Source organism: Massilia sp. BGA-UO-ETr-WB1, assembly GCF_059567845.1.
This window is the reverse complement of record NZ_JCAQOT010000021.1, coordinates 1-811768: the sequence shown is the minus strand read 5'-3', so window position 1 is coordinate 811768 and position 811768 is coordinate 1. Positions and strand designations below refer to the sequence as shown.

General features: G+C 66.1%; 735 protein-coding genes, 6 tRNA genes, 2 rRNA genes and 2 pseudogenes. 419 read left to right on the top strand and 326 right to left on the bottom strand.

Annotated features, from left to right (window positions below):
- The 3 genes from AC56DV_RS08360 to AC56DV_RS08350 all read left to right on the top strand — a co-directional run.
- A 23S ribosomal RNA gene (locus tag AC56DV_RS08360) occupies positions 1 to 116 on the top strand; the annotation flags it as partial.
- Between the two features lie 106 nt (positions 117 to 222).
- A 5S ribosomal RNA gene (gene rrf / locus AC56DV_RS08355) occupies positions 223 to 335 on the top strand.
- 161 nt (positions 336 to 496) lie between these two features.
- A complete protein-coding gene (locus AC56DV_RS08350) occupies positions 497 to 2224 on the top strand; it encodes a M4 family metallopeptidase (RefSeq protein WP_496313819.1) in 1728 nt (575 codons plus the stop codon).
- 66 nt (positions 2225 to 2290) lie between these two features.
- Here the strand turns inward: AC56DV_RS08350 and AC56DV_RS08345 are convergent, their stop codons facing one another.
- Positions 2291 to 2830 (bottom strand): acyloxyacyl hydrolase, encoded by a 540-nt coding sequence (locus AC56DV_RS08345; protein WP_496313818.1) that lies wholly within the window; start codon positions 2828 to 2830, stop codon positions 2291 to 2293.
- 145 nt (positions 2831 to 2975) lie between these two features.
- Here AC56DV_RS08345 and AC56DV_RS08340 point away from each other — a divergent pair, with 145 nt between their 5' ends.
- On the top strand, positions 2976 to 3866 hold the full coding sequence (locus AC56DV_RS08340) for an NAD(P)-dependent oxidoreductase (protein ID WP_496313817.1): 891 nt from the start codon (positions 2976 to 2978) through the stop codon (positions 3864 to 3866).
- 11 nt (positions 3867 to 3877) lie between these two features.
- Here the strand turns inward: AC56DV_RS08340 and AC56DV_RS08335 are convergent, their stop codons facing one another.
- Complete coding sequence (locus AC56DV_RS08335) at positions 3878 to 5074, bottom strand: M20 aminoacylase family protein (protein ID WP_496313816.1); 1197 nt, start codon at positions 5072 to 5074, stop codon at positions 3878 to 3880.
- A 158-nt stretch (positions 5075 to 5232) separates the two neighbouring features.
- Between AC56DV_RS08335 and AC56DV_RS08330 the strand changes: the two genes are divergently transcribed.
- From AC56DV_RS08330 to AC56DV_RS08315, 4 genes are all read left to right on the top strand, one after another.
- Positions 5233 to 7320: a molybdopterin-containing oxidoreductase family protein gene (locus AC56DV_RS08330; RefSeq protein ID WP_496313815.1), complete on the top strand. Its 2088-nt coding sequence runs from the start codon at positions 5233 to 5235 to the stop codon at positions 7318 to 7320.
- A gap of 33 nt (positions 7321 to 7353) precedes the next feature.
- Positions 7354 to 8457, top strand: a complete 1104-nt coding sequence (locus AC56DV_RS08325; protein ID WP_496313814.1) for an aminopeptidase — start codon at positions 7354 to 7356, stop codon at positions 8455 to 8457.
- Between the two features lie 177 nt (positions 8458 to 8634).
- The gene (locus AC56DV_RS08320; RefSeq protein WP_496313813.1) at positions 8635 to 10332 is read left to right on the top strand and encodes a long-chain fatty acid--CoA ligase; all 1698 of its coding nucleotides are present in this window, start codon (positions 8635 to 8637) and stop codon (positions 10330 to 10332) included.
- A gap of 77 nt (positions 10333 to 10409) precedes the next feature.
- Positions 10410 to 12080 carry a long-chain fatty acid--CoA ligase gene (locus tag AC56DV_RS08315; protein WP_496313812.1) on the top strand — a complete coding sequence of 557 codons (1671 nt, stop codon included), beginning with the start codon at positions 10410 to 10412 and terminating at the stop codon, positions 12078 to 12080.
- A gap of 39 nt (positions 12081 to 12119) precedes the next feature.
- Here AC56DV_RS08315 and AC56DV_RS08310 read toward each other — a convergent pair whose 3' ends face one another.
- Entirely contained in the window at positions 12120 to 13784 is a 1665-nt protein-coding gene (locus AC56DV_RS08310) for an alkaline phosphatase D family protein (protein WP_496313811.1), read from the bottom strand.
- Between the two features lie 18 nt (positions 13785 to 13802).
- Positions 13803 to 14264: an acyl-CoA thioesterase gene (locus AC56DV_RS08305; RefSeq protein ID WP_496313810.1), complete on the bottom strand. Its 462-nt coding sequence runs from the start codon at positions 14262 to 14264 to the stop codon at positions 13803 to 13805.
- Between the two features lie 63 nt (positions 14265 to 14327).
- Here AC56DV_RS08305 and AC56DV_RS08300 point away from each other — a divergent pair, with 63 nt between their 5' ends.
- Positions 14328 to 16184 (top strand): ABCB family ABC transporter ATP-binding protein/permease, encoded by a 1857-nt coding sequence (locus tag AC56DV_RS08300; RefSeq protein ID WP_496313809.1) that lies wholly within the window; start codon positions 14328 to 14330, stop codon positions 16182 to 16184.
- A 20-nt stretch (positions 16185 to 16204) separates the two neighbouring features.
- On the opposite strand, the gene AC56DV_RS08295 is transcribed toward AC56DV_RS08300, so the two are convergent.
- The 3 genes from AC56DV_RS08295 to AC56DV_RS08285 all read right to left on the bottom strand — a co-directional run bounded on the left by AC56DV_RS08295 (position 16205) and on the right by AC56DV_RS08285 (position 19939).
- Positions 16205 to 17347, bottom strand: a complete 1143-nt coding sequence (locus tag AC56DV_RS08295; RefSeq protein WP_496313808.1) for an OmpA family protein — start codon at positions 17345 to 17347, stop codon at positions 16205 to 16207.
- Positions 17348 to 17379: 32 nt separating this feature from the next.
- Entirely contained in the window at positions 17380 to 18501 is a 1122-nt protein-coding gene (locus tag AC56DV_RS08290; protein WP_496313807.1) for an ice-binding family protein, read from the bottom strand.
- Positions 18502 to 18679: 178 nt separating this feature from the next.
- A complete protein-coding gene (locus tag AC56DV_RS08285; RefSeq protein ID WP_496313806.1) occupies positions 18680 to 19939 on the bottom strand; it encodes a dicarboxylate/amino acid:cation symporter in 1260 nt (419 codons plus the stop codon).
- Between the two features lie 186 nt (positions 19940 to 20125).
- Here AC56DV_RS08285 and AC56DV_RS08280 point away from each other — a divergent pair, with 186 nt between their 5' ends.
- Genes AC56DV_RS08280 through AC56DV_RS08260 form a run of 5 tightly spaced genes read left to right on the top strand, consistent with a single transcriptional unit; the run spans position 20126 to position 24784 of the window.
- On the top strand, positions 20126 to 20851 hold the full coding sequence (locus AC56DV_RS08280; protein WP_496313805.1) for an amino acid ABC transporter ATP-binding protein: 726 nt from the start codon (positions 20126 to 20128) through the stop codon (positions 20849 to 20851).
- A gap of 45 nt (positions 20852 to 20896) precedes the next feature.
- Positions 20897 to 21844, top strand: coding sequence for an amino acid ABC transporter substrate-binding protein (locus AC56DV_RS08275; RefSeq protein ID WP_496313804.1), 948 nt, complete (start codon positions 20897 to 20899; stop codon positions 21842 to 21844).
- A 15-nt stretch (positions 21845 to 21859) separates the two neighbouring features.
- Positions 21860 to 22612: an amino acid ABC transporter permease gene (locus AC56DV_RS08270; RefSeq protein ID WP_496313803.1), complete on the top strand. Its 753-nt coding sequence runs from the start codon at positions 21860 to 21862 to the stop codon at positions 22610 to 22612.
- A gap of 1 nt (position 22613) precedes the next feature.
- Positions 22614 to 23306 (top strand): amino acid ABC transporter permease, encoded by a 693-nt coding sequence (locus AC56DV_RS08265; RefSeq protein ID WP_496313802.1) that lies wholly within the window; start codon positions 22614 to 22616, stop codon positions 23304 to 23306.
- Between the two features lie 32 nt (positions 23307 to 23338).
- A complete protein-coding gene (locus tag AC56DV_RS08260; RefSeq protein WP_496313801.1) occupies positions 23339 to 24784 on the top strand; it encodes an amidohydrolase family protein in 1446 nt (481 codons plus the stop codon).
- Here AC56DV_RS08260 and AC56DV_RS08255 read toward each other — a convergent pair whose 3' ends face one another.
- Positions 24785 to 25048 (bottom strand): Txe/YoeB family addiction module toxin, encoded by a 264-nt coding sequence (locus tag AC56DV_RS08255; RefSeq protein WP_496313800.1) that lies wholly within the window; start codon positions 25046 to 25048, stop codon positions 24785 to 24787.
- On the bottom strand, positions 25045 to 25287 hold the full coding sequence (locus AC56DV_RS08250; RefSeq protein ID WP_496313799.1) for a type II toxin-antitoxin system Phd/YefM family antitoxin: 243 nt from the start codon (positions 25285 to 25287) through the stop codon (positions 25045 to 25047). Before AC56DV_RS08250 ends, AC56DV_RS08255 begins: the two co-directional genes overlap by 4 nt.
- Before the next feature lie 127 nt (positions 25288 to 25414).
- Here AC56DV_RS08250 and pyrC point away from each other — a divergent pair, with 127 nt between their 5' ends.
- Genes pyrC through AC56DV_RS08230 form a run of 4 tightly spaced genes read left to right on the top strand, consistent with a single transcriptional unit; the run spans position 25415 to position 29547 of the window.
- On the top strand, positions 25415 to 26464 hold the full coding sequence (gene pyrC / locus AC56DV_RS08245; RefSeq protein ID WP_496313798.1) for a dihydroorotase: 1050 nt from the start codon (positions 25415 to 25417) through the stop codon (positions 26462 to 26464).
- A 14-nt stretch (positions 26465 to 26478) separates the two neighbouring features.
- On the top strand, positions 26479 to 27282 hold the full coding sequence (locus AC56DV_RS08240; protein ID WP_496313797.1) for a DUF3025 domain-containing protein: 804 nt from the start codon (positions 26479 to 26481) through the stop codon (positions 27280 to 27282).
- Between the two features lie 32 nt (positions 27283 to 27314).
- On the top strand, positions 27315 to 28304 hold the full coding sequence (locus tag AC56DV_RS08235) for a Gfo/Idh/MocA family protein (protein ID WP_496313796.1): 990 nt from the start codon (positions 27315 to 27317) through the stop codon (positions 28302 to 28304).
- A 25-nt stretch (positions 28305 to 28329) separates the two neighbouring features.
- Positions 28330 to 29547: an MFS transporter gene (locus AC56DV_RS08230; protein ID WP_496313795.1), complete on the top strand. Its 1218-nt coding sequence runs from the start codon at positions 28330 to 28332 to the stop codon at positions 29545 to 29547.
- 74 nt (positions 29548 to 29621) lie between these two features.
- Here AC56DV_RS08230 and AC56DV_RS08225 read toward each other — a convergent pair whose 3' ends face one another.
- Entirely contained in the window at positions 29622 to 30626 is a 1005-nt protein-coding gene (locus tag AC56DV_RS08225) for a M23 family metallopeptidase (RefSeq protein WP_496313794.1), read from the bottom strand.
- A gap of 70 nt (positions 30627 to 30696) precedes the next feature.
- Complete coding sequence (recG, locus tag AC56DV_RS08220; protein WP_496313793.1) at positions 30697 to 32796, bottom strand: ATP-dependent DNA helicase RecG; 2100 nt, start codon at positions 32794 to 32796, stop codon at positions 30697 to 30699.
- Between the two features lie 66 nt (positions 32797 to 32862).
- On the opposite strand from recG, the gene queA reads away from it, so the two are divergent.
- The 13 genes from queA to AC56DV_RS08155 all read left to right on the top strand — a co-directional run bounded on the left by queA (position 32863) and on the right by AC56DV_RS08155 (position 48320).
- Entirely contained in the window at positions 32863 to 33903 is a 1041-nt protein-coding gene (queA, locus tag AC56DV_RS08215) for a tRNA preQ1(34) S-adenosylmethionine ribosyltransferase-isomerase QueA (protein WP_496313792.1), read from the top strand.
- A gap of 8 nt (positions 33904 to 33911) precedes the next feature.
- The gene (tgt, locus tag AC56DV_RS08210) at positions 33912 to 35051 is read left to right on the top strand and encodes a tRNA guanosine(34) transglycosylase Tgt (protein WP_496313791.1); all 1140 of its coding nucleotides are present in this window, start codon (positions 33912 to 33914) and stop codon (positions 35049 to 35051) included.
- Positions 35052 to 35180: 129 nt separating this feature from the next.
- A complete protein-coding gene (yajC, locus tag AC56DV_RS08205) occupies positions 35181 to 35510 on the top strand; it encodes a preprotein translocase subunit YajC (protein ID WP_025595760.1) in 330 nt (109 codons plus the stop codon).
- Between the two features lie 63 nt (positions 35511 to 35573).
- Positions 35574 to 37442, top strand: a complete 1869-nt coding sequence (gene secD / locus AC56DV_RS08200) for a protein translocase subunit SecD (protein WP_496313790.1) — start codon at positions 35574 to 35576, stop codon at positions 37440 to 37442.
- Between the two features lie 21 nt (positions 37443 to 37463).
- On the top strand, positions 37464 to 38495 hold the full coding sequence (secF, locus tag AC56DV_RS08195; RefSeq protein ID WP_496313789.1) for a protein translocase subunit SecF: 1032 nt from the start codon (positions 37464 to 37466) through the stop codon (positions 38493 to 38495).
- Between the two features lie 66 nt (positions 38496 to 38561).
- Positions 38562 to 39254, top strand: a complete 693-nt coding sequence (locus tag AC56DV_RS08190) for a helix-turn-helix transcriptional regulator (protein WP_496313788.1) — start codon at positions 38562 to 38564, stop codon at positions 39252 to 39254.
- A gap of 211 nt (positions 39255 to 39465) precedes the next feature.
- Positions 39466 to 41547 (top strand): TonB-dependent siderophore receptor, encoded by a 2082-nt coding sequence (locus tag AC56DV_RS08185; protein ID WP_496313787.1) that lies wholly within the window; start codon positions 39466 to 39468, stop codon positions 41545 to 41547.
- A gap of 101 nt (positions 41548 to 41648) precedes the next feature.
- The gene (locus AC56DV_RS08180) at positions 41649 to 42281 is read left to right on the top strand and encodes a glutathione S-transferase family protein (protein ID WP_496313786.1); all 633 of its coding nucleotides are present in this window, start codon (positions 41649 to 41651) and stop codon (positions 42279 to 42281) included.
- Positions 42282 to 42518: 237 nt separating this feature from the next.
- Entirely contained in the window at positions 42519 to 43658 is a 1140-nt protein-coding gene (locus tag AC56DV_RS08175; protein ID WP_496313785.1) for a merozoite surface protein 3b, read from the top strand.
- A gap of 12 nt (positions 43659 to 43670) precedes the next feature.
- Complete coding sequence (locus AC56DV_RS08170; protein WP_496313784.1) at positions 43671 to 45137, top strand: DUF6384 family protein; 1467 nt, start codon at positions 43671 to 43673, stop codon at positions 45135 to 45137.
- Positions 45137 to 46681, top strand: a complete 1545-nt coding sequence (locus tag AC56DV_RS08165; RefSeq protein WP_496313783.1) for a coiled-coil domain-containing protein — start codon at positions 45137 to 45139, stop codon at positions 46679 to 46681. Before AC56DV_RS08170 ends, AC56DV_RS08165 begins: the two co-directional genes overlap by 1 nt.
- A gap of 21 nt (positions 46682 to 46702) precedes the next feature.
- On the top strand, positions 46703 to 47050 hold the full coding sequence (locus tag AC56DV_RS08160; RefSeq protein WP_496313782.1) for a DUF6384 family protein: 348 nt from the start codon (positions 46703 to 46705) through the stop codon (positions 47048 to 47050).
- 4 nt (positions 47051 to 47054) lie between these two features.
- Positions 47055 to 48320, top strand: a complete 1266-nt coding sequence (locus AC56DV_RS08155) for a hypothetical protein (RefSeq protein WP_496313781.1) — start codon at positions 47055 to 47057, stop codon at positions 48318 to 48320.
- Positions 48321 to 48350: 30 nt separating this feature from the next.
- Here the strand turns inward: AC56DV_RS08155 and AC56DV_RS08150 are convergent, their stop codons facing one another.
- Positions 48351 to 49541: a pyridoxal-phosphate-dependent aminotransferase family protein gene (locus tag AC56DV_RS08150; RefSeq protein WP_496313780.1), complete on the bottom strand. Its 1191-nt coding sequence runs from the start codon at positions 49539 to 49541 to the stop codon at positions 48351 to 48353.
- A gap of 162 nt (positions 49542 to 49703) precedes the next feature.
- On the opposite strand from AC56DV_RS08150, the gene AC56DV_RS08145 reads away from it, so the two are divergent.
- Positions 49704 to 51335, top strand: a complete 1632-nt coding sequence (locus AC56DV_RS08145; protein ID WP_496313779.1) for a hypothetical protein — start codon at positions 49704 to 49706, stop codon at positions 51333 to 51335.
- Positions 51336 to 51337: 2 nt separating this feature from the next.
- Here AC56DV_RS08145 and AC56DV_RS08140 read toward each other — a convergent pair whose 3' ends face one another.
- From AC56DV_RS08140 to AC56DV_RS08130, 3 genes are all read right to left on the bottom strand, one after another.
- Positions 51338 to 52174 (bottom strand): HDOD domain-containing protein, encoded by an 837-nt coding sequence (locus AC56DV_RS08140; protein ID WP_496313778.1) that lies wholly within the window; start codon positions 52172 to 52174, stop codon positions 51338 to 51340.
- 128 nt (positions 52175 to 52302) lie between these two features.
- Positions 52303 to 52587, bottom strand: a complete 285-nt coding sequence (locus tag AC56DV_RS08135; RefSeq protein WP_496313777.1) for a hypothetical protein — start codon at positions 52585 to 52587, stop codon at positions 52303 to 52305.
- 66 nt (positions 52588 to 52653) lie between these two features.
- Positions 52654 to 53043, bottom strand: a complete 390-nt coding sequence (locus AC56DV_RS08130) for a MarR family winged helix-turn-helix transcriptional regulator (RefSeq protein ID WP_229417997.1) — start codon at positions 53041 to 53043, stop codon at positions 52654 to 52656.
- A gap of 135 nt (positions 53044 to 53178) precedes the next feature.
- On the opposite strand from AC56DV_RS08130, the gene AC56DV_RS08125 reads away from it, so the two are divergent.
- Together AC56DV_RS08125 and AC56DV_RS08120 are read left to right on the top strand one after the other, a co-directional pair.
- Positions 53179 to 54102 (top strand): DMT family transporter, encoded by a 924-nt coding sequence (locus AC56DV_RS08125; RefSeq protein WP_496313776.1) that lies wholly within the window; start codon positions 53179 to 53181, stop codon positions 54100 to 54102.
- Between the two features lie 33 nt (positions 54103 to 54135).
- Positions 54136 to 55074 carry a GlxA family transcriptional regulator gene (locus tag AC56DV_RS08120; RefSeq protein ID WP_496313775.1) on the top strand — a complete coding sequence of 313 codons (939 nt, stop codon included), beginning with the start codon at positions 54136 to 54138 and terminating at the stop codon, positions 55072 to 55074.
- Here the strand turns inward: AC56DV_RS08120 and AC56DV_RS08115 are convergent, their stop codons facing one another.
- Both AC56DV_RS08115 and AC56DV_RS08110 read right to left on the bottom strand, forming a co-directional pair.
- Entirely contained in the window at positions 55075 to 55578 is a 504-nt protein-coding gene (locus AC56DV_RS08115; protein WP_496313774.1) for a sensor histidine kinase, read from the bottom strand. It abuts the gene before it with no gap.
- Positions 55579 to 55795: 217 nt separating this feature from the next.
- Positions 55796 to 56374 (bottom strand): annotated as a pseudogene (locus AC56DV_RS08110) (transporter substrate-binding domain-containing protein); the annotation flags it as partial.
- A 474-nt stretch (positions 56375 to 56848) separates the two neighbouring features.
- Between AC56DV_RS08110 and AC56DV_RS08105 the strand changes: the two are divergent.
- The 7 genes from AC56DV_RS08105 (at position 56849) to AC56DV_RS08075 (ending at position 68990) form a co-directional block, all read left to right on the top strand.
- Positions 56849 to 58087 (top strand): acetylornithine/succinyldiaminopimelate transaminase, encoded by a 1239-nt coding sequence (locus AC56DV_RS08105; protein ID WP_496313773.1) that lies wholly within the window; start codon positions 56849 to 56851, stop codon positions 58085 to 58087.
- 68 nt (positions 58088 to 58155) lie between these two features.
- Positions 58156 to 59187, top strand: a complete 1032-nt coding sequence (locus AC56DV_RS08100; protein WP_496313772.1) for an arginine N-succinyltransferase — start codon at positions 58156 to 58158, stop codon at positions 59185 to 59187.
- A 12-nt stretch (positions 59188 to 59199) separates the two neighbouring features.
- Positions 59200 to 60249: an arginine N-succinyltransferase gene (astA, locus tag AC56DV_RS08095; protein WP_496313771.1), complete on the top strand. Its 1050-nt coding sequence runs from the start codon at positions 59200 to 59202 to the stop codon at positions 60247 to 60249.
- Positions 60242 to 61726 (top strand): succinylglutamate-semialdehyde dehydrogenase, encoded by a 1485-nt coding sequence (astD, locus tag AC56DV_RS08090; protein ID WP_496313770.1) that lies wholly within the window; start codon positions 60242 to 60244, stop codon positions 61724 to 61726. The genes astA and astD overlap by 8 nt, the downstream gene beginning before the upstream one ends.
- Positions 61727 to 61738: 12 nt before the next feature.
- On the top strand, positions 61739 to 63079 hold the full coding sequence (astB, locus tag AC56DV_RS08085; protein ID WP_496313769.1) for an N-succinylarginine dihydrolase: 1341 nt from the start codon (positions 61739 to 61741) through the stop codon (positions 63077 to 63079).
- A gap of 141 nt (positions 63080 to 63220) precedes the next feature.
- Entirely contained in the window at positions 63221 to 67957 is a 4737-nt protein-coding gene (locus AC56DV_RS08080; protein ID WP_496313768.1) for an NAD-glutamate dehydrogenase domain-containing protein, read from the top strand.
- Between the two features lie 4 nt (positions 67958 to 67961).
- The gene (locus AC56DV_RS08075; RefSeq protein ID WP_496313767.1) at positions 67962 to 68990 is read left to right on the top strand and encodes a succinylglutamate desuccinylase; all 1029 of its coding nucleotides are present in this window, start codon (positions 67962 to 67964) and stop codon (positions 68988 to 68990) included.
- Between the two features lie 6 nt (positions 68991 to 68996).
- On the opposite strand, the gene AC56DV_RS08070 is transcribed toward AC56DV_RS08075, so the two are convergent.
- The gene (locus tag AC56DV_RS08070) at positions 68997 to 69863 is read right to left on the bottom strand and encodes a DUF2145 domain-containing protein (protein WP_496313766.1); all 867 of its coding nucleotides are present in this window, start codon (positions 69861 to 69863) and stop codon (positions 68997 to 68999) included.
- 38 nt (positions 69864 to 69901) lie between these two features.
- Positions 69902 to 70357 carry a hypothetical protein gene (locus tag AC56DV_RS08065; RefSeq protein WP_496313765.1) on the bottom strand — a complete coding sequence of 152 codons (456 nt, stop codon included), beginning with the start codon at positions 70355 to 70357 and terminating at the stop codon, positions 69902 to 69904.
- An 86-nt stretch (positions 70358 to 70443) separates the two neighbouring features.
- On the opposite strand from AC56DV_RS08065, the gene AC56DV_RS08060 reads away from it, so the two are divergent.
- Positions 70444 to 70950, top strand: a complete 507-nt coding sequence (locus AC56DV_RS08060) for a DUF1993 domain-containing protein (RefSeq protein ID WP_496313764.1) — start codon at positions 70444 to 70446, stop codon at positions 70948 to 70950.
- 16 nt (positions 70951 to 70966) lie between these two features.
- On the opposite strand, the gene AC56DV_RS08055 is transcribed toward AC56DV_RS08060, so the two are convergent.
- From AC56DV_RS08055 to AC56DV_RS07965, 19 genes are all read right to left on the bottom strand, one after another.
- Positions 70967 to 71746: an FRG domain-containing protein gene (locus tag AC56DV_RS08055; RefSeq protein WP_496313763.1), complete on the bottom strand. Its 780-nt coding sequence runs from the start codon at positions 71744 to 71746 to the stop codon at positions 70967 to 70969.
- A 21-nt stretch (positions 71747 to 71767) separates the two neighbouring features.
- Positions 71768 to 73375, bottom strand: a complete 1608-nt coding sequence (locus tag AC56DV_RS08050; protein ID WP_496313762.1) for a methyl-accepting chemotaxis protein — start codon at positions 73373 to 73375, stop codon at positions 71768 to 71770.
- A 67-nt stretch (positions 73376 to 73442) separates the two neighbouring features.
- Positions 73443 to 74522, bottom strand: a complete 1080-nt coding sequence (locus tag AC56DV_RS08045) for a porin (RefSeq protein WP_496313761.1) — start codon at positions 74520 to 74522, stop codon at positions 73443 to 73445.
- A 131-nt stretch (positions 74523 to 74653) separates the two neighbouring features.
- Positions 74654 to 75625, bottom strand: a complete 972-nt coding sequence (locus AC56DV_RS08040; protein WP_496313760.1) for a PDR/VanB family oxidoreductase — start codon at positions 75623 to 75625, stop codon at positions 74654 to 74656.
- Between the two features lie 28 nt (positions 75626 to 75653).
- A complete protein-coding gene (locus AC56DV_RS08035) occupies positions 75654 to 76679 on the bottom strand; it encodes a Rieske 2Fe-2S domain-containing protein (RefSeq protein WP_496313759.1) in 1026 nt (341 codons plus the stop codon).
- Between the two features lie 16 nt (positions 76680 to 76695).
- Complete coding sequence (locus AC56DV_RS08030; protein ID WP_496313758.1) at positions 76696 to 76920, bottom strand: recombinase-like helix-turn-helix domain-containing protein; 225 nt, start codon at positions 76918 to 76920, stop codon at positions 76696 to 76698.
- A 13-nt stretch (positions 76921 to 76933) separates the two neighbouring features.
- On the bottom strand, positions 76934 to 77905 hold the full coding sequence (locus tag AC56DV_RS08025) for a VOC family protein (RefSeq protein ID WP_496313757.1): 972 nt from the start codon (positions 77903 to 77905) through the stop codon (positions 76934 to 76936).
- 1 nt (position 77906) lies between these two features.
- Entirely contained in the window at positions 77907 to 79388 is a 1482-nt protein-coding gene (locus tag AC56DV_RS08020) for an aldehyde dehydrogenase (protein WP_496313845.1), read from the bottom strand.
- A gap of 19 nt (positions 79389 to 79407) precedes the next feature.
- Positions 79408 to 80160 carry an aspartate dehydrogenase gene (locus tag AC56DV_RS08015; RefSeq protein WP_496313844.1) on the bottom strand — a complete coding sequence of 251 codons (753 nt, stop codon included), beginning with the start codon at positions 80158 to 80160 and terminating at the stop codon, positions 79408 to 79410.
- A gap of 60 nt (positions 80161 to 80220) precedes the next feature.
- Positions 80221 to 81912, bottom strand: a complete 1692-nt coding sequence (locus AC56DV_RS08010) for a thiamine pyrophosphate-binding protein (protein WP_496313756.1) — start codon at positions 81910 to 81912, stop codon at positions 80221 to 80223.
- Positions 81905 to 82708, bottom strand: coding sequence for an SDR family oxidoreductase (locus tag AC56DV_RS08005; RefSeq protein WP_496313755.1), 804 nt, complete (start codon positions 82706 to 82708; stop codon positions 81905 to 81907). The genes AC56DV_RS08010 and AC56DV_RS08005 overlap by 8 nt, the downstream gene beginning before the upstream one ends.
- A gap of 25 nt (positions 82709 to 82733) precedes the next feature.
- Entirely contained in the window at positions 82734 to 83570 is an 837-nt protein-coding gene (locus AC56DV_RS08000; RefSeq protein ID WP_496313754.1) for an IclR family transcriptional regulator, read from the bottom strand.
- 25 nt (positions 83571 to 83595) lie between these two features.
- Positions 83596 to 84510 carry an alpha/beta fold hydrolase gene (locus tag AC56DV_RS07995; RefSeq protein ID WP_496313753.1) on the bottom strand — a complete coding sequence of 305 codons (915 nt, stop codon included), beginning with the start codon at positions 84508 to 84510 and terminating at the stop codon, positions 83596 to 83598.
- A gap of 1 nt (position 84511) precedes the next feature.
- Complete coding sequence (locus AC56DV_RS07990) at positions 84512 to 85051, bottom strand: cupin domain-containing protein (RefSeq protein ID WP_496313752.1); 540 nt, start codon at positions 85049 to 85051, stop codon at positions 84512 to 84514.
- Between the two features lie 15 nt (positions 85052 to 85066).
- On the bottom strand, positions 85067 to 85828 hold the full coding sequence (locus AC56DV_RS07985) for an SDR family oxidoreductase (RefSeq protein WP_496313751.1): 762 nt from the start codon (positions 85826 to 85828) through the stop codon (positions 85067 to 85069).
- Between the two features lie 12 nt (positions 85829 to 85840).
- Positions 85841 to 86647, bottom strand: coding sequence for an ABC transporter permease (locus AC56DV_RS07980; protein ID WP_496313843.1), 807 nt, complete (start codon positions 86645 to 86647; stop codon positions 85841 to 85843).
- Positions 86648 to 86689: 42 nt separating this feature from the next.
- Positions 86690 to 87667 carry an ABC transporter substrate-binding protein gene (locus tag AC56DV_RS07975; RefSeq protein WP_496313842.1) on the bottom strand — a complete coding sequence of 326 codons (978 nt, stop codon included), beginning with the start codon at positions 87665 to 87667 and terminating at the stop codon, positions 86690 to 86692.
- A gap of 46 nt (positions 87668 to 87713) precedes the next feature.
- The gene (locus tag AC56DV_RS07970; protein ID WP_496313750.1) at positions 87714 to 88505 is read right to left on the bottom strand and encodes an ABC transporter ATP-binding protein; all 792 of its coding nucleotides are present in this window, start codon (positions 88503 to 88505) and stop codon (positions 87714 to 87716) included.
- 243 nt (positions 88506 to 88748) lie between these two features.
- Positions 88749 to 89048: a hypothetical protein gene (locus AC56DV_RS07965; RefSeq protein ID WP_496313749.1), complete on the bottom strand. Its 300-nt coding sequence runs from the start codon at positions 89046 to 89048 to the stop codon at positions 88749 to 88751.
- A gap of 145 nt (positions 89049 to 89193) precedes the next feature.
- Here AC56DV_RS07965 and AC56DV_RS07960 point away from each other — a divergent pair, with 145 nt between their 5' ends.
- A complete protein-coding gene (locus tag AC56DV_RS07960; protein ID WP_496313748.1) occupies positions 89194 to 90306 on the top strand; it encodes an NADH:flavin oxidoreductase/NADH oxidase in 1113 nt (370 codons plus the stop codon).
- Between the two features lie 170 nt (positions 90307 to 90476).
- On the top strand, positions 90477 to 91949 hold the full coding sequence (locus AC56DV_RS07955) for an APC family permease (RefSeq protein ID WP_496313747.1): 1473 nt from the start codon (positions 90477 to 90479) through the stop codon (positions 91947 to 91949).
- 76 nt (positions 91950 to 92025) lie between these two features.
- Here AC56DV_RS07955 and AC56DV_RS07950 read toward each other — a convergent pair whose 3' ends face one another.
- Positions 92026 to 92148 (bottom strand): hypothetical protein, encoded by a 123-nt coding sequence (locus AC56DV_RS07950; protein WP_496313746.1) that lies wholly within the window; start codon positions 92146 to 92148, stop codon positions 92026 to 92028.
- Between the two features lie 2 nt (positions 92149 to 92150).
- Positions 92151 to 92381, bottom strand: coding sequence for a hypothetical protein (locus AC56DV_RS07945; protein WP_157200779.1), 231 nt, complete (start codon positions 92379 to 92381; stop codon positions 92151 to 92153).
- Between the two features lie 182 nt (positions 92382 to 92563).
- Between AC56DV_RS07945 and AC56DV_RS07940 the strand changes: the two genes are divergently transcribed.
- Positions 92564 to 94444, top strand: a complete 1881-nt coding sequence (locus AC56DV_RS07940; protein WP_496313745.1) for a sensor domain-containing diguanylate cyclase — start codon at positions 92564 to 92566, stop codon at positions 94442 to 94444.
- A gap of 13 nt (positions 94445 to 94457) precedes the next feature.
- On the opposite strand, the gene AC56DV_RS07935 is transcribed toward AC56DV_RS07940, so the two are convergent.
- The gene (locus AC56DV_RS07935) at positions 94458 to 94781 is read right to left on the bottom strand and encodes a YkgJ family cysteine cluster protein (RefSeq protein ID WP_496313744.1); all 324 of its coding nucleotides are present in this window, start codon (positions 94779 to 94781) and stop codon (positions 94458 to 94460) included.
- An 89-nt stretch (positions 94782 to 94870) separates the two neighbouring features.
- Between AC56DV_RS07935 and lhpI the strand changes: the two genes are divergently transcribed.
- Positions 94871 to 95782: a bifunctional Delta(1)-pyrroline-2-carboxylate/Delta(1)-piperideine-2-carboxylate reductase gene (lhpI, locus tag AC56DV_RS07930; RefSeq protein WP_496313743.1), complete on the top strand. Its 912-nt coding sequence runs from the start codon at positions 94871 to 94873 to the stop codon at positions 95780 to 95782.
- Here the strand turns inward: lhpI and AC56DV_RS07925 are convergent.
- From AC56DV_RS07925 to AC56DV_RS07905, 5 genes are all read right to left on the bottom strand, one after another.
- Complete coding sequence (locus AC56DV_RS07925; RefSeq protein ID WP_496313742.1) at positions 95779 to 96285, bottom strand: hypothetical protein; 507 nt, start codon at positions 96283 to 96285, stop codon at positions 95779 to 95781. The two genes, lhpI and AC56DV_RS07925, sit on opposite strands and share 4 nt — an antisense overlap.
- Before the next feature lie 83 nt (positions 96286 to 96368).
- Positions 96369 to 97313 carry an EamA family transporter gene (locus AC56DV_RS07920; protein WP_496313741.1) on the bottom strand — a complete coding sequence of 315 codons (945 nt, stop codon included), beginning with the start codon at positions 97311 to 97313 and terminating at the stop codon, positions 96369 to 96371.
- A gap of 12 nt (positions 97314 to 97325) precedes the next feature.
- Entirely contained in the window at positions 97326 to 99503 is a 2178-nt protein-coding gene (locus AC56DV_RS07915; RefSeq protein WP_496313740.1) for an FUSC family protein, read from the bottom strand.
- A 7-nt stretch (positions 99504 to 99510) separates the two neighbouring features.
- A complete protein-coding gene (locus AC56DV_RS07910) occupies positions 99511 to 101199 on the bottom strand; it encodes a M14 family zinc carboxypeptidase (protein ID WP_496313739.1) in 1689 nt (562 codons plus the stop codon).
- 104 nt (positions 101200 to 101303) lie between these two features.
- Complete coding sequence (locus AC56DV_RS07905) at positions 101304 to 101867, bottom strand: NADPH-dependent FMN reductase (RefSeq protein ID WP_496313738.1); 564 nt, start codon at positions 101865 to 101867, stop codon at positions 101304 to 101306.
- 199 nt (positions 101868 to 102066) lie between these two features.
- Here AC56DV_RS07905 and AC56DV_RS07900 point away from each other — a divergent pair, with 199 nt between their 5' ends.
- The gene (locus AC56DV_RS07900; protein ID WP_496313737.1) at positions 102067 to 103074 is read left to right on the top strand and encodes an alpha/beta hydrolase; all 1008 of its coding nucleotides are present in this window, start codon (positions 102067 to 102069) and stop codon (positions 103072 to 103074) included.
- A 12-nt stretch (positions 103075 to 103086) separates the two neighbouring features.
- Here AC56DV_RS07900 and AC56DV_RS07895 read toward each other — a convergent pair whose 3' ends face one another.
- Entirely contained in the window at positions 103087 to 103995 is a 909-nt protein-coding gene (locus AC56DV_RS07895) for a LysR family transcriptional regulator (protein ID WP_496313736.1), read from the bottom strand.
- Between the two features lie 90 nt (positions 103996 to 104085).
- Here AC56DV_RS07895 and AC56DV_RS07890 point away from each other — a divergent pair, with 90 nt between their 5' ends.
- Together AC56DV_RS07890 and AC56DV_RS07885 are read left to right on the top strand one after the other, a co-directional pair.
- Positions 104086 to 104700, top strand: coding sequence for a glutathione S-transferase family protein (locus tag AC56DV_RS07890; protein WP_496313735.1), 615 nt, complete (start codon positions 104086 to 104088; stop codon positions 104698 to 104700).
- Between the two features lies 1 nt (position 104701).
- Positions 104702 to 105019, top strand: coding sequence for a DMT family transporter (locus AC56DV_RS07885; RefSeq protein ID WP_496313734.1), 318 nt, complete (start codon positions 104702 to 104704; stop codon positions 105017 to 105019).
- Positions 105020 to 105110: 91 nt separating this feature from the next.
- Here the strand turns inward: AC56DV_RS07885 and AC56DV_RS07880 are convergent, their stop codons facing one another.
- Both AC56DV_RS07880 and AC56DV_RS07875 read right to left on the bottom strand, forming a co-directional pair.
- Positions 105111 to 107267, bottom strand: a complete 2157-nt coding sequence (locus AC56DV_RS07880; RefSeq protein WP_496313733.1) for a S46 family peptidase — start codon at positions 107265 to 107267, stop codon at positions 105111 to 105113.
- A gap of 142 nt (positions 107268 to 107409) precedes the next feature.
- Positions 107410 to 107679, bottom strand: coding sequence for a GlsB/YeaQ/YmgE family stress response membrane protein (locus AC56DV_RS07875; RefSeq protein WP_496313732.1), 270 nt, complete (start codon positions 107677 to 107679; stop codon positions 107410 to 107412).
- A gap of 213 nt (positions 107680 to 107892) precedes the next feature.
- Here AC56DV_RS07875 and AC56DV_RS07870 point away from each other — a divergent pair, with 213 nt between their 5' ends.
- Both AC56DV_RS07870 and AC56DV_RS07865 read left to right on the top strand, forming a co-directional pair.
- Positions 107893 to 108477, top strand: coding sequence for a glycine zipper 2TM domain-containing protein (locus tag AC56DV_RS07870; RefSeq protein ID WP_496313731.1), 585 nt, complete (start codon positions 107893 to 107895; stop codon positions 108475 to 108477).
- Between the two features lie 38 nt (positions 108478 to 108515).
- On the top strand, positions 108516 to 109682 hold the full coding sequence (locus AC56DV_RS07865) for an acyl-CoA dehydrogenase family protein (protein WP_496313730.1): 1167 nt from the start codon (positions 108516 to 108518) through the stop codon (positions 109680 to 109682).
- 4 nt (positions 109683 to 109686) lie between these two features.
- Here AC56DV_RS07865 and AC56DV_RS07860 read toward each other — a convergent pair whose 3' ends face one another.
- Genes AC56DV_RS07860 through AC56DV_RS07850 form a run of 3 tightly spaced genes read right to left on the bottom strand, consistent with a single transcriptional unit; the run spans position 109687 to position 112856 of the window.
- On the bottom strand, positions 109687 to 111384 hold the full coding sequence (locus AC56DV_RS07860) for a long-chain-fatty-acid--CoA ligase (RefSeq protein ID WP_496313729.1): 1698 nt from the start codon (positions 111382 to 111384) through the stop codon (positions 109687 to 109689).
- On the bottom strand, positions 111374 to 111880 hold the full coding sequence (locus AC56DV_RS07855) for a winged helix-turn-helix transcriptional regulator (RefSeq protein WP_496313728.1): 507 nt from the start codon (positions 111878 to 111880) through the stop codon (positions 111374 to 111376). Before AC56DV_RS07855 ends, AC56DV_RS07860 begins: the two co-directional genes overlap by 11 nt.
- A 31-nt stretch (positions 111881 to 111911) precedes the next feature.
- The gene (locus AC56DV_RS07850) at positions 111912 to 112856 is read right to left on the bottom strand and encodes an HD-GYP domain-containing protein (RefSeq protein WP_496313727.1); all 945 of its coding nucleotides are present in this window, start codon (positions 112854 to 112856) and stop codon (positions 111912 to 111914) included.
- Positions 112857 to 113098: 242 nt separating this feature from the next.
- Between AC56DV_RS07850 and AC56DV_RS07845 the strand changes: the two genes are divergently transcribed.
- Positions 113099 to 114247, top strand: a complete 1149-nt coding sequence (locus AC56DV_RS07845) for an AraC family transcriptional regulator (RefSeq protein ID WP_496313726.1) — start codon at positions 113099 to 113101, stop codon at positions 114245 to 114247.
- Between the two features lie 63 nt (positions 114248 to 114310).
- On the opposite strand, the gene AC56DV_RS07840 is transcribed toward AC56DV_RS07845, so the two are convergent.
- Both AC56DV_RS07840 and AC56DV_RS07835 read right to left on the bottom strand, forming a co-directional pair.
- Entirely contained in the window at positions 114311 to 114940 is a 630-nt protein-coding gene (locus tag AC56DV_RS07840) for a response regulator (protein WP_496313725.1), read from the bottom strand.
- Positions 114940 to 118053, bottom strand: coding sequence for a sensor histidine kinase (locus AC56DV_RS07835; protein WP_496313724.1), 3114 nt, complete (start codon positions 118051 to 118053; stop codon positions 114940 to 114942). The genes AC56DV_RS07840 and AC56DV_RS07835 overlap by 1 nt, the downstream gene beginning before the upstream one ends.
- Before the next feature lie 235 nt (positions 118054 to 118288).
- Between AC56DV_RS07835 and AC56DV_RS07830 the strand changes: the two genes are divergently transcribed.
- On the top strand, positions 118289 to 119179 hold the full coding sequence (locus AC56DV_RS07830; protein ID WP_496313841.1) for an alpha/beta fold hydrolase: 891 nt from the start codon (positions 118289 to 118291) through the stop codon (positions 119177 to 119179).
- 113 nt (positions 119180 to 119292) lie between these two features.
- A complete protein-coding gene (locus tag AC56DV_RS07825; RefSeq protein ID WP_496313723.1) occupies positions 119293 to 120258 on the top strand; it encodes an MBL fold metallo-hydrolase in 966 nt (321 codons plus the stop codon).
- Between the two features lie 14 nt (positions 120259 to 120272).
- Here the strand turns inward: AC56DV_RS07825 and AC56DV_RS07820 are convergent, their stop codons facing one another.
- Together AC56DV_RS07820 and AC56DV_RS07815 are read right to left on the bottom strand one after the other, a co-directional pair.
- The gene (locus AC56DV_RS07820) at positions 120273 to 121580 is read right to left on the bottom strand and encodes an ATP-binding protein (protein WP_496313840.1); all 1308 of its coding nucleotides are present in this window, start codon (positions 121578 to 121580) and stop codon (positions 120273 to 120275) included.
- A complete protein-coding gene (locus AC56DV_RS07815) occupies positions 121580 to 122320 on the bottom strand; it encodes a response regulator (protein ID WP_496313722.1) in 741 nt (246 codons plus the stop codon). Before AC56DV_RS07815 ends, AC56DV_RS07820 begins: the two co-directional genes overlap by 1 nt.
- 164 nt (positions 122321 to 122484) lie before the next feature.
- On the opposite strand from AC56DV_RS07815, the gene AC56DV_RS07810 reads away from it, so the two are divergent.
- Positions 122485 to 123240: a cytochrome c biogenesis CcdA family protein gene (locus AC56DV_RS07810; protein ID WP_496313721.1), complete on the top strand. Its 756-nt coding sequence runs from the start codon at positions 122485 to 122487 to the stop codon at positions 123238 to 123240.
- Position 123241: 1 nt separating this feature from the next.
- Positions 123242 to 123769 (top strand): thioredoxin family protein, encoded by a 528-nt coding sequence (locus AC56DV_RS07805; RefSeq protein WP_496313720.1) that lies wholly within the window; start codon positions 123242 to 123244, stop codon positions 123767 to 123769.
- Between the two features lie 291 nt (positions 123770 to 124060).
- On the opposite strand, the gene AC56DV_RS07800 is transcribed toward AC56DV_RS07805, so the two are convergent.
- The 4 genes from AC56DV_RS07800 to purB all read right to left on the bottom strand — a co-directional run bounded on the left by AC56DV_RS07800 (position 124061) and on the right by purB (position 127311).
- On the bottom strand, positions 124061 to 124630 hold the full coding sequence (locus tag AC56DV_RS07800; RefSeq protein WP_496313719.1) for a YceI family protein: 570 nt from the start codon (positions 124628 to 124630) through the stop codon (positions 124061 to 124063).
- 30 nt (positions 124631 to 124660) lie between these two features.
- Entirely contained in the window at positions 124661 to 125215 is a 555-nt protein-coding gene (locus AC56DV_RS07795; RefSeq protein ID WP_496313718.1) for a YceI family protein, read from the bottom strand.
- Positions 125216 to 125257: 42 nt separating this feature from the next.
- Complete coding sequence (locus tag AC56DV_RS07790) at positions 125258 to 125812, bottom strand: cytochrome b (RefSeq protein WP_496313717.1); 555 nt, start codon at positions 125810 to 125812, stop codon at positions 125258 to 125260.
- A 122-nt stretch (positions 125813 to 125934) separates the two neighbouring features.
- A complete protein-coding gene (purB, locus tag AC56DV_RS07785; protein WP_496313716.1) occupies positions 125935 to 127311 on the bottom strand; it encodes an adenylosuccinate lyase in 1377 nt (458 codons plus the stop codon).
- A gap of 128 nt (positions 127312 to 127439) precedes the next feature.
- Between purB and AC56DV_RS07780 the strand changes: the two genes are divergently transcribed.
- The 6 genes from AC56DV_RS07780 (at position 127440) to AC56DV_RS07755 (ending at position 135962) form a co-directional block, all read left to right on the top strand.
- Positions 127440 to 128048 (top strand): glutathione S-transferase family protein, encoded by a 609-nt coding sequence (locus AC56DV_RS07780; RefSeq protein WP_496313715.1) that lies wholly within the window; start codon positions 127440 to 127442, stop codon positions 128046 to 128048.
- 15 nt (positions 128049 to 128063) lie between these two features.
- Positions 128064 to 129101, top strand: a complete 1038-nt coding sequence (locus tag AC56DV_RS07775) for a LacI family DNA-binding transcriptional regulator (protein ID WP_496313714.1) — start codon at positions 128064 to 128066, stop codon at positions 129099 to 129101.
- Positions 129102 to 129287: 186 nt separating this feature from the next.
- Positions 129288 to 131648: a TonB-dependent receptor domain-containing protein gene (locus AC56DV_RS07770; protein WP_496313713.1), complete on the top strand. Its 2361-nt coding sequence runs from the start codon at positions 129288 to 129290 to the stop codon at positions 131646 to 131648.
- Between the two features lie 35 nt (positions 131649 to 131683).
- Entirely contained in the window at positions 131684 to 133591 is a 1908-nt protein-coding gene (locus tag AC56DV_RS07765) for an alpha-amylase family glycosyl hydrolase (RefSeq protein ID WP_496313712.1), read from the top strand.
- A 20-nt stretch (positions 133592 to 133611) separates the two neighbouring features.
- Positions 133612 to 134577 (top strand): PfkB family carbohydrate kinase, encoded by a 966-nt coding sequence (locus AC56DV_RS07760; protein WP_496313711.1) that lies wholly within the window; start codon positions 133612 to 133614, stop codon positions 134575 to 134577.
- Positions 134578 to 134597: 20 nt separating this feature from the next.
- Positions 134598 to 135962 (top strand): MFS transporter, encoded by a 1365-nt coding sequence (locus tag AC56DV_RS07755; RefSeq protein WP_496313710.1) that lies wholly within the window; start codon positions 134598 to 134600, stop codon positions 135960 to 135962.
- 7 nt (positions 135963 to 135969) lie between these two features.
- Here the strand turns inward: AC56DV_RS07755 and bfr are convergent, their stop codons facing one another.
- Positions 135970 to 136440 carry a bacterioferritin gene (gene bfr / locus AC56DV_RS07750; RefSeq protein ID WP_496313709.1) on the bottom strand — a complete coding sequence of 157 codons (471 nt, stop codon included), beginning with the start codon at positions 136438 to 136440 and terminating at the stop codon, positions 135970 to 135972.
- Between the two features lie 203 nt (positions 136441 to 136643).
- Here bfr and AC56DV_RS07745 point away from each other — a divergent pair, with 203 nt between their 5' ends.
- Positions 136644 to 137324, top strand: coding sequence for a Fe2+-dependent dioxygenase (locus AC56DV_RS07745; RefSeq protein ID WP_496313708.1), 681 nt, complete (start codon positions 136644 to 136646; stop codon positions 137322 to 137324).
- Between the two features lie 99 nt (positions 137325 to 137423).
- On the opposite strand, the gene AC56DV_RS07740 is transcribed toward AC56DV_RS07745, so the two are convergent.
- Positions 137424 to 138095 (bottom strand): energy transducer TonB, encoded by a 672-nt coding sequence (locus tag AC56DV_RS07740; protein WP_496313707.1) that lies wholly within the window; start codon positions 138093 to 138095, stop codon positions 137424 to 137426.
- Positions 138096 to 138103: 8 nt separating this feature from the next.
- Positions 138104 to 138310 (bottom strand): (2Fe-2S)-binding protein, encoded by a 207-nt coding sequence (locus AC56DV_RS07735; protein WP_496313706.1) that lies wholly within the window; start codon positions 138308 to 138310, stop codon positions 138104 to 138106.
- 208 nt (positions 138311 to 138518) lie between these two features.
- On the opposite strand from AC56DV_RS07735, the gene AC56DV_RS07730 reads away from it, so the two are divergent.
- The 3 genes from AC56DV_RS07730 to AC56DV_RS07720 are packed head-to-tail and all read left to right on the top strand — an operon-like array spanning position 138519 to position 140973.
- The gene (locus tag AC56DV_RS07730; protein WP_496313705.1) at positions 138519 to 138791 is read left to right on the top strand and encodes a FeoA family protein; all 273 of its coding nucleotides are present in this window, start codon (positions 138519 to 138521) and stop codon (positions 138789 to 138791) included.
- 3 nt (positions 138792 to 138794) lie between these two features.
- Positions 138795 to 140684 carry a ferrous iron transporter B gene (feoB, locus tag AC56DV_RS07725; protein WP_496313704.1) on the top strand — a complete coding sequence of 630 codons (1890 nt, stop codon included), beginning with the start codon at positions 138795 to 138797 and terminating at the stop codon, positions 140682 to 140684.
- Position 140685: 1 nt separating this feature from the next.
- Positions 140686 to 140973, top strand: a complete 288-nt coding sequence (locus AC56DV_RS07720; RefSeq protein ID WP_496313703.1) for a DUF6587 family protein — start codon at positions 140686 to 140688, stop codon at positions 140971 to 140973.
- An 82-nt stretch (positions 140974 to 141055) separates the two neighbouring features.
- Here AC56DV_RS07720 and AC56DV_RS07715 read toward each other — a convergent pair whose 3' ends face one another.
- Both AC56DV_RS07715 and AC56DV_RS07710 read right to left on the bottom strand, forming a co-directional pair.
- On the bottom strand, positions 141056 to 142660 hold the full coding sequence (locus AC56DV_RS07715) for an FMN-binding glutamate synthase family protein (RefSeq protein ID WP_496313702.1): 1605 nt from the start codon (positions 142658 to 142660) through the stop codon (positions 141056 to 141058).
- Positions 142661 to 142806: 146 nt separating this feature from the next.
- Positions 142807 to 145137, bottom strand: a complete 2331-nt coding sequence (locus AC56DV_RS07710; protein ID WP_496313701.1) for a catecholate siderophore receptor Fiu — start codon at positions 145135 to 145137, stop codon at positions 142807 to 142809.
- A gap of 228 nt (positions 145138 to 145365) precedes the next feature.
- Between AC56DV_RS07710 and AC56DV_RS07705 the strand changes: the two genes are divergently transcribed.
- The 3 genes from AC56DV_RS07705 (at position 145366) to AC56DV_RS07695 (ending at position 147338) form a co-directional block, all read left to right on the top strand.
- A complete protein-coding gene (locus tag AC56DV_RS07705) occupies positions 145366 to 146037 on the top strand; it encodes a glutathione S-transferase (protein ID WP_496313700.1) in 672 nt (223 codons plus the stop codon).
- Between the two features lie 69 nt (positions 146038 to 146106).
- Complete coding sequence (locus AC56DV_RS07700) at positions 146107 to 146883, top strand: 5'-3' exonuclease (RefSeq protein WP_496313699.1); 777 nt, start codon at positions 146107 to 146109, stop codon at positions 146881 to 146883.
- 35 nt (positions 146884 to 146918) lie between these two features.
- On the top strand, positions 146919 to 147338 hold the full coding sequence (locus AC56DV_RS07695; RefSeq protein ID WP_496313698.1) for a response regulator: 420 nt from the start codon (positions 146919 to 146921) through the stop codon (positions 147336 to 147338).
- Here AC56DV_RS07695 and mnmA read toward each other — a convergent pair whose 3' ends face one another.
- Both mnmA and AC56DV_RS07685 read right to left on the bottom strand, forming a co-directional pair.
- Positions 147339 to 148448, bottom strand: coding sequence for a tRNA 2-thiouridine(34) synthase MnmA (gene mnmA / locus AC56DV_RS07690; protein ID WP_496313697.1), 1110 nt, complete (start codon positions 148446 to 148448; stop codon positions 147339 to 147341).
- 33 nt (positions 148449 to 148481) lie between these two features.
- Entirely contained in the window at positions 148482 to 148964 is a 483-nt protein-coding gene (locus AC56DV_RS07685) for an NUDIX hydrolase (protein ID WP_496313696.1), read from the bottom strand.
- A 275-nt stretch (positions 148965 to 149239) separates the two neighbouring features.
- Between AC56DV_RS07685 and AC56DV_RS07680 the strand changes: the two genes are divergently transcribed.
- The 3 genes from AC56DV_RS07680 to AC56DV_RS07670 are packed head-to-tail and all read left to right on the top strand — an operon-like array spanning position 149240 to position 152182.
- The gene (locus tag AC56DV_RS07680) at positions 149240 to 150352 is read left to right on the top strand and encodes a Re/Si-specific NAD(P)(+) transhydrogenase subunit alpha (RefSeq protein ID WP_496313695.1); all 1113 of its coding nucleotides are present in this window, start codon (positions 149240 to 149242) and stop codon (positions 150350 to 150352) included.
- Between the two features lie 22 nt (positions 150353 to 150374).
- Positions 150375 to 150707 (top strand): proton-translocating transhydrogenase family protein, encoded by a 333-nt coding sequence (locus AC56DV_RS07675; RefSeq protein WP_496313694.1) that lies wholly within the window; start codon positions 150375 to 150377, stop codon positions 150705 to 150707.
- Positions 150704 to 152182 (top strand): NAD(P)(+) transhydrogenase (Re/Si-specific) subunit beta, encoded by a 1479-nt coding sequence (locus AC56DV_RS07670; protein ID WP_496313693.1) that lies wholly within the window; start codon positions 150704 to 150706, stop codon positions 152180 to 152182. The genes AC56DV_RS07675 and AC56DV_RS07670 overlap by 4 nt, the downstream gene beginning before the upstream one ends.
- 54 nt (positions 152183 to 152236) lie before the next feature.
- On the opposite strand, the gene AC56DV_RS07665 is transcribed toward AC56DV_RS07670, so the two are convergent.
- The 6 genes from AC56DV_RS07665 to AC56DV_RS07640 all read right to left on the bottom strand — a co-directional run bounded on the left by AC56DV_RS07665 (position 152237) and on the right by AC56DV_RS07640 (position 158535).
- A complete protein-coding gene (locus AC56DV_RS07665; RefSeq protein ID WP_496313692.1) occupies positions 152237 to 152932 on the bottom strand; it encodes a hypothetical protein in 696 nt (231 codons plus the stop codon).
- 354 nt (positions 152933 to 153286) lie between these two features.
- A complete protein-coding gene (locus AC56DV_RS07660; RefSeq protein ID WP_496313691.1) occupies positions 153287 to 154138 on the bottom strand; it encodes a TIGR02285 family protein in 852 nt (283 codons plus the stop codon).
- A 48-nt stretch (positions 154139 to 154186) separates the two neighbouring features.
- The gene (locus AC56DV_RS07655) at positions 154187 to 155341 is read right to left on the bottom strand and encodes a UbiH/UbiF/VisC/COQ6 family ubiquinone biosynthesis hydroxylase (protein ID WP_496313839.1); all 1155 of its coding nucleotides are present in this window, start codon (positions 155339 to 155341) and stop codon (positions 154187 to 154189) included.
- A gap of 41 nt (positions 155342 to 155382) precedes the next feature.
- Complete coding sequence (gene pepP, locus AC56DV_RS07650) at positions 155383 to 156738, bottom strand: Xaa-Pro aminopeptidase (protein WP_496313690.1); 1356 nt, start codon at positions 156736 to 156738, stop codon at positions 155383 to 155385.
- Positions 156735 to 157460 (bottom strand): N-acetylmuramate alpha-1-phosphate uridylyltransferase MurU, encoded by a 726-nt coding sequence (gene murU / locus AC56DV_RS07645; RefSeq protein ID WP_496313689.1) that lies wholly within the window; start codon positions 157458 to 157460, stop codon positions 156735 to 156737. The genes pepP and murU overlap by 4 nt, the downstream gene beginning before the upstream one ends.
- Positions 157461 to 157470: 10 nt before the next feature.
- Positions 157471 to 158535 carry an aminoglycoside phosphotransferase family protein gene (locus tag AC56DV_RS07640; RefSeq protein ID WP_496313688.1) on the bottom strand — a complete coding sequence of 355 codons (1065 nt, stop codon included), beginning with the start codon at positions 158533 to 158535 and terminating at the stop codon, positions 157471 to 157473.
- Between the two features lie 99 nt (positions 158536 to 158634).
- On the opposite strand from AC56DV_RS07640, the gene AC56DV_RS07635 reads away from it, so the two are divergent.
- The 4 genes from AC56DV_RS07635 to rsmA are packed head-to-tail and all read left to right on the top strand — an operon-like array spanning position 158635 to position 164219.
- Positions 158635 to 160878, top strand: a complete 2244-nt coding sequence (locus AC56DV_RS07635) for an LPS-assembly protein LptD (protein WP_496313687.1) — start codon at positions 158635 to 158637, stop codon at positions 160876 to 160878.
- A 57-nt stretch (positions 160879 to 160935) separates the two neighbouring features.
- Positions 160936 to 162321: a peptidylprolyl isomerase gene (locus AC56DV_RS07630; RefSeq protein WP_496313686.1), complete on the top strand. Its 1386-nt coding sequence runs from the start codon at positions 160936 to 160938 to the stop codon at positions 162319 to 162321.
- A 19-nt stretch (positions 162322 to 162340) separates the two neighbouring features.
- A complete protein-coding gene (gene pdxA, locus AC56DV_RS07625) occupies positions 162341 to 163432 on the top strand; it encodes a 4-hydroxythreonine-4-phosphate dehydrogenase PdxA (protein ID WP_496313685.1) in 1092 nt (363 codons plus the stop codon).
- Between the two features lie 10 nt (positions 163433 to 163442).
- Positions 163443 to 164219, top strand: a complete 777-nt coding sequence (gene rsmA / locus AC56DV_RS07620; protein WP_496313684.1) for a 16S rRNA (adenine(1518)-N(6)/adenine(1519)-N(6))-dimethyltransferase RsmA — start codon at positions 163443 to 163445, stop codon at positions 164217 to 164219.
- A 250-nt stretch (positions 164220 to 164469) separates the two neighbouring features.
- Here the strand turns inward: rsmA and AC56DV_RS07615 are convergent, their stop codons facing one another.
- From AC56DV_RS07615 to AC56DV_RS07605, 3 genes are all read right to left on the bottom strand, one after another.
- Positions 164470 to 165096, bottom strand: coding sequence for a hypothetical protein (locus AC56DV_RS07615; RefSeq protein WP_496313683.1), 627 nt, complete (start codon positions 165094 to 165096; stop codon positions 164470 to 164472).
- Between the two features lie 18 nt (positions 165097 to 165114).
- On the bottom strand, positions 165115 to 165693 hold the full coding sequence (locus tag AC56DV_RS07610; RefSeq protein ID WP_496313682.1) for a hypothetical protein: 579 nt from the start codon (positions 165691 to 165693) through the stop codon (positions 165115 to 165117).
- Between the two features lie 148 nt (positions 165694 to 165841).
- Positions 165842 to 167329: a metallophosphoesterase family protein gene (locus AC56DV_RS07605; RefSeq protein WP_496313681.1), complete on the bottom strand. Its 1488-nt coding sequence runs from the start codon at positions 167327 to 167329 to the stop codon at positions 165842 to 165844.
- Between the two features lie 117 nt (positions 167330 to 167446).
- Here AC56DV_RS07605 and AC56DV_RS07600 point away from each other — a divergent pair, with 117 nt between their 5' ends.
- Together AC56DV_RS07600 and hrcA are read left to right on the top strand one after the other, a co-directional pair.
- Positions 167447 to 168166 carry an HAD family hydrolase gene (locus tag AC56DV_RS07600; protein WP_496313680.1) on the top strand — a complete coding sequence of 240 codons (720 nt, stop codon included), beginning with the start codon at positions 167447 to 167449 and terminating at the stop codon, positions 168164 to 168166.
- 37 nt (positions 168167 to 168203) lie between these two features.
- Positions 168204 to 169220 carry a heat-inducible transcriptional repressor HrcA gene (gene hrcA / locus AC56DV_RS07595; RefSeq protein WP_496313679.1) on the top strand — a complete coding sequence of 339 codons (1017 nt, stop codon included), beginning with the start codon at positions 168204 to 168206 and terminating at the stop codon, positions 169218 to 169220.
- Positions 169221 to 169230: 10 nt separating this feature from the next.
- Here the strand turns inward: hrcA and fur are convergent, their stop codons facing one another.
- Positions 169231 to 169659 carry a ferric iron uptake transcriptional regulator gene (gene fur / locus AC56DV_RS07590; protein ID WP_496313678.1) on the bottom strand — a complete coding sequence of 143 codons (429 nt, stop codon included), beginning with the start codon at positions 169657 to 169659 and terminating at the stop codon, positions 169231 to 169233.
- 121 nt (positions 169660 to 169780) lie between these two features.
- Here fur and AC56DV_RS07585 point away from each other — a divergent pair, with 121 nt between their 5' ends.
- Genes AC56DV_RS07585 through AC56DV_RS07565 form a run of 5 tightly spaced genes read left to right on the top strand, consistent with a single transcriptional unit; the run spans position 169781 to position 172637 of the window.
- The gene (locus AC56DV_RS07585) at positions 169781 to 170386 is read left to right on the top strand and encodes an outer membrane protein assembly factor BamE (protein ID WP_496313677.1); all 606 of its coding nucleotides are present in this window, start codon (positions 169781 to 169783) and stop codon (positions 170384 to 170386) included.
- A 12-nt stretch (positions 170387 to 170398) separates the two neighbouring features.
- Positions 170399 to 171205, top strand: coding sequence for a 4-hydroxy-tetrahydrodipicolinate reductase (gene dapB, locus AC56DV_RS07580; protein WP_496313676.1), 807 nt, complete (start codon positions 170399 to 170401; stop codon positions 171203 to 171205).
- Positions 171206 to 171207: 2 nt separating this feature from the next.
- Positions 171208 to 171879, top strand: a complete 672-nt coding sequence (locus tag AC56DV_RS07575; protein ID WP_496313675.1) for a MotA/TolQ/ExbB proton channel family protein — start codon at positions 171208 to 171210, stop codon at positions 171877 to 171879.
- Between the two features lie 9 nt (positions 171880 to 171888).
- Positions 171889 to 172311, top strand: a complete 423-nt coding sequence (locus AC56DV_RS07570; RefSeq protein ID WP_496313674.1) for an ExbD/TolR family protein — start codon at positions 171889 to 171891, stop codon at positions 172309 to 172311.
- A complete protein-coding gene (locus AC56DV_RS07565) occupies positions 172311 to 172637 on the top strand; it encodes a barstar family protein (protein WP_496313673.1) in 327 nt (108 codons plus the stop codon). The genes AC56DV_RS07570 and AC56DV_RS07565 overlap by 1 nt, the downstream gene beginning before the upstream one ends.
- Before the next feature lie 104 nt (positions 172638 to 172741).
- Here AC56DV_RS07565 and map read toward each other — a convergent pair whose 3' ends face one another.
- The 5 genes from map to AC56DV_RS07540 form a co-directional block, all read right to left on the bottom strand.
- Complete coding sequence (gene map, locus AC56DV_RS07560; RefSeq protein WP_496313672.1) at positions 172742 to 173533, bottom strand: type I methionyl aminopeptidase; 792 nt, start codon at positions 173531 to 173533, stop codon at positions 172742 to 172744.
- Entirely contained in the window at positions 173526 to 173768 is a 243-nt protein-coding gene (locus tag AC56DV_RS07555) for a ParD-like family protein (protein WP_107873581.1), read from the bottom strand. The genes map and AC56DV_RS07555 overlap by 8 nt, the downstream gene beginning before the upstream one ends.
- 58 nt (positions 173769 to 173826) lie before the next feature.
- Positions 173827 to 174600, bottom strand: coding sequence for a class I SAM-dependent methyltransferase (locus tag AC56DV_RS07550; RefSeq protein ID WP_496313671.1), 774 nt, complete (start codon positions 174598 to 174600; stop codon positions 173827 to 173829).
- Positions 174601 to 174639: 39 nt separating this feature from the next.
- On the bottom strand, positions 174640 to 175005 hold the full coding sequence (locus AC56DV_RS07545) for a VOC family protein (protein WP_496313670.1): 366 nt from the start codon (positions 175003 to 175005) through the stop codon (positions 174640 to 174642).
- A 70-nt stretch (positions 175006 to 175075) separates the two neighbouring features.
- Positions 175076 to 175846, bottom strand: a complete 771-nt coding sequence (locus AC56DV_RS07540) for a DUF6597 domain-containing transcriptional factor (protein ID WP_496313669.1) — start codon at positions 175844 to 175846, stop codon at positions 175076 to 175078.
- Between the two features lie 55 nt (positions 175847 to 175901).
- Between AC56DV_RS07540 and leuS the strand changes: the two genes are divergently transcribed.
- From leuS to AC56DV_RS07485, 11 genes are all read left to right on the top strand, one after another.
- Positions 175902 to 178553: a leucine--tRNA ligase gene (gene leuS, locus AC56DV_RS07535; protein ID WP_496313668.1), complete on the top strand. Its 2652-nt coding sequence runs from the start codon at positions 175902 to 175904 to the stop codon at positions 178551 to 178553.
- A gap of 2 nt (positions 178554 to 178555) precedes the next feature.
- The gene (locus AC56DV_RS07530) at positions 178556 to 179140 is read left to right on the top strand and encodes an LPS-assembly lipoprotein LptE (RefSeq protein WP_496313667.1); all 585 of its coding nucleotides are present in this window, start codon (positions 178556 to 178558) and stop codon (positions 179138 to 179140) included.
- A gap of 5 nt (positions 179141 to 179145) precedes the next feature.
- Entirely contained in the window at positions 179146 to 180162 is a 1017-nt protein-coding gene (gene holA, locus AC56DV_RS07525) for a DNA polymerase III subunit delta (RefSeq protein ID WP_496313666.1), read from the top strand.
- 33 nt (positions 180163 to 180195) lie between these two features.
- Complete coding sequence (locus AC56DV_RS07520; RefSeq protein WP_496313665.1) at positions 180196 to 181461, top strand: glutamate-5-semialdehyde dehydrogenase; 1266 nt, start codon at positions 180196 to 180198, stop codon at positions 181459 to 181461.
- A gap of 12 nt (positions 181462 to 181473) precedes the next feature.
- Entirely contained in the window at positions 181474 to 181902 is a 429-nt protein-coding gene (locus AC56DV_RS07515; RefSeq protein WP_496313664.1) for a CopD family protein, read from the top strand.
- 12 nt (positions 181903 to 181914) lie between these two features.
- Positions 181915 to 182517, top strand: a complete 603-nt coding sequence (locus tag AC56DV_RS07510) for a 2-hydroxychromene-2-carboxylate isomerase (RefSeq protein WP_496313663.1) — start codon at positions 181915 to 181917, stop codon at positions 182515 to 182517.
- A gap of 56 nt (positions 182518 to 182573) precedes the next feature.
- On the top strand, positions 182574 to 183779 hold the full coding sequence (locus tag AC56DV_RS07505) for a THUMP domain-containing class I SAM-dependent RNA methyltransferase (RefSeq protein ID WP_496313662.1): 1206 nt from the start codon (positions 182574 to 182576) through the stop codon (positions 183777 to 183779).
- A gap of 57 nt (positions 183780 to 183836) precedes the next feature.
- Positions 183837 to 185120 (top strand): multidrug effflux MFS transporter, encoded by a 1284-nt coding sequence (locus AC56DV_RS07500; protein ID WP_496313661.1) that lies wholly within the window; start codon positions 183837 to 183839, stop codon positions 185118 to 185120.
- A 249-nt stretch (positions 185121 to 185369) separates the two neighbouring features.
- Entirely contained in the window at positions 185370 to 187472 is a 2103-nt protein-coding gene (locus AC56DV_RS07495; RefSeq protein WP_496313660.1) for an HDOD domain-containing protein, read from the top strand.
- On the top strand, positions 187472 to 189736 hold the full coding sequence (locus tag AC56DV_RS07490) for a putative bifunctional diguanylate cyclase/phosphodiesterase (protein ID WP_496313659.1): 2265 nt from the start codon (positions 187472 to 187474) through the stop codon (positions 189734 to 189736). The genes AC56DV_RS07495 and AC56DV_RS07490 overlap by 1 nt, the downstream gene beginning before the upstream one ends.
- 16 nt (positions 189737 to 189752) lie before the next feature.
- The gene (locus AC56DV_RS07485) at positions 189753 to 191378 is read left to right on the top strand and encodes an SEL1-like repeat protein (RefSeq protein WP_496313658.1); all 1626 of its coding nucleotides are present in this window, start codon (positions 189753 to 189755) and stop codon (positions 191376 to 191378) included.
- Here the strand turns inward: AC56DV_RS07485 and AC56DV_RS07480 are convergent.
- Positions 191375 to 192601: a dienelactone hydrolase family protein gene (locus tag AC56DV_RS07480; RefSeq protein WP_496313657.1), complete on the bottom strand. Its 1227-nt coding sequence runs from the start codon at positions 192599 to 192601 to the stop codon at positions 191375 to 191377. The genes AC56DV_RS07485 and AC56DV_RS07480 overlap by 4 nt on opposite strands.
- An 80-nt stretch (positions 192602 to 192681) precedes the next feature.
- Between AC56DV_RS07480 and AC56DV_RS07475 the strand changes: the two genes are divergently transcribed.
- Both AC56DV_RS07475 and AC56DV_RS07470 read left to right on the top strand, forming a co-directional pair.
- Positions 192682 to 193695, top strand: a complete 1014-nt coding sequence (locus AC56DV_RS07475; protein WP_496313656.1) for a TraB/GumN family protein — start codon at positions 192682 to 192684, stop codon at positions 193693 to 193695.
- A gap of 98 nt (positions 193696 to 193793) precedes the next feature.
- Positions 193794 to 195254 carry a zinc-binding metallopeptidase family protein gene (locus AC56DV_RS07470; RefSeq protein WP_496313655.1) on the top strand — a complete coding sequence of 487 codons (1461 nt, stop codon included), beginning with the start codon at positions 193794 to 193796 and terminating at the stop codon, positions 195252 to 195254.
- Positions 195255 to 195283: 29 nt separating this feature from the next.
- On the opposite strand, the gene AC56DV_RS07465 is transcribed toward AC56DV_RS07470, so the two are convergent.
- Positions 195284 to 196945, bottom strand: coding sequence for a methyl-accepting chemotaxis protein (locus tag AC56DV_RS07465; protein ID WP_496313654.1), 1662 nt, complete (start codon positions 196943 to 196945; stop codon positions 195284 to 195286).
- A 103-nt stretch (positions 196946 to 197048) separates the two neighbouring features.
- Entirely contained in the window at positions 197049 to 198356 is a 1308-nt protein-coding gene (locus tag AC56DV_RS07460) for a M28 family peptidase (protein WP_496313653.1), read from the bottom strand.
- Between the two features lie 142 nt (positions 198357 to 198498).
- Here AC56DV_RS07460 and AC56DV_RS07455 point away from each other — a divergent pair, with 142 nt between their 5' ends.
- Both AC56DV_RS07455 and AC56DV_RS07450 read left to right on the top strand, forming a co-directional pair.
- Positions 198499 to 199656 carry a sugar-transfer associated ATP-grasp domain-containing protein gene (locus AC56DV_RS07455; RefSeq protein ID WP_496313652.1) on the top strand — a complete coding sequence of 386 codons (1158 nt, stop codon included), beginning with the start codon at positions 198499 to 198501 and terminating at the stop codon, positions 199654 to 199656.
- Positions 199657 to 199723: 67 nt separating this feature from the next.
- A tRNA-Gly gene (locus tag AC56DV_RS07450) sits at positions 199724 to 199797 on the top strand.
- 15 nt (positions 199798 to 199812) lie between these two features.
- Here AC56DV_RS07450 and AC56DV_RS07445 read toward each other — a convergent pair.
- On the bottom strand, positions 199813 to 201294 hold the full coding sequence (locus AC56DV_RS07445) for a DUF4214 domain-containing protein (protein ID WP_496313651.1): 1482 nt from the start codon (positions 201292 to 201294) through the stop codon (positions 199813 to 199815).
- Between the two features lie 27 nt (positions 201295 to 201321).
- Positions 201322 to 201825 carry a hypothetical protein gene (locus tag AC56DV_RS07440; protein ID WP_496313650.1) on the bottom strand — a complete coding sequence of 168 codons (504 nt, stop codon included), beginning with the start codon at positions 201823 to 201825 and terminating at the stop codon, positions 201322 to 201324.
- 165 nt (positions 201826 to 201990) lie between these two features.
- Between AC56DV_RS07440 and trmB the strand changes: the two genes are divergently transcribed.
- Positions 201991 to 202671, top strand: coding sequence for a tRNA (guanosine(46)-N7)-methyltransferase TrmB (gene trmB, locus AC56DV_RS07435; RefSeq protein ID WP_496313649.1), 681 nt, complete (start codon positions 201991 to 201993; stop codon positions 202669 to 202671).
- Here the strand turns inward: trmB and AC56DV_RS07430 are convergent.
- On the bottom strand, positions 202658 to 204439 hold the full coding sequence (locus AC56DV_RS07430; RefSeq protein WP_496313648.1) for an amidohydrolase: 1782 nt from the start codon (positions 204437 to 204439) through the stop codon (positions 202658 to 202660). The genes trmB and AC56DV_RS07430 overlap by 14 nt on opposite strands.
- A gap of 19 nt (positions 204440 to 204458) precedes the next feature.
- Positions 204459 to 205361 carry a DMT family transporter gene (locus AC56DV_RS07425; RefSeq protein WP_496313647.1) on the bottom strand — a complete coding sequence of 301 codons (903 nt, stop codon included), beginning with the start codon at positions 205359 to 205361 and terminating at the stop codon, positions 204459 to 204461.
- 245 nt (positions 205362 to 205606) lie between these two features.
- Between AC56DV_RS07425 and AC56DV_RS07420 the strand changes: the two genes are divergently transcribed.
- Positions 205607 to 206539 (top strand): helix-turn-helix domain-containing protein, encoded by a 933-nt coding sequence (locus AC56DV_RS07420; protein ID WP_496313646.1) that lies wholly within the window; start codon positions 205607 to 205609, stop codon positions 206537 to 206539.
- 3 nt (positions 206540 to 206542) lie between these two features.
- Here the strand turns inward: AC56DV_RS07420 and recQ are convergent, their stop codons facing one another.
- Positions 206543 to 208369, bottom strand: a complete 1827-nt coding sequence (gene recQ / locus AC56DV_RS07415; protein ID WP_496313645.1) for a DNA helicase RecQ — start codon at positions 208367 to 208369, stop codon at positions 206543 to 206545.
- 9 nt (positions 208370 to 208378) lie between these two features.
- Positions 208379 to 209212, bottom strand: coding sequence for an undecaprenyl-diphosphate phosphatase (locus tag AC56DV_RS07410; RefSeq protein ID WP_496313644.1), 834 nt, complete (start codon positions 209210 to 209212; stop codon positions 208379 to 208381).
- 201 nt (positions 209213 to 209413) lie between these two features.
- Between AC56DV_RS07410 and AC56DV_RS07405 the strand changes: the two genes are divergently transcribed.
- Complete coding sequence (locus tag AC56DV_RS07405; RefSeq protein WP_496313643.1) at positions 209414 to 210631, top strand: MFS transporter; 1218 nt, start codon at positions 209414 to 209416, stop codon at positions 210629 to 210631.
- Here the strand turns inward: AC56DV_RS07405 and AC56DV_RS07400 are convergent.
- Positions 210561 to 211496: a LysR substrate-binding domain-containing protein gene (locus AC56DV_RS07400; RefSeq protein WP_496313642.1), complete on the bottom strand. Its 936-nt coding sequence runs from the start codon at positions 211494 to 211496 to the stop codon at positions 210561 to 210563. The genes AC56DV_RS07405 and AC56DV_RS07400 overlap by 71 nt on opposite strands.
- A 104-nt stretch (positions 211497 to 211600) precedes the next feature.
- Here AC56DV_RS07400 and AC56DV_RS07395 point away from each other — a divergent pair, with 104 nt between their 5' ends.
- Genes AC56DV_RS07395 through AC56DV_RS07385 form a run of 3 tightly spaced genes read left to right on the top strand, consistent with a single transcriptional unit; the run spans position 211601 to position 213427 of the window.
- Positions 211601 to 212581 (top strand): aldo/keto reductase, encoded by a 981-nt coding sequence (locus AC56DV_RS07395; RefSeq protein ID WP_496313641.1) that lies wholly within the window; start codon positions 211601 to 211603, stop codon positions 212579 to 212581.
- 37 nt (positions 212582 to 212618) lie between these two features.
- The gene (locus AC56DV_RS07390; RefSeq protein ID WP_496313640.1) at positions 212619 to 213203 is read left to right on the top strand and encodes a hypothetical protein; all 585 of its coding nucleotides are present in this window, start codon (positions 212619 to 212621) and stop codon (positions 213201 to 213203) included.
- A 50-nt stretch (positions 213204 to 213253) separates the two neighbouring features.
- Positions 213254 to 213427, top strand: a complete 174-nt coding sequence (locus AC56DV_RS07385; protein WP_161070942.1) for a hypothetical protein — start codon at positions 213254 to 213256, stop codon at positions 213425 to 213427.
- A gap of 3 nt (positions 213428 to 213430) precedes the next feature.
- Here AC56DV_RS07385 and AC56DV_RS07380 read toward each other — a convergent pair whose 3' ends face one another.
- Positions 213431 to 213706 carry a YkgJ family cysteine cluster protein gene (locus AC56DV_RS07380; protein WP_496313639.1) on the bottom strand — a complete coding sequence of 92 codons (276 nt, stop codon included), beginning with the start codon at positions 213704 to 213706 and terminating at the stop codon, positions 213431 to 213433.
- Between the two features lie 84 nt (positions 213707 to 213790).
- A complete protein-coding gene (locus AC56DV_RS07375) occupies positions 213791 to 214642 on the bottom strand; it encodes an NmrA family NAD(P)-binding protein (RefSeq protein WP_496313638.1) in 852 nt (283 codons plus the stop codon).
- 110 nt (positions 214643 to 214752) lie between these two features.
- Between AC56DV_RS07375 and AC56DV_RS07370 the strand changes: the two genes are divergently transcribed.
- On the top strand, positions 214753 to 215661 hold the full coding sequence (locus AC56DV_RS07370; RefSeq protein WP_496313637.1) for a LysR family transcriptional regulator: 909 nt from the start codon (positions 214753 to 214755) through the stop codon (positions 215659 to 215661).
- Positions 215662 to 215664: 3 nt separating this feature from the next.
- Here the strand turns inward: AC56DV_RS07370 and AC56DV_RS07365 are convergent, their stop codons facing one another.
- Positions 215665 to 216633: a CHAD domain-containing protein gene (locus AC56DV_RS07365; protein ID WP_496313636.1), complete on the bottom strand. Its 969-nt coding sequence runs from the start codon at positions 216631 to 216633 to the stop codon at positions 215665 to 215667.
- Positions 216634 to 216834: 201 nt separating this feature from the next.
- On the opposite strand from AC56DV_RS07365, the gene AC56DV_RS07360 reads away from it, so the two are divergent.
- The 11 genes from AC56DV_RS07360 to AC56DV_RS07310 all read left to right on the top strand — a co-directional run bounded on the left by AC56DV_RS07360 (position 216835) and on the right by AC56DV_RS07310 (position 230132).
- Positions 216835 to 218073, top strand: a complete 1239-nt coding sequence (locus AC56DV_RS07360; RefSeq protein ID WP_496313635.1) for a SpoIIE family protein phosphatase — start codon at positions 216835 to 216837, stop codon at positions 218071 to 218073.
- 14 nt (positions 218074 to 218087) lie between these two features.
- Positions 218088 to 218645, top strand: a complete 558-nt coding sequence (locus tag AC56DV_RS07355) for a SiaB family protein kinase (RefSeq protein WP_496313634.1) — start codon at positions 218088 to 218090, stop codon at positions 218643 to 218645.
- Positions 218646 to 218662: 17 nt separating this feature from the next.
- Complete coding sequence (locus AC56DV_RS07350) at positions 218663 to 219052, top strand: DUF1987 domain-containing protein (RefSeq protein WP_496313633.1); 390 nt, start codon at positions 218663 to 218665, stop codon at positions 219050 to 219052.
- A gap of 4 nt (positions 219053 to 219056) precedes the next feature.
- Complete coding sequence (locus tag AC56DV_RS07345) at positions 219057 to 219779, top strand: GGDEF domain-containing protein (RefSeq protein WP_496313632.1); 723 nt, start codon at positions 219057 to 219059, stop codon at positions 219777 to 219779.
- A gap of 123 nt (positions 219780 to 219902) precedes the next feature.
- Positions 219903 to 221756 carry a DAHL domain-containing sensor histidine kinase gene (locus AC56DV_RS07340; RefSeq protein WP_496313631.1) on the top strand — a complete coding sequence of 618 codons (1854 nt, stop codon included), beginning with the start codon at positions 219903 to 219905 and terminating at the stop codon, positions 221754 to 221756.
- A gap of 65 nt (positions 221757 to 221821) precedes the next feature.
- On the top strand, positions 221822 to 224032 hold the full coding sequence (locus AC56DV_RS07335; RefSeq protein ID WP_496313630.1) for a sensor histidine kinase: 2211 nt from the start codon (positions 221822 to 221824) through the stop codon (positions 224030 to 224032).
- Positions 224029 to 224667, top strand: coding sequence for a response regulator transcription factor (locus AC56DV_RS07330; RefSeq protein ID WP_496313629.1), 639 nt, complete (start codon positions 224029 to 224031; stop codon positions 224665 to 224667). The genes AC56DV_RS07335 and AC56DV_RS07330 overlap by 4 nt, the downstream gene beginning before the upstream one ends.
- A gap of 54 nt (positions 224668 to 224721) precedes the next feature.
- Positions 224722 to 225108: a response regulator gene (locus AC56DV_RS07325; RefSeq protein WP_496313628.1), complete on the top strand. Its 387-nt coding sequence runs from the start codon at positions 224722 to 224724 to the stop codon at positions 225106 to 225108.
- Between the two features lie 20 nt (positions 225109 to 225128).
- Entirely contained in the window at positions 225129 to 227273 is a 2145-nt protein-coding gene (locus tag AC56DV_RS07320; RefSeq protein WP_496313627.1) for an EAL domain-containing protein, read from the top strand.
- Between the two features lie 22 nt (positions 227274 to 227295).
- Positions 227296 to 228273, top strand: a complete 978-nt coding sequence (locus AC56DV_RS07315; protein ID WP_496313626.1) for a cytochrome-c peroxidase — start codon at positions 227296 to 227298, stop codon at positions 228271 to 228273.
- The gene (locus tag AC56DV_RS07310) at positions 228270 to 230132 is read left to right on the top strand and encodes a DAHL domain-containing sensor histidine kinase (RefSeq protein ID WP_496313625.1); all 1863 of its coding nucleotides are present in this window, start codon (positions 228270 to 228272) and stop codon (positions 230130 to 230132) included. Before AC56DV_RS07315 ends, AC56DV_RS07310 begins: the two co-directional genes overlap by 4 nt.
- On the opposite strand, the gene chrA is transcribed toward AC56DV_RS07310, so the two are convergent.
- Positions 230054 to 231391, bottom strand: coding sequence for a chromate efflux transporter (gene chrA, locus AC56DV_RS07305; RefSeq protein ID WP_496313624.1), 1338 nt, complete (start codon positions 231389 to 231391; stop codon positions 230054 to 230056). The two genes, AC56DV_RS07310 and chrA, sit on opposite strands and share 79 nt — an antisense overlap.
- 1 nt (position 231392) lies before the next feature.
- On the bottom strand, positions 231393 to 232694 hold the full coding sequence (locus tag AC56DV_RS07300; protein WP_496313623.1) for a hemolysin family protein: 1302 nt from the start codon (positions 232692 to 232694) through the stop codon (positions 231393 to 231395).
- 346 nt (positions 232695 to 233040) lie between these two features.
- Between AC56DV_RS07300 and AC56DV_RS07295 the strand changes: the two genes are divergently transcribed.
- Positions 233041 to 233631: a hypothetical protein gene (locus tag AC56DV_RS07295; protein WP_496313622.1), complete on the top strand. Its 591-nt coding sequence runs from the start codon at positions 233041 to 233043 to the stop codon at positions 233629 to 233631.
- Between the two features lie 29 nt (positions 233632 to 233660).
- Here the strand turns inward: AC56DV_RS07295 and AC56DV_RS07290 are convergent, their stop codons facing one another.
- Together AC56DV_RS07290 and AC56DV_RS07285 are read right to left on the bottom strand one after the other, a co-directional pair.
- On the bottom strand, positions 233661 to 236354 hold the full coding sequence (locus AC56DV_RS07290; RefSeq protein WP_496313621.1) for a cation-translocating P-type ATPase: 2694 nt from the start codon (positions 236352 to 236354) through the stop codon (positions 233661 to 233663).
- Positions 236351 to 237334 carry a sodium:calcium antiporter gene (locus tag AC56DV_RS07285; protein ID WP_496313620.1) on the bottom strand — a complete coding sequence of 328 codons (984 nt, stop codon included), beginning with the start codon at positions 237332 to 237334 and terminating at the stop codon, positions 236351 to 236353. Before AC56DV_RS07285 ends, AC56DV_RS07290 begins: the two co-directional genes overlap by 4 nt.
- 516 nt (positions 237335 to 237850) lie before the next feature.
- Between AC56DV_RS07285 and AC56DV_RS07280 the strand changes: the two genes are divergently transcribed.
- Complete coding sequence (locus AC56DV_RS07280; RefSeq protein ID WP_496313619.1) at positions 237851 to 240553, top strand: bifunctional acetate--CoA ligase family protein/GNAT family N-acetyltransferase; 2703 nt, start codon at positions 237851 to 237853, stop codon at positions 240551 to 240553.
- 241 nt (positions 240554 to 240794) lie between these two features.
- Here the strand turns inward: AC56DV_RS07280 and AC56DV_RS07275 are convergent, their stop codons facing one another.
- The 7 genes from AC56DV_RS07275 to AC56DV_RS07245 all read right to left on the bottom strand — a co-directional run bounded on the left by AC56DV_RS07275 (position 240795) and on the right by AC56DV_RS07245 (position 247577).
- Positions 240795 to 241388, bottom strand: a complete 594-nt coding sequence (locus tag AC56DV_RS07275; RefSeq protein ID WP_496313618.1) for a plasmid fertility inhibition factor family protein — start codon at positions 241386 to 241388, stop codon at positions 240795 to 240797.
- 65 nt (positions 241389 to 241453) lie between these two features.
- The gene (locus tag AC56DV_RS07270) at positions 241454 to 242215 is read right to left on the bottom strand and encodes a serine hydrolase (protein WP_496313617.1); all 762 of its coding nucleotides are present in this window, start codon (positions 242213 to 242215) and stop codon (positions 241454 to 241456) included.
- A 209-nt stretch (positions 242216 to 242424) separates the two neighbouring features.
- Complete coding sequence (locus tag AC56DV_RS07265; protein WP_496313616.1) at positions 242425 to 243843, bottom strand: ATP-binding protein; 1419 nt, start codon at positions 243841 to 243843, stop codon at positions 242425 to 242427.
- The gene (locus AC56DV_RS07260) at positions 243819 to 244481 is read right to left on the bottom strand and encodes a response regulator transcription factor (protein WP_496313615.1); all 663 of its coding nucleotides are present in this window, start codon (positions 244479 to 244481) and stop codon (positions 243819 to 243821) included. The genes AC56DV_RS07265 and AC56DV_RS07260 overlap by 25 nt, the downstream gene beginning before the upstream one ends.
- 10 nt (positions 244482 to 244491) lie before the next feature.
- The gene (locus AC56DV_RS07255) at positions 244492 to 245700 is read right to left on the bottom strand and encodes a YbdK family carboxylate-amine ligase (RefSeq protein WP_496313614.1); all 1209 of its coding nucleotides are present in this window, start codon (positions 245698 to 245700) and stop codon (positions 244492 to 244494) included.
- The gene (locus AC56DV_RS07250; RefSeq protein WP_496313613.1) at positions 245693 to 246910 is read right to left on the bottom strand and encodes a cation:proton antiporter domain-containing protein; all 1218 of its coding nucleotides are present in this window, start codon (positions 246908 to 246910) and stop codon (positions 245693 to 245695) included. Before AC56DV_RS07250 ends, AC56DV_RS07255 begins: the two co-directional genes overlap by 8 nt.
- On the bottom strand, positions 246903 to 247577 hold the full coding sequence (locus AC56DV_RS07245) for a hypothetical protein (RefSeq protein WP_496313612.1): 675 nt from the start codon (positions 247575 to 247577) through the stop codon (positions 246903 to 246905). The genes AC56DV_RS07250 and AC56DV_RS07245 overlap by 8 nt, the downstream gene beginning before the upstream one ends.
- A 924-nt stretch (positions 247578 to 248501) precedes the next feature.
- On the opposite strand from AC56DV_RS07245, the gene AC56DV_RS07240 reads away from it, so the two are divergent.
- The 7 genes and pseudogenes from AC56DV_RS07240 to AC56DV_RS07210 all read left to right on the top strand — a co-directional run bounded on the left by AC56DV_RS07240 (position 248502) and on the right by AC56DV_RS07210 (position 254797).
- Complete coding sequence (locus AC56DV_RS07240) at positions 248502 to 249164, top strand: TetR/AcrR family transcriptional regulator (protein ID WP_496313611.1); 663 nt, start codon at positions 248502 to 248504, stop codon at positions 249162 to 249164.
- Between the two features lie 149 nt (positions 249165 to 249313).
- Positions 249314 to 249964, top strand: a complete 651-nt coding sequence (locus AC56DV_RS07235) for a protein-L-isoaspartate O-methyltransferase family protein (RefSeq protein ID WP_496313610.1) — start codon at positions 249314 to 249316, stop codon at positions 249962 to 249964.
- Between the two features lie 17 nt (positions 249965 to 249981).
- Positions 249982 to 250305, top strand: coding sequence for a rhodanese-like domain-containing protein (locus AC56DV_RS07230; protein ID WP_161070910.1), 324 nt, complete (start codon positions 249982 to 249984; stop codon positions 250303 to 250305).
- Between the two features lie 26 nt (positions 250306 to 250331).
- Positions 250332 to 251648 (top strand): TolC family outer membrane protein, encoded by a 1317-nt coding sequence (locus tag AC56DV_RS07225; RefSeq protein ID WP_496313609.1) that lies wholly within the window; start codon positions 250332 to 250334, stop codon positions 251646 to 251648.
- 235 nt (positions 251649 to 251883) lie between these two features.
- Positions 251884 to 251976 (top strand): annotated as a pseudogene (locus tag AC56DV_RS07220) (sigma-70 family RNA polymerase sigma factor); the annotation flags it as partial.
- A 154-nt stretch (positions 251977 to 252130) separates the two neighbouring features.
- Complete coding sequence (locus AC56DV_RS07215) at positions 252131 to 252649, top strand: TonB-dependent receptor domain-containing protein (RefSeq protein WP_496313608.1); 519 nt, start codon at positions 252131 to 252133, stop codon at positions 252647 to 252649.
- A gap of 24 nt (positions 252650 to 252673) precedes the next feature.
- Positions 252674 to 254797: a TonB-dependent receptor gene (locus tag AC56DV_RS07210; RefSeq protein WP_496313607.1), complete on the top strand. Its 2124-nt coding sequence runs from the start codon at positions 252674 to 252676 to the stop codon at positions 254795 to 254797.
- Positions 254798 to 254825: 28 nt separating this feature from the next.
- Here the strand turns inward: AC56DV_RS07210 and gloA are convergent, their stop codons facing one another.
- From gloA to AC56DV_RS07190, 4 genes are all read right to left on the bottom strand, one after another.
- A complete protein-coding gene (gene gloA, locus AC56DV_RS07205; protein ID WP_496313606.1) occupies positions 254826 to 255239 on the bottom strand; it encodes a lactoylglutathione lyase in 414 nt (137 codons plus the stop codon).
- A 107-nt stretch (positions 255240 to 255346) separates the two neighbouring features.
- A complete protein-coding gene (locus tag AC56DV_RS07200; RefSeq protein ID WP_496313605.1) occupies positions 255347 to 255850 on the bottom strand; it encodes a PRC-barrel domain-containing protein in 504 nt (167 codons plus the stop codon).
- 70 nt (positions 255851 to 255920) lie between these two features.
- Complete coding sequence (locus tag AC56DV_RS07195) at positions 255921 to 257258, bottom strand: PQQ-dependent sugar dehydrogenase (RefSeq protein ID WP_496313604.1); 1338 nt, start codon at positions 257256 to 257258, stop codon at positions 255921 to 255923.
- Positions 257259 to 257271: 13 nt separating this feature from the next.
- Positions 257272 to 257529: a hypothetical protein gene (locus tag AC56DV_RS07190; RefSeq protein ID WP_496313603.1), complete on the bottom strand. Its 258-nt coding sequence runs from the start codon at positions 257527 to 257529 to the stop codon at positions 257272 to 257274.
- A 149-nt stretch (positions 257530 to 257678) separates the two neighbouring features.
- On the opposite strand from AC56DV_RS07190, the gene AC56DV_RS07185 reads away from it, so the two are divergent.
- Entirely contained in the window at positions 257679 to 258611 is a 933-nt protein-coding gene (locus AC56DV_RS07185) for a DUF3667 domain-containing protein (RefSeq protein ID WP_496313602.1), read from the top strand.
- A 10-nt stretch (positions 258612 to 258621) separates the two neighbouring features.
- Here AC56DV_RS07185 and AC56DV_RS07180 read toward each other — a convergent pair whose 3' ends face one another.
- Positions 258622 to 259002 (bottom strand): VOC family protein, encoded by a 381-nt coding sequence (locus AC56DV_RS07180; RefSeq protein WP_496313601.1) that lies wholly within the window; start codon positions 259000 to 259002, stop codon positions 258622 to 258624.
- 205 nt (positions 259003 to 259207) lie between these two features.
- On the opposite strand from AC56DV_RS07180, the gene AC56DV_RS07175 reads away from it, so the two are divergent.
- The 7 genes from AC56DV_RS07175 (at position 259208) to can (ending at position 268061) form a co-directional block, all read left to right on the top strand.
- Positions 259208 to 260110, top strand: coding sequence for an NAD kinase (locus AC56DV_RS07175; protein WP_496313600.1), 903 nt, complete (start codon positions 259208 to 259210; stop codon positions 260108 to 260110).
- Between the two features lie 32 nt (positions 260111 to 260142).
- Positions 260143 to 261810 carry a DNA repair protein RecN gene (recN, locus tag AC56DV_RS07170; protein WP_496313599.1) on the top strand — a complete coding sequence of 556 codons (1668 nt, stop codon included), beginning with the start codon at positions 260143 to 260145 and terminating at the stop codon, positions 261808 to 261810.
- A gap of 56 nt (positions 261811 to 261866) precedes the next feature.
- Entirely contained in the window at positions 261867 to 262976 is a 1110-nt protein-coding gene (gene hemH, locus AC56DV_RS07165) for a ferrochelatase (protein ID WP_496313598.1), read from the top strand.
- Between the two features lie 416 nt (positions 262977 to 263392).
- Positions 263393 to 263938 (top strand): nucleotide exchange factor GrpE, encoded by a 546-nt coding sequence (gene grpE / locus AC56DV_RS07160; protein ID WP_496313597.1) that lies wholly within the window; start codon positions 263393 to 263395, stop codon positions 263936 to 263938.
- Between the two features lie 94 nt (positions 263939 to 264032).
- Positions 264033 to 265982: a molecular chaperone DnaK gene (gene dnaK / locus AC56DV_RS07155; protein WP_496313596.1), complete on the top strand. Its 1950-nt coding sequence runs from the start codon at positions 264033 to 264035 to the stop codon at positions 265980 to 265982.
- Positions 265983 to 266107: 125 nt separating this feature from the next.
- On the top strand, positions 266108 to 267238 hold the full coding sequence (gene dnaJ / locus AC56DV_RS07150) for a molecular chaperone DnaJ (RefSeq protein WP_057152868.1): 1131 nt from the start codon (positions 266108 to 266110) through the stop codon (positions 267236 to 267238).
- 148 nt (positions 267239 to 267386) lie between these two features.
- Positions 267387 to 268061, top strand: coding sequence for a carbonate dehydratase (gene can / locus AC56DV_RS07145; RefSeq protein ID WP_496313595.1), 675 nt, complete (start codon positions 267387 to 267389; stop codon positions 268059 to 268061).
- A gap of 15 nt (positions 268062 to 268076) precedes the next feature.
- Here can and AC56DV_RS07140 read toward each other — a convergent pair whose 3' ends face one another.
- Positions 268077 to 268778 (bottom strand): potassium channel family protein, encoded by a 702-nt coding sequence (locus tag AC56DV_RS07140; protein ID WP_496313594.1) that lies wholly within the window; start codon positions 268776 to 268778, stop codon positions 268077 to 268079.
- Positions 268768 to 270066 carry a TrkH family potassium uptake protein gene (locus AC56DV_RS07135; protein ID WP_496313593.1) on the bottom strand — a complete coding sequence of 433 codons (1299 nt, stop codon included), beginning with the start codon at positions 270064 to 270066 and terminating at the stop codon, positions 268768 to 268770. Before AC56DV_RS07135 ends, AC56DV_RS07140 begins: the two co-directional genes overlap by 11 nt.
- Before the next feature lie 271 nt (positions 270067 to 270337).
- Here AC56DV_RS07135 and AC56DV_RS07130 point away from each other — a divergent pair, with 271 nt between their 5' ends.
- The 23 genes from AC56DV_RS07130 (at position 270338) to AC56DV_RS07020 (ending at position 298527) form a co-directional block, all read left to right on the top strand.
- The gene (locus AC56DV_RS07130) at positions 270338 to 271579 is read left to right on the top strand and encodes a putative DNA modification/repair radical SAM protein (protein WP_496313592.1); all 1242 of its coding nucleotides are present in this window, start codon (positions 270338 to 270340) and stop codon (positions 271577 to 271579) included.
- A complete protein-coding gene (locus AC56DV_RS07125) occupies positions 271579 to 273114 on the top strand; it encodes a UdgX family uracil-DNA binding protein (protein WP_496313591.1) in 1536 nt (511 codons plus the stop codon). Before AC56DV_RS07130 ends, AC56DV_RS07125 begins: the two co-directional genes overlap by 1 nt.
- A gap of 72 nt (positions 273115 to 273186) precedes the next feature.
- Positions 273187 to 274062, top strand: a complete 876-nt coding sequence (locus AC56DV_RS07120; RefSeq protein ID WP_496313590.1) for a TauD/TfdA dioxygenase family protein — start codon at positions 273187 to 273189, stop codon at positions 274060 to 274062.
- Between the two features lie 17 nt (positions 274063 to 274079).
- Positions 274080 to 275081: an ABC transporter substrate-binding protein gene (locus AC56DV_RS07115; protein WP_496313589.1), complete on the top strand. Its 1002-nt coding sequence runs from the start codon at positions 274080 to 274082 to the stop codon at positions 275079 to 275081.
- Positions 275082 to 275088: 7 nt separating this feature from the next.
- Complete coding sequence (locus tag AC56DV_RS07110) at positions 275089 to 276156, top strand: ABC transporter ATP-binding protein (RefSeq protein WP_496313588.1); 1068 nt, start codon at positions 275089 to 275091, stop codon at positions 276154 to 276156.
- The gene (locus AC56DV_RS07105) at positions 276153 to 277025 is read left to right on the top strand and encodes an ABC transporter permease (RefSeq protein WP_496313587.1); all 873 of its coding nucleotides are present in this window, start codon (positions 276153 to 276155) and stop codon (positions 277023 to 277025) included. Before AC56DV_RS07110 ends, AC56DV_RS07105 begins: the two co-directional genes overlap by 4 nt.
- A gap of 59 nt (positions 277026 to 277084) precedes the next feature.
- Entirely contained in the window at positions 277085 to 278335 is a 1251-nt protein-coding gene (locus AC56DV_RS07100) for a dipeptidase (protein ID WP_496313586.1), read from the top strand.
- Between the two features lie 61 nt (positions 278336 to 278396).
- A complete protein-coding gene (locus tag AC56DV_RS07095) occupies positions 278397 to 279014 on the top strand; it encodes an ANTAR domain-containing response regulator (protein WP_496313585.1) in 618 nt (205 codons plus the stop codon).
- Positions 279015 to 279062: 48 nt separating this feature from the next.
- Positions 279063 to 280205 (top strand): CmpA/NrtA family ABC transporter substrate-binding protein, encoded by a 1143-nt coding sequence (locus AC56DV_RS07090; RefSeq protein WP_496313584.1) that lies wholly within the window; start codon positions 279063 to 279065, stop codon positions 280203 to 280205.
- Positions 280206 to 280229: 24 nt separating this feature from the next.
- Entirely contained in the window at positions 280230 to 280904 is a 675-nt protein-coding gene (locus tag AC56DV_RS07085) for a methyl-accepting chemotaxis protein (RefSeq protein ID WP_496313583.1), read from the top strand.
- 31 nt (positions 280905 to 280935) lie between these two features.
- On the top strand, positions 280936 to 281757 hold the full coding sequence (gene cobA, locus AC56DV_RS07080) for a uroporphyrinogen-III C-methyltransferase (RefSeq protein ID WP_496313582.1): 822 nt from the start codon (positions 280936 to 280938) through the stop codon (positions 281755 to 281757).
- Positions 281758 to 281970: 213 nt separating this feature from the next.
- Entirely contained in the window at positions 281971 to 283269 is a 1299-nt protein-coding gene (locus AC56DV_RS07075; RefSeq protein ID WP_496313581.1) for an MFS transporter, read from the top strand.
- Positions 283270 to 283287: 18 nt separating this feature from the next.
- Positions 283288 to 285819, top strand: a complete 2532-nt coding sequence (gene nirB / locus AC56DV_RS07070; protein WP_496313580.1) for a nitrite reductase large subunit NirB — start codon at positions 283288 to 283290, stop codon at positions 285817 to 285819.
- Positions 285820 to 285830: 11 nt separating this feature from the next.
- Positions 285831 to 286178 carry a nitrite reductase small subunit NirD gene (gene nirD, locus AC56DV_RS07065; protein ID WP_496313579.1) on the top strand — a complete coding sequence of 116 codons (348 nt, stop codon included), beginning with the start codon at positions 285831 to 285833 and terminating at the stop codon, positions 286176 to 286178.
- Positions 286178 to 287386 (top strand): NAD(P)/FAD-dependent oxidoreductase, encoded by a 1209-nt coding sequence (locus AC56DV_RS07060; RefSeq protein ID WP_496313578.1) that lies wholly within the window; start codon positions 286178 to 286180, stop codon positions 287384 to 287386. Before nirD ends, AC56DV_RS07060 begins: the two co-directional genes overlap by 1 nt.
- Before the next feature lie 112 nt (positions 287387 to 287498).
- Positions 287499 to 290231, top strand: a complete 2733-nt coding sequence (locus AC56DV_RS07055) for a molybdopterin-dependent oxidoreductase (protein ID WP_496313577.1) — start codon at positions 287499 to 287501, stop codon at positions 290229 to 290231.
- Positions 290232 to 290361: 130 nt separating this feature from the next.
- Positions 290362 to 291117 (top strand): gamma-glutamyl-gamma-aminobutyrate hydrolase family protein, encoded by a 756-nt coding sequence (locus AC56DV_RS07050; protein WP_496313576.1) that lies wholly within the window; start codon positions 290362 to 290364, stop codon positions 291115 to 291117.
- A 92-nt stretch (positions 291118 to 291209) separates the two neighbouring features.
- Positions 291210 to 292580: a glutamine synthetase family protein gene (locus AC56DV_RS07045; RefSeq protein ID WP_496313575.1), complete on the top strand. Its 1371-nt coding sequence runs from the start codon at positions 291210 to 291212 to the stop codon at positions 292578 to 292580.
- Positions 292581 to 292593: 13 nt separating this feature from the next.
- Entirely contained in the window at positions 292594 to 293970 is a 1377-nt protein-coding gene (locus tag AC56DV_RS07040) for an aspartate aminotransferase family protein (protein ID WP_496313574.1), read from the top strand.
- 106 nt (positions 293971 to 294076) lie between these two features.
- Positions 294077 to 295213: an ABC transporter ATP-binding protein gene (locus AC56DV_RS07035; RefSeq protein WP_496313573.1), complete on the top strand. Its 1137-nt coding sequence runs from the start codon at positions 294077 to 294079 to the stop codon at positions 295211 to 295213.
- A gap of 15 nt (positions 295214 to 295228) precedes the next feature.
- Entirely contained in the window at positions 295229 to 296146 is a 918-nt protein-coding gene (locus AC56DV_RS07030; RefSeq protein WP_496313572.1) for an ABC transporter permease subunit, read from the top strand.
- Entirely contained in the window at positions 296143 to 296994 is an 852-nt protein-coding gene (locus AC56DV_RS07025; RefSeq protein WP_496313571.1) for an ABC transporter permease, read from the top strand. Before AC56DV_RS07030 ends, AC56DV_RS07025 begins: the two co-directional genes overlap by 4 nt.
- A 45-nt stretch (positions 296995 to 297039) precedes the next feature.
- Entirely contained in the window at positions 297040 to 298527 is a 1488-nt protein-coding gene (locus AC56DV_RS07020) for an aldehyde dehydrogenase (protein ID WP_496313570.1), read from the top strand.
- A 30-nt stretch (positions 298528 to 298557) separates the two neighbouring features.
- Here AC56DV_RS07020 and panB read toward each other — a convergent pair whose 3' ends face one another.
- The 7 genes from panB to AC56DV_RS06985 form a co-directional block, all read right to left on the bottom strand.
- Entirely contained in the window at positions 298558 to 299430 is an 873-nt protein-coding gene (panB, locus tag AC56DV_RS07015; protein WP_496313838.1) for a 3-methyl-2-oxobutanoate hydroxymethyltransferase, read from the bottom strand.
- A 170-nt stretch (positions 299431 to 299600) separates the two neighbouring features.
- Complete coding sequence (locus tag AC56DV_RS07010; RefSeq protein ID WP_496313569.1) at positions 299601 to 299936, bottom strand: DMT family protein; 336 nt, start codon at positions 299934 to 299936, stop codon at positions 299601 to 299603.
- A gap of 5 nt (positions 299937 to 299941) precedes the next feature.
- Entirely contained in the window at positions 299942 to 300457 is a 516-nt protein-coding gene (folK, locus tag AC56DV_RS07005; RefSeq protein WP_496313568.1) for a 2-amino-4-hydroxy-6-hydroxymethyldihydropteridine diphosphokinase, read from the bottom strand.
- Positions 300454 to 302019, bottom strand: a complete 1566-nt coding sequence (pcnB, locus tag AC56DV_RS07000; protein WP_496313567.1) for a polynucleotide adenylyltransferase PcnB — start codon at positions 302017 to 302019, stop codon at positions 300454 to 300456. The genes folK and pcnB overlap by 4 nt, the downstream gene beginning before the upstream one ends.
- Positions 302012 to 302683, bottom strand: coding sequence for a histidinol-phosphatase (locus AC56DV_RS06995; RefSeq protein ID WP_496313837.1), 672 nt, complete (start codon positions 302681 to 302683; stop codon positions 302012 to 302014). The genes pcnB and AC56DV_RS06995 overlap by 8 nt, the downstream gene beginning before the upstream one ends.
- Positions 302683 to 303351 (bottom strand): DnaA regulatory inactivator Hda, encoded by a 669-nt coding sequence (gene hda, locus AC56DV_RS06990; protein ID WP_496313566.1) that lies wholly within the window; start codon positions 303349 to 303351, stop codon positions 302683 to 302685. The genes AC56DV_RS06995 and hda overlap by 1 nt, the downstream gene beginning before the upstream one ends.
- 36 nt (positions 303352 to 303387) lie before the next feature.
- Positions 303388 to 304470 carry an AI-2E family transporter gene (locus tag AC56DV_RS06985; protein WP_496313565.1) on the bottom strand — a complete coding sequence of 361 codons (1083 nt, stop codon included), beginning with the start codon at positions 304468 to 304470 and terminating at the stop codon, positions 303388 to 303390.
- 139 nt (positions 304471 to 304609) lie between these two features.
- Here AC56DV_RS06985 and purM point away from each other — a divergent pair, with 139 nt between their 5' ends.
- The 3 genes from purM (at position 304610) to AC56DV_RS06970 (ending at position 307418) form a co-directional block, all read left to right on the top strand.
- Positions 304610 to 305653, top strand: coding sequence for a phosphoribosylformylglycinamidine cyclo-ligase (gene purM / locus AC56DV_RS06980; RefSeq protein WP_496313564.1), 1044 nt, complete (start codon positions 304610 to 304612; stop codon positions 305651 to 305653).
- A 215-nt stretch (positions 305654 to 305868) separates the two neighbouring features.
- Positions 305869 to 306423 carry a flavodoxin family protein gene (locus AC56DV_RS06975; protein ID WP_496313563.1) on the top strand — a complete coding sequence of 185 codons (555 nt, stop codon included), beginning with the start codon at positions 305869 to 305871 and terminating at the stop codon, positions 306421 to 306423.
- A gap of 11 nt (positions 306424 to 306434) precedes the next feature.
- The gene (locus tag AC56DV_RS06970) at positions 306435 to 307418 is read left to right on the top strand and encodes an enoyl-CoA hydratase/isomerase family protein (RefSeq protein WP_496313562.1); all 984 of its coding nucleotides are present in this window, start codon (positions 306435 to 306437) and stop codon (positions 307416 to 307418) included.
- A 48-nt stretch (positions 307419 to 307466) separates the two neighbouring features.
- Here the strand turns inward: AC56DV_RS06970 and AC56DV_RS06965 are convergent, their stop codons facing one another.
- Positions 307467 to 308399: a LysR family transcriptional regulator gene (locus AC56DV_RS06965; protein WP_496313561.1), complete on the bottom strand. Its 933-nt coding sequence runs from the start codon at positions 308397 to 308399 to the stop codon at positions 307467 to 307469.
- Between the two features lie 126 nt (positions 308400 to 308525).
- On the opposite strand from AC56DV_RS06965, the gene AC56DV_RS06960 reads away from it, so the two are divergent.
- From AC56DV_RS06960 to AC56DV_RS06945, 4 genes are read left to right on the top strand one after another with little or no spacing between them, the layout of a single operon-like run.
- On the top strand, positions 308526 to 309278 hold the full coding sequence (locus tag AC56DV_RS06960; protein WP_496313560.1) for an SDR family NAD(P)-dependent oxidoreductase: 753 nt from the start codon (positions 308526 to 308528) through the stop codon (positions 309276 to 309278).
- Positions 309279 to 309325: 47 nt separating this feature from the next.
- A complete protein-coding gene (locus AC56DV_RS06955) occupies positions 309326 to 309565 on the top strand; it encodes a tautomerase family protein (RefSeq protein ID WP_161070855.1) in 240 nt (79 codons plus the stop codon).
- Positions 309562 to 310221, top strand: coding sequence for a DsbA family protein (locus AC56DV_RS06950; protein WP_496313559.1), 660 nt, complete (start codon positions 309562 to 309564; stop codon positions 310219 to 310221). The genes AC56DV_RS06955 and AC56DV_RS06950 overlap by 4 nt, the downstream gene beginning before the upstream one ends.
- 52 nt (positions 310222 to 310273) lie before the next feature.
- Complete coding sequence (locus AC56DV_RS06945) at positions 310274 to 310654, top strand: nuclear transport factor 2 family protein (RefSeq protein ID WP_496313558.1); 381 nt, start codon at positions 310274 to 310276, stop codon at positions 310652 to 310654.
- On the opposite strand, the gene AC56DV_RS06940 is transcribed toward AC56DV_RS06945, so the two are convergent.
- From AC56DV_RS06940 to AC56DV_RS06895, 10 genes are all read right to left on the bottom strand, one after another.
- Positions 310644 to 311858 (bottom strand): 6-phosphofructokinase, encoded by a 1215-nt coding sequence (locus AC56DV_RS06940; protein ID WP_496313557.1) that lies wholly within the window; start codon positions 311856 to 311858, stop codon positions 310644 to 310646. The two genes, AC56DV_RS06945 and AC56DV_RS06940, sit on opposite strands and share 11 nt — an antisense overlap.
- 52 nt (positions 311859 to 311910) lie before the next feature.
- Positions 311911 to 313920, bottom strand: a complete 2010-nt coding sequence (locus tag AC56DV_RS06935; protein ID WP_496313556.1) for a S9 family peptidase — start codon at positions 313918 to 313920, stop codon at positions 311911 to 311913.
- Between the two features lie 83 nt (positions 313921 to 314003).
- Positions 314004 to 316067 carry a S9 family peptidase gene (locus tag AC56DV_RS06930; protein WP_496313555.1) on the bottom strand — a complete coding sequence of 688 codons (2064 nt, stop codon included), beginning with the start codon at positions 316065 to 316067 and terminating at the stop codon, positions 314004 to 314006.
- Positions 316057 to 318081, bottom strand: coding sequence for an alpha/beta hydrolase family protein (locus tag AC56DV_RS06925; RefSeq protein ID WP_496313554.1), 2025 nt, complete (start codon positions 318079 to 318081; stop codon positions 316057 to 316059). The genes AC56DV_RS06930 and AC56DV_RS06925 overlap by 11 nt, the downstream gene beginning before the upstream one ends.
- A gap of 45 nt (positions 318082 to 318126) precedes the next feature.
- Complete coding sequence (locus AC56DV_RS06920; RefSeq protein ID WP_496313553.1) at positions 318127 to 320124, bottom strand: S9 family peptidase; 1998 nt, start codon at positions 320122 to 320124, stop codon at positions 318127 to 318129.
- Between the two features lie 11 nt (positions 320125 to 320135).
- A complete protein-coding gene (locus AC56DV_RS06915; protein ID WP_496313552.1) occupies positions 320136 to 322139 on the bottom strand; it encodes an alpha/beta hydrolase family protein in 2004 nt (667 codons plus the stop codon).
- Positions 322140 to 322205: 66 nt separating this feature from the next.
- Entirely contained in the window at positions 322206 to 324254 is a 2049-nt protein-coding gene (locus tag AC56DV_RS06910) for a sodium:solute symporter family protein (protein WP_496313551.1), read from the bottom strand.
- Positions 324251 to 324577 carry a DUF4212 domain-containing protein gene (locus AC56DV_RS06905; protein ID WP_496313550.1) on the bottom strand — a complete coding sequence of 109 codons (327 nt, stop codon included), beginning with the start codon at positions 324575 to 324577 and terminating at the stop codon, positions 324251 to 324253. The genes AC56DV_RS06910 and AC56DV_RS06905 overlap by 4 nt, the downstream gene beginning before the upstream one ends.
- The gene (locus AC56DV_RS06900) at positions 324570 to 326060 is read right to left on the bottom strand and encodes a sensor histidine kinase (RefSeq protein WP_496313836.1); all 1491 of its coding nucleotides are present in this window, start codon (positions 326058 to 326060) and stop codon (positions 324570 to 324572) included. The genes AC56DV_RS06905 and AC56DV_RS06900 overlap by 8 nt, the downstream gene beginning before the upstream one ends.
- A 75-nt stretch (positions 326061 to 326135) precedes the next feature.
- A complete protein-coding gene (locus AC56DV_RS06895; protein ID WP_496313549.1) occupies positions 326136 to 326828 on the bottom strand; it encodes a response regulator in 693 nt (230 codons plus the stop codon).
- 169 nt (positions 326829 to 326997) lie between these two features.
- On the opposite strand from AC56DV_RS06895, the gene recA reads away from it, so the two are divergent.
- The 7 genes from recA (at position 326998) to AC56DV_RS06860 (ending at position 332946) form a co-directional block, all read left to right on the top strand.
- Positions 326998 to 328065, top strand: a complete 1068-nt coding sequence (gene recA, locus AC56DV_RS06890; protein ID WP_496313548.1) for a recombinase RecA — start codon at positions 326998 to 327000, stop codon at positions 328063 to 328065.
- Between the two features lie 37 nt (positions 328066 to 328102).
- Positions 328103 to 328558, top strand: a complete 456-nt coding sequence (gene recX / locus AC56DV_RS06885; RefSeq protein ID WP_496313547.1) for a recombination regulator RecX — start codon at positions 328103 to 328105, stop codon at positions 328556 to 328558.
- Between the two features lie 233 nt (positions 328559 to 328791).
- Positions 328792 to 329361, top strand: coding sequence for a DUF2889 domain-containing protein (locus tag AC56DV_RS06880; protein ID WP_496313546.1), 570 nt, complete (start codon positions 328792 to 328794; stop codon positions 329359 to 329361).
- 68 nt (positions 329362 to 329429) lie between these two features.
- Positions 329430 to 330599, top strand: coding sequence for an ADP-forming succinate--CoA ligase subunit beta (sucC, locus tag AC56DV_RS06875; protein WP_056401945.1), 1170 nt, complete (start codon positions 329430 to 329432; stop codon positions 330597 to 330599).
- Between the two features lie 13 nt (positions 330600 to 330612).
- The gene (gene sucD, locus AC56DV_RS06870) at positions 330613 to 331494 is read left to right on the top strand and encodes a succinate--CoA ligase subunit alpha (protein ID WP_056401948.1); all 882 of its coding nucleotides are present in this window, start codon (positions 330613 to 330615) and stop codon (positions 331492 to 331494) included.
- A 68-nt stretch (positions 331495 to 331562) separates the two neighbouring features.
- Positions 331563 to 332237, top strand: coding sequence for an FHA domain-containing protein (locus AC56DV_RS06865; RefSeq protein WP_496313545.1), 675 nt, complete (start codon positions 331563 to 331565; stop codon positions 332235 to 332237).
- A gap of 187 nt (positions 332238 to 332424) precedes the next feature.
- Positions 332425 to 332946 carry a pilin gene (locus AC56DV_RS06860; RefSeq protein WP_496313544.1) on the top strand — a complete coding sequence of 174 codons (522 nt, stop codon included), beginning with the start codon at positions 332425 to 332427 and terminating at the stop codon, positions 332944 to 332946.
- A gap of 81 nt (positions 332947 to 333027) precedes the next feature.
- Here AC56DV_RS06860 and AC56DV_RS06855 read toward each other — a convergent pair whose 3' ends face one another.
- The gene (locus tag AC56DV_RS06855; RefSeq protein WP_496313543.1) at positions 333028 to 333741 is read right to left on the bottom strand and encodes a flagellar brake protein; all 714 of its coding nucleotides are present in this window, start codon (positions 333739 to 333741) and stop codon (positions 333028 to 333030) included.
- A gap of 102 nt (positions 333742 to 333843) precedes the next feature.
- Here AC56DV_RS06855 and AC56DV_RS06850 point away from each other — a divergent pair, with 102 nt between their 5' ends.
- On the top strand, positions 333844 to 336804 hold the full coding sequence (locus AC56DV_RS06850) for a sensor histidine kinase (protein WP_496313542.1): 2961 nt from the start codon (positions 333844 to 333846) through the stop codon (positions 336802 to 336804).
- Positions 336805 to 336808: 4 nt separating this feature from the next.
- Here the strand turns inward: AC56DV_RS06850 and moaC are convergent, their stop codons facing one another.
- On the bottom strand, positions 336809 to 337306 hold the full coding sequence (gene moaC / locus AC56DV_RS06845; RefSeq protein WP_496313541.1) for a cyclic pyranopterin monophosphate synthase MoaC: 498 nt from the start codon (positions 337304 to 337306) through the stop codon (positions 336809 to 336811).
- A 123-nt stretch (positions 337307 to 337429) separates the two neighbouring features.
- Between moaC and AC56DV_RS06840 the strand changes: the two genes are divergently transcribed.
- Positions 337430 to 338926 (top strand): beta-barrel assembly-enhancing protease, encoded by a 1497-nt coding sequence (locus AC56DV_RS06840; RefSeq protein WP_496313835.1) that lies wholly within the window; start codon positions 337430 to 337432, stop codon positions 338924 to 338926.
- On the opposite strand, the gene AC56DV_RS06835 is transcribed toward AC56DV_RS06840, so the two are convergent.
- Genes AC56DV_RS06835 through AC56DV_RS06820 form a run of 4 tightly spaced genes read right to left on the bottom strand, consistent with a single transcriptional unit; the run spans position 338923 to position 341179 of the window.
- Positions 338923 to 339516, bottom strand: a complete 594-nt coding sequence (locus AC56DV_RS06835; RefSeq protein WP_496313540.1) for a DUF2946 family protein — start codon at positions 339514 to 339516, stop codon at positions 338923 to 338925. The two genes, AC56DV_RS06840 and AC56DV_RS06835, sit on opposite strands and share 4 nt — an antisense overlap.
- Before the next feature lie 3 nt (positions 339517 to 339519).
- Positions 339520 to 340512 carry a YheT family hydrolase gene (locus AC56DV_RS06830; protein ID WP_496313539.1) on the bottom strand — a complete coding sequence of 331 codons (993 nt, stop codon included), beginning with the start codon at positions 340510 to 340512 and terminating at the stop codon, positions 339520 to 339522.
- A gap of 24 nt (positions 340513 to 340536) precedes the next feature.
- Positions 340537 to 340956: a YybH family protein gene (locus AC56DV_RS06825; protein WP_496313538.1), complete on the bottom strand. Its 420-nt coding sequence runs from the start codon at positions 340954 to 340956 to the stop codon at positions 340537 to 340539.
- A gap of 25 nt (positions 340957 to 340981) precedes the next feature.
- Entirely contained in the window at positions 340982 to 341179 is a 198-nt protein-coding gene (locus AC56DV_RS06820; protein WP_496313537.1) for a zinc-finger domain-containing protein, read from the bottom strand.
- A 152-nt stretch (positions 341180 to 341331) separates the two neighbouring features.
- Here AC56DV_RS06820 and AC56DV_RS06815 point away from each other — a divergent pair, with 152 nt between their 5' ends.
- From AC56DV_RS06815 to AC56DV_RS06755, 13 genes are all read left to right on the top strand, one after another.
- Complete coding sequence (locus AC56DV_RS06815) at positions 341332 to 342111, top strand: AzlC family ABC transporter permease (RefSeq protein ID WP_496313536.1); 780 nt, start codon at positions 341332 to 341334, stop codon at positions 342109 to 342111.
- Positions 342104 to 342436, top strand: coding sequence for an AzlD domain-containing protein (locus AC56DV_RS06810; protein ID WP_496313535.1), 333 nt, complete (start codon positions 342104 to 342106; stop codon positions 342434 to 342436). Before AC56DV_RS06815 ends, AC56DV_RS06810 begins: the two co-directional genes overlap by 8 nt.
- A gap of 63 nt (positions 342437 to 342499) precedes the next feature.
- Positions 342500 to 343714, top strand: coding sequence for a phosphoglycerate kinase (locus tag AC56DV_RS06805; protein ID WP_496313534.1), 1215 nt, complete (start codon positions 342500 to 342502; stop codon positions 343712 to 343714).
- A gap of 62 nt (positions 343715 to 343776) precedes the next feature.
- On the top strand, positions 343777 to 345225 hold the full coding sequence (pyk, locus tag AC56DV_RS06800) for a pyruvate kinase (RefSeq protein ID WP_496313533.1): 1449 nt from the start codon (positions 343777 to 343779) through the stop codon (positions 345223 to 345225).
- Positions 345226 to 345275: 50 nt separating this feature from the next.
- Complete coding sequence (fba, locus tag AC56DV_RS06795) at positions 345276 to 346340, top strand: class II fructose-bisphosphate aldolase (protein ID WP_496313532.1); 1065 nt, start codon at positions 345276 to 345278, stop codon at positions 346338 to 346340.
- A gap of 105 nt (positions 346341 to 346445) precedes the next feature.
- Positions 346446 to 347339: a phosphoribosylaminoimidazolesuccinocarboxamide synthase gene (locus AC56DV_RS06790; RefSeq protein WP_496313531.1), complete on the top strand. Its 894-nt coding sequence runs from the start codon at positions 346446 to 346448 to the stop codon at positions 347337 to 347339.
- A 2-nt stretch (positions 347340 to 347341) separates the two neighbouring features.
- Positions 347342 to 347860: a 5-(carboxyamino)imidazole ribonucleotide mutase gene (purE, locus tag AC56DV_RS06785; protein ID WP_496313530.1), complete on the top strand. Its 519-nt coding sequence runs from the start codon at positions 347342 to 347344 to the stop codon at positions 347858 to 347860.
- 16 nt (positions 347861 to 347876) lie between these two features.
- The gene (locus tag AC56DV_RS06780) at positions 347877 to 349109 is read left to right on the top strand and encodes a 5-(carboxyamino)imidazole ribonucleotide synthase (RefSeq protein WP_496313529.1); all 1233 of its coding nucleotides are present in this window, start codon (positions 347877 to 347879) and stop codon (positions 349107 to 349109) included.
- Positions 349103 to 350257: an L-threonylcarbamoyladenylate synthase gene (locus tag AC56DV_RS06775; RefSeq protein ID WP_496313834.1), complete on the top strand. Its 1155-nt coding sequence runs from the start codon at positions 349103 to 349105 to the stop codon at positions 350255 to 350257. The genes AC56DV_RS06780 and AC56DV_RS06775 overlap by 7 nt, the downstream gene beginning before the upstream one ends.
- A gap of 56 nt (positions 350258 to 350313) precedes the next feature.
- The gene (locus AC56DV_RS06770) at positions 350314 to 351894 is read left to right on the top strand and encodes an alpha/beta hydrolase family protein (RefSeq protein ID WP_496313528.1); all 1581 of its coding nucleotides are present in this window, start codon (positions 350314 to 350316) and stop codon (positions 351892 to 351894) included.
- 42 nt (positions 351895 to 351936) lie between these two features.
- Positions 351937 to 353457: an alpha/beta hydrolase family protein gene (locus AC56DV_RS06765; RefSeq protein WP_496313527.1), complete on the top strand. Its 1521-nt coding sequence runs from the start codon at positions 351937 to 351939 to the stop codon at positions 353455 to 353457.
- A 182-nt stretch (positions 353458 to 353639) separates the two neighbouring features.
- Entirely contained in the window at positions 353640 to 355013 is a 1374-nt protein-coding gene (locus tag AC56DV_RS06760; protein WP_496313526.1) for an SGNH/GDSL hydrolase family protein, read from the top strand.
- A gap of 27 nt (positions 355014 to 355040) precedes the next feature.
- A complete protein-coding gene (locus tag AC56DV_RS06755; RefSeq protein ID WP_496313525.1) occupies positions 355041 to 355721 on the top strand; it encodes an OmpW/AlkL family protein in 681 nt (226 codons plus the stop codon).
- A gap of 57 nt (positions 355722 to 355778) precedes the next feature.
- Here AC56DV_RS06755 and AC56DV_RS06750 read toward each other — a convergent pair whose 3' ends face one another.
- On the bottom strand, positions 355779 to 356963 hold the full coding sequence (locus AC56DV_RS06750; protein ID WP_496313524.1) for an acyl-CoA dehydrogenase: 1185 nt from the start codon (positions 356961 to 356963) through the stop codon (positions 355779 to 355781).
- Positions 356964 to 357055: 92 nt separating this feature from the next.
- Positions 357056 to 357559: a flavin reductase family protein gene (locus AC56DV_RS06745; protein ID WP_496313523.1), complete on the bottom strand. Its 504-nt coding sequence runs from the start codon at positions 357557 to 357559 to the stop codon at positions 357056 to 357058.
- A gap of 123 nt (positions 357560 to 357682) precedes the next feature.
- Between AC56DV_RS06745 and msrA the strand changes: the two genes are divergently transcribed.
- Genes msrA through AC56DV_RS06730 form a run of 3 tightly spaced genes read left to right on the top strand, consistent with a single transcriptional unit; the run spans position 357683 to position 361542 of the window.
- The gene (gene msrA / locus AC56DV_RS06740) at positions 357683 to 358225 is read left to right on the top strand and encodes a peptide-methionine (S)-S-oxide reductase MsrA (RefSeq protein ID WP_496313522.1); all 543 of its coding nucleotides are present in this window, start codon (positions 357683 to 357685) and stop codon (positions 358223 to 358225) included.
- A 34-nt stretch (positions 358226 to 358259) separates the two neighbouring features.
- Positions 358260 to 359294 (top strand): HD domain-containing phosphohydrolase, encoded by a 1035-nt coding sequence (locus AC56DV_RS06735; RefSeq protein WP_496313521.1) that lies wholly within the window; start codon positions 358260 to 358262, stop codon positions 359292 to 359294.
- Positions 359295 to 359316: 22 nt separating this feature from the next.
- Positions 359317 to 361542, top strand: coding sequence for a PAS domain-containing hybrid sensor histidine kinase/response regulator (locus AC56DV_RS06730; RefSeq protein ID WP_496313520.1), 2226 nt, complete (start codon positions 359317 to 359319; stop codon positions 361540 to 361542).
- Here AC56DV_RS06730 and AC56DV_RS06725 read toward each other — a convergent pair.
- Together AC56DV_RS06725 and pdxH are read right to left on the bottom strand one after the other, a co-directional pair.
- Positions 361515 to 362729, bottom strand: a complete 1215-nt coding sequence (locus AC56DV_RS06725; protein ID WP_496313519.1) for a class I SAM-dependent methyltransferase — start codon at positions 362727 to 362729, stop codon at positions 361515 to 361517. The genes AC56DV_RS06730 and AC56DV_RS06725 overlap by 28 nt on opposite strands.
- A 17-nt stretch (positions 362730 to 362746) precedes the next feature.
- Positions 362747 to 363961 carry a pyridoxamine 5'-phosphate oxidase gene (gene pdxH / locus AC56DV_RS06720; protein ID WP_496313518.1) on the bottom strand — a complete coding sequence of 405 codons (1215 nt, stop codon included), beginning with the start codon at positions 363959 to 363961 and terminating at the stop codon, positions 362747 to 362749.
- A gap of 79 nt (positions 363962 to 364040) precedes the next feature.
- Between pdxH and tcdA the strand changes: the two genes are divergently transcribed.
- Entirely contained in the window at positions 364041 to 364898 is an 858-nt protein-coding gene (gene tcdA / locus AC56DV_RS06715) for a tRNA cyclic N6-threonylcarbamoyladenosine(37) synthase TcdA (RefSeq protein ID WP_496313517.1), read from the top strand.
- Positions 364899 to 364950: 52 nt separating this feature from the next.
- On the opposite strand, the gene thpR is transcribed toward tcdA, so the two are convergent.
- Positions 364951 to 365517 (bottom strand): RNA 2',3'-cyclic phosphodiesterase, encoded by a 567-nt coding sequence (thpR, locus tag AC56DV_RS06710; RefSeq protein ID WP_496313516.1) that lies wholly within the window; start codon positions 365515 to 365517, stop codon positions 364951 to 364953.
- Positions 365518 to 365552: 35 nt separating this feature from the next.
- Between thpR and AC56DV_RS06705 the strand changes: the two genes are divergently transcribed.
- Both AC56DV_RS06705 and cysK read left to right on the top strand, forming a co-directional pair.
- Positions 365553 to 366041, top strand: a complete 489-nt coding sequence (locus AC56DV_RS06705) for an FKBP-type peptidyl-prolyl cis-trans isomerase (protein WP_496313515.1) — start codon at positions 365553 to 365555, stop codon at positions 366039 to 366041.
- Between the two features lie 84 nt (positions 366042 to 366125).
- A complete protein-coding gene (gene cysK / locus AC56DV_RS06700; RefSeq protein WP_496313514.1) occupies positions 366126 to 367061 on the top strand; it encodes a cysteine synthase A in 936 nt (311 codons plus the stop codon).
- A 39-nt stretch (positions 367062 to 367100) separates the two neighbouring features.
- On the opposite strand, the gene AC56DV_RS06695 is transcribed toward cysK, so the two are convergent.
- From AC56DV_RS06695 to AC56DV_RS06675, 5 genes are read right to left on the bottom strand one after another with little or no spacing between them, the layout of a single operon-like run.
- Complete coding sequence (locus AC56DV_RS06695) at positions 367101 to 368174, bottom strand: cation diffusion facilitator family transporter (protein WP_496313513.1); 1074 nt, start codon at positions 368172 to 368174, stop codon at positions 367101 to 367103.
- Positions 368175 to 368177: 3 nt separating this feature from the next.
- Positions 368178 to 368480, bottom strand: a complete 303-nt coding sequence (locus tag AC56DV_RS06690) for an ArsR/SmtB family transcription factor (protein WP_496313512.1) — start codon at positions 368478 to 368480, stop codon at positions 368178 to 368180.
- Between the two features lie 50 nt (positions 368481 to 368530).
- Positions 368531 to 369034, bottom strand: coding sequence for a hypothetical protein (locus AC56DV_RS06685; protein WP_496313511.1), 504 nt, complete (start codon positions 369032 to 369034; stop codon positions 368531 to 368533).
- A gap of 12 nt (positions 369035 to 369046) precedes the next feature.
- The gene (locus AC56DV_RS06680) at positions 369047 to 369775 is read right to left on the bottom strand and encodes a P-loop NTPase family protein (RefSeq protein WP_496313510.1); all 729 of its coding nucleotides are present in this window, start codon (positions 369773 to 369775) and stop codon (positions 369047 to 369049) included.
- 49 nt (positions 369776 to 369824) lie between these two features.
- Positions 369825 to 370358 carry a CinA family protein gene (locus tag AC56DV_RS06675; protein WP_496313509.1) on the bottom strand — a complete coding sequence of 178 codons (534 nt, stop codon included), beginning with the start codon at positions 370356 to 370358 and terminating at the stop codon, positions 369825 to 369827.
- A gap of 158 nt (positions 370359 to 370516) precedes the next feature.
- Between AC56DV_RS06675 and AC56DV_RS06670 the strand changes: the two genes are divergently transcribed.
- The 3 genes from AC56DV_RS06670 to AC56DV_RS06660 are packed head-to-tail and all read left to right on the top strand — an operon-like array spanning position 370517 to position 375866.
- Positions 370517 to 371119, top strand: a complete 603-nt coding sequence (locus tag AC56DV_RS06670; RefSeq protein WP_496313508.1) for a TOL_0243 family YfiR-like periplasmic protein — start codon at positions 370517 to 370519, stop codon at positions 371117 to 371119.
- The gene (locus AC56DV_RS06665; protein WP_496313507.1) at positions 371116 to 373248 is read left to right on the top strand and encodes a sensor histidine kinase, YfiR-like protein-associated; all 2133 of its coding nucleotides are present in this window, start codon (positions 371116 to 371118) and stop codon (positions 373246 to 373248) included. The genes AC56DV_RS06670 and AC56DV_RS06665 overlap by 4 nt, the downstream gene beginning before the upstream one ends.
- Entirely contained in the window at positions 373245 to 375866 is a 2622-nt protein-coding gene (locus AC56DV_RS06660; RefSeq protein WP_496313506.1) for an EAL domain-containing protein, read from the top strand. Before AC56DV_RS06665 ends, AC56DV_RS06660 begins: the two co-directional genes overlap by 4 nt.
- 5 nt (positions 375867 to 375871) lie before the next feature.
- Here the strand turns inward: AC56DV_RS06660 and thiL are convergent, their stop codons facing one another.
- The gene (thiL, locus tag AC56DV_RS06655; RefSeq protein WP_496313505.1) at positions 375872 to 376855 is read right to left on the bottom strand and encodes a thiamine-phosphate kinase; all 984 of its coding nucleotides are present in this window, start codon (positions 376853 to 376855) and stop codon (positions 375872 to 375874) included.
- A gap of 20 nt (positions 376856 to 376875) precedes the next feature.
- Positions 376876 to 377091: a hypothetical protein gene (locus AC56DV_RS06650; protein WP_496313504.1), complete on the bottom strand. Its 216-nt coding sequence runs from the start codon at positions 377089 to 377091 to the stop codon at positions 376876 to 376878.
- Positions 377092 to 377350: 259 nt separating this feature from the next.
- On the opposite strand from AC56DV_RS06650, the gene AC56DV_RS06645 reads away from it, so the two are divergent.
- The 5 genes from AC56DV_RS06645 (at position 377351) to AC56DV_RS06625 (ending at position 384029) form a co-directional block, all read left to right on the top strand.
- On the top strand, positions 377351 to 379669 hold the full coding sequence (locus tag AC56DV_RS06645) for an NADP-dependent malic enzyme (RefSeq protein WP_496313503.1): 2319 nt from the start codon (positions 377351 to 377353) through the stop codon (positions 379667 to 379669).
- Positions 379670 to 379797: 128 nt separating this feature from the next.
- A complete protein-coding gene (gene gmd, locus AC56DV_RS06640) occupies positions 379798 to 380841 on the top strand; it encodes a GDP-mannose 4,6-dehydratase (RefSeq protein ID WP_496313502.1) in 1044 nt (347 codons plus the stop codon).
- Between the two features lie 29 nt (positions 380842 to 380870).
- Positions 380871 to 381782: an NAD-dependent epimerase/dehydratase family protein gene (locus AC56DV_RS06635; protein ID WP_496313833.1), complete on the top strand. Its 912-nt coding sequence runs from the start codon at positions 380871 to 380873 to the stop codon at positions 381780 to 381782.
- A 5-nt stretch (positions 381783 to 381787) separates the two neighbouring features.
- On the top strand, positions 381788 to 382912 hold the full coding sequence (locus AC56DV_RS06630) for a glycosyltransferase family 4 protein (protein WP_496313501.1): 1125 nt from the start codon (positions 381788 to 381790) through the stop codon (positions 382910 to 382912).
- 4 nt (positions 382913 to 382916) lie between these two features.
- Positions 382917 to 384029, top strand: coding sequence for a glycosyltransferase family 4 protein (locus AC56DV_RS06625; RefSeq protein ID WP_496313500.1), 1113 nt, complete (start codon positions 382917 to 382919; stop codon positions 384027 to 384029).
- A gap of 16 nt (positions 384030 to 384045) precedes the next feature.
- Here the strand turns inward: AC56DV_RS06625 and AC56DV_RS06620 are convergent, their stop codons facing one another.
- Entirely contained in the window at positions 384046 to 385038 is a 993-nt protein-coding gene (locus AC56DV_RS06620; RefSeq protein ID WP_496313499.1) for an HD domain-containing phosphohydrolase, read from the bottom strand.
- Positions 385035 to 388508 (bottom strand): MHYT domain-containing protein, encoded by a 3474-nt coding sequence (locus tag AC56DV_RS06615; RefSeq protein WP_496313498.1) that lies wholly within the window; start codon positions 388506 to 388508, stop codon positions 385035 to 385037. The genes AC56DV_RS06620 and AC56DV_RS06615 overlap by 4 nt, the downstream gene beginning before the upstream one ends.
- Before the next feature lie 202 nt (positions 388509 to 388710).
- Here AC56DV_RS06615 and AC56DV_RS06610 point away from each other — a divergent pair, with 202 nt between their 5' ends.
- The 3 genes from AC56DV_RS06610 (at position 388711) to AC56DV_RS06600 (ending at position 390423) form a co-directional block, all read left to right on the top strand.
- Complete coding sequence (locus AC56DV_RS06610; protein WP_496313497.1) at positions 388711 to 389079, top strand: hypothetical protein; 369 nt, start codon at positions 388711 to 388713, stop codon at positions 389077 to 389079.
- A gap of 95 nt (positions 389080 to 389174) precedes the next feature.
- A complete protein-coding gene (locus tag AC56DV_RS06605) occupies positions 389175 to 389966 on the top strand; it encodes a leucine-rich repeat domain-containing protein (protein WP_496313496.1) in 792 nt (263 codons plus the stop codon).
- Positions 389950 to 390423 (top strand): hypothetical protein, encoded by a 474-nt coding sequence (locus AC56DV_RS06600; RefSeq protein ID WP_496313495.1) that lies wholly within the window; start codon positions 389950 to 389952, stop codon positions 390421 to 390423. The genes AC56DV_RS06605 and AC56DV_RS06600 overlap by 17 nt, the downstream gene beginning before the upstream one ends.
- 108 nt (positions 390424 to 390531) lie before the next feature.
- Here the strand turns inward: AC56DV_RS06600 and AC56DV_RS06595 are convergent.
- Positions 390532 to 390616: transfer RNA gene (locus AC56DV_RS06595), tRNA-Leu, on the bottom strand.
- Positions 390617 to 390739: 123 nt separating this feature from the next.
- Here AC56DV_RS06595 and AC56DV_RS06590 point away from each other — a divergent pair.
- The gene (locus AC56DV_RS06590) at positions 390740 to 392701 is read left to right on the top strand and encodes an APC family permease (RefSeq protein WP_496313494.1); all 1962 of its coding nucleotides are present in this window, start codon (positions 390740 to 390742) and stop codon (positions 392699 to 392701) included.
- Here AC56DV_RS06590 and AC56DV_RS06585 read toward each other — a convergent pair whose 3' ends face one another.
- Positions 392702 to 393166 (bottom strand): GNAT family N-acetyltransferase, encoded by a 465-nt coding sequence (locus AC56DV_RS06585; protein WP_496313493.1) that lies wholly within the window; start codon positions 393164 to 393166, stop codon positions 392702 to 392704.
- A 179-nt stretch (positions 393167 to 393345) separates the two neighbouring features.
- On the opposite strand from AC56DV_RS06585, the gene AC56DV_RS06580 reads away from it, so the two are divergent.
- Positions 393346 to 393753: a gel scht gene (locus AC56DV_RS06580; protein WP_496313492.1), complete on the top strand. Its 408-nt coding sequence runs from the start codon at positions 393346 to 393348 to the stop codon at positions 393751 to 393753.
- 143 nt (positions 393754 to 393896) lie between these two features.
- Complete coding sequence (locus tag AC56DV_RS06575) at positions 393897 to 394298, top strand: hypothetical protein (RefSeq protein WP_496313491.1); 402 nt, start codon at positions 393897 to 393899, stop codon at positions 394296 to 394298.
- Position 394299: 1 nt separating this feature from the next.
- Here AC56DV_RS06575 and AC56DV_RS06570 read toward each other — a convergent pair whose 3' ends face one another.
- The 9 genes from AC56DV_RS06570 to hutC form a co-directional block, all read right to left on the bottom strand.
- On the bottom strand, positions 394300 to 396246 hold the full coding sequence (locus AC56DV_RS06570; RefSeq protein WP_496313490.1) for an AAA family ATPase: 1947 nt from the start codon (positions 396244 to 396246) through the stop codon (positions 394300 to 394302).
- Between the two features lie 223 nt (positions 396247 to 396469).
- Complete coding sequence (locus AC56DV_RS06565; RefSeq protein ID WP_496313489.1) at positions 396470 to 397267, bottom strand: substrate-binding periplasmic protein; 798 nt, start codon at positions 397265 to 397267, stop codon at positions 396470 to 396472.
- Positions 397268 to 397308: 41 nt separating this feature from the next.
- On the bottom strand, positions 397309 to 399024 hold the full coding sequence (locus AC56DV_RS06560; RefSeq protein WP_496313488.1) for an ArnT family glycosyltransferase: 1716 nt from the start codon (positions 399022 to 399024) through the stop codon (positions 397309 to 397311).
- A 78-nt stretch (positions 399025 to 399102) separates the two neighbouring features.
- Complete coding sequence (locus tag AC56DV_RS06555; RefSeq protein WP_057153037.1) at positions 399103 to 399372, bottom strand: type B 50S ribosomal protein L31; 270 nt, start codon at positions 399370 to 399372, stop codon at positions 399103 to 399105.
- 164 nt (positions 399373 to 399536) lie between these two features.
- On the bottom strand, positions 399537 to 400799 hold the full coding sequence (gene rho / locus AC56DV_RS06550; RefSeq protein WP_057153038.1) for a transcription termination factor Rho: 1263 nt from the start codon (positions 400797 to 400799) through the stop codon (positions 399537 to 399539).
- 136 nt (positions 400800 to 400935) lie between these two features.
- Positions 400936 to 401262 (bottom strand): thioredoxin TrxA, encoded by a 327-nt coding sequence (trxA, locus tag AC56DV_RS06545; protein WP_057153039.1) that lies wholly within the window; start codon positions 401260 to 401262, stop codon positions 400936 to 400938.
- Between the two features lie 257 nt (positions 401263 to 401519).
- A complete protein-coding gene (locus AC56DV_RS06540) occupies positions 401520 to 401948 on the bottom strand; it encodes a response regulator (protein WP_496313487.1) in 429 nt (142 codons plus the stop codon).
- A 3-nt stretch (positions 401949 to 401951) separates the two neighbouring features.
- Positions 401952 to 406721, bottom strand: a complete 4770-nt coding sequence (locus AC56DV_RS06535) for a PAS domain S-box protein (protein ID WP_496313486.1) — start codon at positions 406719 to 406721, stop codon at positions 401952 to 401954.
- 169 nt (positions 406722 to 406890) lie between these two features.
- Complete coding sequence (hutC, locus tag AC56DV_RS06530) at positions 406891 to 407610, bottom strand: histidine utilization transcriptional repressor HutC (RefSeq protein ID WP_496313485.1); 720 nt, start codon at positions 407608 to 407610, stop codon at positions 406891 to 406893.
- A gap of 92 nt (positions 407611 to 407702) precedes the next feature.
- Between hutC and ada the strand changes: the two genes are divergently transcribed.
- Together ada and AC56DV_RS06520 are read left to right on the top strand one after the other, a co-directional pair.
- The gene (gene ada / locus AC56DV_RS06525; protein WP_496313484.1) at positions 407703 to 408767 is read left to right on the top strand and encodes a bifunctional DNA-binding transcriptional regulator/O6-methylguanine-DNA methyltransferase Ada; all 1065 of its coding nucleotides are present in this window, start codon (positions 407703 to 407705) and stop codon (positions 408765 to 408767) included.
- Between the two features lie 59 nt (positions 408768 to 408826).
- On the top strand, positions 408827 to 409573 hold the full coding sequence (locus AC56DV_RS06520) for a 2OG-Fe(II) oxygenase (RefSeq protein ID WP_496313832.1): 747 nt from the start codon (positions 408827 to 408829) through the stop codon (positions 409571 to 409573).
- Here the strand turns inward: AC56DV_RS06520 and AC56DV_RS06515 are convergent.
- Positions 409570 to 410208, bottom strand: coding sequence for a glutathione S-transferase family protein (locus tag AC56DV_RS06515; RefSeq protein WP_496313483.1), 639 nt, complete (start codon positions 410206 to 410208; stop codon positions 409570 to 409572). The two genes, AC56DV_RS06520 and AC56DV_RS06515, sit on opposite strands and share 4 nt — an antisense overlap.
- Before the next feature lie 93 nt (positions 410209 to 410301).
- Between AC56DV_RS06515 and AC56DV_RS06510 the strand changes: the two genes are divergently transcribed.
- The 9 genes from AC56DV_RS06510 (at position 410302) to AC56DV_RS06470 (ending at position 423690) form a co-directional block, all read left to right on the top strand.
- The gene (locus AC56DV_RS06510; RefSeq protein WP_496313482.1) at positions 410302 to 411969 is read left to right on the top strand and encodes an amidohydrolase; all 1668 of its coding nucleotides are present in this window, start codon (positions 410302 to 410304) and stop codon (positions 411967 to 411969) included.
- Between the two features lie 149 nt (positions 411970 to 412118).
- On the top strand, positions 412119 to 413822 hold the full coding sequence (gene hutU, locus AC56DV_RS06505) for a urocanate hydratase (protein WP_496313481.1): 1704 nt from the start codon (positions 412119 to 412121) through the stop codon (positions 413820 to 413822).
- Between the two features lie 10 nt (positions 413823 to 413832).
- Positions 413833 to 415395 (top strand): histidine ammonia-lyase, encoded by a 1563-nt coding sequence (gene hutH / locus AC56DV_RS06500; protein WP_496313480.1) that lies wholly within the window; start codon positions 413833 to 413835, stop codon positions 415393 to 415395.
- A 22-nt stretch (positions 415396 to 415417) separates the two neighbouring features.
- Positions 415418 to 416218 (top strand): N-formylglutamate deformylase, encoded by an 801-nt coding sequence (hutG, locus tag AC56DV_RS06495; protein WP_496313479.1) that lies wholly within the window; start codon positions 415418 to 415420, stop codon positions 416216 to 416218.
- Entirely contained in the window at positions 416215 to 417579 is a 1365-nt protein-coding gene (locus tag AC56DV_RS06490) for a formimidoylglutamate deiminase (RefSeq protein ID WP_496313478.1), read from the top strand. Before hutG ends, AC56DV_RS06490 begins: the two co-directional genes overlap by 4 nt.
- Entirely contained in the window at positions 417579 to 418172 is a 594-nt protein-coding gene (locus AC56DV_RS06485) for a HutD/Ves family protein (RefSeq protein WP_496313477.1), read from the top strand. Before AC56DV_RS06490 ends, AC56DV_RS06485 begins: the two co-directional genes overlap by 1 nt.
- A 2-nt stretch (positions 418173 to 418174) precedes the next feature.
- Complete coding sequence (hutI, locus tag AC56DV_RS06480; RefSeq protein ID WP_496313831.1) at positions 418175 to 419386, top strand: imidazolonepropionase; 1212 nt, start codon at positions 418175 to 418177, stop codon at positions 419384 to 419386.
- 25 nt (positions 419387 to 419411) lie between these two features.
- Positions 419412 to 422102 (top strand): zinc-dependent metalloprotease, encoded by a 2691-nt coding sequence (locus AC56DV_RS06475; protein WP_496313476.1) that lies wholly within the window; start codon positions 419412 to 419414, stop codon positions 422100 to 422102.
- A 76-nt stretch (positions 422103 to 422178) separates the two neighbouring features.
- Positions 422179 to 423690: a glycine betaine ABC transporter substrate-binding protein gene (locus AC56DV_RS06470; protein WP_496313830.1), complete on the top strand. Its 1512-nt coding sequence runs from the start codon at positions 422179 to 422181 to the stop codon at positions 423688 to 423690.
- Positions 423691 to 423711: 21 nt separating this feature from the next.
- Here the strand turns inward: AC56DV_RS06470 and AC56DV_RS06465 are convergent, their stop codons facing one another.
- From AC56DV_RS06465 to AC56DV_RS06455, 3 genes are read right to left on the bottom strand one after another with little or no spacing between them, the layout of a single operon-like run.
- Complete coding sequence (locus tag AC56DV_RS06465; RefSeq protein ID WP_496313475.1) at positions 423712 to 424200, bottom strand: GNAT family N-acetyltransferase; 489 nt, start codon at positions 424198 to 424200, stop codon at positions 423712 to 423714.
- Complete coding sequence (locus tag AC56DV_RS06460) at positions 424197 to 425129, bottom strand: DMT family transporter (RefSeq protein ID WP_496313474.1); 933 nt, start codon at positions 425127 to 425129, stop codon at positions 424197 to 424199. Before AC56DV_RS06460 ends, AC56DV_RS06465 begins: the two co-directional genes overlap by 4 nt.
- Before the next feature lie 59 nt (positions 425130 to 425188).
- Complete coding sequence (locus AC56DV_RS06455) at positions 425189 to 425626, bottom strand: Mpo1 family 2-hydroxy fatty acid dioxygenase (RefSeq protein WP_496313473.1); 438 nt, start codon at positions 425624 to 425626, stop codon at positions 425189 to 425191.
- A 77-nt stretch (positions 425627 to 425703) separates the two neighbouring features.
- Between AC56DV_RS06455 and AC56DV_RS06450 the strand changes: the two genes are divergently transcribed.
- The 3 genes from AC56DV_RS06450 to AC56DV_RS06440 all read left to right on the top strand — a co-directional run bounded on the left by AC56DV_RS06450 (position 425704) and on the right by AC56DV_RS06440 (position 428038).
- Positions 425704 to 426198 carry a DNA-deoxyinosine glycosylase gene (locus AC56DV_RS06450; protein ID WP_496313472.1) on the top strand — a complete coding sequence of 165 codons (495 nt, stop codon included), beginning with the start codon at positions 425704 to 425706 and terminating at the stop codon, positions 426196 to 426198.
- Between the two features lie 94 nt (positions 426199 to 426292).
- Positions 426293 to 426664, top strand: a complete 372-nt coding sequence (locus AC56DV_RS06445) for a carboxymuconolactone decarboxylase family protein (RefSeq protein WP_496313471.1) — start codon at positions 426293 to 426295, stop codon at positions 426662 to 426664.
- Positions 426665 to 426694: 30 nt separating this feature from the next.
- Positions 426695 to 428038, top strand: a complete 1344-nt coding sequence (locus AC56DV_RS06440; RefSeq protein ID WP_496313470.1) for an MBL fold metallo-hydrolase — start codon at positions 426695 to 426697, stop codon at positions 428036 to 428038.
- On the opposite strand, the gene AC56DV_RS06435 is transcribed toward AC56DV_RS06440, so the two are convergent.
- From AC56DV_RS06435 to AC56DV_RS06425, 3 genes are all read right to left on the bottom strand, one after another.
- Entirely contained in the window at positions 428035 to 428337 is a 303-nt protein-coding gene (locus tag AC56DV_RS06435; RefSeq protein WP_496313469.1) for a type II toxin-antitoxin system RelE/ParE family toxin, read from the bottom strand. The genes AC56DV_RS06440 and AC56DV_RS06435 overlap by 4 nt on opposite strands.
- Positions 428325 to 428609 (bottom strand): CopG family ribbon-helix-helix protein, encoded by a 285-nt coding sequence (locus tag AC56DV_RS06430; RefSeq protein ID WP_496313468.1) that lies wholly within the window; start codon positions 428607 to 428609, stop codon positions 428325 to 428327. Before AC56DV_RS06430 ends, AC56DV_RS06435 begins: the two co-directional genes overlap by 13 nt.
- A gap of 63 nt (positions 428610 to 428672) precedes the next feature.
- Complete coding sequence (locus tag AC56DV_RS06425; RefSeq protein WP_496313467.1) at positions 428673 to 429389, bottom strand: hypothetical protein; 717 nt, start codon at positions 429387 to 429389, stop codon at positions 428673 to 428675.
- A gap of 375 nt (positions 429390 to 429764) precedes the next feature.
- Here AC56DV_RS06425 and infA point away from each other — a divergent pair, with 375 nt between their 5' ends.
- Positions 429765 to 430028, top strand: a complete 264-nt coding sequence (infA, locus tag AC56DV_RS06420) for a translation initiation factor IF-1 (protein WP_161072831.1) — start codon at positions 429765 to 429767, stop codon at positions 430026 to 430028.
- A gap of 28 nt (positions 430029 to 430056) precedes the next feature.
- On the opposite strand, the gene AC56DV_RS06415 is transcribed toward infA, so the two are convergent.
- The 5 genes from AC56DV_RS06415 to AC56DV_RS06395 form a co-directional block, all read right to left on the bottom strand.
- A complete protein-coding gene (locus AC56DV_RS06415) occupies positions 430057 to 431937 on the bottom strand; it encodes a methyl-accepting chemotaxis protein (RefSeq protein ID WP_496313466.1) in 1881 nt (626 codons plus the stop codon).
- A gap of 29 nt (positions 431938 to 431966) precedes the next feature.
- A complete protein-coding gene (locus AC56DV_RS06410) occupies positions 431967 to 433934 on the bottom strand; it encodes a CocE/NonD family hydrolase (protein WP_496313465.1) in 1968 nt (655 codons plus the stop codon).
- A 58-nt stretch (positions 433935 to 433992) separates the two neighbouring features.
- Entirely contained in the window at positions 433993 to 435171 is a 1179-nt protein-coding gene (locus AC56DV_RS06405; RefSeq protein WP_496313464.1) for a tetratricopeptide repeat protein, read from the bottom strand.
- A gap of 91 nt (positions 435172 to 435262) precedes the next feature.
- Positions 435263 to 436447, bottom strand: a complete 1185-nt coding sequence (locus tag AC56DV_RS06400) for a DUF2863 family protein (protein WP_496313463.1) — start codon at positions 436445 to 436447, stop codon at positions 435263 to 435265.
- A 19-nt stretch (positions 436448 to 436466) separates the two neighbouring features.
- Positions 436467 to 437333, bottom strand: a complete 867-nt coding sequence (locus AC56DV_RS06395; protein WP_496313462.1) for an HDOD domain-containing protein — start codon at positions 437331 to 437333, stop codon at positions 436467 to 436469.
- A 163-nt stretch (positions 437334 to 437496) separates the two neighbouring features.
- Here AC56DV_RS06395 and AC56DV_RS06390 point away from each other — a divergent pair, with 163 nt between their 5' ends.
- A complete protein-coding gene (locus tag AC56DV_RS06390) occupies positions 437497 to 438063 on the top strand; it encodes a DNA-3-methyladenine glycosylase (protein WP_496313461.1) in 567 nt (188 codons plus the stop codon).
- Here AC56DV_RS06390 and AC56DV_RS06385 read toward each other — a convergent pair.
- Together AC56DV_RS06385 and AC56DV_RS06380 are read right to left on the bottom strand one after the other, a co-directional pair.
- Positions 438044 to 439723, bottom strand: a complete 1680-nt coding sequence (locus AC56DV_RS06385; protein ID WP_496313460.1) for a methyl-accepting chemotaxis protein — start codon at positions 439721 to 439723, stop codon at positions 438044 to 438046. The genes AC56DV_RS06390 and AC56DV_RS06385 overlap by 20 nt on opposite strands.
- Positions 439724 to 439765: 42 nt before the next feature.
- Positions 439766 to 440230, bottom strand: a complete 465-nt coding sequence (locus AC56DV_RS06380; RefSeq protein WP_496313459.1) for a cache domain-containing protein — start codon at positions 440228 to 440230, stop codon at positions 439766 to 439768.
- Between the two features lie 238 nt (positions 440231 to 440468).
- On the opposite strand from AC56DV_RS06380, the gene AC56DV_RS06375 reads away from it, so the two are divergent.
- The 3 genes from AC56DV_RS06375 to AC56DV_RS06365 are packed head-to-tail and all read left to right on the top strand — an operon-like array spanning position 440469 to position 444089.
- Complete coding sequence (locus AC56DV_RS06375; protein ID WP_496313458.1) at positions 440469 to 441866, top strand: KamA family radical SAM protein; 1398 nt, start codon at positions 440469 to 440471, stop codon at positions 441864 to 441866.
- A gap of 20 nt (positions 441867 to 441886) precedes the next feature.
- Positions 441887 to 443290 carry an MFS transporter gene (locus tag AC56DV_RS06370; protein WP_496313457.1) on the top strand — a complete coding sequence of 468 codons (1404 nt, stop codon included), beginning with the start codon at positions 441887 to 441889 and terminating at the stop codon, positions 443288 to 443290.
- Complete coding sequence (locus AC56DV_RS06365; RefSeq protein ID WP_496313456.1) at positions 443238 to 444089, top strand: fumarylacetoacetate hydrolase family protein; 852 nt, start codon at positions 443238 to 443240, stop codon at positions 444087 to 444089. The genes AC56DV_RS06370 and AC56DV_RS06365 overlap by 53 nt, the downstream gene beginning before the upstream one ends.
- A 14-nt stretch (positions 444090 to 444103) precedes the next feature.
- Here the strand turns inward: AC56DV_RS06365 and AC56DV_RS06360 are convergent, their stop codons facing one another.
- Both AC56DV_RS06360 and AC56DV_RS06355 read right to left on the bottom strand, forming a co-directional pair.
- On the bottom strand, positions 444104 to 445441 hold the full coding sequence (locus AC56DV_RS06360) for an aspartate aminotransferase family protein (protein ID WP_496313455.1): 1338 nt from the start codon (positions 445439 to 445441) through the stop codon (positions 444104 to 444106).
- Between the two features lie 92 nt (positions 445442 to 445533).
- Positions 445534 to 446109: a PEP-CTERM sorting domain-containing protein gene (locus AC56DV_RS06355; RefSeq protein ID WP_496313454.1), complete on the bottom strand. Its 576-nt coding sequence runs from the start codon at positions 446107 to 446109 to the stop codon at positions 445534 to 445536.
- Between the two features lie 127 nt (positions 446110 to 446236).
- On the opposite strand from AC56DV_RS06355, the gene AC56DV_RS06350 reads away from it, so the two are divergent.
- Positions 446237 to 446788 (top strand): carboxymuconolactone decarboxylase family protein, encoded by a 552-nt coding sequence (locus AC56DV_RS06350; protein WP_496313453.1) that lies wholly within the window; start codon positions 446237 to 446239, stop codon positions 446786 to 446788.
- A 9-nt stretch (positions 446789 to 446797) separates the two neighbouring features.
- Here AC56DV_RS06350 and AC56DV_RS06345 read toward each other — a convergent pair whose 3' ends face one another.
- From AC56DV_RS06345 to yjgA, 4 genes are read right to left on the bottom strand one after another with little or no spacing between them, the layout of a single operon-like run.
- Positions 446798 to 447070, bottom strand: a complete 273-nt coding sequence (locus AC56DV_RS06345; protein ID WP_496313452.1) for a hypothetical protein — start codon at positions 447068 to 447070, stop codon at positions 446798 to 446800.
- Positions 447071 to 447096: 26 nt separating this feature from the next.
- Positions 447097 to 447765, bottom strand: coding sequence for an alpha/beta hydrolase (locus AC56DV_RS06340; protein ID WP_496313451.1), 669 nt, complete (start codon positions 447763 to 447765; stop codon positions 447097 to 447099).
- A 10-nt stretch (positions 447766 to 447775) separates the two neighbouring features.
- A complete protein-coding gene (gene mog, locus AC56DV_RS06335; RefSeq protein ID WP_496313450.1) occupies positions 447776 to 448399 on the bottom strand; it encodes a molybdopterin adenylyltransferase in 624 nt (207 codons plus the stop codon).
- On the bottom strand, positions 448389 to 448994 hold the full coding sequence (gene yjgA, locus AC56DV_RS06330) for a ribosome biogenesis factor YjgA (RefSeq protein WP_496313449.1): 606 nt from the start codon (positions 448992 to 448994) through the stop codon (positions 448389 to 448391). Before yjgA ends, mog begins: the two co-directional genes overlap by 11 nt.
- Positions 448995 to 449087: 93 nt before the next feature.
- Between yjgA and pmbA the strand changes: the two genes are divergently transcribed.
- Together pmbA and AC56DV_RS06320 are read left to right on the top strand one after the other, a co-directional pair.
- Positions 449088 to 450440, top strand: coding sequence for a metalloprotease PmbA (gene pmbA, locus AC56DV_RS06325; RefSeq protein ID WP_496313448.1), 1353 nt, complete (start codon positions 449088 to 449090; stop codon positions 450438 to 450440).
- Between the two features lie 72 nt (positions 450441 to 450512).
- Positions 450513 to 451601, top strand: coding sequence for a TRAP transporter substrate-binding protein (locus tag AC56DV_RS06320; protein ID WP_496313447.1), 1089 nt, complete (start codon positions 450513 to 450515; stop codon positions 451599 to 451601).
- A gap of 84 nt (positions 451602 to 451685) precedes the next feature.
- Here AC56DV_RS06320 and AC56DV_RS06315 read toward each other — a convergent pair whose 3' ends face one another.
- The 3 genes from AC56DV_RS06315 to AC56DV_RS06305 form a co-directional block, all read right to left on the bottom strand.
- Positions 451686 to 452819 carry a hypothetical protein gene (locus AC56DV_RS06315; RefSeq protein ID WP_496313446.1) on the bottom strand — a complete coding sequence of 378 codons (1134 nt, stop codon included), beginning with the start codon at positions 452817 to 452819 and terminating at the stop codon, positions 451686 to 451688.
- 87 nt (positions 452820 to 452906) lie between these two features.
- Positions 452907 to 455099: a TonB-dependent receptor plug domain-containing protein gene (locus tag AC56DV_RS06310; protein WP_496313445.1), complete on the bottom strand. Its 2193-nt coding sequence runs from the start codon at positions 455097 to 455099 to the stop codon at positions 452907 to 452909.
- A 142-nt stretch (positions 455100 to 455241) separates the two neighbouring features.
- On the bottom strand, positions 455242 to 456375 hold the full coding sequence (locus AC56DV_RS06305; protein WP_496313444.1) for a M14 family metallopeptidase: 1134 nt from the start codon (positions 456373 to 456375) through the stop codon (positions 455242 to 455244).
- A 139-nt stretch (positions 456376 to 456514) separates the two neighbouring features.
- On the opposite strand from AC56DV_RS06305, the gene AC56DV_RS06300 reads away from it, so the two are divergent.
- Positions 456515 to 457603 carry a TRAP transporter substrate-binding protein gene (locus AC56DV_RS06300; RefSeq protein WP_496313443.1) on the top strand — a complete coding sequence of 363 codons (1089 nt, stop codon included), beginning with the start codon at positions 456515 to 456517 and terminating at the stop codon, positions 457601 to 457603.
- A 22-nt stretch (positions 457604 to 457625) separates the two neighbouring features.
- Complete coding sequence (locus AC56DV_RS06295) at positions 457626 to 458543, top strand: hypothetical protein (RefSeq protein WP_496313442.1); 918 nt, start codon at positions 457626 to 457628, stop codon at positions 458541 to 458543.
- Between the two features lie 25 nt (positions 458544 to 458568).
- Here AC56DV_RS06295 and AC56DV_RS06290 read toward each other — a convergent pair whose 3' ends face one another.
- The gene (locus tag AC56DV_RS06290; RefSeq protein WP_496313441.1) at positions 458569 to 459213 is read right to left on the bottom strand and encodes an FMN-binding negative transcriptional regulator; all 645 of its coding nucleotides are present in this window, start codon (positions 459211 to 459213) and stop codon (positions 458569 to 458571) included.
- A gap of 108 nt (positions 459214 to 459321) precedes the next feature.
- Between AC56DV_RS06290 and AC56DV_RS06285 the strand changes: the two genes are divergently transcribed.
- Both AC56DV_RS06285 and AC56DV_RS06280 read left to right on the top strand, forming a co-directional pair.
- The gene (locus tag AC56DV_RS06285; protein ID WP_496313440.1) at positions 459322 to 460230 is read left to right on the top strand and encodes a LysR family transcriptional regulator; all 909 of its coding nucleotides are present in this window, start codon (positions 459322 to 459324) and stop codon (positions 460228 to 460230) included.
- Positions 460231 to 460516: 286 nt separating this feature from the next.
- Positions 460517 to 460978 carry a cache domain-containing protein gene (locus tag AC56DV_RS06280; protein WP_496313439.1) on the top strand — a complete coding sequence of 154 codons (462 nt, stop codon included), beginning with the start codon at positions 460517 to 460519 and terminating at the stop codon, positions 460976 to 460978.
- Here the strand turns inward: AC56DV_RS06280 and paaX are convergent.
- Positions 460975 to 461901, bottom strand: a complete 927-nt coding sequence (gene paaX / locus AC56DV_RS06275) for a phenylacetic acid degradation operon negative regulatory protein PaaX (RefSeq protein WP_496313829.1) — start codon at positions 461899 to 461901, stop codon at positions 460975 to 460977. The two genes, AC56DV_RS06280 and paaX, sit on opposite strands and share 4 nt — an antisense overlap.
- Before the next feature lie 201 nt (positions 461902 to 462102).
- On the opposite strand from paaX, the gene paaA reads away from it, so the two are divergent.
- The 19 genes from paaA (at position 462103) to AC56DV_RS06180 (ending at position 479416) form a co-directional block, all read left to right on the top strand.
- Positions 462103 to 463092: a 1,2-phenylacetyl-CoA epoxidase subunit PaaA gene (gene paaA / locus AC56DV_RS06270; RefSeq protein ID WP_496313438.1), complete on the top strand. Its 990-nt coding sequence runs from the start codon at positions 462103 to 462105 to the stop codon at positions 463090 to 463092.
- 11 nt (positions 463093 to 463103) lie between these two features.
- Positions 463104 to 463388, top strand: coding sequence for a 1,2-phenylacetyl-CoA epoxidase subunit PaaB (gene paaB, locus AC56DV_RS06265; RefSeq protein ID WP_496313437.1), 285 nt, complete (start codon positions 463104 to 463106; stop codon positions 463386 to 463388).
- A gap of 13 nt (positions 463389 to 463401) precedes the next feature.
- Positions 463402 to 464166 (top strand): 1,2-phenylacetyl-CoA epoxidase subunit PaaC, encoded by a 765-nt coding sequence (paaC, locus tag AC56DV_RS06260; RefSeq protein WP_496313436.1) that lies wholly within the window; start codon positions 463402 to 463404, stop codon positions 464164 to 464166.
- Positions 464167 to 464739, top strand: a complete 573-nt coding sequence (paaD, locus tag AC56DV_RS06255) for a 1,2-phenylacetyl-CoA epoxidase subunit PaaD (RefSeq protein WP_496313435.1) — start codon at positions 464167 to 464169, stop codon at positions 464737 to 464739. It abuts the gene before it with no gap.
- A gap of 13 nt (positions 464740 to 464752) precedes the next feature.
- Positions 464753 to 465829, top strand: coding sequence for a 1,2-phenylacetyl-CoA epoxidase subunit PaaE (paaE, locus tag AC56DV_RS06250; RefSeq protein WP_496313434.1), 1077 nt, complete (start codon positions 464753 to 464755; stop codon positions 465827 to 465829).
- Between the two features lie 23 nt (positions 465830 to 465852).
- On the top strand, positions 465853 to 466644 hold the full coding sequence (paaG, locus tag AC56DV_RS06245) for a 2-(1,2-epoxy-1,2-dihydrophenyl)acetyl-CoA isomerase PaaG (RefSeq protein ID WP_496313433.1): 792 nt from the start codon (positions 465853 to 465855) through the stop codon (positions 466642 to 466644).
- 3 nt (positions 466645 to 466647) lie between these two features.
- The gene (gene paaH, locus AC56DV_RS06240; protein WP_496313432.1) at positions 466648 to 468225 is read left to right on the top strand and encodes a 3-hydroxyacyl-CoA dehydrogenase PaaH; all 1578 of its coding nucleotides are present in this window, start codon (positions 466648 to 466650) and stop codon (positions 468223 to 468225) included.
- On the top strand, positions 468218 to 468679 hold the full coding sequence (gene paaI / locus AC56DV_RS06235; RefSeq protein ID WP_496313431.1) for a hydroxyphenylacetyl-CoA thioesterase PaaI: 462 nt from the start codon (positions 468218 to 468220) through the stop codon (positions 468677 to 468679). Before paaH ends, paaI begins: the two co-directional genes overlap by 8 nt.
- A gap of 39 nt (positions 468680 to 468718) precedes the next feature.
- Positions 468719 to 470044, top strand: a complete 1326-nt coding sequence (paaK, locus tag AC56DV_RS06230; RefSeq protein ID WP_496313430.1) for a phenylacetate--CoA ligase PaaK — start codon at positions 468719 to 468721, stop codon at positions 470042 to 470044.
- 9 nt (positions 470045 to 470053) lie between these two features.
- Positions 470054 to 471259, top strand: a complete 1206-nt coding sequence (gene pcaF, locus AC56DV_RS06225; RefSeq protein ID WP_496313429.1) for a 3-oxoadipyl-CoA thiolase — start codon at positions 470054 to 470056, stop codon at positions 471257 to 471259.
- Positions 471260 to 471291: 32 nt separating this feature from the next.
- The gene (locus AC56DV_RS06220) at positions 471292 to 472440 is read left to right on the top strand and encodes an ABC transporter substrate-binding protein (RefSeq protein WP_496313428.1); all 1149 of its coding nucleotides are present in this window, start codon (positions 471292 to 471294) and stop codon (positions 472438 to 472440) included.
- 13 nt (positions 472441 to 472453) lie between these two features.
- Positions 472454 to 473329: a branched-chain amino acid ABC transporter permease gene (locus AC56DV_RS06215; protein WP_057153097.1), complete on the top strand. Its 876-nt coding sequence runs from the start codon at positions 472454 to 472456 to the stop codon at positions 473327 to 473329.
- Entirely contained in the window at positions 473326 to 474321 is a 996-nt protein-coding gene (locus AC56DV_RS06210) for a branched-chain amino acid ABC transporter permease (RefSeq protein ID WP_496313427.1), read from the top strand. The genes AC56DV_RS06215 and AC56DV_RS06210 overlap by 4 nt, the downstream gene beginning before the upstream one ends.
- Entirely contained in the window at positions 474314 to 475069 is a 756-nt protein-coding gene (locus AC56DV_RS06205; RefSeq protein ID WP_496313426.1) for an ABC transporter ATP-binding protein, read from the top strand. Before AC56DV_RS06210 ends, AC56DV_RS06205 begins: the two co-directional genes overlap by 8 nt.
- Positions 475070 to 475077: 8 nt before the next feature.
- A complete protein-coding gene (locus tag AC56DV_RS06200; protein ID WP_496313425.1) occupies positions 475078 to 475815 on the top strand; it encodes an ABC transporter ATP-binding protein in 738 nt (245 codons plus the stop codon).
- Positions 475816 to 475824: 9 nt separating this feature from the next.
- Entirely contained in the window at positions 475825 to 476436 is a 612-nt protein-coding gene (locus tag AC56DV_RS06195) for a phenylacetic acid degradation protein PaaY (protein WP_496313424.1), read from the top strand.
- 20 nt (positions 476437 to 476456) lie between these two features.
- Positions 476457 to 478502 carry a phenylacetic acid degradation bifunctional protein PaaZ gene (gene paaZ / locus AC56DV_RS06190; protein ID WP_496313423.1) on the top strand — a complete coding sequence of 682 codons (2046 nt, stop codon included), beginning with the start codon at positions 476457 to 476459 and terminating at the stop codon, positions 478500 to 478502.
- An 85-nt stretch (positions 478503 to 478587) separates the two neighbouring features.
- Positions 478588 to 478968 (top strand): hypothetical protein, encoded by a 381-nt coding sequence (locus tag AC56DV_RS06185; protein WP_496313422.1) that lies wholly within the window; start codon positions 478588 to 478590, stop codon positions 478966 to 478968.
- A gap of 10 nt (positions 478969 to 478978) precedes the next feature.
- Positions 478979 to 479416, top strand: coding sequence for a DUF2846 domain-containing protein (locus AC56DV_RS06180; protein ID WP_496313421.1), 438 nt, complete (start codon positions 478979 to 478981; stop codon positions 479414 to 479416).
- A gap of 23 nt (positions 479417 to 479439) precedes the next feature.
- Here the strand turns inward: AC56DV_RS06180 and AC56DV_RS06175 are convergent, their stop codons facing one another.
- The 12 genes from AC56DV_RS06175 to AC56DV_RS06120 all read right to left on the bottom strand — a co-directional run bounded on the left by AC56DV_RS06175 (position 479440) and on the right by AC56DV_RS06120 (position 492273).
- The gene (locus AC56DV_RS06175) at positions 479440 to 480678 is read right to left on the bottom strand and encodes a M24 family metallopeptidase (RefSeq protein WP_496313420.1); all 1239 of its coding nucleotides are present in this window, start codon (positions 480676 to 480678) and stop codon (positions 479440 to 479442) included.
- A gap of 19 nt (positions 480679 to 480697) precedes the next feature.
- A complete protein-coding gene (locus tag AC56DV_RS06170) occupies positions 480698 to 481222 on the bottom strand; it encodes a type II secretion system protein (protein WP_496313419.1) in 525 nt (174 codons plus the stop codon).
- Positions 481219 to 481590: a type II secretion system protein gene (locus tag AC56DV_RS06165; protein WP_496313418.1), complete on the bottom strand. Its 372-nt coding sequence runs from the start codon at positions 481588 to 481590 to the stop codon at positions 481219 to 481221. The genes AC56DV_RS06170 and AC56DV_RS06165 overlap by 4 nt, the downstream gene beginning before the upstream one ends.
- A 5-nt stretch (positions 481591 to 481595) precedes the next feature.
- Positions 481596 to 482087 (bottom strand): type II secretion system protein, encoded by a 492-nt coding sequence (locus AC56DV_RS06160; RefSeq protein ID WP_496313417.1) that lies wholly within the window; start codon positions 482085 to 482087, stop codon positions 481596 to 481598.
- Complete coding sequence (locus AC56DV_RS06155) at positions 482088 to 484076, bottom strand: secretin GspD/PilQ domain-containing protein (RefSeq protein ID WP_496313416.1); 1989 nt, start codon at positions 484074 to 484076, stop codon at positions 482088 to 482090.
- Complete coding sequence (locus AC56DV_RS06150; protein WP_496313415.1) at positions 484073 to 484594, bottom strand: hypothetical protein; 522 nt, start codon at positions 484592 to 484594, stop codon at positions 484073 to 484075. The genes AC56DV_RS06155 and AC56DV_RS06150 overlap by 4 nt, the downstream gene beginning before the upstream one ends.
- Positions 484591 to 485187 carry a hypothetical protein gene (locus AC56DV_RS06145; protein WP_496313414.1) on the bottom strand — a complete coding sequence of 199 codons (597 nt, stop codon included), beginning with the start codon at positions 485185 to 485187 and terminating at the stop codon, positions 484591 to 484593. Before AC56DV_RS06145 ends, AC56DV_RS06150 begins: the two co-directional genes overlap by 4 nt.
- On the bottom strand, positions 485175 to 485759 hold the full coding sequence (locus AC56DV_RS06140; protein WP_496313413.1) for a hypothetical protein: 585 nt from the start codon (positions 485757 to 485759) through the stop codon (positions 485175 to 485177). Before AC56DV_RS06140 ends, AC56DV_RS06145 begins: the two co-directional genes overlap by 13 nt.
- Positions 485756 to 486739 carry a hypothetical protein gene (locus tag AC56DV_RS06135; RefSeq protein ID WP_496313412.1) on the bottom strand — a complete coding sequence of 328 codons (984 nt, stop codon included), beginning with the start codon at positions 486737 to 486739 and terminating at the stop codon, positions 485756 to 485758. The genes AC56DV_RS06140 and AC56DV_RS06135 overlap by 4 nt, the downstream gene beginning before the upstream one ends.
- A complete protein-coding gene (locus AC56DV_RS06130; protein ID WP_496313411.1) occupies positions 486726 to 488405 on the bottom strand; it encodes a GspE/PulE family protein in 1680 nt (559 codons plus the stop codon). Before AC56DV_RS06130 ends, AC56DV_RS06135 begins: the two co-directional genes overlap by 14 nt.
- Positions 488402 to 489619: a type II secretion system F family protein gene (locus AC56DV_RS06125; RefSeq protein WP_496313410.1), complete on the bottom strand. Its 1218-nt coding sequence runs from the start codon at positions 489617 to 489619 to the stop codon at positions 488402 to 488404. The genes AC56DV_RS06130 and AC56DV_RS06125 overlap by 4 nt, the downstream gene beginning before the upstream one ends.
- A 113-nt stretch (positions 489620 to 489732) precedes the next feature.
- The gene (locus tag AC56DV_RS06120; protein ID WP_496313409.1) at positions 489733 to 492273 is read right to left on the bottom strand and encodes a M4 family metallopeptidase; all 2541 of its coding nucleotides are present in this window, start codon (positions 492271 to 492273) and stop codon (positions 489733 to 489735) included.
- 605 nt (positions 492274 to 492878) lie between these two features.
- On the opposite strand from AC56DV_RS06120, the gene AC56DV_RS06115 reads away from it, so the two are divergent.
- Positions 492879 to 493508 carry a hypothetical protein gene (locus tag AC56DV_RS06115; protein WP_496313408.1) on the top strand — a complete coding sequence of 210 codons (630 nt, stop codon included), beginning with the start codon at positions 492879 to 492881 and terminating at the stop codon, positions 493506 to 493508.
- A 26-nt stretch (positions 493509 to 493534) separates the two neighbouring features.
- On the opposite strand, the gene argH is transcribed toward AC56DV_RS06115, so the two are convergent.
- The gene (argH, locus tag AC56DV_RS06110) at positions 493535 to 494932 is read right to left on the bottom strand and encodes an argininosuccinate lyase (RefSeq protein ID WP_496313407.1); all 1398 of its coding nucleotides are present in this window, start codon (positions 494930 to 494932) and stop codon (positions 493535 to 493537) included.
- Positions 494933 to 495075: 143 nt separating this feature from the next.
- Between argH and AC56DV_RS06105 the strand changes: the two genes are divergently transcribed.
- Together AC56DV_RS06105 and AC56DV_RS06100 are read left to right on the top strand one after the other, a co-directional pair.
- Complete coding sequence (locus AC56DV_RS06105) at positions 495076 to 495720, top strand: hypothetical protein (RefSeq protein ID WP_496313406.1); 645 nt, start codon at positions 495076 to 495078, stop codon at positions 495718 to 495720.
- A complete protein-coding gene (locus tag AC56DV_RS06100; protein WP_496313405.1) occupies positions 495717 to 496133 on the top strand; it encodes a GNAT family N-acetyltransferase in 417 nt (138 codons plus the stop codon). Before AC56DV_RS06105 ends, AC56DV_RS06100 begins: the two co-directional genes overlap by 4 nt.
- A 15-nt stretch (positions 496134 to 496148) precedes the next feature.
- Here AC56DV_RS06100 and AC56DV_RS06095 read toward each other — a convergent pair whose 3' ends face one another.
- Complete coding sequence (locus AC56DV_RS06095) at positions 496149 to 497534, bottom strand: YfcC family protein (protein ID WP_496313404.1); 1386 nt, start codon at positions 497532 to 497534, stop codon at positions 496149 to 496151.
- Positions 497535 to 497549: 15 nt separating this feature from the next.
- Entirely contained in the window at positions 497550 to 498704 is a 1155-nt protein-coding gene (locus AC56DV_RS06090; RefSeq protein WP_496313403.1) for a succinylglutamate desuccinylase/aspartoacylase family protein, read from the bottom strand.
- Positions 498705 to 498820: 116 nt separating this feature from the next.
- On the opposite strand from AC56DV_RS06090, the gene AC56DV_RS06085 reads away from it, so the two are divergent.
- The 3 genes from AC56DV_RS06085 (at position 498821) to AC56DV_RS06075 (ending at position 502197) form a co-directional block, all read left to right on the top strand.
- Entirely contained in the window at positions 498821 to 500068 is a 1248-nt protein-coding gene (locus AC56DV_RS06085; RefSeq protein ID WP_082551492.1) for a cyanophycinase, read from the top strand.
- Positions 500069 to 500126: 58 nt separating this feature from the next.
- Positions 500127 to 501575 (top strand): IgA Peptidase M64, encoded by a 1449-nt coding sequence (locus AC56DV_RS06080; protein ID WP_496313402.1) that lies wholly within the window; start codon positions 500127 to 500129, stop codon positions 501573 to 501575.
- A gap of 145 nt (positions 501576 to 501720) precedes the next feature.
- Positions 501721 to 502197 (top strand): hypothetical protein, encoded by a 477-nt coding sequence (locus AC56DV_RS06075; RefSeq protein WP_496313401.1) that lies wholly within the window; start codon positions 501721 to 501723, stop codon positions 502195 to 502197.
- Between the two features lie 57 nt (positions 502198 to 502254).
- Here AC56DV_RS06075 and AC56DV_RS06070 read toward each other — a convergent pair whose 3' ends face one another.
- The 3 genes from AC56DV_RS06070 to AC56DV_RS06060 all read right to left on the bottom strand — a co-directional run bounded on the left by AC56DV_RS06070 (position 502255) and on the right by AC56DV_RS06060 (position 508224).
- Positions 502255 to 503655 carry a GGDEF domain-containing protein gene (locus tag AC56DV_RS06070; RefSeq protein WP_496313400.1) on the bottom strand — a complete coding sequence of 467 codons (1401 nt, stop codon included), beginning with the start codon at positions 503653 to 503655 and terminating at the stop codon, positions 502255 to 502257.
- Positions 503656 to 503731: 76 nt separating this feature from the next.
- Positions 503732 to 506206 carry a DNA topoisomerase IV subunit A gene (gene parC / locus AC56DV_RS06065; protein WP_496313399.1) on the bottom strand — a complete coding sequence of 825 codons (2475 nt, stop codon included), beginning with the start codon at positions 506204 to 506206 and terminating at the stop codon, positions 503732 to 503734.
- A 20-nt stretch (positions 506207 to 506226) separates the two neighbouring features.
- Positions 506227 to 508224 carry a DNA topoisomerase IV subunit B gene (locus tag AC56DV_RS06060; protein WP_496313398.1) on the bottom strand — a complete coding sequence of 666 codons (1998 nt, stop codon included), beginning with the start codon at positions 508222 to 508224 and terminating at the stop codon, positions 506227 to 506229.
- 268 nt (positions 508225 to 508492) lie between these two features.
- On the opposite strand from AC56DV_RS06060, the gene AC56DV_RS06055 reads away from it, so the two are divergent.
- The gene (locus AC56DV_RS06055) at positions 508493 to 509359 is read left to right on the top strand and encodes a response regulator (RefSeq protein ID WP_496313397.1); all 867 of its coding nucleotides are present in this window, start codon (positions 508493 to 508495) and stop codon (positions 509357 to 509359) included.
- Positions 509360 to 509389: 30 nt separating this feature from the next.
- Here the strand turns inward: AC56DV_RS06055 and AC56DV_RS06050 are convergent, their stop codons facing one another.
- The 3 genes from AC56DV_RS06050 to AC56DV_RS06040 are packed head-to-tail and all read right to left on the bottom strand — an operon-like array spanning position 509390 to position 512944.
- The gene (locus AC56DV_RS06050; RefSeq protein ID WP_496313396.1) at positions 509390 to 510817 is read right to left on the bottom strand and encodes an SCO family protein; all 1428 of its coding nucleotides are present in this window, start codon (positions 510815 to 510817) and stop codon (positions 509390 to 509392) included.
- Positions 510818 to 510826: 9 nt separating this feature from the next.
- Complete coding sequence (locus AC56DV_RS06045; protein WP_496313395.1) at positions 510827 to 511684, bottom strand: HEAT repeat domain-containing protein; 858 nt, start codon at positions 511682 to 511684, stop codon at positions 510827 to 510829.
- Positions 511685 to 511705: 21 nt separating this feature from the next.
- Complete coding sequence (locus AC56DV_RS06040) at positions 511706 to 512944, bottom strand: tyrosinase family protein (protein WP_496313394.1); 1239 nt, start codon at positions 512942 to 512944, stop codon at positions 511706 to 511708.
- 219 nt (positions 512945 to 513163) lie between these two features.
- On the opposite strand from AC56DV_RS06040, the gene AC56DV_RS06035 reads away from it, so the two are divergent.
- From AC56DV_RS06035 to AC56DV_RS05995, 9 genes are all read left to right on the top strand, one after another.
- The gene (locus AC56DV_RS06035; protein ID WP_496313393.1) at positions 513164 to 513745 is read left to right on the top strand and encodes an AAA family ATPase; all 582 of its coding nucleotides are present in this window, start codon (positions 513164 to 513166) and stop codon (positions 513743 to 513745) included.
- A gap of 30 nt (positions 513746 to 513775) precedes the next feature.
- Positions 513776 to 514531 (top strand): TorF family putative porin, encoded by a 756-nt coding sequence (locus AC56DV_RS06030; protein WP_496313392.1) that lies wholly within the window; start codon positions 513776 to 513778, stop codon positions 514529 to 514531.
- Positions 514532 to 514721: 190 nt separating this feature from the next.
- Positions 514722 to 514808, top strand: a complete 87-nt coding sequence (locus AC56DV_RS06025; RefSeq protein WP_496313828.1) for a potassium-transporting ATPase subunit F — start codon at positions 514722 to 514724, stop codon at positions 514806 to 514808.
- Positions 514808 to 516583 (top strand): potassium-transporting ATPase subunit KdpA, encoded by a 1776-nt coding sequence (gene kdpA, locus AC56DV_RS06020; RefSeq protein ID WP_496313391.1) that lies wholly within the window; start codon positions 514808 to 514810, stop codon positions 516581 to 516583. Before AC56DV_RS06025 ends, kdpA begins: the two co-directional genes overlap by 1 nt.
- A 12-nt stretch (positions 516584 to 516595) precedes the next feature.
- Positions 516596 to 518698: a potassium-transporting ATPase subunit KdpB gene (gene kdpB, locus AC56DV_RS06015; RefSeq protein WP_496313390.1), complete on the top strand. Its 2103-nt coding sequence runs from the start codon at positions 516596 to 516598 to the stop codon at positions 518696 to 518698.
- Positions 518699 to 518710: 12 nt separating this feature from the next.
- Complete coding sequence (gene kdpC, locus AC56DV_RS06010) at positions 518711 to 519295, top strand: potassium-transporting ATPase subunit KdpC (protein WP_496313389.1); 585 nt, start codon at positions 518711 to 518713, stop codon at positions 519293 to 519295.
- A gap of 34 nt (positions 519296 to 519329) precedes the next feature.
- Entirely contained in the window at positions 519330 to 522131 is a 2802-nt protein-coding gene (locus tag AC56DV_RS06005) for a DUF4118 domain-containing protein (protein WP_496313388.1), read from the top strand.
- Positions 522128 to 522853, top strand: coding sequence for a two-component system response regulator KdpE (gene kdpE, locus AC56DV_RS06000; RefSeq protein ID WP_496313387.1), 726 nt, complete (start codon positions 522128 to 522130; stop codon positions 522851 to 522853). Before AC56DV_RS06005 ends, kdpE begins: the two co-directional genes overlap by 4 nt.
- A gap of 73 nt (positions 522854 to 522926) precedes the next feature.
- Positions 522927 to 523607 (top strand): DUF4214 domain-containing protein, encoded by a 681-nt coding sequence (locus AC56DV_RS05995; RefSeq protein ID WP_496313386.1) that lies wholly within the window; start codon positions 522927 to 522929, stop codon positions 523605 to 523607.
- Between the two features lie 13 nt (positions 523608 to 523620).
- Here the strand turns inward: AC56DV_RS05995 and AC56DV_RS05990 are convergent, their stop codons facing one another.
- The 3 genes from AC56DV_RS05990 to AC56DV_RS05980 are packed head-to-tail and all read right to left on the bottom strand — an operon-like array spanning position 523621 to position 526255.
- Positions 523621 to 524790: a vWA domain-containing protein gene (locus AC56DV_RS05990; protein ID WP_496313385.1), complete on the bottom strand. Its 1170-nt coding sequence runs from the start codon at positions 524788 to 524790 to the stop codon at positions 523621 to 523623.
- Positions 524791 to 524792: 2 nt separating this feature from the next.
- Complete coding sequence (locus AC56DV_RS05985) at positions 524793 to 525389, bottom strand: GNAT family N-acetyltransferase (RefSeq protein ID WP_496313384.1); 597 nt, start codon at positions 525387 to 525389, stop codon at positions 524793 to 524795.
- Positions 525389 to 526255, bottom strand: coding sequence for an AAA family ATPase (locus AC56DV_RS05980; protein ID WP_496313383.1), 867 nt, complete (start codon positions 526253 to 526255; stop codon positions 525389 to 525391). The genes AC56DV_RS05985 and AC56DV_RS05980 overlap by 1 nt, the downstream gene beginning before the upstream one ends.
- 195 nt (positions 526256 to 526450) lie before the next feature.
- Between AC56DV_RS05980 and AC56DV_RS05975 the strand changes: the two genes are divergently transcribed.
- Together AC56DV_RS05975 and AC56DV_RS05970 are read left to right on the top strand one after the other, a co-directional pair.
- Positions 526451 to 526789, top strand: a complete 339-nt coding sequence (locus tag AC56DV_RS05975) for a c-type cytochrome (RefSeq protein ID WP_496313382.1) — start codon at positions 526451 to 526453, stop codon at positions 526787 to 526789.
- A gap of 11 nt (positions 526790 to 526800) precedes the next feature.
- Positions 526801 to 527142, top strand: a complete 342-nt coding sequence (locus tag AC56DV_RS05970; protein WP_496313381.1) for a c-type cytochrome — start codon at positions 526801 to 526803, stop codon at positions 527140 to 527142.
- A 52-nt stretch (positions 527143 to 527194) separates the two neighbouring features.
- On the opposite strand, the gene AC56DV_RS05965 is transcribed toward AC56DV_RS05970, so the two are convergent.
- The gene (locus tag AC56DV_RS05965; RefSeq protein ID WP_496313380.1) at positions 527195 to 527530 is read right to left on the bottom strand and encodes a hypothetical protein; all 336 of its coding nucleotides are present in this window, start codon (positions 527528 to 527530) and stop codon (positions 527195 to 527197) included.
- 209 nt (positions 527531 to 527739) lie between these two features.
- Here AC56DV_RS05965 and AC56DV_RS05960 point away from each other — a divergent pair, with 209 nt between their 5' ends.
- Positions 527740 to 529860, top strand: coding sequence for a pre-peptidase C-terminal domain-containing protein (locus AC56DV_RS05960; protein ID WP_496313379.1), 2121 nt, complete (start codon positions 527740 to 527742; stop codon positions 529858 to 529860).
- Between the two features lie 46 nt (positions 529861 to 529906).
- On the opposite strand, the gene AC56DV_RS05955 is transcribed toward AC56DV_RS05960, so the two are convergent.
- Both AC56DV_RS05955 and AC56DV_RS05950 read right to left on the bottom strand, forming a co-directional pair.
- Positions 529907 to 530338 (bottom strand): DUF1841 family protein, encoded by a 432-nt coding sequence (locus tag AC56DV_RS05955; RefSeq protein ID WP_496313378.1) that lies wholly within the window; start codon positions 530336 to 530338, stop codon positions 529907 to 529909.
- A gap of 52 nt (positions 530339 to 530390) precedes the next feature.
- A complete protein-coding gene (locus AC56DV_RS05950) occupies positions 530391 to 531131 on the bottom strand; it encodes an RNA pyrophosphohydrolase (RefSeq protein ID WP_496313377.1) in 741 nt (246 codons plus the stop codon).
- A 203-nt stretch (positions 531132 to 531334) separates the two neighbouring features.
- Between AC56DV_RS05950 and AC56DV_RS05945 the strand changes: the two genes are divergently transcribed.
- The 4 genes from AC56DV_RS05945 to AC56DV_RS05930 are packed head-to-tail and all read left to right on the top strand — an operon-like array spanning position 531335 to position 536663.
- Complete coding sequence (locus tag AC56DV_RS05945) at positions 531335 to 533074, top strand: proline--tRNA ligase (RefSeq protein WP_496313376.1); 1740 nt, start codon at positions 531335 to 531337, stop codon at positions 533072 to 533074.
- Between the two features lie 56 nt (positions 533075 to 533130).
- The gene (locus tag AC56DV_RS05940) at positions 533131 to 533739 is read left to right on the top strand and encodes a lytic transglycosylase domain-containing protein (protein WP_496313827.1); all 609 of its coding nucleotides are present in this window, start codon (positions 533131 to 533133) and stop codon (positions 533737 to 533739) included.
- A 57-nt stretch (positions 533740 to 533796) separates the two neighbouring features.
- On the top strand, positions 533797 to 535254 hold the full coding sequence (locus AC56DV_RS05935) for an alkaline phosphatase (protein WP_496313375.1): 1458 nt from the start codon (positions 533797 to 533799) through the stop codon (positions 535252 to 535254).
- A 14-nt stretch (positions 535255 to 535268) separates the two neighbouring features.
- Positions 535269 to 536663, top strand: a complete 1395-nt coding sequence (locus AC56DV_RS05930; RefSeq protein WP_496313374.1) for an alkaline phosphatase — start codon at positions 535269 to 535271, stop codon at positions 536661 to 536663.
- A gap of 99 nt (positions 536664 to 536762) precedes the next feature.
- Here the strand turns inward: AC56DV_RS05930 and AC56DV_RS05925 are convergent, their stop codons facing one another.
- The 4 genes from AC56DV_RS05925 to AC56DV_RS05910 form a co-directional block, all read right to left on the bottom strand.
- The gene (locus AC56DV_RS05925; protein ID WP_056392937.1) at positions 536763 to 537143 is read right to left on the bottom strand and encodes an SWIB/MDM2 domain-containing protein; all 381 of its coding nucleotides are present in this window, start codon (positions 537141 to 537143) and stop codon (positions 536763 to 536765) included.
- Positions 537144 to 537335: 192 nt separating this feature from the next.
- Positions 537336 to 538703 (bottom strand): signal recognition particle protein, encoded by a 1368-nt coding sequence (gene ffh / locus AC56DV_RS05920; RefSeq protein WP_496313373.1) that lies wholly within the window; start codon positions 538701 to 538703, stop codon positions 537336 to 537338.
- Positions 538704 to 538798: 95 nt separating this feature from the next.
- Positions 538799 to 540133 (bottom strand): NHL repeat-containing protein, encoded by a 1335-nt coding sequence (locus AC56DV_RS05915; RefSeq protein ID WP_496313372.1) that lies wholly within the window; start codon positions 540131 to 540133, stop codon positions 538799 to 538801.
- 57 nt (positions 540134 to 540190) lie between these two features.
- The gene (locus tag AC56DV_RS05910) at positions 540191 to 542509 is read right to left on the bottom strand and encodes an NHL repeat-containing protein (protein WP_496313371.1); all 2319 of its coding nucleotides are present in this window, start codon (positions 542507 to 542509) and stop codon (positions 540191 to 540193) included.
- A gap of 241 nt (positions 542510 to 542750) precedes the next feature.
- Here AC56DV_RS05910 and AC56DV_RS05905 point away from each other — a divergent pair, with 241 nt between their 5' ends.
- The 11 genes from AC56DV_RS05905 to AC56DV_RS05855 all read left to right on the top strand — a co-directional run bounded on the left by AC56DV_RS05905 (position 542751) and on the right by AC56DV_RS05855 (position 555330).
- Complete coding sequence (locus AC56DV_RS05905; protein WP_496313370.1) at positions 542751 to 543728, top strand: ABC transporter substrate-binding protein; 978 nt, start codon at positions 542751 to 542753, stop codon at positions 543726 to 543728.
- A 9-nt stretch (positions 543729 to 543737) separates the two neighbouring features.
- Positions 543738 to 544571: an ABC transporter permease gene (locus AC56DV_RS05900; protein WP_496313369.1), complete on the top strand. Its 834-nt coding sequence runs from the start codon at positions 543738 to 543740 to the stop codon at positions 544569 to 544571.
- Entirely contained in the window at positions 544571 to 545362 is a 792-nt protein-coding gene (locus AC56DV_RS05895) for an ABC transporter ATP-binding protein (RefSeq protein WP_496313368.1), read from the top strand. Before AC56DV_RS05900 ends, AC56DV_RS05895 begins: the two co-directional genes overlap by 1 nt.
- A 58-nt stretch (positions 545363 to 545420) precedes the next feature.
- Positions 545421 to 546224, top strand: a complete 804-nt coding sequence (locus AC56DV_RS05890; protein WP_496313367.1) for a cytochrome C assembly family protein — start codon at positions 545421 to 545423, stop codon at positions 546222 to 546224.
- Positions 546221 to 546550, top strand: coding sequence for a PP0621 family protein (locus AC56DV_RS05885; protein WP_496313366.1), 330 nt, complete (start codon positions 546221 to 546223; stop codon positions 546548 to 546550). Before AC56DV_RS05890 ends, AC56DV_RS05885 begins: the two co-directional genes overlap by 4 nt.
- Before the next feature lies 1 nt (position 546551).
- Complete coding sequence (locus AC56DV_RS05880) at positions 546552 to 548243, top strand: sensor histidine kinase (RefSeq protein ID WP_496313365.1); 1692 nt, start codon at positions 546552 to 546554, stop codon at positions 548241 to 548243.
- 26 nt (positions 548244 to 548269) lie between these two features.
- On the top strand, positions 548270 to 549853 hold the full coding sequence (locus tag AC56DV_RS05875; protein ID WP_496313364.1) for a sigma-54-dependent transcriptional regulator: 1584 nt from the start codon (positions 548270 to 548272) through the stop codon (positions 549851 to 549853).
- Positions 549854 to 550253: 400 nt separating this feature from the next.
- A complete protein-coding gene (locus AC56DV_RS05870) occupies positions 550254 to 553193 on the top strand; it encodes a ribonucleoside-diphosphate reductase subunit alpha (RefSeq protein ID WP_496313363.1) in 2940 nt (979 codons plus the stop codon).
- 60 nt (positions 553194 to 553253) lie between these two features.
- A complete protein-coding gene (locus AC56DV_RS05865) occupies positions 553254 to 554354 on the top strand; it encodes a ribonucleotide-diphosphate reductase subunit beta (RefSeq protein ID WP_200953902.1) in 1101 nt (366 codons plus the stop codon).
- Between the two features lie 205 nt (positions 554355 to 554559).
- A complete protein-coding gene (locus tag AC56DV_RS05860) occupies positions 554560 to 555141 on the top strand; it encodes a hypothetical protein (protein ID WP_496313362.1) in 582 nt (193 codons plus the stop codon).
- A gap of 6 nt (positions 555142 to 555147) precedes the next feature.
- Positions 555148 to 555330, top strand: a complete 183-nt coding sequence (locus tag AC56DV_RS05855; protein ID WP_496313361.1) for a hypothetical protein — start codon at positions 555148 to 555150, stop codon at positions 555328 to 555330.
- Here the strand turns inward: AC56DV_RS05855 and AC56DV_RS05850 are convergent.
- Positions 555327 to 555713 carry a RidA family protein gene (locus AC56DV_RS05850; protein WP_496313360.1) on the bottom strand — a complete coding sequence of 129 codons (387 nt, stop codon included), beginning with the start codon at positions 555711 to 555713 and terminating at the stop codon, positions 555327 to 555329. The two genes, AC56DV_RS05855 and AC56DV_RS05850, sit on opposite strands and share 4 nt — an antisense overlap.
- Positions 555714 to 555832: 119 nt before the next feature.
- Here AC56DV_RS05850 and AC56DV_RS05845 point away from each other — a divergent pair, with 119 nt between their 5' ends.
- Positions 555833 to 556723 carry a LysR substrate-binding domain-containing protein gene (locus AC56DV_RS05845; protein WP_496313359.1) on the top strand — a complete coding sequence of 297 codons (891 nt, stop codon included), beginning with the start codon at positions 555833 to 555835 and terminating at the stop codon, positions 556721 to 556723.
- 538 nt (positions 556724 to 557261) lie between these two features.
- Here the strand turns inward: AC56DV_RS05845 and AC56DV_RS05840 are convergent.
- Positions 557262 to 558287, bottom strand: coding sequence for a hypothetical protein (locus AC56DV_RS05840; RefSeq protein ID WP_496313358.1), 1026 nt, complete (start codon positions 558285 to 558287; stop codon positions 557262 to 557264).
- 340 nt (positions 558288 to 558627) lie between these two features.
- Here AC56DV_RS05840 and AC56DV_RS05835 point away from each other — a divergent pair, with 340 nt between their 5' ends.
- A complete protein-coding gene (locus AC56DV_RS05835; protein ID WP_057153149.1) occupies positions 558628 to 559140 on the top strand; it encodes a YggT family protein in 513 nt (170 codons plus the stop codon).
- A gap of 58 nt (positions 559141 to 559198) precedes the next feature.
- Here the strand turns inward: AC56DV_RS05835 and AC56DV_RS05830 are convergent, their stop codons facing one another.
- From AC56DV_RS05830 to AC56DV_RS05795, 8 genes are all read right to left on the bottom strand, one after another.
- Positions 559199 to 560140, bottom strand: coding sequence for a carbohydrate kinase family protein (locus tag AC56DV_RS05830; RefSeq protein ID WP_496313357.1), 942 nt, complete (start codon positions 560138 to 560140; stop codon positions 559199 to 559201).
- Between the two features lie 9 nt (positions 560141 to 560149).
- Positions 560150 to 561475 (bottom strand): DUF3426 domain-containing protein, encoded by a 1326-nt coding sequence (locus AC56DV_RS05825; RefSeq protein ID WP_496313356.1) that lies wholly within the window; start codon positions 561473 to 561475, stop codon positions 560150 to 560152.
- A 15-nt stretch (positions 561476 to 561490) separates the two neighbouring features.
- Positions 561491 to 562426: a 50S ribosomal protein L11 methyltransferase gene (prmA, locus tag AC56DV_RS05820; RefSeq protein ID WP_496313355.1), complete on the bottom strand. Its 936-nt coding sequence runs from the start codon at positions 562424 to 562426 to the stop codon at positions 561491 to 561493.
- Positions 562423 to 563781, bottom strand: a complete 1359-nt coding sequence (gene accC / locus AC56DV_RS05815; RefSeq protein ID WP_496313354.1) for an acetyl-CoA carboxylase biotin carboxylase subunit — start codon at positions 563779 to 563781, stop codon at positions 562423 to 562425. The genes prmA and accC overlap by 4 nt, the downstream gene beginning before the upstream one ends.
- A gap of 106 nt (positions 563782 to 563887) precedes the next feature.
- Entirely contained in the window at positions 563888 to 564355 is a 468-nt protein-coding gene (gene accB / locus AC56DV_RS05810; RefSeq protein WP_057153155.1) for an acetyl-CoA carboxylase biotin carboxyl carrier protein, read from the bottom strand.
- A 90-nt stretch (positions 564356 to 564445) separates the two neighbouring features.
- Positions 564446 to 564883 (bottom strand): type II 3-dehydroquinate dehydratase, encoded by a 438-nt coding sequence (gene aroQ / locus AC56DV_RS05805; RefSeq protein ID WP_496313353.1) that lies wholly within the window; start codon positions 564881 to 564883, stop codon positions 564446 to 564448.
- A gap of 83 nt (positions 564884 to 564966) precedes the next feature.
- The gene (locus tag AC56DV_RS05800) at positions 564967 to 565536 is read right to left on the bottom strand and encodes a TlpA family protein disulfide reductase (RefSeq protein ID WP_496313352.1); all 570 of its coding nucleotides are present in this window, start codon (positions 565534 to 565536) and stop codon (positions 564967 to 564969) included.
- Between the two features lie 17 nt (positions 565537 to 565553).
- The gene (locus tag AC56DV_RS05795) at positions 565554 to 566180 is read right to left on the bottom strand and encodes a hypothetical protein (protein ID WP_496313351.1); all 627 of its coding nucleotides are present in this window, start codon (positions 566178 to 566180) and stop codon (positions 565554 to 565556) included.
- Between the two features lie 96 nt (positions 566181 to 566276).
- On the opposite strand from AC56DV_RS05795, the gene mpl reads away from it, so the two are divergent.
- The 9 genes from mpl (at position 566277) to corA (ending at position 574987) form a co-directional block, all read left to right on the top strand.
- A complete protein-coding gene (gene mpl / locus AC56DV_RS05790) occupies positions 566277 to 567668 on the top strand; it encodes a UDP-N-acetylmuramate:L-alanyl-gamma-D-glutamyl-meso-diaminopimelate ligase (RefSeq protein WP_496313350.1) in 1392 nt (463 codons plus the stop codon).
- Positions 567665 to 568249 carry a YqiA/YcfP family alpha/beta fold hydrolase gene (locus AC56DV_RS05785; RefSeq protein WP_496313349.1) on the top strand — a complete coding sequence of 195 codons (585 nt, stop codon included), beginning with the start codon at positions 567665 to 567667 and terminating at the stop codon, positions 568247 to 568249. Before mpl ends, AC56DV_RS05785 begins: the two co-directional genes overlap by 4 nt.
- Entirely contained in the window at positions 568246 to 568851 is a 606-nt protein-coding gene (locus tag AC56DV_RS05780) for a chorismate--pyruvate lyase family protein (protein WP_496313348.1), read from the top strand. Before AC56DV_RS05785 ends, AC56DV_RS05780 begins: the two co-directional genes overlap by 4 nt.
- Positions 568852 to 568853: 2 nt before the next feature.
- Positions 568854 to 570923, top strand: a complete 2070-nt coding sequence (locus tag AC56DV_RS05775; RefSeq protein WP_496313347.1) for a ribonuclease catalytic domain-containing protein — start codon at positions 568854 to 568856, stop codon at positions 570921 to 570923.
- A gap of 138 nt (positions 570924 to 571061) precedes the next feature.
- Entirely contained in the window at positions 571062 to 571946 is an 885-nt protein-coding gene (locus AC56DV_RS05770) for a TonB family protein (RefSeq protein ID WP_496313346.1), read from the top strand.
- A 19-nt stretch (positions 571947 to 571965) separates the two neighbouring features.
- Positions 571966 to 572784, top strand: coding sequence for a shikimate dehydrogenase (gene aroE / locus AC56DV_RS05765; protein ID WP_496313345.1), 819 nt, complete (start codon positions 571966 to 571968; stop codon positions 572782 to 572784).
- Entirely contained in the window at positions 572781 to 573503 is a 723-nt protein-coding gene (mtgA, locus tag AC56DV_RS05760; protein WP_496313344.1) for a monofunctional biosynthetic peptidoglycan transglycosylase, read from the top strand. Before aroE ends, mtgA begins: the two co-directional genes overlap by 4 nt.
- A 25-nt stretch (positions 573504 to 573528) precedes the next feature.
- Complete coding sequence (locus AC56DV_RS05755) at positions 573529 to 573933, top strand: DUF4124 domain-containing protein (protein WP_496313343.1); 405 nt, start codon at positions 573529 to 573531, stop codon at positions 573931 to 573933.
- Positions 573934 to 574021: 88 nt separating this feature from the next.
- Positions 574022 to 574987, top strand: a complete 966-nt coding sequence (corA, locus tag AC56DV_RS05750) for a magnesium/cobalt transporter CorA (protein WP_056393003.1) — start codon at positions 574022 to 574024, stop codon at positions 574985 to 574987.
- A gap of 18 nt (positions 574988 to 575005) precedes the next feature.
- Here corA and AC56DV_RS05745 read toward each other — a convergent pair whose 3' ends face one another.
- The 4 genes from AC56DV_RS05745 to thiD form a co-directional block, all read right to left on the bottom strand.
- Positions 575006 to 575503 carry a hypothetical protein gene (locus tag AC56DV_RS05745; RefSeq protein ID WP_496313342.1) on the bottom strand — a complete coding sequence of 166 codons (498 nt, stop codon included), beginning with the start codon at positions 575501 to 575503 and terminating at the stop codon, positions 575006 to 575008.
- A 34-nt stretch (positions 575504 to 575537) separates the two neighbouring features.
- Complete coding sequence (locus tag AC56DV_RS05740) at positions 575538 to 576548, bottom strand: hypothetical protein (protein WP_496313341.1); 1011 nt, start codon at positions 576546 to 576548, stop codon at positions 575538 to 575540.
- A gap of 181 nt (positions 576549 to 576729) precedes the next feature.
- Positions 576730 to 578019: a glutamate-1-semialdehyde 2,1-aminomutase gene (hemL, locus tag AC56DV_RS05735; RefSeq protein WP_496313340.1), complete on the bottom strand. Its 1290-nt coding sequence runs from the start codon at positions 578017 to 578019 to the stop codon at positions 576730 to 576732.
- A 25-nt stretch (positions 578020 to 578044) separates the two neighbouring features.
- Positions 578045 to 578875: a bifunctional hydroxymethylpyrimidine kinase/phosphomethylpyrimidine kinase gene (gene thiD, locus AC56DV_RS05730; protein ID WP_496313339.1), complete on the bottom strand. Its 831-nt coding sequence runs from the start codon at positions 578873 to 578875 to the stop codon at positions 578045 to 578047.
- A 95-nt stretch (positions 578876 to 578970) separates the two neighbouring features.
- On the opposite strand from thiD, the gene AC56DV_RS05725 reads away from it, so the two are divergent.
- Genes AC56DV_RS05725 through AC56DV_RS05700 form a run of 6 tightly spaced genes read left to right on the top strand, consistent with a single transcriptional unit; the run spans position 578971 to position 588666 of the window.
- Positions 578971 to 579123 (top strand): rubredoxin, encoded by a 153-nt coding sequence (locus AC56DV_RS05725; RefSeq protein WP_496313826.1) that lies wholly within the window; start codon positions 578971 to 578973, stop codon positions 579121 to 579123.
- A gap of 32 nt (positions 579124 to 579155) precedes the next feature.
- Complete coding sequence (locus AC56DV_RS05720; protein ID WP_056394921.1) at positions 579156 to 579557, top strand: response regulator; 402 nt, start codon at positions 579156 to 579158, stop codon at positions 579555 to 579557.
- A 25-nt stretch (positions 579558 to 579582) separates the two neighbouring features.
- Entirely contained in the window at positions 579583 to 579951 is a 369-nt protein-coding gene (locus AC56DV_RS05715) for a response regulator transcription factor (RefSeq protein ID WP_496313338.1), read from the top strand.
- 3 nt (positions 579952 to 579954) lie between these two features.
- Positions 579955 to 580509, top strand: a complete 555-nt coding sequence (locus tag AC56DV_RS05710; protein WP_496313337.1) for a chemotaxis protein CheW — start codon at positions 579955 to 579957, stop codon at positions 580507 to 580509.
- 26 nt (positions 580510 to 580535) lie between these two features.
- Complete coding sequence (locus tag AC56DV_RS05705; protein WP_496313336.1) at positions 580536 to 582896, top strand: methyl-accepting chemotaxis protein; 2361 nt, start codon at positions 580536 to 580538, stop codon at positions 582894 to 582896.
- Between the two features lie 19 nt (positions 582897 to 582915).
- Positions 582916 to 588666, top strand: coding sequence for a hybrid sensor histidine kinase/response regulator (locus tag AC56DV_RS05700; protein ID WP_496313335.1), 5751 nt, complete (start codon positions 582916 to 582918; stop codon positions 588664 to 588666).
- Here AC56DV_RS05700 and AC56DV_RS05695 read toward each other — a convergent pair.
- Positions 588663 to 590132 (bottom strand): cryptochrome/photolyase family protein, encoded by a 1470-nt coding sequence (locus AC56DV_RS05695; RefSeq protein ID WP_496313334.1) that lies wholly within the window; start codon positions 590130 to 590132, stop codon positions 588663 to 588665. The two genes, AC56DV_RS05700 and AC56DV_RS05695, sit on opposite strands and share 4 nt — an antisense overlap.
- Before the next feature lie 161 nt (positions 590133 to 590293).
- Here AC56DV_RS05695 and AC56DV_RS05690 point away from each other — a divergent pair, with 161 nt between their 5' ends.
- The 6 genes from AC56DV_RS05690 (at position 590294) to AC56DV_RS05665 (ending at position 595008) form a co-directional block, all read left to right on the top strand.
- Complete coding sequence (locus tag AC56DV_RS05690; protein ID WP_496313333.1) at positions 590294 to 590953, top strand: YqgE/AlgH family protein; 660 nt, start codon at positions 590294 to 590296, stop codon at positions 590951 to 590953.
- 7 nt (positions 590954 to 590960) lie between these two features.
- Positions 590961 to 591368 (top strand): Holliday junction resolvase RuvX, encoded by a 408-nt coding sequence (gene ruvX / locus AC56DV_RS05685; protein WP_496313825.1) that lies wholly within the window; start codon positions 590961 to 590963, stop codon positions 591366 to 591368.
- A complete protein-coding gene (pyrR, locus tag AC56DV_RS05680; protein ID WP_496313332.1) occupies positions 591352 to 591885 on the top strand; it encodes a bifunctional pyr operon transcriptional regulator/uracil phosphoribosyltransferase PyrR in 534 nt (177 codons plus the stop codon). The genes ruvX and pyrR overlap by 17 nt, the downstream gene beginning before the upstream one ends.
- Positions 591878 to 592843 carry an aspartate carbamoyltransferase catalytic subunit gene (locus tag AC56DV_RS05675; protein WP_496313331.1) on the top strand — a complete coding sequence of 322 codons (966 nt, stop codon included), beginning with the start codon at positions 591878 to 591880 and terminating at the stop codon, positions 592841 to 592843. The genes pyrR and AC56DV_RS05675 overlap by 8 nt, the downstream gene beginning before the upstream one ends.
- Positions 592840 to 594162 (top strand): dihydroorotase, encoded by a 1323-nt coding sequence (locus tag AC56DV_RS05670; RefSeq protein ID WP_496313330.1) that lies wholly within the window; start codon positions 592840 to 592842, stop codon positions 594160 to 594162. The genes AC56DV_RS05675 and AC56DV_RS05670 overlap by 4 nt, the downstream gene beginning before the upstream one ends.
- 75 nt (positions 594163 to 594237) lie before the next feature.
- Positions 594238 to 595008 carry a lysophospholipid acyltransferase family protein gene (locus AC56DV_RS05665; RefSeq protein WP_496313329.1) on the top strand — a complete coding sequence of 257 codons (771 nt, stop codon included), beginning with the start codon at positions 594238 to 594240 and terminating at the stop codon, positions 595006 to 595008.
- A gap of 6 nt (positions 595009 to 595014) precedes the next feature.
- Here the strand turns inward: AC56DV_RS05665 and AC56DV_RS05660 are convergent, their stop codons facing one another.
- Positions 595015 to 595860 (bottom strand): symmetrical bis(5'-nucleosyl)-tetraphosphatase, encoded by an 846-nt coding sequence (locus AC56DV_RS05660; RefSeq protein WP_496313328.1) that lies wholly within the window; start codon positions 595858 to 595860, stop codon positions 595015 to 595017.
- 114 nt (positions 595861 to 595974) lie between these two features.
- On the opposite strand from AC56DV_RS05660, the gene rfbB reads away from it, so the two are divergent.
- The 9 genes from rfbB to waaA all read left to right on the top strand — a co-directional run bounded on the left by rfbB (position 595975) and on the right by waaA (position 604851).
- Complete coding sequence (gene rfbB / locus AC56DV_RS05655; protein ID WP_496313327.1) at positions 595975 to 597045, top strand: dTDP-glucose 4,6-dehydratase; 1071 nt, start codon at positions 595975 to 595977, stop codon at positions 597043 to 597045.
- The gene (gene rfbA, locus AC56DV_RS05650) at positions 597042 to 597956 is read left to right on the top strand and encodes a glucose-1-phosphate thymidylyltransferase RfbA (RefSeq protein WP_496313326.1); all 915 of its coding nucleotides are present in this window, start codon (positions 597042 to 597044) and stop codon (positions 597954 to 597956) included. The genes rfbB and rfbA overlap by 4 nt, the downstream gene beginning before the upstream one ends.
- Positions 597953 to 598498 (top strand): dTDP-4-dehydrorhamnose 3,5-epimerase, encoded by a 546-nt coding sequence (rfbC, locus tag AC56DV_RS05645; protein WP_496313325.1) that lies wholly within the window; start codon positions 597953 to 597955, stop codon positions 598496 to 598498. Before rfbA ends, rfbC begins: the two co-directional genes overlap by 4 nt.
- Complete coding sequence (rfbD, locus tag AC56DV_RS05640) at positions 598495 to 599370, top strand: dTDP-4-dehydrorhamnose reductase (protein WP_496313324.1); 876 nt, start codon at positions 598495 to 598497, stop codon at positions 599368 to 599370. The genes rfbC and rfbD overlap by 4 nt, the downstream gene beginning before the upstream one ends.
- A gap of 144 nt (positions 599371 to 599514) precedes the next feature.
- Positions 599515 to 600606 carry a glycosyltransferase family 4 protein gene (locus AC56DV_RS05635; protein WP_496313323.1) on the top strand — a complete coding sequence of 364 codons (1092 nt, stop codon included), beginning with the start codon at positions 599515 to 599517 and terminating at the stop codon, positions 600604 to 600606.
- Positions 600607 to 600672: 66 nt separating this feature from the next.
- On the top strand, positions 600673 to 600984 hold the full coding sequence (locus tag AC56DV_RS05630) for an H-NS histone family protein (protein ID WP_496313322.1): 312 nt from the start codon (positions 600673 to 600675) through the stop codon (positions 600982 to 600984).
- Between the two features lie 151 nt (positions 600985 to 601135).
- Entirely contained in the window at positions 601136 to 602518 is a 1383-nt protein-coding gene (locus tag AC56DV_RS05625; protein WP_496313321.1) for a phosphomannomutase/phosphoglucomutase, read from the top strand.
- 19 nt (positions 602519 to 602537) lie between these two features.
- Positions 602538 to 603533, top strand: a complete 996-nt coding sequence (gene waaC, locus AC56DV_RS05620; protein ID WP_496313320.1) for a lipopolysaccharide heptosyltransferase I — start codon at positions 602538 to 602540, stop codon at positions 603531 to 603533.
- A 1-nt stretch (position 603534) separates the two neighbouring features.
- Positions 603535 to 604851 carry a lipid IV(A) 3-deoxy-D-manno-octulosonic acid transferase gene (gene waaA / locus AC56DV_RS05615; protein ID WP_496313319.1) on the top strand — a complete coding sequence of 439 codons (1317 nt, stop codon included), beginning with the start codon at positions 603535 to 603537 and terminating at the stop codon, positions 604849 to 604851.
- Positions 604852 to 604877: 26 nt separating this feature from the next.
- Here the strand turns inward: waaA and AC56DV_RS05610 are convergent, their stop codons facing one another.
- The 7 genes from AC56DV_RS05610 to AC56DV_RS05580 form a co-directional block, all read right to left on the bottom strand.
- Entirely contained in the window at positions 604878 to 606047 is a 1170-nt protein-coding gene (locus tag AC56DV_RS05610; RefSeq protein ID WP_496313318.1) for a M48 family metallopeptidase, read from the bottom strand.
- Positions 605993 to 606685: a lysophospholipid acyltransferase family protein gene (locus AC56DV_RS05605; protein ID WP_496313317.1), complete on the bottom strand. Its 693-nt coding sequence runs from the start codon at positions 606683 to 606685 to the stop codon at positions 605993 to 605995. The genes AC56DV_RS05610 and AC56DV_RS05605 overlap by 55 nt, the downstream gene beginning before the upstream one ends.
- 69 nt (positions 606686 to 606754) lie before the next feature.
- Complete coding sequence (gmhB, locus tag AC56DV_RS05600; protein WP_496313824.1) at positions 606755 to 607336, bottom strand: D-glycero-beta-D-manno-heptose 1,7-bisphosphate 7-phosphatase; 582 nt, start codon at positions 607334 to 607336, stop codon at positions 606755 to 606757.
- 13 nt (positions 607337 to 607349) lie between these two features.
- Positions 607350 to 609458: a glycine--tRNA ligase subunit beta gene (glyS, locus tag AC56DV_RS05595; RefSeq protein ID WP_496313316.1), complete on the bottom strand. Its 2109-nt coding sequence runs from the start codon at positions 609456 to 609458 to the stop codon at positions 607350 to 607352.
- Positions 609459 to 609472: 14 nt separating this feature from the next.
- On the bottom strand, positions 609473 to 610396 hold the full coding sequence (glyQ, locus tag AC56DV_RS05590; RefSeq protein ID WP_496313315.1) for a glycine--tRNA ligase subunit alpha: 924 nt from the start codon (positions 610394 to 610396) through the stop codon (positions 609473 to 609475).
- A 55-nt stretch (positions 610397 to 610451) separates the two neighbouring features.
- On the bottom strand, positions 610452 to 612020 hold the full coding sequence (gene lnt / locus AC56DV_RS05585) for an apolipoprotein N-acyltransferase (RefSeq protein ID WP_496313314.1): 1569 nt from the start codon (positions 612018 to 612020) through the stop codon (positions 610452 to 610454).
- Positions 612020 to 612898, bottom strand: a complete 879-nt coding sequence (locus tag AC56DV_RS05580; RefSeq protein ID WP_496313313.1) for a CorC family transporter — start codon at positions 612896 to 612898, stop codon at positions 612020 to 612022. Before AC56DV_RS05580 ends, lnt begins: the two co-directional genes overlap by 1 nt.
- A 118-nt stretch (positions 612899 to 613016) precedes the next feature.
- On the opposite strand from AC56DV_RS05580, the gene AC56DV_RS05575 reads away from it, so the two are divergent.
- Complete coding sequence (locus AC56DV_RS05575) at positions 613017 to 613304, top strand: hypothetical protein (RefSeq protein ID WP_496313312.1); 288 nt, start codon at positions 613017 to 613019, stop codon at positions 613302 to 613304.
- A 6-nt stretch (positions 613305 to 613310) separates the two neighbouring features.
- Here the strand turns inward: AC56DV_RS05575 and ybeY are convergent, their stop codons facing one another.
- Both ybeY and AC56DV_RS05565 read right to left on the bottom strand, forming a co-directional pair.
- On the bottom strand, positions 613311 to 613772 hold the full coding sequence (gene ybeY / locus AC56DV_RS05570; RefSeq protein ID WP_496313311.1) for an rRNA maturation RNase YbeY: 462 nt from the start codon (positions 613770 to 613772) through the stop codon (positions 613311 to 613313).
- Positions 613756 to 614814 carry a PhoH family protein gene (locus AC56DV_RS05565; protein ID WP_496313310.1) on the bottom strand — a complete coding sequence of 353 codons (1059 nt, stop codon included), beginning with the start codon at positions 614812 to 614814 and terminating at the stop codon, positions 613756 to 613758. Before AC56DV_RS05565 ends, ybeY begins: the two co-directional genes overlap by 17 nt.
- Before the next feature lie 153 nt (positions 614815 to 614967).
- Here AC56DV_RS05565 and AC56DV_RS05560 point away from each other — a divergent pair, with 153 nt between their 5' ends.
- Complete coding sequence (locus AC56DV_RS05560) at positions 614968 to 615273, top strand: hypothetical protein (RefSeq protein ID WP_496313309.1); 306 nt, start codon at positions 614968 to 614970, stop codon at positions 615271 to 615273.
- 280 nt (positions 615274 to 615553) lie between these two features.
- A complete protein-coding gene (locus AC56DV_RS05555; protein WP_056393077.1) occupies positions 615554 to 615886 on the top strand; it encodes a hypothetical protein in 333 nt (110 codons plus the stop codon).
- A gap of 75 nt (positions 615887 to 615961) precedes the next feature.
- On the opposite strand, the gene AC56DV_RS05550 is transcribed toward AC56DV_RS05555, so the two are convergent.
- The gene (locus tag AC56DV_RS05550) at positions 615962 to 616807 is read right to left on the bottom strand and encodes an HDOD domain-containing protein (RefSeq protein WP_496313308.1); all 846 of its coding nucleotides are present in this window, start codon (positions 616805 to 616807) and stop codon (positions 615962 to 615964) included.
- Positions 616804 to 617148: a hypothetical protein gene (locus AC56DV_RS05545; RefSeq protein WP_496313307.1), complete on the bottom strand. Its 345-nt coding sequence runs from the start codon at positions 617146 to 617148 to the stop codon at positions 616804 to 616806. The genes AC56DV_RS05550 and AC56DV_RS05545 overlap by 4 nt, the downstream gene beginning before the upstream one ends.
- A gap of 140 nt (positions 617149 to 617288) precedes the next feature.
- Here AC56DV_RS05545 and AC56DV_RS05540 point away from each other — a divergent pair, with 140 nt between their 5' ends.
- From AC56DV_RS05540 to AC56DV_RS05525, 4 genes are all read left to right on the top strand, one after another.
- Positions 617289 to 618878: a sensor histidine kinase gene (locus tag AC56DV_RS05540; RefSeq protein WP_496313306.1), complete on the top strand. Its 1590-nt coding sequence runs from the start codon at positions 617289 to 617291 to the stop codon at positions 618876 to 618878.
- A gap of 71 nt (positions 618879 to 618949) precedes the next feature.
- Entirely contained in the window at positions 618950 to 619513 is a 564-nt protein-coding gene (locus AC56DV_RS05535) for a DUF1697 domain-containing protein (RefSeq protein WP_496313305.1), read from the top strand.
- A gap of 13 nt (positions 619514 to 619526) precedes the next feature.
- Positions 619527 to 619931 (top strand): DUF3224 domain-containing protein, encoded by a 405-nt coding sequence (locus AC56DV_RS05530; RefSeq protein WP_496313304.1) that lies wholly within the window; start codon positions 619527 to 619529, stop codon positions 619929 to 619931.
- 44 nt (positions 619932 to 619975) lie between these two features.
- Positions 619976 to 620152, top strand: a complete 177-nt coding sequence (locus AC56DV_RS05525; protein WP_496313303.1) for a hypothetical protein — start codon at positions 619976 to 619978, stop codon at positions 620150 to 620152.
- 4 nt (positions 620153 to 620156) lie between these two features.
- On the opposite strand, the gene AC56DV_RS05520 is transcribed toward AC56DV_RS05525, so the two are convergent.
- Positions 620157 to 621020 (bottom strand): LysR family transcriptional regulator, encoded by an 864-nt coding sequence (locus AC56DV_RS05520; RefSeq protein WP_496313302.1) that lies wholly within the window; start codon positions 621018 to 621020, stop codon positions 620157 to 620159.
- 76 nt (positions 621021 to 621096) lie between these two features.
- On the opposite strand from AC56DV_RS05520, the gene AC56DV_RS05515 reads away from it, so the two are divergent.
- Positions 621097 to 622494: an MFS transporter gene (locus AC56DV_RS05515; protein ID WP_496313301.1), complete on the top strand. Its 1398-nt coding sequence runs from the start codon at positions 621097 to 621099 to the stop codon at positions 622492 to 622494.
- 24 nt (positions 622495 to 622518) lie between these two features.
- Here the strand turns inward: AC56DV_RS05515 and AC56DV_RS05510 are convergent, their stop codons facing one another.
- On the bottom strand, positions 622519 to 623115 hold the full coding sequence (locus tag AC56DV_RS05510; protein ID WP_496313300.1) for a CGNR zinc finger domain-containing protein: 597 nt from the start codon (positions 623113 to 623115) through the stop codon (positions 622519 to 622521).
- A gap of 127 nt (positions 623116 to 623242) precedes the next feature.
- On the opposite strand from AC56DV_RS05510, the gene AC56DV_RS05505 reads away from it, so the two are divergent.
- The 10 genes from AC56DV_RS05505 (at position 623243) to urtE (ending at position 633665) form a co-directional block, all read left to right on the top strand.
- Complete coding sequence (locus AC56DV_RS05505; protein ID WP_496313299.1) at positions 623243 to 624106, top strand: alpha/beta fold hydrolase; 864 nt, start codon at positions 623243 to 623245, stop codon at positions 624104 to 624106.
- 89 nt (positions 624107 to 624195) lie between these two features.
- Entirely contained in the window at positions 624196 to 625029 is an 834-nt protein-coding gene (locus AC56DV_RS05500) for a ChaN family lipoprotein (RefSeq protein ID WP_496313298.1), read from the top strand.
- Positions 625030 to 625058: 29 nt separating this feature from the next.
- Positions 625059 to 625400, top strand: coding sequence for a thioredoxin family protein (locus tag AC56DV_RS05495; protein ID WP_496313297.1), 342 nt, complete (start codon positions 625059 to 625061; stop codon positions 625398 to 625400).
- Between the two features lie 226 nt (positions 625401 to 625626).
- Positions 625627 to 626904, top strand: a complete 1278-nt coding sequence (locus AC56DV_RS05490; RefSeq protein ID WP_496313296.1) for an MFS transporter — start codon at positions 625627 to 625629, stop codon at positions 626902 to 626904.
- Positions 626905 to 627039: 135 nt separating this feature from the next.
- Positions 627040 to 628134 (top strand): porin, encoded by a 1095-nt coding sequence (locus tag AC56DV_RS05485; RefSeq protein ID WP_496313295.1) that lies wholly within the window; start codon positions 627040 to 627042, stop codon positions 628132 to 628134.
- 81 nt (positions 628135 to 628215) lie between these two features.
- Positions 628216 to 629415 (top strand): urea ABC transporter substrate-binding protein, encoded by a 1200-nt coding sequence (gene urtA, locus AC56DV_RS05480; RefSeq protein ID WP_496313823.1) that lies wholly within the window; start codon positions 628216 to 628218, stop codon positions 629413 to 629415.
- A 5-nt stretch (positions 629416 to 629420) separates the two neighbouring features.
- Positions 629421 to 631040, top strand: a complete 1620-nt coding sequence (gene urtB / locus AC56DV_RS05475; RefSeq protein ID WP_496313822.1) for an urea ABC transporter permease subunit UrtB — start codon at positions 629421 to 629423, stop codon at positions 631038 to 631040.
- Positions 631037 to 632185, top strand: coding sequence for an urea ABC transporter permease subunit UrtC (gene urtC, locus AC56DV_RS05470; protein WP_496313294.1), 1149 nt, complete (start codon positions 631037 to 631039; stop codon positions 632183 to 632185). The genes urtB and urtC overlap by 4 nt, the downstream gene beginning before the upstream one ends.
- Positions 632182 to 632958 carry an urea ABC transporter ATP-binding protein UrtD gene (urtD, locus tag AC56DV_RS05465; protein ID WP_496313293.1) on the top strand — a complete coding sequence of 259 codons (777 nt, stop codon included), beginning with the start codon at positions 632182 to 632184 and terminating at the stop codon, positions 632956 to 632958. The genes urtC and urtD overlap by 4 nt, the downstream gene beginning before the upstream one ends.
- 8 nt (positions 632959 to 632966) lie before the next feature.
- Positions 632967 to 633665: an urea ABC transporter ATP-binding subunit UrtE gene (gene urtE, locus AC56DV_RS05460; RefSeq protein ID WP_496313292.1), complete on the top strand. Its 699-nt coding sequence runs from the start codon at positions 632967 to 632969 to the stop codon at positions 633663 to 633665.
- Positions 633666 to 633687: 22 nt separating this feature from the next.
- Here the strand turns inward: urtE and AC56DV_RS05455 are convergent, their stop codons facing one another.
- Genes AC56DV_RS05455 through AC56DV_RS05445 form a run of 3 tightly spaced genes read right to left on the bottom strand, consistent with a single transcriptional unit; the run spans position 633688 to position 638732 of the window.
- Positions 633688 to 634662: a response regulator gene (locus AC56DV_RS05455; protein WP_496313291.1), complete on the bottom strand. Its 975-nt coding sequence runs from the start codon at positions 634660 to 634662 to the stop codon at positions 633688 to 633690.
- Positions 634643 to 638110 (bottom strand): hybrid sensor histidine kinase/response regulator, encoded by a 3468-nt coding sequence (locus AC56DV_RS05450; protein ID WP_496313290.1) that lies wholly within the window; start codon positions 638108 to 638110, stop codon positions 634643 to 634645. Before AC56DV_RS05450 ends, AC56DV_RS05455 begins: the two co-directional genes overlap by 20 nt.
- 43 nt (positions 638111 to 638153) lie before the next feature.
- Entirely contained in the window at positions 638154 to 638732 is a 579-nt protein-coding gene (locus AC56DV_RS05445) for an HD domain-containing protein (protein ID WP_496313289.1), read from the bottom strand.
- Between the two features lie 128 nt (positions 638733 to 638860).
- On the opposite strand from AC56DV_RS05445, the gene cynS reads away from it, so the two are divergent.
- Positions 638861 to 639331 carry a cyanase gene (cynS, locus tag AC56DV_RS05440; RefSeq protein WP_496313288.1) on the top strand — a complete coding sequence of 157 codons (471 nt, stop codon included), beginning with the start codon at positions 638861 to 638863 and terminating at the stop codon, positions 639329 to 639331.
- Here cynS and AC56DV_RS05435 read toward each other — a convergent pair.
- The 10 genes from AC56DV_RS05435 to AC56DV_RS05390 all read right to left on the bottom strand — a co-directional run bounded on the left by AC56DV_RS05435 (position 639316) and on the right by AC56DV_RS05390 (position 650486).
- Positions 639316 to 639756 carry a MarR family winged helix-turn-helix transcriptional regulator gene (locus AC56DV_RS05435; RefSeq protein WP_496313287.1) on the bottom strand — a complete coding sequence of 147 codons (441 nt, stop codon included), beginning with the start codon at positions 639754 to 639756 and terminating at the stop codon, positions 639316 to 639318. The genes cynS and AC56DV_RS05435 overlap by 16 nt on opposite strands.
- A complete protein-coding gene (locus AC56DV_RS05430; protein WP_496313286.1) occupies positions 639753 to 640184 on the bottom strand; it encodes an Rrf2 family transcriptional regulator in 432 nt (143 codons plus the stop codon). The genes AC56DV_RS05435 and AC56DV_RS05430 overlap by 4 nt, the downstream gene beginning before the upstream one ends.
- Positions 640185 to 640287: 103 nt before the next feature.
- Positions 640288 to 641733, bottom strand: a complete 1446-nt coding sequence (locus AC56DV_RS05425; RefSeq protein WP_496313285.1) for an efflux transporter outer membrane subunit — start codon at positions 641731 to 641733, stop codon at positions 640288 to 640290.
- Between the two features lies 1 nt (position 641734).
- Positions 641735 to 644911 (bottom strand): efflux RND transporter permease subunit, encoded by a 3177-nt coding sequence (locus tag AC56DV_RS05420; RefSeq protein WP_496313284.1) that lies wholly within the window; start codon positions 644909 to 644911, stop codon positions 641735 to 641737.
- A 2-nt stretch (positions 644912 to 644913) separates the two neighbouring features.
- Positions 644914 to 646122 (bottom strand): efflux RND transporter periplasmic adaptor subunit, encoded by a 1209-nt coding sequence (locus AC56DV_RS05415; protein ID WP_496313283.1) that lies wholly within the window; start codon positions 646120 to 646122, stop codon positions 644914 to 644916.
- Positions 646123 to 646266: 144 nt separating this feature from the next.
- A tRNA-Met gene (locus AC56DV_RS05410) sits at positions 646267 to 646343 on the bottom strand.
- Positions 646344 to 646350: 7 nt separating this feature from the next.
- A tRNA-Met gene (locus AC56DV_RS05405) sits at positions 646351 to 646427 on the bottom strand.
- Positions 646428 to 646478: 51 nt separating this feature from the next.
- Positions 646479 to 647468 (bottom strand): tRNA (adenosine(37)-N6)-dimethylallyltransferase MiaA, encoded by a 990-nt coding sequence (gene miaA, locus AC56DV_RS05400; RefSeq protein WP_496313282.1) that lies wholly within the window; start codon positions 647466 to 647468, stop codon positions 646479 to 646481.
- Positions 647469 to 647482: 14 nt separating this feature from the next.
- Positions 647483 to 649477 carry a DNA mismatch repair endonuclease MutL gene (mutL, locus tag AC56DV_RS05395; RefSeq protein ID WP_496313281.1) on the bottom strand — a complete coding sequence of 665 codons (1995 nt, stop codon included), beginning with the start codon at positions 649475 to 649477 and terminating at the stop codon, positions 647483 to 647485.
- Between the two features lie 82 nt (positions 649478 to 649559).
- Positions 649560 to 650486 carry a peptidylprolyl isomerase gene (locus AC56DV_RS05390; RefSeq protein ID WP_496313280.1) on the bottom strand — a complete coding sequence of 309 codons (927 nt, stop codon included), beginning with the start codon at positions 650484 to 650486 and terminating at the stop codon, positions 649560 to 649562.
- A 162-nt stretch (positions 650487 to 650648) separates the two neighbouring features.
- Here AC56DV_RS05390 and AC56DV_RS05385 point away from each other — a divergent pair, with 162 nt between their 5' ends.
- Together AC56DV_RS05385 and AC56DV_RS05380 are read left to right on the top strand one after the other, a co-directional pair.
- The gene (locus AC56DV_RS05385; protein WP_496313279.1) at positions 650649 to 651293 is read left to right on the top strand and encodes a VTT domain-containing protein; all 645 of its coding nucleotides are present in this window, start codon (positions 650649 to 650651) and stop codon (positions 651291 to 651293) included.
- 120 nt (positions 651294 to 651413) lie between these two features.
- Entirely contained in the window at positions 651414 to 652508 is a 1095-nt protein-coding gene (locus AC56DV_RS05380; RefSeq protein ID WP_496313278.1) for a carbonic anhydrase, read from the top strand.
- On the opposite strand, the gene AC56DV_RS05375 is transcribed toward AC56DV_RS05380, so the two are convergent.
- The 3 genes from AC56DV_RS05375 to tsaE are packed head-to-tail and all read right to left on the bottom strand — an operon-like array spanning position 652492 to position 655283.
- The gene (locus tag AC56DV_RS05375) at positions 652492 to 653307 is read right to left on the bottom strand and encodes a D-hexose-6-phosphate mutarotase (protein WP_496313277.1); all 816 of its coding nucleotides are present in this window, start codon (positions 653305 to 653307) and stop codon (positions 652492 to 652494) included. The two genes, AC56DV_RS05380 and AC56DV_RS05375, sit on opposite strands and share 17 nt — an antisense overlap.
- A gap of 12 nt (positions 653308 to 653319) precedes the next feature.
- Entirely contained in the window at positions 653320 to 654834 is a 1515-nt protein-coding gene (locus AC56DV_RS05370) for an N-acetylmuramoyl-L-alanine amidase (RefSeq protein ID WP_496313276.1), read from the bottom strand.
- Complete coding sequence (gene tsaE / locus AC56DV_RS05365) at positions 654798 to 655283, bottom strand: tRNA (adenosine(37)-N6)-threonylcarbamoyltransferase complex ATPase subunit type 1 TsaE (RefSeq protein WP_496313275.1); 486 nt, start codon at positions 655281 to 655283, stop codon at positions 654798 to 654800. The genes AC56DV_RS05370 and tsaE overlap by 37 nt, the downstream gene beginning before the upstream one ends.
- Positions 655284 to 655333: 50 nt before the next feature.
- Here tsaE and queG point away from each other — a divergent pair, with 50 nt between their 5' ends.
- Positions 655334 to 656425, top strand: coding sequence for a tRNA epoxyqueuosine(34) reductase QueG (gene queG, locus AC56DV_RS05360; protein WP_496313274.1), 1092 nt, complete (start codon positions 655334 to 655336; stop codon positions 656423 to 656425).
- Here queG and AC56DV_RS05355 read toward each other — a convergent pair.
- The 4 genes from AC56DV_RS05355 to AC56DV_RS05340 form a co-directional block, all read right to left on the bottom strand.
- Positions 656416 to 656952, bottom strand: coding sequence for a hypothetical protein (locus tag AC56DV_RS05355; RefSeq protein WP_496313273.1), 537 nt, complete (start codon positions 656950 to 656952; stop codon positions 656416 to 656418). The two genes, queG and AC56DV_RS05355, sit on opposite strands and share 10 nt — an antisense overlap.
- Complete coding sequence (locus tag AC56DV_RS05350) at positions 656903 to 657187, bottom strand: BrnT family toxin (protein ID WP_496313272.1); 285 nt, start codon at positions 657185 to 657187, stop codon at positions 656903 to 656905. Before AC56DV_RS05350 ends, AC56DV_RS05355 begins: the two co-directional genes overlap by 50 nt.
- A 61-nt stretch (positions 657188 to 657248) precedes the next feature.
- Positions 657249 to 658103 (bottom strand): CPBP family intramembrane glutamic endopeptidase, encoded by an 855-nt coding sequence (locus AC56DV_RS05345; RefSeq protein ID WP_496313271.1) that lies wholly within the window; start codon positions 658101 to 658103, stop codon positions 657249 to 657251.
- Positions 658104 to 658136: 33 nt separating this feature from the next.
- Positions 658137 to 658574 (bottom strand): MarR family winged helix-turn-helix transcriptional regulator, encoded by a 438-nt coding sequence (locus AC56DV_RS05340; protein WP_496313270.1) that lies wholly within the window; start codon positions 658572 to 658574, stop codon positions 658137 to 658139.
- 146 nt (positions 658575 to 658720) lie between these two features.
- Between AC56DV_RS05340 and AC56DV_RS05335 the strand changes: the two genes are divergently transcribed.
- Positions 658721 to 660688, top strand: a complete 1968-nt coding sequence (locus AC56DV_RS05335; RefSeq protein ID WP_496313269.1) for a DUF262 domain-containing protein — start codon at positions 658721 to 658723, stop codon at positions 660686 to 660688.
- A gap of 18 nt (positions 660689 to 660706) precedes the next feature.
- On the opposite strand, the gene AC56DV_RS05330 is transcribed toward AC56DV_RS05335, so the two are convergent.
- Positions 660707 to 661294, bottom strand: a complete 588-nt coding sequence (locus AC56DV_RS05330; protein ID WP_496313268.1) for a response regulator transcription factor — start codon at positions 661292 to 661294, stop codon at positions 660707 to 660709.
- A 20-nt stretch (positions 661295 to 661314) separates the two neighbouring features.
- Complete coding sequence (locus tag AC56DV_RS05325) at positions 661315 to 663324, bottom strand: sensor histidine kinase (protein ID WP_496313267.1); 2010 nt, start codon at positions 663322 to 663324, stop codon at positions 661315 to 661317.
- Positions 663325 to 663441: 117 nt separating this feature from the next.
- Between AC56DV_RS05325 and AC56DV_RS05320 the strand changes: the two genes are divergently transcribed.
- The 7 genes from AC56DV_RS05320 (at position 663442) to AC56DV_RS05290 (ending at position 669105) form a co-directional block, all read left to right on the top strand.
- Entirely contained in the window at positions 663442 to 664428 is a 987-nt protein-coding gene (locus AC56DV_RS05320) for a TRAP transporter substrate-binding protein (protein ID WP_496313266.1), read from the top strand.
- A gap of 69 nt (positions 664429 to 664497) precedes the next feature.
- On the top strand, positions 664498 to 665070 hold the full coding sequence (locus AC56DV_RS05315; protein ID WP_496313265.1) for a TRAP transporter small permease: 573 nt from the start codon (positions 664498 to 664500) through the stop codon (positions 665068 to 665070).
- Positions 665067 to 666347, top strand: a complete 1281-nt coding sequence (locus tag AC56DV_RS05310) for a TRAP transporter large permease (protein ID WP_496313264.1) — start codon at positions 665067 to 665069, stop codon at positions 666345 to 666347. The genes AC56DV_RS05315 and AC56DV_RS05310 overlap by 4 nt, the downstream gene beginning before the upstream one ends.
- Positions 666348 to 666707: 360 nt before the next feature.
- Complete coding sequence (locus AC56DV_RS05305) at positions 666708 to 667229, top strand: methylated-DNA--[protein]-cysteine S-methyltransferase (protein WP_496313263.1); 522 nt, start codon at positions 666708 to 666710, stop codon at positions 667227 to 667229.
- Entirely contained in the window at positions 667205 to 668107 is a 903-nt protein-coding gene (gene xerD / locus AC56DV_RS05300) for a site-specific tyrosine recombinase XerD (protein WP_496313262.1), read from the top strand. The genes AC56DV_RS05305 and xerD overlap by 25 nt, the downstream gene beginning before the upstream one ends.
- Positions 668108 to 668180: 73 nt before the next feature.
- The gene (locus AC56DV_RS05295) at positions 668181 to 668363 is read left to right on the top strand and encodes a hypothetical protein (RefSeq protein ID WP_496313261.1); all 183 of its coding nucleotides are present in this window, start codon (positions 668181 to 668183) and stop codon (positions 668361 to 668363) included.
- 121 nt (positions 668364 to 668484) lie between these two features.
- Positions 668485 to 669105 carry an immunoglobulin domain-containing protein gene (locus AC56DV_RS05290; protein ID WP_496313260.1) on the top strand — a complete coding sequence of 207 codons (621 nt, stop codon included), beginning with the start codon at positions 668485 to 668487 and terminating at the stop codon, positions 669103 to 669105.
- A 15-nt stretch (positions 669106 to 669120) separates the two neighbouring features.
- On the opposite strand, the gene AC56DV_RS05285 is transcribed toward AC56DV_RS05290, so the two are convergent.
- Genes AC56DV_RS05285 through AC56DV_RS05275 form a run of 3 tightly spaced genes read right to left on the bottom strand, consistent with a single transcriptional unit; the run spans position 669121 to position 674296 of the window.
- Entirely contained in the window at positions 669121 to 669882 is a 762-nt protein-coding gene (locus AC56DV_RS05285) for a hypothetical protein (protein ID WP_496313259.1), read from the bottom strand.
- A gap of 13 nt (positions 669883 to 669895) precedes the next feature.
- Positions 669896 to 673024, bottom strand: coding sequence for an efflux RND transporter permease subunit (locus AC56DV_RS05280; protein WP_496313258.1), 3129 nt, complete (start codon positions 673022 to 673024; stop codon positions 669896 to 669898).
- A 3-nt stretch (positions 673025 to 673027) separates the two neighbouring features.
- Positions 673028 to 674296, bottom strand: a complete 1269-nt coding sequence (locus tag AC56DV_RS05275; protein ID WP_496313257.1) for an efflux RND transporter periplasmic adaptor subunit — start codon at positions 674294 to 674296, stop codon at positions 673028 to 673030.
- Between the two features lie 192 nt (positions 674297 to 674488).
- On the opposite strand from AC56DV_RS05275, the gene AC56DV_RS05270 reads away from it, so the two are divergent.
- Positions 674489 to 677029, top strand: a complete 2541-nt coding sequence (locus AC56DV_RS05270; RefSeq protein ID WP_496313256.1) for a sensor domain-containing protein — start codon at positions 674489 to 674491, stop codon at positions 677027 to 677029.
- Position 677030: 1 nt separating this feature from the next.
- Here the strand turns inward: AC56DV_RS05270 and AC56DV_RS05265 are convergent, their stop codons facing one another.
- Positions 677031 to 677990: an endonuclease/exonuclease/phosphatase family protein gene (locus AC56DV_RS05265; protein WP_496313255.1), complete on the bottom strand. Its 960-nt coding sequence runs from the start codon at positions 677988 to 677990 to the stop codon at positions 677031 to 677033.
- 36 nt (positions 677991 to 678026) lie between these two features.
- Here AC56DV_RS05265 and ybaK point away from each other — a divergent pair, with 36 nt between their 5' ends.
- The 6 genes from ybaK (at position 678027) to AC56DV_RS05235 (ending at position 682770) form a co-directional block, all read left to right on the top strand.
- Positions 678027 to 678518, top strand: a complete 492-nt coding sequence (ybaK, locus tag AC56DV_RS05260) for a Cys-tRNA(Pro) deacylase (protein WP_496313254.1) — start codon at positions 678027 to 678029, stop codon at positions 678516 to 678518.
- Positions 678519 to 678587: 69 nt separating this feature from the next.
- Positions 678588 to 679232, top strand: a complete 645-nt coding sequence (plsY, locus tag AC56DV_RS05255) for a glycerol-3-phosphate 1-O-acyltransferase PlsY (RefSeq protein WP_496313253.1) — start codon at positions 678588 to 678590, stop codon at positions 679230 to 679232.
- A gap of 57 nt (positions 679233 to 679289) precedes the next feature.
- On the top strand, positions 679290 to 679943 hold the full coding sequence (locus AC56DV_RS05250; RefSeq protein ID WP_496313252.1) for a DsbA family oxidoreductase: 654 nt from the start codon (positions 679290 to 679292) through the stop codon (positions 679941 to 679943).
- Positions 679944 to 680135: 192 nt separating this feature from the next.
- A complete protein-coding gene (locus tag AC56DV_RS05245; protein WP_496313251.1) occupies positions 680136 to 681116 on the top strand; it encodes a sensor domain-containing diguanylate cyclase in 981 nt (326 codons plus the stop codon).
- Between the two features lie 21 nt (positions 681117 to 681137).
- The gene (locus AC56DV_RS05240; RefSeq protein ID WP_496313250.1) at positions 681138 to 681428 is read left to right on the top strand and encodes a DUF427 domain-containing protein; all 291 of its coding nucleotides are present in this window, start codon (positions 681138 to 681140) and stop codon (positions 681426 to 681428) included.
- 115 nt (positions 681429 to 681543) lie between these two features.
- Positions 681544 to 682770, top strand: a complete 1227-nt coding sequence (locus AC56DV_RS05235) for a metal-dependent hydrolase (RefSeq protein WP_496313249.1) — start codon at positions 681544 to 681546, stop codon at positions 682768 to 682770.
- A 29-nt stretch (positions 682771 to 682799) separates the two neighbouring features.
- Here AC56DV_RS05235 and AC56DV_RS05230 read toward each other — a convergent pair whose 3' ends face one another.
- Entirely contained in the window at positions 682800 to 683651 is an 852-nt protein-coding gene (locus AC56DV_RS05230; RefSeq protein ID WP_496313248.1) for an oxidoreductase, read from the bottom strand.
- A 110-nt stretch (positions 683652 to 683761) separates the two neighbouring features.
- On the opposite strand from AC56DV_RS05230, the gene AC56DV_RS05225 reads away from it, so the two are divergent.
- The 5 genes from AC56DV_RS05225 to AC56DV_RS05205 all read left to right on the top strand — a co-directional run bounded on the left by AC56DV_RS05225 (position 683762) and on the right by AC56DV_RS05205 (position 688868).
- The gene (locus AC56DV_RS05225; RefSeq protein WP_496313247.1) at positions 683762 to 684718 is read left to right on the top strand and encodes a LysR family transcriptional regulator; all 957 of its coding nucleotides are present in this window, start codon (positions 683762 to 683764) and stop codon (positions 684716 to 684718) included.
- A gap of 76 nt (positions 684719 to 684794) precedes the next feature.
- Positions 684795 to 685703, top strand: coding sequence for a LysR family transcriptional regulator (locus tag AC56DV_RS05220; protein WP_496313246.1), 909 nt, complete (start codon positions 684795 to 684797; stop codon positions 685701 to 685703).
- Positions 685704 to 685900: 197 nt separating this feature from the next.
- Entirely contained in the window at positions 685901 to 687136 is a 1236-nt protein-coding gene (locus AC56DV_RS05215; RefSeq protein WP_496313245.1) for a CmpA/NrtA family ABC transporter substrate-binding protein, read from the top strand.
- A 162-nt stretch (positions 687137 to 687298) separates the two neighbouring features.
- Positions 687299 to 688060, top strand: coding sequence for a nitrate ABC transporter permease (ntrB, locus tag AC56DV_RS05210; protein ID WP_496313821.1), 762 nt, complete (start codon positions 687299 to 687301; stop codon positions 688058 to 688060).
- Between the two features lies 1 nt (position 688061).
- A complete protein-coding gene (locus tag AC56DV_RS05205) occupies positions 688062 to 688868 on the top strand; it encodes an ABC transporter ATP-binding protein (protein WP_496313244.1) in 807 nt (268 codons plus the stop codon).
- Here AC56DV_RS05205 and tsaD read toward each other — a convergent pair.
- Positions 688865 to 689905 (bottom strand): tRNA (adenosine(37)-N6)-threonylcarbamoyltransferase complex transferase subunit TsaD, encoded by a 1041-nt coding sequence (gene tsaD / locus AC56DV_RS05200; RefSeq protein WP_496313243.1) that lies wholly within the window; start codon positions 689903 to 689905, stop codon positions 688865 to 688867. The two genes, AC56DV_RS05205 and tsaD, sit on opposite strands and share 4 nt — an antisense overlap.
- A gap of 221 nt (positions 689906 to 690126) precedes the next feature.
- On the opposite strand from tsaD, the gene AC56DV_RS05195 reads away from it, so the two are divergent.
- On the top strand, positions 690127 to 690423 hold the full coding sequence (locus tag AC56DV_RS05195) for a Rieske (2Fe-2S) protein (protein WP_496313242.1): 297 nt from the start codon (positions 690127 to 690129) through the stop codon (positions 690421 to 690423).
- A gap of 4 nt (positions 690424 to 690427) precedes the next feature.
- Here the strand turns inward: AC56DV_RS05195 and AC56DV_RS05190 are convergent, their stop codons facing one another.
- A complete protein-coding gene (locus AC56DV_RS05190; RefSeq protein ID WP_496313241.1) occupies positions 690428 to 691486 on the bottom strand; it encodes a 3-deoxy-7-phosphoheptulonate synthase in 1059 nt (352 codons plus the stop codon).
- 100 nt (positions 691487 to 691586) lie between these two features.
- Between AC56DV_RS05190 and ybiB the strand changes: the two genes are divergently transcribed.
- The 8 genes from ybiB to AC56DV_RS05150 all read left to right on the top strand — a co-directional run bounded on the left by ybiB (position 691587) and on the right by AC56DV_RS05150 (position 699944).
- Positions 691587 to 692540 (top strand): DNA-binding protein YbiB, encoded by a 954-nt coding sequence (ybiB, locus tag AC56DV_RS05185; protein WP_496313240.1) that lies wholly within the window; start codon positions 691587 to 691589, stop codon positions 692538 to 692540.
- Positions 692541 to 692601: 61 nt separating this feature from the next.
- Entirely contained in the window at positions 692602 to 693810 is a 1209-nt protein-coding gene (locus AC56DV_RS05180; protein ID WP_496313239.1) for a BaiN/RdsA family NAD(P)/FAD-dependent oxidoreductase, read from the top strand.
- Positions 693811 to 694002: 192 nt separating this feature from the next.
- Positions 694003 to 694215, top strand: a complete 213-nt coding sequence (gene rpsU, locus AC56DV_RS05175; protein ID WP_008451879.1) for a 30S ribosomal protein S21 — start codon at positions 694003 to 694005, stop codon at positions 694213 to 694215.
- Positions 694216 to 694348: 133 nt separating this feature from the next.
- Entirely contained in the window at positions 694349 to 694798 is a 450-nt protein-coding gene (locus tag AC56DV_RS05170; RefSeq protein ID WP_496313238.1) for a GatB/YqeY domain-containing protein, read from the top strand.
- 86 nt (positions 694799 to 694884) lie between these two features.
- On the top strand, positions 694885 to 696681 hold the full coding sequence (gene dnaG / locus AC56DV_RS05165) for a DNA primase (protein WP_496313237.1): 1797 nt from the start codon (positions 694885 to 694887) through the stop codon (positions 696679 to 696681).
- Positions 696682 to 697165: 484 nt separating this feature from the next.
- Positions 697166 to 699355, top strand: a complete 2190-nt coding sequence (gene rpoD / locus AC56DV_RS05160) for an RNA polymerase sigma factor RpoD (RefSeq protein ID WP_496313236.1) — start codon at positions 697166 to 697168, stop codon at positions 699353 to 699355.
- A 56-nt stretch (positions 699356 to 699411) separates the two neighbouring features.
- Positions 699412 to 699490, top strand: a tRNA-Ile gene (locus AC56DV_RS05155).
- A 181-nt stretch (positions 699491 to 699671) separates the two neighbouring features.
- Entirely contained in the window at positions 699672 to 699944 is a 273-nt protein-coding gene (locus AC56DV_RS05150; protein WP_496313235.1) for a DUF4242 domain-containing protein, read from the top strand.
- Between the two features lie 15 nt (positions 699945 to 699959).
- Here AC56DV_RS05150 and AC56DV_RS05145 read toward each other — a convergent pair whose 3' ends face one another.
- The gene (locus AC56DV_RS05145; protein ID WP_496313234.1) at positions 699960 to 700439 is read right to left on the bottom strand and encodes a MarR family winged helix-turn-helix transcriptional regulator; all 480 of its coding nucleotides are present in this window, start codon (positions 700437 to 700439) and stop codon (positions 699960 to 699962) included.
- A gap of 26 nt (positions 700440 to 700465) precedes the next feature.
- On the opposite strand from AC56DV_RS05145, the gene AC56DV_RS05140 reads away from it, so the two are divergent.
- Entirely contained in the window at positions 700466 to 701200 is a 735-nt protein-coding gene (locus AC56DV_RS05140) for a siderophore-interacting protein (RefSeq protein WP_496313233.1), read from the top strand.
- Here AC56DV_RS05140 and AC56DV_RS05135 read toward each other — a convergent pair.
- Complete coding sequence (locus tag AC56DV_RS05135) at positions 701182 to 702417, bottom strand: MFS transporter (protein ID WP_496313232.1); 1236 nt, start codon at positions 702415 to 702417, stop codon at positions 701182 to 701184. The genes AC56DV_RS05140 and AC56DV_RS05135 overlap by 19 nt on opposite strands.
- Positions 702418 to 702501: 84 nt before the next feature.
- Here AC56DV_RS05135 and AC56DV_RS05130 point away from each other — a divergent pair, with 84 nt between their 5' ends.
- The 3 genes from AC56DV_RS05130 (at position 702502) to AC56DV_RS05120 (ending at position 704726) form a co-directional block, all read left to right on the top strand.
- Positions 702502 to 702963 (top strand): winged helix-turn-helix transcriptional regulator, encoded by a 462-nt coding sequence (locus AC56DV_RS05130; RefSeq protein WP_496313231.1) that lies wholly within the window; start codon positions 702502 to 702504, stop codon positions 702961 to 702963.
- A complete protein-coding gene (locus AC56DV_RS05125) occupies positions 702960 to 703883 on the top strand; it encodes a hypothetical protein (protein WP_496313230.1) in 924 nt (307 codons plus the stop codon). The genes AC56DV_RS05130 and AC56DV_RS05125 overlap by 4 nt, the downstream gene beginning before the upstream one ends.
- Before the next feature lie 63 nt (positions 703884 to 703946).
- A complete protein-coding gene (locus tag AC56DV_RS05120) occupies positions 703947 to 704726 on the top strand; it encodes a hypothetical protein (protein WP_496313229.1) in 780 nt (259 codons plus the stop codon).
- Between the two features lie 32 nt (positions 704727 to 704758).
- Here the strand turns inward: AC56DV_RS05120 and AC56DV_RS05115 are convergent, their stop codons facing one another.
- Positions 704759 to 705388: a hypothetical protein gene (locus AC56DV_RS05115; RefSeq protein ID WP_496313228.1), complete on the bottom strand. Its 630-nt coding sequence runs from the start codon at positions 705386 to 705388 to the stop codon at positions 704759 to 704761.
- Between the two features lie 106 nt (positions 705389 to 705494).
- On the opposite strand from AC56DV_RS05115, the gene AC56DV_RS05110 reads away from it, so the two are divergent.
- A complete protein-coding gene (locus AC56DV_RS05110) occupies positions 705495 to 706403 on the top strand; it encodes a hypothetical protein (protein ID WP_496313227.1) in 909 nt (302 codons plus the stop codon).
- 4 nt (positions 706404 to 706407) lie between these two features.
- Here AC56DV_RS05110 and AC56DV_RS05105 read toward each other — a convergent pair whose 3' ends face one another.
- On the bottom strand, positions 706408 to 706722 hold the full coding sequence (locus tag AC56DV_RS05105; protein ID WP_496313226.1) for a hypothetical protein: 315 nt from the start codon (positions 706720 to 706722) through the stop codon (positions 706408 to 706410).
- A gap of 94 nt (positions 706723 to 706816) precedes the next feature.
- Here AC56DV_RS05105 and lpxO point away from each other — a divergent pair, with 94 nt between their 5' ends.
- Positions 706817 to 707716: a lipid A hydroxylase LpxO gene (gene lpxO / locus AC56DV_RS05100; protein ID WP_496313225.1), complete on the top strand. Its 900-nt coding sequence runs from the start codon at positions 706817 to 706819 to the stop codon at positions 707714 to 707716.
- 19 nt (positions 707717 to 707735) lie between these two features.
- Here lpxO and AC56DV_RS05095 read toward each other — a convergent pair whose 3' ends face one another.
- The gene (locus tag AC56DV_RS05095) at positions 707736 to 708077 is read right to left on the bottom strand and encodes a hypothetical protein (protein ID WP_496313224.1); all 342 of its coding nucleotides are present in this window, start codon (positions 708075 to 708077) and stop codon (positions 707736 to 707738) included.
- 137 nt (positions 708078 to 708214) lie between these two features.
- Here AC56DV_RS05095 and AC56DV_RS05090 point away from each other — a divergent pair, with 137 nt between their 5' ends.
- Entirely contained in the window at positions 708215 to 709969 is a 1755-nt protein-coding gene (locus AC56DV_RS05090) for a methyl-accepting chemotaxis protein (protein ID WP_496313223.1), read from the top strand.
- 4 nt (positions 709970 to 709973) lie between these two features.
- Here AC56DV_RS05090 and AC56DV_RS05085 read toward each other — a convergent pair whose 3' ends face one another.
- Both AC56DV_RS05085 and AC56DV_RS05080 read right to left on the bottom strand, forming a co-directional pair.
- The gene (locus tag AC56DV_RS05085) at positions 709974 to 710186 is read right to left on the bottom strand and encodes an oxidoreductase-like domain-containing protein (RefSeq protein WP_496313222.1); all 213 of its coding nucleotides are present in this window, start codon (positions 710184 to 710186) and stop codon (positions 709974 to 709976) included.
- 33 nt (positions 710187 to 710219) lie between these two features.
- Positions 710220 to 713372, bottom strand: a complete 3153-nt coding sequence (locus AC56DV_RS05080; protein WP_496313221.1) for a ligand-binding sensor domain-containing diguanylate cyclase — start codon at positions 713370 to 713372, stop codon at positions 710220 to 710222.
- A 197-nt stretch (positions 713373 to 713569) separates the two neighbouring features.
- Between AC56DV_RS05080 and AC56DV_RS05075 the strand changes: the two genes are divergently transcribed.
- Together AC56DV_RS05075 and AC56DV_RS05070 are read left to right on the top strand one after the other, a co-directional pair.
- A complete protein-coding gene (locus AC56DV_RS05075; protein ID WP_496313220.1) occupies positions 713570 to 715135 on the top strand; it encodes a DEAD/DEAH box helicase in 1566 nt (521 codons plus the stop codon).
- The gene (locus AC56DV_RS05070) at positions 715132 to 716079 is read left to right on the top strand and encodes a glycosyltransferase family 2 protein (RefSeq protein WP_496313219.1); all 948 of its coding nucleotides are present in this window, start codon (positions 715132 to 715134) and stop codon (positions 716077 to 716079) included. The genes AC56DV_RS05075 and AC56DV_RS05070 overlap by 4 nt, the downstream gene beginning before the upstream one ends.
- Positions 716080 to 716125: 46 nt before the next feature.
- Here the strand turns inward: AC56DV_RS05070 and rffA are convergent, their stop codons facing one another.
- From rffA to AC56DV_RS05000, 14 genes are all read right to left on the bottom strand, one after another.
- Positions 716126 to 717253 (bottom strand): dTDP-4-amino-4,6-dideoxygalactose transaminase, encoded by a 1128-nt coding sequence (rffA, locus tag AC56DV_RS05065; RefSeq protein WP_496313218.1) that lies wholly within the window; start codon positions 717251 to 717253, stop codon positions 716126 to 716128.
- Between the two features lie 25 nt (positions 717254 to 717278).
- The gene (locus AC56DV_RS05060; RefSeq protein WP_496313217.1) at positions 717279 to 717662 is read right to left on the bottom strand and encodes a DMT family transporter; all 384 of its coding nucleotides are present in this window, start codon (positions 717660 to 717662) and stop codon (positions 717279 to 717281) included.
- Entirely contained in the window at positions 717659 to 718417 is a 759-nt protein-coding gene (locus AC56DV_RS05055; RefSeq protein ID WP_496313216.1) for a GNAT family N-acetyltransferase, read from the bottom strand. Before AC56DV_RS05055 ends, AC56DV_RS05060 begins: the two co-directional genes overlap by 4 nt.
- 13 nt (positions 718418 to 718430) lie before the next feature.
- Entirely contained in the window at positions 718431 to 719399 is a 969-nt protein-coding gene (locus tag AC56DV_RS05050; RefSeq protein WP_496313215.1) for a glycosyltransferase family 2 protein, read from the bottom strand.
- A gap of 96 nt (positions 719400 to 719495) precedes the next feature.
- Complete coding sequence (locus AC56DV_RS05045) at positions 719496 to 721601, bottom strand: hypothetical protein (protein WP_496313214.1); 2106 nt, start codon at positions 721599 to 721601, stop codon at positions 719496 to 719498.
- 60 nt (positions 721602 to 721661) lie between these two features.
- Complete coding sequence (locus AC56DV_RS05040; protein ID WP_496313213.1) at positions 721662 to 722882, bottom strand: glycosyltransferase family 4 protein; 1221 nt, start codon at positions 722880 to 722882, stop codon at positions 721662 to 721664.
- Entirely contained in the window at positions 722872 to 725994 is a 3123-nt protein-coding gene (locus tag AC56DV_RS05035) for a glycosyltransferase (protein WP_496313212.1), read from the bottom strand. Before AC56DV_RS05035 ends, AC56DV_RS05040 begins: the two co-directional genes overlap by 11 nt.
- 13 nt (positions 725995 to 726007) lie before the next feature.
- Positions 726008 to 727498 (bottom strand): FkbM family methyltransferase, encoded by a 1491-nt coding sequence (locus tag AC56DV_RS05030; RefSeq protein WP_496313211.1) that lies wholly within the window; start codon positions 727496 to 727498, stop codon positions 726008 to 726010.
- Positions 727495 to 728733, bottom strand: a complete 1239-nt coding sequence (locus AC56DV_RS05025) for an ABC transporter ATP-binding protein (protein WP_496313210.1) — start codon at positions 728731 to 728733, stop codon at positions 727495 to 727497. The genes AC56DV_RS05030 and AC56DV_RS05025 overlap by 4 nt, the downstream gene beginning before the upstream one ends.
- Positions 728730 to 729530, bottom strand: coding sequence for an ABC transporter permease (locus tag AC56DV_RS05020; protein WP_496313209.1), 801 nt, complete (start codon positions 729528 to 729530; stop codon positions 728730 to 728732). The genes AC56DV_RS05025 and AC56DV_RS05020 overlap by 4 nt, the downstream gene beginning before the upstream one ends.
- A gap of 124 nt (positions 729531 to 729654) precedes the next feature.
- On the bottom strand, positions 729655 to 730419 hold the full coding sequence (locus AC56DV_RS05015; protein ID WP_496313208.1) for a Crp/Fnr family transcriptional regulator: 765 nt from the start codon (positions 730417 to 730419) through the stop codon (positions 729655 to 729657).
- A 9-nt stretch (positions 730420 to 730428) separates the two neighbouring features.
- The gene (locus AC56DV_RS05010) at positions 730429 to 730764 is read right to left on the bottom strand and encodes a VanZ family protein (protein WP_496313207.1); all 336 of its coding nucleotides are present in this window, start codon (positions 730762 to 730764) and stop codon (positions 730429 to 730431) included.
- A 206-nt stretch (positions 730765 to 730970) separates the two neighbouring features.
- Positions 730971 to 732173 carry a tetratricopeptide repeat protein gene (locus tag AC56DV_RS05005; RefSeq protein WP_496313206.1) on the bottom strand — a complete coding sequence of 401 codons (1203 nt, stop codon included), beginning with the start codon at positions 732171 to 732173 and terminating at the stop codon, positions 730971 to 730973.
- Positions 732170 to 734056, bottom strand: a complete 1887-nt coding sequence (locus AC56DV_RS05000; RefSeq protein ID WP_496313205.1) for a CHASE2 domain-containing protein — start codon at positions 734054 to 734056, stop codon at positions 732170 to 732172. The genes AC56DV_RS05005 and AC56DV_RS05000 overlap by 4 nt, the downstream gene beginning before the upstream one ends.
- A gap of 297 nt (positions 734057 to 734353) precedes the next feature.
- Between AC56DV_RS05000 and AC56DV_RS04995 the strand changes: the two genes are divergently transcribed.
- Together AC56DV_RS04995 and AC56DV_RS04990 are read left to right on the top strand one after the other, a co-directional pair.
- Entirely contained in the window at positions 734354 to 735787 is a 1434-nt protein-coding gene (locus tag AC56DV_RS04995) for a FecR family protein (RefSeq protein ID WP_496313204.1), read from the top strand.
- A 410-nt stretch (positions 735788 to 736197) separates the two neighbouring features.
- Entirely contained in the window at positions 736198 to 739377 is a 3180-nt protein-coding gene (locus AC56DV_RS04990) for a DUF4214 domain-containing protein (RefSeq protein WP_496313203.1), read from the top strand.
- Here the strand turns inward: AC56DV_RS04990 and AC56DV_RS04985 are convergent, their stop codons facing one another.
- Complete coding sequence (locus AC56DV_RS04985) at positions 739378 to 739587, bottom strand: hypothetical protein (RefSeq protein ID WP_496313202.1); 210 nt, start codon at positions 739585 to 739587, stop codon at positions 739378 to 739380. It abuts the gene before it with no gap.
- A gap of 27 nt (positions 739588 to 739614) precedes the next feature.
- On the opposite strand from AC56DV_RS04985, the gene AC56DV_RS04980 reads away from it, so the two are divergent.
- Genes AC56DV_RS04980 through AC56DV_RS04970 form a run of 3 tightly spaced genes read left to right on the top strand, consistent with a single transcriptional unit; the run spans position 739615 to position 744156 of the window.
- On the top strand, positions 739615 to 741447 hold the full coding sequence (locus AC56DV_RS04980) for a type I secretion system permease/ATPase (RefSeq protein WP_496313201.1): 1833 nt from the start codon (positions 739615 to 739617) through the stop codon (positions 741445 to 741447).
- A gap of 2 nt (positions 741448 to 741449) precedes the next feature.
- Positions 741450 to 742811 carry an HlyD family type I secretion periplasmic adaptor subunit gene (locus AC56DV_RS04975; protein ID WP_496313200.1) on the top strand — a complete coding sequence of 454 codons (1362 nt, stop codon included), beginning with the start codon at positions 741450 to 741452 and terminating at the stop codon, positions 742809 to 742811.
- A gap of 1 nt (position 742812) precedes the next feature.
- A complete protein-coding gene (locus AC56DV_RS04970; RefSeq protein ID WP_496313199.1) occupies positions 742813 to 744156 on the top strand; it encodes a TolC family outer membrane protein in 1344 nt (447 codons plus the stop codon).
- Positions 744157 to 744199: 43 nt separating this feature from the next.
- On the opposite strand, the gene AC56DV_RS04965 is transcribed toward AC56DV_RS04970, so the two are convergent.
- A complete protein-coding gene (locus AC56DV_RS04965) occupies positions 744200 to 745300 on the bottom strand; it encodes an acyltransferase family protein (protein ID WP_496313198.1) in 1101 nt (366 codons plus the stop codon).
- A gap of 108 nt (positions 745301 to 745408) precedes the next feature.
- Here AC56DV_RS04965 and AC56DV_RS04960 point away from each other — a divergent pair, with 108 nt between their 5' ends.
- Complete coding sequence (locus AC56DV_RS04960; RefSeq protein ID WP_496313197.1) at positions 745409 to 746500, top strand: acyltransferase family protein; 1092 nt, start codon at positions 745409 to 745411, stop codon at positions 746498 to 746500.
- 6 nt (positions 746501 to 746506) lie between these two features.
- Here the strand turns inward: AC56DV_RS04960 and AC56DV_RS04955 are convergent, their stop codons facing one another.
- Positions 746507 to 747397, bottom strand: coding sequence for a sulfurtransferase (locus AC56DV_RS04955; RefSeq protein ID WP_496313196.1), 891 nt, complete (start codon positions 747395 to 747397; stop codon positions 746507 to 746509).
- A 397-nt stretch (positions 747398 to 747794) separates the two neighbouring features.
- On the opposite strand from AC56DV_RS04955, the gene AC56DV_RS04950 reads away from it, so the two are divergent.
- The 5 genes from AC56DV_RS04950 (at position 747795) to AC56DV_RS04930 (ending at position 755170) form a co-directional block, all read left to right on the top strand.
- The gene (locus AC56DV_RS04950) at positions 747795 to 748796 is read left to right on the top strand and encodes a DNRLRE domain-containing protein (protein WP_496313195.1); all 1002 of its coding nucleotides are present in this window, start codon (positions 747795 to 747797) and stop codon (positions 748794 to 748796) included.
- A gap of 237 nt (positions 748797 to 749033) precedes the next feature.
- Entirely contained in the window at positions 749034 to 749315 is a 282-nt protein-coding gene (locus AC56DV_RS04945) for a colicin immunity domain-containing protein (protein WP_496313194.1), read from the top strand.
- Positions 749315 to 749587 carry a TA system antitoxin ParD family protein gene (locus AC56DV_RS04940; protein WP_496313193.1) on the top strand — a complete coding sequence of 91 codons (273 nt, stop codon included), beginning with the start codon at positions 749315 to 749317 and terminating at the stop codon, positions 749585 to 749587. The genes AC56DV_RS04945 and AC56DV_RS04940 overlap by 1 nt, the downstream gene beginning before the upstream one ends.
- A 69-nt stretch (positions 749588 to 749656) precedes the next feature.
- Entirely contained in the window at positions 749657 to 753202 is a 3546-nt protein-coding gene (dnaE, locus tag AC56DV_RS04935; protein ID WP_496313820.1) for a DNA polymerase III subunit alpha, read from the top strand.
- Positions 753203 to 753304: 102 nt separating this feature from the next.
- On the top strand, positions 753305 to 755170 hold the full coding sequence (locus tag AC56DV_RS04930; protein ID WP_496313192.1) for a DUF4214 domain-containing protein: 1866 nt from the start codon (positions 753305 to 753307) through the stop codon (positions 755168 to 755170).
- Positions 755171 to 755181: 11 nt separating this feature from the next.
- Here AC56DV_RS04930 and AC56DV_RS04925 read toward each other — a convergent pair whose 3' ends face one another.
- A complete protein-coding gene (locus AC56DV_RS04925; protein WP_496313191.1) occupies positions 755182 to 755412 on the bottom strand; it encodes a DUF6139 family protein in 231 nt (76 codons plus the stop codon).
- A gap of 171 nt (positions 755413 to 755583) precedes the next feature.
- Here AC56DV_RS04925 and AC56DV_RS04920 point away from each other — a divergent pair, with 171 nt between their 5' ends.
- Together AC56DV_RS04920 and AC56DV_RS04915 are read left to right on the top strand one after the other, a co-directional pair.
- Positions 755584 to 757164 carry a sensor histidine kinase gene (locus AC56DV_RS04920; protein WP_496313190.1) on the top strand — a complete coding sequence of 527 codons (1581 nt, stop codon included), beginning with the start codon at positions 755584 to 755586 and terminating at the stop codon, positions 757162 to 757164.
- A gap of 3 nt (positions 757165 to 757167) precedes the next feature.
- Entirely contained in the window at positions 757168 to 757770 is a 603-nt protein-coding gene (locus AC56DV_RS04915; RefSeq protein WP_496313189.1) for a response regulator transcription factor, read from the top strand.
- Positions 757771 to 757779: 9 nt separating this feature from the next.
- Here the strand turns inward: AC56DV_RS04915 and AC56DV_RS04910 are convergent, their stop codons facing one another.
- On the bottom strand, positions 757780 to 758718 hold the full coding sequence (locus AC56DV_RS04910) for a glycosyltransferase family 2 protein (protein WP_496313188.1): 939 nt from the start codon (positions 758716 to 758718) through the stop codon (positions 757780 to 757782).
- Positions 758719 to 759046: 328 nt separating this feature from the next.
- Between AC56DV_RS04910 and AC56DV_RS04905 the strand changes: the two genes are divergently transcribed.
- The 4 genes from AC56DV_RS04905 to AC56DV_RS04890 all read left to right on the top strand — a co-directional run bounded on the left by AC56DV_RS04905 (position 759047) and on the right by AC56DV_RS04890 (position 763722).
- On the top strand, positions 759047 to 760033 hold the full coding sequence (locus AC56DV_RS04905; protein ID WP_496313187.1) for an O-antigen ligase family protein: 987 nt from the start codon (positions 759047 to 759049) through the stop codon (positions 760031 to 760033).
- Complete coding sequence (gene waaF / locus AC56DV_RS04900) at positions 760030 to 761094, top strand: lipopolysaccharide heptosyltransferase II (protein ID WP_496313186.1); 1065 nt, start codon at positions 760030 to 760032, stop codon at positions 761092 to 761094. Before AC56DV_RS04905 ends, waaF begins: the two co-directional genes overlap by 4 nt.
- Before the next feature lie 62 nt (positions 761095 to 761156).
- Positions 761157 to 762689 (top strand): GGDEF domain-containing protein, encoded by a 1533-nt coding sequence (locus AC56DV_RS04895; RefSeq protein ID WP_496313185.1) that lies wholly within the window; start codon positions 761157 to 761159, stop codon positions 762687 to 762689.
- 136 nt (positions 762690 to 762825) lie between these two features.
- A complete protein-coding gene (locus AC56DV_RS04890; RefSeq protein ID WP_496313184.1) occupies positions 762826 to 763722 on the top strand; it encodes a PEP-CTERM sorting domain-containing protein in 897 nt (298 codons plus the stop codon).
- Positions 763723 to 764077: 355 nt separating this feature from the next.
- On the opposite strand, the gene AC56DV_RS04885 is transcribed toward AC56DV_RS04890, so the two are convergent.
- Positions 764078 to 764968, bottom strand: a complete 891-nt coding sequence (locus tag AC56DV_RS04885) for a helix-turn-helix domain-containing protein (RefSeq protein WP_496313183.1) — start codon at positions 764966 to 764968, stop codon at positions 764078 to 764080.
- A 172-nt stretch (positions 764969 to 765140) separates the two neighbouring features.
- Here AC56DV_RS04885 and AC56DV_RS04880 point away from each other — a divergent pair, with 172 nt between their 5' ends.
- The 5 genes from AC56DV_RS04880 to AC56DV_RS04860 all read left to right on the top strand — a co-directional run bounded on the left by AC56DV_RS04880 (position 765141) and on the right by AC56DV_RS04860 (position 768308).
- Complete coding sequence (locus AC56DV_RS04880; protein ID WP_496313182.1) at positions 765141 to 765512, top strand: nuclear transport factor 2 family protein; 372 nt, start codon at positions 765141 to 765143, stop codon at positions 765510 to 765512.
- Between the two features lie 59 nt (positions 765513 to 765571).
- The gene (locus AC56DV_RS04875; protein ID WP_496313181.1) at positions 765572 to 766306 is read left to right on the top strand and encodes a nuclear transport factor 2 family protein; all 735 of its coding nucleotides are present in this window, start codon (positions 765572 to 765574) and stop codon (positions 766304 to 766306) included.
- Positions 766307 to 766319: 13 nt separating this feature from the next.
- Positions 766320 to 766568 carry a response regulator transcription factor gene (locus AC56DV_RS04870; protein WP_496313180.1) on the top strand — a complete coding sequence of 83 codons (249 nt, stop codon included), beginning with the start codon at positions 766320 to 766322 and terminating at the stop codon, positions 766566 to 766568.
- A 19-nt stretch (positions 766569 to 766587) separates the two neighbouring features.
- Positions 766588 to 767490 carry a LysR family transcriptional regulator gene (locus AC56DV_RS04865; protein WP_496313179.1) on the top strand — a complete coding sequence of 301 codons (903 nt, stop codon included), beginning with the start codon at positions 766588 to 766590 and terminating at the stop codon, positions 767488 to 767490.
- 167 nt (positions 767491 to 767657) lie between these two features.
- Entirely contained in the window at positions 767658 to 768308 is a 651-nt protein-coding gene (locus AC56DV_RS04860) for a hydrolase (RefSeq protein ID WP_496313178.1), read from the top strand.
- 54 nt (positions 768309 to 768362) lie between these two features.
- Here AC56DV_RS04860 and AC56DV_RS04855 read toward each other — a convergent pair whose 3' ends face one another.
- Entirely contained in the window at positions 768363 to 769103 is a 741-nt protein-coding gene (locus tag AC56DV_RS04855; protein ID WP_496313177.1) for an SDR family NAD(P)-dependent oxidoreductase, read from the bottom strand.
- Between the two features lie 227 nt (positions 769104 to 769330).
- Here AC56DV_RS04855 and AC56DV_RS04850 point away from each other — a divergent pair, with 227 nt between their 5' ends.
- The gene (locus AC56DV_RS04850) at positions 769331 to 770200 is read left to right on the top strand and encodes a LysR family transcriptional regulator (RefSeq protein WP_496313176.1); all 870 of its coding nucleotides are present in this window, start codon (positions 769331 to 769333) and stop codon (positions 770198 to 770200) included.
- On the opposite strand, the gene rng is transcribed toward AC56DV_RS04850, so the two are convergent.
- From rng to AC56DV_RS04810, 8 genes are all read right to left on the bottom strand, one after another.
- Positions 770187 to 771650, bottom strand: a complete 1464-nt coding sequence (gene rng / locus AC56DV_RS04845) for a ribonuclease G (RefSeq protein WP_496313175.1) — start codon at positions 771648 to 771650, stop codon at positions 770187 to 770189. The genes AC56DV_RS04850 and rng overlap by 14 nt on opposite strands.
- A gap of 43 nt (positions 771651 to 771693) precedes the next feature.
- Positions 771694 to 772314, bottom strand: a complete 621-nt coding sequence (locus tag AC56DV_RS04840; RefSeq protein ID WP_496313174.1) for a Maf family protein — start codon at positions 772312 to 772314, stop codon at positions 771694 to 771696.
- A gap of 18 nt (positions 772315 to 772332) precedes the next feature.
- Positions 772333 to 772803: a 23S rRNA (pseudouridine(1915)-N(3))-methyltransferase RlmH gene (rlmH, locus tag AC56DV_RS04835; protein ID WP_057154544.1), complete on the bottom strand. Its 471-nt coding sequence runs from the start codon at positions 772801 to 772803 to the stop codon at positions 772333 to 772335.
- Positions 772804 to 772813: 10 nt separating this feature from the next.
- Positions 772814 to 773548: a ribosome silencing factor gene (rsfS, locus tag AC56DV_RS04830; RefSeq protein WP_496313173.1), complete on the bottom strand. Its 735-nt coding sequence runs from the start codon at positions 773546 to 773548 to the stop codon at positions 772814 to 772816.
- A complete protein-coding gene (locus AC56DV_RS04825) occupies positions 773548 to 774210 on the bottom strand; it encodes a nicotinate-nucleotide adenylyltransferase (protein WP_496313172.1) in 663 nt (220 codons plus the stop codon). The genes rsfS and AC56DV_RS04825 overlap by 1 nt, the downstream gene beginning before the upstream one ends.
- A 23-nt stretch (positions 774211 to 774233) precedes the next feature.
- A complete protein-coding gene (hemF, locus tag AC56DV_RS04820; RefSeq protein WP_496313171.1) occupies positions 774234 to 775145 on the bottom strand; it encodes an oxygen-dependent coproporphyrinogen oxidase in 912 nt (303 codons plus the stop codon).
- Between the two features lie 80 nt (positions 775146 to 775225).
- Positions 775226 to 776494, bottom strand: coding sequence for a phosphoribosylamine--glycine ligase (gene purD / locus AC56DV_RS04815; protein ID WP_496313170.1), 1269 nt, complete (start codon positions 776492 to 776494; stop codon positions 775226 to 775228).
- 67 nt (positions 776495 to 776561) lie between these two features.
- The gene (locus tag AC56DV_RS04810) at positions 776562 to 777287 is read right to left on the bottom strand and encodes a YebC/PmpR family DNA-binding transcriptional regulator (protein WP_496313169.1); all 726 of its coding nucleotides are present in this window, start codon (positions 777285 to 777287) and stop codon (positions 776562 to 776564) included.
- 185 nt (positions 777288 to 777472) lie between these two features.
- On the opposite strand from AC56DV_RS04810, the gene AC56DV_RS04805 reads away from it, so the two are divergent.
- From AC56DV_RS04805 to AC56DV_RS04785, 5 genes are all read left to right on the top strand, one after another.
- Positions 777473 to 779977: an alkaline phosphatase D family protein gene (locus AC56DV_RS04805; RefSeq protein WP_496313168.1), complete on the top strand. Its 2505-nt coding sequence runs from the start codon at positions 777473 to 777475 to the stop codon at positions 779975 to 779977.
- 136 nt (positions 779978 to 780113) lie between these two features.
- Positions 780114 to 781031 carry a DMT family transporter gene (locus AC56DV_RS04800; RefSeq protein WP_496313167.1) on the top strand — a complete coding sequence of 306 codons (918 nt, stop codon included), beginning with the start codon at positions 780114 to 780116 and terminating at the stop codon, positions 781029 to 781031.
- A 40-nt stretch (positions 781032 to 781071) separates the two neighbouring features.
- A complete protein-coding gene (locus AC56DV_RS04795) occupies positions 781072 to 781461 on the top strand; it encodes a methylglyoxal synthase (RefSeq protein WP_496313166.1) in 390 nt (129 codons plus the stop codon).
- Entirely contained in the window at positions 781458 to 782432 is a 975-nt protein-coding gene (locus tag AC56DV_RS04790; RefSeq protein WP_496313165.1) for a quinone oxidoreductase family protein, read from the top strand. Before AC56DV_RS04795 ends, AC56DV_RS04790 begins: the two co-directional genes overlap by 4 nt.
- On the top strand, positions 782429 to 782566 hold the full coding sequence (locus AC56DV_RS04785; protein WP_496313164.1) for a hypothetical protein: 138 nt from the start codon (positions 782429 to 782431) through the stop codon (positions 782564 to 782566). The genes AC56DV_RS04790 and AC56DV_RS04785 overlap by 4 nt, the downstream gene beginning before the upstream one ends.
- On the opposite strand, the gene AC56DV_RS04780 is transcribed toward AC56DV_RS04785, so the two are convergent.
- Both AC56DV_RS04780 and AC56DV_RS04775 read right to left on the bottom strand, forming a co-directional pair.
- Positions 782559 to 785330 carry a M16 family metallopeptidase gene (locus tag AC56DV_RS04780; RefSeq protein WP_496313163.1) on the bottom strand — a complete coding sequence of 924 codons (2772 nt, stop codon included), beginning with the start codon at positions 785328 to 785330 and terminating at the stop codon, positions 782559 to 782561. The two genes, AC56DV_RS04785 and AC56DV_RS04780, sit on opposite strands and share 8 nt — an antisense overlap.
- Positions 785331 to 785457: 127 nt before the next feature.
- Positions 785458 to 786102 (bottom strand): DUF4136 domain-containing protein, encoded by a 645-nt coding sequence (locus tag AC56DV_RS04775; protein WP_496313162.1) that lies wholly within the window; start codon positions 786100 to 786102, stop codon positions 785458 to 785460.
- 192 nt (positions 786103 to 786294) lie between these two features.
- On the opposite strand from AC56DV_RS04775, the gene pepN reads away from it, so the two are divergent.
- From pepN to AC56DV_RS04755, 4 genes are all read left to right on the top strand, one after another.
- The gene (gene pepN / locus AC56DV_RS04770; RefSeq protein ID WP_496313161.1) at positions 786295 to 788940 is read left to right on the top strand and encodes an aminopeptidase N; all 2646 of its coding nucleotides are present in this window, start codon (positions 786295 to 786297) and stop codon (positions 788938 to 788940) included.
- 27 nt (positions 788941 to 788967) lie between these two features.
- Positions 788968 to 789969, top strand: coding sequence for a class 1 fructose-bisphosphatase (locus AC56DV_RS04765; protein WP_496313160.1), 1002 nt, complete (start codon positions 788968 to 788970; stop codon positions 789967 to 789969).
- A gap of 113 nt (positions 789970 to 790082) precedes the next feature.
- A tRNA-Thr gene (locus AC56DV_RS04760) sits at positions 790083 to 790158 on the top strand.
- 178 nt (positions 790159 to 790336) lie between these two features.
- Positions 790337 to 791554: a tyrosine-type recombinase/integrase gene (locus AC56DV_RS04755; RefSeq protein WP_496313159.1), complete on the top strand. Its 1218-nt coding sequence runs from the start codon at positions 790337 to 790339 to the stop codon at positions 791552 to 791554.
- 124 nt (positions 791555 to 791678) lie between these two features.
- Here the strand turns inward: AC56DV_RS04755 and AC56DV_RS04750 are convergent, their stop codons facing one another.
- From AC56DV_RS04750 to AC56DV_RS04740, 3 genes are all read right to left on the bottom strand, one after another.
- On the bottom strand, positions 791679 to 791882 hold the full coding sequence (locus tag AC56DV_RS04750; protein WP_496313158.1) for a helix-turn-helix transcriptional regulator: 204 nt from the start codon (positions 791880 to 791882) through the stop codon (positions 791679 to 791681).
- A 362-nt stretch (positions 791883 to 792244) separates the two neighbouring features.
- The gene (locus tag AC56DV_RS04745; protein ID WP_496313157.1) at positions 792245 to 792949 is read right to left on the bottom strand and encodes a hypothetical protein; all 705 of its coding nucleotides are present in this window, start codon (positions 792947 to 792949) and stop codon (positions 792245 to 792247) included.
- Positions 792950 to 793406: 457 nt separating this feature from the next.
- Positions 793407 to 793973, bottom strand: a complete 567-nt coding sequence (locus tag AC56DV_RS04740; protein WP_496313156.1) for a ParM/StbA family protein — start codon at positions 793971 to 793973, stop codon at positions 793407 to 793409.
- A 1184-nt stretch (positions 793974 to 795157) separates the two neighbouring features.
- Here AC56DV_RS04740 and AC56DV_RS04735 point away from each other — a divergent pair.
- Both AC56DV_RS04735 and AC56DV_RS04730 read left to right on the top strand, forming a co-directional pair.
- Positions 795158 to 796210: an integrase domain-containing protein gene (locus AC56DV_RS04735; RefSeq protein ID WP_496313155.1), complete on the top strand. Its 1053-nt coding sequence runs from the start codon at positions 795158 to 795160 to the stop codon at positions 796208 to 796210.
- 73 nt (positions 796211 to 796283) lie between these two features.
- A complete protein-coding gene (locus AC56DV_RS04730) occupies positions 796284 to 796886 on the top strand; it encodes a restriction endonuclease (protein ID WP_496313154.1) in 603 nt (200 codons plus the stop codon).
- A gap of 67 nt (positions 796887 to 796953) precedes the next feature.
- Here the strand turns inward: AC56DV_RS04730 and AC56DV_RS04725 are convergent, their stop codons facing one another.
- Positions 796954 to 797268: a hypothetical protein gene (locus tag AC56DV_RS04725; protein WP_496313153.1), complete on the bottom strand. Its 315-nt coding sequence runs from the start codon at positions 797266 to 797268 to the stop codon at positions 796954 to 796956.
- Positions 797269 to 797842: 574 nt separating this feature from the next.
- On the opposite strand from AC56DV_RS04725, the gene AC56DV_RS04720 reads away from it, so the two are divergent.
- A complete protein-coding gene (locus AC56DV_RS04720) occupies positions 797843 to 798247 on the top strand; it encodes a hypothetical protein (protein WP_496313152.1) in 405 nt (134 codons plus the stop codon).
- Positions 798248 to 798356: 109 nt separating this feature from the next.
- Positions 798357 to 798812 carry a hypothetical protein gene (locus AC56DV_RS04715; RefSeq protein WP_496313151.1) on the top strand — a complete coding sequence of 152 codons (456 nt, stop codon included), beginning with the start codon at positions 798357 to 798359 and terminating at the stop codon, positions 798810 to 798812.
- Here AC56DV_RS04715 and AC56DV_RS04710 read toward each other — a convergent pair.
- The gene (locus AC56DV_RS04710) at positions 798798 to 799133 is read right to left on the bottom strand and encodes a hypothetical protein (protein WP_496313150.1); all 336 of its coding nucleotides are present in this window, start codon (positions 799131 to 799133) and stop codon (positions 798798 to 798800) included. The two genes, AC56DV_RS04715 and AC56DV_RS04710, sit on opposite strands and share 15 nt — an antisense overlap.
- 64 nt (positions 799134 to 799197) lie before the next feature.
- Between AC56DV_RS04710 and AC56DV_RS04705 the strand changes: the two genes are divergently transcribed.
- From AC56DV_RS04705 to AC56DV_RS04690, 4 genes are all read left to right on the top strand, one after another.
- On the top strand, positions 799198 to 799470 hold the full coding sequence (locus AC56DV_RS04705) for a hypothetical protein (RefSeq protein ID WP_496313149.1): 273 nt from the start codon (positions 799198 to 799200) through the stop codon (positions 799468 to 799470).
- Complete coding sequence (locus AC56DV_RS04700) at positions 799458 to 799808, top strand: hypothetical protein (RefSeq protein WP_496313148.1); 351 nt, start codon at positions 799458 to 799460, stop codon at positions 799806 to 799808. Before AC56DV_RS04705 ends, AC56DV_RS04700 begins: the two co-directional genes overlap by 13 nt.
- A gap of 561 nt (positions 799809 to 800369) precedes the next feature.
- On the top strand, positions 800370 to 800564 hold the full coding sequence (locus AC56DV_RS04695) for a hypothetical protein (RefSeq protein ID WP_496313147.1): 195 nt from the start codon (positions 800370 to 800372) through the stop codon (positions 800562 to 800564).
- Positions 800565 to 800755: 191 nt separating this feature from the next.
- Positions 800756 to 802435 carry a P-loop ATPase, Sll1717 family gene (locus AC56DV_RS04690; RefSeq protein ID WP_496313146.1) on the top strand — a complete coding sequence of 560 codons (1680 nt, stop codon included), beginning with the start codon at positions 800756 to 800758 and terminating at the stop codon, positions 802433 to 802435.
- A gap of 94 nt (positions 802436 to 802529) precedes the next feature.
- Here the strand turns inward: AC56DV_RS04690 and AC56DV_RS04685 are convergent, their stop codons facing one another.
- The 7 genes from AC56DV_RS04685 to AC56DV_RS04655 form a co-directional block, all read right to left on the bottom strand.
- Entirely contained in the window at positions 802530 to 803300 is a 771-nt protein-coding gene (locus AC56DV_RS04685) for a PRTRC system ThiF family protein (protein WP_496313145.1), read from the bottom strand.
- On the bottom strand, positions 803297 to 803935 hold the full coding sequence (locus AC56DV_RS04680) for a PRTRC system protein A (RefSeq protein WP_496313144.1): 639 nt from the start codon (positions 803933 to 803935) through the stop codon (positions 803297 to 803299). The genes AC56DV_RS04685 and AC56DV_RS04680 overlap by 4 nt, the downstream gene beginning before the upstream one ends.
- Positions 803928 to 804494 carry a PRTRC system protein B gene (locus AC56DV_RS04675; protein WP_496313143.1) on the bottom strand — a complete coding sequence of 189 codons (567 nt, stop codon included), beginning with the start codon at positions 804492 to 804494 and terminating at the stop codon, positions 803928 to 803930. Before AC56DV_RS04675 ends, AC56DV_RS04680 begins: the two co-directional genes overlap by 8 nt.
- A 192-nt stretch (positions 804495 to 804686) precedes the next feature.
- On the bottom strand, positions 804687 to 805715 hold the full coding sequence (locus tag AC56DV_RS04670) for a PRTRC system protein F (protein ID WP_496313142.1): 1029 nt from the start codon (positions 805713 to 805715) through the stop codon (positions 804687 to 804689).
- Entirely contained in the window at positions 805694 to 805912 is a 219-nt protein-coding gene (locus AC56DV_RS04665; protein WP_496313141.1) for a hypothetical protein, read from the bottom strand. Before AC56DV_RS04665 ends, AC56DV_RS04670 begins: the two co-directional genes overlap by 22 nt.
- Positions 805909 to 806124 (bottom strand): PRTRC system protein C, encoded by a 216-nt coding sequence (locus AC56DV_RS04660; protein ID WP_496313140.1) that lies wholly within the window; start codon positions 806122 to 806124, stop codon positions 805909 to 805911. Before AC56DV_RS04660 ends, AC56DV_RS04665 begins: the two co-directional genes overlap by 4 nt.
- Before the next feature lie 12 nt (positions 806125 to 806136).
- On the bottom strand, positions 806137 to 806583 hold the full coding sequence (locus tag AC56DV_RS04655) for a PRTRC system protein E (protein ID WP_496313139.1): 447 nt from the start codon (positions 806581 to 806583) through the stop codon (positions 806137 to 806139).
- A gap of 262 nt (positions 806584 to 806845) precedes the next feature.
- On the opposite strand from AC56DV_RS04655, the gene AC56DV_RS04650 reads away from it, so the two are divergent.
- The 3 genes from AC56DV_RS04650 to AC56DV_RS04640 all read left to right on the top strand — a co-directional run bounded on the left by AC56DV_RS04650 (position 806846) and on the right by AC56DV_RS04640 (position 811658).
- Entirely contained in the window at positions 806846 to 807547 is a 702-nt protein-coding gene (locus tag AC56DV_RS04650) for a tyrosine-type recombinase/integrase (RefSeq protein ID WP_496313138.1), read from the top strand.
- Positions 807548 to 807633: 86 nt separating this feature from the next.
- Entirely contained in the window at positions 807634 to 810579 is a 2946-nt protein-coding gene (locus AC56DV_RS04645) for a hypothetical protein (RefSeq protein ID WP_496313137.1), read from the top strand.
- 245 nt (positions 810580 to 810824) lie between these two features.
- Entirely contained in the window at positions 810825 to 811658 is an 834-nt protein-coding gene (locus AC56DV_RS04640; RefSeq protein WP_496313136.1) for a hypothetical protein, read from the top strand.
- Positions 811659 to 811768: the final 110 nt, after the last annotated feature.

Sequence of the window (811768 nt, the reverse complement as noted above, 5' to 3'; positions counted from 1 at the left end):
CCGGAGCTTTAAGCTCCTTGAAGGGTCGTTCGAGACCAGGACGTTGATAGGCTGGGTGTGGAAGTGCAGTAATGCATTAAGCTAACCAGTACTAATTGCCCGTAAGGCTTGTCCCTATAACCTTGACGGTTATATCGCATTTGCCTGTGTTTGAATTACTACCCGAATTTACTTCTTCCAGATTGCAGCTGTCCACCACAGTGGGCAGCGTACAAGTCAAAGCCTGATGACCATAGCAAATCGGTCCCACCCCTTCCCATCCCGAACAGGACCGTGAAACGATTTTGCGCCGATGATAGTGCTGCAACCAGTGTGAAAGTAGGTTATCGTCAGGCTAGTTATATGCAAAACCCCGCCGGGTGATCCTGGCGGGGTTTTTTGCTTTTGAGTGTCCCATTTTTAACAACTCGCCCGGAAAAGTCTCATTTCCCATCTTTTTTGACGGGCGATGAACCGATGAGCTAACTTTCCACTCCTACCAACCTGGGAGATAGAAATGGCACTTCGTACGACCATGCTAGCCGCCGCCGTTGCAGCGTCGCTACTTTCCACCGCCCACGCAGCCCCCACCATGGGCGAGCCGGCAGCGTTTTCCCCGCAAGAGAAAGCCCGGCTGATCAGCACGCTGAACGGCGAGCGCGGCAAGCACGGCCTGGACACCGACCATGGCTTCGCCATCGGCAGCCAGCATCCGGGCGCGCGCGGCCACGCCATCAGCCGCTTGAACCATACCTACAAGGGCGTGCGCATCTTCGAATCCGAATCGGTGGTGGTCTCCGACGCCGGCGGCAATATCCTCAGCGAATCGATCGCCGACCGCCGCGGCGCGCTGTCGGCCAAGCGCATGGACGTCAAGCCCAAGCTGCGCGCGCAGCAGGCCGTGGACGCCGCGCTGAGCCGCATCGGCCCTTATGGCGTGGCGATCGACCCGCCAAGCGCCGAGCTGATCATCTATCCCGTCATGAAAACCGTGCGCGTGGCCGGCGCCGAGAACAAGGCCGAAGCCGAGCTGAACGCCACCGACGTGACCGACGTGCTGGAAGGCTACAAGCTGGCCTACCTGGTGCAGACCCGCATGGCCAACGGCAACAAGCCGGTGTTCCACAACACCATCGTCAACGCCCAGGACGGCAGCGTGATCGAGCAGTGGAACATGCTGCAGACCGTGATCGGCACCGGCAACAGCCAGTACAACGGCGCCGTGCCCATCAACACCACCCTGAGCGGCACCACCTACAAGATGGTGGACGGCTCGCGCGGCACCGGCGGCACCTTCGGCGCCATGGCCATCACCAACGCCAACCACACCACCAGCGCCGGCAGCGTGTACACCAACACCAGCAACACCTGGGGCGACGGCCAGCAGTACATCGCCGGCGGCAGCACCACCAACGCCAACGGCCAGACCGCCGCCGTCAACGCGCTGTGGGGCTTGATGAACACCTACGACATGCTGAAGAACGTGCTGGGCTGGCAGTCGCTGGACGGCAACAACACGTCCACCTACATCGCGGCCCACGTCAACACCGCGTACGACAACGCCTACTACTCCGACAGCTGCAAGTGCATGTACATCGGCGACGGCGGCACCTACTTCAACAACCTCGGCTCGATCGACGTGATCGGCCACGAGATGGGCCACGGCGTCACCGCCGCCACCTCCAACCTGGTTTACCGCGGCGAGTCCGGCGGCCTGAACGAGTCCAGCTCGGACATCACCGGCGAAGCGGTGGAGGCTTATGCGCGCGCCGGTGGCACCGGCGCCACGCTGCCATCGCCCAGCGCCAACGACTGGATGATGGGCCAGGAAATCGCCAAGAACGGCCAGCCGCTGCGCTGGATGTACAAGCCCAGCAAGGACGGCAGCAGCCCGGACGCATGGAGCACCTCGCTCAAGCGCCTGGACGTGCACTACAGCAGCGGCCCGAACAACCGCATGTTCTACTTCCTGGCCAAGGGTTCGAACTCGAGCGCCAGCAGCGAGTACTACAGCAAGTACCTGACCCAGGCGCCGCTGGCGATGACAGGCATCGGCCTGGACAAGGCTTACCGCATCTGGTTCAAGGCGCTGAGCACCAAGTTCACGTCCTCGACCAACTACGCGGACGCGCGCCTGAAAGTGCTGGCTTCCGCGCAGGAGCTGTATGGCGTGAACAGTGCCGAGGCCAAGGCGGTGCAGCGCGCTTACGCGGCCATCAACGTAGGGACGGACGTCGCCGAGTAAGCCATCCGCAGGACGAAAAAAAACCTCCGCAGTGCGAACTGCGGAGGTTTTTTTTATGAGGGCCGCTTAGTAACGATAGGCCAGTTTCACCACGGCGTAATCGACGCCGCTGTTCGGCTTCTTGATGCCGCCGTTCGAGAAGTGCTGGATCTTGGCGGCCACTTCCCAGTTGTTGTTGAACACATAGCCTACGCCGATGTGGTCGCCGAACTGGAAGGCGGTGGACAGCTTGTCGTCGTTGTTGTTGTACAGTTTGGACAGCAGGTGCACGCCGATGCCGCCTTCAACGTAGAAACCCTTCTTGTTGTCGGCGCCGTAGCGGAACACGGGGGTGAAGCCGATGTCCACCAGGTCCTGGTGCGCGCCCGGCACGTTGTTGGCCATCTTGCCGCGCCAGGCGCCGAAGCTGGCGTCCCAGTAGCCGCTCAGGCTGGTGCCGTTGGACTGGAACCACTGCTTGTTCCAGTCCGAGGTGGCGCCGATGCGGGCCATCTGGATCTTGGAGGCGCTGGCGTATTCACCGTAGGCGGTGTCGATCAGCTTGTCGTCGGCAACAGCTGCTTGCATTGCCAGGATTGCGGCAGCCGCCGCGAAAATTTTTTTCATTTGCATGGCTTCTTTCAGAGTCGGCGCTATATGTCGAGTTATATAGCAGTACTTCATTCTACCGAGATTCACAAAATCGTTCAGGAGGCGCTACTATTCTTAAGACATCCTCAACATTGTTCACTCAGGAGTAGTCCCATTGTCAATGCAAATTTCATTCCTTGGTATCGGCTTGATGGGAGAGCCGATGGTGCGGCGCCTGCTGCACGCCGGTTACGCCGTCACCGTCTGGAACCGCACGGCCAGCAAGGCCGAACCGCTGGCTGAATTCGGCGCCATGCCGGTGGCCGAGCTGGGGGACGCGGTCAGCTCGGCGGACGTGGTCATCTCGATGCTGGAGGCGGGGCCGGTGGTGGGCCTGGTGATCGATGCGGCGCTGCCTTCGCTGCGGCCGGGCGCGCTGTGGATAGACATGAGTTCCACGCGCCAGTCCGAGGCGCAGGAATTCCACACGCGGCTCACCGCGGGGGGCTGCCGCTTTGTCGATGCGCCGGTGTCGGGCGGCGTGGGCGGCGCGCAGGCGGGCACGCTGGCCATCATGGCGGGCGGCAGCGCGGAGGATTACGCTCGCGCCGAGCCGGTGTTCGCGGCCATGGGACGTTCCACCCTGGTGGGGCCGGCGGGCAGCGGGCAGGTGTCCAAGCTGTGCAACCAGCTGATCGTGGGCGGCACGATCAACATCGTGGCGGAAGCGCTGTTGCTGGCGCAGGCGGCCGGCGCCGACCCGGCTGCGGTGCGGGCGGCGATACGGGGCGGTTTTGCGGAAAGCAAGATTTTGGAGGTGCACGGCCAGCGCATGCTGGAGCGCAATTTCATGCCGGGCGGGCAGGTGCGCACGCAGTTGAAGGACCAGCACAATATTTTGGCGGCCGCGGCGGCGGCGGGCGTGCAGCTGCCTGTGACGGACCTGGTGACGCAGCGCTATGAAGCGATTGTGGACATGTTCCCGCAGGCGGACCATTCGGCGGCGCTGCTGGGGCTGGAGCAGCTGAATACCGGCCACCGCGTGGGAAGCGGGGCGGATCAGCTGCCGTAACCCGGCAAAGGTCAGCGCGCCAGCGGCAGCGCCGTCTCCGCCAGCCGCACCCAGAAGCTGGCGCCGATGGGCAGCAGGTTGTCGTTGAAGTCGTAGCTGCCGTTGTGCAGCACACAGGGACCGAGGCCGTGGCCGCCGTCGCGGTGGTCGCCGTCGCCGTTGCCGAGGAAGATGTAGCAGCCCGGCTTCTCCTGCAGGAAGAACGCGAAGTCTTCCGCGCCCATGGTCGGCTCGACCTGGTCGTCCACCTGGTCGGCGCCGGCCACCGCCTTCATCACCTCCACCGCGAACCGGGTTTCCTTGGCATGGTTCACCAGCGGCGGATAATTGCGCCGGAACGCGAAGTCCACTTCCGCGTCGAAGCCCGCCGCGATGTTCTCGGCCAGCAGCCGCATGCGGTGCTCGATCAGGTCCAGCACTTCGGTGGTGAAGGTGCGCACCGTGCCCACCATCTTGGCCTCGTCCGGGATCACGTTGGTGGCGCTGCCGGCGTGGATCTGCGTGATCGACAGCACCGCCGTATCGAGCGGGCTCTTGTTGCGGGTGACGATGGTCTGCCACGCCTGCGCGATCTGCACCGCCACCATGATGGGGTCGATGCCCTTGTGCGGCTGCGCCGCGTGCGCGCCCTTGCCGCGTATGGTGACGTGGAACTCATTGCTGGAGGCCATCATCGGCCCTTCGCACACGCCGAAGCTGCCGGCCGGCATGCCCGGCCAGTTGTGCATGCCGTACACCGCTTCCATCGGGAAACGCTCGAACAGGCCGTCCTGGATCATGCGGCGCGCACCGGCCCCGCCTTCCTCGGCCGGCTGGAAAATCAGGTACACGGTGCCGTCGAAATCGCGGTGCTGCGCCAGGTGGTGGGCCGCGCCCAGCAGCATCGAGGTGTGGCCGTCGTGGCCGCAGGCGTGCATCTTGCCTTCGTGCTTGGATGCATGGGCGAAGGTGTTGATTTCCTGCATGGGCAGCGCGTCCATGTCGGCGCGCAGGCCGATGGCCCGCTCCGACGTGCCGTTCTTGATGATGCCGACCACGCCGGTCAGGCCCAGGCCGCGCACCACGGGGATGCCCCATTCGGTCAGCTTGGCGGCCACCACCTCGGAGGTGCGTACTTCCTCGTAGCAAAGTTCCGGGTGCGCATGCAGATCGCGCCGGATCTGCTGCAGTTCGGATTGAAACGCAATAATCGGTTCTACAAGTTTCATTCTGGGCTCTCCAGTATTCTGTTCTTGCTTGCGTCTTGGTAAGACGCGTTGCGTCATAGCGCCATGGCGGTATAGCCATTGTAGCCTTTGCCGCCGCCGGATGGGGTCGCGCGGAATCGTTTACGATAGCGGTTTCGATGTTTGTCCCTGGACCCGCCATGACCTCCACCAGCCACGTCCGTGCCGCCTGCCCGCACGATTGCCCCGACACCTGCGCCATCATCGTCACCGTCGAAGACGGCGTCGCCACCGAAGTGAAGGGCGATCCGGACCACCCGACCACCGCCGGCGTGCTCTGTACCAAGGTGGCGCGCTACACCGAGCGCACCTACCACCCGGACCGCCTGCTGCATCCGCTGCGCCGGGTGGGCAAAAAGGGCGAAGGCAAGTTCGAACGCATCAGCTGGGACGAGGCGCTGGACACCATCGCCGCCAAGCTGAAGCCCATCGTGGCGCGCGCACCGGAAGCGCTGCTGCCCTACAGCTACGCCGGCACCATGGGCCTGCTGCAGGGCGAGTCCATGGCCGGCCGCTTCTTCCATACGCTGGGCGCCTCGCAGCTGGACCGCACCATCTGCGCCACGGCCGGCGCCACCGGCTACAAGTACACGGTGGGCGGCTCCGTGGGCACCGACATGGAACACTTCCAGGACGCCAAGCTGATCATCATCTGGGGCGGCAATCCCATCGCGTCCAACTTGCATTTCTGGACCCGCGCGCAGGCCGCCAAGCGCAACGGCGCCAAGCTGATCGCCATCGACCCCTACCGCTCGCTGACGGCCGAGAAATGCCACCAGCACATCGCCCTGCTGCCCGGCACCGACGCCGCGCTGGCGCTGGGCCTGATGCATGTGCTGATCGCCGAAGACCTGCTGGACCACGATTACATCGCCGGGTACACGCTCGGCTTCGAGCAACTCAAGGAACGCGCGGCCGAATGGACGCCGGAGCGGACCGCTGAAACCTGCGGCGTCACGGTGCAGGAAGTGGTGGAGCTGGCGCGCCTGTACGGCGGCATGGCGAAGAACGGCGAGCCGGTGGCCATCCGCACCAACTACGGCGTGCAGCGGGTGCGCGGCGGCGGCATGGCGGTGCGCAATATCGCCTGCCTGCCGGCGCTGGTGGGCGCCTGGCGCCACGCGGCCGGCGGCATGCAGCTCTCCTCCAGCGGCTCGTTCCCGGCCAACAAGGCGCTGCTGCAGCGCACCGACCTGCTGCAGCGGCACGCCAGGCTGCCGCGCACCATCAACATGAGCACCATCGGCGACGACCTGCTGCGCCCGGCGTCGCCCGAATTCGGCCCGCAGGTGGAAGCGGTGATCGTCTACAACTCGAACCCGGTGGCGGTGGCGCCCGATTCGGCCAAGGTGGCGGCCGGCTTCGCGCGCGAAGACCTGTTCACCGTGGTGCTGGAACACTTCCAGAGCGACACCGTGGACTACGCCGACATCGTGCTGCCCGCCACCACGCAACTGGAACACGTGGACGTGCACACCTCCTACGGCCACCTGTACATGATGGCCAACAACGCCGCCATCGCGCCCATGGGCGAGGCCAAGCCGAACACGGAAATCTTCCGCCTGCTGGCCGCGCGCATGGGCCTGGACGATCCCATCTTCCACGAGAGCGACGACCAGCTGGCGGCACAGGCTTTCAACACGAAAGACGCGCGCGCCGTGCACTTCGACTGGGACTCGCTCAAGCAGAAAGGCTGGCAGCGCCTGAACATGCCGGCCGCGCCGTTCGCGCAGGGCGGCTTCCCCACGCCGTCCGGCAAGTGCGAGTTCTACTCGGCGCAGATGCTGGCCGACGGCCTCGATCCGCTGCCCACCTATATCGCGCCGTACGAATCGCGCGCCAGCAACCCGGAGCTGGCCGCCAGGTACCCGCTGGCCATGATTTCTCCGCCGCAGCGCAACTTCCTGAACTCCACCTTTGTCAATGTGACCAGCTTGCGCGCCACCGAGGGCGAGCCGCAGCTCGACATGCACCCGGACGATGCCGCGCAGCGCGGCGTGGCGCACGGCGATATGGTGCGCATATACAACGATCGTGGCTCATTCGAATGTAAATTGCGGGTCACCGACAAGGCCCGCGCGGGCCTCGTGGTGGGCCTCTCCATATGGTGGAAAAAGCTCGCGGGGGACGGCAAAAACGCCAACGAAGTGACCAGCCAGCGCCTCACCGATATGGGCCGCGCGCCGACTTTTTACGATACACTGGTCCAAGTGGAGAAAGCGGCGTGAGAGTGAAAAATGCGCAAATTTGCCCGACAGTTAATGCGTGCCAGGTTCTGGCTGGCGGCGGGCGCTTGCGCATTGATGCTGGCCGGCTGCGCCCAGTTTAAATACTACTTCCAGGCCGCCCAGGGCCAGTACGCGCTGTGGTCCGAGGCGCGCCCCATCGAAGACTGGCTGGGCGATCCCGCCACCGACGCCAAACTCAAGGCGCGCCTGGAAAAGGCGCTGCTGATACGCCGTTTCGCCGTCAAGGAACTCGGCCTGCCCGACAACGCCAGCTACCGCAACTACGCCGCCCTGAACCGCCCCTACGTGCTGTGGAACGTGGTGGCCACGCCGTCGCTGTCGCTGCGGCCGATCCAGTGGTGCTTCCCCATCGCCGGCTGCGTCAGCTACCGCGGCTACTACAGCAAGGAAGACGCCGAAGCCTACGCCGACGAGCTGCGCAAGGAAGGCAACGACGTGCAGCTGGGCGGCGTGCCCGCCTATTCCACGCTGGGCTGGTTCAGCGATCCGCTGCTGTCCTCCTTCATCAACTATTCCGACGCCGAGCTGGCGCGCATGGTGTTCCACGAGCTGGCGCACCAGGTGGCCTATGTGCAGGGCGATTCGCGCTTCAACGAAGCCTTCGCCACGGCGGTGGAGGAAGCCGGCGTGCAGCGCTGGCTGGACATCTACGGCAACCCGGCCATGCGCGAAGCCTACGAGCGCTACAGCGTGCGGCGGCGCGACTTCCTCGACCTGCTGGTGCGGCACCGCGCGCTGCTGGCCGCCAACTACGCGCGCAAGGTCAGCGACAAGAAGAAGCGCGAAGAGAAGCTGCGCATTTTCGCCGCGCTGAAAGAGGAATACCAGTTGATGAAAGTCAACAGTTGGGGCGGCTATGCGGGCTATGATCGCTTCTTCGCCGAACCGCTGAACAATGCCCACCTTGCATCTGTTGCAACCTACAATGATTTTTTACCGGGCTTCCGCGCCTTGCTGGCGCAAGAAAAAACCTTCCCGCGCTTTTATGCTGCGGTGCAAGGCATGTCCACCTTGAGCCTGCAGGAGCGCCAGGCCCGGTTGCTGCATCTGGGGCAGCCGCCACCACCCCAGCCCGATACGGTCGCTACGCAATCGCTAGCTTCGCCGGCGCACTGAATTCTGCTGCATTGCAGCAGATTGCATCTGTGCATTTGTTGGTAGAGCAGGGGTTCAAAATCTGCAAAAGCGCTTGCATACTAGCGTGGCGCCCGATAGCATCTTACTCAGTTTGTGTACGAGCGTACTATTTTTTGTTTGCCCCCCAAAAAAACATATTAAGAGACGAGGCACAGGATGGAAAAAATTTGGCTGCAGTCGTACCCCCCCGGCGTTCCAGCGGAGATCGATCCGAACCAATATCGCTCGCTGGTGCATTTGCTGGAAGAGTCCTTCCAGAAGTATGCGGACCGCAATGCCTACGTCTGCATGGACAAATTCCTTACCTACGCCGAACTCGATAGCTACTCCAAGCGCCTGGGCGCGTGGCTGCAAAGCCGCAGCCTGAAAAAGGGGGCGCGCGTGGCGGTGATGATGCCCAACGTGCTGCAATACCCGATCGCCATCGCGGCCATCCTGCGCGCCGGCTACACCGTGGTCAACGTCAATCCGCTGTATACGCCCCGCGAGCTGGAGCACCAGCTGAACGACTCCGGCGCCGAAGCCATCCTGATACTGGAAAACTTCGCCACCACGCTTGAGCAGGTGCTGCCGCGCACCAAGATCAAGCACATCGTGGTCGCCAGCATGGGCGAGATGCTGGGCGGGCTGAAAGGCGTGATCGTCAACTTCGTGGTGCGCAACGTGAAGAAGATGGTGCCGGCTTTCTCGCTGCCGAACGCGGTGCGCTTCAAGGACGCGCTGTCGCAGGGCGCGGGCATGAAGCTCACGCCGGTGGAGCTGAACGCGTCCGACGTGGCCTTCCTGCAGTACACGGGCGGCACCACCGGTGTCTCCAAGGGCGCCACGCTCACCCACCGCAACATCGTCGCCAACCTGCTGCAGAACGAAGCCTGGGCCCAGCCGCGCCTGAAGACCCTGCCGGCCAACGAGCCGCTGACCATCGTCTGCGCGCTGCCGCTGTACCACATCTTTGCGCTGACGGCCTGCGCCATGTGGGGCATGCGCATGGGCGCGATGAACATCCTGATCCCCAACCCGCGCGACATCGGCGGCTTCATCAAGGAACTGTCCAAGTACAAGTTCAACATGCTGCCGGCCGTGAACACGCTGTACAACGCGCTGGTGAACCACCCCGAGTTCAGCAAGCTGGACTTCTCCGGCGTGGTGATCTGCAACGGCGGCGGCATGGCGGTGCAGCAGGCCGTCAACGACAAGTGGCTGAAAGTGACGGGCGTGCCCATCATCGAAGGCTACGGCCTGTCCGAAACCTCGCCGACCGCCACCTGCAACCGCGCCGACGGCACCGCCTTCACCGCCACCATCGGCCTGCCGGTGCCGTCCACCGACATCGCCATCCTGGACGACGACGGCAAGGAAGTGCCGCTGGGCCAGCCGGGCGAGATCGCCATCCGCGGCCCGCAAGTGATGGTGGGCTATTGGAACCGTCCGGAGGAAACCGCCAAGGTAATGACGCCGGAGGGCTTCTTCAAATCCGGCGACGTCGGCGTGATGGACGCCAGCGGCTACGTCAAGATCGTCGACCGCAAGAAGGACATGGTGCTGGTGTCCGGCTTCAACGTCTACCCGAACGAAGTGGAAGGCGTGATCGCCGCCCACCCGGGCGTGCTGGAATGCGCCTGCATCGGCGTGCCGGACGAGCATTCGGGCGAAGCGGTGAAAGTGTTCGTGGTGCGCAAGGACCCGAACCTGAACGTGGACACCCTGATGGCCTACTGCAAAGAAAACCTGACCGGCTACAAGAAGCCGAAATACATCGAGTTCCGCGACGAGCTGCCGAAGACCAACGTCGGCAAGATCCTGCGCCGCGTGCTGCGCGACGAAGTGGTGGGCGAGAAGAAGAAGGCGGCATAGTTCCGCGCTCCCACCGGGCACAACCGCCTGCAGGCCAGGCGGTTTTTTTATCGAATAATGATTGAACGAGGCTACTGATGGACAAGATTTGGTTGAATTCCTACCCCCAAGGCGTACCTGCGGAAATCGACAACACGCAATACAGCTCGGTAACGCATTTGCTGGAGGAGTCTTTCCGTCAGTTTGCCGACCGCAACGCCTACGTGTGCATGGACAAGTTCCTGACCTACCGCGAAGTGGACCAGATGTCCAAGCAGATGGGCGCATGGCTGCAAAGCAAGGGCCTGGAAAAGGGCGCGCGCGTGGCCATCATGCTGCCCAACGTGCTGCAATATCCGGTCGCCATGGCCGGCATCCTGCGCGCCGGCTACACCGTGGTCAACGTCAACCCGCTGTACACGCCGCGCGAACTGCAGCACCAGTTGAACGACTCCGGCGCCGAAGCCATCATCGTGCTGGAAAACTTCGCCACCACGGTGCAGCAGGTGATCGGGAACACCAAGGTCAAGCACGTGATCGTCGGCACCATGGGCGACCTGCTGGGCGGCCTGAAGGGCGCCATCGTCAACTTCGTGGTGCGCAACGTGAAGAAAATGGTGCCGGCCTGGTCGCTGCCCGGTTCCATCAGCTTCAAGAAAATGCTGGCCGAGGGCTCGCGCCTCACGCTCAAGCCGGTGCAGCAGGGCCACGAAGACATCGCCTTCCTGCAGTACACCGGCGGCACCACCGGCGTCTCCAAGGGCGCCGTGCTGCTCAACCGCAACATCATCTCCAATGTGCTGCAGAACGAAGCCTGGCTGGGCCTGGACACCAGCGGCAAGCAGGTGGTGTTCGTGTGCGCGCTGCCGCTGTACCACATCTACTCGCTCACCATCAGCGCCTTCATGGGCATGCGCTTCGGTGGCCTGAACATCCTGGTGCCGAACCCGCGCGACATCCCCGGCTTCGTCAAGGAGCTGGCGAAATATCCGGTGGTGGTGTTCCCGGCCGTGAACACGCTGTACAACGCGCTGCTCAACAATCCCGACTTCGCCAAGCTGGACTTCTCCAGCTACAAGGTGTGCAACGGCGGCGGCATGGCGGTGCAGCAGGCGGTGGCGGACCGCTGGCTGAAGCTGACCGGCACGCCCATCATCGAAGGCTACGGCCTGTCCGAAACGTCGCCGGTGGCCACCGCCAACCGGGTCGACATCAAGGAATTCACCGGCACCATCGGCCTGCCGATCCCGTCCACCGAGATCAAGATCCTGGACGACGACGGCGTCGAAGTGCCGCTGGGCCAGCCGGGCGAAATCGCCATCCGCGGCCCGCAGGTGATGGCCGGCTACTGGCAGCGTCCGGAAGAAACCGCCAAGAGCATGACGGCCGACGGCTTCTTCAAGACCGGCGACGTGGGCATCATGGACGAGCGCGGCTACACTCGCATTGTCGACCGCAAGAAAGACATGATCCTGGTATCCGGCTTCAACGTCTACCCGAACGAAATCGAAGGCGTGGTCGCCGCGCATCCGGGCGTGCTGGAAGTGGCCTGCATCGGCGTGCCGGACAAAAACTCCGGCGAAGCGGTCAAGCTGTTCGTGGTGCGCAAGGACCCCAACCTGACCGCCGAAGACATCCAGGAATTCTGCAAGGCCGAACTGACGGCCTACAAGAAGCCGAAATACATCGAGTTCCGCGACGAGCTGCCGAAGACCAACGTCGGCAAAATCCTCCGCCGCCAGCTGCGCGACGAAAAGCAAGCCGCCTGAAGAACTGAATAGTTTCACCCCCGCAAAATGGGGTCAGGGTTAATTAAAAGTTGCACTTTTAATTAACCCTGACCCCATTTTGCCGTTCGGAACGGTGAAGGAGGCGAGGGTGGCGATGGGGCTGGCGGGGTTGTGGACGTCGTCCAGGCCCTGGAACAGCACGCTGCTGCGCTCGGGGCCGATGTCGAACAGCATGTAGCCGCGCTTGTCGCTGCGGCCGTATTTGAGCTGCGGGTTCATGTCGACGTACTGCAGCGTGCGCGCCTGCGCGCGCGAGCCGGAGGTGATGGAGGTGCCGCAGAACTCGGTCGCAATGACGGGATTGCCGGCCCCGGCCGGCCGGCGGCCGTCGCGCGTGAGCTCGGCGGCGTAGAAGGTGTGCACGTCGCCGGACAGCACCAGCGGGTTGGCCGCGCCGCTCGCTTGCAGCGCGTCGTACAGGCGCTGGCGCGCCGCCGGGTAGCCGTCCCAGCCGTCGGTCCAGTAGCGGCCGTCGTCGCCATTCACCAGCGGCACCTGGCTGCCGCCCGCCATCAGCGTTTGCTGCGCCAGGATGTTCCAGCGCGCCTTCGATTCCTTCAGCCCCAGTTCCAGCCAGCGCTGCTGCTCGCCGCCCAGCATCTCGCGCGCCGGGTCGCGCAGCTCGGCGCACGCGCGCCAGTAGACCGAGCTGGAGCCGCCGCGTCCCACGCTGCAGGCTTGCGGCGCGCGGTACTGCCGGTTGTCGAGCACGTGGAAGCGCGCCAGCCGGCCCCAGTCGTAGCGCTGGTGCATGCGCAGCGTGCCGTAGCGGCCGCCCTGCAGATTGAGGCGGATCGGCTGGTGCTCGTAGTAGGCCTGGTAGGCGGCGGCGCGGCGCGCGGCGAAGACGGCGGACAGACGCTCGTCGCGGTCGCCGGCGTAGTCGTTGGCCACTTCGTGGTCGTCCCAGGTGAGTATCCAGGGCGCGGCGCGGTGCGCGGCCTGCAGGTCGGGGTCGCTTTTGTACTGCGCGTAGCGGGCGCGGTACTGGTCCAGCGTGTAGCTTTCGTCGGTGCGCACGGCGCGGCCGGGATGCTGGCGCTGGTAGGGCCCCCATTCGTAGATGTAGTCGCCGAGGAAGGCTACCAGGTCGGGCGCGTCGGCGGCGATGTGGCGGTGCGCGGCGTAGCTGCCGAACTCCCAGTGCTGGCAGGAGGCCACGGCCAGCTTGAGCGCGGCCGGCATGCTGTCCGGCGCGGGCGCGGTGCGGGTGCGGCCCACCGGGCTGACGGCGTCGCCCAGCATGAAGCGGTACCAGTACCAGCGGCCGGGCTCCAGGCCGTCCACGTCCACGTGCACGCTGTGCGCCAGCTCGGGCGCGGCCGGCGCGCTGCCCTTGGCGGCGATGCTGCGGAAGGCTTCGTCGTGCGCCACTTCCCAGCGCACGGTCATGGCCAGCGCCGGCATGGCGGCGGCGTTGAACGGGTCGTACAGGATGCGGGTCCACAGCACCACGGCGGTGGGCAGCGGCGAGCCGGAGGCCACGCCGAGCGAGAAGGGGTAGCCGGCGCCGTTCAGGGCGCCGGGGCCGGACTGCCCGGCGCCGCCGCGGGCGCGCGGTTGCCCGCCTTGTTGGCCGCGTGCCGGTTCGCTGCCTGCGATGGTGGCGCCGGCGGCGGCCATCGCGGCCAGCGCCGACAGCCGGGCCCCGCCCAGCAGGAGGATGCGGCGCCCCGGCTCCATGCGCGGCCTACGGCACGCTTACAGCAGCGTTTCCAGCGGCGGCACCTGGCGCGGCTTGCGGTCCGGGCCTGTGGCGACGTAGGTCAGCGTGGCTTCGGTCACCTTGACGGTGCACGCCTGCAGGCGGTTGCGCTCCGCGTACACTTCCACGTTCACGGTGATGGAGGTGTTGCCGACCTTGATGATGTCGGCGTAGAAGGACAGCAGATCGCCGACGAAGACGGGATTTTTGAACACGAAGGAGTTCACCGCCACGGTAGCCACGCGGCCGTTGGCGCGCCGGGTGGCGGGCAGCGAGCCGGCGATGTCCACCTGCGCCATGATCCAGCCGCCGAACACGTCGCCGTAGACGTTGGCGTCGGACGGGGCGGGCATCACGCGCAGTTCGGGCATTTTCCCCGGCGGCAGGCCTTGCCGCTCCGGCGCCTGGGGCGCGCCAGCGGCAACGGCCGGGGTGGTGGTGTTTTCGGGCGTGGTCATCGTGAAGTCTCGCTAAGGGCTACAATTGGGACTGATTGTAAACCACGGAAGCCCCGTTTCGCCATGCGCCGCTCAGCCACCTCGCCCCCACCGCCACCCGCTCCAGACGCCGCCGGCAAGCCGCCACGCAGCGATATGGCCACCCTGAAGACCCTGATTCCCTACCTGTGGGTCTATAAATGGCGCGTGCTGGCCGCGCTGCTTTGCCTGATCGGCGCCAAGATGGCCAACGTGGGCGTGCCGGTGGTGCTGAAAAAGCTGGTGGACGAGATGACCATTTCGCCGTCGCACCCGCACGCGCTGCTGGTGCTGCCGCTCGGCGCGCTGGTGGCGTACGGCCTGCTGCGCCTGTCCACCACCGTGTTCACCGAGCTGCGCGAGTTCCTGTTCGCGCGCGTGACGCAGCGCGCCGTGCGCACCATCGCGCTCAAGGTGTTCCGCCATCTGCATTCGCTGTCGCTGCGTTTCCACCTGAACCGCCAGACCGGCGGCATGACGCGCGACATCGAGCGCGGCACGCGCGGCGTCGGTTCGCTGATCTCGTACACGCTGTTCAACATCCTGCCCACGCTGGTGGAGATTTCGCTGGTGCTGGCCTACCTCGTCACGCAGTACGACATCTGGTTCAGCGCCATCACCTTCGTGGCGCTGGTGTCCTACATCGTGTTCACCATCACGGTCACCGACTGGCGCACGCACTTCCGCCGCACCATGAACGACCTCGATTCGAAGGCCAACACCAAGGCCATCGACTCGCTGATCAACTACGAAACCGTGAAGTACTTCGGCAACGAGGACTACGAGGCCAAGCGCTACGACGAGGGCCTGCAGCGCTTCGAGTCGGCGGCGGTGAAGTCGCAGACCTCGCTGTCCTTCCTCAACACCGGCCAGTCGCTGATCATCGCCACCGCCGTCACGCTGATCCTGTGGCGCGCCACGCAGGGCGTCATCGACGGCAAGATGACCCTGGGCGACCTGGTGCTGGTGAACGCTTTCATGATCCAGCTCTACATCCCGCTCAACTTCCTGGGCGTGATCTACCGCGAGATCAAGCAAAGCCTGGCGGACATGGAGCGCCTGTTCTCGCTGCTGGACCAGAACCGCGAAGTGGCGGACGCGCCGGACGCCAAGCCGCTGCACACGCAGGGCGCGCAGGTGCGCTTCGCGCACGTGGACTTCAGCTACGAGTCCAAGCGCCAGATCCTGTTCGACGTCGACTTCACCATCGCGGCCGGCACCACCACGGCGGTGGTGGGCCACAGCGGCTCGGGCAAGTCGACCCTGTCGCGTTTGCTGTACCGCTTCTATGAAGTGAACCAGGGCGCCATCACCATCGACGGCCAGGACCTGCGCGCGGTGACCCAGGATTCGCTGCGCCACGCGATCGGCATCGTGCCGCAGGATACGGTGCTGTTCAACGACACCATCGAGTACAACATCGCCTACGGCAAGCCCGGCTCCAGCAAGGAGGACATCGTGGCGGCGGCCAAGGCGGCGTCGATCCACGACTTCATCGCCAGCCTGCCGGACGGCTACGCCACCATGGTGGGCGAGCGCGGGCTGAAACTGTCGGGCGGCGAAAAGCAGCGCGTGGCCATCGCGCGCACCTTGCTGAAGAACCCGGCCATCCTGATCTTCGACGAGGCCACCTCCGCGCTGGATTCGAAGGCCGAGCAGGCCATCCAGGCGCAGCTCAAGGAAATCGCCCGGCACCGCACCACCATGGTGATTGCGCACCGCCTGTCCACGGTGGTGGACGCGGAGCAGATCATCGTGCTCGATCACGGCCGCATCGTGGAGCGCGGCACGCACCAGTCGCTGCTGGATGCCGGCGGGCTGTACGCCCAGATGTGGCAGCGGCAGCAGGCGCGCGTGGAAGAGGAACTGGCTTCGCCGACCGGCGCGCAGCTGGTCGGCTAAAGCCGTTTGATACCTGGTGCTTAGCGGGTGGTGGTGCGGCTGCCCACCACTTCCACCGTCACGCGGCGGTTCATGCTGCGGCCTTGCGCCGTCTTGTTGTCCGCCACAGGCTGGGCTTCGCCCTTGCCCTCGGTGTAGATGCGCGCGGCGTCCACGCCCTTGCCCATGATGTAAGCCTTCACCGCGTCGGCGCGGCGCAGCGACAGCTTCTGGTTGTATCCGTCCGTGCCGATCGCATCGGCGTGGCCCACCGTGATCATCACTTCCGTGTTCATCCCCTGCAGCTTGGCCAGCAAGGCGTCCAGCGCCGCCATGCCTTCCGGTTTCACGCGCGCGCTGTCGAAGTCGAACAGCGTTTCGGCGGCGAACGTCACCTTCTCGGAAACCGGAACTGGAGCAGGCGGCGGCGGTGCGGGCGGTGGTTGCGCGGCGGTCACCTCAGGCGCCGGGGCGGGAGCCGGCGCATAGACGACAGGCCTGGCCGCCGGACGCCCCAGTTTGTAGACCAGGCCCAGCGAATACAGGTCCACGTCGCCGCGGTTGCCCACCGCGTCGTTGACGCGGTAGCGTTCCACTTCGCCGCGCAGGGCCAGCGCTTCGCTGAATTTGTACTCCAGGCCCAGGCCGGCCTTGGCATTGAGCTTGCTTTGGCTCGGGTTCGGATTGCTCACCGCGAACAGGCGGTTGCCGTCGAAGCGGGTGCTGGCCTTGGCGTAGTTCATGCCGGCGCGGCCGAGCAGCGAGAAGCGCTCGGACAGCGGCAGTTGGCCGACCAGGTCCAGGCTGCCGCCCCGGAAGCCGGCTTCGCCATTGAGCACGCCGTTCGGCGTGGTGGTGGCGTGGAAGCCGAACTTGCCGAGCTCGAAGTAGGCGGCCTCGATGGCGAAGTAGCGGTTCAACTGCTTGCCCAGCGTGAGCTTGTAGCCCAGGTCGCGCTGGTCGGTGGTGAAGGCGGTCACTTGCGCGCCGTTGGCCGTCAGGCTGTTCACCAGCCGGTTCTTGTCTATGGTGGCGCGCGACTGGCCGACGCCGGCGCCGATGTACCAGGCCTGGTTGGCCCAGTCCGGATTGACGAAAGGCTCTTCGGCCGCCAGGGCGCTCTGGCCGATCAACAGCGCGCCGCCGACGGCGCCCAGGGCTGCAAGGTATTTTGCTATGTTCATGTCATGCTCTCGAGGTGTGTGGACGCGGGCCATTACTTGCTGATCTGGTTGTTGCTCAGCGTGACGGCGGCGGCGGTGAGGACGCGGCCGTTCAGCAGCGTGGCGTTGTCGCCCAGCGTGATGGCGGCGGCCTGGCCCAGGATCGAACCCTTGAAGACGCTGTTCGCGCCCAGCGTGGTCGGGCCCACCGGCACCCAGTTCACGTTGGCCGCCGTTGCGCCGCCAGTCAGCGCCACGATGGAATTGGCAGTGCTGTTCAGCGTGGACGCGGTGCGGAAGATGTACAGGCCGGGGCCGTTCATCGTGAAGGTGCCGGTGATGCTGATGGCGCCTGCGTAGCAGTACACGCCGGGCGTCAATACCAGGCCGCCGAGATCGACGCCGGCGGCGGAATTCACGGTGCAGCTGCGGCTGTTTGCATCAACGATCGCAACTTGCAGGTCGGCCAGGGCGCCGGCCAGGATGGCGCCGGACTTATAGTTGGTGAAGCCGGCCGCCTGCACTGGATCGGTGGTCTGCGACGGCGAACCGACATCGCCCGTGACGAGGGTGGTGCCGCCGGAATTGTTGGTGATCGAGGTGCCGGCCAGTACGCCGAAGTTGGCGGCTGTGCCCAGGTTAACGCCGATCCCGGGCGGAACCACCACGGGCGGCGTCACGACCGGCGGGACCACGACCGGCGGAACCACGACCGGCGGGACCACGACCGGCGGAACCTCGACCGGCAGGACCACGACCGGCGGGACGACTACTGGAGGCACGACAGGCTGCGCCATCACGGTCAGCACGGCGTTGCCGGCCTTGGCGCCGAAGGTGGCGGTAATATTGGCGCTGCCTGCCGCCACGGCGGTGGCGAGGCCGCCAGTGGACCCGACGGTGGCCACCGCTGGCGCCGCCGAAGTCCAGGCGGCGGCCGTCGTCACGTCCTGCGAGGAACCGTCGGCGTAGGTGGCGGTCGCGGTCAGCTGCTGTCTGGCGCCGACCAGCAGCGCTGCGGTGGCCGGCGTCACGGAGACGTTGGCCAATGCGGCGGCGGGCAGGCCGAGGATGGCGTCGCGGCCCTGGCTGCCACCGCCGCAGGCGGCGAGGAGGGCGGTGGCGATGAGGCCTGCGGTGCAAAGCAGGCGGCTGGTGGCGCGGTGTAAGGTGGTCATGGGGGCCTTGGGTGATGCAGCCGAATTCGGCCGAGTGCCCCACTATCCAGCCTGGCCGCCTTATTGTTGTGTTCGTTACCGCACGCAGGAGGGATGAAACCGAGAATAGACTGTTCGGTAACAACACTAAATAAGAAAGGCTTCCCGAGGGAAGCCTTTCTTACGTCCGCGCCGGCTGTTACGGCAGCGGCGAGTCCGACAGTTCCTTGTCCAGCGGGGCGACCAGCTCGCCCTCCCACTTGGCCACCACGGCGGCGGCCACGCTGTTGCCGATCACGTTGGTGGCGGAGCGCGCCATGTCCAGGAAGTGGTCGATACCGAGCAGCAGCAGCAGGCCGGCTTCCGGGATGTTGAACTGGCCCAGGGTGGCGGCGATCACCACCAGCGAGGCGCGCGGCACGCCGGCGATACCCTTGGAGGTCAGCATCAGCACGGCCATCATGGTCAGCTGCGTGGCCATCGACAGTTCAATGCCGTAGGCCTGTGCGATGAACACGGTGGCGAAGGTGCAGTACATCATCGAGCCATCCAGGTTGAAGGAATAGCCGATCGGCAGCACGAAGGAGGCGATGCGGTTGCGCACGCCGAAACGCTCCAGGCCTTCCAGCGTTTTCGGGTAGGCCGCTTCGCTCGAGGCGCAGGAGAAGGCCAGCAGGGCCGGGCCCTTCATCTCGCTCATCAGGGCGAAGATGCGGCGGCCCAGGAACACGAAGCCGGCGAAGATCAGCAGGCCCCACAGGATGGCGATACTCAGGTAGAACTCGGCCATGAACACGCCGTAGGTGCCCAGCACGCCCACGCCGCTCTTGGCGATGGTGCCTGCCACGGCCGCGAACACGGCTACCGGCGCGAAATTCATCACGTAGCCGGTTACCTTCAGCATGATGTGGGCGATGCCGTCCACCGCGTCCACCAGCGGTTCCGCTTTCACGCCCACGGCAGCGGCGGCGGTGCCGAAGAACAGCGAGAAGATCACGATCTGCAGGATTTCATTTTTGGCCATGCCGTCGATGATGGAGGCCGGCACCAGGTGGGTGATGAACTCTTTGAGCGACAGGCCGGAAGCGGCGATGCCGGACGGCGTGGCCACCGCAGGCAGATGGCCGACCAGGGCGTCGCCCGGACGGAAGATGTTGACCATGATGAGGCCCAGCAGCAGCGACATGACGGAGGCGATGAAGAACCAGCCCAGCGTCTTCAGGCCGATGCGGCCCACTTCCTTGGCGTCGCCCATGCGCGCGATGCCGACCACCAGGGTGGCAAAGACCAGCGGAGCGATGATCATCTTGATCAAACGCAGGAAGATCGTGGTCAGATAGGACATATACTCGGCAAAGGTGCCAGGATTGGCCAGGCCGACGTTGGCGAAGTACCCGACGATGATGCCTAGCACCAGGCTAACCATGATGTAGGTTGTCAAATTGTTGCGTGTTTTCATAGGCGGGGTTTCCTGTGGTAGTGTGTCTCTAAACTGCGCGCCATTGGGTAAATGGCCGGTAGAATGTTGTTGTAAGTGATGAATAACTAAGCAAGTGTCGCAGTATCCTTGCGGTCCAGATGCCTGTCAAGCAACTGTGTGTCGCGCTAAATAAACAATTTGCGGGCCGAATTTTAAACGCAAAAAATGATAGCCATAAAAAAACTCAATAAATGGTACGGCCAGTTCCAGGTGCTCACCGACTGCAGCACCGAGGTGGCCAAGGGCGACGTCATGGTGATTTGCGGCCCGTCCGGCTCGGGAAAATCCACCCTGATCAAGACCGTCAACGGCCTGGAGCCGTTCCAGGAGGGCGAGATCATCGTCGACGGCACCTCGGTCGGCGCCAAGGGCACCAACCTGCCGGCGCTGCGCGCGCGCATCGGCATGGTGTTCCAGAATTTCGAGCTGTTCCCGCACCTGTCGGTGCGCGAGAACCTCACGCTGGGGCAGATCAAGGTGCTGGGCCGCAGCAAGGACGAGGCCAATGAGCGCGGCCTGAAGTACCTGGACCGCGTGGGCCTGCTGGCGCAGCAGGACAAATTCCCCAACCAGCTGTCCGGCGGTCAGCAGCAGCGCGTGGCCATCGCGCGCGCGCTGTCGATGGACCCGATCGCCATGCTGTTCGACGAGCCGACGTCGGCGCTGGACCCGGAAATGATCAATGAAGTGCTGGACGTGATGGTGGGCCTGGCGCAGGAAGGCATGACCATGATGGTGGTGACCCACGAAATGGGCTTTGCCAAGAAAGTGGCCAACCGCGTCGTATTCATGGACAAGGGCCGCATCCTGGAAGACTGCACGAAGGACGAATTCTTTGGCGCCCCGCGTTCCGAGCGGGCGAAGGACTTTTTGGCGCGCATTATTCATTAGCCTGTAACCGCGCCGCACGTTGTTGAACTTCTTACCGGAGGAATCATGACGTTGAACAAGCTGCTTGTCATCACCCTGATGTGCACCGCCACCGCCACAACCGTGGCGCAGGAACTCACCGGCACCCTGGCCAAGATCAAGCGCACCGGCACCATCACGCTGGGCGTGCGCGACGGCTCGGTGCCCTTTTCCTACCTGGACGACAAGCAGCAGTACATCGGCTATTCGGTCGACCTGTGCATGAAGATCGTCACCGCCGCGCAGAAGCAGCTGGGCCTGACGTCGGTGAAGGTGATGATGAACCCGGTCACGCCGGCCAACCGCATCCCGCTCATGGCCAACGGCACCATCGACCTCGAATGCGGCTCCGCCACCAACAACGCCGAGCGCCAAAAGCAGGTGGCCTTCGCGCCCACCATGTTCGTGGTGGCCAACAAGCTGCTGGTGAAGAAGTCCTCCGGCATCAAGAGCCTGGCCGACATGAAGGGCAAGCCGCTGGTGGTCACCGCCGGCACCACCACGCAGAAGCAGCTCACCATCCTGAACAACGAAATGGGCCTCGGCATGACCATCCTGGTAGGCAAGGACCATCCGGAATCGTTCCTGATGCTGGAAACCGGCCGCGCGGTGGCGCAGGCCAACGACGACATCCTGCTGGCCGCGCAGGTGGCTGCCGCCAAGAATCCGGGCGACTATGAGATCACCAAGGAGGCGCTGTCGGTCGAACCCTACGGCATCATGCTGCGCCGGGAAGATCCCGCCTTCAAGCAGCTGGTGGACGCCACGCTGACGCGCTTCTACCAGAGCGATGACTTCAAGAAGGTGTACGACAAGTGGTTCATGTCGCCCATCCCGCCCAAGGGCATCAACCTCAATTTCCCCATGCCGCCGCAGCTGCAGGCGGTGCTGGCCAAGCCGACGGATTCGCCGGACCCGGCCGCCTATGCCGCCGTGCCGGCCGCGCAGCAGGCCGCCGCCAAGAAGAAGAAATAAGCCGGCGGCCGCGGCATGAACTACAACTGGAATTGGCGCATCTTCTGGGAGGAATCGCCGGACGGCGTCCACACCTACTGGGAAACGCTGGTCGACGGCCTGCAATGGACGCTGGCCGCCTCGCTGTGCGGCTGGATCATGGCACTGGTGCTGGGTGTGCTGATCGGCACCGCGCGCACCCTGCCCGATACCCGCACCGGCGCCGTGCTGCGCCGCCTCGGCACCGCCTACATTGAACTGTTCCGCAACGTGCCGCTGCTGGTGCAGATGTTCCTGTGGTACTTCGTCATGCCCGAGCTGGTGCCGGCCGAGACGGGCGCCTGGCTCAAGGCGCTGCCGAACGCGCCCTTCGTCACGGCCGTCATCTCGCTCGGCTTCTACACCTCGGCGCGGGTGGCGGTGCAGGTCACGGCGGGTATCGAGTCGCTCTCGGGCGGGCAGGGCACGGCGGCCCTGGCGCTCGGCCTGTCGCGCTGGCAGGCCTACCGCCACGTGCTGCTGCCGCTGGCCTTCCGCGTCATCCTGCCGCCGCTCACCAGCGAGTTCCTCAACATCATCAAGAACAGCTCCATCGCGCTGACCATCGGCCTGACCGAGCTGACCGCCAGCGCGCGCGCCATCCAGGAGTTCTCCTTCCAGGTGTTCGAAGCGTTTTCCGCCGCCACGCTGATCTACGTCACCGTCAACATCATCGTGGTGGGGCTGATGCACCTGGTCGAACGCAAGCTGGCGCTGCCAGGCAGCTTCCAGTCCGGCGGGGTGCGCTGACATGTTCGCCGGATTCGATTTCGACGTCATCGCCCGCTCCTGGGTCTACCTGTTCCAGGTCGGCATGCTGTTCACGCTGGAACTCACCGTGTTCGCCATGCTGGGCGGCGTGGTGCTGGGCACCCTGCTGGCGCTGGGGCGCCTGTCGTCCAATCCGGTCCTGTCGCTGCTCGCCTCCGGCTATGTGAACCTGATGCGCGCGGTGCCGCTGGTGCTGGTGATCTTCTGGTTCTATTTCCTGGTGCCCTACATCGGCGCCTGGATCATCGGCTCGCCCGAGCCGGTCAAGGTGGGCGCGTTCTGGTCCGCGCTGATCACCTTCATCCTGTTCCAGGCGGCTTATTACTGCGAGATCATGCGCGGCGGCATACAGTCTGTGGCGCGCGGGCAGATGTTGGCGGCGCAGGCGCTGGGCATGGGCTACTGGCAGGTGATGGGCCACGTGATCCTGCCGCAAGCGTTCCGCAACATGCTGCCGGTGCTGCTCACGCAGACCATCGTGCTGTTCCAGGACGTGTCGCTGGTGTACGTGCTGTCGGTGGCGGACTTCGTCGGCGCGGCCAGCAAGGTGGCGCAGCGCGACGGGCGGCTGGTGGAAATGTACCTGTTCGTGGCGGTGGTGTATTTCGTGCTGTGCAGCCTGCTGTCCTGGATGGTGCGCAAGCTGCAGCGCAAAGTGGCGATCATCCGGTAACATGCGCGCACTTGAATTTTTAGGGAGCCGCCATGCCGTCGATGAAAACCCTCTCCGCCGCGCTGCTTGCGCTTGGCCTGCTCAATAGCGCGCACGCCGCCGGCAAGATCGCGGCCGACCTGGTATTGACCCAGGCCACGCTGATCGACGTCGCCGCCGGCAAGGCCGTCAAGGGCAAGTCCGTGGTGCTCAAGGGCGACACCATCCTGGCCGTGGTGGACGACAAGGCGCTGAAGAACTACGCGCCGAAGAAGACCGTCCGCCTGCCCGGCAAATACCTGATGCCCGGCCTGTGGGATACGCATATGCACTTCGGCGGTGGCCCGGAGCTGATCGAAGAGAACAAGCAGCTGATGCCGCTGTACCTGGCGCACGGCATCACCGCCGTGCGCGACTGCGCCGGCGACCTGGCGGACACGGTGCTGGACTGGCGCGCGCAGGTTGCGTCGGGCAGGATGAGCGGCCCCACCATCTTCACCTCCGGCCAGAAGCTGGAAGGCGTCAAGCCGCTGTGGAAGGGCACCATCGAAGTCGGCAGCCCCGCCGAGGTCAGCGCCGCGCTGGACAAGCTGCAGGGCCAGAAAGTGGATTTCGTGAAGATCACCGAAAACACGCTCACGCCGGCGATGTACCTGGAAGCGCTGAAGCAGGCCAAGGAGCGCGGCATGCGCACCTCCGGCCACGTGCCGGTGCAGCTCACGCTGGACACCATGTTCAACGCCGGTCTGGGCACGGTGGAGCACCAGTCCTACCTGCTGCGCGCCGCCACGCCGCGCGAAGCCGAGCTGACGGCGCAAGTGGCCGAAGGCAAGCTGGCCGGCCGCGAAGCCATGAAACTGAGCCTGGAAAGCTACGACGAAGCCATCGCGCGCGCCGCCTTCAAGCGCATGGCGGCCGCCGGCACCGCCATCGTGCCCACGCTGTACGGTTCCTACGTCACCGCCTACCTCGACAAGAACGACCACAGCAAGGACGCCTACCTGCAGTACATCGGCAAAGGCCTGCGCGCCACCTACGACTGGCGCGTGCAGCGCGCCGCCAAGGACGGCCCGGAAGCGGTCGCCCTGCGCCACGCCCTGTTCGAGAAATCCGCCTCGCTGCTGCCGATCCTGGCGCAGGAAGGCGTCAGCATCGTGGCCGGCACGGACGCCGGCTTCCTGAACTCCTTCGACTACCCCGGCCAGGCGCTGCACGACGAAATCGGCCTGTACGTGAAATACGGCCTCACCCCGGCGCAGGCACTGCAAAGCGCCGTCATCGCCGGCCCGCGCTTCCTGGGCAAGCTGGACCGCTACGGCAGCCTGGCCGAAGGCAAAGCGGCCGACCTGCTGGTGCTGGACGCGGACCCGCTGCAGGACATCGCCGCCACCCGCAAGATCCGCATGGTGGTCAGCCGCGGCACCGCATACGACCGCGCCGCGCTCGACAAGATGTTGGCAGAAGTGAAAGCCTGGGTGGCCGCGCAGGACGCGAAGTAGCTATTCGTAATGTGACCACATGCGTAGGACACGGACCGTCTTTTGGTCCGCGATGATTTCGTAGACCAGCCGGTGATGAATATTGATGCGCCGGGAGTAAGCGCCCGCCAGATCGCCGACAAGTTTTTCGTAGCGCGGCGGTGTGGCAAGGGGATCTGAGGCCAGGATGTCGAGCAGGACCTGCGCCTTGTCTTTTAAGCCCGCAGCGGCGAGTTTTTGCGCATCTTTCTGCGCCTGCTTGGTAAAGACCAGGCGCCAGCTCACCAGCTCAGTTCCTCGCTACTGTTTTCCAGCGGCTCAGCCATTCCGGCGCGTATGGACTCGCGCATGCCGGGCACGGACAGCAGGAAAAGCGTTTCCTGTACTGCGGCCCAGTCTTCGGCCGAAACGAGCACAGCGTTGCCGTTTGGCCCGGTAATGGTGACCGGCCGGTGATTGCTTGCCGTTTCATCAATCAAGCTATGAAGGCGGGCGCTGGCGTCGGTGGCGGAAATCGTATCCATGAGTAGTCTCCACGTAGGATTTTCACGGTACGCCACTGGCGATGCCTTGTCAAACGGCCTGCGCAACTCTGCGCCATGCCGGGCGCAGAGGGTAAAATGGCGGCATTCCTCACTGAGAGCAGCCGCCATGTCCAACATTGCTACCCCTGACAGCATCACCATCACCCGCCCAGACGACTGGCATTTGCACCTGCGCGACGGCGCCACCATGGCCAGCGTGCTGCCGCACAGCGCGCGCCAGTTCGGCCGCGCCATCGTCATGCCCAACCTGAAGCCGCCGGTCACCACCGTGGCCGCCGCCGAAGCCTACCGCAGCCGCATCCTGGCAGCGCTGCCGGCCGGGATGAGCTTTGAGCCGCTGATGACGCTGTACCTGACCAACAATACCGACCCGGACGAGATCCGCCGCGCCGTCGACAGCGGTTTCGTGCACGCCGTGAAGCTGTACCCGGCCGGCGCCACCACCAATTCCGACGCGGGCGTGACCGACCTGAAAAACTGCTACAAGACGCTGGAAGTGATGCAGGAACTGGATCTGCCTTTCCTGGTGCACGGCGAAGTGACCGACCCGGAAGTGGACGTGTTCGACCGCGAAGCGGTCTTCATCGAACGCGTGATGCGCCCGCTGCGCAAGGACTTTCCCGAGCTGAAGGTGGTGTTCGAACATATCACCACGCGCCAGGCGGCTGAATACGTGGCCGAAGCGGAAGGCCCGATCGCCGCGACCATCACCGCGCACCACCTGCTGTACAACCGCAACGAGATCTTCAAGGGCGGCATCCGCCCGCACTACTACTGCCTGCCTATCCTGAAGCGCGAAGAGCACCGGCTGGCGCTGATGACGGCCGCCACCAGCGGCGATGAGCGCTTCTTCCTCGGCACCGACTCCGCGCCGCACGCGCAGGGCGCCAAGGAGCACGCCTGCGGGTGCGCCGGCTGCTACACCGCGCTGCATGCGATGGAGATGTACGCCGAAGCCTTCGAACGCGCCGGCGCGCTGGACAAGCTGGAAGCCTTCGCCAGCCTGAACGGCCCGGCCTTCTACAACCTGGAGCCGAACGCCGGCACCATCACCCTGCGCCGCGAACAGTGGACGCTGCCGGCCACGCTGCCGCTAGGCGAGCTGGAAGTGGTGCCGCTGAATGCAGGCGAAACCATCAACTGGAAAATGGCTTAAGGCTGGCAGCTAGCGTGTTTGCAGCAATCGACTGGGCGCAGCCCTGGTACCACTCGGTGCGCGCCGCCGCTGCGGCGGCGGGCGTCGACGTGGACTTCGGCGCGGCCAGCATCATCCCTTTCTTCAACGCGCAAGCAGGCGCGCGCGAATTGTGCAATCATCAAGGGCTGCCGCTGGCATTCGTGCCGCAAAGCGCGCTGCCGGAAGGCGTGGCCTACGAGGAGTTCATCGACGCCACGGGCGGCGTGCCCACGCGCGAAAACCTGCACGACTTCTTCAACGCCCTGGTGTGGCTCAGCTTCCCGCGCATCAAGCAGCAGCTGAATGCCTTGCAGGCCGCGCAGATCGCGCAGGACGGCGTCGGCAAGTCGCGCGGGCCCGCGCGCGACGCCGCCACGCTGTTCGACGAGAACGCCGCGCTGCTGGTGGTGCGCGAGTCGGAGCAGGGCACGGCGCTGGTGCAGGCGTTGCGCGGCCATGAATGGCGCAAAGCGTTCATCGACCTGCGCGCCTTGTTCGACAAGGATGCGCAGGTCTGGCTGTTCGGCCACGCGCTGATGGAAAAGCTGGTGGCGCCGTACAAGGCCATCACCGCCCACACGCGCGTGGTGATGGCGGACGACGCCTACTTCGCACTGGAGCGCGGTGCGCAGCAGGCCTGGCTGGACCGGCAGCTTGCGCGCGAGCTGGCGCAAGAAGGGCTGAGCAAGGCGTCCTTCACTCCGCTGCCGGTGCTTGGCGTGCCGGGCTGGTGGCCGCAGCAGGACGACGAATTTTATAGCGATGCGGCGGTCTTCCGCCCAAAACGAAAACCGTAGCGCCGCCCGTGCGGCAGAAAGCGAAACAAACGATGGAAAAGGTAATCCGCTGGGGCATTCTGGGCACGGGAAAAATCGCCAAGGCAATGGCGGAAGGCCTGCGCGACACGCCCGGCGCCGAACTGGTAGCGGTAGCATCGCGCACACGGGAAAGTGCCGACGCTTTCGGCGCCGAATTCGGCGTGGCCCGCTGCCACCCCACCTACCAGGCGCTGGCCGACGACCCTGAAGTGGACGTCGTCTACATCGCCACCCCGCACCCCATGCACCACGCAAACGCCATCATGTGCCTGAACGGCGGCAAGGCGCTGCTGGTGGAAAAATCGTTCACCGTGAACCGCCGCGAAGCGGAAGAAATAGTGGCCCTGGCGCGCGCCAAGAAACTGTTCATGATGGAAGCGATGTGGAGCCGCTTCATGCCGGCCATCGTGGAAGCCAAGCGCATTGTCGACAGCGGCGAAATCGGCAAGCCCGCCAGCGTGGCGGCGGACTTCGGCTTCGCTTCGGACGCCGGCCCCGAGCACCGCCTGTTCAACCCCGAACTGGGCGGCGGCTCGCTGCTCGACCTGGGCATCTATCCGCTGTCGCTGTCGGCCTTCTTCCTCGGCCCGGTCGCATCGGTGCAGGCGCAGGGCGAACTGGGCGCCACCGGCGTCGACGTGCAGGCATCGTTCACGCTCAAGCATGAAAGCGGCGCGGTGTCCTCCTGCCTCTCCAGCCTGCGCGCCCGCACGCCGTGCGAACTGACCATCTCCGGCGACAAGGGCTATGTGCGCCTGAATCCGCGCTTCCACTACACCAATTCGCTGACGGTGGAACTGGCCGACGGCAGCAAGACCGAGCTGCACATCCCGCGCAGTGGCAACGGCTACCCGCATGAAGCGGCCGAGGTGGTGCGCTGCCTGCGCGAGGGCCTGCTGGAAAGCCCGGTCATGCCGCTGGATGAAAGCATCGCCCTGATGGGCATACTCGACACCATGCGCGCCCAGATCGGCGTGCGTTACAGCGCCGACGCGCGGTAACCATACAATAACCAAGGGACACGCCATGTTCACATCAGACCGCGTACCGACGCTCAAATCCGTGCTGCTGGCCAGCGGCGTGGTGCTGACGTTGGCCATGGGCGTACGCCACGGCTTCGGCTTCTGGATGCAGCCCATCTCGGAAGCCAACGGCTGGACCCGCGAAACCTATTCGCTGGCGCTGGCTTTGCAGAATCTGCTGTGGGGCGCGTTCGGTCCCTTCGCCGGCATGGCCGCAGACCGTTACGGCACCATGCGCGTGGTGCTGGTCGGGGCGCTCAGCTACATGGCGGGCCTGGTGTGGATGGCGGTGGTGACGCAGCCGACGCTGTTCATCATCGGTTCCGGCGTCTTCATCGGCCTCGGGCTGTCCTGCACTGCGTTCGGCGCGGTCAGCGGCATCATCGGCCGCGTGGCGCCGGTGGAGCGGCGCTCGTGGGCCTTCGGCGTGTCCGGCGCGGCCAGCTCATTCGGCCAGTTCCTCATGATGCCGCTGGAGCAGTACCTGATTTCGTCGGTGGGCTGGCAGGGCGCCTTTTACATGCTGGCGGCGGCGGTCATCATCGCCATGGTGCCGATGGCCTTCTTCCTGCGCGAGCCGCCGGTGGCGCCGGCCGGCGCCGCACACCAGAGCATCGGCGACGCCTTCGGCGAAGCGATGCGCAACCGTTCCTTCCTGTTCCTGGTGGCGGGCTATTTCGTGTGCGGCTTCCAGGTGGTGTTCATCGCGGTGCACCTGCCGGCCTACCTGAAGGACAAGGGTATGGCGGACCCCAAGCTGGCCGTGATGGCGCTGGCGCTGATCGGCCTGTTCAACATCTTCGGCTCCTATTACGCGGGCAAGTGGGGCGGCATGGTGCCCAAGCGCTACCTGCTGTCGGGGATTTACTTTATCCGCTCCGTCGTGATCGGGCTGTTCCTGCTGGCGCCCCTGTCGGCCATGTCGGTGTACCTGTTCGCAGCGGCGATGGGCTTCATCTGGCTGTCCACGGTGCCGCTCACCAATGGCGTCATCGCGGGCATTTTCGGCGTCAAGCATATGTCCATGCTGGCCGGCGTGGTGTTCTTCTCGCACCAGATCGGCAGCTTCCTCGGCGTGTGGCTGGGCGGCTACCTGTTTGCCTTGCAGGGTAATTACGACGTGGTGTGGGGCATTGCGATCGCGCTGGGCGTGATGGCGGGGCTGGCCAATCTGCCGGTGGACGAGCGTCCGCTGGCGCGCGGCGCGCTCAAGCCCGCGTAGGCGAGGGAGGGTGGCGTGAAAACCTGGCTGATACGGGCGGGAATGGCGGCCGTGCTGGCGCTGGTCTTCCTGGCTTATTTGCGGCCGGACTTCTTGCTGGACTTGGGCGCGCGCTTCTTGATGTGTTTCTGAGGCGCCGCTTTGCCGGTTTTGCCTGCCTTGGTCTTGCCGGCTCTGGAGGATGTCCTGCCTGCCTTGGCGCGCGCCACGTAGGGGGCCTTGGTGACGAAGCTGCCGTCGGTCGAGGTGTATTGCTTGGCATTCAGCGCGGAGGGCAGTGCGATGTCTTCCAGGCCTGCCAGCAGGTGCCCCGGGTCGGTGCGGGCGCCGTTGTAGAACGCTTCCAGGTGCAGGTGCGGACCGGTTGAGTGGCCAGTCTGGCCGGACTGCCCGATGGACTGGCCGGCCTTGACTTCGTCGCCCACTTTCACGTCGCGCGTGTTCAGGTGCGCGTACAGCGATTTGAAGCCGTTCAGGTGCTCGATCACCACTACTTCGCCGTATTTCTTGTCGCCCAGGTAACGGTTGGTGGAGGCCACCACGATGCCGCTGTCGGTCGCCTTGACGGGCGTGCCGACCGGGGTGGAGATGTCCACGCCGCCATGGGCGCGCCGGCCGCGCAGCGCGCCGAAGAAGCTGCTGACGCGGGCTTTGGCGCTTTCCAGCGGCCAGAGCCACTTGGATTTTGGTTTCTCCGCTGCGGCGGTTCCGGTTTCAGGCGTCGCCGCCACCGGCGCCGGTCCTGGTTTTGGTCCCAGCATCGCGCCCACCATGGCGCCTGCGGTTGTTCCTACCGCTGCCACCACGGTCGCGCCCAGCGCTGAGCCGCCGGACGGCGCCGCCGTGGCTCCCACCGCCGCCGTGCCCGATGCCGCCGGAGCTGCCGCTGCCGGAGCGGGCGTGGCTTGCACCGCCGGCACATGCGCGGGCTGCGCTGCGCCGGCCACCGGTGCCGCCGATGCCGCCGGTACTGCCGCTGCCGCTGCCGCGTGCTGCGGCTCGGCATGCGCAGGCTGCGCCAGTTGAAAACAGGCTGCGGCGACGGCCAGGGACAGGATGGAGGTGGAGAATGTGCGCATAAGGTGGGCGAGTTTCGCACAGCCCGTTCCATCGTGCAACGTGGTGCAATTATTGCAACTTAACCGGCCATCAAACTTTCAGGAACTCTTCGCGGCCGCCCAGCCAGCGCTCCAGGTGGGTTTCCACCGTTTCCGCGCTGGCCGGGTCGTGCAGCAGGGCGTGGGCGGCGTCGCGCGCCTGGTCCACCAGCCAGCCGTCGGTCTCCAGGTCGGCAAAGCGCAGCATGGCCTGGCCGCTCTGGCGCGAGCCGAGGAATTCGCCGGGCCCGCGTATCTCCAGGTCGCGCCGCGCGATCTCGAAGCCGTCCGTGGTCTCGCGCATCGTCATCAGGCGCTGCTTGGCGATCTGGCCCAGCGGGCTTTGATACAGCAGCAGGCATACGCTGGCCGCCGAGCCCCGGCCCACGCGCCCGCGCAGCTGGTGCAGCTGCGACAGGCCGAAGCGCTCGGCGTGCTCGATCACCATCAGCGAGGCGTTCGGCACGTCCACGCCCACCTCGATCACCGTGGTGGCCACCAGCACCTGCATCTCGTTGGCGCTGAAGGCGTCCATGATGGCCTGCTTCTCGGCGGGCTTGAGACGGCCGTGCACCAGGCCCACGTTCAGGTCCGGCAGCGCCTCGGCCAGCAGCTGGTGCGTTTCGGTGGCGGTCTGCAGCTGCAGCGCTTCCGATTCCTCGATCAGCGGGCAGACCCAGTACACCTGCCGCCCTTCCAGCGCCGCCGCGTGCACGCGGGCCACCACTTCGTCGCGCCGGTTCTGGTCGATGGCGCGCGTGACGATGGGCGTGCGGCCCGGCGGCAGCTCGTCGATCACCGACACTTCCAGGTCGGCGTAGTAAGTCATGGCCAGGGTGCGCGGAATCGGCGTGGCGGACATCATCAGCTGGTGCGGAATGGCGCCCTCGCTGCCCTTGTTGCGCAAGGTGAGGCGCTGGCCCACGCCGAAGCGGTGCTGCTCGTCCACGATCACCAGGCCCAGGTTTTCGAACTGCACCGTGTCCTGGATCAGCGCGTGGGTGCCGATCACCAGCCGCGCCTCGCCGGATTCCACCAGCTCGGTGGCCAGCGTCTTTTCCTTTTTCTTCAGGCTGCCCGTCAGCCACACCACCTTCACGCCCAGCGGTTCCATCCACGCGGCGATCTTGCGGAAGTGCTGGTCGGCCAGGATCTCGGTGGGCGCCATCAGCGCGGCCTGGTAGCCGCTGTCGATGGCTTGCGCCGCCGCCAGCGCGGCCACCACCGTCTTGCCGGCGCCCACGTCGCCCTGCAGCAGGCGCTGCATCGGGTACTGCTGGCGCAGGTCGGCGCGGATCTCGTCCAGCACGCGCTGCTGCGCCTTGGTCAGCTTGAACGGCAGCGCGGCCTGGAAGGCCTTCGACAGCTGGCCCACTTTCTTCAGCGCGGCCGCGCCCTTGGAGCGGCGCGCCTGCTGCGCGCGTTTCAGCGACAGCTGCTGCGCCAGCAGTTCGTCGAACTTCACCCGGGTCCAGGCCGGGTGCGAGCGGTCCATCAGCGCGTGCTCGTCCACCTCCGGCGTGGGGTAGTGCAGCAGGCGCACGGCCGGTTCGAAGTCGCTCAGGTGCATGCGCCGCACCAGTTCCGCCGGCAGGGTGTCGGTCCAGTCCACGCGCTTCATGGCGTCGGTGATGGCGCGCCGCAGGATGTATTGCGGCAGGCCTTCGCCGGACGGGTACACCGGCGTGAGCGCGGTCGGCAGCGGCGCGCCTTCGTTGATGACTTTGTATACCGGATGCACCATCTCCGCGCCGAAGAAGCCGTGCTTCACTTCGCCGCGCGCACGCACCCGCGTGCCTTCGGCCAGCTGTTTGACCTGGCTGCCGTAGAAGTTCATGAAGCGCAGCTGGATGTCGCCGGTTTCGTCGGCGATGTGCACCAGCAGCTGGCGCCGGGGCTTGAAGGTGATTTCGTTCTTGGTCACCACGCCCTCCACCTGCCAGGTCTGCCCGCCGCGCAGGCAGGCATCCGCTATTGTGAACACCTGCGTTTCGTCCTCGTAGCGCATGGGCAGGTGCAGCACCAGGTCCATATCGGTGCGCAGGCCCAGTTTGGCGAGCTTGGCTTCGGCGTTGGCGGCGGTGAGCTTGCCGCCGCTTTTGCGTACGTTAGCTGCGGGTTTCTTGACAGGTTTTTGCGTCGGTACGGGCATATTTCAGGTGCTTTGCGGGCTACTAGCGTAAAATAGAGGGTTGCCCAACAGTTTCAGAAGTGCGTCATGTATTCTCTATCAGATTTCGATTTTAACTTGCCACAGGAGCGCATAGCGCAATTTCCTCTGCCGGACCGCAGCGCATCGCGCCTGCTGCACGTGGATGGACAAGGCGCGGCCCTCGCGCTGCACGACCGCCAGTTCACCGATATCCTGGACCAGCTCCAGGCCGGCGACCTGCTGGTGATGAACGACACCCGCGTGCTGAAGGCCCGTTTCTTCGGCGTCAAGGACAGCGGCGGCAAGGTCGAGGCGCTGGTGGAGCGCGTGCTGGACACCCGCACCGTGCTGGCGCAGGTGCGCGCCTCCAAGTCGCCCGGCCCCGGCGTGAAGATCCGCCTGGCGGACGCCTTCGACGTCACCGTCGGCGAGCGCGCCGGCGAGTTCTACACGCTGCACTTCGATGCCGACGTGTTCGAACTGATCGAAGCGCATGGCCGCCTGCCGCTGCCGCCCTACATCGAGCACGCCGCCGACGAATTCGACGAAACCCGCTACCAGACCGTGTTCAACAAGGTGCCCGGCGCCGTGGCCGCGCCCACCGCCGGCCTGCACTTCGACGAAGCGCTGCTGCAGAAACTGAAGGACAAGGGCGTCAACTTCGCCTACGTCACGCTGCACGTGGGCGCCGGCACCTTCCAGCCGGTGCGCACCGAGAACCTGGCCGAGCACAAGATGCACACCGAGTGGTACACCATGCCGCAAGCGACGGTGGACGCGGTGCGCGCCACCCGCGCCGCCGGCCGCGACGTGATCGCCGTGGGCACCACCAGCCTGCGCGCGCTGGAATCGGCCTCGCAGAGCGGATCGCTGGAAGCCGGCAGCGCCGACACGGCCCTGTTCATCACGCCGGGCTACCAATTCAAGACGGTCACCCGCCTGATCACCAATTTCCACCTGCCGAAGTCGACCCTGCTGATGCTGGTGTCGGCCTTCGCGGGCTATGACGAGATCCGCCAGGCCTACGCCCACGCGATCGCCAACGAATACCGCTTCTTCAGCTACGGCGATGCGATGCTGCTGACGACGCAGTCCCGAGCACAATAAGGAAAACCATGCTGGAATTTAAACTCATCAAGACCGACACCACCGGCTTGACCAAGGCCCGCCGCGGCACCGTGAAACTGAACCATGGCGAAGTGCAGACGCCGATCTTCATGCCGGTCGGCACCTACGGCTCGGTCAAGGCCATGTCGCCGCTGGAGCTGAAGGAAATCGGCGCCCAGATCATCCTGGGCAACACCTTCCACCTGTGGCTGCGCCCCGGCAACGACGTGATGTCCAAGTTCGGCGGCCTGCACGGCTTCATGGGCTGGGACAAGCCCATCCTGACCGACTCGGGCGGCTTCCAGGTGTTTTCGCTGGGCGACATGCGCAAGATCACGGAAGAGGGCGTGCACTTCAATTCGCCCATCAACGGCGACAAGCTGTTCCTGTCGCCGGAAATCTCGATGCAGATCCAGCGCGTGCTGAACTCGGACATCGTGATGCAGTTCGACGAATGCACCCCGTACGAAATCCAGGGCCGTCCGGCCACCGTGGACGAAGCGGCCAAGTCGATGCGCATGTCGCTGCGCTGGGCGCAGCGCTCCATGGACGAGTTCAACCGCGGCGAGAACCCGAACGCGCTGTTCGGCATCGTCCAGGGCGGCATGTTCGAGAACCTGCGCGACGAATCGCTGGCCAAACTGGAAGAGATCGACTTCCCCGGCCTGGCCATCGGCGGCCTGTCGGTGGGCGAGCCGAAGGAAGACATGATGCGCGTGCTAGCCCACGTCGGCCCGCGCCTGCCGCCCAACAAGCCGCACTACCTGATGGGCGTGGGCACGCCCGAAGACCTGGTGGCCGGTGTGTCGAACGGGGTGGACATGTTCGACTGCGTGATGCCGACCCGCAACGCGCGCAACGGCTGGATCTTCACCCGCTTCGGCGACATCAAGATCAAGAACGCGCGCTACAAGGAAGACACGCAGCCGCTGGACGAAACCTGCTCCTGCTACGCCTGCCGCAACTTCTCGCGCGCCTACCTGCACCACCTGCACCGCTCGCAGGAGATCCTGGGCGCGCGCCTGAACACCATCCACAACCTGCATTATTACCTCGACATCATGCGCCAGATGCGCGAGGCGCTGGACGAGGACCGTTTCCCGTCGTGGGTGGCGCAATTCCACGCCGACCGCAGCCGCGGCGTGTGACGTGGCGTATAAGCAGCAAGCTTGCAAAAACATTTACTGGCCCCACATGGTGGAAACGTCTAGCCCGGACCGGCCAATGCTAGAATACAGCGCTATTTTTTCAAACTAATATAACTACTGGAGTTCCCTGTGTTCATTTCCAATGCCTACGCTCAAGCCCCTACAGACGCACTCGGCCTGGGCGGCAACCTCACCAGCTTCCTGCCGCTGGTCCTGATGTTCGTGGTCATGTATTTCCTGATGATCCGTCCTCAGCAAAAGCGCGCCAAGGAACAGAAAGCGATGATGGACGCGCTGGCCAAGGGCGACGAAGTCGTCACCGCCGGCGGCATCCTGGGCAAGGTCTCGAAAGTGACCGACGTCTACGTGACCCTGGAAGTGGCCGCCGGCACCGAGATCGTGGTGCAGAAGCCATCGATCACCACGCTGCTGCCTAAGGGCACGCTGAAAGCGCTGTAATCACCACGGGCCGCCTATCCAGCATACGCGGCCCGTTTGAGTCTCTCCTGGAACGCAGAATATATGAATCGCTATCCTGTCTGGAAGTACATCATCATCGCCATTACCGTGCTGCTGGGCGCACTGTATACGGCGCCGAACTATTTCGGCGAATCGCCCGCGCTGCAGGTCACCAGCGGCAAGTCCACCGTCAAGGTCACCAGTGAGCTGAGCGCCCGCGTGGATAGCCTGCTCAAGCAGGAGAAACTGGCGCACGAGGCCGTGACCCTGGACGGCACCGGCACCCGCGTTTCCGTGCGCGTGCGCTTCTCCGACACCGATACCCAGTTCAAGGCCAAGCTGGCGCTGGAACGCGCGCTCAACCCGGACGCCAACGATCCGACCTATATCGTCACCAACAACCTGACCGCCAACACCCCGGCCTGGATGCAGAAGATCGGCGCGCTGCCGATGTACCTGGGCCTGGACTTGCGCGGCGGCGTGCACTTCCTGATGCAGGTGGACGTCCAGGCCGCGCTGGACAAGCGCGTGCAGGGCATCCAGACCGCCGTGCGCACCCAGCTGCGCGACAAGAACGTGCGCCACGCCGGCATCGAGCGCAAGGGCAACACCGTCGAGGTGAAGTTCCGCGACGCCGAAACCCGCGCCGCCGCCAAGGCCGTCATCCTCGAGCAGCAGGCCGACCTGACCGCCGCCGAAGGCAGCGACGGCAGCGACCTGACCCTGACGCTGAACCTGAAGCCGGCCGCGCTGAAGGAAGCCATGGACAACGGCGTGCGCCAGAACATCGCCACGCTGTCCAAGCGCGTCAATGAACTGGGCGTGACCGAGCCGGTGATCCAGCAGCAGGGCCCGGACCGCATCGTGGTCCAGCTGCCGGGCGTGCAGGACGTGGCGCGCGCCAAGGCCATCATCGGCCGCACCGCCACCCTGGAAGTGCGCATGGTGGACGAAACCATCACCCCCGGCACCGAACTGCAGGCGGCCGTGCCGTTCAACTCCGAGCTGTTTACCGTCGGCAAGAACGTGCCCGTGATCCTGACCAAGGACATCACGCTGACCGGCGACTACATCTCGCGCGCCACCGCCAGCTTCGACCAGAACCAGCAGCCCGCCGTGTCGATCGACTTGAACGGCGACGGCGGCCGCAAGATGCGCGAAGCCACCCGCGAACGCGTGGGCAAGAAGATGGCCATCGTGCTGTACGAACAGAAGGGCAAGCCGGAAGTGCTGTCGGTTGCCACCATCCAGAGTGAACTGGGCAGCAGTTTCCAGATCACCGGCATGGGCAACGCCGAGAACTCGGCCGAGCTGGCGCTGCTGCTGCGCTCGGGCGCGCTGTACGCGCCGATGACCGTCATCGAAGAACGCACCGTCGGCCCTGCGCTGGGCGCGGAAAACATCAAGAAGGGCCAGCTGTCCATGGTGTACGGCTTTGCCGCCATCGCCGTGTTCATGATCATCTACTACATGATGTTCGGCTTCTTCAGCGTGCTGGCGCTGGGCGTCAACCTGCTGCTGCTGATCGCGCTGCTGTCGATGATGCAGGCCACGCTGACCCTGCCGGGCATCGCCGCTATCGCGCTGGCGCTGGGTATGGCGATCGACGCCAACGTGCTGATCAACGAGCGGATCCGGGAAGAGCTGCGCTCCGGCGCCTCGCCGCAGGCGGCCATCGCGGCCGGCTTCGACCGCGCCTTCGCCACCATCCTGGACTCCAACGTCACCACGCTGATCGTCGGCCTGGCGCTGCTGGTGTTCGGTTCGGGCGCCGTGCGCGGCTTCGCCGTGGTGCACTGCCTGGGCATTCTGACTTCGATGTTCTCCGCCGTCGTCGTATCGCGCGGCGTGGTCAACCTGTGGTACGGCCGCAAGAAGAAGCTGCAGTCCATCGCCATCGGCACGGTCTGGGTTCCAGACCAGTCGAAATAACCGTACAGAAGGTAGATATTCATGGAATTTTTCCGCATTAGAAAAGACATCCCCTTCATGCGCCACGCGTTGGTCTTCAACGTGGTGTCGGCGCTGACGTTCGTGGCGGCGGTGTTCTTCCTGTGGCAGAACGGCCTGCACCTGTCGATCGAATTCAAGGGCGGCACCGTGATGGAGGTGAAGTATCCGCACGCTGCCAACCTGGAATCGATCCGCAGCACCGTGCAGGGCCTGGGCTACGACCATCCGGAAGTGACCAGCTTCGGCACCGCGCGCGACGTCATGCTGCGCCTGCCCATCGTGCAGGGCGCGAAGGGCACGGACGCGGCCAACGCCTCGCAAAAAGTGTTCGAGGCGCTGTGCAAGGCCGACAACGGCAGTGTCAAGCGCTTGGAGTCCGTGTCCGCCAAGGGCGAGCAGATCGCCAAGAACGCCTGCGTGGACGCGGCCGGCGCCGAGACCGTGCAACTGAACAAGGTGGAATTCGTCGGCCCGCAGGTGGGCGACGAGCTGGCCCAGAACGGCCTGAACGCGCTGGTGATGGTGATTATCGGCGTGATGATCTACCTGGCCGTGCGCTTCGAGTGGAAGTACGCGGTGGCGGCGATTATCGCGAACTTGCACGACGTGGTCATCATCCTGGGCTTCTTCGCCTTCTTCCAGTGGGAATTCTCGCTGACGGTGCTGGCGGCGGTGCTGGCGGTGCTGGGCTACTCGGTCAACGAGTCGGTGGTGATTTTCGACCGTATCCGCGAGAACTTCCGCAAGCAGCGCAAGGCTTCGGTGCATGAAGTGATCGACAACGCGATCACCTCCACCATCTCGCGTACCATCATCACCCACGGCTGCACCCAGATGATGGTGCTGTCGATGCTGCTGTTCGGCGGCCCGACCCTGCACTACTTCGCCGTGGCGCTGACCATCGGTATCTGCTTCGGCATTTACTCGTCCGTGTTCGTGGCTGCCGCAGTGGCCATGTGGCTGGGCGTGAAGCGCGAAGACCTGATCAAGCCGGTCAAAGAGAAAGACGAAACCGACGGCGCAGTGGTTTAATTCCGCTGCCCCGGACAATGCCGCCACGCGCAAGCCTGGCGGCATTTTTTATACTCGAGGATCACCATGAGCCGTACCGGAAGACTATTCCAGCTGATGGACGCCATGCGCGGCAACCGGCGCCCGGTGACGGCGGCCGTGCTGGCCGGGCAGCTGGGCGTGTCCGAGCGCACCATCTACCGCGACATGCAAACCCTGGCGGAGCTGGGCGCGCCGCTGGAGGGCGAGGCCGGCGTCGGCTACCTGCTGAGGGCCGGCTTCTTCCTGCCGCCGCTGATGTTCGGCGCGGACGAGCTGGAGGCGCTGGTGCTGGGCGCGCGCTGGGTCAAGCGCCAGGGCGACCCGGACCTGGCACGGGCCGCCGCCAGCGCGCTGGCCAAGATCGCCACCGCCACCCCGAAGGACCTGCGCGACGACATGGCCGAAACCAGCTTGTGGGTGCCCATCGGCGGCAGCGAGCAGCGGGAAGACCCGCACATCCTGCCGGCGCGGCTGGCGATACGGCGCCAGCACAAGCTGCGCATCTGCTACAGCGACGAGCAGGGGCGCGCCTCCGAGCGCGTGGTGTGGCCGTTTGCGCTGGCCTATTTTGAAGGCCGGCGCCTGCTGGCCGCGTTCTGCGAAATGCGCGGCGCGTTGCGCCATTTCCGCATGGACCGCATCCAGTCCGCCGACACCATTGCAGAGCGCTATCCCACTCCGCGCCACGCGCTGCTCAAGACATGGCGCGAGGAAAACTGCATCACCGAGGAGAGCTAGAGCGCGGCTGCCGGCACAGTTGCCGATTGCGTTAATCAGCGCACAGAGTGCGCGGCCCCCCGGGCTTATAGTGGAACCGTCTCTTTCAGGACATCCCTAGTTTTGGACTTCACCCGCCGCTCCCCGGCGGGTTTTTTTTGCCTAAATTTGAGAATGATTCTCATTTGCGATATGATGTCGGGTCAGTCACTGCAAATTTGAAAGCCACTTCATGCCCCGCTATTTCTTCCTCACTTTCGTGCTGTCTGCGTCGTCCCTGGCCTGGGCCCAGGACGATACTGTGCTCGGCACGGTGCGCATCACCGCCGCGCGCGCCCAGGGCTTCGTGCCGAACACGGTGGAAGCGGGCAGCTTCCGCGGCAGCAGCATCATGGACGTGCCGTCCACCGTCAACGTGGTCACGCGCGAAGTGCTGGAGCTCCAGGCGGCGGGCGGGCTGTACGACGCGCTGCGCAACACCGCCGGCGTCACGCGCCAGCAGAACGCCGGCGAAACCTGGGACCAGCTGGTAATACGCGGCATCCCGGTCGAGAACCGCACCAACTACCGCCTGAACGGCTCGCTGCCCATCATGAACTTCTCGCAGGTGGCGATGGAGAACAAGGAACGGGTGGAAGTGCTGAAAGGCGCCTCCGCGCTGTACTACGGCTTCACCACGCCGGCCGGGGTGGTGAACTTCGTCACCAGGCGCGCCGGCACGGCGCCCGTCACCAGCGTCGGCCTGCAGATCGACGACAACGGCAGCGCCGTCGCCAGCGCCGACGTGGCGCGCCGCTTCGGCGAAGCCAGCCAGTTCGGCCTGCGCGTGAACGCCGCCGGCGGCGTGCTGGGCTCGCACCTGGACGGCGTGGACGACGGCAAGCGCCGCTTCGCCTCGGCCGCCTTCGACTGGCGCGTGTCGCCGCGCCTGCTGCTCAAGGCGGACCTGGAATACGACCGCCGCAAGATGACCGAGCAGGCCGGCATCGCGCTGCCCGCCGTGGGCAACGGCGCCATCCCGCTGCCGCGCGCGGTGGACCCGCGCCGCCTGGTCGGCCCCGAAGAGGCCATCTTCGAAGCGCGCGTGGCCAACGCCCAGCTGCGCGCCGACTACGCGCTGAGCGGCAACTGGGCGCTGACGGTGGAAGCGGGCCGCTCCGAGACGGAACGCGACCGCCGCCTGGCCATTTTCCGCTTCAACAACAACGCCGCCGTGGCCACCGGCGCCGGACGCATCAACGGCAATATCCAGACCTCGGTGACCGCCTCCGAACTGCTGCGCGCCGAACTGGCCGGCAGCTTCAGCACCGGCGCCGTGCGCCACGAGCTGACCCTGGGCGCCACCCGCACCGTCAAGACCCAGGATCCGATCTACCAGGCCAACTACACCATCGCCGCGCAGAACCTGTATAACCCGCTGCCGATCACCAGCATCGTCTACGGCGCCGTGCCCACCGCGCCCACCACGACGGCGCTGGCCTCGCGCGACGCCGGCCTGTACGCGCTGGACCGCATGGAGCTGGGAGCGCAGTGGCAGCTGATCGCCGGCCTGCGCCGCGCCGACTACCGCAGCGAGCAGGGCGCCGCGCGCTACGACGCCGCCAAGACCGCGCCGATGGCCGCCGTGGTCTACAAGGCCGCGCCGGACCTGAGCTTCTACGCCTCCGCCGCGCAGGGGCTGGAGGAGGGCGAGACCGGCCCTACCGGCACCGTCAACCAGGGCGAGCGCCTGGCGCCCGGCGTGAGCAAGCAGCGCGAGCTGGGCACGCGCTGGCGCACAGGTGGCGGCACCCTGCTGTCGGCGGCGCTGTTCGAGATCGAGCGTCCCGGCTACTACACCAACAGCGCCAACCGCTACGTGGCCGACGGTCTGCAGCGCTACCGTGGACTGGAGCTGTCCACCCAGGGCCAGCTCACGCGCCGGCTGGCGTGGCAGACTTCGGCGCAGTGGCTGGACCCGCGCTTCCGCGACATCAACGCCGCCTACAACGGCAAGCTGCCCGAGAACGCGGCGCGCCAGACCGCCAGCGCCTTCCTGTCCTACGCGCTGGACGCGGTGCCGGGCTTGTCCTTCAATGGCGGCGCCTACTACACCGGCAAGCGCCCGGTGAACGATCTGAACCAGGCATGGCTGGGTGGCGTCACGCTGTTCAGCGCCGGCACGCGCTATGTGACGCAGGCGTTCGGCAAGCGCACCGCCTGGCAGGCCAACGTGGAAAACGCGGGCGGCAAACAGTACTGGGCGGCCGGCGGCACGCGCTTGTCGGCCGGCTTGCCGCGCGCCGTCAAGCTCAGCATGAAAGTGGATTTGTAGCGTGGATCTGTAGCGCGGATTTATAGCCAAACGCTACTGACAGAAACTGTCATGGCTGTCTCTTAATATAGCTTTATCGCTAATCACAAACGGAGCCAGCCATGCGCATCTACCACCACCCGATTTCGTCCAACGCCCGCCGCGTGGCCATGCTGGTTGCCCACTTGCAGTCGGAGGTGGAATTCGTCGAAGTGGACCTGATGCGCGCCGAAGACCGGCGCCGCCTGGGCGAGCTCAATCCCAACAGCAAGATCCCAGTGCTGGAGGACGATGGCTTCGTGCTGTGGGAATCCTGCGCCATCATGCAATACCTGGCCGACAAGACGCCCGGCCAGACCGTCTACCCGCAGGACCTGCGCGTGCGCGCCGACATCAACCGCTGGATGTTCTGGGCCTGCCAGCACTTCTCGCCGGCGATCGGCGTGCTGACCTGGGAGCGCATCTGGAAGGGCTACGTGACCGGCCAGGGACCGGACGCGCGCGAGGAAGAGCGCGGCGAGAGCGACCTGGCCGACTACGCCACCGTGCTGGACAAGCACCTGGCCGGCCGCCAGTGGGTGGTGGGCGACAGCCTGACCCTGGCCGACCTCGCGCTGGCCGCGCCGATCATGTACATCGACCAGGCCGCGCTGCCGCTGGAAGGCTATGCCAACCTGATGGCCTGGCACGGCCGCATGCGGCAGCTGCCGGCCTGGCGGCAGACTGAGCTTGCGCAGCAAGCCGAGGAGGCCTGAGCCATGTGCCTGTTATGCGACACGGCGCGCAAGTCGCGCCAGCGCCTGGCGGGCGCCGTTCGGCCGGCGCCCGGGCCGGCCCGGCCGGTTCCGCTGCTGGTCCCTGCCCTGGTCCCCGCTGCGGCCACCCCCCTGCAGCCAATAAAAGCCGGGTGAGATTTTCGCAAGGATGTTTTTGTTATAAGATGCGTTGCAGGCTACTTTCTTTATAGCAAACCCATCACTTGCGAGTCTCGAATGAACCAAATCAGCTATCTCGACCGCGCAGTCAATGCGCTGCGCACCATCGGCGTCAACCTGGGCAACCGTGAGGCCGCTCCCGTGGTGCCGCTGCTGGAAAAAGTCTCCAAATACGATGCCGTGAAAATCACGGCCATCGCCACCACGCTGCAGTACTCGTCCACCTTCAATGCCGCCGTGCGCGACCAGATCCAGGGCATGGACATCTCCACCCGTTACGCCGAGATCACCACCGGCTTCAACTCCATCCGCGAGGATGCCGAGAAGATGAGCGGCTGGATGGCCGACGGCAAGATCGACTTCCAGGAACGTATCCAGATGAGCTGGATGAAGATGCGGCGCGGCTCGATTCCCGACCGCTTCAACGACATCCGCGCCACCTACCTGGAGGTGGCCAAGTCGGCCAATGAACAGATCCAGCGCGAGAACGCCATCCTGGAAGCCTACCGCGACTTCCGCATGGCGCTGAAAACGGCCGAGGTGGACGCGCAGCAGGTGCTGGAAACGGCCACCGCCGAACTGGAGCGCCGCAAGACCGAACTGGACGTGGCCAACAAGGCCACCGAGAACGTGGCCGACGCCGTCGAGCGCGCGCGCCTGGAACTGGCGCGCGACGAAGCGCTGCGCGCCGTGCAGGACGAGGACAAGTCCTACCAGATCGTCAAGGACATCGCCGACGACCTGAAGACCTCCTACAACACGGCCGAACTGGTGTTCGCCCGCCTGCAGCAGACCCACACCGTCAAGGAGCGCATCTACCAGCGCGCCGTGACCTTCTTCGCCACCAACGAAGTGGTGTTCACCGGCCTGGCCGCGTCGTTCACGTCGATGGCCGGCCTGGCGGAAACCACCAGCACCATGGACGCCATGACCGACGGCATCAACCAGGGCCTGGAATCGCTGGCCAAGGCCGGCGGCCAGCAGCTCGAAGCGGGCCTGCGCGCCGGCTACGGCTCCACGCTGAAAGCCAGCTCGGTGAGCGCGCTGGCCAACGCCATCGTCGAATTCCAGGGTAGCAGCCTGAAGCTGATCGAAGAGCTGCGCGAAGAATCGACCCGCACCTCGAAAGAGATCGAAGCGGCCACCGAGGACAGCAAGCAGCGCTTCATCGCCCTGCTGAACAAGGGCGCCGCCTAAGTGACGGCAGTAGTGGCAGCAGGAGCAGCGGCAGCAGCAAGCGCGCCGGCGGGGCCGGGCGCGCTGTCCGAACAACTGGGCGCGATGTCCATCATCGACGATCTGCGCCACCAGCAAATGGTGGTGGCGGAGCATCTCGACCTGCCGCGCCGCCGCGCCGACGTGGAACAGCGCACCCGCGCCTACTACGCGGCGCAGAACATCCCCGTGGACGACGCGCTGATCGCGCAAGGCGTGCGCGCCTATTTCGACGGGCGCCTGCAATTCCGGCCTGCCGCGCCGGGCAAGCTGGCCGGCCTGCTGTCGCGCCTTTACGTGCAGCGCAGCCAGCATGCGCATGTGTACCGGCTGTGGCTGGGCTGCGCCGTGGCCTGCCTGGCCATGTGGGGCGGCATGGAGTATCTCGACCACTGGCGTTTGCACCGCGACAGCCGCGAGCATGTGGCGCAGCTGGCCGAGGTGCTGGAGAAGGCGCGCGCCAGCCAGAAGGAAACCATCGAGCAGGCCGTGCGCCTGGCCGGCCGTTCCGGCGCGGCGCAGGCGCAATTGCCGCCCGCCGCCGCCATGCTGGCCGGGGTGCAGGCTGGGCTGAAACAAAGCGAGCCGGCGCTGAAGGAGGACGCGCCCGATGCCGGCGCCATCACGGAAGAGAGCCGTAGCGCCTTCCTGGCGGCGGTGGACCGGCGCAAGGCCGAAGCGCAGTCCGCGCAAGCCGTACTGACGCAGGCGCAGGACACGCTGCACCGCCTGGAGCTGTTGCTGGGGGCGCAGTCGTCCCTGCTGGCGCTGCAGCGCCAGTACAGCGAAGCGGTGCTGTGGGGCGCGCCGGCCATCCGCCAGCAGGTGCGCGCGGTGCAGGCAGCGATGGAGCAGCCCGACGGCGCCGGCGCCGCCGGCGCCCAGCTGGCGGTGAAGGAACTCGGCGTCCAGCTGGCCGGCGCCGGCAAGGCCGAAGGCCACCTGCAGGACGTGCGCGCCGCCGCCGCCCAACTGGGCAGGATGGGCTTGTCCGGCGAAGATAGGAAGCGCGTGGACGCGCTGGTGCAGGCGGCGGCCGCCGCCGCTGCCAAGCTGGACGCCGGGCGCGTCAAGGAACTGGCCGCGCAGGCCGAGGCCTTGCTGGACTTCGCCCGGCTGCCGCTGACCATCATGGTGGCGGACCGCGAGGGCGTGCGCTCGGGCGTGGAACGCAACTACAACGCGTCGGGCGGCAAGTCCTGGTATCTGATCGTCGAAGCGGTGGACGCGGACGGCAACAACGTGCAGGTGCCGGTGCGCAGCGTGGAAAGCGGCGAGAGCACCTGGACCGAGTTTTACGGCGTGCGCGTGAGCCGCGAGCAGTATCAGGCGGTGAAGGCGGAAAAGCAGTCCACCGGCCACGTTGAAAGCCGCGACATGGGCAGCAAGCCGGCCAACTCGCTCACGGTGCGCTACGCGCGCACGCTGAAGCCGCAGCCCGACATGATTACGGAGTGGTGATGGAGCAGGAACACTACATTGCGGAACTCGAAGCGTTTTGCCGCGAGCGCGAGCAGGCCCTGGCCGACGCCGAGCTGCACAGCGCCGCCGCCGCCGCGCGCCAGGCCGAGTGCGACGCCGAAAGCGCCGAGCTGCTGGGGCAGGTGGCTGAACTGCAGCTGGACCAGCAGGTCGATTTCGGCAACAAGGTCAAAAACGAGCTGGCCGACCGCGCGCGCGACGAACAGCGTGAGCGCGCCAAGCTGGAGCAGGCCGAGATAAAAGAGGCGCCGGCGCTGGCCGCGCGCGACCACGCGCGCCGCGCGTGCGAGGCGTTGCGCGAGCAGCTGCACGCGGATCTGGCGGCGGACCCGGTGTTCGTCGTCGCCGCGCAGACGCACGTGCTGGCCCGCGAGGCGCAAGCCGCGTTCCAGCCGGACTACCAGGAGCTGAGCGCCGAATGCAACGCCAAGCTGGCTGCCTACCAGGCCGAGGGCAGCCTGTATGCCTACCTGCGGCAGCGCCGCTACGGCGACCGGGGCTACGGCGCATTTGCGCCCGCGCGCATGCTGGACGGCTGGATTGCGCGGCTGTGCCACTTCAAGGAAAACCGCGCGGCGGAGCAAACCTTGCTGGAGATGCAGGAAGAACTGGCGCGCCGCTCCTTCACTCTCGACACGGACCTGGCCCAGGCGGAAAAAGCCGAGCAGAAGATGCTGAACGCCGCCGCCGCCGCGCTGGATCTGCCGGCCGCCGAGGCGCGCCTGGCCGAGCGCAGCCGCGAGCTGGACTTGCTGCAGAGTGCCTCCGCCGGCGTACGCGCGGCGCTGGCCGCGTATGCGGACAAGACCGATGCCCGCTACGTCGAGGTGCAGCAGCTGGTGCGGAAGTTCCTGCAGGCGCGCTCCATCGACGAACTGGTGGCCCAGGCAGCCGCAACGCCGGCGCCGGAAGACGATGCGCTGGTGCAGCGCCTGGCCGGCCTGCGCCAGCAGCGTGTTACGCTGCAACAGGAATACGACGCCCTGGCCGCGCGCCTGCGCACCGCCCGCGGGGAAAGGCTGCTCGCCCGCGAAATCCGGGACAGCCTGCTTGCAGCGCTGCCGCCGGCGGGCGGCGTCACGCGCCACTTTTTCGAGGACGAACTGGATCTGCGCGAAGTCCTGAACGGCTACGTGAGCGGCAAGTACACCGAACCGCAAGTGCACGCGGAAATCGGGCGCCACACCCGCGAGCTGGGGCCTTACCATGACGATGATGGTACGATCTCGTGGATCGAAGTCGGCAAGACCGGCGCCAAGGTGACCGGCACCGTGCTGCTGACGGTGGGCGCCGTGGTGGTGGCGGTGGTGGGCGCGGTCGCCAGCAGCGGCGGCTCGTCGTCATCGTCGTCTTCATCCGGCTCGCGCCGGCGCTCCAGCGGCAGCAGCTGGAGCAGCTCATCCAGCAGCAGCAGTAGTAGCGGTAGTAGCAGTAGCAGCTCGGACAGCAGCAGTTCCGATAGCAGGTACTCCTCCTCCGATAGCAGCGGCGGCGGCGGCTACAGCACCAGCGACAGTTTTTAGCAGCATGAAAGGACAGGCGGCATGGCAGGGAGTCTGAGTGAGCAGCTGGGGGCGATGGCCATCATCGACGAGCTGCGCCACCGGCAGATGGTGGTGGACGAGCATCTCGACCTGCCGCGGCGGCGCGAGGAAGTGGCGGCGCGCATCCGCGAATACTACGCGGCCAACCGGCTCGCGGTGGACGACGAGCTGATCGCCGAAGGCGTGCGCGCCTATTTCGCCCAGCGCCTGGAATTCGAACCCGGCCCCGGCGACCCCGCCGAACGCGAAAAAGCGCTGCAGTATGTCGCTGCCCAGCGCGCCGCCCGGCACGCCGGCCAGGGCCGTCCGTCCGGCTGGAAGAGCTGGCTGTCCCGTCTTGTCAAATAACGCCATGCTTGCCAGCGAATTCACCGCCTTCATCGCCGAGAACACCCGCATCTACCAGGGCAAGCTGGAAAGCTGCGACCAGCGCGCGGCCGACGCCAGCCGGGACCAGTTGGCCTTGGAACAGAAGATCGCCGGCCTGCTGCGGCAGGTGGCGTCGCTGCACCTGGAAGGCGGCGAGAACGTGGCGGCCGAGGTGGAGCGCGAGCTGGCCTTCCGCGCCGACGAGCGGCAAGCCCTGCGCGCCGAACTGCAAACCGTCAACAGCGATATCGCCAACCACGTGGCGGCCATCCGCCAGCGCGGCGCCGAGATCCGCGAAGCGGCGCTGCGGCCCGGCGCGCACCTGGACGCGGCCCAGATCCTGCAGGCCGCGCGCGAACGCTACCAGCGCGCCGAGGATGCGCACCAGGCGCTACTGGCCATGAACGCCGAGCTGGAAGCGGAGATCGGCGCCAAGCTGGCCGGCTACCGCGGCGACCCGCTGTACGCCTTCCTGCGCGAAGTGGGCTATGGCACGCCGGACTACCGCCGCGACGGCGCCGAAGCGGCCAAGGATGAATGGCTGGCGGGCCTGTGCAATTTCAATGCCAACCGCCGCAACGAGCATATCCTGCTGGCCATGCAGGAAGCCTTGCCGGTGCGCGCCGAACGCAGCGCGCAGGCGCTGGCCGAGGCGCGCGCGGAGCTCGACGCGCTGTCCTTCGCGCCGCCGCCGCCCACCATCGCCGAGCGCATCGCGCAGGCCGTGGCGCCGCTGGAAGCGGCCCTGGCGCAGGCCGACGAACGGGTGCGCCGCGTGCGCGCCAGCCTGGCCGAGTATGCAGCCTGCACCGACCCGCGCTACCGCCGCGCGCAGGAGCTGCAGGCGGCCAGCCTGAATTCGCTGCCGATCGCGGAACTGATCGCGCAGGCGCGCGCCACGCCCAGCCCGGAGGACGACCGGCTGGTGCTGGAGATCGTCAACCTGCAGGACAAGCTGGCCGGCAGCCGGCGCGACTATGAACGGGCGCTGGCCGCGCGCCAGCATGCCGAAGAGGATGCGCAGCGCGCCGAGGCGCTGGAGGCGGACTTGCGGCGCGGCGGCTTTATCGACACCAAGGAGATCGACTTCCGCGACGGACTGGATCTGCCGTCGCTGATCGGACGCTATATGAACAGCGAGCTGTCGCTGGGCGGCTTCACGCTGGAACTGCAGCAGTTCGCCCGCGAGCTGCGGCCGAAATTCCGCTACGGCGAAACCGCCTGGGGCAGCAGCGGCAGCCGCAGCTAGGCTGCAGCTAGCCGCAGCCGCCCGCGCGCCTTACAGCGCGCCCTGCAGCTGCCGCTCCAGCGCCGCCACGCCGGCCGCCACGTCCACGTCCGCGCCCAGGTCCTTCATGGTCGAACCCAGCGCGTGCAGGGTGCGGAACAGGTGGTGGGCGCGGCACTGCTCGCCCATCTGCCCGATGCGCACGATGTTCAGGCCGAAGGAGCCGGAAATCTCCACCCTGTACTTGAGGGAAATCTGCTCGCAGATCTCGGCGCGGTTGATCCCGTCCGGCACCACGATGCCGACCACCGAGTTGAGGCGCGACTCCGGCGCGCCGTACAGTTGCAGGCCCATCGCCTCCACGCCGCGCTGCAGGCCCAGCGAGCAGCGCAGGTGGCGCGCGAAGCGTTCCTCCAGCGTCTCCTGGCAGATCAGGTGCAGCGCCTCGTGCAGCGCCAGGATGCCGGATACCGGCGCCGTGTAATGGTAGGACGCGTTGTGCCAGAACTGCTCCGCCAGCTTGGCGTCCAGGCACCAGTGCGGCGGCGGCACCGGGCGCGCATTGATGCGTTCCCAGGCGCGCTCCGAAAACGCGATCAGCGACACGCCGGGGATCGACGACAGGCCTTTCTGGCCGCCGGTCACCACCGCGTCGATCTTCCAGTTATCCATCTCGCACGGCATGGTGCTCAGGGTGCACACCGCGTCCACGATCACATAGCAGCCGTACTCGCGCGCCAGTTGGGTGATCTGCGGCAGGTGGATGTTGAACACGGTGGACGAGGTTTCGCCCTGGGCGATGGTCAGCACCTCCGGCCGGAAGCGCTCCAGGTGCTCGCGCACGGCGGCCACCTGGGCCGCCTCGCCGTCCGCCACGTTCAGGCACTCCACCTGGCCGCCGACGCGGGTCGCCATCTCGGCGAAACGGCGCCCGAAGTAGCCGTTGCACACGCTCAGCACGCGCGTGCCGGGAAACACCAGGTTGCAGACGCTCATCTCCATCGCCGCCGAACCGGGGCCGGCCACGCCCAGTATCCAGCGCGACTCGGTCTGGAACACATAGCGCGCCATGTCCTTCATCTGGTGGATGATCTTCGCCATCGTGCCGCCGAGGTGGTTGATGACGATGGAATTGGCCTGCGCCACGCTGTGCGGAATCGGCACCGGACCGGCGCCCATCATCAGCAGCGGCTCGGAAGGAAGCAGGGAATTGATACTGTCTACGGTAGGCGGCGGGAACATGGATGCATGAGTTGTAGTTAATGTTGCTGCAACTATAGCATCGCCGGATTATCGCCGCTGAAGGGCTGGACATATCGCATAACATCATGAAAAATGCCTGTGAGTATTATTTCAATATGGCATGCAATGGGACTGTTTGATAAGAAGTTGTCGATCTCCGCATTGAAGAGCGCAGTAACCGACGCGGCAGCGAAAGTCGGCGAAACCGTGCAAAAAATCGATGTCGCCGATTCCGTCAGCAGCATGAAGGGCGCCCTCATCGCGGCGGGCGAGAAAACCGCCGCCGCCACCCAGGTCGCCTACGACGCCACCAAGGAGCGGGCCGTGCTTGGCTACGCCACCGCGGCGGAGGAGTTGCGCAGCTTCGATTACAAGCAGCTGCGCGACGCCGAGTTTTACCAGCAGCGCTACGCCCACTATTCCGAGTTGAGCGCGAGCAAGATCTCAGAATACGTGCGCAGCACTTTCGAAGTCGAGAAATCGACCATGCAAATGGTGGACGATGTGCGCAGCAGGCTGCCGGTGCCGGCCACCGTTGTCGACGACATTTTCGAGCAGTGCCGGCGCGAAGCGATCCGGCGCGCCGTTGCCTCGTTCGGACTGGGCGGGGTGGTACAGGACATCGATAACCGCAGCGCGGAGAAGTACAACAATCTTACGGAGAGCTACCAGGACTACAAGGCGCGTGAAGCGTACGGCATCAAGTCGGATGCGAATTTTTCCGCCATGGACAAGCAGCGCGCGGATGCGATCAAGGGCAACACCCTGGCGACACTGGAGAATGGCTACAACAAGGATGCCGTGCTGATGGCGGTGGACGCGGACATCGAGCATGTCATCGCCAAGAAGGAATACTACGACGACAAGCTGATACAGATCGCCAACACCGATAGCGAGTTCAATGCGCTCATCAATTCGCCGGAAAACCTGGTGTTTGCGGACGGCTCCTTGAACCGCTCCATCAAGGACCGGAATGTGCTGGACTATCTGCAGGAGCGCGGCGTGCCGGACAGCGCCAACCCGGACATCGTCAACGTCACGATCACCAGCGGCGGCGTAGAACGCACTGTCGCCGTCAACAAGAAGGATATGGAAGAAGCGTACCGGCGGGCGGACGAGAAGCGCAATGAACTGCGCCTGGCCGCAGCCATGGAGGTGGGCGCCACCGTGGTCAAGTCCGGCGCCGCCATGGCGGCGCAGCAGGTGGTGGGCCTGATCGTGCTCGAGACGATCGATATCTTTATCGATGAAATGCGCAGCTTCACGCTGTCCGGCAATGTCTTCAATGCCGACGGCTGGCTGCAGAACGCCGCCGATACCACCGCCAGGATACGCCAGCGGCTGGATGCGCGCTTCGAGGAGCGCCAGATCTGGGCGCGCGCCAGGGAGCTGGGCATCGAAGCCGGCGTGGCCGGCGCCCTCAGCGTGGTGCCGCAGATCCTGATCGCCTTCGTGGTGAAAATGCCGGCCTTCGTGCTGGCGCTCATCCGCGAGTCCACGCTGAGCGTGGTACGTTGCGTGCGCGTGCTGGCGAGCGATGACGACAACAAGCTCGACAGCATATCCGTGATCGCGGCGGGTACCGCTTCGGCCATTGTCGGCGTCTATGCCGGCCACGTCATCGGGAAAGCGATTGCGGGGGTGCCGCTGCTGAACCGATTCAACAACCAGGTGAGTGCGGTGCTGACGGGGCTGTTTGTTACCGCCGTGCCGCTGACGGCGATCTATGCCTTCGACCAGAACAAGCAGAAGCTGCAGATTGTCGCCGCCAAGTTCGCCAGGTCCGGTGCCTGAAGCTACAGCATCAGCACGGAAAACAGGGATTTCACGTCGTTGGCCGACTCGCGCAGGATGTCGTCCAGCGTGCCTTCGCCGATGGCGAAGTCGATGGTGCGGGCGCCGGCCACGGTGGTGGCGCCGGGGCGCTGGTGCATGGGCGAGCGCACCGGGGCCAGGTCGTTGGCCAGCAGCAGGGTGTCGCCCAGGTTTTCCGGCGGCAGCGCGCGCAGGCCTTCCCACATCGCCTCCACGGAGGCCATCACGGCCTCGGGCACCACCAGCTTGCGCAGCACGCCGCGCCCGATTTGCATCTCGCCGTGCTCCACCCATTCCTCCGGCTCGCCCTGCATGACGCCCGGGTAGGCGTCGGCCTGCGCCAGCATGTAGAAGGCGCCGACCTCGTGGATGATGCCGGCGAACAGCGCGGTATCGGGATCGACGTGGGTCACGCGGCGCGCGATCACCTGGGCCAGCGCGGCCACGTGGGCGGTATGCTCCCACAGCTGGGCGGACATGGCTTGCAGGGTGGGATCGGTGATCTTGCTGCCGAGCTGGCGCACGATGAGCGCGGCCACCAGCGACTGCAGGGTGCGCACGCCGAGCCGCTGGACGGCCGAGCGCACGCTGGAGATTTCAGTACCGGAACGGTTGTAGGCCACCGAGTTGGCGATGGCCACGGTGCGGGCCGCCAGCAGCGGGTCGGCCTGGATCAGTTTGGCGGCCGCCTCGACGTGGCAGTCGGGATCGCTGAGCGCCTCCTGCAGGCGGATCGACGCATTCACATTGGTCGGGAACGCGAGATCCCCCCGGCTCGCTTGAGCAGCGATATGCTTGAAGGCGTCCAGTCTGTCCATCAGGAAATTATACGCAAATTATTGCCGTGTGGAATTTATTTGCGACACAATTGTGCCAACCTCGTGCCGAACTGCAAAATGGGGTCAGGGTTAATTATTTTTGCAATATTAACCCCGCCACTTTCATTTTAGTCGGCTTCGCTGAAGATGGCGTCGCAACCTTCGCTGGTGCCTTCGGTGTCCTGCAGCTCGTCCACCAGGCCGAGGTCGAACAGCTCCTCGATGGCGTTCATGAAGCTGTTGTGCTTGGTGGCGCCGATCAGGCGGTAGATTTCGCCGTCTTCATTGCGCACGCCGATAATCAGCTTTTCCTTGCGCACTTCGTCCGGGGTGTCGACGTTGAGCAGCAGGTTGCCGATGATGTGCTTGTCGAATTTCGCAGGCTTTTTGCCTTCGAGCAGGGAGGTTTTCAATGTCGTTCCTTGGTTGTTTGGGGGGATGGGGGCGCGCCGGGCGTTGCGCAAGTCTGCTGGCCGCCCTCAGGCGCCGCCTGCCGATATCACTTGTTTGAGGCCGGACAGGGTTTTTTCAAGGGCGGCAAAGTCGTCGTCGCTGTAGCCGGCGAACACTTCGCCGCCGCGCGAGATCACCTTGGGAAACACTTCGCGGAACACTTGCTCGCCTTGCGGGCTGAGACGGATGAACCACGAGCGCTTGTCGTCCAGGCTGCGCACCCGTTCGACCAGGCCCTTCTGTTCCAGGCGCTCGATCACGCCCGTCATGGTGCCCTTGGTGATCAGGGTCTTGTCGCCGAGTTCCTTGTAGGACATGCCTTCGGTGTTGCCCAGCGTGGCGATGATGTCGAACTGCGCATGGGTCAGCCCGCACTCGCGCACATGCTCGCCCGACAGGCGTTCAAAGCCCTGCATGCATTCGGCCAGCAGCCGGATACTTTTTAAATATCGTTCACCCATAGACCATGATTATAGCTCCCTGCTGCGAGGCGGCAATCGCGGTACACTACGCGGCCAACGAATATTGATAGATAAACATTAAGCCGACCCATGCCGTCCCTGCCCAACCATGCCCGCGGCATTGCCGCCCTGCTGCTCGTCACCCTGGTGTGGGGCACCACCTTCCCCGCCATGAAGGACATGACCGACTACCTGTCCACCAACTGGATCGTGGTGTCGCGCTTTGCCATGGCCAGCCTGATCCTGTCGCCCTTCCTGCTGCGCGCCAAATGGGCCGATTCGCGCTACGGCTTGCTGAGCGGCGTCCTGCTGTTCTTCTGCTACCTGTTCCAGGTGGAGGGCCTGGCGCTCACCAGTTCCAACCGCAACGCCTTCGTGTGCGGCCTGAACGTGCTGGTGCCGCCGCTGCTGGGCGTGTTCCTGGGCAAGCTGCCTGAGCGCCGCATCGTCGCCGCCCTGGCGCTGGCGCTGGTGGGCCTGTTTGCGCTGTGCTGGGACGGCGCCTTCGTCTGGGGCAGGGGCGACACGCTGGCGCTGCTGGCCGCGCTGTGCTTCGGCTGCTACATCAAGATGATGGAAGTGTTCACCCGCAAGGCCGAGCGCCTGATGACCTTGACGGCGGCGCAAATCCTCACCGTGGCCGTGTGCGCCGCGCTGTGGATCGCCATCCGCGAAGTGCCGCGCGGCCCGGTGGCCGGCCCGCAGGACATGGGCGACTACTGGGAGTACATCTGGCAGGGCTTGAAGCTGTACCGCTGGAACCTGATTTACCTGGGCGTGGTGGCCACCGCCCTCATCATTTCGCTGCAAACCTGGGGCCAGAGCCACAGCACCGCCAACGAGGCGGCCGTCATCTATGCCTTCGAGCCGGGCTGCGCGGCCATTTTCGGCTATTTCTGGCTGGGCGAGACGCTCGCCTGGACGGGGCTGCTCGGCGCGGTATTGTTGATCTCCGGTATGATAGTAAGCCAATGGAGCGTAGCGCGGCCGCCGACCGCGCTGGCGCCCGAGTAATCAGAGTCATCATCCACTAGCTTAGATCCGCCGATGCCGTTTTCCCCTTTGTCCCGCCTGTCCCAGGAGCAGCCGCTGCGCGTGCTGCTGGTCAATGCGGGCGAGGCGGACACGCTCACCTGGGCCGGCCTGGTCCAGCCGCTGCGCCTGGCCGCGCGCAGCGTGGGTCCGCAATTCCAGCTCGACATCCGCAGCCCGCGGCAACTGGCCGACGCGCCCGCCGAAGGCTGGCACCTGGCGCTGCTGGTGGCCGACGAGCAACAGGAAGCGCCGCCGCCCGCGCAACTGCGCGCCGTGGTGGAGCGGCTGCGCGCCGCGCCCTACTGGGGCGGGGTGGGCGCCGGCGTGCTGTGGCTGGCCGAAGCGGGGCTGATGGGCGGCGTGCGCATTGCGCTGCCGTGGGCGCTGTATGCCGACACCGAAAGCATTTCCGAGCGCGCCATCCTCACGCCGCACCTGTTCGAGATCGACGGCCCGCACCTGAGCTGCTGCGGCGGCGCCGCCAGCGCCGACTTCGCGCTGACGCTGGTGGACGCGCTGTACGGCGCCAACGTGCAGGCCGAGGTCAAGGAGGCGCTGTGCATAGACCGCGTGCGCAGCCACGAGGAGCGCCAGCGCGTGGCCTTGCAGGCGCGCTTCGGCGCCCTGCAGCCCAAGCTGTCGGAGGCGGTGACCTTGATGGAGGCCAACATCGAGGAGCCGCTGTCGACCGACGACATCGCCAACCTGGTGGGCCTGTCGCGCCGCCAGCTGGAGCGGCTGTTCAAGCAGTACCTGGGCAGCCTGCCGTCGCGCTACTACCTGGAGCTGCGCCTGCAGCGCGCCCGGCAACTGTTGCTGGAGACTAATTCGTCCATCGTGCAGGTGGGGCTGATGTGCGGCTTCTCGTCCGGCTCGCACTTCTCCACCGCCTTCGGCACCCTGTTCGGCAACACCCCGCGCGAGGAACGCCAGCGCAAGCTCAATGGCTGATCATCGGCTGAGTGCGTCCTGCGGCAGCGGCACGATGCCATGCGCGCCGCTGGCCGTGCTGTCGGTCGGCTCCGGCGCCACCAGCGGCAGGCTCATTTCGAAGCGCGTGCCCTTGCCGTCCTCGCTGTCGAGCACGATGGCGCCGCCCAGCACGCCCGACACCAGCGTCTGCACGATGTACAGCCCCAGCCCGGAACCGCCCTGGCCCAGGCGCGTGGTGAAAAACGGGTCGTACACCTTGTTGCGGTGCAGCACAGGGATGCCGGCGCCGTCGTCGGCGTAGCTGAGCCGCACGCGGTCCCCCGCCACGACGGCGGCGATGCGCACCGTGCCGCCCGGATGGCCGGCAAACGCGTGCACCAGGGAATTTTCCAGCAGGTTGGACAGCACTTGCGCCAGCGGGCCGGGGAAGCTGTCCAGCTCGATGTCCCCGGGGATCTCCACCTGTATCCGATGCGGCGTGTTTTTCCAGGCGTTGTGGTGCGCGGCCACCAGCTCGTCCACCAGGTGCGCCAGGCCGCATCGACACCTCCTGCTGCAGCTCGGCGGTGCGGCGCTTGACCATCACGCGCAGCTGCAGGATGAAGGCCACCGCCACCACCACCGCCAGCAGCAGCGCGATCAGCGGCCGGTAGTCCATCTGGTGGGTGTACTGCACCGTGGCCCATTTCTGCCGGATGGCGTCGCGCTCGGTGCGCGGGATGGCGGCCAGCGCCGCCTCGATGATGGGCAGCAGTTCCGGCCAGTCGGAGCGCACGCCGTAGCCGATGTGGTACTGGTAGTCCGTCTCGCCGGCCACCCGGATGTCGCTGGCGCCTTGCTCCACCAGCTGGTGGGTGCCGGTGAGCAGCGGACCGACGAAGGCGTCGATGCGGCCGCTGCGCAGCAGTTCGGCGGCCTGCTTGAAGTTGTCGGTCGGTACCATGGTCAGGCCGGGCCAGTCCTTGCGCAGCAGGCCCTCGACATTGGTGCGCTCCGACACGCCCACCTGCTTGCCCGCCAGCCCGCCCAGCCCGCCCGGCGGCGGCGCGCCGACGCGGTTGAAAATGACGATGGGCGTGGTGAGGAAGGGCTGCGTCACGTTCAGGTAGGCGCGCCGCTCAGGCGCCTGGGTGATGGCGGACACCAGGTCCACTTCCCGCCGCTGCATCTTGGCGAGCTGATCGGCCACGCTCTTGCTGGGCACCAGCTCGAAGCGCACGCCCAGCATTTCCTCCATGCGGCGCAGGAAGTCGAGCGAGATGCCGTGCTGTTGGCCGTCCTCGCCGCGCCATTCGATGGGCGCGCGGCCGCCGTCCATGGCCACCCGCAGCACCGGGTGCGCGGCCAGCCACTCGCGCTGGGCCGGCGTGAGCGCCACCGTTTGCGCCTGCGCTTGTGACGTGACGGCAACCGCCAGCAGCCACAGGCTGCATAGCCAGCCAGCAAACGATGTTCGGGCTTTTCGCATTGGATAATCTTGGGCAACGCCGTCTGGACAGGATAGCCGAGTATTCATGGCGGTAACAAGGCTTGCCGCAGATTCGTGTCCGGGAGGGCACAATGCTTTACGGAAATTCATGCCCCGCGTCACACGGCGCCCGGCTGCCCAGGTGCGTTCCGCGCTGCCGGGTGGGGACATCCGCGGGGCGCAAGCGGGCATCCTGCATACCTCTGAATTATGAAAATCCTTGTCGCATCCGCAAAAGAGTTTTAGCATCCCGCTTTTTATAATGTCGTACCACCCGTGGCCGCCTGGTTGCGGCCGTACCTCTATACATTGATAGGGAATGCCATGAACGCAAAGCTTGATTCGACTGTAACCACCCGCCCTGTCACCCGGCAGACTTTTGACGAAGTACTGGTTCCAACCTACGCGCCAGCCGCGATGGTGCCGGTGCGCGCATCGGGCCTGGACCTGTGGGACCAGAACGGCAAGCATTACCTGGACTTCACCTCCGGCATCGCCGTGACGGCGCTGGGCCATTGCAATCCTGTCATCGTCGAGGCGCTGACCAAGCAGGCCAACACCCTGTGGCACCTGGGTAACGGCTACACCAACGAGCCGGTGCTGCGCCTGGGCCTGGCCCTGACCGAAGCCACCTTCGCCGACCGCGCCTTCTTCTGCAACTCCGGCGCCGAAGCCAACGAGGCGGCCCTGAAGCTGGCCCGCAAGCACGCCCACGCCAAGTTCGGCGAGCACAAGTCGCGCATCGTGTCCTGCTTCAGCTCCTTCCACGGCCGCACGCTGTTTACCGTGTCGGTCGGCGGCCAGTCGAAATACACCGAAGGCTTCGAGCCGCTGCCGCCGGCGATCGACCATATCGAATACAACAACATTGAAGCCGCGCGCGCCGCCATCGGCGACGACGTGTGCGCCGTGATCGTGGAGCCGATCCAGGGCGAAGGCGGCGTGCTGCCGGGCGACAAGGCCTTCCTGCAAGAGCTGCGCGACCTGTGCGACAAGACCGGCGCCGTGCTGATCTTTGACGAAGTGCAGTCCGGCATGGGCCGCACCGGCCACCTGTTCGCCTACCAGGGCTACGGCATCACCCCGGACGTGCTGACCTCGGCCAAGGCGCTGGGCAACGGCTACCCTGTGGCCGCCATGCTGACCACCAACGAACTGGCCGCTTCGCTGGGCGTCGGTTCGCACGGCACCACCTACGGCGGCAACCCGCTGGCCGCCACCGTGGCGCTGACCGTGCTGAACACCATCAACCAGCCGGCCTTCCTGGCGCGCGTGAATGAAGCGTCGGGCAAGCTGGTGGCGCTGCTGCAGGACCTGACCAAGGAATACCCGACCATCCTGTCGACCGTGCGCGGCAGCGGCCTGCTGCTGGGCGTGGTGGTGGCCGACGCGTGGAAGGGCAAGTCGAAAGACATCCAGAAGGCAGCCGAAGCGCAAGGCCTGATGGTGCTGATCGCCGGTACCGACGTGGTGCGTTTCGCGCCCGCGCTGGTGGTGACTGACGAGCAGATCGCCGAAGCCGGCCGCCTGCTGCGCGCCGCGCTGGACAGCCTGGCCGCGTAATGCCCCGGGGACGGGCCTTCCGGTCCGTCCCCTGCAGCGCCCGTAAGTATAAAAACAAAGGAGTTCACATGTATGTTGTCCGTCCGGTAGAACTTGCGGATATCGCAGCGCTGGAAAAGCTGGCTGCGGTAAGCATGCCGGGTGTCCATACCTTGCCCAAGACGCGCGACAAGATCGCGCAGGCGGTCGAGGCTTCGATCGCATCCTTCAGCGCCCACGTCGATATCCCCAGCGAGGAATCGTACCTGTTCGTGCTGGAATCCCTGGCGGACCACGGCATCGTGGGCACCGCCGCCATCTTCGCCTCGGCCGGCTCCAACGGCACCTATTTCTCGTTCCGCAACGACGTGATCCAGCAGGTGTCGCGCGACCTGAACATCAGCCATAGCGTGCACGCCTTAACGCTGTGCTCCGAGCTGACCGCCTATTCGCAGCTGTCCAGTTTCTACGTCGACGAAGCGGTGCAGAGCCGCCCCGAGGCGGCGCTGCTGTCGCGCGCGCGCCTGCTGTTCGCCGCCATGGCGCCGCAGCGCTTCGCCGACCGTTTCTTCGTACCCTTGGCCGGCGCCACCGGCCCGAACGGCGAATCGCCGTTCTGGGACGCCGTCGGCCGCAAATTCTTCCAGATGGACTTCCTCGACGCCGAGCGCACCATCGGCGGCGCGCGCAACCGCACGCTGATCGTCGAACTGATGCCGCACTATCCGGTCTACGTGCCGCTGCTGCCGGGCGACGCGCAAGCCGTGATGGGCCAGATCCATCCGTCCGGCGAACTGGCCTTCAGCCTGCTGACGGCCGAAGGCTTCGAGGCCGACGACTACATCGACATTTTCGACGGCGGCCCTATCCTGCAGGCGCACAAGCACGCGCTGCGCACCTGCACCTCGTCGCTGCAGCGCACCGTGGCCACGCCGCGCCCGTCGCGCGCGGGCGAACCGGTGGTGCCCTACGCGGTGGCCGCCAACGCCGGCCAGGAGTTCCGCGCCGTGGTGGTGGCCGTGCCGGCCATCGAAGGCAGCGCCACCATCGCCTTGCCGGTGGAAGTGCAGGAAACGCTGCAGGTTGCCGAAGGCGGCAACGTGATTTGTGTACGCATCTAAAAAGAGACTCCTATGCTAGTAGTACGCGCCATACAAGCCACCGACCTGGACGCCCTGTTCGACATGGCCAGCCAGGTCGGCTCCGGCATGACCACGCTCAAGCCGGACATGAAGATGCTGGGCGACCGCCTGGAAATCGCCGTGGCCTCCTTCGCCGAAACCATCCCTCCCGAAAAGCGAGACTACATGTTCGTGATGGAGGACACCGACAGCGGCCGCCTGGCCGGCGTGTGCGCCATCAAGGGCTCGGTGGGCCTGGACGAGCCGTTCTACAACTACCGCATCGGCACCCTGGTGCACTCCAGCCGCGAACTGAAGGTGTTTACGCGCATGGAAACGCTGTACCTGTCCAACGACCTGACCGGCAGCACCGAACTGTGCTCGCTGTTCCTGAACCCGGACTACCGCCATGGCAACAACGGCAAATTCCTGTCCAAGTGCCGCTTCCTGTTCATCGCCCAGTTCCCGCACTTGTTCACGGAAAAGCTGATCGCCGAAATGCGCGGCTACCAGGAGTCGGACGGCCGCTCGCCGTTCTACGAAGGCCTGGGCCGCCACTTCTTCAAGATGGAGTTCGACCATGTCGATGCGCTCACCGCGCAGGGCAAGAAGTCCTTCATCGCCGAACTGATGCCGCGCCAGCCGCTGTACGTGGCCTACCTGCCGCAGGACGCGCAGGACGTGGTGGGCAAGGTGCACACGTCCACCGTGCCGGCGCGCCGCCTGCTGGAGCAGGAGGGCATGCACTTCGAGGGCTACGTCGACATCTTCGACGCCGGCCCGGTGCTGCAGGGCCGCGTGTCCGAGCTGCGCGCGGTGCGCGACAGCGCCCTGGCCGTGGTCGACGTCGACACCGACATGACGCACGCCTGCGCGCCGCAGCAGGAGCCGGTGCTGGTGTCGAACACCAACCTGAAGGATTTCCGCATGATCCTGTCCGACGCCGCCTCGGTGAACGGCAAGATCGACCTGTCCGCCGACGACCAGAAACTGCTGCGCGTGCACGCCGGCGACGTCGTGCGCACCCTGACTCTCAACGTGAGGAAGAACACCAATGTCTGACGCATCCAGCAACGCTCTCAGTAACTTCATCAACGGCCAGTGGTCCGCCGGCCACGGCGCCGAACTGGTGACCATCGACCCATCGAACGGCAAGCAAACCTGGGCCAGCCGCGAAGCCACCGCCGAAGACGTGGCCGCAGCGGCCGGTGCCGCGCGCGCCGCGTTCGAAGGCTGGGCCCTCACGCCGCTGGAGCAGCGCGTGGCCATCGTCACCCGCTTCCGCGACCTGCTGAAGGAAAACGCCGAAGCGCTGGCGCTGCTGATCGCCGAGGAGGTGGGCAAGCCGCTGTGGGAAGCCCGCACCGAAGTGACCACCATGGCCAACAAGGTGGACATCTCGATCCAGTCCTACGGCGCGCGCACCGGCGAAACCCGCAGCAAGGTGGCGGACGGCGAAGCCGTGCTGCGCCACCGCCCGCACGGCGTGTTCGGCGTGTTCGGCCCGTACAACTTCCCCGGCCACCTGCCCAACGGCCATATCGTGCCGGCCCTCATCGCCGGCAACACCGTGGTGTTCAAGCCGAGCGAGTACGCGCCGCGCACCGCCGTGAAAACCGTACAGCTGTGGGAAAAAGCAGGCCTGCCGGCCGGCGTCATCAACCTGGTGAACGGCGGCCGCGACACCGGCATCGCGCTGGGCCAGAACCAGGACATCGACGGCGTGCTGTTCACCGGCAGCAGCCAGACCGGCGCCGCGCTGCACCGCCAGTTCGCGGGCCAGACCGGCAAGCTGCTGGCGCTGGAAATGGGCGGCAACAACCCGCTGGTGGTGTGGGACATCAAGGACGTGGACGCCGCCGTCTTCATGGCCGTGTCGTCCGCCTTCATCTCGGCCGGCCAGCGCTGCACCTGCGCGCGCCGCCTGGTGGTGCAGACCGGTCCGGCCGGCGACGCTTTCGTGGCGCGCCTGGTGGACGTGGCCTCCAAGCTGGTGGTGGGCGCGTCGAACGCCGAGCCGCAGCCCTTCATGGGCCCCGTGGTGTCGGCGCCGATCGCCGCGCGCCTGGTGCAGGCGCAGCACGACATGGTGGCCAAGGGCGGCAAGCTGCTGCTGGAAATGAAGCAGCTGCAGGAAGGCACCGGCTTCGTCTCGGCCGGCATCGTGGACACCACCAACGCCAAGGGCATCCCGGACGAGGAATGGTTCGGCCCGCTGCTGCAGATCATCCGCGTGGACGATTTCGACAGCGCCATCAAGGTGGCCAACGCCACCGAATACGGGCTGGCCGCCGCGCTGGTATCGAACGACGAAGCGCTGTGGAACAAGTTCCAGGTGCTGGCGCGCGCCGGCATCGTCAACTGGAACCGCCCCACCACGGGCGCCGCCAGCAGCGCGCCGTTCGGCGGCGTGGGCAAGTCCGGCAACCACCGTCCGAGCGCCTACTACGCGGCGGACTACTGCGCCTACCCGGTCGCATCGATCGAGAACAGCGTGCTGGAAATGCCGGCCAAGCTCTCTCCAGGCATGAACTTCTAAGGAACCGACACCATGCGGCAAGCACGCGAATTCAACTTCGACGGCCTGGTAGGCCCGTCCCACAACTACGCCGGCCTCTCGTTCGGCAACGTGGCTTCGTTCAACAACGTCAAGAGCGCGTCGAACCCGAAGCAGGCCGCCTTGCAGGGGCTGGCGAAGATGCGCGCGCTGGCGCAGCGCGGTTTCGCGCAGGCGCTGCTGCCGCCGCAGGACCGTCCCAATTTCCGCCTGCTGCGCAGCCTGGGCTTCACCGGCAGCGACGCCGAGGTGCTGGCCAGGGCCTACAAGGAGTCGCCGGTGATCCTGGCCTGCGCGTATTCCGCGTCGCCGATGTGGACCGCCAACGCCGCCACCGTCAGCCCTTCGGCGGACACCGGCGACGGCCGCGTGCACTTCACGCCCGCCAACCTGAACAACAAGCTGCACCGCGCCTTCGAGCACGCGCAGTCGGCGCGCAGCCTGCGCGCCATCTTCCACGATGCGCGCCACTTCGCCGTGCACGACGCGTTGCCCGGCACGCCGGCCTTCGGCGATGAAGGCGCGGCCAACCACACCCGCCTGTGCTCGGCGCACGGCGCGCAAGCAGTCGAGATGTTCGTCTACGGCCGCGTGGAGTTCGACGCCGCCGCGCCCGCGCCCAAGCGCTTCCCGGCGCGCCAGACGCTGGAAGCATCGCAAGCCGTGGCCCGCCTGCACGGCCTGGCCGCAGAACGCACCGTGTACGTGCAGCAGAACCCGGACGTGATCGACCAGGGCGTGTTCCATAACGACGTGATCGCGGTCGGCAACGGCAACGTGCTGTTCTACCACGAGCAGGCCTTCGCCGACGAAGCGGCCACCCTGGAGCGCGTGCGCGCGGCCATGGCCGGCGTCGGCGCGGACCTGCAGGCGGTGCGCGTGGACACCGGCGCCGTGGCCGTGGCCGACGCGGTGCACAGCTATCTGTTCAACTCCCAGCTGCTGTCCAAGGCGGACGGCAAGATGGCGCTGGTGATCCCGCAGGAATGCCAGGAAAACGCCGCCGTGGCGCGCTACCTGGAAGGCCTGGTTGCCAGCGGCGGCCCAGTCGATGAACTGATCCACTTCGACCTGCGCCAGTCTATGCGCAACGGCGGCGGCCCCGCGTGCCTGCGCCTGCGCGTGGCGCTGACGGACGAGGAAGCGTCGGCCATGCACCAGGGCGTGGTGATGACCGAAGCGCTGTACCATACGCTGGCCGCCTGGGTGGAAAAGCACTACCGCGACCACCTGGAGCCGAAGGACCTGGCCGACCCCGCGCTGGCGCTGGAAGTGCACGCCGCACTGGAGGAACTGACCCGCATCCTCGGCTTGCCGGGACTGTATGATTTGTAGTTTGAAAACTTATTTGTAATACCCTGAGTTATCCCCACATGGTTGCGGGGCCAACCCCCGCCACCGAACAAGCGTCGCCGCCGTCCAGCCAAAAGCCTCACGGTGTGGACGGAATACACACAACGTATTGGAGAAGCAACGATGACACAAATGCCACAAGACCTGCGCAAACAGACGCTGGACCTGATCAACGCGAACAAATCGGCCGACAGCGGCCAAGTCTCCGCCCTGATCGGCGCCTGGCTCGCGGCCATAGACGAGGAAGACCTGGCCGGCGTTGCGCCGGACAGCCTGGTCCCGGTGCTGTGGGAAGGTTTTGCGCAAGCGGCCAAGCGTGGCGGCGCAGGTGTGCAGATCGCCAAATTGCGCTACGCCGACGGCCGTGGCGGCAAGGCGACCGCGTTGCTGATCCTGAACGACGACATGCCGTACCTGGTGGACTCCATCGTCATGGCCCTGCGCAAGCAGCGCCTGATCGCCAACGGCGTGCTGAACGCCGTGCTGCCGGTGGCGCGTTCCGCCGATGGCGTGGCCACGGCCGTGGGCGCAGGTGCCGAGACTGCGGGCGGCAAACTTGAATCCTACGTGCTGGTGCTGCTGGCCGACGACCTGGCCGAAGGCGACCTGGCGGCCCTGGTGGCGCGCCTGGAAATGGTGGCGCGCGACGCCGCCGTGGTGCGCCGCGACCTGGACGCGATGAAGGAACGCTTCAGCAGCGTGGGCGCGGCAGCCGCCGCCAACGGCGGTGAAGAAGGCAAGGAAGTCGCCGCCTTCCTGGACTGGGCCCGCACCGAAGGCTTCGAGCCGTTCGGCTACGCCTACTACCAGGTGAAACCCGGCGTGCGCGAACTGGAACGCGACATCCCGAGCCGCATCGGCGTGCTGCAGGATACCTCGCACCCGATCTACGGCACCTGCCTGGCCAACATCCCGGGCGACTTCGACACCCTGTCCAAGCGTGCGCACACGCTGTCCATCGTCAAGGCCGACGTGGAGGGCACGCTGCACCGCGACCAGCACCTGGACTTCATCGGCGTGCGCAACACCGACGCCAACGGCGCCATCCTGGGCGAGCACTGCTTCGTGGGCCTGTTCACCCGCGCCGCCACCATCACCCCGCTGACCCGCATGCCGTTCGCGCGCGGCCGCATCGCGCAAGTGCTGCAGATTGCAGGCGTGCGCAAGGAAGGTTTCCGCGCCGAGAAATTCGTCGAAATCCTGGAATCGCTGCCGCGCACCGAAGCGATGGAAGCCGAACCGCAATGGCTGGCCGACGTGTGCGGCGCGGTCGTGTCGCTGTACAAGCAGCCGCGCACCAAGGTGTTCGCCCGCCGCGACGTGTACGCCCGCCACCTGAACGTGCTGGTCTACCTGCCGCGCGAACGCTACAGCGCCTCCGTGGCGCACGCGCTGGCCAAGGCCCTGCAGCAAAGCTCGGGCGCCTCCCACGTCAGCTCGCAAACCCTGGTGGCCGACGGCCCGCTGGCGCGCGTCTACCTGATCGCGCACGCCGCCCGATACCCACTGGACCTGGAGTCCGACATCCAGCGTCCGCTGCTGTCCATCCTGGACGGCTGGCACAACAGCTTCTCCGCCCTGGCCGACGCCGTGTTCGAGGAAGCCACCCGCACCAGCCTGCGAAAACTGTGCGCCACGCTGCCGGTGGACTACGTGAACGCCACCGCGCCCGCCGTGGCCTTCCATGACCTGGGCGCCATGCTGCGCCAGGGCGACGGCGGCCGCGTGGCCGCGCGCGTGGAACTGGCTTCGGCCGACAGCAAGGCCACCACCATCCGCCTGTACTCGGTGGAACGCGTGCCATCGCTGTCCAACATCCTGCCCGCGCTGCACAATGCCGGCGTGGCGATCGACCGCGAACAGACCTACACCATCCACACCGGCGACGGCAAACGCCACTTCGTCACCAGCCTGCTGGTGGACGAGGTCAGCGCCGCCAAGCTGGCGCAGCCGGGCGTGGCCGAAGTGGTGCAGGACCTGGTCACCTCGCTGTTCAACAATGAAGCCGAAGACGGCCGCCTGAACGGCCTGGTCATCGAAGGCGGCTTGAGCACCCGCCAGGTGCAGCTGGTGCGCGCCTATGCGAGCTACTGGCGCCAGGCGGGCAGCCGCTTCTCGGTGCGCTACGTGGCCGAAACGCTGCGCAAGCAGCCGGCCCTGGTGAAGGAACTGGTGGACGCGTTCGAGCAGCGCTTCAACCCTGCGCTGCCGGAATCCGGCCGCGCCGCCGCGCTGGAGAAACTGGCCGGCGTCAAGTCGCGCCTGGCGTCCGTAAACCACGCGGACACCGAGGAAATCCTGGCCGCCATCGTCGATCTGATGGCCGCCACGCTGCGCACCAACTACTACCAGAACAACCAGCAGGGCGACAAGATCATCTTCAAGTTCGACACCAGCAACCTGGCGCTGGTGCCGGAACCGCGTCCGTTCCGCGAGATCTTCGTGTTCTCGCGCCGCTTCGAAGGCGTGCACCTGCGCGGCGGCCCGGTGGCGCGCGGCGGCCTGCGCTGGTCGGACCGCATGGAAGACTACCGCACCGAGGTGCTGGGCCTGGTGAAAGCGCAGATGGTGAAGAACGCCGTCATCGTTCCGGCCGGCGCCAAGGGCGGCTTCGTGTGCAAGATGATGCCGAAGGACGCCGTGCGCGAGACCATCGCAGCCGAAGGCGAAGCAGTCTACCGCCTGTTCATCGCCAGCCTGCTGGAAGTGACCGACAACCGCGTGCTGGGCAACATCGTTTCGCCTGCGGACACGGTCTGCTATGACGGGGCCGACCCTTACCTGGTGGTGGCGGCCGACAAGGGCACCGCAACCTTCTCCGACATCGCCAACGGCATCGCCGTGCAGCGCGGCTTCTGGCTGGGCGACGCCTTCGCCTCCGGCGGGTCGAACGGCTACGACCACAAGAAGATGGGCATCACCGCCAAGGGCGCGTTCGAAGCGGTCAAGCGCCACTTCTACGAGATGGACCACAACATGGAAACCACGCCGTTCACCGTGGTGGGCGTGGGCGACATGTCGGGCGACGTGTTCGGCAACGGCGTGCTGCTGTCGAACCAGATCAAGCTGCTGGCCGCGTTCGACCACCGCCACATCTTCCTGGACCCGAATCCGGACACCGCCGTCTCCTTCGCCGAACGCCAGCGCATGTTCGCGCTGCCGCGCTCCTCGTGGGAAGACTACAACAAGGACCTGATCTCGCAGGGCGGCGGCGTATTCCCGCGCAACGCCCGCTCGATCGAACTGTCGCCGCAGATCCGCGCCGCGCTGGACATCGCGGAAACCGCGCTGCCGCCGGAAGAGCTGATGCATCGCATCCTGCTGGCGCCGGTGGACCTGTTCTACAACGGCGGCATCGGCACCTACATCAAGTCGTCGGCCGAAACGCATGCGCAAGTGAAGGACCGCGCCAACGATAACATCCGCGTCAACGGCAATGAGCTGCGCTGCAAGATCGTGGCCGAAGGCGGCAACCTGGGCGCCACCCAGGCCGGCCGCATCGAGTTCGCGCTGGGCGGCGGCCGCATCTTCACCGATGCGATCGACAACTCGGCCGGCGTGGATTGCTCGGACCATGAAGTGAACGCGAAGATGTGGCTGGACGTGGAAATGAACGCCGGCCAGCTGTCCGAAGCGGACCGCAACCGCATCCTGAACGAAATGACGGACGACATCGAGCGCCTGGTCCTGCGCGACAACACGCTGCAGACCCACCTGCTGGTGCGCGAGCAGCAAGCCCAGTCCGAAGCCGCGGTGCAGGACGGCTACGCCGCGCTGATCGCCAGCCTGGAAGAAGAGGGCGCGCTGTCGCGCGAACTGGAGCAGCTGCCTACCGTGGCTGAACTGGCGCGCCGCAAGCTCGACGGCCGCGGCCTGACCACGCCGGAACTGGCGGTGGTGATCGCCAACGTGAAGAACCGCTACAAGCGCCTGCTGTCGGCGCTGCCGCTGACGGAAGAGAGCTGGGCCGAGGCGGTGCTGAAGCCGTACTTCCCGGACCTGCTGGTGGCCACCCGCCCGGCGCTGGCGCACCCGCTGGCCAACGCCATCCTGGCCACTGTGCTGGCCAACGAATCGGTGAACCGCTGCGGTCCGCTGATGCTGCGCGAGCTGGCGGCCGAGCACAGTGTGGACGAAGCCGACGTGATCCTGGCGTGGGGCCAGGCATGGTCGGCGCTGAACCTGGCGCCGGTGTTCGAAGCGCTGGACGCGGACGCGCTGAAGGTGCCGCGCGCGGTGTCGATCAAGGTGGACGGCCGCACCCGCAGCCTGCAGCGCGCCGTGATCCAGGGCGTGCTGGCCGTGCCAGCCGACCAGCTGCGCGCAGCCGGCGGCGTGGACGAGCTGACCCGCCTGTTCGCACAGCCGGACATGCTCAAGAAACTGGTGCCGGCCGATGGCCAGTCCGAAGCCGACACCACGCCGGGCCTGCGTCCTGAATTCGTGCATGCCTGGAAAGCGGTGGACGCGGTGGAAGCCGTGGCGGCCTTCGTGTTCGCGGCGCTGTCGGTCAAGCGCCCGGGCGGCATGGACCTGCCGGCTTTCCTGCAAGTGGGCATGGCCCTGCGCAGCCAGGCCGGCATCGACACGCTGGAACGCGGCCTGAAGCTGCCGGCGCAAACCCGCTCGCAAGAGCAGCTGCGCAGCTACGCCCAGCATGCGCTGCGCCGCACCCAGCAGCGCCTGCTGACGCAAGTGCTGGCCCGCGCCACCAACGGCCACGACGCGGCGGAAGCCGTGGAAGTGGTGACCAACACGCTGGGCCTGTCCGGCTACGCCACCTCGGCGGACCTGGAGCAGGCGATGCTGGACGTGTGGGCGTTGTCCGAAGCGGCCAACGCCGTTCCACTGGCGGCTTAAGCGCATGGCGATGTTGCCTGAAGCTGTGCGCGCGCTGGCCGAGGCGGACTTCAGCGCCGTCGCGGCCCGCTTCACGGCGGCCGGTTTTGCGGTGACGCAGCCGGCCGACGGCATCCTGACCGTGAAGCGGCCGGCAATTGGTCGCAGCGCCGGCGGCGCGGCCGGCGCTGGGAGCGCGCGCCCTGCGGTCCTGATCTCGGTCGGCGTGCATGGCGACGAGACCGGCCCGATCGAAGTGGTGGCCTACCTGCTGGACGCGCTTTCGCGCGACGTGGCGGCCAACGCGTCCGCGCTGGCGGTGGACCTGATGCTCTGCGTCGGCAACATCGGCGCCATCCGCGCCGGCAAGCGCTTCATCGACGCGGACCTGAACCGCATGTTCCGCGCCGAGCGCGGCACGCTTGCCGGCACCGCCGAAGCCGCGCGCGCCGACGTGATGGTGGCCGCCACCAGCGCCTTCTTCAAGGACGCCGCTCCCGAGCGCTGGCACCTGGACCTGCACACCGCCATCCGCCCGTCGGTCTACCCCACTTTCGCCATCGTCCCTGAGATCATCGAGGACGGCGCGCGCAAGAAGCTGATCGACTGGCTGGGGCAGGCGGCGATAGGCGCCGTTATCATGAATCCTGCATCGGTGGGAACCTACAGCTACTACTCGGCCGAGCACCATGCTGCGGCCGGGACGACCATAGAACTGGGCCGCATCGGCACGCTGGGCGAAAACAACCTGGAGCAGTTCACGGAAGCGTCGCAAGCGCTGGACGACCTGCTGCGCGGCGCCGAGCCGAAGCAGGCGAAAGGTGCGCCGCACGTGTACGCCACCGCGCGCCAGATCATCAAGCTGAGCGACCAGTTCCAGATGGCCTTCGGCAAGGACACCTGGAACTTCACGCCGCTCAAACAGGGCGAGGAAATCGCGCGCGACGGCGACACCGTCTACACCGTGCAGCACCCGGAAGAGATGGTGGTGTTCCCGAACCCCGACGTCCGCGTCGGCCTGCGCGCAGGCCTGATGGTGGTGCGGCTCAGTTAGCCTAGGCTAGTCCAGCGCGATCACGCGGTCGCCCGGTCCGGCCTCGCATCCTGCGGCGGCCGGCGTCCATCCCTTGTGCACCACGATCTGCCGCGCGTTGTGGCAGATCTCGGTGCGTTCGCTGGCCGGATAGCGCTGCTGCACGAAGGCTTCCAGCGTGGACGGCAGGCTGACCTTCAGCTTCATCTCGTAGCGGTCCTGCGCGGGATGGTCGTCCAGGTGCACGTGCGGCACGAAATACGAAGCCAGCATCAGCAAAGGCGAATCCACGTCCACGCCTTGCGGCGCATAGCCCGCTTCGCGCAGCCAGGCCTGCGCCCGTTCGCGCACGTCGCCGCCATTGGCCAGGCTGCCCCACGCGGCGGCCAGCAGTTCCGCCACCCACTGATTGCAGTTCTGGTATTGCAGGCCGAAGGCGTAGGCGTTCGCGCTGTAAGTGCCGGCCAGCAGGCCAAGCGCGATCTGGCCGTCCAGCGACGCCAGGCGCACCACATTGGCGGCTTCCGCAGGCAGCCGCACAACCGAGATATAGCCCAGCTTCGGATCGTCCGTGCCCATGACGAAGCCGGCCACGCCCTGGTCGAAGATGCGCGGGCGGTCTTCATCGCAGGAATAGTAAAGCTGGCGCGTGGTCCATGCACCGCTATCGCCGCGCCAGCCGAGGGCGGCGTGCGAATAGCGGATGTTGAAGCGGGACAGGTCGAGGCCGGAGCGGCTCACCAGCGCGGCGCTGCCGCCGGGCTGGCCCAGTTCCTCGCGCACCACGGCGGCGAAGCGCAGCAGGCGGTCCTGCTCACCGGCGGTGAGGCTGTTGGCGCGGTCGCAAAAGGTGGCAGCCTGCCCGGCCAGCGGCAGCGCGGCCAAGCTGAGCATGCATGCGCTCAGCGCGCATGCCGCCAGGTGGCGCAATCTCACAGATTGACGGGACGCGCGGCCAGTTCGCTGTGCCAGTCGTCTTCCAGCACCAGGAAGAAGGCCTTTTGCGTGTCCGCGTGCGCGAACTCGAAACCGTAGGAACGCGGCTGCGTCAGCACCACGCCGCCCAGTTTCAGGCCTTCCTTGGCGGCGATGGCCGCCGGCAGGTCCAGCACCAGCAGCTGCCCGCTGGCGTCGTGCTGCATGGTCAGGCGGGTGGTGTTGGCCTTGCCCGGAGCCGCCGCCATCTGGATGATGTGGTACGGGCCGCCGGCGGTCTTGTTGTCGCCGCTGGAGCTGTTGCTCGAGCCGTTCAGCGACGTGGACACGCTGCCGCTGGAAGCCGAGCCCGCGCTGGAAGCGGAGGAGGTGAAGCTGTCGGCCTGCGCGTTCAGGGCCAGGGTGGCTGCTGCGGCAACGCCGGCAGCCTTGAAAATCGAAGGGAACTTCATTGTTATTCCTATAATTGCGCTTCTGCGAGCGAAAACCAGATAATACACGTATGATTTCCACCTTCCTATCATCGAAAGAAGCCGCCATGTCCCTATCCATGTATCAGGTCTCGGTGCCGGTGTTTGTGCGCGCTCTCAATGTGCTGTCCGCGCTGCTGAAGAAAGGCGAGGAGCACGCCGCCGCCACCGGCGCCGTGCCGGACGTGCTGCTGGGCGCGCGCCTGGCGGACGATATGCTGCCGCTGTCGGCGCAAGTGCAGCGCGCCAGCGATGCGTCCAAGCTGTGCGTGGCGCGGCTGTGCGGGGTGGACGCGCCGAAGTTTGAAGACAACGAGGCCAGCTTCCAGCAGCTGCAGGAGCGCATCGAGAAAACCATCGCCTTCCTGGAGAGCGTGCCGCAGGCGCAGTTCGATGGCGCGGGCGAGCGCGACGTGACGCTGACCTTCGGCGCCTTCAGCCAGTCCTTCACCGGCCAAAGCTATCTGCTCACCTTCGCGCTGCCGAACTTCTACTTCCACGTCACCACCGCCTATGGCATCCTGCGCGCGCAGGGCGTCAAGCTGGGCAAGCTGGACTTCCTCGGTCCATTCTGAGGATCAGGAGCCGCCCTCAGGCTCCGGTGGCCACCGGCCACACCATCTCCAGCTCCATGCCGATCGAGCGCGCCAGGCCGTCCAGGTCCGGGAACAGCGTGGCGTTGGTGATGTTCATGCGGTACAGGGCTTTCATGGCCTCGTCGCGCATGGACTGCGGCAGCACGATCTGCTTGAGCAGGGCGCCGCTGTCGCCGTAGGCGGGCAGGATCTCGTCCAGCGGCTTGTCCAGCATGCCCGGCACCACCAGCGTGCCCGATTGCGCCACCAGGCGCCGGTCCATCTCGGTCGGCTCGCCGATCCAGATGATGGCGTGGCTGTTGGGCAGGTAGAAGCGCGTGAAGTTGCCGCCCTCGCGCGGGTCGATGTGGTCGCGGTCCATGCCGGGATCGGTGTGCGGCGCGGCGGTCCACAGGCGCGGCGTGTTCAGCGCGTAGACGGCGGCGTCGCCGGTGGCGCGCTCCAGCGCGAAGAACGCCGCCACGAAGGGCGACTTGGTGAAGTCCAGCAGGCGGGTCGGCGCGCCGTGGTGCTGCATCAGCGCCAGGCAGCGCAGCGCGTTGTCCAGCACCGACGGGTCGGTGAGGTAGTTGTGCGCCTTGCGGCGGAAGATGCGGATGGCGCGTTCCTCGCGCGCGCGCCAGCTGGCGCGGTCGGGAATGTAGGCGCTCAGGTAGCGCGACAGGGACGTCATCAGCGGCCAGCGCACATCCTGCTGGCCACGGAACGCCCAGCCGTCCAGCTCCGCGCTGAGGGCGGTGAATTCGTTCCAGTTGCTTACGCTGATCTGCTCCATCCGCATTCCTCTCAAAGTCCGTCAGGCCGCCAGCAGGGCAGGGCGCGGGGCTGTGACGCGCTGCGCCAGTCCATGCACGCCATCTGCCGCGTTCAGGCGGAACACGCTCACCAGCCGCGCCAGCTCCGCCGCGCGGTCCTGCAGCGCCTGCGCTGCGGCGGCGGCCTGCTCCACCAGCGCCGCGTTCTGCTGCGTGGTTTCATCCATCTGCACCACCGCCTGGTTCACCTGCGCCAGCCCGCTGCTCTGTTCGGCGCTGGCGGAAGCGATCTCGCTGATCGACACCGCCACCTGTGCCACGCTGCTGACTACATTATGCATCGTTGCGCCGGCCTGCTGCGCAAGCTTGCCGCCGCTCGCCACGCTGGCGGTGGACGCATCGATCAGGTGCTTGATGTCCTTGGCCGCCGCCGCCGAGCGCTGCGCCAGCGTGCGCACTTCGGACGCCACCACCGCGAAGCCGCGCCCCTGTTCTCCCGCGCGCGCCGCCTCCACCGCCGCGTTCAGCGCCAGGATATTGGTCTGGAAGGCGATGCCGTCGATCACGCCTATGATATCGCCGATCTGGCGCGAAGACGCGCTGATCGCATCCATGGTCGCCACCACCTGCTCCACCACCAGGCTGCTGCCGGTGGCCACGCCGGATGCGTCCTGCGCCCGCTCGCGCGCCTGCCGCGCGTGCTCCGCGTTCTGGCTCACGGTGGCCGACAGTTCCTCCATGGCGGACGCGGTTTCCTCCAGCGCACTGGCCTGCTGCTCGGTGCGTCCCGACAGGTCCAGGTTGCCCTGCGCGATCTCGCTGGCGGCGCCTGCAATCGCGTCGGTGCCGCTGCGCACCTCGCTGACGATGTTGCGCAAGCTGCGGTTCATCTCCTTCAGCGCCTGCAGCAGCTGGCCCACTTCGTCCTGCGAGCGCACTTCGATCTCGCTGCTCAAGTCCCCTGCGGCCACGGTGCGCGCCACCCGCACCGCCTCGCCCAGCGGGCCGGTAATGGTGCGCGTGATCCATAGCCCGAAGCCGACCGCCAGCACGCAGGCTGCAGCGGCCAGCAGCAGGATATGCAAGCGCTTGGCGGCATACAGTTCGGCCGCCTCGCGCCCGCTCTTTTCCATCAGCTTGCCGCCGCCCGCCAGGAAGCCCTTCATGCGCGCGGTGTAGGCCAGCTGGTCGTCGCGCAAGGTGGTCATGAGCAGTGCGGAGGCGTCGATGGTTCCGCCGCTGCCCGCCAGCTTCATGAACTCCGCCTGGCCGGCCTGGTACTTCGCGCGCAGCACCTGCATGTCGGCGTAGGCCTTGCGGCCCGCCTCGCTGGACAGCATGCCCCGCAGCTTGTCCAGCCCTTCCGCGATGGCCTTCTCGCCGGCGGCGATGGATGCGGTTTCCGTCTTCAGCATGTCCGGGTTATCGGCCAGCAGCATGTTGCGCATGGAGATGGCGTTTTCATTCACCTGCATCAGCAGGCTGGTGGTCAGCACCACCTGCGGATAGCGGTCGTCGACGATCTGGCTGGTGGCCTGATTCAGGCTGGCCAGGCTTTGTACCGCCACCAGCACAATGCCGCCCAGTAGCGCGATGATGATGCCGAAGCCTGCCGCCAGCCGGGTGCCGATTTTGAGATTTGCAAACATGTGGAACTCCATGAAGAACGCCGCGCGGCCCGAAATAAGGCGGCGCGGCGTGGCATTGCGATCAGGTTTAGAACGAGTGGTGTACGCCCATGGTGGTCACCAGCTGGTTGCGGCCGTCGGCCGCGCCGGTGTTGTTCTGCAGCGCGAAGCGCGCCGAACCGCCGGCCTTCTGGTAGGCCGCCTGCACGTAGAACTCGGTGCGCTTGGAGAACGCGTAGGCGTTGCCGATGCTGAACTGGTTGTACTTGGCGCCGCCCAGCTTGGAGTTGGTGAAGCCGATGTTCAGGGTGTTCAGCGGGTTGTAGTTCCAGGCCGCGCCCAGGTCCACGTTCTTCTGCTTGAAGCTGGAGGCCGGCAGGTCCACCGTGCTTTGCGTGTACAGCGCGTTCAGGCGCCAGTCGCCGGCCTTGTAGCCGCCGCCGGCCGCCCAGGTGGTCAGGCTGTCGAACACGGTGCCGGCATTGCCCAGGTTGAGCGTGGAGAGGAAGGCGCCCGCGTAGCCGGCGGCGCGGTCATTCTGCTTGCTGTACGCCAGGGCCAGGCGCAGCGGGCCATTGACATAGTTGGCGCCGGCGCTGGCGTTGCGCCCCTTGCTGCTGTCGCCGGCCTGTTCGCCCATGCCCACCATGGCGCTGACGGTCAGGCCGTTCATGATGGGCGAGGTGTAGCGCACCACGTTGTTGTACTGGTAGGTGTTGGCCAGCGTGTCCAGGTTACCGGGGTGGAAAAGGTAGAAGTTCGTCAGCTGGAAGCCGTTGCTCAATTTGCCCGCGTAGTCGAACACGATGTCCGGCATATTGCCGAGCGTGACGCTGCCGAAATTGCCGGACAGGCCGACCATGGTGGTGCGGTTGAACAGCTTGGTGGCGTTGACGCTGGCGCCGGTGTCGGTGGCGAAGCCGCCCTCCAGCTGGAACACGGCCTTCAGGCCGCCGCCCAGGTCTTCCACGCCGCGGAAGCCGAAGCGGTCCGGCTGCATGGTGCCCTGGTCGACGCGCGTGACCGATTTGCCATTCAAGTTGCTCACGTAAGCCACGCCCGCATCCAGGCTGCCGTAGATGGTGACGTTGCTTTGCGCCTGGGCTGCGCCGCCGGTGACTGCGGTGGTGGCGATTGCGGCTGCTGCGGCGTAGATGTGCTTCTTCATCGGAACTCCCCTTTGTTATAGGCGGCAAGAGCCGCGTTTCATGGATAAAACGTCGTTTCAAACTTGAATTGGGCGCAAAAAAAACCGGACGAGTGCCGGTGGAGCGCAGGCAGCGCCGGCTGCCGGGCCGGCTACAGGTCGAGCACCAGGCGGTTCCCCTTGCAGCCGGATACGCAGACCATCATGGTCTTGCCCGACTCGCGTTCGGCCTTGGTCAGCACGCCGTCGCGGTGCTCGGGCACGCCGTCGATCACCGCCGTTTCGCACGAGCCGCACACGCCTTCGCGGCAGCTGTGGTCCACGTCGATGCCCGCTTCCAGCAGCGCGTCCAGCAGCGACTTCCCGGCCGGGACCATCACCATCTTCTGCGACCTGGCCAGCTGGCATTCGTACTCGCTGCCCTGCATCGCCACCACCGGCTCGGCAGGGGCAAAGCGCTCGATGTGCACATTCGGCAGCTTCAGCTCCGCGCAGATGCTTTCAAACGCGTTCAGCATCGGCGTGGGTCCGCAGCAGTAGAAGTGCGCGGCGGCGGACTTGCCGGCCAGGTAGCTGCGCAGGTCCGGCGGGCCGCCCGCTTCGTCGTTGAAGTGGGTTTGCGCGCGGCCCTCGGCCACCAGCTGGTCGACGAAGGCCGCTTCGCTGCGGCTGCGCGCGCAGTACAGCAGCTCCACCGATTTGCCCATGCGGCGCAGCTCGTTGAGCATGCTGTAGATCGGCGTGATGCCGATGCCGCCGGCGATCAGCACCGTGTGCGCGGCCGTTTCGTCGAGCGGGAAGTTGTTGCGCGGCGCGCCGATCTTGATCGTGGAGCCCACCCGCAGCTGCTCGTGCACATAGCGCGAGCCGCCACGGCTGTTACGGTCGTGCAGCACGCCGATCACGTAGCGGCGCCGTTCCAGCGGGGAGTTCGACAGCGAGTAGCTGCGCACCACGCCGTTGGGCAGGTGCAGGTCGATGTGCGCGCCGGCTGCGAAGGCCGGCAGTTCGGCGCCTTCCGGCGACACCAGCTCCACGCTGACGATGCCCTGCGCTTCGAAGCGCATGGCTTGCACGCGCACGGTGATCTGTTGGCTGGTTGGGCTGGTTTGGCTGGTACTCATGGCGATAGCTCCCGATACTCTTTGATGATTAGGCAGTCTTCTCTTCGGCGGCGGCGATCTGCGCCTTGGCCAGGCCGCGCAGGTGGCGGCGCAGGCGCACGATGCCCATGTCGTGCTGGTACAGCATCTCGCGCTGGTTGGCGTCCGGCTCCATCGCTTCCAGGATTTCGCGGTCCTGCTCCAGCACGTGCCAGTGGCGCGCTTCCAGGCGGTTCTTGTACAGGAAGCGCCAGGTGTCGCGCTGCCAGCCTTCCACCTTGCGCACGCGCCAGAAGAACACGGCGGTGGCGCCTTCCTCCATCGGCGCATAGCCGCCGATGATGATGAAGTTGCCGCCCGGGCCGCCGGTCTTCGGATACGGGATCTCCAGGCGCATCCACTGGATGCCGGTTTCGGCGTACTCGGTCCAGTCGAAGTTCACGCCGCGCTGGCCTTCCTTCTCGAACACGAAGCCGGTGTCGGTGTCGCGCACGCGGAAGGCGGCGGTCGATTCGCCCTCGGCCATCGAGTGCGACTGCTTGTGCAGGAAGGTGCCGTGCATCGGGTCGAGCACGTTGTCCAGCACGTAGCGGTAGTCGCCGTTCCATTCGGCATAGCACAGGAAGTTGGAATACTCGGGCGCAGTCAGTTCCGGCGGCAGTTCGAGCGGCGGAGGCTGGTCCACGTCCTTGCTGGCGTTGTAGAGGAAGATGGCGCCTGCCGCTTCCTGTACGTGGAAAGAGCGCGTGGCTTTTGCGCCTTCGAGCTTGCAGCCCGGGCTGCCCGGCACGCTGGTCACCACGCCGTCGAAGCGCACCTGCACGCCGTGGTAGCCGCAGGCGATGCGGTCGCCCAGCACGATGCCTTTCGACAGCGGCGCGCCACGGTGCGGGCAATGGTCTTCCAGCGCGTGCAGGGTGCCGTTCGCTTCGCGCCACAGCACGAACTTGCGGCCCAGGCGGCGCAGCGAGACGGGGCGCTCGGCGATAAAGCTCGACGGGCAGATCGGATACCACAGGTCTTTCAGGCCGGCTGCGAGGACGGCGTCTACTGGGTCGTTGGCTACGGTTCTCATGGCTTGTCCTTCCTTATCAGCATTCAGCGGCCAGGCGCGCAACTTCGGCCTGGTAGCCTTCTTCGGTCCATGCGCCGCCGCCGGGGAAGCCGGGGCCGGTGCGGTTCAGGTGCGCCACCAGCGCGGTGAGGTCGGCGATGCCGGACGCGAAAGCGCGTTCGATGGAATCGCCCAGCAGGTCTTCGTAGCCGGTGGGTTCGCGGCGGCGGGTCTGGTGTACGGTCAAATAGCGGTCTTGCATGATGTGTCTCCGTTCAGGACTTTGGTTTGTCGGTCAGGAATTTGCCTTCCGGCGCCTTCGCGTTGCGCTGCCTGCGCGTGTTGCCATCCAGGCCGCCTTCGATGGCCCACTCCGCGAACACCGTGGGGCCGGGTTCGAATTCGCGCGGCTCCCAGTGCTCGTCCAGCTGGTCCTCGTCGGCGTAGTATTCGATCAGGCCGCCGGCCGGATTCTTGAAGTACCAGAAGTAGGCCGACGAAATCGGATGGCGGCCCGGTCCCAGTTGCGTGTCCCAGCCCTGGCGCGACATGTGCATGCCGCCGCCGAACACTTCGTGGATGTCGCGCACCGTGAACGCCACGTGGTTCAGGCCAGCCTTCGGGTCCGGCGTTTGCAGCAGGAAGATGTCGTGGTGGCCACCCACGTCGGCGCAGCGCAGGAAGGCGCCGCGGCCGGGGTAGCTGTCCGACTGCACGAAGCCGAAGTGCTTGCGGTAGAAGGCTTCGCAGGCCGCCACGTCCTTCACGAAGAACACCACGTGGCCCACTTCGATCGGCGTGGCGCGCTCGTAGGCCGGGCTGCGCTGGTTCACGCGCGGGCGGTGCGACCAGGTGTTCATCTCGGCGCATTCCACGTCCACGTCGCGCTTGCGGGTCACCTGGAAGCGCACCGCCAGGCCGTTCGGGTCGGTGCAGCCGATGCGGCCGGCGGCGGCATCTTCGCAGGCGCCGGGGAGGGGGCGCACGATGGCGCCGAAGCGGTCCATCACTTCGGCCGACGACACGCCCCACACCACTTCGCGCAGCGTCGGGCCGGCTTCGATGGCCGGCGGCAGCGCCGGGTCGTCCGAGCGGCGCACCAGCACGCGGCAGCCGTTCAGCGTTTCGAATGCCAGCAGGCCTTCGTTTTCCTCCACCAGCTTCAGGCCCCAATCGGAGAAGAAGGTTTTGCAGGCGGGCAGGTCGTCCGCGCCGTAGGTGATTTCGTCGATTCCCAGTACGTCCATATTATTTCCCCTGCGCCCACGGCAGCGGCATGTCGTTCATGCCCCAGTAGACGCTTTTCTGTTCCATGTATTGCAGAATGCCGAGACGGCCCTTTTCGCGTCCCAGGCCGCTGTCGCGCCAGCCGCCGAACGGGGTCGAAATCGAAAACTGCTTATAGGTGTTGATCCACACGTTCCCGGCCTGCACCGCGCGCGCGTAGCGCCAGGCCTTCTTGTAGTCCTGGGTCCAGATGCCGGCGGCCAGCGCGTACACGCTGTCGTTGGCCTGCGCGATCAGGTCCGCCTCGTCGGTGAAGGGCATGGCCACCAGCACCGGCCCGAAGATCTCTTCCTGGCAGATGCGCCAGTCGTTCTTCACGCCTTCGATGATGGTCGGCAGGAAGTAATTGCCCTTGTCGTAAGCGGCGCCCTGCGGACGCATGCCGCCGACGCGGATGCGGCCGCCTTCGGCCACGCCCAGCGCCACATAGGACTCGATGCTGTCGCGGTGGCGCGCCGTGATCAGCGGGCCGAGCTGGGTCTTCTCGTCGGCCGGATCGCCCACGCGCAACGCGGCGGCGCCGGCGGCCAGGCGTTCCATGAAGCTGTCGTAAATGCCGTGCGCCACGAACAGGCGCGAGCCGGCGATGCACGATTCGCCCGAGCTGCTGAAGATCCCGTACAGCACGCCGGCCACGGCGTGGTCCAGGTCCGCGTCTTCGAACACGATGGTGGGCGACTTGCCGCCCAGTTCCAGCGACACCGGCATCATCTTGTCGGCCGCGATGTGGGCGATGTGCTTGCCGGTGCTGGTGCCGCCGGTGAAGGACACGCGCTTGACCAGCGGGTGCAGCGTGATGGCGTCGCCGATCACCGAGCCTTTGCCCGGCAATACGCTGATCAAGCCGGCCGGCACGCCGGCTTCGATGCAGATGCGGGCCAGCTCCAGCGCCGCCAGCGGCGTCACTTCGGCGGGCTTCACCACCACCGCGTTGCCGGCCGCCAGTGCCGGCGCCATCTTCTGCGCCTCGCTGGCGATGGGCGAGTTCCACGGCGTGATGGCGGCCACCACGCCCATCGGTTCGTACACGCTCATGGTGAGGTTGTCGCCGCGTGCCGGGGTGATGGTTTCCTCCAGCGTTTCGCAGGCGGCTGCGAAGAACTGGAAGGTGGCGGCGGCGCTGGCCACCAGGTTGCGCGTTTCGGTGATCGGCTTGCCGTTGTCCATGCGCTGCAGCTGCGCCAGTTCCTCGCCGCGTTCGCGGATCAGCTGCGCCACCTTGTTCAGCACCGCAGCGCGCTCGTGCGGCTTGCGCTGCGCCCAGCCGCTGGTGCGGAAGGCCAGGTCGGCGCGCTCGATGGCTTCGTTCACATCGGCCACGCTGGCGGCGTGCAGGTAAGCCACCGGTTCGCCGGTGGCCGGGTACAGCGTGGCGTACTTGTCGCCGCCGCCGAGGCGCCATTCGCCTGCGACGCAGATCTGCTGCGTGATGTTGGGGTTCATGAGGTTCATCGCCTTGCCCTTAAATCGAAAGTGCGTGCGCGCGGTTGTTCAGTGCGCGCACCACGCTGAACACGGTCAGCGCGGAAGTCTTGGGATTGGCCGCCAGCGGCTTGCCGCGCATGGTCAGCTCGAAGCCGCCGAAGGCGCCGCTGGCTTCCACGTGGTGCACGTTCTCCGTCACGGCGGGGTCGGCCAGCAGGCGCACCTGCGTGTGGTCCAGGCCCAGGCCGGCCAGCGACAGCGTGGCCGCCACGTTGGCGTTCTTCGGATACAGGCGCGCCGCTTCGCGCGCCGTGCCTTCGAAGATCACCGTGGCCTGCGTCAGCGCGTCCAGGTCCACCAATTTCTCGGCGGGCGTGTCCTTCCACGCGCCGGGCGGCTTGCGGCCGGTGTAGACCACCGAGTCCAGGCCACCGATGCGGGCCGCAGCCAGCGCGTCGATCGCTCCGATGGCGCCTGACAGCAGCTGCACCTGGGTCTTGCCGCGCTGCGCCGCCTGCTCCAGCTTTTCAGCCAGGCCTTCCTCGGACAGGGCGCCCACCGACACCACCATGCACGGAATGCCGCTTTCCAGCGCCGGGATGATGTGCTCCTCGATGGCGCGGTGGCCGGCGCATTCGATCAGCAGGTCGGGACGGCTGCCGTTCAGGCCCACGCCCACCTTGGTGTGCGGGCACAGTTCGCGCACGGTGGCGCCGGCGTGCTCCAGGCCGGACTCCGGCACGATCACCAGGTCGAACACCACCTCGGGATCGCTTTTCAGCAGCTCCATCACGCCGACGCCGATGGCGCCGCAACCTATCATCGATACATGCAGCATGGCGGGCTCCCCTTACGCGATGGCGGTGGCTGCTTCGGCCGGTGCGGCCACCTTCACCGGAGGACCGGCGAAGGCGGTCTTGAAGCTGCCGATCGACAGCATGTCGATCTCCAGCAGGAACGGGCCCGGCTCGGACAGGGCGGTGCGCAGGGCAGCACCGGCATCTGCCAGATTGCTCACGCGGGCGTGGCGCAGCTGCAGCGAGTGCGACAGCTCGGCGTAGTCCGGCGTGTGCAGGTCCACGTAGTGGCGGCGGCCGCCGTACTGCACGTCCTGGATGTTCTTGATCACGCCGTAGCCCTTGTCGTTCATCAGCACGATGACCATGTCGGCCTTTTCCTGCACCGCAGTGGCCAGCTCGCCCAGGTTCAGGATGAAGCCGCCGTCGCCGGCCAGCGTGAAGGTCTTTTTGCCCGAGTTGGTCACCGCCGCGCCGATGGCCGCGCCGATGCCCATGGCCAGGCCCTGGCCGATGCCGCCGCCCAGCGCATGCACGCCCGCCAGCGGATCGAAGATGCGCAGGTAGCGGTTGCCCCAGGTGGAGTTCGATACCGTCACGTCGCGCACCCAGTTGAAGCGGCGGCCGGCCGCTTCCTGCAGCTGGTCCACCAGCGCGCTGTAGGGGCCGAGGCCGTCGACCAGGCCGGCCACCGCCACCGCGCGGGCAGCCTGCAGGTCGGCGATGAAGGCCGGGTCGATGCTCATCTTGCCTTCCAGGCGGTCGGCCAGCGCCTCCAGCGCCAGTTCCGCGTCGCCGCAGACGAAGTAGTCGCTCTTGTAGCAGCGGCCTTCGGCGGCCGGGTCGGCGTCGATGCGGTACAGCGCGCGTGGCAGCTTCAGCTCGTACTTCAGCGTTTCATTGCCGCGCAGGCGGGAACCCACCACCAGCATGGCGTCGCAGGTCTGGTAGAAGTTCTCCACCGGCTTGTGCAGGTTGAAGGCGCCCAGCGAGCGCGGGTCGTCTTCCGGCACCACGCCGCGGCCCTGGGTGGTGGTGACCACGCCGAAGCCCATGTCCAGCAGGCGCTGCACCTGCTTCGAGGCGCCACGGCTGCCGCCGCCCAGCCACAGCATCGGGCGCCTGGCCTTTTTCAGCTGCGCGGCCAGTTCGTCCAGCGCGTGCACCGACGGTTCGTTGCGCTGGATAGGCAGCGGCTTGAAGTCGGACGGCATGTCGATCAGCGCGGCCTGGATGTCGATCGGGATCTCCACGCTGACGGGGCCCATGGGCGGCGTCAGCGCGATCTGGACCGCCTGCTTGACGGTGCTCAGCGCGGTGTCCGTGCTGCGGATGCGGAAGGCGGCTTTCGACACGGCCTTGAGCATGGTCAGCTGGTCCGGCGCCTCGTGGATATAGGACAGGCTCTGGTCCAGGTAAGGTGTTTCAATCTGGCCGGTCAGGTGCAGCAGCGGCGTGCCGGCGGTGAGCGCTTCCACCATGGCGCCGGCGGCGTTGCCCGCCGCCGTGCCGGTGGAGGTCAGGCACACGCCCAGGCCGCCGGTGCTGCGGGCATAGGAGTCGGCCATGTTGGCGCCGCCAGCTTCGCCGCGCGCCGGCACGAAGCGGATCTGGCCGCGTTCGCCGAACGCGTCCAGGATGGGCATGTTGTGGATGGAGATCACGCCGAAGGCAGCTTTCACGCCGCACTGTTCGAGGAAAGCGGCGATGGCGCCGCCGACGGTGATTTGTTGGGTATTAGACATGGCGTGAAAGTCCTCCAGAGACGTCGATGTGGCTGCCGGTAGTGTAGGAAGAGAGCGGAGAGGCCAGGAACACGATGGCGCGCGCTGCTTCTTCGGGGAGGCCGAGACGGCCGATTTGAATCTGTTTTTTCTGCGCCAGGCGGCGCGTCCACTGGACCCAGTCCAGGTCCTGTTCCTCGGCGGGACGGGCGTCGAAGCGGCGCTTCCACTGGCCCGATTCCACCAGGCCGATCAGGATGCCGTTCACGCGCACGCCGTGCGGCGCGAATTCGGTGGCCAGCGAGCGCACCAGGTTGTGCACGCCGGCCCGCGCGGCGGAAGTGGCCACCATGTGCGGTTCCGGCTGCACCGCTAGCAGCGAGTTGACGCAGACGATGGCTGCATCGGGCTCGCTCTGCAACTGCGGCAGGAAGGCGCGGGTGGGGTGGATGATGGAGAAGAACTTCAAACGCAGTTCCTCCATCCACGCTTCGTCGGCGGTGTCGGCGAAAGTCGACACGCGGCCCTGGCCGGCGTTGTTGACCAGGATGGACGCGGCGCCCAGTTCCTGCTGCACGCGGGCGGCGAAAGCGGCCACCTGCTCCGGCGCCAGCACGTCGCAGGTTTGCGCCAGCAGGCGCGCGGCGGGGAACTGCCCGCGCAGTGTGGCGGTGGCCGTTTCGAGGCGGGCGGCGTCGCGGCCGCACAGGGCCACGGCGGCGCCGGCTTCCAGCAGCAGCTGCACGGTGGCGTAGCCGATGCCGGACGAACCGCCCGTCACCACCGCCACCCGGCCTGCAAGATTAGTCATGCTCATCATGTGCTCCGTAGCTCGGCGCCGCTTAGCGCTGCCATAAATTGACGATTTGCGCGGTTTCCGTCGGCGCATGGTCCAGCAGGCGGGAAAGCTCGTCCGCGCTGCCGCGCACCTGGGCCACGATGCGCTCCAGGTGGTCGGTGCCGATCTGCTGGTCGGGGATGGTGGCGCCCAGCGCGGCGACCACTTTGCCGCTGTGGTCGCGCACCGGCGCGGCCATGGTGGAAATGCCGCGCTCGAAGAAGCCCTGCTCCCACACGTAGCCGCGTTCGCGGTCCTGCTGCAGCATGTTGAACAGGTCCAGCACCGTGTGCGGCGTGCTGTCTGAATACACCTTCAGGTGCTCTTCCGGATACAGCTCGCGCAGCTGCGGCAGCGTCAGGTCCTGCAGCAGCACGCGGCCCAGCACGGTGGCGTGCGCCGGCAGGCGGGTGCCGACGTTGACGGTGCTGACGAACGGCGCGGGCGTGCTGGACTTGGCCACGTAGACGATGTTGCGCGCGTCGCGCACCACCAGCGTGGTGGAATAGCCGATTTCGTCGCGCAGGCGTTCCAGCAGCGGGCGGCCGATCTCGGTCAGCTCCAGCGAGGCCAGGTATTCGAAGCCCATGCGCAGCACGGCCATGCCCAGGCGGTAATCGCGGCCGCCCTCGGCGCGCTCGACGAAGCCCATGCGCTCCAGGGTGGTCAGCAGGCGGAATACGGTGGAACGCGGCACGTCCAGGCGCTTGGCCAGTTCCGGCGCGGACAGGGTCTTTTCGTGGCGGCTGAATTCGCACAGCAGGCGCAGGCCGCGCTCCAGGCCGGGCACCGTGTATTTGTCGGCGCCGTCGTCTTCCGCTTGTTCAGGCTTGTTGTTCATGGTTGGTCCCGTAAGTTGTAGTGGTTTAGTTCAGGATGGCCGCCGCGGCAGCCGGCGGCTGCTCCACGTAGCAGGCATGGCCGGCCTGGTCGATCAGGGCGAACGGCAATCCGTGGTGTTCGGCCACCAGGCGGCAGTCGGCCGGCGTGGTGACGCTGTCGGCGCTGCCGCAGTGGACCGAAGCCACCGCGCACACCGCGCCGGATAATGCGTAATTCTCGATGGCGTCGCCGCACAGCAGGTGCACGGCCTGCGTGTAGCCGGGCAGGTTCAGCTGCGCCATGTTCCAGCGCACCCAGTCGCGCTCGGCGGTGCCGGCGTTGCCCGACAACAGGCGGCTGGAGCGCTGCGTGGCCATGCCGTGCACGCCCAGTTCGCCCACCGTGGACAGGCGCTCGCGCGCCACTTGCGCCCCTTGCTCCAGCCGCGCCGCCTGGCCGTAGCCGCGTGCAGGGCTGAGCAGCACCAGCTTGTCCAGCGTGGCGGGGTTGGCGGCGGCGTAGGCGCAGGCCATCATCGCGCCCAGCGAATGGCCCACCAGCACAAAGCGGCCGTTGTCCAGTACGCCCAGCGCCTGCAGCATCTGGCGCAGGCGGGCGGCGTAGGCCTCCGCGCCTGGGCGCGCTGCGGCCAGCACGGTGGAACCGCCGTAGCCGGGCGCGTTCCAGGCGATCACGCGGCGCCCCGGTGCGGCGGCGGCCAGCTCCAGCGCGCAAGGCAGCCAGGAGGCGGCGCCCGAGCCTATGCCGTGCAGCAGCACGATGGCAGGCTGTGTGGCCGGCGCGGACGGCGCGCCGGGGGCTGCGGCGATCTCGCGGTAGCTCACCGCGCCGCCTTCCACGGCCACGCTGCGTTCCGCGAAATGGCGCTCCAGCAGGGACAGTGCGTGCTGCAGCCCGTCCGCTTCCGGTGCCATGGCGCTGATGCCGGCAAAGTTCATCTCAGCCCCGCTTGATGCTGGCCAGCGGGTGCTCTGGCGGATAGGTCGGCGTGATGGGCTTTTGCGCACCCAGCATCACGCACATCAGCGCGTCTTCCTCGCCGATGTTGATCTCTTCGCGGTACACACCGGGAGGGATCGACACCACGTCGCGGTCGGTCAGGATGGTCTCGAAACGCTCGCCGTCCTTTTCCAGCACCAGCTTCAGCTTGCCGCGCAGGACGAAGAACACTTCCTCCACGTCCACGTGCACGTGCGGCGGGCCTTCGTGGCCGGCCGGGATGATCATGGTGGAGAAGGTGAAGTGCTCGGACGGGATCACGCTGCTGTCGTTGGCCACGCCGGTGCCGCCGGTGCCGATGTAGCGCATCTGCGCGCGGCGGTACTTCGGATCGTAGTCGGCCTGGAACTTCAGCGCGTTCCAGTCGTACTTGCGGGTGGAGAAGCGCGCCACGCGGCTGTTCATCCATTCCTCGAAGGAGGCGCCTTGCGGCTGGTCCCAGCTGCGCTGGATCTGCTTGTGTTCGGATACGTCGCTCATTGATATGCTCCTGGTTTAGTTCATTACGAAGCCGCCGTTGACGGCAAGGACTTGGCCGGTGACGAAGCGGGACAGGCCGGACAGCGCGAACAGCACCGCGCCGGTCACGTCTTCCGGCAACTGCAGGCGCTGCAGGGCGCGGCCGTCCTGGTAGGTCTGGTAGCGCTGGGCCGGCACGTATTCGGTGGCTTCCACTTTGGTCAGCCCCGGCGCCACCGCGTTGACGGTGATGTTGTGGGCGCCTTCCTCGCGCGCCAGCGAGCGGGTCATGCCGATGATGGCGCCCTTGCTGGCCACGTAGGCCATCAGGTTGGGCGCGCCCCACAGCGGCGTGTCCGAGGCCAGGTTGACGATGGCGCCGCTGCCGGAAGCGCGCAGCGCGGGCAGGCAGGCGTTGGTCATCAGCCAGGTGCCGCGCACGTTCACTTCCATCACCTTGTCCCACATGGCGATGTCGATCTGTTCGGACGACTTGCCGCCGGAGTTGGTGATGGCCGCGTTGTTGACCAGGCCGTCGAGGCCGCCCAGCCGGGCCGCCGCCGCTGCGGCGCAGGCCTCGATCGAGGCCGGGTCAGCCATGTCGAGCGGGAAGCCGTGCACCTGCAGGCCGCGTTCGCGCAGCGCCGCCACCGAAGCGGCCAGCGTGTCGTGCAGGATGTCGGCCAGCGCCACGCTGGCGCCGGCTTCGGCGATGGCGGTGGCGAAGGCCAGGCCCAGGCCGCGCGCCGCGCCGGTAACCAGCACCTTGCGGCCGGCCAGGAGTTGTGTCGTAGTCATGCCGGGTCTCTCTTATTTAGTGCTGGTGGCAGCTTTGGGCAGGTAGTGCAGCACGCGCCGTTCGGCCCATACCACCGCGCCGTAGGTGACGATGCCGGTCAGGGTCAGCGCGCAGATGGCCACGAACACGGCGGCCGTGTTGCCCTGGCCTTCGCCGTCCACCAGCAGGAAGCCCAGGCCCTGGTTGCCGCCCACCAGTTCGCCCACCGTCACGCCGATCACGGCCAGGGTGGAGGCGATGCGCAGGCCGGAGAACAGGGCCGGCATGGCCGAGCGGAACTCCACCAGGCAGAAGATCTGCCAGCGCGAGGCGTTCAGCGTGCGCACCAGGTTCACCATGTCCGGATCCACCGTGCGGATCGCCGACAGCACGTTGATCATCACCGGGAAGAACACGATCAGCACCGCGACGATGATCTTGGGGTAGATGGTGTAGCCCAGCCACATCACGAACAGCGGCGCGAAGGCCACTTTCGGCGCGATCTGCAGCGCCAGGATGTAGGGCGACAGCATGGCTTCGGCGCGCGGCGACAGGCCGAGCGCCACGCCGACCGCCAGGCCGAGCAGGGAGCCGAGCGCGAAGCCGATCACCACTTCCATGGCGGTGATGGTGAAGTGGCCCAGCAGGTCGCTGTTGTTCCACATGAAGACCGATTCCTGCAGCACGCGCGAGAAGCGCGGCAGGATGAACTCGGGCATGCCCAGCGCGCCCGGACCCCATTCCCAGGCGGCCAGGAAGACCGCCAGCACCAGCAGGCTGCCCAGCACGGTGCGGGTTTTTTCGCTCAGCAGCGGGGCGCTCTTGGCGGGCGTGGTCATGGTGGTTGGCGAGACGGAGTTGACGGAGGTTGCGGTATCCATTTAGCGCGCCGTCCCGATGAACTGGTTGGTGAACAGGTCGTTGACGGCGGCCGCCTTGGAGACGATGCCTTCGCTGACGTAGAACTTCTGCACGCTGTCCATGCGCGCGCCGTCGATCTGGCCCAGCGGCTTCTGGTTGGCATACACGTATTTGCGGTACATATTGAAGATCTGTTCGATGCTCGCTTCCTTGCCCTTGTAGGAAGGGATGGCTTCCACATAGACGGCGGTGGCGGCCTTCGGATCTTTCATGATGTCTTCCATGCCGCGCAGGGTGGCGCGCACCAGGCGCTTGAGCAGCTCCGGCTTGTTCTTGATGGTGTCGTCCGAGGCCAGGATGGCCTGCGCCATGGACTTGAAGCCGCTGGTTTCGATGATGTCCACCTTGGCGCCGGCGTCGGTGGCGCTGACGATCCAGTCCGGCACGCCGGCCAGCGCCTGCGCTTTGCCGGCCGCGAACACCTGCCAGACGCCGGACGGGCCGGCGGCCTGGATCGCGGCGTCGCTCTTGCCCAGGTCCACGTGCTTCATATTGCCGAGCAGCGCGTAGTACGTGGTGTCGGTGTAGGACATGACGGTGATGGTCTTGCCCTTCAGGTCCGCCAGCGACTTGATGCCGCCGCCCTGGTGCACGCCCACCATGGTCAGCGAGCCGGCGCCCAGCACCGCGATGGCTTTCACCGGCACGCCGTTGGCGCGTACGATGATGGGGGTGTCGCCGATGGCGCCGCCGATCACCGCGTTGCCCGCGCCGATCTGCTTGGCCACGTCGACGCCGCCCTTGGCCGCCACGAAATTCACTTTCAGGTTCTCTTCCGCGTAGTAGCCCTTCTGCTGCGCGATCATCCACGGCGCGAAGGCCGGGGTGTTCGGCGGCGCCGGCAGCAGGTAGGTGACTTCTTCAGGCGCTGCCAGCGCGGGTGCGGCGGCGAAGGCCATGGCAACGGCGCAGGCGGCCGAGGCGAGGATTTTATGCATGCTCATATACACTCCTGATTAGTATCGAAACGGCGTTCGGTATGGATTAATGCAGTTCGGCTTCCTGGTCCTTGCCCACTTTCAGCAGCTCCATCAGGCGTCCCGCCAGGGGGCCGATTTCGGGCAGCTTGCGGCGCGCCAGCGGGTCGTTGCGGTGCGGCAGATCGACGATGATTTCCTCGATCACGGTGCCGGGGCGTTCGCTCATCACCAGCAGGCGGTCGGACAGGGCGATGGCTTCAATCAGGTCGTGGGTGATGAACAGCGCGGTGCGCTGCTTCTCGTACAGCATCTGCGCCAGGTCCTGCTGCAGGATCATCTTGGTCTGCGCGTCCAGCGCGGAGAACGGCTCGTCCAGCAGCAGCACGTGCGGGTCCACCGCCAGGGTGCGGGCCAGCGCCGCGCGCTGGCGCATGCCGCCGGACAGCTGGTAGGGGTAGTGGCCTTCAAAGCCCTTCAGGTGGCACTTGGCCAGCAGCGCGTTGGCCGCCTGGTCGCGCTCCCTGGCGGAGACGCCGTCGATCTCCAGCCCCAGGCCCACGTTGGCGCGGATGGTGCGCCATGGCATCAGCAAATCCTTCTGCAGCATGAAGGCCACCTTCTTCACCGGCCTGGTCACCAGTTCGCCGCTCACGTACACCTCGCCCACGGTCGGCAGGTACAAGCCGGCGCCCATGTTCAGCAGCGTGCTTTTGCCGCAGCCGGACGGGCCGATGATGGAGACCACTTCGCCGCTGCGGATGGCAATGTTGACGTTGGTAACCGCAGAACGCGGCTGTGAGGTTTGCCGGTCGATGAAACTCTTGCCGACGTTGCGGAATTCGATTTCGATCATCATTTCTCTCACAATCATGTGTTCCACATATAAAACGGTGCTTCGTATGTGGGTTGTAATGTGATTGAAATATAGCAGACATTTTTCGAGAATCCAGCTTTTTGTCTCAAATAAAAATCAGCGTTTCATAGGTAAAACAAAGATCAAAAAATAGGCGCAGTCAAACAGGCGAAAAAAAGGGGCGCTGCCCTATGGCAGTGCCCCTTTTCGGATGAAAGTTGCTCTGGAGTGCTGTTGTATTTGTGCTCAGGTCGTGGACGTCACATGCGCGGCGCGGCGCACGCGCTGCTGCATGGAACGGTCGGGCGCAGGGGCAGCAACGGGTGCTGCAACCGGAGCCGCAATCGGCGACGCCTGGGGAGCGGAGGAAACCGGCGGCAAGTCATTGTCCTGCGCGTCCTGCCCCGCCGCGCGCGGGTGCGCGGGCAGCCAGCCGGCGATGGCGGCGGTGCCGGCCATGCACAGGATAATGACGGAGATCGCGGCAACTGCGCTCAGCGCTGAGAAGCGGTTGCTGACAGTGGGGATTTTTTTGATGATCGCCATGATGATCTCCTGTTGTTTTTTGCCGAGCCTCAAGATTAACGATCCGGCACGCCGCAAGCTATACATGGCGCTGTATCAAAAGTAAGCAACTGTAACCAGGTTCTTGAAGTGGCGTTACACTGGCTTTTTTTGCCCGGAGAGGCCAATGAGCCAGCTGTTCACACCCTATGCACTCGGCCCGCTGAAGCTGGCCAACCGCATTGCCGTCGCGCCCATGTGCCAGTACTCCGCCGAGGACGGCCTGGCCACCGACTGGCACATGATTCACCTCGGCCAGCTGGCCCTGTCCGGCGCCGGCCTGCTGATGACGGAGGCCACCGCCGTCTCGCCCGAGGGCCGCATCTCGGCCTGGGACCTGGGCCTGTGGACGGACGCGCACCAGGCCGCGCTGGCGCCGGTGGTGCAAGCCATCCGCAGGCATTCGGCCATGCCGCTGGCGGTGCAGCTGGGGCACGCGGGCCGCAAGGCTTCCAGCCAGCGGCCGTGGGAAGGCGGCGCCAGCGTGCCGCCTGCGCAGGGCGGCTGGCAGACCGTGGCGCCGTCCGCCGTGCCGCATGCGGCCGGCGAGCATGCGCCGCTGGCGCTGGACGAGGCGGGCCTGCGCAAAGTGAAGGACGACTTCGTGGCAGCCGCGCGCCGCGTGCACGCGCTGGGCATCGAAGGCATCGAGCTGCACGGCGCGCACGGCTACCTGCTGCACCAGTTCCTGTCGCCGCTGTCCAACCAGCGTACGGACCAATACGGCGGCTCGCTGGAGAACCGCATGCGCTTCCCGCTGGAGGTGCTGCGCGCGGTGCGGGCGGCGGTGCCGCAGTCCGTGTGCGTGGGCATGCGCATCTCGGCCTCGGACTGGGTGCAGGGCGGCTGGGACATCGAGCAGAGCGTGGCCTTCGCGCGTGAACTGCAGCAGGCCGGCGCGCACTTCATCCACGTGTCCAGCGGCGGCATCTCGCCGCTGCAGCAGATTCCGCTGGGACCGGGCTACCAGATCCATTTCGCGCGCCGCATCAAGCACGCCACCGGCCTGCCGACGATAGGCGTGGGCCTGGTGACGGAACCGGAGCACGCCGAATCCATCGTCGCGCAGGAGGAGGCTGACGTGGTGGCGCTGGCGCGCGCCATGCTGTACGACCCGCGCTGGCCGTGGCACGCGGCGGCCAAACTGGGCGCGCAGGTGCAGGCGCCGCCGCAGTACTGGCGCTCGCAGCCGCGCGAACTGAAGGATTTGTTCGGCAGCACGCGGCTGGGCCAGCGCTGACAGCGGCCCGGCCGGCGTCTTAACGCAACAACATAGTTGCCATTCTTGTACAAAAATCCTCGTGGCGGGCGGGGCGTAAAGCCCTATAATCGCTTGTTTTTGACCGTACCCATCAGCAGAACGCGGCGGCACAACCGGCGCGGCGGCTACATACCATACAAGGAATGCCTGTGACTCAAACGCTGGCCCAGAAATTGACCCGTACCAAGCCGGTCGGTTTGCACGCCGAACAGGGCGACACCCATACCGGAGGCCTGACCCGTTCCATGGGCCTGTTCTCGCTGACCATGATAGGCGTCGGCGCCACCATCGGTACCGGCATTTTCTTCACCATGGTGGAAGCGGTGCCCAAGGCCGGCCCCTCGGTGGTGCTGTCCTTCCTGCTGGCGGCCATCACCGCCGGCCTGACCGCGCTGTGCTACGCCGAGCTGTCGTTCCGCATTCCCGCTTCCGGTTCCGCCTATTCCTTCGCCTACAGCACCGTGGGCGAGTTCCTGGCCTTCATCGTGGCCTTCTGCCTGCTGCTGGAGTACGGCCTCGCGGCCAGCGCCACGGCGATAGGCTGGTCCGACTACCTGAACAACTTCCTCGTCAACGCCATCGGCTGGCAGATCCCGGAGACGCTGCGCACGCCGCTGATCCTGGCCACTCCCACCGGCTGGGCATGGAACGTCGGCCACTTCAATTTGCCGCCGATGATACTGGTGGCCATGTGCTGCGTGCTGCTGGTGCGCGGCACCAAGGAATCGGCCACCACCAACGCCATCATGGTGCTGGTCAAGCTGGCCATCCTGATCTTCTTCGCCGCGATCGCGCTGAGCGGCTTCGATTCCAACAACTTCACGCCCTTCCTGAAGCCGATGAGCGGCGAATGGCTGCCGGGCGCCACCGGCATCGCGGCGGCGGCGGGCACGGTGTTCTTCTCCTTTATCGGCCTGGACACCATCGCCACCGCCGGCGAGGAAGTGCGCAACCCCAAGCGCAACGTCCCCATCGGCATCCTGAGCGCGCTGGTCATCGTCACGGTGTTCTACCTGCTGGTGGCCGTGGCGGCCATGGGCGCCCAGCCCGCGCACAAGTTCGAAGGCCAGGCCGCCGGCCTGGCGGTGATCCTGCAGAACGTCACCGGCAAGGCCTGGCCCGCGCTGGTGCTGTCGGCCGGCGCCGTGATCTCGGTGTTCTCGGTGACGCTGGTAACCATCTACGGCCAGACCCGCATCCTGTACGCCATCTCGAAGGACGGCCTGATGCCGAAGACCTTCCAGAAGGTGAACGCGAAAACGCATTCGCCGGTCAGCAATACCCTGATCGTGTGCCTGGTGGTGGGCGCGGTTGCCGGCCTGGTCGACTCGACCTTCCTGTGGGACATGGTTTCGATGGGGACGCTGACCGCCTTCATCATCGTGTCGGTGGCGGTGCCGGTACTGCGCCGCAAGGACCGCGCGGCGGGCATCCCCACCAAGGGCGGCTTCCGCGTGCCGTTCGGCCCTTACTTCGTGCCGGCCCTTAGCATCGGCGCCTGCGCCTACCTGATGGTCAACCTGTCGCACGCCACCAAGGTGATCTTCGGCATCTGGATGCTGTTGGCGGTGGTGACCTACTTCGGCTACGGCATGCACAACTCGCGGCTGAAGAAGGTCTGAGCGCTTGCGAGGGCGTGTCCCGAATGACAAAACCCGGCCGAGGCCGGGTTTTTCTTTGGGCACTGCCTGCTGCGCTTTAGTGTGCCTTGGCCAGGGTTTCCAGCTCTTCCAGCGAGCGGTCCAGCATGGGTTGCAGGCAGATGCGGGCGGCGACGGCAGCGGCGGCGATGACGGTGGTGAACAGGGCGATCAGTTCCATAATTAACCCCGCGATGCCATGAAGTGCAGTTCGGTCATCAGGTTGGGCATGTTCGCGTCCGGGCGGCTGGCCAGTTCGAACAGCGTTGCCTGTGGTTTGCTGCGCTGCACCGGTGCGGCCGCAGGCTTGTGCGCCAGCAGGGCTGCCATCAGACCGCGTGCTGCGCGGCCAACGTTGGCGAAATAGCTGGTTTCGTTGTAGCTGTTGAACGTCAGATTGCTAGCGGTGGTCATGATGTGCTCCAATGCGTGTGATGTTGCAGTGCAGTATATGTGCCTTGCGTCCATAAATAAACTTTTCATTTGTGATGTGGCCTATAAAGAATCTGAATATCTATCCCGAAGGGATGGGCGCACAGGGGTAGCTCTGCTGTATCATTGGTGGCCTAAAAGCAAGTAAAAACAGGGGATTTGGGATGTCTTTGCGTATCAAACTGATGCTTGCACTGCTGCTGACCGGACTGGCGTCGGTGGCGGTGGTGGGTGGGCTGACTTATGCCAGTGTCAACACCAAGTTCGACACCATACGGAGCAAGCAGGCCGCCGAGCACTTCCACACGTTCATGACGGCGTATCTGACCGAGTACGGCGACTGGAAGACGGCGATTGCCACTGAATCCTTTGACCGCTTCGTGCAGCGCACCGAGCGCGGCCAGGTGACGCCGGACAGCGAGCGCCCGAGCGACCTGCTGGAGCGCATGCCGCCCAATATCGACCGCCAGTCGCGCCGGGACGAGGCGCGGCCGCCACGCCCCGAAGGCGCCCCCCATCCCGGCGCCGCCCGCCGCCCCGAGTTCGACCAGCGCCGTGGCCCGCCCGACGGCCGCCGCCCGGAATTTGACGACCGCCGTGGCCCCCCCGATGGCCACCGTCCCGAGTTTGATGAGCGCCGTGGCCCGCCTGATGGCCGCCGCCCCGAGTTCGACGACCGTCGTGGCCCTCCCGATGGCCGCCGCCCGGAGTTCGACGACCGCCGTGGTCCGCCCGATGGCCGCCGCCCCGAGTTCGACGATCGCCGTGGCCCTCCCGAAGGCCGCCGCCCGGAATTTGACGAGCGCCGCGGTCCGCCCGACGGCCGCCGTCCCGGGTACGACGACCGCCGCGCTCCCCCAGCCGCCGCCCCGGCGCAGGAGGACCGTAGCGTGCAGTCGGACGAAGGCAGTGCGCCGCACGCCGCGCCCCGCATCTGGCGCGCCGCTTATCCGCAGCAGCCGCAGGGCGGCGCCGCAGCCGAGCCGCCCGCCGGCCAGCGCCAGAGCCAGCCCGACCACCAGCCGGATGACCAGCCCGGCGACCGGCCGGAGCGCGGCCGCCAGCGCCAGGCGCCGCCATACCGCTTCATCCTCACCGACCCGGACTACAAAGTCCTGCTGGGCGCCGGCCAGTACGGCCGCGACACCGTCCTGCCCGAAGACGCCCGCGCCAAGGCCCGCCCGATCGAAGTGAATGGCAAGGTCGCCGCCTACGTCTCCGCCGAAGGCGTGGTCACGCCCAGCCGCCAGGAACTCGAATTCCTCGGCGCCATGCGTTCCTCGCTGGCCGCCGGCGCGGCCGGTGCGGCGCTGCTGGCGCTGGGCCTCGGCCTGGCGCTCAGCCGGGGCCTGAGCAGCCGCCTGAGCCGCCTCACCGGCGCCGTGCGCGCCATGCACGGCGGCTCGCTGCGCCAGCAGGTGCCGGTGCAAGGCAAGGACGAAGTGGCCACCCTGGCCAGCGCCTTCAACGAAATGAGCGAACAGCTGGCGCGCAGCCATGAAGAACTGCAGGCGTCGCACCAGACCATCCTGCAGCAGGCCGACCAGCTGCGTGAGCTCAGCATCCGCGACGCGCTCACCAACCTGTACAACCGCCGCCACTTCGACGAGCAGGCCAGCACCCTGTACAACCAGGCGGTGCGCCACAAGCGCCCACTCAGCCTGGTCATCGGCGACATCGACTTCTTCAAGAAGATCAACGACAACTACTCGCACGCCACCGGCGACGCGGTGCTGCGCCGGGTGGGCGCCATCCTGCGCCAGCACGTGCGGCTGAGCGACCTGGTGGCGCGCTACGGCGGCGAGGAATTCGTGCTGGCGCTACCGGAAACCGACCTGCCGCAAGCGGCCGCCCTGTGCGACAAGCTGCGCCAGATCATCGAGCAGCACCCGTGGCACGAAGTGGAGCCCGGCCTGAAGGTCACCATGAGCATGGGCGTGTTTGCCGACTACGCGGTGGGCACCGCCGAAGCCATGCTGCAAAAGGCCGACGCGCTGCTCTACCAGGCCAAGGAAACGGGGCGCAACCGCGTCTGCCACGCGTGACGGCTGAGACAGCTTAGACAGCTTCGATTTCGATCTCGGGCAAGCCGTAATGGGCGCGCGCCACGTTGCAGGCCGGCGTGCCCGCCTCGAACTCGCGGCAAGTGCTGGAGCGCTGCGGATAGATGGAACAGCCGACCTGCTTGCCGACTTCGCCTTCCAGCGCCGAACAGCGCGACGGCCGGTGCTCGGTGCCGCGCATCGCCACCAGGTGCGGCGAGATGGGGACCACCATGCGCTCGGGCACGGTGCCGCCCGGGTGCGCATCGGTTTCGCCCCAATAGAATGACACGCGGAATTTGGCGCAGCATGCGCCACAGCTCTGGCAGTGTGCGGACATCTTCCATAACAATGAAACAATGTTGACTGCTATGATAGTCAGGACGCCGCGCGCAATCAAGCGCGCGGCTGCCGGAAACGGAGACATCCATGCCCTCAGCAGCATTGAACGCGGCCGACACCGCCGCCCTGATTCCTTTTCCCGCGCTGGTGGACGCGCTGCGCCTGGCCGTGGCGCAGGCCGCGCAAGGCGTGATCGCCTGCCCGGCGCGGCAAGTGGTGCCGCTGGCCGGCGGCGGCGTGATCCTGTCCATGGTGGCCGCCGCGCCCGACATCGCCGTCCACAAGCTGATCACCGTGGTGCCGGACAACGGCGCGCGCGGCCTGCCCACCATTGCGGGCCAGGTCAGCGTGCTGGACGCCGCCACCGGCGCCGTCGTCCTCACGCTGGACGGCGCCACCGTCACCGGCCGCCGCACCGCCGCGCTGTCCATGCTCGGCATCGCTACGCTGCTGGGCCGCGCGCCGCGCCACGTGCTGCTGGTGGGCACCGGCACGCAGACGCTGAACCATGCGAAGGCGCTGGCCGTCATCTACCCGCACGCCGCCATCAGCATCGGCGGGCGCACCGGCGCCTCCGCCGAGCGCTTCATCTCTGAGCACCTGCAGGCCGCGCATCCCGGCGTGGCTGCCGCCGACGTAGCCGCGATGGCCGACGACATCGACGTCGTCATCACCGGCACCACCAGCAAGCAGCCGGTCTACCTGCACCCTGCGCGCGCCGGGCGGCTCATCATCGCCGTCGGCGCCTTCAAGCCCGACGCCGCCGAAATCGCCCCCGCCACGGTGCTTGGCAGCCGCATCTACGTCGACGACCCCGAAGGCGCCCGCCACGAAGCCGGCGACCTGCTGCAAGCCGGCGCCGACTGGTCGCAAGTGCAAGGCATCGCCCAGGCCCTGGGCGCCGCCCCGATGGCCGACACCGAGCCCGTGCTCTTCAAAACCGTCGGCTGCGCCGCCTGGGACCTCGCCGCCGCCCGCGTGGCGCTGGCGGCCGTTTAAGGCTGCACCTTGTGGTCTTCGGCCTGGGCCTGTTCCATGGCGGCGGGTTCGAGTTCTTCCGCTGAGCGGTTGAGGTGGACGAAGATGCCCCAGGAGGCCAGCAGCACGCCGACGCTGGCGACCAGCGCGGCGACGTAGAGCAGGTCTTCGGCGTCCTCGTGGACGGCGCGGAAGGTGGCCACCAGGCCTTCGATGGCCAGCGCCACCACCACCACCACGAAGAAGCGCGACAGGAAGCGGCGCACCCGCGTCGGGGCGCTGATGTCGGCGTCGCGCACCACTTCTTCTTCGATGATGGTTTCGGCGATTTGCAGCGCCACCACGGCGGCGGCCAGGATGCCGATCGCTTCGATCACTTCCTGCGCCGCAGCCAGGCCGAGCTCACCGCCGGCCGCATGCCAGCCCATGCGCGCGGCGATGGCGACCAGCAGCAGCGCGCCGCCGCCGAACAACAGCGCTATCAGGGCATGCAGGCCGCTGCAAACAAGCATCAGCTGTTTCATGTCGGTGATTCCGGTTGGTTGGGCATGCTTGTATTGTAGAGCCGACTTGCCGCGCCTTATGTGCGCTACACATCATATGCCGCTTATGGCCGAGGACGCGCGCGGTCCAGGAAACGGCCGCCCCACAGCACGCAGGCCAGCGCGGCGACGATCAGCGCGATGCCGGTCCACTGCAGCGTGTTGATGGTGTCGCCCAGCACCAGCATGCCGGCGGCGATGCCGACCACCGGAACGCCCAGGCTGAACGGGGCCACGCGGTTGACGGGATGGCGCTTGAGCAGGCCGGTCCACATGGCGTAACCGAGGATGGTGGCCATCCAGCCCAGGTAGGCCAGCGAGGCCCAGGTGCTGAGTGGCGCGCCGGTCCAGCGCCAGCGCGTGGCCGGGTCGTCGAACAGCAGCGACAGGCCGATGAAGGGCAGGATGGGCGCCAGGCTGCTCCACACCATGAAGGCCAGCACGTCGAACTGCGGCGTGCTGCGTTGCGCGCGCCGCACCACGATATTGGACACGGCCCACATGGCCGCCGCGCACAGGCACAGCAGGAAACCGGCCAGCGTGGTGCCGCCGGCCGTGGTGGCTGCACCGGCGGCGCCCGCGCCGCCCACGTAATTCAGGCCGAAGCACCCCAGCCCGCACGCTGCCAGCGCCAGGCCGGCCAGCAGCGCGCGGCTGGGCCGTTCGCTCAGCACGGCGTAGCTGAAGATGGCGGTGAAGAAGACTTGCGTCTGCAGGATGACAGAGGCCAGCGCGGCGCTCATGCCGGCCCGCAGCGACAGGAACAGCAATCCGAACTGCCCCACGCCCTGGCACAGCCCGTACAGCAGCACGATGCGCCAGGACAGCTTGGGCGGGCGGATGAAGAAGATCAGCGGCAGGATGGCGAACATGAAGCGCCCGGCGCCCAGCTGGAAGGGCGTGAAGTCGCGCAGGCCGAACTTCATGGCGACGAAGTTGGTGCCCCAGATGAGGACCACGCACAGCGCCGCTATCAGATCGCGTCCACTCAAGGGTGCGTGGTCATTCATGCTGCCTCCTGGCTAGGTGGGGGAGACGTTGTGGACGATCGCCTCGCTGTGGATAATGATTTTATCCGCATCCGCCTGCAGCAGCCGGATACGCCGCTGCACCACCGGCCAGCCGGCCCAGGCCACCGCCGCTTGCGCCCCCGCCGGCGGCTGCGGCGCCGCCGTGGGCACAGGCTGCGCCGGCAGCGGCGAAATCGGCTGCCCGTGCTGCGCCAGCGCGCGCGACAGGGTCTGGAACACCTGCGCGTGGCTGTGCGCGAGCATGGCGTTCACCGCGTCCACCGGGATGTCCTTCACGTGCCGCCGCAGGATGGCGCGCAGCGCCGCCACGTGCGCCACCAGCAGGTAGTTCTGCACGATGAACAGGTTGATGTCCTCGGCCGCGCGCTGCTTGCTGGCCGGCTCGTCGAGCATGCGCACCAGCGCCGCGCTCAGGCCCGCCAGGCTGTCCATCAGCCGCTTGCGCTCGATGCGGTAGGGGAAGTCGTTGCGGCTTTTCCCCTGCAGCAGTTCGAACGAGGCCTGCATGTAGCGCAGGTTCACGTCCAGCACCTGCCGTATCAGGCGCGGCAAGGTCTGGTACTCCCAGTTGGCCAGCACGAAGCTGAACACCGTGGCCACCGCCGCGCCGATGAAGGTGTCCACCAGGCGCTCGGTGATCAGGCTGGTGTTGCCCGGCGCGATCAGGTGCATCTGCAGCAGGATCATGACGGACACCGCGATCGCCGCGTAGCGGTAGCGCAGGTAGATGAAGGTGGGTGTGGCCACCGTCGCCAGGATCAGGATGCCGACGATGGCCGGCGTGTAGTTCACGAACTTCAGTATCAGCGCCGTGATCACGCAGCCGATGATGGTGCCGACGATGCGGTCGCTGCGGCGCTGCTTGGTCATGCTGAAGCTGGGCTTCAGGATAATCACGATGGTGAGCACGATCCAGTAGCTGTGCGCCGCGTACGGCAGCACGTGGCCCACCGCCAGCCCGGCCGCAATCGCCATCGCCACCCGCAGCGAAAAGCGGAAGATCGGCGAGTCCATGCGGAAGTGCGACAGCATCAGCTGCAGCTCGTACTTTTGCTGCGACAGGAAGGGCTGCATGTCGGCGTCCACCCAGAACGGCGTGCCTTCGTACTCCTTCTGGCTGGCCACGTGCAGCTCGCCTATCATGCGGATGATGGCGCGGATCTTGTTGCGCTGCGCGCGCAGCACGGCCAGCGCCTCGCCTGCGGGCTTGCCCGCGTCGGCGTCCGCCTGCAGCTGCGCGATGGCCGCTTCCAGCGCCTCCATCTCGGGCGCGTAGCTGATGGCCGCGTGCGACGGCCGCTTGCGCGTCACCGCGTAGCCGACCGACTCGATGTCGCGCGCGGCCTTGTAGGCCAGGTCGTGCAGCGTTTTGAGCACCGGCGAATCGGCCAGGTGCGCGCGCAGCAGCGCGTAGTCGGTGTGGGTCGACAGGATCTGCTCGTACAGGTCCAGCATGCAGACGTGGATCTGCACCACGATGGCGTCCTTGCGGTTCTGGTGGCTGCGCAGTATCAGGTCGCGCGAGGCCTGCTGGCGGTCCGCCAGCAGCGCCTGGTGCCGCACCAGCTTGTTGAACTGCTCGGCGAGGTTGTAGCGCGTGTCGTAGAAGTCGGCCTTGATGTCGATGTAGGCGGCCAGCTCGAACAGCGCCTCGGCCAGCACCTGCTGCTTGATGCGGTGGCGCAGCAGCCAGGCCAGCGCCATGGCGTAGGCCAGATAGGCCACGCTGCCCAGCAGGAACACGCCGGCGTGGATGAAAGACTCGCGCACCGTCATCACATGTTCCATCGACATGGTCATGATGAACAGCGTGGCGAGCTGCAGGGGCATGGACTTCTTCCCGTACACCACCATCATGCTGGCGAAGAAGCTCACCAGCACCAGCATGGTCATCAGCAGCCATGGCACCGGGCCGCACAGGCTGATGAGCAGCGTGACGGCGGTGCACAGCAGCACCGACGCCAGCATCTCGTTGAGCTTGTGCTTCAGGGGGCTGGGCATGTCCATCAGCGCGGTGCACAGCGCGCCGATGCAGACCGTCATGGCGACGGCCATGCCGGCGAACTGCAGCGCGATGAGGGTGACGCCGACCAGGCCTGCCGCGAAGCGCAGGCCCAGGTGGAAGTAGTGGCTGTAGAAGAAGGTCCGCAGGTTGAGTGCGTAGTGCATCGATCTCTTACAGGATCGACAGCACTGGGTAGCGGCGCCACTCCGGCTCGGCGTGCCGTTTACCGTTGTGGAAGATGAAGTGCAGCACCTCGTCCTGGTTGCTCAGCAGGGCAGGGTTGGCCAGCTTCCACGCTTCAAATTTGGCCTTCAGTTCAGGCTCGGTTTCCAGCATGTCCAGCGCCAGGTCTTCGAACACGTAGTCGGAGAAGGCTTCCTTCTTTTCCAGCACGCTGTTGAAGAAGCCCCAGCGGAAGAAGCTGTCGTGGCCCTGCGGCTCCAGCGTCTCCACCGCGTAGCGGGCGTTGTCCTGGTCCAGGGAGACGATGTAGTCGCCCACGTTGAGCTGGAAGCTGCCGGTGCGCGCTTCCACTTCCACGCCGTCGTGGAACATGTGGCCCTCGTAGGCGGTGGGGCGCGAGGCGACGGAAGCGATGTGGTAGTACTGCGCCTGCACCGTTTCAGCTTTCTCCACGCGCGTCATCTGCACGCCGTTCCATTGCAGGCGCTCGATGGCCTCGCGCCACTGCTGCGGCACCACGTAGGCTTTCGGCGCGCGCACGGTGACGCTGGCGGGGAAGCTGTTGTAGTAGGCGATGTCCTTTTCCCACGGCTGGCTGCGGTCGTAGGACAAACGGGTGTAGTTGCCGATCACGCTGGGGTGGCGTTTGGCGGCGTAGCCCTTGAAGCGGAAGGTGGCCGGCTTGTTCTCGTCCATCTGCCACATCACCGGCCAGGCGGCCTGCTTGCGGCCTTCGGCCTTGGCCTCGGCGCGCAGGCGCTTGATCTCGGCGCCGTGCCGCACGGTGAAGGCCAGCGTGGTTTCCACCAGCGCGCGCATGGATTCGTAGCGGTCCGCGAAGGGCTTCAGCATATGCGTTTCGGGCATGAAGCCGATCACGTGGTGCAGCGCCGCGAAGCCGGTGGAGAAGCGCGGCACTTCCAGGAATTCGGCGATGCCGTCGTCCGGCGTGTCCTGCACCGGATTCACGTAGGGGCAGGTCGGCCAGCCGCGCTGCTCCATCTCGGCGTAGATCGCGGGCAGCATGGTGTTGCGCAGGAAGGGGCCCAGGCCATAACCCAGCTTGTCGGCCTGGGTGTGGATCAGGGTCATGGTGTACGGATAGTCGGCGCCGTTGGAGGTGTGGGTGTCCACCATCACGTCCGGCTGCCACGAGGCGATCAGCTGGTTGAACAGCTTCGCGTTCAGGGTGTCGCACTTGACGAAGTCGCGGTTCAAATCCAGGTGGCGGCTGTTGCCGCGGAAGCCGAACTGCTCCGGGCCGTCCTGGTTCACGCGCGAGGTGTTGGCGCGGTTCAGGCAGCCGTCCACGTTGTACACGGGGATGAACACGAACACGGTTTCGCCCAGCGCGGCCAGCCTGGCCGGCTCGTAGCAGAAGTCGCGCACCAGGGCCATGCAGCTGTCCACGCCCTCCGGTTCGCCGGGGTGGATGCCGTTGTTGTTGAAGAAGACGGTGCGGCCGGCGGCCTTGATCTCGTCGCGGCCGAACACGCCGTCCGCGCTCACCACGCCGCGATGCACGGGAATGCCGCCGTCCGATACGCCGATCTGCTCGAAGCGCAGCACCTGCGGGAAGCGGCGCGCCAGCTCCTCGTAGAAGGCGATGCATTCGGTCCAAAGGGTGGTCTGGTTACGGTTGCCCTTTTCGTAGGGCGTGAGCATTTCTGGGTGCATGGCGTCTGGATCTCAGAGGTATGGTGGTGAAGGCGCGCCGGGTAGGCGCTGAATCAGAGCCGAATTGTAGCACCGGGGCGGTTTGCCCCGCCCCGGCCGCGCGCTTACACGGGTGCGTTTTTGTCCACCCAGGCCGCGTAGGCGGTGATGAACTTGCGCAGCACTTCGCGGGTCTGGTCGTTGTTGACCTTGCCGTCCTCGCCCAGCATCTTGGTGGCGCCGCCGATGTAGGCTTCCGGCGCCGGCATGGTGGCCACGTTGACCGCCACCAGCGACTGTCGGATGGCATGGTTGGCGCCGAAGCCGCCCACGCCGCCCGGCGACACCGTCACCACGCCGCCGGCCTTGCCGCTCCAGATGCTCTTGCCGGCCGGGCGCGAACCGACGTCGATGGCGTTCTTGACGGCGGCCGGCATGGAGCGGTTGTATTCGGGCGAGACGATCAGCACGCCGTCCACCTTGGCCAGGCTGTCGCGGAAGGCGGTCCAGGCGGCGGGCGTCTGGCCTTCGTCGTCCAGGTCCTGGTTGTACAGGGCCAGGCCGCCGATGTCGACGAACTCGAATGCCAGCGAGGCGGGCGCCAGGGCGATCAGCTCGTGGGCGAACTTGCGGTTGATGGAATCCTTGCGCAGGCTGCCGATCAGGACGGCGATTTTCTTGGTGGTCATAGGGCTCTCCGGGTTGATGAATGGGTAACGCTGACTTTAACGCAACTGCCTGTTTTCAGGCGAGCACTAAAATAATCCTAAAAATAGCTTGCTATCAAATAGCGCGCTATGTATTATTCATCCCATGCAGCGACAACAACGTCGCCGGTCTCCCCGAAACAAGTAGTGCACTATTAAATAACTAACGATAGGATATATCATGCGCACCATCAAAACCCTGATCGCAGCATCCCTGGCCACCCTGATCGCTTCCAGCGCTTTCGCCGGCGGCCTGCCGGGCGTTGAAGCCAAGACCGCCAAGTTCCTGACCGCGCTGGAGGGCGGCCAGCCGCTGGAGACCATGACCCCGGCCGCCGCCCGCGCCGTGCTGGAAGGCGCGCAGAAGGGCGCCAAGCTGCCCGCCGCCGACGTGTCGCGCAAGACCATCACGGTGGACGGCGAGGAAATCAAGCTGGTGATCGTGCGCCCGGCCGGCAGCAAGGGCACGCTGCCCGCCTTCATGTTCTTCCACGGCGGCGGCTGGGTGCTGGGCGACTTCCCCACCCATGAACGCCTGATCCGCGACCTGGTGTCCGGCTCCGGCGCGGTGGCGGTCTACGTGGACTACACCCGTTCGCCGGAAGCCGGCTACGGCGTGGCCATCAAGCAGGCTTACGCCGCCACCAAGTGGGTGGCCGCGCACGGCAAGGAAATCCAGGTGGACGGCAGCCGCCTGGCGGTGGCGGGCAACAGCGTGGGCGGCAATATGGCGGCGGTGGTAGCCTTGATGTCCAAGGACAAGGGCGAACCGAAGCTGCGCTCGCAGGTGCTGCTGTGGCCCGTGACGGACGCCAATTTCGACACGCCGTCCTACCAGCAGTTCGCCGACAACCACTTCCTCACCAAAAACATGATGGTGTGGTTCTGGGACAGCTACACCAAGGACGCCGCCAAGCGCAAAGAGATCTACGCGTCGCCGCTGCAAGCCACGCTGCCGCAGCTGCAAGGCCTGCCGCCGACGCTGATCCAGACCGCCGAATTCGACGTGCTGCGCGACGAAGGCGAAGCCTACGGCCGCAAGCTGGACGCCGCCGGCGTGGCCGTGACCACGGTGCGCTACAACGGCATGATCCACGACTTCGGCCTGCTCAATCCGCTGACCGGCGTGGATGGCGTGCGCGCGGCGATGAACCAGGCTTCGCAGGAACTCAAGGCCCGCCTGAAATAAGGCTGGTCCGGCTCAGGCCAGCGCTGCACCCAGGTCTTCGTAGAGGAACCGGGTCAGCGCTTTGATGCGCGCGGTGTCCTTCAGGTCGCGGTGGGTCAGCAGCCACAGGCCGGTGTCGAAGCGCGGGTCCGGTTCGGCCACGCGCTGCAGGCGGCGCTCCGGGTCCGCCAGGTGGCACAGCAGCGGCGCCATACCGATGCCGTCGCGCGCCGCGTCCACCATGGCCAGCAGGCTGTCCACGCGCATGCGGATGCGTTCCGGCGGCACATGCTGCGCCAGCCAGCGGGCCTGCTCCAGGTGGGCCAGCGTGTCGTCCAGGCCGATCCAGTCGTGCCCGGCCCAGTCGTCCGGGCCGGTGCCGCCAAGCCCCCGTTTGGCCGCCGCCTTCAGATAGCTGTGCGAGGCGTAAATGGCGCTGGACAGCGCGCCGAGGCGGCGGCCGACCAGGGTGTCCGGCGGCGTGTTGGAGGGGCGCAGCGCCACGTCGGCCTCGCGCCGGTTCAGGTTCAGGAAGGCGTTGTTCAGCACCAGCTGCAAGCGCACGCCGGGATGGCGCTGCTGGAAGCGCGCCAGGCTGGGCATGAGCAGGCTGCGCGCCAGCGTGTCGGTGGTGGTGATGCGGATGTCGCCTTCCAGCTGCTGGTCATGGCCGGCGACGGCGCTGCGGGCCGCGGCGATCTGCTCCTCCACGCCGGCCAGGCGCGCCTGCAGCGTCTCGCCGGCCTGCGTCATCGTGTAGCCGGACTGGAAGCGCTCGAACAGGCGCACGCCGAGCGCGCGTTCCAGGCTGTCCAGGCGGCGCAGCACGGTGGAGTGGTTCACGCCCAGTTCGCGCGCGGCGGAGGACACGCCGCCGCCCCGGCCCATGGCGCCGCTCAGGGCGATGAAGCAGCGCAGGTCTTCCCAATCCATGTTGTGCATTTTTGCATAACCATTTGGCAGTTTTTGCCAATTTTAATGCGTTTTTGCAGAACCTATACTGGCTCCATCACTTCACCCAGGAGCCGCACCATGATGACGCTGTACACCGCCAACACCCCCAACGGCCAGAAGATCACCATTGCTTTGCAGGAGCTGGAACTGCAGCATGAAGTCCGCCTGCTGGACCTGAACGCCGGCCAGCAGCACCAGCCGGACTTCGCGGCCATGAGCCCCAACCACAAGATCCCGCTGCTGGTGGACGACGGCCGGGCCATCTTCGAATCCGGCGCCATCCTGATCCACCTGGCCGACAAGGCGGGGCGCCTGCTGCCGAAGGACGGCGCGGCGCGCAGCACGGTGCTGCAATGGCTGTTCCTGCAGGTGGCCAGCGTGGGGCCGATGCTGGGGCAGCTGTGGTGGTTCCGCCATGGCGCCAGCAGCGAGCCGCGCAACGAGCAGGCGCTGGAGCGCTACGGCCGCGAGGTGCGCCGCCTGTACGGCGTGGTCGAGCAGCGGCTGGCGTCCAGCGCCTGGCTGGCGGGCGACGACTACAGCATCGCCGACATCGCCACCTGGCCATGGCTTGCCTCGCACCACGAGCTGGGGCTGGACATGGCGGCGTATGCTGCTGTGTCCGCGTGGCTGGAGCGCATTGCGCGGCGCCCCGCCACGGCGCGCGGCATGGCGCAGGCGAAAGGGGAATGACATGGCCTGGACGATACTGCTGGCCGCCGCGCTGGTGGACATCGCGATGGCGGTGGCCCTGAAATACGCCGAAGGCTGGACCCGTTTCTGGCCCAGCGTGGCGGGCCTGGTATTCGCCAACGGCGCCATAGCGCTGCTGACGATATCGCTCAAGCAGCTGCCGGTGGGCACCGCCTTCGCCGTGTTCACCGGCCTGGGCGCGGCCGGCGCCGCGCTGATCGGCATCGCCGCCTTCGGCGAGAGCGCCAGCCCGCTGCGCCTGCTGCTGATCGCCGCCATCATCGCCTGCATCGCCGGCCTGAAACTCGCGCCGGCCTGACTGCAGGGGCGAAAAAAAGCCACGCGGGCAGTCGGGCGCGCGTGGCTTTCAAAAGGGCGGGGAGTGGCCGCCCGGAGTTAGACGCCGATGCTTACTCGGCGCCCATTTCTTTCAACAGGTTGTCGGCCTTGTCCACGTGCTTCATGTTCCACAGCATGTAGCGCAGGTCGACCTGGATATCGCGCGTGTTGGCGTTGTTGAAGTCCCAATCGGAGATGATGGAGTCCAGCGTGCCGTCGAAGGCCAGGCCGATGAACTCGCCCTTGGCGTTCAGCGCGGCCGAACCGGAGTTGCCGCCGGTGATGTCCAGCGTGGCCAGGTAGTTCACCGGAACCGATTTCAGCACGGGGTCAACGTACTTGCCGAAGTCCTTGTTCTTGATCGCGTCCAGCTGCGCTTTCGGCGCGTTGAACTCGCCCGTGCCGGTGGCTTTGGCGGCCACGCCCTTGACGGTGGTGAACGCGGTCCAGGCGGTGCCGTCGGCGGTGCCCCATGGGCGGCCGGCGATCTTGCCGAAGGTGACGCGCAGGGTGCTGTTGGCGTCCGGGTAGACGGCCTGGCCCTTGGTCTTCATGTAGGCGATCTTGGCCTTCATGTAGCTCGAGTAGGCTTGCTGCAGGCTGCCCGCCAGCTCTTCCTCTTCCGCTTCTTCCTTCATGGCCACGTCGTACATGGCGACGGCGGCTTTGATGAAGCTGTCGTTGGCGGCCTGGAAGTCGGCCGGCTTCTTGCCCAGCCATGCCTTGCGCTCGGCGGCGTCGCCCAGCTTGCTGCCGGCGTACAGCTTGTCGATCGCACCTTTCAGCGCGGCAGCGTCCATGCCGTCCACGATGCCGATGGCGGCGTCCCAGTTGGCGTTGCGCTCGGCCTTCGGCATGGCGGCGTACTTGGCCAGGTGATGCAGCACCAGCGCCTTGTCCACCTTCTCGTCGTAGTTGCGCACCAGCGCGGCCACCGAAGCTTCAATGCGCTTCAGGTCGCGTTCCTGGTAGCCGGCCTTGCGCTCCACGTCCGGCTTCTGCGATTCATTGGCCAGGCGGTACAGGGTGCGGGCCGTGTTCAGCAGACGCGGCTGCGAGTAGCTCAGTTCGAACTCGCGCTTGACGTTGGCGTCGCGCTTGGCGATCAGCTCTTCGACCTGCGCGATGCCGGCCGCGTATTCGGCCTTGCGCTTGGCGTCGCTGTTGACCCAGGCTTTCAGTTCTTCATGCTCGCGGGTCTTGCGGGCCAGGAAATCGCTGCCGGCGTAGGAGTCCAGCATGCCCTGGCGGTTCTTGTAGTAGTTGTTCACGTTGGCAACCTGGCCGGCGTATTTCAGCGCGCTGTCCTTGTTGTCCTTGGTCTCGGCGGCGATGATGGCCAGGTTGTCGGCCGACGCTTTCACGAACTGCGGATAGTTCCAGCCGAAGGTGAAGTCCACTTCCGACGGCAGGCGGTGGCGGTTGGTGCGGCCAGGGTAGCCGGCCACCATGATGAAGTCGCCTTCCTTCACGCCTTCCTTGGCCAGCTTCAGCACGTGCTTCGGCACGTAAGGCACGTTGTCCTTGCTGAAGTCGGCGGCCTTGCCGTCCTTGCTCACGTAGGCGCGGTAGAAGCCGTAGTCGCCGGTGTGGCGCGGCCACATCCAGTTGTCGGTGTCGCCGCCGAACTTGCCCACGCCTTCAGGCGGCGCGTGCACCAGGCGCACGTCGCGGATTTCCAGTTGCTTGATCTTGTAGTATTCCAGGCTGCCGTAGTAAGCCGACACGGTGCAGCGGTGGCCCTCGTCTTTTTCGCACTCGGCCACCATGGCCTTCTGGTTCTTCTCGATCGCGTCGCTGCGCTTCTTGCCGTTCAGCTTGGCCACTTCCGGCGTGATGATCCTGGACGTCACGTCCACCACTTCCTTGGTCACGAAGATGCGCGTGCCCGGGGTGGCCGGCACTTCGTCGGCGAAGGTCTTGGCCAGGAAACCGTTGGCCAGCAGGTCGTTCTGCGGCGTGGAGTTGTGCGCCACGCTGTTGTACACGCAGTGGTGGTTGGTGGCGACCAGGCCTTGCGGCGACACGAAGGAAGCCGAGCAGCCGCCCAGGCTGACGATGGCGCCCATCGGGAACTCGGTCAGCTGGGTCAGTTTGGACGGGTCCAGCTTCAGGCCGGCGGCTTTCAGTTGCTTAGCTACTTGTGGCAGCTGTTGCGGCATCCACATGCCTTCATCGGCGTGGGCTGCGGTGCTCAGGATGGCGAGCGCGATCAGGGATTTGTTCATTGAATAGGACACTCAAGGGCGGAAAAATGCCGAGTATCCTTTTGGCGTTCAATTACGTCAACGATATTCTTGGTTGCTGTGCACAAAAAGCCAACGCAAAGCGTTGGCTTTTTGATAATGACACTTACCCACTGACGGGGAACTAGCGCAAGCGGCCCCTGAAGATCAGATTGACGATGCCCAGGAGGATGACGGCGCCCAGGAAGGAAACGAGCAGCGACAGGGCACTGAAATCGTCCGCATTGATGGTGGAAACGCCGAACAGCGGCGAGAGGAACCAGCCGCCCAGCAGGGCGCCCACAATACCGACCACCATGTTCAGCAAGATGCCTTGCTGCGCGTCGGTTTTCATGACCATGCTGGCAAGCCAGCCGATGATGCCGCCAATGACGATCCAGATAATAAAGTTCATATTGATCCCCTTCATAGTTGACTGACAGGCCAACCCGGCCGGGTGGCCCTTGGGGCTATTCTCGGTGGGAAGATGGGTCCAGTCCGTGCGCCAGCGTACGCAAGGCGCTTACATTTGATTACTCTGGAAACACTTTTCCAACAGCCCGATCCGTTTTTGGCGCGTTATCACCAGTACCGGCGCCACTGAGCGTCTATCTTACGGAGAACAAAAATGGAAAACACCTCGACCAGCAACCGCATCCACCCGCTGATGGCTGTCGCCGCGGCGTCCGTCACCATCGCCAGCCTGGTTGGCGCGGCCGCCTTTGCCGGCTTGCTGCCGGGCTCGAAAAGCACGGTGGAGACTGCGCCCGCCACGGCGGCAGTGCAGGGCAGTGCGCCGGCCGAGCTGAGCGCCACCGCCCCCGGCGCCCTCCCGGCCGCACCTGCCGCCAATGCGCTGGCCGCGCAGCCTGCCGCCGTCCAGCCTGCGGCTGCGGCCGCCGCGCCGGCGCCGAAACAGGTCGTGCATCATAAAACCGTGGTGCACCATGAGTATGCGAAGCCGCAGGTGGCCCAGCAGCCCGCGGCGCAGCCGGCTCAGCAGCCAGCCGCCGCTCCGGCGCCGGCAGCGGCGCCGCAGAACAGCGCGCTGGGCATCGGCATCGGCGCGGTAGTGGGCGGCCTGGTGGGCAACCAGGTGGGCGACGGCAAAGGCCGCACGCTGGCCACGGTGGCGGGCGCCATCGGCGGCGGCTACCTCGGCAACGAGATCGCCAAGCGCAACCAGGCCAGCTCGGCGCCTGAGCAGAAATAATGCGAGAATGCTGGGCTTAGCTACTGAGCAAGCCCAGCATGACCGACTCCGCCGCCGCATCCTTTACCCCGCCTCCTTCCGCCGCATCCGCCGCCCTGCCGGCAGCCGCGCTGGACCGCTGCGCGGTGCCGCTGGCCGCGCGTGATGCGCGCCGCATTGCGCGCTACGCCGCTGCGGCGGACGCGGCGCGTTTCCTGCATCCCGTTCAGCAAGCCTTGCTGCACCGGCGCGGCTGGCTGAAGATGCTGGCGCCGCGCGCTTGCGGCGGCGCCGAGCTGGCCTTGCCGGACGCGGTGCGCCTCGAGGAAGCGGTGGCCACCATCGACGGCAGCATGGGCTGGGTGCTGACCCTGTGCGCCGGCGCCGGCTGGTTCGCCGGCTTCCTGCCGCCCGCAACGGCGCGCGCCATCGTCGGCACGCGGCGCGTGTGCGTGGGCGGCAGCGGCGCGCCCACCGGGCATGCCGACCTGGAAGGCGGCGGCTACCGCATCACCGGCCGCTGGGACTATGCCAGCGGCGCGCCCATGGCCACCCATTTCACCTTGAACGCGGTGCTGCGCGAACACGGCCAGCCGCTGCTCGACGAGCACGGCGCGCCGCGCATCCGCGCCTTCATCGTGCCGGCCGCGCAGGTGCGTATCGTGCCGTCGTGGGGCAGCATCGGCATGCGCGCCAGCGCCTCGCACAGCTACCGCATCGACAGCCAGTGGCTGCACCGCGACCACGGCTTCGCCATCAGCGCGGCAGGCGCCACGGCGGACGGGCCGCTGTACCGCTTCCCCTTCTATTCGCTGGCCTTCGTCACCCTGGCCGCCAACGTGGCGGGCATGGCCGCGCACTTCATGCAGCTGGCGCGGCCCGCGATGAGCCGCCGCAAGCATTCCATGTCCGGCCTGCCGCTGCTGCAGGCGCCCGGCGTGGCGGCATTGCTGGAAGCCAAAGAGCATTCCTTCGCCGCAGCGCGCAAGCACTTCTATTGGATGCTGGAGCGTGCCTGGGCGCTGGTCGCGGCGGGCGCCCAGCTGGGTGCCGCCGACATGGCGGGACTGCAAGCCGCTTCGCTGGCGCTGGTGGCCGTGTCGCGCCAGGCGGTGGACGAACTCTATCCATACTGCGGCCTGTATGCGGCCCATGAAGAGAGCGAAATCAACCGCGTCTGGCGCGACTTCCACACCGCCAGCCAGCATTCGCTGCTGCTGCCCTGAAGCGCTATGCCGCCTCGCGCAGTTCCCTGCGCAGTATCTTGCCGACGTTGGATTTCGGCAGCGCTTCGCGGAACTCGATGTATTTCGGCTTTTTGTAGCCGGTCAGCTGCGCCTTGCAGTAGTCCATGAGCTGGGCCTGCGTGAGTGCGGCGTTCCTGCGCACCACGAACAGCTTCACCGCTTCGCCAGAGGCGGCGTCGGGCACGCCGATGCAGGCGCATTCCAGCACATCCGGATGCGCCGCCACCACGCCTTCCACCTCGTTCGGGTAGACGTTGAAGCCGGACACCAGGATCATGTCCTTCTTGCGGTCGACGATTTTCACGTAGCCGCCCTGGTCCATGATGCCGACGTCGCCCGACTTGAAGAAGCCGCTGGCGGTCATCGCTTGCGCGGTCTCGCCGGGCCGGTTCCAGTAGCCCGCCATCACCTGCGGGCCGCGTATCGCGATTTCGCCCGGCTGGCCGGGCGGCACCGGTTCACCGTTGTCGTCCAGGATAGCCACCTCGGTGGACGGCACCGGCAGGCCGATGGTGCCCGAAAATTCGCTCTGCCCGGGCGGGCACAGGGTGGCGGTGGGGGAGGTTTCGGACAGGCCGTAGCCTTCCAGGATAGGCACGCCCGTCACGCCGCGCCAGCGGTCGCTGACCGCCTTTTGCACCGCCATGCCGCCGCCCAGCGTGATGCGCAGGCCCGAGAAATCCAGCGCCGCAAAGCCGGGCTGGTTCAGCAGGCCGTTGAACAGCGTGTTTACGCCCGGGAAGAAGTTCACGCGCACCTTGGCCAGTTCCTTGACGAAGCGGCCCATGTCGCGCGGGTTGGGGATCAGCAGATTGGTCGCGCCCCAGCGCGCGCCCATCAGCATGCAGGCGTTCAGGGCCAGGATGTGGTACAGCGGCAGCGCGCACACGGTCACCAGTTCGCCGTCCGCCTGCGCCTGGCGCAGCGCCGGTCCGGCCCAGGCGTCGTTCTGCAGCATGTTGGCGATGACGTTGCGGTGCGTGAGCGTGGCGCCCTTGGACAGGCCGGTGGTGCCGCCGGTGTACTGCAGGAAGGCGATGTCGTCATGCCCGAGCGGCGCCGGGCGCAGCGCCAGCGCCGCACCCTGCTTCAGCGCCTGGAGGAAGGGCACGGCGCCGGGCAGGCGGTAGGCCGGCACCAGCTTTTTCACCCTGCGCAGCACCAGGTTCACCAGCGCCCCCTTGAGCGTGCCGAGCATGTCGCCCATGGCGGCGACCACGATGTGCCGGATCCCCGGCGCGCCGCCGGCCAGCACCTGTTCCAGCGTCACCGCGAAGTTCTCCAGGATGATGATGGCTTCGGCGCCGGAGTCCTGCAGCTGGTGCGCCAGTTCGCGCGGCGTGTACAGCGGATTGACGTTGACCACGATACAGCCGGCGCGCAGGATGGCTGCCACCGCCACCGGATACTGCAGCACGTTCGGCATCATCACCGCCACCCGCGCGCCCTTGCCCAGGCCGCGCTGCTGCAGCCACGCGGCCAGGCTGCGCGAGTGGCCGTCCAGTTCCGCGTAGGTCATGGCGCGGTCCATGCAAACGTAAGCTTTGCGCTCGGCGAAGCGGGTGAACGATTCGTCGAACAACTGCACCAGCGAGCCGTATTGCGCCGGGTCGATGGTGGCTGGGACGCCTTCGGGATAGGACTTGAGCCAGCGCATGTCATGGTGGTCTTCAGCGTGCATTTTTCATCGTCTCCTCTCGTATCCGCATCAATGCGTGCGTGCTGTCGTCGGCGCCGGGACCGGCCACCGTGTCGATCTGGTCCGGCATCAGCTGGCGCCCGCCGGCCGACAGGATGCCCACGCCGGCCACCGGCAGACCGGTGGCGCGTTCCACCATGGTCAGGCGCGCGCCCTTGGGGTTGGGCGCCCATTGCTCGCCCCACAGCGTCATCGCGGCGAGGATGGGGTAGAGCGAGCGGCCCTTGTCGGTCAGCAGGTAGTGGAGTACGCGGCCGTCGTCCGGCGCCGGCTGGCGCAGCAGGATGCCGCTGTCGACCAGGCGGTTCAGGCGCTGGGTCAGGATGCTGGTGCTGATGCCCAGGTGCTGCTGGAACTCCTGGAAGCGGCGCATGCCGCAGAACGCGTTGCGCAGGATGACGAAGGTCCACCATTCGCCCACCTGCTCCAGCGTCTGGGCGATGGGACAGTTCTTGTCGGCGAAGGAGGTTTTGCTCATCGGTGCGGCCCGCTTGGTGAATTTACAACGACTATAGTAAATTCACTTCGGTTACGCAAGTGAAATTCGCGGCCGGGGCGATGCCGAGGCAGCGCACGAAGGCGGCGAACACGGCGGGATCGAAATGGCCTTCGCGGGTCCAGGCCGCCATGCGGCGCAGCGCGTCCGGGGGATCCCAGGGCGCCTTGTAGGGCCGCTGCGAAGTGACGGCGTCGTACACGTCGCACACCGCTCCCATGCGCGCCTGCAGGCTGATGGCCTCGCCGGCCAGGCGCGACGGGTAACCCTTGCCGTCGTAGCGCTCGTGGTGGTGCAGGCAGACGTCGGCCACCACCGGCGACAGGCCGCCGGCCGCCTTCAGCAGCGCGTGTCCGGTCACCGGGTGCAGCTTGACGGCTTCGAACTCGGCCGGGCTGAGCCGGTCAGGCTTGTTCAGGATCTCGGGCGGCACCGTGGCCTTGCCGATGTCGTGCAGCAGGCCCGCCAGGCCGCACTCGCGCACCGCGCCGGGCGCCATGCCCATGTGTTGCGCTAGCGCTATCATCAGCGCGCAGACGGCCACCGAATGGGCGTAGGTGTAGTCGTCGCTGGTGCGCAGGCGTACCAGGCTCAGCATGGCGCCGGCATTGTGCGAGATGGAGCCGATGATGTCGTCCACCAGCGGCAGGGTGGACGACAGCGCGGCGGGCAGCGCGGCCGCATCGCCGGCGCGCACCTGGCTGAACAGCGCACAGACGGCCGCGCGCGAGCGGTCCACCAGCTCGGCCGCGCGCGCCAGGTCGTCCCCGCCCCCGGCTATGCCTTTGGCGGGGTCGATCCACAGTTCCTCCACCGCGCTGGCATGCAGCCTGGCCAGCATGGCGCTGTCGCGGATCAGGAAGGAACGCTGCCAGAACGGATGGTGATACCAGCTGCCGCACAGTTCCTGGACATACATGCCGACGCGGGCTTGCTCGCGCGTGATTTTCTTGAACATATCTGGAGTCTTCCAATTGCATCAGATCAGTATCAAGGCGATCACAAGCAAACCCCAAAGACAGGCTCTGATAAAAATCATCGAATTGATCTATTGCTGAAGAGCTGAATGGATTGCAGCGTGCTTATTGCATGATATTTGTAAAATATGAGTGCAATCTGTAAACTATTTAATCCCGGATGCTATAATTTTTTCTCTGAATCAGTTGGCGCTGAATTGCAAAATGACCAATATACTTCCTTTTGGGAAATATTCATAGGTCATTACCGGACATTCTTCAGGTCAGTTCAGGACAGGTCAATAGAGAGATGAATCAGTCAGTCAAGGTTAGCCAATTGCTTCAGGATTCCAGCCCGTCCGCCGCCGCGCCCGCCCCCTACAGCCACGGGGTGCGCTTTTATCCCGCCCACCTGGTGGTGTTCCTGCTGAACCAGCTCGCGCTGCGCGGCGTGCCGGCGCAGCTGGCGCTGGCCGGCAGCGGCATCGGCGAGGAGGAGATGCGCATCGCTTCCACGCGCTTTTCGGTGCTGCAGATCCTGGCCGTTATCCGCAACGCCATCCGCTACGCGCCAAGTGTTGCGCTGAAAGTGGGCACTTGCTTCAATGCGTCGGCCTGCGGCATTTTCGGCTTCGCCCTGCTGAGCAGCCCCAGCCGCAAAGCGCTGCTGCACGCCGTACTCAAATACAACCGCCTGATCGACCCGCTGACCAATTTGCGCTATGCCGGCAAGGATGGCTGGGCGGTATGGGAAATCGAACCCAGCCTGGCCTGCGCGCCCACCGATCCTTTATACCGCTTCGCCGTCGAATTGAAAATGTCGTGTTTTAAAACGATGGCGCGGGATTTATATGGCGAATTTTTTGATTTTAAAAGAATCAGCCTGCGTTTTTCCGCCCCGCCGCATGCGGCTGAATATATGGAGTTATTCAACTGCGAAGTATTATTTGAGCAGGAGAAAAATGAAATCGTTTTCAGGGAAATGTTAACCGGAAAGGAAAGGCCGGAAGCGGACGCGATTACGCACGCGATGATGCTGGAATTGTGCGAGCAATCCTTGCAGAAGATGACGCGCAACGCCACGGCGGCCGGCGCGGTGCTGATGATATTGCTGGGCTGTTCGGGAGTGTTTCCCAATATAGAGGAGATAGCGCGGGAATTGGCGGTGAACGCCCGCACCTTGCGCCGCCGGCTGGAGGCGGAAGGCACGAGTTACAGTGAAATCCTGTCGCGCCACCGCATGCAGCTGGCGCTCAGTTATTTAAGAACCAGCGATTTGAATAATAATGAAATCGCGGCGCGCCTGGGTTATAGCGACGCCACCAACTTCCGGCGCGCCTTTGTGTCGTGGGCGGGTGCGCCGCCCAGCAGCTTCCGCCCGGCCGGACCGTAAGCGTCAGCCGTGCCGCAGCGTCAGGCGCCGCTTTAAGCCGCGCGTGGGCCGGCCACGGAATGATCAGAGCTGCATGATGCCGCGACGTACCGCGATCGCCACGGCTTCCGAGCGGCCGCTGGCGCCCAGCTTTTCCAGAATGTGTTTCATATGCGCCTTCACCGTCTCTTCTGAAATGAACAGCTGGCCGGCGATGTCCTTGTTGCGGTGGCCGCGCGCGACTTTGCACAGGACCTCGATTTCACGCGCCGTCAGGCCAGACTCGCCGGTGTAGTGGGCAAGCTGCGCTGCCACGTCCGCCGGTATGCATCGCCTGCCTTGATGGGCCTCACGGATGATCGCCGTCAGCTCTTGTGGCAGCGTACTTTTAAGGACGTAGCCTCGCGCTCCGCCGCGCAGGCAGCGCTGAATGTCCACGTCCCCTTCGGCGGTGGTGAAGATGATGACGTTCGCTTTCGGATCCTCCGCGCGGATTGCCAGCAGGACTTCGATACCGCTGATATCAGGCAGGCGGAGATCGAGCAGCGTAATGGCCGGCCTGTGCTGGCGGTATAGGTCCAACGCTTCCCTGCCTTCGGCCGCTTGCGCCACAACATGCATGTCGGGCTGATCGTTGATCACCTTCGACACGCCTTCCCGCATCAGCGGATGATCATCGACGACAAGCAAGGTGATTTTGGCTGGTTCGTTCATCACATTGGCCCTTTTGCATCATCGGTGGCAAGCCGGCTTCGCGGGAAGCACCGCGCGAGCTTCGCTGAAACGCTTTTCAGCATGCCGTAGTGTTGTTCTGCATACACCATTTTTCCTGGAACGACCAGTTCCACCACCGTTCCTCCATTGGGCCCGCTCGCAATGTTCAACTTGGCATGGATGCGGCAAGCCCGCTCCTGCATGCCCAGCAGGCCGAAGTGCCCGGGTTTGCCCCTGCTGGCGATATCAGGTGCGATCCCTGTTCCATTGTCGGTGATACGCACGATCAGCTTATGCGAGTAGATCAGCATGACTTTCAGCGTATCTCCGCCTGAATGTCTGAGGCCATTGAGGATGGCTTCGTTGCCGATGCGATAAACCTCTTCGCGCACGATGGGATGCAGGTCGCGCGTCTTTCCTTCAACAGATACCGTAAATCGCATTGCAGCCGGGACGCCGAGCGATTCGGCGGTGCATTGGAATGCCTGGGCGAGGTCGTTCTTTTCCACCGTGGACAAACGCAGGTCGTTCAGTGCCGCGCGCGCCTCCATGGTCGCCTTCGCGAGATAGTTGGAGATGCTGACGATAGCCTCGTTGAGCTCCCCGGGTTTGTGGGATGCCGCGCCGTGGCGCGCGTGATCGGCAATCAGCTTGGTGGCCTGTATCGATTGCAAAATGGTGTCATGCAGCTCTGCTGCAAGCCGGGTGCGCTCGGCGGTCCGTTCATCAAACCGCGCGGTGAGGGCAGCAGCAATTTGCCGCACCCGGAAACGGTATGCCAGACAGAAAAACATGACGGTCAAGGCCGCGGCCAAGGCGCGAAACCACGTGGTCTGATAATACGCCGGGGTAATGCTGAAATTAATCGCTGCGCCAGTTTCGTTCCAGACGCCGTCATTGTTGCAAGCCATTACGTTGAACCGGTAGCTGCCCGGCCGAAGATCGTTGTAAAACGCCTGGCGCCGGTTGCCCGCTTCTTGCCAGGTGGTGTCATGCCCATCAAGCTTGTAACGGAACTTGACCTTCTGGGGCAGCGCATAGCTCAGCGCCACGTAGTCGATCTGAATGTCTTTCGTCAGGGCGGGCAAGCTCAAGCCGTTCGTGGGCCCATAGCGCTTGCGGTCTGCGATGATTGCTTCGATAAGCACCGGCGGCGGGACGCGGTTATCCGGCAAGCGGCGCGGATCGATGACTTGCAAGGTCCGGTCATTTGCAAACCACAGCCGGCCATCAGCCGATTTCGCGACCTCGGGAGAGAAGGGCGACGAACCAGCGACGTACCCGTCCAGCAAGCCGAAAAGCCGGAACTTTACCGAGGCATTCGGGCTGCTCCACCATGCGGTCAATTCCGAGGCGGAAATGGAGATCACACCGCAACTTGCATAGACCCACAGGGTGCCGGCATCGTCTTTAATCAAGGAATCGGTACGGTTGCAGGGCAGTCCGTTACGGCTGTCCATGATCCGGAAACCGTTGTCCTTCCAGCGTGCAATGCCTTGCGAGGTTGCCGCCCATAATGAGCCGTCCCGCTCCGCCCACATCCCGCCAATGCCATTATCAGCTCCCGCGCTGGCCACGAGCGTCATTTTCCCGCGCGTATAGTGCTGAAGGTTCCCGCGCGCTCCCCCGATCCATACGCCCTCACCGACGTCAGCCTCGATCGCCCGGCCCTTCGCGGACTGCGGGACTGGAATGGATTCGAGCACTTGCGCACCCCGGATTTTATGGAGTGTTTGCGGACTGCCGGTCGTCACCGCCCAAATATTCTGCTCTCCGTCCTGCACAATACTGATGACGACGCCGAGCGCGCTACCGTCGGGCTTGGTGACTATCCGTGAGCGGCCTTCCTCTCTCACGACGAGATTCACATCGACGCCATACCATAGCCTGTCCCGGTGGTCGATCAACAAGGCCGTGACCTGCTTGCCCAGCAGCTCCCGCTCAGTGAGTGAATAAAGGCGTTTGTCGTGCTTCAGAAAATCCAGCGCGTTGCCATTGCCGACCCAAACCCCACCGTCGCGCGTGGCGGCCACGCTGACCACATGGTCGCCGCTTAGTCCCTGCCGGGCGGTCAACGAGATGACCGGCAAATCGCGGAAGCGGTCGATGCCTTGCGATGACGCGACCCAGATATTGCCTTCGCGGTCTTCAAACAAGGCATCCGGGGACTCGCTGGCCAGTCCTTCGCGCTGGCTGAAATGATCGACCGCGTTGTTTTGCACGTGATAGATGCCGTCGCGGACAGTCGCAACCCACAGGCCGCCCGAGCGGTCGGCATGCAGCGCGCTGACGGCCCAGGCTGTCCCATCGGCATCGTGGGCCCGGAAGCCGCGCCATTCGCCGCCCTGCAATCGTTGCAGCCCGAGCCCTGGGCCGCTTTGTCCCACACCGACCAGAACATTGCCGCCGGGTTGGCGCATCAGTGCCAGTACACCGGTCGCGCCCGATGCGGTGGCGAGCGGCGGCGGCAAATGCGGGGAGGTCTGTCCGGGCGTCCAGTGGTAAACCCCATGAACCGTACCCAGCCACATTCCTCCCGAGCCGTCTTCGGCGAGCGCCGCCAGACCGTTCTTTTTGAAAGGGAGACCTTCTTTTGCGCCGAAACAGGTCGTGGCGGACCCGGTGATGCGGCAGAGCGGCGTATCGTCCGGGTCGGCCAGCCTGGACTTGGCGATCCATATGCTCCCGGCGCTGTCTTCCACGATCTGATTGATTTGCGCACGGAAGGGATGCTTCTTCGAGATGCCATCCTTGACGTGATATAGCCAGCGGGGCGTGCCGATCCATAAGCTGCCGTCCCGTGCTCCCAGCAGACTCAGAATGGCGCATTCGCAGAGGGCGTCTCCCGCCGGCGCCACCCAAGGCACAAAGCGCGCGCCATCGAAGCGGACCAGGCCTGCCTCGGTTCCTATCCAAAGGTAGCCATCGGCCGTTTGTGCGATTGCATGGGGAATGCCTGGCAGCTCGCCATCGGCCATGCGCCACGTGGTATGGGCATATTGCGAGACTGAGCGGTTTGGATCGAGGGCGCGGGCGGGGCGGGCAGGCAGCAAGGACAACAGCAGCATCCCGAGCAGCGCGAAGCATCCGCCCCAGCGCGAAGTTAGCACCATGTTCCCATCTTCTTTTGAGAGGCCGTCCACTGAATTGTTTCAGTCTAACATTGAAATTGTGACATGGGGGTGGCGAAAAAATTACCCTTTCACGGGATAGCCGCCAATCAACGGCAGTGACATGATCGGTTCAGGTTTTCGTGTTTTGCAAACAAAGGAGCTGATGATGAAAAGGTGTTTGAGAGCGGTGTTCCTGCTGCTGACCCTGAGCGGTCCGTATTTCTTCAACGTCGCCATGGCGGCCGGGCAGAAAATCCCTTCACTGCCGTCGAGCTTTAAAGCCCGGACAGTCAAGGCACCCGATGGCACCTCGATTTTTGTTCGATCGGGCGGCGCCGGTCCTGCCGTGGTGCTGATCCACGGCTATGCCGAGAACAGCGACTCCTGGGGGCCGCTGGCGGCCGACCTGATGAAGGACCATACCGTGATCGTCCCCGATTTGCGCGGCATTGGACGTTCTTCCATTCCGGCAAGCGGCTATGACAAGAAAACGCAGGCTGGCGACATCCGCGCTGTGGTCGAGGCCCTGGGCCATGACAAGACAGCGGTGGTCGCACACGATATCGGCAACATGGTGGCCTATGCGTATACGGCGACGTATCCCGACAAGGTTGAACGCCTGGCCGTCATGGATGCGCCGATTCCCGGCATCGGCCCCTGGAACCAGATCCTGCAGAACCCTGGAGTCTGGCATTTCAACTTCAACGGACCTGATGCGGAGCGCCTCGTGGCAGGCCGCGAACGGATCTATCTGAACCGCATCTGGAGCGCCTTCTCCGCCAGCCCGGATCAACCCAATCCGGCCACCAAGGATTTCTTCGCCCAGACCTACTCGCGTCCGGGCGGCATGCGGGCTGGCTTCGCCCAGTTCGCCGCATTTAGCCAGGACGCCCAGGACAACCTGGCCTTTGCCAAGACCAAGCTGACCATGCCGGTGCTGGCCATGGGCGGGGAAAAGTCCTTCGGCGCCATGCAGGCGCAGATCATGCGGGAAGTGGCGGCTAATGTGCAAGAGTCCGTGATCCAGGGATCGGGCCACTGGCTGATGGAAGAGAAGCCGGCCGAGGCCGTGGCGGTGATCCGCAAATTCCTTGACGCCCCGTCCATGAAAGGCGGACAGCCATGAATCTCGACCTGGCGGAAAAACTGCGCTGGTCACCGGCTGAAAGCATTCTTCCGGAACGTGCGGCCCGCATCGATACTGCAGCGCTTTATCACGCCGGATGAAATCATCCCAACATGAAAATTCTTCACATTATCGCGATCGCCGGTGCGTTGCTTGCCACGCATGCGCGCGCCGCCGAGCCTATCTGGGACGGCAACAAGGTCGACATGGTGGGCGAAAAGCTGGCCGACGGCGTGTATGCGTACTACGCCAGCAATGCGAAGGAGCTCAACGCCAAAGGCGGCGCTGCGGCCACCACTGGCGGTCTCATCGTCGGCGCCAAGGGGGCGCTGCTGGTCGACACCATGCTGAACAAGCGCTTGAACGGCCAAGTGCAAGCCTTGAGTCAGCAGCTTGGGCGCAAGCCCATCCTCTACGCCGTCAACACCAGCTCGCACGGCGACCATACGTACGGCAACATGTATTTGCCGGAGAAGACCATCATCATCCAGCATGAGCGGACGCGCAGCTATATAGCCGGGCACCTGGACGACGACAAAGCGTTCATGATCAAGCATTTCGGAACCGGGCGCGGCATTGAGCAAATCCAGACGCGCGCGGCCGATCTGCTGGTTGCGCCCGGAGGCAGATTAACGCTGGACCTGGGTGGCAAAACAGTCGACATCATCGACTTCGGCTTTGCGCAGACCGGTGGCGATTTGTGGGTGTGGGAGCCGCAAGCAAAAGTCCTATGGACGGGCAACCCGGTGATCGCCAAAAAGCCAGCGCTTCCCTGGTTGCTCGATGGCCATCTGGTCGCCACGCTGGACACGCTGCGCCGGGTGTATGCCTTCCTGCCTGCCGACGCCCGCGTTGTTCCGGGGCACGGTGTGCCGATGGGCAAAGAAGACATCAGGTGGCATATAGACTACCTCGATAGCGTCCGCAGCCAAGTGCAAGCTGCGGTGGATAAAGGGCTGGGCCTGGATGAAACGGTAAAGCAGGCCGCCATGCCGGAGTTTTCCGGTTACGTGCTCTTCGACTGGGTCCATTCCGCCTTGAACGTCCCTGCTGCCTATAAGGATTTAAGCGGGAAATAAGCGAGGCCCGCCGCTCAGGCGTGCCGCAGTGCCAGGCGCGCTTCCAGGCCGCCGCCGGGGCGCTGGTGCAGCGTCAGCGAGGCGTCCATCGCCTGCGCCAGCTGGCGCGCGATCGCCAGGCCGAGGCCGGTGCCGCCGGTGCCCCGGTTGCGCGATGTTTCCAGCCGCACGAAAGGCTCGAACACCGCCTCCAGCGACTCGGCCGGGATGCCGGGGCCGCGGTCCAGCACGGATATCGTCAGCAGGCCCGCTTGCGGTTCCACCGCGATTTCCGCCGCGCCGCCGAACTTGAGCGCGTTGTCCACCAGGTTGCCCAGCACGCGGCGCAGCGCCTGCGGCCGCGCCACCAGCGCGCCACCGGCCTTGCCGTGCAGGCTGACGTCGTGGCCGGCGTCGCGGTAGTCGGCCAGCATGCTGTCGAGCAGGGCGTCGGGATCGATGCGGCGCGGTTCCTCGCCGGTGCCGTGCAGCGTGCGCGCATAGGCCACGCCTTCCTTGACCAGGGTTTCCATCTCCTGCAAGTCCTGCTGCAGCTTGGCGTGCTGCGGCGCGTCGTCCATCATATCGACCCGCAGCCGCATGCGCGTGATCGGCGTTTGCAGGTCGTGCGAGATGGCGGCCAGGATCTGCAGGCGCTCGGTCATGTAGCCGGCGATGCGGTCCTGCATGGCGTTGAAGGCGCGCGCCGCGCGCGCCACTTCGGACGGGCCGTCCTCGGGCAGGCGCTCGGCCTTCAGGTCCGGGCCCAGCGTGTCGGCGGCCTGCGCCAGCTGGTGCAGCGGGCGGGTGGCCAGGCGCACCGCGAACCAGCAGCAGGCGGCCAGCACGGCCAGTTGCAGCGCCAGCAGCAGCGGCAGCCAGCGCGACAGCGGAATGCCGGGCATGGGCGTGATGTCGATGGTCAGCGGCGAGCCGTCGCTCAGGCGCAGGTGCACCTGCAGGCGCTCGCGGTCGCCGGGCACGGCGTTGGCCGTCAGCTCGTAGGTGGTGCCGATGCCGTCCGCGATCGAGGCCGCCACGCGGGCCGACAGGGTGGCGTCGGGCGCCACGCCGGAGACGCCCGGTTCCAGCATGAAGTGGTAGCTGCGGCGCGCCAGGCGCGGCAGCCAGGCCGGGCGTTCGGCGGCGGGCAGGCGGTCGAGCAGGGCGACCGAGCTGGCCACCTCGCGCTCGATGTAGCCGACCATGACGTTCATGGTGGCCTGGTTGCGCTCGGTCATGGTGAGCCAGAACGAGGCGGCGTTGCCGGCCGCCAGGCCCACGCACAGGATCAGCGCCAGGCGCGCGAACAGGGAGCGCGGCCAGCGCAGCACGGAGACCATCACTCGCGCCCTTCCAGCACCGTCACGGCCGACGAGAACACATAGCCTTCGCTGCGCAGCGTCTTGATGTAGCGCGGCTCGCGCGGCTCGTCCTTCAGGGTCTGGCGCAAGCGGCTCACCAGCAGGTCGATGGAGCGGTCGAAGGCGTCGGCCTGACGGCCCTGGGTCAGGTTCAGCAGCTGGTCGCGCGTCAGCACCCGCTGCGGATGGTCGAGGAACACGCGCAGCAGCCGGTATTCGGCGCCGCTCAGCGCCACCATGGTGCCGTCGGCGTCGAGCAGGTGGCGCGCCACGGTGTCCAGCTTCCAGTCGCCGAAGCCCAGCACGTGGGCCGCCTCGGTCACCTGCATGTTCTTGGGCAGCATGCGCGCGCGGCGCAGCACGGCGCGGATGCGCGCCAGCAGTTCGCGCGAGGCGAAGGGCTTGGACAGGTAATCGTCGGCGCCCATTTCCAGGCCGACGATGCGGTCGGCTTCTTCGCTGAGCGCGGTCAGCATCAGCACCGGCACGGTGCGGTGCTTGCCGGCCCGCAGTTCGCGGCACAGCAGCAGGCCGTCCTCGCCGGGCAGCATCAGGTCCAGCACGATCAGGTCCGGCTCGCCCTGTTCCAGCACGGCGCGCATCTGGCGCCCGTTGGCTGCCAGCGACACGCGCATGCCGTTCTTTTCAAGGTAGGCAGCCAGCAGTTCGCGGATGCCGCGGTCGTCGTCGACGATGAGGATGTGGTCGGTATTTTCCATGCAGCCATGATACCCCAGCCGAAATCGGTCTTTGTATCCCTGTGTATCCGCTGGCGCGCCGTACACACTACATTGCAGCGGCGCCGCGCGGCGGACACAAGCGAGATACCTGCGGGCGGTCCAATGGAGCCTGTCGAAACCAATCAACAAGAAGGAGCGGCGCCATGTACAACCTGCTCGAAACGCCGCTGGCCCTGCTGGCGGGCGTGTCCACCATCGCCTCGCCCTGCGTGCTGCCGGTGATGCCCATCCTGCTGGGCAGCGCGGCGGTCCGGCCCGGCGCCGGCGGGGGCGCCGCAGCCGGTGACGGCGCCAAGGCGGCCAGGAACATGCGGCCGCTGTACATCGTGGCCGGCTTCATCCTCACCTTCGCCTCCTTCGCCATGCTGCTGGGCGCGGTGTCCTCGGTGGTGCACCAGGCGCAGGAAGCGCTGCGCAACACCGCCATCGCCATGCTGGCCATTTCCGGCCTGCTGCGCCTGTGGCCGCGTCCCTACGACTGGCTGGTGGCGCGCTTGCCAACGCTGCCCGGCATGGGGCCGGGCGGGGCAGGCGGCGGCCCGCGCGACGGCAACTTCGGCGGCTTCGTGCTGGGCATGTCGCTGGGCGCGGTGTGGACGCCGTGCGCCGGCCCGGTGCTCGCGTCCATCCTGGCGCTGGTGGTGCGCTCGCAGGACCTGGGCTGGTCCGCGCTGCTGATCACGCTGTACGCCATCGGCGCCGCCATCCCCATGCTCGGCATCATTTACAGCGGCCAGTACGCCACCGCCAGGGTGCGCGTCGTGGCGCGCCACGCCGCCCGCCTGCAGCAGGTGTTCGGCGTGCTGGTGATCGCCACCGCCGCTGCCATTTATCTGCAGTACGACATCCTGATTTACGCCCAACTGGCTTCCGTCTTCCCCACCCTGAAAGGACTCTGACATGAACATCCCGCGCACCCTGGCCATTGCCGCCGCCTGCACCGCTTTCGCCATCGCCAGCGGCGCCGCCGTGGCCGGCCCGCTGAAGAACCCCACCCCGGCCGCCGAATTCACCGGCATCGAAAAATGGCTCAACAGCGAGCCGCTGACGATGCAGCAGCTGCGCGGCAAGGTGGTGCTGGTCGACTTCTGGACCTACACCTGCATCAACTGCATCAATGTGCTGCCGCACGTGAAGTCCTGGCACGAGAAGTACAAGGACCAGGGCCTGGTGGTGGTCGGCGTGCACACGCCCGAATTCCCCTTCGAGCGCAGCACCAGCAACGTGCAGACCGCCATCAAGCGCTTCGACATCCGCTACCCGGTGGCGCAGGACAACCGCTACGCCACATGGACCGCGTACCACAACCAGTACTGGCCGGCGCTGTACCTGGTCGACCGCAGCGGCAAGGTGGTCTACACCCACTTCGGCGAAGGCCAGTACGGCCAGACCGAAGCGGCCATCAAGGCCCTGCTGGCGCAAAAATAAGGTCTTCACGGCGTTCCGGGATGGTGTTTCGCTTTACGGTGTTTCCTGCCCATGTTGGATAGATGCGTCTAGTGATGTTTAGTTCCGGCTTCGCGAAGAATCGTGCGGAATATCGCGGTATATAGCGATGTAGTAAGGGGTAGCATATTTTAGTAAAAAGCCGAAAACACGAGACACGGGCCAGCGTCGCCGGGCCGTCGAGCGATGCGGGCACGCGCAGGGCAGGCCGCAAATTGAAAAGCCCCCGTGGCGCGCGGCGACGGGGGCTGGCGGGAAGGGCAGCGGGCAGGCTTAGTCGGCCTTGATCGCTTCCACCTGGATCGCCAGTTTCACTTCCGGCGAGAAGTTCGGCAGGCCGTAGTTCAAGCCGAAGTCGCTGCGCTTGAATTCGGCGGTGGCGTCGGCGCCGCACACTTCACGCTTGTAGCGCGGGTGCATGATGCACTTGAATTTGCTCACGTTCAGCGCCACCGGCTTGGTCACGCCCAGCAGGGTCAGGTTGCCTTCCACGCCCACCAGCTTGTCGCCGTCGAACTTCAGCGCGGTGCTCTTGTAGGTCACTTCCGGGAATTTCTCGACGTTGAACATGTCCGCCTTGCGCGCGTGCACGTTCATCGCTTCCAGGCCGAAGTCGATGGTCTTGGCGTCGATCACGATGTCCAGGCTGCCCTTCTTGGCGGCGCGGTCCAGCTGCACGGTGCCGGTGGTCTTGCCGAACTTGCCGCGCCACACGGACAGGCCCATGTGGTCAGCCTCGAAGCTCGGGAAGGTGTGGTTCGGGTCGATGTTGAAGGTTTCGGCGGCCATGGACGAACCGGCGGTGGCGGCAATCAGGGCGGCGATCAAAAACTTGAGTTTCATTGCGTCTCCGGGCAAAGGGGGATGGGTTTCTTACTGCGCTGCTACTACGTGGAACTTGATCGTAACATCATCGGCAACCATGCCGGTGTCCTTCCACTCGCCTTCACCGATATTGAAAGCCAGGCGTTTGATCGGCAGTGCGCCGTCGAACACCTGGTTCTTGCCGTCGGCCTTGACGGCCAGCGGGAAGCTCACGTCGGCGGCCTTGCCCTTGATGGTCAGCTTGCCGGTGACGGTCAGCTTGCCGGGCCCGGCGCTCTTGATGGCGGTGGAGGTGAAGGTGGCTTTCGGGAACTGGGCCGAGTTGAACCATTCTTTCTTCGCCACTTCCTTGTTCATGTCGGCGTCGCCCAGGTCCATGCTGGCGGTCTCGATTTCCACCGTGGCCTTGGACGTTTCCGGCGCGGCCGCGTTGTAGTCGATGACGATGTTGTGCTTCTTGAACTTGGATTCGATCGGCACGTTCATCTGCTTGAAGGTGGCCGACACGGAGGACTTGGCGACGTCCGTTTTCAGGACGGCGGCGCTGGCGGCCAGCGACAGGCCAAGCAGGGAAACGAGTACGGCGCGGTGCGTGGTGTTCATGAAAACTCCGGGGTAGGTGGAAGTTGGGTATCAGTGTGGGAATCAGTTTCGCAGCCTGGACAGGTCCGGCAGCTTGGGCAGCATGCGCTTGAGCACGTCGTCGCGGTCGAAGAAGTGGTGCTTCAGCGCGGCGCCGGCATGGGCCAGCACGGCGGCGGCCATGGCCATGTTCAGCCAGTAATGGATGGGCTTGAAGAATTCCTTCAGCTCGGGCGTGCCTTCGAACAGGGCCGGAATCTGCCACAGGCCGAGGTAGACCACCGGCACGTTGGCGGCGGTGGTGTACAGGTAGCCGGACAGCGGCACGGCGAACATGAAGAAGTACAGCGCGTAGTGCATGGCTTCGGCGGCCTGGTGCTGCCATTGCGGTATGCTGGCCAGCGGCGGCGGCGGCACATTGGCCTTGCGCCACAGGATGCGCACGGCGGCCAGCAGCAGCACCGTCACGCCCAGCCATTTGTGCCAGGAATAGTATTTGAGCTTGGTGGGCGAGAAGCCCTTGATGTCGACCATCGTCAGCCCCAGGAAGAAGGCGGCGACGATCAGGATGGCGACCAGCCAGTGCAGCAGCATGGCAGTTTTGGAATAGCGTTGCATCGGCGCCTTTCGGAAATTAGTACGTGTTAGGACTAATATACCAAAGAAAATCAAACCGTGCTTAAGACTGACTTAGATTGCCGCGGGCGGCGGGGCGTCCAGCCCCGCGCCCGCGCGTGTCCTTAGATGGCCTTGGCCAGCTTGTCGGCGATGCCGATGTAGTTGGACGGGGTCATGGCCAGCAGCAGGTCCTTGGCTTCCTGCGGGATCGCCAGGCCGGTGATGAAGTCGCGCAGCGCTTCTTTCGAGATGCCCTTGCCGCGGGTCAGCTCTTTCAGCTGCTCGTACGGGTTCTCGATGCCGTAGCGGCGCATCACGGTCTGCACCGGCTCGGCCAGCACTTCCCAGCTGGCGTCCAGGTCGGCCGCCAGGCGCGCCGGGTTCACTTCCAGCTTGTTCAGGCCGCGCAGGCAGCTGTCGTAGGCCAGCAGCGTGTAGCCGAAGCCCACGCCGATGTTGCGCAGCACGGTCGAATCGGTCAGGTCGCGCTGCATGCGCGACACCGGCAGCTTCTCGGACAGGTGCTTGAGCACGGCGTTGGCCAGGCCCAGGTTGCCTTCCGAGTTCTCGAAGTCGATCGGGTTGACCTTGTGCGGCATGGTGGAGGAACCGATTTCGCCGGCCTTCAGCTTCTGCTTGAAGTAGCCCAGCGAGACGTAGGTCCAGATGTCGCGGTTCAGGTCCAGCAGGATGGTGTTGGCGCGCGCGAAGGCGTCGAACAGCTCGGCCATGTAGTCGTGCGGTTCGATCTGGATGGTGTACGGGTTGAACACCAGGCCCAGGCGCTGCTCGATCACGGCTTGCGAGAACGCGGCCCAGTCGAACGACGGGTAGGCCGACAGGTGGGCGTTGTAGTTGCCCACGGCGCCGTTCATCTTGCCCAGGATTTCAACCTGCTCGATGCGCTTGACGGCGCGCTGCAGGCGGGCCACCACGTTGGCGAATTCCTTGCCCAGCGTGGTCGGCGACGCGGTCTGGCCGTGGGTGCGCGACAGCATCGGCAGCTCGGCGTTCACGTGGGCGATTTCGGTCAGCTTGGCGACCAGGCCTTTCAGGGCCGGCACCATCACGCCGTCGCGCGCCGCTTTCAGCATCATACCGTGCGAGGTGTTGTTGATGTCTTCCGAGGTGCAGGCGAAGTGGATGAACTCGGAGGCGGCCACCAGTTCCGGCACGTCCTTGACTTGTTCTTTGAGCCAGTATTCCACGGCTTTCACGTCGTGGTTGGTGACCGCTTCGATTTCCTTGATGCGGGCCGCGTCGGCTTCCGTGAAGTCCGACACCAGCTTGTCCAGCAGCGCGGTGGCTGCGGCCGAGAACGGCTTGATCTCGGCGAAACCGGCTTGCGACAGCGCTTGCAGCCAGTTGATTTCAACCTTCACGCGGTTGTGCATGAAGCCGGACTCGGACAGGATGGGGCGCAGCTTGTCGGTCTTGGAAGCGTAGCGGCCGTCGAGCGGAGACAGGGCCGACAGAGTGGAGTATGGCGTAGTAGTCATGGAGGCGGGAAGCAAGTTAATGAAGACGGAGCAATAGAAGACGCAGCAGGCCGTCATTCTACCACCGCAGCGCCATGGCCCGGATTGTCGATGTTATACTGCCACCTACTTCTACCCTGTTGGCCCCTATGAAACTAATCGGTTCCCTCGCCAGTCCTTATGTACGCAAAGTCCGCGTTGTGCTGGCAGAAAAGAAGCTCGATTACCAGTTCGAGCTGGAAAACGTGTGGGTGTCCGACACCCGCATCAATGAAGTCAATCCGCTCGGCAAGGTGCCTTGCCTGGTCATGGAAGATGGCCAGGCGATGATCGATTCGCGCGTCATGGTCGAGTACCTCGACACGCTGACCCCGGTCTGCAAGCTGCTGCCGCCCAATGGCCGCGACCGTGCCGACATCAAGTGCTGGGAAGCCCTGGCGGACGGCGTCACCGACGCCGGCGTGCTGGTGCGCCTGGAGCGCACCCAGCGTCCGCCCGGGCAGCAGAGCGCGGACTGGATCGCGCGCCAGCTGAAGAAGGTGGAGCTGGGCCTGGCCGAACTGTCGCGCAAGCTGGACGAGTCGCCTTACTGCGCCGGCATCCACTATTCGCTGGCCGACGTGGCCGTGGGCTGCACGCTGGGCTGGCTGTCCTTCCGTTTCCCGGAAATCGACTGGCGTGGCGCCCACCCCAACCTGGCGCGCCTGTACGACAAGCTGTCCGAGCGGCCGTCGTTCCGCGACACCGCGCCGCAATAAGCCACCGCCGCCCCCATGCCGCCCACCAAGCCGGACGCGCCCAGCGCCCAGCAGCGCCGCCTGCAGATGGCCGACATCGCGCGCCTGGCCGGCGTGTCCACGTCCACCGTGTCGCGCGCGCTGGCGGGCAGCAAGCTGGTCAACGACGAAACCCGGCAGCGCGTCATGGAACTGGCGCGCTCGCTCAACTATTCCATCAATATCGGCGCGCAGAACCTGCGCCTGAAGCAGAACCGCACCGTGGGCGTGGTGGTGCCGTACGACCCCGACACCCGCCAACAGCTCACCGATCCCTTCTTCCTGGCCATGCTGGGCAGCCTGGCCGACGCGCTCACCGAGCAGGGCCTAGACATGCTGCTGACGCGGGTCGACGCCGGCACGCTGGACGCCGCCGCGCAGCCCTTCGACAGCGGCCGCGTGATCGGCGTGATCCTGATCGGCCAGTGGCGCCACCATGACCAGCTGAACCAGCTGGCCGCGCGCCGCGTGCCCATCGTGGTGTGGGGCGCGCAGCTGCCGCAGCAGCTGTACTGCACCGTCGGCGGCGACAACGTGGCCGGCGGCGCGCTGGCCACCGGGCATTTGCTGGCGCAGGGCCGCAAGCGCATCGCCTTCCTGGGCGACACCAACCTGCCCGAAGTGGCGCAGCGCTACCAGGGCTATTGCAACGCGCTGGCCGCGCAGGGGCTGCAGGCCGATCCGCAGCTGATGGTGCCGGTGTCCTTCCTGCCGGGCGGCGGCGAGGAGGGCGTGCGCGAACTGCAGCGCCGGGGCGCGCAGTTCGACGGCCTGTTCGCCTGCAGCGACCTGCTGGCCATGGCGGCCATCAATACCCTGCGCGCGCAGGGGCGCGGCGTGCCGGACGACGTGGCCGTGGTCGGCTACGACGATATCGAGCTGGCGTCCTATTTCCATCCTCCCTTGAGCACGGTGCGCCAGCCCATCGCCGCCGCCGGGCGCGCGCTGGTCGGCGCGCTGCTGGCCCTGGCCGACGGCCACGACGCCGCCTCGCAGCAACTGCCTACCGAACTGGTGCGGCGCGCCAGCGCCTGACCTGTCTCTGCGCCGCCACGGCGGAAGTGCAACCGTTTGCAATTGGATACAAGCTCATGTTTGCATGCCTTTCAAATATTTATTGCAATCGATTGCAATAAATTTGGAACTGGTGAATAATGAGGCAACTGCACACCGCAGACCTGCCGCCAACGAATGCGGCGCCACCGAGAAAAACCAGGAGACATGATGCAAAACCATCCAGCAAAACTGGGTTGCATGGCCGCGGCCGTCGCAGCCGCCCTGATGCACCTGAGCGCCGCCGCGCAGTCCGCCGGCACCGCCGCCGTTCCCGAAACCCCCGCCGCCCCCGCCCCTGCCGCCGCCCCTGCCGCACCGGCAGCCGACGGCCTGAACATGGAACGCGTGGTCGTCACCGGCACCGCGCGCGGCAGCTCCAAGATGAAGTCCAGCGTGTCCGTCAGCACCATGGACCCCGACACCATCGCCCTGGCCGCGCCCACCAGCGCCGCCGAGGTGCTGCGCTCGGTGCCGGGCCTGCGCTCGGAGTCCTCCGGCGGCGAAGGCAACGCCAACATCACCGTGCGCGGCGTGCCGATTTCGGCCGGCGGCTCGCGCTACGTGCAGATGCAGGAAGACGGCCTGCCGGTGCTGCAGTCGGGCGATTTCAACTTCATCACGCCGGACAGCTACGTGAAGATCGACGGCACGCTGGACCACCTGGAAGTGGTGCGCGGCGGTTCGGCCTCCACGCTGGCCAGCAACTCGCCGGGCGGCATCATCAACTTCATCAGCAAGACCGGCGAAAGCAAGGGCGGCAGCATCGGCATCTCGCGCGGCCTGGGCTACGACCAGACCCGCTACGACTTCAGCTACGGCGCCCCGCTGACCGACAAGACCCGCTTCTTCATCGGCGGCCACTACCGCACCGGCGAAGGCATCCGCCGCACCGGCATGAGCACGGAGGAGGGCGGCCAGATCCGCGGCAACCTGACCCACGAATTCGAACGCGGCACCATCCGCCTGTCCTTCAAGCACCTGGACGACAAGTCGCCCACCGCGCTGCCGGTGCCGGTGCAGGTCGCCAACGGCCGCATCTCGGAGATTCCGGGCATCGACCCGCGCAGCGTCAGCTTCTACTCGCCGTACTGGGTGCGCGACGTGTCGCTGGACAAGGGCAACGGCCATGTTTCCAGCAACGTCAACGACGGCCTGGCCGTGAAGAGCGACAGCTTCGGCGTGGCCCTGTCGCTGGACCTGGGCAACGGCGTGACCCTGAGCGAGAACTTCCGCAAGAGCGACAACAGCGGCCGCTTCATCGGTGTGTTCCCCGCCAATAACGGCGTGATGGGCGACTACACCATCGCCACCGGTCCGCAGAAGGGCCAGGCCTACAACGGCCGCGCCTTCAACGCGGTGGTGTTCAACACTTCCATCGACGACGCGGGCAATACGCTGAACGACGTCAAGCTGTCGAAATCGCTGTCCGTCGGCGGCGGCAAGCTGACCGGCACGGCGGGCCTGTACAACTCCCTGCAGAAGCTGGGCCTGACCTGGAACTTCAACGAGTACCTGATACAGGCCAAGGGGGACAGCCCGGCGCTGCTGCAGACGGCCAGTACCGGTACCAACGCGACGCCCGGCCTGATCGGCCCCGCCTTCGGCGGCTGCTGCTCGCGCGCCGTGGACATGGAATACAAGCTCACCTCGCCCTACGTGAACCTGGGCTGGGAAAACGGCCCGCTGAACATCGACGCCAGCCTGCGCAAGGACAACCAGCGCGCCACCGGCAGCGGCAACATTGCCAGCAGCGTCGCCACCGGCGGCCTGCGCTACGAGGCGGCCACGCAGCAACTGGTGAACTACAAGGTGAACCACACTTCGTACTCGGTGGGCGGCAACTACCAGCTGCAGCGCAACCTGGCGCTGTTCGCCCGCGTCAGCGACGGCGTGTCCTTCAACGCGGACCGCATCTTGTTCGGCAGCCCGCTGGACGGCAGCGCGCCGATCAGCCTGAACACCGTCAAGCAGGTCGAAGGCGGCGTGAAATGGCGCCAGGGCGGCGCCAGCGCCTTCCTCACGCTGTTCCAGGCCAAGACCAATGAAAGCAACTTCGAGGCGACCACGCAGCTCAGCACCGCCAACCGCTACGACGCCAAGGGCGCCGAGCTGGAAGCGGCGTGGAGCATGGGCGGCTTCCGCGTCAGCGGCGGCCTGACCTACACGGACGCCGAGATCGTCGGCACCGCACCCGGCCAGGAATCGGTGATCGGCCACACCCCGCGCCGCCAGGCCAAGGTGGTGTACCAGCTGGCACCGAGCTATGAAATCGGTGACGTCACCGTCGGCGCCAGCATCATCGGCACCGGCCGCTCCTGGGCGGACGACGCCAACACCATCGACATGCCGGCCTACCGCGTGGTGCACGCGTTCGTGAAGTACCAGCTCACTCCGCAGACCGTGCTGTCGCTCACCGCCAACAACCTGTTCAACAAGCTGGGCTACACCGAGGTGGAAGGCGACGGCCACGCGGCGCGCGCCATCACCGGCCGCGCGGTCAAGGCCAGCCTGAGCTACAGCTTCTGATCCACCCGCACACCCACTACAAGAAGATGATCAAGATGTCCCAGCCTTTGCCGCCTTTGCACGCCCTGCTGGCCGCCATGCCGGCGCTGCCCGAAGCGCGGCGCGCCGAATTCGCGCGCCGCTACAGCGAACAGGAGGCCGTGCTGCACCAGCGCCTGTCCGGCCTGTACGGGCAGCAGCCCGGCTTTGCGCGGTGGTACGCCGATCTGGTGGCGCAGGTGGGGCGTCTTGCTGCGGCACGCCCGGCGGCGCTGCAGGCGCAGGACGGCGAGCGGCTGGCGAATCCGGACTGGTTCCAGGACCAGTCCATGCTGGGCTACTGCGCCTACGCCGACCGCTTCGGCGGCAGCCTGGCCGGCGTGGCGCAGCGCATTCCGCACTTGCAGGAGCTGGGCGTGCGCTACCTGCACCTGCTGCCTTTCCTGCGGCCGCGCGCCGGCGAAAACGACGGCGGCTTCGCCGTCGCCAGCTTCGACGACGTCGACCCCAGGCTGGGCGGCAATGCCGACCTGGATGCGCTGACGGCGCAGCTGCGCGAGGCCGGCATCAGCCTGTGCTCGGACTTCATCTTGAACCACGTGGCGGACGACCATCCGTGGGCACGCGGCGCGCGTCACGGCGACAGCGCGCTGCGCGAATACTTCCACGTCTTCCCCGACCGCAGCATGCCGGACCGCTACGAGCGCACGCTGGGCCAGGTGTTCCCGCAGGTGGCGCCGGGCAATTTCAGCTACGTCGAGGAAATGGGCGGCTGGGTCTGGACCACGTTCTATCCCTACCAGTGGGACCTGAACTACGCCAACCCGGCGGTGTTCGCGGAAATGGCGGCGGCCCTGCTGCGCCTGGCCAACCGCGGCATTGAAGTGTTCCGGCTCGACTCCACGGCCTTCCTGTGGAAGCGCGAAGGCAGCAACTGCATGAACCAGCCGGAAGCGCACGCGCTGTTGCAGGCCTTGCGCGCGATTGTCGCCATCGCCGCGCCGGGCGTGCTGCTCAAAGCCGAGGCCATCGTGCCGACCCGCGAGCTGCCCGCCTATTTCGGCGACGCGCAAGCGCCCGAATGCCATATCGCCTACCACAGCAGCCTGATGGCGGCAGGGTGGGGCGCGCTGGCCGAGCAGGACGCCGCGCTGCTGCGCGCGGTGCTGGCGCGCACGCCGGCGCTGCCGCCGCACACATCGTGGTTGAGCTACGTGCGCTGCCACGACGACATCGGCTGGAACGTGCTGCGCGCCGAAGCGGGCGAGGAGGACGGGGAGGACGGCGCGGAGCGTGCCCGCGCGCGCCTGGCCGCCATCGCCAACTTCTACGGCGGTTCGGCAGGCGCCTATGCGGACGGCGCGCGGCCAAGCGGCGCCGCCTTCCAGAGCAGCGACCCGCACGCGGCGCACGGCAGCAACGGCATGGCCGCGTCGCTGGCCGGCCTGGCCGGAGTGCCTGCGCAGGACGCGGCGCAGCAGCAATCCGCCCTGCGCCGCGCGCTGCTGCTGCACGGCCTGGCCCTGAGCGCCGGCGCGCTGCCCGTGCTCTACATGGGCGACGAACTGGCCCAGTGCAACGACGACAGCTACCGCGCGCGCCCCGAGCACGCGATGGACAGCCGCTGGCTGCAGCGCCCCGTGTTTGACGAACACGCCTTCCTGCAGCGCCATGACGCGGCCACTGCTGCCGGCCGGATGTACGGCGGCTTGCGCGCGCTGCTGGCTGCGCGCCGCCGGCTGGACGCGCTGGCGGCGGGCGCGCCGCGCACCGTGCTGGCGTCGGCCCCGGCCGTGCTGGCGCTGGCGCGCGGCCCGCGCTTCCTGGCGCTGTTCAACTTCTCCGGCGCCGTGCAGCAGCACATCCTGGACGCCGCCTGGCGCGACAGCTTGACAGGCCAGTCACGCTCGGGTGTAGTGGAGCTCGCGCCCTGGGCCATGCTGTGGCTGGAGGCGGCGCCGTGAACAAGCACAAAGGAGCAGCAATGGAACAAGCAAGCGGAGCGGCTGCGGCCGTGGTATTTGGCGAGGCGCTGGTGGACGATTTCGGCGACTTGCAGGTGGTCGGCGGCGCGCCGTTCAACGTGGCGCGCAACCTGGCCGGCTTCCGCATGCCGCCCCTGATGGTCGCCCGCATCGGCGACGACGCCAACGGCGCCCGGATGCGCAGCGAATTCCAGCGCTTCGGCATGAGCGAGGCCGGCCTGCAAGTGGGCGCCGGCGAACCGACCGGCCGCGTGCAGGTCGAGCGCACCGGCGACGGCAGCCACCGTTTCCACATCCTGCCGGACCAGGCCTACGACCGCGTGCAACCCGCGCCCATGCTGGCCGCGCTGGCTGGCCTGGCCGACGCAGGCGCCGGCGCACCTTCCGCGGTCTACTTCGGCACCCTGGCCCAGCGCACCCCCGAAGGCCGCGCCGCCCTGCAAGCGCTGCTGCAAGCCTGCAAAGCGCCGCGCTACCTCGACCTGAACCTGCGCGACGGCCAGGCCACCGAAGCCACCGTGTTCGACTCGCTGTGCCACGCCGACACGCTCAAGGTCAACGAAGAGGAACTGGTGCAGCTGTTCGACTGGTACGCCCACATCAGCCCCGGCACCGCCGACATGGACAGCCTGGACGTGCGGCTGGCCTGCGCCGAACTGATCACCAAGTTCTCGCTGGCCTGCATCATCGTCACGCTGGGACCGCGCGGCGCGGTGCACTACGGCGCCGATGGCGAAGTCACCGCCAGCGGCCCGGCCGAGGTGCCGCGCATGGCGGACACCGTGGGCGCCGGCGACGCCTTCTCCGCCGTCTACCTGTACGGCAGCGCCCAAGGCTGGCCGCTCGCGCTCACCATGGCGCGCGCCAACGCCTTTGCCGGCGCCATTTGCGGCATCGCGGGCGCCGTCCCGCAGGACACCGCCTTCTACCAACCCTGGCTCGCGCGCTGGCACAGCGCCGCCTGACACCCCTACCGGAGCACGCCATGGCGCTGCACAAGCCCCGCCTTTCGTTCTGGCAGATCGTCAACATGAACGTTGGATTCTTCGGCATCCAGTTCAGTTTCGGCCTGCAGCAAAGCAGCATGAGCCCCATCTACAGCTACCTCGGCGCCGACGAAGCCAGCCTGCCCTACCTGTGGCTGGCCGGTCCCGTCACCGGCCTGCTGGTGCAGCCGCTGGTGGGCGCGCTGAGCGACCGCACCCTGAGCCGCTGGGGACGGCGCCGCCCGTACTTCCTGATCGGCGCCATCCTGTGCAGCCTGGGCCTGCTGGCCATGCCCTTCAGCTCCGCGCTGTGGATGGCGGCCAGCCTGCTGTGGATACTGGACGCCGCCAACAACGTCACCATGGAGCCATACCGCGCCTTCGTCAGTGACCGCCTGGCGCCGCCCCAGCACTCGCTGGGCTTCCTGACCCAGAGCGCGTTCACCGGCCTGGGGCAGACGCTGGCCTATCTGACGCCGTCGCTGCTGGTGTTCCTCGGCATGAGCCGGGACGCCGTTAGCGGCAGCCATATCCCGCACGTGGTGATCGCCGCCTTCCTGATCGGCTCCGTGTTCTCGCTGGCCAGCGTGCTGTGGACGCTGAAGACCACGCCCGAACTGCCGCTGGAAGAAGAGGAAATCCGCCGCATCCGCGCCGCGCCGGTGGGCTGGCGCAGCACGCTGATTGAAATCGGCGCGGCCGTGCGCGACATGCCGTCCACCATGCGCCAGCTGGCGCTGGTGCAGCTGTTCCAGTGGTACGCCATGTTCTGCTACTGGCAATACATCGTGCTGTCGCTGGCGGCCACCATGTTCCACAGCACCGACCCGGCCTCGCCCGGCTTCCGCGAGGCGGGCCTGCTGAACGGCCAGATCGGCGCCTTCTACAACTTCATCGCCTTCCTGGCCGCCTTCGCGCTGGTGCCGTTCACGCGCCGCTACGGCCCGAAACGCATGCACAGCGTGTGCCTGGCGCTGGCCGGCGCGGGCATGCTGTGCATCCCGCTGATCCAGAGCCCGGCCTTGCTGCTGCTGCCCATGCTGGGCATCGGCGTGGCCTGGGCCAGCATGATGGGCAATCCCTACGTGATCCTGGCGGGCAGCATTCCGCCCGAACGCACCGGCGTCTACATGGGCATCTTCAATATGTTCATCGTGATCCCGATGATCATCCAGATCCTCACGCTGCCGCTGTACTACCGCGCCTGGCTGGGCGGACATCCGGAGAACGTGATACGGCTGGCGGGGGCGCTGCTGCTGTGCGCTGCGGTGGCGATGCTGCTGGTGAAGGTGAAGGCGGCGCGCGGCCGGGATGCGGAAGAAGGGAACCAGGCCGCCGCAGCGGGGGCGGCGGCCAAGGGGTGAAGCCGGCTTATTCGGACATCTGGCTCTGCAGGTAGTTCTGGATGCCGACTTTGCCGATCAGGTCGGTCTGGGTTTCCAGCCACTCGATGTGCTCTTCGGTGTCGTCCAGGATCATCAGCAGCAGGTCGCGCGAAACGTAGTCGCCCACCTTCTCGCACTGGGCGATGCCTTCCTTGACGGTCTTGTGCGCGGCGTGTTCCAGCTTCAGGTCCAGCGACAACATCTCTTCGGTGTTCTCGCCGACCATCACCTTGTGCATGGCTTGCAGGTTAGGCAGGCCTTCCAGCATCAGGATGCGGTCGATCAGTTTGTCGGCGTGCTTCATTTCGCCGATCGATTCTTCGTACTCTTTCTTCGCAATCTTCTCGAAGCCCCAGTGGCGGTACATGCGCGCGTGCAGGAAGTACTGGTTGATGGCGGTCAGCTCATTGGTCAGCTGCGCGTTCAGCAGGCGGATTACGTCGTTATCACCCTTCATGGGATACCTCTTTTTATCTGGTTGTTGAAGCAGGAAATGCCGCCATTCTGCCACGAGCATCCACATATCTGTAAGTAAAACATGAAAAAACGGCCAGATAATAGTGGTGGTGAAAACGCTGTTCGAAGTGCGAACAATTCTCGTTTTCGTTATATGCCACTTGGCGGATAATATCGGCTGATCTTCAAGCAAGGACACCGAACATGATGCTGCACATTCCCGGCGTGCTGACGCCGGAGCAAGTACTGACCTTCCGCCAGCGCCTGGCGCAGAGCGACTGGGTGGACGGCCGCGAAAGCGTTGGCGCGCAAGGCGCGCAGGTCAAGCGCAACCGCCAGCTGGCCGAAGGCTCGCCGCTGGCCAAGGAACTGGGCGACATCGTCGCGCGCGCGCTCACCGCCAACCCGCTGTTCTTCGCTGCCGCGCTGCCGCTGCGCATCCTGCCGCCGTACTTCAACAGCTACGCCGGCGGCGAGCAATACGGCCTGCACATCGACGGCGCCGTGCGCACCGACGGCCGCACCCTGCAGACCCTGCGCGCCGACGTCTCCACCACGGTCTTCCTCAGCGACCCCGAGGCGTACGAAGGCGGCGAACTGGTGGTGATGGACTCGTATGGCGCGCACGAAGTGAAGCTGCCGGCCGGCGACGCCATCGTCTACCCGTCCAGCAGCGTGCACCGCGTCATGCCGGTCACCAGCGGCGAGCGCGTGGCTTCTTTCCTGTGGAGCCAGAGCATGGTGCGCGACGACGCCAAACGCGCCATGCTGTTTGAACTGGACCAGAACATCCAGCGCCTGCGCGCCCAGCTTGGCGACAACGACGCCACGGTCGGCCTCACCGGCCACTATCACAACCTGCTGCGCATGTGGGCCGAGCTGTAGCTGGAAAAAGAAGGACGAAAAAAATCCCCGCCGGCGCGCCAGGGCGCCAGTGGGGACGGAAGGGGTGGTGCTCGTAGTCGGTGAAAAGAACGGCGGGGCTCAGACCTGCTGGAAGTTGATCGGCACCAGCACGTACACGGCGACCGGCTTGCCGTCTTCCATATAGGGCTTGAACAGCGCGCGCATGGCGGCCATGCGGCCCGCTTCATCCAGGTTGCCGGAGCCGGACGACTTGGCGATGATGGCCTGCTCCGGCAGGCCCTTCTCGCTGATCAGCACGCGCAGCATGACCACGCCGGTTTCGCCCAGGCGGCGCGAAATGGTGGGATAGACCGGGGCCGGCGGGCGCACGTATTCCACGCCCTGCACCAGCCGTGGCGCGGACGGCGGCGCCGGCGGGGCGGGGGCGGCTGCGGCCGGCTGCGGCGGCGCGGCGGACGGCGCGCTTGGCGTATCGCTGCGCGGCTGGGCCGGCGGCGGCGTGATGGTGTTCTCGACGGTGATGTTCAGCAGCGGCAGGGGCGGCGGCGCGATGGCCGGGGCCTGCCGCATGACGGGGACGGTCTTGGGCGCCGGCGGTTCCGGCTGCGGCGCGGGCGGCGCCACGAAGGAGACGTTCACCACCTGCGGCAGCACGGCATGCACGGCGTCGCGCAGCATGCCGGTTTGCAGCAGATAGAACAATCCTGCATGAATGGCGACGATCACCGAGAATTTGCCCAGCTTGGCCAGCCCTTCCGGTGAGGGGCCGTCTATCGTCATCGCATTCATTGCGCTCCTTAAGTGGTCATGGTGGGGCGCTTCAAGACGGTTTCGTTGATGCGGCCCAGGTGTGCGGTCAGGATCTCTTCCGCAGTCGAAGCGCACTGGCCGCAGCAAGTGGCCAGGCCGAGATCGGCGCGCAATTCGTCCATGGAGGTGATGCCCAGTTCGATGGCTTGACGGATTTCGCGGTCTGAGATGTTGTTGCAGATACAAACAATCATTGCGTTACCTTCTGGCTAGATGGTGCTGACTAATTTTGATGCCGATTCGTCATTCTTAAGTCATTCTTAATGAGAATCATTATCATTACGTTTCCTATTCTGCCGCAACCCGGCGTACAATGCAAGCAGTTCCTGCAAATCCAACTCATTCTCATTTAGCTCTATAATGGCCGCACAGAAATTCATCACCGATCCGACAGGAAGCCCCATGACGCAAGCGCCCCCCTTGACCCAACTCGATACGCTGGAGACCGGCAAAAGCGCCGTGGTCGTGCACGTGGCGCCGGGCAACCCGCAGGAAGTGGAAGACGGCGCCGACCTGGCGCGGCGCCTGATGGAGCTCGGTTTCGTGCCCGGCGAGCGCATCCGCATGCTGAAGCGCGGCATGCCCGGCGGCGAGCCGCTGGCCATCAAGGTCGGCAACTCCACTTTCGCATTGCGCCGCTTCGAGGCCGCGCTGATCTCCATCCAACCGGAATAAACCATGGGCGCAGTAGAAAAACCGGCGCAGGCCGTAGCGCAGGCGCCGATGGTGGCCCTGCTGGGTAATCCGAATTGCGGCAAGACCGCGCTGTTCAACCGCATCACGGGCGCGCGCCAGAAAGTGGCCAACTACGCCGGCGTCACCATCGAACGCAAGGAGGGCCAGTTCACCTCGCCGGACGGCCACGGCTTCCGCCTGCTGGACCTGCCGGGCGCCTATTCGCTCAAGGCCCACACGCCGGACGAAGCCATCACGCGCGACGTGGTGGCCGGCCTGCGCGCCGGCGAAGCGGCGCCGGACGTGGTGGTGTGCGTGGTGGACGCCACCAACCTGCGCCTGAATTTGCGCCTGGTGCTGGAGATCCAGCGCCTCGGCCTGCCGATGGTGCTGGCGCTGAACATGGTGGACGTGGCCAAGAAACGCGGCATCGACATCGACGCCGACAAGCTGGCCCGGGAACTGGGCATGACCGTGGTGGAAACCGTGGCGGTGGCGGCCGGCGGCGAGAAGTCGCTGCTGCGCGCGCTGGACCAGATGTGGCCGCTGGCCGCCGTCAAGGCCAAGCCGCTGGACGCCATCGACGCCGTGACGGTGGAAGAGACGCAGCGCGAAGTGCGCCGCATCCTGTCCGTGGTCAGCAACGACAGCCGCGACAAGGGCAACCTGAGCGAGAAGATCGACGACGTGGTGCTGCACCCGGTGCTCGGCCCCATCATCCTGGCGGTGCTGATGTTCCTGGTGTTCCAGGCGGTGTTCGCCTGGGCCGCGCCCATCATGGAGTGGATCAAGGACACCGTGGACGGCGGCGGCGGCCTGCTGAAGGAGCACATGGCCGACGGCGTGCTGCGCAGCCTGCTGGTGGACGGCGTGATCAGCGGCGTCGGCAGCGTGCTGGTGTTCCTGCCGCAGATCCTGATCCTGTTCTTCTTCATACTGGTGCTGGAAGACTGCGGCTACCTGCCGCGCGCGGCCTTCCTGCTGGACCGCATGATGGGCGGCGTGGGCCTGTCCGGGCGTGCCTTCATCCCGCTGCTGTCCAGCTTTGCCTGCGCCATCCCGGGCGTGATGGCGGCGCGCACCATCCAGAATCCGCGCGACCGGCTGGTCACCATCATGATCGCCCCGCTGATGACGTGCTCGGCGCGCCTGCCGGTGTACGCGCTGGTGATCGCCGCCTTCATCCCCGAGCGCGAAGTGTGGGGCGTGCTCAGCCTGCAAGGCCTGGTGCTGTTCGCGCTGTACGTAGCCGGCATCGTCTCGGCCATGGCGGTGGCCTGGTTCTTCAAGCGCGCCATGGGCGCCAAGAGCAAGCAGCCGCTGATGCTGGAACTGCCCAGCTACCACTGGCCGCACCTGCGCAACCTGGCCATCGGCCTGTGGGAGCGCGCCAAGATCTTCCTGACCCGCGTCGGCACCGTGATCCTGACCCTGATGGTGCTGCTGTGGGCGCTGAGCAGCTTCCCCGGCGCCCCGGAAGGCGCCACCCACCCGCCGATCTACTACAGCCTGGCGGGCCTGCTGGGGCGCGGCCTGGAATTCATCTTCGCGCCGATCGGCTTCAACTGGCAGATCTGCATCGCGCTGGTGCCGGGCATGGCCGCGCGCGAAGTGGCGGTGGGCGCGCTGGGCACCGTGTACGCGCTGTCCCAGACCGGCGACGAGCTGGCCTCGCAGCTGCAGCCGATCCTGTCGCAGACCTGGTCGATGGCCACCGCGCTGTCGCTGCTGGCCTGGTACGTGTTTGCGCCGCAGTGCCTGTCCACCCTGTCGGTGGTGCGCCGCGAGACCGGCAGCGTGCGCTACGCCTTCATCATGGCCGGCTACATGTTCGCGCTGGCCTACACCGCCTCCTTCATCACCTACCGCGTCGCGGTCATGCTGGGAGCCTGAGATGTGGCAGCAGATCATAGTCGGCCTGATCGTCGCAGCGGCGCTGCTGCACGCCAGCACCAAGTATCTGCCGGCCGCCTGGCGCCGCCGCATCGTCTACAGCCTGGCGCGGCGCGGCCTGAACGAAGACAAGCTGGCCAGATTCTTCAAGGTGCAGGACAGCTGCGGCTCCGGCTGCGGCGCGTGCGGCAGCTGCGGCAGCGGTAGCAGCAGCGGCAAGGACGCCTCCGCGCCGCCGCCATCCCCGCCAGCCTCCCGCCGCGTCATCCAGCTCCACGTCCAGCGCTAATCTTTCCGGCCAGACAAATGGGGTCAGGGTTGATTATCTATGCATCAAACGCATAGATAATTAACCCTGACCCCATTTTGCTTTACGGCAGTGGGTGGAAGGACTCGGCTTGCGCCATCGGCCAGTAGAGGCCGAACACCGGCGGCAGCTTGGAGAGCAGGGTGGGGTCGAGCAGCTGGCCGGGTTCCAGGTAGGGCAGCAGCGCCGACGCCAGCTTGACCTGGTTGGGCGAGATGCGCCGCACAATGTGGTGCGGCTTCAGTTGCGACGGGTGCGTCAGCCCGGCGGCGGCGATCAGCTCGGCCAGCGCTTTCATGGTGTTCTGGTGGAAGTGGGCCACGCGCTGGGTCTTGTCCGGCACCGCCAGCGCGCGCTGGCGCAGCTTGTCCTGCGTGGCCACGCCGGTCGGGCAGTGGTCGGTGTGGCAGCTCTGGCTCTGGATGCAGCCCAGCGCGAACATGAAGCCGCGCGCCGAGTTGCACCAGTCCGCCCCCAGCGCCAGCGTGCGCGCGATGTCGAAGGCGGTGATGATCTTGCCGGAGGCGCCGATCTTGATGCGCTCGCGCAGCCCGGCCCCCACCAGCGTGTTGTGCACCAGCAGCAGCGCTTCCTGCAGCGGCGTGCCGACGTGGTCGGTGAATTCCAGCGGCGCGGCGCCGGTGCCGCCTTCGCTGCCGTCGACCACGATGAAGTCGGGCGTGATGCCGGAGGCCAGCATCGCTTTGACGATGCCGAAAAATTCCCACGGGTGGCCGATGGCCAGCTTGAAGCCGGTCGGCTTGCCGCCGGACAGCTTGCGCAGCCGCTCGATGAAGGCCAGCATTTCCAGCGGCGTGGAAAAGGCCGAGTGGTTGGCCGGCGAGATGCAGTCCACCCCCGCCATCACGCCGCGCGTGGCGGCGATCTCCAGGCTCACCTTGGGCCCGGGCAGCACGCCGCCGTGGCCCGGCTTGGCCCCTTGCGACAGTTTCAGTTCGATCATCTTCACCTGCGGCGTGCAGGCGTTGGCCACGAATTTCTGCTCCGAGAAGCTGCCGTCTTCGTTGCGGCAGCCAAAGTAGCCGGAGCCGATTTCCCATACCAGGTCGCCGCCGTTTTCGCGGTGGTAGGGGCTGATGCTGCCTTCGCCGGTGTCGTGCATGAAGCCGCCGATACGGGCGCCGCCGTTGAGCGCCAGGATGGCGTTGGCCGACAGCGAACCGAAGCTCATGGCCGACACGTTGAACACGCTGGCCTTGTAGGGCTGGGCGCGCGGGCAGTCCGGGTGGTTGCCGATCTCGATGCGGAAGTCGTGGCCGTTCACCGGCACCGGCTGGATCGAGTGGTTGATCCATTCGTAGCCGGGCTGGTAGACGTCGAGCTGGGTGCCGAAGGGGCGCTTGTCGGTGTCGAGCTTGGCGCGCTGGTAGACGATGCTGCGCTGGTTGCGCGAGAACGGCGCGGCCGACTGGTCGTCCTCCAGCAGGTATTGGCGGATCTCGGGCCGGATGGCCTCGAACATGAAGCGGAAGTGCGCCAGGATGGGGTAGTTGCGCCGCAGCGCGCGCTTGGTTTGCAGCACGTCGGCGACGCCGATGGCGGTCAATGCAGCTGCGGTGGCCGGGACCCACAGTGGCGCCCCCATGGCCAGCGACAGCGGCAGGGCGGCGGCGGCGCCGGCGAATGCGGAGTAACGCAGCATGGTCATGGACGATCCTGTCTCGGTACGGTGGGCCGATTGTAGGACGGAAGCAAAAAAAACGCCACCTGGGTTCGGTGAACCCGGTGGCGCTGCACACATGGCCTCCCCGCGAAGGGAGGGAGGCCGTAGGGCGGTGCGGTAAGCTGAACGGCTTAGAAGCGGAAGTTGGCGGTCAGGCTGGCCGAGCGCGGGGTGCTCGGGGTGTAGCGGTAGCCGGACTTGTTGATCGCCGCGACATAGGTTTCGTCGGTGATGTTGTTGATGTTCAGCTGCAGGTCCACGTTCTTGTTGATGGCGTAGGCAGCCATGGCGTTGGCGACCCAGTAGCCTTCCACGAAGGCCGGCGTGCCGACGGCGCCGTCGGTGCCGCGCAGCATCTCGCCGGAGTAGCGCAGGCCGCCGCCGATCTTCAGGCCCATCGGCAGGGTGTACGAGGTCCACGCGGTGAACGAATCCTTCGGCGTGTAGGTCAGCTGGTTCTCGCCATTGGCGGTCACGGCGCGGCCCGACAGCACTTCGGTTTTCATGTGGGCGTAGCCTGCGCTGACCAGCCAGCCGCGGGCGATCTCGCCGGTGACGCCGATTTCAATGCCTTCCACGCGCTTCTTGCCGGTCTGGTAGTACTTGGTCGTATCGGTGGCGTCCTGCTCCACTTCGTTCTTCACGGTGGTGCGGTAGATGGCGCCGGTCAGGGCCAGTTTCTGCTTCAGCAGGTCCCACTTGCCGCCGATTTCCTGGGTGGTGGTTTCCTGTGGATCGAACTTCGGATTGGCCGCGCTGCTGGCGCTGGCGGACAGGGCGAAGTTGTTGCCGCCAGGCGGCTGCTTGGAGGTGGCCACGGTGGCGTACACGCTGCTGTCGGCGGTCGGCTTGTACAGCGCCGACAGTTTGCCGTTGAGCAGCGTGTCCGACACGCTCAGGTTGGTCGGCACCAGGGTGCCGACCGACAGGGTCGGGTTCGACGTCGCGGTCGACACGGCCACGGCGTTGTAGGTGGTGCGGTAGTGGTCGGCACGCACGCCGCCGCTGAACATCCACTTTTCGCCCAGCTTGGCGGTGTCGAACAGGTACAGGCTCTGGGTGTTGGTGCTGCCGTCGGCGAAGGCGCCGCTGCGGGTCGGGTTCAGGCCGGTGAGCGCGGCCGACGGGTCCGGCGCGTACAGCGGGGTGTCGGCCAGCGTGCCCAGGCTGGCGGCCACGTAGCTGTAGCTGATCTGCTTCTCGTTGGTGAACTCCAGTCCGGCCACGGCGGTGTGCTTCATGCCGGCGGCGTCGAATTCAGCGGTCAGGTTGGTCTGGTTGGTCAGGATTTCGTTGCGCTGGTCCTTGATGGTGCGGGTGTTGCGCTTGAGCATCCATTGCGAGGCGGGCAGCACCACGCCGGCCGGGGTTTCGGTGATCAGGTTGCCGAGGGCGCCGGTGGTCGCGTTCAGGCCGGTAACCATGAAGGCGGTCAGCAGGTAGTCCTGCTTGGTCTTGCCGAAGCGCGCGGTGTTCTGCAGCTTCAGGGACGGCGAGAAGTCGTGGTCCACGCGCACGGTGGCCATGTCGGCTTTCACCTTGTCGTAGTCGCTGGTCGAGCCGTAGAAGCCTTCCGGATCCACCATGGCGGCGGTGTTCAGGTAGGTGCGGCGCTTGGCCGGGTCTTTTTGGTTCGAGTCCGGGCTGGTGTAGCCGGGCAGGCCGATGGTCGGCACGCCGCCGTCGGGAATGTTGTCCTGGTCCACGTGCAGGTAGCTCAGGGTCAAACGGGTCGGGCTGCCGAGACCGAAGGAGATGGTCGGCGCGATGGCCCAGCGCTTGTTCTCGATGACGTCCCGGCCCGGCTTGCCGCTGTCCTGCACCAGCGCGTTGAAGCGCAAGGCCACGCCTTTTTCGGCGCTCAGCACCTGGTTCACGTCGGCGGTGGCGCGCTTCTGCTTGGCGCTGCCCACCGTCACGCGGCCGGAGTAGGCGTCCTGCATCTGCGCCTGCTTGGAGGTCAGGTTGACCGAGCCGGTCGGCGAGCCGCGGCCGCTGTCGGTGCCGGCCGGGCCTTTCAGGATGTCGATCTGTTCCACGTTGAAGGTGTCGCGCGAGATCGAGCCCATGTCGCGCACGCCGTCCACGTAGATGCTGCTGGAGGCGTCGAAGCCGCGCATGAAGATCGCGTCGCCGGTGTTGGTGTTGCCGTTTTCGCCCAGGAAGAAGGCGCCCACGCCAGGGGTGTTGGCCAGCGCTTCGGTCAGCGTGACGGCGCCTTGCTGTTCGATCAGCTCGCGCTTGATGACGGTAATGGTCTGCGGCGTGTTAACCAGCAGTTCCGTGTACTTGCCGGACGCGGCGCGGTCGGCTTTGAATTCGTTCTCTTTGGCGCCCTCGACGCGCACTTCCTGCACGGCGCCCAAGGGAGCAGCGGCGCTGGAGCCGGCGGCGGCCGCTTCGGCCGCGTGTGCGCCGGTGGCCACCATCGGCAGCAGCATGGCGGCCAGGAGCGAGTTCATTGGAGTGAAGGCTGGGTGTGCGTGCTTGCGGCTTTTGATTGCCATGTTGTGTGTTCTCAGTAAAAGTTTGTAAAGATCAACGAGATGATAGCAATTGCAAGCAACTATGTAAACGAGAATTGTTATCATTCCCATTCAGCTAGAATGATAGTTCCAGCGAAAATATGGCCGGAATGCTAAGCTGGCGGATTGCGGGGCGGGGCCCTGCGCACTATGAGGAAAGCCGTCATGATCGTGGTCCACCACCTGAACAATTCGCGCTCGCAGCGCGTGCTGTGGCTGCTCGAGGAACTGGGGCTGGAATACGACATCGTGCGCTACCAGCGCGACCCCAAGACCATGCTGGCGCCGCCGTCGCTGCGCGCCATCCACCCGCTGGGCAAGTCGCCCGTCATCACCGACGGCGACGCCACGGTGGCCGAGTCGGGCGCCATCATCGAGTACCTGGTGGAGAAGTACGGCAACGGCAGGCTGGTGCCGGCCGCCGGCACGGCCGACAAGCGGCGCTGGACCTATTTCCTGCATTACGCCGAAGGCTCGGCCATGGCGCCGCTGCTGATGAAGCTGGTGTTCGACCGGGTCGAGAGCAGCCCGGCGCCGTTCTTCGTCAAGCCCATCGCCAAGGCCATCGCGGCCAAGGTCAAGGGCAGCTACATCCTGCCGCAGATCGAGCAGCACCTGGATTACCTGGAGGGCGAGCTGGGCAAGACCGAATGGTTCGCCGGCGCCGAGTTCAGCGCGGCCGACGTGCAGATGAGCTTCCCGCTCGAGGCCGCGGCCGCGCGCGGCGGCCTGGCGCGCAGCCGGCCGAAGCTGATGGCCTTCCTGGCGCGCATCCACGCCCGCCCCGCCTACCAGCGCGCGCTGGAAAAAGGCGGCCCCTACGAGCTGCTGCGCTGAGCCGGGGGCGCTGGGTGGTGGCCGGCGCCAATGCTAGAATGGCGCCACTGAACCAGAAGCAGATTTTCCATGGGTAGACTCCTCGCCATCGACGGCTTGAACATCGTGCGCCGCGTGTATGAAGCCAGCCCCGAACCCGATTCGGACCTGAAGGCCGACATCGCGCTGCGCCATGCGCTGTCCTCGTTCCGCAACCTGATCACCGACCACCAGCCCACCCACGTGCTGCCGGCCTTCGACTTCGGCGGCCCCACCTGGCGCCACCAGCTCTACGCCGGCTACCGCGAGGGCCGCGCGCCCATGCCCGGCGTGCTGCGCGAGGCGCTGCCGGAGTTCTACCAGAGCCTGGGCCGCTTCGGCCTGCGCGTGGTCAGCCTGCCGGACGTGGAGGCGGACGACGTGATCGGCACCGTGGTGCTGCGCTGGCTGGCCGAGGACCGCGGCGCGGCCGTCGTCGCGACCACCGACAAGGACCTGCATTGCCTGGTTGCCCAGGGCGCGCTGGTGTGGGACCATTTCAAGAGCGAATGGCACGACCACGCCTGGTGCGAGAAGAAATGGGGCGTGCCGCCCGAGCAGCTGCCGGACCTGCTGGCGCTGATGGGCGACGCCACCGACAGCATTCCGGGCGTGTCCAAGGTGGGCCTGAAGACGGCGGCCAGACTGTTGCGCACCTACGGCACGCTGGACGCCATCATGGCCGGCGCCGGCATCCTCAAGGACACGCTGGGCGAAACGTTACGAAAAGAGCGCGAGATGCTGTATCTTTCTCGTCAGCTGGTGCAGTTAAAGACGGATGTGCGGGTCGGCGTGAGCTGGAACATGCTGGCCTGGGAATCCGCGTGAGATCAAAGAATAAGCAAGAATAAGTGGGGTGAGAGATGTTAAAAGCGGTGATAGTCGACACCAGCGCGGTGGCGCGCGGCTTGCTGAATACGGTGCTGCTGGACGGCGGCTACGACGTGGTGGGCCAGGGCCACACCGGCGCCAGCGCCATCGCGCTGATGGTCAAGTACCAGCCGCAGATCGTCTGCATCGCGCGCGACGTGTTCGACGCCGACGAGGCCTCCATCGCGCAGCTGCGCAAGGACTGGCCGAAGTCGCTGATCTTCATGGTGTCGAGCGAGTTCGACGCGGCCACCGTGCAGAAGGCCCACGCCATGGGCGTGAACGGCTTCATCGTCAAGCCCTTCAACGGCGGCACGGTGCTCAAGACCATCCGCAATACCGTGATCGCCATGGTAAAACGCCAGCAGAAGGCGCTGGCGGATCAGAACGGCGAAGGCGCGGCCGAAGGTTGATTATTTGAAGGTGGAGGCGGCGATGATGCCGCCGCCCAGGCACACGTCGCCGTCGTACAGCACGGCCGACTGGCCGGGCGTCACCGCCCACTGCGCGTCCGGGAAGCCGAGCGTGAAGTTGAGCGCGCCGTCGGCCGCCACGTCGCACGGCACGTCGGCCTGGCGGTAGCGGGTCTTGGCCGAGATGCGGCCGGCCTCGGGCGCCGTGCCGGCGATCCAGCTGGCCTGGTCCGCCGTCAGCGCGGACGACAGCAGCCACGGATGGTCGTGTCCCTGCACCACCCACAGCGTGTTGTTCTCGATGTCCTTGCGCGCCACGTACCAGGCGTCGCTGGAGCCGTCGGCGTTCTGGTAGGTCTTCACGCCGCCGATGCCGATGCCCTTGCGCTGGCCCAGCGTGTAGAAAGACAGGCCCACGTGCTCGCCCACCACCTTGCCGTCCGGCGTCTTCATCGGCCCCGGCTTGTGCTGCAGGTAGCGGCCCAGGAACTCGCGGAACGGGCGCTCGCCGATGAAGCAGATGCCGGTCGAATCCTTCTTGGCGGCGTTCGGCAGCTGCAGCTGCCCGGCGATCTTGCGCACTTCGGTCTTCGGGATTTCACCCAGCGGGAACAGGGTCTTGGACAACTGCGCCTGGTTCAGGCGGTGCAGGAAATAGCTCTGGTCCTTGGTGTGGTCGAAGGCCTTCAGCAGCTCGAAGCGGCCGTGGTCCATGTTCTGGCGCACGCGCGCGTAGTGGCCGGTGGCGATCAGGTCCGCGCCCAGGTGCATGGCGTGGTCGAGGAAGGCCTTGAACTTGATTTCGGCGTTGCACAGCACGTCCGGGTTCGGCGTGCGGCCGGCCTGGTATTCGCGCAGGAACTCGGCGAACACGCGGTCCTTGTATTCGGCGGCGAAGTTCACCGCCTCGATGTCCACGCCCACCACGTCGGCCACGCTGGCCGCGTCGATCCAGTCCTGGCGGGTGGAGCAGTATTCGGAGTCGTCGTCATCTTCCCAGTTCTTCATGAACAGGCCGATCACCTCGTAACCCTGTTCCTTCAGCATCCACGCCGCGACCGAGGAGTCCACCCCGCCCGACATGCCGATAACGACTTTTTTCTTGCTCATTCTTGATTTCCGTCAAACTTCTTTTAACTTCACTCAAACATCATCGAACACCGATACATGTGTGTGCAACAGCTCCAAAGGCGCGCGTTTGCCCGCCAGGTACTCGTCCACGCAGGTCAGCAGCAAAGGGCTGCGGTGGCGTTCGGCGCAGGCGGCGATTTCGTCGCGCGTGAGCCACATGGTGCGCAGGATGCCCTCGTCCAGCGGGCGGCCTTCGTGCAGGTCGCCGGCCACGCCGCAGAAGGCGAAGCGCAGGTACTGCACCGCCTCGCCGGTGCGCGCCGAACGGTAGCGCGACATATACATGCCCACCAGGCCGGTCGGCGTGAAATCGTAGGCGGTTTCCTCCAGCACTTCGCGCACCACCGCCTGCTCCAGCGACTCGAACGGATCCAGGTGGCCGGCCGGCTGGTTCAGGCGTATGCCGTCGCTGGTTTCTTCCTCGATCAATAGGAATTTGCCATCGCGTTCGATGACAGCGGCAACGGTTACAGAGGGTCTCCAGGTACGCGGCATGTGTCTCTTCCTTGAAAGAGCCGCCATTTTAGCTTGTTCCGGGGTGTTGCGTTCCGATGTCGTCTAAATAGAGGGAAACTTCGATTAAAACCGGTGTTTTTGCCGGTTTTGGGGCTTGCTTTGCACCACGTGGAATATGGTTCTCACGGTATGAAACAGGGGGTGTCATATGTGCCACAGGGTATGGTTGTCGTTCGGCCAAAAAGGTTATCTTTCTTGAAAACCGTGCTATGTTCTAAGAAGAGCAACATTATTTTGCAACTTCTGGAGGCTACATGAGGATAGGCATACCGGCTGAAACGCGGCCCGGGGAAACCCGGGTCGCGGCCACGCCCGAAACAGTAAAAAAACTCGCCGCCAAGCATCAGATCATCGTCCAGGCGGGGGCCGGCATCACGGCCTCGGTGACGGACGAGGCGTATGCGGCGGCCGGCGCCACCATCGGCACCGCGGCCGACGCCTACGGCGCCGAGGTGGTGCTGAAAGTGCGCGCCCCGAGCGCCGAGGAGCGCGTGCTGATGAAGCCGGGCACGGTGTTGATCGGCATGCTCAACCCCTTCGACGCGGAGAACATCACCGCCATGGCGGCGGCCGGGCTGCAAGCCTTCGCGCTGGAAGCGGTGCCGCGCATCACGCGCGCGCAGTCGATGGACGTGCTGTCCTCGCAGGCCAACATCGCCGGCTACAAGGCGGTGCTGGTGGGCGCCAACACCTACCAGCGCTTCATGCCCATGCTGATGACCGCCGCCGGCACCGTGAAAGCGGCGCGCGTGCTGATCATGGGCGTGGGCGTGGCCGGCCTGCAGGCGATCGCCACGGCCAAGCGCCTGGGCGCGGTGATCGAAGCGTCCGACGTGCGTCCGCCCGTGAAGGAGCAGGTGGAATCGCTGGGCGCCAAGTTCATCGACGTGCCCTTCCTCACCGATGAGGAAAAAGAGATCGCGCAAGGCGTGGGCGGCTATGCCCGTTCCATGCCGGCCGACTGGATGAAGCGCCAGGCGGCGCTGGTGCACGAGCGCGCCAAGCTGGCCGACATCGTCATCACCACCGCGCTGATCCCGGGCCGCGCCGCGCCGGTGCTGATCTCCGAGGAAACCGTGAAGGCCATGAAGCCGGGCTCCGTGATCGTCGACCTGGCCGTGAGCCAGGGCGGCAACTGCCCGCTGTCCGAACTGAACAAGACCGTTATCAAGCACGGCGTGCACATCGTCGGCGAGCCGGACCTGGCCTGCCACGTGGCGGCCGACGCGTCCGCCCTGTATGCGCGCAACGTGCTGGACTTCCTCAAACTGATCATCGACAAGGAAGACAAGCTGGTGATCGACCGCGAAGACGAGATCCTGAAGGCCACCCTGGTGTGCGCCGACAATCTGGTGTTGCGTAAATGACTGCGCAAATAAGGAGAACAACATGGAAGTGAGCCATACCATCATCAACCTCATTATCTTCGTGCTGGCGATCTACGTCGGCTACCACGTGGTCTGGGGCGTCACGCCCGCGCTGCATACGCCGCTGATGGCGGTGACCAATGCGGTATCGGCCATCATCATCGTCGGCGCCATGCTGGCGGCCGGCCTGACCGAAGGCCTGACCGGCCAGGTTGCCGGCACCGTGGCGGTGGCGCTGGCCGCCGTCAACGTGTTCGGCGGCTTCCTGGTCACCCAGCGCATGCTGGAGATGTTCAAGAAGAAGGAACCGAAGGCCAAGCCTGCGGCCGCCGCGATCGAGGGGGGCAAAGCATGAGCTTCATCAGCATGAACCTCGTCACGATGATGTACCTGATCGCCTCGGTGTGCTTCATCCAGGCGCTCAAGGGCTTGTCGTCGCCGGCCAACGCGCGCCGCGGCAATGCCTTCGGCATGACCGGCATGGCCATCGCGGCCGTCACCACCTTGGCGCTGATCCTCAAACTGCGCGCCGACGCGGCCAGCGCCGGCCTGGGCGCCGGCAATGGCCTGGGCCTGGGCCTGGTGGCGCTGGGCGTGGTGGTGGGCGGCAGCATCGGCGCCTATCTCGCCAAGACCGTCGAGATGACCAAGATGCCGGAACTGGTGGCCGCCATGCACTCGCTGATCGGCCTGGCCGCAGTGTGCATCGCGGTGGCCGCCGTGTCCGAGCCGCACGCCTTCAACATCGCCAAGGTGGGCGAGGCGCTGCCGCTGGGTAACCGGCTGGAGCTGTTCATCGGTACCTTCGTCGGCGCCATCACCTTCTCCGGTTCGGTGATCGCCTTCGGCAAGCTGGCGGGCAAGTACAAGTTCCGCCTGTTCCAGGGCGCGCCGGTGGTGTTCGCCGGGCAGCACATGCTGAACCTGGCGCTGGCGGTGGTGATGGTCGGCCTCGGCCTGGCCTTCGTGTTCGCGGGCGGCGTGGAGCCGGCGTGGACCCCGTTCATCGTCATGACCGCCATCGCCTTCGTGCTGGGCGTGCTGATCATCATCCCGATCGGCGGCGCCGACATGCCGGTGGTGGTGTCGATGCTGAACAGCTACTCCGGCTGGGCGGCGGCGGGCATCGGCTTCTCGCTGAACAACTCCATGCTGATCATCGCCGGTTCGCTGGTGGGTTCCTCGGGCGCGATCCTGTCCTACATCATGTGCAAGGCCATGAACCGCTCCTTCTTCAACGTGATCCTGGGCGGCTTCGGCGGCGACGCGGCAGCCGCCGCGTCGGGCGGCGGCGCGCAGCCTGCGCGTCCGGTGAAATCCGGTTCGGCCGATGACGCATCGTTCATCATGGCCAACGCGGAAACCGTGATCATCGTCCCAGGCTACGGCCTGGCGGTGGCGCGCGCGCAGCACTCGCTGAAAGAGCTGGTGGAGAAGCTGACGCACAAGGGCGTGACCGTGAAGTACGCGATCCACCCGGTGGCGGGCCGCATGCCCGGCCACATGAACGTGCTGCTGGCGGAAGCCGAAGTGCCGTACGACCAGGTGTTCGAGATGGAAGACATCAACGGCGAATTCGGCCAGACCGACGTGGTGCTGGTGCTGGGCGCGAACGACGTGGTGAACCCGGCCGCGAAAGATCCGAAATCGCCGATCGCCGGCATGCCGATCCTGGAAGCCTACAAGGCCAAGAGCATCATCGTCAACAAGCGCTCCATGGCCTCCGGCTACGCGGGCCTGGACAATGACCTGTTCTACCAGGCCAACACCATGATGGTGTTCGGCGATGCGAAGAAGGTGATTGAAGACATGGTGAAAGCGGTCGAGTAAGACCGCTGTCCCGCAACCAAGCCCGCCTTCCGGCGGGCTTTTTTTTGGGGTTCTTCACGGATTTCCGGGAAGGTGTTTCGCTGCACGGCGCTTACGGCGGCTGCGTCGTCCTGGGCGGCGTTGGGCATTACCGCTCGCCGGTGCCGGAGTGTCGAACACAGGGCGAGCCGGTGGACTGTTGGCCTGCACGGTAGCGGGTCGTGGGCTTTCAACACGCACGTCGTCAACCGAACGGCCACCTGTTGGGCGTGTGTGTGGCTGCCGCTCGTTCTCTTGCTGCGGGTGGCCGGCCTGAACCGCGCTGCCAAGCAAGCGTGCTATTGCCGCTTTGCGCGCGGACCGGCAGACATCGGCGAGCAGCCATTCATCACTGCCTGGCAGGCGTAACCAGATGGCCTTCCAGGCGTTTCGGTTGCCGCTGCCTTGCAGATTCGCAAAGCACGACGGCGACACTGCGCGCTCGCCATACTTGATTTCCGTCCCTTCCACCGTGGCGTAGTAGGGCTGCTTGCCAAAACTGGCGCGCAGCCTGGTGCCCTCCGGAAGAAATACCTGCTTCCATTGGTATCCAGCCTCGGATGGCGCCTGCGGCGCCTGTTCGGCTGCCGGCGCCTGCTTCACGAAGTTGTCGATGGCCTGGCAAATGAACGGTTCCAGGTTATAGGTATCCGACCACCATTTTCCGGTGAATTCGCCCAGCGCTTGCAGTGTCTCGAAAGGGAGATGGACCGGGAGTGTATGGATGGACATGGTGTGCCTCTCGAAAAGTGGTTTTTACTATGCGCTGCTAACCAGCGCTAAGCAGTGCTACAACCCGCTACCCGTTACTAAAGTTGCGATGCCGAACGATAGGCAATGCCAGATTGTCTTGCCCATGCTGGTTAGATGCGTCTAGTGACGTTTAGTTCCGGCTTGGCGAAGAATCGTGCGGAATATCGCGGTATATAGCGATGTAGTAAGGGGTAGCATGTTTTAGTAAAAAGCCGAAAACACGAGACACGGCCCAGCGTCGCCGGGCCATCGAGCGGTGCGGCCACAGCGGGGGAGGCCGGCAAGTTGACGTTTCGCAGTTCGATTCCCGGAAATCCGTGAAGAACCTTTTTTTTATTCGAAGTCGGAAGCGGGGCTGGGCTTGGCGCGCTGGCGGGCGAATTCGGCGGTGTCGGCGGCGTAGCGCTGGCGCGAGGCTTCGGTCTGCCAGCTGGACTGCGCGCGTACCAGCGCCGCCGCGCCTTCGCGCGTGCCGAGCAGGCGGTCGATGCGGATGATGGCGGTGCGGCCCCAGGCCGTGCGCGGGCAGGCGAAACCGGCGGTGACGGGGGCGCCGCTGCCCGCTATCGGCACCGTGGTCAGCGCGGCCAGTTCGGGCGTGCGCGCCCGCTCGTAGGCAAAGGCGAAGTCATAGTCCAGCGTGTAGTCGGTGCGGCCGGCGGCGATCATCCTGAAGATGTTCTTGCCGTAGTTGCCGGCCGCCGTGGTGTGCAGCGCCGAGTTCGCGGGCCGCTGCGCGATCGCCTGGTCGGCCAGCGCGCCATAGCTGCGCTTTTCGACCACCAGGCCGCGCAGCGCGCGCCGCGCCAGCAGGGCGGGGAGGTCGGCTTCGCCGGCGCCGTTCAGCGGCACGGATGGCAGCACGTCGCTGCGCAGCACGAGGCTGGGCGGCGGCAGCCGGTTGGCGTTGCTGAAGTAGGCGATGCGTTCGCGGTCCGGCGTGCGCAGCGCGGCCGCAAAGCACACTTGTTCGCCGCGCGACAGCATCTCCCAGGTGCGGCGCGCATTGGCGTAGATGAAGCGGTGCTCGGTATGCGGCCATTTGCCGGTGATGAAATTGACCGCCTGGTCGGCCACGCCCTGGCCCGGCTTGCCGTCCACCGGGATGGAGGCGGGGGCGAAGTCGGGCATCACCCAGGTCATTACCTCCCTGGCCTGCGCAGCGCCCGGCAAGGCCGTGCTCATTGCCGTTGCCACGGCCATGGCGCGGGAGGCGAAGGCGCGCATAAGGGCCTAGCGGCGGCCGTACATCATCAGCTCGGCCAGCATGCTGCGCGCGGGGCGGAACAGGTCGATGGCGGCCAGCGAGGCGCCCAGCAGGGCTTGCGCGGGCGACTCGTTGGCGAACACGCGCGCCATGGTGTCGGTCAGGTGCACGGTCAGGCTGCGGTCGTGGCGCCGCAGGGTTTCGTATTGCGCCAGCATGGCCGGCGTGGCGCCTTGCGCCAGCAGGCGCGCCAGCACGGCGGCGTCGCGCAGGCCCAGGTTCAGGCCCTGGCCCGCCACCGGGTGCAGGGTCTGCGCAGCGTTGCCGATGGCGGCCATGCGCGCGCTGCCTTGCGTACCGGCGTTCAGCCCGAGCGGGAACGCCAGGCGGCGCGATACGCTGGTGAAGCTGCCCAGCCGCGTGCCGAAGGCCTCGCCCAGCTGCTGCAGGAAGGCCGCGTCGTCCAGACCGAGCAGGGCTTGCGCCGTGCCGGGCCGCACGCACCACACCAGGGAGTATTCATCGTCCTGCGGCAGTAGCGCCAGCGGGCCTTGTGCGGTGAAGCGCTCGTAGGCGCGGTGCGGCACCGGCGCGCTGCTGCGCACCTGCGCGATGATGGCGGTCTGGCCGTAGTCGCGCTGCATGGACTTGGCTTGCTGCTCGCCGAACAGGCCGCCCTCGGCCTGCACCACGATGGCGGCCGTCAGCGTGCGCGGCTTGCCGTCTTCCTCGATGGCGATGGCGACGTGGCCGGGCTGCTCGTCCAGGCCGGTCACCAGGGCGGGCCGCAGCGCGGCGATGCCGGCGCGCTCGCAGGCGGCGCCCAGTTCGGTCACCAGCGCGCCGTAGCGGCTCACGTAGCCGAGCGCGTCGAGCTTGTGTTCCTCGCGGTCTATCATGCTGCGGCCGAACTGGCCGCGGCGCGACACGTGGATCTGGTGGATGGCGGTGGCGGGCACCGGCCAGCTGCCGATGCCTTCCAGGATCTGGCGGCTGCCGTAGGACAGCGCCAGCGAGCGCGGGTCGTTGCTGGCCTGCTGCAGGGTGCGCGCGTCGATCAGCGCAATGCGCTGCGGCGCCACGCCGCGCCTGGCCAGCAGCGCCGCCAGCGCCATGCCGGCCGGGCCGGCGCCGCAGATGGCGATGTCATAGTCCGGCAATGCCGGCTGCGGCGGCTGCATCTGCTGCACCGACGCCGCGCCGGTATAGGTGCGCGTGCCGCTCATGGCTGCGAGGCCCGGGCGGCTTGCATCGTTTGTTCGATCTCGTCCACCGTCTTTGGCGCTGCGGCGCTCAGGATGGTGTAGCCGTCGTTCGTCACCAGCACGTCGTCCTCGATGCGGATGCCGATGTTCCAGTACTGCTGCGGCACGTCCTCGCCGGGGCGCACGTAGATGCCCGGCTCCACCGTCAGCACCATGCCCGCGTGCAGCAGGCGCGATGGCGTGCCGGTGGTGTGCACGTCGCGGTACAGGCCCACGTCGTGCACGTCCATGCCCAGCCAGTGGCCGGTGCCGTGCATGTAGAAACGGGTGTAGGCCTTGGCGGCAATGGCTTCGTCCACGCTGGCGTACTTGCGCTGGTCCAGCAGGCCCAGGTCCAGCATGCCCTGCGCCAGCACGCGCACGGCGGCGTCGTGCACCGCCTGGTAGGGCTGGCCGGGACGGATCGCCTGCAGCGCGGCGGCCTGCGCCGCCAGCACCAGTTCGTACAGCGCGCGCTGCGGCGCGCTGAAGCGGCCGTTCACCGGGTAGGTGCGCGTGATGTCGGAAGCGTAGCCATCGAGCTCGCAGCCGGCGTCGATCAGCACCAGGTCGCCGTCCTGCGTTTGCGCGTTGTTGGCGCTGTAGTGCAGCACGCAGGCATTGGCGCCGCTGGCGACGATGGTGTTGTAGGCCGGCGCCTGCGCGCCGTTGCGGCGGAACTCGTACAGCAGCTCCGCTTCGATCTCGTATTCATGCATGCCGGGCCGCGAGGCGCGCATGGCGCGCGCGTGGGCCTGGCCGGAAATGGTGGCGGCGCGCAGCATGATGGCCTGCTCGTCCTCGTCCTTGATCAGGCGCATCTCGTCGACCAGCGGCAGCAGGTTGTGCTGCGTTTCCGGCGCCGTCACGCCGCTGCGGGCCTGGCCGCGCACCGCGTCGATCCAGCGCTTGATCTGCGGTTCCAGCAGCGCGTGCTGCGCGGCGCGGCCTTGCGGCGCGTACAGCGTGGGCACGTTGGCCAGCAGGCGCGGCATTTCGGTATCGAGCGCGGCGACCGGAAAGGCGGCGTCGAAGCCGAAGGCCTCGCGCGCCGCTTCCGGGCCGTGCCGGTAGCCTTCCCAGATTTCGCGCTCGGCGTTCTTCTCGCGGCAGAACAGCACCGCTTGCGCCGGCGTGTCGTGATGCGGCGCCGCCAGCACCAGTACCGCCTCCGGCTCGGTGAAGCCGGTCAGGTAGTAGAAGTGGCTGTCGTGGCGGTAGGGATAGTCGCTGTCGCTGTTGCGCGGCATTTCGGGCGCGGTGGCCAGCACGGCCACGCTGCCCGGCTCCATCAGCGCCAGCAGGCGCTTGCGGCGCAGGGCGTAGGCGTTCATGGCGCGGAGCTTCCGGTTGCTGCCTTCACGCCGTTCAGCTCATTGAGCTGGTCCACGGTACCGACGTTGACCCAGTCGCCTTCATACAGCTCGCCGCCCACCCGGCCCAGGTCCGCGTACTTGCGGATCAGGGTGCCCATGCGGGCGTGCTGGCCCGGCACGATCTCGTCGAACATCTCGGCGCGGTACACGCCGATGTTGGCGAAGTTCCACAGCGCGTCGCCTTCATTGGCGACGGTGTACATGTTCAGCGCGAAGTCGCCCTTGGGGTTGTGCCACGGGTTCTTGGTCAGCCAGATCCAGGCCGCGTCGCGCTTGTCCTTGGGATAGGGGTTGCCCCACATGTCCTTATCGTGCAGCACGTCCTTGACCTGCTCGAAGTCGAAGTAGGGGCAGTAAATGTCGGCCGACAGGCACAGGAAGGGCTCTTCGCCCAGCAGGTGGCGCGCCTGCGCGATGCCGCCCGCCGTTTCCAGCGGCACCGGCTCCGGCGAGTAGCGGATCTGCGCGCCGAACTGGCTGCCGTCGCCCAGCGCGTCCTCGATCATGTGGCCCAGGTAGGAATGGTTGATGACGATTTCCGTGATCCCGGCGCGCACCAGGTTCAGGATGTGCCAGACGATCAGCGGCCGGCCGCGCACTTTCAGCAGCGGCTTGGGGCAGTCGTCGGTCAGCGGACGCATGCGCTCGCCGCGTCCGGCGGCCAGTATCATGGCTTTCATGGCGCCGTCCTCAGAAGGTATAGCCGACTTGGGGCTGTTTGTTTTCCAGCGCGTCCAGCAGGCGCACCAGCGGCTTCAAGTCCTTGTAGCGGCCGGCCGTCTTGCGCACGTATTCCAGCACCGTCGGCAGGTCGCCCAGGTACAGCGGCTTGCCGTCGCGGTAGTTCAGGCGGCAGAAGATGCCGAGGATTTTCAGGTGGCGCTGCAGCGCCATGTATTCGAAGTCCTTGTAGAAGGAGTCGATGTCCTTGTTCACCGGCAGGCCTTCGGCCTTGGCGTGCTGCCAGTAGCGGATGGCCCAGTCCAGCACCAGCTCCTCGTCCCACGAAATGTAGGCGTCGCGCAGCAGCGAGGCCACGTCGTAGGTGATGGGACCGTACACGGCGTCCTGGAAATCGAGGATGCCGGGGTTCTTCTCGTCCATCCACATCAGGTTGCGCGAGTGGAAATCGCGGTGCATGAAGACCTGCTGCTGCGCCAGGCAGTTGGCGATGATGGCGTCGAACACCTTTTGCAGCTCGGCCGCCTGGGCTTCGGTCAGCACCGCGCCCAGGTGCTTGCCGATGTACCATTCCGGGAACAGGTTCAGCTCGCGCAGCATGAAGGCGCGGTCGAATTCGGGCAGCACACCGGGCTGGCTGGCCTTCTGGATTTTCACCAGCGCTTCCAGCGCCTCGGCGTACATGGTGGAGGCGTTGTCGTGGTCCAGCACCTGCAGATAGGTGCTCACGCCCAGGTCCTGCAGCAGCAGCAAGCCGCGCTCGACGTCCTGCGCCACGATGGCGGGCACCGACACGCCGGCGGCGGCGAACAGCGCGTCAACCTTGACGAAGGCCGGCACGTTCTCGCGTTCGGGCGGCGCGTCCATCACGATCAGGGTGGCGCCGTGGGCCTGCCGGTGCGTGGGCAGCACGTCGACCCGGAAATAGCGCCGGAAGCTGGCGTCGGCCGAGGCCGGACGGGCCGAGGCCGGATCGACCAGGTTGAGGGAAGTCAGCCAATCTTTCAACAGGATCAGGCGGGCGTCGGCGCCGTCGTGGGCGCCGTTTGGTGGTGAATTAGACAATAAAGACATGAAACAGCCTGTGGAATCCGGTTGGTGTGAACAATTCCCATATAATAAGGGATTCAACTTAAAAAATCGCCTGTCAATGGTGTTTCGTCCCTTCATTTCATGAGCCGGTTCTCAGTCCCTCCTAGCCCCCACAGCTGGGCGTTCGCGCTCACGGCCCTCGTCACCGCCACGGCGGTGCCCGGCTACGCCCAGACCGCCCCCAAACGCAGCCACGTGGCGGACCCGGAAGCGCCCACCATCATCCGCGCCGAAGAATTCGACGGACGGCCCGACCGCGAGCTGAACCTGACGCGCGACGTGGAGATCGTGCGCGACAAGACCCGCGTCACCGCCGACGTGGCCTGCTTCCGCCAGGTCGAAGACGAGGTGGAGGCGCGCGGCGGCGTGAAGATCTGGCGCTACGGCGACTACTACACCGGCGACGAGGTCAAGCTGAACATGGAGTCGGGCAAGGGCTATATGCTCAACCCGACCTACAAGCTGGAACTGAACGCGGCGCAGGGCAAGGCGCAGCGCATCAACTTCCTCAACGAGGACGAGGCGCTGGTCATCGACGGCACCTACAGCACCTGCCAGGGCCCGAACCCGGACTGGTACCTGAAATCGAGCACGCTGAACCTGGACTCCGGGCGCGACGTGGGCGTGGCCGGCAAGACCATCGTCTACTTCAAGGACGTGCCCATCATCGGCACGCCGGCCATGTCGTTCTCGCTGTCGGGCGCGCGCCGCTCCGGCTGGCTGCCGCCGATCCCGGGCTTCGGCTCCAAGGGCCGCGCCGAACTGACGGTGCCGTACTACTTCAACATCGCGCCCAACCGCGACCTGACGCTGTTCCCGCGCCTGATCGCGCAGCGCGGCATCCAGCTCGGGGCGCACGCGCGCTACATCGGCGAGACCGACGCCGGCAGCTACGCCGGCGACACCTTCATCGAGTATCTGCCGAACGACAAGCTGGCCGACGCCGACCGCTGGATGATCACGTCCAACCACACGCAGGCCATCGCCAAGGGCTGGTCCTACGGCTGGAACCTGCGCGCCGCGTCGGACGAGAACTACCCGAGCGACTTCTCCAAGACCGTGGCCGGCTCGGCCGAACGCCAGCTGCTGCGCGAACTGCGCACCGACTACCGCGGCGAATACTGGAGCCTGTCGGCCCGGGTGCAGAAATACCAGGTGCTGCAGGACCCGGCCGCCGTCACCGACCCGTCGCTGTTCGTGTCGCGCCCCTACGACCGCCTGCCGGCCATCAATTTCCAGGCCGCCCGCTACGACGTGGCCGGCTTCGACTGGCAGGTCAGCAGCGAACTGACCAGCTTCTGGCACCCGACCCTGACGCGCGGCAACCGCCTGGTGGCGGTGCCGCAGGTGAGCTACCCCATCATCGGCCCGAGCTACTTCATCACGCCCAAGCTGATGCTCAACGCGGCGGCCTACCAGCTCGACCCGCACGACGGCGCCGACGGCAAATCGCTCACGCGCGCCGTGCCCACCATCTCGCTCGATTCGGGCCTGGTGTTCGAGCGCGACGCCAAGCTGTTCGGCCGCGACGCCACGCAGACGCTGGAGCCGCGCCTGTTCTACGTGAAGACCCCGTACCGCGACCAGAAGGAGTTCCCGAACTTCGACACGGCGGCGGCCACCTTCAACTTCTCGCAGATCTTCAACGAGAACCGCTTCGTCGGCTCGGACCGGGTGGGCGACGCCAACCAGATCACGGCGGCCGTGGTGTCGCGCTTCCTCGAGGCGAGCGGCGCCGAGCGCCTGCGCCTGGCCTTCGGCCAGCGCTTCTACTTCAGCGACCAGCGCGTGCAGCTCGACGCCAGCACCCCCACGCGCGACGCCAAATCGGACATCCTGCTGGCGGCCACCGGCGTCATCTCCGAGAGCTGGGCCATCGACAGCGCGCTGCAGTACAATCCGTCGGACAGCCGCGTGGTCAGCTCCAACCACGCCGTGCGCTGGAGCCCCGGCCCGAAAAAAGTGCTGAACCTGGGCTACCGCTACCTGCGCGACTCGGTCAGCAACAAGGACATTTTCAAGAACGTGGACCTGTCCAGCCAATGGCCGCTGACGGCGCGCTGGTACGGCGTGGGCCGCATCAGCTATTCTTTGCAGGACAGGAAAATCCTGGAAGGCTTGCTGGGCCTGGAATACGCGCACGACTGCTGGGTGTTCCGCATGGGCGCGCAGCGCTTCGTGACCACCGCCAAGGAGGCGTCCACGCCGATCTTCTTCCAGCTGGAGCTGAACGGCTTGTCCAAGTTCGGCGTCGGCAATCCGCTGGAGGTGCTGCGCAACAGCATTCCCGGCTACCAGCGCCTGAACGAGAGCACCCGCCGCTAACCCGGCTTTATCCTTCACCACTGACTCATGAGCGTCACATCTATGCGTAATGCCCGTATGCACCAACTCAAGATCGCAGCCCTGCTGCTGTGCGCCATCACCGCCGGCGGCAACGCTCTGGCGCAGGACGCCAAGCCGGCTGCGGCTACTCCTGCCGCCCCGGTCAAAGGCTTCACGCCGCCGGTCCCGGTCGGCCAGACCAGCAACACGCCGATCGACTCGATCGCCGTGGTTGTCAACGAAGACGTCATCACGCGCCGCGAGCTGTCCGAGCGTGTCAAGACCGTGGTGCAGCGCATGAAGGCGCAGAACGTGCAACTGCCCGGCGACGCCGATCTGCAGCGCCAGATCCTGGAGCGCATGATCGTCGAACGCGCCCAGCTGCAGCTGGCCAAGGAAATGGGCGTGCGGGTGGACGACAACCAGCTCGACCGCGCCATCGCCCGCATCGCCGAGCAGCAGAAGCTCACCGTGCAGGACATGCGCAACCAGATGGAGAAGGAAGGCATCACCTTCGCCGCCTTCCGCGAAGAGATCCGCGAAGAGATCATCATGCAGCGCCTGCGCGAGCACGAAGTGGACTCCAAGGTGCAGATCTCGGACGCCGAAGTGGACGCCCACCTGGCCGCCGAAGCCGCCATGGCCGCCGAGCAGTTCGAAATGAACATCTCGCAGATCATGATCCGCATCCCGGAAAACGCCTCGCCGGAAGTGATCGCGCAGCGCAAGGCGCGCGCCGACGAAGTGATGCGCCAGCTGCGCACCGGCGCCGACTTCGCCAAGATGGCCGCCACCTATTCCGACGCCGCCGACGCGCTCAAGGGCGGCGAAGTGGGCTGGCGCAGCGCCGACCGCCTGCCGCCGCTGTTCGCCGAAGCGCTGGAAAAGCTGAAGCCGGGCCAGGTCACGCCGGTGATGAAAAGCGTGGGCGCCTTCCACATCCTGAAGCTGAGCGACAAGCGCAGCATGGCCGAAGCCCAGGCGGCAGCGGCGGTGACGCAGACCCGCGCGCGCCACATCCTGATCAAGGTCACCCCGAGCACCAGCGCGGCCGACGCCAAGCGCAAGCTGCTGGAGCTCAAGGAGCGCCTGGACAACAAGGCCGCCAAGTTCGAAGACCTGGCGCGCCTGCAGTCGAACGACACCTCGGCCAGCAAGGGCGGCGACCTGGGCTGGCTGATGCCGGGCGACACGCTGCCCGAATTCGAAGCGGCCATGAACGGCCTGAAGATCGGCGAAGTGAGCGCGCCGGTGGAAACCAGTTTCGGCTACCACCTGATCGAAGTCCTCGAGCGCAAGACCGACGACCTGTCGAAAGAGAAGCAGCGCACCGCCGCCCGCAACGCCATCCGCGAACGCAAGACCGAGGAAGCGGCGGAAGACTGGCAGCGCCAGGTGCGCGACCGCGCCTACGTCGAGTACCGCGGCGACGACCTGAAATAACCGGAAAAGGGGAGCCTCGATGAGCGCCACTCTGCAATCCGGGCGCCCCAGAGTGCGCCCCCCCGGCACCCGCCCGGCCATCGCCGTCACGGTCGGCGAACCGGCCGGCATCGGCCCGGAAATCGCCATCCGCGCCGCCTGGGCCATGCGCAAGGAAGTCAATTGCGTGCTGCTGGGCGACGCCGCCTTCCTGGCCATGACGGCCAGCTACATCGACCCCGGGATCCGGCTGTCCGCGCTGTCGCTGCAAGCGGTGCGCAACGGCGGCCTGCCGCACTTCGGCCCCGGCACCATCAGCGTGATCGACGTGCCGCTGGCGGCCCACGTGGTGCCCGGCACGCTGGACAAGGACAACGGCCGCGCCGTGCTGGCCACGCTGGACGCCGCCATCGAAGGCATAGGCGCCGGCTGGTTCGAAGCGGTGGCCACCGCGCCGCTGCAAAAGAGCACCATCAACGACGCCGGCGTGGCCTTCTCCGGCCACACCGAATACTTCGCCGAGAAGACCGGCACCGCGCAGGTGGTGATGATGCTGGCCGGCCAGCCGCTGTCGCCGCAAGGCGAGCCGCCGCAGCCGCCGCTGCGGGTGGCCCTGGCCACCACCCACCTGCCGCTGAAGGACGTGGCCGCCGCGCTCAGCGTGGCAGGCCTGGGCGTTACGCTGGACATCATCGCGCACGACCTGAAGACCAGGTTCGGCATCGCCGCGCCGCGCATCCTGGTGGCCGGCCTGAACCCGCACGCCGGCGAGAACGGCTACCTGGGCCGCGAAGACATCGACGTGGTGGCGCCGGCCATCGCGGCGGCGCAGGCGCGCGGCATCGACGCCACCGGCCCGTATCCGGCCGACACCCTGTTCCAGCCCAAATACCTGCAGCACGCCGACTGCGTGCTGGCCATGTACCACGACCAGGGCCTGCCGGTGCTCAAGTACGCCACCTTCGGGCGCGGCATCAACATCACGCTCGGCCTGCCGCTGATCCGCACCTCGGTCGACCACGGCACCGCGCTCGACCTGGCCGCGCAAGGGCTGGGCCGCGCCGACTGCGGCAGCATGGAAGCGGCGATCGCCGCCGCCGCCGCCATGGCCAACGCCGCCAACAACATTTAAAAGAACAACCATGAAACACATCGCACGCAAACGCTTCGGCCAGAACTTCCTGCACGACGACAACGTCCTGTCCAGCATCACCGAATCCATCAACCCGCGCGCCGGCGACGCCATGGTGGAAATCGGCCCCGGCCTGGCGGCGATGACCGACCAGCTGCTGCGTTCGCTGCCCCACATGCACGTGGTCGAGCTGGACCGCGACCTGGTGGCGCGGCTGGAAAAGAAATACCCGCGCGAGAAGCTGACCATCCACTCCGGCGACGCGCTCAAGTTCGACTTCGGCAGCATCCCGGTGCCGGAAGGGCAGAAGCTGCGGGTGGTCGGCAACCTGCCGTACAACATCTCCAGCCCGCTGCTGTTCCACCTGGCGGACTTCGCGCCGCAGGTGCAGGACCAGCACTTCATGCTGCAAAAAGAGGTGGTCGAGCGCATGGTGGCCGAGCCGGGCAGCAAAGTGTACGGCCGGCTGTCGGTGATGCTGCAATGGCGCTACCACATGGACCTGCTGTTCGTGGTGCCGCCGGAAGCGTTCGACCCGCCGCCGAAGGTGGACTCGGCCATCGTGCGCATGATCCCGGTGGCCAATCCGCTGCCGTGCGACCGCGAGACGCTCGAAGCGGTGGTGCAGAAAGCGTTCTCGCAGCGGCGCAAAGTGATCCGCAACTGCCTGTCGGGCATGTTCACCGAAGAGCAGATCCGCGCCGCCGGCATCGACCCCACCGCCCGTCCCGAAACGGTGGCGCTGGAAGGCTACGTCGCCCTCGCCAACCTCCTCAAGCCCGTATAAATTTCCCCACCCCAAAATGGGGTCAGGGTTAATTATCTATGCATCGAACGCATAGATAATTAACCCTGACCCCATTTTGCATTGGAGCAAGCAAAAAAAAAGCCCGCTCAGGGAGCGGGCTAAATCCAATTCTTTGGAAAGAAATGGAGGAGACAGGTGCATTATGCTGCGCCGCAGAATATATCGCCAATTTATTTTGGCGATACCAGTTATTCTTCTGCTTTATATCTCCTTCCCTCTTCCGTGCGCCTTACGGCGTCGGCGCGCAAGTCACCACGATGTTGGCGCGCGGCGCGTTGCCCATCACGTCGGTGCCGTTGGCCACGCTGCAAGCGAGCCTGACCGGGGTGACCGTGGCCGAGGTGATTTCCAGCACCGATACGCCGTAGGCCTGGCCGTCCGCTACCGGCGTGCCGAACGTGAAGTTAGGCGTGTCCTTGGTCAGGACTACCTGGCCGCCGGTGCTGCCGTTGGTCAGCTTGACGTTGTAGTCGCCGGTGATGCCGGTGACCGTGCCGCCGATGCTGTAGGTGTTCTGGTTGCAGATCACGCTGGCCGAGATCGTGGCCGTGTGGCCGGCCGAGCCGCTGCCGTTGACCACGCTGCAAGTCATGTGGTCGGGCTGCTTCAGCACCTTGATGTCGTAGGCGGTGCCGTAGGAAATGCTGTTGCCGAACTTGAAGGTGGTGGCGCCCACCGCCACGCTCAGGTTGTCGCTGCCGTTTTGCAGCACCAGGCCGCTATTGGCCACCGGCTGCGTCACGCCTTGGCTGGTGACGAACACGCCGGTCACGTCGAACGACGCTTTGCCGCCGCAGGCGCTCAGCGCCACCAGCAGGGCCGCCGCAGCGGTAGTGCGTACAGGGAATGCTTTCATTGATATGCTCCAGGCTTCTTAGATGCAGGTGACGGCGACGGTGTTGACGGCGGCCGTCGGCATCTTCGCCGCGGTGCCGTTGGCGACGGTGCAAGTCTGGCCGGTTGGCTGCTTGAGCACGGTCACGCCGTAGGGCGCGCCATTCGGCACCAGGCCCGGGAAGGTGAACGTGGCGGCGCCGGCCAGCGGGGCCACCGTGTTGTCGCCGTTGGCCAGGACCAGGCCGGCGCCGGTCAGGCCGGTGATCGTGCCGCCCAGCGGGTACGGGTCGGTGGTGCAGGTGATCACCGTGGTGCTGTAGGTGTAGTAGTTGATCTTGTTCTTGTTGTTGCTCGGGGTGCACTTCTGGCCGTCCGGGCTCTTGTCGACCAGCACTTCGAACGCGGTGTCCGGCGCCAGCAGGTCGGGGAAGGAGAAGCTCGACGGCGCGCCGTCGATCACCAGCTGCTTGCCGCCGTTGCTGAGGATCAGGCCGGCACGGTTCAGGCCGATAATGCTGCCGCTCACCGGCAGGCTGCCGCCGTCGCTGCCGCCGCAAGCGGCCAGCGCGCTGGCCAACAGCAGGGCGGCGCCGCAACGCGAGGTCAAACTTTTCATAAAACTCTCCAGATACTGATGTAACTACAAAGATAGGGAAGGCCGGGCCTTGCGGCTGCGGATGCGGTAGGCGCAATTGGCGCTTATTTTAGTGCATCCCGAACCGGCAACTTGTAACAGCTTGTGACTTTTGGCATGGCGAAACCGGCTATTGTACTTGTGTCACGCTGCATACGGAGCGTCTGCCGCTGATACGGCAGCGGTTTTTTACGGCGCCATGGCGGTCGTGCACCGTCACCGCCCACTCGCCGGGCACGCCGCGCTCCATGGCCATGAAGCCGAAACCGCCGATCCAGGTGCTGAACTGGTCGGCCACGGCGCCCGGCGCCGGGCTGATCCCGGCCGGCAGCCGGGCCGGCAGCGGGGCCATGTCCTCGGCGGTGCCGGAGAAGCCGGCCACGAACTGGGTCGGGTGCGGGCTGGAAAAGCTCAGCTGCTGCCACAGGTGCACATGGCCGGACAGCAGCGCCTGCACGCGCGCCGGCAGCAGCTGCGGATTGAGCGAGCCGAAGCTTTGCTGCAGGCCGAGGTCGCCCAGGTGCCAGTCGAGCTGGCCGTTTTCCTTGACCTCGGCGCCCACGCCCAGGATGGGGTGGTGCATCACGCCGATGTTCCACTCGGCCCGCTGCGCCAGCGCGTCCAGCCGGCGGTAGGTGGCGCGGTACTGCTCGTAGCCGGTGTCGCCCGGCTGCAGGCCTTTCCAGGTGGTGGAGGCGGTGTCGGCCACCAGCAGCTGGGCGCCGCCGCCCAGCGGCACGGCGTAGGGGGCGCTATAGTTGCCGCCGGCATCCTGTGCGGGATCGATGCAGTCGCGCCCGCTTTGCAGGGGGCGCGGGTCGAGCAGGCGCCACCAGCCCTGGCCGGCGCGCTCGCAGTTTTCGTGGTTGCCGCGCGCCACCACCCACGGCGCGGCCGACAGCAGGGCGGCGCCGGGGCGGAAGAAGTCCTCGCGCCAGGCGTCCCAGCCGTAGCCGTAGGGGCTGCCTGCGCAGCCCGCGTTGCCGGGCGGGCAGGGGTTTTCGCGGTAGTGGTAGTCGCCCACGTGCACCACCAGGTCCGGCCGCCACGCGGCCGCCGCTGCGGCCACGGTGGCGAAGGGATAGGCTTGCGGGTCGTTGCAGTCCTGGAATTCGTTGCCGCTCTTTTTCATGCGGCAGCCGGTATCGCCGATGACGACGATGCGCTGTGGCTCGGCGCGCGGCACGGGCAGGGGGATGGCCAAGCCCGGGCCCAGCACGCTGACGCTGGCGGCGGCCGGCGGCAGGTCCGCCTCGCACACGCGCAGCGGGAACGCGGAGGGCTTGGCGTCGGCCTTGGTGGCGTTGGGGCGCAGCGGCAGGGTGGCGGGCGCGGCGCGCAGCGCCATCGGGCGGCTGGCGCCGTCCACCACGATGGCGGGGCAGGACGGCGCGTCCAGCACCACGCGCGCCACGGCGCCGGACTCTCCCATCAGCACGTAGGCGGCGTAGCCGTCCGGCGCGGCCAGCACGCTGGCCGGGGACGGCCGTGCCGGGCTGGCCGCCGGGGGCCGGGTGGCGCAGGCCGCCAGCAGGACCAGGGGGGCCAACGAGGCCAGCGAGGCCAGTGGGACCCGAATGGCCGGGGGCAGGGCGCGCAAGGCGGGCAGTTTGGACAAAGCGGACTCCATGTGGACAATTCGCCAATTTTACATGCGCTGCGCATGCCCTGCGCGCCCCCCGGTACGCGCCCGCCGAAGCTCCCCGTGCCGGCGCAGCCGTGCGACAATACCGGCATGACTGCCCGCACGCCCCTGAAAGCCATCCTGTTCGACCTGGACGACACGCTGTGGCCGATCGCCCCCGTGATCGCCCAGGCCGAAGTGACCCTGCACGCCTGGCTGGCCGAGCACGCGCCGCGGGTGGCGCAGCAATTTTCCATCGACGAGCTGCGCGCGCGCCGCATGGCGCTGCTGGCCGAGCGCCCCGAGTTGCACGTGGACCTGGCCAGCCTGCGCCGCGCCGGCCTGCAAGCCGCGTTCGCCGAGCTGGGCGAGGACGAGCGCCACCTGGACGGCGCCATGCGCCACTTCTCGGCCGCGCGCAACGCCGTCCAGCTGTACGACGACGTGCTGCCCGGCCTGCTCAAGCTGAAGGAGCGCCTGGTGCTGGGCACCATCACCAACGGCAACGCGGATCTTGAAGTTGTCGGCATGGCCCACCATTTCAAGGTGTCGCTGGCGGCCGCCCACTTCGGCAGCGCCAAGCCGGACCCGGCCATTTTCCTGGAGGCGTGCCGGGCGCTGAACGTGCCGCCGTCGGCGGCGGTGTATGTCGGCGACGATTTGAAACTGGACGTGGAGGGCGCCCAGCGCGCCGGCCTGCGCGCGGTGTGGATGAACCGGCGCGGCAGCGCGGCGCTGCTGGAGGCCGAGGCGCACGGCATCGCGCCGGACGCGGTCTGCGCCACATTCGACGAACTTCTGGACTGGCTGGAGAACCAGCTGGCAGATTGATATACTGCCGGCGTGCGTCTGCGTGCATAATAAGCCCATGCAACTCGATATTCGTGCCCAAACCCTGCTCAAGGCGCTCGTGGAGCGCTACATTGCCGACGGCCAGCCGGTAGGCTCGCGCGCGCTGTCGAAAATTTCGGGACTGGAGCTGTCCCCGGCCACCATCCGCAACATCATGGCGGACCTGGAGGAGCTGGGCTACGTGGCCAGCCCGCACACCTCGGCCGGCCGCATCCCCACGCCGCGCGGCTACCGCATCTTCGTCGACACCCTGCTGACCGTGCAGCACATCGACGAGAGCTCGGTGGAAGCGCGCATGCGCCTGCCCAGCCAGCAGCCGCAAAAGCTGATCGCCAACGCGGCGCAGATGCTGTCCTCGCTGTCCCAGTTCGCCGGGGTGGTGATGGCGCCGCGCCACGAGTCGGTGTTCCAGCAGATTGAATTCCTGCGCCTGTCGGAAAAACGCATCCTGCTGGTGATCGTCAGCCCGGCCGGCGACGTGCAGAACCGCATGCTGCTGACCGACGTCGACTACACGCCGGCCCAGCTGGTGCAGTCGGCCAACTACATCAACCAGCATTACAGCGGCCTGGCGCTGGAGGAAGTGCGCGGGCGCATGCAGGGCGAGCTGCGCCAGCTGCAGACCGACATGGGGCGATTGATGCAGCAGGCGGTGGAGGCCGGCAGCGAAGCCATGGCCGACAGCGCGGACGACATGGTGATCGCCGGCGAGCGCAACCTGCTGTCGGTGAGCGACCTGTCGTCCAACATGACGTCGCTGCGCCAGATGTTCGACATGTTCGAGCAGAAGACCGGGCTGATGCAGCTGCTCGACGTGTCGAGCAAGGCTTCCGGCGTGCAGATTTATATCGGCGGCGAATCGCACCTGGTGCCGATGGACGAGATGAGCGTGGTGACGGCGCCGTATGAAGCGAACGGCAAGATCGTCGGCACGCTGGGTGTGATCGGGCCGACGCGCATGGCTTACGAGCGGGTCATCCCTATCGTGGACATCACCGCCAAGCTCCTGTCAAACGCCTTGAGCAACCACTAGGCCGCCAACATCACGGCTTGTGCGGGCAGGCCGTCTTGACGCAGTTGCCGTAGATGGCCAGCGCGTGCTCGGCGATCTTGAAGCCGCGCGCTTCGGCGATGTTTTGCTGGCGGTGCTCGATTTCCTCGTCGAAGAATTCTTCCACCCGGCCACAGTCCAGGCACACCAGGTGGTCGTGGTGCGAACCGGCGTTCAGCTCGAAAATGGCTTTGCCGGTTTCGAAGTGGTTGCGGTTCAGCAGGCCGGCCTGCTCGAACTGGGTCAGCACACGGTATACCGTTGCCAGGCCAACATCCATATTGTCCGCCAGCAGGATCTTGTAAACATCCTCCGCAGTCAGGTGGCGCACCGGGCTATTCTGGAAGATGTCGAGGATCTTCAGGCGCGGCAGAGTCGCTTTCAGGCCGCTTGCCTTCAGGTCGGTTGGGTTGTTGCTCATGTTTCTTACTCGTGTGTGGGACAATGTGCTTTATCATATAGTGTTTTGGCACTTCCGCTCAATCGATTTGAGGTCATTTATGCGCATCACCCAGGCTATACCGCAGTCCATGTTGCACACTATGAAACGCCGCACGCCCCTCGCGGCGGGCGCGATTTGCCTTGCGCTGGCCGTTTCCGGCTGCGCCTCGCTCAGCACGCTGGGCGAAAAGAAGGCTGACCTGAAAGTCGAAGACAACGCGGTGGTGGCCGGCAAAGGCGCCCAGGTCCGCAGCATTTCGCAACTGCAGAAGTTCATGTGGTTCTTCTCGCCCTACCGTCCGGACATCCAGCAGGGCAACTTCATTTCCCAGGAAATGCTGCAGCAACTGAAACCGGGCATGACGCGCGACCAGGTCCGCTTCATCCTCGGCACGCCGCTCTTGCAGGACATCTTCCACGCCGAGCGCTGGGACTACCCGTTCCGCCTGGCCCGTGGCAATGGCGAAACCATCGACAGCACCGTGGTGGTCTACTTCAAGGAAGGCAAGGTCGACCGCTTCGAAGGCGGCAACCTGCCTACCGAGCAGGAGTACATCGCGCTGATCGCCGGCCCGCCCAAGACCGCCAAGCAGGCGCTGAAGGAGCAGAACAAGGGCGTCTCGCCCGGCACCGCGCCGCTGCCGGCCGGCACCGACTCGGGCGCCGCCGCACCCGTGCCCGTGACGCCGAAAATCGAATCGAAGTAAGAAGGACCGAGCATGACTGAACTGAACATTGCAATCGCGGGCGCGAGCGGCCGCATGGGCCGCATGCTGATCGAAGCCGTGCAGGGCACGCCGGAAGTGCGCCTGTCCGGCGCGCTGGACCGGGCCGGTTCGCCCAGCCTGGGCCAGGACGCGGCCGCCTTCTCCGGCAAGCCGGCCGGGGTGGCCATCGAAGCGGACCTGGCCAAGGGCCTGGCCGGCGCGCAGGTGCTGATCGACTTCACCCGCCCGGAAGGCACGCTGGAACACCTGGCGTACTGCGCCGAGCACGGCATCAAGATGGTGATCGGCACCACCGGCTTCGACGAGGCCGGCAAGGCCGCCATCGCCGAGGCGGCCAAGAAAACCGCCATCGTGTTCGCGCCCAACATGAGCGTGGGCGTCAACGTCACCCTGAAGCTGCTGCAACTGGCCGCCAAGAACCTGAACACCGGCTACGACATCGAAATCATCGAAGCGCACCACCGCCACAAGGTGGACGCGCCGTCCGGCACCGCGCTGAAGATGGGCGAAGTGGTGGCCGAGGCGCTGGGCCGCGACCTGAAGGATTGCGCGGTCTACGCGCGCGAAGGCGTGACCGGTCCGCGCGACCCGTCTTCCATCGGCTTTGCCACCATCCGCGGCGGCGACATCATCGGCGACCACACCGTGCTGTTCGCGGCGGACGGCGAGCGCATCGAGATCAGCCACAAATCCAGCAGCCGCGTGTCCTACGCCAACGGTTCGGTGCGCGCCGCGCGCTTCCTGGCCGACAAGTCCGTGGGCTTGTTCGACATGAATGACGTGCTGTCGCTGAACTGACGATGGGCGACCTGGAGAACCACTTCAGCCTGGCCCGCTACTGGGAACAGGGCGATGCGCTGAGCCACGCGGTGGCTTACGTGCTGCTGGCGATGTCGCTGGTGAGCTGGTACTTCATCCTGTCCAAGGCGTTTGCCTCGTGGCGGGTGCGGCGCAGCGCAGGCGCGGTGGAAACCTTCTGGAACGCGCCCACCATGGGCGACGGCGTGGCCGCGCTGGAAGCGGCCGACCCGGAACGCATCTACCTGCCGCTGGCGCAGCAAGGCGCGGCGCAGGTGGACGTGGTCAACCAGCGCACCCTGGCGGGCGAGATGGACCACGCCGAGCAGGTCACGCGCGTGCTGCGCGGCGCCATCCACCGTTCCACCATCAAGCTGGAAAGCGGGCTGACGCTGCTGGCCTCGATCGGCTCCACCGCGCCCTTCGTCGGCCTGCTGGGCACGGTGTGGGGCATTTACCATGCGCTGTCGGCCGTCTCCAGCCATGGCACGGTGCAGATCGACAAGATCGCCGGCCCGGTCGGCGAGGCGCTGATCATGACCGGCATCGGCCTCATGGTGGCGATCCCCGCGGTGCTGGCCTACAATGGATTCAACCGCGTCAACCGCCTCACCCTGTCCGAACTGGACGCGTTCGCGCACGACCTGCACGCCTACCTGACCAAAGCCCGCTAAGGAACCGCCATGGCCTTCGGCGCGTTCAACCACCACCGGCAGAAGGAAGCGATGTCCGACATCAACGTCACGCCCATGGTGGACGTGATGCTGGTGTTGCTGGTGATCTTCATCCTGGGCGCGCCCGCCTTCACCAGCGCGGTCAAGCTGGACCTGCCCAAGGCGCAGGCGCAGCAGTCGCAGCAGCAGCCGGCCACGGTGACGGTGGCCATCGACGGCGCCGGCAAGATTTACTGGAACAATGAAGCGGTCGCCCAGGCCGTGCTCGAGCAGCGCCTGGACGAAGCGGCCAGGCTGGAAGTACAGCCCGAGCTGCAGCTGCGGGCCGACAAGGACACCCGCTACGAAGTGGTGGCGCAAGTGATGGCGGCCGCGCAAACGCGCGGCCTGAGCAAGATGGGTTTCGTTACCGACCCGAAGGAAAAAAAATAATGGCTACCGCAGAACTGAACGGCGCAGCGATCAAGGATTTCGACAGCTTCCACGCCGAATGCAAGGCCGCCTTCGGCTTCCCTGACAGCTACGGCAACACCATGGACGCGTGGATCGACTGCCTGAGCTATGTGCGCGACGAAGACGGCATGACCAAATTCCACCTGAAGCCGAACGAGGTGCTGGAGGTCGTCATCAAGGACGCCGCCGCCATGCAAGCGGCAGTGCCGGACATCCTCGAAGAAGTCACTTTCTGCATCGGCGGCATCAACGAGCGCTATGAAGACTACGGCGAAAAGCCCGCCCTCAAGCTGACCCTGAAGTAGTGTTGAGGTTGCTGCGCGGCAATTGAATCGTTCTTGCGAAGACCTGGTCGACTATGCCCGCAAATCGCGCCCGCCGCCGCAAAAGTGGCAGGGGGGCGCTTAGCTTATTGCGGTTGCTCGCCCGGCGCCAAGGTCAGCACCTCGAACCCGGTCTCGGTCACCGTCACCATATGCTCCCACTGCGCGGACAGCGAGCGGTCGGCGGTGACGACGGTCCAGCCGTCCGGCAGTTCGCGCGTTTGCGGCTTGCCGGCGTTGATCATCGGTTCGATGGTGAACAGCATGCCCGGCTGCAGCACCACGCCGGTGCCCGGCTTGCCGTAGTGGCGCACTTCCAGGTCCTCGTGGTACACCAGCCCGATGCCGTGGCCGCAGTAGTCGCGTACCACGCTGTAGCCCGCCGCTTCGGCCACGGTCTGGATCGCGTGGCCGACGTCGCCCAGCGTGGCGCCCGGCTTCACCGCGCGGATGCCGGCCCACATCGATTTGTACGTCACGTCCACCAGCCGCTCGGCCTGCTTGCTGGGCTGGCCCACGTAGTACATGCGGCTGGTGTCGCCGTGCCAGCCGTCCTTGATGACGGCCACGTCGATGTTGATGATGTCGCCGTCGCGCAGCACGCGCTTGGGCGAGGGGATGCCGTGGCAGATCACTTCGTTCACCGAGGTGCACACGGTGGCCGGGAAGCCGCCGTAGCCCACGTTGGCCGGGATCACCTGCTGCTCCTTGACGATGTAGTCGTTGCAGATCTTGTCCAGCTCTTCCGTGGTGACGCCGGCCTTGATGTGCGGGCCGATCATGGTCAGCACGTCGGCCGCCAGCTGCGCCGCCACGCGCGCCTGGGCGATCTGATCGGGGCTCTTGATGAGGATGTCGTTAGGCTTTTTCTTACGCATGGTGCCGGCGCTCCTCGATGGGGGCGCCGATGGCGTCGGCCAGCGTGGGGCCGTCCTGCGCGGCGGCGCGCAGCAGCATCTGGCAGATGTCGCTGTAGCGCAGCTCGGGATTGGTTTCGGCCAGCATGCCGATGCGCAGCCAGTGTTCGGCCTGCGCGTTGATGGAGCGGCTCAGCGCGCCGCTTGCCACCCGCAGGTTCTCGTGCATCTGGTCGGAGATTTTTACTATGCCCATGGTGTTCCGTTTAATATATGGTTTGTATATGAAACGTATATTACCATGAACTTTTGCTTTAGCGCCGGACAGCAGTGATTTCCATGACGCCGGCGATGCGGTTCAGCAGCGGAATGTGGCAGGCGTAGTGGTCCAGCCGCATCAGCGGCAGGCTGAAGATGCTGTAGATGCGGCGCACCGCAGCGGGCATGCCGGTCAGGTTTTTCGGCACCAGGTTGGCGCGCCGCAGGCGCTGCACGTCGAAGCCGGCCTCGCCGAGCAGGGCGGTGATTTCTTCGCCGGTATAGCGGCGCGGGTGCGAATAGCCCAGCTTGAGCCGCCGCACGATGGCTTCCTGCCATGCGGCCCGCTGCGGCAGCTGGTAAATCAGCAGCTTGCCGCCGGGGCGCAGGATGCGGGCGATTTCGCGCAGCGACTTCTTCTCGTTGCCCGCCTCGCTGTATTCGTCCACGTGCTCCAGCACGCCGCAGCTCAGCACCGCGTCCAGTTGCTGGTCCGGGAAGGGCAGCAGGGTGGGGTGCTGGGTGCGCACCACGTGCAGGCCTTCGCACAGCGGAATGTCCGGCAGCTTCATGTCGTCCGGACCCAGCTCGAAGGAGGTGACCTGCAGCGCGCGCCGGCGCAGCAGCCAGCTCATCTGGCCCCAGCCGCAGCCCCAGTCGAGAATGTGGGCGCGGTCGGGGAGCTGGGCTGCGACTTCGTTGGCAATGCGCACGTAGTTGTGCAGATTGATGGTCTGATCGAGGTGCCAGAAATCCAGACCGGCGGCGCGTATCGCCCGGGCATTGGTTTGCAGGAAGGCGATGTCGCTTTGGTCTTGCGCAGAGGTCATGGCGGGGGCGTGTATTGCGAAAGACGCAATTATAGCCGCTTAGCGCACGTCCTCGGCCTTGAACAGCGGGTTGTAGATCAGGCCCAGCACGTTGCCGTATGGGTCGCTCAGCTCGGCCACCTTGATGCCTTCGCCCACGTCCTGGATGGCCGAAAACACCGTGGCGCCCAGCGCGGTGATGCGCTCGACTTCTGCCTCGATATCGTCCACGCCCCAGTAGACGCGGCTGCCGGACGGGCCGGGCGTGCCGTCCGGGAACAGGCCCAGCTCGAAGCCGCCGATGGCGAAGCCGATGTAGAACGGCTGGTCGAAATAGGGGCCCACGCCGAACACGCTGGTGTACCAGGCCTTGCCTTGTTCCATGTCCGGCACCGGGTACATGGCGGTGCGTAATCCTTTGATCATCTTGCTCTCCTGGTTGAAATAATGGCCATCTTGCCACGCCGGGAGCGGCCGCGATTGGAAAAATGGAAAGTCAGCGCAGGAAGCTTTCCGGGGTGCTGCCGGAGAATTCCTGGAAGTCGCGGATCAAATGGGACTGGTCGAAATAGCCGCAGTCCTGGGCCAGCCGGGCCCAGTCCGGGGCCTTGGCTTCGGCCAGGGCGCCGGTGGCGCGGCGGAAGCGGGAGATGCGGGCGTACATCTTGGGCGTCAGGCCCACTTTGGCGCGGAACTGGGCCGCCAGGTGCTGGCGCGACACGCCCAGTCCGTCCGCCAGGGTTTCAATGCGCAGGACGCCGCCGCTGCAATCGATGGCGTCCAGCGCGGCGCCGACCAGCGGGCTGGCGGGTATCGCCGCTTCCCGCAGCCGGGCCAGCAGGGTGCGCTCGATCAGCGCCAGGCGCTGGACGTCGCTCAACTCGCGGCTCCACAGGCTGTCGGCCAGCCGGTCGGCCCCGCTGCGGCCCCATAGCTGGTCCAGGTCGTTGCGCCGGTCGGCCAGGTGGTGCAGCGGCAGGGCCGGGCCATGCGGCTGCGACAGGAAAATGCCCGCCGCGCCCGGCTTGAAGCGCACCGCCACGGTCCGCACCACCCGCTCGGAGGCCACATGGATGGCGCACGTCATCATGCCGACGGCGAACGCCGGCTCGCCCGTATCCTGCCACAGGATGTCGATGCAGTTGTCCGGCAGCACCCGGTGCGAGGCGGCGCGGCCGTCCCTGGCCGGGCCGCCGGACGCGCTCGCCCACAGGCACGCGACATACGCGCGCAAGGCGGGGTGAGGCGGAAATTCCTTATAGTGCATGCTGTTATAATGACCGGTTCATATCCACCAATATTTCATACTGGCCGCACACATCATGCAAGATAAATATAGTCCCGCCGACGTTGAAAAAGCCGCCCAATCGCACTGGAAGGCGATCGATGCCTACAAAGCGGTAGAAAACGACCCACGTTTCCCAAAAGGCAAGTACTACGCTTGCTCGATGCTGCCTTACCCTTCGGGCAAGCTGCACATGGGCCACGTGCGCAACTATACGATCAATGACGTGATGTACCGCTACCTGCGCATGAACGGCTACAACGTGCTGATGCCGATGGGCTGGGATGCGTTCGGCATGCCGGCGGAAAACGCGGCCATGGCCAACAACGTGCCGCCAGCGCAATGGACCTACTCCAACATCGCCCACATGCGCGAGCAGATGGAATCCATGGGCCTGGCCATCGACTGGTCGCGCGAAATGACGGCCTGCAAGCCGGAATACTACAAGTGGAACCAGTGGATGTTCCTGAAGATGCTGGAAAAAGGCATCATCTACAAAAAGACCGGCACCGTGAACTGGGACCCGATCGACCAGACCGTGCTGGCCAACGAGCAGGTGGTGGACGGCCGCGGTTGGCGTTCCGGCGCGCTGATTGAAAAGCGCGAAATCCCGATGTACTACGCCCGCATCACCGACTACGCCGACGAGCTGCTGGAATACGTGGACACCAAGCTGCCGGGCTGGCCCGAGCGCGTGCGCACCATGCAGACCAACTGGATCGGCAAGTCGACCGGCGTGCGCTTCGCCTTCCCGCACGAGATCAAGGACGCCGACGGCAAGCTGATCCAGGACGGCAAGATGTTCGTCTTCACCACCCGTCCGGACACCGTGATGGGCGTGACCTTCTGCGCCGTGGCGGCCGAGCACCCGCTGGCCACGCACGCCGCGCAGAACAACCCGGAACTGCAGGCCTTCATCGCCGAGTGCAAGATGGGCTCCGTGATCGAGGCCGACATGGCCACGATGGAGAAGAAGGGCATGCCGACCGGCCTGTTCGTCACCCATCCGCTGACCGGCGACCAGGTTGAAGTCTGGGTCGGCAACTACGTGCTGATCACCTACGGCGACGGCGCCGTGATGGGCGTGCCTGCGCACGACGAGCGCGATTTCGCCTTCGCCAACAAATACAATCTGCCGATCAAGCAGGTCATCACCACCGCCGCCAACCCCGAGTTCTCCAGCACCGAGTGGCAGGAATGGTATGGCGACAAGGAAGTAGCCATCGTCACCAACTCCGGCAAGTACGACGGCCTGAATTACGCCGCCGCCGTGGACGCCGTGGCGGCCGACATGGAAGCGAAGGGCCTGGGCGAGAAGAAGATCACCTTCCGCCTGCGCGACTGGGGCATTTCGCGCCAGCGCTACTGGGGCACGCCGATCCCGATGATCCACTGCGCCGATTGCGGTTCGGTGCCGGTGCCTGAGAAGGACTTGCCGGTGGTGCTGCCGGAAGACTGCGTGCCGGACGGCACCGGCAACCCGCTGAACAAGTACGAAGCCTTCCTGAAGTGCGACTGCCCGCAGTGCGGCAAGCCCGCGCGCCGCGAAACCGACACCATGGACACCTTCGTCGATTCGTCGTGGTACTACATGCGCTATACCTCGCCGGGTTCGAACAACGCCATGGTGGACGAGCGCAACGACTACTGGATGCCGATGGACCAGTACATCGGCGGCATCGAGCACGCCGTGATGCACTTGCTGTACGCGCGCTTCTGGACCAAGATCATGCGCGACTTCGGCCTGGTGAAGTTCGACGAGCCGTTCGTCAACCTGCTCACGCAGGGCATGGTGCTGAACGAGACCTATTACCGCGAAGACGCGGCGGGCAAGAAGACCTGGTACAACCCGGCCGACATCAACCTGACCACCGACGACAAGGGCCGCCCGCAAAGCGCGCTGCTGAAGGAAGACGGCCAGCCGGTGAACATCGGCGGCACCGAGAAGATGTCCAAGTCGAAGAATAACGGCATCGACCCGGCCGCGCAAATCGAGCAGTACGGCGCCGACACGGCCCGCCTGTTCACCATGTTCGCCTCGCCGCCCGAGCAGACGCTGGAATGGTCGGGCTCCGGCGTGGAAGGCGCGAACCGCTTCCTGCGCCGCGTGTGGGCCTTCGGCTACACGCAGAAAGCGCGCATCGAAGCGGTGGGCGGCAGCGCCACCGTGTCGGCGGCCGTGGCCGGCGACGCGCAGAAAACCCTGCGCCGCGAACTGCACAAGATCCTGCAGCAGGCCGACTATGACCTGAAGCGCATCCAGTACAACACCGTGGTGTCGGCCTGCATGAAGATGCTGAACACGATGGAGTCGGCCAAGCTGGACGACAGCGCCGAATCCAATGCGGTGATCTCCGAAGGCTTCGCCATCTTCCTGCGCCTGCTGAATCCGGTGGCGCCGCACATCACCCACGTGCTGTGGGAAGAGCTGGGCTACGGCAAGGCGCTGGGCGACCTGCTGAACGCGCCGTGGCCGCAGGTGGACGCCGCCGCGCTGGAGCAGTCCGAGATCGAGATGATGATCCAGGTGAACGGCAAGCTGCGCGGTTCCGTGAAGGTGGCCAAGGGCGCCGACAAGGCCGCCATCGAAGCCGCCGCGCTGGCCGAGGAAAGCGTGCAGAAGTTCATCGAAGGCACGCCGAAAAAGGTCATCGTGGTGCCGGGCAAACTCGTCAACATCGTGGTGTAAGCATGAAGACCACCATCCATACCCTGAAACGCGGCGCCGGGGCGCTGCTGGCGGCGGCGGCGCTGGCCGGTTCGCTGTCGGCCTGCGGCTTCCACCTGCGCGGTTCGGGCGGCCATTACACGCTGCCGTTCCCGGCCATGTACATCGGCCTGCCCGAGTCCTCGCCGCTGGCGATCGACTTGAAGCGCAACATCCGCGTCAACGGCAACACGGTGGTGGTCTCCGATCCGGCCAAGGCCGACGGCGTGGTCGAGGTGTTGTCCGATCCCGAGAAGACGCGCACCAAGAGCATCCTGTCGCTGAACAGCAATGGCCGCGTGCGCGAGTATCTGCTGGCGTACAACATCGTGTTCCGCGTGCGCGACAAGCTGGGCAACGAGCTGCTGGGACCCACCACCATCAGCTTGAGCCGTCCGATCACCTTCGACGAAACCCAGCTGCTGGCCAAGGAGCAGGAAGAGGCGCTGCTGTACAAGGACATGCAGACCGACCTGGTGCAGCAGATGATGCGCCGCATGGCCGCCATCAAGCCGGTGTCGCAGATGTCGCTGGCGCCGGCCACGCCGGTCGCCGCGCCGAAGGAATAAAGCGTATGCAATTGAGGCTGGACGCGCTGGACGGGCATTTGAGCAAGCAGCTGGCGCAGCTGTACGTCATCACCAGCGACGAGCATTTGCTGGCGCTGGAAGCGGCGGACAAGATCCGCCGCAGCGCGCGCGCGCAAGGCTATTCCGAGCGCGACGTGCTGACCGTGGAGCGCAGCTTCAAGTGGGGCGAGCTGCTGGCGGCGAACCAGGCGCTGTCCCTGTTCGGCGACAAGAAGCTGATCGAGCTGCGCATCCCAACCGGCAAGCCGGGCAAGGACGGCGGCGCGGCGCTGCAGAATTACGTGAAGGACCTGAGTCCGGACAACCTGACGCTGATCACGCTGCCCAAGCTGGACTGGCAGACGCAGAAGGCGGCCTGGGTGGCCAGCCTGCAGCAGGCGGCGGTGTACATCGACATTCCGAATGTCGAGCGCGCGCAGCTGCCGGGCTGGATCGGCAACCGCCTGGCCGCGCAAGGCCAGAGCGCGGACCGCCAGAGCATCGACTTCATCGCCGACCGGGTTGAAGGCAATCTGCTGGCGGCGCATCAGGAAATACAGAAACTGGGCCTGCTGCACGAAGCGGGCAAACTGACATATGAACAAGTGCATGACGCGGTGCTGAACGTGGCGCGCTATGACGTGTTCAAACTGAGTGAAGCGATGCTGTCCGGCGATCCCGCGCGGCTGGTGCGGATGCTCGAAGGCTTGAAAGGCGAAGGCGAAGCGCTGCCGCTGGTGCTGTGGGCGGTGTCGGAAGAAATCCGCACGCTGCTCAAGCTGAAAGCCGGGACTGCGCAGGGACGGCCGCTGGGCGCGCTGCTCAAGGAGTACCGCATCTGGGGGCCGAAGGAGCGCATGATGGAGCCGGCGCTGCGGCGCGTGTCGCTGCCGCTGCTGGAGGCTGCGCTGCAGGAAGCGGCGCAAATCGATAAGATGATCAAGGGCCTGCGCGCCAAAGCCTACGCGGGCGACGCATGGGACGCGATGCTGCAGCTGGCGCTGAAGGTGGCGCGCGGCTGAACGCCGGCATCGGATTGACTACACGGGACTGAAATGGACATCACGCAGTATATGGAACAAGTGGGCCGCCAGGCGCGCGTTGCATCGCGCGCCATGGCCCGCGCCGACAGCGCGCAGCGCAACCGCGCGCTGCTGCTGATCGCCGACGCGATCGAACGCGACGCGGCCGCCCTGCGCGCCGCCAACCAGCTGGACCTGGACGCGGCGGCCGCCGCCGGCATGGCGCCGGCATTGCTGGACCGCCTGGCGCTGTCCGACAAGGCCATCGCCACCATGGTCGAAGGCCTGCGCCAGATCGTGGCGCTGCCGGACCCGATCGGCGAAATCAGCGGCCTCAAATTCCGCCCGAGCGGCATCCAGGTGGGCCAGATGCGGGTGCCGCTGGGCGTCATCGGCATCATCTACGAAGCCCGGCCGAACGTGACGGTGGACGCGGCCGGCCTGTGCATCAAGAGCGGCAACGCCACCATCCTGCGCGGCGGTTCGGAAGCCATCCATTGCAACCGCGCGCTGGCCAGGCTGGTGATGGAAGGCCTGCAGGGCGCCGGCCTGCCGGCGGACGGCGTGCAGGTGGTGGACACCACCGACCGCGCCGCCGTCGGCGCGCTGATCACCATGCCGCAGTACGTGGACGTGATCGTGCCGCGCGGCGGCAAGGGCCTGATCGCGCGCCTGATGAAGGAGTCCACCGTGCCGATGATCAAGCACCTGGACGGCATCTGCCATGTCTACATCGACGCCAAGGCCGACATGAAGAAGGCGCTGGACGTGGCCTTCAACGCCAAGTGCCAGCGCTACAGCCCATGCAACACCATGGAAACGCTGCTGGTGGCGCGCGCCATTGCGCCGCAGGTGCTGCCCGAGCTGGCCAAGCTGTACGCGGCCGAGAAGGTGGAACTGCGCTGCGACCCGGAATCGTACAAAATCCTGGAAGGCTATCCGCACCTGGCGCACGCCACCGAGGAAGACTGGGCCACCGAATACCTGGCGCCGATCCTGGCAGTGCGGGTGGTGGACGGCATCGACCAGGCCATGGACCACATCAGCACCTGGTCGTCCAAGCACACCGAGTCCATCATCACCGAAGACTACAGCGACGCCATGCGCTTCCTGCGCGAAGTCGATTCGGCCTCGGTGATGGTGAACGCCTCCACCCGTTTCGCGGACGGCTTCGAGTACGGCCTGGGCGCCGAAATCGGCATCTCGAACGACAAGCTGCACGCGCGCGGCCCGGTCGGCCTGGAAGGCCTGACCTCGCTCAAGTACGTGGTGTTCGGCCACGGCGAAGTACGCAAGTAAATAAGGAAGCCTATGCTCTGGGTAAAAGCGTTCCACATCCTGTTCGTCGTGTCCTGGTTCTCCGGGCTGTTCTACCTGCCGCGCATTTTCGTCAACCTGGCGCTGGAAAAGGAGAGCGTGAGCAAGGAACGCCTGCTGCTGATGGCGCGCAAGCTGTACCGCTTCATGATGCTGCTGTCGGTGCCGGCGGTGCTGCTGGGCGCGTGGCTGCTGTGGCTGCAGTACGGCGGCGGGGACAGCTTCAAGATGCCGGCCTGGATGCACGCCAAGCTCACGCTGGTGATCCTGGCCATCGGCTACTCGCACGCCTGCGGCGCCATCCTGAAGAAATTCGAGCGGGGCGTGAATACCCGCAGCCACACGTGGTACCGCTGGTTCAATGAAGTGCCGGTGCTGCTGCTGCTGGCGATTGTTATTCTCGTTGTGGTCAAACCTTTTTAAAAGAGAGCACGCATGAGCAAAACCTGCCACTACTACTTTGCCCCGCATTCGCCGTGGAGCTACCTGGGCCACGAGCGCTTCGTGGCGCTGGCCAAGGCGCACGGCGCGCAGATCGATATCCGTCCCTTCGATCTGGGCAAGGTGTTTGGCGTGTCCGGCGGCTTGCCGCTGGCCAAACGCGCCCCGCAGCGCCAGGCTTACCGCCTGGTGGAGCTGGCGCGCTGGTCGACATTCCTCGGCGTGCCGATGAATCTGCAGCCCAAGTTCTTCCCGGTGTCGCCGGATGCGGCGGCCAAACTGATCATCGCCGCGCGCCTGACGCACGGCGTGGACACGGCGCTGCAGCTGTCCGGCGCCATCATGCGCGGCCTGTGGGCCGAGGAGCGCAACATCGGCGACGAGGAGACGCTGGTGCAGATCGCGAACAGCTGCGGCCTGGATGGCCGCGCGCTGGTCAAATCGTCGGAGACGGCCAGCGTGCAGGCCGAGTACGACAAGAACACCGAGGAAGCCACCGCCGCCAATATATTCGGCTCGCCGTGGTACATCCTCGATGGCGAAAGTTTCTGGGGTCAGGACAGGCTCGATTTCCTCGAGCGCGCACTGGCCCCCTGAAGTACACCGTTCCGCGCAGGCGGAACGTTTTTTTTAAACGGATAAAAGGTACCCCTATGGCTTCCTATTTTTGCCCATGCCCGCGCGGCATGGAAGCGGCGCTGGCCGAAGAACTGACTGAAATCACGCAGCTGCCCGGCAGCACCCTGAAGGTGCACAACCAGGTGCCCGGCGGCGTGCACTGCTCCGGCGCCCTGGAAGACGCCTACCGCGTCAACCTGCATTCGCGCATCGCCTCGCGCGTGCTGATGCGCATGGCCGCCGGCGGCTACAAGAACGAGAACGACATCTACGACCTGACCCTGGCGCAGCCGTGGGAAGAATGGTTCGGCGTCGACCACACCATCCGCGTCGACGTGACGGCCGTGAAGTCGCCACTGAAAAGCCTGGAATTCACCACGCTGAAAATCAAGGACGCGATCTGCGACCGCTTCCGCGACATGTACGGTTCGCGCCCGTCCGTGAACACGCGCGAGCCGGACATGCGCATCGTCGGCTTCCTGGACGCGCACCAGTACATCGTCTACCTGGACACCTCGGGCGAGGCGCTGTTCAAGCGCGGCTGGCGCGACGAGACGGGCGACGCGCCGCTGCGCGAAAACCTGGCCGCCGGCCTGCTGCGCGTCTCCGGCTGGAAGCCGGGCACGCCGCTGTTCGATCCGATGTGCGGCTCCGGCACCATCCTGTGCGAAGCGGCGCAGATGGTGCAGGGCATCCCGCCCGGCGCGCGCCGCCGTTTCGCCTTCGAGAAGTTCCACGACTTCCAGCCTGCCGCCTGGGCCGGCATGAAGAACGCCATCAAGCCTAACCCGCTGCCGACCGAACCGACCATCTTCGGCTCCGACATCTCGGGCGACATGGTGGCCATGACGCGCCACAACCTGAAGTGCGCCGGCATCATGTTCGACATTCCGCTCAAGCAGATCGAAGCGCAGGAAGTGAAGGCCCCCACCGAGCAGCCGGGCATCCTGCTGACCAATCCGCCGTACGGCGAGCGCATCGGCGTGCGCGGCGACAGCACCCTGCCGGAAGACGAACTGGCGACCTCGTTCTACTCCGCCTTCGGCACCACGCTCAAGCAGCGCTTCGCCGGCTGGACCGCCTTCCTGTTCACGGCGGACCTGGGCCTGCCCAAGCTGCTGCGTTTGAAGGAAGCGCGCAAGACGCCGTTCTTCAACGGCGCGCTGGAATGCCGTTTGTTCCGCTTCGACATGGTGGCCGGCTACAACCGCCGCGAAGAAGCCAAGCCGAAAGCACAATAAGCATCACCCGCCGCGCAGGTCCGGCGATGCCGGACCCGCGGCAGAACCGGACCTCACATGTTTCCTGCGCCTCCCGCGAACCTCCCGCCCGATCCCGTCGCCGAGATCCCCCCGCCCGAACCGAGCCACACCAAGCCGCTGAGCGCCTTCGCGCTGGCCATCGTGCTGGCGTCGCTGTCCATGCTGGGGCCGTTCTCGATCGACGCCTACCTGCCGGCCTTCCCCAACATCCAGGCTTCGCTGCACGCCACGCCGCTGGAAGTGCAGCAAACCCTCACCGCCTACATGCTGGCCTTCGCCGCCATGGTGCTGTGGCACGGCGCGCTGGCCGACGCTTTCGGGCGCCGCAACGTGGTGCTGGTGTCGCTGGTGCTGTTCGCCATCGGCACCATGGGCTGCGCCGCTTCGCACTCGGTGCACTACCTGTGGTTCTTCCGCGTGCTGCAGGGCGTGTCGGCCGGCGCCGGCGTGGTGGTGGGGCGCGCCATCATCCGCGACCTGTACGCGGACGCGCCGGCCGCGCGCCTGCTGTCCATGGTCACCATGATCTTCTCGATCGCGCCCGCCATCGCGCCGGTGCTGGGCGGCGTCATCGTCAAATACCTGGACTGGCGCGCCATCTTCCTGTTCCTGTTCATCTACACGGTGGGCCTGTTCCTGGTGTGCTACCGCCGCCTGCCGGAAACGCTGCCGCCGGGCCGGCGCCAGCCCTTCAACCCGCGCTACCTGGCGCGCAACTACCGCACCATCCTGGCCTCGCCGCTGTTCCACCTGAAGTCCGGCGTGGTGGCCTTCAACTTCGCCGGCCTGTTCGTCTACATCACGGCGGCGCCGGTGATGCTGCCGCGCCACCTCGGCCTCGGGCCGCACCAGTTCGGCTGGCTGTTCATCCCCGCCGTGAGCGGCATTTTCCTCGGCGCGCTGGCGGCCAACCGCATCGCCGGCAAGATGACGTTCGCGCGCCAGATCGGCATCGGCTTCTGCTTCCTGATCACGGCCGCCACCGTCAACGTCATCTACCATTGGTTCCAGCCGCCGTCGCTGCCGTGGAGCGTGGCGCCGCTGTTCTTCTATACCTTCGGCATGTCGGTGGTGGCGCCGGCCGCCACCTTGCTGGGGCTGGACCTGTTTCCGCATATCCGCGGCACGGTGGCGTCCTGCCAGTCGTTCGCCACCACGCTGCTGGGCGCGGTGGTGGCCGGCGCCATCGCGCCGGTGCTGTCGGACTCGGTGTTGTGGCTGGCCTACGGCCAATTGGCGTTTACTGTGACGGCGCTTGCATTGTGGTTGACGGCGCGCTATTACCGGAGCATGCTATCAGCCCAACAGGCGGGCGGATAGTTATCGGCAAGGAAGTGTGATAAGTTTAGGAAGAAATTTTTCTTGCCGATAAGTTATCTAAGTTGTTTATGCTACTATCGCCTTTTGAGTGCCTGATTTTTCTACAGTTGGTTAAATATTAATGCAGTGGCGCCTTGCCGTTGAGCGCCTCTCACTCCTCGATGAAGTTCCTTGGCGGCAATGCGTGATACGATGCATCAATCAGACCATGATATTCGCAATCGCTTGTTGATTGCCCGTCTGCCGGCCATGCCGCAGATACTCATCAAGTTGATAGAGCACTTGCAGGCCGACGACGCCGGCATGCCGGAGCTGGCCGCGCTGATCGCCAAGGACGCCGGCATGACCAGCAAGATCCTGTCGGTCGCCAACAGTTCCGCCTACCACCGCAACAACCGCGCCGTGGGCCTGGAACAGTCGCTGGTGTCGCTCGGCACGGACATGATCAAGACGCTGGTCATCAGCGAGTCGGTGTTCCAGACATTTAACAGTTTCCCCCATTCCGGCAGCACCGATCTGCGCAGCTTCTGGAAAAGCTCGCTGACCACCGCCGTCATCGCGCGCGACATCGCCAAGCAGCTCGAGTACCCGCACGCCGAGGAAGCCTACCTGGCCGGCCTGCTGCACAACGTCGGCCGCCTGGCGTTGCTGGCCACCGCACCGAAAGAATACGCCTTCAACTTCACCGCGCGCGACGACGAGGACCTGTGCGCGGTGGAGCAGCGCACCTTGCAGATCACGCACTCCGAAGCGGGCGCCTGGCTGATCGAGCGCTGGAACCTGGACTCCTTCCTGGCCGACAGCGTGCTGTACCACCACGAGCCGGTGGCGCGCCTGGAAGCGGCCCATCCCTTGATCCGCATCGTGCGCCTGGCGCACCTGCTGTGCAGCCACGAGGACGAGGACGAGGCCATCGAAGCGGCCGCCGGCCTGTGCGCCGTCGGCAGCGACGCGCTGCACGTGATCTGCCACGCCGCCGCGCGCCAGGTGGAAAAGTCGGCCGCCTACCTCGGCATCGAACTGGCCGGCGCGGACGACATCGTGGCCCCGGCCGCCTACGCGCCGCCGCCGCCGGTGGACCCGGTGCAGCAGCGCCTGTCCGAGGAAGTGCGCAACATGGTGCTGGTGTCCGAAATGGGCCAGACCTTCGCGCGCCAGACCGGCGAGACCGGCATGCTGGAAGCGATGACGCGCTCGGCGCGCATCCTGTTCGACTTCGACAACACCGTGATCCTGCTGGAAAACCCCACCGGCCACGCCCTGGTGGGCATGGCGGCGGGCGAACAGCAGCAGCGCCTGGCCGAATTCTCCATCCCGCTGGCCAAGGGCGGCACGGTGGCGGACGCCGCGCGCGAACGCCGCGTGGCCTACCTGAGCAAAGCCGGGCAGGGCGCGGCGCCGGTCGGCATCTCGGAAGAGCAGCTGTTCCGCATCCTCGGCACCGAGAGCTTCGTGTGCGTGCCGCTGGTGGCCGGGCAGCGCTGCCTGGGCATGCTGGTGGGCGGCGCGGCCGCCTGGCAGCTGCCTTCGTACCACAAGCGCGAGCGCTTCCTGCAGGCCTTCGGCAACCAGGCCGCCGCCGCGCTGGAAACCCAGCTCTCCGAACGCGGCCACGCGCGCCGCCAGATCGCCCATGTGGCCGAGGAATACCGCGAGGCCTCGCGCCGCGTGGTGCACGAGGTGAACAACCCGCTGTCCATCATCAAGAACTACCTGTCTGTGCTGGACAGCAAGCTGGCGCGGCGCGAGCCGGTGGTGGGCGAGATGTCGATCCTGAACGAGGAGATCGACCGGGTCGGCGCGCTGATCAACGGCCTGGCCGACCTGCAGCCGTCGGACGGCAACCGCGTGACCGACGTGGCGCGCGTGGTGGACGACGTGCTGCGCCTGTTCCGCGCCACCGACTTCGTGCCGGCCTCGGTGCAGATCCTGGTGCGCATGCAGGACGAGCCGGCCGAGATCGACGGCGACGCCGACATCCTGAAACAGATCCTGGTGAACCTGGTCAAGAACGCGGTCGAGGCGCTGCCGGACGGCGGCAAGATCGAGATCGCCAACCGCGGCCACGTGAACCGCGAGCGCAGGCTGTACCTGGAGCTGGTGATCGGCGACAATGGCCCCGGCCTGTCGACCGAGGTGCTGGCCAACCTGTTTACGCCGGTGCGCAGCAGCAAGGAAGGCAAGCACCACGGCCTGGGCTTGTCGATCGTCCACAGCCTGGTCAAGAAGCTGGACGGCATGATCACCTGCCGCAGCGGCAAGGCCGGCACCACATTTGAAATCCTGCTGCCCGTACGGGGCGGCGCTACCCTCACCGCCGGCGTGCAAACGCGGGCGATGGACTCCGTATAATGAACGCGCCCAACGCTGCCAACGCCCAAACCCCGCATCTGGCAACCGACGCTACGAGTGCAACCGCCGCCGTACCCCTGGCGAGCGATTTCTGTCCCCGCCTGCTCCTGGTGGACGACGAGCCGCGCCTGCTGTCATCCCTCTACGAACTGCTGCGCGACCGCGACTACCAGCTGGTGACGGCCACCTGCGGCAGCGAAGCGCTGGCCCAGCTGACCCGGGTGAAATTCGACCTGGTGCTGCTGGACCTGCGCCTGCCGGACATGAGCGGCCACGAGATCATGGACTTCATGAACGGCAAGGGCATCGACAGCGACGTGATCGTGATGAGCGGCGACGTCGGCATCGAGGCGGCGATCGGCGCGCTCAAGCGCGGCGCCTACGACTACCTGCGCAAGCCCTACAGCCGCGAAGAGCTGCTCAAGACGGTGGAGAACGCGCTGGCGCAGCGCCGCCTGGCGGTGGACAACGAGCGCATCGCCGAGCGCCTGGAAACCTCCGAGCGCATGTACCGCAACCTGGTGGACAGCTCGCCGGACATCATCTACACCCTGAACCAGGAAGGCCAGTTCACCTTCGTGAACGACCGCGCCTACCAGCTGCTGGGCTTCACGCGCGAAGAGCTGCTGGGCCGGCACTACTCGGTGCTGATCCACGACGAGGACCTGGAGCGCGCGCGCTACGTGTTCAACGAACGCCGGGTGGATGAACGCACCACGCGCAACGTGGAGCTGCGCCTGAAGTGCAAGGGCAACGGCATCGAACGCACCTTCAGCAACACCCTGATGACGATGCCGATGAACGCCATCGGCGTGCACGTGCCGGACCAGTCCCGGCAGGAGCACTACGGCATCTACGGCGTGGCGCGCGACATCACGGACCGCAAGCGCGCCGAGGAAGTGATTTCCTACCAGGCCTACCACGACATCCTGACCGACCTGCCCAACCGCATGCTGTTCAAGGACCGCCTCGGCCTGGCCGTGATCCAGGCCAAGCGCAAGCTCACCGAGCTGGCCGTGATGTTCGTCGACCTGGACCGCTTCAAGCTGGTCAACGACACGCTGGGCCACGTGAAGGGCGACGAGCTGCTGCAGCAGGCCGCGCTGCGCCTGAAGGAATGCCTGCGCAAGGGCGACACGCTGGCGCGCCAGGGCGGCGACGAGTTCACCATCGTGCTGCCGGAGCTGCGCGACCGCACCGACGCCAAGGTGATCGCCGAGAAGTTCCTGGAAAGCCTGCAGAAGCCGTTCGACCTGGACGGCCACCAGGTGCACATCTCGGCCTCGATCGGCATCGCCGTGTATCCAAGCGACGGCGAGAGCATCGACGAGCTGCTGCGCCACGCGGACATCGCCATGTACCAAGTGAAGGCGCTGGGCAAGAACGGCCACAGCTTCTATCACAACTCCATGCTGGACATGTCGCACCAGAAGATCGCGCTGGAGCAGGCGCTGCGCCGCGCGCTGGAGCAGAACGAGCTGGAAATGTACTACCAGCCGCAGATCGACGTGGCCACCGGCCGCATCATCGGCGCCGAGGGGCTGATGCGCTGGAACCATCCGCAGCGCGGCCTGCTGTCGGCCGGCGAGTTCCTGCCCTTCGCCGAAGAGAACGGCCTGATGCTGCCGATTTCGGACTGGATGCTGGGCGCGCTGTGCCGCGACCTGCTGCAGTGGAACGCGGCCGGCGGCGAGGCGATCCGCCTGTCGCTGAACCTGTCGCCGCAATACCTGGACCGGGGCGACTTTTTCGAGAAGATGCGCGGCGCGCTCACGCGCTACGGCATTTCGCCGGCCCAGATCGAGGTCGAGATCACCGAGAACATCTGCATCCGCAATCCGCTGTACGCCATCGAGCAGCTCAACAAGCTGTGCCAGCTGGGCGTGTCGGTGGCGATCGACGATTTCGGCACCGGCTATTCGTCGCTGTCGTATCTGCACCGCTTCCCCATCCACACCATCAAGATCGACCAGAGCTTCGTCAAGGAGATCCACGACGAGCAGGGCCACTATCCGGTGATCCTGGCCATCATCTCGATCGCGCGCGGCCTCGGCCTGCACCTGGTGGCCGAAGGCGTGGAGACCGAGATCCAGGCGCGCTACCTGCAGGCCAACGGCTGCAGCACCATGCAGGGCTACCTCTACCACCGGCCGATTTCGCTGACCAGCTTTATCGGCGTGCTGCAGCAGCAGGCGCCGGAGCACGCGCGCGCAGAGGCCCCGTCCCAGCACGCGGCGCCGGCCATCGCGGCCTTCCAGGCCTGACGCGGCGGAGCCGGCCATGCAGAAATTTTCGGCTTCGGAAGCGCACGCCCCGGGCGCCGGCACCGGGCCGGAAAACTACACCGCCGAATTCCTGCGCGTGAAAGACCTGGCCGAGCGCGGCGTGGCCAACGCCCAGCACAGCCTGGGCTTCATGTACTTCAACGGCCAGGGCGTGGCGCAGAGCTACGAGCTGGCCGTGGCATGGTACCGCCAGGCCGCCAACGCCGGCCTGGAACACGCGCAGTACAACCTGGGCGTGATGTGCCAGAAAGGCCAGGGCGTGAAGCAGGACCTGGCCGAAGCGGCGCGCTGGTACCAGCTGTCGGCCGAGCAGGGCTACGCGGCGGCGCAGTACAACCTGGGCTGGATGTACGCCAAGGGCCAGGGCCTGCAGCAGGATACGCAGCAGGCCATGCACTGGTTCAGCAAGGCCGCCGAGCAGGGCGACGCCGGCGCGCAGAACAACCTGGGCATGATGTACGACACCGGCAAGGGCGTGCCGCAGGACTTCAGGCAGGCCATCGCCTGGTACCGCAAGGCGGCCGAGCAGGGCTATGCGCGCGCCCAGTTCAACCTCGGCCTGCGCTACGACAACGGGCAGGGCGTGGCCAAGGACGCGCACCAGGCCATGTCCTGGTACCGCAAGGCCGCCAAGCAGGGCTACGCGCCGGCGCAGTTCAACCTGGCGCTGCGCTACGACAAGGGCGACGGCGTGCCGCAGGACACCCAGCAGGCCATCCAGTGGTACCGCTGCGCGGCCGAGCAGGATCACGCCAGCTCGCAGTTCAACCTGGGCCTGATCTACGACAATGGCAGCGGCGACGGCGAGCATGTCCCGCGCGACGAGCAGAAGGCGCTGCACTGGTACCGCAAGGCCGCCGCGCTGGGCCATGCGGCCGCGCAGAACAACCTCGGCCTGCGCTACGACCACGGCCAGGGCGTGCCGCAGGATTACGAACAGGCGCAGCACTGGTACCGCATGGCCGCCGAGCAGGGCTACGCGGCGGCGCAGTACCATCTGGGCCTGCTGTACGACAATGGCCACGGCGTGGCGCAGGACGCGCAGGAAGCGGTGTTCTGGTACCGCAAGGCGGCCGACCAGGGCCACCTGCGCGCGCAGTTCGACCTGGGCCTGCGCTACGAGACGGGGCGCGGCGTGCCGCAGGACGGCCGCAAGGCCATCGCCTGGTACCGCAAGGCGGCCGAGCAGGATTACGCGGCCGCGCAGTACAGCCTGGGCCAGCTGCTCGACAGCGACGACAGCCCGGCGCCGGACAGCGTGCAGGCCGGCGCGTGGTACCGCAAGGCGGCCGAGCAGGGGCATGCGCTGGCCCAGTTCGCGCTGGCGCTGCGCTACGACACGGGGCACGGGCTGCTGCGCGACTATGCCGAGGCGCTGGCCTGGTATCAGAAGGCGGCGGCGCAGGGGCATGCGCGCGCGCAGTTCAACGTGGGATTGATGTATTACAGCGGGCAGGGCACGGCGCCGGACATGGCGCAGGCGTGGCTATGGCTGTCGATGGCGGAGCGCGGCGGCATCAGCGCCGCGGCGCGCTACCTGCAAAACGCCGCCGGCCGCATGGACCCGCCCCAGCTGGCGCTGCTGCGCGAACGCGTGGAGCTGCTGCCCGCGCCGGCCTAACGCTGCGCGCGGCCGAACTGCCGCTCCAGCCAATCAAACGCCGCGTCCTGCTCCTGCTGCGGAAACACATGCCCGCCCGGCAGCATGCGCGCCTCGAACCTGTCCTGCGCGCCCCAGGCGCGCCACACCTTCTCCATCTTGCCGAACGCCGTCCGCACCGACGCCGCCGGGAACAGCCGGTCCTCCGCGCCCGCGAAGAACATGGCCGGCTTGGGCGCGGCCAGGCTGGCCACGTCCGGAAAATCCATCTGCCGCAGCAGCCCGGGATGCAGCATATTCCACGCCGAGCTGCCGCGCAGCTGGTTATTCCCCGGCACCATCAGGCCCTCGGTGGTGGCCATCCAGTTGGCCGCCACCACCGCCGTCACCGCGTCCGACAGCGCCGCCACCTGCCAGGCCCGGAACGCGCCCATGGAAAAACCGATTGCCGCCACCTTGCGCGCATCCACCTCCGGGCGCGAGGCCAGGAAGGCTGCCGCGCGCGCGTCCTCGGCCGCCATGATGCCGGCCAGCGAGCTGCCCAGGTTGAAGGCGTTGGCGGCCAGCGCCTGCTGCGTGTCGCCCGTCAGCGGACCTCGGTCGCCCCAGCCCAGCGCGTCCACCGCCAGCACCACGTAGCCGCGCCTGGCCAGCGCGTCGCCCGGATAGCGGCCGGAGAAATGCTTGTCGGCCCAGGCCTGCGAGGAAGCCAGGCGCGCCGCGTCCAGCGGCGAATTTTGCGCCGAACCCTGCACCCAGGGCTGGATAGCCTTCTCCTTGCCGATGTCGAACTTGCCGCCGTGGTCGTGCAGCATCAGCGCGGCGGGGAAGGGGCCCGCGCCCTTGGGCACCAGCAGCAGCGCGCGCACGCGGCTGTCGGCGCTCAGGTTGAACACCACCTGGCGCGCCACGTAGCTGCCCCGGTCGGTCTCGGCGATCACCTGCGGCTGGAAGGGCGTGCTGTCGGGCGCCTGCAAGGTGAGCTCCCACAGCTTGGCGCGGCCCGCGCTGCGCCAGGCCGGCAAGTCCTTCACCTGCGGCGACCAGGCCATGGGGAAGGTCAGCCTGGCCTTCAGCGCCTGCTGGAACACCGGCATGTTGTCGGCCACGCCGGCGCGCTGGTAATCGTACTGATGACCGTGCTGATGATCGTGCAGGGACGCCTGCTGGTCCTGCGCCGCGGCGGGCAGCGCAAAAGCGGCCGCCAGCAGCGCCGCGCTCAGCTTGGGGAACGGTATGGGCATATTTGTAACATCCTGAAAAATTGCCACGCAACAAATGCAAGAATAGTAACCTTGGACATCTTTTATTGAAAGGACGTGCCATGCTGAAACAAGTTCTGCCCGCGCTGTGCCTTATTTTGCCGGTAGCTTCCGCCTGCGCGCAAGCCGAGGCGCCCCCGCCCACGCCAACTGAAATCGAGGCCGAGGCCGTGCCGGAAAAAATCCTGGTGGTGGGCCAGAAACCGGGGCCGGGCTTGTGGAAGGTGAGCAAGGACGGGCACGTGCTGTGGGTGTTCGGCACCTACTCGCCGCTGCCGCAGAAAATGGAATGGCGCTCGCAGCAGGTGGAATCCATCCTGGCCCAGTCGCAGGAATACCTGACGCCGCCCGGCGCGCACGCCAGCGTGGGCTTTTTCCGCGGCCTGACGCTGCTGCCTAACCTGATCGGCCTGAAGAAGATTCCCGACGGCGCCACCCTGAAGGATGTGCTGCCGGCCGACGTCTACGCGCGCTGGCTGCCGCTGAAAGCCAAATACCTGGGCGATAACGACAGCATCGAGCGCGAGCGCCCCATCTTCGTCGCCGAGACCCTGTTCCGCGCCGGCATGCAGCAGGCTGGCCTGTCCAAGGGCTATGAAGTGAACCGCAAGATCGACGACATCGTCAAGCAGCACAAGATCAAGGTCATCAAGACCGGCATTCAGCTGCCGACGGACGACGCCTCCGGCATCATGAAGGACTTCAAGAAGTCGCAGCTGGCCGACACCGCCTGCTTCTCGAAAACGCTGGAGCGCCTGGAAAGCGACATCGACGCCATGCGCGTGCGCGCCAACGCCTGGGCCAAGGGCGACCTGGAAGCGATCCAGAAACTGAGCTACCCGGACCAGGAAACCGAATGCGGCGACGCCATGCAGAATGCCGAATTCACCAGGAGCCGGCCCGGATTCCAGAACGTGAAGGAGCGCATGCAGGCGGCCTGGCTGGCCGCCGCCGAGAAAGCGCTGGCAACCAACACCAGCACCTTCGCCACCCTGCGCCTGGCCGACGTGCTCAAGCCGGACGGCTACCTGGCGGCGCTGAAGGCCAAGGGCTACACGGTGGAAAGCCCGGACTGAGCGGGGCGGCGCCAGGCATTGCCAACGCCGCTGCATGCCCTTAGCATAGCGCCTTCGGCGGCAACGGCGCCGCTTGAAAACAAGACAAGGGGACGTGAATGAAACGATACGGCAAGCTGGCCATCATGGTGATGGCGGCATGGACATGCGCGGGTGTGCCAATGCAGGCGCAGGGGCAGGACAGTGCGGGCGGCGCCAGCGTCTGGGCCGGCAAGAAGTCGTCCTGGCTGGCGCTGCAGGGCGGCCAGCGCGACGAGGTGTTCCGCTTCGCCGAACAGTACAAGCAGTACCTGGCCGTGGCGCGCAGCCCCTACAGCGCCACGTCCGAAGCGATCCGCCTGGCCAAGGCGGCCGGCTTTGCCGAACTGACCCGCCCCGAACAGGTCAAGCCCGGCGCGCGCCTGATCCTGCCCGCGCGCGACCGCGCCGTGGTGTTGGCCGTGATCGGCCAGCAGCCGCTGGTGGCCGGTTCGCACGTGGTGGGCACCCACCACGACAGCCCGCACATCGCGCTCAAGGCGCGCCCGGTGAACGGCGCCGCGCGCGACGGCCTGGCCGTGTTCAACACCGTGTATTACGGCGGCATCAAGAAGTACCAGTGGGCCAACGTGCCGCTGGCGCTGACCGGCCGCATCGACACCACCGACGGCCGCACCATCGCCGTCTCTATCGGCTTCGACGCGGCCGATCCGGTGTTCGCCATCGGCGACGCGGCGCCGCACGCGGACCGGGAGCTGCGCAACCGCAGTTACACCGAGGTGTTCAAGGGCGAGGAACTCGACCCGGTGGCGGGCAGCATCCCCGCCGAGAAGGCCTCCGTGGTGGCCGAAGTGCTGCGCGCGCTGAAGGACAAGTACCGCATCCAGGAAGAGGACTTCGTCAGCGCCGACCTGCACCTGGTGCCGGCCACGCAGCCGCGCGACGTGGGCATAGACCGCGGCCTGGTGGGCTCGCATGGCCAGGACGACCGCCTTAGCACCTACTGCGCGCTGCGCGCCCTGCTGGACCTGGAAGGCGCACCGGCGCAGACCGCCATTGCCTACCTGTCCAACTTCGAGGAAGTCGGCTCGGTCAACAACACCGGCGCCTCGTCGCAGCTGCTCAACACCGCCTACGCGCGCCTGGTCAGCGGCCAGAAGGGCGCGCAGTACAGCGAGCTGGATCTGCGCACCGCGCTGCGCCACGCGCAGGTGGTAAGCGCCGACACCAACGACGGCCTGTCGCCGCTGTTCCCGGAAGCCTCCGAGGCAAGCAACGCCGCCAAGGTCGGTTTCGGCGTCACCATCAAGCGCTACGGCGGCGGCTTCGACGCCAACTCGGAATACACTGCCAAGATACGCGGCATCCTCGACCAGGCCTCCATCCCGTGGCAGACCCACACGCCCAAGGTGGACGTGGGCACCGGCGGCACCATCGGCCGCTTCATGTCGCAGCAGGAGATGGAAGTGATCGACATGGGCGTGCCGCTGATTAGCATGCACTCCACCTTCGAGATGGCCAGCAAGGTGGATGTGTGGAACTTCTACCGCTTCATGAAGGCGTTCTACGCGGCGAAGTAAGCCGCAGCATCAAGCGGCAATAAGCGGCATCAAGCGCGGCGCGCCAGCGGCAGCGCCGCGTGCCCGGCCCGCACCCGCGAAGCCGTTGCCGGACGGGGCGCGGCACCGGGCTGCGCTTTTTGCGCGCCGGCCTGCGGCGGCAGCTTGAACACTTCCAGCGCCTTGGCCACCGCCTGCGCCTGCGTGTCCAGCACGGCGGTGGCGGCCGAGGCTTCCTCCACCATCTGCGCGTTCTGGTGCGTCACCTCGTCCAGCTGCATGATGGCGTCCTTCACTTGGCCGATGCCGGTGCTCTGTTCGCGCGTGGAATGGCTGATGTCGCCCATGATGCCGGCCACGCGGCCGATGGCGGCGATCACCGCCTCCATGTCCTTGCCTGCCGTGCCGGCAACGTCGGCGCCGGCCGCTATCTTGCCGGCCGACGCGTCGATCAGCGCCTTGATGTCCTTGGCCGCCGCCGCGCTGCGCTGGGCCAGGCTGCGCACCTCGCCGGCCACCACCGCGAACCCGCGCCCGCTCTCGCCGGCGCGCGCCGCCTCCACCGCCGCATTGAGCGCCAGGATATTGGTCTGGAAGGCGATGCCGTCGATCAGGCTGACGATGTCCACGATTTGGCGCGAAGAGCTGCTGATGTCGTTCATCGCCACCACCACCTGCGCCACCGCCACGCCGGTGCGCTCGGCCAGCGCGGTCGCCTCGCTCGCCACGCCGCTGGCGGCGTTCACGTTATCCGCCGTCTGGCTCACGGTGCCGGTGATATGGCCCATGTTGGCCGAGGTCTGCTCCAGGTTGGAGGCCTGCGCCTCGGTGCGCGCCGACAGGTCGGCATTGGCGCTGCGCACCTGGGTGGTGGTGCTGCGCGTGAGCGCGAAATTGCCCCGGATGTCGACCAGGATGGACGCCAGGTTCAGGTTCAGCTGGCGGATAAAGGCTTGCAGCTGGCCCAACTCGTCGTGCCGGTCCACCGCCATGCGGGTGGTCAGGTCGCCGCCGGCCAGGATGCGGGTGGCGTTGATGCTGGCCTGCACCGGCGCCACGATGGCCTGATGCAGATTGCGCCAGCCGTACAGCGCCAGCACCGCCATTAGCAGCGCCTGCAGGTGCAAGGCTCGCTCGCCATAAGGCAGCACGGCATGCGCCGCCATCGCCAGCGCCAGCACCGTCATGCTGCCGAAGCACAGCGCCAGCCGCTGCGCCAGCGTGATGTCGCGCAGGGCGTCGGCCAGCTTGCGCCAGCCGCGCGCCGCCGCCGCGCCGCGCACGATGCGGATGCCGTCCGGGTTGCCGCCCTTGACGGCGCTGTACAGCTGCTCCGCCGCCTGGATCTGCTCGCGTTTGGGCTTGGTGCATACCGACATGAAGCCGGTGATGGCGCCTTTTTCCATCACCGGCGTGACGTTCGCAATGCACCAGAAAAAGCCGCCGTCCCGGCAGGCGTATTTGACCAGGCCGCGCCACGGTTCTCCCGACAGCACGGTGCGCCACATGTCGGCGTCCACTTCCGGCGGCATGTCGGCATGGTAGAGCGAATTCTGCACGCGCCCGGCCAGCTCCTCGTCCGCGTAACCGCTGGCGTCGATGAACGTGGAGTTGGCGTAGGTCAGGCGGCCCTTCAGATCCGTGGTGGTGACGATGGGCTTGCCGTCTTCAAGGACGGTCTCGTGGCCGGCCGCTTGCGGTGTGCTGCGCATGTGCAATCCTGTGCATGGGGTTGACGAAAGATGGCCTGCATACTAACAGATTCAAGTGTCAACTATTTCCCAGTGGCATGGTTGCAACAGTGCGGTTTTCAGCTCATTTCTTCGGCTCTTTTCTCAACTCCGTCTGGACGCGCACCCCCGCCAGTTGCGCCACCCCGGCCAGCGTGGTTTGCGCCGCGTTCAGGCCAAGCAGGAAGTCCTTGTCCGAGAAGTTCGCATACAAGTCGGTGGGCTGATGCCAGTGCGGATTCCAGCCCGCGCCAATCTGCTGTCCGCGCTCGTTCTCGCGCAGCGAAATCGACGGCACCAGGTCCATGAACGGCGTGGAGTCGGTGTTCGTCATGTGGAAGCCGACGGCTGCCGGGTAGTGGGTCGCGTACTTGTCGTTGGCGGCGCGGAAGGCCCAGGCCAGCTTGGCCGAACCGTCCGCCTGTTTCGACTGCGACTGGTATTCGATGTTCACGTCCGCCTCGGCGCGCTGCTCTTTCGGCGCGGTGTAGACCGGCTGGCCCTTGGCGTCCAGCACCGGCTTGCCCGCCGCATCGAGCTTGGGCACCGGCATGCCGTGATCGAACAGCATCATGTCGTGCTGGATCATGCCCAGCCACTTCGGCTCGGGATACTTGCCGGAACCCGGCGGCGACTCCACGCCCTGCAGGTGCTGGCGCTGCGCCACGTAAGCGGCAGCACCGTTCAAGCCGGTCTCCTCGTTGTTCCACAGGATGAAGCGGATCGAGCGGTCGGTCTCCACGCCGGGCGCGCTGAAGATGCGCGCCAGCTCCATCACCAGCGCGGTGCCGGAGCCATCGTCGTTGGCCGCTTCGCCGAAGCCGATGCCGTCCATGTGCGCGCTGACGATATACATCTCACCCGGATGCGTGCGGCCCACCTTGGTGCAATAGACGTTCTCGCGCAGCGAAGTGCCCAGCGGCGTCGGTTCCGCGTTGAGCGCGCGCAGGCGCTCGTCGGGCTGCAGCATGGGATCGGTGTTCACGCCGATGGGCGCGCGCTTGCCGAACAGCGTGCTGCCGCCCTGGCCCGGCGGCCCGCCCGCGCCGCCGCCGGCCTGCACCGCAGGCTTGCCGCGCACCGCAGGTTCGGTGAATTGGTACTGCACGCGTTCGGTGTTGGCGCAGCCGTAGGATTTCAGCTGCGCCTCGATCCAGTCCAGCGCCTGGCGATTGCGCTCCGTACCCTGGCGCCGGTCGCCGAAGCGGGTCAGGCTCTTGATGGTGGCCTTGTACTTTTCCAGATCCAGCTGGTTCACCAGCGCCGCGACCGGATCGGCCGCCGCTGCTGTTCCCGCCGCTGCGGGCTGCTGTGCGGCAGCGTACGGCGCGGCGAAAGCGAACGACATGGCCAGCGCGATAGTGCCGGCGCTACGAATTGAAATCGGCGTCATACAGAGTCCTCGGCTCAATGCAATGCCGGCCATCATGGCAGATCTGTCCATGGAGAGCAAACCTCCAATTCAGGTTGAATTAGCGTTTGTTGTCACCTACTCTGGAAATTCGCGTCCGGCCACCAGAAAGGTGAGTGAGGCCATGCTGACAAAATACACCGACAGTTTGAAAGAGTGGCGAGGCTGGAGCTCGCTGGCCAAGCAACAGACCGGCAAGAGCATTCTGACGCAGTTGCGTGAAATCCGCGCGCTGCGCAGCATGGGCGGCCAGTGCGGCATGTCGGACTACTACTGCTACAAACTCTACGACGACAGCTACCAGCTGGGGCGCGGCGCGCGTGACTTCCTGGGCTGGCGCCTGGAATCCAGCCTGGGGATGGCGCTCAATCCGCGCCACGCCGTACTGCCGGCGTGGGACAAGCTCGCGTTCACGGCGCTGGCCGGCGCCGCCGGCCTGCCCATCGTGCCGCTGCGCGCTTACTACCATCGCGCCGAGGTGGTTCCGGCGGCCCATGGCGAACATCTCAAGACGCCGAAGGAAGTCGGCGCCTTCCTGCGCGATCCCGCCAATTTCCCCCTGTTCGCCAAGCCGGCGTTCTCGCAGCAGGGCAAGGGCGCGGAATACCTGTCCGGCTATGACCGCGCCAGCGACGCGCTGCTCATCCTCGGCGGCGCCACCATCGCAGTCGATGAATTCCTGCGACGCCTGACGGTCAGCATCGACCCGCGCTACCACCGTCCGGAATGCGGCTTCGTTTTCCAGTCGCCGCTGGCGCCGGCTCCGGAAATCCGCGCCCTGACCAACTGGGCCGCCATCTGCGGTGTGCGCGTCATCTGCCTGAATGGACCGGAAGGCGCCAAGCCGGTCGCCGCGCTGTGGAAGATCGCCGTGCCGCCCAACCATGTGGACAATTTCAGCAAGGGCAAGTACGGCAACCTGCTGGCCAGCGTCAACCTGCACGACGGCAGCGTTACCCGCACGCTGACGGCCTTCTGGCCCAATACCGCCGTCCACCAGGCGCACCCGCTGACGGGCGCGCAGCTGGAGGGATTCAAGGTGCCGGGCTGGGACCAGGTGCTGGAAGCCTGCCGCCAGGGCGGCGCCACCTTCCCGCTGATGCGCATCCATCACTGGGATTTCGCCCTGACCGACAAGGGACCGGTGATACTGGAGCTGAACGACCTGGGGATGACCATCGGCCCGCAGATCCATGGGCGAGGTTTGCTGACCGAAGAAATGCGCGCCTTCCTGCGGCGCCACGCCAACCCTGCGGCGCACCCGTGGATCAAGGCGCTATGAGCCGCTTTTCACCTGTCAGCTTGCGGAATTGCCAACTGCGCCCAAAGCCGCGTAAAATGCGCCTAACGCGGGTGTAGCTCAATGGTAGAGCAGAAGCTTCCCAAGCTTACGACGAGGGTTCGATCCCCTTCACCCGCTCCAGTTACTCTCTAGGCCTCAAACGAACGGCGTGTACTCGTAGCCGTTTGCGATCAGACCCGCATTCAGGCCCTGGCTCTCGGGGCTTTCCGAAAATCCCAGCATCACTTGCGGCACCGTCACGCCGCGATTCAGCACGCTTAGCCAGAAGTCCACCGCGCCGGGTTCGGGTTCGCGCTCCAGCGTGTTCTGATACAGTTTGGTGATCAGCGTTACCCGGTCGGTGCTGGTGGTGGGGCCGTACAGGGCCACGAATTCCGGCGCCTGGGTGAAGCCGGTGGCGATCTGTTCCAGCGTGGCGCCGTTGTCCATGGCTTTCAGCCAGAAGCCTGCGCCCAGCTTGTCCGGCGCGCGATTGAAGGCGCTTTGGTACAGACGGAACAGCTGGCCCGCGCTGCCGGTAACGTCCAGCGCCAGGCCGGTATCGGAAAACTGGATGCGCTCCATGTTCGACAGCGTGTTGGCGTCGCCGCCGGCCGCCGCGCGCACCGTAAAGGCGCCGGCGGCACCGGTCACCGCGTAGGCGGCGCGGCTGCCGGCGAAGACCGCCGTGTCCACGCCCTCGCCGCCGTTGACGGCGTGGCCGTAGTCGTTCAGCACCACCGTGTCCCGGCCGCTGCCGGCGTTCACCGCCAGGTGCGCGCCGCCGCCGGTGATGCTGATGCGGTCATCGCCGCTGCCGGAGGCGATCAGCCAGTCGTTGCCGACGTTGGCGGGCAGGGTGACGCCGATCACGTCGTCGCCGGCGAAGTTGGCGGCATTGGCCAGCAGCTGCTGTTCGTTGGCGACGGTACTGCCGCTGACGGCCATCGACGCGCCGCTGATCAGGGCCGAGCTGCCATCGGTGTAGTACTGGGCGTAGGAGGTGAGCGTGCCGCTGACGGTGGCGCTGGCCGCGTTCTGGCTGATGGCGGTGGCGTCGCCGGCGAGGTTGAAGGCGCCGGTGATGCGGCCGCCCTGCTCGAACAGCTCCGTGGTGCGGCTCAGCGTGTCGATCACGCCGGAGAAATTATTGCCGTCGCTGACGATGGCGCCGTGCGCCTTGAGCACCGTGTTGCCGATGGTGCTGTCGTAACCGGCGGTGCCGCTGGTGATCAACTGCTGCAGCGTGAGCGTGCTGAAGGTGCCGCCCTTGGCGGTGATCAGATATTTGTCGGCGGCGGCCATGTAGCCGAAGTTCAGCTGGCCGTCGTAGACCAGGCGGTAGCTGCCCGATACGTGTTCTTCCAGCGAGCCGGCCGAGAAGCTGCCGTTGGCGGCGCCGGGCGCGGTGTTGACCAGGCCCGCGAAGGTCTGGAAGGTGCCGTCCGGGTAGTCCAGGTAGCCTTCCGGTCCCGCCAGCGATCCGCTGGCGTAGATGCTGTGCGTGGCGGTGAAGTTGTAGCCCGCCTTGATGAACTTCTCGACCTCGCCGGCCAGCGTGGCGGTGGGGTGCGCGGCGCGGTGGGCCTCCAGAGTGGTCAGTGCGGCCTGGCTGAAGTTAATGGTAACGGTAGTCATTGCGTATCTCTTTGATAAGGACAGCGATCATCGGGACAATTCCACGTCCAGCCATACAGCATACGCCAACTGCTTGCCTTGCCATAGTGCGCCGCCGCGCACCGCCGCGTCGCAGGATACGGACTGGCCTTCGATCTCCTCGCGCCGCTGGCGGTCGCGGAAGGCTTGCGCGTCTTTCTGCGACAGGTAGCCCGTCATGCGGCCCGCCACGAACACCGCCACCGGCTTGTCGTCGTAGGGATTGAGCGGGTCCACTGCCAGCACCGCCTGCAGGCGCGTGTCGGCGCCCTGGTCCCCATGCCGGCCCGCCAGTTCCCGCACCGTGGCGTGGTAGCGCGATTCGGCCACCACTTCGGTCAGCATGCGGCCGCCGTCGGACCAGTGCTTCACCGGCGCGGCAGGCTGCGCGGGCTCGTAGGCGCCGGCCTGTTTGGCGGCGGGCGCCGGCGGGGCGCGAAAGCCCTTTTTCAGCAGCAGATACATGGCAGCCAGGGACAGTGCCATGATGGCAAGAAGGAGTGCGTCGGTCATCGTCGGAGAGGCTAGTCGGTCAAAGCCGTATTATCGCAGGCCGGGCGCCGCCGGTGGTTGCCGCGGACCGGCTCACGTATAATGGCGGATCGTCCTTAGAATTCGTCCCTTACTCACATGTCTTCCGATACTCCAAACGATAACCCGGCCAACCCAGCACGCGCCATGCTTTACGACCCGACCGAACACCGCATCCGCAGCTTCGTCACGCGCGCCGGCCGCCTGTCCACTGCGCAGGCACGCGCGCTGGAGGAACTGGGTCCGAAATTCATGCTGCCTTACGTGAAGGCGCCGCTCGATTTCGAGCAGGCCTTCGGCCGCAAGGCGCCGGTGGTGCTGGAGATCGGCTTCGGCATGGGCGACACCACGTCGCACATCGCGCGCGGCATGCCGGAGAAGGATTTCATCGGCGTGGAAGTGCACACGCCCGGCGTGGGCAGCCTGCTCAAGCAGATCGGCGAGCAGGAGCTGACCAATCTGCGCCTGATCCAGCACGACGCGGTGGAAGTGTTGAACAACATGATCCCGGACGGCTCGCTGCACGGCGTGCACGTGTTCTTCCCGGACCCGTGGCACAAGGCGCGCCACAACAAGCGGCGCCTGATCCAGGGCCCGTTCGTCAAGCTGCTGACCGAGAAGCTGGCGCCGGGCGGCTACCTGCACTGCGCCACGGACTGGCAGGAATACGCCGAGCAGATGCTGGAAGTGCTGGGCGCCGAGCCCGGCCTGCAGAACACCGCCGAAGGCTACGCGCCGCAGCCGGCCTACCGCCCGCTCACCAAGTTCGAAAACCGCGGCCTGAAGCTGGGCCACGGCGTGTGGGATCTGGTGTTCACCAAGAAGTAAGCGCGCCAGGCGCCTCATAGACAACCTTCCCGCCCACCACGGTCTGCAGCACCCTGGTGTTGGCGATGTCCTCGGCCGGAACTTGCATGACGTTCCGGTCCAGGACGATCAGGTCGGCCAGCTTGCCGGCTTCCAGCGATCCCGTCTCCTTCTCCTGCCTCAAGGTGTACGCCGCGTTCATCGTGACGGCGCGCAGCACGGCCGCGCGCGGCATGCCGGGCGTGTCGCCCAGGCGTCCCGCGTATTCGGGGCCGGAGCCCGGCGCGGCGGTGCGCGTCACGCCCACCTTCAGGGCGAACCACATGTCCAGCGGATCCACCGGCCAGTCGCTGCCGTAGGCGATGCGCGCGCCCGCGTCCAGCAGCAGCGATTGCGGCTGCACGATGGCGTAGCGCTCCTTGCCCATGTATTCCTTCAGCGCCCCCACCGTGTCGGGCGCCGGCTTGGCCCACTGGAACGACAGCACCGCCGTGGCGTCCAGCTGTTTGAAGCGCGGGAAATCGGCCGGGTCCACGATCTCGTCGTGCGCCAGGGCGGGGCGCACGTCCTTGCCTTCCGGCGTGGCGCGCAGCGCCTGCAGCGCGTTCAGGGTGTCGCGCACGGCGCCGTCGCCGTCGGCGTGGATGTGCGGATCGATGCGGTCCCTGGCCAGCTTCGACAGCGTCGAATTCAGCAGCGCCGGCGCGAAGTAGCTGTCCGGCCCCTTGCTGGCGCCGGGCGCCCAATGCGGCTGCTGCGGCGTGCCCTGGTTCGTATAGTAAGGCGCGAGCATGGTGCCGGTGAGGGCGGGCGCGGCGATCACGCCGTCCATGAACAGCTTGGCGTGCCGCACCTGCATGGAGGGGGCGGTGCGCGTGGCGCCCTGGTCGAATTGTTTGGCGAGCCGGTGGATTTCCTTGAAAGCCTTGCCGGATATGGCGTCCTGCGGATCGACCAGCACCGCGAAGTGGGCGCGCGCGGTGAGCTTGCCCTGCTTTTGCAGCTGCGAGAAAGCGGTCAGCGTTTCGGGGTCGGTGTAGGCGTCGAGGAAGGTGGTGATGCCCTGCTTGCGCATGGCGTCCAGCGCGGCGGCGGAGGCGGCCAGGTTTTCCTTCGGCGTGAGCACGGGCATGAACTTGCTGACCATGTCCTGCGCCGCGTCCTCAAGGATGCCGGTGGCGTTGCCGGCGGCGTCGCGCGCGATCTTGCCGCCCTCGGGATCGGGCGTGCGGGCGGTGACGCCGGCCAGCTTCATGGCCTGCGAGTTGAGCAGCGCCGAGTGGCCGAAGGAAGAGCGCACCACCACCGGGCGGCTGGTCTTCAGGCTGTCCAGCGTGGCGCTGCTGACTTCCACGCCGTCCGGCAGCATGCCCTGCTGGAACCAGTTCACCACCTTCAGCCAGCGATGCGGGCTGGCGCTTTTCTCCTTGTCCAGGCAGGCCTGGATGCGCGCCTGGAACTGCGGCACCGTCAGCGGCTGGTAATCGAGGCTGCAGTTGAGCAGGCGCGAGCCGCCCGATTGCGGGTGCATATGGCCGTCCACCAGGCCGGGCATCAGCATGCGGCCTTGCAGGTCGATCACGCGGGTCCGGCCGCCGGTGTGGGCTTGCGCGCCGGCGTCGTCGCCCACATAGACGATGCGGCCGCCGCGCACGGCCAGCGCCTGCTGAACGCTGTCCTGCGCGTCCACCGTGTAGACGTAGCCGTTGCGGTAGACGGTATCGGCAGGGGAAGCATGGGCCGCCGCGCAGAGCAGTGACAGTGTAAAGGCCAATCCGGTACGGCGCATGCAGCTCTCCTTGGTTCAGTTATCTGGCGCGGGCCTCCGTGCGGCCCAGCGCCGGCCAGGATGGCATGAAGGCCAGCAGGTTGCCCGCCAGGACCAGCGCCAGGCCGCAGAAAGCCAGCGCGGTCCAGTGGTAGTCCTCGAATATGGTGGACGCGGTCAGCGCCACGATGGGGAATAATACTGTGGAATAGGCCGCGCGGTCAGGGCCGATGCGTCCCACCAGCATCAGGTAGGCGGTGAAGGCGATCACCGAGCCGGGGATGGCGAGGTACAGCAGCGAACCGGCGTAGCGCAGGCCCGGCTCCCATGTGAAGGGCTTGCCCAGCGCCAGTGCCCCCACGGTCAGGATGGAAGCGCCTATGGTCATGGCCCAGACGTTGGTCAGCCACGGCGCCATGCCGAGCGCCTGCATGCGGCTTGACAGCAGGTTGCCGGTCGAGAAGCACAAGGTGCCCAGCAGTGCCAAGCCCAGGCCGGCCAGCATGCCGCCGTCGCCCCAGTGGCCCTGCATCTGCGGCAGGAACAGCAGGGCGATGCCGCACAGGCCGAGCAGCGCGCCGCCCACCACTTGCGGGCGCAGCGCGCGGCCCAGGAACAGGCGGCCGTTCAGCGCGTTCCAGACCGGCGCGGTGGAAAACACCACCGCCACCAGGCCGCTCGGCACCCACTGGCTGGCATAGTAAAAGCACAGGAAATTACAGCAAAACAGCGCCACGCCCTGCGCCGCCAGGTAGGGCCAGGCCGCGCGCGGCGGCCACACCTTCTTGCGCATGGCGAACAGGATGAGCAGCAGCACCGCCGCCGCGATCCAGAAGCGGTAAGCGATGGACACGGGCGCGGGCACCACGCCGAGCTGGAATTTGATGGCGATCCAGGTGGTGCCCCAGATCAGGACGGTAAGCAGGTAGAGAAAAGCGTTCATGGCGCGGTCCGGTGAAGTACGAGCTTGCATCATGCTGCCCGCGCGCCGCCGCCGCTTGTCCCGGCTTGCGCAATTGTCTGCTTCCCAGAGCACAGCTCAGCCAAGCTGAGCCGCATTCGGGGTCAGACCCCGAATGCGGCTCAGGCTGCTTGTTGGAGTCGTCTGAGTGATGAGGGATTGTCTGATCTTGCGCAAATGCGGGCGGGGGCGGGGCGGACGTTGCTGGGGCGTGTTAGACTTTTTGCATGGCTACCTTCCCCCGTCCCGTGTTCGATACCGCCGCGCCGCCCGGCGCGGAGGCGATTTCGCATGCGGTGTTCAAGACTATGTCGAACACCGACGCCACGCTGGAGCGCTTCGCCTGGCTGGGCGACGGCCTGGCTGCCGCCATCTGGCAGCGCGAGACGGATGAGGAAGTGACCACTTACTCTCAGCCGGGGCACCATACTTTCTCGTGCTACCTGGGCGGCGGCTACCGCACCGAGCGCGGCGGCGCGGGCGTGGCGCCGGGGCAGTACGGGGCGCCGCGGCGCCTGTGCACCTTGCCGGACTGGCACGAGTCGCACTGGCTGGTGCGCGACAAGCTGCGCCTGCTGCACGTGTATTTCATGCCGCAGCATTTCACGCAGCGCGCCGTGGTGGAGCTGGACCGCGAGCCGCGCGAACTGACCCTGGCCGACCGCACCTATTTCGAGGACCCGCGCCTGGTGCAGCTGTGCGAGGCGCTGGTGGCTTCGCCCTGGCACGGCGCCGACGCGCTGCTGCGCGTGAACGAGATCACCCACGCCACCTTGAGCGAGCTGCTGAAGTCGCAGTCGATGATAGACCCGGGCGCGCGGCTGCGCGGCGGGCTGGCGCCGGTGGTGCGGCGCAGGCTGGCCGACTATATCGATGCGCACCTGGCCGAGGCCATCACGCTGGGCATGCTGGCGCAGGTGGCTTGCCTGTCCGAGTTCCACCTGGCGCGCATGTTCAAGGTGTCGTTCGGGATGCCGCCGTCGGCCTGGGTTGCTCAGCGCCGCCTGGACCGCGCGCGCAGCATGCTCAAGTCGAGTGATCTGCCCTTGCAGCAGGTGGCCGACGCCTGCGGCTACGCGGACCTGAGCCACTTCAGCCACCGCTTCCGCGCCGCCGTCGGCGCGCCGCCGGGACGCTACCGGCAGATCGTCGCCGCGTAGCGGCTACAGCATCTCGGCGATCAGCGCGACGATCTCGTCGCCGTAGGAGGCCAGCTTTTTCTCGCCCACGCCGCTGATGCCGCGCATGTCGTCCAGCGAGGTGGGCTGCGCCTTGGCGATCTCGCGCAAGGTGGCGTCGACGAAGATCACGTAGGCCGGCACGCTGTGCGCGCGCGCCGTCTCCACCCGCCACCAGCGCAGCTTGTCGAAGATGGCCTGCTCTTTGCCCGACAGCTCCGTCTCGGCGTAGCCCTTGGCCGCCGCCGCCGTCGAGCGTTTCTGCTTGACCGGCTTCTGGTACTGCCGCAGCTGCACCTTCTGCCCGCCCTTGAGCACCGGCCGCGCCGCGTCGGTCAGCTTGAGCGAGCTGTATTGTTCATGGTCCACCGTCACCAGCCCCAGCGCGATCAGCTGGCGCAGGATGGCGCGCCATTCCTGCTCGCTGCGGTCGGCGCCGATGCCGAACACCGACAGGGAGTCGTGGTGCCAGGTCTTGATGCGCTCCGTCTCCACGCCGCGCAGCACTTCGATCACGTGCCCGGCCGCGAAGCGCTGGTCGACCCGGTAGATGGCCGACAGCAGTTTTTGCGCCGGCACCGTGCCGTCGAAGCTGATCGGCGGGATCAAACAGGTGTCGCAGTTCCCGCACGGGATGGCCTGCTCGCCGAAATACTCCAGCAGCCGCACGCGCCGGCAGCTCAGCGTTTCGCACAGGCCCAGCATGGCGTCCAGCTTGGTGCCCAGCACGCGCTTGAAGGTTTCGTCGGCTTCGGATTCGTCGATCATGCGCCGCTGCAGCACCACGTCCTGCAGGCCGTAGGCCATCCAGGCGCTGGCGGGCATGCCGTCGCGGCCGGCGCGCCCGGTCTCCTGGTAGTAGCCCTCGATCGACTTGGGCAGGTCCAGGTGGCACACGAAGCGCACGTCCGGCTTGTCGATGCCCATGCCGAAGGCGATGGTGGCGCACATGACGATGTTGTCTTCGCGCAGGAAGCGGGCCTGGTTGGCGGCGCGCTTGGCGTGCTCCATGCCGGCGTGGTAGGCCATGGCGCGCACGCCGTTCTCGTTCAGGAACTCGGCCGTTTCCTCCACCTTCTTGCGCGACAGGCAGTAGACGATGCCGGAGTCGCCGCCGTGTTCGGCGGTGATGAAGTCCAGCAGCTGCTTGCGGCCGTTGGCCTTTTCGACGATCTGGTAGCGGATGTTGGGCCGGTCGAAGGAGGACACGAACTGCATCGCGTCTTCCAGCTGCAGGCGCTGCACGATCTCGGCGCGGGTCTGCTGGTCGGCCGTGGCCGTGAGGGCGATGCGCGGCACGTTGGGGAACTGCTCGTGCAGGATCGACAGCTTGATGTACTCGGGCCGGAAGTCGTGGCCCCATTGCGATACGCAGTGCGCCTCGTCGATGGCGAACAGCGCGATGTTCGAGGCCTGGAACAGGTCGAAGCAGCGCTGCGTCATCAGCCGTTCGGGCGCCACGTACACCAGGTCGATCTGGCCGGTGCGCACCAGGCGCTCGATGCGGCTGGCTTCCTCGTAGGTCTGGGTGGAGTTGAGGAAGGCGGCGCGCACGCCCACTTCGGCCAGCGCGTCGACCTGGTCCTGCATCAGGGCGATCAGCGGCGAGATCACCACGCCCACGCCGTCGCGCACCAGCGCCGGAATCTGGTAGCACAGCGACTTGCCGCCGCCGGTGGGCATCAGGACCAGCGCGTCGCCGCCGTTGCTGACATGGTCGACGATTTCTGCCTGCTGGCCGCGGAAGGCTGGATAGCCGAAAACGGTCTGGAGCAGATTGAGGGCGCGTTCGCTGGTGTCCTGATTGGTCATTTCTCTACTTTAATCGGCCCACACTACCAGGCCGGAATAATCGGTGGCGATTACCACCAGTCCGAATATGATGCGATACCACGCAAAAATTGTGAAGTCGTGCGAGCTGATATAGCGCAACAACCAGCGCACGCAGAGGAAGGCCGACACGAAGGCGGCCACCATGCCGACGCCGAACATCGGCAAGTCGGCCGCCGACAGCAGCGCGCGTTCCTTGTACAGCGAGTATACCGTGGCCGACAGCAGCAGGGGAATGGCGAGGAAGAAGGAAAATTCCGTGGCCGCCTTGCGCGACAGGCCGAACATCATGCCGCCGATGATGGTGGCGCCGGAACGGCTGGTGCCGGGGATCAGCGCGAACGCCTGGGCGCAGCCGACCTTGAGCGCGTCCAGCGCCGTCATGTCGTCCACCGACTGCACGCGCACCGTGGCCGGGTTGACCTTGGCGCGCTTTTCCACCCACAGGATGACGAAGCCGCCCACGATGAAGGCGGCCGCCACCGGCAGCGGCGAGAACAAGTGCGCCTTGATGGCCTTGTTGAACAGGAAGCCCAGGATGGCCGCCGGCAGGAAACCGATCACCAGGTTGGCGATGAAGCGCTGCGCCTTGGGCTCGCTGAACATGCCGCTCAGCACCGAGGCCAGGCGCACGCGGTATTCCCACATGACGGCGATGATGGCGCCGGTCTGGATCACGATCTCGAACACTTTCACTTTCTCGCCGACGAAATTGAGCAGGCTGCCGGCCAGGATCAGGTGGCCGGTGGAGGAGATCGGCAGGAATTCGGTGAAGCCTTCTACCAGGCCCATGATCAAGGCCTGCAACGCGAGTGTGATGTCCATATTTGTCGTAATAGCAAGTGATTGGGAAAAGGGCGTCGAAGCTTACCATGACCTGCCGCGTTCGCCCGCCCCCAATCGGGCGCGGCCCGCATTGTACCTTGCCGGTGATAAGCGGGGCTTATCACAGCCCGGGCAAAGTCGAATTGGATGTAAACGGGCGGCAATTCCATACTCCTGCCATCGATCAAGCAGGAGGACATCATGAAGACCATCAAGGAAACGGCGGCGCCGAAGGGGCTCATTGCGCTGCTGGCGCTGGTGTGCGGCGTCTCCATCGCCAGCGGCTACTACGCGCAGCCGCTGCTGGGCGATATCGGCCGCGCGCTGGGCGTGTCCGAAGCCTACGCGGGCGCGCTGCCCATGTTCACCCAGATCGGCATCGCCGTCGGCGCGCTGCTGTTTCTGCCCCTGGGCGACATTGTCAATGACCGCAAGCTGATACTCGCTATGGCCGCCGCGCACGTCGCCGCGCTGGCGCTGGTGGCGCTGGCGCCGTCCGCGCCGGCGCTCACCTGGGCCAGCGCACTGATGGGCGTCACCACCATCACGCCCTATCTGCTGCCGGCCTACGCCGCCAAGATCGTGCCGCCGGCGCAGCGCGGCCACGTCACCGGCCTGCTGGCGCGCGGCATTTTCGCCGGCATCCTGCTGGCGCGCACCGCCAGCGGCTATATCGGCCACTACACGGACTGGCGCACGGTGTACTGGATCGCCGCCGCGCTGATGCTGGCCATGACGGCGCTGCTGGCCTGGCGCCTGCCGCCCACCGTGCCGCGCAGCGATTTGAGCTACCCGCGCCTGCTGGCTTCCATCTGGACCGTGTTCCGCCGGCAGCCGGTGGTGCGCTACGCCGCCGCGCGCCAGGGCTTGATGTTCGGCGCCTTCAACGCGTTCTGGATCAGCCTGGTGTTCTACCTGGAGACGCCGCGCTTCCACATGGGCAGCGAGGTGGCCGGCCTGTTCGGCGCGATCGGCGCGGCCGGCGCCTTCGCCGCGCCGCTGTTCGGCAAGGTGGCGGACCGGCGCGGCCCGGTGGTCGCGGTGCGCCTGGGCACCGGCGCGGCGCTGCTGTCGTGGGTGGTGATGGGGCTGTTCGGCCAGCACCTGGCCGGGCTGGTGGTGGGCGTGCTGCTGCTGGACCTGGGCGTGACGGCCTCGCACGTGTCCAACCAGACCATGATCTACCACCTGGGGCAGGACATACGCGGCCGCGTCAGCACCATCTACATCCTCGGCATCTTCATCGGCGCGGCGCTGATGTCTGGGCTCACGGCCTGGGTGTGGAGCGCGTGGGCCTGGCACGGCGTGTGCGCGCTGGGCCTGGCCGCGACCGGGCTGGCGGTGGCGGTCAGCTTCGCCCAGAAGGATCAGCCAGATCAAACTGGGCCCGGCGCGCTTCAGCCGCAACCAGTTCCATGAATTCCAGGATCAGCGGGTTGTCCTCGCCGCTGCGCGAGAACAGCTGCACCTGCAGCGGCCCCATGCCCGCCACCGGGCGCACCACCAGGCCGGCCGGCGGCGCCGAGAACACATAGGTGGCGCCCACCATGGCGCCCATGCCCTGGCTCACCAGCGACATGCCCATCTGCGGCTGCGAGGTTTCGTAGACGAAGTTGGGCGTGAAGCCGCGCGCGCGGCAGCTGTCCACCATGCGGTCGTACAGGTCCGCGTTCACGCGGCGCTCGAACATGATCAGGCGCTGGTTGCGCAGCTCGTCCACGGTGATGGCGGCGCGCGCGGCCAGCGGGTCGTCGCCGCGCAGCAGCAGGGCCCAGCCGGCATCGAAGATGGGCCGGGCGCGCAGGCTGCCGTCGGCCGGCAGCGGCCCCACCGGCACGCCGAAGCCCACGTCGATGGTGCGCTTGTGCAACGCGTCCATCTGCAGCGCCGAGTGCATTTCGTGGCGCAGGATGCGCACGTTGGGGTACAGCGCCTGCAGCCGTATCAGCGCGGGCGGGATGAAGGCCAGGTTGGTGTATTCCACCAGGCCTATGGACACGGCGCAGCTGCGGTACTGGCCCGCCTCGCGCGTGAGGCGCAGCGCGCGCTCCATCTGGCCGAACATGGCGTCGAGTTCATCGCGCAGCACCGCGCCGGCCGGCGTCAGCTCCACGCCGCGCCGGTCGCGCCGCAGCAGTTCCACGCCCACGGTTTGCTCCAGCTTGGCGATCTGCTGGCTCAGCGCGGGTTGCGTCACGAAAGCCAGTTCCGCCGCGCGCCGGAAATGCAGTTCCTTTGCCACGATGGAAAAATAGCGCAGCTGCCGAAGTTCGATTCCTCTCATACGTCCTCACTTACAACCTTTAGTGGTTTCTGTTTTACCATGCATGATATAGATACGATGAATCGGCCGCGCTATAGTGGCCCGGACTGTCAAGGAGGAGTTGCATGGAATACGTGAATCTCGGCCGCACCGGCCTCAAAGTATCGCGCCTGGCGCTCGGCTGCATGACCTACGGCGTGCCGGACCGCGGCGGCCATGAATGGACGCTGGACGAAGAGCAGAGCCGCCCCGTGATCCGCCACGCACTGGAAGCCGGCATCAACTTCTTCGACACCGCCAACTCCTATTCGGACGGCACCAGCGAGGAAATCGTCGGCCGCGCGCTGCGCGACTTCGCCCGCCGCGACGAGGTGGTGATCGCCACCAAGGCCTACTTCCCGCAGGGGAAGGGGCCGAACCAGCGCGGCCTGTCGCGCAAGGCCCTGATGGCTGAAATCGACAACAGCCTGCGCCGCCTCGGCACCGACTACGTGGACCTGTACCAGATCCACCGCTGGGACTACAGCACGCCGATCGAGGAAACGCTGGAAGCGCTGCACGACATCGTCAAGGCCGGCAAGGCGCGCTACATCGGCGCCTCGTCGATGTACGCCTGGCAGTTCGCCAAGGCGCTGTACACCGCCGACCGCCACGGCTGGACGCGCTTCGTCTCCATGCAGAACCAGCTCAACCTGATCAACCGCGAGGAAGAGCGCGAAATGCTGCCGCTGTGCGCGGCCGAAGGCATCGGCGTGATCCCGTGGAGCCCGATGGCGCGCGGCCGTCTCACGCGCGACTGGGCCGAAGCCAGCAAGCGCTCCGACACCGACCTGATCGCCAAGGAAATGTACACCGCCACCGAAGCGTCGGACCGGCTGGTGGCCGAGCGCGTCAAGCAGGTGGCCGAGGCGCGCGGCATCCCGCGCGCGCAGGTGGCGCTGGCGTGGGTGCTGCAGAAGTCCGTGGTCACCGCGCCCATCATCGGCGCCGCCAAGTTCGCGCACGTGGACGAAGCGGTGCAGGCGCTGTCGGTGCGGCTGACCCGGGAAGAGCTGGCGCTGCTCGAATCGGCCTACGTGCCGCACCCGGTGGCCGGCTTCAGCTGACGCACCACGCCTTGAACCGGCGCGCAAGGAGGAAGCAATGCGTAAAGTTTCATCCAAGGCAATCGTCCGTCGGCCGCTGGGCGTAGGGCATGCTGTATTTTTCTGGAGAGTTTCGTTAGTGCCGATACTGGCCGGCATGGCATTTCTTGTATGGGCTTATCCGGTGGCGACGGTATCGGTACTGGCAGCGCTCGCGCTGGCAACGAAGTATGAACTGGTGCAGAGAGAGCGGAAGGCAAAAAGCGGCCTGGCAATGCTGGCCGGCCGGCGGCCAGGGGGCTCGATTTGCCATTTCGCGCGCGAATTCGATTGCCGTGCAGTCGATACCTGGATTGTTCGCGCTGTCTATGAAACGCTGCAGGATGAGCTCGAGCCGTACCATGCGGCCTTCCCGCTGTGTGCCGGCGACCGGCTCGTCGAAGATCTCGGCATTGATCCTGAAGACCTGGATCTTGGCGTGGTGCCCAGCATTGCGGAGCGCTCGGTGCGGACACTGGACAATTTAGACCGGAACCCGCTGTATGGCCACGTTGTCACGGTCGGGGACCTGGTGCGCTTCTTCCAGGCGCAGCCCCGGGCCGAGGTGCCCAATGCACCCCTGTGTACGCCAGCGAACGGATAGCGGCGCGGCAGGCGCGTAAGGTGGTAGCTCCAGCCATCAAGGAGATTGCCATGAGTAAGCACAGCAACGATCCACGCGAACAGCAGCAGCGCGAGGCGCAGCAAGCGCAGCAGGAAGCGGCGAAAAACCAGCAGCGCGCCGAGGAAGCCGAAGTGGCGGGCCGCCACAAGAACGACGGCCAGAAGGACCACAAAGGCGCCGACAAGGGGCCACGCGGCCAGTAGTCCTCAGGGCGCAGTAGCGCGCTCCAGGTCCGCCAGCCACACCATGGCGTGCTCGCGGCTGCCGCCGCACATATCGGCGGCAGGCTGCAGGCCGGCGCAGAAGGCGGGGCGCCCCGGATGGCCGAAGATCATGCAACGCATGTCGTCGGCCAGCTGGATGCAGCGCACGCCGGCCGGCTTACCGTCGGGCATGCCGGGGATGGGCGACGTGATGGAGGGGGCGGTGCAGCAGGCACCGCATCCGGGGCGGCACTGCACTGCGGTTTCTACTGTTGTCATGAGTACATTGTTGCGTTGCTGATGCGTTGCTGTTGCGCCGCCTGTGCGCATGCAAGGCCGACAGTATACTCCTGTCGCGCCGTGTCAGAGCAACGAAGCCAGCGCCGTGTCCAGCCCCACCTTGCCGGTGCGTGCTTCGGCCGCGCCGCCTTCGAACGCGATCCAGCCTTCATTGAAGCCGTCCAGCATCCGCATGCGCGGCTCGGGATGAAGCATGCCCTGCGCGGCGAACAGGCCGGGCCACTCGGCGCGCGGTACGATGTCCGCGCGCACCGGCCGGCCAAGCAAGCGCGCAAATCCGGCCGCCACGTCGTCGGGCGAGTAGCGCTGCGCCGCCTCCAGCTCCACCACGCGGCGGCCCTGCCAGTCCTGCTGCATCAGCTCCGCCGCCGCCCGGCCGACGTCGGCGCAGGCGATCATCGGCACCTTGCGCTCCGCCGGCTGCAGATAGCTGGCGATGGCGCCGCCGCGCGCCGCCTCCACGTCCCACGCGTAATTCTCGATGAACCAGGCGGCGCGCAGGAACGCCACCGGCATCGGCAATTGGCTGAACTGCTGCTCCATCAAGCCCAGTTGGTTGAGCAGGTTGGGCTGCTGCGCCTGCGCGCCGATGGTGGACAGCGCCACGACCTTGCGCGGCCGGGCCACTTCCAGCGCGCCGCGCAGCGCCGCGATCTGCGCGCGCGCTTCGCTGAACCCCGGCGAGGGATCGAAGGTGGGCGGCAGCAGCACAAACACGCATTCGGCGCCCATGAAGGCGTCGCGCAGGGCATGGGCGTCGTCCATGCCTGCCAGCGCCACTTCGCAGCCTTGTTCGCGCCAGGCGGCGCCCCTGGCCGCGTCGCGCACCACGCCGCGCACTTCCTGGCCTGCCGCCAGCAGCGTCCGCGCCACCACGCCGCCCACTTTTCCTGTCATTCCCGTCACTACATGCATGCTGTTCTCCCGAAGTTGGCGGCGCTACGCCGCATGGGATGAATTTTCCGCCGGCGAGGCCGGCAATGCGATAGCATGGATGGCACTTCATTCATGACGGAGAATCACGAATGTCCCTGGACGAGAAAGTAGTGAACGGATTGCGCGTGCTGGCGGCGATCGTCAACGGCGGCAGTTTCGCGCGCGCGGCGGAAGCACTGGACATGTCGCCGTCGGGCGTCAGCAGGTCGGTGGCACGGCTGGAGCAACGGCTGGGCATCAGGCTGTTCGAACGCACCACGCGCAAGGTGGCGCTGAGCGAAGAGGGGCGCAGCTTCTACCAGCGCGTGGCCCCGCTGATGGATGGGCTGGAGGAAGCCACCGCCAGTGCAGCCGAGGGCACGGTGGCGGTGCGCGGCCGCCTGCGCGTCAACGTCGATCCGTACTTTTCGCGCCTGGTGCTGGGGCCGCAGCTGGGCGTGTTCCTCAACGCCCACCCTGAGCTGGCGCTGGAACTGGTGAACCGCGACCAGCTGGGCGACCTGGTGGCGGACGGCTTCGACCTGGCGGTGCGTTTCGGCTTCCCGCGCTCATCGAGCCTGGTGGCGCGCAAGCTGCTGGAGTCGCGCATCATCACGGTGGCCGCGCCGTCCTACCTGAAGAAGCACGGCCGGCCGTTGTCGCCGCGCGAGCTGGGACAGGGCGGGCATGTCTGTATCCTGTTCCGCGACGCGCAAAGCGGCCGGCCCTTTTCATGGGAGTTCCACAAGGGCCGCAAGAAGCTGGAGCTGCATCCGCCCGGCCAGCTCACCGTGAACGACGCGGGCAGCCTGCACAGCGTGTGCCTGGCCGGCTATGGCATCGCGCAGATGATGGCGCTGGGCGCGGAGCAGATGCTGGCCGACGGCCGCCTGGTGGACCTGTTCCCGGATTGGCCGGACGAGCGCTTTCCACTGTACGCCCTGTCTCCGTCGCGCCAGCATGTGCCTGCTAAAACGACGGCCTTCCTGGCCTTCGTCGCTTCGCTCAGCAAAGGCTGAGCCTCAGCCCGGCGCGCGTGCCTGCTCGACGCGGCGCCACAGTTTGCGCAGTTTGCCGCCGCCCTGCGTGGCGGAGGCCAGGTAGCCGCGTGTGAAGGCGGCGCTGCCGTCCAGCCGCGCTTCGCCGTGCTGCAGTTTTTTCAGCAGGCCGTCCGCCACGGCGGTGTCGTTCAGCCAGCCCAGTTCATCCTGCAGCCTGGACAAGTTCTCGATATAAGGCCGCAGCTGCCGTTTCGGGTACAGCGACTGGAAAAAACCGGCCGTGTAGCGCGCGCGCTTGGCGGCAATGCGCACCCGGTGGCGCGCCTTGCTCCCGGCGCCCTTCAGCTTGCGGCCGCGCCGGAGCAGGCGCTGGTGGTGCTGTTCCAGCGCCGCGCCGGCAAAATCGAGCGCGGACTGGGCCAGCGCCTTGCGCTGGCGCGCGGTGCAGTGGCCGCGCCAGCCCGCGTCGTGCAGCCAGCTGCCCAGGTTGCGCATCAGCTCCGCGTAGCGCTCCGTGCTGACTGCGTCCGCCGCCGCCGCGCGCAGGTCGTTGGCGCGGGTTTCGGCCGCCAGCCGCACCAGCACCAGTTCCATGTCGTCCGGCAGGTCCTCGGCCACGCGCGGCAGCGTGGACGAGGCCAGCACGTCCCAGTCGCGCGCCGCGCCCAGCTGTTCGCCCAGCCAGCGCAGGTCGGCGCGCAGCGTTGCGGGCAGTTCCAGCAGCGGCGCATACAGATCCAGCGCCGAGCGCAGGCGGCGCAAGCCCACGCGCATCTGGTGCAGCGCTTCGGGCGCGTTGCCGCGCGCGACGGCGGCTTGGTTGGCGGCGATCTGCTCGCGGCAATTGGCGGCGATGCGGCGGAAGGCCTGCTCCGCGCTGAGCCGCCTGCCGAGCGTGAGCGGGGCGGCGCGGACGGCGGCGGTGTCGGGCTCCGCGCGGTGCACTTCGGCGGTGGTGGGCTTTTCCGCCAGTTCGAGATGGGCATTCATGGCGTTCCTCCTGGTGCAGAGCCCCCACCTTAGCATTTCAAGCCTGCCGGCCGCGCTAGCTTGCCGACAACCAAGGTTGCCGCAGCGTCATACTGATGTAACAAAGACATGGCAAGATGCCGCCTGTTCATCTCTCTCCCAATGGATGTTTTGGCCCGCACACTCCCCGGTGCGGGCCGTTTTTTTCTAAAGGAACCGGCTGTGGAGTTCAACGCATCGCGCCTGGATCTGCCCCGCTTCCGTCTGTCGACGGCGGCCGATTTGTGCATTGAAACCGTGTCCGTGCAGTCGGACATGAGCAACTTCGGCGTACTGGAACTGTTTACCGAACGGCGCGACCTGATGAGCCTTCCCGTCATCGAGAACGAACGCCCGATCGGCCTGATCAGCCGCAACATCTTCATGTCGCAGATGTCCAAGCCCTTCTACCACGAGGTGTACGGCAAGAAGAGCTGCATCGCCTTCATGGACAAGGAGCCGCTGATCGTGGACGCGGCCATGAGCATCGAGGCGCTCACCTTCCGCGCCGTGGAGTCGGGCGAGAAGGCGCTGGCGGACGGCTTCATCATCACGCGCGGCGGCGCCCTGGGCGGCGTGGGCTTCGGCCTGCAGCTGATGAACGTGGTGGCCAATATGCAGGCCGAGAAAAACCGCCAGATCATGCACAGCATCGATTACGCCAGCGTGATCCAGCGCGCCATGCTGCGCACCTCGCGCGCGGCGCTGGCCGACACGCTGCCGGACGCGCACCTGGTATGGCAGCCGCGCGACGTGGTGGGCGGCGACTTCTACTACTTCGCCAAATACGAGGACGGCTGGTTCGCCGCCATCGCCGACTGCACCGGCCACGGCGTGCCGGGCGCCTTCATGACCCTGATTTCCTCGTCCATCCTGACGCAGGCCTTGCAGACGCTTGGCCCGCGCGATCCGGCCGCGCTCATCGCGGAAGTGAGCCGGGGCGTGAAATCCATGCTGGGCCAGATGGAAGGGCAGGGCGGCGCCACTGAATCGGACGACGGCATGGACGCCGCCTTCCTGTGGTTCGAGCAGTCCAGCCGCAAGCTCAGTTTCGCCGGCGCCCGCCTGGCGCTGCAGATCGTGCCGCCGGCCTTGGACGACTCGGACACGCCGCTGCAAACCCTCGACAGCGACCGCATGGGCGTGGGCTATGTGGACACGCCGTTCGGCTTCAGCTGGAACGCGCGCACGGTGGAAGTGGCGCCGGGCAGCCTGCTGTTCGTCACCACCGACGGCCTGGTCGACCAGATCGGCGGGCCGCGCGAGATCGCCTACGGCAAGCGCCGCATCCGCGACGTGCTGCTGGCGCAGCGCGCCGCGCCGTCCGCGCAGCTCAGCCAGGCCTTGCTGGACGACTTCCAGGCCTGGCAAGGCGCGCAGCCGCGCCGCGACGACCTCACCTTTTTCTGCTGCCGCCCCTAAGGAAGGAAACGATTTTGCTTTACGAAGAATTCAACGAGTTTTGGGACGTGGCGCGCAAGCGCAACATCATCTTTTTCTACGCCGGCTACTTCTCGCAGCACGTGGTGGCCGCGATTGCCGAAACCATCAAGGCGCGGCTGGACACGGCCGGCGCGGCGGGGCCGACGCGGCGCCGCATCTTCTCGTCCTTCGTCGAAATGTCGCAGAACATCATGCACTATTCGTCGGACACGCTGACCCCGGACGACGCGCTGACCAGCCAGATGCGGCGCGGCTCGTTCTGCATCGGCATGCGCGATGACAGCTTCTTCCTGCTGTGCGCCAATCCGGTGTCGACCGAGAGCGTGGAGAACATCCGCGCGCGCCTGGAGCCGCTGCACAGCATGACGATGGAAGAAATCAAATCCGCCTACAAGAAGGCGCTGCGCGACGAAACCCCTGCCGACAGCAAGGGGGCAGGCCTCGGCTTCCTGACCATGGCGCGCGACGCCAGCGCGCCGCTGGAGTTCGAGTTCGTAAAGGAGACGCACGACCCGGATACCACGGTGTTCTGCATCAAGGCCATTATCTGAAAAAGAAAACCTACGACATGGAACCCTACTACATCTCAGCTTCCCCCACCTCGCCGGAGATCGACTTCCGCTTCGACCGCCACACGCTGTCGATCAAGGGCGAGTCCTATCCGGAAAACGCCGCGCTGTTCTACGGCCCGGTGATCGAACAGGTGCGCGCCTACCTGGCCGCGTGCGGCCAGGCCGACATCACGGTCAACGTGTCGCTGGCCTATTTCAACAGCTCCAGCACCAAGATGCTGTTCACGCTGTTCGAGGCGCTGAACCAGGCCGCCGTGGACGGCAGCGCGGTGCGCCTGAACTGGTATTACGACGAGGACGACGACACCATCCTCGAATTCGGCCAGGAGCTGCAGGACGACTTCGGCGCGCTGGAGTTCGTCAACCATCCCGTGGCGCACAACTGAGGCCATGATGGAGCCGGACCTGTTCGCCGCCGAGAGCGCGGTGCTGGCCGCCGCGCGCGCGGCGCACGAGGACGACAGCGCCGGCGCTGCCGACTACCGCCGCGTGCTGGGCGAGATGATGGTGCACTACGAGCGCCTGATGCGCGAGACGCGCCGCCTGATCCGCCGCAGCGACCGCGCCGAGCGCGACATGAACCAGCTGAACCGCCAGCTGCACGAGCTGGCCGGCCAGCTGGAGTACCGCGCCACGCACGACCCGCTGACCGGGGCGCTGAACCGCGCCGCGCTGATCGAACGCGCCAGCCGCCTGCTGGAGCAGGACGACGTGGCGCTGATCGTGCTCGATATCGACCATTTCAAGCAGGTCAACGACGATTTCGGCCACCCGGCCGGCGACGCGGTGATCCAGGCCGTGGTGCGTTGCCTGAGTGCCTTGCTGGGCGAGCAGGTGGCGGTGGGGCGCGTGGGCGGCGAAGAATTCTCCGTGGTGTTGCCGACGCGCCACCTGGCCGAGGCGGCCGTGCTCGGCGAGCGCATTTGCCACGCCATCGCGCGCGAAGTGTTCGCCGCGCCGATCGACCGGCCGGTGACGGCCAGCGTGGGCATCAGCTGGAACCCGTGCGGCACGCCGTTCGACACGGCCTACCTGCGCGCCGACGAGGCGCTGTACGACGCCAAGCGCGCCGGCCGCAACTGCGTGCGCCTGGCGCCATCGGCCAGCTGCTGACCCGGGGCCGGGGCGAACCGGTTGGCGCCGCCGCGGGCGTCCGGCAAATTTAGCTGCGACACCGGGGCAATAGTTCACTACAATCGAGCTCGACCTGATCAGCAGCGAGGAGGCGTTACGCCCATGCGCGCACTACAGCAGCTTTTCACCCGCAAGCCGGCCGGGGAACCGGGCGCCGGCCTTGCCCCGCGCGCGCGGGGCTGGTGGCCATTGGGCCTGCTGGCGGCGCTGCTGGCCGGCGCCCTGCTGTACCTGTCCCTGCAAGACCGCCGCAGCGCGGCGTCGGACTATTACGAGAACGTGGCGCTGCTGCGCCAGATCAAGGAGCTGGACGCCACCTGGGAGTCGGACGTGCTCAAGGCCCGGCTCGGCCTGAAACAGGACGGCGACGCCCTGGCCGCCACGCTGCGCGAGCTGGACCGCCTGCCCAAGCTGCTGCGCATCGCCCCGGCCGGCCAGGCCGACCCCGGGGCGCTGGACGCCAGCGTGGCTGCGCTGCGGGTCGCGCTGGCGCACAAGGCGGGGCTGATCGCGCAGTTCCAGGTCCATAACGATGCGCTGCGCAATTCGCTGGCCTTCCTGCCGGTGGCTATCGACGAGCTGGTGGAAATGGGCGCCGACGGCGGCAGCGCCGCGGTGCGGCATGCCGGCGCGGCCGCCAACAAGGTGCTGCTGGCCACGCTGGTCTACAACGGCAAGCCCAGCGACGAGGCCTTCTTCGACATCGAACTGGCGCTGGCGGTGCTGTCGGCCGCTGCGCGCCCCTTGCCGCCGGCGCTGGCGCAGCGGCTCGAGCAGATCGGCGTGCACGCGCGCACCGTGGTGCGCGAACGGCTCGCCGTGCGGGACCTGCTGCTGCGCATCACGGCGGCGCCGGCGGCCGCGCATGCGGACCGCATCAGCGCCATCCTCACCGCCGAGCAGCAGCACAGCATCGCCCGGGTCCAGCAGCAGCGCCTGTATTTGCTGCTGCTGTCGGTGGCGCTGGCGGCGCTGCTGCTGTACGCGGCGCTGCGCCTGATCCGCAGCCACGCTATCATCAGGCGCGTCAACGGCCAGCTGCTGCAGGCCAACGAAGGACTGGAGGCGGCGGTGCGCGAGCGCACCGGCGAGCTGCTGCGCGCCAACGGCCAGCTGCAGACCGAAATCGCCGAGCGCAAGCAGCTGGAGGGACGCCTGGTGCAGTCCGAGAAGCTCGCTTCCGTCGGCCAGCTGGCGGCCGGCGTGGCGCACGAAATCAACAACCCGCTGGCCTTCCTGGGCGCCAACGCGGCCATGCTGGAAGAGTACCTGGAACGCCTGTTCGAGATGCTGGCCATTTACCAGGAGGCCGAGCAGGCCATGTCCGGCCCGCCCGCGCTGGCCGAGCGCCTGCAGCGCGAGCGCCAGCGGCTGGAGCTGGACTATCTGCGCGACGACATCCCGGACATCCTGCGCGAATCGCGCCAGGGCATGGCCCGCGTCAGCAAGATCGTGCAGGCGCTCAAGGAGTTCGCCCGCAGCGACGCCCAGCAGCAGTGGGAGCTGGCCGACCTGCACGGCTGCATCGACGCCACGCTGGAACTGATCGCCAGCGAATTGCAGCGGAAGGCCGACGTGGTCAAGCAGTACGGCGCGCTGCCGGACATCGAATGCATGCCCTCGCAGCTGAGCCAGGTGGTGATGAACCTGCTGCAGAACGCCTGCCAGGCCGTGGGCCCGCAGCGCGGCCGCATCGTCATCCGCACCGGCATGGAAGACGGGCAGGCCTGGTTCGAAGTGGCCGACGACGGCTGCGGCATGGCGGCCGACGTGCTGCCGCGCATATTCGATCCCTTCTTCACCACGCGCGACATCGGCCAGGGCACGGGCCTGGGCCTGGCGCTCTCCTATGGCATCGTGCAGCAGCACCGGGGCCGCATCGACGTGCGGTCCGCGCCGGGCGCGGGCAGCACCTTCCGTGTCACTTTGCCGCTACGGCGGAGCGGCGAAAATTAGCGACATGATGCCGGTTCTGCAATAGAATCGAAGCGTCGTTCCCGCCCGCAGGAGGTGTACCGCCCATGCGCTCGTCCGAGCCGCAGCCCCCACGCAGGCAAGCCATCGGCGTGCGCGCCAGCCTCGCCCTGCTTGCCGTGGGCTGCATCTTGCCCATGGCCGCAGTGGCTGGCTTTTTGATAGTCGATTTCTACACCCGCGAAGGCGCGCAGCTGCTGGCCAGCACCGTCGGCCAGGCGCGCTCCATCATGGCCGCCGTGGATGGCGGCTTTGGCCGCACCGAGGCGGCGCTGCAGGCGCTGGGCACTTCGCACCAGCTGCAGCGCGGCGACCTGGCCGGTTTCCACGCGCGCGCCGTCGAGGCGCTGCGCAATATCGAGGGCGACGGCATCGTGCTGATCGACGCCGGCGGCAGCCTGCTGCTATCGACCCGGCGCGCCTACGGCGAGCCGCTGCCCAAGCTGGCAGGCACGCCGCTGCTCGAGCGCATCTTGGCCACCGGCCGTCCCGGCGTGTCCAACTTGTTCCCGTCCCCCGTGGGCGGACAGCTGATCTACACCATCGGCGTGCCGATCCGGCGCGACGGCGCCATCGCCATGTCGCTCAACGCCACCGCTTCGCCGGACCGGCTGGCCGGTCTGCTGGCGGAACGCAAGCTGCCCGACAGCTGGCGCGCCGCCATCATCGACGGCGCCGGCAAGATCGCCGCGCGCAGCCACGACATCGCGCGCTTTGCCGGCCGTTCCACCACGCCGGCCCTGCAGCGCCAGCTGGACCTGTCGGACGAGGGCGGATTCGAGACCACTACCCTGGACGGCATCCCGGTGTACACCGTGTACAGCCGCTCGCCCCACAGCCGCTGGAGCGTGGCGCTGGGCATCCCGCTGGACGAGCTGACGGCCGGCTTGCGCCGTTCGCTGGCCTGGCTGATTGTCGCCACGCTGGCCGCGCTGGCGCTCGGCCTGGGGCTGGCCTGGCGCATCGGCGGCGGCATTGCGCGCTCGGTGCGCGCGCTGGCCGGCCCGGCGGCGGCGGTGGCCTCCGGCGAGGTGCCGGTGATCCCGCCGCTGGCGCTGCGCGAGGCCAATGAGCTGGGCCTGGCCCTGCAGCAGGCGGCGGCCACGGTGCGCACCGCGCACGCCGAACGGCGCGAGAGCGAACAGCAGCTGGCGCTGGCGGCCGAGGCGGCGCGCATGGGTATCTGGGTGCGCGACCTGGCGCGCCAGCGGATATGGGTGTCGGCTTCCTGGCGCGAGCTGTTCGGCTTTGGCCCGGACGAGCCGGTGTCGGTGGAGGCGCTGCTGCAGCGCGTGCACGCGGACGACAGCGCCGCCGTGCGGCGCGTGCTGGAGCAGGCCAGCCGGGGCGTGCGCTACGAGATCGAATACCGGGTCGAATTGCCGCAGGGCGGCTTGCGCTGGGTGGCTTCGCGCGGCAGCAGCGAGGCCGGCAGCGACGGCGCGCCGCAGCTGGTGCGCGGCGTGGCGCTCGACATCACGCAGCGCAAACTGGCCGAGCTGGAAATGCAGCAGAAGCAGCGCGAGGTGACGCACCTGGCGCGGGTGGCCACGCTGGGCGAGCTGTCCGGCGCGCTGGCCCATGAGCTGAACCAGCCGCTGACGGCCATCCTGAGCAACGCCCAGGCGGCGCAGCGCTTCCTGCGCCAGGCCAGCCCGGACCTGGCGGAGGTGGACGCCATCCTGGCCGACATCGTGGCCGAGGACCAGCGCGCGGGCGAAATCATCCGCCGCCTGCGGCGCCTGTTCGACAAGCGCGAGGCGCCGCTGCAGCCGGTGGACGTGAACCAGCTGGTGATCGGCGTGCTGCGCCTGCTGCGCAACGACCTGCTCAGCCATGGCGTGGCGCTGTCGTCGGTGCTGGGCGCGGGCGGCGCGCAGGTGATGGCCGACAGCGTGCAGCTGCAGCAGGTGTTGATCAACCTGCTGATGAACGCCTGCGACGCCATGGCCATGACGGAGGCGGGCGGCAAGGCCATCGGCGTGCGCACCGCGCTGGACGGCGAGGGCTGGGTGCGCATCTGCATCGCCGACCGCGGCAGCGGCATTCCCGGCGCCGCGCTGGAGCAGGTGTTCGCGCCCTTCTACACCACCAAGGACAGCGGCATGGGGCTGGGCCTGTCGATCTGCCGCAGCATCGTGACGGCGCACGGCGGCCAGCTGTGGGCCGAGAACAATCCGGACGGCGGCGCCAGCTTCCACGTCCGGCTGCCGCTGGCCGGCGCCCAGGCGGCAGAGGAAACGGGAGCGCCAGCATGAACGGCGCCATGCTGCCGTCGCCGGTCCGGCCGCCGCCGCAGGTGTTCGTGGTGGACGACCAGCCGGCCATCCAGAAGGCGCTGACGCGGCTGCTGGCCTCGGCCGGCTTCGCCGTGGCGCCCTACGAGTCGGCGCAGGCCTTCCTGGCCAGCGGCAACGCGGCCGCGCCGGGCTGCCTGGTGCTGGACCTGTCCATGCCTGACATGGACGGCATGGCCTTGCAGCAGGCGCTGGCGGCGCAGGGCAGCGTGCTGCCGCTGATCTTCCTGACCGGCCATGGCGACATCGCCAGCGGCGTGCGGGCCATGAAACAGGGCGCCTTCGACTTTCTCACCAAGCCGGTGGACGCCGACCAGCTGATGGCGGCGGTGCAGGCCGCGCTGGAGCTCAACGTGCTGCTGCGCACGGCCGACGCCGAACGCGACGCGCTGCGCCGGCGCTACGACAGCCTGACCCCGCGCGAGCGCGAGGTGATGGCGCTGCTGGTCGAGGGCCTGCTCAACAAGCAGGTGGCGGCCGAACTGGGCACGGTGGAAAAAACCGTCAAGGTGCACCGCGCGCGCGTGATGCAGAAAATGCAAGTGCGCTCGCTGACCGCGCTGGTGCGCCTGGCCGACAGGCTGCGCACGCCGTAGCGTTGGGCCAAGGTCCAATATCGCGCCTTGGCCGGGCGCGCTATCTTGCCAGTCATGGACACCACCACACTTCCCTGGGTTGCCATCGTTGACGACGAAGCAGCCATCCGGCGCGCCCTGCTGCGGCTGTTGCGCGCGGCAGGCATCCCGGCCCGCGACTATGACGGCGGCGCCGCGCTGCTGGCGGCGCTGCAGGACGGCAGCGGCGCGCCGTTCTGCGTGGTGCTGGACCTGCACATGCCGGGCATGTCCGGCTTCGAGGTGCAGCAGCGCCTGACCGAACTGGCGCCGCGCACCGGCGTGATCGCCGTCACCGGCCAGCACTCGGCGGAAGGCCAGGCGCGCGTGCTGCGCGGCTGCGCGCTGGCCTATATGCTCAAGCCGATGAACGACCAGGCCTTGCTGGAGGCGATCGCCGCCGCCCGCACGGGCTGGGTCTAAAAACAGCACTGGAGAACATCATGGCAAGCTTGTCCGAATTGCAGCAGGCCGGCATCCTGATCGTCGACGACCGCCCCACCAACGTGCTGTTGCTGAAAACCCTGCTGGAGCACGCCGGCTACCGGCGCGTCGACTCCACCAGCAACCCGCGCGACGTGGTGGCGCGGCACCGCGCGCAGCGCTACGACCTGATCCTGCTGGATTTGAACATGCCGTTCATGAACGGCTTCGAAGTGCTGGAGGGGCTGAAGGAGGTGGAGGCGGGCGAGTACCTGCCGGTGCTGGCGATAACGGCGGCCCCCGAGCACAAGCAGCGCGCGCTGGACGCCGGCGTGATGGACTTCATCTGCAAACCGTTCGACCACGGCGAGGTGCTGGCGCGCATCCGCAACCTGCTGGAGGTGCGCCTGCTGTACACCGGCACGCGCGACCAGGGCGCGCGCCTGGCCTGCTACGACGCGCTGACCGGCCTGCCCAACCGCACCCTGTTCCAGCGCTCGCTGGAACAGATGCTGGCGGCCGGCGGCGGCCGCTCCAGCGCGGTGCTGATGCTGGACCTGGACGGCTTCGCGCGCTTCAACGACACCCTGGGCCACGCCGCCGGCGACGCGCTGCTGCGCCAGTTCGCCCAGCGCCTGCAGCAGGGGGCGCCGCAAGGCAGCGTGGTCAGCCGCTTCGGCAACGACGAATTCGCCATCGCGCTGAGCGGCCTGGCCACGCAGCACGACGCGCTGCAGGCCGCCGAGCAGGCGCGCCACTGCTGCGCCCAGCCGTTCCAGCTGGAGCAAGGCGAAACGCTGCTGACGGCCAGCATCGGCATCGCGCTGCACCCGGCCGACGCGGCCGACGCGGCCACGCTGATGAAGTACGCCAGCACCGCGCTGCACCAGGCCAAGCAGGGCGGCGGCGGCAGTTGCCGCTTCTTCACCGACGCCATGGACGTGCAGGCGCAGCGCCGCTTCGAGTTCGAGCGCGCGCTGCGGCTGGCGGTGGCCAACGGCGAATTCGAGCTGTATTACCAGCCCAAGGTGGAAGTGAGCAGCGGCCGCATGGTCGGCGCGGAGGCGCTGCTGCGCTGGAACCGCCCCGGCTACGGCCCGGTGTCGCCGTCGGCCTTCATCCCGCTGCTCGAGGAGACCGGCCTGATCGTGGAGGTCGGCGCCTGGGTCATCGACGCGGCCTGCCGCCAGATCGCGCTGTGGGCGCTCTGCCCGGGCGGCCCGGTGCCGGTGGCGGTCAACGTGGCCAGCCGGCAGTTTTCCGACAGCGGCCTGCAGCACACGGTGGCGAGCGCCATCGCGGCGCACGGCATCGCGCCCGAGCTGCTGGCGCTGGAAGTGACCGAGAGCGCGCTGATGGACGACACCGAGCGCACCGCCAGCGCCCTGGCCGCGTTGCGCGCCATGGGCGTCAAGGTGGCCATCGACGATTTCGGCACCGGCTACTCCAGCCTGGCCTACCTGAAGCGCTTCCCGGTGGATGCGCTGAAGATCGACATCGCCTTCATCCGCGACGTCACGGTGGACCCGGGCGACGCCGCGCTGGTGGACGCCATCATCGCCATGGCGCACAGCCTGGGCCTGGAAGTGGTGGCCGAAGGCGTGGAGACCGAGGCCCAGCTGGCCCACCTGGCGCGCCACCGCTGCGACCAGATACAGGGCTACTACTTCAGCCGGCCGGTGCCGGCCATGCAGTTCCAGCACCTGCTGCTGAACGGCGCCAGCCTGGCGCTGCCGGAGAGCGCCGCGCCGCCGGTGCGCACGCTGCTGCTGATCGACGACGAGCCGAACGTGCTGTCGGCGCTGCAGCGCCTGCTGCGCCAGGACGGCTACCGCGTGCTCACGGCCAGCGGCGCGGCCCAGGCATTCGAGATGCTGGCGCGCCACCAGGTGCAGCTGGTGCTGTGCGACCAGCGCATGGAGGAGATGAGCGGCACCGAGCTGCTCGACAAGGTGAAGGACATGTACCCGGACACCTTCCGCATCATCCTGTCCGGCTACACCGACCTGGCCACCATCATGGAATCGATCAACCGCGGCTCGCTGTACCGCTTCTACACCAAGCCCTGGGACAACCGCATGCTGCGCGAGAATATCCGCGCCGCGTTCCGCCACTACTGGCAGCTGCACGGCCTGTCCAGCGCCGACCAGGCGCAGTGCGCCTGACGCCGCCGCCGCAGGAGATCCTGTGCCCATCCGCCTTTCCCGATTCATGCTGGCCGCGCTGCTGCCGGCGTGCGCGCCGGCGCTGGCCGCGCCCGTACACGAACCGATCCAGCCGGTGCCGCAATCGCTGCGCCAGGATCCGGCCAAGGCCGCGCTGGGGCGCCGCCTGTTCAACGACACGCGCCTGTCGGCCAACAACCGCGTGTCCTGCGCCAGCTGCCACGACGTGGCGCGCGGCGGCGCCGACAGCCGCGGCGTGTCGCTCGGGCTGGACGGCAAGCCGGCCGCGCTGAACGCGCCCACCGTGCTGAACGCGGCGCTCAATTTCAAGCAGTTCTGGAACGGCCGCGCCGACACGCTGGAGGCGCAGATCGGCCTGGTGGTGGAAAACCCCGCCGAAATGGGCTCGCGCTGGCCGGACGTGGTGCGCAAGGTGCAGCAGGATCCGCAATACCGCAGCGGCTTCGCGGCCGCCTACAAGGACGGCGTGACGCGCGCCAATATCGAGCACGCGCTGGCCTCGTTCGAACGCACCCTGATCACGCCCAACTCGCGCTTCGACCGTTACCTGCGCGGCGAGCATGGCGCCCTCAGCGCCGCCGAGCGGGCTGGCTATGCGCGCTTCAAGCAGTACGGCTGCATCGCCTGCCACCAGGGCGTGAACGTGGGCGGCAACATGTTCCAGAAATTTGGCGTGATGGCAGACTACGCGGCGCGCGGCGGGACGGGCAAGCCGGCCGCGCGGCCGGACCCAGGGCGCTACGCGGTCACCGGCAGCGAGGAAGACAAATACGTCTTCAAAGTCCCCAGCCTGCGCAACGTGACGCGCACCGCACCCTATTTCCACGACGGCTCGGCCGCCACGCTGGAGCAGGCCATCGACGTCATGTTCAAGTACCAGCTCGGGCGTCCCGGCAGCGCGGAGGACAAGGCGCTGATTGCCCAGTTCCTTGCCACGCTGGATGCGCAGCCGGCAGTGCTGCCGGGAGCGCGGCCATGAAGCCCAGGCTGCCGCTGCCCCTGCTGGGCGCCATTCTCGGCGTGGCGCTGGCGGGCGCGCTGCTGTTCCTGTACCGGCAGTCCCCCGGTTACGGCGCCTCCGTCTATTTCGAGAACGTGGCGCGGCTGCGCCAGATCAAGCAACTCGACGCGCAATGGGAACTGGACGCGATGAAGTCCAAGCTGGGCATCAACCAGAGCTACGACGAACTGGTCAACCCCCTGCCGATGCTGGAGGCGCTGCCGCAGCAGCTCAACACGGGCGCCGACGCGGCCGACAGCGTGGCGGCGCTGGCGCGCGAACTGTCGCGCAAGGCGGCGCTGATCGAATCGTTCAAGTCGCACAACGCGGTGCTGCGCAACTCGCTGGCCTTCCTGCCGGTCGCCACCGGGGAGCTGGCGGAACTGGCGCGCGGCCAGGCGCCGGACAGCGCCCCCGGGCATGCCGCAGCGGCCGCCAGCAAGGTGCTGCTGGCCACGCTGGTGCACAACCAGACCGGCGCCGACGAGCACATGGCTGAAATTGAAGTGGAACTGGCCGGGCTGGCGGCGGTGCGGCGCGCGCTGGCGCCGGAGCTGGCGCAGCGGCTGGACCTGTTCACCCTGCACGTGCGCACCGTGCTGCGCGAGCACCGCGCCGTGCACGGCCTGCTGGCGCGCATCGCCGCCGCGCCCACAGGCACGCACATGGACCAGATCAGCGCCCTACTCAACCGCGAGCAGGAGCGCAATGCGCAGCAGATGCAGCAGCACCGCGCCGGCCTGCTGCTGCTGTCGGCGGCGCTGGCCGCGCTGCTGCTGTACGCGGGCTGGCGCCTGGTGCGCAGCCACGCCATCATCAACAGCGTCAACAATCAGCTGCTGCAGGCCAACGAGGGGCTGGAGACGGCGGTGCGCGAGCGCACCGGCGAACTGCTGCGCGCCAACGGCCAGCTGCAGGCCGAGATGGCCGAGCGCAAGCAGCTGGAGGGGCGCCTGGTGCAGTCCGAGAAGATGGCCTCGATCGGCCAGCTGGCGGCCGGCGTGGCGCACGAAATCAACAATCCGCTCGGCTTCCTGGCCTCCAATGCCGACATGCTGGAGCAGTACCTGGGGCGCCTGTTCGACATGCTGGCCATCTACCAGGATGCCGAACCGGCCATGGCCGCCGTTCCCGGCCTGGCGCCGCGGCTGCAGGCGCAGCGCGCACGGCTGGAGCTGGACTATCTGCGCGAGGATATTCCCGTGCTGCTGGCGGAATCGCGCGACGGCATGGGCCGCGTCAGCAAGATCGTGCAGTCGCTGAAGGACTTTTCGCGCACCGACGCGCTGCAGCAGTGGGAATGGGCCGACCTGCACCGCTGCATCGACTCCACCCTCAACATCATCGCCGGCGAAGTGCGCAAGGTGGCCGACGTGCGCAAGGAATACGGCCCGCTGCCGGAGGTGGAATGCATGCCGTCGCAGCTGAACCAGGTGTTCATGAACCTGCTGGTCAACGCCAGCCATGCGGTGGGGCCGGAGCGCGGCCTGATCACGATCCGCACCGGCGTGGCCGACGGCCAGGGCTGGATCGAAGTGGCCGACAACGGCTGCGGCATCGCCGGCGACGTGCTGCCGCGCATCTTCGATCCCTTCTTCACCACCAAGGCCATCGGCAAGGGCACGGGGCTGGGCTTGTCGCTATCGTACGGCATCGTGCAGAACCACCGCGGCCGCATCGACGTCGAAAGCGCGCCAGGCGCGGGCAGCCGCTTCCGCATCACGCTGCCGCTGCAGCAGCAGCCGGCCCAGATGCCGCCCTATGCGGCGCCGGCCAGCCGCAGCGCCAGCCCGCTGGCCGCGCAGGCCGCGATGACGTGCACCACGTTGACCTTGTAGCGCAGCAGCGCCACGGCGGCGCCCAGCGCGATCAGCGCGGACAGCCAGTCGAAGCGGCCGGCAAAGCCTTGCGGCCACAGCACGTGGTAGCCGAAGAACAACGCCAGGTTCACGATCACGCCCACCACGGCGGCCGTGATGGCCGTCAGCGGCGCGGTGAATTTCAGGTCGCCGTGGGTCGACTCGACCAGCGGGCCGCCGGCCAGGATGAACAGGAAGGACGGCAGGAAGGTGAACCAGGTCACCAGCGCGGCCGCCGCGGCGCCGGCCAGGAACAGCAGGTCCGGCCCCAGCGCGGCCTTGGCGTAGCCGCCCACGAAGGCAACGAAGGCCACCACCATGATCAGCGGGCCGGGCGTGGTTTCACCCAGCGCCAGGCCGTCCATCATCTGCGCGGCGGTGAGCCAGCCGTAATGGTCCACCGCGCCCTGGTAGACATAGGGCAGCACCGCGTAGGCGCCGCCGAAGGTGAGCAGCGCGGCCTTGGTGAAGAACCAGCTCATTTGCGTCAGCGTGTGCTGCCAGCCGAAGATGGCCGTCAGCGCGGCTATCGGCACCGCCCACAGCGCGGCGCCGGCGGCGGCGATGAACGCCAGCTTGCGCCAGCTGAAGCGCGCGTGCGCGGGCGCGGGCGTGTGGTCGTCGATCAGCGCCGCGCCGAAGGACTGCAGCGCGGCGCCGTGGCCGCCGCCGGTCTGGAACTTGTCCGGCATGAAGCGTCCGCCCGCATAGCCGGCCAGCGCGGCGGCCAGCACGATGGCGGGGAAGGGCACGCCGCCGGCGAAGATGGCGGCAAAGGATGCGGCCGCGATGCCCCACAGCCAGCCGTTCTTCAGCGTCCGGCCGCCGATGCGGTGCGCCGCCTGCAGCACGATGGCCGTCACCGCCGGTTTGATGCCGTAGAACAGGCCGGCCACCAGCGGCATGTCGCCGTAGGCGATATACACCCACGACAGCCCGGTGAGCAGCAGCAGCGAAGGCAGCACGAACAGCGCGCCGGCCACCACGCCGCCCCAGGTGCGGTGCATCAGCCAGCCGATATAGGTGGCCAGCTGCTGCGCTTCGGGGCCGGGCAGCAGCATGCAGTAATTGAGCGCGTGCAGGAAGCGCCGCTCCGATATCCAGCGGCGGCGCTCCACCAGTTCCTGGTGCATGATGGCGATCTGCCCGGCCGGGCCGCCGAAACTGATGAAGCCCAGCTTGAGCCAGAAGCGGAAGGCCTCGCCGAAGCCGACCGGGGCGGGGGGGCGGTGGTCCATGTCAGCCTGCCGCGGCGGATGGCTGGACCACGCGGCTGGCCAGCACCTTGTCGATGCGCAGGCCGTCCAGGTCCACGATCTCGAAGCACCAGCCGCTCCACGTGCAGCGTTCGCCGGTGGCGGGGATGCTGCCCAGCAGGAGCATCAGCATGCCGCTCAGGGTGTGGTAGCGGCCGCGCTCCTCTTCCGGCACGGCGCCGATTTCCAGCCTGTCCTTCAGTTCGGGGATGGGGATCAGGCCGTCCAGCAGCCAGGAACCGTCGTCGCGCTGCACCGCCCAGGCGTCTTCCACGCTGTGGGTCTTGAACTCGCCGGCGATCGCTTCCATCACGTCCTGCAGAGTGACGATGCCCTGGATCTCGCCGTACTCGTCGACGATGAAGGCCATGTGCACGCCGGAGTGCTTGAAGTTCTTCAGCAGTTCCATGCCGGTGATCGAGGCCGGCACGAACACCGGATCCTGCAGGTTTTCCAGCAGGTTGGGCGACTGGCCGCGCAGGGTCTGGGACAGCATCTGCCGCGCGTTGGCCACGCCCAGGATTTTGCCCCAGCCGTCCTGCAGCACCGGGTAGCGCGTGTAGTGGCTGGACTCGAAGCGCTGCAGGTTGGTTTCCAGGTCGTCGCCGGTATCGAAGTAAATGACGTCGCCGCGCGGCACCATGAAGGAGGCGATCTGCCTGTCGTCCAGGCGGAACACGTTGCGCACCATCTGGTGCTCCTGCTGCTCGATGATGCCGGCGTCCGAGCCCTCCTCCAGCATCAGGTGCAGCTCTTCCTCGGTCATGGCGGCGGGACCGGCATGCTTCACGCCCAGGGCGCGCAGCACCAGCTGGGTGGAGCCGGACAGCAGGATCACGAACGGTTTGGCCAGGGCCGCGAGCAGCAGCATCGGCCGCGCGACCAGGCGCGCCAGGGACTCGGGGTTGATCTGGCCCAGCCGCTTGGGAACCAGCTCGCCCACCACGATGGTGAAATACGTGATCACCACCACCACCAGGCCGGTGGCGGCGTATTCGGATACTTGCTGCGCCATGCCCAGCGATTGCAGCCACAGGCCGAAGGGCTTGGCGAGCGTGGCTTCGCCGACGATGCCGTTGAGCACGCCGATCGATGTGATGCCGATCTGTATGGTGGACAGGAATTTGTTCGGGTCCTCGCCCAGTTCGAGGGCCGCCCTGGCGGCGTTGTCGCCGGCGTCGGCGAGCTTGGACAGGCGTATCTTGCGCGCCGTGACCAGCGCGATTTCGGACATCGCAAACAGGCCGTTGAGCACGATCAGACCGAACAGTATGGCTATTTCCATATGCAAAGGTGCGGCGTTCACACCTCGTTGTTGAGAAGCGGACCATTATAGACCAGCGGGACGGGATGCTTGCGGCGGCAGGCGCCGGGCAGCGCCCGGTGTGAAATCCCGCCGCCCCCATCGGCATACCCGTGCGCCTGGCGTGCGGGCACGCTCGCCGATGATCCCGGCCTCGTACTGGAGCTCGGTGCCGGACGGGCCCGTCGATGGTATGCTGACAGGCGGGGTCTGGGTTCCCGCGTAGTCGATTTGAATTCTTGGGCAAAGGCGGCGTTGGCACAAGCGCGGGACGCGCACGGCCAGTGGCCAGCCTTTGGTGCGTCATTCGGACGGAGTCGCGTCAGCCATGGAACATCTGCCAATGCACCGCCTTCAGTTAAAGGTCAATGTACTTGACGAACTATTCAATTCGCTCGATCCCGCGCCTTTTTTCACCCAGGAGCTCGACCCGTCCGCCGAGCAGTACATCGAGAAGTGGGCGAGCAAATTTCCCGCACACAGCCAGCTGCAGCTCTCGATCCATTCAAAGGCCGCGCCCTCGAGCGGCCAGCACGGCAGCAGGATCGCCCGCGCTGTGTGCCATCATTTTGCTTTTCGCGCGCAAGCGACGAAAAGCGACCTGAGGGATCTGTTATGGCAGGGGCGGCTCAGCATGTTGATCGGATGCGGCTTCGTCGTCCTGTGCATGCTGCTGGCTGACCTGTTGCGCACGCAAGGCTCGTCGCCGTTGCATTCGGTGCTGCGCGAGGGCCTGACCATTGTCGGGTGGGTCGCGCTCTGGCGTCCGATACAGATCTTCCTGTATGACTGGTGGCCGATATGGCGCCGCATGCAGGTGTTGACTAACCTGGCGCGCATGCGCGTCGAACTGCTTGTCAACGGCGTCTCGATATCACACGATATGACCAATGACGGCGGGCCCCAGGTCAACGCTTGACACCGGCGTTGGGCGGACGGCATGGAGCATCAGACAGCGCGGCGAACCCGCACCACCCATTTGCGTAGTTCCTCGGCCCATAACACGCAACTGGCCAGCGCCACCAGCGGCAGCAGATCAGCGGGCGGAATAGGTACCGTATGGAACAATGCCGCTAGCGGCGCCCAGTACAGCACGGCTCCCTGCAGTGCGACGCTCAGCGCCAGGCCGCCGATCAGCCAGCGATTGCGCAGGATGCCGAACTTCAAGGCCGAACGCGAGGCCGACTGGCAGTTCAAGACGTTGAACCACTGGCAGAGGGCCAGCACGGTGAAGGTCTCGGTCCGCACCAAGTCATAAGGCAGTCCTTCCGACTGCCGCCAGACGAACCAGCCGAATGTGGCGGCAACCGCCATCGGCGTCAGCGTCGCGATGCGCCAAAGCATGGCATTGTCCAGCAGGCGGTCGTTGCGCGGCACCGGCGGGTTCCTCATCTCGTCGCCGTCCGGCGGGTCCATCACCAGATTGACGGTCAGTGTGCTTTCGGTGACGATGTTGATCCACAGTATCTGCACCGCCGCCAGCGGCAGCGGATAGCCGGCGAGCAGCGCCAGCAACAGCAGCAGCACTTCGTCGACCGACGTGACGAACAGGAACAGAATCACCTTCTTGAGGTTGCGGTACACCACGCGTCCCTGTTCGACCGCCCCCACGATGGTGGCGAAGTTGTCGTCGCTGATGACGATCTTCGCGGCGCTCTTGGCCACCTCGGTGCCGGTGATGCCCATCGCGACGCCAACGTCGGCGGTGGCCAGGGCAGGGGCGTCGTTGACCCCGTCTCCGGTCATGGCGACAACGTCGCCGCGCGACTGCAACGCCGCCACGATGCGCAGTTTCTGCGCCGGATGGACGCGCGCGAACGCCGCAATGTTCTCGAGCCCTTCCAGTAGCTCGGCGTCGTTCATGCGCTCCAGTTCGGCGCCATCGACGCCTCTGTCGCCGTCCAGCGCGATCCCCAATTCACGCGCAATGGCCAGTCCAGTGAGCTTGTGATCGCCGGTGACCATGATGGGACGGATTCCTGCCGCACGGCACGCCGCCACCGCCAGCTTGACCTCTTCGCGAGGCGGATCGATCTGGCCAACCAGGCCAAGCAGCGTGGCGCGTCCGGCCAGTTCGTCAAAGTTGGCGATGGCGTCGAGCGGGCAGTCATCGATGCGCGCGACAGCCAGCACACGCAGGGCACGGCCGGCCATCTGCTCGACCGTGTCGCGCGCCGCGCGCAGGGCGTCTTGCCCATCCCGGCTGCATAGCCGCAGTACCGCCTCTGGCGCTCCCTTGAGGTATATCGTTGCGGTTCCCGGAGTGCCGCCATGCCGGGTCGCCATCATCTTCGCGTCGGAATCAAATGGGATCTCGGCGATGCGAGGGCGCTCGCGGCGCAAGGCGCCGGCCTCGACGCCGCCCTTGGCGGCCACGACAAGCAACGCAGCTTCGGTCGGGTCGCCGAGCACCGTCCACTGCGCCGATTCGCCTTCAGGTGGGACGAGCTCTGCGTCGTTGCAAAGCACGATCGCTTCCAGCAACTGGGTCAGCTCGACATCCGCGGCGGAGTGCGCGGGTCCCGTGCCGTTCAATTCCCCTTCCGGCGCATAGCCGACGCCCGTGATGTCTATGGTGCGTCCACCAGGGAACCAGAGTGCATTGACGGTCATTTCGTTGCGCGTCAACGTGCCCGTCTTGTCGCTGCAGATCACCGTGATTGAACCCAGCGTCTCGACTGCCGACAGGCGCCGGATGATGGCGCCGCGGCCGGCCATGCGCTGCATGCCGACGGCGAGCGCGATCGTCATCGCCACCGGCAAGCCTTCCGGGATCACCGACACCATCTGGCTGATCGCGACCATCAGCACTTCGGAAAACGGCAAGCCGCGCGCCAGGCCCAGCGCCATCACGAAGCCGAAAAGCGCCAGGGCCGCGAACACAAGGTAGCGGCCGAATTGGGCGATGCGCATTTCCAGCGGCGTTTTTGACTCTTCGGCACCTTCGGTCAGCCGGGCGATCCCTCCCACCTCGGTGTGGACGCCGGTGGCCGTCACCAGTGCACGGGCCCGTCCGGCAGTGATATAGGTTCCGGAAAACACCATGTTGCGCCGATCCGCGAAGCCAGTCGCTTCCGGCAGAGACGCGATGTCCTTGGACACCGGGACGGATTCACCGGTCAGTGTGGCCTCGGCCACGGCCAATGCCGATTCCTCTATCAGACGGGCATCCGCCCCGACCGCGTCGCCGGCGGCGACCAACAATATGTCTCCGGGCACCAGATCGCATGCCGCCACAGCCAATTCGCGGCCATCGCGCATCACGCGCGCCTGCAACGTCGAGAGCTTGCGCAGCGCGGCCATCGAGCGTTCGGCGCGGCCCTCCTGGTACGTGCCAATCAAGGCATTCGCCAGCACCACGCCGAGGATCACGAGCGCATCGCCCCAATGGCCCATGCCGGCCGCCAGCGCAGCGGCGACGAACAAGATGTAGATCAACGGGCTTAGAAACTGGCGCAGCAACAGCAGAAGAACCGGGCGCGTGGCCGCCTCCGGCAACGCGTTTGGCCCGTACTCGATGGCGCGCTGGGCCGCAGTGTGAGACGACAGTCCGGTTTCGCTGTTGCTGCCCAGCCGTTCCACCGCGGCGTCCGCATCGATCGCGTGCCACGGATGCGGCTGCGGCCTGTTTTGCTGACTCATGGATTTGCCCGCCGTACCGCCGAGGCGTCCACCGGCGCCGGCGAAGATGCTTCGCTTGCCGTCATAACAACAAAAGCACTATAGGCGGCAAGCAAGGCGAGGCCGCGCCGCCGACGTAGCATGCCGCCGCGCGGCACCACCAGCAACACCGTTATCGTGCCGAACGCGAGCGCGATGCCTACCTCGGCACGCGGTGCCGATATGGGGTGTATCGTGGCCGCCACACCGACGACCGCAAGCCCATTGAACAGGCTGCTGCCCAACAGCGTGCCAAGCCCGACATCGTCGTGGCCGCGCAAGCGGGACAGCAAGACGGTCACCAATTCCGGCAAAGAGGTGCCAATCGCCACCAGCGTCGCGCCGATGACATAGGGATGCAAGCCCATTGCCAGGGCGATGCCGGAGGCGCCTGAGACGAACAGCCGGCCGGCCAAAATCAACGCCGCCAGGCCAACACACAAGAGCAGCCACGCGCGGGCGGCGCTGATGGTGTGCTCGCCACTGCCCGGAGCATCTCGGCGATGGGCAATGGCTTGCCGTACCGCCAGCATCATCCACAGCGCGAACAGTGCCAGGAGCAGCAGGCCTTCGGCGCGAGAAAGCAAATCATCACGCATGAGCATCAATGTGAGCAATGGCACGGCCACGGCCAGCAGAATGTCGCGCCGGCACTCCACGAAACACGCCGCCAGCGGCCCGCAGAGCAGCGCGCACCCCAGAATAAGACCTAGATTCACTACGTTGCTGCCAAGTGCGTCGCCCAGCCCGATCCCGGGTTTTCCGGACAGGGCCGCTAAACTTGACACTGCCATTTCCGGACTGGAAGTTGCAAAGGCGGCCAGGGTAGTCGCGACCAACATATTGGGCAGACGTGACCACGCGGCAATGGCCAACATGCCTTTAAGAAAGCTAGCTCCGCCCAGCGCTGCCAAAGGAATCGCCGCCAGCAGGGTAAGGATGTCGGTGGGAATGACAGGCACTCGGACTCCTCGCTAGGCACAACCGAAAAAATGCGTCTCGCCGCTGGGACGCGGCCAAATCCGGACGACTTGCAGTCAGAACAGGTTTGTGAACCCATGCGCGAGGGGGCCAAGACACTGCTAATGGTGGTCTGATCTTACGGCAGTCCTATCGTCAATTTCTTTGATCTGAATCAAATATCCCGGATTGTGCGAAATTAGCCGCGTCCGCACGACACATCAGGCGAAACACAGGACATTTGCGGCGTACCATGGTGTTTGTCCACCAGCAGGCCGCCCATGCGTAAAATGAAGGCGGCGGTGTATGGTCGACGGGCCGTGATTTCGCTTGTCAACAAGCCGGCGCCGCGTCACCACGCTTTGCCCCGGCGGCAAGGAAGGCATGCGCCGCCCGATGGGAGTGGTCGCGTCCGGTCGCGTCGGTGGCCGTCACACCCTGGCCTCCCGGGCGCTTCGGCCGCGTAGCGAATTCTGGCCAGGCCCCTTGCCGGTACCACCTTTCAAGCCAAGGCATGTATGAGCGTCCGCAACCTGAAATACCTGTTCGCACCACGTTCCGTCGCGGTGATCGGTGCGTCGCAGCGGCCGGGCAGCGTGGGGGCCACCGTGTACCGGAACATCATGGCCGGCGGCTTTAAGGGAGCGATTTATCCTGTCAATCCCAAATACAGCAGCTTCGGCGAGCAGCGGGTATACCACTCCATTGGCCAAGTGCCGGGCAGCCCGGATCTGGCCGTGATCTGCACGCCGGCCGTCACCGTGCCCAGCCTGATCGCCGCGCTGGGCGCGCGCGGCTGCCGCGCCGCCGTCGTGCTGAGCGCAGGGCTGGACGGGACCGCGCCCGCCGGCGGTAGCCTGCGTCAGGCCATGCTCGACGCGGCGCGGCCGAACCTGCTACGCATCCTTGGCCCTAACTGCGTCGGCCTGCTGGTGCCCGGCATCGGCTTGAACGCCAGTTTCGCGCCGGCCTCCGCCCTGCCGGGACGGCTGGCCTTCGTTTCCCAGTCGGGTGCGCTGGTAACGGCCTTGCTGGACTGGGCGCGGGCGCGCGGCATCGGCTTTTCCAATTTCGTTTCGCTGGGCGACGGCAGCGATGTCGACTTCGGCGACCTGCTGGACTACCTGGCAGGCGATCCCGGCACCGACGCCATCCTGCTGTACGCGGAAAGCGTGCGCGAGGCGCGCAAATTCATGTCCGCCGCGCGCAGCGCGGCAAGGGGCAAGCCGACGCTGATCGTCAAGGCGGGCCGCGCGGCGGAAGCGGCGCACGCGGCCTTCAGCCATACCGGCGCGCTGGCCGGCGCCGACCTGGTGTATGACGCGGCGTTGCGCCGGGCAGGCATGCTGCGCGTATATAGCACCGGCGACCTGTTCGATGCTGCGGTGATGCTGGCGCGGCGCCGTCCGCTGCGTGGCGAACGCCTGGCGATACTGACCAACGGCGGTGGCCCCGGCGTACTGGCGGTGGACGCGTTGATCGCGGGGGGCGGAGAACTCGCGCGGTTACAACCGGCCACGCTCGCCGCTCTGGACGCCGTGCTGCCGGCCACTTGGTCGCGGGGCAACCCGGTCGACATCATCGGCGACGCGCCAGCCGCGCGCTATGCCGATACGCTCAAAATACTGCTGGAAGGCGACGCGTCAGATGCAGTGCTGCTGATACATGCCCCCACCGCCATCGTCGGCAGTGCGGAGATCGCCGAAGCGCTGATGCCGTTGATGTGCGCGGCTGCGCGCCCGGTGCTGACATGCTGGGTGGGCGGCGACAGCGTGGCGCAAGCGCGCAAGCTGTGTCTGGATGCAGGTCTTCCGGTGTTCGACACGCCCGAGGCGGCGGTGCAAGCGTTTATGCACCTGGTGCAGTACCAGCACAACCAGCGCTTGCTGATGCAGGTGCCTGCGGCAGCTGCCGGCGCGGTGGACCGTTCTGCGGCGGAGGCGGTCGTGCGGTCCTTGCTGGCGCGCGGCACGACGCATGTGGCGGCGCAGGAGGCGTTTGCCATCCTGGCCGCGTACGGCATACCGGTGGTGCGGTCCGTGCGGGCAGCCACCGAGGCCGAGGCGATAGCCGCAGCCGCGAGCATAGGCTACCCCGTCGCGCTCAAGCTGCATGCGCCGGCGATCAGCCACAAGTCCGACGTTGGCGGCGTGGTGCTCGACATAGCCAATCCGGCCATGCTGGAAGCGGCCATGGCCGGCATCCGCCAGCGGCTGGAACTTCATCAGCCTGGCGCGCAGCTGGCTGGCTACACGGTGCAGGCCATGGCTCGGCGTCCGCAGGCGTGCGAGCTGATCGCCGGCATCTCCGCCGATCCCGTGTTCGGCCCCGTAGTGCTGTTCGGCCAAGGCGGCGTTGCGGTGGAGGCAACCGCCGACCAGGCGATCGCGCTGCCGCCGCTGAACCGCGTGCTGGCGGGCGATCTGGTCGGGCGCACCCGCGTGGCGCGGCTTCTGGCGGGCTACCGCGACCGCCCGCCCGCCGACCTGGCGGCGCTATATGACGTGCTGATCCGGCTGGGCCAGCTGGCGGCGGACATTCCCGAGTTGGCCGAGCTTGACATCAACCCGCTGCTGGCCGACAGCTCCGGCGTTCTGGCGCTCGATGCGCGCATCCGCCTGGCGCCGGTCGCGGCTGGCGTTTCAGGGTATGCCAGGCTGGCGATCCTGCCGTACCCGGACCAGCTGGCGCGCAGCGTCGCATGGCGGGGCGAGGAGCTGTGCATACGGCCCATCCGCCCCGAGGACGGCCCCGCCCATCAAGCCTTCTTCGCCGCGCTTAGCGCCGAGGACGTACATTTCCGCATGTTCGGGGCCTTGCGCGAACTATCACCCGCGCAGCTGGCTCGCTTCACGCAGATCGACTATGCGCGCGAGATGGCCTTCGTGGCCGTCCGCACCGGCGCCGGCGGCCAGTCGGAAACGTTGGGCGTGGCGCGGGTGGCGATAGACCCGGACAATATCTGCGGTGAATTTGCCGTAACCGTGCGCACCGACCTGAAAGGTAGCGGGCTGGGACGGCTGCTGATGGAGTGCCTGCTGGACTACTGTAAGGCGCGGGGCCTCGTCGAGATGCGGGGCAGCGTATTGCACGACAATGAACGCATGCTGTCCCTGGCCCGTGCGCTGGGCTTTTCGGTGGAGTTCGACGCCGGGGACGGCCCCGCGCTGCGGATGTTAATGCGGGACTGGCGCGGGGATGACGCCAACGGTCTCGCCTAGCCCGTTTTTTCGGACCCGGGCGCAGCTTTTCAAGTCGATATTCCGAGGTGCCTCCGGCTCGGCCGCTAAAAATCAACAAGTTAGAGTGGATGCACCGTTTGGCGACGTCGGGCAAATTCTTGAACACGGGCCATTAATGCAGAGGAAGCCACCCGCCGGTGCAATATATTCTTGAATGGCAGCCTACGCTGGATATGCTATCGAGATCCATCCTTTTACTTGCTCCGGCGCCACCGTCGATTCAGGGACGCCGCATCAACGATGGGTCCGACACCAGGGGTGCCGGTACGAGCTGGTCTATGGTGAGGAACTGGCTCCCCGCGCTCCCCATCCACTGCAACAGCAGTTGCGCGTTGCCGGTCGTGCACTCCACCGGGAACTGCCTTGCCCCTGCGGCAAGCAGCCAGGTGGTGCGGACGATGCCGTCGACTATCGACAGGGCTTGTCGATATTGTGATTGGGTGCCTACGCGCCTCCTCACCAGGCCGAGCCAGCGTCTGTAGGTGGCACGCTCTTCCTGGACTACCCAGCCATTGATATTCGGGAGCGGGACAGGTTGCCCCTCGCCTTGGCCGAAGGCAGATTCGACGGCGGCGTAGTTCTTGCGTTTCTGCCAAGCGCCTGGATCGAGATTTGCCACCTCGTGGTCGCCGCTCCAGGGCTGCTGCCAAATGTTCAGAAGCCGTTGCGCGTCCACGACCAGTACCGCGCGGTGCTCGTTCCTTGTGGCGCTGCGCGTGACGCACAGATGGACGTCGCCCCGGTGTGCCGTTGGCACCCTGAACACGGCGCCAGGGACGCCATCGATGTCTTGCAGCCCCGCGAGAAATTTCATGTTCATTCCTTATTTTGTCGTCTGCAGTAGTGCAGTGGATTTTACCGGCCCGATTTTCCTGACGCTTAATTCCAGGTGCGGTGCGCCACTTTGCGTTCCAGCCAGGCACGCAAGCGGTTGGCATCGGTGGCGCGTGCATACTTGCCCTGGCCGCCCAGCAGGACCATCACGACCGGACGGCCCGCCACGACCGTCTGCATGACCATGCAGCGTCCCGCTTCGTTAATGTAGCCGGTCTTTTGCAGCGCGATTTTCCAGCGCCGGCTGGCGATGAGACGGTTCGAATTGTGGTAGCTGGTGGCATGCGTTCCCTGCATCACGGCGTGGGCGCGCGTGGTGGTATAACTGCGGATCAGGGGCAAATCCGAAGCGGCGACCACCAGTTTGGCCAGTTCGGAAGGTGTCGATACATTGGCGCTGGACAGGCCGGTGGCATCCACGTAGCGCGTCCGTTTCATGCCCAGCGACCTGGCTTTGGTGTTCATGGCCGCGACCAGGGCCACGCGCCCACCGGGATAGTGCCGGCCCAATGCTGAGGCGGCACGGTTCTCCGAACTCATCAGGGCAATGTGGAGCATGTCGGCACGGGTAAGACGGCTGCCGACGCGCAAACGGGAGGACGAGAACTTGACCCGGTCGATGTCCTCCGGTGTGACTGTCAGCAGTTCAGACAAGTCCTGCCTCGATTCCAGCACCACGGCGGCCGTCATCAGTTTGGTGATCGAGGCAATCGGCATGAGTTGACCGGCATTTTTTTCAAACAGTACCTGGCCGGTGCCAGGATCGAGCATCAGCGCTGCACTGGAACGCAGCTTGAGGAGACCCATGATAGGCCGCGTAGAACGGGTCCGGTAGCGTGGCCGCTTTTCGGCAGGTGCGCGAAGGCGCGGCTTGATGAGACGAATGCCGTGCGAAGGCGCCTGGAAGCGCTTGCTGTGCGGCTGCGCGACATGTCGTGGCGTTGCGTCGCCGGGTGTCGGCCATAGCAGAGCGCAAAACAGGGATAGCAGCACAGGAACTGGCCAAGCGTACCGCTTCATGCGCGAGCCTCCCCCGCAGTATCTGTGCCGGCATCGACAACGCCGCCTTCCCGGCCGGCGGCCTCAGCTCTTCCACCCGCCCGATGAAACGCCACGATGACGCGCAGTCCGCCATGCGGCGGGGGGGCAGTTGACAGTGCCACACTGGCCCCCATGCTGGCCGCGACGGTGCTGACGATCGACAGGCCCAAGCCGGAGCCCATCTGGCCGTTGCCCAAGACGCGGTAGAAAGCGTCGAAAACCCGTTCGCGCTCGCCCTCAGGAATGCCGGGCCCACTGTCGTCGATGCATAATGCGGCCTGGCCTGGCCCGTTGTGGACGGCGATGTCGACACTGCCGCCATCAGGTGTGTAGCGGATCGCGTTGTCGATCAGGTTTTTGACCAGGACCGTCAAATCCAGATGGTGCGCGCGCACGCGCACGTCATCGCTTCCGACCACGCCGACGTCGATGTTTTTCTCCGCCGCCAACGCAATCAGATCCTCCAGCGCCTCGCGGATCACCGATTGCAGAGAGATTGTTTGCTTCGTTTCCACGCTTAACTCCTGGGTTCTGGCCAACGCCAACATTTGATCGAGCAAGACGCGCGTGCGCGTCAGGCCGTCGCGCAGCGCGGCCAACCGGGCGGCCGCGTCCGGCTGCAGGGCTGCCCCCGCAAGCCATTCGGCCTGTAGCGACATGGCGGTCAAGGGCGAACGCAACTCGTGCGCCGCGTCGGCCACGAAGCGCCGCTGCAGCGCCATCGAACGCCCCACTCGCGACAGCAAGCGGTTGATCGCCAACACGAAGGGCTTCACTTCGGACGGCAGGTCGACCACGTCCAATTGACCGAGGTCGTGTTCGGATCGGCGGCCCAGGCCGTCCGCGAGGGTGGTCAGCGGTCTGAACATCTTTCGCACCAGTACTGCCACCAGTAGCGGCAGGACCACCACCAGTATCAGGTAAGGAAGCAGTGTGCGGGTGGCGCGCGCGCGCGCCAAAGCATCGCGCACCGAGGTTTGCTGGGCCAGCGCGAGCCGCGCGCCATTGGCCGTGGTGGTGACAAATACGCGCCAGCGCTCAGAACCCACCGAGACGGTCTGCAGGCCGTCCACCAGCGCGTTGGAAAAGACTGGGGCGCGTGAGTGTCGATTGAGGCCGGCCGGCCCATTCAGGAAGCGCATCACGACGCGCTGCTCGAACCTGATCTCGCTCATCTGGGTATTGACGGCGGCGCTGGACGACACCGCGTTCAGACGGCCGATCAGCAAGGCGGTCTGCCGCAGCTGTGTGTCCTGGAACTGATGCGCCTCATCCACCGCCGTTAAGAACGACAGCAGCGCGGCGGCTGCGGCGATGCTGATAATGGCCATCGCCAGCCAGATTGACAGCTTGGTCTGCAGCGAGGGCGCTACACCTGTTTCGATACCATCCATCCCACCCCCCTGACGTTCTTGATGCTCTCAGCGCCGAGTTTCTTGCGCAGCGCGTGAATGAGGAATTCGACTGCGTTGCTCTCGACTTCCTCATTCCATCCGTAAATCTTGGCCTCCAATTCGGCGCGCGACAGGATCGCGCCGGGCCGCGCCAGCAGTGCCTGCAGCAGTGAAAATTCGCGCGCCGTCAAGCGCACGGACACCTCTGCGGCGGTCGCAATGCGCGTGGCTGGATCGAGCGCCAAGCGCCCATTGGTCAGTAGCGGACTGCCGACGTTGCCCTGTCGCCGCGCGACCGCACGCATGCGCGCCAGCAATTCGCTGATCTCGAAAGGCTTGACCAGATAATCGTCGGCGCCGGTGTCCAGGCCGGCGATCCGGTCCCCGGTCGCGTCGCGCGCGCTCAGCACCAGAACCGGCACGGGATTGCCGCGCGCGCGCAACTGCTGCAGCACGTCCATGCCGTCGAGCGCAGGCAGGCCCAGGTCTAGCAGCAGCATGTCGTAGGGCTGCGCGCCCAGCGCAGCGAGGGCACTCTGGCCGTCGCGTACCCAGTCGATCGCGTAGGCGGCCTCGCGCAGGGCCTGCTGCACCGCATGGCCTATCATGCGGTCGTCCTCGGCGAGCAGCACACGCATGCTTTTTCCTTTACTCGCTGTCGTGCGGCGCCACGGTGTGCGGCATCGCAAACATTTCGCTGGCGATGCGGGCGATGTCGTTGACGCCGGCGCCCGCCCCCATATGGGAGGTCAACCACCGGGCCTGGCCGCCATCGTCCATTAATTGCACAATCATACGGCAGGCTGCCGCGAAGCCAGGGTCCCGCGTGCGCGCACTAAGGCGTACCAGATCGGATTCGATCACTTCACGGATCGGTCTCGCTTTCCCGGATTCGGGATCGATCCAGCGCCCGTCCACCCCGTCGCGCGCTGCATTGAAGCGGTTCCAGACATACAGCTCCTCGGCCCCCTCGGCCGGCCAGCGGCCGGGAAGCGCGTGCACCTCGATGCATAGTTCCCGCACATAGCTTGCCAGCGCGGCGGCATAGGCTGGTCGCAGCGGCGTATCGAGCACACGCAGTTCGACCGTGCCGTACTCCGGTTTGGGACGCACATCCCAATAGAAATCCTTGATGCTGTTGACGATGCCGTGGCCTGCCAGATAGTCGAAATGGGCGGTGAACGCGTCCCAGCTGCGTATGTGCGGCGGCATCACACCGCTCATCGGAAAAGCGCCGACCACATTGCTGCGGGCGCTGCAGAAGCCGGAATCTTCGCCTTGCCAGTATGGCGAGTTGGCGGACAGGGCAATGAACAAGGGCGCACGCTGGGTGAGCCAGGCACAGGTGCGGATCGCCTCGTCGGCGCTCGACACACCGATGTGCACATGCATGCCAAACACCGTGAACATCTTGGCCAGATAACCGAACTTTCTGGCTGACTCCCGATAGCGCGCCTTTGGATAAATGCGCTGCTCATTCCAGCGCTGGAAGGGATGGGCACCGCCGCCGGAAATAGCGGCCCCGACCTGGAAAGCGGCATGCTGGACGCTGCTACGGATTTCCTCCAGCTGCACTGCGGCCTCGTCGTAGCCGTGCAGCACGGAGGTCGCCACCTCCAGCATCGACGTGGTGATTTCCGGTGTCGCCACCCAAGTTTTTTGCTGCATATCGAGCAGGCGCAAAATCTCCGGGGCCGCCGGCAGCAAATCGTAGCTCAGGCGGTCAAGCACCATCAGCTCGAGTTCGATACCCATCGAGCCCAGGGCCGAGGCGGCGAAAGGTGGTAAGAAGGCGGGACCGGCGCCTGCTATGGCCATGTCCAGCGGCGTGGCCGTTGCGCCGGTATCGCTAATCATAGCTTTCTCCCTCATGGGTTTCCCCAGCCATACGCAGGCCGAGCCAGGTCAGACCCGGCGCCAGCAGAACGTTCAGTGCCAACAGCGCGGCCATGATTGCCGCGCCTTGCTCGCTCATGCCAGACGGGCCCGCCAGGGAAGTATCGACCACCAACGAGCCGAAACCAACGAGCGAGCACAGCGACACCGCCAGCGCGTTCTTCTTCCGTGCGCTCCAGGCGCGCGCGGGTACCAGCGCCGCCCGTGTCAGCACAATGCCGAACAGGAACACCGCCAGCGCGGCGAATAAGGTGGGCAACTGCATCAGCTGCCTGAGTTCGACAAGTGAAGCCGACATCATGAACAGCAGCGCATAGCCGATTTCCTGGCCGGTCTTGATCTGGGCCTGAAACACGTTGTCGCGGCTTTCGGCATTGCGAAGCAGCAGGCCCATCAATAACAGCGACAGCAGGGCACTGGCCGAACTGACCGAGCACAGGCCGAGATCCATCAACAGCGCTGCCAGCAGCATGGGTGGGCGCGTGGCGGCCCTGGCCTTGCACAAGCGGGCGGTGGCGGTATACAAGCCATAGCATAGCAGCGCAATGCCGGCGCCCGCCGCCAGTTTCACCCCCTGCCGGGACAATTCGCTGGCAAATCCCGGCAGCATGGCGCCGTCGATGCCGTTGTTGTTCCAGGCGAGCGCCAGTGACAACGCCAGCAGCGCAACAAGGTTGCTCAGGCCGACCATGTTGCCGCCGGCGAAAGTGGCGACGCCGCTGGCATTCGCATCGGCCACCATGGAGGCGAAGACCACGGGATTCACCGCGATCAGGATGGCGGCGACGAGGAAAGCCTCGTTCCACTCCAGCCCCACTAACGCAAGGCAAGCGGCGGCGCCTGCGCCGCGCAAGACACAGGCAGCTGCCAAGCTCGCACCCTGGCGGCCACAACGCCAGAGCCAGACCAGATCCATTTTCCGGCCCACCTCAAACAGAACCAAGGCAGACGCGGCGTTGAACAACTCCTGGAACTGTGCCAGCAAGGGCTGGTCAACCAACCCTGCTCCACTGACGCCGAGCAGCAAGCCGGCGATGACCGCGCCATATAGCTTGGGCAAGCCGCGCGCTTGCAGGGCCAATCCCAGCACCTGAGACAGCAACAGGCCGGCACCGATGATGGCGAGCGGGGAAAGCAGCAGCAGTTGCAGCGCGTTCAAATCGTCATTCATTGCTGACCTTCCAGGTCGCGGCGATGCCACTAAGTTCGCGGCTGATCGCGCCGGCCAGTCGCTCGATGTCGGCATCCCGCGCACGCTTGCTGTCGCTCGACGGCAAGGGCGCCGAGATGCGCAAGCGAGCGACGGCCCCATCCGCTTTTCGAGGCAGCCACAACTGTCCCCGCAACTGCCGGCCGTCGAGCCAGACTGCCTCGTAGACAGCCCCGCCGTCATCCGGCGCGAGCGGGCGTGGCAGGAGTCTGAATGGCGTGATCCACTGCGCCCCCGGATAGCGCCGCGCGAGGCGTAACTGCATCGCGGCACGCTGCTCAAGGCGCCCTTCGTTGGCGGCGTGCGGGAGATGGGGTTGTGCTGCGCTCATGCCGACGAGATCGACCGTCATGCAGACGGTGCCGCTCTCCCAGCGCCAGGCGCCAGGGGCGACCTCACCGGCGCGGCCGTTCAGATTGCGTTCCCATGCAGCCATCAGCTGATCGATCTCCTGGCTGGCGTTGGGGCGCGCCTGGGCAGGCTGCAGCGCACGGGCAGCATCAAGGAGAATTTGCCAGCGTTGCGTCTGCCAGGCCCGGGTGGCCGCCCGCTCCGATGGGGTCCAGCGCCATTCGGTGGCGCGCCAGCCGCCGCCTGCCACACGCTGAAGCACGACGACCCGCAGCACTTGCGTCGCGGGCGGTATCACACTTTGGGCCTGCCATGCCGCCTGCCATGCTTGGTGATTGGATGAACGCGGAGTGTTAGCGTGCTCGGCTGCCTGGCTCCAAGCCCACCATCGTGCCTGCGGGCTGACGCAGCCGGAACCGTCGTCGGCATCGCTGTTCCATCGGCGCACCTGCAAAAGGTTGCGCCAAGCGCAAACGGCCTCCGACTGCCGCCAGCCAAGCGGGGCGGCGCTAGCGACCGCTGTCGAATGCGGACAAGCGCGTAGGCGGTCCTCGGCCCAATAGCGAATGTCCGTGACCACCTGCGCTGACGTGTCGATCCCTGACGGTGCTGACCAAGCTGTGCTGGCCATGCATGCGAAGCATGCCGTAAGCATTCGGGCAACAACGTCCCAGTGAGGGTGCCTCCGTTGCCGCCATGCGCTCATTTTCGATTGAGTCGACAAATCAGTACCTTGATCCACAGAGTCCAGCGCCCGAGCCGATCGTCGGCGGCACTTGGAGGCAATGATACTGGTCGACAATTAGCAGTCACTTAGTGTCTGCGCTGCCGCCCAGCGCGTCGATCACGAGGCGCGCAGATTCGCCTGGGATGACAGCAACTCCGCTTCATAGTCCATGGTGTCGGGATCGGTGTCGAGGGGTTCACTCCAGAGATGGGTCATTTTTCGGCGCAAATCAACATCTCCTGCGTCTGCGGAAGAGATGGGGCGCTCACTTTACTACTGGTAGTGACGCAGAAGCCAAAAGCTAAGGCTTGTGTATTCCTAGTACAGCGGTAAATATCTGTCGTCGAGTGCAAGCTCATGTGTCGTTAATGCAAGCTCATATGTCGTCCGACGTCCGGCGCTTGACGGTCGCATGTCTGACGACTAATATAAATGACTCAAAAGTAAGTAAGATGGCAACACATCACTATCCCCATGCAAGCTTCGACTGACACCAAACCGCGCTGGGAACGGCGCAAGGACGCCCGCCCGCAGGAATTGCTGGAGGCGGCGCTGGAGTTGTTCGTCGAGCGCGGCTTCGCCGCCACCCGGCTGGAGGACGTGGCGCGCCGCGCCGGCGTGTCCAAGGGCACGCTCTACCTGTATTTCGAAAACAAGGAAGAACTGTTCAAGGCCGTGGTGCGCGCCACCATCGGCCAGGCGATCGGCCAGGCCGAGCTGGACCTGGCCGCCTCCGACGCGCCCAGCAACGCGCTGCTGCGCGAAATGCTGATGCGCTGGTGGGACCACGTTGGCGCCACCAAGCTGGCCGGCATCACCAAGCTGATGATGGCCGAGTCCGGAAATTTCCCGGAACTGGTGCGCTTCTATGAAGACGAGGTGGTGGCGCGCGGCAACGCGCTGCTGGTGCGCGTGCTGGAACGCGGCCTGGCGCGCGGCGAATTCCGTCCGCACGACCCGCAGGTGATGATGCCGGTGCTGAGCGCCCCGGTGCTGATGCTGATGATGTGGAATAACGCCTTCCTGCCCTGCGGCGGCGGCGGCAGCATCGACCCGGACCGGTACATGGCCGCCTTCCTCGACCTGGCCCTGCGCGGCTTGGCCCCGGACGCTGCGCCCGGCGTGCCGCAAAAATGAGCAGGCCGGGGCGGTTTTTGCGCGTTCAGCCCCCCGAATCTGCAGACTGTCGCAATTTCCCTCAGTCCGTCGCCGATATCGTTAATATGCCGTCCTGACCAGTTCAACGATAAAATGACGGATTATTTAATCCTTCACCGAGTTTAAAGATGAATATCGAACAAGCCCGCTTCAACATGATCGAACAGCAAATCCGTCCATGGGACGTCCTGGATGTGGACGTGCTGGAGGTGCTGAACGTGGTCAAGCGCGAGAACTTCGTCCCTGCCAGCCACAAGAACCTGGCTTTCGTCGACACGGAAATCCCGCTGGGCCACGGCGAAGCCATGCTGACCCCCAAGCTGGAAGCGCGCATCCTGCAGGACGTGCAGCTGAAAAAACATGAAAACGTGCTGGAAATCGGCACCGGCAGCGGCTACATGGCCGCCCTGCTGGCGCACAAGGGCCGCCACGTCACCACCGTCGAGATCGTGCCGGAACTGAAAGCGCAGGCCGAGCAGAACCTGGCCGCCGCCGGCGTCACCAATGTCACCGTGGAACTGGGCAACGGCGCGCAGGGCTGGGCCAACGGCGCCCCGTTCGACGTCATCGTGTTGTCCGGTTCGGTGCCCAAGCTGCCGGAGGCTTTCCTGTCCCAGGTGAAGGTGGGCGGCCGCATCTTCGCCATAGTGGGCGAGGCGCCGGTCATGTCGGGCGTGCTGGTGACCCGCACCTCGGACGGCTACGAGCAGAAGAAACTGTTTGAAACCGACGTCAAGCCGCTGCAATCGGCCGCTAAGCCGTCGCAGTTCACGTTCTGACCGGACGGGAGCGCCGCATGCAACACATTACTGCGCTGGAACTGGCCGACTGGCTGGCCGACGAAGCGCGCCCCAGCCCGTTTCTGCTGGACGTGCGCGAGAACTGGGAATACGAAACCTGCCATATCGCCGGCTCCACGCTGATGCCGATGAACTCCATCCCGGCCCGCATCGACGACCTCGATGAGGACGCGGCCATCGTCTGCATCTGCCACCACGGCGCGCGCAGCATGCAGGTGGCGGCTTTCCTGGAGCGCAACGGTTTCGGCAAGATCACGAATTTGACGGGCGGCATACATGCGTGGGCTGTTCAGGTCGACAGTGCCATGCCAAAATACTAATTGTTATTGATTCCACGGAGAACGCAATGCAGAAACCCTTAATCGCCTTGCTGATCAGCAGCGCACTGTTGACCATAAACGCACAGGCGGCCGACCTCATCCAAGTGTACCAGCAGGCGCTCGCCAACGACGCCACGTATGCCAGCGCGCGCGCTGCACTTGCTGCGGGTCAGGAAAGGACGACGCAAGGGCGCTCCGGTTTGCTGCCGGTGATCGGCCTGGGTGGCTCCAGCACCAAGGTCACCGGCGACTTCGAGGACAAGTCCGACAGTATTTTCTCCGGCAGCGGCCCGCGCGACAATTCGCGCAACCAGTGGTCGCTGAGCCTGTCGCAGCCGCTGTTCCGCTGGGACCGCTGGGAAAGCTACCAGCAGAGCAAGCTGAGCCAGGCCGCCACGGAAGCCGTGTTCGCGCAGGCCCAGCAGGACCTGATCACCCGCGTGGCGCAAGCCTATTTCGACGTGCTGACCGCGCAGGACAACCTGTCGTCGATCCAGGCGCAGAAATCGGCCACCACCGAGCAGCTGGCCTCGGCCAAGCGCAACTTCGAGGTCGGCACCCAGACCATCACCGACACGCACGAAGCGCAAGCGGCGTACGACCTGGTGGTGGCGCAGGAGTTCGCCGCCATCAACGACCTGGAAGTGAAGCGCAACGCGCTGCAGCAGATCATCGGCACCGCGCCGGCCTCGCTGTCGACGCTGCGCACCGGCGTCACCATGGCGGCGCCGCAGCCGGCCGCCATCGAGCCGTGGATTTCCTCGGCCGAGCAGCAGAACTATGCCGTGGTGGGCGCGCAGCTGAACCTGGAAATCGCCAAGCGCGACATTTCGCGCAACCGCGCCGGCCACCTGCCGACGCTGGACCTGGTGGCCAGCAAGGGCCGCGACAGCGTGACCGCGTCCGGCATCACCAAGACCAACGCGGTGGGCGTGCAGTGGAACGTGCCGCTGTTTAACGGCTTTGCCGTGACCAGCAAGGTGCGCGAATCGATCGCGCTGGAAGACAAGGCGCGCAACGACCTGGAAGCCACGCGCCGCGCCGCCGCGCAGAACGCGCGCACCGCCTTCCTGGGCATGAACAGCGGCCTGGCGCAGGTGCGCGCGCTGGAAGCGGCCGAAGTGTCGAGCAAGTCGGCGCTCGATTCGAACAAGCTGGGCTACCAGGTGGGCGTGCGCATCAACATCGACGTGCTGAACGCGCAGCGCCAGCTGTACTCCACCCAGCGCGACCTGTCGCGCGCCCGCTACGACACCATCATGAACGGCCTGCGCCTGAAGTCGGCCGCCGGCACGCTGAAGGAAGCGGACCTGGTGCCGATCAACGAACTGCTGGTGAGGTAAGCTGCGGCTTGCCTCCTCCGACGAAAACCCCGCATCTGCGGGGTTTTTTGTTTTATTGACAGACAGTTTGATTAAGATGATAATGAGAATCATTCCTATGTAGCCAGCCGGCCTTGGCAAGCCAACATTCCCCTCTGTCCCGGAGTCTGGCTTGGGCCTTGCCGCCGCACACGATCCTGTTGCCGATTTATATGCCCGCCACCACGGCTGGCTGAGCGGCTGGCTGCGCAAAAAGATGGGTTGCGCCGACAACGCCGCCGACGTGGCGCAGGACACCTTCGTCCGCATCCTCGGCCGTCCGCTCGACTGGAGCGAAGTGCGCGAGCCGCGCGCCTTCCTGAGCACGGTGGCGCACGGCCTGATGGTCAACCAGCTGCAGCGCCAAGCCATGGAACGCGCCTATCTCGACGCGCTGGCCGCCCAGCCCGGCCAGGCCAGCCCTTGCCCCGAGAGCCGGGCGCTGGCAGCTGTCGCCGGACGGCGTGCTGCTGTCGGCCAGCGCCTACCAGCTGACCCAGCGGAACGTGCTGACGCGCGACCCGGCGCAGCCGCAGCTGCGGCGCCAGCTGGGCGAAGTGCGCGCGCGCGGCGTGGAACTGGAAGCCAAGGGCCGCATCGGCCGTTACCTGAACCTGATCGCGTCCTACGCCTACACCGATGCGCGCACCACCAGGAGCTTGAACCCGGCCGAGGTCGGCAAACGCACCGAGTACGTGCCCTACCACCAGGCGTCGGTGTGGGCGGACGGCGAGCTGGGCGGCGGCTTGCAGGCCGGCCTGGGCGCGCGCCACGTGGGCAGCTATGCGGACGTGAACGGCACCGGCGCGGGCGTGCCGGCGGTGAACGTGGTCGACGCCATGCTGGGCTACCGGACCGGCCCCTGGCTGCTGGCGCTGAACTTCTCCAACCTCGGCAACAAGCAGGCGCTGGCCTGCGGTTCCGGCAGCTGCAACTACGGCGAAGGCCGCCGTGCCAGCGCCAGCCTGGCTTATCGCTGGTAACCCATCTTCTTCTTGGAGTTTGATTTGCGCATCAATCTACTGTGCGGCCTGGCCGCCGCGATGGGCCCCGCAACGGCGGCAATGGCCGCCGGCCCTGCACCGGACAACCACGTCCTGCCCCAGGTAACCGTCACGGCCGAGGCCGAAGGCCTGCTGCCGCAGGCGTACGCGGGCGGCCAGCTGGCGCGCGGCGGCCGCCTCGGCCTGCTCGGCAACGTCGACACCATGGACACGCCGTTCCAGCTCAGCAGTTTCACCGCCCAGGCCATCGCCGACCAGCAGGCCGCCACCGTGGCCGATATGGTGCGGCTGGACCCGTCGGTGCGCAGCACGGCGCCGGGCGGCGACGTGGCGGACGCGTTCTTCGTGCGCGGCTTTGCGCTGGGTGACAACAACATCGGCGAAATCGCCTTCGACGGCCTGTACGGCGTGGCGCCCAACTACCGGCTCATGGCCGACTACGCCGAGCGCATCGAGGTGCTGAAAGGCCCGGCGGCCATGCTGTACGGCATGTCGCCGAACAGCGGGGTGGGCGGCAGCATCAACCTGGTGCCCAAGCGCGCCAGCGCCGACCTGACCCGCGTGCGGGCCGACCTGTCGTCGCGTTCGCAGCTGGGCGGGCACGTCGACCTGAGCCGCCGTTTCGGCGCGCAGCGCCAGTTCGGCGCGCGCTTCAACGGCACGCTGCAGGACGGCGACACCGCGCTCGACCACCAGTCGCGCCGCGCGCGCATGGGCGCGCTGGCGCTGGACTACGAGGACGAGCGCCTGCGCGTCACGCTGGACGCCATCGACCAGCGCGAGCAGGTCGACGCGCCGACGCGGCGGCCGTTCCTGGGCGCCGGCCTGGCCGTGCCGCAGGCGCCCGGCGGGCGGCGCAACCTGACCCAGCGCTGGGAATGGTACGACAGCACCGAACGCTCGGCGCTGCTGCGCGCCGAGTACCAGGCGGCGCGCGCGCTGACCCTGTTCGCCAGCCACGGCGCGGCCAGCTCGGACGTGCAGCGCCTGTTCAACACGCCGTCCATCGTCAACGCCGCCGGCGACACCAGCGTGGCGCCGGCCCGGGCCGGCTTCGACATCGAGCGCGACGCCAGCGAAGCGGGGCTGCGCGCCGCTTTCGCCACCGGCGCCGTGCGACACCGGCTCGCGCTGCAATGGAGCCGCTACGACGACCGCTACGGCACCGGCTCGGTGGCCGGGCAGGCTTACGCGTCGAATATCTACCGGCCGGCCGAACGGCCGGCGCAGGCCGTGGCCGCGCCTGCCGCGCTGCCGCTGCGTTCCACCAACCGGCTGAACGGCGCCGCCGTGTCCGACACCATGTCCTGGTTCGGCGAGCGCCTGCAGCTGATGCTGGGCTTGCGCAAACAGGAAGTGCGCTCCGACAATTACTCGCTTGCCGGCGCCGTGACGGCGCGCTACGGCGAAAGCGCCGTCACGCCGATGGTGGCCGTGGTGGTCCAGCCTGCGCACGGGGTAGCGGTGTACGGAAATTACGTTGAAGGCTTGAGCAAGGGCGACATCGCGCCCGGCACGGCAAGCAACGCGGGCGAGGTGTTCGCGCCCTACAAGGCCAGGCAGCGCGAGGTGGGCGTCAAGGTCGACCATGGCCGGCTGATGACCAGCCTGAGCGCGTTCCAGATCACGCGCCCGGGCGGCTTCATGAGCGGCACCGTGTTCGGCGTGGACGGCGAGCAGCGCAACCGCGGCGTGGAATTGAACGCCTACGGCGCGGTTGCCGGCGGCCTGCGCCTGCACGGCGGGCTGGCCTGGATAGACGCCAAGCTCAGCAAGACCGGCAATCCCGCCACGGCGGGGAAGACCGCCGTCGGCGTGCCGGATCTCCAGCTCAGCGCGCAAGCCGAGTGGGATGTGCCGCAGCTGGCGGGCCTGACCCTGACCGGCGGCATGCTGCACAACAGCGCACAGTACGCCAACCCGGCCAACAGCCAGCGCTTGCCGGCCTGGACAACTTTCGATGCCGGAGCCCGCTACCGCACGGTGGTGGGCGGCAACAAGGTGGTGCTGCGCGCCACGCTACGCAATGCCGGCGGCAAAACCTACTGGTCCGGCGCGTCCACCTGGGGCACGCTCACGGCGGGGGCGCCGCGCAGCCTGCTGCTCTCGGCCACCACGGACTTCTGAGCGGGCCGCGCCGGGGCCGGCTGTGCGCTTAGGCGTGCAGCCCGGCGCCGGCGGCGTCGAACTTGCGCTCGATCAGTTCGATCTTGTAGCCGTCCGGGTCGGTGACGAAGGCGATCACGGTGCTGCCGCCCTTGACCGGGCCGGGTTCGCGCGTGACGTTGCCGCCGTTGGCCTTGACGGCCGCGCAGGCGCTGACGATGTCGTCGGCCGAGATGGCCAGGTGGCCGTAGGCCGTGCCTTGCTCGTATTCGGTGACGCCGTAGTTATAGGTCAGTTCCAGCTCCGCGTGGTCGGGATTGGAACCGTAGCCGACGAAGGCCAGCGTGTACTTGTATTCGGGATTGTCGCTGGTGCGCAGCAAGGTCATGCCCAGCACCTTGGTGTAGAAATCGATGGAGCGTTGCAGGTCGCCGACCCGCAGCATGGTGTGCAGTATGCGCATAGAAATCCTCGTTAAAAGCAGGATTCTATGCGCTTTGCCGCGATCGTGCTGGCGCTGCTCAGCGTTGTGCTCAGCGTTGTGCTCAGCGTTGTGCCCAGCGCCGTCGCTTAGCGGTTGCCGGGGTTGCTCGGGTTGTAGCCGGTGCCGCCCAGGTCGCTCTGCAGGGTGCTGCTGCCCGAGCCCATCACGCTGCCGCTGGCGGTGCGGTAGCCGGCGCCGGGCGTGGTGCCGTAGTAGCTGTGGATCTGGTTGCTGAACTCGGCGCTGGCCATGTCCGGCCAGTTGTCCTTGTCGAAGCCGGGGGCGTTTTCCAGGCGCTCCTTGCTCACGTCCAGGATGAAGCGCTTGTTCACGGTGTCCAGCTCCAGCGCCTGGAAGGGCACGGCGAACAGCTTGTTGCCCATGCCCAGGATGCCGCCGAAGGATAGCACCGCATACGCCACTTGCCCCGTCTGCATGTCGAGCATGATCTCCTTGATGTCGCCCAGGTCCTCGTCCATGCGGTTGTACACGTCTTCACCCATCAGCGTGTCGGCCCCCATCAGGCGCGGGCCGGGGCCGTTGTCGGTGTCGCGGTAAATGCCAAAAGTGTCTCGGTCCAGATAGCTCATTGTCGTCTCCAATTAGAGTAAGGCCGGCCGGGCAAAAACCGGCAAAAGGTTGCCCGTCATGCGTGCTCTTTCAGTTGCCCTTCGGCGTTACGCGCCAGATGATGTTGCCGACGTCGTCGGCCACCAGCAGCGCGCCGCTCTTGTCCACTGCCACCCCCACCGGGCGGCCTTGCGCCTTGCCTTCCCGGTTCAGGAAACCGGCCAGGAAATCCTGCGGCGGACCGGAGGGCTGGCCGTTGGCAAACGGCACAAACACTACCTTGTAGCCGCTGTGCGGTTTGCGGTTCCACGAGCCGTGCTGGCCGATGAAGGCGCCGTTCCGGTAGCGCTCGGGAAACAGCTGGCCTTCATAGAACGCCAGGCCCAGCGAGGCGGTGTGGCCGCCCAGCGCGTAGTCCGGCGCGATCGCCTTGGCCACCAGTTCCGGCTTGGGCGGCTTGACGCGCGCGTCCACGTGCTGGCCGAAGTAGCTGTAGGGCCAGCCGTAGAAGCCGCCTTCCTTCACCGAGGTCAGGTAGTCCGGCACCAGGTCGTTGCCCAGCTCGTCGCGTTCGTTGACCACGGTCCACAGCGCCTTGCTTTGCGGCTGCCAGGCCATGCCGTTCGGATTGCGCAGGCCGGTGGCGAACAGCTTGGCCTTGCTGGTGGCCAGGTCCAGCTGCCAGATGGCGGCGCGGCCTTCCTCCTTGTCCATGCCGTTCTCGCCCACGTTGCTGTTCGAGCCGACGGTGGCGTACAGGTATTTTCCGTCCGGGCTGGCGATGATGTTCTTGGTCCAGTGGTGGTTCAGCGGGCCGCCCGGCAAGTCCATCACCTTCACCGGCGCGGCCGTGATCTCGGTCTGGCCTTCCTGGTAGGGGAATTTCACCACCGCGTCCGTGTTGGCCACGTACAGCTCCTTGCCCACCAGCGCCACGCCGAACGGCGAGTGCAGGTTCTTCAGGAACACGGTGCGGGTTTTCGCCACGCCGTTGGCGTCGATGTCGCGCAGCAGCGTGATGCGGTTGGCCGACGGCGTGACCGCGCCCGCCTTCTTCATCTGCGACTTCATGATCTTGCCCTTGATGCCCTTGTCGTCCTCCGGCTTGGGCGGGGCGTTGCTTTCCACCACCAGCACGTCGCCGTTGGGCAGCGTGTAGACCCAGCGCGGATGGTCCAGGTCCCGGGCGTAGGCGCGCACCGTGAAGCCGGCCGCCGGCACCGGCGCCCCGCTGGCGGTCCAGCGCGCCACCGGCGCCACGTTCACGGTGGGAATCAGCGAGCGTTCGGGCGCGGGCAGCGCGGGCTGCGGACCGAAGCCGGGCGGATATTGCTGCGCCTCGGCTGCGCTGGCCATGACGAGCAGCGCGGCAATCGAAAAGGCGGTGACGGCAAGCGCCGGGCGGATCGGTTGGACGTTCGAACTCATGGGCGGCTTTCCCTTAATCCTGTTTCACGTCGGCTTGCGGCTGGGCTTTGCCGGGCGCGCGCGGCTGCACTTTTTCCACGCCGCGCGTGCCGTGCAGGTCGGTGTCCACCAGGCCTTGTTCCAGGTCGCTGGCAGCTTGCCGGATGATGCTGCGCGCTTTGGGCGGATGGCCTTCGGGCGACTCGTCGCGCTCGTGCGGCAGGCGCTTGCCGCCGTCGCTGCGCGCCGGCGCAGCGGTGTTGACCTGGCGGTCTTTGGCTTCGGTAACCATGATCGGCCTCCCTTGTCGGCATTGAGGAACCATCTTAGCGCCGCGAACGGTGCGCAGTCGCGCAATTGAACTTTATTGAAATAATGCATCTTTGGCATGAACTCAGGTAACATTCCTGCTGTTCCGTTTGCCCATAAGAGAACTCAGCCGTGAAGCCCGAACTCGCCGACAGCCAGTACCATCACGCCGTGCCCGCCAACTGCCTGAACTGCAATGCCGACATCAGCGGCAACTACTGTCACAACTGCGGCCAGGAAACGCGCACCCATGCGCCCAGCTTCATGGAGTTTGCGCACGAGTTCGTCGGCCACTACGTGGCGCTGGAAGGGCGGCTGTGGGGCACTTTCACGCGCCTGCTGTTCCGCCCGGGCGCGCTCACCAATGAATACCTGGCCGGGCGCCGCAAGCGCTACGTCGAACCGCTGCGCCTGTACCTGACGCTGAGCATCCTGTTTTTCGCGCTGCTCAAATTCACCAATACCGAAGTGATCAACCTGGACGCCAAGGCGCCGCGGCCGGCCGCCGAGGTGGCGGAGTCGGTCAGGCAGGAGGCGTCGGGCATACGCCGGGAAATCGTTGTCAACGGCACGGTCAAGGACCAGGAGGGCCGCGACGTGATGCTGCAGGACACCGTGCGCTCCAAGTCGCCGCGCCTGGCCGACGCCATCGAGAACTTCGACAAGCTGCCCGCCGAGCGCAAAGGCGAGGCGCTGTCGGACGGCTTCTTCCGCTATGGGCCGTACGCCATGTTCGCGCTGATGCCGCTGTTCGCGCTGTACCTGAAGATGCTGTACCTGGGGTCGGGAAGGCGCTACGGCGAGCACCTGCTGTTTGCGCTGCACACCAGTTCGTTTGCCTTCGTCATGTTCGCGGCGATCAAGCTGATCCCGGAAGATAATTTCTTCACCTTCGTGCTGCTGTGCTGGCTGGTCGGCTATCTGCCGTGGGCCATGCGCCGCGTGTATGGCGGCAGCAGGACCGTCACGGCGCTGCGCTGGATGGCGCTGATGACGGCGCACTGCATTTCGCTGGCCATCGCCATTACCCTGGCCATGGGCGCCGGCGTGGCCACGGCGCACTAGGCAAGGCTGCCTACTCCGGCATCACGGCCGGCTGCCACAGCTCGACCTTGTTTCCGTCCGGGTCCATGAACCAGCCGAAGCGGCCGTAGTCGAAGCTCTGCGGGTCGCCCACCAGTTCGGCGCCGCCGGCCACCACCTGGGCCAGGGCCTCGTCCAGGTTGTCCACCACCAGGTTGAACATGAATTCGCGCTTGGACGGCGCGAAGTAGCCGGTGGTGTCCTTGAAGGGGCTGAACACGGTGCAGCCGCCGGCCGGCATGGCGCCGGGGAAGAAGGAGGCGTAGTCGGTGGACTCGCCGGGGAAGCCCAGGTGGGCCTGGTACCACGTCATCAGCGCCTGCGGGTTGCGCGATTTGAAAAAGACGCCGCCCACGCCCAATGCTTTTGCCATGCCGTTCTCCCTGTTCAAAATGGTTGTTGTTATTCTTGGTGCAATCTTGCTTGCGCTCCGCCGCCCGCCGTTTTATACTGTTTGCATATACAGTACTTGTGTGCGTATTTGTATGCATCGGATGCATGGCAGAAGGCTGCATTATCGGTTACTCTGACTGGTGTTGCCACCCCAAGTTGCTACCCTAATCAAGACCGAGAGATCTATGCCCGCCACGCACGCCTTATTCAACACCATCGCCCTGGTCGTCCGGCAGAACACGGCCGGCATCGAAGCCCCGGTCCGCAGCCTGCTGGCGTTCCTGACAGAGGGCGGCCACAACGTTGTGCTGGAGGCGGAAACGGCGGCCCACCTGGGCATGCGGGGCTACCCGGCCATGACGCCGGACGAGATCGGCCGGCACGCCAGCGCGGCCATCGTCATGGGCGGCGACGGCACCATGCTGGGCCTGGCGCGCCAGCTGGCGCCGTACGACGTGCCGCTGATCGGCATCAACCAGGGCCGGCTCGGCTTCATGACCGACATTCCGCTGGAAGGCATGCTGCCCATCCTGTCGCAGATGCTGGCCGGCAGCTATCAGGCCGAGCGGCGCACCTTGCTGGAAGGCAGCGTGCGGCGCGACGGCAAGGAAATCCATGTCGGCCTGGCGGTCAACGACGTGGTGGTGTCGCGCGGCGCCGGCGCCGGCATGGCCGAGCTGCGGGTGGATGTGGACACCCACTTCATGTACAACCAGCGCTCGGACGGCCTGATCATCTCCACCCCCACCGGCTCCACCGCCTACGCGCTGTCGGCCGGCGGCCCGCTGCTGCATCCGACGCTGGGCGGCATCGTGCTGGTGCCGATCGCGCCGCACGCGCTGTCGAACCGGCCCATCGTGCTGCCGGACTCGAGCGAGATCCAGATCGAGATCGTGCGCGGGCGCGACATCACCGTCAATTTCGACATGCAAACCTTTGCCAGCCTGCAGGCGCAGGACCGCATCATCATCAAGCGCTCGCCGCACGCCATCACCTTCCTGCACCCGGAAGGCTGGAGCTACTACAACACGCTGCGCGAAAAGCTGCACTGGAACGAATACCCGTCCACCGACGGCAAGCTGGTCTAACTCACTGGTCTAACTTCACTCTGCTATTGCCCATGCTTCGTACACTGTCCATCCGCGACTTCGTCATCGTCGACACCATCGAACTGGAATTTTCCGCCGGCTTCACAGTCTTCACCGGCGAAACCGGCGCCGGAAAATCCATCCTGATCGACGCGCTGACCCTGGCGCTGGGCGGCCGCGGCGACGCCAGCGTGGTGCGCGAAGGCGCGCCCAAGGCCGACATCACGGCCGACTTCGCGGTGACGCAACAGGCCGCCGCCTGGCTGGCCGCCAACGAATTCGCCAGCGACGAGGGCGGCGCGCTGCTGCGCCGCGTGATCGACAACGCGGGCCGCTCCAAGGCCTACATCAACGGCGTGGCCGCCACCGCCGCCCAGCTGCGCGAACTGGGCGACATGCTGGTCGACATCCACGGCCAGCACGCCCACCAGTCGCTGCTGAAGACCGACGCGCAGCGCGAGCTGCTGGACAACCAGGCCGGCATCAAGGAGGCCAGCGCCGCCGACGATCTGAAGGCGGTGGCCGCCGCCCACAAGGCCTGGCGCGCGCTGGCGCGGCAACTGGAGGAATACGAAACCAATGCCGCCAACCTGGCCTACGAGCGCGAGCGCCTGGAGTGGCAGGTGGGCGAACTGGACAAGCTGGCCGCCAAGCCCGGCGAGTGGCAGGACATCTCCAACGAGCACAGCCGCCTGTCGCACGCCGCCAGCCTGCTGGAAGGCGCGCAGGAAGCGCTGGCCGCCATGTCCGAATCGGAAGACCATCCCATCGTCTCGCAACTCGGTTCGCTGAGCCAGAAGCTGGGCAAGCTGGCCGCCATCGACACCGAGCTGCAGCCCGCGGTGGACCTGATCGAATCGGCCCGCATCCAGCTGCAGGAATCCGTGTACGCGCTGAACACCTACCTGGACCGGGTGGAGCTGGACCCGGACCGCCTGCGCCAGGTGGACGCGCGCATGGAGGCGCTGCATTCTGCCGCGCGCAAATTCCGCGTGGCGCCGGACGATCTGCCGGACGAGCACGCGCAGTTGTCGGCCAAGCTGCGCCAGCTGGCCGACGTCAGCGACCTGGACGGCCTGCGCCGGCAGGAGGAAAAGCTGAAGGCCGCCTATATGGACGTGGCGCGCAAGCTGTCGGCCACGCGCGCCGCCGCCGCCAAGGGGCTGGCCGCCGCCGTCACGCAGGCTATGCAGGAACTGAACATGACGGGCGGCGCCTTCGACATCGCGCTCAACCCGTGCGAGCCGGGCGCGCGCGGCCTGGAGCAGGTGGAATTCCTGGTGGCCGGCCACGCCGGCGTGGCGCCGCGTCCGCTGGCCAAGGTGGCCTCGGGCGGCGAGCTGGCGCGCATCGCGCTGGCCATTTCCGTCATCACCTCCAACGCCACCACCACCCCGACCCTGATCTTCGACGAAGTCGACAGCGGCATCGGCGGCGGCGTGGCCGAGGTGGTGGGGCGGCTGCTCAAGCGCCTGGGCCAGGCGCGCCAGGTGCTGTGCGTGACGCACTTGCCGCAGGTGGCCAGCCAGGCCGGCCAGCACTTCCAGGTGGCCAAGGGCACGCTGGACAACGGCAAGACCGCTTCCCGCATCGACGTGCTCGACAGCAAAGCCCGCGTGGAAGAAGTGGCGCGCATGCTGGGCGGCCTGGAAATCACCGCCACCACCCGCAAGCACGCCCGGGAGTTGCTGGCGTCGTAGCCCGCCGCCACGCGGCCCCCGTATAATGGCAGGTCCGTTTCCCGTCATCGCGACCTATGGCCTTCCAAAAAGAACCACCCCACACCCACGGCAGCGTCGGCTCGAGCGCCGTGGTGCTGGTCAACCTCGGCACGCCGGACGCGCCCACGCGCCCGGCGGTGCGGCGCTATCTGAAGCAGTTCCTGTCCGATCCGCGCGTGGTGGAAATCCCGCGCGCCGTCTGGTGGTTCATCCTCAACCTGGTCATCCTGCCGTTCCGCTCCGGCCAGTCGGCCAAAAAATACGCGTCGATCTGGACCCGCGAGGGCTCGCCGCTCAAGGTCAACACCCAGGAGCAGGCGCTGCTGCTGCGCGCCGCGCTGGGCGAGCGCGGCCACGACAACGTCACCGTCGCCATGGCCATGCGCTACGGCTCGCCGTCGCTGCCGGACGTGCTGGCCCGCCTGAAGGCCGACGGCTGCGAGCGCGTGGCCATCCTGCCGGCCTATCCGCAGTACTCCGGCACCACCACCGGCTCCATCTACGACGCCGTGTTCGCCCACTACCGGCAGATCCGCAACCTGCCGGAACTGCGTTTTGTGCGCAACTATCACGACCACGACGGCTATATCCAGGCGCTGCAGGAATCCATCCTGGCGCACTGGGATATGCACGGCCGGCCGGAAAAACTGGTGCTGAGCTTCCACGGCGTGCCCAAGCGCACCCTGCTGCTGGGCGACCCCTACCACTGCGAATGCCTGAAAACGGCGCGCCTGCTGGCGGCCAAGCTGAAACTCGCGCCGGACCAGTACCTGGTCACGTTCCAGTCCCGCTTCGGCAAGGCCGAGTGGCTGCAGCCCTACACCGCGCCCACCGTGCAGCAGCTGGCGCGCGACGGCGTGCGCCGGGTGGACGTGATCTGCCCCGGCTTCACCAGCGACTGCCTGGAAACCCTGGAGGAAATCGCGATGGAGGTGCGGCACGACTTCATGGCCGCCGGCGGCAAGGAATTCCACTACATCCCCTGCCTGAACGCCACGCCCGGCTGGATCGCCGCCCTGGCCGAGATCGCCGAACAGCACATGATAGGCTGGCCGACCATGATGGCCCAGCCGCAGCGTGATGCCCTCAAGAAAGAAGGCGAAGCCGCGCGCGCGGCCGCCCTCAAGCTTGGTGCGGAAAACTGACAGTCGCCCGGCCGGTGCTGTTCAAGTGATAATCAGCACTTGCCGGCGGTGAGTGCCAGCCTGTTACAATACCCGGTCTTCGGGCGGCAACTACTGTAGTAATTCGGAGTAGCAGATCCAGGCGACGGCCAGAACGATGTAGGCCACGATGGACGCTGCGATGAGTGGCAACTTCATGATGCGCTCCCCACGCTGTACGGTTGGATGGACGGCGGCGCCGTCCACGTCCTCCATTAATTACATAGTAGCTGCTGCGGTGCGGAAAAATATCTCTCTTGTGAGTCAGTTTGTAACGGCGCTGCGGCTACTGCACGCAACGCCGCGCGAATAACCCTTGAAAAGGTAGGTTATAGCCCCACTTGCTGCCCGTGCCGTATCAAGTAATGTCTAACACACGATTTGTAGGAGTCTTTCAGATGCAAGATCAGGAAAATCAAGCAGTCCCTAATCCCGAGGCGGAAGCAGCGCCGGCGCAGCCATCGACTCCCGCCGACGGCGCCGCTCCTTCGCTGGAAGAGCAGCTGGCCGCCACCGAGGCGCGCCTGGCTGAAATGCACGACGCCTTCATGCGCGCCAAGGCCGACGGTGAAAACATCCGCCGCCGCGCCCAGGAAGATGTCGCCAAGGCGCACAAGTTCGCCGTCGAGAGCTTCGCCGAGGCCATGGTGCCGGTGAAGGACAGCCTGGAAATGGCGCTGAAAGTGGAAGCGCCGACCCTGGAATCGCTGAAGGAAGGCGTGGAAATGACGCTGAAACAGCTCAATTCGGCCTTCGAAAAGAATCGCCTGCTGGAAATCATGCCGCTGCAGGGCGACAAGCTGGACCCGAACAAGCACCAGGCCGTGGCAGTCGTGCCGGCCGAGCAGGAAGCCAACACCGTGGTGTCGGTGCTGCAAAAGGGTTATATGATCGCCGACCGCCTGCTGCGTCCGGCCATCGTGACCGCTGCGCAGGCGAAGTAAATAGTAAGAGTTGCTCAGCGCAAGCACTTGAAATCACACAGCATTTCCCACATATAAGAAGCATCTGAAACTTAGCAAACAAGGAAAATAAATCATGGGCAAAATTATCGGTATTGACCTGGGAACCACCAACTCCTGCGTTTCCATCATGGAAAACGGTCAGCCTAAGGTAATCGAGAACGCGGAAGGCGCGCGTACCACGCCATCGATCATTGCTTACCAAGATGACGGCGAAATCCTGGTCGGCGCGCCGGCCAAGCGCCAGGCGGTCACCAACCCGAAGAACACCCTGTTCGCGGTGAAGCGCCTGATCGGCCGCAAATTCGAAGAAAAAGAAGTGCAGAAGGACATCGCGCTGATGCCTTACCAGATCACCAAAGCCGACAACGGCGATGCGTGGATCGGCGTGCGCGACAAGAAACTGGCGCCGCCGCAGATCTCGGCCGAAGTGCTGCGCAAGATGAAGAAAACGGCGGAAGACTACCTCGGTGAAGAAGTCACCGAAGCCGTGATCACCGTGCCTGCCTACTTCAACGACTCGCAGCGCCAGGCCACCAAGGACGCCGGCCGCATCGCCGGCCTGGACGTCAAGCGCATCATCAACGAACCGACCGCGGCCGCACTGGCCTTCGGCCTGGACAAGACCGACAAGGGCGACCGCAAGATCGCCGTGTACGACCTGGGCGGCGGCACCTTCGACGTGTCCATCATTGAAATCGCGGACGTGGACGGCGAGAAGCAGTTCGAAGTGCTGTCGACCAACGGCGACACCTTCCTGGGCGGCGAAGACTTCGACCAGCGCGTGATCGACTACATCATCGACGAATTCAAGAAGATCAACGGCCTGGACCTGAAAAAGGATCCGATCGCCCTGCAGCGCATCAAGGCTTCGGCCGAGCGCGCCAAGATCGAACTGTCGTCGTCGCAGCAGACCGAAATCAACGAGCCGTACATCGCCATGGCGAACGGCGCGCCGGTCCACCTGAACCTGAAGATGACCCGCGCCAAGCTGGAATCGCTGGTGGAAGAGCTGATCAACGCCACCATCGAGCCATGCCGCACCGCCATCAAGGATGCCGGTGTGAAAGTATCGGACATCGACGACATCATCCTGGTCGGCGGCATGACCCGTATGCCCAAGGTGCAGGAAAAGGTCAAAGAGTTCTTCGGCAAGGATCCGCGCAAGGACGTCAACCCGGACGAAGCCGTGGCCGTGGGCGCCGCGATCCAGGGCTCGGTGCTGTCGGGCGACCGCAAGGACTTGCTGCTGCTGGACGTGACCCCGCTGTCGCTGGGCATCGAAACCCTGGGCGGCGTGATGACCAAGATGATCCACAAGAACACCACGATTCCGACCAAGTTCTCGCAAGTGTTCTCCACCGCCGACGACAACCAGCCTGCGGTGACCATCAAGGTCTACCAGGGCGAGCGCGAAATCGCGGCCGGCAACAAGGGCCTGGGCGAATTCAACCTGGAAGGCATCCCGCCGGCATCGCGCGGCACGCCGCAGATTGAAGTGACCTTCGACATCGACGCCAACGGCATTCTGCACGTGGGCGCCAAGGACAAGGCCACCGGCAAGGAAAACAAGATCACCATCAAGGCGAACTCGGGTCTGACCGAGGACGAGATCCAGAAGATGGTGAAGGACGCCGAGCTGAACGCGGAAGAAGACAAGAAGGTCAAGGAACTGGCCGAGTCGCGCAACCAGGCCGACGCGCTGGTGCACTCGACCCGCAAGTCGCTGACCGAATACGGCGACAAGCTGGAAGCGGGCGAGAAAGAGAAGATCGAAGCGGCCATCACCGAGCTGGAAGGCTCGATCAAGGCCGGCGACAAGGCCGACATCGACGCCAAAGTGGCAGCGCTGTCGACCGCGTCGCAGAAACTGGGCGAGAAGATGTACGCCGACATGCAGGCGCAGCAAGCCGGCGCCGCGGGCGCCGAGGGCGGCCAGCAGCAGGCCGGCGGCCAGCAAGAGTCCAAAGCGCAGCAGGACGACGTGGTGGACGCCGACTTCAAAGAAGTCAAAGACAGCAAGTAATTAGCGTCCCTCAGAGTCCCCGGCTGCGGCCGCAAGACTGACGCCGAGCCGTGCATCCCTGCAAAGGGGCCGGCTCGGCTTTTTCGCATAATCAGTACCAGTAAATACAGCAAGGTGCCTACAACATGGCAAAGCGTGATTTTTACGAGATCCTCGGGGTCGCAAAGAATGCGTCCGAAGACGAGATCAAGAAGTCCTATCGCAAACTGGCGATGAAATACCATCCGGACCGCAATCCGGACAGCAAGGAATCGGAAGAGAAGTTCAAGGAGGTCAAAGAGGCCTACGAGATGCTGACCAACCCCGAAAAGCGCGAAGCGTACGACCGCTACGGTCACGCCGGCGTGGACCCGAACATGGGCGGCGGCGGCGGCGGCGGTTTCGGCGCGGGCGGCTTCGGCGATGCCTTCGGCGACATTTTCGGCGACATCTTCGGCGGCGGCGGCCGCGGCCGCAGTTCCGGCCCGCAGGTCTACCGCGGCGCGGACTTGCGCTACAACCTGGAAATCACGCTGGAGCAGGCCGCGCACGGCTTCGACACCACCATCCGCGTGCCGTCCTGGGACAAGTGCGACACCTGCCACGGTTCCGGCGCCAAGCCGGGCACCGCGCCGGTGACGTGCTCGACCTGCGGCGGCCACGGCCAGGTGCGCATGCAGCAGGGCTTCTTCAGCATCCAGCAGACCTGCCCGAAATGCCACGGCACCGGCAAGATCATCACCGACCCTTGCTCGCCTTGCGGCGGCGCCGGCCGCATCAAGCGCAACAAGACGCTGGAAGTGAAGATCCCGGTCGGCATCGACAACGGCATGCGCATCCGCTCGTCCGGCAACGGCGAGCCGGGCACCAACGGCGGGCCGCCGGGCGACCTGTACGTGGAAATCCACATCAAGCAGCACGCGGTGTTCCAGCGCGAGGGCGACGACCTGCATTGCGAAATGCCGATCTCGTTCGCGCGCGCGGCGCTGGGCGGTGAAATCGAAGTGCCTACGCTGTCGGGCAAGGTGTCGTTCACCATTCCCGAGGGCACCCAGTCGGGCAAGACCTTCCGCCTGAAGGGCAAGGGCATCAAGGGCGTGCGTTCCGGCTATCCGGGCGACCTGTTCTGCCACGTGGCCGTGGAAACGCCGGTCAAGCTGACCGACAAGCAGAAGGAACTGCTGCGCGAGTTCGACCGCGCCACGGTGGAGGGCGGCTCCAAGCACAGCCCGCAAAGCAAGACCTGGCGCGACAAGGTGAAGGACTTCTTCGAGTAAGTCGGCAAGAAGTTGGCAATAAGGCTGCAATAAGCGTCATTGCCTGGCGCAGATGATGCGCCGCACCAAATCAGGTAACATAGCACTATCCCGGACCGCCCCTTGCCACCCCGGCAAACGGGCGGTCTTCGCACGTATGAGAGGACATATGAGTGAACAAAACGTAAGCGGCTCCCCGTTGGCGGACCTGCTGGTCAACAACCGCGCCTGGGCCGATTCCATGGTCCAGCGCGATCCTGAATTCTTCAAGCGCCTGGAGCAGCAAGCCTCGCCGGAATACCTGTGGATCGGCTGTTCGGACAGCCGCGTGCCCGCCAACGAGCTGCTGGGCCTGGCTCCCGGCGACGTGTTCGTCCACCGCAACATCGCCAACGTGGTGGTGCACTCCGACCTGAACTGCCTGTCGGTGCTGCAGTTCGCCATCGAAGTGCTGAAAGTGAAGCACGTCATTGTCGTCGGCCACTACGGCTGCAAGGGCGTGCACGCCGCCATGACCGGCACCCGCGTCGGCCTGGTCGACAACTGGCTGCGCCATGTGAACGACGTGGCCCAGAAGCACGAGCGCTACCTGGGCGACGTGCTGCCCTCGCGCGAACGTGCCGAGCGCATGTGCGAGCTGAACGTGGTGGAGCAAGTGGTCAACGTGTGCCAGACCACCATCGTGCAGGACGCGTGGGACCGCGGCCAGCCGCTGACCGTGCACGGCTGGGTGTACGGCCTGAAGGATGGCCATCTGCACGACCTGGAAATGACCGTCAGCGCCGGCCACGAACTGGCCGGCCGCCTGGCCAGCCGCCTCGGCAAATACGCTGCCATCTCGTAAGGTCCCGCAGGGCGGCTACTTGCGTTTCGTGGAGCCGCTCGCGAACAGTTCGATCTTCCGGGTCGGCCCCGAGACGATCAGCAGATCGGCGGCTTGCACGTCGGTCTCGGGGGTGGCATGCTGAAAATCCGTGTGGGCGCGCTTCACGCCCACCACGGTTACGCCGTACTGTTCCCGCACCGCCGACTCCCGCAGCGTCTTGTTGAACGTTTGGGGTGGCGCGTGAATCTTGGCAATGGCGAAGCCGTCGTCAAATTCGATGAAGTCGATCAGTCGCCCGGTGATCAGGTGGGCCACCCGTTCGCCCATGTCGGCCTCGGGTGTAATCACGTGGTGGGCGCCCATGCGCTTGGCCAGCTGGCCGTGGTCCTGGTCGAGCGCCTTGACCCAGATGTCCTTGATGCCCAGTTCGGTGAGCACCATCAGGGTCAGCAGGCTGGCCGCGATGTCCCCGCCTATCGCCACGATGGCGTGCGCGAAGTCGGCGGCGCCCAGCTGCAGCATGACGCTTTCCTTGGTCGAATCGGCCTGGACCGCGTGCGTGAGCTTGTCCGCCCATAGCTGGACCCGCTCGCTGTCCTTGTCGATGCCCATGACATCGTGGCCCAGCCTGATCAGGGACTGGGCCACGGAACTGCCGAACCGGCCCAGGCCGATCACCAGTACGCTGTCGCCGGAAGAAAACGCGAACTGCTCTGTGAAAATTCTACCCAACAATTGGATGCTCCTCAGGATAGCGGTATGGCATGCGCCGTTCGCCCAATACCAGCGACGTTGCCAAGGTTATGGTGCCTATTCGTCCCAGGTACATCAGGATGATCAGCATGATCTGCCCCGCTGCCGGCAGCTCGGCGGTGATGCCGGTGGACAGTCCCACCGTGCCGAAAGCGGAGATGACTTCGAAAATGATGCGGTCGGTCGATGCCTGGCTCACCTGCAGCAGTACCATGGTGCCGATGACAACCATGATACTGCCAAGCACCAGGACCGTGATGGCCTGGCGCTGCGCGGAGGCGCCCACGCGCCTGCCGAAGGCTTCGCTGTCCGGATTGCCGCGGATTTCGGCCAGTACCAGCAGGAACAGGATCGCCACGGTGCCCACTTTGACGCCGCCGGCCGTGCCGGCGCTGCCGGCGCCGACGAACATGAGCAGATAGTGCAGCGCCCACGTCTCCCGGCTCGCCAGGGCCAGGTCGATCGAGTTGAACCCGGCGGTGCGCGCTGACACCGACGTGAACGCGGCAGACAGGATCTTGTCGGGAGGCGCCATGGCGCCCAGCGTGCCGGCATTGCTCCACTCGAAGTACAGCACGCCGCAGAACCCCAGCAACAGCAGGATGAGGCTGCCAAGCAGGGTCAGCTTGGTGTGCAGCGACCAGCTGCGCGGCGAGCGTATCTTGTCGCGCAAGTCGAACAGGACGGGAAAACCTATGCCCCCGAGAAAGATGGCAAGCATCAACGGCAGCAGTATCAGGGCGTCCGGGGCATACCGCATCACGCTGTCCGGGTGGATCGAAAAGCCGGCATTGTTGAAGGCGGAGACCGAGTGGAACAGCCCGCTCCATGCCGCTTCGCCCCAGCCCAAGCCATAGCGGAAGTGGAAGCGCAGGGCCAGCACCAGCGCCAGGATCAACTCCGAGGCGACGGTCACGGCCAGCACCAGCTTGGCCACGCCGGCGACGTCGCCCAGACCCAGCGAATGGGTTTCCGTTTGCGTAATGAGCTTTAGCCGCAGCCGCGGCGAGCGGTTGACCATCAGGCCCATCAGGGTCGCTGCCGTCATCATCCCGAAGCCGCCAACCTGGAACAGCAGCATGACTACGCCTTGCCCGAACGGCGACCAGTAGCTGCCTGTGTCGACCACCGCCAGTCCTGTCACGCACACAGCGGAGACCGAGGTGAACAGCGCGACAAGCAATGGTGCCGCTTCCGCCCCGGCGCGGCAGACCGGCATCATCAGCAGTAGCGTGCCGACAACAATCGCCAGCAGAAATGCGAATGCCACTGCTCTTGCAGGGTGTAACAGACGTTGTCTTATCATTGTTGTTGGTTTGCCTAGCAGTGGGGCCAGCAGCGGCGCGGCCAGCGAGCGCCGGTGTCGCCCGGGATTGTACTATGGCGCTTTGGCGCAGGCTTGCGCTGTCTGTCCAGTGCCCGCCGCGCCGATGCGCCACCGTCGCCAAGCCCGCCGCTGACCCGCGCTTGACCCGCCGATATTCGGCGCTCCGTGCCTGCCTGCGCTATACTGTGTTTATATACAGTATCGAGGGCAGCAAATGGAGCTCACCGACAAGCTTGAAATCCTGGCCGACGCCGCGAAGTACGACGCCTCCTGCGCCAGCAGCGGGGCGCCCAGGCGCAACTCCGTCGGCAAGGACGGCCTGGGCGCCAGCACCGGCATGGGCATCTGCCACAGCTACACGCCGGACGGCCGTTGCGTCTCGCTGCTGAAAATCCTGCTCACCAATTTCTGCATCTACGACTGCCAGTACTGCGTCAACCGCCGCACCTCCAACGTGCCGCGCGCCCGCTTCACGGTGCAGGAAGTGGTCAAGCTCACGGTCGATTTTTACCTGCGCAACTACATCGACGGCCTGTTCCTCAGCAGCGGCATCATCCAGTCGGCCGACTACACCATGGAGCAGCTGGTGGCCATCGCCCGCGAGCTGCGCGAAACGCACCAGTTCCGCGGCTACATCCACCTGAAAACCATCCCCGACGCCGATCCCGCCCTGATCGCCGCCGCCGGCCGCCACGCCGACCGGCTCAGCGTGAACATCGAGCTGCCGTCGCAGGACAGCATCGCGCGCCTGGCGCCGGAGAAAAACGTGCAAACCATCAAGCTGGCCATGGGCGCCATCCGCCTGCGGCTGGACGAAAAGGCCGAAGAGCCGAAAGCGCCCGCCTTCGCCCCGGCTGGGCAGAGCACGCAGATGATCGTCGGCGCCGACGCCAGCGACGACAAGCACATCCTGGGCACGGCCGAAACGCTGTACAGCAGCTACAAGCTCAAGCGCGTGTACTACTCGGCCTTCAGCCCGATCCCGGACAGCCCGAAAAGCGTGCCGCTGGCGCCGCCCCCCATGCAGCGCGAGCACCGCCTGTACCAGGCCGACTTCCTGCTGCGCAGCTACGGCTTCCAGGTCAGCGAACTGCTGCCCGGAGACGGCATGCAGCCCAGCAACCTGGCGCTGGACATCGACCCCAAGCTGGCCTGGGCGCTGGCCAACCGCGAGCATTTTCCGATGGACCTGAACCGCGCCGACCTGGCCATGATCGCGCGCGTGCCCGGCATCGGCCTGCGCAACGCGCAGCGCATCGTCGAGCTGCGGCGCCTGCGGCGGGTGCGCTACGCCGACCTGTCGCGGCTGCGGTGCAGCATGAAAAAGATCGCCCCCTTCATCATCGTGGCCGACTACGCGCCGGCGCGCGACAGCACCCCGTCTGAGACGTTGCGCCGCGCCATGGCCGAGGCGCCGCAGCAAATGAATCTGTGGCCGGAGCTGCAGGCGGCGTAATGGCCGGTTTCGCTCAACCCATTGTTGTGGCCGGCTTCGACGAGTGGCGCGCGGCGGCGCGCCGGCTGATCGTGCGCCGCGTGCCGCCCGAATCCGTACAATGGAGCTCACCTGGAGGCGGCGGCGACTTATTCGGCGCCGTGGCCGGCCCGGCTCCCGTGCCCGGTACTGCCGATCAGCCCGTTGCGCCCGCGATAACGCGCGCAGCTGTTGGCGTTGCCGCCGCCTCGGTTACCGCGGCGCCCGCTGCGTGCGCATCGTCCGCATCGCCTGCCGACTCCGCCTTGCCCGCCATGCGCATTCCGCGCGAGCTGATGGAGCTGCTGCAAAGGGCCGCCTGCTATCGCGCGGAAGACCGCTGGGCCTTCCTGTACAAGATCCTGTGGCGCTGGCAGCAAGGCCAGCGGGAGGTGATGTCGATGGCAGACGAAGACGGCAACCGCTTGCACGGCATGGCGCGCGCCGTGCGCCGCGAAGAACACGACATGCACGCCTATTTGCGCTTCCGCGAACGGCCGGCGGGCGAGGGCGCGCCGCGCTTCGTTGCCTGGTTCGAGCCCGCGCACGACGTGCTGCCGCAGGTGGCGCAGCATTTCGCCGCCCGCATGGGCCGCGCCACCTGGCTCATCGCCACGCCGGAGGCCACCGTGCTGTGGGACGGCGCCGCGCTGCACGCCACCGGCCCGCTCGCGCGCGGCCCCGCCGACATCGAGGACGCCGGCGAAGCGCTGTGGCTCACCTACTACCGCAGCATCTTCAACCCCGCGCGCCTGAACCCGGACGTGATGCATGGCCATGTGCGTTCGCGCTTCTGGAAGAACATGCCGGAAGCGGCGCTGGTGCCAGAGATGGTGTCGCAAGCCGCCGCCGGCGCGCGCCGCGTGGGGCAGGCCAGCGCCGTGGGCCGCCGCAGCGGCGCCACCATCCCCATCGCGCCCGAGAAAGCGCAGCCCGGGCGCCAGCAGCCGCACACGCTGGACGAATGCCGCCGCTGCGAGCTGTGGGAGCACGCCACGCAAGCCGTGCCGGGGGAGGGCGCGCGGAAGGCGCGCATCATGCTGGTGGGCGAGCAGCCCGGCGACCAGGAGGATCTACAGGGCCACCCCTTCGTCGGCCCGGCCGGCGCGCTGCTCGACCGCGCGCTGGCGCAGGCCGGCGTGGAGCGCGGCAAGGTCTACGTCACCAACGCCGTCAAGCACTTCAAATGGGAACCGCGCGGCAAGCGCCGCCTGCACAAGACCCCGGCGCAGAAGGAGATCCTGGCCTGCCATTACTGGCTGGAGGGCGAGCTGGAGCAGGTCGCCCCGCAAGTGGTGGTCGCGCTGGGCAGCACCGCGCTGAAAGCCGTGCTCGAAGACAGCCACGCCGCGCTGAAAGACTACATGGATCAGCCGGTGCAGCATGCAGGCCGCTGGGTGGTGGCCACCTACCACCCCGCCTTCGTGCTGCGCGTCCCCGGCGCCGACGAAAAAGACCGCGCCCTCGCCGCCATGGTCGCCGCGCTGCGCGCCGCTGCGAAAATCGCATATGAATAGCCGATAAGCTTCGTTTTCTTCATGAAGGGAGCGGCATAGACTGGGGGCATATTCAACGCAAGGACCAGTGCCATGTCTGCCGTTCTCAGTCCCCTTCAAACTTTCGACATCAAGGTTTTCGACGCGCCGCTCGGGGCGGAAGTGACGCAGCTGGATCTGTCGCAACCGCTCGGCAACCGCGACTTCCAGCGCCTGCACCGCGCGCACCTGGACCACCACGTGCTGGTGTTCCGCGACCAGCGCATCACGCCGCAACAGCAGGTGGCGTTCAGCCGCCGCTTCGGCCCGCTGCAGATCCACGTGCTGCGCAATTTCCAGCTGGCCGAGGCGCCCGAGGTGCTGGTCATTTCCAATATCATCGAGAACGGCCAGCCCACAGGGCTGGGCGACGCGGGCCACTTCTGGCATTCGGACCTGTCGTACAAGGACAAGCCTAGCCTGGGCTCCATGCTGCACGCGCAGGAGCTGCCGGAGGAGGGCGGCGACACGCTGTTCGCCAATATGCACCTGGCCTACGAAACGCTGCCGGTGGCCTTGCGCCGCGCCGTCCAGGGCCTGCGCGCGGAGCACAGCTATCTGGCGCAGTACGAGGAGCTGCGGCGCCGCAATCCCTTCCGCCCGCAGCTGACGCAGGAACAGATCGATGAAGTCAAACCGGTGCTGCAGCCGGTGGTGCGCGTGCACCCGGAGACGGGCCGCCGCGCGCTGTTCGTCAGCGAGCACTTCACGACGCGCATCGTGGGTTTGCCGGAGGACGAGAGCAGGGCCCTGCTGGCGGAGCTGTTCGCGCACAGCGTCAAGCCGGAACACATCTACCGCCACCAGTGGCGCCCGCACGACATGGTGTTCTGGGACAACCGCTCGCTGATGCACCTGGCGGCCGGCTGTCCGGCGCACATGCGCCGCAAACTGTACCGCACCACCATCGAGGGCGACGTCCCGTTCTGACCATACCTGGAGCAAGCATGAGTAAATTGAAGTTCATCGCCGCCGCCGCCGCCGCCGCGCTGGGCCTGAGCGCGCAGGCGCAGGCCGAAGGCCGCATCCGCATCGCCGAGCAGTACGGCGTCACCTATCTGCTGCTGAACATTGCGCAGGACCAGAAGCTGATTGAAAAGCACGGCAAGCAGCTGGGCGTGGATATCGCCGTGGAGCGCACGCTGCTCTCCGGCGGCGCCGCCATCAACGACGCACTGCTGTCCGGCAGCATCGATATCGCCAGCGCGGGAGTGGGCCCGCTGCTGACGATTTGGGACCGCACCAACGGCAAGCAGAACGTGCGCGGCGTGGCGTCGCTGGGGAACTTCCCCTACTACCTGGTCAGCAACAACCCCAAGGTGAAGACCATCGCCGACTTCACCGAGAAGGACCGCATCGGCCTGCCGGCGGTGGGCGTGTCGGTGCAGTCGCGCATCCTGCAGATGGCGGTGGCCAAGCAGTGGGGCGACAAGGAGTTCAACCGCCTGGACAAGCTCACGCAAACGCTGCCGCATCCGGACGCGGCGGCGGCGGTGATCGCGGGCGGCACGGAGATCAACGCGCACTTCGGCAATTCGCCTTACCAGGAGCAGGAGCTGGCGCAGAATCCGAACGCGCGCATCGTGCTCAATTCCTATGATGTGCTGGGCGGCCCGAGTTCGTCGACGGTGCTGTACGCCACCGAGAAGTACCGCAACGAGAATCCCAAGACCTACCGCGCTTTCACGGCCGCGCTGGCGGAGGCGGCGCAGTTCGCGACCGCCAATCCGGAGGGCGCGGCGGATGCGTATCTGCGCGTGAGCAAGAGCAAGGTGGACCGCGCGCTGCTGCTGAAGATTATCAAGAACCCGCAGGTGCAGTTCAAGGTGGCGCCGCAGAACACCTACGGGCTGGCGCAGTTCCTGCACCGCGTGGGCGTGCTGAAGAACCAGCCTGCCAGCTGGCGCGACTACTTCTTTGAAGACCCGGCCATCGGCCAGGGCGGATAGGACGACCATGAGCCAGCAGCCGCAATTGCACGCCGTGCCGAAATGGCACACGCTGCCATCCGCCGGGCATCAGTCCACTGCGCAGTCCACCGCGCACTCCAGCGTGCAGCCCGCCGCGCAGCCCGCAGTGCAGCCGCTGCTGCGCGCCGAGGGCGTCAGCCTCGAGTACCGCAGCCGGGCGCACACGGTGCGCGCCACGCACGACGTCAGCTTCGACGTGTATCGCGGCGACCGCTTTGTGCTGCTTGGGCCATCGGGCTGCGGCAAGTCGTCGCTGCTGAAGGCGGCCGGCGGCTTCCTCGCGCCGAGCGCGGGCAGCATCAGCCTTAACGGGCAGGCGGTGCAGGGACCGGGGCCGGACCGCGTGGCCGTGTTCCAGGAGTTCGACCAGCTGCCGCCGTGGAAGACCGTGAAGCAGAACGTCATGTTCCCGCTGCTGGCTTCCCGCAAGCTGAAGCGCAACGAGGCCGAGGAACGCGCCATGCACTGGATCGCCAAGGTGGGCCTGGCCGGTTTTGCGGACGCGTATCCGCACACGCTGTCCGGCGGCATGAAGCAGCGCGTGGCGATTGCGCGCGCGCTGGCCATGCAGCCGGAGGTGCTGCTGATGGACGAGCCCTTCGCCGCGCTGGATGCGCTCACGCGCCGCAAGATGCAGGAAGAGCTGGGCCGCCTGTGGGAAGAGGCGCGCTTCACGCTGCTGTTCGTCACACACTCGATAGAAGAGGCGCTGGTGGTGGGCAACCGCATCCTGCTGCTGTCGCCGCACCCGGGGCGCGTGCGGGCGGAGCTGAACAGCCACCAGTTCGGCCTGCACAGCACCGGCAGCCCCGAGTTCCAGGCCGCCGCCAACCGCATCCACCGTTTGCTGTTCGACGAGGACGCATCCGCCGCGTCCGACAGCGCCGCCTCGGCCACCGTTGCCGCAGCGCCGGCCGAAACCTCCATCTCCGCCGCCGCGATTGCGATCGCCAGCGCGGCGGGCCTGCCGGCGCCGGTCACGGCTGCAGCGCCTGCTTTGCCGCTGGACGTCTATGACGCCGTGGACGCCATCGGCCGGAGGCTCGCGCTATGAGCCTGCTGCTGGAACCGCCGATCCGCCAGGAATTCGAATACGCCGCCGCGCCGCCGGCGCCGGCCAGCGTCACGCGTCCGCTGCCGCTCGCGCAGCGCGTGTGGCAGCAGGACTGGCTGCGCAAGGCGCTGATCCTGCTGGCGCTGGCCGCCGGATGGGAAGCCATCGCGCGCTGGCAGAACAACGACCTGCTGCTGCCCACCTTCCTGCAAACCGCCCAAGCCTTCATCGGCGGCATCGCCAGCGGCGAACTGCTGGAGCGCGTGCGCGTATCGCTCAGCATCCTGCTGCAAGGCTATGTGCTGGGCGTGATCGCCGCCTTCGCGCTGACCGCGCTGGCCGTCACCACCCGCCTCGGGCGCGACCTGCTGGAAACGCTGGTCGCCATGTTCAACCCCTTGCCCGCCATCGCGCTGCTGCCGCTCGCGCTGCTGTGGTTCGGCCTGGGCAATGGCAGCCTGCTGTTCGTGATCGTGCACGCGGTGCTATGGCCGCTGGCGCTGGGCGCCTACGCCGGCTTCCAGGGCGTGCCCGAAACGCTGCGCATGGCCGGCCGCAACTACGGCCTGCGCGGCCTGCCGCTGGTGGTGCAGATCCTGGTCCCGGCCGCGCTGCCTGCGATAGTGTCCGGCCTGAAGATCGGCTGGGCCTTCGCCTGGCGCACGCTGATTGCCGCCGAGCTGGTGTTCGGCGTCTCGTCCGGCAAAGGCGGGCTGGGCTGGTACATCTTCCAGAACCGCAATGAGCTCTACACGGACAAAGTCTTCGCCGGCCTGGCCGCCGTGATCCTGATCGGCCTGCTGGTCGACAGCCTGGTCTTCCGCACCCTCGAACGCGCCACCATCCGCCGCTGGGGCATGCAACGCTGAGTACACGCTGGCGAAAAATTGTTTACTATGCCTGTTCCCTCATTCAGGAGAAGGCTCCCATGCGTCATGCTTCCTATGCTTTGTTGCTCGCCCTCGGACTCACCGCCACCGCCCATGGAGCCGCGTACGCGGCCGACGCCCCGGCCGAGGAGGCGCTCAAGCATGCCAAGGCGCTGCTGGACAAGGTGCCGCTGGTGGATGGCCATAACGATCTGCCGTGGACCATACGCGAGGACAAAGCCCATCCGATGGACGTGGATGCCTATGACCTGCGCAAGCTGAACGGCCAGCAGACCGACTTGCCGCGCCTGAAGGAAGGCCGCGTGGCGGTGCAGTTCTGGAGCGTGTTCGTGCCCGGCGAATTGAAGCAGGGCTGGGCGCGCACCCAGCTGGAGCAGATCGACCTGGCCAAGCGCATGATCGCGCGCTACCCCGAGCGCCTGGTGCTGGCCACCCGCAGCACCGACATCGCCAAGGCCCGCAAGGCAGGCAAGTTGGCCAGCTTCCTCGGCATGGAGGGCGGCCACGTCATCGAGAACAGCCTGGGCGCGCTGCGCGCCTATTACGACCTGGGCGCCCGCTACATGACCTTGACCCACAACGTGACCCTGGACTGGGCCGACGCCGCCCTCGACCAGCCGCGCAACAAGGGCCTGAGCCCCTTCGGCAAGGAAGTGGTGCGCGAGATGAACCGCCTCGGCATGCTGGTGGACCTGAGCCACACCAGCCCGGACGTGATGCGCCAGGCGCTCGACATCAGCGAGGCGCCGGTGATCTTTTCCCATTCCAGCGCCCGCGCGCTGGTGGACCATCCGCGCAACGTGCCGGACGACGTGCTGGCCCGCATGGCGGCCAACGGCGGCGTGGTGATGGTGACCTTCGTGCCGGCCTTCGTCTCCACCGACTACATGCGCTGGAAGGACGGCCTGATCGCGCGCACCCGCACCATGGAGCGCGACAGCCCGGCCTACAAGGTGGTGGAGGCGGCCTACATCAGGCAGGCCGGCCCGGCGCCGAAAACCACGCTGCAGCAGGTGGCCGACCATATCGACCACGTGGCCAAGGTGGCCGGCGTGGACCACGTCGGCATCGCGGCCGATTTCGACGGCGGCGCCACCACCGAGGGCTTGCATGACGTGTCCACCTACCCGGTGCTGTTCGCCGAACTGATACAGCGCGGCTGGAAAGACGCCGACCTGGCCAAGTTGGCCGGGGGCAATATCATCCGCGCCCTGGCCAAGGCCGAACAGGTCGCCGCCCGCCTGCAGAAAGAGCGCGCCCCCTCCATCGCCGGCCTGCCGGCAAAATAGTGATCGTTCGGGGTGGTTTGATTCTTGCTTGTAACCTGGTATTGAATCAGAGCACCCCAAGATGGCACCCAAGCGACAATCAGCGCCCCCGGCGCGCAATCTACGTATCGTGGTGGTTCAGGCTGCCGACGCGGCAACGCGCGCGCACGCCCTGAACGCCGGCCTGCAGGAGGCGGGCTACGAGATCGTCGCCTCCCTTCCCGCCGACATGCATCTGCCCGAGCAGATCGCCCTGCTGCAGCCCGACATGATCATCATCGACGCCGAATCGGACGCGCGCGACGTGCTCGAGCACATCGTCATCGCCACCCGCGACGAGCGCCGCCCCATCGTCATGTTTACCGAGGACGACGCCCCTTCCAGCATGGAAGCCGCGATGGCGGCCGGCGTGTCGGCCTATATCGTGGCCGGCCTGCAGGCCGAGCGCATCAAGCCGGTGCTGAACGTGGCGCTGGCGCGCTTCAAGCAGGAGCAGAAGCTGCTCGCGGAACTGGACGACACCCGCCACAAGCTGGCCGAGCGCAAGGTGATCGACCGCGCCAAGGGGCTGCTGATGACGCGCCACGGCATGACCGAGGACGCGGCTTACCAGAAGCTGCGCAGCATGGCCATGAACAAGAATTTGAAGCTTGCCGAGATCGCCCAGCGCATCCTCGATGTCGAGGATTTGCTGGGGTAATTTTGGTGCATGCACCAGCGTGGTGCATTTTTGTAGAGGAAAAGAGCGATGACGAAGCATGCGGCACCGGAAAAGCAAGTGGTCAGGATCGGGTTCAACCCGCTGACCGACTGCGCCTCCGTGATCATGGCTGCGGTGCTGGGCTTTGATGAAAAATACGGCATCAAGATCGTGCCGAGCAAGGAATCGTCGTGGGCCGGCGTGCGCGACAAGCTGCTTACCGGGGAACTGGACGCGGCGCACTCGCTGTACGGCATGGTGTACGGCACCCAGCTGGGCATCGGCTGGCAAAAGCGCGACATGGCCATCCTGATGAATCTGAACCGCAACGGCCAGGCCATCACCTTGTCGCGCCGGCTGGCCGAGCAGGGCGCGGTGGACGGCGCCTCGCTGGCCGCGCTGATGCAAAGCGCGCCGCGCACCTACACCTTCGCCCAGACCTTCCCCACCGGCACCCACGCCATGTGGCTGTATTACTGGATGGCGGCGCACGGCATCGACCCGATGCGCCACGCGCGCGTGATCACGGTGCCGCCGGCGCAGATGGTGTCCAACCTGGGCGCCGGCCACATGGACGGCTTTTGCGCCGGCGAGCCCTGGGGGCACCGCGCCGTGATGGACGGCATCGGCATCACCGCCGCCACCAGCCAGCAGATCTGGCCCGAGCACCCGGAAAAGGTGCTGGCCACTTCGGCCGAATTCGCGCGCACGCATCCCAACACCTGCCGCGCGGTGATCGCCGCCGTGCTGGAGGCCAGCCGCTGGATAGACGCCAGCGCCGCCAACCGCATGGCCATGGCCGAGATCATCTCGGCCGTGCCCTACGTGAACACCAGCAAGGACGTGATCTGCCAGCGCATCCTGGGCCACTACCAGGACGGCCTGGGCAAGAGCTGGGAGGACGCCCACCCGCTGCGCTTCCACCACGAGGGCGCGGTGAATTTCCCTTACCTGTCGGACGGCATGTGGTTCATGACCCAGCAACGGCGCTGGGGCCTGCTCAAGGCCGATCCCGACTACCTGGCCGTGGCCAGCGCAGTACACCAGATAAACCTATACCGCGAAGCAGCGGAAATGACGGAGACACCCGTGCCGCAAGGCGTCCTGCGCAGCTCCACACTGATGGATGGCAAACAGTGGAATGGCAGCGACCCGGAACGCTATGCGGCGTCCTTCAGCATCAGGCAGTAGTAGAAACCGACCAAGAGGGTGCAGATGGCAAATTACGGAGCGGCCGCCCTGGCCACCAAGAACGAAGCGCCCGCGCTGTCGGGCGAAGTATTCGGCGCTTTGATCAATCTTTCCGGCTGGCGGCGCTTCACGTCGCAGCGCCTGGTGTTATACGCGGTGCTGGCCGGGCAGGGCCAGGAAAACGCCGCCGCCACCGCGCGCGAGGCGCTGGCGCTGTTCCGCGGCGCGCACCAGGCGCTGGTGGAAGGCAGCGACACCGTGCCGGGCATCTTCTGTCCCGAGCTGGAGGAAGTCTATTTCGGCCGCGCCGGCGGCGACCGCCAGATCCGCGAATTCATGGACCTGGCAGAGCGCACCCTGCGGGCCTGCGAGGACGAATCGCGCGGCGCCCCGGCGCTGCTGGCGCAGCTGGTCGAAATGACAACCCCGGTGCTGGCGCTGCTGAACCAGATCACCGCCATCTATGAAGAGCAGTCCAAAAAGCACGCGCTGCAGATGAAAAAGCAGCTGCGCGGCGTGATCACGGAAATTGAAACCATCGCCAAGCAGGCCAAGATGGTGGCCTTCAACGCGCGCATCGTGGCGGCGCGGGCCGGTTTCGCCGGGCGCGAGTTCGCCGTGGTGGCGGGCGTACTGTCCAACATCACCGGCGAAATCGACGACATGGTGAAAACGGCGCTGGACACGGCCAGCGCATAAAGCGCAAGCGTACGCAACACGAGGAGCTGTCATGAGCAAGCAAGGCAAAGTCACCCTGGTGGGCGCCGGTCCCGGTGACCCGGAACTGCTCACCGTCAAGGCCGCCAAGGCCATCGCCGCGGCCGACGTGCTGCTGGTGGACGACCTGGTGAACCCGGACATCCTGGCCGGCGCCGCGCCGCACGCGCGCGTGGTCCAGGTGGGCAAGCGCGGCGGCTGCCAGTCCACGCCGCAGGAATTCATCGAGCGCCTGATGATCGCCGAAGCGCGCGCCGGCCACAGCGTGGTGCGCCTGAAGGGCGGCGACCCCTACCTGTTCGGGCGCGGCGGCGAGGAGCGCGCGCAGCTGCTGGCGCACGGCATACAAGTGGAGGTGGTGCCCGGCATCAGCAGCGGCCTGGCCGCGCCGTCCAGCATCGGCATTCCGCTCACGCACCGCAGCTGGAGCCAGGGCGCGGTGTTCGTCACTGGCCACGGCAAGGACGCCGGGTCGGAGCCGAACTGGCCGGCGCTGGCGCAGAGCGGCCTGACCCTGGTGATTTATATGGGCGTGGCGCGCTGCGCCGCAATACAGGCCGGCCTGATGGCGGGCGGCGCCCGCGCGGACACGCCGGTGGCGGTGGTGCAGTCGGCCACCCGCGACGCGCAGCGCCAGCTGATCACCACCCTGGGCGAACTGCCGCAGGCGCTGGCCGCCAGCGGCCTGGGCAGCCCCAGCATCATCGTGGTGGGCGACGTGGTGCGCTGCGCCGACGCCTGGGGCGCACAGGATGGTGCACAGGGTGGTGCACGTTCGCGCGCACCATCGGAGTGCGCTGTTGCACCGCAATATGCCACCGGCACCCTGAATTAATTCGATACAGAACTAAAACCGGGCCTGCTGCCCCGGTAAACGCCCTGGCCTGTCTGGCACGCCTCTTGCAAAGGATAAGGACAGGATCAATGGCGATCCCCCAAACAAATGCGCTGGTCTAACGATGGACTGGCAGGACAACGGCGTCCGCCCAGCTTGATGTTAGATCAAGGCTGCGCGGACGCTTTTTTGTTTTCTAGACGGGATAAAAAAATGGCCAGCAAAGCTACCAGCATCAAGCTCTTCACGATCTCCACGCCGCCGATGCGCGCCTTCCACCTGACCTGGATGGCGTTCTTCATCTGCTTCTTCGCCTGGTTCGCCTGCGCGCCGCTGATGCCGGTTATTAAAGGAGAGTTTGGCCTGACGATGGCGCAGATCGCCAACATCAACATCGCCGCAGTGGCCATCACCATCGTCGTGCGCCTGATCATCGGCCCGCTGTGCGACCATTTCGGCCCGCGCAAAGCCTATACCGGCCTGCTGCTGCTGGGCGCGATCCCGGTGCTGGGCGTGGCCGCGGCGCAGAGCTACGAAAGCTTTTTATTTTTCCGTTTGCTGATCGGCGCGGTGGGCGCCAGCTTCGTCATCACCCAGTACCACACCTCGGTGATGTTCGGGCCGAACGTGGTGGGCACCGCCAACGCGGCAGCCGCAGGCTGGGGCAATGCCGGCGGCGGCGCGGCGCAAGCGCTGATGCCGCTGCTGATGGCCGCCATGATCATGCTGGGCGTGGGCGAGAAGTTCGGCTGGCGCGCCGCCCTGGTGGTGCCGGGCGTGCTGATGCTCATCATGGCCGTGGTCTACTACAAATTCACGCAGGACTGCCCGCAAGGTAACTACAGCGAGCTGCGCGCCGCCGGCATCGCCATCGAAGGCGGAAAAAAAGGCGGCTGGGACAGCTTCAAGCTGGCCGCCACCAACTACCGCGTGTGGCTGCTGTTCGTCACCTACGGCGCCTGCTTCGGCGTGGAGATCTTCATCCACAACATCGCCGCCGTCTACTACGTGGACCACTTCAAACTGTCGCTGGGCCAGGCCGGCATGGCCGCCGGCAGCTTCGGCCTGCTGGCGCTGTTCGCCCGCGCCCTGGGCGGCTGGGTATCCGACAAGGCCGCCATGCGCGGCACCCTGAACAGCCGCGTCACGCTGCTGTTCATCATGATGATCGGCGAAGGCGTGGGCCTGCTGTGGTTCGCCAACGCCGACAGCGTCGCCTTCGCGGTGATCGCCATGCTGGTGTTCGGCCTGTTCACCCACATGGCCTGCGGCGCCACCTACGCGCTGGTGCCGTTCGTCGACAAGCGCGCCCTGGGCGGCGTGGCCGGCATCATCGGCGCGGGCGGCAACGTCGGCGCGGTGGCGGCGGGCTTCCTGATGAAGGGCATGGGCGGCGACGTGCAGCAAACCCTGAGCGTCCTCGGCGTGCTGGTCGCGGCATCGGCGGTGTGTGCCATCGCTGCGCGCTTCGGCACCGAGGCGGTTGAAGAGTCGGCCCTGGCCGCAGCTTAAGAATCTAGGAGCAAAGCAATGAACATCATCGTCATCGGCCACGGCATGGTAGGCCACAAGTTCCTCGAAAGCCTGGCCACCCATGGCGGCAACGCCAAGTTGAACGTGACCATCCTGTGCGAAGAGCCGCGTCCCGCCTACGACCGCGTGCACCTGTCCGAATTCTTCGCCGGGAAAAGCGCCGAAGACCTGTCGCTGGTCAAGCCCGGCTTCTTCGACCGCGACGACATGGTGCTGCGCCTGAATGCGCGCGCCACGCAGATCGATGCGGCCGCCAAGACCGTCACCACCAGCGATGGCGAAGTGCTCAGCTACGACAAGCTGGTGATCGCCACCGGCTCCTTCCCCTTCGTGCCGCCGCTGCCGGGCAAGGAGCGCAAGGACTGCTTCGTCTACCGCACCATCGAAGACCTGGAAGCCATGCTCGAATGCGGCAAGCGCTCCAGGACCGGCGTGGTGATCGGCGGCGGCCTGCTGGGCCTGGAATGCGCCAAGGCGCTGCGCGACATGAACCTGGACACCCACGTGGTCGAATTCTCGCCGCGCCTGATGGCGGTGCAGGTCGACGACGGAGGCGCGCGCGTGCTGCGCTCCAAGATCGAAGCGCTGGGCGTGACCGTGCACACGGCCAAGAACACCACCGCCATCGTCGACGGCGTGGACGGCACCCACCGCATGCAGTTCGCCGACGGCAGCCACCTGGACGCCGACATGATCGTGTTCTCGGCCGGTATCCGCCCGCGCGACATGCTGGCCAAGGAAAGCGGCCTGGAAGTGGGCCCGCGCGGCGGCATCGTCATCGACAACAACTGCATGACATCGGACCGCGACATCTACGCCATCGGCGAATGCGCGCTGTGGGGCGGCATGATCTACGGCCTGGTGGCCCCGGGCTACGAAATGGCGCGCGTGGCGGCCAAGCACCTGCTGGGCGAAGCGGCCGAGTTCACCGGCGCCGACATGAGCACCAAGCTGAAACTGATGGGCGTGGACGTGGCCTCCATCGGCGACCCGCACGGCAAGGAAGAAGGCAGCCGCGTGTACCAGTTCATGGACGAGCGCAAGCAGATCTACAAGAAGATCGTGGTGTCGAGCTGCGGCCGCTACCTGCTGGGCGGCGTGATGGTGGGCGACGCCAGCGAATACGGCACCCTGCTGCAGATGATGCTCAACAAGATCGAACTGCCGGAATCGCCGGAGTTCCTGATCCTGCCGCAGTCGGACGGCAAGGCCAAGCCCGGCCTGGGCGTGGACGCGCTGCCGGACGGCGCCCAGATCTGCTCCTGCAACGACGTCTCGAAAGGCGCAATCTGCGCCGCCGTCGGCGACGGCGCCACCAGCATCGGCGCGCTGAAGTCGTGCACCAAGGCCGGCACCGCCTGCGGCGGCTGCGTGCCGCTGGTGACGCAGGTGATGAAGGCCGAAATGAAGAAGCTGGGCATGGACGTCAACAACCACGTCTGCGAACACTTCGCCTACTCGCGCCAGGAGCTGTACCACCTGATCCGCGTCGGCCAGATCCGCACCTTCGACGCGCTGCTGGCGCAGCACGGCAAGGGCCTCGGCTGCGACGTGTGCAAACCGCTGGCCGCCAGCATCCTGGCCTCCTGCTGGAACGACTTCGTGCTGAAGAAGGAACACGCCAGCCTGCAGGACACCAACGACTACTTCCTGGGCAACATCCAGAAGGACGGCACCTACTCGGTGGTGCCGCGCATGCCGGGCGGCGAAGTCACGGCGGACGGCCTGATCGCGGTCGGCACCGTGGCCAAGAAATACGGCCTGTACACCAAGATCACCGGCGGCCAGCGGGTCGACCTGTTCGGCGCGCGCGTCGAGCAGTTGCCGCTGATCTGGGAAGAGCTGATCGCGGCCGGCTTCGAAACCGGCCACGCCTACGGCAAATCGCTGCGCACCGTGAAATCCTGCGTCGGCTCCACCTGGTGCCGCTACGGCGTGGACGACAGCGTGGGCCTGGCCATCGAGCTGGAAAACCGCTACAAGGGCCTGCGCACGCCGCACAAGATCAAGTTCGGCGTGTCCGGCTGCACCCGCGAGTGCGCCGAAGCGCAGGGCAAGGACGTCGGCATCATCGCCACCGAAAAGGGCTGGAACCTGTACGTGTGCGGCAACGGCGGCATGAAGCCGCGCCACGCCGAGCTGATCGCGTCCGACCTGGACAAGGCCACGCTGGTGCGGTACATCGACCGCTTCCTGATGTTCTACACCCGCACCGCCGACCGCCTGCAGCGCACCAGCACCTGGCGCGACAACCTGGAAGGCGGCCTGGATTACCTGAAGGACGTGGTCATCAAGGACAAGCTGAACATCGCCGCCGAGCTGGAAGCCGAAATGCAGAACGTGGTCGACACCTACGAGTGCGAGTGGAAAGTGGCCGTCTCCGACCCGGAAACGCGCAAGCGCTTCCGCCACTTCGTCAACAGCGAGCAGGCCGACCCGAACGTCATCTTCATGGAAGAACGCGGCCAGATCCGCCCTGCCACGCTGGAAGAGCGCAAGGCCGTCGTCATCCCGATCAAAGTAGCTTGAGGAGAACCACCATGCACCGCGATATCCAAAACGACCGCTGGACCGCCGTCTGCGCGCTGGACGACATCGTACCGAACACCGGCGTGTGCGCGCTGCTGCAGGGCGAGGCCGTGGCCGTGTTCCACGTGAACGACGGCGAGCAGCGCGTGTTCGCGATCCAGAACTACGACCCGAACTCGCAGGCTTCCGTGCTGTCGCGCGGCCTGGTCGGCAACCTGGGCGAACGCATCGTGGTCGCCTCGCCGATCTACAAGCACCATTTCGACCTGCAGACCGGCGAATGCCTGGAAGCGCCGGAACACTCGGTGTCGACCTATCCGGCCCGCATCGACGGCGGCAAAGTCTGGGTGGGTGCGTAATGAAACCCGCACTGGTCGTCATCGGCAACGGCATGGCGGGCATGCGCACCGTCGAAGAGCTGCACAAGCTGGCGCCGGAGCTGTACGACATCACCGTGTTCGGCGCCGAGCCATACGGTAACTACAACCGCATCCTGCTGTCGCCGGTGCTGGCGGGCGAGAAGACGGTGGACGACATCATGCTGCACACCCGCGAGTGGTACGAGACGCACAACATCACGCTGCACGCCGGCGACCCGGTGGTGCACATCGACCGCCGCAAACGCATCGTGCGCGCGCAGTCCGGCAAGGAAGTGCATTACGACCGCCTGCTGCTGGCCACCGGCTCCAAGCCCTTCATCATCCCGGTGCCGGGCCACCAGCTGCCCGGCGTGATCGCCTTCCGCGACATCCAGGACGTGGAAACCATGCTGGAAGCCTCGCGCAACCACAAGCACGCCGTCGTCATCGGCGGCGGCCTGCTTGGGCTGGAAGCGGCCAACGGCCTGCTGCGCCAGGGCATGCAGGTGACCGTGGTGCACGTCACCGACGCGCTGATGAACCAGCAGCTCGACAAGCCCGCCGCCCAGCTGCTGCAGAAGGCGCTGGAAAACAAGGGCCTGCGCTTCATGCTCAACGCGCAGACCGCCGAGATCGTGGGCCCGGACCGCGTAACGGCGGTGCGCTTCAAGGACGGCAGCGAAATCCCGGCCGACCTGGTGGTGATGACCGCCGGCGTGCGCCCCAACATCGCGCTGGCCAAGGAAGCCGGCCTGCACTGCGACCGCGCCATCGTGGTCGACGACACGCTGCAGACCTACGATCCGCGCGTCTACGCCGTGGGCGAATGCGTGCAGCACCGCAGCGCCACCTTCGGCCTGGTGGCCCCAATCTGGGAACAGGCGCGCGTATGCGGCGCCCACCTGGCCGGCGCAGGCCACCGCCGCTACGTGCAGCAAACCTCCCCCACGCGGCTGAAAGTGACGGGCGTGGACCTGTACTCGGTGGGCGACTTCATCGGCGGCGAAGGCAGCGAAGACCTGGTGCTGCGCGACGCCAAGCGCGGCGTCTACAAGCGCCTGGTGCTGAAGGGCGGCTGCGTCACCGGCGCGGTGCTGTACGGCGACGTGCAGGACGGCCCCTGGTACTACGACCTGATCCAGAACCGCACCGACATCACCCCGATACGCCAGCACCTGCTGTTCGGCCAGGCCCTGTGCGCCGCGTAAATTATTTGGGGTCAGTTCCGGCATCGCGACACGAACTCAGCTTTAGCGTCAGACTACGGTCGAGCCCGTGTCGCAATGCCGGAACTGACCCCGACTAGGAATGGAAATTATCGTGAACCTGTCCCAAGAAAATCTGTCGGTACAAACCACTTGCGCGTACTGCGGCGTCGGCTGCGGCGTGAAGGCCACGCCGCAGGGCGACGGCACGGTTGCCGTGGCCGGCGACCAGGACCATCCGGCCAACCTGGGCAAGCTGTGCGTCAAGGGTTCCGCGCTGGGCGAGACGGTGGGCCTGGACGGGCGCCTGCTGTATCCGCAGGTGCGCGATACACGTGGCTCCGATGCACTGCGCCGCGTGTCCTGGGACGAGGCGCTGGACAAAGTGGCCGACAAATGGCGGTCCGTCATCGCCGAGCACGGCCCGGACGCGGTGGCGCTGTACGTCTCCGGCCAGCTGCTGACGGAAGACTACTACGTTGCCAACAAGCTGATGAAGGGCTACGTCGGCAGCGCCAACATCGACACCAACTCGCGCCTGTGCATGTCGTCCGCCGTGGCCGGCCACAAGCGCGCCTTCGGCGAAGACCTGGTGCCGGTCTGCTACGAGGACCTGGAACTGGCCGACATGATCGTGCTGGTGGGATCCAACATGGCCTGGTGCCATCCCATCCTGTTCCAGCGCATCGCCCGCGAGCGCGAGAAGCGCCCCAATCTGAAACTGGTGGTGGTCGATCCGCGCCGCACCGCCACCTGCGAGCTGGCCGACCTGCACCTGCCCGTCAAGCCGGGCACCGACGTGTGGCTGTTCAACGGCCTGCTCAGCTATCTGTCGCGCATCGGCGCGGTCGATCCCGAATACGTGGCGGCGCACACCAACGGCTTCGAGGCCGCGCTGGCCGCCGCCGAAGTCGATTGCGCCGATCCGGCCGCCGTCGCCAGGGCCTGCAAGATCAGCCTGGGCGCGCTGATGGAGTTCTACGAATCGTTCGCCGGCACCGCCAAGGTCATCACCGCCTTCTCGATGGGCGTGAACCAGTCCTCGGCCGGCACCGACAAGGCCAACAGCATCATCAACTGCCACCTGGTCGGCGGCCGGATCGGCAAGCCGGGCATGGGCCCGTTTTCGATCACCGGCCAGCCCAACGCCATGGGCGGGCGCGAAGTGGGCGGCTTGGCCAATATGCTGGCCGCGCACATGGACCTGGACAATTCCGCGCACCGCGACGCGGTGCAGACCTTCTGGGACTCGCCGCGCATGGCGGACAAGCCGGGCTTGAAGGCGGTGGACCTGTTCGAGGCCATCGAAGCGGGCCGCGTGAAGGCGGTGTGGATCATGGCCACCAATCCGGTGGTCAGCCTGCCGAACGCGGACCAGGTCAAGCGCGCGTTGGCCAAGTGCGAGCTGGTGGTGGCCTCCGACATCATCCTGGGCACCGACACCAATGCTTACGCGGACGTGCTGCTGCCCGCGCTGGGCTGGGGCGAAAAGGACGGCACGGTGACCAATTCCGAGCGCTGCATCTCGCGCCAGCGCGCCTTCCTGCCGGCGCCCGGCGAGGCGCGCGGCGACTGGTGGATCATCTCCCAATTCGCGCAGCGCATGGGCTACGGCGGCTTCGATTTCGGCGCCGTGCACGAAGTGTTCGACGAGCACGCGCGCCTGAGCGCATGGCGCAACAGCGCCGACGACCTGCCGCGCGTGTTCAACATCGGCGGCTTGGCGCACATGAACCACAGCGCTTTCGACACCCTGTCGCCGATCCAGTGGCCGGTGCGCGAGCACGTCGGCGTGGACGGCGGCACGGCGCGCCTGTTCGAGGACGGCCGCTACTCGCACCCGGACGGCAAGGCGCGCTTCATCGCCACCGTGCCGCGCCTGCCGGTGCACCAGGTCGACGAGGACTTCCCGCTGTCGCTGAACACCGGCCGCGTGCGCGACCAGTGGCACACCATGACGCGCACCGGCCGCTCGGCCAAGCTGGCCGACCACGTGCCGGAATCGTTCATCGACATGCACCCGCAGGACGCGCTGATCCACGGCGTGCGCGAAGGCGAACTGGCGCGCGTGACCAGCCAGTGGGGTTCGATGGTGGCGCGCGTGCAGCACGGCGGCGGCATCGCGCGCGGCGGCGTGTTCATTCCCATCCACTGGAGCGGACAGACCTCGTCGGACGCGCGCGTGGGCGGCGTGGTCAACCCGGTGGTCGACCCGGTGTCGGGCGAGCCGGAATTCAAGCACACGCCGGTGCGCATCGAGCAGTTCCGCGTGAGCTGGCATGCCTTCATCCTGAGCCGCACCGAGCTCGATCTGGACAGCGTGGCGCACTGGACCCGCATCCAGGGCAAGGAATTCGCGCGCTACGAACTGGCCGGCCGCAATACCATCGCCGATTTCAGCGACTGGGCGCGCGAGCTGCTGGGCGTGCAGGACCCGGACGCGGACTGGCTGGAGTACGCCGACCGCACCGAGGGCATGTACCGCGCGGTGCACGTGGTGGACGACCGCATCGAGCAGTGCATCTTCCTGTCGCCGCGCCTGGACCTGCCGGCGCGCAGCTGGCTGGCCGGCCTGTTCGCCGAGGGGGAACTGGCGGACGCGGACCGCGCCAGCCTGCTGATCGGCAGCCCGCTGAAGAAGGGCGTGGACGTTGGGCCCACCGTGTGCTCCTGCTTCGGCGTGGGCCGCAACACGATCTGCTCGGCCATCCGCGAGCAGGACCTGAAGTCGCTGCCGGAGGTGACTGCCTGCGTGAAAGCCGGCGGCAACTGCGGCTCCTGCGTGCCGGAGCTGAAAAAACTGCTGGCCGAAACCCGGCTGGAGATGGTCGCCGACGCGCCGGCCTGAGTATGAGCTTGATCTTCGGCGGCAATGTGTAGCTTCGCAGCAAATGTGTTGTGCATCATGATAGGAAATCTGGAAATGTGATAAATTGGCTTATCGCTTAAACGGAGGCCTCTGCAAAGAGACTGAAGCCATGCGCCGGCCAATTGTCATCCTCCCCGCCTGCACGCGGCACATCGGAACCCATCCCGACCACGCCGTGCATTCCAAGTACATCGACGCCGTTGTACAGGGGGCCGACTGCATGCCGCTGATCCTGCCCGCGCTGGGCGCGCACACCGACTTCGACGCCGTTCTCTCGGCCGCCGAGGGCATCATGCTCACCGGCTCGGCCTCCAATCTGCACGCCATCCTGTACGGCCAGGAAGTACTCAACCTCGAACTGCCGCAGGACCGCGCGCGCGACGCCACCACGCTGCCGCTGATACGCGCCGCCATCCAGCGCGGCATCCCGCTGATGGCGATCTGCCGCGGCTTCCAGGAACTGAACGTGGCGCTGGGCGGCACCCTGCACCAGGCGGTGCAGGAAGTGCCGGGCATGCTGGACCACCGCGACAGTCCGCAAGATCCGCTTGAAAAACAGTATGGCCCGGCGCACCGCGTCCTGATCGCGCCGGGCGGCAAACTCGCGCACATCCTCGATGGCGCGCGCGAGATCATGGTCAATTCCCTGCACGGGCAGGGCGTGGACCGTCTCGCTCCAGGGCTGGTGGCGGAAGCCACGGCCGACGACGGGCTGGTGGAAGCCTGCACCGTCGCCACCGCGCCCGGCTTCACGCTGGCGGTGCAGTGGCACCCTGAGTGGCAGGCCACCGCCAACCAGGATTCAATGAAAATGTTCAAAGCCTTCGGGCAGGCATGCCGTACCTACCAGGAACGCATTCCTTAGCTGCGCTCTCATTGCAGTCACGCTGCAGTCCCACGTGCACGGCCCGCGAGCAGCATCCGGCCGTGTCAGATCAAGACTTTAGAGAGCTCATCATGGCAATTCGCGAAAACTTCACCTACACCGATATGGATTTGTGGCTCAATGAAAAACGGGTCACCGAAATTGAATGCCTGGTTCCCGACCTGACCGGGGTCGCCCGTGGAAAAATCCTGCCGCGCGTGAAATTCACGCAGGAGCGCGGCATGCGCATCCCGGAAGCGGTGCTGGGCATGACCGTCACCGGCAACTACCCGACCGACGACGCGGCCTACGACCGCGCCATCTCGGCCACCGACCGCGACATGATCCTGAAGGCCGACCCCACCACCATCACCATGGTGCCGTGGGCCACCGACCCCACCGCGCAGGTGATCCACGACTGCTACTTCGCCGACGGCGCGCTGGTGGATTTCGCCCCGCGCACCGTGCTGCGGCGCGTGCTCAAGCTGTACGCGGAGCGCGGCTGGAAGCCGGTGGTGGCGCCCGAGCTGGAGTTCTACCTGACCGCCAAGAACATCGACCCCGACCTGCCGCTGAAGGCGCCGATAGGCCGCAGCGGCCGCGCCGAAACCAGCCGCCAGATCTACAGCATCGACGCCGTCAACGAGTTCGACCCCCTGTTCGAGGACATCTACGACTACTGCGATCTGATGGGCCTGGACGTGGACACGCTGATCCATGAAATCGGCGCCGGCCAGATGGAGATCAACTTCCTGCACGGCGACCCGCTCGGCCTGGCCGACAAGGTGTTCTTCTTCAAGCGCACCCTGCGCGAGGCCGCGCTCAAGCACGACATGTACGCCACCTTCATGGCCAAGCCCATGGCCGGCGAACCCGGGTCGGCCATGCACGTGCACCAGAGCGTGGTGGACGTGAAGAGCGGCCGCAACATCTTCAGCAACGACGACGGCTCGCCGGCCACGGTCTTCAAGCACTACATCGGCGGCCTGCAGCGCTACATGCCGTCGGCCATGGCCATCGTGGCGCCGTACGTGAACTCCTACCGCCGCCTGGTGCGCCACACCGCCGCGCCGATCAACATCCAGTGGGGCGTGGACAACCGCACGGTGGGCTTCCGCGTACCCGAATCCGGCGTGCAGGACCGCCGCGTGGAAAACCGCATCATCGGCGCGGACGCCAATCCCTACCTGGCGCTGGCCGTCACGCTGGCCTGCGGCTACCTCGGCATGACCGAGCAGCTCGAACCCACGCCCGCCACCACCGGCAGCGCCTACGACATGAAGTACGAGCTGCCGCAGGGCCTGCCGGAAGCGCTGGCCGCGCTGCGCAAGGAGGACAAGCTGCGCGCCGTGCTGGGCGACCGCTTCATCGACGTCTACGCCGCCATCAAGGACGTGGAGCACCAGGAGTTCATGAAGGTCATCAGCCCCTGGGAACGCGAACACCTGCTGCTGCACGTTTGAGAGGGGCGCCATCATGACGGACACGAAAACCATCCAGCAGCAGGACCACGCCCATTACCTGCACCCCTTCACCGACCACAAGGCGCTGGGCGAGAAGGGCGTGCGCGTGATGGTGCGCGGCGAAGGCATCTACCTGTGGGACTCGGAAGGCAACAAGATCCTGGACGGCATGTCCGGGCTGTGGTGCGTGGCGGTGGGCTATGGCCGCACCAGCATCTCCAAGGCAGTGTATGAGCAGATGGAGACGCTGCCGTTCTATAACAGCTTCTTCAACACCACCAACGTGCCGGCGGTGCAGCTGGCGGCGCGCCTGTCGCAGCTGGCGCCGGCAGGCTTCAACCGCGTGTTCTTCACCGGTTCCGGCTCGGAGGCCAACGACACCAATGTGCGCATGGTGCGGCGCTACTGGGACCTGCTGGGCTTCAAGGAGCGCCACGTCATCATCAGCCGCCACAACTCCTACCACGGCAGCACCATGGCGGGCGCCTCGCTGGGCGGCATGAGCGGCATGCACGAGCAGGGCGGCCTGCCGATTCCCGGCATCGTCCATATCGGCCAGCCCAACTACTACGACGACGGCGTCGGGCTCACGCCGGACGAATTCGGCCTGCGCGCGGCCTCCTGGCTGGAAGCGAAAATACTGGAGGTGGGACCGGACAAGGTGGCCGCCTTCATCGGCGAGCCGGTGCAGGGCGCCGGCGGCGTCATCATCCCGCCGGACAGCTACTGGCCCGAAATCCGCCGCATCTGCGACAAATACGGCATCCTGCTGATCGCCGACGAGGTCATCACCGGCTTCGGGCGGCTGGGGCGCTGGTTCGCCTCCGAGCCGTTCAAGCCGGACCTGATCACCTTCGCCAAGGGCGTCACCTCGGGCTACGTGCCGCTGGGCGGGGTGCTGGTGAGCGACCGCGTGGCCGACGTGCTGATAGCGCAGGGCGGCGACTTCAATCACGGCTTCACCTATTCCGGCCACCCGGTGGCCTGCGCGGCGGCGCTGGAGAACCTGCGCATCCTCGAGGAGGAGGGGCTGGTCGGGCGCGTGGCCAACGACACCGGGCCGTACCTGAAGCAGGCCTTCGGCGCGCTGGCCGGTCATCCGCTGGTCGGCTCGGCCGAGTCCTGCGGCTTCGTGGCGGGGCTCAACCTGGTCAAGCGCAAGGCGGAAAACGTGCACTACCAGGTGCGCTTCGACCCGGCGCTGGGCGTGGGCATGCTGTGCCGGGCGCACATGTTCAACACCGGCATCATCATGCGCGCCGTGGGCGACCGCATGATCATCGCCCCGCCGCTGGTGATGACGCGCGCGCAAATCGACGAGATGGTGTCGCTGATCCGCCGCGCACTGGACCTGACCCTGGAAGAAGTGCAGGCAAAGGGTTACTTGTAACCGCATTTTGGTAGTCTTCCTCGATATGCTGCATTTATAATCACGTCTCTTGCCGTGCGGCTTGGCCGCGCGCGCGCATCCCGATTAAGATTATCAATTCGCCAATATGACGACAGTCCAACCCGCCGATGCTGGCCAGCCTTTCCTGTTAATCCGCAACCTGGTCAAGGATTTTGACGGCATGCGCGCCGTAAACGATGTGTCGGTGACGATCAACAAGGGCGAAATCTTCGCCCTGCTGGGCAGTTCGGGCTGCGGCAAATCGACCCTGCTGCGCATGCTGGCCGGCTTCGAAACGCCAACCTCGGGCGCCATCACGCTGGGCGGCAAGGACATCGTCAGCACCCCGCCGTACGAGCGCCCCATCAACATGATGTTCCAGTCCTATGCGCTGTTCCCGCACCTCTCGGTGTGGGACAACATCGCCTTCGGCCTGCGCCGCGACGGCCTGCCCGCGCAGGAAGTGGCCGCGCGCGTGGACCACATGCTGTCGCTGGTGCAGCTGACCTCCTACGGCAAGCGCAAGCCGCACCAGCTGTCCGGCGGCCAGCAGCAGCGCGTGGCGCTGGCGCGCAGCCTGGCCAAGCGCCCGCAGCTGCTGCTGCTGGACGAGCCGCTCGGCGCGCTGGACAAGAAGCTGCGCGAGCAGACCCAGGTCGAGCTGGTGAACATCATCGAGCAGGTCGGCGTGACCTGCGTGATGGTCACGCACGACCAGGACGAAGCCATGAGCATGGCCACCCGCATCGCCATCATGAGCGAAGGCCGCATCCTGCAGGTGGGCGCGCCGGGCGAAATCTACGAAACCCCGAACTGCCGCTTCGTGGCCGACTTCATCGGCTCGGTCAACCTGTTCGAAGGCCGCGTCACCGAAGACCAGCCCGGCTACGTGGTCATCGAATCGGAGGAGACCAGCCACTACGTCAGCCACGGCATCACCGGCACCGACGACATGGAAGTGAGCGTGGCGGTGCGGCCCGAGAAGATCGTGCTGCAGCCGGGCGCGCCCACCATGTCGCAGCGCGCCAAGGTGGAAGAGCACGGCCACAACTGCGTGCAGGGCGTGATCGCGGCGGTGTCCTACTTCGGCAACGAAACCCACTACCAGGTGAAGCTGGACAGCGGCATGCAGCTCAAGGTGGCGCGCACCAACTCGGCCCGCCACGCCGAAGCCCGCCTGCAGCGCGAGCAGCGCGTGCACGCGTGGTGGGACGGCAGCGACGTCGTCGTGCTGACCCGCTGACCGCAGGGACGAGTTATGTTCAAGTTCCTCAAAGACCTGCTGACGCTGCGCTGGCTGAGCGGCCGCAGCGCCGTGATCGCCGTGCCCTACCTGTGGCTTATCTGCGCCTTCCTGATCCCCTTCCTGATCGTGGCGCGCATCAGCTTCACCGAAGTGGACGCCGGCAATCCCTTCGGCACCCTGGCCACCTATGCCGACGGCGTCGTCGACATCAAGATCAAGGTGTCGAACTACCTGTTCATCGCGGCCGACGAGCTGTATGTGCTGACCTATCTCAGCTCGCTCAAGTACGCCGCCATCACCACCGCCTGCTGCCTGCTGATCGGCTATCCGTTCGCCTACTTCATGGCGCGCGCGCGGCCTTCGCTGCGCCCGGTGCTGCTGATGATGGTGATGCTGCCGTTCTGGACCTCCTTCCTGCTGCGCATCTACGCGTGGAAGGGCATCCTGGCCAACCAGGGCATCCTGAACAACTTCCTGATGTCCATCGGCGCCATCCAGGAGCCGCTGCACATGATGAACACCTCGTTCTCGCTGGTGGTCGGCATGGTGTACGCCTACCTGCCGTTCATGATACTGCCGCTGTACACCAACCTGGCCAAGATGGACCTGCGCTTCCTGGAGGCGGCGGCCGACCTGGGCGCCACGCCGTGGCAGGCGTTCTGGCGCATCACCGTGCCGCTGTCGAAGTCCGGTATCATCGCCGGCGCCATGCTGGTGTTCATTCCCGCCGTGGGCGAGTACGTCATCCCCGAGCTGCTGGGCGGCCCGGAAACGCTGATGATAGGCCGCGTGCTGTGGGACGAATTCTTTACCAATAACGACTGGCCGATGGCGTCCTCCGTCACCGTGGTGGTCATTCTGCTGATCCTGGTGCCGATGGCTATCCTCAACAAACACCAGGCCGAGCAGCGCGAAGGAGACCGCAAATGACGCAACAGCAGAAGGGCTCCCTGATTCCGCGCTGGTTCGGCCGCGGCTGGCTTTCGCTCGGCTACCTGTTCCTCTACCTGCCGATTATCGTGCTGGTGGTGTTCTCGTTTAACAGCTCGCGCCAGGACATGGTGTGGAGCGGCTTCTCCACCCAGTGGTACGGCGAGTTGCTGAACGACGCCGAGATCATCGCCGGCTTCGGCCTGTCGCTGCGCATCGCCTTCCTGACGGCCTGCTCCTCGGTGGTGCTGGGCACGTTCGCCGCGTTCGTGCTGAACCGCTACAGCCGCTTCGCCGGCCGCACCCTGTTCTCGGCCATGACCAGCGCGCCGCTGGTGATGCCGGAGGTGATCATCGGCCTGTCGCTGCTGCTGATGCTGGTGTCGGTGCAGAAGATGTTCGGCTTCCCCGAGCGCGGCCTGGCCACCATCTGGATCGGCCATACCCTGCTCGGCATGGCCTACGCCACCGTGGTGGTGCAATCGCGCCTGCAGGAGATGAGCAAGTCGCTGGAAGAGGCCGCCATGGACCTGGGCTGCCGTCCATACCAGGTGTTCTTCCTGGTGACCCTGCCCAACATCAAGCAGGCGCTGGCCTCGGCCTGGCTGCTGACGTTCACCCTGTCGCTGGACGATGTGGTGCTGTCGGCCTTCCTGTCCGGTCCCGGCTCGACCACCATGCCGCTGGTGATCTTCTCGCGCGCCCGCCTCGGCCTGGACCCGCGCGTGAACGCCGTGGCCGCGCTGACCATCCTGGTGGTGACGGTGGCGGTGATCGCCTCCAGCGTCTACATGGCGCGCGCCCAGCGCGCACGAATGAAACAAGTCTCCGCCGCCGGCAAGGCGTAAAATCATGGGGCGCCCCGATCGGCGCCCCACGACAAGGAGCACAGCATGGCAGACGCACTTTGGCACGAGCGCGCACTTGCGCTGAACATCGACGGCCGCGCCTTCATCAACGGTGAGCGCGCCTGGTCCCGCACCGGGCAGCAGTTCGACAAACATTCCCCCATCGATGGCCGCAAGCTGGCCGCCGTGGCCCGCTGCGGCGCGCCCGACGTGGACGCGGCCGTGCAGGCCGCCCGCGCCGCCTTCGAGGACGGCCGCTGGGCCGGCATGCCGCCCGCCAGACGCAAGCGCGTGCTGATCCGCTTTGCGGACCTGGTCCAGCAGAACGCCGCCGAACTGGCGCTGCTGGAAACGCTGGACATGGGCAAGCCGATCAAATACAGCCAGAGCGTGGACGTGGGCTCGGCCGCCAACTGCATCCGCTGGTACGGCGAGGCGGTGGACAAGGTGTACGACGAAATCGCCCCCACCGCCAGCAGCAGCCTGGCGCTGATCACGCGCGAACCGGTCGGGGTGGTGGGCGCCATCATCCCGTGGAACTACCCGATGATCATGGCCGCGTGGAAGATCGCCCCGGCGCTCGCGGCGGGCAACAGCGTGGTGCTGAAACCGTCCGAGAAGGCGCCGCTGACCTCATTGCGGCTGGCCGAACTGGCGCTGCAGGCGGGCATTCCGGCCGGCGTGTTCAGCGTGCTGCCCGGCTACGGCAACGAGGCCGGCAGCGCGCTGGCGCTGCACATGGACGTCGATTGCATCGCCTTCACCGGCTCCACCCGGGTGGGCAAGCAGATCATGCAGATGGCGGGGCAGTCGAACCTGAAGCGGGCCTGGACCGAGCTCGGCGGCAAGTCCGCCAACATCGTCTGCGCCGACTGCCCGGACCTGGACGCGGCGGTGGCTGCGGCGGTCGGCTCCATCTATTTCAACCAGGGCGAGAGCTGCAACGCGCCGTCGCGGCTGTTCGTGGAAGAGTCGATCAAGGACGCGTTCATCGAGAAGGCGCTGGCCATGGTGCCGCGCTACCAGCCGGGCGACCCGCTGGACGAAGCCACCGTGATGGGCGCCATCGTGGACGAAGTGCAGATGAAAACGGTGCTGGGCTATATCGAGGCCGGCAAGGCCGGCGGCGCGCGGCTGCTGGCGGGGGGCATGCGGGAGCGCGCGCAAAGCGGCGGCTACTACGTGGCGCCCACGCTGTTCGACCAGGTCGACAGTGGCATGAAGATCGCGCAGGAAGAGATATTCGGACCGGTGCTGTCGGTGCTCAGCTTCACGGACGTGCAGGACGCCGTGAAGCAGGCCAACGCCACGCCCTACGGGCTGCAGGCGGCGGTGTGGAGCGCCAACATGAGCAAGGCGATCCAGGTGGCGCGGGCCTTAAGGGCCGGCACCGTGCACGTGAACCAGTACGACGGCGACGACATCACCGTGCCCTTCGGCGGCTACAAACAGTCCGGCAACGGCCGCGACAAATCGCTGCACGCGTTCGACAAGTACACCGAGTTGAAGACCACCTGGATACAGATCGGTTGAAGACAAAGGGGCCTGGCGGCCCCTTTGTCGTTAGAAGCAGTGCTCCAGCGCCGGGAAGGAGCCATCCTTGACGGCAGTCACATAGGCGCTGACCGCCGCATCGATGCTGGTCTGGCCTTCCATGAAATTCTTCACGAAGCGCGCTTTGCGGCCCGGGAACACGCCCAGCAGGTCGTGCATCACCAGCACCTGGCCCGAGCAGTCCGGACCCGCGCCGATGCCGATGGTCGGCATCGTCAGCAGCTCGGTCACTTCCTTGCCCAGCTGGGTAGGAATCGCCTCCAGCACCACCATGGCCGCGCCGGCGGCCTGCAGCTTCAGCGCGTCGGCCTTCAGCATCTCGGCGCTCTCGATGGTCTTGCCCTGCACCTTGTAGCCGCCCAACTGGTGCACCGACTGCGGCGTCAGGCCCAGGTGCGCGCACACCGGCACCGAGCGCTCGGTGAGGAACTTCACGGTCTCGGCCAGCCAGGCGCCGCCCTCGATCTTCACCATGTGCGCGCCGGCCTGCATCAGCTTGACCGCGTTGTCGAACGCCTGCTGCGGATTGGCGTAGGTACCGAACGGCATGTCGGCCAGCACCAGCGCCGACTTGTTGCCGCGCGCGACAGCCCTGGTGTGGTAAGCCACTTCGTCCAGCGTCACCGGCAGCGTCGAGTCCAGCCCGTTGCAGACCATGCCCAGCGAATCGCCGATCAGCAGCACTTCCACGCCGCAGCGGTCCATCAGCGAAGCGAAGCTCGCGTCATAGCAGGTCAGCATGGTGATCTTGTCGCCGGCGGCTTTGCGCGCGTTCAGCGCGGGGATGGTGACCGCCTTTTGCGCCACGGGTTTTGCCGGCGCTGCCGCCGGAGCCGCTGCAGTGTTTGCACCAGCGGCCGGCACAGGAGCGCTGCCCGCCATTTCGTTTCCTTGCAAATAACCAGACATGGGTGTTCCTCAAGTAGTGTGACCGGAGATGGCGCCAGTGTAATCCCTGCCGCCAAACCGCGTATTCTACCCGCGAACGAACTTTCTTTTCAGCGTGGGATTCCGAAATAGACGGCGGCCACTATTTGCCCGCGATTTGCCCACTACTTGCCGACGAAGAGGAAGGCCACGGCCGCCATGATGCAGCCGAACGCCGCCAGGTGCCGCCAGCTCACCGGCTCGCCCAGCACGGTCACCATGAAAACGCCGAACACGATCAGCGCAATGGCCTCCTGCGTCACCTTCAGTTGCCCCGCGCTCCAGCCGCTGGCAAAGCCGATCCGGTTGGCCGGCACCGCCAGGCAGTACTCCACGAACGCGATGGCCCAGCTGATCATGATGACCGTGAACAGCGGCTTGTTCATCCCGCCCTTCAAATGCCAGTACCACGCGACGGTCATGAAAATGTTGGAAGCGGCGAGCAGCAGGAGTGTTTGCATGGAATTTACAGCCGGGTGATGGCCTGGTCGGCGACGGCCGATTCGAAGCAGCGGGCCGGGACGCGGCCGGGGATGGCGATGTTGCCGGCGATTTCCAGCAGCGGCACGATGACGAAGGCGCGTTCGCACATGCGCGGGTGCGGCACGGTCAGCTCCGGGCTGTTGATCTGCTGCCGGCCGTAGAGCAGCAGGTCCAGGTCCAGCGTGCGCGGGGCGTTATGGTAGGGGCGCTCGCGGCCGTGGGCCTGCTCGATGCCTTGCAGCGCCTGCAGCAGCGCTTGCGCGCCCAGTTCCGTTTCCAGGCAGGCGACGGCGTTGATGTAGTCGTCGCCGCTGGAGTCGACCGGGGCGGTGCGGTACAGCGAGGAGACGGCGCTCACGGTGCAGCCGGGCAGGGCGCGCAGGCGCGCGATGGCGTCCTGCACGTTGGCCTGCGCGTCGCCCAGGTTGGCGCCGATGCCGATGTAGGCGGTGGTGCTCATGGTGCTCATGGTGCCCATGGCGCTCAGGACTGCGCTCATTCGCCGTCGCTGCCGCCGCCGTTGCCGGTGTCCGCGCCGGCTGGGGCGCGGCTGCGCGGCGCGCGCGGGGCGCGTGCGCGTGGCGGACGGGGCTCGCGCGGTTCACGCGGCGCGGCCACGCCTTCGGCCTCGCCGCCTGCGCCGCCGGCGCTGGCGCCGTGGCCAGCGCCGGCCGTGCTGCTGTCGGCGTAGCTGTCGCTGCCGCCGGCGTCGGCGCCTTCGCCCTTGCTACGGCCGCCGCGGCGCGGCGGACGCTTGCGTTTCGCGCCGGCGGCAGCGCCGCCGGTGTGGCTCAAACCGGCCACCAGCTGTTCGCGCTCGGTTTCGTCGCCGTCGTAGAAGGCGGTCCACCATTCGCCCAGCTCGGCGTCGATCTCGCCCGAGGCGCAGCGCAGCAGCAGGAAGTCGTAGCCGGCGCGGAAGCGCAGGTGCTCCAGCAGCTTGTACGGGTTCTTGCCGGTGCGGCGCTCGAAGCGCGGCTGCATCGACCAGATGTCGCGCATGTCCGAGCCGATCTTGCGCTGCAGCGCCAGTTTTTCGGTCTGCGAGTCCAGCACGTCGTCCGCCGCCAGGTGCAGCGCGGGGATGGGGAATTCACCGGCGGCCTTGTAGGCGTTCCACTTCTCCAGCACCTGGTGCCACAGCAGCGACGCGAACAGGAAGCCCGGCGACACGGTCTTGCCGGCGTGGATGCGCTTGTCGGTCGAGTCCAGCGCCAGGGTCACGAACTTCACGCCCAGCGGCTGCTCCAGCACCACGTCCAGCAGCGGCAGCAGGCCGTGGTGCAGGCCTTCCTTGCGCAACTGCAGCAGGCAGGCCAGCGCCTGGCCGGACATCAAGAGCTTGAGCATCTCGTCGAACACGCGCGCCGGCGGCACGTTGTTGATCAGCGGCGCCATGATGGTGATCGGCTCGCGCGTGCCGGGCTCGATCTGGAAGCCCAGCTTGGCCGCGAAACGCGTCACGCGCAGCATGCGCACCGGGTCTTCGCGGTAGCGCGCCTCCGGCACGCCGATGATGCGCAGCGTCCTGGCGCGGATGTCCTCGATGCCGCCGTGGTAGTCCCACACTTCCTCGTTGGCCGGGTTGTAGTACATGGCGTTGATGGTGAAGTCGCGCCGCTCGGCGTCCTCCGCCATGCTGCCGAAGGTGTTGTCGCGCAGGACGCGGCCATGTTCATCCTTGGGCGCGTTCTCGATCGACGGGCCGCGGAAGGTGGTCACCTCCAGCAGGTCCTGGCCGAACATCACGTGCACGATCTGGAAGCGCTTGCCGATGATGAAGGCGCGCCGGAACAGGCGTTTCACCTGCTCGGGCGTGGCGTCGGTGGCGATGTCGAAGTCTTTCGGCTTCACGCCCAGCAGCAGGTCGCGCACCGCGCCGCCCACCACGAAGGCCTGGTAGCCGGCTTCCTGCAGGGTGCTGGTCACGCGCACGGCGTTGGAGGACAGCAGGCGCGGGTCGATGCCGTGCTGGTTGGCGCCAAGGACCACCGGGACACTGGTGTCTCGTGCGGGGGCTTCTTTGACGCCGAGGATTTTGCGGATCAATTTCTTAATCATTGAATATATTTATCGTTGGCCAGCCTTTTTCGGCGGCGTGGCTGGTCAGTGCGGCGTTTGGATTGGTGGCCACCGGGTGGGTGACGACCGACATCAGCGGGATGTCGTTGTGCGAGTCGCTGTAGAAGTGCACGGTGTCGAAGTCTTCCAGGCGCTTGCCCAGTTTTTCGAGCCAGGCCTTGGTGTGCACCACTTTGCCGTGGCCCTGGGTTGGCGTGCCCACCAGTTTGCCGGTGATGCTGCCGTCGGCCGCCACTTCCGGCATGGCCGCGATCAGGTGCTCGATGCCCAGCGCCTGGGCGATGGGCGCGGTGACGAAGTGGTTGGTGGCGGTGACGATGGCCACCAGGTCGCCGGCGTCCAGGTGCTTTTGCAGCAGCGCGCGGGCCGACGGGCGGATCGCCGGGGCGATCACTTCGCGCATGAACTGCGCGTGCATTTCGTCCAGTTTGGCGCGCGGGAAGCCGGCCAGGGTGCCGAGCGAGAATTCCAGGTACTCCACCGGGTCCAGCGTGCCGGCCTGGTACTGCTCGAAGAAGGCCTGGTTGCGGGCCGCGAAGGCCTCGGCGTCGACGGCGCCGATGCGGCACAGGAATTGGCCCCATTCGTAGTCCGAATCGATGGGCAACAGGGTGTGGTCGAGGTCAAACAGGGCCAGATTCATCATTCTTTCGCTTCCGCCTGCAGCCACTCGCGCAACAGCGGCAGGGTAATGGGACGTTGGGTTTCAAGGGAATATTGGTCTAGCGCGTCCAGCATTTCCGACAGCGAGCGCATGTCGCGCCGGTAATGCGAAAGCAAATAGGGTAACACGCCGGGCGACAGCGTCAACCCGCGGGCCGCCGCCGCCGTGGTCAATGCGGCAACCTTTTCATCGTCGGTCAGGCCGTGCAGGCGGTAGATCAGGCCCCAGCCCATGCGCGTGCGCAGGTCCTCGCGCACCGGCAGCACGGCCGGCGCCACCGCGCCGCTGCACACCATGAAGGCGTTGTTGGCGCGGATCTCGTTGAACAGGGCGAAGGCGTCGATCTGCGCCAGCGGCGACAGCTTTTCGCAGTCGTCCAGCAGGTACAGGTCCACCTCCGGCGAATAGACGAATTCGGACTCGATCGAGAACGGCGAGATGTAGCGCGCCCCTTCCAGGGCGCCGAGCGCCTTCAGGATGTGGCTTTTGCCCGCGCCCATGTCGCCCCACAGGTAGGCGAAATGTTCGCGCGAAGTGCGGCCGGCGAACTCGCGCATCAGCGCGGCCACCTCGGCGTTTTGGCCCACTTCGAAGGAGTCGAGGGTGAGCACAGGCTCGGCGCCCAGGTCCAGCACCAGTTGCTTCATGGCTCGCGCCCCGCAGTTTGCATATTCGTCTTCACACTACGCATTATAAAAGCTGCTGCGCAAGTAGTGGCTGCGAAGATGTTTGAAGGCCACCATCAGGATGGCCGAGGCGGGTAGCGCCAGCAGCACGCCGACAAAGCCGAACAGCTGGCCGAAGGCCAGCAGGGCGAAAATGACGGCCAGCGGATTGAGGCCGATGCGCTCGCCCACCAGGCGCGGCGTGAGGAAAAAGCCCTCGATCACCTGGCCGGCGCCGTAGATGATGGCCACCGCGATCACGCCGCTCCAGTCGGAAAACTGCAGCACGGCGGCGATCAGCGCCAGCACCAGGCCCAGGCCGAAGCCGAGGTAGGGGATGAACACCAGCAGGCCGGTCAGGATGCCCACCGGCAGCGCCACGTCGAAGCCGGCGATGGCCAGGCAGGTCGAGTAGTACACCGCCAGCACCACCATCACCGACAGCTGGCCGCGCAGGTACTGCGCCAGCAGGGTGTCGACTTCCTCGGCCATGGCCACGGTGGCGCCGATGTAGCGGCGCGGCACGGCGCCGGCGATGCGCGCCATCATCTGGTGCCAGTCCAGCAGCAGGTAGAACAGCAGCACCGGCACCAGCACCACGGTGGCGATCCAGCCCAGCACGGCGGTGCCGCCCACGCGCGCCGAGGCCAGCACGGCGGTCCAGATTTCGTCGCCGCTGGCCACCATCTGCTGCGAGACGAGTTTTTTGATGCCGGCCGAATCGAGCTGCACCTTGATGCCCATCTCGCGCAGGCGCGGGCTCAGCACGTCGTTGGCCTTGGCCAGGAAGGCCGGGATCTGCGCCTGCAGCAGCGGGATCTCGGTCTGTAGCACCGGCACCACGATCAGCACCAGCGACAGCACGGCGCACAGGAACAGCAGCACCACCGCCACCACCGCCAGCGGGCGCGGCACGTCGAAGCGGCCCACGCGCAGGCGGTCGATGCGGTCGACGCCGGGATTGAGGGCGTAGGCGATGATGGCCGCCGCCAGGAAAGGTGTCAGGACGGGGCCCAGCGCCACCAGCAGCACGCCGAATGCCAGCCACAATGCTACCCAGAATGCCGTTTGTTTTTGTTCGACCGAGAGGGGGAATGGCATGTGGGGAAGATGTTTTTCGTAAAAACGGCAGGTTGACGGGGCATTTTGATAAAATAGCGGACTTGCCGGGTTTTGCGTCGCAAATGCATGAATTCCGGCCACCGCCTTCTATTTTACCGCCTCCGCTGCGAAATACACCATGAGCCAACCTTCTAATGTTTCCCTGTCCTACCGTGACGCCGGCGTCGATATCGACGCGGGCGATGCTTTAGTCGAAGCGATCAAGCCGTTTGCCAAGCGCACCATGCGCGAAGGCGTGATGGCCGGCATCGGCGGCTTCGGCGCGCTGTTCGAGATCAGCAAGAAGTACCAGGAGCCGGTGCTGGTGTCCGGCACGGACGGCGTGGGCACCAAGCTGAAGCTGGCCTTCGAGCTGAACCGCCACGACACGGTGGGCATCGACCTGGTGGCCATGAGCGTGAACGACATCCTGGTGCAGGGCGCCGAGCCGCTGTTTTTCCTGGACTACTTCGCGTGCGGCAAGCTGGATGTGCCGCAAGCGACCGACGTCATCAAGGGCATCGCCCAGGGCTGCGAGCAGTCCGGCGCGGCGCTGATCGGCGGCGAAACAGCCGAGATGCCGAGCATGTACCCGGCCGGCGAGTACGACCTGGCCGGTTTCGCGGTGGGCGTGGTGGAAAAATCGAAAATTATCGACGGCAAGAAGATCGCCCCGGGCGACGTGGTGCTGGGCCTGGCCTCGTCGGGCGCGCACTCGAATGGCTATTCGCTGGTGCGCAAGATCATCGAAGTGGCCAAGCCGGACCTGGAAGGCGACTTCCACGGCCGCAAGCTGGCCGACGTGCTGATGGAGCCAACCCGCATCTACGTCAAGCCGCTGCTGGCGCTGATGGCGGCGATGGAAGTCAAGGGCCTGGTGCACATCACCGGCGGCGGCCTGGTGGAAAACATCCCGCGCGTGCTGCAGCCCGGCCTGACCTGCGAGCTGGACGGCAAATCGTGGACCCTGCCGCCGTTGTTCCAGTGGCTGCAGCAGCACGGCGGCGTGGCCGACGCTGAAATGCACCGCGTGTTCAACTGCGGCATCGGCATGACGGTCATCGTTTCCGCCGCCGACGCGGACGCCGCCATGGCCCAGCTGCAAGCGGCCGGCGAAACCGTCTACCGCATCGGCGCCATCCGCGCCTCGGCGGAAGGCGAACACCAGTGCGTGGTGGTGTAATGCCCAAGGCGCGGACCTGATCCGCGCCGCGCTGGAACATCAAAGGCATGCTGCGGCATGCCTTTTTTGCATCCCAATTGATTACATTATGTATCAAATGAATTGCTTATTTTGGGATTTATGTTCTCTTCAGGAATAACTATAGTGGTTCCATGCCGAACGGAAACGACGGCAGCAGCTAAGCAAACCCAACCATCACATTCTGGAGAACCATCATGAACTCGAACATCGTCATCGTGTACCACAGCGGCTACGGCCACACCGCCAAGATCGCCGAGGCAGTTGCCGAAGGCAGCGGCGCCGCCTTGCTGGCCATCGACGCCGAAGGCCAGTTGCCTGAAGCGGGCTGGGACTTACTGGCCAAGGCGCAAACCATCATCTTCGGCTCGCCCACCTACATGGGCAACGTGAGCTGGCAGTTCAAGCGCTTTGCCGACACCGCCTCGTCGGTGTGGTTCAAGCAGGGCTGGAAGGACAAGCTGGCGGCCGGCTTCACCAACTCGGCCTCGGTGGCCGGCGACAAGCAGACCACGCTGTACACCCTGTTCACCCTGGCGCAGCAGCACGGCATGCTGTGGGCCGGCACCGGCATGATGCCGAGCAACGCCAAGAACGCCCACCGCGACGATGTGAACTACCTGTCCTCCTTCGCCGGCCTGGCCACCGCCACGCCGTCGGACGCGTCGGTGGATGAGATCCCCGCCGGCGACCTGAAGACCGCGCGCCTGTTCGGTGAACGCATCCGCCAAGTCACCGCGCGTCTTGCCTGAGGAGAGCCATCATGAACTTCACTATGAAACGCGCCGCCGCCGCGCTGACCGGCGCCTTTGCCGCCGCCGCCCTTGCCGCCAGCTTCGCCGGCGCCGCCCAGGCAGCTGCACCCAAAGCCGCAGCGCCCAAGGCAGCTGCCGCCAGCGCCGCTCCCATCGGCGCCGAAGCGCCGGACGCCAAGATCCGCCTGACCCGGGTCAGCCCGGCCTACTGGAAAGTCACCTTCGCCAACGCGCCGCTGAACATCGTCGGCCCCAAGGAAGTGCGCGAGCTGGTCAGGATCGTGGAAGCGATCGAAGCCGACCAGCAGGTGCAGGTGGTGGTGTTCGACAGCGCCATCCCGGGCAGCTTCATCGCCCACTATGACCTGCTCACGCCGCTGGAAGAATCGACCGGCATGGCGCCCGGCCCCACCGGCATGCACCCGGTGCCGGATTTGATGGTGCGCATCGCCCGCCTGCCCATCGTCACCATCTCGTCGATCCGGGGCCGCGCCACCGGCATCGGCAGCGAGCTGATACTGGCCACCGACATGCGCTTCGCCAGCCGCGAAAAAGCCGTGCTGTCGCAGTGGGAAGTGGGCGCCGGCCTGGTGGCGGGCGGCGGCCCGATGGCGCGCCTGCCGCGCCTGGTGGGACGCGGCCGCGCGCTGGAAATCCTGGTGGCCTCGGACGACGTCAACGGCGACGTTGCCGAGCGCTACGGCTACGTGAACCGTTCGCTGCCGGACGCCGAGCTGGACGGCTTTGTCGACACCATGGCGCGCCGCATCGCCTCCTTCGAGCGGGCCGCTATCGTCGACACCAAGGCGCTGGTCAACCTGGCCAGCCTGCCGCCGGACGCTGAAATGCAGCCCGGCTGGGACGCCTTCATCGCCTCGGTCAAGCGGCCGGCCACCCAGCAGCGCCTGAAAGCGCTGGTGGAGCAGGGCTTGCAACAGCCCGGCGGCATCGAGGACAACCTGGGCCGCGCCACGGCCGCCTACCGCAAATAAGCCGCCAAGGGCCGCCGGCGCCGCCCGGCAGGCCTTGCCTGGCGCCTGTTATACCCGCTCCCGGGGCGAGGCTTGCCCCAGCCGCCCCGTCATGAAATCGACAAAGGCGCGCACCCGCAGCGACAGGTGGCGCGCGTGCGGGTATAGCAGGATGAAGGGGCGCGAGGTGCCGCCGAACTGCGGCAGCAGCTCCACCAGCGAGCCGTCCGCCAGGTCGCGGTCCACGATGTAGCGGTAGGTCTGCACCAGCCCGGCGCCCGCGCGCGCCAGCGTGACGATGCCCAGCACGTCCTCGGCGCAGGTGTAGCCGCCGCTGGTCATCAGGTCGATCTGCTTGCCATCCACCTTGAACTGCCACGGGATCTTGCGCCCGCTGCTGGGCAGGTCGAACTGGATGCACTCGTGCTGCTGCAGCTCTTCCAGCGACTTCGGCGTGCCGGCCCGCTTCAGGTAGGCCGGCGCCGCCACCAGCACCAGTTCCGCATCCTCCAGCTTGCGCGCGATCAGCGATGAATCGGCCGGGTCGCGCCCGCGCACCACCATGTCATAGCTTTCCTCGGCGAAGTCGATATTGCGGTTGCTGATGTGCACCTGCACCGTCACGTCCGGATACAACGCGCGGAACTCCGGCAGCAGCGGCAGCAGCCGGTAGTGGCCGTAGGGCGTGGGCACGCTGATGCGCAGCGGCCCGGCCGGCGCCTTTTGCGCGCCGGTCACTTCGCGTTCCGCCTCCAGCAGCCGGTCCAGCGCCTCGCGGCATTGCTCGTAGTAGCGCTGGCCGCCGTCCGTGAGCCGGATCTGGCGCGTGGTGCGCACGAACAGCCGCACCCCCAGCCGCTCCTCCAGCCGCGCGATCGAGCGGCTCACCGCCGCCGGCGTCACGCCGCTCTGGTTGGCCGCCGCCGTGAAGCTGCCCAGTTCCGCCGCCTGGCAGAACAGCTCGATGGTGCCGAGCTGGATCTCGTCGAAATTACGCTGCATACATTACACCGTGTATTAAGTCATGTTCCATATTAGCCATTTATCGTCACCAATGGAATAAGTAAAGTGTGTCCATGCCGCACACAAACCCGGCGGTAACCACGCAAACCTGAACTGGAGCACACCATGAACACCACCAACAACGGCAACAAAACCGTCATCGTCACCGGCGCCTCGAGCGGCATCGGCTTCGCCATCGCCAAGGCTTACCTGGAGCGCGGCTACAACGTGGTCGGCAACGCCCGCAGCGCCGACGGCCTGCAGACCGCCGCCGCCCAGCTGGGCCATCCCGCCAACTTCCTTCCGGTGGCCGGCGACATCGCGCTGGCCTCCACCGCCGCCGCGCTGTTCGAGAAAGCCATCGCCGCGTTCGGCAAGGTGGACATCCTGATCAACAACGCCGGCATTTTCCTGCCGAAGGCCGTGGGCGACTACACCGAGGAAGAAGTCAACACCATCGTCGGCACCAACCTGATGGGCTTCTTCTACCCGTCGCAGCAAGCGGCGCGCCACATGAGCGCCAACAAGGCCGGCCACATCGTCACCATCACCGCTTCCATCGCCGAGCAGCCCAACGCCAAGGTCAACGCGCTGCTGCCCATCCTGATCAAGGGCGGCCTGAACCACGCCACGCGCGGCCTGGCGATTGAACTGGCCGGCTCCAACGTGCAGGTCAACGCGGTGGCGCCCGGCATCATCCGCACCCCGATGCACGGCACCGACGAAGGCACGCAGAACTTCCTGAAAGGCCTGTCGCCCGCCAACCGCGTTGGCGAGACCGACGACATCGTCAACGCCGTGCTGTACCTGACCGACTCCTCCTTCGTCAGCGGCACCGTGGCCGTGGTCGACGGCGGCGCAGCGGCCGGCACCTGGTAAGCGAGCTTCCCCCCACCGCAACTCACTTCACCCCAAGGAGAATCACCATGCCCTACGTAAATATCCGCATCACCAAAGAAGGCGCCACCCCTGCCCAGAAGCTGGAACTGATCGAAGGCGCGACCGACCTGCTGCAGCGCGTGCTGAACAAGAACCCGGCCACCACCTTCGTCATCATCGACGAAGTGGAGATGGACAGCTGGGGCGTGAACCGCGAGAACGTGGTGACCATGCGCGCGCGCGAAGCGGCAGCCCGCGCGGCGGCCAAGCTGGGAGACAAGTCATGAAACTGGTCTTCGCCGGCGACCCGATGTGCTCGTGGTGCTACGGCTTCGGCAAGGAGCTGACCGCGCTGACGCAGCGCCATCCGGAACTGGAACTGCAGATCCTGGTGGGCGGCGTGCGGGCCGGCGCCACCGACCTGCTGGACGATGCCGGGAAGCAGTTCCGCCTGGGCCACTGGGCCCGGGTGGAGGAGGCCAGCGGCCTGCCGTTCAACCGCGCCGGTTTCGTGGCGCGCCAGAACTTCGTCTACGACACCGAGCCGATCTGCCGCGCCGTGGTGGCGGCGCGCCGGGTGGCGCCGCAGGCCGACCAGCTGGCCGTGTTCCGCGCCCTGCAGCATGCCTTCTACGTCGATGCGCTGGACACCACCGACGGCAAGGTGCTGGCCGGGGTGGCGTCGGCGGCGCTGGCGAAGGATGGCCACGCGGTTCCGGCCGCCGTGCTGCACGCGGAATGGAACAGCGCGTCGGCCATCGCCGTCACGGCGGCCGAGTTTGCGCACGTGCGCTCGCTGGGCATCCGCAGCTTCCCGGCGCTGCTGCTGGAAACGGAAGAAGGCTTGTACGAGATCAGCCCTGGCTACGCCCATGCGGACAAGCTGGAGCAGCAGCTGCAAGCGACCTTGCAGCACGTGGCCACGGCCGAGCAGCAAGGCTGAAGCCGCAGGAGGGCGCCGGACGGCGCCTTCCTTTTTCAGACAGGAGCATGACATGCAAGACATCGACGCCAGCCCCAACGCCGCCATTACCGCCGTCGCGCAAGCCTACCTGCGCGGCGTCCATGAGGGCGACACCGTTGCCCTGGCCGCCTTGTTCGAGCCCGAGGCCCAAGTCTACGGCGACATCAACGGCCAGCCCTACTTCAAGACCATCGCCGCCTACCTCGACGGCGTGGCCGGCCGCGCCAGCCCGCAGTCGCTGGGCGAGCCGTACCGCATGCGGGTGCTGTCGGTGGACAGCATGGGCAGCATCGCCAGTGCGCGGCTGCATTCACCCATGCTGGGTTTTAACTACCACCTGTACCTCACCTTGCGCCTGACGGATGGCGCGTGGCGCATCGTCAACAAGACCTTCGCCCACATCACTTCTTGAGGATCTTGGCCACCGGCGCCGGGCGCAGGCGGAACGCGTCCGGCATGCCGGAGCCGAGCAGGGGACGCAGATACATGCGGAAGGCGTCCGTCACGCCGGTGCCGCTGGCGCTGATGAACTCGTCCTCCATGGTGCGCGTCTTGCCCGCCACTTCCGCCAGCGGCAGCAGCACGTAGTCGGCCGAATAGTAGCCGGTGCGCTTGATGGCCACCGAGCCGCAGCGGTCGCCCCACATGGCGAACTGCACCGCCTTCTCGCCCACTTCGCGCGCCTCGCGCTGGTCCACGTCCGACACGCAGCCGATGAAGGAGCGCTGCAGGTAGCCGAAGGTGTCGCCGCGCACGCGCTTGATGCCCAGCTTGGCCTTGATCTCGTCGCACAGCAGGTCGGCCAGCGCGCCGGTGCCCGACAACTGCACATTGCCGTGCGCGTCGCGCTCCACTTCCTTGGCCAGCAGGGTGGCGATGGCCTCGCCGGACGCGTCGTGGATGCCTTCGGACACGGCGATCACGCAGCGGCCGTACTGCTCGTAGGTGGCTTTCACATCCGCCAGGAACTGCTCCAGCGAGAACACGCGTTCGGGCAGGTAGATCAGGTGCGGGCCGTCGTCGGGGAACTTCTTGCCCAGCGCCGAGGCGGCCGTCAGGAAGCCGGCGTGCCGTCCCATCACCACGCCCACGTAGACCCCGGGCAGCGAGGCGTTGTCCAGGTTGGCGCCGGCGAAGGCTTGCGCCACGAAGCGCGCGGCGGACGGGAAGCCGGGCGTGTGGTCGCTGCCCACCAGGTCGTTGTCGATGGTCTTGGGAATGTGGATGCAGCGCAGCGGATAGCCGGCCGCGCTGGCGCGCTCGCTGACGATGCGCACCGTGTCGGACGAGTCGTTGCCGCCGATGTAGAAGAAGTGCTCGATCTCGTGCGCGCGCAGCACCTCGAAGATCTGCTCGCAGTAGGCGGCGTCCGGCTTGTCGCGCGTGGAACCCAACGCGGAGGAGGGCGTGGCGGCCACCATTTCCAGGTTGTGGCTGGTTTCCTGGGTCAGGTCGACGAAGTCCTCGTTGATGATGCCGCGCACGCCGTGCAGCGCGCCGTACACCCGCGTCACATGCTGGAAGCGGCGCGCCTCCAGCACCACCCCCACCAGCGACTGGTTGATCACGGCGGTGGGCCCGCCTCCCTGTGCGACCAGAATTTTTCCCGACGGCATGCGCATCTCCTTGTGAGTGGACTGCCGCCAGCTTACTCCGTTTACGCTGTTCTTACTCGGCTTTGGCGGCCGGACCGATGTGCCGGGCGAGGAATTTCTCCACCCGTATCCAGAAGTCGATCTTGGTCTGGGGAATATCCCAGCCGTGCTCCTTGTTCTCGTACTCCATCAGCTCGACTTGCGGATTGTGGGCCCTGACCGCTTTGTAGAGGCTGCGGCCGTGGCTAAGCGGAACGTATCTGTCGGTGCTGCCGTAAGCCATCAGCAGGGGCTGGCGGATGCGCGATGCTTGTTGCAGCGGCGAGGTGGCTGCCAGCTGCGCTGCATCTTGCTTCAAGTCGCCCACCAGCGCCGGAATGCCGGGACCGCGCCAGTCGACAGGCAGGTAGTACGGGTCAAACAGATCTTCCTGTTGCATCAGCGCGATGTCGGTCACGCCGGCCCAGTTGACGCCGCATTTGAACAACTGTGGATCTTTCAACAGGCCCATCAAGGCGGAGTAGCCGCCATAGCCGGCACCGGCGATACAGACCCGCTTCGGGTCGGCGATGCCCTGCTCAATGGCCCAGCGCGCAGCGTCCGCCACGTCGTCCTGCATCGACAGGCCCCACTGCTTGAGGCCGGCGCGGAAGTGCTTGTTGCCATAGCCCGCGCTGCCCCTGAATTCGGGCTGCAGCACGGCATAGCCACGCGAGGCGAGGAATTGCACTTGCTCGTCCCATTCCAGCTTGCCGCCCCGTTGCCAGGGGCCGCCATGTACGAGCACCACCATCGGCAGGTTCTTTTTCCTGTCCGTGGGCAGCGTCAGCCAGGCCGGCAGCGGCAAACCGTCGCGCGCCTTGAGCCATTTCAAGTCCATCTGAGCCATGTCGTCGGGCCGGATGGCCGGCCGGGTGGCGGCAATGGTGGTCAGCTTCCCGGTGTCGCGGCGATACACCATGTAGACCATCGGTTGCTGGTCCGAGTAGCTGCGCACCAGCAGCCACGGCGATTGTGGGCGCAGCGGCGGCGTCACCAGGTTGATCAGGCCTGGCGCCAGCGTATCGATGTGCTTTTGCACCGCCTTCATGTCCTCGTCCAGCCAGGCCATGGTGTGCCCGTCGGCCAGGACTTCGTAGCCGAGCAGTTTTCCGTTGCTGAGCACGGGTACGCCGCTGAAATCGAAGGCCGGCAGTGCGACCAGCGCTTCACGTTCCAATTCACCAGTGGCCGGGTCCATGCGGCGCAAGGCCAGCTTGTCGCCGCCGGCACGCGTGCTGACCAGCAGTTTGCCATCGGGGCTGAATGCGACCGGGTCGAAACTGCTGGCTGATTCCCCAGCGGCGTCGAAGCTGGCCAGCACGCGCCAGCTGTCGCTGTCGGGCTGCAGGTAGTAGTAGGTGCTCTTGCCGTTCATCACCGATAGCGTCAGACGCGGCCGGCCTTGCGCATCGAGCATCAATCCATGCATCGGTGCAGGCACGGACACAATGCTGGTGTTTCTGCTCAAGGTGTCGATCTTGAGCAGCTCAAAACTGACTGAGGTGCCCTTTTCGTCCCATTGTGCCCGTGCGGCATGGACCGTGTTGTTGTCCCGCCCAGGCGGTTGATCCAGAAAATAGGTGTTGTAGGGCAGTATCTCGCCCGGGGCGCTGCCATGGACTTCGCTGGATCGGCCGTCGCGGGAAACCAGCTGCCGCCCGTTGCTGCCGTCCCGGTTGACGGCGAACAGGCCCGGCGCGTAGTACCGGTTGCCAATGGCGGTCGACTTGTCGCCCAGGTTGTAGACCAGGCGCTCGTCGCTGATCCACATGAACTGGTTCACGTCGGCTTCGTCATACTGTGCCAGCACTCGCAGTTTTCCAGTGTCCAGTTCCATGACCGACAGGCCGTCGCGCGTGCGGTAGCCGCCGGTGCGCAGTGCCAGATAGCGTCCGGAAGGGGAGAGCTTGGCGCCGCTGACCGGGGCCTTTTCGAAGAAGCTGCGGACAGGCACCTGAGCGCTCGCCGGCGCCGTCAACATCAGTGCAAGCAGCAGTGCGGAGGCACCTTGCAGACAGCCTTGCAGCACTTTCAATCCCATAGCCACTCTCCCCTTTAATGATGAGAGAGCGTAGCTTGCCGCTGCCGTGCGCGGCGCGCGATACCACGCGCTGTCCGCACGCTTTACGGCGCTGCGTTCGGGCCGATGTGCCGGGCCAGGAACTTCTCCACCCGGCCCCAGAAGTCGTAGCGGTTCTTCGGCAGCACCCAGCCGTGGCCTTCCTCGTCGTACTGCACCCATTCGACCTGCTTGTTGGTTTCCTGCACCGCGTCGCGGAACTTCTTGCCATGGTAGATCGGCACGCGGCGGTCCGAGCCGCCGTAGGCCAGCAGCAGCGGCTGCGTGATGCGGGCCGCCTGCGCCAGCGGCGAGGTGGCCTTGAGCTGTTCGGCATCCTGCTCCAGGTCGCCCACCAGGTGCGGCATGCCGTACTGCTTCCACGAATCGGGCAGGTCGGACTGGAAGCTCCAGTGGCCGGTGTACATCAGCTTGATGTCGGTGACGCCGGCCCAGTCGATGCCGCAGCGGTACAGGTCCGGGTCCTTGATCAGCCCCATCAGCGTGGCATAGCCGCCGTAGCTGGCGCCGGCGATGCAGATCCGCTTGCCGTCCGCGATGCCCTGGGCGATCGCCCAGCGCGTGCCGTCGGCGATGTCGTCCTGCATCTTCAAGCCCCATTGCTTCCAGCCGGCGCGGAAGTGCGCCTGGCCGAAGCCGGTGCTGCCGCGGAACTCCGGCTCCAGCACCGCGTAGCCGCGCGAGGCGAGGAATTGCGCGTCCGCGTGCCAGCCCCACTGGTTGCCGCGCACATAGGGGCCGCCGTGCACCAGCACCACCATGGGCAGGTTCTTGTCCTGGTCCTTCGGCAGCGTCAGCCAGGCGGGGATTTTCAGGCCGTCGCGCGCGGTGTAGCTCATCAGCTCCTGCTTGCCCATCTGGCCGGGCTTGATCTGCGGCCGCGCTTCGCCCACCTTGCTGAGCTTTTTGGTGGCGCTGTTGTACAGCAGGTAGACGCGCGGCTGCCGGTCGGAATACGCTTCCACCAGCAGGTTAGGGGTTTCCGGGTGCGACGGCGGCGACACCAGGTTGATGGTGCCGGGCAGCAGCGCGTCCACTTCCGCCTGCACCGCCTGCATGGCCGGGTCGAGCCAGCGCGTGCCTTGCGCATCGGCCAGGAAGCGCACGCCCAGCAGCTTGTCCTGGCTCATGATGAGGCGGCCGCTGAAGTCGTAGTGCTCCAGCTCCACCAGCGCCTTCTCGTTGATCTTGCCGGTGGCCAGCTCGTAGCTGTGCACGGCCGACTTGTCCTTGTAGGCGTGGGTGACCACGTACAGCGTGCCGTCCGGCGCGAACGCCAGCGGCCGGAACGAGCCTGTGCCGCCGGTGAACTGGCCGAACGACGCCAGCTCACGCCAGGCCTTGGTGGCCGGGTCCAGATAGTGCACCGAGCTGCGGCCTTTTTCCGCCACGGTCACCAGGCGCGGCTCGCCCTTGCTGTCGAGCAGCCAGCTTTGCGCGTCGCCCGGGCGGTTCAGGGTGGTGGTGTAGCCGTTGCGGGTGTTCAGGCGCAGCAGGTCCACGTATTCCACCTGGCCGGGACCGGTGATCTTCTTGCTGGTGACGTAGACGTATTCGCTGTCCTGCGCGCCGCGCTGGCCCAGCATATAGGTGTGCCAGGGCAGCATGCGCGGCGCCGCCAGTCCGCTGGGCGTGTCGCCGCTGCGGCTGGCCAGCTGGCGGAATTCTTTGCCGTCGCGGTTCACCGCGTACAGGCCCGGCGCGTAGCGCCGGTCGCCCACCCCGGACTGGTTGTCGGCGGTATCGAACAGCAGGCGCTCGTCGTTGACCCAAGCGAACTGGCCCACGTCGGCGTCCTGGAAGGTGGCCACGCCCAGCGCGCTGCCGGCCGTCAGGTCGACCACCGCCAGGCGCTCGCGGCCGTTGGCGTTGACCAGCTTGGCCGCCAGGTAGCGCCCGCTGGGCGAGAGCTGGGCCGCGCTGAATTGCGGGTTGCTGAAGAAGTCCTGCAGCGGCGGCGGGGCGGCCGGCATTTGCGCCGGTATCTGCTCCGCTGCCTGCGCAGCGGCCGGCAAGGGCAGCCCCAGGCCCAGCTTCAGCGCCAGCGCGGCGCAGGCGGCCAGCGCGGTGCGCCGGGCCGGCTGTTTGCGCGTGACCTTATTTAGCATGGGCTTGCGCTCCGATATTGCGGTTCAGGAATTGCTCGACGCGGGTCCAGAAATCGACCTGGGTCTTGGTCAGTTTCCAGCCGTGGCCCTCGTCCGGGTACAGCACCCACTCCGGCGCTTGGCCGGCGGCCTGCAGCGCGTCGCGCATCTGCGTGCCGTGCTCCTGGGTCACGCGGCGGTCGGCGCCGCCGTACGCCATCAGCAGCGGACGCTTGATGCGCGCGGCCTGCTGCAGCGGCGAGGTGTCCTTCAGCTGGGCGGCGTCCTTGTCCGGATCGCCCACCAGCAGCGGCATGGCGTATTGCTTCCAGTCGTCGCTCAGGTCGGGGCGGATCTGCCACTTGCCCTTGGCGCTGTACATCAGCGCGATGTCGGTCACGCCCACCCAGTTGATGCCGCACTGGTACAGATCGCTGTCGTTGACCAGGCCCATCAGCGCAGCGTAGCCGCCGTAACTGGCGCCGGCAATGCAGATGCGCTTGCTGTCGGCGATGCCTTGCGCGGCCGCCCATTTGGCCGCGTCGGCCACGTCGTCCTGCATCTTCAGGCCCCATTGCTTCCAGCCGGCGCGGAAGTGTGCCTCGCCCAGGCCGGTGGTGCCGCGGAAGTCGGGTTCCAGCACGGCGTAGCCGCGCGTGGCCAGGAACTGGGTGTGCGGATTCCAGCCCCAGCTGCTGCCGCGCGCATACGGGCCGCCATGCACCAGCACCACCATCGGCAGGTTCTTGCCGCGGCCGGGCGGCAGGGTCAGCAGGGCGGGGATCTGCAAGCCATCGCGCGCGGCGTAGCGCACCACGGCCTGCTTGCCCATGGCGCCGGCGTCGATCTTGGGATAGCTGCTGCCCACGCGGTCCAGCTTGTTCTTTTCGCGGTCGTACAGATAGTAGCTGGACGGCTGGCTGTCCGAGTAGGCCGTCACCAGCACCATCGGGGTTTCCGGGCGGCGCGGCAAGGTCACCAGGTTGGTGGTGTGCGGCATCAGGGCGTCGATCTGCGCCTGCATCGCCTTCATGGCCGGGTCGAGCCACACCGTGTCGACGGCGTCGGCCGAGTAGCGCACGCCGAGCAGCTTGTCCTTGTCCATGATCAGGCTGCCTGCGAAGTCATAGTCGGCCACCGTCACCAGCGGTTTGGCGGCCAGCTTGCCGCTGGCGATGTCGTAGCTGTACAGCGAAGTCTTGTCCTGCCCGGCGCGCGCACTGACATACAGCGTGCCGTCCGGACCCAGCCCCACCGGCGTGAAGCTGTTCAGCCCGGAGTAGGCGGGGAACTCGGTCAGCTGGCGCCATTTGTCGGTGGCCGGATCCAGGTAGTGGATGGCGGCCTGATCGCGGTCGAGCGTCATGGCCACCCGCGCATTGCCCTTGAAATCGAGCAGCCAGGCGCGCGTCAGGCCGGGACGGCTGACCTGGCTGGCTTTGCCGGTGAGCGTGCTCAGGCGCAGCAGGTCGACATAATCGATGCCGCCGGCGCTGTATTGCGGGCTGAGGACGTAGACGAACTCGCTGTCCTGCGGCCCCCGCTGTTGCAGCAGGACGACGTTGGACGGCACCAGCTTGGCGGCAGCGGACGGGTAGTCGTAGGCGATGTTGCGGTTGGCCAGCTGCTTGTAGCCGCTGCCGTCGCGGTTGACGGCATACAGGCCGGGGCCGGACTTCATGTCGCCCGGCGCCAGCGTGCGGTCGGTCGAGTCGAAGGCGATGCGCTCGTCGTTGACCCAGGTGATGTTGCTGATGTCGGCATTGCCGAACTGCGCCACCACCTTGGCGCTGTTGTCCTTCAGGTCCAGCACGGCCAGGCGGTCGCGCTGGCCTTTCCCGCCCAGGCGCGCGGCCAGGTAGCGGCCGCTGGGCGACAGGGCGGGGCTGCTGAATTCGGGCGTGCTGAAGAAGTCCTCGGCCGGCGGCAAGGCTTCTGCCACGGCGGCCGGCGCGGCGGCGCAGGCGAACGGTGCGCCCAGCGCGGTCAGCGACAGCGCGGCGGCCAGGATGGTGCATTGAAACAGACGCTGCATGGCTATCCTTGGAATTGCAAAATAACTAATATAGCAAACTTTGGTTCACGGCCGGGGGCCGATGTGCTGGCCGAGGAATTTTTCCACCCGGGTCCAGAAGTCGATGCGGGTCTGGGGCAGCGACCAGCCGTGCTCCTCGCCTGTGTATTCAACCAGTTTCGCGTCCGGGTTGCCCTGCTTGACGGCGGCGTGGAACAGGCGGCTGTGCTGGATCGGCACGCGGCGGTCGTCGGTGCCGTGCGCCAGCAACAGGGGCTGTTTGATGCGGGCCACCTGCTCCAGCGGCGAAGTCGCCTTCAGCTGAGCCGCGTCCTGCACCAGGTCGCCCACCAGCTGCGGCATGCCGTACTGCTTCCATGCCTGCGGCAAGTCCGACATGAAGGCCCGGCTATCGGTGTACAGCAGGCCGATGTCGCTCACGCCGGCCCAGCTCACGCCGCATTTGAACAGCTGCGGTTCCCTGAGCAGGCCCATCAGGGTGGCATAGCCGCCGTAGCTGGCGCCGGCGATGCAGATGCGCTTGGGATCGGCGATGCCCTGGGCGATGGCCCAGCGCGCCGCGTCGGTGATGTCGTCCTGCATCGCCAGGCCCCATTGCTTCCAGCCGGCGCGGAAGTGCTGCGCGCCGTAGCCGGTGCTGCCCCGGAATTCCGGTTGCAGCACCGCGTAGCCGCGCGAGGCCAGGAACTGCACTTCGGCGTCCCAGTTCAGTTCATTGCCGCGCACATAGGGGCCGCCGTGCGCCAGCACCACCAGCGGCAGGTTCTTCTTCTGTCCCTTGGGCAGCGTCAGCCAGGCCGGCACGGTCATGCCGTCGCGCGCCTGGTAGTGTTTCAGGTCCATCTGCGCCATGTCCGCCGGGTTGATTTGCGGATGGGTGGCGCCCACCGGGCGCAGCTTGCCGGTGGCGGTGTTGTACAGCAGGAAGATGGACGGTTGCTGGTCCGAATAGCTGCGCACCAGTACCCACGGCGCCTGCGGCCGGGCGGCCGGCGTCACCAGGTTGATGGTGCCGGGCAGTAGCGCGTCGACCGCCTTTTGCACCGTCTGCATCTGCGCGTCCAGCCACACCATGGTGCGGCCGTCGGCCAGCACTTCGTAGCCGGCCAGCTTGCCTTGGCTGTACACCGGGCTGCCGCTGAAGTCGAAATCCTTCAGCGTCACCAGCGCCTCCTTGCCCAGTTCGCCGGTCGCCAGGTCCAGCAGGCGCAGGCTTTCCTTGTCCTGCCCGTTGTGCGCGCTGACCAGCAGCTTGCCGCCCGGACCGAAGCCCAGCGGCTCGTAGCTGCCGGCGGTGTTGCCGTAGGCGTCGAAGGTGCTCACGGTGCGCCAGGCGCCGCCGGCCGGGTCCAGGTAGTGCACGCTGCGCTTGCCGTCCTGCAGCGACGTGGCCAGGCGCGGCACGCCCTGCGGATCCAGCAACCAGTCCTGCATCGGTACCGGGCGCTTGACGTCCTCGGCCAGGCCGGTCAGCGTGTTGATGCGCACCAGGTTGAGATGCTCGAGCAGCCAGGTGTCCTCGTCCCACACCGGCCGCACCGCGTACACCCACTCCGAATCCTGCGCACCTGGCTGGCCCAGCAGCTGGGTGCTCGACGGCAGCGCCCGCTGCGACAAGCGGGTCGACATGGTGCGCTCGGTTTCGGTGCGCAGGGCCAGCTGGCGCTGGCCGCTGCCGTCGTGGTTGACGGCGTAGATGCCCGGGTACGCGCGGCGGTCGCCGGGTGCGCGCTGCTTGTCGCCCATGTCGTACACCAGGCGCGTATCGTTGATCCAGTAGAACTGGCGCACGTCGGCGTCGCCGTACTGCGCCACGACCTCGATCTTGCCGCTTTCCAGGTCGATCACGGCCAAGCCCAGGCGGCGGCCTTCGGCGCCGGTGCGCACCGCCAGGTAGCGCGCGGTCGGGGACAGGGCCGCCGCGCTGAACTGCGGGTTCTGGAAGAAATGGCTGGCGGGGATGTCGGCCGGCGTCGCCGCCAGTGCCGGGGCGGGGGCGCCGGCGGCCAGTGCGGCCGCGAGCAGGAGGGGCGCGATGCGCATGAATGGCTTTCTCAAGGTTGTGCTTTCTGGCCCGGGCCGATCTGGCGGCCCAGGAATTTTTCGACGCGGGTCCAGAAGTCGATCTGGGTGGCCGGCTTGCTCCAGCCGTGCTCCTCGTCTTCGTATTCGATCCATTCCACCTGCTGGTTGCCGGCGGCGCGCAGCGCCTTGCGCAGCCGCGCACCGTGCACCGGCAGCACGCGCCGGTCGTCGTCGCCGTAGGCCAGCAGCAGCGGCTGGGTGATGCGCGCCGCCTGCTGCAGCGGCGACGTGGCCTTGAACTGCTCGGCGTGCGTGGCCGGATCGCCGATCAGCGCCGGCATGCCGTATTTCTGGAAGTCCTTGGACAAGTCGGCATCGAAGCGCCAGTGGCCGTCGTACAGCAGCTGGATGTCGGTCACGGCGGCCCAGGCCACGCCGCACTTGAAGAGCTGCGGATCGTTCACCAGGCCCATCAGCGCGGCGTAGCCGCCATAGCTGCCGCCGGCGATGCAGATGCGCCCGCCGTCCGCGATGCCCTGCTCGACCGCCCAGTTGGCGCCATCGGCGATGTCGTCCTGCATTTTCTTGCCCCACTGCTGCCAGCCGGCGCGGAAGTGCCGCTCGCCGTAGCCGGTGCTGCCGCGAAACTCCGGCTCCAGCACCGCGTAGCCGCGCGACGCCAGGAACTGGCTGTTGGCGTTCCATTCCCAGCGCGTGCCGCGCGCGTGCGGACCGCCGTGCACCAGCACCACCAGCGGCAGCTTGCCGTGCTGGCCGGCGGGCAAAGTGAGCAGGGCCGGGATCTGCAAGCCGTCGCGCGCGGCGTAGCGCAGCACGCGCTGCCGGCCCATGCGCGCGGGATCGATCGCGGGCCGGCTGGCGCCGGCGCGCAGCAGCGCCTGGCTGGCGGTGTTGTAGGCCGAATAGAACGGCGGCTGGCGGTCGGAATAGGATTCGACCAGCACCCAGTCGGTGGCGCGGCGCAGCGGCAGCGTCACCAGGTTCGTGGTATCGGGCAGCCTGGCGTCGATGGCTGCCTGCATCGCCTGCAGCCCCGGATCGAACCAGCGCATCTGTACCTTGTCGGCCAGGAAGCGCAGGCCGAGCAAACCGTCCTTGCCCTTGATCAGGCTGGCGTCCAGGTCGTAGCCGGGAACCGTGAAGACCGGCTCGGCGGCGGCGCCACTGGCGAGGTCGAGCAGATGCAGGCCGGTGGTGTCGCCGCCCGCGTGGGCGGCGGCGGCGTACAGCCGGCCGTCCGGGGCAAAATCCAGCGCCTCGAAGCCGCCGGATGAGCTGACGAATTCCGGGAAGCTGGCGGCCACGTTCCAGGTGTTGCTGCCAGGGTCGAGGTAGTGGATGGCGATGTTGCCGTTGGCCCCGGCGATGCCCAGCCGCGGGATGCCCTGGTGGTCCGGCAGATAGCGGCGCGCGCCGGGCGGCGAGCTGACAGGCTGGCGGTCGCCGGTGACCGTGTTGAGCCTTAACAGCCGCTCGGTGTAGCCGTAGCCCGCGCCCACATAATCCACGTCGGCCACGTACACCCAGTCCGAGTCTTGCGCCCCGACGCCGTCGAGCATGAAGGTGTGCCACGGCAGCATGCGGCTGGCGGTGTCGGACCAGAGCGCGCTGTTGGTGCGCACCGCCAGTTGCCGGTAGCCGCTGCCGTCGCGGTTCACGGCATACAGGCCGGGCGCGTAGCGCTCCGAAAAGCGCTCGGCGTAGCGGTTGCCCGCCGTATATAGCAGGCGCTCGTCGTTCACCCAGCGGAAGTAGCCCACGTCGGCGTCGCCGAAGCGCGCCGCCACCTTGCGGCTATGGTCGCGCAAGTCGATCACGCTGACCTGCTGGTGTTTCGGGCCGGCTTCCTGGATCGCCAGGAAGTGGCCGGAGGGCGACAGGGCGGCCGAGCTGACGGCCGGCGGCTGGAAGAAGCTGGCGGCGGGAATCGGGCTGTCCGGCGGGCCGGCTGCCAGGGCGGGCGCGGCGATGATGCAGGCCACGGCGGCGCGCAGCGGCAGGAAAGTTGGCATACGGTCGGGCAGGTGTGCTTGCAAATTAGATAATTGCCACACAATAACATTTACCGGCGGGCTTGCCTAGTTCTGCTCCGGCGAACGGATGTGGGCCAGCAGCGCCTGCGTGTCGCGCCCGGGCGGGGGCGTCAGCAGGCTGACCACAACCATCGCCAGCAAGCCGGCGGGCACGCCGAAGATGCCGGCCGACACCGGCGCGATCTGGAGCCACTGCCCGGCCGGGCTGCCGCCCAGGATGGGATTGGTGTGCAGCATGTAGTACAGGCACACGCCGAAGCCCGCCATCATGCCGGCCACGGCGCCCTGGCGGTTGGCGCGCGGCCAGAACACGCCCAGCACCAGCGCCGGGAACATGGTCGAGCCGGCCAGCGAGAACGCCGCGCTCACCAGCGACAGGATGTCGGCCGGTTTGGTGGAGGCGGCGTAGGCGGCGATGAAGGCCACCGCCAGCAGCAGCAGCTTGGAAATGGTGACCCGCTTTTGCGTCGAGGCGCTGGGGTCGACGATGCGGTAGTAGATGTCGTGCGACAGCGCGTTGGAAATGGCCAGCAGCAGGCCGTCCGCCGTGGACAGCGCGGCGGCCAGGCCGCCGGCCGCCACCAGGCCGGAAATCACGTAGGGCAGGCCCGCGATCTCGGGCGTGGCCAGCACCAGCACGTCGCCGTCGATGGCGATCTCGGCCAGCTGCACGATGCCGTCGCGGTTCACGTCGGCGATGCTGATCAGGGGATTGAGCTTGTCCACGTTGGCCCAATAGGAGACCCAGGTGGGCAGCTTGGCAAAGTCGCTGCCCACCATGGCGGTGTAGACGTCGAACTTGACCAGCACCGCCAGCGCCGGGATGGTCAGGTAGATCAGCAGGATGAAGAACAGGGTCCAGAACACCGACACCCGGGTCTCGTGCACCGAGGGCGTGGTGTAGGAGCGCATCAGGATGTGCGGCAGGGCGGCGGTGCCCACCATCATGCAGAACACCAGCGCCAGGAAGTTGTTGCGCTTGGCGTCCGACTGGGCCCGGTCCGGCGCCGGGAAGGGCTCGGCGTGCGGCGTGGGCGGCGCCGCGCGGCGCAGGTTGTAGGCGCGCGCGGCGTTCCAGGCGGCGGCCGCTTCCTCCACGGTTTTGGGATAGTTGATCAGCGCCTTTTCCGCCGCGCGGATTTCCAGCAGGGTGGCGTTGCGCTGCTTGACCGCGTCCAGCCGGCGCTGCGCGTCGGCGCGCCCGGCGTCCCAGCTGGCCGGCAGGCCGTCGAGCTTCTGGCCGTAGTCGTTGGCGCGCTGCAGGAAGATGGCGCGCACTTCCTGTTCCTTGGGATCGCGCGCCAGGCTGGCCTCGCGCGCGCCCAGGGTGGGCAGCAGCTTGCCGTAGGCCACCTGCGGGATGGGATTGCCGCTGTGCTTGGCCGACAGCCACATGGCCGGGATCAGGAAGGCCACCAGGATGATGATGTACTGCGCCACCTGGGTCCAGGTGATGGCGCGCATGCCGCCCAGGAAGGAGCACACCAGGATCGAGGCCAGGCCGAGGAAGATGCCGACCGAGAAGTCCACCCCGGTGAAGCGCGAGGCGATCAGGCCCACCGCGTAAATCTGCGCCACCACGTAGATGAAGGAGACCATGATGGTGGCGGCCACCGCCATGATGCGCACGTAGCGCCCGTGGTGCGGGCCGCCGTAGCGCGCGGCCAGGAAGTCGGGAATGGTGTACTGGCTGAACTTGCGCAGATAGGGCGCGATCAGGAGCGCCACCAGGCAGTAGCCGCCGGTCCAGCCCATGATGTAGGCCAGGCCGTCGAAGCCGTGCAGGTACAAGGTGCCGGCCAGGCTGATGAAGCTGGCCGCCGAGATCCAGTCGGCGGCGGTGGCCATGCCGTTGAACATGGCCGGCACGCGCCGCCCGGCCACGTAGTACTCGGCCACGTTGGAGGTGCGGCTGACCAGGCCGATGGCGGCGTACAGCGTGATGGTGGCCAGCATGAACAGGTAGCCTATCCACACGCGCGGCATGCCTTCGTTTTCCAGCACCGCCAGCGCCACCAGGAAGCAGGCGAAACCGGCCGAGAACGTCAGGTAGTAGCGCGACAGGCGCTTGAAGTAGCCGGGCTTGACGCTCATGCTGGACCTTGATGGAACTGCCGGTCCAGCCGGCGCATGCGCCAGGCGTAGGCGCCGATGATGGCCAGGTAGACCAGCGAGGCGCCCTGCGCGGCCAGGTAGAACGACAGCGGCCAGCCGAACAGCATCAGCCCGGTCAGCTCGCGGGCGAAGAACACGGCGCAGAAGCTGGTGGCCAGCCACAGCAGCAGCAGGGCGGCGGTGACGCGGCGCGTCTGGCGCCAGTGCAGGGCGCGGCGCGCGCGCAGCGAGCCGGCGGCGCCGTCGGAAGGGGGCTGCCCGGGAGGCTGGGAACCGGGTGCGCCGGGGGTATGGTCATCCATAGTAGGACTCGTCTGGCTCGGGTTCGTCGTCGGGGGCGCGCAGCGGGAAGGTCAGGCGGAACAGGCTGCCGGGCAGCTTGGCGTTGTTGCTGCGCGGGTTGCTGAAGATGTCGATGTCGGCGCCGTGCTGCTGCGCGATCTCGCGCACGATGGCCAGCCCCAGGCCGCTGCCCTCGGCGCTGCTGCCCAGGATGCGGTAGAAGCGCTCGAACACGTGGCTGCGCTCGGCCGGCGGAATGCCGGGGCCGGTATCCTCCACCTCCACCACGCCCTCGTACCCGGAACGCCGCACCCGCACCGTGACGGCGCCGCCGGCCGGCGTGTAGCGCAGCGCGTTGTCGATCAGGTTGGACAGCGCCTCGCGCAGCATGGTGGGGTTGCCTTCGATCGGCACCTCGCCGTCCTGCGGCGCTTCGAAGCCGAGGTCGATGCGGTAATTGAAGGAGGCCGGCACCCAGTCGCGCACGGCGCTGCGCGCCAGCTCGGCCAGGTCCACCGGCAGCAGCGCGGCGCCGGCCTGCGGCTGGTTTTCCGCGCGCGCCAGGGCCAGCAGCTGGTTCACCAGCCGCGTGGCCGATTCCGAGCTTTTCGCCAGCTGCTCCAGCGAGCGGTGGATCTCGTCCTGGTCGGTCTGGCGCAGCGCCAGCTCGGACTGCATGCGCATGCCCGCCAGCGGCGTCTTCATCTGGTGCGCGGCGTCGGCGATGAAGCGCTTCTGCATCTCGATCGACAGCGACAGCCGGCTCAGCATCTCGTTCAGCGAACGCACCAGCGGCGTGATCTCTTCCGGCACCTGGCGCGAATCGATGGGGCTGAGGTCGTCCGAGCTGCGCGCGCGGATGCGCTCCTGCAGCTGGGCCAGCGGCGACAGTCCCCGCGCCAGCGCGAACCACACCAGGGCCAGCACGATGGGCAGCACGATGAACTGCGGCAGGATCACGCCCTTGATGATTTCGTTGGCCAGCTTGGCGCGCTTTTCCAGCGTCTCGGCCACCTGCACCAGCGCCAGCCGCGCGTCCTCCGCGCCCCGGTCCTCCAGCGCCACCCAGGAATAGGCGATGCGGATCGGCGTGCCGTGCATGCTGCCGTTGCGGAACTGCACCATGCCGGGCTTGACCTTGTCCTCCTCCGGCGGCGGCGCCAGCTCGCGGTCGCCGTCCACGTAGGCGCCGCCGGGGCCGACGATCTGGAAGTACACGCTGTCCACGTCGTCGGCGCGCAGGATGTCGCGCGCCGAGCCGGGCAGGCGCGGCGCCAGCTTGCCGTTCACTTCATGGATCTGCTGCGCCAGCACGGTCACGCTGTCTTCCAGCGCGTGGTCGAACGGCTGGTTGGCGATGGACTTGGCCACCAGGTAGGTGATCGCGATGCTCATCGGCCACAGCAGCAGCAGCGGGGCCAGCATCCAGTCCAGGATCTCGCCGAACAGCGAGTGCTGGATATCGTCTTCCTTGCCGGCGCCGGCGGGCTCCTGCCAGGACAGGTCTTCCTGGTCCTGGTCCTTGTCCTGGTCCTTGCTCTGGTCCCTGGCGGCCCCGGCCTCGCGCTCGTTCACGGCTTACTTGGCCTCGCCGCGCGGCGTTTCGCTGAATTTCTCCAGGCAATAGCCCAGGCCGCGCACGGTGGCGATGCGCACACCGCCCACCTCGATCTTCTTGCGCAGCCGGTGCACATACACCTCGATGGCGTTGTTGCTCACTTCCTCGCCCCATTCGCACAAGTGGTCCACCAGCTGCTCCTTGGACACTAGCCGCCCGGTGCGCGCCAGCAGGATTTCCAGCAGCCCCAGTTCGCGCGCCGACAGGTCCAGCATCTGGTCGTTGATATAGGCGCTGCGGCCCACCTGGTCGTAGCTCAGCGGGCCGTGCTTGATGATGGTGGAGCCGCCGCCCTGGCCGCGCCGGGTCAGCGCCCGCACCCGCGCCTCCAGTTCGGACAGCGCGAACGGCTTGGCCATGTAGTCGTCCGCGCCCAGGTCCAGGCCGTTCACGCGCTGCTCGATGGAGTCGGCGGCGGTCAGGATCAGCACCGGCAGCAGCGAGGAACGGGCGCGCAGGCGGCGCAGCACCTCCAGCCCGGACAGCTTGGGCAGGCCCAGGTCCAGGATCAGCAGGTCGAATTCCTGGGTGGACAGGGCGGTGTCCGCTTCCTGGCCATTCTTCACGCAGTCGATCGCATAGCCGGACTGGCGCAGCGAGCGGGTCAGCCCGTCGGCCAGTACGCTGTCGTCCTCGGCAAGTAAAATACGCATAATGTCACCCGGCTTCAGAAGATGCCATTGTGTTTCATTTCCCCTAACATGGCTAGTTTTTGAGCGGCTTTGAGTATTCTCAACACTTCTGAAAACAATGCTTGCAAAAAGCACTGGTTTTTTATACAGTACCACCTGTACAGACAAACCACTTGCCGAAAGATCAATCATGGACGATAAAAAAGGCGCAGTACCCGCAGCGGAAAAAGCCAAGGCCCTGGCCGCCGCGCTGGCTCAAATCGAAAAGCAGTTCGGCAAGGGCTCCGTCATGCGCATGGACGCCAGCGCGCCGATCGAAGAAGTGCAGGTAGTCTCCACCGGCTCGCTGGGCCTGGACATCGCGCTGGGCGTGGGCGGCTTGCCGCGCGGCCGCGTGGTCGAGATCTACGGCCCGGAATCGTCGGGCAAAACCACGCTGACGCTGCAAACCATCGCCGAAATGCAGAAACTGGGCGGCACCTGCGCCTTTATCGACGCCGAGCACGCGCTGGACGTGGGCTACGCGCAAAAGCTGGGCGTGAACCTGCACGAGCTGCTCATTTCGCAGCCGGACACGGGCGAACAGGCGCTGGAAATCTGCGACGCGCTGGTGCGCTCCGGTTCCGTGGACATGGTGGTGGTCGACTCGGTCGCCGCGCTGACGCCGCGCGCCGAGATCGAAGGCGACATGGGCGACTCGCTGCCGGGCCTGCAAGCCCGCCTGATGTCCCAGGCGCTGCGCAAGCTGACCGGCTCCATCAACCGCACCAACACCCTGGTCATCTTCATCAACCAGATCCGCATGAAGATCGGCGTGATGTTCGGTTCGCCTGAAACCACCACCGGCGGCAACGCGCTGAAGTTCTACGCCTCCGTGCGCCTGGACATCCGCCGCACCGGCTCCATCAAGTCCGGCGACGAGGTGATCGGCAACGAAACCAAGGTCAAGGTCGTCAAGAACAAGATCGCGCCGCCGTTCAAGGAAGCGCACTTCGACATCCTGTACGGCGCCGGCACCTCGCGCGAAGGCGAGATCATCGACCTGGGCGTGGAAGCGAAGATCGTCGAGAAATCCGGTTCCTGGTACAGCTACAACGGCGAACGCATCGGCCAGGGCAAGGACAACGCCCGCACCTTCCTGGTGGAGCGCCCCGAGCTGGCCCACGAGATCGAAAACAAGGTGCGCGCGTCGCTGGGCGTGCGCGCGCTGCCGGCGATGGGCAATGACCCGGCGCCCAAGCTCAAAGCCGTAGAATAACCCCCTGGGCGGACCACACGGTCCGCCCTTGTCACTGATGCCCATGCCACCCCTCAGCCTGAAAGCCCGCGCGCTGCGCCTGCTGTCCGCGCGCGAGCACAGCCGCATGGAACTGGCGCGCAAGCTGGCGCGCCATGCGGAGGAGGGCGACGACATTGAAGCCCTGCTCGACTTCCTCGAAAAAAACAACTGGCTGTCCGAAGAGCGCTACGCCGAATCCCTGATCCACCGCCGCGCGGCGCGCTACGGCAATGCCCGCATCGTGGCCGAGCTGCAGCAGAACGGCATCAAGGGCGAAGCGCTGAGCGAACTGAAAGCCGGCCTGGCCGAAGACGAAACCGCGCGCTGCTGCGAAGTGTGGCGCCGCAAGTTCGGCGAGCTGCCGCAGGACGCCCAGGAACGCAGCAAGCAAATGCGCTTCCTGCTGCAGCGCGGCTTCTCCCAGAAGGCCATCCAGGCCGCTATGAAAGGCGTCGACCTCGACGAGTTCTGACCCCTGCGCTGAGCCCGGCGCGCAAGCGCAAAAGTCCCTGCGGCGGCTAAGGATTTGCAACTAGTTGTTATATGCCACGTCGCAAGTCGCGCCGGGGTGTGCTACACTTTTGGGGTTTTTGCAGCACCGCGGGTGCGGTGGTTGTCCGTAGAAGCTGCGGCAACGTGCATTCTTGTTAAGAGAATAGTGCAAGGCTGCTTACTAAATTTGGCCGCGCGAGCGGCATCGGTCTTATGTCCCTGTCAACTCCAGTCTCCCGACGTGCGCTGCGGCACACGCGCGCAATAGACATCCAGGCGTTCGCGCGCGAGGATGGCCTATGGGATTTGGACGCCCATATCACCGACATCAAAGTTAACGCCACCAAGCTCGCCTCCGGCGTGCGCGAAGGCGGCACGCCCCTGCACGACCTCTCCTTACGCATTACGGTAGACCGCCAACTGAACATCGTTGCAGCCGAAGCCGTCTCTGACGCGGTTCCCTATCCCGGTTTTTGCAACACCATCGGCCCTGCCTACGCGGCCCTGGTGGGACTGAACCTGATGAAGGGATTCCGGCATGAACTCAAGCAGCGCCTGCATGGCATCGCCGGCTGCACCCATCTGACGGAACTGGCCCAGATACTGCCAACGGCGGCAGTCCAGGCCTTCGCCAATGATGTCTGGCCGACGCACGATGCGGCTAGCGACAACGTTCCGCATGAAAAGCCTTTCCAGCTCGACAAATGCCACGCCCTCCGCACCGACGGCGGGGCAGTTGCCCAGTTTTACCCGCGCTGGGTAGCCAAACCCGAGTTGGCCTAGCGCACGCACTATCCTAGTTTTTTAAACATAAACTTTAAACATCAGTTTCAATCAGAAGGGAAGCCAGCATGAAAATCCATGAGTATCAGGGCAAAGAAATCCTCCGAAAATTCGGAGTGACGGTTCCGCGCGGTATCCCGTGCCTGTCCGTAGACGAAGCAGTCAAAGCTGCTGAGACGCTGGGCGGTTCGGTCTGGGTAGTCAAAGCGCAGATCCATGCTGGCGGCCGCGGCAAAGGCGGCGGCGTGAAAGTTGCCAAATCCCTGGAACAAGTCAAAGAATACGCTGACCAGATCATGGGCATGCAGCTGGTCACCCACCAGACCAGCGCTGAAGGCCAGAAAGTACGCCGCCTGCTGATCGAAGAAGGCGCGGACATCAAGAAAGAACTGTACGTTTCCCTGGTAACCGACCGTGTTACCCAGCGCGTGGTCCTGATGGCTTCCTCCGAAGGCGGCATGGACATCGAAGAAGTGGCCGAGTCCCACCCGGAACTGATCCACACCATCGCCATCGATCCAGCAGTCGGCCTGACCGACGCTGAAGCGGCCGGTATCGCCGCCAAGATCGGCGTGCCGGAAGGTTCGATCGCCGACGCCGTCACCAACCTGCAAGGCCTGTACAAAGCCTACTGGGAAACCGACGCATCGCTGGCCGAAATCAACCCGCTGATCCTGACCGGTTCGGGCAAAGTGATCGCCCTGGACGCCAAGTTCAACTTCGACGCCAACGCACTGTTCCGTCAACCAGAGATCGTCGCCTACCGCGACCTGGACGAAGAAGATCCAGCTGAAGTCGAAGCATCGAAATTCGACCTGGCCTACATCTCCCTGGACGGCAACATCGGCTGCCTGGTAAACGGCGCCGGCCTGGCCATGGCCACCATGGACACCATCAAGCTGTTCGGCGGCGAGCCAGCCAACTTCCTGGACGTAGGCGGCGGCGCCACTGCAGAGAAAGTAACCGAAGCGTTCAAGATCATGCTGAAGAACCCGGAGCTGAAAGCGATCCTGGTAAACATCTTCGGCGGCATCATGCGCTGCGACGTGATCGCCGAAGGCGTGATCACCGCATCGAAAGCCGTTTCGCTGAAAGTGCCTCTGGTGGTGCGCATGAAGGGCACCAACGAAGACCTGGGCAAGAAGATGCTGGCCGAATCCGGTCTGCCTATCATCGCAGCCGACACCATGGAAGATGCAGCCAAGAGCGTTGTCGCCGCTGCAGCCGGTCAAGCTTAATTAAGGAATCAACATGTCCATTCTGATCAATAAAGACACCAAAGTCGTCACCCAAGGCATCACCGGCAAGACCGGCCAGTTCCACACCCGTATGTGCCGCGAATACGCGAACGGCAAAAATGCCTTCGTCGCAGGCGTGAACCCGAAGAAAGCCGGCGAAGACTTCGAAGGCATTCCAATTTTCGCTAACGTAACCGAAGCGAAAAAAGAAACCGGCGCCAACGTTTCCGTCATCTACGTACCACCAGCAGGCGCAGCTGCCGCCATCTGGGAAGCCGTGGAAGCCGAAATGGACCTGGCCATTTGCATCACCGAAGGCATTCCTGTCCGCGACATGATGGCCCTGAAGGACCGCATGGCTAAAGCCGGCTCGAAAACCCTGCTGCTGGGCCCTAACTGCCCAGGCCTGATCACCCCTGACGAAATCAAGATCGGCATCATGCCAGGCCACATCCACCGCAAGGGCCGCATCGGCGTGGTTTCCCGTTCGGGCACCCTGACCTATGAAGCAGTTGCACAGCTGACCGCTCTGGGCCTGGGCCAATCGTCGGCAGTTGGTATCGGCGGCGACCCGATCAACGGTCTGAAGCACATCGACATCATGAAGGCCTTCAACGACGATCCAGATACCGACGCGGTCATCATGATCGGCGAAATCGGCGGTCCGGACGAAGCCAATGCTGCATATTGGATCAAGGACAACATGAAGAAGCCAGTGGTTGGCTTCATCGCCGGTGTCACCGCTCCTCCGGGCAAGCGCATGGGCCACGCCGGCGCGCTGATCTCCGGCGGCGCAGACACCGCGCAAGCCAAGCTGGAAATCATGGAAGCCTGCGGCATCACCGTCACCAAGAACCCGTCCGAAATGGCGCGTCTGCTGAAGGCAATGCTGTAATTCACTTTTTTAGTGAATAATGACGGGGAGCTTAGGCTCCCCGTTTTTTTATTGCCTGGAGATTCTGCTTGGGGAAGATCATCATTTCGCGCGATGGCGTGGTGGAACAGGAAGTCCCGCTGAGCCGGGAACGGATGAGCATCGGCCGCCGCAGCCGCAACGACATCGTGCTGAGCCACCCGGCCGTCAGCGGCGAGCACGCCGTCATCACCACCATCCTCGACGAATCCTTCCTGGAAGACCTGCGCAGCACCAATGGCACCTTCGTCAACGGCCAGCGCGTGGGCAAGCATTTCCTGCAGCACCAGGACACCATCAAGATCGCCAAGTACAAGATTGAATACCTGGCCGACGGCGTGCGCCCGGTTCCGGCGCCGATGGGGGAGAGCACCACCCTCCCGGTCGCTCCGCCGCACCGTCCCGCGCCGGTTTCGGCTTCGGCTTCGGACCGCCCCCCGGCGCCCGCCGCATCGCCGGCCGCAGTGCTCGGCCGCATCGAAGTGCTGAACGGCGCCAACGCGGGCAAGCAACTCGCGCTGACCAAGCCGCTGACCACGCTGGGCCGGCCCGGCGTGCAGGTGATCGTCATTTCGCGCGCGGCGGACGGCTACTCCGTGGTCCAAGCCGACGGCGACGCCATCGCCACCCTGAACGGCGCCCTCCTCGGCAAGCAGCCCCAGCGCCTGAAAGACGGCGACGTGCTCGACCTGAGCGGCACGCGGATGGCATTCAAACAAGATTAGCCTGACAAAAATCGTCAACTGCCAAACTTCGGCAGCCCGACTGACAAAAATCGTCAGCCAGTCGGACTCGAAGTGACGAAAATTGGCGCAAATTTCATGGAAAAGGCCGGTTTTGGACCTGGCACACCAATTGCTCTAACTCAAGTGTGGCACCAAACAACCAGTTCACCTCTTGAGGAGCAGCAAAATGAAATCCATGAAAATGATGAAGAAACAAGCACAAGCCGGTTTCACCCTGATCGAACTGATGATCGTGGTCGCCATTATCGGTATCCTGGCAGCAGTGGCCATCCCTGCTTACAGCGATTACACCATCAAGGCAAAAATCGCTAACGCGCTGAGCTCCGTGGGTTCGACCAAGACCGCAGTTGCGCTGTGCATCCAGGAAGCTGGAAACAGCCCTGCTGGCTGCGCGCCAGGTTCGGGCGGTGTTCCTGCGTTCACTCCGACCAAAGAAGTTGCTAGTGTCGCTTACACCGCTACCAGTGGCGCAATCGCAGCAACTTTGGCTGGCGACATTGGTTCCGGCGTGAATAATGGTGTGATCACCTTTACCCCGGTGCTGGGTACTGCTACCGCCCCTGTATCCTCGATCGTCTGGAACGTGACGCACAGCGGCATCACCAACGCTGCTGCCGTGGCTGCGATCGAGAAAAACAACATTGCTGCTACTACTACCCCAACTCCGACCCCAACCCCGGCTCCTTAAGCTGACACCGCATCACCCGCCCCCGGCGCTACGGCGCCGGCGAAAAAAACCTGGCCTCGGCCAGGTTTTTTGCTTTCCCGCTCACACAATCTTCTGCCGGTCCGCGATCAGCGCTTCGTAGGTGAGGTTCTGCAGCAGGGTGTAGTGCGTCGGGTCGAGGTTGACGAACTGTACGCCGTAGGTGAACGCCTCCGGCTTATCGGCAGTCGCCGGCTTGATCACGTTGATATTGCGGATGCTCGCCTGCGTGTTGACCAGCACCTGCCGGTTCCCCGGCTGCGCGATCAGCGTAAACGACAGCGCCACAATCGCATCATCCGACTCTAGCGGCCTCTTCGACTCGATCAGCGCGCCCGACACGCTCAAGTTCACCAGAAACACCGACACGCCGCCAGCCGACTCGCAGCTCAGCTGCGCCGGAATATCCACCTTCACCCGCATCGCCGTGCGCAAGCTGGTGCCCTGGATTTTCGCCGGGAAGGACAGATGCGCATAAAATAGCGGCCGCCCGAACACGCGCTGCACGATGGCCGAGAACGAACACACGTTCACGCCCGAAAACACCCGTATCGTCAGCTTGTCCCCTTCGTTCACGGCGATCGGCGCGCCGTTCTCGAACGGCACCTTGACGATCATGTACTCGTCCTTCACCCAGCCGATCAGCGTGGAAAAATGCTGGATTGGCTTCATGGTCCGGTGCGTGATGAACTGTATCCTGCCGCCCACCTGCAGGTTCATCTGTTCGAATTCGTATTCCTGAGGCTTGATCTCGGCTGGCGTGGTACCACTACTCATTCGGGCGCCCTTTTTGTTGTGCCTATGTCTATAAAATTGATTATATACCGGCGTAAAAAGTTTTACACTATTGCAATAAATCGGCATTTGTCCATTACAACAATGACCTTGCGCGCATTCACCTCCTGGCTTGTTCTCCTGTTGCTCGTCGGGCAGCAAGCCGCTTGCGCCTCCGCGCTACGGCCATTGCTCAGCGACTACACGCACACGGCCTGGACCGAGCAGGATGGCGCGCCGGCCGGCGTGACCAAGTTTGCGCAAGGCCCCGACGGCTGGCTCTGGATCGCCACGCCAACCGGCCTGTTCCGGTTTGATGGCGTGCACTTCGAGCGTACCGACAAGATCTATGGCCACCCGCTGCACTCCAGCAATATCATGGGCCTGAACACCACGCCGGACGGCGCGGTCTGGGTCGGCTACCGCGTCGGCGGCGTGTCCGTGTTCAGGAAGGACGGGGCGCACACCTATATGGAAAGCGGCGGCCTGCAGCCGGTCGGCGTCGTGCATATCGAACCTGCGCCGGACGGCTCGGTCTGGCTGGCCATGCGCGACGGCGTGGCGGTGCTGGCGCCCGGCGGCAAGCGTTTCCGCTACCTGGGCGCCGAGGCCGGGCTGCCGTCGCTGGGCGTATTCCAGATCCTGTTCGCCCGCGACGGCACCACGTGGATCGGCACCACCTCGGGCGCTTACTTCCGCAAGCCGGGCGAAACCCGTTTCAGCCACGCCTGGCCGCGCACCACGCTGGTCTGGCTGGAGGAGGCGCCCGACGGCACGCTATGGGGCAACGACTTTCAACGCGGCTACTACCGGGTCCGCACCGCGCCGCCTCCCGCCGGCCAGCCGGACGGCCCCGAACTCGAGGCCGTCGGCATGCGCTTCGACCGGCAGGGAACCATGTGGCTGATCCACACCGACAGCTTTGAACGCAAAGCGGCGCCGGCCGGCCCCAGCCTGCCGGACCAGCGCTTGTCCAGCCTGAACGGCATCAGCGGCCCGTTGATAGGCGCAACTTTCCAGGACCGGGAAGGCAACCTCTGGATCGGCACCTCGCGCGGCATAGACCGGCTTCGCCCGAGCCGCTTGCGCACCTTGCCGGTCGCCAGGCAACTGGAGTATCCGGCGCTGGTGGCAGGGCCAGCCGGCGATGTCTGGGTGGGCGACTATGCCGGCGACCTGTGGAGCTACGGCCCCGCCGGCCGCATCCGCCGCGAGGTTCCCGGGCAATTGACGGCCAGCTACACGGCGCCGGACGGTGTGCTGTGGCTGGGCGGGATGGAAGGCGTGCAGCGGCGCGGCAGCGACGGCGCCCTGAGCTTGATACCCTATCCGGACGGACTGAAAAGCCTGCGTGTCCATGCCCTGCAGCAGGACGGCGACGGCGCCCTGTGGGCCTCGTTTTCCTCCGGAAAAGGCGTGTACAAGCTGGCCGATGGGCGCTGGACCAAGTCGGGCGGCCTGCAGGGCATCTCCGATCTGCTGACCACCTCCATGGCCCGCGACAGCGGCGGCAATCTGTGGATGGCGCATCTGCGCAACCTGATCACAGTCGTCGGCGGCGGCACGGTACGCAGGCTGGGACCGGACCAGGGACTGCAAGCGGGCACCATCCTGGACCTGCATCCCGACGGTAAAACCATGTGGGTGGGAGCTGAGGGCGGCGTGGCACTGTACCGCGATGGCCGCTTCGTTGCCTTGCACGGCGAGCGCAACGAACGCTTTCTCGGCGTGTCGGGCATCGTGCGCCTGCCCGGCGGCGACTTGTGGCTGCACGGCGCGGACGGCTTGTACCGCATCGCCGCCGCCGAGCTGGAAGGATGGCTGAAAAACAGCGAAACCGCAGTGGCGTTCGAGCGCTTCAATGCGCAGGACGGCATGCAGGGCCGCGCGCCGCAACTGCGGCCCGTGCCCTCGCTGAGGCGTTCGCGCGACGGCCTGCTGTGGTACGCGACCACCGGCTCGGTCGGCACCATCGACCCGGCCAACATTGCGCGCAATCCGCTGGCGCCGGCGGTGGAAGTCGTCGGCGTGGTGGCCGACGGCGTGCGCCACGCCGTCCCGCATACCGGCGTGCTGGGCCTGCCGCAGGGCACGCGCAATGTGCAGGTCGACTTCACTGCGCTGAGCCTGTCGATTCCCGAGCGCGTGCGCCTGCGCTACCGGCTGGTCGGCCTGGACCACGGCTGGCAGGAACCGGTGGGGCGCCGGCAAGCGTTCTACACCAATCTGGCGCCGGGCACATACCGCTTCGAAGTCATTGCCTCCAACGAGGACAATGTCTGGAACACCAGGGCCTCGGTGCTGGAACTGGATATACCGCCCACTTTCGTGCAAAGCGGCTGGTTCACGCTGTTGCTGGCGGCGCTGGGGCTGTTGCTGCTGTATTCCGCGTACGCATTGCGGATACGCTACCTCACGCGGCTGATGCACGACCGCTTGCTTGAGCGCCTGGCCGAGCGCACGCGCATCGCGCGCACCCTGCACGACACCTTGCTGCAAAGTATGCATTCGCTGCTGATATCGTTCGACGCGCACAGCCGGCATGTGAAGGAGGGCACGCAGGAGCGCACCCGCCTCGACCGGACGCTCAATCTTGCGGAGCAATTGCTGGTGGAGGGACGGGACCAGATCATGGATCTGCGCGCATCAGCCGTGCCGGACGTGCTGGAACGGACCCTGGAACAGGTGGGCAAGGCCTTGGCCGCGCAGCGCCCGCACGCGTTCGACATGAAGGTCGACGGCACGCCGAAACCCTTGCGGCAGGACGTGCAGGAAGAGGTGTACGCCATCGCCCGCGAAGCGCTGTTCAATGCGTCGCGCTATGCGGACGCCACGCGGATCGAACTCGAGCTGGAGTACGGCGCCGGCGCCTTCGTCATGCGCATCCGGGACAATGGCCGGGGACTGGACGAATCCGTCGCCGCTGCGGGCCACCGGCCCGGGCACTGGGGCCTGGTGGGCATGCGCGAGCGCGCCGACGGCATCGGCGCCAGCCTGGAGATCGGCAGCGAGCCGGGCGAAGGCACCGAGATCACGCTGACGGTGCCCGGCAGAATGGCGTACTGAGAATTCAGCTCGTTGCGCTCCAGTCGCCGCTCTTGCCGCCGTGCTTTTCCATCACGCGGATATTGGACATGACCATGCCGCGGTCCACCGCCTTGCACATGTCGTACACGGTCAGCAGGCCCACCTGCACGGCCGTCAGCGCTTCCATTTCCACGCCGGTCTTGCCGTAGGTTTCCACCTGCGCGGTGCAGTGCACGCTGGAGGCGGCTTCGTCGATGGTGAAGTCGACCGTCACGCGCGTCAACGCCAGCGGGTGGCACAGCGGCACCAGGTCGCTGGTGCGCTTGGCGCCCATGATGGCGGCGATGCGCGCGATTCCCAGCACGTCACCTTTCTTCGCGCTTCCCGCTAAAATGATCGCCAGGGTTTCCGGCTTCATGCGGATGCTGCCGCTGGCCACGGCGGTGCGATGGGTTTCCTGTTTCGCGCCGACGTCCACCATGTGGGCCTGGCCGGTGGTGTCGAAGTGGGTCAGCTGGTCTGGCGTGGTGGTGCTGGTCATGGAGTATAGTTCGTCAGTTGCAGGTATTGACAGGTGTCAGACAGGTATCATATCACCGTGAAATCAAAACGTTTTTTGCTGCGCTTGCTGCCCCTGGCCGCATCCTTGCTGTTCGCCGCCCCGATGGGCATGGCGCAGATGCCGCTGTCCAAGCCCTTGAATCTCCCCAGCCTCGGCGACACCGAGCGGCAGGAGCTGTCGCCGCTGATCGAACGCAAGCTGGGCGAGGAGATCATGTATGACATCCGCAGCAACAAGGATTATCTCGACGACGCTCCCATCCTCGAATACCTGAACACGCTGGGCAACACCCTGGTGGCGGCGCATCCGGGCGCGCGCGGCGAAGCCAGCTTCAATTACTTCTTCTTCGCGGTGCGCGACGGCCAGTTGAACGCGTTTGCGTTGCCGGGCGGCTTCATTGCCGTGCACTCGGCGCTGCTGCTGGCGGCGCAGACCGAGTCCGAGCTGGCTTCCGTGCTGGGCCACGAGATCGGCCACGTGGCGCAGCGCCACATCGCGCGCCAGCTGGGGCAGCAGAAGCAGGACGCGCTGATCCCGCTGGCGGCCATGATCCTGGCCGTCCTGGCGGCCAAGTCCAGCCCGGACGCGGCCATGGGCGTGATGATGGGCGGCCAGGGCCTGGCCATCCAGCGCCAGCTCAATTTCGGCCGCGACGCCGAACGCGAGGCGGACCGGGTCGGCTTCCAGATCATGGGCGAGGCCGGCTTCGACACCAGCGGCATGGTGGCCTTCTTCCAGCGCATGCAGACCGCCAGCCGCAACTACAGCGACCTGGTGCCGGCCTACCTGCTGACGCACCCGTTGACCACCGAGCGCATCGCCGACATCCAGGCCCGCATCCGCGAGCAGCCCTACAAGCAGCGGCTCGACAGCCTGGCGTTCTACCTGGTGCGTTCGCGCGCGCGGGTGCTGCAGGACTTGAGCACGCAGGGGCTGGCGGAGTCGATCCAGTATTTCGAAGGCTTGATGCAGCAGGACAACCGCCAGCAGAAGACGGCGGGCCAGTACGGCATGGCGTTCGCCATGTTCAAGAAGAACGATTTCGTGGCGGCGCAGCGCTGGCTGGACAAGGCCCGCGCCACCATCGAGGCGCCGATGCCGGCCGGCGTGTTCGGCATGGGCAAGCGCGATACGGCGCCGACCGTGTTTACCAGCTTGTCGCTGGATATCAAGCTGGCGCAGGAGTCGAATCCGGCGATGGTGGCGGCGGCCTTGAAGGAGGCGCTGGCGGCGCATCAGCAGTTCCCGCTGTCGCGCGGGATTGCGCACCAGTACGCGGAGGCGATGATCCTGTCCGGCCAGCTGGAGGAGGCGGCGCGCTTCCTGCGCGAGCAGGCGCAGTTCTACAAGGAGGAGCCGGAGGTGCACGATCTGCTGGCTCGGGCGTATTCGAAGCAGGGCAAGATGGCCTTGCAGCATATGGCGCTGGCGGAATCGTACACCTTGCAGGGCGGTACGCTGGCGGCGCTGGACCAGTTGAACCTGGCGCGCAAGGCCAGCGATGCGTCGTTCTACGACCAGGCCCAGATCGACGCGCGCGAACGCGAACTCAAGCAGCGCCGCAAGGACGCCATGGGCGACAAGTACAAGGAGCCTTAAGGCTGCGGCAGGCGCACGAAGCCGAAGCGGGCGGGAATGTCGTCGCGCCGCAAACGCTGCACGGCGACGGATGCGCCGCCGGTGCGCAGCGCGAGTGCGGCGGTGGCGGCGCTGTCTGCCAGCCAGGCCAGCAAGGTTTCGTCGCCGAGGGCGTGGCCATCCATCTCCAGCAGCGCCATGGCCTGCGCCATGTCGCGGTCGTCCAGCTGGGCCACCACGGCGCCGCGCTGCAGCAGCAGTTCGCCGTCTTCCGTCAGCCAGGCCGCGTCCGGCTGCCCCAGGGCCTCGCCGGTGTGCAGCACAAAGCCCTGCGCCGGATCGGTGCGCGCCACGAACGGCGTGGTCTCCAGATTCAGATACACCCGCTGCGGACCGTTCTGGAAATACCAGCAGCCCCGCTCGTCGCTCGCGTAATTGCGCACGATGAAGCCCACCAGCGCCGCGTTGGTCAGCTTGTCGCCGGGCAGGTTGAAGTGCTGCGCGCGCTCGTCGCGCATGCGCCAGTTGCCGCGCGCATCCAGGCCGAGCCAGCCGTAGCAGTGCGGCACGTTCGGCCATTTGGCCAGCGCCTGTTTTACGATGTCATCCATGTTTCAAGCTTCGCACATCTGGCCCCGGCCGGACGCACGGCTGGCGTTTTCGCCTTCGAGGAAATGGATCATGCGCTGCGGCAGCCAGTGCAGCGAGCCGGGCGGCCCGCCCACGGCAAAGCCGACATGGCCGCCGTGTTCCGGGTACTCCAGCAGCACCCCGGGCGCCGCCCTGCGCGGCAGGTGGATGCCGGGCAGGAAGGGGTCGTTTTTGGCGTTCAGCACCAGGGTCGGCACCGTGATGTCGAGCAGCACGTGCTTGGCGCTGGCGCGGTCCCAGTAGTCGTCCGTGTTGCGGTAGCCGTGCAGCGGCGCGGTCACCACGTTGTCGAAGGCGTACAGGTCCTCGGCGGCCATCAGCGCGTTCAGGTCGTACAGGTCGGGGAACTGCTTCAGCTTGGCCACGCACTTGGGCTTGAGCGTGTTCAGGAACATGCGCGTGTAGATGCGGTTGAAGCCGCGCGACAGCGATTCGCCGCCGCGCGCCAGGTCCAGCGGGGCCGACACGGCGCATGCCGCATCCACGATCTCGGCGCCGTGCTGCGATTCGCCCAGCCAGCGCAGCAGCGCATTGCCGCCCAGGGATACGCCGGTGGCGTAGAAGCGGCTGCAGGCGGCGTCCATGGCGCGCGCGTGCAGGCGGCGGATGATCCAGTCGATTTCGGCGGCGTCGCCGGAATGGTAGAAGCGCGGCGCCAGGTTGGGCTCGCCCGAGCAGCCGCGGAAATGCGGCACCGCGCCAGACCAGCCGCGCGCGCGCACGTCGGCCATCAGCGAGCGCGCGTAGTGGCTGTCGGACGAGCCTTCCAGGCCGTGGAACAGCACCACGAAGGGCCGGCCGGGCTGGCCGTCGACGAAATCGACGTCGACGAAATCGCCGTCCGGGGTTGGCCAGCGCTCGCGGCGGAAGGCCACCGGCGGCTTGCTGATGCAGACGGCCGGGTAGATGGTTTGCAGGTGGCCGCTGGGCAGCCACAGTGGTGCGGTGTATTTCATGGCCTTGAACCGGCTTCGGCGACGTTAATGCAGCACCTGCTGCGGGTTGTCCACCGGGATGGGGCCGGGCGCCACGGACACATGGCGCAGCACGATGCGCCAGCCCTTGGGCGTCTTGATGTAGACGTTGCTGGCCACCAGGTGGGCCGGCTCGCCGGTGGCGGCGGTGGTGCCTTCCACCACGGAGTGGATGGAACTCATCAGGTTGTGCGTCTCGTGCAGCACCGCCGGCCGGATGTGCAGGCCGCCGTGCTCGAGGATGATGGCCCACGATTCGCGGATCGCGCGGTGCCCCACCAGGCGCGGACCGCCCGGATGGATGCAGGCGATTTCCTCGTCGTCGGCCCACAGGGCCATCAGCGCTTCCACGTCGGCCCGGTTCAACGCATCGTAAAAGGCAGCTTCAACTTCGCTTGCGCTACCGTTTAGTTGCTTTTTTGACATGCCAGCCTCCGGGCGGGTGTGGATATTAGTGATGAGGTACCACGGCGCCTGGCTTCAGGCGGTACGCGGTGCCGCAGTACGGGCACTTGGCCACGCCGTCTTGGTTGAACTCCAGGAATACGCGCGGGTGCGAGGACCACAGCGGCATGGCTGGGTTCGGGCAATGGGCCGGCAGGTCTTTTCCGTCGAGCTCAACTGCAGCGGCTTGGGTGGCTTGGGTCATCTTGGCTATCTCCGTGAAACTTAGGCTGAAAACACCGATTTTAACGGATTCGCGCAATTCCAAGAATCATCGGTAGAATAGCGCCTGATCTACAGTACCGGCCGATGCCGTTCGCTTCCACTGAAACGAGGCGCGCGTGGCAGGAAAACCACATGAACGAAGCCACGCCCGCCCCCGCGCCAGCCCATTCCGCCGCTGCCGACACCAATGTTGCCCTGCACGACGAAGCCGCCTGGCGCGAAGGGCTGCGCACCGGCATTCCGACCTTGTTCGGCATCGGCGCCTGGGGCCTGGTGGTGGGCGTGGCCATGGTCAAGAGCGGCCTCACGGTGCCGCAGGCGCTGGGCATGACCTTGATGGTGTTCGCCGGCTCGGCCCAGCTGGCTTCCCTGCCGCTGATCGCGGCCGGCGCGCCGATCTGGGTCATCTTCCTGACCGCCTTCGCCGTCAACCTGCGTTTCGTGATCTTTTCCGTCATCCTGGCGCCGCATTTCGCCGGCCTGCCGTGGCGGCAGCGTTTCGTGCTCGGCTATTGCTCCGGCGACATGACCGCCGCGCTGTTCCTGCAAAAATACCCGAGCGCCGAGCCGGTGCGCGGCAAAGTGTCCTATTTAAAAGGCCTGATGTACCCCAACTGGGCGGCCTGGCAGATCGGCTCCATCGCCGGCGTGTTCCTGGGCAGCGCGGTGCCGGCCGAGTGGGGCCTGGGCTTTGCCGGCACCTTGGCCATCATCTGCATCATGGTGCCGCTGACGGCCAGCCGGCCCGCCGTGTGCGGCGTGGTGGTGGCCGGCGCGGTGGCGGTGGCCGGCGCCGGCCTGCCGTACAAGCTGGGCCTGCTGGCGGCCGTCATCATCGGCATGCTGAGCGCCATGGCCGCCGAGGAACTGATCGAAAAGCGCGCGCGCAAGAAGGGGAGCCGCCATGGCTGACTGGGAAATCTGGCTCACCATCGTGGCGCTGGCCGTCGCCACGGCCGCCACGCGCGCCTCGTTCTGGCTGGTGGGCCACCACATCACCATCCCGAAACGGGTCAACGACATGCTGCGCTATGCGCCCGCGTGCGCGCTGGCGGCCATCGTCGCGCCCGACCTGGTGCTGACCCCGGGCGGCCAGGTTCATATCGGTTTGGACAACCTGAAACTGGTGGCCGGCGCCGTCTCCATCGCGTTTTACGTGGTGCGCCGTAACATGCTGGAAACCATCGTTTTCGGCATGCTCTTCTTCACTACCCTGAGACTGTTGCATATCTTCTAAGGGATTCGGGCCCGGCGTTGCGGTAGAATAGCGGTCTTTCCAACCTTCGTCCTTTGGGTAGCCATGCAAGCTGTTCTGAACTTCATTCGTCTGCAAGATCTGATCGACCAAAATGCGCTGCAAGGCAAGCGCGTGTTCATCCGCGCCGACTTGAACGTGCCGCAAGATGACGCCGGCAACATTACCGAAGATACCCGCATCCGCGCCTCCGTGCCGGCCATCCGCGCCGCCGTTGCCGCCGGCGCCAAGGTCATGGTCACCTCGCACCTGGGCCGTCCCACCGAGGGCGAGTTCAAGCCGGAAGACAGCCTGGCGCCGGTCGCCAAGCGCCTGTCCGAGCTGCTCGGCCAGCCGGTCGAACTGAAGCAGAACTGGGTGGACGGCGCCGGCCTGGAAGGCCTGCAGGCCGGCCAGGTGGTACTGCTGGAAAACGTGCGCGTGAACAAGGGCGAAAAGAAGAACGCCGATGACCTGGCGCAGAAGATGGCCGCCCTGTGCGACGTCTACGTGAACGACGCGTTCGGCACCGCGCACCGCGCCGAGGCTTCCACCCACGGCATCGCCAAGTTCGCGCCGGTGGCTGCCGCCGGCCCGCTGCTGGCGGCCGAACTGGACGCGCTGGGCAAGGCGCTGGGCGCCCCGGCCCGTCCGCTGCTGGCCATCGTGGCCGGCTCGAAAGTATCGTCCAAGCTGTCGATCCTGAAAGCCTTGTCCGAGAAAGTGGACGGCCTGATCGTCGGCGGCGGCATCGCCAACACCTTCATGAAGGCGGTCGGCCTGAACATCGGCAAGTCGCTGGTGGAGAACGACCTGGTGGCCGAAGCCAAGGCCATCATCGACATCATGGCCGCGCGCGGCGCCGAAGTGCCGATCCCGGTGGACGTGGTGTGCGCCAAGGAATTCTCGCCGACGGCGGCGGCCACCATCAAGGACGTGGCCGACGTGGCGGACGACGACATGATCCTGGACATCGGCCCGAAAACCGCCAAGCTGCTGGCCGACAAGATCGCCGCCGCCGGCACCGTGGTGTGGAACGGCCCGGTCGGCGTGTTCGAGTTCGACCAGTTCGGCGAAGGCACCAAGACGCTGGCGCTGGCCATCGCCGGCTCCAAGGCATATTCGATCGCCGGCGGCGGCGATACGCTGGCGGCGATTGCAAAATATGACATTACCGATAAAATTGGTTATATCTCGACCGGTGGCGGCGCCTTCCTGGAGTTCCTGGAAGGCAAGACCCTGCCTGCGGTGGAAATCCTGACCCAGCGTTTCAACAAGTAATCCCCCCGGCCCCCGCCCGCGCGGGGGCTTGTGCGCCGCGTCTCTCTTCGCTAAGGAACTCTATGTCCCGTGGTACCAAAATCGTCGCCACCATCGGCCCCGCTTCCACCGACTTCGGCATCCTGGTCAAAATGATACGGGCCGGCGTCGATGTCGTGCGCTTGAACTTCTCGCACGGCAAGGCGCAGGACCATATCGACCGCGCCGCGCTGGTGCGCAAGGCCGCCGCCGAGTGCGGCCGCGAGGTGGCGATCATGGCGGACATGCAGGGACCGAAAATCCGCATCGGCAAGTTTGAAAACGGCAGGATCGAACTGGCCAACGGCGACAAGTTCATCCTCGACGCCAAGTGGGGCGAGAACGGCGAACTGGGCAACCAGGAGCGCGTGGGCCTGGACTACAAGGCGCTGCCGACCGACGTGCGCCCGGCCGACGTGCTGCTGCTGAACGACGGCCTGATCGTGCTGGTGGTAGACCGCATCAGCGGCAGCGAGATCCACACCACCGTGAAAATCGGCGGCGAGCTGTCCAACAACAAGGGCATCAACCGCCACGGCGGCGGCCTGACCGCGCCGGCCCTGACCGCCAAGGACATGGAAGACATCAAGACCGCGATGAGCTTCCAGTGCGACTACCTGGCCATTTCCTTCCCGAAAAACGCCACCGACATGGCGATGGCGCGCCAGCTGGCCAATATCGCCGGCGAGCCGTACCGCCACAAGCCGATGATGATCGCCAAGATCGAGCGCGCCGAAGCCATTCCGGCGCTGCAGGAGATCCTGGACGCGTCCGACGGCATCATGGTGGCGCGCGGCGACCTGGCCGTGGAAGTGGGCAACGCCGCCGTGCCGGCGCTGCAAAAGCGCATGATCAAGATGGCGCGCGAATCGAACAAGCTGGCCATCACCGCGACCCAGATGATGGAGTCCATGATCGTCAACGCCGTGCCGACCCGGGCCGAAGTGTCCGACGTGGCCAACGCCGTGCTGGACGGCACCGACGCCGTCATGACCTCGGCCGAAACGGCCTCCGGCAAATACCCGATCGAGACCGTGGAAATGATGGCCGCGATCTGCGTCGAGGCCGAGCAATCCGAATACAACAAGCTGGACGCCGACTTCCTCAACGTCCGTTTCACCCGCATCGACCAGTCCATCGCCTACGGCGCGCTGTTCACCGCGCACCACCTGCGCGTGAAGGCCATCGTGGCGCTGACCGAGTCCGGCTCCACCGCGCTGTGGATGAGCCGCCACAGCATCGACACCCCGATTTTCGCGCTCACCCCGAGCGTGACCACCGCCCGCAAGGCCTCGCTGTACCGCAACGTGCGCGCCTACCAGCTGGCGCAGGGCGCCGAGAGCGCCGTGGTGCTGAAACAGGCCGAGGACCTGCTGGTGGAATACGGCATCGTCAAGAAGGGCGACATGATCGTGGTCACCTGGGGCGAGCCGATGGGCCAGGTGGGCGGCACCAACGCATTGAAGATTGTGAAGGTGGGCGAGTTCCACTAAGAACCCGGCCCAGATCCCGTACCGTTTTTTTTATTGTTTGGAGTAATACCATGTCCCTCGTATCCATGCGTCAGCTGCTGGACCATGCCGCCGAAAACGGCTATGGCATCCCAGCCTTCAACGTCAACAACCTGGAGCAGGTGCAAGCCATCATGGCTGCCGCCGATGCCCTGAACAGCCCGGTCATCATGCAAGCGTCGGCCGGCGCCCGCAAATATGCAGGCGAAGCCTTCCTGCGCCACCTGATCGACGCCGCCGTCGAAGCCTACCCGCACATCCCGGTCGTGATGCACCAGGACCACGGCCAGTCGCCGGCGGTCTGCATGGCCGCGATCCGCTCCGGCTTCACCTCGGTGATGATGGACGGTTCGCTGGAAGCGGACGGCAAATCGGTGGCCTCCTACGACTACAACGTGGAAGTGTCGCGCGAAGTGGTCAAGTTCTCGCACGCCATCGGCGTGACGGTGGAAGCCGAACTGGGCGTGCTCGGTTCGCTGGAAACCATGAAGGGCGACAAGGAAGACGGCCACGGCGCCGACGGCACCATGACCCGCGAACAGCTGCTGACCGACGTGGCCCAGGCCGCCGACTTCGTGCAGCGCACCCAGTGCGACGCGCTGGCCATCGCCATCGGCACCTCGCACGGCGCCTACAAGTTCACCCGCAAGCCGACCGGCGACATCCTGGCCATCGACCGCATCAAGGAAATCCACGCCCGCATCCCGAACACCCACCTGGTGATGCACGGCTCGTCGTCGGTGCCGCAGGAACTGCTGGCCATCATCCGCGAATTCGGCGGCGACATGAAGGAAACCTACGGCGTTCCTGTCGAAGAGATCCAGGAAGGCATCCGTCACGGCGTGCGCAAGATCAACATCGACACCGACATCCGCCTGGCCATGACCGCCGCGATCCGCAAATACCTGTTCGAGAACCCGTCCAAGTTCGACCCGCGCGACTACCTGAAGCCGGCCCGCGCCGCCGCCGAAGAGATCGTCAAGGCCCGCCTGCTGTCGTTCGGCTGCGAAGGCCAGGCCGGCAAGATCAAGCCGCTGCCGCTGGAAAAAATGGCCGAGCGTTACAAGGCCGGCGCCCTGGCGCAGATTGTGAAGTAAAATTCTGTCTGGAACGGGCCGGGATCTTTCCCCGGCCCGATTTTCTTGACCGGCGGGCACGCAGACCAGCGCGCCGGTTTCGCTTTATCACATCATCCCCCCGCTATGAACAGCCTTTACCAATCCTCCATCAAGTCCCTGCCACTGCTCGGCCACGGCAAAGTCCGCGATAACTACGCTGTCGGCGACGACAAGATCCTGATCGTCACCACCGACCGCCTGTCGGCTTTCGACGTCGTCATGAACGAACCGATACCCGGCAAGGGCATGGTCCTGAACCAGATGAGCGATTTCTGGTTCGAGAAACTGGGCCATATCGTGCCGAACCACCTGACCGGCGTGGCGCCGGAATCGGTGGTGGCGCCGGACGAAGTGGAGCAGGTAAAGGGCCGCGCCGTGGTGGCCAAGCGCCTCAAGCCCATCATGGTGGAAGCGGTGGTGCGCGGCTACATCATCGGCTCCGGCTGGAAGGACTACCAGGACACCGGCAGCATCTGCGGCATCGCCCTGCCGGCCGGCCTGAAACAGGCTGAAAAGCTGCCCGAGCCGCTGTTCACCCCGGCCGCCAAGGCGGACCTGGGCGAGCATGACGAAAACATCAGCTTTGCCGAAATGGAAAGCCGCATCGGCGCCGAACTGGCCGCCAAGATGCGCGACACCAGCATCGCGCTGTACAAGGCCGCCGCCGAATACGCCGCCACCAAGGGCATCATCATCGCCGACACCAAGTTCGAATTCGGCCTGGACGAAAACGGCGTGATGCACCTGATGGACGAAGTGCTGACGGCCGACTCGTCGCGCTTCTGGCCTGCCGACTCGTACGCGCCTGGCATGTCGCCGCCGTCGTTCGACAAGCAGTTCGTGCGCGACTACCTGGAAACCCTGACCTGGGGCAAAACCGCACCGGCGCCCGCGCTGCCGGCCGACGTGATCGACAAGACCCAGGCCAAGTATTTCGAAGCCATCGAACGCCTGACCGGCGAGAAGCTGAAGGTATAAGCATGGCCGATCCTCAGAACCAACAGCCGGTGGTCGGCGTCATCATGGGCTCGTCCTCGGACTGGGACGTGATGCAGAACGCGGTCTCGATCCTGAAGCAGTTCGGCGTGCCGTTCGAAGCGCAGGTGATTTCCGCGCACCGCATGCCGGACGAGATGTATGCGTACGCCAAGAGTGCGCGCGCGCGCGGCCTGCGCGCCATCATCGCCGGCGCCGGCGGCGCGGCCCACCTGCCTGGCATGGTGGCCGCGATGACCATCGTGCCGGTGCTGGGCGTGCCGGTGCCGTCCAAGTACCTGCGCGGCGAGGACTCGCTGCTGTCCATCGTGCAGATGCCCAAGGGCGTGCCGGTGGCCACCTTCGCCATCGGCGAAGCGGGCGCCGCCAACGCCGCGCTGACGGCGGTGGCCATGATCGCCGCCACCGACGACGCGCTGGCCGAAAAGCTGGAAGCGTTCCGCGTCCAGCAGACCGGCGTGGCCCAGGCCATGACCTTGCCGCTTCACGATTTTGCCGCTTGAATAATGCGCTTGAATAATGAGTAATTCCAAGTCTTCACCGCAGGCTGCCCGCCAGCCTGCAACCCAGCCGGCCCCGTTCCTGCCCACCGCCAATCCGCAAGCCTGGCTGGGCGTCATGGGCGGCGGCCAGCTGGGCCGCATGTTCGCGCAAGCCGCGCAAAGCATGGGCTACCAGGTCGCCGTGCTGGAACCTTCCGACGACTGCCCGGCAGGGCAGGTTGCGCAGCGCCTGATCAACGCCGGCTACAGCGACGGCGCCGGCCTGGACGTGCTGGCCGCGCAGTGCTTCGCCGTCACCACCGAGTTCGAGAACGTGCCGGCCGACAGCCTGTCGCGCCTGGCGCAGCACGTGTTCGTGGCGCCGGACGCGCATGGCGTGTCGGTGGCGCAGGACCGCATCGCGGAAAAACGCTTCTTCGTCGACTGCGCGGCCAAGTCCGGCGTGCAGCCGGCGCCGCACAAGGTGATCGCCTCGCAGGAGGACATCGACGCCATCGGCGACGAGCTGCTGCCGGGCATCCTGAAAACCGTGCGCATGGGCTACGACGGCAAAGGCCAGGTGCGCGTGCGCTCCCGCGAGGACGTGCGCGCCGCGTTTGAATCCATGGGCCGGGTCGCCTGCCTGCTGGAGAAAATGCTGCCGCTGGCCTACGAAGTATCGGTGCTGACCGCGCGCGGCGCGGACGGCCAGTCGGTGGTCTACCCGATCGCCGAAAACGTGCACCGCGACGGCATCCTGTTCACCACCACCGTGCCGGGCCCGAACGTGTCGGCCGACTGCGCGAAAAAGGCGCAGGCTGCGGCGCAAGCCATCGTGGCCGAATTGGGCTACGTGGGCGTGCTGTGCATCGAGTTCTTCGTGCTGGAAGACGGTTCGCTGGTGGTCAACGAAATGGCGCCGCGCCCGCACAACAGCGGGCACTACACCATGGACGCCTGCGTCACCAGCCAGTTCGCGCAGCAGGTGCGCGCGATGGCGCGGCTGCCGCTGGGCGACGTGCGCCAGCATTCGCCGGCCGTCATGCTCAACATCCTGGGCGACGCGTGGTTCACCGACGATACCGACGCCACGCGCGAACCGGCATGGGACCAGGTGCTGGCCCTGCCGGGCGCCAACCTGCACCTGTACGGCAAGGACGATCCGCGCCGCGCGCGCAAGATGGGCCACCTGACCTTCGTCGCGCCGACGCTGGCCGAAGCGCAGCGGCAGCTGGACGCCGCCTGCGCCATCCTGGGTATCCCATCGTGAGCGCAGCGCTCGACCTGGCCGCCATCCGCGCGGCCGCCGTCCTGCTGGAAGCGGGCAAGCTGGTGGCTTTCCCCACCGAGACCGTGTACGGCCTCGGTGCGGACGCCGAAAACCCGCAGGCGGTGGCGGCCATCTACGCCGCCAAGGGCCGGCCGCAGGACCATCCCGTCATCGTGCACATTGCGCCGGGCGCCGACATCGGCTACTGGTGCAGCGACATCCCGGCCGAAGCGTACCAGCTGGCCAAGGCCTTCTGGCCCGGCCCGCTGACCATGATCCTCAAGCGCAACGCCCACATTCCCGACGCTGTCTCCGGCGGCCAGGACACGGTGGGCATGCGCTGCCCGTCGCACCCGGTGGCGATCGCCTTGCTGAGCGCCTTCAAGGGCGGCAAGGGCGGCGTGGCCGCGCCGTCGGCCAACAAGTTCGGCAACGTCAGCCCCACCACCGCGCAGCACGTGCGCGACGAGTTCGGCGCCATGGTGCTGGATGAAACGGAGGCTGCCGAAGCGGCCGCCCACGCCTATGCGGCAGCCATCACCGCCCGCATGGCCGATCCGGCCGACGCCGGCGGCGGCGCCCCCGCCGCTGCCACAACTGCTGCCGCGCTGCGCCTCGCCGTGCTGGACGGCGGTTCCAGCCAGGTCGGCATCGAATCCACCATCCTCGACCTGTCGCGCCTGGCCACGCACGGCCCGGTGCTGCTGCGCCCCGGCCACATCGGCGCGCAGGACATTGCGGACGTCATCGGCGTGATGCCCAACCTGCCGGACCAGACCGCCCCGCGCGCCTCCGGCACGCTGGAGTCGCACTACGCCCCCAAAGCCCCGGTCGCACTGGCCGACAGCGCCGCGCTGCCGGACACGCTGGCCAGGCTGGCAGCCAAGGGCCGCAAAGCCGCCGTCATCCACTACTCGGCCCTGCCGCAAGCGCAGAACGGACCGCAGCAGCCGCACCAGCATATGCCGGCCGACGCCGCCGGCTACGCCTTCGGCCTGTACGCCGCGCTGCGCGCCATGGACCAGACCGGCGCCGAATTGATCCTGGTTGAAACGCCGCCACAGAACGATGCCTGGCTCGGCGTCAACGACCGATTGCGGCGCGCAGCCTTCGGATCTTCTGGTATTGTTGAGACGTTCCTGCAATAGTGAAAGGGAACCACGCCGGAGCGGTCCGGCGCGCATAACAAGAAGAGGAGGTCGTCATGACCCGAACCTTGTATGCCTGGCTGGCTGCTGTCGTTGCCGCCGCCCCTGCTGCATCGCCGGCCCAGGACGCGTCTCCGCCGCTGGCGCCTGTCAGCATGCCCAAGCCGGGCGCCGCCTCTGCTCCGCCTCCGCCGCCGGCCCACAAGACCGCGCCGCCTTCCGCCAGTTCCGTGCAGCCAGCGCCTCCGCGCGGCACGCTGCTGGCCGGCCCCACCGTGGTCCCCATCGACCTCGTTACCGACACCGTCGACAAGCTTGAACCCGCGCTGCTGCGCACGCTGCTGAAACGGCGCGACGGCCTGCTGGGAGTCACCGGCGAGCCGCGCTGCACCATCGCCATCCACAGCATGCGCTACCAGACCGTGGGCGGGCAGGGCGAGCCGGCCGACGCCGGCGGCGTCATCATGCTGCCCTCCGGCGCCGACCCGCACTGCAGCGGTCCCCGCCCGGTGCTGCTGTACGCCCACGGCACCGTGCTCGACAAGACCTTCAGCATGGCCCGCCTGAACGGCGAAGCGCGCCTGATCGCCTCCATGTTCGCCGCCCAGGGCTACATCGTGGTGGCGCCCGACTACGCCGGCTACGGCAACTCCAGCCTGCCTTACCATCCCTACCTGAACGCCGAGCAGCAAGCCGGCGACATGGTGGACGCCCTGCGCGCCGCGCGCACCGCCTACGCCGTGCTGGGCGCCAGGCCGTCGGCCCAGCTCTTCCTCACCGGCTACTCGCAGGGCGGCTTCGTCGCGCTCGCCACGCAGCGCGCCATCCAGCTGCACCACGCCGGCGAGTTCACCGTCACCGCCACCGCCGCGCTGTCCGGCCCCTATGCGCTGGTGAAAATGGCCGACAGCATCTTCAGCGGCCACCCCAACACCGGCATCACCTCCTACCTGCCGCTGCTCACCACTTCCGGCCAGCGCGCCGGCGCCGCCCTGTACGCCGCGCCGGAGGACCTGTACGAGGCGCGCTACGCCAGCGGCATCGAAAACCTGCTGCCCAACAAGGTGCGGCTGGCCGACCTGGTCAGCAAAGGCAAACTGCCCAAGGGCGGCGCCCTGTTCGCGCGCGATTCGCAGCCGCAGGCGGCCGACGCCTCCGCCTTTTTCGCGGACAGCAACCTGGTGCGCACCAGCTACCGCAACGCCTACCTGCAGGACATGGCCAGCAACCCTTGCGAGCGCGATCCGGCCCAGCCGCTGGCGTGCACGCCGAAGCACAACCTGCGCAAATGGATGCAGAAGAACGACCTGCGCACCTACACGCCGTCCTCGCCGCTGATGCTGTGCGGCGCCGGCAAGGACCCGGTGGTGCCCTTCGCCAACGCCGCCGCCACCCACGCCTATTTCACCGCGCATGGCGCGGCGCCGCTGCTGGTGGACCTGGAAACGCCGCTGGCGGACGATCCCTATCTGCAGTTCAAACAAGCGTTCGCGCGCGAACGCGACACGATGATTGCCGATGCTGTCAAAAAGGGTAACGATCCTGTCAAGGCAGTGTCCGATCGATACCACAGCCGCCTCGCCGCGCAGTTCTGCCTGATGTCCGCGCGCAGCTTTTTCCAGTCTGCAATGCCCTGACTCTGCTATGCTGATTTGACGTAGAAATCGGCGGAGTTGGGGATGTTTTATCGGAAGTTTGTTATATTTTCGGCATTGGGGCTGGCACTGGCCGCTTGCGGCGGCGGCGGTACGGGCACCGGCAGCGGCGGCACCGGCGGCGGCACCAGCCCCGTGGTGGTCGCACCGCCGCCGCCTCCGGCCTCGCTGCGCGGCAGCCTGGCCGGTTCCCCGGCCGCCGTCTCCGTCTACGATGCGCAGGCGCTCAAGCAGCTGCTGGACAGCGCGCAAAGCGGCGCCAGCAGCATCACCAGCACGCCGCTGTGCGCCGTCAGCACCTACACCGTGCGCTACCACACCATCGGTTCGGCCGGCGAAGACACCGAAGCGGGCGCCGCCGTCATGCTGCCCTCCGGCGCGGATCCCTCCTGCAGCGGCCCGCGCCCGGTGCTGCTGTACGCGCACGGCACCTCGCCGCTGAAGTCCTACGATATGAGCAAGCTGGACGGCACCGAAGCGCGCCTGATCGCCGCCATCTTCGCCGCCCAGGGCTACATCGTGGTCGCCCCCAACTACGCGGGCTACGCCGGCTCCACGCTGGGCTACCACGCTTACCTGGACGCGGAACAGCAATCGGCCGACATGGTGGACGGCCTGCGCGCCGCGCGCGCCGCGTTCAGCCGGCTCGGCGCCAGCGCCTCGGCCCGGCTTTACGTCACCGGTTATTCGCAGGGCGGCTACGTGGCGCTCGCCACCCAGCGCGCCATGCAGACGCGCCACGCCGCGGAGTTCAGCGTGACGGCCGCCGCCGGCCTGTCCGGCCCCTACGCGCTGCTCAAATTCGGCGACGCCATGTTCGGCGGCGCGCCCACGCACGGCGCCACCGCCTTCCTGCCCATGCTGGTCAACGCCGGCCAGCACGCCGGCGCGCGCCTGTACGCCAGCCCCGGCGACATATACGAAGCGCCGTACGCCGCCGGCATCGAGGACATCCTGCCGGGCACGGTCAGCCTGGGCGACCTGGCCGGGCAGGGCAAGCTGCCCGCCAGCGCGCTGTTCGCGCTGGACTCCATGCCGCAGGCGGGCGGCAGCAAGGACTACTTCAACAACGGCAACCTGATCCGCAGCAGCTACCGCGACAGCTACACCGCCGACATGCGGCTGCGCCCCTGCGGGGATGCCGGCGCCGCCAATGCGCCCGCCTGCGCGCCGCAGCATCCGCTGCGCCTGTGGCTGCAGAAAAACGACCTGCGCAGCTACGCCCCGGCCGCGCCGCTGCTGCTGTGCGGCGGCGACGCCGACCCCATCGTTCCCTACTACAACACCAGCGCGGCGGCCGACTATTTCCGCGCCCACAACCCGAGCGGCACGCTGCACGTGGTGAACGTCGATTCCACCCCGTCGCTGTTCGGCGACGACTATTCCCAGCCCAAGCTGGGCTTCCTCGCCGCCAAAACGGCGCTGCGCGCCAATGCCGCCGTGAGCGGCGGCTCCTGCGACGCGGCCGTGCGCGACGCCTACCACGCCGGACTGGCGGCGCCGTTCTGCCTGCGCGCGGCACGCGACTTTTTCCGCGCCCGCTGAGTTGGGCCGGCGTGGGCCGGCACCGGCCGGTGTGGCTTGCCGACAACGATATGATGAATTAGTCTACGCTGCCCAATTTACAAAAATGCTCTATACAACCTCAGCCGGGGCTGGCATATTAGTCGGGTTGCGAATAGCACGCCCGTGCGTTTAGAACAAGAAAATTTTTTTCAGGAGATACAATGCGTCACACCAAACTCGCCCTGGCGGTTATTGCCTCGGCAATTCTGGCCGCTTGCGGCAGCGGCAGCCCAACCGGCGGCGACCAAACCCTCAAAGTCAAATTCGCATCCCAGGTTTCATTCGGCGACAGCCTGTCCGACGTCGGCACCTACAAGGTCGGCACCGTGGCGGCGCTGGGCGGCGGCAAATTCACCATCAACGGCAACAACACTGCGGCCAATCCTGCGCTGACCGGCAAGATCTGGATCGAGCTGCTGGCCGCTCAATTCGGCCTGCCTGCCCCATGCGCGGCGCAGACCGGCCTGGAAGGCAACGCCGCCAAGGGCTTCAGCGTGCCGGTGCAGAACCACACCGGCTGCTACGCTTACGGACAAGGCGGCTCGCGCGTCACCAACCCGGTCGGCGACAACCACAAATCCACCGGCAGCGACGTCGGCGCGCTGACCGTGCCGGCCGTCACCCAGGTGAAAAACCACCTGGCGGCCGTAGGCGGCAAGTTCAAGGGCGACGAGATCGTCTTCATGTGGAGCGGCAATAACGACCTGCTGCTCGGCCTGGAGCACCTGTCGACCGCCGCCACCGCCGCCGGCGCCACTGCCGGCAACACCGCCTTCGCCAACAGCCTGGTAGCCCAGCTGGCGGCCGGCGCCACCAATCCGCAAACCGCGGCAGCGTCCATCGGCCTGGCCCTGGCCACCGAAAACGCCCGTCCCGGCAAGACCGAAACCTCGGTGGTGACCGCCGCCGTGACCGCCGCCGTCATGGCCGGCAACACCGCCGCCGCCGTGCCGGCCAACCAGCTGGCCATCGTCACCAAGGCCAAGGCCGACGGCGCCGCCGCCGGCGCCAAGGCCGGCGCCGACTACGCCGCCGCCAACGGCCCGGCGCTGGTGCCCACCATGGTCACCGCCGCCAAGGAAGTCTCGGCCCTGGTGAAGACCCAGATCCTGGCCAACGGCGCCAAGTACGTGGTGGTCAACAACATTCCAGACGTGGCCAACACCCCGTCCGGCCTGTCGCGCTCGGAATCGACGCGTGCGCTGATCAACGCCATGGTGAAAGGCTTCAACGACACCCTGAACGCCGAACTGGGCACCACCGACGGCGTGCTGATCATCGACACCTACAGCGTCAGCCACGACCAGGCCACCAATCCCGGCCCGTACGGCCTGACCAACGTCAAGGAGCCCGCCTGCGACCTGACGGCGGCCAAGAACCCGCTGAGCAGCTCGCTGACCTGCAATGGCTCCAACCTGAAGGCCGGCGACGTCAGCCATTACTCGTACGCCGACACCGTGCACCCGACCCCGTTCCTGCACTTCCTGCTGGCGCGCTACGTGTCGGAAAAAATGGTCGTCAAAGGCTGGCTGTAATCACTGCAATTCTGGAGACATAACAAGATGAAAATTCGTTTCAATAGCGCTGTCAAAGTGCTGGCGCTGGCTGCCGCCATGGGCGCTGCCTCGGGCGCCTCGGCGCAGGCGGCCGGTGAGTGGGTGGTGAAAGCCGGTATCAACAAGATCACGCCCAAGGTCAAGAGCGGCAACGTGAGCGCCCCGGCCCTGCCGGAGAGCAAAGCCGACATCGGCTCGGACACCCAGCCGATCTTCACCATCGGCCGCATGCTGACCGATAACATCTCGGCCGAGCTGGACCTGGGCTTGCCGTACAAGCACAAGATCTACGGCGCCGGATCGCTGGAAGGCACGGGGCAGCTGGCCACCTCGGAAGTGCTGCCGCCCACCGCCTTCCTGCAATACCGCCTGTTCGAACCGACCGCCAAGATCCGTCCTTACGCCGGCGTCGGCCTGACCTACGCCTACTTCCGCAAGGAAACCGGCTCCGGCCAGCTGACCGCGCTGCTCAACCCGGGCGGCCCGGCGTCGACCTTCTCGATGAAGAACAAGTGGGCCGGCAGCGTGCAGCTGGGCGCGACCATGGCCATCAACGCCAAGTGGTTCGCCGACGTGAACGTGGTCAAGACCAGGCTCAAGACCACCGCCAGCTACTCCACCGGCCAGACGCAGGAAGCGCGCCTGGACCCGACAGCCGTTGCCGTCATGGTCGGCACGCACTTCTAAGCAGCGGCAGACCAAAAAAAAACCGCCTCACGGCGGTTTTTTTTCGTCCTGCGCCGCTTACTGGAAAGCCTGGATGCCGGTCTGGGCGCGGCCCAGGATCAGCGCGTGGATGTCGTGCGTGCCTTCGTAGGTGTTTACCACTTCCAGGTTCACCATGTGGCGGATCACGCCGAACTCGTCGGAGATGCCGTTGCCGCCCAACATGTCGCGCGCCACGCGGGCGATGTCCAGCGACTTGCCGCAGGAATTGCGCTTCATCATGGAGGTGATTTCCACGGCGGCGGTGCCGGCGTCCTTCATGCGGCCCAGCTGCAGGCATCCTTGCAGGCCCAGGGTGATCTCGGTCTGCATGTCGGCCAGCTTCTTCTGCACCAGCTGGTTGGCCGCCAGCGGACGGCCGAACTGCTGGCGGTCCATGGTGTACTGGCGCGCGGTGTGCCAGCAGGCTTCGGCCGCGCCCAGCGCGCCCCAGGCGATGCCGTAGCGCGCCGAATTCAGGCAGGTGAACGGGCCTTTCAGGCCGCGCACGTCCGGGAAGGCGTTCTCTTCCGGGCAGAACACGTTGTCCATCACGATTTCGCCGGTGACCGAGGCGCGCAGGCCGAACTTGCCGTGGATGGCGGGCGCGGACAGGCCGGCCATGCCTTTTTCCAGCACGAAGCCGCGGATCGCGCCTTCATCGTCCTTGGCCCACACCACGAACACGTCCGCCACCGGGGAGTTGGTGATCCACATCTTGGCGCCGGACAGCGCGTAGCCGCCCGGGACTTTCTTGGCGCGGGTGATCATGGAGCCAGGGTCGGAACCGTGGTTCGGCTCGGTCAGGCCGAAGCAGCCGATCCACTCGCCGGTGGCCAGCTTGGGCAGGTATTTCTGTTTCTGTTCCTCGGTGCCGAACTCGAAGATGGGCACCATCACCAGCGACGACTGCACGCTCATCATGGAGCGGTAGCCGGAGTCCACGCGCTCGACTTCGCGCGCGATCAGGCCGTAGCTGACGTAGTTCAGGCCGGGGCCGCCGTATTGCTCCGGGATGGTGGGGCCGAGCAGGCCCAGTTCGCCCATCTCGCGGAAAATGCTGGTGTCCATGCGCTCGTGGCGGAACGCTTCCAGGATGCGCGGGGCCAGCTTGTCCTGGCAGTAAGCGGCGGCGGCGTCGCGCACCATGCGTTCTTCGCTGGTCAGCTGGTCGTTCAGCAACAGGGGGTCGTCCCAGTGGAATTGCGCGCGGGCTTGGCTCATGGTGTGTGGTCTCAGGTTATGGTGAATGATCGCCATATTCTAAAACGCCAACCCCGGAGCGGCTATTCAAATGGCGACACCAATTTCCGTTTTTAGCCCAAGCTCCGGAACTGCCCGCCGTGGAACACCAGCGGCGCCTGCGGGGCCGATTCGCAGTGCTCCACCTCGCCCACGAAGATCACGTGGTCGCCCTCCGGGTAGCGGCTGCGGTTGTGGCATTCGAACCACGCGGCGGCGCCCTTCAGGATAGGCTGGCCGGTGCGCGACAGCTCGTATTCGGCGCTGGCCCACGGGTCTTCGCCCCGGCTGGAGAACAGCTTGGCCAGGTGCGCCTGGCTGGCGTTGAGCACGTTGATCACGTAGTGCGAGTTGCCGGTGAAGATGGGCAGGCTGTTGGCGCCGTTGGCCAGGCTCCACAGCACCAGCGGCGGGTCGAGCGAGACCGAATTGAAGGAACTGGCCGTCAGGCCGCGGAAGGTGCCGTCGGCCAGGCGGGTGGTGATGACGGTAACGCCGGTGGCGAACTGCGACAACGCCTGGCGGAAGTGCAGCGTATCGAATTCACGCGTATCGGCGCGGGGAGAGCTAATATTCATGGGGGACCTGTATTTTCCAACATTATGCCAAAGAACCGCACTGCACTGCATTTGCAGGTGCATGCGCCTGCGCTTTGCGTTACAGTAGTCATCATCACAGCGTGCTCTGATGGGAGGGGCGGTATGACTAGCAATGCGGAGGCGGCCGAAGTGGCCGTGTTCGGCGGCGGCTGTTTCTGGTGCACCGAGGCTGTGTACCTGGAGGTGCGCGGCGTGCGCAGCGTGGAATCCGGCTACACCGGCGGCCAGCAGCCCGACCCCAGCTACGAACAGGTGTGCACCGGCGCCACCGGCCATGCCGAAGTGGTGCGGCTGACGTTCGATCCGGCCGTTATCAGCTATCGCGACCTGCTGGAAATCTTCTTCACCATCCACGACCCCACCACGCTGAACCGCCAGGGCAACGACGTCGGCACCCAGTACCGCTCGGTGATCTATTACCAGTCGCCGGAGCAGGAAGCCACCGCGCGCCAGGTGATCGCCGAAATGGCGGTGGTGTGGGACGCCCCCATCGTCACCGAACTGTCGCCCGCGCAGCCTTTCTACAAGGCCGAGGACTATCACCAGAATTATTTCGAGCAGCACCCGCTGCAAGGCTATTGCGCCTTCGTGGTGGCGCCCAAAGTGGCCAAGTTCCGCAAGATCTACAGCAATCGCCTGAAATAGATTTGGATAAAAACTATAACAAAAAGTGGCTTCCATGAAGGTAGTGATCGTTGATGACACCCACATCAACCTGGTGTTGATGTCGCGCCTGATAGGCAAGCTCGACGGCGTGGAAACGGTCAGCTTCCAGTCCGCGCGCCCGGCGCTGGAATGGTGCAACAGCCATGCCTGGGACCTGCTGATCATCGATTACATGATGCCGGACATGGACGGCCTGGCGCTGATCGCCGCCCTGGGCGGGGGCATGCACGCGGACCCGCGCGAGCGCCCGCCGGTGCTGATGGTCACCGCCAGCACCGACCTCGACGTGCGCCACCGGGCGCTCGAGAACGGCGCCAGCGACTTCCTGATCAAGCCGATCGACAAGGTGGAGTTCCTGGCCCGCACGCGCAACATGCTGCAGCTGCGCCGCGCCACCGTCGGCCTGCGCGACGAGGTGCGCAAGGCCACCGCCGAACTGCGCGCGCGCGAGCAGGAAACCATCATGCTGCTGGCGCGCGCCTCCGAATACCGCGACCCGGAAACCGGCGCCCACATCGTGCGCATGGCGCACTACTCGCGCCTGATCGCGGCCGAACTGGGCCTGTCCGAGCAGGAGCAGGAGGACATCCTGAACGCGGCGCCGATGCACGACGTGGGCAAGGTCGGCACGCCGGACCAGATCCTGCTCAAGCCGGGCCGCCTGAACGAGGAGGAAATGGCGGTGATGCGCCAGCATGCGCGCATGGGTTACGACATCCTGAAGGGCAGCCAGGCACGCATGCTGCAGCTGGCCGCCGAAATCGCGCTGAGCCACCACGAGCGCTGGGACGGCGCCGGCTACCCGGGCGGCCACGCCGGCGAGGACATCCCGCTGGTGGGGCGCATCGTCGCCGTGGCCGACGTGTTCGACGCGCTCACCAGCGTGCGGCCGTACAAGCAGGCCTGGAGCATGGAGCAGGCGCGCCAGTACCTGCTGGACAACCGCGGCAGCCACTTCGACGCGCGCTGCGTGAACGCGCTGCTGGCGCGCTGGGGCGAGGTGCAGGCCATCAGCGCGCGCTACCGCGACGAGGGCCGGCCGGCCTGAGGCCCGGCCGCGCGGCGCTGGAATGCAGTACGCCCGCCTGCTCAAGCTGGTGCAGCGCGCCCTGGGCGCGCAGGACGGCGCCGAGATGGCGCAGCGCCTGGCGGACCTGCGCGCCATCGGCGAAACCACGCTGGCCAACGGCTTGCTGGCCTTGCTGATGGAGGGGGAGCGGGCCGACCCCGGGCCCGGCTTGCCGCCGCAGCGCGAGGCCGAGGAGGACGCGCGTCACCGGCAGGAACTCACCGAACAAATCCTGGACCAGCTGCCCATCCCCGTGTTCCTGAAGGACCGCGACGGCCACTTCCTGCGCTTCAACAAGCGTTTCGAGGAATTCACCCAGCGCACGCGCGAGGAGATCCTGGGCCGCACCATCGAGCATTTCGCCTCGCCGCGCTGGGCCGAGGCCACGCGCGCCGAGGACAGCCTGGCCTGGAGCAGCGGCCGCATGGTGACCAGCGAGCGGCGCCTGATGAGCTTTGATCCGCCGCGCGACGTGCTGGTCAGCCGCAACGTCATCAACAGCGGCGGGCGCAGCTACATGCTGGGCTACTTCATCGACATCAGCGAACAGCGCGCCGCGCGCGACGCCATGCAGCGCGCGGTGGAGTCGGCCGAAGCGGCCAGCCGCGCCAAGAGCGAGTTCCTGGCCAATATGAGCCACGAGGTGCGCACGCCGATGAACGGCATCCTCGGCATGACGGAGCTGGTGCTCGAATCGGACCTCACGCCCGAGCAGCGCGCCGACATCGGCCTGGTGAAGGCCTCGGCCGACGCCTTGCTGTCCATCGTCAACGACATCCTGGATTTTTCCAAGATCGAGGCCGGCAAGCTCGATCTGGAGGACGTGCCGTTCGACCTGCGCCAGATGGTGGAGGACAGCGTGCGCGTGATGGCGCTGCGCGCGCGCCAGAAAGGGCTGGCGCTGCGCTGCGAGCTGCCGGCCGGCCTGCCGCGCAACGTGAAGGGCGATCCGGGCCGGCTGCGGCAGGTGCTGATCAACCTGATCGGCAACGCCATCAAGTTCACCGGCCAGGGCGGCGTGACGGTGGCGGCGGCGCCCGGGCGCGAGGACGACGAGCGCTGCGACATCACGTTTTCGGTGACCGACACCGGCATCGGCATCCCGCTGGAAAAGCAGAAGCTGATCTTCGAGGCGTTCGCGCAGGTGGACGGCTCCACCACGCGCGAGTACGGCGGAACGGGGCTGGGGCTGACCATCTGCCGCCGCCTGGTGATCCTGATGCAGGGCCAGATCGGCGTCTACAGCGAGCCGGGGGCGGGCAGCACCTTCAGCTTCACCGTGCCGCTGCGGCACACCGGCCTGGCGGTGGCGGCGCCGCTGCCCGCGCTGCACATCCCGGCGGCGCGCGGCCTGGTGATGGCGGAGGGCGACGAACTGGCGGCGCCGGCTCCGGCCGCCCCTGCGGCGCTGCCGCCACGCCACGCGGACACGCGCAGCGGCCAGGACCGCCGCCGCAATACGGCCGCCGGCGGCCGCCCCGGCGCGCCGGCCGAAGCGCGCGCCGGCAGCCTGCGCGTGCTGCTGGCGGAGGACAACCCGGTCAACCAGCGCCTGGCGCTGCGCCTGCTGGAAAAGCTGGGCCACCGCGCCACGCTGGTCGACAGCGGCGTGGCGGCGCTCGAATACGCCACCAGCGCGCGCTACGACGCGGTGCTGATGGACGTGCAGATGCCCGGCCTGGACGGGCTGGCCGCCGCGCGCCATATCCGCATATGGGAGCAAAACAGGGAGCAGGGCGGCCGCCTGCCCATCATCGCCATGACCGCGCGCGCCATGGCGGGCGACCGCGAGCGCTGCCTGGAGGCCGGCATGGACGACTATCTGTCCAAGCCCATCAGCCTGGCGCGCCTGCGCGAAGCGCTGGAAAAATGCGCGGCGGCCTGCGCGCCGGGCGGCATGCCGGTGCTGGACTGGGCGGGCGCGCTGCAGCGCCTGGATGGCGACGAGGACCTGCTGCGCGAACTGGCCGCGCTGTTCCTGCAGGACGGCCCGCAGCTATGGCAGGAAGTGCTGGACGCGCAGGCCGCGCAGGACCAGGAACGCGCGCTGCGCGCCGTGCACAACCTGAAGGGCGTGCTGATGAACTTCGGCGCCGCGCGCGCCATCGCCGCCGCCGGCAGCGCAACTGCCACGGGCATGGAGGCCGCGCTGCAGCAGCTCTACTCGGCGCTTGGCAAGGAGCTGGGCCGGGCGCCGGATCAATGCGCGCCGGGCCGGTACATATAGCCGCGCGACCAGGGCAGCTCGCGCGGGTTGCGCCCCGCCTTGCCGCACACGATCTGGTACAAGCTCAGCAGGTCCTGCTCAAAGCCGTACACGCAGCCGGCCAGGTACACATGCCAGATGCGGAAGCGTTTCTCGCCAGCCAGCGTCTTGATGCGCTCCGCGTTGGCCTCGAAATTGTCGGTCCAGATCGAACAGGTGCGCGCGTAATGGCGGCGCAGGTTTTCCACGTCGTACGCCTCCAGTCCGCCCTGCTGCATGGCCTTGAGCACCTGGCCCAGGTGCACCAGTTCGCCGTGCGGGAACACGTACTTGTCGATGAACTCGCCGCCGCCGTAAGGCGTCTCGCCGCCCTCCGCGTCGGTGCTGGTGATGCCATGGTTCATGGCCACGCCGTTCTCCGCCAGCAGGGCGTTGATGGCGCTGAAATAGTCCGGCAGATGCCTCAGGCCCACGTGCTCGAACATGCCCACGCTGGTGATGCGGTCGAAGCTGCCGCGCACGTCGCGGTAATCCTGCAGGCGGATGTCCACCAGCTGCTCCAGCCCGGCCTCGCGCACCCGTTCGCGCGCCAGGTCGAACTGGTTCTGCGACAGCGTGATGCCGACGCAGCGCGCGCCGTAGCGCTGCGCCGCGCGCATCGCCAGCGCGCCCCAGCCGCAGCCGATGTCGAGCAGCGTCTGCCCGGGCTGCAGCCGGATCTTGGCCAGGATATGGTCGATCTTCTTGATCTGCGCGGTCGCCAGGTCCTCGTCGCCGCGCTCGAAATAGGCGCAGGAATACACCATGGCCGGGTCCAGGAACTGCTGGTAGAACTCGTTGGACACGTCGTAGTGGTAGCGGATCGCCTCGGCGTCCTTCTTGCGGTCGTGCGTGAAATTGCGCGCGATGCGGGCGAAGCGCCCCTGCTCCTTGAGGGTGGAGCGCGCCAGCGCGTTCACCACGGCGATCATGTCGCGTGCCGCGCCGCGCACCTCGATCAGGCCTTCCACGTAGGCCGACCCCAGGTTCGACAGCGAAGGCGTGAGCAGGTAGCGCGCGGCCGACGCGCGCGGCAGCCGTATCGTCACGCGCGGCGGCTCAGGGGAAAAGTCGAACTGCTGGCCGTTCCACAGTTCTATGCGCAGCGGCATGGCGGCCTGGTGCCGCAGGCCCGCCATCCAGGCGCTGAGTCGGTTTTGCGCGAACAAGGTAGCCTCCCTAAAAGTCAGGGCTGCAAGCGCTCCTTCTTCCAGCTGCCGTCCGCTTGCAGCGTAAACACGATGCGGTCATGGAAGCGCGAGCGCCGGCCTTGCCAGAACTCCACCCGCTCCGGCACCAGGCGGTAGCCGCCCCAGTGCGGCGGGCGCTGCGGCTGGCCGCCGCTGGCCGCTTCCACGGCCGCAAAATTCGCCTCCATCTCGGCCCGGCTGGCGATGTGCTCGCTTTGCTGCGAGGCCACCGCCGCCAGCTGGCTCTTCACGGGACGGCTGTAAAAATACGTGTCGCTGTCCTCGACCGAGGTTTTTTCCACGCGGCCCTCGATGCGCACCTGGCGTTCCAGCTCGCGCCAGAAAAACAGCAGGGCCGCATGCGGGTTCTGCGCTAACTGCCGGCCTTTCTGGCTCTCGTAATTGGTGTACCACGTGAAGCCGCGCTGGTCGTATTGCTTGATCAGCACGATGCGCGAGCTGGGCTTGCCGTCCGCGCCCACGGTGGCCACGCTCATGGCGTTGGCCTCGAATACTTCGGCCTTCATGGCTTCGTCGAACCATTTGGCAAACTGGTCCACCGGGTGGTCCAGCGTGTCCGCTTCGTCCAGGCTGGCGCGGCCGTAATCGAGCCGCAAATCGGCGATGTCGACGCCGGCGGCGACGGCCTTGGCAGCCGGCGCCGGCACTGCTGCTGCCGGCGCGATGCCCCGGCGCGCCTGCATCGCGCCGCCCAGTTCCTGCATCTGCGCCGGGCTGAAGAGGCGCTTGGCCATCGGCGCGATATGCTGTTCCTCCTGCTCCATGTGGGCCGTGTAGTCGGCGACGAATTTCTCCACCGTGGAAGCGGACAGGGCTGTATCTGTCCCTGTGGCAATTTTGTCAAGTTGTGATTTAATTATAAGCCAATCCGCATCCATTTGCTGATGCTGCTCAAGGATGCGCGGCATCAAATCGTGTAGCACGGCCGCGTCCGCGTCGCGCGCGGTGGCGTCCAGCATCGGCAGCAGGTTCTGCTCCTCGTCCTGGTGGTGCAGGTGGGCCGCGTTGTTGAAATATTTCAGCACCGCTTGCGCCGCCTGGCGCGCCTGCTCGTCGGCGCCGTGCTGCGGCAGGTGGGCCAGCAGGTTCTGCAGCGTGGCGAGCTGCTTGCGGATGCGGTCGTGGCAGTGTTTCAGCACGGCGATGGGCTGGCCGAAGTCGGGCGCCGTGTCGATCAGGGAGTTGCTCATGGAGGGCTCGTCGGTTGGCTATGGATGGTCAGGCATTCTAGAATAAATCCTTGCCGCCCGCGTCCGCTAAAATGGCGGGATGAACGAACTCATTATCCCCCCCCACCCGGACGTCGACTTCGAGCGCCGTTTCGGCGGCGTCGGCCGCCTGTACGGCCAGGCCGCGCTGGAACGCTTCCGCCGGGCCCGCATCTGCGTGATCGGCGTCGGCGGCGTCGGCTCCTGGATCGTCGAGGCGCTGGCGCGCAGCGCCATCGGGCGCCTGACGCTGATCGACCTCGACAACGTGGCCGAATCGAACATCAACCGCCAGATCCAGGCGCTGACGGACACCGTCGGCCAGGCCAAGATCCACGCGCTGGCCGGGCGCATCGCGCAGATCAACCCCTACTGCGAAGTGACGCAGATCGAGGATTTCGTCGATCCGGACAACCTGGAGCAGATGGTCGGCGTGGGCCGCTACGACTACGTGGTCGACGCCATCGACAGCGCCAAGGCCAAGACCGCGCTGGTGGCCTATTGCCACCGCAACAAGATCCCGCTGATCGTGATCGGCAGCGCGGGCGGCAAGACCGACCCCACCAAGATCGAAGTGCGCGACCTGTCCAAGACCGAGCAGGAACCGCTGCTGAAGAAAGTGCGGCGCCGGCTGCGCAGCAACTACGGCTTCCCGCCGGGCATGAAGAACAAGTACAACATCGACGCCGTGTTTTCGATGGAGCCGCTGCAGGCGCCGAACACCGGCGAAGCATGCTCGATCGACGGCGACGAGCGCGCGGTCACCGGCCTGAACTGCGCCGGCTACGGTTCCGCGATGGTGGTCACCGCCACGTTCGGCATGGTGGCCGCCGGCCACGTGCTGAACAAGCTGGCCGCCGAAGTTGCCCAGCCCGCCGCCCCCGCAAGCGCCCCCGCCGCCGCCGCAGCAGCGGCCTGAGCCGCATTTGCCCCACTTTGGGGTCCGACCCCGGAGTGGAGGGTAATGCGGCTTAGCTCGCTTGAATAAGCTGTTGATTTGTTTGGACATGTTTTGTGGCAATGGGCAGGTATGTGCCGCTGGGCAGCGATTCGACCAGCGCCACTTCGCGGACGTGCCACGGCACCGGCGCGAACTGCGCGGCGGGCGGGGCGCTCTTCGCTTCGCGCGCCAGCGTGATGTGCGGCTTGAACTCGCCGTGCGTGGCCGCTGAAAAGCCGGCCGCTTCCAGCCGCGCCATCAGCTCGGCCTGCATCGCCGCCAGCGCCGGCGGCGGCGCCGTCATGCCGGCCCACGCGATGCGCGGCCGCTGGAAGTAGCCCAGCATGTCCACCTGCAACCGCAGCGCCGGCACCGCCAGCCCGTCCAGTATCGCCAGCAGCGGCGCCAGCGCCCCGGCCGGCTGCTGGCCCAGGAACGCCAGCGTCAGGTGCAGCTTGGCCGGCGCGATGGCCCGCCCCGGCGCCAGCGGCTGCAGCCGCGCCAGCGCGGCGCGCGTGTCCTCATCCGGCCACAGCGCAAAAAAAAGCTTGCGGCCGGACGGTTGAATAATTGCATCGGATGGCTGATTTGTTATCATGTGCATCGCTTGAAACCTCAACGAAAGAATACATCATGGCCCGTCGTTCCGTTTTGTTCGCAGTCCTTTTCGCCGCCACCGCTACCCTGGCGCACGCCGCCGGCCAGGCGCCGGCCGCCGCCGATGCTCCGGCCCCCGCTCCGGCGCCGGTGGTGGTCGGCTCGGCCCAGCCCGGCCCGGCCGCCGATTCCCTGATCATCAACGACGTGAAGGTCGGCACCGGCAAGGAAGCCGTCGCCGGCCAGGTGGCCCGCGTCAACTACACCGGCTGGCTGTACCGCCCGCTGGCCAAGAACCAGCGCGGCAAGAAGTTCGACAGCTCCATCGGCCGCGAGCCGCTGGAGTTCACGCTGGGCAAAGGCCAGGTCATCAAGGGCTGGGACCAGGGCGTGCAGGGCATGAAGGTGGGCGGCAAGCGCGTGCTGATCATTCCGGCGGAACTGGCCTACGGCGCGCGCTCGGCCGGCGAGATTCCGCCGAACTCCGCGCTGACCTTTGAAGTGGAACTGCTGGACGTGAAATAAGTCCTTCGGGGCCGCGCCCCGTGGTGCGCGGCCCCGAAATCGGCGTAGACTGAAGCCTCCAGCCACTTGAGCGGAGCCCACGTCATGAATATTGCCAACGATGTCACTGAACTGATCGGCAACACGCCGCTGGTTCGCATCAACCGGATGGCCGCCGGCGCGCCGGCGCAAATCCTTGCCAAGCTAGAGTTTTACAGTCCCGCGCACAGCGTGAAAGACCGCATCGGCCTGTCCATGATCCAGGCGGCCGAAGCCGCCGGCCAGATCCGTCCCGACTCCATCATCCTCGAGCCCACCAGCGGCAACACCGGCATCGCGCTGGCCATGGTGTGCGCCGCGCGCGGCTACCGCTGCGCGCTCACCATGCCCGACACCATGAGCCGCGAGCGCCGCATGCTGCTGCGCGCCTATGGCGCCGAGCTGATACTCACGCCCGGCAGCGAAGGCATGCTGGGCGCCATCCGCCGCGCCGAGCAGCTGGCCGAGTCGGACCCGCGCTACCTGATCCTGCAGCAGTTCAACAATCCGGCCAACCCGGACATCCACCGCCGCACCACCGCCGAGGAAATCTGGCGCGACACCGACGGCCGCGCCGACATCCTGGTGGCCGGCGTGGGCACCGGCGGCACCATCACCGGGGTGGGCGAAGTGATCAAGGCGCGCAAGCCGGCGTTCCAGTGCATCGCCGTGGAGCCGGACGCGTCGCCGGTGCTGTCGGGCGGTCCCAAGGGCCCGCACCCGATCCAGGGCATCGGCGCCGGCTTCGTGCCGGCCGTGCTGAACACGCATGTCTACCAGGAAGTGATACGGGTGAAGAACGAGGACGCCTTCGCCACCGCGCGGGCGGCGGCGTCGCAGGAGGGGTTGATGGTGGGCATTTCGTCGGGCGCGGCGCTGTGGGCCGCGATCCAGGTGGCGCAGCGGCCCGAGAACGCGGGCAAGCTGATCGTCACCATCATTCCCTCGTTCGGCGAGCGCTATCTGAGCACGGCGCTGTTCTCGGGCCTGGCCGACCAGTAGCGGCCGGCCGGTAGCCAGGCGGCCGCGCCGGCCGCGCGCTCAGGGCGCCTGCAGGCAGCAGGCGTGGTCGGTGGTGCCCATTTCCACCTGCAGCGTGCAGTGGTGCACCGCGAAGTCGGCTTTCAGGCGCGCGGCGATCTCGTCGAGCGCTTCGTCGCCGGGGTGGCCGCCCGGCATCACCAGGTGGGCGGTGAGCGCCGTCTCGGTGGTGCTCATGGCCCAGATGTGCAGGTCGTGCACCTCGTTCACGCCGGGGCGGGCGCGCAGGAAGCGCTCCACTTCGGGCGCGTCCACCGAGTCCGGCACCGCCGCCAGCACCAGCTTCAGCGCCTCGCGCAGCAGCGCCCAGGTGCTCACCATGATGATGACCACGATGGCGATGCTGACCAGCGGATCGAGCCAGGTCCAGCCGGTCCACATCACGGCCAGGCCGGCCAGCAGCACGCCCAGCGAAATGGCGGCGTCGGCCGCCAGGTGCAGGTAGGCGCCGCGGATGTTGATGTCGTCCTTGGCGCCGGCCATGAACAGCCAGGCCGAGAAGCCGTTGACGGCGATGCCCACCGCCGCCACCACCGACACCGTCAGGCCGTGCACTGGGGTGGGGTTCATCAGCTGCTGCACGGCTTCCCAGGCGATGGCGCCGCAGGCGGCCATCAGCAGCATGGAGTTGAACAGCGCGGCCAGCATGGAGCTGCTGCGCAGGCCGTAGGTATAGCGCTGGTTGGGCGCGCGCCTGGCCAGGATGGCGGCGCCCCAGGCCAGCATCAGGCCCAGCACGTCCGACAGGTTGTGGCCGGCGTCGGCCATCAGCGCGGTGGAGTTGGCGATGAAGCCGTAGCCGAATTCGATGGCGACAAACACCGTGTTCAGCGCAATCGCGATGGCGAAGGCGCGGCCCTGGCTGTTCGGGTCGCCGTGGTGGTGGTGGCCGCCGTGCCCGTGGCTATGGCCGTGCTCATGCTTGTGATCGTGCCCATGATCGTGGCCATGCGCGTGCCCATGTTCATGCTTATGGTCGCGGTCATGGTCGTGATCTTGGCCATGCTCGTGGTCGTGCGCGCGGCTGTGGCCTGCGCGCTGCGGTTCATGCTGGTGGTCGTGGTCGTGTGGCATGGCTTATCCGGGTTCGGCTATATGTTCGAGCATATCGTGGAGAACGCCGCTGATGTGGGCATCGGCGGCGGAGTAGAAGACCTGCTTGCCCTGGCGCTCGGACTTGACGATGCGGGCCGCGCGCAGCAGGCGCAAATGGTGGCTGACCAGCGAGCTGCTGAGCTGCAGCGCGGCGGCGATGTCGCCCACGGCCACCGGCGCCGCCACGCAGGCGAGCACGATGCGCAGGCGCGTCGGATCGCCCAGCAGGTGGAACAGGTCAGCCAGCTGGGCGATGGAAGCGTCGGATTCGGGTGGTGTGCACATAAGTCAACATGTGAATAGGTGTTCACATGTTAGCACATTGCGGCGGGGACTTATTTTTGCAATTCAGCCTGGATCTGCCCGCGGGTTTTTGCGTCCAGCTTGTCGATGGCGCGGGTCAGCTTCTCGGCCTGGGCCAGGGCGGCGGCCTGCTGCGGTGTCAACTGGGGCGCCGCCGCGGGCTTGCCGAACAGCGCCTGCGCGCCGGTCACCAGCAGCGCGGTCAGCAGCGAGATGGCGGCGGCCGCCGCCAGCAGGCGCTGCTCGCGCGGCGTCACCAGCGGCGACTGGGTGGCGATGGCTTTCACCGGCGCGGCCGGGGCGGGCTGGTAGCCGGCAGCCGGTGGGGCGGACGATCCGGCCGGCGCCAGCCCGCCGGCGGCGCGCGCCTGCTCGGCCAGTTCCTGCGAGGCCGCGTCGATGCGCGCGATGTGGCGCTCCACCGATTCGGCCAGCACCGCTTCGTTCAGCGCCACCAGCGCGAAGATCGGATCGTCGATATCGACCTTGACGCCGGTTTTTTCAAACACGAGACTGCGCAGCTTGTGCTGGTCCATGGCGCCGTCCCGTTACCAGCTGACTTTGTCGAGCTGTTCGAACAGGTCGCGGAACACCACCTTGATGCGCTGTTTTTCCATCACGTTGAACTTGTCGCTGGCCTTCACTTCCTCGGCCGTCAGGCGCGCCGTGTTCATCTTCTTGATGTCGGCGCCGAAGGTGTCCGCGTTGCGTTGCGTGAGCACCACGCGGCCCACCACGCGCGCCGCGTTGTCGGCGTAGGTCTGCGATTCGATGAAGGACTTGCCGGAGGCCGACACCAGCTGGCCGAAGTGTTCGTTCTCCCACAGCACCAGCGGCACCGAGGTCGATTTCGCGGTGGACAGAAAGCCGGTCGCGGTGTCGTGCAGCGTGTCGCCGCCGCCGACGATGGTGTGGATGTAGACCTTGCGGCCCGATTCCTGCAGCAGCGCGAAGCAGTCGTTTTCGATCAGGTAGGCCACCAGCGGCGAGAAGGTGTTGGCGCCGTTGTCGATCACGCAGTTGCCGTCTTCTTCCAGGATGTCGATCATCAGCGCGTCGAAGCGCTTGGGGTCGATGGTGCGCGCGTCCGTCATCACCGGCACGTGCTTCACGTCCATCGCCTTGTAGCGCGAGAAGGTGGCGTTTTCCTGGTCGGTGTCGTAGCAGCGCAGCGGCGTTTCGTCCTTGGCCGCCAGCCATTGCGCCAGGATGGTCGACACCAGGGTCTTGCCTATGCCGCCTTTGCCCTGCAGGATGAAATGTACGGTGTTCTGCATCGCGCTCTCGTGAAATATGTCTCTGATTAGTGGGCCTGCCCGGCACGCACTATACCAAAAAGCGCAGCAGCCCTTGCAGCGAATGCGCCACGGCCTGTTCGCGCACGGCGCGCCGGTCGCCGCTGAACACCAGGCGCTCGGTGCGCACGCCGCCCGGCCCGGCCCAGCCGAAGCACACCGTGCCCACCGGCTTGCCGGCCACCGCGCCGCCCGGCCCGGCTATGCCGGTGGTGGACAGCGCCACCTGCGCCGCGCTGTGCGCCAGCGCACCGGTGGCCATCGCCGCCGCCACTTCCTCGCTGACGGCGCCGTGCTGCGCGATCAGGCCGGCCGGCACGCCCAGCAGTTCGGTCTTGGCCGCGTTCGAGTAGGTGACGAAGCCGCGCTCGAACCAGCCGCTGGAGCCGGCGATGTCGGTCACCGCTTGCGCCACGCCGCCGCCGGTGCAGGACTCGGCCGTTGCCAGCAGCAGGCCGCGCGCCTGCAGGGCCGCGCCCGCCTCGGCCGGCAGCCGGTCCAGCGCCGCCGCATCCGCATCTTGCCTCGCCGCCGGGCTTGCCGGTTCCGTTGCCGTGTTGTCCATTTGCGTAGTCCTCTTGCATTGCGTACAGTTATTTACTGTGCACATTCTAGCCCGCCACGCTTTGCACACGGTCAAAAAATTCTGCTCAGCAAGGGCAAAAATGCGTACACTCGACTAGCCTGCATTTACTTGGTATCTAAGTTAAAGGGAGGGGAGACATGCAGTTTGCAAGCTTGCCGCAACTGCCGCGTCTGCCGCTGCGTCTGGCGCTGCTTCTGCTGCCTTTTTGCCTGCTGTTTGGTCTGCTGATACTGGCAATGCCGCTGCGCGCCGCGGCCCAGGACCAGAACCTGGAGCGCCAGGTCAAGGCCGCCTACCTGGTCAAGTTTGCCGGCTTCGTGGAATGGCCCGAGGGCAGCTTCGTGCGCCCCGACACTCCGCTGGTGATCGGCGTGCTGGGCGCCGACGCGCTGGCCGACGAGCTCGAGCGCAGCGCGGCCGGCCACAGCGCCAATGGCCATCCGCTGCAGGTGAAAAAACTGAAGAAGGGCGAGCCGCCCGGCCACCTGCACATCCTGTTCATCGGCGCGCTCGACAAGGCCAGCCTGCAGGAGGTGCTGGCCGCCACCCGCAGCCAGCCCATGCTCACCGTGTCCGACAGCGAGGAAGCGCACGCGCTGGGCAGCATCATCAATTTCGTGCTGGCCGACGAGCGGCTGCGCTTCGAAGTGGCGCTCAAGCCGGCCGCCGCCGCCCGCATCCGCATCAGCGCGCGCATGCTGTCGGCGGCCTACCGGGTGGCGCCAGGGGGGGCGACATGACGGACCATCACAGGAAGGACGGGCACGCGACGGGCGGCAGCGTGCAGGGCGGGCACGTGAAGGGTGGGCACATGAAGGGTGGGCACATGAAGGGTGGGCACATGATACGCATGCGCTCCCTGCGCCAGAAGCTGCTCGGCGTGGTCATGCTCACCACGCTGGTGGCGCTGCTGGTGTCGCTGGCCATGATCGTGGCCTACGACTTGCGCGCCTACCACCAGAGCGTGAGCGGCGACATGGGCACGCAGTCCGAACTGATCGGCCACATGAGCAGCGCCGCGCTGGCCTTCGACGACAAGGCGCTGGCCAAGCAGACCCTGTCGCTGCTGCGGCTGCGCCCCAAGGTCAACGCCGGCGCCATCTACAACGCCAAGGGCAAGCTGTTCGCCAGCTACGTGGCGCCGGGCCAGGACGTCCATTTCCCGCAGCAGGCCGAGGCCGACGCCATGCGCTTCGAGGACGGCAAGCTGACGCTGTTCAAGCGCATCGTCGATAACGGCGAACTGGTGGGCACGGTCTACCTGCGCGCCGAGTATGAAATGGTGGGGCGCCTGGCCGACTACATGGGCATCGCGCTGCTGGTGATGCTGCCGGCCATGGGCATCGCCTACCTGATCATGCGCCGCACCGACTACATCATCACCCGCCCCATCCTCGACATCCGCGACGTGGCGCGCGAGGTGGTGCAGACCGGCGACTATTCGCGCCGCGCCGCGCCCACCAGCGAGGACGAGGTGGCGCAGCTGGTGGAGTCGTTCAACTCCATGCTGAGCGAGGTGGAGATCCGCCAGCGCGAGCTGGCGCAGTCGAACAGCGAGCTGGCGCGCGAGGCCGAGCAGCGCACGCAGGCGCAGCAGGAAGTGATGCGGCTGAACCAGGAACTGGAGCAGCGCGTGCACGAGCGCACCTTGCAGCTGGAGGCCACCAACGGCGAGCTGGCCATGGCCATGGAGGAGGCCAAGAGCGCCAACCAGGCCAAGTCGGCCTTCCTGTCTTCCATGAGCCACGAACTGCGCACGCCGCTCAACGCCATCCTCGGCTTCGCCCAGATCCTCACCTCCGACAAGCTGCCCTCCACCCTGGTGCAGAAGAAGGAGTTCGCCAGCCATATCCTGAAGTCCGGCCGCCACCTGCTCACCCTGATCAACGAAATCCTCGACCTGGCCAAGATCGAATCGGGCGCGGTGGCGCTGTCGATGGAGCCGGTGGCGCTGCAGGAGATGCTGCAGGAAGTGCGAAGCATGACCGAGCCGCTGGCGGCCGCGCGCGGCATCCGCATGCTGTTCCCGGATAACTGCCCGGCCACCGTGGGCGCCGACCGCACCCGCCTCAAGCAGGTGCTGCTCAATTTGCTGTCCAACGCCATCAAGTACAACCGCGAGGGCGGCGCGGTGGTGGTCGACTGCAGCAGCAGCGGCCCGGGCCTGTTGCGGCTGTCGGTGCAGGACACCGGCATCGGCCTGAAGCCCGAGCAGGTGGCCATGCTGTTCCAGCCCTTCAACCGCCTGGGGCAGGAGACCGGGCCGGAGGAGGGCACCGGCATCGGCCTGGTGGTGACCAAGCGCCTGGTGGAACTGATGGGCGGCGTGATCGGCGCCTCCAGCAGCCAGGGCGTGGGCAGCCTGTTCTGGATCGAGCTGCGCGCCACCGATCCGTTGCCCACGCTGCTCGACAGCGAGGCGGTGCGGGTGCTGGGCGACAGCAGCGGCCAGCGCGCGCCGGACGCCCCCGCCGCCGTGCTGTACGTGGAGGACAATCCGGCCAACCTGAAGCTGGTGGAGGAGATCATCAGCTTCCGGCCCGACCTGCGGCTGCTGTCGGCGCCGGACGCCCACCTCGGCATCGAGCTGGCGCGCGCGCACCAGCCGGACATCATCCTGATGGACATCAACCTGCCCGGCATGAGCGGGCTGGACGCCATCCGCGTGCTGCGCAGCGACAGCCGCACCACGCACATCCCGGTCATCGCGCTGACCGCCAACGCCATGCCGCGCGACATAGAAAAGGGCGTTGCGGCAGGATTCTTCCGTTACCTCATCAAGCCGATCAACATCGATGAATTCACGGAGGCCATCAACAGCACGCTGGCCCATATCGCCGAACGCAAAGCCAGCAAGGAATTGTCATGATCACCCAGGCCGACATCCTCAACGCGAAGATCCTGATCGTGGACGACCAGGCGGTCAATGTGCAGCTGCTGGAGTATTTGCTCACCACCACCGGCTACACCGCGGTCAGCTCCACCACCGATCCGCGCGTGGTGGCGCCGTGGCACGAGCAGCACAATTACGACCTGATCATCCTCGACCTGCACATGCCCGGCATGAGCGGCTTCGACGTGATGAACGCGCTCAAGCCGCTGGAGGCGGAAGCCTACCTGCCGGTGCTGGTGGTGACGGCGCAGCCGGACCACAAGCTGGCCGCGCTGGAGGCCGGCGCGCGCGATTTCGTCAGCAAGCCGTTCGACCCGGTGGAGGTGCTCACGCGCATCCGCAACATGCTGGAAGTGCGGCTGATGCACCGCGAAGCGAAGAACTACAGCGCGCTGCTGGAGCAGACCGTGCGCGAGCGCACCGCCGAGCTGCAGCGCTTCCGCAGCGCCATGGACGCCACCGCCGACGCCATCTTCCTGATCGACACCGCCACGCTGGCGCTGGTGGACGTGAACGACGGCGCCTGCCGCATGCTGGGCTACGGCCGCGCGCCGCTGCTGGCGCTGGAGCCCGAGCGCATCGGCCTGGGTTCGCGCGAGCATCTGCAGGCCCATTGCGCGGCGGCCCGCTCCAGCGTGGCGGCGGCGCGCGCGCCCGAACTGCTGGAGACCGAGCTGACGCGCCAGGACCTGGCGGCGGTGCCGGTGGAGCTGTACTGGCAGCTGCAGCACGGGGCCCGGTTCGACCACGCGGCGGGGCCGGACCCGGCCGGCGTGCAGCCCACGCTGATCTGCGTGGCGCGCGACATCAGCGAGCGGCGCCAGGCCGAGGAGCGCCTGCTGCACATGGCCCATTACGACAGCCTGACCGGCCTGCCCAACCGCACGCTGTTCTTCCAGACCCTGGCCGAGGCCATCGAGCTGGCGCAGGACAAGGAGTGGCGCATCGTGGTGCTGTTCATCGCGCTGGACCGCTTCAAGAACATCAACGATTCGCTGGGCCCGGCGGCGGGCGACGAGCTGCTGCGCCAGTTCAGCAACCGGCTGGTGCAGTGCGTGCGCATCCGCGACACCGTGGGCCGCCTGGGCGGCGACGAGTTCGCGCTGATCCTGACCATGACGCGCAACCAGCAGGACGCGGTGCTGGTGGCCAACGAGGTGCGCGAGGCGCTGCGCGCGCCGTTCGACCTGGAGGGCCACCCGGCCGCGCTGACCGCCTCGATCGGCATCGCCATGTACCCGGACGACGCCACCGACCCCGAAACGCTGGTCAAGTACGCCGACACCGCCATGGAGCGCGCCAAGCAGGCCGGCCGCGACGGCTACCGCTTCTTCACCGCCGGCATGAACGTGCAGGTGCTGGCGCGGCTGGACCTGGAGCTGGCGCTACGCCGCGCGCTGGACGAGAACGAGCTGCTGCTGTACTACCAGCCCAAGGTGAACCTGACCACCGGCCGCATCAGCGGCGCCGAGGCGCTGCTGCGCTGGCAGCGGCCCAACTACGGCCTGGTGTTCCCGGCCGAATTCGTGCCGGTGCTGGAGGACACGGGGCTGATCGTGCGGGTCGGCGCCTGGATCATCGACGCGGCCTGCCGCCAGATCGCGGCCTGGGGCCGTTCCATGGTGGGACCGGTGACGGTGGCGGTGAACGTGTCGAGCCGCCAGTTCGTCGAGGGCGACCTGGAGGGCGAGGTCAAGGCCGCCCTGGAGCGCCACAAGGTGCCGCCCGAACTGCTGGAGCTGGAGCTGACCGAGACCGCGCTGATGTCCAACGCCGAGCGCACCATCGGCGTGCTGGGACGGCTCAAGGAACTGGGCGTGAAGTGCTCGATCGACGACTTCGGCACCGGCTATTCCTCGCTGGCCTACCTGCAGCGCTTCCCGATCGACAAGCTGAAGATCGACATCGCCTTCGTGCGCGACATCACCACCAACCCGAACGACGCCGCCATCGCGCTGGCCATCATCAGCATGGCGCACAGCCTCAAGCTGCGGGTGATCGCCGAGGGCGTGGAGACGCGGCCGCAGCTGGAGTACCTGCGCCGCAACCGCTGCGACGAGATCCAGGGCTATTTCTTCAGCCGTCCGCTGCCGGCCGACGAGATGGGGCAGCTGGTGGAGGGCGGGCGCGGCCTGCCGCCGGACCCCAACCAGGCTTTCGAGCCGCCGCAAACCCTGCTGATCGTGGACGACGACGTCAACGTGCTGTCCTCGCTGCACCGCCTGTTCCGGCGCGACGGCTACCGCATCCTGACGGCGGCCTCGCCGGCCGAGGGTTTTGAACTGCTTGCGCTGTACCCGGTGCAGGTGATCGTGTGCGACCAGCGCATGCCCATCATGAGCGGCACCGAGTTCCTCAGCAAGGTCAAGGAAATGTATCCGGACACGATACGGATCATCCTGTCCGGCTATACGGGGCTGGAGGCGGTGCTCGATTCGATCAACCGGGGCGCGATCTACCGCTTCTACACCAAGCCCTGGGACGACATCCAGCTGCGCGACAATATCCGGCTGGCCTTCCACCACTACTGGCTGATGCACGGCACCGGCCGCCGCGCCGGCGAGCCGGGTGAGGACCATACGTCGCTGGCCTGAGCGCGTCAGCCGCCGAAGTGGTCGAAGCCCTGCAGCTTGAGCGCCAGCGGCGCGCCGCGCGCGTCCACCAGGCGCAGGCCGGCTTCGGCCTCGATGCGGCCCACCCGCGTGACGGCCGTGCCGCTTTGCGCGCCGGCCGCCAGCACCGCCTCGCGCGCGGACGCGGGCGCCGTGAAGCACAATTCATAATCGTCGCCGCCGGCCGCCGTGTAGGCGCGCCGCCACTCCGGCGCGCAGCCGGCCAGCACCGGCCCGGCCGGCAGCGCGTCCACTTCCAGCGTGGCGCCCACCCCGGACAGTTTCAGGATATGCCCGATGTCGCCCACCAGCCCGTCCGAAATATCGATGGCCGCGTGCGCGATGCGCTGCCGCGCCAGCAAGCGCCCCAGCGCCACGCGCGGCGTGGGCGCGTGCAGCCGCGCGCACGCTTGCGCGAACCTGTCCTCCTCCCGCGCCAGCGCCGCGCCGGCGCCCGGCTCCCGCAGGCAGGCCGCCAGCGCCAGGCGCGCGTCGCCCAGGGTGCCCGAGATCCAGATGTCGTCGCCGGGCCGGGCCGCGTCGCGCCGCAGCGCCTCGCCGGGCGCCAGTTCGCCGAAGATAGTGATGCAGATGTTGAGCGGCCCCTTGGTGGTGTCGCCGCCCACCAGCTCGCAGTCATGGGCGTCCGCCAGCGCGAACAGGCCGGCCGAAAAGCCCGCCAGCCAGCCGCGGTCGGCGGCCGGCAGCGCCAGCGCCAGCGTGAAGGCCACCGGGCGCGCGCCCATGGCGGCCAGGTCGGACAGGTTCACCGCCAGGCTTTTATGGCCCAGCCGGTACGGGTCGGCGCCGGCGAAGAAGTGGCGGCCTTCCACCAGCATGTCGGAGGAAATGGCGATCTGCATGCCGGCGCCGGGCGTCAGCAAGGCGCAGTCGTCGCCGATGCCGAGCGTGGCGCGGACAGGGCGGGGGCGCTTGAAGTATTCTGCGATGAGGTCGAATTCGGAGAGCATGCCGCCATTGTACTAGCGTACTAGGCGTTACCGCCCTCGGCCAGTTCGTCCTCCAGCGCCATCTGGCGCTTGTGGCGGCTGGAGCTGTAGCCCCACACGGCGGTCGAGGCCACGGCGGCGGCGGCCAGCAGCGCCGACTGCGCCGTGCCCGGCTCGGCGAAGCACAGCGAGGCGGTGGCCACCGGGAAGGCCACACTGGAGAGACGGAAGCTGTTGTGCCAGAACTGGTAGCTCATCGCGCGCCTTTCTTTCAAGGATGACAAAAGCATGTCAGTTAAGCCAGTCTATTACGCGACAGCTACATTGTCTAGAAGAACTAAGGCCTGCGCGCAATAGTTGCAAACTGAAAGGCGGAAGCGCCATAGAAAGAATTGATAAAATTGATAAGACCGATAGTTATTCTGCCTGATTCGTGAAAATACCTAGCTAACTGAAAGAATTGGTCTGATAGAATCGGAAGCTTTCCCGATAGACAAACAGGAAGGCAGCAAGAGCATGGATTCGTCATCTGATAAAAAAGAGGAATTGAGACAACAACTGCGCCTGGCCGCGCTCGAGTACCACGAGTGCCCCAAACCCGGCAAAATCAGTGTTACCCCCACCAAGCAGTTGACCAACCAGCGCGACCTCGCGCTAGCCTATTCTCCCGGCGTGGCTGCCCCCTGCGAAGAAATCGTCGCCGATCCCGCCAATTCGTACAAGTACACCGCGCGCGGCAACCTGGTGGCCGTCATCACCAACGGCACCGCCGTGTTGGGCCTGGGTAATATCGGCCCGCTCGCCGCCAAGCCCGTGATGGAAGGCAAGGGCGTGCTGTTCAAGAAGTTCGCCGGCATCGACGTGTTCGACATCGAGATCAACGAGTCCGACCCGGACAAGCTGTGCGACATCATCGCCTCGCTGGAGCCGACCTTCGGCGGCATCAACCTGGAAGACATCAAGGCGCCCGAGTGCTTCACCATCGAGCGCCAGCTGCGCGACCGCATGAAGATCCCGGTGTTCCATGACGACCAGCACGGCACCGCCATCATCGTCGGCGCGGCGCTGCTGAACGGCATCCAGCTGGTGGGCAAGAACATCAAGGAATGCAAACTGGTGGTGTCCGGCGCCGGCGCGGCTGCGCTGGCCTGCCTGGACCTGATCGTCGACCTCGGCTTCCCGCTGGAAAACATCTTCGTCACCGACCTGGCCGGCGTGGTCTACAAGGGCCGCACCGAGCTGATGGACCCGGACAAGGAGCGTTTCGCGCGCGACACCAGCGCCCGCACCCTGGCCGAAGTGATCCCGGACGCCGACATCTTCCTGGGCGTGTCCGCCGGCGGCGTGCTGAAGCAGGACATGGTCAAGCAGATGGCGCCCAACCCGCTGATCCTGGCGCTGGCCAACCCGAACCCGGAAATCCTGCCGGAAGACGTGAAAGCGGTGCGCGGCGACGCCATCATCTGCACCGGCCGTTCGGACTACCCGAACCAGGTCAACAACGTGCTGTGCTTCCCCTACATCTTCCGCGGCGCGCTCGATTGCGGCGCCACCACGATTACCCGCGAGATGGAAATCGCCGTGGTGCACGCCATCGCCGAGCTGGCGCACGCCGAGCAGTCCGACATCGTGGCCACCACCTACGGCATCCAGAACCTGTCCTTCGGTCCTGAATACCTGATCCCGATGCCGTTCGACCCGCGCCTGCTGACCAAGATCGCCCCGGCCGTGGCCAAGGCGGCCTTCGACTCCGGCGTGGCCACCCGCCCGATCAAGGACCTGGAAGCGTACGCCGACAGCCTGCAGCAGTTCGTGTACCGCTCCGGCACCTTCATGAAGCCGCTGTTCGCGGTGGCCAAGCAGACCCCGGCCGACATGAAGCGCATCGTCTACGCCGAAGGCGAAGAAGAGCGCGTGCTGCGCGCCGTGCAGGTGGTGGTCGACGAGCGCCTGGCCCGTCCCATCCTGGTGGGCCGTCCGGCCGTGCTGGAGAGCCGCATCCACAAGTTCGGCCTGCGCCTGCGCCAGGGCATCGACTACGACGTCATCAACCCGGACTTCGACGAGCGCTACCGCGACTACTGGACCGCCTACTACGCGCTGGCCAACCGCCAGGGCGTGACGCAGGAATACGCCAAGCTGGAAATGCGCCGCCGCCATTCGCTGATCGGCGCCATGATGATCAAGAAGGGCGACGCCGACGGCATGATCTGCGGCACCTTCGGCACCACCGACCTGCACCTGAAGTATATCGACCAGGTGCTGGGCCGCCGCCCGGGCGCCTGCGTGTACGCCGCCATGAACGTGCTGGTGCTGCCGGAGCGCCAGCTGGCCATCGTCGACACCCACGTCAACGAGAACCCGGACGCCAACCAGCTGGCCGCCATCACCATCATGGCCGCCGAGGAAATGAAGCGTTTCGGCCTGCAGCCGCGCGCCGCGCTGCTGTCGCACTCGAACTTCGGCTCCTCCAACAGCGCCTCGGCGCAGAAGATGCGCGCCGCGCTGGCCATCGTCCGCGAACAGGCGCCGGAGCTGGAAGTGGACGGCGAAATGCATGGCGACACCGCCATGGATTCCAAGCTGCGCCAGAAGATCATGCCCGATTCGACCCTGACGTCGGACGCCAACCTGCTGGTGATGCCGAACATCGACTCGGCCAACATCGCCTACAACCTGCTGAAAACGGCGGCCGGCAACGGCATCGCGGTCGGCCCCATCCTGCTGGGCTGCGCCGCGCCGGTGCACATCCTGACCCCGTCGGCCACCGTGCGCCGCATCGTCAACATGACGGCGCTGTGCGTGGTGGACGCGGTGGCCCAGCGCAAGGCGTAAACCAGCGGCTTGATGTTGCCCTGTAACAAGATGTAAGTAGTGTAAGCCCGTCCGGCCCCAATCGGACGGGCTGCATGTCTCTGTTACAATAACCGGCTGTCAAAGTTCTGTTGGAAAACGTGAATATCATGCAAAAGACTAAAAAAGCGCTCGTTACGGGCATCACCGGCCAGGATGGCGCCTACCTGGCGGAACTGCTGTTGGACAAGGGCTACGAAGTCACCGGTACCTACCGCCGCACCAGCTCCGTGAACTTCTGGCGCATTGAAGAACTGGGCATCCAGAATCACCCCAATTTGAAACTGGTCGAGTACGACCTGACCGACCTGAGCTCGAGTATCCGCCTGATGCAGAACGGCGATTTCGACGAGGTCTACAACCTGGCGGCGCAAAGCTTCGTCGGCGTGTCCTTCGAACAGCCCGTCACCACCGCTGAAATCACCGGCATCGGCCCGGTCAACCTGCTGGAAGCGATCCGCATCGTCAATCCGAAGATCCGCTTCTACCAGGCGTCGACCTCGGAAATGTTCGGCAAGGTGCAAGCCATTCCGCAGGTGGAAGACACCCCGTTCTACCCGCGCAGCCCATACGGCGTGGCCAAGCTGTACGCCCACTGGATGACCGTGAACTACCGCGAGTCCTACGGCATCTTCGGCTCGTCCGGCATCCTGTTCAACCACGAGTCGCCGCTGCGCGGCCGCGAGTTCGTCACCCGCAAGATCACCGACTCGGTCGCCAAGATCAAGCTGGGCAAGCTGGACGTGCTGGAACTGGGCAATATGGACGCCAAGCGCGACTGGGGCTATGCCAAGGAATACGTGGAAGGCATGTGGCGCATCCTGCAGGCCGATGAGCCGGGCACCTACGTGCTGGCCACCAACCGCACCGAAACCGTGCGCGACTTCGTCACCATGGCCTTCAAGGCCGCCGGCATCGCCATCGAATGGAAGGGCGAAGCGGAGAACGAAACCGGCCACGACGCCAAGACCGGCAAGACGCTGGTGCGCGTCAATCCGAAGTTCTACCGTCCGGCCGAAGTGGAGCTGCTGATCGGTAATCCGGCCAAGGCCACCAAGGAACTGGGCTGGACCCCGAAAACCACGCTGGAAGAGCTGTGCCAGCTGATGGTGGACGCCGACCTGCGCCGCAACGAGATCGGCTTCTCGTTCTGATGAACGCGCCGGTGCAAGCTTTGCAACTGCTGTCGCCCTCGCAGGAAGGCGCCGGCAAGCGCGCGCTCGTCACGGGGCTGGCCGGCTTCACCGGCCGCTACGTGGCGGCCGAGCTGCGCGCGGCGGGCTACCGCGTCACCGGCACCACGGTGCCGGGCCATGCCGACGTGTCCGGGGACATGCTGGCGGTGGACCTGACCGACCGCGCCGCCGTGGCTGACATGGTGCAGCAGGTGCAGCCGGATGTGGTGGTGCACCTGGCGGCCATCGCCTTCGTGGCGCACGCCGACATCGAACAGATTTACCGCGTCAACGTGGTGGGCACCCGCAACCTGCTGGAAGCCCTGGCAGCGCTGGCGAAGAAACCGTCGGCCGTGCTGGTGGCCTCGAGCGCCAACGTCTACGGCAACGCCGACCTGCCCATCCTGGGCGAAGACGTGGCGCCGGCCCCGGCCAACGACTACGCCGTCTCCAAGCTGTCCATGGAATACATGGCGCGGCTGTGGATGGACAAGCTGCCCATCATCCTCACGCGTCCGTTCAACTACACGGGCGTGGGCCAGCACGAGAACTTCCTGCTGCCGAAAATCGTTTCCCACTTCCGCCGCAAGGCCGCCGACATCGAGCTGGGCAACCTGCACGTGTGGCGCGACTTTTCGGACGTGCGCATGGTGGCTGCGGCATACCGCGGCCTGCTGGCGCAAGCCCCGGCCGGACAAACCTTCAACATCTGCTCCAGCACCGGCTACTCGCTGGGCGAAGCGCTGGACATGATGGGCCGCATCGCCGGCTACCAGATCAACGTGCATGTGAACCCCGCCTTTGTGCGCGCCAACGAAGTGGTGCGCCTGGTGGGCGACAACACCCGCCTGGCCGGCGTCGTGGGCCGCATCGCGCCGTTGCCGCTGGAGCAAACGCTGCGCTGGATGTACGAGGCTTGAGTGTCTTGCGCATTGGCCTTTCCACCACCACTGTCGAACCGGCCCTGACCGGCGGCCGGCTTGACGGCATAGGCGTCTACAGCCAGGCACTGCTGCGGCATTTGCCGCAGGCAGGCTGCGCGGTGCAGCCGCTGTCGTTTGCTCCTTTCGGAAAAGACGCCTCCGCGCTCAGCGTGGGCGCCGCCATGCCGCATTCCTTCCCCGTCACCACGCTGCGCGATTTGTGCACCCCCGGCGCCGTGCGCGAGCACATGCCGGCGCTGGACCTGTTTCACAGCACCGACTACCGCACCGTGCGCATGGACTGCATGGTGGTGGCCACCCTGCACGACGCGCTGCCGGTATCGCACCCGGAATGGTGCAATCCGCGCCTGCGCAGCCTGAAGAACTGGCTGCAGGCGAAAGCCGCGCGCAAGGCCGACCACGTGATCGCCCATACCGAATTCGCCATCCGCGAGCTGGTGGAGTGCTTCGGCGTGAGCGACAAGCGCATCAGCGTGGTGCCCTGCGGCGTGGACGCCGAATGGCTGGACGCGCCAGCGCCCGCGGCCATGGCCGCCACGCTGGCGCAATACGGCCTGAAACCGGGCTACTTCCTGTTCGTCGGCACGCTGCAGCCGCGCAAGAACGTCGGCCGCGTCCTGCAGGCCTACCTGGCGCTGCCGCCGGTGGTGCGCGCCAAGCGCCAGCTGGTGGTGGTGGGCGCGCCCGGCTGGCGCAGCGAAGAGCTGCAGGCGCAGATGAAGGCCGCCGTGCAGAACGGCGAGAACGTGCTGTGGCTGGACCGCCTGACCCATGCCGAACAGCTGCGCCACGTGTACGCCGGCGCCGGCGTGTTCGTGTTCCCTTCGCTGTACGAGGGTTTCGGCATCCCTGTGGTGGAGGCCTTTGCCTCCGGCGTGCCGGTGGTCGCTTCCAACACATCCTCGCTGCCGGAAGTCACGCGCGGCGCGGCGCTGGAAGTCGATCCGCTGTCGGTGCCCGAAATCGGCGCGGCCATGCTGGAGCTGGCGCGCGACGACGCGCTGCGGGCGCGCTGCGTTGCCGCCGGCCGCGTCCGGGCCGTCGAGCTGACCTGGGCCGAAACCGCCCGCAAGACGGCCGCCGTGTACCACACCCTCCTATCCTGAATTTATGCGCGTCCTCCATTTCTACAAGACTTATTACCCCGATTCGTGGGGCGGCGTCGAGCAGGTGATCCGCCAGATGTGCGTGGGCACCACGCGCCTGGGCGTGAAGAACGCCGTGCTCACGCTGACCCGCAACGGCGGCCCCGCGCAGATGGAGATCGAAGGCCACACGGTGCACCGCGTGCCGCTGAACTTTGAAATCGCCTCGAACGGCATGTCGTTCGCCGCCATCCGCAAGCTCAAGCAGCTGGCGCGCGACGCCGACGTGATCCATTACCATTTCCCGTGGCCGTTCATGGACCTGGCGCACTTCATGGCGCGCATCGACAAGCCCAGCGTGGTCACCTACCACTCGGACATCGTGCGCCAGAAGACGCTGCTGCGCGTGTACACGCCGCTCAAGCAGCGCTTCCTGAAAAGCGTGGACGCCATCGTCGCCACCTCGCCCAACTACCTGGCCTCGTCGCCGGTACTGGGCCGCTACAAGGACAAGACCCGCACCATCACCTATGGCCTGGACCAGTCCATCTATCCCAAGCCCTCGCAGGCGGTGCTGGATAAATGGCGCGCGCGCTGCGGCGAACGCTTCTTCCTGTTCGTGGGCATGCTGCGCTATTACAAGGGCCTGCACATCCTGCTCGACGCGCTGGCCGGCACCGACTATCCGGTGGTGATCGCCGGCGCCGGACCGCTGGAGCAGGAACTGAAGGCGCATGCCGAGCGCCTGGGCTTGACCCATGTCATGTTCGTCGGCGCGCTGGAGGAAGAGGACAAGGTGGCGCTGCTCGAGCTGTGCTACGCCATGGCGTTCCCGTCGCACCTGCGCTCGGAAGCGTTCGGCATTTCGCTGCTGGAAGCGGCCATGTACGGCAAGCCGATGATCTCGAGCGAGATCGGCACCGGCACCACCTACATCAACGTGGACCGGGAGACCGGGCTGGTGGTGCCGCCGAGCGATCCGCAAGCGTTCGGCGCGGCCTTGCGCGCCTTGTGGGAGCAGCCGCAGATGGCCGCCGCCATGGGCCGGCGCGCCGCCGAGCGCTACCGGGAGTTGTTTACCGCCGAGCGCATGGCGCGCAGCTACGTGGCGCTGTACCGCGAGCTGGCCGGCAAATAAGCCCGGCAAACAAGCCTCAGCGCTCGGCCCAGCGTTCCTTGATCTCGACGACGGCGGGCAGGTGTTCCAGGAACAGGTCCACCAGGCGCGCGTCGAAATGCTGGCCGCGCTGCTGGCGCAGGTACTGCACCGCTTCCTCCACCGGCCACGCTTCCTTGTAGGGCCGGGCCGAGGTCAGCGCGTCGAACACGTCGGCAATGGCCACGATGCGGCCCTCCAGCGGAATGTCCTCGCCCGCCAGGCCGCGCGGGTAGCCGCTGCCGTCCCACTTTTCATGATGCGTGAGCGCGATATTGCGCGCCAGCGCGAGCATGCCGTGCGTGTGCTCGCCGATGATGTCCGCCCCTATCGTGGCGTGCGACTGCATGATCTTCCATTCTTCCTTGTCCAGCGCGGCCGGCTTTTGCAGGATGCGGTCGGGAATGCCGATCTTGCCCACGTCGTGCATGGGGGCGGCGTGCAGCAGGTCCTCGGCGGCGGTGTCGCTCAGGCCGGCGGCCAGGCCCAGCACGCGCGCGTAGTGGCTCATGCGGATCACGTGCAGGCCGGTTTCGTTGTCCTTGTATTCGGCCGCCAGGCCTAGGCGCTGCACGATCTGCAGGCGCGTTTCCTTCAGCTCGTCCGCGCGCACCAGCGACAAATGGGTGCGCACGCGGGCGCGCACGATGGGCGGGCTGAGCGGTTTGGTGATGTAGTCGACCGCGCCGGCTTCGAAGCCGGTGACTTCGTCGTCCGGGTCGCACAGGGCGGTGGCGAAAATGACCGGGATGGCGGCGGTGGCGGGATCGGCTTTCAGGATGCGGCAGGCTTCATAGCCCGTCATGCCCGGCATCATCACGTCCATCAGGATCAGGTTGGGGCGCTCCTGGCGCGCCAGTTCGAGGGCGCGCGCGGCGTCCTTGGCGAACAGCAGGCGGTAGTGGTCTTGCAGGATGTGGCGCAGCAGCTGCAGGTTGCTCGCTTCGTCATCCACCGTCAGGATCAGCGGCTGCAAAGGGGCTTGGTTCATGGCGGACTTTCTCGGGAAGGGGGCAGCGCATCGGCCATCACGGCATCCAGTTTGGCCTGCGCCAGCGTGAAATCAAAATTCGCCACGGCTTCGTGCAGCTGGTCCAGCGCGGCGGGCGGCACGTGGCCCTGCACGTGGCGCGACAGGCTGGCCAGCGCCGCGTCGTCCAGCGCGCCGCGCCGCAGCGACTGCAGCAGCCGCTGCGCATCGTCGCGCGCCGCCGCAATGTCGAGCGCCAGCGCGGCCAGGGCCGGCGAGGGCGCGTTCTGTCCCGCCGGGGCGCCGTGGTCTTGTTGCCGGTCTTGTTGCTGATCTTGTTGTTGCTGCCGTGAGCGGATCGCCTTGAGCGCGGCAGCCAGTTGCAGCGCGCCGCCGGCCAGCACCGCCTCCAGCGTGCCGTCCGGTGCGCCCGCCGCCGCCTGCTCTTCGATATCGGCCAGCGCCTGCGCCAACTGTTCCAGCCCGAGGTTGGCCGCCACGCCGCGCGTGCGGTGCGCCAGCGCCTGGATGGCGGGGTAGTCGCCGCCGGCGCGCAGGGCGGCGAATTGCTGCGCGTCGTCGCCGTGCGCGCCGAGGAAATGGGCCAGCGCCGCCTGGTAGCCCTGCTCGCTGCCGTCCCAGCGCCGCAGCCCGGCGGCCTGGTTCAGCACATGCAGGCCCAGCGCCGCGCGCGCGCCGTACAACTCCGCAGGCACGGCTTGTGCGGCGGGCTGCGCGGCCAGCTCCAGCACGCGCGCCAGTTCGCGCGACAGCTGCGCCCAGTCGACCGGCTTGGACGCAAAACCGTCCATGCCCGCCGCCGAACTGGCCTGGCGGTGCGCTTCCAGCACGCTGGCCGTCATGGCGATGATGGGCACGCGCCGCCGGCCGGCCTGCGCCGCCTGCGCGCGGATGGCGCGGGTGGCGGCCAGGCCGTCCATCACCGGCATCTGCACATCCATCAGGATCACGTCGAAATCCGCGCTGGCCGCCAGCTGCGCGGCGGCGGCGCCGTCGGCCGCCGTGGCCACGCTGTGGCCGCGCCGTTCCAGCAGCAGCCGCAGCAGCTCCAGGTTCTGCGCCACGTCGTCCGCCGCCAGGATGCGCAGCGGCGGCAGCGCGGGGGCACGGTCCTGCGGCATTGCCGCATGCGCCGCATCGGCTCCCGCTACGCTGCCGGCCGGCGCGGCGTTTCGCGCCGGCTGCAGCGGCAGCAGCACATGGAACACCGTGCCCTGGCCCTGCACGCTCTCGGCCCAGATGCGCCCGCCCATCAGTTCCACCAGCTGCCTGCTGATGGTGGTGCCCAGGCCGGTGCCGCCGTAGCGCCGCGTCATCGACGGGTCGGCCTGCGTGAAGGGATCGAAGATGGCGTCCAGCCGGTCCGGTGCAATGCCGATGCCGGTGTCGCGCACCGCCAGGTGCAGCTGGCCTTCGCGCAGCGCCGCATGCAGCGCCACGCTGCCCTGCGCGGTGAACTTGACGGCGTTGTCCAGCAAGTTGGAGAGGATCTGCCGCATGCGCAGTTCGTCGCCGTGCAGCCGCGCCGGCAGTTGCGGCGCATAGCTGACCTCCATCGCCAGGCCCTTGGCGCGCGCGCTGGCGCCGCTGGTCGAGGTCAGCTCGTCGATCAGCGCCAGCAGGTCGTAGTCCGCCAGCTCCAGTTCCACCGCGCCCTTGTCCAGCTTGGCCGTATCGAGGATTTCATTGAGCAGCCGCAGCAGCGCGCGGCCCGCGCTGCGCACCGTGTTCAGGTGGCGGCGCTGCTCCGGCTGCAGTTCGGTGTCCAGCAGCACGTCGGTGAAGCCGAGGATGGAATTCATCGGCGTGCGGATTTCGTGGCTCATATTGGCCACGAAGCTGGCGCGCGCGGCGGCCGCCTGCTCGGCGTGGTCCTTGGCGCGGCGCAGCTCCTGCTCCATGCGGCGCCGCTCGGTAATGTCCAGCATCACGCCGTCGATCCAGCGCACCTCGCCGGCCGCGTCGCGCACCACGGCGCCGTGTTCCCAGATCCAGCGCAGGCCGCCGTCCGCATGCTGCAGCGCGTATTCGATCAGGTAGGGTTGCTCGCTGGCGATGCTGCGGTCCAGCGCCTCCACCACGTTCTGGCGGTCGGCCGGCACGATCAGCTCGGTCAGCGTGCGGCAGGCGTCCGGGCCGATGAAGTCGCGCGCCGGGTAGCCGGCCACCAGTTCCACGCCGTCGCTCAGGAACACCAGCGGATGCGCGCCGCCGGCCAGGCAGCGGAAGGAGATGCCGGGAATGTGCCCGATCAGCGAGCGGAACTGCTGCTCGCTTTCTCCCAGCGCCTGCATCATGGCGCGGCGCTCGCTGATGTCGGTGATGAACAGCACGAACACGTCCTCGCCGCCCAGGCTGGCGTGGCCCAGCGCGCGCCGGATCGGCACCAGGCTGCCGTCCTTGCGCAAGCCGTACAGTTCGGCGCCCGCGTGCGCCTGGCGCGCCTCGGCGCTGTTGCGCTGGCGCAGGTGGTACAGCAGCCCGTCCTGCGCCGACTGCTGCGGATCGGCCACCAGCACCGCCACGTTGCGGCCGATGATTTCGCTGCGCCGCCAGCCGAAGATGCGCTCGGCCGAGGCGTTGAAATCCTGGATCACGCCGTCGCCGTCGACCGAGATCACGCCGTCCACGGTGGTGGTCAGCAGCGCCCGCATCCAGCTCTCGCTGCGGCGCAGGCTGCGGTACAGTTCGCGGTAGCGCAGCAGGCCGTAGGCGCCGGTCACGAACACGGTGAAGGCCACGGTGATGACGGAAATGGCCAGCGCCAGGAAGCCGCTGCCGGGGCCGGGCGCCGAACCGGGCGGCGGCACGCCGACGAAGCGCGCCGCCTCCATGCCGGTGTAGTGCATGCCGGCGATGGCGCAGCCCATGAACAGCGCGCTCAGCGCCAGCCGCTGGCCGTTCTTCAGGTGCGGCGCGCCGCGCAGGCCGAAGCGCACCCACAGCGCCGCCGTGCCCAGTACCACCGCCACCAGCACGGAGACGGCAAACATCAGCGGATCGTAGCGCAGCACCAGGGTCGATTCCATGGCGGCCATGCCCGCGTAGTGCATGGCGGCGATGCCCAGGCCCACCAGCAGCCCGCCGCTGGCCAGCGTCCTGCCGGTCAGCTTGCGGCGGCGCACCAGGGCCAGCGCCACGCAGGACGCGCCCAGGCTGGGCAGCAGGGACAGGATGGTGAGCGAGGGTTCGTAGCTGACGCTGGTGCACAGATTAAAGGCCAGCATGCCGATGAAATGCATCGACCACACGCCGCAGCCCAGCGCCAGGCTGCCGGCCAGCAGCGCCACGGTGCGCAGCATGCGGTGGCTGCCGCCGCGCGCCTGGCCCGCCAACTGCAGGCCCATCCATGACGAAAACACCGCCACCAGCACCGACAGCGCCACCAGTTTGGGGTCGTACTGTCCATAGGTCATCAGGGCCGGATCGGCCGGCGGCGAGAACAGTTGCAACAGGGCGTTTTGGTCCATGGCGGTAGGCGAGTGAATAAATCCTGTTGCAAAAAATGTCAGCTACATACAGTATCACATTTCCATATGGAAATATGCCGGATGTTGCAGGCATGCTGAATTGCATTAAGATGGTCCTTCCCCGTGTTCAATCTGGATGAGAGCGTATGGCTGAGCTGATATGGCGAGAGAAGGCGCGGTGCACAGTGCGCAGGACGGCAGCATGAGCGCGCTCCTGCAAACGGACGCCGAATTCTTGCTGGAACGGCTGGTTGACGATGGAATCGCCGTAGCCGCCACGTTGCGCCGCACGCGCAAGGCAGGCCGGTGCGTCGTGGCGGACATGGAGGCGGCGCCCACCACTGTCACCTTTGCCAGCCCCATTCTGTACCAGGTCATGGATGAAGCAGTGGCTGCCATGCACGGCCTGCGCGTATCCGATGAACGGACCGCGCTGTGCGAAATGACCGGCAACGCTTTTATTGGCGGCCACGGCCTGGAGCAGCTGCGTCCCGGCGTGCGCTATTTCCTGTTGCGCACAGCGCACTCGGTGCTGTGGGCTGCGTGCGATGACGTGCCGGTGGTCTCATGAGCCATGTGCTTAATTGGGGGCGCTGGCGCCTGTGGTGCGCCAGCGGAGAGCCGGAAAACGGCGCCGCATTCCGCGCGGCATACGCGGCGAACGAGGTGGACGGCGTCTACGTGTCGCACGCCTACGGCTTCAACGCCGGCAACCTTGGCTTCCTGCTGGAGCTTGGGCCGCTGCGCGCGCTCAAAGTGTACGGCGCCGGCAAGGCCGACTTCTCCTGCGTGTCGCAATTGGACAGCCTGGAGTTTCTCGGCCTGGATGGCGGCACGGGTGAAGTGCGGCTGGACCGGCTGCAGCGCTTGAGCGAATTGTGGCTGGCGCTGCGTCCCGGGCTCAGTCTCCCGGAGCAGGGCCCGCCCAACGTTGAAACACTGGTGATCTCGCATCCCAAAGGCCCAGACCTGGGCTTCCTGTGCGGTTACCCCAAGCTGGTGACATTGAACGTGTCGGAAACCTCAAAACTGGAAACGCTCACCGGCCTGGAGCATTGCGCACAGCTGCAAGAACTCAGCGTCTGCTACTGTCCCAATCTCGTTAGCGTGGACGGCGTTGCCGCATTGCGCCCCCTGCGCAAGCTGGAATTCCAAAGCGACAAACGGATCGGCGGCTATGCATCATTGCGGCACCTTGCCAACTTGCAGAGCCTGATGCTGGACGGCTGCGCGCCCATCGCCGATCTGGATTTTCTTGCGCAGCTGCCCAGGCTGGAAAGTGCCGTCATCCGCAAGACTCCCATCCTGAGCAAGGACCTGTCGCCCCTGCTGCACCTGCCGGCACTGACCCATGCCTATCTGGACCGCACCAAAGACTATGGCACCTTGCCCAAACAAATCGAGCAGGCGGCCGCAACGCGCCAAGCGCAAAGGAGCAGCGATGCAAGACCCAATTAGTAGCCGGCACGGGGTATGCCGAATTGAAGACATGGGCGATGGCGACGAGGAAGAGCAGCAACTGCTGCAAGCCATGCTGGAGGAGGCGCGCACCTATCTGCAGGGCTTTGGCTGGTGCAAGGGCATTGATGCGGTGTACTTCGGCATGGGCTGCGGAAACATCTTTGCCATCTTCCTGTTCGAAATACGCAACACCGGTTTCCCGGAAAACCATTTGCTATGGGTGGTGGTGGGAGACATCCCGCCCGCCTATCTGCGCGTCGAACCGGACGGCGATCCTGAATCTGCGCTGGACATCTACATCCGCATGATGGGCAGGTGGGTGGACGCGGTGGAGCAAGGCCAGCCGGTGGACGGCCTGATTCCAGTCAACGTTCCGCCGACGGCCGAATACGCTGCCATGCTGGGCAGTCGCCTGACATTTCTGCAGGAGAATTTCTTCACCGACGAAGAATGAGGCGATGGCCGGTCCGGGAGGGTTGCTAATACGCTGGGCGCGCGGCACAAAAAAACCCGCAGTGCCTGGAAGACATGCGGGTTCTGCATTGTTACTGCTGTGCGGTAATGGTGCCCCGGGCCGGAATCGAACCGGCACGAATTTCTTCGGCAGATTTTGAGTCTGCTGTGTCTACCAGTTCCACCACCAGGGCGGCACGGTACGCGCAAGGCATACATTATAGTCCAGCCCCGGAGAAATTGTAAGCCTGCCCACGGCTGGCCTGTGTCATCATTCTGCTTACCTATGCAAACCGCCCTCAGCCGGCGCCAAACGCATGAAAAACAAAAAGATACGCGAAATTATTCTGGGCAAGGCGCTCGACCCGATGCGCTCCGAAACCCGCCATTCGATGGCGCTGGTGGCCTTCCTGGCCTGGGTCGGCCTGGGTGCCGACGGCCTGTCCTCGTCCGCCTACGGCCCGGAGGAAACCTTCCGCGCGCTGGGCACCCACACCCACCTCGGCCTGTACATGGCGATCGCCACCGCCGTCACGGTGTTCATCATCGCGCTGGCCTACAACCAGGTGATCGAACTGTTCCCCACCGGCGGCGGCGGCTACCGCGTGGCCACCAAGCTGGTGGGCCCCTACATGGGCCTGATCTCCGGCTGCGCGCTGGTGCTCGACTACGTGCTCACCATCGCCATCTCCATCGCCTCCGGCGTGGACGCGCTGGCGTCCTTCCTGCCGCTCGGCTTCCAGCCCTACAAGCTGTGGGCCGAGATGTTCTTCATCGCCCTGCTGATCGTGATGAATCTGCGCGGCCTGAAAGAGGCCATCCAGATCCTGCTGCCGATCTTCGTCGGCTTCGTGGTCACCCACTTGATCCTGATCGTGTACGGCATCGTCGCCCACTCGGAGCACCTGCCCGGCTTGATCCCCAGCACCATCGACGAAACCGTGAGCCTGGCGCAGGGCATAGGCTGGACCGGCGTGGCCGGCATGCTGCTGCTGGCCTACTCGCACGGCGGCGGCACCTACACCGGGCTGGAAGCGGTGTCCAACAACGTCAACCTGCTGGCCGAGCCGCGCGTGCGCACCGGCAAGATGACCATGCTGTACATGGCGCTGTCGCTGGCGGTGACGGCGGGCGGCATCATCATGCTGTACCTGCTGTGGGACGCGCAGCACGTGCCGGGCGAAACGCTGAACGCGTCCACCTTCAAGAGCATCATCAATCACATGGACCTGGGCGGTCCGGTGGTGAACCAGGTGCTGCTGGCGGTGGTGCTGGCGTTCGAGGCGGGGCTGCTGTTCGTGGCGGCCAACACCGGCTTCCTGGGCGGCCCGTCGGTGCTGTCCAACATGGCGGCCGACTCCTGGGTGCCGCACAAATTCCGCTACCTGTCGACCCGGCTGGTGACGCAGAACGGCATCCTGGTGATGGGCCTGGCCGCGCTGGCCATCCTGTGGTGGACCGGCGGCAGCGTCACCCTGCTGGTCGTGCTGTATTCGATTTCCGTGTTCCTGACCTTCGCCATTTCGCTGTTCGGCCTGTGCCTGTACTGGGTGCGCAACCGCAAGAAGAACCCGCGCTGGCTGGGGCGCTTCCTGCTGTCGCTGGTCGGCTTCACGATTTGCGCCGGCATCCTGGTGATCCTGCTGATCGAGCGCTTCGCCGAGGGCGGCTGGGCCACGGCGCTGATCATCGGCGGCATCGCCGCCGTGTGCGTGGTGGTGCGCAACCACTACCGCGAAACCAAGCGCGCCATCCATTCGGTGGACGAGGTGTTCGCCAGCCAGCCCTTCGGCGCCAACCGCGAGCCGGTGGAGCCGGACCCGCAGGACCAGACGGCCGTCTTCATCGTCGGCAATTCGCGCGGCGGCGGCTTGCACGCCTTGCTGTGGGTGCAACGCATGTTCCCCGGCCACTTCAAGAACTTCCTGTTCATCAACGCGCGCACGGTGGACTCGCACGCCTACGGCGGCGAAGGCGCGCTGGAGCAGATGCGCCGCGACGCGGAAACCACGCTGGAGTATTTCGTGGACTTCTGCCACAGCCACGGCATGGCGTCCTCGTCCTACCTGGGCTTCGGCACCGACGCGGTGGACGAGGTGACGCGCATGTGCGAAGAGATCAGCAACGAATTCCCCAACGCGATCTTCTTCACCAGCAAACTCATTTTCTCCGCCGACAACTGGTTCACGCGCGCCCTGCACAACCAGGCCTCCCTCGCCATCCAGCGCCGCCTGCACCTGGAAGGCTTGCAGATGGTGATTTTGCCGATGAAGGTGTGATCAGGGCAGCAGCTTGCGCATGGTGGCGTTGGCCAGCAGTTCGCCGCGCACGGCGACCTGGTTGCGGGTTTCGACCGTGAAGCCGTGGCGCGCGAACAGCGCTTCGGCGGTCAGGCTGACGTCCGAGCGCAATACCGCGATGCGGCGCTGGGTCGCCAGCGCGAACAGGTGTTGCAGCAAGGCCTGGCCGATGCCGCGCCCCGCATACGGCGCGGCCACGAAGAACATGTCGATATAGCCCGAGGGTTGCAGGTCGGTGAAGGCGGCCAGCTCGCCGTCCAGTACCGCCACCCAGCTCTGGTTGGCGCGCATGCGCTGTTCCCACAAGGCGGCATCGTAGTCGTCCGGCGCCCACGCGCGCAGCTGTTCGGCCGTGTAGTGGCGGCTGGCGAGGCCATGTACGGAGGAATGGAAGATGGCGCGCAGCAGGGCCTCTTCGCCGCGCTGGTAGGGTCGGATCTGCATGCGGCTATCTTACTCCGCCGCTTACCCGTCTGTCCGCGCAAATTGCGGTTTGACCCCGCCAATCGGCCGTTTGTCGCGCGCGTGCTGCGATGCGGCGGCCGCTTTGCTATCTTGATCTTGTCCCCGCTACAACGAGAACAGCGGTGACCGCCAGGTCAACCAGCATACGGAGAAGCATCATGAAAAAAGCATTCCTCGCAGTGGCGGCCGTTGCCGCGCTTTCCATCTTCGCCGGCGGCGCCGTTGCCGCTCCGCAGGCAGCCGGCGCCACCGCCGACAGCGTGCAGATCAAGCGCGCCGGCTACAAGCTGTCGCCGTCCGAGTTCAATGACTACGCCTATCTGTTCGTGCTTAGCAACGGCAGCAAGATCAAGTTCACCAACAGCGTCAACCGCTACTACGCCGAGCTGCCCGGAAATGGCCGCGTCGAGATGTATCCGCAGGCGCCGGGCGTGTTCAAGACCGCCGCCGGCACCCGCTTCGAGTTCCGCGAGGAGGGCGAGCTGGTCGCCATCGACAACCTGGAGCGCCTGCCGATGGCGCAGGCGGTGCCGGCCAGCGGCATGACCGTATTGGCCCGGCGCTAGCAGGCCGGAGCGCGCCTGTCCACGGCGCTATTGGGAAGCGCGCCGGGATAGAAATAATCAGTGAAGCCGGACATTCCGTTGCGCCGCGCGGCTGCTAGTATGGAATGGTGCTGCAGCGGCCTTTCCGCTGGTGGGAGTGCGCGATGAAAACTTATGTGGGCGCCGTCGTGGGCGCGGCCTTGGGCTTGAGCATGTTCTGCGCCTATGCGGAACCGCAGTCGGACAGCGTGCAGATCAAGGCGCCGCAGCAGGCGCCGCAAGCGATGCGGCTGGCGCCGGGCGAGTTTGACGACTACGCCGCCACCTACAGCTTGAGCAACGGCCGGCGCATCGCATTCTTCCAGCGCGGCCAGCGCTACTTCGCGCAGCTGCCTGGCGAAACGTGGCTGGAACTGCAGCCGCGCGCGCCGGGCGTGTTCGTCACGGCCGCCGGCGTGCGCATGGAGTTCGGCGCCAAGGGCGCGGAACTGACGATACGCAATTACGAACGGCTTGCCGCAGGCGCCGGGTTGCCCGCCGGCTCGGTGATGATGGCGGTGCGCTGAATCAGGCGGCGTGCGTGCTGCGGCGGTCCGCCATGCGGCGTTCCGGGCGCTGCAGCGGCGCCGTGTCCAGCCGCTCTTCCAGCAGTGTGAAGATGTCGTCCTTCGACAGCACGTAGCGCTCCAGCAGTTCTTCCTTGATCGACTCCATGGCGGCGCGGTAGTCGCCGATGGCGCCCAGCGTGTAGCTGTACAGCTCGTCCGCCTTGGCTTCCACTTCGGCCAGCGTGTGCTCGTTGTTGTCGTGCTTGAACTGGCTGTAGTCCAGCTTGGAGCGCGAGTACATCGACAGCTGGTTGACCATGGTGTCCAGCATGCGGGTGGCTTTCTGGATGTCGTTCTGGCTGCCCACCGAGATGCCGCGCGCGCCGTAGAACAGTTCCTCCGCCGCCACCCCGCCGTACAGCTGGATCACGTCCTGCTCCAGCTCCTCCAGCGTGCGCAGCGCCATGTCGTCGCCGGCCGACAGCACATAGCCCAGCGCGCCCAGCTTGGACACCGACTCGGTGCTGATCTTGAGCAGGTGCGATTTTTCCTTGATCTCGGCCAGCGGCAGGCCCTGGCGCAGATAGGGATCGATCTGCATGAAGAAGTGGCCCAGCTCGTGCAGCGCGATGCGCTCGCGCTGGCGGGTTTTCTCGGCCGTGGTGGCGCGGTCGGTCAGGCCGATGGTGGCGCGCTCGAAGGCGCGGAACATCAGGTCGGTGTCGATGACCTTGCTCTCCTGGATGGCGATCATGCTGGCGCGCTCGACCACCGTTTCCAGCACCGCCGGACTGAGGTTGGCGGTGATCTCGGCCACCTGGTTCAGGTCCAGCCTGTTCCAGTCCACGCAGCCTTCCTGCTTGCGCTTGAGGAAGGATTCCACCAGCTGCGCGCGCTCGTTCTTGTTCGGCAGGCGGAAGTTGATCTTCACGGAGAAGCGGCGCAGCATGGCTTCGTCCATCTGCGAGCTGGCGTCGTCGAAGTTGGAGGCCACCACCCAGATCACGCCCGCGCCTTCGTCCTTCTTCACGCCGTCCAGCAGGCCGAGCAGGGTGTTGGCGGTGTCGTCTTCCCATTTCTTTTCGCCGCGTCCGCGCGGCATGAACAGCGCCTGCGCCTCGTCCAGGAAAATGATGCAGGAGCCGCGCGCGCAAGCCTTCTTGTACAGCGCGTTGAGCGCCTTCGAGCCGCCGCCGATATAACCCGACTCCAGCGCCGAGCCGGACGCCTGGATCAGCGGGATATTCAGGCGCTTGGCCAGGTAGCCGGCCAGCTTGGTCTTGCCGGTGCCCGCCGGGCCGGTCAGCATCACGTTGAAGGGCTTGTCGATGTTGTGCGACTGGTACACGCGGCGGTTGCGTATCATGTCTTCCAGGTGCAGCACTTCCTGCTTGATGTCGTCCATGCCGATCAGGTCGTCCAGGCTGCCCTTCAGCTGGTCGGGCGAGATCACGCTGGCGCTCATGCCCATGCCGGGGATGCCGAACTTCAGGCCCAGCAGCAACAGCAGCACCACGGCGATGTCGAACGCGTGGCGCTGCAGGAAATCGCGGGTGGGGGCCAGCGCGCCGCCGTCGTCCTGCAGCACGGCCTTGTGGCTGGCCAGCCAGTCTTCCTGCGCAATGCCGTAGGGAATGCCGTTGCGCAGCAACACTTCGCGCTCCAGGCTCAGGTGGGAGGTGCTGGGCACTTTCACCACGTGCAGCTCGGGCGCGTCCTTGAACTTGTAGATGTAGCGCGGCGCTTCCGACAGCGGCTTGGCCACCAGCAGGTAGGCCAGGCGCTCGCGCTGGCCCGCCAGCGCGGTGATCTCGGCGATATTTTGCGAGCGCACCACCGGGCTGGTGTCTTGCGCCACGTTGCTGCGCCAGGCGGCCAGGCCGATGGCCAGCGCGATGGCGGCCAGCAGGGCGATGCGGACCCAAGTATTCTTGAGCGCGAGCTGAAGCTTGTAGATGTTGAACATGTTTTTTTGGACTCGGCAGACGGCTGGCGGGCTGTGGCCAGAAGATGTCGTACAGGGGCTGGAGCGCAGGGTGGGGCGGTGGCCAGCGTTGCTTTCAAGCATGCCTTAAGGCAATGGATATCGAGCACTATAGCGTGCTCTGCCCATTTTGTGTGCAGTCGGCGCAGAAAAAAAAGGCCTCAGCCACAGCGTGGACAGCTTGATAATGCCTTGATTACAAGGACTATTTTGCTTTTTCTAACAGTGCATACTTGCGTTCCAGGCGGGCCAACGCGCCGTCGCGGCGCATGCCGTCCAGGGCCGCGTTCATCTTGTCCACCAGCGCGTCCGGCAGGGCCGGATTGCAGGCCAGGTAGACCTTCACCTTGTGGAAAGCCAGCAGCGGTACCAGTTCGCCGCTTTCGATTTCCGGGAAGCGCGACGGCGCCTGGCTGCCCACCCGCATGCCGATGGCCCACACGTCGATGCGGTTGAGCAACAGCTTTTTCGGGTTGGAGGCGTCGTTCTGCACCGGCTCGACCTTGAAGCCGCGTGCGCGCAGGAATTCGTCGCGCGCGTCGCCGTGGTAGGTGCCGATGCGCAGCGGGCGCGCGTCTTCCAGGGTGCGCAGCGGGAAGGTGTGGCCCGGGCGGCCGATGAAGACCCATTCGGCCTCGTCGGTGGGGCCGACCCATTTGAACTGGCGCTCGCGCTCCGGGGTGCGCGAGGTGGAATAGATGCAGGTGTTGGCCTGGCGCTGCGCCAGCATGTAGCCGCGTTTCCACGGCAGGATGTCGATCTGGTATGGGATCCCGGCGCGCGCCAGCATTTCGCGGACCTTCTCGGTCTCGCGGCCGGTAACCTGGTCGCCTTCCTTCCAGCTGGCCGGCGGCACGTGCTCGCCGGCGATGAACAGCGCGCCGGGGCCCGGATCGGCCAGCGCGGCGGACGGCGCCAGCAGCGCGCATGCTGGCGGGAACGCCAGTGGAAACCACAGCGCAAGCGCTGGAAATATTGCCCGTAAGGTAAGTCCTGTTGCCATGGCTACTCTCTTGATTGAGCCCAGCATAGCACGGCGGCGGACTATGGCATGCGCCGGTACAGCCTGAAACGTTCCTGGCGGTCGGAGGCGCGGCGGCCTTCCCACAGCTGCTGCCAGTGCGGCGCGCGGTACGACGGCGCCAGCTCCACGCTGTCATCCACCCGGATGTTGTCTTGCACCAACAACATCGGGCAGCTCTGGCCCGGCTTGCCGAACGGCAGTTTGCCGAAATAGACGAAGGAGGCGCGCTGGGCCGGGGCCACGTTGGTTTCCACGCAGCCGGTGCCGGGCGGCACCACGGCGGCGGCCTGGCGCGCCACGGTGGCGTAGCTCTTGCTGTAGTTGGCGGCCGGCAGGAACAAGGTCATGGCCAGGATCCACACCAGGATCAGGCCGCCGGACGACAGCACCACGGCGCGCCACAGCACGGCCGGCTGGCGCGACAGGCGCCAGTGCACCAGCATGAACCAGCCCACGGTGGCGCAGAAGGCCACCAGCACGGCCGGGGTGCGGAATTCGGGGTTGAAGCCGGGCACCAGCTTGAGCGCGTTGTGCGCCGCCTTGGCCGGCCAGCCGGTCAGCATGGCGCTCCAGAACAGCCACAGGGTGGCCGCGCACAGGGTCAGCACCATGACCGAGAACCAGTCGATGGCGTTGATGGCGCCGCGCTTCATGGTCAGCAGGCCGAAGGCGGCCATGATGGCCAGCGGCGGCAGCAGCAGCAGCAGCTGGCCTTGCTCGGGGGCCGGGTGGAACAGGGCCAGCAGCGTGGCCATGCCGGTGAAGGTGACCGGCACCACGATGTGCAGCACGCGGCGCTGGCGGCGCCAGGCGTACACGGCCCAGGCGGCGAACGGCCAGGCCGGCCAGAAGAACCACACGCCCACCCGCAGGAAATAGCCCAGCGACTGCGGCGTGGGCAGCGCGATCTGCGCGTAGTTCCACTGCATCCAGGCCGACAGCTGGGCGTCGCCATGGCTGAGCACGGCGGGCAGCAGCCACGGCATGGTGGCCAGCGCGCCCACGCCGGCCGACACGGCCAGGTGGCCCAGCGTGCGCCCGGCCGGCATGGCCAGGAATTGCGAGCACAGGAACAGGGCCAGCACCAGGAAGGCCGGCGCCAGCCAGCCGCGCGCCAGCACCATCAGGCCGAGCGCCAGGCCGATCAGGGCGGCGTTGCGCACCGACGGCAGTTCCATGTAGCGCACCGAGCGGTACAGCAGCAGCGACAGCAGCGCCACCTGCAGCGGTTCGGCGGTGGTGACGTGGCTGTGCACCAGCAGGCCCAGGCAGCCGAGGTAGATCAGGCTGGCCGCGTCGGCCAGGGTGCGGCCGAAGTCGTCCGGCTCGGGCTGGCCGCCGAAGGCCAGCTTCAGGGGCTGGGCGTCCTGGCGGCGGCCCAGCGCGAAGGTGACGTACCACAGCGACAGCACGCCCAGCAGGAAGACGATGATGGTGGACACGCGCGCGGCCAGCACGTCGCCCAGCAGCCAGCCGAACAGCTTGATGCAGGCCGCGCCCAGCCAGAACGCCAGCGGGCCTTCGTCGGGCATGGGCAGGCCGGCGATATTCGGCCACAGCCAGTCCTGCAGGCTGCCTTGCGCCATGGTCCACATGATGCCGAAGCTGGCGGCGTCGTCGCTCTTCCACGGTTCGCGGCCGATCAGGCCCGGCAGGATGTACAGCAGGCCGAGGGCGTAAATGGCCCAGCGGGGCAGGGCGAGGGTGGCGGCGGCGGGCAGACGGACAGGCTTCATCGGCAGGGGCGCAAAAAGGAATGAGTATGAATGAAAAAAAGGCAGCCGTAGCTGCCTTTTTTCTTGCACTGGGGCAGATTAGCCTGCAGCGACGGAAGTCTTGGAACCGACGGAACCGAACTTCTGGCGGAATTTCTCAACGCGGCCAGCGGTGTCGACGATTTTGTGCTTACCGGTGAAGAATGGGTGCGATTCAGCCGATACCTCGATCTTGACCAGAGGGTATTCTTTACCTTCGTGCTCAATTTTTTCGCGGGTCTGGATGGTCGAACGGGTGATGAACTTGAAGTCGCACGACAGGTCGTGGAACACAACTTCGCGGTAGTCTGGATGGATTTCTGGTTTCATGTGCTTCTCTCTAGAGGTAGGTAGCCAAACAGCACTTCGTCGGTCGTCCAGCTTCTTGACCCGATTGCCGCTCACTTGCCAGTGGTTAAAAACAACCGTCGATTATACAGCGGATAAAAAAAAGCGGCAAGCCAGGCTTGCCGCTTTGTCATGATGGGTGGGGATTAACCGCCACGCCTCATCATGTCGAAGAATTCCAGGTTGGTCTTCGTGGCCTTCATCTTGTCGAGGATGAACTCCATCGCTTCGATCTCGTCCATCGAGTACAGCAGCTTGCGCAGGATCCAGATCTTCTGCAGCTGGTCGGCCTTGATCAGCAGTTCCTCGCGGCGGGTGCCGGACTTGTTCAGGTTGATCGCCGGGTACACGCGCTTCTCGGCCAGGCGGCGCTCCAGGTGCACCTCCATGTTGCCGGTGCCCTTGAATTCCTCGTAGATCACGTCGTCCATGCGCGAGCCGGTTTCGATCAGCGCGGTGGCGATGATGGTCAGCGAGCCGCCTTCTTCGATGTTGCGGGCAGCACCGAAGAAACGCTTCGGACGCTGCAGCGCGTTGGCGTCCACACCGCCGGTCAGCACCTTGCCGGAGGCAGGGATCACGGTGTTGTAGGCGCGCGCCAGGCGGGTGATCGAGTCCAGCAGGATCACCACGTCTTTTTTCATCTCGACCAGGCGCTTGGCTTTTTCCAGCACCATCTCGGCGACCTGCACGTGGCGGGTGGCCGGCTCGTCGAAGGTGGAAGCGACCACTTCGCCGCGCACCGAGCGCTGCATCTCCGTCACTTCCTCTGGACGTTCGTCGATCAGCAGCACGATCAGCGTGACGTCCGGGTGGTTGGCGGTGATGGCGTGCGCGATGTGCTGCAGCATGACCGATTTGCCCGACTTCGGCGAGGCCACCAGCAGGCCGCGCTGGCCCTTGCCGATCGGCGAGATCAGGTCGACGATGCGGCCGGTGATGTTCTCGGCGCCGTTCATCTCGCGCTCCAGGCGCAGCGGCTCGTTCGGGTGCAGCGGCGTCAGGTTCTCAAACAGTATGCGGTGCTTCGAGGCTTCCGGCGATTCGCCGTTGACCTTGTCTACCTTGACCAGTGCGAAATAGCGCTCGCCGTCTTTCGGCGTGCGCACTTCGCCTTCGATCGAATCGCCGGTGTGCAGATTGAAGCGGCGGATTTGCGAAGGCGAGATATAGATGTCGTCGGTCGACGCCATGTAGGACGCGTCCGGGGAGCGCAGGAAGCCGAAGCCGTCCGGCAGCACTTCCAGTGCGCCGTCGCCGAAGATCTGCTCGCCGGACTTGGCGCGCTTCTTCAGGATGGCGAACATCAGTTCCTGCTTGCGCAGGCGGGCCGCGTTGTCGATGTCCAGGCCGATCGCCATCTCCAGCAGGGCGGAGACGTGTAAGGCCTTGAGTTCAGATAGATGCATATGTGTGAGTGTCCCGTGACGGGAAGAAAAAGGTAGGGGAGGGAACTGCGTGGGGTTGATCAAATTAGGGAAACGGTATGGCCCGTTTCCCCCGGCCAAGCAGGCGGTGCTGCGGGCGCAGCGCCGCCTATCTTACTTAAATATTGCTGTCGATGAAAGAGGTCAGCTGGCCTTTTGCCATGGCGCCGACTTTTTGCGCTGCCGGCACGCCGTTCTTGAACAGAATCAGGGTCGGGATGCCGCGGATGCCGAACTTGGCAGGAACAGCCTGGTTGGCGTCCACGTCCAGCTTGGCGATGGTCAGCTTGCCTTCGTATTCCTTGGCCACTTCTTCCAGGATCGGGGCGATGCTCTTGCAAGGACCGCACCATTCCGCCCAGAAGTCCACCAGCACTGGACGGTCGGATTTCAGCACTTCGGTGTCGAAGGATGCGTCGGAGATGTGTTTGATATTTTCGCTCATGTTTTTCCCTCGGTGGGGGGTATAAGTTAGTTACGCCTGGATGATTATGCCACTGTAGATGGATATCGTCTTGACGCTGCCGGGTTACAGGCCGCAGATGGAGACATATTCCATGAATTCAACAGATGCCCTGGATGATGGCAAGAGGATAACAGGCGGGAGATGGATCAAATAATAACGCATTTTTGCCGCGTGTGCGGAAAATGCTGTTGTGGCTTGCAGGCAACACTTTCGGCGACACGTTTTTCCACGCCCGGCTACAGCGCCGGCCACGCGCTGCGGTGCGCCAGCGCCAGGCCCACCAGGTCGCCCAGCTCGGCCGGCGCTACCGGCTTCTTGCAGGCGCCCAGGATGGTCAGCCCCTGCGCCATGGCCAGGCGCTCGGCGGCGCGCAGCACGCCGGCGTCCATGCCCGACAGCAGCACCACGGCGCCGCGGTAGTCGCCCTCGGCCACCAGGCGCAGGAATTCGATGCCGTCCATGTCCGGCATCGACAGGTCGCACACCAGCATGTCGCGCGGGGCCTTGGCCAGCAGCGCCAGGGCCGCCTTGGCCGAGGTGGCGCTGGCCACGTCGAAGCTGCCGAGCTGCGGGCTCAGGTCGTCCAGCATGTCTTCCAGCAGGGCCAGCATGAAGGCGTCGTCGTCCAGCAGCAGCACGCGCAGCGGGGAGGGGTGTGTACTCATCGGTTAATTGTCGTTGGCGAAAGTGGTGTTGTTCATGATGACTTCGGTGATCTGCTCAAGCAGCGGCCACAGCCCGGCGGCCAGGGCGCGCGCGCGCGCCAGTTCGTCCTGCGGCGTGCCCGGCTCCAACTGCTCCAGCGCCAGGCAGATGTCGGCCATGCCGAGCGCGCCCACGGTGCGCGCCGAGGACTTGATGCGGTGCCCCAGCTCGCGCACCCGCGCCACATCGCCGCGCGCCAGCGCGTTGTCGATCTCGTCGAAGCCGTCCTGCGTGGTCTGCAGGAACTTGAAGGCGAATTTGCGTATCTTCTGCGGATTGTAGCCCAGCAGCTGCGCCAGGATGGATAAATCGACCACCGCCGGGTCGCCCGCCAGGGTCGGCTTGAAGGCAGGCGCGCGCGGGCGCGCCGGCGGCGCGGCGGTGCCGGCCTGCAGCCGGGACTCGCTGTGCTCGGCGCGCTGGGCCGGCAGCCAGTTGGCGATGGTCTGGTACATCAGCGCCGGCTGGATCGGCTTGGAGATGAAATCGTCCATGCCGGCGTCCAGGCAGCGCACCCGGTCCTCGCTGGTGGCGGTGGCCGTCATGGCCAGCACGCGCAGTTCGGCCAGCTCGGGGTCGGCGCGGATGCGGCGGGTCGCCTCCAGGCCGTCCATCAGCGGCATCTGCACGTCCATCAGCACGCAGTCGAAGCTGGCCTGGTGCAGCAGGGCCAGCGCTTCCTGGCCGTTGTTGGCCAGGCACACCGAGCTGCCCGCCTCCTCCAGCATTTCCAGCGCGATCTGCTGGTTGAAGGTGTTGTCCTCCACCAGCAGGATGCGGGCGTCCTTCAGCGCGGCCATGACAGCGGCGGTGCGCGCGCTGGCCACCAGCTCGGCGGCCGCGTCGCTCACGCTGCTGATCAGCTGCGGCACCGCGCGCGAGGATACGCCCAGCCGCGCCGTGAACCAGAAGGTGCTGCCCTGGCCCGGCGTGCTGCGCACGCCGACCTCGCCGCCCATCAACTGGGCCAGTTGCTTGCAGATGGCCAGGCCCAGGCCGGTGCCGCCGTATTCGCGCGTGGTGGAGGTGTCGGCCTGCTGGAAGGACTGGAACAGCTTGCCCATTTCCTCTTCCGACAGGCCGATGCCGTGGTCGCGCACTTCGAAGCGCACCAGGCAGTTCGCGGCGTCGCTGACGGCGTTGACCACTTTCACCACGATGTGGCCCTGTTCGCTGAACTTGATGGCGTTATTGGTGTAGTTGATCAGCACCTGGCCCAGCCGCAGCGGGTCGCCGCGCAGCACCGGCGGCAGGGTCGGGTCGAGTTCGAACAGCAGGTTCAGGCCCTTGCCGGCCGCCTTCGGCGCCACCACCGTGGTCAAGGTCTGGATCACGTGGTCGAGCGCGAAATCGACCTGCTCGATCTCCAGCTTGCCGGCCTCGATCTTGGAAATGTCGAGGATGTCGTCGATGATGCCCAGCAGGTGCTCGCCGGCGAAGCGGATCTTTTCCAGGTAGTCGCGCTGGCGCGGGTCGAGGTCGGTCTTCAGCGCCAGGTAGGCCATGCCGATCACGCCGTTCATCGGGGTGCGGATTTCATGGCTCATATTGGCCAGGAACTGGCCCTTGGCCAGGCTGGCTTCCTCGGCCACCTGCTTGGCCTGGTCGAGCTGTTCGGTGCGCTGCGCCACGCGCTCTTCCAGGTGTTCGTTCAGTTCGCGCAGCGCCTGCTCGGCGTGCTTGCTGTCGGTGATGTCGATCGACATGCAGATCAGGTAGGCCGGCTTGCCGCGCTCGTCGAACACCGGGTTCTTGAAGGTGCGCAGGTGGCGCAGGTCGCGCAGCGTGGGGTTCCACACGGTTTCCTCGTAGTCCAGCATCACGCCGCCGGCGAAGGCGGCCGCGTCGCGCGCGCGGAACGCGGCCAGCTCGTCGGGCGAGTGGAAGGCGCTGTCGTCGCCGCCCATCAGCTCTTCGAAGCGGAAGCCGAACTGCGCCTCGCAGGCCGGGTTCATCAGCAGGAAGCGGCCGTCCGGCGCCTTGATGAACAGGCCGGTCGGCATCATCTTGATGATTTCCTGCAGCCGCTGCTCGCCCTGGCGCAGCGCGTCTTCGCTGCGCTTGCGGTAGCTGATGTCGGTCAGGCTGGCCACCGCCATCGGCGTGGCGCCCAGCTCGTCGCGCATCGGCTCGGCGTTCACCGACAGCCAGCACTGGCTGCCGTCGGCCTGGCGCACGCCCATCACCACGCCGCGCACCGACTGGCCGGACACCAGGGCCAGGTACACCGGGTGCTCGTCGCGCGCGAACGGCAGGCCGTCCTCGTGCACGCCGGGCCACAGGCCGGCGCCGGGGTGGGCGGCCGCGCCCAGCATGCGCGCGGCGGCCGCGTTGCTCTCCAAAATCAGGCCGTCGCCGTTCAGCACCACCAGGCCGTTGGTCACCGCGTTGAACACCGAGGCCATGCGGCGGCTGGAGTTGCGCAGCGCCTGGTCGGCCAGGCGGCGGTCGTTGATGTCGGTGATCATGGCCAGGGTGCCGGCGTAGGCGCCGCTGTCGGCGTTGACCAGGGTGGTCGACAGCAGGCCCCACATCGGCGTGTGGTCCTTGCGGAAGAAGCGCACGTCGCCCTGCTCGGCCTGGCCGGAGCTGCGGCGGCGCTGGTGGCGCAGCAGCAGCGCCTGGCCTTCCTCGTCCATGAAGGCGCTCATCGGCTGGCCCAGCATCTCCTCGGTCTCGTAGCCCAGCATGCGCGCCATGGTGGGGTTGACGAAGGTGGTCTTGTCGTCGGCGTCGGTCATCCAGATGCCTTCGGCGGCGGTCTGCACGATCAGGCGGTAGCGTTCCGAGTTGGCCTGCAGCGCCTCCTCGGCGCGCTGGCGCTGCGTCATGTCGCGCAGCGACAGCACCGACAGGCCCTGGCCGGCCATCTGGATCGGCGCCAGGTGCACCATGGCCGGGAAGTGGCTGCCGTCCTGGCGGCGCGCGGTCAGCACCCGTCCCGGCAGGCCGGGACGGGTGAACAGTTCGCGCGGGCGGCCCGGCGTGCTGCGCATGGTGTCGGGCACCAGCAGGTCCATCGACAGGCCGGCCATCTGCTCGGCGGCGCCGTAGCCGAAGCACTGGGCGCAGGCGCCGTTGGCCTGGCGCACGTGGCCGTGGCGGTCGGCCAGCATCATGGCCGCCGGCGTCGCTTCCAGGATGGCCGCCACGCGCGCCTCCTCGGCGGCGGTGCGCTCGCTGATGTCGCCCAGCGTGCCGGTCATGCGCAGCGCGCGGCCGCTGCTGTCGCGCGCCACCACCATGCCGCGCCCCAGCACCCATTTCCAGCTGCCGTCGCGGCAGCGGATGCGGAACTCGCAGGACAGCGCGGTGCGCTCGGCGCCGTCCTGCCCAGGCGCCGGCATCGGCGCCGGCTCGGCCGCCGCGCTGGCCGCGGCGCTGGCGGATACGGCAGGCGCCATCGGCACCATGAATTCGTCGGCCACGCGGGCCTGGTCGTCCGGATGCACCAGCGCCATCACCTGCTGCACATTGGGCTTGAACTCGGCCGGATCGTAGCCCAGGATGTCGCAGTAGCGCGGCGACAGGGTCAGCAAGTCCTCCTGCGGCAGCCAGTCCCACACGCCGTCGCCGGTGCCGTCCAGCGCGAAGCTGGTCAGCTGCTCGGCCTTGCGGGCGCGGTCCTGGGCCGCCGCCAGCTCCAGCTTCAGGCGCCGCAGCCGCAGCGCCCCGGCCACCGCCAGCAGCAGTGCCAGGATGGCCGCGCCGGCGCCGTACTGCCAGGACGCGCCGTCGGCCGGCGGCTGGTACAGCAGGCCTTCCAGCGGGAAGTTGGCCGGCATCATGCCCAGGCTGGCGTAGGTGTCGGCAATGGCGCGCCAGCGCGCCGGGTTGCTGTAGCCCAGTTCGATCAGGCGCTGCTCCAGCAGCGGAATGGTCTGGTGGGCCTCGAACATCAGGTGTTCGCGGCTGTGGCTGTTGGGATAGCGCGCGCGGATCAGGTCGGCGATTTCACCCGGGTGGGCCATCGCGTACTGCCAGCCGCGCAGGGTGGCCGCGCGCATGGCGGCGGCGCGCTTGGGATGTTCGCGCAGCTCGCTCTCGGTGGTGTACAGGTTGTCGCCGTAGAAATCGATGCCGGCCGCGCGCGGGGAAATCACGTCGTAGCGCACGCCGGCGCGGTCCAGCAGGTAGGGCGCTTCCGAGGTGTAAGCCGACATGGCGTCCACCTTGCCGTTGATCAGGTCGTCCAGGTTGAAGCTGTGCGGCAGGCTGTGCAGCTGGTTCAGGTCGATGTCCTGCTGTTTGAAGTAGGCGCGCAGTTCCTCGTTGCCGGGGGCCAGCATCAGGCGCTTGCCGCGCCAATTCAGCGGCGCGCCGTTGTCGCTGCGCCGCACGAACAGCGCCGACGCGGAGTGCTGGAAGATGGAGGCCAGCACCACCACCGGATCGCCGGCGGCGCGCTTGAGCAGCAGGGCGCTGCTGCCCACGCCGTACTGCGCTTTGCCTTCCAACACGGCCTGCACCGGGTCGGCGCCGGGCTGGGCCTCGCGCAGGGTGACGTCCAGCCCCGCCTCGCGGTAATAGCCCTTGTCCTGCGCCGCGTAGTAACCGGCGAACTGGAACTGGTGCAGCCATTTCAGCTGCACGGTGATGGGTTCGGCCGCGCCGGCGCCGCCCGCCGGCAGCAAATTGGCCACTACAGCAGTCAGCACGGCGGCCAGTGCGGCAGCCCGGCGCGGGCGGCGCAGGCCGGGCGGCAAACTGGACTGAGGACGGCGATGCAGCAAGAGCTTCCCTTTCGCAAATGCGACATAGGGCGCGGCGGCTGTCTTGTCCAGCCCGGCGGCCCTTCTCCAGTCAACTATAGCATCGAAATTTTGGCTGTAGGGTTTACTTTGTGGCCGCTGGGCATCAGCTTTTTCATTACTTGCAACTTGCAAGCAAAGCCCTTCCGGCCTAGGCGAAACTGCCGGCGAACTGGTAGCGGTGGCCCGGGTGCCACATGGTGGCGATGGAGGCCACCCGGCCGGCCGAGCGGGTCTGGCGCTTGAGCACCAGGCAGGGCTGGCGGGGGTCGATGGCCAGCATGTCGGCGATGTCGCGCGGCGGGCTGAGCGCTTCGATGCTGTAGGTGGCCCCCTGCAGCGGCGCGGCGGCCATCAGGTATTCATTCGGGGTGACGGCGGCGAAATCCTGGCTCATGTAGAGCGGCGCGCAGGCCGGGTTGACCCAGCGGTCCTCGACCTGGATCGGCACGCCGTTCTCGAAGTGGACGATGACGGAATGGAACAGCACCGAGGCCGGCGGCAGTTCGAACTGCTTGGCCAGCAGGTCGCCGGCCTTGCTCTGCTCGAGCAGTTGCAGGCTGCTGCGGTGGGCGTGGCCGCGCGCGCGCACCTCGTCGGCGATGCTCTTGATTTCCAGCAGCGTGGCCTGGTATTTCTGCTGCGCCACATAGGTGCCGGAACCCTGGCGGCGCGTCAGCACCTGCTCGGCGGTCAGCTCGCGCACGGCGCGGTTGACCGTCATGCGGGACACGCCGAACTGCTTGACCAGCGCCTGTTCGGACGGGATCACGTCGCCTTCCTTCCAGGTGCCTGCGGCGATCTGCTCCAGCAGATGGTCCTTGATGCGCTGGAAGATAGGGGTGGTTTCGGCTGCCTGTGCTTGGTTCATAGAAGGATTTTAATTCAAAAGCAAGAGTCGGGGTGTGGCGATCTTGGCGTCTGGCTACCATGGCCCCATAATGAATCCACTTCGGAGCAGTCATGGACACCACTTTCAACAATGACGACGAGCGCTGGGCCGCGGTGCAGCAGCGCGACGGCGCGGCCGACGGCCAGTTTTACTATTCCGTGCGCAGCACCGGCGTGTATTGCCGCCCCTCGTGCGGCGCGCGCCCGGCGCTGCGCCGCAACGTGAGCTTCCACGCCAGCACGGCCGAGGCCGAGGCGGCCGGGTTCCGCCCCTGCCTGCGCTGCAAGCCGGACCAGCCGCCGCTGGCCGAGCGCCACGCCGCCATGGTGGCACAGATGTGCCGCCTGATCGACGAAGCCGAGAGCGAGCCGGACCTGGCCAGCCTGGCCGAGGCCAGCGGCATGAGCCGCTTCCACTTCCACCGCATCTTCAAGGCCCAGACCGGGCTCACGCCCAAGGCCTACGCCGCCGGCGTGAAGCAGCGCCGCATGCAGGCCGGGCTGGCCGGTCCCGGCAAGCAGGCCAGCGTGACGGACGCCATCTACGCGGCCGGCTTCAATTCCAGCGGGCGCTTCTACGCCCAATCGTCCGGCGCGCTGGGCATGACGCCGAAAGCCTATCAGGCCGGCGGCAGCGGCGCGGCGATCCGCTTCGCGGTGGCCGAATGCTCGCTGGGCGCCATCCTGGTGGCCAGCACCGGCAAGGGCATCTGCGCCATCCTGATCGGCGACGACCCGGACGAGCTGGCGCGCGACCTGCAGGACCGCTTCCCGAAAGCGGAGCTGATCGGCGCCGAGAAGGACTACGAACAGGTGGTGGCCGCCGTGATCGGGCTGGTGGAGGCGCCCGAAATCGGCCTGGCGCTGCCGCTGGACGTGCGCGGCACCGCCTTCCAGCAGCGCGTGTGGCAGGCCTTGCGCGAGATCCCGGCCGGGCAGACCGTCAGCTACGCCGAACTGGCCGAGCGGGTAGGGGCGCCGCGCGGCGCGCGCGCCGTGGCGGGCGCCTGCGCCGCCAACGCCATCGCCGTGGCGATTCCCTGCCACCGCGTGGTGCGCAACGACGGCTCGATCTCCGGCTACCGCTGGGGCGTGGAACGCAAAGCCGCGCTGCTCGAGCGCGAGGGTTCCAAGTGAACGCCGCGCTGCCCGCACCCGATGCCGCTGCGCTGTCCGATTTCCGCCGAGCCGGTCCGATGACCCGCCATGCCGGCGGCCCCGCGCCGAGCGCCTTCACCGGCCTGTCCGCGCGCTGCGCGGCGCTCGACTGGCAGGGCATCGCCGAACAGCTCGACGCCCACGGCTGCGCCCTTGTCCCCGGCCTGCTGACGCAAGAAGAATGCGTCCGCCTGGCCGGCGCCTACGCCAAGCCCGAACTGTTCCGCAGCCGGGTGCTGATGGAGCGGCACGGTTTCGGCAAAGGCGAATACCAATACTTCGCCTACCCCTTGCCCGGCCCCATCGCCGAACTGCGCGCCGCCCTGTATCCGCCGCTGGCGCACATCGCCAACCGCTGGTACGAAGCCATGCAGCTCGAACCGCGCTTCCCGCCGGAGCATGAAGACTTCATCGCCCGCTGCCACGCCGCCGGCCAGACCCGTCCCACGCCCTTGCTGCTGCAATACCGCGCGGGCGACTACAACTGCCTGCACCAGGACCTGTACGGCGAGCATGTCTTCCCCCTGCAGGCGGCCGTGCTGCTGTCGCAGCCGGGCGCCGGCTATGAAGGCGGCGAATTCGTGCTCACCGAGCAGCGCCCGCGCATGCAGTCGCGCGCCGAGGTGGTGCCGCTGGAGCAGGGCGGCATGGTCATCTTCCCCGTCTTCCACCGTCCCGTGAGCGGCACGCGCGGCGTCTACCGCGTCAACATGCGGCACGGCGTGTCGCGCCTGCGCAGCGGCTCGCGCCACACCCTCGGCCTCATCTTCCACGACGCAAACTAAGGCAGTTCCCGGCCCGAAAACGGGTCGATCGAGTACGGGTGGCACTGGTGCAGGAAGCCTTCCTGCGCGGCCACCCGCTCTATCCACGCAGACACGTGCACGAACTCCGCCAGCGGCAAATTCGCCTCCTCCGCCCGGTGCGTGTACGCATACAGGGACATGTCCGCAATGGTATATGCGCCGCCGGCGATGAAGGGCCGCGCGGCCAGTTCCCGGTCCAGCATGCGCAGCGCATGCAGCGCGCCTGAGCGCTTCATCGCCACCAGCCCGGCGGGGCGCCGTTCCAGCTTGCCTGTCATGGTCCAGTGGCGCAGCGTGGCGATGGCGCCCACGTAGTCCTGCTCGAACGACATCCACTGCATCACCTTGGCCTGCCCAAAACTGTCCTGCGGCAGGTAGCGCGTGCCCTGTGCCAGGTAGGCCAGGATGGCGTTCGACTCGGCCAGCACCCGGCCGTCCTCCAGCCGCAGCGCCGGCACCGCGCCGGTGGGATTCACCACCAGGAACTCGGGCCGCCGGCCTTCGCCCTCGAAAATGCTGATGTATTCGGAGCGGTAGGGCAGTTGCAGGTGGTTCAGCAGCAGGCGCACCTTCCAGGCGTTTTGGGAAGGCAGGTAGTCGAACAGGGTCAGCATGGTCACTCTCCAGGGAAAAACCATATTGGACCAGCTTGCAAATTTCGCTACACTCTCCTTCTTGCTATTGAATCCACTCTGGAGATTGTTGAGATGCGCCTGACCACCATGATGTTTGCCCTCGCCGCCGCGCTGCCCGTACTGGGCACCGCCAGCGCCGCCACCATCGTCGACAACGCCAACGGCTACACGCTCAACGCGGCCGGCCGGCTGGTGAAGTTCACCGCCCTGGCCTACGACGGCGAAGGCAGGATCATCGCGGTGGGCAGCAGCAAGGCGGTGGCGGCCAAGGCGCCGGCCGGCGCCACCCGCGTCGATATGCAGGGCAAGACCGTGCTGCCGGGCCTGATCGACGCGCACGGCCACGTGTTCGGCCTGGGCGCCATCGCCACCGGCGTGGAGCTGTACAGTTCCACCTCGCTGCCGGGCGCGCTGCAGGCCGTGGCCGACTTCAGCAAGGCCAACCCGCAGCGCGCCTGGGTGGTGGGCAACGGCTGGAACCAGGAGATCTGGAAGCTGGGCCGCTTCCCCACGGCGGCGGAACTGGACGGCGCGGTGGCCGACCGCCCCGCGCTGATGCACCGCGTGGACGGCCACGCCGTGTGGGTCAACAGCAAGGCGCTGGCGCTGGCCGGCATCACCCATGAGACGCCCGACCCTGCCGGCGGCAAGATCGAGCGCGATGAAATCGGCCGCCCGACCGGCATCCTGGTCGATGCCGCGATGGACCTGGTGAACAAGGTGGTGCCGGTGCCCACCGAGGCCGAATCGCGCGCCTCGCTGGACGGCGCGCTCGCGCACATGGCCAAAGTGGGCCTGACCAGCGCGCACGACGCCGGCATCGGCATCAATGAAGACCGCCTGTTCCGCGCCTACGCCGACGACCGCAAGCTCACCGCCCGCGTCTACGCCATGATAGGCGACACCACCGCTGACTTCGACCAGCTCTCCAAGGATGGCCCGCTGCAGAGCTACGCCGGCGGCATGTATGCGCTGTCGGCGGTCAAGCTGTACTCGGACGGCGCGCTGGGCAGCCGTGGCGCCGCGCTGCTCGCCCCCTACAGCGACGCCAAGCACACGCACGGCCTGCTGTTCTACAAGAACGGCGAGATGCTGGCCAAGATGGAAAAGGCCATGAAGGCGGGCTACCAGGTCAACGTGCACGCCATCGGCGACGCCGGCAACCACCAGATCCTGGACGCCTACGCCGAGCTGCTGAAGAAATACCCGGCCGCCGCCGCGCAGCGCCACCGCATCGAGCATGCGCAGGTGGTGACCCTGGCCGACATCCCGCGTTTCAAGGCGCTGGACATCATCCCGTCCATGCAGCCCACCCACGCCACGTCCGACCAGAACATGGCCGAGCAGCGCGTGGGCCCGCAGCGCATCAAGGGCGCGTACGCGTGGCAGACTTTCCTCAAGCAAGGCTCGAAGATCGCCTGCGGTTCGGACTTCCCGATCGAGTCGCCCAACCCGCTGGCCGGCATCCATGCCGCCGTTACGCGCCAGAACGCCAGCGGCGCCCCGGCCGGCGGCTGGTACAAGAACGAAGCCATGACGCTGCTGCAAGCCTTCCGCTGCTTCACCCTGGACGCCGCCTACGCCGCGCGGCAGGAAAAGGACATCGGCTCGCTGGAAGCGGGCAAGTGGGCCGATTTCATCGTCACCGACGCCAACCTGTTCAAAGTCCCCGCCGCCAATATCGGCAAGATCATCGTGCTGCAAACCTGGGTGGCCGGCAAGCAAGTGTATAAACGCTAAGTTTTTCGCTTGGTGGCCTGCATCCGGATCGGGAGCAGACAGTAGAAATGGGTTGACTTGGTTGTATAGACAACTTATGCTGGGAAGATGCGCGGAGGGCGCGTGGCGATCCCTTGCCCCTCCGCATCACCTGCTACCAAGGAGACGACATGAGCACTTCCCTCGCCAACGATCCACGTTTCGACGCCACCCGCAATATCCGCGCCCCGCGCGGCCCCGAGCGTGTCTGCAAGACTTGGGGCGCGGAAGCGGCCTATCGCATGCTGCAGAACAACCTCGACAACGAAGTCGCGGAAAACCCGCAGCACCTGGTGGTGTACGGAGGCATCGGCCGCGCGGCGCGCAACTGGGCCTGCTATGACCAGATCCTCGCTTCCCTGAAAGAACTGGAAGCCGACCAGACCCTGCTGATCCAGTCCGGCAAGCCGGTCGGCGTGTTCCAGACCCACGAGGATGCGCCGCGCGTGCTGCTGGCGAACTCCAACCTGGTGCCGAAGTGGGCCAACTGGGAGCACTTCAATGAGCTGGACCGCGCCGGCCTGTTCATGTACGGCCAGATGACGGCCGGCTCCTGGATCTACATCGGCACCCAGGGCATCGTGCAGGGCACTTACGAGACCTTCGCCGAAGCCGGCCGCCAGCACTTCGGCGGCGACATGTCCGGCCGCTGGATCCTGACCGCGGGCCTGGGCGGCATGGGCGGCGCGCAGCCGCTGGCGGCCACCTTCGCCGGCGCCGTCTCGCTGAACATCGAATGCCAGCAGAGCAGCATCGACTTCCGCCTGCGCACCAAGTACCTGGACAAGCAGGCCGCCTCCATCGACGAGGCGCTGGAGCTGGTCAAGTTCCACACCGAACGCAAGGAAGCGGTTTCCATCGGCCTGCTGGGCAATGCGGCCGAGATCCTGCCGGAGCTGGTCAAGCGCGCCAAAGAGGGCGGCCTGGTGCCGGACCTGGTGACCGACCAGACCTCGGCGCACGACCTGGTGAACGGCTACCTGCCGCGCGGCTGGAGCGTGGCGGACTGGAAATCGGCGCAGCAGGACCCCGAGCGCCACGCGCGCCTGGTGGCCGCCGCCGCCGATTCCTGCGCCGCCCACGTGCAAGCCATGCTGGAGTTCCAGCAGCTGGGCGCCAAGGTGGTCGACTACGGCAACAACATCCGCCAGGTGGCCTTCGACCAGGGCGTGGAAAACGCCTTCGACTTCCCCGGCTTCGTGCCGGCCTACATTCGCCCGCAGTTCTGCGAGGGACGCGGCCCGTTCCGCTGGGTGGCGCTGTCCGGCGACCCGGAGGACATCTACAAGACCGACGCCAAGATCAAGGAACTGTTCCCGCACCACGCGCAGGTGCACCGCTGGCTGGACATGGCGCGCGAGCGCATCGCCTTCCAGGGCCTGCCGGCGCGCATCTGCTGGCTGGGCCTGGGCGAGCGCCACATCGCCGGCCTGGCCTTCAACGAGATGGTGCGCAACGGTGAGCTGAAAGCGCCCATCGTGATCGGCCGCGACCACCTGGACACCGGCTCCGTTGCCAGCCCCAACCGCGAAACCGAAAGCATGAAGGACGGCACCGACGCCGTCTCCGACTGGCCGCTGCTGAACGCGCTGCTCAACACCGCCGGCGGCGCCACCTGGGTCTCGCTGCACCATGGCGGCGGCGTGGGCATGGGCTACTCGCAGCACTCCGGCGTGGTGATCGTGGCCGACGGCACCGACGCAGCAGCCAAGCGCCTGGCGCGCGTGCTGGTGAACGACAGCGGCTCGGGCGTCATGCGCCACGCGGACGCCGGCTATGAAACGGCTGTCGCCTGCGCCAAGCGCAACGGCCTCAATCTGCCCATGATCAAGTAAGGAATACCCAATGACTCAAGCTCAAACCCAAAACCAAGCCTGGACCCTGAACCCGGGCAAAATGACGCTGGCCGAGCTGCGCGCCGCCTGGACCGCCAGTGCGCCGGTAATCCTGGCCGCCGAAGCCTATCCGGTGATCGAAGCGTCGGCCGCCGCCGTGCGCGCCATCGTGGCCAAGGGCGACGCCGCCTACGGCATCAACACCGGTTTCGGCCTGCTGGCCAAGACCCGCATCCCGGACGAGAAACTGGAACAGCTGCAGCGCAACCTGATCCTGTCGCACTCGGTGGGCACCGGCGAGCTGCTGTCGGACGCCGTGGTGCGCCTGATCATGCTGATGAAGATCGGCAGCCTGGCGCGCGGCTACTCCGGCGTGCGCCCGCTCATCATCGACACCCTGCTGGCGCTGTACAACGCCGGCATCATGCCCGCCATTCCGGCCAAGGGTTCGGTCGGCGCCTCCGGCGACCTGGCGCCGCTGTCGCACATGACGCTGGCCATGCTGGGCGTGGGCGAAGTGCGCCACAACGGCGAGCTGGTGCCCGCGCTGGACGCGCTGAAGGCCGCCGGCATCGCCCCGGTGGTGCTGGCCGCCAAAGAAGGCCTGGCGCTGATCAACGGCACCCAGGTTTCCAACGCGCTGGCGCTGCACGGCCTGTTCATGGCCGAGCGCCTGCTGGAGGCGGGCATGGTCACCGGCTCGCTGTCGCTGGACGCCGCCAAGGGCAGCGATTCGCCGTTCGACGCGCGCGTGCACGAAGTGCGCGGCCAGCCTGGCCAGATCGCCGCCGCCGGCATCTACCGCGAGCTGGTGTCGAACAGCGCCATCCGCGCCTCGCACCTGGTGGGCGACGAGCGCGTGCAGGACCCGTACTGCCTGCGCTGCCAGCCGCAGGTGATGGGCGCATGCATGGACATCATCGGCAACGTCAGCCGCACGCTGCTGATCGAAGCCAACGCCGTCACCGACAATCCGCTGCTGTTCCAGGAGGGCGACAGCGCCGTGGTGGTCTCGGGCGGCAACTTCCACGCCGAGCCGGTGGCCTTCGCGGCCGACACGCTGGCGCTGGCCATCGCCGAAATCGGCAGCATTTCCGAGCGCCGCATCGCGCTGCTGATCGACGCCACCCTGTCCGGCCTGCCGCCCTTCCTGGTGCGCGATCCGGGCGTCAATTCCGGCTTCATGATCGCCCACGTGACGGCCGCCGCGCTGGCGTCGGAGAACAAGTCGCTGGCCCATCCGGGCAGCGTGGACACCATCCCGACCTCGGCCAACCAGGAAGACCACGTCTCCATGGCCACCTACGCGGCGCGCCGCCTGGACGACATGGCGCACAATACGGCTGTCATCCTCGGCATCGAGCTGCTGGCGGCGGCGCAGGGCATCGACTTCCACCGTCCGCTGAAGACCTCGCCGCAGCTGGAGCATGTGCACGCGCAGCTGCGCGCGCAGGTGCCGTTCTTCGACGCCGACCGCTTCTTCGCGCCCGATATCGAGGCGGCCAAGCAGATGGTGCTGAAGGGTGAGCTGAGCGCTACCTGCAAGAACCTGTTCACGCCGCTGCATCCGTAAAGAGTTTCAGGGGGACGATCAGATGGATTTCCAATTCACGGCAGGCAGCCTGCCATTGCTGGTGTCGATGCCGCACGTGGGCACCGACATCCCGGACGATATCGCGGCCAGCTTCGCGCCCGCCGCAGCGGTGAAGACCGATACCGACTGGCACCTGGTGCAGCTGTACGGCTTCCTGCGGGAGATGGGCGCCTCGACGCTGGCGGCGCGCTGGTCGCGCTACGTGATCGATCTGAACCGTCCGCCCGAGAACACCAATCTGTATCCGGGGCAGGACACCACCGGCCTGTGCCCGGTGGACACCTTCGGCCGCGAGCCGCTGTACCCGGCCGGCGGCGCGCCCGATGAAGCCGAAGTGCAGCGCCGCTTGCAGCTGTACTGGAAGCCCTACCACGGGCAGCTGCGCGCTGAGCTGGACCGCCTGCTGGCGATCCATGGCCGCGTGGTGCTGTGGGACGCGCACTCCATCGCATCCGTGGTGCCGCGCTTCTTCGAAGGCAAGCTGCCGGACCTGAACTTCGGCACCGCCGACGGCGCCTCCTGCGCGCCCGGCATGACGGACGCCATCGCCACGCTGGCGCAGGCGCACGGCGGCTACACGGTGGTCGTGAACGGCCGCTTCAAGGGCGGCCACATCACGCGCCACTACGGCAAGCCGGCGCAGAACGTGCACGCGATCCAGCTGGAGATGTGCCAGTCCACCTATATGGACGAGACGGCGCCTTACGGCTACCGTCCCGACCTGGCCGCGCAAGTGCAGCCGCTGCTGCGCCAACTGACGCAGGCCGCAGCCGATTGGGCGGCGAAGGGAGAGCCAGCGTGAGCGCGCTGTTCGCAAAAAACGCGCTGCTGCCCGGCGGCTGGGCGCAGGACGTGCTGCTGCAATGGGACGCCGGCGGAGAGCTGATCGGCGTCACGCCCAAGGCCCTGCACCCGGCCGGCGTGGAGCTGGCCGAATACGCCATCCCCGGCATGGTCAACCTGCACTCGCACAGCTTCCAGCGCGCGCTGGGCGGCCTGACCGAGAAGGCGGGGGACGGGCCGGACAGTTTCTGGACCTGGCGCGACCTGATGTACCGCTTTGCCGGCAACATCACCCCCGAACACATGGAAGCCATCGCCGCGCAGCTGTTCAGTGAATGCCTGCGCCACGGCTACACCTCGGTGTGCGAGTTCCATTACGTGCAGCGCGCGCCCGGCGGCGCCATGTACGCCAACGCCGCGGAAACCGCCGTGCGCGTGATCGCCGGCGCCAGACTGGCCGGCATCGGCGTGACCATGCTGCCGGTGCTGTACAGCTACGCCGGTTTCGGCGAAACGCCGCTCAAGCCCGAGCAGCAGCGTTTCAAAACCGACGCGCACGACGTGCTGAAAATTATTGGCGAGCTGGAAACGCTGCGCGACGCGCAAACCGAGGTCGGTGTTGCGCCGCACTCGCTGCGTGCCGCTTCCGTGTCCCAGATCAAAGAAGTGCTGGCCAGCTTGCCGCACAATCGCCCGGTGCACATCCATATCGCCGAGCAGCAGGGCGAAGTGCGCCAGTCGCTGGACTTCAGTGGACGGCGTCCGGTGCAATACCTGTATGATGAGGTGCAAGTGGATAGCCGCTGGTGCCTGGTGCACGCCACCCACCTGGTGGACGGCGAAGTGCAGTCCATCGCGCACAGCGGCGCGGTGGCGGGCCTGTGCCCGACCACCGAGGCCAACCTGGGCGACGGCCTGTTCCCGCTGGAACCGTTCCTGGCCCAGGGCGGCCGTTTCGGCATCGGCAGCGACAGCCATATCTCGCAGAGCGCCGTGGAAGAATTGCGCTGGCTGGAATACGGCCAGCGCCTGATGCAGCAGCGCCGCAATATCGCGGTGTCGCCCGGACAGCGCAACGTGGGCGACTTTTTGTGGCAGGGCGCCTTGCAGGGCGGTACGCAGGCGGCGGGGCGCGCAGTGGGCGCGCTGGAAGCGGGCAAGCGGGCGGACATCGTCGTGCTCGACGACGGCCATCCGAATCTGTACGGGCTGGCGGCGGACGAAGTCCTCGGCACCCTGGTATTCAGCGGCAACGACAATCTGGTGAAGCATGTATTGGCTGGCGGCCAGTGGGTGGTGCGCGAGCAGAAGCACGCGGCGCAACAGGCCATCGCCGCGCGTTTCAAACAGACGCTGGCCGAACTGCGGGAGTTCCGGTAATGAGCAAGCTGATACAGTACGCAAGCCTGCATGCCACGCCATGGAAGAACGGCGGCGGCAGCACCACCGAGATCGCCATCGCGCCCACCGGCGCCACCTTCGACAACTTCGACTGGCGCATCAGCCTGGCCACGATAGCGCAGAGCGGGCCGTTCTCGGTCTTCCCCGGCATCGACCGCACGCTGACGCTGGTGAGCGGGCCGTGCGTGGTGCTGGACGTGGGCAACGAGCGCCAGGTGGCGCTCAGCGAGCGCGAACCGGTGGTGGCCTTCCCGGGCGAGATCGCCGTATCGGCCACGGTGGGCGACGGCCCCACCACCGATTTCAACGTCATGACGCGGCGCGCGCGCTGCAGCCACCAGCTGGAGCGGCGCGTGGTGCGCGACTTCTCCACGCTGGAACGGCGCAGCCCCACCACCATCGTGTTCCTGGCCGAAGGCGAAAGCCTGACCATGATCAGCGCCGACGAGCGCGTGGCCATGGTGCGCTACGACGCGCTGGTGCTGAACACCGAGGACGTGTGGACCCTGGAGGCGTCCAGCGCCACGGTGTTCATCGTCGATATCATCCCCAACGAGGAAGAAGACGAATAATGATGTGGGACGTGTTGTACACCAATGTGCACCTGGCGGCGATGACCGGAGGCTACGGCGAACTGCGCAACGGCGCCATCGCCGTCAAGGACGGCCGCATCGCGTGGCTGGGCGCGGCCGATGACGCCGCAGCGGCCGGCAGCGCCGCCGCCGTGCATGACGGCGCCGGCTGCTGGCTCACGCCCGGCCTGATCGACTGCCACACGCACATCGTCCACGCCGGCAACCGCAGCGACGAATTCGAAGCGCGCCTGAACGGCGCCACCTACGAGGAAATCTCGAAGGCCGGCGGCGGCATCATGTCCACCGTGCGCGCCACCCGCGCCGCCTCGGACGACGAGCTGTATGCGCAAAGCCTGCCGCGCATTGCCAGCCTGCTGGCCGAAGGCGTCACCACGCTGGAGATCAAATCCGGCTATGGCCTGACGCTGGAGGCGGAAGCGAAAATGCTGCGCGTGGCGCGCCGCGTGGGCGCAACGCTGCCGGTCAACGTGGCCACCACTTTCCTCGGCGCGCACGCCGTGCCGCCCGAATTCGCCGGCCGCGTGGACGACTACGTGGCCGAAGTGTGCGCCATGATGCCGCTGCTGGCCGGCCAGGACCTGGTGGACGCGGTGGACGCCTTCTGCGAGCGCATCGGCTTCAGCAACGCGCAGACCGAGCGCGTGTTCCAGGCCGCCGCCGCCCTCGGCCTGCCGGTCAAGCTGCACGCCGAGCAGCTGTCGGACCAGCGCGGCGCCGAGCTGGTGGCGCGCTACCGCGGCCTGTCGGCCGACCACCTGGAGCACCTGACGGCGGACGGCATCGCCGCCATGAAGGAGGGCGGCACGGTGGCCGTGCTGCTGCCGGGGGCCTACTACTTCCTGCGCGACACCACGCCGCCGCCGGTGGCCGCCTTGCGCGCGGCCGGCGTGCCGATGGCGGTCGCCACCGACAACAATCCCGGCACCTCACCGATGACCTCGCTGCTGCTGGCGATGAACATGGTCTGCACCCTGTGGCGGCTGACGCCGCTCGAAGCGCTGGCCGGCTGCACCGTGCACGCGGCCCGCGCGCTGGGCCGCCAGGACCACATCGGCACACTGGAAGTGGGCAAGCGCGCCGACTTCGCGTTGTGGAATATCGCGCGCCCGGCGGACCTGTCTTATTCCTTCGGCTACAACCCCTGCCGGGGCGTGGTCAACGGCGGCGTGCTGCGGGCGCCGGCGCTCTAAAATCCCGCCCGGGGCGCTGGCGATCGTGTACATTAATACGATCACCAGCGCCCATCTCCACATCATCATGCGTCCGATCCGCCTTGCCGTACTGCTGGCCCTGAGCACCCAGGCCATTGCCCAGACACCGCCGTCCCCCGTGCCTCCCAGTCCGGACGTGCCGGTGGTCGCCACCACGCCGGCCCAGCCGGCCGCGCCCGGGGCGCCCGCCGCCGCCGCCGCCGCTGCGGCAGCGGTCGCCGCGCCCAAGCCGTTTGCCGAAATCACCAAAGGCGCGCAGCGCCTGCCGGGCTTCTTCGCCCTGTACCAGAAGGACGAGAAGGTATGGCTGGAGCTGAAACCTGAACAGTTCGACAAGCCCTTCTTCATGTCCGTGAACACCCCCAACGGCATCGGCGAGCGCGGCGTGTACGGCGGCCAGATGACGCGCAGCGAAGTGGTCATCTTCCGCAAAATCGGCAACCTGGTGCAGCTGATCGCGCTGAACACCGACTTCCGCGCCAAGCTGGGCACGCCGCAGGCGCTGACGGTGTCGCAGGGCTTTTCGGACAGCCTGCTGAGCGCCGCGCCGGTGGCCAGCGGGCCCAATCCGCAAGGCAAGGGCATCCTGGTGGAAGCGAACGCGCTGCTGTTCACCGACATCCCCGGCTACGCCACGCGGCTGGACTACGCCTTCCGCCTGCCCTACAGCCTGGACCCGCGCAACAGCAGCTTCAGCAACGTGCGCAGCGACGACAGCATGACCGGCCTGCACGTGAACGCGCACTACTTCGTGCCGCGCATCGCCGCCGCGCCGCTGGTGCCGGTGCCGATGTACACGCCGCCGCCCTTCACGCTGCCGGACCCGCGCAGCATGTTCCTCGGCTTCTACTACAGCTTCATGCCGCTGCCCGAGCAGCCCATGCCGGCCCGCGCGGCGGACGACCGCATCGGCCACTTCGTCACCACCAGCCTCGATTTCACGGACGACATCAAGCCCAGCCAGGCCAGCCATGCGGTGAACCGCTGGCGCCTGGAGAAGAAAGACCCGGCGCTGGCGCTGTCCGAGCCTAAGCAGCCCATCGTTTACTGGCTGGACAAGAACATCCCCGAGAAGTACCGCGAATCGGTGAAGCAAGGCGTGCTGGCGTGGAACGCCGCCTTCGAGCGCATCGGTTTCAAGGACGCCATCGTGGTCAGGCAGCAGGACGCCAAGGACAATTTCGACACCATGGATGCGCGCCACGCGTCGGTGCGCTGGTACGTGGGCGTGGACGCCGGCTTCGCCATCGGCCCCCGCCAGGTGGACCCGCGCAGCGGCGAGATTCTCGATGCCGACATCGGCATGTCCGACGTGTTCGCGCGCGGCGCGCGCCGCATGGCCAGCGAGGACGTGCGCTTCGATCCGGCCGGGCACAACCATGCGGGCCATGAGAACCGCTGCGACTACGGCATGGAATCGGCCCAGGAAATGGGCTTCGCGCTGGACCTGATGGAAGCGCGCGGCGACTTCGAGATGGACAGCCCGCAGGCAGAGACCGTGGCGCAAGCCTATGTGCGCGCGGTCATCATGCACGAAGTGGGGCACACGCTGGGCCTGCGCCACAACTTCCGCTCGTCCACCATCTACAACCTGAAGCAGCTGCAGGACAAGGCTTTCACCAGCAAGAACGGCATGAGCGGGTCCGTCATGGACTACACGCCGTTCAACCTGGCGGTGAAGGGCGAGCAGCAGGGCGAGTACGTCACGTCCACACTGGGGCCGTACGACTACTGGGCCATCGAATACGCGTACAAGCCCATCGCGCCGGAGCAGGAGAAGGACGAGCTGGCGCGCATCGCCAACCGTTCCAGCGAGCCGCTGCTGGCCTTCGGCACCGACCAGGAAGCCTACGGCGGCGTGTCCGATCCCGGCGTGAACATCTTCGACCTGGGGGACGATCCGCTGGCCTACTTCCAGAAGCGCCTGACCATGTCACGCGAGCTGTGGGACCGCGTGCAGACGCGCCGCCTGAAGCCGGGCGAGAGCTACGAATCGCTGCGCCGCAGCTTTGAATTCGGCTTTGCGCAGTTTGCGCGCGTGATGCCGGTGGTGGTGAAATACGTCGGCGGCGTCACCCATTTGCGCGACCACGCGGGCACCGGCCGCGCCACGTTCACGCCGGTGCCGGTCGAGCGCCAGCGCGCCGCGCTCAAGCTGCTGACCAACAACCTGTTCCGCACCGACAGTTTCAAGTTCACGCCGGACATGGTGAGCCGCCTGGGCGGCGACCAGCTGGTGAACCGCCTGCGGCCCGACGTTTCCATCGGCAGCCACGTGCTGGCGTTGCAATCTGCCGCGCTGGACCAGCTGATGTCGGACCCGGTGGCGGGCCGCCTGCTCGATTCGCAGGAGAAGGTGGACCAGCCGAAGAAGGCGCTGGCGCTGGACGAGCTGTACACCACGGTGCAGTCGGCCGTGTGGAGCGAGCTGAAAACCGGCAAGGACATCGGCAGCATGCGGCGCAACCTGCAGCGCGAACACCTGAAGCGGGTGGCCGCGTCGCTGCTGCGCTCCGCGCCCGGCGCGCGGGCCGACGCGCGCAGCCTGCAGCGGCAGCAGGCGCTGGTCCTGCAGCGCGACCTGCGCGGCGCCATGGCGGGCGCCATCAGCAACGAAGCGCGGGCCCACCTGGCCGAAAGCTACGAAACGCTGAGCCAGGCCTTGAAAGCGCCGATGCTGCGCACGGGCGCCTGACTTGCGGCGCCTGGGCAGCGGCGGCGCTACGTGGTGCGGCGTCCTGCGCGCGGCCGGCGCCGGCTTGGGCGCCTTGCTGCTTGCGGCATCGGCATCGGCATCGGTGCCGGCGGCTGCGGCCGACGACGGCGTGCTGCGCATCGGCTCCAAGCGCTTCACCGAGTCCTACATCCTGGGCGAAGTGCTGGCGCAGACCGCCGCGCCGCACGTCAAGGCCGAGCACAAGCAGGGGCTGGGCAACACCGCCATCGTGCTGGCGGCCCTGCAGGCCGGAAAAATCGATGTCTATCCCGAATACACCGGCACCATCGCGCTGGAAATCCTCAAGCGCGGCACTTCCGCGCCGCTGGAGCAGCTGCGGCGCGACCTGGCGCCGCTGGGCCTGGGCGTGGCGGTGCCGCTCGGCTTCAACAACACGTACGCCTTGGCCACGCGCAGCGGCGGCGGCCCGCGCACGCTGAGCGGCCTGGCCGCGCAGGGCGGCTACAAGTTCGGCCTGTCGCATGAATTCATCGGCCGCGCCGACGGCTGGCCCGGCCTCGCGCAGCGCTACGGGCTGCCGCAGAAACCGGTGGGCCTGGATCACGGCATCGCCTACGAAGCGCTGGCGCAAAAGCAGGTGGACGTGATCGACATCTACTCCACCGACGCCAAGATCAGCCAGTACGGCCTGCGCGTGCTGGAAGACGACCAAGGCTACTTCCCCCGCTACGACGCCGTGCTGCTGTACCGGCTGGACGCCGCCCGGCGCTTCCCGGCAGCCTGGCGCGCCATCCAGCAGCTCGAAGGCCGCATCTCCGCCGCCGACATGATCGCCATGAACGCCGCCGCCGAAGTCGAAGGCAAGAGCTTCGCATCAGTCGCCGCCGCCTGGCTGGCAACTCATGCCGCCGGCACTGCGCCACCCGCGCCACCCGCGCCATCGGCCGCCGCCCCCGCCCCGGCTCCGCGCCCCGGCCTGCTGGCCAAGATCTTCGACGCCAACCTGTGGACGCTCACGCGCCAGCACGTCACCCTGGTGCTGCTGGCGGTGGCGCTGGCCTGCGCAGTGGGCGTGCCGCTTGGCGTGCTGGCCGCCTACGTGCCGCGCTTGCGGCAAACGGTGCTGGCGCTCACCGGCGTGCTGCAAACCATCCCCTCGCTGGCCCTGCTGGCCATCATGATCCCCGTGCTGGGCAGCATCGGCACCGGCCCGGCGCTGGTGGCCTTGTTCGTGTACGCGCTGCTGCCCATCGTGCGCAACACCTGCACCGGCATAGGCCAGGTGCAGCCCGGCCTGAAACTGGCCGCGCAAGCATTGGGATTGAGGGGATGGCACAAGCTGGTGCACGTGGAACTGCCGCTGGCCATGCCGGTGATACTGGCCGGCGTGAAAACGGCTGCGGTGATGAGCGTGGGGACGGCCACGATAGCGGCCTTTATCGGCGCCGGCGGCTACGGCGAACGCATCACCATAGGCCTGGCCCTGAACGACAACGACATGCTGCTGGCGGGCGCCTTGCCCGCCGCCGCACTGGCCCTGCTCACGCAAGGCCTGTTTGAACTGCTGGAGCGCCTGGCGGCGCCCGGGGCGCGCACGGGCCGGTAAGGCCCATAAACGGGCCGCTAATCAGTCGCTGGCCAGGTGCGACAGCGCGTCGCCGGTCACGCGGCAGATGCGCCAGTCCGGCATCACGGTGGCGCCCATGCCCTGGTAGAACTTGATCGCGTTCTCGTTCCAGTCCAGCACCGACCACTCGAAGCGGCCGCACTTGCGCTCCACCGCCAGCTGCGCCAGCGCCACCAGCATCTGCTTGCCATAGCCCTTGCCGCGGCAATTCTGCTTCACGTACAGGTCTTCCAGGTACAAGCCCTTCTGGCACAGGAAGGTGGAGAAGTTATGGAAGAACAGGGCAAACGTCACCACTTCGCCGTTTTCCACGCCCACGATCGCCTCGGCCGCCGGATGGTCGCCGAACAGGCTTTCATGCAGCTTGCGCTCGTCGGCCACCACCATGTGTTCCAGTTTTTCAAACACCGCCAGTTCAAAAATCATGCCGAAAATGGCGTTGACGTCTTCAGGCAGTGCGGGGCGGATGGACAGGCTGTTTGAGCTCATGATGCTTCGAGGTTGCTTTCTAAAGGGGTTGATTTGGCAGGCGAGGGCGCTTTCAGCGCCCAGGCCACGCTGGACAGGCACAATACCATGCCGAACCACTCCATGGCACCGGGCCGGTAGTGTTCCAGCTGGATCGACAGCAGCACCGAGATCACCGGCGTCACCACGCCGATGTACACCGCCTTCTGCGAACCGATGCGGTGGATCAGCGTGAAATAGGCGCCGAAGGCGATCACGGAGCCGAACAGGGACAGGTAAATCAAGCCGGCCCAGTAGCTCGGGCGCGAAGGCAGGCGGAATTCCTGGCCGTTGAGCAGCGCCCAGCCAGCCACCGCCACGGTGCCCCAGAACATGGCCCAGGCCATCGTCAGGAATACGTTGGAGGACTCCTCGCGCACCTTCACCACCACCACATTGCCGATGGTGCTGGCCACGGTGGCGCACAGCGCCAGCCCCAGGCCGAGCAGGAAATGGCCGCTGCCGCCGGACAGGATGTCCTTCCACGCGTGGTGGATAGGCTCGTAGAACAGCAGGATCACGCCGCAGATCGACACCGCCGCCGCGTTCCACATGCGCCAGGTGAGCGGCGTGCCGAACATGAGCCGGTTGCAGATCGGGGTCCAGAACACCATCAGCACGAACAGCACGGCCACCAGCGCGGACACCAGGTACTGCTCCGACGTGTAAGTGCATACATAGCTGATGGCGAACGTGGCCACGCCCTGCAGCATCATCCAGCGCTGCACCCTCCACGGCATGCGCAGGCGGTCGCCGCGCAGCAGACACCAGGCGAACAGGGTGGCCGAGGCCAGGCCGAAGCGGTACACGATGGAGACGGCCGGGGCCACGTCGCCCAGCTGCAAGGTGATAGCCCAGAAGGTGGAGCCCCAGATCAGGCAGGCGAGGGCGAAGAGGATAGGCGAGGACATCCGGGCAGTATACGGACTTTCCCGGCGTCTTGCTTGGGGCTAAGTTTTGTAAGGCCTGCTCAGTAGGCCAGTTTCAGCTTGCGGTACAGAAAGCTCAGCACGAACAGCGGGCCGATCAGCAGGAAGCGCACGTCATCGAAAAAGGACGGCTTCTTGCCCTCGATCTTGTGGCCGATGAACTGGCCGATCCAGGCCAGCACGAAGATGGCGATGGAAAGCGGCAGGATGAACGGCGGCGGCAGCACCGACAGCACGCCCAGCATCGCCAGCGACATCACCAGCATGCCCGCCGCGAACGGAATCGACAGGCGCACATAGTAGGCCAGCGACAGCAGCACCACGCCCAGCGCCGCCAGCGGCTGCAGGCACCAGATCAGGCCCAGCAGGGAAAACACGATGGCGGGCACGCACACGAAATGGATAATCTCGTTGGTGTGGTTCAGGTGGCTTTCGCTATACTTGGCCAGCAGGACATCGATGGGACGCGGTTCACTCATGCTCAGAATCTCCAGCATTGCTATTGTTCAATACGACCGTCCGATTCTACACTGGAACCCTGCCCCGACAAGAGGCCATGACGAACAAACAAGAAACCCCGGCGCTGACCGGCCTGGCCCCGGTGATCGACGGCCGCACCCGCATTTTAATCCTGGGCAGCTTCCCCGGCGCCGCCTCGCTGGCCGCGCAGCAGTACTACGCCCACCCGCGCAACCTGTTGTGGCCCATCCTGTCCGCGCTGACCGGCGAAGACCTGGCAGGCTTGCCCTACGCCGGACGGCTGCCGCGCCTGCTGGCGCACGGATTCGGGCTGTGGGACGTGCTGGGCGCCTGCGAGCGCGAGGGTAGCCTGGATTCCGCCATCCGCAAACCCGCCGCCAACGACTTCGCCCGCCTGCGCGAGCTGTGCCCGCAGCTGGAAACGGTGGGCTTCAACGGCCAGACCTCCGGCAAGTTCGCCCCGCAGTTCGCCGCTGCCGGCTACCGCGCCGTGGTACTGCCATCCACTTCGCCAGCCCACGCATCATTGACGCTGGCACAGAAGCTGGAGCGGTGGAGAGTGCTGCTCTAGCTCCGTTTGAAGTATTTTTCCGGGCCTGCGAATCCTTTTGGCGGATGCCTCCCTCTTAGCTTGTGCAGCATCCACACAAACCAAAGGAGACCACATGTCCGGATACCAAAGCCCAGCAGACTTGACCCTGGCGAAAGAACTCATCCAGCTCGCGCCGACGGAGGCGAAAGCATTCCTCGGCCTGAAGGCGGCTGCCGAGCGCGCAGACGGCGCCATTCCAGAGAAGTACCGCGAACTGATTTCCATCGCGGTCGCCCTGACCACCCAGTGTTCCTACTGCATCGACGCGCACGCGAAGAACGCCGCCAGGGCAGGGGCGACGCGCGAGGAGATCGCCGAGACGGTATTCATCGCCTCCGCCCTGCGCGCCGGCGCGGCAGTCGGCCACGGCCTGCTTGCGTTGCGGCTGTATGATGAAGCCGTTCCCTCTGGCGCAAGCGGTGCTGCTCAAGTTACCCTGCCATGAGATAGCGCCTTGCTCGCTGTAGAATGCGGCATGAGCAAGCAACTTAAAATATCGAGAATTCTGCACGCCGGTTATGTGTTCGAGTGCGAAGGGACGCAGATCGCATTTGATACGATCTTCGAGAATCCGTTCAGCCGCAATTGCCACGCTTTCCCGGACGTGCGTTTCGACCACGAACAGATCCGCGAGCAGAAGTTCGCGGCTGTGTTCATCTCGCACTTCCATGACGACCACTGCTCGCTCGAGAGCCTGGACTTGCTGGACCGCGCCACGCCGCTGTACATCTACTGCATCTTCGAGGAGCTGTTCGACATGGTGCGCCGGCTCGGCTTCGCCAACGTGCAGCAGCTGCAGCTGAACGTGCCGGTGCATGTCGGCCCGTTCGAGGTGATTCCGCGCGAGGCGATGGATGCGGACGTGGATTCGATGTTCCAGGTGAAGGCGGCCGGCATGAATGTGCTGAACGTGGTCGACTCGTGGATCGACGACGGCACGCTGGCCCAGTTGGCGCAGCAAGGCCCGTGGGACGTGGTGTTGTGGCCTTTCCAGACCATGCGCGAGATCGAGGTGCTGCAGCCCTCGCGCAGTGCGGCAGCACCGCCGGAACTGCCGGAGGAGTGGATCGCGCAGCTCAAGGTGCTCAAGCCGCGTTACGTGGTGCCGAGCTCCTGCCAGTTCCTGCAGGAGCCGTGGTCCTGGTACAACCGCGCTTTCTTCCCGATCAGCTACCGCCAGTTCGCGCAGGAGGTGGGCGAGGCGCTGCCGCAGGCGCAGGTGGTGCGGCTCAATCCTTCGGTGTCGGTGCTGCTGGACGCCGAGTCGCTGACGGCTGCGCCGCCGCTGCCGTGGATCACGCCGGTGGGCGATCAGGATGCGGACTATCAATACGAGGGCAACGCCGCGCCGCCGCGCACCGCCGACATCGCGCGCCATTTCGCGCCGCTGACGGCCGAGCAGGCCGCGCGCGTGACGGGCTACTGCCGTTCCGGCCTGCTGGAGAAATACGGCGATGTGGAAGCGTCGTCCGGGTATTTCGACGAGACGCGCTACTGGCAGCTGTCGGTCTACGACCATGCCGGCCAGGTTACGCGGTTCCGCTACCGGCTGGAAGCCGGCGGCGCCCATGCGGATGAGGGCAGCGCGCCGCTGGGCTGGACCACGGAAATCCCGGCGGCCAAGCTGTACGCCGCGCTGGAGCTGGGAGAGTCGCTGACGTCGATGTACATGCGCATCAACGACGCCGTGTTCGACCCCGCCACCGAACGCGATCTGGAGGACGCCGACGCGGTCGACGACCCCCTGATCCGCTGCCTGTTCAGCGACACCTTCGGCGCCTACCAGGCTGCCCAGTTGCGCCGCCTGCTGGCGCGCTAGCCTGGAGGATGACGAAAGCCGGCTTCCCGTTGGTGCCGTATGGCGAGTACCAGCGCCGTGTCGAATTCAGCCTCGTAGCTGTAAAGGGCGACATACCCGGTTCGGCCTTGCGAAATAATAAGCTCGCGCAGGCCGGATTCGGCTGGCCTGCCTATCAAGGGATGGCGGGCCAGTATGTTCACCGCCTCGGTAATCAGGTCCAGCGCTTCAGTTTGTGCCTTCTCACCGTTTTCCTCGAGAAAATCAAGAGTACGATCGAGGTCGGCAAGTGCCTGCCCGGAGTAGCTTATTTTCGCCATGGCTTGGCGCCAGGTTTTTCCGCCAGCCTGCCGCCTACCCGTTGGCGCAAATAGCCATGAACATCGTCCGCGTCGTGGCCCAGGCCGGACGTCAGCATTTCCTCCCGCGCTGCCAAGGCTTGCTCTACAAAGCGCGAGCGCTGCTCCACGGCATCCGCCGCCTGGCGTATCGCATCGACCATGAAAGCGTGGGTACTGACGCCAAGTTCTTGCGCAGCGGAGACGGCGCGCTGCTTCAGTTCATCGGGAAGTTTGAGCGAAGTGGTCGACATGGCTGTGAAATGCGAAGGAGGTGTTACTAGAGTAGCACCAACCTCCCGAGGCTGCAACGTCGCTTATTTACCCAGCAAGGCCAGCGACTGTTCCCAGTCCCCGCTCCAGTCGTACAGGAAATCGTGCGACTTGAAGGCGCGCTTCAGGGAGCCGATCGGCACCCCGTACACGTCGTGCAGGCCCAGCGCCAGGGTGACCGGGTTCCACACCGCGTTGCGCTTCGATTTTTTGGCGCTGGCCTTCACGCGCGCGCCGTCGTCGCCGAAGATGCCGATGGCGTCGTCCAGCGCCTTGTCCAGGTCCAGCCTGGCCAGGCGGCCGAAGGCGGCCAGCACCTCGGCTTTCGGAATGCCGAACTGCGATTCGCGCGCCGTCTCCCCCTTGGGCGGCCTGGCCGCTTCCTCGGCCTCGTGCTTGAGCCGCCCGGCCAGCTTTTCCACTTCCTTCTTCAGGAAGCGCAGTTCGTGCAGTTCGCGCCGGAAGCCCGGCTCGGGCAGGCGCGTGACGATCTTGTAGGCGTCCTTGGTGATGGTGATCAGCACGTCCGCGCTGCCGGCGGCCAGGCGCTGCGTGTCGCCTTCGTAGAAGATGGGCGCCGCGTAGCCGCCGTTGGCGTCGCCGAACAGCTCGGGGTAGGCCGCGTCGTAGTCCAGCCAGACGTAGGGCGTGAGCCCTTGCTCGATCAGCCGCGCCAGCGTCCACGGCGTGGCGGTCTGCTGCGCCAGCCAGGCGCAGGCTTCGTCGGTGGTGGCCCGGAAGGGCAGGTCGGTGGTGCTCATAATTCTTTCTGCGAAATAGTTTTGTGCGGCGCACAAAACTGTGTTACACTTGCGTCTTCGGTGGAGTTCTGAACCCTGCCGAGCCCTGGGAGACGAGCGATGCCGCGTGTGTAAAGCTGCGAAGCACTCAAGTCGGATGGGGATTGTAGTTCAAGATACGATAGTCGGTTTACACATTGGAGGCACCACGCAGATAGCATGGGCGTCCGAAGCTCCGGCACCGCGCAGATAGCACGGGCCAAGCAGCGATTGTAGCATTATTGGCAATACATTGAAACGAAGCCCGCAGCAAGCGGGCTTTTTTTTTCCCGCCTCCCGTCCTCCCCCAGTTGGTCCCCGAATTCGGCGCAGCAGCGCCCACACAGGAGTAAATGCATGGCTAAAGAAGAACTGATTGAAATGAGTGGCGTCGTGTCCGAAGCGCTGCCGGAACTGCGTTTCCGCGTGGACCTGGACAACGGCCACAAGCTGATCGCCTATACCTCGGGCAAAATGCAAAAGAACCACATCCGCATCCTGGCGGGCGACAAGGTGACGCTGGAGCTGTCGCCGTACGACCTGACCAAGGGCCGCATCATTTTCCGCCACATCGAAAAGCGCGGCCCGGCGCCGACGCAAAGCTTCCCGCGCCGCCGCTAAGGCCGCCGCGTGAGCTGCCCACCTCAGCTCACACCTTAAAGAACGCCACCAGCTCCTGCAGCGTTTCGGCCTGGGCGCTCAGCTCCTCGGCGGTGGCTGCCAGCTGCTCGGACGAGGCGGCGTTGGTCTGGGTCGATTCGCCAAGCTTGCCCATGGCGTGATTGATCTGGCCGATGCCGGCACTCTGTTCGTCCGAAGCGGCGCTGATTTCCTGCACCAGGCTGGACGTCTTGGCGATCGCCGGCACTATCTCCTCCAGCAGCACGCCGGCCTGTTCCGCCATGCCGACGCTGGCGTGCGCCGTCTCGCCGATTTCCTGCGCCGCCACCTGGCTGCGTTCGGCCAGCTTGCGCACCTCGGCCGCCACCACCGCGAATCCCTTGCCGTGCTCGCCCGCGCGCGCCGCCTCGATGGCCGCGTTCAGCGCCAGCAGGTTGGTCTGGTACGCGATGTCGTCGATGATGACGATCTTCCTGGCGATCTGCTGCATCGCCGCCGCCGTTTCCGCCACCGCGCCGCCGCCGGCCTGCGCCTTGCTGGCGGCATTCTCGGCGATGTCCGCCGTCACCTTGGCGTTGGCCGAATTCTGCTGCACCGAAGCGGTCATCTGCTCCACCGAGGCGCTGGTCTGCTCCACGCTCGCCGCCTGTTCGCTGGAGCTCTGGCTGAGCGACTGCGCGGTGGCGCTGGTCTGGTTGGCGGCCTCGCTGATGCCGTCGGCCGCCTCGCGCACCTGTCCCACGGTATCGGCCAGGCGCTCGACCATCAGCTTGAGCGAGCGCGCCATGCTGCCCGTGTCGCGCGGGGCCAGCTCGATGCGCTGCCGCAGGTCGCCTTCGGCCACCTTCAGCAGCACCGCGTTCACGTAGCCCGGTTCCCCGCCCAGCTGGCGTATCAGGTGGCGGCTGATGGCCCAGCCGATGAGGCTGGCCAGCAGGGCGATCACCGCCACGCTGGCGCCCATCAGGTTGCGGGCCTGGCGCTGCTGCGCGATGCGGGCGTCGATCAGCGCGCCGAGCTGGCGCAGGCCGGCGTACACCGCGTCGAACTGCGTGTCGATGGCGCGCGTGGTGAAGGCGATGTAGTCGGCCGGCGGATAGTCGATGGCGGCGGCCACCACCTTGCCGTGCGCCAGGTCGGACACTTCCTGCGCCATGCGCGTGGCGCTGGCGACCGCGGTGCCCAGCGCGCGCTCGACGGCGGCATTGCCGTCGTAGCTTTTCTGGAAGGAGCGGGTGGCGCTGTCGATCGCCAGCCTTTCCTTGGCCAGCAAGCCGTACATGGCTGCGCGGCCGTCGATGTCGATCTGTTTCGAGGCCAGGATGCCGGCGCCCTTGGCGCGCAGCTGGCCCGTACTTTCGGCCAGCTGCGGCAAATCGAACAGCACGCCGCGCATCAGGTAGTAGCTGTCGGCGTCCGGGTCCAGCGCCAGGCCGTAGCGGTCCGCCACGCCCTCCAGCAACAGCAGCAGCACTTCGCACAGCGCGGTGTGGCCCTGGTAGCTGTCGGCCGTGCTCAGCGTGCGCGAGGCGACCCGGGTTTGCAGCGTCTGCCAGTCGTTGCGCACCTGCGCCAGCAGCCTGGCGGTGGCGCGGTGCTCGCCCTTGAGCAGGGTTTCCACTTCGGTCAGCGTGCGGCCCACCTCGTCGGCCTTGGCGCTGCGCTGGTCGGCCAGCTGGCCGGTGGTGACGAAGGCGGCCGACAGGCCGCGGTGCTGCTGCACCCGCTGCAGCAGGCGCATGGCCGCTTCGCTGGGCGCCACGCCGCTGCGCTCGGTGACCGAGTAACTGATGCTCTTGTTGCTGCCCTCCAGGAACAGCACCAGCGGAGGCAGCACCAGCAGCACGCCCATCACGCCCAGCAGGGCAAAACGCTGCCACAATTTCATGCTGTTCAGTAGTCTTGCCACGTCGCCTCCAAAGGTCAGTCAATAGTCCATCAGGGCAGAACCTGCACCGCGATGCCGGACGCCATGCCCGGCGCGCGGTACACGCGCTGTGTGGCCTTCTTGAAGTCTTCCGGCCTGGCGCGCGGAATCTCCATGAAGGTTTGCGGGTTCAGGTCCACCAGCGGAAACCAGGAACTCTGCACTTGCACCATGATGCGGTGGCCGCGCCGGAAGGTGTGGTTCACCTCGCCGATGCCGTAGTTCAGCGCCTCCACCTTGCCCGGAACGAAAGGCTCGGCCTTCTCGAAGCTGTGGCGGAACTTGCCGCGCAGCGGATTGCCGCGCACCAGCTGCTGGTAGCCCGCCATGTTCGCCTGCGGCGGGCCCACGTCGTGCTCGTCCTCTTCCTTGTTTCCTTCCTGCTTCGGATAGTCGTCCGGATACACGTCGATCAGCTTCACCACCCAGTCGGCGTCGGTGCCGGTGGTGGACACGAACAGCTTGGGCGACACCGTGCCCACCACCGTCACGTCCTCTTCCAGCACTTCGCTGCGGTAGACCAGCACGTCCGGCCGCGAGGCGGCGAAGCGCTGGTCGGACACCATGTATTCCTTCGGCACGCCGGTGGCCGGGTAGCCGATGTAGGGCACCGGCTTGGCCGGGTCGCTGACGTATTCGTCGTAGCCGGCGCCGCTGATGGCAGCCGGCTGCTGCCAGCCCAGCGTGCCGTTAGCGCCGAAGTACAGCGTACGCGCCCTGGCCTGCTGCGGCGGCCAGGCGCTGTAGCTGCGCCAGACGTTGCTGCCGGTCTCGAAGGCGCGCACGTTGGGCGCGGGGGCCGCCTTGGCATCCTTCAAGTGCTGCTCGAAGAATGGCAGCAGGATGTGCCGGCGGAAGTAGTCCGAGGTCTTGGCGTCGAAGCGCACGTGGCCGAGCCGTTTGCCGTCGTCGCCGGCCCAGCCGCCGTGCACCCACGGGCCGATCACCAGGCCGTTGTAGATGCCGGGATTGTGGCGCTTGATGGACTGGTAGGTGGTGAACGGGCCTTGCAGGTCTTCCGCGTCGTACCAGCCGCCCACGGTCAGCACGGCGGCCTTGATGTTCTTCAGGTGCGGCGCGATGTTGCGGCTCTGCCAGAAGGCGTCGTAGGTGCTGTGCTCAACGTTGGGCCAGAACAGCGCGCGCTGCTTGTCCGTCATGGCGGCGCCGATTTTCTCCAGTGTGCGGTGCTTCAGGAAGAAGTCGTAACCGTCGCTCACGCCGTAGTCGAAATCGGTCCAGGTGGCCGGCAGCGGGGTGGGGTTCGGCTCTTCCGTGAAGGCGGCGTAGAAGTCGAAATTGGCCGCCAGCATGAAGGCGCCGCCGTGGTAGGAGTCGTCGCCCATGTACAGGTCGGTGACCGGCGCCTGCGGCGAGGCGGCCTTGATGGCCGGGTGCGAATCGATGATGCTGGCCGAGGTGTAGAAACCGGGGTAGGAGATGCCGTGGATGCCGACCTTGCCGTTATTGTTGGGCACGTTCTTCAGCAGCCATTCCACGGTGTCGTACATGTCCTGGCTTTCGTTGCCTTCGCCCGGCTGGCGCCTGGCGTTGGCATGCGGCGTCATCTCCTGCCACTTGCCTTCGGACATGAAGCGGCCGCGCACGTCCTGCTTGACGAAGATGTAGCCGCTGGTTTCGAACTCGCGCGACGGGCCGATGCGCTTGGGGTAGAAGTCCACGCCGTAGCGCAGCTTGTCGTCCACCGTCACGCCCGCGCTGTAGGGCGTGCGCTGCATCAGGAAGGGATAGCGCTGCGAACCGTCCTTGGGCACGTAGACGGTGGTGAACAGGCGCACCCCGTCGCGCATGGGGATGCGGTATTCGTACTTGGTGTAGTGCTCGCGCACCGAGTAGGTCTCGGCGGGGGCATCGGCGGCGCGGGCGGCGTTGCCTGCGTGCGCGCTGCCGAAGGCCAGCAGCAGGCCGAAGGCCAGGACGGAAAGAGGAGTGCGTAATGCGGTGCGGAGTGCGGTCATGGGCGTTTACGTAGTCGGGACTGAGCCCCGCAGTGTAACCCGCCCATTGCGCAAGTTGTCAATTTGAATAGGTGTTGCGCTGGCGTTCCTGGAACTTCAGCCGGTCCAGCTTGGCCGCGTACAGGTCGTGGTCGCTGCGCGTGGTGCTGTTGTCCATGGCCAGCTTCATGTGCTTGTCGGCGGTTTTCATGTCGCCCAGGTAATAGGACGCCACCGCCAGCCAGAAGTGGAACTCATGGTAGTAGGGCGCGCGGTCCACCTCGCGCGCGAACAGCTGGCGCGCCTTCTTGTAGTCGCCTTCCTTCATGGCATTCTGGCCAAGGTTGAAATAGTGGAAGGGCGGGTTCGGTTCCAGCCGCGCCAGCTCCTCGCGGATGGCGGCCGCTTCCAGCGTGCGGCCCATGTTGTCGAGCACTTGCACCAGGTTGAACATGGCGATGGTGTTGTTCGGCTGCAGCACCTGGGCGTAGCGCAGCGCCGCCTCCGCCTGCGGCAGGTTGCCGTTGTGCTGGTAGACGATGGCCAGCGTGTTGTAGGAGCTGAAGAAGGTGGGGTCGGCCTGGGTGGCCTTGCGCGCCCACCAGTAAGCCCGTTTCAGTTCCTTTTGCGCCAGCGACTCGGCGGCGCGGTTGTTCATGAACATGGCGATGATGCGCTCTTCCGAGATGGGGACCGCCACCAGGTTCTTGGTTTCGGCGGGCGGTTCGAAGTCCACCACCATGTACTGGTTGGGCTCCACGCTGTGCACGTCCTTCATGCGCGGCTTGCCCAGCACCAGGTTCACGTGGCCGCTGGCGAAGTACAGGCTGCCGGTGCGGCTCCAGGTTTCCTCGGTGGTGATGGCCTGGTACTGCACCGACATGTCCATCTCGCGCGCCATGGCCGCCGTCATCACCACCAGCGACAGGCAGTTGCCGCGCCGCGCCTCGAAGGTCTGGCTGGCGTTGCGGGTCATGCTGGCGTCGTATTCCAGCTTGAGCTGGTCGCGCTTGTAGAGCGCGTCGAACAGGATCAGCTGCGGCGCGCGCTTGGCGCGCGAATGCGCCAGCGTTTGCGCGTACTGCTTCATTTCGTCGGTGAGGGCGAAGATCTGGCCGGCGTTGATGTCGGCGTCGGGCTGGCCGAACAACTGGTCCTGGAACAGCTGGGCAGAGGGCGGGGGAGGCGCTACGGTGGCGCAACCGGCCAGCAGCAGGGATGCGGTGAGCGACAGCAGCAGGGCGGCAAAGCGTTTCATGGTACACCTCCATGAAACAAGTATCCTCGGCTGCCATGCCACTGTCAAACAGCAGTTATGCGGCGCTGCGGCATGGCAGCGGTGATGGATTTCAGCCCAGCGGCTGGGCTTCCACCGGCTGGCCTTGCGCATCGAAACGCTGCGCCACGGATACCGCGTGCAGGCCGATGGTGGCCAGCGCGTCGGCAATGTCGTCCACCTCCAGCTGCAGGTCGCAGCCGAGATCGATCGGCTTGTCGCAGGACAGCAGCACCGTGTTGCCGCTGTACAGGTTCACGCGCAGCACCATGTCGCCGCGCACGTCGGCCGGCGCGATGACGGCGCTGGCGCCGGGATGCGCCTGCAGCGCCCGGCCCAGCCTGGCCATCATGTCCAGCATGGCGTATTCGGCTTGCGCCTGTTCCTTGGCGCCGTAGAACAGGTCCTGGTACAGGAAGTTCAGCTCCAGCGGGCGCGCGCCGGCCAGGCAGCGCCGCACCAGCGGCGCTGCCTTCAAGGTCCACTGGCGGTAGCGTTCCATGCGCGCGGCGTAGTAGTCGTCCTGTTCCTGCTCGCCTTGCGGCGGCTGGTAGAACGGGTCGTCGGCGCGCTTCAGCGCAAAGCCCAGCAGGAAGCGCAGCTCCACCGCCGTGTCGTCCGCGCCAAAGGCGGTGGCGGCCCAGCCGCCCATGCTGCGCTCGAGCGCGGGCGCGGCCTGCATTTTCTTTTCCGTCATCGACGTGGCTGCTTCGCGCACCATGGCGTTCAGCTGGCTGTAGCTGACGCGGTCGATCTCGTCCAGGTCGTAGGCGTGCTGCACCAGCACCACCTTGGCTTTCGGGCTTTCCAGGCCGTCCTGGGTGAAGCTCTGCAGCAGCGCTTCGAAAGCGGCTTCGTCCTGGAATTCCTGCGCCTGCACCAGGCCGCCGGTGCTGTGCACGAAGACGGGAATGGCGAAGGCGTTGATCTCGATGTCGGGCTGGCCTTCGCGGCGGATCAGCACCGTGCCGGCCGCTTCCTCGATGGTCTCGCGCAGCAGGCGGTAGGCGTCCACGTCTTCGAAGCGGGCCAGTTCGATGGCGCTGTAGAGCAGCTCGTCCTTCTTCTGCTGCACGTATTTGCGCACCTGGCGCGGCAGCTCGGCAGCCTTCTGGCGCAGCTCGGCGCTCAGCTGTTCGCTGTCCTCCTGTTCGGCCAGTTCCAGGGCGGCCGCGCACAGCGCCTCGGCCAGGAATTCTTCTTTTTCTTCGGGTGGGGTGCTGTTCTTGCGGGGAGCGGGGCGCTTATTTTTAGGCATGTGTGCGCTGATGGCGTATTTAATGTTCGGTGTGGAAGGTTTCGTGCAATTCGTCGAGCAGGTCGGCGGTTTCGTCCTCGGACAGGCCGAGGTGGGCGCAGGCGATCTCGCCGCCCTTTTCCCATTCCAGCGAGCTGCCGTAGCCGTGGAAGCGCTGGATGCCCTTGTCGGCCAGCACAGAGAGCGCTACCAGCGAGCGCACGGCGTCGTCGGTGGCGTCGTCGTTCATCACCGCGTAGTCGTGGTGATGCAGGATGGCCCAGGACACGTCCGGCGACAAGCCCCAGTTGCGCGCCAGCAGGCAGCCGATGGCGGCGTGGTTGGTGCTGTGGCGGGCGTCCTCGACCAGGGTGAAGGTCTGCTCGGCGTCGCGGCTGGCCAGGGCGAAGGTTTCCTTGTAATCGGGGAAACGGCTCATCAGCAGCGGCACGCCGATATCGCAGAACAGGCCGAAGGTGTGGGCGATGTCCGGCGGCGCGATGCGCAGCTTGCGCGAGGTGAACACCAGCGCCTGCGCGCGGCGGGCCGAAATTTCCCAGAAGCTGTCCAGGGTGCCGTCCTTGCCGTCGATGGCCTGGCGCGCCAGCAGCCCGGTCAGCAGCGCGGCGCACTGGTTGATGCCGAGGAAATTGATGGCCTGCTCCACCGACTTGGCCTTGCGCGCGGCGCCGAAGAACGGCGAGTTGGCCAGCTTGAGCAGCGCGCCGGACATGCCGACGTCGTTGCCGATGATGCGGGCGATGCGGCGCGGCGAGGGATCGCTTTCCGCCAGTTCCCGTTGCAAGTCGACCAGCAGGCTGGGGCGCGGCGGTATGCGGATGGAGCGCAGCAGGGCGTCTTCTACCGTGGAGGCGATTACCGGGGCTGGGACAGCGACTGAGTTCATGATTGGTTGGGGGCGGGTCCGCACGAAGTTCCGATTATCGCTTGTTCCGCGTTGCTGTAGCGCAAAATCCCAAGAAAAAAAGTGTAAATGTGGTACGCATTCGTGAAACATTGGCAGTTGTGCACGGCACCCGCCTGCGCGCGCACGCGCTACTATTGTGCTTATGACTACTTTCATAGCCGGGATAGATTTTAGCGCACCTTCGCACGAGGTGGCGCCGCAGCTGATCGGCCTGACGGTGCTGGTGAACGGCGTGGGCGGGCGCATCGTGGAGACCGAGGCCTACGACATGACGGAGCCCGCGTCGCACACCTTCAGCGGGCCGAGCGCGCGCAATGCCGCCATGTTCGGGCCGCCCGGGCATGCTTATGTGTATTTGTCGCACGGCATCCACTGGTGTCTGAATTTCGTGTGCCGCGAGCCGGGGCACGGGGCGGGAGTGCTGATACGTGCCATCGAACCGTTGGCGGGGCTGGACGCGATGCGGGTGCGGCGCGGCGGCGAGGACGTGCGCATGCTGTGCTCCGGGCCGGGCAAGCTGTGCCAGGCGATGGCGGTGACGCGTGCGCACAACGGTCTGGCATTGACGGCCTCGCCGTTCGCGCTGTCCGCGCGCGAGGGAACGCCGGCGCTGGCCGTGGGGCCGCGCATCGGCATCTCGAAGGCGGTGGAGCTGCCGTGGCGCTTCGGCGAGGCCGGCTCGCGCTTCCTTAGCCGGCCGTTCCGGTAGGGCGCTGGCGCGGCACGGGCTGCGTCACCGCCAGCCCGCGCATCGGGCTGCGCGGGGCGCGGCGTTCAGGACCGGGCGCTGCAGGCGCAGGCGCGGGCGGCGCCGCCTCGCCGCTGTCGTCCAGCTGGAACACCCCCACCGCCTGCGACAGTTGCGCGGCCTGTTCCTGCAGGCTCGCGGCGGCGGCGGCCGCCTGTTCCACCAGCGCGGCGTTCTGCTGCGTCACGTCGTCTATCCGCTCCACCGCCTGGTTGACCTCGGCGATGCCCTGCGCCTGCTCCGCGCTGGCGTCGCTGATGCGGGTGATGATGTCGTTCACCTGCCGCACCGAGGCCACGATGTCGTCCATGCTGCTGCCGGCCTGGTTCACGCAGGCGCTGCCGCTGTCGATGGTGGCCACCGAGGCTGCGATCAGCGCCTTGATCTCCTTGGCCGCGCCGGCCGAGCGCTGCGCCAGCGTGCGCACTTCGGAGGCCACCACGGCGAAGCCGCGCCCGGACTCGCCCGCGCGCGCCGCCTCCACCGCCGCGTTCAGCGCCAGGATATTGGTCTGGAAGGAAATGCCGTCGATCACGCCGATGATCTCGACGATCTTGCGCGAGCTGGCCCGTATCGTGTCCATGCTGTCGACCGCCTGCGCCACCGCCGCGCCGCCCTTGCTGGCCAGGCCGCTGGCGCTGGCCGCCAGTTCGCAGGCCAGGCGCGCGTTGTCCGCGTTCTGGCGCACCGCCTGCGTCAGGTTCTGCATGGCACTGGCGGTTTCCTCCAGCGACGCGGCCTGGCGCTCGGTGCGGTTGGACAGGTCCAGGTTGCCGCTGGCGATTTCGTGCGAGGCGGTGTCGATCGACTGCACCGCGCCCGTCACGGTGCGCAAGGTCCGGCTCAGGTTGGCGATGCTCTGGTCCAGCGCGCGCGCCGTGTCGGCGATTTCGTCGCGGCCCTCGTTGGGCTTGCCCAGCGCGAGCCGGCCGGCGGCCAGTTCGCGCACCGCCTGGCCGATGGCGTGGATGTCGCGCAGCAGCGCCGCGCGCACCCGTATCGTGGCCAGCAGCGACAGCGCGATCGACAGCAGCGCCAGCCCGGCCATGGTTACGCCCAGCGCCTGGAAGTCGGCCTGGGCCTGGTCGTGGGCCTGTTCGCTGAGGGTTTTTTCCAGCGCCGCCAGCTTGCCCAGCTGCTCGTTGAGCAGCACGAACTGGGCCTCGGCCTTGGCCATGGAATTGGTGGCGATGGACTGGTCGATCGCGGCGATCTCCATGGTCTCCAGCACCAGCTTGCGGTAGCCCGCCAGCGCCTGCGCGGAGGCGTCCACGAACTTGCGCTCGTCCGGATCGGCCACGGCGGCCAGCGCGGCCAGCTGCTTGTCCACGCCGGCGTGGCGCGCCTTGATCTGCGCGCTCAGCGCGTCCAGCCGGGCCTGCGCGAAGCTGCCGTTGATCCAGGCCAGCAGCTGGTAGATATTGGCGTGCGCGAACCTGGCGTCGCCCATCACGCTGGCGGTCGCTTGCAGGCGCGCGGCGCGCACCTGCACCAGGTTCTCCATCGACGCGTTCTGGCGCACCATGCCGTAATAGGCGCTGGCCGAGGTCACCACCAGCAGCACCAGCACCAGGCAGGGCGCCAGCAGCAGTTTCGGTCCGATCCGCAATTTGTTCAGCATGGCAGCCTCCCCGGCTAGGTGTGCAATTGCAATTGCTGCTGGCTATTTCTTGTAGATACCGGCTTCCAGCACCACGTCGCCCACCCGCAGGATGTAGGTGGTTTTCGGCTCGATCTTGCCGCTGGTCGGGTTCTTGTACATATAGTCCACCCAGCCCTTGCCCTTCTTGGCGGCCAGCTCGATGATCTCGCGGCGGTACTTTTTGCCGTTGGCGTCCGGCACGTCGGTCAAGTCCTTGCCGACGATGGCGGGATTGACCGGGTGCGCCAGCACGATGCCGGTGTTGATGTCGCGCATGTCCACGTACAGCGAGCCTTGCAGGAAGTCCGGGTCCTTGGCGCTGATCTTCTTCATCATTTCCTCTTTGCCGTGGGCCTTCATGAAGGCGGCGCCGCGTTCGGCCATGGCGATGGCGTCTTTCTCGGTCGGTTCGGCGCCGGCCCAGGCCGGGGAAATGCTTGCAGCTGCGCCCAGGCAGAGCAGGGTGCCGATCAGGATGCGTTTCATGGATGTCCTCCAATGGGTTGTGTGTCGGAATACTTTACGTCCGGCAGGCGGAGTCCGAATTGCGATAACGCAAGCTTGCTGCACGTCATGTTCAGCGCATGTAGATGCGTCAAAGAATCGTTCCTTTCTGGAAAATAGCCGGGTGCAACTTGATCTGTGGCAACGCGTTTTTCGTCTTGAAAACTACGATGAAATTCCCATCGAAATCCCTCGAATCCCCATTAACCAGGAGATCGCAATGACCGCAGACTCGGTGCTCGTGAAGTTCAAGCCCTATACCCGCCAAACCATCAAGCAGGCCCGTCAGTGGGAATGGATGCCCGACGACTTGCGCGAAGCGACGCAGGTGGTGTCGCACGTGCTGCCGTTCCGCACCAACGAGTACGTGCTGGACCAGTTGATCGACTGGAACAACGTGCCGGACGATCCGATTTACCGGCTGGTGTTCCCGCACCGCGACATGCTGGCACCGGACGAATACGCGCATTTGCGCGACCTGGTGCTGGTGAAGAAGGACGACGCGGCCATCGCGCAGTACGTGCACGGCATCCGCATGCGCATGAATCCGCACCCGGCCGGGCAGATGACGCACAACGTGCCGCGCGTGAACGACGCGCCGCTGAAAGGCCTGCAGCACAAGTACAAGGAGACGGTGCTGTTCTTCCCCAGCGCCGGACAAACCTGCCACGCCTACTGCACCTTCTGCTTCCGCTGGCCGCAGTTCGTCGGCATGGAGGACATGAAGTTCGACGCCAAGGAAACCACGCAGCTGGCGGCCTACCTGCGCGAGCACAAGGAAGTGACGGACGTGCTGATTACCGGCGGCGACCCGCTCATCATGAACACGCGCTCGCTGGCCGAGTTCATCGAGCCGCTGCTGGCGCCGGAACTGGCGCACATCCAGAACATCCGCATCGGCACCAAGTCGGTGGCCTACTGGCCGCAGCGCTTCGTGTCCGACAAGGACGCGGACGATTTGCTGCGCCTGTTCGAGCGCGTGGTCGCCTCGGGCAAGAACATGGCCATCATGGGCCATTACAATCACGCGGTGGAGCTGCGCCAGGAGATCGCGCAAAAGGCGGTCAAGCGCATCGTCGGCACCGGCGCCACCTTGCGCATGCAGGGGCCGCTGATCCGCCACATCAACGAGGACCCGAAAAGCTGGGCCGAGCTGTGGACCACCGGCGTGCGGCTGGGGGCCATCCCGTACTACATGTTCGTCGAGCGCGACACCGGGCCGCGCGCGTATTTCCAGCTGCCGCTGGCGCGCGCGCACGAGATCTTCCAGCAGGCTTACCAGATGGTGTCCGGCTTGTCGCGCACGGTGCGCGGGCCGTCCATGAGCGCGTTCCCGGGCAAGGTGGTGATCGACGGCGTGGCCACCATCGCGGGCGAAAAGGTGTTCGCCTTGCAGTTCCTGCAGGCGCGCAACGCGGACTGGGTGCGCAAGCCGTTCTACGCCAAGTTCGACCCGCATGCGACGTGGATGGACGACCTGGTGCCGGCCTTCGGCAAGGAGAAGTTCTTCTTCGAGGAAGGCGAGGCGGCGCCGCGCAAGGTGATCCGCCTGGCCACCGCGCGCGGCGACGCGGTGCTGCCGCCGTCCGGCTGCGGTTCGCACAGCAACGCGGCCTGACGGAGATGATGCCATGGCCGATGGAGATTCCCTGGGGCGCGCGCGCCGCCGCTTCGTCGTGGCTGACGTACGGCGTGCCGGCCGTGATCGGCCGCGTGCGCGCGCCGGGCTCGCTGCCCGGCGTGCAAGTGTTCTTCCTGGTGTTCCTGCCGTTCGCGCTGGGCCACTACATCTCCAGCCTGCTGCGCAACGTGAACGCCATCCTGGCGCCGCAGCTGATGGCGGAACTGTCGCTGTCGCCCGCCCAGCTTGGCCTGCTCACCAGCGCATACTTCTTTTCCTTCGCGCTGGTGCAGCTGCCGGTGGGCATGGCGCTGGACCGCTACGGCCCGCGCCGCGTGCAGTCCGCCATGCTGGGCGTGGCCGCCGCCGGTGCGCTGGCCTTCGCCGGCAGCCGCGAACTGAACCAGCTGCTGCTGGCGCGCGCGCTGATGGGCATCGGCCTGGCGGGCTGCTTCATGGCCGCGGTCAAATCCATCTCCACCTGGATCTCGCCGGCCAAGCTGCCCTCGGTGCAAGGCTACCTGATCGCCGCCGGCGGCCTGGGCGCGGCCAGCGCCACCTTGCCGGTGCGGCTGGCGCTGCGCTATATCGACTGGCGCTGGCTGTTCATCAGCCTGGCCGCCGGCTGCGCCATCATCGCCTTGCTGATCTACCTGCTGGCGCCAACCCCGCCGGAAGCGTCAGGCAAGCCGCCGCGCATGCCATGGCACCGCATGCTGGCCGAGGTCTACACCAACCCCGTGTTCCGCGAGACCGCCTGCCTGGTGCTGATCCCGCACGCCGTGTTCTTCGGCATCCAGGGCCTGTGGATCGCGCGCTGGCTGAACGACGTGGCGCACTTCGACCAGCAAGCCACCGCCTGGCTGCTTTACCTCGGCATGGCGGCCGTCATCTTCGGCGCCATCTCGGTCGGCATGATCACCGAATGGGCGGCGCGCAAAAACATCGCGCCGCTCAACGTGGCGGCAGTTGGCATCGCGCTCTACATTGCCATCCAGTGCGGCTTCGTGCTGAACTGGGCGCCCAGCTACCAGCTGCTGTCGGTGCTGTTTACGCTGGTGGGCACCATCACCGGCATCGAGTACGCCATCGTCGCGCAGGCCATGCCGCCGGGGCTCACCGGGCGCGCCTCCACTTGCCTGAACCTGTTGATCTTCCTGGGCGCGTTCGCCGTGCAGGCGGGTTTCGGCGCCATCGTCGGCCTGTGGCGGCCGGACGCTTTGCAGCACTATCCCGCCGCCGCTTACCGCACCGCGTTCGGCGTGCTGGTGCTGCTGCAACTGGCGGGCCTGATACGCTTCCTGGCGCGCCGCCGGGGTCGCTCCGCGCGATCCGGTAAAATGGCGGCTATCAACTCCAAGGAAGACTATGAAACTGGTTCGTTACGGCCGTCCCGGCAAAGAGAAGCCCGGCCTGATTGATGATGAAGGCAAGCTGCGCGACCTGTCCGGCGTGATCGATGACATCGGTCCCGAACAGCTGTCCGACAAGGCCATCAAGAAGCTGTCCAAGATCGTCCACGCGGACCTGCCGCTGGTGCGCGGCAATCCGCGCATGGGCGTACCGGTGGCCAAGGTGGGCAAATTCATCGGCATCGGTTTGAACTACTACGACCACGCCGCCGAAATGAACCTGCCGATCCCGAAGGAACCGATCGTGTTCATGAAGGCCACCACCTGCCTGTCCGGCGCGGACGATCCGGTGATGCTGCCCAAGGGCTCGAAGAAGACCGACTGGGAAGTGGAGCTGGGCATCATCATCGGCACCCGCGCGCGCTACGTGAGCGAGGCGGACGCCGAGAAGCACATCGCCGGCTACTGCGTGATCAACGACTTGTCCGAGCGCGAGTACCAGCTGGAGCAGGGCTCGCAGTGGGACAAGGGCAAGGGCTGCGACACCTTCGGCCCGGTCGGCCCGTGGCTGGTGACGCGCGACGAGGTCTATCACATCGACAAGCTGGACCTGTACCTGGAACTGAACGGCAAGCGCATGCAGACCGGCAGCACCGAAAACATGATTTTCTCGGTGCGCCAGATCGTCAGCTACCTGTCGCAGTACATGACGCTGGAGCCGGGCGACGTGATCGCCACCGGGACGCCGCCCGGCGTGGGCAACGCCCGCAAGCCGAAGCGCTTCCTGAAGAAGGGCGACTTCATGCGCCTCGGTATCGCCGGCCTCGGCGAGCAGCAGCAGGACGTCATCGCATACCAGCAGTACTGAGCGCGGTAGTAACGTCAAGCTGTCCCCACGCTGGCCAGGGCCCTGGCCAGCGCCTCCTGCAGCCGCCCCACGATCTCCCCCAGCTCCGCCTCGGTGGCGATGAAGGGCGGCGCCAGCAGCACATGGTCGCCATGCTCGCCGTCGATGGTGCCGCCCATCGGATACACCATCAGCCCGCGCCCCATGGCCGCTTCCTTCACCGCCGCGTGCAGCCTGGCCGACGGCGCGAAGGGTTCTTTGCTCTCGCGCTCCTTCACCAGCTCCAGCGCCCAGAACAGCCCCCGTCCGCGGATATCGCCCACGTGCGGATGGTTGCCGAAAGCATCCCTCAGCATGCGCCGGAAAGCCGCGCCGCGCACCGTCACCGCGCCCAGCAGGCAGTCGCGCTGGATCACGCGCTGCACCGCCAGCGCCGCCGCGGCCGCCACCGGGTGGCCGATATACGTGTGCCCATGCTGGAACACGCCGCTGCCCTCGCGGATGCGCTGCACCACTTGCTCGCGCGCCACCACCGCGCCGATCGGCTGGTAGCCCGCGCCCAGCCCCTTGCCCAGCGCCACCAGGTCCGGCAGCACGTTCTCCTGCTCCACCGCGTACAGTGTGCCGGTGCGGCCTATGCCGCACATCACCTCGTCGGCGATCAGCAGCATGCCGTACTTGTCGCACAGCGCGCGCACGCCCTTGAAGTAGCCCGGCGTGGGCGGAATGGCGCCGCCGGTGGCGCCCACCACCGGCTCGGCGCAGAAGCCGATCACGTTTTCCGGCCCGGCCGCCAGGATCTCCGCCTCCAGCTCCGCCAGCAGCGACGCGGTGTAGTCGTTCAGCGTCTGCTGCGGCAGGCGGTCGCGGTATTCATAGCAGGCCGACACGCGCCGCACATCCATCAGCAGCGGCGCGAAATGCTTGCGGCGGAATTCGTTGCCGCCCAGTGCCAGCGCACCCAGCGTGTTGCCGTGGTAGCTCTGGCGGCGCGCGATGAACACGCTGCGCTGCGGCTGGCCGCTCTCCACGAAGTACTGGCGCGCCAGCTTGAGGGCGGTCTCCATCGCTTCCGAGCCGCCGGACACCAGGTAGACATGATTCAGGTCGCCGGGCGCGTCGAAGGCCAGGCGCGTTGCCAGTTCTTCCGCAACCTCGGTGGTGAAAAAGCCGGTGTGGGCGTAGGCCAGGCGGTCGATCTGCGCATGCATGGCGGCCAGCACGTCCGGGTGGCCGTGGCCCAGCGAGGATACTGCGGCGCCGCCGCTGGCGTCGAGGTAGGTGTTGCCGCGGCTGTCGTGCAGGGTGATGCCTTTGCCGCCGATGGCAATCGGCGGCGTGTGATGCAGGCTGCGGTGAATAATGTGGCTCATGTCGTCCTCACGTTGATGTGGAGAGACGACGATAGATCGCCGCGCAGCCGTGGTTGTTGATTTTTATCGCATCAACCGCGAATAAGTGCATCTCAGGATGAACGCTTGCGCGCCACCACGCCCAACATGGCCAGGCCGGCCAGCAGCATGCCATAGGTCGCAGGCTCGGGGATGGGCGGGATGTTCATCGACACCAGGCTGCCCACCTTGTCCGTGCTATTGCCCTCGTACATGCCGACCTTCAGGTGCGGCGACGTGAAGTTCTGCGTGCCGCCCGCGAAGGTGAACTCGAACACCATGTCGTCCGTCAGCGCAAGGTGCGTGCCGAAGGCGCATACTTTCATGGGATTCGCGCCGTTGACGCAGCCGTTGGCGGACAGTTCGTTGGTGTTGATCGTCCAGCTGAGGCCACCGGGGGGCGCGGCAGTCAGGGACACGCTGGTGAACGAGCCGATGTCCTTGAGGCCGATCATGCCCAGCGTGGTGGCTGTCGACCAGTCGCCAGTGGGATTGGCCGCATCGATTTCGAGCCGCAGCACGCTGTCGGTGAACGACGATGTGAAGGTGACGCCCTGGAATTCCAGCACCCCGGCACTGGCGGCGCCTCCCATGCCCAAGGTGGCGGCAACCGCGATGGATCCTGCAATGCGCTTGAGAAATAACGACATGATGTACTCCTTTTTGAAAAAGCGTTCGGGACTGCACCTTCATAAATAGCACATTGCTAGTGACGTTAATGCCGAAAATATCAATCGTGCGCCGTTATTTCATGATATTTGCTGCTAATATTTCCTGATGACAGTACGCCTCGGTCCCATCCCCTTCGCGCAGCTCTCGCCGCCGCAGCAAGCTGCCGCCCAAGCCATCATCGACGGCCCGCGCGGCGCGTTGTATGGCCCCTTTGTTCCCCTGATACGCAGCCCGGAGCTGATGGAGTGCGCGCAGCGCATGGGCGAATACCTGCGCTACCGCAGCGCAATCGGCACGCGCCTGTCGGAGCTGGCCATCCTGGTGACGGCGCGGCAGTGGAACCAGCAGGTGGAATGGGCCATCCACGCGCCCATCGCGCTGCAGGAGGGCATCAGCCCCGCCATGGTGGACGCGATCGCGGCGCGCCGCCGGCCGGACGCCATGATGGACGACGAGGCGCTGGTGCACGACTTCTGCATGGAACTGCACAGGGATAAGCGGGTGTGCGACGCCACCTACAACGCCGCGCTGGCGCGCTTCGGCGAGCACGGGGTGGTGGATTTGATGGGGCTGAACGGCTACTACACGTTCCTGGCGATGGTGATGAATGCCGCGCAATCGGCAGCGCCGCCGTCGAGCGCGGCGCCGCTGCCGTAGCGGGGGGGATTACGCGGCCAGGCCGCGCGTGACGACGTCGGCGACGACTTCGTTGAGGTCCTTGCCGCTGTCCCTGGCCAGCGCTTGCAGCTGCGCCACCAGCTCGCTATTCAGTTTGACGGCGAAGGGCACCAGGCCCAGGGCCTGGTCGCGGCGGCGCTGTTCGCGCTTGTCCACCGCCTCGCCGGCGGCGCCGGTGTTGCCGAATCCGGCCGCGCCAGGGGCAACCATCTTGCCCATCAACTTCTTGGCGTCGCTTTTTGCCATGCCGGTTTTCTTCATTTTCTGCTTTCAGTGGTACTGCGGGGTTAGGCCAGGACCTTCTTCAGCCATGCGCTGATGTGCACAACCTCTTCCTGGCACAGCGAGTGCTGCATGTAATAGTCGTGCCATTCCACCTGGTAGCCCAGCTTGACCAGCAGGTCGCGCGAGGCTTCGGCGCGGGCCACCGGGATCACCGGGTCCATGCGGCCGTGCACCATGAAGACCGGCGTCTGCAGGCTGGCTTCGCTGCGTTCGGCGGCGGTCTTGTCGGCCAGCGGCACGTAGCCGGACAGGCACATCAAACCGGCCAGCTTTTCGGGATGGCGCAGGCCGGCCTGCAAGGTCATGGCGCAGCCCTGCGAGAAGCCGGCCAGGATGATGCGTTCGGCCGGGATGCCGCGCGCTTTCTCGCGCGCGATCAGCGCCTCCACTTGCAGCTGCGAGGCGCGCAGGCCTTTCTCGTCTTCCTGGCGGCCCAGGTCGGTGTGGATGATGTCGTACCAGGCGCGCATCACGTAGCCGTTGTTGATGGTCACCGGCATGGTGGCCGCGTGCGGGAAAATGAAGCGGATGGCGGGCAGGCCTTCCAGGTCCAGCTCATTCACCATGGGCACGAAGTCGTTGCCGTCGGCGCCCAGGCCGTGCATCCAGATGATGGACACGGTTGGGTTGGCGCCCGTTTCGATTTCGATATTTTCCAGCAGTGCAGTCATGTGCAAATCCTCAGGCAGGCTTGATTGCCGATTTGGGGCGGAATGCCTTGCATACCGCCGGATTGGTTTCCATGTAGGGGCCGCCGATCAGGTCCACGCAGTACGGCACGGCCGCGAAGATGCCGCCCACCAGCTGCTTGCCGTCGGCGTCCTTCAAGCCTTCCAGGGTTTCCTTGATGGCTTTCGGCTGGCCGGGCAGGTTCATCACCAGCGCGGCGTGAGGTTCACCCAAACCAGCGGTCTCGCGGATCACGGCGGTCTGGCGCGACAGGATGGCGGTCGGCACGAACTGCAGGCTGATCTGGCGCATCTGCTCGCCGAAGCCCGGCATTTCCTTGGTGCCGATGGCCAGCGTGGCTTCCGGCGTCACGTCGCGGCGCGCGGGGCCGGTGCCGCCGGTGGTCAGCACCAGGTGGCAGCGGGCCACGTCGACCAGTTCCACCAGCGTGGCCTCGATCTGCGTGCGTTCGTCCGGGATCAAGCGGGTTTCGACGCGGAACGGCGTCGTCAGCGCGGACGACAGCCATTCCTGCAGCGCGGGCAGGCCCTTGTCTTCATAGACGCCGCCGCTGGCGCGGTCCGAGACCGACACCAGGCCGATCACCAGCACCGGCGCTGACACGTCACTCGTCATCTTCTTCGCTGTCCTCGTCTTCGCCGCCGGCCTCGTCGGCCTTGGCCTTGCGGTGCTTGGCGTCGACCTGCTTCAGGATCTGGAAGATTTCGCGGTAAGCCTTGGGCGGCTTGTTCTCGGCCTGCTCCTTGCGGGCGTTGCGGATCAGCGTGCGCAGGTGCTGCACGTCCAGTTCCGGGTTCTCCGACAGCAGCGTGGTGAGCGCGTTGTCGTCGGCCAGCAGCTTGTCGCGGCGGCGTTCCAGCGCGTGCATGGCGGCCGTATCGGCCTTGGACGCGCCTTTCCAGCCCTCGATGGTGCGCTGGATGACGGCCACTTCTTCCTCGTCCAGGGTGCGCATCTTCTTGCCCACGAACTGCATGGCGCGGCGGCGGCCTTCGTGATTGGTGATGGTTTGGCAAGTCAGGATGGCCTCTTTCACGTCCTCCGGCATGGGGACGCGCTTGACGCGGTCGCGCGGCGCTTCCACCAGCTCGGCGCCCAGCGCCTGCAGGGCGTCGGACTGGCGCTTGAGTTCGGTTTTAGATGGGCGCTCGTATTCTTGTTCGAACTCGGAAGATTGGAAGCCGACGGCGCCCCGGTTTGCATTTGGCATGATAACTGTGAGGCAGGGCGTGAACCCGGCCTGTAAAAACTGTAAACGACTGCTATGATAACTGTTTTAACGGTCACCCGAAGAAAACACCACATGAGCGACTCCGCATTTAGCCACAGCCAGGATCAATTGAAGCAGCTTGCACGCGACGTTTTGGCGTACGCGCGCGAGAAAGGCGGCACCGATGCCGCCGTCGAGATCAGCGAGGGCAGCGGCTTATCCGTCTCTGTGCGCAAGGCCAAAATCGAGACCATCGAGCAGAACCGCGACAAGGGCCTGGGCGTGACCGTGTTCATCGGCCAGAAGCGCGGCAACGCCAGCACCTCGGACTTTTCGGCCGCCTCGCTGCGCGCCACCGTGGACGCGGCCTACAACATCGCCAACTTCACCGCCGACGACGACTGCGCCGGCCTGGCCGACGAGGACATGCTGGAAACTAATCCGCGCGACCTGCAGCTGTACTACCCGTGGCTGATCTCGACCGAAGAAGCGGTGGCGCTGGCGCAGCGTGCCGAAGCGGCCGCCTTCGAGGTGGATCCGCGCATCACCAACAGCGAAGGGGCGGGCGTGCACGTGCAGCAGTCGCACTTCGTGTCGGCCAACTCGCGCGGCTTCATCGGCGGCTACCCGTACTCGCGCCACACGCTGTCGGTGGCGCCGATCGCCGGCAAGGGCGCCAAGATGCAGCGCGACGACTGGTACAGCTCGGTGCGCGACGCCGCCAAGATGGCCGCGCCGGAAGCCATCGGCCGCTACGCCGCCGAACGCGCGCTGGCGCGCCTGAACGCGCGCAAGCTCGACACCCGCACCTGCCCGGTGCTGTTCGAAGCGCCGCTGGCCGCCGGCCTGCTGGGCGCCTTCGTCCAGGCCACCTCGGGCGGCGCGCTGTACCGCAAGTCCACCTTCCTGCTCGACAGCCTGGGCAAGTCCGCCTTCCCGTCGCACATCCAGATCAAGGAAGACCCGCACGTGATCGGCGCGGTCGGCTCGGCGCCGTTCGACGAAGAGGGCGTGCGCACCCAGCGCCGCGACGTGGTCAAGGACGGCGTGGTGCAGGGCTATTTCCTGTCCACCTACTCGGCGCGCAAGCTGGGCATGAAAACCACCGGCAATGCGGGCGGCTCGCACAACCTGTCGCTGACGTCCTCGCTGACGAAGAGCAACGACGATTTCGTGGCCATGCTGAAGAAAATGGGCACCGGCCTGCTGGTGACCGAACTGATGGGCCAGGGCACCAACTACGTCACCGGCGACTACTCGCGCGGCGCCTCCGGCTACTGGGTGGAAAACGGCGTGATCCAGTACCCGGTGGAAGAGATCACCATCGCCGGCAACATGAAAGAGATGTTCCAGCAAATAGTCGGTATCGGTTCGGACGTACTGGTGCGCGGCACCAAGCAGACCGGCTCCATCCTGATCGAAAAAATGGTTGTTGCAGGAAGCTAATTTTTCGTTGCAAGCTTGCCCACGTTTCCATACACTGTCCCCGGCAATATTCAAAAACCTAGGAGACAATGTATGGAACGCCGTTCATTCATTACCAAGGCCGCAGTCGGCGCCACCGCAGGCGTAATCGCCGCCCCGGCCCTGGCGCAGTCGCTGCCCACCATCAACTGGCGCCTGGCGTCCAGCTTCCCCAAATCGCTGGACACCATCTTCGGCGCCGCCGACACCTTCACCAAGCGCGTCTCCCAGCTCACCGGCGGCAAATTCAACATCCGCTCGTTTGCCGGCGGCGAAATCGTCCCCGGCCTGCAGGTGATGGACGCGGTGCAAGCCGGCACGGTCGAGTGCGGCCACAGCGCCTCCTACTACTACTTCGGCAAGGACGCCACCTTCGCCTTCGACTGCGCGGTGCCGTTCGGCCTGACCTCGCGCCAGCACACCGCCTGGTACGACCAGGGCGGCGGCCGCGAGCTGACCCGTGAATTCTTCAAAGGCTACGGCATCATCAACTTCCTGGGCGGCAATTCCGGCACCCAGATGGGCGGCTGGTTCCGCAAGGAAGTCAAATCCGTGGCCGACCTGAAAGGCACCAAGATGCGCGTCGGCGGCTTCGCCGGCAAGGTGCTCGAGCGCCTGGGCCTGGTGCCGCAGCAGCTGGCCGGCGGCGACATCTACCCGGCGCTGGAAAAGGGCACCATCGACGCGGCCGAATGGGTCGGCCCGTACGACGACGAAAAGCTCGGCTTCCACAAAGTGGCGCCGTTCTACTACGCGCCGGGCTGGTGGGAAGCGGGCGCCTCGTTCTCGTTCTACGTCAACATCAAGGAATGGGAAAAGCTGCCCAAGGAATACCAGGCCGCGATTGAATGCGCCTCGTACGAAGCGCACGTGGTGATGCAGGCCGAATACGACTTCCGCAACCCGACCGCGCTGGCGCGGCTGCTGAAGAGCGGCGTCAAGCTGCGCAACTTCCCGAAAGACATGATGGACGCCTGCTACAAGGCGGCCAACGACGTGATGAACGAAGAAGCCGCGCGCAACGCAAAGTTCGCCAAGATCTACGAGCCATGGAAAAAGTTCCGCCAGGACCAGAACCAGTGGGCCTCGGTGGCCGAAGCGACGATGCAAAACTTCCTCATCAGCGCCGGCCGCGGCAAGTAATCTCATTCCGTAAAGACAAATGGGGTCAGGGTTAATTAATTTTGCAACTAGTTGCAAAATTAATTAACCCTGACCCCATTTTGCTTATCGGCAAAGGGGGCTTTGGGGCTGGCCGCAGGCGATCAGGCGGCCGACGTCGGGGTTGTCGAGGTAGCGCACGTGGGCGTCGATGGGATTTTCGAAGGCGCCGAACCAGGTGCGGGCGTTGGATACCAGCACGTTGTGCACCGCCACGCCCGGGCGTTCGTATTTTTCCTTTTGCAGCGTGTAGGACAGCAGATCGTTCGGGTCCGTGAACGCGACCAGCGTCAGGCCCGCGATGGATGCCGGCGCGGCCATTGCGTCGCTGGCGCCGCGCGCGCTGCGCCGCTCCAGCACGCGCTGCAGGCTGTCCTGCGGCAGCGCGCGGCGGCCCACTTCCAGCGGCAAGCCCTGGTCGGCCAGGCCCAAAATGGGGATCTGGTTGGCCGCCATCACCAGGTAGGCCATGCGGTCCAGCGTCTGCTGGGCGGCGTCGGCGGCCCGCTTGGCGTCCGGCGTGGCGCCGCGCTCGTCCAGCATGCTGCTCAGCGTGTCGAACAGTATCTTGCTGCCCAGGCTTTCCGAGATCACCACCAGCGGCGCGTCCGGCGCCGAGCCGGCCGTGGCGCGCAGCACCGCGTCGCGCATGCGCTGCTGGATCTGGCCGCGCGCTTCGCCCTGGTAGATCAGCGCGTCCGGCAGGCAGTCGTCCATCAGCAGATCCTTCACCCTGGCGTTGATGCTGGCGCGCTGCGGCGTATAGGGCGGGCTGCCCTGGCAGATGGGCGACTTGTCGGTCTGGTCGTAGCACAGCTGCTGCTTGAGCGGCGTGGTCAGCGGCGACCAGATCAGCGACTGGAAGCGGATCGCGCCGTCGCCGGCGGGCACGGTGGCGGGGATGATCTCGATCTGCCCAGCGCCGGGCTCAACACCGGCCCTGGCCGCGGCCGAGGCGGGCGGCGGCAGGTTGGCGGCCAGCGCGCTGCTCAGCTGCTGCACGGTCTCCGTGGCCCAGCTGGCGTCGTGCGTGCACATGCCGTGCACCAGCAGCACGTCGACCTGGTGGCCGGGCGTTTGCGTGACGAAATGGGCCAGTCCGGGGAAGGTGGCGCCCGGCTCCATGATCTGTGCGGGCCGGTAGGGCATGCTGCAGGCGGCAAGGCACAGCAGCAAAGGGAAAAGGCGCAACGTTTTCATAGCGGGCTCCTGGCTAGGCTCGGGAGACCATGATCTGCTCAGGCGGACTCCGCCGCAAGCGTAAACTTGCGGCGGGTTTGTGCTACATCAGAACTTCATTTCCATCAGCGCGCGCACTACGGCGGTGGTGGGGGTGATGGTGCCGTCGCGCAGCGTGCCGGTGGCTTCGACGAAGGTCGATTCGCTGTAGTTGTCCTGGTGCAGGGCGTTGGCCAGCGAGATGCGCAGCTGGTTCTTCGGATTGAATTTCCACAGGCCGTACAGGTCCAGCGAACGCTTCGGTATCGTGTAGGCGTACTGCTTCTCCGAGATGCGCACCGGGCCACCGCTCTGGAAGCTGAAGCTGCCGCCCAGCGTGAGCGGCAAGGTGTCCAGTTTCCAGTCCGCGCCGACCGTGCCGCTGACCGGGGTCTGCTGGTCCAGGCGGTTGTTCGGGCCGGGCACGGAGTCCAGGTCGGACCAGTTGCGCGACAGGTTGGCGCGCATTTCAATCGCCGGCGCCTTCGGGTACATGGAGCGCAGCGGCAGCTTGGCTTCCAGTTCGATGCCGCGCGTGTTGGCGGTGCCGGCGTTCATGGGGCGCGACACGTACAGGCCGTCGATCAGCGCCACCTGCTGGCGCGTGATGTCCTTGATGCGGCGCACGAAGGTACTGGCCGTCATCAGGCCGCCGCCCGGCAGGTAGTGCTCGAACGCCAGGTCCAGCCCCCATGCCAGTTCAGGCTTCAGCAGCGGGTTGCCGGTCTGGTCCGGGCTGGTGGCGGTGTTGTTGTTGGAGGCGAAGCGGCGCGGGATCAGGCTGTTCACGCCGGGCGCCTTATAGGTGCGCGACACGCCCAGGCGCACCTGGTCGGCCTTGCTGCCGGGGATTTTCCACAAGGTCTGGAACAGCGGGCTCCACACGCTGGACTTGTTGCTCACCGGCGCGTAGTCGTTGCCTTCGCTGGTGGTTTCGATGCCTTCCCAGCGCAGGCCAAAGTACACCGACCAGCGGTCCGTGATGGTCCATTCGTCCTGCGCGTACAGGGCCAGGCGCTGCACTTCGGCGTTGTAGACCTGGTCCAGGTCCGACACCGGCGCGCCGATCGGGCTGCTTTCGCGCTGGATGCGGTCTTCGTCGCGCTTGCTGTAGCCGGCGTCCCAGCCGGTGGCCAGCGCGTGGCCTTCGAACAGCGGCGTGGAGTATTTGCCGGTGGTGGTGAAGCCCTTGTCGGTGGAGTCGGACGTGACCAGGCGGTCCACCGCCAGCACATTGTTGGCGAAGTATTGCAGCGCGGGCGCCTCGGTGGAGCGCTTGTTGTAGTTGGCGCCGCCTTTCACTTCCAGCTTGGCGCCGGCGGCCAGCTTGCGGGTCCAGGTCAGGTCGGTGCGCAGCAGGGCCACCTCGGAATCGATGTCCACGCCGGTGGCGCTGTAGCGCGGCAGCTTGCCCTGCAGCGTGTTCACGCGCTCGTCCGTGTCGCCGCGGAAGCGGTTCACGTTGACGAAGCTTTGCGAGGTGACGATGTCGTTCGGGCCGAGGTTGATGTTGACGCGCGGCGACAGGTTCAGCGCCCGGAACGAGCCCTGGCTGGTCTGCTCGGTGCGGCGCAGCAGGTTCTGTTCGCCGGCCGGGGTGGTGCCGGTGGTGACGATCTCGGCCGGGCGGTTGAACTTGCCGTAGGTGACGCCGCCGCCCACCGCGTAGGAGATGGCCCCCTTGCGGTCGGAGATCTGGAAGTTGGTGTTGGTGCCGAGCTTTCCGTTGTCGTCCTGCAGGCCCACCTTGATTTCGCGCTGGGCCGTGACGATGGCTTTCTTCAGCACGATGTTGATGCCGCCGGCGATGGCCTGGGTGCTGAACTCGGCCGTGGCCGCGCGCATCACTTCGATGCGTTCTATCATGTCCGGCGACAGCGAATCGAGCGAGAAGCCGGGCGGCGCCGGTTCGCCGTTCAGCATGATCTGCGTGTAGCCGCTGCCCAGGCCGCGCATGCGGATGTCGCCGCCGCGTCCCTGCACGCCGCCCACGGTGATGCCCGGCAGGCGCTTGAGCACCTCGCCGATGGTGGTGTCGCCGTTCTTCAGGATTTCCTCCTGCGTCACCACGATCTTGGTGGCGGTGTCGTTGCGGCGCGCATCATAGGTTTCCGCCGCGCCCTTGATCTCCACCTTCTGCATGGTTTCTTTGGCGGGCTTGACGGGTTCATCCGCCGCGTAGGCCTGGATGGTGCCGAGCAGGAAGGGGGCAGTGCCGAGCAGGCGCAGAAAAGCAGGAGACGGGCGGAGCCGTTGAGTCATGTTGATTGCCGGTTGGGTAATGTTTGCACAAGAAAAAGCCCGCTCAGGGCGGGCTTTTCCACTTTGGCAGTATGGTAATAGGAACGTTGCCTATTTTCAATTCCGCCGTGGGGATGCGGAAGAAATATCGCGTTATTGCGCCTTAACCGTTGGCGCGCAGCGACATCAGCACCGGTTGCAGGATGGCCGCGCCCAGGCGGGCGCTGCGGGCGCCGTCCCAGCCGGTGACCGGGTCCGGGTCGTTGGCGTTGTCCTTGAACGGCATTTCCAGGGTCAGCGACAGGCAACCGAAGGCGTGCGAGATGTGCGGCGAGCCCATGGTCAGGGTTTCCGGCGTCAGCGGGCTTTCGCCGTAGCCGAATTCGTCCTGGAAGTCCGGGCTGGCGATCTTGAAGTCCTCCACGAAGCGCTGCTGGCGCGCCGCGTCGGCCTTGCTCCAGCTTTCCAGCGCTTCGCTGCCGGCCGTGAACACGTAAGGCAGGCCTTCGTCGCCGTGGATGTCGAGGAACAGGTCGCAGCCCACTTCCTTCATCTTGTTTAGCACCAGGAACACTTCCGGGCTGCGCTCCATGGTCGGGTTCAGCCATTCGCGGTTGAGGTTGGCGCCGGCCGCGTTGGTGCGCAGGTTGCCGCGCACCGAGCCGTCCGGATTCATGTTCGGCACCACGTAGAACACCGCTTCCTGCAGCAGCTGGCGGCCGAACGGGTTGGCCACGTCCAGCAGGGCGTCGACCATGCCTTCCACGAACCATTCGGCCATGGTCTCGCCCGGGTGCTGGCGCGCGATTACCCATACCTTCGGCTTGCCGTCTTCCGGCTCGCCGATCACCATCAGGTTCATGTCGTGGCCGTCGATGGTGCTGCCCAGGTCTTCCACGCGCACGTAGTCGTTCAGCTGGGCGTTGTCCAGCAGGGCCAGGTGGCGTTCCCACGAGTAGGGCTCGAAGTAGGCGTAGTAGACGCTGTCGTATTCCGGCGTGTGCTCGATGACCATGGTCTTGCCGTCGTACGAGGTGGGCACGCGGAACCAGGTTTCGCGGTCGTAGCTGGCGGCGGCCTGGTAGTCCTTCCAGCCGTCCGGATAGGCGGCCTGGCCGGCGTTCAGGAAGTTCATGGTCAGCGGGGTCGCCTTGGCGCCCTGCACGCGGAAGTAGAACCACTGGATGATGTCGGCAGCGGAGTCTTTGCGGATGTTCAGGTCGATCGCGGAGGGGTCGTCCGCGCGCAGAACGTCGATGGCGCCAGCATCGAATTGGTGGCTGATTTTGATGGGCATGCTTCGGTCCTGATGGGTAAAAGTATCGGGTGTGCGACATGATACTAGTTTTATGGACAAGCTTGGGATTGCAAGCTTGTTAATTCAGTCATACACTAGGCCGGGCTTCCCTACCAAAACAACACCGGAGACTGAACTTATGCAGCGTCGTTCCTTCCTGAAAAATGCCACCCTGGGCGCTGGCGCCAGCGCGCTGGCCGTGGCCCCGGCGCTGGCCCAGGCGCAGCCCGCCGTCAGCTGGCGGCTGGCCTCGAGCTTCCCCAAGACCCTGGACACCATCTACGCCTCGGCCGACCACTTCTGCAAGCGCGTGGCCGAGCTCACCGGCGGCAAGTTCACCATCCGCCAGCACGCGGCGGGCGAAATCGTGCCGGGCCTGCAGGTGATGGACGCGGTGCAGGCCGGTACGGTGGAAATGGGCCACACGCCGTCCTACTACTATTTCGGCAAGGATCCGGCGTTCTGCTTCGACTGCGCGGTGCCGTTCGGCCTGACCTCGCGCCAGCAGACCGCGTGGTACGACCAGGGCGGCGGCCGCGAGCTGATGCGCGAGTTCTACAAGGGCTACGGCATCATCAACTTCATGGCCGGCAACACCGGCACGCAGATGGGCGGCTGGTACCGCAAGGAAGTGAAAACGGTGGCGGACATGAAGGGCCTGAAGATCCGCATCGCCGGTTTCGCCGGCCGCGTGATGGAGCGCATGGGCGCGGTGCCGCAGCAGATTCCGGCCAGCGACGTCTACGGCTCGCTGGAAAAGGGCACCATCGACGCGGCCGAGTGGGTGGGCCCGTACGACGATGAAAAGCTGGGCCTGCAGCGCGTGGCGCCGCACTACTACGCGCCGGGCTGGTGGGAGGCCGGGCCGCAACTGTCGTTTTATATCAACATCAAGGAATGGGAAAAGCTGCCCAAGGAATACCAGGCGGCGGTGGAGTGCGCCAGCTACGAGTGCCACGTGATCATGCAGGCCGAGTACGACACCAAGAACCCGGCCGCGCTGGCGCGCCTGCTGAAGAACGGCGCCAAGCTGCATACCTTCTCGAAAGAGATCATGGACGCGTCGTACAAGCTGTCGGCCGCCGTGATGGAAGAGGAAGCGGCCAAGAACGCCAAGTTCAAGAAGATCTACGAGCCGTGGAAGAAGTTCCGCCAGGACCAGAACCAGTGGGCCTCGGTGGCCGAAGCCACCATGCAGAACTACCTGATCAACGCCGGCCGCAGGTAGTGGCGCTGCAGGACGCTTCGCCATGACCGGGGGGCATCTCATCGGCATCGCCGTGCTGCTGGCCGTCCTCGCCGGGCCGGCGGCGCTGGGGCTGGCCGGATGGTTCAAGGCGCGCCGCGCCCGGTCGTCCGCCGCGCCTGGCCGCAGCGCGCGATGGCGCTGGAGATGGACGCTGATGTCGGCGTTGCTGTACGTCTTCGCTTTCAACCTGACCTTCTTCATCCAGGAGTTGTTCCTGGTGCTGCCCAAGGCCCTCACGCCTGGCTTGCGCGCGACCCTCTTTCACAACAACCACCGCTGGGAGGGCGACAACCCGCTGGCAAGCCTGTTCCAGGGCACGGGCGCGCTGGCGACCTTGCTGGCGGGCGGTGTTTGCGCATGGCTGTTGTGGCGAGGCGCCGGCAAATCGGCTGCCGCGCGCCTGTCCCTGTTCTGGATGGCTTACAGCGGCATATTCATGGCGTTGCCGCAGGTGGCCATCGGTGCCGTCAGCACCCAGAGCGATCTGGGGATGGCGATGGTGTACCTGGGTATGGCTGACGCCGCCAAAGTGATCGCGGCGGTGGTTGCGCTTGCCGCTATCCCGCTGTTTGCCGGCTGGCTGCGGCTTCTTTTGCTTGATAAGGTTGGCCACGCGGACCGTATCGCCAGCTCCAGAGGGCGCAACCTGTTCCTGTTAGAGGTCGCGGTGCTGCCGGCCCTGCTTGCGCTCCCTGCGATTTTCCTGTTCCGTATCCCAAGGGATTGGACGGAAGTAGTCGTGGTGCCGGTGGTGGTGACCATCGCCGGCCTGGTTTGGATGCAGGCCGGAGCCTGGCGCTCCAGCAGGGCAACTGGCAGCACGGCCGCAGCGGAGTCGATTGCCTGGCCGTTTTGCGCGGTTGCGGGTCTTTTGCTGGTCTTCCACGTGCTGCTGAGGCCGGGTGTGCGCTTCTATTGACGGCGCCGCAGCTTCTTGCCGATCCTTACGCGGCTGCGTGCAGCGGCAAGTCCAGCTGATGCCATGCGGCCATGGCGGCGGCCAGCTCCAGGCTGCCATGGCCGCCATGGCGCAGCAGGCCGCGCATGCTGTCGGCCAGCACGTCGGGCGATTCGCCCTGGCCCAGCTTGAATTGTCCCTGCACCGTGCGCACGTGGGCGCGGAAGGGCACGATGTGCTGGCTCAGCACGTCGTAGCGCGGGCTTTCCTCTAGCCGCCACGGGCATTCCTCGCCCGCGTCCATCTGGTCGACAAGGGCCTGTAGGGCCGCGCGCGTGGCCTCGGCGCCGCTGCCGAATTCCAGGTCGACGTCGAATTGCGCCATTTCGTAGTTCCAGGTGGGCGCGTTGCGGCGGTCGCGCAGCCAGGCGGAAGAGATGTAGCCCTGGGCGCCGGTGAACACCAGCAAGGCCCGTCCCGCCTGGCGCAGGCCGGCCAGCTGTGGATTGTGCGCCGACATGTGGCCGATGAATTCCAGTTCGCCGCTGCCAGTACGCTGCAGCACCAGCGGCAGCGGGGTGGCCTGCGAGCCGCTGTCGCCATGGCTGACCACCATGGCGAGCGGGTGGCGCTTGACGAGGTCTTCGATCGGCCGCAGGTCGGCTGGGCGGAAAATACTGGTGTGATACATTGCGCGTCTCCGGTGGGTTGGTGCCGCCATTGTGCGGCGCGCGCCATGGCGGCGAAAGGCGCGCCATGCAATGCGCGCGTTCACCGGTGAACAACACAAAGGGTGGATATGGCAGGCAGCGACAAACTGGGATGGGGCGATTTGCATGTGCTGCACGCGGTGGCCAAGACCGGCTCGCTGTCGCAGGCGGCGGCGCTGCTGGGCACCAGCCATCCGACCGTGTTCCGCCGCATCCAGGCCATCGAACAAACCCTGGGGGCGACGCTGTTCGAGCGCAGCCGCCAGGGCTACCGCGCCACGGCGGCGGCGGCTGAATTGCTGGAGCTGGCCGAGCATATTGCGCAACGCCTGAACGACATCTCCGGCTCGGCCGGCCCCGACGGCGCCGTCGGCGGCAGGGTCCTGCTGAGCACGACTGAAACCATGCTGCCGGGCGTGTTGCCGCCGGTGCTGGCGAGGCTGCGGCAGACTGCGCCCGGGATACTGGTCGAGCTGGAAATCGCGGACGGCCTGGCCAACCTGCAGCGGCGCGAGGCCGACGTGGCGTTGCGGGCCGGCGGCCAGCCGCCGGACGATCTGCTGGGCCGCGTGGTGTGCGGCATCGAGACCACGGTGTACCGGCCGGCGGCGTGGGAGCCGGTCGACGAGGCGCGCCTGGCCGGTGTGCCGTGGGTGTGCCTGGATGAGGGTTTTGCGCACTTGGCGTCGATGCAGTGGCTGAAGGAGCGCGGCCTGCTGGCCCACGCCGCCGCGCGCTGCAACAGCACCGTGGCCGTCATGCGGCTGGCCGAGCAGGGCATGGGCCTGGCGATGCTGCCGTGCTACCTTGGCGACGCCAGCCCGGCGCTGCGGCGCGTGCTGCCGCCGCAGCCGCAGTTTCGTTCCGACCTGTGGCTGCTGTCGCATGCCAGCGCGCGCGGCGTGGCGCGCATCGGCGCCGTGCTGGACGCGCTGGCCGACGGCCTGCGGCGGCAGGCGGACCTGTTCGAAGGCCGCCGCCCCTGGCCCGCTCCCTAGCTTGGCAAATGCGCTTTCGCTGAGCCAGATCAACATGGCCTGCGTCCCGGCTTGCTATCTTGGCTTGCGGCCCTCCGCATTGTGCGGCCGCGCCGCGCAAACCAGGAGACGACCATGGATCGGGGCAGGAGGGCTGAGCTTAGATGCCATCCGCGATCCCGCAGCCTTCCCGCTTGTTGCGCCGCGCTGACAAATCCTTTCACTGTGGAAAATGTGCGCTACACTGCCTTGGCCGCCTGCCGGGGCAGCGCGCGGCTTTTTTTTTCATATCGATAAGGGGACACAGATGAAGCAGCTGTTTCGGGTAGTGTTGGCGGCCTTGCTGGCCTGTTCGTTCTTGCCGGCTGCGTCGGCGGCGAATGTGGGGTCGGCGGACGAGGCGGTGGCGATGGTGAAGAAGGCGGCCGCCTACATCGCGGCCAACGGCAGGGACAAGGCCTTCGCTGAAATTAACAACCCCAGCGGCCAGTTCAAGGACCGCGACCTGTATATCGCCGTGCTGGACACCAAGGGCGTGACCCTGGCGCACGGCGGCAACGCCAAGCTGATCGGCAAACCCATGATCGACCTGAAGGACGTGGACGACAAGCACTTCATCAAGGCCTTCCTCGACGTGGCCGCCACCAAGGGCAGTGGCTGGGTCGATTACAAGTGGCCCAATCCAGTGAGCAAAGCCATCGAGAAGAAGTCCACCTACGTGGAGAAGGCCGGCGACCTGGTCATCATCTGCGGCATCTATAAAGGCTAGTCCAGCCCGCCGAAGCGCTGGTAGAAGGCGGCGCCGGCTTCGGCGGTGGTGTCGTCTTCGCGCCGCAGCACCGTCAGCACGTGCTGCTCGGCGGCGCCGGCCACCAGGCGGTACAGCTCGCGCGCCAGCTCGTAGGCGGCGGCGCCCGGCCACGGCTCGGGCAGCAGCTCCACCGGCAGTTGCGGGTCATGCAGCTGCACCCGGCGGTAGGCGTGGATCAGCAGCGAACGGATCACGAAGGCTTGCTCCGGCTCAGGCTGGTGCCCGGCGCGCAGCAATGCCAGCAGGGGTTCGAACTGCGCGATGAATTGCTGGTAGCCGTCCATCACGCCGCTCAGGTCCCAGCCCTCGTCGATCATTTCCCGCAGCGGACGGCCATTGCGCGCGCCCGGCATCTCGGCCGCGTGGCAGATGAACAGCTTGTCGCGCGTGCCGGTGCGGACCAGCAGCTCGTCCAGCGTGTCCGGGTTGCCCGCCGGGTGGCCGAACACCCCGGCCGACACCAGGCCGTAGCCTTCCCACACCAGCTCCTTGCGCAGCAGCGCGCGTTCCGCCGCGCCCAGGCTGTTGCCGCTCATCACCAGAGTCCAGTTGCCGTCCCAGTGCACGTGCAGCGGCGAATAGACGCGGCGCTGCGCGCGCGCCAGGCGGGCCTGCGATTGCGGCGGGATGGAATACGACGAGCGCCGCCCGTCGCGCTGCGACACCAGCCAGCCTTCCTGCGCCAGCCGGAACACGGAGGTGCGCAGCAGCCTGTCGTTCACGCCGAACGGCGCCAGCAGCTCGATCAGGCTGCCCAGCCACACCACGCCGCCGTGCGGCACGATGGCGTCGCCGAAGATGGTCATCACCAGCGACTTCGAGCGCGGCGGGTCGCTGGCCAGGAAGTGGGCTATCCATTCGTTGCTGTTCAGGGTCTTCATCTTGCGCACGGGTGGTTTTCTCTCAAGCCGGGAGTTTACTTTGCTGCGGCTTCGGCGCAGCATTATTTTTCCTGCATCTGGACATTCTGGCACCAACACGCCCCGAAGGGATACAGTTTTTTGATTTGAGTCAAAAAAACAGTATGCAAACGAATTTTTGTATCGTAATATGGTCCCACACCTTGAACGAGGAGACAGAACATGTACGCACAGATGGTTGAAACCGGCCTGAAGAAAGTTCAGACGAACCAGGACATGAGCGCCGAGGAGCGCGAGTTCCAGGCCCGTATCGACGCCGGCGTGAAGATCGAGGCCAAGGACTGGATGCCGGACGCCTACCGCAAAACGCTGATCCGCCAGATCTCCCAGCACGCCCACTCCGAAATCGTCGGCCAGCTGCCCGAAGGCAACTGGGTGACCCGCGCCCCCACGCTGAAACGCAAGTCCGTGCTGCTGGCCAAGATCCAGGACGAGGCCGGCCACGGCCTGTACCTGTACAGCGCCGCCGAAACCCTGGGCGTGTCGCGCGACGAGCTGCTGGCGGCCCTGCACAGCGGCAAAGCCAAGTATTCCAGCATCTTCAACTACCCCACCCTGAGCTGGGCCGACATGGGCGCCATCGGCTGGCTGGTGGACGGCTCGGCCATCATCAACCAGATCCCGCTGTGCCGCTGCTCCTACGGCCCGTACGCCCGCGCCATGATCCGCGTGTGCAAGGAAGAATCGTTCCACGCGCGCCAGGGCTACGACATCATGATGTCGCTGGCCAAGGGCACGCCGGAGCAGAAGGCCATGGCGCAGGACGCGCTGAACCGCTGGTGGTGGCCGTCGCTGATGATGTTCGGCCCGTCCGACGCGGAATCGGTCAACAGCGCGCAGTCCGCGCAGTGGCGCATCAAGCTGTTCTCGAACGACGAGCTGCGCCAGCGCATGGTGGACCAGACCGTGCCGCAGGCCGAATACCTGGGCCTGACCGTGCCCGATCCCGACCTGAAGTTCAACGCCGAAACCGGCCACTATGAATTCGGCGAAATCGACTGGAGCGAGTTCCAGGCTGTCCTGAAGGGCAACGGCCCGTGCAACCGCGAGCGCCTGCGCACCCGCGTCAAAGCCTACGAGGACGGCGAGTGGTTCCGCGACGCGCTGGTGGCTTACGCCGACAAACACAAAGAGGAAAAGGCTGCGGCCTGAGGAGACATAAGATGAGCAAAGAATGGCCATTGTGGGAAGTTTTCATCCGCAGCCAGCACGGCCTGGCGCACAAGCATGTGGGCAGCCTGCACGCGTCCGACGCCGCCATGGCGGTCAACAACGCGCGCGACGTGTACACCCGCCGCAATGAAGGCGTGAGCATCTGGGTGGTGCGCGCCACCGACATCGTGGCCAGCAGCCCGGCCGACAAGGACGCGCTGTTCGAGCCGTCCAACAGCAAGGTCTATCGCCACCCCACCTTCTTCCCGATGCCGGAAGAAGTGAAGAACCTGTAAGCGGGACGCGGTCATGGACAAACTCATGGACGATAAAATTTCCTGGCTGCTGCGCCAGGGCGACAACGCCCTGATCCTGAGCCAGCGCCTGTCCGAGCTGTGCGGCAAGGGGCCGGCGCTGGAAGAGGACATGGCGCTGACCAACGTGGCGCTGGACCTGCTGGGCCAGACCCGCATGTGGTACAGCTACGCCGGCGAACTGGAAGGCGCCGGCCGCGACGAGGACAAGCTGGCCTACCACCGCGACGCGCACGACTTCAAGAACTGCCTGCTGCTGGAGCAGCCGAACGGCAACTACGCCGACACCATGATGCGCCAGTTCTTGTTCGACACCTGGCACTACTTCTTCATCGGCGCGCTGACCAAGTCCAGCGACGAGCGCATCCGCGGGATCGCCGAGAAGTCGCTGAAGGAAGTGACCTACCACCTGCGCCGCAGCGGCGACCTGATCGTGCGCATGGGCGACGGCACCGACGTCAGCCGCGCCAAGACGCAGGCGGCGGCCGACGAGCTGTGGATGTACACCGGCGAACTCTTCAAGTACGACGCTGTGGACCAGGCCATGGTGGCCGCAGGCGTGGCGCCGGCCTCCGAGCCGCTGCGCGCGCAATGGCTGGCGCACGTGAGCGACATCTTCGGCGAAGCCACCTTGACGATGCCGCCGCCGGACGCCTGGATGCAAAAGGGCGGCAAGCAGGGCGTGCACAGCGAGCACCTGGGCTACCTGCTGGCCGAGATGCAGTTCCTGCAGCGCGCCTATCCCGGATCGGAGTGGTAAGTGAACGCCGCCGCTGTTGCTTCCACGGCCGCCGCCGTCACCGCTGACCAGGTCTGGGCCTGGCTCGCCGAGGTGGCCGACCCCGAGATCCCCGTGATCTCGGTGGTGGACCTGGGCATCGTGCGCGATGTGCAGGTGGACGGCGACGGCGCATGCACCGTCACCATCACGCCCACCTACTCGGGCTGCCCGGCCATGCAGGTGATCGCGGACGCGGTCACCGATGCGCTGCGCGGGCGCGGCATCGAGCGCGTGGAACTGCGCACGCAGCTGTCGCCCGCCTGGACCACCGACTGGATGAGCGAAGAGGGCAAGGCCAAGCTGAAAGGCTACGGCATTGCGCCGCCCGCGCAGCAGGTGGTCGACATCAGCGGTCTGCGGCGCGGCGCGTCCGGCAGTGCCGACCTGGCCGCCGGCGTGCGTAGAGGCGCCATCGCGCGGCCCAAGGTGGTGTGCCCCAACTGCGGCTCCAGCCACACCGAAAACACCAGCCAGTTCGGCTCCACTCCGTGCAAGGCGCTGTACAAATGCCTCGACTGCCGCGAGCCGTTCGACTACTTCAAGTGCCACTGAGAGCATAACCATTATGAGCAAATTCTATCCGCTGTCCGTCGCCCAGGTGAGCAACGAAACGCGCGACTGCATCGCCGTCACCTTCGCCGTGCCGCCCGAACTGGAAGAAAGCTTCAAATACCAGCAGGGCCAGCACCTCACGCTGCGCACCCACATCAACACCGAAGACGTGCGCCGCTCCTACTCGATCTGCTCCGCCGTGCAGGACGGCGCGCTGCGCGTGGCCATCAAGCGCACGCCCGGCGGCATGTTCTCCACCTGGGCCAACGACACGCTCAAGCCGGGCACCGTGATCGAAGTGATGCCGCCCATGGGCCACTTCAACGTGCCGCTGGACGCCGCCAACCGCAAGAACTACATGGCCTTCGCGGCCGGCAGCGGCATCACGCCCATCCTGTCCATCATCAAGACCACGCTGCTGACGGAACCGAACAGCCACTTCACGCTGTTCTACGGCAACCGCGCCTCGTCGTCGGTGATCTTCAAGAACGAGCTGGCCGACCTGAAGGACATCTACACCGAGCGCCTGAACATCGCTTACGTGATGAGCCGCGAGCAGCAGGACATCGAGCTGTTCAACGGCCGCATCACGAAAGAGAAGGCGCAGCAGTTCCTGCAGCACTGGGTGCGCGTGGAGGACTACGACAACGCCTTCATCTGCGGCCCGGAAGACATGATGCACGGCGTATCGGCCGCGCTGCAGGAAGCGGGCATGCCGAAGGCGAACATCAAGATCGAACTGTTCGCGGCCAGCATACCGAAGCACCAACACAAGCCGCGCGCGCAAGCCGACGTGGGCACGGGGCTGACCGAGGTGACGGTGGTCATGGACGGCAACCACACCATGTTCACCATGGAGCGCGACAAGGAATCCATCCTGGACGCCGGCCTGCGCGCCGGCATCGACATGCGTTACTCCTGCAAGGGCGGCGTGTGCTCCACCTGCCGCTGCAAGGTGCTGGACGGGAAAGTGGACATGGACGTTAACTACGCGCTGGAAGACTACGAAATCGCGCGCGGCTTCGTGCTGAGCTGCCAGAGCTTCCCGGTGACGGACAAAGTGGTGGTCGATTTCGACCAGGCCGAATAAAGAGGAACGTTGGAGGAGACGCCATGAGCTACGAGAATATTCTGTTTGAGATCAAAGGCGGCATCGCCAAGCTGACGCTGAACCGCCCGGATAAGCTGAACAGCTTCACCCAGGCCATGCACCTGGAAGTGCGCGACGCGCTGGCCAAGGTGCAGGCCGACAAATCCGTGCGCGTGCTGCTGCTCACCGGCGCCGGGCGCGGCTTCTGCGCCGGCCAGGACCTGGGCGACCGCGCCGTGGAACCCGGCGCCAACGGCGTGGATCTGGGCGACTCGGTGGAAAAATTCTACGCCCCGCTGGTGCTCACGCTGCGCAGCCTGCCCATGCCCGTCATCTGCGCCGTGAACGGCGTGGCGGCAGGCGCGGGCGCCAACCTGGCGCTGGCCTGCGACATCGTCATCGCCGGCAAATCGGCCAGTTTCGTGGAAGCGTTCTGCCGCCTGGGCCTGATCCCGGACACCGGCGGCACCTGGATCCTGCCGCGCCTGATCGGCATGGCGCGCGCCACCGGCCTGGCCATGCTGGGCGAAAAACTCACCGCCGACCGCGCCGAGCAGTGGGGCCTGATCTGGAAGGCCGTGCCGGACGAGCTGCTGATGACCGAAGCCGCCGCCATGGCCGAACACTTCGCCGCCGCGCCCACCAAGGGCCTGGCCTTCACCAAGAAGGCGCTGCAGATCAGCCACTGCAACTCGCTGCCCGAGCAGCTCAAGCTGGAAGGTGAGATGATGCGCGAGCTGGGTTACAGCCATGACTACCGCGAAGGCGTGGCCGCCTTCATCGCCAAGCGCACGCCCGAATTCAAAGGAGAGTAAGCAATGGCAGCTCTGGATAAAGCCAGCGTCGTCGCCGTCATCGGCAGCGGCGCCATGGGTTCTGGCATTGCGCAGGTGGCGGCCGCCGCGGGCCACACCGTCAAGCTGTACGACACGCGCGCCGAGGCGGTGCAGAAAGCCATTGCCGACATCGCCAAGGTCTACCAGAAGCTGGTGGAGAAGGGGCGCATGACGGCCGCCGACGCGCAAGCCGCCAGCGCGCGCCTGCAAGCCGCCGGCGGCCTGGCCGACATGGCCGATGCCGCGCTGGTGGTGGAGGCCATCGTCGAGAACCTGGACGTGAAGCGCTCCCTGTTCGCCGACCTGGAAGGCGTCGTCGGCGGCGAGTGCATCCTGGCCACCAACACCTCGTCGATTTCCGTCACCGCCATCGCCGCCAAGCTGCGCCGGCCGCAGCGCCTGGTGGGCATGCACTTCTTCAATCCGGTGCCGCTGATGGCGCTGGTGGAAGTGATCAGCGGCCTGGCCACCGAGCCTGCCGTGGCCGAAACCGTGTACGACACGGCCATCGCCTGGGGCAAGAACCCGGTGCACGCCAAATCCACGCCCGGCTTCATCGTCAACCGCGTGGCCCGCCCCTATTACGCCGAAGGCCTGCGCCTGCTGAACGAACAGGCCGCCGACGCCGCCACCATCGACGCCGTGATGCGCGATGCGGGCGGCTTCCGCATGGGCCCATTCGAGCTGATGGACCTGATCGGGCACGACGTGAACTATTCCGTCACCCAGTCCGTCTTCAGCGCTTATTACAACGACCCGCGCTTCACGCCATCGGTGATCCAGCAGGAGCTGGTGAACGCCGGCTTCCTGGGCCGCAAGTCGGGCCGTGGCTTCTATGCCTATGGCGACGGCGCCGTGGTGCCGCCCGCGCAAAGCGAGGCCGCGCAAGCCAGGCCGGAATACGTGAGCTACAGCGTGGAACCGGGCGCCAGCGGCGCATCGGCCGTGACGGACGCCGTGCTGGCGCGCTTCCAGGAACGCGGCATCGCCGTCACGCTGCGCAAGGCCAGCGAGGCGTACGGCCACGCGGCGGCGAACGTGGAGGAGCACGCGCCGGCCTTCCACTGCAACGGCGCTGCCGTCTACCTGACCGACGGCCGCAGCGCCACCCAGCGCGCGGCCGACAACAAGCACCCGGACACCGTGGTGTTCGACCTGGCGCTGGACTACGGCAAAGCCACCCGCATCGCCATCGCCGCCGCCGACCAGTGCAGCGCTTCGGCGTACAACGCCGTGGTGGGCCTGTTCCAGGCCGCCGGCTTCGCCGTGACGAAGCTGGACGACGTGCCGGGCCTGGCCGTGATGCGCACCGTGGCCATGCTGGCCAACGAAGCGGCGGACGCGGTCAACCAGGGCGTGTGCAGCGCGCAGGGCGCGGACACCGCCATGCAGAAGGGCGTGAACTATCCGCGCGGCCCGCTGGCCTGGGCCGACGCCGTCGGCGTCGAGCGCATCGCCACCGTATTGAACAACCTCGCAGCCGCCTACGGCGAAGACCGCTACCGCGTGTCGCCGCTGCTGCGCCGCAAACAGGCATCGGGAGCGACGTTCCATGCATAAGGATGCACCAGTATTGAGCGCCGCCGAGGCGCAAGCGCTGGCCCAGGCCGCCGGCGACACCATGTTTGCACGCGACCGCGCCAGCCAGGCGCTGGGCATGCTGCTGGCCGAGATCCGGCCCGGCTACGCGCGCATGACCATGCCGGTGCGGGAGGACATGCTGAACGGGCACCAGACCTGCCACGGCGGCTTTATTTTCGCGTTGGCGGACAGCGCCTTCGCGTTTGCGTGCAACAGCCACAACCAAAACACGGTGGGCGCCGGCTGCACGATCGAGTACCTGGCCCCCGGCCGCCAGCACGACCTGTTGACGGCGGAAGCCGTGGAGCAGGCGCTGGCCGGCAAGAGCGGCATTTACGACGTCAAGGTCAGCAACCAGGACGGACGCATCATCGCCCTGTTCCGTGGCAAATCGCACCGCGTCAGCGGAGAGGTGGCGCCGCGGCAGGGTTAGGTCAAGACCAGAATACGAGTCGAATACGAGGAGACAGCAATGGTTCAACGCAATCCCGCCCCAGCTGACCTGGAGCCTATCGAACGCGCCAGCAAGGACGAGCTGCAGGCGCTGCAACTGGAACGCATGAAGTGGACGCTGAAGCATGCGTATGACAACGTGCCGCACTACCGCGCCGCCTTCGACGAAAAAGGCGTGCACCCGGACGACCTGAAGACGCTGGCCGACCTGGCCAAGTTCCCCTTCACGGACAAGAAAACCCTGCGCGACAACTATCCCTTCGGCCTGTTCGCCGTGCCGCGCGAGAAAGTGGTGCGCATCCACGCATCGAGCGGCACCACCGGCAAGGCCACCGTGGTGGGCTACACGCAGAACGACATCGACACCTGGGCCAACGTGGTGGCGCGCTCCATCCGCGCAGCGGGCGGCCGCGCCGGCGACATGGTGCACATCTCCTACGGCTACGGCCTGTTCACCGGCGGCCTGGGCGCGCACTACGGCGCCGAACGGCTGGGCTGCACCGTGATCCCCATGTCCGGCGGCCAGACCGAGAAGCAGGTGCAACTGATCCAGGACTTCAAGCCCGAGATCATCATGGTCACGCCGTCCTACATGCTCAACATCATCGAGGAATTCCAGCGCCAGGGCCTGGACGCGGCGGAGTCGTCGCTGAAGGTGGGCATCTTCGGCGCCGAACCGTGGACCGACGCCATGCGCGCCGAGATCGAAGCGCGCGCCGGCATCGACGCGGTGGACATCTACGGCCTGTCCGAAGTGATGGGCCCGGGCGTGGCCAGCGAGTGCATCGAATCGAAAGACGGCCCGGTGATCTGGGAAGACCATTTCTACCCCGAGATCATCGACCCGGAAACCGGCGAAGTGCTGCCGGACGGCTCGGACGGCGAGCTGGTGTTCACCTCGCTGTCGAAGGAGGCGCTGCCCATCATCCGCTACCGCACGCGCGACCTGACCCGTTTGCTGCCGCCGACCTCGCGCTCCATGCGCCGCATCGGCAAGATCACCGGCCGCTCGGACGACATGATGATCATCCGCGGCGTGAACGTGTTCCCGACCCAGATCGAAGAGCTGATCTGCAAGATGCCGAAGCTGGCGCCGCAATACCAGCTGGTGGTGAGCCGCGACGGCCACCTGGACAAGCTGGACGTGATCGGCGAGCTGCGCCCCGAGCTGACCGGCAAGCTGACCGCCATCGAGGTGGAGGCGCTGGCGCGCGAGCTGGAGCATGCCATCAAGACCTATGTCGGCGTCACCACCCGCGTCAGCCTGCTGGCATCGAACAGCATCGAACGCACCATGACCGGCAAGGCCAAGCGCGTCATCGACAAACGACCAAAGATAGTCTAAGGAACGAACATGAACGAAGCATTCATCTGTGACGCGGTACGCACCCCCTTCGGCCGCTACGGCGGCGGCCTGGCCGGCGTGCGCGCCGACGACCTGGCCGCATTGCCCATCGCCGCGCTGAAACAGCGCAACCCCGGCGTCAACTGGGCCGAAGTGGACGACGTCTACTACGGCTGCGCCAACGGCGCCGGCGAGGACAACCGCAACGTGGGCCGCATGGCCGTGCTGCTGGCCGGCCTGCCGGTGGAAGTGCCTGCCAACACCATCAACCGCCTGTGCGGCTCCAGCCTGGACGCGGTGGGCATCGCCGCGCGCGCCATCAAGTCCGGCGAGGCGCACCTGGTCATCGCCGGCGGCGTGGAGAGCATGACGCGCGCGCCTTTCGTCATGGGCAAGGCCGACAGCGCCTTCTCGCGCGCGGCCAAGATCGAGGACACCACCATCGGCTGGCGCTTCGTCAATCCGCTGATGAAGGCGCAGCACGGTATCGACTCGATGCCGGAAACGGCGGAAAACGTGGCCAATGAGTTCAACATCAGCCGCGCCGACCAGGACGCGTTCGCCGTGCGCAGCCAGCAGCGCTGGGCGGCGGCGCACGCGGCGGGCCACTTCCAGAGCGAGATCGTGCCGGTGACGATCCCTCAAAAGAAAGGCGATCCAAAGATCATCGACACCGACGAGCATCCGCGTCCGGACACCACCATCGAGATGCTGGCCAAGCTGAAGGGCGTGGTCAAGCCGGACGGCAGCGTCACGGCGGGCAATGCCTCCGGCGTGAACGACGGCGCCTGCGCCATCCTGCTGGCTTCGGCCACGGCGGTGGACAAGTACGGCCTGAAGCCGCGCGGCAAAGTGCTGGGCATGGCCACGGCCGGCCTGGCGCCGCGCATCATGGGCTTCGGTCCCGCGCCGGCGTCGAAGAAGGTGCTGGCGCAGCTGGGCCTGACCATCGAACAGATGGACGTGATCGAGCTGAACGAAGCGTTTGCCGCGCAGGGCCTGGCCGTGACGCGCGACCTGGGCCTGGCGGACGACGCCGCCCACGTCAACCCGAACGGCGGCGCCATCGCCATCGGCCACCCGCTGGGCGCATCCGGCGCGCGCCTGGTGACGGCCGCGCTGAACCAGCTGGAACGCACCGGCGGCCGCTACGCCCTGTGCACCATGTGTATCGGAGTTGGGCAAGGCATTGCACTGGTAATCGAACGCGTTTGAACACGATCCAAAATAAAACCACGGAGACAAAAATGTTCACGAATATCCTGAAAAAGACCGTCATCGCCGCATCCCTCGTCATGGCCGCCGGCAGCGCCCTGGCCCAGAACATCAAGATCGGTTCGGTGCTGTCGGTATCCGGCCCGGCCGCTTTCCTGGGCGACCCCGAGCTGAAAACGCTGCAGATGTATGTCGAGAAGATCAACGCCGAGGGCGGCGTGCTGGGCCGCAAGCTGGAGCTGGTGCACTACGACGACGGCAGCGACGCCGCCAAGGCCAACGGCTTCACCAAGCGCCTGATCGAGTCCGACAAGGTGGACGTGCTGATCGGCGGCACCACCACCGGCGCCACCATGGCCATGGCGCCGCTGGTGGACAAGGCGGGCCTGCCGTTCATCTCGCTGGCCGGCGCGGTGGTCATCATCGACCCGGTGAAGAAATGGGTCTTCAAGACGCCGCACACCGACCGCATGGCCGCAGAAAAGGTGTTCGAGGACATGAAGAAGCGCGGCATCAGCAAGGTGGGCCTGCTGTCCGAGACCAGCGGCTTCGGCGCCTCCGGCCGCAAGGAATCGCAGATCGTCGCCTCCAAGTACGGCATCACGCTGGTGGCCGATGAAACCTACGGCCCGAAAGACACCGACGTCACCGCGCAGCTGACCCGCATCAAGAACACCGCCGGCGTGCAGGCGGTGTTCGTGTTCGGCCTGGGCCAGGGCCCGGCGGTGGTCACCAAGAACTACGGCCAGCTGGGCATGACCGCGCTGCCGATGTACCAGTCGCACGGCGTGGCGTCGGACGAGTACCTGAAACTGTCCGGCAAGGCCGCCGAAGGCGTGCGCCTGCCGACGCCGGCGCTGCTGATCGGCCAGATGCTGCCGGCGAACGATCCGCAGAAGGCCATCGTCACCGGCTACGACAAGGCTTACCGCGACCGCTACAAGGTGGAGCCGTCCACCTTCGGCGGCTACGCGCTGGACGCGCTGAACCTGTCGGTGGACGCCATCAAGCGCGCCGGCGGCACCGACAAGGAAAAGGTCCGCACCGCGCTGGAGCAGACCAAGGGCTTCGTCTCCACCACCGGCGTGTTCAACATGACGGCCAAGGACCACATGGGCCTCGACCTGTCGGCGTTCCGCATGGTCGAAGTGAAGAACGGCGACTGGCAGTTGCTGAAGTAAGCAGGGGACCATCATGCTCGCCCAATTCCTCCAATTCCTGTACTCGGGAATGACGGTCGGTTCCGCCTATGCACTGGCGGCGCTCGGCTTTACCATCATCTACAACACCAGCGGCGTGATCAATTTCGCCCAGGGCGAATTCATCATGCTGGGCGGGATGCTGGCCGCGATGATGGCGGGGGCGGGTGTGCCGCTGCCGCTGGCCATCATCGGCGCCGTCATCCTCACCGCCATCGTCGGCCTGGTGATGGAAAAGGCGGTGATCGAACCGGCGCAGAACGCGCAGGTGGTCACGCTTATCATCATCACCATCGGCGCCTCGCTCGTGGTGCGCGGGCTGGTGCAGATCTGGCTGGGCAAGGGAACGCACACGCTGCCCGCCTTCTCGGGCGATGCGCCGATCGAGTTCCTGGGCGCCAGCCTGCTGCCGCAAAGCCTGTGGGTGCTGGGCGTAACCCTGCTGATCGTGGCGGCGCTGGGCTGGTTCTTCGGCCGCACGCTGCTGGGCAAGGCCATGCTGGCCACCTCGCACAACAAGCTGGCTGCGCAGCTGGTGGGCATCAACACGCGCCGCGTGCTGCTGCTGTCCTTCGGCCTGGCCGCGCTGCTGGGCGCCGTCGGCGGCGCGCTGCTGGCGCCCATCACCTACACCTCCTACGACGCCGGCATCATGCTGGGCCTGAAGGGCTTCGTGGCGGCGGTGCTGGGCGGACTGGGCGGCGGCGTGGGCGCCATCGCCGGCGGGCTGATACTGGGCATCGCCGAGGCCATGACGGCAGGGTACATCTCGTCCGCCTACAAGGACGCGGTGCCCTTCGTGCTGATCCTGCTGATCCTGTTCTTCATGCCGCGCGGCCTGTTCGGCGCCAAAGTATCGGAGCGCGTATGAAGACCTTCGCTTCCCGCCACGCTGGCCTGCTGATCCTGGCGCTGGTGCTGGCCGCGCTGCCGCTGCTGCTGCCCAACGCCTACTACTTCGACGTGGCGATCCGCATCGCGCTGAACGCGGTGGTGGTGATCGGCCTGAACCTGCTGATGGGCTACACCGGCCAGATCAGCCTGGGCCACGCCGGCTTCTTCGGCCTGGGCGCGTATGCGTCCGCTGTGCTGACCACGCACTACAACTGGCCGCCGGTGGCCGCGCTGGCTGCCGGCGCCGCCGCCACCGGCCTGCTGGCCTTCGTGCTGGCGCGCCCGGTGCTCAAGCTGAAAGGCCACACGCTGGCCATGGCCACGCTGGGACTGGGCATCATCATCTCCATCGCCATCAACAACGAGGGTCAGTGGACCGGCGGGCCGGACGGCATTTCGGTGCCGGGCTTCGCCGTCTTCGGCTTTGAAATCACCGGCGAGAAGTCGTGGTACGCCGTGGCCGCCGCCTTGCTGCTGCTGGTGACCTGGTTCGCGCTGAACCTGATCGATTCGCCGGTGGGCCGCGCGCTGCAGGCCATCCACGGTTCCGAAGTCGCTTCGCGCGTGGTCGGCATCGACACCACCCGCTTCAAGGTGCGCGTGTTCGTGCTGTCGGCCGTGGTGGCCAGCATCGCGGGCAGCATCAGCGCGCACTATATCGGTTTCATCACGCCCAATATGGCGGGCTTCTTCCATTCCATCGAGCTGGTGACGATGGTGGTGGTGGGCGGCATGGCTTCCGTGTTCGGCTCCATCCTGGGCGCCGCGCTGCTGACCTTGCTGCCGCAGCTGCTGTCCGCCTTCGAGGGCTGGGAAGTGGTGGTGTTCGGCGCCATTTTGATGCTGACCATGATCTTCCTGCCGCGCGGCCTGGTGCCGTCGCTGGCGCGCCGCCGCAGCAAGCCCGCAGCGGGCGACGGCGCGGCGCCGCTCAAGCTGGTGAAGAAGCAGGGAGGCGGCCATGCTTGAGATCCGCAACCTGAGCAAGAGCTTCGGCGGCGTGCACGCGGTGCAGAACGTGAGCTTCGCCATCAAGGAAGGCGCCATCCACTCGGTGATCGGCCCCAACGGCGCCGGCAAGACCACGCTGTTCAACCTGATCACCGGCGTCTACACGCCCACCATGGGCGAGATCCTGCTGCGCGGCGAGAACGTGGCCGGCATGTCGCCGGACGCGCTGGCGCGGCGCGGCATGAGCCGCACCTTCCAGAACCTGCAGATCTGCCTGAACATGACGGCCATCGACAACGTGATGGTGGGCGCGCACCTGCGCCTGAACCAGAACCTGTTCGCCTCCATGCTGCGCCTGCCGTCGGTGCGCAAGGCCGACCGGGTGTGCCGCGACGAGGCCGCGCAGCTGATGGATTTCGTCGGCGTGGGCCAGTACGTGGACGCCGACTCGACCCAGATGCCGTACGGCGCCCTGAAGCGGCTGGAGATCGCGCGCGCCCTGGCCGCGCGGCCGAAAGTGCTGCTGCTGGACGAACCGGCCGCGGGCCTGAACCACACCGAAACCGGCGAGATCGAAGCGCTGATCCGCAAGGTGGCGCAGTCCGGCGTGACGGTGGTGCTGGTGGAGCATGACATGAAGCTGGTGATGAATTTATCCGACCATATCCTGGTGCTGGACTACGGCAAGAAGCTGGCCGAAGGCACGGCCGCCGAAGTGCGCGCCAATCCGGACGTGGTGGCGGCCTATCTTGGAGCGGCAGCATGAGGGATGCCATGACGAACAATACCGACGTGACGGTGAAACCGCTGGTGCTCGAAATCAAAGGGCTGACCAGCCACTACGGCCGCATCCAGGCGCTGCACGGCATCGACATCGAAGTGCGCCAGGGGCAGCTGGTGGCGCTGGTGGGCGCCAACGGCGCGGGCAAGACCACGCTGCTGCGCGCCATCTCCGGCGTGCAGCCGATCAGCGGCGGCAGCATCCACTTCAGCGGCCAGGACGTGAGCCGCGCCAGCGCGGACAAGCGCGTGCGCGCCGGCATCTGCCAGGTGCCGGAAGGGCGCCAGGTGTTCGGTCCCATGTCGGTGGAGGACAACCTGCTGCTGGGCGCCTACACGCGGCCCAAGGCCGAGGTGGCGGCGGACATGGAGCGCATGTACCAGCTGTTCCCGATTCTGAAAGAGAAGCGCCTGCTGCTGGCGGGCACGCTGTCCGGCGGCCAGCAGCAGATGCTGGCCATGGCGCGCGCGCTGATGGGCAAGCCGTCGGTGCTGCTGCTGGACGAACCGAGCATGGGCCTGGCGCCGCTGCTGATCGCCGAGATCTTCCGCATCGTGGCCGGCCTGCGCGACCAGGGCATCACCATTTTCCTGGTGGAGCAGAACGCGCACGCGGCGCTGTCGATCGCGGACGTGGGCTATGTGATCGAGACCGGCGCCATCACGCTGTCCGGTCCCGGCCCGGAGCTGCTGAAGAACGAACAGGTGCAAAGCGCCTACCTGGGCATGTAAGGAACCGCCATGGTCAAAGTATATGAAATGAACGGCATCACCCCGGTGGTCCATCCCACCGCCTACGTGCACCCGAGCGCGGTGCTGATCGGCGACGTGATCGTCGGCCCGCGCTGCTACGTCGGCCCGCACGCTTCCATGCGCGGCGACTTCGGCCGCCTGATCCTGGAGGAGGGCTCCAATCTGCAGGACGGCTGCATCATGCACGGCTTCCCCGGCGAGGACACGGTGGTGGAAGTGGACGGCCATATCGGCCACGGCGCCGTGCTGCACGGCTGCCGCATCGGCCGCAACGCGCTGGTGGGCATGAACTCGGTCATCATGGACAACGCCGTCATCGGCGCCGACAGCATCGTCGCGGCGATGAGCTTCGTGAAGGCCAATATGGTGGTGCCGCCGCGCAGCATGGTGGTCGGCACGCCGGCGCGCATCATCCGCCAGGTTACCGACAGCGAGATCAACTGGAAGTCCTCCGGCACCGCCCAATACCAGGAGCTGAGCGTGCGCTCCCTCGCCACCATGCGCGAGACCGTGGCGCTCACGGAAGTGGAGCCGGACCGCCAGCGCATGCAGTGGGAATCGTCGCTGCCGCTGCACCTGCACAAGAACGCAACCGAATAAAATAGACTGGAGAAAACCGCATGGCACCAACTCTGCAAAGCCTGATCGCCGGCCGCTGGCACGGCAAGGAAGCGGCCACCCCGCTGCACAGCGCGCTGAACAACAGCCTGATCTACCATACCCACGCCGAAGCCATCGACTTCAGCGAAGCCGTCGCCTACGCCCGCAAGACCGGCGTGCCGGGCCTGATGAAACTGGACTTCCAGCAGCGCGCCGCGCGCCTGAAGGCGCTGGCCATGTACCTGATGGAGCGCAAGGAAGAGCTGTACAAGATTTCGCACCTCACCGGCGCCACCCGCGCCGACAGCTGGGTGGACGTGGAGGGCGGCATCGGCACCCTGTTCGCCTACGCCAGCATGGGAAGCCGCGAGCTGCCGTCGTCCAACGTGCTGCACGAAGGCCCGGCCATGGCGCTGGGCAAGCGCGGCGGCTTCGCCGGCACCCACATCCTGGTGCCGCGCGGCGGCCTGGCGGTGCACATCAACGCCTTCAATTTCCCGATCTGGGGCCTGCTGGAGAAATTCGCGCCCAGCTTCCTGGCCGCCATGCCCTGCATCGGCAAGCCCGCCACCGCCACCAGCTACCTGACCGAAGCCGTGGTGCGCATGGCGCATGAATCCGGCCTGCTGCCGGAAGGCGCGCTGCAGCTGGTGATCGGCAGCACCGGCGACCTGCTGGACCGCCTGGGCGGCGCCGACGTGGTGACCTTCACCGGCTCGGCCGACACGGCCGCCAAGCTGCGCACCAACCGCAACCTGATCGCCAACTCGGTGCCGTTCACCGCCGAAGCGGATTCGCTGAACTGCGCCATCCTGGCGCCGGACGTGACGCCGGACGATCCCGAGTTCGACCTGTTCGTCAAAGAGGTGGCGCGCGAGATGACCGGCAAGGCCGGCCAGAAGTGCACCGCCATCCGCCGCATCATTGTGCCGAAAGACCGCGTGGACGCGGTGGCCGAACGGCTGCGCGAGCGCCTGGCGAAAGTCACCATCGGCGACCCGTCGGTCGAAGGCGTGCGCATGGGCGCGCTGGCCTCGAAAGACCAGCAGCGCGACGTCGGCGAGCGCCTGGCCCTGCTGGCGCAAGGCAACGAGATCGTGTTCGGCGAGAAGGACGGCTACAAGCTGATCGGCGAAGGCGTGGCGGAGGGCGCGTTCTTCTCGCCCACGCTGGTCCTGTGCCGCAACGCCGGCAGCAACGACGCGGTGCACGACGTGGAAGCCTTCGGCCCGGTCAGCACCATGATGACCTACGACGGCATCGACGAGGCGCTGGAACTGGCCGCGCGCGGCAAGGGCAGCCTGGTGAGCACGCTGGTGACCAAAGATCCGAAGACGGCAGCCTACGCGGTGCCGATCGCCGCCGCCTCGCACGGGCGCGTGCACATCCTGGAGCGCGAATCGTCGGTGGACTCCACCGGCCACGGCTCGCCGCTGCCGCAGCTGAAGCACGGCGGCCCAGGACGCGCGGGCGGCGGCGAGGAGCTGGGCGGCATCCGCGCGGTGCGCCACTTCCTGCAGCGCGCAGCCGTGCAAGGCTCGCCGACCATGCTGGCCGCAGTGACGGGCGAATACGTGCGCGGCGGCGCCGTGAACGAAAGCGAAGTGCATCCCTTCCGCCGCCACTTCGAAGACCTGAAAATCGGCGACTCGCTGCTGACGCACCGCCGCACCGTGAGCGAAGCGGACATCGTCAACTTCGGCGGCGTCTCGGGCGACTACTTCTACATGCACTTCGACGACATCGCCGCCAAGGACACGCAGTTCGGCAAGCGCATCGCGCACGGCTACTTCGTGCTGTCGGCGGCGGCGGGGCTGTTCGTATCGCCCGCGCCGGGCCCGGTGCTGGCCAACTACGGCCTGGACAACCTGCGCTTCATCACCCCGGTGGCCATCGGCGACACCATCCGCGCGCGCCTGACCTGCAAGCGCAAAGTGGACCGCAACCGCACCGACGACAAAGGCCTAGGCCAGGGCGTGGTGGCGTGGGACGTGCAGGTCACCAACCAGAACGACGAGCTGGTGGCCAGCTACGACATCCTGACGCTGGTGTCGAAGCACGCCTGATAAAACCCCGCTAGTGATTATTGGATAGTTTTGTTGCTAGGAATTAACGTTATCATGGCGGCTTGTTAAACTCCGCGAGATCGCCATGATGCGCCGGCTAACCTGTTTCATGCTGCCGGCCCTGCTGGCGGCCACTCTTGCCGGCTGCGCCGTGCAGCATATTCCCGCCAAACTGACGCCGCCTTCCGTTGCGCCTGCGGGCGCTCGCGCGCTGGCACAAGAGCTGGAGATACAACTGGCTACCGGCTATCGCCGCACGCTGGCGGCAGGCAGCCGCTGGACCCATGCCGGAAGCATCGTGCAAGGCGATGTCTATCGTCCGTATCAAAGCGTTTTTACCCTCGAAGGCTCGCATGTGCACGAGGCTTACCTGGTGGTCGAAGGCGGCCGCCTGGTGGGGTTCTATTTACCTGCCGAGAAGGGCTTCTCGCCCCTGCAGCCAACACTCCCATTCTCCCTACAATAAAAGGACTAGCATGAAATTGTCGCATTTGGCCATCGCCGGCCTCGTTATCGCATTGACCGGCTGCGCCGCCACCGGCCCGAAATACAAAGAAATGGAAGCATCGGTTCCGAAGCTGAGCGCGGACCAGGGCCGCGTGTACTTTTACCGGAGCACCAGCATGCTGGGCAGCGCCTTGACCCCTGCTATCAAATTCGACGGAAAGGAAGTGGGTCAATCGAAACGTGGCGGCTACTTCTTCGTCGATACCGGCGCGGGTAGTCATGAAGCGTCCACCAGCACCGAAGCAACCAACAAGGTTACCTTTGTTCTAGACAAGGGTGAAGTGAAGTACGTGCGCACCTCGGTTTCGATGGGCTTCCTGGCTGGCCATGTCATTCCTGAACTGGTCAGCGAGGACGAAGCGAAGAAAGAAATGGCTGAACTGAGCTATACCGGCGCAGCCAAGTAAGCAGCACGCCGCAACCGCGCGTGTTAATTTACCGCACGCGCAAGGCCGAACGGGTCGTCGATGCTGTGGGCCGGTTCGGTGAACCATTTGGGGCCGGACTCGGTCATGTAGAAGTGGTCTTCGTGGCGCACGCCGAATTCGCCGGGGATGCAGATCATCGGCTCGTTCGAGAAGCACATGCCCGGCGCCAGCGGGGTGGTGTCGCCGCCCACCAGGTAGGGCCATTCGTGGATGTCCAGGCCGATGCCGTGGCCGGTGCGGTGCGGCAGGCCGGGCAGCTTGTAGCCGGGACCGTAGCCGTCCGCTTCCAGTGAACGGCGCGCGGCCTGGTCCACCTGCTCGCACGGCACGCCCAGCTGGGCCGCTTCGAACGCGGCTGCCTGGGCTTTCTTCTCGCTGTTCCACACGCTTCGCTGGCGCGCGCTCGGCTCGCCGTACACATAGGTTCGGGTGATGTCCGAGATGTAGTTATGCAGCTTGCAGCCGGTGTCGATCAGCACCGTGTCGCCCTGCTTCAGCGTCTGCACATAGCTCACGCCGTGCGGGTAGGCGGTGGCCTCGCCGAACAGCACGATGACGAAGTAGGAGCCGGGCGCGCCCACCTTGCGGTGCGCGGCGGCGATGAACTGTTCCACTTCGGTGGTGGTGATCCCTTCACGCAGCATGCTGGCGGTGGCCACGTGCACGGCCAGGGTCATGTCCTTGGCGCGCTGCATCAGCGCGATCTCGGCGGCGGACTTGCGGGTGCGGCAGTGCGCCGTCACGCTGCGCGCGTTCTCCAGCGCGTAGCCCGCGGCCAGCGGGCGGATGCCGTCGTAGATGAAGAAGGCGGCGCTTTCGCAGATGCCCACGCGCGGCGGCTGCGCAGCATCGGCGGCGATGCCCATGCGGCCCAGCGTGTCCACGAACAGCTGGTAGGGGCTTTCGTGCTCGTGCCAGCCATTCACTTTGCCTTCCACCAGCATGAAGTCCAGCAGCGTGCTTTCCTCGAAGGCGGGCGCGATGTACTCCAGCGCGCCTTGCGCGGGCAGGATGGCGCCCACCATGCGCTCGCTGGCGTGCCAGCGGGTGCCGGTGAAGTAAAGCAGGTTGGAGCCGGCGTTGATGTAGATGGCGGCGATGCCTTGGTCGCGCATGTAGGCCTGGGCCCGGGCGATGCGCTGCAGGTGCTCGTCCTTGCCGATGGGGATGGCGCCCGCCGTCATGTCCGACAGGGTCGCCAGTGCTTGTTCCGCTGTTTTGCCGCCTACGCCTATGCTCATTGTCATGCTGTTTGTCATACTAGCGTCCTCCAGAAGTGATGGCCGGGATGATATCAGTTTTAGGGGGCGGCGCGCCCGTGAACAGGTCGGCCGGATAGGTGAACAGCCAGTCGGCGTAGCGCGGCTTGCGGTTCAGGCTTTTGTCCTCGTCGCGGAAGCCGCCCTGCTTGATGGGAGCCTGTTCGGACAGCGAATACACGCCCACGATGCGGCCCTGCTGGCGCAGCAGGCCCCATTCGGCCTTGCCGGTGATGGGATCCTTGTAGAGCCGGCGCAGATGGCGTTTGGCGCCGGGGTAGCGCGGGTCTTTCAGCAGTTCTTCCAGCGTGAGCGGGTACTGCGCCGCGCCGCCCGCACCCTGCGCTTCGTGGTAGCGGCCCAGCGCCTGGCGGAACTCGTGCCCGATGAACAGCAGCTGCGCTTCCTTGTCGCGCCGAGCCGCCGTGGCGTAGGTTTCGGAGGCGATGGCCAGGCCCACCCCCATGAAGGCCACCAGCATCAGGGTCCAGATATAGGCGAAGCCGCCTGGCCGCCCCGGCATCATAGCTGGCCGAAGGGAACGCCGTCGCGCGTGCTGCCCTTGGCGCCGCTGCGCACGTCGGCCACGCCGGTCTTTTCGCTGTCCTGCGGCGCCACCAGCTGCCAGGTGGCGGCCGATTCGGTGATGGGGTCGACCGGCACCTTGTTGAAGTAGCGGTGCGTCACCAGGTCCGCCAGGCCGGCGGGGAATTCACCCTTGTCGCCATAAAATTTGTCGATGCTGATGCGCAGCACTTTCAGGTTCACCTTGAGCGCCACTTCCTTGGATTTCTCCACCGAGCCGAAGTAGCGCGGCAGCGCCACCGTCAGCAGCAGCGAGATGATGGCCAGCACCACCAGCAGTTCGATCAGCGTGAAGCCTTGTTTGCGCATTGCGGTCACCATGCTTTGAGGGGAATGCCGTTCAGGCCCACCTTGTCGGAGCGCGAGAAGACGTCGAACACGTCCTCGCCTTCGGTGGGGTTGTCGGGCGGCGCGCTGTAGGAGCGCTTGTGCCAGGTGGCGGCGGCGCTGGCGGTGCCGGCCGGTGCGAACGGGTCGCGCGGCAGGCGGCGCAGGAAGTAGATGTTCTGTTTGCGCGGGCTGCGCTGATCGGGCACGCCTTCCACCAGCTCTTCGAGCTTCTTGGGGAAGCCGGAGTCGCCGATGTTCAGCTTGATGCTGCCATTGTCGGCCGCGCGCTTGTAGGCGTCGATGGCCTCCCGGATCTCCAGCAGCGCGGCGCGCAGCTGGTGCTCGCGCTCGCGCTGCACGGCCACCTGCACCATGGGCACGGCCACCGCCGCCAGCGTGGCCATGATGGCCAGGGTGATCATCAGCTCGATGAAGGTGAAGCCGCGCGGGGCGGCATGCGGTGCGCGGCCCGGCATTTACTGGCCCTTCTTCGGCACGTTCGGCACCGGGCCCGCCGGCTCGGGTTTGGCCGAGCTGGAAGGCTGGGCGAAGGCGCTGCCCTGGTCGTCGCCGCCCGTCATGGGGGAGTTGCGCGGCGGCGGCGGCGGTTCCGATGGCGGCTGCAATGCGGCCGGCTGCGCGGCCGGTTGCCCGTAAGCGGCGCTTGCCGCGCCGGCGCCGCTGTCGTTGCCGGCGAGCGGTCCGCGTCCGCCGATATGGGATTCGGTCCCGGACAGGAATTCGGCATCGCTCAGCTCCGGCCTGCGGATCGCGCGCACCAGGCGCGGCGTGATGGACAACACGATCTCGCTGCGCGAGCGGTCGTCCTTCTGGCTGCCGAACAGGCGGTTCAGCATGGGCAGCTCGCCGATGCCGGGCACCTTGTTGCCGGTGCTGCGGTCCTCGTCGCTGATCAGCCCCGCCAGCATCTGCGTTTCGCCGTCGCGCAGGCGCAGCACGGTGGAGGCGCTGCGCGTGCCGATCTGGTACGCCTGGGTGCCGGACTTGCTGGTCACGTCCTTCACCACATTGCTCACCTCCAGGTTGACCTTGATGGCCACTTCGTCGTCCAGGTAGACGTTCGGCTCCACGTCCAGCTTCAGGCCCACATCGATATAGTTCACGCTGTCCGAGCTGACGCCGTTGTTGGTGGTGACGGTGATGACCGGCACGCGGTCGCCGATCAGCACCTTGGCCTTGTCCTTGTTGCGCACGCGGATGCGCGGGTTGGCGAGGATGTTGCTGTCGGTGTCGGTCTTGAGCGCATTGATGACCACCGAGCCCAGTTCCAGGTTGGTGGTCTCGCTGTTCACGCGGTGCAGGTCGGCCAGTTTCAATCCGCCCAGGCTGGTCGCCGCGCTGCCCACGCTCAGCTTGGCCTGCTCCGGCCAGCGCACGCCCAGTTCCTGCAGGCGGGTGCGCTTCACTTCCAGCACTTCCACCTCCAGCACCACTTCGGGGTCCGCCACGTCCTGCACGGCGATGATGCGCTCGGCCATGCGGATCAGCTCCGGCGTGTCGCGCATGATGATGATGCCCACCCGTTCATCGGTGACGATGTCGCGCGCCTTGAGCAGCGTTTTCAGCGTGAAGGCCACCTGCTTCACGTCCGCGTTGGTGATAAAGAAGGTGCGCACCAGGAGCTGCTGGTAGTCCTTCACCTTCTGCGCCGTGTTGGGGTAGATGGTGATGGAGCGGTCGCCGGTGATGCTTTGTTCCAGCTGGTTGGAGCTGAGTAGCATGGCGATGGCTTCCTCGATGCTGGCGTCGCGCACGGAGATGGTGGCGCGCAGGCCGGGATCGACTTCCTTGTCGAAGGCGAAGTTCAGGCCGGAGACTTTGCCGATGAAGTCGAACACCGAGCGCAGCGGGGCGTCGCGGAATTCCAGCGTCACCGGCTTGCGGTAGGCGGCAGCCAGGCGGCCGGCGCCGGGCTTCTGGCGCGACTGTTCGTCCGCGATGCGGGCTTTCAGGCGCAGGGCGTCGCGCTGGCCGGGGCGCTCCTGCAGCACGGGGCGCAGCAGCTCCTGGGCGGCTGCCAGGTTGGCTTCGCCGCCGCGCCGGGCAACCGTTTCCGCCTCGGCCACGGCCTGCCGGTAGCGTGCGTCCTGCGCCAGCGCGGCCTGCCCCTGGCGGGCGACGGCGTTATTGGGATCGATGGCGAGCGCTTGCTGGTACAGGCTGTCGGCCTGCGCGGCGCCGGCCTCGGTGCCTTGCGCGCGCTGGGCGTCGGCGCGGGCGTTCAAGCCGTTCACCAGGCTGGTTTTGCGGCTCAGGAGGGTGATGCGGTATTGGGCGTTGTGGGGATCTTCGCGCACCGCCTGTTCCAGCCTGGCCAGGCCTTGCTCGGTCTGCCCCGCGTCCAGCAGGGCGTTGCCTTCAGTGTAGGTCTGGCTGCTGGCGCAGGCGGCCAGCAGGACGCTCAGCGCCAGGATGTGCAGGCGTTTTGCTGCGGAGTGATTCAATTCGTGTCCCCTACGGCTAAAGTTTGTTTCAGGTTGAGCGGCAGATAGGTGAAGGTCAGCGCGCCATTGACTGCGCCGTCGAGCCGGTAGCTGTCGCCGATTTTCTCGCCGACGCGGGCGACGATGTTGCGGTCTTCCATCTGCAGGAAGTAGGCGGTTTTGCCGTCGTCGATAAAGCGGCCCACGAACAGGAAGGGCAGCGTGGGTGCGCCACCGGCGCCATTCCCGGCTGGCTGCTCCGGAGCGCGCGCGGCGGCGGGCTTGAGCGGGGATGGGGCTTGCCAGCCCTGGCTGGCGAACAGGTTGCCCAGTTCTTCGTCCGCCACGCGGCGCTGGATCTGCAGCTCGGCGGGGATGGCGGGCGCCAGGGGGCCGGCGGCCTTGGCTGCGGCGACGGCGTCGTAGGCGGGGCGCGGCGTGGCCGCCGCAGGGGAGACGATCATGCCTTCGTCGTCCGGCGCGAACCAGGCTGCGAGCAGGGTTGCGGCGGCTGCACCGCCCAGTATCAGTTTCCTCATCGCGCGCCTTCCGCTTTGCGCACCAGCAGCACGAACTGGATGCGCGCTTCGGTGTCGCCGCTGTCGATGCGCTCGCGCTTGAAGGCGACGCTGTCCAGCGTCAGCGTGGGCATGGCTTGCAGGGCTTCCAGCATGAAGGCCTGGACGCTGGCGTATTCGGCCTTCACGGGCAGGTTGATCTGGTAGTGCATGAAGCCGGCGCGCGGCTCGGGCTGGGCTTTGTATTCGGCCTTGGCGAGCGGCACCTTGTGCCTTGCGGCGATGTCCACCAGCGTTTGCAGCTGTTCGGGGATGGCCGCGTGCGCCGGCAGATAGGCGTAGAAGGCGCTCAGGCCGTCGGCTGCGGTGGGGGCGGGCGCCTGCGGCTGCGCTGCCGTGCGGGCCGCCGCCACTTGCTGGCGCAGGGCAAGTTCCCGCTGGTGCATGCCGGCCGCGTGCCACTGCGCCAGCAGCGCTGCGGCCAGGGCGGCGGCGCCGATGGCTGCGGCGCGGCCGGCCTTGCGCCACAGGCGCTTGCCTTCCCAGGCCAGGCGCGGGCCGGCCTGGGCGGGTAGCGCAAGCTTCAGCGCTGCGCCGGATTTCATTGCCGCCATTGTGCCTCCAGCTGGAATCGGTATGCCTGGCCAGCGGCGCCGCTGGCCATGTCGTGTTTGACAAGGTAGACGGAGCGGAACATCTGCTGCTGGTTCAGGAAGGCCAGGTAGCTCAGCATGTCCTGCGCGGATTCCGCCTCGGCGGCGATCTTGAGGGAGCCGGATGGGGCGGCGACGGCGGCGGCCGTGGCGCCGCCTGCCTGTGCGGCATCAGCCTCCTGCACCGGCTGCCCGTTCAGGTCGAGGCCGAGCAGGGCGACGTGCAGGTCGGCCGGCGCTTGCAGGGTTTTCAGCAGGCGCGCGACAGGCAGGTTGAGCTGGCGCACGGCTTCGGTGACGACTTTGGTTTGCTGGTCCTGGTCGCGCTGCTGGGTGGATGTGAGCGCCGGCTGGGGCGCGCGGCGGGGTTGCGCCTGGGCGAGCTGGGTTTCCAGGCGCTGGATTTCATTCGCTTGCTGCAGCCAGCGCGAGGCGGATGGGAGCAGGGCGACGATGCCTGCCGCGAGCAGCGCAAGGCGCCAGCCGTTCAGCGGCGGGGCCGCGCGGACGAAGGAGATGCGGGTGACGCTCATGCGGCCTCCCGGGGGCGGCCGGTTTTGCCGGCGCTGCCGCTGCCTTCGCTGTTGCCGCCCGTCTCAGGCACGATGGATAACGGCAGCTTGGCGCCGCGCGCGGCTGTTTCCGTGCCTGGCGCATGCGGCCCCGCGGCGGTGGCGGCGTGGCTGAACGGCGAGCCGGCAAGACGGAAGCGCGCGGGGAGCTGGCCTGCCGCGAGGCCGCTTGCCTGGCCGCTCAGGTCGACCACGGCGACGTCTGCGATGGACGCCAGCTCGGGGGCGCGCAATGTCCAGCGCTGCCAGGCTTGCGCCAGTTCGCCGTGCCATGCGGCGCTGCAGGGCTGCGATTGGATGGCGCTCGCGCGTCCGTTCGCCAGCGCTGCCATGGTGATGCGGCCTGGCTCGATGATGGCGAACGCCTCCGGTTTGGCCGGTGCGAGCCAAGCGCAGACTGTGCTGGCCAGCGGCTCGATGGCGGCGCAGCGCGTGCCGTGTTCGGCGGCCAGCGCGTGTAGCGCGTCCAGCAGTCCGGTGGCTATGCCGCAGACCAGGCGCGGCTGGCCGTACGGCGCGTCATCGCTGCTGGCGGTCCAGGCGCGCGCGGCGTCGCCGTAGACGGCGGCGAGCTGCATGTTGAGGAAGCGCGGGGCGGCCGGTTCGGACAGCAGCGCGTCGCTCCACGGCGCCATCAGCATCTGGCACCAGCGGCCGGACAGGCTCACGTGCAGCGGCAGGCGCGCCGCCAGGGCCGCCCGCGCGGCGGCGCCTGCCCCGCGCTCCACTGCCCCGGTCCCAGCCCCGGCGAGCAGGGCGCGCAGGGCGGAGAGCGGGGCCTGCCATTGGCCGGCCGGATTGCTGAAGTCGACCTGCAGCGCGCCCTCTTCGGCGATGCGGCCGCCGTGGCGCACCACTGCCAGCAGGCGTTGCGGCGCAAGGTGGATGTGCAGCGTGCGGCGCGCCGGAAGCATCCCGGCGATGCGTTTAATAAGTGACACGGTTCAGCTCCGTCAGCGTGGTTTCTCCCAGCCGCACCAGCTCCAGCGCGGCTTCCCGCGCCAGCCGGAATCCGTTCTGCGCGGCCTCCTCCTTCATGCGGCTGACCGGCGCGCGGGTGCAGATCATTTCGCGCATGGCGTCGTTCAGCATCAGCACCTCGGCCACCGCCTTGCGGCCCTTGTAGCCGGTACCCCGGCAGTGGCCGCAGCCGGCGCCGGCCTTGAAGCGCCATCCCTGCACGGCTTGCGCGGTGAGGCCGCTGTCGCGCAGATCTTGCGGGTCGGGCGGCACGTCCACTGCGCAATGTTCACAGTTGAGGCGCAGCAGGCGCTGCGCCACGATGCCGTTCAGCGCCGCCGCAAAGCTGTACGGGTCCACGCCCATGTGCAGGAAGCGGCCCACCACGTCGAACACGTTGTTGGCGTGCACGGTGGTGAAAACCAGGTGGCCCGTCAGCGAAGCCTGCACCGCGATCTGCGCGGTTTCGTCGTCGCGGATCTCGCCGATCAGGATCTTGTCCGGATCGTGCCGCAGGATCGAGCGCAGGCCGCGCGCGAAGGTCAGGCCCTTCTTTTCGTTGACCGGGATCTGCAGCACGCGCGGCAGGCGGTATTCCACCGGGTCTTCGATGGTGACGATCTTGTCGCGCCCCGTGTTGATCTCGGTGATGGCGGCGTACAGCGTGGTGGTCTTGCCCGAACCGGTGGGGCCGGTCACCAGCAGCATGCCGTGCGGCTTGGCGGCCAGGCGGCGGATCTGCACGATGGCGTCCGCGTTCAGGCCCAGGCTCTCCAGCCGCAGCGCGGCTGCGGCGGCGGTCAGCGCGCGCCGGTCCAGCAGACGCAGCACCGCGTCCTCGCCGAAAATATTGGGCATGATGGAGACACGGAAGTCGATCTCGCTGCCCTTCGCGCGCACCTTGAAGCGGCCGTCCTGCGGCACGCGGCGCTCGGCGATGTCCAGCTCCGCCAGCACCTTGATGCGCGAAATGATCTGCTCGGCCATCTGCAGGCCCTGCACCTGGCCGGCCTGCACCAGCACCCCGTCCACCCGGTACTTGATGACCAGGCTGGCCACGTCGCACTCCAGGTGGATGTCGCTGGCCTGCACTTTCAGCGCGTCGTAGATGGTGGAGTTGACCAGCTTGACCACCGGGCTGCTGTCCTCGCTGATGCGGATCAGCGAAATGTCCTCGATGCTCTGGTCCAGGCTTGCGTCGCCGGCCGCGTCCTCGTTCATGCCGGCCATGGCCTGCTGCGCGGATTCCTGCTGCGCCAGGTAGGCAGCCATGTCGTCCGGGTGCGCCAGCGCCACCGTGAAAGCGGCATCCACCGTGTAGGCGGCCCATTGCAGCACGTCGTCCGCGAAGGGATCGGCAATCACCAGCACCAGGCCGGCGCCGCCGTCCATCAGCACGCATTCGCGCTGCGCGCAGTCGGTGTAGGGCAGCAGGGCGTAGGCGGGCGTGCCGGCCTGCAGGCTGGCCATGGGCCAGCAGGAATAGCAGAACAGCGCGGCCAGCTGGCGCGTGAATTCGTCCGGCACCAGTCCGGCCATGTCCTCCAGCACCGCCAGCTGCGGCCGGCCTTCGGCCTGCGCGGCGGCGGCTGCGCTATGCAGCAGGGCGGCGGAAAGGACCGGCATCGCCGGGGCGCGTGCATTCATGAGAGGCTCCCGGCGAGTTCGAATATCGGCATGTACATCAGCACCACCACGCCGCCGATCACGACGCCGATCAGCGTCATCAGCAGCGGTTCCAGCATGCGCGAGGCCCAGTCCACCCAGCGCGCGAATTCCTCGTCGTGGAACTTGGCCGAGCGTTCCAGCATGTCGCCCAGGCGGCCGGTGTTCTCGCCCACCTTGAGCAGCGACTGCGCCACCGGCGTGGCCAGGTCTTGCAGCTCCAGCGCGGTGGAGAAGGGTTGGCCTTCCTCCACCGCGCGGCGGGCCCGGGCCAGCGCCAGCTGCTGTTCCGGCAGCAGCATGGCCGACACCATGGCCAGCGCCTTCGGCAGCGGTATGCCCGCGTGCAGCAGCAGGCTGAGGGCGCGGTAGAAGCGCGCCAGGCGGAATTCGGCGGCCTTGGCGGCCAGCAGCGGCAGGCGCAGCACCTGCAGCAGCAGGGCGCCGCGCACGGCGGCGTTGGTGGCGGCGAACACGGCGCCGCCGGCCGCGCCCAGCAGCGCGCCCAGGCACAGCCAGGGATGGGCGGCCAGCTGGCGCCCGAAGGCCAGCAGCATTTGCGACATCCACGGGATTTCGCGGCCGGAGCTTTCGTACACCACGCTGAACTTCGGCACCACGTAGCCGAGCAGGAACAGGGTGACCAGCGCGCCCACGCACAGCAGCATCACCGGATAGATGGCCGCCGACACCAGCTTCTTGCGGATGGCGTCGAACTGCAGCTGGTAGGCCACGTAGCGCGCCAGCGCTTCGGGCAGGTTGCCGGAGCGCTCCGCCGCGTGCACGGTGGAGACATAAATGTCGGGGAAGATGGCAGGGAAGCCTGCCAGGGTTTCGGAAAAGCTTTTGCCTTGCTGGAGCGCGAGCCGGATGCCCGCCAGCGTGGCCTTGGCGCTGCCGCGCGCTTCCTTGTTGTGCAAGGTGGCGATGGCTTCGCTCAGGTTCAGTCCCGCTTCGAGCAGGGCCAGCAGCTCCTGGCTGAACTGCAGCAATGGGAAGGGCTGTGAACGTGCGGATGCCGTGGACGGCGCGGCGTGGCCGTCAGCCGGCTGCGCGCCGCTGCCGATGGCCAGCACGCGCCAGCCCTGGCGCAGCGCGAGGCGTACCGCTTCTGATTCGCTGGATGCGTCTACCGCGATGGTCTGGCGGCCAGCCGCGCCGCTTGCGGCGCGCTGCACCTGTATCTGGAACTGCATTACCGCCCTTCACGATCGTACTCGGAAGCCGAGCTGAGCCGCATTCGGGAACTCGGCGTCCCCGTCAGACCCCGAATGCGGCTCAGGCTGGCTAGTTGCCGTGCATGCTACGCTTACTGGGTTACCAGGCTAACCTTGTCCAGCACGAACGAGGTCTGGGCCGACGAGTCTTCCGTCATGGCGAACGACAGCGTCACCGTCTGGCCTTTGTACGGCAGCAGGTTGAAGGTGCGGGTCTGATAGCCGGTGGCCTTGTTCAGGTTGGAGTAGGTGGCCAGCGTGCCGAGCACCGCGCCGCTGCTGTTTTTCACCGTCACCGTCAGCTTGTCGTAGACGGTGCTGGAGGTGGTTTCAGCGGTGTCGATGTGCAGCGCGAAGTTCAGCGTGGCGCCGGTAGCGGTCGAAGGGATGGTCACCGCTTGCGTCAGCGTTTCGGTGGCGGTGGTGCCGTTGCCGCCCAGCCAGGCGAAGCGGGTGCCTTCGAACGCGGTCTGGCCGCTGAAGGAGCCGATCACGCCGGTGGTGCCGCTCCAGCCGGTGGTGCTGGACTCGAAGCCGCCGTTGGTCACGCGCTCAACGCCGCTCACCGTGGACACGGTCAGGGTGGCGTTGTTCGAGGTTGCCGTTACAGCCGGCGACGACGAGTCGGTCACGGTGGCCTTGAAGACGGCGCCGTTGTCGGCGCTTTGCGCGGTGAACGAGTAGGTGGGCGAGGTGGCGCCGGAGATCAGCGCATTGTTGCGGTACCACTTGTACACGTACGGCGCGGTGCCGCCGCTGGCGCCCACGGAGAACGAGGCGGTGGCGCCCGGGGCCACGGTGATGCTGCCCGGCTGGGTGCCGATGGTGACGGCGCCGCTGGCCACTTCATCCACGTCCAGGCCGACGTTGATGGCCGCGTAGGCGCGCTTGACGGCGGTGGCTTCCTTGCTGCCCACGCCGTACAGTTCCTCGGCCGCCGTGATCATCTTGGTGCGCGCGTCGGCGTAGTTGGTGGACGAGGTGAACTTGGTGGTCAGCGCCTTGAACCAGATGCGGTAGGCCTTGTCGTTGCCGATGCCGGTCATGGCCAGCGGCTGCTTGGTCAGGTAGGAGCTGTAGAAATCGCTGCTCGATGTGGAGTTCGAGCCTTGCGACAGGAAGTAGAACATGCGGTTGTTCGGGCCGCTGCTGTAGTGCACGTTCAGGTTCTTCAGCGTGCTGCTCCACTGGTTCGGGCTGCTGCCGTCCTTGTTCGGCTTGTACATCCAGCGCAGCGGCTGGCCGCTCTTCGAGATTTCCTTGCCCATCATCCAATCGTTGCCGGTGGCCGGAATCACGTTGCCGGTGCCGCCTGCGCGGGCATAGGCTTCGGTCATCTCGCCGGCGATGTCGGCGCCCGATTCATTCAGGCCGCCCGACTCGCCCGAGTAGGTCAGGTTGGAGGTGGCGTCGATCACGCCGTGGCCCATCTCGTGGCCGATCACGTCGATCGAACCGAGGTTGTTGAACGACGAGCCGCCGTCGCCGATGTACATGCACTTGCAGCTCGGGTCGAAGAAGGCGTTGTCGTAGTTGTTGTCGACGTGGACGGCGATGTAGGTGGAGGTGTTGTTACCGTCCAGCGACTGCCAGCCCAGCGTGTTCTTCATGGTGTCGTAGGTGTTCATCAGACCCCACATCGCGTTCACGGCGGCGGTCTGGCCGTTGGCGTTGGTGGTGCTGCCGCCGCTGATGTACTGCTGGCCGTCGCCCCAGGTGTTGGTGCTGTTGGTGTACACGCTGCCCGGGCTTGGATTCGATTCCGGCGCGTGGTTGGCGTTGGTGATGGCGTTGCCGCCGAAGGTGCCGCCCACGCCGCGCGCAGGGTCTTTCATCTGGTAGGTGCTGCCCGACAGGGTGGTGTTGATCGGCACGGCGCCGTTGTACTGGCTGTTGCCGGTGCCGACCACGGTCTGCAGCGCTTCCCACTGGGCGATCACGGCGCCGGTCTTGGCGTTGACCACGGTGTCGTGGTACACCGCGCGCTTGCGGCTGTCGGCCATGCGGGTTTTCACCAGGTAGGCCAGCTCGTAGCGGTCCACCACCTCTTCCAGGTCGACCGCGTTCAGGGCCGATTCGGCCTTGTTCAGGGCCGAGGCCACGCGCACCGATTTCATCACCGGATAGATCAGCAGTTCGGCCTGCGGCGCCCAGCGGTGCACGCCGTTCGGCGCCACGCTCTTGACCACGGAGGCGATGGCGTCGGCGCTGCTCAGCGACGGCGTCAGTTCCGGCGCGCCGGTGCGGCTGCCGTTGGCGGCCACGCCGCGCGGCGCGTTCAGGCCTGCGCGGCGGTCGGACACGGATTCGCTGACGATGTTGTCGGTGGCGTCGGTCACGATCACGGACTCGGAACCGAACACGCGCAGGCCGTTAAAGGTGTGCTGGGCGCGGGTGATCTTGGTGCCGGACACGCCGGGGTGCTGGCCGCCGATGGCGAAGCCATGCTGCATGCCCAGGCCGGCCGAGCTGGGGCGCTTGGCCAGTTTGGCTGCCAGGCCGGCGCTCTCTTGTGGAGAGGCCTGGGCGACGGGCGCCGCCATCATTTGGGGGCCGGCCGCGTGGGCCTGGGCGGCGAGCATCATCGGCAGGGCGGCGATGGCTGCGGCAAGCATGTTTTTACGTAGGTTCATCTTCTCTCCAGGGTTTCGTTAGTGTTCTGGCAGTGCTTTTGGCGGGCCAGCGCAGCGACACTATTCCTTGCCGATGCGACAAGTCAAAAAACTTGGAAAATGAGTCGTGGAAGCGAAAACTGTTAAAAATGGGACAAACTTGCCGTTTGCCTACGCCGGGATTGCCTACAAAATCGCTAGCAATGGCGCACGATAGGTGGGTTTTATGTCGATACTGTGTGTTACACGCAACGGAATAGACGTAACACTCTATTTTCGTGACGTACGCGACACATTGCCCATTTATTCAGCATGCTCGGGTTGCAATTTCTTAATGTTGCGATCTACACTAGAAGCACAAAGCGCAGGGCTCGACCCAACAAAAACGACGCGCACCGGGAACTACAGGGAACAGAGAACATGACCACACGCACAGCGCCACCCCAGCCCTCATAGGGCCACGCCGGGCCTCGCCGCCGCCCCCAGCACATCCGTACGCCGCCCGCCGCAATCCGGCTTCCGCGGTGCCATCGCGCGCCTTCGTCCACCCGTGGCCAGGTGCGCAGGGACAGCTTTTTTCTTTGTTTACTATGCTCTCTATATCTACCAAAGTTGAGCGGATCGTCATGGAATCGCCCTTCCTCACCGAGGGACTGGGGCGCGGATTGATCAACCTGTCGGAACTGGCGCGGCAATTGCAGCCGCAGCTCGAAACGGACCTGTGGAAGCCGGTGGGGCAGGCGGCCGTGGTGATGGCGCTGCGGCGCGTGGCCGAGCGCCTGCCGCAGCACGAGGCGGCCGCGCACGGCGAGCTGTCGCTGGCGCGCAAGACCGGCGAGCTGACCACCCGCACCGACCTGACGATGTACACCTTCCGCTATTCGGAGAATACCTATGAATGCCACCGCCAGTTGCTGGCCGTGGCCGCGCCGCAGCAGGGCGCTTTCGTGTCGGTCACGCGCGGCATCCACGAGGTGATGGTGGTGTGCAGCCGCCCGCTCACCAGCGCGATCGACGAGGTGTTCGTCACCGAGCGCCAGCTGGCGCGGCTGGAGAACCTGAACGCGGTGACCTTGCACCTGGACCCGGAGACCTTCAACATGCCGGGCATTTACCACGGCATCCTGAAGAAGCTGGCCTGGGACAAGATCAACCTGGTGAACATGATCTGCACCCACACCGAGCTGACGATATTGCTGGAGCAGCGCCAGACCGGCGCTGCGATTGCGGTGCTATCGCGCCTGGTGGCGCAATAAGCGCCTAATCAGCACGCAACGATGAATCAGCCGGCCAGCTGTCCGCGCACGCGGGCGATGGCCTTGCGCACCTGGTTCGGCGCGGTGCCGCCCACGTGGTCGCGCGCGGCCACCGAGCCTTCCAGGGTCAGCACCTGGAAGATGTCCTGCTCGATCAGGGCGGAGAAGGCCTGCAGCTGCTCCAGCGACATCTCGGACAGGTCGATGCCCAGGTCCACGCAGGCGCGCACCGCGTGCGCCACGGCCTCGTGCGCGTCGCGGAACGGCAGGCCTTTCTTCACCAGGTAGTCGGCCAGGTCGGTGGCGGTGGCGTAGCCCTGCAGGGCCGCCGCGCGCATCGCTTCCGGCTTGACGGTGATGCCGCCGGCCATGTCGGCGAAGATGCGCAGCGTGTCCATCAGCGTGTCCACGGTGTCGAACAGCGGTTCCTTGTCTTCCTGGTTGTCCTTGTTGTAGGCCAGCGGCTGGCCTTTCATCAGGGTCAGCAGGCCCATCAGGTGGCCGTACACGCGGCCGGTCTTGCCGCGCGCCAGTTCCGGCACGTCCGGGTTTTTCTTCTGCGGCATGATGGACGAGCCGGTGCAGAAGCGGTCGGCGATGTCGATGAAGCCCACGCGCGGGCTCATCCAGATGATCAGCTCTTCCGACATGCGCGACACGTGCGTCATGATCAGCGAAGCGGCGGCCGTGAATTCGATGGCGAAGTCGCGGTCCGACACGGCGTCCAGCGAGTTGTGGCACACGTCGTCGAAGCCCAGCGTCCTGGCCACTTGCAGGCGGTCGATCGGGAAGGTGGTGCCGGCCAGCGCGGCGGCGCCCAGCGGCAGGCGGTTCACGCGCTTGCGGCAGTCGGCCATGCGCTCGGCGTCGCGGCCGAACATCTCAACGTAGGCCAGCATGTGGTGGCCGAAGGTGATCGGCTGGGCCACTTGCATGTGGGTGAAGCCCGGCAGGATGGTGTCGGCGTGTTGTTCGGCCAGGTCGGTCAGCGCGCCGCGCAGCTGGTTCAGCAGGCCGGTCACGTCGTCGATGGCGGAGCGCACGTACAGGCGGATGTCGGTGGCCACCTGGTCGTTGCGCGAACGGCCGGTGTGCAGGCGCTTGCCGGCGTCGCCTACCAGCTCGGTCAGGCGCTTCTCGATGTTCAGGTGCACGTCTTCCAGGTCCAGCAGCCATTCGAACTTGCCCGCTTCGATTTCCTGGCTGATCTGGGCCATGCCGCGCTGGATGTCGGCCAGGTCGGCCGCCGTGATGATCTGCTGCGCGGCCAGCATGCCGGCGTGCGCCAGCGAGCCTTCGATGTCGGCCTTGGCCAGGCGGTTGTCAAAAAATACAGAAGCCGTGTAGCGTTTGACGAGGTCGGAAACCGGTTCGGAGAAGCGAGCGGACCAGGCTTCGCCCTTCTTGGAGAATTGATCAGTCATGATTTTTATAAGAGGGTGGGCGTGCGGATTAGCGACGATTATAAACAAGGTTGGCCTTCCTCACCGATTCCGGGCCGCCACGGGCGTGACAGCCGGGCCGAAATCGCCGATCATGGCGCTATGAAGATCCGGGAGAGCAGACCATGAAGCAGCCAGCCAAAGCCAGCCTGTTGTGCGTTTTGATGGCGGGTGCGCTGTGCGGCACGGCCGCCGCCGGCAGCGTGGAGGCCACTGCAGCCGCTGCGCCAGCCGCCGTTCCCGCAGCGGCCAGCGCCGCCGCGACCGCCGCCGATCAAGCCGCGCCGGCCGCCGCCGACAAGGCCGCGCCGGCCATCGCTCCCGAACTGGCGACGCTGGACGGCATCCTGTCCGCGCTGTACGGCACCATCTCCGGCGCTGCCGGCGCGCCGCGCGACTGGGAGCGCCTGCGCAGCCTGTTTACGCACGAGGGCCGCATGGTGGTGCACGGCCCGAACAAGAGCGGCGACATGACCACGCGCGTGCTCACCATTTCCGACTACATCTCGCGCGTGACGCCGGTATTCGCCAAGGAAGGCTTCTACGAGACGGAACTGGCGCGCACCACGGACAGCTTCGGCCAGATCGCCCACGTGTTCAGCACCTATGAGTCGCGCCGCTCGCCGGACGAGGCTGCGCCCTTCCAGCGCGGCATGAACAGCATCCAGCTGGTGAACGACGGCCAGCGCTGGTGGATACAGTCGCTGGTGTGGCAGGCCGAAACGGAAAAGAACCCGCTGCCGGCGCGTTACCTGAAAGGCAAGCATTGAACATCAGTACCGACAAGGCGGCACTCGATATAGCCCTTATTCACGCTTTTCTCAGCGAGCGTTCCACCTGGGCCGCCGGCATGCCGCGGGCGCTGCTGGAAAAGGCCATTGCCAACTCGCTGTGCTTCGGCGGCTACCAGGACGGCAAGCAGATCGCCTTCGCCCGCGTGATCACGGACGGCGCCACCTTCGCCAACCTGGTGGACGTGTTCGTGCTGCCCGAGCACCGCGGCCTGGGCCACAGCAAGCGCCTGGTGGCGGCCATCATGGCCCATCCCGAACTGCAGGGCCTGCGCCGCTTCACGCTGGCCACCGGCGACGCCCACGGCCTGTACGCCCAGTTCGGTTTCACGCCCCCGCAGCGTCCGCAGACGCTGATGGAGCGCTATTTCCCCGACGTTTACGTCAAATGAGCGACGTGAAATGAGCTACTGCCACTGCATCAGCGCGGGCGGGATCAGCAGCAGCAGCGCCATTACCGCATAGATCAGCTGCAGCGGTATCATCCACTTGGCCCAGGTGATCCAGGGAATGCGCGCCAGGGCCAGCACGCCCACGGTGATGCCGGAGGTGGGTATCATCGGCGTGGTCAGCTCGCCGAACTGGAAGGCCAGCACCGCCGTCTGGCGCGTGACGCCCACCAGGTCCGCCAGCGGCGCCATGATGGGCATGGTCAGCGAGGCCTGGCCGGTGCCGGAGTGGATGAAGAAGTTGATCACGGTCTGGATGCCGAACATCTTCTGCGCCGCGAACACGGGGCTGGACGACTGCACCAGCGGCAGCAGGCCATGCAGCATGGTGTCGATGATGTTGGCGTCGCGCGCCAGTATCATGGTGCCGCGCGCCAGCGCGATCACCAGCGCCGTGCCCACCAGGTCTTTCGCGCCCTGGATGAAGGCGCCCACCAGTTCGTCCGAATCCAGCCCGCCGATGATGCCGATCAGGATGCCCATGGTCATGAACAGCGCCGCGATCTGCTCGATGTACCAGTCGAACTTCACCACGCCCACCACCATGCCGAGCAGCGAGGCTGCGAAGATCCCCAGCACCACCTTGTGCTTGAGCGTCATGCCGGCGAAGTCGCTCAGGTCGAGCTGGCTTTCCTTGCGCTTTTCCAGGTCCAGCAGGTACGTCGGGCTCAGTTCGGGACTGCGCTTGATGCGCGCCGCGTACCACATCATGAAGGCAACCGTGAGGGCGGTGGCCACTGCCCAGCACAGCAGGCGGTAGCTCATGCCGGAGAACACCGGGATGCCGGCGATGCCCTGCGCGATGCCGACGTTGAAGGGGTTCAGGAAGGCGGCCCCGAAGCCCACCTGCGAGCCGAGGAAGGGGATCGACACGCCGGTGATGGTGTCGTAGCCCAGCGCGAGCGCCAGCGGCACGAAGATGAGGATGAAGGGGATCGCCTCCTCGTTCATGCCGAAGGTGGCCCCGCCCAGCGAGAACAGCGTGATGAACACCGGGATCAGCGCGGCCCGCACAAAGGGCGAATGCGTGTGCGCCTTGGCGATGGTCTTGATCATGGCGTCGATCGCCTCGGTCTTGTGCAGCACCTGGAAGGTGCCGCCCACGATGAGGATGAAGCCGATGATCAGGCCCGCTTCGGCGAAGCCCTTGATCGGCGCCATCATCAGCGCCGTCAGTCCCTGCGGTTTGCTCTCGACGTAGTGGAAGGTGGCCGGGTTGATCAGCTGCTTGCCGTTGACCAGGTGGGTGTCGTATTTGCCGCCGGGGATCAGCCAGGTGGCCAGCGCGATCAGCGCCAGGATGGCGAAGACGAGGACGTAGGTGTTCGGGATGCGGAGTTTCATAACTTCCTTATTGTCCTATTGGCTGAGCAGGTCGCCGGAGCGGAACGCCTCGGCGCCCGCCACTTTGCCGATGTTCCAGCCGCGCAGCACGTGGCGGTGCGCGGTGCGCGCGAAGAGCACGCCGTCCACGCTGCAGCATACGGTGCTGGTAACGCCGCTGGCCGGATCGATCACGTCCGCCACGGCGTCGCCCGCCTTGAGCCGCTCTCCCATCTCGCGCTTGTACACCAGCACCCCGGCGTGCGGCGCCAGGATAGGTTCCACGCCTTCCAGCGGAGTGGCGTCGCACAGCGGCGCGGGCAGCTCGCCCACTTCCGCATCGAGCACGCCGGCCTGCGCCAGGAAGCGCACCAGCGCGTCCGCGTCCTTCTGCGCCAGTTCATAGCTCACGTCCATTTCGCCGCGCAGTTCCACCGTGGTGGACAGGCAGGCGGGAGGAATCGGATACGCGTCGCCGAAGTGCTCCTGCAAGTCCCACCACAGGCGGCTGCAGGCCTCGTCGAACGGCTCGCCGCCGGCCGCCAGTGCCAGCAGCACCGCGTGGGCGCCCATCAGGCGCGCCAGCGGCGCAATGCCGTCCGCCAGCGGCGTGCCGGCGTAGATGTGCAGCACGGCCTCGTTGTCGCAGTGCAGATCGAGCACGATGTCCGCATCGATCGCCATTTCCAGCAGCAGCTTCTTGTGCGCTTCGCCGTCGGACTTGGGCTGCCACGCCGCCACCGAGGCCAGCGCGTGCTGGCGGATGGTGCGCACGTTGGCATCCGCGTCCGGTCCCAGCTTGCCCGCCAGCGTGGTTTTCAGCTCACCGGCCACGTGCTTGTAGGCGCGGTTGAAGTTCACGCCGGTGGTCAGGTCGAAGCGGCCGAAGGGTGCGCCGTGGATGGCTTGCGACAGGCCGATGGGGTTGGCCGCCGGCACCAGGATAATCTCGCCCTTGACCTTGCCCGCCGCGTCCAGCGCCTCCAGCTGCTTGCGCAGGAACTGCGCCACCAGCATGCCGGGCACTTCGTCCGCGTGCAGCGCGGCCTGGATATAAACCTTCTTGCCGCTGCCGGGCGTGCCGTAGTGGTAGCTGGTCAGTTCGAACTGGGCGCTGCTCTGGGGCGCCGAGATGGGGTGCTTGATGGGGGAACGAGCGGGGTGACTAGCGGGTTGATTAGCGGTTCGCATAGGGAAGGCCTGGTGGTGTGGTATCGAAGGATTATGCGCATTTGATGTATATTTGCAAGCAGTAGGCACCGTTCCGGGCGCCTCCCCCCGCAATTTCTCTGTAAAACGGACTGGATATGGGTGTACTCAAGACTTTGATTCATAGCGTTGGCCGTTTTTCTCTGCTTTGGTACGCCATCGTCGGCGCCCATACGCATGCGCATGCCGCCGAACCGGCGCAGCCGAAAGGCTCGCTGGTCATCATCGGCGGCGGCCTGCGCGGCGACAACGCCGACATCTGGCAGCGCATCGTGCAACTGGCGGGCGGCAAGGGCGCCCGCATCGCCGTCTTCCCTTCGGCCGCCGGCACCCCGGAACGTTCCGGCCAGGCCATCATCGGTTATCTGAAGCGCTACGGCGCCGACCCCTTCCTGGTGCCCATCGCCGTCAAGCTGGCCAATAGCGACTACCGCAAGGCGGCCGACGACATGACCCTGGCCGACCGCGTGCGGCGCGCCGACGGCGTGTACTTCGCCGGCGGCGACCAGGGCCGCATCACGCAGGCGCTGGTGCGCGCGGACGGCACCCGCACGGCGGCGCTGGACGCCATCTGGGACATCTACCGGCGCGGCGGCGTCATCGCCGGCACCAGCGCCGGCGCGGCCATCATGAGCAGCACCATGTTCTACGACGCGCGCCGCGTGCTGGCCACGCTGCAGGAGGGCGTGGCCGACGGCAAGGACATCGCGCCCGGCCTGGGCTTCATCGGCGACGACATCTTCGTCGACCAGCACCTGCTGATACGGGGCCGCTTCGCGCGCATGATCCCGGCCATGCTGAAGAAGGGCTACCAGCTCGGCCTGGGCATCGACGAGAACAGCGCCATGGTGGTGAACGCCAAGCGCGAAGTGGAGATCATCGGCTACCGGGGCGCCATGCTGCTGGACCTGTCGCGCGCCACCATGGATTCCGAATCGAGCGCCTTCAACGTCAGCAATATCCTGATCAGCTACCTGGACCGGGGCGACAAGTTCAACATCGCCACCCAGACCTTCACGCCGGCGCCGGACAAGGCCGACGGGCGCCTGGACAACACGCGGCCGGTGCGGCGCGGCGCGGTCTACAGCAACGACATCCTGGGCAACAGCGCGGTGGTGGACCTGATGGAAAAGCTGATCGACAGCGACCAGCAGGACGCCATCGGCATCGCCAGCGGCGACCCGCGCGGCACGGCGCCGGAAATCGGCTTCGAGTTCCGCTTCTCCAAGACGCCTGAAAGCACGGGCTATCTGTCGTCGGTGGTGGAAGCGTATTCGATTCTGAACCTGCGGCTGGACATCCGTCCCATAGAAGTGCAACGTCCGCTGTACAAATACAAGAACTAAATTTGGCGGGGCCTGCCTTAGAATACCGGGCACACACTCCCGGTACAAGGACTCCGCCATGACCCACTCCACCAAGGCCCGCGCCATGCTGTTCGGCGCGGCGCTCGCCCTGACTTCCACCGCCTTTGCCGCGCCTTACGCCGTGCCTGCCGCCGCCAAGGCCGCACCCGCGACGGTGCGCCTGGACTATCTCCACACCGGCAACGCCCTGAACGAACAGTATTCGATCGACCGCGTGGTGATCGAGCCGCTGCCGTGGGCCGGCAAGCTGTCGCGCAACCTGGACGACACCGACCGTGGCGTGAACCGGGTGGAAGTGGTGGACGCCAAGACCGGCGACCTGCTGTACTCGCGCGGCTTCTCCACCATTTTCGGCGAGTGGCGCAGCACCGAGGAAGCGCAGAAGATGAGCCGGGGCTTCCAGGAGTCGGTGCGCTTCCCGAAACCGGACCGCCCGGTGAAGGTGCGCATCCTCAAGCGCGACGAGCGCAACGCCTTCTCGGTGGTGTGGAGCGTGGAGATCGACACCGACGCGCAGGACGTGGTGCGCAAGCAGGAACCGGCGCCCGCCAAGCCGATTCCCATCCGCGTCAGCGGCCCTTCGCCGGACAAGGTGGACCTGCTGATCATGGGCGATGGCTACACCAAGGCCGACATGGCCAAGTTCGAAGCCACCGCGCGCCGCCTGGCGGACTACCTGTTCAGCGTGTCGCCGTTCAAGGAGCGCGCCAAGGACTTCAACGTGTGGGGCCTGGCCGTGCCGACCCAGGAGTCCGGCGTGTCGCGCCCGTCCACCGGCGTGCACCATGCGAGCCCGCTGGGCACCCGCTACGACATCTTCGGCAGCGAGCGCTATGTGCTGGCGCTGGACAACCGCGCGCTGCGCGACATCGCCCAGCACGCGCCGTACGAGTTCATCGAAATCCTGGTCAACAACGACACCTACGGCGGCGGCGGCATCTACGGCCAGTTCAGCACCGCTGCGGCCAACAGCGACTGGGCCAACTATTTGTTCGTGCACGAATTCGGCCACCACTTCGCCGGCCTGGCGGACGAGTACTACACCTCGCCGGTGGCCTACCAGTCCACCGGCGAGCGGGTGGAACCGTGGGAGCCCAACGCCACCGCGCTGCGCGACCCGTCCAAGCTGAAATGGAAGCACCTGGCCAACCCCGCCACGCCGCTGCCCACGCCGTGGCCGAAAGCCGAATACGAGGCGCATTCGCGCGAGTACCAGAAGACGCGCGCCGCGCTGCGCAAGGCCAACCGTCCCGAGTCCGAAATGAGCGCGCTGTTCAAGGAAGACCTGGCGTGGACCAACAAGCTGTTCTCGGCGGCGCCGCACAAGCATGAAGTGGGCGCCTTCGAAGGCGCGAACTATGAGGCCACCGGCTATTACCGCCCGGCGCAGCAATGCCTGATGTTCGACCGCAGCGAGAAGTTCTGCGCCGTGTGCAGCGAGGCGGTGGGGCAGACCATCGACCTGTATTCGCGCGATCCGCGCTAATCGGCGCTAATCGCCCTTTACGTTTGGTAACGTTTGATACGAGTACTTAGTGCGCCACCGTACAGATAGGGAAGGTAGCTCAGCATATTCTGGACCCGTGACAAGAAACAAGCACATCCCAGAAAACTACTGAAAGGTCCATACCATGAATAAGCTGATTGCTACCCTGATCGCAGGTCTGTTCGCCAGCGCCGCCATGGCGCAAACCCCGGCGCCCGCCGCCGACGTTGCCAAGGCCCAGGCCAAGGCTGAAAAATCGGTAGCCAAAGCCGAAGCCAAGGAAATCAAGAAGGACGCCGCTGCCGATGAAGACGTAGCGAAAGCCCAGGCCAAGGCCGACGAGAAAGTCGCCAAGGCCCACGCCAAGGCTGAAAAGACCCACATCAAGGGCGAGGAAAAGATCGCCAAGGCCGACCCTGAAGACAAGGTGAAAGCCGAAGCCAAGGCCGACAAGAAAATGGCCGACGCCAACATGAAAGTCGACAAAACCCAGGCCAAGGCCGACGCCAAGGTAGCCAAGGAAAAGGCTGAAGCGATGGAAGAAAAAACCATCGCCGCCGCCAAGACCAACGAGGTGAAAGCGAAAGCCGCCGCCGACGTGAAAGCCGCCACGGTCAAGTAAGCGGCAGCTAAGAACTAAAAGGGGGCCGGCAACGGCCCCCTTTTTTTATGCCCGTTTTCATGCCAGTTCCACGCGGTTGCGGCCGGACTGCTTGGCCTTGTACAGGGCGGCGTCGGCGCGCGAGAGCATGGTCTCCACCGGCGTGCCGCTGCCCGCCGCGCAGTGCACGCCGATGCTGACGGTGGAGTTGAGCAGCTTGCCGTCGCCCACCGCCACCGTGTGCCGCGCGAAGGCGTCGCATACGCGCTGGGCGATGATGCGCGCGTCGTGCTCGCTGCAGCCGGGCAGCAGCACCGCGAACTCTTCCCCTCCCAACCTCCCCAGCAGGTCGCCGCCGCGCAGACAGCCTTCGGCGATGCGCGCGAAATTGATCAGCACCGTGTCCCCGGCCGCGTGGCCATGGTTGTCGTTGACCTTCTTGAAGAAGTCAATGTCCATCATCAGCACCGCCAGCGGGCGCCGCATCAGCTGCGGCGCGGCCAGCAGCTCGCCGGCGCCCAGCATGAAGCCGCCCCGGTTCAGCACGTGCGTGAGCGGGTCGTGCGAGGCGGCGTACTTCAGGTGCTCCAGCAGCTCGTTGCGCGCCACCATCACGCTGGCCACCGTCAGCGGCGCCAGGGCCGTCAGCGTCACGCCCACCCGCAGCGACATGATGGCCTGCTGGGTGTCGAAGTTGGCGCCGATGACCAGCGTGCCGCTGGAGATGGCCAGCAGGGTCCACATGGAGAAGAACAGCGTAATGCCGGCCGTGGCGAACAGGCTGTAGGTCAGCGCGCACCACAGCATGGCGGGGATGGGGTAGGGGATCACGCCCGGCCCGCCCAGCTGGGTGCCCAGCCACAGGCTGCCGGCGAAGGCGGCCAGCGGCGCCACCTGCTCCAGGCGCCAGCTGGGCCAGTCGGCGCGCCGCTTGTGTTCCTTCATCCAGCGCCGCAGGTCGGGGAAGGTGAGCATCACCGGCAGGATGGCGATGTAGTTCACCAGCTCGGTTGAGAACCAGAACGCGAAACCGTAGGCGGGGCTGCCGCCGAACAGCACCGGGTGGATGAAAATGCCCGCCACGCCCGCCGCCGCCGCAGCGCACACCACCACCAGCACGAAGCGCAGCATGGAGCGCGGGTGGCGCAGGCCCTGGTGCTCAATGCTCATGCGCGCCAGCAGCGCGTAGCCGGTGAATACGCCCATCAGGTTGGTGCAGGTGAGCATGGCGCTCTTGGCCCAGCCGTGCTGCATATAGAGGTCGGCCAGCATGTAGCCGGCGGCGGCGGCCAGCCAGTGCAGCAGGTTGGGAGGATGCCGGCGCCGCAGCAGCAGGCCGACCAGCACGGCGTTGGTGGGCCAGAACGCGGCCAGCACGCCGGGCGGCGCGGTGTAGATGCCGAAGATGGAGCAGGCGAAGACCACGGCGCCGACCAGCAGCGCATCCTTGAGGTCAAAGCCGGAACGGCCGTTGGTCATGAATTCCTCCACCCGAATCAGCCCATTGTGAGCATGTCGATAGCCCAAGTCAATTGGGTGGAGGAAGGGGGCTGCCTTACTTGGGCGCCAGCGTGGACGCTTTGATACGCTGTACCAGCTCCTTGCCCTTGCGGGCCCGTTTGCCGAAGTGCGGCGCCAGCACGTTGCCGGACATTTCCAGCTCGCGCGGCTTGGCCGCCATGGTGCCGTGCACGATCACGCCTTTCTGGCTGATGGCGGCGGCCGACAGCAGCGTTTCCTTCGGATCGAGTTCCATCAGGATCACGCCGCGTCCGCCGTTGGTCAGCGTTTTCATTTCGCTCATGCCGAACACCAGCAGGCGGCCCTTCTCGGACAGCGCGGCCACGGCGCTGGCGTCGTCCGCCACCACCGACGGCGGCAGCGGCAGGTCGCCTTCGTCCAGCGTGATGAAGGACTTGCCGCCCTTCAGGCGGCTGACCATGTCGCCGGCCTTGGCGATGAAGCCGAAGCCCGCGCTGGAGGACAGCAGCAGCTGGGTGGCGGCCGGGCCGGCGAAGTAGTGCTTGATGCGCACGCCGCCCGACAGGTCCACCAGCGTGGTGACCGGCACGCCGTCGCCGCGCGCGTTCGGCAGCGCGGCCACCGGCACCGAGTACACCTTGCCGTTGTCGCCGAAGCCGAGCAGGGTGTCCACGGTGCGGCACTCGAAGGCGTCGTGCAGCGCGTCGCCCACCTTGAAGGTGAACTGGGTCTTGTCGTGGCCGATGCCGGTGCGGGCGCGGATCCAGCCTTTTTCCGAGATGATGACGGTGACCGGTTCGTCCACCACCTTCTGCTCGGCCACGGCTTTCTGCGCTTCCTCGATCAGCGTGCGGCGCGCGTCGCCGTAGGCTTTGGCGTCGCTCTCGATTTCCTTGATGATGATGCGCTTCATCGAGGACGGGTTTTCCAGCAGGTCCGTCAGGGTCTGCTTTTCCTTGCGCAGTTCGGCCAGTTCCTGCTGGATCTTGATCGCTTCCAGGCGCGCCAGCTGGCGCAGGCGGATTTCCAGGATGTCTTCGGCCTGGCGGTCGGACAGCTTGAAGCGTTCGATCAGCGCCGCCTTCGGATCGTCCGAATTGCGGATGATGTGGATCACTTCATCGATGTTCAGCAGGATGGTTTCGCGGCCTTCCAGGATGTGGATGCGGTCGTCCACTTTCCTCAGGCGGAACTGGGTGCGGCGGGTGACGGTCTCGAAACGGAAGCCGATCCACTCGCTGATGATGTCGCCGATGCCCTTCTGGCGCGGGCGGCCGTCGCTGCCTATCATCACCAGGTTGATCGAGGCCGACGATTCCAGCGAGGTATGCGCCAGCAGCATCAGCATGAATTCGGTCTGGTCCTGGTTCTTCGATTTCGGCTCGAACACCAGGCGCACCGGCGCGGCGCGGCCCGATTCGTCGCGGATGGTGTCGAGCGAGCCGAGGATCAGCTGCTTGAGCGCCAGCTGGTCCGGCGACAGCGCCTTCTTGCCCATCTTGACCTTGGGGTTGGTCAGCTCCTCGATCTCCTCCAGCACCTTCTGCGAGGAGGTGCCCGGCGGCAGTTCGGTGACCACGGCCTGCCACTGGCCGCGCGCCAGCTCTTCGATCTTCCAGCGCGCGCGCACCTTCATGGAGCCGCGGCCGGAGGCGTACATGTCCTGGATCTGCGCCGGCGGGGTGATGATCTGGCCGCCGCCCGGGAAGTCCGGGCCGGGGATCAGCGCCATCAGTTCGGCGTGGCTGATCTTCGGATTGCGGATCATGGCCACGGCGGCCTGCGCCACTTCGGTCAGGTTGTGCGAGGGGATTTCAGTGGCCAGGCCCACGGCAATGCCGGAGGCGCCGTTCAGCAGCACCATCGGCAGGCGCGCCGGCAGCAGGCTCGGTTCTTCGGACGAGCCGTCGTAGTTGGGCTGGAAGTCCACCGTGTCCTGGTCGATTTCGTCCAGCAGCAGGCGCGAAATCGGCGTCAGGCGGGCTTCGGTGTACCGCATCGCGGCCGCGCCGTCGCCGTCGCGCGAGCCGAAGTTGCCCTGGCCGTCGATCAGCGGGTAGCGCAGCGAGAAGTCCTGCGCCATGCGCACCAGCGCGTCGTACACCGACTGGTCGCCGTGCGGGTGCAATTTACCCAGCACGTCGCCCACCACGGTGGCGGACTTGCGCGGCTTGGCGGTGTGGCCCAGGCCCAGTTCATTCATCGAGTACAGGATGCGGCGCTGCACCGGCTTCTGGCCGTCGCACACGTCGGGCAGGGCGCGGCCCTTGACCACGGAGATCGCGTAGTCCAGGTAGGCGCGCTCGGCGAACGTGGACAGCACCAGCGTTTCGCCGCCGTCGCCGCCATCGCCGTCGTCGCCGTCGTCGCCGCCGTCATCGCCGCCGCCGTTGCCGTCATCGCCGCCGCCGCTTTCGGCGATGGCGTCCTCCAGCGGCTGCAGTTCGTCCACCGTCTCGGCCACCGGGTTCACGCCGGGGCCGGTTTTTTCTGTACCAGCCGCAGCTTCCGGCGCCGGTTCGTCAAAGAGATTTGCTTGATGAGTCATGTCAGATAACGTGTGCTGTATTAAATGTCGGCTTCGACTTCGTTGCCGTGTTCCTCGATCCATGCGCGGCGGGCGGCGGCTTCGCCTTTACCCATCAGCATGTTGAAGCGCGCCGAGGAGCTGGTGTGGCCGGGGCGGCCCACCTTCACCGGCAGCAGGCGGCGCGTGTCCGGGTTCATGGTGGTTTCCCACAGCTGCTCGGCGTTCATCTCGCCCAGGCCCTTGAAGCGGGAGATGGACCAGCTGCCGTCCTTCAGGCCGTCCTTGCGCAGCTTGTCCTCGATGGCCACCAGTTCGCCGTCGTCCAGCGCGTACAGCTTCTGGATCGGCTTCTTGCCGCGCGCCGGCGCGTCCACGCGGTACAGTGGCGGACGGGCGATGCAGATGTGGCCCTTCTGGATCAGCGCCGGGAAGTGGCGGAAGAACAGCGTGAGCAGCAGCACCTGGATGTGCGAACCGTCCACGTCCGCATCGGAGAGGATGCAGATTTTGCCGTAGCGCAGGCCGGACAGGTCCGGCGAGTCGCCATTGGCGTGCGGGTCGACGCCGATGGCCACCGAGATGTCGTGGATCTCGTTGTTGGCGAACAGGCGGTCCTTGTCGGTTTCCCAGGAGTTGAGCACCTTGCCGCGCAGCGGCAGGATGGCCTGGAATTCCTTGTCGCGGCCCATCTTGGCCGAGCCGCCCGCCGAGTCGCCCTCGACCAGGAAGATCTCGGTGCGGGTCACGTCGGTCGATTCGCAGTCGGTCAGCTTGCCCGGCAACACGGCCACGCCGGAGGATTTTTTCTTTTCCACTTTCTGCAGCGAGCGCAAACGCGACTGCGCCTGCTTGATCACCAGCTCGGCCAGCTTCTTGCCGTAGTCGATGTGCTGGTTCAGCCACAGCTCCAGCGGCGGCTTGGCGAAGGTGGACACCAGGCGCACCGCGTCGCGCGAGTTCAGGCGCTCCTTGATCTGGCCCTGGAACTGCGGGTCCAGCACTTTGGCCGACAGCACGAAGGAAACGCGCGCGAACACGTCTTCCGGCAGCAGCTTCACGCCTTTCGGCAGCAGCGAGTGCATCTCGGCGAAGTTCTTCACGGCGCCGAACAGGCCGTCGCGCAGGCCCGATTCGTGGGTGCCGCCGTTCGGCGTGGGGATCAGGTTGACGTAGGATTCGCGCACCACGGCGCCGGTTTCGGTCCACGCCACCACCCAGGCCGCGCCTTCGCCCTCGGCGAAGCCTTCCGCGTCCGGGCCGGCGAACTGCGCGCCCTCGAACAGCGGGATCAGGGTTTCGCCGTCGGACGTTTGCGCCAGCGCTTCGGTCAGGTAGCCGCGCAGGCCTTCGTCGTATTTCCAGGTTTGCGAGTCGCCGGTCTTGGCGTTGTTCAGCGTGACCGTCACGCCCGGCAGCAGCACCGCCTTGGAACGCAGCAGGCGCTGCAGCTCAACCTGCGAGATCAGCGAGGAGTCGAAGTACTTGGCGTCCGGCCAGGCGGTGACGCGGGTGCCGGACTTCTTGCCGTCCTTCGGCGCCGGCATGGAGGTCAGCGGTTCGACCACGTCGCCGTGCTCGAACACCAGGTGGTGGAAGCCGTTGCCCTTGTCGTCCTTGCGCCAGACGGAGATTTCCAGGCGCTTGGACAGCGCGTTGGTGACCGAGACGCCCACGCCGTGCAGGCCGCCCGAGAAGGCGTAGGCGCCGCCCGAGCCCTTGTCGAACTTGCCGCCCGCGTGCAGGCGGGTGAAGACGATTTCCACCGTCGGCACGTTCTCCTCAGGGTGCAGGCCGACCGGGATGCCCCGGCCGTCGTCTTCCACCGTAATGCTGCCGTCGGCATTCTGCGTGACGATGATGTTTTTGCAATGGCCGCCCAATGCCTCGTCGGAGGCATTGTCGATCACCTCCTGGATGATGTGCAGCGGGTTCTCCGTGCGGGTGTACATGCCCGGACGCTGCTTGACGGGCTCCAGGCCCTTGAGGACGCGGATGGATGATTCGCTATAGTCGGAAACTGGTTTTTTAGTGGCCATACGTGATCAAGCTAGGTTGTGCGGTTCTTATTGGTGCGGCAGATTATTTGCAAAATACTGTGCTGGTGCCATGCAAAACGCTGTGATTATATACAGTTATTTTGCATGGCAAGTGCTTTCTGCGCAACGCCGGCAGGCGCGCTTGCTTGCGCATTCTATCCGCAACCGGCGGCAACGGCGGGAAACAAGGCGCTGGAAATGGCGGGTAATTGTGGTTAAATGGGGAAAAGCGGTGCAAAAAACACCACGTCCGGTCCCTGGTTCGCCCATGAATGCAGACATTTTTCCGTTCGCAGTGCGCCTGATCGGCTTTGCCGAAGCGCAGGCCGGTGGCCTGGCGGCGGCGCTCGCGCGCGCCCCGCTGCATGGGCCTGCCAGCGGGCCGGGGTACTTTTGCCTGTCGGCCGACAGTCTGCAAGAGCCGGATCTGCTCATCGTCAACGGCGCGGACCTGAAGGCGCTCGCCGCGCTGGCGGCGCTTAGTCCGGGCGACGTGCGTCCGGCGCTGCTGCTGGGCGCGCCGGCGCCGGTGCCGGGGCTGCCGTATCCATCCTTGCCCCTGCCGTGCGACGACGACAGCCTGCACGCCGAACTGGCGCGGCTGGTGGAGCGCCGCGCCGACGCGCTGGCCCGGCTGGCCGGCACCGGCCTGCCGCCGCCGGCCGAACGGCGCACCGGCCAGCGGCTCGACCTGGACCTGACCGATCCGTCCGAATACGCGGTGCTGCGCAGTCCGGGCCAGGACCGGCGCGGCGCCGTGCTGGTGGTGGACCGCAACGCGCGCTTCAGCCAGCACATAGCCAGGCTGCTCAAGCCCTGGGACATTCCTTCGCTGTGGGCGTCCGACGAGCCGTCCGCGCTGGCCGCCTGCGCGGACGCGCCGCAGATGCTGGCGCCGGTGGCGGTGGTGCTGCTCAATACCGCGCTGGCCGGGATCGACCCGTACGCCCTGTGCGCCGCGCTGCGCGCGCAGGGCGGCGGCCGCGCGCCAGAGGTGGTGTTCATGGTGTCCAGCGGTTTCCCCTACGACAGCGCGCGCGCCGGCGCCGCCGGCGCCGCCGGCCTGCTCGACAAGCCGGTCTCCGACGCCACGCTGCGCGCGGTGCTCAAGCGGCTGATGCGCATCTCGGGCTAGTGCACATCGCAGGCAGGTGCATGGCGCGGGCTAGTGCGCATGCCCGCGCCGCCGCCGGACCGACAGCACCGCCGCCAGCGAGCCCGCCGCGATGCAGGCCGCGCCGAGCAGCGTGGCCGCCTCCATCCCCATCGCCAGGCCGGGGCCGGCAATCAGCAGCGCCCCCAGGCCGGAACACAACAGCGGCAGCCGGGCGTGGCGGGCGCGCGCGAACCACGCCAGCGCGGCCAGGTTGAGCAGCAGCAGTAGCAGCAGAAAGGGCCAGGAGCGGCTCCAGCCGGGCAGGTAGGAATAGGCCGCGATGCCGGTCATGCTCAGGTAGGCGGCGCCGCAGATCGGGCACTTGGGCAGCAGCGCCAGGCCTGCGGCCCACAGCACCGGCATGGCCTGGCCGGCGCCGGCCAGGCGCGGACGCCCGGCCCGGCCGGCTTGCCGGGCCGCGTGCTGTCCTCCTGCCAGCTGCGCGGCGCGTTCGGCCAGGTCTTGCGGCTGCCACTCCAGGCGCTGGCAGCTTGCGGCGATGCGGCCGTCCGCATCGAGCAGGAACACTTCGATGCGGTGGCGGTTCACGATGGAGGAGATGTAGTTGACGCCGTTGTTGAAGTAGGCCGCGATGTCGTCCCTGCCTTCGGTGGCGCGCAGCAGGTGGCAGTCGTCGCCGGTGGCCAGCCGGCGGCTGTCCGCGTAGCCCTGCAGGCGCGGCGGCAAATCGTAGTCCGGGTCGTAGCTGACGGCGTTGATGCGCACCAGCTGCCCCAGGCCCTGCGCGGCCAGCAGCCTTTGCACCTCGGCCAGCTTGCAGATGGTGAGCGAACACTTGCGTTCATTGTCGCAGCGCGTATAGAAGAACGCCGTGATGCAGGGCTTGCCGGTGAAGAGATCGGCCCAGCCGTGGGCGCGGCCGGCCTGGTCTTCGAAGCGCGCCAGCGCAATGTCGCCGTGGGCCCGGGAAGGGCGGGTCCAGGGCAGCGGCGCACCGCAGCAGCCGTCCTCGCCGCCGCCGTCCTCGCCGCGCGCTGCCAGCCAGTCCTGCGTGCGCCGCACCTCCTCCAGGGCGCTGCCGTCGCCCTCCGACGCGGCCACGCCGCCCCAGCGCTCCAGGTCAACCAGGTCGTCTTGCAGGGCGAGCGTCTGCGCGGCGCGCTCCAGCGCGGCCCGCGCGGCGGACGGCGGCGCCGGCGAGCGGCGCAAGGCGCGCGCGGCGGCGGCCAGCAGGTAGGGGCTATGCTCGCTTTGCAGTTCCGCCAGCAGCAGCGGCAGGGCGGCTGCGGGCAGGGGCTGGCGGCCAAGCGCAGCGAGCACCCAGCCGCGCCGCCGCACTGCTTCGGCGCCGCTTTGCTGGCCGTAGGCGGGGTGCTCCTCGGCCAGCAGCTCCAGCAGGGCGGGAACGTCGCGCGCATGCGCGGCCACCGCGTCGCGGAACTGCTGTGCTGTCCATGGTTGCGCGGTCGCCGGCATGCTGCTTCCTCAGGTATAGCGCTCCGCGAGCTTTTGCGCCGCCAGCGTCATCGGCGAGGCTTGCCCGCCGCTTTGCCGGCTCAAGCTGTCGACGTGGGATTTGAGCTTGCTGTCGCCGGCGATGGTCTCGTCGCTGGCAAAGTGCGCCAGCACGGTCATGCCCAGGGTTTTCATCTGGTCGTCCTCGCCGGTGCTGACGGCGATGTCGCGCGCGCAGGTATGCAGGCGCTGCGGGGCGAGCTGCTGCAGGGCGCATGCGGCCAGCTGGCGGATCGGGTTGCCTTCCTGTTTGTCGCGCAGGATTTTCTCGAACATATTGGCCGACTTGGGATCGGCCGCCAGCACGCGCAGCGCTTCGCGCCGCACTTCGTGGCTGGGCGGCTTGGCCGCGATGCGGCGCGCCACGTCATAGGCGCCGCTGTGCATGTCGTAACTGAGCATCTGCAGCGCCTGGGCCGCAGGCAGCAGCGCCTCGTCCGGCGCTTCCAGGCCCTGTATCAGCAAAGCCTGGGTGTCGCCGTCGTGTTCGCGCGCCAGGATGCCGATCGCGTCCTCGCGCAGGCCGGTGTCCTGGTCGGTGCGCAGGGCCCGCAGCGCCGTCAGATAGGCGCTGCGGTAGGGCGCAAAGGCGGCCGGGTCGAACGTGGCCGTCTCCAGCGTGCGCAGGGCGGCCTTGCGCAGCGCGGCCGGCTGTCCAGGGTCGCGCAGGGTGGCGACAACCTGGCGGAAAGTGGCGCGGTCGCTGATCGCAATCTGCTGCAGCATGGACATTGCGGCCACCTTGTCCTTGGTGGCGCCGTCGCCGAAGGCCCGTTTCACGAGGGCTGCAGCGGTGGGCCGCCGGGCGGCCGGTTTTTTGCTTGCCATGGCCGGTTCTCCTTTGCCGTGTCAGTTCACGTTGTCGTAGGCGAAGCCCAGGCAGGCCGCGCGCAGGCGGCTGCCCTGGAAGTCGATCATGTCGCGCACCAGCGGCCTGGGGCCGGGCGCGGCCACGCAAGGCGAGCGTGCCAGGTCGCCGCCGGGCGCGGTGGGCGGGCGCGGCGCGGCGATGACGCCGTTCCAGGGCCACAGGCTGTCGTTCAGGTTGTGGCCTTGCAGGTGGCTGGTCGGCGTCGGCCCGTTGTCGTACGCCGGCGCTGCGTTGGCGTCGAAGCGGTTGTGCAGGCGCTGCCAGCGCGCCCACAAGCGGTCCACATTGCAATGCAGGAGGAAGAACAGGGGATCCTTGGCGGCGGTGGCAATGCCGGAGATGCTGCCCCTGAAATAGCTGGTGTGGGCCGCCCCGTGGGGGTTGAATTGCATGTCGCGGAAGCCGCTGTAGCTGGCGCCGAGCTGCATGGTGGCTTCTTCGCTGAGCACGTCCGGCGATGCGCGCAAGGCCGGATTGGTGTCGCCTATCCTGCGGATCACGCCGATCTGGCCGTCCGTGGCCCACATCGTCAGCGGATTGGACGGGCTGAAGTCGACGAAGCCGTCAGCGTCGGCGTTGCCCATGAAGTCGGGGCTGAACAGATTGGCGGCGCGCTTGTCGAAGCGCCAGTATGGCAGCGCAACCGAGGGATCGATCGCCTGCAGTTCACGTTCCAGGTCGAGCAGGTAGGCGCGGTGCCAGGGCAGGAAGCCGGGGCCGCCGTGCGCCTGCGCGTCCGGCAGGCCGCCCACGTGCATGTTGCGGAAATCGACGAACCGTCCCGCGCCGCGGTCATTGAGCTTGGCCAGCGCGGCGAGGAAGCGGTCGCGCTCGGACGGCGTGAGGGTATTGGCGTCCTTGCGGACGCGGACCATGACGGGCAAGGTGCCGAGCGGCCTGCCCTGGGCATCCCGCGCGGCGATGCCGACGTCGCCGTTCTCCCGGCTGGCCTTGCCGTAGCGCCCCATCACCCACACCGTGACGGATTGCCCGTTGCTGGGCAGGGCCACGTTCAGCGTGGCGCGAGGCGGGCCGGCTTCGGTGCTGCTAAAGCGCAGCGAGCCGCCGCCGGGTTTGGCCTGCTCGGCAAGGGTGACGCTAACGCTCGCCGGCAGTGGCGGTGCGTCCAGCAGCCGGAGACGCAAAGGGGATGGCGTCCATGTAAGAAAGCGCGCGGCCGCATTGCTGTGGCCATTGATAGTGAAATCGATACGCATGCCAGGTCTCCCTCGTATTTGTAGTTTTCCAGCGATGCCGTTTACCAATATAGCGAGGGCTTTCCGGGACAAATACGCGAATTGTCACGCGGTGAAAAAGAGCGGTGATGCGCGCTTCGCGTATACACCGCCTTTATGGCGCGCCGCGTGCTTTTTAGACCGTTTTTACGGCGCCGCCGATAAGCTGTTCAGCATCGAATCTGCATAAAGGAGGCCGACATGATTATCGCAATCGCCAACCAGAGCGGCGGCTCGGGCAAGACGCTGGTCGCGAGCTACCTGGCGCTGCTGCGGGCCCGCGCGGGACGCAAGGTGCTGCTGCTGGACGCCGATCCCAAACAGTCGGCGATGGCGTGGAACTGCGAGTGCATTGCCGCCGGCATCCAGCCCCGGGTCCCGGCCCGGCCGATGCGCGGGCGCGACGTGCCCGCCGAACTGGAGGTGCTGCGCCGCTACTACAACGACATCGTGATCGACACCGAAGGGCGCGACACCGTGCAAAGCCGCGCCGCGCTGATCGCCGCGCGCCTGGTGCTGGTACCCGTGTCGGCCGAGCAGGCGGACCTGGCCAGCCAGTATCAGCTGATCGCGCGCCTGAATTCGGCCCGCATGTTCAATCCCGGCCTGCGCGTGCTGTTCGTGGCGTGCTGCGGCTGCCAGGGGCCGGAAAACGAGCAGCTGGCGGCGATCCGCGCCTACGCCTCGCGCGTGATGTCCGCCTCGCTGGCCTGTACCGTCATCCACAAGGACAAGGCGGCCGATGATATGCCGGGCTTGTACCGCGAAGTGTTCGCCGCCTGACCAATTTACCCACCGAAGAAAGACTGCATCATGAAGAAACTGCTGCTTGCCACCGCCTTTGTCTCCACCTTCGCCGCCTTCGGCGCCTCCGCGCAGGCCGAAGAACAGAAGCCGGACCACGACATCAGCTTTAACGCCGCCGCTGCCTCGGACTACCGCTACCGCGGCATTTCGCAGACCCGCCTGCAGCCTGCGCTGCAGGGCGGCGCGGACTATGTGCACAACCCGAGCGGCTTCTACGCCGGCGCCTGGGGCTCCACCATCAAGTGGACCAGGGATGCGGGCGGCGACGGCAGCGTGGAGCTGGACCTGTACGCGGGCAAGCGCGGCCAGCTGAGCGCCGACATATCCTACGACGCGGGCGTGCTGACCTACGTCTATCCATCCAATGAACTGAAACACGTCGCCGGCTTCGCCAACGCCGACACCACCGAGGTCTACGGCCAGCTGGGCTACGGCCCCGCCTACATCAAGTATTCGCACGCGGTGACCAGTCTGTTCGGCTTTGTCGACAGCAAAAACAGCGGCTACCTGGACCTGGGCGCCAATCTCGACGCGGGCGGCGGCTACACCGTCAACCTGCACGCCGGCCACCAGAAGGTGAAAAATTCCAGCCAGGCCGACTACACCGACTGGAAAGTCGGCGCCACCAGGGACTTCGGCGTGCTCACCGGCGCGCTGGCCGTGATCGGCACCAACGCCGGCAAGGCCGCCTACGCCTCGCCCGCCAACGGCAAATTCCTGGGCAGGACCGCGCTGGTGCTGACCGTCAGCAAAGTGTTCTAGACCGTTACGTTCCCGCCGCAGGCCGGCAGCGCCAGGGTGCATTCCCGGTGCGGCCGGCCTGTTGCCGTTTCAGCCCATCATCGGCGCATTTTTACACCTTGTTTACACCCTCCCCGCCAGTCTTTACACCGATTTTAGACCCCCGCCGATAAGCTGGAAACATCAAAACAAGACCTGCGAGGGGTTAAAAATGGATGTCGTGTTTATGTGCGCAATCGCTGCGGCCGGGTTGTTTGTGTACCTGGTGCTGGCGTTGCTGAAAGCGGAGGATCTGTGATGACGATGCAATCCTCGATGGAGTCGTTTCTGCTGCTGGCGGCCTTCCTGGCCGTGCTGCTGGCGCTGGCCTGGCCGCTCGGCATCGTGCTGGCGCGCGTCGGCGACGGCGGCCGCGTGCCCGGCTTCGGCTGGCTGGAAAAGATCGAACAACTGCTGTACCGCGCGGCCGGCGTGCCGCTCAAGGCCGAGGAACGCGGCCAGGGCTGGAAAGGCTACGCCGCTGCGCTGCTGGTCTTCAACTGCATCGGCGCGGTGGTGGTCTACGTCCTGCAGCGGGTGCAAGCCTGGCTGCCGCTCAATCCTCAAGGGCTGGGCAACGTCAGCCCCGACTCCTCCTTCAACACCGCCGTCAGTTTCGTGGCCAACACCAACTGGCAGGGCTACAGCGGCGAGCAGACCATGAGCTATTTGGTCCAGATGCTGGCGCTGACCTGCCAGAACTTCTTCTCGGCCGCCACCGGCATGGCCGTGGCCTATGCGCTGATACGCGGCTTCAGCTCGCGCTCGGCCAAATCGATCGGCAATTTCTGGGTCGACGCCACGCGCTCCACGCTGTACGTGCTGCTGCCGCTGTCGCTGCTGCTGGCCGTGTTCCTGATGGGGCAGGGCGTGATCCAGAACTTCTCCGCCTACAAGGAAGTGGCGCTGCTGGACCCGGTGAGCTACACGGCGCCCGACGGCGGCGCCATGACAGCCGCCACCCAGACCATCGCCATGGGGCCGGTCGCCTCGCAGGAAGCGATCAAGATGCTGGGCACCAACGGCGGCGGATTCTTCAACGCCAACTCGGCCCACCCTTACGAGAACCCGACCGCGCTGACCAACTTCATGCAGATGCTGGCCATCTTCATCATCCCGGCTGGCCTGTGCTTCGCCTTCGGCCGCATGGTGGGCGACCGCCGCCAGGGCTGGGCCGTGCTGGGCGCTATGACCCTGCTGTTCGTGGCCGCCACCGCCGTGGTGCTGGTGGCCGAGCAGCAGGCCCACCCCGCGCTGCAGGCGCTGGGCGTGGACCAGGCCATGAGCGCCACGCAATCGGGCGGCAATATGGAAGGCAAGGAAACCCGCTTCGGCATCAGCGCCTCTGCCCTGTTCGCGGCGGTCACCACCGCCGCGTCCTGCGGCGCCGTGAACGCCATGCACGATTCCTTCACGCCGCTGGGCGGCATGATCCCCATGCTGCTGATCCAGTTCGGCGAAGTGATTTTCGGCGGAGTGGGCTCCGGCCTGTACGGCATGCTGGTGTTCGCCATCATGGCGGTGTTCATCGCCGGCCTGATGATAGGCCGCACGCCGGAATACCTGGGCAAGAAGATCCAGGCCTATGAAATGAAGATGACCTCCCTGGCCATCCTCGTCACGCCCATCCTGGTGCTGTGCGGCACCGCCATCGCCGTGATGACGGAGGCGGGCCGCGCCGGCATCGCCAACCCCGGCGCGCACGGCTTCTCGGAAATCCTGTACGCCTTCAGCTCTGCGGCCAACAACAACGGCAGCGCCTTCGCCGGCTTGTCCGCCAACACGCCGTTCTACAACACCATGCTGGCCATCGCCATGTGGTTCGGCCGCTTCGCCGTGATCGTTCCCATCCTCGCCATCGCCGGTTCGCTGGCCGGCAAGCAGCGCCTGCAAGCCAACGCCGGCACCATGCCGACCCACGGCGCCATGTTCATCGGCCTGCTGGTGGGCGTGGTGGCGCTGGTGGGCGTGCTCAATTATGTACCGGCGCTGGCGCTCGGCCCTGTCGTCGAACATCTGCAACTGACCAAATAAGAGGAGGCCATCATGTCGCAAACGAACGCACTGGCGGGCATTACGCCGCCCAAGCGCCTCAAACTGTTTGATTCGGAACTGCTGGTCCCGGCCATCGCGGACGCCTTCCGCAAGCTGCATCCGCGCACCCAGCTGCGCAGCCCCGTCATGTTCGTGGTCTACGTCGGCAGCATCATCACCACGCTGCTGGCGCTGCAGGCGGCGCTGGGCAAGGCGGCCGACGGCGCCAGCGCCGGCTTCGTGGCCGCCATCGCCGTGTGGCTGTGGTTCACGGTGCTGTTCGCCAACTTGGCCGAAGCCATGGCCGAAGGCCGCAGCAAGGCGCAGGCGGCTTCGCTGCGCAGCCTGAAAAAGAGCGTGGTGGCCAAGAAGCTGTCCGCGCCCCGCCACGGCACCGCGTGGCTGCCGTGCGACGGTCCGGATCTGCGCAAGGGGAACTTCATCCTGGTGGAGGCGGGCGATGTCATTCCCATCGACGGCGAAGTGGTCGAAGGCGTGGCCTCGGTGGACGAAAGCGCCATCACCGGCGAATCGGCGCCCGTGATCCGCGAGTCGGGCGGCGACTTCTCGGCCGTTACCGGCGGCACCCGCGTGCTGTCGGACTGGCTGGTGGTGAAGGTGACCGCCAACCCCGGTGAAACATTTTTGGACCGCATGATCGCCATGGTGGAAGGCGCCAAGCGCAAGAAGACCCCGAACGAGATCGCGCTGACCATCCTGTTGGTGGCGCTCACCATCGTGTTCCTGGTGGTGACGGTGACGCTGCTGCCGTTCTCGCTGTTTTCGGTGGCGGCGGCCGGCTCGGGAGCACCGGTCACCATCACGGTGCTGATCGCGCTGCTGGTGTGCCTGATACCGACCACCATCGGCGGCCTGTTGTCGGCCATCGGCGTGGCGGGCATGAGCCGCATGATGCAGGCCAACGTCATTGCCACCTCCGGCCGCGCGGTGGAAGCGGCGGGCGACGTGGACGTGCTGATGCTGGATAAGACCGGCACCATCACGCTGGGCAACCGCCAGGCGTCGGCCTTCGTGCCCGCGCCCGGCGTGACCGAGCAGCAGCTGGCGGACGTGGCGCAACTGGCCTCGCTGGCCGACGAAACGCCGGAAGGGCGCAGCATCGTGGTGCTGGCCAAGCAGAAGTTCAACATCCGCGAGCGCGACATGGCCTCGCTGCAGGCCGAGTTCGTTCCGTTCACCGCGCAGACCCGCATGAGCGGCGTGGACCTGCAGGGCCGGCAAGTGCGCAAAGGCGCGGCCGACTCGGTGAAGAAGTACGTGGAGTCGCTGGGCCTGCCGTATCCGGCCGAGGTGGCGCGCGCCGTGGACGACGTGGCGCGCCGGGGCAGCACGCCGCTGGTGGTGGCCGACGGCGGCCGCGTGATGGGCGTGGTGGAGCTGAAGGACATCGTCAAGGGCGGCATCAAGGAGCGCTTCGCCGAATTGCGCCGCATGGGCATCAAGACCGTGATGATCACCGGCGACAACCAGCTGACCGCCGCCGCCATCGCCGCCGAGGCGGGCGTGGACGACTTCCTGGCCGAAGCCACGCCGGAGGACAAGCTGAAGCTGATCCGCAGCCACCAGGCCGAAGGCCGGCTGGTGGCCATGACCGGCGACGGCACCAACGACGCCCCCGCTCTGGCGCAGGCCGACGTGGCCGTGGCCATGAACTCGGGCACGCAGGCGGCCAAGGAAGCGGGCAATATGGTGGACCTGGATTCGAACCCCACCAAGCTGCTGGAGATCGTCGAAATCGGCAAGCAGATGCTGATGACGCGCGGTTCGCTCACCACGTTCTCGATTTCGAACGACATCGCCAAGTACTTCGCCATCATCCCGGCGGCTTTCGTCGGCACCTATCCTCAGCTGAAGGCGCTGGACGTCATGCACCTGGCCAGTCCCTCGTCGGCCATCATGTCGGCGGTGATCTTCAATGCGCTCATCATCATTGCGCTGATCCCGCTGGCCCTGAAGGGCGTGCAGTACCGCGCCATCGGCGCCACCGCGCTGCTGCGCCGCAATCTGCTGGTGTTTGGACTGGGCGGCATCATCCTGCCGTTCATCGGCATCAAGCTGATCGACATGCTGCTGGCAGCGTTCAACCTCGTTTAACCAGGAGCCATCATGAAAACCCATATTCGCCCTGCGCTGGTCATCTTCGGCGCGCTGACCCTGATCTGCGGCGTGCTGTATCCGCTGGCCGTCACCGGCATCGGCAGCGCCGTGTTCCCCGCGCAAGCGGCAGGCAGCATGGTTGAAGTCGGCGGCAAGGCGGTCGGCTCGGAGCTGATCGGCCAGTCCTTCACTTCGCCCAAGTACTTCTGGGGCCGCCCTTCGGCCACCGCGCCCATGGCCAACAACGCGGCCGGTTCCAGCGGTTCCAACCTGGGGCCGCTGAATCCGGCGCTGGTGGAGGCGGTGAAAGGCCGCATCGCCGCGCTCAAGGCCGCCGACCCGGGCAACACGGCGCCGGTGCCGGTGGACCTGGTGACCGCATCGGCCAGCGGCCTCGATCCCGAGATCAGCGTGGCCGCCGCCCAGTACCAGGTGGGCCGCGTCGCCGCCGCGCGCGGGCTCGGCGCGGAGCAGGTGCGCGCGCTGGTCGAGCGCGAGATGCGCGGCCGCGTGTTCGGCTTCTTCGGCGAGCCGCGCGTGAACGTGCTGGCGCTGAATCTGGCGCTGGACGGCAAATCCGCGCATACTCGCTGAATCGTCCTGAAACGCGAAAAACCTGCAAGGCACCATGTTCCCAAACGACGGCCAACGGCCCGATCCCGACGCGCTGCTGGCGCACGTCCAGGCGCAGGAGCGCAAGGCTGCGCGCGGCCGGCTGCGCATCTACTTCGGCGCCTCGGCCGGCGTCGGCAAGACCTACGCCATGCTGTCCGCCGCCCGCAAGCTGAGCGCGGCCGGGCAGGCCTTGCTGGTTGGCGTGGCCGAAACGCACGGCCGCAGCGAAACCGCCAGCCTGCTGGACGGCCTCGATGTGCTGCCGCTGAAGGAGGTGGCGTATCGCGGCAAGGTGCTCAGGGAATTCGACCTTGACGCGGCGCTGGAACGGCGCCCGGCGCTGATCCTGGTGGACGAACTGGCGCACTCCAACGCGCCCGGGTCGCGCCACCCCAAGCGCTGGCAGGACGTCGAAGAGCTGCTGGAGGCCGGCATCGACGTGCTTACCACCGTCAACGTGCAGCACCTCGACAGCCTGAACGACGTGGTGGGCGGCATCACCGGCATCCGCGTCAACGAAACCGTGCCCGATACGGTGTTCGACCAGGCCGACGAGGTGGTGCTGGTCGATATCCCCGCCGACGAACTGCTGGCGCGCCTGAAGAGCGGCCGCGTGTACCAGGGGCCGCAGGCCGAGCGCGCGTCGAAGAACTTCTTCCGCAAAGGGAACCTGATCGCGCTGCGCGAGCTGGCGCTGCGCCGCACCGCCGACCGGGTGGAGGACGACGTGCGCGCCTACCGCGTCGAGCAATCCATCGACGCGATCTGGAAGACCGGCGCTTCGCTGCTGTGCTGCGTCGGCCCGCGTCCCGGCTGCGAGCACGTGGTGCGCAGCGCCGCCCGCCTGGCCGGCCAGCTCGGCACCGAATGGCACGCGGTGTACATCGAAACGCCGGCCTTGCAGCGCCTGCCCGAAGCGGAGCGCGAGCGCATTCTGAAAACGCTCAAGCTGGCGCAGGAGCTGGGCGCCGCCACCGCCGTGCTCACCGGCGGCGACATTGCCGCCACGGCGCTCGAGTATGCACGCAGCCACAACCTGTCCAAGATTACGCTGGGGCGCGGCCGGCCGGGCCGGCCCTGGCGCGCCGCCCACATCCGGCGCATGGCCAGCCTGGCGCCGGATGTGGACCTGATCGAGATCGGCGCCGCCAGCCGCGAGCGCGCGCCGGCGGCGCAGCCGGGCGGCCTGGCAGGACTGTCGCCGTTCGGCCGCACGCTGGTCAACCCCTTCAATCCGCGCGACGACGCGGCAGCCGCGCGCGCCGGCGCCGGCCCCGCTGCCGATGCCGGCCAGGACGAGCAGCCGGACCCCGCCGCCAAGCGGCGCGGCTGGTCCTACCTGGCCGCCGCAGGCGCCAGCATCGCCAGCGCGCTGATCACCGCGCCGCTGCTGCCCTATGTCGACCTGGCCAACATCGCCATGCTGTTCCTGCTGGTGGTGGTGCTGGTGGCGGTGCGGCTCGGGCGCGGCCCCTCGGTGCTGGCCACCTGCGTCAGCGTGCTGTGCTTCGACTTTTTCTTCGTGGCGCCGCGCTTCAGCTTCGCGGTGTCGGACTTCCAGTACCTGATCACCTTCGGCGTGATGCTGGCGGTCGGCCTCATCACCGGCCACCTGACGGCCGGCCTGCGCTTCCAGGCGCGCGTGGCCTCGCACCGCGAAGCGCGCTCGCGCGCCCTGTACGAATTCGCGCGCGAGCTGTCCGGCGCCTTGCAGACCGAGCAGATTTTCGACAGCACCCGTAGCGCCGTGCAGGCCGCGTTCCGCGCCAGGGCCACCTTGCTGCTGCCGGACAGCGAAGGCCGGCTGCAGCAGGCGGGCGCCGCCAGCCTGTCGGTGCTGGACATCGGCATCGCCCAATGGGCCTACGACCGCGCCGAAAGCGCGGGCCTGGGCACCGACACGCTGCCGGCCAGCCGCATCTTCTACCTGCCGCTGGTGGCGCCGATGCGCACGCGCGGCGTGCTGGCCATCGAGCCGGAAAACCGGCGCTGGATGCTGATCCCCGAGCAGCGGCAGCAGCTCGACACCTTCGCCGCGCTGGCCGCTATCGCGCTGGAGCGGGTGCACTATATCGAAGTGGCGCAGGGTGCGCTGGTCAGCATGGAGTCCGAGCGGCTGCGCAACTCGCTGCTGGCGGCCCTGTCGCACGACCTGCGCACGCCGCTCACGTCGCTGGTCGGCCTGTCCGAATCGCTGGCCGGATCGAAACCGGCGCTGGCGCCGCAGCAGCTGGACCTGGCGCAGGCGCTGCACGCCGAATCGCTGCGCATGAGCACCCTGGTGTCCAACCTGCTGGACATGGCGCGCATCCAGAGCGGCGAAGTGAAGTTCAACCTGGAATGGCAACCGCTGGAGGAGGTGGTGGGGAGCGCCCTGCGCGCCAGCGCGCCGCAGCTCAGGCAGCACGCCGTCAGCACCGATCTGCCGCACGACCTGCCGCTGCTGCGCTATGACGCGGTGCTGATCGAGCGCGTGCTGTGCAACCTGCTGGAGAACGCCGCCAAGTACACGCCCGCCGGCTCGCGCATCGCCGTGAGCGCCGCACCGCACGGCGCCTGGATGAATCTGATGGTGTACGATGACGGGCCGGGCCTGCCGCATGGCCGCGAGGAGGCCGTGTTCGAGAAGTTCACGCGCGGCGAGCGCGAATCGGCCAAGCCGGGCGTGGGACTGGGGCTGGCAATCTGCCGCGCCATCGTCGAGGCGCACGGCGGCACCATTAGCGCCGCCCCTTCGCCGCTGGGCGGCGCCGCCTTCGTCATCGCGCTGCCGCTCGGCACGCCGCCCGAACCGCCCAAAGAACTGATGGAATGATGACTACCCGACCGATGGAAAAACTGAGCGAAACTTCGCCCGTCGCCCTGCTGGTGGAAGATGAACCGCAGATCCGCCGCTTCGTGCGTGCCGCGCTGGAAGAGGAGGGCTGGCACGTGCACGAATGCCCCACCATGCAGCGCGGCCTGATCGACGCCGGCACCCGCAAGCCGGACCTGGTGGTGCTCGACCTCGGCCTGCCGGACGGCGACGGCGTGGCCTTCCTGCACGACCTGCGCAAATGGTCCACGGTGCCGGTGATCGTGCTGTCCGCCCGCGTCAACGAGGCCGACAAGATCAAGGCCTTGGACGCCGGGGCCGACGACTACTTGACCAAGCCTTTCGGCGTGGGCGAACTGCTGGCCCGCGTGCGCGCCACCCTGCGCCGCCAGCGCCAGCCGCAGGCCGACGTCGCCGGCATCGTGCGTTTCGGCGCCGTGGAGGTGGACTTGCAGAACCGCCGCGTCACCAGGGGCGGCGAAGGCGTGCACCTGACGCCGACCGAATACCGGCTGCTGGCGGTACTGGTGGGCAACGCCGGCCGCGTGATGAGCAACCCGCAGCTGCTGCGCGCCGTGTGGGGCCCTTCGCAGAGCGAAAACGGCCACTATTTGCGCATCTACATGGGCCATCTGCGCCACAAGCTGGAAGACGACCCCGCCCAGCCGAAGTACCTGCTGACCGAAACGGCGGTCGGCTACCGGCTGCAGCTGCCTGGCTAGAAACAAATTGTAATTCTTCTCATGCGCGCCAAACGCGCGGCCTAAGATTAGCCATCGAACGCATGAGGAGAGCATGATGGGCTACATACTGCACGGCACAGACTGGGACGACGATATCGACGGCACCGCCGGCGACGACGACCTGTACGGCTACGCCGGTTACGACTCCCTGTTCGGCGGCCGGGGCGACGACTACCTGAACGGCGGATTCGACATCGACGAGGCCTTCTACAACGGCTACCGCGACGAGTATTCGGTGCTGGCCGACGGCGGCCAGTTCTGGGTCAGGGACTATGTCGGCGACGACGGCCTGGACCTGCTGATGAACGTCGAGCGCCTCAACTTCAAGGACGGCGCGGTGGCGCTGGACATCGACGGCAACGGCGGCGAGGCCTACCGGCTGTACCAGGCGGCTTTCAACCGCGAACCCGACGAGGTGGGACTGGGCTTCTGGATTTCGCACCTGGACCATGGCGCCAGCCTGCGCGCCGTGGCGCAGGGCTTCGTCAATTCGGACGAGTTCCGCGCCACCTACGGCGTGAACCCCAGCGCCACCGAGATCGTGGTGCGGCTGTACGCCAACGTGCTGCACCGCGCGCCTGAGCAGGCAGGCCTGGAACACTGGGTCAACATCCTGAACTCCGGCCAGGACACCGTGGCCGGCGTGCTGGTCGGCTTCAGCGAGAGCGCGGAGAACTACGCCCAGCTGATCGGCAAAATGCAGGACGGCGTCGACTACCAGCCTTTCGTTTAAGGCTGCAGCAAGCCTATTTGCTGAGCATGCGCATGGCCCGTTCCAGGCCCTCGATGGTGAGCGGGAACATGCGGTTGTTCATCAGCTGGCGGATGACGGCGATTGACTGGCGGTACTGCCACAGCCCTTCCGGCTCCGGGTTGAGCCAGATGAACTTGGGGAAGGCGTGCGTGAAGCGGCCCAGCCATTCGGCGCCGGCTTCCTCGTTGTTGTATTCCACCGAGCCGCCCGGCTGCAGGATTTCGTAGGGGCTCATGGTGGCGTCGCCGACGAAGATCACCTTGGTGTCCGGCGTGTATTTGCGCAGCACGTCCCAGGTGGGGAAGCGCTCGGCGTTGCGGCGGCGGTTGTTCTTCCACAGGTAGTCGTACACGCAGTTGTGGAAGTAGAAGAATTCCATGTTCTTGAACTCGGTCTTGGCGGCCGAGAACAGCTCTTCCGTGCGTTCGATGTGGTCGTCCATGGTGCCGCCCACGTCGAGCAGCATCAGCACCTTGATGTTGTTCTTGCGCTCGGGTTGCATCTTGATGTCGAGGAAGCCGGCGTTGTTGGCGGTGGCGCGGATGGTCTGGTCCAGCGCCAGCTCGTCCTCGTGGCCTTCGCGCGCGAACTTGCGCAGCCGCCGCAGGGCCACCTTGATGTTGCGCGTGCCCAGTTCGCGCTCGGAGTCGTAATCCTTGTAGGCGCGCGCTTCCCACACCTTGACCGCCGTGCGGTTGCCGCCCTTGCCGCCGATGCGCACGCCTTCCGGGTTGGTGCCGCCGTTGCCGAACGGCGAGGTGCCGCCGGTGCCTATCCACTTGCTGCCGCCCTCGTGGCGTTCCTTCTGCTCTTTCAGCAGTTCGTTCAGGCGGTCCATCAGCTTGTCGTAGCCAAATTTTTCCAGCGCGGCCTTCTGCTCGTCGCTCAGCTCGCGCTCCATGCGCTTGATCAGCCAGTCGAGCGGAATGGCGCTGTTGGTTTCGAAGGCGCCGTTGATGCCTTTGAAGTACTGCGCGAAGGCGCGGTCGAACTTGTCGTAGTGGGCTTCGTCCTTCACCAGCGTCAGGCGCGACAGATAGTAGAAGTCGTCCATCGAGGCGTCGATGACGTTCTTCTGCATCGCTTCCAGCAAGGTCAGGAACTCCTTGATGGAGACGGGGATCTTCGCGTCTTTCAGCGTGAAGAAAAAATCGATCAGCATGCTCAGTCTCTGCTTAACTTGTAGCGCAAGTGCGCCTTGATTTCCGGCCATTCGCCGCGCACGATGCTGTAGATGACGGTGTCGCGCACGGTGCCGTCGCGCCGCATGCCGTGGTGGCGCAGCACGCCGTCCTTCTTTGCGCCCAGGCGCTCGATGGCTGCCTGCGAGGCGTGGTTGAAATTATCGGTGCGGAAGCCGGCCACGGCGCAGCCCAGCGTTTCAAACGCGTGCGTCAGCAGCATCAGCTTGCAGCTGGTGTTGACGTAGCTGCGCTGGCGGCTGCGCGCGTACCAGGTGTAGCCGATTTCCACGCGGTCCAGCGCCGGCACGATGTCGTGGTAGCTGGTGCTGCCGATCACTTCTTCGGTCACGCTGTCGATCACGGCGAAGGCGAAGCGGCCGGGCCGCATCTCCAGCGAGGTGGCGATATAGGCTTGCACCTGGTCCGGTTCGGGCACGGAGGTGATGCGCAGCTTCCACAGCTCGCCGTCGCAGGCGGCGGCCAGCAGGCCGGCGGCGTGCTGCGGGCCGAGCGGCTCCAGGCGCACGCCGTTCAGCTCCAGCGTCACCGCGGCGAAGTTGGAGAGGGCGGCGTTCATCAGCGGTTGGTCCGGTTCATGAACACCAGGCGCTCGAACAGGTGCACGTCCTGCTCGTTCTTCAGCAGCGCGCCGTGCAGCGGCGGCACCGCGGCCTTGGCGTCCTTGCTGCGCAGCGCTTCCGGCGGGATGTCTTCGGCCAGCAGCAGCTTGAGCCAGTCCAGGAACTCGGAGGTGGACGGCTTCTTCTTCAGGCCTGGCACGTCGCGCACCTCGTAGAAGGTCTGCAGCGCGGTGGCCAGCAGTTCCTGCTTCAAGGTCGGGTAGTGCACCTTGACGATCTGCTCCATCGTGTCCTTGTCCGGGAACTTGATGTAGTGGAAGAAGCAGCGGCGCAGGAAGGCGTCCGGCAGTTCCTTCTCGTTGTTGGAGGTGATGATGACCAGCGGGCGGTGCTTGGCCTGCACCATTTCGCGCGTCTCGTAGACGTAGAACTCCATGCGGTCCAGCTCGCGCAGCAGGTCGTTCGGGAACTCGATGTCGGCCTTGTCGATCTCGTCGATGAGCAGCACCACCGGCTCCGGCGCGGTGAAGGCTTGCCACAGCACGCCCTTGACGATGTAGTTGTGGATGTCGCGCACGCGCTCGTCGCCCAGCTGCGAGTCGCGCAGGCGCGACACGGCGTCGTATTCATACAGGCCCTGCTGTGCCTTGGTGGTGGACTTGATGTGCCACTGCATCAGCGGCATGTCCAGCGCGGCGGCCACTTCCTCGGCCAGCATGGTCTTGCCGGTGCCCGGCTCGCCCTTGATGAGCAGCGGGCGCTGCAGCGTGAGCGCCGCGTTCACGGCCAGTTTCAGGTCATTGGTGGCGACGTAGTTGTCCGAACCCTGGAAGCGTTGGCCTTGGCCCTTGTTTGCTTGCATAAAATGGCGTCTCTTAGTGGAAAATGAATCCCACGAGTATATGCCAGAACGCTATACCACACTGCGGGCGGATGATGTGGACTCGCAACTTGTTATTGGGTTAGAATCGTTGGCTGGTAGTGTAAAAGTCAACTTTTGCGACTACTGTATCACGCAGTATCAATAATATTACTGACGTTAACCTAGCCATCCACCATGAAAAAAATCTACGCAGTTCTCGTGCTCGCAGGCATCGCCAACGTTGCCGCAGCAGCGGACATCGTTGGAAACGCCAAGGCGGCTCCAGCCAAGATCGAAATGTGTATCGGTTGCCACGGCATCCCCGGCTACAAAGCCACTTTCCCGGAAGTGTTCCAGGTGCCGATGATTGGTGGCCAGACGGCTAAGTACATCGAGAACGCGTTGCAAGGCTACAAGAAGGGCGAGCGCAAGCATCCTTCGATGAAGGGCATCGCCGTCAGCCTGTCGGACCAGGATATCGCCGACATCGCTGCCTTCTATTCGCAGCAGACCGCTAAAACCGCGCAGAAATGAGGCCTCACGACATGAAAAAACTGATCATCGCCCTGTTCTGCGCTTCCGCTTCCTTCGCCGCCACCGCCGGCGGCAATATCAACGCCGGCAAGGCGCTGGCCGAGAAATACAGCTGCGCCGCCTGCCATGGCAAGGACTACAATTCGCCGATCGACCCGTCGTATCCCAAGCTGGCCGGCCAGCACAAGGATTACCTGCAGCACGCGCTGACCGCCTACAAGCGCGGCGACGCGCCCAACGGCCGCAGCAACGCCATCATGACCGGCCAGGTCAAGCCGCTGACCAACCAGGACATCAAGGACCTGGCGGCGTACCTGCACAGCCTGCCTGGCAATCTGGTGACGCAGCGCTGATCTGCAGCGCAGCATCGGCCCTTGAAGAAAGCCACGCAGCGCGTGGCTTTTTTTATTCCGGCTGCAGCGTCAGCCGCTTGATGGCGGCGTTCTTGCCATAAGTGGCCGAGGCCAGCAGCGGGGCGGGGCAGCGCACGCGGTACAGATAGCTGCGCTCTTCGCCGTCGGTGCTGCGGCGCAGCAGTTCCAGCTGCAGCGGGGCCGGGCAGGCGCGCAGCAGCGCCGCCTCCGGCGCGCCCGCTTCGGCGCCCTTGCGCGCCAGCGCGGCGCCAACTTCCTTGGTCACTTCCGGTTCCACGTCCTCGATGGCGCGCTGCGCCTGCGCGGGCGGCAGCGCGCAGCCGGCGGCCAGCACGCAGCTCAATGTCAGGGATAGCACTCGTCGCATGGGCTTCGCTCCTTGTAAAGTTGGCCCATCTTAGCCCGGCTCGCGGCCTTTTCCAAATTGTCTCAAATTGAACAAAACGCGGCGTTCTGTCTAAAAAGGCCTGCTTTTACAAAGGCGCAAAACGCATGGCTATACTCGGCTGGCAGTCATATGCACCAGCATATGCCCCCCTTATTTGCATCAACCGAACTGATAGGAGTCGTTGCCGCATGCGCCACTTTGCCCGTCCCATCCTCGCATCCCTGATCGTCCTCGCCTATGCCGGCGCCGCCCACGCGGACAGCCGCTCGGTGGACAACCTGACGCTGTTCTCCAACACCAAGGCCGGTTCGGCCGAGGATGCGCTGCGCCAGAATGCGGCCCGCTTCGGCCTGCCGTCGTCGCTCAAGAACCTGGAGCTGGTGCGGGTGCAGGAGTCGCTCACCGGCAAGCACTACCACTATCAGCAAATGCTGCGCGGCCTGCCGGTGGACCGCGCCGTCATCATCGTGTCGATCGGCAAGGGCGGCCAGCTGCTGAAGATCTTCAACGAAACCCGCCACATCTCGGACGAGGTGGACGCCAAGGCCGTCAACCAGCTGTACAACCAGTCGCAGATCTCGGAAGACCAGGCGCTGGACAAGGGCTGGAACAACATGAAGGTGCAGCACCCGCTGGTGGACGTGCCGCGCACCGAGCTGGTGTGGGTGCCGAGCAAGGACGGCGTGCAGCTGGCGCGCAAGGTCAGCATTGAAGCGCAGATGCCGACCGGCGGCTTCGTGCAATTCCTGAACGCGCACGACGGCAGCGTCATCGATTCCTACTCCACTTCGATCCCGCGCAAGGGCGAACGCTCGCTGGAAGCGCGCGCCAAGGTGGGCGGCCCGGTACTGGACCGCCGCAGCGCCATGAAGGCCGCCAGCGACGCCCAGGCAACCCAGGCGGCGCGCACCTCGCTGCGCGCCGCCGCCCCGGCCGCCGCGCTGGCGTCCGGCATCAACGGTTCCGGCTACGCCTTCGATCCCGATCCGCGCACCGCGCTGGCCACCGAGGCGCTGACCGACACCTCGGCCGCGTCCGCCTTTGACGCCGGCTATTCGAACAAGACCCTGCGCGACCTGACCGTGGTGGGCAGCAACTACACGCTGACCGGCCCGTACGTCAACATCAAGAACATCGAAGCGCCCAACACCGCGCCATCGACCACCACCAACGGCGTGTGGACGGCCAAGCGCGGCAGCAACGCCTTCGACGACACCAACGTCTATTTCCACCTGGACCAGAACCAGCGCTACATCCAGTCGCTGGGCTTCACCGGCACCAAGTCCATCATCAACCGTCCGTTCGACGTCGACACCGACGGCCTGAACGGCGACGACAACTCGCACTACAGCTACGGCGGCAGCACCGACTACCTGGCCTTCGGCCACGGCTGCGTGAACGACAGCGAAGACGCGGACGTGATCCTGCACGAATACGGCCACGGCATCCACCGCAACATCAACTCCGGCTGGAGCGGCGGCGACACCGGCGCCATGGGCGAAGGCTTCGGCGACTACTGGGCCGCGTCCTATTCCTACAGCACCCCGAACGGCAAAACCTTCCACCCGGAATGGGCCTTCAGCTGGGACGGCCACGGCGCCTGCTGGGCCGGCCGCATGCTGAACCGCACCGACGCCAAGTACAACGCCAGCAAGACCTATGGCGCGCACCAGTCGGTGACCGAAGCGGGCGTGACGTTCTCGTCCGACGAGCTGTGGTCGGCGCCGCTGTACGCGTCCATGGTGTCGCTGATCGCGGCCGGCAAGCCGCGCGGCAATATCGACCAGATCATCCTGGAAGCGCACTTCGGCCTGGGCAGCAACGTCAAGATGCCGGCCATGGCCACCGCCATCGTCAACGCCGCCAAGACGCTGTACCCGGCCGACCTGACCTACGCCAACACCTTCCAGGCCAAGTTCGAGGCGCAGGGCATCCTGTCGTCCACGCCGACCGGCCCGACCGTGGCGGAAACCGAGACCAACAACACCATCGCCACCGCGCAAGTCATCGCCACGGCCGGCACCACGGTGAACGGCACCATCAGCGCCAATTCGGACGTGGATTACTACAAGGTGACCCTGCCTGCCGGCAAGACGCTGACCGTGACCCTGACCCCGAACGCCACCTCGGATTACGACCTGGAGCTGTACAACAGCGCCGGCACCAAGCTGACCTCCAGCACCAAGGGCACCGGCCAGGCGGACACGGTCACCAGCACCGCGTCCGGCGTGCTGTACGCCAAGGTGATCCGCTACAGCGGCGGCACCGGTTCGACCAACGGCAAGTACACGCTGTCGGCCGGCTGGTAATGGCTGCGTAGCAAAGAAAAAACCCGCCGCGGCGGGTTTTGTCGTTTCAGCGCGCCGCGCGGCGCTGCACCGCTTCGATATAGGCCAGCCCGTCCAGCGGCTGGCCGCTGCGCTGGGCGTTCCAGATCATCTCGCCCAGGCATTCCATGATCTGGTGCTGGGCCTCGTGCGCCGAGTCCAGTTTCAGGGTCAGCGCCGTGGCGGCCGCGCGGATGCCGGGCGGCTGGTCGATCGAGATCTGCTCGTCGATCGACAAATGCATGGACAGGTGCAGGAAGGGATTGGTCTGGCCGCTGTCGACGGAATAGTCGCGCGCCAGGGCCGCGTCCACGTCGCTGAGGATGTCGGCGTATTCGGGGTGGTGGCGGATCCAGTCGCCAGCCATGGTTTCCAGCGGCGTCAGGATGTCGTTGGCGCGCTGTTTCTGGAACACGGCGCAGAAGAAGCGCCGCACATCGTCGGAAGAGGGATTAAACATGGACGGTATTGTACCCTGACGTGAAAACGGACGCCGAGGCGTCCGTTTTGCTTTACTCCTGGCCCGGCAGCACGATGCGGGGCGCGTCGGCCGCGCAGTCGCAAGGATCGCCCCCCACCAGTTCCGGCGTACCCACTGCGGCGGCGGCGTTGGCGGCGTTGGCAGCCACCGCGGCGCTTGCCTTGTTGGCATTGTTGCTATTGCCGCCATTGCTACCATTGTTGTTGCCGCTGCCATTGCTGCCGCTATTCCTGGGCGCGTGCGGCTGGCGCAGGTAGCGCGACGTATGGTGGCGGTTGCCGTTGCCGTTGCCGTGCGCCGGCCACGTCAGGAAGCGCGACAGTTCCTGCAGCGCGCGCTGGTAGACGTCGCGCTTGAACTCGATCACCACGTCCAGCGGCACCCAGTACTCGTGCCAGCGCCAGGCGTCGAACTCGGGATGGTCGGTCAGGCGCAGGTTCACGTCGTTGTCGCGCGCGCACATGCGCAGCAGAAACCAGATCTGCTTCTGGCCACGGTAATGGCCCCGGATCTCGCGCTTGATGAAGTGGTCCGGCACCTCATAGCGCAGCCAGTCGCGGGTGCGGCCGACAATCTTGACGTGTTCCGCCCGCAATCCTATTTCTTCCTCAAGCTCCCTGTACATCGCCTGTTCAGGCGTTTCGCCGTACTTGATCCCGCCTTGCGGGAACTGCCATGAGTGCTCGCGCACCCGCTTGCCCCACCACACCTCGTTATGGGCGTTGAGCAGGATGATGCCGACGTTGGGCCGAAACCCTTCACGGTCGAGCATGTTGCACCTCAAACTTTCTGCTTGCAGTGCGTCCTTCTTATATTTTTGCCCACAAACCTGCGCGCCAGCCCGGTTTTCGGGGTACGAAAACCGTCGGCGGGCCATCTAATGAACGCATTTGTATAAAGTATGGACGCATCAGCCAGCTAATCCTTTAAAATTAGGTTGATTATAACTCTCTCTTTTTAAAAAGAATTCACCGTATGCGTGCCTCCCGATTTTTTATTTCAACTCTCAAAGAAGCGCCTGCCGACGCCGAGATCGTCAGCCACCAGCTGATGATGCGCGCGGGCATGATCAAGCGTCTGGGCTCCGGTATCTACACCTACATGCCGATGGGCCTGAAGGTGATCCGCAAGGTGGAAGCCATCGTGCGCGAAGAGATGAACAATGCCGCCGCCATTGAGCTGCTGATGCCGCTGGTGCAGCCGGCCGAGCTGTGGCAGGAGACCGGCCGCTGGGACAAGATGGGCGCCGAGCTGATGCGCGTGAAAGACCGCCACGGCCGCGAGTTCGCCATCCAGCCGACCTCCGAGGAAGTGATCACCGATGTTGTTCGTTCGGAAATTAAATCCTACAAGCAGCTTCCGTTGAATTTTTACCACATCCAGACCAAGTTCCGCGACGAACGCCGTCCGCGCTTCGGCCTGATGCGCGGCCGCGAGTTCACCATGAAGGACGCCTACTCCTTCGACCGCGACCTGGCCGGCATGCAGCAGTCGTACAAGGTGATGTTCGACGCCTACACCCGCATCTTCACTCGCTTTGGCCTGAAGTTCCGCGCGGTGGCGGCCGACAACGGCGCCATCGGCGGCACCGGTTCGCATGAATTCCACGTGATCGCCTCCACCGGCGAGGACGCGCTGGTGTACTGCCCGACCTCGGACTACGCGGCCAATATGGAAGCGGCCGAGGCGCTGGCCTCCGGCACCCGTCCCGCGCCCGGCGCCGAACTGGTGAAAACCGCCACGCCGAAAGCGGCCAAGTGCGAAGACGTGGCCAAGCTGCTGGGCACCGCGCTGAGCAACACGCTGAAGACGCTGGCGCTGACGGTCGAGCACGAAGGCAAGGACGGCAAAGCCGGCACCAAGGAATACTTCATGCTGCTGCTGCGCGGCGACCATGAGCTGAACGAGATCAAAGTGGGCAAGGTGCCCGGCCTGGCCAACCACCGCTTCTCCACCGAAGCGGAGATCCTGGAAGTGTACGGCTGCATCCCCGGCTACCTGGGCCCGATCGGCACCAAGGCGCCGGTCACCGTGGTGGCCGACCGCACCGTGGCCAACATGGCCGACTTCATCACCGGCGCCAACGAGGCGGACTTCCACTACACCGGCGCCAACTGGGGCCGCGACGTGGCCGAGCCTGCCATCGTGGCCGACCTGCGCAACGTGGTCGAGGGCGACCCTTCGCCGGACGGCAAGGGCGTGCTGGCGATCGAGCGCGGCATCGAAGTGGGCCACGTGTTCCAGCTGGGCACCGCTTACTCCGAGTCGATGAAGGCCACCTTCCTGGACGAGAACGGCAAGGCCGCGCCGCTGCAGATGGGCTGCTACGGCATCGGCATCACCCGCATCCTGGGCGCCGCCATCGAGCAGAACTTCGACGACAAGGGCATCATCTGGCCGACCTCGCTGGCGCCGTTCGAGCTGGTGCTGTGCCCGATGGGCTACGACCGCAGCGAGCTGGTCAAGGAAGAGACCGACAAGCTGTACGCCGCCGCGCAGGCAGCCGGCATCGACGTCATCGTGGACGACCGCGGCCTGCGCCCGGGCGCCATGTTCGCCGACTGGGAACTGATCGGCGTGCCGCACCGCGTGGTGATCGGCGAGCGCGGCCTGAAGGAAGGCAACCTGGAATACCAGGGCCGCCGCGATGCCGAAGCCACCGCCGTGCCGCTGGCCGAGGTGGTCGAGTTCATCAAAGGCAAAGTGCAGCAGTGAGCACCCTGAGCCATCAGCGCAAGGGCGCGGACAGGCGCCGGTTCTGGGCCCGCCCGCTGCGCTGGTGGCATGTGCTGGCGTTCTCGACCGGCGTGCTGAGCGCGCCGTTCGGCTTTGCCGGCAACCAGCAGGAAGAAGCGCTGGCCGACTCGGTGCGGCTGGCGCTGTCGAACGCCATCCTGGACGCCCGTCCGCCCAAACCCGCTTTCAGCAACGCGGCCGACCGCCAGCGCTACGAGCTGTGGCTGGCGCAGATGTCGGCGCGCCTGAAGCGCAAGCTGCCCGACGAGCAGCTGCGCACCGAGTTCCTGGAAACGGCATGGTACGAAGCGCGCCGCGCCGGACTGGAGCCGGGACTGGTGCTGGGGCTGATCCAGGTGGAATCGGCGTACCGCAAGTACGCGGTGTCGGTGGTGGGCGCGCGCGGCTATATGCAGGTGATGCCGTTCTGGACCAATGTGATCGGCGACAGCGACCGCCGCAAGCTGTTCAATATGCAGACCAATCTGCGCTACGGCTGCGCCATCCTGCGCATGTATATCGACATGGAGCGCGGCAACCTGTTCCTGGCGCTGGGCCGCTACAACGGCTCGCGCGGCCGGCCCGACTATCCGAACGCCGTGCTCGCGGCGTGGAACAACTGGAAGTACACCCCACCGATCTGATTCTCCGCAGCACCGTTTTCAGATAAGATGGCTGCCTTTGCAACTTGAAGGTGGGCCATGGAAAATCGGATTCAGCGTGCGGCGGCAGGGCTTGCCATAACCGCGCTTGCAGCAACCCTGGCTGGCTGTGCCGGCCCCGGCTCCCGCCCGGCCGGCCCGCAGGCCGATGCGCCGGTGCCGCCCGCCATGCCGGCTGAATCCACGGCGCTCAAGCACATCATTTTCCTGGTCGGCGACGGCATGGGCATCAACACGCTGACTGCCGCGCGCAACTATGCGGTGGGCGAGTCCGGCGACCTGGCGATCGATACGCTGCCTGAAGCGGCTTACGTCAAGACCTATTCCAACGACATGCAGGTGACCGACACGGCCGCCGCCATGTCGGCCTACATGACGGGCGTGAAGACCAATAACGGCCAGCTGGCCGTTACCGGTTGCGCAGCCCCTGGCAGCGCCGGCGGTTCGGCTGCGCCGCGCGCGCCGGCCACGCTGCTGGAGCTGGCGCGCAAGCGCGGCTGGGCGGCCGGCGTCGTCAACGCCGCCAGCGTGACCGATCCGCTGACCGCTGCGGGCTACGCGCACGCTTGCCAGGCCTCGCGCAACGAGGACATCGCCGCTGCGCTGGTGCCGGGCGGCGCGGGCTACAACGAACAGCTGGTGGGCGGCCTGGACGTGGTGCTGGGCGGCGGCGCGCAGCACTTCCAGAAGCGCGCCGACGGCCGCGACCTGCTGGCCGAACTGCGCGGCCAGGGCTACACGCCGGTGGCCGACGCGGCTGCGCTGCAGGCGCTCAAGCCGGTAGCGGGCCAGCGCGTACTGGGCCTGTTCAACGGCGCGGTGCACGCGCCATCGGCCAGCGCCGGTGCAGCGGCGGGCGCGCAGGCGAACGGCAAAGAGCCGTCGCTGCCGGCCATGACCTCGGCCGCCATCGACGTGCTGGCCAGCAGCGGCAAGGGCTTCTTCCTGGTGGTGGGCAACGGCCAGATCGGCCACGCGCAGCGCGCCTCGACCGCGCGCCGCGCGCTGGATGAAACCGTGGCGCTGGACGGCGCGCTGAAAACCGCGATCGACAAGATGCAGGCCATCGACCCCGGCCTGAAGCGCACCCTGATCGTCATGACCGCCAGCAGCGACAGCACCCTGATCCTGAACGGCTATTCGATCCGCACCGGCAAAACCACCGCCACCGAACCGGGCGTGCTGGGCCTGGTGCGCAAGTACACGGACGGCAAATACTACAAGGACCTGGACGACGTGCCCTACACCATCATCGGCTACGGCAACGGCGTGAACCGGGTCAAGGGCAGCCGCGCCGGCGGTTCGCTGCTGAGCGACGCCATCGTCACGGAACCGAACTACCGCCAGGAAGCAGTAGTGCGCATGGCGCCGGGCGCCACCACCAACGGCGGCACCGACGTCTACCTGGGCGCCATCGGCGCGCGCGCGGCGGACTTCCGCGGCACGATCGAGAACACCCAAGTGCATACGCTGATCAAGAACGCAGCCGGCTGGTAAAGGATTTATACGATATGAAACGCAACCTGATCACCGCGGCGCTGCTGGCCGCCGCCACCGCCGCCAACGTCCACGCGGGCGAAGCGAAGAACGTCATCTTCTTCCTCGGCGACGGCATGGGGCCGACCGCCATCACCGCCGCGCGCATCTACCAGTACAAGGAAGAGGGCCTGCTCAAGTTCGAGCGCCTGGAGCGCGTGGCGCGCATCAAGACCTATTCGCAGGACGCGCAAACCACCGACAGCGCGCCTTCCATGGGCTCCTACATGACCGGCGTGAAGATCCAGAACGAAGTGATCTCGATGTCGTCCGACACCAAGGCCATGGCGCCGAAGAAGGACGCGCACGGCAACCTCACCATCGACAGCTGCGCCGCCGGCAACGGCCGTCCCGCCGTGACGATACTGGAGCTGGCCAAGGCGCACGGCAAGGCCGTGGGCGCGGTCACCACCACCGAAGCGACGCACGCCACGCCGGCCTCCACCTACGCGCACAGCTGCCACCGCAACAGCGGCTACGCCATTGCCGCGCAGGCGGTGCCGGGCGGCGCGGGCTACAACCCGGCGCTGGGCGACGGCCTCGACGTGCTGATGGGCGGCGGCCGCCACCACTTCACGCCTTACAGCGCCGACAACACCAAGGGCCGCGCCGACGGCCGCGACCTGCTGGCCGAACTGGCCGCGCGCGGCTACGCGGTGGCCACCGACCGCACCCAGATGGAAGCGGCCCGGCCGGGCAAGAAGTTCATCGGCCTGTACGCCAAGGAGGACCACCTGGCCTATGAGCTGGAGCGCGGCGCGCGCAATCCGAAAGGCGAGGCGGCCACGCAGCCGTCGCTGTCGGAAATGACCTCCAAGGCCATCACGCTGCTCTCGGCCAGGCCGGAGGGCTTTTTCCTGATGGTCGAAGGCGGCAAAATCGACCACGGCCTGCACGACTCGAACGCCAAGCATGCCCTGGTGGACCTGGTGGCGTTCGACGACGCCGTCCAGACCGCCATCGACCGCATGCAGCTGCTCGATCCGGGCCTGCGCAACACGCTGATCGTCATCACTGCGGACCACGACCACACCTTGGCGTTCAACGGCACCGCGCGGCGCGGCAACCCGATCCTGGACATCGTGCGCAACGCGGACGGCACGCCGGCGCGCGACGCGGACGGCCGCACCTACACCGCGCTGGCCTTCGGCAACGGCCCGAACCGCCCCAACGAGCGCGCCGACGTGGCCAGCGACACCGCGCTGGGCGACCACTACCACCAGGAGACCGGCATCCGCATCAAGGGCGAAACGCACGGCGGCGGCGACGTCAAGCTGTACGCCACCGGCGCTGGCGCGCAGGCGTTCAAGGGGACCATGGAGAACACCAAGGTGTTCGATCTGATGAAGGCCGCCTTCGGCTTCAAGTAAAGGAATGACAGCAAAAGAGTAAAAAGCGCGGGACGAAAAAAAGGCCCCGGCCGCGTGTGGCGACGGGGGCTTTAGTGTGCGCTGCGCACCCGCAGGCTCTTATTTCAAGTGATCGGAGATCAGCTTGGTCATTTCGAACATGGATACTTGGGCTTTGCCGCCGAAAACGGCTTTGAGCTTGTCGTCTGCATTGATCATGCGGCGGTTGGCCGCGTCTTGCAGGTTCAGCTTCTTGATGTAGTCCCACACTTTCTTGGTCACTTCGGTACGCGGCAGCGGGGAGGCGCCTACCACGGCGGCCAGCGAAGCCGATGGGGTCAGTTCCTTCATGAAGGCGGCGTTCGGTTTGCGTGGTGCTGCTGCTTTCTTGGCGGCGGCTGGTTTGGCGGCGGCGGTTTTAGCCGGAGCTGCTTTTTTGGCCGCAGGCTTTGCTGCTGCTTTCTTTGCTGGTGCTGCTGGGGTTTTCTTGGCTGTTGCCATATTCGAGCCTCCTTAACGAACACAGGGAAAAGTTGCGCAATTCAATCGCACGGCTAATATTGGTGGGGATTTGCCGACTATGCAAGTGTTTTTCGTGTTTTTTCTCGGAAACGCCACGCAAGGGCAAAGGAAGCGCAAAGGGGCCAGGGTTAATTAAATAACCCTGGCCCCTTTTTGCCGCGCCGCACCGGATTAGCGCAGGCCCGGCATCATGCCCTTCATCGAGCGCATCATCTTCATCATGCCGCCGCCGGAGAGTTTTTTCATCATGGTCTGCATCTGTTCGAACTGGTTCAGCATGCGGTTCACTTCCTGCACCTGCACGCCGGCGCCGGCCGCGATGCGGCGCTTGCGGGTGGCTTTGATCAGGTCCGGCTTGGCGCGTTCGGCCGGCGTCATCGAGTCGATGATGCCGACCATGCGGCGCACCTGCTTGTCGGCCTGGTCCATGTTGGCACCGCCGGCCGCCTGCTGGAACTGGGCCGGCAGCTTGTCGACCAGGCTGGCCATGCCGCCCATTTTCTTCATCTGGCCCAGCTGCGCCTTGAAGTCGTTCATGTCGAACTTGCCGCCGGATTTGACCTTCGCGGCCAGGTCGGCGGCCGCCTTGGCGTCCACTCCCTTGCGCGCTTCTTCCACCAGCGCCATGATGTCGCCCATGCCCAGCACGCGGCTGGCCATGCGCGCCGCGTCGAACGGCTCCAGGCCGTCGAGCTTTTCGGACACGCCGGCGAACTTGATCGGCTTGCCCGTCACGTGGCGCACCGACAGCGCGGCGCCGCCGCGCGAGTCGCCGTCCAGCTTGGTCAGCACGATGCCGGTCAGCGGCAGCGCGTCGTTGAAGGCCTTGGCGGTGTTGATGGCGTCCTGGCCCAGCATGGCGTCGACCACGAACAGGGTTTCGATCGGCTTGACCGCCGCGTGCACGGCGGCGATTTCCTTCATCATCTCTTCGTCGATGCCGAGGCGGCCGGCGGTGTCGATGATCAGCACGTCGTGGTAATGCTTCTTGGCCCAGTCCAGCGCGGCCAGCGCGATGTCGACCGGCTTGTCCTGCGCGGTGGAAGGGAAGAAGTCGGCGCCGACCTGGCCGGTCACCGATTGCAGCTGGGCGATCGCGGCGGGACGGTACACGTCGGCCGAGACGGTCAGCACTTTCTTCTTCTTTTCTTCCTTCAGGTATTTGGCCAGCTTGCCGACGGTGGTGGTCTTACCCACACCCTGCAGGCCGGCCATCAGGATGATGGCGGGCGGCTGCTGGGCGAACGACAGCTGCGACGCTTCCGGACCGAGGTCGGCGCCCATCAGGGCGGCCAGCTCGCGCTGCACCACGCCCACCAGGGCCTGGCCCGGCGAGAGCGAGGACAGCACTTCTTCGCCGAGGGCTTTTTCCTTGACCTTGGCGATGAACTCGCGCACGGCCGGCAGGGCGACGTCGGCCTCCAGCAGCGCCATGCGCACTTCGCGCAGCATGTCGGCGGTGTTGGCTTCGGTCAGGCGCGCCTCGCCGCGCATGGTCTTGACGACCTTGGCAAGGCGCTGGGTCAGATTGTCTAGCATGGTCAACCTACTAATTAATATGCATGGTCCGGCGGCAGGCCGGAAAGGCGCCATTTTACCGCATCGCACCGGCACACGGTGCGATGCGGGCCGGGTCAGTTCGGCAGCAGCAGGCGCAGCACGGCCGCGCCGGAGATCAGCGCGAAGCTGTTCGGACCGGTCGGCACGATGGCGGCCGGGTGCTCCAGCCCGGCCGGCAGCGCCGTCAAGCGCGTGCCCAGCGCGCCGGGCACGCCCGCCACGACCGACTTGTTGCCGGCGGCGTCGGTGGCGTAGATGACGTTCTGCACCGCGTCGGCGCTGTAGACCTTGCCGTCCGGCGCCGCCTTCAGGCCGGCCGGCAGCGCGGCCACCGTGCTCACCATCGCCTGCGGCGTGATGCGGCGGATCTTGTCGTTGTCGCTGACAAACAGGTTGCCGTTCACGTCGATGCCTTCCAGCGTCGGCGCGAAGAAGGTGACGGCGGCGCCGGTGCCATCGGTCGAGGTGGAAGCGCCGGCGGCGGCCGGTACAGAGGCACCGGCGAACAGGCTGACCTTGCCGTCCTGCGCGACCTTGTACAGCGCGCCGCCCTTGGGCGAGGACAGGCTGCTCCACGGCCACTTCGCCGACACGAACAGGTTGCCGTCCGCATCGGCGAACACGGCGGTGGGTTTCATCGTGAAGGCCGGGTCGGCCACGACGGTGGTGGTGGCGCCGTCCGGCGCGATTTTGCGCAGCCACAGGCCGTGTGGCTCCTCGTTGCGCGAGTTGCCGATCTGGGCGCTGCTGCTGTCGCCGTCGGCGTGGCCGAACTGGATGCCGGGCCGGGTGCGCGTGACGACGTTGCCGGCGGGATCGACCTGGCGGATCGCGCTGGGCGGGATGGGGATGGCGCCGCCCAGGTCTTCGCCGTCGGCCAGCACCAGGTTGCCGTTGCTGTCGGTGTCCATGGCGGCGATCTTGTTGAAGCGCGCCGCGCTGCCGCTGCCGTCGATCAGGCCGCTTCCGCCCAGCGAGCCGGCCAGCAGGGCCAGGCCGGTGCGCTGGCGCGGGTCGGGCGTGAGCGCCAGCCTGGCGCTGGCGCTCACGCCGCCCGAGGTGGCGGTGATGGTCACCGGCGTGATGGCGGCCACGGCCGCCGCCGGCGGCGTGTAGGTGACGCTGGCGCCACTGGCCGCCGACAGCGTGCCGGGGCTGCCGCCGGCCAGCGTCCAGCTGACCGCCGCGTTGTGGCCCAGCACGGCGGTCAAGGTCACCGGCTTGTTGCCGAGTATGCGGCTGGCCGGCATGGACAGGCTGACGGTTTGCGCCTGCGGCGGCGTGACCTCGGGGGGCGGCACGGCGGACGAGTCACCGCCGCCGCAGGCGCCCAGCACGAGCAGCCCGGCCACGGCCGCCAATGCGGCTGCGCGCGGCAGCCGCGGGAGGCGTGTGTAATTAGAAATCAAGTTGAACTCCGGGGACAAGGCAGGGAGGGCGGGCAGCGCGGCTGCCCGCGATGTGGATTATTGTGGCAGCACCAGGCGCAGCACGGCGCCGCCGGAAATGACCACCAGCACGCCGGGGCCGGCGCTGGCCACGGCCGGGGTGTAGTCCAGGCCGCCGGGCAGGGCGCCCAGCTGCGTGCCGGCCACGCCGGTCACGCCGGCCACCACGCTCTGGGTGCCGTCCGGCCTGGTGCGCAGCACGGTGTAGTTGCCGGGCGTGTAGCGGTTGCCGTCGGGGGCGTTCAGCAGGCCGTCCGGCAGCGCGGCGATGGTGGTGACCACGGCGGCCGGCGTGATCTTGCGGTACACCGGCACGGCCGGCGTGGCCTGGGTGTACTCGGCGACGTACAGGTTGCCGGCGCCGTCGATGCCGGCCAGCGTGGGGTAATGGAAGCGCGCCGCGATGCCGGTGCCGTCCAGGCGCTCCGGGTCGCCGGCGGTGTAGTTCTCGGTTCCGGCAAACAGCACCGGCAGGCCGTCCGGGCCGATCTTGAAGATCGCGCCGCCGCGGCCCGGCACCACGCCCACGCGCGAAGGATGGCTGGACAGGTAGGCGTTGCCGCCATTGTCGACCGCGATGCCGGTGGTGGTGCGCTGCAGCGCGTCGTAGCGGAAGCGCGTAGTGACGGTGCCGTCCGGCGCGATCTTGCGCAGCGCCAGGCCGTAAGGCTCGGGGAAGCTGGCGCTGACGTTGCCGGTCAGGTCGGCCACGTAGACGTTGCCGAGCGCGTCCACCGTCAGCAGCGACGGATTCTTGAAGCGCGCGGCGGCGCCCGGGCCGTCGGCTTCGGTGCCGCTGTCGGCGGCGGCGCCGGCCAGCAGCGATAGGCCGGGCGTGCCGGGCGACGGCAGCACCATGAAGCTGACCACCTTGCCGGCGCCGCCGGCGCTGACCAGGATGGACACATTGGCGGCCACGTCCAGGCTGGCCGGCGGCGTGTAAGTTACGCTGGGGCCGGTGCCGGCCGACAGGCTGCCGGGCGAGCCGGCCAGCAGCTGCCAGCCGGCGACGGCGGCGTGGCCGGCCTGCGCGGTCAGGGTCACCGGCGCGCCGCCGGCCAGCACCGGCACGGTGGGCGCGCCGACGTCGAGGGTGGGCGGCGTGTACGGGATGCGCGGCAAGGTCAGCTTGACGATGCGCTGGCCCGAGAACAGCGCGTACGTGTAGGGTCCGGTGGGAATCAGGCCGACCGGGCCGGACAGCAGGCCGGGCAGCTCGCCCAGCACTTCGCCGCCCTGGCCGCTGACGCCTGCCACGATGGTGCGGCCGCCGCTGGGGTTGCTGCGGTAGACCACGCCTTCCGGCGGGGCGGTGTGGTACAGCTCGGTGCTGCCGTCGGCCTGCGTGGTCAGCACCTCGACGGGTGCGCTGATGGTGCTGACCACGCCGGCCGGCGTGATCTTGCGGTAGGGCTGGCTGGGCGAGGTCGACGTGCGCGCGTCGGACAGGTAGATATTGTCCTCGGCGTCGAAGCCGGCCAGGACAGGGGCGTTAAAGCGGGCCGTTGCCAGCGGGCCGTCCACCAGCGCGTCGCTGGCGGTCTTGTCGTGCGGCGCCACGCCGGCCACCAGCACCGGCTTGCCGTCCGCGCCTAGCTTATACAGGGCGCCGCCGTAGGCATCCAGGTGCATCAGCGAGTGGCGCGCGCCGGTGGTCAGGTAGACGGTGCCGTTGCGGTCGGCCCCGATGCTGGTGACCGAGACCGGGAAGCCGGGCGCCAGGTCATTGCCGGTCGACAGCGTGGTGACCACGCCGGCCGTGCTCACGCGGCGCACGCTGAAGCGGTTTTCCTGGGACGGCTGGCCGTCCTGGTCGATCACGTACAGCGCGCCGTCCGGCGCGCTGGCCATCAACTGCGGGCGGCTGAAGCGGGCCGCCGCGCCCTGGCCGTCGATGGCGGGGGCGCCGTCGGTGGGGCCGGTGCGCCCGGCCACCAGGCTCAGGCCGGGCTGGCCGGGGTCGGGATACAAGGTCAGCTTCAGCGTTTTGCTCAGGCTGCCCACGGTGGCGTTGACGGTGACCTGGGTGATGGCGGCCACGGCGGCCGGCGGCACATAGCTGACGGCGGCGCCGCTGGCGGCCGACAGGCTGCCGGGGCTGCCCGCCGCCAGGGTCCAGGCCGGCGCCGCGCCGGTGGCGGTGGTGGCGGCCAGGCCGATGGACTTGCCGCCGGCCACGGTCTGCCATACCGGCGCCGAGACCGCCAGGGTTTCGGCGACGGCGGGCGGGGTGGGGCCGGGGCTGGTGGTGGAACCGCCGCCGCCGCCGCAGGCGCTCAGCGCGAGCAGCGAGGCCAGCAGCGCGGCGCGCCGCAACGGGGAGAAAGGCTGGGTCATGGGAACTCCGGGATTGAAGGGGGCGACAGGGCAAAGGGGCAAAAAGGGCAATATTGCCCCGACTGTAACCCGCCGCGCCGCCGCACAATCTCACGGATTGTCACCCGGGCGCTGCAGTTTTGTAACGAAGCGTGACGGCGCGGCGAAAAAATTGTTCTGGATTGCGGGCAACGCTTGTACTATTGGCTGAGAAGAAAAATTGGCGTGACGGCATGGTTCACCACCTAAACAGGAGACACAGATGAAGCTGAAGGCGATTGCAACGGTACTGGCAGCGGCGCTGCTGACGGCGGGCCAGGGCGCGGCCCAGGCCCAGGAAGTGGTGCGGCTGGGCAATCTGAAGTTCGCGCACTACGGCGCCGTCTCCTATATCAAGGAGATCGCGCCCAAGTGCGGCATCAAGGTCGAGGAGCACATGTTCGCCAAGGGCCTGGACGTGATGCAGGCCATCATCGCCGGCGAGCTGGACGTGGGCACCACCGCCTCCGAGGCCGCCATCTCCGGCCGCGCCGGCGGCGCGCCCATCGTGGTGGTGGCCGGCTTCGCCAAGGGCGGCGCGCGGCTGGTGGGGCGGGCCGACCTGAAGCTCAAGTCGGTCAAGGACTTGAAGGGCAAGCGGGTGGGCGTGACGCGCGGCGGCATCCAGGAAGTGCTGCTGCTGGCCGAGCTGCAGCAGGCCGGGCTGACCGTGTCCGAGCAGCCGGGCAAGGACGTGCAGCTGGTGCTGCTGGCCTACGCGGATTTGAACCAGGCGCTGCTGGGCAAGAACATCGACGCCATGATGCAGTCCGAGCCGCAGTCCTCGCAGGCGCTCAACAAGGGCTTCGGCACCGAGATCCTGAAGCCCTACGACACCCCGATCGGCGAGCCGATCCGCACCATGGTGATGACGGAGAAGTTCTACAAGGAGAAGCGGCCGCTGGCCGAGAAGTTCATGCGCTGCTTCGTCGAGGCCACCAAGACCTTCATCGACCAGCCGGCCGTGGCCGAGAAGTACGTGCGCGACGTGGTGTTCAAGGGCCAGATCAGCAGCGACGACTTCCAGGACGCGATCAGCAATTCGCCGTATTCCTACGACATCACGCCCGAGCACATCCAGATCACCACCGACGTCATGGTCAAGACCGGGGTGGGCCGGATGAGCAAGCCGCCGGTGGCGAAGGACTGGGTCAAGACCGACCTGCTGGACGCGGCCAAGAAAAGCCTGAACGTCAAATAAGGGGGCGCGATGAGCCGATTCCTGGGCGCGGTGGCCTGGCGCGAAGCGGGCGTGGGCATGGTGGTGCCGGCGGTGGTGATCGCGCTGTGGCAGGCGGTGGCCATGCTGGGCTGGGTCAACCCGCAGGTGCTGCCGTCGCCGCTGGCGGTGGTGGAGAAATGGTTCGCCTACCTGCTGCCGCTGCAGCCCTACGCGGCGGACCAGGGCAGCTGGCTGGCGTGGGCGCTGTCGGGCGAGCTGATCCACGATTCGCTGGGCAGCTTGTACCGGGTGGCGGTGGGCTTCGCCATCGGCGCCGGACTGGCGTTGCCGCTGGGCCTGTCGATGGGGGCCAGCCCGCGCGTGTACGCGTGGATGAACCCGCTGGTCCAGCTGCTGCGCCCGATTCCGCCCATCGCCTACATCCCGCTGTCCATCCTGTGGTTCGGGCTGGGCAACCCGCCGGCCGTGTTCCTGATCGCGCTGGGGGCCTTCTTCCCGGTCTTGATGAACACCATCGCCGGCGTGCGCCAGGTCGACAGCATCTATATTAGAGCGGCGCGCAACCTGGGCGCTTCCGGCGCCACCATGTTCCTGCGCGTGATGCTGCCGGCCGCCGTGCCCTACATCCTGTCGGGCGTGCGCATCGGCATCGGCACCGCCTTCATCGTGGTGATCGTGTCGGAGATGATCGCCGTCAACAACGGCCTGGGCTTCCGCATCCTGGAGGCGCGCGAGTATTTCTGGTCCGACAAGATCATCGCCGGCATGATCACCATCGGCATGCTGGGCCTGGCGATCGACGTCGGCATGGACCGCCTCAACAACCACCTGCTGCGCTGGCACCGGGGACTGGAGCACTGATGGCACAGATACAGATTTCCAACGTGAGCAAGGTGTTCCAGACCGCCGAGCGCGACGTGGTGGCGCTGCGGGACATCGAGCTGGCGATACCGCAGGGCCAGTTCGTCTGCCTGCTGGGGCCGTCCGGCTGCGGCAAGTCGACCCTGCTGAACGCGGTGGCCGGCTTCGCGCCGCCGTCGTCCGGCCAGATCGTGGTCGACGGCCGGCGGGTCGACGCGCCGGGGCCGGAGCGCGGCATGGTGTTCCAGGAGTACGCGCTGTTCCCGTGGATGACGGTGGCCGACAATGTCGCCTTCGGGCTGCAGATCAAGGGCTTGCCCAAGGCCGAGATCGACGCCACCGTGGCGCGGCTGCTGAAGATGCTGTCCCTGGGCGACTTCGGCAACCGCTTCCCGAAGGACCTGTCGGGCGGCATGCGCCAGCGGGTGGCGATCGCGCGCGTGCTGGCGCTCGATTCGCCCATCATGCTGATGGACGAGCCGTTCGGCGCGCTCGACGCGCTGACCCGGCGCAACCTGCAGGACGAGCTGCTGCGCATCTGGTCCGAGCTGAAGAAGACCATCATCTTCGTCACCCACAGCATCGAGGAAGCCATTTACCTGGCCGACCGGATTGTCGTCATGACCTACCGGCCCGGCACCGTCAAGCGCGACCTGGTGGTGGACCTGCCGCGCGGGCGCGACCCGGCCTCGCCCGAGTTCAACGCCCTCAAGCGCGAGCTGGGGCAGCTGGTGATGGAGGAGCAGCAGCGCCACCACAACGACGAGCTGCGCATGGCGGCGGTGGATTGAGGCGGGGGCGGGCATCCGAGGGCGGCCAAGCGGCGCGGCATAGTGTAAACTCTCCGCCATGCAGACTTATTTTCTGATCGCAGCCGCGTTGCTGTATATAGTGTGTGCCGTGCTGCCGCCGCGGCGGGCCGGACTGATCTCGGCCGCCACGGCGGCGGCCTGGCTGCTGCACGGCGCCAGCCTGTGGCTGGCGGTGGCGGCGCCCGGCTCGCTGCGCATCGGCTTTGCCGCCATGCTGTCGTCGGCGCTGTGGATTTCGGTGGCCGCCTACTGGCTGGAGAACCGCAATTTCGCGCTGGACGGCCTGCGCCGCATCGTCATGCCGAACGCGGCGCTGGCGGTGCTGCTGCAGGCCGCCTTCCCCGGCGCGCTGGTGGCGCTGGACGGCAACGCGCGCATGCTGGGCTGGCACATCGCCATCGCCACCCTGGCCTACAGCACCCTGACCATCGCCGCCTTCCACGCGGTGCTGATGGCGCTGCAGGAATCGCGGCTGCACACGCGCGGCCAGCGCGCCGGCTTCCTGTCGGCCGCGCTGGACCAGCTGCCGGCGCTGCTGACCATGGAAAAGCTGCTGTTCCGCCTGATCGCCTTCGGCTTCGTGCTGCTCAGCCTGACCGTGCTGTCGGGCATCGTGTTTTCCGAGGAACTGTTCGGCAAGGCGCTCAAGTGGGACCACAAATCGGTCTTCACCCTGCTGTCCTGGCTGCTGTTCGCGGCGCTGCTGGCGGGCCGCCACTTCCGCGGCTGGCGCGGCAAGACGGCGCTCAGTTTCACCCTGGCGGGCTTCGCCACCTTGCTGCTGGCCTATGTCGGCAGCCGTTTCGTACTGGAAGTGGTTTTGCATCGAGGAATGGCATGACACGTATCTTGTTCTGGCTGGCGCTGATTTTCCTGGTGGTGGCGGCGATCCGCAGCAAGCTGCGCGCGGTCGCGCGCCGCAGCGACCCGCACGAAGCGGCCCGCGTGGCGGCCGCGCGCGCGGCCGCCGAAGCCGAGGCGCTGGCCCAGGAGCGGGCGCGCCAGGCCGGCTCGCCGCAGGCGCAGGCGCGCGCGCGCGCCGTGGCCGAGGCGGAAACCATGCTCAGCTGCGCGCACTGCGGCGTGTTCTTCCCGGCCTCCGAAGCGGTGCGGCGCGGCGGGCGCGATTTCTGCAGCCAGGCGCACGCCGAGCAGCCGGCGCCCTGATGTGACGGCGCGCCTGCAAGCGCTGACGGCCGCGTCGCGCGACACCTTCTGGCGCTCGCTGCAAACCCTGAACGCGACGCGGGTGGTGATCGCGCTGGTGCTGCTGGCCTATCTGAGCGTGGACACGCGCGGCCTGCGCGGCGCCGGCACGCTGATGTACGCCCAGGTGTGCGCGGCCTATCTGCTGCTGGCGCTGGGCTTCGCGGCACTCACCAGCAAGGTGCGGCGCCGCTTCCTGGCCCAGCTGCTATTGCAGATCGCCTGCGACCTGGCCCTCATTTCGCTGCTCTACGTGGGCGCCGGCGGCGCGCGCAGCGGGCTGGCCATCCTGTACCTGTTCCCGCTGGCCGGCCTGGCCATCCTGGCGCCGCTGCTGCTGGCGCTGTTCTCGGCCTCGCTGGTGGCGCTGTTCCTGCTGGGCACGGCGCTGTGGCAGATGGTGGCGCACGAGGCCGACAGCACCCTGCTGCAGGCCGGCCTGTTCGGCGCGGCCTTCCTGGCGGCGGTGCTGGTGGTGAACCGCATGGCGGCCAAGCTGATCGGCCAGGAGGAGCTGGCGGCGCGGCGCGGGGTGGAGATCGGCGTGCAGCAGGCGGTCAACCGGCTGGTGATGTCGCACATGAGCGACGGCATCGTGGTGCTCGGCGCCGACGGCCAGGTGGTGGCCGGCAACCCGGCCGCGCAGCAGATGCTGGGCCTGGCCGGCGACGCGCAGTTCCGGCTCGACGCGGCGCCGGCGCTGGCGCCGCTGGCGCGCGCCTACCGCGACTGGCGCGCCGACCCGGCCCAGGCCACGGCGTTTTTGACCATCAAGCCCTACACCGACCCGGCGCTGCAGGACGTGACGGCGGCCTGGAGCGCGCGGCGCGACCTGGCCGCGCATCTGAAGGTGCGCTTCGCGGCGGTCGAGGCCGAGGGCGTGCAGCGCGGCGTGATCTTCCTGCAGGATGTGACGGCCATCGAGAACCAGGCGCAGGAACTGAAGCTGGCCTCGATGGGGCGGCTCACGGCCAGCATCGCGCACGAGGTGCGCAACCCGCTGTCGGCCATCGGCCACGCCACCTCGCTGCTGAGCGAGGACCTGGCCGGGCCGGTGCACACGCGCCTGCTCAAGATCGTGGGCGACAATGTGGCGCGCGTGAACCGCATGGTGGAGGACATCCTGCAGCTGTCGCGCAAGGTGCAGCCGCACAGCGAGCCGCTGGCGCTGGCCGGCTTCCTGGCCGAGCTGGCCGCCGAGTTCCAGGACACGCACGCGCTGGCGCCGGGCATCGTGCAGGTGGACGCGGCGGCGGCCGGCGGCGGCGCGGCCGGCGCCGTCACGGTGCGCTTCGACGGCCTGCATTTGCGCGAGGTGGTGCTGAACCTGCTCAACAACGCGGTGCGCTACGCCAGCGGCGGGCCGGGCAGCATCCGGCTGTTCGTGGTGGGCGGGCGCGGGCGCGGCATGGAGCTGCACGTGCAGGACGACGGTCCCGGCATTTCGCCCGAGGTGCGGGCCCACCTGTTCGAGCCGTTCTACACCACCTCCAGCAAGGGCACCGGGCTGGGCCTGTATCTGGCGCGCGAATTGTGCTTGAATAACGAGGCCATGCTGGACTATGAATACCGCTACGACCACGGCGTGCAGGCCGACGGCAGCCGCCGCTCCAGCGGCCGCTTCGTGATCACGTTCGCCAGGCCGGGCGCCTGAACCACCTACTATATAGAAGGACACCCATGAGTGCTCCCCGCAGTTCCCCGCGCGTGCTGGTCGTCGACGATGAAGCCGACCTGCGCGAGCTGCTGGAAATCACCCTGCTCAAGATGGGGCTGGACGTGGACAGCGCCGAGAACCTGGCGCAGGCGCGCGCCTACCTGGCGCAGGCGCAGGGGGAGGGCGCGGACGGCAAGGGCGCCGCGCCCTATGCGCTGGTGCTGACCGACATGCGCCTGCCCGACGGGCTGGGCTTGGAGCTGGTGCGCGAGGTGTCGGCCAGCTTCCGCAACACGCCGATCGCGGTGGTGACGGCCTACGGCAGCGCCGACAACGCGGTGGTGGCGCTCAAGGCGGGCGCGTTCGACTACATCAGCAAGCCGGTGGCGCTGGACCAGCTGCGCGTGATGGTGCAGTCGGCGCTGCGGCTGAACGCGCCGGCGGCCGGGGCGGCCGGCGCGGCGGCGGGCGAGCCGAGCCGGCTCAAGGGCGACTCGGCCGTGATGCAGGCGCTGCGCGCGCAGATCGCGCGCCTGGCGCGCTCGATGGCGCCGATCGCCATCAATGGCGAGTCCGGCAGCGGCAAGGAGCTGGCCGCGCGCGAAATCCACGCGCAAAGCTCGCGCGCCGGCAAGCCGTTTATCGCCGTCAACTGCGGCGCCATCCCCGAGGCGCTGATGGAGGCCGAGTTCTTCGGCTACCGCAAGGGCGCGTTTACCGGCGCGGCCGACGAGCGCGACGGCTTTTTCCAGGCCGCCAACGGCGGCACCCTGATGCTCGACGAGGTGGCCGACCTGCCGCTGGCCATGCAGGTCAAGCTGCTGCGCGCGATCCAGGAGCGGCGCGTGCGCAAGATCGGCGCCACGGCCGAGGAGGCGGTGGACGTGCGCATCATCAGCGCCACCCACAAGAACCTGGAGCAGCTGGTCGAGCGCGGCGCGTTCCGGCAGGACTTGTTTTACCGGCTCAACGTGATCGAGCTGAGCCTGCCGCCGCTGCGCGAGCGGGCCGACGACCTGGGCCTGCTGACCGACGCCATCCTGGCGCGGCTGGGCACCTTCGAGCAGCGCGTGGTGCTGGGGCCGGGCGTGCTGGAGGCGCTGCGCGGCTACGCCTTCCCGGGCAATGTGCGCGAACTGGAGAACATCCTGGAGCGCGCGCTGGCCTTCGCCAACGACGGCGTGATCGAGGTGCGCGACCTGGCGCTCAAGGGCAGCCGCGTGGCCGACATGCCGCCCGGCTACGTGCCGCCGCCGGCCGAGCTGCGCCACGACGCCCCGGCCCAGGCCGCGCCGCAGGGCTACATGCCGTTGCCCGCCGCGCCGCTGCCCGCCGCGCCGCTGGCGCCGCGCCCCCGCGCCGCGCCCGGGACGCAGGCCGCCGCCGCGCCGCCGCCCGCGCCGTCCGCTCCGCTGGCGCCGCCGCCGCTGGACGCGCTGCCGAGCAACCTGCCGGACTACCTGGCCCAGGTCGAGCGCGACATCATCATGCGCGCGCTGGCGCAGACCCAGTACAACCGCACCCAGGCCGCCAGCCTGCTGGGCATCAGCTTCCGCCAGCTGCGCTACCAGATGCAAAAACTCAACATCCAGGAGCCCGAAGGCTGAGCGGCGCCGGGTAGACTATAATGCTGCCCCGTCGCCGGCTTTGGGGTGCGGCGCCGCGTCTTTCAGTCCGGCAATGTTGCGTTTTCGCCAGTGCACACTCGGGCGCGGGCGGCGGCTGCCAAACTAAAAGGCAGTGCCCAAATCGGTGCGTTAGTACTCGCTAACCCGCTACGGCCTGAACGCTAGGGCGTCTTAAAATGTCAATAGAAATTTTGCCACCCGGGGCCAAATTTCCCCCTTGTCGAGACCCCATAGGCTCACTACAATTAGTGCGATAATTTGACCGATTCACTAGATGTAGTGTTAAATCTTGGCAAACGTTCAAAGATGCTTTTGGGCAACTGACGAACTTTATTCTCACAAAACACGCGCGCAGCACGCTGCTAAACCAGGAGCTTCAATGCAATCTACTCAAGACATCACCAACAATCCGGCGCCACAAGCGCCGGCATCGGCGGGCGCAGTCAGCGGCCTGGCCACGGCTGCCAGCGCGCTGGGCGATTTCCGCATCATCCGCCGCAACGGCGCGGTGGTGGCGTTCGAACCGTCCAAGATCAATGTCGCCATGACCAAGGCTTTCCTGGCCGTGCACGGCGGCCAGAGCGCCGCGTCCGCCAGTGTGCGTGAGATCGTCGAAGAGTTGACCAACAGCGTGGTGTCGGCGCTGGTGCGCCGCCAGCCGTCCGGCGGCACCTTCCATATCGAAGACGTGCAGGACCAGGTGGAACTGGCGCTGATGCGCTCGGGCCAGCACGACGTGGCGCGCGCCTACGTGCTGTACCGCGCCAAGCACATGGAAGAGCGCCGCGCCAAGAAGGACGCGGCCGGCACTGCCGCCGCCGCCGAGCCTGAACTGAGCGTGACCGAAAACGGCGTGCGCCGTCCGCTGGTGATGCAGGAAGTGCGCGACCTGATCAACGCGGCCTGCTCCGGCCTGGAAAAACACGTGGACGCGGACGCCATCCTGGCCGAGACCGTGAAAAACCTGTACGACGGCGTGCCGGTCGAAGAACTGCACAAGTCCGCCATCCTGGCCGCCCGCGCGCTGATGGAAAAAGACCCGGCCTACTCGCAAGTGACGGCCCGCATCCTGCTGCACACCATCCGCAAGGAAGTGTTCGGCCACGAGGTGCCGCAAGCCAAGGCCGCCGCCGAGTACATCACCTACTTCCCGCAGTACATCGCCAAGGGCATCGACAACGAGCTGCTGGACGCCGAGCTGGCCAAGTTCGACCTGGCCAAGCTGGCCAAGGCCCTGGTGGCCGACCGCGACCTGCAGTTCGGCTACATCGGCCTGCAAACCCTGTACGACCGCTACTTCCTGCACGTGCGCGACGTGCGCATCGAGATGCCGCAGGCCTTCTACATGCGCGTGGCCATGGGCCTGGCGCTGCGCGAGGACAACCGCGAAGCGCGCGCCATCGAGTTCTACAACCTGCTGTCGACCTTCGACTTCATGAGCTCGACCCCGACCCTGTTCAACTCGGGCACCCTGCGCTCGCAGCTGTCGTCGTGCTACCTGACCACCGTGTCGGACGACCTGGAAGGCATCTACGACGCCATCAAGGAAAACGCGCTGCTGGCCAAGTTCGCCGGCGGCCTGGGCAACGACTGGACCCCGGTGCGCGCGCTGGGCGCCCACATCAAGGGCACCAACGGCAAATCGCAAGGCGTGGTGCCGTTCCTGAAAGTGGTCAACGACACCGCCGTGGCGGTCAACCAGGGCGGCAAGCGCAAGGGCGCGGTGTGCGCCTACCTGGAAACCTGGCACATGGACATCGAGGAATTCCTCGACCTGCGCAAGAACACCGGCGACGACCGCCGCCGCACCCACGACATGAACACGGCCAACTGGATTCCCGACCTGTTCATGAAGCGCGTGATGGAAAAGGGCGACTGGACCCTGTTCTCGCCGTCCGAAACGCCGGACCTGCACGACAAGGTGGGCAAAGCCTTCGAGCTGGCCTACACCGGCTACGAAGCCAAGGCCGCCGCCGGCGAAATCCGCGTGTTCAAGAAGATCGCCGCGCTGGACCTGTGGCGCAAGATGCTGTCCATGCTGTTTGAAACCGGCCACCCTTGGATCACGTTCAAGGATCCGTGCAACATCCGTTCGCCGCAGTCGCACGTGGGCGTGGTGCACTCGTCGAACCTGTGCACCGAGATCACGCTGAACACCGGTCCGGACGAAATCGCCGTCTGCAACCTGGGTTCGGTGAACCTGCCGGCCCACATGAAAGAGGGCAAGCTGGACCACGTGAAGCTGCAAAAGACCATCCGCACCGCGATGCGCATGCTCGACAACGTGATCGACATCAACTACTACGCGGTCGACAAGGCCCGCAACGCCAACATGCGCCACCGTCCGGTGGGCCTGGGCGTGATGGGCTTCCAGGACTGCCTGCACATGATGCGCGTGCCGTTCTCGTCGGACGCCTGCGTGGCCTTCGCCGACACCTCGATGGAAGCGGTGTGCTACTACGCCTACCTGGCCTCGACCGAGCTGGCCGAGGAGCGCGGCCACTACGAGTCGTACAAGGGTTCGCTGTGGGACCGCGGCATCCTGCCGCAGGACTCGATCGCGCTGCTGGCCGAAGAGCGCGGCGGCTACCTGGAGCAGGACCGTTCGGCGGCCATGGACTGGACCCCGGTGCGCGAGCGCATCAAGAAGTTCGGCATGCGCAACTCGAACTGCGTGGCGATCGCCCCGACCGCCACCATTTCGAACATCATCGGCGTGTCGGCTTGCATCGAGCCAACGTTCCAGAACCTGTACGTGAAGTCCAACCTGTCGGGCGAGTTCACCGAGATCAACTCCTACCTGGTGCGCGACCTGAAGGCGCGCGACCTGTGGGACGAGGTCATGATCGCCGACCTGAAGTACTTCGACGGTTCGCTGACCAAGATCGACCGCGTGCCGCAAGACCTGCGCGACATCTACGCCACCGCGTTCGAAGTGTCGCCAAGCTGGCTGGTGGAAGCCGCCTCGCGCCGCCAGAAGTGGATCGACCAGGCCCAGTCGCTGAACATCTACATGGCCGGCGCCTCGGGCAAGAAGCTGGACGAGACCTACAAGCTGGCCTGGCTGCGCGGCCTGAAGACCACCTACTACCTGCGCACCATCGCCGCCACCCACATGGAGAAATCGACCTCCAAGACCGGCGCGCTGAACGCGGTGGCCGTGGACGGCGGCATGTCGGCCAGCGCCATCGCTGCCGCGGCCCCTGCGGCAGCAGCGGCTGCAACCGCCGCGGCACCGGCCGCCGCCGTGGAAGACGGTGCCGCCTGCTACCTGCGTCCGGGTGACGACGGTTTCGAGGAATGCGAAGCCTGCCAGTAATACAATAAGAAGGACCGCGCCGCGTGCGCGGTCCGTTTGCTAATTCAAGAAGGAAATATCATGCTGTCCTGGGACGAAGACACTGCGCCAGCCGCGCAACCCCAAGCACCACTCAACGCCGAAGGCACCGCCGAGCAGATCGCCCGCCGCGTGAACGCCGACGACAAGCGCGTCATCAACGGCCAGACCGACGTCAACCAGCTGGTGCCGTTCAAGTACAAATGGGCCTGGGACAAATACCTGGCCGGCTGCGCCAACCACTGGATGCCGCAGGAAGTGAACATGCAGCGCGACATCGAGCTGTGGAAGAACCCGAACGGCCTGTCCGAGGACGAGCGCCGCCTGGTGAAACGCAACCTGGGCTTCTTCGTCACCGCCGACTCGCTGGCCGCCAACAACATCGTGCTGGGCACCTACCGCCACATCACGGCGCCGGAATGCCGCCAGTACCTGCTGCGCCAGGCCTTCGAGGAAGCCATCCACACCCACGCCTACCAGTACATCGTGGAGTCGCTGGGCCTGGACGAGCAGGAAATCTTCAACGCCTACAACGAGGTGAAGTCGATCCGCGACAAGGACGAGTTCCTGATTCCGTTCATCAACACGCTGACCGACCCGGCTTTCACCACCGGCACCGTGGAAAACGACCAGAAGCTGCTGAAATCGCTGATCGTGTTCGCCTGCCTGATGGAAGGCCTGTTCTTCTACGTCGGCTTCACCCAGATCCTGGCGCTGGGCCGCCAGAACAAGATGATGGGCGCCGCCGAGCAGTACCAGTACATCCTGCGCGACGAGTCGATGCATTGCAATTTCGGCATCGACCTGATCAACACCATCAAGATGGAAAATCCGCTGCTGTGGACGCCCGCCTTCAAGGAAGAGATCAAGGGCCTGTTCCTGAAGGCCGTGGAGCTGGAATACGCCTACGCCGAGGACACCATGCCGCGCGGCGTGCTGGGCCTGAACGCGGCCATGTTCAAGGGCTACCTGCGCTTCATCGCCAACCGCCGCGCCACCCAGATCGGCCTGGAAACGCTGTTCGACCAGCCTGAGAATCCATTCCCATGGATGAGCGAGATGATCGACCTGAAGAAGGAACGCAACTTCTTCGAAACCCGCGTGACCGAATACCAGACCGGCGGCGCCCTGAACTGGGACTGATCCGCTTCTGCTTCCCCAAGAACCCGGCCTCCGCGCCGGGTTTTTTTATGGGCGCTGGGTTGGCCCCTGCGGGCCCCTCTGCCTAACGTGTCGATTCCATGTGCCTAATCCTGCCTCATTTCGCCTAATTTGAACTTTTTATTTTCCCCGCTGTCCAACAGACAGAAATAGGCCAAACGAGGCATGATTAGACAGGGGAACGAGTATGGATAGGCAGAGGGATCTGGCAGGCATACCGCCTGCCGCGCGGGTCGAGCTCAGGGACTACCTGCGCACGTCCGGCAGCACGCTGAGCATGTCCGAGGCGCTGAGGCTGGCCATCAAGCACTGGATCGCCGCCCAGCGCGCCGCCGCCGAGCCGGCGAGGGGCTATCAATGGAAGTTGTTGTTCCTGCCCTCAGGGAGCTTGATCCGGATGCGCCATGAGGAGCAGTACTATGTCGCCGAGGTGGTGGGCGACGAGCTGCTCTACCGGGGCATGCCGGTCTCGCCACGGCAGTTGACGCTCATGGTGGCCGGTCACGGCCGGAACGCCTGGCGCGACGTCTGGGTGCGGCTGAACGGTGAGCGGAACTGGACCCAGGCTGCCCGGCTGCGGCGCGTGTTGGAACAGCAACCTGCGGCGCAGTCGCCGGTCGAGGCCATGGCCGCCGCCGCCCGCACCATGAGCGACGTGCTGCAGAGCACCTTGGCCCTGGTCGAGCACGTGCATCATAAAGCCTCACTGCGCCCCGAGCAGCGCATCCCCAAGCGCCGGCGCCAGGAAGACATGCTGCCGGACGAGTGATTCAGTATGCCCGCGCTCACCGGCGCGCAGCGCACCTGCCAGCTCAGAAAACTGGTGGATCGGAAAATGCTGCAGCCCATCCACGAAGGCGCGCGGCAGTACTCGCTGTCCTTCACCTCAAGCTACCTGCTGCGCGGCGTGGTCAAGGCGCTGGGCGGGCAGGGCTTCATCCCGCCGTCGCTGAACTAGCCGGCGGCGGCGATCGCCTCGATCTCGATCATCGCCTCCGGCGCGTACAGCGCCGCCACTTCCACGATGGTGTCGGCCGGGTAGGGCGGCGCGAACCACTGGCGGCGCAGCTCGACGATCTTGCCGAAGTGCCGCATCGACGTCAGATAGATAGTCACCTTGATGACGCGCCGCAAGTTCGAGCCGCCGGCCAGCAGCACCCGCTCCAGGTTGCGGAACGCCTGCGCGGCTTGCGCGTCGAAATCATCGGGCCCGACGATGGCGCCGTCGTCGCCCACGCCGGCCTGGCCGGATATATAGAGCAGCCCGCCGGCGCGGATCGCCTGCGACAGCAGGTAGGGCGCGTACGGGTCGGGCGTGGTGTGGATCTGTTCGATCTGCATGACGAGTCCTTTCAATGACTGAGTTAAAATAAACCGAAGCCCATTATGCGAACGCCGCTCCATGGCGGCAAACGATCATTCCTCATTCGATAGATGAGAAAAACTAAGCCATCAACAGCATGAGAAAACTGCCCGCCATCGGCGCGCTGCGCGTGTTCGAAGCGGCCGCGCGCCGCCTCAGCTTCAAGGACGCGGCCGAGGAGCTGAACGTCACGCCCACCGCCGTCAGCCACCAGATCAAGCACCTGGAGCAGGCCATCGGCGTGGCGCTGTTCGAGCGCGGGCCGCGCCGCGTCACGCTGACCGCCGCCGGCCGCCAGCTGTTCCCCACCTTGCGCGACGGCTTCGACAGCATCGAGCGCGCCATCGAGCAGCTGGTGCGCGCGCAGGGTGCGCAGGTGGCGCGGCTGTCGTCGACGGTGGCTTTCATGGCGCGCCGCCTGGCCACCCGCGCCGGCGCCTTCCGCGACGCCTACCCCGACTGGACCTTGCGCCTGGACGCCTCCAACGAACTGGTGGACCTCGACGCCGATGCCGACGCCGCCATCCGCTACGGTAGCGGCCTGTATCCCGGCCTGCTGGTCGAGCACCTGTTCGAGGACCGCTTCGCCCCCGTGTGCAGTCCGCTGCTCAACATACGCAGCATGCGCGAGCTGCGCCGCGCCACCTTGATCCACTTCGAGTGGGGCGACGCGGTGCGCGGCGACGAGCGCGCGGTCGAGTGGCGCCAGTGGCTGGCCGCCGCCGGCGCGGCCGGCATCGACGCCGACACCGGCGTCTCCTTCAGCGAGGAACTGCACGCGGTGCAGGCCACCATCGCCGGTCAAGGCATCGGCCTGCTCAGCCTCACTTTGGTGGAGGAAGAGCTCGCGGCCGGCGTGCTGGTGCAGCCGTTCGAACTGTCGCTCGAGAGCTTCCGCTACGACCTGGTGTACAGCGCGCGCGCGTCGGCGCGGCCGGCCACGACGGTGTTGCGCTACTGGGTGCGCGAGCACTTCGGCGCGCACTGAAAGTGCGCTTGAAAGCGCGCTCGAAAGTGCGCCTGCGCGCACAAGGCTTCCTTGCCCGCGCGCCGAAAAAATGCGCGCGCAATTTTCAATTTCGCGCGCGCGCATCGGCGTGATCGACGACGCCGAACGCGCGTAAAAATCGGCGCGCAGTGTCTTCATTTGACGAACTAATGTGCGATAGCGCGCCTAACGTGCAAAAAAGAGTGCGAAAGTGAGTTGTGCCGGTTGCGCACCGACAAGGTTTTCGTGTACTTTACGAGATTGAATTTGCGTGATTTTTTTTGTGCGGTTTTTTGAGCCGCGCGGCCCCGCAAAACGATCAACAAAATGGGATACGAACACGCACGAGTATGCACAAGACCGCACCGTTTTTTCGATGACCGCCTTGCCTGAAAACGACTCAGGTCGGGCGGTTTTTTCTTCGAAAAACAAAACGTGATGTGGCTGCGATGGGGACGACCGGAGCTGAGCGCACGCCCGCGACCCGCGAACATCGCAACAAGATTTAGTGCGTCGGCCGTTCAAGTGAACGACGACGTCAGGGCTGAAGCGCTGCAAACGTGAGGAGTTGCAGCAGTTCAGCTGGTGCCGAATTCATTAGCGCAAACCGTCGTTTGCGCCGATGAATAATTCGCCTGGCCAGGGGGCCGGACGGGTTTAAATCTTGTGCGTAATTCTCATCTCTAGATGAAGGAGAGACCAAAATGGCTACAGCAAAAGCAAAGAAAGAAGTAAAGAAACCAGCGGCTAAACCAGCCGCTGCCGCCAAACCAGCCGCTAAGAAAGCCGCCGCCAAACCGGCAGCCAAGCCAGCGGTGAAGGCTGCCGCTAAACCGGCCGCCAAGCCAGCAGCGAAGAAAGCCGCCGCCAAACCGGCAGCCAAACCAGCCGCTAAAGCAGCAGCCAAGCCGGCAGCTAAACCAGCAGCAAAGAAAGCAGCCGCCAAGCCGGTAGCGAAAAAAGCCGCAGCGAAGCCAGTAGCGAAAAAAGCTGCAGCCAAGCCAGCAGCCAAGCCGGCAGCGAAAGCAGCAGTCAAGCCGGTAGCGAAGAAAGCCGCCGCCAAGCCAGCAGCCAAGCCAGCAGCGAAGAAAGCCGCCGCCAAACCGGCAGCTAAACCAGCAGCGAAGAAGGCAGCAGCTAAACCGGCAGCGAAGCCGGCAGCTAAGCCGGCAGCCAAACCAGCCGCCAAGAAAGCCGCCGCTAAACCAGCAGCGAAGAAGGCCGCAGCTAAACCTGCTGCCAAGCCGGCTGCCAAGAAAGCTGCCGCCAAACCAGCAGCCAAAGCTGCCGCTAAACCAGCAGCCAAGCCAGCAGCCAAAAAAGCTGCCGCTAAACCAGCAGCCAAGCCGGCCGCCAAAGCTGCTGCCAAGCCAGCCGCTAAACCAGCCGCTAAACCAGCCGCTAAAGCTGCAGCCAAACCAGCAGCCAAGCCGGCCGCTAAAGCAGCCGCCAAGCCTGCCGCCAAGCCTGCGGCTAAAGCAGCAGCCAAGCCTGCGGCGAAAGGCGTCGCCAAGCCAGCAGCAAAAAAGGCCGTTAAGGCAGCTGCCAAGCCGGCAGCTGCCAAGCCAGCAGCCGCTCCTGCTGCTGCTCCGGCAGCAGCGCCGGCCGCTGCGGCCGCGCCAGCTCCAGTAGCCGCCAAACCGGCAGCGAAGAAGCCGGCCGCGCCGAAAGCTGCCGCTCCTAAGAAGGAAGCCGTCAAGCCTGCGGCGCCGGCCGCCGCTGCCGCAGCACCTGCTGCCGCACCAGCCGCCAAGACCGTGCCAACCCCGGCGGCCGCATGGCCGTTCCCGACCAGCACTCGTCCATCCTGAGCTGAGTCGTCGCTAGCCTTATGAGGCGAGGCCGCTGTGTGAGACAATCACACAGCGGTTTTTTTATGGAGGGAGCCCGTGCTAAGTATCGTTATGCTGATAGTGGACACCATCGCCGGTTTGCTTGGCGCTGTCCTGTTGTTGCGCTTCTGGATGCAAGCCATCCGCGTGCGTCCACCCTCGTCGGTGGCCCAATTCACCTTCCAGCTGTCGGACTGGCTGGTGCGCCCGCTGCGCCGCGTGGTGCCGGGGGTGGGCGGTTTCGACTGGGCCAGCCTGATCGGCGCTTTCCTGATCGTGTTCCTGGCCACCTCGGTGCTGTTCTTCGTCGGCGCGCCGTGGCAGACCGTGCTGCTGGCCGCGCTGCACCGCTTCCTGCAATGGATCCTGTACGGCTTCATGGCCATGCTGGTGATCGAGGCGATCTTTAGCTGGGTCAACCCGCACGCGCCGCTGGCGCCCTTCATCCGCGCCCTCAACGAGCCGCTGCTGCGCCCCCTGCGCAAGGTAGTGCCGCTGGTGGGCAACCTGGACCTGTCGCTGCTGGTGGCGCTGATCCTGCTGCAGATCGCGCAGCTGGTCCTGGGCATGCTGTTCGGCCGCTAGACAAAAAAAGGGGACGCCGCGGCGTCCCCTTCTTCATTGCGCCGCAGGCGCGTCAATCTCACTCGTAACGGTAGCCGAAGGCCGCCTCGAAGCGGTCGGCGATCTGCGCCGTCGTTAGCACGTGGTTCTGCGCGCCCTTGTGGGCGATCTTGATCGCGCCCAGCAGGCTGGCCAGGCGGCCGGTGGTTTCCCAGTTCAAGTCGTGCGTGATGCCGTACAGCAGGCCGGCGCGGTAGGCGTCGCCGCAGCCGGTCGGGTCCAGCACCGCCTCGGCCGTCACGGCCGGAATGACAATGCGCTGGCCGCCGGTGTAGATCTCCGAACCCTGCTCGCCGCGCGTGACGATCAGCGCCTCCAGGCGGGCCGCGATGTCCTGCAAGGTCAGGCCGGTCTTCGACATCAGCAGCTCGATCTCGTAGTCGTTGCAGGTCACGTAGGTGGCCTTGTCGATGAAGGCGATCAGCTGCTCGCCGTTAAACATCGGCATCTGCTGGCCCGGGTCGAACATGAAGGGGATGTCCAGCGCGGCCAGGTCGTCGGCGTGCTTGAGCATGCCCAGGTGGCCGTCCGGCGAAATGATGGCCACGCGCGCCGCGCCGGCGTTGGCCACCGGGTTCTCGTGCGCGAACGACATCGCGCCCGGGTGGAAGGCGTTGATCTGGTTGTTCTCGCTGTCGGCGGTGACGAAGCACTGCGCCGTGTAGGCGTCGCCCTTGACCAGGATGTTGGCCGTCGAGATGCCCAGCTTCTGCAGGCGCGCCAGGTAAGGCCCGCTGTCCTGGCCCATCACGCCGACGATGCGGCCGTCGCCGCCCAGCAGTTTGAGGTTGTAGGCGATGTTGCCCGAGCAGCCGCCGAACTCGGTGCGCATGGTCGGCACCAGGAAGGACACGTTCACTTTGTGCAGCTGGTCGGCCAGCAGGCTGTCGGCGAAACGGCCTTCATGCTGCATGATGAAGTCGATGGCGAGCGATCCGCAGATCAGGGAAGTCTGGTTCATGATAGTGTCTTATGGGTAGAAAACTGCGATGTGATAGCCCGATGCCTTGATCTGGGCCAGCTCGAAATACAGCTTAACCGATTGCTCGGAGCGTGGCGCGAAACCTTTGGCAAGGTCGGCCGGTTTGCCTGCATTGGCCGCGTTGGCCAGGTACTCGCGCGGCGCGAACACGCGCCGCAGCACCGGCTTGCCGGCGTCGTCGTTCAGTATCAGCTCGATGTGCGGCCAGGCCTGGGCGCTGCGCGCGCCGTTGCGCAGGGTGGTGGTGAAGCTGAATACATTGTCGGCCAGCGTCTGCAGCTCGCCTTGTTCGATGCTCAGCGCGTCGATCTGCGCCGGCAGGTCCACCGTGCAGCCAGCCAGCGCACAGGCCGACACCAGCGCCGGCTTCAGCGCCGGCACGGCGGCGGCCAGCGGGTTGCGGAAGGTGCCCAGCACCTGCGCGGCCAGCGCGGCCAGCAGCAGCGGGATACCGAGCGCCATGGCCACGCGGGCGGCCTTGCCGACCTGCTGGCGGCGCCGGCCGCGCTTGACGAAGCCGGGTTCGTCGTCGTCCGCGGCATCGGCCAGGCCGGCCGAGACGGGCGTGGCAGGACCGCTGCCGGCGGCGGTGCTGTCTTCGGCGACCGGGAGCGCTTCGGCTTCCGGTTGGCGATCCGATTCAGTGTCCGTTTCGGTGTCCGCTTCGGTATCCGCTTCCGTTCCCGGGGTCTCCTCGGAGCCGGCATCGGCGGCCGGGGGCGCGGCGCCGGACAGCGTGACGATGTCTTCATCGTCGTCCACCGGCGCGCCGCTGCGGGCCGGGTAGGCGTCCAGCTCGAAACTGTCGTGCAGCGCGACGGCGGTCAGGTGTTCGTCCGGGGACAGGTCCAGCGTGGGCTCGCTGCGGCCATCCGGCTCGTCGCCGTCCAGCGCGGACAGGGCGGGGGAGGTTGCTTGCGGCTCGTCGTCGAGGTCGACGTCCAGGTCCAGGTCGAAGGCCTCGTCGTCGCGCGGCGCGGGCGCGGGCGCGGCGTCGGCGGCAGGCTCCGGTTCCGGCTCGGGCGCGAACTCCTGCTCCAGCTCCGGCGCAGCGTCGTTCTCCGCTTCTGCGGCGCGCGCGTCGAGCGTGGTGATCAGGGCTTCCAGTTCGGGGGAGGAGGTGGGCGCCGGAGTCGGCGCCACTGGCAGGTCGATGATGGCGGGCTGCTTGAGCGCCGCATCCACCAGCGCGGCATTGCCGTCGAAAACTTCATTGCAGGCGCCGCAGCGCACTATGCCCCCACGCAATTTCAGCTGGTCGTGGGCGACCCGAAATATCGTGTTGCAGTGGGGGCATTTGGTGGCGAGCGCCATCGTGCTGGCGAGGGCTTAGCGGGCTTGCGGTGCTGTATCGCTGCCAAGCACGCCGTGCAGCGCGACCCAGCCGTCCAGCTCAGCCCAGACGCCCAGCTTGATGAACGGCGCGTACGCGGCCGCCACTTCCTCCGCCTGGCGTGCCAGCACGCCCGACAGGATCAGCGCGCCGCCCTCGGCCACGCGGCCCGACAGCATCGGCGCCATCAGCTTCAATGGGCTCGACAGGATGTTGGCCACCACGATGTCGAAGCGCGCACTGGCGTGCGCCGACGCCGCGAAGCTGTCCGGCAGGAAGTACTCGATCTCGCTGACCTGGTTGCGCGCCGCATTGTCGCGCGCCGACTCGATCGCCTGCGGATCGATGTCCACGCCGGCCACCGCGCCCGCGCCCAGCTTCTTGGCCACCATGGCCAGGATGCCCGAACCGCAGCCGTAGTCCAGCACCGTCTTGCCCGGCGCCGGGTGCGCTTCCAGCCACTCCATGCACAAGCGGGTGGTCGGATGCGAACCGGTGCCGAAGGCCAGGCCCGGGTCCAGCTCCAGGATCAGCGCGTCCGGGTCCGGCGCCTCGTGCCAGCTCGGCACCACCCAGATGTTCTTGCCGATGTGGATGGGATCGAACTGCGACTGCGTCAAGCGCACCCAGTCCTGCTCCTCCACGCCGCGCAGCGTGTACTTCGGCACCTCGGCCAGCTGGATGGCGGCGGCCGCGTCGGCCACGATGGCCGCCTGGTCGGCGTCCTCGCCGGTCAGCGCCACCACGCGGGAATGGTCCCACGCCGCCTCTTCCGGCTCCATGCCCGGCTCGCCGAACAGCGGCTTCTCGGCGTCGGTGCCCTCATCGGCATCTTCCACCGAGACCGACAGCGCGCCCGCTTCCATCAACGCGTCCGACAGCGCCTCGGCATGGTCGCGCGCGACCTCGATGACGATTTCTACGTAGTTCATTTGTCCGCCTTGGGCATCGCTGCCAGTTTCTGTTCCAGGTAATGGATGTTGGTGCCGCCTTCGATGAAGCGCGCGTCCACCATCAGTTCGCGGTGCAACGGGATGTTGGTCTGGATGCCCTCGACCACCATTTCCGACAGCGCGATCTGCATGCGGCGGATGGCCTGCTCGCGGGTGGCGCCGTAGGTGATGACCTTGCCGATCATCGAATCGTAGTGCGGCGGCACGTAGTAGCCGGCGTAGGAGTGCGAGTCGACGCGCACGCCAGGGCCGCCCGGCGCGTGCCAGGAGGTGATGCGGCCCGGCGACGGCGTGAACTTGAACGGGTCTTCGGCGTTGATGCGGCACTCGATGGCGTGGCCGGCCAGCATCACGTCGCGCTGGCGGAAGCGCAGCTTCTCGCCGGCGGCGATGCGGATCTGCTCCTGCACGATGTCGATGCCGGTGATCATTTCCGTCACCGGATGCTCCACCTGCACGCGGGTGTTCATCTCGATGAAGTAGAACTCGCCGTTCTCGTACAGGAACTCGAAGGTGCCCGCGCCGCGGTAGCCGATCTTGCGGCACGCTTCGGCGCAGCGGTCGCCGATCTTCTCGATCAGCTTGCGCGGGATGCCCGGCGCCGGCGCTTCTTCAATCACTTTCTGGTGGCGGCGCTGCATCGAGCAGTCGCGCTCGCCCAGCCACACGGCGTTCTTGTGCTCGTCGGCCAGGATCTGGATCTCCACGTGGCGCGGATTTTCCAGGTATTTCTCCATGTAGACTTCCGGATTGCCGAACGCGGCGCCGGCTTCGGCCTTGGTCATGGCCACCGCGTTGATCAGGGCCGCCTCGGTGTGCACCACGCGCATGCCGCGCCCGCCGCCGCCGCCGGCCGCCTTGATGATGACCGGGTAGCCCACCTTGCGCGCGATCTGCACGATGGCTTTCGGGTCTTCCGGCAGCGCGCCTTCCGAACCGGGCACGCAAGGCACGCCGGCCTTGATCATGGCCTGCTTGGCCGACACCTTGTCGCCCATCATGCGGATCGATTCGGCGCGCGGGCCGATGAACACGAAGCCGGATTTCTCCACGCGCTCGGCGAAGTTGGCGTTCTCCGACAGGAAGCCGTAGCCCGGGTGGATCGCTTCGGCGTCGGTCACTTCAGCCGCGCTGATGATGGCCGGCATGTTCAGATAGCTCAGGGTGGAAGCGGCCGGGCCGATGCAGACCGACTCGTCGGCCAGCTTCACGTACTTGGCGTCCTTGTCGGCTTCGGAGTGGACCACCACCGTCTTGATGCCCATTTCTCGGCAGGCGCGCTGGATGCGCAGCGCGATTTCGCCGCGGTTGGCAATGAGGATTTTTTCAAACATGGCAGGTTCTGTGTTTGTGGGGAGCGGCTGCTCCAGGGTGTAGAGAGAATGCGGAACCAGATCGGGGCGGCGGCCGGCGGAGGCGTCCACAGGCCGCGCGGCCGATTTAGCCGATCACAAACAGGGGTTGGCCGAACTCGACCGGTTGGCCGTTTTCCACCAGGACCTGGGTCACAACGCCGGACACGTCCGCGTCGATTTCGTTGAGCAGCTTCATCGCTTCGATGATGCACAGGGTGTCGCCTTCCTTGATGGACTGGCCCACTTCGACGAAGGCGGCAGCGCCCGGCGCCGAAGAGCGGTAGAAGGTACCCACCATCGGCGACTTGACCACATGGCCGGTCGGCTCAGCGGGGGCAGCCGGGACGCTGGCGACTGGCGCGGCCGCGACGGGCGCGGCGTGCTGCTGGTACTGCGGCTGCATGCCTTGCGGTTGCATCATCACAACCTGGTTTTGCGGCATGGCGGACGACTTGACGATGCGTACTTTGCTCTCGCCTTCCGTCACTTCGAGCTCGGCAATATCCGATTCAGCGACCAAGTCAATCAACGTCTTGAGCTTGCGTAGATCCATCTGAGACTCCCTGTGTATCTTTGTTATGTGATTGTGGGCAGCGCGCCATTGTGGGGCGGCGCCGCGATAAATGCGCGCAGATCGCGTAGATTAACGGTTTTTAAGAGCAAAGTCGATGGCTAAGCGATACCCGTCCATGCCCAGGCCGCAGATCGTTCCTTGCGCGACCGCGCTGAGAAAAGAATGGTGGCGGAATTCCTCACGCCGGTAAATGTTCGAAATATGGACTTCCACAAACGGGATCGCCACCCCGGCCAGCGCATCGCGCAGGGCCACGCTGGTGTGCGTCAAACCGCCCGGGTTGATGACGATCATGTCCACGCCCTCGCCGCGCGCGGCGTGGATGCGGTCGATCAGCGCGCCTTCGTGGTTGCTCTGGAAACAAGACAGCTGCGCGCCGGCCGCTTGCGCCTGCGCCTGGGCCGCCCGTTCCACATCGGCCAGCGTGTCACTGCCATAAACCTCAGGCTCGCGCGTCCCCAGCAAATTCAGGTTGGGGCCATTCAGTAGCAGGAGGTTTTTTGCCATGTGTTCAGACCGTTTTCCGCGAAAGTTTCGCATTTTGCCGCCAACAGCGACCCTTGGCAAGTGAAAATATATTGCCGAAATTATTACATGCTTGCAAGATCCGCACGCAATTCATCGAACTTCAGGCGGCCCAGGTAGGTCTTTTTGACCTGGCCGTCGGCGCCGATGAGCACGGTGAACGGCAAGCCGCCATGGGCGTTGCCCAGCTGGCGCGACAAGTCCGTGCCGCTCATGCCGCCCACGTACACAGGATAGGCGATTTTGTGTTTGTCGGCGAATTCGGCGATGTTTGTGGGGCTATCGATGCCGATGCCGATGATTTGCAAGCCCTTGCCGGCCTGTTCGCCCTGCAGCGCCGACAATTCCGGCATTTCCTCCACGCAGGGCGCGCACCAGGTGGCCCAGAAATTCACCACCAGCGGCTTGCCCTGCCACTGCGCCAGCGCCTGCTCCACGCCCTTGCTGTCCTTGAGCTTTTGCTGGTACAGCACCGCCACCGGCGCCGCTGCCGCAGTGCCCGCCGCAGCGGGCTGGGCTGCGGGACCGCTGGCGGCTTGGTTCGCGGGTTTGTTCGTGTTCAGATTGGCCCACACGCCGGCCGCGCCGCAGGCGATAGCAATCGCCGCGTATACAAGATAGTTCTTCTTAAACATTATATTTCGTAGTTGTATTAAATATCGTGGCTGTCAGATACCAGCAAGGCCCGCACGCCCGCGATGTCCGCGCGGATCTGCCTGCCGTCGCTGCGCGCCTTCAGCGCGCCGCGCATATCGTCCAGTTCATACAGCGCCGCATGCACGCCTTCCTTGTGCCACAGGAAGCTCACCGTCTCCACCGGCTCGTAGCGCGGCCCCTTGAAGTGCGGCGTTTCCGAGATGTCGATGTTGACGTTCTTATTCAGCAGGAAAATCTCCACCTCCTTGGCGCTGTCGGCAAACAGCTGCAGGTGGATATCGTCGTGCGGCCCGGCCGTGCCGTTCAGCACAGCGCCGGTGAGGAAGGGATTGTACTGCTCCAGCGCCTCCATCACCTGCAGCGCGGCGGTGCGCAGCCGGAACAGGCGCGCCGGCTGCGTGTCGGCGTTGAACAGCGCGTGGTACAGGCGCACCTCTTCCTCGATCTGGTTGTTGTCGGGCAGCACGCTGGCGCCGGCATTGTGCTGCTCGCCCAGCACCTGGCGCGCCGCCTTGCGCTTGGCCGTGGCGTAGTCGGCGCCGTCGGCCGCAATCAGGCGCGCCGCCGCCGCCGCGACCTGCGCGCGCAGTAGCTGAATGTCATCGTTTGGGGGAAGCGTCATGTCCGAGATCATACTCTGAACCGGAAGAAGCCACGCGTCAGGTAAAATCACCGTCCTGACAGTTTGTCCGACGTTCGTTTCATAAGCACCCTCAACATGCATATTCATATACTAGGTATTTGCGGCACCTTCATGGGCGGCCTGGCCGTGCTGGCCAAAGAGGCGGGCCACCGCGTCACCGGCTGCGACGCCAACGTCTACCCGCCGATGAGCACCCAGCTCGAAGCCCAGGGCATCGAACTGATACAGGGCTTCGGCCCGGAACAGGTGGCGCTCAACCCCGACCTGTATGTAATAGGCAACGTTGTCTCGCGCGGCAATCCGCTGGTGGAAGAAATCCTCAACCGCAGCCTGCCCTACGTGTCCGGCCCGCAGTGGATGGGCGAACACATCCTGCGCAATAAATGGGTGCTGGCCGTGGCCGGCACGCACGGCAAGACCACCACCTCGGCCATGCTGGCCTGGATCCTGGAAGACGCCGGCTACGCGCCCGGCTTCCTGATCGGCGGCGTGCCGATGAACTTCGGCATCTCGGCGCGCCTCAGCGGCTCGACCGGCGGCGCCGGCGTGGACTCGGACTTCTTCGTCATCGAGGCGGACGAATACGACACCGCCTTCTTCGACAAGCGCAGCAAGTTCGTGCACTACCACGCCAAGACCGCCGTGCTGAACAACCTGGAATACGATCACGCCGACATCTTCCCCGATCTGGGCGCCATCGAAACCCAGTTCCACCACCTGGTGCGCACCGTGCCCGGCATCGGCCGCGTCATCGCCAACGCCGACGAGGCGGCGCTGGGCCGCGTGCTCAAGCGCGGCTGCTGGAGCGAGAAGGAAAGCTTCGGCGGCCTGGACGACGCCAACTGGAAGCTCAAGGAGCACGAAGACGGCAGTTTCGACGTCGTCTTCAACGGCGCCGTCGCCGGCCAGGTGCGGTGGCAGCTGACCGGGCGCCACAACCGCAGCAACGCGCTGGCCGCCATTGCCGCCGCGCGCCACGTCGGCGTGCCGATCGCGCAGGCGGCCGAGTCGCTGGCGAAGTTCGAAAGCGTCAAGCGCCGCATGGAAGTGCGCGGCGTGGTCAAGGACGTCACCGTCTACGACGACTTCGCCCACCATCCCACCGCCATCGCCACCACCGTGGGCGGCCTGCGCCAGAAGCTCAAGGCCGGCGCCGCCGCCGGACGCATCCTGGCCGTGCTCGAGCCGCGCTCCAACACCATGAAGCTGGGCGCCATGAAAGACGCCTTGCCCGGCAGCCTGGCCGAGGCCGACCTGGTGTTCGGCTTCGGCAGCGAAAAGTCGCTCGGCTGGAGCCTGGGCGCCGCGCTCGCGCCCATGGGCGCGGTGGCCAGCGCCTACGACGACCTCGACACCATGGTGCAGGCCATCGTCGCGCAAGCGCGGCCGGGCGACCACGTGGTGGTCATGAGCAACGGCGGCTTCGGCGGCGTGCACCAGAAACTGCTGGAGGCGCTGGCCCGATGATTTTGTACCTGCACGGATTCCGCTCCTCGCCGCAATCGATGAAGGCGCGGCTGATGGGCGAGCGCATGGCCGAACTGGGCCGCAGCGCCGGCTATCTCTGCCCGCAGCTGCCCGCCTCGCCCAGGCTGGCCATGGAACTGGCGCTGTCGCTGGTGGACGGCGTGCCGGCGCAGGACTTGACCGTGGTCGGCTCCTCGCTGGGCGGCTACTACGCCACCTGGCTGGCCGAGCGCCTCGGCTGCCGCGCCGTGCTGCTCAACCCGGCCATCGTGCCGCGCCAGGACTTGCAGAAGCACGTCGGCGTCACCACCCAGTACCACTCCGATCAACCGTTCGAGTTCAAGCCTGAATATATAGACGAGCTGCGCGCGCTGGACGTGGCGCGCATCAGCAAGCCCGAGCGCTACTTCCTGATTGCCGCCACCGGCGACGAAGTGCTGGACTACCGCGACATGGTGGCGCACTATCAAGGCGCGCACCAGCACGTGATCCAGGGCAGCGACCACGGCATCAGCGAATTCGCCGACTATATAGATGAGGTGCTGGCGTTTTGTGGTGTCAGCGCCGGCGGCCCGCGGTGAAGGGCCGTTCGCTGCGTCTTGCGAACTGGCACAGCCATGTGATCGCCGTCAACGCGCCGGAAGCCGTGCGCCACTGGCTCACCGGCGGCGGTTCGCTGACGAATAAATTGAAAGCGCACAGCCGCGCCTTCCGCGTGCAGAAACTGCACCAGAGCCCGGCGCTCTGCCTGGCCGACGAGGCGGCCGCCATCGGCCTGCACCGCCCCAGCCGGGTGATTGAACGCGAGGTGCTGCTGCGGTGTGATAATACGCCCGTGGTGTTCGGCCACACGGTGGTGCCGACCTCGGCCGACGCCGGCGACTGGCCGCTGTTCAGCGCGCTGGGCGAACGCTCGCTCGGCTCCACGCTGTTCGGCGACCCGCAGGTGCGGCGCGGCGAACTGGAATTCGCGCGCCTGCGCGCCAGCCACCCGCTGGCCCGGCGCGCGCGCGCCGCAGTGGGCCGCGACGCCGCAGGCGTGCAGGACGAACAGATATTGTATGCACGGCGCTGCTTGTACCAGCGCCACAATGGATTGCTGCTGGTCACCGAGGTCTTCATGCCCGCGGTGCTGGACCTGGTGCAAGCCACGGCAAATTCGACTTTAGAGAACAACACATAAAAATGAACGTATTTTTCGAAGAATCCGGCGACTTCAAGGTCGGCTCCATCATGTCCCACGCGGGCGAGGCCTACCAGGTTGAAATGGCGAGCGGCAAGCGCAACAAGGTCAAAGCCAAGGACGTGCTGCTGCAGTACGAAAAGCCGGCCCCGGCCGAACTGCTGGAGCAGGCCAAGGCGGTGGCCGCCGAGATCGACCTGGAGTTCCTGTGGGAAGTGGCCGGCGAGGAAGAGTTCGGCTTTGCCGAGCTGGGCGCCGAATACTTCGGCCATGCGCCGCTGCCGCACGAAGCGGCCGGCCTGATCCTGGGCCTGCACAACGCGCCCATCTATTTCTACAAGAAGGGCCGCGGCCGCTACAAGAAGGCGCCCGAGCAATCGCTGCGCGCGGCGCTGGCCGGCATCGAAAAGAAAAAACAGCAGGCCGTGATCCAGGCCCAGTACGTGGAAGAGCTGAAAGCCCACAAGCTGCCCGACAGCATGAAGCCCATCGTCTGGCAGCTGCTGTTCAAGCCGGACAAGAACACCATCGAATACAAGGCGCTGGAAGCGGCCTGCAACGACACGCACCAGAGCCCGCAGCGCCTGATGCTGGCCGCCGGCGGCATCGCCTCGCCGAAGGACTTGCACATGTCCAAGTTCCTGTTCGAGAACTTCCCGAAAGGCGCCGGCTTCCAGGACGTGCCGGTGCCGAGCGCGCCGGCCAACCTGCCGCTGGCCGCCGTGGAAGCGTTCTCGATCGACGACGTCACCACCACCGAGATCGACGACGCCTTCTCCGTCACCCACCTGGCCGACGGCAAGGTCAAGGTCGGCATCCACATCGCCGCGCCCGGCCTGGGCATCCGCCCGGACGACGCGGTCGACAAGATGGCGCGCGCGCGCATGTCCACCGTCTACATGCCGGGCGACAAAATCACCATGCTGCCGGACGCCATCGTCGAAGCGTTCACGCTGGCCGAAGGCAAAACCTGCCCGGCGCTGTCGCTGTACGCCACGCTGGACCCGGCCGACTGGAGCGTGGTCGGCACCGAGACCCGCGCCGAGCTGGTGCCCATCGCCAACAACCTGCGCCACAACACGCTGGACGACCTGGTCAACGAGGAAACCCTGGCCAGCGGCGCGGGCGAGTACCCGCGCAAGGCCGAGCTGGGCCTGCTGTGGAAATGGGCGCTGCAGCTGGAAGCGGGCCGCATGGTCAAGCGCGAAGGCTTCGGCCTGAAGCCGGAGCAGAACAACCGCGTCGACTACAACTTCTACGTCGAGGACGACGTGGTGACCGTCACCCGCCGCAAGCGCGGCGCGCCGCTGGACAAGATCGTCGCCGAGCTGATGATCTTCGCCAACAGCACCTGGGGCAAGCTGATGCACGACCACGGCGTGCCCGGCATCTACCGCAGCCAGGGCCAGGGCGTGGGCGGCTGGGCCGCCAAGATGCAGGTGCGCATGCTCACGCACGCGGCGCCGCACCAGGGCCTGGGCGTGGACCAGTACGCGTGGAGCACCTCGCCGCTGCGCCGCTACACCGACCTGGTGAACCAGTGGCAGATCCTGGCCGTGGCCGAGAAGGGCGTGGCCGCCCCGTTCGTGGCGCCGTTCAAGCACAAGGACGCCAACCTGTTCGCCATCGTCTCCGCCTTCGACGCCGCCTACTCCGCCTACAACGACCACCAGAGCAATATGGAGCGCTACTGGTGCCTGCGCTGGCTGGGCCAGCAGGAGCAGCGCCAGGTGGAAGCGGTGGTGCTGAAGGACGAAGTGTTGCGCCTGTCCGACATCCCGCTCATCATCCGCCTGGCCGGCATGCCGCCCGCCGCGCGCGGCGCCCAGGTCAAGCTCGACATCCTGCGCTGGGATGAAGTGGACCTTAGCGTCGAAGCGCGCCTGCTGGAAATCGTCACCGCCCCGGCCGCCTCCGATGCCGAGCTCGACTACGAAGAGGAAGACGAAACCCCGGCCGAGCACGAGCAAGCACTGGCCGCCGCCGCCGCGCCCGCCGACGAGCAAGCCGAAGTGGCCGACCTCGCCAGCGAAACCGCCGTCACCGAGCCCGCCCCCGAGCAAGCCGGTTAAACAGGCAAACCTGCCAGGCTGAGCCGCATTCGGGGTCAGACCCCGAATGCGGCTCAGCCTGCCGATCTGCCCGATCCGCCACCCCAGGCTCCGCTTGTCGTAGAATGTCCCATCTTTGATGTTGCCGACGGTCCCTGCGTGAAGTCTTTACAAGAAAACCGCTTCCTGTATTTCGCATCTGGCGTTTCCCTGCTGGCGCACGGCGTATTGCTGGCCGTGACCTTCGTGGCGCCGAAAAACTTCAAGATCGAGCCCACCGACCCCGGCCTGGAAGTGATCCTGGTAAACGCCAAGCACGACAAGGCGCCCCTGAAGGCCGACGCGCTCGCGCAGGCCAACCTGGACGGCGGCGGCAAGGCCGATGCCGGCCGCGCCAAGTCGCCGCTGCCGGACATGCGCAAGAACGAAACCGGCGAGAGCGTGAAAGCCACCAAGCGCCGCATCGCCGAGCTGGAGGAAACCCAGCGCAAGCTGCTGACCCAGGCCGCGAAGCAGAATCCGCTGAGCGCCGCGCCGGTGACGGAAAAGGTCAAGCCCGACCCCATGCCCAGCGGCGCCGACCTGCTGGAAAGCAGCAAAGCCATCGCCCGCATGGCCGCCGAGATCACCCAGACCATCGACGACCAGAACAAGCGCCCCAAGAAAACCTTCATCACCCCCAGCACGCGCGAAGTGGGCTACGCCATGTACTACCAGCGCCTGCAGCGCAAGGTGGAAGAGATCGGCACGCTGAACTTCCCGCAGAAGAACGGCCGCAAGCTGTACGGCGAACTGGTGGTCTACATTCCCATCTTCCAGGACGGCACCATCTACGAAAAGGAAGGCGGCGTGCGGGTGGAAAAGAGCTCCGGCAACGACGCGCTGGACGAGGCCGCGCTGCGCATCGTGCGCCGCTCCGCGCCGTTCGGCAAATTCCCGCCGAACATGCTGTCCAGCGAGCGCGACGACCTGTGGGTCATCATCACCCGCTTCAAATTCACGCGCGAAGAAAAACTGGAATCCGACCTGACCGGCTCAAACTAAAACAACATGGATTGCTTCAATGGATAAGTATTGCGTTTTCGGCAACCCTATCGGCCACAGCAAATCGCCCGACATCCACGCCGCCTATGCGCAGCAGACCGGCCAGCAGCTGACTTATGAAAAGCGCCTGGCGCCGCTGGACGGCTTCGCCGCCGCCGTGCGCGCCTTCGTCGCCGAGGGCGGCAAGGGCGCCAACGTCACCGTGCCCTTCAAGCTGGAAGCCCACAAGCTGTGCGGCGCGCTCACCATGCGCGCGCAGGCGGCCGGCGCCGTCAACACCCTGCTGTTTACCGAAGACGGCACCATCGGCGACAACACCGACGGCGCCGGCCTGGTGAACGACATCGTGGCCAACGCCGGCGTGCCCATCACCGGCAAGCGCGTGCTGCTGCTGGGCGCCGGCGGCGCCGCGCGCGGCGTGGTGCTGCCGCTGCTGGAACACCATCCCTCGCAGCTCACCGTCGCCAACCGCACCGTCGCCACCGCCGAGGCGCTGGTGGAACAGTTTGCCGCGCTGTCCGGCGGCGCGGCGCTGTCCGCCTGCGCCTTCGACGCGCCGCGCGGCCAGTACGACATCGTCATCAACGCCACCTCGGCCAGCCTGAGCGCCGACCTGCCGCCGGTGCCGCCCGAAGTGTTCGGCCCCGGCACCCTGGCGCTGGATATGATGTACGGCAAAGAGCCGACTGTTTTCATGCAGTTCGCCGCAGATCACGGCGCGATCGTGCGCGACGGCCTGGGCATGCTGGTCGAGCAGGCCGCCGAGGCGTTCCTCGCCTGGCGCGGCGTGCGCCCGCAAACGACGGAACTATTGGCCCAACTTCGTTCTAAGCTATGACAAAAGCGCGCAAACCGGCGGCCACGCGCGGCAAGTGGTGGTGGGTGAAGTGGCTCTTCATCGCCCCGGTGCTGCTGTTTGTCGTGGTGCAGCTGTATTTCCTGCTGCAGATCTGGTGGTGGGTGGGCCACAATCCCACCACCACCGCCTTCATGCGCGCCCAGCGCGCGGCGCTGCAGGAGGTCAATCCCAAGGCCAACATCCAGCAGCAGTGGGTGCCGTACGCGCGCATCTCGGGCAACCTGAAACGGGCGATTATCGCGTCCGAAGACGCCAATTTCTCCGACCATGAAGGCGTGGACTGGGAAGCGCTGCAAAAAGCCTACGAGAAGAACAGCAAGAAGAAGAAGGTGGTGTCGGGCGGTTCCACCATCACCCAGCAGCTGGCCAAGAATTTGTTCCTGTCCGGCTCGCGCAGCTACCTGCGCAAGGGCCAGGAGCTGATCATCACCTACATGCTGGAAGCGCTGATGGACAAGGAGCGCATCTTCGAGATCTACCTGAACGTGGTGGAGTTCGGCAAAGGCATTTTCGGCGCGGAAGCGGCGGCCAAGCACTACTACGGCATCAGCGCCTCCAAGCTGGGCGCGGCGCAGGCCGCCAAACTGGCCGTCATGCTGCCCAACCCCCGCTTCTACGACAAGCACCGCGACTCCAACTACCTGGCGCGGCGCACCGGCGTCATTTTGAGACGTATGGGCTCGGCTGAGTTACCATAGGGCATCATCTTATTCGGGAGGCGGCATGCTTGATCGGCAGCGCGGTATCAGTCTGATTCTAGTGGCGGTGCTGATGGCGGGCGTGGCGGCGCTGGCGATGGCGGCCATCTTCTCCATGCGCTACGAGCGCAACCTGTTTGCCGAAGGCGTGGCCAAGCTCACCGGCAAGGCCCCGGCGGCCGCTGCCGGCGCGGCATCGTCCACGGCCGCAGCCATCCCGTCCACGCCCGGCAACCAGCTGCGCCGCTGCGTCATCAACGGCAAAACCGTGTTTTCCGACACTGAATGCAGCGCCGCCAACGCCACCACTAAAAACGTTGTCGTGCATGAAACAAAGGGCGTGGAAGCGCCCAAGGCGCCCAAGCCGGACCCGGCCGCCGCAGCGCCGCAGGACCTGCGCGCCAAAATGATAGAAAACGCCACCCGCTGAGGCAAAAAACAGCAAGCAAAGGTGGCCGAAAAAAGGGCTTGCGGGTACACTTGCGCTGTTTCGTTCCCACCGCTGGCTGAGAGTGCCTATGATCAATGTCTTCGTCTTACAAAATGGCCGTCTCAACCAGGTTCCCATCGAATCCCGTGAAGACCTGGAAAAGCTCGAACCCGTCTGGGTCGACCTGACCGATCCGAACGACGACGAGCGTGCCTGGGTCAAAGCCATTTACGGTGTAACGCTGCCGGGCGAAGACGAAGTCAAAGACATTGAAGCCTCGGCCCGCTACTACGAAGCGGAAAACGGCGACCTGCACCTGCGCACCGACTTCCTGCTGGAGGAAGACGACGGCCCCTCGCGCATCGTCACCGTGGCCTTCATCCTGGCCAAGAAAATGCTGTTCTCGGTCCACACGGACGACCTGCCGGTATTCCGCCTGGTGCGCATGCGCGCCCGTTCGCGGCCCGGCTCCATCGCCGACTACATGGACGTGCTGCTGGACCTGTACGCCACCGACGCCGAGTACTCGGCGGACGCGCTGGAAGGCATCTACCAGAACCTCGAAGAAGTGTCGGGCCGGGTGCTGCAGGAAGAGTTCACCGACAAGGACGCGGCCGACGCGCTGAGCGCCATCGCCCACGAGGAAGACTTGAACGGCCGCATCCGCCGCAACATGATGGATACGCGGCGCGCGGTCAGCTTCCTGATGCGCGGCCGGCTGCTCAATTCCGAGCAGTTCGAGGAAGCGCGCCAGATTCTGCGCGACATCGAATCGCTGGACGGTCACACCTCTTTCCTGTTCGATAAGATCAACTTCCTGATGGACGCCACGGTCGGCTTCATCAACATCAACCAGAATAAGATCATCAAGATCTTCTCGGTGGCCAGCGTGGCCTTCCTGCCGCCGACGCTGATCGCCAGCGTCTACGGCATGAACTTCGACAACATCCCCGAGTTGAAGTGGGCGCTGGGCTACCCGTGGGCCTGGGGCTTGATGATCACCAGCGCCATCGCGCCCTTCCTCTACTTCCGCCACCGCGGCTGGCTGAAATAACGGCGCCCGAGCCCCGGGCTATCCCACGCGCGGACTGAAATCCAGGGTGAGCGAGCGGTGGTAGGGGATTTCCTGCCATTGGGCATGCAGCGCCTGGGCGCGCTGGTACAGCGTGGCGTGCACGTCGATGCCGGCCAGGTCGAACGGCGCATGGCCGCGCGCGGCGCAGGCGTTGTTGGCGGTTTTCAGGAAGGCGTCCAGGTCGAAGCTGCCGCACCAGAGCTGGGTTTGCAGGCCCTCGACAATGGCTTCCACCTGCGCCGCCTGCTCGTGCAGCGCCGGCTTGCCGGCATCGGGCGCCGCCGGCGGCAGCAATTGGGCGTCCGCTCCCAGCGCCACCTGGCTCAGGAAACCATGGCGCAGCGGCAGCGCGGATTCCACCACGTAATGGATCAGGCCGTGCGGCAGGATGCCCTGGCGCGGCATCAGCGAATCGGTGGCGCTGCCGTTGTTGCGCACAAAACGGAGCACGTCGTACTTGTCATTACTGGAACGTTTTTCTGCTATAAGTTTCATTCCAGTAGTATGCCTTTTCCAACATTGTTGAATTCTATCCAACAGTCACGAAAAGCTTTTTGCGCACCTCATTGATGAATTCCGCCGGCTCGTCCAGGCTCAGATAGATCTTCTCCAGCGCCTGCTGGCGGCCGAACAGGTCGGGCAATTGGCTGCCCGGCTTGAGTTCGATCAGCACATTCGGCGCGCCCAGCTGGATATAGCGGCGCAGTCCCGCGCGCCGCCGCACCGTGCCGCTGGCCTCGTGCACCGCCTGCACCATGGAATAGGGAATCGTTGCGTCGGCCGCCAGCGCACCGCAGCGGATTAAAATCGCGCCATTTGCCAGCGATACAGGCCGATATAAAGTCGCGCGATAATCCGCCACCATATACAGCAATGCCCACGCGCTCAGCGCGCTTGCCACGATAGCCGCCGTGGGCGACCAGATGAAATGCAGCAGCATATGCATCAGCGGCAGCTCGAACAGGACGGCGATAATAAATCCAAGCTGATTCGACGCATTGCCGCCATGGCGCGCATAGCCGAAATGCCGCTCGCCGCTGAATTCCAGCGTTGCCCCTTTGCGCAGGAATAGCGCGTAATACCAGATCCGCGCCTCGAATAAAGCCAGCGCGGCATACATATTCTGTCCCAGCATTCCGTCTATGGACTGTTTTAACGCCGCGTCGGCATTGCGGGACGAACGCAGCATGCCCGCTAGTTTATAAATCAGGAAAGCGGCAACCGCAATTTCCGCCGCCGCCCCTAAAGCCAGCGAAATATAACGGTAGTCCTCCAGCGTATGGAATAGCACCTTGCTGTGCTCGGGAATAATATAGCGGCCGATAAAGATGGCCAGCATCGCCAGCGACAGCCAGCGCATCAGCAGTTTCTTCAATCCCGGACGGTACAGCCACCAGTAAATCAGCGGCAGCGTCACGGTGAAGTCGAACAGCAGCGTCCATTCCGGCACTGCGCGCAATCGAAACGCGAAGTAATAGCTGACGGTCATAGCCAGCAGGATCAGGGCGAACCAGTATTTCCGTTGCGGTAGCAGAGCCATGCTTTCCTCGCGTGGTGATTTTAGTAAGTACTGTACCTCAGCCGGCATTTGGCTGCCGGTGCCGGGCAAGCCGTATCCCGCCCGATTCTGGCGTGTTCAAGCCAGAAGCTGGCATAAAATGGGCAAAAAAAAAGCCGCCGCAGCCCGGGAAGGGGATTGCGGCGGCTTTTTCGCGGCCGGATTACTTCAGCGACGCAAATACTTTCCGTGCTGCCGCGATGGTCTCGTCGATCACCGCATCGTCGTGCTGGGCGGAGACGAAGCCCGCTTCAAACGCCGCCGGTGCGAAATAAACGCCTTCGTCCAGCATGGCGTGGAAGAAGGCATTGAACTTGGCGCGGTCGCCGGCCATCATTTCCGCATAGTTATTCGGCGGCACTTCGCTGAAATACAAACCGAACATGCCGCCTTCGGCATCGGCGCAGAAAGTCACGCCGGCTTCTTTCGCGGCGGCGGTTAATCCAGCGGCCAGGCGTTTCGCCGACGCGGCCAGTTTGTCGTAGAAACCCGGCTGTTGAATAATCTTCAGCGTGGTCATGCCGGCAGCCACCGCCACCGGATTGCCCGACAAAGTGCCGGCCTGATAAACCGCGCCCAGTGGCGCCATTTTACTCATCAATTCAGCGCTGCCGCCGAAAGCCGCCACCGGCAATCCGCCGCCGATCACTTTTCCCAGCGCGGTCAGATCAGGTTTAATGCCATACAATTCCTGCGCGCCGCCCAGGCCCACGCGGAAACCGCACATCACCTCGTCGAATATCAGGATCGCGCCGTGCTTGGTGCACAAATCGCGCAAGGCTTGCAGGAATGCCGGCGTGCCTTTAATCAGATTCATATTGCCCGCCACCGGTTCCACAATAACGCAGGCGATTTCGGCACCGAAATTGGCGAATGCCTCGGTAATCTGTTCCACATTGTTATAGTCCAGCACCAGCGTGTGCTTGACGAAGTCCTCCGGTACGCCGGCAGAAGTCGGATTGCCGAAAGTCAGCAAGCCGCTGCCGGCTTTGACCAATAAGGAATCGGCGTGGCCGTGATAGCAGCCCTCGAATTTGATAATCTTGTCGCGGCCGGTGGCGCCGCGCGCCAGGCGCAGCGCGCTCATGGTCGCTTCGGTGCCGGACGACACCAGGCGCACCTGCTCGATCGACGGCACCAGGCGGCAGATTTCTTCCGCCATCTCGATCTCGGCCTCGGTCGGCGCGCCGAAGGACAGGCCGCGCGTGGCCGCTTCCTGCACCGCCTTCACCACGTCCGGGTGCGCGTGGCCGACGATGGCCGGGCCCCAGGAGCCGATGTAATCTATATAACGCTTGCCGTCCGCGTCCCAGAAGTAGGGGCCTTCGGCGCGGGTGATGAAACGCGGCGTGCCGCCCACCGAGCGGAACGCGCGCACCGGCGAGTTGACGCCGCCGGGCGTGGTTTTCTGGGCGCGCGCGAACAGCGTATCGTTCTTCGATTCAGTCGTCATGATGTCTCTTTATCAAATTTACATACTACGTTGGGAGGGACCGGAAGGTCCGGTTGGGCACCAGCTTGCCCATGCCGTAGCGTTGGGCATGGGCCAGCGCGCCCTGGGTGTAGTCCTGCGCCAGTTGCACGGCGGTCGGGGTGTCCGCGCCGCGCGCCAGGAAGGCGGCGATGGCGGCCGACAGCGTGCCGCCCGCGCCGAGGAAGGGGCCGGGCAGGTGCTGCCAGGCGTCGTGCCGCACCACGCCGTCGGCGCCGTACAGGGTGTTGGCGCGCACCGCGTCGCCATGGCCGGCGCCGGCCGGGGTGCCGGTCACCAGCACGAATTCGCAACCCAGTTCGATCAGGTAGCGCACATCGTCTTCAATCGACGCGTCGCCGTTGGAGTCCATCTCGCGCCAGGTTTCGGCCAGGCGGCCCAGCTCAACCTGCGACAGCATCAGCACCGACGTCTGCGGCACCAGCAGCTGGCGCACGATGGTGAGCAGCTCTTCGGCGTCCTCGCCCGGTTCCGGCAGGCGCGAACTGAAGGGGTCCAGCACCAGCGGCGCGTCCGGATAGTCGGACACGATTTCGGCGATGGCCGAGGCGTGCTCCATGTTCTGCAGCGCGCCGATCTTGAAGGCCGACACATGCGCGTCCTCCAGCAGCACGCGGGCCTGGTCGGAGACCCAGTCCGGATCGGTCTCCTGCAAGTCCTCGATGCGGGCGCTGTCGCCGATCAGCAACGCGGTGGTGACGGCAAGACCCTGGCAGGCCAGGGCGGAAAACACGGCCAGGTCGGCGGTGACGCCGGCGGCGCCCACCGGATCGACGGCGCCGAATGTCAGGATAAGGGGAGAAGTTTGGTTTTGCACGGCTGGTAGATTAAGATACCTGATTCGGCATTTTACTTGATAGAAGGTGACACAACGTGAGTAGCAATGAAACAACGCAGGCCTACCAAACCTGGATGTGCCTGATCTGCGGCTGGATCTACGACGAGGAAGCCGGCCTGCCGGAAGAAGGTATCGCAGCGGGCACGCGCTGGGCCGACGTGCCGATCAACTGGACCTGCCCGGAATGCGGCGCCCGCAAGGACGATTTTGAAATGGTGGCGATTTAAGCTATCGTGTCGGTACATCCCGGTGAATGAATATGACGACTACGCCGCAAGCGACAGGTTTGAAGATCATGGTGATCGACGATAGCAGCACCATTCGCCGGTCGGCCGAGATATTCCTGAGCCAGGCTGGCTACCAGGTGGTGCTGGCCGAAGACGGCTTCGATGCCCTGGCCAAGATCAACGACCATCACCCGGCGCTCATCTTCTGCGACATCCTGATGCCGCGCCTGGATGGCTACCAGACCTGCGCCCTGATCAAAAAGAGCGCCAAGTTCCACGCTACGCCGGTCCTGATGCTGTCCTCCAAGGACGGCCTGTTCGACCGCGCGCGCGGCACCATGGTCGGCTCGGCCGCCTACCTGACCAAACCATTTACCAAAGACAGCCTGCTGGCGGCCGTGCGCGAGCATACCGCAGGCGCGGCGGGGGTCTGAGCACCGTGAGCATAGCGAGGGCATTATGGCCATACAAAGAATACTGATCGTCGACGATTCGCCGACCGAGCGCTACTACCTGACCGACATCCTGGTCAGGAACGGCTTTTCCGTCTCCACCGCCGAAAACGGCGAGGAGGCGCTGGTGAAAATCAAGGCCGACAAGCCGCAGCTCATATTAATGGACGTGGTGATGCCCGGCGCGAACGGCTTCCAGGTCACGCGCTCCATCGCCCGCGACCCGGACCTGCAGGACGTGCCGGTGATTATCTGCTCCAGCAAGAACCAGGAGACGGACCGCATCTGGGGCTTGCGCCAGGGCGCCAAGGACTACCTGGTCAAGCCGGTCGACGCGGCCGAGCTGCTGGCCAAGATCGCCGCCCTTGGCGGCTAAGCGATGAGCAGCGCCGAGACCGGACTGTCCACTCCTTCCGGCGCCGAGCGCCGCAGCCGCCTGCGCCGTTACCAGGCGCAGCTGCTCGAACGCATGCACGACGCGCAAAGCGGCGCGGCCGCAGCCGGGCGCGAACTGGGCGTGCAGTTCGGCGCCAGCCGCTGCCTGCTGGACCTGACCCAGATCGGCGAGATCGTGCCCTGGCAGCCGGTCAGCCCGGTGCCGCTGGCGCAGGACTGGTACCTCGGCCTGGCCAACGTGCGCGGCCAGCTCACCGGCATCATCGATTTCGCGCGTTATCTCGACTACGCTGCAACCCCTCCCGCGGCGGACAGCCGCATCATCACTTTCGCGCCCGGCCTGGGCTTTAACTGCGCGCTGCTCAGCGCGCGGGTGCTCGGCCTGCGCAAGCTCGACGACATGACGCCGGCGCCGCTGGCGGACGACGTTCCATCCTGGTGCGTGCAGCAGTTCCTGGACCAGGAAGGGCAGCTGTGGTCGCGGCTGGACCTGGCCCTGCTGGTGCAGGAAGAAAGGTTCCTGCAAGTCGGTCTGTAATATTTTTGCAAATGAGGGACGGTGTAATGGGATTCATCAAGAATTTGTTCGCACGCTCCAGCCAGGACGCTCTCCAGGAAGCGGCCCCTGATTCGGAATTCGCCAGCTATGGCGCCGCAACCGCGCAGGCCCCGGCCGCTCCGGCTGCCGCATCGGCACCGGCGCCCTCGGCCTCCGCCGCGACTTCATCACTCCCGTCAGCCGCCGACAGCGGCGAAGCCGGCGCCCCGCTGCGCCTGCGCGACGCGCTGCGCCGCCGTGGCAGCGGCGGCGCGGCCGACAGCGGCCCCGGCATCAAGCTGCCGCTGATCGGCCACCTTCCCGCACAGCGCCAGCTCAACATCCTGTCCACCGCGCTGGCCGCCTGCATCCTGCTCAGCGTGGGCGCGGTCGGCCTCAACATCCGCAACAGCAGCATCACCTCGGCCCAGACCCAGATCGCGGCCGACGCGCTGATGCACTCGCAGCGCGTCGGCAAGGCCGCGCCCAACGCGGTGCAGGGCAATCCCGAAGCGTTCCGCCAGCTGGAGGACAGCCGCAAGGAACTGAACCAGGACTTCAAGCTGATGCAGGCCGGCGGCGTCTACCAGGGCCGCAACATCGGTTCCCCGAACGCGGCCATGGCCAGCGCCGTGGCCGCCGCGCGCAAGGTGTGGGACACCTCCGAGCGCTCGGCCGACACCATCCTGCGCCTGAAACCGGAGCTGACCGGCCTGGAAAAGACCCTCAAGCAGCTGGACCGCCTATCGCCGGACCTGCTGGAGCAGACCGAAGCCATCGCCGCGCTCAAGCTGCTGCGCGGCGGCAGCGCGCGCGAGATGGCCGCCCTCGGCAAGCTCACCATGCTCACGCAGCGCATGAACCGCAGCGTCAGCGAATTCATCACCGCCGGCGGCATCAGCGCCGAAACCGCCTTCCAGCTGGGGCGCGACATCACCGTGTTCCGCAACACGGTGGACGGTTTCCTCAACGGCAGCGAAGCGCTGGCCCTGCCGGCCACCCGCGACGCCGAGCTGCGCACCCTGTTCACCGAGCTGAAAACCCCGTTCGAAACCTACCAGCAGCTGGTCGGCTCCGTGCTCGACAAGCTCGATAAATTCACCGCCGCCAAGGTGGCCGAGCAGCAGATCTTCAGCGAGAACGAAGCGCTGCGCGAGCGCCTTGGCGCCGTGCTGGCCGAATACCGCGCGCAGCAGGATTCGCTCACCCTGAGCTTCTGGCTGATGGTGGCCGCCGGCCTGCTGACGCTGCTGGCCGCCGCCGCCATCGGCCGCGTGCTGCTGCAGGACTCCAACAACCGCACCCGCGGCGCGGACCGCCGCCGCCAGGAAGCGGAAGCCATGCGCCTGCAAGCGCAGCGCAAGGAGGAAGAAGCCAAGGCCATGAACGACCAGAACCAGGCCGCGATTCTGCGCCTGATGAACGAACTGCAGGAAGTGGCCGACGGCGACTTGACGGTGCAGGCCACCGTGTCCGAGGACATCACCGGCGCCATCGCCGACTCGGTCAACTACACGGTGGAAGAGCTGCGCGGCCTGGTCGGCCGCGTCACCAGCACCGCCGAGCAGGTCACCTCCGCCTCCAGCCATGCGCAGAACATCTCCAGCGACCTGCTGCTGGCGTCGCAGCAGCAGTCGCGCGAAATCCAGGACGCCAGCGCCACCGTGGTGAAGATGGCCAACGAGATTACCGAGGTGTCGAAATCGGCCTCCGAGTCGGCCGACGTGGCGCGCCAGTCGGTGGCGGCGGCGCGCCAGGGTTCGACGGCGGTGGAAAACGCCATCAAGGGCATGCACGAGATCCGCGAGCAGATCCAGGAAACCTCCAAGCGCATCAAGCGCCTGGGCGAATCGTCGCAGGAAATCGGGGAGATCACCGAGCTGATTTCCGACATTACTGAACAGACCAACGTGCTGGCGCTGAACGCCGCCATCCAGGCCGCATCGGCCGGCGAAGCGGGACGCGGCTTCTCGGTGGTGGCCGAGGAGGTGCAGCGCCTGGCCGAACGCTCCGGCGAAGCGGCCAAGCAGATCGGCGCGCTGGTGCGCACCATCCAGACCGACACCCACGACGCGGTGGCGGCAATGGAAAAGTCTACCCAGGGCGTGGTGGAGGGCGCGCGCCTGTCCGACGCGGCCGGCGCGGCGCTGTCGGACATCTCGCAGGTGTCCAACCGCCTGGCGGAGCTGATCCAGGGCATTTCCTACGCCACCGGCATGCAGGCGACATCCGCCAGCGGGGTAGCGCAGAATATCCAGCATATCCTGTCCGTGACCGAACAGGCGCAGGACGGCACCCAGCAAACCGCGCAGTCGATTCACAAGCTGTCCATGCTGGCGCAGGAACTGAAAAATTCGGTTTCGCGCTTCCGCATCTCGGCATCCTGATTACTTTGAAAGACCCAGCATGACCAAACCCGATTTTCCGACCGCAGCGCAATTCGACACCGGCCCCTTGTCCTGGGTGATGGTGGAAATCCGCGAGGCGCTGGTCCGCTCCAGGACCGCCTTGTTCGAGGCGGGCGGGCGGGCGCCGGAAGACCAGGCCACCTCGCTGCAGCACGCGCGCAGCCATTTGCACCAGGCGCACGGCGCGCTGCAGATGGTGGACGTGGACGGCGTGGAAGTCATGACGCACAGCGCCGAGGAGGCGCTGGAGCGCTTCAAGTCCGGCGCGCTGAAATGCAGCCCGGACAACGCGCAGACCGTGGCCAATCTGTACCAGGCGCTGACCGAATACCTGGAGGAGCTGCTGGCGGGGGCGCCGTTCCAGCCGGTGCGGCTGTTCCCGTACTACCGCGCCCTGCAGGAAATGCTGGGCGCCGAGCGCATCCACCCGGCCGACCTGTTCTTCCCCGATCTGTCGCTGCAGGCGCGCATGCCTGCCCCGGCCTCGGCCGAACCCGGCGCCGGTGCTCCAGACTACCCGGCCTGCCGCCAGCGCTTCGAGCGCGCCTTGCTGCCCTACCTGAAAAGCACGGACCCGGCAGTCCAGCAAACCCACGCGGCATCGCTGCGCGACGCGGTGGCGCAAGTGGCCGACGCGCAGCAGGACCCCAAGGCGCGCACCTTCTGGCTGGTGCTGCAAGCCTTCGCCGAGCTGGTGGCGGCGGGCCACCTGGAAGGCGGCCTGTATGTAAAGCAGCTGTTCGGCCTGATCAACCTGCAGATGCGCCGCCTCACGCAAGGCACACCGGAGCTGCCGGACGCCATGCTGCGCGAAGCGCTGTTCTTCATCGCCACCGTGCTGGCCGGGCCGCATGCGGACGAGGTGTCGCCGCTGGTGCTACACCTGGGCAGCGTGTTCGGCCTGGAAGGCGCGGTGCCGAAGGATTACGAGGCGCGCCGCTACGGCCAGATCGACGCGGAAGTGCTGGCCCGCGCGCGGCAGGCCATGGCCGAAGCCAAGGCGGCCTGGCAGCACCTGTCGGAAGCGGTGATCGATCCGGCGCTGGACGAGGCCTTCGGCCAGGCCCTGGCGGTGGTGGCCGTCACCAGCGACAAGCTGGGCATGGCCGCGCTGGCCACGCTGATGCGGCAACTGGCAGAAGTGGCCAACGCCGCCGTCACCGCCGGGCGCAGCGAAGCGCTGGCGATGGAAATGACCACCGCGCTGCTGTTCGCCGAACATGGCCTGGAACACATCCGCCACCTGCCGGACGACTTCTCGGTCCACGCCGACACCATCGGCGAGCGCCTGAAAGCGCTGCTGGCCGGCGGCGACGCGCCCGATCCTGCGCAGTGGCAGGGCGGCCTGGCGCAGCAGATGCAGCAGGACGACACCGTGGCCGCGCTGGCGCTGGAAATGAAGATCGGCCTGCGCCAGGTCGAGAAGGTGCTGGACGAGTACTACAGCGACCCGTCGCTGCGCGCGCCGCTGCAGGAGCTGGACAGCGTGCTGCACCAGCTGCAGGGCGCGCTGGCCATCCTGGACCAGGACGACGCCATGCGCGCCGCGCTGCACGTGAAAGGCGAAGTGGGCAAGCTGGCCTCGGGCCAGGGCGACGCGTCGCAGGAATCCCGGCTGCTGGACGACATTGCGCAGAACGTCGGCGCGCTGGGCTTCTTCGTCGACATGCTGGCGCAGAACGCCGCCGCCGCGCGCGAGCGCTTTGCATTCGATGAAGGGGAGGGCGCCTTCCGCGCCGTGCCGTTCAAGAAACTGGCCGCCGCCGGCACGGTGCCGGTGCCGGTGCTGGAAGAAACGGTGTCGCCCACCACCTCGCCCACGCCCGCGCCGGCGCCCGAACCGGCGCCTGAGGCAAGCGACGCGGCGGTGGAAGCGGAGCTGCTGGAGATCTTCATCACCGAAGCGCAGGAAGTGCTGGAGTTCGTGCGCGGCACGCTGGCCAAGCCGCGCGCGGAGGCCGGCAGCACTGAAAACCTCGCCATGCTGCGGCGCTCTTTCCATACCCTGAAGGGCAGCGGGCGCATGGTCGGCCTGAACCAGTTCGCCGACGCCGCCGCCAGTATCGAGCGCGCCATGAACGTCTGGCTGGCCGAACAGCGTCCCGCAACGGAAGCCCTGTTCGGATTGCTCGAATACGCCGAGCAGGACATGAGCGCCTGGGTGGCCGAGCTGGTCGCGCAAGGCGTTTCGCCGCGCAGTGCCGATGCCCTTGGCGCCGCCGCCGCCCGCGTCCAGGATGGCGCCCCGTTCGAGCTGCCCGCCACCGATGCCACCGATGCCGCCGCCGCCGCCGCTCCGCCCCCCGCCGCGCTGCCTCCCGCCGATGCAGCCGAGCCGGAAGACGCTGCGCCGCCGGCCCCCGCAGCTCCCCGCGAGCCGCTGCAAGTGAACGGCAACGTCATCGAATTCCCGACCACCGCCGTGCCGCTGGTCCCGCCGGAAGAAGACAACGTCAAGCACATCGGCGCGCTGACCATCCCTCTGCCGCTGTACAACATCTACCTCGCCGAAACCGACGAGCTGGTGCGCCTGCTGGCGCGCGACTTCGGCGAATGGCGCCATGAAGCCAGCCGTCCGGTCAATCCAGAAGCGCTGCATGCCGCGCACACGCTGACCGGCACGTCCGGCACGGTAGGCTTCAAAGCCCTGCGCGACCTGGCCCACGCGCTGGAACAGACGCTGGACGGCCTGCAAGCCCCCGCGCCGCACCTCGACCACGCCCAGCACGACTTGCTGGACTTCGCCGTCGAACGCATCCGCCAGATGCTGCAAAGCTTCGCCCTCGGCGAGGTCGCGCCCGAACAGCCCGAATTGATCAGCGCCCTGCACAAGCTGCACGACGAACTCTCCGTACCGGCCGGCGCCAGCCCCGATCTGGATGAACGCCTCGACACGCTGTTTGCCACCACCGGCGAACCCGTCCCCGCCGTTCCCGCCGCCGCCGCCGCCGCCGATGCGGCCCCCGCTGTAGCCGCAGCCGATGCCGACGACCCCGCCGCCAAGCTGGATGCGCTGTTCGCAGCCGCCTACGAAAGCCTGATCGCCAGCCCGCCGCCAGCCTCCGACTTCGCCAGCCGCGCGCCGGCCGAAAGCACCACCGCGCCGAAACCATCCGCCCCCGCCGCGCGCGACGATTTCGACGACCTGTTCGACTCAGCCTTCGACGACGCCTTCGCCGCCCCCCTGTCGCAAATTGCCGCGCCCGCCGAAGCTGAATCCGATGCCGAAGCCGAAGCCGAGCTGGCGGCCGCCGCCGAGCCGCCGCTGGCCAGCGTGCCGGACGTCCCCGCTGCTGAACCCGAACCGGAACCGGAACCCGAGCCGGATGTCATCGTCATCCCGCTGCCGGAAGCGCCTGCCGAACTGTCGGCCGCCGCGCCGGGCGGCTTCCACGACGAGCTGGATCCCGACCTGCTGCCCGTCTTCCTGGAAGAGGGCGCCGACCTGCTGCCGCAAATCGGCCAGTCCCTGCGTACCTGGCAGCGCAGCCCGTCCGACTTCAGCCACGCCCACATGCTGCAGCGCGTACTGCACACCGTGAAGGGCAGCGCCCGCATGGCCGGCGCCATGCGTCTCGGCCAGCACGCGCACGAAATCGAGACCCACATCGAAAACATGGTGCACGCCAACAGCGCGTCGCCCCAAGCGTTCGAAGAGCTGCTGGCCCACTACGACCACGCGCTGGTCCTGTTCGAGCAACTCCAGCACCCCGCCGCGCTGGCGGCAGGCGCCGCCGCCGGCGCCGCCGCCCCCGACGCCGCCCAAGGCAGCGCCGAAGAAGCTGCCGCACCGCTCCATGCCGGCGCCGTGCCATCGCCCGATGCCGCCGCCGCATCCGAAGCCGCAGACGCCCCATCGCGCGCCCCCGCCGCGCGTCCCGCGCCCGCCGACGACAGCGACCCCGCCGCACGCTCCCCGCTGGTGCGCGTCCGCGCCGACATCCTGGACCGCCTGGTGAACCAGGCCGGTGAAGTATCCATTTCCCGCTCGCGCCTGGAAAATGAAGTCGGCTCCCTGCGCACCTCGCTGGCCGACTTCTCGGACAACCTCACCCGCCTGCGCCGCCAGCTGCGCGAGATCGAAATGCAGGCCGAATCGCAGATCGCCTCCCGCATGGCCATCTCCAGCGAGCGCGAATTCGACCCGCTCGAATTCGACCGCTTCACGCGCCTGCAGGAACTGACCCGCATGATGGCCGAAAGCGTCAACGACGTGGCCTCCTTCCACGAAAGCCTGAGCCGCAGCGTGGACACGGCCAGCGGCGACCTGGCCCAGCAAGCCCGCATGACGCGCGACCTGCAGCGCGACCTGATGCGCGTGCGCATGGTGCCCTTTGCCAGCATCTCAGAACGCCTGTTCCGCGTGGCCCGCCTGAGCGCCAAGGAAATGGACAAGCGCGTCAACCTCGACATCCGTGGCGGCGCCGTCGAAATGGACCGCAGCGTGCTGGAACGCATGGCCGCGCCGTTCGAACACCTGCTGCGCAACGCCATCGTGCACGGCGTGGAAAGCCGCGCCCAGCGCAGCGCCGCCGGCAAGGACGAAACCGGCGAACTGCTGGTGCAGGTCAGCCAGCAAGGCAACGAAGTGGTGCTGGAATTCAGCGACGACGGCGCCGGCCTGGACCTGGAGCGCATCCGCGACAAGGCACGCCGCATCGGCCTGCTGCAGGAAGGCGAAACGCTGAGCGACGCCGACACCGCCGGACTGATCTTCGAACCCGGCTTCTCCACGGCGGACGCGCTGACCGAGCTGGCCGGCCGTGGCGTGGGCATGGACATCGTGCGCTCCGAAGCGCAAGCGCTGGGCGGCCGCGTGGACACCGCCACTGAAAGCGGCAAGGGCGCGCGCTTCACCATCCACCTGCCGCTCACGCTGGCCGTGACGCAGGTGGTATTGCTGTCCGCCGGCGGCCGCACTTATGCGCTGCCGTCGACGCTGGTCGAGCAAGTGCTGCAGATGAAGGAAGGCGCGCTGCAGGAAGCGCGCGGCAAAGGCCACGTGGCGCTGCAGGGGCAGCAATCACCGCTGCACTACCTGCCGGCGATGCTCGGCCAGGCCAACGCGCAGCCGCCCGCGCAGCGCTCCGCGCCGGTGCTGATGCTCCGCAGCGGCAACGAGCGCGTGGCGCTGCAGGTGGATGAGGTGGTGGGCAACCGCGAGGTGGTGGTCAAGAACATCGGCCAGCAGCTCGCGCGCATGCCCGGCATTTCCGGCGCCACGGTGCTGGGGTCGGGCGAGATCGTGCTGATCCTGAATCCGGTGGCGCTGGCGCAGCACCTGGCCAGCCGGCCGGACCTGGCGGGACGGCAGGACGGCGCCCCCGCCAGCGCTGCCGCCCCGGCGCCGCTGGCCGCGCTGGGCAGCACCATCATGGTGGTGGACGATTCGCTCACCGTGCGCCGCGTGTCGCAGCGCCTGCTGGAGCGCGAAGGCTACCGCGTGCTGCTGGCCAAGGACGGCCAGGATGCGCTGGAACAGATGCAGGAGAGCCGTCCCGACCTGATGCTGGTCGATATCGAGATGCCGCGCATGGACGGCTTCGACCTGACCCGCAACGTGCGCGGCGACGAGCGCACCAGGGACATCCCCATCATCATGATCACCTCGCGCAGCGCCGACAAGCACCGCAACTACGCCATGCAGCTGGGCGTGAACGCCTACTTCGGCAAGCCGTTCCAGGAGCCGGTGCTGCTGGGCGCCATCGAAGGCCTGTTGGCGGACCAGCGGCGCGCCACGCAAAGTTAGTTCGCCTTCACCACCGCGTAGCGCTCCAAGGTGCGCTTGCGCGCCTCGTCATGCATCGCCAGCGGCTCGGGATAGTTGTCCCCGAGCAGCACGCCTTTGTCCGCCAGCAGCATGCGCGGCACCAGCCATGGCGCGTGGATTTCCTTGTTGTCCAGCTGCGCCAGTTGCGGCAGGTAGCGCTTGATGAATTTCCCCTCGCTGTCGAACTTCTGCGACTGCGTCACCGGATTGAAAATGCGGAAATAGGGCTGCGCATCGCACCCCGACGACGACGCCCACTGCCAGCCGCCGTTGTTGGCCGACAGGTCGAAGTCGTTCAGATGCAGCGCGAAATACGCCTCGCCCCGGCGCCAGTCTATGCCCAGGTCCTTGATCAGGAAGCAGGCCGTCACCATGCGCAGGCGGTTATGCATATAGCCGGTGCGGTTCAGCTGCAGCATGGCCGCGTCCACCAGCGGGTAGCCGGTGCGGCCCTCGCACCAGGCCGCGAACAGCGCTTCCGCCTGCGGCCCGGTTTCCCACTCGATGGCGTCGTACGCCGGCTTGAACGACGCCCCCGCCACGTGCGGATGGTGGTACAGAATCATCATGTAGAACTCGCGCCAGATTAGTTCCGACAGCCACACCGCGCCGCCTTCGCCCGCCAGCCCGCGAGCCGACAGCCCGGACACCGTGCGCACCAGGTGCCGGATCGACACCGTGCCGAAGCGCAGGTGCAGCGACAAATACGACGGGCCCTTCACGGCCGGATAGTCGCGCGCCGTGCCGTAGTCGGCCACCCGCGTCAAAAAATCCTCGAACAGTTGCGCGCCGCCGCTCATGCCGGCCGGGATCTTCAGTTCTGACAGGTTGGTGGGTTCGAAGCCCAGTTGCGCCAGCGTGGGCAGATCGGGCGCGGAGGAGGGCGCCGGCGCGAAATGCGCCGCCAGCGGCTCCACCGGCAGCGCCGCCAGGCACTCCGGCTCGGCCAGCATCTTCTTCAGCCACGCGTTCTTGTACGGCGTGAACACCGAAAATGGCGTGCCCGACTGCGACAGCACCTCGCGCTTCTCGAACACCACCTGGTCCTTGAAGGTGAAGAAAGGCCGCGCATCGGCCGCCAGCGCCTTCGCCACCGCATCGTCGCGCGCGATGGCGGCCGGCTCGTAGTCGTGGCTGGCGAACACCGCGTCCACCCCCAACTCGGACGCCAGGCGCGGAATTTCCTGCTCCGCCACGGCGTGCCGCACGATCAAATGCCCGCCCAGCTGCTGCAGTTCCGCCGCCAGCTCGGCCACGCAGGCGTGGATGAACTCCACCCGCCGGTCCGCGCGCGGCAGACCGTCCAGGATGGCCTTGTCAAAAATGAAAGTACAATGCACGCGCGCGCTGCGCCGCAAGGCGTGGTGCAGGGCGGCGTGGTCGAAAGCGCGCAGGTCGCGCCGGAACCATACCAGCGAAGTATTGAGTGTCGTACTGAAGGTCATGGGATTGCCAAACTCGTGTGCCGGGTCAAGACCGGGGCCGATTTCCGGCCTAATATAGGGGTGCGGCAGCACCGGAAGTGGCCGTAACGGCGTTTCATAGTAAACTATCGTCTGAATCATTATAAAAGAACACCCGCAGCCCAGCAGAGAGAGCAACGCGTATGAAGAAAACTAAAGCTGGTCACGCTCTGCCCGCTCCCGGCCGACTCCAGGAGCCTGATGATCCGTTGGCGCCCGTCGCGGCCAAGGACCCCGCCGCCCTGAACCTGGCGAACCACTTCCTGATCGCCATGCCCGCCATGCAGGACCCGGTGTTCGGCGGCACCGTCGTCTACGTGTGCGAGCACAACGAAAACGGCGTGCTTGGCGTGGTCATCAACAAACCCACCGACATGACCATGCAAGTGCTGTTCGAGCGCATCGACCTTGAACCAGCGCCCAGCCTGGCGCCGGCTATCGTCGATGAACCCATCATGTTCGGCGGCCCGGTGCAGGACGACCGCGGCTTCGTGCTGCACACGCCGGGGGCGCGCTACTCGTCCTCGCTGACGGTGACCGACGACGTGGCCTTCACCACCTCGATCGACGTGCTGGAAGCGGTGGCGCGCGGCGCCGGCCCGGAACGCATGCTGGTATCGATCGGCTACTCGGGCTGGAGCCCGGGCCAGCTGGAAGACGAAATCAGCCGCAACGGCTGGCTCACGGTCGGCGCCGACGCCCACATCCTGTTCGAGGTGCCGGTGGAGGAGCGCTATTTCGCGGCCATGAAGCTGCTCGGCTTCGATCCGCTGATGCTCGCGTCCGAAGCGGGCCACGCCTGATGCGGTGCTGAGCGTGGAGCAACTCGACACCATCCTCGGCTTCGATTTCGGCATCAAGCGCATCGGCGTTGCCATCGGCAACAGCGTGCTGCGCCAAGCGACGCCGCTGGCCGTCATTTCCAGCGTCGGCAACGACGCGCGCTTCGGCGAAATCGCCGAGCTGATACGGCAATGGGAGCCGACCCGCTTCGTGGTCGGCCTGCCCAGCCATCCGGACGGCACCGCGCACGACATGACGGCGCGCTGCCGCAAGTTCGCCAATCAGCTCAACGGCCGCTTCAACCTGCCGGTGGTGCTGGTCGACGAGCGCTACTCGTCGGCCGTCATTTCGGCCAAGCGCGGGGAGGTCATCGACGACCGCGCCGCCTCCATCATTTTGCAACAATACTTTGACGAATATGTCCCTACCAACTAACCCCACCGCGCCGGCCTCGCTGGACGCGGAAGCGCTGTACGCCGAGCTGCTGCAGCAGGTGAAAGCCGGCCTGGCCGACGCCCACGAGCCGGCCATCGTCGGCATCCACTCCGGCGGCGCCTGGCTGGCCGAGCGCCTCGCGGCCGACCTCGGCCTGTCGTCGCGCTGCGGCGTGCTGGACGTGTCCTTCTACCGCGACGACTTCGCGAAGAAGGGCCTGCCGGCCGAAGTGAAGCCCACCCAGATCGGTTTCGACGTGGCCGGCGCCACCCTGCTGCTGGTGGACGACGTGCTCTACACCGGCCGCACCACCCGCGCCGCCATCAACGAGCTGTTCGACTACGGCCGCCCGGCGCGCATCATGCTGGCCGCGCTGGTCGACCGCGGCGAGCGCCAGCTGCCGGTGGCCGCCGACTTCGTCGCCGCGCGGGTCGCGGTGCAGCCGGGCCAGGCGCTGCGCCTGAAGCGCACCGACGCCGGACAATTCACGCTTACCATCGAAAACGACCATGCTTAATCCGCAACTGAACAAACACGGCGAGCTCCAGCACTTGCTGTCGATCGAAGGGCTGCCCAAGTCCATCGTCAACCACATCCTGGACACCGCGTCCTCCTTCGTCGGCGTGTCCGACCGCGAAGTGAAGAAAGTGCCGCTGATGCGCGGCAAAAGCGTGTTCAACCTGTTCTTCGAGAACTCCACGCGCACCCGCACCACCTTCGAGATCGCCTCCAAGCGCCTGTCGGCCGACGTGATCAACCTGAACATCCAGGCTTCCTCGGCCAGCAAGGGCGAATCGCTGCTCGACACCATCGACAACCTGTCGGCCATGCACGCCGACATGTTCGTGGTGCGCCACTCGCAGTCCGGCGCGCCCTACCTGATCGCCAAGCACCTGAACGACCACAAGCAGAGCCACGTGCACGTGGTGAACGCGGGCGACGGCCGCCACGCGCACCCGACCCAGGGCCTGCTGGACATGTACACCATCCGCCACTACAAGAAGGACTTCACCAACCTGACGGTGGCCATCGTGGGCGACATCCTGCACAGCCGCGTGGCCCGTTCCGACATCCACGCGCTGACCACCCTGGGCGTGCCCGAAGTGCGCGCCATCGGCCCGCACACGCTGCTGCCGGGCGGCCTGGACCAGATGGGCGTGCGCACCTTCACCAACATGGATGAAGGCCTGAAGGGCGTGGACGTGATCATCATGCTGCGCTTGCAGAACGAGCGCATGAACGGCGCGCTGCTGCCGTCGGCGCAGGAATACTTCAAGAACTACGGCCTCACGCCGGAACGCCTGGCGCTGGCCAAGCCGGACGCCATCGTCATGCACCCGGGCCCGATGAACCGCGGCGTGGAGATCGACTCGGCCGTGGCCGACGGCCCGCAGGCGGTGATCCTGCCGCAGGTCACGTTTGGTATTGCAGTCCGCATGGCGGTGATGAGTATTCTGGCAGGGGCGAAGGAATGAAACTGGTAATCAAGAACGGCCGCGTGATCGACCCGGCCAATGGCGTGGACGGCGTGCAGGACCTGTACATTGAGGACGGCAAGGTGGTGGCGCTGGCGACCGCTCCTGCCGGCTTTACGGCCGGGCAAACCATCGACGCCAGCGGCCTGGTGGTCGCCCCCGGCCTGGTCGACCTGGCCGTGCGCCTGCGCGAACCGGGCTACGAATACAAGGCCACGCTGGAATCGGAAATGCAGGCCGCCATGCAAGGCGGCGTCACCAGCCTGGTGTGCCCGCCCGACACCGACCCGGTGCTCGACGAGCCCGGCCTGGTGGAAATGCTCAAGCACCGCGCGCGCCGCCTGGAGCAGGCCCACGTGCACCCGCTGGGCGCGCTGACCATCGGCCTGAAAGGCCAGTCCATCACCGAAATGGCCGAGCTCACCGGCTCCGGCTGCATCGGCTTCTCGCAGGCCGAAGTGCCGGTGGAAGACACCACCGTGCTGCTGCGCGCGCTGCAGTACGCCAAGACCTTCGACTACACCGTCTGGCTGCGCCCGCAGGACGCCTACATCGGCCGCGGCGGCGTGGCCCACAGCGGCCCGCTGGCCTCGCGCCTGGGCCTGTCCGGCGTGCCGGTGATGGCCGAAACCATCGCCCTGCACACCATCTTCGAGCTGATGCGCGCCACCGGCGCCCGCGTCCACCTGTGCCGCATCTCCTCGGCCGCCGGCCTGGCGCTGGTGCGCGCGGCCAAGGCCGAAGGCCTGCCGGTCAGCTGCGACGTCGGCGCCCACCACGTGCACCTGACCGACGCCGACATCGGCTTCTTCGACTCCAACGCCCGCGTCACGCCGCCGTTCCGCGCCCAGCGCGACCGCGACGCCATCCGCGCCGCGCTGCTGGACGGCACGGTCGACGCCATCTGCTCCGACCACACCCCGGTGGACGACGACGAAAAGCTGCTGCCGTTCGGCGAAGCCTCGCCGGGCGCCACCGGCCTGGAGCTGCTGCTGTCGCTGGCCCTGAAGTGGGCCGCCGACTACGCTGCCGCCCAGCCGGGCATGGACCAGGAGGGCGCGCTGGCGCTGGCCGTGAGCCGCATCAGCGCCGACGCCGCGCGCGTCTCGGGGCTGGACCGCAGCCACGGCGCCGGCCAGCTCGGCGTGGGCAGCGCGGCCGACGTCTGCATCTTCGACCCGGCCGCGCGCTGGACCGTGGACGGCCGCGCGCTGGCCAGCCAGGGCAAGCACACGCCGTTCCTCGGCTACGAGCTGGCAGGGCAGGTGCACACCACCATCGTCGCCGGCCGCGTCGCCTACCAGCGCAACGCCCGCTAATTTTTTTTCGTTTGGGGTCAGGTCCGGCATCGCGCCATTTGGCGCGATGCCGGACCTGACCCCGCCTGTGGAAGTGTGAATATTTTGCTTATTTACCGCTTGCTGCGGATGGTGCTGCACGTGCTGTACGGCATGGCCGTGTGCGCCACCATCTTCCCCTGGATCGGCGTCGCGGCGCGCAACCGCCACATCCGGCGCTGGTCGCGCACCTTGCTCGGCATCTGCAATGTGAAGGTGGAGATGGCGCCGGACAGCGCCCAGCCGCTGGAGCACGCCATGATCGTCGCCAACCATGTGTCGTGGCTGGATATCTTCGTGGTCGATGCGCTCTATCCCTGCCGCTTCGTGGCCAAGGCGGAGATCCGCTCCTGGCCGCTGGCCGGCTGGCTGGCCGAGAAGGCGGGCACGGTGTTCATCGCGCGCGGCAGCAAGCGCGACCTGCGCAATATCTTCAAGGGCCTGGTGCACAGCCTGCAGGCCGGCGAGCGGGTGGCCTTCTTCCCGGAGGGCACTACCGCGCCGCAAGGTTCGCTGCTGCCTTTCCACGCCAACCTGTTCGAGGCGGCGGTGGACGCCAGGGTGATGGTGCAGCCGCTGGCGCTCAGCTATTCGGACGCCTCCGGCGGCCACCACCCGAACGTGGATTTCATCGGCGAGACCACCTTCGCCGAGAGCGTGCTGGCCATCCTGCGCGGCACGCCGGTGCGCGCGCGCCTGAAGTACATGCCGCCCATCGACGCGGCCGGCGGCCACCGCCGCGAGCTGGCGCAGGCGGCGCATGACGCCGTCGCGGCCGGGCTGGGCATCGCGCCGGAGCCCGGCGGGTTGCGGCCCAATGCGGCCTGACCCTCCCTACCTTTTGCCCGCGTGCTCCCGGTATTCGGGGCACTGCACCTGCATCAGCGACCTGTCGTCCAGGCACACGGCCGACAGGTAGCCGCCCCACACGCAGCCGGTGTCGAGCGCGATCAGGTTCGGTTTCAACATCAGCCCCAGCGCCGACCAGTGGCCGAACACCACCGTCACGTCCTGCGTGCGCCGGCCCGGCACCTCGAACCACGGCATCAGGCCGCTGGCCGGGTCGGCCTTGGCGCTTTCCTTCAGCTTGAAGTCCATCACCCCGTCCATGCTGCAAAAACGCAGCCGCGTCAGCGCGTTGACGATGCAGCGCAGCCGCGCCGGCCCTTGCAGCTCGTCGCTCCAGGCCTCCGGCTGGTTGCCGTACATCTGCGCCAGGAAGCCGGTCCAGGCGGTGCCGCGCAGCGCCGTCTCCACTTCGCCCGCCAGCGCCATCACCTGCGCCGCGTCCCACTGCGGCAGCACGCCGCCGTGCACCAGCAGGTGGCCGTTGCGCAGCATGGCCATGGGCCGCGTGCGCAGCCAGTCCAGCAGTTCGGCGCCGTCCGGCGCTTCCAGGATGTGCTCCAGCGTGTCCGAACCGGACGCGGGGCGGATGCCGTTGGCCACCGCCAGCAGGTGCAGGTCGTGGTTGCCCAGCACGCTGTCGATGCGGCCGCCGCTGGCCACCGCCAGCGCGTGCACATAGCGCAAGGTGGCCAGCGAGTCCGGCCCCCGGTTGATCAGGTCGCCCGTGAACAAAATGGACGGTGCCTGTTCTTCCTGGGCAAGGATGCGGTCGACCAGGGCGACGGTCTGGTCGTGGCAGCCTTGCAGGTCGCCAATCACATAGGTTTTCATAAGTGTTGCAATTGAAGAAATAAGTTGTAAGCGGCGCTAAAATCTCGCGGAATCCGGCGAGTTTCACATAAAATCATGCCTATGACTAATTCAACGCTCTGAGCGGGACGCTAAATGATTTTTGTTACAGGCGGTGCGGGCTTTATCGGCTCTAACTTTGTACTCGACTGGCTGGCACAATCGGATGAGCCCGTCCTGAATTTTGACAAGCTGACCTACGCGGGCAACTTGAATAACCTGGCCACGCTGAAGAACGACAGCCGCCATACCTTCGTGCGCGGCGACATCTGCGACCAGGCGCTGGTGCTGGAACTGCTGCGCACCCACAAGCCGCGCGCCATCGTGCACTTTGCCGCCGAAAGCCATGTCGACCGGTCCATCCTCGGACCCGGCGAGTTCATCCAGACCAACATCAACGGCACCTTCAGCCTGCTGGAGGCGGCCCGCAGTTACTGGGGCGCGCTGCCCGAGGCCGAGCGCGCCGCGTTCCGCTTCCTGCACGTGTCCACCGACGAGGTGTACGGCACCCTGGGCCCGGACGACGCGCCCTTCAGCGAAACCACGGCCTATGCGCCGAACAGCCCGTACTCGGCCTCCAAGGCCGCCTCGGACCACCTGGTGCGTTCCTACCACCACACCTACGGCTTCCCCACCCTGACCACCAACTGCTCCAACAACTACGGCCCCTACCATTTCCCGGAGAAGCTGATCCCGCTGATCATCGCCAACGCGCAGGCCGGCAAGCCGCTGCCGATCTACGGCGACGGCCAGCAGGTGCGCGACTGGCTGTATGTGAGCGACCACTGCGCGGCCATCCGCCGCGTGCTGGACGCGGGCCGCCTGGGCGAGACCTACAACGTGGGCGGCTGGAACGAGATGGCCAACCTGGACGTGGTGCACACCCTGTGCGACATGCTGGACCAGCTCAAGCCGAAGGCGGCCGGCAGCTACCGCGACCAGATCACCTTCGTCAAAGACCGGCCCGGCCATGACCGCCGCTACGCGATCGACGCGCGCAAGCTGGAGCGCGAACTGGGCTGGAGACCCGCCGAGACCTTCCAGACCGGCATCAAGAAAACCGTGCAGTGGTATCTCGACAACCAGCCCTGGGTGGCCGACGTGCAGTCGGGCAGCTACGCGAAATGGGTGGAAACCAATTACTTCAACCGGGACGGCGCGCAATGACCAATCCTGTCAGCAATCCTGTGAGCAGCCGCAAAGGCATCATCCTGGCCGGCGGTTCCGGCACCCGCCTGTACCCGGTCACCATGAGCGTGTCCAAGCAGCTGCTGCCGATCTACGACAAGCCGATGATCTACCATCCGCTGACCACGCTGATGCTGGCCGGCATGCGCGAGATCCTTATCATCTCCACGCCGCAGGACACGCCGCGCTTCCAGGACCTGCTGGGCGACGGCAGCCAGTGGGGCATCAAGCTGAGCTACGCGGTGCAGCCTTCGCCGGACGGCCTGGCGCAAGCCTTCATCATCGGCCGCGAATTCGTCGGCGACTCGCCGTCCGCGCTGATCCTGGGCGATAACATCTACTACGGCAACGACCTGGACGCCTTGCTGCGCAGCGCGGCCGAACAGGAATCCGGCGCCACCGTGTTCGCCTACCACGTGCACGACCCCGAGCGCTACGGCGTGGTGGAGTTCGACAAGGAGCGGCGCGCCGTCAGCATCGAGGAAAAGCCGGCCGTGCCGAAGTCGAACTACGCGGTCACCGGCCTGTACTTCTACGACAACCAGGTGTGCGACATCGCCGCCGGCATCAAGCCGTCCGCGCGCGGCGAGCTGGAGATCACCGACGTCAACCGCGCCTACCTGGAGGCGCAGCAGCTCAACGTGGAGGTGATGGGGCGCGGCATGGCCTGGCTCGACACCGGCACCCACGAGTCGCTGCTGGACGCGTCGCAATTCATCGCCACCATCGAAAAGCGCCAGGGCCTGAAAGTGGCTTGCCCGGAAGAGATCGCCTACCGCAAGGGCTATATCGACGCGGCCCAGCTGCGCCGGCTGGCGGAACCGCTGAAGAAAAACAACTACGGCCAATACCTGCTGCAAATCCTGGAAGACAAGGTTGTGTCGCGATGAAAATCCATGCCACCCCGCTCGAGGGCCTGCTGCTGATCGAGCCCACCGTGTTCGGCGACGCGCGCGGTTATTTCTACGAAAGCTTTAACGCGCGCCGCTTCACCGAGCTGACCGGCGTGACGGCCGAGTTCGTGCAGGACAACCACTCGCGCTCGGCCAAGGGCGTGCTGCGCGGCATGCACTACCAGATCCAGCAGCCGCAGGGCAAGCTGGTGCGGGTGACGGCCGGCGCCATCTACGACGTGGTGCTGGACCTGCGCAAGAGTTCGCCGACCTTCGGCCAGTGGTATGGGGTGGAACTGTCGGCGGACAACAAGCACCAGCTGTGGATACCGCCCGGCTTCGCGCACGGCTTCACCGTCACCAGCGACATGGCCGAAGTGCAGTACAAGACCACCGACTACTGGGCGCCCGAGTTCGAGCGCTCGGTGATCTGGAACGACCCGGCGGTCGGCATCGTCTGGCCGCTGGACGGCGAGCCCTTGCTGTCGGCCAAGGACAAGGGCGGCGTGCCGCTGGCGCAAGCGGAAACCTTCCCATGAAGATCCTGCTGACCGGCAGCAGCGGCCAGGTGGGCTACGAGCTCGAGCGCAGCCTGCAAGGGCTGGGCCAGGTGGTGGCGCTGGACCGCAGCCGCATGGACCTGGCCGACCTGGACCAGGTGCGCGCCGTGATCCGCGCCGTGCAGCCCGGGCTGATCGTCAACCCGGCCGCCTACACGGCGGTGGACAAGGCGGAAAGCGAGCCGGAGCTGGCCTTCCGCATCAACGCCGAGGCGCCCGGCGTCATGGCCGAGGAAGCGAAAAAGCTGGGCGCGGCGCTGGTGCACTATTCCACCGACTACGTATTCCCGGGCGACGACCCGGCGCCGCGCGCGGAGGGCGACGCCACCGGCCCCATCAATGTATACGGCGCCAGCAAGCTGGCCGGCGAGCAAGCCATCGCGGCGGCCGGCATTCCGCACCTGATTTTCCGCACCAGCTGGGTGTACGGCATGCGCGGCAAGAATTTCCTGCTCACCATGCTGAAACTGGCGCGCGAGCGCGACGAGCTGCGCATCGTGGCCGACCAGCACGGCGCGCCGACCTGGAGCCGCACCATCGCCGACGCCACCGCGCTGGTATTGGCCCAGGCCCGGGGCGGAACCCAAGGCCCGGCGGCGGGTGCCGAGTGGTGGACGCGCCACAGCGGCATCTACCACCTGAGCAGCCAGGGCCAGACCACCTGGTTCGAGTTCACCCAGGCCATCATCGAGCAGGCCGGCATCGCGTGCCGGCTGCAGCCCATCACCAGCGCCGAATACCCGGTGCCGGCGCGCCGGCCGCATTATTCGGTGCTGTCTTCCCAGCGCCTGATGGAGCAGTTCTGCCAGCTGCCGCACTGGCGCGACGCGCTGGCCCTGTGCATGCGCTAGGCCTGGCGCGCAATTGTATCGAATGGTAAGCGCGGCGCGGTGCGCGGCGGTATTTGTTAAAATCCTGCCGCCCCCTGCGATTGCGCATGGCTGGCCGCATTGCGGGTTGGCACGCGCTCCGGAATCTTGTATTGATAGATAATAATGTTTTCATTCTTAGTCAGCTTTATTGCGTCCGCGCTCCTGACCTTGCTGGTCATTAAAGAAGCGAAATTGCACGGGCCGGCGCTTGATTCGGATTTCGGCGGCGTACAAAAAAACCACGTTCATTCGGTGGCCCGTATCGGCGGGCTGTCGATATTCTTTGCCGTCGCATTAAGCGCGTGCATCTCCATTTGGCGGGTGCCGGCCATGACCAGCTGGATGGTGTCGCTGATGGCCTGTTCCTTCATCGCTTTCGCCGGCGGCATCGTCGAGGATTATACGGGCAAGGTGAGCGCCATGCGCCGCCTGCTGCTGACCATGGCGGCCGCTTTGCTGGCTTATTTCCTGCTGGACGCGCGCCTGGACCGCATCGATTGGCCATTCTCGGTCTGGCCGCTGGCTATCTGGCTGGCGCTGCCGCTGTCGGTACTGGCGGTGGCCGGTATTGCCAATGCGATTAATATTATCGACGGTTTTAATGGCCTGGCCAGCGTGGTCACTATCTGCATGCTGCTTTCTCTCGGTTATGTGGCCTTGCAGGTCAACGATATGTTCGTGCTGGTGGCGGCGCTGATGGTGGCAGGCGCCACGGCCGGTTTCCTGATCTGGAACTACCCGGTGGGCCTGATCTTCCTGGGCGACGGCGGCGCCTACTTTATCGGATTTATGCTAGGCGAACTGGCGCTGCTGCTGGTGGTGCGCAATCCGCAGGTGTCCACCTGGTACGCCGCGCTGCTGCTGCTCTATCCGGCTTTTGAAACGCTATTTTCGGCCTATCGCCGCATGTTCGTGCGCGGCAAATCGCCGACCATGCCGGACGGCATACATTTACACAGCCTGATATTCCGCCGCATCGTGCAATGGGCGGTGGGACGCAAGGAAGGGCGCGCCTTATTGCGCCGCAATTCATTGACCTCGCCTTATCTGTGGATGTTTTCGCTGATGGCGGTTATTCCCGCCACCATGTTCTGGCGCCATACCTGGGTGTTGATGGTCTTCTGCCTGTTGTTTATGACCAGCTACATCTGGTTATATGTGCGCATTGTGAGATTTAAAGCGCCACGGTGGATGATACGGCACAAGAAACACTAGGAAAATTTACATTTTGTAGTATATTTCGATCAGAATCATTTTACCCAATCACAAAAGGATAAAGTTATGGATCTGACGAATCTGTCTTCGGCTCAATTGCGCGATCTGCAAAAACAGCTGGAGCGCGAATTAAAGAAACGCGAAAGCGAAGACCTGGCGAAAGCGCGTGAGCAGATACTGGCCATCGCCCAATCCGTCGGCGTACCGGTGAAAGACCTGATCGGCAATGCGGTGCGCGTCAAGACCGGCAACACGGTGGCGGCCCGCTACCGCAATCCGGCCGACGCGTCGCAGCAATGGACCGGCCGCGGCCGCCAGCCGAAATGGGTCAAGGAATGGGTCGATTCGGGCAAGGCGCTGGACGGCCTGCGCATCTGACGCCCCGCGCGCGGCGCGGGCTGTCGTCAGCTTCGCACCCGCGTTACAGGTTATACTTGCAAGCAATTGGCTAGCAATTGCATCGGCGCCCGCACTTGTGCGGGCTGCTTTTTTGTGCAGGCTGTTTTTTTCTCACTTTCCAATATCCCCTATGGTCTCCCTGTCTAAATCGATCTTCAAAGCTTACGATATCCGCGGCATCATCGGCAAAACCCTGGACGCCGGCGTTGCCAGGCAAATCGGCCACGCCTTCGGCCTGGCCGCCGCCGCCAAGGGCGAACGCAGCGTGGTGATCGGCCGCGACGGCCGCCTGTCCGGCCCCGAGCTGGCCGCTGCGCTGGCGCAAGGCCTGCAATCGGCCGGCGTGGACGTGATTGACCTGGGCGTGGTGGCCACGCCGATGGTGTACTTCGGCACCAACGTGCTGTCGGCCAAATCGGGCATCATGGTCACCGGCAGCCATAACCCGCCCGACTACAACGGCTTCAAGATGGTGCTGGCGGGCGAAGCCATCCACGGCGAGGCGATTACCGGCCTGTACGACTCCATCCTGGCCAACGCCGATAAGGTGGCGGCCGAGCCGGGCGCCTACAGCACCCACGACATCCGCGCCGAATACCTGGCGCGCATCATCGGCGACGTGAAGATCGCGCGCCCGATCAAGATCGCGGTGGACTGCGGCAACGGCGTGGCCGGCGCCTTCGCGGGCGACCTGTACCGCGGCATGGGCTGCGAAGTGGTGGAACTGTTCTGCGAAGTGGACGGCACCTTCCCCAACCACCACCCGGACCCGGCGCATCCTGAAAACCTGCAGGACCTGATCCGCGCGCTGCAGGAGACCGACGCCGAGATCGGCCTGGCCTTCGACGGCGACGGCGACCGCCTGGGCATCGTCACCAAGGACGGCCAGATCATCTACCCGGACCGCCAGATGATGCTGTTCGCGCAGGACGTGCTGACCCGCCATCCGGGCGAGCAGATCCTGTACGACGTGAAGTGCACCCGCCACCTGGCGCCGTTCATCGAAAAGAGCGGCGGCGTGCCGCTGATGTACAAGACCGGCCACTCGCTGGTGAAGGCCAAGCTGAAGGAAACCGGCGCCCCGCTGGGCGGCGAAATGAGCGGCCACATCTTCTTCAAGGACCGCTGGTACGGCTTCGACGACGGCCTGTACTCGGGCGCGCGCATGCTGGAAATCCTGACCCGCGAAGCCGATCCGTCGGCGCTGCTGAACTCCCTGCCGCAGTCGGACAGCACCCCCGAGCTGCACCTGCACCTGAAGGAAGGCGAGAACTTCATCGTCATGGACAAGCTGCGCAGCGACGCCAAGTTCCCCGGCAACGAACGCATCATCACCATCGACGGCCTGCGCGTGGAATACGCGGACGGCTTCGGCCTGGCGCGCTCCTCGAACACCACCCCGGTGATCGTGATGCGCTTCGAAGCCGAAACGCCGGAGGCGCTGGCGCGCATCCAGGGCGAGTTCAAGCGCGTGATCCTGGCCGCCAAGCCGGACGCGGAACTGCCTTTCTAACGCGGTTTTCACGTTCCTTATGAAGATCCTGCTGGTGCGCGTCTCCTCCCTGGGGGACGTGCTGCACAACATGCCCATCGTGGCCGACATCGCGCGCCACTATCCCGACGCGCAAATCGACTGGGTGGTGGAAGAGGGCTACGTCAGCCTGGTGCGCCTGAACGGGCGGGTGCGCAACATCATCCCGTTCGCGCTGCGGCGCTGGCGCAAGAGCCTGGGCAGCCCGGCCACGCGCGCCGAGATCAAGGCCTTCTTCCGCACGCTGCGCGCCGAGCAGTACGATTACGTGTTCGACACCCAGGGCCTGCTCAAGACCGGCATCATCATGGGCGCCGCGCGCGTGGTGAAGGGCGGGCAGAAGGTGGGCCTGGCCAACGGCAGCGAAGGCTCCGGCTACGAAGGCATTTCGCGCTTCTTCCACACCAAAAGCATTCCGCTCGACCCGCGCACGCACGCGGTGGCGCGCGGCCGCCTGGTGGTGGGCACTGCGCTGGGCTATCTGGCCGACGCCGCCGGCACGCCGGCCGACTTCGGCCTGCCCGCCGTGTCGCCGTCCGATCCGCGTCCCGAGTGGATGCCGGTCGGGCCGTACGCCGTCTACTTCCACGGCACCGCGCGCGACGCCAAGAAATGGGCGCCGGCCAACTGGATAGAACTGGGCGCTGCGCTGGCGCCGATGACGATATTGCTGCCGTGGGGCTCACCGAAAGAGAAAGCCGAAGCCGAAGCGCTGGCCGCCAGCCTGCCCAACGCGCGCGTGCTGCCCAAGCTGTCCATGGCGGACGCGGTGCTGCTGGCGCGCCATGCGGCGCTGGCCGTCGGCGTGGACACCGGCCTGACGCACATCGCGGCCGCCTTCACCACGCCGACGGTGGAGATCTACGCCGACTCGCCGCGCTGGAAAACCGAGGGCAACTGGTCGCCGAAAATCATCAACCTGGGCGACCGCGGCGCGCCGCCGCCGGTGGCCGAAGTGCTGGCCGCCGCCCGCAGCGTGCTGCCCGGTCCGAACTGACATGCTGAGACTCTACTCCCTGATGTGGTGGCTGGCCATGCCGCTGGTGCTGGGCCGCCTGTGGTGGCGCGGACGCAAGGAAGCGGGCTACCGCCAGCACTGGAACGAGCGCCTGGCGGTCTACCGCCCGCGCGCCGCCAACGACGAACCGCACACCATCTGGCTGCACGCCGTCTCCGTGGGCGAAACCCGCGCCGCCGAGCCGCTGGTGGACGCGCTGCTCAAGGAATACCCGCGCAGCCGCATCGTCATGACGCACATGACGCCGACCGGCCGCGCCACCGGCAAGCAGCTGTTCGGCAAGCACGGCGCGCGACTGGCGCAAGCCTATCTGCCGTACGACACCATCACCATGGTGCGGCGCTTCATCAAGCACTTCGAGCCGCGCATCTGCATCCTGATGGAGACCGAAGTGTGGCCGACCCTGATCGCCGAATGCGGCAAGGCCGGCGTGCCGGTGGTGCTGGCCAACGCCCGCCTGTCCGAGCGCTCGCTGCGCAAGGCGCGCAAACTGGGCACGCTGATCGCGGACGCCGCGCGCGGCATCACCCTGGTGGCCGCGCAGACCGAGGCGGACGCCGAACGCGTGCGCTCGCTGGGCGTGCCGCAAGTGGCCGTCACCGGCAGCATCAAGTTCGACGTGGTGGTGCCCGCCGCCGCGCTGTCGACCGGCGCCATGCTGCGCGCGCAGATCGGCGGCCGTCCCGTGCTGCTGTGCGCCAGCACCCGCGAAGGCGAAGAAGAACTGATACTGGACGCGTTCCGCGCCGCGCTGGCCGCTGCCGGCGCTGCCGCCATGCCTCCCGATACGCTGCTGCTGCTGGTCCCGCGCCACCCGCAGCGCTTCGACGCCGTCGAACAGATGGCGCTGACGCGCGGCCTGCCCACACAGCGCCGCAGCGCGCTCACGCAGCCCGGCGCCTCCGTGGCGGTAACCACCCAAGTCCTGCTGGGCGACTCCATGGGCGAAATGTTCGCCTACTTCTCCGCCTGCGACGTGGCCTTCATCGGCGGCAGCCTGCAGCCCCTGGGCGGCCAGAACCTGATCGAAGCCGCAGCGCTGGGCAAGCCGGTGCTGATCGGCGAGCATACCTTCAACTTCGCGCTGGTCACCGAGCAAGCCGTGCAAGCCGGCGGCGCCGCCCGCATCGCCAGCGCCGAAGACCTGATGCGGCAGGCCGCCGGCCTGCTGCGCGACGACAGCGCCCGCGCGGCCATGGGCCGCAGCGCCCAGGCCTTCGCCAACCAGCACCGCGGCGCCACCGCGCGCACGCTGGCGCTGCTGCCGGCCCTGTTGCCGCAGGAAGCACACGCCTGACAATTGCGGCTGGCGGCTGGCTTTGATCAGCTGAACAGCACCGGCAGCTCCTGCGCGCGCTTGCGCAGCAGGGCTTTGGCTTCGTCGTACGCCGGGTAGATGCGGCCGACGGCGGCCCAGAATTGCGCGCTGTGGTTCATTTCCAGGATGTGCGCCAGTTCGTGCGCCACCACGTAGTCGATCAGCGGCAGCGAGAAGTGGATCAGGCGCCAGTTCAGGCGGATCACGCGCTGCACCGTGCATGAACCCCAGCGCGTGCCGGCGGACGATAGCGCGAAGGCGCTGTATTCCACCCCCAGGCGCGCCGCGTACAGGTCCAGGCGCTGCTCGAACAGTACCTTGGCCTGCTGCTGCATCCACGCGCGAACGCGCTCCTTGAGCAGCGTTTCGGTGGCGCCCTGCACCAGTCCCATATGCAGCTCGCGCGTGTCGGCGTTGTAGTCGGTGCGGTTGCGGGTTGCCGTGTACAGGCGCAGTTTCAGTTCGCCGCCCAGGTAGGGCAGCACGGCGCCGTCTTCCCACGCCACCGGCGGCTTTTGCAGCCGCGCCGCGCGCCGTTCGCGCCGTTCGTCCAGCTTGGAGATGATCCAGTGCTGCTTGGCGCGGATGGCGTTGTCGATCTCGGCCACGCTGACGCGCTTGGGCGCGGTCACGCGCAGGCCATCGTCGTCGATCATGAAGCCGATCGAGCGGCGCGTGGAGCGGCGCAGCGTGTATTCGAGGATGAACTGGCCCACCAGCAGCTGGCGGCGCGGCAGCGCGTCCACTTCCGGCGCGGGAGGCTCCGGCGCGCGCACCGGGATAGGCGGCGGGCGCAGCAGGTTGGCGCTGGGCGGTGCGTGGGTTGCGGACGCGTCGCCGGCGGCGGAGCGGAATGGCGCTGCGTCAGACTGGGAAGCAGGGCCAGGCGGGGCCGGTGTTGCGGAAGCAGGGGATACGGAAGCAGGGGATGCAGGGCGGGGAGCCTGCCAGGTGGAAGGTGCGGGAACGGGAACGGGCGAGGACGGCTGGCGCATCACCGCCGCATTGGCGGCGGGGCCGGCGGGGCGCGACGCCACGCCCGGCGCGCTCTCGCCGAACAAATCGAGCTGCCCCTCGCCGGCCTTGCTGGCCGCCGGCCTGGCAGCGGTGGCCAGGTCCTCTAGCCAGCGCTGTAGGCGTGGGGCGAAATGACGCGCATTTCTGATTCTATCCACTGTTCCACCTGCTCCATCAACTCGTCCGGACTGCGTCCTTCCGAGGAAATCGGCTTGCCGACGGAAACCGTCACCTTGCCGGGCTTCTTGATAAATGAATTCTTGGGCCAGCATTCGCCCGAGTTCAGCGCGATCGGCACCACCATGGCGCCGGTCTCGATGGCCAGGCGCGTGCCGCCGCTCTTGTACTTGCCGGACTGGCCCACGGGAATCCGCGTCCCTTCCGGGAACATGATAATCCACAGGCCTGCCTTCAGGCGGCGCTTGCCGTGCGCGACCACCTGCTTGAAGGCGTTCTTGCCCTGCTTGCGGTCGATCGGGATCATGCGCAGCGCGGCGATGCCCCAGCCGAAGAAGGGGATGTACAGGATCTCTTTCTTGAACACGAACACCAGCGGGCGCGGCAGGCTGCACAGCAGGAAGATGGTTTCCCACGCCGACTGGTGCTTCGACAGCACCACGGCCGGCGCGTCCGGGAAGTTCTCCCAGCCCTTGATCTCGTATTCGATGCCGCAGATGACCTTGGCGCACCAGATGATGAACACATTCCAGCGCGAGACTACGTAGTAGCGCTGGGCGTACGGCAGCGGCGTTGCCAGGATGCAGACGACGCACCAGATAATGGTGGCGATCGCCATGACGACGGCGAATATCAAGGAACGCAGAAACAGTACAGGCTTACCCAATGCGATACTCCAGAATCTTAATCAGTTGGCCGCGGCGGCAGCGGCTGCCACCGCAGCAGCGGGAACGGGAACCTTCAGCAGATGGTCCACCATGGCCGCCAGGTTGGCGAAGACCATTGTACCGGGTGGCAGGCCGCCCGTGGCATTGGTTTTTTCGCCTTTCCCGGTCAGCACCAGGTAGGGCGTGCAGCCGCTGATGAAACCGGCCTGCAGGTCGCGCAGCGAATCGCCCACGGTGGGCACGCCCTTCAGGTTGACGTTGTAGCGCTTGGAGATCTCGGCGAACATGCCCGGCTTCGGCTTGCGGCAATCGCAATTGTCTGCCGCCGCGTGCGGGCAGAAGAAGATCGCCTCGATCTCGGCGCCCACCTGCTGCGCCAGCGAATGCATCTTCTGGTGGATGGCGTTCAGCACCGCCATGTCGAAATACTCGCGCGCGATGCCGGACTGGTTCGACGCCACCACCACGCGGTAGCCGGCCTGGTTCAGGCGGGCGATGGCCTCGAGCGATCCCGGCACCGGGATCCACTCGGCGGGCGACTTGATGAAGTCCGGCGAATCATGGTTGATCACGCCGTCCCGATCAAGGATGATCAGCTTCATCGCGGCGCCCATGTCAGGCCGCCAGTTTCGAGATGTCGGCCACGCGGTTCATCATGCCGTGCAGGGACGACAGCAGCGCCAGGCGGTTGTTGCGCAGGGCGACATCCTCGGCCATCACCATCACGTCGTTGAAGAAGGCGTCCACGTCGTCGCGCAGCTGGGCCAGCGTTTTCAGCGTGCCGGCGAAGTCGCCCTTGGCGAAGGCGGCGTCCACTTCCGGCTGCACGCGCACGATGGCGGCGTGCAGGTTTTTCTCGGCCGTGTCCTGCAGCAGCGCTGCGTTCACGCCCAGGCCTCCGGCTTGTGCGAGGGCTTCCTCGTTCTTCTTCAGGATGTTGGTGATGCGCTTGTTGGCGCCGGCCAGCGAGGCCGATTCCGGCAGCGCGGCAAAGGCTTGCACCGCTTCCAGGCGCTGCACGATGTCGTCCAGGCGGTCCGGGTTCTGCGCCACCACGGCTTCGATCTCGTTCGGCGTGAAGCCGCGCTCGCGCAGGATGCCGCGCAGGCGGTCCAGCATGAAGGCTGCCACGTCGGCGGTCGGATCCTTGAAGCCGGCCACGGAGGCGAATTGTTTGGCGGCGTCGGCCAGCAGGCCGGAGATCGACAGCGGCAGGCGCTTCTCGATCAGCATGCGCAGCACGCCCAGGGCGTGGCGGCGCAGCGCGAACGGGTCCTTGTCGCCGGTCGGCGCCAGGCCGATGGCCCAGATGCCGACCAGGGTTTCCAGCTTGTCGGCCAGGGCCACGGCGGTGCCGGTGGCGGTGGCTGGCAGGGCGTCGCCCGCGAAGCGCGGCTGGTAGTGTTCGGACGCGGCCAGCGCCACGTCTTCGTGCTCGCCGTCGTGGCGCGCGTAGTAGGTGCCCATGATGCCTTGCAGCTCAGGGAACTCGCCCACCATGTCGGTCAGCAGGTCGGCCTTGGACAGGCGCGCTGCGCGTTCGGTCAGGGCCACGTCGGCACCCAGCTTGCCAGCGATGGCGCCGGCCAGCGCGGTCACGCGCTCGCTGCGCTCGGCCTGCGTGCCCAGCTTGTTGTGGTACACCACGTTCTTCAGCAGCGGCAGGCGCGATTCCAGCGTCTTCTTCTTGTCCTGCTCGAAGAAGAACTTGGCGTCGGACAGGCGCGGGCGCACCACGCGCTCGTTGCCGCCGATGATGGCTTCCGGGGTATCGGTGGCGATGTTGGAGACGATCAGGAAGCGCGAACGCAGCTTGCCGGCCGCGTCGGTCAGCGCGAAGTATTTCTGGTTGGTCTGCATGGTCAGGATCAGGCATTCCTGCGGCACGGCCAGGAACTCTTCCTCGAAGCGGCATTCGTACACCACCGGCCATTCCACCAGCGCGGTCACTTCGTCCAGCAGCGCTTCAGGCATCAGCACCTGGTCGGCGCCGGCTTTTTCCAGCAGCGAGGCGCGGATCTTTTCCTTGCGCGCGTCCACGCCCGGGATCACCTTGCCCTGTTCGGCCAGGGTGGCGGCGTAGGCGTCGGCGTTGGCCACGGCTACGCTGCGCGCGCCGGGGGCGGTCAGGAAGCGGTGGCCTTCGGTCAGGTTGGACGCGGTCAGGCCCAGCAGCGTCAACGGCAGCACGTCGGCGCCATGCAGCGCGATCAGGCTGTGCGCGGGGCGCACGAACTGCACGGTGCTGCCGTCCGGACGCTGGTAGCTCATCACTTTTGGAATCGGCAGCTTGGCCACGGATTCTTCCAGCGCGGCTTGTGCCCCGACTACCAGATGCGATCCCGGCACCGTATGGGTGTAGAAGAAGCTCTCGGCTTTGCCGTCCTGTGCACGTTCCAGTTCTTCGACGGTCAGGTTCGGGAAGCCCAGCGCGGCCAGTTTCTTGGCCAGCGGCGCGCTCGGGTTGCCGTCCTTGTCCAGCGCCACCGACACCGGCAGCACTTTTTCGCGGAGTGGCTTGTCCGGCGAGGTGGTGCGCACCTTGGTGATGGAAACGGCCAGGCGGCGCGGCGTGGCGTGGATGGTCGCGGCGCTGTCTTCTTCCAGGAAGTCGCGCGATTTCAGGCCGTTGACGATGCCGGAGGCGAAAGCGGCGCCCAGTTTGGCCAGCGCTTTCGGCGGCAGTTCTTCGGTCAGCAGTTCAATTAACAGGGTCTGGTTCATGTTCTTCTAATCTTTTACGCGGCAGCGGTGGGAGCAGCGGCAACTGCGGGAGCCATCGGGAAGCCGAGGCGTTCGCGGGAATCGTAGTAAGCCTGAGCCACGAGGCGCGACAGGGCGCGCACGCGGCCGATGTAGGCGGCGCGTTCGGTCACCGAGATGGCGCCGCGCGCGTCCAGCAGGTTGAAGCTGTGCGACGCTTTCATGATCTGCTCGTAGGCAGGCAGCGTCAGTTGCAGCTCGATCAGGCGCTTGGCTTCGGATTCGTGGTTGTTGAACTGCGCGAACAGCAGCTCGGTGTTCGAGTGCTCGAAGTTGTAGGCCGACTGCTCCACCTCGTTCTGGTGGAATACGTCGCCGTACTTCAGCGTCTTCGTTTCACCATTCTCTTCCCACTGGGTCCACACCAGGTCGTACATATTCTCCACGCCCTGCAGGTACATGGCCAGGCGTTCGATGCCGTAGGTGATCTCGCCCAGCACCGGCTTGCAATCGAGGCCGCCCACTTGCTGGAAGTAGGTGAACTGGGTCACTTCCATGCCGTTCAGCCAGACTTCCCAGCCCAGGCCCCAGGCGCCCAGGGTCGGGCTTTCCCAGTCGTCTTCAACAAAGCGCACGTCGTTCTGCTTCAGGTCCAGGCCCAGCGCTTCCAGCGAGCCCAGATACAGGTCCAGGATGTTTTCCGGGGCCGGCTTCATCACCACCTGGTACTGGTAGTAGTGCTGGCCGCGGTTCGGGTTCTCGCCATAGCGGCCGTCTTTCGGGCGGCGCGAAGGCTGCACGTAGGCCGCGCGCCAAGGCTCCGGGCCGATCGCGCGCAGGAAGGTACCGGTGTGGAAGGTGCCCGCGCCGACTTCCATGTCGTACGGCTGGAGCAGGGCGCAGCCCTGCTTGTCCCAGTAGGATTGCAGCGTCAGGATGATTTGTTGAAATGTGAGCATCGTTATTCTTTGGGATGGCTAGCCATAAACGGTTAATTTTAGCCGTATTTGGCAACTAATCGGGGTTGTTGGAACGCTTATTTGCGTTTTTTCGGGCCCACAGCCACGCGCCGGCCACGGCCAGCGCGGCCAGGGCCAGGAACAGGCGGTTGCCCAGCACGATGTAGGGCGTGTCGCCCGCCATGCCGCGCACCGAGGCCTTCAGCACGCCGGCCTGATAATAGGGCAGCGCGGCCGTCACCTTGCCGTGGCTGTCGATCACCACGGTGGCGCCGCTGTTGGTGGAGCCCAGCATCGGGCGGCCGGTCTCCAGTGTGCGCATCTGCGAAATCTGCAGGTGGTGCGGGATGGCCAGCGATTCGCCGTACCAGGCCAGTTCGGACACGTTCAGCAGCAAGGTGGCCGGATTCGGATCGTTGGCCAGGTTCGCCGCGATTTCCTCGCCGAACAGGTTTTCGTAGCAGATGTTGGGCAGCACGCGCTGCGACTTCACCTGGAACGGCGCCTGCAGCGCCTTGCCCGGCGTCTGGTCGCCCAGCGGGATGTGCATCATGTCCGTAAACCAGCGGAAGCCGGTCGGAATGAATTCGCCGAACGGCACCAGGTGGTGCTTGTCGTAGCGGTAGGTGGGCAGGCCCGATTCCGGCGGCAGGCCGATCACGCTGTTGGAATACTTGGTCGGGCTGTCCATCAGCGGGATGCCCAGCACCAGGTGGCTGCCCGAGCGCTTGGCGAACTGGCCCAGGCTGGGCAGGTAGTCCTGCGGCAGCTGGTGCTGGAACAGCATGATGGCCGTTTCCGGCGTGGCGATCAGGTCGGCCGCTTCGGCCGTGACGGTGTCGCGGTAGCGCAGCAGCGTGTCCAGGGTGTGGCGCGCGTCGAACTTCTGCTGCAGCGGCGTATTGCCCTGCAGGAGGCGCACCGAGATCGGCTCGCCCACCGGGTGGGTCCAGTCGACGTAGCGCAGGCCGATGCCGATGCCCATGACGGCGGCCAGGCCGCCCAGCGCGAACCAGCGCGTGCGGTGCGCCGCCAGCAGCAGCGCGCCGGCGCACAGCGCTGCCAGCCAGCTGATGCCGTACACGCCCACGATGGCGGCATAGCCGCCCAGCGGCGCGTCGTTATGGGCGTAGCCGGCGGCGGCCCAGGGGAAACCGGTGAACAGCCAGCCGCGCACCCACTCGAACAGCGCCCACATGGCGGGCAGCATCAGCAGGTTGGCGGCGGGCAGCGGCAGCAGCCAGCGCTTGCGCAGCCACAGCGCCGAGTACATGGCCATGGCGGCGTAGGTGCCCATGGCCACGGCCAGCAGGGCGATGGCGGCCACCGCCAGCGGCAGCGGCAAGCCGCCGAAGCGGTTCAGCGCCACCACCAGCCAGTGCGTGTTGGCCAGGCACCAGCCGAAGCCGAAGGCCCAGCCCACCAGCGCGCCGGCTTTCGGCGTGGCCGAACGCAGCGCCTGGTAGAACAGCAGCGCCAGGCAGGCGATCTGCAGCGGCCACCAGCCGAAGGGGGCGAAGGAGAACACGCTGGCGGCGCCCGCCAGCGCGGCGATGATCATGCGGCCACGGGTGCTGCGCTGTGGTGCGGGAGCATCGCCGGGTTTGGCGCGGCGCCAGCGCATCAGTCTTGTTCGTCCACGGCCGGCGGCAGCTTCTCCACCAGCAGCACGTGCAGCTGGCGCGCGTCGGCGCGCAGCACTTCGAAGCGCAGGTTGCCGATGTCGAAGGTGTCGCCCTTGTGCGGCATGCGCTCAAGATGCTTGACCGCGAAGCCGCCGATGGTGTCGGCGTCCTCGTCGGACAGGTCGGTGTCGAGTTCCTCGTTGAACTGGCTGATCTCGGTGAGCGCCTTGATGCGCCAGCGCGGGCCGAACTTGCCTTCCTTGATCGAGAGGATGTTGTCCTCTTCCTCGTCGAAGTCGTATTCATCCTCGATGTCGCCGACGATCTGTTCCAGCACGTCCTCGATGGTGATCAGGCCGGCCACGCCGGAATATTCGTCAACCACGATGGCCATGTGGTTGTGGTTGGCGCGGAAATCGCGCAGCAGCACGTTCAGGCGCTTGGACTCGGGAATGAACACGGCCGGGCGCAGCATGTCGCGCACGTCGAAGCTCTCTTCCGCGTAGTAGCGCAGCAGGTCCTTGGCCAGCAGGATGCCGATCACCTTGTCGCGCTCGCCCTCGATGGCAGGGAAGCGCGAGTGGGCCGTTTCCAGCACAGTGGGCATCCATTCCTCGATGGGCTTGGAGATGTCGATCACGTCCATTTGCGAACGCGGCACCATGATGTCGCGTGCGGACAGGTCCGACACCTGGAACACGCCTTCGATCATGGACAGCGCATCGGCGTCGATCAGGTTGCGTTCGTGGGCATCGTGCAGCACTTCGAGCAGTTCCGCGCGGTTCTCGGGCTCGGGGGAGATGAAAGCGGTGAGTCGCTCAAAAAGCGATCTATGGGGTTTGGCGTCAGTCTTGACGCCACTAGGGTGCTCTTGCATAGGAGGCGTGAGCCAGTTGTTTCGAAGTGCTATAGGATACTACAAATGGCCGGGGGACCTCGATTTTACGCAAATCGGCGCTACAATGGAGGGCCAAGCCACCTGAGCGGAGTCCGCCATGATCAGCAGCGTTTCATCCTTGAATCCGGCCAGCGGCCTGGCGCCGCAGCGCAAAATCGCCGAGCAGGACGCCCCGCCGGACGTGGCTACCGTCGCGCCGGACCCGCAATCGATAGCCGGCGTGCCGCCGGCCGAAGCCAGCCCGGAAGCGCCGCCGCCCGAGGCGCCGGTGCCGATGCGTTTCGACAGCGCCCCGCCGCCCGACACCACCGCCCGTTTGATCGAAAAGACGCCGTTCGACGTCAACCGCGCCATGCTGGGCACCACCGGCACCCAGGGCGGCTGATCCGGTTCAGGCGTACGGGTCGGCGTAGCCCAGCCCGGCCAGGATCTCGGTTTCCAGGCCTTCCATTTCGGTAGCCTCTTCATCGTCCATGTGGTCGTAGCCCTGCGCGTGCAGCACGCCGTGCACGATCAGGTGGGCGGTGTGCTCCTCCACCGACTTCTTCTGCTCGGCCGCTTCCTTCTGCAGCACGTCGGTGCACAGGATGATGTCGGCGCGGGTCGGCTCGTCCTCGGCATAGTCCTCGCCCTCGTTGTAGGCGAAGGTCAGCACGTTGGTGGCGTAGTCCTTTTCGCGGTAGTCGCGGTTCAGCACGCGGCCTTCCCCGGCATCCACAAAGCGTATCGTCAGCTCGGCCGGCGCAAACAGCGCGGCCTTGATCCATTTGCGCACCATGGGGCGGGTGATGCTGTCCTGCAGGCGCGGGTCGGCGTACTGCACCGACAGGGTCAGTTTATTTTTTTCGGACATGTTTGACGGCGGCAGTCTTGGCGGGGGTGAACAGGGGCGAGATTTCGGCGGACGCGTTGTGCGCGCTCTCGTAGGCGTCGACGATGCGCGCCACCAGCGGATGGCGCACCACGTCGGCGCTGCTGAACTGGGTGAAGGCGATGCCGCGCACGTCGCGCAGCACGTGGCTGGCGTCCACCAGGCCGCTCTTCAGGCTTTTCGGCAGGTCGATCTGGGTGGTGTCGCCGGTGATCACGGCCTTGCTGCCGAAGCCGATGCGGGTCAGGAACATCTTCATCTGCTCCACCGTGGTGTTCTGCGCCTCGTCCAGGATCACGAAGGCGTGGTTCAGCGTGCGCCCGCGCATATAGGCCAGCGGCGCGATCTCGATCACGCCCTTCTCGAACATTTTCTGGGTGCGGTCGAAGCCCAGCAAGTCGTACAGCGCGTCGTACAGCGGGCGCAGGTAAGGGTCCACCTTCTGCGCCAGGTCGCCCGGCAGGAAGCCCAGGCGCTCGCCCGCCTCCACCGCCGGGCGGGTCAGGATGATGCGCTTGACGGCGTCGCGCTCCAGCGCGTCCACCGCGCAGGCCACCGCCAGGTAGGTCTTGCCGGTGCCGGCCGGGCCCAGGCCGAAGCTGATGTCGTGGTCGAGGATGTTGCGCAGGTATTTGATCTGGTGCGGCGTGCGGCCGCGCAGGTCGGCGCGGCGCGTTTTCAGCACCGGGCTGGTGATGTCCGGCTCGTTGAACGGCGGCTCTTCGTGGTCCGGCTCCAGCGGCGGCGCCAGGCCGGCGCGCTGCTCCACCAGGGCCAGCTGCACTTCCTCCACCGGCACCACCTTCTGCGCCACGTTGTAGAACTGCTCCAGGATCTGCACCGCGCGCTCGGCGTTGGTGCCGTTGACGATGAATTTTTCGCCCCGGCGGAAAATGGTCACGTCCAGCGCGGCGGAAATCTGGCGCAGGTTTTCGTCCAGCGGACCGCACAGGTGCGCCAGGCGCGTGTTGTCGAGCGGTTCGGGGATGAAGTAATGCGGCTGGCTGGGTGTCTTGGTTTTCAAAGGGCGCTGCCTGGTAGGTTTTACTGAATGCCGTTAGTTTACCGTATCGTGGCGCGCGCCGCGATTTTCCCTGCTAGTTGATGCTTAGACATTGCTTTCGGCCGGGCTTGCCCTACAGTCGAATGAACGGTCCATCTTTCAACGGAGCAAACCATGGCAGTCACTGCGATTCCCAGCGTGAGCGGCAGCAATCCGGCGCAGCAGGCCAGCGTCGTCACCGACCAGCGCGCCGAGCAGGCCCGCCAGCTGCGCCGCGAGGAAGCGGCGCGCCGCGAGCAGGAAGTGGCCAGTGCCGAGCAGCAAACCCAGCAGACCCAGCAAGCCGCGCGCGCCGAGCAGGAGCGCCAGACGCAGCAGGCCGACGCCGTGCGGCGGCAGCAACTCGAATCGCAGCAGAGCAGCCAGAACAGTACGTCGCCTTCCGCCAGGGTCGGCCAGAATATCAACACGACTGCGTAAACTCCAACTCGGCCCGCGTCCTGCGGGCCATTTCCGCTGCAGGCTGACGGCCGCAGGCCTGCGTGACCCGCCGTAATTATTTCCTAAAAGTTCTTCCGTGCGCCACGGAATATTCCCGTGTGTTGAAATGGCATTGTTGCTAAGAATTCTAGCGGGTGCTTGACCTTACACAAGCTTCGCTAGTCGCGGCTTGGCCGGAACGGGCTGGTTTGGTATTAGAATTGTTATTGAAATTGCAATGCCATTCCGGGATAGACAACTCACTAGACGAGGAAAAATCATGGCACACCACGCCCTTGCTTCTCAAGAAAGTTACAACCCTAATCATCTGTTGGATATGCTGCTGGGCAAGATGCAGCTGAAGAACGACGCCGCGCTGTCGCGCATGCTGGAAGTGGCGCCGCCTGTCATCAGCAAGATCCGCCACCACCGCTTGCCGGTCGGCGCCTCGCTGCTGATCCGCATGCACGAAGTGACCGGCATGAGCATCCGCGACCTGCGCGACTTGATGGGCGACCGCCGCACCAAGTATCGCCTGTCGGATGCGCAAGGCCGTCCAAAGCCAGAGGACCGTCCGGAAAAGCAGCAGGACGCCGGCACCTACGCGCACTGAGGTGCGGCGCGTGGCCAGCGGCGCCGGGGCCGGGACTGCGATGTTCCGGCCTGGGCAGTCAGCCTAGTCGGCAGCCTAGGTAAGCAGCACCATTGCAATTTCTTCGTATTGCAGTTCCGTCTCGCGGAACAGTTGCAGGTAAACCGCTTCATCGAGGCCTAGCGCGGTCCAGGCCACGGTGGAAACCGGCGGCACCAGGCCGTCCGGCATTTGCGCCAGGTCGAGCGCATGGGCAATGGCGTCCGCCACGTGGATGATGGCCGCCAGGAAGCCCGCCCCGGGCGCCTCCGGGTTGTGGTGGTGAGCGATCGCCAGCCGCATCGTGTCTGAAAAATTCCAGTGTTCCGCCAGCGCCATGCCGGCATCGACGTGATCGATGCCCAGCACCGCGCGTTCCGCTTCCAGCGGCGTGCAGTCATGCTCGTTGCGGTAGGCGATGGCCTGCTCGTACGCTTTCGGGAAGCAGGCCACCAGCACCAGGCGGCCGATGTCGTGCAGCAGGCCGGCCGTGAAGGCGTAGTCCTGGTTGAAGCGCATCTGGCGCGCCAGCACCTTGGCGCAGGCCGCGCTGGCGATCGAATGGCGCCAGAAGGCCTTGTGGTCGAAACCGGCGCAGGAGCGCTCGGCGAAGCAGCCGGTGAGGGCGGCCGCCGTGATCAGGTTGCGCGTGGCCTGGAAGCCGAGGAAGGTGATGGCCTGCTGGATGGTGGTCACCTTGACCTGCAGCCCGTACAGCGAGGAGTTGGCCAGGCGCAGCGTCTTGGCCGTCAGCGCCTGGTCGTGCGACACCTTCTTGGCCAGCACCGAAATGTCCACGTCCTCCTGGTCTATGCTGTTGAGCAGTTCCATCACCACGGCGGGCAAGGAGGGCAGGTCGTCCAGGTTTTTTACTACATCGTCGTATGTCAGCATGGCGCTCATTCTTCAGCGGGGGCGTGGCCCAGGCGGTAATCGGTCACGAAGCGGCGCAGCAGCGCGCTGGCCCAGTCGCTGTCGCTGTCCGGATCGTTCTTGCGGAACAGGCGGGCGATGCGCTCCAGCTGCTGTTCCCGGTCCGCGGCCTGCTCGGCCGCGCTGGGCTGCTGCGCCGTCGCGATCGGCAGCGCTTCGATGCCGTGGCGCGGCATCAGCGCCAGCATGGACTCGGTCAGCACCGTGCCTTGCGGCAGCAGCACGTGACCGTGCGCATCCAGCAGTTCATCCGACAAACTCATTCCGGGCTCCACCTGGCCCAGGGGCAGGTGCTGATAAGTGGCGCTCATTGCAGCCTCCGTCGTTCTCGTCGCACGATCTTACCATCGGCGCCGTGGGCGAGTCGAAAATCTTGCCAAGTTGCTAGGCATACTTTACATTGGGGCGTTGCCGTCATATCCGTGCCGCGCAGGACTGGGAGGAGTGCTCGATGTATGGGATCCAAGGTCGACTGACCTTGCTGTTCGTGGTGATAGTCACCCTGGTGCTGGGCATCTCCGGCACCTATGCGCAGTACAGCCTGAGCCACGAACTGGAAGTGAACAACCAGCGCCTGCGCCAGGGCGTGCTGACGCGCTTGCAGACCAGCTTGCCCTCCGCGCTGTGGGACCTGGACAAGGCCAAGGTGGACAACATCGTGGCCGCCGAAATGCTGCCGCCCGAGCTGGTGGCGATCCGCGTCTACGACACCTCGGTGGGCCTGTTCTCCGGCAAGCTGCGCAAGGAAAACGGCAGCGTCGGCCAGATCGAATCGGACCTGCCGGTGGGCGGCATGCCGGTGGTGGCCGACCTGGCCTACCGCGACGCCGGCGCGGCCGGCAACGCGCCCAAGCCCGTCATCGTGGGCCGGGTGGTGGTCAATTTCAGCCGCGCGCAGATGGACGCCACCTTGCGCAGCGAAGTGCAGCGCAAGGTGATCGAAGTGCTGCTGCTGGACTCCATCCTGGTGGCGGCGCTGGCGCTGAGCCTGCGCATCGTGTTCGACCCGCTCAAGCAGCTGCGCGACGGCTTGCACGACCTGGCCACGCGCGGCTCGGACGAGGTGGGCGAGCTGCCGGAAAACCGGCGCGACGAGCTGGGCCAGGTGATCCGCGGCTTCAACGCCATCCAGCGCCGCGTGAAGGCCATCATCGCCCGCACCCGCGAGGCCGAGGACGAGGCGCGCCGCGCGGCGCAGGAAACCGCCAAGGCGCTGGACGACCTGCGCCGCACCCAGGAGTCGCTGCTGCAGGCCGAGCGCCTGGCCTCGCTGGGCGGGCTGGTGGCCGGCGTGGCGCACGAGATCAACACCCCGGTGGGCATCGCGCTGACCAGCGCCTCGATCCTGGCCGAAGCGACCGAGAAGGTGCACCAGTCGGTGGCCGAGGGCGCCATCAAGAAATCGGAAATCCTGAAATACCTGGAGACGGCCAGCGAAAGCACCAAGCTCATCATGAACAACGCCTACCGCGCCGCGCACCTGATCCACAGCTTCAAGCAGATCGCGGTGGACCAGGTGAGCGAAGTGCGGCGCCGCTTCGAACTGCGCGAGTACATCGGCGAGGTGGTCTCCAGCCTGCAGCCCAAGCTGAAGAAAACCCATATCCAGGTGGACATCGACTGCCCGCCCGAGATCGTGCTGGACAGCTACCCGGGCGCGCTGGCCCAGGTCATCACCAACCTCACCCTGAACTGCGTGGAGCACGCCTTCGAGCCGGACGCCGAAGGCCGCATCGCCATCAACGTCAAGCTGGACGGCGACTGGGTGGAAATGCAGGTGGTGGACAATGGCAAAGGCATCCCGCCGGACATGCTGGACAAGGTGTTCGACCCCTTCGTCACCACGCGCCGGGGCCAGGGCGGCACCGGCCTGGGGCTGAACATCGTGTTCAACCTGATCGCCAAGCAGTTCGGCGGCACCATCACCGTGGCCAGCACGCTGGGGCAGGGCGCCAGCTTCGTGCTGCGCATTCCGCGCGTGACGCCGATCGAAGGCGAGGCGGGCGGCCGGCCGCACGCGGACGCGCCGCTGCATGCTTAAAAAGGCGTGAAACGCCCGCCACGCGCGCCGCAACTGCCGCATACTAGGGTTTTGCTGTAAAGGAGGCAACGATGGGGACACGCAGGCATATCGCCCTGTTGCGCGGCATTAACGTGGGGCGCGCCAAGCGCGTGGCCATGGCCGATTTGCGCAAGCTGGTTGCCGACCTGGGCTACGGCGACGTGCGCACCGTGCTCAACAGCGGTAACGTGGTCTACGACTGCCCGGCCGGCGCGGCCGCCGCCGATCCTGCCGAGGCCGCCACCCGCATCGAGGAAGCGCTGGTGCTCAAGCTGGGCGTGGGCGCGCGCGTGACGGTGCTGGACGCCGACCAGCTCGAGCACGTGGTGCAGGACAACAGCCTGCAGCCGGTGGCCGACGATCCGTCGCGCCTGCTGGTCGCCGTGCTGAACAATCCGGCCGACCGCGAACGGCTGCTGCCGCTGGCGCACCAGAGCTGGGAGCCGGAAGCGTTCGCGCTGGGGCGCTGGGCCGCCTACCTGTGGTGCGCGGACGGCATTTTGGCCAGCCGCGCCGCGGCCGCCATGGGCAATGTGCTGGGCGACGCCGTCACCACCCGCAACTGGACCACGATCAGCAAACTGCACGCGCTGGCCTGCCAACGGCAGGCTTGAATTCAAGGAGACGATGATGGCACTGGTGGAAGGCGAATTTGACGTCACGATGAGTCCCGAGCACATGTCGGTGGGCGCTTCCGGCTTCGGCCTGCGCCGCATGGTGCTCGACAAGCGCTACCACGGCGCGCTGGAGGCCAGCGGCAACGGCGAAATGCTCAGCTTCATGGGCGCCGCGCAAGGCTCGGCCGGCTACGTGGCGATGGAGCGGGTGGAAGGCACGCTGGACGGCCTGAGCGGCGGCTTCACCTTGCAGCACAACGGCATCATGGACCGCGGCCAGCCCAGCCTGAGCGTGCTGGTGGTGCCGGACTCGGGCAGCGGCGACTTGACCGGGCTGAGCGGCAAGCTGGACATCCGCATCGAAGACGGCAAGCACTTTTACACATTCGACTACGTGATCGCGGCGCTGCCCTAGCGTTTGCGCTACAATGGCGCCATTATTTGCTATACGGCAACAAAATGAACAAAGATCTCTACAAGGGCGTGCTGATCATGGCCGGCGTGCTGGTGGTGCTGGTGGTGGGCGGCTTTGCGCTGTCGGACAACGGCTTGCAGAAGGCGGGCTGCGTCGGCCGCGCCATCGGCAGCGGCATCTCGGTCGGCAATATCGCCTCGGTCTGCGGCCTGGGCCGTTGAGTAGCTAAGCAGCGCCGAAGCAGGCGGTGAACGCCTGGCGCGCCGGATGGTGCAGCACGTCGCCGCGCCACACCAGCATGGTCTGCACCAGCGCCGTCTCGGGCGGCAGCGCGTGGCAGCGGATGCTGCCGGCCAGCTGGCGCTGCTTCAACACTTCCTTCGGCATCAGCGCCACCCCCATGCCGGCCGCCACGCAGCCCAGTATCGCCTCGAAGGTGCCGAACTCGGAAATGCGCGTGGTGGCCACGTTGCTTTCCGCAAACCAGTTCTCCAGCCGCCGCCGGTAGGCGCAGCCGCTGCGGAACACCAGCAGCGCGCGCCGCGCCACGTCGCGCGGGCTGTGCACCGGGCCTTGCGCCGCATCGGTCAGCAGCACCAGCTCCTCCTCGAACACCGCCAGCTGCGCCAGCTCCGGCCGCAGCACCGGCGCGGCCACCAGCGCCACGTCCAGCTTGTGGTTGAGCACGGCGTGCACCAGCTGGTCGGTGGGCGCCGTTTCCAGCAGCAGGTCCACCTCCGGATGCTTGTTGTGGAAGGCCGCCAGCACCAGCGGCAGGCGCGCGGCGGCGGCGGTTTCCATGGCGCCGATGCGCAGCTGGCCGGAAGGCCGCTGGTCGCCGCGCACCGAGGCCTGCGCCTCGTCGGCCAAGGTCAGCAGGCGGTCGGTATAGGCCAGCAGGCGTTCGCCCTCGGCCGTGATCAGCAGGCGCCGGCCGGCGCGATGGAACAGCGGCACGCCCAGCCCGTCCTCCAGCTGCGCCAGCCGGGCGGACACGTTCGACTGCACGCGGTTGAGCCGCGCGGCGGCCTGCGTGACGCTGCCTTCCTCGGCCACGGCTTTGAAGATGCGGAGTGCGGACAATTCCATGGCGTTCTCAAAATGCGATAGGTGGAATCATTATTATTCATTTTTCTGGATATGCAAACCATCCTATAGTGAATCCATGAAAACCGCTACCACACCCTCGCGCGCTGTATTGCTGGCCTGCAGCTTCGCCTTCATCATCGTCCAGCTCGACGTCACCATCGTCAACGTCGCCTTGCCCCGCATGGGGCGGGAACTCGGCGCCAGCGTGGGCGGCCTGCAATGGGTGGTCGACGCCTACACCCTGGGATTTGCCGTGTTCCTGCTGTCGGCCGGCGTGCTGGGAGACAAGTTCGGCTCCCGCCGCGTGTTCCTGGCCGGCTTCTGGCTGTTCACGCTCGCCTCGGTGGCCTGCGCGGCCGCCACCGGCGCCATGATGCTCAACATTGCCCGCGCCGTGCAGGGCATAGGCGCCGCGCTGCTGGTGCCCAGTTCGCTCGCCATCCTGAACGCCAGCTACGCGCACGACAAGGTGCAGCTGGCCAAGGCCGTGGGCTGGTGGACGGCGGCCGGCGGCGTGTCGATTGCGCTGGGGCCGGTGCTGGGCGCGGTGCTGCTGGAGCTGGCCGGCTGGCGCAGCATCTTCTGGGTCAACATTCCGCTGTGCCTGGCGGGCGCCTGGCTCACGCTGCGCGCCGTGCCTGCCGCGGCCGGCAAAGACCCGCAGCGCGCCTTCGACATGCCGGGCCAGTTGCTGGCGGTGGTGGCGCTCACCGCCTTCATCGGCGCCGTCATCGAAGTGCACGCGCTGGGCTGGAGCCACGCGGTAGTGCAGGGCGGGCTGGCGCTGGCCGCGCTGGCGGGGGCGGTCTTCCTGTGGGTGGAAGCGCGCAGCAAGGCGCCCATGCTGCCGCTGGCGCTGTTCCGCAGCGCGGGCTTCAGCGGCGCGGTGGCCTTCGGCGTGCTGGTGAACTTCGCCTACTACGGCGTGATCTTCGTGCTGAGTTTTTACCTGCAGAGCATGCGCGGCTACACGGCCCTGGAGGCGGGCATGATCTTCCTGCCGCTGACGGGCACCTTCATCTTCTCCAACATCGCCAGCGGGCGCATGTCGGCGCGCACCGGCTTGCGGGCGCCCATGATCGTCGGCGCCTTGATAGGCGCCAGCGGCTACGCCTTGCTGGGCGTGTTCGGCATCTCAGGCGAGGCCGGCTTCTGGGCCATGCTGCCCGGCCTGGCCCTGATCCCGGCGGGCATGGGCCTGGCCGTGCCGGCCATGACGACCTCTATCCTGTCCAGCGTCGGCGCCGGCCAGGCCGGCACTGCCTCGGCGGTGCTGAACACCGCGCGCCAAGTGGGCGGCGCGCTCGGCGTGGCGGTCTATGGCGCCATGGTGGCCGCCGCCACCCCCGCCATGGCCATGACCGGCCTGCGCACCGCGATGGCGATTTCCGCCGCGCTGCTGCTGGCCGCCGCCACCATCGCCTGGCAGTGCGTGGCTGCACCCAAGCCTGTCCTGGCCGCGGCCAGCGCATGATCCGCCGCGGCGGCGCTCGGGCGCTTATGCGCCGCCGGCCTGGCGCTGGCGGAAGCTGGCGACTTTGTGGCGGTTGCCGCAGATCGCCATGCTGCACCAGCGCCTGCGGTGCGACTTGGTGCGGTCCACGAACCACATCGAGCATTCGGGGTTCTCGCAATGCTTCACCAGCGTAAAGTCGCCCGCCACCAGCTCTGCCGCCGACTCGGCCAGCGGCGCCAGCACCTGCTGCGCCGTATCGGCTGCATACACCGGCCGCAGCGCCAGCGCGCCATCCTCCCCGGCTGCCAGCGCCATATGGCGCCGCCCATGCGCCAGCGCCGCGTTCAATGCCGCCAGGTCCGCCCCATCCACTGCCAGCCCCGTCTTGCGCGCCGCCACCAGCCTGCGCACCAGCTCGCGCAGCGCGCGCGCGTGGTCCAATAAGCCAGGCAGCCCGGCCACCGCAGCAGCAGCCGTCGCAGTAGCCGCAGCAGCGCCGCCCGGCAAATACCCTGTGCGCACCAGCCAGTCCGCCACCTCGGCGCCGCTCTGCCAGCCATCCACCGCCGCCCCCTGCACCTGCATCACGGTATTGAGCAAGTCCAGCGCCGGGTGATCGCCCAGAAATTCCATCGTCATTCCATTCTCCGCAAGAGTGAATTCCAGTGTAACCACTAAAAATAAGTTTTACAAGTTTCAATTTTACGCTATTCTTGTAACCAGTAAAACGCAACTTAACCAGTTTCATCAACCGAAGGAGTCCACCATGTCGAAGCAAGCCACCTTCCGCACCGTTTCCGCCGACGGCGTCAACATCTTCTATCGCGAAGCCGGCGCGCCCGATGCGCCGGTGATGCTGCTGCTGCACGGCTTCCCCAGCTCCTCGCATATGTTCCGCGACCTGATACCGCTGCTGGCCACCAAGTACCGCGTCATCGCGCCGGACCTGCCGGGCTTCGGCTTCACCACCGTGCCCGCCGAACGCAATTACAGCTACACCTTCGACAAGCTGGCCGCCACCATGGAAGCCTTCGTGCAAGCGCTGGACGTGAAAAAATACGCGCTTTACGTGTTCGACTACGGCGCCCCGGTCGGCCTGCGCCTGGCCGCCGCCCACCCTGAACGCGTCACCGCGCTGGTCTCGCAGAACGGCAACGCCTACCTGGAAGGCCTGGGCGACGCCTGGCTGCCGATCAAGCAATACTGGGCCGAACCGGATGCGCACCGCGAAGCCATGCGCGGCTTCCTCACGCTGGACGCCACCAAATGGCAATACACGCACGGCGTCGCCAACCCGGACGCGGTGGCCCCGGAAGCCTACTACCTGGACGCCCTGCTGATGGAACGCCCCGGCAATGCCGAGATCCAGCTGGCGCTGTTCCTCGACTACGCGAACAACCTGCCGCTGTACCCCGTGTTCCAGCAATTCTTCCGCGGCACGCAAGTGCCGACGCTGGTCATCTGGGGCAAGCACGACCCGTTCTTCATCCCGCCCGGCGCCGAAGCCTACCGCCGCGACAACCCCAACGCGGTGGTGAAACTGCTGGACACCGGCCACTTCGCGCTTGAAACCCACGTGGAGGAAATCGCCGCCGAGATCCACACGCTGCTGGCGCGCGCCCTGGCGTAAGAGGGAGAGCCGGCCCCCGATCCCACCCACGGGGCCGGCTTGCGCTAGACTGGAGGTTGATTCAGTTTTCTCAACCAAAGTAAGACAATATGAAACGCTCCCTACCCGCGCTGCTGCTGGTCGCCGCCGCCATCGCCGGCTGTGCAGGCAGCAAGAATAAACCAACCCAGTCCCAATCCGAACCCGTCACCGACAATCCGCAGGTCCTGCTGCTGGGCGAAGTGCACGACAACCCCGACGGCCACAAGCTGCGCTACCAGCAGCTGTTCCGCCGCGTGGAAGCCGGCTGGCGTCCCGCCATCGCCATGGAGCAGTTCGACCGCGAAAACCAGGCCCTGCTCAGCAAGGCGCAAAAGGACTGCCGCGACGCGCAGTGCGTCATCCTGGTGATGGCCGGTCCGCGCTGGGACTGGGACCAGTACCGCCCCATCATCGACCTCGCGCTGCGCTACGACCTGCCGCTGATCGCCGCCAACCTGTCGCGCAAGGACGCCTCGGTGGTGGTGCGCGATGGCGTGGCCTCCAGCTTCGACGAGAAAACCGTGGCCCAGTACCGCCTGAAGGAAGCGCTGCCGGCCGACATCGTGCAGGGACAGCAGAAGGAAATCGTGGCAGGCCATTGCAATATGCTGCCGGACATGATGGTGCCCGGCATGGTCAACGCCCAGGTCGCGCGCGACATCTGGATGGCCAAGCTGCTGCGCGACCAGCAGCCGCGCGACGTGGTGCTCATCGCCGGCAACGGCCATGTGCGCAAGGACTACGGCGTGCCGCGCTGGCTCAACGCGGTGGAGCCCAGGCTCACCATCCGCAGCGTGGGCTACGTGGAGGCGGCGCCCGCGCCCGGCCTGTACGACGCCAGCTACACCGTGCCGAAGAAGCAGCGCCCCGACCCGTGCGCCAGCCTGAAGCCGAAATCGTAGATCATGACCGCCATGAGGAGGGCAGGATAATGGAAACCACCTACAAGGAAAGCGCGCCGACGCGCGCCGACATCGACGCGCTGACCGGGCCGGCGGTGCTGGAATTCGGCACCAACTGGTGCGGCTACTGCCGCGCCGCCCAGCCGCCGCTGGCGCAAGCCTACGCGGCCTACGAGCAGGTGCCGCACTACAAAGTGGAAGACGGGCCGGGACGCTTGCTGGGACGGTCCTTCCGCGTGAAGCTGTGGCCCACGCTGGTCTTCCTGCGCGACGGCAAAGAGGTCGCGCGCGTGGTGCGGCCCGAATCGGCCGACGAGATACGCGCAGGCTTCGCGGCCATCGAATCGGCATCCAGCGCGGCCGGGGACTAAGCCGCCCCACTGCACCGGCATGACATGATGCGTCCTTGGCGTTTTTCGCCGCCGGGACGTATCATGTGGCCCTCAGCAGGCCTGCCGCGCTTTCCACCGGAAGCCGGCTGCCCCCGCCGCAAACTGTACCTGGCACCATCCCCGCCCGTGCAGCGGCGCACTCCTTGCCGGCCATCCGCGCCGCTTGCCTGCCTGCGCCCGTCGTCCATCGCAAACAGGAGCAGTAATGAGTCAGCCTCACCCCGGCGCCCCCAAGGCCAATTCCCCCGCCACCGTCTTGTTCGCCAGCCTGATCGGCACCACCATCGAATTCTTCGACTTTTATATCTACGCGACCGCCGCCGTGCTGGTCTTCCCCAAGCTGTTCTTCCCGGCCGGCGACGCCGCCGCAGCCACCTTGCAGTCGCTGGCCACCTTCGCCATCGCCTTCTTCGCGCGCCCGGTCGGCTCGGCCGTTTTCGGCCACTTCGGCGACCGCATCGGCCGCAAGGCCACGCTGGTGGCGGCGCTGCTCACCATGGGCTTGTCCACCGTCGCCATCGGCCTGCTACCGACCTACGCCGCCATCGGCACCATGGCGCCGCTGCTGCTGGCGCTGTGCCGTTTCGGCCAGGGCCTGGGCCTGGGCGGCGAGTGGGGCGGCGCGGTGCTGCTGGCCACCGAGAACGCGCCGCCGGGCAAGCGTGCCTGGTATGGCATGTTCCCGCAGCTGGGCGCGCCGATCGGCTTCTTCCTGTCCGGCTCCATCTTCCTGGTGCTGACCCAGGTGCTGACCGACGAGCAGTTCTTCTCCTACGGCTGGCGCATCCCCTTCCTTTCCAGCGCGCTGCTGGTCGTCGTCGGCCTGTACGTGCGCCTGAAGATCACCGAAACGCCGGACTTCCAAAAAGTGCTGGACAAGGGCGGGCGCGTGAAGATCCCCGCCGTCACCGTGTTCCGCGACCACACCCGCATGCTGGTGCTGGGCACCCTGATGGCCATGGCCACCTTCGTGCTGTTCTACCTGATGACGGTGTTCACGCTGAGCTGGGGCACCACCGCGCTGGGCTACACCCGTAAGGACTTCCTGATCCTGCAACTGTTCTCGGTGGTGTTCTTCGGCCTCACCATCCCCGTTACCGCGCTGGTGGCGGACCGCTACGGCCGCCGCCTCACGCTGATCGTGGTGTCCGCGCTGATCATGGCCTTCGGCCTGGTGCTGGCGCCGCTGTTCGGCTCCGGCAGCACCATCGAAGTCACGCTGGCCATGTCGATCGGCCTGGGACTGATGGGCATGACCTACGGGCCGCTGGGCACCATGCTGTCCGAGCTGTTCCCGGCCGAGGTGCGCTACACCGGCGCCTCGCTGACGTTCAATCTGGCCGGCATCCTGGGCGCCTCGCTGGCGCCCTACGCCGCCACCTGGCTGGCCACGCACTACGGCTTGAGCTATGTCGGCTACTACCTCTCCACCGCAGCGGGCCTGAGCCTGGTCGCGCTGCTGCTGTGCCGCTCGCGCAACTGACGCGCCGCCGTGGCCGCGCGGCCACTACGTAGGTTGACGTATGTCGTAGTCATCCCTCAATGGTTAATCTCATGTCAATAGTGAACCACAACATGAGAGAGGCCTGGGATGATGAAGATACGAAAACGAGCGTTGTTGGCTGCACTCGCGGCGGCGGCGCCGATGCTGGCGCAGGCGGGCGCCACGATACCGATCGGCGAGGATAAATCCGTCAGCGTGGGCTTCGGCATGCGCGGCTCCTATTCCAGCATCGAGGACGGCGCGCCGAACGGCACGTCGCGCTCGAACGACCTGAACCTGGACAGCGCCCGCCTGTTCTTCGGCGCTTCGCTGAACAAGAACATCAAGGGCATGTTCAACACCGAGTGGGACGGCGACAAGATCCGCGTGCTGGACGCGGCCGGCCAGTTCGCCATCTCGCCCGAACTCAATATCTGGGCCGGCCGCCTGCTCTCGCCCAGCGACCGCGCCAACATGGCCGGGCCGTACTACTCGCTGGGCGGCGGCTACTGGGCCGGCGTCTCCTCCCGCTACGGCTATAACGGCGGCATCTTCCGCGGCCGCGACGACGGCGTGGTCGTGTGGGGCAATGTGCTGGAAGGCGGCAAGCTTGGTTACTCCTTCGGCGCCTTCGAAGGCCACACCTTCGGCATCGGCTCGCTGACCCAGAACCAGGCCAAGGCCGCCGGCGTGAAAACCTCCGACTCGCTGATGTACGCCGGCCGCGTGCAGTACGACTTCTGGGGCGCCGAGCCGGGCTACTACGGCACCGGCAACTACCTCGGCGGCAAGGACATCCTGGCCATCGGCGTGGCCGCGCGCCAGCAGAAGGACGGCGTGCTGACGGTGGCCGGCGTGGGCGACTACAGCGCCTGGAACGTGGACTTCCTGCTGGAGAAGCGCATTCCCGGCTCCGGCGCCTTCGCCATCGAAGCCGCTTACTACGATTACGACACCGACAACGTCATCAAGTCCGAGCAGGGCGAGGCCTGGTCGGCCGGCGCTTCCTACATCTTCGAGCAGGGCCTGGGCGCGGGCAAGCTGCAGCCCTTCGTGCGCTTCCAGAAGTTCACCCCCGACACCCGCCTCAACACGCGCCAGAGCGACGTCGGCGTGAACTACATCATCGACGGCTACAACGCGCAGGTCAGCGCCGTGTATTCGCGCACCAAGGTCGCGGCCGCGCCGGACCAGAACAAGCTTGTCGTCGCGCTGCAACTCCAATACTAAACACCACACTTAACGAGGACCGCCATGCAAACTCGCCGCACATTCATCGCCACCTTCACGCAGATCGCCGCCGGCGCCGCCATGCTGATGGGAGGCGTTTCCGCGCAGGCGGCCGACACCATCAAGGTCGGCATCCTGCATTCGCTGTCGGGCACCATGGCCATTTCGGAAACGTCGCTCAAGGACGTGGCCCTGATGACCATCGACGAAATCAACGCCAACGGCGGCGTGCTGGGCAAGAAGCTGGAAGCCGTGGTGGTGGACCCGGCCTCCAACTGGCCGCTGTTCGCCGAGAAGGCGCGCCAGCTGATCGCCAAGGACAAGGTGGCCGCCGTCTTCGGCTGCTGGACCTCGGTGTCGCGCAAGTCCGTGCTGCCGGTGTTCAAAGAGCTGAACAGCATCCTGTACTACCCGGTGCAGTATGAAGGCGAAGAGCTGGAGAAGAACGTGTTCTACACCGGCGCCGCGCCCAACCAGCAGGCCATTCCCGCCGTGGAGTACCTGATGAGCAAGGACGGCGGCGCCGCCAAGCGCTTCGTCCTGCTGGGCACAGACTACGTGTACCCGCGCACCACCAACAAGATCCTGCGCGCCTTCCTGAAGAGCAAAGGCGTGAAGGACAGCGACATCGACGAGGTCTACACCCCGTTCGGCCATTCGGACTACCAGACCATCGTCGCCAACATCAAGAAGTTCTCGGCCGGCGGCAAGACGGCGGTAATCTCCACCATCAACGGCGACTCCAACGTGCCGTTCTACAAAGAGCTGGGCAACGCGGGGCTGAAAGCGACGGACGTGCCGGTGGTGGCGTTCTCGGTGGGCGAGGAGGAGCTGCGCGGCGTGGACACCAAGCCGCTGCTGGGTCACCTGGCGGCGTGGAACTACTTTGAATCGGTGAAGAACCCGGTCAATTCGGAGTTCATCAAGAAGTGGAAAGCCTACGCCGTGGCCAAGAAGCTGCCCAACGCGAACACCGTGGTGACCAACGACCCGATGGAAGCGACCTACGTCGGCATCCACATGTGGAAGCAGGCGGTGGAAAAGGCCGGCACCACGGACACCGACAAGGTGATCGCCGCGATGGCCGGCCAGAGCTTCAAGGCGCCGTCCGGCTTCACCCTGACCATGGACGCGACCAACCACCACCTGCACAAGCCGGTGATGATAGGCGAAATCAAGGGCGACGGGCAGTTCAGCGTGGTGTGGAAGACCAAGGCCCCGCTGCGCGCCCAGCCATGGAGTCCCTTCATCAAGGGTAACGAAGGCAAGCAGAAGATGTGATGAAGATGACGACCGCGACTCTTAAAGTGGCGCGGCGCGCGGTCGTCGCGGCTGCGCTCTGCCTGCAAGCCCTGGCGGCGCATGCCGCCATCGATCCGGCGCTGCTGCAGCCGCTGGCCGGCGACGATCCGGACGCCCGCATCGAAGCGGTGGGCAGGATCGCCGCGCTGGCGGACGCGGACGCGCTCAAGGTGCTGCAAGCGCTGAACGGCGACACGCTGTACGCCACGCCGGACGGCGCCATCCTGGTCGTCGACGGCGACAAGGCCTGGAACCCCGCCACCGGCGCCACCGGCCCGGTGCCGGACGGCGTGGACGGCGTGGTCGTCAACAACCGCCTGCGCGGCGCGGTGGAGGGTGCGCTGTCCGGCATGGCGCTGCTGTCGCCGCAGCGCGAACAGCGCCTGGCCGCGGCGCTCCAGCTGCAAGCCAAATCCGCCGACCCGGCGCAAGCGCCGCTGATACGCAAGGCCTACGCGCTGGAGCGGGACGCGGACATCAAGGCCATACTGCAAACCCTGGTCGCCACCGCCGACCTGCAGTCGCCCGACGCGGCCGTGCGCCGCGCCGCAGTGGCCAGCCTGGCCGACAGCGGCGGCGCCGCGCTGCGTCCCGTGCTGCAAGCCATGCTGGTGCAGGACGGCGGCAGCTTCGCCGAGCCGGACGCCTCGGTGCGCACCGCCGCCGTGGACGCGCTGAGCCGCATCGACAGCCGCATCGCCCGCACCGAATTCGTCGGCAACCTGTTCTATGGCGTGTCGCTGGGCAGCGTGCTGCTGCTGGCCGCGCTCGGCCTGGCCATCACTTTCGGCCTGATGGGCATCATCAACATGGCGCATGGCGAGCTGCTGATGATAGGCGCTTACACCACATACTTGTGCCAGTCGCTGTTCCGCAAGTACTTCCCGGACGCGCTGGACTGGTACCTGGCCGCCGCGCTGCCCGCCGCCTTCCTCGTCGCGTTCACCGTCGGCGTGGCGCTGGAGCGCACGGTGATCCGCTGGCTCTACGGGCGGCCGCTGGAAACCCTGCTGGCCACCTGGGGCATCAGCCTCATGCTGATGCAGCTGGTGCGCACCATCTTCGGCGCGCAGAACGTGGAAGTGGCCAACCCGTCGTGGATGTCCGGCGGCGTCACCGTGCTTGGTTCGCTGGTGCTGTCGTACAACCGCATCGCCATCATTGTATTCGCCATCATCGTGGTGGTGGCGGTGTGGCTGATCCTGAACAAGACCCGCCTCGGCCTGTTCGTGCGCGCCGTGATGCAGAACCGCCGCATGGCCGACTGCGTGGGCGTGCCCACCGGCCGCATCGACATGATGACCTTCGGCCTGGGTTCCGGCATCGCCGGCCTGGGCGGCGTGGCGCTGTCCCAGCTTGGCAACGTGGGGCCGGACCTGGGCCAGGCCTACATCGTGGACTCCTTCATGGTGGTGGTGCTGGGCGGCGTGGGCCAACTGGCCGGCACCGTGATCGCCGCGCTGGGCCTGGGCGAAGTGAACAAATTCCTCGAACCGCTGGCGGGCGCCGTCATGGCCAAGATCTCCATCCTCGTGTTCATCATCATTTTCATCCAGCGCCGGCCGCAGGGGCTGTTCGCGATGAAAGGCAGGAGCGTCGAATGAGAACCGCCTTGTATTCCCCGCGCGCCTGGACCGCGATCTGCGTTGTGGTGGCGCTGGCCGCGCTGCTGCCGCTGCTGAACCTCGCCTTCCCGCCGGGCCATGCGCTGCACGTGTCCAGCTATGCCATGGGCCTGGTCGGCAAATTCATGTGCTACGCGCTGGCCGCGCTGGCGCTGGACCTGGTGTGGGGCTACACCGGCATCCTGTCGCTGGGCCACGGCGTGTTCTTCGCGCTGGGCGCCTACGCGCACGGCATGTACCTGATGCGCGCCATCGGCCGCGACGGCGTCTACCAAAGCACGCTGCCGGATTTCATGGTCTTCCTCGACTGGAAAACCTATCCCTGGTACTGGTCGATGACGGACAATTTCTGGTACTGCATGGCGCTGGTGGTACTGGTGCCGGGCGTGCTGGCCTTCGTGTTCGGCTACTTCGCCTTCCGCTCACGCATCAAGGGCGTGTACTTCTCCATCATCACGCAAGCCATGACCTACGCCTTCATGCTGCTGTTCTTCCGCAACGACACCGGCTTCGGCGGCAACAACGGCTTCACCGACTTCAAGCGCATCCTCGGCTTCAGCGTCACCGCGCCGGGCACCAAGGCGGTGCTCTACCTCGTCACGCTGGGCTTCCTGGTCGGCGCGCTGCTGCTGTGCCGCTGGATCGTCACCTCCAAACTGGGCCGCGTGCTGCAAGCGGTGCGCGACTCCGAATCGCGGCTCATGTTCATCGGCTACAACCCGCTGTGGTTCAAGCTCTTCGTGTGGACCTTGTCGGCGGTGCTGTGCGGCATAGCGGGCGCGCTGTACGTGCCGCAAGTGGGCATCATCAACCCGTCCGAAATGTCGCCTGCGAATTCGATCGAGATGGTGATCTGGGCGGCGGTGGGCGGACGCGGCACGCTGGTCGGCCCCATCATCGGCGCTTTCACCGTGAACGGCCTGAAAAGCTGGTTCACCGCCGCCTTCCCGGACCTGTGGCTGTTCGCGTTGGGCCTGCTGTTCATCCTGGTCACGCTGTTCATGCAGAAGGGCATACTCGGCCTGGTGGAGAAGCTGAAACGCGGCGCGCCCGAGCCAGAACCTGCGCCTGAACCTGATGCGGCGCCGGCGCCGGCCGCCGCGCCAGCCAAGGAGGCAGCATGACAGTCAAACGCGAAGGCCTGGACACGGAACACGGCATCATCCTCTACCTGGACGACATCACCGTGTCCTTCGACGGCTTCAAGGCGCTCAATAAATTGAGCCTGAATATCGGGGTCGGGGAGCTGCGCTGCATCATCGGCCCCAACGGCGCGGGCAAGACCACCATGATGGACGTCATCACCGGCAAGACGCGGCCCACCTCCGGCAGCGCCTTCTTCGGCCAGAATTACGACCTGGCCGGCATGACCGAATACGACATCGCCCACGCGGGCATAGGCCGCAAGTTCCAGCGCCCCACCGTGTTCGAGCAGCACACGGTGTTCGAGAACCTGGAGCTGGCCGCCAAGATGGACAAGCGCGTGCGCCCCACGCTGTTTGCGCGCCTGAGTTCCGAACAGCGCGACAAGATCGCCGAGATCCTGCGCCTGATCCGGCTCAACGGGCAGGAAGAGCGCCTGGCGGGGCTGCTGTCGCACGGCCAGAAGCAGTGGCTGGAGATCGGCATGCTGCTGATGCAGGAGCCGCAGCTGATCCTGCTGGACGAACCGGTGGCCGGCATGTCGGACGCGGAAACCGCGCGCACCGCCGAGCTGCTGAACGAGTTGCGCGGCAAGCACTCCATCATGGTGGTGGAGCACGACATGGGCTTTGTCGCCGAGATCGCGCAGCAGGGCGAGGTGACGGTGCTGCATGAAGGATCGGTGCTGGCGCAGGGCCGCATGGACCAGGTGCAGGCCGACGAACGCGTGATTGAAGTCTATCTGGGACGCTAGGGAGCCATATGCTGCAAGTCGAACAAGTGAACCAGTACTACGGCTCGTCGCACACGCTGCGCGGCGTGTCGCTGTCGGTGGAGAAAGGCGAGTGCCTGACGCTGCTGGGGCGTAACGGCGTGGGCAAGACCACGCTGCTCAAATGCCTGACCGGCGTGCTGCCGGTGGCGCGCGGCAAGGTGACGTTCAACGGGCGCGACATCACGCGCCTCAAGCCGCACCAGCGCGCGGCGGCGGGCATCGCCTATGTGCCGCAGGGGCGGGAGATCTTTGCGCGGCTCACGGTGGAAGAGAATCTGCTGATGGGCATGGCCACCTTGTCGCGGCGCGAGGCGACCACCATCAGCGGGGAGGTGTACGAGCTGTTCCCGGTGCTGAAGGAGATGCTGGGGCGCAGGGGAGGGGATCTGTCGGGCGGGCAGCAGCAGCAGCTGGCCATCGCGCGCGCCATGCTGGCCAGGCCGAAGCTGATTATCCTGGACGAACCCACCGAGGGCATACAGCCGTCCATCATCAAGGACATCGAGCGGGTGATACGGCTGCTGCGGCAGCGCGGGGATATCGGCATCCTGCTGTGCGAGCAGTATTTCGATTTTGCGCGCGCGCTGGCGGACAAGTTCGTGGTGCTGTCGCGCGGGGAGGTGGTGGCCTGCGGCGCGCCGGAGGAGATGGACAGCGAGGACGTGCGGCGGCATCTGGCGGTGTAGCGGCGCCAGCGGCGCTGGATGGTTACGCGCTCGCCGCCACCGCACCGGAATCCGCCGAGCCGCGCAGCTTGTTCATGGCCAGCGACGCGGCGGCAGTGCGCGTCTCCACGCCCAGCTTTTCGAACACATGCTCCAGGTGCTTGTTCACCGTGCGCGGGCTGGTGCCGAGGATGTCGCCGATATCCCGGTTGGTCTTCCCCTTGATCACCCAGTGCAGCACTTCCGACTCGCGCGTGGTCAGCTTGAACAGCGCCACCAGCGCCTGCACCTGCGCCGCGTCAGACTCTTCGCGCAGCACCACCATCCACTGTTCCTGGCTGCTCACGTCCGCCGCGCTGAAGATCAGCCGCGCGGCGCCCTGGATCACGTTCAGCGGCGGATGATCCTGCCCCGCGCGGCGCGCCTCCACCGTGGCCGCCAGCCACGCCGTCAGCTCGGCTGGCGTGTCGGCCAGCTGGCCCGTGCCCGGCAGCGCGAAGTAGTTCTGCATCAGCTGCCGCGCCAGCGGCGTTTGCCACACGATGCGCCCGGTGCGCGGACCGATCGCCAGCGCCGCGTTGCCGAAGGCGTCCAGCGCGCTGCGCGCCTGGTTCATCAGCCGCGCCGTCTGCAAGTGCGCCGCGATGCGCGCCAGCACCTCGCTCTGCCGTATCGGCTTGGTCACGTAGTCCGTGCCGCCCGCGCTGAAGGCCGCCAGCACATGCTCGGTTTCGGTCAGCCCCGTCATGAAGATGATGGGCACGTGCCGCGTGGCGATCTGCGCGCGCAGCTGGCGGCAGGTTTCAAAGCCGTCCATGCCGGGCATCACCGCGTCCAGCAGGATAATGTCCGGCACCGCCTGCGCGCAGCGCTCCAGCGCGTCCGCGCCGCTGTTCGCCACCAGCACCGTGAAGCCCGATTCGTCCAGCGCGTCGTGCAGCACCGCCAGGTTCTCCGGCACGTCGTCGACGATCAGCACCAAATGGCCGGGGCGGTGCTCAAACTGCTTCGGTATCATGGTTTTCTCCTGGTTCCTTGGTTTGTTCCGGGATTTGTTCCAGCAAGCGCGCCATCGCATCGAGCTGGAAGCGCGCCGCGTGGCCGCGCATGGCGGCGATGAAGGCCGAGTACTGCGGGCCGAGCATGGCGATTTCGTCGAGTTGGTGCACGATGCCGCGCACATAGCCCAGCTTGAGCTGGGCGCGCAGCTCCGCCAGCTGGGCGGCGGGCGGGAAGACGAGAACCGGCGGCGCTTCCTGCGCCTCGGCCACGATCTCGCTGCTGATGCCTTTCGGCGCCGCGTGCGATATCCACTCCAGCTGCAGGCGCCGGCCTATCCAGTCCAGCAGCTCGGCCACGTTTACCGGCTTGACGAAGAAGTCCTCGGCCGGAATCGCGGCCGGGTTGTCCAGCCCCTTGTCGTAAGCGTTGGCGGAGACGATGGCGATCGGCGCCTCGCAGCGGTGCACCTGGCGGATAATGCGGCTGGCCTCCCAGCCGTCCATGCCCGGCATGGCCAGGTCCATCAGGATCAGGTCCGGACCGAAGGCGGCGTAGTTGTCCACGCAGTCCGCGCCCGACACGGCCTGCGCCATTTCGAAGCCCAGCGGCGCCAGGATGTTGACCAGCAGTTCGCGGTCCACGCGCTCGTTGTCCACCACCAGCACCTTGCGGCGGCGGCCCGCATAGCCGGTGCGCACCGGTTCCGGCGCGCCGTCCGCGCGCGCTTCGGTGTGCACGCGCGGCAGCATCAGCTTGATCTTGAACACGCTGCCGCTGGCCGGCGTGCTGTTGAGCGTGAGCTCGCCGCCCATCAGCTGCGTCAGCATTTTGCTGATCGGCAGACCGAGGCCGGTGCCGGCGGCGCCCGCGTGCTCGCCGGCGCTGCCGCGCGTGAACGGCTCGAAGATGCTCTCGCGTTCCTCTTCCAGGATGCCGGGGCCGCTGTCCTCCACCTCGAAGGCCGCCATGTCGCGCGCGTAGCGCACCCGGAACACGACGCCGCCGCGTTCCGTGAACTTGACCGCGTTGCCGAGAATGTTGATGAGGATCTGGCCCAGCCGCTTGCGGTCCGCGCGCACCACGCGCGGCAGCTCGCCGCTCAGCTCATAGCGGAAGGACAGGCCCTTGCTGGCGGCCTGCTGCTCGAACATGCGCACGATCTGGCCGATAAAGTCCGGCAGCTTCACTTCCTTGATGTCGAAACTGAGCTTGCCACCCTCGATGCGGGCGATGTCCAGCGTGCCTTCGATCAGCGACAGCAGGTGCTCGCCGCTGCCGCGTATCACGCGGATGGCCTGCTGGCGGTGCTCCGGTATCGACGGGTCGTTGTCGAGCAGCTGCGCGTAGCCGAGGATGCTGTTGAGCGGCGTGCGGATCTCGTGGCTGATGCCGGCGATATAGCGGCTCTTGGCCTGGTTGGCCTGGTCGGCCTGCTTCTTGGCCTGCTGCAGCTGGGCGTCGGTCTGGCTATGCAGTTCGATTTCGCGCGTCAGCAAGCCGGTCTGGCGGTTCGATTCCTCCTGCGCCACGCGGCGGCTTTCGCTGGTGAGCACCAGCCACCACGCCACGATGCCGCTGGCCAGCAGCAGCGCGCCGAAGATCTTGATGAAGGCCACCCGCAGCTGCGGCAGCATGGTGGAGCCGGCCTCGATCAGCAGCCGCTCCTCGTGCACGTAGATCAGGCCGAGCAGGCCGCCGAGGAACAGCAGCGTCACCATCATCAGCAGCAGGTAGTGGCCAAGGCCGCTGGTGATGTAGGGCCACATGGACTTGGGCAGCAGCGCCTTCATGGCGCTGTCCCACTGTTCGGTGAAGCGCGCGTGCGGTTTGCAGACGTCGTTGCAGCGCGCGTCCAGGCAGCAGCACAGGGAGCAGATCGGGCCCTGGTAGGCCGGACAGTGCGCCATGTCTTCCGACTCGTATTCCTTGGAGCAGATGCAGCACACCTTGTGCAGCGTGGCGGCGGGCGCGGGCTGGCGCGCGATGTAGTACTTGCCTTTGGTGGCGATGGCGATCAGCGGCGCGGCGATGAAGGCAGTGCCCAGCGCGATAAAGGCCGAGAAGGCCTGCGCCTGCGCGCCGAACAGGCCAGTGAACGCCGCCACCGACAGCACCGACGCCAGCACCATGGCGCCCACGCCCACGGGATTGATGTCGTACAGGTAGGCGCGGCGGAACTCGATGCCCTTGGGGCTCAGCCCGAGCGGCTTGTTCACCACCAGGTCCGCCACCACGGCGGTGATCCAGGAAATGGCGATGTTGGAGTACAGTCCCAGCACCTGGTCCAGCGCCTGGAACACGTCCAGTTCCATCAGCAGCACGGCAATCAGCGCGTTGAACACCGCCCACACCACGCGGCCGGGATGGCTGTGCGTGAGCCGCGCGAAGAAGTTGGACCACGCCAGCGAGCCGGCGTAGGCGTTGGTCATGTTGATCTTCACCTGCGAGATGATGACGAAGCAGGCCGTCACCAGCACGGCGGCGGTGGGGCTGGCGAACACCTGCTGGAAGCCGGCCAGGTACATCTGGTTGGGGTTGACCGCCTGCGCCAGCGCCACCCCGCTGTTGATCGCCAGCAGCGCCAGCAGCGCGCCGCCCAGCATCTTGGCGATGCCGAGCAATATCCAGCCGGGGCCGGCGACCAGCACGCCCAGGTGCCACCGGACGCGGTTCTTCGCGGTCTTCTCCGGCATGAAGCGCAGGAAGTCCACCTGTTCGCCGATCTGGGTGATGAGCGCCACGCCGACGGCGGTGGCGGCGCCGAAGGCCAGCATGTTGAACTGGCCGTTGCCGGGCGACTGGCCGGCGAACTGCCCCAGTTGCGTGAACAGTTCCGGTTTTTTGACGGCGATGGCGATAAAGGGCAGCACCAGCAGCACCAGCCACACCGGCTGCGAAATCATCTGGATGCGGCTGATGAGGGTCACGCCGTGCGTCACCAGCGGGATCACCACCAGCGCGCTGACCATATAGCCTATCCAAAGCGGCAGGCCGAAATACAGCTCCAGCGCATAGGCCATGATGGCCGCTTCCAGCGCGAACAGGATGAAGGTGAAGGAGGCGTAGACGAAGGACGAGATGGTGGAGCCGATGTAGCCGAAGCCGGCGCCGCGCGTGAGCAGGTCCATGTCCACGCCGTACTTGGCGGCGTAGTAGCTGATCGGCAGGCCGGTCAGGAAGATGATCAGGCCCACCGCCATGATGGCCCAGAAGGCGTTGATGAAGCCGTAGTTGACGGCGATGGTGCCGCCTATCGCCTCCAGCACCAGGAAGGAGATTGCGCCGAAGGCGGTGTTCGATACGCGGAACACCGACCATTTGCGGAACGAGCGCGGCGTGTAGCGCAGCGCATAGTCTTCAATGGTTTCGTTGGCCACCCAGGTGTTGTAGTCGCGGCGTATCTTGACGATGCGCTGCGGCGGTTCCTGATCGGCCACGCCCGTTTTTGGTGCAGACACCGGCATTTCGCAGTCCCAGGTAGCGTAGTCCTGGTATGACTAGCAAGATTTACGCCCGGGGTTGGCCGGCGCGCTCGCGCGTCACCTCGTCCACCATCTCGCGCATCGCCGCCAGCAGCGGGTGGCGCGCCGTGTGCTGGGTGCCGTAGCCCAGGTTGAAAGCGTAATCGAAATCGGCCGGGTTCATGCCCTGGTTGTGCTGGATCATGGTCTCCAGCTTGTCCAGGCCCTTCACGATGCGCGCCTCGGGCGAGGCGGCGCCGTCGTACTCGTCCCACAGCGACAGCAACTGCGCGCGCAGCCGTTCCGGCAGCGGGGCGGCCAGCGTCTGCAAGTCCTCCCGCTCGCGCGCCGACTTGTCCGGCATGCCGGGCGTCTGCGCGATGGCGGGGATGTCGCCGTGGATCGCCTCGCCCAGGTCGTGGATCACGCACATCTTGAGGATGCGCGCGAAGTCCAGCCCGGGCAGTTCGTCTTCCAGCAGCATGGCGAACAGCGCCAGGCGCCAGCTGTGTTCAGCCGTGCTCTCGCGCCGGCCTTCGGAGGTATGCGCGGTGCGCAGCACGTTCTTGAGCCGCTCGGCCTCCTGCAGGAAGGCGATGCAGCCGGTCAGTTCGGATTTGTCCATGCCGCTACTGTACCAGCAGCCGCTTTTTTTGCCGCAATTTGGTGCAAACCGGTGCGAAAGCGTGGGCACGGTAGTTGCATCTTGAGAGGGACCGGCATCCCGACACCTCACCCTTGAAAGGAATCACCATGCTGCAATCGACCCACACCCAGGACGCGCACATGGCGCTGAGCGCCCGGATCGTCACCGCCAAGGCCATGAAGGATTTGACGTGGGCACAGCTGGCCGAAGGGACCGGCCTGAGCGTGCCCTATGTGACAGCGGCCCTGCTGGGCCAGCACGCGCTGCCGAAGGAGGCCGCCTTCGCGGTGGCGGAGCGGCTGGGCCTGGGCGCGGAGGCGGCGGCGCTGCTGCAAACCATCCCGCTGCGCGGCAGCATTCCGGGCGGCGTGCCGACCGACCCCACCATCTACCGCTTCTATGAAATAGTGCAGGTTTACGGCACCACGCTGAAGGCCCTGGTGCACGAGCAGTTCGGCGACGGCATCATCAGCGCCATCAACTTCAAGCTGGATATCCAGAAGGTGGACGACCCGGAGGGCGGCTCGCGCGCCATCGTCACGCTGGACGGCAAGTTCCTGCCCTATAAACCGTTCTGAGTGAGCGAACGCAGTTCGGCGCGCATGGAGGAGGCGCGCTGGGCGCCCACGCCGGCTTCGTACTCGGCCTGCGCCTGCGCCCAGTAGACGTGGGCTTCCTCGTATTTGGCCTGGCCGGCGGCGGTGAGCGAGAACACCAGCTTGCGGCTGTTTTCCGGGTCGGGCGCCTGCTGCACCAGGCCGTCGCGCGTCAGCGGCTTGATGGCGCGCACCAGGCTGGTCCTGTCCATCACCATGCGTTCGGACAGCTGCTGCATGCCGATGCCGGGATAGGCGCGGATGACGGCCAGCAGGCTGTATTGGGACGTGGCCAGGCCGGACGGCGCCATGTGGCGGTCGTACAGCGCGGTGACGTAGCGCGCAGCCTGGCGCAGCGCGAAGCAGTGGCACTGCGGCGTTTCGAGGTCGGCGGGATGGCTGCTCATGGCTGGGCCTTTTGCTGGATGCCGGCCACCAGGGCGGCCAGGGAGCGCGCAGCCAGGCGCGCTTCGAAACCGGCTTGGGCGTCGTCCAGCACTTCGCCCATGCTGTCCTTGATATGATCGCTGATCGGGCACAGCGGCTGCACGTCGTAGCCGTGGATGGAGAACGTGGCCGGGGCTTCGCTGGCGCGGTAAATGTCGAGCAGAGAGATGTCCTGCGGCGGGCGCGCCAGCGTGCAGGCGCCGTGCTTGCCGCGCGTAGTGCTGACGATGCCGGCCTTGACCAGCTTGGCGATCGAGCGCCGCACGAAGGTCGGCTCGGCATTGACGCTGCCGGCCAGTTTTGCGGAGGTGACGTCCTCGCCGTAGTGGTAGCCCAGCACGGCGGCCACGTGGGCGGCGACGGTAAATTGTACGTTCTTCTGTGACATGGTAGAGCTTTCAGCCTGACTTCCAGCGGCAAGTGTACCTTACACGGCGCGGCGGAGCATGGCGGGTTACGCGCCTTTGGCGCTAACCCGCCATGCCTGCGCATCAACCCCAGCCGCCGCCCAGCGCCCGGATCAGCGCCACGGTGGTGACGGCGCGGCTGCCGCGCAGCTGCACCGCCGTGCGCTCCACCGCCGCCAGGTTGCGCTGCGCGTCCAGTAGCTCCAGGTAGCTGGAGCGGCCGGCGTCGTACAGCTTCTGCGCCAGCTCGGCAGAGCGCCGCGCGGACACCACGGCGTCCTCGATCTGCCCGGCCTGGCCTGCCAGGATGCGCAGGCCCGCCAGGCTGTCCTCCACCTCGGCGAACGCCACCAGCACGCTTTGCCGGTAGGCCGCCACCGACTCGTCCAGCACCGCCTCGCTGCGCGCCACGTTGGCCTTGTTGCGGCCGCCGTCGATCAGCGGCGCCGACAGCAGGGCGCCCAGCAGCCAGGAACGGCTGCTCACCTTGAACACGTCCGCGAACGCGCCGCCCACGCCGCCGCCCGATGCGCCGATGTTCAGCGCCGGGAACATGGCCGCGCGCGCCACGCCGATGCGCGCGTTGGACGCCTCCATGGCGCGCTGCGCGGCGGCGATGTCCGGCCGCCGCTCCAGCAGCGCGGACGGCAGCCCGGCCGGGATCGCCGGCAGCAGCGCCGCGTCCAGCAGCGGGCTGGCGCCAGCCGTGAAGTCGGCCGCCGGTTTGCCCAGCAGGACCGCCAGCGCATGCTCGGTGGTGGCGCGCTGGCGTTGCAGGCCGATGGCGTCGGCGCGCGCGGACGACAGCTCGGTCTTGGCGCGCGCCAGGTCGAATTCGCCGATGTCGCCCAGGTCGAAGCGGCGCTGGTTGACCTTCACGTTTTCCTCGCGGGTCTGCACGGTGCGCGCCAGCGTGTCCAGTTCGGCGTCGGTGGCGCGCAGGCGGAAGTAGGTCTGCGCCACGTCCGCCTGCAGGGCCAGCAGCACGGAGCGGTAAGTGGCTTCCGCCGTGGCGGTGTCGTTGCGCGCCGCCGCCACATTGGAGGACACGCGGCCGAACAGGTCCACCTCGTAGCTGGCCGTCAGCCTGGCGGTGTAGCTGGTGTGCGGCGACATTGGCGTGCCCGCCGGCAGGCCGGCCTGCGCGGGCGAGGACAGGGCGCGCTGCGCGCCCAGGTTCACGCCCACCTGCGGCACGCGGTCCGCCTCGGCGATGCCGGCGATGGCGCGCGCCTGCTTCACGCGCGCCGTGGCGCCGGCCAGGCTGGCGTTGTTGCGCGTGGCCTCGGCGATCAGCGCCGTCAGCGCCGGATCGTTGAAGGCCAGCCACCACTCGCCGCGCGGCTGCTGCTCGGCGGCGCGGGCGGGTTGCCACCGCGTGCCGTCGGCGGCGGTCAGCACTGGCGCTGCGGCCTCCTTGAATGCCGTTGGCACGGCGATTTCCGGCTGTTTGAATACTGGTGCGGCACACGCCGTCAGCAGCAGGGCCGCCAGCAGCGGTGCGGCTCCCTTTGAGATCACGCTTTTCATATCATTTTCCTTCCAAAGCGGGTGCCGCCGCATCGGCGGCGCGCTGGTTCTCCAGCCGCTTGGCCAGGGTGCGCAGCAGCACGTAGAACAGCGGCGTGAGGAACAGGCCGAACAGGGTTACGCCCAGCATGCCGGCGAACACCGCAACACCCATCGCATGGCGCATCTCCGCGCCGGCGCCGTGCGAGAACACCAAAGGCACCACGCCCATGATGAAGGCGATCGACGTCATCAGGATAGGGCGCAGGCGCAGGCGGCACGCTTCCAGCGCCGCTTGCAGCACGGTGCGTCCATGGTGTTCCAGTTCGCGCGCGAACTCCACGATCAGGATCGCGTTCTTGGACGCCAGCCCCACCAGCACGAACAGCGCAATCTGCGTGAAGATGTTGTTGTCGCCGCCGGTCAGCTTCACGCCGATCAGCGCGCTCATGATGGACATCGGTACAATCAGGATCACCGCCAGCGGCAGCGTCCAGCTTTCGTACTGCGCGGCCAGCACCAGGAACACCAGCAGCACGCACAGCGGGAACACATACACCAGCGTATTCCCGGCCAGGATGTTCTGGTAAGTCAGCTCGGTCCATTCATACGCCACGCCCTGCGGCAGCACCTCCTGCGCAATGCGTTCCAGCGCCGCCTGCGCCTGGCCGGACGAATAGCCCGGCGCCGGGCCGGCGTTCACGTCCGCCGCCGCATAGGCGTTGAAGCGCTGCACCCGGTCCGGGCCGTAGCTGTCGGTGATGCGCATCAGCGAGGACAGCGGAATCATCTCGCCCTTGTCGCTGCGCACCTTCAGCTGCGCCACGTCTTCCACGCGCGAGCGGAACTGCGCGTCCGCCTGTACGCGCACCTGGTAGGTGCGGCCGAACTGGTTGAAGTCGTTCACGTACAGCGAACCGAGATTGATCTGCAGCGTTTGATAGATGGTCGCCAGCGGCACGCCCAGCTGCTTGGCCTTGTCGCGGTCGATGTCCGCGTACAGCTGCGGTACATTGATCTGGTACCCGGAGAACACGCCGGACAGCTCCGGCGCTGCGCGCGCCTTTTCCACCAGCTTCTGCGTCGCTTCGTACAGCGCGTCGTAGCCAAGGTTGCCGCGGTCTTCCACCATCATCTTGAAACCGCCGATGGTGCCAAGGCCATTCACCGGAGGCGGCGGAAACACCATCACGAACGCGTCCTGGATCGAGCCCACCCGTTTGTTGATCTCCGCTGCGATGCCGGGGGCGCTGGTTTCCTTGCTGTTGCGCTGGTCGGGCGCCAGTTCGCCCACGAACACGATGCCGGAGTTGGGCGCGTTGGTCAGGTCGTTGACGGACAGGCCGGGGAAGGCCACGGTGTTGCGCGCGCCGGGCACGCCCAGCGCGATGTCGGCGGTGCGGCGGATGACGGACTCGGTGCGGTTCAGCGAGGCGGCGTCCGGCAGCTGCGCGAAGCCGACCAGGTAGCCCTTGTCCTGCGACGGCACGAAGCCGGCCGGCACCACCTTGAACATCACGGCGGCCAGCGCCACCAGCACCAGGTAGAAACCGATCGATGCCGATTTACGCGCCAGCACGCCTTTCACGCCCGTTTCATACTTGTGCGAGGAGCGGCCGAAGAAACCGTTGAACCAGCTGAAGAAGCGGCCGAACAGCTTGTCCATCACGCGGGTGACGGCGTCCTTCGGCGCATCGTGCGGGCGCAGCAGCGCGGCCGCCAGGGCAGGGGCCAGGGTCAGCGAGCTGAATGCCGAGATCACCGTCGAGATGGCGATGGTGAGCGCGAACTGGCGGTAGAACTGGCCGGTGAGGCCGGGCACGAAGGCGATCGGCACGAACACCGCGCACAGCACCAGGGCGATGGCGATAATCGGCCCGCTCACTTCCTTCATGGCCTGCACCGTGGCCGCGCGCGGCGTGAGGCCGTTGGCGATATTGCGCTCCACGTTTTCCACCACCACGATGGCGTCGTCCACCACGATGCCGATGGCCAGCACCAGTCCGAACAGCGTCAGCGTGTTGATGGAGAAGCCGAAGCCGAGCATCACGGCGAAGGTGCCCACCACCGATACCGGCACCGCCAGCAGCGGGATGATGGAGGCGCGCCAGGTTTGCAGGAACACGATCACCACCAGCACCACCAGCGCAATCGCTTCCAGCAGGGTATGGATCACGGCCTTGATGGATTCGCGCACGAACTGGGTCGGGTCGTACGCAACGCTGTACTTCACGCCTTGCGGAAAGGCCTTGCTCAGCTCTTCCATCTTGGCGCGCACGTCGGCCGACAGCTGCAGGTCGTTGGCGCCGGGCGATGCGAAAATGGCCAGCGCCACCGCCGGCTTGTTGTCGAGCAGCGCGCGCAGCGCGTAGGAACCGGAGCCCAGTTCCACGCGGGCCACATCGCGCAGGCGGGTCAGCGCGCCGTTTTCGTTGGTGCGCACGATGATGTTGCCGAAGTCCTCCTCGGTCTTCAGGCGGCCCTGCGTGTTCAGCGTCAGCTGGAACTCGCTGTCCTTGCTGGGCGAGGCGCCCACCACGCCGGCGGCCACCTGCACGTTCTGTTCGCGGATGGCGTTGGCGACGTCGGTGGCCGTCATGTTGCGGGCGGCGACCTTCTGAGGGTCGAGCCAGATGCGCATGGCGTAGTCGCCCGAGCCCAGGATGTTCACCTGGCCCATGCCGGAAATGCGCGCCAGCTGGTCCTTCACGTTCAGCACCGCGTAGTTGCGCAGGTACAGTTCGTCGTAGCTGCCCTCGGGCGACACCAGGTGCACCACCATGGTCAGGTTGGGCGAGGTCTTCACCGTGGTCACGCCGATCTGGCGCACCTCTTCCGGCAGGCGCGGCAGCGCACGCTGGACCCGGTTCTGCACTTCGGTTTCCGCCTGCTGGATATTGGTGCCGATCTTGAAAGTGACGGTCAGCTTGAGCGCGCCATCCGACGTGTTTTGCGAGGACATGTAGATCATGTGCTCCACGCCGTTGATCTGCTCCTCCAGCGGTGCGGCCACCGTTTCGGCGATCACCTTGGGATTGGCGCCGGGGTACTGTGCGGTCACCACCACCGAAGGCGGCACCACGTTGGGGTATTCGGAGATGGGCAGCTGGAAGATCGAGATCAGGCCTGCCACGAACACGATGATGGACAGCACCGCCGCGAAAATCGGCTTGTCCACGAAGAAGCGCGAGAAGTTCATGATCAGTTCCCCTTGGCCGCAGCCGATGCGGCCGGGGCGGACAGCGCGGCCACTTTGGCGCCGGCCTGGCCGCCATCCATTTCCACCAGCTGCGGCGACAGCGGCGCGCCGGGGCGCACGCGCTGCAAGCCGTTGACGACGATCTTCTCGCCCGCCTTCAGGCCGGAGCGCACGATGCGCAAGCCGTCCACGGTCTGCCCCAGCATCACCTGGCGGTATTCGGCCTTGCTGTCCGGCGTGACCACGTAGACGAATTTGCGGCTCTGGTCCGTGCCGATGGACTGCTCGCTGATCAGCAGCGCGGCGGCGCGCGCCTGCGCGCTGTTATTGGTCTCCAGCTGCACCCTGGCGAACAGGCCGGGCACCAGCAGGTTGCCGCTGTTGGCGAACACGGCGCGCATGCGCACCGCGCCGGTGCGGGTGTCGAGCTGGTTGTCGACGAATTCCAGCTTGCCCTCGTGCGGGAAGCCGGCTTCGCTGGCCAGGCCGATGCGCACTTTCACCGGCTGTCCGCCGTGCGCCCGCGCGCCCACGTTCAGGTAGGTGGATTCGTCGCCGTCGAAGCTGGCGTAGATCCTGTCGTCCGAGACCACGGAGGTCAGCACGGCGGACGGATCGATCAGGTTGCCCACCGTGATTTCGGCCTTGCTCACGCGGCCGTCGATAGGCGCGGTCACCTGGGTGTAGCCGAGATTGAGCCTGGCCGTTTCCGCCTGCGCCAGCGCGGCGCGCGCGTTGGCGTCCAGTTCCTTCAGGCTGGAGGCGCGTTCGTCGTATTCGCGCTGGGCGATGGCTTTATCGGCCAGCAGCTTCTCCGCGCGCGACAGTTCCAGGCGCGCCAGTTCGGCCTTGGCCTTGGCCGCGTGCGCGGCGGCGTCGGCGCGCTCGGCTTCGGCCTGGAAGGGGCGGGTGTCGATCACGAACAGCACCTGGCCCTTTTTCACCTTGCCGCCCGGCTGGAAGTTTACCGCCGTGATGTAGCCGCCCACGCGCGAGCGGATCTGCACGCGTTCGATGGCTTCCAGGCGGCCCGAGAATTCCTGCGTTTCGGTCACCTGTTTTTCCAGCACCACGGCGGCGGTGATGGGCGCGCCCTGGCCGGCGGCGCCGCCAGCGGCGGCCGGCTTGCTGTTGGCGTCGCCGCAGCCGCTGAGCACGGATGCTGCCAGCCCGGCGCTGGCCAGCAGGGCAATGATGGGTCGGAGGGGCATGGTGATTTCCTTAATGTTGAGAACAATCCCGGGACAAAGTGTGCATATGCACACTTCAATTGAATGTGATTATAATCGTCGCATTTAAGAAGTCAACAAAAAAGCCCTGCGCCGTTTCCGGGGCAGGGCTTTCTTGATGAATCCTGGTGGTGATAGGTGGACTTGAACCACCGACCCCAGCATTATGAATGCTGTGCTCTAACCAACTGAGCTATATCACCGAAAGGTTGGTGGTGATAGATGGACTTGAACCATCGACCCCAGCATTATGAATGCTGTGCTCTAACCAACTGAGCTATATCACCGCAACGGCCAGCATTATCGCGGTTTGGGCCGGGGGCTGTCAAGGAAACCGCCTAAATAATTTGCTGCTGAGCTGTTTTCGATGCTGATTGCATAACTTTGCGGATCCCGGCCAGCATCGTGCCGGCCGCGTCCGGCGCCAGGCAGTCGATCACCACGCGCTCCGGCATCGAGCGCAGCCAGGTCAGCTGGCGCTTGGCGAGCTGGCGCGTGGCGATGATGCCGGTCTCGCGCATGGTCTTGAAGTCGATGGCGCCGTCCAGGTATTCCCACGCCTGGCGGTAGCCCACGCAGCGCATGGACGGCAGGCCCGGGTGCAGGTCGCCGCGGCGGCGCAGCTGTTCCACTTCGGTGATCAGGTCGCCGTCTTCGGTTTCCTGCAGCATGATGTCGAAGCGCCGCGCGATGCGCTGGTGCAGCACGGCGCGGTCGGACGGCTCCAGCGCGAACGACAGCAGCTCGAACGGCAGCTCGGTTTTTTCGCGCAGGGCCAGCAGCTCGGACATGGGTTTGCCGCTCAGCGCGATGATCTCCAGGGCGCGCTGGATGCGCTGGGCGTCGTTGGGCGCAAGGCGGGCGGCGGTGGCCGCGTCCTGCTGCGCCAGGCGGGCGTGCATGGCCGGCCAGCCCTCGCGCGCGGCTTCCTCTTCCAGTGCGGCGCGCAGCGCCGGGTCGGCGCCGGGCAGGTCGTCCAGGCCATCGGCCAGGCCTTTGAAGTACAGCATGGTGCCGCCCACCAGCAGCGGCAGCTTGCCGCGCGCGACGATCTCGTCCACCAGGCGCAGCGTGTCGTTGCGGAACTGGGCCACCGAGTAGGAGTCGAGCGGGTCGATGATGTCGATCAGGTGGTGCGGCGCGGCGGCGCGCTCTTCGCGCGTGGGCTTGGCGGTGCCGATGTCCATGCCGCGGTACACCAGCGCCGAATCGACGGAGATGATTTCGGACGGGATCTGCTGCGCGATGGCCAGCGCGGCGGCGGTCTTGCCGCTGGCGGTGGGGCCCATGATGGCCACGGCCAGCGGCTTGTTCTTTGCTTGCGTCATGATGCTTTTTTCGATTACTGGCCGCGCAGGAACAGCTTGTCCAGCGCGTTGATTTCCACTTGCACCCAGGTCGGGCGGCCGTGGTTGCACTGGTCGGCGCGCTCGGTGCTTTCCATCTGGCGCAGCAGGGCGTTCATTTCCTGCACCGACAGGATGCGGTTGGCGCGCACGGCGGTGTGGCAGGCCAGGGTGCCGAGCAGCTCGTTGCGGCGCTCGATCAGCACGCGCGAGCCGCCGAATTCGCGCACGTCGCGCAGCACGTCGCGCGCCAGCGTTTGCGCGTCGGCGTTCTTCAGCAGGGCCGGCACGGTGCGCACCGCCAGCGTGGTGGGCGACAGGGCGGCGATGTCGAAGCCCAGCGAATGCAGGGTTTCCTGGTGCTCCTGCGCGGTGCCCACTTCCACCGCGTCCGCGTAGAAGGTGACGGGGATCAGCAACTGCTGCACCTGCATGTCCTGGCCGGAGACCTGGGCGTCCAGTGCGTTTTTCAGCTGCTCGTACAGGATGCGCTCGTGCGCCGCGTGCATGTCCACCAGCACCAGGCCCTTGCTGTTCTGCGCCATGATGTAGATGCCGTGCAGCTGCGCCAGCGCGAAGCCGAGCGGGAATTCCTCGGCGGCCATGGCGGCGGAGGAGGCGATGTAGGGGGCGGCCTGGGGCAGGGCGTAGCCGGAGCCCGTGCCGGGCATGCCGCTGCCGTCCGCGCCGCTGCCGCCGCCGGCGCCATCGCCATCGCCGCCGTCAACGCCGTAGCTGGCGCGCGCGCCGAATGCGCTGCCGCCGCTGAACAGGGCGCCGTAGCGCTCCGTGCTCTGGGCCACGCCGCCGTGGTTGCCCGCATCGCCGAACTGGCGCTGCGGCTGGCCGAACGGCGAGGCCGAGAAGGTCGGCTGGTAGTCGGGATTCAGGATGGAGCCGAACGAGGTCTGCTCCTGCGGGCGCCACGGCGTGGTGGCGGTCAGGCCGTCCGCCGCAGGCAGCGGCGAGGGCACGCTGCCGTGCGAGGTGGCCGAGGTCTGCGCCAGCGCGCGCTGCACCGCGTGGAAGACAAACTGGTGCACCGCGCGGCTGTCGCGGAAGCGCACTTCGATCTTGGACGGGTGCACGTTCACGTCCACCAGCGCCGGGTCCAGGTCCAGCGCCAGCACGTAGGACGGGAAGCGGTCGCCGTGCAGCACGTCCTCGTAGGCCGCGCGCACCGCATGCATCAGCACCTTGTCGCGCACGAAGCGGCCGTTCACGTAGAAGAACTGGCCGTCGGCGCGCGCCTTGGACGCGGTGGGCAGGCCGGCGTAGCCGTGGATGCGCAGCGGGCCGGCGTTCTCGTCGATCGGCAGGCGCGCCGTGGCGAAGTTTTCGCCCAGGATCTGCGCGCTGCGCTTGGCCATTTCGCCCACCATCCAGTGGTCCACGGTCTTGCCGTTGTGCGCCAGCGAGAACGACACGTCCGGCCGCGCCAGCGCAATGCGGCGCACCACGTCGGCGCAGTGGCCGAATTCGGTCTGCTCGGATTTCAGGAACTTGCGGCGCGCCGGCGTATTGAAATACAGGTCGCGCACGTCGATGGTGGTGCCGGGCGCGCCGGAGGAGGGCGTGACGGTGCCCAGGTGCGAGCCGGTGATTTCCCATGCATGGGCCGCGTCGGCCGTGCGCGACGTCAGCGTGACAGCGGCCACCGACGCGATGGAGGCCAGCGCCTCGCCCCGGAAGCCCAGCGTGTTGACGTTTTCCAGGTCGTCCAGCGAGGCGATCTTGGAGGTGGCGTGGCGCGCCAGCGCGAGCGGCATCTGCTCGGGCGCGATGCCACGGCCGTTGTCGGTGATGGCGATGCGCTTGACGCCGCCTTCCTCCAGCCGCACGGTGATCTGGGTGGAGCCCGCGTCGAGCGCGTTTTCCAGCAATTCCTTGACCACCGCCGACGGTCTTTCCACCACCTCGCCGGCGGCGATCTGGGAAATCAACTGGTCGGGCAGGGCCTGGATGGGACGGTGTGGGGCGGGAGCGTTCATCCTGCGATTATAAAACACGGCGGGGCCGGGCAATTGCCTGCAAGCTTAGTTGCAAAAATAATTAACCCTGCCCCCATTTTGTTTATTTGCCAACTTCGCGCACGGGGATGGTGACGTTGCACAGCTCGATGTAGCCGGCCGGCACCTTGGTCCATGGGCCGCCGCGGTTGCGCTGGGCTTCGGCCACGGCCTTGAAGCTGGCCGAGTCGGTGCGCATCACTTCGAGCTTGACGCGCTCGGCTTCGGGCACGTCGGCCGCCAGCCGCACCGACTTGATCGGCATCTGCTGCTCGGGCTTCTCGTAGAAGCCGAGCGCGCCGCTGCCGCGCGGCAGCGAGGACAGCAGCGGCATGCCGGACACCACCCGGCCCACCACCGTGATGTTGCGGTCCAGGTGGCGCGGCGCGTGGCCGGTCACCGCGTACAGCGAGCTGCCGTTGGCGCTGTCGCTGTCCACGTCGCGGCCCACGCCCACCATGCCGTAGCAGTGCGCCAGCCAGGCGCGCCCGGTTTTCGGGTCACGCGCGGACGGGAAGCCGTTCGAGTGGCCAACCTGGGCGGCGTAGCCGTCGCGGTCGGGCAGCAGCGTGAACTGTTTGTCATTTGACATCGGCACCGTGAATTCGCCCGGCAGTTTGGCTTTCGCGGTCTTGAGGGCGCGCGGGTTTTTTTCGTCCGGGTCGCCCCATTGCGCCACGTAGTTGTCGTGCGAACGCAGCATGGCCAGGCCGTCGAAGTAGTGCTCGCGCACCAGGGCGCGGATGTTGGCGTCGTGCGCCGGCGCGAAGGCGGGCGCCAGTTCGATCACCACGCGGCCGGTGGGCAGGTCCATGTACAGCGTGTGTTCCGGGTCCAGCGGGCGCCATTCGGCCGGCTTGGAGGCTTTCACCACGTCGGCCACGGTGGGCTTGGGCGGATTGGCCGGCCCGGCGGCGCGGGCGGCCGGGCTGAACAGGACAGCCAGCGCCGGGATCGCCAGCACCATTTTTGCAACGTTGTACGCATGCATCTATTCGTCTCCTGATTTCTCATGATTGTGAGTCCGGGAATTGTAATACCGGCAAGCGCCCCCATACTGCAGATGGGCAAAATTAAACCGTGACTACGATCTTGCACCGCTCAGTGTGGTGTATGATTCCGGCGCTACCGGCCTTACCTTTTTGGGATTTTTATGGAATTCATGCAATTACTGGACATGCTGGTGCATGTCGACAAGGCCCTGGACACCTTGATCGCCCACTACGGCGTCTGGATCTATGCGGTGCTGTTTTTCATCATCTTTAGCGAGACAGGCCTGGTCGTGCTGTTTTTCTTCCCCGGCGACACCTTGCTGTTCATCGCCGGCGCGCTGTGCGCCACCGGCCAGATGAACTTGCCGATCCTGATCGCGCTGCTGATCACGGCGGCCGTCACCGGCAACACCGTCAATTACTGGATCGGCGAGGCCATCGGGCAACGGGTATTTACCCACGACTACCGCTGGCTGAACAAGGACGCGCTGCACCGCACCCATGAATTCTTCGAGAAGCACGGCGGCAAGACCATCATCCTGGCCCGCTTCATTCCCGTGGTGCGCACCTTCGCGCCGTTCGTGGCGGGCGTGTCGGACATGACCTTCAGCCGCTTCCAGCTCTACAACGTCACCGGCGCCGTGGCGTGGGTGGTGTCGCTGACCGTGGGTGGATATCTGTTTGGCAACATGCCTATCGTGCGCGACCACCTGACCACCATCGTCATGGTGGGCGTGGGCGCGGCCATCGTGCCGCTGATGCTGGGCGGCGCGTGGAAGCTGGGCCGCCGCGTGCTGGGCCGCTGAGCGCCGGTATTGCAACAACAGCCGCAGCGCAATGCTGCGGCTGATTTCGTCCTGCACAGCTCAAGTTTTCCCCCTGTGCAACCGTTAAACCAGGTATGCATTTCTCATTCCTGGACTCCCATGCGTAACCTGATCGCCTTCAGTGCCAGCTGGCTCGCCATCGCGGCAGCGGGCGCCGCCGATCCTTCGCCTTATGCGCCGCCGTTGACCAAGATGGCGCAGGCCAATATCAGCAATATCCGCCCGTCGAATCCGTCGCCTATCGGCCTGGGCGCCAACAATGGTGCCAATGCCGGCACTGGCGCCGGCGCCGGTTCCAATGCCGCCGCCAAGCCGGGCGCCAAGGCGCCTGCCGCGCCCAAGCTGAGCGAGCGCGAACGCGAAGAACAGGCCGAAGCGGAACTGTCGGCCAAGATCGCCGAGCGCCTGGCGCAGATGCGCGCCAACCAGGCCGCGCGCGCGGCCGCCGCCGCCAAGGCCAAGAAGGACGCCGCCGCCAAGGCCGCGAAGATCGCCGCCACGCCGCCGCCGCGCGCCAACGGCACCCACTGGGCATACGAGGGCGAGTTCGGCCCGGCCAACTGGAGCAAGATCAACGCGGACTGGGCCAAGTGCAGCACCGGCAACCGCCAGTCGCCGATCGACATCCGCGACGGCATGAAGGTGGACCTGGAGCAGATCACCTTCGACTACCGGCCGTCCGCCTTCAACGTGCAGGACAACGGCAAAACCGTGCAGGTGACCATGGGCGGCGGGAACTTCCTGTCGGTGGGCAACCGCATGTATGAGCTGGTGCAGTTCCACTTCCACCGTCCCTCGGAGGAGCGCATCAACGGCAAGAGCTTCGAGATGGTGATGCACCTGGTGCACAAGGACGGCGAGGGCCGCATGGCGGTGCTGGCGCTGCTGCTGGAACGCGGCAAGCCGCAGCCGGCCATCCAGACCGTGTGGAACAACCTGCCGCTGGAGAAGGGCGACGTGACCGCGCCTTCCATCGTGCTCGACCCGAACGACCTGCTGCCGCAGCGGCGCGACTATTTCACCTATATGGGCTCGATGACCGAACCGCCGTGCACCGAGAACGTGCTGTGGATGGTGATGAAGGAGCCGGTGCAGGCCTCGCCGGCGCAGATGGCGCTGTTCAGCCGCCTGTATCCGCTCAATGCGCGCCCGATCCAGCCGGCATCGGGCCGCATCATCAAGGAATCGCAGTAATGGTGTGATGGCCGGTCCATTCGGCGCCGGCTTTCAGTTCCTTCTTGTCCACGCGCGCGGGTTCGATGCACAGGAACTCGCGCCATTCGTGGTCCGCCATGTCGGTCAGCTTGGCCGCGTTTTCCGCGCCCGGGTTCCATACCACCCACTCCGTGAAGCCCTGCTGCTGCAGCTGCAGTTTGCTGTCGGCCGTGCGCAGTTCCAGCTCGGGCCCGGCGGCGTAGATGTTGTCCAGCGGCGGGCCGAATTCGATGGCGCCCTGTTCCAGGCCGTGCAGCGAGGTTTTCAGGAAGTCGCCGGCGGCGTAGTAGGTGTGCAGGGCGCTGGCGAACGTGAAGTCCTCCGCGCCGGTATTGCGCACGTTGAAGCGCATTTGCAGCGCATTGCCCTGCAGCGTGAAGCGCAGGCGCAGCGCGAAGTCGTGCGGCCAGCCGGCGGCCAGCTGCGCGGGCACGTCGGCCTGGGTCAGTTCGAATTCAGCATACATGCTGTCCGCGCCGTCCGCGCCGGCGCCGGTTTCGCCCAGGCGCCAGCTCGACAGGCGCGCCACGCCGTGGCGCTGGCCGTCGCCGCGCGTGGAGAACTGCGGGAAAATCACCGGCACGCCGCCGCGGATGGCCGCGCTGCCGTCCATCGGCGAGCACTCGCTCAGGAATAGGCGCTCGGCGCCGTCCGGCGTTTTCCACGACAGCAGGTGCGCGCCGTACAGCGTGACGATGGCCCGCGCGCCGTCCGGCGCGGTGATGCGGATAGCCGGCAGCGCGCCGTAGGTGACGTGCTCGATTCCACTGCTGATCATGGATTTCCTTTTTTAAGTCATGCGGCTCTTGGCGAGCGGCGGATTCTTGGCGAAGTACTGGCGGATGCCTTTGACGACGGCTTCGGCCAGCTTGTCCTGGTAGTCGTTGTCCTTCAGCTTGGCCTCTTCCTCCGGGTTGGAGATGAAGGCCGTTTCGATCAGGATGGACGGGATGTCGGGCGCTTTGAGCACCGCGAAGCCGGCCTGCTCGACCGAGCCCTTGTGCAGGCGGTTGATGCCGCCGATCTCGCTCAGCACGGCCTTGCCCAGCTTCAGGCTGTCGTTGATCTGGGCCGTGGTGGACAGGTCGAACAGCACGCTGGCGAGCTGCTTGTCGTGGCCCTGCACGTTCACGCCGCCGATGTTGTCGGCGTCGTTTTCCTTGTTGGCCAGCCAGCGCGCGGCGCTCGAGCTGGCGCCCTTTTCCGACAGCACGAACACCGACGAGCCGCGCGCGGACGGCTGCACGAAGGCGTCCGCGTGGATCGAGACGAACAGGTCGGCCTGCACCTTGCGCGCCTTGTCGACGCGGGTGCCGAGCGGCACGAAGTAGTCGCCGTCGCGGGTCAGCATGACGCGGATGTTGGGATGCTGCTCCAGCTTGGCCTTGAGGCGCTTGGCGATGGCCAGCACGATGTCTTTTTCGCGCGAACCCTTGGCGCCGATGGCGCCGGGGTCTTCGCCGCCGTGGCCGGGGTCGAGCGCGATGGTGATCATGCGCGCCACCTTCTGGCCGGGCAGGGGCTTGGCTTGCGGCAGGGGCTCCCTGGTTTCGAGCCTGGCCTCCGGCTTGCCATCGGGCTTGCCATCGGGATGCGCGGCGGCGATGTCGGTCTTCGGCGCGGCCGCTTCGGCCTTCGCTTCGGCCTTGATCTCGGCGCGCGCTTCGGCTTTCGCCTGTGCCGCCTGCGTGGCCTGGTTGGCCTGCACGCCGGTGCCTGGAGAGCCCGGCACGCCGGGGGCAGGGGTGGCCGGTGCCGCAGGCGCGGTGCCGATGGCTTCGCCCGGCGGCAGCGCGGGCGCGTCGCTCCAGTCGCCTTTTTCTATCATGGCCGCGATCGGATCGACCGGCTCCACCGGATACAGGTCGAAGATCAAACGGTGCTTGTACTGGCCGGCCGGCGCCAGCGCGAACACCTGCGGCGTGATCTCCTCTTTCAGGTCGAACACCAGCCGCACCACGTTGGGCCGGTTCTGGCCCACGCGCACCTGGCGGATATACGGGTCGTTCGACTGGATCTTGGCGACCAGCGTTTTCAGCGTGGGATTGAGCTCCAGGCCTTCGATGTCCACCACCAGGCGTTCCGGGTCCTTCACGATGAAGTGGCTGGCCTTCAGGTTGGAATCGTTCTCCAGCGTGACGCGGGTGTAGTCGGCGGCAGGCCACACGCGCACCGCCAGGATTTGCGCGGCGCGCGCGGACAGCGGCGCCATGACGGACAGCAGCAGCGCGCTGCCGGCCCTCAGTACCGTGCGCCGATGGCGGGACTTTACATGTTCGGTGCGAATTTGAGGCGTTGCAGGCATGACAGACCTAAAGCGGAGGACGCTTGCAATTCTACATCACGTCCCTCGCCAGCCACAGCCAAGAATATATGCAGGTCCGGCGGCGGCAGCACCGGGTCGGCTTTCTCGGGCCATTCGACGATGCAGATGTTGTCGCCGTTGAAGTCCTCGCGGAAGCCGGCGTCGAGGAATTCCTCGGGGCTGCTCATGCGGTACAGGTCGAAGTGGATCACGTTGACGGCGCGGCCCTCCAGCTGCACGCTGTACGGTTCGGACAGCGTGTAGGTGGGGCTTTTCACGTTGCCGTGGTGGCCGGCCGCGTGCAGCAGGGCGCGGGTGAGGGCGGTTTTGCCCGCGCCCAGGTCGCCGTGCAGATAGATCGCCATGCCCGGCAGGACCGCGCGCGACAGGGCCGCGCCCAGGGCGGCGGTGCCGGCTTCGTCGTGGAGGTGGGATTTAAAGTGCTGCATCGAATAAAATGTGGGTTGTAAACCGTTGCATTGTAAAGCCGATCTCACTTGTGCCACTTCCTGCCCACCTCAATTTAGACGAACTTGTCCATTCCATCAAGGCGTGGGGCACGGAGCTGGGCTTTGCGGAAGTGCGCGTGGCCGATATCGACCTGTCGGCCCAGGAGGCGGGCCTGCAAGCCTGGCTGGACGCGGGCATGCACGGCGAAATGGACTATATGGCCGCGCACGGCATGAAACGCGCCCGCCCGGACGAGCTGGTGCCCGGCACGGTGCGGGTGATCACCGCGCGCATGAACTACCTGCCGGACGGCGCCGGCGACGACTGGCGCGAACGCGAGGCGGCGCGCATCGCCGACCCTTCCGCAGCCGTGATCTCGGTCTATGCGCGGGGCCGCGACTACCACAAGGTGCTGCGCGCGCGGCTGCAGCAACTGGCCGACCGCATCCACGGCGCGATCGGCGAGTTCGGCTACCGCGTGTTCACCGACTCGGCGCCAGTGATGGAGCTGCCGCTGGCCGAAAAGTCCGGCCTGGGCTGGCGCGGCAAGCACACGCTGCTGATCAACCGCAGCGCCGGTTCCATGTTCTTCATGGGCGAAATCCTGGTCGACCTGCCGCTGCCGGTGGACGCGCCCACCGGCGCGCATTGCGGCCAGTGCAGCGCCTGCATCACGGCCTGCCCCACGCAAGCCATCCTCGGCCCCGGCCGGCTGGACGCGCGGCGCTGCATCTCCTACCTGACCATCGAACTGAAGAACGCCATCCCGGAAGAGATGCGCCCGCTGATCGGCAACCGCGTCTACGGCTGCGACGACTGCCAGACCGCCTGTCCGTGGAACAAGTTCGCCCAGCGCGCCACCCTGCCCGATTTCGACGAGCGGCACGGCTTGGGCAGCTCCGGCATGGTGGAGCTGTTCGGCTGGAGCGAAGAGGAATTCAACCGCAAGATGGAGGGCAGCCCGATCCGCCGCATCGGCCACGAGCGCTGGCTGCGCAACATCGCGGTCGGCCTGGGCAACGCGGCGGCGGCCGGCGCGCGGGGCGACCCCGCCATCGTCGCCGCGCTGGAGTCGCGCCGCGCGCATCCGTCAGCGCTGGTGCGCGAACACGTCGAATGGGCGCTGGCCCGTCACGGTTGATGTCGTTGCAGGCGCAAGCAAACCCAATCAGGATCGACTGTCAGGAATGCATCGTTATATAAGCCGAACGCTTCCGCATCCTTAAGCATGGTCGTGACAGGCAATGGGGTCTTCAGGGCGGATTGCTGCCGTGGATGGCAGAGCCATAATGTCGAGCCATTCTCAAGAGACAGACTACTGGCAGCATCCGGCAAAAAACGCCCGAACTCTTGCTGGTTGGAGACGAACAGCAGAACCAGATCAGCCGCTGACTTGGCTAATTTATCCGGAGGGACCAAAGACGTCACCGAGCTTGCCGAGAAGGCAGCGTTGATAAGGGCTATTTTCCCGGCCTTCGAAGTACCCAGCTGTTCTGCAATTGATGCGGCACTCCGCTCGAACGGATGCTGTCCAGGGACGGTAACTCTCGGATTTGACCAGATGCCGTCACGCGTATCAGCATCGTCGATCCAGTCCGGCGCGTCAGCGAGGGCTTTTTCAAATGCCTCCCTGCCAGCCCAAGGTTTGAAGATATTTTCGTTTTTCATGCTTGGTACTCCTTCGGCAGGAAATAAGCCGTGCCACTCCGTTCTCGTAAGTCCACACGACAAGCACCAATCGGCCATTCAACCAGCACAAGCTCTTCATTCTAAGTTCGCCGTAGGCTTCTGATGGGTCTTCCTCCGTGAGGATTTGATGGTCGAGTACGCCATGCAGTTCGGCAAAATCGATGCCGTGGGCCTTGATGTTCTGAAGCCGCTTGATGGGGTCGTAAGTAACCATGCACCATCATAGATGCCATCAACTCTCGCCTTTTACATCCTAGACCTGTCCTTGATCTGTATCAAGCGACCTCGGCGCGCGCCCGGGAGGGCAACAGCAGGACCGTGACCACGACCACCGCCAGCAGCGTGACGGCGGATGCTTCCAGGCCGTAGTTGCCGCCGCTGAGCCACTCGGGGCCGCTCAGCCGTCCGATGATCCAGCCTTTGGCGGCGCCGCCGGACACGGGCAGCGAAAACACGGTGCCGGCGATGAAGTTCCAGGCGAAGTGCAGGCCGGCCGCCAGCCACAGGCGGCCCGTCTTCAGGTAGGCGGCGCCGAACATCACGCCGGCGGCCACCGTGATCACCAGGCCGAGCGCGCTCACGCCGTCGTTCGGGAAGTGCGCCAGCGCGAACATCAGCGACGAAATCGCCAGCGCCCAGCGCGTGCCGAGCGCGTTTTGCAGGATGCGCAGCAGCATGGCGCGGAACAACAGTTCCTCGAACACGGCCACCAGCACCAGTTCGGCCATCGGCTTGAAGACGACGCTCCAGCTGTTGTTGCCCACCACCTGGAACGCGCCCGCCGCAGCCAGCGCGCCGATCACGCCCAGCGACAGCGCCGCGCCCCAGGCCAGGCCGGCGCCGGTTTCGCGCGCGGCGCCGGCCGTGGCCAGTTCGTCGGGCACGCGCTTTTCAATTTTCGCCACGTAGAAGCGGTAGCCCAGCACGCACAGCGCGGCGGCCAGCAATTGCGGCCACGCCACGCGCATGGATTTTTCCAGCGCCACGTTGGCGAACACCAGCACCGCCGCCACCGGCAGCACCATGGCCAGCGTGGCCAGCAGGATGCGGGTGACCGGCCAGCGCGCCATGCGCGCGCCCAGTCCGGCGGGGACCGGGGAAGCTGGAACAGCCTGCTGCGTAACGCTCATGATGCCTCCAGGTGGTGGTGTTGTTATTCGCTGTTATTTGTTGTCGCGGGCGGCGCGGATGCGGGCGCCGAACGATTGCCGCTCCAGCGCGGCGATGGCGTTGGCCAGCGCGTCCGACAGCGGGTAGGGCAGGTCGGCGTCCAGGCTGCGCGCCGCCGCCGCCGTGGCTTGCCAGCACTGCTGCAGTTGCGGCAGCAGCGCCCGGCCCTGCGCGCTCAGGCTGATCATCTTCTGCCGCCCGTCCAGCGCGCCCGGCGAGGACGCGATCAGCCCGGCCTTGAGCATCAGCGCGATGGTCTGGGTGGCGGCCGGCTGCGTGATGCCGGCCGCTTCGGCGATCTGGCCGATGGTGCGCGGCTCTCCCTGCATCAGCGCGCGCATCACCGGCGTGTAGCGCGGCCGGTAGTCCAGCCCCGCCTCCTCGTAGGCGGCGCCGACCGCCCCGTCCAGCAGATCGATCAGATGGCGCAATTGGGTTCCGAGTCCAGGTTTCATGGGGAAATAATATCAGCAGTTATATAAGTGGTGAAGTGATTTTTTGGCATCGGACTTTACGGTATGCGGCGTGCCATGATGATAGTTCTGATAAGATATTATTTTTTCTTTTCGACAATTCCATGAAATTGCTTTCACTTGCAGAACTGTTTGATCAGCATAGCTTCCGCACCCCGGACTACCAAAGGGGATATGCGTGGAAAGAGGAGAATGTGATCGAATTTTGGGAAGACATCGCACGCATCAATTCGAATAATCCCAAGCATTTCATGGGAACGCTGATTCTTGAGGTCAGCGAGGAGGGTGGTTCCGCCCCCGCCTTGGTGGTCGATGGGCAGCAACGTCTGACCACGGCGATCCTTCTGATTGCGGCGCTGTCGGAAAGCCTGGAGCAGGGCTTCCTGCCGCATGTCTCCGCGGGCTTTCGGCAGCGATACTTGGGCAGCTCGGCGCAGCCCAAGTTCCGCTATGTGAGCAACCACGATGCATGGCCGTTTCTCGCTTTCCAGGTTTTCCGGGATCATGCATATACGGCCAGGGCCGCCGGTTTCGAGAACGCCTATACTCAAAACCTGTCGGCGGCCTTGGAAAAACTGCGCGAACTGACTAAGCAATTGCAGCCGTATGAGCTCTCTGCCTTGCGCGAAAAAATTGAGAACCAGCTGCTGTTCAATGTTGTCGAGGTGGATCCCAAGGTCTTCAACATTCACGTTGCTTTCGAGTCGATAAACCATCGGGGACGCCAACTGACACAGCTTGAGTTGTTGAAGAACCGGCTGATTTATCTGACCACCATGATGCCCGTCCCGCAAGCCGCTGCAGGTGGCGGCGCCGAAGCGGAGTTGCGGAGCGCGGTTAATTCTACCTGGAGCGATATCTATAACTGGTTGGGCCGGGCCGACAAGAACGTTCTCGACGAGGATGAATTCCTGCGCACGCACAGCCTAATGTACTTCAAGACCGATACCGCAGCGGAAAAATGGCTGGATAATTTGCTGTTCAAGGAGCAGTTTTCCGTATCCCGCGTCGTCGACGGCGACTTGACGGACGCGGCGATCAGGAAGTACCTGAATAGCCTGCGCCTGGCAGCGTTGCTGTGGTCGCATATTCGGCGGCCGCGTGGCATGCCGTCCGCTCAACAGCTTTGGCTGGAGAGGATCGGGCATGTGCATCGGCCGGTATTCGATCCCCTGATCCTTGCTGCGTATATGCAATTGCTGGAACGTTATCCGGATCGGGCAACCGATCTGCGCAAGCTGGCGCGGATAGATGGGAGCCTGATTGATTTGCTGGTGCAGATAGAGCGCTTTATCGTGCTGGTGTTCCTGGTGAGCGGCCGCCGTGGGCACACTGCCCGCAAAGAACTCTACAAGAATGCGCATGCCCTGTATTCGAATAACTTGTATTTCCGTGATGGAGACCCAGTGCCGCCGACCCAGGCCCTTGCGTATGTGGCGCGCCTGGTGAAATCGCTCATCAGCAACTATGGTGAATTCGAAGATGGCGAGTATGCGTACGCCGACCCGGAGTTTCCATGGCACGGAGAGATGGACCTGGATAACTTCCATAACCAGATCCGGCGCGATTTGCAGTACAGCAAAGGCTACTATGATTGGCCGTTGACCAAGGTGCTGCTCTTCGAATATGAAGACAGCCTGCGGCAAACACACCGGGGAGACCGGAAAGTGAAATGGGCTTCTGTCGGCAGCGAGACCATCGAGCACATTTATCCGCAGGAGTCGTCGGCATGGGGCGCATTCAACACAAAGCTGGGCAGCAGAAGAAAGAAAGCCAAGTTCAACAGTTACTGCCACTCGCTGGGGAACTTGCTGCTGCTGTCGCGCGGTAAGAATGCATCGCTGCAGAATCATCCCTACCGGGGCAAGGATTCCGGCGGCGCGAAGCGGCCGCGCTTTGCCAATGGCGGCAGCTTCTCGGAAAACGAGGTGGCCGCCACGTTCAACGACTGGACCCCGGCATCGGTGGAAAAGCGGGGCAAAGCGCTGCTGGCGTTTGCCGAGCAGCGCTGGGACTTCTCGTTTAACGCTTGGGGCCGGGGGAAATTGAAGGAGATGCTGGTGCTGGAATAACGCGCTGCCGAGCAGCGGCTATTTCAGCAGGCCGGCCAGTTCGACGGCGGTTTTGACTTGCATCTTGTCGAAGATGTGGGCGCGGTGCACTTCCACCGTGCGCATGCTGATGCCGAGCTGGTCGGCCACCACCTTGTTCATCTTGCCGGCCAGGATCAGGTCCAGCACTTCGCGCTCGCGGGTCGACAGGGTGGCCAGGCGCGCGTGCACGGCGGCCGCCGCGCTCGCTTCGCGCGAGTTGGCCAGGCCTTCCTGCACCCGGTCCATCAGCTGGTTGTCGTTGAAGGGCTTTTCGAAAAAGTCGAAGGCGCCGCGCTTGAGGGTGTCGACCGCCATCGGCACGTCGCCGTGGCCGGTCAGGAAGATCACCGGCAGGCGCTGCGTCAGGCCGCGCGCGGCCAGCTGGTCGAACACGGCCACGCCGCTGATGTCGGGCATGCGCACGTCCAGCAGCACGCAGTCGCCCTGCGGGTCGAACGCGGCGAGCTCGGTCCAGGCCAGGAAGTCGGCCGCGCTAGGGTAGGCGGCGGCGGGGATGGCGCGCGACGAGGCCAGCCAGGAAAGCGAGTCGCGCACTACGGCTTCATCGTCCACGATATGCAGCATATATATAGGTCCCTGTAGTTTTAATGCGCGCCGGCGGCCGGCAGCGTGAATACGAAAATGGTGCCACCGGCCGGGTTGGCCTTGTGAACCAGCGTGCCGCCATGGAATTCTATCGCGGTGCGGCAAATGCTCAAACCCATGCCCATGCCTTCGGCCTTGGTGGAGAAGAAGGGCGCGAACAGGCGCTCGGCCACGTCGTCCGGGATGCCGTGGCCCTGGTCGATCACTTCCACCGTCACCTGCGCGGCGGCGGCGTCGTGGCTGGCGCGCACGCGCAGCACGCGGCGCTCGGGCGGCACCCGGGCCATGGCTTCGATGCCGTTGCGGGTCAGGTTCAGCAGCACCTGTTCTATCATCACGCGGTCGGCCAGCACCGGCGGCAGCCCGGCCGGGATGTCGGTCTGCAGCGACACATAATTCTGCCGCGCCTGCAGCTCGATCAGCGCTTCGATGCCGTCCAGCAGCGACTGCACCGCCACTTCGCGCCGCTCCGGTTCGCGCTTTTTCACGAACTGGTGCACGCTGCGGATGATCTGCCCGGCGCGCTGGGCCTGCGCGCCGGCCTGCTGCAGGGCCGGCCGCAGCAGGCCGCAGTCGAGCGCCTGGCCGGCGTCCTCGGCGCGCTGCAGCACGTTCAGCGCGCCGGTGGTGTAGCTGGAGATGGCCGCCAGCGGCTGGTTCAGCTCGTGCGCCAGCATGGAAGCCAGCTCGCCCATGGTGGCCAGGCGCGCGCTGGTCTGCAGCTTTTGCTCCTGCTGCCGGTTCAGCTCCTCGATGCGCTTGCGGTCGGAAATGTCCAGGATGGAGCCCATCCAGCCGGTCTGCCGGCCCTGGTTGTCCAGCAGCGGCGCTTCGAAGATCAGCACCGGCACCCGTTCGCCGGTGGAGCGCTGGAAGATGGTCTCGAACTGCGGTGTGACGTTGCCGGCCAGCACGCCGGCGAAGCGGTGCTGGTATTCGCTCATCACTTCCGGCGCCCAGTAGGGCATGGGCGGCAGCTTGCCGATCAGCTCTTCCGGCGGGTAGCCGACGATCTGGCAGAAGGCCGGATTGACGTAGGTGACGCGGCCTTCCAGGTCGCGCGCGCGCAAGCCCGTCACCAGCGAGTTTTCCATCGCCGTGCGGAACGTCATCTGCTGGCGCAGCGCGCCTTCGGCGGCCAGGCGGCGCGAAATGTGGCCCCACAGCGCGAGCAGGCTCCACAGCAGCGCCAGCGACAGCACGATCACCGAGCCGACCAGCAGGTTGGGCAGCAGGCGCGGCTCGCTTTTCACGCTGTCGGTGAGCAAGGTGACGGTGGTGCCGGGCAAGTCCAGCGCGCGCTTGTGGGTGTACACGCCGTGGCCGGCCCCGGCGGCCGAGCGGCGCGCCAGCACCTTGTCGTCGCGGTCGAGCAGGGTGATCTGGTTGTCCTGGGCGAACCACCACGGCACCAGTTCGTCGAGCACGGTGGACAGCGAGTAGTGCGCCACCAGGGTGCCCAGGTAGCGCTCGCCGCTATATACAGGGTAGTGGTAATCCAGGCCGGGCTTGCTGGCGCCGGGCAGGATCCCGGGCTGGCTGTAGATGGGCTTGCGGGCCAGGCGCGCGTGCTCGGCGGCGGCCTGCGAGTGCGGGCCGAGGCCGGACTGGGCCGGGGGCGCGCTGGCCGGATCGCTGGTGGCGGCCACCGCGCCGTCCGGCAGCACCCACATGACGCGGCGGATTTCGTGTCCAGTTTGCAACAGTTGCACCAGCCGCGCGTGCAATTGTTTCGGGCTCAGGTGGCCGGCGGCGATCTCGCTGCTGAGGGTGCGCATGGCTTCCTCGTGGCGCCCCAGCTGGAAGCGGATGGTCTGCTCCACCCACAGCGTGTCGGCGATCAGCTGCTCCTGGCGTTCGCTGCTTTCCATCTGGCGCGCCTGCCACGGCAGCCAGATCAGCACGGCCAGGAAAAACAGCACCAGCACCACCGGCAGCAGCCAGCGCACCGGGTTGGTGAAGTGCAGACGCGGCGGGCGGTCGGTGGCGGAGGTCATGGGGCGGAGCATCAAACTTTCATGTGTCGCCAGCTATTGTGGTTTTCCACAGTTGCCGTGTATCGTACGGCTGTTACAAACTGCTACGGTAACCATAATAATGTACTTTAACCCCCCGGGAGACATCACATGAAACTGAAAGCCATCCTGGCCGCGCTCTGCGCCGCCGCCAGCTTCAGCGCCTTCGCGCAAGCCCCAATCGTCATCAAGTTCAGCCACGTGGTGGCCACGGATACGCCCAAGGGCCAGGCCGCGGAACGCTTCAAACAACTGGCCGAGAAAGCCACCAATGGCCGTGTCAAGGTCGAGCTGTACCCGAACAGCCAGCTGTACAAGGACAAGGAAGAGCTGGAAGCGCTGCAGCTTGGCGCGGTGCAGATGCTGGCGCCGTCGCTGGCCAAGTTCGGCCCGCTGGGCGTGAAGGAATTCGAAGCGTTCGACCTGCCGTATATCTTCCCCACCAAGACCGCGCTGTACAACGTGACCGAAGGTCCGATCGGCAAGGGCTTGCTGAAGAAACTGGAAAGCAAGGGCATCACCGGCCTGGCTTACTGGGACAACGGCTTCAAGGTGATGTCGGCCAACAAGCCGCTGCGCACCCCGGCCGACTTCAAGGGCCTGAAAATGCGCATCCAGTCGTCCAAGGTGCTCGACGCGCAGATGCGCACGCTGGGCGCCAACCCGCAGGTGCTGGCCTTCTCCGAGGTGTACCAGGCGCTGCAGACCGGCGTGGTGGACGGCACCGAGAACCCGCCGTCGAATATGTACACCCAGAAGATGCATGAAGTGCAGAAGCACGTGACCGTGTCCAACCACGGCTACCTGGGCTATGCCGTGATCGTCAACAAGAAGTTCTGGGACGGCCTGCCGGCCGACATCCGCACCGCGCTGGAAACCGCGATGCGCGACGCCACCACCTTCGAAAAAGCCATCGCCCAGCGCGACAACGACCTGGCCATGGACGCCATCAAGAAGGCCGGCAAGACGGAAATCTACACCCTGAGCGCCAAGGAACAGGCTGAATGGCGCAAAGTGCTGCTGCCGGTCCAGAAGGACATGGAAGGCCGCATCGGCAAGGATCTGATCCAGGCCATCAACAAAGAAGCCGCCAAGTAAGCCGGCCACCGCGGGGCGGCGTCCTGCCGCCCCGCATCTCATCTCTCTTTCTCTGGAAAGATCTCGACCATGAAATTCCTGGATCACCTGGAAGAATGGCTGATCGCGACCCTGATGGGTCTGGCCACCTTCATTATTTTCGTGGCGGTGCTGCACCGCTACCTGTCGGGGCTGCCGATTCCCGGCCTGCAGGACGCCCTGATTCAAATCAACACCAGCTGGGCGCAAGAGCTGTGCATCTATATGTTCGTGTGGATGGCCAAGTTCGGCGCCGCCTACGGCGTGCGCACCGGCATCCACGTCGGCGTGGACGTCATCATCAACCGCATGAGCCCGCCCTGGCGCAACAAGTTCGTCATCTTCGGCCTGCTGGCCGGCGCGCTGTTTACCGGCATTGTCGGCACCCTGGGCGCCACCTTCGTGTGGGAAATCGGCCACACCGAGCAGACCTCGGCCGACCTGGAAGTGCCGATGTGGCTGGTCTACCTGGCCGTGCCCACCGGTTCCTACCTGATGTGCTTCCGTTTCCTGCAGGTGATGGTGGCCTTTGTGCGCACCGGCGAACTGCCGAAACACGACCACTCGCACGTCGAGGGCCTGGAAGACGAACTGAAGGCTGAAGAAAAAGGAGCCAAAGCATGAACGCCATGATTATCTTCGTGCTGTTGCTGGCGCTGATGCTGACCGGCATGCCGATCTCCATCTCGCTTGGCCTGACGGTACTGACCTTCCTGTTCACCATGACCGAGGTGCCGATCGAATCGGTGGCGCTCAAGCTGTTTACCGGCATCGAGAAATTCGAGATCATGGCCATCCCGTTCTTCATCTTGGCGGGCAACTTCCTCACCCACGGGGGCGTGGCGCGGCGCATGATCAATTTCGCCAGCTCCATGGTCGGCCACTGGCACGGCGGCCTGGCGCTGGCCGGCGTGCTGGCCTGCGCGCTGTTCGCGGCCGTGTCCGGCTCCTCGCCGGCCACCGTGGTGGCGATCGGCTCCATCATCCTGCCGGCCATGGTGCGCCAGGGCTATCCGAAAGGCTTCGGCGCCGGCGTCATCACCACCTCCGGCGCGCTGGGCATCCTGATCCCGCCGTCGATCGTGATGGTGATGTACTCGGTCACCACCAACACCTCGGTGGGCAAGCTGTTCATGGCCGGCGTGGTGCCGGGCATCATGCTGGCCTTCCTGCTGGGTCTGACCACCTGGTACCTGGCGCGCAAGCACAACTATCCGCGTATGCAAAAAGCCACTTGGGGCGAGCGCTGGGCCACCTTCCGCAAGAGCGCCTGGGGCCTGCTGCTGATCATCATCGTGATGGGCGGCATCTACAGCGGCATGTTCACGCCGACCGAGGCGGCCGCCATGGCAGCCGTGTACGCCTTCGTCATCGCCGTGTTCGTCTACAAGGACTTGAAGCTCAAGCAGGTCGGCAAGGTGCTGCTCGACTCGGCGGCCATGTCGGCCATGCTGCTGTACATCATCACCAACGCGGTGCTGTTCTCCTTCCTGATGACCAGCGAAAACATCCCGCAGCAGATGGCGGAATGGATCACCGGCCAGGGCCTGGGCGTGATCAGCTTCCTGCTGGTGGTCAACATCCTGCTGCTGCTGGCCGGCAATGTGATGGAACCGTCGTCGATCGTGCTGATCATGGCGCCCATCCTGTTCCCGGTGGCCATGAAGCTGGGCATCGATCCTGTGCACTTCGGCATCCTGATCGTTGTCAATATGGAAGTGGGCATGTGCCACCCGCCTGTCGGGCTGAACCTGTACGTGGCGTCCGGCATCACCAAAATGGGGATTACCGAACTGACCGTGGCGGTGTGGCCGTGGCTGCTCACCATGATCTGTTTCCTGGTGGTGGTGACCTACGTACCACAAATTTCCCTGTGGTTGCCCAACTTAGTTTACTCCTAAATGAAAAATTTTCTTGGCTCAAAAAAATGAGCAAAAAGCGAAGTGGATCAGTTATGATTGCTTCGCTCCAGAGGCAAACAAAACAAATATCGATATCTGCCCTGGTAGCAAGAACATGAGATTTAGTGGGGAGAGTAAGTAAAATAACGGCCTTGGATGCCGCATATCATTGAGGAGACACACGGTTCACAGTATGTCGTTGGAAGATCGCCGAAGGCCGCCACAAGTGTGCTACGTCGACGCCAAACGGCCGGTTCCGTGAGAGCAAGATTGAAAGCGCACTGTTGCAGTGCGCTTTTTTTTTGCCCCGCCCCATTTTGGTGGTGTAGTATTGATGCAACATCAAGCAAGACAACTGTGATGAATAAACAACAGAGTGGCAATCTTTTCAACGCCATCGTCGCCACCCCGTTCGGCGCCATGGGCATCCGCACCGGCGGCGCGCTGGTGACGGAACTGGTGTACCTGCCGCCGGACTACGCCGAGAAGGACGCGCAGGACGCGGTGGCCGCGCTGGCGGCCGAACAGATCCTGCGCTACTGCGCCGACGCCGACTTTGCGTTCAGCTTGCCGCTGGCGCGGGTCGGCAGCGAATTCCAGCGCCGCGTGTGGGCCGCCATCGGCAGCATCCCGCGCGGCCAGGTGCGCACCTACGGCGAGCTGGCCAAATTCCTGGAATCGGCGCCGCGCGCCATCGGCCAGGCCTGCGGCCAGAACTGGTTCCCGCTGGCCGTGCCCTGCCACCGCGTGACCGGCGCCAACGGCCTGGGCGGCTTCGCCCACCACGACGACGCCAACGGCTTCCACCTGAACGTCAAGCGCTGGCTGCTGGCGCACGAGGGACACAGCGAGTACGCATGGCAGCAGACAACCTTGCTCTGATCGACGACTTCTGCGACGCGCTGTGGCTGGAGGACGGCCTGGCGAAGAACTCGCTGGACGCCTACCGGCGCGACCTGCGCGCCTTCGCGCGCTGGCTGGAGGTGGCGCGGCCCGGCGTGGCCGGCCTGCACGCGGTGGCCACGCACGACATCGACGCCTACTTCAGCGCGCGCCACGAGGACACCAAGGCCAGCACGTCCAACCGCCGCCTGTCGGTGCTGAAACGCTATTACCAGTATGCGCTGCGGCAGAAGCTGGTGGCGGCCGACCCGTGCCTGAAGCTGGCCTCCGCCAAGCAGGCGCAGCGCTTCGTGCACACGCTCAGCGAGGCGCAGGTGGAAGCGCTGCTGGCCGCGCCCGACGTGCGCACGCCGCTCGGCCTGCGCGAACGCACCATGCTCGAGCTGATGTACGCCAGCGGCCTGCGGGTGTCCGAACTGGTGGCGCTGAAGACGTTCGAACTGAGCCTGAACGACGGCGTGCTGCGCATCACCGGCAAGGGCGCCAAGACCCGGCTGGTGCCGTTCGGCGGCCAGGCGCGCCAGTGGATCGAGCGCTATATGAAAGAGGCGCGCTGGGCCATCCTCGACGGCCAGCAGGACGACGCGCTGTTCGTCACCGCGCGCGGCGGGCCGATGACGCGCCAGATGTTCTGGGTCATCATCAAGAAGCACGCGCAGAAGGCCGGCATCACGTCGCCGCTGTCGCCGCACACGCTGCGCCACGCCTTCGCCACCCATTTGCTGAACCACGGCGCCGACCTGCGCGTGGTGCAGTTGCTGCTGGGCCATTCGGACATCTCCACCACGCAGATTTACACCCATGTGGCGCGCGAACGCCTGAAGCATTTGCATGCGCAACATCATCCCCGCGGCTGAAAAATTTGCGCTGGCCGCATCTGCGTCATAATGTAGCTGGACGAACATCGTTCGCAACATAGAGAGGTGGCAAATGGCTAAGACAAATTTCCAGTATGAGAAGCGCCAACGCGAGCTGGAGAAGAAAAAGAAGGCCGAGGAAAAGGCCAGGCGCAAGCTGGAAGCCAAGAGCAGGCCGGAAGGTGAGCAGGGTGGTGAGCAGGACAGCGACGACGAAGCCGACGACGACAGCGCCGGGGACGCGCGCCCGGCATAAACAAGGCGGCCGCGAAGTTACGTCTAGTAACACTTTATTGCATAATCTTACACAAAACCGTGTCTGCCGGGCATGGTTGCGGTCCTATACTCTCGCTGACTTTATTCCAGCGGGAACCTTTATGAAAATGAATGTGCACCATTTGTCGGCCGGCGCCATGGCCGTTGCCGTGGCAGTAGCCCTGGCCGCCTGCGGCGGCGGTGGCAACAGCAGCGAATCGACGCCTGCGGACACCCAGATCGCCATCACCACCCAGCCCGCCGCAGTCACCGTGGTGGCCGGCCTGGACGCCAGCTTCAGCGTGGTGGCGACGGGCGGCAAGCTGAGTTACCAGTGGCGCAAGGACGGCGTGGCCGTGGCCGGCCTGACCGCCAGCAAATTCACTTTCAGTCCAGCCTACGCCAGCCACGCCGGCAGCTACGACGTGGTGGTGACCAACAGCCTCGGCAGCGTGACCAGCACGGCAGCCGTGCTGACGGTGGGCCTGCTGCCGGCCATCACCACCCAGCCGGTGGCGCTGACCGTGGCGGCGGGAAAACCGGCCACCTTCACCGTGGCCGCCTCCGGCACGCCGACGCTGACTTACCAGTGGCGCAAGGCCGGCACCAACATCACTGGCGCGACCGCAGCCAGCTACACCATCGCCAGCGTGGCCACCGCCGACGCTGCCAGCTACGACGTGGTGATCACCAATACCTACGGCAGCGCCACCAGCTCGGCCGCCGTGCTGACCGTCAACTGACGCCAGCGTGGCAGCTTAGGCCGCCGGCTCCTCGGCGTACTGGATGTCGATCAGCGCGTCGTCCGGGTAGGCCTTGTTGCCCAGCGGCGGCACGTAGCTCGTGCCGTCGCTGCTCACTTTCAGCGGCACCCGCTGTTCGCCGTGCGTCAGCGTGGCGGAGGCGATGCGCTGCGCCGCCGCCGTGGACAGCTGTATCTTTTCATGGCTGCACCAGTCGGTGGTCAGCAGCAGCGTGTTGATCATGCTGGTCAGCCAGAAACCGATTTCCTCCTTGGCCGTCGCCACCAGCACCTTGCACTCCAGCCGCAGGTCGCCCAGGCGCCGCATGCCGGCCGGCACGCCCACGCTGTGGATGTCCGGCTGCCAGCGGTAGCCGCCCTTGGGCTTGTTCAGCAGCAGGTCCGCGTTTTCCCTCCTGGCTTCCTCGCTGCGCGGCAGCGAGAAGGTGTGGTCGGCCGCGATCGGCAGCGGGATGGACATGCTGTCGCCGGCGATGCGCATGGCGAGGTTGTCCATGCCGGCCGATTGCGCGCCGCCGCGCGGGCGCAGCTTGAAGCGCACTTCCGGCGCGGCCGGCGCCAGCGCGCGGTATTCGTCGAAGGCGTCCAGGCCGGCGGCCATCACGCGGTAGGTCTTCAGCTCGGGGTTGCGGATGCCGTTGACGACCACGGCATTTTTATCTGCGGCAGGCTCGGCCGGTGGCTCGCCGGCCGTGGCGGGAAGTTGCAGCAGCAGGGCGGCGGCCAGCGCGCCGCCCACGGTTTTTTGCACAGTCATGTCGCTCCCAAGGTCAGGCGACATCGGCCAGTTGCTTCTGCTCGGCCACGGCGGCCACCGTGGCCGCTTCCTTGCGGCCGCCCAGCCAGCGCGCGCAGCGCTTGCCCAGCGTGTCGAGGTAGGTGTAGGCCACCGGCACCACCACCAGGGTCAGCAGGGTGGAGGTGATCACGCCGCCGATCACCGCGCGGCCCATGGGCGCCTGCGTCTCGCCGCCGTCGCCCAGGCCGATGGCCATCGGCAGCATGCCGAAGATCATCGCCAGGGTCGTCATCATGATGGGGCGCAGCCGCACCTGGCCGGCCTGCATGATGGCTTCGCGCTGGCCCAGGCCTTCCTTCTGGCCGTGGTTGGTGAAGTCCACCAGCAGGATGGCGTTCTTGGTCACCAGGCCCATCAGCATGATGAAGCCGATCACCGAGAAGATGTTCAGGGTGCTGCCGGTAATGAGCAGCGCCAGCAGCACGCCGATCAGCGACAGCGGCAGCGAGGTCATGATGGCCACCGGCTGCAGGAAGCTGCCGAACTGCGAGGCCAGCACCAGGTAGATGAAGATCACCGCCACGCCCAGCGCCGTCATGGCGCCGCTCATGGTCTCGGCCATCTCCTGCGCGTTGCCGGCCACGTCGAAGCGCACCCCGGCCGGCAGCACGATGGTTTTCATGGCCTTCTGCACGTCGGCGTCCACGTCGCCGCCGGGACGGCCTTCCACGCCGGCGTACACCGCCACCCGGCGCTGCAGCGCCTGGCGCTTCAGCACCTGCGGGCTGGACGAGGGGATGAATTCCACCACCTGGCGCAGCGGCACCATGCGCGGCGTGCCGTCGGCGTTGGTTTTGCTGGACGCGATCGACAGGTCGGCCAGGTCCATCACGCGCTGGCGGCCCGATTTCGGCAGCTGCACGTTGACTTCGTAGTTCTGGCCGTCCGAGGCCAGCCAGTGGCTGACCTTCTCGCCGGCCACGAAAGGCCGCAAGGCGGCGCCGATCTGCTGCACCGACAGGCCCAGGTCGCTGGCCAGCTCCTGGTTGATCTTGATCATGGTGGACGGGTTGGCGCCTTCCTGGCTGTATTCCAGGTCGGCCACGCCCTTGATCTTGCGCATCTTGTCCATCAGCTCGCGCGCCACGGCATCCAGCTTGGCCTCGTCGGTGCCCAGGATGGCGATGAAGATCGGCTTCTGGCCCACCGACAGCTGGATGCCGGCAATCGGCGCCAGCCGTTCGCGGATGGCTTTTTCCAACGCCTTCTGCGAGCGGCGGTGGGTCTTCTTCACGTCCGTCAGCTTCAGGTTCACTTCGGCCGAGTTGCGGCCGTCGCGCGTGCCCACGTTGGACAGGATGCTGTCGATTTCCTTGAACGGCGCCAGCGCCGCTTCCACCTGCCGGACCTTGTCGTTGGTGTATTCCAGGCTGGAGCCGACCGGGGTCTTGAAGCGCATGTTGACCCAGCCTTCATCGGTTTCCGGAAACATCTCGCCGCCTATCATCGGCACCAGCAGCAGGCTGCCGGCGAAGATGGCGGCGGTGACGGCCAGCGTGGTCTTGCGCCAGTCCAGTGCCAGCGCCAGCACCTTGCCGTACACCACGTGCAGCCGGTCCACGCCGCGCTCGACGAAGTCCATGAAGCGGCCCAGCCACGGCAGGTATTTGAAGCGGTCCTGTTCCGGATCGGGCCACACCGACGACAGCATCGGGTCCAAGGTGAAGGAGACGAACAGCGACACCAGCACGGCCACCGCCACGGTGATGCCGAACTGCAGGAAGAAGCGCCCGATAATGCCGTCCATGAAGGCCACCGGGATAAACACGGCCACGATGGCGAAGGTGGTGGCCATGACAGCCAGGCCGATCTCGTTGGTGCCGTCCTCGGCCGCCTGGTGGTGGTCCTTGCCCATGCCGAAGTGGCGCACGATGTTTTCGCGCACCACGATGGCGTCGTCGATCAGCAGGCCGATGCACAGCGACAGCGCCATCAGGGTCAGGAAGTTCAAGGTGAAGCCGAAGGCCTGCATGGCGATGAAGCTGGCCATGACGGAGATCGGCAGGGTCAGGCCGGTGATGATGGTCGAGCGCCACGACTTGAGGAAGAAGAACACGATCACCATGGTCAGCACGGCGCCTTCGATGATGGTGCGCTTCACGTTGTCGAGCTGGCTTTGCACGCGCTCGGACTGCGAATCGAGGATGTGCAGCTTGATGCCGGCCGGCAGCGTCTGCTGCAGGGCTTCGGCGGCCTTGCGCACGCCTTCGCCCACCACCACCACGTTGGCGTCCTGCACCTTGGTCACTTCCAGCGAGATGCCGGGCTTGCCGTCGATGCGCGAATACGATTGCGCCTCCTCCTCGCCGTCGACCACGCTGGCCACCTGGTCCAGGTAGACCGGGCCGTTGGCGCGGCGCGCCACGATGATCTTGTTGAACTCGCGCGCATCCTTGATCTTGCCTTCCACCCGCACCAGCTGCTCGGTGACGGACTGGCTGATGTTACCGGCGGGCAGGTTGGCGTTGGTGGTCTGGATCGCGCGTATCACCTCGTCCACGCCGATGCCCTGGGCCGTCATCTCGTTGGGCTTCAGGCTGATCAGCACCTGGCGCTTGGTGGTGCCCAGCACCCGCACCTGGCCCACGCCGGCCACGTTCTGGAAGCGCTTGGTGATGATCTGGTCGGTCATGGTGGACAGCTCGCGCAGGCTGTGCTTGTCCGAACTGAGCGACAGCGTCACCACCGGGCGTTCGTTGTCGCCTTCCTCGCGCGCGATGAAGGGGTCCTTGGCTTCCTTGGGGAAGCGCGGGCGCACCAGCGCCACCTTGTCGCGCAGCTCCTGCATGGCGCGGTCCATATTGGTGGACAGCTGGAATTCCAGGTAGATGCCGGCCCGGCCTTCCCACGAGTTGGCGCGGATGGTCTTCACGCCGCTGACGGTGTTGACGATGTCCTCCACCGGCCGCGTGATGTCGTTCTCCACCGCTTCCGGCGAAGCGCCCGGGTATTCGATCTCGATGGCGGCGAACGGCAGCTGCACATTGGGCATGGACTCCACGCCCAGGCGCTTGTAGGCGAACAGGCCCAGCACCATCAGCGCCACCATCACCATGGTGGCGAACACCGGGTTCCTGATACTGACTTTGGTAATCCACATGGCTTAGCTCCGCTGGCCCGGCACGCTGGCCTTGGCGGTGGCGGACGCCGCTGCGGCCGGTGCGCCGGCCGGCGCGGCCAGCTTGACCCGGGCGCCCGGTTTCACCGCGTCCAGTTTGGCCACGATCACCTGCGCGCCCGGCTGCAGGCCCTCGGTCACTTCGGCGTAGCCGGTGTCCTCGTTGCGCAGGCCGAGGGTGACCGGCTGCGCCAGCACCTTGCCCTGGTCCACCTTGTACACCACCTGGCGGCCGCCGTCGCTGCGCAGCGCCTCCACCGGCACCAGCGGCATCACGGCCGAGCGCTCGGTGACGATGCTGCCCTTGGCGAACATGCCGCCCAGCAGGGCGCCGTCCTTGTTCGGCACCGAAATGTAGACCAGCATGGCGCGCGAGCCCTGCTCGGCGGTCGGATTGATGCGCGCCACCTTGCCGTGGAATTCACGTTGGAAGCCGTCCACCCGGAAGGCCACCTCCTGGCCCGCTTTCACACGCGGGATCTCCGAGGTCGGCACTTGCGCCTCCAGGGTCAGCTCGTCCAGGTTGACGATGGTGTAGACGGGCATGTCAGGCGCGACTTTTTCGCCCGCCTGAACATGGCGTTTGGAAACGACTCCGCTCATCGGCGCGCGGATCACGCTGTCGTTCAGCGCGATGCGGGCCATGTCCACCATGGCGCTGGCCGATTTCACGTTGGCCCGCGCCAGCTCCACGCCGTTGGCGGTGGTGTCGTAGGAAGTCGAGGAAATGTAGTTTTGCTTGAGCAGGGCCTGGCTGTTGGCGTGGTTGCGGCTGGCCATGGCCAGCTTGGCCTGCGCCTCGTCCAGCATCGCTTGCTGCTGCGTCAGGCGGGCCTGCAGGTCGGCCTGGTCCAGCCGCGCAAGCACCTGGCCCCGGGTCACGGCCATGCCTTCGCGCACCGTGGTTTCGCGCACTTCGCCCGACACCTTGGCCTTGATGGTGGCCTGGCTGATGGGGGCCAGCGAGCCGGACAGTGGCAGGCTGAGCGACAGGGCGCGCGCGTCGATGGCGGCCACGTCGGCGGCGGCCAGTTCGTACACGTCCGGGCCCTTGGGTTTCTTGTCGGCGGCGCTGTCCGCCGCTGCTGCCGGGGCCGGCGCCTTGCTGCGCGATTGCATGACGGTCCAGCCGCCGCCGGCCACGGCCAGCACGATCAGGGCCAGCGCCGGCGCGCGCCAGCGCTGGCCTGCCTTGTGGGCGGGCTTGGCGGCTTGGGCTGGCTGGGAGGGCAGGGGCAAGGTCTCTATTTTCATATTGTTTCTCTGGGAGGCCATTTTTGGATGTTGCCACTGTAGGGAATTTCAAGAGGCCGCACCACGCCGGTGCGACAAAGCGGCAAAAAAGGCAGCTGAACTGCAGAAAGCGGGGATGGAAGGTGCCGCGCGGTAGGTTGCGGGCCGCACGTTTGACGCAGCGCAATGCACCGGCCTTGGCCAGGGGGGAAGATGGCCGGAACGCCCCCAGCGGGCACAACCCGCAGCGAGGCCACCGTGGAGCCGCAACAACCCAACGAAGCGCCGGACCGGGCCGCGCCCGCCGGCGCCGCCGGCACGACGCCGGTGCCGATGCCGGACGCGCTCGACCTGATCTCCCGCCTGATCGACACCGTGGAGCCGTCCCAGTTGGTGGCCGTGCACTGCATGGACGAGGCGGGCAACGTGCTGTTCTGGAACAGCAGCTGCGCCGACCTGTACGGCATCCCCGCCGGCGACGCGATGGGCCGCCCGCTGGCCAGCCTGCTCAGCTACGAGCGCGCGGACGAGCACGCGCAGGCGCTGGCGGACGCCTGGCGCAGCGGGCGCGCCAATCCGGCCCGGGACTGGCAGGTGAGCACGGCGGGCGGGCGCCGGCTGTGGGTCAGCTCCACCCTGTTCCCGGTGGCGCAGGACGGCGTGGTGCGGCAACTGTTTTGCGTGGACGCCGACATCACCGCGCGCCGCCTGGAGGACGAGGCGCTGCGCGCGGCCGGCGTCAATTTCCTGCAGATGTATTTGCGCTCCAGCGACGCCATCCTGATGCTGCAGGGCGAGCGCATCACGGACCTGAACCCGGCCGCGCTGGCGCTGTTCAAATGCGGCAGCCGCGACGACATCGTGGGCCGCCGCCTGCGCGATTTTTCCACGCCGCAAACGCCGCAGGGGGCGGACATGCCGGCGCTGCCCGGCATGGAGGATTACGGCCACAGCGACGGCAGCCTGCGCTACGACTGGCGTTTCCACGACTGCGCCGGCCAGGCGTTCTGGGCCGAAGTGCTGATGACCTCGATCTCGCTGGACCACGGCTACCTGTTCTACGTGGTGGTGCGCGACATCGGCGCGCGCAAGCAGGCCGAGCGCACGCTGCACCTGGCGGCCCAGGTGTTCGAGAACTGCCGCGACGCCATCGTGCTGACCGACCGCCACCGCAACATCATCGCCGTCAACCGCTCGTTTACGCTGATCACCTGCTACGCGGCCGAGGAAATGCTGGGCCGGCCGCTGCAGTTGCGGCGCAGCGGCGTGGAGCCGGACGATTTCCAACGCCAGGTGTGGCAGGAGATGGACGCCACCGGCCACTGGCAGGGCGAAGTGAGCTGCCGCCGCAAGAGCGGCGGGCTGTTCCCCGGCTGGCTGTCGCTGACCACCATCCGCGACAGCGCCGACCAGGTCAGCAACTACATGGGCATGCTGTCCGATATCACGGACCGCAAGCGCAGCGAAGACCACACCCGCCACCTGGCCGAGCACGACTTCCTGACCGACTTGCCGAACCGGGTGCTGCTGTTGGACCGGCTCAGCCTGGCGCTGGCGTCGGCGCGCCGCAACCACACCATGCTGGCCATCCTGTTCATCGACCTGGACCGCTTCAAGGAAGTCAACGACACGCTGGGCCACCAGGTGGGCGACGAGCTGCTCAAGGAGATCGCCGCGCGGCTGGTGAAATGCGTGCGCGGCGCCGACACCGTGAGCCGCCAGGGCGGGGACGAATTCCTCATCATCCTGGCCGACATCGGCGGCGTGGACCAGGCCGCGCACGTGGCCGGCAGCGTACTGAGCGCCATCGGCCAGCCCTTCCAGCTGGGGCCGCACGCGCTGCACGTGTCCGGCTCCATCGGCATCAGCATCTACCCCAACGACGGCGACGGCATCGAGCAGCTGGTCAAGAACGCGGACGTGGCCATGTACCACGCCAAGGAGAGCGGGCGCAACGGCTTCCAGTTCTTCAACGCCGAGATGCACGCCCAGATCGCCGAGCGCGTGCAGATGGAAAACGGCTTGCGCCAGGCCTTGCGCGCGCAGGAGTTCGAACTGGCTTTCCACGCCGAGCTGGACATCGCCAGCGGCGCGCCGGTGGGCGTGGAGGCGCTGCTGCGCTGGCGCCATCCCGAACTGGGGCTGCTGCGCCCGGAACGCTTCATGTCCGCCGCCGAGGACGCCGGCTTGATGATTCCGATTGGCAATTGGGTGCTGCAGCAGGCCTGCCGCAGCGCCCAGCGCTGGCGCCAGGCCGGCTTCCAGCTGGTGGTGGCGGTCAACCTGTCGGCGGCGCAGTTCGCGCAAAAGAGCTTGCTGGCCAGCGTGCGCGGCGCGCTGGCGCAGTCGGGGCTGGAGCCGTCCTGCCTGGAGCTGGAGCTGACCGAGGCCATCATCATGAAGGGCGGCAGCGCCGCGCACGACACGCTGCAGGCGCTGCACGGCCTGGGCGTGCGGCTGACCATAGACGATTTCGGCACCGGCTATTCGCGGCTGGGCTATCTGAAGGACTATCCGGTGGACAAGCTGAAGATAGACCAGTCCTTTGTCCGCACGCTGGACGGCAACACGGCGGTCATCACCGCCATCGTGGCCATGGCGCGCAGCCTGGACATGGTGGCCATCGCGGAAGGGGTGGAAACGCGCGAGCAGCTCAACTTCCTGCGCAGCGTGGGCTGCCACCAGTACCAGGGCTACCTGGCCGACGCGCAAGTGCGGGGCAGCGCGCTGGGGGCGCTGCTTGCTTCAGCCTGAGCTAGCGCAGCCGCAAGCGCACCAGCACCTGCCCGTGGTCCGAGGTCTCGGGCCGCTGCTGGCTCAGGTGGTCGTTCATATACGCCACGTCGTACACGGCGCCGATGGCGCGCGGCGAGTCCGGGTGGAATTCCTCGGACACCAGCACATGGTCGATGGTGCTGTAATGGCCCTCGTGCACGGTGGTGTAGCCCACCTGCCGCAAATGGTCCTGGCGCATCTGGATCTGGGCGCAGTCGAACATGCGGCCGCGCAATTCCTCGCCCGGCTCGCAGGACGGATTGGCCCCCAGCACGATGGTGGTGGTGACGGCGTCGGCGGTGTCGTTGAAGTCCCCCATGACGATGCAGGGGCGCTTGCCGTCCTTCATCACCTTGCTCAGCAGCACGCGCAGCGCCACCGCCTCGGTGCCGCGCCAGACCAGCGAGCGCAGGTTGGCCAGCGCGAAGTGCAGCGGGTCCTCGCCGCAATCGTCGCGCCGGTAGTCGGGGCGGCGCGATTTCAGGTGCACCACCACCACGTCCACCACGATTTCGCTGTGCAGCACCACCTGCGCGTGCAGCGGCGCGCGCGCGAAGCGGTCCGAATCGGGGTTGCCGGAGTCGGACACCACGCCTTGCGGGAACTCGGCGTACACTGCGGGCGGCGCCGCCAGCGGCAGGCGCGACACCAGCGCCACATTGGGCGTCAAGCGGGTGGCGTGCGGGTCCGGGTCGAAACCGGCATGGATGGCGTTGCGGTACTTGCGGGTGCGGGACAGCACGTCGCGCAGCGCGGCCTGCGAAAAGATCTCCTGGAAGCCAACCACGTCGGCGTCGAGCTGGTCCAGCTGCTGCGCGGTCCACTCCACCTTGGCCTCGTATTCCTGTTCAGAAAGAGGCGGCAGGTTATCGTACAATTGAACGCCCGGCGGGGCGAGATTGCAGACGTTGAAGGTGGCAAAGCGAATTTCTTCCCGCATAACGAAACTCCTATTCAACGGTTAGCGTATCACGGCATGGCCAAAAAAGAGCATATTTCGGAAACCCCGGCGACCCAGATGCTGCGCAAGCACAAGGTGGCGTTCTCCGAACACCCTTACGACTACGAGGAACATGGCGGCACCACGGTGTCCGCGCGCGAGCTGGGCGTGGACGAGCACGCCGTTGTGAAAACGCTGGTGATGCAGGACGAGGCGGCCAAGCCGCTGATCGTGCTGATGCACGGCGACTGCAAGGTCTCGACCAAGAACCTGGCGCGCGGCATCGGCTGCAAGTCGGTGGAGCCATGCAAGCCGGAGGTGGCGCAACGCCATTCCGGCTACATGGTGGGCGGCACCTCGCCGTTCGGCACCAAGAAGGCGATGCCGGTCTACGTGGAGGAATCCATCCTGGCGCTGGAGACGATTTATATCAATGGCGGGCGGCGCGGCTACCTGGTGGGTATCCGGCCGCAGGTGCTGCTGGATTTGATTTCCGCCAAACCCGTGCATTGTGCGCTGGCTGATTGACGGCCGCTTGTTGTATAGTCACCAGCCGCGCCGCATTGGCGGGCAAAAAATAGAACAAGAAGGGTACGTATGAATACAGCACTGATGACAGTGGCCATGGCCGTGGGCGCCTACCTGCTGGGCTCGATCTCGTTTGCCGTGGTGGCGAGCAAACTGTTCGGCATCGCCGACCCGCGCACCTACGGTTCCAAGAACCCGGGCGCGACCAACGTGTTGCGAAGTGGCAACAAGAAAGCCGCCATCGCCACCCTGATCGGCGACGCCGCCAAAGGCTGGCTGGCGGTGTGGCTGGCGGTGCGCTACCAGGAGCAGCTGGGCGTGGGCGACATCGCCATCGCGCTGGTGGCCATCGCCGTGTTCCTGGGCCACCTGTGGCCGGTCTTCTTCCGCTTCGTCGGCGGCAAGGGCGTGGCCACCGCCGCCGGCGTGCTGCTGGGCCTGAACGTCTGGCTGGGCCTGGCGACCCTGGCGACCTGGCTGGTGGTGGCCTACGCCTTCCGCTACTCGTCGCTGGCCGCGCTGGCCGCCGCCGTGTTCGCGCCGTTCTATTACGGCTTGCTGTTCGGCATCGACGCCATCCTGATCGCCGTCGCGGCCATGAGCATGCTGCTGCTGTTCCGCCACAGCGCCAACATCTCGAACCTGATGGCCGGCAAGGAAAGCCGGATCGGCAGCAAGAGCGCCGACGCGGCCAAAACGGCCAGGAAGAAGTAAGCGTTGAAATAGCCGGTGGCGGCCCCATCTCGCAGGGATACATTCTGCGAGGCCGCCATGACCACCCCCATCAAAATCGACTTCGTTTCCGACGTTTCCTGCCCCTGGTGCGCCGTGGGCCTGAACGCGCTGGAAACCGCGCTGAAAAACATCGGCCCGGACGCGGCCCCCGCGCTGCACTTCCAGCCCTTCGAACTGAACCCCAACATGGGGCCGGAAGGGCAGGACATCACCGAACACATCACCCAGAAATACGGCGCCACGCCGGAGCAGCAGGAACAGTCGCGCGCCATGATACGGCAGCGCGGCGCCGACGTCGGCTTCGACTTCGCGATGGGCAAGCGCAGCCGCATCTACAACACCTTCGACGCGCACCGCCTGCTGCACTGGGCCGGCGTGGAAGGCGATGGCAAGCAGCGCGCGCTGAAGCACGCCTTGTTCACCGCCTACTTCACCGAAGGCGAAGACCCGAGCTCGCACGCCGTGCTGCAGGCGGCCGCCGTCAAGGCCGGGCTGGACGCGGAAGGCGCGGCGGCCGTGCTGGCCTCGGACCGGTACGCCGCGGAGGTGCGCGCCGCCGAGCAGTTCTACCAGGGCCAGGGCATCAACTCGGTGCCGGCCGTCATCATCAACGACCGCCATTTGATCTCCGGCGGCCAGCCGGCCGAACTGTTCGAGCGCGCGCTGCGCCAGATCATGGCCGGCGGCTGAGCCTTGCCGCCGGAGCGCCGATTTGCTGCCAGCCCGGGGTTGCGCTAAACTTGTCTATGTAGCACCGAAGCTTATAGACTAGACAAGCGCAACGACGCTACGAAGGGAAGGCTCATGCTGGCCGTAGAGAACATACATCCGCTAGGCACACAACCATTCAGCTGTGCAATCCCGCCGGACGACGGCCGCCGTGTGGCAGCGCTACAGCGCTACCACATGCTGGACGCCCCCGCCTGCGAAGAACTCACCTTCCTCACCGAGCTGGCCGCGCAGCTGTGCGGCGTGCCGTACGCCGCGCTCACGCTGGTGGACGCCGGGCTCGCCCGGGTCAAGGCCGCCACCGGCCTTGCGCTGGACACGCTGCCGCGCGAGCAAAGCTACTGCTCGCTGGCCGTGCTGGGCCAGCAAGCCACCGAGATCGACGACCTGGCCGCCGACCCGCGCACCGCCCACATGCCGCTGACGGCGAGCGCGCCCGGCATGCGCATGTACAGCAGCGCGGCGCTGATCACGCCGGACGGCTACGCCATCGGCGCCCTGAGCGTGATGGACGTCAAGCCGGGCCGGCTGGAGCGCGCACAGGCGCGCAGCCTGCGCCGCCTGGCCGCCCAGGCCATGGCGCTGCTGGAGGCGCGCGCCACCCGCTACGCGCTGCAGGCGGCCCGGGACCAGCTGGCCGAACTGGCCACCACCGACGAACTGACCGGCCTGCACAACCGCCGCGCGCTGCTGGGCAAGCTGACCTTCGAAGTGGCGCGCACGCGCCGCTTCCGCACGCCGCTGTCGGCGCTGGTGATCGACCTGGACGGCTTCAAGGCCGTCAACGAGCGCCACGGGCACGACGCGGGCGACCTGGTGCTGGCCAACGTCGGCCGCCTGGTGCGCGAGAGCGTGCGCGTCATCGACCTGGCCGGGCGCTACGGCGGCCAGGAAATCTGCGTGCTGTTGCCGAACACGCCGAAGGAAGGCGCGCTCAAGCTCGCCGACAACCTGCGCGGCAAGATCGCCGCGCAGATCCACCGTGAGGCCGGGCGCTTGCTGCCGGTCACGGCCAGCATCGGCGTCGGCTCGTTCAACCACATGGACATCAACGACGGCGACAGCCTGCTGCGCGCGGCCGAACAGGCGCTGGCGCGGGCCAAGGCCAACGGGCGCGACCGGGTAGAAAGCTAATTCAGCTCACAGGAGGCAGCCATGCCGAAAGCAATCTGGAACGGCGAAGTGATCGCCGAAGCGAACGACGACGAAGTGCAGATCGTGGAGAACAACGTCTACTTCCCGATCGAAAAAGTCAACGACGAGTACCTGCAGGAAAGCGTGCACACCACGGTGTGCCCATGGAAAGGCACGGCCAACTACTACCACCTGGTGGTGGACGGCAAGGTCAACGAGGACGCCGCCTGGTTCTACCGCCACCCGTCCGACAAGGCGCAGCACATCAAGGACCACATCGCCTTCTGGCACGGCGTCGAGGTGCAGCGCTAGTGCGCGGGCTACCAGCCGGGCCCTGCCCGCAACGCGCAGGCGCTGCCGGAAGCGCTTGCGCTGCGCGAGGCCCGGCCGCACCGCGCCGCCTTGAGCAGTTTTTCGCCGGAGTTTAATGGATAACATCACCCACACCGTCGTCGGCCTTGGCGTCGGCGAACTGGTGCAGCGCAGCCTGCCCGCAGAACCGGACCAAGCGGGCCAGCGCACGCGGCACCGCCTGCTGCTCACCGCCTGCGCCGCCGCCAGCAATTTCCCCGACCTCGACCTGTTCCTGACCCGGCTGCTACCCGAACCGCTCGGCTACTTGCTGCACCATCGCGGCCACACCCACACCCTGCTGTACGAAGTGCCGCAAGCGCTGCTGCTGGTGGCGCTGCTGTGGCTGCTGTGGCCGAACGCGCGCGCGCTGCTGCGGCGCAGCCGGCACGCCCGGCTGGGGCTGGGCGCGGCCGTCGTGCTCGGCTTCCTGCTGCACCTCGGCATGGACTTCCTGAACTCCTACGGCGTGCATCCGTTTTACCCGTTCGACGGGCGCTGGTTCTACGGCGACATGATTTTCATCATCGAACCGGTGTTCTGGGTCGCCTTCGGCGTGCCGCTGATCATGGCGGTCGGCGTGCCGTGGCTACGCTGGCTGATGCTGACCGGGCTGGCGGGCGTGCTGTGCTATTTCGCGTCGCGCGGCTTCCTGGGGGCGGTCTCGCTGGCCTTCCTGCTGGCGCTGGGCGCCGGGCAGGCCGTGCTGAAGGCGGCGCGGCGCCGCAGCCGGCGCGCGATGGCGCTGGCGCTGCTGGTCTGCGTTGGCTTCGTGGCCGCGCAAGGCGTGGCCAGCGCGCTCGGGCGCCAGCGGGTGCAGGCCGCGCTGCAAGCGGCCGATCCGCAGGCCCGCATCCACGACGTGGCCATGACCGCCTTCCCCGCTCAGCCCCTGTGCTGGGCTTTCGTATCGGTCGAAGCCAACGAGGCGGCCGACAGCTACCGCCTGCGGCGCGGCCTGGTCAGCCTGGCGCCCGGCTGGCTGCCGCCGCAGCAATGTCCGTCCGGCCTGCTGGACCCGCCGCCGCACAGCGCCGCTGTGCCCGGCATCGAGCTGTACGGCCAGGTGAGCGGCAGCCTGGCCGAACTGCGCAGCCAGAACGCCGCCAACTGCTGGCTGGCGGCCTGGCTGCGGTTCGCGCGCATGCCCGCCATCGTGGACGGCGTCGCCAGCGACATGCGCTTCGCCACCACCCCGCGCGGCAACTTCACCACGCTGGACCTGGCCGCCACCGCCGGCCGCGCCTGTCCCGCCGGCGTCCCCGCCTGGACGCCGCCGCGCGCCGGCCTGCTGGCCCGCTGAGATTGCCGGGCTGCTGCGGGCTGGCCGGTTCAGGCCGCCTGCTTCAGCACGTCGTCGTGGTCGGTGGACAGCGACAGGCCGATCCACTCGCCCAGCTCCTGCTCGACGAAGCGGTTCTTCTCGCGCACCATGCGCACCGTGTCGCTGCCCAGCATCAGGCGCACCGGCGGCCGGGCCGAGTCGGCCAGCTTCAGGATGGCCAGCGACAGCTTGCGCGGGTCGCCCGGCTGCTTCAGGCTGATGCTGGCGGCCAGCGTGCGCATCGCGCCCACGGTGCCGGCGTAGTCGTCCAGCTGCGCGCCGGTGGACACCAGCGAATTCCCTTCCAGGAATTCGGTGCGGAAGTAGCCCGGCTCGACCACGGTGACGTGGATGCCCAGCGGCCGCACTTCCTCGGCCAGCGCCTCGCTGATGCCTTCCACCGCGAACTTGGTGGAGCCGTACACGCCCCAGCCGGCCGCCGCCGTGTAGCCGCCCACGGACGACATGTTCATCACGTGGCCGCTGCCCTGGCGGCGCATGTGGGGCAGCACGGCGCGGGTGACGTTGAGCAGGCCGAACACATTGGTCTCGTACAGCGCGCGCACCTCCTCGGCGCTGGCTTCCTCGACCGCGCCCAGCAGGCCGTAGCCGGCGTTGTTGACCAGCACGTCGATGCGGCCGAAGCGGTCCACGGCGGCGCGCGCGGCCAGCACGGCGGCCGCTTCCTGCGTCACGTCCAGCCGCACGGCCAGCAGATTGGGGTGTTCGCCCAGCGCGTCGATCACGGATTGCGGGTTGCGGGCGGTAGCGACCACGCTGTCGCCGCGCGCCAGCGCGTCTTTTGCCATCAGGACGCCGAAGCCGCGGGATGCACCGGTAATAAACCATACTTTGGACATGTTGTTCTCCTTTGAGAGGTGGTGGGGTGTTGATGAAGGCAAGTTTAGGCCGCCCACCTCTGCTACACTAGATAGCGTAAAGGCGTTTGATTTTCATCTCTTGGTTGTAAATGGATACTTCCCGCGTCATCACGTTGTTCATCGCCGTGGTCCGCGCCGGCAGCTTCAGCCAGGCGGCGGCCGAACTCGGCCTGTCGCCGCAGGCGGTCAGCAAGGCGGTGCGCCAGCTGGAGGGCAACCTCGGCGTGCGCCTGTTCCACCGCACCACGCGCAGCCTGAGCCTGACTGAGGAGGGCCAGCGCCTGTTCGAGCTGGCCAACCCCGGCCTGCGCCTGCTGGACGAGGCGCTGGAGCATGTGCGCAACAGCCGCAAGGACATGGACGGCATGATCCGCGTGGCCGCGCCCACCTCCTTCGGCAGCCACATGCTGATCCCGCTGGTGCGCGACTTCCAGGAGCTGCATCCCGGCGTGCAGTTCGACCTGCTGCTGGAAGACCATTTCACGGACCTGATCGAAGCCAAGATCGACGTCGGCTTCCGGGGCGGCAACCCGCCCGAGCGCAACCTGATCTCGCGCCGCATCGGCGACATCGGCCTGTATATCTGCGCCGCGCCGCGCTATATCGAGCTGCACGGCGCGCCGCGCACGGTGGACGAGCTGGCGGCGCACCGCTGCACCGGCTTCCGCCAGCCCAACACCGGCCGCCTGGTGCCGTGGGAGCTGCACATCGACGGCGGCACCGTCTATAAAGACATTCCCACCGTGGCCAGCTTCAACACGGTGGAAGGCGAAGTGCAGGCGGTGCGCGACGGCATCGGCATCGGCCAGCTGGCGGCCTACATGGCCGAAGCCGACATCGCCGCCGGCCGCCTGGTGCACCTGCTGCCCGGCACGGTCACCGTCAACAGCGGCGTCTATATGTATTACCAGCAGCGCACCCAGATGCCGCAGCGCGTGCGCCAGTTCATCGATTTCGCTTCGGAGCGCGCCCCCGGCCTGTTCCCGAAGATCAAACTACACGAGCGGGGTCAGTTCCGGCATCGCGACACGAGCTCAAGCGCATAAGGTTGAGCTCGTGTCGCGATGCCGGAACTGACCCTGGCTGAAGACTCTGGCTGAAGACTGAGATTCTGGGAGGGGTATGGACCGTTTGCATTTGATGGGGGTGTTCGTCGCCGTGGGCGAGGAGCAGAGTTTCGCCGGCGGGGCGCGCCGCCTGGGTATGTCGCCGCCGGCCGTCACGCGCGCCATCGCCACCCTGGAGGAGCGCCTCGGGGTGCGCCTGCTGGACCGTAGCACGCGCCATGTGCGCGTGACCGAGGCCGGCCAGCGCTACCTGGACGACGCGCGCCGCATCATCGCCGAGGTCGACGAGGCCGACGAGGCGGCCGCCGGCAGCAACGCCGCGCCGCGCGGCCACCTGTCGGTGACGGCGCCGGTGCTGTTCGGCCGCCAGTACATCACGCCCGGCATCGTCGAGTACCTGCGGCGCTATCCGGGCATGGAGGTGAGCGCCATGTTCGTCGACCGCGTCACCAATATGATGGAGGAGGGTATCGACGTGGCGGTGCGCATCGGCGAGCTGCCCGATTCCAGCCTGCGCGCCGTCACCGTGGGCCAGGTGCGGCGCGTGATCTGCGCCTCACCGGCCTACCTGGCCGAACACGGCACGCCGGCCACCCCCGAGGCGCTGGCGCAGCACGTCATCGTGATGTCGTCCGGCTCCAGCACGCCGCCGGACTGGCGCTTCGCCAACGCCGGCCGCAGCCAGTCGCTGCGCTTCAAGCCGCGCCTGGTGGTCAACAGCAACGACGCGGCCATCGAGGCGGTGCGGCGCGGCTTCGGCATCACGCGCCTGTTGTCCTACCAGGCCGAGGCGCTGCTGGCTTCCGGCGAGCTGACTTTGTTGTTGGAGGAGTACGCCACGCCCGGCGTGCCGGTCAGCATCGTGCACCGGGATAGTCGCCAGGGCTCGGCCCGCATCCGCAGTTTTGTCGACCTGATGGCCGGCCGGCTGCGCGCGGAACCCATTTTGGTGCCCGCCGCCTAAGCCATTCTGGCGCATGCCGTGTTGCGGTGCGCCTGCTTTTGGTGCGCCGCACAATGTCGGTGCTGAAAATACACTTCGTTCCCCGCCAGGCCGCATAAAGCCCCGTGTTTGGCCGTTCCGTGGCCTGGCACAGCTATTGCAAAGCTAGTGTCAGGGCAGGCGTCCGCTTGCCGCAAGTCACAAACTAGCATGGGGATATGATGGACAGCAAAATCAGCTTGATACGCCGCAGCCTGTTGAAAGCCGGCGCCGCCACTGCACTCTCCGGCCTTGCCACGCAAGGGGCCTGGGCAGCCGGCTCGGACAAGCCTGAAAAGGAAGAAGTCAAAGTCGGTTTCATTCCGCTGACCGACTGCGCATCGGTGGTGATGGCGTCCGTGCTGGGCTTCGACAAGAAGTACGGCATCAAGATCGTGCTCAGCAAAGAGGCTTCCTGGCCCGGCGTGCGCGATAAGCTGGTCAATGGCGAGCTGGACGCGGCGCACGTGCTGTACGGCCTGATCTACGGCGTGCACCTGGGCGCGGGCGGGCCGAAAAAAGACATGGCCGTGCTGATGAACCTGAACCACAACGGCCAGGCCATCACCCTGTCGAAAAAGGTGTCCGACAAGGGCGCGGTGGACGGCCCCTCGCTGGCCGCGCTGATGAAGAAGGACCCGCGCGAATACTCCTTCGCGCAGACCTTCCCCACCGGCACCCACGCCATGTGGCTGTACTACTGGCTGGCCAGCTACGGCATCAACCCGATGAAGGACGCCAAGATGATCACGGTGCCGCCGCCGCAGATGGTGGCCAATATGCGCATCGGGAATATGGACGGCTTCTGCGTGGGCGAGCCGTGGAACCACCGCGCCATCGTGGACGGCATCGGCATCACCGCCACCACCACCCAGGAGATCTGGCGCGACCACCCGGAGAAGGTGCTGGGCACCAGCGCCGAGTGGGTGAAGAAGTATCCGAACACGGCGCGCGCGCTGACCGCCGCCATCATCGACGCCGGCCGCTGGATCGACGCCTCGCTGTCGAACAAGATGAAGATGGCCGAAACCATCGCCGACAAATCCTATGTGAACACCTCGGTGGACGTGATCAACCAGCGCATCCTGGGCCGCTACCAGAACGGCCTGGGCAAGACCTGGGACGACCCGAACTCGATGAAGTTCTACAACGACGGCGCGGTGAACTTCCCCTACCTGTCGGACGGCATGTGGTTCCTCACGCAGCAGAAGCGCTGGGGCCTGCTCAAGGCCGAGCCGGACTACCTGGCGGTGGCCACGCAGATCAACCAGATCGACGTGTACAAGGACGCCGCAGGCATGGCCAAGGCGGCCGTGCCGAAATCGCCGCTGCGCAGCGTCAAGCTGATCGACGGCACCATCTGGGACGGCAAGAATCCGAAGGCCTACGCCGATTCATTCAAGATCAAAGCATAAGGAGCAGCCATGAGCGCAGTTCTGCACAATATCGCCGCCGTGCCCGCAGCCGCGGCCGCCGCTGCCAACGACGAGGCGCCGCCCAAGCCGGCGCGCAGCGAGCGCATCGCCGCCAAGGGCATCAAACTGGAATCGGGCAGCGCCCGCATGCGGCCCTTCGTGATGAAGTATCTGCCGCCCGTGATCGGCCTGGCGCTGCTGGTGCTGGCGTGGCAGATCCTGGCCTCCAAGAACAGCAGCTTCCCCACCCCGTGGGCCACCTGGGAAGAGGCGGTCAAGCTGTTCTCGGACCCGTTCTACCGCAAGGGCCCGAACGACCAGGGCATAGGCTGGAACGTGCTGGCCTCGCTGCAGCGCGTGGCCATCGGCTTCGGCCTGGCGGCGCTGGTGGGCATCCCGCTCGGCTTCATCATCGGCCGCTTCAAGTTCATGTACGGCATGTTCAGCCCCATCATCAGCTTGCTCAAGCCGGTCTCGCCGCTGGCCTGGCTGCCGATCGGCCTGCTGGTCTTCAAGGCCGCCGACCCGGCCGCCATCTGGTCGATCTTTATTTGCTCGATCTGGCCGATGATCATCAACACCGCCGTCGGCGTGCAGCGCGTGCCGCAGGATTACATGAACGTGGCGCGGGTGCTGAGCCTGTCGGAATGGAAGATCGTCACCAAGATCCTGCTGCCCTCGGTGCTGCCCTACATGCTCACCGGCGTGCGGCTGGCCATCGGCACCGCGTGGCTGGTGATCGTCGCGGCCGAAATGCTGACCGGCGGCGTGGGCATCGGCTTCTGGGTCTGGGACGAATGGAACAACCTGAACGTGCCGCACATCCTGATCGCCATCGGCGTGATCGGCATCGTCGGCCTGTTGCTGGAATGGGCGCTGGTGTCGCTGGCCAAAGCCTTCACCTACGAACAAGTGGAGAACTGATATGAGCGCGAACAAATTCATCGACATCAGCAACGCCGACATGGTGTTCAACACCAAGAAGGGCCAGTTCCACGCGCTGGCCAACGTCAGCCTGACGGTGGAGCAGGGCGAGTTCATCACGCTGATCGGCCATTCCGGCTGCGGCAAGTCCACCCTGCTCAATTTGATCGCCGGGCTGACCACCGCCACCGGCGGCACCATGATCTGCAACGGCCGCGAGATCGCCGGGCCGTCGCCCGAGCGCGCGGTGGTGTTCCAGAACCACTCGCTGCTGCCGTGGCTCACTTGCTACGAGAACGTCTACCTGGCGGTGGAGCGCGTGTTCAGCGCCAAGGAGAGCAACAAGCAGCTGCAGGAGCGCACCTGGGCCGCGCTGGCGCTGGTGGGCCTGACGGCGGCGGCGGGCAAGCGTCCCAATGAAATCTCGGGCGGCATGAAGCAGCGCGTCGGCATCGCCCGCGCGCTGGCGATGGAGCCGAAAGTGCTGCTGATGGACGAACCGTTCGGCGCGCTGGACGCGCTCACCCGCGCGCACCTGCAGGACGAGCTGCTGCGCATCGTGGCTGCCACCGGGTCGACGGTGGTGATGGTGACGCACGACGTGGACGAGGCGGTGCTGCTGTCGGACCGCATCGTGATGATGACCAACGGCCCGGCCGCGACCATCGGCGACATCGTGCAGGTGCGCCTGGCGCGCCCGCGCGACCGCCTGGCGCTGGCGCAGGACCCGCTCTACATCGACTACCGCACCAGCGTGCTGGAGTTCCTGTACCACCGCCAGGGGCGGCCGGCGCAGAAGGCCGCTTAGATCTCTTTGAGTTCGTCCAGCGGCCAGCGCGGACGCACGTTGAAGGAGTAGTCCTTCTGCGCTGCGTCCGGGTTGATCATCAGGCGCATGGCGCCGGCGAAGGCGATCATGGCGCCGTTGTCGGTGCAGAATTCCAGTTCGGGGTAGTAGACCTTGAACCGCTTCTTGGCTGCCGCCGCGTTCAGCGAGGCGCGCAGCTGCGCGTTGGCGCCCACGCCGCCGGCGATCACCAGCCGCTTCAGGCCGGTGTGCTTGAGCGCCGACACGCACTTGGCCGTCAGCACTTCCACGATGGCGTCGACGAAGCCGCGCGCGATGTCGGCCTTGTCTTGCTCGCAGATATTGGCGATCACTTTCTCTTCGTGGTTCTTCACCACCGTCAGCACCGCCGTTTTCAGGCCGGAGAAGCTGAAGTTGAAATCCTTGGTGTGCATCATCGGGCGCGGCAGCTTGTAGGCCGCCGGGTCGCCGAATTCGGCCAGGCGCGAAATGGCCGGCCCGCCCGGGTAGCCCAGGCCCAGCAGCTTGGCCGACTTGTCGAACGCTTCGCCGGCCGCGTCGTCCAGCGTTTCGCCCAGCAAGGTGTACTGGCCCACGCCGTCCACCCGCATCAGCTGCGTATGGCCGCCCGACACCAGCAGCGCGATAAAGGGGAATTCCGGCGGCTGCGAAGCCAGCAGCGGCGACAGCAAATGGCCCTCCAGGTGGTGCACGCCCAGCACCGGCTTGTCCAGCGCCATGCCCAGGCTGCAGGCGATCGACGAACCGACCAGCAGCGCGCCGGCCAGGCCGGGGCCCTGCGTGTAGGCGATGGCGTCGATGTCGGCCAGCTGCTTGCCGGCGCCGGTCAGCGACTGCTCCAGCAGCGGGATGGCGCGCCGGATATGGTCGCGCGAGGCCAGCTCGGGCACCACGCCGCCGTACTCCTCGTGCATGGCGACCTGGGAATACAGGGCATGGGACAGCAGGCCGCGCTCGGTGTCATACAGAGCCAGGCCGGTTTCGTCACAGGAGGATTCAACGCCGAGAACGATCATTGGAACAGTGCAAAGTGAAAGGGGAATCCGCCATTGTAATGGAAAGCGGGCGCAGGCCGCACCAAAGGGGCCCCGCGCCGCACCGCCGCAGGGCGCAGCCCACAGCGGACTGAGCCGCATTCGGGACTCGGCGTCCCCGTCCGCCCCCGAATGCGGCTCAGTCCGGCAGGGTGGCATCGGTCTTGCTTTATGGGACTTATGCAACCGAAGGAGCCCACGCCATGGCCGAATACTGGAAACTGATCTGCAAGCTGAAGGACATCCCGCCGCAGGGCATGCGCCTGGTGCCGCGCGGGCTGGCGTGGCAGGAGCTGCCCGGCGTGGCGGTGATACGCACGCTGGACGACCAAGTGTTCGCCATCCTCGACGGCGGCGCGCGCCATTACGCCGTCAAGCTGGAGGACGGCAAAATTTTCCTGGACCTGAATGAACTGAACGCCCCGGCCAGCCGCGCGGAGGCGGCGTTGGCGGGGGCGTTCGGGGTCGCCCCGCACGTGGGGGCGAATTCCTGGACTTGATGTCTTACGGACGCTTCAGCAGCTCGGCATGCGCCTTGCGCAGCATGTCGGCGGTGGTGTCCCAGTCGATGCAGCCGTCGGTCACCGAGCAGCCGTATTTCAGCTCGCCCAGGTCGGCCGGGATCTTCTGGTTGCCGGCCACGATGTTCGACTCGATCATCACGCCCACCAGCGACTGGTTGCCGTGCGTGATCTGGTTGACCACGTCCGTCATCACCAGCGGCTGCAGTTCCGGCTTTTTGTAGCTGTTGGCGTGCGAGCAGTCCACCACCACGTTGGCCGGCAGCTTGGCCTTGGCTAGCGCCTGCTCGGCGATCGCCACCGACACCGAATCGTAGTTCGGACGGCCGTCGCCGCCGCGCAGCACCACGTGGCCGTACGCGTTGCCGCGCGTGCGCACGATGGACACGTTGCCTTCGCTGTTAATGCCCAGGAAGGCGTGCGGATTGGCCGCCGACAAAATCGCGTTGATGGCGATGCCGATGTCGCCGTCGGTGCCGTTCTTGAAGCCCACCGGGGTCGACAGGCCGGACGACATTTCGCGGTGCGTCTGCGATTCGGTGGTGCGGGCGCCGATGGCGGTCCAGGCGATCAGGTCGCCCAGGTACTGCGGCGAGATCGGGTCCAGCGCCTCGGTGGCGGTGGGCAGGCCCAGCTCGCACACGTCGAGCAGGAACTGGCGCGCCTTTTCCATGCCGACGTCGACGCGGAACGAGTCGTCCATGTCCGGATCGTTGATATAGCCCTTCCAGCCGGTGGTGGTGCGCGGCTTCTCGAAATACACGCGCATTACCAGCAGCATGGTGTCGGCCACTTCGGCCTGCAGCGCCTTCAGGCGGCGCGCATAGTCCAGGCCCGCCACCGGGTCGTGGATGGAGCAGGGGCCGACCACCACGAACAGGCGCTTGTCCTTGCGGTCCAGGATGGCGCGCAGGTCGGCGCGGCCCTGCATCACGGTGGCCGACGCGGCGTCGGTCAGCGGCAGTTTCGCGTGCAGCGCCGCCGGGGTCGGCATGGACGCGAAGTTGGTAACGTTTACGTTTTCGATATCTGGCGAGATCATGATTCGGTGCCTCAACTCTGTATTTTGATCAGGGGAACCTGCAAGTGTAGCCGAAATGCAGGATTCATGCGGGCTGCGGCTTGGTGTAAGCTCTCGCTCTATGACTACACATGCCAACCCCTACCCAGCCGCTCATTTCATCAAGGAAATCGGACGCGGCAAAAAGGGCGCGCGCAGCATGACGCGCGCCGACGCCAACGAACTCTACCAAGCCATCCTGGACGGCCGCGTGTCCGACCTGGAGCTGGGCGGCATCTTGCTGGCCATGCGCATCAAGGGCGAATCGGTGGACGAGATCGCCGGTTTCCTGGACGCGGCCGAAGCCTCCTTCACGCCGCTGCAAGCGCCGCCCGGCGCCTGCGCCCCGGTGCTGATCCCCACCTATAACGGCGCCCGCAAGATGGCCAACCTGACCCCGCTGCTGGCGCTGCTGCTGGCGCGGGAGGGCGTGCCGGTGCTGGTGCACGGCGTGCCGCACGACCTGGGCCGGGTGGCCACGGCCGAGGTGTTCGCCGAGCTGGGCATCCACGCCGCGCGCGACCACGCCGAGGCCGAAGCGGCGCTGGCGGCCGGCAAGGTGGCCTTCATCACCATCGACGCGCTGGCGCCCAAGCTGGCGCACATGCTGTCGCTGCGGCGCATCCTCGGCGTGCGCAACTCCACCCACACGCTGGTGAAGATGATGCAGCCCTTCGCCGGCCCGGCGCTGCGGCTGGTGTCCTACACCCACCCCGAATACCTGGAAATGCTGGGCGAGTACTTCAGCACGGCGGCCGCGCCCGAACGCGGCCACGCCTTCCTGATGCGCGGCACCGAGGGCGAGACCGTGGCCAACGCCAACAAGGGCCAGCGCATCGACTGGTTCCACGACGGCGAGCGCACCGTGCTGGTGGAAAAGCAGCTGACGGCCGAGCAGGAAGTGGTGCTGCCCGAGGACAAGAGCGCGGCCGCCACCGCCGCCTGGATCGCCGCCGTGCTGCGCGGCGAGCAGGCCGTGCCCGCTTCGATCGCCGAGCAGGTGGCCCAGTGCGCCAAGGTGGCCCGCAGCCTGTAGGCGGGGGGCGCCGGCCCCGGCAGGGTACAATGTCCGGTTTTGAAGCGGAATCGGAGCAGTTATGGCGAAATTTGATGTGGCAGTGATCGGCGCGGGCGCGGCGGGAATGATGTGCGCGGCCGAGGCCGCCAAACGCGGGCGCCGCGTGGTGCTGATCGACCATGCCGCCAAGCTGGCCGAGAAGATCCGCATTTCCGGCGGCGGGCGCTGCAATTTCACCAATATCAACGCCGGCCCGGCCAATTTCCTGTCGGAGAACCCGCACTTCTGCAAGAGCGCGCTGTCGCGCTACACCCCGTCCGACTTCGTGGCGCTGGTGAAAAAGTACCGCATCGCCTTCCACGAGAAGCACCGCGGCCAGCTGTTCTGCGACGACTCGGCCGAGCGCATCATCGACATGCTCAAGGCCGAATGCGCGGCCGGCGACGTGCACTGGCGCATGCCGTCCAAGGTCGGCAGTGTCGAGCTGCTCGACGACGGCAGCTACTTCCTGGTCACCGACACCGGCGACATCGAATGCGACAGCGTGGTGATCGCCACCGGCGGCCTGTCGATCCCGAAAATCGGCGCCTCCGGCTTCGGCTACCAGATCGCCGAGCAGTTCGGCCTGCGCATGGTGGCGCCGCGCCCGGCGCTGGTGCCGCTCACCTTCGACGCCGAGACCTGGGCCCCGTTCGCGCCGCTGTCCGGCATTTCGCTGGAGGTGGACGTGGAAACCGGCACGCTGAAAGGCCGCAACCCGGACGGCGCCCGCTTCCGCGAGGACTTGCTGTTCACCCACCGCGGCCTGTCCGGCCCGGCCATCCTGCAGATTTCCAGCTTCTGGCGGCCGGGCGCGCCCATCGTCATCAACCTGCTGCCGGAAATGGACGTGGCCCAGGAACTGATCGAGGGCAAGCAGACCGTCAAGAAGCAGCTCGGCAACGTGCTGGCGCAATGGCTGCCGGCGCGCCTGGCAGAAGGCTTGCTGCAGGTGCACGGCCTGGCCGCCGACACCCGCCTGGCCGACATGCAGGACGCCACGCTGCGCAAGCTCGGTTCGGCCATCAACCAGTGGACCATCACCCCCAACGGTTCCGAAGGCTACCGCAAGGCCGAGGTGACCCGGGGCGGGGTGGACACGCGCGAACTGTCGCAGCAGACCATGATGGTGAGCAAGGTGCCGGGCCTGTACTTCATCGGCGAGGCGGTGGACGTGACCGGGTGGCTGGGCGGCTACAATTTCCAGTGGGCTTGGGCTTCGGGTGTGGCGGCGGGCCAGGCAGTCTGATATCATTGCATTCCCGGCGTGTGCTTTCCGCCCGGAGTCAGATGTTGGCAGGACGAAAAGGTTGCTCAAAAACAGACAGTTTCCATGCGAAACGGGCCTGGTGAGCCGGTTTTCCGTCCAAAGGTCTTCCCAATTTGGCCGAATACTGCTAATATCTTTATCTTCCTAAAATCTAACGGTTTGAATTTTTACATGACCACTATCCGCCTTAAAGAAAACGAGCCGTTCGAAGTCGCAATGCGTCGCTTCAAGCGCACCATCGAAAAAACCGGCCTGCTGACCGAACTGCGCGCACGCGAGTTCTACGAGAAGCCAACCGCAGAGCGCAAGCGCAAGCTGGCAGCTGCCGTGAAGCGCCACTACAAGCGCATCCGCAGCCAGCAACTGCCTAAGAAACTGTTCTAAGACTGACACTTCAGGATAGCCCGGCAGTACGGCGTCGCGCCGCGGGGTATTCTGTCCAGTCGTATACCCGCTCCGGTTCGCCGCAGCGGGTTTTCGCATTTTTGCGCCACATTTTTCCCTGTGAGGAACGAGCATGAGCTTAAAACAACAGATTTCCGATGACATGAAGGCCGCCATGCGCGCCAAGGAAGCCGGCAAGCTGGCCACCATCCGCCTGATGCTGGCCGAGATCAAGCGCAAGGAAGTGGACGAGCAGATCGAGGTGACGGACGAGCAGGTGGTCGCCATCATCGACAAGATGGTCAAGCAGCGCAAGGATTCGATCACCCAGTTCGAAGCCGGCGGCCGCCAGGACCTGGCCGACATTGAAAAAGCCGAGCTGGTGGTGCTGCTGGCCTACAAGCCGGCCGGCCTGTCGGACGAAGTGGTGGCCGCCGAAGTGGCCGCCGCCGTGGCCGCGTCGGGCGCCGCCGGCCCGCAGGACATGGGCAAAGTGATGGCCATCCTGAAACCCAAGCTGGCCGGCAAGGCCGACATGGCGGTGGTCTCGGGCTTGATCAAAAAAGCGCTGACCCCTGCGTAATTCGCCATCGCGCCGCCGCTTGATCCGCCTCAACCCGGATCGGCGCGCGGCGGTATAGCCTCTGATGTAGAACAAGACTGATCGCCGTGATACCTCAATCCTTTATCTCCGATCTATTGAACCGCGTCGACATCGTGGACGTGGTCGGCCGCTATGTGCAGCTCAAGAAGGGCGGCGCCAACTTCATGGGGCTGTGCCCCTTCCACAACGAAAAATCCCCCAGCTTCACGGTCAGCCCCACCAAGCAGTTCTACCACTGCTTCGGCTGCGGCGCGCACGGCACCTCGATCGGCTTCATGATCGAATACTCCGGCATGGGCTTTGTCGACGCCGTCAAGGAACTGGCGCAGAACTGCGGCATGGTGGTGCCCGAGCAGGACGACAAGATCCCGCCCGCCCAGCGCGCCCAGATGCAGGCCCAGAGCATGGCGCTGTCCGAAGCCATGAGCCGCGCCGCCGACTACTACAAATCCCAGCTGCGCTCGGCGCCCAACGCCATCGGCTACCTGAAAAGCCGCGGCCTGACCGGCGAAATCGCGGCCCGCTTCGCGCTCGGCTTCGCCCCCGGCGGCTGGGACAACCTGCGCTCCGTGTTCCCCGACTACGAGGCGCTGGCCCTGGTCGAGGCCGGCCTGGTGATCGACCGCGTGGACGAGGAGGGCAACCACCGCAAGCGCTACGACCGTTTCCGCGAGCGCGTGATGTTCCCCATCCGTAATACCAAGGGGCAGGTGATCGCCTTCGGCGGCCGCATCATGGAGCAGGGCGAGCCGAAGTACTTGAATTCTCCCGAAACGCCTTTATTTTCCAAGGGTCACGAGCTGTACGGCCTGTTCGAAGCGCGCCAGGCCATCCGCGACGCGGGCTACGTGCTGGTGACGGAAGGCTATATGGACGTGGTGGCGCTGGCGCAGATGGGCTTCCCGCAGTCGGTGGCCACGCTGGGCACGGCCTGCACCAGCACCCACGTGCAGAAATTGTTGCGTCAAACAGACACGGTGATCTTCAGTTTCGACGGCGACAAGGCCGGCCGCCGCGCCGCCCAGCGCGCGCTGGAAGCCTGCCTGCCGCACGTGTCGGACAACAAGACCATCAAGTTCCTGTTCCTGCCGGCCGAGCACGACCCGGACAGCTATATCCGCGAATATGGCGCCCCGGCCTTCGAGCAGCAGGTGCACGAGGCCATGCCGCTGTCGCAGTTCCTGCTGCGCGTGGTGTCGGCCGAGCATGACTTGAGCGAGCCGGAAGGGCGCGCCCGCGTGCAGTTCGAGGCCAAGCCGCTGCTGCAGGCGATGACGCCGTCGGCGCTGCGCCTGCAGATCGTGCGCGGCCTGGCCACCATGACGCAGAGCAGCCCGGGCGAGATCGAGCAGCTCTACGAGCTGAGCAAGCCGGTGGCCGAAGTGCGCAAGGCGCCGCAGCGCAGCAGCCGGCCGCAGCCGGTGGGCCTGGAGCTGCAGATCGTGCGGCACCTGGTGGCGCACCCGCCGCTGGCCTTCACGATAGACGAGGCCGGCCTGGGCGCCTTCGCCAACTTCGGCGAGGAGTCGGCCGAGCGGCTGTACCAGCTGATCGCGGCGGCCATCGCGCTGGGGCCGCAGGGCAGCTTCGCCGCGCTGGCGCAGCATTTGAAGGAGCAGGGCAGCGAGTACGACGGCATCATCAGCGAGATCGCCGCCGAGCCGGAATCGGACTTCGAGGCGATCAAGACGTATTTGAGCAGCGCCATCCGCCAGATCCGCCGGGACGCGCTGAAAGCCGAGCTGACCCAGTTGTTCGCGTCGAATTTGTCGTCCAGCGAAATTGGTGTACGCTACCGTGAAATTACCGCCCTGCAAGATCAGTTGGCGAGGGAGGACGAGGCGGCACTGTCGGCGCGCTAGCGCCCGCGACTTTCCCCCTATGGGGGCGCGTCCGGGCGGCGCTGGAAATTGTAAAGTGGCGTGCTATAATAAAACGCTAAGTATTCAGTGCTTAGCTTTGGTGTTTCAGTTCGGAATTCTGTTTGTTTTCAGTAAGTTAGGCTCTAGATCGGTGCGGCAGCGAAGCAAAACCGCTGCACCGGCGGCCGGGGCCGGAAGTTGGCCGGATGGCGCAGTCGGACACCGCCCAGGCGCGGCGCCTGCCACCGGACATTCGTGGATCTAGCCCCCATGCGCTGTCTACAGTAGAATTTCTGCCGAGCACGGTCCTGGGTTTGGACCGGCGGCGGCGGTTCCCTGTTTGCGCAGGGAGCCAGAAGGTGTAAGTATTCGTAGCATTGTTGCAAGAACTTTATCCTAACCCGTAAAGCAAGTCGTTGTGTAATCGAAAGCGCCTGTGCCAACAAAGAAACCTGAATCCAAAGCGGCTGTAAAGCCGAGCAAAGTGACCGCCAAGGCCGCAAAAACGGCCGACAAACCGGAGACGCGTGTCACCAATACGCCGCCGGCGGTCAGCCAGACCACGGATGCCGCCACCCTGGCCGCCATCGATACCTCCGGCTACGTGCTGCCTTCAGTGAAGGTGCCGGGCCGGCGCGGCCGCAAGCCGAAAGAATTCCAGCCCGAGAACGACGAAGTGGCCGCGCTGAACGCGGTCGAGCGCGCCGAGCTGAAGGCGGTCGACAAGGCCAAGGCCAAGGACCGCAAGGCCAAGGAAAAGGCGCTGCTGAAGGACGCTTTCTCGTCCGACACGGAAGCCACCGAGGAAGAGCTCGAACGCCGCCGCCAGAAACTCAAGACCCTGATCAAGTTCGGCAAGGAACGCGGCTTCCTGACCTACGCCGAGATCAACGACCACCTGCCCGAAAATATCGTCGATCCGGAAGCGATCGAAGGCATCATCGGCACCTTCAACGACATGGGCATCGCCGTCTACGAGCATGCGCCGGACGCCGAGACCCTGCTGCTGTCGGACAACGTGGCCACCATCGCCAGCGACGACGAAGCCGAGGCGGCCGCCGAGGCGGCCCTGTCCACGGTCGACTCCGACTTCGGCCGCACCACCGACCCGGTGCGCATGTATATGCGCGAAATGGGCTCGGTTGAGCTGCTCACGCGCGAAGGCGAAATCGAGATCGCCAAGCGCATCGAGGACGGCCTGAAGGACATGATCCAGGCCATTTCCGCCTGCCCGGTGACGATCGCCGAGATCATCGCCGCCTCCGACCGCATCCGTAACGACGAGATCAAGATCGACGAGATCGTCGACGGCCTGGTCGACGAGAGCGAAGGCGAGCCGGCGCCGGCCGCCGCTGCCGACGAAGAGGAAGAGGACGAGGAAGAGGAAGCCGAGGAAGAAGAGGAAGAGGAAGAAGCCGCCAGCCCGTCGGGCGCGGCCGGCTACTCGGCCGAACAGCTGGAGCAGATGAAGCAGGCTGCGCTGGAAAAGTTCGACATGATCTCGCAGCAGTTCGACAAGATGCGCCGCGCCTTCGAGAAGGATGGCTACAACTCGAAAGCCTACGTCAAGGCGCAGGAAGCGATCTCCTTCGAGCTGCTGGGCATCCGCTTCACCGCCAAGGTGGTGGAGAAGCTGTGCGACACCTTGCGCGGCCAGGTGGACGAAGTGCGCCACATCGAGAAGCAGATCCTGGACGTGGCGGTGAACAAGTGCGGCATGCCGCGCGCCCACTTCATCAAGGTGTTCCCGGGCAATGAAACCAATCTGGACTGGGTGGACGGCGAAGTGTCGGCCGGCCACGCCTACAGCGCCATCCTGGGCCGCAACATCCCCACCATCAAGGAACTGCAGCAGCGCCTGATCGACCTGCAGGCGCGCGTGGTGTTGCCGCTGCCGGACCTGCGCAACATCAACCGCCAGATGGCGGCCGGCGAAATGAAGGCGCGCAAGGCCAAGCGCGAAATGACCGAGGCCAACCTGCGCCTGGTGATTTCCATCGCCAAGAAATACACCAACCGCGGCCTGCAGTTCCTGGACCTGATCCAGGAAGGCAACATCGGCCTGATGAAGGCGGTCGACAAGTTCGAATACCGCCGCGGCTACAAGTTCTCGACCTACGCCACGTGGTGGATCCGGCAGGCCATCACCCGCTCGATCGCCGACCAGGCGCGCACCATCCGCATCCCGGTGCACATGATCGAGACCATCAACAAGATGAACCGCATCTCGCGCCAGATCTTGCAGGAAACGGGCGCCGAGCCCGACCCGGCGACGCTGGCGATCAAGATGGAAATGCCGGAAGACAAGATCCGCAAGATCATGAAGATCGCCAAGGAGCCGATCTCCATGGAAACGCCGATCGGCGACGACGACGATTCCCATCTGGGCGACTTCATCGAGGACAACAACACCCTGGCCCCGTCCGACGCGGCGCTGCACGCGTCCATGCGCGGCGTGGTCAAGGACGTGCTGGACTCGCTGACGCCGCGCGAAGCGAAGGTGCTGCGCATGCGTTTCGGCATCGAAATGTCGACCGACCACACCCTGGAAGAGGTCGGCAAGCAGTTCGACGTGACGCGCGAGCGCATCCGCCAGATCGAAGCGAAAGCGCTGCGCAAGCTGCGCCACCCCTCGCGCTCGGATAAACTGAAGAGTTTCCTGGAAGGTAACTAGGACTTGACGACAACCCGCGCAGCCCCTATGCTGCCGGGTCGTTGTCCACAAGTTGCGGGCCCTTAGCTCATGCTTGGTTAGAGCAGAGGACTCATAATCCTTTGGTGCGCGGTTCGACTCCGCGAGGGCCTACCAAATTGAAAAGCCAACCCTGCGGGGTTGGCTTTTTTGTTGGGACGCTGGAGCACGCTTGAAGTGGCCAGGATACTTGCAGCTGATTGGAGTCGCTTGCGGTTACGTAGTTGACATTTCCCCTGCGTGGGCTAGGCTAAAAGTCTCCGCTGCATTCCGATTGCCGATCAAGAGGAGTGATGAAATGCCTAAATATGTCATCGAACGCGAACTCCCCGGCGCAGGAAAGCTCACTGGCGCTGAACTCAAGGAGATTTCCATCAAGTCCTGTGGCGTCCTGAACGATCTTGGTCCGGCCATACAATGGGTCCACAGCTATGTGACGGATGACAAGATCTACTGCCTCTACCACGCCCCCAACGAAGAGATGGTGCGGGAGCATGCGAAGCGCGGCGGCTTCCCCGTCGACCGGGTAGCCCAAGTGAGGGAAGTCATCGACCCGACCACTGCCGAGTAGCGTCGTTCGCGCAGGCTAGCCTTGATCCAGGTTCAGTTTCACCTGCTGCAGCAACTCCAGCAGCGCCTGCTGCTGCTGCGCGCTCATGCCGCGCACGGCCTGCGCGTTCAGAATCTCCGCTTCGCGCTGCGCCGCCTGCTGGATGGCGCGGCCGGCGTCCGTCAGGGATAGGCGGGTGTTGCGGCGGTCGGCGGCGTCGGCTTCGCCCTGCAGCAGGCCGCGCTCGCGCAGCGCAGTGATCAGGCGCGCCAGCTGGGCCTTGTCGCGCCCGCTATGCCGCGACAAATCGCTTTGCGTGGCGCCCGGGTGGTGCCCGAAATAACCCAATACTTTCGCTTCCATATGGGTCAGCTCGTGCTGGCCGTCGCGCAGGGCCTGGAATTGCCGGGTCTTGTACTGGTGCATGATGGTGTGCACCAGCTCCAATACCGCGTCCGGCCGCTGCTCGCGGAGATGGTTGACATTGTCATTCGATTCGCGGATGATGGGTGACATTGTCAATCAATTGGAAAAGTAAAGACATGAGTATAGACTCTCCCGTCAGCCGTGTGCAGCGTGTGCGCCACGAGCTCAAGATCCGCCAGGCCGAGGTGGTGCGCGTGCGCGCCGTCGGCAGCCATTTCCGCGCCATCACCTTCGGCGGCCCCGCACTGCAGGATTTCCACAGCGCGTCGTTCGACGACCACGTCAAATTCATCCTCGGCGACGGCCCGGACGCCGCCAAGCGCGACTACACGCCGCGCAGCTTCGACCCGGTGGCGGGCGAGCTGGTGATCGAGTTCGCGCTGCACGGCGACGGCCCGTGCGCGGCGTGGGCGGCGCAGGCCGCGCCCGGCCAGCAGGTCATTATCGGCGGCCCGCGCGGTTCGCTCATCATTCCGCTGGATTACGCATGGCATTTGCTGGTGGGCGACGAAACCGGCTTGCCGGCGATCGCGCGCCGCCTGGAGGAATTGCCGCGCGGCGCGCGCGCCACCGTCATCGTGAAGGTGGACGACGCGGCCGACCGCCGCGCGTTCGCAACCGAAGCCGAGGCCGACGTGCGTTGGGTGGCCAGCGACGCGGAACTGCTGGCCGCAGTGCAGGCCTGGCCGCTGCCGGCGGGCGACGGCTACGCGTGGTGCGCGGGCGAAGCGGCCGCCATGGCCGCCGTGCGCCACGAGCTGGTGGGCGTCAAGGGCCTGGGCAAGCATGCGATCCGCGCTGCGGCGTACTGGAAGCGCGGCGGCAGCGGCTATCACGAAAACCTGGAATAAGCGGGGCAGGCGTCCGCCGTGCTGCGCGAGGTCAGCGCCCAGAACAGCAGCGCCGCCAGACTGACGGCGGCGCCCAGCGCGCACACGCCGAGCCAGCCCGCCGCCGCGTACATGCGCGTGGAGGCGAGCGCGCCCAGCCCGCTGCCGGCGGCGTAGAACATCATGTAGCAGCCCACCACGCGGCTGTGCGCCTGCGGGTGGCGGCTGAAGATCATGCTCTGGTTGGTGACGTGGATGGCTTGCCCCGCCAGGTCGAGCGCGATAATGCCGGCCGCCAGCGCCCACAGCGATTGTCCGGTGAACGCCAGCGGCAGCCAGGCCGCCACCAGCAGGGCCAGCGCCACGCCGCTGGTGCGCTGGCCCAGGCCGCGGTCGGCCAGGCTTCCGGTGCGCGCCGCCGCCAGTGCGCCCAGCACGCCCACCAGTCCGAACGCGCCGATGGCCGTGTGCGGCAGCGACCAGGGCGGGGCGCTCAGCGGCAGCACCAGCGCGGTCCAGAAGATACTGAGCGCGCCGAACATCAGCATGGCGATGGTGCCGCGCACTTGCAGCGTGCGGTCGGTGAGCAGCATCGCCAGCATGGAGCGCAACAGCTGCGCGTAGCGCAGCGCCATGCCGCCGGCTCCGGCGGGCACGGCAGGCGAAGCGGCGCCCGGAGGCGATGCGGGCAAGGCGCGCGACAGGACCGCAGCCAGCACCAGCGCCAGCGCGGCCGAGACCCAGTAGACCGCGCGCCAGCCGGCCAGGTCGGCCAGCAGACCCGCCACGGTGCGCGCGCTCAGCAGGCCGATCAGCACTCCCGCCTGCACCGTGCCGACGATGCGCCCGCGCTCCGCAGGCGCGGCGGTGGCGGCCGCGTAGGCGATCAAGCCTTGCGTCATGGCCGTGCCCAGCAGGCCCACGGCCAGCATGCCGCACAGCAGCAGCGGCGCCGCCGCCGCGAAGCCGACCGCCAGCAAGGCCGCGCTCAGCAATCCCAACTGCACCAGCATCAAGCGCCGCCGGTCCAGCAAATCCCCCAGCGGCACCACCAGCAGCAAGGCCAGCGCGCAACCCAGCTGGGTGGCGGCGATCACCATGCCGACCGCCGCGTGGGTGATGCCGAAATCGAGCGCGAGCGTGTCCAGCAGCGGCTGCGCGTAATAGACGTTGGCGACGCTGACGCCGCAGGAAAGGGAAAACAGCAGCGTCATCAGCCGCGAAGAAGTGGGTGGCATGGCTCTCCAATCTGGTTTCAAATTAAAACTAGTTTGAGTGTAGGCATTCCAGTATTAAAATGCAACTACTTTAGGAGGCGAGAGATGGCGAAGCGGAAAACGCTGAAAGACGACGCATGCCCGGTGGCGCGCGGCGTGGATGTGGTGGGCGACCTGTGGTCGCTGCTGATCGTGCGCGACGCGTTCGACGGCGTGCGCCGTTTCAGCGCATTCCAGAAGAACCTGGGCGTGGCGCGCAACATCCTGTCGGACCGGCTGCACAAGCTGGTGGAGCACGGCATCCTGGCCGTGTCGCCCGCGTCCGACGGCACGGCCTACGGCGAATACGTGCTGACCGCCAAGGGCCAGGCCCTGTTCCCGCTGCTGGTGAGCTTGCGCCAGTGGAGCGAGCAGTTCCTGTACCGCGAGGGCGAAGCCCATTCCACCCTGGTGCGGCAGGATACCGGCCAGCCGGTGCCGCCGTTGCGCCTGGTCGATGAAGCGGGCCGCGCGCTGGCGGCGGCCGATACCGTGGTGCGCAAGCTGCCGTTGGAGGAAGTTGCATGAAACTGGTTCGCCTTCTTTGCTGCGCCGTACTGGCGCAGGCTGCCGTTGCTACCGTTCCTGCCGCTGCCACCACGGCAGCGCTCGACTACCGCATCGGTGCCACCGGCTTTACTGAGGATGAGCGTGGCATCGTGATCCACGCGCATGAACCGCTGAGGCTGGAAGTGCGGCCGGGCGGCCGCGTCTGGCCGCCGCTGGTGGTGGACGACGGCGGCCGCATCTACGCGGGCGGCACGGTGATCGACGCGCTCAGCGGGCGCGTGCTGCAAGCGGGCGGCAAGGGCGTGATCGCCATGCCTTACGGCGTGCAGGTGGCGCCGGAGGCGGGCGGCTTCCGCTTCCGCCTCAGCGCCACGCCGGGCCGCGATTGCCTGCTGCCGCTGCGCAAGCTCAACGCGGGCGGCGGCAAGCCGGCCCTGCAGGCGATGAAGGACGCCAATGTGGCGTTCGCCTCGTCGCCGCGCGGCGTGGTGGGGCTGGCAACGCACTTCGGCGCGGACGGCAGGGTGTCCGGCTACACCGCCAGCCTGATCGATGCAGCCTCATGCAAGGTGGCGCACAGCACGCCGCTGGGCAATCCGGATTTGCTGGTGGAGCTGGCGGCGTCCAAGTCGGGCGGCTGGTGGATTACCGGGTCCATCGAGCAAACCTTGCTGCGCTCAACCGACGGGCGGCGCTGGCGCAAGGTGGCTTTGCCGGCGCGGGTGTCGTCGCTGGTGAGCAGTTACGCGGTCAACGACAAGGAAATCTGGCTGGCCGCCGCGCAGGCCGGGGACGACGACGACCAGCCTTACATGCTGAATTACTCGGGCGACGGCGGCGCCAGCTGGGCCAGCCTGCGGCGCGACGATCCTTTATTGGGCAGGCTGCCGCCCGCGTGGCTGGAGGGCCAGCGCCGCCGCGCGGCCGGCGGCGACTAGCAAGCGCCGGTTTTTTCGCGGTTTGAGTAATCTGCTGTTGAGACGGTTCTTTTCGGGCGAATCATGGACGATCAGCAGATGCGGCAGGCGGACGGCACGGCGGCGGGGTTGGCGGGCGCGGCAGATTCGGCAGACCCGGCGGGCCTGGCAGGATTGGCAGGGCTGGCAGGGGCCGCAGGATTGCGCGGGAGCGCGGCCGATGCGCGCCGGGACCGGCTGAGGACGCTGGGCTTGTGGTGCGCGCTGGCGCTGGCGGCGGTGGCCCTGGCTGGCGCTGGCCTGCTGATGTGGCGCAGCCTGCAGGCGGACAAGGCGATAGCGCTGGTGGCGCAGTCGGCGCAAGCCGGTCCCGCCCCGGCGCCGCTGACTGAAGTGGCCAGCGCGCAGGATGTGGCGGTTGCAGTGGCCGCGCCGCATATGCAAGTCACGCAGGCCGTACAAGTTGCACCGGCCGCAGCCGGCGCGCAGGCAGTACCGGCAGCGTCGCTTGAGCCCATGGCGCCTGCTGCGGCCGTGGTCGCCGCGCCGGCGGCGGGGCGACCCGACGCGGCTGCCCCGCAAGCGCGCGTCGAGCTTCCTGCCGCGCAGACGCGGTTGGCGGTGGCCAAGCCGGGCAAGCGGGTGCAGGCGCCGGTGAAGCGCGCGGCGGTGCGGGCCAAGGGGAAGCAGGTGGACAAGGCGTCCGCCGTGCGCCGCGTCAAGGCGGTCAGCGTCCGGCACCGGCTTGCGCAGTGCAGGGAAAAGGCGGGAGAAGCTGCCGCAGCGTGCTTTGCGCGCGCCTGCCGCAGCTATGCGCGCAATGCCCCGATCTGCCTCAACGACGAACCGGTGCGCCGCCGCTAGCCTGCGGGGCTTGGCTGCGGATTAGCCGTGGATTAGCGGGCCGCTTCGGCAGCGGTGACGTCGTGCATCGCCACCACCAGGTCGGCTTCGGTCAGCAGCGGCTTGTGCGGGAAACCGTCTTCCAGCGCCACCAGCAGCCGGTCGGACGGCTGTTCCGGGCGCGCGGGCAGGAAAGCGAACTGCGGGAAGCGGGTCTGGCCGTGCCGGGCGATGTCGTGCAAGGTGCGCGGCGCCGCGCGCAGCAGGCCGTTGCGCACGTGGCGCTGGCGTTCCTCGGTGCGCTCCTTGAGCAGCGTGCTCAGGCGCGTCACTTCCTTGCGCAGGCGCTCGGCTTCGGCCTGCTGGCGCTGCAATTCTTCGTCGCTCAGCGCCTCTTCCCATTGGGTCAGCTTCAGCAGGCCGCGCTTGTGCAGCGCTTGCCGCTGCAAATCGATGTCGAGCGAGCTGAGGTGCTGCTGATGGCTTTCCAGGTCTTGCACTTCCTTGGTGTCGCCGTTGGCGCGCAGCCATTTGTCGCCGAAGTCGAACACCAGGCCGTCATGGTAGAAGTACATCGGCAGCGGGTGCGGCGAGGACATCAGCAGCACTTGCTGCGCCGTCATGTTCCAGCGGGCGGCCAGTTCAGCCAGGGTGAGGGTGGTTTGTGGGGCATGTAAGGTCATGCGCGCAGTATACGGGCATTTGCGGCGATTCGCCCGGATCGCGGGGACGCAGGTGTGGTAGAGTCCTGTTCGCTTTTTTCATGCAATCCCCGGACTACTCATACCTATGAAGATGCAGACTACGCCGCGCGTCGAGCCGACTTTGGGCGACACTCCGCCGGCGGCTCCGGCGCCCGAAGCCGTCGACACCGCCTGGCCCGAGGCCGGCGAATTCCATACCGAGCCGCAGATGGCGCCGCCGGCCGGCGCCGCCCCGCAGGTTCATGTGGACGCGCCTGCCGCCGCCGCTGCCGAGGCCGTTCGCCGCCCGCTGCCGCTAAAGACCATGGCATGGGGCGGTGTAGCCGCCGCCGGCCTGATCGGGGCCATCGTATGGATCGGCAATGCGGCGCAGGAGCAGCGTCACCGGCCGCCCGAACCGAAGGCCCTGGCCGCCCCGGCGGGCATGAGCGCCAAGGCGCTGCCAACGCCGGAAGTGCAGGCCATTGCGCCGCCGCCGGAGGTGCCGTCGGCCTTCGTGGCGCCGTCCGAGCCGCAGCATCCGGTGCCGGCGCCGCCGGCGCCGGCCGGCGCAACAGCCGCCGCACCTGCCGGCACCACTGCCAGCGGAACGATCACCGCCGCCGCCACTGCCACTGCCGCCGCCACCAGCCTTGCCATGGCGCCAGCCGCCGCGCTCGCTCCGGCTGCCGCAGCCGGGCCGGCGCCCGTGGCCGCCCGCGCTGTCGCCCCGGTCCAGTTGTCCGCAGCGCCGGCCCCCGCCAAGCCGAAGGCAGCCATCGTCAAAAAGGCGAAGCCGCCCGCCAAGGCTGGCAATGGCGCCAGGACCGCCAAGGCCGCCAAAGCCGGCAAGACTGCCAAGGCCGGCGCCGTGCGCGAGCCGCGCAAGCAGGCCGCAGCCAAACCTGCGCGCAAGGTGGCGCCCGCCGCCAAGCCGCGCTGCGAGGCGGCCAACCGCAACACGGCGCGCTGCCGCGCCATCGCCAGGGCCGCCAGGAACAGTACGGCGAAGTAGCCGGTCAGGCGCCGCGCCTGGCGTGGCGGCGGCTTTCCAGCCAGTCCGCGCCGCCGTTGGCGAGCGCGGCGGCGATGACTTCCGGCGGCAGGCTGTACACCGTGGCCCAGGTGGCGCGGCCGTCGCTGGTGTTGGCGGGGAAGCTGCTGGCCTCGATCGGCCAGTGATACTTGCGCTTGAGCGCCTTGACGATGGCCGCCAGCGAGGTGCGGCCCTGCAAGGGTTCGGCGCCGGTCTGGTCGCTGTTTGACAACAGCACCGCCAGCACGGCTGCCCGCGCGCTCAGGGGGCCGGGGAATTTGGGAGTTTTACTTGCCATGAGGGCATTGTAGCCGGAAGTGCATGACCCACGAAGATCCGGCAAAGGCGGCCGTTTGGCGATATCATGACGGATTGTGTACGCTGGAGGCGCCATGAAATTGGCTCTGGTTTCATTCTATCTGTTAGCAATCTTTCACATCCATTTCCGGGGCAAGGTACGCCTGCCGTTCATGCGCCAGCTGTTCGACCATTCGTCGTTCATGGCGCCGATCAACCTGTTCATGCACGTGTTCTCGAAAGTGCCGTCCAAGCCTTACCTGGCGCTGGACCAGTTCAAGGAACTCGAGCCGCTGCAGCAGAACTGGCAGATCATCCGCGCCGAGGCGGAGAACCTGCTGGCGCTGAAGAAGATCAAGGCTGCCGAACAGAACAACGACGCCGGCTTCAATTCCTTCTTCAAGAATGGCTGGAAGCGCTTTTACCTGAAGTGGTACGACGCCAGCCACCCGTCCGCCGAGCAACTGTGCCCGCAGACCTATGCGCTGCTGAAAGCCATTCCCACCGTGAAGGCGGCCATGTTCGCCGAGCTGCCGCCGGGCGGCAAGCTGAACCCGCACCGCGACCCGTTCGCCGGTTCGCTGCGCTACCACCTGGGCCTGGCCACGCCGAACGACGACCGCTGCTTCATCGACGTGGACGGCGAACGCCACAGCTGGCGCGACGGCCAGGGCGTGATGTTCGACGAAACCTATATCCACTGGGCCATCAACGGCAGCGAGAGCGACCGCATCATCCTGTTCTGCGACGTCGAGCGCCCGATGCGCTACCGCTGGGCGCAGGCGGTCAACCGCTGGCTGGGCCGCACCATGATGACGGCCGCCGCCTCGCCCAACGAGCAGGGCGACCAGACCGGCCTGGTGAGCAAGCTGTTCAAGGTATCCTACGTGGCCGGCCAGTACCGCCGCCGCTACAAGGCCTGGAACAAGACCGCCTACAAGGTCACCAAGTTCGGCCTGATCATCGCGCTGGCCGCCGCCATCATCTTCCTGTGATCCGGCTTACTTAGCTTAGCTACTTGCTGGCCGGCAATCGCTGGCCGGCCTCTTCCCGGGTCAGTATCCACACGTTCAGGATCTGGCCTTCGCTGTCTTCCTGGTAGTTCACCACGAAATTCTCGCCGCGCAGGCTGGCCGGCATCTCTATCGTATTGTCCTGGTTAAAGATGCGCGCCGCCGGCGACAGCGTGCGCGTCTTGCCGTCGATAACGATGGACGGGTGCCAGGCCGGCGTCATCTTGCCGCGCTTGGCGTTGGGCGGGAAGGGGCGGCCGTCCGCTTGCGCTGCGAGAGGCGTCAGCAGGGGCAGCAGCAGGGGCAATGTCAGTAGCAGGGCCAGGCTGCGTCGTGTCCGCATGGTGCTCGTCCGGTAAGGGGAAAACGCCAGCTTACCGCATCTCTGTTGTGCTGCGTAAATCCGCTGCAAGGCGGGCGGGGGGCCGGGCGCCATCGGTCTATACTGTCCTCCGGACGGTACGCCTGACAGGAGATGCCATGAAATGGTTCTACAACCTCAAGATCGCCACCAAACTGCTGGTTTCTTTCGGCGCCGTGCAAGTGCTGGCGCTGATCCTGGGCTTCAACGCCATCGCGGCCATGGGGCGCATCAACCAGGCCTCGGACGAGCTGGCGCATAACTGGATGCCCAGCGTCCAGGCCGTGATGGCGCTGCGCATCGACGTGGGCGACTTCCGCCGCTGGCAGCTGGCCCATATCCTGGGCAGCGAGGCCCAGATGTACGACACCTACGAGAAACGCATGAGCGATACGCTGGCGGTGTTCCAGGCCGACAGCGAACGCTACCAGAAGCTCATCTCCAGCCCGGAAGAAAAAGCCCAGTACGACGCCTTCCTGGCGCAATGGCAGCAATTCGTCGGCGAGAGCGGCAAGCTGGTGGAGGCGTCGCGCAAAGGGCTCAAGGACGAGGCGCGCGCGCTGGCCACCGGCGCCTCGGCGCAGATGATCGCCAGCATCAACGAGCAGCTCAACAAGCTGGTCAAGCTCAACGCGGACGGCGGCGAGCAGGCCAGCGCGGCCGCCACCGCCACCTACGAGACGGCGCGCCTGACCATTGCCTTGCTGCTGCTGGCCACGGTGGTGCTGGGCATGCTGCTGGCGATGTGGGTGGCGCGCATCGTCGCCCGCCCGCTGCAGGAGGCTGTGACGGTGGCCCGGCAGGTGGCCGGCGGCGACCTGACGCGTGACATCGAAGTGACGTCCAAGTGCGAAACCGGCCAGCTGATGGGGGCGTTGAAGGACATGACGGCCAGCCTGCAGGCGCTGGTGGCGCAGGTGCGCAGCGGCACCGACACCATCGCCACCGCGTCCGGCCAGATCGCTTCCGGCAACCAGGACCTGTCCTCGCGCACCGAGCAGCAGGCCAGCTCGCTGGAGCAGACCGCTTCGTCGATGGAGCAGCTCAATTCCACGGTCCGGCAGAACGCGGACAACGCGCGCCAGGCCAATCAGCTGGCGCAGTCGGCCTCCGGCATCGCCGTCAAGGGCGGCGACGTGGTGGGGCAGGTGGTGGACACCATGGCTTCCATCAACGAGTCCTCGCGCAAGATCGTCGACATCATCGCGGTGATCGACGGCATTGCTTTCCAGACCAATATCCTGGCGCTCAACGCTGCCGTGGAAGCGGCGCGCGCGGGCGAGCAGGGGCGCGGTTTCGCGGTGGTGGCGAGCGAGGTGCGCAACCTGGCGCAGCGCTCGGCGGCGGCGGCCAAGGACATCAAGACCCTGATCGGCGATTCGGTGGAAAAGGTGGACGCCGGCTCGCGGCTGGTGGACCAGGCCGGGGCCACGATGGATGAAATCGTGGCCAGCATCACCCGCGTAGCGGACATCATGTCGGAGATCACGGCAGCCAGCCAGGAGCAGAGCAGCGGCATCGAGCAGGTCAACACGGCCATCGTGCAGATGGACCAGGTGACGCAGCAGAACGCGGCGCTGGTGGAGCAGGCGGCAGCGGCGGCCGAGGCGATGATGGACCAGGCGGCGCACCTGAGCCAGGTGGTCGGCGCGTTCAAGCTGAGCGCGGCGGCCATGGCCAGCATCGGGGCGCCGCCGGCGCGGGCGCGCAAGGCGGCGCCTGCGCGGCCGGCAGCTCCGGCGCCGGCCATCAAGGCGGCGCCGGCCATCAAGGCGGCGCCGGCCAAGGCCTTGCCGCCGGCCCGCGCGGCCGCCAAGCCGGCACCGGCGCGCGCGGCGGCCAGGCCGGCGGAGGACGAGTGGGAAGAATTCTAGCTTGTTACGGATGCCGCGCTTGCCAGGCTTTCAGGTCGGCGCGGTACTGGTCCAGCGCGTCCTGGTAGATGTCGTCCACGCAGTAGGCGCAGCCGCTGTGGCAGCAGTCGCCCGGGCCGGGCGGCTCCGGCGGCTCCGGGCGCGGGTCCAGCTCCGGCCCTGTTTGCTGGGTGGCTTGGGCGGCCGGGGCGGCGGCCGGGGTGTTCTGCTTGCTCATCTCTTCACTCTTACTTTACTCTTACGCTTGCTCTTATTCCGGCCCCAGCGCCAGCAGCGCCTGGTTGCGGCCTTTTTCCTTGGCGCGGTACATGGCCTGGTCGGCCAGCTGCACCAGCGCTTCGGCCGTGTTGTCGTCGCTCGGCGCCAGCACCGCCACGCCGATGCTGATGGTGACCACGCCGAACGGCGAGTCCTCGTGCGGCAGCGCCAGCCTGGCCAGCTCGGCGCAAATGTCCTGCGCCACGCCGAAGGCGTCGGCGGCGTTGGTGGCGGCCGCCAGCAGCGCGAATTCCTCGCCGCCGTAGCGCGCCACAAGGTCGGTGCTGCGGCGCCCGTGCTTGGTGATCAGCTCGGCCACCGTGCGCAGGCAGGTGTCGCCGGCCAGGTGGCCGTAGCGGTCATTGTATTTTTTGAAGTGGTCCACGTCCATCAGCGACAGCGCCACGGTCTGCCCGGTGCGCGAGGCGCGCCGCCATTCGGCCGCCAGCGCCTCGTCGAAGCCGCGCCGGTTGCGCACCCCGGTCAGGCCGTCGGTGGTGCTGAGCGCGGCCAGCTTGCGGTTCGATTCCTCCAGCGCGGCGGTGCGCGCCGTCACCAGGTCGGCCAGCTCGGCCTGGCGCCGCGTCAGGCGCCGGATGCGCCAGCGGTGCGTGGCCAGCAGGCCGGCCAGCACCAGCAGGCCCAGCGCCGCGCGGAACCACCAGCGCTGCCAGAACGGCGGCGTGATGATGATGGTCATGCTGGCCGGCTCGGCGTTCCACAGGCCGCGGTGGTTGGCCGCCCGCACGCGGAAAGTGTAGGTGCCGGGGTTCAGGTTGGTGTAGCTGGCGTTGCGGTGGCCGGCGTCGGTCAGCACCCAGTCGCGGTCGAAACCGTCCAGCTGGTAGGCGTAGCGGTTCTGGCCCGGGTCGGTGTAGTGCAGCGCCGCGAACTCGATCGAGAACACCGAGGCCTGGGCCGACAGGGTCAGCACGCGCGGCGCCGTCACCGCGCCCTGCAGCTCGGCCCCTTCGCTGCGCTGGCCTTCGCCCAGCGAGCGGTTGAACACGGTGATGTCGGTGATGGCCACCTGCGGCGCCACCGTCTCGGCGCGCACCGCGCGCGGCGACACCGCCGTCATGCCGTGCACGCCGCCGAAGTACAGCGTGCCGTCGCTGCCGGCGGCCGACGAGTTGGTGGTGTAGCCGTCGGTCAGGCCGTCGGCCGGGCTGTAGCGCTCGACGGCGCCGCTGGCCGGGTCCAGCCGGTACAGGCCGGCAATCGTGCTGGCCCAGATCTTCCCGTCCAGGTCGCTGCGGATGGCCAGCACCTTGCCGGCGCCGACCGCCGCCGCGTGGTGTTTCACGCTCAGCGCGCCGTTCGCGCCCACCGTCACCACGTCCAGGCCCTTGGCGGTGCCGACCCAGATGCGGCCGGCCGCGTCCTCGTGCAGGCTGGACACGTTGTCGTCCGACAGCGCGGGGACGTTGCTGGCCGCGCCGTCGGCCGCGTGGCGCAGGTGGCGGAACTTGCCGCTGGCCGGGTCCAGCAGGTCCAGGCCGCCGCCGTTCCATTCCGAGCCGGCCCACACGCGCCCGGCGCGGTCTTCCAGCACCGCCGAGGTGCCGTTCACGCTGCGGCTGGCCGGGTCGGCCGGGTCGTTGAAATAGATGTGGAAGCTGTCGCGCACGCTGTCGTAGCGCACCAGGCTGTTGCCGGTGGCCAGCCACAGCACGCCGTCCTTGCCGGGCGCGATGGCGTTGATGTAGTCGCTGGCCGTGTTGCCGAAGCGGATCACCTTGAAGCGCCCGTCCGGCCCCAGCCGGTTCAGGCCGTTGGCGGTGCCGGCCCACAGCGGCCCGGCCTTGCCATCCTTGCCGCCGCCGTCCCTGCCTATGTCCTGGTACAGGCTGTAGACGATATCGTGGCTCAGGCTGCCCGGCTTGCCTTCCTCGCTGCGGTAGCTGGCCAGCACCGTGCCGCTGGCCGGGTCGTACAGGCTCAGGCCGAGGTTGGCCGCCAGCCACACCTTGCCGTCCGGCGCCGCCGCCAGCGCCAGCAGCGCGTTGGTGGACAGCTTGCCCTGGTCCAGCCGGTGCGGCACGTGGCGCCGGAAGCCGCTGCTGTTCAGGTTGGCCAGGCTGATGCCGTCGGTGAAGGAGGCCACCCACAGCATGCCGGCCCGGTCCTGCAGCATGGCGCGCAGGTTGTTGCCCGGCAGCGAATAGGGGTCGTTGGACTGGTGCTGGTACTGGTCGAAGCCGGCCGTGTCCGGGTTCCAGCGCAGCAGGCCGGCCGACAGCGTGGTGGCCCACAGCGTGTGCTGGCGGTCAATGTAGAAGCTGGTGATGCGGCTGGCCGGGCTGGCGGCCGGGCGGCGCGGCGCCCACGGCTGGCCGGCCGGCTGGCTCAGCACGCCGGCCTCGGTGCCCAGCCACAGGGTGCCGTCGCGGTCGAACTGCATGGCGCGCACGATGTTGCTGCGGCTGTCCGGGCGCGCCTCGCTGTCCACCCGGTAATGCCGGAAGCTGCTGGCGCCGGGCGCCAGGTAGTCCACGCCGCCGGGCCAGGTGCCGGCCCACAGGCCGCCGTCCCGGTCCAGCGCCAGCGCGTTCAGGTCGTTGCTGGCCAGGCTGTCCGGCCTGGCCGGGTCGTGCGCGTAGACGGTGAACTTGCCGCTGTCCGGGTTGAAATGCTGCAGGCCGCCCCAGGTGCCCACCCACATGCCGTCCTTGCCGTCGGAAATGATGTTCTTGACGATCAGCCGGTTCACCGGGCCGGCCGGCGGCGCGAACACGGTGAAATCGTTGCTGTCCGGGTTGTAGCGCGCCAGGCCGTTGGTGGTGCCGGCCCACAGCCGGCCGCGCTTGTCCTCGAAGATGGCGGCCACCCGGTCGTGCGGCAGGCTGCGCGGGTTGTTGCGGGCGTGCGCGAACTTGACGGCGCGGTAGCCGTCGTAGCGGTACAGGCCGTTGCTGTGGGTGCCGATCCAGACGAAGCCCTGGCGGTCCTGCAGCAGCGCCAGCATGGACGGCTCGTCGTTGTCGAGCGGCCCCAGCTTCTTGAAGCGCAGCGAGGGTGGGGCGGCCAGCGCCAGGGCGCAGGCGCACAGCAGCAGCGCGGCCAGCAGCAACGCAGCCAGCCGCTGCGGCCACTGCAATCGTTGCGGCGGGAAGAATAGGGGGGAGTCGGGGGTTGCCATCATTACCATTATACATTTCATTCATGTAACAGAATTACTTGGAAGTTGGCAATTGGGCGCGGTTTCCGTGTACAGTGGCGGAAAATTAGGGTATCGTGTAGGCCGCTGAATTTGTATCCTGTATCCGCGCAAGCTGGCCCCGCCCTGCTGTCCTCCCGCCTCGCCGCTTTTCGCGGATTTTGTTGTTTATTGAAAAATTTATGTCCGACACCGAGAACAATTCCACGCCAGAAGCCGTCCCCGTCCCTGCCGCCGCCGCCGTTGCCGCCGTTGATGCCGCCGCCGCCGAGCAGGTCCGCTTTGCCGACTTTGGCCTGTCGCCCGACATTCTGCGCGCGCTGACCGCGCAAGGCTACGTCCATCCGACGCCGATCCAGGCCCAGGCCATCCCCGTGGTGCTGCAGGGCCGCGACGTGATGGGCGCGGCCCAGACCGGCACCGGCAAGACCGCCGGTTTTTCGCTGCCCATCATCCAGCTGCTGCTGGCGCACGCCAACAGCTCGATGTCGCCGGCGCGCCACCCGGTGCGCGCGCTGATCCTGACGCCGACCCGCGAACTGGCGGTGCAGGTGGCCGAGAACGTGGCCGCCTACTGCAAGTTCACCCCGCTGCGCTCCTGCGTGGTGTTCGGCGGCATGGACATGAAGGGCCAGACCGTGGCCCTGAAGGCCGGCGTCGAGATCGTCATCGCCACCCCGGGCCGCCTGCTGGACCACATCGAGCAGAAGAATATTTCGCTGGGCCAGGTGCAGATGCTGGTCATGGACGAGGCCGACCGCATGCTGGACATGGGCTTCCTGCCGGACCTGCAGCGCATCATCAACCTGCTGCCCAAGCAGCGCCAGAACCTGATGTTCTCGGCCACTTTCTCGGGCGAGATCAAGAAGCTGGCCAACAGCTTCCTGAAGGACCCGCAGCTGATCGAAGTGGCGCGCAGCAACGCCACCGCCGAGCGCGTCACGCAGGTGGTGTACAAGGTCGGCGAGGAGCACAAGCGCGACGTGGTGGCCCACATCCTGCGCCAGCGCGAGCTGAAGCAGGTGATCGTGTTCTCCAACACCAAGATCGGCGCCTCGCGCCTGGCGCGCGGCCTGGAGCAGGAAGGCATGAAAGCCACCGCCATCCACGGCGACAAGACGCAGCAGGAACGCATGGCGGCGCTGGAGTCGTTCAAGAAGGGCGAGATCGACGTGCTGGTGGCCACCGACGTGGCCGCGCGCGGCCTGGACATCTCCGACCTGCCTTGCGTCATCAACTACGACCTGCCGTACAACGCGGAAGACTATGTGCACCGCATCGGCCGCACCGGCCGCGCCGGCGCCTCGGGCGACGCCATCTCGATCTATTCGGAGAAGGATGAGCGCCTGCTGGTGGACATCGAAAAACTGATCAAGCAGACCATCAAGCGCGGCGAACTGGAAGGCTTCACGCCGTCGTCCTCGCGCGGCGAGCGCGACGACCGGCACGGCGAACGCCGCCACGGCAGCCGCCGTCCGGACGGCGAAGGCCGCTCCGGTGCGGGCAGCGCCTCGGGCGGCACTTCCGCCACCGCCGGCAACGGCTACGGCGCGGGCGCGCGTCCCGAGCGCAGCCGCTCGTCGTCGTCCGGCTTCGGCGCCGCGCCGCGCCGCGAGAAGATCGATCCATGGTTCCTCAAGCCCTACGAGCCGGCCAAGAGCAGCGCCCCGGCGCCTGCGCCGCTGCCGCAGTCGAGCAAGCCGAAACAGAAAGTGGCGGCACTGCTGGGAGGCCTGCGCAAGCCGTGAGTGTCCTGAATCACCAGCGCATCGCCATCCTGCTGCCATGCTATAACGAGGCGCTCACCGTCGCCGCCATCGTGCGCGACTTCAATGCCTGCCTGCCGGACGCGCCGGTCTACGTGTTCGACAACAATTCCACCGACGACACCGTGGCTGTGGCGCGCGCCGCCGGCGCCATCGTGCGCACGGTGGCGCAGCAGGGCAAGGGCAACGTGATCCGCCGCATGTTCGCCGACATCGACGCCGACGTCTACATCATGGTCGACGGCGACGACACCTACGACGCCAGCGTGGCGCCGCAGCTGGCCGCCAGGCTGGTGTCCGAGGGGCTGGACATGCTGGTCGGCGCCCGCGTCACCGAGGAGCAGCAGGCCTACCGCTTCGGCCACCGCTTCGGCAACCGCCTGCTGACCGGCTGCGTGGCCGCCGTGTTCGGCAACACCTTCACCGACATGCTGTCCGGCTACCGCGTGTTTTCGCGCCGCTACGCCAAGTCCTTCGCCGCCCACGCGGCCGGCTTCGAAACCGAAACCGAGCTGACCGTGCACGCGCTCGAGCTGCGCATGCCGGTGGCCGAGGTGCCGACCGTGTACAAGTCGCGCCCGGAAGGCTCGGTGAGCAAGCTCAACACTTACCGCGACGGCGTCCGCATCCTGTGGATGATCGTCAAGCTGTACAAGAACGAGAAGCCGCTGCAGTTCTTCGCGGCCGGCTCGGCCGTGAGCATGGCGCTGGCGGTGCTGCTGGCGCTGCCGCTGCTGGAAACCTATATGCAGACCGGCCTGGTGCCGCGCCTGCCGACCGCGGTGCTGTGCGTGGGCCTGGGCCTGCTGGGCGTGCTGCTGCTGTCCTGCGGCCTGGTGCTCGACACCGTCACCAAGGGGCGCGTCGAGCAGAAGCGCTTCGCCTACCTGCAGGTGCCGGCCCCGGCGCCGCGCGGGCCGCTGTAGCCGCGGATATAAAGAAAGCAGCCTCGGCTGCTTTTTTTTTTTCGTCTTACAGCGCTTCCTTCAGCGCCCTGACCACGCGGTCCTGCTGGTCTTCCAGCCCCACCCACAGCGGCAGGCGCAGCAGGCGTTCGGACAGGCCGTCGGTGTGCGTCATGGCGTCGTGCGCGCGGCTGAACTTGCGGCCGGCCGGCGCGCTGTGCAGCGGCACGTAGTGGAACACGGAGTTGACGCCCTGGCGCTTCAGGTTGGCGATCACCTCGGTGCGCTGCTCGAGCGAGTCGAGCAGGATGTAGTACATGTGCGCGTTGTGCGTGCAGCCTTCCGGCACCACCGGGCGGCGCAGCCGGCCGTCCGCCTCCAGCGGCGCCAGCGCGGCGTGGTAGCCGTCCCACAGCGCCAGGCGGCGCGCGGTGATGTTGTCGGCCTCTTCCATCTGCGCCCACAGGAAGGCGGCGATCACTTCGCCCGGCAGGTAGGACGAGCCGATGTCGACCCAGGTGTACTTGTCCACCTGGCCGCGGAAGAACTGGCTGCGGTTGGTGCCTTTTTCGCGGATGATCTCGGCCCGCTCGGCGAACACCGGGTCGTTCACCAGCAGCGCGCCGCCTTCGCCGGCGATGATGTTCTTGGTCTCGTGGAAGGAGTAGGCGCCCATGTGGCCGATGCTGCCCAGCGCGCGGCCCTTGTAGGTCGACATGATGCCCTGCGCCGCGTCTTCGATGACGATCAGGTTGTGGCGCTTGGCGATGTCCATGATGGTGTCCATCTCGCAGGCCACGCCGGCGTAGTGCACCGGCAGGATGACCTTGGTGCGCGCGGTGATGGCGGCCTCGATCTTGGTCTCGTCGATGTTCAGCGTGTCCGGACGCACGTCGACAAACACCGGCACCGCGCCGCGCATCACGAAGGCGTTGGCGGTCGAGACGAAGGTGTAGGAAGGCATGATGATCTCGTCGCCTTCCTGCACCTCGGCCAGCAGCGCCGCCATTTCCAGCGCCGCCGTGCACGAGTGGGTCAGCAGGGCGCGCGCCGCGCCGGTGTTGTTTTCCAGCCAGGCGTGGCAGCGCTTGGTGAAGCTGCCGTCGCCGGACAGGTGGCCATTGGTGTGCGCCTGGGCGATGTACCACAGCTCGCGGCCGGTCATGAAGGGTTTGTTGAATGGAATCGGGTTCATTGCTTATCCTTTAGGTAGACTGCGGTTACCCTTGTGAGGCGACCACGGTGCCGAGGCAGATCAGGGCGACGCCGATCACGCGCGTCATCGACAGCGGTTCGTTGAACAGCCAGGCGCCCAGCAGCAGCACGATGACGAAGTTCAGGCTCATGAAGGGGTAGGCGTGGCTGAGCTGGAACTTGCTCATCGCGCCCATCCACGTCACGGAAGCCAGGAACGCGGCAGCGAAGGCGCTGATGATCCAGGGGTTCAGCAGCAATTTTATCAAAAAAACAAGCTTGTCGCCGCCGGCCTCGGGCAGCGCGCCGGCCTGCATCACCTGCATCTTGATGGCGATCTGGCCGTACACCGTGAGCGCGATGGTGGCCAGGATGTACAGGTAGCTGCTGTAGTTGGCAAGGCCGCTCATTGCGCCGCCCCGTCCGCTTCGCCGAACCATTTGTGGAAGGTGTAGTAGCTCTTGGACGGCTCGAAGCCCTGGCGGCACCACACTTTCTGCACCGACAGGTTGGTGACCTGGGTCGACACGATCATGTGCGCGATGGCGCGCTCGCTGGCCCAGTTCTGCGCCAGCTGCATCAGCGCGTGGTACAGGCGCTTGCCCTGGTGGCCCGGATGCACGCCGAACAGCACGCCCTCGAATTCCTGCGCGCTGTGCACTTTCAGCGTGGCGAAGGCGGCGATGCTGCCGCCGTCCGGGCCGGCGTGCTCGATCAGCACCACGGCGTCGGCCACGGCGGTGTTGCCGCAGGAGTTGGCGGCCCAGCTCGAATAGACCAGGTCGGCGTCGCGCTTGTCCAGCCGCGGATCGACGTGGTAGTGGCCGAAATAGCCCTCGAAGGTGAGGCCGGCCAGCGCGCCCACGGCTTCGGCGTCGGCGCCGGTGGCCAGGCGCGCGCTGTAGCCGTCCGGCAGCGCCACCTCGTGGTGGGCGATGTGCCGCTTGCTGAAGTAGACCAGGGTGTCGGTCAGGAAGCAGCCGGCCTGCTCGAGCTGCTGCACCTGCGCCAGCTGGGTGGTGGCGCAGCGCGCGATCAGCATCTGCACGCCGTGCTCGCCGCACCACTGCATCACGGCCGGCACCGGCTCGCTGCCGTCCAGGGCGGCCTTGGCGGTGACCACGCCAAAGCGTTCGCGGTCGATATTGGAAAGGGAGATATTCACGTCGGGCTCCGGATTAAAAAGCGCCGTCGCGCGGCTCGCGGCCCGGCACGGCGTTGGGGGTCAGGCGGCGCACGATGTACAGCGGGCGCTTCTTGACCTCGTCGAAGGTTTTGCCCAGGTACAGGCCCAGGATGCCGAGGATGCCGATCACCAGGCCGCCGATGAAGTACAGCGACACCATCAGGCTGGACCAGCCGGGGATGGCGGTGTCGTGCAGCAGCGCGCGGCCCATGATGTAGCTGCCGAAGCCGAACGACACGGCGGCCATGCTCAGGCCGAGCGTGACGGCCATGCGCAGCGGCTTGTCCGAGTAGGCCAGGATGGTGTCGGCGGCCAGCTTGCGCAGCTTGGCGAAGGTGTAGGTGGACTTGCCGTCCAGGCGCTCGGCGTGCTGGACCCGGATGCCGGTGGTGGGGAAGCCCATCCACTGCACGTGGCCGCCGAAGAAGCGCAGCTGCTCGCGCATGCGGCCGAAGTTGTCCACCACCTGGCGCGACATGATGCGGAAGTTGCCGCTGTCGCCGTCGATCTTGATGTCCGCCAGGTAGCTGAACAGGCGGTAGAACAGCCACGAGGTGGCGCGTTTCAGCAGCGGGTCCTGGCGCGGGCCGCGCAGGGCCAGCACCACGTCGTAGCCTTCCTGGGCCTTGGCGTACAGGCGCGGGATCTCCTCGGGCGCGTCCTGCAGGTCGCAGTCCATCACCACCACCCAGTCGCCGCGCGCCTGGTCCATGCCGGCCGTGATGCCGTAGTGCTGGCCGAAGTTGCGGCTGAACTGCAGGCCCACCACGCGCGGGTCGGCCTGCGCCAGGCGTTCGATCACTTGCCACGAGCGGTCCGGGCCGCAATCTTCCACCAGCACGATTTCAAAATTGGCGCTGATGGGCTCGAGCGCCGCGCACAGGCGGCGGTACAGCTCGTCGAGCATGGTTTCCGCGCGGTAAACCGGGATGACGACTGAAATCAGGGGAGTAGCAGACATAGGATAAGCGGTAGAAAACGAGCGCGCATGATAGCACGCACCCGGCCGCCCTCTCCCTGGGGGAGGACTGGCCGTTTTTGTAAGATTTTGTAATCCTCAGCCCGGGGCGCGGGCCAGGCTCACGTTACGCAGCAACATTTTGCTGGTGCCGTTGGTGAATACGCGGAACTCCAGCAGCTTGGTGTCTTCCGGCAGTTCGAACGGCAGCTGCACCTTGCTGCGCCCGGTGCCGGTCACCGCCTGGCGCGCGAACACCCTGGCGCTGCCGGCGGCCACCACGTCCACCGTGCCCAGCTCGGCGCCGGCCGGGCCCGGGCCGGTTTCCAGGTCGAAGCTGGCCACGTAGCGGCCGCGCCCGACCTCGATGTAGGGGCCGAAATGCAGCGCCCCCGGCTTGCCGGCCTCGGCCACCAGCGCGCCGGCGGCCGCGTCGAAGGCGCCGGTGTTGTGCGCGCTGCGGTTGCCGGCCGGGAAATGCACCGGCTCGCTCACGCCCGGATCCCATCCCTTGAGCGCGGCCAGGTTGCCGCGATAAACCAGGATGGTCACTTCGCCGTGGCGCAGCGTGCGCAGCGGCTGGCCCAGCTCGTCTGCCAGGCGCGGCAGGTCCAGCAGCGCCAGTTCAGCCTGGGTCACCATCAGGAAAGTGGGGCCGCGCCAGGCGGACGGCAGGTACCAGCGGTTGGACGAGAGCTTGCGCATCGGCGCCGGCAGGCCGCCTTCGAACGTCACCTGGCGCACGCGCACTTCGTGGTTGCTCAGCACGGTGAACTTGCCCGCGTTCCAGAAGCTGGCGTAGCCATATTGCAGCTTGTTGGCGCGCAGGAAGTCCAGCAGCTCGGTGTACGGGGTTGGCAGCAGCGCCGACGGCGGCACCCGGAAGTGTTCATAGTAGGGCCACAGATAGGACGGCGCGGCGCTGGTGGCCGTCACCGCCAAGGCCAGCACGGCCGCCGCGCGCGCGACCGGGCCGCCCACCGGGCGCTCCAGCAGTTCGCCGCAGGCCACCATCAGCAGCAGCAGGAAGCCGGGCACCAGGTAGCGCACCGAGGCTTCCGGCGCGGACATGTCGGCCAGCGTGGTGGTCAGCATGATCAACAGGTTCAGGCCCAGCATGCCGGCGGCGAACACCGCCACGAACACGCGGCCGCGGTGTCCGCTGTACAGCGCGCGGCGCAGCGCCAGCGGCGCCAGCACCAGCACGGCCAGCGCGGCCAGCAGGCGCAGCATCTGGTAGCCGCCCTGCAGCGACGCCACTTTCGAGGCCGAGCGCGGTATGCCGCCGAGGATGCCAAGCAGGCCGCCCACCACGGCTTGCGCGTTGTCCAGCATGGCGTCGTAGGTCAGCCAGTTCATCACGGTCAGGCCGCGGTGGTTGATCACGTGGCGCAGCGTGTAGCCGTTCAGCAGCACGCCTGCCACCAAGCCGGCCAGCAGCACGGCGATGCACAGCGCATGCCAGCGGCGCCCGGCGCCGTGGCTCAGCGTGGGCAGGCCGCCGCGGCCGGCAGCGCCGGCGGGCTTGGCGGCGTTCAGGTCCATGGCCAGCAGCGCGCCGGCGGCCATCAGCAGCGGCAGGCCGTAGAACACCAGCGCGCGCTGCGGGTTGGCCCAGAACACCAGCGCTGCCAGCACGGCGGTGGCGGCGGCCCAGCCCCAGCGCGCGCGCCCGCGCGCCTGCGTGAGCGACCAGTAGGCATACAGCAGGAAGCAGCCGAGGTAGAAGGCGGCGCCATAGGCGGCCTGGCCGTACACGTGCTCGGCCATGATGACGGACATGCCGGAGGTCAGCAGGACCATGCTCAGCAGGCGCGCCGCGGTGGACTGGCCCAGCACGGCCGTCACTTTCCAGCTGCTCCACAGCAGCAGCGCGGCCGAGACCACGTCCGACAGCGCGTGCACGGTAAAGCCGTTCGGCAGGAAGGCCAGCATGGGCACGATGAAGGCGTGGTTGAACACCACCCACAGGTCGTTGTTGATGTAATTCCAGGCCGGCGGGAAGAACCGCCCGGTCTCCAGCATTTCCTGCGCCAGCAGGTTCTTGACGGCGGCGTCCGAATGGAAGATCAGCTGGTAGTCGAAGAAGATGAAGAACAGCAGCAGCAGCACATTGACCGCCAGCAGCAGCGCGAGCAGCTTGGGGAGCAGTCTGGGAAGCAGTTTACGGGGCTGGCCAACAGGAATCTGGTGCGGGAGCGGCATGGGTGATGGGCGCGAAAGAAAGGGCGCATCTTAGCACGCCGTTATAAAAAAATACACGAACTAATTGGCTTGCGGCAATTCCACGGCAGGCAGTTCGGCCACCGCGCGGCGGTGCCAGCGCCCGCCCAGCACCACTTCCAGCATCTGCTGCGTGCTTTGCCGCCAGGTGAGGTAGGGCATGGCGGAAGACGCCGGCGCCCGTCCATCCCTGTGCAGGGCCAGCCACTGCTGCAGCGCCAGCGCCAGCGCGGCGCCGTCGGCCGCCTCGAAATACCAGGCATGCTCGCCGCCCACTTCGCGGAACACCGGCAGGTCGCGCGCGATCACCGGCAGGCCGTGCTGCGCCGCCTCGATCAGCGGCAGGCCGAAGCCCTCGGCGGCCGAGGCGGCCAGCAGCGCCGCGCTGCGGCGGTACAGCTGCTGCAGCGTCTCGTCGCTGGCGCGCTCCAGCCAGAACAGGCGCCGCCCCAGTTCGGCGTGCCCGCGCAGGCGCTGCTGCAGCTGCGCCACTTCCCAGCCGGGCTTGCCGACGATGACCAGGCAAGTTTCGTTGGCCGGGCCGTCCTGCTGCCACAGCAGCTCCATGGCGTCCAGCGCCTGGGCGTGCATCTTGCGCGGCTCCAGCGTGCCCACCATCAGCAGCGCGGGGCGGCCGGCGATGGCCTCCAGCACGGCCTGGTCGCCGGCTTCGCTGCCGCTGGTGGGCAGGCTCGCTTCCAGGTCGGCGCCCAGGTGGCAATAGCCGATCGGCAGCGGCGCGGCGCGGCGCGGCGGCTGCTGTTCCAGGCGCTCGGCCAGTTCGTCGGCCACGGCGCGCGAAATGCAGACCACGCCGTCGGCCTGGCGGCACACCGCGTCCAGCCAGCGCTGGAACCAGGGCGCCATCGATTCGTGGAACATGGCCGGATGGCTCAGCGGCACCAGGTCGTACAGCATGAAGTACAGCCGCACGCCGTGGCGGCGCAGGCTGGCCAGCAGCGCTTCGTTGCGCGGCAGCTGGTCGGGGCACAGGTCCAGGCCCAGGAAGATGTCGCCGGCGCGCACGCGGATCGGGTCCGGCGCCGCGCCGGTGCCGGCGCCGTCCTGCAGCGCGTAGGCGTAGTAGCCGCCCGCGTCGTACACGGCGGCCACGCGGTAGCCCGCCGGCGGCGCGTCCGCCAGCGCCTGGTGCATGCTGCGCACCACGCGCTGGATGCCGGACCTGGCGTCGTGCTTGACCAGCTGCGACAGGTCGACCAGCAGCTGGGCCGGCTCGCCGGCCGGATTAACATTACGCGGCATTGCTGGTCCCTTCGGCCACCGGGGCTGCGGCATGCGGCGGCGCCGAGGTAGATGACGACGCCGATGGGGTTGCGGCGTGGCTGGCCCTGGCGGCGCCCGGCAGCGCGACGCTGCCCAGCACCATGCCGGCCCGTTCCAGGTCGGCATGCAGCTTTGCCAGGGCGGCGGCCAGTGCGGGCAGGGCGGCCGCGTCATCCAGGCCGCCTTCCAGGTGCGCTTGCTGCACGCCGATGTTCTGCAGCGCCGGGTCGGCTTCCTGCGCCGCGTCCAGGCGCAGCAGGCAGTCGCCTGGCTTGATGTCGGCCACCGTGTCTTCCAGGCCCAGCTGTTCGCAGCCGATGGCCTGCAGCGCGTAGCGGCGCGCGTAGTGGTAGCGCTGTTCGCGCAGCAGCACCGGTTCCACGCGCCAGCCCGCCAGCGGCTCGGCCAGCAGGGCTGCCAGCAGCGCGGGCGCGGTGTGCTCCAGCGCGGCGGCTTCCGCGCCGGCATCGGTGCCCGCCTCCGGTGCGGCCAGCGCGCTCACGTCCAGCAGCAGCTGGCGCGGGCCGGTGGCCGGCGCGTTGGCGGCGATGGCGGCCGCCACCTGCAGCCAGTCGTCCTCGGTCGGCGCCATGCTGGTGCTGATGGCGCCCAGGCCGTCCAGCAAGTCTTCGTAGCGCGCGCGCGGGCTGCTGTGGGCGAAATGCTCGATGGCGTCGCGGTACTGCTCGCCGATGCGGGCCGGGTGGTGCAGCGTGGCGATGTGCTCGACGCCGCGCAGCGCCTGCGCGCGCGCTTCCTCGGGCCGTTCGCGCAGGCGCTGCATGGCCGCGCCCAGCTGGTCCAGCGTGAATTCGTCCGGCAGCTTGATGACGATGTGCTCCGGCAGCTCGGCCGCCGAGCCGTGGCTGTTGATAATGGCCGGCACCTGGTGCGCCAGGCAGTCGAGCACCGTGCCCGAGGTCTCGCCGCGCGAGCGGGTGCGCAGCTGCACGGCGGCGTCGGCCGCCATCAGGTAGTGGCGGTACAGTTCCAGCGAGGCGAAGCCGGTGATCTTGATGCGCGGGTGGCGGGCGATGCGCGCCGACAGCGCGTTGCCGAAACTGTCGATGGCGTTCTCGCCGACGAACACCAGGTGGCAGCGCTCGTCCTGCGCGAGCGGCGAGGCCAGCCACGCTTCGACGATCTTGTCGTTGTACTTGGTGCGGCCCAGCAGGCCGAAAGAGCACATCAGGAAATCGCCTTCCTGCATGCCCACGGCGGCGCGCGCGGCGGCGCGCTCCAGCACCGGCGGCAGCACCCGCAGGTGCGGGATCATGCGCCAGTCCTGCGCCTGGCGCGGGCCGTACCACAGCGCCGCCAGCTCTTGCGAATGGCGCGAGTGCACCAGGATGCCGCTGGCGTGGTCCAGCACCGCCTTGTTGCATGGATAGCGGTAGTAGGACGCCTCGCGCCCCTCGGCGCGCTCGTGCGCCAGCGCCGGGTAGCCGTGCGAGGCATACAGCGCCTTGCCGTAGCCGTCCGCCGTGCCCGAGTGCAGGTAGTTGACCGCGCCGCTCAGGTAGAAGTCGTGCAGCATCACCACGCCGGGGTGGCGCTGCAGCAGGCCGAACATGTGGGCGTGGAAGGAGGAGTTGCCGAAGTTGTACAGCACGCGGTCGTAGCGGCCGCTGTTGGCCTCGAACCAGTCCACCGTGCGCGGCGTGAAGTTGGCCTGCAGCCAGCGCTCCTCCACCGCTTCCTGGGTCACCACCACGTCGATGTCGTAGTGGCGCGCCAGCTCGGGCAGCAGTTCGGCGCTGTAGTCGGCGATGCCGGAGCGTTCCGGCGGCAGCGGCGACACATAGGCCAGGCGCGGGCGGCGCGCCGGCGCGGCCAGGCCGCCGGCCGAAACGGCGCGGCGCTGATCCTGGCGGCGCGCGTGCACCTGCTCGAACGCGTCCAGCGCCTTGCGCGCGCTGGCGTCCCACGAGAACAGCTTGCACTGTTCCAGGCCGTGCGCGCGCAAGTCGGCGGCGAAATCGGGCGTGGTCAGCACCTGCTGCATCCTGGCGCAGATGTCGGCCACTTTATTCGGGTCGAACAGCGCGTCGGCGCGGCCGATCACTTCCGGGATGCTGCTGTTGTTGGAGCCGATCACCGGCACGCCGCAGGACATGGCTTCCAGCGCCGGCAGGCCGAAGCCCTCCTGCAGCGAGGGGAACACGAACAGGTCGGTCAGGTTGTACAGCGACACCAGGTCGTCGTCCGAGACGAAGCCGGTCAGCACCAGGTCGCCCTTCGGAATCTTGAAGCTGGCCGCCAGTGCCTGCAGGCGCAGGCGCTCGGCCTCGCCGATGCTGCACACCACGGCCAGCTGGTACTGCGCGCGCAGTTCTCCCGGCAGCATGGAATAGGCTTCGATCAGGCCTTCGATGTTCTTGCGGTAGTCGATGCCGCCGGTGTACATGATGTAGCCGCGCTGCAGGCCGAAGCGGTTCAGCAGTGCCTTCGCGTCGTCCGGCGCCAGCGTGCGCGGCTTGAAGATGGTGTCCACCGCCGACGAGATGTTGGCGATGCGTTCGCCCGGCAGCTGCAGCGCTTCCATCGCCTCCAGCCGCGAGTGGCCGGAAATGGCCAGCAGCAGCTCGGCGTTCTTCAGGCTTTGCAGCTTGCGGTAGTACCAGTTGGCCACGTTGGGGTCGGTCAGGTAGGTCTGCTTGCGCACCAGCGGGATCAGGTCGTACAGGGTGACGGCGCTGTCGAACTGGTTGCGGCTGTGCAGCGCCGACACGCAGGCGTCCTCGCCCAGGCCTTCGAACAGGCTGGACATGTGCACCACGTCCGGCGCCAGGCCGGCCAGGTAGTGCTCGCGCACCTGTTCGGCCGCGCGCAGGCGCCAGCTGTTCTGGGTCTGGTGCTCCCAGATCTGGGCCGGCAGCGCGTAGGCGCTGATGTGGGACTGCGGCAGCAGGCCGTCGAAGGTCTTGCGCAGCACCGCCACGCTGTCCGGGAAGCGGTTGTTGAGCACGATGCGGAAGTCGTGCTGGCCGCCCTGGCGCAGCATGCCCAGGGTCAGCGCCATCGAATAGCGGCCGATGCCGCGGTGCGTGCTGGAGCCCTGGCAGGCTTGCAGGTCTAATACGATACGCATAGTTTGGTTCTGGTCAGGAGTGGGTGGCGCGGCGGCGCAGGTCGTCCAGCACCTGGCGCGCGGCATCGGGGAGTTGGCTCGGCGCGCTGGGCGGCGGCGCGCCCGGCGCGGCGGCCACGGCGGCGGCCGCGTTCTGGCTCGCTTCCAGGCGCATCTTGAGCGAGCGCAGCAGCGGCACCATGAAGGGCAGGCGCGCGGCGTTGCGGCGCAGGAAGAACGACAGCTTGGGGCGCGCGGTGACGAAGCGCATGGTCCGGCGCAGCACGCCCTTCACGGCGCGCACGGCGAAGCCGCGCACGCGGCCCGGCTGGCGGCGCGCGTAGCGCGCGCTGCGCTGCAGCTGGAATTTGCTCCAGCGCAGCGGCCGCGTGATGCGCCACGACAGGCTGGCGTAGGTGGCTTGCAAGGTGGTTTCGGCGTGCACGGCGCGCGCGTTCAGGCCCGGCAGCTGGCCCTCGGCACTGCCGGCGCGCGCGGTCATCTGCGCCAGTTCGGCGGCCAGCTGGTCCGCCAGGCGGCCCTTGCGCTCCCATTCGGCCACGTGGGCGTTAGCCCACTGCGTGGCTTGCTCGGCGCGGGCGTCGGCGTCGCGCACGCGCACCAGCAGCTCGTCGATGGTGTGGCGGGCGTCGGCAATGGCGGCGCTGGTGTCGGCGCGCGCCTCGGCGGCGGCCTGGCGCGCGCCGGCCAGGTCGGCGCGGGCGTTGGCCGCCAGCGCGGACTGGTGCAGGCGTTCGGCGTCGGCGGCGGCGGTGGCCGCGTGCGCGGCGGCCAGGCGCATGCGCAGCTCTTCCAGCGGCCAGGCGCGCGGATGGCCTTCGCACAGCACGAAGCCGTCCGCCGGCTGCGCCGGCAGGGCCAGCCTGGCGGCCAGGCCGTCCACGCCGGCCTGTTCATCGGCCACGTAGAAATGGTTCACGCCGTCGGCCTGCGCCAGCTGGTAGCGCGCCGCCGGCAGCGCCGCCAGCGGCGCCGTATCGGCGCGCTTGAGCACGATCACCCACGGGCGCCAGCGCTGCAGGTCCAGGCCCGCCAGCAGTTCGGCCTCGGCTTCGCCGTCGGCGCTGCCCAGGTCCAGGTGCAGCAGGTGGATGGCGTCCGGCGCATGTTCTTCGCACACAGCGTTCAGCGTGCTCAGCGCCACCTCGCGCTGCAGCACCGGCTGGCCGGCCGCGCGCAGCGCGGCGGCGCGCGCCGGGTCCAGCGTGGACAGGCCGCTGCCGGGCACTTCATAGAACGGCACGCCGGCCTCGGCGCTGGCGGCGCCGGCCAGCGCCAGGCCCAGGCAGGTGTCGGCCGGGCGCGCCACGCGCAGGCGGCGCAGCAGGGTCTGGGCCGGTTCGATGTTGATGCCGCGCCAGCCCTGGGCGTACAGCGCGCAGGTCAGCGAGCCGCGTTCCGGGTCGGCCGCGCCGGCGTCGATGTAGAAGCCGTCGCGCACCCGGCCCAGCGCGCGCCACAGCAGCGCGTCTTCGAAATTGTCGGCGTACGAGGTCAGTATCATGGCTGCGCTCCGTGGCTGGCCATCTCGATGCGCGGATCGAGCCAGCTGCAGCCTTCAAAATAGGTATGCTTCAAATTCATCACTTCAAACACCAGCGCCAGGTCGCGCCATTCGTAGTTGTCGATCAGGTGGTTGTCGGCGCTGTGCAGCGCGGTGGCCACCGAATAGGTGCCCGGCCCCAGGTTGAGCGGGAAGCTGAAGCGGAACTCGAGCTGCTGGCCGCGCCGCACCGGCGGTATAGGGTGGCCCTTGTGGTAGGTGTTGGTGCCGAAGATGTTCTGGCCCAGGCGGTCCTTGATGCGGTAGCCCAGGGTCAGGTCCGGGATGTCGGCGTGCACGTCCACCCGCACCAGCAGCGTCACCTCGGTGCCGGTGCCGTGCACCTCGGCCGGCTCGCCGCGCTCGTTGAGCAGGGCGATGCGGCCCACGGTCGCTTCGCCGCTGCCGGAAATGGTCTGCACCTTGCCGTTTTCCGTGGTTTCCTGGCGCACGTTGTCGCCTTCGCGCTCGGCCAGCATGGCGTTGTACAGGTCCATGATCTCTTCCGGCGTGCCTTCCTTGCTGATGCGCCCGCCGTCCAGCAGGATGGCGCGGTCGCAGATCGACTGGATCGCGCCCTTGTCGTGCGACACGATTAGCAAGGTGGTGCCCAGCGCGCGGAAGGCGCGGATGCGCTCGAAGCTCTTGTGCTGGAAATAGGCGTCGCCCACCGACAGCGCCTCGTCCACGATCAGCACGTCCGGGCGGCGCGCGGTGGCCACGGCGAACGCCAGGCGCATCTGCATGCCGCTCGAATACACGCGCACCGGCTGGTCGATGTATTCGCCGATTTCGGCGAAGGCCTCGATGTCCGGCATCAGGGTGGTGATCTCGTCGACCGTCAGGCCGATCAGCTGGCCGGCCATGTAGGCGTTCTGGCGCCCGGTGAAATCGGGATGGAAGCCCATGCCCAGTTCCAGCATGGCGGCCACGCGGCCGTGCATCTCCACGCTGCCCACGCTGGCGGCGGCGGTGCCGGTGATCAGCTTGAGCAGGGTGCTCTTGCCGGCGCCGTTGATGCCGATGATGCCCAGCGCCTGGCCGGGGCGCACCGAGAAGGTGATGTCCTTCAGCACCCAGATGGTCTGGTGGCGCGCCTTGCCGGACGGCGACAGCCATTCCAGCAGGCGGGCGCGGTGGCTGGGATAACGTTTGTAGGCCTTGCCCAGGTTGCTGACTCGTATGCTGCCGTTCACAGTTCGTCCACCATTTCTCCCGCGCGCTTGCGGAACAGTTGCATGCCCAGCAGGCACAGTACGCAGGCCAGCGCCAGCGCCGGCAGCAGGCTGCCCCACTGCGGCAGCCGGTGCGCGACCAGGATGTCTTGATAGGCCATGATCACCGGCGCCATCGGGTTCCACGCCAGCATGCCGCGCGCTTCGGCCGGCAACGCCGCCACCGGGTAGACCACCGGCGTGAACCAGAACCAGAACTGCAGGCTGATCGAGAAGAACTGGCCGACGTCGCGGAAGAACACGTTCAGCACCGCCAGCACCATGCCCAGGCCGATGGCCAGCAGCACCTGCACCGCCAGCACCGGGAACACGGCGAAGTAGGTCCAGCCGGGGAAATTGCCCGAAATGACGAGGAACACCGTGAACAGGCCGAAGATGATGGCGAAATTGAGGCCGGCGTTGAGCACCACGATGACCGGCAGGCACAGGCGCGGGAAGTTGATCTTCTTGATCAGGCCGGCGTTGTCGATGAACACGCTCTGCGCCTTGGAGGTGATCTCGGCGAACAGGTTCCACGTCAGCACGCCGGCGCACAGGTAGATGCTGTAGGCGAAGGTGGAGTCGCTGCCGGGCAGGCGCGAGCGCATCACCTGGGCGAACACCACCGTGTAGACCAGGATCATGGCCAGCGGGTTGAGCACGGTCCAGGCCGCGCCGAGGATGGAATTGCGGTACTTGGACTGGAATTCGCGCTGGACGCTGCCGAGGATGAAGCCGCGATAATTGGCGATGTTGCGCAGGCGGCCCAGGATCACCATGGGCGGGCTCCTGCGCCGTGTTGCGGGGAAAAAACGGTCATGTATGGATTCACAAAGAGAAAATGGGCGGCGCCGGACTGCCGGGGCGCGCGAAACCGGCGATTATACTTTATGGTCAAAAATGCTACGGGGTGCCCTCGACCAGTTTCTGCAGCGCCTGCGGCTTGACGATGATGATGCGGTGGGTTTCCTTTTGAATAATGCCTTGCTGCACCAGCGTCAGCAGCGCCCGCGTGACGGTTTCGCGGCTGGTGTTGATCATATTGGCAATATCCTGGTGGGTGGGCAGGTTCTCCACCACGTCCGGCCCCCCCGGCTCGGTCTTTTTCATCTGCACCAGGAAGGTGTAGATGCGGCGCGTGGTGTTGTTGATGCTGAGCAAGGAACGGAATTCCGAGTCGCGCTGGATTTTCGCGGCCAGGTGGCGCAGCATCTGGTTGGCCACCGACGGCGAGTGCGAAAACAGGTGCAGCGCGGCCGGCGCCGGCAGGAAGGCCACCAGCACCGGCGTCATCGCCACCACCGAGGCGGTGCGCTTGGAGCCGTTGATGACGGCGATTTCGCCGAAAAAGTCGCCCGGCGCCAGCATGCGCAGGCCGATGGCGCGGCCATCCTCGGTCACGTCGATCACTTGCAGGGAACCGGACAGCAGGAACAGCAGGCCGTCGCCCTCGCCGCCTTTTTGCAGCACGATGTCGCGCTTGGCGTGTTGCCGGAAGCGCAGGTCGCCCTTGATTTTCTGCATCTCCTCGTCGCTCAGGCCGGCCAGCAGCGGAATCTTGCGCAGGTGCACCTGCACATTCTGGGTGGCCGCGTCGGCGGCCGGGGCTGCGGCCGCCGTGGCTTCGGAGTTGGCCGGCGCGTCCGGCGTATCGTTCGGGTTGGTCATGGGCGTATTCTACAAAACTGTTGCGGCCAGCGGCGCGGCGGCGCCGCGCCACAGCCAGACCAGCGCGCCGGCGCAGGCGATGCCGGCCGCGTTGGCGGCCTGGTCGCGCCAGCTGAAGCCGCGTCCCGGCACCAGCTGCTGCAGGCATTCGATCAGCCAGCCGGCCACCAGCAGGCCCAGCAGGGTCCAGCCGTAGGCCGCCGGCGTGGTGGCCAGCCGCGCGGCCAGTCCGGCCAGGCCGAAGTAGGCGGCGAAATGCAGCAGCTTGTCGTTGGGCAGGCGCGGCAGCCATTCATTCGGCACCAGGCAGCCGCCCAGCACTGCGGCGGCAGCGCCGGCGAACATTATCAGGTCCCACGGCATAAAAACACAACTTTCAAGGTAAGCAATTGTAAGGTGATGCGGGCTACCTCCGGTAGCCGCCACCGATGTTCAGGTAAGCAATTGTAAGGCGGGCCGGACTGGCTCCGGTAGCCGCCGCCCATGTTCAGGTAGCAATTGTAAGGCGGGCCGGGCTGGTGCCGGCGGCCGCCGCCGATGTCCCGGGCGGGCTACCACCCGTACATGTGCCAGCTGAGCTGGAGTTGGCGGGCGCGGTACTGGAACAGAGATACATTGTCGCGGTTGTTGGTCACGCGCCATTCCAGGTGCAGCGCCTGGTCGCGCGTGAGCGCGTACACCAGCGTGGCGCGCGCCGACGTAATGGCTTGGCGCCGCACGGTGTCGATCAGGCCCGGCGAGTAGGGCTGCTGGCCGGCCCAGTGGTTGCGGTTGAGCTCGAGCTCGCCCTTGAGCGCGCCGATCAGCGGGCGCTGCACGCCCAGCCGCGCCGACCAGCCGTCGCGGTCGCCGCCCGGGCGGCTGCCGCTGGCGTGGTCGTGCACATAGCCGGCGCTGAACTGCGCCTGGGTCGGCTCGCCGCGGTAGGACAGCACGCCGCGCAGCTCGGCGGTGCCGCCGTCGAATTCGCTGAGCGTCTTGTAGGTGGTGTAGCCCAGCCCGGCCTGCAGGCTCAGCTCGAGCCCGGCCGGCAGCTTGACCGGCGGCGTGGCGCGCACCTGCAGCAAGCCCTGCTCCTGGTACAGCCGCCCGCCCAGGGTCAGCACGCCCAGCGTGGCCGTGCCGCGCAGGCGCCAGCGGCCCCAGCGCCACGGATGCTCGGCGCCCACCAGCAAGGCGGCGGTATTGTAGCTGGACAGCGAATCGTGGCCGCGCAGCTGCAGCTGCACGAAGCCGACGTCGCCGTTCTGGCCCAGCTCGCGCAGGTAGTCGCCGGTGAAGGCCGTGTACTGGTCGCTGCGCGGCCGGTATTCGGGCAGCAGTTCCAGCGGCGTGCCGTTTTCCGGCGTGTAGAATTGGCTGCTGGCGCCCTGGTTGACGTTGCTGTCGGTGCCGCGCGCCACCGCCACCGCCCACTGGCTGAGCGCTTTCGGCCCATGGCAGCCGCCCTTGCGCTGCTGCTCGATGATTTCCATGATGCCGGCGCCCGGGTCGAAGCGCGACTCGACGTCGCGGAATAGCGCCTCGGCCTCGCGCTTGTTGCCCAGCGCGCAATGCAGCATGGCCAGGTCCAGCCATTCGCCGGCGTTCTGCGGGCCCTGCGCCGTCATCTGGGCCAGGATCTGGCCGGCTTCGCTCTGGCGGCCGTCCGAAATGGCCTGCAGCGCGCGCAGATACAGGTCCTCGGCTTCCGCCGCGTGGGCGGAGCCGGCCAGCAGCACGGCGCACAGCAAGGCGTACAAACGTATTTTCAAAGTATTCCTTCTTCTTCCGGCGCCAGGGCGGCCAGCGTGTAGAGCGTGGTGGGGCGGTCGCGGCCGCGCAGCAGCGTCTCGCCGATGCGGCGCAACGGCTGGCGCCGCGCCAGCGCGGCCGTTCCGGGGCCGACTATCACATCATAGGGGTAGTCGCGCGCCGCCGTCTCCAGCCGCGACGCGACGTTCACGCTGTCGCCCACGGCGGTGTAGATGCTGCGCGAGGACGAGCCGAAGTCGCCGGCCATGGCGTGCCCGCTTTCAATGCCGATGCGCACCCGCACCGGCGCCAGGCCGTGCGCGGCGCGCGCCGCGTTGAACGGGCGCAGCGCGGCAATGATGGCGCCGGCCGCCTCCAGCGCCTGGTCGGCGTGGTCCGGCACCGCCAGCGGCGCGCCCCAGAACGCCACCAGGCCGTCGCCGGTGTACTTGTCCAGCGTGCCGCGCGCGGCCAGCACCGGGCCGGTCAGGCAGTCGAGGAAGTCGCGCGTGAGCTGCGCGGCCTGCTCCAGCGGCAGGTTGGCCACATGATTCGTATAGCCCTGCATGTCGGCGATCAGCGTGGTCACTTCGCACAGGCTGGGCGCCAGCGGGTCGGCCAGGTCGCTGCGCAGCAGCTCGTCGACCACCGCGTCGGCCACGTACTGGCGCAGCGTGCCGAGCAGGCGGCGCGACTGGCGCTGCGCCAGCTGCCAGGCGAACGGCACGCCGGCCGCCAGCAGGAACAGGATGCTCCACAGCGGGCCGACGGTAGAGAACACGGCGTCGTGCGGCACGGCCACATAGGCCAGCGCCAGCCACAGCAGGCCGGCCGCGCACAGCAGCGCCACGTTGGCCAGCGCCGACAGGCGCGGCAGGGTCCAGGCCGTCAGCAGCGCCAGTGCGCCTGTGAACACCAGTGCAATGGCGCGTCCCGGCCACGGCGCCGGCGCCAGGCCGGCCCGCGCGTCGAGCTGGGCGGTGAGGGCGGCCGCATGCACCAGCAGGCCGCTGGTGTTGGCGCTGATGGGGGTGGCCACGCGGTCGGACAGGCCCAGCGAGGACGAGCCGATCAGCACCAGCTTGTCGCGGATCAGCTCGGCCGGCGCGCCCAGGTCCAGCACGGCGGCGGCGGGGATCACGGCGTAGGCCTCCCAGCTGCGGCTGTAGGGCAGGCGGCGCATGCCGCCGCCACCGGCCATGCCGCCGGTGGGGCCACTGCCGTGTTCTGCCGCGTTTGCGCTCCCCCCGCAGCAGCTCAGCAGGGCCAGCGACAGGGTGGGGAACAGCCGGCCTTCGAACCAGGTCTGCATCGGCAGGCGCCGTATCATGCCATCCTGGTCGGGAACGAAGCCGATATTGCCGATGTGGGCCGCGCGTGCCAGCCCGGCGTGGTTGGCCACATAGCCGCTGGCGGCCAGCGCGTCCCCGCGCGGCGCCGGCGTGCCGCCGGTGAGCTGGCCCACCCGCAGCGGCAGGTTGCCGTTGTAGTCGAAGGCCTGCGGCAGCACCACCGGGCCGTGTTCGGCCAGCACCGCCAGGCGCTGGTCGCCGCCGGCGTCGGCCCGCTCGGGCAGCACCAGGTCCAGCGCCACCGCGCGCGCGCCGTAGTGGCCCAGCAATTGTTCCACCAGCGTGGCCAGGCGCTCGCGCGGCCACGGCCACGGGCCGGCCTTGGCCAGGCTGGATTCATCGATGTCGATCACGGCCATGCGCTCTTCCGGCGCATCCGAAGCCTGCACCCGGATCAGCTGGTCGCGCAGCCACTCGTCCACCAGCTGGGCATGCGGCCCGCCGGCCTGCCACTGCGGCCACGCGGTCAGCAGCACCGCCACCAGCGCGATCAGGACGCGGATGGCGGCAACGGGCACGGCGGGAATGCGTTGCAGGACCGAAAACTTCATGGCAAAAAAAGTGGGGCGCGCCGCAGGGCGCGCAGAGCAAGGAATAACCGGCAAGTATAACGCCTAGAGGAGGGAAGCTGTAAGGGTTGTTGCTGATAATGCATCGAAAATATTGCCCTGTCGCACGGTGTGGCTGGAATACGTGAGAAATGGTAACAGCCATGGAAGGGTTGTTGGCGGTGGGCTACACTCCGCCAGAAGATGCCCACGCCGCGTGCGCAATCCGCAGGCGGCTGTGATCGCTGTCACAGAAAATGTGCAGGAAAGGCGGAAAATGTGAAAAAAAGGAGTATTCCCATGTTGCCTGTTAAATTATCCCCACTGCCGCTGCGCGGCCTGCGGCGCGCCATTGCAGGCGTGGCTGCGCTTGCGCTTTATGTGGGCGGCGGCATGGCATACGCCGGCGAAGCCGGCCGCATCGTCTTCGTCAGCGGCGAGGTGCGCAGCACCAAAGGCGTGGCCGCCATGGGCGACGCGATCCAGGAAGGCGACGAACTGAGCACCGGCAAGGATGGCTACGTCTACCTGAAAACCATCGACGACGGCCTGCTGATCCTGCGCCCGGCCAGCCGCGCGCGCATCGTGTCCTACTATATAGATAAGGCCAACCCGGCTAACACCCGCGTCAAGCTGGAATTGCTGTCGGGCGTGGCCCGCGCCGTGTCCGGCAGCGGCGTCAAGCAGGCACGCCAGAATTTCCGCTTCAATACGCCGGTGGCCGCCATCGGCGTGCGCGGCACTGATTTCACCGTCTACACCGACCAGGAAACCTCGAACGTCACCGTGCTGTCGGGCGCCATCGTGGTCAGCGGCTTCGGCGGCGCCTGCGCCCCGGGCGGCACCGGTCCGTGCGAGCACGCCGCCAGCCGCGAACTGGCCGCCGGCCAGGTTGGCCAGGTGCTGCAGGTTAAGCGCGGCGAAGCCGTGCCGCGCGTGCTGAGCGGCGGCGCGCTGGTGCCGGACCAGGTGGCCCCGCCGCGCCCGGACGAGCCGTCGGCCAAGGCCGGCACTGCGGCGCCGGTGCAGGGGCTGGGCGAGCCCAGCCTGGACGCGCAGAAGGCTGCGGCCGCGCTGCAGCAGCAAAGTTTCGTGGTGCGCCCGTCGACGGAGACCAACCCGCCGACCCAGCCGGTGCTGCCGCCGGTGCCGCCGGTGGTGGACGTTCCAGTTGACACTGGCGGGATCACTCCACCCGTGGTCCCGCCGCCCGATCCTGTGGTGGTGCCGACCAAGCAGATCGTCTGGGGCCGCTGGGCTGCCGTGATGAACCAGTCCGCCAATGTCGATCCTGCCAAGCTTACGGCCGAGAAGGCCAAGCGCATGGCGCAGAACTCGTATTATTCGATCTTCCTGACAGCCGGCGCCGACTGGCAGGTGCCGCAGCAGGGCACCATGGGTTTTTCGCTGCAAAACAGCGAAGCCTTTATGCTGGACGTGCCAACTCAAACCAAGAGCGCGGCCAGCGTCCATAACGGTGTATTGCAGGTTGATTTCGGCAAAGGCACTTTCGCCACTTCGCTGGATTTTGTCGCCGGCAGCGATACTTATAAGCTGCGTTCGGATGGCTACGTCGGCAGCAATGGCCAATTGACCGGCAATGGCGAAGTATTCCGGCCGACGAATATGACGGTCAACGGTACACTGGGCCCGGACAACAATGCAGCCTACATATTCTCATCCAGGCTGAATGCCACCAAGTCCGCCAATGGCATTACTTATTGGACCAAGTAATTTCAGTGCGTCCGCGTAAAGCCGGGTGCCGCAGCGAAAGCGCGGCACCCGGCTTTTTCTTTGGGCGGCCGAGTATTCCGGGTGTGGGTTTCATTCGGACTCGACACGCCCCGGCATGGCAACTGTCATGATAGAAGCATCAACTTTGTAATTTCACGCCATTTGTGCGCTGCTTAATCCAAGTGCTGGCTAACATGCCAGTTTGCAAACTAGGAACTATTGATTTCCCCACAGTGTTCTCCGATAATGCAACGCGGGCTTTTTTATCGAATTATTTGTGTAAAAAAACTGACAAATGCCTTGACGTGTGACGTACGTCACATAAATCGCAAATGTCTTCTGCCATGATGGCAACCGTAGTACTGCAAGCATCTCAGCAAGCAGCTCACCAATCTCTAGGAGTGTTTTTAATGGCTACCACCGCTACCGAAATTCAAGCATTGTACGTTGCTTACTTCAACCGTCCAGCCGACGTGCTGGGCCTGCAATTCTGGCTGGACCGCGCCAACGCATCCCCTAACGGCGCCGACGCTGTTGCTAACGAATTCAGCAACTCGGACGAATACCGCGACCTGTACGCAAGCAAGACTTCGGCTGAGATCGTCGACGCAATCTACATGAACCTGTTCGGCCGTCACGCTGAAGCAGCTGGTCTGGTTTACTGGGCACTGAAGCTGGACAAAGGCGAACTGAACATCGGTAACGTTGCCCGCATCATCTCGACCAGCGCCCAGAACGAAGATCTGGTCGCTATCAACTCGAAAGTAAGCGCTGCTGAACAGTTCACCGCTTCCCTGACCGAAGCTTCGGAAATCCTGGGCTACTCCGGCGACGCAGCAAACGCTGTTGCCAAGACCTGGCTGGCTGGCATCACCGACGAAGCCACCCTGGCAACTGCCACCACCGAAGCTGCTCTGCAAGCTGTTTCCGACGCAGCCGTTGCTGCGCACGACGCCGTTGCAAACGCACCAAAAACCCTGCTGCTGACCGCAGGCGTTGACACCCTGGTTGGCGGCGCTGGCAACGACCAGTTCATCGCTGACAACACCGGCACCAACACCACCGGCCTGGCTGACGTCCTGACCGGCGGCGCCGGCACCGACACCCTGACCGTGTACGGTTTCGCGACCGCCGACGGCGTGCCACAACTGAGCGGTATCGAAAACGTTACCCTGGACAACTCGGCTGCTGGCGCAACCATCTCCCTGGTTAACGCTACCGGTCTGCAGCGCGTTACCGTGCAAGCTGCTGCTGGCGCAACCGACACCACCGTTGGCGCAGGCGTAGTTGTAGCCCTTGCCAACAATGCCCTGGTAACCGGCGCACAAGTCGTAGACTTCGGCGCTAGCGCAACTTCGGCCACCCTGGAACTGAACAACGTGAACACCAGCACCGGTGTGGACGTTGAAGTTCAAGGCGCGAAAGTTGCAACCCTGAACCTGAAAACCACCGGCGCTGCAAGCTCGGTTGGCCAGCTGGAAGTTGACGCTGCAGTGGAAACCGTGGTGATCACCGGCGACCAGAACCTGACCATCATCGACGCAGTTGAAGAAGCTGTGACCTCGATCGATGCTTCCGCTTTCACCGGCAAGCTGAACGTGATCACCGCCAACCAGGCTACCACTCCTGACGCAGCAGTTGGCGGCGTGGACGTAACCGATATCACCGTTAAAGGCGGTACCGGCGCCGACACCATCAACGTGGCCGCCAATTCAGCAGACAACGAAATCACCGTTGACGCTGGCGCGGGCGACGACACCGTTGTGATCAAAACCGGCGTTGCTTACGCTGCTGCGACCGCAACCAATGCTGGCGATTCGATCAAGGGCGGTGACGGCAACGACACCCTGTCGATCGACGGCAACGTGAACGCTTCGGACATGTCCGGCGTTGTTTCCGGCTTCGAAGTTCTGAACTTCACCGCCTCCGCTGGTGGTACCGACATGTCGGTCAACAAGCTGGGCTTCACCAACATCCGTTCGACCGGCGACGCAGTTGACGTGGTCCTGACCGGTGTGGCTGCCAACTCCACCTTCACCATCGGTGGCGACGGTTCCGACCTGAGCGCAGCTATCGGCACCGACACCTCGGCTGACGTGCTGAACGTTGTTCTGGAAAGCACTGGCGTAGTGACCGGCTCGGCTATCGTTGCCACCAACTACGAAACGCTGAACATCAACTCGACCAAGCTGGCTGCTGATGCTGCTACCGCTGCCAACCGTATCGCTACGGTTAGCGCAACTTCGGCTACCAAAGTCAACATCACCGGCGCCACCAACCTGATCGGTGGCACCATCACCGCTAAAGCTGGTGCGACCATCGACGCGTCCGCTTACACCGGCGACCTGACCGCAGTAACCTTCGGCAGCTCGGTGAAATCCTACCTGGGCGGCACCGGCAAAGACCAGATCAGCCTGCTGGCTGGTGACCTGAAGCAAGGCAACACCTTCGCCGGTGGCGCTGGTGCTGACACCCTGGCAGTAACCGCTAGCTCCGCACAGGATCTGGGTATCGTTGGCCTGACCGGTTTCGAGAAAGTCACCCTGACCTCGAACACCGCTGCTGGCGACACCGTGGTTGCCGACCTGCGTAACGTAACCGATCTGGCGGACCTGACGATCGTTGCTGGCGATGTAACCGACAACTTCACCCTGAACCGTCTGTCGGCTGACACCACCCTGACCATCGGCAGCAGCCTGGGCAACGTGGTTACCACCGTCAACACCGGCACCGAGCAGAAAGTGGCCTTCACCGGCAACTACACCATCGGCAGCCTGACCCTGGACTCCGGTACCACCACCCTGACCATCACTTCGGATGACGGCGACACCACCGAGAACGAAGCTGGCGCAGTGTTCACCTCGCTGTCGGGTACCTCGCTGACCACCATCAAAGTGGCTGGCCTGGACACCACCACCTTGGGTACCCTGAGCACCACCGTTACCTCGGTGGACGCTTCGGCATCGAAAGGCGCGCTGTCGGTTACCGCTTCCGCTACCGCAACCAAGATCATCGGTTCGCAAGTTGCTGACACCATCACCGGCGGCGGCGCTGCAGACACCATCACCGGCGGCAAAGGCAACGACACCCTGGACGGCGGCGCTGGTTCGGACACCTACGTATTCGCTGACACCGGCGCAAACAACGGTACCGACACCATCACCGTCGTGGCTGGCGGCGCTGGCGACAAGTTCAACTTCAAGGCCTTCATCGCATCCGCGTCGATCGACCAGAACGCTGCTGCCGGCACCGGCATCAACGCCTACGGCTCGGCCAGCGTTGCTGACGTTGATGTGACCAACAAGATTGCGCTGTACTCGGATGCAATCACCACCAACATCGACACCGCAACCGAGATCGCTGCTCTGATCCAAGGTGCTGGCGATGCATTCAGCCTGACCGCTGGCGGCAAAACCATCCTGATCACCGGCGATGCTACCGGCGCGAACGCTGTGTTCAATGTCTGGTACGTTGACGACACCCTGGACGGCGCCACCGGCACCATCTCGGCAACCGACGTTGTTCTGGTTGGCACCAACTCGGCCAACCTGGATCTGGACACCCTGCTGACCAGCAACTTCTCGCTGTAATCATTCAGTTCCCTCCTTTCCGGAGGGAATGCGATGCGCGGGTGTTCTTCCAAGGACACTCGCATAAACACCCTGCGGTTCATTCCGCAGGGTGTTTTTTTTGGTGGATGTGATTCCCATTGGTAAAAATTTGTGATGCACATCACATTTGATGAGCGTTTTAAGCGATAATGTATGTGCCCGGCGTGATGCGCCGTTTTTGCTGTTCATGCGTCCCTACTGCACTTATTGCACCCCATGAAAAATTTCCTCAAGCCGAAGAACGAGATCGAGCAAACGCTCGCCAAATTCAAGAGTACGTTCCTCACCGTCGGCGCGTTTAGCGCCATCACCAATATGCTGATGCTGGTGCCGTCGCTGTATATGCTGCAGGTCTACGACCGCGTTCTGCCGAGCCGCAACGAGACCACGCTGCTGATGCTGACGCTGATGATGCTCGGTGCCTACCTCTTTATGAGCTTGCTTGAACTGGTGCGCAGCTTTGTGCTGGTGCGCGTGGGCGCGCGCTTCGATATGGACATGAACAAGCGCGTGTACACTGCCGCGTTTGAGCAGAACCTGAAGAAGAGCGGCGGCAACGCCGGCCAAGCGCTGATGGACTTGACCAATATACGCCAGTTCTTGACCGGCAATGCGCTGTTTGCATTCTTCGACGCCCCGTGGTTCCCGGTCTATCTGGTCGTCATTTTCCTGTTCGAGCCCTCGCTGGGAGTCTTCGCATTGTGCGGCACCATCGTCCTGGTGGCGCTGGCGTATATTAATGAACGGGTATCGCACAAGCCGTTGGCCGATGCGAACTCGATGGCAATTGCCTCCAATAACCTGGCAACCAACAATCTGCGCAACGCCGAAGTCATCGAATCGATGGGCATGCTGCCGAATCTGATGGGCCGCTGGTTGAAGCTGCACGGCCGCTTTCTGCAATTGCAGGCCGAAGCAAGCGAAAAGGCTGGCAGGGTAGCGGCCGTCACCAAGTTCGTGCAGGTATCGCTGCAGTCGCTGGTGCTGGGTTACGGCGCGCTGCTGGCGGTTGAAGGCAAGATCACGCCGGGCATGATGATTGCCGCCTCGATTCTGGTCGGCCGCGCGTTGCAGCCGGTCCAGCAAGTTATCGGTGTATGGAAAACCTATAGCAATACCCGCAGCGCGTATGAGCGTTTGGTGAAGCTGCTGGCGGACAACCCGCAACGGCCTGCTGGCATGCCGCTGCCCAAGCCGCTTGGCGCGCTGGCAGTGGAAGGCGTCACCGCAGCGCCTCCCGGCGCCAAGGTGCCGGTCCTGAAAGGCCTGTCCTTTGCTATCGCTGCCGGGGATGTGCTGGGTGTCATCGGTCCTAGCGGTTCGGGCAAATCCACCCTGGCCCGCCTGCTGGTCGGCGTCTGGCAAGCCGTTGGCGGCAAAGTACGCCTGGATGGCGCGGATATTTTCCAGTGGAATAAGGCTGAGCTGGGGCCAAGTATCGGCTATCTGCCGCAGGATATCGAATTGTTTGGCGGTTCCGTCAGCGAGAACATCGCACGTTTCGGCGACATCGATTCAGAACAGGTGGTCCTAGCGGCCAAGCGTGCCGGCGTGCATGAAATGGTGCTGCAACTGCCCAACGGCTACGACACGGTACTGGGCGACGCGGGCGTCGGTTTGTCCGGCGGCCAGCGTCAGCGCCTGGGACTGGCCCGGGCGTTATATGGCGACCCTGCGGTTATTGTCCTCGATGAGCCGAATTCGAATCTGGACGATATGGGCGAACAGGCGCTGGTGCAGGCAATCACAGATTTGCGCCAGCGCGGAAAGACCATCGTGCTCATTACCCACCGCACGAATGTAATCGGTGTCACCAACAAACTGTTGCTGTTGCGTGATGGTATGGCGGCCGCGTTCGGCCCGACTCGCGACGTACTGGCGGCGCTGAACGACGCCAATCAAAAAGCGTTGCAGACTCAACAGCAGGCGCAAGCCCAGGCCCAAGCGCAAGCCCAGGCCCAAGCGCAAGCCCAGGCCCAAGCACAGCATCAGGCCGCCCAGGCGCAGCAGCAAGCAGCTGCCAGCAAGGCGACCACGGAGGAAGAATAATCATGTCGAATTTGCTCACTAAACATAACGCTCCGACGGAAGTCGTTACGCACGACGTCACGCCGCTCGAAGTGAATACCGATGCGCGCTCCTATTCGCGATTTGGCTGGTTAATAGTGCTGTTGGGAGTTGGCGGCTTCATGCTGTGGGCGTTTCTGGCGCCGCTGGACAAGGGGGTGCCTATGCCAGGGACAGTGACCAAAGAGAGCAGCCGCAAAACTATCCAGCATCTGAGTGGCGGTACGATACAGGAGATCCTGGTCAAGGATGGCGATGTCGTCAAAAAGGGCCAGGTCCTGGTTCGCATGAATGATGTGCTGGCAACCAGTCAGGCGGAAACGACGCGGGCGCAGTATATTACTTCCCGTCTCAGCGAGGCGCGCCTGCTGGCCGAGCGCGATGGTCTCAAGTCCGTGCCGTTCCCGCCTGCTCTGGAGGCATTCAAGAATGACCCGCGTGTGGTTGCCGGCTTCAGTTTGCAAAACCAGTTGTTGAGTTCACGCCGCATGTCCTTGGAAAGCGAAATCGGCGCCTATGATGAAAACATCGCCGGCCTCAAAGTGCAGATCGTAGGCTTGGAGGAGTCCCGCGAAAGTAAGAAGGTCCAGCAAAATATCTTGAAAGAGCAGCTGGAGAATATGCGCGACTTGGCCAAGGATGGTTATATTGCGCGCGCACGGCTGTTGGACCTGGAGCGTACTTACGCTCAGATTAATGGCCAGATTTCGGAGGATATCGGCAATATTGGCCGCTCGCGCCGCCAAGTGGCGGAATTGACCTTGCGGCGCAGCCAGCGTACTCAGGATTTCCAGAAAGAGGTGCGCAGCCTGCTGGCGGATACGCAGCGAGAGGCGGAAGCATTGAGTAGCCGTATCGCAGGGCAAGACTATGAATTGGCCAACACAGAAGTCAAAGCGCCGGTCGATGGGACTGTGGTTGGATTGGCCGTGTTTACGCCTGGCGGCGCTATTGGTTCTGGCGCGAAAATGATGGATCTGGTTCCGACGGATGATGCACTGATCGTCGAAGGCCAATTGCCAGTGAACCTGATCGACCGCGTCCACGTTGGACTGCCGGTGGAGCTGATGTTCTCGGCCTTCAACGTGAACAAGACACCGCATATTCCCGGTGTTGTCACTCAAGTATCCGCCGACCGTGCCGTCGAGGAACGTAGCGGTGTGCCTTACTACAAAGTCCGCGCCCGCGTCACGCCGGAAGGTGCAAAACTGATTGCGCACAAAAATTTGGCTATCCAGTCCGGCATGCCGGTTGAGATGTTTGTGAAAACCGGCGAGCGGACTTTGATGAGTTACCTGCTCAAGCCGGTATTCGATCGAGCAAAAACCTCGATGTCGGAGGACTGACATGCGTAGTGTGAACAAGCGCCTTACCGCAGCGCTCAAAGCAGCATTTGCCGGTGCGATGTTGTATGCGGGCAGCGCCCCGGCCATGACCCTGCTGCAAGCGTACGAAGCGGCAGTGGTCAACGACCCGGCTTACCAGCAGGCAGTGCAGGAGGCCGAGGCGGGCAAGGAATATCGTATCCTGGGCCGTTCCAACCTGTTGCCCAATGTGCAGGCGAATTACTCAGCCAGCAAGGTGCATGCGGATCTGATCACGCGCACATCCATAGGCAGGATTCCCTCCTCGCCGGAATATATCAGCCGCTCCAGCAGCGTCACGTTCCGCCAGACGCTGTTCAATCTGGACGCGCTGGCGCGCTACAAGCAGGGCAATGCCCAGACCGACTACGCCAGGGAGAACTTCGTCGGCCGCACGCAGGAGATGGTGGTACGCGTCATCAGCGCCTACATGGACGCCCTGTTTGCCAATGAGCAGGTGCGCATCAACACCGCGCAGCGCGACATGTATCTCGAGCAAAAGGCAGTGAACGACCTGCTGTTCAAGAAAGGCGAGGGCACCAAGACCGACATGCTGGAAACCCAGGCCCGCCTGGAGCTGGCCGAGGCGCAGCTGCTGGAGGCCAAGGACAATCAGCAGACGCAGCTGGCCACGCTCTCGGGCATCGTCGGGCAGGAAGTGACGTCGCTGGACGCACTGCACCCGGACTTCCGCGTGCAGAACCTGCTGGAAGGGGATTTCGAGACGTGGCGCAAGAAGGCGCTGGAGCAGAATCCGGACCTGCAGGCGCAAGTCTACGCGATCGAGGCGGCGCGCCAGGAAGTGAACAAGAGCCGGGCCGGCCACGCGCCGCGCCTGGATTTCGTGGCCAGCTATTCCAAGGTCGATGCGGAAACGCTGAACACCAATAACCAGGATTCCACCAGCCGTTCGGTGGGCATCCAGCTGACCGTGCCGCTGTACGCGGGCGGCGCCGTGAGCGCCACCACCCGCCAGTCGTCGGCCAACCTGGAGCGCGCCAAGGCGGAGCTGCAGTTGCGTACCGACAAGGTGATGGTTGAGCTGCGCAAGCAATACGCTTCCGTACTGAGCAGTGTGGCGCGCATCCAGGCGCTGGACAAGGCGGTCAGCTCCGGCGAGCTGCTGATCACCGCCACCGAGCAAAGTATCAAGGGCGGCGTGCGCATCAATCTCGACTTGCTGAATGCCCGCCAGCAGCTCTACACGAGCCAGCGCGATCTGGCGCAGGCGCGCTACACTTATCTATTGTCCCTGCTGAAGCTGCGCGCCGCCGCAGGCGAACTTGGGCCGGACGATGTGCGCCAGGTGGCGGCTTACTTCCGCTGATCCAGCACTGCAATGACAAACGGCCCCTCGGGGCCGTTTCGCTTTATGCCGCCATTGCCTGCGGCGCTTCTTCCTGCCGACGCGGCAGGCGTTGCGCCAGGCGCCGGCCCAGCCGGTTGCTGCCGGTTTCCACGGTGCGGTGGATCAGCCACGCCAGCGCGACGGCGAGCGCCAGCGCTACGATAACGGCCGCGCCGAAAGGCAGGCCGTTGCCCATCAGCGCCTTCAGCACGCAGTAGCCCACCAGCGGGTGCACGCAGTACAGCGGGTAGCTGATGTCGGCGAAGAAATCGAGCACGCGCGCCGGCTTGAAGCGCTCGCGGTTGAAGTAGCACAGCGCGAACACGGCAAGCGCGCTGTAGTACCACACGGTCACCGCCGGGAACTGGCCCTTCTGCGGGCCGATGGACCAAGTGAAGCTGAACACGGCCAGCGCGGCCAGCGCGCGCGCGGCCAGCGTCGGCGTGGAAATCAGGCCGCTCACATGCTGGTTAAACAGTACACCGATCATCATGAAGATAATGTAGTTCAGTTCCATTACTGGAAGCACCAGGAGAGGCAGATGGCCGCTGGCATGGAACCAGGTGAAGGTGGCGGCCAGTGCCAGGAAGCCCAGCAGCCAGGCGGCGCTCTTGCGGAACAGCGCGAACGCGAACAGCGCGCTCAGCAGGTAGAACTTGATCTCGATCGACAGCGTCCAGTTCACCGAATCCATCGACGGCATGTCCAGCAGGTTGTGCACCAGCAGCGCGTTGGCCAGCAGCACCTTGGCGTCGTAGCTGAACGGCTGGCCCCAGTAGCTCGCACTGAGCCAGACCGCCAGCGTGCCCAGCGCCAGGCAGCAGATATAGGTGGGGAAGATGCGCAGCACGCGGTTGAGCAGGAAGCCGGGCACGGAAGTCTTGCGCAGGCTGAACGGGATCACGAAGCCGCTGATCAGGAAGAACACGGCCACGCCGAACGGGCCCTGGTACGGCAGTTCAAAGATGCGCACCCAGGCCGATGGATGCAAGCCCAGCTCGGGGGAGAAGGTGCGGCTGGCCAGCAGGGCCTGCTCGGCGAAAAAAGTGCCGAAGTAATGGGTCATGACCACCAGCACGGCGGCGATGCCGCGCAGCTGGTTGGCGAAAGTATATTTGTGCATAGTCCTGAATCGGGAGGTGGCGCCCGCCCTGAATATTCAGTACAGTGCGGCATCGCCATTATAAAGTACCGGCCTGCCGCACGGCGGGCGCACAGGACGCCAAGCTCAATGAAGTCGCTCAACATCCAGTACAACCCCCGCATAGACCAGCTGCGCTGGCTGGCCGCCACCATCGTTTTCCTGTTCCACTTTTACATCGAATACCGCAACGCAGGCGGCGCTCCGATCACCAGCCCGTGGCTGGGCTTCGTCACCGAGGGGCACACCGGGGTGGGCCTGTTCTTCACCTTGTCGGGTTTTCTGTTCATGCAGATCGCGCTGCACCAGCAGCAGATCGTGTACCGCGACTTCCTGCGCAACCGCATGCTGCGCATTTTTCCGCTGTTCTTCACGGTGTTCCTGCTGGCGACGTCCATCGGGCGCGACAAGTTCCAGGCGCAGGACATCCTGTACCTGTTCGCCACCAACCTGGGCAGTGCGCCCACCGGCATCAGCGTGGTCACCGGCGCGGCCTGGTGCATTTCGCTGGAGTTCCTGTTCTACCTGGTGTTCCCTTTCCTGGCGCGCTTCGCCATGGAGCAGGGGGCGCGCTACCTGTTCAAGCTGCTGGCCTTGATGCTGTTCTTCAAGCTGGCGGTGTACACCGAGAACGAGCGCAGCACGCTGATGTACTTCAGCACCTTTGTCGGGCGCTTCGACCAGTTCCTGATCGGCATGCTGGCGGCCATGCTGGTCCAGCAGCGCGCCGAGCTGTTGAAGCGCCACAGCGTGTGGCTGGCGCCGCTGGCTTTGCTGCTGGCGCTGGGCAACAGTGCACTGCAGGCACAGGTGGCGTCGTTCAACGCGGTGCCGAAGTCGGCGTTCTGGATCACGTGGTCGATGCAGGAGAGTGCGGTGTGGGCGCTGGTGATCGTGGCCTGGGTGAGCATGGCGCGCGCGTTGCCGGGCTGGCTGGAGCGGGTGCTGTGCCATGGCGGCAAGGTCAGCTTCTCGTTCTACCTGCTGCACATGGCGGTGATCCACTTCCTGGCCAAGACGGTCGGCCTGGTGCCCATCACCGGCCACGGCGCGCTGGACGCGGTGCTGCTGGGGCTGGTGGTGTACGGCGCCACCTGGGGGCTCGCCGCGCTGAGCTACGGCGCCATCGAGGAGCCGTTCCTCAAGCTGCGGCGCAAATACGGCGCGCCGCAGCCTTCCTGAGCGGGCTTAGGCGGCCTGCTTGCCGTGGCAGTGCGGGCAGGACACGCCATACACGTATTGTTCCGACAGCTGTTCGCGCGGAGTGACCACGGCGCGGCAGGCGAAGCACTGGGTGGTTTCCACCGCTTCCAGCTGCGGATTAAGCGCGGTGCGGTAGTCGAACACGAAGCAGTCGCCGGTGTAGTGCGCGCCGCCCACTTCCTCGAAGTACTTCAGGATACCGCCTTCCAGCTGGTACACATTGTTGTAGCCGATGTTCTGCATGTGGATGGCGGCTTTCTCGCAGCGGATGCCGCCGGTGCAGAAGGTGACCACGGTCTTGCCGTCGAAGTCGGCCTTGTGGGCCGCGATTACTTCCGGGAACTCGGTGAATTTCTTGATGCGGTAGTCCACCGTGTGGTCGAAGGTGCCCACGTCCACTTCGAAGTCGTTGCGGGTGTCGACCATCACCACCGGCTTGCCGGCGTCGTCGTGGCCCTGGTCCAGCCAGCGCTTCAGCGTGTGCGCTTCCACGAAGGGTGCGCGGCCTTCTTCCGGCTTGATCAGCGGCATGCGCATGGTGATGATCTCTTTCTTGATCTTCACCAGCATGCGCTTGTGCGACTGCTCGGCCGACAGGCTTTCCTTCACTTCCAGGTCGGCCAGGCGGGCGTCGGCGCGCACCCAGGCCAGGTACTGGTCGATGTCGGCGCGCAGGCCGGACAGGAACATGTTGATGCCTTCCGGCGTCAGCAGGATGGTGCCCTTCAGGCTCAGGCGGGCGCACTGCTCCTGGTACTGCGGGCGCAGCTCTTCCAGGTTGTCGAGCGTGATGAATTTATAGGCAGCGATGTTGACATACGGGGTCGCCGTTGCTGCGCCGGCTGCTGCGGGCGCGCTGGAGGTGTGAGCTTGCATGGTGCGTTTTTCAGGAAAATGCGGAACAGCCGCTATTATAAGCTGACCTGCGCCACTGGCCTGTAAAACGCCATTGGCTTGCTCAACAATGCTGAAGAATGACAGCCCACCGCCGTCGCGGCCCAGCTTACAGTGGTCTGATTATTGTAAAAAAATATTCCATTGTTGATAATTTTCCTGTGGGAAATTATAATTTCGTGCCCGCCTTTCCATCTGGGCACTATCTTCCCAAACTCAACAGGATATTTAAACATGCCAAGAAAAGCTCGGTTGGTCAGCGTCGTTCTATCCATGCTCGGCGCGTTCTCCGCAAGCGCATTTGCTGTCGAAGCGCCAGTATTGGCAGACACTTATGTTACGGCCGGTGCGACAAACGCAGGCTTGGGCACGCTGATTTATGTGGGGGGGCGGAAGCTCATCCTATCTTTCTTTTGACTTGGCGACGCTCCCGGCAGGTACGGTTGGCTCCAAGATCTCAAAGGCTAGTTTGCTCGTGTGGGTCAACAAGACTAGCGGAACCAGCCCTGTTGACGTGTTGCCGATCACTTCCGCCTGGGGGGAAAGGACCGTCACGTTCGAAACGGCTCCTTCCACCGGCGCTGCCGTCGCGCGCTCTCCGGCGATATTGGCTGCCCAGTACACGGTAGTCGATGTGACTGAGCTGGTGAAAGCCTGGGTTGACTATCCGGCACAGAATTTTGGTTTGGCGCTGGTTCCGGCTGCCGGCTATCCCGCTTCATCGGCAAGTTTCGACAGCAAAGAAAATATTTCCACAAGCCATGCCCCAAAGCTTGAAATCGCACTGATATCGGACGGCGTGCCTGGCGAGACGGGGGCCACGGGTCCAACTGGTCCAGCCGGTCCGGCGGGCGCGGCTGGCTTGAAGGGTGACAAGGGTGACAAAGGCGATAAAGGGGACACATCGTTCGCTGTTATTCCGGTCGTCGCGGAAAGCGGCGTTTTCAATAGTGCGATCGACACGGTTGGCGTCACTGGGGATCGCAAGGCGCTGCTGTTTTGCCAAGGCAATGTGTGGAAGAGGGCGAGCTCAAACTCCGTCGTTTCCTTTGCTGACTGGTCTGCTATCTATGGGGGAAAATGTACAGTTAAGCTTCGTCCTCATTCCGCCTCATGGCAGCAGTTATGCTATGCACCGTCGGGGAATTCCGTTGGTGCATACCTTTATATCAACGGCGGCAACGAACTCGCGCAAGGAAAGCCATCCCTATTTGACTGTTCAAAAGTTATAGGGTGGCCGGATGCTTCCGAGGCAGGTTTCTGCCTTGCCACGGACAACCCGCTCTGGGGGGCTGGTGCGGCGTCGGTAGTACCTACTCCAGGAGGCATCATGTATTACGACCGAATCGCCAAGACCACGACGCTCTACCCGTGGCAATAACTTACTGATCATGACCGGCCGGAACAACGGCAAATGTATCCGGTTGGTCTTTTTCGGAATTCTTCTTACAATGAACAGCTCTTTGGTGCTTAGAGAAATCGCCCGGTAGTCAGCTTCGTGAACCGTTGGACACGTGCGGCAGTCATAAGTATATGAAAAGGAGTTCTTATCGGGTTGGCGATTGAGTGTGATGCAACTAGAGCATGTTTTGAGGATCAGAAAGCTTGGAGGTGGCACATGAAGGAAGAGATTCGCGACTATCGGGATTTGCTGGAGCGCTTTCTTGCCCGTGAACTGTCGGTTGATCAGGTCCAAGCGAGGTTTTTGGATATTTTTATGAACGAAACCTGCAGGCTTGATGAACCGGAATTCCTGCTGCTGGATGAACTTTTCGGCGATGTGGATAGCTTTACAGCAGATCCAGAATTGCTTGCTGAACGGCCGGACTTTTATATCGACGAACAGACGCTTCGTGCCAAAGTCCAGCATGTGGTGACCAACATGCATGGGCTAGTGTGATGCGAAAGATCTCCCGTTCCGAGGCAGTGGCAGTTGCCGCTTTGCGTGCCATGCCCAAAGTGCGTGGGGTTCGCGCCGAGGATATCCAGGCATGGATTGCCGAGGGGCGAAACCGGGCGCTTGCCGGCCAGGTTGAATTTTGGGACCGGGTGGGCAAGGCTGCACGCGATAATCCGGATTTGCCCGTCATTTTTGTGGCCGATTTGCTCGCTTCGCTGGATGAGGCTTATGAAGATTCAGCTCCATTTATTCCCCGGAGCGGCGCAGTGTAACTGCCATGTCATCTGCTCGGCGCGGTAGAATAGCGCCTCATTGGAACACTGGCGAGCAGCAGCATGAACATGATGGTAATCGAACAAGAAGGCGGCGCCATAGCCGCCGCGCCTCAACCGCAGGGTCCGGCCTTCGTCCACCTGCGGGTGCACTCGGAATACTCCATTGTCGACGGCTTGGTGCGCATCGATGACCTGATCGGCGCCGCCGCCAAGGACAAGCAGGCGGCGCTGGCCGTCACCGACCTGGGCAACCTGTTCGGCATGGTCAAGTTCTACAAGTCCGCGCGCGGCAAGGGCATCAAGCCGGTGATCGGCTGCGAAGTGTGGATCACCAACGATGACAACCGCGAGAAACCGTCGCGCCTGCTGCTGCTGGCGAAAAACCGCATGGGCTACCTGCAGCTGTGCGAGCTGCTGTCGACCGCCTGGCTCACCAACCAGTACAAGGGCCGTGCAGAGATCCGCACCGAGTGGCTGGCCGAGCGCGCCAACAAGACCTACGAGCTGCTGCCCAACGAGCGCACCGACGACGGCCTGATCGCGCTGTCCGGTGCGCAGTACGGCGACATTGGCGCGGCCATCGACAACGGCAACCTGGAGCTGGCCGAGCGCCAGGCGCGCAAGTGGGCCGCCATCTTCCCCGGCCATTTCTACGTCGAGATCCAGCGCGCCGGCCAGGCCAACCAGGAGGCGCAGGTGCGCCATTCGGTGGCGCTGGCGGCCAAGCTGGGCCTGCCGGTGGTGGCGACCCACCCGGTGCAGTTCATGTCGCCGGACGAGTTCATCGCGCACGAGGCGCGCATCTGTATCGCCGACGGCGAGATGATCGCCAACGCCAAGCGCGTCAAGCGCTACAACGAGCAGATGCGCTTCCTGACGCAGGCCGAGATGGGCGCGCTGTTCGCCGACCTGCCGGCCGCGCTGCAAAACTCGGTGGAAATCGCCAAGCGCTGCAACGTCACGCTCACCTTGGGCAAGCCGCAGCTGCCGAACTTCCCGACCCCGCCCGGCATGACCATCGACGAGTTCCTGGTGGCCGAGTCGAAGAAGGGCCTGGAGGCGCGCCTGGAGCACCTGTATCCGGACCCGGTCAAGCGCGAGGCGGAGCGCCCGCGCTACGAGGCGCGCCTGAAGTTCGAGACCGACACCATCTGCAACATGAAGTTCCCCGGCTACTTCCTGATCGTGGCCGAGTTTATCCAGTGGGCCAAGGAAAACGGCGTGCCGGTGGGGCCGGGCCGGGGTTCGGGCGCCGGCTCGCTGGTGGCGTACGCGCTGCTGATTACCGACCTGGACCCGCTGAAATACAACCTGCTGTTCGAGCGCTTCCTGAACCCGGAACGCGTATCGATGCCCGACTTCGATATTGACTTCTGCCAGGAAGGCCGCGACCGCGTGATCCAGCACGTGAAGGACCTGTACGGCCACCACGCGGTGTCGCAGATCGCCACCTTCGGCACCATGGCGGCCAAGGGCGCGATCCGCGACGTGGGCCGCGTGATGGACTTCGGCTATATGTTCTGCGACGGCGTGTCGAAACTGATCCCGTTCAAGCCGGGCAAGCCGGTCTCCATCGCCGAGGCGATCGAGGAAGAACCGATGCTCAAGGAACGCCAGCAGAACGAGGAGGAGGTGCGCCAGCTGCTGGACCTGGCGCAGCAGGTGGAAGGCATCACCCGCAACATCGGCATGCACGCCGGCGGCGTGCTGATCGCCCCCGGCAAGCTGACCGACTTCTGCCCGCTGTACACGCAGGGCGGCGACGGCGGCGTGGTGTCGCAGTACGACAAGGACGACGTAGAGGCCGTGGGCCTGGTCAAGTTCGACTTTTTGGGCCTGACCACGCTGACCATCCTGGACCGCGCGGTGAACTACATCAAGGATCTCGATCCGGCCATGGCGGACTTCGACCTGGCCAAGCTGCCGCTGAACGACCGCGCGTCCTACGAGCTGCTGACCAAGGCGAAAACGGTGGCCGTGTTCCAGCTTGAATCGCGCGGCATGCAGGGCATGCTGAAGGACGCCCGTCCCGACCGTTTCGAGGACATTATCGCGCTGGTGGCGCTGTACCGTCCGGGCCCGATGGACCTGATCCCCGACTTCTGCAAACGGAAACACGGCGAACGCTTCGACTATCCCGATCCGCGCACCGAGTCCATCCTGTCCGAAACCTACGGCATCATGGTGTACCAGGAGCAGGTGATGCAGATGGCGCAGATCGTCGGCGGCTACTCGCTGGGCGGCGCCGACATGCTGCGCCGCGCGATGGGTAAGAAGAAGGCCGAGGAGATGGCCGAGCACCGCGAGATCTTCCGCGCCGGCGCCGCCAAGGACGGCCTGTCGGCCGAGAAGGCCGACGAGATCTTCGACTTGATGGAAAAGTTCGCCGGCTACGGCTTCAACAAGTCGCACGCCGCCGCCTACGCGCTGCTGTCCTACCACACGGCCTACCTGAAGGCGCACCACCCGGCCGCGTTCATGGCGGCCAATATGTCGCTGGCCATGGACGACACCGAGAAGGTGAAGATCCTGGTCGAGGACTCGATCGACATCTGCGGCCTGACCGTGCTGCCGCCGGACATCAACAAGTCGGCCTACCGCTTCCGACCGGACGGTGAAGCGCCTTCGGTCACCGGCAAGAAGGTCACCCAGATCCGCTACGGCCTGGGCGGCGTGAAGGGCGCCGGCCAGAACGCCATCGAAGCGATCATCGCCGCGCGCGACGCGGGCGGGCCGTTCGTCAGCCTGTTCGACTTCTGCAAGCGGGTCGACAAGAAGCAGATCAACCGCCGCACCATCGAGGCGCTGATACGCTCGGGCGCGTTCGACTGCCTGGGCGTGGACCGCGCGGTGCTGCTGGCCTCGGTGACCTTCGCCATGGAGTGCGCCGACCAGGAAGCCAAGGCCGCCAACCAGGTGTCGCTGTTCGGCGGCGACGATTCCGACCTGGTGGCGCCGCCCGAGTACGTGAAGGCGGCGCCGTTCACCGACCGCCAGAAGCTGGCCGAGGAAAAGATCGCGCTGGGCTTCTACCTGTCCGGCCACATGTACGATTCCTACGCGCAGGAGGCGCGCCGCTTCTCGCGCACCAAATTGTCGGACCTGGAGCCGTCGCGCGAGCCGCGCATGATGAGCGGCGTGATCACCGGCATGCGCCCGCAGATGACGCAGCGCGGCAAGCTGTGGATCATCACGCTGGACGACAAGACCGCCGTGGTGGAGGTGACCGTGTACAGCGAGTTGTTCGACGAGAACAAGCGCATGTTCAAGGACGACGAATTCCTGGCCGTGGTGGGCAAGGTGTCGGAAGACCGCTTCTCGGGCGGCCTGCGCATCTCGGCCGAGAAGGTGTACGACATCATCGCCGCGCGCAGCCAGTTCGGCCAGCAGTTCGGCTGGACCATGCCGACCACGGTGGCGCCGGCCAAGCTGCAGGAAGTACTGGCGCCGCACCGCGACGCCAACGGCCTGCCGGTGGCCATGCGGGTCAAGCCGCAGGGCGTGGACTGCGTGGTGCAGCTGGGCGAGGAGTGGCGCGTGGCGCCGTCGGATGCGCTCAAGCTGTCGCTGGAACAGGTGCTGGGCGCGCGCGAAGTGGCGGTGGAGTATTAGTTTTGCGTGGCTTGTAAATGATTATCACGCGCAATTTACAATTGACAAGGCCATGGCGGCAAGAAATACTGGGGCTTCAACTCATCCATATTTCTATCCTCCATGGCAACCGTCACTGAAGCAACCACCGCCCTGCTGTCCGGCTACAACCATATCGACGCCTTGCTCGATGACGGTCCGGGTTGGAATTTCCTGGCGCCGTCCACCGCCAACGTGGTCACCTACACCTTTTCCACCGCGAGCGGCATGCAGACTGGCAACACCAGCCTGCAGAACACGCCGAGCGCCTTCAGCGCCGCCCAGCAGGCCGCCACGCGCGACGCCATGGCCTATGTGAGCCGCCTGACCGGCATCAATTTCGTGGAAACCACCAACGGCAGCAGCGCGCAAGTGCACTTCAGCAATGCCGACATTGCCGGGCCGCAGACGTCCGGCCTGTGCAGCTGGTCCATCAACTATTCCTACAACGGCAGCAACCAGGTCACCGCCTACAGCGCCAAGGCCTATATCTACCTGGACAATGTGCAGTGGGGCGGCCAGAACGCCACGCTGAACGGCGGCGAAGGCGGCGAAACGCTGCTGCATGAAATCGGCCACATGCTGGGCCTGAAGCATCCTTTCGAAGGCGACGTGCAGCTGCCGGACGCCACCGACAATTCCTCCTACACCGTCATGTCCTACAGCAGTTCGGGCGGGCCTTACATGAGCTACAGCCCGTACGACGTGGCGGCGCTGAACTGGCTGTACGGCGGCGACGGCCTGGGGGGCGCGCTGGGCGTGAACTCCACCGGCGGCGGCCGCTACTACACCGGCACCGGCGCGGCCGACACGCTGACCGGCGGCAGCGGCGCCGACGCGCTGCAGGGCGGCGCCGGGAACGACGTGCTGAACGGGGGCGGCGGCAACGACAGCGCCATTTATTCCGGCGCGCGCAGCGCCTACACGCTGACGCAGATCAGCACGAATACCTGGTCGCTGAACGGCGCCGAAGGCCTGGATACGCTCAACAGCGTGGAATTCCTGCGCTTCAGCGACACGACGCTGGCGCTGTCCAGCATCGACGGCGTGGCGCCGCCGGCGCCGGTCATGCAGTTCACCAAGGACGGCAGCGCGGCAGCCAGCGGCAACCGTCCGCTGTTCAGCGGCACGGCCGAAGCGGGCGCGCAGGTGCAGCTGCTCAACGGCGGCACCGTGCTCGGCACCGCCACCGCGGACGCCGGCGGCACCTGGAGCATCCGGCCGGTGGCGCTGGCCGACGGCGACTACGCCCTTGTGGCGCGCGCCATAGACACGGTGGGCCTGGCGTCGGCGTTCTCCGCCACGCAGACGTTCACCGTCTCGAGCGCGCTGAACCTGGCAGGCGACGACGCTGCCAACCTGCTGCTGCCCACGGCCGGCAACAACCATATCAATGGCGGCGGCGGCGTCGACACCGTGCAGTACAGCGGCGCCGCCGGCAGCTACACGGTGGCGCGCACCGCCGCCGGCTACACGGTCACCGACCTGGCCGGCAGCGGCGGCACCGACCTGCTGGTGTCGAGCGAGCGCATCAAGTTCGCCGACATGAGCATCGGCATCGATACCGACGGCATCGGCGGCCAGGCCTACCGCATGTACCAGGCCTCGTTCGACCGCGCGCCCGACCTGGCGGGCCTGGGCTACTGGATGTATTTGATGGAGAACGGCTGGAGCTTGCGGCAGATGGCGGCCGGCTTCATGAACAGCCAGGAGTTCGAGAACCTGTACGGCAGCCGCGCGCCCGCCAACGACGTGTTCGTGACCAAGCTGTACAACAACGTGCTGAACCGCGAACCGGAAGCGGCCGGCTATGCGCACTGGATGGACATCCTGACCAACGGCAAGGATACCCAGGCCGGCGTGCTGCTGTCGTTCAGCGAAAGCGCCGAGAACCAGCTTCAGGTCATCGACACCATCCAGAACGGCTTCCAGTACACGCCGTACGGCTGAGGCCAGCGCGGTTAGACGTCCTTCACGCTGGTGATGGCGTAGCCCTTGGCGCCGATCTGCTGATGGGGCTGCTCGATGTGGAAGTCGGGCAGCGCGTCGGCGCCGTCGTCCACTTCCAGCGCCAGGCTGGCCGCCTGCCAGTCGGTGTTGATGGCTTCCTGCGGGATTGGCTTGCCCTCGGGCACGGCCAGGTAGGAAAACAGGCCATCGTGTTCCGCTCGTCGGTAGATATCCAGTCGCATCGTGTCCTCCCAAGGTAAACAGAGTCAAACCGCAATCGTGCGTCGATTCTACCGCGCCAGCGCGGCGCATGCGCGCCGCGCTGCGCAATCCCGGGAAACAGTAAGTTAAAATCCGCCATGACCAGCCGGCGTTGCGGGCTGGCAATTCGCGGGGGGAGACATTTGATAGCAATGCAGCGCGCGCTGCGCTTCCTGGCAAGGCTGCATGGGCCGGCATTCCTGCTGCTCTATCTGCTGCTCGACTGGCTCACCTATGTCGAACCGCTGTACGGCCTGAACATCACGCCCTGGAATCCGGACCCGGCGCTGGGGCTGGTGTACTGGCTGCGCTACGGCAAGCGGGCCGCGCTGCCCTGGTTCGCGGCCTTGCTGCTGGGCGACATCTGGCTGCGCGGCATGGCGGCCGGGCCGCTCTACACCCTGCTGGGCGCGCTCAGCCTGACCTTGGGCTACGGCCTGATCGGCGAAGGCTTGCGGCGCAATTTCGGCAGCGTGGCCATGTTCGACAGCCGCGACCGCCTGCTGAGCTGGCTGGCGGCGGTGGCGGCCGGCACCCTGCTCAATGCCGTGGCCTACGTGGCGCTGCTGTCGTCGGCCGGGCTGATCCCGGTCGGGCAGGGCGCGCTGGCCGTGTGGCGTTTCGCGATCGGCGACCTGGTGGGCGTGATGGTGTCGATGCCGCTGATCTGGATGCTGGCCGGCGAGGACAGCCGCGCGCGCCTGCGGGCCGCCGCGTGGCGCTGGGAAACCCTGGGCTACCTGGTGCTGGCCATCTGCGTGCTCACCGCCGTGTTCGGCCACATCGCGCGGGCCGAGTTCAAGCATTTCTATTTCCTGTTCCTGCCGGTGATCTGGGCCGCCGCCCGCCAGGGCGTGTACGGCGCGGCGCTGATCGTGTTTTCGCTGCAGCTGGCCATCGTCACGCTGGTGCGCTGGACCAACGCGGTCGACCTCGAGGTGGCCGAGCTGCAGATGCTGGACGCGGTGCTGGCGCTGGTGGCCTTCTTCATCGGCATCGTGGTCGACGAGCGGCGCCAGGTGGCCGACGAGCTGAAACACACGCTGCGGCTGGCGGCGGCCGGCGAAATGGCGGCCGCGCTGGCGCACGAGCTGAACCAGCCGATGACGGCGCTGTCGGCCTACGGCAAAGCCTGCGAGCACCTGCTGGAACGGGGCGAGACGGGCGAACTGCTGAAGGGCGCGATCCAGCGCATGGTGATCGAATCGGGCCGCGCGGCCGAGGTGGTGCGGCGCCTGCGCGACTTTTTCCGCACCGGGGCGCTGCGGCTCGAGCCGGTGCCGGCCAGCAGCTTGCTGGCGGCCATCACGCAGCAGTTCTTCAGCCAGTGCCGCGAGCAGGGGGTGGAGCTGGCGGTGGCGCAGGCGCCGCCGGTGTCGGTGCTGGCCGACCGCATCCAGGTCGAGCTGGTGCTGCGCAACCTGCTGGCCAACGCGCTCGACTCGGTGGCCGCCTGCGCGCCGGGGCAGCGCCGCATCACGCTGTCGGCGCAGGCGCTGGGCGGGGCGCGGCTGCGCATCACGGTCGAGGACAGCGGCGCCGGCGTGTCCGAGGCGCTGGCGCGGCGCCTGTTCGAACCCTTCGTGTCGACCAAGTCGAGCGGCCTGGGCCTGGGGCTGGTGCTGAGCCGCGCCATCATCGAGGCGCACGGCGGCCAATTGTGGGCCGAGGTGGCCGGCCACGGCGTATTCCGTTTTATACTGCCGGCGCAAGAAACCGAACCTGGAGCGTAACGCATGGACCTGACCGTATTCATCGTCGACGACGACCCCGCCGTGCGCGACGCGCTGGGCCTGCTGCTCGGCGTGCGCGGCTACCGCACCGCCGTGTACGCCAACGGCGAAGCCTTGCTGCAGGCCTGGCGGCCGGACTGGGCCGGCTGCCTGGTGATCGACATCCGCATGGGCGGCCTGGACGGGCTGGAGCTGCAGCAGCGCCTGGCGCAGCTGGGCAACCGGATTCCCATCGTCATCGTCACCGGCCACGCCGACGTGGCGCTGGCGCGCGCCGCCTTCAAGGCGCGCGCGCTGGACTTCCTGGAAAAGCCGTTCGACGATGCCAAGCTGGTGGCCGCCATCGACGAGGCGTTTTCGTCCGAGGCGCGGCAGCGCAGCCAGAGCCGCGCGCGCGAAGACCACCGCGCCCTGCTGCGCGAGCTCACGCCGCGCGAGCGGGAAGTGATGCAGCTGGTGGTGCTGGGGCGGCACAACCGGGAGATCGCGCCGGCGCTGGGCATCAGCGTGCGCACGGTGGAAGTGCACAAGGCGCGCCTGATGGCGAAGCTGGGGGTGGGCAATGTGGCCGACCTGGTGCGCATCGCGCTGCAGGACGGCGAATAGGGGTAAGGCTCAGGAATTGCTGGCGGCGGCCAGGTTGGGCGGCGCGTTGGTGGGCAGCGCGTCGTTGGCCGGCGCGGCCGGACGCTGCGCGCCCGGCACGGCGGGCTGCACCGGGGCAGGGGCGGGGGCCGGCGGCCGCCGCAGCCCTTGCGCGGCCAGCACGGTCTTGTCGGCGGCGCGCTGCAGCACGATGTGGCGGTTGCGGTCTTCCAGGCTGCGCTCGTTTTCCTTGTGCCACAGGTGGTACACCTCGGTGGCGAACGCGCCTTCCTTGCGCATCACGCCGGCGTTGAACAGGCGCACCACCAGGTCGGAATCCTCGTGGCCCCAGCCCTGGAAGCTCTCGTCGAAGCCGTTCACGGTGTCCAGGTCGCTGCGCCACACGCCCAGGTTGCAGCTCTTGATGCGGCGCCAGCTGAAGCGGCGGCTTTCGCGGCCCACGTCGGGCAGGGTCAGCACGGTTTGCAGGAATTTGTTCAGGTCGCCGGTCAGGCGCAGCTTCAGCTTGTCCCACAGCGTCAGGCCGCGCAGGTTGATGCGCTCGGCCAGCAGGCGCAGCGTGTAGCCGGGGCTGAGCAGCACCCGGCTGCCGGTCACCAGGTAGCCCGGCTTGGCCAGCTTGCGGTGCTGGCTGATGAAGCTGGGCTGCGGCAGGCAGTCGCCGTCCAGGAACACGATGTAGTCGCCGCTGGCGGCCAGGATGCCCTGGTTGCGCGCGCGCGCGGCGCGGAAACCTTCATCGGGCTGCCACACGTGCAGCAGCGGCACCGGCGAGCGGCGCTTCAGGTTTTCCACGCACCGGCGCGTGTTGTGGGTGGAGCCGTCATCAGCGATAATGATTTCGAATTGATTATCGTCTTGGCAGAAGCAGGCCTCCAGCACTGCCGCCAGGGCGTCGGGCCGGTTGTAGGTCGTGATGATGACAGAAATTTTTGACGCTTGTTGCATGAAGTGGATGCTGCCTGTGCTGATTTTGCAAGAATAAGCTCACAAAACATTAATGAATAAATCTTTTACAAAAAAAAACATTCTGCAAGACAACGCACTATCTTATCTCATCCACAGTCTGATTTTCCTGCTGCCGGCCTTGACGCTGGTCACACGTTCCGGCGCGAGCGCCGTCGGGTTCGCCTTCCTGCTGGCCGGCTTGTACTGCTGGCGTACTGCGAAACCCGGCTTTTTGCGTCATCTTACTGAGGTTCGTCTTGTTTTAACAGCCTTTGCTGCCAGTTTCGCCTTTGCCCTGGCGGGTCTATTGTTGCATCCCGACATACAATTGCGCGCACTGGAGAAACCGGCGCGCATTTTCTTTAGCGTCACCGTGCTGTTGGCCGTGCTGGCGTGCCGTCCCAGCCGCAAGGCCTTGTGGTGGGGCCTGATCGCCGGCACGGTGGGCGGCGCCGTGTTCATTTGCTACCAGCGCTGGGGCCTGGACATGGCGCGCCCCGGTGGGCTTATCAATTCCATAACATTCGGCGACATCCAGCTGTGCATGGGCATGCTGTGCCTGGCGGCGGTGCTCGATTTCAAGGGCCGGCAGGCGCTGTGGCCGGCGCTGGGCGCGCTGGCCGGCCTGCTCGGCTCGGTGGCCACCGGCACCCGGGGCGGCTGGATCGCCGTGCTGTTCGCCGTGGTGCTGTTCATCAAATACGGCCACTTCCTGCGCAGCCGCGTCTCCAAGGCGCTGGCGGCGCTGGCGCTGCTGCTGCTGGTGAGCACCTACTTCATCGAGCAGACCGGCACCCGCGAGCGGGTGCGGCAGGGCGTGCAGGACGTGACCGCGTATTTCGACGGCGGCGGCGCCTACTCCAACGTCGGCATCCGCCTGGAACTGTGGAAGGGCGGCCTGGCGCTGGCGGCCCAGCACCCGTGGCGCATTTCCAGCACCCGGGAAATCCGCGCCGAACTGGCGCGCGAAGTGGCGGCCGGCCGCCTGCAGCCCTTCGTGCTGGAATCCGAGCACTTCCACAGCGACATGGTGCATGTGCTGGTGTACGGCGGCATACCGGGCCTGCTGGTCTACCTGTTCGCCATGCTGGCGCCTTTCCTGTTCTTCCTGCGCATACTGCGCACCCACGAGTCGGCCAGTCCGGCCGTCATCGCCCCGGCGCTGGCCGGCCTGCTGCTGGTGATCGGCTATTTCAGCTTCGGCCTGACCGAGGTCATTTTCTGGTCCATATTGAGCACCATGTTCTATGTACAGATGCTGTTCCTGCTGATGGGCTTTTGCCTGAACGCGCAGGATGAAGGGACGCCGCGATGAGCGCCCCGCGCACGCTCGTGATTTCGCCGAACTGGATCGGCGACGCCGTGATGGCGCAGCCGCTGCTGGCGCTGCTGCGCGCGGCCCATCCCGAACGCCCCATCGACGTGCTGGCGCCGCCCTCGGTGGCGCCGGTGTGGCGCCAGATGGCCGAAGTGGACCAGGTGCTGGAAACGCCGTTCCGCCACGGCCCGCTGCAGCTGCGCGAACGCTGGCGCTACGCGCGCCAGCTGAGCAAGCGCGGCTACGCCGCCGCCTACGTGCTGCCCAACACGCTCAAGTACGCGCTGATCCCCTGGCTGGCCGGGATTGCGCAGCGGGTCGGCTACAAGGGCGAAAGCCGCTACGGCCTGATCAACGTGATGCACCGCGACGACGTACCGCCGCGACCCATGGTGCCGTTCTACGCGGCGCTGGCGCGCCCGCCCGAGTCGCCGCTGCAGCCGCGGTTGCCTGTCTTGCGCCCGGTGCTGCAAGCGAGCGGCGAACAGATTGCCGCCGCCTGCGCGCGCGCCGGGCTGGACCCGGAGCGGCCGCTGGTGGCGTTCGCGCCGGGCGCCGAATTCGGCTCGGCCAAGCGCTGGCCCGCCAGCCACTTCGCCGGCCTGGCGCAAGCCATCGCGGCGGCCCACCCGCAGGTGCAGATCGCGCTGCTCGGCTCGCCCAAGGACAAGGCAGTCTGCACCGAGGTGGTGGAGACTGCCATGGCGGCGGCCGCCGCTGCGGGCGCGGCGCCGCCGGCGCTGTTCAACCTGGCCGGCGCCACCAGCCTGGCCGAAGCGGTGGCGCTGATCGCCCACGCCGGCGCGGTGGTCAGCAACGATTCCGGCCTGCTGCACATTGCATCGGCGCTGAACCGTCCGGTGATCGCCATCTACGGGCCCACCGATCCCGGCCACGCGCCGCCGTTTGCCGACGTGGCCGCGTCGATCTCGCTGCGGCTGGAGTGCGCGCCGTGCAAGCAGCGCGAATGCCCGCTGGGGCACCACGATTGCATGCAGAAGATCGCTCCGCAGCAGGTCTGGCAGACCTTGCAGCCGATGCTGGCGCTGCGTCCATGAGTGCGGTATAAAGACAGTTCCCGCCAGTCGGCTGCGGCCCTGCGGGCGTCGATAGGGTGCCTATGCTGAAGCGGCTTCCGATTACTTTCTGGGCCACCGTGTTCGTCGCCGTGGTCTGCCTGTCGCTGGTGGCGATCGACGGCTGGCGCAGCCTGAACGCGCGCGCCGAACTGCTGGCCGCGTCCGAGCGCAACACCTCCAACCTGGCGCGCTCGATGGCGCAGCACGCGGACGACACCATCACCGGCGCCGACACCATCCTGGCGGACATCGTCGAGCGGATCGAAAGCGGCGGCGCGCAGACGCCGGCGGCGGCCGACCTGCAACGCCTGCACCGGCTGATGGTGGCGCAAGTGGCGCGCCTGCCGCAGCTGAACGGCCTGTTCGTGTACGACGACGCCGGGCGCTGGGTGGTCAACTCGCGCCCGGTGATGAACCTGGCCTACAACAACGTCGACCGCGAATACTTCGAATACCACCGCACCCACGACGACAGCGGCCCGCACATCGGGGTGCCGGTGGTGAGCCGCTCCACCGGCAAATGGATACTGCCGGTGTCGCGCCGCCTGAAGCGGCCGGACGGCGGCTTCGCCGGCGTGGCGCTGGCCACCATCGACCTCGACTATTTCAACCGCTTCTACCAGCGGCTGGACGTGGGCCAGCGCGGCGCGGTGGCGCTGCTGCACAAGGAAGGGACCATGCTGGTGCGCCGGCCGTTCGACGAAAACCGGGTCGGCGTGAGCATCGTCAACACGCCGATCTACCGCCAGTTCAGCGCCTCGGGCCGGGACGGCAGCGGTTTTTTCCGTTCCACCCAGGATGGCGAACTGCGCCTGAACAGCTACCGCGTGCTGGAGCGCTATCCGCTGTTCGTGACGGCGGCCCTGTCGCGCGACGAGGTGCTGGAAGGCTGGCGGCGCGACACCTTGCTGCACTCCTTCGGCGTGCTGCTGCTGGCCCTGCTGCTGGCGCTGTTCGGCAAGCGCCTGATCCAGCAGATCGAGCTGCGCCTGCAGGCGGAGAAGGAACTGCTGCAGGCGCGCGACGCGCTTGAAAGCCTGAACCGCACGCTGGAAAAGCTGGCGCTGCAGGACGGTCTGACCGGGCTGGCCAACCGGCGCCAGTTCGACGTCACCCTGGGCAAGGAATTCAGCCGCGCCGCACGCGCCGGCAGCGAGCTGGCCTTCATCATGCTGGACGTGGACTGCTTCAAGCAATACAACGACCTGTACGGCCACAGCGCCGGCGATGACTGCCTGCGCGCGGTCAGCAAGGCCATCCGCGCGCAGACGCCGAAGCGTCCCGGCGACCTGGCCGCGCGCTACGGCGGCGAAGAAGTGGGGATACTGCTGCCGGAAACCGGCGTGGCCGGCGCGCAGGCGGTGGCCGAACGCATCCGTAAAGCCATCGAGGAGCTGCGCATCCCGCACGCGGGCAGCCCGAGCGGCGCGGTCACCATCAGCGCCGGCGTGGCCGCGCTGGCGCCGCAGCAGGGCAGCGGCCCGCCGGCCTCCAGTGTGCTGGTGGAGGCGGCCGACCAGGCCCTGTACGCCGCCAAAGCCGCCGGCCGCAACCGCGTGCACTGCGCGTCCTGATTTTGTCGGAAAACTTTACACCGGCGCCCCGGCGGGCAGCCGTCCTGGCGCCAAGCCATTGAATTGCAATATAAAAGTCTTGATGGCATGTTTATTGCTATTAAGAAAAATATATTTCTAATTCGAAAGCTAATCCATGAATTTGTTCCGCAACGCGTGCCTCGCCGCCCTCCCTGTGCTGTTCGCCGCCCAAGCGCAAGCAGCCACCATCACCACCTCGGCGCTGGCATCCGCGTCCGCCGGCCACTACAGCATGGCGGTCGACCCGGTCACCGGCAAGGTGTACCAGACCACCACCTATAACGGTTCCAGCATCCTGAAGTACGCCGACTCGGGCCGCTACGACAGCCGCACGCCGAACGGCAGCCTGGCACTAACGAACTACGGGCCTTACCTGGCTGCGCACAACGATTCCCTGTACCTGCGCACGGGAGGTTTCTCCGGCCTGACGATCTCCAAAGTGTCGGCCGTCAACGGCCAGGTCCAGAAGAGCGTCGCCGTGAGCGGCGGAATGAGCACGGAAAACTTCAACTGGGGCGGCTGGTCGGGCGTCAACCCTATGAGCGACGGCAGCAAGCTGTACGTGGTGGGCGGCGTGGCAGCCAACAGCCAGTGGAGTATCGCGACCTTCGACTACGCACTGAACCAGACCAAAACGGTGAGCTTCGATTTGCGGAACGGTACGGCCGGCTATGCGTTCGCCGTGAACGGCTATGTGTTCTTCGGCGACGGCTACAACAGCGCCCACATTTCGCGCCGCGTCGATGCAGCCACCGGCGCCGTGCAGGTGGTCGACTTCACGCTGGCGGGCCTGCAGCAGTTCCCATATATCACCGGCATCAGCTATGACTCGCTGCACGATACCTTGTACGTGGCGAACAACGGCGGTGCCCTGAACAAAGCGACCGGCATTGCCGCCAAGCTGGGCGCGCAGCGCAGCGCCGTGCCGGAACCGGCATCCGTGGCGCTGTTCGGCCTCGGCCTGGCCGCGCTGGGCCTGGCGCGCCGCCGCCGGAGCGCGGCATCGAAATAAGGTATTGAACGCCGCCAAGGCCGCCGGCACGGGCAGGGCGCTAAGCCTTGCCGCGCGGAGCGGGAGCGCGTCGCACTGGTCCACACTTGCCGTCCCCAAATGACCCGATACTTTTCGAGTTGGTCCAGCTAACAAGGTGAGGGCCGCGATGTTGGCGCCATTTGGACTCAGTGTAGTGGAATTTGGTGCCTCTGCACCAAACGAAGAGGCACAACTTCACATGAGTTTGCTCCGTTGCGGGGATGAGGCTTTGAGCTCAATCAACAGAGCGGATAGGACAGCATGACCCCTCGCCAACGGCGCTCGTCGACGCCTTGAACGACACCTTCGGCAAGCACGCTCGGCGGTCAAGCCGTTATCGTTTTCGCTCGCGCCGCCAGAGGCCGGGTGTGGTGCCGGCGAGCTTTCTGAATGTTCGTCCGAAATGCACTGTGTCCGCGAACCCGGTTGCCAGTGCCACTTCGCTGAGTGTCGCATCCGAATTCACGAGTGAAAACTTGGCCCTTCGGATGCGCGCGTCAAGCTGCCATTGATAGGGGGCCAGGCCCGTTGATGCCTTGAATGCACGGCTGAAGTGCGCTTGCGACAAGTTAACCAATCGCGCCAGCGTTTCCAGCTCAATGCGATGCGGAAGCTGGCTCTCCATGTAGTCGACAACGCGCCGCAGTTGCCATGGCGCCAGGACTCCTGTGCACGACATAGCTGTTTGCGGCGATACAAAAAGTTGCGAGGCGATGGCGACCGTGATCCCGTCGCCGTACAGTTGCATGGACGGATCCGGATTGCCGATAGCCTGCGCCAGGAGTTCGACCAAAGTCGCGATGCGGCTATTTGCAAACCGCAATTGCGGAGTGCCGCTCAGGTTTGGATCTATGGACATCGCGAGTTGTTCGCTCAACGTCGCGAAGTCGAATGCCAGCGTTGCGTCAACCACCCGCCGGGCGTGTCTGGTATAGCCCCAGATTTCCAGACCGGCCGGTGCGAAAAGGATATGCCTGGGCATATGCTCGATGGGGCACGGGCGATTCGGGCGCAGCCGGGGTTCGCACGGCCCGCCCACTTCCTCCAGGACGACGCTGAGACGGGCGCGATCCTCCAGCGGCAACCGATGAAGTACTTCGCCGTCGCAGGAATAGTTGGTGACAGTGAGCTCCACGCCATTCCACGCCCGCTGTGAAAAATCCAGGCTGAGAACATGGTCCGGCAAGGCAGGCGGCATGGGGGAATGATCGGTATTTTCCTGCATCTGTCGTCGGAGTGAGAGGCTTTGCGGTCATTCTACGCCGGATCGGCCCGCCGTAAACCTGCGGCGCATCAACACAGCAAAATCGGACTATCAAGCGCAGGAATGGACATTGCTGCCACCTCACCGCGTTGCTATCGTTTTGGTTTAGCGATTCACTTTCGGGAAAACCTCCATGTCCTCAGATATCGATAGCTCGGTAATGCAAGCGAACCTCACACGCGTGTTCGGCGAACGCGATCCGGTGCGCCGCCTCCAAGCAATCCGTGAGCTTTACCACGCCGACGCGGAGCTGCATGAGCCGCAACGGTCGTTGCGGGGCCATGAGGCGATTTCGCTGGCCGTCGCCGACCTTCACGCCACTTTGCCGGCGGATTTTTCGTTCAGCGCGGCCGGGCCGGCGCTTGGCCATCACGGACTTGCACGGCTGCAGTGGGCGGGCGGCCCGGCGGGTGGCCCGGCCGCGGTGACCGGCATGGACGTCGCCAGCATCGACGGCGGAAAGATCCGCTCGCTCCACGTCTTTCTTGACCAGCCCAACGGCTGAAGCGTTCCCCGGCGCCGCTGCACCAGCGGCAGCCGCACTCCACACTTTATGGAATAACCATGCGCTTGTCGTTAGAAAGTTTTCCTGTTGGATTAGAAATAGATGTCTGCTACCCGAACCTCCAGGTGAGCTTGAAGCTCTTATCCGCAGCACAATTGCAGTTTCAGATCAAGGAAGGGCCGTTTGCGCGGACCGAACTGGTCGACATCAAAGTGGTACCACTCGGGAATAGCCTGTTTGCGGTCAGTTGGCAAGAGCAGGACGGTGCAACGGTGACCAATGTGCAGGACTACGACCGCGGCGTGATCCACTCGCACGCGACCTTGAGCAACGGCGATTTCCTGCGTATGAGCGGGACATTCGTGGTCACACGGCCGATCGACCGGCTCTCCGACCATCGTCCCCAGCACAATAAAGCGCTGGTGCACGAGGCGATGATCTCGCTGTTCCAGCGGCGGGATGCGTCGGCGGTGGAACGGTTTTACGCGGCAGACTACATTCAACACAATCCCAATATCCCGCAGGGACGCGACGCGTTGCGGGGCCTGGTGGCCACCCTGTCGGAAGACGTTTATTACGAGCCAGGCCTGACCGTGGCCGAAGGCGATTTCGTTGCCATCCATGGCCGCATCCGTGGCTGGTCCGATGCACCGCAGGTGGTCATCGACCTGTTCCGGATCGAGGGCGGCAGGCTCGCGGAGCACTGGGATGTGCTGCAGGACGAAATACTCCCGGCCATGGCCGCCGGCGGCGTTGCGATGTTTGATCCGGACGAGGGCGCACATCGCGCTTAACCCTTGTCCAGTCATGCAGAGTAAAGAAAATATACGGTCATGCCCGTTCGAGGCGCAAGTAATCGACAAGTTGAGTGGCCGTGAAGTCGAAGTGCTGGCGTGCGTGGCCCAGGGCCATACCAATTCTGAAATTGGCGCATTGCTGGGGATAGCGGCAGAAACCGTCAAGGCGCATCTGAGAAATGCATCGAGCAAATTAGGCGCCAGTAATAGAACGGAAGCCGTGATGATCGCGATGAAACGCGGGTTGCTTGAGCTTTGATTAACCTGGAGTCGTTGAAGTGGATATCGAGGAGCTGCAAACTTTTGTGGAAATTGCCGATGCGGGAGGAATTTCGCCGGCCGCGCTCCGGCTGGGCGTGTCCAAGTCCGTTGTAAGCCGCCGGCTCGGCCGGCTGGAATCGGACCTCGGCACCCAACTGCTGTCGCGCACCACGCGCGGTGCTGCGCTGACTGAAGCAGGTGTCACGTTCCGGGACTATGCAGCCCGAGTGTGCGGTGAGATTGCCCTCGCCAGGGAGATCATTTCACCTGTCGGCGACCTGCGCGGCCGGTTGCGGATCGCAGCGCCGCTGTCGTTCGGCCCGAGTTACTTCGCCCCCGTGCTCGCGGAAATGGCACGGCGCCACCCGCAGCTGCACGTTCACACCTGCTATAGCGATCATGTCATCGATCTCCTCGCCGGCGGTTACGATTGCGCGATCCGGCTTGGCTTTCTCCAGGACTCCAACCTGGTTGCACGATATGTCGGACCGATTTACGGAACGGTGGTGGCGAGTCCCGCGTATATCGAAGCGCACGGCGCGCCGGACACCCCGGCAGAGCTGCTCGCCCATCAGGCCCTGATGCAGGGCACGGAAGCATGGCAACTCACGGATGGAGAGCAAGCCATTGCAGTTCGTCCGCAAGGACGATTCAAGGCCGACAACGGCACAGCGCTCGTTGCCGCCGCGTTGGCAGGGCTTGGGATAGGTTATCTGCCTACCGGCCTGGTTCACGAACACCTGGAATCGGGCGCTCTCGTCCGTGTCATGCCGCGTTATCCGATACCGCCGGCTGGCGCTTACGTTGTCCGGCCCCCAGGCCAACGGACAACCAGGAAAATACGGGTCCTGACCGAACTGCTCATCGAGCATTTCGATAAAGCCTCGCCTAATGGAGGAGGGCGCTCGGCAGCTGGCTGACGAGCGCGCCTGCTGCACTGCGTTCCTGTTCGTGCAATACAGCTCGTCGAAGAACGGGACTACCTTGTCAAATAGGGCAACAGCATAATTCTCTCTCTTCTGGCGGCATGCGGTTCGTGTATGGCCCGGAGAATATCCCCACCCACCTCAGCAAAACAGGAAAAACAATGACCCATCGTAACGGCCTCAGTTCTCTCCTTCGCCCTGAAGACTCGGTACTCGTGTTGATCGATCATCAGCCTTACCAACTCGCGAACGTGAACAGCCACGAGCCGCAAATGGTGATCAACAATACGGCGGGCCTGGCGAAGGCCGCCAAGGCCTTCAATGTCCCCACCATTCTGACCACCGTCGTCGCCAGCCGGGGTGGTCTGCTGTTTCCCCAGATCACGGAGGTATTCCCTGGCCAAGAGGTGATCGACCGTACCCTCATTAATACTTGGGAAGATCCTAAGGTAGTGGACGTGGTCAAGGCGACGGGCCGCAAGCAGCTGGTTATTGCCGGGCTGTGGACCGAGGTATGCGTCGCGATGCCGGCGATCCAGGCACTCGGCGAAGGCTGGGACGTCACGGTCGTTACCGATGCGTCCGGCGCCGTTTCCATCGAGGCCCATCAGGTCGCTATCCAGCGCATGATCGCGGCCGGCGCGAACGTGATGACGTGGATGGCGGTGGCCGCCGAATGGCAACGCGACTGGGCCCGGATGGAGTCGGCAATTGCGATCACCGAAGTGATCAAACAGCATGGCGGCGGTAGCGGCATTGCCTACCTGTGGGAGCAGCAGCTCCTCAACACGCCTGTTCCTGCCAATGCCTGAATGTTGAACGGGCGTTGAATTCCGGCGCCGCCAATCGGCGGCGCGCGGCCGGTATCAGGCAATTGCGCCGCCGTCGGCGGTCAGGACGGCGCCTGTGATCACGCTGGCGGCGGGACTGGCAAGGAACACGACTGCGTTCGCGATTTCGCGCGGCTCTGCGAAACGGCCCAACGATGTCATGCTCCGCTGGAAATCGGCGCCCTCTGCGGTCGCCGGGTTGGCGTCGGTATCGGTCGATCCGGGCTGCACCAGATTCACGGTAATGCCCCTGGGGCCGAGTTCGCGTGAAAGTCCGCGGGTGAAGGAAACCAGCGCCGCTTTCGACATGGCGTAGGCCGTCACGCCCGGGAACGGAACCCGCTCGCCCAGGCCTGAGCCGATCGAGATGATGCGTCCGCCTTCGGCGAGATGGGGGATGACCGCCTTGGCAAACAGCACGGGGGCGCGCACGTTGACATCCATGAGGGCCTGATAGTGCTGCACGTCGATGTCCGCGATCAGGCCCTGGAGGCCGATCGCTGCGCTGTTGACGAGAATGTCGATGCCGCCGAGGGCCGCGACGGCTTCGCCGACGGCGCGCGCGATGGCGTCCGGGTCGGCGCTGTCGGCCTGGATCGCGGCCGCGCGCCGCCCCGTGTTCTCGATGGCTGCGGCGGTTTGTCCGGCCCTGTCGGCGGCGCGCTGGTAAGTGAATGCGACGTCCGCGCCGTTCTCCGCCAGCGCCAACGCGATGGCCGCGCCTATGCCGCGCGAGCCTCCCGTCACCAATGCGCGCTTGCCTTGAAGATCAATCATTTGTTGGTCCTTTCTGTTGTTGCCAAGTGGTTGGGCTCAAGCGCCCAAGGATGGGTAATCCCCACCATTCTCGGGGCGGGTTGCTCAACCGGGTAGTGCCGGCACGCCACAAGCTGTGTCGTAAAAACAGGAACGCCTGGTGCGATCCGTCGCCGTGTTGTCTTTCTGGAATAGCGACGCCAGACTGGAATTTAGCTACGCAGAGTAGCGAGTAGAGGAAATCCAAATTGAACATCGAAGATTTCGAGTGCTTTGTCGAAGTCGCCAGCGCGGGCGGCGTATCCGGCGCCGCGCGGCGCTTGGGCGTTGCGAAATCCATCGTCAGCCGCAGGCTTTTGAGGCTTGAAACCGAACTTGGCGTGCAGCTTCTGGCGAGGACAACCCGTGGCGCCGCGTTGACCGAAGCGGGAAGGGCCTTCCGGGAGCATGCTGCGCGGATACTGGCTGAAATCGACGCGGCGAGGGAAACCGTGCTGCCAAGCGGTGACCTGCGCGGCCGCTTCCGGATCGCTGCGCCGGTCTCGGTCGGCCCGACACACTTTGCTCCCGTGCTCGCGGACATGGCGCGGCGCCATCCCCTGCTGCGGATTCACACTTCCTACAGTGACCGCAACGTCGATTTGGTTGGCGAAGGTTATGACTGTGCGATTCGAACCGGCCATCTCCAGAGTTCCAACCTGATCGCAAGGCGCGTCGGAAGCATCCACGGCAAGCTCGTGGCGAGTCCGGAATATGTCAAGGCGCACGGTGCGCCTGAAACGCCGGAGGATTTTCCCAGGCATCAGTCGCTGATGCAGGGCTCGGAAAGCTGGAGATTCCTGGACGGCGAGAAAACGGTCACCGTGCATCCCCAGGGCAGCTTCAAAGCCGACCATCCTGCCGCACTGCTGGCGGCCGCCCTCGCGGGGCTAGGCCTGGGATACCTGGATGACAGCCTGATTAGCGAGCATATCTTATCCGGCGCGCTGGTGCCGGTAATGGCGCGGTATCCACCGAAGCCGGCGGGAATCTATGTCGTTCGGCCACCGAATCAAAATTCAATTCGCAAAATCCGCGTGTTGACCGACATGTTGATTGCGCGTTTTACATCAGGATGACGTCGTACTGCTCCTGGTGGTAGGAGTTCTCCACCTGCAGCGAGATTTTCTTGCCGATGAAGTCGCCCAGCATGGCCAGGTGCTGGGATTCCTCTTCCAGGAACAGGTCCACCACCTCCTGCGAGGCCAGGATGCGGAATTCGCGCGGGTTGAACTGCTTGGCTTCGCGCAGCAGTTCGCGCAGGATCTCGTAGCAGATGGTGCGCGAGGTCTTGACCTGGCCTTTGCCGGCGCAGGCCGGGCACGGCTCGCACAGGATGTGGGCCAGCGACTCGCGGGTGCGCTTGCGCGTCATCTCCACCAGCCCCAGCGCCGAGAAGCCGCTCACCGACACCTTGGTGCGGTCGCGCGCCAGCGTCTTTTTCAGCTCCAGCAGCACCGCCGCGCGGTGCTCCGCGTTTTCCATGTCGATGAAGTCGAGGATGATGATGCCGCCCAGGTTGCGCAGCCGCAACTGGCGCGCGATCGCGTGCGCCGCCTCCAGGTTGGTCTTGAAGATGGTGTCGGCGAAGTTGCGCCCGCCCACGAAGCCGCCGGTGTTGACGTCGATGGTGGTCATGGCCTCGGTCTGGTCGACGATCAGGTAGCCGCCGGACTTCAGGTCCACGCGCCGGCCCAGCGCGCGCAGGATCTCTTCCTCCACGCCGTACAGGTCGAACAGCGGCCGCTCGCCGGTGTAGTGCTGCAGGCGCGGCAGCACGCTGGGGGTGTAGGTCTTGCCGAATTCGGTCAGCGCGATGTAGTTCTCGCGCGAGTCCACCTGGATGGTGGCCGTCTCGTCGTGCACGAAGTCGCGCAGCACGCGCTGGGCCAGGTTCAAGTCCTGGTGCAGCAGGCTGGTGGCCGGCAGCGTGCGCGCGCCGTGGCAGATGGCGCCCCAGGTCTTGCGCAGGTAGTCGACGTCGGCCGCCAGGTCGGAGTCGGAGGCGTCCTCGGCCTGGGTGCGCACGATGTAGCCGCCTTTTTCCTCGGCCGGCAGCAGCGCCTGCAGGCGCGTGCGCAGCGCTTCGCGCTCGGCTTCCTTTTCGATTTTCTGCGACACGCCGATGTGGTTGTCCTGCGGCAGATAGACCAGCATGCGGCCGGCGATGGAGATCTGGGTCGACAGGCGCGCGCCCTTGGTGCCGATCGGGTCCTTGATCACCTGCACCGTCAGCACCTGGCCGTCGAACAGGATCTTCTCGATCGGGGTGGGGGCGGCGTTCTGGCCGTCGTGCGGGCGGGCTTCCCAGATGTCGGCCACGTGCAGGAAGGCGGCCCGTTCCAGGCCGATGTCGATGAAGGCGGACTGCATGCCCGGCAGCACCCGCACCACCTTGCCCGAATAGACGTTGCCCGCCAGGCCGCGCGTGAGCGTGCGCTCGATATGCAGTTCCTGCACGGCGCCCTGCAGTATCAGGGCGACCCGGGTTTCCTGCGGGGTGATGTTGATGAGGATGTCTTCGTTCATATAGTGTTGCCGCTTTTGTTCTGAACAAAGATCATACCCGGTATCAAGGCAACGGCAAACCTGCCTGGCGCAGCAATTGCGCCGTTTCGTACAGCGGCAGGCCCATGATGCCCGAATGGCTGCCTTCGATATGCTCGACGAACAGCGAGGCGAGGCCCTGGATGCCGTAGCCGCCGGCCTTGTCGTACGGTTCCTGGGTGGCGCAATAGGCCTGGATGGAGGCGGGCGAGAGCTGGCCGAAGCGCACTTCGGACACTTGCGTGACCTGCAGCGCCAGCTTGTGGTGGTGCACGGCGATGGCCGTCATGACCTGGTGGGTGCGGCCGGACAGCTGCGCCAGCATGGCCACCGCTTCGGCGTTGTTGGCCGGCTTGCCGAGGATGGCGCCGTCCAGCGTGACGGTGGTATCGGCCGCCAGCACCGGGCGCTGCACCATGTGGCGGCGCTGCACCAGGTTCCACGCGAAGGCCGCCTTCTCGGCCGCCACGCGGCCCACGTAGTCGTAGGCCTGCTCGCCGGGCAGCACCTCTTCGGTGACGTCGGCGCCGCGCGGGCCGTCGCTGCGCAGCAGCAGCAGTTCGAAATCGACGCCGATCTGGCGCAGCAGTTCGCGCCGGCGCGGGCTCTTGGAAGCGAGGTAGATCTTCTTGTCGATCGGTTTCATGGTTATGCCTTCATCGTTCTAGACGCGATGATATGGATGGTTCTGCGTGATGGTCCACGCGCGGTACAACTGCTCGGCCAGCATCACGCGCACCATCCCGTGCGGCAGCGTCATGCTGGAAATGCGGATCAGGCCTTCGGCTTTCGCCTTCAGCGCCGGGTCCAGCCCGTCGGCGCCGCCGATCAGGAAGGCCGTGTCGCGCCCGTCCTGCTGCCACAGCTCCAGCTGCTGGGACAGGCCCACGCTGGTCAAGTCCTTGCCGCGTTCGTCGAGCGCGATGATGCGCACCGACTTCGGCAGCGCCGCCTCGATGCGCTCGCGTTCGAGCGCCATCGCGGTGGCGGCGGTCTTGCTGCCGGAGCGCTCCACCGGCTTGATCTCCTTGAGCACGATGCGCAGCTCGGGCGGCATGCGCTTGGTGTACTCGGCGAAGCCGGACTCGATCCAGGCCGGCATCTTGTGGCCGACCGCGGCGATAATCAGCTGCACTTCCCCCGCCTTACTCTGCAGCGGCTTTTTTCAGGCGCTTGATGACGGTCTTGGCCGGCGCTTCTGCCGCTGCCTTCAGCTTGGAGGCGACCTTGGCCTTCTCTTCGCGGTTGGCCTTGGTCGACGCGGTCAGCGACTTGGTGGCGCCCACTTTGATCTTCTTGCCTTCCGGGATGGACGGGTCGATCGCCGGCGCGGCGGCTTTCTTGCGCGGCTTCTTGGCCACGGCGTCGTCGGCGGCGGCCGCTTTCGGCTTGGCCTTGGTCACGCCGGGTTTGCGCGCGGCCGGGGTCTTCTTCTCGATGACTGGCTCGGCGGCTTTCTCGGTCTTGCCGGCGGCCAGGTGGCCCGACACTTTCTTCGGCGCGGCCGCTTCGGCGCCCTCGGTGGTGGACTTGCGCTTGGCCGCGCCCAGTTTCACCGGCTTGTCGCCCCAGATCTCTTCCAGGCGGTAGTAAGCCCGGATCGGCGCCTGCATGATGTGGACGATCATGTCGCCCAGGTCGACCAGCACCCATTCGCCGGTGTCCTCGCCTTCCATGCCGATGACGTCGCCGCCGGCGGCCTTCACCTTGTCGCGCACCGAGGCGGCCAGCGCCTTGGTCTGGCGGTTCGAGGTGCCGGACACGATGGCGATGCGGTCGAACAGGCTGGTCAGGTGGGTGGTGTCGAACAGCGCGATTTCCTGGCCTTTGACATCTTCCAGGGCGTCCACGACGAGGGTTTGCAGTTTTTTAATATCCATTATTCTTTGTAAAGATTATGTTGTTCAATATAGTCTAGCACCACCGGCGGAATAAGTAAGGCTGGCGAGACTCGCCCATTTCCGCGTTGTAATGCCGCACGAATGCCGGTGGCTGATATATCCAGCGCCAGGTCGGGCGCCATGCACGTCAGTCCAGACGGCGATTTTCCTATCTGCTCCGGCGCAGCCGCGCGCCGTGCGAATTCTTGTGCCACTGCCAGCGGCAGGGCGTCCAGCCGGAAGCCGGGGCGGGCCGCCACGCACAGGTGGGCCAGCCCGAACAGCGCCTGCCAGTCATGCCAGGTGTCCAGCCGCTGCAGCTGGTCGGCGCCCATCAGGAAAGCGATGGACGCCCGCGGCCCCAGTTCGGCGCGCAGCTCGCGCAGCGTGTCCACCGTGTAGGTCGGCTGGCCGCGTTCCAGCTCGCGCCGGTCCACCGTCACCGGGAAGGGCTGGCCGGCGAAGGCCAGTTCCACCATCTCGGCGCGCTGCGCCGGCGTGGCCTTGAGCGCCGCCTTCTGCCACGGCAGCGCCGGCATGACCACCAGCTCGTCGGCCTGCAGCAAGCGCATGAAATGCGCCGCCAGCGCGACGTGGCCTTCATGGACCGGATCGAATGTGCCTCCCAGCAGGGCGATGCGGCGGGCCGGGACGGGCTGCATGGCCTCTGGCACGCTGTTGCGCACTACGCCAGCCAGTCGCGGTGCGGCAGGAAGTCGGTGTACAGCGCCGCTTCCGGCGAACCGGGCTCGGGATGCCAGTCGTAGCGCCATTTCACGATCGGCGGCATCGACATCAGGATGGCTTCGGTGCGCCCGCCGGACTGCAGGCCGAACAGCGTGCCGCGGTCGAACACAAGATTGAATTCGACGTAGCGGCCGCGCCGGTAAGCCTGGAAGTCGCGCTCGCGTTCACCGTACGGGGTGTCCTTGCGGCGCTCCAGCAGCGGCAGGTAGGCGGCCAGGAAAGCGTCGCCCACGCTGCGCACCATGGCGAAGCTTTGCTCGAAACCGGCGGCGTTGAAGTCATCGAAGAAGATGCCGCCCACGCCGCGCGCTTCCTTGCGGTGTTTCAGGTAAAAATACTCGTCGCACCAGCGCTTGAAGCGCGGGTGCAGCTCGTCGCCGTACGGCGCCAGGGCGTCGGCGCAGGTGCGGTGGAAATGGCGCGCGTCCTCCTCGAAGCCGTAGTAGGGCGTCAGGTCCATGCCGCCGCCGAACCACCACACCGGCGTGCCGTCGGCCGCCGTGGTGCTGAAAAAGCGCACGTTCATGTGCACCGTGGGCGCGTACGGATTGCGCGGATGCAGCACCAGCGACACGCCGGCGGCTTCCCACGCGCGCCCGCCCAGTTCCGGGCGGGCCGCGGCGGCGGACGGCGGCAGGGCCGCGCCCATCACGTGCGAGAAATTGCAGCCGCCGCGTTCCAGGACATTGCCTTCTTCCACCAGGCGCGAAATGCCGCCGCCGCCTTCCGGGCGGTCCCACGCGTCGCGCAGGAAGGGCACGCCGTCCAGCTGTTCCAGCGCCTGCACGATGCGGTTCTGCAGATCGAGCAGATAGTCCTTGACGGCGGCAGGGGAGGGCGAAGACGACATCGTACGGTGGGAAAAAAAGTGGAAGGGGAGGATTGTAACAGAAAGGGGGCGTTGCGCCCCCTTTCGCCGTGCCGGCAGCCTTAGTGCTTCAGGCCGCGCCAGCCGATGTCGCTGCGGTACTGCATGCCGTCGAAGTGGATCTTGTCCACCGCTTCGTAAGCCTGCTTCTGCGCCATCTTGATGCTGTCGCCCAGGCCCACCACGCACAATACGCGGCCGCCGTTGGTGACCAGCTTGCCGTCCACGTGGGTGGTGCCGGCGTGGAAGGTCACCGCTTCCGGCGTCTCGGCCGGGATGCCGTCGATGATGTCGCCCTTGACCGGGCTGTCCGGATAGCCGGCGGCGGCCAGCACCACGCCCACGGCGGTGCGGCGGTCCCATTCCAGTTCCACCGCGTCCAGCGTGCCGTTGACGGCGTGTTCCATCACCGTCAGCAGGTCGGTCTTCAGGCGCGACATGATGGGCTGGGTTTCCGGGTCGCCCATGCGGCAGTTGAATTCCAGCGTCTTCGGATTGCCGGCCGCGTCGATCATCAGGCCCGCGTACAGGAAGCCGGTGAACGGGATGCCGTCCTTGTGCATGCCGGCGATGGTCGGGTTGATGATCTCGCGCATCACGCGGGCGTGCATGGCCGGGGTCACGATGGGGGCCGGCGAATAGGCGCCCATGCCGCCGGTGTTGGGGCCCTGGTCGGCGTCCTGCAGGCGCTTGTGGTCCTGCGAGGTGGCCAGCGGCAGGATGTTTTTGCCGTCGCACATGACGATGAAGGACGCTTCCTCGCCGGCCAGGAATTCCTCGATCACGATGCGCGCGCCGGCGTCGCCGAAGCGGTTGTCGGCCAGCATGTGGTCGACCGCCTGGTGCGCTTCTTCCAGCGACATGGCCACCACCACGCCCTTGCCGGCGGCCAGGCCGTCGGCCTTGATGACGATGGGCGCGCCCTTGGCGTCGATGTAGGCGTGGGCCTGCTGCACGTCCGAGAAGGTCTGGTACTCGGCGGTGGGGATGCCGTGGCGCTGCATGAAGGCCTTGGCGAAGTCCTTCGACGATTCCAGCTGGGCCGCTTCGCGGGTCGGGCCGAACACCTTCAGGCCGCGCGCGCGGAACAGGTTGACGATGCCGCCGGCCAGAGGCGTTTCAGGGCCGACCACGGTCAGCGCGATATGCTCGTTCTCGCAGAACGCGGCCAGCTCGTGCAGATCGGTGATGTTGATGTTTTGCAGGCGCGCGTCCAGCGCGGTGCCGCCGTTGCCGGGCGCAACGTACACCATCTGCACGCGTTCCGATTGGGCCAGTTTCCAGGCCAGGGCGTGTTCGCGGCCGCCAGAGCCGACTACCAAAATTTTCATAGGACCGTTCCGAATGTAAAACTGGGAGAGCGGCCCTGCGGCCGCCTGGGAAATACCGGGGCCGCGATCAGTCTTCGATCAGGGCGTTGGAATAGACTTCCTGCACGTCGTCCAGGTTCTCCAGCGCGTCGAGCAGCTTTTGCATCTTGGCCGCGTCGTCGCCGGTGAACACGGTCTCGGTGGCGGGCTTCATGATGATCTCGGCCACTTCGGCCTTGAAGCCGGCCGCTTCCAGCGCGTCCTTGACGGCGGAGAAATCGTGCGGGCCGCAGATGACTTCGAAGCCGCCTTCCTCGTCGGCGACCACGTCCTCGGCGCCGGCTTCCAGCGCCGCTTCCATCAGCTTGTCCTCGTCCACGCCGGGCGCGAACAGGAACTGGCCGCAATGCTTGAACATGAAGGCCACCGAGCCCTCGGTGCCCATGTTGCCGCCGTATTTGTTGAAGGCGTGGCGTACTTCGGCCACGGTGCGCACGCGGTTGTCGGTCATGCAGTCGACGATGATGGCCGCGCCGCCGATGCCGTAGCCCTCGTAGCGCACTTCCTCGTAATTGGCGCCGTCTTCGCCGCCGGTGCCGCGCGTGATGGCGCGCTGCACGTTATCCTTCGGCATATTGGCGTCGGCCGCCTTGTCCACCGCCAGGCGCAGGCGCGGGTTGGTGTTGATGTCGCCGCCGCCCATGCGCGCCGCCACGGTGATCTCCTTGATCAGGCGCGTCCAGATCTTGCCGCGTTTCGCGTCCGTTGCGGCCTTTTTATGCTTGATATTGGCCCATTTGCTGTGTCCAGCCATGTTCAATCTTCCTTCGACGGTATGCCAGTGAGGCCGGTATTTTAGCATAAGGTCACTTTTCATCCGCCGCCGGAGTGGCCTTCGTGGCTCGCCGGGTCATCGAATTTCGGCCCCTGATGTCACTGCCGTGAAATAAGTTTTTGCTAAGCTTTCCATCCAAACTTTATTTTGTGGGCGGAAACAAAATGGATAGACGGCAGTTCTTGAAATTCGGCGGCTTCATCACCGTATCGGCAGCCACCGGCGGCCTGGCAGGCTGCGGCAGCGGCGACTATGTCGAACCCGGCCTGCCGCCCGCCACCGGCACCAGCTGGAAGTTCCCGCAAAGCGTGGCCTCCGGCGATCCGCGCGCCGACAGCATCCTGCTGTGGACCCGCGTGGTGCCCGCGTCGCTGGACCCGGTGGCCGCCGTCGCCGCTGGCGAGGACGTGGTGCTGCGCCTGCTGGTGAGCACCGAGGACAACAGCAAAGCCATCGGCACCCCCGCCGCGCTGGCCGGCAGCCTGCTGGTCAACATCAAGGTGGCCGCGCAGGCGCAGTACGACAACACCATCCGCCACAAGCTCACCGGCCTGCAGCCCAACACCACCTATTACTACCAGTTCGCCGCCGGCGAGGTGCGCTCCAACGTGGCGCGCTTCAAGACCGCCCCGGCCGCCGGCGCCAGCGTGGCCCAGCTGCAGTTCGCCTACCTGACGTGCCAGGACTGGAGCATCAACCACTGGGGCGCGCTGGGCCACATCGCCGCCAATGAAAACCTGGACTTCATCATCCACCTGGGCGACTACATCTACGAGACCGTGGGCGAGAGCTTCCAGGTGGGCTCGGTGGAAACCCGGCACGACGCGCTCAAGCTGCCGGACGGCACCTTCAAGAGCGGCAGCAGCGGCGCCAAGTACGCCAGCTCGCTGGCCGACTACCGCTACCTGTACAAGAAGTACCGCACCGACACCCGGCTGCAGGCGGTGCACGAGCGCTTCGCCTTCATCGCCATCTGGGACGACCACGAATTCTCGGACGACGCCTGGCAGGACACGCAAACCTACGAAAGCCAGGCCGGCGCGCTGGACGTGCACGCGCCGCAGCGGCGCCGCAACGCCAACCAGGCCTGGTTCGAATACATGCCGGCCGACGTCAGCCTGGACATGACGGGCAGCGGCTTCCAGAACATCCAGATCTACCGCGATTTCCAGTTCGGCAGCCTGATGCAGCTGGTGATGACCGACCAGCGCCTGTACCGCGCCGACCACGCCATCCCCGAATCCAGCCCCAATCCCGCCACCGGCGCGCCGCTGGGCAGCGTGGGCACGCGCTACATGGTGGCGCAGGACATCTACAACGGCGCCGAAGCGGCCAAGATGGCCGCCGCCAGCAAGGCCGGCAGCGACCCGCTGACCCTGGTGAGCATGCTGGGCAACGCCCAGCGCGCCTGGTGGATGGACAAGATGAAAACCGCCAGCGCCACCTGGAAGCTGTGGGGCAATGAAGTGTCGCTGCTGCGCATGGGCCTGAGCGGCACCGACGCCATCGCCACCCTGCTGGCGCTCAGCTCCGTCACGCCGCTGGCCACCTCCATCGGCAGCACCGCGCCGCTGGCCGGCGGCAGCCTGCCGGTGGCGTCCGCCATCGTGGCCGCCTCCACCGCCGGCGCCGCGCCCGCGCAGGCCCAGGCCGGCGCCACCGCCATCGCCACGGCAGCGGCCGGCGGCAAGGACACCAGCGCCCAGATCGGCGCCGCCGCGGCGGCCGGCCTGGGCGCCGGCGCCGCCAGCGTGGCCGTGGCCGCGTTCGGCGCCGCAAGCAATGCCCTGGCAGCCGGCGGCACGTCCGCAGCGGCTGCCGCCGCCGCCGCGCAATTCATCGCCTTCGGCTGGATCAAGCCCGACATCATCGCCAAGAAAGTGGAATCACCCTATGTGACGGCATCCGGCAAGCAGGCCGCGCTGGCGCCGTACTTCCGCCGCTTCCTGCTCAACTGCGACCAGTGGGACGGCTACAACGGCGAGCGCAAGGCGCTGATGGCGCACCTGAAAGCCAACAGCGTGGCCAACGTGGTGGCGCTCACCGGCGACATCCACTCCTTCTTCGCCGGCGCCGTGCACGACGACTACGACGCGGCCGGCGGCGGCACGCCGGTGATGGTGGACCTGGTATCGGCCGGCGTCAGCTCGGACTCCTTCTTCACCTACCTGAAGGACGCCGCCGCCAGCCTGGGCGACCTGGCCACGCTGGTGTCCTACCCGCTGACGCTGCCGGTGCCGGGCCTCGGTTCGGTCAGCATCAGCGTTAATTTGCTCGACTACACCATGGGCAAGGCCGCGCCGACGTTGGACAGCCTGCTCGAGCAAGTGCGCGTGCAGCTGCGCGGCGCGCTGGCGCGCAGTCTGCCCGAAGCGCAGCTGGACGCCACCGTGGCGGCGCTGCTGGCCGGCCTGAAAGCCAGCGCCGACTTCAGCGGCCAACTGCTGCCGCTGGCGCAGCAGCTGGCGGGCCTGGGCAACAATCCGTGGCTCAAGCACCTGAACACAGACGCCCAGGGCTACACGGTGGTCACGCTCACGCCGGGCAAGCTGGTGGCCCAGTTCAAGCAGGTAAACAAGCTGGTCGGCGGCGCCGCCCCCGCCACCGTCATCGCCCGCACGACGACTGCCACCGTCACCGCCGGCACCCCCGCCGTCACGATAGGCTAAAGCTATCAATTAGCCCAATTTCAGCCAGCCTGAGCCGCATTCGGGGTCAGACCCCGAATGCGGCTCAGTTCGGTTGGCCGGTGGCTGGCTTGGGGCGCTGTCAGCGGGTTGGGGCGTTTGGCCTTACAATCGCAAGATGGATAAAAGCGCAACTGCCCCGGCCCAGCCTTCTTTGCACCGGTCTGCCTATCTGGGCGGACTCGCCATCGCCATCGGCGGCGCGGTGCTGTTTTCCACCAAGGCCGTTGTCGCCAAGCTGCTGTACCGCTATCACATCGACGCCGTGACGCTGATCGCGTTCCGCATGATTTTCTCGCTGCCGGTGTTCGCCGCCGTGGCGCTGTGGAAGATGCGCACCGAGGCGCCGCTGTCGAACGCGGACCGCTGGCGCCTGATCGGCCTGGGCCTGATCGGTTACTACCTGTCCAGCTTCCTCGATTTCCTCGGCCTGCAGTACATCTCCGTCGGCCTGGAGCGCCTGATCCTGTTCCTGACGCCGACCTTCGTCCTCATCATTTCCACGCTGTTCCTCAAGCAGCACATCAGCCGCAAGCAGTGGCTGGCGCTGGCGCTGTCCTACGCCGGCATCGTGCTGGTGTTCCTGCACGACCTGGAGGGCGGCGGGCCGAATATCGGCCTGGGTTCGCTGCTGGTGCTGGGCTCGGCCAGCTCCTACGCGCTGTACCTGCTGTTCTCCGGCGAGATGGTCAAGCGCCTCGGCTCGCTGCGCCTGGTGGCGTATGCGATGTGCGTGTCCAGCGTGGCCTGCATCGCGCAGTTCTTCATCCTGCGCCCGGCCTCGCTGCTGATCCAGCCGGCGCCGGTGTACTGGCTGTCGCTGGCGAACGGCATTTTCTGCACCGTGCTGCCGGTGTTCATGACCATGATCGCGGTGCAGCGCATCGGCGCCGGCACGGCTTCGCAGGCTGGCATGATAGGCCCGGTCTCCACCCTGTTCCTCGGCGCGATGATACTCGGCGAGCCGGTCACGGACTGGCAGCTGGGCGGCACCGCGCTGGTGCTGGCCGGGATATATTTGCTGTCGAAGAAGTAGTTTCTCAAAGTAGTCTTTCAACCTAACCGATGGATGCCTTATGAAACCCCGCATTGCCCTGATCGCCCACGACAAGAAAAAAGACGACATGATTAAGCTGGCCGGCGAGTATGTCGATTTCCTCAAGACCTGCATCCTGACGGCCACCGGCACCACCGGCGGCCGCCTGGTCAACGAGCTGGGCCTGGAAGTGGAGCGCAAGCATTCCGGCCCCTTCGGCGGCGACCTGCAGATCGGCTCCCTGCTGGTGGAGGGCGGCATCGACGCGGTGATCTTCCTGCGCGACCCGATGACCCCGCAGCCGCACGAACCGGACATCAATGCGCTGGTCCGCGCCTGCGACGTGCACAATGTGGCGTGCGCCACCAATGTCTCGACGGCGCACCTGGTTCTGTCCCAACTGCAATTGCAAGCGAAGGAGGCCCCATGAGCAAAGCGATACGCATGACCCGCACCGGCGGGCCGGAAGTGATGGAGTATGTGGACGTGGAGGTGGGCGCGCCCGCGCCCGGCGAGGCGACCGTGCGCCACGAGGCCATCGGCGTCAATTTCATCGACGTGTATTTCCGCACCGGCCTGTATCCGCAGCCGCTGCCGGCCGGCCTGGGCATGGAAGGCGCGGGCGTGGTGGAGGCGGTGGGCGAGGGCGTGACGGAAGTGAAGCCGGGCGACCGCGTGGTCTACGCCGGCCGCCCCAACGGCGCCTACGCGCAGGTGCGCAATATGCCGGCCGCACAGCTGGTGGTGCTGCCCGATAAGATCGATTTCGAGACCGCCGCCGCCATGATGCTGCAGGGCCTGACAGTGCAGTATCTGTTCCATCGCACGGTGGCGCTGAAGGCGGGCGACACGGTGCTGTTCCACGCGGCGGCCGGCGGCGTGGGCCTGATCGCGTGCCAGTGGGCCAAGGTGCTGGGCGTGAACCTGATCGGCACCGTGGGCTCGGAGGAAAAGGCGGCGCTGGCCATCGAGAACGGCGCGGCGCACGTCATCAACTACAACACCGAAAACTTCACCGACAAGGTGCGCGAGATCACCGGCGGCAAGGGCGTGTCGGTGGTGTACGACTCGATCGGCAAGGATACCTTCTTCGGTTCGCTCGACTGCCTGGCGCCGCTGGGCACCATGGTCAGCTTCGGCAACGCGTCCGGCCCGGTGCCGCCGTTCAGCCTGGGCGAGCTGCAGTCGCGCGGTTCGCTGTTCGTTACGCGGCCCACGCTGATGTCGTACGCGGCCAAGCGCGAGGACCTGGAGGCGATGGCGAAATCGCTGTTCGGGGTGGTGAGCAGCGGCGAGGTGAAGATCGCCGTCAAGCAGCGCTACAATCTGGCCGACGTGGCGCAAGCCCACATCGACCTGGAGTCGCGCAAGACCACCGGCTCGTCCATCCTGCTGCCATGAGCGATATGAACCAGGAAGACCCCACCAGCGGCGACGACGGCAACCCTAAATTCGGGCGCCTGCTCGCCGTGCTGGTGGGCGCGGTGCTGCTGGTGGTGGCGATTACCTTCGCCTCCGAGGCTTACTTCACTTAGCCGGTGCACCGTCAACCGGGGCGCCGTCGGCGTTCAGCACGCTGACTTCGCCCCAGTTCAGCGAGCGCACGCCTGCCTCGATCTTGCGCAGGTCGCCAATCACGATCCACACCACTTCGTCCGGCTTGATGAACTTGGCCGCCGCCTTGGCCAGCTGCTGTTCGTCGAGCGCGCGGGTGCGGGCGGCGTAGGTGCTCCAGTGGTCGTCCGGCAGGCCCAGGTTCAAGGTCGATAGCGCGGCGTTTTCCAGCGACTGGATGGTTTCGAACCTGCCCGCCAGGCGCGAGGTCACGGTGCGCATGATGCTGGTGTATTCCTCGCCCGTGATGGGGCGCGCGCCTGCGATGTCCTTGATCTCCTTGGCCACTTCCAGCATGGCCTCCCTGGTCTTGTCGGTCTGCACCGGCGCCACCACGAAGAACGGGCGCTGGCCGCGCGTGGCCGGGATCTGGCTGCTGGTGCCGTAGCTCCAGTGCTTGTCCAGGCGCAGGTTGCGGTTCAGGCGCGCGGTGGCCATGCCGCCGAAGTTGGTCATCACCGGTTCCAGCGCCAGGTCTTCCGGCTGGCCCTGCGGCAGCGACATGTGGGCGGCCATGATGGTCGATTGCGGCGCATCCGGTTTGTCGACCAGGAAGATGCGCTTGCCTTGCGTGGCCGGTGCGGTCACCAGCGGCTTGGCCGGCGCTTTGCCCGCCTGCCACTTGCCGAACGACGCTTCCAGCAGCGGCTGCACCTGCGCCAGCGTGGTGTCGCCGGTGACGACGATGGTGGCGCTGCCCGGCTTGAACCAGCTGGCGTGCCACTGCACCAGGTCTTCGCGGCTGATGCCGTTCACGCTGGGCGCGGTGCCGGATTGCGGCTGGCCGTAGGCGCTGCCGGCGCCGTACAGCAGGCCGGGCATCAGGCGCTGCGCCAGCACCGTGGGCTGCGCCTTCTCCTGCGCGATCTGCGCCAGGCGCCGCTGCTTGGCCAGCGAGAACTGGTCGGCCGGGAAGGACGGCGTCAGCGCCGCGTCGGCCAGCAGCTGCAGCGACGGCGCCAGGTTGGCGGTGGTGGCCTGCAGGCGCGTGACCGACTGGTCCAGCGTGGTGCTGGTGCTGAGACGGGTGCCCAGCGACTCCAGCGCATCCGACAGCTGGAAGGCGTTGTGCTTGCGGGTGCCCTTGTCCAGCAGGTCCAGCGTCAGCGAGGCCAGGCCGGCCTTGTCCTTGCTGTCCGACGCGGCGCCCGCGTCGATGGCCAGCGCAACGTTGACGATGGGCGCGGAGTGGCGCTCAATCAGCATCACGTTCACGCCGTTGGACAGCGTGGCGCGCTGGATGGCGGGGAACTTCACTTCCGGCGCGGCGCCCAGCGCCGGCAGCAGCTTGCGGTCCAGGTCGGACTTGGCGGCGGACAGCTTGGCGAAGGGTTTCACCGTCATGGTGTAGTGGTTGGCGCGCAGCCACTGGTTGGCGCTGGCTTTCACGTCGGCCGGCGTGGCTTTGGCCATGATCTCCAATTGGGCCAGGTGCGCGTCCGGCGTGCCGCCGAAGGTCTGGTTCTCGGCCAGCAGGTTGGCGCGGCTGCCGATACGTTCCATCTCGCGCGAGAAGTCGGCCAGGGTGCTGGTGCGAACGCGCGCCAGTTCCTCGGCGGTAGGGCCTTTGTCGAGCAATTCCTTCATCGCCGCGTCGATCTCGCGTTCCACTTCGGCCTGGTCCACGCCCGGCTTGAGCGTGGCGACGATCTGGAAGGTGCCGGCGATTTCGCCGCCGCGCGCGAAGGCGCTCACGCTGGTGGCCAGGCCCTTGTCGTACACCAGGCGCTTGACCAGGCGCGAACTCTTGGTGCTGGCCGCCACTTCGGCCAGCAGGGCGAGATGCTGCTGCTGCGGGTCTTTCCAGGCCGGCGCGTGCCAGGCGCGGTAGATGCGCACTTGCGGCACCTGGTCTTCCATTTCGTCGCGGATGTTGCGGTCCAGCGTGGGGATCCAGGTCTCCGTGCGCGGCAGCGCCGGGCCGGGCGCGATGCCGTCGAAGTACTTCTTCACCAGCGCCAGCGCGCGCTCGGGCGTGATGTCGCCGGCCAGCGTGATGACGGCGTTGTTCGGGCCGTAGTAGGTTTTGTACCATTCCTTGATGTCGTCCAGAGAGGCGGCGTTCAGGTCGTCCATGCTGCCGATGGTGGTCCAGGAATAGGGATGGGAATACGGGTACATCTTGGCCGGCTGCTCAACGCGCACGCGGCCGTAAGGCTGGTTCTCGCCCTGGCGCTTTTCGTTCTGCACCACGCCGCGCTCGCGCTCCAGCATTTCCTTGGAAATGTAGTTGGCCAGGAAGCCCATGCGGTCCGCTTCCAGGTACAGGGTGCGCTCCAGAGCGGACACCGGCACGTCCTCGAAGAAGTTGGTGCGGTCGGTGTTGGTGGTGCCGTTGCGGTTGCTGGCGCCCAGGTCGTCCATCGCTTCGCGGAAGCCGTGCGGGTAGTTTTCGGAGCCGTTGAAGAAGAAGTGTTCGAACAAGTGGGCAAAGCCGGTTTTGCCGCGCTTCTCGTTGCGCGAGCCTACGTGGTACCACATGTTCACGGCCACCACGGGCACGTTGTGGTCTTCGTGCACGATCAGCGTGAGGCCGTTCTGCAGCACGAACTTCTTGTAGTTCAGCGCGTAGGGCTTGAGGTCGATGGCTTGCGCGGCCTTGGCCTGCTTGGCGGTTTCAGCGGCGTGGGACGGGATGGTTTGCGCAAAGCAGAGGACAAGCGCGAGCGCCAGTTTGGTCTTCATTTCTCACCTGTTGTAGTTTTAAATAAAACATGCGCGATCGGGGTTGCCGTCGCGCATGCTGTATTTATTCTAACAAGGTGATTTCAGGCGGCAAGCGGAGATTTGTAGCCGCCTGATACAAACGGAATTACTTCAGCTCCAGCTCCACCTGGCGCACCTGGCCGTTTTGCGCCGGGAAACCGGTGAACGCGCTTTGCACCAGCGCCGGCATGATCAGCGGCGTGGACTGCTTGCGGCTGGTGTTCTGCACCGTCACGTCATACAGTTTCTGGCCGGTGACCGTGTTGATGGCCACGCGCAGCTGGCGCTCGTAGTTGTGGCGGATGGTTTCGCGCATTTCCAGCGGACCGTAGAAGAACGGATCATAGAACGGGCTGTAGCCGGCCCAGCGCGAATAGCCCCAGTACGGACGGTAGAAACCCCGGCCGTAGTAGCCGCGGCCGAAATAGGGGCCGGTCCAGAACGGGTCATACGCTTCCAGCACGCGGGTGGGGCGGTCGATGGTGCTGACGAACACGCCCACTTTCAGCTTGGCGCTGTTGCCGTCGGCGGCCTGGGTGAAGCCCAGCTTGCTCAATTCATTGCCCACCATGGCCTGGTAGGTGCGCAGTTCCAGCGTGTCGTCCGGGCTGCGCGGCTGGTCGAACACATAGGATTTGTCGGCCAGGTCCGCAGGCCAGGCCTGGAAGGTGGTCACGTCGCTGCGGATGGTGGTGGCGCAACCGCTCAGCAGCAAACTGGCCGCCGCCACCAGAATGGCTAAAGATTTCATGATCTTGCTCTCCTGCAAATAAGAAACAGTTGTCGCTTCATATAGTGTACGGCGGCAGCGAAAGTTGCGCATAACTATTACATAATGTTACGGCGGCAGGAGCAAGGGAAGCCAGCGGCGGAAAAGAAGCGCGCGCCCCTCAGCCCGGTGTTGGTAAAATAGCTTTTTCCCCTTAGTCCGCTCGAATCCCCCATGCGCACCGACAGCCCACAGACGATCTTCCGTAAAGACTATACCCCTCCCAGCTACCTGGTGCACACCGTGGAACTGGGCTTCGACCTGGACCCGGCCCGCACCATCGTGGCCAACCGCGTCACGCTGAGCCGCAACCCGGCCAGCAAGAGCCGCGATATTGTCCTGCACGGCGAGGAAATCGACCTGGTGGCGCTGCGCATGAACGGGCAGACCCTGCAGCCGGACCAGTACCTGCTGGACTCGCATTCGCTGACCATCCCGAAAGCGCCGGCCGAGGTGACGCTGGAAATCGAAACCCTGTGCGCGCCCGAACTGAACACCACGCTGTCCGGCCTGTACGTGTCGAACGGCAGCTTCTACACGCAGTGCGAGGCCGAGGGCTTCCGCCGCATCACCTATTTCCCGGACCGCCCGGACGTGATGGCCAAGTACACCGTGATGCTGCGCGCCGACAAGCAGCGCTATCCGGTGCTGCTGTCGAACGGCAACCTGCTGGAGCAGGGCGACCTGGACGACGGCCGCCACTACGCCAAGTGGGAAGACCCGTTCAAGAAGCCGTCCTACCTGTTCGCGCTGGTGGCCGCGCGCCTGGTGTGCCAGGAAGAGACCTATACCCTGAAATCCGGCCGCGAAGTGCTGCTGCAGGTGTGGGTGGAAGAGGGCAACCTGGACAAGACCGACTACGCCATGCAGTCGCTGAAGAACTCCATCCACTGGGACGAGGAGCGCTTCGGCCTGGAGCTGGACCTGGACCGCTTCATGATCGTCGCCGTGGGCGACTTCAACATGGGCGCCATGGAGAACAAGGGTCTGAACATCTTCAACACCAAGTTCGTGCTGGCCAATTCGCGCGTGGCGACCGATATCGACTACGCCGGCATCGAGGCCGTGGTGGGCCACGAATACTTCCACAACTGGACCGGCAACCGCGTAACCTGCCGCGACTGGTTCCAGCTGTCGCTGAAGGAAGGCTTGACCGTGTTCCGCGACCAGGAGTTCAGCGCCGACATGATAGGCACGGCCAGCGGCCGCGCCGTCACCCGCATCGACCAGGTGCGCACCCTGCGCCAGGCCCAGTTCCCGGAAGACGCAGGCCCGATGGCGCACCCGGTGCGTCCCGACTCCTTTGTCGAGATCAACAACTTCTACACCGTCACCGTGTACGAAAAAGGGGCGGAAGTGGTGCGCATGTACCAGACCTTGCTGGGCCGCGAAGGCTTCCGCAAGGGCATGGACCTGTACTTCGAACGCCATGACGGCCAGGCCGTGCAATGCGACGACTTCCGCGCCGCCATGGCCGACGCCAACGGCCGCGACCTGGCGCAGTTCGAGCGCTGGTACAGCCAGGCCGGCACCCCCATCGTCACCGCCAGCACGCGCTACCACGCCCTGGGGCAGACCTACGACATCACGCTGAAGCAGCGCTGCCCGGACACGCCGGGCCAGACCAATAAGCTGCCCTTCCACATCCCGGTGGCGGTTGGCCTGCTGGGCGCGGACGGCAAGGACATGGCGCTGTCGCTGGACGGCAAAGTGGTGGGTTCCACCACGGCCGTGCTGGAATTGAAGGAGGCCGAGCAGACCTTCCGCTTCACCGGCGTCACCGAAGCGCCGGTGCCATCCATCCTGCGCGACTTCTCCGCCCCCGTCGTGCTGGAATACCCGTACACGGACGCCGAGCTGCTGCACCTGTTCCGCTACGACAGCGACCCCGTGAACCGCTGGGAGGCGGGCCAGCGCCTGGGGATGACGCGTCTGCTCAAGCTCACCGCCGCCGTCGCCCAAGGCGCCACGCTGGAGCTGGACGACACTTTCATCGCCGCCCAGCGCGCGGTGCTGGTGGACGAGTCGCTGGACGCGGCCTTCCGCGAACTGGCGCTGGTGCTGCCGTCCGAAACCATCATCGCCGAACAGATGGAGGTGGTGGACCCGCACGCCATCCATGCCGCGCGCCAGTTCATGCGCCGCACCATCGCGCGCGAACTCGCGCCCGAGCTGCTGGCGCAGTACCTGGCCAACCAGACCCCGGGCCCCTACAGCCCGGATGCGCAGTCGGCCGGCAAGCGCGGCCTGAAAAACCTGGCGCTGGCCTATTTGCTGATCGACCCCGGCACGGCCGAGCTGAAGCTCGCGCAGCGGCAGTTCGAACAGGCCACCAACATGACCGACCGCGCCGCCGCGCTGGTGGCGCTGATCCACAGCGGCGAGGACGCGCGTTCTTATCTGCAGCACTTCTACGACGACTTCTCCAACGAAGCGCTGGTGGTGGACAAATGGTTCGCCATGCAGGCCGCCGCGCCGGACACCGACGTGGCGGCGGTGCGCAAGCTGATGCAGCATCCGGCCTTCACCCTGAAGAACCCGAACCGCGCGCGCAGCCTGATCTTCAGCTTCTGCAACGCCAACCCGTCGCAGTTCCACGCGAAGGACGGCAGCGCCTACGAATTCTGGGCCGAGCACGTGATCGCGCTGGACGCGCTGAACCCGCAAGTGGCCGCGCGCCTGGCGCGCAGCATGGACCGCTGGCGCCGTTACGCGCCCGCGCTGCAGGAACAGATGCGCCGCGCGCTGGAACAAGTGGCGCGCGCCTCGCCGCTGTCGAATGACGTGATGGAAGTCGTCAGCAAAGCACTGTCCAACTAATTTAATTTGCAAACCAAAAGGGAAACAATGAAACGCATCAGCCTGACCCAGTACCTGGTCGAAGAACAGCGCCTCCACAACACCATCCCGGCCGAACTGCGCCTGCTGATCGAAGTGGTGGCCCGCTCCTGCAAAACCATCTCGCACAGCGTTGGCAAGGGCGCTCTGGGCGACGTGCTGGGCGCGCTGGAAACCGAGAACGTGCAGGGCGAAGTGCAGAAGAAGCTGGACGTGATCTCCAACGAGATCCTGCTGGAAGCGAACGAATGGGGCGGCCACCTGGCGGCCATGGCGTCGGAAGAAATGGAAACCATCCACCCGATCCCTAACCGCTACCCGATGGGCGAATACCTGCTGGTGTTCGATCCGCTGGACGGCTCGTCCAACATCGACGTCAACGTCTCCATCGGCACCATCTTCTCGGTGCTGAAAGCGCCGGAAGGCATGGTCACGCCGTCCGAGCAGGACTTCCTGCAGCCGGGCGCGCAGCAGGTAGCCGCCGGCTACGCCGTCTACGGCCCGCAAACCCAGCTGGTGCTGACCACCGGCCACGGCGTGAACTGCTTCACGCTGGACCGCGAGATGGGCTCCTGGGTGCTGACCCAGCGCGGCATGCAGATCCCGCCGGCGACCAAGGAATTCGCCATCAACATGTCCAACATGCGCCACTGGCACGCGCCGGTGCAGCGCTATGTGAACGAACTGCTGGCAGGCGACACCGGCCCGCGCGGCAAGAACTTCAACATGCGCTGGATCGCCTCGATGGTGGCCGACGTGCACCGCATCCTGAACCGCGGCGGCGTGTTCATGTACCCGGCCGATACACGCGACACGGCCATGCCGGGCAAGCTGCGCCTGATGTACGAAGCGAACCCGATGGCTTTCATCGTGGAGCAGGCGGGCGGCGCCGCCACCGACGGCAAGCAGCGCATCATGGACATCGTCCCGCACAAGCTGCACCAGCGCGTGCCGGTGTTCCTGGGCTCGCGCGACGAAGTGGCGGTGGTGACCGGCTACCACGCCGAGTGATTTATCGGTTTAAAAGCGAAAAAGCACTAGCGCATCTGGACGGTTTATTGTTAGAATGCGAGCCTCTTTCGCCGTAGCCGGTACGCACCGCTACAGGCGCTAGGTAAGGTTTCGCCGCTGTAGCTCAGTCGGTAGAGCAGCGCATTCGTAATGCGAAGGTCACCAGTTCGATTCCGGTCAGCGGCACCAGTAGTTAGTATTAAGCAGGACCAAGAAGTATCAGAAACCCGCCTCCCTCATAGGGAGCGCGGGTTTTTTGTTGTCTCCTGTAGTCTGGTGGCGTAGCATAAAAGCGCGTAGAAATGGCGGTACTTGTGGCGGTATCTCGCTTGTGACGGAAAACGAGATACCGCCAACGGAGGCAAACATGGCACTGACTGATACATTCGTCCGGACGGTCAAACCGGGCAGGCCCGCAGGCGAAAAGCACACGGATGGGGCCGGTATGTACCTTCTCGTAAAGGAGACAGGGAAGTACTGGCGGATGAACTACCGTTTCCTTGGCAAACGCAAGACGCTTGCGCTTGGCGTTTATCCGGAGGTATCGCTTGCCACCGCGCGCAAGCGGCGCGACGAAGCCCGCAGGTTGCTCGCCGAGGGCATCGACCCTAGCCAGGCCAAGCGGGACGACCGCAACACGCGAACCGCCGCCGCTGCACAAACCTTTGAGGCGGTAGCCAACCAATGGCTCTTGAAAATCGCGCCCACCCGTTCAACGAGCACTCAAGATAAGGTCAAAGGCTGGCTCGACAAAAATGTCTTCCCCGTGATCGGGAAAAAGCCGATTGCCAATATCAAGCCGCGTGACGTGCTGGTCGCCGTGCAGAAAATGGAAGCACGAGGTGCCGTCGAGTCCGCGCATCGGGTCAAACAAGTATGCGGCCAGATCTTCCGGTTCGCAGTGGCGCTCGACCTGGTGGAGCGCGATATCACCGCCGACTTGCGTGGCGCACTAGCGCCAACGGTGAAAGGGAATTTCGCTGCGATCACCGAGCCGAAGCAGGTAGGGGCGCTGATGCGCGCCATTTACGACTACCACGGCTTTCCTGCGGCCGTGGCGGCGCTTAAACTGGCGCCCTTGCTGTTTGTGCGCCCCGGTGAGCTGCGGGCTGCCGAGTGGGCGGAAATCGATCTGGACGCGGCAGAGTGGCGGATACCTGCGGCGAAGATGAAAATGAAGGTCGAGCACCTAGTCCCGCTCAGCACCCAGGCAGTGGACATCCTGCGCGCGCTGCACCCCATCACCGGCGACGGCCAGTATGTCTTCCCCAGCCTGCGCAGCAAGGCCTGCATGAGCGAGAACACAATCAACGCGGCCTTGCGCTATATGAGTTACGGCAAAGAGGTTATGACCGGGCACGGCTTTCGCGCGATGGCGCGTACGATCCTGGACGAGGTGCTGGGCGAGCGCCCGGACCTGATCGAGCACCAGTTGGCCCATACGGTGCGTGACCCCTTGGGACGGGCGTACAACCGTACTTCACACTTACCCGCACGACGGGGAATGATGCAACGCTGGGCCGATTACCTGGACAAGCTGCGGGTCGGGGCGGAGGTTATTCCCCTTCATGGTGGTGGGGGATAGAGGACAGCGTGGCGCAGGCTCGGACGAACCGCCAATCCGGCCGTCCGATCCGGCATCTGCGGGCAATCATCGACTCGGCGCTTGTCAGGCAGCCGAGCCGCTTTGCACAATTTGCTTGAAATGATCAACCGATTCCGCGGCTGGCGTCGATGCAGCGCTGTTGCCACTGGGCGATTTCCGCCGCGTCCCAAGCGACCGTCTTCGGGCCGATGGGAATCGGCGCCGGCAGCACGCCTGACTTCACTTTCCGCCAGATAGTGGCGCGAGACCATCCGGTGGCCTCGATCACTGCGGGCAAACGCAGGAATTTCCGAGTCACGAGCATCATGTACTCCTTCTATGTTGATCCATGGGGCCGGGTGGCCGCGTGCCGGATCGAATTGATGGGATTTGTGCCGACTGACGTAGTCAGTCCTTGGCAGGGAGGTGGGGGCGCATGAGCATGCCATGGCTCGCACCATGCCAACCCGATAGGAAAATAGGATACGCAGGTTGCGTCATTCCGATGCCGCCCGCGATGATATTGAGGCTTCCAGGCTGAGAACGAATCAGCCTGTAAAAATTTGCTTCAGAACTCTCAAGGCTCGCCAACATCCGCAGGGCCAGCTACTGCCTTGTTAATTTAGTTCAGGTCTCAGCACGTGTCAAAGGTCCGTGTACCGCAATTGCATAGGCATAGTGCCCGGTCGCTCAGTGGTTCGCAATGTCGTCCACCGTATTGGCTGGCCGCTTCGCTGAAGTATCCATGTCGGCGGTGTTCAATACAGGGAGCGGGGCCGCTACCGAGGGGAGGGATGGCGCATTCGCCTTTCGCTCCAAAGATGCTCGGACAAACCGGATTGCCTTTGTCGCGCCACGCACGGCGTTTTTGGTCCTGGACTTTTCAATGAGAAGCTGGCTGGGCGTGATCACTTCATCGATACACAGGGTCTCCAGCATGGGCATGAGCTGGTCCACTTTTTCGATCAGTTCCAGCAAACGGCGATCAAGCATCGAGAAAATCTTCGCGTCGAACGCCAGGGGCTCGACGTCATAGGTGGCCAGTTGGCTTATGCCATGCGCATGGCACTTGTCTTCGGCGTCGACCAGTGCCTGGTTCAGGCGCGTGAGCCGGCTATCGAGCATGGTCCGCATTTCCCGCTCGATGCGTTCCACCTCGGTATCGGCAACCTTCATCCGGGCGAACACGGTGATGTAGTGGAAGTTGATCTGGCTGACCTCGAAACAGCGCAGGTAGAGACGCTTGCCCTCGGGACTGGAGAGCGTAATCCCCACCTTTCTGCTGGCAGACTCGATGCGGTCCGTTTTCGCCGCTGCCTGGCGCGCCAGCAGCTTGCGATTGGTGGCGCTGTGGCCCGTGCTGACCAGTATCGGCGTATCGGTGTGCGCGTTCATCGGATCCCCCCCAAGAATATGCGGTGTCTCCCGAGCGTAGCCCGCTGTGACGATTCGCCATAGGGGAAACCCAGCCTAAATCGCCCCTGTTTTCACATTACCTCCAGGGCCATCGCGCTGCAAGCAGGTGCGCGCGTAAATCCGGTGCACAGAATTTGACTTCGGCCGCATCGCTGCCTACAGTGCTTGCAGCGGCGCCTCGCGCGCCTAGCCGATTTTTCCGATGGTAGCTGGCAGCCCATCGAACACGGTTTTGCCGTGGCAGCACAGCCAGCATATCAATGAAGGGTAACCAACCCCTGTCACCCCCCATGGGACAAGCTCCCATGCGGACGATTGTCCCGTTCGTTTTTTACGGAGGCAATCGTGGAAGATAGTTCCCTGATCGAAGATGCCGATTTATCCGGGCGCGCATGCGCGTCTCCGGACCTGCTTGACGACGGGCCCGTCGAGGAATTTAGCGAGGAAGAAGTGGTGGGCCTGCACTGGTGGCTGCTGCGCAAGGTAGCTGCGCCACTTTGCTTTGCATCAGGCCGTAATGCATCAAGGCGCCAGCTGGCTGCGCGATCGCCTTCGTGCGCATGATCTTCACCCGCTTACCTTTGCCCAGCTCATGTTCGCCCGTGAGCCGACGCTCCAGTGCCGTCACCAGCGCCTTGAGCTTGTAGGTGGCGACCGGCAGGCCCACCACCAGCAGGTCGATGCGGTCCAGCTGCATGTAGTGGAGCGCGCCCAGCAGCAGCGCCAGGTATTCCGGTGTGTCGCAATAGCGGTCGTGCTGCAGCACGTTCGCATTGAACACGTCGGCGGCCAGGTGCACGTCGGGGCCGACCTCGTATACCAGACCGCCGGTGGGGATGCCGACCGTCTTGCGGCGCGTGCCCCACGCTTCGGGTTCGGTTCCGGCTTCCGATGGATGGGCCTGGGATGGAAACATCTCGCACCGCATCTCGCCGTTCTTGATTCCGCTGATGAATTTTGTATTTCCGCGACCGACATCGACCGCGCGCACGATGGGTTCCATGATCTCCCTCCTTGGTTGGAATGCCCAGTATCTTGCGCGGGCGTGGACTGGTCCACTCGAAATGGGCTCGTTCGGGCAGGCATTTTCGCGTTGGCGACGGATGCAGTCCTGTTCGAGAACTGCCTTAGCCGTACTCCGGCTGCCGCAGGCTGGTGCGGCTGCGATTGATCCTTCCCGATCAGGTTTCGGCCCCTGGTTCTAGTGGTAGGGAAGGTGTCGCTCGGGGCCATCAATGCGAACTCGATTCCGCGCCTACAATCAGAGGCCTGAGCTTGCCCGTTGGCGTCATTGGGGAAATTGGCCCGATCTTCCGGTTACAAAATCAATTGCCCATCAATCGCAAAATCACGCATTACGCGTTCCTTGACAATCGGCGTTTCCCCTCCTATTCTGCCTCCACTGTCCGGACCCGCTTCCGTGAGCATCGTGCTCTCAATGCGGCGCTGGCCTGCGATACAGCCCGTTGCGGTCGTCACCCGTCTTCAGATCGGCGATGCCGAAACCATTATTGTGCTATCACCCACAGATTGCGCGAGTGCCGCCCTCGACGAGGCCGCGACACCTGTGCTCTTTCCTCCGATCTTTCTTGAGAACGCGGGCAGCCATGCCCCTGAAGGCGGACCTGGCTTCATGCCTTGTCTCGCGCGGCACGTCCAAGCGGCGTGCGTGAACGCACCGGCAAGTCCGGCTGCAGGGGAGCGGCGGCGCCGCCCCTTCGATTTTTGATACGCCCCTCCGCCGTTCGGCCACCGCGCAAGCGGTGCCGGGCTGTGCCGTCGCCCTTGCGGCGTCGAGCAGCCTGGTACGTTCGGCATCATGAAGCAGCCTGGTGGTAGGGCTGCGGATAAACCATGAGAGGAGGCTTGCATGTGTTCTGGCGGCGAATGCCGCCACGTGATGCCCTTGCCGCGCGAAAGCGTGGCACCGTCCGCCCAAGAGGCGGAGCGCACGACGGCAGGCGAAATTCACCGTCCGCGCGTATGTTCATTTTTAAGACACCACGCATCAAGCAAATCCGTTATCTAGCCGTGGCGCCGGTTGCCGGAGCCCGCCACGTTGCAGCACTTCCGGCACCGTGCCGCGCATGGCCAGCGCGGTGAGGTCTATGCTCGGGCCATGTGTGGGCGACCGCCGGACAGTGGCGGCGCCGTGAACTGCGGTTGGGCATCGGAAGGGAGTCACACATGAGTAAGAATCGGAGTAGGGATAGGGACTGGAAGGCGCGGCTGGCCGAGATTATTGGCCAGCATAACGAGATGCACGCCTTCCGCAACAAAGTTATTTCGCATGGCACGCGCGCCGCACGCAGCCAGGCATTGTTCCGCATGTTCGGGCAACTGCGTGACCTGGGCTATGGCGTCGCGCCGAACAACCTGGGTGACCGGCACGTCGCGGCGCTAGTGCGGTTCTGGTGCGGCGAGCGGCGCGAAGGGCCGCAGGGGCGCGTCCAGCCGTGCAGCGCGGCGTACATCCAGCAGCAGTTGTCTTTCCTGCGCGTGTACGCCGGGTGGATTGGCAAGCCGGGGCTGGTGCGCACCGCCGTCCGGTATGTGGATGATCCGGCGTTGGTCACGCGGCACGCGGCGGCCCAGCGTGACCTGACCTGGGCCGGCAATGGCGTGGATGCCGGCGCTTTGATTGCCCGTGTCGAGGCTATCGACAAGTACGTGGGCGTCCAGTTGCGCCTGATGATCGCCTTCGGCATGCGGCGCAAGGAGGCGGTGATGTTCTGGCCGCACGTGGCGGAGGTGCCGTCCTATGCACTGCCCGGCGGATATGCCTTGGACGCGCGCTTCGTGAGCTTCCTGCGCATCCGGCGCGGCACCAAGGGCGGCCGCTTGCGCTACACGGCCGTGCGTAGCGATGGGCAGCGCGATGCCCTGGAGCGTGCAAGATGGATCGCGCCACGGCCGACTGATCACGTGGGGCATCCCGGCTTGTCGCTCAAACAGGCGCTGGACCGGTTTTCCAATGTGGTGCGCACCGTCGGCATGACGCGCGACGGGCTCGGCGTCACCGCGCACGGGCTGCGCCACGAATTCGCCAATGACCTGTACTTCGAGATTGCGCAGGTGCGTTCCCCGGTGCAGGGAGGCGATCCTGCGCTCGATCCGAAAGTGCGCCTGGAGGCGTACCGACAAGTCGCCGAGCAACTGGGGCATCACCGGCCACGTATCAGCACCGCCTACCTTGGTGCGTTCGGCCGAAAGGAAGGAGGGCAGCGCGATGAAGCGTGAGTCGATGACTGGTAGTCAAACGGGACAATGGCCAAGCCGCCACCGTGGTGCCGGTCGCGCTTCGCGGCGATCCGTGGGCTGGGATGCCGCCTGGGCTGCGCGTTTTCGTCGTTGGGGTGCCGCGCTATCGAAGTTGGCGACCCGCTGTCTCTCGCGCTGGCTCAACGCCGGCAGGATCTCGTGCCTGCCGGGCCACCAGCGCAATGTGCGCCAATCGCGGCGCGTGCTGCGCGCCGTGCGCAGCTTCACAGAGCAGGGCGTGAGCGCGCGCAGCCTGGCCTACCTGCGTGCCGTTGATCCGTTGGTGTTCGAGGAGGTGGTGATGTCGGCGCTGGAGGATGCGGGCCTGCTGGTGCTGCGTAGCCAGCGTTACAGCGGCGACGGCGGCGTGGATGGGGCGGTCTGGTTGCCGGGGCGTGGTTGGTATGCTGTTCAGTCCAAGCGCTACCGGCACCACGTGTGCCTGGAGCACGTCTGCGCCTTCGGCCAAGTGCTGGCGTGCGACCATTACGATGGTGGCCTGTTCGTGCACACTGGCCGTAGTGGTGCCGCGCTGTATCCGCAGATGGACGCTGGCGGAATTGCCCTGTTGAGTGGGGACCGGTTGATCCGGCTGGTGAGGGAACGCGTGCTCGATTTCCGCTTGCGGGCGAAGCGGGCGGGGCCTGAGCGATAGCGTCAAGCGCCATCGCTCTGCGTGGCCGTGTCTGCTGGCTCACCGCAATGTGGCGTGCAGGCCGGCGTTATATGCCGGTGCGCGCGTCCAGCCAAGCGTAGGCCGCCGTTTCCGCCTCGGCATATGCCACGTCAACGAGATAGGCGCTATGGGCCTCCGTGACGCCCGCAAACAGGGTCATCTGCTCCGCTCGTTCCCAATCGGTCAATGCATGCCACCACGTCAGAGTCTCCGCCAAGCCTCTTGGTCGGACCGGGAAATGCCGCTCTTCCACCGTCCCGCGGTATTCATACAGTCGAAGACGCCAGCCGTCGCCCGGCGACGGGGAGATCGGCGTGATGCTGTAGCTGTAGAGGAGCGCTTGTTCTGCCTCGGGATTCATAATCGACAGGGTTTCCGTGTTGGTTCATTGAAGTCTGGATTATAGAGGCGGCGAAAGGACCCGCAAGCGAGGGCGACGTGCGTCGCCGGCGTGTTGATATCGCAGCCACCAGTCCGCATGCGGATTGCCTCGCGCTTTGCGGTGCACACGGCACGCAGTTCGCCTTGAATTTAAGGGCCGCCGGTGTAATGATGAAGAGGCTTTCTGTGGGAATCGTTCCTACAATGCTCCAGGCGCGCACCATCGCGGTTCGTTTCCTGGACCTTGGCTCCGCCAAGGCGTTGCGGTCGTCACCCGTCTTCATATTGCTGGCGTTCTCGCCGGCTGCTCCTCCGCTCCCTGCGGAGGCTGGCCTGAGTATTTCAAGCAGGTTTGCGTAGTTTTCCCATGCTGCGCTTTCTGGAATCGATATCGCTCGTTTCCTTGGTTGAGGCCCTGGTTCGCAAGAATCATGGGCCTTTTTTCTGCGCGCTTTCTTGCGCTTACCCTTTGGCGCTAACTCGGCGTGCATGGCGGGGGCGTCGTTCCCGCTTGGGGGAGTCGCGCCCCTTTTCTTTCAAGAAGGAGGTGCATTGTGTTCAACGTCTTTGCTGGCTTCGACGGCATGTTGTTCGATGAGCGGTACGAGGGAGGTCGGCAGTCCGATCCGTTCTACTTGGATTTGCGCATCCGGCGGCCTACGGAAAGCATCCGTGGGTTGTGTATCCGGGTTCTGCTGGCCCAGGCGCGCATCACCGCGCTCGTGAATCCGGAGGAAGCCGAGCAGATGCTCTTCGAGATCGCCTCGTGCGCGCAAGCGCAGGGCAGGGAGGACGCCCAAAACGGGGATTCCCAGCCCCCGTTGATGTTCGCGGGCGAAGAGCAATATTTGCTCCGCCCTTGGCGTAGGGGATTCAACTTTGAACGCGAGCGTCAAGAAATGGCTGACTGTCCGCAATGCCAGGACGGTAGCGGAAATCCCTGTCCCTGGCACGGCTAAGGGCAGGGCGGCGTGGCTGAAGTTCAGCCGATGATGGGTAGTTTGCAGTGGCGGGGCATCGATGTCCCGCGAGGGCATGGTGTCCCGATTTTTTTTTTCGGAGGTCACCATGTACCAAGAGAAGGAAGAACGCGGCACCCGGGAAGTGCGCCGGATCGGCCGCGAAGAGGAAAGGTTGTGGTCGGAGTTCTACCGCACTGCGGGCGACCCCACGGTCGCCGCTGAACTGATCGCCCACATGGACCAGGACGACGAAGCCCGGCGTCTGCATTCCGGCCTGTACCTGCGCTGCCGCCAGTCGCTGCGGCGTGCAAAGGTACGGCAGGCGAGGGCGCACGCGGTGGGCAAGGCCATCCGGGCCACGCTGTTTGGATTGTTCGGCTGGCCGCTCGTGATGCTGATGCGATGTGGACGATTCTGTGCCGGCGCAGGTGCTGCCATGATGGCGCGTCAAGGCGAACCGGCACAGATTCGACTGACCGAGATTGGCAGGCGTCCTGCGCGTAAACCGAAGCCGGCGAAGGTCGCACCCGAGGCGCAGGCAGGTGGCTCAGAGGGCCGCTAGGATGCTGCCATCCAGGCATCCCTGGTAGGCCTCATCGATCATGCGATGGAGCTTCTTGGTCGCCCAGGAGGTGCCCCAGTAGTGGCGCTTGCACTTGCGGATGTAGCGCTTCAGATCGGCAAGGCTGCGGATCCCGCCGGGATCGATGTTCGTGATGAAGATCAGGTACTCGATCTCGGGGGCGGTCAAGCGGATGTGGGTTCCTAGTCGCAGCATGGGGATTCTCGCCTTGGCTTGCTGTTGATGGAAATACGGTGCAGGCGCGCTTGCGCCGGCCGGATTCGCTGCAACCATATTAGGCATGGAGCGGGGCGCGTTCAACCAATGCTCCTCGGGGAGCATGGTTTTTTCACGAACTGGCAATCATATGATGAAGGAGGTCATCATGAAACGCATGGACTGGAATCCGTCATCAGGTGGCGCGGACGCGCAATACGATGCGCTATGCGCCCCGCTGCTGGCGTGGCTGGAAGAGTTGAGGCCGGGCAGGCGGCTGCGTGCGCGGGACGGTACGCCGTTCATCCGCACCAATCGCACCTGCATCTGCTTCTGCAACTTGAAAGACGGTTCCTTGTGTTCGGCCAGGGACATTTGCCGCTGCAATGGCGGCGTGGCACTGGACGAACTGAAGGGGGGAGGGAAAGCATGGAAGACATGAGTGACTGGAGCGCCGCGTGGGCGCATCTGTTGTCAAATGAGGAGTTCGAGTCGGTGCCCGGTTTGCCCGAGTGGATCGCCATGGAGCAATGGCGCGCCAACTGGCGACCGGAGGCGGATATGCGCTGCGGGTCGGACGAACTGAGTGTGTTGTTCCAGCGCGTGCTGCGCCAAGGCTACGTGGCCTACTTGGAGGGAGCCAGGGCGATGCCTGAGCTCTTCGCCCGCGACAGTTCGCTCGCGTCCATGTGGCAGACTGGCTATGCCAACGCGCGCATTGATGAAGAGGTGCTGTTCCCCGCGCGTCTCCACGAAAGCAAAGAAAGGGGGAGCTTGTAAATTTCGTCGTGAAATGGGGGCTGGCTTGACTGGAAGGGGGGCGGCGCGGTATGGCCGTCCCATTTTCAATGCTCGGCACAAGGGCGTGGTATTCCTCACGCTGGAGGATGGGCATGGGACTATCAACATCATCATATGGCCGTCGCTGGCATAGTAACAGCGCGCCGAGCTGTTGCGCGCCTCGTTGCTGGGGGGCTTGGCCGATGGGTCGAAGCCAGGCGTGCTGAGTTTGATCGCGAAGCGGCTGGTGGATTGCGCTCACTTTTTGGGTGCACTGGCGATCAGGTCGCGGGATTTTCATCGAATTGCAATGAGCACTACGCTAGTCATATTTCCATCTTGCAAGGAATGTAACTTCAGGTTTACACTGCAGAGATTCGCCCCGACGCCAGCGTTCCCACATCAATGCCTTTTGCTCGTCAGTGTAATAGATTCGTGGCCTGCGTTTCATGGCAAAACTCCTCCTGCCTAAGCAGTTTATAGTGTTGCATCGACCGGTTGAATCCGCAGCCAGAAGCGGACATCTTTTTTTTAAAAATTGCCAATTTCGCAAGAGGTCCTATGAGTCGGGAAGTCGCTTCGCAGACGCTGTTAGCACAAGGTCAGGTGGAGTACGAAATATTTCAGCGGGAAGCCGAACCGGGAACGTCCCTATGGCGTCGCCATGAATATGGAAAGAGATTTCATAGTGTCGAAAACGCGCTGTTTGGCAAACAACGTGCCCTCAAGGCTTTGAATGGCATGGCACCTGAGTAGCCGTTTCAGAACTTGTTCGACATTCATAAGGCGAAGCTTGAGGTGAACGGATGTGACGGCCTTGAAAGTTGCATATGAAGGCTAGGGTAACAAATGAGTTTAATTGGGTAAGCGACCATAAATTGATATGTTAGGCGAGGCACGGGTCGCAACACTTTCTGAGACCTATAACAAATTTTCACAGGTAAATTATGCTTTGGCTTCCAATAGATAAGTTAAAAGAACCTTTCAATGACGCAATTAATTACAAAACAAAGGGCGACAAACAGTTCTTTTCAAGCATTTTCTTGCAAACTGCTCAGCTTAAAAAATGTTTGGAACCGTCGATATACTATTTAATCGGAGAGAAAGGCACCGGAAAAACTGCTTATGCCGTTTTTCTAGCGAATAACGAAGTTGATGATAGTAGATGTAAGTTAACTACCATGACTGAAACTCAATACAAAAGATTCATCGAGTTAAAAAAGCAAGGAAAACTATCATATAGTGATTTTTCCAATATCTGGCGTTCAATGCTTTTGCTTATAGTTAGTCAGATGGTGATTTCTAAATCAAAAAGCTTTTACCACTCGTTCACCGGGAAATTTTCAAGGATAGAAAAGGCCATTTCGCATTGGAATTTAAATGCCCTGAACCCCGAAGTGGAAAGTGCTTTCGAAGTGCTGGTTAGCGATGAGCTGACGGTGAAACTTAAAAATGATAAAATTGGTGAGGCCGGTTCCAGCCAAAGAAATCAGGAAACGGAAAAAGTAGCAACTATAAAGCATCATCTGCTCCAAACAGAGGGCGTATTAAAGGACGCAATTGCGGATCTGAAATTATCAAAAAGCCATACCCTATTTATTGATGGAATAGATTTTCGGCCAGAGGGAGTCCAGTATGCAGATTACATAGAATGCATAAAAGGCTTGGCAGAAGCAGCTTGGCAGCTAAACACTGACTTCTTTGGAAATATAAAAGACTCAAAAGGAAGGCTAAAAATAGTCTTATTGGTCCGGCCCGATGTATTTCAAAGATTGAATTTATATAACTCAAATTCGAGATTACATGACAATTCCATACTGTTGGACTGGTCAACGACCGAGCGAGACTTTGAAAAATCTCAATTGTTTGAGGTTGGAGGTAGATTTTTCGCAAATCAACAAAAGATTTTAACTGACGATAAAACTGCTTGGCAGCAATATTTCAATGGTGAAATTGAGTCTTCTCGCTTATTTAAGCGCTTGTTGAAAACTACGTTCCAGAAGCCTAGAGATATTTTGACCTTTATTAAAATAGCAAAAACGCATCAAACTGCCTCAAAAAAAGGAAATCAATCGAATTTTGATTCCAATATTATTTCCGCGGCAAAATTTACGAAAGAGTACTCTGAATATCTACTTGGTGAAGTGAAAAACTATGCTTCGTTTTACATGACTAGCGCAGATTTTTCTATTTACTTGAAAATATTCCAGTATTTGGATGGTAAGAGTAAATTTTCAATGGCGGAATTTGAAAACGCATTTCAGAATTTTTCAAAATGGATTGCTGGTGAAGAGGTTAAAAATAAAGACTATATACGGGACTCTGAATCCTTGTTGCAGTTTTTATACGAAGTTAATGTGGTTGGGTATCATGAGACTGCTGGAAAGGATAATCAGGATTTTTATCATTGGGCGTACCGAGAGCGTACGATTAACAATTTGTCTCCTAAGGTAAAAACTACAGGTGAGTTAATATTAAATTCGGGAATTGCTAAAGCTCTGGACATCGGGAAGGAGAAGTCGGTTTCTATCCCTGCGAATTTTCCTCTAAAGGCTCGAAATGCGGCACCTAGGAGAATTCATGGTAAACGCAAAGGAAATAATGAAAGAAGGAAAAAAGGTTTATAAGTAATTGTGCGAAATAGATGTCGCTCAATGGGTTTCGGTCAGCTTTGCGGTCGGTTGACGAGATGTTCCAATGTCCGCAATGGGGTGCGGCCCCTCATTCTTGGATCCGAATCGGCACCGATCGCTTTGTTCTTAGGTCGCAAACAACACCCTGTGCGTCGAGCCCGCCCGTAGAAAACAGTTCGTACAGCGATTGTGCCGCATAGCGCGCCGCGACGTCGTTGATGAACAGCCCCTGTGATGCCAGCGACATGCGCACCGAGCAGGACGGCGTGTCGTCCTCGGGCAATGTGTCGTCCAGCAGTTCCGGGTAGCGCTCGGTGACGCAGCGCAATCGGCCGGGCGCATCCAGCGGTAAGGCGTGGCTCGGTGGCTGTCCCAGTACCACCTGCGCGTCGTGCTGACGGTTGCCCAAGTCCAGCCAGTACAGGTAACGCTCGCCACCGAACAGGTAGGTGTGCATCTTTCGCCGGGCGGCGCGCGTGTCCACGCAACTGATCAGAATATCGGCCTCGCGCTTGGTATAGCTGTGTTCACCCCGCCAAGCGGCCTCGATGGCATGCACGCTCGCGTCCCAATCCAGCCCGTAGAACTGGTTCAGCCGCGTGATGGTCACCACCGCCTTGTGCGCGCCGACGTCGGCGCGGCTGTAGAGTTGGCGGCCCACGTTCGGTTCGCTCACGGTATCGGGATCGAAGGCGTGCACGTGCAGCCCGCTTGGGTGGCCCAGCGCGCGCATGGCGATATCAAGCCGAGCGAGGCAGCCCGCCATCTGCGCGCCGTTGCCGCCCACTCCGGCCAGGTGAATCGTCACGCACCGCGTCAGCAGTTCACTTGGAATACGATGTGGCAGGGTTTCCATCATGCTTCTCCTTCCAGTTTCGCCAGCCCGACGACGCTGTCCCATTGGTCGCGCAGGTCGATGAACAGGCCGTTGATCGCGAGGCGAAAGCGCGCCTCCGGGTGGCGGCTGCGCACGCGTCCGAAGACGCCGCACAGCTTGATGGCCCGGTCGTCCGCGTCGTCCAGCGCCGAGAAGAATGCCGGGGCATCGCCATGGGAGTGCAGATCGACCACCACCTGCTCGGTGGCGGCGAGAATGGGCGGGCGGTAGACGAGGTGATCCCGGTCCGCCTCCACCGTCTCGCACGCGGCCAGCCGCAATGCGCCGGTGCGTTCGCAATGGATGATCGCGGCGGCGGTCTCGAGCGGGGCGGCGCGCCGCGCCTGTGCCGCGAACTGGCGCAACAGGTCGGCCGGAATCACGCCGAACGACAGGCGCAGCCAAGGCGCGAGCGTGCCGTAGGGGAGGGGTAGCCCGGTGCCGATTCCGCCGCAGCGTTCCAGGCAGTCCAGCCACGGCAGGCGCACCTGCGCGAACACGCCGTTGGCCGCCACCACCAGCCGCAGACCGGTCGCCACGGGCGGCAGTTCGCTGTAGCGCGGCGCGGCGACGATGGGCAGGGCGGCAAGCAGCGCCGCATCGCGTGGATCAGTCATGCTCGCCTCCGACATGCGCAATCATGTCGGCCAGCGTCTGTTCCATCGGCATCAAGGCGCGCACCGGAAAACGTGCGGGCGGCGCGTCCAGCATGCTCTTCCAGAAGGCATACGCTCCGTGCTGGTACTTCACTAGGCGGGTCCCGTTGGGATGGGAGAAGAAGGAACCGAAGAAGGCCTCGGTCCACGCGTCGATTCGGCTGCTGGCGTCCCCCGTAGGCACGATGGTGCTGCCTTGGCAGATCGAGCCAAGGTCGCTGACGTTGAAGTAGGGCGCCCGGCAAAGCGGCGTCTCCGGCGTGGGACGGAGGTTGTCCTTGCAGGCCCACACCCACCAGCCCTTGGCGCTGACGGCGAACACCAGCGCTGGATGCGGCACGGTTTCGCCCCGTTCGCCGAGTTCGGCGCAGCGGAAGGCGATATGGCACAACCCGGCGGGTACCCACCACACGCGCAGCGTGTCGCCTGCGTACAGCGTGCGCCCGTCGAGAAAGGATGCGCGGGCGGGCGCTTGTTGCGCCAGTTCGCGCGCCAGCCGCCTTGCCGCGCGCGGCGACATGGGTTTTCCGGCTCAGGATGAGCGGGCGGCCCTCGCTGATCTCGACCCGGTGGATGCTGGCGTAGGCATGGGTGGCGTTGTGTTGCGCTTCGCGGTAGACCAAGACCGCTTCCGCCAGCACGAGGCTGGCGGCGCGGGGTGCTTCGATGCGGAATCGTGCTGGCATGGTGGTGTCCTCCTGTGTCACCAGTATCACTCGGACAGGTGGGCAAGCAAGCGGTCGATCAGGCCGATGGCGCGCAGTTGCGGCTGCATGGCGCGCATCCAGTTGCGGAGGGCGGAGGGCTGGTCGGCGGGGAAGACCACTTCCCCGATCTCGTCAAATGAATCGCCCTGCCACGCATAGTGCGCGTAGTCGTCGGATACCCGCACCGCGATGTCCTTATTCGCCCAGCACAGTACCGCGCCAAAGCCGGTGAATAGCCCGTCGCGCCGGACCGTGAAATCGCTCGACACCGGCGTGCGTGCCAGCGCAAGCGCAAGTTTCGTCGTCCGGCGTACAAAGACGTCACCATGGATTTTGGAGAGCGCGAGCAGGCGTCGTTGCGAGAGCCCCGCAGTGCGCGTCAACGCCCATGCGGGAAACGATGCCTCGATCTGCGCGCGCGTCACCATGTCGGCCCGCATCGCTTCCCGCGCTTCCGGATCGCCTTCGCAGTTCTCGTCCAGAAACTCGGTTTCGTCAGGCTCGCCCAACCAGTACAGGTTGCACGCTTCGTCCAGCAGAACCGACGGCGTAAAGATCGGGTAGGCTTTCCAGCTTTTGTCCTCCAGAATGCGCAACACAGTAGCGCCCAGGCCGGATACGGCGGCCTCCAGCCGGTTGAGGCTGGGGCCAACCGTCCACCGGTGGACCGAACCTTCTGTCCAATGGATATGGATACCGCGCACCGCCTCGGCGTCCGATGGCGCTTGCACGGCTTGCGCTCCTTCGATCTCGTCTACCTTGCACGTGTCAACCGGCTCAAGGGAGAACACAGGAGACAGGCATTCCGTCTTGCCGATATGCCTGTGCAGCCACGCCGACAGGACGGCGGCGCAGGCCATGAGCGGATCGCTGCTGGCCTGCGGGAAGGTGCCCCGCGTCACCGCGCCGCCCCGCACGAGGTAGCGGGCGACGATGCCGGCCACCCGCTGTCCTGCGGCAGGCATGATTACGGCCGGGATGCCGTCGGCCAGCACCGGCTGGCTGGATGCGGCTAAGGCGTGGGCGGCAGCCATGGCGAAGGTGCGGCGGCGCGAGGAATGGCGGTGAGACTGGGCGGGCTGTCGCTGCACGTGCTGGCGAAGCGCAGCCAGCACGCCGCCGTGTGCCCCAGGGCGTGCTTGCCCAGCGCGCGGTTGATGGCGGCGGCGTTGCCGGCTGCGCGTCCTGCCGCCATTGCTTCTGTCAGGGCCGTGAATTCGCGCCAGTTCATCGCCGCCCCTTGGTACCGACATTGCGACGGAAGGTGATCTCCTGTACGCCGCCCACCAGTTCGTCGGCCATGACGATCTCGGCGCTGATGAGTTCTGGATAGATCGCGCTGTGCAGGTCGCGCACGTCGCGCGGGGCCATACCCGGTGGCGCGGGCAGTTCGATGCCGTTGTAGCGGTAGCGGCGCGGGGTTTCCTCGATGGTGATTGCCATGATGCCTCCCTTTCAAAACAATTGCGGCTGGCGGTTCTTCATCCAGTCCGTATTGGGGTCTTCGTTTGGATTTTCTTCGTCGTCACCTTCTTCAATCGCGACGCGGCGTGGTGGCGGATTCGCGTTGCTCGCTTTGGCCTGCACGCTTGGTTTGGGTGGTGTCGCGGACTGTTTCTGGTTCGCGGTCCGCGCGGCGTCGAGCGCGTGGTTGGCCGCTTCGGCCTGCTCCAGCAGCGGCACCAGCTTGGCGCGATAGCCCGCCAAGGCGGCGGCGAAACCGGTGTCGAACTCCTCGGGCGTGGCGGTCAAGGTGAGGTCTCTTGCCACTGCGGCCTTGGATTCCTGCTTCGGGCGTGGCATGACCGATACGGTCATCACGCCATGTTCGGCGTCGGCGGTGACCAGCATCGCGAACCGGGTATTGACAGCCAGCGGGTACAACTCGGTGAACATTCCCATGGTGTGTCTCCTTCGATTAGGGGTGAAACCATGGTAGGTTGGAAGTTGATCAGGTCTAGTGGCTGCACCTCGGCCGATCCGAGCACTCTGAACCCTCCCTGGCCTTGAAAATTACGAGGGTATGGCCGGTGTACAAGATGCCTTCGGTCAGTCGATACTTTTCCGAGGACGCGAGGATTCATGCGGTGCTACACTCGAAAAAGAGCCTGAACGGTTCTCACTCTGAATAAAGCGGTTTTTCCACCCCATTCAGAGGACCACCATGCCGCAAGCCGCAGTCTTGAAGCCGGGCCAGTACCGGCACCTTCTTCGCGTCACCAGATCCACCAGCCGCGATCCAGAGCGCGATATTCTGGTACTGCTGCTCAGCATCCATACTGGGATGCACGTATCAGAAATCGCGCAGATCGAGGTCAGCGATGTGCTATTCCCGTCCGGGGCGATTCGGCCCGAGGTGTCTCTGCGGGCGGTCATCACGAAGGGCCTGCGCCAGCGCTGCATCTATCCAACAAACCGCGACCAGGTTGAAGCGATTGACGACTACCTTGCGGTGCGCGCCGCACGGCGCTGGCGTATGAGCGATGATCCGCTGCGGTATCGTGGCCTGCGGCCAGATAGCACGCTGGTGCTCACCTTCAAGGGCTATCGCTACTCCATGAACACCAAGCGCCGAATCAATCATGCCGGCGAGCAGGTCGATTACGCTGCTTGCGATGCCCTGCAAGCCCATGTCACGAAGTTGTACCGAGATGCAGGGATCAAGGGTGGCAGTTCGCACAGCGGTCGGCGCACGATGGCGTCACGGCTCTTGGCCAATGGCGTCGAGCTGGGTACAGTACAGTTGATGTTGGGGCATGCTGAGCTACTCGCAAGCATCACAAATATCACATCAAGGCCTCATCGCCCCCGCGAGTGGGCCCCACAGGAACAACTTGCTAGCTCATATTTGCCATATACTCACTGATACAAAGTTTACAACCACCGCCACTGCACACCTTCCCCAACACTCGGCCGCATTGTTGTGACAGTTTGCAGAACGAAGAGGCCTTAATGCTGAACACAACGACAATTTCCGATTTCATTCGATATCAGCTGTCCAGCCTCAATGCGAAGAACAAGCATCATGATTTTGAAGACATGTGCTACCAATATGCACGTCTTGCCATTTCCCCAAATTTTCTACCTGCAACTGGTCCAGTGGGCAGCGGGGGCGATCAAGGCCGCGATTCTGAAACTTTTCAATCTGCAGTAAATTTTGTTCCGCCAGTAGGCTCGGCGTGGGCCTTCGCCGACGGGCGAAAAGCGGTTATTGCCTGTTCACTTGAAAAACGTGTAAAACCAAAAATTGAAAGTGATGTCCGGAAGATTTGCGGGACCAACAAACCTGATTTAATATTCTTCTTTTCAAACCAAGATATACCGGTTGCGGCACGTCACAAACATCAAGCTTGGTGTCTCGATACCTTTTCAGTTGCGTTAGAGATTCTTGACCTTTCAGCGATAGCTGACCAGTTGACCAGATTTGAGCTCTTCTGGATTGCTCAAAGCTATCTCAACATCCCGTCAGAAATGTATCCCCGAGTGCAGACTGATGGGTACGAAAAATACGATGAGCTTTACGGAAAATGGATCAAGGAACGTAGAATACCGCAAACCTTCTCAGACTTTGTTGAGATCAAAAGCGGGATTCGCAAAGCCACATTTTCGGATATAAAAAAGGTTGACCTTATCGAATGGATTAATGTACTACAATCGTATCCACCGACTTCGTCAAAAAAATTGTTGCACCGTTGCACCTATGAAATTTGCGTCGCCGCGTTACGTGGGCTTGGAAATCTCGACCGGTATACAGCATTGGTTGAATCGTATTTTTCCGATATTTCACAATTAGAAGAAGATCAAATTGAAGATGCATCCATCTTACTGGGCTATTGCTCGGCTGGATTGTTACATCATCAGTTTAACTTTAGTTCCCAAAAGATTCACGAGTGGACAGTTTTACTTACCTCCCGAATCGAAGCCCTTTTAAAGAAAAATACGGCACCGAATAGTAAATGTGACTTACTTTCACACAGATCGTATGCCGCAACCTTGCATTTTCAAAAAGGAGTTGAACCAAGCATTGACTGGGATGAACCATTCAAGTGGTGGAATCGTCTTTTATCGGAAGTAAAGAATGCCCCGTTGTTCCCGCTTGAACAATTCTCGGATCTTCTGACCATCTTGGCTCCGGTTATCGGTGACGATCCTAGATACTCATCTCTTACTGATAAATTAGACGACCTACTTAGCACCCGTTCACAGGGTTTTCTTGCTGCAGAAAAATGCCGTGATCGCGCAATGGCGTTTTTGGAACAATCTCGCCCAATTCGCGCCATACACGAATTCCATAACGCAAAGATAAAATGGTTTGCTAAGGAAACCCTAAAAGGAACTATTCTATCTCTATTGATGTTATCCCGCCTCTACGGTGATATCAATCTAGTCTGGGCGGCAAAATACTATGCTTTAGCGGCCGCATACCTCGTCCATAAGGACAACGACGACAAACTGATGCGTTACTTCCCGGACGCTTTAATCCACCTATTCAATGCTTGCTATCAGGGTGGGGAGTGGATGACTTGCATAAATCTTTTACCCCTTGTATGCAATGCGCACTATCAATTTAATTCAGATCCAGAAGACTATGACAAACATAAGCATTTTAGGTCTATCATTGTTCATTCAATGATAATTTATCAGAGCAATAAAAAAATTGGGAACCAAGAAATAGACACGCACTTCGAAAAAACGCTGGCGGACTGGCCTCTTCCAGACGATCTTAATAGCCTCATATTGGACAAGCACAACGAAGGCGCGCTTTGGATTAGCTCCATGGAGCCTGATCAGCTATGGAAGAGAATTGATGACGAACTGGATGGAATCCCATTTTCTGATGTCGACCAAAATAGAACGTACTCTTGGCGCGCCTTGGGGATTCACTGGCATATAAGTTGTGTAAACTCGCCTGAAATTATTTCCGCTGTCGAAAGCTTTGTGTGCTGCCTTCAAATTGTCACCGTAGATTTGGCAGACAAAGACTTAGCCTTGTTGCCCACAACGGTTAAGATCGAAGCAACCTGCTTCGCATCTAGCAAATTTGACCTTAAAGAAGTTGGCGGTAACGAAGGATCTAACTGGAAGCTTTACGTACCACTGAACAGCTCTAACAGCGATCTCGACTATTGGACACTGGCTTTCGCCACAATGATTCTAACGAACTGTAGCTTGCTTCCAAGTGAGCAATGTCAGTCCATATTCGACGATTTATTTAAAGGCGGGCTTCAAACCAAGACTTTCGTTGTACGTCCTTATTATGAACTACTCAACGAGTTCATGCAGAGTGATTCCGAAAAAGTAAAACAATCTATCCCACGCCCGAGCACGCCAGATTCCATTTGCTCGCATGAGGCAATGGCGCTGGCGTGGAGAACCGGGCCTGGCCCTGGCTATACTATCGAGGGTTCACTAGAACGCGTAAGTAATCGCTACACCAAAGCTATCGCTATCGTGCGTCATTCGATCACGCATCTCAATTCCCAACAGGAGTTTCAAACGCACGTTGCTGCTTTACGGGAGAAGGGATACCTTGATTGGCATATTTTATTGCTGCTCGCAAACGTTGCATTAAATAAACGCGCGCCGGTCAGTAGTGATTACAACCCCGGTTCTGTTAAAGATCGGAAAGCAATCGTCGCCGCGTTTCAGAGAGTAGAAAGTAAGGATGACTCGCTTCTGACCATGCAAGACTTGCTGAGCCTCCCATTAGATATGCAATTAAACGTGCAACTAACCACGGTGTGTTCCACATGGGATCTACATTCGAAGAGCCGAACTCCTGACTTCGTAGCGCTTAAAAAGCTACTTGTTGAGCGATATGGTTACTTAACAGATGATGTATCCCATGAACCAATTTTCTGTGCCTCTACGGCAACCGACAAGCACGTGTACGACTAATTTTTCCAAGCAAGCATTGGAGCCAAGTGATGATGCGTCGAGAGGTGCCAAGATTTCACATGGTGTTACTAACGTGAGTACGTCGAGCAGGTAGGGTTGATGTTCGTATCCCTGTGCTTTACGTTCTCGATCCAATTGGCACGAATCCCGCGCCGATGGTGCCGCTCGTCGAGTACATCCTAGAATACGGCCGTACACGCTCACTTGCTTGGCAAAGAGAGGTAACTAGAGCGGTTGGCCTATTTGTGGACTACTTGCGAGCACAAGAATCTGTGTTCATTAGTATGCCTAACAGGCCAGAAGTTCTTGCTTGTTTCGCTGACGCATTAGTAGGGGGCACGATTGATGGTTTGGGGAATGACCCAGCAAAGTTGTATTGGATTCCCGAGTCAATTTCACGCTCAACAGTGATTTTAACGGCTGTTACAGAATTTTCAGACTGGTTATCTAATCGCTACGCGATGAAGGCTTTGAATCCTTGGCGTAATGCATCGGTGGCTGAACAGATCGCTTATTGGCGACGTTTTGAAAAGAGAAAAGCTAAAGCACTGCTTCGGCATACGATGGACCGCGAAGACCACGCGGCTCACGCTAGCCAGATGCGAACAGTCAGCGTACTACGAAAATCCGTGCCGTTAATCTATGATTCGCCCCCGAGTTCTTTCCCCGATAACCGTTTTTTAAATCTCATAGCGACCGGATTTTCAATTTCAGAAAAAGAAAAATCGCTACCGTGGTATGATCATGTGAATATTCGCAATGCCATGGTTACGATTCTGCTGCATGCGGGCGGTTTGAGCGAATCCGAACCGTTTCATTTGTTTGTCAATGATGTTGCCGTCGATCCAAATAACCCAAAAACATGTCTTGTCAAGTTGTTTCACCCTGAGCAAGGGCGTGCACCTGAGGATTTCATCGACCCTTTAAGCGGCACCCAATTAAAAGGGGATCGCGAGACGTACTTACGCGTTAAATGGGGATTGGAGCCAAGAAATCTAATATTCGGTAGATTCCACGCAGGATGGAAAGATTTACAGCTTTCGGGCCACAAGAAAAAATTCGCACTAGGGAAACGCTGAATTATTCCTCAACGGTTGTGCCTGCCGTGATCTGAACCTGAGACAATGTGACACCGCCTACTGCTGCCCATCCGATCATGCAACGAAGCTTTTCCGACCTTGAGTACGCC

Coding starts and splice junctions, on each gene's coding strand:
- AC56DV_RS08350 (WP_496313819.1), top strand. CDS start 497: ATGGCACTTCGTACGACCATGCTAGCCGCCGCCGTTGCAGCGTCGCTA.
- AC56DV_RS08345 (WP_496313818.1), bottom strand. CDS start 2,830: ATGAAAAAAATTTTCGCGGCGGCTGCCGCAATCCTGGCAATGCAAGCA.
- AC56DV_RS08340 (WP_496313817.1), top strand. CDS start 2,976: ATGCAAATTTCATTCCTTGGTATCGGCTTGATGGGAGAGCCGATGGTG.
- AC56DV_RS08335 (WP_496313816.1), bottom strand. CDS start 5,074: ATGAAACTTGTAGAACCGATTATTGCGTTTCAATCCGAACTGCAGCAG.
- AC56DV_RS08330 (WP_496313815.1), top strand. CDS start 5,233: ATGACCTCCACCAGCCACGTCCGTGCCGCCTGCCCGCACGATTGCCCC.
- AC56DV_RS08325 (WP_496313814.1), top strand. CDS start 7,354: ATGCGTGCCAGGTTCTGGCTGGCGGCGGGCGCTTGCGCATTGATGCTG.
- AC56DV_RS08320 (WP_496313813.1), top strand. CDS start 8,635: ATGGAAAAAATTTGGCTGCAGTCGTACCCCCCCGGCGTTCCAGCGGAG.
- AC56DV_RS08315 (WP_496313812.1), top strand. CDS start 10,410: ATGGACAAGATTTGGTTGAATTCCTACCCCCAAGGCGTACCTGCGGAA.
- AC56DV_RS08310 (WP_496313811.1), bottom strand. CDS start 13,784: ATGGAGCCGGGGCGCCGCATCCTCCTGCTGGGCGGGGCCCGGCTGTCG.
- AC56DV_RS08305 (WP_496313810.1), bottom strand. CDS start 14,264: ATGACCACGCCCGAAAACACCACCACCCCGGCCGTTGCCGCTGGCGCG.
- AC56DV_RS08300 (WP_496313809.1), top strand. CDS start 14,328: ATGCGCCGCTCAGCCACCTCGCCCCCACCGCCACCCGCTCCAGACGCC.
- AC56DV_RS08295 (WP_496313808.1), bottom strand. CDS start 17,347: ATGAACATAGCAAAATACCTTGCAGCCCTGGGCGCCGTCGGCGGCGCG.
- AC56DV_RS08290 (WP_496313807.1), bottom strand. CDS start 18,501: ATGACCACCTTACACCGCGCCACCAGCCGCCTGCTTTGCACCGCAGGC.
- AC56DV_RS08285 (WP_496313806.1), bottom strand. CDS start 19,939: ATGAAAACACGCAACAATTTGACAACCTACATCATGGTTAGCCTGGTG.
- AC56DV_RS08280 (WP_496313805.1), top strand. CDS start 20,126: ATGATAGCCATAAAAAAACTCAATAAATGGTACGGCCAGTTCCAGGTG.
- AC56DV_RS08275 (WP_496313804.1), top strand. CDS start 20,897: ATGACGTTGAACAAGCTGCTTGTCATCACCCTGATGTGCACCGCCACC.
- AC56DV_RS08270 (WP_496313803.1), top strand. CDS start 21,860: ATGAACTACAACTGGAATTGGCGCATCTTCTGGGAGGAATCGCCGGAC.
- AC56DV_RS08265 (WP_496313802.1), top strand. CDS start 22,614: ATGTTCGCCGGATTCGATTTCGACGTCATCGCCCGCTCCTGGGTCTAC.
- AC56DV_RS08260 (WP_496313801.1), top strand. CDS start 23,339: ATGCCGTCGATGAAAACCCTCTCCGCCGCGCTGCTTGCGCTTGGCCTG.
- AC56DV_RS08250 (WP_496313799.1), bottom strand. CDS start 25,287: ATGGATACGATTTCCGCCACCGACGCCAGCGCCCGCCTTCATAGCTTG.
- pyrC (WP_496313798.1), top strand. CDS start 25,415: ATGTCCAACATTGCTACCCCTGACAGCATCACCATCACCCGCCCAGAC.
- AC56DV_RS08235 (WP_496313796.1), top strand. CDS start 27,315: ATGGAAAAGGTAATCCGCTGGGGCATTCTGGGCACGGGAAAAATCGCC.
- AC56DV_RS08230 (WP_496313795.1), top strand. CDS start 28,330: ATGTTCACATCAGACCGCGTACCGACGCTCAAATCCGTGCTGCTGGCC.
- AC56DV_RS08225 (WP_496313794.1), bottom strand. CDS start 30,626: ATGCGCACATTCTCCACCTCCATCCTGTCCCTGGCCGTCGCCGCAGCC.
- recG (WP_496313793.1), bottom strand. CDS start 32,796: ATGCCCGTACCGACGCAAAAACCTGTCAAGAAACCCGCAGCTAACGTA.
- queA (WP_496313792.1), top strand. CDS start 32,863: ATGTATTCTCTATCAGATTTCGATTTTAACTTGCCACAGGAGCGCATA.
- tgt (WP_496313791.1), top strand. CDS start 33,912: ATGCTGGAATTTAAACTCATCAAGACCGACACCACCGGCTTGACCAAG.
- secD (WP_496313790.1), top strand. CDS start 35,574: ATGAATCGCTATCCTGTCTGGAAGTACATCATCATCGCCATTACCGTG.
- secF (WP_496313789.1), top strand. CDS start 37,464: ATGGAATTTTTCCGCATTAGAAAAGACATCCCCTTCATGCGCCACGCG.
- AC56DV_RS08190 (WP_496313788.1), top strand. CDS start 38,562: ATGAGCCGTACCGGAAGACTATTCCAGCTGATGGACGCCATGCGCGGC.
- AC56DV_RS08185 (WP_496313787.1), top strand. CDS start 39,466: ATGCCCCGCTATTTCTTCCTCACTTTCGTGCTGTCTGCGTCGTCCCTG.
- AC56DV_RS08180 (WP_496313786.1), top strand. CDS start 41,649: ATGCGCATCTACCACCACCCGATTTCGTCCAACGCCCGCCGCGTGGCC.
- AC56DV_RS08175 (WP_496313785.1), top strand. CDS start 42,519: ATGAACCAAATCAGCTATCTCGACCGCGCAGTCAATGCGCTGCGCACC.
- AC56DV_RS08165 (WP_496313783.1), top strand. CDS start 45,137: ATGGAGCAGGAACACTACATTGCGGAACTCGAAGCGTTTTGCCGCGAG.
- AC56DV_RS08160 (WP_496313782.1), top strand. CDS start 46,703: ATGGCAGGGAGTCTGAGTGAGCAGCTGGGGGCGATGGCCATCATCGAC.
- AC56DV_RS08155 (WP_496313781.1), top strand. CDS start 47,055: ATGCTTGCCAGCGAATTCACCGCCTTCATCGCCGAGAACACCCGCATC.
- AC56DV_RS08150 (WP_496313780.1), bottom strand. CDS start 49,541: ATGTTCCCGCCGCCTACCGTAGACAGTATCAATTCCCTGCTTCCTTCC.
- AC56DV_RS08140 (WP_496313778.1), bottom strand. CDS start 52,174: ATGGACAGACTGGACGCCTTCAAGCATATCGCTGCTCAAGCGAGCCGG.
- AC56DV_RS08130 (WP_229417997.1), bottom strand. CDS start 53,043: ATGCAGGGCTTTGAACGCCTGTCGGGCGAGCATGTGCGCGAGTGCGGG.
- AC56DV_RS08125 (WP_496313776.1), top strand. CDS start 53,179: ATGCCGTCCCTGCCCAACCATGCCCGCGGCATTGCCGCCCTGCTGCTC.
- AC56DV_RS08120 (WP_496313775.1), top strand. CDS start 54,136: ATGCCGTTTTCCCCTTTGTCCCGCCTGTCCCAGGAGCAGCCGCTGCGC.
- AC56DV_RS08105 (WP_496313773.1), top strand. CDS start 56,849: ATGAACGCAAAGCTTGATTCGACTGTAACCACCCGCCCTGTCACCCGG.
- AC56DV_RS08100 (WP_496313772.1), top strand. CDS start 58,156: ATGTATGTTGTCCGTCCGGTAGAACTTGCGGATATCGCAGCGCTGGAA.
- astA (WP_496313771.1), top strand. CDS start 59,200: ATGCTAGTAGTACGCGCCATACAAGCCACCGACCTGGACGCCCTGTTC.
- astD (WP_496313770.1), top strand. CDS start 60,242: ATGTCTGACGCATCCAGCAACGCTCTCAGTAACTTCATCAACGGCCAG.
- astB (WP_496313769.1), top strand. CDS start 61,739: ATGCGGCAAGCACGCGAATTCAACTTCGACGGCCTGGTAGGCCCGTCC.
- AC56DV_RS08080 (WP_496313768.1), top strand. CDS start 63,221: ATGACACAAATGCCACAAGACCTGCGCAAACAGACGCTGGACCTGATC.
- AC56DV_RS08075 (WP_496313767.1), top strand. CDS start 67,962: ATGGCGATGTTGCCTGAAGCTGTGCGCGCGCTGGCCGAGGCGGACTTC.
- AC56DV_RS08070 (WP_496313766.1), bottom strand. CDS start 69,863: ATGCTCAGCTTGGCCGCGCTGCCGCTGGCCGGGCAGGCTGCCACCTTT.
- AC56DV_RS08065 (WP_496313765.1), bottom strand. CDS start 70,357: ATGAAGTTCCCTTCGATTTTCAAGGCTGCCGGCGTTGCCGCAGCAGCC.
- AC56DV_RS08060 (WP_496313764.1), top strand. CDS start 70,444: ATGTCCCTATCCATGTATCAGGTCTCGGTGCCGGTGTTTGTGCGCGCT.
- AC56DV_RS08055 (WP_496313763.1), bottom strand. CDS start 71,746: ATGGAGCAGATCAGCGTAAGCAACTGGAACGAATTCACCGCCCTCAGC.
- AC56DV_RS08050 (WP_496313762.1), bottom strand. CDS start 73,375: ATGTTTGCAAATCTCAAAATCGGCACCCGGCTGGCGGCAGGCTTCGGC.
- AC56DV_RS08045 (WP_496313761.1), bottom strand. CDS start 74,522: ATGAAGAAGCACATCTACGCCGCAGCAGCCGCAATCGCCACCACCGCA.
- AC56DV_RS08040 (WP_496313760.1), bottom strand. CDS start 75,625: ATGAGTACCAGCCAAACCAGCCCAACCAGCCAACAGATCACCGTGCGC.
- AC56DV_RS08035 (WP_496313759.1), bottom strand. CDS start 76,679: ATGAGAACCGTAGCCAACGACCCAGTAGACGCCGTCCTCGCAGCCGGC.
- AC56DV_RS08030 (WP_496313758.1), bottom strand. CDS start 76,920: ATGCAAGACCGCTATTTGACCGTACACCAGACCCGCCGCCGCGAACCC.
- AC56DV_RS08025 (WP_496313757.1), bottom strand. CDS start 77,905: ATGGACGTACTGGGAATCGACGAAATCACCTACGGCGCGGACGACCTG.
- AC56DV_RS08020 (WP_496313845.1), bottom strand. CDS start 79,388: ATGAACCCCAACATCACGCAGCAGATCTGCGTCGCAGGCGAATGGCGC.
- AC56DV_RS08015 (WP_496313844.1), bottom strand. CDS start 80,160: ATGGAGCTGCTGAAAAGCGATCCCGAGGTGGTGTTCGACCTGGTGATC.
- AC56DV_RS08010 (WP_496313756.1), bottom strand. CDS start 81,912: ATGTCTAATACCCAACAAATCACCGTCGGCGGCGCCATCGCCGCTTTC.
- AC56DV_RS08005 (WP_496313755.1), bottom strand. CDS start 82,708: ATGAGCATGACTAATCTTGCAGGCCGGGTGGCGGTGGTGACGGGCGGT.
- AC56DV_RS08000 (WP_496313754.1), bottom strand. CDS start 83,570: ATGAACAACAAGCCTGAACAAGCGGAAGACGACGGCGCCGACAAATAC.
- AC56DV_RS07995 (WP_496313753.1), bottom strand. CDS start 84,510: ATGAACTTTGCCGGCATCAGCGCCATGGCACCGGAAGCGGACGGGCTG.
- AC56DV_RS07990 (WP_496313752.1), bottom strand. CDS start 85,051: ATGAGCGACGTATCCGAACACAAGCAGATCCAGCGCAGCTGGGACCAG.
- AC56DV_RS07985 (WP_496313751.1), bottom strand. CDS start 85,828: ATGACTACGACACAACTCCTGGCCGGCCGCAAGGTGCTGGTTACCGGC.
- AC56DV_RS07980 (WP_496313843.1), bottom strand. CDS start 86,647: ATGACCACGCCCGCCAAGAGCGCCCCGCTGCTGAGCGAAAAAACCCGC.
- AC56DV_RS07975 (WP_496313842.1), bottom strand. CDS start 87,667: ATGCATAAAATCCTCGCCTCGGCCGCCTGCGCCGTTGCCATGGCCTTC.
- AC56DV_RS07970 (WP_496313750.1), bottom strand. CDS start 88,505: ATGATGATCGAAATCGAATTCCGCAACGTCGGCAAGAGTTTCATCGAC.
- AC56DV_RS07965 (WP_496313749.1), bottom strand. CDS start 89,048: ATGGCGATCATCAAAAAAATCCCCACTGTCAGCAACCGCTTCTCAGCG.
- AC56DV_RS07960 (WP_496313748.1), top strand. CDS start 89,194: ATGAGCCAGCTGTTCACACCCTATGCACTCGGCCCGCTGAAGCTGGCC.
- AC56DV_RS07950 (WP_496313746.1), bottom strand. CDS start 92,148: ATGGAACTGATCGCCCTGTTCACCACCGTCATCGCCGCCGCTGCCGTC.
- AC56DV_RS07945 (WP_157200779.1), bottom strand. CDS start 92,381: ATGACCACCGCTAGCAATCTGACGTTCAACAGCTACAACGAAACCAGC.
- AC56DV_RS07940 (WP_496313745.1), top strand. CDS start 92,564: ATGTCTTTGCGTATCAAACTGATGCTTGCACTGCTGCTGACCGGACTG.
- AC56DV_RS07935 (WP_496313744.1), bottom strand. CDS start 94,781: ATGTCCGCACACTGCCAGAGCTGTGGCGCATGCTGCGCCAAATTCCGC.
- lhpI (WP_496313743.1), top strand. CDS start 94,871: ATGCCCTCAGCAGCATTGAACGCGGCCGACACCGCCGCCCTGATTCCT.
- AC56DV_RS07925 (WP_496313742.1), bottom strand. CDS start 96,285: ATGAAACAGCTGATGCTTGTTTGCAGCGGCCTGCATGCCCTGATAGCG.
- AC56DV_RS07920 (WP_496313741.1), bottom strand. CDS start 97,313: ATGAATGACCACGCACCCTTGAGTGGACGCGATCTGATAGCGGCGCTG.
- AC56DV_RS07915 (WP_496313740.1), bottom strand. CDS start 99,503: ATGCACTACGCACTCAACCTGCGGACCTTCTTCTACAGCCACTACTTC.
- AC56DV_RS07910 (WP_496313739.1), bottom strand. CDS start 101,199: ATGCACCCAGAAATGCTCACGCCCTACGAAAAGGGCAACCGTAACCAG.
- AC56DV_RS07905 (WP_496313738.1), bottom strand. CDS start 101,867: ATGACCACCAAGAAAATCGCCGTCCTGATCGGCAGCCTGCGCAAGGAT.
- AC56DV_RS07900 (WP_496313737.1), top strand. CDS start 102,067: ATGCGCACCATCAAAACCCTGATCGCAGCATCCCTGGCCACCCTGATC.
- AC56DV_RS07895 (WP_496313736.1), bottom strand. CDS start 103,995: ATGCACAACATGGATTGGGAAGACCTGCGCTGCTTCATCGCCCTGAGC.
- AC56DV_RS07890 (WP_496313735.1), top strand. CDS start 104,086: ATGATGACGCTGTACACCGCCAACACCCCCAACGGCCAGAAGATCACC.
- AC56DV_RS07885 (WP_496313734.1), top strand. CDS start 104,702: ATGGCCTGGACGATACTGCTGGCCGCCGCGCTGGTGGACATCGCGATG.
- AC56DV_RS07880 (WP_496313733.1), bottom strand. CDS start 107,267: ATGAACAAATCCCTGATCGCGCTCGCCATCCTGAGCACCGCAGCCCAC.
- AC56DV_RS07875 (WP_496313732.1), bottom strand. CDS start 107,679: ATGAACTTTATTATCTGGATCGTCATTGGCGGCATCATCGGCTGGCTT.
- AC56DV_RS07870 (WP_496313731.1), top strand. CDS start 107,893: ATGGAAAACACCTCGACCAGCAACCGCATCCACCCGCTGATGGCTGTC.
- AC56DV_RS07865 (WP_496313730.1), top strand. CDS start 108,516: ATGACCGACTCCGCCGCCGCATCCTTTACCCCGCCTCCTTCCGCCGCA.
- AC56DV_RS07860 (WP_496313729.1), bottom strand. CDS start 111,384: ATGCACGCTGAAGACCACCATGACATGCGCTGGCTCAAGTCCTATCCC.
- AC56DV_RS07855 (WP_496313728.1), bottom strand. CDS start 111,880: ATGAGCAAAACCTCCTTCGCCGACAAGAACTGTCCCATCGCCCAGACG.
- AC56DV_RS07850 (WP_496313727.1), bottom strand. CDS start 112,856: ATGTTCAAGAAAATCACGCGCGAGCAAGCCCGCGTCGGCATGTATGTC.
- AC56DV_RS07840 (WP_496313725.1), bottom strand. CDS start 114,940: ATGAACGAACCAGCCAAAATCACCTTGCTTGTCGTCGATGATCATCCG.
- AC56DV_RS07835 (WP_496313724.1), bottom strand. CDS start 118,053: ATGGTGCTAACTTCGCGCTGGGGCGGATGCTTCGCGCTGCTCGGGATG.
- AC56DV_RS07830 (WP_496313841.1), top strand. CDS start 118,289: ATGGCGGCCGGGCAGAAAATCCCTTCACTGCCGTCGAGCTTTAAAGCC.
- AC56DV_RS07825 (WP_496313723.1), top strand. CDS start 119,293: ATGAAAATTCTTCACATTATCGCGATCGCCGGTGCGTTGCTTGCCACG.
- AC56DV_RS07820 (WP_496313840.1), bottom strand. CDS start 121,580: ATGGTCTCCGTGCTGCGCTGGCCGCGCTCCCTGTTCGCGCGCCTGGCG.
- AC56DV_RS07815 (WP_496313722.1), bottom strand. CDS start 122,320: ATGGAAAATACCGACCACATCCTCATCGTCGACGACGACCGCGGCATC.
- AC56DV_RS07810 (WP_496313721.1), top strand. CDS start 122,485: ATGTACAACCTGCTCGAAACGCCGCTGGCCCTGCTGGCGGGCGTGTCC.
- AC56DV_RS07805 (WP_496313720.1), top strand. CDS start 123,242: ATGAACATCCCGCGCACCCTGGCCATTGCCGCCGCCTGCACCGCTTTC.
- AC56DV_RS07800 (WP_496313719.1), bottom strand. CDS start 124,630: ATGAAACTCAAGTTTTTGATCGCCGCCCTGATTGCCGCCACCGCCGGT.
- AC56DV_RS07795 (WP_496313718.1), bottom strand. CDS start 125,215: ATGAACACCACGCACCGCGCCGTACTCGTTTCCCTGCTTGGCCTGTCG.
- AC56DV_RS07790 (WP_496313717.1), bottom strand. CDS start 125,812: ATGCAACGCTATTCCAAAACTGCCATGCTGCTGCACTGGCTGGTCGCC.
- purB (WP_496313716.1), bottom strand. CDS start 127,311: ATGACTACTACGCCATACTCCACTCTGTCGGCCCTGTCTCCGCTCGAC.
- AC56DV_RS07780 (WP_496313715.1), top strand. CDS start 127,440: ATGAAACTAATCGGTTCCCTCGCCAGTCCTTATGTACGCAAAGTCCGC.
- AC56DV_RS07775 (WP_496313714.1), top strand. CDS start 128,064: ATGCCGCCCACCAAGCCGGACGCGCCCAGCGCCCAGCAGCGCCGCCTG.
- AC56DV_RS07770 (WP_496313713.1), top strand. CDS start 129,288: ATGATGCAAAACCATCCAGCAAAACTGGGTTGCATGGCCGCGGCCGTC.
- AC56DV_RS07765 (WP_496313712.1), top strand. CDS start 131,684: ATGTCCCAGCCTTTGCCGCCTTTGCACGCCCTGCTGGCCGCCATGCCG.
- AC56DV_RS07760 (WP_496313711.1), top strand. CDS start 133,612: ATGGAACAAGCAAGCGGAGCGGCTGCGGCCGTGGTATTTGGCGAGGCG.
- AC56DV_RS07755 (WP_496313710.1), top strand. CDS start 134,598: ATGGCGCTGCACAAGCCCCGCCTTTCGTTCTGGCAGATCGTCAACATG.
- bfr (WP_496313709.1), bottom strand. CDS start 136,440: ATGAAGGGTGATAACGACGTAATCCGCCTGCTGAACGCGCAGCTGACC.
- AC56DV_RS07745 (WP_496313708.1), top strand. CDS start 136,644: ATGATGCTGCACATTCCCGGCGTGCTGACGCCGGAGCAAGTACTGACC.
- AC56DV_RS07740 (WP_496313707.1), bottom strand. CDS start 138,095: ATGAATGCGATGACGATAGACGGCCCCTCACCGGAAGGGCTGGCCAAG.
- AC56DV_RS07735 (WP_496313706.1), bottom strand. CDS start 138,310: ATGATTGTTTGTATCTGCAACAACATCTCAGACCGCGAAATCCGTCAA.
- AC56DV_RS07730 (WP_496313705.1), top strand. CDS start 138,519: ATGACGCAAGCGCCCCCCTTGACCCAACTCGATACGCTGGAGACCGGC.
- feoB (WP_496313704.1), top strand. CDS start 138,795: ATGGGCGCAGTAGAAAAACCGGCGCAGGCCGTAGCGCAGGCGCCGATG.
- AC56DV_RS07720 (WP_496313703.1), top strand. CDS start 140,686: ATGTGGCAGCAGATCATAGTCGGCCTGATCGTCGCAGCGGCGCTGCTG.
- AC56DV_RS07715 (WP_496313702.1), bottom strand. CDS start 142,660: ATGACCATGCTGCGTTACTCCGCATTCGCCGGCGCCGCCGCCGCCCTG.
- AC56DV_RS07710 (WP_496313701.1), bottom strand. CDS start 145,137: ATGAACTCGCTCCTGGCCGCCATGCTGCTGCCGATGGTGGCCACCGGC.
- AC56DV_RS07705 (WP_496313700.1), top strand. CDS start 145,366: ATGATCGTGGTCCACCACCTGAACAATTCGCGCTCGCAGCGCGTGCTG.
- AC56DV_RS07700 (WP_496313699.1), top strand. CDS start 146,107: ATGGGTAGACTCCTCGCCATCGACGGCTTGAACATCGTGCGCCGCGTG.
- AC56DV_RS07695 (WP_496313698.1), top strand. CDS start 146,919: ATGTTAAAAGCGGTGATAGTCGACACCAGCGCGGTGGCGCGCGGCTTG.
- mnmA (WP_496313697.1), bottom strand. CDS start 148,448: ATGAGCAAGAAAAAAGTCGTTATCGGCATGTCGGGCGGGGTGGACTCC.
- AC56DV_RS07685 (WP_496313696.1), bottom strand. CDS start 148,964: ATGCCGCGTACCTGGAGACCCTCTGTAACCGTTGCCGCTGTCATCGAA.
- AC56DV_RS07680 (WP_496313695.1), top strand. CDS start 149,240: ATGAGGATAGGCATACCGGCTGAAACGCGGCCCGGGGAAACCCGGGTC.
- AC56DV_RS07675 (WP_496313694.1), top strand. CDS start 150,375: ATGGAAGTGAGCCATACCATCATCAACCTCATTATCTTCGTGCTGGCG.
- AC56DV_RS07670 (WP_496313693.1), top strand. CDS start 150,704: ATGAGCTTCATCAGCATGAACCTCGTCACGATGATGTACCTGATCGCC.
- AC56DV_RS07665 (WP_496313692.1), bottom strand. CDS start 152,932: ATGTCCATCCATACACTCCCGGTCCATCTCCCTTTCGAGACACTGCAA.
- AC56DV_RS07660 (WP_496313691.1), bottom strand. CDS start 154,138: ATGAGCACGGCCTTGCCGGGCGCTGCGCAGGCCAGGGAGGTAATGACC.
- AC56DV_RS07655 (WP_496313839.1), bottom strand. CDS start 155,341: ATGCAGCCGCCGCAGCCGGCATTGCCGGACTATGACATCGCCATCTGC.
- pepP (WP_496313690.1), bottom strand. CDS start 156,738: ATGAACGCCTACGCCCTGCGCCGCAAGCGCCTGCTGGCGCTGATGGAG.
- murU (WP_496313689.1), bottom strand. CDS start 157,460: ATGAAAGCCATGATACTGGCCGCCGGACGCGGCGAGCGCATGCGTCCG.
- AC56DV_RS07640 (WP_496313688.1), bottom strand. CDS start 158,535: ATGTCTTTATTGTCTAATTCACCACCAAACGGCGCCCACGACGGCGCC.
- AC56DV_RS07635 (WP_496313687.1), top strand. CDS start 158,635: ATGAGCCGGTTCTCAGTCCCTCCTAGCCCCCACAGCTGGGCGTTCGCG.
- AC56DV_RS07630 (WP_496313686.1), top strand. CDS start 160,936: ATGCACCAACTCAAGATCGCAGCCCTGCTGCTGTGCGCCATCACCGCC.
- pdxA (WP_496313685.1), top strand. CDS start 162,341: ATGAGCGCCACTCTGCAATCCGGGCGCCCCAGAGTGCGCCCCCCCGGC.
- rsmA (WP_496313684.1), top strand. CDS start 163,443: ATGAAACACATCGCACGCAAACGCTTCGGCCAGAACTTCCTGCACGAC.
- AC56DV_RS07615 (WP_496313683.1), bottom strand. CDS start 165,096: ATGAAAGCATTCCCTGTACGCACTACCGCTGCGGCGGCCCTGCTGGTG.
- AC56DV_RS07610 (WP_496313682.1), bottom strand. CDS start 165,693: ATGAAAAGTTTGACCTCGCGTTGCGGCGCCGCCCTGCTGTTGGCCAGC.
- AC56DV_RS07600 (WP_496313680.1), top strand. CDS start 167,447: ATGACTGCCCGCACGCCCCTGAAAGCCATCCTGTTCGACCTGGACGAC.
- hrcA (WP_496313679.1), top strand. CDS start 168,204: ATGCAACTCGATATTCGTGCCCAAACCCTGCTCAAGGCGCTCGTGGAG.
- fur (WP_496313678.1), bottom strand. CDS start 169,659: ATGAGCAACAACCCAACCGACCTGAAGGCAAGCGGCCTGAAAGCGACT.
- AC56DV_RS07585 (WP_496313677.1), top strand. CDS start 169,781: ATGAAACGCCGCACGCCCCTCGCGGCGGGCGCGATTTGCCTTGCGCTG.
- dapB (WP_496313676.1), top strand. CDS start 170,399: ATGACTGAACTGAACATTGCAATCGCGGGCGCGAGCGGCCGCATGGGC.
- AC56DV_RS07575 (WP_496313675.1), top strand. CDS start 171,208: ATGGGCGACCTGGAGAACCACTTCAGCCTGGCCCGCTACTGGGAACAG.
- AC56DV_RS07570 (WP_496313674.1), top strand. CDS start 171,889: ATGGCCTTCGGCGCGTTCAACCACCACCGGCAGAAGGAAGCGATGTCC.
- AC56DV_RS07565 (WP_496313673.1), top strand. CDS start 172,311: ATGGCTACCGCAGAACTGAACGGCGCAGCGATCAAGGATTTCGACAGC.
- map (WP_496313672.1), bottom strand. CDS start 173,533: ATGCGTAAGAAAAAGCCTAACGACATCCTCATCAAGAGCCCCGATCAG.
- AC56DV_RS07555 (WP_107873581.1), bottom strand. CDS start 173,768: ATGGGCATAGTAAAAATCTCCGACCAGATGCACGAGAACCTGCGGGTG.
- AC56DV_RS07550 (WP_496313671.1), bottom strand. CDS start 174,600: ATGACCTCTGCGCAAGACCAAAGCGACATCGCCTTCCTGCAAACCAAT.
- AC56DV_RS07545 (WP_496313670.1), bottom strand. CDS start 175,005: ATGATCAAAGGATTACGCACCGCCATGTACCCGGTGCCGGACATGGAA.
- AC56DV_RS07540 (WP_496313669.1), bottom strand. CDS start 175,846: ATGCACTATAAGGAATTTCCGCCTCACCCCGCCTTGCGCGCGTATGTC.
- leuS (WP_496313668.1), top strand. CDS start 175,902: ATGCAAGATAAATATAGTCCCGCCGACGTTGAAAAAGCCGCCCAATCG.
- AC56DV_RS07530 (WP_496313667.1), top strand. CDS start 178,556: ATGAAGACCACCATCCATACCCTGAAACGCGGCGCCGGGGCGCTGCTG.
- holA (WP_496313666.1), top strand. CDS start 179,146: ATGCAATTGAGGCTGGACGCGCTGGACGGGCATTTGAGCAAGCAGCTG.
- AC56DV_RS07520 (WP_496313665.1), top strand. CDS start 180,196: ATGGACATCACGCAGTATATGGAACAAGTGGGCCGCCAGGCGCGCGTT.
- AC56DV_RS07515 (WP_496313664.1), top strand. CDS start 181,474: ATGCTCTGGGTAAAAGCGTTCCACATCCTGTTCGTCGTGTCCTGGTTC.
- AC56DV_RS07510 (WP_496313663.1), top strand. CDS start 181,915: ATGAGCAAAACCTGCCACTACTACTTTGCCCCGCATTCGCCGTGGAGC.
- AC56DV_RS07505 (WP_496313662.1), top strand. CDS start 182,574: ATGGCTTCCTATTTTTGCCCATGCCCGCGCGGCATGGAAGCGGCGCTG.
- AC56DV_RS07500 (WP_496313661.1), top strand. CDS start 183,837: ATGTTTCCTGCGCCTCCCGCGAACCTCCCGCCCGATCCCGTCGCCGAG.
- AC56DV_RS07495 (WP_496313660.1), top strand. CDS start 185,370: ATGCCGCAGATACTCATCAAGTTGATAGAGCACTTGCAGGCCGACGAC.
- AC56DV_RS07490 (WP_496313659.1), top strand. CDS start 187,472: ATGAACGCGCCCAACGCTGCCAACGCCCAAACCCCGCATCTGGCAACC.
- AC56DV_RS07485 (WP_496313658.1), top strand. CDS start 189,753: ATGCAGAAATTTTCGGCTTCGGAAGCGCACGCCCCGGGCGCCGGCACC.
- AC56DV_RS07480 (WP_496313657.1), bottom strand. CDS start 192,601: ATGCCCATACCGTTCCCCAAGCTGAGCGCGGCGCTGCTGGCGGCCGCT.
- AC56DV_RS07475 (WP_496313656.1), top strand. CDS start 192,682: ATGCTGAAACAAGTTCTGCCCGCGCTGTGCCTTATTTTGCCGGTAGCT.
- AC56DV_RS07470 (WP_496313655.1), top strand. CDS start 193,794: ATGAAACGATACGGCAAGCTGGCCATCATGGTGATGGCGGCATGGACA.
- AC56DV_RS07465 (WP_496313654.1), bottom strand. CDS start 196,945: ATGCGCAGCACACCGCAAGCGGCCGGCCACGAGACCGTCCTTGAAGAC.
- AC56DV_RS07460 (WP_496313653.1), bottom strand. CDS start 198,356: ATGACGCCGATTTCAATTCGTAGCGCCGGCACTATCGCGCTGGCCATG.
- AC56DV_RS07455 (WP_496313652.1), top strand. CDS start 198,499: ATGCTGACAAAATACACCGACAGTTTGAAAGAGTGGCGAGGCTGGAGC.
- AC56DV_RS07445 (WP_496313651.1), bottom strand. CDS start 201,294: ATGACTACCGTTACCATTAACTTCAGCCAGGCCGCACTGACCACTCTG.
- AC56DV_RS07440 (WP_496313650.1), bottom strand. CDS start 201,825: ATGACCGACGCACTCCTTCTTGCCATCATGGCACTGTCCCTGGCTGCC.
- trmB (WP_496313649.1), top strand. CDS start 201,991: ATGCTTTACGACCCGACCGAACACCGCATCCGCAGCTTCGTCACGCGC.
- AC56DV_RS07430 (WP_496313648.1), bottom strand. CDS start 204,439: ATGCGCCGTACCGGATTGGCCTTTACACTGTCACTGCTCTGCGCGGCG.
- AC56DV_RS07425 (WP_496313647.1), bottom strand. CDS start 205,361: ATGAACGCTTTTCTCTACCTGCTTACCGTCCTGATCTGGGGCACCACC.
- AC56DV_RS07420 (WP_496313646.1), top strand. CDS start 205,607: ATGGCTACCTTCCCCCGTCCCGTGTTCGATACCGCCGCGCCGCCCGGC.
- recQ (WP_496313645.1), bottom strand. CDS start 208,369: ATGACCAATCAGGACACCAGCGAACGCGCCCTCAATCTGCTCCAGACC.
- AC56DV_RS07410 (WP_496313644.1), bottom strand. CDS start 209,212: ATGGACATCACACTCGCGTTGCAGGCCTTGATCATGGGCCTGGTAGAA.
- AC56DV_RS07405 (WP_496313643.1), top strand. CDS start 209,414: ATGAAGACCATCAAGGAAACGGCGGCGCCGAAGGGGCTCATTGCGCTG.
- AC56DV_RS07400 (WP_496313642.1), bottom strand. CDS start 211,496: ATGAGAGGAATCGAACTTCGGCAGCTGCGCTATTTTTCCATCGTGGCA.
- AC56DV_RS07395 (WP_496313641.1), top strand. CDS start 211,601: ATGGAATACGTGAATCTCGGCCGCACCGGCCTCAAAGTATCGCGCCTG.
- AC56DV_RS07390 (WP_496313640.1), top strand. CDS start 212,619: ATGCGTAAAGTTTCATCCAAGGCAATCGTCCGTCGGCCGCTGGGCGTA.
- AC56DV_RS07385 (WP_161070942.1), top strand. CDS start 213,254: ATGAGTAAGCACAGCAACGATCCACGCGAACAGCAGCAGCGCGAGGCG.
- AC56DV_RS07380 (WP_496313639.1), bottom strand. CDS start 213,706: ATGACAACAGTAGAAACCGCAGTGCAGTGCCGCCCCGGATGCGGTGCC.
- AC56DV_RS07375 (WP_496313638.1), bottom strand. CDS start 214,642: ATGCATGTAGTGACGGGAATGACAGGAAAAGTGGGCGGCGTGGTGGCG.
- AC56DV_RS07370 (WP_496313637.1), top strand. CDS start 214,753: ATGTCCCTGGACGAGAAAGTAGTGAACGGATTGCGCGTGCTGGCGGCG.
- AC56DV_RS07365 (WP_496313636.1), bottom strand. CDS start 216,633: ATGAATGCCCATCTCGAACTGGCGGAAAAGCCCACCACCGCCGAAGTG.
- AC56DV_RS07350 (WP_496313633.1), top strand. CDS start 218,663: ATGGAACCCTACTACATCTCAGCTTCCCCCACCTCGCCGGAGATCGAC.
- AC56DV_RS07345 (WP_496313632.1), top strand. CDS start 219,057: ATGATGGAGCCGGACCTGTTCGCCGCCGAGAGCGCGGTGCTGGCCGCC.
- AC56DV_RS07340 (WP_496313631.1), top strand. CDS start 219,903: ATGCGCGCACTACAGCAGCTTTTCACCCGCAAGCCGGCCGGGGAACCG.
- AC56DV_RS07335 (WP_496313630.1), top strand. CDS start 221,822: ATGCGCTCGTCCGAGCCGCAGCCCCCACGCAGGCAAGCCATCGGCGTG.
- AC56DV_RS07330 (WP_496313629.1), top strand. CDS start 224,029: ATGAACGGCGCCATGCTGCCGTCGCCGGTCCGGCCGCCGCCGCAGGTG.
- AC56DV_RS07325 (WP_496313628.1), top strand. CDS start 224,722: ATGGACACCACCACACTTCCCTGGGTTGCCATCGTTGACGACGAAGCA.
- AC56DV_RS07320 (WP_496313627.1), top strand. CDS start 225,129: ATGGCAAGCTTGTCCGAATTGCAGCAGGCCGGCATCCTGATCGTCGAC.
- AC56DV_RS07310 (WP_496313625.1), top strand. CDS start 228,270: ATGAAGCCCAGGCTGCCGCTGCCCCTGCTGGGCGCCATTCTCGGCGTG.
- chrA (WP_496313624.1), bottom strand. CDS start 231,391: ATGGACCACCGCCCCCCCGCCCCGGTCGGCTTCGGCGAGGCCTTCCGC.
- AC56DV_RS07300 (WP_496313623.1), bottom strand. CDS start 232,694: ATGGAAATAGCCATACTGTTCGGTCTGATCGTGCTCAACGGCCTGTTT.
- AC56DV_RS07295 (WP_496313622.1), top strand. CDS start 233,041: ATGGAACATCTGCCAATGCACCGCCTTCAGTTAAAGGTCAATGTACTT.
- AC56DV_RS07290 (WP_496313621.1), bottom strand. CDS start 236,354: ATGAGTCAGCAAAACAGGCCGCAGCCGCATCCGTGGCACGCGATCGAT.
- AC56DV_RS07280 (WP_496313619.1), top strand. CDS start 237,851: ATGAGCGTCCGCAACCTGAAATACCTGTTCGCACCACGTTCCGTCGCG.
- AC56DV_RS07275 (WP_496313618.1), bottom strand. CDS start 241,388: ATGAAATTTCTCGCGGGGCTGCAAGACATCGATGGCGTCCCTGGCGCC.
- AC56DV_RS07270 (WP_496313617.1), bottom strand. CDS start 242,215: ATGGGTCTCCTCAAGCTGCGTTCCAGTGCAGCGCTGATGCTCGATCCT.
- AC56DV_RS07265 (WP_496313616.1), bottom strand. CDS start 243,843: ATGGATGGTATCGAAACAGGTGTAGCGCCCTCGCTGCAGACCAAGCTG.
- AC56DV_RS07260 (WP_496313615.1), bottom strand. CDS start 244,481: ATGCGTGTGCTGCTCGCCGAGGACGACCGCATGATAGGCCATGCGGTG.
- AC56DV_RS07255 (WP_496313614.1), bottom strand. CDS start 245,700: ATGATTAGCGATACCGGCGCAACGGCCACGCCGCTGGACATGGCCATA.
- AC56DV_RS07250 (WP_496313613.1), bottom strand. CDS start 246,910: ATGAATGACGATTTGAACGCGCTGCAACTGCTGCTGCTTTCCCCGCTC.
- AC56DV_RS07240 (WP_496313611.1), top strand. CDS start 248,502: ATGCAAGCTTCGACTGACACCAAACCGCGCTGGGAACGGCGCAAGGAC.
- AC56DV_RS07235 (WP_496313610.1), top strand. CDS start 249,314: ATGAATATCGAACAAGCCCGCTTCAACATGATCGAACAGCAAATCCGT.
- AC56DV_RS07230 (WP_161070910.1), top strand. CDS start 249,982: ATGCAACACATTACTGCGCTGGAACTGGCCGACTGGCTGGCCGACGAA.
- AC56DV_RS07225 (WP_496313609.1), top strand. CDS start 250,332: ATGCAGAAACCCTTAATCGCCTTGCTGATCAGCAGCGCACTGTTGACC.
- gloA (WP_496313606.1), bottom strand. CDS start 255,239: ATGCGCATACTGCACACCATGCTGCGGGTCGGCGACCTGCAACGCTCC.
- AC56DV_RS07200 (WP_496313605.1), bottom strand. CDS start 255,850: ATGAGCTATCTGGACCGAGACACTTTTGGCATTTACCGCGACACCGAC.
- AC56DV_RS07195 (WP_496313604.1), bottom strand. CDS start 257,258: ATGAGTTCGAACGTCCAACCGATCCGCCCGGCGCTTGCCGTCACCGCC.
- AC56DV_RS07190 (WP_496313603.1), bottom strand. CDS start 257,529: ATGGTTACCGAAGCCAAAGACCGCCAGGTCAACACCGCTGCGCCGGCG.
- AC56DV_RS07180 (WP_496313601.1), bottom strand. CDS start 259,002: ATGGCAAAAGCATTGGGCGTGGGCGGCGTCTTTTTCAAATCGCGCAAC.
- AC56DV_RS07175 (WP_496313600.1), top strand. CDS start 259,208: ATGCCCGCCACGCACGCCTTATTCAACACCATCGCCCTGGTCGTCCGG.
- recN (WP_496313599.1), top strand. CDS start 260,143: ATGCTTCGTACACTGTCCATCCGCGACTTCGTCATCGTCGACACCATC.
- hemH (WP_496313598.1), top strand. CDS start 261,867: ATGGCCTTCCAAAAAGAACCACCCCACACCCACGGCAGCGTCGGCTCG.
- grpE (WP_496313597.1), top strand. CDS start 263,393: ATGCAAGATCAGGAAAATCAAGCAGTCCCTAATCCCGAGGCGGAAGCA.
- dnaK (WP_496313596.1), top strand. CDS start 264,033: ATGGGCAAAATTATCGGTATTGACCTGGGAACCACCAACTCCTGCGTT.
- dnaJ (WP_057152868.1), top strand. CDS start 266,108: ATGGCAAAGCGTGATTTTTACGAGATCCTCGGGGTCGCAAAGAATGCG.
- can (WP_496313595.1), top strand. CDS start 267,387: ATGAGTGAACAAAACGTAAGCGGCTCCCCGTTGGCGGACCTGCTGGTC.
- AC56DV_RS07130 (WP_496313592.1), top strand. CDS start 270,338: ATGGAGCTCACCGACAAGCTTGAAATCCTGGCCGACGCCGCGAAGTAC.
- AC56DV_RS07125 (WP_496313591.1), top strand. CDS start 271,579: ATGGCCGGTTTCGCTCAACCCATTGTTGTGGCCGGCTTCGACGAGTGG.
- AC56DV_RS07120 (WP_496313590.1), top strand. CDS start 273,187: ATGTCTGCCGTTCTCAGTCCCCTTCAAACTTTCGACATCAAGGTTTTC.
- AC56DV_RS07115 (WP_496313589.1), top strand. CDS start 274,080: ATGAGTAAATTGAAGTTCATCGCCGCCGCCGCCGCCGCCGCGCTGGGC.
- AC56DV_RS07110 (WP_496313588.1), top strand. CDS start 275,089: ATGAGCCAGCAGCCGCAATTGCACGCCGTGCCGAAATGGCACACGCTG.
- AC56DV_RS07105 (WP_496313587.1), top strand. CDS start 276,153: ATGAGCCTGCTGCTGGAACCGCCGATCCGCCAGGAATTCGAATACGCC.
- AC56DV_RS07100 (WP_496313586.1), top strand. CDS start 277,085: ATGCGTCATGCTTCCTATGCTTTGTTGCTCGCCCTCGGACTCACCGCC.
- AC56DV_RS07095 (WP_496313585.1), top strand. CDS start 278,397: ATGGCACCCAAGCGACAATCAGCGCCCCCGGCGCGCAATCTACGTATC.
- AC56DV_RS07090 (WP_496313584.1), top strand. CDS start 279,063: ATGACGAAGCATGCGGCACCGGAAAAGCAAGTGGTCAGGATCGGGTTC.
- AC56DV_RS07085 (WP_496313583.1), top strand. CDS start 280,230: ATGGCAAATTACGGAGCGGCCGCCCTGGCCACCAAGAACGAAGCGCCC.
- cobA (WP_496313582.1), top strand. CDS start 280,936: ATGAGCAAGCAAGGCAAAGTCACCCTGGTGGGCGCCGGTCCCGGTGAC.
- AC56DV_RS07075 (WP_496313581.1), top strand. CDS start 281,971: ATGGCCAGCAAAGCTACCAGCATCAAGCTCTTCACGATCTCCACGCCG.
- nirB (WP_496313580.1), top strand. CDS start 283,288: ATGAACATCATCGTCATCGGCCACGGCATGGTAGGCCACAAGTTCCTC.
- nirD (WP_496313579.1), top strand. CDS start 285,831: ATGCACCGCGATATCCAAAACGACCGCTGGACCGCCGTCTGCGCGCTG.
- AC56DV_RS07060 (WP_496313578.1), top strand. CDS start 286,178: ATGAAACCCGCACTGGTCGTCATCGGCAACGGCATGGCGGGCATGCGC.
- AC56DV_RS07050 (WP_496313576.1), top strand. CDS start 290,362: ATGCGCCGGCCAATTGTCATCCTCCCCGCCTGCACGCGGCACATCGGA.
- AC56DV_RS07045 (WP_496313575.1), top strand. CDS start 291,210: ATGGCAATTCGCGAAAACTTCACCTACACCGATATGGATTTGTGGCTC.
- AC56DV_RS07040 (WP_496313574.1), top strand. CDS start 292,594: ATGACGGACACGAAAACCATCCAGCAGCAGGACCACGCCCATTACCTG.
- AC56DV_RS07035 (WP_496313573.1), top strand. CDS start 294,077: ATGACGACAGTCCAACCCGCCGATGCTGGCCAGCCTTTCCTGTTAATC.
- AC56DV_RS07030 (WP_496313572.1), top strand. CDS start 295,229: ATGTTCAAGTTCCTCAAAGACCTGCTGACGCTGCGCTGGCTGAGCGGC.
- AC56DV_RS07025 (WP_496313571.1), top strand. CDS start 296,143: ATGACGCAACAGCAGAAGGGCTCCCTGATTCCGCGCTGGTTCGGCCGC.
- AC56DV_RS07020 (WP_496313570.1), top strand. CDS start 297,040: ATGGCAGACGCACTTTGGCACGAGCGCGCACTTGCGCTGAACATCGAC.
- panB (WP_496313838.1), bottom strand. CDS start 299,430: ATGGCGGGCAGCGCTCCTGTGCCGGCCGCTGGTGCAAACACTGCAGCG.
- AC56DV_RS07010 (WP_496313569.1), bottom strand. CDS start 299,936: ATGCAAACACTCCTGCTGCTCGCCGCTTCCAACATTTTCATGACCGTC.
- folK (WP_496313568.1), bottom strand. CDS start 300,457: ATGAGCGCAGTCCTGAGCGCCATGGGCACCATGAGCACCATGAGCACC.
- pcnB (WP_496313567.1), bottom strand. CDS start 302,019: ATGATTAAGAAATTGATCCGCAAAATCCTCGGCGTCAAAGAAGCCCCC.
- AC56DV_RS06995 (WP_496313837.1), bottom strand. CDS start 302,683: ATGAATCTGGCCCTGTTTGACCTCGACCACACCCTGTTGCCCATCGAT.
- hda (WP_496313566.1), bottom strand. CDS start 303,351: ATGAAGCAACTGGTGCTGGACCTGGGCGCCGAGCCTGTGCTCACCCTC.
- AC56DV_RS06985 (WP_496313565.1), bottom strand. CDS start 304,470: ATGCCATTCCCCCTCTCGGTCGAACAAAAACAAACGGCATTCTGGGTA.
- purM (WP_496313564.1), top strand. CDS start 304,610: ATGAGCCAACCTTCTAATGTTTCCCTGTCCTACCGTGACGCCGGCGTC.
- AC56DV_RS06975 (WP_496313563.1), top strand. CDS start 305,869: ATGAACTCGAACATCGTCATCGTGTACCACAGCGGCTACGGCCACACC.
- AC56DV_RS06970 (WP_496313562.1), top strand. CDS start 306,435: ATGAACTTCACTATGAAACGCGCCGCCGCCGCGCTGACCGGCGCCTTT.
- AC56DV_RS06965 (WP_496313561.1), bottom strand. CDS start 308,399: ATGCAGCGTAATTTCGACGAGATCCAGCTCGGCACCATCGAGCTGTTC.
- AC56DV_RS06960 (WP_496313560.1), top strand. CDS start 308,526: ATGAACACCACCAACAACGGCAACAAAACCGTCATCGTCACCGGCGCC.
- AC56DV_RS06955 (WP_161070855.1), top strand. CDS start 309,326: ATGCCCTACGTAAATATCCGCATCACCAAAGAAGGCGCCACCCCTGCC.
- AC56DV_RS06950 (WP_496313559.1), top strand. CDS start 309,562: ATGAAACTGGTCTTCGCCGGCGACCCGATGTGCTCGTGGTGCTACGGC.
- AC56DV_RS06945 (WP_496313558.1), top strand. CDS start 310,274: ATGCAAGACATCGACGCCAGCCCCAACGCCGCCATTACCGCCGTCGCG.
- AC56DV_RS06940 (WP_496313557.1), bottom strand. CDS start 311,858: ATGCCGTCGGGAAAAATTCTGGTCGCACAGGGAGGCGGGCCCACCGCC.
- AC56DV_RS06935 (WP_496313556.1), bottom strand. CDS start 313,920: ATGGGATTGAAAGTGCTGCAAGGCTGTCTGCAAGGTGCCTCCGCACTG.
- AC56DV_RS06930 (WP_496313555.1), bottom strand. CDS start 316,067: ATGCTAAATAAGGTCACGCGCAAACAGCCGGCCCGGCGCACCGCGCTG.
- AC56DV_RS06925 (WP_496313554.1), bottom strand. CDS start 318,081: ATGCAGCGTCTGTTTCAATGCACCATCCTGGCCGCCGCGCTGTCGCTG.
- AC56DV_RS06920 (WP_496313553.1), bottom strand. CDS start 320,124: ATGCGCATCGCGCCCCTCCTGCTCGCGGCCGCACTGGCCGCCGGCGCC.
- AC56DV_RS06915 (WP_496313552.1), bottom strand. CDS start 322,139: ATGCCAACTTTCCTGCCGCTGCGCGCCGCCGTGGCCTGCATCATCGCC.
- AC56DV_RS06910 (WP_496313551.1), bottom strand. CDS start 324,254: ATGAGCGTCAAGCCCGGCTACTTCAAGCGCCTGTCGCGCTACTACCTG.
- AC56DV_RS06905 (WP_496313550.1), bottom strand. CDS start 324,577: ATGGATGACCATACCCCCGGCGCACCCGGTTCCCAGCCTCCCGGGCAG.
- AC56DV_RS06895 (WP_496313549.1), bottom strand. CDS start 326,828: ATGCGTATTTTACTTGCCGAGGACGACAGCGTACTGGCCGACGGGCTG.
- recA (WP_496313548.1), top strand. CDS start 326,998: ATGGACGATAAAAAAGGCGCAGTACCCGCAGCGGAAAAAGCCAAGGCC.
- recX (WP_496313547.1), top strand. CDS start 328,103: ATGCCCATGCCACCCCTCAGCCTGAAAGCCCGCGCGCTGCGCCTGCTG.
- AC56DV_RS06880 (WP_496313546.1), top strand. CDS start 328,792: ATGTCCCTGTCAACTCCAGTCTCCCGACGTGCGCTGCGGCACACGCGC.
- sucC (WP_056401945.1), top strand. CDS start 329,430: ATGAAAATCCATGAGTATCAGGGCAAAGAAATCCTCCGAAAATTCGGA.
- sucD (WP_056401948.1), top strand. CDS start 330,613: ATGTCCATTCTGATCAATAAAGACACCAAAGTCGTCACCCAAGGCATC.
- AC56DV_RS06860 (WP_496313544.1), top strand. CDS start 332,425: ATGAAATCCATGAAAATGATGAAGAAACAAGCACAAGCCGGTTTCACC.
- AC56DV_RS06855 (WP_496313543.1), bottom strand. CDS start 333,741: ATGAGTAGTGGTACCACGCCAGCCGAGATCAAGCCTCAGGAATACGAA.
- AC56DV_RS06850 (WP_496313542.1), top strand. CDS start 333,844: ATGACCTTGCGCGCATTCACCTCCTGGCTTGTTCTCCTGTTGCTCGTC.
- moaC (WP_496313541.1), bottom strand. CDS start 337,306: ATGACCAGCACCACCACGCCAGACCAGCTGACCCACTTCGACACCACC.
- AC56DV_RS06840 (WP_496313835.1), top strand. CDS start 337,430: ATGGGCATGGCGCAGATGCCGCTGTCCAAGCCCTTGAATCTCCCCAGC.
- AC56DV_RS06835 (WP_496313540.1), bottom strand. CDS start 339,516: ATGGATGACATCGTAAAACAGGCGCTGGCCAAATGGCCGAACGTGCCG.
- AC56DV_RS06830 (WP_496313539.1), bottom strand. CDS start 340,512: ATGAAATACACCGCACCACTGTGGCTGCCCAGCGGCCACCTGCAAACC.
- AC56DV_RS06825 (WP_496313538.1), bottom strand. CDS start 340,956: ATGTCAAAAAAGCAACTAAACGGTAGCGCAAGCGAAGTTGAAGCTGCC.
- AC56DV_RS06820 (WP_496313537.1), bottom strand. CDS start 341,179: ATGACCCAAGCCACCCAAGCCGCTGCAGTTGAGCTCGACGGAAAAGAC.
- AC56DV_RS06815 (WP_496313536.1), top strand. CDS start 341,332: ATGAACGAAGCCACGCCCGCCCCCGCGCCAGCCCATTCCGCCGCTGCC.
- AC56DV_RS06810 (WP_496313535.1), top strand. CDS start 342,104: ATGGCTGACTGGGAAATCTGGCTCACCATCGTGGCGCTGGCCGTCGCC.
- AC56DV_RS06805 (WP_496313534.1), top strand. CDS start 342,500: ATGCAAGCTGTTCTGAACTTCATTCGTCTGCAAGATCTGATCGACCAA.
- pyk (WP_496313533.1), top strand. CDS start 343,777: ATGTCCCGTGGTACCAAAATCGTCGCCACCATCGGCCCCGCTTCCACC.
- fba (WP_496313532.1), top strand. CDS start 345,276: ATGTCCCTCGTATCCATGCGTCAGCTGCTGGACCATGCCGCCGAAAAC.
- AC56DV_RS06790 (WP_496313531.1), top strand. CDS start 346,446: ATGAACAGCCTTTACCAATCCTCCATCAAGTCCCTGCCACTGCTCGGC.
- purE (WP_496313530.1), top strand. CDS start 347,342: ATGGCCGATCCTCAGAACCAACAGCCGGTGGTCGGCGTCATCATGGGC.
- AC56DV_RS06780 (WP_496313529.1), top strand. CDS start 347,877: ATGAGTAATTCCAAGTCTTCACCGCAGGCTGCCCGCCAGCCTGCAACC.
- AC56DV_RS06770 (WP_496313528.1), top strand. CDS start 350,314: ATGACCCGAACCTTGTATGCCTGGCTGGCTGCTGTCGTTGCCGCCGCC.
- AC56DV_RS06765 (WP_496313527.1), top strand. CDS start 351,937: ATGTTTTATCGGAAGTTTGTTATATTTTCGGCATTGGGGCTGGCACTG.
- AC56DV_RS06760 (WP_496313526.1), top strand. CDS start 353,640: ATGCGTCACACCAAACTCGCCCTGGCGGTTATTGCCTCGGCAATTCTG.
- AC56DV_RS06755 (WP_496313525.1), top strand. CDS start 355,041: ATGAAAATTCGTTTCAATAGCGCTGTCAAAGTGCTGGCGCTGGCTGCC.
- AC56DV_RS06750 (WP_496313524.1), bottom strand. CDS start 356,963: ATGAGCCAAGCCCGCGCGCAATTCCACTGGGACGACCCCCTGTTGCTG.
- AC56DV_RS06745 (WP_496313523.1), bottom strand. CDS start 357,559: ATGAATATTAGCTCTCCCCGCGCCGATACGCGTGAATTCGATACGCTG.
- msrA (WP_496313522.1), top strand. CDS start 357,683: ATGACTAGCAATGCGGAGGCGGCCGAAGTGGCCGTGTTCGGCGGCGGC.
- AC56DV_RS06735 (WP_496313521.1), top strand. CDS start 358,260: ATGAAGGTAGTGATCGTTGATGACACCCACATCAACCTGGTGTTGATG.
- AC56DV_RS06730 (WP_496313520.1), top strand. CDS start 359,317: ATGCAGTACGCCCGCCTGCTCAAGCTGGTGCAGCGCGCCCTGGGCGCG.
- pdxH (WP_496313518.1), bottom strand. CDS start 363,961: ATGAGCAACTCCCTGATCGACACGGCGCCCGACTTCGGCCAGCCCATC.
- tcdA (WP_496313517.1), top strand. CDS start 364,041: ATGAACGAACTCATTATCCCCCCCCACCCGGACGTCGACTTCGAGCGC.
- thpR (WP_496313516.1), bottom strand. CDS start 365,517: ATGATAACAAATCAGCCATCCGATGCAATTATTCAACCGTCCGGCCGC.
- AC56DV_RS06705 (WP_496313515.1), top strand. CDS start 365,553: ATGGCCCGTCGTTCCGTTTTGTTCGCAGTCCTTTTCGCCGCCACCGCT.
- cysK (WP_496313514.1), top strand. CDS start 366,126: ATGAATATTGCCAACGATGTCACTGAACTGATCGGCAACACGCCGCTG.
- AC56DV_RS06695 (WP_496313513.1), bottom strand. CDS start 368,174: ATGCCACACGACCACGACCACCAGCATGAACCGCAGCGCGCAGGCCAC.
- AC56DV_RS06690 (WP_496313512.1), bottom strand. CDS start 368,480: ATGTGCACACCACCCGAATCCGACGCTTCCATCGCCCAGCTGGCTGAC.
- AC56DV_RS06685 (WP_496313511.1), bottom strand. CDS start 369,034: ATGGACCAGCACAAGCTGCGCAGTCTCGTGTTTGAAAAAACCGGCGTC.
- AC56DV_RS06680 (WP_496313510.1), bottom strand. CDS start 369,775: ATGCAGAACACCGTACATTTCATCCTGCAGGGCAAAGGCGGCATAGGC.
- AC56DV_RS06675 (WP_496313509.1), bottom strand. CDS start 370,358: ATGGACAACACGGCAACGGAACCGGCAAGCCCGGCGGCGAGGCAAGAT.
- AC56DV_RS06670 (WP_496313508.1), top strand. CDS start 370,517: ATGCAGTTTGCAAGCTTGCCGCAACTGCCGCGTCTGCCGCTGCGTCTG.
- AC56DV_RS06665 (WP_496313507.1), top strand. CDS start 371,116: ATGACGGACCATCACAGGAAGGACGGGCACGCGACGGGCGGCAGCGTG.
- AC56DV_RS06660 (WP_496313506.1), top strand. CDS start 373,245: ATGATCACCCAGGCCGACATCCTCAACGCGAAGATCCTGATCGTGGAC.
- thiL (WP_496313505.1), bottom strand. CDS start 376,855: ATGCTCTCCGAATTCGACCTCATCGCAGAATACTTCAAGCGCCCCCGC.
- AC56DV_RS06650 (WP_496313504.1), bottom strand. CDS start 377,091: ATGAGCTACCAGTTCTGGCACAACAGCTTCCGTCTCTCCAGTGTGGCC.
- AC56DV_RS06645 (WP_496313503.1), top strand. CDS start 377,351: ATGGATTCGTCATCTGATAAAAAAGAGGAATTGAGACAACAACTGCGC.
- gmd (WP_496313502.1), top strand. CDS start 379,798: ATGCAAAAGACTAAAAAAGCGCTCGTTACGGGCATCACCGGCCAGGAT.
- AC56DV_RS06625 (WP_496313500.1), top strand. CDS start 382,917: ATGCGCGTCCTCCATTTCTACAAGACTTATTACCCCGATTCGTGGGGC.
- AC56DV_RS06620 (WP_496313499.1), bottom strand. CDS start 385,038: ATGAACCAAGCCCCTTTGCAGCCGCTGATCCTGACGGTGGATGACGAA.
- AC56DV_RS06615 (WP_496313498.1), bottom strand. CDS start 388,508: ATGGACCAAAACGCCCTGTTGCAACTGTTCTCGCCGCCGGCCGATCCG.
- AC56DV_RS06610 (WP_496313497.1), top strand. CDS start 388,711: ATGAGCGCGCTCCTGCAAACGGACGCCGAATTCTTGCTGGAACGGCTG.
- AC56DV_RS06600 (WP_496313495.1), top strand. CDS start 389,950: ATGCAAGACCCAATTAGTAGCCGGCACGGGGTATGCCGAATTGAAGAC.
- AC56DV_RS06590 (WP_496313494.1), top strand. CDS start 390,740: ATGAAAAACAAAAAGATACGCGAAATTATTCTGGGCAAGGCGCTCGAC.
- AC56DV_RS06585 (WP_496313493.1), bottom strand. CDS start 393,166: ATGCAGATCCGACCCTACCAGCGCGGCGAAGAGGCCCTGCTGCGCGCC.
- AC56DV_RS06580 (WP_496313492.1), top strand. CDS start 393,346: ATGAAAAAAGCATTCCTCGCAGTGGCGGCCGTTGCCGCGCTTTCCATC.
- AC56DV_RS06575 (WP_496313491.1), top strand. CDS start 393,897: ATGAAAACTTATGTGGGCGCCGTCGTGGGCGCGGCCTTGGGCTTGAGC.
- AC56DV_RS06570 (WP_496313490.1), bottom strand. CDS start 396,246: ATGTTCAACATCTACAAGCTTCAGCTCGCGCTCAAGAATACTTGGGTC.
- AC56DV_RS06565 (WP_496313489.1), bottom strand. CDS start 397,267: ATGGCAACAGGACTTACCTTACGGGCAATATTTCCAGCGCTTGCGCTG.
- AC56DV_RS06560 (WP_496313488.1), bottom strand. CDS start 399,024: ATGAAGCCTGTCCGTCTGCCCGCCGCCGCCACCCTCGCCCTGCCCCGC.
- AC56DV_RS06555 (WP_057153037.1), bottom strand. CDS start 399,372: ATGAAACCAGAAATCCATCCAGACTACCGCGAAGTTGTGTTCCACGAC.
- rho (WP_057153038.1), bottom strand. CDS start 400,799: ATGCATCTATCTGAACTCAAGGCCTTACACGTCTCCGCCCTGCTGGAG.
- trxA (WP_057153039.1), bottom strand. CDS start 401,262: ATGAGCGAAAATATCAAACACATCTCCGACGCATCCTTCGACACCGAA.
- AC56DV_RS06540 (WP_496313487.1), bottom strand. CDS start 401,948: ATGAGTACACACCCCTCCCCGCTGCGCGTGCTGCTGCTGGACGACGAC.
- hutC (WP_496313485.1), bottom strand. CDS start 407,610: ATGAACCAAGCACAGGCAGCCGAAACCACCCCTATCTTCCAGCGCATC.
- ada (WP_496313484.1), top strand. CDS start 407,703: ATGGACACCACTTTCAACAATGACGACGAGCGCTGGGCCGCGGTGCAG.
- AC56DV_RS06520 (WP_496313832.1), top strand. CDS start 408,827: ATGACCCGCCATGCCGGCGGCCCCGCGCCGAGCGCCTTCACCGGCCTG.
- AC56DV_RS06515 (WP_496313483.1), bottom strand. CDS start 410,208: ATGCTGACCCTGTTCGACTACCTGCCTTCCCAAAACGCCTGGAAGGTG.
- AC56DV_RS06510 (WP_496313482.1), top strand. CDS start 410,302: ATGCGCCTGACCACCATGATGTTTGCCCTCGCCGCCGCGCTGCCCGTA.
- hutU (WP_496313481.1), top strand. CDS start 412,119: ATGAGCACTTCCCTCGCCAACGATCCACGTTTCGACGCCACCCGCAAT.
- hutH (WP_496313480.1), top strand. CDS start 413,833: ATGACTCAAGCTCAAACCCAAAACCAAGCCTGGACCCTGAACCCGGGC.
- hutG (WP_496313479.1), top strand. CDS start 415,418: ATGGATTTCCAATTCACGGCAGGCAGCCTGCCATTGCTGGTGTCGATG.
- AC56DV_RS06485 (WP_496313477.1), top strand. CDS start 417,579: ATGAGCAAGCTGATACAGTACGCAAGCCTGCATGCCACGCCATGGAAG.
- hutI (WP_496313831.1), top strand. CDS start 418,175: ATGTGGGACGTGTTGTACACCAATGTGCACCTGGCGGCGATGACCGGA.
- AC56DV_RS06465 (WP_496313475.1), bottom strand. CDS start 424,200: ATGAGCTCAAACAGCCTGTCCATCCGCCCCGCACTGCCTGAAGACGTC.
- AC56DV_RS06460 (WP_496313474.1), bottom strand. CDS start 425,129: ATGTCCTCGCCTATCCTCTTCGCCCTCGCCTGCCTGATCTGGGGCTCC.
- AC56DV_RS06455 (WP_496313473.1), bottom strand. CDS start 425,626: ATGAGTGAACCGCGTCCCATCGATGTCCTGCTGGCCAAGTATAGCGAA.
- AC56DV_RS06450 (WP_496313472.1), top strand. CDS start 425,704: ATGACGAACAAACAAGAAACCCCGGCGCTGACCGGCCTGGCCCCGGTG.
- AC56DV_RS06445 (WP_496313471.1), top strand. CDS start 426,293: ATGTCCGGATACCAAAGCCCAGCAGACTTGACCCTGGCGAAAGAACTC.
- AC56DV_RS06440 (WP_496313470.1), top strand. CDS start 426,695: ATGAGCAAGCAACTTAAAATATCGAGAATTCTGCACGCCGGTTATGTG.
- AC56DV_RS06435 (WP_496313469.1), bottom strand. CDS start 428,337: ATGGCGAAAATAAGCTACTCCGGGCAGGCACTTGCCGACCTCGATCGT.
- AC56DV_RS06430 (WP_496313468.1), bottom strand. CDS start 428,609: ATGTCGACCACTTCGCTCAAACTTCCCGATGAACTGAAGCAGCGCGCC.
- AC56DV_RS06425 (WP_496313467.1), bottom strand. CDS start 429,389: ATGAGCACCACCGACCTGCCCTTCCGGGCCACCACCGACGAAGCCTGC.
- infA (WP_161072831.1), top strand. CDS start 429,765: ATGGCTAAAGAAGAACTGATTGAAATGAGTGGCGTCGTGTCCGAAGCG.
- AC56DV_RS06410 (WP_496313465.1), bottom strand. CDS start 433,934: ATGACCGCACTCCGCACCGCATTACGCACTCCTCTTTCCGTCCTGGCC.
- AC56DV_RS06405 (WP_496313464.1), bottom strand. CDS start 435,171: ATGAAACGCTTTGCCGCCCTGCTGCTGTCGCTCACCGCATCCCTGCTG.
- AC56DV_RS06400 (WP_496313463.1), bottom strand. CDS start 436,447: ATGCCTAAAAATAAGCGCCCCGCTCCCCGCAAGAACAGCACCCCACCC.
- AC56DV_RS06395 (WP_496313462.1), bottom strand. CDS start 437,333: ATGAACTCAGTCGCTGTCCCAGCCCCGGTAATCGCCTCCACGGTAGAA.
- AC56DV_RS06390 (WP_496313461.1), top strand. CDS start 437,497: ATGACTACTTTCATAGCCGGGATAGATTTTAGCGCACCTTCGCACGAG.
- AC56DV_RS06385 (WP_496313460.1), bottom strand. CDS start 439,723: ATGCTGAACAAATTGCGGATCGGACCGAAACTGCTGCTGGCGCCCTGC.
- AC56DV_RS06380 (WP_496313459.1), bottom strand. CDS start 440,230: ATGAAACGCATCCTGATCGGCACCCTGCTCTGCCTGGGCGCAGCTGCA.
- AC56DV_RS06375 (WP_496313458.1), top strand. CDS start 440,469: ATGACCGCAGACTCGGTGCTCGTGAAGTTCAAGCCCTATACCCGCCAA.
- AC56DV_RS06370 (WP_496313457.1), top strand. CDS start 441,887: ATGGAGATTCCCTGGGGCGCGCGCGCCGCCGCTTCGTCGTGGCTGACG.
- AC56DV_RS06365 (WP_496313456.1), top strand. CDS start 443,238: ATGAAACTGGTTCGTTACGGCCGTCCCGGCAAAGAGAAGCCCGGCCTG.
- AC56DV_RS06360 (WP_496313455.1), bottom strand. CDS start 445,441: ATGAGCCACATTATTCACCGCAGCCTGCATCACACGCCGCCGATTGCC.
- AC56DV_RS06355 (WP_496313454.1), bottom strand. CDS start 446,109: ATGTCGTTATTTCTCAAGCGCATTGCAGGATCCATCGCGGTTGCCGCC.
- AC56DV_RS06350 (WP_496313453.1), top strand. CDS start 446,237: ATGACAGTACGCCTCGGTCCCATCCCCTTCGCGCAGCTCTCGCCGCCG.
- AC56DV_RS06345 (WP_496313452.1), bottom strand. CDS start 447,070: ATGAAGAAAACCGGCATGGCAAAAAGCGACGCCAAGAAGTTGATGGGC.
- AC56DV_RS06340 (WP_496313451.1), bottom strand. CDS start 447,765: ATGACTGCACTGCTGGAAAATATCGAAATCGAAACGGGCGCCAACCCA.
- mog (WP_496313450.1), bottom strand. CDS start 448,399: ATGACGAGTGACGTGTCAGCGCCGGTGCTGGTGATCGGCCTGGTGTCG.
- yjgA (WP_496313449.1), bottom strand. CDS start 448,994: ATGCCAAATGCAAACCGGGGCGCCGTCGGCTTCCAATCTTCCGAGTTC.
- pmbA (WP_496313448.1), top strand. CDS start 449,088: ATGAGCGACTCCGCATTTAGCCACAGCCAGGATCAATTGAAGCAGCTT.
- AC56DV_RS06320 (WP_496313447.1), top strand. CDS start 450,513: ATGGAACGCCGTTCATTCATTACCAAGGCCGCAGTCGGCGCCACCGCA.
- AC56DV_RS06315 (WP_496313446.1), bottom strand. CDS start 452,819: ATGAAAACGTTGCGCCTTTTCCCTTTGCTGCTGTGCCTTGCCGCCTGC.
- AC56DV_RS06310 (WP_496313445.1), bottom strand. CDS start 455,099: ATGACTCAACGGCTCCGCCCGTCTCCTGCTTTTCTGCGCCTGCTCGGC.
- AC56DV_RS06305 (WP_496313444.1), bottom strand. CDS start 456,375: ATGCCCATCAAAATCAGCCACCAATTCGATGCTGGCGCCATCGACGTT.
- AC56DV_RS06300 (WP_496313443.1), top strand. CDS start 456,515: ATGCAGCGTCGTTCCTTCCTGAAAAATGCCACCCTGGGCGCTGGCGCC.
- AC56DV_RS06295 (WP_496313442.1), top strand. CDS start 457,626: ATGACCGGGGGGCATCTCATCGGCATCGCCGTGCTGCTGGCCGTCCTC.
- AC56DV_RS06290 (WP_496313441.1), bottom strand. CDS start 459,213: ATGTATCACACCAGTATTTTCCGCCCAGCCGACCTGCGGCCGATCGAA.
- AC56DV_RS06285 (WP_496313440.1), top strand. CDS start 459,322: ATGGCAGGCAGCGACAAACTGGGATGGGGCGATTTGCATGTGCTGCAC.
- AC56DV_RS06280 (WP_496313439.1), top strand. CDS start 460,517: ATGAAGCAGCTGTTTCGGGTAGTGTTGGCGGCCTTGCTGGCCTGTTCG.
- paaX (WP_496313829.1), bottom strand. CDS start 461,901: ATGAAGACCCTGAACAGCAACGAATGGATAGCCCACTTCCTGGCCAGC.
- paaA (WP_496313438.1), top strand. CDS start 462,103: ATGTACGCACAGATGGTTGAAACCGGCCTGAAGAAAGTTCAGACGAAC.
- paaB (WP_496313437.1), top strand. CDS start 463,104: ATGAGCAAAGAATGGCCATTGTGGGAAGTTTTCATCCGCAGCCAGCAC.
- paaC (WP_496313436.1), top strand. CDS start 463,402: ATGGACAAACTCATGGACGATAAAATTTCCTGGCTGCTGCGCCAGGGC.
- paaE (WP_496313434.1), top strand. CDS start 464,753: ATGAGCAAATTCTATCCGCTGTCCGTCGCCCAGGTGAGCAACGAAACG.
- paaG (WP_496313433.1), top strand. CDS start 465,853: ATGAGCTACGAGAATATTCTGTTTGAGATCAAAGGCGGCATCGCCAAG.
- paaH (WP_496313432.1), top strand. CDS start 466,648: ATGGCAGCTCTGGATAAAGCCAGCGTCGTCGCCGTCATCGGCAGCGGC.
- paaI (WP_496313431.1), top strand. CDS start 468,218: ATGCATAAGGATGCACCAGTATTGAGCGCCGCCGAGGCGCAAGCGCTG.
- paaK (WP_496313430.1), top strand. CDS start 468,719: ATGGTTCAACGCAATCCCGCCCCAGCTGACCTGGAGCCTATCGAACGC.
- pcaF (WP_496313429.1), top strand. CDS start 470,054: ATGAACGAAGCATTCATCTGTGACGCGGTACGCACCCCCTTCGGCCGC.
- AC56DV_RS06220 (WP_496313428.1), top strand. CDS start 471,292: ATGTTCACGAATATCCTGAAAAAGACCGTCATCGCCGCATCCCTCGTC.
- AC56DV_RS06215 (WP_057153097.1), top strand. CDS start 472,454: ATGCTCGCCCAATTCCTCCAATTCCTGTACTCGGGAATGACGGTCGGT.
- AC56DV_RS06210 (WP_496313427.1), top strand. CDS start 473,326: ATGAAGACCTTCGCTTCCCGCCACGCTGGCCTGCTGATCCTGGCGCTG.
- AC56DV_RS06205 (WP_496313426.1), top strand. CDS start 474,314: ATGCTTGAGATCCGCAACCTGAGCAAGAGCTTCGGCGGCGTGCACGCG.
- AC56DV_RS06200 (WP_496313425.1), top strand. CDS start 475,078: ATGACGAACAATACCGACGTGACGGTGAAACCGCTGGTGCTCGAAATC.
- AC56DV_RS06195 (WP_496313424.1), top strand. CDS start 475,825: ATGGTCAAAGTATATGAAATGAACGGCATCACCCCGGTGGTCCATCCC.
- paaZ (WP_496313423.1), top strand. CDS start 476,457: ATGGCACCAACTCTGCAAAGCCTGATCGCCGGCCGCTGGCACGGCAAG.
- AC56DV_RS06185 (WP_496313422.1), top strand. CDS start 478,588: ATGATGCGCCGGCTAACCTGTTTCATGCTGCCGGCCCTGCTGGCGGCC.
- AC56DV_RS06180 (WP_496313421.1), top strand. CDS start 478,979: ATGAAATTGTCGCATTTGGCCATCGCCGGCCTCGTTATCGCATTGACC.
- AC56DV_RS06175 (WP_496313420.1), bottom strand. CDS start 480,678: ATGAGCATAGGCGTAGGCGGCAAAACAGCGGAACAAGCACTGGCGACC.
- AC56DV_RS06170 (WP_496313419.1), bottom strand. CDS start 481,222: ATGATGCCGGGGCGGCCAGGCGGCTTCGCCTATATCTGGACCCTGATG.
- AC56DV_RS06165 (WP_496313418.1), bottom strand. CDS start 481,590: ATGCGCAAACAAGGCTTCACGCTGATCGAACTGCTGGTGGTGCTGGCC.
- AC56DV_RS06160 (WP_496313417.1), bottom strand. CDS start 482,087: ATGCCGGGCCGCGCACCGCATGCCGCCCCGCGCGGCTTCACCTTCATC.
- AC56DV_RS06150 (WP_496313415.1), bottom strand. CDS start 484,594: ATGAGGAAACTGATACTGGGCGGTGCAGCCGCCGCAACCCTGCTCGCA.
- AC56DV_RS06145 (WP_496313414.1), bottom strand. CDS start 485,187: ATGGCGGCAATGAAATCCGGCGCAGCGCTGAAGCTTGCGCTACCCGCC.
- AC56DV_RS06140 (WP_496313413.1), bottom strand. CDS start 485,759: ATGAGCGTCACCCGCATCTCCTTCGTCCGCGCGGCCCCGCCGCTGAAC.
- AC56DV_RS06130 (WP_496313411.1), bottom strand. CDS start 488,405: ATGAATGCACGCGCCCCGGCGATGCCGGTCCTTTCCGCCGCCCTGCTG.
- AC56DV_RS06125 (WP_496313410.1), bottom strand. CDS start 489,619: ATGCAGTTCCAGATACAGGTGCAGCGCGCCGCAAGCGGCGCGGCTGGC.
- AC56DV_RS06120 (WP_496313409.1), bottom strand. CDS start 492,273: ATGAACCTACGTAAAAACATGCTTGCCGCAGCCATCGCCGCCCTGCCG.
- AC56DV_RS06115 (WP_496313408.1), top strand. CDS start 492,879: ATGGAATCGCCCTTCCTCACCGAGGGACTGGGGCGCGGATTGATCAAC.
- argH (WP_496313407.1), bottom strand. CDS start 494,932: ATGACTGATCAATTCTCCAAGAAGGGCGAAGCCTGGTCCGCTCGCTTC.
- AC56DV_RS06105 (WP_496313406.1), top strand. CDS start 495,076: ATGAAGCAGCCAGCCAAAGCCAGCCTGTTGTGCGTTTTGATGGCGGGT.
- AC56DV_RS06095 (WP_496313404.1), bottom strand. CDS start 497,534: ATGAAACTCCGCATCCCGAACACCTACGTCCTCGTCTTCGCCATCCTG.
- AC56DV_RS06090 (WP_496313403.1), bottom strand. CDS start 498,704: ATGCGAACCGCTAATCAACCCGCTAGTCACCCCGCTCGTTCCCCCATC.
- AC56DV_RS06085 (WP_082551492.1), top strand. CDS start 498,821: ATGGGTGTACTCAAGACTTTGATTCATAGCGTTGGCCGTTTTTCTCTG.
- AC56DV_RS06080 (WP_496313402.1), top strand. CDS start 500,127: ATGACCCACTCCACCAAGGCCCGCGCCATGCTGTTCGGCGCGGCGCTC.
- AC56DV_RS06075 (WP_496313401.1), top strand. CDS start 501,721: ATGAATAAGCTGATTGCTACCCTGATCGCAGGTCTGTTCGCCAGCGCC.
- AC56DV_RS06070 (WP_496313400.1), bottom strand. CDS start 503,655: ATGACCAACGGCCGTTCCGGCTTTGACCTCAAGGATGCGCTGCTGGTC.
- parC (WP_496313399.1), bottom strand. CDS start 506,206: ATGACTCATCAAGCAAATCTCTTTGACGAACCGGCGCCGGAAGCTGCG.
- AC56DV_RS06060 (WP_496313398.1), bottom strand. CDS start 508,224: ATGGCCACTAAAAAACCAGTTTCCGACTATAGCGAATCATCCATCCGC.
- AC56DV_RS06055 (WP_496313397.1), top strand. CDS start 508,493: ATGAATGCAGACATTTTTCCGTTCGCAGTGCGCCTGATCGGCTTTGCC.
- AC56DV_RS06050 (WP_496313396.1), bottom strand. CDS start 510,817: ATGCCGGCGACCGCGCAACCATGGACAGCACAGCAGTTCCGCGACGCG.
- AC56DV_RS06045 (WP_496313395.1), bottom strand. CDS start 511,684: ATGGCAAGCAAAAAACCGGCCGCCCGGCGGCCCACCGCTGCAGCCCTC.
- AC56DV_RS06040 (WP_496313394.1), bottom strand. CDS start 512,944: ATGCGTATCGATTTCACTATCAATGGCCACAGCAATGCGGCCGCGCGC.
- AC56DV_RS06035 (WP_496313393.1), top strand. CDS start 513,164: ATGATTATCGCAATCGCCAACCAGAGCGGCGGCTCGGGCAAGACGCTG.
- AC56DV_RS06030 (WP_496313392.1), top strand. CDS start 513,776: ATGAAGAAACTGCTGCTTGCCACCGCCTTTGTCTCCACCTTCGCCGCC.
- AC56DV_RS06025 (WP_496313828.1), top strand. CDS start 514,722: ATGGATGTCGTGTTTATGTGCGCAATCGCTGCGGCCGGGTTGTTTGTG.
- kdpA (WP_496313391.1), top strand. CDS start 514,808: ATGACGATGCAATCCTCGATGGAGTCGTTTCTGCTGCTGGCGGCCTTC.
- kdpB (WP_496313390.1), top strand. CDS start 516,596: ATGTCGCAAACGAACGCACTGGCGGGCATTACGCCGCCCAAGCGCCTC.
- kdpC (WP_496313389.1), top strand. CDS start 518,711: ATGAAAACCCATATTCGCCCTGCGCTGGTCATCTTCGGCGCGCTGACC.
- AC56DV_RS06005 (WP_496313388.1), top strand. CDS start 519,330: ATGTTCCCAAACGACGGCCAACGGCCCGATCCCGACGCGCTGCTGGCG.
- kdpE (WP_496313387.1), top strand. CDS start 522,128: ATGATGACTACCCGACCGATGGAAAAACTGAGCGAAACTTCGCCCGTC.
- AC56DV_RS05995 (WP_496313386.1), top strand. CDS start 522,927: ATGATGGGCTACATACTGCACGGCACAGACTGGGACGACGATATCGAC.
- AC56DV_RS05990 (WP_496313385.1), bottom strand. CDS start 524,790: ATGCTGATCGATTTTTTCTTCACGCTGAAAGACGCGAAGATCCCCGTC.
- AC56DV_RS05985 (WP_496313384.1), bottom strand. CDS start 525,389: ATGAACGCCGCCCTCTCCAACTTCGCCGCGGTGACGCTGGAGCTGAAC.
- AC56DV_RS05980 (WP_496313383.1), bottom strand. CDS start 526,255: ATGCAAGCAAACAAGGGCCAAGGCCAACGCTTCCAGGGTTCGGACAAC.
- AC56DV_RS05975 (WP_496313382.1), top strand. CDS start 526,451: ATGAAAAAAATCTACGCAGTTCTCGTGCTCGCAGGCATCGCCAACGTT.
- AC56DV_RS05970 (WP_496313381.1), top strand. CDS start 526,801: ATGAAAAAACTGATCATCGCCCTGTTCTGCGCTTCCGCTTCCTTCGCC.
- AC56DV_RS05965 (WP_496313380.1), bottom strand. CDS start 527,530: ATGCGACGAGTGCTATCCCTGACATTGAGCTGCGTGCTGGCCGCCGGC.
- AC56DV_RS05960 (WP_496313379.1), top strand. CDS start 527,740: ATGCGCCACTTTGCCCGTCCCATCCTCGCATCCCTGATCGTCCTCGCC.
- AC56DV_RS05955 (WP_496313378.1), bottom strand. CDS start 530,338: ATGTTTAATCCCTCTTCCGACGATGTGCGGCGCTTCTTCTGCGCCGTG.
- AC56DV_RS05950 (WP_496313377.1), bottom strand. CDS start 531,131: ATGCTCGACCGTGAAGGGTTTCGGCCCAACGTCGGCATCATCCTGCTC.
- AC56DV_RS05945 (WP_496313376.1), top strand. CDS start 531,335: ATGCGTGCCTCCCGATTTTTTATTTCAACTCTCAAAGAAGCGCCTGCC.
- AC56DV_RS05935 (WP_496313375.1), top strand. CDS start 533,797: ATGGAAAATCGGATTCAGCGTGCGGCGGCAGGGCTTGCCATAACCGCG.
- AC56DV_RS05930 (WP_496313374.1), top strand. CDS start 535,269: ATGAAACGCAACCTGATCACCGCGGCGCTGCTGGCCGCCGCCACCGCC.
- AC56DV_RS05925 (WP_056392937.1), bottom strand. CDS start 537,143: ATGGCAACAGCCAAGAAAACCCCAGCAGCACCAGCAAAGAAAGCAGCA.
- ffh (WP_496313373.1), bottom strand. CDS start 538,703: ATGCTAGACAATCTGACCCAGCGCCTTGCCAAGGTCGTCAAGACCATG.
- AC56DV_RS05910 (WP_496313371.1), bottom strand. CDS start 542,509: ATGACCCAGCCTTTCTCCCCGTTGCGGCGCGCCGCGCTGCTGGCCTCG.
- AC56DV_RS05905 (WP_496313370.1), top strand. CDS start 542,751: ATGAAGCTGAAGGCGATTGCAACGGTACTGGCAGCGGCGCTGCTGACG.
- AC56DV_RS05900 (WP_496313369.1), top strand. CDS start 543,738: ATGAGCCGATTCCTGGGCGCGGTGGCCTGGCGCGAAGCGGGCGTGGGC.
- AC56DV_RS05895 (WP_496313368.1), top strand. CDS start 544,571: ATGGCACAGATACAGATTTCCAACGTGAGCAAGGTGTTCCAGACCGCC.
- AC56DV_RS05890 (WP_496313367.1), top strand. CDS start 545,421: ATGCAGACTTATTTTCTGATCGCAGCCGCGTTGCTGTATATAGTGTGT.
- AC56DV_RS05885 (WP_496313366.1), top strand. CDS start 546,221: ATGACACGTATCTTGTTCTGGCTGGCGCTGATTTTCCTGGTGGTGGCG.
- AC56DV_RS05875 (WP_496313364.1), top strand. CDS start 548,270: ATGAGTGCTCCCCGCAGTTCCCCGCGCGTGCTGGTCGTCGACGATGAA.
- AC56DV_RS05870 (WP_496313363.1), top strand. CDS start 550,254: ATGCAATCTACTCAAGACATCACCAACAATCCGGCGCCACAAGCGCCG.
- AC56DV_RS05865 (WP_200953902.1), top strand. CDS start 553,254: ATGCTGTCCTGGGACGAAGACACTGCGCCAGCCGCGCAACCCCAAGCA.
- AC56DV_RS05860 (WP_496313362.1), top strand. CDS start 554,560: ATGGATAGGCAGAGGGATCTGGCAGGCATACCGCCTGCCGCGCGGGTC.
- AC56DV_RS05855 (WP_496313361.1), top strand. CDS start 555,148: ATGCCCGCGCTCACCGGCGCGCAGCGCACCTGCCAGCTCAGAAAACTG.
- AC56DV_RS05850 (WP_496313360.1), bottom strand. CDS start 555,713: ATGCAGATCGAACAGATCCACACCACGCCCGACCCGTACGCGCCCTAC.
- AC56DV_RS05845 (WP_496313359.1), top strand. CDS start 555,833: ATGAGAAAACTGCCCGCCATCGGCGCGCTGCGCGTGTTCGAAGCGGCC.
- AC56DV_RS05835 (WP_057153149.1), top strand. CDS start 558,628: ATGCTGATAGTGGACACCATCGCCGGTTTGCTTGGCGCTGTCCTGTTG.
- AC56DV_RS05830 (WP_496313357.1), bottom strand. CDS start 560,140: ATGAACCAGACTTCCCTGATCTGCGGATCGCTCGCCATCGACTTCATC.
- AC56DV_RS05825 (WP_496313356.1), bottom strand. CDS start 561,475: ATGGCGCTCGCCACCAAATGCCCCCACTGCAACACGATATTTCGGGTC.
- prmA (WP_496313355.1), bottom strand. CDS start 562,426: ATGAACTACGTAGAAATCGTCATCGAGGTCGCGCGCGACCATGCCGAG.
- accC (WP_496313354.1), bottom strand. CDS start 563,781: ATGTTTGAAAAAATCCTCATTGCCAACCGCGGCGAAATCGCGCTGCGC.
- accB (WP_057153155.1), bottom strand. CDS start 564,355: ATGGATCTACGCAAGCTCAAGACGTTGATTGACTTGGTCGCTGAATCG.
- aroQ (WP_496313353.1), bottom strand. CDS start 564,883: ATGGCAAAAAACCTCCTGCTACTGAATGGCCCCAACCTGAATTTGCTG.
- AC56DV_RS05800 (WP_496313352.1), bottom strand. CDS start 565,536: ATGTTTAAGAAGAACTATCTTGTATACGCGGCGATTGCTATCGCCTGC.
- AC56DV_RS05795 (WP_496313351.1), bottom strand. CDS start 566,180: ATGACGCTTCCCCCAAACGATGACATTCAGCTACTGCGCGCGCAGGTC.
- mpl (WP_496313350.1), top strand. CDS start 566,277: ATGCATATTCATATACTAGGTATTTGCGGCACCTTCATGGGCGGCCTG.
- AC56DV_RS05785 (WP_496313349.1), top strand. CDS start 567,665: ATGATTTTGTACCTGCACGGATTCCGCTCCTCGCCGCAATCGATGAAG.
- AC56DV_RS05775 (WP_496313347.1), top strand. CDS start 568,854: ATGAACGTATTTTTCGAAGAATCCGGCGACTTCAAGGTCGGCTCCATC.
- aroE (WP_496313345.1), top strand. CDS start 571,966: ATGGATAAGTATTGCGTTTTCGGCAACCCTATCGGCCACAGCAAATCG.
- mtgA (WP_496313344.1), top strand. CDS start 572,781: ATGACAAAAGCGCGCAAACCGGCGGCCACGCGCGGCAAGTGGTGGTGG.
- AC56DV_RS05755 (WP_496313343.1), top strand. CDS start 573,529: ATGCTTGATCGGCAGCGCGGTATCAGTCTGATTCTAGTGGCGGTGCTG.
- corA (WP_056393003.1), top strand. CDS start 574,022: ATGATCAATGTCTTCGTCTTACAAAATGGCCGTCTCAACCAGGTTCCC.
- AC56DV_RS05745 (WP_496313342.1), bottom strand. CDS start 575,503: ATGAAACTTATAGCAGAAAAACGTTCCAGTAATGACAAGTACGACGTG.
- AC56DV_RS05740 (WP_496313341.1), bottom strand. CDS start 576,548: ATGGCTCTGCTACCGCAACGGAAATACTGGTTCGCCCTGATCCTGCTG.
- hemL (WP_496313340.1), bottom strand. CDS start 578,019: ATGACGACTGAATCGAAGAACGATACGCTGTTCGCGCGCGCCCAGAAA.
- AC56DV_RS05725 (WP_496313826.1), top strand. CDS start 578,971: ATGTGCCTGATCTGCGGCTGGATCTACGACGAGGAAGCCGGCCTGCCG.
- AC56DV_RS05720 (WP_056394921.1), top strand. CDS start 579,156: ATGACGACTACGCCGCAAGCGACAGGTTTGAAGATCATGGTGATCGAC.
- AC56DV_RS05715 (WP_496313338.1), top strand. CDS start 579,583: ATGGCCATACAAAGAATACTGATCGTCGACGATTCGCCGACCGAGCGC.
- AC56DV_RS05710 (WP_496313337.1), top strand. CDS start 579,955: ATGAGCAGCGCCGAGACCGGACTGTCCACTCCTTCCGGCGCCGAGCGC.
- AC56DV_RS05705 (WP_496313336.1), top strand. CDS start 580,536: ATGGGATTCATCAAGAATTTGTTCGCACGCTCCAGCCAGGACGCTCTC.
- AC56DV_RS05700 (WP_496313335.1), top strand. CDS start 582,916: ATGACCAAACCCGATTTTCCGACCGCAGCGCAATTCGACACCGGCCCC.
- AC56DV_RS05695 (WP_496313334.1), bottom strand. CDS start 590,132: ATGACCTTCAGTACGACACTCAATACTTCGCTGGTATGGTTCCGGCGC.
- AC56DV_RS05690 (WP_496313333.1), top strand. CDS start 590,294: ATGAAGAAAACTAAAGCTGGTCACGCTCTGCCCGCTCCCGGCCGACTC.
- pyrR (WP_496313332.1), top strand. CDS start 591,352: ATGTCCCTACCAACTAACCCCACCGCGCCGGCCTCGCTGGACGCGGAA.
- AC56DV_RS05675 (WP_496313331.1), top strand. CDS start 591,878: ATGCTTAATCCGCAACTGAACAAACACGGCGAGCTCCAGCACTTGCTG.
- AC56DV_RS05670 (WP_496313330.1), top strand. CDS start 592,840: ATGAAACTGGTAATCAAGAACGGCCGCGTGATCGACCCGGCCAATGGC.
- AC56DV_RS05660 (WP_496313328.1), bottom strand. CDS start 595,860: ATGAAAACCTATGTGATTGGCGACCTGCAAGGCTGCCACGACCAGACC.
- rfbB (WP_496313327.1), top strand. CDS start 595,975: ATGATTTTTGTTACAGGCGGTGCGGGCTTTATCGGCTCTAACTTTGTA.
- rfbA (WP_496313326.1), top strand. CDS start 597,042: ATGACCAATCCTGTCAGCAATCCTGTGAGCAGCCGCAAAGGCATCATC.
- rfbC (WP_496313325.1), top strand. CDS start 597,953: ATGAAAATCCATGCCACCCCGCTCGAGGGCCTGCTGCTGATCGAGCCC.
- rfbD (WP_496313324.1), top strand. CDS start 598,495: ATGAAGATCCTGCTGACCGGCAGCAGCGGCCAGGTGGGCTACGAGCTC.
- AC56DV_RS05635 (WP_496313323.1), top strand. CDS start 599,515: ATGTTTTCATTCTTAGTCAGCTTTATTGCGTCCGCGCTCCTGACCTTG.
- AC56DV_RS05630 (WP_496313322.1), top strand. CDS start 600,673: ATGGATCTGACGAATCTGTCTTCGGCTCAATTGCGCGATCTGCAAAAA.
- AC56DV_RS05625 (WP_496313321.1), top strand. CDS start 601,136: ATGGTCTCCCTGTCTAAATCGATCTTCAAAGCTTACGATATCCGCGGC.
- waaC (WP_496313320.1), top strand. CDS start 602,538: ATGAAGATCCTGCTGGTGCGCGTCTCCTCCCTGGGGGACGTGCTGCAC.
- waaA (WP_496313319.1), top strand. CDS start 603,535: ATGCTGAGACTCTACTCCCTGATGTGGTGGCTGGCCATGCCGCTGGTG.
- AC56DV_RS05605 (WP_496313317.1), bottom strand. CDS start 606,685: ATGGCGATCGCCACCATTATCTGGTGCGTCGTCTGCATCCTGGCAACG.
- gmhB (WP_496313824.1), bottom strand. CDS start 607,336: ATGAAGCTGATCATCCTTGATCGGGACGGCGTGATCAACCATGATTCG.
- glyS (WP_496313316.1), bottom strand. CDS start 609,458: ATGAACCAGACCCTGTTAATTGAACTGCTGACCGAAGAACTGCCGCCG.
- glyQ (WP_496313315.1), bottom strand. CDS start 610,396: ATGCTCACATTTCAACAAATCATCCTGACGCTGCAATCCTACTGGGAC.
- lnt (WP_496313314.1), bottom strand. CDS start 612,020: ATGCGCTGGCGCCGCGCCAAACCCGGCGATGCTCCCGCACCACAGCGC.
- AC56DV_RS05580 (WP_496313313.1), bottom strand. CDS start 612,898: ATGCAAGAGCACCCTAGTGGCGTCAAGACTGACGCCAAACCCCATAGA.
- AC56DV_RS05575 (WP_496313312.1), top strand. CDS start 613,017: ATGATCAGCAGCGTTTCATCCTTGAATCCGGCCAGCGGCCTGGCGCCG.
- ybeY (WP_496313311.1), bottom strand. CDS start 613,772: ATGTCCGAAAAAAATAAACTGACCCTGTCGGTGCAGTACGCCGACCCG.
- AC56DV_RS05560 (WP_496313309.1), top strand. CDS start 614,968: ATGGCAGTCACTGCGATTCCCAGCGTGAGCGGCAGCAATCCGGCGCAG.
- AC56DV_RS05555 (WP_056393077.1), top strand. CDS start 615,554: ATGGCACACCACGCCCTTGCTTCTCAAGAAAGTTACAACCCTAATCAT.
- AC56DV_RS05550 (WP_496313308.1), bottom strand. CDS start 616,807: ATGAGCGCCATGCTGACATACGACGATGTAGTAAAAAACCTGGACGAC.
- AC56DV_RS05545 (WP_496313307.1), bottom strand. CDS start 617,148: ATGAGCGCCACTTATCAGCACCTGCCCCTGGGCCAGGTGGAGCCCGGA.
- AC56DV_RS05540 (WP_496313306.1), top strand. CDS start 617,289: ATGTATGGGATCCAAGGTCGACTGACCTTGCTGTTCGTGGTGATAGTC.
- AC56DV_RS05535 (WP_496313305.1), top strand. CDS start 618,950: ATGGGGACACGCAGGCATATCGCCCTGTTGCGCGGCATTAACGTGGGG.
- AC56DV_RS05530 (WP_496313304.1), top strand. CDS start 619,527: ATGATGGCACTGGTGGAAGGCGAATTTGACGTCACGATGAGTCCCGAG.
- AC56DV_RS05525 (WP_496313303.1), top strand. CDS start 619,976: ATGAACAAAGATCTCTACAAGGGCGTGCTGATCATGGCCGGCGTGCTG.
- AC56DV_RS05520 (WP_496313302.1), bottom strand. CDS start 621,020: ATGGAATTGTCCGCACTCCGCATCTTCAAAGCCGTGGCCGAGGAAGGC.
- AC56DV_RS05515 (WP_496313301.1), top strand. CDS start 621,097: ATGAAAACCGCTACCACACCCTCGCGCGCTGTATTGCTGGCCTGCAGC.
- AC56DV_RS05510 (WP_496313300.1), bottom strand. CDS start 623,115: ATGACGATGGAATTTCTGGGCGATCACCCGGCGCTGGACTTGCTCAAT.
- AC56DV_RS05505 (WP_496313299.1), top strand. CDS start 623,243: ATGTCGAAGCAAGCCACCTTCCGCACCGTTTCCGCCGACGGCGTCAAC.
- AC56DV_RS05500 (WP_496313298.1), top strand. CDS start 624,196: ATGAAACGCTCCCTACCCGCGCTGCTGCTGGTCGCCGCCGCCATCGCC.
- AC56DV_RS05495 (WP_496313297.1), top strand. CDS start 625,059: ATGGAAACCACCTACAAGGAAAGCGCGCCGACGCGCGCCGACATCGAC.
- AC56DV_RS05490 (WP_496313296.1), top strand. CDS start 625,627: ATGAGTCAGCCTCACCCCGGCGCCCCCAAGGCCAATTCCCCCGCCACC.
- urtA (WP_496313823.1), top strand. CDS start 628,216: ATGCTGATGGGAGGCGTTTCCGCGCAGGCGGCCGACACCATCAAGGTC.
- urtB (WP_496313822.1), top strand. CDS start 629,421: ATGACGACCGCGACTCTTAAAGTGGCGCGGCGCGCGGTCGTCGCGGCT.
- urtC (WP_496313294.1), top strand. CDS start 631,037: ATGAGAACCGCCTTGTATTCCCCGCGCGCCTGGACCGCGATCTGCGTT.
- urtD (WP_496313293.1), top strand. CDS start 632,182: ATGACAGTCAAACGCGAAGGCCTGGACACGGAACACGGCATCATCCTC.
- urtE (WP_496313292.1), top strand. CDS start 632,967: ATGCTGCAAGTCGAACAAGTGAACCAGTACTACGGCTCGTCGCACACG.
- AC56DV_RS05455 (WP_496313291.1), bottom strand. CDS start 634,662: ATGATACCGAAGCAGTTTGAGCACCGCCCCGGCCATTTGGTGCTGATC.
- AC56DV_RS05450 (WP_496313290.1), bottom strand. CDS start 638,110: ATGCCGGTGTCTGCACCAAAAACGGGCGTGGCCGATCAGGAACCGCCG.
- AC56DV_RS05445 (WP_496313289.1), bottom strand. CDS start 638,732: ATGGACAAATCCGAACTGACCGGCTGCATCGCCTTCCTGCAGGAGGCC.
- cynS (WP_496313288.1), top strand. CDS start 638,861: ATGCTGCAATCGACCCACACCCAGGACGCGCACATGGCGCTGAGCGCC.
- AC56DV_RS05435 (WP_496313287.1), bottom strand. CDS start 639,756: ATGAGCAGCCATCCCGCCGACCTCGAAACGCCGCAGTGCCACTGCTTC.
- AC56DV_RS05430 (WP_496313286.1), bottom strand. CDS start 640,184: ATGTCACAGAAGAACGTACAATTTACCGTCGCCGCCCACGTGGCCGCC.
- AC56DV_RS05425 (WP_496313285.1), bottom strand. CDS start 641,733: ATGAAAAGCGTGATCTCAAAGGGAGCCGCACCGCTGCTGGCGGCCCTG.
- AC56DV_RS05420 (WP_496313284.1), bottom strand. CDS start 644,911: ATGAACTTCTCGCGCTTCTTCGTGGACAAGCCGATTTTCGCGGCGGTG.
- AC56DV_RS05415 (WP_496313283.1), bottom strand. CDS start 646,122: ATGCCCCTCCGACCCATCATTGCCCTGCTGGCCAGCGCCGGGCTGGCA.
- miaA (WP_496313282.1), bottom strand. CDS start 647,468: ATGACGCAAGCAAAGAACAAGCCGCTGGCCGTGGCCATCATGGGCCCC.
- mutL (WP_496313281.1), bottom strand. CDS start 649,477: ATGAACGCTCCCGCCCCACACCGTCCCATCCAGGCCCTGCCCGACCAG.
- AC56DV_RS05390 (WP_496313280.1), bottom strand. CDS start 650,486: ATGCATGCGTACAACGTTGCAAAAATGGTGCTGGCGATCCCGGCGCTG.
- AC56DV_RS05385 (WP_496313279.1), top strand. CDS start 650,649: ATGGAATTCATGCAATTACTGGACATGCTGGTGCATGTCGACAAGGCC.
- AC56DV_RS05380 (WP_496313278.1), top strand. CDS start 651,414: ATGCGTAACCTGATCGCCTTCAGTGCCAGCTGGCTCGCCATCGCGGCA.
- AC56DV_RS05375 (WP_496313277.1), bottom strand. CDS start 653,307: ATGATCAGCAGTGGAATCGAGCACGTCACCTACGGCGCGCTGCCGGCT.
- AC56DV_RS05370 (WP_496313276.1), bottom strand. CDS start 654,834: ATGCCTGCAACGCCTCAAATTCGCACCGAACATGTAAAGTCCCGCCAT.
- tsaE (WP_496313275.1), bottom strand. CDS start 655,283: ATGCAGCACTTTAAATCCCACCTCCACGACGAAGCCGGCACCGCCGCC.
- AC56DV_RS05355 (WP_496313273.1), bottom strand. CDS start 656,952: ATGAAAAACGAAAATATCTTCAAACCTTGGGCTGGCAGGGAGGCATTT.
- AC56DV_RS05350 (WP_496313272.1), bottom strand. CDS start 657,187: ATGGTTACTTACGACCCCATCAAGCGGCTTCAGAACATCAAGGCCCAC.
- AC56DV_RS05345 (WP_496313271.1), bottom strand. CDS start 658,103: ATGAGCGTTACGCAGCAGGCTGTTCCAGCTTCCCCGGTCCCCGCCGGA.
- AC56DV_RS05335 (WP_496313269.1), top strand. CDS start 658,721: ATGAAATTGCTTTCACTTGCAGAACTGTTTGATCAGCATAGCTTCCGC.
- AC56DV_RS05330 (WP_496313268.1), bottom strand. CDS start 661,294: ATGCTGCATATCGTGGACGATGAAGCCGTAGTGCGCGACTCGCTTTCC.
- AC56DV_RS05325 (WP_496313267.1), bottom strand. CDS start 663,324: ATGCTCCGCCCCATGACCTCCGCCACCGACCGCCCGCCGCGTCTGCAC.
- AC56DV_RS05320 (WP_496313266.1), top strand. CDS start 663,442: ATGAAACTGAAAGCCATCCTGGCCGCGCTCTGCGCCGCCGCCAGCTTC.
- AC56DV_RS05315 (WP_496313265.1), top strand. CDS start 664,498: ATGAAATTCCTGGATCACCTGGAAGAATGGCTGATCGCGACCCTGATG.
- AC56DV_RS05310 (WP_496313264.1), top strand. CDS start 665,067: ATGAACGCCATGATTATCTTCGTGCTGTTGCTGGCGCTGATGCTGACC.
- AC56DV_RS05305 (WP_496313263.1), top strand. CDS start 666,708: ATGAATAAACAACAGAGTGGCAATCTTTTCAACGCCATCGTCGCCACC.
- xerD (WP_496313262.1), top strand. CDS start 667,205: ATGGCAGCAGACAACCTTGCTCTGATCGACGACTTCTGCGACGCGCTG.
- AC56DV_RS05295 (WP_496313261.1), top strand. CDS start 668,181: ATGGCTAAGACAAATTTCCAGTATGAGAAGCGCCAACGCGAGCTGGAG.
- AC56DV_RS05290 (WP_496313260.1), top strand. CDS start 668,485: ATGAAAATGAATGTGCACCATTTGTCGGCCGGCGCCATGGCCGTTGCC.
- AC56DV_RS05285 (WP_496313259.1), bottom strand. CDS start 669,882: ATGACTGTGCAAAAAACCGTGGGCGGCGCGCTGGCCGCCGCCCTGCTG.
- AC56DV_RS05280 (WP_496313258.1), bottom strand. CDS start 673,024: ATGTGGATTACCAAAGTCAGTATCAGGAACCCGGTGTTCGCCACCATG.
- AC56DV_RS05275 (WP_496313257.1), bottom strand. CDS start 674,296: ATGAAAATAGAGACCTTGCCCCTGCCCTCCCAGCCAGCCCAAGCCGCC.
- AC56DV_RS05270 (WP_496313256.1), top strand. CDS start 674,489: ATGGCCGGAACGCCCCCAGCGGGCACAACCCGCAGCGAGGCCACCGTG.
- AC56DV_RS05265 (WP_496313255.1), bottom strand. CDS start 677,990: ATGCGGGAAGAAATTCGCTTTGCCACCTTCAACGTCTGCAATCTCGCC.
- ybaK (WP_496313254.1), top strand. CDS start 678,027: ATGGCCAAAAAAGAGCATATTTCGGAAACCCCGGCGACCCAGATGCTG.
- plsY (WP_496313253.1), top strand. CDS start 678,588: ATGAATACAGCACTGATGACAGTGGCCATGGCCGTGGGCGCCTACCTG.
- AC56DV_RS05250 (WP_496313252.1), top strand. CDS start 679,290: ATGACCACCCCCATCAAAATCGACTTCGTTTCCGACGTTTCCTGCCCC.
- AC56DV_RS05240 (WP_496313250.1), top strand. CDS start 681,138: ATGCCGAAAGCAATCTGGAACGGCGAAGTGATCGCCGAAGCGAACGAC.
- AC56DV_RS05235 (WP_496313249.1), top strand. CDS start 681,544: ATGGATAACATCACCCACACCGTCGTCGGCCTTGGCGTCGGCGAACTG.
- AC56DV_RS05230 (WP_496313248.1), bottom strand. CDS start 683,651: ATGTCCAAAGTATGGTTTATTACCGGTGCATCCCGCGGCTTCGGCGTC.
- AC56DV_RS05225 (WP_496313247.1), top strand. CDS start 683,762: ATGGATACTTCCCGCGTCATCACGTTGTTCATCGCCGTGGTCCGCGCC.
- AC56DV_RS05220 (WP_496313246.1), top strand. CDS start 684,795: ATGGACCGTTTGCATTTGATGGGGGTGTTCGTCGCCGTGGGCGAGGAG.
- AC56DV_RS05215 (WP_496313245.1), top strand. CDS start 685,901: ATGATGGACAGCAAAATCAGCTTGATACGCCGCAGCCTGTTGAAAGCC.
- ntrB (WP_496313821.1), top strand. CDS start 687,299: ATGAAGTATCTGCCGCCCGTGATCGGCCTGGCGCTGCTGGTGCTGGCG.
- AC56DV_RS05205 (WP_496313244.1), top strand. CDS start 688,062: ATGAGCGCGAACAAATTCATCGACATCAGCAACGCCGACATGGTGTTC.
- tsaD (WP_496313243.1), bottom strand. CDS start 689,905: ATGATCGTTCTCGGCGTTGAATCCTCCTGTGACGAAACCGGCCTGGCT.
- AC56DV_RS05195 (WP_496313242.1), top strand. CDS start 690,127: ATGGCCGAATACTGGAAACTGATCTGCAAGCTGAAGGACATCCCGCCG.
- AC56DV_RS05190 (WP_496313241.1), bottom strand. CDS start 691,486: ATGATCTCGCCAGATATCGAAAACGTAAACGTTACCAACTTCGCGTCC.
- ybiB (WP_496313240.1), top strand. CDS start 691,587: ATGACTACACATGCCAACCCCTACCCAGCCGCTCATTTCATCAAGGAA.
- AC56DV_RS05180 (WP_496313239.1), top strand. CDS start 692,602: ATGGCGAAATTTGATGTGGCAGTGATCGGCGCGGGCGCGGCGGGAATG.
- rpsU (WP_008451879.1), top strand. CDS start 694,003: ATGACCACTATCCGCCTTAAAGAAAACGAGCCGTTCGAAGTCGCAATG.
- AC56DV_RS05170 (WP_496313238.1), top strand. CDS start 694,349: ATGAGCTTAAAACAACAGATTTCCGATGACATGAAGGCCGCCATGCGC.
- AC56DV_RS05150 (WP_496313235.1), top strand. CDS start 699,672: ATGCCTAAATATGTCATCGAACGCGAACTCCCCGGCGCAGGAAAGCTC.
- AC56DV_RS05145 (WP_496313234.1), bottom strand. CDS start 700,439: ATGTCACCCATCATCCGCGAATCGAATGACAATGTCAACCATCTCCGC.
- AC56DV_RS05140 (WP_496313233.1), top strand. CDS start 700,466: ATGAGTATAGACTCTCCCGTCAGCCGTGTGCAGCGTGTGCGCCACGAG.
- AC56DV_RS05135 (WP_496313232.1), bottom strand. CDS start 702,417: ATGCCACCCACTTCTTCGCGGCTGATGACGCTGCTGTTTTCCCTTTCC.
- AC56DV_RS05130 (WP_496313231.1), top strand. CDS start 702,502: ATGGCGAAGCGGAAAACGCTGAAAGACGACGCATGCCCGGTGGCGCGC.
- AC56DV_RS05125 (WP_496313230.1), top strand. CDS start 702,960: ATGAAACTGGTTCGCCTTCTTTGCTGCGCCGTACTGGCGCAGGCTGCC.
- AC56DV_RS05120 (WP_496313229.1), top strand. CDS start 703,947: ATGGACGATCAGCAGATGCGGCAGGCGGACGGCACGGCGGCGGGGTTG.
- AC56DV_RS05115 (WP_496313228.1), bottom strand. CDS start 705,388: ATGACCTTACATGCCCCACAAACCACCCTCACCCTGGCTGAACTGGCC.
- AC56DV_RS05110 (WP_496313227.1), top strand. CDS start 705,495: ATGAAGATGCAGACTACGCCGCGCGTCGAGCCGACTTTGGGCGACACT.
- AC56DV_RS05105 (WP_496313226.1), bottom strand. CDS start 706,722: ATGGCAAGTAAAACTCCCAAATTCCCCGGCCCCCTGAGCGCGCGGGCA.
- lpxO (WP_496313225.1), top strand. CDS start 706,817: ATGAAATTGGCTCTGGTTTCATTCTATCTGTTAGCAATCTTTCACATC.
- AC56DV_RS05095 (WP_496313224.1), bottom strand. CDS start 708,077: ATGCGGACACGACGCAGCCTGGCCCTGCTACTGACATTGCCCCTGCTG.
- AC56DV_RS05090 (WP_496313223.1), top strand. CDS start 708,215: ATGAAATGGTTCTACAACCTCAAGATCGCCACCAAACTGCTGGTTTCT.
- AC56DV_RS05085 (WP_496313222.1), bottom strand. CDS start 710,186: ATGAGCAAGCAGAACACCCCGGCCGCCGCCCCGGCCGCCCAAGCCACC.
- AC56DV_RS05080 (WP_496313221.1), bottom strand. CDS start 713,372: ATGATGGCAACCCCCGACTCCCCCCTATTCTTCCCGCCGCAACGATTG.
- AC56DV_RS05075 (WP_496313220.1), top strand. CDS start 713,570: ATGTCCGACACCGAGAACAATTCCACGCCAGAAGCCGTCCCCGTCCCT.
- rffA (WP_496313218.1), bottom strand. CDS start 717,253: ATGAACCCGATTCCATTCAACAAACCCTTCATGACCGGCCGCGAGCTG.
- AC56DV_RS05060 (WP_496313217.1), bottom strand. CDS start 717,662: ATGAGCGGCCTTGCCAACTACAGCAGCTACCTGTACATCCTGGCCACC.
- AC56DV_RS05050 (WP_496313215.1), bottom strand. CDS start 719,399: ATGTCTGCTACTCCCCTGATTTCAGTCGTCATCCCGGTTTACCGCGCG.
- AC56DV_RS05045 (WP_496313214.1), bottom strand. CDS start 721,601: ATGCCGCTCCCGCACCAGATTCCTGTTGGCCAGCCCCGTAAACTGCTT.
- AC56DV_RS05040 (WP_496313213.1), bottom strand. CDS start 722,882: ATGCCGCGTAATGTTAATCCGGCCGGCGAGCCGGCCCAGCTGCTGGTC.
- AC56DV_RS05035 (WP_496313212.1), bottom strand. CDS start 725,994: ATGCGTATCGTATTAGACCTGCAAGCCTGCCAGGGCTCCAGCACGCAC.
- AC56DV_RS05030 (WP_496313211.1), bottom strand. CDS start 727,498: ATGATACTGACCTCGTACGCCGACAATTTCGAAGACGCGCTGCTGTGG.
- AC56DV_RS05020 (WP_496313209.1), bottom strand. CDS start 729,530: ATGGTGATCCTGGGCCGCCTGCGCAACATCGCCAATTATCGCGGCTTC.
- AC56DV_RS05015 (WP_496313208.1), bottom strand. CDS start 730,419: ATGACCAACCCGAACGATACGCCGGACGCGCCGGCCAACTCCGAAGCC.
- AC56DV_RS05010 (WP_496313207.1), bottom strand. CDS start 730,764: ATGTTCGCCGGCGCTGCCGCCGCAGTGCTGGGCGGCTGCCTGGTGCCG.
- AC56DV_RS05000 (WP_496313205.1), bottom strand. CDS start 734,056: ATGAAGTTTTCGGTCCTGCAACGCATTCCCGCCGTGCCCGTTGCCGCC.
- AC56DV_RS04995 (WP_496313204.1), top strand. CDS start 734,354: ATGTTGCCTGTTAAATTATCCCCACTGCCGCTGCGCGGCCTGCGGCGC.
- AC56DV_RS04990 (WP_496313203.1), top strand. CDS start 736,198: ATGGCTACCACCGCTACCGAAATTCAAGCATTGTACGTTGCTTACTTC.
- AC56DV_RS04985 (WP_496313202.1), bottom strand. CDS start 739,587: ATGAACAGCAAAAACGGCGCATCACGCCGGGCACATACATTATCGCTT.
- AC56DV_RS04980 (WP_496313201.1), top strand. CDS start 739,615: ATGAAAAATTTCCTCAAGCCGAAGAACGAGATCGAGCAAACGCTCGCC.
- AC56DV_RS04975 (WP_496313200.1), top strand. CDS start 741,450: ATGTCGAATTTGCTCACTAAACATAACGCTCCGACGGAAGTCGTTACG.
- AC56DV_RS04970 (WP_496313199.1), top strand. CDS start 742,813: ATGCGTAGTGTGAACAAGCGCCTTACCGCAGCGCTCAAAGCAGCATTT.
- AC56DV_RS04965 (WP_496313198.1), bottom strand. CDS start 745,300: ATGCACAAATATACTTTCGCCAACCAGCTGCGCGGCATCGCCGCCGTG.
- AC56DV_RS04960 (WP_496313197.1), top strand. CDS start 745,409: ATGAAGTCGCTCAACATCCAGTACAACCCCCGCATAGACCAGCTGCGC.
- AC56DV_RS04955 (WP_496313196.1), bottom strand. CDS start 747,397: ATGCAAGCTCACACCTCCAGCGCGCCCGCAGCAGCCGGCGCAGCAACG.
- AC56DV_RS04950 (WP_496313195.1), top strand. CDS start 747,795: ATGTGGGGGGGCGGAAGCTCATCCTATCTTTCTTTTGACTTGGCGACG.
- AC56DV_RS04945 (WP_496313194.1), top strand. CDS start 749,034: ATGAAGGAAGAGATTCGCGACTATCGGGATTTGCTGGAGCGCTTTCTT.
- AC56DV_RS04940 (WP_496313193.1), top strand. CDS start 749,315: ATGCGAAAGATCTCCCGTTCCGAGGCAGTGGCAGTTGCCGCTTTGCGT.
- dnaE (WP_496313820.1), top strand. CDS start 749,657: ATGATGGTAATCGAACAAGAAGGCGGCGCCATAGCCGCCGCGCCTCAA.
- AC56DV_RS04930 (WP_496313192.1), top strand. CDS start 753,305: ATGGCAACCGTCACTGAAGCAACCACCGCCCTGCTGTCCGGCTACAAC.
- AC56DV_RS04925 (WP_496313191.1), bottom strand. CDS start 755,412: ATGCGACTGGATATCTACCGACGAGCGGAACACGATGGCCTGTTTTCC.
- AC56DV_RS04920 (WP_496313190.1), top strand. CDS start 755,584: ATGCAGCGCGCGCTGCGCTTCCTGGCAAGGCTGCATGGGCCGGCATTC.
- AC56DV_RS04915 (WP_496313189.1), top strand. CDS start 757,168: ATGGACCTGACCGTATTCATCGTCGACGACGACCCCGCCGTGCGCGAC.
- AC56DV_RS04910 (WP_496313188.1), bottom strand. CDS start 758,718: ATGCAACAAGCGTCAAAAATTTCTGTCATCATCACGACCTACAACCGG.
- waaF (WP_496313186.1), top strand. CDS start 760,030: ATGAGCGCCCCGCGCACGCTCGTGATTTCGCCGAACTGGATCGGCGAC.
- AC56DV_RS04895 (WP_496313185.1), top strand. CDS start 761,157: ATGCTGAAGCGGCTTCCGATTACTTTCTGGGCCACCGTGTTCGTCGCC.
- AC56DV_RS04890 (WP_496313184.1), top strand. CDS start 762,826: ATGAATTTGTTCCGCAACGCGTGCCTCGCCGCCCTCCCTGTGCTGTTC.
- AC56DV_RS04885 (WP_496313183.1), bottom strand. CDS start 764,968: ATGCAGGAAAATACCGATCATTCCCCCATGCCGCCTGCCTTGCCGGAC.
- AC56DV_RS04880 (WP_496313182.1), top strand. CDS start 765,141: ATGTCCTCAGATATCGATAGCTCGGTAATGCAAGCGAACCTCACACGC.
- AC56DV_RS04875 (WP_496313181.1), top strand. CDS start 765,572: ATGCGCTTGTCGTTAGAAAGTTTTCCTGTTGGATTAGAAATAGATGTC.
- AC56DV_RS04870 (WP_496313180.1), top strand. CDS start 766,320: ATGCAGAGTAAAGAAAATATACGGTCATGCCCGTTCGAGGCGCAAGTA.
- AC56DV_RS04860 (WP_496313178.1), top strand. CDS start 767,658: ATGACCCATCGTAACGGCCTCAGTTCTCTCCTTCGCCCTGAAGACTCG.
- AC56DV_RS04855 (WP_496313177.1), bottom strand. CDS start 769,103: ATGATTGATCTTCAAGGCAAGCGCGCATTGGTGACGGGAGGCTCGCGC.
- rng (WP_496313175.1), bottom strand. CDS start 771,650: ATGAACGAAGACATCCTCATCAACATCACCCCGCAGGAAACCCGGGTC.
- AC56DV_RS04840 (WP_496313174.1), bottom strand. CDS start 772,314: ATGAAACCGATCGACAAGAAGATCTACCTCGCTTCCAAGAGCCCGCGC.
- rsfS (WP_496313173.1), bottom strand. CDS start 773,548: ATGGATATTAAAAAACTGCAAACCCTCGTCGTGGACGCCCTGGAAGAT.
- AC56DV_RS04825 (WP_496313172.1), bottom strand. CDS start 774,210: ATGCAGCCCGTCCCGGCCCGCCGCATCGCCCTGCTGGGAGGCACATTC.
- hemF (WP_496313171.1), bottom strand. CDS start 775,145: ATGTCGTCTTCGCCCTCCCCTGCCGCCGTCAAGGACTATCTGCTCGAT.
- purD (WP_496313170.1), bottom strand. CDS start 776,494: ATGAAAATTTTGGTAGTCGGCTCTGGCGGCCGCGAACACGCCCTGGCC.
- AC56DV_RS04810 (WP_496313169.1), bottom strand. CDS start 777,287: ATGGCTGGACACAGCAAATGGGCCAATATCAAGCATAAAAAGGCCGCA.
- AC56DV_RS04805 (WP_496313168.1), top strand. CDS start 777,473: ATGGATAGACGGCAGTTCTTGAAATTCGGCGGCTTCATCACCGTATCG.
- AC56DV_RS04800 (WP_496313167.1), top strand. CDS start 780,114: ATGGATAAAAGCGCAACTGCCCCGGCCCAGCCTTCTTTGCACCGGTCT.
- AC56DV_RS04795 (WP_496313166.1), top strand. CDS start 781,072: ATGAAACCCCGCATTGCCCTGATCGCCCACGACAAGAAAAAAGACGAC.
- AC56DV_RS04790 (WP_496313165.1), top strand. CDS start 781,458: ATGAGCAAAGCGATACGCATGACCCGCACCGGCGGGCCGGAAGTGATG.
- AC56DV_RS04785 (WP_496313164.1), top strand. CDS start 782,429: ATGAGCGATATGAACCAGGAAGACCCCACCAGCGGCGACGACGGCAAC.
- AC56DV_RS04780 (WP_496313163.1), bottom strand. CDS start 785,330: ATGAAGACCAAACTGGCGCTCGCGCTTGTCCTCTGCTTTGCGCAAACC.
- AC56DV_RS04775 (WP_496313162.1), bottom strand. CDS start 786,102: ATGAAATCTTTAGCCATTCTGGTGGCGGCGGCCAGTTTGCTGCTGAGC.
- pepN (WP_496313161.1), top strand. CDS start 786,295: ATGCGCACCGACAGCCCACAGACGATCTTCCGTAAAGACTATACCCCT.
- AC56DV_RS04765 (WP_496313160.1), top strand. CDS start 788,968: ATGAAACGCATCAGCCTGACCCAGTACCTGGTCGAAGAACAGCGCCTC.
- AC56DV_RS04755 (WP_496313159.1), top strand. CDS start 790,337: ATGGCACTGACTGATACATTCGTCCGGACGGTCAAACCGGGCAGGCCC.
- AC56DV_RS04750 (WP_496313158.1), bottom strand. CDS start 791,882: ATGATGCTCGTGACTCGGAAATTCCTGCGTTTGCCCGCAGTGATCGAG.
- AC56DV_RS04745 (WP_496313157.1), bottom strand. CDS start 792,949: ATGAACGCGCACACCGATACGCCGATACTGGTCAGCACGGGCCACAGC.
- AC56DV_RS04740 (WP_496313156.1), bottom strand. CDS start 793,973: ATGGAACCCATCGTGCGCGCGGTCGATGTCGGTCGCGGAAATACAAAA.
- AC56DV_RS04735 (WP_496313155.1), top strand. CDS start 795,158: ATGAGTAAGAATCGGAGTAGGGATAGGGACTGGAAGGCGCGGCTGGCC.
- AC56DV_RS04725 (WP_496313153.1), bottom strand. CDS start 797,268: ATGAATCCCGAGGCAGAACAAGCGCTCCTCTACAGCTACAGCATCACG.
- AC56DV_RS04715 (WP_496313151.1), top strand. CDS start 798,357: ATGTACCAAGAGAAGGAAGAACGCGGCACCCGGGAAGTGCGCCGGATC.
- AC56DV_RS04705 (WP_496313149.1), top strand. CDS start 799,198: ATGAAACGCATGGACTGGAATCCGTCATCAGGTGGCGCGGACGCGCAA.
- AC56DV_RS04700 (WP_496313148.1), top strand. CDS start 799,458: ATGGAAGACATGAGTGACTGGAGCGCCGCGTGGGCGCATCTGTTGTCA.
- AC56DV_RS04695 (WP_496313147.1), top strand. CDS start 800,370: ATGAGTCGGGAAGTCGCTTCGCAGACGCTGTTAGCACAAGGTCAGGTG.
- AC56DV_RS04690 (WP_496313146.1), top strand. CDS start 800,756: ATGCTTTGGCTTCCAATAGATAAGTTAAAAGAACCTTTCAATGACGCA.
- AC56DV_RS04685 (WP_496313145.1), bottom strand. CDS start 803,300: ATGATGGAAACCCTGCCACATCGTATTCCAAGTGAACTGCTGACGCGG.
- AC56DV_RS04680 (WP_496313144.1), bottom strand. CDS start 803,935: ATGACTGATCCACGCGATGCGGCGCTGCTTGCCGCCCTGCCCATCGTC.
- AC56DV_RS04675 (WP_496313143.1), bottom strand. CDS start 804,494: ATGTCGCCGCGCGCGGCAAGGCGGCTGGCGCGCGAACTGGCGCAACAA.
- AC56DV_RS04670 (WP_496313142.1), bottom strand. CDS start 805,715: ATGGCTGCCGCCCACGCCTTAGCCGCATCCAGCCAGCCGGTGCTGGCC.
- AC56DV_RS04665 (WP_496313141.1), bottom strand. CDS start 805,912: ATGAACTGGCGCGAATTCACGGCCCTGACAGAAGCAATGGCGGCAGGA.
- AC56DV_RS04660 (WP_496313140.1), bottom strand. CDS start 806,124: ATGGCAATCACCATCGAGGAAACCCCGCGCCGCTACCGCTACAACGGC.
- AC56DV_RS04655 (WP_496313139.1), bottom strand. CDS start 806,583: ATGGGAATGTTCACCGAGTTGTACCCGCTGGCTGTCAATACCCGGTTC.
- AC56DV_RS04650 (WP_496313138.1), top strand. CDS start 806,846: ATGCCGCAAGCCGCAGTCTTGAAGCCGGGCCAGTACCGGCACCTTCTT.
- AC56DV_RS04645 (WP_496313137.1), top strand. CDS start 807,634: ATGCTGAACACAACGACAATTTCCGATTTCATTCGATATCAGCTGTCC.